The sequence below is a fragment of the Cystobacter fuscus genome, from assembly GCF_044360685.1.
In the GTDB taxonomy this organism is placed as follows: domain Bacteria; phylum Myxococcota; class Myxococcia; order Myxococcales; family Myxococcaceae; genus Cystobacter; species Cystobacter fuscus_C.
Genome location: NZ_CP043491.1, coordinates 2,125,652 through 3,048,397, shown reverse-complemented (window position 1 = coordinate 3,048,397; position 922,746 = coordinate 2,125,652). Strand labels below are relative to the sequence as shown.

The following is a 922,746-nucleotide window of genomic DNA, read 5'->3' as shown; positions in this document are numbered from 1 at the left end:
CGTCGTAGGGGGGATTCAAGAAGACGAACCACTCAGCCGAGCGGACGCCTCGGGGAGAGCCGCCTGGAGAGGCGTGCAATAGACAGCCCACTGCTCCCCCCCAGCGACGCCCAGCCGCGCGCCCCCTTCGAAGTCTATAACCATCTGGCTTTGCGCTCCCGGTCACAGTGACAAGCACTGGGTGGCTGCGTAGACGCGTTCCTGCTTCCCACTCCTGTAAGATGTAGAACAGAAGAGGGGGAGCCCATGAAACGCCCAGACGGGCCAGGGAAGCGATGGGGTGTCGGCGCGACAGGGCTCCGGCTTCAGACGCAACGTCCCCGCGCGTGAGCCTCCCCTCCGCCTTACGTCCCGCGAGCTGGGACTGATTTCATCCAGAGACTCGGAGTTCCCCGACCATGCTCTCCATCCCAGGCTACACGCTACGAGGGGCCCTCAAGGCCACCGGGACCAACCTGCTCTTCCACGCCCTGCGAGACGTGGATGGCCTGCCACTCATCGTCAAGACGCCCGTGGCCGCCGTGGGACCGCGTGAGAGCGAGCGCTATCGCCGCGAGTTCAACATCCTCCAGCGCATCCGTGACGTGCGGGGCGTGCTTCGGGCCCATGCCTGCGAGCAGCTCCAGGATCGGCCGAGTCTGTTGTTGGAAGAGGTGGAAGGAGAGGTGCTGTCCGCGCTCACGGGCAAACCCTTCTCCGTGCGCAGCGTGCTGGACATGGCCATCTCCCTGACGACCACCCTGGCGGAGATCCATCGCCGCGGCGTCATCCACAAGGACATCAAGCCCTCCAACATCATCCTCACGCCCTCGGGGGAGGCGCGGCTCATCGACTTCGGCACCGCCACCCTCCAGATGATCGAGCACGTGGACGCGGCGCCGACCACGCTCATCGAGGGAACCCTGGCCTACATGTCCCCGGAGCAGACCGGGCGGATGAACCGCTCGGTGGACTACCGCACCGACTTCTACTCGCTGGGCGTCACCCTCTATGAGCTGCTGGCGGGCATGCGCCCCTTCCATGGGCGCGACGCGCTCGAGTGGTTCCACGTCCACATGGCGGTGGAGCCCCAGCCGCTCACCGAGCGCGTCGCGGACATTCCTCCCGTGCTGTCCGCCATCGTGCTCAAGCTGATGGCCAAGGTGGCAGAGGAGCGCTACCAGAGCGCGGACGGGCTGAAGGCGGACCTGGAGCGCTGCCGGGACAACCTGCTGCGGGGCCAGCACGAGGACTTCCCCCCGGGGATGTACGACTTCCCCACCCGCTTCCAGCTCCCCCAACGCCTCTATGGGCGCGACGCCCACGCCATCGCGCTGCTGCAGGGCTTCGAGCGCGTCGCCCGGAGCGGACAGCCCGAGCTCATCCTGGTGCGCGGCTATTCCGGCAGCGGCAAGTCCGCGGTGGTGCACGAACTGCACAAGCCCGTGGTGCGCCACCGCAGCTTCTTCCTGCGCGGCAAGTTCGAGCAGTTCCAGCAGGCCAGCCCCTACTCCACCCTGGCGCAGGCCATCCGCGGGCTGACGCAGCAACTGCTCGCGGGCAGCGACGAGTCCCTGGCGCACTGGCGCGAGCGCCTCCAGGAGGCCTGGGAGGGACAGGGACAGGTGCTCGTGGACGTGGTGCCCCAGCTCGAGCTCATCGCGGGCAAGCAACCCCCCGCCACGCAGCTGCCTGCCTCCGAGGCCCAACACCGCTTCAACCGGGTGTTCCGCAAGTTCCTCGGCCTCTTCGCCACCTCGGAGCACCCGCTCGTCCTCTTCCTGGATGACCTGCAGTGGGCCGATCCCGCCAGCCTCCAGCTCCTCCATCACCTGCTCACCCACTCGGACACGCCGCCCATCCTGCTCATCGGCGCCTACCGCGACAACGAGGTGGGCCCCAGCCATCCCCTGGTGCGCGCGCTCGAGGAGATGCGCACGGCCGGCGCGCGCACGCGGGACGTCCAGCTCGAACCCCTGGGGCTCGAGGAGGTGCGGCAGCTCGTCACGGACGCGATGCCCGGCGCGAACGAGGGGCTCATCGCTCCGCTCTCGGCCCTGGCCCTCGAGAAGACCGGAGGCAACCCCTTCTTCCTGCTGCAGTTCCTGCTGACGCTCCACCAGGATGGACTCCTCGTGCACGCCCCCGACGGTACCTGGCGGTGGGACGAGGACGGAGTCCGGGCCCGGGGCTACTCGGACAACGTCGTCGACTTCATGGTGGGCAAGCTGCGCCAGTTCCCCTCCGGCACCCAGCACCTGCTGCGGCTGGCCGCCTGCGTGGGCAACTCCTTCCCGCTCCAGATGTTGAGCGCCCTGTGCGGCGACACGGAGGCCGCCGGGCTGGAGCGGGACCTGGAGCCCGCCTTCCAGGAGAACCTGCTGGTGCGCACCGGCGCGGATCAAGGCCGGTTCAGCCATGACCGCATCCAGCAGGCCGCCTATGCCCTCATCGACGAGCAGGAGCGCAAGCTCGTCCACCTGCGGATCGGCCGCATGCTGCTGGCGAACCTGCCCCCGGAGGTCCTGCAGGAGAAGCTCTTCGATGTCGTGAGCCAGCTCAACGCCGGAGCGGAGCTGCTCCACGACGACGCGGAGCGCCTGCGCGTGGCCCACCTGAACGCCGAGGCGGGCCGGCGGGCCAAGGCCTCGATCGCGCTGCGCTCGGCCATCACCTACTTCACCCAGGCCTTCCAGCTGCTGCCCGGCGATCCCTGGGAGACGGAGCCCGTGCTCGCCTTCAAGCTGAGCTTGGAGCACGCCAGCTGCAAGTTCCTGAGCGGCAACGCCGCCGGCGCCCTGCAACTGGTGGAGGGGTTCCTGGGCCGCGCCCGCACCCGCGCGGACATCTCGGCGGTGTACTGCCTGAAGACAGACATCCTCATCGGCATGGGCGACATCCAGACCGCCGTGACCTGCCTGCTGGAAGGACTGGCCCTGGTGGGCATGCCCATGTCCCCGCACCCCACCTGGGAGGAGGTGGAGGCCGCCAACGCGGAGGTGTGGGCCCTGCTGGCAGACCGTCCCATCGCGAGCCTCGTCGAGCTGCCCCTCATGACCGACCCGGACATGGAGGCGGTGATGAGCCTGCTGGGCGCCCTGTATGCGCCCGCGTTCGTCACGGACACGAACCTGCTCATCCTCCATCTCAGCCGGATGGTCGCGTTCAGCCTCCGTCATGGCAACACGGCCGCCTCCGTGCACGGCTACTCCTGGTATGGAGTGGTACTCGGCTCCGCCTTCAAGCGCTACCCGGAGAGCCATTCCTTCGGCCAGCTCGCGTGCGATCTCGCCGAGTACCGGGGCTTTACCGCCCTGCGGGCCAAGGCGCTCTATGGCCTGGAGATCATCAGCTACTGGACCCAGCCCCTGTCCATCGGGCTGGGGCTCGTGCGCGAGGCCTTCCAACAGGCGCTGCAGAGCAGTGACAGCCAGGTCGCCGGCTACTGCTGCAACCACATCGTCACGGATCGCTTCCTGCTGGGGCACGACCTGGAGGATGTCTACCGGGAGTCGGTGGCGAACCTGCACTTCACCCGGGGAGCCGACTTCCTGGACTCGGGCGACATCATCCTCTTCACCCAGCGCCATGTGCAGCAGTTGCGCGGTCTCACGGCCTCGTTCGGCACGATGAGTGGCGAGGACTTCGACGAGGAGACCTTCGAGGCCGGGTTGACGCCGCAGCGCATGAGCACCATGCGCTGCTGGTACTGGCTCATCAAGGCGCAGTCGCGCTACATGAGCGGCGCGTACACGGAAGCACTCGAGTGCGCGAACAAGAGCGAGGAGCTGAGCTGGTCCTCGCTCAGTCACATCCAGTTGATGGACCTGCACCTCTTCCGCGCCCTGGCCCTGGCCGCCTGCTGCGCGAGGATGACGCCCGAGAAGCGGCAACAGGCCCTCGGAGAAATACGGCGGCACCAGCAACAACTGGCGGAGTGGGCCAACCACAGCCCCTCGACATTCCTCGCCCCCGAGCGGCTCGTCGCCGCGGAACTCGCCCGGCTCACGGGTACGCGGGACGAGGCGCTCCAGGCCTACGAGCACGCCGTCCAGTCCGCGCGTGACAACGGCTTCCCCCAGCGGGCCGCCCTCGCCTACGAGCTGGCCGCGCGCTTCTGGCGCGAGCAGCGCATCCCCACCCTCACCGAGGCCTATGCCCGCAAGGCCCGCGAGGCCTACCTGCGCTGGGGGGCGCGGGGCAAGGTGCAGCAGCTGGACTCGGAATGGCCCTTCCTGGCCACTCCCGAGGCCGGCGCGCCGAACGTCACGGACACCAGCTCGACGCAGATCGACGCGCTCACCCTGGTGAAGGCCCAGCAGGCCATCTCCGAGGAAATCGTCCTCGAGCGGCTGGTGGCCTCGCTGTTGCGCATCGCCATGGAGAACGCCGGGGCCCAACGCGGAGCCTTGCTGCTGCCGCAGGGCGACAAGCTCGCGCTCGCGGCGCTCTCGGGCACCGTCTCCGGACAGCCCACCACCGGCGGCGCCGAATCCTGCCTGCCATGGACCGTCATCTCCTACGTCAAGCGCACGCGCGAGCACGTGCTCATCGGTGACGCCTCCCAGCCCCATCCCTTCTCGTCCGATGCCTGGCTCGAGCAGAGCCACGCCCGCTCGGTGCTCTGCTTGCCATTGATGCGCCGGGAGGAGTTCCGCGGGGTGCTGTACCTGGAGAACACGCTCGCCACCAATGCCTTCACCCCGGGCCGCCTCGCGCTGCTCGGCCACCTGGCCTCCCAGGCCGCCATCTCCATCGAGAACGCGCGGCTGTACGCCGACGTGCAGAACGCCGAGGCCGCCCTGCGCCGCTCCAACGACGAGCTGGAGAAGCACGTGGAGGAGCGCACGCGCGAGCTCAAACGCACCCAGGTGCGCCTGGTGGACGCCGCGCGCGCGGCGGGCATGGCCGAGATCGCCGCCAACGTGCTGCACAACGTGGGCAACGTCCTCACCAGCGCCGTCATCAATCTCCAGACGGTGCGTGAGACGATGAACGCCTCGCGCCTGGGACGGCTCAAGCAGGTCACCCACCTGCTCGAGGAGCATCACGACGACCTCCCGGGCTTCTTCGCCCGGGATGTCCGCGGCGCGCAGCTCCCCGGCTACCTGTCCGCGCTCTCCGAGGAGCTGCTGCGCGAGCGCTCCTCGCTCCAGGAGGGCATGGCCGCCATGGACAAGCACATCGAGCACATCCGGGCCATCGTCCAGGTCCAGCAGACCTATGCCCACAGCACCCTCGTCACCGAGGAGTGCGACCTCGGGCAGCTCGTGGAGGATGCCCTGAGCCTCCAGCGGGCCTCGCTCCAGCGCCACGGCATCACCGTCACCAAGGAGCTCTCCCCCGTCCCCAAGGTCTGTCTGGACAAACACAAGGTGTTGCAGATCCTCATCAACCTCATCAGCAACGCCAAGCACGCCATGAATTCCATGCCCGAGCCACAGCGCCACCTGCGCGTGCGGCTGGACACGGAGGGCAACACCGCGCGCATCCAGGTTGTCGACAACGGCATGGGCATCATGCCGGAGATTCGCAACCGGCTCTTCGGCCAGGGCTTCACCACACGCACCGGGGGGCATGGGCTGGGCCTGCACTCCAGCGCGCTGGAGGCGCGCATCCTCGGGGGAAGCATCAGTCTGGAGAGCGAGGGCCCCGGCAAGGGCGCCACGGCCACCCTCAAGATTCCCCTCTCCTGAACACGGGGGCCTCCGGTTCCTGCCACCGCGTCTGGAGTTCGGTCCGCGACGCGTCCAGAACGTGGAGTCCTTCCCTTGCTCATGATATGGCTTGAACACTCCCGCATACATCAAATGGAGAGGATTATGGGCTCATTGGAAGGAAAGACCGCCATCATCACGGGCGGCGGCTCGGGTATTGGTTTCGCCATCGCGGAGCGCTACGCGCGGGAGGGAGCACAGGTGGTGCTCGCCGGGCGGAGCCAGCAGCGGCTGGACAAGGCGGTGGAAAAGATTGGCCGGGCCGCACGCGGCGTGGTGACGGACGTCGCCGACGAAGCCCAGCTCAAGCGGCTCATCGACTCCGTGCCCCGGATCGATCTGCTGGTGACGTGCGCCGGAGGCGCGGTGTTCGGGCCGGTGGAGCAGGTGCCGGGCAAGTCGTGGCGTGACTTGTTCGACGCGCGCTTCTTCGGCCAGCTCTCCGCCTGCCATCACGCCGTCCCGAAGATGCCCCCGGGCAGCGCCATCGTGCTGTGCTCGGGCGTGGCGGGCCATGCGGCCCTGGTGAACTACTCCGGGGGCGCGGCCCTGTGCGGCGCGGTCAACGCCATGGGGCGTTCGCTCGCGGTCGAGCTGGCCCCCAAGGGCATCCGGGTGAACGTCCTCTCCCCCGGACTGACACGTGGCACCGACATCGACTGGCAGGTGCCCCCCGAGAAGATCGACGCGTTCATGTCCAGCCTCATGGAGCGCATCCCCCTGAAGCGCACGGCGACGGCGCGTGAAATGGCGGATGCCGCCTTCTTCCTGGCGACCAATGCCTACGCCACCGGCGTGGTGCTCGACCTCGATGGAGGCTGGACGGCGGTCTGAGATGAAGAACACGAATCGCGTTGAAACCCTCCGCGCCCGGAGAAGGTGGTGGGGCCTGCTCGGCCCGGTGCTCCTGGGACTCGGAATGCAGGGCTGCGCCCCGGAGGACGCCTCCGGGACGGTGATGGCGTACGTCTTCGCGCGCGACGAGGCCACGGGCCAGTACGCGCTCGGCCGGCACCCGGTGGAGAACCTGGAGTCGCTGCGGGAGCTGCGCGGCCGCGACGTCGACTTCCGCATGGGCTCCGAGTTGAAGGCCTCCAGCTACGAGCGCGGCTCGCCCTTCGCGCTGGAGTACACCCGCGAGGCGGACGGCACCCTCATCCCGGCGGACATGCACTCGCTGTATGCCCTCAGCCTGTACCGGAGCATGGATCGCACGGCCACGCTGCTGCGCGCCCACGGCCACGAGCCGCGGCGCCGCCTGGACGTCCTCTACTACCCCCGCCTGGACAACATCCTCATCGGAGATGGCCGCGCGGAGCTCACCGACAACGCGGCCTACTCCTCCGTGGGGCCGTGCTTCCTGATCGTCCCCTCCTTCCTGCTCGACGGCCTGCCCATGATGCTCAACGAGGGCGTGGTGGCGCACGAGTTCGGTCACGCCGTCATCCACCAGGAGATGTTCGGCGACGCGGAGAGCATCCCCGGTGAGGGCGATTCCTCCTGGGACAGCACCCGCCGCGACCTCTCCGCCATGCACGAGGGCGTGGCGGATCTGGTCGGATTGATCGTCACGGGAGACCCGGACTACGTGCTCGCCACCGTCGACGCCGACCGCGACATGGCCGAGCCGCGGGACTACACCCCGAAGCAGCGGCAGGAAGTCATCCTGGGCCAGGGCTTCGAGCCCCATGCCCACGGCTCGCTCCTGGCCCGGGCCGTCTACGAGCTGTGGCCCAAGGACGCCCAGGGCCGCATCTCCCCGGAGGGCCGCTCACGGCTGCTCACGGCCACGCTCGCCACGTTGCGTGAGCTGAAGTTCGAGAAGGGCACCTTCACCCTCGCCTCCTTCCCCAACACGCTGGTGACCCACCTGAGCGCCGAGGAGCGCGAAGCCGCGTGCGCCGTCCTCCGCGAGCGCATGGAACCCCTGACCTACACCCTCACCTCCTGCGAGGTGACGCCATGAGCCGCTGGCTCTTGCTCGGCGGGGTGCTGCTGGCCGGACAGGCCGGTGCCGTTCCCCTGCGCGCGGGCGTGGACGTGGCGCTGCTGCTGCGACAGGAGGCCCCGGGTCATCGCACGGGGCTGCTCAGCGGAGGCCCGCGCGTCGTGTTCGATCTGGGGCGCTACCTGGCGCTGTCCGGTGACTACCGCTTCGCCTGGTCCTCCGAGGGCAGCGTGGCCCGCGTCGTCACGCGCTACCACCGCTTCAGCGTGCGTCCGGAGCTGCACCTGCCCGTGCGCACCACGGACTTCGTGCTCGCCGCCGGCCCGGCCCTCACCGTGTCCCACTCCTCGCTCGGCGGCGGTGGCACGCACGTGTCCACCACCGCCGCGCGGCTCGGCATCTCCGGCGGCGCCGCGGTGGATATCCACCTCGAGCCCCTCACCCTGCGCACCGGCATGGATCTGGTGTGGGCCGCCCAGCGGATGGATGTCTCCGTGGGCATCGGCGCGCTCGTCACCTTCGGAGGGGAACCGTGAAGGCCCTCGCACTCGCCCTGCTGCTCCTGTGCGCGCCCGCGCTCGCCGCCACCCCACGCAACGCCCTGCTGGACGTGAGCGCGGACGTGCTCGAGCCCGGGGAGTCCCAGATCGATCTCTTCTTCGGCCAGCTCGGGTTCGGCGTCCTGCCACGCGTTCAGCTCTCCAGCCAGGTGGCGCCCTATCTCCTCACCCTGCTCAACCTGTCCGCCAAGGTGCAGGTGTTGGATCGGCCGGAGCTGCGCGTGTCCGTGGAAGGCGGGGCGTACTGGCTGGCCATCGGCCGGCTCGTCGACGCCAACGTGCTCTCCATTCCCGTGGCCGTGCGCGGCACGGTGCCCCTCACGGACAACCTGAACCTCCACCTGGGGGCGGGCTACCACCGCTTCGCCTTCGCCTTCGCCGGGACCGCGACCGACAGCAACGCGCTGCACGTGGAGACCACGCTGGCGCGCCACGACTCGCGCGGCGCCTTCCTGCTCACCGCGAAGGCTCCCCTGCTCAACATCCAGAACGCGCGCTCCCAGAGCGCCATCGACAACCGGCCGCTGGAGGGAACGCTCGCATTGGATGGCATCTCCTCCTGGAGCGTGATGCTCGCGCGTGATCACCTCTTCGGGAAGACGGGGCACGTGCGCTTCGGCATCGGCTATCGCCACCGGCCCGGCATCCTCCTGGTCGAGTCAATCGGGCCCGTGGTGCTGAACTTCAACCTCTACTGGCGCTGAGCCCCGGCAAGAGCGCGGCCAATGCCGCCCCAACGCCCTGTGCCAGGCAGCCCACTGCATGGTCACACGGCTTATTCCAGACTGACAATTATTACTGGGTTGCCAACGCAAGATGAGGGGGACCCCCTCTTTTCAACGCTCCAGTGTCCTGGTTAACATGAGCCCTCACTTGAATCCGGCTCGGTGAACAAAACCGTACCGGAGACGTGGGTTGGAGCGCGGCGTTTGCCTGTAATCGTTGACAAGCGATTCGAGTCTTCCATCCCGGGCGCCGGTGTCGCGCCCCGCCTGTCCGGCCCCGAGGAGTGCTTCGCGCCCTCCACGTGCGCGCCCTGCTTCGAGCCTCTTCGTCGTGCCCCGCGCTGTCGCATCCATGCGACCCCTGGCGTCGGGATGCGTTCCCTTCTGGGCTGTCAAAGCACCACGGTCCAAGAGCCGTAGGGAGCGCGCCCCCCCGGCGTGCTCCTCGCAATCGTCGTCTCCCGCAGTCCCCTCATCCAGTCGTTGTCGTTCATCACCCCCAAGAAGGAAGGCGCATGCGTCTCAGGGAAAAGCTGTTGACCAGTCTGCTGCTGGTACCCATGGCGGGCACCAGTGCGTGGGCCAAGGAGCGGTCGAACTACGACGCATTCCTGGAGCAGCGGGAGTCCCGCGCACTCGCCGTGGACTCCGCCACGGCGCGGGCTCGCGGACTTCGCGTCGAGCAGACCGAGCAGCGGCTCGGCGTGCCCACGTTCGCGTGGGCGGCTGAGGATGGCGCGCAGTCCAGGTCCGCCATCCGCGGCGGAATGACCGTGGAGGCCGCGGCGCGCGCGCACCTGCAGAACGTGGCGGACAGCTACCGCCTGTCGCGCACCGATGTCTCCGGGGCCACCCTGCGCTCGGTGCATGACACGGGCAAGGGCGCCGTCATCGCCACGTTCGAGCAGAACGTGAACGGCATTCCGGTCTTCCGCAACGAGCTCAAGGTCATCATGGGCCGCGATCAGCGCCTGGTCGCCCTCAGCGGCTACCTGGCCCCGTCCGACCTCGCGCAGACCGCGCGCGCGAAGGCCCGCACCGGCGCCTTCCGCCTTGGCGCCGCCGAGGCCATCTCCAGCGCGTTCACGGACCTGACGGGCTCCGGCACGCAGGCCAGCGCGTTCGTCAACACCGGCACGAAGGGCGACTACACCTTCTTCGCGCTGACCCCTTCCGCGAAGAGCGCGCTGCCGCAGGATCTGGCCACCCCAGCCCGGGCCCGGCAGGTGTTCTTCACGATGGCCGGCGTCCTGGAGCCCGCGTGGTACGTGGAGGTCAACGCCGGCCCGAAGGCGTCCGTCTCCAACGATTACTTCGGCTACGTCATCTCCGCGACCACCGGCGCGGTGCTCTTCCGCAACAACCTGACGGTGGACGCGACGAGCACGCCCTTCACGTACAAGGTCTGGGCGGAGACCGTGGCGCCGTACCTGCCGGATGACGGGCCGCAGGGCAACGGCATGACCCCGCACCCGACGGGCAAGCTCGACGGCTCGCAGGGGCCGCTGGATCGCCCCGCGCAGAACGTCACCCTCGCGAACAGCCCGTTCAGCCGCAATGATCCGTGGCTGCCCGCCAACGCCACGCAGACCACGGGCAACAACGTGGACGCGTACGCGGACCTGGGCGCGCCGGACGGCTACCAGCCCGGCGGCGCGGACCTCCGCCCGACGACGACGGCCGCGAACACCTTCGGCTACACGTTCGACACGTCCAAGGCGCCGAACGAGACCCCCGAGCAGATCAAGGCCGCGGTGGTGAACCTCTTCTACGTCAACAACTTCCTGCACGACTGGTTCTACGACGCGGGCTTCGACGAGGCCTCGGGCAACGCCCAGTCGGTGAACTACGGGCGGGGTGGCGTGGAAGGCGACCCCATCCAGGCGCAGGGCCAGGACTACCTGGGTCGCAACAACGCGAACATGAGCACGCCGGCGGACGGTGCGTCGCCGCGCATGCAGATGTACCTGTTCGACGGCACGCCCGAGCTGTCCGTGACGGCCCCGGCGTCGCTCAAGGGCGTCTACGAGGCGGCCTCCGCGAGCTACGGTTCCCAGGCGTACCTCGTGACGGGCGACGTGAAGGACGCTCCGGCGGACAACAAGACCGGCTGCGCTGCGTTCGCGGCGGACTACTTCAAGGACAAGGTCGCCCTCATCGACCGCGGCACGTGCAACTTCGTCGTCAAGTCGCGCTTCGCGCAGGAAGCGGGCGCGATCGCCACGATCATCGGCAACAACGCGGCCGGCAGCCCCGGCTCGATGGGCGGCAATGGCGTTGACGATGCCTTCGTCAAGACACCGTCGATGATGATCACCCAGGACGCCGCCGCGGCCTGGCGGACGGAGCTGGCGAATGGGACCGTCTCCGTGAGGCTGAGCCGGACGCCCAGGGAGGACCGCGACGGCACGCTGGACAACGCCGTCATCGCGCACGAGTGGGGGCACTACATCTCCAACCGCCTCGTCGGCAACGCGGCCGGCCTGACGAACAACCAGGGCCGCTCCATGGGCGAGGGTTGGGGTGACTTCACCGCCATGCTCATGCAGGTGCGTGCCGAGGACGCGACCAGGCCCGGCAACAACCAGTGGCAGGGCGTCTACGGCGCCGCGGGCTACGTCTCCAGCGGTGGCAAGAACCAGGGCTACTACTATGGCCTGCGTCGGCTCCCCTATTCGACGGACCTCACCAAGAACGGCCTGTCGTTCCGGCACATCTCCAACGGCGTCCGGCTGCCCGCCAACGCGAACACGACCGCCCTGACCGGCACCAGTAACAGCGAGGTCCACAACAGCGGCGAGGTGTGGGCGTCGATGCTGTGGGATTGCTACACCAGTCTGCTCAACGCCTATCCATTCGCGGAGGCCCAGGAGCGGATGAAGCGCTACCTCGTCGCCGCGTACAAGGCGACGCCGAACGCGCCCACCTTCCTGGAGGGGCGCGACGCGCTCCTGGCGGTGGCCCAGGCCAGCGATCCGGCGGACTACATCCGCTTCGTCGCGGCGTTCGCCAAGCGCGGCGCCGGCTTCGGCGCCAAGGCGCCGGACCGCAACTCGTGGGATCACTCCGGCGTGGTGGAGAGCACCCTCACGGGCAACACCATCGAGGTCACCGGCCTGAGTCTCGATGACAGCAAGACGGGCTGCGACAAGGATGGCGTGCTCGACGCGGGCGAGGAGGGTGTACTGCACCTGACCGTCCGCAACGTGGGCGGTGGCGCGCTGGGTGCCTTCACGGGCACCGTGAGCACCACCAGCACCACCGCGACGCTGGCCTTCCCGAACGGCAACACGGTGAACGTCCCGGCGCTGGCGCGCGGGGCGGAAGCGCACCTGACCCTGCCCGTGGCCCTGACGGCCGTGACGGGAGCGAACGCCCATGCCGGGCTGAAGATCACCTTCGACGAGCCCAGCCTGCCCGCGGCGGCGAAGACGGTGACGTTCGATCCGCGCATCAATTACGACGACGTGGCGAACTCCAGCGACACGGACTTCTTCGCCTCTGGCCTGTCCGCGTGGACGGTGTCCGACAACCTGAACGCAGAGGGCGACTGGCACATTGGCCAGGAGGGCCCCGACTATTTCGCGCACGCCGACGATGCCAACATCGCCGTGGACAGCACCCTGACGAGCCCCTGGCTGACGCTGAACGCCACGGGTGACTTCATCTTCAGCTACTACTACCGCCACTCCTTCGAGTCCGACTACACGGCGGCGCAAAGGCCGTTCGACGGCGCCGTCGTGGAGTACAGCGTGAACGGCGTGTCGTGGACGAACGTGTCGACGCTGAGCGCCCAGGTGCCCACCGTGGCGCCGAACTACGTCACCGTCATCCTCGCCGGCGGCGGAAACGTGCTCGAAGGCCAGCTCGCCTACGCCCGTGCGTCCCCGGGCTTCCCGGGCTTCAACCCCAAGCCGGCGGTGCTCAACTTCAAGGACTACTTCCAGAAGCAGGGCATCACGCGGGTGCGGCTGCGCTTCCACGTGGCCTCTGACTCGGGCCAGGGCGCCTACGGCATCGACGTGGCGGAGCCGTCGTTCTCCGGCGCATCGCTGGCGTTCCCCTCGCAGGTGGATCAGCCGGCGGCCACTGGCGCGTGCAACCAGCGGCCGGTCGCCAGCGCTGGCAACCCGCAGGCGGTGGCCGAGTTCGTGACCGTGAACGGCCAGCCGCAGCGCAGCACGGTGACCCTCAACGGCACGGGCAGCTTCGACCCGGATGCCGCGCCGGGTGACGTCCTCTCCTACCAGTGGACCCAGGTGGGCGGTCAGGCCGTCGTCACGCTGAACAACGCGAACACCGCCACGCCGACCTTCGTGACGGACGTCGCCGCCACCCAGTACCTCACCTTCCAGCTGGTGGTGAAGGACGCGCAGGGCAAGGAGAGCCAGCCGAAGACGGTGGACATCGGCGTCAGCAACGTCAACCGCGCTCCTGTCGCCGTGGCCACCGCGCCCGCGACGGTGAACGAGGGCGATGCGACGCCCGTGGTGCTGGATGCCTCGGGCTCCACGGATGCGGACGGTGAGACGCTCACCTTCGCGTGGGCGCAGACCGCTGGCACCCCGGCGGTGACGCTGACCAACGCCAACACGGCCCAGGCGTCGTTCGAGGCGCCCCAGGTGACGGAGGACACGCAGCTGACCTTCACCGTCACGGTGTCGGATGGCGTGGCCAAGAGCACCCAGACCGTCGCGGTGACGGTGAAGAACGTCACGAGCGAGCCGGAGAACCGTGCGCCCACGGGCTCGGGAGACACCCTCACCGTGGACGAAGACACCGCGGTGACCCTCAACTCCAACGTCACCGACCCGGACGGGGACACGCTCACCTACGTGTGGACCCAGACGGGTGGCCCCAGCGTGAGCCTCACGGGTGCGGACTCGCCCCAGCTGCGGTTCACCGCGCCGAAGGTGAAGTCCGACACGGACCTGACGTTCAGCCTCACCGTGACGGATCCCGACGGCGCCTCGACCGGGCCGCTCGACTACTCGGTGAAGGTGAAGAACAAGGGCGGTGGCTGCTCATCCACGGGCGGTTCCGTGGGCGACATGGCGCCGCTGATGGCCCTGCTCGCGGCCATGAGCCTGTCGCGCCGCCGCAAGAAGGCGTAGGCGCCCTGAAGTCCTTGAGGGGCGGTCCTCACGGTGAGGGCCGCCCCTGGGTGAGAGGCATGCATGTACCCCAGCATGCGGGCCCCTCCTCTTCACCCGTCCTGGCGGGCGCCTCGTCTAGGATGCGACGTCATGCTCCCTCTCCTCCGTGCGGCGCTCCTCCCGGTGCTGTGGCTGCTGCTCGCCAGCTCCGGCTGTGTCTCGGCTCGCAACGAGGGCGCTCGCGCTCCCGAGGATGGTGGCTCCGTGGCGCGGGGTGCGCCCCCGCCGAAGGACGATGCCGGCCAGCCCTGTGTACCTCGCTCCTGTGCCGACGCCCACGCCCGCTGTGGCGTCCTCTCCGATGGCTGTGGCAACTCCCTCGACTGTGGCACCTGCCCCGCCTGCCAGCCCGAGGAGATGGAGTGCTGCGGCGTCTGCATCCCCAGGTCCGAGGGCCGCTGCCCCGAAAACGTCCACTGTCCCGCCGCCGCGCCCTCCATGTGAGCCGGATCGGTCCCGTGGTGGTGAAACCGTGAGAGACCGTACGGCCGTACATGTGCCTGGACGCCCGGCTCCCTTTCCGCTCGCGCAGGCGTCAATACCCAGCCTGAACGGGAGGCGTGAGGAGCCTGGAGAGAGGGCGAGCGTCCTCGGCCAAGGACGTGTCGTCCTCTCCATGTACCCACTGGCTGGGTGATGCGCTCACCGCATATTCCCCTGAGGATCAACAGGGGGGGCAGCATGACCATGACGCGGGTAGCACATTTCGGCTGGCTTCTGGTGGGAGGGCTCTGTGCACTGACGGGCTCCGCCCACGCATTCGATGAGGAGAAGGCGGATCACGCGCTTCGGTTCGCCCAGGAGCAGGTGAGCCGGACGGCCTCTCGCCCGGACATTCCCACCAACCTCTACCCCAAGACGAGCACGGACGAGGGAAACTGGACCCTGGTCCGCGATAACGACCGGGTCGGCTGGACCCAGGGCTTCTTCCCCGGGCTGCTCTGGCTCATGTACGAGCAGACCGGCGACCCCTCCTTCAAGGAGAAGGCCGACGCCTGGACGCGCAGCCTCGAGGTCCAGAAGACCAATACCGAGTCGCACGATGTCGGCTTCAAGTTCTTTCCCAGCTATGGTCAGGCGTATCGGCTGACCGAAGACCCGTACTACCGGGACGTGCTGCTCACAGCCGCCGACGCGCTCGCGAAGCGCTTCGACCCCACCGTGGGCATCATCAACTGCTGTGACTGGAACGCCCCTGAGTGGCAGGTCCCCCTGGTCACCGACACGATGATGAACCTGGAACTGCTCTTCTGGGGTGCCCAGAACGGCGGCGACCCGGCCTGGCGCGACATGGCGCTCAGCCACGCCATGAAGACCCTGACGGACATGGTCCGCCCGGATGGAGGCACCTTCCACGTGGTGGACTACGACCACGCGGGCAACATCCGCTCGCGCAAGACGTTCCAGGGCTATTCCGACGACTCCACCTGGTCGCGAGGTCAGGCCTGGGCCATCTATGGCTACACCATGGCCTACCGGTATACGCGTGATCCGCGCATGCTGGAGGCCGCCCAGAAAGTCACCAACTACTATCTGGACCGGCTACCCCCGGACTTCGTCCCCTACTGGGACTTCGACGCGCCCGCGGATCAACAGGTGAAGGACTCATCGGCCGCCGCCGTCGTCGCCTCGGCGCTCCAGGAATTGAGCACCTTCGTCACGGACCCCAACGTGGCCCAGCGCTATCAGAACGCGGCGCTTTCCATGCTCGACAGCCTCAGCTCTCCGGACTACCTGGCAGAAGGGACCCGCAGCCCCGGCATCCTCCTGCATGGAGTGGCGTTCTTCCGGACGCCCATCAAGCCGACGGGGGACGCCATCGACAAGAGCCTCATCTATGGGGACTACTACTTCGTGGAGGCCCTGCTCCGCTTCAAGCAGGCGCAGAAGCCGCCCCCGGAGGAAGAGAAACATGGCTGCACCGCGGCTCCTGGTGGTGCGCTGGCGGTGGCGGGGCTCCTGCTCTGGCTGCTGCGGTCGCGCCGCCGCGCGCCCATCGGCGCCTGAGCCGCCGACGTCGTCTTGTGCCGCGGGAGGGGGGTAGCGCTTCGCAGCGTTGCCCCCAACCCGGGCAAGGGGAGAGGCGCTCTTTCTTCGAGAAACACCTACGGCAGCTTCTGCACAATCAACGTCCCGGCACCAAGGTTCGGCATCAAGAGCAGGCCATTGTCAGCGTCGACGAAGATATCGGCCACACCGCGGAAGCCGAGGCCATCGACGACCACGGTCGAATTTCCGCCGTTGGAGTCGGTCCTGTAGACGCGGCCCTCTTCGAACACGCCAAGATAGAGATTTCCGCTCTTGTCCTCACCGATGCCGTCGACGCCACGAGGCACAGCGAACGTCCGCTGCTGGTTGTTCGCGATCTCGGTCAGATCGCCACCAAAGTAATCGGCGATGAGGATTCTGCCGCTCCTGCTCGCGAAGACGCCGTTGAAAACGCGGTTGTCTGGAGAGGCATCGAGCACCGTGGTCACAGTGCCATCGGCGACATTGACGCGAAACACCCGCGCGGTCTGTGGCAACGCCTGCGCTTCGGCGCTGTTGACTGGGAGCAGAGTATTGTTGCTTCCCGCCGGGCGCATCTGGCTCGAAGGTCCCGTCTCGGTGACGAGCAATGTTTTGCCGCCGGGCTCGACCGAGAGGTCATTGAGGTTGCTCACCGTGACGGGGAACCTGGTGCTGTCAGCGACGACGCGCTTGTTTCCGTCTTTGTCCACAGCCCAGATACGGTCCAGGTCGGTAACGACGAGCTCGGTACCGGTGAAGTCGAGGCCGCGCGGCTCTCTCATGCCGCTGGCGAAGACGCTGACCTCGCCATTTTCATTGACGAGCTTGATGGTACCGTCTTCCGCCGAGGCCACGTTCGTTTCTTGAACCGAGACAAAGTAGCGTCCATCGAAGCCACGGCACACGCTTTCAACGCGTGGGCCGACGGTGTACGTGCCTTCTGGCGGGGCGCGCGAGGGCGCCTCTTCCATTGCCTTACCACACGCGGCGAATCTCAATGCTGTCACCGCGAACACCGTGATGAGCGGTCGGTTTTCTTTCATTCCGTAAACTATAAGCGCACAAGAAGGATAGGGGCACGATTGAAGGGAACGAGGGCGAGCAAAGAGGCAGAGAAGAGTTGCTGAGTTGACGAGTGCCGGAGACGGTGTCCGGAGACGGTGTCAAAGGAATCAAAGCCACCTCACGCGCAGCACCGTGAGCCCCTGTTCGGTGAGCGCGAGCACCATCGCGGGACGCAAGCCGTCGTCCACCACCAGTTGCAGCACGCGCTCACCCGCGACGCCCTCCACGCGCGCGAGCGTGCCGTCCGGCGCGCGACGCCACAGACCTCGGTCCTCGGTGCCCACCAGCAGCGCGCCGTCCGGGGTAGCGGCGAGTGCTCGGATGCGCTGGGTGGGCAGGCCCTCGAGCCGCTCGTACGCGCGCGGGGTGGGGGTGAGCCGCCAGACGCCGTACTTCGCGCTGCCCAGCCAGTAGGCGCCGTCCTTCGTCTGCACGAAGCCGCGCCACAGGTCCATGTCCTCCTGGCTCCCCAGCGCCTCCACGTAGGTGTCCAGCTTCCAGGGCACCTTCGCGAGGTCGTCCCAGTCGCCGAGCGCGGCGGGCGGGGTGACGATGCCCACCTTCCACTCGTTGCCCACCAACACGTCGCCGTCCTGTGCGAGCCCCACCGCGTACGTGTACCCGATGCGCAAGGAGCCGCTCGCGTTCTTGAAGACGGGGTGGCGGTGCGCGTTGTAGTCGAGCCCGCGCACGCGCGTGACGCCGTGGTTGGTGCCCAGGTAGAGCTCGCCGCGGAAGGCCCCGCGCGCCACGCGCACGCAGGTGAGCACCGAGCGGTCCTCGTCGTAGTGCGGGTCGTTCGTGTTGCGGATGACCAGGTGCTGCTCCAGCGCCACGCCGCCGTCCGGCCGCAGGCGCACCACGTCCAGGTCGCCCTCGAGGAAGACGGGATCGTCCAGGTCGTCGCGGCGCGGCTGCGCGAGCTCCTCGGCGAGGTAGCCCACGTAGGCGCTCCCCGCGCCGCCGCCGCACACCACGCTCGAGCGGAAGCCCTTGCCCGCCTGGCCCACGCCGGAGGTCCAGGTGGGCTTGCTGTCCCCGGGGCGCAGCACGCCCACGCGTGCGCCGTCCAGGAGCCAGAGGTTGCCGCCCTCGTCCAGGCCCACCGACTGAGGCGTGCCCAGGGCGAACTGCTTCGAGTAGTCGAGCACCGCCTCCTGGCTCCAGGGCCCCGCGCTGTCCACTGGTAGCGCGCCCTCGCCGCAGGCGCACAGCCACACCCCCAGCAGCAGTCTCCACACGCCCTCGCGCATCCCGCCCTCCCCTTCCGCGCGCAAAAGGGTCTGTACGCGGCGCCAGCGCGCCCAGGGGGGTGGAGGTGGGAGTTTCCAGCACAGGACAAGCGCGTGATTCTCGCGCGGCGCGGCCAATGCCGCTCCAACTCCCTGTCCCAGGCAGCCAACTGTAGGGTCACCGTGGATTTGTAGGCGCTGGAGACATCCTCGAAGTCCTCCGGGCATGGGGCTTCTCGCGCCGGTAGCTCCAGCGGTAGAGCGTCACTCCGGGTTCTGGCGTACGCCAGGACAACTGCCAGAGAGCTCCCCATGCTCGAATTCGAGGAAGAGGGAGCCGTCGAAACCGATGACTCCCTCGAGATTCTTGTCCGGTTCGACAGCCTCATTCAGAGCCGCCAGGTAGCACCCCGACTATGCTCTGCCTTCCTTACCTGGCTTAGCAGCCCGAGCCGGTGTCACACTGGTAGATGTAACAGCCTGGGGGAAGCGCCCTCGAGGTAGCTTGTTCCCGAGCCTTGTTGCAGGCCTTGTTGCACCCGCCCAGGAACGTCGTGGAGTACGTACCGGTGACCGTGGGCGGACAGGTGCCGGTGCCGTAGTTCTGAACCGTGCACGTCACCGTGCACGTCTTGCCTTGCTGCTGAACTGTTCCGTCCTCCTCCTCCGCCTGTCCCTGCTCTGGAGGCGTATTCATTCCCGGCTGGTTCTGGTCCGCGGGCTGCTCGCTTTGCTGCTGTTGGTTCGTGTCTTCCTCGCTAGCTCCACAGCCAGCCAGGCAGAGGCACGTGGCAGTAAAGAGCGATAACAGCAATGAACGCTGCTTCATGGCAACCTCCAAGCTCACACACGAAGTGGAACGACAGGTATCAAGCTACGAATGGAGGACAGCCAATCCAGTCATCGCCTCGAATGAGGATTCTTCCTTCCTGCTGAGTAGGCAGGCACCAGGGTGATGGCCGCATGATGCGTGCCTTGGGAATCCAAACAGATGGAGCCCCGCCCGCCCCGAAAGGGTCCGAAAGGTTGTCAAAGAACTCTCCGAGAGGGTGTCGCACGCCTCCCACCACCTCGTTCATCTCCGCACTGGGACGCAGCAATAGTCAGGAGACACCGTCTCACGCGCCCCTAGTTTCGAGTCATCTGACACCGTCTCAGTTTCAGGCTGGGGGGAACCTCATACCGGTAAGAATGGGGTCCCGCCCTGACGACCAGGGTCCAGCGCTCATCGGAAGAGTCATAGCGCAGGGATTCATCCATCGTGGGCAGACAGGCTCCCATCATCAATGACGACAGACGAATCCTCTTGAGCATGGTTCCCCTTCATCTGGCTGTGATGCCGCCCGACTCCGATCTCTCCGGAGGGGCGACCCCGTATAAAAGGGACTGAAGGAGGGCCGCTCTGCTTACCGCGCAGGCGTCACACCAGTCAGGCGGTCGAGGATGGCCTCCTGTCGCGGGAACATCCGCTTCAGCTCCGCGAGCTGCTCGGCCGTGGGGCGACGCGAGTCACGAGGGTCGAAGCCGGGAGCGAGGCTACAACTCACCAGCGCATACCCCGGCGACACCAGCTCCGCTCCGAACCACTGGTTGTGGGGCGCCACGGCCTGCAGTCGCTCGCCCTTGTCGAAGTCGCCGCCGACAGTCACCACGCTGTAGGTGCGCTCGATCGGATCAAAGACGTGAAGCCGGACGGCGCACCCCAGATGGAAGAACCACAGCTCGTCCTGATTGAGCGTGTGCAGCGCCAGGACCTCGTTCTGCCGCAGCATGAAGTAGTTCGCGGAGTAGAGGCCGCGGTCTCCATCGAAGCGCTCCGGGAGCGCGGCTTTCAGCGCGCGGTCATCACTGACGGAGGTCGGTGCCAACAAACCTCCCAGTTCCATGGGGGTCATCCCGAGCTTGTCGATCCAGTATTCCGCTGCCGGATCTTCCAGGGAAAAGAACACGGTGATCCCGATGATCTCGTTGCTCCCCTTCTCTCGCAGGAGCCCCTTCTGGGTCACGATCCGGACGTCCCGGCTCTGTCCATTCGCCGAGAGTGTGTCAAAGAACTCGAGCGACGCGACCTGGCACCATCCGCGGAGGGAAGGAGAAAGGCGGAAAGGGCGCTGCGACAGCCCCTCGCCCCCAGCGAGCCGCCGCCTCTCGGAACGCCGCGACGAAAGTCCGGTACTGCTCACGCAACTGCCGCAGTGCCTGGCGCGTGGAGGCATGCCCCAGAGGCCGCGGGCTGCGCTTGAGCTGCTCGGGCCGGGTATGCGGGTGCAGGGCCCTCACGGCTCTCGCCCCGAGAACGGGCTTGTTCCTTGCGCGCGCCTCGGCTTCCACTTCCTCCACCAGTGCCCGCACCGCACGCTGCCTCTCTTCCTCCCCCAGTCCTTTCCAACACGGCAGGGGCGCTACCTCCAACTCCACCGGCTCGGCCCATTCCTCCGCGAAGCGCCCCTCCCCCACTGCCAACTCCGGGCTTCCCCGTTTGCTCCAACGCTTCGTCCAGTTGAACCACTGGAACACTCGCCGCGCCGACCCCAGCAATTGCGGCAGACACGTCAGGCCCGGCCACTCAGCACTCCTCTCCACCAGCCCCTCCTTCACCCCGTGCGCCAGCACGTAGCGCAGCCGGCCCACCAGCGCCGTGTCGTCCAGCACCGGCTCCGCCGAGTACCGCCTCTCCCAAAAGCCGCCGCTCCAGTCCACCAGCCTGCCCACCTTCTTGGACAGGTTGGAGCGCAGGTACTGCATGAAGGAGGCGAGCGCGGCTCCCCGCGCCCACACCAACAGGTGGAAGTGGTTGGAAGCGAAGGTGAAGGCGTGCAGCCGGACGGTACCGGCGCTCTGTTGGACGGCTCGCGCCAGCACGCCTCCCACCACCTCGTTCATCTCCGCGCCGGGACGCAGCAACAGCCGTCCCTGGAAGCACCTGGACGTGACGAAATAGAGCCCCTCCTCCTGGAACATCCTCAACGGCCAGCCCATCCCCATCCCCCGCGAGCACTCCGCCGGACCGGATGCACCCCGTGGGCCAACTCCAAGTCCTCCGTTCTCGCTCGAGTCCCTCGTTTCGAATCCTCTGACACCGTCTCCGGCGCGCGGCTACGTGCGCGCGCCCGAGGGAGATCTCCGCTACCCCACGGTGTCGCTCGAGGCGTACGTGCTACCGCTGAGGAGCTGACGGGACCTCACCGCGCGCCCCTGCGTTGCGAGCCGTCTCCGGGGGCGGCGGGAGGGAGCCGCGAGCGGGAGCCCGCTACTGCACGGAGATCTTGTCGATATCGGGGGCCCATCCCGAGGCGTTGAAGAACTGGAGGGTGTTGGCGCCCGCCTGCAGGCTCACGGTGAACGACTGGTTGCCCGGGATGTCATAGCCTCCGGTGGCGCCCAGGTTGACGGTCGTGGTGGTGCCGCCGTTCACCCGGAAGGAGAGCGCGCGAGGCTCGGCCGTGCTGTAGGCGACGTTCAGGGTGTAGTTGCCGGCGGAGGGGACGGAGACGGCGTTGAAGGCCAGCGTGCCGCCATTGCCCAGGTAGCCCACCTTCTGGCCGCCGGAGCAGGAGGCGCACGAGGCCACCGCCGCTCCCCCCGCCACGGTGTTGCCGATGGCCTCGGCCTCGTACTCGTACGTCGAGCTGGTGCCACACGTGATGCGCGCGTTGGCCCAGTCCGCGTGATCGTAGGAGTCGCCATCTCCCGCGTCCGTCACGAGGAGCTTGAGCGTGGACCTGCCGGAGAGGTTGACGTTGAGGCTCCGGGTCGCGGTGGCGCCGCTCATCGTTCCGCTGTCGAAGAGCAGGGTGTTGTCGCCCCAGACCTGGAAGACGACGCTGCCGCTATTGCCCACCTCGTCATCCACGCCGATGTCCGCGGTGAAGGTCGAGCACCGGTTGTCGAGGTTGAAGTCCACCTCGGAGCCCGCATGGACACCCATGCCCTTGGCGTAGGTGATGCCATTGAGCGTGAGCGTGCGGCCGTCTCCGCTGGCCTGCTCGCCATTGCTGAGGTTGCGCTCGACGGGGCCCCAGCCGTTGGAGGCCAGCGACCAGGTGTCATCACCGAGGTAGGAGGTCCCATTGGGGACGGTGGCCTCGGTGCCGACGACCTTGAGCATCACCACCCCGTGGGAGGGGACGCTGGTGGTATAGCCGTTGGAGAACGAGCCCCGATCCGCCCGGGCCCACAGGTCGCGCACGCTGGCGCTCGCCGAGGTGAGCCCCAGGTCGCGCCAGTTGGCCGTGATGCTGGCCGACGTGTTGCTCCGGTTGAACAGCACCACGGCCCGCGCTCCGCGGCCCGACAGCTTCTTGGACCAGACCTGGAGGCCCGCGCCATTGTCGGCCACCTTGCTGCCCTGGACGCCGAGCGGATCCTGATCCACGGCGATGACCTCGGGGTTCATCAGGATGTTCCGGGTGGCCGTGTTCATGTTCGTCAGGTCATTGCCCATGATGAGCGGCGCGGCCATGAGCGACCACAGGCTGAAGTGCGCCTGGTACTCGGTGTCCGTCATGCCCGTGCCGCCCACGCCATTGGAGCCATAGAGGCCGACGATGAGCATGTCCGGATCGTTCCAGGCGCCCGGCCCCGCGGAGAACGCGTGCCGGGCATTGGCGTCGAGGATGCCGGTGAAGCTGCTCCAACTGTCCTGGATGTCGCCCGTGGTGCGCCAGAGGTTGCCGGTGCCCGGCCCCCAGATCCACGGCGACTGCTCGCCCCAGTTGCAGATGCTGAAGACGATGGGACGGCTCGCGTTGAGCAGCGCGTCACGCATCACGGCGTAGCTCGAGGGCGCGTCGTAGTTGGGCGTGTAGCACCAGTCGACCTTGACGTAGTCCACGCCCCAGGCGGCGTACTGGTTGGCGTCCTTGACCTCGTAGCCATGGCTGCCGGGCCGGCCCTGACACGTGGCGGTCCCGATGTCCGTGTAGAGGCCCAGCTTCAATCCCTTGGAATGGACGTAGTCCGCCAGCGCGGCGATTCCGCTGGGAAAGCGCGTGGCGTCCGCCACGATGTTGCCATTGGCGTCCCGGCCCACCTGCCAGCAATCATCGAGGTTGATGTATTGGTAGCCCGCGTCCTTGAGGCCACTGCTGACCATGGCGTCGGCCTGCCGCTTGATGAGTGTCTCGCTGATGTTGCAGGCGTACTTGTTCCAGCTGTTCCACCCCATGGGCGGGGTACGGACCAGACCATTGTCCAGGGCGTGGACCGGCAGCCCCAGCAGCGTGGACAGAGCAACGAGACCCAACTCGACACCGCGTGTGCGCATCCGCATGTATGACCTCTTCGCCTAAGGGGTCCTCCACGGACGGTGATGCCGCGCGTCAAACCATCCATGTCGGGAAAACCAGAATTAATTGATTTTCAATCATGGAACAAGCTCGAGAATGCGGCAGCTGCGTGGAGACATGGGGAATGGCGAATAGTGAACGCATGAGCTCCGAGAGGGTGTCAAAGAACTCGAGCTGAGAGGGTGTCTGAGAGGGTGTCAAAGAACTCGAGCGACGCGACCTGGCACCATCCGCGGAGGGAAGGAGAAAGGCGGAAAGGGCGCTGCGACATCCCCTCGCCCCCAGCAAGCTCCGAAAGGGTGTCCGAAAGGGTGTCAAAGAACTCGAGCGACGCCCCCGAGGGTGTCCCCGAGGGTGTCAAAGAACTCGATGGATGGGACCTGACAAGGAGACGTTCGTCGCCGAGGAGGACGGCGTCATCCTTGGCACCTACTACATGCGCCCGAACCAGGCAGGCGGAGGACGGCACGTTTGCAACTGCGGCTACATGACGAGCGCAACGGCCACTGGCCGAGGGGTCGCTCGTGGCATGTGCGAGCACTCGCTGGAGCACGCGCGGTCGCGAGGCTACCGGGCCATGCAATTCAACTTCGTCGTCAGCACGAACGAGCGCGCCGTGCGCCTCTGGCAGTCGCTAGGGTTTGAGGTCGTTGGCCGCCTGCCAGTCGCTTTCCGGCATCCGACAGCGGGCTATGTCGATGCGTTCGTAATGTATCAGCAACTCTGACTGAACGCCGGAGTCTCACTCCAAAGCGTCAGTGCACCACCACCGCCTCGGCGAGGCTTCGGCGAAGCCGTGGTTCCACGCGCGCGCTGGCGCTCTGATGGCCGACGGCGATGACCACCGGCACCACGCTACCGCACGGAAGCCCAAGCACCCGGCTCACCTTCATCGCGTCGAAGCCCTCCATGGGGCAGGTGTCGAGGCCGCGCGCGGCCGCGGCGAGCATCAACGTCTGCGCGGTGAAGAGGCTGTTGCGCGCGAGCCAGTGACGCACGCCCGAGGGCCCGAAAGGCAGCAACGAAAGCACCGGCACGAGGAAGGACACCACGATGCGCAGCGCACCCAAGAAGTGTGCCGGCGCGAAGCGGAAGAAGCGGCGCAACGTGAGGTGCGTGCGCGCATGGAACGCCACCGAACGCTCGGGATGTGACGAGCCGGGCCCCAGCGCGGCCTCGAGCTGTCCCAGGGTGCGCAGGGCGATGGCTCGCGAACTCACCACCACCAACGCCATCGCCGAGCGGGCGGGCGTGAACATCGCCTCGCTGTACCTGTACCAGTACTTCCCGAACAAGGCGGCCATCGTGGCCGAGTTGCGGCGCCGCCACCTCGAGCAGTTGCGCGGTTGCCATGAGGAGGGACCGCCGCCCAGGACGTTGCACGAGGCGCTCTGGGCGAGCGTGGAACCCCTCATCCGGCAGCGGAAGCCCAATGGGGAGACGATGGCAGAACCGAACTCGCCAGCACGACGGGACCACGCGGAAGGAGCGCAGCCGGGCGGGGTACAAGGACAGGGAGAGCCCGCCGTTGACCACCGTCCCCGCCACGCCCCGCTTCAGCTGTCCAGGGCCCGCAGGATGTTGCGACGAATCGTGACGTTGTCGAAACGCCCCCTCACCAGCGCCTGTCTGCCCTCCCCGATCGTCGCCGGATGATCAACGACCAGGCGCTCGATCGCGGCGCACACGAAGGGACCGCACTCGTGGCCGGACGGCTGCCGCGGGCCCACGAGCTGCGTCACCGAGGCCGCGCGCTGCAGGCCAAAGCAACGGCGCACCTGGGCCTTGACCTCTTCGGTGGGTGCGTCACCCAGGGAGTTGTAGACGAAGGCCGCGTTCACAGCCTGCCGTGGGAAGCGCACGGCGAGGATCCAGTGCGAGTTGTTCACGTTGAGCACCTGCACTTCGCAGTCGGCGTTCCCTCCATTGCGCACTTGATTCAGGTGGTTGGGGACGTTCCCGCCAGCACCAACGAACCGGCCAACGGGCACGTCGTAGCGGCAGTGCACGTTGCTGTTTCGCACCAGGGAGGCGACGTACGCGTCCATCACGCGGTCGTCGAGCCACTCCTCCTCGCTGTTCAGCATGTCCTTGTGGGACATCGTCAGCTTGACGCCTTCGACATCCTTCCAGGGCTTGACCGCGGAGAGCACGGGGGCCTTCGCCATGGGCTTCTTCACGGAAGCGGAGCTGGCAGACAGATACTCGCCGTAGACGTGGTCGCGCATCTCCTCCGGGGAGACCTTCGAGAGGTCGGCCTCCGGCCGCAGGAAGCGCAGCGCTCGATAGCAGCTCTCGAGGTCCTTGGCCTTCGTGATCTGCTCGATGACGCTCAGCGCCTGCACCAGCCTGGTGGCGTCCTCATCCTTCGCCGTCTTGAGCTTCAACCCGATGGCGTTCTTATCGGCGGCGGCGCTCTTCTGGAACGCCTTGAAGTCGGCGTGCGGATTCATGCTGTCGACCTTGTTGTTGTGGTCGACCTTGAGGCCCATGCGGCGGCTGTACTTCCACATCTTCGACCAGTAGACCTCCCGGAACTTTCCCACGGCCTCGGCGCCTTCGATGACGAAGCTGAACTCGGCGAGGGGGGAGGGGTACATGTTGTCGGACCCGATGAGGACCACCTCGTCGTCGATCATCAGGGCCTTCGCGTGGTTGCCCGGCCCGAATCCGATGGTGACGAGGTCCCCGTAGCTCTGCATCGCGTGGCCCTGGACGAACCCCGTCCAGCCTCGCCATGCGTCCGGCCAGATGTAATGGCCACGGTCCACCCCCTCCGCCCGGCAGAAGACCAACGGCGCGACCGTGCAGACATTGCCGATCGGAATCTTCGAGCCGGCGAACTTCGCGATCAGATCCCGCGCGAGCCTCGGGCTGTTGCCGTAGCTGTAGGGCGCGCCGCCCGAATCCTGCGCGTAACGGGCCGAGACGACGACGTTGATCTCGATGGGCCTCGGCGAAGCGAGCCGCTTCCCGAGGGCGTGACAGGCGTCGTGGTAGGCATCGGAGTATCCGATCATGCCCTTCCAGGCCGCGCTGACGAGATCCTGCTGCGAGACGCAGATGGACTCCTCCGCGCCAGCGATGAGCAGCCGCTTGGCAAGGTCGCTGCAGTACTGGAACCCGTGGGTCCCCGGAATCGCGGCGCCGGCCTGGACGCCATTGCCGGTCACGCCGTTCGCCTCGACGTCACCCCAGCGCCCGAGGCCCATGACGGCATCGGCGGGAACGTAGTCGTCACCCGGCTCGAGGTTGTTGTGTGGGTCCGCGTGGAACTCCCGCACGGCCTGCACCTGTTGCCGGGCAGTCAGCAGGTGATCCGGCTGGATGGCGACGAAACGGCGCGCATTCGCATCGTAGAAGTAGCCGTCCAGGAACTCGCTCGAGTGCGCCTTTTCCCAGAGCGACGACGCGAAGTCGTGCGCGAGTTGGGCGCCGTGCCCGAACACCTCGACGGAGAGGTCGTGGATGACCGGGGCCCTGGTGTACGAGACCTCGGCGTTCATGTTGTGGCCACCCGTGATGGCCCTCCAGCCGTCGGCGGCGACGATCTTCGAGTGATTCCACGTCTTGTTCTTGCTGGCGAACTTGTAGCTCCGGAACGCGACCCCCCGGTAGTCGGTCCCAAAGAGGATGATCACCTCACCGTTCTCCTTCGTCGCGTGCGCGCCAATGGCATTCTCGAGCGCGGTCTTGAAGGCGCTGGTCTCCGACTGAGGGGTCCCGCCGAAGAGCAGCCTGATGACGAGGGAGCCGGAGGAGCTGGAGGTACGCCACCCCTTCACCTTGTTGGCGATGGAATTGATGATCTTGGTGCCGACCTTCCCCCCTGGCGCGGGAACCTCGAGCGAGGTGATGTCAATCAGCTGGCTCGCGCCCTCGATGATGCCGCACCACTCGCCGACCAGTCCCCAGAAGGCGTCGCGCTCATCGAGGATCTTCTGGACGCGCGCCTTCTTGCCGCCCTCATTCCACGGCACGGCGCCGCTCTCCTTGATCTTCCAGTGCGCGGCGGTGTCGTCCTCCCAGATGTCGGGCGTGTGGAGGTAACGAACCCAGTTGCGGTGGGAGACGGAGCCGCCAGACGGCACGACCTGCTGCTTGCGGTGAATCCGGAAATCGGAGCCGGTGACCGACAACCCCCACACAGACCCGAAGCCGTCCATGAAGGTGCTGCCGCACTCCAAAAGGTCGCTCGCCAATTTCTTCAAGCGTTCGCCGGGCATATTGTCAAGGATAAGAAAAACAACCCGCCGTTTGCAAGCCGGTCGGGTGCAGAACGCATCGGGAGGACAGGAGCCGTGTTGGGGGAGCCGCGGGACACCCTCCTCCAGGGCGGACCGTCACTCACCCGGCGGACTGGTCTGTTGTTTCAAGGGCAGGAGGAGCGTGAACTGGGTGCCGCGGCCCGGCTCCGACTCGACCGAGATGGAGCCATTGTGGTTCTCCACCACCTTGCGGCAGATGGCGAGCCCCGCACCTATCCCAGGGGTGTCTGGGTTCAGCTTCCTGAGCACCTCGAACACATGGGAGCGGTAAAGGGGGTCGAAACCAATCCCGTTGTCCGTGAAGGTGATCCGCGCGAAGTCGGTGTAGTGATACCTGTCCTTGATGGACCGGAAGCTGTTGTGCTCGATGAGCTGGCACCCGATGTCGAGCCGCGACTCCCCACGGGGTTTGCGGAACTTGGCCGCGTTGTCGATCAGGTGGAAGAAGAGCAACATCAACTGACGCCGCCGGCCCTGGATGACGGGAAGGGGATCGCACCGCAGCGACAACGTGGAGGGCCCGCCCAGCTCCAACACCCGGTGCCGGGCACTTCCCAGCACCTCGAGCAGATCCACGTCCTCGATCGGCTCGTCGAGCACGTCCAGCGCCATGAATTGATGCAGCCCCATCACCAGCTGCTCCATCTTCACGCTGACGCTCTTGATGCGCTCGAGCGAATGCTGGCCCGTCACCGACAGGCCCTCCCGGTCCTCCCGGGTGAAGAGACAGGCGAACATGGCGAGCTGCCGGGCGGGCTGCCGCAGATCCTGCGCCAGGGCGGTGCTCACCCGGGTGAGATCCTGGTTGCGCTGCTCGAGCTGGCTGAGCTTCTGGTCGAGATCCCGGGCATGCACCTCCACGGCCTGACGGGCTCGGTTGAGCGCCTCGTCGCTCCGCAGGGCCTCTTCCGCCACCCGCTTCGACTTCAGCAGCTCGTCCTCATACTTGCCGCGCTCGCGCACCGACATGAAAGCGCAGTGATGGAGGACGCCGTCCTCGTGTTCCTTGCGGATGGCGTTGAGGAGCACGGGGATGGACCCGCCGCCCTTGGAGCGCAGCGGGAGCTGGATCTCGTCCGCCCGGCCCTGCATGCGCAGCAGCGGGAAGACGTGGGTCTCGCAGAACATGCGGCCCGCGAGCGTCAGGAGCGTCGTCATGGGACGGCCCAGCAGCTCGTCGCGGGTATAACCCAGCAGGTCCAGCAACGTGTCGTTGACGGCCACGAGCGCGCCATCGCCGTCATACGAGAAGAGGCCGCACGGCGCGCAGCGCAGCAACTCCTCCATGGGGAAGGTGGGCATGGGCTTCACGCCGAGCACAGGTACTCCTTGATGAGTCCGGTGGTCTCCTCCGGATCACTCATGTGGGGACAGTGCCCTGTCGCCCGCATGATGCGCAAGGTACTCTGGGGCAGGTGGCGGTGGACGTATTCGCCCACCGAGACGGGCGCGAGCAGATCCTCCGAGCACTGGAGGATGAGCGAGGGAACCTTGAGCTTGGGCAGATCCCGCCGGTTGTCCGCGAAGAACGTCACCTCCGCGAACCGCCGGGCGATGATGGGATCCGTGGAGCAGAAGCTCTCGTTGAGCTCCGAGGTGAGCTCTGGCCGGTCCGGGTTCCTCATGACGAGGGGTGACAGGAGGCTCGCCCAGCCGATGTAATTCCTATCCATCGTGTCCAGGAGCTCCTCGAGATCCTTGCGCTCGAAACCGCCCACATAGTCGGGCGCCTCGTTGACGTAGCGGGGCGAAGGGCTCACGAGGACGAGGCGGTGGAAGCGCTGGGGCTCCTTGACGGCGGCCAGCAGGGAGATCATGGCGCTGACCGAGTGCCCGACGAGGGTGACGTCCTTCAGGTCGAGCGCCGCGCAGATGTCGAGGATGTCCTGCGCGTAACCGTTCAGGTTGGAGTAGCGCTCGGGGTTGTAGGCCCGGAGATCCGAGCGGCCCGAGCCGACGTAGTCGAACAGGACGAGCCGGTAGTCCTCCGCGAAGGAGGGGGCCACGAAGCGCCACATGTTCTGGTCGCAACCGAAACCATGGGCGAACAACATCGGGCGCGACCCCTGGCCCATGAGCTTGACGTTGTTCCTGACGAGAATGTTCGAGTTCATGTCGTTCGAGGCCCGGGGGAGCGCTCCCCTTCACGGGGAGAGAAGATTCTTGTGCGGCAATCCGGCCTCGCTGTGAACCGTAGGCGAGGGCAACTGTGAGATAGGGAGCATTCTCGCGAATGTCCGATCAACTTCTTCGACACATTCATGTTTCTCAATCCCTGACAGATTCTCCACACGACAGTCCGAGACCTCTTCAACCCCGTCCGCGAGCATACCTCGAAGGCCCCGGAGGAGTCCCATCGGCCGGACCCAGGACGGCCCACGGGTCGCCGGCAGCGCGGTGCTCCCCCACGTCTACCTGGGCCTCGTCCATGGGTCCCAGCGCTCAATCACCTGCCCAGCCCCGAACGGATCCCGCGAACTCTCGCAGGGTGCCTTCAATGCAGTCTGGAGGGCTTGCTCCAGCCATTTCACACATTGCCTGTCAACATACGCCGCCTCCCCATTCTTGATGATTCGCCATGCACTTTTGTCTTCACCCTTCTCGTCAAAGACTCACCAGGGTCTGACCTTCGAATAGCGAGAGGAACGCCGTCATTATCCCCGCGAGGGAACGCGGAGGCTGGCCTGGACCATGGAGGTCGGCGTATCCTGCGCTCCCCAGCAGGAGGAGTTTCGCGGATGCGGCCCCGGGCCGTCTTTTTCGATCTCGATGACACCCTCATCGACCGTGCCGGTGCCTTCGCGCGCTACCTCGAGGATCTCCTCTCCCGTCACCCGGCCGCCTTCCCCCCGGAGCGCCGGAACGAGGACGTGGCCACCCTGCACGCGCTCGATGGGCGGGGCTACACCGACCGGACCCTCTTCTTCCGCCAGGTCCCCCTCGCCTTCCCGCGCCTGTCCCTCTCCGCCGAGGCCCTCTGGGAGGACTTCGCCCACCGGCTGCCCTCCTTCATCCAACCCCAGCCCGGCATCCGTGCACTCGTGGAGTGGGTGAAAGCCCGCTTCACGGTGGCCGTGGTGTCCAACGGCTCCTCGCGCATGCAGCGCGCCAAGCTCGCGCGCGCGGGACTCGAGGACGTGCTGCCCGATGTCTTCCTCTCCGGCGAAGTGGGCGCGAGCAAGCCGGACCCGCGCATCTTCGCCGCGGCGCTCGCCCGCGTCGGCCATGCACCCGGCGAGGTGCTCCACGTCGGAGATGACCCGGTGCGAGACATCGCCGGGGCGGCCCTCATGGGAATGTCCTCCTGCTGGATCTCCGGCGGGCGCGACTGGCCCGGCGAGCTGCCTCCCCCCACCTTCACCGTGAGCCGTGTCGAAGCGCTCACCCAGGTGCTCTCGTGACGGACATGAACGCCCTGGTCGGCACACACGATCTGCTCTTCCTCACCCTCGACACCCTGCGCCTCGACGTGGCCGAGGAGACGCTCGCCCAGGGCAGGACGCCCCACCTCGCGGCCCTCCTCCCCGGCGGACGATGGGAGCGGCGGCACTCGCCCGCCAGCTTCACCTACGCCGCCCATCACGCCTTCTTCGCCGGCTTCCTGCCCACCCCCGCCGAGCCTGGCCGCCACTCCCGCCTCTTCGCCGCCCGCTTCCAGGGCAGCGAGACCACCGACCCGGGCACCTGCGTCTTCGATGCGCCCGACATCGTCTCCGGCCTCGCCGGGCGCGGCTACCACACCGTCTGTATTGGCGGCGTGGGCTTCTTCAACAAGCTCAACCCCCTGGGCAGCGTCCTCCCCGGCCTCTTCGCCGAGAGCCACTGGAGCCCCGAGACGGGCGTGCGCGATCCCCGCTCCACCGAGAATCAGGTCCGCCTCGCCGTGCGGCGGCTCGACGCCCTGCCACGCGAGCGCCGGGTGTTCCTCTTCCTCAACGTCTCCGCCCTCCACCAGCCCAACTATTTCTACCTGCCGGGCGCCACCGGGGACTCGCGCGACTCGCACGCGGCGGCGCTCGCCTACGTGGACAGCCAACTGCCTCCCCTCTTCGCCGCCCTGCGCCGCCGGGGGCCTTCCTTCTGCATCGTCTGCTCGGACCACGGCACGGCGTACGGGGAGGACGGCTACTCCGGTCACCGGATCGGCCACCCGGTGGTATGGACGGTGCCCTACGCGGAGTTTCCGCTGCCCGGAGAGCCCGAGTCATGACGCGCCTGGAGACGATGCTCGGAGGATCGCCCTACGTGGCGTACCTCTATGGCTATCCGCACAAGACGGCCTACCGGCCCCTCACGCCCGCGCCCTCGCTGGAGTCCGTCTGGGCCCGGGAGCGGCGCGAGGCCCTCTTCCTCTACCTGCACATCCCCTTCTGCGAGATGCGCTGCGGCTTCTGCAACCTCTTCACCGCCGCCGGTCCCAAGGAGGACGTCGTCCAGGGCTACCTCCAGGCACTGGCCCGGGAGGCGCGCCGGGTGAAGGAGGCGCTCGGCCCCACCACCTTCGCGCGCATCGCCGTGGGCGGCGGCACCCCCACCCTGCTCGACGTGGCCGGGCTGCACTCCGTCTTCGACCTCGCCGAGCAGCTCATGGGCGCCGACCCGCACCGCCTCCCCGTCTCCGTGGAGGTCTCTCCCGAGACGGTGGACGCCGCCAAGGTGGCCGCCCTGCACTCGCGCGGCGTGGACCGGGTGAGCATCGGCGTGCAGAGCTTCCTCGAGTCCGAGGTCGCCTCGGTCAAGCGGCCCCAGAAGACGGCCCAGGTGGAGTCCACGTTGGATCTGCTGCGCTCGGCGGGCTTCCCCACGCTCAACATCGATCTCATCTACGGCATGGAGGCCCAGACCGAGGAGACGTGGCTCGCCTCGCTGCGCGCCGCCCTCCGCTTCTCCCCCGAGGAGCTCTACCTCTACCCCCTCTATGTCCGGCCCCTCACCTTCCTCGGCAAGAAGGCGCGGGCGTGGGATGACCAGCGGCTCGCCCTCTACCGCGCCGGCCGCGACTTCCTGCGCTCCGAGGGCTACACCCAGGTGTCCATGCGCATGTTCCGCGCCCGCCACGCCCCCTCCGCGGAGGGGCCCGTGTACCGCTGCCAGGAGGATGGAATGGTGGGGCTCGGATGCGGGGCGCGCTCGTACACCGAGCGTGTGCACTACTCGTCCGAGTACGCCGTGGGCTCGCGCGAGGTGCGCTCCATCATCGCCGCCTACAGCGAGCGGACCGAGGCCTCCTTCGGCGAGGTGGGCTACGGCTTCCTCCTGGACGAGGCGGAACAGCGCCGGCGCCACATGCTGCTGTCCCTGCTCGCCGAGGGCGTGGAGTTCGCCGCCTACCGCCAGCGCTTCGGCACCGAGGCGCTCGCGGACTTCCCGGAGCTGGCCGAGCTGGAGACGCATGGCCTCGCGCGGCGCACCCCGGAGGCGCTGCGCCTCACGGACGCGGGCGTGGAGCGCTCGGATCTCCTCGGCCCCTGGCTGCACTCGGAGCCGGTGCGCGCGTTGATGGAGGGGTACTCGTGGCGATGAAGCTCACCGTGCTCTACCGGGGTCCGCTGTCGAGCTGCAACTTCGGCTGCGAGTACTGCCCCTTCGGCAAGTGGAAGCAGGACGACGCGGAGCTCACCGAGGATCGCGCGGGCGTCGAGCGCTTCGTGGACTGGGTCGAGTCCCGCCCCTACCCCGTGTCCGTGTTCTTCACCCCGTGGGGCGAGGGCCTCATCCGCCCCTGGTATCAGGAGGCCCTGGTGCGGCTCACCCGGATGCCCCACGTGGAGCGGGCCGCCATCCAGACGAACCTCTCCTGCACGCTGGAGTGGGTGGAGCGCTGCCAGCCGGAGAAGCTCGGCATCTGGGCCACCTTCCACCCCGAGTGGATGAAGCGGCGGCGCTTCGTGGCGCAGTGCGAGCGGTTGAGCGCCCTGGGCGTGCGCTACAGCGCGGGCATGGTGGGCTTCCGCCGCTTCGCCGGGGAGGCCGAGGCCCTGCGCCGCGAGCTGCCCGACGACGTGTACCTGTGGATCAACGCCGTCAAGGACGGCAAGGAGGAGCGCTACACCCCCGAGGACGTGGAGCGCTTCTCCCGCGTCGATCCCCTCTTCCCCCTCAACAACACCCACCACCCGAGCCTCGGCAAGGCGTGCCGCACCGGAGAGAACGTCATCTCCGTGGACGGAGCGGGCTCGGCGCGCCGGTGCCACTTCGTGCGCGAGTTCCTCGGCAACATCTACGAGCCCGGCTTCGAGCAGGTGCTGCGCCCGCGCCCGTGCGCCAAGGAGACGTGCGGGTGTCACATCGGCTACGTGCACCTGGACTACCTGGAGCTGGACCGGGTGTTCGGCTCGGGCATCCTCGAGCGCGTGCCGGTGGAGCCCCTCTGGCGGGCTCAGCGCAGCGCCTCGCGGATCTCCCACTCGTAGACGGAGAGCCCGTCGCGCCGCAGGTTGGGCAGCAGGTCTCCGAAGGCGTTGGCCTCCAGGATGGCATGGCCCTGGAAGTACGCCTCGTACATGAGATCGATGCCCACGTGCAGGCAGTCATGGGCCCGGGCCACCTGGCGGCACGTCTCCATCGCCGCCTCCAGCTCGCGCGGAGGCACCGCCGCGAGGAAGGCGTCCAGGTCGCCGCGCTTGCCCCCCAGGTGCAGGTTGGTGATGGGGTGGCGGCTCTGACGGATGACGGTGAAGGCCGGCTCGCCCCCCACCGCCAGCACCCGGCAGTCGAAGAACTCCCCGCGCAGCCGCGCCTTGGGCAGGGCCCGCTCCACCTGCGAGCCCTCGCGCAGGAGGAACTCCAGGGCGTCCTCCACCCGCCGGGGCTCCCTCAGGCGGCGCACCTTGAGCGAGTTGTACCAGCCGGTGTCCGTCTGCTCGAGGGTGGTGAACAGCGACTCGTCCGAGCGGTCCAGCCGGAAGATGCCCAGGCACGACGCCGAGGAGCCACACGAGAGCTTCACGAATGCCTCGCGCCAGCCCTCCTCCCGCATCCGCGTCCGCAGCGACTCCACGTCCGTGATGCCCTCCAGCGACGGCGGCACCGGAATGCCCCGCGCCGCGTACTTCCGCGAGGTGACTCGCTTGTCGAAGAGCTCCGCGATGCTCGCGGGCGAGGAGAGCACCCGCCAGCGGGGGTGCTCGGCGAAGATGGCCTCCAACTGGCGCAGCGTCCGCAGGAAGCCCAGGTGGTACTGCCTCGGGCAGAGGATGCGCCCGTGGTCCTCGGGAAGGGCGTCAATCTGCTCGGGCGTGAGCACGGCGCACCCGAACTCCCGCGCGTCCTCGTGGCCCCGCTTCAGCAGCGCCTTCTCCACCTCGAAGCTCTCGCCCGCGGCGTCGATGCGCACGAGCCGCTCGGTGTCCGGCAGGTCCGCGAGCACGGCTGGCTCGCGCAGCAGCTCCCGCCAGGGCACCACCTGCGCGGGAGGAAGGCCCCGGGCGGCCAGGGCCGCCTGGAAGAGCGTGACGCGCCGGTTCTCCGGATTGCCGATGAGAAGGAACGGCGGCGCGCCCATCCGTTCCTCCCGCTACTCGCCCACCGCCACGTAGCGGTCCTCGTCGTCGCCGTAGTCGTCGCGCTGGTTGCCGTGCGCCACGTACTCGCCCAGCGCCGCCATGCGCTTCTGGCCCTCGTCCGACAAGAGGTTCTCCGTCACGTCCAGGCGCTTGAGGTGCTTGAAGGCCGCCGCGTTCTCCGCCAGCGTCTGCGCGCCCTCGTCCGTCAGCGTGCCCATGGACAAGTCCAACGTCTCGAGCTGGGAGAGGATCTTCGCGCGCGGCAGCGCCTTGCACAGCTCGTTGGTGAACTCCGCGTTGCGCAGCCCCAGGTGCTTGAGCGCCGGCACGCCCTTGCCGTCGAGCAGCGGCTGGATGTCGTCCACGCCGCCTCCCGCGCCGTAGTTCTCCGAGCCGAACCACACCTCCAGCCGCTCCAGCTTCGGCCAGTTCGCCTTCACGATGGACTGGACCGCCTCCAGCGGAACCCCGCCCGACTCCACGGTGAACTCACGCAGCTCCGGCAGGTTCACCTCGCCCATCTTGAGCGAGCCTCCGCGCAGCTTCAGCGAGCGCAGCTTTGGAAAGGACGCGTACAGCGGCGAGATGTCTTCCACGTACGACCAGGAGATCTCCGTCTCGTCCGGATACTCGAAGTCGCCGATGAAGAGCGTCTCCAGCGTGGGGCACTTCGTCTCCGCCAGAGCCGAGATGACGCCGCCGTAGTAGTTCTCTCCCTCGAAATCCACCATGCCCACGGTGAGCTCGCGCAGGAAGCGGGCCGAGGGCAGCGCCATGAGCTGCTTCACCGCCTCGGGGACGTCCAACTCCGAGTCGTAGTCCCCCCGGGCCATGCGGGCGCTCTGGATGAAGCCGAAGCGCCACCCCACGTCCACCTCGTTCTCCGCCTTGTCCGCCAGCTTCCCCAGCAGGTACTTCTTGTACTTGCGCACCAGCGCCGACGCCTGACGCTTGAGATTCGTGGCCTCCTCGCCCGAGGCCTGATGCGCCGCGCACTGCAGGGCAATCAGCTCGCCGCGAGGGTCTCCCTGGCTCTGCAGCCAGTCGCCATAGACGAGGTAGCCCTCCACGTTGTCCGGGTCCTTCTCGATCGCCGCCTCGAGCTCCGGGTTGCGTTTGGCCAGGCTCGACGAGTCGCCGCCCTCCTCGTCCTCCCCGGGCGCCTCCTGGCCCTCGGCCAGCTCGTAGCCCTTCTTCGTCTTCTCGGCGATGAGCTTGTCGTGCTCGCGCTTCGCCTCGATGGCGTTGGAGAAGTTCTGCGTCTTCTCCTGGCCCTTCGTCCCGATCTTCCCCCAGCGCGTGGTGAAGCTGCTGCCCGAGAGGGTGATCTCCCAGAACTTGCTGGAGCTCCCCTCCTTGAACTCGTAAAGCGGCATGTGGTTCCCCTTGGCCCGGCGACGCTAGAGGAGCCCTCGCGCAAGCTCAAGCGCCACTCCGCGCCAGGTGGCCCAGATTTCCTCGCCGGGGGACTCGGGCGACGAGGCGGGCAAGAGCCGTGGCACCGGCTGGGAGACGTCGAGCAGCGACAGGCCCACCTGGGACGAAGCGGGAGGCACCTCCCGGCCCCCCAGCAACAGCACGTCCGTGCGGGCCCGCTTCGCGTCCTCCGCCGCCTGCGAGAGGACCGACTCCAGGCGCTCCGCCACCGTCACCTCGGCGGTGCCTCGCGCGAGCCACTCGCGCAGCAGCAGCTCGCACAAGCCCCGCTCCGCCTCCAGTCCCTCACCCACCACCACCACCCGGAAGCGCAGCTCCTCCTCCCCCAGCCACACGGAGAGCCGCCGCACCAGGCTCAACACCAGCCCCAGCACCAGCACGCCCCGCTGCCAGCGCAGCCCCGCGTCCTTGACGCGTGCCTCCGTCAACCCCGGCAACAGCACGAACGTCACCCGCCGCCGCCGCCGCACGACGAGGCTCTCGTCCCGCGTGTAGTAGAGCAGCTCGCCCTCCACGTAGCGCATGTCGAACAAGTCCAACCCCGCGTCGTCCTCCATGTAGACGAGCTCCGAGGTGACCAGGTTCTCCAGGCTCCCCACGTTGGACACCGAGGAGAAGCCCCCCTGGGGAAACGCCGCGTCGTCCTCCAGGTGCGAGGGCGTCTGGCCCGAGACGGGCTTCCGGGGCCGCGCCCGCGTGGGCAGGGCCTCGGCGAGCGCCTCCGCCGCCTCCACCGCCTGCTCCAGCGCCAGCCGCCGCGCCCGCCCGTGGAGCCGCTCCAGGTTCTCCAGGGTGAACACCTCCGCGTCGCCCAACAGCGCCCGCGCCCGCCGGGCCGCGCCCCCCAGGGCCTCGTAGGCCCCGGCCAGCCGCTCCACCTCCACGCCCCGCTCGCGCAGCGCCGCGTGGCCGGTCTGGAGCAGCTCGGCGGGAGGATGTTCGAGCACCCGCCGCGCGAGCCCGGGATTCACCGCCGTGCCCCCCGTGAACCCGAGCCGCGTGAGAACCCGGGCCACCAGGAAGGCCACGCCCCGCGGACGGAGCTCCACCGGCATGCGGGCCAGCGCGTTCACCACCGCCTCCAGGTGCGGCTCGGCGGCCAGCCGCGCGAGCAGGTGGTCCTCATACGCGCGCACCGCGGCCCGCAGGGAGGGCTCGGTGTCCGGCACCGGCCGCGAGGACTCGAGCGGCGCGCCCAGGGCCAGCCTCCCGAGGTCCACCACCACCCCCAGGGGAGGCAGCGCCGGGAGCTCGGCGTGGGCAGCCAGCAGCCAGGGCACGGCTTGCGCCACGGCCTCGGGGGACGTGCCCTCCAGCCGCGCGAGGCACAGCCCCGCGCACAGCCACCGCTCCGCCTCCTCGGGTCCCCGTGGCGGCGTCGTCATGTCAGCCCGAGCAGCCGCGGCACCTTCTCCTCCAGCAGGTCGATCTCCTCGCGCGTCTCTCCCAGGAAGGAGAGCAGCACCAGGTCCTCCCGCTCGACGGCGCCCCCATGGAAGATCCACGCCCGCGTGCGCAAGAGCCGGTAGAGCTTCACCAGCTTGCGATCGCTGATGAAGACCCCGTCCTCGCGGGTGAGCGTCTGCACCACGCGGCGGAACTCGCGCAGCAGCTCGTCGCGGAAGAAGAGTTCCCGGTCGCGCAGCTCGCGCCCCTCCGGCCCCGGCTCGCGCCGGCTCATCACCAGCGTCAGGTAGCGGTGCGCCTTGAGGAAGTCCTCCAGCGTGGCGTGGCCCTCCGCCCAGGGCTTCTGGTTCAGCTCGCGCTGCGTCTGCGACTCCAGGCCCGAGTCGATGAGCTCGAGGAAGTAGCGGTCCTGCACCGGGCGGCACGCCGCCTTCAGACAGAAGCGATCCTTGAGCGCCCCCAGCTCCGCGTGCTCGGGCAGCTCGTTGGTGGCAGCGAAGAGCACCTTGAGGCGCACCGGCTGGGGCGCGCCGTCCTGGTAGAACTTGCGCTCGTTGATGACCGTGAGCAGCGCGTTGAGGATGGCCGAGCTGGCCTTGAACACCTCGTCCAGGAAGACGAGCCGCGCCGTGGGCAGCTTGCCCCGCTCACGCCGCATGTAGCGGCCCTGCCGCAACAGGTTGATGTCGATGGGGCCCAGCACCTCCGAGGGCTCGGTGAAGCGCGTGAGCAGGTACTCGAAGTAGTCCTCGTCCCCGATGCGCAGGGCGTCCTTGAACTTGAGCACCAGCTCGGACTTGGCCGTGCCCGGCGGACCCACCAGCAGCAGCGGCTCCTGTGCCACCGCCGCCACCGTCATCAGGTCCACCAACGTCTGCTTGCCCACGAAGTGCCGCCCCAGCGAGAGCCGGAAGCGGTTGATGCGCTCGCGCAGCGCCTGGGACTCGCGCGAGAGCACCTCGTGGGACAGCTCGGTGATGGGATCGACGGCGCTCCGGCCGTCCGCGGGCTCCCGGGTGGGAACGCTCATGGATGCTCCTCCAGCTCCCGGTGGATGCGGCGCCGCACCAGGAATTCGTCCTCGTCCAGCCAACGCCGGGTGCGCTCACCCGACCCCTGCCCCACCCCCACGTGCCCCAGCACCAGCGCGTCCGCGAACTCCACCACGGACAGGCAGAAGTGGCTGTTGGTGTTGTAGCTGTCCGTCACCCCGGGGAGCTGCTCGGACAGCCGCGCCAGCGCCGGCAGGGCCACGTCCACCGGGGCCTGGGACAGCGCCCCCGCGAGCCCCCGCGCCAGGGTGAGCCGCTCGGGCATGGGCCCCTGGAAGTTCCCCAGGAGGGTGAAGGCGCGATCGAACACGGCGCTGGCCTCCGGCATGTGTCCGAGCAGCGCGAGCCCGGCGGCGATGCCGAGCTGGGTGGACAGGGGCACCTTCTCGGGACGGGCGAGCAGTTGCTGGCCCGGCTCGAGCAGCCCGGTGGCCTCGCGAATCAGCCCCAGGCGGCGCAGGTCGCGCAGGGACGCACCGAGGATGCCATGGCCCCAGGCCGCCGCCTCGGGAGGGAGCCCCACCAGCAGGGCGCGCAGCCGTGCCACCAGCGCCTTGACGTGATCCTCTCGGCCGAAGTGTCCCGCCACCGTGAGGGCATCCCCCAGGAGCAGGGCGTGGGCCTCGTCGGGCAGGCCCTCCAGGGCGGGCACGAGCCGGGTCAACAGCGGCAGGGCGCGGGCCGGAGGCAGCCGCGGCAGGGTGTCGAGCAGACCTTCCAACAGCCGCTGGCGCTCGGGGGCCGGCGTGAGGAGGGAGAGCGCCCGGGCGGCGAGCTGTTCCACCGCCGTGGCGAGCCGCTCCACGTCCTTCTCCTCGCGCAGGACAGCGAACTCCTCGCCTCGTGGATCCCGCTCGCCCCGTCCGAAGGAGCGCGCCGGATCCAACCGCTCGCTCGGCTCGAGAATCGTGGAGGCCTGCCGGAGCCGGTCCACCTTGTACCGGTGGAAGCTACCCAGGGCATGGAGCTCGGTGGCCAGCTCGTGGGGAAGCGGTGTCTCGGAGGGCAGGCCCTCGAGCGCTTGCGCCACCCGCGCCGCATAGGCCCGGCCAAGGAAGCCATGCACGAGGTCCTTCCCCTCCAGGCCGGAGGTGGCGCTCGCCGTCAACTCCCGCGCCCGGTCCGCGTGCCCGAGCCGCGCGAGCCCCCAGGCGAAGACGAAGCGCACATAGGCCTGGGTGAGGGCGACGGGGGCCTCGAGGGCGGAGCAGTGGCGGGGTGTGCGCTCGAAGCGCTCGAGCAGCCCGTCGAGCTGGGCGCGCAGCTGGGAGGCATGGGCCGCGTCCACACTCGCGCGCAGGAAGGTGGGCACGTCCCGCGCCCGGGAAAGGCCCCGGTGCAGCAGGGCGAGCACCCGGTCTCCGGCCTGAGCCAGTCCGAGCGCATCGCCCCCGGCGAGCCGGGCCAGCGCGGCGCGGGTGAGCCAGAGCGAGCGCACGTCGAGCGCGCTGTCATGCCGATCCAGCCAGCGCTGCACCGCGGGAACGTCGAGCGGCTCGCCGGAGCCATGGAACACCCGCAGCACGTGACTCGCGAGGGCGCGGACGTCCGCGGCGGAGGGCGCGGCGAGGGCCAGCCGCTCGGCGGTCGAGGGCCCCTCCGGCATGGACTCCGCCCAGCGGACCGCGAGAGACGCCGCCTCGGCGCCCGAGGTCTCCCAGAGGGCACGGGTCCAACACAGGCTCGCGTCGCGCTCGCGCCCGAGCAGGCCGTTGAGCTCCGCCATGCGCACCCACGAGGGCAGGCGCTCGGGCGCGTCCGCCGGGGACTCCAGCGAGAGGAAGTCCTTCTCCCGCGTGGTGAGTTCCCGCTCGACCTCGCTCGTCCGCGCGGGCGTGAGGGGTTCCAGGCGCATGGGCGGGGGCCGTGGCGCCTCCACCCGGGGAAGCCGTGACGCGGCGAGGGGCTCGGAGGCAGGCGAGGCGGGACGACGGCGGGAGGAGCGACGCTCGGGCTCCTCCTCCTTCACCGGCGGCGGGGACTTTTCACGCGGCCCGGTGTCCGTGGCCTCGAAGGCCGCGAAGTCGAACGTGGCGCCACGAACCCAGGGCTCCAGCGCCACGGCCCCGGTATCGAGGACGTACTCCACCCACTCGTCGAGCGGCTGGAAGGCGCGCTCCGGGAGGCGCTCGGCGCGGAAGGTCCCCTGCCCCGTGGGGTGCAGCCAGGTGACGGTGTCCGCGTCGGGCGTGAGCAGGGCGCGCAGCCGGTCCCCGCGCAGGGGCGGCTCCAGCAGCGCGTCGCAGGGAAGGTAGAGGGTGGGCAGCTGGGGCAAGGGAGCGTAGGCCGTCCCGGCCAGTCCGAGTTCCGGAGGCTTCTCCCGCCCCGGCCGGGCGCGGAGGACGACGTGGGGTGCCTCGGGAGGGCCCGAGACGGCGAAGCGCAGCTGCGCGAGCAGCGCCTCCGGCAGCGAGTGGACGAGTGACTCGACCTGGGCCACGGCGTTCTCGCGCAGCACCCAGAGGCTGGCGGGCTCCACGCGCGCGGCCTGGCGGAGCCGCAGGGGCACCGAGAGGCGTCCGGGCACGGGGCGAGGCACCCAGTCCTCCGCGGGCTGGGGCAGCGCGAGGTCCACGAGCTGGTACAGGTCCAGCCAGGGCCCGTCCGGCGCGGTCATCCAGTTCCCCTCGCCCGGGAGCAGCAGCAGCGTCCCCGGGGGCGCCTGGAGCCCACGGGCCAGCGGGTGGGTATGGCCCAGCTCCATCCACACCCCATGCAGCCCGGCGGTGACGGGCGCGAAGGCACGCAATCCCGCGATGCGATCAATGGCGCGCGTGAGGGTGAAGTACGGCGGAGCCACCGCCCGCAGGAGCGCCCGGCGCTCGGAGCCTCTTCCGGCGAGGCACAGCTCCTGCCGATCACACCCGAGCCGCAGCAGCTCTCCGGCCAGGGGCAGCAGCTCGCGCTCGTGCGCGGCCAGGAAGAGCACCGGACCGGTGGGCACGTCCAGCCCGGGCATCCGCCGGACCGGGAGCAGCTCCGCCCAGCAGCTCACGGCCGCGCCGTCTCCGGAGGCTTGCTCGTCGAGGCGGATGCCGAGCTCCCCGAGCGCCTTCACCTGCGAGCGGGCCAGGGGCACCTCGGGCGTGACGAGCAGTCCTCCCTCCCCGGTGCGCTGGACGCGTGCCCGAGCCACCTGGACCTCGGTGGGAACGAGGCCCGAGGTCAGCGCGAGCCGGAGGACTTCCTCGGTGGGGAAGACGAACGTGGGCATCAGGCCTTCCGCGCGACGCGTCCGGAGACGTCCTCGGAGGCCGGGGTCTGCTCTCCGCTCGGGCTGCTCGCGGGCGTCTCGCGCTCGACGACGATGCGCCCCACCTCGGAGGCCTTCAACGCGCCCCCCGCGATGAGCTTGTCCACCAGGCGGCGATGCTCCTCCTCGTGCTCCATGGGCAGGGCGTCGGCATCGCTCTCGTACTTGACGAGGATGTCCTTCTTGCCCGTGGTGGGATCGATCTGCAGGCGGAGGGTGAGGCTAGCCACGGCTGGACTCCTTGGGCGCCACGGAGGGCATCAGGTGGGCGAAGGCCTCGCGGTCGAGCACCTTGCGCTCGAGCAGCAGGTCACGCAGCGAGAGGAGGAGGCTCCGCTCACGCTGGAGGATGTCACGGGCCCGCTGCCGCTGGGACTCGAGGAGGTGGCGCACCTGGGCATCCAACTGCTCGAGCGTGGCATTGGAGAGTGGGAGCGAGGGCGCTCGTGCATCAGGCGGGGCGAAGCGCTGCACCGCGAGCGTGGCGTCCCCGCCCATGCCGAACTCCTGCACGAGAGTGCGGGCGATCTCCGTGGCCTGCTCCAGATCCTGCGCGCTGCCGATGGAGACATCCTCCAACAGGAGCGCCTCTGCCTCGCGGCCACCGAAGAGCATGCAGAGGTTGTCGAGCAACTGGCCCCGGGTGACTACATAGCGGTGGGCCCGGTCCGCGTACTGCACGAAGCCGAGCGAGCCCGCGAGGTCCCCCCGGATGGAGATGCGATCGATGGGCGGAGCGTGGGGACAGTGGAGCGCGCACAGGGCGTGGCCGGCCTCGTGGGTGGCCACCACCTTCTCCTCGGCGGCGGTGAGCTCCGGCCGATCGAGGTACTCGGTGAGGGCCTGCTCCACGTCGAGGGGCTCGGTGGGGCCCGGGTTGCCCTCGCGCAACCGCCGCCGAGCCAGCGCCCGGCACAGCGCCTGGAGGTGATCGCCGGAGTAGCGCGAGCCGGTGCCCTCCACCAGGTCTCCCGTGCGCTTCACCGCGTACTCCAGGGCGCGCTCGGACAGGCCCAGGCCGAGCTTCCGGTCATAGATGGAGAGGATGGCCCGCCGGTCCGTGCTGTTGGGATAGGGAATGCAGAGCTGGAACTCGAAGCGGCCAGGGCGCAGGAGCGCGGGATCCAACGACTCGACGAAGTTGGTGGTGCCCACCACGAAGACGAGCTCCTCCTTGCGGAAGCCATCCATCTCCGTGAGGAGCTGGTTCACCATCGAGTGCTCCACCCCCGAACCCGTGTACGTGCCGCGCGCCGCGGCAAACGAGTCCAGCTCGTCGAAGATGATGATGCTGGGGGCGGCCTGGCGGGCGCGCACGAAGATCTGCCGGAGGTTCTCCTCGCTCTCGCCCACCCAGCGGCTCTTGAGCTCGGGGCCGCTCACCACGGTGACGGCCGCGCCGAGCGCCGAGGCCATCGCCTTGGCGAAGAGCGTCTTGCCCGTACCGGGAGGGCCCCAGAAGATCATCCCGCGCGGCAGCAGCGACTCCACCTGTTTGACCTGCTCGGCGTCCCCGAGCGTGTCCTTGTGGGCCAGCACGTCCAGCAGCTCGCGCTGGAGCCGCTCCTTCACCTTGGTGTAGCCGCCGATGTCCCGGTGCAGCTCCAGGTCCGGCACGCTGAGCGAGCCGGACAGGGTGGCGTTGCGCAGCTGCGCGTACGCGGGGCGGGCGTCCGCGGGGTAATCCTCGCCGGTGATGGCCCCGAGCAGGCGCCGCAGGCGGACGGCGTTCACGCCGGACACGTGCTTGTAGAGCGCGTAGGGCTGGAGTCCCCGGCCGAACTTCCGGCTCTCGCGCTGGGTGACGAGGTAGCGCAGCCGCTCGCGGCTCACGCCCAGGAGGCTCTCGCGGTGGGGAAAGAGGTTCTCGATGACGCGCGGCAGTGGGAAGGAGGGATCCTTGAAGCCCACCCACACCATCTCCGGGTTCTCGTAGAGCAGGGGGATGACCTCGCGCGCCTCGGTGGTGAGCCCTCCGCTGCTGGTGGTGAGCAGATCCAGGTGGGGCAGCACCACGATGCGCTCGCGCACCGCGCCGCGCACGGCATCGCGCAACTGGGCGATGAGCGTGGACATGAGGCTCGGCGCCGGCATGCCCGGAGGAGGCTCCTGGGCGGCGCGGCCATCCAGGTAGAGGAACTGCTTGCCCTCGCGCTTGAGCCGGTCGCGCAGGCACTTGTAGAAGAAGGGCGTCAGCTCCTTGTCGGCCTCGACCATGACGGCGAGACCCCGCTGCAACGCCTCGCACACGCGTCCCAGCTCGGTGGGATAGGCCGCCTCCACCGCCGCGAAGGGGGACAGCTCGACGGGCAGCTCCTGCTCGGGGATGCGGGCACTCACAGGCGGACCTTGATGGTGAGCGAGCCGGTGGCGGGATCCTCGCTGATCTCCTCCACCGTGCCGAGCTGTCGCGCCCGGACCTTGAGGGCCTCGGCCGTCACCTTGTTGGTGACGGAGTCCAGCTCCTGCTTCAGGTCACGCAGCCGGGACTCCAGGCGGCGGGTGAGGTCCTCGCGCAGCAACTCCCGGGCGACGCTGGCCCGGTCCTCCAGCCGCGCACGGGCCTGTTCCCGGGCCTGTTCCTCGGCCTGCTCCTTCTCCTCCTCCCGGGCGTAGCGGCGCTGCGCCGTGGCCTCGAGCTCCACGGCCCGCTCGTCGGCGAGCGTGACGCTCACGTCGCCCGTCTGCACGTCGATGGCCAGCCGGACACCATCGGCCTCGGTGCGCAGGGCGACGGGGCCCTCACGCGTGAAGCCACGGCGCGCCAGCTCCTCGGCGAGCAGGCCCCCCAGTTCCTCCTGGGAGAGGATGGGCAGCAGCTCGAGCTTGGAGCAGACACCATCCTCGGCCTGCACCACGCGGTTGAGGGACTCGGAAACGGAGATGCGGTAGGCGCGGCTCATGGAGAGTGGAGGCTAGCTGGAAACCGCTTCGATGGGGCCAAGGGATGCGAGGGAACGCTCCCGCTCCGCCGCGAGCCGGAAGCCAGCCTCGCCGAACGCGCTCCACTGGGAGAGCAGGAACTGGGCCGCGTCATAGTCATCGTCGAAGAAGCGCACGGCACGGTGCTCTGCGTCCCAGCGGGCGAGGCGGGCGAGGCTCCGGAGCCAGGCGCCCGCGGCCCGGGAGGCCTCGGCACGGGCGCGCAGCGAGGCGAGCGGGGAGAGTCCTTCCACCCAAAGCGTGGCGGGACGTTCCACCAGGCCCCTGCCCGCCTCCAGCAGGAAGCCGGCGAGCTCCCTCCGCCGGGCGGCCTCGAGCGCATCCAGGAAGGCGGAGAGCACCGCCTCCTGAGCCGAGCCGAGTGCCACCATGTCCGCGGGATCGGAGACACGGCGCTTGGACTCCTCGAGGCGGAGCCAGCGGCGGGCGAGGTCCGCCTGCAAGGCCTCGAGCACGAGGCCCTCGTGCGCGAGCAGCGGCGTGAAGGCCGAGGCGTCGAAGCCCGGCGGAGGCGGGCCGAGCAGCTCGGGAAAGCCGAGCCGGCAGAGCGCCGAGTGCCGGAAGAGGGGCTGGGCGCCCACGGAAGGCCCACAGGGCGTGCCCGCCACGAGGTGACAGCACAGGTAGAGGAAGAGCTCGTCGGCGAGCGTGAGGGGCTCCACCACCTCGAGCAGCTCGCAGTCGAGCCGTCCGAGGGGCTGGGAGGTGAGCCACTGGAGGGTCCGCACGCAGGCGGACGAGAAGTGCAGCACGGGGGCGGCGTGCCGTTGCCAGAGCCGGCCCTCCTCGGCCTGTCCCTCGTGGAGGTGACGCTGCCGCCGCCAACCTCCGCGCCGGACGAGGGCCAGGACGATGCCCTTGGCGAGAAGGTCGCGCAGCACGTGGAGCGCGCGGGGGCCAAGCTTCGGGGGAACGTCGCGGCGGGTGAGGAGGAGGTCCTCGACGGAGGCGTACTGCCCCGAGCCCACGATGGCGCGGGCGAGGGACAGGAGGGTGTGTTCACTCGGGGAGACGGACATCATGGCCGCAGCCGGTTGGCGAGCTCGGGCCAACCGTTGATGACGAGCTTGCCGTCCACGAAGTGGATTTCGGCGGTGTTGGGAGCGGAGAACCGGGGATCGTCCGGCGAGTAGCGCGAGGTGAGGAAGTGCAGGACCTGGTTGCGTGAACCAATCCAGCGGCGGCGCGTGTCCGGCTGGTCCTTCTCGTAGCGGCCGTCGACGAGCAGGTCGGCGGTGGCGAGGAGCCGGTCCACCTCTGGGTTCGCCTGGGCGCGCAGCTCGGCGAGGGTGTAGCCGCTGAAGATCATGATGGAGAGACCGGCCTCGCGCAGGCGCTCGCACAGGGCGGCGGCGGGGCCGGGCTGGGCGAAGGGCTCGCCCCCGAGGAGGCTGAAGCCCTCGATGTCCGGGGTGGCGAGGATGCGCCGGGCGAGCTCCTCGACGGTGACGAGGGGGCCGCGCTCGGGGGCGAACATCTCCGGGTTGCAGCACCCCGGGCAGCGCAGCGGGCAGCCCTGGAGCCAGAGGGCGAAGCGGTGACCGGGGCCCTCCGCCTCGGTGCGGGGGACGAACTGGGCCACCCGGAGGGCGGGACCTGGAGGCAGCGGGACTTCGCTCATGGGCACCCCCAGCATGCCAGCCCGGAGGCCGCCAGACGAGGGCACCTCACTCGGACCAGAGCAGCGGCAGCTCGAACTCGATGACCTCGAACGGCTCGGTCCGCACCCGCTCCTCTCCCGCCAGGGACTGAGCGAGCACCCACTGCCCCTCGACGAGCCGGTAGATGTCCAGCGTGCGGGCCAGCGGCTCCACCAGCCACAGGTGCTTCACTCCTTCCCGGGCGTAGATGCGCATCTTCGGACCCTTGTCCCGGCTGCGCGTGCGGTCAGAAAGAATCTCGCACGCCCAATCCGGGGCCAGACCGTAGTGCGCCGGAGCATCGGCTCCACCAACGGCACGCGGCAGTCGCTCGCGAGTCCACCCTGCCAGGTCCGGCACGAGCTTGTCCGGGCGTGGGCCGAGGTGCAATTCCGGCTCATTGAGGATGACCCATCCCCCCGGCCCTCCTCTTCCAAACTTGAAGGGCCCTCCGATGAGGATGCCCAGGTTCGACGCCACGTTGGCATGGGGACGAGCCGGACGCGGGCTGAGGTACAGCACCCCCTCCAGGATCTCCGCCACCATCTCCTCGGGAGCCGCCTGGAAGGCCGCCTCCACGGACGGGTCGTTGGGTTCGGTGGACTCGGACTCGGGAGGGCGGCGAGTGACCATGAGAGAAGAGTTTCGCATGGCCCTCTCACGGTGCAACGCCGGGACCATTGAAGGCCGGAGCTGAAAGCCCACCATCCCAGACGTAGACTCCCACCTCATGACGACGCCCGCCGGCCCCCTCGCCATCAGACCGCCCTACCGCTTACGAACGCCCCGCCTCCTCTTGCGCTGCATGGAGCCCTCCGACGCCGCGCTCCGCAAGGACGCGGCGGACTCCAGCGGAGCGTTCCTCGAGCACTTCTTCCCGCCCACTCCCGAGGGACCCATGTCCCTGGACGCCCACGCCGCGCAGATCCGCAAGCTCCGGGCCAACTTCGATCTGGATCAGGATCGCGCCCATGGAGCCTTCGAACCGGAAACCGGCCGGATGCTGGGCGAGGGCGGACTGATCAAGCGCGCTGGCATTGACGCGCTCGAGATCGGCTACTGGTTCCGCCACGACGCGACGGGCCAGGGTCTCGCCACGGAGATGGTCTCGGCGCTAGTCAAGACCGCCTTCGAGTTCGACAAGGTGAAGCGCATGGATCTGTTCTGCGCGCCAGACAACGAGCGAAGCGCGGCGATGGCCCGTCGGCTGGGCTTCACCTTCGAGGGACGACTGCGCGACCGGCAGTTCGCGCCGCACCACCCGCGCGGAGATCTGCTGTGCTTCACCCTCCTGGCCTCCGAGTACCCCCAGACCCGGGCCCACCAGCTCCCACTCGAGGCCTTCGACTTCCTCGGACGGCGAATCGCCTGAGGCCGCGGCGAAGGCCAAGAGGCTGTTTCGCTAGGACCTTTCGTCATTTCCTCGCCCGATCAAGGACGATGGGCTCCATCGCGGCGAGGAACTCGAAGCGGCGGACCTCATATTCGACGCGGATGCCAGGATGCGACCGGACCGCGCGCCAGAGTGCTGAGTCACCGATACTGCCGTGCGGGGCTCGTTCGTCAGCTCTGTGCCGCAACGCCGCACGGTGCGCATCGGCGCTCGTCCATTCGGCCAGGTTGACGACGTGGGCGCCGTCGGCCGACAGGAAGAACGTCGCCGCGAGCAGGCCAGAAGGCGGGGCGGGATCCGACTCCACGGCGGTCATGACCGTGTCGACCCAGTCGCGTTGAACCCGGGGGTCCGGCTGGAGCAACGGCTGGCGCACCACGACCAGACAGCGGGCCTCGCCAGGCTCCTTGCTCACGAAGCCGCGATAGAGAAGGCCGGGCTCCCGCCAGTCGCGGTGGATGTTCGGCACCATCTGGTCGACCACCGCACGTGGCCTCGCGCTGACCTCCAGGTAGGCATCACGCGCGGCTGCATCCGTCCACTGGGAGAGCAGAAGGAGCGTGAAATCCTCGAGCCCACGGAAGACGTTGAAGCGGAGCAGGCCGGGAGCTGCTGGCATGGCCGACAATGCGGCCTCCGCGGCGGCGCGCTGGTCTTCGGGCGACTGGAGCGTCCAGAGACTCGTGATGACGGCGGTAGAGCGTGGATCCCGGATGGGTGCCAGGTGGGTGCGTTTCATCGACATGTCTTCATCTCCTTGTCAGCCGTCCGCGTCGGCGAGGCGCGGATGCATGCGGACGATTCAGTTGCTCACTCATGCCCCGAAAATATGGCGGGACGGACCCGGATCAACGGAATGAGCCGCACGCCCTTTCACTTGACCTCAACCTTACTCGAGGTTTCATCTTCAACCCACACAGACCCGTGGCGAGCACACGCGCCTGCCGCGGACCCGGAGAGAGGAGGAGTTCCATGCCACGGGATGAGCTCACGGTCGGACAGGTGGCGCGGCGCTGCATCGGCTGTGGCTGCCTGTCCTTGAAGAGCTGCAAGCTGGCCAATCCGGACGACGTTCTCGGCTTGCAGGGACCGGGGGCACGCAAGTGGGCGTCCGTCAGGCATCCCCGGTGATGCCCATCCATTGTTGCTCGTTCCTGGGCGATGAGCGGACCTGGGTTGCCTGTCCATCCAGGAATCATGTTCACGATGGCCGATGCGACGCGCCCCCTTCTGCTCCTTCGATGAAGGTGACGGCCGGGCCGACGAACCAGCCGCAATGGATCGCACGCAGCGTGACCGCGACGGCCCATCCCGCCTCAAACGCCCAGGACTTTGTGCGGGCGGTAGGGTTCCTCGAGGCGGGCGATTTCCTCACTGCTCAGCTTGACCGACAGCGCGGCAACGGCGTCCTCCAGATGGTGCGGCTTGGTGGCGCCGATGATCGGCGCGGTAACGGCCGGGTTGACCAGCACCCAGGCCAGCGCCACCTGCATGCGCGGCGTGTCCCGGGCTTCCGCCACCTCGCCGAGCCGGTCAACGACAGCGAAGTCCTCGGGCTGGTAATAAAGGCTTGCCCCGAACTTGTCGCCCTTGGCGCGTGCCGTCTCGCCGTCGTTCTTGGTGCGGTTGCCGGCAAGGAAGCCGCGGGCCAGCGGCGACCAGGGAATCACGCCGATGCCTTGGTCGCGGCACAGGGGCAGCATCTCGCGCTCTTCCTCGCGATAAACGAGGTTGTACTGGGGCTGCATCGAAACGAAGCGGGTCCAGCCGTGCAGGTCGGCCGTGTAGAGCATCTTGGTGAATTGCCAGGCCGCCATCGACGACGCGCCGATGTAGCGGGCCTTGCCGGCGCGTACCACGTCGTTCAGCGCCTCCAGCGTCTCCTCGATCGGCGTGGCCGGGTCGAAGCGGTGAATCTGGTAGAGGTCGATGTAGTCGGTACCGAGCCTTTTCAGGCTGTTGTCGATTTCGGTGAAGATCGCCTTGCGCGACAGCCCGAAGCCGTTGGGATCGTTCGGACGCATCCGGCCGTACACCTTGGTGGCGATCACCACTTCCTCGCGACGCGCGAAGTCGCGGATCGCGCGGCCGAGGATCTCCTCGCTGGCGCCCAACGAGTAGGCATTCGCGGTATCGAAGAAGTTGATGCCCAGCTCGAGCGCGCGCTGGTAGAAAGGGCGGCTTTGCTCTTCATCCAGCACCCAGTCGTGCTGGCCCGGCACCTTCGCGCCATAGGACATGCAGCCCAGGCACAGGCGCGACACTTTCAGTCCGGACTTGCCAAGATTGACGTACTCCATTGTCGTTCTCTCCTCGAGGTGGAATCCATCTTGCTGAAGGCCTCAGGCCTTCCTCGCCCCTGACGCCGGGGCCGCACGGGCCAGCGCGCCCGTGACGAGTGTGACCAGCATCACTTGGAGGGTCGGCGCGAACTGGATGCGGAACGCCTCCAGAGACTGGTCCGCCTCGTAGGCGGCGAGAACGCTCTTGGACGCGCGGGAGTGGGTCCAGATGGCGGTGGTGGCCAGGAAGGCGTAGTTGCACACCTCCTGCACCCGCTCGCCGAGTTCCGGCAGGCAGCGCCCGAGCAGCGCGCCCGCCGCGGCCGCGTTGGCGATGGAGGTCCGCTTGTAGCGAAGGGCAACCTCGGTCGAAACGTTGTGCTCGAGCACGGCGGCCCTGGCGGCGAACAGGTCGCAGAACACCTGGCGTGCGGCAAGCGACCGGGCGAAGGTGGCCGCGAACTGCTCCACCCGTTCGCGCAGCGGCGCCCCCTGACGCACTCCGGACTCAAGCTCCGTGGGCAGCGCCGCGAGCCAGTTCTTCCAGGCCTGGTCGAGCAGCTCGAGGAGCACGGCCTCGCGCGACTCGAAGTAGCGCAGCACGTTGGACTTCGCGAGCCCCACGCGCCGGGCAAGCTCGTTGAGGCCCACCTCGGCCACCGGCATCTGCTCGAGCATCGCAGCCGCGGTAGCGAGGATGGCACAGCGCCGGACCTCCCGCTGCTCCTCGCTGCGCGCGCGCAGGAACTCGGCCTCCGCCGGCGCGCCGCGCCGCCCTCCAGCCTTCCCCAGGGGCGCCTTGCGGGACGTTCCATGCCCCCTGCGCTGTCGCTTCGCCTTCACGCTGGCAACCATGGGAGCGAGTATAAGGAACCGACGGTCTCTTGACAATACGACCACCGGTCTCTTATCCATCTGACTCAACAGACCGGTGGTCTTTCATCTCTCTGGCCACCGCGCTCCCTCCTCTTCGGACCGAGGAACGAACGTGCAAGAGACCAGGTGGACGAAGTCGAGTGGTGCGCCTTCACGGACCGTCGTCCTGGCTGGCGCCACGGGACTGGTGGGACACTTCCTGCTGGAGGGCCTGCTGGCCGACAGCACGGTGGCGGCCGTGCACGCACTCGGGCGACGCAAGCTGGGCGACCTCCACCCGAAGCTCACCTCCCACGTGGTGGACTTCGCGGCGCTTCCCTCCCTGCCGTCCGTCGACGAGGTGTACCTGGCGCTCGGCACCACGCTCAAGGTGGCGGGGAGCCCGGCCGCCCAGCGTGCCGTGGACTTCGACGCCAACCTCGCCGTCGCGCGCGCGGTGCTCGCGGCCGGCGCCCGGCGCCTTGGACTGGTCAGCTCGGGGTTCGCGGACGCGAAGTCCCGGAACTACTACAGGCGGATGAAGGGAGAGCTCGAGGAGGCGCTCTCGCAACTCCCCTTCGAGGGGCTTCTCTTCGCGCGCCCGCCGCCGCTGGCGGGTGACCGGGCAGCGCTCGGTCAGCGGCCACGCCCGGCCGAGAGGGCATATGGGGCCCTCGCCCGAGTCATCGCGCCCCTCCTGCCCGAGCGCCTCCGGCCCATCGCCGCCGCCCAGGTCGCCCGGGTGCTGCTCGCGCGCGTCCCGACGGTTCAGGGGCGCGTGGTGCTGACGGCGGGCGAGTTGCACGGCTGAGCGGCGTCCGCGACGCAGGGGGCCTGCGGCCCGGTGAGCTGCCCACATGTTGCATGGAGTCGCCAACGCACTACGAAATCAGCCCCATCAGATGGAAGAACACCAACCCGGAGCCGGCATGTGGTCCTCCCGAGAAGCCTGGAAAAAGGCGGTGGACTTCCTCCGCGACGTCCCCCTCATACATTTGCGTTGCCAGGGTCACCCAGTCCAAGCCTTTGACGTCTGGCTTCAGCTCAAGCGCTTTACGCCGCGCCCATGCGAACAATTCATCTTCCTCTGGGTCACCGCCCGACGACCATTTGACTCGCCAGAATTCATGGCCAGAGTCAGGGGATGGAGATCCAAGGCGGATGAACTCAGCGGAAAGGTCGTTGTAATCCCGGCGCTCCGCCCAGGCCTTCGCACAATAGAGATTGACGATACACCCCACATAGGTGTCCCGTCTGTCGAAGGCCTCTTCCTCCTCTAGAGTCATCGGTGATCGAGGATCAGGCGGAGTCCTCACGAACCTTCCTCCACCATACGGTTCTGCCTGGCCCATTCATTCGCTGCTTGATTGTATAGGTCCGCTGCATCACGTGGATACGTCTGCTCGTTGCAGGCGCTTTGGGCGAACAGGACGGCAACGCCCATGGCCGCCTCGCGTTGTTCCAATGCACGTGAGGGCTCCGCATTTGCCTTCATGAGCTTTTTATGTAGCCGAAATGCTCGCTGGATGGCGCAATACTCGAACAATCGCGCAACGACACATGCTCGGATGTCCGGATGGAGCCTGGCCATTGCTTCATGAAGTCGCGCCCCCCAGAGCGCGTGATTCATGGAGTCAGCGCACCAACGCGTGGCCTCGGTGCTCTCGCCTTTAGGTGAGGGAAGTCGGACACCCGCCATCATGGCGGGCATCTCATTGTAGTTCGGCCGTTTGACCGCGCCTACCTCATCCGCGGCCCAAAGGCCGGGCTCTGGCGTCGGTGGGAGGAGCCGCCGGTTCGGTGAACGCTCCACTTGGACGCTTGGTGGCTGCCACGGCTGGCCGAGCGGTGACGCACCGGCCCCCGCGGGGGTGTAGCTGGGACGGGGGAACTGGGGAACAGGCGCTGGGACAGGAGTGGGGAGTGCGGCGGCTTGATGAAAGCGAGCGGACCCCACGCCACTGTTGGCGCATCCAGACAGGAATAGGGCAACGGCCAAGTGTTTCATGTCTGATGGCCTAGGCCACCTCGTCCTTAATAGCCAATGAAAGGTCACGCAAGAGACTCCTACGCACGAGGTCAGGGCCCCTGTACCGACCACCAGGAGGCACATGCGAAGCACCACGCCCATTTGACATGACTTATAAGGTCATTTCAACCGGAGTGATTGAAGGAGAAGGCGCGAGTGTCGGACGAGAAGGACTGGAATCTACCGTGGAGAGAACGAAGCACAGACGCGCACGCCGATCCTGACGTCGCGCGCCATGGGATCCCCGGGCGAGAGGTCCGCGATGGCCGCGGCGAAGGCGTCGTAGTACCACGAGCCTCCCCGGAGAACGACGCGCCCGAACTCCGGTGTCACGGAGCGCGTGAGTTCGTAGGCGTTGCCAGCCATGTCGTGCAGACCGAAGGGGCTCACCGACGCGGGGTGGGAACCGACCATGTCGGGCCCAAAGGCCGTGGGCGCCCGGTCGTAGGTCTCGTCGATGTTGGCGTCGTCGGGCTGCAGTTGGTCGCCATGAGGGTAGCGGCGGCCATCCGCTCCCCGGGCCGCGTACTCCCACTCGTGCTGGCCACACAGGCGCGCTCCTGGCAGACGCTTCGTCCGGTCGAGCCAGTAGAAGTAGCCTTCCAGGTCCTGCGCGGAGACGCCGAACAGGGGAAACCGTCTCCAGTCCGCGGTGTTCCGCCGGGTCCGCCCCGCGTAGACAAAGGTCTCGCCCACCTTCGCCGTGCTGAACTCCTCCGGCGAACGATAGAAGGTGAAGCTCCAGCCCACGCCGGGGTGCCGCCGCAGCGTCACCGCCCCACCATCGCCGAAGCGCGGCTGCTCGAGGATCCGCCTCGCGGGCGCATCCGGAGGCAGATCGTCGAGGTACGTCATCCAGTCGCCGAACGTCACCTCCCGCTGGCCGATCAGGTACCCCGCGTTGAGACAGAACCGATGAATCGGCGCGCTGAACGAGAACCTGCGCACCGCCTCGGGCTCGGCGCTGCCCAGGAGGAAACAACCCGGCGGGATGTAGACATAGCCATCAGGCACCACGGTGGGGAGCGTGAGGTGGACCGTTTCGCGGACACCGTGCGAGAGGAGCAGCGGCAGGTCCACCGGCACACGCCCCGGCCGCGTGACGTGGAGCACATAGGAGCCCTCGGGCAGGCGAAGGCGGGCGATGGGACTCGGCCCCAGGGAGCTGGCCTCCGCGACGGGCTCACGGCGGAAGGTCCCCTCCTCCTGGGTGTAACGCTCGAGCTCGACGTGTGCCCCAGGTGGGGTGGTGATGAGCTCCAGTTCGGCCGGGGCCTTGAGCCGTTGCAGCCATTCCGTGCCCACCCGCGCCGTGTCCACCTCCTGCTCCAGACGCCGCACCCACTCGTCATGCTCACGGCTCTGGTGAAAGCGCTCGGCGAGCAGGGCCCGTTCATAGGTGAGCTCCGAGATGAGCCGGCGCGTGCCCAGGTGGTGGCGGTCGCGATCCAGGGCCCTCTCGAGGTTCCGGCTGGCGCGCGTGTAGGCCGCATCCGCCTGATCGCGCAGGGCAAGCGCCTGGGTCCATTGCCGCTCGGCGGCTCGCCTCGGAGCATCGGGTCCCGACAGGGTCTGGAGGCCCACGGACGGCGGCGCCCGGCCATCGAACAGCGCCAACGCCTCCTCGCGGCGTCCGAGGGCCCGCTGGGCGAGGTCTCGGCCCGCGGCGAGCGCCTCGCGTGCCAGGCCGTGCTCGGTGGCGACGAAGCGCGCGTCCTCGAGGTACGCATGCAGACGAAGCCCGCCATAGGAAGCGCAGACGGCGAGCGCCAGGCCCAGCACCGCGAGCCAGCGCCCCCAGCGCTGGCGTGTCACGGCGCGCTGGGAAGCGAGGAGGAAGGCACGCTCGCGCGAGCCCAGGGTGGAGGGCTCGAGCAGCCGCGCCTCGTCGAGCTGCCGTTGCCCCCAGAGGGCGTCGCGAGCCCGCATGAGGCGCGCCCATTCGGCGCTGGCCGCCTCGACCCGCTTGCGCACCACGCGATGGCCGATGTCGTCATCGAGCCAGTCGCGGAGCGTGCCCCAGCTCTCGATGAGCGACTCGTGGGCGATCTCCCAGCGGGGCTGGCCGCCCACGGTGCGCGTGTGCAGGAGGCGGCCCTCGACGAGCGCGCGAAGGGCGGCACGGGAAGCCCCATCCGAGGCCTCGGCGAGCTCGTCTTCACCCCGCTCGATGCGCGTGCCCTCCTCCGTCACGAGTTGGAGCAGGAGGCGCCGCGCAGCCGCGTGCTCCGTGGGACTCAGGCGCGCGAGCACTCCGTCGGCATGCCGGGACAGCGCTCCCGCCACCCCGCCCATCTCCTCGAGCGCCTCCCGCGTGATACGGCCGCCCTGCTCGGGATTGCGCCGCTCCCACAGTTCGGCGAGCGCGAACTGGAGCAGGGGCAAGCTGCCCACGCCATGGGCCGTGGAGGCGACGAGCGTCTGGAGGAGCTCACCGGATTCGAAGGCCACGCCCCGGCTGCGCGCGGGCCCGACGATGGCCTCGCGCACCCCTTCGGGTGACAGGGGGCGGAGGATGTAGAGCGCCCGCTCCGCCGCGTCGCCCAGGCCGGGAAGCGCGCACAGGCGCGTCAGGAAGTCGCCGCGCACCGCCAACAGCACGTACACCCCCACCGGCGGCAGGGCGAACTCCCCGAGGAGCCGGGCGAAGTGCGCCGCCTGGACCGGTTCGGAGAGGGTGAGGAGCTCCTCGAGCTGATCGATGAAGAGCAGCAGGCCCCGTCCACTCGAGTGCGCCTCGCGCAGCGCCTGGCCGAGCCAGGCCGGCCTGTCCGCGAGCGCGGTGACGAGCTCCGCCTCCTTCCGGCCGAGCAGGGGCGCGAGCGCGGCGGCGAGGGCCTCGAGCGGACGATGGCCGGGCCACAGCGTGAGCGTGGTCCACTCACGGCCTTCATCCAGGGCGCCAGCGGCCACCCGGGGCAGGACGCCGGCGCGGCACAGCGAGGACTTGCCGGTCCCGGAGTCCCCGGCGACGAGCACCAGGGCGCGCGAGCGCAGGCGCTCGAGCACGGCGCGGATGTCGGCGTCGCGCCCGAAGAAGAGCGACCGGTGCTCGGCCTCGAAGGGAGCGAGGCCGCGGTAGGGATTGCCGGCGGCCAGCGGCTCGGGCGCGCTGAGGCGCTCCAGCCGCTCCAGGGCCTCGAGGAGGGCCTCGGCCGAGGCGAAGCGCTCGAGCGGATTGGCCGCGAGACACCGCGTGATGATCGCGGCGAAGTCCGGATCGATGCCCGGCACGAGCGCGGCACGGGCCAGCGCCTCCGGGGGCCGGAGCGACGCGCGGCGCGGCACCTCGCCCGTGCACAGCTCGTGGAGGATGAGCCCCAGGGCGTAGAAATCACTTCGAGGGCTCGCGGGAGCACCGGCGAGAAGCTCGGGCGCCATGTAGGGCAGCGTGCCGCCGATGGGGCGCGAGGTGGAGGCCTCGGCCGCCCCCACCTCGAAGCGCTCGGCCAGACCGAAGTCGAGCAGCTTCACCACGCCGTCCCGGGTGACCAGGGCGTTGGAGGGCTTGAGGTCGCGGTGGAGCACGCCCTGGCGATGCGCCGCCGCGAGCCCCCGGGCAAGTCCGATGCCCAGGGCGAGGACCCGGCGCCAGGGCACCGGCAGGGGCAGCGCCGCGAGGCTCTCCCCGACGACGTACTCGGAGACGATATACGGGTGGCCGCTCACCTCGCCGACGCTGAACACATTGACGATGTGGGGGTGCTGCAGGCGCGCGAGCGCCCGGGCCTCGGTCGCGAAGCGCTCACGCACCCAGGCAGCCGGCTGACTCGAGGCCATGAACTTCACCGCCACGCGCCGATCCAGCGAGGTGTCGTGCGCCAGGTAGACGACGCCCATGCCGCCACGGCCGAGCTCGCCTTCGAGGCGGAACGCGTCGAACGCGTCGGGTGGCGTCCAGACGGTCCCCGGCTCTTGCGGGGTGCCGGCCGGCTCGCGGTCCTCCGTGGCCTCTTCCCCCGCGCGCTGGATGCCAGGCGTGAACGTGGCGAGCAGGGCCCGGCAGTCGTCGCACCCGGCGGAGTGCCGATGGATCCGGGCCAGCTCTTCGTCCGGCAACCGATCCTCGAGCAGCTCGACCAGGAGCTCGTCCGTCAGACAATGGGAGATGGGCTGACGCATTGGTTGGAAGGGGCCAGGCCGGCCACCGGGCAGTCCTCCTACAGCCGCTCCCGTTGGGGCCGGGTGGAGCGCATGGTATAGGCCCCGTCATGGATGAGGTGCGAGAACTGGTCCCGACATTTCTCGCGCACACGAAGGTGCGCTTCGTCCCCCCCACGGAGGCGGAGGCCGCCGCGCTCGACCAGGTGCTCATCCGCGCCTGGGAGGAGGCTCGAGCGCAGTGGCCGGGCGTGGTGCTCCCCGCGGGGCCGTTCGTGCTCCACCTCGCCGAGCGGCTGCCCGAGGCGAATTCCCACGACCCCATCGCGCCGCTCTTCGCCAGGATGTCCCTGGCGGAGCTCTACCTCACGTGTGCGTGTCTCCAGGGCCTTGCCTCCGCCCAGGAGGCCTTCGAGCGCAACTACCTGGCCAGGCTGCCGGAGAAGCTCCGAGGGCTCAAGCAACCCGAGGGGATCATCGACGACGTCTGCCAGATAACGCGCGTGAAGCTCCTGGTCGCCACTCCCGAGAGCGCACCCAGGATTGGAGAGTACACGGGGCGGGGCGCGCTGCTGAGCTGGGTGCTCGTCACCGCGGGGCGCATCGCCACCCGGCTGCGGGCCGCCGAGAAGCCCGCGCCCGAACAGGACGCGGAAGAACTCCTCAAGGCGCTGCCGGGACAAGGGACCGACCCGGAGCTGGACGTCATGAAGCGGCGCCACCACGCCGAGTTCCGCCAGGCCCTGCGCGAAGCCTCCTCCACGCTCTCGGCCGACGAGCGCCACCTGCTCCGCCTCCACTTCGCCGATCGTCTCTCGACGTACGAGCTGGCCTCGCTCTTTCGCGTCAATCAATCGACCATCTCCCGCTGGTTGAAGAGCGCACGGCAGAGGGTCTACGAGGAGACCCGTTCCCGCCTGAAGGCACGTCTGGGCCTGTCCACCCTGGGCTTCAAGAGCTTCCTGGCCTTCGTCGATAGCCAGATGGACCTGAGCATCAGCCAGCTCCTGGAGGACAAGGGCACCGAGGCGCCTCCAGCCGGGACTCCTCCAGAGGACGGCTGATGCGGGGTCGCGCGGGCTCACCGGCCCTGGACGGGGGCGGTGGTGCCTTTCGAGCCCCCATAGGACAGGTTGCGCAGCAGCGCGGACCCGGGGGGAACGTCCACCCGACGCACCGTGCAGCGATCGCCCCCGCCCAGCTCGGCCACCGCGCCCTTCTGGAACCGGTTGGGACACTCCTGGAGGATCGCCTCCATCGCACGGCCGTCACGGGTGCGCGCCAGGCAGGTGGCCCCGTCGGGTGCCCACGCCGCCTCGAAGGAGGCCCGCGAGGGATCCCATTCCTCCGAGGCCTCGGTCGTCCGCTGGATCAGCCCGAGCCGATCGTACATGTCGATGAGGGTATCCTGGTGCGTGTGGTTCCGGCCATTGCCGCAATAGTCCGCACGCGCCATGCGGGTGCAGGCCTGATGGAGGCCGGTCAGCGGCTGCCCGTCGCGGCGGACCCAGGGCTTGTAGCCCCAGAGGATGCACTTGGCGATGGCGCCATTCTGACAGGCGAAGGTGAGCTTGCCGGGGGACTCATGGTGAGCCCCGCTGGCGTCCCAGAAGCCGCCCACCGCGAGAGCACGGGAGTCGGTCACGCGGTCCAAGGCGACACAGGGGTTCTCCCACTCCTGGGCCACCGCGTTCCAGGCCTCGATGCGGTAGAAGACCATGCCGGGATCCTCGGGGGAGGGCTCGGCGCCGCAGATGGCCACCTCCACGCGCCTGCCGTGACTGTCGGTGGCCTGGAGTACGGTGCCGACGACGCCGCTGGTGACCCCCCCTGCCTCCGGGGCGGGAGAGGCCACCAGGTGCCCCCCCTCGAGCCGCAGCGCCTTCACCCCGGCATCCGCCTGACGCAGGGGCGAGAGATCGGCCGAGACGAGCACGCTGCTGCGCTCCTCGGTCGCCTTCTCGGTGTCCCAGTCCCGCTTGGTGCCCCACAACATCGTCCCCTGGGGCCTGGCGATGCGGTAGGCGGCCTGGGACTGACACCGGCGCGCGTAGCGCTCGGCTTCGTGCACGGGCGTCGCGGAGGCCGGAGCGCCGGCCCACGCCCAGGCGGGGAGCTGAAGCAACAGGCAGATCAGCGGAAACTTCCTCATCGCGTTCATTGCTTTCTCTCCGGTGTGCTCACGGGGTTGGGCTGAACAGGTGGCTCGCAATCGTGGAGAGTCAGTGAGCTCGACATTGATGCAGAGGATCCGCATTCAAAGGGGATGGACATGGGACGCGTGCTCGGGTGGATGACCGTCGTCATGCTCTGCTGTACAGCGGGAGCGGCGGTGGCGGAAGAGGTGGGGGATGCGCGGCTGGTGGAGGCGCAGGCCGCCTTCGACGAGGCGGCGAAGCTGAAAGACGCGGGCAGTTATTCCGAGGCCCTCGCACGTGCCGAGCATGCGCTCGCGCTGAGGGAGGCCGCGCTCGGGAGCGCGCACCCGGACTTCGCCAGTTGCCTGCATCAGGTGGGGGACCTGTACCGGCGGCAGGGGGACCTGACCCGCGCCGAGCCACTGCTTCGACGTGCGCTCGCCATCAGGGAAGCGGCTCTCGGCGGGAACCACCCCGCCGTCGCCTCCTCGCTCAACAACCTCGCCATCCTCGCCACCGCCCAGGGGTTGTATGACCGGGCCGAGCCACTCTTCCAGCGCGCTCTCGCCATCCACGAAGCGATCCCCGACAACAACCTCCTCCTCGCCTCCGCGCTCAACAACCTGGCCAACCTCTACACGGACAAGGGGTGGTACGGCCAGGCCGAGCCACTCCTGCAACGTGCGCTCGCCCTCTATGAAGCAACCCCCGGCGACAACTCCCACCTCGTCGCCTCCACGCTCAACAACCTGGCCAACCTCTACTTCCAACAGGGGTTGTACGACCGGGCCGAGCCGCTCTACCAGCGCGAGCTCACCCTCCAGGAAGCGTCCCTCGGCAAGGACCACCCCGACGTCGCCTACGCGCTCAACAACCTGGCCAGCCTCTACCTCCAACAGGGGTTGTATGGCCGGGCCGAGCGCCTCTTCCAACGCGCACTCGCCATCAGGGAAGCGGCCCTCGGCAAGAACCACCCCGACCTCGCCGACTCGCTCAACACCCTCGCCGACCTGTATATCAACCAGGGCGCGTACGACCGGGCCGGGCCACTCACCCAACGCGCACTCGCCATCAATGAAGCGCTCTTCGGCGAGAAACACCCCGGCGTCGCCGACGCGCTCAGAACCCAGGCCAGGCTTTACATGATGCAGGGGTTGTACGGCCGGGCCGAGCCCCTCTTCCAACGCTCCCTCACCATCTCCGAAGCGGTCTTCGGCAAGAACCACCCCAACCTCGAGTTCCCGCTCCACGACTTCGCCCTCCTCCGGTTGGCGCAGCATCGCCTTCCCGAGGCCCTGCCGCTGTTCACGCGCGCACTCACCATCTCCGAGCAGCGCCTGCGCCAGGAGACGCTCGGCTTCTCCGAAGCGCGCCTGGCCCTCTTCCTCCAACAGCTGCGCACGACCGAGCAGTTTCTCTACTCCCTGGTGCGCGAGCATCCACGGGACGCCCGCGTCCGGCGTCTGGCCCTCGGCGCCGTGCTGCTGCGCAAGGGCCGCTCCATCGAGGAGACCGCCCGCATCTCCCGCAGTCTCTACCAGAGCATGGGAGCCGAGGAGCGCGACCGCCTCGAGCGGCTGCGCGGCCTGCGCACCCAACTGGCCACCCTCTGGCTCGCGGGCCCCGGCTCACTCACCTCGGCGAACTACCAACAGCGCCTCGATGCACTCGCCAGCGAGGGTGATGCCCTCGAGGCCGACCTCGCCAAACGCTCCGCTCCCCTGCGTGCGCGCACCCGCCTTCCACCTCTCGCGGAGATCGTCGGCCAGGTGGCCGCCTCCCTCCCCAGGGACGGCGCCCTCGTCGAGCTCATCGCCTACGTGGACAGCCCCCTCGGCCCCCAGCGCGGCACCCCTCACTCGAGGCGTCAGGGACAGCTGCGCTACCTGGCGCTGGTGCTCTTCCCCGATACCTCCACCCGTGCCTTGGATCTCGGTCCCGCGGCGCCCATCGACCTCGCCGCCACCCGCCTGCGCGATGAGCTCGCACGCCGTGACGCTCGCTTCCAGGCCTCCGCCCAGGCCCTCTACCAGCTCGCCTTCCGGCCCCTGCTGCCCCTGTTGGGCAACACCCGCCGCCTCTTCATCTCTCCCGACGGACAGCTGGGCCTCGTCCCCTTCGCCGCACTCCACGACGGCCACCACTTCCTCCTCGACTCCTTCGACTTCACCTACCTCACCTCCGGCAGGGACCTCCTGCCCCGCCTCCAGGACACGCCCCCCTCGTCCTCCGTCTTCGTCCTCGCCGACCCGGACTTCCACGCGTCACGCCGAGCGCGCTCCGTGGCTTCGTCCGGCAACGCCCCCACGCTGGCCGGGCACTCCGGCCCTCCCGGGAGCTTCTCGTCCACCCCGCACGCGGACCTCGCCGCCACCCCGTGGGCGTCCCTGCCGGGCACTCGCCAGGAGGCCGAGGGCATTCAACGCCTGCTCCCCCAGACCCAGCTCTTCCTCGGCACCGAGGCCACCAAGGAGCGGCTGTTCCACCTGCCCACGCCCGGCGTGCTGCACCTGGCCACCCACGGCTTCTTCCTCGAGGACGCGCCCGTGCCCGAGGGCTCCAGGGCCGTGGTCAAATTCGGTGCGCTGGGCGACAAGGCCCCCGCGCCGCGTCCCTCCGACCCCTTGCTGCGCTCGGGCCTGATTCTCGCGGGCGAGCCCCCCAAGGGGCCTGACGCCTCGGACGCGGCCAGCCCTCCACCTGAGAGCGCGCCGGTGACGGCCCTGGAGTTGGCCGGCCTCAACCTGTGGGGCACCCAACTCGTGGTGCTGTCCGCGTGCGACACCGGGCGAGGCGACGTGAAGCTGGGCCAGGGCGTCTTCGGCCTGCGCCGCGCTTTCGTCGTGGCGGGAGCGGAGACGGTGGTGATGAGCCTGTGGAAGGTGAACGACGAGACAACCCGGGCCCTCATGGAGGCCTACTACCGCAACCTGCTCGCGGGGCTGGGCAGCTCCACGGCCCTGCGCGAGGCCATGCGCTCCTCGCGCCTGACCCAGGCCCATCCCCACTACTGGGCTCCCTTCATCTCCGTGGGCAGCGATGCGCCCCTGCACGCCCTGGCCGCTCCCTCCCAGCAGCCACCTGACGGGACGCCCGCGCGGGGACGGTGACCCGGACGGGTAGCGCCCGGGCTCCGGCAAGCTCAATTACAGGCAGACGACTGTATTCAGGGTCGAATAGCCCGAGACCTTGCAGGTTCGGACGACATCGCCGCAACACCCACTCCAAGCCTGGGTACCGGACTGATACTCGACCCGTGGAAAAGTGCCGCCCTGACAGTTCTGGTACGGGCCCCCGGGCAGCGCCGCGAGCTGTGGCGAGACCTTGCCCACGGTGCAGGAGATTCCATCATAGCAGGTGACTGTATTCAGGGTCGAATAGCCCGGGACCTCGCAGGTTCGGAGGAGATCGCCGCAGCACCCACTCCAAGCCTGGGTACCGGATTGACGATCGATCCGTGGAAAAGTGCCGCCCTGACAGTTCTGGTACGGGCCCCCGGGCAGCGCCGCGAGCTGTGGCGAGACCCCGTTCTGGGTGCAGGCCGTGGCACCATCCACCCGAGTTGCGACAGTGGACTGCTCATCCACGGGGTCTTCAACCCCTCCGCACCCAGCCGCCAGCATTGACATGACCAGCAGCGCGGAGCTTGTTGCCTTGATTGCCAGGTTCACTTCCTTGCTCTCCTCATCGAATACGGGGGGCCGGAAAAGCCCCCTCGATTCAGATGAGCCACCGACGAGGAAAATGATGCGGAGGATTTCCAGGTTTTACGGCAGAGCTGGGAAAGCTCAATGATCCTGGCCGCTTGCGACGCGCCCCCAGACGTCCGCGCACACGTCTCGATGGGCTCGGGCGAGGACGGACATCGAGCACGTCATGCATCATTTTCCTGTTCCCCGGCTCTTCCCATTCGCAGGGGCCAGCCTGGCCGCTCGATTCGAGTGAATACCCCCCATGAAACCACCCGTCATTCCCCTCTTGCTTCTCGCGAGCCTTTGCCTCGCCGCGCTCCCAGCCTTCGCGGGCGACAGCGCGGTCTTCGTGTCCCAGACCGTACCGGCGTCGCTCACGACAGGTGAAGTCCGCACGGTCTCGGTGACCATGCGAAACAATGGCACCACGACCTGGACCCGAAACGGCGAGCTCGGATACAAGCTGGGAAGCCAGAACCCGCAGGACAACTACCGGTGGACCTACAACCGGATCTACCTCGAGGATGGCGAGTCGGTAGGCCCCGGTCATTCGAAGACCTTCACCTTCGACATCACCGCGCCCTCGACCCCTGGCACCTACAACTTCCAGTGGCGGATGGTCCAGGAGAAGGTCGCCTGGTTCGGAGACTTCTCTCCGAACGTGACCATCCAGGTCGCGGCGCCGGTACCTTATAACGCCCAGTTCATTTCTCAATCGGTGCCGGCGACGCTCGCCGCCGGGCAGACTGCTTCCGTGTCCGTGACGATGAAGAACATCGGCACGAACGTCTGGACGGCCGCCGCGGGCTACAAACTCGGGTCTCAGAACCCTCAGGACAACCTGACCTGGGGCATCGGCCGGGTGGACCTGGCGCCGCAAGAGACGATCCGCCCGAACGAGCAGAAGACGTTCACCTTCAACATCACCGCGCCCTCGACCCCTGGCACCTACAACTTCCAGTGGCGGATGCTCCAGGAGGACTACATCTGGTTTGGGGACTTTTCTCGGAACGTCGCCTACCCGCTGCCGGTGACGCTCTGTCCCGGGGTCTCCGTGGTCCCGGATGGCCTGAGCGATCTGGGCCCGTCACTCCAGACTTGCATCGACAACACTCCATCCGGCGGCACCCTCGAACTGCCACCCGGGACGTACGGTATGGGCACCCAGGTGCGGATCAACAAGCCGTTCACGCTGCGAACCCGAGGGCTCGAGAACTCGGCCGCCAACTGCGAGGAGCCTGGCATCAACTGCGCCGTGCTCAAGGCGCTTCCCACCTTCAACGCCAAGGTCGGCGGCTTCCTCGCCGCCGAGGCGACCCAGTACGTGACTTTCGACCACCTGATCCTGGACGGCAATCGCGCCGCCCGCCTCGGTACGACGGCCGCGTCGCAGTGCCCCCTGGGCTCGGACAACAACAGATGGGGCTTCAACGCGAAGATGGGCGATTGCACCTTCTGCCGCTTCACCCACAGCGTCAGCAAGAACGCGCTCTGCGGCACCGCGCTCGAGTTTCGCGGCAATGACGGCACGATCACCAACAGCGTCTTCCGCTCCAACGGGCAGAACTCGGTCCCGGGGATGTGGGCGGACGGGCTGACGATCCACTTCTCGGATCGCGCCACGGTCACCCACAACACCTTCGTCGACAACAGTGACGTGGCCCTGATCCTGGGGGGCGGCCAGAACGCCGTGGTCACCCACAACAGGATCAGCCAGCCCGGCCAGGTGGCCTTCGCCGGCCTGATGCTCGACAACTTCAACACCCCTGAGTGGGGCAACTTCACCGGTGCCGTGGTCAGTGACAATACGATTGACTGTTCGGCGGCCCGCAACTGCCACTTCGGAATCGAGCTCGGACCGCACCCCTGGTACCTGCCGCCCATCAATATCCAGGGCGGCGACGTGCACGGCAACACGGTGAGCTCCGCGCGGCAGGGGATCAACGTCGATGGGGCCGGCACGACGCAGGCGCCGCTCCTCCTCTACGGCAACACGATCACCAACGAGGCGCCCGGGTCGGCCAGCTTCAACTGTGGGGTCCACAGCACCTCGCGCCTCAACATCAATACCGCTGACTCAGTGGTGAACCGGAACGGAGACACCACGCCCATGACGACCTTCGAGTGGCACCTCTGCCCGTAGCAAAAGGAAAAGACTCACATGCTCCCTGGACATTCCTTCCACGGGCTTTCCTCGCTGGCACTGTTCGCCACCGCGATGGCCCTTCCCACTCTGGCGAATGCCGCTCCGACCGAAAACGACTCGACGGCCATCGTCATGGGCAGCACCGCGATCACCGGCATTCATGACAACGAAATCTTCCAGCGCGCCGGAACGAAACCTGATTCCGTTGCGAGGATTTCCGTCAATCTGACCTCGACACCGTCGACGGCCACCTACACGTACTATTCCATCTCCCTGCTGAACGGCGGCAACACGCGTGAACGCGTGCTGTCCGAAGGCGTCTACACGGGCGCCAGCCTGCTCGACTTCTCACTCGCCACGGGCAATTCGCGCAGGAAGGTACGCGTCTCGTTCTACGACGCCAGCAATACCGAACGCCTGCGCTGGGACAGCCCCGGTTTCTCCGTGGGGGAAGTGTTCATGATCGCCGGGCAGAGCAATGTCGGCAGCCATGGCGACACGGAAGGCACCGTGTTCACCGCGAACGCCCTGCATCGCGCGGTGGATCCGACGGGCGCGATTTCCTGGTTGCCGGTGACTGAACCGCTGGCCTACACGACCGCCAGCGGTGGCCGGTATTACGGTTCGCCCTGGGCGAGCTTCGCCGACAACCTGAGCAGCAGGCTCGGCGTGCCGGTTGCCGTGCTCAATGCCTCCTGGGGCGGTTCCGCGCTCGAGTACTGGGCCTCCACGGTGACTCCGGCGACGACGCGGGTGAAGGATCAGAACGGAAACCCGGTGGTCTTGTTCGAGCGGCTGAAGTTGGGTGCGAGCGCGCTCAAGCGCCTGACGGCCACGCGAGGGCAACTCCAGTGTGGCTTCCGTGCCGTGCTGTGGCATCAGGGCGAAAGCAATTCGGAACGAGAGTTCACGACGGATCCCAACGAGCCACAACAACCCTCCAGGACCTGGTATGCAGCCAAATTGAAGGAGCTCGCACAGGACTTTCGCGACATCACGGGGTGCACGCAACCCTGGATGGTGGCGAGTGCCACCTGGCTCGCTCCTCATTACCGAGTAGGTGATGGACTGAGTCTCGCGACGAAGTGGGCAGCGGAGACTGAAATCCGCAAGGGCCAACGCTACCTGGCCAATCGCGAACCGGTGACGAGCAATGAGCCCGTCTTCCTGCAAGGACCTGACACCGACATGCTCATCGGGGAGGATCCGCTGTGGACTCCTCCCGGTCCAAGAGCCTATCGTTGGGATGGAATTCATATGACGCGCCAGGGCCTGAACCTTCACGGGCGGCTGTGGTCCGAGCGCGTGGCGGGCATGCTGGGCGCGGGAAGCGTATTGGTGGAGAAAGACCTCGTGCCGGAGGTGGCCAAGGTCTGGAACATGTTCTCCACCACGTTGGGCCGCACGCCTGAAGAAATGAATCTCGACAATGAAGGCCTGCGCTACTGGGTACAGGTATTGACCACCAATCCTGGCAGCGCCACCGAAGCCATCATCCAGTCGACCCTCCAGGGCTCGGACGAATTCTTCATCCGTGACACCTTCCGGCGGACAGTCAACCGCCGCCCATCGAGTTGGGAAACGTACTATTGGGCCACCGAGATGAGCGCCGGACGCATCACACGGGACAACCTGGCATCCGCGACTCGGGTCGGTTACGAAAACACCCTGACGCCGAACGCCAAGAGGGTGTTCCTCCTGTACGTCAACGTCATGGGCCGCACGCTGCCGGAGATCACGGCCGACACCAACGGGATGGACTACTGGACCCGTGTGCTGGACAGCAACCCGGCGTCCGAAGCGGCCATCGCGGAGTCCTTCCGCACGAGCCCGGAGTATCGGGTGCGCACCGCCTTCGTGAAGTCCAAGGGCCGTCAGCCGACCCTGGCGGAACTGAGAACCTTCATCCCGAAGGTGACGTCCTCCACCACGCCAACCGATGCCTGGCTGGCGAACGACGTGTGGGTCAACGCGGCGGACTGATCATCGGGCCCTCGTCGCAACGTCCGAAGGGGGCCGCGCGGCCTCTCCACCGGCCTGGCGCACGGTTGCCGTGGGGCAGCCCGCGGATTCTTTGCATCATTTTCCAGTTCGCTGGCTCATTTCCGGGGCAGGTCATTTGACCTGCCCTCGCGAGGGGGTTCAGCTTGCCGGGAGGCCGCCGCAAGGGATGGAGCGAAGCCCCGGGTCGCCCTCGGGCCGCTCCCGCGCGCCTAGGCCCGGTCCGCGCGGGAGTGTGCCCGGCGCCCGAGGAGCGCCAGCACCGCCAGCGCCAGTGCACACACGAAGGGAAAGGCTGGCGCCAGGTAGGGCCCGAGCGCGAAGAGCTCCACCAGGGCCACCTCGCCCACCAACACCTCGGGTGCTCCGGGCTGCCGCGTGAGGGACGTGCGCGCCCGCACCCGCCCGAGCGCGTCCCCCACGGAGCTGACGCCGGTGCTCGTCGCGCGCACCAGATCCCTCCGGGCCTCCACACCGCGCAGCGTGGCCAGGGCGAGCGCCTGGTACGGCGCGTCTCCATCCCCGAACCAGGCATGATTGGCCAGGGTGACGAGGAGGTTGGGCCCCTGGCGGACCAGCGGATGGACGGCGCCGGGGAGGATGTCCTCATAACAAAGGAGGGGGGCGATCCGCAGGGAGCCACTCACCAGCAGACGTGCCTGGGTCCCCGGCTCGATGTCGGGCGAGTCCGGCAGCCGCGCCCGCACCCGCCGCGCCCACTCGGGGAAGCGAGCCGCGAAGGGGACGTACTCCCCGAACGGGAAGAGCCGGCGCTTGTCGGACAGTCCGGTGATGCGGCCGTCCGGCGAGACCAGGACGGCGCTGTTGTGGACGCGCGCGCCACCAAAGGTGTGGCTGAGCGCGCCGAAGAGGAGCGTCCCCGAGAAGCCGGGCCGCAGCTCCCAGGGGTGGCCGGGCGCGTACTCGCGGGTGAGCTGCCGATCGAAGAGGAAGGGGAAGGCGGACTCGGGCCACACCACCAGCTCGGCGCCGCCGCGCGCCAGCTCGAGGGTGGCCTGGCGCAGGGGGGCCAGGTACTGCTCGCCCCGGTGCTTGCGCTCGTCGGCGGTGATGGTGCCGGAGTTGGGCTGGACGATGCCCACCCGCACCTGGGGGGCCGCCTGGCGCGCCAGCGCCACGTGCGTGGCCCGCAGCAGCCCGGCGGCCACCACCGCGAGTACCACCCCGCACGCCACCCGTACCTCACGAGGCAGGGGACGCCCGTGCCGGAGGGCCAAGCCCGCCTCCAGGAGGGTGAGGTTGATGAGCACCACCAGCGCGGACACCGCGGGCGCGCCGCCGAGCTCGGCCACCTGCAGCAGCGGCCACGCCCGCCACACGGTGACGGCCAGGTTCCAGGGAAAGAGGAAGGGCAGCACGCCCTCCGCCACCGCCACCGCCAGCGGCAGCGCGACGAGCCAGGGCACGCGGGCCGAGCGCGTGAGGAGGTTGCCCAGCCCCGCCCAGAGGGAGAAGACACTGGCCTGGTAGGCGGCGAGCACCAGCAGCGCCAGCACGCGGGCCCACACCGGCAGGTGGCCGAAACGGTCGAGCAGCGCGTAACCCCAGCGGAAGCCGACGAGGTTGATGACGAAGCCGCACAGCCAGGCCGGCGCCAGGGCCTGCACCGCGGTGGCGTCACGCAGCCCCCGCAGCAGGGGCACCAGCGCCACCAGCGCCAGAGGCCACAGGTCCAAGGGCGGCGCCGCCAGCGCGAGGAGCACGGCGGAGAGCAGGGCCTGGGGTACGAGCGTGCGCCAGCGCGCGGGGGCCTGCCCGTCCTCGGGCTGGACCGTGACGTGCGAGGTCTGCTCCGCGAGGTCCGCCTCGAGTGGCTCGCGGCGCCGCCGAGCCGCTGTCTTCTTCCTGCTCATGGTGTCTGGCCTTCTTTCACCTGGGGACGGCGCCCACGCTCCGGGTCCACCTGGATGGGGGGCGGAAGGGAGGGATCGGGCGGCGAGGGCGTGGAGGGCAGGGCCAGCGGCTGCGTCCCCTGTGGCGGGTGGGCCGGATCGCGCATGAGCGAGGGCGGCACCACCCGGGCTGGAGGAGCCTCGGGCACAGGGGGGGGCGTGGGCGTCTCCGGGGACGGGCCGGGCCGCGCGGGTTGCTCCGCCAGCCTCCGGAGGGGCTCTTCCCGGGGGGACACGGACACCGCGGGCGCGGGGCCGGCCACGTCGGTGAGCGGGGAGGTGGGCTCGGAGGAGGGCCTCGGTGGCTCCAGGAGCTCCATCACCACCCATGCGGTGGCCAGCACGAGCAGGGTGGCGGCCACCAGAAGAACGCGCTTCTTCATCACGTCATCATCTCCTGGAACTCGGAGGACCCATCCTCTCACGAGGCCTGAAGTCCCCCACGGGGAATTCTTTATCAAAGTCTTCTCAGGGGAATTCTTTATCTTGGAAATCCCTGCAAGTGAACCCAGTTCTATTGCGATTTTCGCCGCAACTCAAATGCAACCCAAACACCAGGAGGTGTCGTGAAGAACCGTCTTCTTGCTGTGACGGTCCCCTACTCGCTCGCGCTATTGGCCGGGCTCGTGGGCGGGCCGGTGCTCGCGGATGCGCCGCCGAATCCATCGGCGTCAGTGGACACGTATTACGGGGCGTTCTCCTCCGCGGAGCCGATCTCCGTCCCCGCCTTCCACGGACTGGAGCCCTCGCTCCGGCTCGTCTATAGCTCGGCGGGTGGGAGCGGCGCCGCGGGGGTCGGCTGGGGCCTGGAGGGCTTCTCCACCATCGGACGGGCCAGCTCCACCAAGGGGACGCCGAATTATGACGGAGGCGACCTCTTCCTGCTGGACGGGCAGGACCTGCTGCCGTGTCCCGCGGGCAGCTCCAGCCCGAGCTGCACCACGGGCGGCACCCACGCCACCCGCATCGAGAGCTATCAGCGCATCAAATATGACGCCGCGGCCAACACCTGGACGGTGTGGCGCAAGGACGGCGCCCGCCTGGTCTACGTGCCGCTCTTCGCGGCGTACCAGGGAGGCGCCTTGCTGGGCACCTACCGCTGGGGCGTGAGCAGCGTGACGGACACGTCCGGCAACACCGTCAACTATGGCTGGTGGTGTGACGGCGGCCCGGAACAGGAGTGCTACCCGGACAACGTCAGCTACAACGGCACGCTCGTGAAGCTGTACCGCGAGGCGCGGCCGGATCCGGTCACCTATGCCATGGGCGTCAGCGCGCTGGGCGTCACCCGCTACCGGCTCAAGACGGTGGACGTGACGACGAGTGGCCGCCGCGTCCGAGCCTACCAGTTGACGTACACCCCGAGCGCCAGTTCCGGGCGCTCGCTGCTGCAGCGCGTGCAGCAGTTCGGCAATGACGCCACGCTGGATGGCGCTGGCACCGTGACGGGCGGCTCGGCCCTGCCCGCCATGACGCTCGAGTACCAGACCAGCCCGAGCACCCTCACTTCCGGCACCTGGGGCACGGATGCGGACGGGCTGGCGTTCGATGCCAACAACCACGTCGTCACCGGGGACTTCAACGGGGATGGCAGGACGGACCTCGCCCATACCCGCCCGGGTTGGAATGCCTGGAAGGTGCGCCTGTCCACGGGCAATGGCTTCACCAGCGCCAGCTGGGGCACGGATGCCGACATGCTGGGGATGGATGCCTACAACCATCTCGTCACCGGGGACTTCAACGGGGATGGCAGAACGGACCTCGCCTACACCCGCCCGGCTTGGAATGGCTGGAAGGTGCGCCTGTCCACGGGCAATGGCTTCACCAGCACCCTCTGGGGCACGGCCACGGACTACCTGTCGACCGATGCCTACAGCCATGTGGTCACCGGGGACTTCAACGGGGATGGCAAGACGGACATCGCCTACACCCGCCCGGGTTGGAATGCCTGGAAGGTGTGCCTGTCCACGGGCAATGGCTTCACCAGCGCCAACTGGGGCACGGATGCGGACCAGCTGGCGTTCGATGCCTACAACCACGTCGTCACCGGGGACTTCAACGGGGATGGCAGGACGGACATCGCCTACACCCGCCCGGGCTGGAATGCCTGGAAGGTGCGCCTGTCCACCGGCAATGGCTTCACCAGCACCCGCTGGGGCACGGCCACGGACTACCTGTCGACCGATGCCTACAGCCGTGTGGTCACCGGGGACTTCAACGGGGATGGCAAGGTGGACATCGCCTACACCCGCCCGGGTTGGAATGCCTGGAAGGTATGCCTGTCCACCGGCAATGGCTTCGCCAGCGCCAACTGGGGCACGGATGCGGACGGGCTGGAGCTCGATAGCGACAACCGCGTGGTCACCGGGGACTTCAACGGGGATGGCAGGACGGACATCGCCTACACCCGCCCCCGCTGGAATGCCTGGAGGGCGCGCCTGTCCACGGGCAATGGCTTCACCAGCACCCTCTGGGGCACGGATGCGGACTCCCTGGTGCAGGATGCCTACAACTACGTCACCGCCGGGGACTTCGACGCAGATGGCAAGACGGACATCGCCTTCACCCGGCCACAGTGGAATGCCTGGAGGACGCGCCGTTCCAGTGGCCCGACACCGGACCTGCTGAGCGCGCTGCGCAACGGCCTGGGCGGGACGACCCGCGTGCAGTACAGCCCCTCGAGCGCCTGGTCCAACACCTTGCTCCCCGTGGGCCTCATCCTCCAGACGACCTCGGCCATCACTCAGGAGGATGGCCGCGGCAACGCCTCCACCACCCGATACCAGTACCAGGGCGGCCTGTGGTCCAGCAGCGAGCGGAGATTCCTGGGCTTCCGCAAGGTGACGTCGGTGCTGGACTCGGCGGGCAACTACACGGAGACGTACTACCACCAGCACGTGGGGTGCATCAGCAAGCCCGAGGTCACCTACTACCGCAACGCCTCGGGCGACATCTACAAGTACTCCACCTTCGGGTACTCGGAGAGCGCCTCGGCGCCCTTCACCTCGCTGATGACGGATCGCTGGGAGTACGAGTGCAACCTCTCCGCCTCGTGCCGCAGGACGCTGCTGCAGATTGGCTATGACCAGTTCGGCAATGGCATCCGCACCTACGAGCACGGGGACTACGACGTCTCCGGGGACGAGCGCACCTCGCTCAGGGGGTTCTTCGTCAGCACGGCGGCGTACATCGTGGGCCTGTCGGCGTACGAGAACATCTACGCGGGAATCGGAACGGGCGGCACGCTGCTGAAGCAGACGCTGAACGAGTACGACGGCACCGGCACGTACACGACGTCGCCCATCCGCGGGCTGGTGACGCGCCAGCGCGCCTGGAACAACCAGACAGGCGGCTATGTCAACCGGAGCTTCGACTACGACGCGTGGGGCAACCTCGTCCGCGAGACGGACGAGCGGGGCTACACCCGCACCGTGGAGTACGACCCCACCTACCACGTGCACGAGACGAGGCGTTGCAACGCGCTGGGACAGTGCTCGACGAAGGCGTGGGAGAGCGGGTTGGACCTGGTGGCGTCCGAGACGGACATGAACGGAAACACCACCCTGTCCACTCACGATGCGCTGGGGAGGCCGGTGCGGACGGTGCTGCCGGACGGGAGCACGGAGACGTTCGCGTACCTGGATTGGGGCAACCCCTCGGCCCAGCGCATCCGCCGGACGGTGTCGGACGGGACGGCGGACGGGCTGTGGATGGAGGTGTACGAGGACGGGCTCGGCCGGCAATACAAGACGGTGAAGGAGGGAGGCTTCGTCCAGGAGACGCTCTACAACGACGGCTCCTCGAGGGTGTGGAAGAAGTCCTCGGTGTACGGGCCGGGAGAGACGCCGCAGTACCAGGTGTTCTCCTTCGACGGGCTGGGGAGGCTGCGCACCATCACCAACCCGGACGGGACGAGTGGCCAGCGGGTGTATGGCAACAGGCACGTCATCAGCTACGACGAGCTGGGCCGGGAGAAGGTGACGTGGACGGACGCCTACGGCCGGACGACGCAGGTGCGGGAGAAGAACGGCAGTGCGTATCAATACACGACGTATGAGTATGACCTGCTGGGCAACCTGGTGCGGGTGACGGACGCGGCGGGCAACGCCACCACGGTGACGTGGGACTCCCTGGGGCGCAAGCTGGCGGGGTGCGACCCGGACACGGGGTGCAGCATCTTCACGTATGACGAGGCGGGTCACATCCTCACGTACCAGGACGCGAAGGGCCAGGTGACCCGCTTCACCTACGACGCACTGGGCAGACGGCTCACCAAGACGCTGGCGGACGGAAAGCAGGTGCGCTGGTGGTATGACGAGGCAGGGCGTGGCGCGAGCAAGGGGATGCTGACGAGAGTGGTGGACACCTCGGGCAGTGAGTCGCGTGCCTACGACAGCGCCGGACGGGTGGCTGCCGTGACGAAGTGCGTGGTCAGCACCTGCTACACCACCTACCAGGGTTACGACACGGCGGGGCGCCTGGCCTCGTTGCGCTACCCGGACGGCGAGACGGTGACCTATGGCTATGATGCCGCCGGACGGCTCGGCAGCGTGAGCGGCTACGTCAACGCCTTCACCTACAACGGCCGGGGACAGTTGCTGTCCGCGGCCTACGCCAACGGGACCACGGCGCGCTTCAGCTACGCGGACGCGCGGCAGTGGATGACGGACGCCTCCGTCACGGGCCCCTCGGGCACGCTGTACCAGGCCAGCTACGGCTACGACGCGGGCGGGCGGGTGACGTCCATGTCCTCGTCCACCAACCCCTTGTCCAACCTGGGCTATGCCTATGACGCCCTCGATCGGCTCACCAACGTCATGGGCAAGCAGTCGCAGACCTTCACCTACGACGCGCTGGGCAACCTCACCCGGAGCTCCCAGCTCGGCGGCTATGTCTACGGCGATACCAACCACCGCCACGCCGTCACCACCGCGGGCGCCACGGCCTTCTCCTACGATGCCAACGGCAACATGGTGTCCGGAGGCGGGCGCACACTGGAATGGGACGCGGACAACCGGCTGGCCCGAGTCACCACGTTCAGCGGCACCACCACCTTCCTTTATGACGCCAACGGCCAGCGCGTGCTCAAGGACTCCCCTTCGGACACCACGCTCTACTTCGGTCCCCTGCTGGAGCTGAGGCCCTCCGGCCTCACCAAGTACTACTACGCGGGCCCGTTGCTGGTGGCCAAACGAGACACCTCCGGAGCCTTCTGGTTCCACCAGGACCACCTGGGCTCGGTGCGTGCGCTCACCAACCAGTCCGGACAGAAGGTGGCCAGCTACGACTACTCGGCCTTCGGAGCCACGCTGGCCTCCAGCTCCTCCATCGACAACAGCCGGGGCTACGGCGGTCACGAAATCGACGAGACGGGCCTCGTCTACATGAACGCCCGCTACTACGATCCCCTGCTGAGCCGCTTCATCTCGCCGGACGCGCTGGTGCCGTCCTCGGGCAACCCGCAGGCGCTCAACCGCTACGCCTACGTCTACAACAACCCCATCTCCAATACGGACCCCACCGGCCACGTGCCCGTGGTGGCCGCCATCGCCACCGCCGCCAGCGTCGGCATGGCCACTGGCTTCGCCGGCACCGCCTTCGTCATGTCCGTGGTGGGGGCCGCCACCATGACGGTCGGCTACGTCCTCAAGGATCCCATGCTGATGAGCATCGGCGGCGTCCTCCTGGGCGCCGCGTCCGCCTACACCTTCGGCGCGGGCTTCCTCGGCGACAAGCTCACGTCACAGGCCGCCTGGGTGGGAGGCTCCATGTCGGCGCTCACCTCCCCCATCAGCCCGTTGGACCCGCAACTCAAGCAGGCCCTGGGCATGGCATACACGGCGCAGAGTCTGTTCCACGAGTTCAAACACATGGACGAGAACATCCGCACGGGAGCGGACCGGCTGAGAGACAAGCTGACGGACCAGGACAGGGCCACCATCCTGGCGCAGAAGGAAGGGAAGCTGGGCAATCTCTCGAAGGAGAGCCAGTCGCTCATCAACAACCCGGACGGCTGGAAGTCCTGGCAGCGCCAGTACGGGGAGGCGATGGAGCGGATGACGAAGGGGGCGCTGTCCGCGGGAGAGGCCATCGCGCTCAACCCGAGCGGAGGCCTGGTGGGACCGGGAGACGGGTGGATGACGCAGGTGCTGGAGGTGACCACCGGGTGGATTCCGGGGGTGAAGGCCCACGGCGTGCTGCATGACGCGGCGGGCTTCCTGGCGGGCAAGGACGGCTTCGGCGTGGGCCCCGGCTACCTGTACATGGGCTACAACTTCTTCGGCATGTCGAAGACGTTGCCCATCGCCGGCCAGGTGGAGGGCATCGCGGGCACCGGCGGCGGTTCCGTCTCCGCGCTCTTCCCCCGCTTGTTCTGAGTGAACTGGAGCGCCCCCGCGGTCGTCGGGCGGGGGCCGCCTCCGGTGGTCTCCAAAAGCAGACTGCCCGCCGCCTCCTGGATTGGAACCAGGAGCACGGCGGGCAGGGGTCCACGTGACAGGGATTCTGGCTTCAGTGACCCCAGGTCCCCGAGTTCCAGAGCGGGGTGACGCCTTCATAGATGACGAGGTTGCCGTCGTTCTGGAGGATCAGATAGGCGCCCGGGTGCCCGTAGGTCTGGGTCGACCAGACATCCGTGCCGATCGTCCCATTGGTCGTGCGGTAGACCACGAAGTTGCCGTCGGCCTGCATGTGGGCCGCCAGCGCCCCCTTGCCCCAGGTATTCGCGTTCCACAGGGGGCCCGTCGAGTCATAGAGGACCAGGTTCCCGTCACCCGCCTGCAGGACGAGCCAGAACCGGCGGTCGTTCGACCACACAGTCTGTCCCAGGGAGAGGCTCTGGCCGGCGACGAGGATGTTCGTCCCCACGCCCACGGCCTGCCAGGCGGCGGTCACGGAGGCGATGTCGGCCGAGCTGTACCCGAGCTGCGCGGCGGCCTGCTCCGTGGCGAACTTCGCGTCGGCGAACGTGGCCATGGTCTTCCCGAGCAGCAGCACCGTGTTGGCCCGGTGGAAGATCTGGGCCGCCTTGGCGATGCCGATCCCGCGCACGACGATGGAGGAGCGACCCCGTGGGTGCTGGCCACCCTGGGACAGCAGATAGAACGCCAGGTTGGGGATGCCCGAGCTCAGGTGGACGTCGGTGAACGGGCTGAAGGTCTGGTCGTAGTAGTCCAACGACTGGCCGTCGAGCTTGGGGTCGTTCATGTAGCGGAGGGCATCGCCGGGCGTGTAGGGGGTATAGATTTCCTCCGCGCACTTCCAGGTGTTGGCGTTCACCACCCGGCCGTTCCGGTACCACTCGCACACACTGCCCATGATGTCGGACATCGACTCGTTCAGGGCACCCGGCTCGGCATAGTAGAGCAGGTTGGACGTGGAGATCGTGAGCCCATGGGTCACCTCATGTGCCGTCACGTCCAGCGCGTTGACGAAGTTGCCGAACGTCACGCCGTCGCCGTCCCCGTACACCATCTGATTCTTCGAGCTGAGCCACCCCGCGTTGCCGTAGCTGTTTCCGTAGTGGACCGAGCTGACGAGCTTGGACCCCGCGCCGTCGTAGGAGTCGCGGTTGAAGAGGGTCTTGTAGCAGTCGTAGGTCGCCCCGAGCAGGTCATAGTTGGTGTTGACCGTGGCGTCCGCGACCGCCGCGCCTCCCTCCACCCGGACGAGGGTTCCCGGGAGGCCCGCGGAGGAGGTGGCGTGGTTGGCGTCGTACACCAACCGGTTCTTGATCGTGTGGATGTTCGGCAGCCGCAGCACGACCGACCCGCTCACGGCGTTGATGATGACGTCATCATCCACCACCATCCCGTCCTTGCTCAGCCCCGTCACATTCACCCGGTACACGAGGTCCAGCTTTTCACCCGCCGGCCAGTAGGCCATCCGCGGCTGCGCCTCGACCTCGACCCGGTCCAACCGCGCGGAGTCCTGCCTGGCCACGGCGATGGCGTCCTCGGCGCTGAGCCGCGCGTCTCGCGGCGCGTCGAGATCGGCGCGAGCGTTGCCGTGAACCGCGTAGACGGCGTCATTCCGCGTGTGGAGGACGAGCGAGCCGCCCACGACCTCGCGGCCATTCTTGCGCTGCACATAGACGAAGTGCCGGTCGCCGATGCCGTCCGTGACGATCCGCTGGAAGGAGAGTTCCGCGGGGTCCGCGCGGAACACCTTGCTCACCGCCAGGAGAGAGGGGCGCAGCGCGCTGAGTTCGGCCTCCTCGGTCCTCTTCTCCCCGCCCAGCCGGATCTGGCCGAAGTTCCCATTCGCGAACGTGGGCACATTGCCCTGGTCGACGCCCACGACCCGGAGATCGGAAATTTCGACGCCAAGGGATGCGTCCGGCTCGGTGCCATTGCTCTTCGCGTGTTCTTCCGTCCCCTGGCAGGCCGAAAGGCCGACCAGGAGGCCCAGGGTCGCGAGACCACGAAATCGATGCACGGTGATCATGATGAGCTGTTGTCTCCTCGGGTGATGGTGAAATGGACACCGCGCCCGCCGATGGACGGGCGATGGAGCTTCTAGGGATGGCCAGGAAAGTCGGTTCCACCCGAATTGAAGGAGCCAACGAGGCGGAAAATGATGCAGGAAATCTGCGGTCACCCCGAATTGACGGTGGGCAGCCGCCCGTGGGCGAGCCCACCACATGGGGCCTGTCCCGCCGCGTACTGCAACGACAGAGCCATCGTCTGGTAGAGGGACGCCCCCTCGTACGACGGGGAGGGTCGGATTGACGGAGGAGGTACTCGGGCATCTGCTGGACGAATGTCCAAGCCCACTCCTCTCACGCCGCTCTCCGGAGCCCACGCCCGTCCGGTGGACGACTCCGAGCGAGTGCACCTCCTGGACGTGTTGCGCGGCTTCGCGCTGTGCGGCGTCTTCGTCTCCAACAGCTTCTCCTGGTTCAGCGGCCGCGCCCTCCTGACACGCGAGCAGACCCAGGCGCTGTCGGCACCTCCGCTCGAGGCCGCCGTCACCGCGCTCTACTACTTCTTCGTCAACCAGAAGTTCGTCGTCCTCTTCTCCTTCCTCTTCGGGCTGGGCTTCTCCATCCAGCTCACGCGCGCCGAGGCCCGGGGCGTCCCCATCGTCCCCCTGTACTCGCGGCGGCTGCTGGTGCTGCTGGGCATCGGTGTGACGCACCTGTTCGCGCTCTGGGTGGGCGACGTGCTCTCCACCTATGCCCTGGTGGGCTTCGCGCTGCTGCTCTTCCGCCGGAGCTCGGATCGGGCGGTGCTCACCTGGGCGCTGATGCTGATCGGAGGAGTGCCGCTGCTCGTCTCCGCCCTCCAGCACTTCGGCCCCCTCCTGATGGAGGGCGCCCAGACGGCGGCCGAGGCGGCGAAGGCCAGCGAAGCACAAGAAGTCCAGGCGCGGACTCGCTTCCTGGAGGGACTCTCCAGCGACTCCTTCCGGATGGCCCGGGCGGCGAACGCTCAATACGCCGTCTTCATCCTCCCCCAGCTCAAGCGGCTGATCTGGATGAGCGTCACCCTGGGCCGCTTCCTGCTGGGCCTGCTCGCGGGGCGACACCTGTTGCTCCAGGACGTGGAGCGCCACCAGGCCACGCACCGCCGGCTGCTCGTCTGGGGAGGAGCGGTGGGCGTGCTGGGCAACGGCACCTGGCTGGTGGTGCAGCGCCTGCGCATCGCGGGGCTCGTGGATCCAGCGAAGGACCACTGGATGTTCGCCCTGCCCACCCTCCAGGAGCTGGGCTTCCTGGGTCTGGCCGCGGTGTACGTGGCCGCCTTCGCCCTGCTCTTCCAACGCGGATATGGGTGGAAGGTGCAGGAGGTACTCGCACCGGTGGGCCGCATGGCGCTCACCCACTACCTGCTGCAGACCGTGGTGAGCCTCTGCATCTATGACGGCTGGGGACTGGGCCTCGTCGGCCGGCTCCCGCCCTCGCGCTGCGTGGCGCTCACGCTCACCCTCTTCGCGCTCCAGGTGCCCCTCAGCCAGTGGTGGCTGTCACGCTTCCGCTTCGGCCCGGCCGAGTGGCTGTGGCGCTCGCTCACCTACGGACGGGCACAGCCCATGCGTCTGGCCCCCCGGAGCGCCGTGGAGCCCTCCGTGAGCTGAGCGCCAGACACGGCGCGAACTCAGCTCTGGACCATCATGATGAGGTTGCCGCACGTGTCCTCGAAGGACACGACGGTGACCGGCCCCATCTTCTTCGGCTCGCCACGGAACACCACGCCCAGCTTCGCCATCCGCTCGTACTCCGCCTGACAGTCATCGACGGCGAACGACGTCAGGGGAATTCCCGCGTCGAACAGGGCCTGCTGGTAGACCCTGGCGGGGGGAAAGCCCATCGGCTCGAGCAGCAGTTGGGTGCCCTCCGGGGCCTGGGGCGAAACGACGGTCAGCCACCGGTACTCACCGCCCATCGGCTGGTCCACCTTCGTCACGAAGCCCAGGACCTCCGTGTAGAACTTCAGGGCCTTGGCCTGATCATCCACCATCACGCTCGTCAGGTTGATCCGCATCGGCGTCTCCAGTCAGTCCACGCCGCGCGCGATGGACCGCGCGCGGGGTGTTGGACTCTCACACGATCACAGGGTGACGTTCACCTGGAACTCGCCGCCGCTGGAGGACTTCGCGGTTCCCGTGACGGTGGTGCTGCCGGCCTTGCGGCGCACCTTGCCGGTTCCATCGTCCTCGATCTGCCCGGACATGCTCAGGTTCAGCGAGACCTCTCCCTCGAGGTCTCCCGCCATCTGGAAGGTGCCCACGAGCGTGCCCGTGAAGGTGCCGTTGGGGATGTTGCGCAGCGAGAGCTCCAGAGCCGGCTGGGCAGCCACGTCGGTGGTGGTCTGGTAGGTGATGTTCACCGGATCCTCCTCCTCGGAGACGGTGACCTCCCCATCGGTGTAACCCGTCATTCCGACACGCAGCCGCATCCCCTTGTTCGCCGACGAGCCCTGATCCACCTGCCCGGTGATGCCCAGGGTGCCCCCGGCGTCTCCGGTGGTCGACTGGGGCGGGATGTTGGCGCTCGAGGCGGCGTTGAAGCCGGCGAAGCCGAGTTGGAGGGACTTCTCGATGGACTTGTCCAACCCGAGGTACGCGCGGCGGGCCTGCTCATTGGAGCTGATCTCGTCGCCACAGGCGGACAGGAGGGCAGTGACGGAGAGGACGGCGAGGACACGAAGGGCGGGAAGGTGCATGGCCCCTGTGTACTCCGGCCCCCTGGAGGCGCGCGACCCCCCCACTCGGGAGTAGAAGGAACTTCACGGCTGGAAGCCTTGCTGCCACGTTCCAGTCACCACTCGCACCCGGCACGCGTCCTGCTCCGGCACCCGCCGAGGAGAAGCCCCCATGAAGATGAGCACTTGGAGTTCCGTCGCCATATGGCTCGCGTGCGCCACGCCCGTGTGGGCGGAGGCCCCGCGAGAGAAGGACGTGTGGCTCACCCTCGGCACGGACGCGCTGGAGCCGGTACGTGGTGCCTTCCAGGCCAGGGGCCTGACGCTGGCGGCGCCCACGTTCCAGAAGGGCGGCGTGGCGGTGCTGCGCGTGCGTGAGTCCCAGGTGGAGCAACTGGCGCTGGCGATGCACGAGCTCCATCGGTGCGCGGGCTTCATCGTCCATGACACCCAGGGCGAGGCCTTCGCGGCGGTGGAGGCCGACAACGCGCCCCAGCCCGTGGCCTCGCTCCTCCACTACACCATCAACAACGCCCCCTCGGTGAACGCGCTGATGGACGAGGTGCGGGAGTCGGAGCTGCGCGGCACCATCCAAGCGCTGTCCAGCAACTGGACCAACCGCTACTACAACGTGCAGAACGGCGCGGACGCGTCCACCTGGCTCGAGAACAAGTGGAAGACGATCACCGCCGGGCGCCCGGACATCACGGTGGAACTCTTCGCGCACCCCTTCAAGCAGTCCTCCGTCATCGCCACCCTCCGGGGCACCACGCTGCCCGACGAGGTGGTGGTGCTCGGTGGGCACCTGGACTCCATCAACCAGAGCAACGCCACGACGGGCACGGCGCCGGGCGCGGATGACGACGCGTCGGGCGTGGCCTCCATCACCGAGGTGCTGCGCGTGGCGGTGCTCGAGGGCTACAAGCCGGCGCGCACCGTGAAGTTCATGGCGTACGCGGGCGAGGAGGTGGGACTGCTCGGCTCCAAGGCCATCGCCAATTCCTTCAAGGCCAACGGGGTGAACGTGGTGGGCGTGTTGCAGTTGGACATGACCAACTACCAGGGCAACACCTTCGACTTCGGCCTCGTGCTGGACAGGACGAACACGACCCTCAACACGCAGCTGCGCAACCTCATCGCCACGTACCAGCCGGAGCGGACCGTCGCCAACATCATGTGCGGCTATGGCTGCTCGGACCATGCCTCGTGGACCAACGCGGGCTACCCGGCCGCCATGCCCTTCGAGGCCTCGCTGAGCACGATGAACCCGGTCATCCACAGCGAGCGGGACACCCTGGTGTTCATGGGCGACACGGCGGAGAACTCGGTGAAGTTCGCGAAGCTGGGCGCCTCGTTCATGGCCGAGCTGGCCAAGGGCGCCACCGAGAAAAACACCCCGCCTCCGGTCGGTGTCGAACCCGGGACGCTCCAGAGCGCCGCCTTCGATGCGACGTACTGGGCGCCGGCTTGCGCCCAGGTGGGCTCGGGCTGCGACTCGGGCACGCTGCTCGACGGCCGCGGGGGCGTGGGCCCCGAGCTGAACCAGCCCAACACGCTGCGCAAGGGCTGCGCGGATGGCACCTCGGGCACCTACCACGCGGATGAGTCACTCGATCGGCTCCAGGTGAGCACCCTGGATGGGACGATCCTCTTCCCGGGCAAGACGGTGAAGATCGAGGCGACCGTGTACGCCTACTCCACCACGGAGGACAAGTTGGACCTGTACTACTCGGCGAGCGCCACGAACCCCTCGTGGCAGCTCATCGGCACGTACAGCCCGAGCCGCACCGGCGTCACCACCCTCTCCGCCACGTACACCCTGCCCGTGGGCGGCGTGCAGGCCATTCGCGCCAACTTCCGCCACGCCGGTCCCGACGGCGCCAACAGCGCCGCGCGGGTTTGCAGCAGCGGCGAGTACGACGACCGCGACGACCTGGTCTTCACGGTGCCGTGAGCCCACGGCCGGTCACCGCTCCTCGGGAATCGTCAGGGCACGCAGCAGCCGGCTCTCGCCCAGCTGGATGCGCAAGAGCAGCACCGAGCCCGGGGACTGTCCGCGCACCGCCTGGGCGAACTCCCGGGGGTTGTTCACCGGCCGGCCACCGGCCTCGACGATGACCATGCCCGGCTGGAGTCCGGCCCGCTCCGCGGGCGAGCCGGGATCCACCTCGATGATCAGCGCGCCCCGGATCGCGCCCGGCACGAGCCGCGGATCCACGTCCTGCAGGCGCATGCCCAGCCGGCGGCCGGACTCCTCGCGCTCGTCACCGGGGGACTCGGTGGAGAAGCCCTCGAGGTCCGGCCGCTCGGCGAGCTTCACCCGCACCTCGCGCGGCTGGCCCGCCCGGTAGACGGTGAGCGTCACGGTCTCGTCCGGCGGGCGGAAGCCGATGTCGCGCGTGAGGGCATGTGCGGAGTCCACGGGCTTGCCATTCACGGCGGTGAGGATGTCGTCCTGCTGGAGGCCGGCCCTGGCCGAGGGCGTGTTCTCCTGCACGCCGGTGACGATGGCGCCCTTGTCCTGCGGCACCTTCAGGGCCCGGGCCAGCTCGGGCGTCAGATCCTGCACCGACACACCCAGCCAGCCGCGGCGGATCTTCCCCTTCTGGAGTTGGGGCAGCAGCGCCCGGGCCATGTTGGAGGGCACGGCGAAGCCGATTCCAGCGCCGCCCCCAACGATGGCGGTGTTGATGCCGATGACCTCGCCCCGGGCGTTGAAGAGCGGCCCTCCCGAGTTGCCCGGATTGATGGCGGCGTCCGTCTGCAGGAAGTTGTCGTAGGGGCCCGCCTGGATGTCACGCGCCCGGGCCGAGAGGATGCCGGAGCTGACGCTGGAGGTGAGCCCGAACGGGTTGCCGATGGCCACCACGGGATCGCCCACGCGCACCGCGTCCGAGTCGCCGAGCCGGACGAAAGGCAGATCCTTCACGTTGCCCTGGAGCTTGATCAACGCCAGGTCGGTGAGGGGATCCCTCCCGAGCACCTTCGCCTCGTACTCACGGCCATCGTCGAGCCGCACGCGGATGGAGAAGGCGTTGTCCACCACGTGGTTGTTGGTGAGGATGAGTCCATTCGGGTCGATGAGGAAGCCCGAGCCCTCCCCCTGCTGGACGCGCTCGCGCGGCATGGGTCCACCGCCCTCGGGGACTCCCGGCATGCCGAAGAAACGCTCGAGCAGATCACCCCGATCCTGGGGGCTGGAGGCCCGGACCCGGACGTCCACGTTGACCACGGAGCCCTTCACGGCCTCCACGAGGTCCGCGACGGAGACCAACTGCCCGGAGCCGCCCGTGGCCTGCTCTTCTTGCGGGAGGGGCATGGCTGGCTGGGCCCCCTGCTGCACGGGCCGAGGGGCGGCCGGCGCCGGGGCAGGCGCCCCGCTCACGGCGGGAGGTGGAAGGAGAACCGGCTCGCGCTGCCGGCGCTCACAGCCGGTGGAGACACTCAGCAGGAGCGCGTTGAACAGGAAGAGGCGGAACCAGAAGGCCGGGCGGGCGTGGGTCATCAAGGGGACTTCCTCCATGGAGGGAAGATGCGGACCCTGTCCGCGCATGCCCACCCTGGACATGGACCTGGAAGAGGAGCACGAACGGAGATGCCGGACATCGAGACGCCAGGAGGCCAGGCGAGTCTGGAACCACGGCCCTTCACACTGCCGACGAAGCGGGGGCCGGTGGACGTGTTGTTGTACGACGCCCCTGGAGCGAAGGCGGGGGTCTTGCTGGCGGGAGGCGTGGGCGGTGGCTTCGACACGCCAGCCCTCCGCCTGTACCCACGGCTGGGCGAGGCGTTGCTGAAGCACGGTCTGTCCACGCTGCGGTTGAGGTATCGCCACTCGACCGACCTGACGGAGTCGGTGCAGGACGTGCTCGCGGGAGTGGACTTCCTGGTGGAGCGCGGGCTCGAGCGGATCGGCCTGGTGGGGCACTCGTTCGGTGGAGCGGTGATGATCCGGGCCGGGGTGCGCTCCGCCTGGGTGAAGACGGTGGTGGGGCTGGCGCCGCAGAGCTACGGGACGGAGCCGGTGCCGGAGCTGCATCCGCGCTCGCTGCTGCTCGTGCACGGCACGTCGGACACGGTGCTCCCACCGCGCTGCTCGCAGTCCATCCACGAGCGGGCCCGGGGACACAAGGAGCTGGAGCTCATCCCGGGAGCCGGGCACGTGCTCGACGAGGCCGCCGAGCCCGTCTTCACGCGCGTACGGGAGTGGCTGGTGAACGAGCTCCGGGGGTGAGTACGCCTCGCCGGGGAACGGCCGGGAGGGAATGCTCCGGGCACCCGCCTCCCCGGACACGGACCATCAGCTGTGCCTGTCGCTTCCCGCGCTGTCCTTACTCCCAGCCTCGGAGGGACCACTGTACTCACGCTGACGATCCTCGGCGTTGCTGGGAGCGGACTCCTTCTCCGACTTGCCGAAGACCTCCTTGCGCGTCTCTTCGCTCATCTTGGCGTCCCCACGCATCGTGGGGTTTTCCTCTCGGGGTTTGCGAGGCATGTCGTACGTCCTCCGTCGCGATGGGGTTGTGGGCTTCGTGACTCAAGATCAGGTGGTCCCCGAGAGACGGCAAGCCGGGTCGGCGCATGGAGAGCGGACTGGGAGACAGACGCCCATCACCTCCGCATCCATGCGTGCCTGGGTGAAGTCGAGCACGGCCCGGGCGAAGGAGCGGGCCTTGGGACAGGCCCTCTGTCTGGCGGGCGGGCATCGCGTCCCCTATCGTGAGTCCATTCCGGGCAATCTGGATGAACCCGGCGAGTGAACCCAATCGGATATGCGCCTGCTCGGATTCCTGCTCGTGTGGCTGATGGCGACACCTCTCGCTGCGGCCGAGCGGGAGAAACGGGTGCTGCTCTTCGTCCCCGAGGACGCCACGGTGCCGGCCATCGCGGACTTCACCCGGACCTTCCGGCAGACGGTGCTGGCCGAATGGAAGGGGCCCGTCACCGTCGACATCGAGTACCTGGACATGGCCTGGTCCGGCGGCGCCGAGTACGAGCGCGCGCTGCGCGACCTCTATCTCGGCGAGCCAACTGGGCCGATTTCGACGTGACGGGCACCGTCCAGCTGGCCCTGCGACTGCTCCCGGACACGCGGCATGTCGCCCTCATCCTCGGCTCCAGCCCGCAAGTGGAGAGCTTCGCCCACCCGCGGCTGATGTTGGAGCGCGAGCCGTCACGGGGACCCGGGTGCGTGGTGATGGACCTGCGCATGCCAGAGCTCAACGGGTTGGAGTTGCAGCAGGAGTTGCACCGGGTGGGGTGGACACAGCCCATTGTCTTCATCAGCGCGCATGGGGACGTGCCCACGGCGGTGCGGGCGATGAAGGCGGGGGCGGTGGACTTCCTGCCCAAGCCCGTCACGACGGAGGAAATCCTGGCGGCGGTGGAGCAAGCGCTCGAGCGGAACAAGGTGGCGAGGGCCACGGAGCAGGAGCACGAGGAGTTACGGGCCCGCTTCTCCACGCTCTCCCCCCGGGAGGCACAGGTGTGCCGGCTGGTGGCGGAGGGATTGCTCAACAAGCAGATCGCGGCCGAGCTGGGCACCGCCGAACAGACGGTGGGCCAGCAGCGCCGCAGTGTCATGGCGAAGCTGTCGGTGACTTCCGTGGCGGAGCTGGCACGGCTGTTGGAGCGGCTGGACCAGGAGCCCTGAGGCGTCAGGACCGCCGCGCCCCTCGGCCTGGCAAGACGCACAATCCCTTTCAGTTGTCAATTCAGCGAAATGCTCACATGTCATCGCGGGAGCGAGCCGCTATAGACATGGAACCACGAACACCGGTCCCATGAGCCGGGCGAGAGGGACCATGTCCGACACCAAAACACTCGGTGACTACGCGGCACAGAACAATGACGGCAAGGAGCGCATCCCCGTCGCCCATACGGTCTGACCATGAGCCTGGCGCGCCCCAAGGTATTCGTCGTGGACGATGACCCTTCGGTGTTGCGCAGCCTCGGGCGCATGTTCCAGGTGGAAGGATACACGGTGGAGTGTTTCGCCCACCCGCGGCGACTGCTCGAGCGCGAGCCCTGGCCGGGGCCGGGGTGCGTGGTGCTCGACCTGCGCATGCCAGAACTCAACGGGCTGGAGTTGCAGCGGGAGTTGCGGCGGGCGGGGTGGACGCAGCCCATCGTCTTCATCAGCGCGCATGGAGACCTGCCCACGGTGGAGAGGGCCATGAAGACGGGGGCGGTGGCCTTCCTGCCCAAGCCCTTCAGCACGGAGGAGCTGCTGGCGGCGGTGGAGCGAGCGTTCGCGGGCGACAGCCTGGCGGGGCCGTGAAGTACAGTGGCCGCATGGTCGACGAACTGGTGAGGACATTGGGACTGGCGCCCCACCCGGAAGGGGGCTTCTTCCGGGAGACGTGGCGCTCGCAGGTCGCGGTGGAGACGCCGCGAGGCACGCGCTCGGTGGGCACGGCCATCTACTACCTGTTGCCGCGCGGCACGTTCGCCGCCTGGCACCGGGTGAGCTCGGCCGAGCTGTGGCACTTCTACGACGGCCACGCGCTGACGATGTACCTGCTCGATGAAGCCCAGGGCCGGCTGGAGACGGTGACGCTGGGCCGGGATGTCGCGCGCGGGGAGAGGCCGCAGGTGCTCGTCCCGGCCGGGGTGCTCCAGGCGGCCCTGCCCCGAGGGGACTACACGCTGTGCGGCTGCACGGTGGCGCCGGGCTTCGACTTCGCGGACTGGGAGATGCCCCGCGGCGAGGAGCTGGCGGCACGCCATCCCGAGCACGTGGAGCTGTTCCGCCAGCTCAGCCATCCGGGCGCCTCGAAATCGGGAGGTTGAATAAAGCCCCGGCGTTTTCGTCGGCGGCGCACCATGCTCTCCCTGCTTGCCCTCGTCTGGTTGGCATCCGCCCCCGTCCCCGGGGAGTCCCAGCCCACGCCGCCCGCGCCTCGGCCCCCTCCGCCCCAATGCGTGTCCTCGCAGGGGCGGACCGTGTGCGGATATCAGTGCAAGACCAGTAGCTCGCACGCCGCCTGTGCCAAGACGCCCTATGGGGTGTGTCAACTGTTGGCGGGCAACATCCATTGCTGGGATCCGCCGCGGGTCGCCATCGCCCACCCGGACAAGTCGGGCACGAAGCCCGAGTGCAAGGAGATCCGGGGCAAGGTGGCCTGCGGCTACAACTGCCGGGTGGCCCATGGCGAGGTGGCCTGCAACAACACGCCCCATGGCGTGTGCACCACCCACTTCGAGCGCCTCGTCTGCTGGGATCCACCGGAGAGCGTCATCCATGAGAATGGCGCCGACACCCCCGACCCCCGCTGCCTCACCGCCTCCGAGGCGGTGGGCTGTGGCTATGACTGCAAGTCCACGCGCACCGAGGTGCGGTGCGCCAGTACGCCCACGGGCGTGTGCCGGCTCGACCAGGATCAACTCACCTGTTTCGATCCGCCGTCGCTGTTGCACTGCGACCACAGCACGCCGCCGCCTCCCTCCAACTGACGCCTCGTCACACGTCCGACAACTGCTGCTGACGGAGAGTTGACCCGAGCCTCCCGTGAACGCGTGTGAAGGTGCGCCCGCTCGTCGCACCGGAGGCTCACATGACACTCAATCGTCGCAACTTCCTGCAGCTCTCCGCCGTTGGCGGAACGGCGCTCGCCCTGGGTCCGTCCTTCTGGCGCCAGGCCTATGCCGCTCCCGCCAAACCCGGCACCAGCCCCTATGGCGCCATGTCCGGCTCCGCCGATGCCAATGGCGTGCGGCTGCCCGCGGGCTTCTCCTCGCGCATCATCGCGCGCTCCGGCGCCAAGGTGGCCAGCACCGGCTACACCTGGCACGGGGCGCCGGACGGTGGCGCCTGCTTCCCCGTGTCGGGCGGCGGGTGGATCTACACCTCCAACTCCGAGAAGACCCTGGGCACCGGCGGCGTCTCGGCCATCCGGTTCGATGGCGGTGGCTCCATCACCGGCGCCTACCGCATCCTCGCCAACACCACCTCCAACTGCGCCGGTGGCCGCACCCCCTGGGGCACCTGGCTGTCCTGCGAGGAGTACTCCGGCGGCCGTGTCTGGGAGTGCGATCCCACGAAGGCCTCGCAGGGCGTGGTGCGCCCCGCGCTCGGTACCTTCTCCCACGAGGCCGTCGCGGTGGACTCGGACGACTACCGGCTCTACCTCACCGAGGACAGCACCAGTGGCCGCTTCTACCGCTTCACCCCGTCCGCCTATCCCTCGCTCGAGGCGGGCACGCTCGAGGCCGCTCGGGTCTCCGGGGATCCGCTGACCGGCGCCACCGTGACGTGGGAGCCCGTGTCCGCCAGCAAGCCCGCCTCGCAGCAGTCCAATGCCTCGCGCACCACCGTCTTCAACGGCGGCGAGGGCTGCTGGTACGACCGCGGCACCGTCTACTTCACCACCAAGGGCGACAACCGCGTCTGGGCCTACACCCCGGCCTCCTCGCGCCTGGAGATCATCTACGACGACAACCTCTATCCGAACTCGCCCCTCACCGGCGTGGACAACGTCACCGTGTCCTCCTCGGGCGACATCTTCGTGGCCGAGGACGGGGGCGACTTGCAGATCTGCATCATCACCCCGGAGCGGATCGTCGCGCCGCTGCTCCAGCTCGTGGGCCACAACAGCTCGGAGATCACCGGCCCCGCGTTCAGCCCGGATGGCAAGCGGCTGTATTTCAGCTCGCAGCGCGGCACCTCCGGCACCAACGGCGGCGGCATCACCTTCGAGGTGACCGGGCCGTTCCGCACGTAGGCGCGCGGCGTCTCGCGGGGAGCGCTATCCGAGCCAGGAGAGGAGGGCGCGGACGGCCTCCTCGCGCCGCTGGGACGTCTCCTGGACTCGCTGGAGTCCCGCCAGCATGCCCATCCCCTTGGCGGCGCGCTCGGGAGCCGTGCGGTAGTTCTCCGCGAGCTGCTCCAGGTGCTCGCGCAGCCGCGGGTGGCGCTCACGCACGAGCGCGGGCGCGGTGTCCGGCTTCACCAGGGAGACGAGCGCCGAGGCGAGCTGCCGCCACGCCTCCAGGCTCTGTCCGGTGCGGCGCTCGAAGCCACCGCGCACCATGGGCCTGACGAAGAAGGGCATCGACGAGAAGTCGCGCACCGTGTCCTCGAGGACGTTGCGGAGCGCGGCGACGAGCGTGACGGGATCCGAAGTCATGGGGGCGCAGCCTACCGCAACCGCCCCGGGACGACGCTCCTACTTGGGCATCACGCCGAAGGCCTTGAGCATCGCCACGGCGATGCCCATGAGGCTCTCACCGGCGATGAAGCCCGAGCTGACCGGGAGCACCAGGGCCTCGGACAGCTTCGCCTTCTTGCGGCGCAGCACCTCGGCGATGACCGCGCCGATGAAGAAGCTGATGGAGCTGGCCCCGGGGATGACGATGGCAATCCCCAACCCCGATGCCGAGGGAACAAGGGGCCTGAGCTTCTTGGGCGCCCAGCGCTCCAGCAGCACCAGCGTCACGCCCAGGCACAGCCCACACACGGCCCCGATGCGCGCGGACTCCGGCAGCGCTCGCACCCCGCTCATGAGCATCTTCGACACGCCCGCCCATACCAGGGACGAGGGCGCGGGGAACTCCTCGGTGCCCAGCACGGACGCGTCCGGCACGAGCAGGTTGAACGCGGGCACCACCACCAGCGCCCCCGCCACCACCCCGAAGAGCTGTGCGACGAACTGCTGACGCGGATTGGCGCCGAGCAGCCAACCCGACTTCAGATCGACGAGCAGGTCCGCCGAATGCAGTCCCACGCCGCCCGTGGCGTTGGCGCTCATCACGTTGGCGGTGAGGTTGCCGGGCAACAGGGCGCCATAGAGCAGCTGCGTCACCGGCCCGAGCGCCTTGGTGGGCGTGGAGTCCGTCTCACCCGTGACGCGCGAGGCGATGACGCCCATCACCACCGACAGCGGCAGGGCCACCACGCCCGCCCACCAGGGAATCTGGAAGAGGTAGGCCATCAGCGCCACCACCACCGGGCCGAGCACCAGGAAGCCCAGGGGGAACCACGCGGGAGGACACTCGATGTCGGCGAGCGGATCCGCCTCGGTGTCCTGCTTGCGGCCGAACAGGCCCGCGAGCGCCTTGAAGGATTTGGCCACGCTGCGCCACTGGAAGGCGAAGGACAACAGGCCCGAGGACACCAACACCGCGGCCCCCGTCCACAACGCCCAGCCGTTGATGGCCTTGTAGGACACCTCGGGGATGACGCCGCGGCCGACCAACTCCGGCGCGACGACGCCGTAGGTGAGCAGCGCCCCGAGCAGCATGGACCAGCCCGTCTTGAAGCTCACCAGCGCGCCCGCGCCGATGAGCAGCAGGCTCAGATCGAGCGACAGCGTCCAGGCCCCCGCGGGCTTGCCACCAATGGTGAAGGGCAGGCTGAGCTTGGCGGGCAGGTTCCACACGAGCCACGAGGCCCTGGCATCGCGCCAGAAGGCAATGAAGGCGCCGAAGAGGCCCGCGAGGCCCAGCGAGCGCGCCTTGCCCCGCGAGCGCTCGTCATGCCCGTGCAGCGCCTGGAGCGTCTCGGCGGTGGCGGTGCCGGTGGGAAAGGGAAGCTGCTCGATGTTGATGAGCTGGCGCTTGATGGGGATGGCGGCGAAGACGCCCATCGCGGAGACGACGGCGAACCACACCACCAACCACCCCGAGGGCGGCAGCGCGCCGGTGAGCATCAACAGCGCGGGCACGGCCGCCATGTTGCCGCCCCCCGTCATGTACCCCGCCGCCGACGCCACCGAGCCCATGGCGTTGTTCTCCAGCGTGGTGAAGTCCCGCCGGAGCAGCCCCACGCTTCGCAGCGCGCCAAACGTCGCGAAGGCGAGGATGCACGCGGTGATGGTGACGCCCAGGCTCCAGCCCGTCTTGAGGACGACGTAGAGGTTGGACAGGCACATCACCGCGCCAATCAGCATCCCCGCGATGACGGCTCGCACGGTGAGCTGGCGCACGCCTCCCTTGTAGACGTTCTCGAGCCAGTGGCGCTCGGGATCCACGGCGGTGGAGCCCTGCTCCGGTGGAGGCGGGGGCTCGGGGTGGATGCGGAGCTGCTGGGGCGAGGGCGAGACGGGAGAAGTCATGTGGAGGTGAAAGGATAGCGGAACACCTCCGACCCGACGAATGGGATCGCCCGCCCCCCGGGGCGGCCTGGCTCAGTGAGCGCCGCCGGGCCCGTGGGCGTGGCCGTGCTCGAGCTCCTCGGAGGTGGCCGGACGCACTTCACGCACCGTCACATCGAAGTGCAGCGTCTTGCCCGCCAGCGGGTGATTGAGGTCCACCACCACCGAGTCGCCCTTCACCTCGCGCACGGTGATGGGGATGACATCGCCCTCGGCCGTCTGGGCGGAGATGCTCAGGCCCGGCTGGAGCGGCGCATCCGGGGGGAACATGCTGCGTGGCACTTCCTGGAGTCCGCGCGGATCATGCTCGCCATAGCCCTGGGCGGGCACCACCACGACCTTCTTCGCGTCGCCGGCCGACAGGCCTTCCAGCTGCCCTTCCAGACCCGGGACGATCTGCCCCCGTCCGTGCATATAGGCCAGGGGTTGGCCGGGCTCGCTCTCATCGACGACCTTGCCATCGCCGAGGTGCAACCGGTACTCCAACGAGACCACGCAGTCCTTGGACACCTTCATGTGCGGCTGCTCCTTGAGCTGTCCTGCCGAGACGAATGAGGGGGTATGGGACAGAGCCCGGCCCAAGGCAACCCCACAAGCCTCCGGATGCTCAAGAAGCGGACGATTCCGGCCCGGTCGGCGCCGGGGTCGTCTGGTTTTCCGGCGCCGGCTCGCCCCGGGCCACGTAGACGGCGGCGGCCAGGTCCCCCGTCACGTTGAGCGTGGTGCGGCACATGTCGAGGAAGCGGTCCACGCCGAGGATGAGGCCGAGGCCCTCGGGGGGAATCTTGAACATGCCGAGGATCATCGCGATGACGGGGATGGAGCCGGCCGGCACGCCCGCGGTGCCGATGCCCGCCAGCACACAGATGAACATCACCACGGCCTGGTTGGCCAGGCTCAGCTCCACACCGAACACCTGCGCGAGGAAGAGCACCGTGACGCCCTCGAAGAGCGCGGTGCCGTTCTGGTTCATCGCCGAGCCGGCGGTGAGCACGAAGCGCGACACGTTGCGCGGCAGCTTGAGGTTCTCCTCGGCCACCTTGAGGGCGGTGGGCAGCGTGGCGCTGGAGGACGCGGTGGAGAAGGCGGTGACGATGGCCAGGCGGCAGTCGCGGAAGAAGGCGATGGGGTTGCGTCCGCCCAGGAAGCGCACGGACAGCGAGTACACGACGAACATGTGCAGCCCGAGCGCCAGCAGCACCACGCCCACGAAGGACGCCACCTGCACCAGGATGCCGAAGCCCAGGCGCGCCGTCACGCTGAAGAGCAGCGCCCCCACGCCGATGGGCGCCAGCCGCAGCACCCCATCGATGAGCGTCATCAGCACGTCGTAGAGCCCCAGGATGGTGTCCTTGAGGTGCCGGGCGCCCGGGGTGTCCGTCACCATGAGCCCCACGCCGGAGATGAGCGAGAAGACGATGAGGGCGATCATGTCCCCTTCCGCCGCGGCCTTGATGGGGTTGGTGGGCACCATGGAGAGGATGAGCGAGGGCACCGAGTCCCCGCTCGGCGCGGGGGCCGCCTTCACCACGGTGCCCTTCTGCACGAGCGCGGCGATGGCCTCCTCGCTCAGCCGGGTGCCGGGCTTGAGCGTGTTGACGAGGAACAGCCCGATGAACACGGCGATGCCGGAGACGACCACGGTATAGCCCAGCGTGCGCAGGCCCAGCCGGCCGATGGAGCGCAGGTCCAGCTCGCACACGCCCGTCACCAGCGCGGCGAAGAGCAGCGGCACCACCAGCATCAGCAGCAGGCGCAGGAAGAGCTGGCCCACCAGCGAGGTGATGTTCGTCACCACCCAGTCCAACCAGGGTGCTCCGCCCACGAGGAGGTTGGCGGCGATTCCCGCCACCGTGCCAATCACGATGCCCAGGAGCATCTTCTGGTGCTGCTTCATCCGGAGTCCTCGCGTGTGTCGCTGGGAAGAAGGGGCTCCCTCCCCATGGGGCGGGGAACCGGCGCGGCACACTACTGGGTGGAGGGGGCCGCCGTCTCGCGCAGACGCCCGGCCACGCGCTCGGCCCACTCGGGCACCACCTCCAGGCACGCCGCCTTGCGGCCCAGCCGCAGCGCCGCCGCCGGCATCGAGCCGCTGCCCGCGAACGGGTCCAACACCCAGTCTCCGGGCCGGCTCCACGTGCGCACCAGGGGCTCCACCACGGAAAAGGGCTTGTGGTGGGGATGGCCGCCCCAGCGCTGGGCCTCGCCGTCATCGTCGTAGCCGCCCACCACCGCCCAGACGGTGGGCGCGTCCCCGGGGGCCAGCACGGGCGCCGGCGTGCGCGAGAGCACGAGCGCCACCTCGTAGACGCGCAGCAGCTGCTCGTTGGCGTTCTTGTCCGTGGTGCGCTTGCCCCAGACGAACTCGCCGCGCAGGTGGCCATACCCCAGGGCGCGCGCCACCGCGAGGATGGGCTCCTTGCCCAGCAGGTTCGTCCAGATGGCGAGCGGAGCGTCCGGAGTGAGGTGCGCCACCGCGCGCGTCATCCACGCCTCGGTGAAGGCGCGGTAGTCGCGCACCGTCTCGAAGCGCACGATGGGGTCGCGGTCGATCTTCTTGTTCGCCCGCGGATCTCTCAGATCCCCCCCCTTGCGCCGCCGCGTGAGCAGGCAATACGGCGGATCCGTGTGCAGGAAGGACGCCCTGGCCTCGCCCAGCACGCGCCGGTAGCCCTCGGGCTCGCGCGCATCGGCCCGCACGCAGCGGAAGGACTCGCTCTCGTCATGAGGATTCATCCGGCGCGCACCCTACCCCAGCCGCCCCGTCCCGGGGCTCACCGCTTGCGCGGACGCCGCCTGGGCGCCGTGAGCCGCGCCGCCACCTCCGCCCACCGCCCCTGCAGCCGGGACTCGGACGCGAGCGCCTCGTCCCACGAGGGCCCATCCGGCAGCAGCCGCGCGGCATGCTCCAGCACGAGCCCCTCCAGGGCCCGCTCCTCGCACAGCCGCCGGAACTCGTGCGCGTCCAGGCCACACGCCGCCAGCCAGGCCGCGCGCTCCGGGGACGCCACGCCCAGGTGGGCCCATTGCTCCGACTCGGCCCGGGCCACTTCCTCGGGTGTGGGAGACAGTCCCAGGCTCCGGGCCCACCCCGCGAGCAACGCCCGGCGCAGGCCCGCGCGCGCCAGCACCTGTGCCCCGGGCCCGGCGCGCAGCTCCTCCAGCACGTCCTCCGAGGACACCAGCCCCGCCTCCGTCTCGCACAGGCCCTCCACGAGCCGGCGGCGCCGCACGTACGACGAGGGCGGTGGCCGGGACACGCCCTCGCGCGACGGGAGACGGGCCCCGGAGGCGACGAACGCCGCGGCGGCCTGGAGGCAGGCCCGGGCATCCTCGCGCTTGAGATCCGCGAGGCCCCCGGCCGCCCACGTCCGCCACCTGTCCCGGGTGGGGGCGGGCCACGCCTCGCCCACGGCCTGGAGGACGCGGGGCCAGGTGCGATCCTGGTAGAAGAGCGCCGCGGCGGCATCCACCAGGGCCCGGGACTCGGCGGCGGAGAGCACTCCCGCGTCCTGGGCGAGCCGGGCCACGTGCCGCACGTTGACGAGCGGCACCGACAACGCCCGGTACTCATGCTCCGCGTCGGCGTGGAGCAGCGCCACCTCGGCGTCATCCACCAGCTCGCCCCGCTGGTAGGCCTCGAAGATGGCGCCCACGCCCACCATGCCGTGAGGCGCGAGCTCCGCGGCGCGCAGGGCCCCCATGCTGGCGCCTCCGAACACCGCCACCCCCGCGTCCAGCGCGGCCAGCACCTCGTGGTGCCACACGGAGGGCTGGGCCTCGAAGACCCCATCCACGAGCGCGAGGGCCCGCGGCCTCAAGGAGAGGGCCCGCCAGAGGTCTCCCTGGCGCGCGGGCGGCAATACCCGGCAGGGCACCAGCGCCAGCGCCTCCGCCTCCGGCAGCGAGGGGCCCAGGAAGACGATGAGATCATCGGGACGGGAAGAGGCGGGACGCCGTTTCACAACAACTCCGACACGCGCAGGCCCGGCACCACCACGCGCACCACGTGGAGTCCGGGGAGAGGGGCCTCCAGGTCGATGACGGCCGCCCGGGAGAAGCCCGCCCCCGCGAGCCGCGCCAGCACCTCGCCCACGGCCTCCTCGGGCGAGTCCCCCTTCGCCGCGGGCTCGGGCATGGACTCCACGTTGCGCCGGGGGCGCGCCGCGGCACAGGCGGAGGCGAGCGCCAGGGAAGCCTCGCGATCCCCCGCGTCCACGTCCTCGCGCGCGCCGTGGATGTCCGTCAGGCGCGACTGCGCCGCCTCCAGCAACGCGCCGAGCAGGGCCTGGTCCCGCGTGAGCGCACAGGCATAACCCGCCGCCAGCGGCACCGGGCCCTGGTCGCGATCCACGAGCAGCGCTCCGCCCACGGGCAGTCCCACCGCGCCCGGAGTGCGCGCGCCCGGCGAGAGATCGAAGAGGTGCACGTCGAAGCCCCGCTCGCCCAGGCGCTCCGCGAGCGCGGCCGTCCGGGGGGCACTCGAGGCGAGGCCAGCGGGGCGCAGGAGCCGCGAGCCGAGCACCTCCTCCGTCCATCCCTCCGGCAACAGGCGCGCGAGTTGATCCCGCTCCGTCGCCTCCAACAGCGCGTGCAGGAGGGCCCTTGGCCGCTCGGGATGGGCGCCCGAGCCATTGCTCGTCCACTGCACGCTCACCGGGCCGAGCGCCGGCGCGCCCGTGGGAGGGCAGTACACGCCCTGGGCGGGGACGAGCACGGGCTGTGCGGAGCGCGCATCCGTCGCCTCGAGCCAGGCACAGCGCACCTCCGGGCCCCACAACCGGGAAACCACCACGCCCCCCCGGGTGCCGAGCGCGTCGGCGCCCCAGGCGGTGCGTCCGCGTGCTTCCCAGCCTCGGGACGTGCCCCAGAGGAGCCGTTCCGGCCGCACCGTCTCCGCGGCCCACAGCTCGGCGGTCTCCAGGAGGGCGCCCGCCGAGGCGGCCGGGAAGTCCAGGCCCTTGCCGTTGCACACCTGGAGCACATAGCCCCCGGGCCGCACCGCGGTGGCGACTTCCACGCCCGCCCGGTCCAGCCCCGTCACCCGCGCCACCCGGGTGACGCCGAGCGCCTGGGCGAGCCGCGCGAGGAAGTCAGGGGTCAGGGGAAGCGCGGGAGCAAGGGGCACGAGGGGCTCGGAAGGGGGAGGGCCGCGTCAGAGCGCCCAGGAGCAGACATACTCGCAGCAGTCGTTACCACGGGCGCGGCACTTCGTGTGCTCGACACGCACGTCGCGGCCCCCGCTCAACTCGATGGCGCGCTGGTACCAGCCGATGATGGTGAGGCAATCCGCCTCGGTGACGCTCTCGGCGCCCAGGGTGCGCAGCACGCCGGCTTGCGGGCCGGTCTTCTCGTACGAGCGCAAGCCCACCGCGTAGTAGAGGCGGTAGATTTCCTGCGCGTGGCTGAGCAGGAAGTGCGGATCCCCCTGGCGGAGGAACACGTGGTGGGGTCCCTTCAGGTTCTCCTCCGCCGAGGCCCGGCCCATGTCGACGAAGGCGCGGGTGCGATCCCTCGGCGAGAGCACCACGGCGATGGCCGCGTCCAACCGGAGGTTCAACTCCATGGGATACCAGCCGATGGGCAGGATGACGCCGTCGAGGACCTTGCGGTCCGCTGGAGACAACCTCTGGAGGACCTCGAGGCGTTTCGTTCCAGGTTGTCTCGCCAGCAGGTTGAGGCGCGAAATCAAAACGCTGCCCTTGATGCGCGCGACCCCGCTATCCGTTGCCATGACGTCCTTCCCGATGAAAGGGACGCATTGTGACGTAGGGTGAAGTCCACGGCAACCAACCCGAGGGCCTCTGTTCCCACCGGGCAGAAGCACCCCGGGGCTGCGTTCAGCTCGCGTGGAGTTCGCTCAAGTTCGCTTCCAACTCCACGCTGAACTCCGTTGGACCTCGTAGCACCGATGCCATCAGGACCACCGTCGTGGCGGTGGCATCGAGGCGCTTCTTCAGGCGGCGATGGTCCTCTTGCAGTTCCACGCGCCACTGACGGATGTCACCCCGCACCTCCTCCCGGAAATGGAGGAACTCGGCCGCCAGCCGCTCCATCCACTTCTCCTGCTTGTCCATCCGAGCGGACAGGCCATCCACCCGCGTGTTCAGGTGGTTGACCTGCGCCTCCACCCGCTCCACCCGCGTGCTCAGGTGGTTGACCTGTGCCTCCAGCCGGTCCATCCGCTCCTCCAGCCGGTCCATCCGCACCTCCAACCGGTCCACCCGCTCGGTCAACGCATCCACCCGCGTGCTCAGGTGGTTGACCTGCACCTCCACCCGCTCCATCCGCGTTCCCAGTTCCTGCACGGCCCGCAGAATCTGGAGTCCCAGCGCATCACCCATCGTCTCCGCCATCGGTCTTCTCCTCGCAACGGGATGACCTGCATGGTACGGCCTCTCTGGTTACCTTTCAAGTAGGGTGACACAACTTGCTCCCATGGACTTCGGCCTCCGGGAAAACGACCGCTTTAACCTTTCGCCGGCTCCGGTGTTGATCGAGGCGTGAAGGCCCTGGAGACACCCTTGCGGCTGGCGCAAGCCGCCACCGAGCCCAGTGACGAGGCGCTCTGCCGCGCCTTCCTGGCCGGTGACGAGGCGGCCTTCGGCATCCTGGTGGATCGGCACCGGGCCCTGGTGTTCTCGCTCATGCGCCGCTACGCCTCGAGCCCCGAGGACGCGGCGGACCTGGCCCAGCAAGCCTTCCTGCGCGCCCTGGAGGCCTCGAACCGGGTCTTCTCCCGCTGGCTGTCGGGGCCCATGCCCTTCCGGGCGTGGCTCATCCGCATCGCGCTCAACCTGGCCAAGAACCACGCCCGCCAGGGGCGGCGCTGGCTCCGGGCCGTGGAGATCCCCGAAACCGAGGCACCCGGGGAGTCCGCCCAGGAGTCCCTGGAGCGGGCCGAGCGGGAGCGGGCCGTGCGCGCGGCGGTGCTCACCCTGCCCCGCCGCCAACGCGAGGTGCTGACGCTCCGGGTGGACGCGGGACTGGGCTTCCGCGACATCGCCGAGTCGCTCGGCATCACCGAAACGAACGCGAAGGTGAATTTCCATCACGCCGTGAAGCGCCTCCGGGAGCACATGGCCGAAACGTCCGAGGAGGAGCGCCCATGAGCGCGTGCCAGGACATGGCGGAGTCGTTGACCCTGTGGGCCGCGGGTGCCCTGGAGCCCCACGAAGAGCCCCGCGTGCGCGCGCACCTGGAGACCTGCGCGGCCTGCCGCCGCGAGGTGACCGCGCTCCAGGACACCCTGGGCCTCGCCGCGCTGCCCACCCCCTCGCCCCGGGAGCAGGCCGTCCTGGAGTTCCTCCCCCAGACCACGGTGAGCCGCTGGCGCCAGGACCAGGTCCGGCGGGCGGCCCACCTGCGAACCACGGGCGTCTTGATGGCGGCGGCCGCCGTGCTCCTGCTCCTGCTCAGGCCCGGGGTGCTGCCCCGGACGCCCTCCCCCTCCACGCCCTCCGCCTCCCTCGAGGCCGCTTCCTCCACCGAGGAGGATGTCCTCGCGTTGGAGCAATGGGCGCTGGCGGATCCGCTGTCCGACGCGCTCGATCTGACGGACGTGGACCTGGAGGACGCCCCGGAGGCCACCCCCTCATGGGACGTCGAGGCCGATGAGTTCCTGTCTTCCCCCTCCCTTGGAGAGTCGCTGTGATGAAGCCCTTTCGCCTGCTGGTCCTTCCCCTGCTGTTGCTGCCCCTGATGACGTGGGCCGCTCCGCCCGACGCCCCGGATGCCTCGGAGCGCGTGGAGAAGCGCACGCGGATGATGCGGATGTTGAGCCTCGCCGAGGAGCTGGAGTTGAACGAGGCCCAGACGTTGAAGATGGCGGACACGATGCGCCAGTTCGACGAGCGCCGGCGCCCCCTGCTCGAGCAGGTCCGCGCCTCCGCGCAGCTCCTGAGGAAGGCCGCCAAGGGGGATGCCGCCGCGCAGTCCCAGGTGGATCAGGCGGTGCAACGGGTGTTCGAGGCGAAGGCCCAGCTCACCACGCTGGAGCGCGACCTGTACCAGGCGCTCGCCAAGGATCTGCCCCCACAGAAGCGGGCCCAGCTCGCCATCTCGCTCGCCCGGCACGGAGGACGCAAGGAGGCGAACCTGATGAAGCCGGACCGCGACGGGCGGCACTCCCGGATGCGCTGGAGGCAGTGAGCAAACGCACGCCCCTGGAGCAAGGAGGCGTCGACGCGGCACCCGGGCGACCCTGCGAAGGGAGAGAGAGCGCGCTATGGAAGAAGGCACATGAGCGCACTCTCCCTGAGATATGTGGCCCTGGGTGATTCTTCCGGCGTGGGTGTAGGCGCGCGCCAGGGCGGTTATGTGGAGCACCTCTTCCAACGGCTGCGCCGCACCCGCGTCGGTGTGGGCCTGCTCAACCTGTCCGTGAGCGGCGCCACCAGCGCCACCGTGCTGTCCGGCCAACTGCCCCGGGCCCTGCGATCTTCCCCCCATCTCGTGACGCTCGGGGTGGGCATCAATGACTTGTGGCGCGGCGTGACACCCGAGCAGTTCGAGTCCCACTTCGACTCGCTCGCCAAGGGACTCGTGTCCACGGGCGCGGCGGTGATCGTCTCCAACCTGCCGGACATGTCCCTGGCCCCCGTGGCCCGGCTGGCGGCGAACTTCCTTCCCCTGCCCCTCATCGCGCGGCGCATCGGCGACTTCAACGCGGCGGTGGAGCGCGTGGTGGCCCGTCATGGGCTCCTCGGTGTGGACCTCCACACCCCGAGCCGCGTGGAGCTGCCCGGCAGCTCCGACTACTTCTCGGCCGACGGCTTCCACCCGTCCGACACGGGCTATCTGCGCATGGCCGAGCACTTCTGGCCCACCGTGCAGCGGGCCGCCGAGCGCATCGGCGAGACCACGCGCGCCACGGGGTGAGCGCCCCGCCTAATCGGCACAGCGCTCGCCCAACCCCAGCACGTCCAGATCGTAGTGGAGGAACAGGCCCGCCGAGGCCGCCACGCGCTGGGCGAACACCGAGCCGGAGAGTTCCGCGCGCCGGCTCAGGTCCAGGTGCGCCCGGGGTAGATAGAAATTGCCCGCCAGCTCGCTGGACTCGGGCAGGGTGTTCCACGGATCCCCGGCGTCGAGATCGAAGGCGCCCGCCACGTAGACCCGCAGGCGCGAGGGGAACCCGGGCGAGCCCATCCGCACGGGTCCGCGCGCGGACACTCCGCCCGCGACGAGCAGGTCCAACTCCGCCCCCTCCCCCAACTGGACGTCGAGCCCGCCCACGTCCACGTCTCCGTCCACGAGCAGCGCCGCCCGCCCCGTCACGCGAAGAAGAAGCGAGCCCGGACCGTGGATCCGCGTCAGGTAGAAACGCCCGCACGGCAGCTCCAGGGCCGCGTCCCCGGAGAAGTCCGCCAACGCGTCCACCGCCAGCCCGATGTCGGCGTTGTGATGGGCCGTCACGTGGTTCTTCACATAGGCGCCCACGTCCTCGGGGGCGTCGCAGGAGCAGGGCGGCGCGAACGGGCCCACCGGCTCACGCCGCACGCGCGGTGGCGGCTGAGGCACGGTGAGGCGCCGCTCCGCGGGCTGCGACAGCACGCCCCCCACCGTCAGCTCCTGGAGTTCGACATCCCCCGCGACCCACGCATCCCCGCCCACCCGCACCGTGGAGCTGGCCCCTTGAAGCCGCCCCGCATCGCGCAGTTCTCCCTGGACGGACAGGAGCCCGGCGCCCAGGGCGATGCCCGTCTCTCCCACCTGGAGCGAGCCACTCACCCGCAGCTCCGACGTCAACTGCACTCCACCATTGGCGCCCACGGACGCCCCCGCGCCCCCCGCGCTTCCTGGACCCTGGGAGCCCTGGAAGGCATCCAGGGCCGAGGGCGCACTGACCACCAGCTCCCCACAGGCGCACAACGCCCGCGTGAACACCCGGGACGCCAGCAGCCCGCCGCAGATCTCCCGCCCCGTCGCGCCATCCTCCACCAACCGGGTCGGCGCCCCCGAGGCGCAATACCCGGCCCGATCGGGCCCAGGCAGGATCGCCACGGCGTCCTCCACGGAGCAGGCCCCCGTGACGGCCAGCAGAACGAGTCCATGGGTCCAGCGCATGCGTCGCTCCCGGGAAGGTCTCCAGGGCGACGGAGTCACCCCACCCGTATTTCGGGTCACCTATCCCCTTCCCGTACCAGGAAGAACGCACCCCGGGTGTGGCATCTATCCGGAGTTCCTCGTTTCCATGTACGTTCACGGACCGAGCGTGAGAGCCTCTGTCCCGTGTATGACCCGACTCCTCGTTGTGTGCGTCCTCGTGGGGTGGGGCACGGCCAGCGCCGCCCAGGAGGAACCCTGGGCCGCGGTGCTCCGCGCCTCCTCTCCGGAAGACGCGGAGCTGGCGGAGCGACTCCAAGGACAACTGAGCGATCTGCCCGTCGTGCTGCGGGTGAACCCCGGGCCCGCGCCGAGCACCGAGGCCGCCGAGCAATGGCGCACCGCCGTGGCGCTGGCCGAGCAGGGGCCCTTCCGCGTCGTCCTCTGGTTCCGCCATGAGCCCGAGGCGATCATCGTCCACGTCGCGGAACCCGCCACCCGGCGGCTGCTCGTACGGCGAGTCCAGGTGGAAACCCACCAGCGAAAGGGCCGCTCCGCGGCGGCCGAAGCCGCGGCCTTGATCGTCCGCTCCGCGTTGAAGGCCCTGGTGGCCGGCAGCCCCGTGGGAGAGGTGGTGGAGGAAGTCCCCGAGGCCCCCGCCCTCGCACCGCCCCCTCCACCTCCCGCGCCTGCTCCCGCCCCCAGCACCGCCCCCGCCCGGGAAGGTTGGGGCGTGAGTGTGGGATGGCAGGGCACGCTCATGGGCGATGGTCCGCTCGGGCAGCACGGCGCGCAGCTCGGCGTGGGATGGGAAGGGGCACGGCTGCGCGCGCGCGTGCTGCTGCTGGCGAGCCTCCCCACTGCGCTGAGCGATGAGTACACCCGGGTCTCCTTGTCGAGGCATGCCCTGGGCGTGGGGGTGGATGCCGCCGTGGTGTCCACGGAGCACTTCCGGCTCGGGGCCGGACTCGAGGTGGGGCTCGCGGGCCACCTGCGCGGCACGGAAGCCCTGGCACCCGGCGTCCAGGCCTCGCCTGCCCGGCTCACTCCCTCCTTCTATGGGGCGCCCACCCTCGCGGCCCGCTGGCGAGGAGGGTCCGTGGCGCTGGAGGCCAACCTGGCCCTGGACGTGCTGACGGCGGTGCCCACCCTTGGCTACCTGCAACAGGGGACGTTCATCGTCCGCAATTCACTCTGGCGAGCACAGCCCCGGTTCGGCCTCGCCATCCTCCTGGGGGCGCATTGACCGCTCGTGACCCGAAATCTTCCCTTCCCTCCTCCATCCCGACGATGAGGGCAATGAGGGCGACAACGCGGGGGCGCCAGGAGGCGCTCCCCTCCGAGGACAGCCGCATCCAAGCGGTCATCGAGGGGCGGCGCGACGCGGCCGAGTCCTTGTTGACGGAGCTGTTGCCCCGGGTGCGCAACCTCGTGCGCTATCTCGTGCGCGGAGATCATGACGTGGATGACATCGCCCAGGAGGCCTTGATCGCCATCCTGCGCGGCCTGCCGACCTGGCGCCGCGAGGGCTCCTTCAAATCCTGGTCGGACCGGGTGGTCGCCCGGACCACCTTCGCCGCGATGCGGAAGGTGCGCGACTCGGGAACCGAGCCGGAAGCCGAGCCCATGGAGCTCACGGTGCTCTCGGAGGAGGCACTTCCGGACGATTACGTGTTCCGCCGGGACATGGTACGGCTGATGGATGAACTCTCCGACGAGCAGCGCCACGCCCTGGTGCTGCATTACGTCCTGGAGATGAGCGTGCCGGAGATGACCGAGGAGTTGGGCATTCCCTTCGAGACGGTGCGCAGCCGCCTGCGTCTGGGACGGGCCAATCTCCGGGCACTCTACGCACGGGAATCGGGTACGAACGGGGAAGAGGAATGAGTCAAGGGATCCACGACATGGAAGAGCGCCTCGAGCTGCTCGGCCCCCTGGACGAAAGCGTCGGACCGGCCCGGCGGATTTCCCGCCAGCGCTCCGCCGACCTCATCCAGGGAGCCCTGGCGGCCGCGCTCTCCACCGCGCCCGCCCCGGCGCCCGCGCCCCCGAGGAAACTCCCCTGGAAGGGCGTGCTGATCACGAGCACCTGCCTGGGCATGATGAGCGCGGCGGCGGCCACGGGCTACGGGTGGTGGGCGCATCGCGCCTCCAAGGAGGAGGCTTCCCAGGCGGTGGCCCCGGTGCGGGTGGTGCCCCCTCCCGCCGCGCCGGTCGCCGCCGAGCCGGTCCCCGAAGCGGCTCCTTCCGAGGAGGTGGCGGCGGAGCCCCCGGCGCCCGCGGTGGCTCGCACCGGACCCGCGCCCGTCGCCGCGCAACCAGAGGATCTGCTGCGCCGGGCCAATGAACGCCGGGCCGCGGGCCAGTGGAGGGAGGCGGAGGCGCTCTACCTGCGCGTCATCCAGTCCTCGCCCGGGACGACGTCGGCGTACGTGGCCCAGGTGGCCTCCGGAGGACTGCGGCTGGAGCACCTCGGAGACGCGAAAGGCGCCCTGCGCCAGTACCAGCAGGCGCTGCGCGCGAAGCCCCGCGGCATGCTGAGCGAGGAGGCCCTGCAGGGCGTGGCTGAGTCCTGGCGCGCCCTCGGGGACACCGAGCACGAAGCCCGGGCCCTGGAGGAGTTGCTCACCGCGCATCCGGACTCGCTGCTCGCCGGAAGCGCGCGGCGCCGGCTGGACGAGCTGCGCAAGGTCCCCCAGTAGCCGCGAGCGGCGCCTCTCTGGCGTCCCCTACCGGCCTCGCGCGGCCTTGCGCGAGGGCTCGTCCGCGGAGAACACCGAGCGCAGCACCCGGCCCGTGGCCGTCTTCAGCCGGGACACCTCGCGCGGCGTCCCTTCCGCCACCCGCGTTCCTCCCGCCTCGCCCCCCTCCGGCCCCAGCTCCACCACGAAGTCCGCCGACGCGATGACGCTCGGGTGGTGCTCGATGACCACCAGCGTGTCGCCCCGGTCCACCAACCGGTGCAGGAAGGCGATGAGCTTCGACACGTCCCCGAGGTGCAGCCCCGTGGTGGGCTCGTCCAGCACGTACAGCGTGGGCTCGTGCCGCGTGCTCGCCGTGAGCTCCGCCGCCAGCTTCAACCGCTGCGCCTCGCCGCCCGACAGCGTGTTGGAGCCCTGACCCAGTTGCAGGTAGCCCACCCCCAGGTCCGACAGGCACGTGAGCGGCGCCGCCACCTTGGGCAGGGCATGGAAGACGTCCTTCGCCTCGTCCGCGGACAGGCGCAGCGCGTCTCCAATGGTCAACCCGTGGTAGCGCACCTCGAGCGTCGCCGCGTCGAAACGCGCGCCTCCACACACCTCGCATGGGGTGACGACGTCCGGAAGGAAGGACATCTCGTGGGAGATGGCCCCCTGGCCCTCGCACGCCGTGCACCGCCCACCGGACGTCGAATTGAACGAGAAGCGCGTGGGCCCGAAGCCGCGCACCTTCGCCTCCGGAGTGGCGGCGAAGGCCCGGCGCAGCTCGTCCCACAGGCCCAGGAAGGTGGCCGGCACCGAGCGCGGCGTGCGCCCGATGGGCGACTGGTCCACCGCCATCACCCGGCGGATGGCCTCCACGCCCGTCAGGGACTTGAAGGCCCCCGGACGCGCCGTCACCAGCCCGAGCTTCTCGCGCAGCGCCGGGTACAACACCTGACGCACCAGCGTGCTCTTGCCCGAGCCCGATACGCCCGACACCACGGTGAGCCGGCCCACCGGAATGCGCAGATCCACGCCCTTGAGGTTGTGGGCCGTCGCCCCCTTGAGCTCGATCCACCGCTCCGGCTCGCCCCGAGGCACCGCCGCCAGCACCGCGGGCTCGCGCAGCGCCCGGGCCGTGGGTGCCTCCTCGTTCTGCAACACCTGATCCGGCGGGCCCTCCGCGAGGATGCGCCCACCGCCCCGGCCGCCCGTGGGGCCCAGCTCGATGAGGTGGTCCGCCGCGCGGATGGTGTCCGTGTCATGCTCCACCACCAGCACCGTGGAGCCGGTCTGCACGAGCGAGCGCAGGTTGTTCAACAACCGGTGCGTGTCGCGCGGGTGCAGGCCGATGGTCGGCTCGTCCAGCACGTACATCGCCCCGGTGAGGCCCGCGCCCAGCTGCGCCGACAACCGCAGCCGCTGCATCTCCCCGCCCGAGAGCGAGGCCGCGTTGCGATCCAACGACAGGTAGCCCAGGCCCACGCGGTCCAGGAACTCCAGGCGCCGCAACAACTCCTGGCGCGAGGGCTCGCCCAACAGCGCCTGATCCCCGCGGAACTTCCACTCCCGCACCTGCCCCAGCGCGGCGGTGACGGACTGCTGCACCACCTCGTGGTAGCGCGACCCCTCCAGCCGCACGGCGCGCGGCACCGGCTCCAGCCGCGAGCCCTCGCACGTGCGGCACGGCTCCGTCCTGCCCTCGGCCTGCGCCTCCGCGCCGCCCTGCACACCCGTGCCCTCGCACGCCTCGCACCGGCCCTGCTTCGTGTTGAAGGAGAACCAGCGCGGATCCATCTCCGGCACGGAGAAGCCACACACCGGGCAGGTGCGCTCGCTGGACAACAGCGTCTCGCGCGCTCCCGCGGTGCGCACCTTCAACGCCCCCTTGCCCCAGGTGAGTGCCTTGTCGAACACCTCGCGCGGCAGCTTCGCCAGACGGCCCTGGTACATCACCAGATCGATGTCGTGCTCGCGCGTCTTGACGAGCTGGGGCGGCTGGTCGGTGGAGACTTCCTTGCCGTCCGCGAAGGCCTTCTCGATGCCCGCGCGCGCCGCGGCGGTGAAGACGTCCAGGTAGGTGCCCTTGCGCGCGCGCACGGCGGGGGCCAGCACCGTGCCCTCCCCCTTCATGGCGAGCACCTGCGCGTAGAGCGCCTCGGCGGTGGTGGCGGCGATGGGCTCGCCGTCGTTCGGGCAGTGCGGCAGGCCCAGCTTGGCGAACAGCAGGCGCAGGTAGTGCGCCACCTCGGTGACGGTGGCCACGGTGCTCGTGGAGCCCGCGCGCGAGGTGCGCTGCTCGAGCGCCACGGAGGGCGGAATGCCGCCGATGCGCTCCACGTCCGGGCGCGGCATGCTGGGCAGGAACTGGCGCGCGTAGGGCGTGAGCGTCTCCATGAAGCGCCGCTGTCCCTCGGCGAACACCACGTCGAACACGAGCGAGCTCTTGCCCGAGCCGCTCGGCCCCGTCACCACCGTCATCTTCCCCAGCGGAATGCGGCAGGACACGTCCTGGAGGTTGTGCTCGCGTGCGTGCTCCACCTCGATGGCCGCGGGTGCCTTCGCCGCCTCCTTGCCCCGCTTGACCGGAGTCGCCGCCGTGCCCAGCTCCCCGCGCAGCGCCGCCGCGGTGAGGCCCTGGCCCCGGGCGACCTGCTCCGGCGTGCCCTCGGCCACCAGCAGTCCGCCGTGACGGCCTCCGCCCGGCCCCAGGTCGATGATCCAATCCGCGCCCCGCATGACGACGAGATCATGGTCCACCACCAGGACGCTCGCGCCCTCGTCCACCAGCTCGTGCAGCGCGGCGAGCACCTGGCGCACGTCGGCGTCGTGCAGGCCCGCGCTCGGCTCGTCGATGAGGAAGAGCGAGCCCTTGGCCTCACTGGAGAGGGCGCGCGCGAGCTTCAAGCGCTGCGCCTCGCCACCGGACAGGGTGGACAGGGGCTGACCGAGCTTCAGGTAGCCGAGCCCCAGCCGGGACACGGGCCCGAGCGTGCGCGCGAGCACCTTGTCGCCCTCGAAGCGCTGGAGCACCTCGTCCACGGTGGCCTCCAGCACGTCCGCCACGGACAGGCCGTGGTGGCGGATGGCCAGCACCTCCTCCTTGAAGCGGCGGCCCCGGCACACCGGGCACAGGAGCGACACGTCCGCGAGGAACTGCATCTCCACCGTCTCGTAGCCCTCGCCCGCGCACGCCTCGCAGCGGCCCTTGTCCACGTTGAAGGAGAAGTGCGCCGAGGTGAGGCCCCGGGCCTCGGCCTCGGGCTCCGAGGAGAAGCGATCGCGCAGCCGATCCCACGCCTTGGTGTACGTGGCGGCGTTGCCGCGCGAGGTGCGTCCGAGCGGCGACTGGTCCACGAAGGTGATGCGCTCGATGGCCTCCAGCCCGTCCACGGCGTCCGCCTCGCCGGGCACCTCGGCGTCCTTCTCGCCCAGGGCGCGCGCCAGGTGCCGGTAGAGCACCTCGTCCATCAGCGTGCTCTTGCCCGAGCCGCTGGGGCCGGTGATGGCGCACAGCACGCCGAGCGGCACGCTCACCGAGACGCCCTGGAGGTTGTGGGCCCGGGCGTTGCGCACCCGCAGCTCGCCGGTACGCGCGCGGGGCACGCGCTTCACGTCCTCGGTGCCCGCCAGCAGCCGGCCCGTGGGCAGATCCTCGCGCCGGGCCAGCGCCTGGGGCGTGCCATCGAAGCACAGCCGCCCCCCGTGCTTGCCCGCTCCCGGCCCCAGCTCCAGCACCCGGTGCGCGGAGCGGATGACGAGCGGATCATGCTCGATGACCAGGGCGATGTTGCCCCGGGTGGCCAGCTCGGCCATGGCGCCCGTGAGCGGCCCCACATCCGCGGGGTGCAAGCCCACCGTGGGCTCGTCCAGCACGAAGAGCGCGCCGGTGAGCGAGGTGCCCAGCGCCGCCGTGAGCGACACGCGCTGCGCCTCGCCTCCGGACAGCGTGCGCGCGGGCCGGTCCAGGGTCAGGTAGCCCAACCCCACCCGCGCGAGGTAGCCCAGGCGGCCCGCCAGCTCTCGGCGCACCAGCTCGCCCTGGCCCGTCTGGGTGCGCAGCGACTCCAGGCGCGTGCGCGCGTCCGCCAGCTCCAGCCCATGCCACGCCGCCAGATCCAACCCCCCCACGCGCCACGCCAGGGCGGCCTCGTTGAGGCGCGCGCCCTTGCAGCTCTCGCACAACGTATAGGCGCGGTAGCGCGAGAGCAGCACCCGCACGTGCATCTTGTACGTGCGGCTCTCCATCCACCGGAACCACGCGCGCACGCCCGGGTACACGCGCCCGCCGTCGTAGTCGCCCTCGCCCTGCAACACCCGCTCGCGCTGCTCGGCGGAGAGCTGTCCCCAGGGCACGTCCATGGGGATGCGGTGCTGGCGCGCGTAGGCGCCCAGCATCTTGCGCTCCCACTCGGACGTCTTGCCCGACCAGGGGCGGATGGCGCCCTTGGCGAGGCTCAAGGTCGGGTTGGGGATGACCTTGTCCCAGTCGATGCCGATGGTGCGGCCGAACCCCCGGCACGTGGGGCACGCGCCCGTGGGCGACTGGTAGCTGAAGAGGCCGGGCCGGGCCGGCTCGAACTCGCGCGCGCACTTGGGGCACACGAGGCCCCGGCGGATGCGCCGCGGCCCCGCCGGAGTGAAGGCCACCGCCTCGCCCTGGGACTGGGCCCACGCGGACTCCAGCGCCGCCGTCACCCGCCCGAGCTGCCCCGGCGCGAGCTTCACCCGGTCCACCACCACGTACGCCACGCCCGCCGGGTCCGTGGCCTCGCCCGGCTTGAGCGACTCCAGCTCCTTCACCTCGCCGCGCACCATCAGCCGGTGGAAGCCGTCCTTGAGCAGCCGGGCCCGCGCGCCGATGAAGTCCGCGGTGTCCGCGATGCGCACCGGGAAGGTCAGCACCGCCGGGGCATCGGGCTCGGCGGCGAGGGCGGCCTGGGCGGCCACGCGCGCGTCGGTGCGCACCGCCTCCACCCCACACGCGGAGCACACCGGCATCGCCTCGCGAGTGAAGAGCGCCGACAGGTAGGCCTCCACGTCGGCGAGCGTGGCCACGGTGGAGCGCGAGCTCTTCACCGGCGCGCGCCGGTCCACCGCCACTCCGGCGGCCACCGGCTCCAGGGTGTCCATCGGGGGCCGCTCCAGCCGCTCGAGGAACTGACGGGCATAGGGGCTGAAGCTCTCGACGAAGCGGCGCTGTCCCTCGGCGTACAGGGTGTCGAGCGCCAGGCTGGATTTCCCGGAACCCGACACTCCCGTGAGACACACCAGCTCGCCTTCCGCGAGATCCACCGAGAGCGATTGAAGGTTGTGCGTGCGGGCGCCGACGAGGTGAGTCTTGTGCATGAGAGAAGCGGTGTTTAACGGCGGAAGTCGGGTCCGCCAAAAGAATCTCTGACATGGGGCTGGGCCTGGCCGCTCGCCCACCGCCCACCCGCGAAAGCCGATAGCATGCCGCCTTCATCCACCTCTCCCGTGAGGCTCCCATGAGTGGACGCATCAACCTGCTTGCCCCCGAGATCCGCGCCAATCCGTACCCCGCCTACGCGGAGCTGCGCCGCCACGCCCCCGTGAGCCAGGTGGATCCCGGTGGAATCTGGGCCGTCTCACGTCAGGAAGACGTGATGCACATCTTCAAGAACCCGCAGCTCTTCTCCTCCCAGGGCTTCCGCCAGGCCTACCGCCCGCCCTGGATCTCCAACTACCCGCTGGCCGACTCGGCGCTCGTGATGGATCCCCCACGCCACACGCAGCTGCGCGCGCTCATCAACCGGGCATTCGGCACCCAGGTCGTCACCCGCATCGAGCCGCGCGTGCGGGAGTTCGCCCAGCGCATCGTCCAGGGGCTGCACGACGGGCAGGAGGTGAACTTCGTGGAGCACTTCTCGGTGCTCATGCCCATGTACGTGATTGGTGAGCTGCTCGGGCTGTCGCCCGACGTACAGCCGCGCCTGCTGCACTGGGTGGAATGGCTCGGCCAGTTCACCGGAGTCGGCCCGGCGGACACCGAGCGCCAGGAGGCCGTGCGCGCCACGGTGAACGAGGCCCGGGGCCACTTCGAGCAGGTGCTGGCTGAGCGTCGGCGCAACCCCGGGGATGATCTCATCAGCGATCTGCTGCGCGCACGCGTCGAGGGCGAGAGCCTGTCGGACACGGACCTGCTCGGCTTCATGTTCCTGCTACTCGTGGGCGGCATGGAGACGACGATCCACCTGCTGAGCCACTCGGCCCTCCGGCTGCAACTCCAGCCGGAGCTGATGCAGCAGCTGCGCGCGCAGCCCTCGCTCCTGCCGCGCTTCATCGACGAGGTGCTGCGCCACGAGACGCCCGCGCATGGCGTGATGCGGCTGACGAGCGAGGAGACGGAGCTGGGCGGAGTGCGGCTGCCCAAGGGCACGCGGCTGCTGATGCTGATGGGCTCGGCCAACCGCGACGAGGCCCAGCACCCGGATCCGGACCGCTTCGACATGAACCGCCCCTCGAGCAACCTGCCCTTCGGGCATGGCATCCACTTCTGCATCGGCTCCCAGCTCGCACGGCTGGAGGCACGGCTGTCCCTGGAGGCGCTGCTCTCCCGCTTCACCCACCTGACCGCGGGCACCCAGCCCGTCCAGTGGAACAGCTCGCTCGTCGTGCGCGGCCCCTCGCGGCTGCCCCTCATTCCCCACGAGGGCTGACGCGCACGAGACGCTTTGCGGACGCTCGGCAGGCCGGCCCTCGTCAAGCCACCCGACAGCCGCGCTCTGCCCCATCCCGCGGGCGTGGCCATGGTGTAACCAGGAGGATGCCCCATGCCCGCCTTCGACACCGGCCTGTCCGCCGTCCGGGACGCCGCCACTTCCGCGCTCATCACCCTGGACATGCCGAACCGGCGGGGAGTCGGTTTCGTGGCCACCCCGGGAGGTCAACTCGTCACCAACCTCCACATGGTGGCCGGCTGCGAGGACATCTCCGCGCTGCTCGCCGACGGGCGCCTGCTCCAGGTGGAGCAGGTCATCGCCTTCGACGAGAAGCATGACCTGGCCGTGCTCCAGCTCCCCGTGAGCAACGTGCCCGCCCTGCGGCTCGAGTCGGAAGGGATGCTCCCCGTGGAGGGAGATCCCATCTTCATCCTCCACCCCGCCCCGGGCACTCCGCCCTTCCTCCTGGAGACCCGGGTGCGCTCGGAGCAGGTCCTCGACGAAAGTTTCACCTTCCTCGAACTGGAGGCCACCCTGCCCGAGGACGTCTCGGGCAGCCCGGTCCTGGATGCCACGGGCGCGTGGATTGGCGTGGCCACGTGTGCCTTCGCGGATGGGCGGCCCGTCACCATCGTCATCCCCTCGCGCTACGTGCTGCCGCTGCTGGAGCGCACGGACGCCCTGCCGCTGTCCACCCTCGGCCTCGCCCGGCCCGCGGCCTCCCGCCAGCGGCAGATTCCCACGCACTCCCTGTCCCTCCTGGAGGGGTGCGCCCCGGACGTGCTGGAGGAGGTGGCCTACACCCTCCTGAGGGCCATCCAGCTCGGCGCGCCCCTCTACAACCGCGGGGACGCGGCCGGCTGCTACCGCCTGTATGCCCACACCGCCGAGCGTCTCATCCGCGAGCGCCCCGACTGTCCCGGCGTCCAGGAAGCCCTGCGCCACGGGCTGGAGCGCTGCGCGCGGCTGCAGGGCGCGGACGCGTGCGCCTGGGCCCTGCGGGACACGCTCGACGGACTGCTGAGCGTCATCGGCCGCTGGCTCCAGGCCCAGTCCGCCCTGGCCTACCGGGCGGCACCCAAGGCCTACCTGCAATAATCCCGCACCCGAGGTGAACCAATGACCGGGGTCGTTCAGGCGAGGTGTCCCGGTGGGTCGATTCAACGGAACGAGTCCACCACGAAGACCGAGGCGCCCGAATAGTCGAGGATGGCCGTCCCGGGCTTTGATTCTGGGTGCTTCTTGAGTTGGTTCGCCCCAAGTCGGGCCACCGCACAAATCGGTACCGTATCTGCGCGCGGTGGTCTTGCTTCATAGTACCGAACGACGACTTGTGGCCCATTCGTCCACACCCGCCCGTACAAGCGGGTTCCGGGGTCGAGAGTGCCAAGCGAACCGTCAAGGAAGCTCTCCACGGGCCCGTCATAGAGCGTGATGGGCCTCGCGTCGATCTGGTTGGCATCAAGTTCCACGTCCGCAGAGTCTCCAACGTACATCCGAAGAATCCGCATCGTCTTGATGGCTTCTTCCGAGCACTTCTCGGGTCCGGGGCTGCCGTCCGAGCGCAAGAGCACGCCGCCCGGTGGGCATCCCGCTGTTGCCAGAAGCAGAACCACGGAAGGGAGTAGCGGCGCTCTATTCGGCGGCATGAGCAGCGGTATTACTCACGAACAAGCCGACGATCCAGGAGTACGTAGGTGTCCAAGAACCCGTCCTGGCGGTAGATCTCCAGCGCGAGGGTTTTTACGAACCCGTCATCCGCCTTGAAGGCACTCCTGTCCACAACGACGGCCACATTCCCGGATTCGCCAGGAGCAATCTCATCCCGGTCCGCGCGCAATGAAAACGGCCTCGCCTCACCGAAGAGGAAGGGGGCGCGTTGGTCCTCTCCTGGACGGGTGGTTCGGAGGCGAGCCTCTGCCAAACTCCAAGGCTTCGACGAGTGACGGTTCGTCACAGTAAACAGGACCGCCGCTTTCTCCTTGCCCGCGAAGATTCTAACGACCATTTCGGCGCCGTCATCGGTCTTGACGATTCGCTTTCGTCGCTCGATGAACGAGGTTTGGCTGATGGCACCCGTCGTCAGAAGTCTGGCGAGCGCGTCGTCTGCCGTGTCCTCTTTGGAGTGACGGTAAGTTGCCTCCTCGAGCAACCGCTCCCTCTGGCGGGTTTCTTTGAGCTGCGTTTGGAGTGCTTCGCGGGTTTCCGGTTCGATAAAGACGTTCACCTGCTGGTCGGGCCACTCGCCTTCTTTCCTTGTGGCACGCACCAGGGTGAAGGGCACTTCTGTCCCATCCACGAGCCTCACCACCAAAAGAAATCGGTCCTCCGCTTCAAGGGCCTGGAGCGGCACGATGACCACCGATTTCCCGGCGCACGCCACCGGCTCGAAGCGACCTTCCCAGCCCAGGAGCTTCGTTCCCGCCGCATCGCACGGTTGCTGAAACCGGAGGAGGGTTGCCGCGTCCGGGGTCACGTTCAGCCGACGAACCGATTCAATCGGTGGGCCCTGAACATAGGCGCTCCAAACGTTGGGATCGCGTTCCCCGGCCATGGCTACGGACGCCACAAGGACGAGCAACAAGGCAGACCGGGGAGGTAAGAAGTTCCGCATACAGTGGGCCAACTTATCCGATAACCCGAACGAACATCCAGGCCCTTGAGCCTTGGCTCGTCATGGAGACCTGAAAGCCCACCGCTCTAGACTGGATAGCATGAAAAACTTGGTTTCCTGCCTCTTCGTCATTGGGGCCCTGCTGTGGGGGATGCTCGTATCCGGTTGCTCGGCGAGTAGGGCGCACTCCACCAGTTCAGGTGGGACACACTGCACGTCGAAGCGCCCCACACTCCTGGCGCAAGCGGCTACGATGGATTGTCGGCCTGGCGACTCCACCATGACGTGCTGCATCAAGAAGCATCCACAGGACCCGGTAGGCGCTTGTGGGGCCACGCCATCCGAGGTTGATCAGATGCTCCGGGCTGCGCGCGCCGATGCTGACGATGACGACTACTCCAACAACGCTTCGTTGCCCCAGTGGAAGCAAGATTGCATCCGGAAGTACAACAGGTGCCAAGATCGTAGATGGACGGGCAAATGCGACGACTGCCTACGCCGTTGCGAAGGGCAGCATGAATGGCCCCGTGATATGTGCAAACCCCGTGATTAAGGTGGATAGCCATGTCCGATGAAATCAACTGGGACCGCATTCGGAATTTGGCTCAGAGGGTACTGGAGCGTAACGAGCCACTGGAGCTTTCGGATGATGCCCGGGCCCTGTTGCTCAAGAGTGCCCGAGAAGTGGCCATCAGCGATCAGGACGCGGAAGATGCTCTGCGCGGTGTGCCTTCCGCAACGACCCTGCTAAGGGAGATTCGCCAACGCATCCGGGATGGATCGAATCGACTCAGCAAGGCTGAAAACCGGGTGGAGGAGCTTCAAGAGAAAGGGGACTTCAACGGAGCCCTCCACGTCATACGCGACGTGCTCGCCGTGGAGGTTGTCCCCCTCTACCGGGAGCATGCCGAAATCCTGCTCGACGAATTGACCGGGCTTGCGAACGTGTTCGCAACCGGGCGGCTCAATCCGAACCTACACGACCGGCAGCAGCTCGCCGTTCTCGCGCAACGCATCCAGCGGGGTCATGCCCTGGAACTCACCGACGACTTACGCGACCTTCTACGCCAGACCGCCCCCACGGCGGCTATCAGCGAGGCCGAGACGGAAGAGGCCCTAAAGAGCCCGGAAGGCGCCGAGGCCTTGATGGGGATGATCCTCTCTCGTTTCCGGGATGCCCAAAGCCGGTTTCTGCGCTCGATGTACCGGATGACGAGCCTCCGAGATGCGGGAGACCTCGAAGGTGCCCGCCAGCAGATGCGTGACGTGCTCGCCGTGGAGATCGTGCCGCAATACCGGCGGATGGCCGAGGAACAGATAAGGGGCATCGACAGTCCGTTCCCGGGGTCGTAGGCGCTCAAGACCGGGGCAAGTAGCGGGACACAAACCACAGGAGCCCGTATGCCGCTACGTGACTTTTCCCCAAGGAAGCAAAGGAGCCTCGACACACGGCCATTCAACACTCAACCAGCATATCAATGGCAGGGATTACCCAGGAATGATGAGGAGTGCTTTTCGGGGCACACCACACACACAGTGTTGTCGGGGCAAAACTGGCAAACTGACTCCTTGATCGAATGGGTCCAGCCACTCACGCACAAAACAGACCATCACCTCAAGCCCCCCGCCCACCAAGCGCTCAATGAGATCCCTCTCAACTCCTCCCAGAGTCTTCCTGTCTTCGACAATTTACGACTTCTCAGACCTTCGTTCCTCCATCAAATACTGGCTGGAGGAACTTGGGTATGAAGTGGATGCCTCCGAGTTCAATGACTTCCGCAGAGAGCCCGATAAAAATTCTTACGAAGCGTGTTTGAGGGCGATCGACAATGCTCAATACTTCATCCTACTTATCGGCTCTCGGGCAGGCGGGTGGTATGAGGAGTCAACAAAGACAACCATCACCATGATGGAGTATCGACGTGCCTACGAGCGAGCAAAGAGTGGGCCCCTGAAGCTTCTCGTGTTTGTTCGAAAGAGCGTCTGGGATGCAAGGGAGGACAGAAAGGCGCTCTCGCTCCTGCTCAAGAATGAGTATGCCCAAGAGCACAATCTATCTAAAAAAGACATAAGCAGCATCACCTACCACCAGAGTCGAATCCTGACCGATGGCGAAGCGATTTTCTCATTTCTCACGGAGATTGCTCGCACGGATGAGATGAAGGCGGCGGCGAAATCTGGCGGTGCCCTGCCGCCCGCCAACTGGATCCATCAATTCACAAGCTTCCGCGACATCATTGATGCGCTCCATACACATCTCGGAGGCTCCTTGGGGCTCCGACGCGTGGCGCTTGCCGCCAATCTCCAACGCGAATTGGAATCAAACACAGGCAATCTCCTTGAAAAACATAGTAATGGAACAATCAGACCGGCCTATGCGTGGGCGGAGGCTGCTCGCAAACGCTTTATTGGCGGTATCTCGGATGTCAGTTCGTACAAGGCCAAGCATCTAGCTTGGCTTGGCATGTTTGCGCTCGTGGGCTCGAATACAGCAGGACACCTGAGCACGAGGTTTCTCGATGAAGCCCTCGTGTCTGGCGAGTTCCTCGAATTCAACAAATCGATCGGCACATACGCTGTTGGAGTACTCCAGCAGGCGATGATTGACTTGAGAGACAACATTCATCGACTCCAGATGGCAGAAAACGGTCTGGACATCAATGCTCGACTATCTATTCTTGAAAAATCTCGCAACCACAAGGACAACGATCAGATCGTTGAGGTCAACAACCAGCAGTTGGTCTTGATCATGAGTATTTGTGACCGTCAGAAGAATGTTATAGCTCTTTCGGTGGCAATTTCGCGTGCCTTGTCGGGCGATCTGACCCAGCTCCATGGTCTGCCCCTGGCACCTGCGACACCGCTATCTACTGAGGTCGCTGCCATCAATAGTCAGACGCCTTCGTCCTCGGACATCAAAGAATGGATGAACACTGCGTTTCCGCCTACGGATTCTGGGCCTGCCAAGAAATAACGAGGACAAACCGAAGCAGCCGCACGACAAATTATCGCTTAATCGTTTACGGTTCTGGGCCCTCTATTGGGGCCCCCGACACCCTGGTGGCGTTTTCCCTGGGGTCGATATCCAGGGGCCCCCGCTCCCACTGCCCGGTAGCCTTGCGCGCCACGATCCCCACCAGTCGACCGGACCCGGGAAGGTGCCCGCGAGCTGTCCCGCTCCCATCCCCTGCAATGGCGATAGTGGGAGACGGGGGCTTTCCCCGCGTGCTTTCGGGGTCCCAGCAGCGACCGGCGGCGGGTATAGCTGGTTCTGTCGCTACACGCCGTCAATCCACTGTGGACGCAGGGCTCGTTGCATCGCCAGACGAGCCATGGCAGTCCCGGGGCGCTATTGCTCAAAACGCTCCAGGACGGCATCCAAGGCCACACTTGATCTCCCGCTTACTGGCGGAAGGTGGCACCTTGCGCCCAAGACCTCTCCTCTTCTGCGTAACCGTCAAGGCAGCATCCGTCACCCCACCTTGAAAATTGGCGGGGCTAAGTGCCCGAATCTCCGAGCTTTTCAGCAGCGCTCACTGTACCCCCCTCCCGAAAGCAACTCCCGGCGGGAGCCCTACGGAGCCAACGCACCGCGGCAACGTCCGAAGGCAGGTCTGCTCGACCCCTCTCCAGGCGGATTCCCGCTCGTGATAGGACGGAAGACGCGCGCAGCCAACGCGCCGTCCCCGAGGACGTCACCCCCCTCGAGAAGGATCGCATGAGGGCCCTGCTGGTTCCATCCGCGAGCATCGATCTGTCGTCCGTGGAGTTGCTGGTGCGCCAGCTCGGGATGACGCCCACCCGGCGAAGTGACGACGAAGCCGCCATCACCGCCTTCCGCCAGTCCCCCTTTCCCCTGGTGCTCCTGGGGATGGACGACGAGGGAGACCGCATCGTGCTGGTGCGCGCGCTCCGGGCCTCTCCCAACGGGGCCCAGGCCGCCATCGTGCTGGTGGCCCGCCCCGAGCAGCTCGAGGGACTCGCGTCGATGATCGACGCCGGGGTGGACGACTTCCTGGTGCTGCCCCTGGACGAGACGGCGGCGATGCTCCGGCTGCAACTGGCCGAGCGGCGCTCGGCCGAGCGGCCCGCGCCCCTGCCGGACAACTTCGAGCTGGATGGGCTGTGCGCGGTGCTGCTGCGCGAGAGTCCCCTGGCCACCTGCATCACCACGCGCGAGGGCAATGCCTTCGTCGAGGTGAACGAGGCCTTCACGCGGCTGTTCGGCTACTCGCGCGAGGAGATGCTCTGGCGCACGGCGCGCGACCTGGACTTGTGGGAGTCACCCATCGAGCAGGAGCGGCTGGCGGCGCGCATGCGCGAGCAGGGCATGGTGCGCGGAGTGGAGTCGCGCGTGCGCACCAAGAGCGGGGAGCTGCGCGACGTGCTCGTCTACGTGGGCATCGCCGAGTACGCGGGCACGCCGCACATCGTGACGCTGTTCCCGGACGTCACCGAGCGCAAGCTGATGCAGGCGCGGCTGCAACTGGCCGACCGCATGGCGTCGGTGGGCACGCTGGCGGCCGGCGTGGCGCATGAAATCAACAACCCGCTGGCGTACGTGCTGGCCAACCTCGGCTATGCCCATGGCGAGCTGTCGCGGCAGCTCGCGCGGGGAGCGCCCGGGGTGCTCCAGCCCGTGAGCACGGCGCTCGGCGAGGCGCTACATGGGGCCGAGCGGGTGCAGACCATCGTGGGCGATCTCAAGACGTTCTCGCGCGAGTCGACCGCCGAGCAGTTCCACGCGGTGAACGTGCGCAAGGTGCTGGACTCCACGCTCAACCTGGCGGCCGCGGAGATCCGCCACCGGGCGAAGCTGGTGAAGAACTACGGGGAGGACGTGCCTCCGATCCACGGCAACGAGTCGCGCCTGGGCCAGGTGTTCCTCAACCTGCTGGTCAACGCCGTGCAGTCGCTGCCCTCGGATGGGGACGCGGAGCAGCAGGAAATCCGCGTCACCACGCGCCTGGACGCGAGCGGCCAGGTGGCGGTGGAGATCGCCGACACCGGAGCGGGCATCGCCCCGGAGCTGATGGGCCGCATCTTCGATCCCTTCTTCACCACCAAGCCGCCCGGGGTGGGCACGGGCCTGGGCCTGTCCATCTGCCACAACCTCATCACCGCGATGGGCGGGGAGCTGCACGTGTTCAGCGACCTGGGCCGGGGCACCACCTTCCAGGTGCTCATGCCCTCCTCGCGCGAGCCCATCGTGCCCGCGCTGCTCGAGCCCGTGCCGGAGTACAGCGGAGGGCCACGGGGCCGCGTGCTGGTCATCGACGACGAGCCCCTGTTGTGCTCGGCGCTCGAGCGGATTCTGCGGCCGCACCACGACGTGGTGTTCACCACGCTGGCGGCCGAGGTGCTGCCCCGGCTGGAGGCCGGCGAGCGCTTCGATCTCATCCTGTGTGACTTGATGATGCCGCGGATGAACGGGATGGACTTCCACGCGGCGCTGCACCGGCTGCGGCCGGAGCTCACCGGCCGGGTCATCTTCCTCACCGGCGGCGCCTTCACCCCGCAGGCCAAGGCCTTCCTGGAGCGGGTGCCCAACCGCCGGGTGGAGAAGCCCTTCAACGCGCGCACGCTGCTGGAGATCACCCGCGAGGTGCTCACCTCCGCGGGGTGAAGTCCCTCAGGACCACTCGGGCGGCGGGACGTTCCACTCCACCCGGTAGAGCGTGAGGGGCTCCTGCTTGCCCTTCACGAGGGTGGGAGGCAGGGGGGTGACGTTCCAGTCGCGCTCGAGCCAGCGCTCGAAGGTCGCCTGGCTCATGACGACCTGCCCCTCGACCGCCACGGAGCACACCCGGCTGGCGACGTTGGTGGCATCACCGATGGTGGCGTACTGCAGGTACTGCTCGGAGCCGATGTTGCCCGCCGCCACCCGGCCCGTGTTCAGCCCCACGTGGATGCTCAACTCGGGCCAGCCCCGCTCGCGCCAGCGCGCGTTCAGTCCCGCCAGGGCCCGCTGCATCTCCACGGCCGCGCGCACCGCCCGCGTCGCGTCATCCGGATGCGCGAAGGGCGCGCCCCACACCGCCATCAGCGCGTCACCGATGTACTTCTCCAGCGTCCCCTCGTGCCGGAAGACGATGTCCGCCATCACCGGGAAGTAGTCGTTGAGCAGATCCACCACCTGCCGGGGCTCGAGCTTGGAGGAGAGCGCGGTGAAGCCGCTGATGTCCGAGAAGAGCACCGTGACCTCGGTCTCGATCGTCTCCAGGGGCCCGCCCCGGGCCATGCTCAGCTTCTTGAGCGTGGGCGGGGGGAAGAAGCGCGCGTAGGCGTTGCGCATCACGGCCTCTTCGGCCAGCTTCTGCGCCAGCAGCGAGTTGTCCAGCGCGATGGCGGCCTGGTTGGCGAAGGCGGTGAGGAACTCGAGATCCTCCTGGCTGAAGCCGTCGGCGCGCGACAGGTTGTCCACGTACAACACGCCCAGCACCTCGTCGCGGGGCTTGAGCGGGGCGCACATGGACGCCCGGATGGACTGCAACACCACCGAGGCGGCGTCGTTGAGCCGGGGATCCATCCACGCGTCCGAGAAGAGCGCCGCCACGCTGTGGGTGCGCACGTAGTCGACGATGCGCTGGCTGTAGAACACCCCCGCGGGCGCCTCGCCCGTGGACACCCGCGCCACCCGCGGACGCAGCAGGCCCGTGGAGGGATCCACCAGCAGGATGGCCACCCGGTCCACGTCCATGATCTGGAAGACCAGGTCCAGGATGCGCTCGAGCAGCGTCTCGATCTGCCCGGGCGAGGACAGCAACTGGCTCACCTTGAGCAACACCTGGAGCTTCTCGTTGGCCCGGCTCTCGTGCGACGCGCGCTTCACCCGGAGCGCCGAGCCCGAGGAGGACTCGGGGGAGCGCTCGAGCAGCTCGTCCATGGCCGCGGGAGAGAACTGGGTGTGCAGTGGCTGCACCTGCGTGGGCGCCAGCGGCACGCTGCCCACCGGGGCCACCAGCGTGAAGCGCACCTCGCCACACCGGAAGGACTCGCCCTCCTTCAGCTCGCGAGGCGTGAACTTCTCCAGGCGCACCTCGTCCACCAACGTCCCGTTCTTGCTGTCCAGGTCCGTCAGCAGGACCCGCGTCCCCTGGCGCTCGATCCGCGCGTGCTTGCGCGACAGACTCATGTGCAGCACACACAGGGAGCTCTCCTGCGTGCGGCCAATGGTCGTGGCACCCTCCGGCAGGTCGACGACCCGCTCGTCCAGCAGTCCTGGATTCACGATGAGCTGCATGATGAGTGCGGAAGCTTAACACCGGGCTGCTCCCCACCCGACAAGCACCTCCCATCCCCCTGGTCTGCTCCACCCGCTCCAGGCAAGATGAGCCTCACCGGGTGGACGAATCCGGCTCACGCCCACATTCCGGACCGCGTACCTCTATGTCCTACACGGAACTCCTCTCGCAGGTTCCCCTCTTTTCCTCCCTGGAGCCGGGAGACCTGGAGCAGCTGTCCGCCCGGCTCCGGCCCCGACGGCTGGGCGCCGGGGAGGTCCTCTTCCACCGGGGTGACATGGGCACGGACCTGTACGTCATCCACGAGGGCGAGGTGACCATCCGCCTGAGCGCGGCGGACGGCAAGGAGGTCTCCCTGGCGCTGTTGGGCCGGGGGGACGCCTTCGGCGAGCTGGCACTGCTCGACGACGCCCCCCGCTCCACGGACGCCGTGGCGCGCAAGGACACGGAGCTGTTGAGTCTCCAACGAGAGGCCTTCCGGCAGTTCCTCCAGGAGCGGCCCCAGGTGATGCCCAAGCTGCTGGCCGAACTGAGCCAGTTGGTGCGGCGGGTCACCCGGGCGGTGCACGACGCGAACTTCCTGGATGCGCGGGCCCGGCTGGCGCGCGTGCTGTTGGATCTGGCCCAGAGCCGGGGCAAGCCCGGCGCCCAGGGGGTGGCCATCTCCCGGCTGACCCAGAGCGAGCTGGCCAACCTGTGCGGCCTCACGCGCGAGAGCACCAACCGGTGGCTGCGCTTCTACGCGCGCGAGGGGCTGCTCACCTATGAGGACGGCGTCATCACCCTGTTGGACCCCGAGGACCTGAGCATCAACGCGGAATGAGTCCGGGGCCCCGGGCTCAGCGCGAGTAGTGCTGGCGCAGCACGGAGATCATCGCCGCCACGTCCGCCGCGGCGGCCATCTCACGGATGGAGTGCATGGAGAGCATGGGGCTGCCCACGTCCACGGTGCGGATGCCCAGCTCGCCCGCGGAGATGGGACCGATGGTGCTGCCACAGCCCAGGTCCGTGCGCGTGACGAAGTTCTGCGGCACCACGCCCGCCTCCCGGCAGCACAGCGCGAACCACGCCCACGTCTCGCCGTCGGTGGCGTAGGACTGGTTGACGTTGGACTTGATGACGGGTCCCCCGCCCAGGAGCGGCTGGTGCTTGGGCTCGTGCATGGACGCGTAGTTGGGGTGCACCGCGTGCGCCATGTCCGCCGACACCAGGAAGGAGTGGCGCATGGCGCGGTGGAACGCATCCCGCCGTCCATCCGAGAGCGCATGGGTGATGCGCTCGAGCAAGTCCTTCAAGAAGGGGGACGCGGCGCCCTGGGCGCTCACGCTGCCGCACTCCTCGTGATCATAGAGGACGACGCCCCGGGTGGCCGCCCCCGGTGACTCCAGGGCGAGCAGCGCGGACAGGCCCGCGTGGCTGCTGGCCAGGTTGTCCAGGCGCGGCGCATGGAGGAACTCGCCGAACGCGCCCGAGCGGGTGGAGGGCTGCGTGTCGTAGAGGCACAAGTCATAGCCGAGGATGTCCCCCGCGCTGGCCTGGATGGAGTGGCGCGCCAGCTCCTCGACGAGCAGCGCCTTCAAGTCCACCGCCCCCGAGCGCTCCAGGGCGAGCACCGGCACCAGGTGCTCCTGGGCGTTGAGCTTGAGGCCGTCGGTGTTGACGGAGCGGTTGAGGTGGATGGCGAGGTTGGGGATGCGCAAGAGCGGACGGCGGAAGTCCACCAGGTGGTGCGCGAGCTTGCCGTCCCGGGCCGTCACCACGCGGCCGGCGAGCGACAGGTCCCGGTCCATCCACGTGCTGAAGAGCACGCCGCCATACACCTCCACGCCGAGCTGGTGGTAGCCGGCACGTCCCGCCTGGGGCTGGGGCTTGACGCGCAGGTTGGGCGAGTCGGTGTGGGCGCCCACGAGACGGAAGCCCGCGCGGTCCACGGGCGTCTGACCCAGGTGGAAGGCGGCGATGCTGGTATCGCCCCGGGTGACGAAGAACTTGTCACCGGGCTTCAAGTCCCAGGGCTCGCGCTCGTCCAGGGCACGGTAGCCCTGGGCGGTGAGACGGCGGCTCGCCTCGGCCACGGCGTGGTAGGGCGTGGGCGAGGCATCGATGAAGGCCAGCAGATCCTGGGCGGCGGCGTCGGTAGCGGAGGCGGAAGCGGTCATCCCCTCCAGGCTAGCGCCTCGGCTGGGCCCCGCCAGGAGAAACGCGGGGCCCGGGCCCGGGCCCGGGAGTGGTTACCTGCCAGACGAGGTGGCGCGCCCGTCCCCCGCCGGCTCCACCCCCTGGAGCACGGCCGGCGGCGAGGCGGAGACCTCGCCCACGTAGAAGATGCCGTGGTAGCCCTGGGCATTGAGGCCACCGAAGAGCTGGACGAAGTAGCGGTCTCCATTGTCCTGGCCGCGGGCGGGCTTCACGCCACAGTCCAGCTTCTGCTCCGGCCCCACGGCGCAGATCCACGCCGTGCCGCTCTTGTAGGCCACGTCCAGCGAGTACACGCCACGCCGCTCCCGCGCGACGCGCAGCCCCATGGGCTGGTAGTCCCGGTTCCAGGGCAGGCCCTGGACCTGGCGCGGGTGCAGGTTGCCACTCACCACCAGCAGCGCCCGCCCGGGCGACGCGGCGGCCACCTCCAGCACCCTCCGGGCCATGGCCTCCTCGCGCGCCTCGCCCTCCAGGGGTGGACGGTCATAGGCGAAGAGACGTACGTCCAGTCCCTGGGCGCGCAGCTTGCGCAGGGCCTCGAGGAGGTAGACCACGGCCTCGCTGTTGCGGCCGTCCGGGTAGGGGCTGCGCCAGAAGGGGCTCTCCATCAGCTTCCGCCAGTCCGCCTCCCCTCCTTCGCTGGCGAGGAACGCCTCCAGCCGCTCCTGGTTGCCAACGGGCACCTCCACCCCCACCGTCACGGGAATGCCCTGGGTGGTCACCTGGCACGCGCTCTGGGCGACGAAGTGGGGCACCTGCTGCGTGCCATGCACCTCGCCCAGCAGCACCACGTTGCCGGCCCGCGCCAGCCGGCCCAGTCCGAGGATGGGGATGCCACACTCCACCATCGCGTCCTTCATCACCTCCACGTCGGGGCTGTCACTGGACGTCTTCTTCTCGCGAGCGATCGCCGGGGAGATCTTCCGGAAGATCTTCCACTCCAGGACGAGGTCGCGCGCGCTCTGCTGGGATTCACCCACGAGCACGACGGCCTCATCCGACTGCTGCTGCGCCAGCATGGCGGCCATGGGGCTGCCAATGCCCGAGGGGTTGTCACGGGTCCGCCCGTCCACGACCCAGAGCAGTTCGCTGCCCGGCGCCTTCAGGGCCTTGTTGACGCTGCGCGATTCGCGGGTGATGACGAGCTTGCAACGGTGGGGCCCCTCGGGCTGCGCGGTGACCAGATAGCGGTGCCAGTAGGCCGACACCCGCGAGCCCGCGAACTCCTCGCGCCACTCCGTCACCAGCGAGGCCCCCCCTGGCACCTCCCGGAAGGCGAACCCGTTGGCCCGGAACCAGGTACGCACCTGGGGCCACACCTCGTCGATGGGCTGCGTGTAGATGGCCTCCTCGTCGGGGGCGAAGTCCACGAAGCGCGACGTGCATCCCGACACCACCACGAGCAGCAACAACCAGCCCCATGCGCTTCGTCTCATGTCAGGACGTCCTCCCGGCGTGCCAGGAGAGCCGGCACACGTCCCCGCCAGTATGCCCTGGTGGAGACGTGGCCGGTATGGCCCCCCGGGAGGAGGGCTGGCGCGGGAGGACTAGCGCTGGTGCTTCAGGCGCGAGCGCTCCCGGTTCTGCAGCCAGAAGCCCGACTGGACGGGCCAGTCCGTGAAGTCGAGCGGATCCGCCCCCAGCGCGCGCCGGGCCCGCTGGGCCCACTGGGAGTCGGCGAGCGCCTCGCGGGCCAGCGCCACGAGGTCCGCCCTGCCCTCCGCCACGATCGCCTCCGCCTGCGCCGGCTCGGTGATGGCGCCCACCGCCAGGGTGGTCAGACCCGTCTCCTTGCGCACGCGCTCGGCGTGGCCCACCTGGTAGCCCGGGCCCACCGGGCCGTTGTAGCGGTTGGCGATCCCCGCCGACGAACAGTCGAGCACGTCGACCCCCCGGGCCTTGAGTTCCCGGGCGAAGACCACCGTGTCCTCGATGCTCCAGCCTCCCTCCACGCCATCGATCGCGGACACCCGGACGAAGACGGGCTTGTCCTGGGGCCACACCGCGCGGACGATCTCCACGAGCTCGAGCGGGAAGCGCATCCGGTTCTCCCGGCTGCCGCCGTAGCGGTCCGTGCGCTGGTTGGAGAGGGGCGAGAGGAACTCGTTGAGCAGGTAGCCATGCGCGAAGTGCAACTCGACGATGTCGAAGCCGGCCCGCAGGGCGCGCTGCGCGGCGGAGCGCCAGGCCCCGCGCAGCCGCTCGAGCCCCTGCTCCGTGAGCGCCTCGGGCACGTGCCAGCCCTCCGCGTGGGGCAGCGCACTGGGCGCCACCGTCTGCCAGGGGCCTTCCTTCTCCCCGCGCGCCGCCACGTCGGCCTGGGTCAGGGGACCATCGCCCTGCCAGGGGCGCTGCGCCGAGGCCTTGCGCCCCGCGTGGGCGAGCTGGATCGCGGGCACCGCGCCCTGGGCCTTGAGCAGGGCCGCGATGCGGGCGAGCGCCGCCTCCTGCTCGTCATTCCACAGGCCCACGTCGCCGTGGGTGATGCGGCCCTCGGGGGAGACGCCCGTGGCCTCCACGAACACGATGCCAAAGCCGCCCAACGCGAAGCGGCCCAGGTGGGTGAGGTGGTAGTCGCTCGCGACTCCGTCCACCGCCGAGTACTGGCACATGGGCGAGACCACGGTGCGGTTGCGGGCCTGGACTCCGCGCAAGGTGATGGGCTCGAAGAGTTTCGACATGGAAGAAGCGCTCCTGCACGGCGCGCCAGCGGCGGCCGGGTATCGAGAAGGTAGGACCCGCGACGGATGCGTGAGGCGAGCAGGGGTTTCGCACCACGCGCGCCCGCATCCATCCCGGAGACGAGCCACTCACACGAAGACGAGACGGCGGCCCGCCTCCCCTCCACTGGAGCAGCCTCCGGCACGCGCGTTGCTCAATGCCCGGCACGCGGAGGGAGGGCGGGATGGAACGGCGGGCGGTGTTGGCGGCGGTGGGGCGGGAGGTCTCCGCGGGGGAGGGGTCGGTGAGGGACAGGCCCGGGGAAGCGGATGATTCCCGGGAGCGTCTCTTCCGGTTGGGGGCGACGGCCCTCACCGACCCGGAACTCCTGGGCGTGTTGTTGGGAGGGGGAGCGCGCATGCGAGCGCTGGCCGAGAGGCTGCTCGCCACGAAGGGGGGACTCAAGGCGCTGGTGCAGCAGGAGCCTCGGGAGCTGAGCGCGCGGCCCGGAATGGGCGCGGCGCGCACGGCCCAGGTGCTGGCGGCGCTGGAGTGGGGACGCCGGGCGCAGCGCGCCTCCGAGCGCCGGCCGCGCCTGCGCACGCCGAGGGAAATCTCCACGTACCTGGCGCCGCACCTGAGCGCGCTGCGGCGCGAGGTCTTCCACGTGCTGTGCTTCAACGCGCGCAACGTGCTGCTGCTGGACGCCCGGGTGGCCGAGGGCACCATCAACGCATGCATGGTGGACCCGCGCGAGGTGTTCGCCGCGGCCATCACCTCGCGCGCCACGGCCATCGTGCTGGCGCACAACCATCCCTCGGGAGATCCGGAGCCCTCCGGACAGGACCTGAGCCTCACCGCCCAGCTCATCGAGGCGGGCCGGGTGCTGGGCATCAAGGTGCTGGACCACGTGGTGATTGGGGATGGGAGCTACACCTCGCTGGTGGAGCGGGGGGAGCTGCCACGGGTGGGCGGGGAGAGGACGTCATGGGGCATCGCGGGAGAGCGTGGATGAGGCTCATGGGAGTGATGAGTGGGGTGGCGTGTGGCTCGCCGGAAGGGGTGGTCCAGGTGGAGGTGTTGGAGGACGAGGTAGCGCAGGTCGTCCCGGTGGGGGGCGGCGAGGCGCGGGTGGTGCCACGGGCCACGCTGCCCCGGGATATCCGGGAAGGAGACGTGGTGCGCGAGGGCCTCAAGGACGTGGAGTTGGGAGCGCGGCTCGCGCGGGAGGTGGCCGAGTGGCGGGCCCGTCTGGCCGTCAGCGTACCTGACGGGCTGGACCTGGACTCAGGAGCCCCTGAGTCGTTGACGGGGCGGAAGGAATATTGAAGATGCGACGGATGCCGGTGGACCTGCCCCATTTCGAGCAAGCCCAGGAGGGATTGGTCCGCCATTTCGGGCTGGCCGAGTTCCGCCCGGGGCAGGCGCAGGTCATCAGCTCCGTGCTCAGCGGGCGCAACACGGTGGTGGTGATGCCCACGGGGGCGGGCAAGAGCCTGTGCTACCAGCTCCCGGCGATGCTGCTGCCCGGGGTGACGCTCGTCATCTCCCCGCTCATCGCGCTGATGAAGGATCAGGTGGAGCAGCTCACCGCGCGAGGCATCCCCGCCACCTTCATCAACTCGTCGCTGTCGGACATGGACCGGGCCGACCGCATCCGGCGCCTGCGCGCGGGCGAGTACAAGCTCGTCTACGTGGCGCCCGAGCGCTTTCGCAGCCCGAGCTTCCTGGACGCGCTGGCCCAGGTGGGGGTGGACCTGCTCGCGGTGGACGAGGCGCACTGCATCTCGCAGTGGGGCCATGACTTCCGGCCGGACTACGCGCAGCTGGGCCAGGTGCGCAAGCGCCTGCGGCCGCCGCGCACGGTGGCGCTCACGGCCACGGCCACGCCGGAGGTGCGCGACGACATCGTGCGCTCGTTGTTGATGAAGGACCCGCAGGTGTTCGCCGAGGGCTTCGACCGGCCCAACCTCTTCCTGGAGGTGTTCGACGTCGGCGGAGACGAGGACAAGCGCCGGGCGTGCGCGGGGCTGGCGAATCTGGGGGGCAGCGGCATCATCTACTGCTCCACGCGCAAGTCGGCGGAGAACACGCACTCGGCGCTGTGCGAGCGGAAGGTGAACGCCATCCTCTACCACGCGGGCATGGACGACGACGCGCGGCGCCGGGCGCAGGACGAGTTCATGTCCGGCAAGGACGTGGTGGCGGTGGCCACCAACGCCTTCGGCATGGGCATCGACAAGCCGGACATCCGCTTCGTGGCGCACGCGAACATCCCCAAAGCGGTGGAAGCGTACTACCAGGAGATCGGCCGAGCGGGTCGGGACCGGGGCCCCGCCTTCGCCGCGCTGCTCTTCAACCACGCGGACGTGTACACGCAGGAGCGGCTCATCGAGGGCAACCACCCCTCGGAGGCCGTCATCTCGGATTTGTGGAACGTGCTGCGCGAGGTGCCCGAGTACGACAAGGGCCAGCACGTGCTGGCGGCCCAGACGGGGGCGAGTGAGTTCGAGATCTCCGCCGCGCTGCGCATCCTGGAGCGCGAGGGGAAAGTGGAGCGCGGCAGCCGGGGCGAGGGCGAGTATGGCATTACGCTCACGGACAAGGCGCCCACGACCCAGCCGCATGCGCCGGACGCGCGGCGGCTGCTCGCCTCGTTCCTGGAGACGTTTCCCGTGGGGCGATCGGCCACCACGCAACTGCCCATCCTCGCGCGGCGCACGGGCCTGTCCTCGGAGGACATCCAGCACGCGCTCAAGCTGTTGGAGCGCGCGGGGGCGGTGAAGGTGCGCCGGCCCTTCTCCGGGCGGACCATCCGCGCGCTGGAGCAGGTGCCCTTTCGCGAGCTGGGGGTGGACCTGAGCAAGGTGCGCGAGCAGGAGCGGCGCTCGCTGATGCACCTCAAGAAGATGACGGACTACGCGTACACGAAGCGTTGCCGCCGCGCCTTCATCCTCGAGTACTTCGGGCAGCAGGACGTGGACGCCACGTGCGGCAACTGTGACCGGTGCGCGGGCAGCCGGCTGCAGCGGCTGGAGGGAATGGCGCGCTCGTCCACCGCGCCCCGGGCCACGCCGACGCTCGCGCCGGGCCGGCCCGAGGGCTACAGCGAGCTGGCCGCCACGGAGCTACGGCGCTGGCGCAAGGAGCTCGCGAAAGACTTGCAGGTGCCTCCCTTCATCATCTTCAACGACGAGACGCTGCGGGGACTCGCCGCGGCGCTGCCCATCGAGCGCGAGGCGTTCCTCGCGGTGAAGGGCACGGGAGAGAGCCGCTGGGAGCGCTTCGGCGTGAAGGTGGTGGAGATCTGCCTCATGGCGCGCGCCGCGGGCCACGAGCCCATCGCCGTGGCCCCCACCCCGCCTCGCGTCCGCAAGGGCTCCCGGAGTTCACGCTCCTGACAAAGGTGGGGTTCTGAGCCCCAACGTGGAGGCGGCGGGAAGCGAAGCCGCCAATCCGAACTCCGGCGAGCGCGATCCAACCGGTAAAACCACCATGGGGCCTTTACCCCAGTGCCTCATGTTGACAGGAACGCACGCCCTGCCTGTAGGCCCGAACGCACCCGGGCAGGAACCAGTACCCGGAGGCGCTACATGTCGCGAGGGTGGGTGATGCTGCTGTGCATAGTGGTGTTGGGATGTAGCGGCACGGGTCCGAGCCTCCGTAGTACCCCGGAGCCGCCCCAACGCTGTGTCTATATCCCTCGCCCTGACGGTGCTGTCGGCGCACGGAAGGAGGCGGTGACTGCCCCGCATGCGGGGATGCGGGTGGTGCTGGTGGCGGCGACGGCGGGTGCTGCTCCCGTGGAGCCGTTCACCCGTCTCTCGGCACCTCCCCTGGAGGGGCTGTCCGGCGAGGGCCTGGGAGATGGCGTCCCCCGCGGTCTGCTCCGGCTCGTGCACGAGGGCCGCCCGGGTGCGGAGGTCGGGGCAGGCGGCGCAGCGGGAGAGGTGCTGGTGCTGGGAGGCGCGGTGGTGGCGGCGGTCGGCAGTGGCCTGCTGGTGTGCCTGACGGCCAGGGCGGCCGCGGATGGGGAGAAGACTCCCATCGACATCGCGGACGAGTACTACGGTACGCATTTCGGCGATGTGAAGGGCTGGGTCCAAGGTCAATACCCGACCCAGGCTCCTCCTGGCGCTGCGCCCAAGCCAGAGCCCGACAAGAGTGACAAGAAACGGCTGGGGCGCATCTACGTCACCTACACGAAATTCAACAAGACAACCCACCGATTCTACGCGGGGCGGACCAGCATGGTCGTTGTTCGCACCCAATCTCTCGCACTTCAAGCGATAGCGGCCGTTCTCCTTCGCGATAAAAATCATCACACGGATGAGAACGCCGAGCCGGAGAACGCCGCGTTCGCCGATGCGGAAGTGGATAGGTTCGATGTTGGGAGCGCCATTGACTATGGCCAGAGATATGATGACGTCGCGTATTGGAGGATTCGCGGGAGAGAGCAGCAGTTGATTGACTCCTTGGGAGGTGCCCGCTCCGACACCGGAGAGCCCTACCGCACTGAGAATGCCGTACGCGGCGTGGCAAAGGACAATCCGCGAGGTCGACGGTTTGACGAAGCCGCCACGGAGTTGTGGGGCTCACTTCACCCTTACACGGGATATTAGCAGATGCCGCGCCTCTACAAGTCCGGGTCGTTCTTGAGAATTCCCCTCGCAGACGGATCCTTTGGCTACGGCCGAGTGCTGAACAGGCCGCATGATGCCTATTACGATTATAGGACCGACACTCCGGATTCAGACCTGGACCGGATTGCCTCCATGCCCATCCTCTTCAAGATTGCTGTCCGCCATATGGATCAGAGAGGGTGGGAAGTCATCGGGTGGAGGAAACTGGAAGAACAGTTCTCTCAACCCATCGTTCAGTTCATGCAGGACCGGGGGAACTTCCGCGACTGCTTGATCTTCGACACCGCCGGCAATGAGAGAAGTGCGGAACCGCAAGAGTGCATCGGGCTTGAGCGCGCCTCTGTTTGGGAAGAGGTGGGGGTGGAGGAACGCCTTCTCGACACCTTCATGGGACGGCCCAACGCCACTGTGGAGCGGCACAAGGTCCGCCTGAAGTAGGGAAACCTCCTGTGAGCCTGCCCCGGTTCAGTGACCCTCCCGCACATTGTGTGCTCGCCGGTCATGCGGCGATCAACGCTCGTTGGAGCGGCAGGCGTCCCAATGCGCGGAGCACATAAAGTGCGGGAGAGCCACACAACCGGGATAAGCACAGTCGCCAAGGGGCTGGTGGAACATGGGTTGCCCCCGACTCCGGCCACCGTCCGTCCGGTGACGGCTGGGCCATCGAACGACCGCGGGGCGCCGAAATGAGCCATCTGGCCACCGTCCTCGACCGGCCGGCGATGGGACCGGAATGGAAGTCGTGGCTGACGTATGAGCTGGCCCTGCGCGGGGTGCAGCTCGGTACGGATGGCACCTTGGAAGAGAATGGTACCCTCATCGGCTTCTTCCGGTTCCTGGAAGCAGAGGAGTGCGAGACCCTGCTCCGAGCGGCGAACGTCGAAGTGCGCGCACGCGACTGTCCCTGGGGTGGCCCTGTCCGAGGCGCACTCGGGTGGGACAGCGCCGGCTCCGTGGAGGACCTGCTGCGCTCCTTCCTCCCCGCGCTCATCCGGCTGAGCCGAGGGCCTCTCGTCCGGACTGAGGATGGCGCCCACTACGAGCCCTTGCGACGGATGCCGTTCTCCCTGGACAACCTCACCGGCAAGTTTGGCTTCGAGGATGGAGACGCATTCCTCGGCGACGTGTCCGACCACCTGGAGTACGCGCGTCGGGAAGCCGAGGCGGCACTGGCGCGTGCGGGGCTCGAAGCCCAGGTCTCGGTGCTCGAGACGGCGCACAACCCCCTGCGCATCTGGGGGCCCGTGACCCGGAACGGGAAGGAAGTCTCCGAGAAGGTGCTCCGCGAGCATTCCATGACTCTATGGGCTTTTGACTGGAACTGCCTCAGGGACGTCACGTTCTGGTAGGTCCTGAGAAGGTGTCAAAGGACTCGTTCCGACATCTCGTCTCCTACGAATCGTCTGACACCTTCTCCGGTTCCCCGGAGAAGGTGTCAAAGGACTCGTTCCGACATCTCGCCTCCTACGAATCGTCTGACACCTTCTCCGGCCCAACGCCACTGCGGAGCGACACAAGGTCCGCCTGAAGTAGAGGAACCTCCTAACGTGCGGGAGAACCACACAACCGGGGTTCTTGGGGCTGGTAGTGGGCGCAGCGACCGCGCCGAACACCGAGAGCGCCCACGCCTACTCGGGGGCACCCTGCTCGATCCAGGTATGGATCAGATCGATCTCCTCGTTGGGAATGGGCGGGAAGCCCAGGGGCATGCCCATCACCGCCGAGTCGTAGTGCCCGTCCAGTTCGGAGTGACGGGCGAGGAGGCTGGCGATCAGCCGGGGCGTCCCGTCCTCCAGCCGATCCGGGAACCCGCGGAACTGGCCATCGCGCTTGATGCCACGGAGGATGCCCTCCCGCGTGGCGAGATCGAGCAAGACGCCGTTGTAGCCAAACCCGCCTGTGTTGCCTGGACCCTGGTCTCCCGGCCGGTTCCTGTCGGAGTGGCAGTGAAAGCAGAGGTGGCGCGAGAGCTTTTGCGCGACCTCCGGGTAATGCACCTCGCGCTCGAGCAGCCGTGGTTTGTACGCGGGACGCGGCACGGCAACAGGCTCGGGCAGCGGCTCACTCAGGAAGGCCACCAGATCCTCGATCTCCTTCGGAGTGAATGCAAAGGAGGGCATCTCGGTATCGGGGAGGAGCCGTTGCGGCTCGGCCAGCCAGCTCCGCAGCTGAGAGAGCGACATGCGGCTGCGCACATACCGCAGATCAGGGGCTTGCCTCCGGGCCGAGAGGCTGCGGAACTCCGGAGCACCGTAGCGCAGGTCCGCGAGCGGAGAGTCTCCGCGGTAGTGACACCTCGCGCACTGGCTCTTCTCGTAGAGCGCTCGCCCGGCCACCGCATCACCTCGCGGGGGCTCCCCGGACTCCTCCTCGGTCACCGCGAAGAAGTCGGCGATGAGCGCGGCCTCCCGCGGACCGATCTTCAGCTTGGGCATGGTGGCCCCATAGAGGGGCCTCACCACATGCGGCGCCTGGAGCCAATCCATGAGCCAGCTTCGCTTGACCCGCTGGCCGAGCGAGCCAAGGTCCGGGGTCCGCACCAGGTGCGTGAGGTGCTGCTTCCACTGCTCGACGTGCTCCTCCTGATACCAGAGATCGAGCCGCCCGTCGGTGATGGCCTGGTGGCAGGTGACACAGTTCTCGCTCAGGGGCGCCGACATCGGCTCGATGCCGGGCACCACGTGGCACCGATTGCACTGGAAGTGCTCCACGGCGTCCCGCGGCCCCTCGATCGAGCGCTTCGTGGGCGCGAGGATGCTCGTGGGCAGGCGCAGGGCCAGCACATCGGCATCGCGGGCCAGCACGAAGCCGCCACCGGCCGTCACCAGCAGAAGCACGGTGCCGGCCAGGTAAGCGAGCGAGAGGGAGCGAGCGGCCATGAGGGAGTTTCCGGACGCGGCTCAGTCGTACGCGTCGTCGTCGAAGACGATGCCCGAGCGCGCACAGAGGGCGGGGAGAACCACCGACTCACGGGCCAGATCCACCCCTCCCGCCAGAAGCATCGACGTGCTCACCAGCGTCGCGAGGGCGATCGTCCTATTGCCGTCAAACAACTTCTGGTCCCACGTCTGGAAGAGCACGGCCTGCAGGACGAAGACCACCGCGGGACTGGCCATCAACACCCAGAGCATCGAGCGGTTCGTCAAACACGCGGACAGCTTGTTCGCGCTGAGATTGAGGAGGGGACCACCGGCTGTGACCGTGGCCAACAGCAGGACCAGACACGCGCCGACGAGCAGGAAGAAGAACCGGCGGACCCATGGCGCTCCGGCCGGTGACTCGGTGGCGGGGCCCCACACGTTCGCGATGACCACGCGGTTCAAGAACACCGCGCCCATGGTCCAGAGAACCATGTCGAGCCAGACGGTTTTCGAGGTGAAGACAGCGCTGGAGTCCATCGAGTTGCCGCAGGCCAGTGCATGCAACGGCCAGAGGGCCGAGGCGAACAGCACGACAAGGACGAGGGCGCGGGAAGACATCGCCCAAGGATAGCACGTGCCCCTTGCTGCTGGAATCGCCCCTGCCGCCCGAGGCAGGCAGGAGCCGGCCAAGGAGCGCACGCCCGCGGCAACTCGGGCGAGGAGGCGAACGAGAACGCGCTGAAGATTGCGCTGCAACTGGCGCACGCGTGGTAGTTTGCCTAGATGGGGGTCATGGCCCCCGTCACCTTTCGCATCGCCACCGCCGCCGACCTTCCCTCCATCCTCGCGCTACTCGCGGATGACGCGATCGCGCGCTCACGCACGGGCTACGTCGCGGAGCCGACCCCGAGCGTGCACGCCGCCTTCGACGAGATTGCCGCCAACCCGAACAACGAGCTCGTCGTCGGAGAGCGCTCGGGCGAGGTCATCGCCACGCTCCAGCTCACGTACATCCCCGGCCTGAGCCAGGGCGGGATGCGCCGCGCGCTGGTGGAGGCGGTGCGCGTGCGCTCGGACCTACGGGGCCAGCGCATCGGTGAGCAACTGATGGAGGATGCGATGACCCGCGCCCGGGCCCGTGGCTGCGGGATGATTCAACTCACCACCGACAAGCGCCGCACCGACGCCCACCGTTTCTACGCACGGCTGGGCTTCGAGGCGAGCCACGAAGGCATGAAGCGCGCGCTTTGAGCCCGCGCTTCCATGCGTGCTCGTGCCCACCAGTCGGGCCTCGCACCGCTGCGGGTCTCGCGCGAGTCCCTCGTTTCGAGTCCTTTGACACCATCTCTGGCGAAGGAGCCCAAGCGGCTCGCCACGCCCTCTGCGGACGGCAAGCCCGAGCCGGTACGCATATGGGGGCCCACCACGAAATGAGCGTGGGCGGCGTTTCCTTCCGCTTCTTTCAGGGCCGGGCGCTCGATTCGCGCGCGTACCCCTCCGGAGGCGCTGGCATGGTGGGCAGCGCGGGTGAGCTGCTGAAGTTCCTGGAGGCGGTGCGCACGGGAGGCGCGCCCTTGTCGGTGTAGCGCAGGGGGTGAAGCCGCTCCGGTCCGCCTGGGCGGCCACCGCCTCGCTCAGGTTATCGGATGGCTGGTGTGCTCATCACGGGTCCTGGAGCTGTGCAATCACGCGAGGGCTTCCTGCGCCTTCACAAAGTACTGGCCACGCTCGACAATGCCGTTGAGGCCGCCGTTCACCTTGAGAGTGATCGCCTTGACCATCGAGAGGTCTCCCTCGTCCGCGAGCTGATTGCAGCGGTTCTCACTCCAGAAGGCAGCGGCGATGAGTGCGCTCACCTCATGTCGCAGGGCGAGTTCGGGATTGTTGAGGATGTCATGCCCGATCAGCGCGCTGTACTTCGTGTAGTTGTCGCGGCCCGTGATCTGGATGAAGCCGCGCCCACGGTACTTGAAGCCGTCCCCGGGCTCGGTGTTGCCGAGGCGCCCCTGGTACACCACCTCGGCGATCCGCTCGGGCTTCCTCGCGCACTCGATGGCGAACTGCGGGGTGAAGCGCTTGGGCCAGACCTTGCACAGGCCATCGGCGCTGTAGCTCAGGTTCTCCTCCACGGGGCGGAAGCCTGACTCGTGCGCGAGTTGCGCGAGGAAGTGAGCGGCGCGGCGTTGGGTGTTGATCTCGAACTTCGTGGCCGCCGCCTGAAGGTGTTGCGCGACGAGGTCGGCCTCCTTGAGCTTCTCGCTTTCGGAATCCACCAGGAAACGGAGCACTTGCGCGGTAATCATTGAGGTGTCCTTCACGAGGAATGAAAACCCGCCGGAGCGGATGTGTGTTGGAGACCTGGAACAGGGCCCGTTGTGAATCAGGACGGTTCCGCCTGGCGGCGCCGGTTCCCCAAACGAACGGCCGCCGGACCCAGAAGCAGGATCCGGCGGCCGTGTGTGCCCACGCAATGCTCCTGCAGGGCGATCAGGGAGTCTTGGTCTTCGGCGCTGGAGCCTGCTTGAGCCTGGTCAGCGTGAACTCCTCGACCTTCTTGGCGTTGGTGGCATCCGGGTACTCGTACCGAGCCTTGAGCTCCGCCGGTCCCACGCAGTCGATGACGAGCTGGGCATTCAGGAGCCTGACGCACAAGCCCCCGTTGGGCTCAGTCATCGTCAGATAGTATCGATTCTCGTCCTCTCCCGAGTACGAGAGCGGCAGTCGGCAGCTGCGCGGAGGCGTGAAACGGATGACGCCCGAGCGAGCTTTGTCCGTGTCCTTCTCCAGGGAGGTGATGTCCAGGAACACGGGGTAGAGGCGTTGCTGGCCGGTGGTGCTGTCCTTCTCCTTGATGACGCCCTCCCAGTTGCCGACGATGCAGCTGGCATCACCGGCCCAGACGGGTACGGCGAACAGGCAGAGCGCGACGCCCGCGGCCAGCGCCAGCCTGGCGTTGGCGCGCAGAACCCTCTCCAGGTGCTGATTGAACAGATTGAACAGATTGAACAGGTGCATTCTTTTCTTTCTCCTTTTGATGATGCGGGTTGACGGCAGCTTGGGTGAAGCAGGTTGAAAAGGATTCAGCTCAACTCGAGCCTTCGGGGAAGGTGTCCCGCAGACGCCTGGCGTCCTCTTCCGAGAGCCTGAGGCGGATGACTGCGCGGCGGAACAGGAAGGACGGATAGAGGAACCCGAGAAGGCGCTGGAAGAAGGAGCGTGGAGTCCTCCCGGAACCATCCCCCGGCCATCCGTCGAGCCGCTTCAGCGGCGCGCCATCCAGCAACGCCTCGCCGCCCCCGGGTTGGGGTCCCGCCAGGGTGATGCGCAGCCGCCGCAACTCCCGCCCGGGTTTCCTCGAGTACCTGTGGATGAGCAGGCTCACCCTCTTGAGCCCTCCAGGGTAGCGCTTGCGCTCCGTTTCGATCTCCACGCCGACCTCGAGGGTAAAACCCGTCACCCGCGGCTGGACCAGACGCCGCAGGCTGAGCAGCGGCAGCGTCAGGGTCTCGGATTCAGTGGCGCCCGGCAGCATGGCCGGGACATGGATCCTCCAACTCCGCGCGCTCCGCGCACCACCCTCTTCCGCCTCGGCCATGCGCTCCAACAGGAGCCGATACCGTTCGGCCGCCGAGCGCTGCGCGTGGCCCACCGAGGTCTGGAGGGTCCTCAAGAAGGAATCAAATGAATGGGTAGGCATGTGCCTCTCCGCTGGCCGCCCTCCGCCCGCCCGGAGCGCAGGGCAGCCGCTGGGTCAAGACTGCCCCTCCTTCGATGGCTCGAGCCAGAACGGCCTTCGCGAGAAGCCCACGTGGTAGATCATCGCCTGCAGCACCACCTGGTGCTCGCCGATATTGAGAAGACTGAACGTCTTCTCGATTCCGACGATGCGGCCCTTGGGTGAGTCGGACAAGCACCGGTTCAGCAGCGCGGTGGATGCCCGGATCTCATCTTCCCGCTGGAGCTGCTCGGGATTGATGCTGCCAACAACGATTCGGTGCACGTAGCCAACATCAGTCAGGTCGAACATGGGCGGCTCGAGTCATCGGATTGCGAGTTCAGGCGTGGACTAGGCGGCGGCCGCCGCGGGGGTCGCGGTGACAGTCTTCGGCGCGATGGCGGAGTTCATGATGTCCAGCACGCGTGCCAGGCCCTCCGGCATACCGTCATCGGAGGCATGGATCGCCACGTGGTACTTGGCGGACTGGTCGCTCGAGCGGGTGTTCTCCTTGTGCGACGCGACGGAGCCCGCGATGCTCACCTTGGCGCTGACGGGCCCCCAGCCACCCGAGACCTCGGCGCTCAGCGAGGCCTCCGCGCTGAGCGAATCCTTGCTGGTCTCCGAGCTCTTCACCTCCATGTCGAAGGTGACGTCCACCGTCTTGATGGAGAGCGAGGGGACCTTGACGATCGCCAGCAACGGCACATCCAGCGTCACGTCCTCGGTGGGAGCGGAGCCGTCCTGCCGGGGAGCACCACCCGTGGGCCGGGTGAACTTGAACGTCGCGGTGCGGACGGCGCCGTAGTCCTTTCCCTTCTCGGTGGGCGGAAGGAAACCCACCACCTTGATGAAATCCGCCGTGGCGTTCGCCATGCGCACCTGGGCGTCGCATGCCGCCATCAGCGGCCCGCCGATGAGATCTCCCATCGGAAGGCCCTTGAAACTGTCAGCCACCCTCTCAGCCATGTGTTACTCCTCAGCCCGGATTCGTTTAACGAGCTCATGGACCATCCGGGCCAGTCCATCACTCGGTTCATGCCCTTCGACACGAAGGACAATCTTCGCGCTATTGCGCTTGTCATTCCGCGGCAGGGAGGCCACGTCGACCTGCAGCGTGCCGCTCCCCTTCAGGGACGGAAGTTCGACGGAGTCCTGGGGGTCTCCAGGCGGCCGGTCCGCGTTCGGATCGAACTCCAGCAGCCCCACTTCCATGTCGATCTGGATGTCCTTGATGGCGAGCTGATTGGGCCTGATGAGCGCCAGCCAGGGGACCCGGATGTTGATGTCCTTGTCATCCCCATGCGACAGGGACGGCACCAGCATGGAGACCTGCTTGGGACGGCTGTCTTCATCGAAGTACCTCCGCAAGGAGGCGAGCTGGTACTGCTCGAGCTCGTCCTGCGCTTCGATGACCGAACTGGCAATTGCCTCGACGAGATGGTGAAGACCAATTGAACCGGCCATTGCTTCGTGTTCCTACCCTTCTCCATGCTGAGTTCTTTGAAGCCTTGTTGCTTCAGTCCAAGACGGTGGGAGGGCGCTGGCTGACCAATCCCATGCGGCGGGCAGCCGGCACCTTGGCTCTTCTGTCCCGTTGTGTGATGGAAAGACTGTGTTGGGGGAATGGTGTGAATTCATTCCGGCCGGCCTGGGCGGCCTCGGGTCACAACGTCAGACCCCCCTGACGAGCATACCGCGCATGCGCTCGCAAGCGAGCTGGATCCGCTTCCGCGTGTTGCAGTGGGTCAATTCGAGGCGCTCGGCGATTTCCGGGTAGGACAAGCCCTCGCCAAAACGCATGACGAGGGGGGCCCTCAGTGATTCCGGGAGCTGCTGCACCTGTTGCCACATCCAGCGGACACTCTCGTGCCGCATCAGCAAGTCCTCGGGCGAGGATTGCTCCTCGGAAGAGGGAAACTCCTCCTCTCCGTCGTCGCCGGATTGCACGGGCCCGGCCGTGATGTGCCGCCGCTCCTTCATGGCGTCCATACAGACGTTATGAAGCAATTGGTGGAGCCAGGCCTTGATGTTCTTGATGTTCTTGGAATGCTGGGGAAATTTCTGCGCGGCCCGCAGCATGGCGGTGCTCAGGAGTTCCCGGGCCGCATCGTGGTCGCCTCGGGTGAGGCGCAGGCTCTGCTGATGGAGCGAGCGTTGATATGACTGCCAAATTTCCCAGAATTGGTCGTGGGGGGGCTCGGTAGGCAAAAAAATGGCTCCAGAAATGGCGAGTTCCCGGGCCAGGACCGAACTGGGTGTGATGTTGTGAAGTAGACGGAAGCGGGCTCGCCTGAACGCCGCTGGGTTGACGGCACCAAGAAGGGCAGGGCCCCTCGCTCGCGGTGGGGCGTTGCCCCTCTCTTACGGGCCAGACCAACGCCCGGCGGAGGAGGCCAGGCCGATGCAACGCGTCATGTGCCGCGACTGGCCAGACAACCAACCGTGCTCCAGCCCAGATGGCTCTTGAGCGAGCCCTGGCCCTAGCGGGCCTCTCCCGGCCTGCGGGAGCGGAGGCGGCTGCTTGACGTCTGGAGTTACCTCGAGGGAACCGACGTTTCGGCTTATGCAGGGGGGAGCAGCCACCGCGAGCAACGGAAGCCAATCCGCGGGTGCCCCCTCAGAGGTCCCCCATAGTACTGCTCGCCGTGGACGAGCCGCGAGTTGGCGAAAAGGGCTCCGGACACCACCCGAGGGAGGAAGTCCCAGCCGTAGTAGATGTACCAGCCGTCCACCCACTCGTCCCGGTCGAGGAGCAGCGCCTCGGGGTGGAGTTCCCGCACCCGCTCCAACTCACGCGACGTGGGCAGCCGCTTGCCCATCCAGGCACAGTACCGGTCCGCCTGTTCCCACGAGACGCCTGTCATTGGCTGCTTCGGCCCCTCCTGGCTGCCTTCCGTGGCCACTGCCTCGCACCCTCCCAGGCGCATGCAGGTTGCGTAGGCGTCCCGCGTCACCAGGGAGCGATCCAACTCGAACCCGGGGAGCAACAAGCTGCCGGGCTCGGCCGCATCGGCTCTCCTGGCCGGCCCTGGCTCGATGCGGAGTGGTGTGGACCGGATGGTGCCGCAGCCCATGAACACCCATGCGGCCAACACCCATGGTGTCACTTTGTACATGTGCTTTCTCCTTTGGAGCGCATGCTCAGCACCACCCCCCAGAGGACGGGAAGCAGGCTGACATCCGCGGACTGGATGCGCTGGCGGCGCAAACCCAGGATGAGCGTGTCATTCGCCTGGACCGTCTTCGGATGAGCGCGGGCGGTGTCAATGGCCTTGCCCACCAGCTTGACCCGTTCCTGGATGTCCTGGGCCGCAGTGGAGAGACCGAGGTAGGTTTCCGTGGTGCTGGTGACCTCCTTGGGTCCGGTGAAGATGCTATGGGCAATGAATTGCACGTTGCTGTATGGCATACAGCCCCTCCTTCACGTCTGGGGCAGAAGACCTGAGCCGCGAGGGCCCGGTCATCCAGGAGACCTCCACGGGGATTTCTCGTGAATGAAGATGTCGCGTAACTGCTCGCCGGACCCCGTCATGACGAGAGGGGGTGCCGTTGATGCCCGTGGTGGTGCACCCGCCGAAGGCGCACACGCCCCTGCCAGTCGAGCAGGGCACGCGATATGCGCGCGGGACTGGGGGATTTCAAGGGAGACACCTCGCAGTTCCCCCAGGTGCTGGCTCTGGAGGGAGGCGAGCACCAGAAGAGGTAGGGACGATGCGTGACTGGCGGCCTCATCAGGCCTGGATGCTGACTGCTTTGGCGTTGTGGGGAGGATGCAAGGAGCCTACGGACTCGGACACCGCAGTGGACGAGACTCCCGCTCCTCTCGCGCACCACGAGCAACACCTGGAGACGTTGGGTGTCGAGAGGGTGAAAGACATCGTTTCCGAGAGGTGGTCCGCCCCTTTCCACCTGACCGCGTTCCAGGGTGGGGTGTATTTCTTCAGCTCGAGCGATGACTTCCACCGTAGCGGCTTGTGGAGGAGCGACGGCACCGAAGCCGGCACGCTTCCCGTCTCCTGCCAATACACCTGGAGTCTTTCGCCCTACTCCCTGACGGAGTTCAAGGGGCAGCTTTTCTTCCCCGCCAGCTTTCAAAATGAGGGACTGGAGTTGTGGAGCACCGGGGGCGAAGGCGAGGAGTGCGGCATGCTCAGGGTGCTCGCGGACATCAACCCTGGGCAGACGGGCTCCTCGCCCACGGAGTTGACGAACGTCGGCGAGACGCTCTTCTTCAGGGCCAATAATGGCATCTCCGGCGACGAGCTGTGGAAGACCGACGGCACTTCGTGGGGAACCGTGCTCGTCCGGGACATCCGCCCTGGCCCCGGCTACTCCGTGCCCAGCGAGCTGACGAACGTCAACGGAACGCTCTTCTTCAGAGCCAACGATGGCACCTCCGGTGTCGAGCTATGGAAGAGTGATGGCACGCAAGCCGGTACCGTACGCGTCAAGGACATCCTGTCCGGTCCTTCCTCCGCCATCACGAGGTCGGCTGCCGCTGTCGTGGGCGGTACGTATTATTTCGTGGCCAACGACGGCACCTCTGGCAACGAGCTGTGGAAGAGCGATGGCACCGAAGCGGGGACCGTCCTCGTCAAGGACATCTGGCCGGGCGCCTCGGGCTCCGAACCCGAGCAGCTGACGAACGTCAACGGAACCCTGTTCTTCACGTCGAGCAGCGGAACCTACGCAGGAGAACTGTGGAAGAGCGACGGCACGGAAGCCGGCACCGTGCGCGTCAAGGATCTCATGGCCGACGCCGGGCGCTCCTGGATCAACAACCTGACGAACGTCAACGGGACACTCTTCTTCGTGGCCGGCGGCCTCGAGCTCTGGAAGAGCGATGGCACCGAGTCCGGTACCGTCCTCATCAAGAACATCCCGAGGGGTCAGGGAGTCCACAGCGCCAACATGTCCCACCTCACCCCCATGAACGACAGGCTCTTCTTCACCGGGGGCGAGGAGTTCTCCGGCAGAGAGCTGTGGGTGAGCGATGGCACCGAGGCGGGCACCCGGCTCGTGGACGACATCATGCCGGGGCCGTTCACCTCGAACCCTCACGGGCTCACCGTCCTAGGTGACACCCTGTTCTTCGTGGCCGACGACGGGCAGTCCGGCCCGGAACTGTGGCGCACGGTCACGACGCCCGACACCACCGCGCCCACTGTCTCCCTCATCAACCCCGTGCCGGGGCAGGTGTTGCGAGGCTCCCTCATGCTCGAGGCTAGCGCGACCGATAAACGGGTGATGACGAAGGTGGAGTTCTACCTCGGGTCCACCTTGCTGGGCACGGTGACGGCTCCCCCCTGGGTACTGAAGTGGGACTCGAGCCTGACCGCCGATGGCGGCTTCGTCCTGAGCGCCAGGGCATACGACAGCGCGGGGAACGTGGGCATCTCCGAGGTCGAGGTGTCGGTGAACAACGAAGTGACGCCACCCACCGTCGCCCTCACCTCGCCCACGGAAGCAACGAGCGTGAGCGGTACCGTGACCCTCACGGCGATTGCCACGGACAACGTGGCCCTGGCGAGCGTGGAGTTCCATGACGGCAGCACGTTGTTGGGGACGGTGACGGGAACGGGACCCTCGTTCCACTTCGACTGGAACACCCGGATGATCCCCAATGGTCTCCACGAGTTGAGGGCCGTGGCCTTCGACTCGTCCGGGAACACGGCCACCAGCAGCACCGTGTCCGTCACCGTGAACAACCCGGATCTCGCGATGTACGACGCCACGCTCAAGGCACCGGTGTGTGGTGCGCCCTACAACCTGTGCGACTCGGGCTGGTGGCTCCAAGGACACCTCCTCGGAGAAGATCTGGCACCGGAACTCAACGCCCCCAACACCCTCCACGGTGCATGCGCCGACTCCACGGGCGGTATTGTGGGCGAGGCGTTGAATCGCCTGCGCGTGGCAACCGTGGACGGGACCCCGTTGGCCCCTGGCAAGACCGTGCGCATTGAAGCCACCGTTTCGTCCCCGTTCTCCCCCGGGTGGTCCAGGCTGGACCTGTACTACACGGCCAATGCGGCGGACACTCCCGCCTCCTGGGTGTTCCTCACCACGCTCAAGACCACGCTGACGGGCGATCAGGTGCTGTCGGCGACGTACACCCTTCCGTCCGGAGCGCTCCAGGCCGTGCGCGGCATCTTCGGCGATGGCAATTGGGTCCGCAGGCCATGCGTGAACAATTGGGGTGTGAACGTTGACCACGATGACCTGGTGTTCGTGACGCAGTAGCACGACGTCCCGAGAGGGTGTCCCCGAGAGGGTGTCTCCGAGAGGGTGTCAAAGAACTTGAGTAGGCACGACACGCGGCGGGAAGGCGAAGGGAGGAAAGCAGGCCAGGAAATCCCCCCGTCTCCACCGCACCGCCGCCTCTCGAAATGCCGCGACGAAGGCCCGATATTGCTCGCGTAGCTCCTTCAATGCCTGCCGCGTGGAGGCATGGCCCAATGGCCTCGGGCTCCTCTTGAGATGCTCGGGCCGGGTATGCGGGTGCTGCGCATTCACGGCTCGCGCCCCCAGCACAGGCGTGCCCCGGGTTCGAGCCTCGGCTTCCACTTGCTCCACCATCCCCCGTACCGCACGCTGCCGCTGCTCCTCCTTCAGTCCTTCCCAGCACGGCAGTCGCGCGAGTTCCAGTTCCACTGGCTCGGCCCATTCCCGTGCGAAGCGCCCCTCACCCGCCAGGTCCTCGCTTCCCCGTTTGCTCCAGCGCTTCGTCCAGTTGAACCACTGGAACACTCTGCGCGCTGGCCCCAGCAATTGCGGCAGGCACGTGAGACCCGGCCACTCCGCGCTCCTCTCCACCAGTCCCTCCTTCACCCCATGGGCCAGCACGTAGCGCAGCCGTCCCACCAGTGCCGTGTCGTCCAGCACCGGTTCCGCTGAGTAGCGCCGCTCCCAGAAACCTCCACTCCAGTCCACCAGCTTGCCCACCTTCTTGGACAGGTTGGTGCGCAGATACTGCATGAAGCCGGCGAGTGCGGCACCTCGTGCCCACACCAACAAGTGGAAGTGATTGGAGGCGAAGGTAAAGGCGTACAGCCGGATGGTGCCCGCGCTCTGCTGGACGGCTCGTGCCAGCACCCCTCCTACCACCTCGTTCACCTCCGCGCTGGGGCGTAGCAACAGTCGCCCCTGGAAGCACCTGGACGTGACGAAGTAGTAGCCCTCCTTCTGGAACATCCTCAGTGGCCAACCCATCCCCTTCCCCCTCGTGAGCCATCGAGGATGGGGATGCACCGCGCACGCCAACCCATAAGTCCGCGGAAACAGTTGAAGAGCGTGGGCGCCACCGTCCACGCCCCGTCTCGTTCTGGCTTGGGTCCCGCGCTTCGAGTCCTTTGACACCATCCCCGAGCGAGTCCTTTGACACCATCCCCGAGACACCATCCCCGAGACACCATCCCCGAGCGAGTCCTTTGACACCATCCCCAGAGTCCTTTGACACCATCCCCGGAGCGAGTCCTTTGACACCATCCCCGAGACACCATCCCCGCGAGTCCTTTGACACCATCCCCGAGACACCATCCCCGAGACACCATCCCCGAGCGAGTCCTTTGACACCATCCCCAGAGTCCTTTGACACCATCCCCGGCGAGTCCTTTGACACCATCCCCGAGCCAGAGCGAGTCCTTTGACACCATCCCCACAGACACCATCCCCGGCCATCCCCGACGCCGAGGCGACGCCGAGGCGATCTACCTGAACAGGGGCGCCGGATCCGCTAGCATATCCCGGTAACGGTCCATTTCTCCCGGAAACCACCATGACCGAATCCAGCGACCCGAGCTGCGAAAGCCTTGTCCTCGCCCATGGCTTGCGCGTGCGCCTGCGTCATGAGCCCCGCCTGCGTCGTGCCGCCGCCTGGCTGCGGGTCGAGGCTGGCAGCCACGACGTCGACGCGCAGTGGCCGGGGCTGGCGCACTTCCTCGAGCACCTGGTGTTCCTCGGCACGGAGCGCTTCCCGCGCGAACAAGGGTTGATGGCCTTCGTCCAGCGCCATGGTGGACAGGTCAACGCGCGCACCAGCGAACGCACCACCGACTATTTCTTCGAGTTGCCCCAGGCGGTGTTCGGCGAGGGCCTGGAGCGGCTGTGCGACATGCTCGCCCGGCCGCGCCTGGCCATCGAAGACCAGCAACGCGAGCGTGAAGTGCTGCATGCCGAGTTCATCGCCTGGTCGCGCGATACCCAGGCCCAGCACCTGTTCGGCCTGGCCGGCGGGGTCTCCGCCCGCCATCCGCTGCGCGCCGTCCATGCCGGCAACCGCGACAGCCTGCCGGTGGCCCGCCCCGAGTTCCAGCGGGCGCTGCACGACTTCCATCAGCGCTACTACCGCACCGGGCAGATGACCTTGCAATTGGTCGGGCCGCAGCCGCCGCGGATTCTCTCGGGGCTGGCCAGGGACGCCGATGCCGCACTGGCCGCGGGCCCGCGCAGCGCCAATGCGCCCGTGGAGCCGCTGCTGGGTGACCCGGGCGAGGCGCCGCCGGCCAGTGACCCGCGACGGCTCAACCTGCTGTTCGCCTGCGACGGCCTGCCACCCGGCACGGACGAGGCGCTTCGTTTCCTGGAACTGTGGGCCGGCTCCGCCCATCCCGGCGGCCTGCTGGCCGAACTGCGGCGCCTGGGCTGGGCCCAGAGCCTGTCGCTGAGTCCGCTGTACCAGTACGCCGACCAGGCCCTGGTCAACTTCGAAGTGCAGCTGACCGAAGCCGGACAGCAATCCCGGGCGGCGGCCCAGGCACTGTGCTTCGACTGGCTGGAGTACTTCCAGTCCCATGCCGGTTGGGAGCCCCTGCGCGAGGAGTATCGCCTGCTGCGCGGCCGCCAGTCGCAGACCGAGGGTGCGCTGGAGCTGGCCCGGCGCCTGGCCCATGGACAACCTTCGCAACTGCCGGACGAAGCCGTCCCGGCCCTGCGGGCATTGCTCGAACGTTTCACGCCCCAGGCACTGCTCGCGCCCGGCGCCGAGGCGCTGGACGAACCGCCCCGGCTGCCGCCATTCGGTCCCTGGTGCCTGCCGCCGCGCAACCGGTTCCTGCGTGGCCAGCGCGGGCCGACCCAGGCCAGCCCGCGAATCGCGGCCTTGGAGCAGGGCGAGCACGAACCGGCTCGAGGACTGGATGGCGCCGTGCACCTGCGCTGGCGCCTGGCCAGCCGGCATCACGCCGCGCTGTGGCACATGCTCGACGCCAGCCTGCGTCGGCTCGGCGAAGAAGCCCGCCAGGCGGGCGTGCAACTGGAATTCTCACGCCTGGGTCCGGACTGGCAATTGCGCCTGTACGGCGTACGCGAGCCGATCCCGGCGATCCTCGAACAGGCGGTGGAATTCCTGCAACGCCCGACACCGGAGAGCTGGCGCCAGGCCAGCCCACCACCGCGTCAGCAGGTACCGATCCGCGAGCTACTCGCCCAGTGGCCCGAGCATGGCCTGGGCCATCACCACCCGGCTCGCAACGACAGCAGCGAGCTGCACCCCGAAGCGCTGCAACGGCTGTGGCAGCAGGCGCGCTGGGATGGGCTGGTGCTGGGCTTCGACGATGCCGACCGGCTCGCCCTCGACGCCGTGGCCGCGCGCTTGCCGGGCAGCCCCTCGAACGAGCTCCGCCAGCCGTCCACCCTGCCCGAGCGAGCCAGCTGGAGTCAGGTGACCTGCGGTTCGGACGAGCATGCACTGCTGGTATGGTGTCCGGCGCCGAGCCTGTCGATGCAGGACGAGGCGGCCTGGCGCGCACTCGCCCAGTTGATCCAGGCGCCGTTCTACCAGCGCCTGAGAACCGAGCTCCAGTTGGGCTATGCGGTGTTCAGCGCATTCCGCCAACTGGCCGGCCGCCCCGGACTGTTGTTTGGTGTGCAATCGCCTGGCAGCGACTGTGCGGCCTTGTGGGGGCACATCGCCGAATTCCTCGATGCCCTGCCCGAGCGCCTCGCGCAATGGCCGGGGCTAGGACTGCGCGAGCAATGCGCTGCACTGGCCGACAGCCTCGATGGCGGCAACCTCGGGTTGGCGCAGCGACTCGAGCTGCAGTGGCAAGGAAGATTGGCCGGCCATTCGTCGGATTATTCCAACACATTGAGAGAATCTTATTCCAAGACATTGAGAGAGTCGGTCAGTGAACTGGATGGGCCGGCGCTGCTCAAGGCGGCGCATCGGCTTCTGGCCAGCCAGGTGCGCTGGACCGCGCTCGCGACCGGGCCTTGCCCGGGTGCTCCCTGGCATGCGGCCGTCTGACTCCTGCCAGGAACGTATCAGGAGCATTAACGAAGATTTAAACCCGCCAGGTGGGAAATTCAGTAACATACGGCCCAAGCATCGAGACAGCTCCACCTGGAGCTGGCCTGGATGCGAGGCCGAAGTTCAACCACCCTGAGAAGGAGCATCTCCTATGTGGACCAAGCCTGCTTACACCGACCTGCGCATCGGCTTCGAAGTCACCATGTACGTCTCGAACCGCTGAGCTGCCCCGCAGTACAACGCCTCGGTCCGCCGGGGCGTTCTTGTTTAAGCCGCCGCACGATTGAGTGGTCATGTACATTCAGATTCTAGGTTCCGCCGCCGGCGGTGGTTTCCCACAGTGGAACTGCAACTGCGCCAACTGCAAGGGCTACCGCGACGGTACCCTGCGCGCCCAGGCCCGCACCCAGTCCTCCATTGCCCTGTCCGATGACGGCGTGCACTGGATCCTGTGCAACGCCTCGCCCGACATTCGCGCTCAATTGCAGTCCTTCGCACCGATGCAACCGGCCAGGGCCCTGCGCGACACCGGGATCAATGCGATCATCCTGCTCGACAGCCAGATCGATCACACCACCGGCCTCTTGAGCCTGCGCGAAGGCTGCCCGCATCAGGTCTGGTGCACCGACATGGTCCACCAGGACCTGACCACGGGCTTCCCGCTGTTCAATATGCTCCGCCACTGGAATGGTGGCCTTCGGTGGAACCGCATCGAGCTCGAAGGCAGCTTCACCATCGAAGCCTGCCCGAACCTGAAGTTCACCCCCTTCCCGCTGCGCAGCGCCGCGCCGCCCTATTCGCCGCACCGTTTCGACCCGCACCCGGGTGACAACCTGGGCCTGGTGGTCGAGGACCTGCGCACGGGCGGCAAGCTGTTCTATGCGCCTGGCCTGTACCAGGTCGACGACGCGCTCAAGCAGCACATGGCCGGCGCTGACTGTCTTCTGGTCGACGGCACGCTGTGGTCGGACGACGAGATGCGGCGCCGCGGTGTCGGTACCCGTACCGGCCGAGAGATGGGCCACCTGTGCCAGGAGGGTCCCGGCGGCATGCTGGAACTGCTCGACGGCTTCGAGAAGCCACGCAAGGTGCTGATCCACATCAACAACACCAACCCCATCCTCGACGAAGACTCGCCCGAGCGTGCCGAGCTCAAGCGCCGGGGCGTGGAAGTCGCCTTCGACGGCATGAGCATCGAGCTGTAGGAGTGACCATGAGCGACAAGACACCGCTGACCCGCGCCGAATTCGAACAGGCCCTGCGCGCCAAGGGCGCCTACTACCACATCCACCATCCCTATCACGTGGCGATGTATGAAGGCCGCGCGACCCGCGAGCAGATCCAGGGCTGGGTCGCCAACCGCTTCTACTACCAGGTCAACATCCCGATGAAGGATGCCGCGATCCTGGCCAACTGCCCGGACCGGGAGATCCGCCGCGAGTGGATCCAGCGCCTGCTCGACCACGACGGCGCCCCTGGCCAGGACGGCGGCATCGAGGCCTGGCTTCGCCTCGGCCAGGCCGTGGGCCTGGATCCCGACCAGCTGCGCTCCCAGGAGCTGGTGCTGCCCGGCGTGCGTTTCGCGGTCGACGCCTACGTCAACTTCGCCCGCCGCGCCAGCTGGCAGGAAGCGGCCAGCAGCTCGCTGACCGAGCTGTTCGCCCCGCAGATCCACCAGTCGCGCCTGGACACCTGGCCGCGGCACTACCCCTGGATCGATCCGGCCGGCTACGAGTACTTCCGCACCCGCCTGGGCCAGGCCCGGCGCGACGTCGAGCACGGCCTGGCGATCACCCTCGCTCACTACACCACCTACGAGGGCCAGCAGCGCATGCTGGAGATCCTGCAGTTCAAGCTGGATATCCTCTGGACCATGCTCGACGCCATGAGCATGGCCTACGAGCTGAACCGCCCGCCCTACCACACCGTCACCCACCAGCGCGTCTGGCACAAGGGGATCGCCCTATGAGTTTCGATCGCAACCAGACGCCCCGCTGGCGTCACGGCTATCGGTTCCAGTACGAGCCAGCCCAGAAAGCTCACGTCCTGCTCTATCCTGAAGGAATGATCAAACTCAACGAGAGCGCCGCCGCCATCGGCGGTCTGATCGATGGCGCCCGCTCAGTGCAGGCGATCATCAACGAGCTGGACCAGCGCTACCCCGGCGTCCCCGAACTCGGTGAAGACGTCGAGCAATTCATGGAGGTCGCCCGTGCACAGCACTGGATCGAACTTGGCTGAAGTCCCGCCGAAGCCCGCCGTCGGCCTGCCGCTGTGGCTGCTCGCCGAGCTCACCTACCGCTGCCCGCTGCAGTGCCCCTACTGCTCCAACCCCCTGGACTTCGCCGCCCAGGGCAAGGAGCTGACCACCGAGGAGTGGTTTTCCGTGCTGCGCCAGGGCCGCGAGATGGGCGCGGCGCAGTTGGGCTTCTCCGGTGGCGAACCCCTGGTACGCCAGGACCTGGCCGAACTGATCGGCGAGGCCCGGCGCCTGGGTTACTACACCAACCTGATCACCTCCGGCATCGGCCTGACCGAACAGAAGATCCGCGCCTTCAAGGACGCGGGGCTGGACCACATCCAGATTTCCTTCCAGGCCAGCGACGCGCAGGTCAACAACATGCTCGCCGGGTCGAAGAAAGCCTTCGACCAGAAGCTCGAGATGGCGCGCATGGTCAAGGCCCATGGCTACCCCATGGTGCTGAACTTCGTCACCCACCGGCACAACATCGACAACATCGATCGCATCATCGAGTTGTGCGTGGCCCTGGAGGCGGATTTCGTCGAGCTGGCCACCTGTCAGTTCTACGGCTGGGCCCAGCTCAACCGCGTCGGCCTGCTGCCGACCCGCGAACAGCTCGAGCGCGCCGAACGCATCACCAACGAATATCGCGCCAGGCTCGCCGCCGAGGGCAACCCGGTCAAGCTGATCTTCGTCACCCCCGACTATTACGAAGAGCGGCCCAAGGCCTGCATGAAAGGCTGGGGCAGCCTGTTCCTGACCATCACCCCGGACGGAACCGCGCTGCCGTGCCATGGCGCACGCCAGCTGCCGGTGGCGTTCCCCAACGTGCGCGAGCACAGCCTGCACCACATCTGGTACGACTCCTTCGGCTTCAACCGCTTCCGCGGCTACGAGTGGATGCCCGAGCCGTGCCGTTCCTGCGACGAAAAGGAAAAGGACTTCGGTGGCTGCCGTTGTCAGGCCTTCATGCTGACGGGCGATGCCAGCAACACCGATCCGGTGTGTGGCAAGTCTCCACGCCACGACCTCATCCTCAAGGCCCGCGAAGAAGCCAAGACCGCCACCGCGGGCATCGGACAACTGACATTTCGTAATGAGCGAAACTCGCGCCTCATCACCAAGAAGGGCTGAATCCTTCAGCGCCGCCCAGGCCGTTGCCGCCGCCACCGACTTCGCCGAGCTGCGGGTCGGCCCCGGAGGGCTGTACTACAACGAATTCCGTCCCCAGGACGCCCGCTGCCGGATCTGGCGCTGGCGCGATGGTGACGAGCCGTGCTGCCTGACGCCGGAGGGCTTCAGCGTGCGCAGCCGGGTCTACGAGTACGGCGGCGGCGCCTTCTGCCTGGGGCCGGACTGGCTGGTGTTCGTCAACGAGGCGGACCAGCAGCTCTACCGCCAGCCGCTCGACGGCGGCGATCCGGTGGCGCTGACCCGAGGCGAGCGGCGCCACGGCGACCTGCGCCAGGGGCACGGCGTGGTGCTGGCCGTCGAGGAGACCCATGCCGAAGGCGTGGTGGAGCACCGCCTGGTGGCCATCGGCCTGGAAAGCGGCGAACGCCTCGTCCTGGCCGAAGGCGCCGACTTCTATGCCGCGCCCGTGCAGAGCGCGGACGGCGAGCGCCTGGCCTGGATCGAATGGCAGCGCCCCCAGCAGCCCTGGACGCGCACGCGGCTGTGCACGCTTCGACGCCAGGCCGATGGCGGCTACGGCGACCCGCGGTGCGTGGCCGGCGATGGCGAGCAGGCCGAATCCCTGCAGCAACCGCGTTTCACCGCGGATGGCCGGCTCGGCTGCCTGTCCGACCGCAACGGCTACTGGCAACCCTGGATGGAAACCGCTGAGGGCTGGACCGCGCTGCCAGCGATGCCGGCCGATCACGCCCCGGCGCCCTGGCAGGGCAGCGCCAGCACCTGGGCACCGCTGGACGGCGAGCGCTACCTGGCCACCTGGTTCGAGGACGGCTTCGGCCGCCTGGGCCTGTGTGAGGAAGATCGCCCGCGGGATTACAGCTGCGGCTACACCCGTTTCCGCGGCCTGGACCTGGACACCCGCTATTTCTACGCCATCGCCGCCTCGGCGATCAGCACCCCGGCGGTGCTGGCGATCGACCGCCAGACCCGCAGCGCTCAGGTCATCGCGGGCGGCGAATCGCCCCTGCCCGCCGAGTGCATCAGCCGTCCGCGGCCGATCCACTATCCCAGCGGCGGCGAAACCGCCCATGGCTTCTTCTATCCCGCCTGCGGCGAGGACAGCCATCCTCCGCTCGTGGTGTTCATTCATGGAGGGCCGACCTCGGCCTGCTATCCGGTACTCGATACGCGCATCCAGTACTGGACCCAGCGCGGCTTCGCCGTCGCCGACCTGAACTACCGCGGCAGCAGCAACCATGGCCGCGCCTACCGTGAAAAGCTTCATGAGCAATGGGGCGTGGTGGACGTCGAAGATGCCTGCGCCGTGGTCGGCTACCTGGCCGAGCAAGGCCTGGTCGACGGCGGCAAGGCCTTCATCCGCGGCGGCAGCGCTGGCGGCTACACCACGCTCTGCGCGCTGGCGTTCCACAAGGTATTTCGCGGTGGCGCCAGTCTGTACGGCGTCAGCGATCCCCTGGCCCTGGGCCGGGTGACGCACAAGTTCGAAGGCGATTACCTCGACTGGCTGATCGGCGACCCCGAGCGCGACGCCGAGCGCTACCGCGCACGAACGCCGCTATTACATGCCGATCGCATCGAAGTGCCGGTGATCTTCTTCCAGGGCGAGCTGGATGCCGTGGTGGTACCGCAACAGACCCGCGACATGTTGCAGGCACTGCAACGCCGGAGCGTGCGGGCCGAGGGGCATTTCTACCCGCAGGAGCGCCATGGCTTCCGCCAGGCGGCGAACCTGGCCCACGCCCTGGATGCCGAATGGCGCTTCTACCGGCACATCCTCGACGCTTCGCGATGATGTAGACGGCGTGGACGAGCAATAAACGCCACTGCCCCCGCGGGGAGTCTAGAATAGACTTGCGAGGGACGGCAGGGTCTGCACCGTCGACTCGATCGCCTCGGGCTGCTGCCCGGACCCGCGCCGGTGAGTGCTCTTGTCGGAACGGGAGCCTTCGTGCGTGCTATAGATCAGCTCCGCGAAAGCCTCGCGCGGCATCCGCTCCTGCCTGCCCCAGGGGTTGGTGAAGTAGACATAGTCCTTCCCGTCCTCCCTCGAGGTTCTCGTGACGAGCACCTCGTGGCCCTCGCCCCCGTAGTTCATGCCCACCAGCGCGTTCTTGCCCTGCTTCAGCTGGATATCGATCATCCGCATCGCGACCCATCTGTCTTTTTCGGTGTCTCCAACCTCAATGTACCCCATGTCCTTGCCGTGGATGGCGTCATTGAGTTTATCGGTACCCGTGTCGTATGCGCCGCCCCCATCGCCCGTCCTGTCATCGTAGTCCAGGTCCTCATTGGCGACTTCCATGAGGGCGGGGGCGATGATGCGCTGGTTGAGGGAGCGGCCGGATTTGTCATACGTGAAAGACGTCTCCTGCGCGCGCTCGAGTGTCGTCTTGCCGTCGGCCAACTCCACCTTGCCCTCCTTGCTGGCCAGGCCATTGGAGATGCGTGCGTACTCGGCCGGATTCTTGTCCGCCAGGTCGATCATCAAGGCAGTGGGCACGCACGTTCGACGAGCCCCCTGATTGATGGAGCTGGGAGTCGCCAATTCCCGGACCAGGCAGTGCGTGAACTCGCGCCGGTTGATGCCCTCGGCGAGTTCCTTCCCGCTGGCCGCACGCGCCAGATGGTCGAGCGTGGTGCCTTCGCCCTTGAAGTCCTTGGCGCCAGGCAGCCTGCCCTGGAAGAGCATCTTCTGGAGCGCCAGCAATCCCATGCTACTGGCGGCCCCCCCGCCGAGGGTGCTCCTCACTTCCATGTACTTCTCGCGGTCGCTCTTCGAGAGCTTCTTTATCTCCTGCAATTCCAGCTTCAGGTTGTCCTTCACTTGCTTGGACGCGGCGCGACTTTCATGGACGTCGAGGAGCTCCTCCCCGTCGCGAAGGATCGTCCACCCCTCGCCTGGCACATCCTCCGACTTGGGGTTGAGCACCTCATCCGATCTGAGCAGGGCCTCTTCCTTCGTCTTGGGCTCCCGCACGTGAATTCTGGGAACCCTATCGGCATCCGGGCGCGATGGGGTGGGGGGTTGGAACGAAGAGGAACTCTCGTGTCCCACCTTCTGCTTGGGCTCGGGCTTCTTCGCGGAGGCCTCGGACGTGGGCACCCTCTGCCCGGCGACCAGAGTGTTGGGTTCGGTGTCCTTGGACTTGGGCGGGGTGTACACCGGGGCGCTGCGGACGTTTCTGACGGAGCTCATGTCGAAGCCTGCCACACTCGCGTTGCTGGATGTCCGGGAGGAAGCTACGGGTGTGACAAACCATTACCAGATATTTCGTTGAAATGCATCCCCTCGCCGAATACTCCACGCGCGCCTGCTCCTTGAGAATTCAAGATAGTGATTGTTTGTGAATTCTCACACCATGATGGGCGCGTGACACCGAGTTCTGAGTTCTGAGAAGCTGTTGGAGTACCTGGGACTGCCCTTCACTCGGGCTTGGGCGAGCCCCCCTGGACACTCCCCTCCCCGGACCGGCTCCTCCGCGGCTGAGGGTGCGCGCCCGCGTGAGCCGGTGGCCCATGGGCGCCACTCCCGCCACCGCCCCGCCGCCGGCGACGCCGCTTCACCGGAGCGCCCCCGGACCGGCCTCCGAGCTCTCGCAGAACCCGCGCGCGAACACCGTTCTCCAGACGCAGCTCCTGCAGGAGCGTGTGCGCCTGCCGGGCCCCCTGCGGGTGGCTCAGCACCTCGCTGAGCCGCTCGACGACGTCGATCCGCAACGCCACGCTCCCGAGCACCTCATAGCCGAAGGCGCGCGCGCTCTGGCCCCCCAGCTCCGCGATCCCAAGAGCGGGTTCTCGCGGAACACCCTTGGGGGAAGGCGCCTGCTGGAACAGCGCCGTCAGCATGCAGCGCCGCGCGAGCGCGTGCGGTGTGAGCGCCTCCGCGACATAGAGGAAACGCTGGCCCTCGCGGACCCCCAATGCTCTCAAGCGCTCACGGGACTCCGTGTCCAGCAACCGCCACTGCTCGCGTCCCTCCCCCAGGGAAATCACTCCCAGCCCCTCGGCCAGGCGGTAGGCCAGGCCTCGCGTCTCCGCGGAGCGATCCCCTCCGGCAAGGGACTCGGCGGGAAAGCCTCCCATGGCCTCGGTGACGAGATCCCTCGCCAGCGCCACCAGGCGGCGCTCGAGCCGCCGCCGCGCGCCTCCGGTCCACACCTCCGGCTCCGCGAGCGCGATCTGCGGGGAGCGCCGGTCCTTCCCACGCACCAGACGGGCCAGCGGCTCCCCATCGAACGAGATGCTTCCGGATGCGTCCACCTGGAAGTCCTCGTGCGTCGCGTCGACCACCCGCTGGACGAACTGCTCCTCGGTCATCGCGCCGTCCGAGCCCGGCACCTCCCCCAGCAGCAGCCCCAGCCTGGCGAAGGGGCTGTCCGACCCGGCGGCGGGGGACGCGGCGGCCCTCACGAAGCGGCGGGCGCTCCTGCGCGCGGCCCGCTGCACGAAGCGCTCCACGAGCCGCTCGTGCAGGGCATCGCCCAACGCGTCCTCGATGCGGCGGGTGCGCTCCTGCCAGTGCTCCGCGTCGTGCAGCCAGCTCGAGCGATGGCTGATGTACGTCCAGATGCGGATGGCGGCCAGCCGGTCCATCAGGGTGTGGATGTCTCCGGACACGTCATCGAGCGGCGACACCTGCCGGGACAGCCAGGCCTGTTCCAGCTTCCCGTCCCCCTCGGAGAGCTGAAGGAAGGTCTCCCGCAGCAGCGCGACGTGCTGGCCGAAGAGCCCCTTGCGGAAGTCCGGAATCTGGCAGACCTGCCACAGCAGATCGACCGAGGCCCGGTCGGTGGCCACCTCGCGGATGGCGGGAACGTGTGAGAGTTCCTTGAGCGCATCGAAGTCGTCCGCGCGCTCCACGCGGATGAAGGCGCTATTGCGCGGAGCACGTGACAACGAATCGAGCAGGGACTCCGGGCTCGAGAAATCGAGCGAGGAGTTGCGCCAGATGAGACTGCGAACCGCGGGGAACCGGTGGGACTCGATGGACGAGACCACCCGCGGCGGCAGCTCGGGCAACGTGTTCAGCATCCCGAAGCTCCCGTCATTCAGGTGGCGCCCCGCGCGGCCCGCGATCTGGGCCAGCTCGTCCGAGTAGAGGTCCCGCTGCTCGGCGCCGTCGTACTTGGAGAGCGCCGCGAAAGACACGTGGTTGAGGTCCAGGTTGAGGCCCATGCCAATGGCATCGGTGGCCACGAGGTACTGCACCTCGCCCGCCTGGTACATGGCCACCTGGGCATTGCGCGTCCTCGGGGAGAGCGCGCCCAGTACCACGGCGACCCCGCCTCGCAGGCGACGCAGCGACTCGGCGAGTTCGTACACCCGGTCCGCGGAGAACGCGACCACGGCCGAGCGCGGGGGCAGGCTCTTGAGGGAATGACGCCCGGAGTAGCGCAGCTGGGACAGGCGGGTGGCGCGCTTCACCGAGGCCTGGGGGATGAGGGCCTGGACCATGGGCCGCATCGTGTCCGCGCCGAGAAACCAGGTCTCCCGGAGCCCCCGCGCGTGGAGCAGCCGGTCCGTGAAGACATGCCCGCGCTCGCGGTGGGCGGCGAGCTGGATTTCATCCACGGCGAGGAAATCGACCGGCCGATCGAGCGGCATCGCCTCGACCGTGCAGATCCAGTAGTCGGGGCGAGGGGGCAGGCGCTTCTCCTCGCCCGTCATCAGCGCGACCCGCCCCTCGCCCACTCGAGCGGTCACCCGGTCGTAGACCTCACGAGCGAGCAGGCGCAGCGGGAGGCCCATGATGCCCGAGTCGTGCTCGAGCATGCGCTCGATGGCGCGGTGGGTCTTCCCCGTATTCGTGGGCCCGAGCTCCGCCACGACGACAGACGGACGGCTGGATGGGCTGGAGTTCATTGGCGAAGTCTAACCGCTGCCAGTGACCTCCGCCCTGGGGCTGAACCACCGAGGGTTCGGGAACGGCTCCCCCAAGCAGCCCAGCAACCCCTGAGGATGGCCCCCCGGAAGGCCCTGGGAGGTGTCCCCGGGAGGTGTCAAAGGACTCGTAGACGCCTCATGCGAATCGTCTGACACCCATCAGGGGCCTCATGCGAATCGTCTGACACCCATCAGGGGGCGCCTGGAGTAGCGCCCAGGCAGTCACCCCACGGTGCTGGAGCGCCGGGACAGGCGGCGCCAGTGGAGGACGAGCGACTCTCCCAGCTCGAGGCTGTCCGAGTCCTCCAATGCCGTCGTCTGGACCTCGACGGGGCCGCGCCAGGTCCCGTTGGTGCTGGCGGTATCGATGGCCAGCACCTCTCCGCCCATGCGGACCAGGAGCAGGTGCACGCGAGAGAGGCCCAGCCCCTCCTGCGCCAGCACGATGCCGCAGCGCTCGTAGCGGCCCAGCAGCACGCCCTGCTCCAGGCGCGCCAGGGAGATGTGGTGCTCCTCCTCCCGCTCCGCGCCCACCAGCCGCAGCGAGCCCCAGGCGGCCTCGGGCCGCTCGTGCCCGCTCAGGAGCATCAGCGGACCCAGCCTGGTGACGTTCGTGTGGTACTCCTGGCCGTCCAGCCGCAGGTGGCGCGAATGCCGGCGGCGGTCGGCGGAGGGCGCCCGCTGGTCGATGAAGTGGCGTGGCGGGAGCGCCTCCCAGGCCTCCTCGGCCCGCTCCGGCCAGGACCAGGCGGAGGGCCCCCGGGTGGGGATGAACAGGAGCGCGTACTCTTCCACCGCGGCGTAGAGCAGGCCCTGGGCGATGACCGCCGCGTTGGGCTCGCCGTCCTCGGTGAGGAAGAGCTGCTCGGTGTTGAGGTCCCACAGCCGGATGTCCGGCGCGGCGCCCGGAGCGCCGGACTGCGCGTACAACGCGAGCTGGCGCAGCGACACGGTGTCGGACGGGAGCCGGAGCCCGCAGCCGGTGTGCCGGCCGATGATCAACGAGTGGCCAGGCTCCACAATCACCGCCTCGACCACGTGCCCGCGGCCATCCACCGCCACCCCGAGCACCGCGGGCCCCTGGGTGATGCCGGCCAGGTGCCGCAACCGGCCATAGGCGGCCCGGAAGGCCAGGTAAGCCCCGAGCGGAGCCGGTCGCCGCCGGGGTGTCCACGCCGCTCGGACCCGGGTCCCCTCGTTCTCGCTCCACATGCCGTGAATTCCTGAATACTCAGACATGCCGAACTCCTCTCCAGGTTCCCGCCGCCACGGGCTGTAGCCATCCCAAGCCAGAAGCTTGGTCGGCAAGCGTGACAGGCTTCTCGCCCGGTGGGAAGTCCGGGTCATTCATGTTGGCTGGGGCACAGCCGACCCGGGAGGCGCATGGGAGGACAGGAATTCCGTCTGGCTTTCCTGGTTTGTAATTGAATCCGGCTCAAGCAACAGCGCGGGGGACTCCTTCGTGCCCGGCGACGGTCCAGTATGGGACACGCCACCAGTACGAGGGGGCACACTGGAAGTCAGGCTCGAGCCGAGGCGGGCCCGGGTGGCCTCGCCGAGGTGGCCGCGAGTACCCGGGCCTCCCGGGCATCCACGAAGGCGCCTCCTGCGTACCCGACAACACTCCGCCGCCCGCCATCGCCCTGGAGGGAGGGAGACGAGGTGACCCTCGGCTACCGCGCGGGGGCCGGTGTCGCGTTCACGTACGGCTGGTCCACGCGCTGATGGATCTGCTCGCTGGCGGCCTTGATGGCTTGCCCCACGTGGGTGGTGACACCCTCGAAATACTTTGGACCCGCCTCGATGACCCAGGACGAGAGGCTGAACTTGGGCGCCAGGCCCTGCCGCTGCAATCGCTTTTCCGTGTCGTAGGCCAGCAGCATCTGCTCCACCACGGCCGCGTCCCCCTCGCCCACGTCGATGACGGTGCTCCCCTGGTCGCGCAGCGTGGGCGCGAACGAGACATGCTTCGCCCCCAGGCGCACGGCCTCGCGAAGCGCGATCCGTCCCACCAGACGCAGCCTGTCCAGCGACACGCCCTTGGCATCACCCACGCCAATCAACAGCACCCGCTTCGGCGTGATGGAACGCGGCGGCGGCGTGTAGAGGAAGGTCTCGCCCAGCTCGCCCACGAATTCACCGCGCTCACGCAGCGACGAGAGCAGCCCACCCTGTTTGTCATTGAAGTCCTGCATCGCCTCGATGTACTGGTCCCCCGCGGGCTCATGCTTCAACACACAGATGATTTGCAGATCGGTCACCTGGGTGACCGGACCAATCTGCTTGACGGACAACGTGAGACCCATGGGCGCCTCGAAGGTCTTCTCGGGCGTCTTCACCTCGCCGGCGAGCCCCACCCAGGGCGTGCCGAGCGAGAGGACCACTCCGAGGGCGAGCCACTCCTTCTTCATCCTGAGACGCATGACTTTCTCCTGACTGTCCTCGGGAATCACCTGCTCCCCGTTGAACTCCCTCAAGGTGTTGGAAAAGGAGTTCACCGTCCAGCGGGAAATACCTTGGCGTCGCATCCATCTCGCCGGGCTGTGCGAGAGAGCTCGGACACCGGTGAGCGCCAGGGAGGATGAAGATCCCTCGTTCAGGTTAGGGTACGCCCCGTTTCACCCCCGACCCTGGAGTCCACCCCGATGAAGCTGTACGCCCCACCGCTTTCCACCGCCGCCTACAAGGTGCTCGCCGTCGTGCACGAGCTCGGCCTGCCCGTCACCCTGGCGCCCCTGGATCTGATGAAAGGCGAGCACAAGTCGCCGGCGTTCCTCGCCAAGAACCCCAACGGCAAGGTGCCCGTCCTGGAGGACGACGACGGCTTCTGTGTCTGGGAGTCCAACGCCATCCTCTGTTACCTGGCGGCCCTGAAGCCCGGCAGTGGACTGATGCCCATGGACGCCCGGGGCATCGCCCAGGTGCAGCAGTGGCTGCAGTGGCAGGCCACCACCCTGTCGCCGTCCACCTCCGAGGTGCTGATGGAGACCGTCTACGCGAAGATGTTCGGCCGCGAGAAGGACGAGGCGAAGTACACGGCCGGCCTGGAGAAGGTCCGCCGGGATCTCGGCATCCTGGAGGGGGTGCTCGCCCAGCACGAGTTCCTCTGCGGCTCCCTCACGATCGCGGACTTCTCGCTCGTCTCCAACCTGATGCTGCGCGGCCCCATGGGACTGGAGCTGGAGCCCTTCCCCCACGTGAAGGCCTGGGTGGCCCGCATGGAGGCGCGCGAGAGCGTGCGCAAGGCACGGCCCCCGCTGTAACTCCCTGAAGAGGAGGAGCGGAACCCGAACCCCTGGGTTCCGCCCCTCGAGCCGGATGGCTCAGCAGCCGGTGTTGCTGCCGGGGCTCACGCCGAGCTTGCCCGTGAAGTTCAGGTAGTTGTTCACGCGGCTCTGCACCTGGGCGGGGTTGCGGCCATAGCACTCGAGGGCGCCGTTGATGCTCATGATGGTCTGGCCGAAGCCGTAGCCGTTGACGATGGAGTCATGCGCCGGCCGGGAGCCCGCGCCCGCCTGGGTCATCCAGAACCAGAGGCCGGTGCGCCAGGCGATGGTGGCGTCGCGCGCGACCCGGTCGGGGTCGTTCTTGAGGTCCACGCCGAGCGCGTTGCCCGCGGCGCAGTAGTTGCCGTTCCACGACAGCTGGATGGGACCACGGCCGTAGTACATCTTGCCCGCCGCGCAGCCGCAGCCCGGAGGGCCCCAGCTCGTGTCGCACATGACGCTCTTGTTGATCTCCTCGATGTACACGAGGCCGCCGGTCTCGTGGGCGATGTTGGCGAGGAAGGCGGCCACCTCGCGCTTGCGCGCGGTGGTGTCACCCGTGGTGGCGAACCCGGGGAAGGTGTTGGCCGCGGCCACCAGGGCCGAGTAGGTGTAGAAGCCGTTGCGGCCGGGGAACATCGCGTTGAACGTGGACTCGCTCAGGATGGCGGCGATGCCCGAGCCCGTGGGGGGCGGGGGATCCGTGGGCGGCGGGGTGGTAGTGCCGCAATCGCCGCCCGTCTTCCACAGCGACGGTGCCGCGACGGGGTTCCAGCCGCAACCCACGCAGGCGGTATGCGAAACGAGCGCCGAGTACTTGCCGCCGTTGTAGCTCACCCCGTCACCGACGTTGTAGGCCGTTCCCTCGGCCCAGTTGCCTCGACACGCCGCGGCCGCGTCTTGCGCGGCAAGTCCCAGCCCCAACGACGAGACCACCGCCGCCGTGGACAAGAAAGTCTTCGCAAAGCCACGCAATCCCTGTCGCCACATAGTCAGCTTCTCCTTGAGAGATGGGTTTTCGGGAACCCCGAGACGACACACGAGTGCCTGCCTCGCCGTGCCACGCATGCTCACGACATCCGTATTGAGCGGTTCGCTCTTTTTTTCGGGTTTAATCCCGTTTTATCCCCGCTCCCCTCGCGACGACCCCTCCCCTCCTCCCGCGCTGCTTTTGTCGTCTTCCGCGCAGACCCCGGGACGTCTGCTGTCTTGGATTGACCCAGGAGCCGCAACCTCCGCCGCGAGGGGGGCACTCGTGACTCGCGTTCTCGGAACGTGAGAATCCCAGCGGCTCGTGGACGCCAGAAAATTGCCGCACCAACGGCATGCCGTCTCGTGGCCCGCTGAGCGGGCGTCCGGCCGACGCTCGACAGCCCTCCCGAGGCATGCGACATGCGAGGCCATGGACGCACCGCCTCGAACGGAAGCCCCGGCGCCGCCCGCGCTGGGACTGTTCCGCCTGACCTGGCCCATCTTCCTGGAACTGATGCTGTTCATGCTGATGGGCACGTCGGACACGCTCATGCTCAGCGGCGTCTCGGACGATGCCGTCTCCGCGGTGGGCGTGGTCAATCAGTACATCGCCCTGTGCATCCTCATCATGAACGTCGTCAGCCACGGCGCCTCCATCGTCGTGGCGCAGTACCTCGGGGCGCGCAGGAACGCCGAGGCCGCCCGCATCGCCGCCCTGGCCATCACCATGAACCTGATGCTCGGGCTCGTGGTGAGCGCGGTGCTGTTGTCGCTCGGCGACTTCATCCTGACGCACATGAACCTGCAGGGCCCGGTGCTGGCCCACGCGCGGGATTACATCCGCATCGCGGGCGGATTCATCTTCCTGCAGGCCCTCATCAACGTCGTCTCCGCCCTCATCCGCACCTACGGCTTCACGCGGCAGTCCATGTACGTGTCGCTGGGCATGAACGTGCTGCACGTGGTGTGCAACTACGCGCTCATCTTCGGCCACTTCGGCCTGCCGGCCTGGGGGGTGACGGGAGCGGCGGTGTCCACGGGGGTGAGCCGCGCCACCGCGCTCGTCGTCTTCCTGTGGATGCTCTACCGGGTGATGGACGTGCGGATGGTGGCGCGCGACTACGTGACGTTCTCGCGCGAGTACAGCCGCAAGATCCTCAAGGTGGGCGTGCCCGCTGGCGTCGAGCAGCTCACCTACCATTCCTGCCAGACGGTGTTCCTCTACTACGTCACGTTCCTCGGACCCACGGCCATCGCGTCCCGGCAGTACGCCATGGCCATCTCCCAGTACATCTTCCTGTTCAGCCTCGCGATTGGAATGGGGACGTCCATCCTGGTGGGGCGCATGGTGGGGGCCCACCAGCCCGACGAGGCCTACCGGCGCGCCCTGGAGAGCTTGAAGTGGGCCGTGACGATCACCGTCCTGGTGGATCTGCTCGTCATCCTGCTGCGCCTGCCGCTCGTGGGCTTGTTCACGACCAACACGGACATCCTCCAGCTCACCTCGCGGGTCCTCCTGCTGAGCCTGCTGCTGGAGTCCGGACGCTCCTTCAACCTCGTCCTCGTCAACGCCCTGCGCGCCGCCGGGGACGCGCAGTTCTGCGTCTACATCGCCTTCGTCTCCATGGTCTGCATGAGCCTGCCCCTGGGCTATCTGCTCGTCTTCAAGCTCCAGTTGGGACTGCCCGGCATCTGGTTGACCGTCGCGACGGACGAGTGGACGCGCGGCATCATCTTCTGGTTCCGCTGGCGAGGCCGCGCCTGGGAGAAGAAATCGCTCGTCGAGCCCCAGGAGGAAGCCGTCCCGGTGGCGGTCGGCGGGTGAGCCCGGAAGCCGCGCTCGGCCACGAGGCGGCAGAGGCGGCCCTGGACGAAGAACTAGTGCCGGGCGGTCTGGCGCAGCAGGAAGCCGCGCAGCGTGCCCATGAGCAGCCCCACGCCCACGGCGAGCAGGAAGATGATGCCGATGGTGGTGGTGCTGAAGACGAGGCGCAGCACGGCCTCGGTGATGCGGCCGGCGAAGTAGGCCTCGCGCAGCGGCTCCATCAGCCCCACCAGCTCCAGCACCCGGGCCGGCAGTGAGTCGAGCGACAGGGACAGCCGCATGACGAAAGACGAGGGCCTCAGCCGCCGCGCCGCTTCCACCCCGATCCCCACCAGCAGGTAGAGGATGGACAGCAGGAAGGCGTTGCCACTCATGATGCGCATGAGCGGCAGCGGCGGAGGAGTCGACGAGGTCACCACCTAACGGCCTCCCGTCTTGTTGCGGCGAATGAGGACCGGAAGGGCCTTGCGCACCCGGCCCGCCTCGGGCGAGGCCGACGCGAGCTTCAAGAACGTCTGATAGGCCTGGATGGCGCGCGGCGTCTCCGCGGATTGACGCGCGAGCGCATCACCCAGGGACAGCCACGCCGGACCATCCGCGGGCTCCAGTTCCACCGCGCGCGACAGCTCCTGGAGCGCCACGGCCTCCTCGCGCTGCTTGAGCGCCACCTGGCCCAGGATGAGGTGGGCACGTCCGGAGAAGGGCTCCAGCCGCACCGCTTCGTTCGCCGCCTCGCGCGCCTCCTTGGTGGCACCGGCGGACAGCAGCACCCGCGCCATGGCCGACTGGGCGAAGGCCTTGTCCCAGGGCGTGAGCGCCTTCTTCGTGATCTCCTGCAGCGCCTTGGCCGCCGCGCGCCCTCCCGAGTCCTTCACCCAGTGCTCGCCAATCTGGCCGCACACGGTGTCGGGCCCCTCGCGCCGCGCCGCCTCGAAGGCCTTGTCGGCGTTGTCCTCCAGCCCCTGGCGAAGGAAGGCGGAGGCGATGGCGCAGAAGGTCTCCGGCGCCTTGCTGTCCAGCTTGTTGGCGCTCTCCAGGGCGCCGAAGCCGCCCTTGGTGTCGCCCAGGGCGAAGAGGATGTCCGCGCGCACACGGTAGGCCTCCGGATCGCCCGACGCCAGCTTCACCGCGCGCGCCGAGGAGGCCTCGGCGTCCTTCGTCTTCCCCGTGTGGTAGAGCGCCATCGCGGCGCCCTTGTGGGCCCCCGCGGCCTCCGGGTTGTCGAGCCGCCACGTGTCGAACTGCTGCAGCGCCTCGGAGGGCTTGCCCAGGAACAGCAGGGAACGGCCGAGCGCCTCGCGCGCCTCGCCGTGGGAGGCATTGCGCTCCAGCGCCTGATTCAACGGCTTGAGCGCCACGTCCGGCAGACCCTGGGACAGGCGCAGCCGGCCCAGCGCGCACGCGGCCTCGTAGTTGCGCGCGTCCTCCGCCATGGCCGCCTCCAGAAGGCCCCCCGCCTTGTCCGGGGCCTTGTCCTGCCACTGCATCAACGCCAGCGCCGTGCGCACCCCGGCGCGCTCGCGTTTGGCCGCCGCGAGCGTCTTCTCCAGCGCCACCTGCGCCCGGTCACGCTCCCCCTCGGCGGCATCCGCGCGGGCCATGTAGACGATGGCCTCGGCGGGATAGCGCGACTCCACGCGCGTGTGCGCCAGCTCCAGGCGGGCGCGCTTCCAGTCGCCCAGCTTCGTGTACGCCGCGGCCCGCACCAGCGCCACGTGACGGCCCTCGCCCTCCACCCGGGTGAGCACCTCGCGCTCGCGGTCCCGGTCCAGCAGCGTCCGGCCCAGGCCCACCTTCGCGGCCTCGTTGTCGGGCGAGAGCGTCAAGGCCTTCTCGAAGGAGTTCTGCGCCGCGACCATGTCCCCGGACGCCCGGTTCGCCTCGCCCAGCGCCACCAGGATGTCGCGCGCGAGCGGACCCTGGGTGCCCTCGGAGAGCAGGGCCCGCGCGTCACGGCCCTTGCCCCGCGCCGTCATCAACCGGCCACGCACCAGCCGCAAGCGCTCCTTCTCGGAGGTCGGCACGGTCCCGTCGTCGGCCAGCGCCTGCACATCCGCCAGCGCCTGCTCCAGATCCTGCCCGAGCACCCACTGGCTCTCCGCGACGCCCAGCCGCGCCACGGGGTGATCCGGGGCGAGCTTCGTGGCGGCGGAGAACAGGCGCAGGGCATTCACCGGATCCTCCGCGTCCCGGTAGTACTCCCCGAGCGTCACCAGGGCGCGCACGTTGCGGGGCGACAGCTTCAGCGAGCGCGAGAGGCGCTCCAGCGCTTCCTTCGTCTGGCCACGCGCCAGCAGCGCCTCGGCGGCCAGGGCCTCGATCTCCGAGCTCTGCACGTTGGCGCTCAGCAGGGCCCGGTTGGCGGAGTCCCGGTCCTTCGCGTCCGCCACCAGCGCGTCCACGACGAGGGCGAGCGCCGGCTGCTCGGCGCGCACGCCGATGCGGTTGATCGCGGTGAGCGCCTCGACGAGCTCCTGGGCATCGCCGTTCTCCGCGTAGCGCAGCGCATGGGCCTCGGCCGACAGGGCCCAGGCGCGGGTGTTGTCCGACTCCAGCGAGGTCACCTGGGACAGCAGCTTGAGCGCGTCCCGGCGCGAGCTCTCCGTGTCCTTCTGCAGCAGGAGCGCGGTGCGATCCAACGCGGCGATGAGCGCCTGGCCTCCCTGCTTGGCCCGGACGACGAGCAACACGCCGAGCGCCAACACCACCACGCCCACCGCCGCGATCCCCTTGAGCGCGCGCGCGGAGATCCACGGGCCCGAGACCTGGGGCAGCAGCTTCGCGCGCAGCTCCTTCTCGTAGGCGGCGACCTGGGCCGCCATGTCCGGGACGGCGGCCTTGGGCGCCGGAGCCGCGGTGGGCGCGGGCACGCGGGGCTTGACCGCGGCCACCTCGGGCAGCCCCTCGAGCAGGCCCCGACGCGAGCCCGTGTCACCCGAGCGCGCGCCGACGGGAGCCGGCTCCTCGGTGGGGGCCTCGGGCTCGGACTCCGGGGGCGCGAGCGGGGGCGGCGCCAGCGGAGGCAGGTCCGCGAGCAATCCGCCTTCTTCCTCGATGGCGGCGGCCTCCACGGCGGGCGCCTCGTCCGCGTCGCCGCTCGGAGCCGCTTCCGCCGCGACGGCCGGTGGCTCCTCGTCCGCGACGAGCGGCGCCTCCTCGTCGAAGGGCAGTTGCAGCTCGATGGTCCCGGGGACGAGGGCCTCCTCCGGGGGCGGGGGCGGAGACGCGGGCCGGGGGGCACTCGCCTCGTCATCGGCCGCCAGCTCCAACAGCGGCATCTCCGGCGCGGGGGCGGCCGGCGCCTCGGCGGCGGGCGCGGACGCGTCGGCGACCGCGACAAGCTCGGTCTTCTCCTCGGACGCCGTGTCCGTGGCGGCGGCGGGTTCCTCGGCGGCGGGCTCCTCCGCCGGAACGTCCAGGGCACCCAGGTCACCAAAGGCCGGAGCGGGACCGCCGGCGAGCGCGGCCTGGGCCTGCTCCATCCACCCGCGCACGCGGGCGTCGTTGGGCTGCAGCGCGAGCGCCTTGCGCAGGATGGGCAGTGCCGAGCGGTACAGGCCCCGCTGCAACAACACCTCGGAGATGAGGTTGTAGGCGTGCGGGTTTTCCTTGTCGATCGTCACGGCTTGATCGAACTGCGCCATCGCCTCCGCGGGGCGCCCCATCAAGATGAGGGCCTTGCCCCACAACACGCGCCCCGTCACCGACTGCGGATGATGGGAGATTCCCTGCTCGCAAACGGTAATGGCCCGCGCATGCTCGCCCTTGGCGATCAATGCCTTGGCCAGCTCCACGAAGACCGACGACGTGGGATCCTGGGCGAGGAGTTGCTCGTACCGCTCCACCAACGATTTGGCCATGCGGTGGCGGACCATATCACCGCGCCCCCGTGCGTTTCGCCCCCTCGACATTGGGTGCTAGCGTCCTTCGGGTGAATCGCCTGCTTGCCGTGCTCCTCGCACTCTGCCTGGGTGGGGGATGCGCCCACACGAAGAAGAAGATCGAACTCGAGACCCTGAGCCCCACGGTGGAGTCCTTCCACCAACGGGTGCGCTGGAAGGACTACCGGTTCGCCAGCCGGTACGTCGTGCCCGAGCGCCAGAAGGACTTCGAGAAGGCCCTCCGGGAAAACAACGACGAGAAGGACCTGGACGTCACCGACTACGAAATCGAGGGCGTCGAGCTGCTGGAGGAAGGACAGCGGGCGCGCGTCACCAGCCGCCTGCGCTGGACGCGCCTGCCCTCGGTGTCGGTGAAGGAGGAGCAGGTGACCTCGGAGTTCGTCTACCGGGATGGCAAGTGGCTGCTGGAGAAGCAGGCCGGGGGTCCCTTCGACGGCGCGCTGCCCTGAGCGCGGGCAAAAAAAACGCCCACCGTCCCGGGGCCGGCCGAGGCGGTGGGCGTCGGAAGTTCCCCCATGGAACTTCCTCACCAGGTTCGCGACGTGAGGGGCATTCGAGGCCCGCCCTCACCGCGTTTCTTGTCCTGGTGCTAGAGCAATCGGGGTGCCATGCCCCTGTGCGCCGCCCACTGTTGGAAATTCAAGGGGTTGGGCGGGACAGCGGGGACCGGCTGAGTCACGAAAAACACAGGTGCCTGACATCCGTGTCCGTATTCCCAAGGGGGCGGGGGGTGACGCTCCCCTGACAGACATGTCAGGGGGCGGCGCCTACTCCCCGAGCACGGAGCGGATGGTCTCGCGCATGGAGTGCTGGGGCTGCCAGCTCACGTCCTGGCGCCAGCGGGCGCCGTCCACGTTGCACAGGAACTGGATGTGGTCCAACTCGGGCGGGGGGAAGTTGGCCAGCCGGTACTTGAAGAGCAACCCGAGCAGCGGACGGGCCACCAGGTGCGGCACGGGGATGGGCTCGCGCTGGAGCTCGCGGTGGATGGAGGACAGGGGCACCTCGCCCGGGCCCACCACGTTGTAGACGCCCTTGGGCTCGGGGCGCAGGGCGGCCTCGACCATGGCGCGCGCCACGTCCTCCACGTGGATGAGCTGCACCATCGGATCGAACCCCGCCATCACCCAGGGGTGGCGCAGCCGCAGGTAGTTGCTCGGCGCGTTCTTGATGGTGGGGCCGACGATGTGCACGGGCCGCAGGATGACGGTCTGGATGTGGGGGTGCTTCCAGAAGAAGCTGTGCGCGAGCATGTCCACCTCGATGAGGTCGCGCACCCCCGAGAAGCGGCTGGCCGCCATGAGCGGCGCGTCCTCGGTGAGGAAGTTGGAGTTGTCCGGGCTCGGGCCGTAGACGTTGGCCGAGGAGAGCACCACCACCTTGGGCACGCCGTACTTGGCGCAGTACTCGAGCAGCCGCGTGGTGCCCACCACGTTGAAGGAGTGGTGTTCCTCCTCGCTCATGCGCGGGTCATGCATGATGCCCATGTGGATGACCGCGCGGATCTCGTTCTTGCGGAAGACGTCCTCCGCCTTCTTCTTGCGCAGGTCCAGCTGGTGCATCTCGACGTCCTTCGGCCGGCCCGCGAAGGGGCGCCGATCGATGCCGATGATGCGCTCGTGCTTGTGCAGCAACTTGGCGAGCGTCCGGCCCAGGTTGCCGCTGATGCCGGTGACGACGACGGCCGGTCTCTTGGAAGGATCCTGATTCATGGCGAGGGGCCGGGCGGCCTACCAGAAGACGCCCTGGCGCTCCTTGAGTCCCTGGTTGAGCATGGTCTGGATGGCGGTCTTCACGGTGCGGACCTTCTTGTCCAGCTCGCTGTCCTCGTCGTCCGCGCGGCCGGTGAAGCGCAGGGGCTCACCGAAGTAGATGCGGTACTTGGTGGGCAGCGGCAAGGGCAGCCCGGTGACGGTGACGGGGAAGGAGGGGAAGCCGAGCAGCCGGGCCACGGGCTTCAAGTCCATCAGGGCGGGGGCCTGCTCCTCCGCGCCCACCACGGCGACGGGGACGATGGGCGTGTTCGTCTCCAGGGCCAGGCGCATGAAGCCCAGACCGAACTCCTGGAGCTGGTAGCGCTGGGGCCACAGCTTGCCCAGGCCGCGCGTGCCCTCGGGGAAGACGAGGATGGCCTCCTCGGACTCCAGCAGGCGGCGGCAGTTCTCGGGCGTGCCGACGATCTGCCCCACCCGGGCCATGAACGTGGAGACATAGGGCAGCGTGGGCACCCACTTCTCCACCATGCTGCGCACGTGGCGCGGGGGATCGGCCTCCAGCAGCAGGGACACGCCGATCATCGCCCCATCCATGGGCAGCTGGCCCGAGTGGTTGGACACGAGCAGCACGCGCCCCTTGGGCAGCCGCTCGATGCCGGACACCTCCACCCGGTGGTAGTGGCGATAGAGCCACACGAGCGGCGCGAGCGCCGACAGGCTGTAGTCGAGGTTGAATCCGAAGGGATCCACCCCGTACTCGTGATCGCCGCGCGCCAGTTCCTTCAAGCGCCCCTTGCGCTCCGGGCCCACCATGCGCTCCGTCCACTCCCGGAGCCCCTGCTTCACCTTGTCGCCGAGCTGCTCGAGCATGAAGGGCTGTCTACACCATCGCCTTCCGCACCGGGAGGGGAAGACGTCGCACGCGTCGTCCGTGTGAACGGGTGACGAAGGGTCCAGGCCGGGGCCGCCCCCATGCCCCCCCTGTCCCCCGGAACGAAACAGGGGCCCGCTCCCCCGCCCGCTCCAGCGCTTGTGGGTCCCGCCCCCCCTCCCCAGCTTTCCGAGGTCCTCCAACCAAGGAGAAGCGAATGCGAACGAGTCGGATGCTGTGCGGCGTGGGTCTGGTGATGGCGTTGGGAATGGGCGCGGGATGTGCCCACGACGAGGCGAAGTACGCCCGGACCCAAGGGGAGAAGGTGGGCCAGGCCTTCGCCGAGAAGGTCCGCTTCGCCGACCAGCTCGCCCTCCTGGACCAGGAGCAGATCGCCCTGGGCCGGCTGGCCGTGGAGCGCTCGTCCCATCCCGAGGTGCGGCGCTTCGCCCAACTGCTCATCCGGGACCACGAGAACCACTTGAACGATCTGCGCGCGCTGGCCGAAGGCCAGGCCTTCTCGCTGGCCCTGGTGGATCTGAACACGCAGGACACGGCCACGGGCGGCGCCGGCTGGGAGGGCGCGGAGAAGGGCGCGCACAAGGGCGTGAAGGCCTACGACAAGAAGGTCGACAAGCAGGTGCGCAAGTTCGTCGAGCGGCGCGATGAGCTGGCGAGCCGCAGCGGCGCCGACTTCGACCAGGCCTTCCTGGATCAGGTGAACGCGGATCAGGAGCGCGGCAAGGAGCTCGTCGCGGAGGGCCTGGATGACTACCGCGGCGACACGTCCCTGGCGCTGCTGCTCGGCAGGACCGCGCCCGTGTTGCAGAGCCACCAGCGGCAGATCGACACCCTGAAGGGCTTCATCGGCGACTGAGCCCGGAGCCTCCACGGGCGGCCCCCTGGCCCATCCGCCTCGCCCAGGGGCGGGTGCCGTCATCCCGCCGCCCCGCCCGCCCGCTTCCTGGGCATCCAGGAACGTCCCCTGTCGACGCGCCGCCCATCCAGGATATGAGTGCCTGCCCATCACGGCGCGGACCCAAAGGGAGGCAGGCACATGAGGGACGAGGCTCCACCGCGGGGGGGCGGTGATTCGGGCACCGGTGTGTTCGAGGAGGACGCCACCCTCGTGCGGACCGTCATCCGGGACGTCATCGACCTGAATCCCCGGACGGCCCCGCCTCCCGCCTCGCCCCCCATGGAGCCCCTGCCCGTGGTGGCCGGACAGATTCTCGCCAACCGCTACACCGTGCTCCAGGTGCTCGGCCGCGGGAGCATGGGCGTGGTGGTGTCCGCGTACGACGCGCGCTTGGACCGGTGCGTGGCCCTCAAGCTGCTGCGCCGCGGGACGGACGCCATCCACCCCCAGGAGGACCTTGAGGCCCGCATGGTGCGCGAGGCCCAGGCCATGGCCCGCCTCTCCCACCCCAACGTGGTGGCCGTCTACGACGTCGGAACCATCGAGGACGGCGCCATCTTCATCGCCATGGAGCGCGTGGAGGGGCAGACGCTGCGGCACTGGTGCGAGCAGGCCCCACGCTCCTGGCGCGACATCCTCACGGTGTACCTGGGCGCCGGACACGGGCTGGCGGCCGCGCACGAGGCGGGGCTCGTCCACCGAGACTTCAAGCCCGAGAACGTCCTGGTGGGCCGGGACGAGCGGGCCCGGGTGACGGACTTCGGCCTGGCGCGCGCCGAGACCTCCTCCACCTCCTCGGCCGAGACGCCCCGGGATCTCTCCCTGCCTCCGGGCGCCCTGGACAGCCCCCTCACGATGCAGGGCACGCTGCTGGGCACGCCCCGCTACATGGCGCCCGAGCTGCTGCGCGGCGAGGCGGCCGATGCCCGCAGTGACGTGTTCGCCTTCTGCGTGGCCCTCTACGAGGCGCTCTACGGACAGCACCCCTTCGCGGGCGCCACCCAGGCCGAGTCCATCCAGAACCAGCGCGAGGGCCGCGCACGGCCACCGCCCATGAACTCGCCGGTGCCCGCGTGGGTGGAGCGCCCCTTGATGCAGGGCCTGCGGGCCGACCCCGCGCAACGCCCCGAGTCCATGCGGGCCCTCGTCGCGGAGCTGGAGGACGATCCCGAGGTGCGGCGTCGGCTGCGCAGGCGCGTGGTGCTCGTGGCCGCCCTCATGTCGACCCTGTCGGCGCTGATCGTCGGTGGAGTGTTCATGCGCACGGAGCCGCAGCCCCCCTGCGCGCGCCTGGAGCGCCAACTCCATGGCGTCTGGGACTTCGGTATGCGCTGGCGGGTGCGGCAGGCCATCCTGAACACCCACCTGCCGTATGCCCAGGAGAGCGTCACGCGCGTGTCGGAGCTGCTCGATCGCTACTCCGCCCAGTGGGTGAAGCTACGCGGCGAGGTATGCAGCAAGGGAGCCGAGCAACCCCCACCCACCTGGGTGGCGCGGGGAACGGAATGCCTGGAGCGCAGGCGCGAACAGTTGCGCGTCCTCACGACGGAGGTGCTCACGCGTGACATGGACGCGGAGCATCTGGCCCAGGCCGAGACCGCCGCGCGCTCCCTGTCTCCCCTGGAGCTCTGCACGGATAGCAAGGCGATGTCGGCGGCCGTACCGCCTCCCGAGGAACCCGCGCTGCGGGTCCGGGTGGAGGCGTTGCAGACGCGAATGGATCGCTTGGAGACACTGCGGCTGGCGGGCCAGTACAGTGAGGCGTTGGAATCCGGAACCGAGTGGCTGCGGGAGGTGGAGCAGGTGGACTACCCGCACCTCCAGGCGCAGGCCTACCACCAGATGGCCAAGCTGAAGGAGTCCGCCGGGAAGTACGCGGACGCCGAGGCCCTGGCGCGACAGGCCATTCCCCTCGCCGCGAAGAGCAAGGACCTCGTGCTGGTGGCCCAGGCGTGGACCGTGCTCGTGAAGCAGGTGGGCTGGAGGCAGGGACGCTACCCGGAGGCCATGGGCCTGATGCTGGCGCTGGAGTCCGCCGTGGAGTGCGCGGATGACGACGAGACGCGGGCGGATGCGCTCAACACCCAGGCCGTCACCTACCAGCGCATGGGCCAATTCGAGGAGGCCCTGCAGAAGCACGAGCACGCACTCGCCCTGCGCCAGAAGGCGCTGGGACCCGAGCACTACCTGGTGGCCGCCTCGTACAACAACCTCGGCATCGTGCTCGCGGAGATGGGCCAGTTCGAGCAGGCGCGCGCCTCGTACGACCATGCGTTGCAACTGCGCCGCAAGACCCTGGGCAAGGACCACCCGTTCGTCGCGCAGTCCTACAGCAACCTCGGCACGGTGCTCGCGGAACTCGGCCGCCATGAGGAGGCCCGGGACATGTACGAGCACGCCCTGGCCATCCGCAAGAAGACCCTGGGGCTCGAGCACCCCGACGTCGCCTCCTCCCTCAACAACCTCGGTGTGGCGCTCACCGAACTCGGGCGGTACTCCGAGGCGCTCGCGATGCAGGAGAGCGCGCTCGCCCTCCGGCAGAAGCTGCTGGGCCCCGAGCATCCCGACCTGGCCACGCCCCTGACCAACCTGGGAGGCGTCCTCCGGAAACTTCACCGCTACGCCGAGGCACGCACCCACCTCGAGCACGCGCTCGCCCTGCGCGAGAAGGCCCTGGGCGCCGACCATCCGGACATGGCCGAGATCCTCTCCGAGCTGGGCCAGGTGCTCGCGGACATGGGCCACCATGCCGAGGCCCGGGCACATTACGAGCGCGCGCTGGCCATCCAGCAGAAAGCGCTACGGCCCGGACACCCCTCGATCGCGGCCTCGCTCACCCATCTGGGCGAACTGCTGGTGCGCATGAAGCGCGGCGCCGAGGCCCTCCCGTTGCTCGAACGCGCCCTGACGCTGTCCCCCGAGCCGCGCCGCGCCGAGCTGCGCGCGCTGCTAGAGCGGGCACGCGAGGGCGCCCCCGGGAACAAGGCCCCGGGGAACCCGGTGGCCACGCCCGTGCCCTGAGGACGTCCGGCGCGGCTACACGGTGGGGGCGAGCTGGACGGCCGCGTCGCGCAGCGTCACCACGTCGCGGTCGGCCCGGAGCCACTGGAAGATGGTGCGCAGCCGCTCCAGCTTGCGCGCGGCGGGCACGCGCAGATCCCGCTGCTGGCGCACGAGCTCGGGCGGAATGCCATCGTCCGCGTCCAGTACGTCCACCGCGTGCAGCTCCAGGTTGAAGAAGACATCTCCCTGACAGGCCCGGTACGCGGCCTCGACAGTCGGCAGGGGCAGCGTGGTGACGAAGGTGCCGATGAAGGGAAAGCGCACGCCGGGCACCACCGTCATCGGCAACTCCAGCACCGAGCCCCCGCCCCGCGTGTAGGGCCGCGAGGGATCCGGCCAGTAGGGCGTGCGCGGCGCGAGCAACACCCGGGGCGAGTCCAGCACCGCCCGAGAGGGACGCCGTAACACCGCCAGCGCCCCCATCACCGCCGCCTTCGCCGCGTAGTACGGGGTGGCGGGAAACGCCGAGGAGCCATAGCGGTAGCCCCGCTCCACCATCGCCGCGTACAGGGCCGCGTTGAGCGTGTAGCCCGGGGCGCGAAAGCCCTCCGGACGCGCGCCCGTGGCCGCCTCGAGCACCTCGTCCGCGCGCCGCAGGTCCTCGCGGATGGAGTCGGGGGTGCGGCGCGTGAGCGCGTAGTCATGCGAGAAGCTGTGACTGGCCACCTCCACGCCCGCGGCGTGCGCCTCGCGCAACACCCCACCGGCCCGTGCGTCCCCCGCCACGTCCTCGCCAATGGCGAAGAGCGTTCCGGGCACGCCCACCTGGGCGAGCAGTTCCAGCAACCGGGGCACCGCCGTGGTGTAGACGAGCCCCCGGGCGCGCGCGTCCAGCAGCGACTCGGGCAGTCCGTGGATGCGGCAGTAGTGCGGCAGGGAGTCCAGATCGACGGAGATGGATGCGAGCCGCGGCGCCATGCGCATGCCTCCTGGGGACGCTCGGGACGTCAGGTGCCGCGGATGCGGATGACGTAGACGAGCTTGCCCACGTTCTTGAGCACGTTGGGCACGCGCTTGAAGAGGTGGATGGAGGGCTGGCGCTTCTCGTGCAGCTTGATGGGGATCTCCACCACGCGCAGCCCCTGGCGCCAGGCGCGGATGACGAACTCGCTGGCGAACACGTCCATGTCCACCACGCACTGGTCCACCACGGGCAGGAGCGCCTCGCGCCGGAAGGCCTTCAGGCCATGCGTGTCCGTGCCCTGGAAGTCCAGCACCACGCGCAACAGTCCGTTGTGCACCCGCGTGGCGAGCCGGCGCACCAGGGGCCGCTCGTCGCTCGCGCCCTTGGCGGCCTTGGAGCCCACCACCATGTCCACGCCCCCCTTCTCCAGCAGGGGCAGGGCGGCGTCATAGAAGCTCAGGTCGCACAGATCGATCTCGTCGCAGAAGACGTAGGTGCCGCGCGCCTGCTGGATGCCCGCCTTGAGCGCCACGCCGTAGTTGGGCCGCTCCGAGTGGAACCAGCGCAGCCGCGGGTTCTTCTCGCACATCTCCTGGAGGATGCGCGGCGTGGCGTCGCGCGAGCCATTCTCCGCGAAGATGATTTCGTAGTCCCAACCGCGCGCATCCAGGCCCTGCGTGAGCTCCGCCGCGGCGGAGGTGACGATGGATGCCTCGTTGTAGACGGGAATGACGATGGAGAGGTACGGGGCCATGACCGGCCGAGCGACGTAGCACGCCCCCGGGGGTCCGTCGACCGTCAACCGTTGGCCGTCAACCGTTGAGCCGTCGGGCGCAGGACCTTCCGGCGAGGATGGCGTCCTCCATGGAGGAGTACTCCCACTGGCCGTAGCGCCCGGCGGGGAGGATGCCCGCGTGCTCCAGGAAGCGGAGGATCTCCGCCTTGGCCGGCCCATAGGCCTCGTCGTAGATGACGTAGGCGTGGGGGATTTCCCGGGCACGGGTGAAGAGCAGGTCGTCCGCCGAGTGCACCATCCGCGAGCGCACCAGGTCCTCCACCGCGAGCGCCTCGGCGCGCTCCAGGGACAGCTCGCCGTGGTGGCTGTACTCCACGGAGAAGGTGGCGGTGTCGGCGGGGGCCAGGGGCGCGTACACCGCCGAGGGCGAGCCGATGCGGTACGCGTGGAACTCGGGCTCGGGCAGGTAGATCCAATGCCAGGGCTGGCGGTTCTTCCCCCGAGCGGCCACGCACACGTAGGTGACCGTGGTGGCGCGCAGCCGGCCCGCGGCGGCCAGCACCTCGTCGGGCACGCGCGCCCCACCCTTGTCGAGCAGCCGCACCAGCCCGGGCAGGGAGATGGAGGAGATGAGCTGCGAGTAGCCGAGCGTGCGCCCGTCCGACAGGGTGACGACCCGGGCCTTCCAGTCGATGGCGGTGGGCTCGGTGCCGACACGCAGCTCGCCGCCGCGCAGGTGGGCGAGCATGGCGCGGGCGAGGCTCTCGATGCCGCCCTCGCGCGGGTAGAGGAAGGAGGCGTTGTAGCCGAGCGCGTCACTGCCCACGCCCAGCGCTCCGTCCACGACTTCCTTGAGGGTGGGCCGGGGCACGAAGCGCCCCACCCAGGCGGCGGACATCTCCGAGGGGTCCACCGTCCACAGCTTCTTGTTGTAGGGGAACATGAAGTTCCGGGCGAACCCCTCCCCCATGTAGCGCAGGATGAACTCGGCGAAGTCGCGCGGCTCGCGCTCGCGCAGCTCCCGGCCCTTCTCCCCGTAGATGGCCTCCACGTAACCCACGAGGTTCTCCGCCACCACCTCGGGCGGCAGGCCGTGGGTGTTCACCTGGTAGGGAAAGCGGGTGAACACGCCGCGCGAGAAGACGCCCGCCTTGCGCTGGATGGACACGAGCTGATCCGGCATCCAGCGGGTGTTCACCAGTTCCTTGATCTCCGGATCCCTCAGGTGCAGCCAGTGGCCGGTGGCATCGAAGAGGCACCCCTCGAGCACCTCGGTCTTGATGAGCCCACCTACGCGCTCGGACTTCTCGACGAGGATCCAGGGATGTTGCAGGAAGTGCGCGGCCGAGAGCCCCGCGAGGCCCGCGCCCAGGATGACGATGGGTTGCATGGAAGACAGGGGTCTAGCACCCTCTCGCGCCACATCAAGGGGTCCTCTGCCCGCCTGCCCCTCCGCCGCCCGCCCGACGTCGCGTTCTTTGCCGCCTGGAAAACGCCTCTGGTAACCTGCTGGCGCTGCGTGAGTCCGGCTGCTCAGGTCCCCGAGGGCCCCCGCTGAAGGAAACCCATGAAAGTCTCGTGCCCGTCTTGCCAGACGAATTACAACATCGATGACAAGCGGATCCCACCGGGTGGCGCGAAGCTCAAGTGCGCGCGGTGCCAGAACACCTTCCCCATCAAGGCCGAGGAGCCGCGCCCCCCCACTCCCGCCGCCATCCCGCTGCCCGTCCCCAGCGCGCCCGCGGCCGTCCCGCTGCCCGCCCCCACGCCGGCCCAGTCGCGCGCGTTCCCGGCCCCCAACGACTACGCCCGGCAGGACTACCCGGAGACCACGCGCGTAGTGGCCATGCCGCTGCCCTCCGCCGCCTACCGGGACAACCAGCCGCCCGCCGCCGTCCCGCTGCCGGCGCCGACGCCCAGCACGGGCGACTTCGACGTCGGCACGTCCGAGCCCTCCTCGGCGTACGCCTCGGAAGGCGCCGTCCCGCTGCCCGGCGGCGAGTCCTCGGCCTATGGCTACGCCGCTGGAGACGCCGTGCCCCTGCCCGGGGCCTCCGACCCTGGCTACGCCCAGGACCCGTACGCCCAGGACGCCGTCGCCCTGCCGCCTCCGGCTTCCTCCGGGGACCCGTACGCGTACGCCCAGGACCCGTACGCCCAGGACGCCGTCGCCCTGCCGCCTCCGGCCTCCTCCGGGGACCCGTACGCGTACGCCCAGGACCCGTACGCCCAGGACGCCGTCGCCCTGCCGCCTCCGGCCTCCTCCGGGGACCCGTACGCCGCCGCCGATGACGGGTTCGGCGCGTACTCCGGGAGCGCGCCCGGAGCGGATGCGTTCGCCCTGCCGCCGCCTCCCGCGGCCGACGACGGGTTCGCCTCCGCGGGCGCCGACGACGCGTTCGCCCTCCCGCCCCCGCCGGCCGCGGATCCCTACGCCGCCGCCCCGGTCGAGGAGGATCCCTTCGCCCTCCCGCCTCCGCCGGCCGCGGATCCCTATGCCGCCGCCCCGGTCGAGGAGGATCCCTTCGCCCTCCCGCCCCCGCCGGCCGAGGAGCCCTACGCCGCCGCCGCCATCGTCGAGGAGGAGGACCCCTTCGCCCTGCCGCCTCCCGCGGCCATGGACTACTCCGCGCCGATGGCGTCCGGGCCCGCCTCGATGGACGTGGGCCTCGACTTCTCGGAGCCTCCGATGGCGCCCGCCTCCATCCCGGACGCGCTCGAGTTCGATCCCTCCGCGCCGCCCCCGGCGGGCGGGGATGATCTCGAGGTGGACCTCTCCGCGCCGCTGCCGCCGCCGCCCACCACGGGCGCGGCCGATGGCCTGGAGATGCTCAGCTTCATCGACGACGCGGCCAAGGGCAGCGCCAACAAGGCCCGGCCCCAGGTCAAGCGCTTCCAGGTGCGCCGCCGCTCGGGCAAGGTCTTCGGCCCGTTCGAGGAGGGCGTGATCGTCAAGATGCTCGAGGATGGCCAGCTGCTCGGCAACGAGGAGGTCTCCGCGGATGGAGAGGGCTGGTCCCCCATCGGGACGGTGCCGCTGTTCGCCACGGCCATCGCGAAGCTGATGGAGGGCCCGGCGGCGCCTCCAGCCGCGGCCGCCGCCGCCGCCGCGCCCGCCACCGAGTCCGGCGCCAAGGCCCCTGCCGCCGCGGGCGCCTCCAGCGCCGCCAACATGGAGCGCATCAATCAGCTCTATGGCGGCCGCATGGCCCAGGTCTCCGTGGTGGACAGCACCTCGCGCGCGGAGATCATCCTCGGCAAGCTGAAGAAGAAGCTGCCGCTGGTCATCTCCGTCGCGGCCGGAGCGGTGGTCGTCCTCACGGGGCTGAGCTTCGGCGCCACGCGCTATGGCGTCTTCGGCATGAAGAAGTTCTTCCCCGCGCAGATCAAGCCCGGGGCCGACGGCTACGCGGACGTGGAGGCCGCGCGCAAGGCGCTGCTGCAGGACTCGCTCCAGGGCTACACGCAGGCGCGCGAGGCCACCGCCCGGGTGCTCGCGGACAAGGAGTACCCCGAGGTCCGCGCGCTCTGGTGCCAGTCCATCTTCTACCTGCAGCGCCGCTACTCGGCCGCCAACAGCGGTGAGCTGTCGCGCTGCCAGTCCCAGGAGGAGCAGGAGAACCTGGAGCTGATGGGCGAGATGCACCCCGAGTACCTCAAGTACCGGGCGGGCGTGGCGCTGAGCCAGCGCGATCCGGACGCGGCGCTCGCGCACCTGGGCAACGCCAACAAGGGCGACGTGGAGGTGGCGCTCCTGCTCGCCGAGGCCCAGGCGGCCAAGAAGCGCAACGAGGACGCCATCGCGACGCTCCAGCAGGTCGTGGAGCGGCAGCCCGAGCTGGCCAAGGCCCAGCATGCCCTGGGCAACCTCTACCAGGAGGCAGCCAAGGCGGACGAGGCGGTCAAGGCCTACGAGGCCGCGCTCAAGGCGGACCCCTCGCACATCATCTCCGCGGTGGAGCTGGCCTCGGTGGAGCTGCTGCTGCGCAAGCAGGCGCCCCAGAAGGGCTTGGAGGCCGCCGAGCGCGCGCTCGACGAGAAGCTCGGGGAGAGCATGGGCGCCACGGAGCTGTCGCGCGCCCGCACCCTCAAGGGCATCGCCCTCTTCCAGCTCGCCAAGATTCCGGAGGCCGAGCAGGAGCTGCGCATCGCCGTGGAGAAGGATCCCGAGTCCCACCTGGGCAAGCGCTACCTGGGCTACGTGCTCCAGGCCCAGCGCAAGTTCGAGGAGGCCCTGCCCTTCTTCGAGACGGCGGCCAAGACCGAGCCGGAGAGCCTCGAGGCGGCGGATGGCTACGCCTCGCTCCTGGTGACGCTCGGCAAGATGGAGGAGGCGAAGACGCAGGTGACCGGGGCGCTCCAGCGCTTCCCGGACAACGCCCACCTCGAGTACCTCCAGGGCCGCATCACCGAGGCCGAAGGCGGCAACAGCTCCGCCGAGGAGCACTACACGCGCGCCCTCAAGGCCAACGCCCAGCTCGTCGAGGCCCAGGTGGCGCGCGGCCGGCTCCACCTGCGCCTGCGCCGCGCGGAGCAGGCCAAGGCGGACTTCACGGAGGCCGCCGGCAAGGCGCCGGAGACCGCCGTGGTGCACGTGGGCCTGGGCGAGCTGGCGCTCTCCGAGGGAGACACCGCGCGGGCCCAGGAGGAGTTCGAGCGCGCCGTGGGCTTCGACGCCCAGTCGGCCGAGGCCCACCTGGGGATGTCGCGCGTGGCGCTGCTCGCCGGCGATCTGGACAAGGCCCAGAAGGAGATCGACAAGGCGATGGAGCTGCAGCCGCACGCGCTCCCCGGCGGACGGCTGCAGCGCGGCATGGTGCTGTGGCGCCAGGGCAAGCTGGACGAGGCCATCGCCGAGCTGGATCAGGCCAAGAAGCAGGATCCGCGCGACGTGGGCCTCGCCATCAACCTGGGCGCCGTCAACTTCGAGAAGGGCGTCACCGCCCGGCGGGCCCAGAAGGAGAACGAGGCCAACGCGGGCTTCAAGGAGGCCGAGGCCAACCTGACGCAGGCGCTCAAGCTCGAGCCCTCCAACGCCGAGGCGAACTTCTACCTCGCGCAGGTGAAGGCCCAGCGCGGCGAGTTCGGCCCGGCCATCGAGAACATGAAGACCGCCGTGGAGCGCGCGTCCAAGCGGGCCGACTACCACTTCGCCCTCGGCGTGCTCTACCGCGACGCCAAGCAGCCCGGAGAGGCCATCGAGGCGTGGAGGAAGACCGTCGAGCTGGATCCCAAGCGGATCGACGCCTACGAGGCCCTGGGCCATGCCCATCTGGACCGCAGCGAGGTCGACGACGCCCTCAAGGCCTTCCAGGCGGCGCTCAAGGTGGACCCCAAGAGCAGCCAGGCCCTGGCCTCCATGGGAGACGCGCACTTCACCGCCATGCACTGGCGTGACGCGGTGCGCTCCTACGAGCAGGCCCTCAAGACGGACCCGAGCCTCACCGGCCTCTACTACAAGCTGGGCCGGGCCTGGGGCGAGCAGAACCAGTACGGCAAGGCCATCGACTGGTACACCAAGGCCATCACCGTCGCGCCGGACAACGCCGACGGCTGGTACCACCTGGGCTACGCCTACAAGGAGAAGGGCAAGAAGAAGGACGCCGTCAAATCCTTCCGCGAGTACCTCTCGCGCAAGCCCGACGCGCAGGATCGCAAGGAGATCGAGGACGAGATCACCTTCCTCGAGTAGTCCCGGGGCCCCCCGGGCGTCCTATTCCGGGCGCCCGGGCGCTTCCAGTCTTGCCGGGTGGGCGTGGGGTGACTACAAACCGCCGCCATGCTGGATCTCAAGAACGTCGCGCAGAACTTCGATGCGGTGGTCGCCCGGCTGCAATCCCGGGGCGGCAGCCTGGACCTCGGCCCCTTCAAGAGTCTCGTGTCGGAGCGGCGCGAGCTCTACGTGGCCATGGAGTCGCTCTCCGCGCGCCGCAACGCCGCCAACGAGGAGATGAAGCGCAAGGCCAAGGAGGATCCGGCGGCGCTGGAGTCCCTGCGCGGCGAGATGCGCGCCGTGTCGCAGAACATCAAGGAGAAGGAGGCGCGGCTCAAGGAGGTGGAGGAGGAGCTCAGCCGCATCCTGCTGCTCATCCCCAACATCCCGCACGAGTCCGTGCCCGAGGGAGCGAGCGCCGAGCAGAACGTGCAGGTGCGCATCTGGGGGGACAAGCCCCAACTGCCCTTCACGCCCAAGCAGCACTTCGAGCTGGGCGAGAAGCTCGGGATGCTGGACTTCGAGCGCGCCGCGAAGGTGTCCGGCTCGCGCTTCACCTTCTACAAGGGAGCGCTCGCGCGGCTGGAGCGCGCGCTCGTCTCCTTCATGATCGACGTGCACACCCAGAAGGGCTACGTCGAGCTCCTGCCGCCCTACCTCGTGCTGCGCGAGACGATGATGGGCACCGGCCAGCTGCCCAAGTTCGAGGACGACGCCTTCAAGACGGCGGGCGAGCCCGAGCGCTTCCTGATTCCCACCGCGGAAGTGCCCGTCACCAACTACCACGCGGATGAAATCCTCGAGGGCGAGTCGCTGCCCCTGCGCTACTGCGCCTTCAGCCCGTGCTTCCGCGCCGAGGCGGGCGCGGCGGGCCGGGACACCCGGGGCCTCATCCGCCAGCACCAGTTCCACAAGGTGGAGATGGTGAAGTTCGCCTCGCCGCAGACGAGCCTCGACGAGCTCGAGAAGATGACGGACGACGCGTGCGACATCCTGCGGCGCCTGGGGCTGCACCACCGGGTGATGCTGCTGTGCACCGGCGACATGGGCTTCTCCGCCCAGAAGACGTACGACATCGAGGTCTGGCTGCCCGGCCAGGGAGCGTACCGGGAGATCTCCTCCTGCTCGGACTGCGGCGACTTCCAGGCGCGCCGGGCGAAGATCCGCTTCCGCGCCCAGAAGGGGGACAAGCCCCAGCTCGTCCACACGCTCAATGGAAGTGGCCTGGCCGTGGGGCGCACGAGCATCGCCATCCTGGAGAACTACCAGCGCGAGGACGGCAGCGTCGTCATCCCCGAGGTGCTGGTGCCGTACATGGGCGGCCTCAAGGAACTGCGGCCCTTGTGAAAAGACGTTGTTGCAATGGGCGTCGGATGTTGTAGAAGGGCGACCCACGCAGTTCGGTGGGTCGCGCGGCTCCACGAAGTGGAGGAGTGGCCGAGCGGCTGAAGGCAGCGGTCTTGAAAACCGCAGGTGGCGAAAGCTTCCCGTAGGTTCGAATCCTACCTCCTCCGTTTTGTTGTCCGTGGTTCTTTGACAGGTCTGGCACACTGGAGAGATGGCCGAGAGGCTGAAGGCACAGGTTTGCTAAACCTGCATACTCGAAAGGGTATCGAGGGTTCGAATCCCTCTCTCTCCGCCACTCATCAAAAGGTTGTAGAAGCAGGCGGAAAAAAGTTGTTGTGGTAGGTCGGCAGTGGTTGTAGGAAGCGGTACGAAGGAAACGGCAAGCTCCCTTAGCTCAGCTGGATAGAGCGTCGGACTACGAATCCGAAGGCCGGAGGTTCGAATCCTCCAGGGAGCGCCATCTTTCCTCGGTCCTCTTCCCCCCCCATGAGTCTGGACGAAGCTTTCATGCAGCAGGCGCTCGCGCTCGCGCGGGAAGCCGCTGGACTTGGGGAGGTACCTGTCGGCGCGGTCGCGGTCCACGATGGCAAGGTCATCGGTACGGGCTTCAACCGGCGCGAGATCGACCGCAACCCCCTGGCGCACGCGGAAATCTTCGCGATGGACGCGGCGGCCAAGGCCTTGAACGCCTGGCGGCTCTCTGGTGTCACCCTGTACGTGACGTTGGAGCCCTGCGCGATGTGCGCGGGAGCGCTGGTTCAATCCCGGGTCACCCGGTTGGTTTTCGGAACCTCGGATCCCAAGGCGGGCGCTGTCGGCTCGCTCTACAACCTGGCCGAGGAGCCCCGGCACAATCACCGGCTCCAGGTCACGAGTGGCATCATGGCGGACGAGAGCCGCCAGGTTTTGAAGGACTTCTTCGAGCGGTTGCGCGCGAAGAAACGCGACAAGTGAATATTGGAGAGCTGGCCGAGTGGTCGAAGGCACCTGACTCGAAATCAGGCATACCGGGAACGGTATCGTAGGTTCGAATCCTACGCTCTCCGCAGCAGTCTCATGGAGAGGTGGCCGAGCGGTTGAAGGCGCACGCCTGGAACGCGTGTATATCTGAAAGGGTATCGTGGGTTCGAATCCCACCCTCTCCGTTGTTGTTGTAGCTGAAGAGCTTGTGGTCGGGACAACGTGGGGACGTGAATCCCGCCAGGTCCGGAAGGAAGCAACGGTAGCGCACCTCCGCGTGTGTCCCGGCCGTTCTTGTGAAGGAGCCGAGCCCCCTGCCCAGGGAGTTCGGCTCCTTCTTTTTTGGCCGTCCGCTCCGCCGCTCGCTCAGGGCCGCGTGAGCATCGTCTCGCGTCCCACCCGCCCCACCACCTGGAAGCCCGCGGCCTGGAGCTCGGCGAGCGCCCGGCCCTCGAAGGTGACGGCGCGGTTGAAACGCGCGTCCCGCATGGCCCGCTGGAAGTTGGCGTCCTGGGGCCAGTCGCACGTCATCCAGGGGATGTTCTTGCCGATGTAGAAGAAGCCCCCGGCGCCCCAGAGCCCCTCGTTGACGATGAGCAGGCCCCGGGTGTCCTCGTCCCGGGTGGCCGAGACGATGGCGCGAAACTGGTCCCCGCGCAGGTCCTCCGAGAGGAAGAAGACGCCCGGCACCACCGTCATGCCCAGGAGCAGCACGCCCCCCATCGCCCGCCAGGCCATCCCCGCGCGGGACACCACGAAGCCCGCGGCCACCGGGGCGGCGGCCAGCACGAGCAGCAGCAGTCCCGGGTAGAGGAAGCGCTCCTCCTTGTGAGCGGTGGAGAGGAGCGCGGCGAAGTAGCCCACCGCGCACAGCCCCGGCAGGGACAAGGAGGGCCGCTGGCGCCAGGCCGCCCAGGCCAGGGGGGCCACCAGCCAGAGCCACCCGGGCAGACCGCGAAGGAGAGGTGCCAGGTAATAGGAGGGAGGCGAGGCACCGAACTGGCGTGCCGCCTGGCCCGAGAGGACGTTGAAGTCGACGTAGGCCAGGAACGAGTGGAAGGGCCGGCCCCACGTCACCTGGTCGAGCACCCCCAGCGCCACGGCGACGACACCGCCCGCGAGGCAGGTCCAGGCGAGGGTCCGCCATCGCCGGGCTCCCACCAGCCAGACGAGCGCCATCAGCACCATCACCGCCGAGCCGTAGCGCACCACCACCGCCAGTCCCAGCGCCGCTCCGCCCACGAGGCCCGCGCGCGCGGAGCGCTCCGGACAGTCCAGTGCCTCCAGGGCCACCACCAGGAAGGCGGCGGAGAGCGACTCACCCAGCGTGCGGCCCGCGAAGACGAGCACCGGGCCGTAGAGGCCCACGGCGAGCATCGCGAGCAGTCCGCCTCGAGCTCCGACGCGCCGCTCGGCGAAGCGGTACGCGGCCCACAACATCCACCCGTGCAGGGCCACCTGGGGGACGGCGAGCAGCGCCCGGTAGGCCACCGGGTGCGAGAGGCCCAGCACCGAGGCGAGCCGCAGGAGCCCCGAGGCCACCAGGGGCGCGGCCCAGTTGCGCAGGCCCACCCGCCACTCCCACGCCAGGACGCCATACCCATGGGCCCGGAACCAGGCCGGCTCCAACAACTGGTACACCTCGTCCGGATGGATGCGCCCGAGCTGCGCCACCGCGAGCAGCGCGGGCAACAGCGCCACGCCCACTCCCAACCATACGCCCCATGCTGGAGCTCCCCCCTGGCGGGCAGTCACGTCGGACACGGGTTCAGGGGAGGCGGGAAGTGGGGGCAGCGGCGCGGGAACGGTCATCGGGAGGCTCGGCGTGACTCTCCCTGGCCTCCCGGACGAGCGCAAGGCGGGCGACGCCTCCGACCCCGCGTGAAGCGCCCGACTCCCGGAGTGGTCTCCTCCTTTTCCAGGAAGTGACCTGAAAAGTCGAGTGGGACGCGCGGAAGACGTGCGTTGGCGAGGAGGCCATGGTTAGATTCACCTACCCCCATGAGCTACCTCGTTCTCGCCCGTAAATGGCGCCCGCAGACTTTCGACGACATGACCGGCCAGGAGCACGTGGTCCGCACCGTCGCCAACGCCATCAAGATGGATCGGGTGGCGCACGCCTACCTGTTCTGCGGACCGCGAGGCGTGGGCAAGACGACCGCCGCCCGTCTGCTCGCCAAGGCCCTCAACTGTGAGAAGGGGCCCACCGCGAACCCCTGTGACACCTGCCAGGCGTGCCGGGAGATCGCCGCGGGCACCTCGGTGGACGTGGCGGAGATCGACGGCGCCTCGAACAACGGCGTGGAGAACGTCCGGGAGATCCGCGAGAACGCCAAGTACCTGCCGCAGCGCGACCGGCACAAGATCTACATCATCGACGAGGTCCACATGCTCTCGGGGGCGGCGTTCAACGCGCTCCTCAAGACGCTGGAGGAGCCGCCCGGCCACGTGAAGTTCATCTTCGCGACCACCGAGGCGCACAAGCTCCCGGACACCATCCTCTCGCGCTGCCAGCGCCACAACTTCCGGCGCATCCCCGCCAAGGTGATGCTCGAGCGGCTCAAGTACATCTGCGAGCAGGAGAAGGTCGCCATCTCCGAGCGGGCGCTCTCCATGGTGGTGCGCCAGTCCGAGGGCGGCATGCGCGACTCGCTCAGCCTCCTGGATCAGATCTTCTCCGCCTGTGGCGCCAACCCCAGCGACGAGGCCGTGGCCGATGCCCTGGGCGCCATCGATCGCACGGTGGTGCAGGACTTCGCCGAGGCCCTGGTGCGCAAGGACGCCAAACGCGTGCTCGAGCGCGTGGAGGAGGTCTTCAACCGCGGCACGGATCTCAAGCGGCTCACCGAGGAGCTCGCCCTGCAGCTGCGCCACCTCTTCGTGGCCAAGACGCTGGGCGAGGCCCCCACGGAGCTCGCCGAGACCGAGCGCACCGCGCTCAGCGCGCTCGCCAAGGACGCGGACGCGGCGCAGATCTCCCGCCTCTTCGACATCGTCCACGGGTGCGTGTGGGACGTGTCGCGCGCGGCCCAGCCCCGGCTCGCGCTGGAGATGGCCCTGCTCAAGGCCATCCAGCTCTCGCCCGCCGGCTCCATCCCGGACCTGCTCGCGCGCGTGGATCGTCTCGCCGCCGGCCTGGGCGCCGAGGACGCCCCCAAGGTAGCCCCCGGAGCGCCAGGAGGTCGCTCCAGTCCGGCCAACTTTCGCGCCCACTGAGCGCGCGCCCACGCCCGCCCCCCGTCCTCCTCCCGTGGCCGAGCCCCCGCGCCCGGCCGCGATCGCCCGCGACATGCCTCCGGCGAGCCCCGTGCCCGCTCAGCCCGTGGTGCGCGTGACGAACGTGCGTCCTCCCCCGAGGGCACCCGTCGCCGCGCCGGAGCCGCCTCCCGTCGATGACGAGCGCTACTTTCCCGAGGAGGGCCCGGCCGACGGCTGTGCGTCCGGCGAGTGCCTCCCGGAGGAGCCCCCTCCGCCCGAGCCCGAGTCCGTCCGGCCCTTCGACGTCCATCACGCGCGCCCCGCGGGGGCCGCCGCCGCGCCCATGATGACCGCCTCGGGCCGCGACAATCCCCGGCGTCCGCTCCAGGACCGGTGGCGCGCGGCCGTGGACACCATGCGTCAAGCGTCGGGCCGGCACGCCAAGTCGCTCGCCTGTGGCCGCCTCTTGTGGATCCGCGAGGGAGAGGTGGCCATCGCCTACCCGCCCAAGGATGGCTTCCACAAGGCCACGGTCTCGGGCAGCGGGCGCGCCATCGTCGAGAAAGCCCTCGCCGAGCACTTCGGCCGTCCCACCAAGCTCGTGGTGCAGGACTGCGCGGAAGGCGACAAGGCGGCGGAGGGGGCCGTTGGCCCGGAGACGGGCACCGGACTCATCAGCCTCGCCGAGCAGGATGCCTCCGAGCGGGCCGCGTACGAGAAGAGCACCGAGGGCCGGGTGCGCGCCCATCCCGCGGTGCGCGCCACCCTCAAGCTGCTCGGCGGGGAGATCGAACACATCCAGGTCTACGACCTGCCCGTGCGTCCGGTGGCTGCCCCGACGAGCGAGTCTCCTGACGAGAGCCCCTGACAACGCGCTCGACGGACGCTAGGGTGCGCGCTCCGACTCACCCCGAGCGGGCGCGTGTCCTGCCCGCTCGCACGCCCCAAGAGGAAGCACATGCCCGGCATCGACCTGAACTACTTCATCCGTCAGGCCAACAAGCTCACGGAGAAGATCGAGCAGCGCAAGAAGGAGTTGGCCGAGGAGACCGTCGAGGCGCAGGCCGGCGACGGCCGGGTCAAGGTGGTGGCCAACTGCGTGCAGGAAGTGCGCAGCATCAAGATCGACAAGTCCCTGGTGGACCCGAACGACCTGGGCCTGCTCGAGGACCTGGTGACCGCCGCCGTCAACGCTGCCCTGGCGAGCAGCCGCGAGAAGATGCAGCGGGAGCTGGGCAAGATCTCGGGCGGCGTGAAGATCCCCGGTGTTACCTGAGATCGAATGACGCCTGATCCTCTCAACCGCCTGGTCGCCCAGCTCGCGAAGCTCCCCGGCATCGGGGAGAAGACCGCCCAGCGCCTCGCCTTCCACATCCTGCGTGCCCCGGGCGAATACGCCATGGATCTGTCGCAGGCCATCCGCGAGGTGAAGGAGAAGGTGCACCTGTGTGGCCGGTGCTTCTCCCTCACCGACGCGCACCTGTGCGGCTTCTGCCAGGACCAGCGGCGCGATGACCGCGTCGTGTGCGTGGTGGAGTCCTTCGCGGACCTGATGGCCCTGGAGCGCACGCGCGAGTTCAAGGGGCGCTACCACGTGCTGCACGGCGTGCTCTCGCCGCTGGATGGCGTGGGGCCCGAGCAGTTGCGCATCAAGGAGCTGCTCGAGCGGCTCGGGGACGGGCGGGTGGAGGAGATCATCCTCGCCACCAACCCCGACGTGGAGGGCGAGGCCACGGCGCTCTACCTCACGCGCCTGCTCAAGCCCGCGGGCATCCGCGTGAGCCGCATCGCCCAGGGGCTGCCCATGGGGGGAGACCTCGAGTACGCCGACCAGGCCACGCTCGCCAAGGCCCTCAGCGCCCGGCGCGATCTCTAGCGCCCCCCAACGGGCTAGCGCGTGACGCGATAGCCCAGCGGCAGCACCACCGTCACCGCGTCGCCGCGGTACGCGGGAAAGCGCAACCGGTTCAACTTCTGCTCCAGGCACTTGCCCAGCGGGCGCTCCGCCAGCGCCCCTTGAGTGCTCGTCTCCGCCCGGCCCGAGGGCTGGATGGTGAAGCGCATCCGCACCTCGCCCTCGTCCGCGCGCAGGTCCTCCTTGTGCCGCTCGAAGCACGGCAGGTAGCTCGCCCGGTTGCGCGTCACCACGCGCTGGATGTCCGCGACCTCCAACGAGGCGGGCACCTTGCCCTTGCCTGGCACGGACGCCTGCCGGGAGGAGCCCCGCCCCGCCTGGCGTGTCCCGGGCGTCTCCTTCCCGGTGGGCTCCGCAAGAGGCGAAGGGGATGCTGTCCCCGCGTCCGGGAGGGCCTCGGGTGCCGGGGAGGGCGTCACCTGCGCCAGGGAGGGAGGCCCCTCGAGGGGGGGAAGCACCGGGGAGGAGGCCCGGCGCGAGAGGAGCACGGCCCCCCCACCCACCAGGCCCAGCGCCAGCGCTCCGGCGGCCCACGGCAGCCACCCGCCCGGCGGCCCGGGCCTGCGTCGCGGAGCGCCCGTGACCATCGGAGAGCGCACCACCTTGGAGCCGCCCCCCTTCCCGGACGGATCGAACGGCGGGACGAACGTCTTCTCCCGGTAGCGCTCCTCGCCCACGCTCGCGCGCAGGTACGCGGAGAGGTGGGCGGGGGTCGCCGGGGGGTACTCACGCGACAGCAGCCGCTCGAGCGCGTCGGCGAACTCGGCGGCGGAGCCATGGCGGCGCGCGGGGGCGGGGGCCATGGCCTTGAGCACCACCGCCTCCAGCTCCGGGGACAGCTCGGGCCGCAGGGTGCGCGGCCGAGGGAAGTCCCCCTCGCGCAGCGCATCCAGCACCGCCGCGTCGCGCTCCCGGGCGAAGGGCCGCACATGGGTGAGGGCCTCATAGAGGCACACCCCCAGCGAGAAGACGTCCGCGCGCCGGTCCACCGCGCCGCCCAGGGCCTGCTCGGGCGCCATGTAGATGACCTTGCCCTTCATCTCTCCCGGGCGCGTGGCGGCCCCTCCCGCCTGGGCGACCCCGAAGTCCAGCACCTTCACCTGCCCCTCGAACGTCACGTACAGGTTGGAGGGCGACACGTCGCGGTGGACGATGTTCAGCGGCTGGCCCGAGGCGTCGACGAAGTCGTGCGCGTAGTGCAGCCCGCGCGCCGCGTCGGCGAGCACCCGCAGCACCAGGGGCACCGGCATGAACTCCCGCCGCAGGCTCGCCAGGCGCACCAGGGTGGAGAAGTCCTCCCCGGCGAGCCACTCCATGCAGAGGTAGGCGCGGCCCTCCACGCTCCCCTGCTCGTACACGCGCACCAGGTGGGGGTGGACCAGTTGCGTCGCCAGGCGGCCCTCCTGGCGCAGCATCTCCAGGAAGTCCGGCTGGCCCACCAGCGCCTGGCGGATCCGCTTGATGACGACCTCGCGCGCCCCGTCCTGTCCGTCCGAGCGCCGGGCGAGGAAGATCTCCGCCATTCCGCCCTCGGCCAGCTTGCGCCGGAGCACGTACGGCCCGAAGGATTGGCGTATCCAGGGGCCCGGAGCGGTGGGGTCCGCCAGGGGAGGAGGGGTTTGCGTCATGGGCAAGCGGGGCGTGTTCGCCTTCGCACACGGGGGGCCGCCTGGCCTGGAACCCGCCCCCCCGCCGAGCGCAAGAAGGAGGGCGTGAGACGCGTTCGAAGTTCGAGCGGACCCCGATGGGCGCAGTATAGTGGATACCGGATGATTTCCCCGGTAATGGGTGGACTCGTCCGGAATTTTGAAATCCCCTTCGCATGGATGATGCTCCCCACCCGATGACGGCCTTCCCCTCCCCCCTGCACGCGCACGGGCGCCCGATGCGCGGACCCCTCCGCACAGAAGGTGGCGGCTTCTTGCGGGGTGGCAGGGGCTTTGCTAAAGCTCCCCCGGTCGGGAGCACCGCACCTAACCTCCGAAATTCACTTCGGAAACCGGCAGGGGCCGCCGCAGCACAGGTCGAGCGAGACGCGTAGGAGCGTAAACGCCCATGGGCACGCAATTGGTGATGTACGAAGAGGAGTTCACCAAGATCAACGCGGTTTGCGACCGGCTGACCAAGGACGCGAACGCGAAGGTGGTGTTCCTCGTCGACAAGAACGGTCAGCTCATCTCTTCCGCGGGGCAGACCCAGAACATCGACACCACGTCACTGGCCTCGCTGACGGCCGGCAACGTGGCGGCGATGGGCGGCCTGGCCAAGCTGATTGGCGAGAACGAGTTCCCCCATCAGTTCCACGAGGGGGCCAAGGACTCGCTCTACATGACCATCGTGGGCAGCCGCGTGGTCCTGGTCGTCATCTTCGACAACCGCACGAGTCTCGGCCTGGTGCGCCTGCGCATCAAGAAGGCCAGCGACGAACTGACCAAGATCTTCGAGAGCCTCGTGAAGAAGACCGATGGTCCCGGTGTCGGCTCTCCGTTCGCCGAGATTTCCGACGACGATATCGACAACCTCTTCAGCGAGTAATCCGAGAAGCCATGTCCTTCATCAACTACTCGTCTCGCGAAATCAACTGCAAGATCGTCTACTACGGTCCCGGGTTGTGCGGGAAGACGACGAACCTGCAGTACATCTACAACAAGACCGCCGCGGAGACGAAGGGCAAGCTCATCTCGCTCTCCACGGAGACGGACCGCACGCTCTTCTTCGACTTCCTGCCACTGTCGCTCGGGGAGATCCGCGGCTTCAAGACGCGCTTCCACCTGTACACGGTGCCCGGTCAGGTCTTCTACGACGCCAGCCGCAAGCTCATCCTCAAGGGCGTGGACGGCGTGGTGTTCGTGGCCGACAGCCAGGTCGAGCGCATGGAAGCCAACATGGAGTCGTTGGAGAACCTGCGCATCAACCTGGCCGAGCAGGGCTACGACCTGAACAAGATCCCCTCCGTCATGCAGTACAACAAGCGAGACCTGCCCAACGCGGTCTCGATGGAGGAGATGCACAAGACGCTCAACGCGCGCAACATCCCCGAGTACCAGGCGGTGGCCCCCACCGGCGTGGGCGTGTTCGACACGCTCAAGGCCGTGGCCAAGCTGGTGCTCACGGAGCTCAAGAAGGGCGGCTAGGTGTTTCCCGCCCAACCCGGGGGCGAGGCCCAGGTGGTCCTCGCCATCGGAGGGGTGCGCACGGAGTAGACTCCGGACCAGCCACCTGAGTCTCGGGGGACGGGAGACATGGAGAAGCTGGCCGTCGTGTCGTCATCGCCGTTGTTCGAGATGCTCTCCAGCGCGGAACTCGCCCACCTGGCCGAGCTGTCCGAGCGGCGGCGCTACTCCGCTGGCGACGTGGTGTTCGAGGAGGGCGAGCGCGGAGACAGCCTCTACCTCATCGCGCGGGGAGAAGTGGAGCTGACGCGCAGGGATGGCGGCGGCGTGTCCCGTCCCCTCACGGTGCTCGGCGCGCCGGGCTTCTTCGGGGAGATGAGCCTCATCGATCTCGAGGACCGCTCCGCCACCGTACGGGCACGCACGGACACGGAGCTGTTGCGGCTCACCACCGAGCACCTGGCCACCTTCCGGCAGCAGCATCGCGAGGGCTTCACCTTCCTCGTCCTCAACATCGCACGCATCCTGTCGGCCCGGGTGCGCGAGGCCAATGCCCGGCTGTCCGCCCGTCAGGGGTAAAGCGCGCGGGGGCTCCAGCCGATGTCCCCGAGCAGGCCCTTGCTCTCGGCGATGAACTGCGGCGCCAGGCCCGGCGCGCACGCGAGCACGTCCCCGTAGCCCACCCGGTACGGCGCCCCGTCGATGCGCACCATCACCCCACCCGCCTCCTGCACGAGCAGCGCTCCCGCCGCCTCGTCCCACGGCTTGAGGCCGAACTCGAAGTAGCCGTCGAAGCGCCCCGCCGCCACGTACGCCAGGTCCAACGCGGCGCTGCCCGTGCGCCGCATGCCCTGCGCCCGGACGATGAAGCGCCGCAACATCCCCAGCGGCCCCTCGGGCCTGTGGTGCACGTCATACGGAAAGCCCGTGCACAACAGGGCGCGCGAGAACTCCGTGCACCCCGACACCTTCAACGCGCGTCCGTTGAGCGTCGCTCCCTGCCCTCGCGCCGCGGAGAAGAGCTCCTCGAGCATCGGATCATAGATGGCGCCCGCGAGCAGTCCGTCCGGCCCCTCCACCCCCACGCTCACGCAGAAGTGCGGCACCTGGTGCGCGTAGTTGGTGGTGCCATCCAGCGGATCCACGATCCACCGGATGCCCGAGCCCTGTGAGGCGCCGCTCTCCTCGGCCAGCACCGCGTGGTGGGGGTAGTGCTGGCGGATGAAGCCGAGCACCGCCGCCTCCGCCGCGCGGTCCGCGTCGGTGACCAGATCGATGCCCCCCTTGTACTCGATGGTGCGCTCACCGTGGAAACGCTCGGCGAGCAGGCGGCCCGCCAGACGGGCACCTTCCTCGGCGATACGGCGCAACGTGGCCGGAGACTCATCGGACATGGGAACTGCTCCTCACGGGGGACTCCGGGTTCACCGCTCCGACAGCAACTCCTCGATCTCGCTCTGGTACTTCATGAGGTACTCCTCGGCGAAGCCCTCGTGCATGTAGCGCACGTGCCCCTTGCGATCGACCAGCACCATGGTCGGCAGGCCGCGCACCCGCAGCACCTTGTCCGCCACCGCCGCCTGCGCGTCGAGCAGCACGGGCAGCGCCACCTTCGTCTCCTCCAGGAAGGGGGGCACGGCGCGCACGTCCTCGTCCACGTTGAGCGCGTAGACCTTCAGGCCCCGCGCGCCATAGTGCTTCGCCAGCTCCTGGTACAGGGGAAGCGCGTCGCGGCAGGGCTCACACCAGGTCGCCCACACGTCGATGAGCACCACGCTCCCCCGGTCCTCGGAGAGCGAATAGGGCTCCCCGCCGGGATGGCGCTTGACGGTGAACTCCAGCGGCTCACCCTTCCCCAGGCCCGCCTGGGAGGTGCGCAGCGCGGACTCGGTGAGCGGTGGCATCGCGGAGACACAACCGGACAGGGCGAGCGAGGCCAGCAGGAGTCGAATGGAACGCATGGCCTAGCCCTCCCCCATCCGGGCGCGCAACGCCGCGAGCAGCTTGTCGATGAAGCCCCCGAAGGAACCATTGCTCATGACGAGCAACACGTCGCCGGGCTGGGACTCGCGCGCCACGCGCTCCACGAGCGAGGGCACGTCCACCGTGGAGTCGGCGGCGATGCCCTGCGCCTTGAGCGCCTCGATGACGCGGGGCACGTCCAGTTCCTGGTCCGTGGGCACCTTGTCATGGCGCTCGGGCACCTTGAGGCTCGCGCGCGCGGCGCCGGTGAAGGCGTGGGCGTAGTCCTCCTGGTGGATGTTGCGGCGGCTCGTGTTCGAGCGGGGCTCGAAGATGGCCCACAACCGGCGCTCCGGGTAGCGGTGGCGGATGGCGGCGATCGTCTCGCGCACCGCCGTGGGATGGTGCGCGAAGTCGTCCACCACGAGGATGCCGCCCACCTCCGCGCGCACCTCCTGGCGCCGCTTCACGCCCTGGAAGCTGGCGAGCCCCCGGCAGATCTCCTCGAACGACAAGCCCAGCCCCCGCGCCGCGGCGATGACGCTCAGCGTGTTCTCCACGTTGTGCATGCCGGAGAGCGTCACCAGCGCGGTGCCGAGCACGCTTCCGCGCTCCACCACCTCGAAGCGCGCGCCCTCGGGGCCGAAGCGCACGTTGCGCGGGGTGTAGTCCGCCTCGGCGCCCTCGCGCGCCACATAGGTGATGACCTCCCCCGGGCACGCCCGTGCGAGCTTCACCGCGTTGGGGTACGCGGCGCACACCACCAGCCGGCCGTCCTTGGGAATGAGCCGGACGAACTTGTCGAAGGTGGACTCGTAGTGCGGCAGGTCGCGGAAGATGTCCGCGTGGTCGAACTCCACGCTCGTGAGGATGGCCGTCTTGGGCCGGTAGTGCAGGAACTTGGAGCCCTTGTCCCAGTAGACGGTGTCGTACTCGTCGCCCTCGACGACGAAGTGCGCGCCCTGGCCCACCCGGTAGTTGCCCGCGTAGTTCTGGGTGACGCCGCCCACGAGGAAGGACGGATCCCTCCCCGCCTCCACCAGGACGTGGGCCATCAGCGAGGACGTGGTCGTCTTGCCGTGGGTGCCCGCCACCACCACCGAGTGCTTGTGCTCGAGGAAGAGCGAGCCCAGCGCGGCCGGGAAGCTCATCTGCGGCAGGCGGCGCTCGCGCACGGCGGTGGCCTCGGGGTTCACCCGGCGGATGACGTTGCCGACGATGACCAGGTCCGGCCGGGCCACGTCGAGGTTCTCCGGCTTGTAGGGCGTGAGCGCCTGGATGCCCCAGGCGCGCAGCATGTCGCTCATGGGCGGGTAGACGTTCTCGTCGCTGCCGGTGACGTCGTAGCCCGCGGCCTTGAGCATGCCCGCGAACGAGCCCATGCCGGTGCCGGCCACGCCGATGAGGTGGATGCGGCGCACCGCGCCGGGAGAGAGGGTGTCGAGGACGTTGCCGTTGTCGTCAGCCATGTGCTTTCGGGGTGAGGTCGTCGAGCCCGAGGGAATCCACGACGAGGTCATGAAAAACGGGGCGGAAGTCGCGGATGCGCACTTCCTTGCGGCCGTGCGCCACGCGGTTGGTGACGAGCGCCACCACGAGCGAGCGGCGCAGGTCCACCCAGAGACTGGTGCCAGTAAAGCCCAGGTGGCCCACCGCGCCCGGGGGCGTGTCCCCGATGAAGTGGCCCGCGCTGGACAGGGCCTCGGAGGGAGAGTCGAAGCCCATGGAGCGCGTGCTGCCCGGCAGGAGCGGATCCGTGGCCAGCGCGCGGAACCAGAGCGGCCCGGGGGCGATCGCCGCGTCCCCCGCGCACCCGGCGAGGATGGCCTGGCCGAAGCGCGCCACGTCCACCGCGGTGCCGAAGAGGCCCGCGTGTCCACTCACCCCGTCCATCACCCAGGCGTTGTCGTCATCCACCTCGCCGAGGACGGCGGGCCGGGACGGAAGCTGCCCCCACATCGTCTCCTGGCCGGGAGCGGGCTCGCGCGGACGGGTGGCCCCCGTGGGCGCGACGAGACCATCGGTGGGGAAGTCCGTGAGCCGGTGGTAGCGCGCGCCGAGCCCGAGCGGCCCGGCGACATGGCGCGAGAAGAGGATGTCCAGCGGCGCCCCACCCACCCGGGCGAGGATCTCCCCGAGGAGGATGAAGCCCACGTCGCTGTAGGCGGTGCGGGTGCGCCACGGGGCCGCGAGCGGCGTGCGCGCGGCGGCCTGGAGGACCTCGTCCCGGACCCGGGCGCGCGTGGCGGAGGGACAGGCGGGGTCCAACAGCTCGGGGGTGGAGGTGAGCGCCTCGGCGAAGAAGGGCACGAAGGGGGGCAACCCCGAGCGGTGGTAGAGCAGGTCCGCCACCGTGGCGCCGGCGTCCCCCACGGGCGAGCCGGGAAAGAAGCGCGCCACGGGCGTCTCGGGCCCCACCTTGCCCTCGGTCCACAGGCGCAGGAAGAGCGCCGTGGTGCTGAGCACCTTGGTGAGGGACGCGAGATCGAAGCGCGTGTCGCCGGTGACGGGCCCGGCCACCCCGCCGAAGACCTGGACGCCCCGGTGCAACACCACGGCCTGAGCGGACGGGAAGATGCCGAGCGTGACGGCCTCGTCGAGCACCTGCTGGAGCTGGGCGATGGGGTGCGAGCTCATGCCTGGACCGCGCCCTCGAGGAAGGTGAGGAGGGCGGCGCCGGCATCCAAGCGCACGTGGGTGCCCAGGGCGACGGGATAGTTGGGCGTGTCGTGGCCGATGGGAAAGCCCGCCGCGCACGGCAGTCCCGTCTCCTCGGCGAGCGAGCGCAGGACATCCGCGGAGCTGTAGGGCGCGTCCTTGTTCTCGCAGTCGGTGAACTGGCCGAGCACGATGCCGCGCACGCGCTCGAAGACGCCCGCGAGCCTCAAGTGCGTCCACATCCGGTCGAGCCGGTAGGGCTTCTCGCCCACGTCCTCGAGCAGGAGGATGGCCCCATCGAGCGGCGGCAGGCAGGGCGTGCCCAGCAGCCGCGAGAAGACGGAGAGGTTGCCTCCGAGCAGCGGTCCCTCGACGACCCCCGGAACGAAGAGGGTCGTGCCTTGCAGGGGTGGCGGAGGCTCGGGGGACTCGAGGAGCCGGAAGAGGTACTCCTGGACGGAGGGAGGCTGGACCCCCAGGTGGGTGACGACGGGCCCGTGGATGGAGACGCGCCCCGCGGCCTGGAGCACCGCGTGGAGGGCGGTGACATCGGAGAAGCCCACCAGGGCGGACGGAGCGAGGTCCTTGAGGGACAGCGACGACAACAGGCGCATGGAGCCGTAGCCGCCCCGGGCACAGAAGATGGCGCGGGACGAGGTATCGGAGAGGGCTCCAGCGAGTTCCTCGGCCCGGCGGGCATCGCTCCCGGCGAGGTAGCGCCAGGCGTCATAGAGATCCGGCCGGTAGGTGGGCGCATAGCGCTGTGCGACCACCTCGAGGCCCTTCTCGAAGGCCGGGACGTCGAAGGGGCCGGCGGAGGCGACGATCTGGACTTTGTCGCGAGGACGCAGCGGGAGGGGTTTGAGCCAACGCACAGGCGCTTCATACCACCCGGGACGGAACGCGCCCGTGCTTCGAACAGGGGGTGTCCAGACGGCAACCTCCCTCCCTGCTCCCCTGCCTACCCCTCCGTCCGCTCCAGTACGGCCGCGAAGAAGGCATCGCAGCCGTGCAGGTGGGGCGCGCAGACCCAGAAGCCGTCGCGGGCGCACGAGCCCAGAGCACCGGACCCCTCCGCCGGCACGAGCCGGAACTCGGGAGCGTCCCGCAGGAACCCGAGCACCAGGTCCTCGTTCTCCGCGCGGTTGACGGTACAGGTGGCGTAGACGAGGCGGCCCCCCGGACGCACGAGCGGGCGGGCCCGGTCGAGGATCTCCCGCTGGACCCGGGGCAGCTCGGACAGGGAGGAGGGCTCGAGGCGGAAGCGCAGATCCGGTCCGCGCCGCAGGGGACCCAGCTCCGAGCACGGGGCATCCACCAGCACCCGGTCCACGAGCAGTCCCTCGGGGGGAGCGCGCAGCACGTGGACGTTGGAGAGACCCGCCCGGGCACAGCGCTGCAGGAGGCGGTCGAGCCGTCCGGCATCCGGGTCATACGCCAGCAATCGGCCCTGGTTCTCCATGGCGGCGCCGAGTTGGAGCGTCTTGCCCCCCGCCCCGGCGCACAGGTCGAGCACGGTCTCCCCGGGGCGAGGCTCGACGAGCAGCCCCAGGAGCTGACTGCCCTCGTCCTGCACCTCGAAGAGACCCTCGCGCAGGGAGGCGAGCCCATAGAGGTTGGGCCGGGGGCCGACGACGTGGAGCGCCAGGGGGCTGAGCAGCCCGGGCCGGGTCTCGACGCCCTCGGCGCGCAGCCGGGACTGGAGGGAGTCGCGGTCGGTGCGCAGGCGGTTGACCCGGAGGGTGATGGGGCCGGGGACATTGAGGTGGGAGCAGAAGTCCTCGGCGGTGGGGCCCCACTCCCGGGCGAAGTGGTCGGCGAGCCAGTCGGGGAGGGAGCAGCGCAGGGCGAGGGAGGGAGGCGCGTCCGGGACGAGGGGTGGGGGGGGCGAGCCCACCTCGGCGAGTCGGGCGGCCACGTCGGACGGAAGGCCCGCGAGCAGGTGCAGGAAGGCATAGAGGAGAAAGGACCCGGAGGCGTCCGGGGTACCGAGGTGGAAGCCGAGCCGGCGCCGCCACAGGGAGACGTTGAAGAGAGCCTCGGCGAGGACCTGGCGCTGGTCCCGGGAGAGGAGGCGATGGGCGCGGAGGGTGCGGTCGAGGACGCGTTCCACGGGCTGTCCCGAGAGGACCTGGGAGAGGGAGGCGGTGACGAGGGAGGCGAGTCCTTCGAGGGCCAACCAGGGAATCGAGCGAAGTCGTGCGAGTGGGTCGAAACAGGTTGTTGACAGGAGAGACTCCGTTCTCTAGAAAGCACCTCGTTGTCGCGGCGGCCCACCCGGGCCACCACGCAGCGGACATATTCCCCGATAGCTCAGCCGGTAGAGCGGGTGACTGTTAATCACTAGGTCCGTGGTTCGAGTCCACGTCGGGGAGCTGAAACAGGGCGTCAGGCGCAAGTCTGACGCCCTTTTCTTTTGCCCTCACCTGCCCGTGAAGCTCAAGCGGTAGGTGCAGCACCCGAGCAGGTGGAGACCGCGCCGGAACAGCTCGCCGAACTCGAGAGGCGGCTGGCCGAGCTGGATGCGGACCCTGAGGGGGGAGTCCTGGAACGTGGTGGACTCTCACGCCGGCCCAAGCGGCCCAGCCAGGCGGCAGGCTGCGGGGGCGTGGACTTACAGGTCACTGTGGGTGCGTGGGGCTCAAACACAGCGCCCATTCCGCCGAGAGTCCTATGTCCAGTCCTTGGCCAGTTTCCCAGGACTCACATGGCGGGTAGCCTAGACACTGAGGTGCATCAGCCGATTGGCGACCGAAGGGGGAAATGATGGGCCGCTATTCCTACGCGTCGACGCGAAAGAGGGAGGCAAAGGAACAAGAGCGACAGAATCAGCTGCGCCTTGCGCGCGAGTCTGCGGAGGAGAGCAAGGCGCGGATCGAGGAGCTGAAGTCGGCGCACAAGGCATGTAGCGCTCCCATCGATTGGCGAGCGCTCGCGGCCAGTCTGCCTCCTGCGCCGGTGACCCTCACCCACTGGGCGGAACGCTCAGCCGACCGCCGAACCCGTCTACTCACCCTTTTTGAGGTACCCTCAGCACAATTGCCGAACATGGTGTCTGCCGTGGCGGAGGATTCAGACCGATTCCATTCCGCACAACAAGCATTCCAGGAGGAAGCACTGGAGCAGACCGATTCCGTTGCATTGGCGCAAGGTATCCTTCAGGGGGACTCTAAAAGTTACCGGCGCGTCCTACGGGAGACTTCCTATAAGGCCATGGCGCCTCCTGGCGAAAGTGCAGTGGATTTCGAAATCCACTCGCCCCATCTGGTGGAGGCAAAGATTACGGCCCAGGGTTCGGCCATTCTACCTCCTGAGGTTCAAACATTGACCTCGACCGGCAAGCTGTCGACGAAGGCCATGCCCCGCATCCAATTCGTCGAACTCTACCAGGACTACGTGTGCTCATTGGTCTTGCGAGTGGCGCGTGAGGTTCATGCGCTCCTGCCGGTGAAGGCAGTCCTCATTACGGCTTATTCGGCTGACGGGCTCCCGGCGCTTGCCCCCGTACTCTCCACGATCATTCATCGAAAGCAGATGGAGAGTCTCCCGTTCGACACCCTCGATCCATCGGACGCGTTGGACGGACTGCAAACTCGAACGAAGTTCAAGGCCTCTCGTCGCACCGGCGCATTCCAACCCATCGTCCCCTTCTCTCAATCAGACGTTCTCTTCACCGAACCCGCCAGTTCGCTTCAGTCGACAATCAAAACCGCGAATCGGCTCCTTGAGGAACTCGAGTAGACACCTTCGGGGAGGCTCATCATGGAAGTCCTATTTGGATTGATATTCATCGCATGCGGCTTCGGGTTCATCCCAGTCGCGATTTGGGCGTTCGTGCTGCGCACGCGGTGGCAAAAGACCCAGCGGTCACTATCGGCAGCCGAACAGGAACTCACGAATGTCCGGGCCGACTCCCTTGCCGAACGGGAGCGTCTCAAGCGGGAGGTCAGCAAAAGACTCGATGACGTGGACGCGGAGTTGTCGCGCGAGCGGGAAAACGCGCAAGCCGAAGCAGAGAGGGTACGCGCCCACTTTGAAGAGGAATTCAGAAAGGCGATGGCGACCTTCGAACCACTGTTGAGGTTCCAAGGGCTCGCGAACGCGGAACAGGAAACCAAACGAGCTCTCGATGAGGCGATCAAGCTAGCAAGTGCGCTCAAACAGCAAGCGGAGACCTTTTCCGCAACATCCAGAGCCCGAAGCGAAATCGAACTTCGTGAGGCAAGCAACAAACTCAAGGAACTGCGGTCAGAAGCGGACTCCATCCTCGGCAAGGCAACCCAAGATGCTCGAAGAATCTTGGACGAAGCTCACAAGAGCGCTGAGCGGATTGCGGGAAATGCATACATCGCCCTGCGAGAGAAGGATGCGTTGGAGCAGGCCATTCGCGCGATCCGCAACGTGATCGACGGCTATGGAGACAAGTACGTCGTTCCGACGCGAAGCCTTCTCGATGAGCTGGCTTCGGACTTTGGCCATCTGGAGGCAGGAGTCAAGTTGAAGTCGGCCCGGGAGCAGTCCCGACGAATGGTAGAGGAAGGCCACGCCGCAGAGTGTGACTATGCGGAAGCCAAACGGAAGGAGGCCGCAATCCGATTCGTTATAGACGCGTTCAATGGTCGCGTGGATGGAATTCTCTCAAGAACCAGGAGCGACAATTACGGGACGCTCGAGCAGGAGATTCGGGACGCCTTCGCCTTGGTCAACCTGAACGGAGAGGCCTTCCGAAATGCACGAATCCTGGATGCGTATCTGGCGGCAAGGCTGGAAGAGCTGAGATGGGCAGTAACGGCTCAGGAACTACGCCTTCGTGAGCGGGAGGAGCAGCGCCGGATCCAGGAACAGATTCGTGAAGAAGAGAAGGCGCGACGCGAAGCGGAGCGCGTCATGAAGGAGGCGCAAAAGGAGGAAGAGGTCTTGGCCAAAGCACTGGAGAAGGCGCGTGCCGAGGCCGAGTCTGCGTCAGCTGAAGAGCGTGCCCGCTTTCAGCAGAAGGTCGACGAGTTGAACCAACGCCTGGCAGAGGCAGAAGCCAAGAATCTCAGAGCGAAGTCGATGGCCGAGCAGACACGTTCCGGTAACGTGTATGTCATCTCAAACGTAGGGTCCTTTGGGGATGGGATCTTGAAGATCGGTATGACCCGCCGCCTCGACCCGATGGATCGCATTTACGAATTGGGTGATGCGTCCGTTCCATTCGAGTTCGACGTGCATGCGATGATTACGACCGACGACGCACCCGGCCTGGAGCGCGAACTTCACAAACACTTCGAAGCGCGAAGGCTCAATCGTGTCAACCTCAGGAAGGAGTTCTTCCGGGTTTCTGTCCTCGAACTGCGGGATCTCGTGGCGGCCAAAGGACTCAAGGCAGCATTCACGATGGCGGCAGAGGCGCGTGAGTACAGGGAATCATTGGCGATAGCTCAACGCAGCGCGGAGAGAGCTGTTGGCGAACCTACCGCTGAGATCAGTTGAGCTGAGGGAAGGATCCTCCGCGTGGAAGGGTTTCGTCAGGAAGTCCTGAGCGCCTTCCCGGAGGAGCCGCACCTTCAGGGCCTCGTCTGCCCTGGCCGTCAAACAGGGCCCCCATTCCGCCCATCGTCCAGCCCTCCTCGGCCCCTCCGCTCCAGCCCTCCCCCTCAACACGGCCGCTATTCCACCTATGCGCCGACAGCGGATGTCGAGTGTTCCCGCGCGGTTGGGAACGCGCGCAGCTCAGCGCTGCTTGTTCTTCTCGTCCCAGAGCATGGGCTCCCAGAGCTCCACCTTGTTGCCGTCCGGGTCCATGATCCACGCGAACTTGCCGTTCTCGTGGCTCTCGGGGCCTTTGACGATTTGCACCCCCGCCGCTCGAAGCTGAGCGAGCAGCTCGCCGAGGTTGTCGACGCGGTAGTTGATCATGAACGGCGCGTCGAACCAGGCGCTGTCCTTCGCCGCGACATTCCACACCGTGAGGCCCTTGTCCTCGGACTTATCCTCGGGCCACTTCAGAATGGCGCCGCCCCAGGGCTCGAGCTGAATGCCGAGGTGACGCTGGTACCAGTCGGACAGCGCCTTGTCGTCCCTGGTCGATTTGAAGAAGACGCCGCCGATGCCGGTGACTTTTGCCATGGCGGCGGAGTGAAGCCGGACGGCGCGGCCACGTCAACGCTGAACAGGCAGGCGACCAACCGGCCAGAGCCGCGAAGGGCCAGCGGTCTATGCCACCACAGAGCCAACAGGCCCAGTCCCCTACCGCCAACTCGGGGACGGGACGACGACGGACCAGATGCGCCCCGTGCAGGTGCTCCCTGCTCGCGACCAATCCAATAAAGGATGGAAGACCTGTCGGAGGAGGGCCGCTGACGGGGGCCGCCCGAGCTGGCCGCGGTGCGCACACAGCCCGCGCCACGTACCGGGGCAGGCCGCGCCCCAATCCGCTTGCCTGCGCCAGAAGCAAGCCACGCTTGCGCAAGAGGAGCCCGAGACCATTGGGGCATGATTTCTCGGCGCGCTTCCCGCCCTTCTCATTCCCGCCGCGTGTCGCGTCAGCTCGTACTGCTCAAGCTTTTTGACACCCTCTCCTCGGACCGTGTCCAACTCCTCACTCACGTGACCAGAGTCGCAGTTTACGATTCTCCCGTTGACACAATCACAGACGCACCGAGAACGAGAGTCGAGAACACACCAGATGGCGACACCACGCTTTCTTCCCGAGACTTGATCAATGCATCCTGAGAATGGCTTTCCACCGCGGCCCGACCGCCATATCGGCGGAGGAGCGGGTGTGAGCCTTTACCACAAGGAAACATCATGAAGACAATCAAGGTCACGCAGTGCTTGCTGCTCGCCCTCCTGGGGCTGCTGTCCGTTGGAGCCCGCCAGGCGTTCGCCCAGGCGACCACGACCACGGTGAATCAGAACATTCCCTACGAAAGGTTCTTCTTCGTGCCATGCGCCAACGGCGGCTTGGGGGAGGATGTCCTCCTGACGGGAGAGCTCCACGAATTGTCGCACGTCACCACCAGCGCTTCGGGGAACATCCACGTGGCAATGCACCTCAACCCGGTGGGCGTGAGTGGTACGGGATTGACGACCGGGCTTGGCTATCAGAATACCGGTAGCCAGCAGTTCATGCTCACGGACCATGGCGATGGGGGTAACTCGACGTTCATCCTCCGGTTCAATGTCATCGGCCAGGGGCCGGGCAACAACTTCACCGTCCAGCAGACCGGCCACACTACAATCAATGCCAACGGCGAGGTGACGGTAACCTTCGACAACTTCAGCATCGAGTGCCGGTAGGCCAGGTGGAGGTATGAGCACGTGCCTCATCGAGGCCGCAGCGTCCTGGGGCTGCTTGGCCCAGGGCGGGGCCGTCAAAGGCCCTTCTTCGCGCGCAGGGACCGCTCGACCTCGGGGAGGAACGGGCTGCCGCCCCGCTCCGCGTGCTTCCTGGCCAGGTGAAGGTCGAGCCCGCCGTTCTTGAGCACCTCGGGCACGAAGGTCTGCTCGTCGTCCTCGGGCATGTCGGCGTCGATGTCGGGCTCGAACTCCTGCCAGCCCCTGCCTCCGACGATGAGGGTACGGAAGGCCTCGGGCACGGAGCGCGGCCCGCCCGCGTTCGCCCAGATAGGGGTGTGTGGGTCGAGCAACACCGCCCGCGCGGTCAGCACTCCACTGGTTCCAAGCACCGCGCCATCGCTTCCCCAGCTTCCAATGATGACCCCGGACGCCGTGATATCGCCGTCCACCGCGACGCGCGCGCTGCCCCCATAGGAGATGTTCCGTGCGCGGACGTTGCCCGTCACGATGAGCGCGCAAGTGCCGGCGCCCTCGGTCCTGAAGACGAGATCCCCCGTCGTCACGAGATCTCCGTCGATGATGAAGGCCCAGGGGCCGTCGCTGGTCCGCAGCTCGTGGGTGACGTCGAGGCCACCTTCGATGATGCGGGGGCGTGGCGCCTCGTCGTTGAGGTCGCGCGTTTCGAGGAACCAGTTCAGCGAGTCATGGCCACGGTAGCGGGCCGAGATGTCCTCGAAGGACACCTCGCGGCCCATTTCATCGAGCATCATAACGTCGTCCTATACGAGAGCAGGTTGCCGAAGAAGTAGGAGAAAGAGGGGTCGGCGGGCCCAACGGGCGAAGTCACCGCGCGGAAGCAACTCGGAAGGTGGTGCGAATGCGCGGAAAGGCAATGCATTTGTCGAACCTGATACAGTCGCTCAGAAGTTCGTGGTGGTCCCTGCAAGGTCGGTGGGGTTGGTGGGTCATTGTCGGCGGCAATGAACGGTGGACGGAGGGCGGCCCTGGATGAACATGCTGCGACCACCTGCTTCGGAGCTACCGGATAAACGGGCGGCTCCGTCTTCGGGGCTCATGCGCAAGACGGACGTGTGGCTGGTCCCCGAGCGCCGCGTCCACCGCATGGCGAATCTGGAGGAGGCGCGCGCCGTCTTCAGTGGCATCTACTCGGAGTCGAAGCTGGAGCCTTCACGGAAACCTGCCTTCTCGTGCGAGCTGAAGGTCACCACCTGCGAGTCGATTCATTTCGTCCACGGGACCTGGCCCACCGGCGGCCGGTGCACGATTCCCCAGGTCCTCGGGCGCTACCTCATCACGGGCGCGTTGCACGGCAAGGCCCACGGGCTCCACGCGAACGAGCCCTACGAGCTGGAGCCCGGGCGGCGCAGCGCGGTCCTCTCGCCGGGGCACCCCGTCACGCTGGAGTGCCCGCCGGCCTACCAGGGCCGCTCCGTGGCAATCGAGCGCGCCACACTCGAGTCCCATTTCACGGCGCTCACGGGCTGGGAGCTCCGCGGGCCGCTCGTGTTCGACGTCGCGCTGGATCTCACGTCGGTCGCCGGGGTCGGTCCGATCCTGAAGCTGTTCGAGGAGCGCCTGGAGCTGCCTTCCATCTCGCCGTTCCTCGTGGCCTCACTGCGGGACACGCTCCTGACAGCGCTCATCACGGGCACGCGACACAGCGCATCGAGCCTCCTCGAAGTTCCCCCGCGCCGCGCGGCGCCTGCTTCCGTGCGTCGCGCGGAGGAGTTCATCGAGGCACACGCGGGCGAGCCCATCTCCCTGGCCGATATCGTCGCCGCCGCCGGGGTGCCGGAGCGCTCGCTTCGCGCTGCGTTCATCACGGCTCGGGGGATGCCGCCAGGTGCGTTCCTCCGCCGCCGCCGCTTCGAACTCGCGCGACAAAGGCTGCTCGCAGGCGTGCCAGGGACGACCGTCGCCAACGTCGTGGCCTCGCTCGGCTTCGTGTCCGGCGGGCGATTCAGCGTCGAATACAAGAAGCTCTTCGACGAGAGCCCGTCGGATACCCTCGCGGCCTCGCGCGGGCCCGCGGGGCCGACGACGAAGCGCTCCCCCAGAGCGCGCTGAGCCCCGCCGCTCCATTCATTCACAAATCCTTCGTCGCCGCCGACGCGCGTCTGGCCTACGTCGAACGTGATGGGTTCGCGCCGGAGCATGCACGAGCTTCGTTGTGCGAAAACCGCGGTCATTGTGCCGAATCGGCAGGAATCCGACCGCGGTCACAAGGTAGTGTCTGTCGAAATTGCCATGAATGCTGTAACTTCTCGTTCCGCGGGTGAAGCAAGAGCGACCCGCGGTCAATAGCATTTGATTGGATGCCCGCGGTCTTCGCGCAAGCCGTGCGAGGCCGTGGTGTGTCCTCGGGGGAATCCAATGAAACGTCTATCTTCTTCTCTCCTCGTCATTGTCACGGGGGCCGGTCTGCTCGGCCTCATCGGCGGTTGCAGCGCGACCGCTGTCGAAGAGAATGATGCGCACGTCAGTTCGGCCGACTCCGCTCTCACCGCCGCGCAGTGCGAATACTTCGGCGTCGAAGGCAAGGTCCGCATCTGCCACAAGACCGGCTCCACCAAGAAGCCCTACACCTCCATCGAGATCAGCGAACAGGCGTGTATCGACGACCACTCGCAGCACGCCGGCGACTATGTGGCCGTTGACGATCCCACCTGCCAGGGCGGCGTCTGCCTGCCCGCGGGTTCCCCGTGGGATCCGACGCTTCCGTGCTGCGAGAATCTGGTCGTCCAGAACGGCGTCTGCACCGACCTTTGCGCCGGCGTGGTCTGCACCGCCAGCGACCAGTGCCACGTGGCCGGCACCTGCGATCCCGCCACCGGCCAGTGTTCCAACCCCACCGCCGACGACGGAACGTCCTGCAGCGGCGGGTTCTGCGACGCCGGGGTATGCCGCGCGCCGGTCCTCGACTTCCAGAGCCACCAGGACTTCCCCACCGGCACCCGGCCCTTTGGCGTGGCGGTGGGCGACGTCAACAACGACGGCAAGCCAGACGTCGCCTTCACCCTCATCACTTCCGCCCTCGTGAGCGTGCAGCTCGGCAACGGCGACGGCACGTTCGGGGCCGCCAGCACGTTCGCGGTGGGCAGCAACTCCAAGTTCGTGGAGATCGCCGACTTCAACGGCGATGGCAACGCCGACCTCGCCGTGGGGGGCGGCACCGGCCCGACGCACTACGTCAGCATCCTGCTCGGTAACGGTGACGGCACGTTCCAGGGCCGCGCCGACTACAACGTGAACAGCTTCGACCCGAGCGGCGTGGCGGTGGCGGACTTCAACGGCGACGGCAAGCTCGACATCGCCACCGCCAACTTCGTCGGCAACACGGTCAGCATCCTGCTTGGCAACGGCGATGGTACGTTCCAGACCGCCGTCCCCCATGCCATGCCCGGCACTCCCAGCTCCGTGGCCGCGGCCGACCTCAACGGCGACGGCAAGCTCGACCTCGTCACGGGCAACTACAACGGCAGGAGCGTGGGCGTGCTCCTCGGCAACGGTGACGGCACGTTCCAGCCGGCAGTGACGACCTCACTGGGGGGAAGGTTCGTGCAGGTCGCGGCGGTGGGCGACCTCAACGGCGACGGCAAGCCCGACGTCGCCGCCAGCCTCTTCAACGACAAGCTCGTGGGCGTGCTCCTTGGCAACGGCGACGGCACGCTCCAGTCCGCCATCAACTACCCCGTGGCCAACGGTGCTGGCGATCTGGAGATCGCCGACTTCAACGGCGACGGCCGAGCCGACGTCGCCGGGACCCTCTACAGCTCCAACGCCGTGGGCGTGCTCCTTGGCAACGGCGATGGCACGCTCCAGGCCGCCATCAACTTCGCCGTGGGCACCGGCCCCTTCTACATGGCGGTGGGCGACCTCAACGGCGACGGCAAGCGCGACATCGTCACCGCGAACTACACCGGCGGTAGCAGCAGCGTCCTCCTCAACGCGTCGCATTAGCACATCCCGGGCAGGGCGGCCTCCATCGCCGCCCTGCCTCCTGCTCGTCGAACGCGGGGTCCACCACCTGCGTCAGCGCTTCGGCGGCCCTGCCTTCGTCAGCAGCGCCACGAAGGAGCTCAGGGCGGGAGCGGGCCGCACCGTACGGGCCCAGGCCACGTGCCAGTGCCGACGCAGCCCCCGCTTCGTCACGCGCACGGCCACCAGACCGTTGGTCGGCCAGGACGCGCCATTCATCGGCGTGGCTGGCCAGGGAAGTGACCTTGCCCCTACGCTGCGCCGCGCATGCGCGCATCGTCCGACCCCACGCTGGGCCGCATCGAGAACCAGGAGGAGCCGAGTCCCCTGCTGCCCGTGGAGATGATCTGGCTGTACTTCGTCGCGCCGCTCGCCACCGCGCCCCTGCTCGACAAGGACTTCTTCACCCTGCCCCTCGCGACGTCGCTCCACCACGTCGCCGCGGGCTACCCGATCTTCTTCACGCTCGCACTCACCCTCCACTCCCTCTACATCTGGGTGATGCCCGGCCTCGTGAGGCGTCTGCGGACGCCCCTGGCCCAGGGCGTGTTGCACGTCGCGGTGGGCTCCGGCGTCCCACTGGTGATGGTCATCCTCGTGATCCATCCACTCAAGGTGCGCCTGGGGACAGGGCTGCGGTACTCGCTGGGGCAAGACCTCCTGGTGGCCACGCTCATCTCGTGGATGTTCCTGTTTCCCGGACTGATCGTGCAGCGGTTGCGCAACACGGCGGCGCGCATCGAGCGGCGGGCCCTCCTGGCGCAGCGCGCCGCACTCGAGGCCCAACTCTCGGCCCTCCAGGCCCGCATCCAGCCCCACTTCTTCTTCAACAGCCTCAACACCGTCGCCAGTCTCATCTCCGAGAATCCCGAGCTGGCGGAGCGAACCCTCGAGCGACTCGCGGATCTCTTCCGCTATGCCCTGGACAGCGGGAAGAGCCACTTCGTGAGCCTGGAGCGCGAGCTGGACATGACGCGCGATTACCTGGCCATCCAGACCGCCCGATACGGCGCGCGCCTGCGCACGCACCTGGCCGTGGAGGAGCAGGTCACCGGCATCCCCCTGCCTCCCCTGGTGCTCCAGCCCCTGGTGGAGAATGCCATCCTCCACGGCATGGACCGGCGCGAGGGCGTGAGTGTGCGGGTGCTCGTGCGGAGGGAGGAGACGTGGCTCCACCTCGAGGTCATCGATGATGGGCCGGGGCCAGGGGCATCAGAGCACCAGGGCGCCCAGACGGGCGTGAAGGATCTGCGCGAGCGACTGCGCCTGCTCTACGGCGAGCAAGGCACGCTCACGCTGGAACCCGTGCCTGGAGGGGGGTGTCGTGCACGGCTCACCCTTCCGAGCGGGGGACCTCCCCGATGAGGGTCTTGATCGTCGATGATGAGGAGCCCGCGCGCCGCAGGCTCTCGCGGCTGTTGAGTGGTTTGCCCGGCGTCGAGGTCGTCGGCGACGCCGGGGATGGCGAAGAGGCACTGCGACGGGTGGAGGAACTGCGGCCCGACCTGCTGCTGCTGGACGTGCGCATGCCTGGGATGGACGGGCTGGCACTCGCCCAGCGCTACCGGGAGCTACCGCCCCTCATCTTCGTCACCGCCCACGATGACTACGCGGTCCGGGCCTTCGAGGCCCACGCCGTCGACTATCTGCTCAAGCCCGTGCGTCCCGAGCGGCTCGCCGATGCGCTCGAGCGCGCCCGCGGGCGGCTGCTCGCGAAGCAGGCCGCGGTGTCGCGCGTGCTGGAGGCAGTGGCGCCAGTGGATTCCTCGTGCCGCATCATCACGGTGAGCCAGGGCGTCTTCCACTTCTTCGATGCCCGGTCCATCTCGCGTTTCTGGAGCAGTGACAAATACACGCTCTTCCTCGCGCAACAGCGGGAGCAGTGCACCGAGGAGTCGCTGACCCAGCTGGAGGAGCGGCTGCGGAGCCATGGCTTCCTGCGCGTCCACCGGGGCGAGCTGATTCAGCTCACCCACGTGAAGGCCGTGCACGCCCGGAACGGGGAGCATGAGGTCGAGCTCCAGGATGGGCAGCTCGCCCGCGTGAGTCGGCGCTCCGCGTCCACGCTCAAGGCCGCGCTGGGGATGAAGGCGCGGTAGGCGGGGCCTCGCGCCGCTCATCCGCTGGAGGCCGCCGTCCATCGGCTCGCGGCGGAGGAACGGCGCGGATGCGCCATCTTCCGCGCATGCGACGCACACTCCTCATCTTGTCGATGCTGTCCCTCCTGGCGCTGGGTGGGGCGGGCTGGGTCCAGACCCGGTCCCCTGGAGACAATCCCCTGAGCCGTCATGCCCTGGCGCCTTCCGAGCAGATGCGGTTGACGGGGTTCGTGGAGGAGCGCCTGCCCGCGGGCTCCTACCTCTATCTGCGCGTGCGCGCGCCCGATGGCTCGCGCCACTGGGTGGCCACGCTCTCGACGGCGGCCTCGCGAGAGTCGGCCGTCCAGGTCCAGGTCTTCGCCCGCGCCGACGACTTCCACTCCCGGCGTCTGGGCCGGGATTTCTCGCCGCTGCTCTTCGGCTCCGTCCAAGCCGCTCCCTCCGCCTCACGTTGATCCACCCCACCACTCCCAAGGAGTTCTCCATGAAGCGCCTGCTCGCCGCCGTTCTGTCGTCCCTCGTCTTCACCGCATGCGGATCCGAGATGGCCGCGCCGCCTCCCACCCAGGAGCCCGAAACCGATCCCTGCCAGCGGGGGGTGCTGGAGCCAGACTTCCAGACGGTCTCCGCGCTCCAGGGCCCGGGCGTGGACGCCAATGGCCAACTCAGCCCCGGTTCCTACATCATCAGCAGCACCTATCTGCGTATGGCGTCCACGGTAGAGGCTCAGACGGAGTTCGACGCGGCGTTGGTCGGCCTGAATGAAACCCTGCCGACCCAGCCCGGCCTGATGGCCATCCAATTCGGCGGGTCCGAGTCCTGCAACACCAAACGGACACTGACGGTCTGGAAGGATGAGGCGTCCATGTACCAGTTCGTCGCCTCTCCGGCTCACCGCCGGGCCATGCTGAAGGTGGGGGTGATGAGCAGGGGAGGCGGCATCGTGACCTCCTGGGCGGGCGACGAGCGGGGCGCCACCTTTAACGAGGCGATTGAGCATCTCGCGCGGGAGACGCGCCCCACCTACTGACGGGGGCGGAGCCGGGGCCCAGGAAGGGTGTCGGACGACTCGTAGGCGGAGGTGTCAAAGCCGAGGGGATACCTCAGAGGGAGGAGTACCTTGATGTTCGCGGCTCGTGAACCATCTCGCCGCGGCTCGTGTGACTGCCTCGGGACTGGGAGTCGTATCGCTCGCCCATGCAACGAACCCATCAGGACGCACGAGCAGCGCGCTCAGTCCAAGGCGCTCCTTGGCGTCGCTCGCCACGTACCTGACACGCTCGCCCCAAAGGCCATCCAGCGCTTGGAGCGACGCCTGCCGGCCGAAGTCCAACAGCAAACCATTTCCATCTCGGAGCAGTGTACCGAGCCTCGTTCCGTCCTCGAGCTCGAAGTCCGGGCAGCTGCGGCCCACCAATGGGTGTTCCTCGCCAAGATCGTAGCGGAGGGACACACCCCAGACACGTTCAGCGAAGTAGGTCGCGCCGTCGCGCGTATCGACCAGGTCGCGGAGGATGGCGTTGAGCGCGCGGGAATGTGGGTTGGGCCGCATCAGCGAGACCTGGGCCCGCGTCCAATCGAGGATGCGCGCCCCGACCGGATGCCGCTCCGCGGTGTAGCTGTCGAGTAGGCCATCGGGGGCATCGCCTCGGAGGGTGGCGGCAAGCTTCCACCCGAGGTTCATGGCGTCTCCAAGTCCGAGGTTCAAGCCTTGTCCGCCGAGCGGCGAATGAATGTGCGCGGCGTCGCCCGCCAGCAACACCCGTCCCTTGCGGTAGGTCGTGGCTTGCTTCGAGCGGTCGGTCCATGTCGAGGCGACGTTCAACGCCTTGAGGGTCACGTCCGTGCAGGACACGCGCCGTAAGACGGCTTGCACGTGCTCGCACGTGAGCGGTTGGGTGCGATGGAATGCGCCGCCGTCGAAGTCGGCAATCGCGATCGCCCCTGGCTGCCACTGAGTGTACATACCGGTCGGCGTGTAATGACGGCCCAGGCGGAGTTTCTCCGGGTCGGCGATGTCGACCTGGACCGAATATCCCGTGAACTCAGGCTCGGTCCCGACGAACTCGAAGCCACCTTGCTTGCGGACCGTGCTGCGGCCGCCGTCGCAACCCACGAGCCAACGCGCGCGAAAGCGCTGCTCGCCAGCATGCACGGTGACTTCATCGTCCGAAGCCTCGAAGCCTTCGACCCCCTGGCCGCGCTGGAGCTCAACTCCGAGGGAGAGTGCGTGAGCGGCGAGGACGCGCTCGATCTGCTCCATTTCGCACCCCAATTGGGTGTCGGCCGGGCCCGGTAGTCGGTACGTCCACCGCGACGAATCGATGTTGCTGTAGTCGAACGTGATGCCCGCGAAGTGGCCCGCTGGCCCGCGGAGCTGAGAGCCGGACGCCATGGAGCCAGGTCTCGGCGGGCCAGGGGCACGGTCGTCTGCACGACGTGGCGACGCGATTTGTTCCAGCAGCCCGCGCCGGTAGAAGGCTTCGATGCTTGGGCCCCAGAGTCCTCGCAGTCCAAACGGGAGCCGCTTCAGGGGTGAGTGCGGATCCTCCGATTGTTCGAGCACCAGCACGGAGAGCTTCGCGAGCCGCAGCTCGCAGGCCAGGAACAGGCCGACCGGGCCGGCCCCTGCGATGATCACGTCGTGGACCACGGTGTCCTCCTTGGTAAACCGTCGTCCTTCACGTTATGCTCCGGCTTCCGTCGAGGACCATCGCGAAGCAAGCAACGGTCGGAACCTCGTCACCTGCCCGCGTGCACGGAGGCGGTGATCTCGAGAAACGACCGTACGAGCGGATCCTTCTCGTCCGAGGCCCGCCACACCACTCGCCCGAGGAACTCCACGTCGAGATCGCGAACCCGCTTCAGCACCGCGCCAATTCGCACGATCGCCGCTGTGCTCTCCGCGAAGAAGGTCAGGCCCTCGCCGCTCGCGACGAGCGTGAGCTGCGCTCACCAGGCCGCGGGACTGGTTCGCCGCCATCGATTTCACCGATGCCGCCGCGGCCGCCGCGCGGATCGCTCAGGAGTTCGACGGCTGGGCGCCGGAGCTCACCGCGCTGATTCCCCCGCGGCACCAAAGCCGCCACCGAAGGCACCCAACTCCACGAGCTTCTCTTCGGCGAGAACGCACGTCACAGCCTGTTCACCGCGTTCATCGAAGACGCGCAGACCCCCTAAGCCGCCAGGTCGTGTGGGCGGAGCACTTCGAGCGCCTGCACACGGCGCTCGGGTTAGTGCTTCTCGCTGTCGAGGTAGGCCATCTGCGCGGCTCGGTACCGCGTGCCCGCGACGGCGCCGCGCGGTGCCACCTTCTCGACCTGGGCAATCTGGTCCGCGGTCAACGGCTTCGCGGCGAGCGCCTCATCGAGCTGCTCCAGGGTCCGCATGCCCAGCGTCGGTGTGAACTTCGGCTCCTTGCCGAGCACGTACCCGATGGCCAGTTGCCCGGGCGACATGTCCCACTTCTTCGCGAGCTCCCGCAGCCCCGCGACCAGCCTGGCGTTCGCCGCGGCGTTGTCCCCACTGAAGCGTGGCATGTGGGCGCGCGCGTCTCCCGGTTTGATCGGGCTCGCCGAGAGCAGGCCGCGTGACAGCACGCCGTAGAGCGTCGCGCCGATGCCCAGCTCATGCAGGACCGGGAAGATGGCGTCCTCGGGGTCGCGGCTGGCGATGGAGTACTCAATCTGCAGGTCGGCAATCGGATGCACCTTCGCCGCGCGGCGGATGGTCTCCGGGCCTACCTCGGACAGGCCGATCTTCCGGACGTAGCCGGCCTTCACCAGGTCCGCGATGGCGCCGACGGTGTCCTCGATGGGCACCGCGGGGTCCAGGCGCCCTGGGCGATAGACGTCGACGTGGTCGGTGCCGAGCCGCGTCAACGAGTAGGTCAGGAAGTTCTTCACCGCGACAGGCCGTGTGTCGACCCCCAGGAAGGCACCGTCGGGCCCACGCATCGCTCCGAACTTCACGGAGAGCTGGACCTTGTCCCGGCGGCCCGCGATGGCCTTGCCAATGAGCAGCTCATTGTGTCCGGCGGCGTAGAAGTCACCGGTGTCGAGGAAGGTGATGCCGTGCTCGATGGCGGCGTGGATGACAGCGATGCTCGTCGCGTCGTCCGTCTTGCCGTACGCACCAGACATCCCCATACAACCCAAGGCGATTTTCTGTTTTTCGGTCATGGCTCGTATCTACGCAGGCGCGGCGCCCGGTTCTTGGCGTTTCTTGGCACGGACGCCGCGCCAAGAAACGCCAAGTGCTCGAGCGGTCGTCGCGCTACACTGAGCCGATGGAGAGCTTCACCGAGCTTCCCGTTGCGCTTCCAGGACTGCGCGTGGCGCGCGGCACGACCACATCGCTGCACACCGGCATGAAGGAACACTGGGGCATCGGGCGCATCGACGAGGGCGACACCGAGTGGTGGGGCAGCGGGCGCGTCCGACGCTCGGTGCCCGGGTGCATCCTCCTGAAGCAGCCGGGCGACGTGGTGCGCCACCTGTTGCATCGCGGGCCCACGGTCTTCACCGTCGTCACCTTGCCGACAGACGAAGTGGCCCGGATCGTTCGCGAGAGAGAGGCCGTGGTGACGCCACAGTTCGAGCCCGGCGACCCACGGGCCGCGCCCTTCCATCGGCTGCTCGACGCGGCCTGTTCCGGCGAGGACCGCTTCACGCTGGAGGTGGCGCTCGCGGAGGCCGTCCAGGCGCTGGTGGCGACCCGCGACGCGCGGTCGGACCACTCGCGCCCCGTGCGACGCGCGCTGGCGTTCATCCACGAGCGGCTCGAGGAGTCGGTCACCCTGGAGGAGCTCGCGACGCACGTGAACCTCGACAAGTTCCATCTGTGCCGAGCCTTCCGCGCGCAGGTAGGGATGCCTCCGCACGCGTACCTCACGCATCTCCGCGTCGCCCGTGCGAAGGAGTTGCTCACCCGCGGCGTGAGGCCCTCCGCGCTCGCGCCATTGGTCGGTTTCTACGACCAGGCGCAGCTGACGCGGCACTTCCGGCGGCTCGTGGGGACGACGCCCGCTCGGTACGTGAAGTCTCCGAGTGACCCGCGGTTCCGCGGCGTGCTTCGGCCTTCTCCGCAGCCGTAGTTCCCCAAGCGAGGGCAGGACCGAAGCCACAAGAGGCTTTGTGCCGCTGGCGGCCTCGGCCCCAAACGAAAGCCCCGCGATGTCCGAGGAGGACATCTGGGATTCGAGGAGCTCAGGCAGCCGGCCCACGTCGTCGGCGAGGCGACTCACCCGCGAATCGACGAAAGACGCGGCGGAAGGCCGCGGCGTCGGCGTAGCCCACCTGCGCGGCGATTTCGTCGACCGAGGCGTGCGTCGTCTCGAGAAGATGTGCCGCGCGACTCACGCGGATGCGTTGCACGAGCTCGTGCGGCGTCACTCCGAGGTTCGCGTGGACCCGGCGAGCGAGCGTCCGCGGAGACACCGCGGCCACGCGGGCAAGCTCGTCGAGAGACAGCTGACGGCCGATATTCTGCGAGATGAAACGTTCGACCGCTCGCAGCCCAGGGTCGGACACGCGCAGATGCTCCATCACCATATAGCGGGCCTGAGAGGGCCGCTCGTCGAGGACGAGGTAGCGCGTCACGAGATGCGCCACGGAAGGCCCCGCCAGCCGCGCGACGAGCGCGAGCATGAGATCCGCGTGGGCCAGCGCGGAGCCGGCGGTGAGGATTTCCCCGGCGTCGACCACCATGAGATCGGCCGAGAGCGACACCCTGGGAAACATCCGAGCGAACTGCGGGGCGAGCCACCACGTTGTCGTCGCGGTCCGCCCCTCGAGGAGGCCCGACACGGCGAGCACGAACGTGGCCGAGCACGACGCGGCGAGCATCACGCCCTTGGCAGCCGCCTTGGCGAGGAGGTCCGCGGCGTGCCGTATGTCCTCTCGGGCCAACAACTTCGCGACGGTTCGCCCATTGGCCGCGAACATCCCCGGCAAGACGACGACATCCCCCTTGCCGAGCCCGCGAAGGCTGAACGCGCCGTCCACCGCGACCGTCCGCCCGGCGGCGGAACGCACCGGCCGGCCGTCGAGCGACACCACACGCTGGCGCAGCCCCTTCGTCCCAGGAGGCAACGGCGTGAGCCCGGCGCCGATGAGCTCCGCCGCCGTGCCGACGACGTCGAGCCCCACGCCGAGCGCGCTGTCGGCCACACCCTCGAGAACCATGTGCACGAACATGTGGCGAGTATAGACCGAACATTGTCGTTATCGCCACTGGCCGGAGCGCCTCGGTCCTTGCAAAAAGGAACTCATGAACATCCAAGGGGATGACAAGCGCTTCAACCATGTACGGACTGAAAGGACACGAAACATGACGACGAAAGACGGGCAGCTGACGACTCCGAACCTGACCATCGAAGCGGCAAACGGCGTGAGGTATGCCTATCGGCGCTTCGGCAAGACCAACGGCGCGGCGACGCCTCTCGTGTGCTTCGTTCACTATCGCGCCAATCTCGACAACTGGGACCCGGCGCTCGTCGATGCGCTCGCTGCTGAGCGCGAGGTCATCCTGATGGACAACGTCGGCGTCGCCGGCTCGAGCGGCAAGACGCCTGACACGGTCGCTGAGATGGCCCATGGCGCAATCGCCTTCACCGATGCGCTCAAGCTCGCGCGCTTTGACATCCTGGGCTTTTCGCTCGGTGGCTTCGTGGCACAGGAGTTCGCCTTGATGAGACCTCATCAAGTACGCCGCCTGGTTCTCGCCGGAACGGGCCCACAAGGCGGCGAGGGCATGCACATGTACGTGCCAGAAGTGCTCGAGATCGCGCTCCGCGAGACGATCGACGCGGAGGCGATGCTCACCATCTTCTTCGAGAAGTCGGAGTCGAGTCGCGCGAAGGGCCGCGAGTTCATCCAACGCCTCCGTCTGCGTCAGAGCAATCGAGACGTCCCGGTCACCATGGAGACCGCCAACGCGCACATCACCGCGATCTCGACTTGGGGTATTCCGGACGCGTCGAAGCTCTCGCGCCTCGCGGCGATCAAGCAGCCGACGCTGGTCGCCAACGGAGACAACGACATCATGGTCCCAACGGCGAACTCCTACCTGATGGCCAGACATCTTCCGAATGCGCAGCTGCGAATCTACCCGGACGCTGGGCACGCATTCCTGTTCCAGTATCCGCAAGAGTTCGCCGCTGACGTGAACCGTTTCCTCGGCCGCTAGCCAGACCGCTATCTCAAGAGCACAACATGAGCGAGAAAAGCACCATCATTGTCGAAAAATCAACGCCGAGGATCGCCACCATCACCTTCGCGAATCCGCCCGCGAATGTGATCGTGCCGGAGACCGTGACACGACTGCACGAGATCCTCCATGACCTCGAGAAGGACGTTCGAGTTCAGGTCGTCATCTTCACGAGCGACATCACCGGATTCTTCTTCAATCACTTCGATCTCCGGCAAGCCGACAAGTTTCCGTTCACACCAGGCCCAGACTCCGTCCCCATGTGGGTCGACCTGGTCCTTCGTCTTTCGAAGGCTCCCTTCTTGAGCATCGCGAAGATCCGTGGACGAACGCGCGGAGGGGGCAACGAACTCGCGCTGGCGTGCGACTTGCGCTACGCGAGCCGCGAGCACGCCATCTTCGGGCAGCCAGAAGTCGGCACCGGCATCCTGCCAGGGGGTGGTGGCAGCGAACGTCTGCCACGCCTCATCGGGCGTGACCGCGGCCTCGAGGCGATTGTCACCAGCCAGGACTACGATGCCGAGCTTGCCGAGCGATACGGCTGGGTCACGCGCACCTTGCCCGACGCCGAGCTCGATGGATTCGTGGAAAAGCTCGCGACCCGCGTCGCTTCCTTCGACAAGGCCGTCGTGGCCGCCGCCAAGGCGCAAGTCAACCGGGCGTCACTGCCTCCGGATGCCGACTTCGCCACGGCATATGCGGAGTACACGAGTTCGCTGGCTGGACCGGGCTTCCAGGCGGGCTTCGCGCGGCTTGGTCAGCAGTTCGCCAAGAAAGGCCTCGAGGTCGAGCTTCGGCTCGGCGAGTACCTCGGCATCGCCAACGCGCAACCCTGACACCGGGCGGCGAGCGCCCGGGGGAGTTCCGGCAGTGGGCGCGCGAGGCCAGTCGAGCCGGACCCGGGCGAGCCCGTTGACCGCGAGTGAAAAAGCCCGGCTTTCAAGAACTCAAGATTTTCGGCTCAAAACGGAATATTCTGCGTGGGCGCACCCCCGGGCGCTTCGCGGCTCGGCCCCTGCCCGAAGCCGCACTACCCCATGCTGTCGAAAGAGCGAACACCAATGGATGAACGCAGGATGAAAGCGAGCCTGGGAGCCCTCTCCTTGATGGCCCTTCTGGGATGCCAGACGCCGGAGCCGTCCGCGGCGGGAGCGAGTGAGGCCGCGAGCCCACTGGTCACCGGACCCGACTTCGTGGTGACGGAGTTGAGCACACCCGCCAGCGTGTTGCCGGGAAACGCCTTCGAGGTCTCGGCCACGGTGTGCAACCAGGGAGGACAGGGAGGCGCCACGCAGGCGGCGTTGTACCTCTCCGCGGACACCGTCCTCTCCGTGCAGGCGGACTACCCGGGGGGACAAATCTACCTGCCGTATCTGCAGCCCGGGCAGTGCTCGCGGCAGACGACGATGGTGTCCGCCCACGTGCCCTCGGACGGTGTCTGGTACGTGGGAGCACGCCTCGACCCGCTCGGGGATGAGAACCCGGGCAACAACACGCGCTTCAGCGCGCCGGTGGGCATCGGCTACCAGGCGGACTTCGTCATCACCTCGGTGAAGGGTCCCGCCAGCGTGCGGCCCGACGAGCTCTTCACGGCCCAGGCCACCGTCTGCAACCAGGGCACCCGGACCGAGAGCACCCAGGTGCTCCTCTATCTGACCGAGGGCGCCTACATGGGTGACGCGCTGGTGTATCCGCTCGCCCCCAACCAGTGCACCACGGTGTCCATCTCCGGCCGCGTCCATGCTCCCTCGACGACTCCACCCGGGGTACGCGCCTTCCACCTGGGGGCCAGGGTGGACCCGGGCAACACCACCCCGGAGTTGAGCGAGAACAACAACACGCACCCGGGCTACGTGCTGGGAGTAGGCGACGCGCCGGACTTCGTCATCACCTCGGTGAAGGGTCCCGCCAGCGTGGACTCCGGCCAGCAGCTCACCGCCCAGGTCACCGTCTGCAACCAGGGCACCCGCCCCTACGACACCCGCGTGTTGCTCGTGCTCTCCCAGGACGAGCACATCCGCCTCCCCTCGCCCTCCACTCCTCCCGAGGATCAAATCGTGGGTGACAGGCCGGTGCCGCCGCTGGCTCCTGGCCAGTGCACCACGGTGTCCATCCCCTCCAGCAGCATCTATCCGCCGCCCATGAGCACGCCCGAGGCGCGCTCCTTCCACCTGGGCGCCGTGCTGGACCCGTACGCCTCCCCTGGTGAACTCCGCACGGACAACAACACGAACCCGGGCTACCTGCTGGGCGTGGGGAATGCGCCGGACTTCGTCATCACCTCGGTGAAGGGCCCCGCCAGCGTGGACTACGGCCAGCAGCTCACCGCCCAGGTCACCGTCTGCAACCAGGGCACCCGCCCCTCCGACACCCGTGTGTTGCTCGTGCTGTCCCAGGACGAGCAGCTCCGCCTCCCCTCGCCCTCCGCACCCTCCGAGGATCAGCTCGTGGGTGACAGACAGGTGCCGCCGCTGGCTCCTGGCCAGTGCACCACGGTGTCCATCCCCTCCAGCAGCATCTACCCCCCACCCACGAGCCCGCCCGACGCGCGCTCCTTCCACCTGGGTGCCGTGGTGGACCCGTACTCCCCCAATGAGCTCATCGAGGACAACAACACCCACCCGGGCTACGTGCTGGGCGTGGGGAATGCGCCGGACTTCGTCGTCACCTCGGTGAAAGGTCCCGCCAGCGTGGACTTTGGCCAGCAGCTCACCGCCCAGGTCACCGTCTGCAACCAGGGCACCCGCGCCCGCGACACCTCCGTGGCCCTCGTGCTGTCCGAGGACGAGCACTTCCGCGTCCCCTCGCCGTACGGTGCTCCCGAGGACGTCATCGTGAATGGCACGTCGGTGCCTCCGCTCGCTCCCGGCCAATGCACCACGGTGTCCATCTCCGGCAACATCTACCCCCCGCCCTCGAGCACGCCCGACACGCGATCCTTCCACCTGGGCGCCATGCTGAACCCGAACGACCCCAATGAACTCCGCACGGACAACAACACCCACCCGGGCTACGTGCTGGGCGTGGGGGATGCGCCGGACTTCGTCGTCACCTCGGTGAAGGGTCCCGCCAGCGTGGACTTCGGCCAGCAACTCACCGCCCAGGTCACCGTCTGCAACCAGGGCACCCGCGCCCGCGACACCTCCGTGGCCCTCGTGCTGTCCGAGGACGAGCACTTCCGCGTCCCCTCGCCGTACGGTGGTCCTCCCGAGGACGTCATCGTGAATGGCACGTCGGTGCCTCCGCTCGCTCCCGGCCAATGCACCACGGTGTCCATCTCCGGCAACATCTACCCCCCGCCCTCGAGCACGCCCGACACGCGCTCCTTCCACCTGGGCGCCGTGGTGGACCCGAACGCTCCCCCCAATGAGCTCATCGAGGACAACAACACCCACCCGGGCTACCTGCTGGGCGTGGGCTACGCGCCGGACTTCGTCATCACCTCGGTGAAGGGCCCCGCCAGCGTGGACTTCGGCCAGCAGCTCACCGCCCAGGTCACCGTCTGCAACCAGGGCACCCGGGGCGACAGCACCCAGGTGGCCCTCATCCTGTCCGAGGACGAGCAGCTCCGACTCCCCTCGCCCTCTTCGCCCTCCTCACCTCCCGAGGATCAGCTCGTGGGTAACGCGCACATGCCTCCACTGGCCCCCGGCCAGTGCGCCACGGTGTCCATCCCCTCCAGCAGCATCTACCCCCCACCCATGAGCACGCCTGACGCGCGCGCCTTCCACCTGGGCGCCAGGGTGGATCCGTACGCCGCCCCCGGTGAGCTGCGCACGGACAACAACACCCACCCGGGCTACGTGCTGGGCGTGGGGAATGCGCCGGACTTCGTCATCACCTCGGTGAAGGGCCCCGCCAGCGTGGACTCCGGCCAGCAGCTCACCGCCCAGGTCACCGTCTGCAACCAGGGCACCCGGAGCGACAGCACCCACGTGTTCCTCGCGCTGTCCGAGGACGAGCGCATCCGCATCCCCTCGCCCTCCTCGCCCTCCTCACCTCCCGAGGATCAGCTCGTGGGTGACACGCAGGTGCCGCCGCTGGCCCCCGGCCAGTGCACCACGGTGTCCATCCCCTCCAGCAGCATCTACCCCCCGCCCACGAGCCCGCCCGACGCGCGCTCCTTCCACCTGGGTGCAGTGGTGGACCCGTACTCCCCCAATGAGCTCATCGAGGACAACAACACCCACCCGGGCTACGTGCTGGGCGTGGGCGACGCGCCGGACTTCGTCATCACCTCGGTGAAGGGCCCCACCAGCGTGGACTCCGGCCAGCAACTCACCGCCCAGGTCACCGTCTGCAACCAGGGCACCCGGAGAGACAGCACCCAGGTGGCCCTCATCCTGTCCGAGGACGAGCAGCTCCGACTCCCCTCGCCCTCCAGTCCTTACGGGGATCAGCTCTTGGGCAACACGCAGGTGCCTCCGCTGGCCCCCGGCCAGTGCACCACGGTGTCCATCTCCTCCAGCAGCATCTACCCCCCGCCCACGAGCCCGCCCGACGCGCGCTCCTTCCACCTGGGCGCCGTGGTGGACCCGAACGCTCCCCCCAATGAGCTCATCGAGGACAACAACACCCACCCGGGCTACCTGCTGGGCGTGGGGAATGCGCCGGACTTCGTCATCACCTCGGTGAAGGGCCCCGCCAGCGTGGACTTCGGCCAGCAGCTCACCGCCCAGGTCACCGTCTGCAACCAGGGCACCCGGAGAGACAGCACCCAGGTGGCCCTCATCCTGTCCGAGGACGAGCAGCTCCGACTCCCCTCACCCTCCAGTCCTTACGGGGATCAGCTCGTGGGCAACACGCAGGTGCCTCCGCTGGCCCCCAACCAGTGCGCCACGGTGTCCATCTCCTCCAGCAGCATCTACCCCCCGCCCACGAGCACGCCCGACACGCGCTCCTTCCACCTGGGCGCCGTGGTGGACCCGAACGCTCCCCCCAATGAGCTCATCGAGGACAACAACACCCACCCGGGCTACCTGCTGGGCGTGGGGAATGCGCCGGACTTCGTCATCACCTCGGTGAAGGGTCCCGCCAGCGTGGACTACGGCCAGCAACTCACCGCCCAGGTCACCGTCTGCAACCAGGGCACCCGGAGCGACAGCGCCCACGTGTTCCTCGCGCTGTCCGAGGACGAGCGCATCCGCATCCCCTCGCCCTCTTCGCCCTCCTCACCTCCCGAGGATCAGCTCGTGGGTGACGCGTACGTGCCGCCCACGGCTCCTGGCCAGTGCGCCACGGTGTCCATCTCCTCCAGCAGCATCTACCCCCCACCCATGAGCACGCCTGACGCGCGCGTCTTCCACCTGGGCGCCGTGCTGGAGCCGAGCGCCCCCGATGAGCTGCGCACGGACAACAACACCCACCCGGGCTACCTGCTGGGCGTGGGCTTCGAAGCGGACTTCATCATCACCTCGGTGGAGAGCTCCGTGTTCGTCCGGAGCGGGCAGAGCCTCGCCACCCGGGTGAACGTCTGCAACCAGGGCACCATGGCCGCGAGCACCCGGGTGAGCGTGCTCCTGTCCACGGACACCACCCTCCGTCCCTCCTCGCCGTCCGCGCCTTCCGAGGATGTCATCGTGGGAGAGGCCCAGACGGGTCTTCTCCAGCCTGGCTGGTGCGAGAGCGTGACCATCACCGGCAATGCCTTGCCCCCACCGTCGACCACCCCGGACACGCAGGGGCTGGCCTACGTGGGCGCCGTGGTGAATCTGGACCAGATGAACCCCGAGCTGCGCGTGGACAACAACACCCTGCTCGGCGGGTGGATCTACATCGCCCCCTGAAGTCCTACGTTGCCTCCCGGCCCGTGCCCTCGAGCGCGGGCCGGGAGGTGTCGTCCGGAAGCACGGCGCGACGCCCAGAAACAAACACTCCTCTTCAACCGTGAGCCGGGAGCGTGAGCGTTCCGTGATGGGCTGGGCCCCCGGGGCTTGCTCGGACCCGGAAGCCACTACACTGTCGAGCACACGCGCAGTCCTTCACTCCACTCGTGCCGGACGAGTGGCCCGCGCGGAAGAGGCAGGGCTTTTCGTGAACGGCACGGACATCCTCAGCTCCAGCGGACTCAGACCCGAGGCGTTCCGGGGCCGCGTCTCCGCCGTCGTGCTGGGCGTGTCCGCGGGAGGCGTGGAAGCACTGTCCTTCCTCCTGCCCCTGCTGCCACGGACCTTCCGTCCCGCCCTGTTGATCGTCCTGCACATTCCGCCCGAGCGGCCCAGCCTGCTCGTGGACATCTTCGCGCCCCGGTGTCCCCTGCCGGTGAGGGAGGCCCAGGACAAGGAGCCGGTGAAGCCCGGGACGGTCTACTTCGCACCCCCGGACTACCACCTGATGGTGGACACGGGCCCCACCCTGTCGCTCTCGGTGGATGAGCCCGTCCACTACTCGCGCCCCTCCATCGACGTGCTGTTCGAATCGGCGGCGTACATCTACGGCGCCCGGCTCGCGGCCATCATCCTCACGGGCGCCAACGAGGATGGGGCACGGGGCCTCGCGGCGGTGCGCGCGGCGGGGGGCATCACGCTGGTGCAGTCACCCGAGACCGCGCACATGCCGGTCATGCCCGCCGCGGCCCTCGCCCGGGGACCCGCGGACTTCGTGCTGCCCCTCGCGCAGCTCGCCCAGGTGCTCGGCGAACTGGGCGCGCCTGCAAAAGACTGACACGCTCCCAGGACCCCAGCTCCTGCCCCGCGTCAATACCTTCTCATCCGTCATTGCTCTGTGATGAGAGTGAATGACTTTGTTCCATTCCAATGAGGCGCGAAGAGCCATCTCGACGCGGCGCGTCGTTCGCCGCGATGCGTCGAGACTCCCAGCGAGGACGAATGAGTCTGTAGGTGGAGGAGGTGAAGAACCATGCTAAGCCACGGCCCGGGTAGGTGTGCGCACTACCTTTCTCGTTTCGAGCAAGCCGAAGCGGGCCCTACTCCTCAACTGGAATCCAGGAGCGCCTCTAGATGAACAACCAGTGGATGCAACGCCGGCTAGTCGTGATGTGCATGGGTCTTGTCTCCTTGGGGGGACTGGCGGGCTGTTCGAAGAGCAAGCAGCAGCAGGAGGGGAGCGCGCCGGCGGCCACCGCGACGGCTCCCGCGGCGGAGAAGGCCACGGCCGTCACCATTGCCCAGGAGGCGCAGACCTCCTGGATCCGCAACTTCAATCCCCTGCTGGCCAGCAGCAGCTCGCGCTGGCCGACCCGCGCGGGCATCTACGAGCCCATGCTCATCTTCAACGTGCTCAAAGCGGACTACGTGCCGTGGCTCGCCGAGAAGTACACGTGGGGAGAGGGCAACAAGACGCTCACCTTCTCCGTGCGTCCGGGCGTGAAGTGGTCGGACGGCCAGCCGTTCACCGCCAAGGACGTGGCCTTCACCTTCGAGCTGCTCAAGAAGCACAAGGCGCTGGATCTGTCGGCCGTCTGGGCGTTCCTCGAGAGCGTGCAGGCCAAGGATGACGCCACGGTGGAGTTCACCTTCAGCCGCGTCTTCGTGCCCGGCCTGCTCTACATCGCGCAGCAGCCGATCGTCCCCGAGCACAAGTGGAAGGACGTCGCCGACCCGGTCTCCTACAAGAACGAGAACCCCGTGGCCACGGGGCCCTTCACGGAGATCAAGGTCTTCCAGAACCAGATCTGGGAGATCGGCCGCAACCCGAACTACTGGCAGCAGGGCAAGCCCTACGTCCAGGCCCTGCGCTTCCCGGCCTATCCCGGCAACGACCAGGCCAACCTCGCGCTGCTCAATGGCGAGGTGGACTACGCGGGCAACTTCGTGCCGGACATCGAGCGGCTCTACGTGAGCAAGGACAAGGAGAACAATCACTACTGGTTCCCGCTCGTGGGCAACACGGTGATTCTCTACACCAACACCACGAAGAAGCCCTTCAACGACGTGCGCGTGCGCAAGGCGATCAGCATGGCGATCGACCGCGAGCAGATCGTCAAGGTCGCCATGTACAACTACACGCGGCCCTCGGACGCCACCGCCCTCAGCGAGACCCACGACAGCTGGCGCAACCCCAAGGCCGTGGAGAGCGGTGACTGGGTGAAGTTCGACGCCGCCAAGGCGGGCGCCCTGCTCGACGAGGCGGGCTACAAGCGCGGCGACGATGGCATTCGCGTGGGACCGGACAAGAAGCCCCTGCGCTACGACGTCAACGTGGTGACGGGCTGGTCCGACTGGGTGCGCGCCGCGCAGATCATCGCGCAGAACCTCAAGCAGGTGGGCATCGACGCGACCCTGAAGACCTACGACTTCAGCCCCTGGTTCGAGCGCATCCAGAAGGGTGAGTTCGATCTGTCCATGGGCTGGTCCTCCGACGAGCCCAATCCGTACTACGTCTACCGGGACTTCCTCGGCACCGAGACGGTGCAGCCCGTGGGCACGGTCGCGGCGCGCAACTGGCACCGCTTCGGCAACAAGGACGCGGATGCCCTGCTCAAGGCCTTCGAGGCCACGAGCGATCCCGCGGAGCAGAAGAAGATCTCCGAGCAGCTCCAGGTGCTCTTCGTGGAGAACGCGCCCGTCATCCCGCTCTTCCCCGGCCCGTCCTGGGGTGAGTACAGCACGCGCCGCTTCACGGGTTTCCCGAACAAGGAGAACCCCTACGCGAAGCTCACGCCCAACTCCATCCCGGAGAACCTCCTCGTCCTGACGGAGATCAAGCCCAAGCAGTAGCCAGCTCGGGCGGTGAAGCGGGCGCATCCACTTCCGGGTGGATGCGCCCCGCCGCCCTCACGGCCCCGGGGCGCTCGCGGCTACTGCACCCGCGCCAGGATGTCGTTGAGCTTCTGTTCGGAGAACTTGCCCTCGGAGAAGAGCACCAGCTTGTAGACGGGCATGTCGTGGGCGAACACCAGCGTCGACATCTCGGCCTTCTTCCGGGCGCGCTCCTCCTCGGGCGTGCGCTTGACGCCGCCGGGCTCCTCGGTCGTCCCGCCCATGATGACACCCACCAGCTGCGGGTAGAACTCCTTGCCCTTGGGGTGGTCCTTGAACTCCTTCACCAGGGAGTGGCGTGACAGCGAAGGCACCTCCTGCTGGGCCACCTCCACCAGGACGTGCTTGCGCAGGGGCAGGTTGCGGGACGAGCCACCCACCAGGATGTCGAAGCGGCCCGGGTTGACGGACCAGCGGTGGAGGTTGGTGTTGTAGTAGGCGAAGTCCCGGCGGCTCAGCGTGAAGCGCACCGTCTTCTCCTCGCCGGGCTCGAGCGCCACCTTGGTGAAGGCCTTGAGCTCCTTGTCCGGACGGCTGACCACCGGCAGGTCCTCGCGGACGTAGAGCTGGACGATCTCCTTGCCCGCCACCTTCCCCGTGTTCTTGACCTTCAGCTCCACCGTCAGGCTCTCGGTGTCCTGGATGGACGGCGCGCCGAGGCTCAGCTCCGAGTAGGCGAAGGTCGTGTAGCTCAGACCAAAACCAAACGGGAACAGCGGAGCGATGTTCTTCTTGTCGTAGTAGCGGTAGCCGATGAAGACCCCCTCGCCGTAGCGGGCCTGCTGGTTGAGGCCGGGGAACTCGGTGAAGGTCGGCGTGTCCTCCACCCGCAGTGGGAAGGTCTCCGCCAGCTTCGCCGAGGGGTTGACCTTGCCGGTCAGGATGTCGGCGATGGCGCCACCTCCCGCCTGTCCCGTCAGCCAGCCCTCCAGGATGGCCTTCACCCGGCCCACCCAGGGCATGGTGATGGCCGAGCCGTTCATCAACACCACCACCGTGTTGGGCTGCACCTGGCTGACCGCGTCGATGAGCCGGTTGTGGCCCTCGGGGATGTCCAGGGTGGAGCGGTCGAAGCCCTCGGACTCGTGGCTGTCCGGCAGACCGGCGAAGACGATGGCCAGGTCCGCGCCCTTCGCCTGCTGCCGCGCCTCCTCGAGCAGTTGCGCGGTGGTGACCCCCTCGAGGTCATAGCCGCTCGCGTAGGACAGGCGCTCGTCGCCGCCGAGCAGCGCCGCCAGTTCGGCATAGGCGTTGGAGATGCGGGTGGGATTCACCTGCGAGCTTCCAGCGCCCTGGTAGCGGGGGTCCTTGGCGAACGCGCCAATCACGGCGATCTTCTTCTTGCCTCCGGTCTCCAGCGGCAGCAGCTCATCCTCGTTCTTCAGGAGGATGATGCTCTCGCCCGCCGCCCGCCGCGCCAGGGCATGGTGCTCGTCCACGTCGAAGCGCACCCCGCTCCGGCGGCTCTCCGAGGCCTTGAGGACCACGGCGAGCAGTCCGGCCACCACCTCGTCCAGGCGGGACTCCGGGAGCTGGCCCGCCTTGACGGCCTCGATGATCTTCTTGCGGTTCACGTCGCCGCTGCCGGGCATCTCCAGGTTCAACCCGGCCATGATGCCCTTCACGCGCTCATGGACGGCGCCCCAGTCGGACACCACGTACCCCTGGAAGCCCCACGCATCCCGGAGGATGTCCTCGAGCAGCAGGTGGTTCTCGGAGGCATAGACGCCGTTGATCTTGTTGTAGGCGCACATGATCGCCCACGGCTGGGCCTGGGTGACGGCGATCTCGAAGGCGGGCAGGTAGATTTCGTGCAGGGTGCGCTCATCCACGATGGAGCTGCTCACCATCCGCTCGTGTTCCTGATTGTTCACCGCGAAGTGCTTCAGGGTGCTGCCCACCCCCTGGTCCTGCAACCCCTTGATGTACGAGGCGGCCAGATGGCCAGCGAGGAAGGGATCCTCGGAGAAGTACTCGAAGTTGCGCCCGCCCAGGGGAGAGCGCTTCATGTTGTTGCCCGGACCCAGCAACAACTGGACGTCGTTGGCCTGCGCCTCGCGCGCCAGGGCGGCGCCAATCTCCGCGAGGAGCTCCGTGTTCCAGCTCGAGGCCAGGGCGGACGCGGTGGGGAAGCAGGTGGCGGGGACGCTGTCCGCCGTATTGGGCCCCAATGCCTTCCTGAGCCCATGCGGGCCATCCGCCATGAAGATGGAAGGAATTCCCAGGCGTTGGACCTCGTGGGTCGTCCACGCGCCATTGCCAGACATGAGCAGGGCTTTCTCCTCCAGCGTCATCTGGGACACCAGGTGCTGCGCTCTGGCCTTGTAGTCTTTGATTTGTTTGGACATGTCAGGGGGGGTCCTTGTCGGAAGGCACCGCGACGGGCAGGGAGCCCGGCTTCCAGGTGGCGGAGAGCCGGGCCGGTCGCCGCCGCCTTCTAGCAGGACAGGCCCCGCGCCGTCCTCACAGCAGTCGCCCGCCGCCGCGCTCGGGACACAGCCCACCTGGATACTTCCAGGGGACATGGACGCGCGGCGCCGTGAATCACCCGGAAGTGCCCCGTCCACCCCCTGGAGGGCCGGAGAAGCGCCCTTCACCACCCACGCACGGGCTGTCACCCCACGTGTGGGACCCGGGTCGCGGAAACACTGTCAAATCAAGCAAGTCACTTTTCACACATTCGTCACCAGACTCCAGGATGATGATGTTTTCACTGGCTGTCTGGAGTTCTTCCGCGCACGCTGAGGTTGAACAAATCCGCTCAAACGTGGTCTCAATGGGTTGCCCATGACTTTCGACGCGTGGTAGCCATGGACTCGCTGCGGGCGTCTCAGGGCCGCCGCTCACTCGGGGGGGGTTTGCGACCGCACGGCCTGGGTTCTTGCTCGAGCGGAGAGGTCCTCGATGAGCGCAGGGCGGTGGACGTGGTTGCTTGGGCGTTTGGACGCCTTGTTGCCCGAGGACCGGCACCACCTGACGCCTGGTGAGCTTGGCCGCTACCGGGTCCTGCTGGGAAGCACGATCCTGCTGGCGGCCACGTCCCTGGTGCTCGCGATCACCTCCGCCCTGGGGGTGAACGGGGGAGCACCTCTGGTGAAGATCGGCACGGGCGCCGCGATCGGCTTCGCGTTGATTCTGGTGTACCTGAGAGCGGGAGGCCCGCTGCGGCTCGGGTCGCTCCTGGTCTGCGGAACCATGCTGGCCGGGTACATGCTGACGACGTTCTGGATGCCCCGTCAGATCGTCGCCTCGCATGCGGCCAGCCTGCTCATCCCCTTGTTGGCGGTCTATCTGCTGGGGGTGAAGACGGGGCTCGTCTTCACGGGTTTCTTCTGCCTCAACTCGGGGATCCTCCTCCCCCTCTACCTGTCGGGGTTCGGGGGCCGGGAGCCGCTCCTCGCCAACACCCAGGCGTGGATCGCCGGAGCGCTCGACGCCCTCATCCTGCTGCTCGGCTGGGGGCTGAGCTCGCTGTTCGGCATCGCGCGGGACGAGGCCTCCGCCACGGTGCGCGACAGCGAGCGCAAGCTGCACAGCCTGTTGGAGAGCACGACGGATCCGGTGTGCTCGCTCGACGAACAGGGGCGCATCATCACGTCCAACAGCGTGGCGCGGAAGATGTTCCAGGAGATGTACGGCAAGGAGCTGCGCCCGGGGGCCGAGCTGGATCAGCGCAGCGACCCCGTGGTGCAGGAGCAATGGCGCAACAGCCTGCAGCGCGCCTTGCGCGGAGAGAGCGTCCGCTTCGAGTGGAGCAGGCGGAGCCCCCACCGCACCTGGGTGCTTGACGTGGCGCTCCACCCCCTGTGGGGAGAGGGGGAGCGGCCCGTGGGGGTGACGCTCTTCGGACGGGACATCACGGAGCGCAAGGAGGCCGAGGCGAAGCTGGGGGAGCTGCACCGGGGGTTGATGGAGGTGTCACGCCAGGCGGGCATGGCGGAGATGGCCACGGGCGTGCTGCACAACGTGGGCAACATGTTCAACAGCGTCAACGTCTCCGCCTCGCTCGTGCTCGAGCGGCTGCAAGGCTCGCGCACCGCGTCCCTGCTGCGTGCCTCGGAGCTCCTGGCCGAGCACGAAGAGAACCTGCCCACCTTCCTGACGGAGGACACCCGGGGGCGCCAGCTTCCGCGGTACCTGTCCACGGTGTCGCGGCACCTGGTGCGGGAGCAGGAGGAGCTGCTGACGGAGATGAAGGAGCTGCTGCGCAACGTGGAGCACATCCGCGAGGTGGTGAGCCTGCAGCAGGAGAACGCCCGCGTCGTGGGCCGGGTGGAGCTGGTCACGGTGTCCGAGCTGATCGACAACGCGCTGCGCCTGCACCTGGACTCCTTCGAGCGGCTGGGCATCCGCATCCACCGCGAGTACGCCGAGCTGGCACCGCTGCCGCTGGACCGGCACCGGCTGCTGCAAATCCTCGTGAATCTCCTGGGCAACGCGCGGCATGCCCTGGTGGAGAGCGGACACGATGACAAGCGGTTGTCGCTGCGCGTGCGGCGCGAGGGCGAGGAGTGGCTGCGCATCGAGGTGGAGGACAATGGGGTGGGCATCGCCCCGGAGCACCTGACGAGGCTGTTCTCCCACGGCTTCACCACCAAGAAGGAAGGCCATGGCTTTGGCCTTCACTCCAGCGCGCTGGCCGCCGAGGCGATGAAGGGCCGGCTGCGCTGTGACAGCCAGGGCAAGGGCCATGGCGCGTGCTTCACCCTGGAGCTGCCCCTGAACGGGAGGGAAACCCCGGCCTGAGCCCGCGGCACGGCGCTCGTGCCTTGGAGTTGCTCCACGGGCCGGGTAGTGTCGCGCCCATGCGAGAGGAGCGGAGTGATCCCCCCCCCGGCGCCGCCGCGTCCGGCAGGGCGCTCACCCCCCGCGCATTGGCGCTCGGCGGCCTCCTGGGCGCGGGGCTGAGCCTCACCAACCTCTATGTCGGACTGAAGACGGGGCTGGCCTTTCCGGTGACGATCATCGCCTGCGTGCTGGGGCTTGGCGTGTACCGGGCGCTGGCGTGGCCGTGGCGCACCCGCTCGAGCCCCGGGCTGTCCCTGCTGGAGACGAGCGCCATGCAGTCCACGGCCTCCTCGGCGGGCTATTCCACGGGAGGCACCCTCATCTCCGCCAACGTGGCGTGGCTGATGCTCTCCGGCCACCACCCCCCGGGCTGGGCGCTCTTCTGCTGGACGCTGCTCATCTCCGCGCTCGGAGTCCTCTTCGCCGTCCCGCTCCAACACGCCTTCCTCCACCGCGAGCGCCTCCCCTTCCCCTCCGGACTGGCCGCGGCCTCGGCGGCGCGGATGCTCCAACAGGGAGACGTCTCCGCGCGCCAGGGAACCCGGGTGCTCGGTGGGGCGGCCCTGGTGGCCGGCCTGCTCACGTTCGCCCGCGATGGACTGAAGCGTCTGCCCCCCTCACTGCCCCTTCCCGGCACCCTCCAGGGCGTCCCGCTGGCCTCGCTCTCCTTCTCCCTCGACCTCGGCCTGCTCGCCCCCGGAGTCGGCGCCCTGGTGGGCCCGCGCATCGCCGCCTCGCTCCTGCTCGGCGCCGTCGCCTGCTTCGGCGTGCTCGTCCCCTGGCTCCACGTTCGAGGAACGCTGCCCCAACCCGACTTCAACCACGCGCTCGACTGGAGCATGTGGCCCGGCACCGCGCTGGTGACGAGCGCCGCCTTCACCCACCTGCTGTCGCGGCGGGACGTCCTGCGCCGCGCGTTCTCCTCGCTCGTCCGGGCCGGAGCGGACCCGGAGACCGGAGCGGGCCCGGGACAGGTGCCACGGAGCTGGTTGCTCACCGGCCTCGCGCTGCTCTCGCTGGGGACGGTGGTGCTGGGGGATGGGGTCTTCGGCATCCCCCCTCACCTGGGGCTGTTCGGCGTGCTGATCTCCTTCCCGCTCGCCGTGGCGGCGTGCCGGGTGACCGGGGAGACGGACGTCACCCCCTCGGGAGCCCTGGGACAGCTGGCCCAGCTCGCCTTCTGCGTCGTCATGCCCGGCAACGCCCTGGCCAACGCCATCGCCGCCAGCCTCTCCGGCTCCACCGCCGCCACCAGCGCGGACCTGCTCACCGACGTCAAGGCCGGCTCGCTGCTCGGCGCGACCCCCCGGCAGACCGTCCTCGCCCAGCTCTGGGGCTGTCTCGTCGGCTCGGCCGTCATCGTCCCCGCCTTCCTGCTCCTCGTGCCGGACACCTCCGTCCTCTCCGAGGAGCACTTCCCCGCTCCCGGCGGAACCTTCGTGGAGGGGTTGGCCCGGGTGCTCGCCGCGGGCCTCGATGCCCTGGCCCCCGCCTCCCGCTGGGGTGCGCTCGCCGGAGGGGTGAGCGGCATCCTCCTGGCGCTGCTCGAGCAACACGCCCCCGAGCGCCTGCGCCCCTTCGTCCCCTCGGCCATCGGCGTCGGCGTCGCCTTCGTGCTCCCCCCCTCCACCGCCCTGTCCATGTTCCTGGGCTCGCTCGCCGCGGCCCTCCTCACCCGCGCACGGCCCGCCTTCGCGCTCGTCGCCACCGTGCCCCTGGCCGCGGGCCTCATCGCCGGAGAGAGCCTGGTGAGCCTCACCCTCACCCTGCTCGCCGGACTCGGGCTGCTGCCGCCTTCCTGACGCCCCGCGCCGTGTCCGCATGGGTCCACCTCCTCACGCACCGTGAACTCGGCGCTTGAGGTGCCAGCATGGGGATCCACTACCATTCCAGTCCCATCACCTTCGAAGGGCGAGGAGACACGCGAATGGAGAAGATCTGGCTCAAGCACTACCCGCCTGGGGTTCCAGCCGAGATCGATGACAGGCAGTACCCCTCGCTGACCCACCTGTTGGAGGAGTCGTTCCGCAAGTTCGCCGATCGCCCGGCCTTCAAGTGCATGGGCAAGTCCATCACCTACCGGGAACTCGATGTCCTGTCGCAGCGGGCGGGCGCGTGGCTGCAATCCCGGGGGCTCACGCGTGGCGCGGCCGTCGCCATCATGATGCCCAACGTGTTGCAGTACCCCATCTGCATCGCCGCCATCCTGCGCGCGGGCTACACGGTGGTGAACATCAACCCGCTCTACACGCCGCGCGAGCTGGAGTACCAGCTCAAGGACAGTGGGGCCCAGGCCATCTTCATCCTGGAGAACTTCGCGATCACGCTCCAGCAGGTATTGGAGCGCACGGCCCTCCAGCACGTGGTGGTCGCCTCGATGGGCGACCTGCTGGGCGGCGTGAAGGGCGCCCTCGTCAACCTCGTGGTGCGCAACGTGAAGAAGCTGGTGCCCGCCTACCACCTGCCCCGCGCCATCAAGTTCAACCAGATGCTGGCCGAGGGCAAGCGCCTGTCGCTCGTGCCGGTGACGACGTCGCGCGACGACGTCGCCTTCCTGCAATACACGGGTGGCACCACGGGCGTGAGCAAGGGCGCCACGCTGCTGCACCGCAATGTCATCGCCAATCTGTTGCAGGTGGAAGCCTGGCTCCAGCCCGCCATGAGAGGCAATCCGTCCGAGGCGCTCAACGTCGTCTGCGCGCTGCCGCTCTACCACATCTTCGCGCTCACCGTCTGCGGGCTGATGGGCATCCGCATGGGCTCGATGAACATCCTCATCCCCAACCCACGCGACATTCCAGACTTCATCAAGACGCTGTCCCAGCAGCCCTTCCACATCCTGCCGGCCGTCAACACCCTCTACAACGCGCTGGTGCACCACCCCGACTTCGCCAAACTCGACTTCTCCCACCTGCGGGTCGCCAACGGAGGCGGCATGGCCGTGCAGCGGGCCACGGCGGAGAAGTGGTTCGCCACCACCCGCGTTCCCATCATCGAGGGTTATGGCTTGTCCGAGACCTCGCCGGTGGCCACCAGCAACCCGCCCACCGCCACGGAGTACTCCGGCACCATCGGCCTGCCCCTGCCCTCCACGGAGATCGCCATCCGCGATGACGAGGGGAAGGACGTGCCGCTCGGCCAGCCGGGGGAGATCTGCATCCGCGGCCCCCAGGTGATGGCGGGCTACTGGAACCGCCCGGACGAGACGGCCAAGGTCATGCTGCCCGACGGCTTCTTCAAGTCCGGCGACATCGGCATCATGGACGAGCGCGGACACACCCGCATCGTGGATCGCAAGAAGGACATGATCCTCGTGTCGGGCTTCAACGTCTATCCCAACGAGGTGGAGGGCGTGGTCGCCATGCACCCGGGCGTGTTGGAGGTGGCCGCCGTGGGCGTGCCCGACGAGCACTCCGGCGAGGCCGTCAAACTCTTCGTGGTGAAGAAGGACCCGTCCCTCACCGAGGTGCAGCTGCTCGACTACTGCCGCCAGCAGCTCACCGGCTACAAGCGGCCCAAGGTCATCGAGTTCCGCGCTGATCTGCCCAAGACCAACGTGGGGAAGATCCTCCGCCGGGAGCTGCGCGAGAAGACGGGGAGCTGAGTCTCCCCCTGAAAGCAGGAGGGGCGGCCCCTCGCGAGGCCGCCCCCTGTCTTCAACCCGCTCGGGACGTCGGCGGGACTACTTCGTGAACGAGATGGGGCCGTTGGACTGCGTGCTGTTGTTGGCCCCATCCACGGCGCGCACGCGCCAGGTGTGGCTTCCAGCCGCCAGCCCGGTCAGCGTGGTCTCGTGCGTGGCCAGGCCATACACCTCGAACTCCCACAGCGAGTAGCCATACGCCGTCGCGCGCTGCACACCCCGCATCCGCACGTACTGGCCCACCCCACTCAGGTTGGTGAGGTCATCGATGCCACCATTGCCGGCGTTCTCCGTGTACAGCGTCGTCCAGGTGGTGCCATCGAGCGAGGCCTCCACCACGTACTTCGTGCCGTACGCGGCCTCCCAGTTGAGCACCACGCGCTTGATGGAATGGACGGCGCCGAGATCGACGGTGATCGACTCGGTGTTCGGGTTGGCGGTGTCCGCCCGGCTGGACCAGCGCGTGGTGGTATTGCCATCCACCGCGTCGTTGGCGCTGCCGAACTCGTTGGAGGTGGCGGTGACATTCTTTCCGCGCGCCAGGTTCACGGTCGTGGCCGTGTAGGCCCCCGCCGTGATGACCGGGGTGCGGTCCGTGCCGTCCACGTTGAGGACGTACTGGGCAACGCCCGCGCCCACGTCGCTCGTGCGCTCCCAGATGAAGCGCGTCGAGGTGCCGGGAACCGCCGAGCCCGCCGCCGGAAGGAGCGCGGAGAAGGCCGCGGGCGGCGTGGTGTCATTGAGGGTGAACGTGGACGTGGCCGACGTGGTCACCCCATTGGCCCAGTTGACGGCCCTCACGTACCAGGAGTGCTGGCCGTTGGCGAGCTTGAGCCCCTCGAGCGCGGCGGAGGTGGCCTTCGTGCGGCCCCCCAGCACGGCCTGACCGTCGATGACGACCTCATAGTACTGGATGCCCGTCTGCGGATCGCTGCTCGCCGTCCACGAGAACGCGGGCCGCGTGCCGGTGATGGTGGTGCCATTCGCCGGCGTCTGGAGGGTGAACGTCGTGGGCGGCGTGGCGTCGGTCAGACCGAAGCCCTGGATGCCATCGCCATAGCGGTAGAACGGATTGCCGTAGATGGGCTGCACGGGCAGGCCCTTGGCGATCCGGTCGCGGATGATGGTGCGCTCGGCCTCGGTGGCCCCGAGGTCGAACGGCAGATCCCAGCGCTCCTTCTGGTCGGTCTCCACGTCGGTGCCGATCTGATCCAACGAGCGCGGCAGATCCCACGGCAGCTTGCCGCGGGGCAGCACGTCGCCGAAGAGCACGTCCGCCAGCGCCGGGCCGCCCAGATCTCCAGGACGGTAGGTGGCCACCAGCGCGTTGCTCTGCGGCGCCACGTTGGTGAGGATGTAGGGCCGCGGCAGGACCATCACCGTGATCGTCGGGATGTTCTTCGACTTGAAGCTGGTGATGATGCCGTAGTGATCGCGAGGCTCTTCCGGCTTGGCGAAGGCGGTGTGCGCGGGACCGGCCGGGTCACCCGGGATGTAGGGCTTCTCCTTGTCCCACGCGGTGCCGTGCGTGTAGTAGCTCTCGCCCACCGCCACGATGGCGGCGCTGGGCGTGACGCCCGCGGGCGCCGCGTCCTTGTACACCGTGATGCCCGCCGCCTCGGCGCGCTGCTTGATGGCCTGGTAGAAGGTCTGGGCGCCGAAGTCCGTGTTGTGGAAGTCCGAGCGCCAGGTGACCATGCAGGACGGATCATCGGCGCGCGGACCGGCGATGACGATCGAGGAGCCCGCGCCCATGCGCAGCGGCAGGACGCCATCGTTCTTGAGCAGCGTCATCGACTCCTGAGCGGCCAGACGGGCCGCCTTCTTGTTGTCGGCCGTGTGCCAATCCGCCGTTCCCGCGAGACCCTTGCGATAGGGGTCCTCGAACAGGCCGAGCCGGAACTTCAGCTCGATGACGCGGCGGGCGGACTCCTCGACGCGGGCATCGGTGACGCGGCTCTCGAAGTCACCCATCTGCCCGGGATCGGCGCCGCCCATCACGTCGGAGCCGGCCATGAGCGAGCGGACCCAGGGATCGCCCGCGGGCAGCCAGTCCGTGCAGATGACGCCGGTGTAGCCCATGTTCTGGCGCAGGTAGTTGATGATGCCGGGGCTGTCGCCCGCGCCCCACTGGCCCGGGGCCAGGAGCTTGCTGCCGGCATAGCCAGGCATGATGCCGCTGGTGCCGGCCTCGAGGGCCGCGTGCCACGGACGCATGTGGTAGTGGATGGTGGTGCCGTCGTAGGTGATGCCGCCCTCGCCACCGGCGCCCTGGCTCGGCCAGTGCTTGGTGGTGACCCAGATGGAGTGGGGATTCACCTCGGGGCCGCCCTGCAGACCGGCGATGAGCGCGCGCGAGAAGCCAGCCGCCACGTCTGCGTCCTCGCCACTGCCCTCCTGGATGCGCGGGTAGAGGATCTTCGTGCCCACCTCGACCAGGGGCGACAGGGTGCCGCGGCTGCCCACGGCGAGCTGCTCGCGCCGCTGGATGTCACCCATCTCATACGCGAGCTGAGGGTCGCGCGTGGCCACCAGGCCGGGCTGGGTGGGCCAGCTCGTCTTGAAGCCGTGGATGGAATCACCCGCGTCGATGTAGGGGATGCCCAGGGGCGTGGCCGCCGAGGCCTTCTGGAAGGCGACGATGTCCTCCGGCGCCAGCGGACCCATGGTGAAGCCCGCGTCGGGGTACTGCTTGGCGTTGAAGAACAGCTGCATCACCTTCTGGTGCCGCGTCATCCGGCTCATCAGATCGTTGACGCGCGTGGCGATGGGGTTGTGCCAGTCCTCGTACGGATCGATGACGCCATTCTTGTTCATGTCGCGCATCCCGTTGATGAGCGACACGCCATCCGCCACGGTCTCGACCACGGGGAGGTAGACGCTGAAGGTGCGCAGGTCCGAACGGCTGGTGGCCCCACTCGAGAGCGTGGCGACGACGTACCACTTGTAGGTCCAGCGATCGACCAGGTCCTGGTTGAGGGTGAGCGAGGTGCCCGTGGTGGAGCCCACCTCGGTGAAGCGGTTGATGAGGTCTCCGGACGCCATCCAGTCGTAGTCATTCCGGGTGATGTTGACGAAGAGCTTGTAGTTGGTGGCACCGGTGACGGCGGCCCACTGGAACGTGGGGCGGCGGGTGTTGGTGATCATCGCGCCGTTGGCGGGCGCGGTCACCGCGAACGAACCGGCCGTCGCCGGAGGAGCCACCTTCACGTACGGGTCGGGGATGATGGGGCCGGTGGGCGTGCCCGGGTCGGTGCCCGTGCTGTAGATCTCCACCTGCCACACCGCGTCCTGCACCGCGAGCGCGGAGACGGTCTGCGCGCGCTGGGTGGTGCCCGTGGAGTCCGTGACCACCAGGCGGATGTCGGTGTTGGGCTGGGTGGGCGAGAACTGGTTCTTGGACATCGTCACCTTGGTGTTGGGCGGGAACGTGCACAGGTAGGTGACCACCTTCGCCGGGTTGCGCACGGAGGGAGTCGCGAGGCCCTCTTCCGGAATGGGTGACACGGACAGCGGCGTGGGCGAGATGCTCACCTTCGCGTAGGCCAGGTCGGGGAAGACCAGCTTGACGGTCTGGTTGGTCGTCTGCGTCGGAGGCGGCGTGGTGCCACCGGACTGGTAGACCTCGAAGGAATAGAGCGAGTAGCCATAGCCCGTGCCGCGCGCGGTGCCGCGCATGCGCACGTAGCGGTACGTGCCGGACACGGAGATCTCCCGGATGCCCGGAGCACCATCGGTGATGGTGGCCAGGGTCTGCCAATTGGCGTCATCGTTGGAACCGTCGATGGTGTACGTCTTGGCGTAGGCGCCTTCCCAGTTGAGCACCACCTTGCCCACCTGCTGGGACGAGCCCAGGTCGACACGGATCGACTGGGGATCCTGCGCGGCGGAGGCCCAGCGCGTGTTGGCGTTGCCGTCGAAGGCGAAGCTCGGCCCCAGGTTGGGGTCGTTGTTCTCGATGCTCGTGGCCGTGGCGGAACGGCCCCGGGCAAGGTCCGTGCTCGTCGACGTACCGCCCGAGCCATACACCTCGAACTCCCACAGCGAGTACCCGTAGGCGATGGCCCGGAGCTGCCCGCGCATGCGGACATAGCGGCCCGAGCCGGACACCGTCCAATCGTCGATGCCTCCATCACCGTTGGTGACGGTCTTCAGCGCCGACCAGTTCGTCCCGTCGGTGGAAGACTCGAGCGTGTAGTTCTTGCCGTAGGCGGTCTCCCAGTTGAGGACCACGCGGCCAATGGACACCGTCGACCCGAGGTCGATGGAGATCCATTCATTGTCGGTGAAACCACTGCTCCAGCGGGTGCCTGGATCACCGTCGACCGCGGAGGGGCCCGAGAACACACCATCCGTCGACGACACCGTGACGGGCTTGCCGCGGGCGAGATTGGTATTGGTTTGAGCGTGCGCGGCGATGGGACTGGCGACCGTCATGCCCGCGAGCGCCAGGCTCGCACAGGCAGACGCCCACCGTGTCCAGGCGCTGCGCGCGCCGTGGAGGAGAGGATTGAGAAGATTCATGGGGGGAAGGAAACCGCGAGGGATGAATGTCAGACAGCTACAGCTCGACTGCGACAGCTCGACTGCGACGGCCAGACAACAACAGACGGAACAAACGAAGGACCCCTCCCGGCGGACATCACCGGAAGGGGTCCTGAACACTTCAGGGACCTACTTCAGGTCGAGGTAGTCGACCGAGAAGATCCACCCGTTCGGGTGGGTCAGACCCGCCAGGCACAGCGTGCCCGTGCCACTGGTGGCCACCGACGTGGTGAGGTTGGTCAGGCTCGGGCTGCTCCAGCCACCGGACGCCGTGGTCATCGTGAACGTGCCGATGACCGTGCCGTTGAACTTCAGCTGCGCCTGGCCACCGGAGTACGGCGCGCCCACGTGGGCCGTCGCGGAGGTGATGCCCGACATGCTCACGTTGCTCCAGCAGATGGTGTCGTTGCCCTCGAAGGCGACGACCTTGCCACCGCTGTCACCGCCGGCCTCGGCGAAGCAGCCCGTCAGCGTGGCGCTCTCCGCCTCCAGGCGGCGAGGCGTGGTACCACCGGAGCACTGGCCCGTGCTGCTGCACGTCTGACCCGAGCCGCAGGTGCCACAGGTGCCGCCGCAACCATCGCTGCCGCACACCTTGCCCGAGCACGAGGGCGTGCAGGTGCTGGTGCACTGGCCCGTGCTGCTGCACGTCTGGCCCGTGGCGCAGGTGCCACAGGTGCCGCCGCAACCATCGCTGCCACACACCTTGCCCGAGCACGAGGGCGTGCAGGTGCTGGTGCCGGCCACGCACTGGCCCCAGCTGCCGCAGGTGCTACCGGTGCGGCACGCGCCGCAGGTGCCGCCGCAACCATCACCGCCACACAGCTTGCCCGTGCAGTCCGGCTGGCAGGCGTTGGCCGTGGTGCCGATGTACATGTCGTCCAGGTAGAGCTGCGCGCCGGTGTAGGCGGAGCCACCCATGGAGATCTCGAACTTGTAGGTGTCCGTAGCGGGCGGGGTGAAGTTCGGCCCGGTGCAGGTCGTCCAACCGGTGCCCACGTTGCAGTTGAAGGAGGAGACGACCGTCCACGGATCATGCGCCTGGACGATCTTCACGGGCAGCGTGCGCGCCGCGTTCGACTTCAGGTCCACCTTCCACTTGTAGGAGGTACCCGCCTGGAGCTGGAAGCCCTCCTGCCGCACCTGCACGCTGTGGGTCGCCCAGCCGCCGTTGTCCACGCGCACCCACTGCACGAAGCCGTGCGTGCCGCCCTCGTTGATGACCTCGGTGAGACCCGCGCCACCGTCGAAGAACAGATCGCTGCGGTGATAGGTGAAGTCCTCGTTGAAGCCGCAGTTGCGGATGAGGTTGTCCGGCACGCCGTTGTTGTCGCTGTCCTGGCACGCGGCCCGGGCGGCCTGCGGATAGCCAGAGCCGCGGTGGTACCAGCGGATGTAGTCCACCTCGAGCTTGGCCTTGTCACCATGGGCCGCCCAGTCGATGTTGATGCACGAGCTCGCCGTCTCCTGGCACTTGCCGCTCACGCACGCCGCGCCATTGGCGCACTGCGCGCTGGAGGAGCAGGCGCGATCCTTGAACCCGAGGCAGCCCAGCTCGCCACCCACCGCGTTGTTGAGGATGAGGTACATCGGCTGACGGAACTCGGTCGCCCCGTCACCAATGGTGAAGGTGCCCACCGGCTGACCGCCGTTCTGCGGCAGGTTGTCGATGTAGATCTTGAACCCGTTCTCGTCCCACAGGAAGCCCCAGGTGTGCCACTGGTGGTAGTCGATCGTCTTGCCATTCCAGGTGGCCCGGGCGCCGCCCACGTCCCCGTCGCACTTCGCGTCGCCGTTGTTCGGCCAGGAGCTGCACGCGTTGGGCTCCCATCCACCGGGGTTGGCCGCCAGCTCGCCCGCCTCGGGAAGCTCGCGCCACAGCACGTTGTAGCCCATGGCCTCGTTGTTCGGGTAGAGGGCCTTGTTCTCCTTGATCTGCGTGTACTCCATGATGTCGATCTCGCCATTCATGGGCCAGCCGGCGCTGTCATCACGGCCACCATTGGTGATGGTTCCGTTGGCGCCGAGCATCCAGATGGCGGGCCACATGCCGTTGGGCGGCGTGGCGCCGGCGGGCAGGTCCGCGAAGGGCATGCGCGCGCGGAACTCGATGTAGCCGTAGCGGTACTCGACCTTCTCGTCGCTCTTGATGCGGCCCGAGGAGTACTGCGTCCCATTGACCGGCGCGTTGGCCGTGCCGTTGAACGGCGCGCACTCCTCATGATCGTACACGCCGTTGCGGTTCTGGTCATACACGCAGTAACCGGTGGCCGCGCACGTACCGTTGGTGCCGCACTCGCTGGTGGTGGTGCACTGCTTCCACACCACACAGTCCAACGGCTCCTTGCGCGCCAGCAGCGTCAGCTTGCCGTTCTCGACACAGTAGTTCCAATTGTTGGGATTGCTGGGACACTCCCGGTTCGTATAGGCCTGCTGCTCGAAGTTGACGCCCAGGTTCTCCTTCGTCCAGTACTGCGTGTTGAGATAGGACTTGGGCTGGCCCTTGTACAGGTCACCGCCGAAGTCGTCCTCCCACGTCAGGCCGAACGTTTGCCCACCAATGTTGAGCGTCTTGGAACCCGTGGACTCCAACGACGCCTCAACTCCTGCCTCGGCAGAGTCCGTGGTGTCATCACTGGTCGCCACGGCGCAGCCCACGCCCGCGATCACTCCCACCGCCCAGAAGCCAGTTCCCACCACGAACTGCTTCCAGGACGAACCCCTACTCCTCTGAGTCATGTCCTCGAACCCTTCCCCGTCCCGAAAGACGAGAAGAAAAAGTAAAACGAGCAAGTAAAGTTTTATAACACTTGCCAGCCCCGCGAAACGTGAAAAACATGACGCAACGCGACACACACGAGCGTTGGCGTGAAGACACACAAGGTGTAAAAAAGGCTCGGTGTGCCGCGGCGTGACGGCGCAGGTTGGGAGAGGGCGTGGAGCCCTCGAATCCCAACCGCTTCAAACGTCATCAGGTGACACGATTCCGCGGATGTCCCAGGTCATGAACCCGGCGGGCGGGAGACCCGCCCTCGGGAAGCATGCGCGAGGAGACAGTCCATACCCGGAGTGTGTCGTCGCCCACCGCACAGAATAAACGTGAAAAACCCACGGGCGGGGAGCCGCCGCCCGTTCAATCCGTGGCGTCTGGCAATCGTAACGTTTCGATCTCCACGGCCCGCTGATTGAGCAGCCGCATGATGAAGACGTAGAAGATGGGCACGAAGAGGACCGCGAGCACCGTGGCGGACAGCATCCCTCCGAGCACCCCCGTGCCAATGGCTCGCTGGCTGGCGGCGCCGGGCCCGTTCGCGATGGCGAGCGGGACCACGCCCAGCGTGAAGGCGAGCGAGGTCATGAGGATGGGACGGAAGCGCAGCTGCGCGGCCTCGAGCGCCGCGTCCGTGATGGACCTGCCCTGTGCCCGGAGTTCCTTGGCGAACTCGATGATGAGGATGGCGTTCTTGGCCGACAAGCCAATGATGGTGATGAGGCCGACCTTGAAATAGACGTCGTTGCTCAGTCCCCGGAACATGACCGCCAGCACCGAGCCGAGCACGCCCAGGGGCACGACGAGCATCACGGCCACGGGAATGGACCAGCTCTCGTAGAGGGCGGCCAGGCACAGGAACACGAAGAGCATGGACAGGCCGATCAGGAACGGAGCCTGCGAGCCCGACTGGAGCTCCTGAAGGGATTGCCCGCTCCAGTCGAAGCCGAACCCCCGCGGGAGCTGGCTCGCCAGGCGCTCCATTTCCAGGAGGGCCTCGCCACTCGAATGGCCGGGAGCCGCGTTGCCGCTGATGCGGGCCGAGGGGTAGCCGTTGTAGCCGATGACCTGGGTGGCGCCCACCCGCCAGTCCACCGTGGCGAAGGCGGACAGGGGCACCGAGGTGCCCTGGCGATTGCGCACGTTGAGCGCGAGGAGATCCTCCGGCTGCATGCGCCGGCTTCCCTCCGCCTGGACGATCACCCGCTGCATCCGGCCGCTGTTGGGAAAGTCATTGGAGTAGGCCGAGCCCAGGTTGGTGGAGAGGGTTTCATTGATCTCCGCGAACGTGAGTCCAAGCGCGCTGGCCTTCTCGCGATCGATGCGCAATTCCACCTGCGGCGCGTTCGCCAGACCCTCGAACATCACCCCGGAGAGGACGGGACTCTGGGCGGCGGCGGCCAGGAGTTGATCCCTCGCGGCGGCGAGCGCCTCCTGACCCATGCCGCCCCGGTCCTCCAGGCGGAAGGAGAAGCCACCCGTCGTGCCCAGGCCCTCGATGGGCGGAGGAGAGAGCGCGAAGACGAACGCATCCCGCACCGCCGACAGCGCCCCGTTCATCCGCCCGGCGATGGCCTCCGCGCCATCCTGGGCGCCCCGCTGCTCCCAAGGCTTCAGCGTCGCGAAGCTCAAGGCCGCGTTCTGCCCCTGGCCGAAGAAGCTGAAGCCCAGGATGGCCACGACCCGGTCCACTCCCGGCTCGGCCAGCAGCGACTTCTCCATCTGCTCCACCACGTCCAACGTGCGGTTGACCGTGGCCTCCGGCGGCGCCTGCACCCCGAGGATGATGAAGCCCTGGTCCTCGCTCGGGATGAAGGACGAGGGGAGCTGGACGAACAGCCAGCCGAGCGCCGCGAACACCGCGACGTAGACGAGCATGAACCGGCCCGCGCGATGCAGGGTGCGGCCCACCAGTCCACGATAGGCGTGGGACGTGCGCTCGAAGCCCCGGTTGAACCAGCCGAAGAACCCCGTGCGCGCGTGCGCGTGTCCCCTGGCGATGGGCTTCAGGAAGGTCGCACAGAGCGCCGGCGTCAGCGACAGTGCGAGCAGCGCCGAGAACAGGATGGACACCACCATCGTCAGCGAGAACTGCTTGTAGATGACGCCGACGGAGCCGGGAAAGAAGGCCATGGGCACGAACACGGCGCTGAGCACGAGCGTGATGCCGATGACGGCCCCGGTGATCTGCTGCATGGCCTTCTGCGTGGCCTCGCGCGGGGACAGGCCCTCCTCGCTCATGATGCGCTCCACGTTCTCGATCACCACGATGGCGTCGTCCACCAGGATGCCGATCGCGAGCACCATGGCGAACATGGTGAGCACGTTGATGGAGAAGCCCATCGCGAACATCACCGCGCAGGTGCCGAGCAGGGCGATGGGGACGATGATGGTGGGAATGATCGTGTAGCGGATGTTCTGGAGGAACAGGAACATCACCAGGAAGACCAGGAGCACCGCCTCGACGAGTGTCTGGAGGACCTTCTTGATCGACACGCCCACGAACGGGGCCGTGTCATAGGGGATGTCGTACTCGACGCCCTTGGGGAAGAACCGGGACAGCTCCTCCATCTTCGCGCGGATCGCCGTCGAGGTGGCGAGCGCATTGCCCGTGGGGGACAACTGGACACCGATGGCCGCGCTCGGCTGGCCATTGAGCCGGGAGGAGATGGCATAGCTCTGCCCCCCCAGCTCCACGCGGGCCACGTCGCGCAGGCGCACGGAGGAGCCATCCGCGTTCGCGCGCAACACGATCGCTCCGAACTCCTCCGGCGAGGTCAACTGGCCCTTCACCAGCACGGTCGCCGTGACCTGCTGGGTGACCGGTCCGGGTTGCGAGCCGAGCGAGCCCGCCGCCACCTGGGCATTCTGCGAGCGGATGGCGTTCGTCACGTCCTGGGAGGACAGGCCCAGACCCAGCAGCTTGTTGGGATCCACCCAGATGCGCATGGCGCGCTCGAAGGAGAAGAGCTGCGCCCGGCCCACGCCCGGAATGCGCCGCAACTCATTGAGCACGTTGCGCGAGAGGTAATCCCCGAGGCCGATCTCGTCGAAGGAGCCGTCGGTGGAGCGCAACGTCACCATCAAGAGGAAGCCACTGCCCGCTTCCTCGATCTGCAAACCCTGCTGCGACACGGCGAGCGGCAGTCTCGGCTCGACCCGCTTGACCCGGTTCTGGAGATCGACGGCGGCCAGGGCGGGATCCGTCCCCGGTGCGAACGTCGCGGTGATGGAGACCGCCCCCGTCGCGTCACTGCTCGACTCGAAGTAGAGCAACGACTTCGTGCCGTTGAGCTCCTCCTCGATGATGCGCGTGACGCTCTGATAGAGATCCTCGGGAGAGGCGCCCGGATAGAAGGTCGAGATGGTGATCTGCGGCGGCGCCACGCTGGGGTACTGCGCCACCGGCAGGTTGGGGATGGCGAGCACGCCCGCCATGATGATGAACAGCGCGATGACCCAGGCGAAGATGGGCCTGTCGATGAAGAAACGAGGCATGGCGGTGGGCCCTATCGAGGCTGGGAGGGAGTGACGTCGGTGCCCGACGCGGTCCAGGCCACCGGCTTGACCGGTGCGCCCGCGGCGATCTTCTGGAAGCCCTCGACGATGACCTGATCGCCCGCCTTGAGGCCCTCCTGGATCACCGCCTGGTTCTGGTAGACGCGGGAGGTGCGCACCGGGCGCAGCTCGGCGGTGCCATTGGACGCGACCACGAAGACCTGGGACTTGCCCGCGTTGTCCCGCTGGATGGCCTGCTGGGGCACGGCGAGCGCCTCGCTCAGCGAGCCCTGCTCGACCTGTCCCCGCACGTACATGCCCGGAAGAAGCTCGGCGTCCGGATTGGGGAACTCGCCACGCAGCGTCAACTGGCCGCTGCCGGGATCCACCGTCACGTCCGAGAAGAGCAGCTTGCCCGGCTTCGAATAGAAGGAGCCGTCGTCGAGCACCAACCGGACGTTGGCCTGCTCGGAGGTGACGCCCTGGATGCGCCCGTCCTTGAACGCCTGGCGCAGACGGTGGAGCTCCATGGCGGGCTGGGTGAAGTCCGCGTAGATGGGATCGAGCTGCTGGATGACCGCGAGCGCCGTGGGATCTCCCTGGCTCACCAGGGCGCCTTCCGTCACCAGGGCCCGGCCGATCCTCCCGCTGATGGGCGCGCGGATCGTCGTGTAGTCCAGATTGATTTCCGCGCGGCGCACCGCCGCCCGGGCCACGGCGACATCGGCCTCGGCCCGCTGGAGCGCCGCCCGGAGCGCCTCGTGCTGCTCCTGGGTGATGACCCCGTTGGCCATGAGCTTCTCGCCCCGCTCTCCCTGCTGGCGCGCCTCGGCGGCCGTGGCCTCGGCCTTGACCAGCACGGCCCTGGCGCTCGCGCGCTCGACCTCGAACAGCGAGGAGTCGATCTTGAAGAGCACGTCCCCCGCCTTCACGCTGCCGCCCTGCCGGAAGACGCGCTCGACGATGATGCCGGAGACGCGCGGACGTACCTCGGCGACCCGTGTCGGAGCGATGCGCCCCGGCAGCTCATCGAGCACCGGAATGGTCGAGGGCCGCACCGTGACCGTGCCCACCTCCACGGCCGGCGGAGCGGCCGGAGGAGGCGCTTCAGGGGACTTGCAGGCCCCGGCTCCCAGGACGGTGACGAGAGCGAGGGTGGAGAAAAAGGGAGTCCGGTTTCGAGCGAAGTGCATGGAGCGTACCTGGACGGGCCAGGACCTGGGCAACGGACAAGGGTGGTGAACCAAGCCAAGGTGTACCGGCCACGCGGATGCTCGCGGTCAGGCGGGAAGGCCACGAACCCAAGGCCCACGGCGGCGAAATGGCCACGCCCCATCCAGACCGACTCATCCCGCCGCGCCTCCTCGGTTCGTCGGGCGGGGCCTTACCTATCGGTCGCAAGATAGGGGGTCAAGCGAATCCACGGACGTCCCACCCCCTGGACTCCTCCAGGAGACCACCTTCACCGCCACCCGCGCCCAGGGCAGGAACAGCACGCGACGCAGTTCAGCGCCAGACGTCGAGGAGGGTTCCACTATAGCAGCCACGGTGGCCAGCAACGCCACGGTGGGCATGCTGCCGATATGAGAACTGACTTGCCAGGCGTCCTTGGGGTGGGCCTGCTGATTGTCACGGCCCTGTCATCCACCGGCTGTGCGTCGCTGACGCCACCATCCGGCCGGGGGGTGAACCTGCGCTACACGCCCCGCGAGACCACTGGGTCCGCGTTGTCCGAAGCACCGAGCGGCGAGTCCCCACCCGCCCTCACCTCTGCCGCGTTCCCTACGTCCGAACCCGATACATCGGAGCGGTTACACGCTCGTCGAGGCTCCCGAGAGGCCCTGCCAACGATGAGCCCAGGCAGCGATGAGGGGGCTGTGTGGCAGAGCGCCCTCGCGACACACCTGGCGTTTCTGGGTGCCCTTCGCGATGTGTCCGGCACCACCCGCCGTGCATCCGACGAGCTCTCCAGGCTCAGGGCCAGCAGGCAGGGCATCGTCGGCAAGGCCTCCGGAGCATTCGTCCCCTACGTTGATTATGGGGAACGTCAACTGCGGTGGATTGACGCCGAACTCACGGCCACCACCCGGTTGACTCACGCCGCTTCGGAAGTGGATGACCCAGACATGCAGCTCGCCCTCCTGCGTCTCGCCGGCCCACGGCTCGAGGCATCCATGATGGGCGCATTCCTGCTCGCCGTCTGGTTCGACTTCCTCAACCTCGCTGACGTCGTGCTCGAGCAGTACCCCTCCTACAACGTGGAGAGTCTGTTCGCGAACATGGACCACTCTCAGAAGATGCTCGAGCCCGCGATGCAAGCACTTTCCTCTCTGGAGCCGGGACCTTTGGAGGCAGCGGCAACCGACTTGCCCGCGTTGGTAGGCCACCTCACCAACGAATTCGTTGCGACCCGTGAGTCCGTACGCATGACCGCGGAGAACATCGAGAAGCTGCGGGTGCTGAAGGAGTCCATCGAGGCGCTCACGCTGCTATCGGCCATGCGGTTCTCGCTGCCCTCTCTGCCACGGGCCGCACCCGCGACGCTCGGCATGGGCCTCGTGGTGGGCTCCAACGGCGTGATGATGGGCACACGGGTGGTCGTCTCCGCCGAGTGGGTGGAGATGATGCACCGACTGGTGCAAGCGGGAGTGCTCTCCCTCCCTGTCGTCAGCGCCGCCGTCCGGATTCAGGCTGGCCAGGTGATGATGGCGAAGGCACACGACAAGTTGCCGCCGGGCGTTCGCGAAGCGCTGGGCGATGGGCCCGAGGTGCGTGGCATGCACGTGACGGGCAGAACGGGAGCCGGCATGGCCGAACCACCAGAACACCACGTCCTACCGCGAGAGTTTCGCGAGTGGTTCGAGAAGCGCGGCTTCACCGGCGAGATGAGCATCGACCGGTTCTGCGTCAATCTGGAGCAGGCAAAACATGAGGCGATCCATGGGGGTGGCAACTGGCGTCTGGGCCGCACATGGCCCAACGAATGGAACCGGATGATCATGGACGTACTGAGCAAAGCAGAAACCGAAGCAGGCCGGATGTTGACGCCGAACGAAATCTTGAGGCTCGTCGCCAAAGCCATGAAGCGCTATAACCTTCCGATGAACTTCATTCCCAGGAGAGGGCGATGAACAGGGGCTCTTCCTGGGAAGACAACTGGAAGGTGCGCTTGTACGAGCGAGTCCGCGAGCGTGGGTTTGATTCGCTCACCGCCTTCGCCGAGGCGCGCCCTACCATCTCGCTGGTTGCGCTTGCCGAGGAACTGGGCGAGGCCGACATCAGCGCAGTGCAGGTTTTCAGCGTTTTGGTGGCCGAAGCGGAGCAAAGTCACCAGGTCACACGCCTGGTGCGTAGCCAATTCGTACGCGAGCTTTCCGAAAGCCTCCCCGGTGGTTGGCCAACCGTGATGGACGAGGCAAACCGCTTCGAGGTCGCCCAGGCACTCGCCTTCTGGTTCGGCTTCACTCCAGAGACGCATAGGAAACGAGCCGAGCGGGTCATGACAGTGCTCCGCACCACCCCGCCGCCGCCCGGCTGGCGGCCGCTGGGTCCCGACGACGAGTTGCTGCGTACGCTCTTGCCGGACGAGGAAGTCTGATCGCCATCCAGCGAGGAAGTAGACACCCCGCGGGGGACCGGGCCGCCTCCGGGCAGGCGCGGCCACAGCTCTCCATCCCTCCAAAACAGGGGAGCTTCACAGTCACTCAATACAGCAGGGAACGAACGGGGGTGGGTGATCTTCCGGGAAGCCCATGGCCCAGCTGTCCGTGGTGGTTGCTCCCCCAGGACCACATGGAGCCGTCGGAGCCCACCGCCAGCGAGTGGAGAGAACCAGCGGCCACCGTCTCCATCCCACTCAGCCCCCGCACCCGTACCGGCGCGAAGCTGGTGTTCGTGGTCCCTTCCCCCAACTGGCCAAAGGAGTTGATGCCCCAGGCCCACACGGAACCGTCGGCGCGCACCGCCAGCGAGTGGTTGAGGCCAGCGAACACGGCCGCCACCCCGCTCAGCCCCTGCATCCGTACCGGCACCAGGGCGTTGCTCGTGGTCCCATCTCCCAGTTGACCGGTGTAGTTGCCGCCCCAGGCCCACACGCCGCCATCGGTGCCCCTCGCCAGCGAGTGGTTGAAGCCAGCGGACACGGCCGCCACCCCGCTCAGCCCCGGCACCCGCATCGGCACCAGGGCGTTGCTCGTGGTGCCATCTCCCAGCTGGCCGAAGGAGTTGCCGCCCCAGGCCCACACGCTGCCATCGGTGCCCCTCGCCAGCGAGTGGTTGAGGCCAGCGGACACGGAAGCCACCCCGCTCAGCCCCTGTACCCGCACCGGCTCGACACTGGTGCTCAGGGTGCCATCCCCCAGCTGGCCCTGTCTGTTGTAGCCCCAGGCCCACACGGAGCCATCGGAGAGCACCGCCAGCGAGTGCAGCGAGCCCGCGGCCACGGCCACCACCCCGCTCAGCTCTCGCACATGCAGCGGCACGGGGCTGTCGTTCGTGGAGCCATGCGCCAGCTGACCGTCATGGTTGTAGCCCCAGGTCCACACGGTGCCGTCGGCGCACAGCGCGATCGAATGACCATCCCCCGCGGCCACGGCCACCACCCCGCTCAACCCCTGCACCCGCTTCGGGGTGTCGTGATCCTTCCGGGTCCCATCCCCGAGCTGGCCGTAGTAGTTGGCCCCCCAGGCCCACAGGGTGCCATCGGAACGCACCGCCAGGGAGTGCGCGGAGCCCGCGGCCATGGCCACCACCCCGCTCAGCCCTCGCACCCGCACCGACGAGGAGAGATAGACCGTGGAACCATCCCCCCGCTGACCATGGTCATTGGAGCCCCAGGCCCACAGGGTGCCGTCGTAGCGCAGCGCCAACGAGTAGAGACCGCCCGCCGCCACGGCCATCACCCCGCGCAGGCCTTGCACCTGCTCCGGCAGGGCGCCGTATCCCACCGAGATGCCGTTGCCGAGCTGGCCGGAGGTGTTGTTGCCCCAGGCCCACACGCTGCCGTCGGAGAGCGCCACCATCGAGTGGGCCCAGCCCGCGGACACGGCCACCACCCCGCTCAACCCCTGGACCTGCTTCGGCAGCCAGCGGGTGGTCAGGATGTTTCCGTCTCCCAACTGGCCGGCGAAGTTGTCGCCCCAGGCCCACACGGTGCCGTCGGAACGCACCGCCAGGGAGTGATTACCACCCGCGGCCACGGACACCACCCCACTCAGGTCTTCCACCCGCCAGGGCACGGAATAGCTTTGCTCCGCAGGGGCCCCGCCCAGTTGGTCGGAGTTGTTGTCGCCCCAGGCCCACACGGTGCCGTCATGGCGCAGCGCCAGCGAGTGGTTGTCACCCGCCGACACGGCCACCACTCCGCTCAACCCTTGCACCCGCACCGGCTCGGAGTGGCTGTCCGAGGTGCCCTCTCCCAACTGGCCAAAGGCATTGTCGCCCCAGGCCCACACGGTGCCGTCATGGCGCAGTGCCAGGGAATGGCCCTCGCCCGCGGAGACGGCCACCACTCCACTCAGCCCGTGCACCCGCACCGGCTCGGAGTGACTGTCCGAGGTCCCCTCTCCCAACTGGCCAAAGGCATTGCCACCCCAGGCCCACACGGTGCCGTCATGGCGCAGCGCCAGCGAATGGCCGGTGCCGGCGGCCACGGCCACAACCCCTCTCAACCCGTGTACTCGCACCGGCACGTGGCGCGAGGTCGTGGTCCCATCCCCCAATTGACCGTCCGAATTGTCACCCGCCGCCCAGACCGTTCCATCCAGACGCACGACCAGGGAATGATCCATTCCCGCGGCGACGCGGGCTCGAGCCCACGAACCCCGCAGGGAAGAGTCCAGCACCTCCGGCTCTTCGGAAGCGACGCCCGGCTGGCCACAGCCAACCCCCAACAAGACTCCGAGCCAGACCACCAACAGCCTGCTCATCCACCACGGCACGCCGATTCGCATTCCGAGACTCCTGGTTCAACGGGGTTGACTTGAATTCCCCAATAAATAAACCAAGAAGCGAAGCAACACGATCATTCGGCTCCATTATCGGATTTTGAAAAATTGAATTCCAACCTCGTCACATTCCGCGACCAGGAGGCTTCGCAGCCATGTCGAATTTCACGACCTCACGGGAAGGTGCGAGGTCGCCGCCGCGGGAGCGGCTGCCGTGGGAGTTGGGGTCTGCGTCCTGGCGGCACCGGAGCTCGTCGTGGGAGCGGCGATCGTCACGGGCGATGAGCGGGCCCTCGAGGCGGCCTGAGGAAGTTGCCCTGGAGTTCCTTGTCACCCGGGCAGGACACCCGCCGACGCGCTCAACGCCCCGGAAAATCAGATGGGTCAGACGATGGGGCCCATCCGCTGCCATTCGAGTACAATCACGGATTCGCTTCCCCCCATCAAGAGGGGTTCGGTGCTCAAGACCAGCCGGTTCCCATTCACGGCTGCCTTCCTTCTCTGCACGGTTCCGATCCAGTTCGGGAAGAGGCTGCCCGTGATGTGGTGGCGGACCGTGTCCGTCTGCTCTTCGGTGTCGTAGGTCCCGAAGTAGATGGCGGCCCCGTCCAGCGCGTCCTTTGTCTCTTGTGCCGAGCCCCCCTTCAAGTCCGCGGATTTGAAGGGGGGACGGTCCCGTCCCATGATTTGCACCGCCATGTTCCCAAGGTGGTCATACATCAGAACACCCAGAGGATTCTGTCCGTAGGGGTAATCCCGGCTGCCATCCGTCAGCCGGCCCTCCACGGAGATGAGTTGCCATGTGCCAACGATTCTATCCTTGAGCATCGCTTTGTCTCCCGCGGGAAACCCTGGCATGAGCATGCAGGGTCGCATTGTCTTGGCCGTAGACAACACCATTGTCGACTGCAACGTCATACACCGCGACATAGGGTGCGGACTCTCCAATGAGATTGAACAGGCTCTCCATCGAACGCCTGTTCCCCACAGTGCGGATGACATGCCAAAAAGGCGGGCTGACGCGTCAAAGCCGATGTCCGCGGGTCCGGCACCTCATGACTCCGCCCGAGCCGCGATAGCGGCTCGTGATTGAAACGTCAACCCCCCGTTTCGAAAATATTTCGTCACAAGCGCGTAAAGAAGGGGTCACTGCCACGTTCCAGGGTGGCCACTCGCAACGCCATGGCTGGCCCACCGCCCGCCCTGGCGAAGGAACCCCCGTTTCCTTCCGAGAGGACCCTCATGCACCGAAGTCCGCGCCTTGGAGCACTCGCCTCCGTCGTCTTCGCCTTCACCTCCGCGTGTGGAGGAAGTACCGAGACCATCGAGGGCTGGAGCGAGGAGTCTCATGGCAAGAACGCCGCTCCCGCCTATGCCGTCGTCTTTCCCCAGGAGCAGGTGAAGAGGTTCGACCTCACCATCGCCCCCGCGGACTGGCAGAAGATGCAGGACGACATGACCGCCATGGCGGGCGAGTTCGGCGCGGGCGGTGGCATGGGCCCGGGAGGCGGCGGAGGCGGCCCCGGAGGAGGCGGTGGAGGCCCGGGAGGCGGGCAGCTTCCCGTGGAGCTCACCGCGCCGTGCGTGGACAAGGCCGCGGGAGATGCCTGCACCGCCACCTTCCAGGGCAACACCTTCACCAGTACCTGTGCGCAGGGTCCGGGCGGCGCGCAGCTCCTCTGCAGGCCGCAGTTCGGTGGGGGGGGTGGCGGGGGTGCTCCGGGTGGGGGCGGCGGCGGGGACATCCTCCCCAACACGCCCGTCTACGTGCCCGCGACCTTCAAGTTCGAGGGCAAGACCTGGCCGTACATCGGCGTGCGCATGAAGGGCAACTCCTCGCTGTCGCAGACCTGGCGCAGCGGTGTGTCCAAGCTGCCGCTGCGTCTGAGCTTCGACAAGTTCGAGGATGAGCATCCCGAGACGCAGGATCAGCGCTTCTACGGCTTCAAGACGCTGTCGCTGGGCAACGGCGCGGCCGACACGTCGCTCATGCGCGACAAGATCGCCTCGGACCTCTTCCGCGAGTCCGGTGTGCCCGCGCCCCGCACCGCCTTCGTCGCCCTGTACGTGGACCATGGCGAGGGCTCCCAGTACTGGGGCCTCTATACGCTCGACGAGGACATCGACAACAACTCGCTGCTCGACGGCTACTTCGGGGAACACAAGGGCGCGCTCTACGAGGCCGATGGCACCGGCGCGCGCTGGGGCACCTTCGACGAGGCGTCCTTCGACATCCAGGCCAACGAGGAGATCGGCTGGACTCCCGTGCAGGAAGCCATCAACGCCCTGCATTCCGACCGGAGCGACGCGGCCGCCTGGCGCGCCCGCCTCGAGCAGAAGCTGGACGTGCAGGGCTTCCTCAAGTGGCTCGCGGTCAACACCGTGGTCCAGAACTGGGACGCCTACGGCGCCATGTCCCACAACTACTATCTCTACGCCCACTCCCAGGAGAACGGACGGCTGCATTGGATTACCTGGGACCATGATCGCTCCATGGGCGATGGCATGGGCCGATCCACGTCCCTGACGTACGACACCACCGACGCCACCTGGCCGCTCATCCGCTACCTGCTCGACGACCCCACCTACAAGGCCGACTACACGCGGTACGCGCTGGAGGCCGCGAACGGGGTGATGGCGCCGGAGCCGTTCCAGGCCCGCCTGCGCGCGGCGCATGAGCTCATTACCCCCTGGGTGGTGGGCGAGAACGCCGAGCAGCCGGGCTACACCTTCCTGAGCTCGCCCCAGGCGTTCATCGACGCGTTCAGTGGCACCAATGGGCTGCTGAACTTCGCCGCCCGGCGTCAGGGAGAGGTGCGGACGGCCCTGGGGGCCCAGCCATGAGCGCGGTGGCCCGCATGAGTCCCCCCCTCTCCTCCCCTCCCCTCGCGTCGCAGCAGGACCATGAGCGGCGCTTCCTGCCCTCCCGCACGGCGCTGGAGGACTTCATGCGGGCCACCCGCCCCTGGACCCAACCCTGTGTGTACGACGCCCGCCTGCCGTTCGCCTTCACGCGGACGACCTACTTCGACACCGAGGACTTGCGCTTCCTGGACTCGTGCCGCCATGGACATACGCAGCGGCTGCGGCTCCGGGAGTACGCGGCAAGCGCCTCCCTGTCCGAGCCCCCCGTGCTCACCGGCACGCGCTACCTGGAGATGAAGACCAACACGGGTCAGCGGCGCACCAAGGTCCGCATCCCCGTGTCCCCGGGCGAAGCGGTGGCCCTGCTGGCGGGCGGGTCCCTCGACGAGGACAGCGCGGCGGCCCGGTTGCTGCGCGACAGCCCCCATGGCCCCGTCCGGCCCTGGGTGACGGCCTGGTACCGGCGCGGCACCCACGCGAACGCCGACGCCAGCGTGCGCTTCACCGTGGACGAGGAGCTCGTGTTCGCCTTTCCTCCCCGGCCCACTGGCACGGGAACGCCCGCCAGGCCCGAGCGGCTCATCCGTCACGCCCCCGCCATCCTCCTGGAGGTGAAGTGGCGGGCGAACAGCCCTCCGTGGCTGCGCGACTGTCTGCGGAACCTGGAGGTTTTCGAGACCCAGGACTCGAAGTTCGAACAAGGCATGCGCTGGCGCCTGGACGCGGAGATGGACCTGCCATGAAGCCGGCCTTCCCTCCCGCGCGGTGGCTCGTCCTCGCCTCGCTGCTCCTGATGTCCTCCGCCCGGGCCCAGGATTCGGATCAACAGCAGGGCCCGTCCGACGCCAGCCCGCCCCCCAACGGCAACACCGAGGCGGGTCTCGTGCTGCCCTCCGCCTTCGGCTCGGTGGAGATCGGTGGCCGGCTGCGCGCGCGCGAAGCCATCAGCGCCAAGGAAGACAAGGTGCTCAAGGGCATCCTGTCCATTCCCTCCGCGCGTCTGGAATTCACCTATCAATGGAAGAAGCGCCTGAAGGCCGTGGTGGAGTTCGACGTCACGGACGGACTCAAGGACGCCTACGCCTCGCTGAAGCTCGTCGACGGGCTCGCCGTCCGGGTGGGCCAGTTCAAGGTGCCCCTGTCACTCGTGGAGCTGGAGTCCACCGCGCGGCTGCCCGTGGTGCGCCGGGGCCTGCTGCGCGAGGTGTTGTCCGAGGACACGCTCAACCTCACCGGCCGCCGCGTCGGCGCGCAGCTGGAATGGCAGTGCACGAGCTGTGAGCGGGTGGTGCGGGTGCGCGCGGGCGTGTTCCAGAGCGACCCGGAGCGGGCCAGCCTCCAGCAGGGACTGGGCCTCGTGCCCATGGCCCGGGCGACGTGGCAGGTGCTGGAGTCGCTTGAGCTGGGCGGCTCCGCGCGGGCGGAGCTCCTGGGCACGAGCCCGAGCGGCGTGGCGGCCAACTGGACGGCCGGACTCGACCTGAAGCACGCGCTGCCCTTCGGCTGGGGCGAGTGGCGCTCCTGGGCCGAGGTGCTGGTGGGACGCTCGTCCGTGCTGTCCGGCACCCAGGGACAGCTGCTCACCGGGCGAGCCCTGACGGCGGTGCGCTTCGGAGGCGTGTCCAAGGGCGCGTGGTACGTGGAGCCCTTCGCCATGCTCTCGGTGCTCGAGCCGGATCTGAAGACGCGGAACGACTTGCTGGGAGAAGGAGTGGGAGGCGTCAACGTCGGACAGTGGCGGCGCTGGCGGCTGCAAGCGCAGGTCGAGCGCCGCGTGGCCCAGGCCGCCGTCCCGGCCCTGCTGAGTGTGCTGGACGATGACCTCGTCACCCGCAAGGCCCTGCTGCTGCAGTTGGAGGTGGTGTTCTGATGCTGATCGTATTCGAGGGAATCGATGGCTCCGGCAAGACGACGCTGTCCAACCGCGTGGCGCGAGAGCTGCGCCAGGCGGGGCTGCGCGTGCGGCACGTGCGCGAGGACGGCAAGCTGGCCTCGCCCGTGTCCGAGGGACTGAGGCTCTTCACCAAGAATCCCCTCCACCTCGCGCTCACCCCCATGGCGGAGCTGCTCCTCTACTCCGCCCGCGAGACCCAGTTGCTCGAGGAGGTGACTCGCCCGGCGCTCGCCGAGTACGAGGTCGTCATCGCCGACCGCTTCCTCTACACCGCCGAGGTGCTCGCCCGGTGGGGACGGGGTCTGCCCGAGCACACGGTGCGCCCCGTCGTGGACGCCTGCACCCGGGGACTGCGGCCCGAGCGCGTCTTCCTCATCGACGTGGACCCGGCCATCGCGCGCGCCCGCCGCCGCATCTCGAAGCTGCTCGCGCCCGACACGGGGGCCCCCTCCTCACGCAAGGGGCTCGCCGGAGCGGGCATGCAGACCCGGCTGCGCGTCGGCTACCGGGCGCTCGCCGCGGAGTCGCCCGAGCAATGGACCCTCATCGAGAACACGGACGTGACGCTCGAGGCGCTCGTCACCCAGCTCACCCAGGAGGTGCTGCGGATGGTGCGCGGGGGCGAGCCGGGCACCCCATCTTCCACCCCTCGTGCCCCGACCCCGCCCCGCTCCGCCGACGAGGCCCGGGCGAGCTTCCTCGAGCGGGTGGACCGGTGGATGGAGGAAGAACCGGGACTGGCCGCCTGGTTCCTCTCGGGCCTGGAAGGCGTAGACATCGACGAGCGCCGTGAGCGGCTGGCCACGCGCTGCCCCGAGCTCATCGCCCATGGCCTCGCCGGCCTCACCGACGCGAGCGCGTGGGATCTACGGGCCCGTCTGGAGCAAGCCGCGCCCGTGCAGGTGCTCGGCTCGCTCAAGGCGCCGGCCGCGGAGTCCCCCCAGGCGTGGGCGCTCCGGGAGCGGTGGGAACAGCGGGCGCCCGAGGCCGTCGCGGCCTCCCTGGATGGGCTCGGCTCGGAACAGGCGTGGGCGATGCGCGAGCGCCTCCACGGGAGGTTTCCGGAGCCCGTGGTCACCTCGCTCACGGGGCTCGGCGACGCGCGGGCCTGGGTGCTGCGAGAGCGCTGGCTGTCCCAGCGCGGAGGTCAGGCGGTGCTCGGCCAGGAGAAGGTGGCGCGCATCGCCTGCCGCTCCATTCGAGGCGTGGATGACGCACCCGCCTGGGACTGGCGGGAGCGGGCGTGGGAGGTGGCACCGGATGCCGTCCTGCGCACCCTGGAGGGACTCGACAGTGAGCGGGCGTGGGCCTTGCGCGAGCAGCACGCGGGGCGGGCCTCGCGGCTCGTCCTCGAGTCCCTGCGGGGGTTGAACAACCCTCGGGCCTGGGCCCTGCGCGAGTCCTTCGGTGTCTCCTGCGAGGAGGCCCTGGAGTCCTTCGAGGGCATGGATGGAGCCACGGCCTGGCGGCTGCGCCAGGCGCTGGCGGACACGTGGCCCGCGGCCACGGTGAAGAGCATGGGGCCCCTGGCCTCGAGCGCTCGGGGACAGGAGCTCATCTCCCGGCTGCTCACGGAGCATCCCCGGGACTTCGCCCTGTTGCGGCAGGCGGCACGGGTGGCGGCACACCCTGGACAGGAGCGGCGTCATGCCACCGCTTGAAGTGCTGACGCGCACGGATGTGTCGGATCCCCACGAGCTGTTCATCCCCGAGGCCCTGCTGCGCTTCAGCCTCGCCCTGGTGCTCGGCGCGCTCCTGGCCTACCGGCCCTGGCGCCGGTGGATGCCGTCCGCCCCCGTGATGCCCCAGGAAACAGCGCATACCCAATTGCTCATCGCCGTGGCCGGCGCGGTGATGACGACGGTGATTGGTGACAGCATGTCGCGCGCCTTCGGGCTGGTGGGGCTCGGCGGCTTCATCCGCTTCCGCTCGGGCATCAAGGACACGCGCGACGCGGCCGTCATGTTCGTGCTCATCGGCGTGGGCATGTCCTGTGGCCTCGGCGCCTTCCGGGTGGCCCTCTGCGCCACGGGGTTTCTCGGCGCCGTCCTCATCGCGCTGGACCTGACGGCCCAGCGCCGCCCCCAGTGGGTCAAGCTGTCGTTGAGCGTGGAGGACCTGGGAGCCGCCCTGCCCCCGCTGCGGGCGATGCACCCCGACGCACGCATGCTCTCGCTCGAACAGGTGCCAGCGTCGCGGGAAGGCACCGCCGTCTTCGAGCTCGCCCTGCCGGAGCGGATGGATGGTTTCCAGTTGCTCGAGGGACTGCGAGGCGCGCTTCCCGGCGTGAGGAGTGCCTCCATCGACGAGCCGTGAGAGTGCCAGCGGCCCACCGGACGGTGTTATGTCCGGGGCCGCATGCACCGCCCCCTGTCCGCCCGCCCGCTCGTGATGACCCGCATGGGACTGGCGCTCCTGCTCACGGCGGGACTCCTGCTGCTGACCGGGTGTGCCACCAGCACCCCGCTCGCCAGGGGGTGCGCGCACGCGTGTGGTGGAGCGGCCCCGTCCTCCAGTGAGGCGGAGCCACGGCTCGCCCCCTTCTTCTCCTGCACCTCGCCCGCCGAGTACGTCGCCCTGCAGCAGCGCGTGGACATGCCCCAGCTGCTGGAGGCTCTGGATGACTGGAGCGCGGTGCGCCTGGGGGCCCTGGGGCCCGTGCGCGAGGACGCCGTCGGCATCCTCCAGCGCAAGCGCGCCTCCTTCCTCCTCGCCGTCACCGAGCGCTATGGCCTCGCCTATGCCGAGGTGTTCGCCCTCTACGTGCTGCACTCGACGCACGACGACGAGCTGGACACACTGTTGCGCCTGTTGGCCCGCGACAAGCTGTTGGGCCAGACCTTGGGGCTCATGCCCACCGTGCGCGAGGAGTTGAAACGCCGCGGCCTTCCGCTGTCCGCCTTCCCCGAGCGGAGCGAGCGAGCCGGTGACGTGCTGCGGGGCCTGGGCCGCGCCGCTCGGGACGCCCTCGCCACCAGCCTGGCCATTGACGGCCAGCGCTACCTGGAGCTGAGCGCCCGGCGCGAGCAGTTGCCTCCCCCCTACCAGCAGGCCCTGCACGAGGTGGAGCTCGCCCTGGCCTGGCAGCACTTCGCTCCGGGCCGCGTGGTGCTGGGCAGCTTCGACTCGCTCACCTTCGGCGTGCCCCTGGGTTTCTATTACCTGGGTGTCAGCACCGGCCACGGCCTCGCCTCGCTGTCCCAGGGCCAGTACGAGCAGGCCACGCGCGAGCTGGCCCCCGCCCTGCTGGTGGGAGCGCTGTACGCCGGGGGCAAGGGCCTACGTACCCCGTCCGAACCGCGACTGCCGGCCCTCCAGGAGGTGGTGCGGCAGTGGAATGCACGGCTGGGGGTGGACGGGCTGCGTGCGCTGGCCCGGGACATTCAAGCCAGCCGCGAGGCGGGCCGCTTCGTGGCCGTGGGAGGCATGGATGCCGCGCTGGCGCTGCGCGAGGCCCGGGGGGATGTGGCCAGGGCCCAGGCGGTAATGTCCAAGGCCAGGGCCGAAGCCACGGGCTCTCCGGCGAAGAGAGTCGGCGGTACGGGGCATCTCGAGAGCCTGGCCTCGCTGGTGGACGAGGGGGTGGGCCTCACCCGAGAGGTGGTGGAAGCCCGGCTGGCGCTGGTGGAGTTGGAGACCACGGGCCCACGCCTGCCCAAGGACGTCGCGGTGCTGGAGAAGCAACGTCCCGCGATGGACGCTCCTCCGCCCGGAGCCGAGAGCAACCCGCGCTGGCCCGAGTACGTCGCCTATTACGAGAAGCGCCTGGGGGAAATCCGGCGGGGTACGGCGACTGACGGGCCTCTGCGCTGGGCACCCTACGAGTCCATGCGGGGGTGGTTCGCCCGGGGGCTGGCCTTCGAGCGCCTCATGGTGGAGGTACTGCAAGCCGACGCACAACTGCCCCGTGCCCAGCGCCGTTTCCTCGCGGACTTTGACCAGCCCCGTATCGAGAGGTACGTCGGCGTGATGAAGCCAGGCACCGGCCTGCGCTTCGCGGATGTACTCGTCATTGAAACAGCCGAACTCGCCGGTCGGCCACCCCGCGTCGAGACGTTGAGCTTCAAAAGTCGAAATCTCTCGGGGATGAATGAGCAGGCATTGACAGCACAAATGACGGCTGATGCAGAGGAAGCCCTGCGAAAATACGGTGGGACGCTGGACATCCGCCGCGACTCCCTCCAGCCCATCCTTCGTGGAGGTAGCGAAGTGACAGTCCCGAGAGTACGCCTCATCTATGAAGGGGGCGAACTCAAACCCAAGGATGTAAAAGAGTTGAAGCGAGCAGTGGACGTAACTGAGGACGCAGTTCCGGAGGTGGAGGTGTTCTTCCAATGAAGGTGCTGGAGTTCCACGATCTGAAGGCTGACGATCGCCTCCGACTCACGTTCAAAGGTGCCCTCAACCCGCGAGTGGCACTGAACAGAGAGCTGGAGCCTTTTATCAGGGCTCTTGAGGAGTACGCCGGCGAGTGGATGCCCGACGTCATCAGTGGCAAGAAACAGGTCCAATATTCCGCCCCTGCCTTGTGGAAAGCACTGGAAGAACAGCGCAGCGAAAGGACCACGGTTGGTTATCTTTACCGCACGAAGTGGCCCGCGTTGGAGATGTCACTGAGGCTCTGGTTCCCACCTCGTCCGCCCGTGCTGGACCTCATGCTCACAGTGCAGCCGCTCTCATTCTTCGCGGAAACGGAGCGCTGCCAGAGGTTCGTGGAGATGGTACGCGCCTGGGCCTCTTGCTACCCGGTCACCCATGCAGCTGCCCACAGCCAGGCGGACGATCAGTTGTCTGGCGCTCCAGACTTCGGCCGCGACGAGAAGACCGCGAGGAGGGATGGGTTCGACAAAATCTACGAGGTGTCCTGGCTCAATGTGTTCGGTCCGAAGCTGGTGGAAACCGTCGGCCGCGAGCGCATGCTCTCCACACCAGCCCACCGGGTGGAGGAGTTGCCCAATGGCTCAGTCCTCCTGGTGACTTGGCCCACCGCCGCGGACTTCGCCAGCGACGAGGCTCGTGAGGCCCAGGCCCGCGCGCACACGCACCTCCGTCCGGACCTGGACTTCGATACCGTGCTGCGCACCCTGCGTGAGCGCAGCGCCACACTGGCCCCCGTGGAGCCCCGCTTCCACCCGGATGTGGCCCCGCTCCTCTCTCGCGTGGTGGACAGCGCCGCCCTTCACGAGCGCCAGCGGAAAATCGCCGAACTCAACGCGTACCAACCACCCGAGCCCGACGAGTGGCTCCCCGCTGACTCCGCACTACCGCCGGACGTGGACGACCCGGTGCGTGCTCGCGCGCATTACGGCGACCTCGCCAAACTCCTCGTGGCACTGCTGCATTCGAAGGTGCCCTCCGTCTTCAACAGTTCGCCCGAGTCCCTCACGGACGTGGACTTCCACTTCTGGCAGGAGGAGTTTCCGCGAGTCTTCGAGCGGGAACACATCGACGCGCACGCGGTGCCCGCCATCGGCGCCTACCTGGGCGAGGTGCTCGTACGCCACCTGGGCGGCCAGTGGATTCCGCGCCAGAAGCTCGAGGAGACCCAGGTGCTCGTGGGTGGGCGCGCCTGGCTGCCCTTCGTCCGGGCCTCGCGCTACATGCGCTCGTGCCAGTCGCTGCTGGACTTCTCCCTCACCCAGCTCTACCGCTCGGCCGAGAGGCACTAATCATGAAGGGACGGATACCCCATTCCAGCATCGACGAGCCGTGAGGATGCCAGCAGCTCACCGGACGGTGCTATGTCCGGGGCCGCATGCACCGCCCCCTGTCCGCCCGCCCGCTCGTGATGAACCGCGTGGGCCTGGCGCTCCTGCTCACGGCGGGACTCCTGCTGCTGACCGGGTGTGCCACCAGCGCTCCGCTCGCCAGGGGGTGCGCGCACGCGTGTGGTGGAGCGACCCTTTCCTTCAGCGAGGCGGAGCCACGGCTCGCCCCCTTCCTCTCGTGCAGCTCACCCGCCGAGTACGTCGCCCTGCAGCAGCGCGTGGACATGCCCCAGCTGCTGGAGGCTCTGGATGACTGGAGCGCGGTGCGCCTGGGGGCCCTGGGGCCCGTGCGCGAGGACGCCGTCGGCATCCTCCAGCGCAAGCGCGCCTCCTTCCTCCTCGCCGTCACCGAGCGCTATGGCCTCGCCTATGCCGAGGTGTTCGCCCTCTACGTGCTGCACTCGACGCACGACGACGAGCTGGACACACTGTTGCGCCTGTTGGCCCGCGACAAGCTGTTGGGCCAGACCTTGGGGCTCATGCCCACCGTGCGCGAGGAGTTGAAACGCCGCGGCCTTCCGCTGTCCGCCTTCCCCGAGCGGAGCGAGCGAGCCGGTGACGTGCTGCGGGGCCTGGGCCGCGCCGCTCGGGACGCCCTCGCCACCAGCCTGGCCATTGACGGCCAGCGCTACCTGGAGCTGAGCGCCCGGCGCGAGCAGTTGCCTCCCCCCTACCGCCAGGCCCTGCACGAGGTGGAGCTCGCCCTGGCCTGGCAGCACTTCGCCCCGGGCCGCGTGGCGCTGGGCAGCTTCGACTCGCTCACCTTCGGCGTGCCCCTGGGTTTCTATTACCTGGGTGTCAGCACCGGCCACGGCCTCGCCTCGCTGTCCCAGGGCCAGTACGAGCAGGCCACGCGCGAGCTGGCACCCGCCCTGCTGGTGGGGGCGCTGTACGCCGGCGGCAAGGGCCTGCGTGCCGTGTCCGAGCCGCGCCTGTCAGCCCTGCAGGAGGTGGTGCGGCAGTGGAATGCACGGCTGGGGGTGGACGGGCTGCGGGAGCTGGCCCGGGACATCCAAGCCAGCCGCGAGGCGGGCCGCTTCGTGGCCGTGGGAGGCATGGACGCCGCGCTGGCGCTGCGCGAGGCCCGAGGGGATGTGGCCAGGGCCCAGGCGGTAATGTCCAAGGCCAGACCCGAGGCCACTGGCTCCTCGACGAGGAGAGCCGTTGGCACGGGGCGCCCCGAGAGCCTGGCCTCGCTGGTGGACGAGGGGGTGGGCCTCACCCGCGAGGTGCTGGAGGCCCGGCTGGCGTTGGTGGAGTTGGAGGCCACGGGCCCGCGCCTGCCCAGGGACGTTGCGGTGCTGGAGCAGCAACGTCCCTCCGTGGAAGCTCCGCCTCCCGGCGCCGAGGGCAACCCACGCTGGCCCGAGTACGTCGCCTACTACGAGAGGCGCCTCGGAGAATTACGGCAGGGCACGGCAACCAAAGGGCCGCTGCGCTGGGAGCCCTACGAGTCCATGCGGGGGTGGTTCAACCGGGGGCTGGCTTTCGAACGCCTCATGGTGGAGGTACTGCAAGCCGACGCACAACTGCCCCGGGCCCAGCGCCGTTTCCTCGGGGACTTCGATCAGCCGCGTATCGAGAGGTACGTCGGCGTGATGAAACCGGACACCGGCCTGCGCTTCGCGGACGTGCTCGTCATTGAAACGGGCGAACTCGCCGGTCGGCCACCTCGTGTCGAGACGTTGAGCTTCAAGAGCCGCAATCTCTCGGGGCTGAAAGGTATGGCTCTCGAAGCACAGATCATGGAAGACGCGAGGGAAGCTCTAAAGAAATACGGAGAGACTCTGGACATCCGCCGCGACTCCCTTCAGCTTCTTCTCCGCGAGGGAAGCAAGGTACCTGTCTCAAAGGTTCGCCTCGTCTACGAGGGCGGACAACTCCTGCCCAAGGACACCAACGAGGTGAACAGGGCCGTGAGCGCAACCAAGAACGCACTTCCAGGAGTAGAGGTACTGTTCCAATGAAGGTGTTGGAATTTGAAGACTTGAAGGCGGAGGACAGCCTCTTGCTCACCTTCGACGGTGCCTTCGACACACAGGCGGCACTAGCGAGCGAATTGGAACCCCTATTCCAAATGCTCGAGAAGTACGCGGACGGTTGGATGCCGGACGTCATCGAGGGCAAAAGACGACGCAAGTATGCCCGCGCCGCCATCTGGAAGGCCCTGGAGGAGCAACGCCACGAAAGAGGGACAACCATCGGGTTCTATCGCACGAAATGGCCCGCGTTGAGCATGACGCTCAGTCTCTACTTTCCAACAACCCCTCCCAAACTGGACATCTTGCTCAAGGTAGAACCGCTCTCCTTCTTCGCGGAAGAGGAGCGGTGTCGCCAACTCGTGGAATTGGTACGAACCTGGGCCTCGCGCTATCTGATTTCCCATGCCTTGGCTCATGGTCTGGCTGACAACCAATTGTCTGGCGCTCCCAACTTTGGACGCGAGATGCAGACCTCCATTCGAGACGGGTTCGATAAAATCTACGAGGTGTCCTGGCTCAATGTGTTCGGTCCGAAGCTGGTGGAAGCTGTCGGCCGCGAGCGCATGCTCTCCACTCCCGCCTGGCGGGTAGAGGAGTTACCCAATGGCTCCGTCCTCCTGGTGCTCTCCCCCACCGCCGCGGATTTCGCCAGTGATGAGGCTCGTGAGGCCCAGGCCCGCGCGCACACGCACCTCCGGCCGGACCTGGACTTCGACACCGTGCTGCACGCCCTGCGCGAGCGCAGCGCCACGCTGGCTCCCGTGGAGCCCCGCTTCCACCCGGATGTGGCCCCGCTCCTCTCTCGCGTGGTGGACAGCGTCGCCTTTCACGAGCGCCAGCGGAAAATCGCTGAACTCAACGCGTGGCGCCCGCCCGAGCCAGACGAGTGGCTCCCCTCGGACTCCGCACTACCGCCGGACATGGACGACCCGGAGCGGGCTCGCGCGCATTACAGCTATCTCGCCGAACTCCTCGTGGCGCTGCTCCACTCGAAGGTGCCCTCCGTCTTCGACACCTCCCCCGAGTCCCTGACGGACGTGGACTTCCACTTCTGGCACGAGGAGTTTCCGAGAGTCTTCGAGCGGAAACACATCGACGCGCACGCGGTGCCCGCCCTTGGCGCGTACCTGGGCGAAGTGCTCGTACGCCACCTGGGCGGCCAGTGGATTCCGCGCCAGAAACTCGAGGAGACCCAGGTGCTCGTGGGTGGGCGCGCCTGGCTGCCCTTCCTCCGGGCCTCACGCTACATGCGCTCGTGCCAGTCGCTGCTGGACTTCTCCCTCACCCAGCTCTACCGCGTCGCCGAACGGCACCGCTCCTGAGAAGGATGGGACCCGCGAGCCTGGCCAGGCGCCGCATGACGCGCCGGCCAGGCCCGCGATCACCCGTGAGGGCTACTGGAGCTGCTTCTTGATGCGAACGTTGCGCACCTGGAAGTGGATGTCGCCGCCCTGATCACCCCAGGCGGGCAGCATCTCGAAGACCGCGCTGACCTTGGTCTTGTTCCAGGTGGCCGGGTAGGCCGAACTGGAGAACGGCATCTTCACCGTCGTCCACGTCCCCACCTCCGGGTGTCCCAGCAGGTTCTTCAAGTCACCCGTCGTGCAGGAGTCCGGCTTGCGGTCGCAGACACTCTTCACCCAGAAGTCCTGGGTGGTCAGGCCGTAGTCGAGCACCCGCACCTCGAACTCCACGCCGCCCGTCTCGGCGATGGCCGACACGTCCAGCAGGTTCGGCTCCTTGACCCCGAAGGCGATACCGCCGTTGCCGCCGCCCTCCTTGAGGCCCTTCATCACCACGTCGATGACCTTCTTGCCCCCGCCAATGTCGAACGCGGGATTCACCGTCAACGTCCCCGTCGTCCCACTGGTCCACCCGTTGGGCGTGGCGAAGAGCGCGGTGTCGGACACGCCGTCGACGTAGGCGTCCTTGTCCTCGGTGATGGCGATGGGCGTCACGGGAGGCGTGCTCGTGCAGCCCACGTTGCCCGCCCGGTTCGGCTCCCAGCGGATGCTGGCGAGCGTCACGTCCAGCGTGTCCGAGGTGTAGAGCAGGAAGGGCGAGTTCACGATGCCGAAGTCCAGCCCCTTGTCCGCGAAGCACTGGAGCGGAACGGCCAGCTCGGTCCACCCCTTGCCCGCCAGGCCCTTGAGGGTCTCGGTGATCTGGATCTCACCCTGGCACGGGTAGATGCAGTGCGTGGACAGGTTCACCTGGGCGCTCGGCGCCGTGTTCACCTTCACCGAGAAGACGAGCGCGCCCTTGGAGTTCAGGTAGGGCTGGAGGTTGCGGCCCTCGTTGCCGTTCTTGTTCTGCATGTACACCTGCCCCGTGCCGCTGAACTTGACGTGGACCGCGGCCCACTGGAGCCCGCCCTGGTCGTCCACCGGAGTGACGCTGATTTCATTGGGGGCCAGGCTCGTGGTGTTGCTGGTGCCCTGCAGCACGTCGATGCCACCCCAGTTGGAGGGCGCGCCGATGCGCATCACCCAGCCATCCTCGTTGCCGCGCTCGAAGAGGGTCAGCGGGAGGTTGGTGGTGCTCCCGTCTCCCGGCGCCACGCCGCAGCCGTTGATCTGGGTCGTCTCCTCGAACGCGCCCAGCTCCTGGGCCTGGGCATACGTCAGGCCGTAGCCATAGGCGAAGAGCGGATCGTAGTTCGCATCCCCCTTGTTGATCGCCACCTGGCAGGGCGCCTTGGGCCACGAGAAGGAGAGCTTGCCGTGGAAGTCGTGGTCGATGGTGCCATCGGCCTTGCGGAACAGCACGTCCGTCAGACCCTCTCCCTCGGTGCCCGGCAGCCACGCGGCGACGAAGGCGTCGGACGCGTTGAGCTCCTTGTTGGTGTAGAGCGGACGGCCGGAGAAGAGCACCGTGACGATCTTCTTCACGCCCTTGGCCTTGAGGCTCTGCAGCAGCGTGTAGTCCTCCGGGCGCAGCCGGGAGAGTTCCAGCGTCTTGGTCTTGCCGATGTCGCCATTGCCCTCGGCGTAGGGCGTCTCGCCAATCACGACCACGGCGACGTCGTAGCTCGCGTCCGCCTGGGTGCCAGTCTCGCTGGTGTCCAGCTTCGCGTTGGGGGCGATCTTCTGGATGGCCTGCCACAGGGTGGTGCCGCCGCCGAAGTCGGCGTTGGTGTTGTTCGTGCCCTGCCAGGTGAGGGACCAGCCACCGGACTGGTTCGACAGGCTGTCGGCGCTCTTGCCCGCCACGAGCACCTTGGCCGAGCGGGCCAGGGGCAGGAGGCCGCCGTTGTTCTTGAGGAGCACCAGCGACTTGCGCACCGCCTCCCGGGCCACGGCCCGGTTCTCCGCGGTGCCAATCTCGCGCGAGGCGTTGCGCTCCGAGGGCTTGGGCTTCTCGAAGAGGCCCAGGCGCAGCTTCACGCGCAGGATGCGGCGGACCGCGTCATCCAGGCGCTCCTGGGGAATCTCCCCATTCTTCACGGAGGCGATCGTGTTGGTGATGAAGGGCTTCCAATCGGTGCGGTAGGGCACCATCACCATGTCGATGCCGGCGTTGATGGCCTGCGGGCAGTCCCCGTTGGTGCAATCCCGGGGCGAGTCGCTGTTGGTCCGGTTGATCTGCCCGATGCCGTTCCAGTCGGAGACGACGAAGCCGTCGAAGCCCATCTTGGTCTTCAGCACGTCCGTGAGCAGGTACTTGTTGCCGTGCATCTTGTAGGCCTTGGCGGTCTCGCCCTGGGCCGCGTCCTGCCAGCTGCTGAACGAGGACATGACCGTCTGCGCACCGGCCGCGAGCGCCGTGAAGTAGCCGCGGCCATGGATGTCGCGCAGCTGCTTCTCCGTCACCCGGGTGACGCCCTGGTCCTTGCCCTCGTTCGTGGCGCCGTCGCCCAGGAAGTGCTTGACCGAGGCGATCACCTTCTCGTTCGCCTTCGCGTCCTTGCCGAGCTGGCCCTGGAGCCCCTCGACGATCTTCCCGGCGAAGGCCTCGACAATGGCGGGGTCCTCGGAGTAGCCCTCGTAGGTGCGGCCCCAGCGGTCATCGCGCACGACGGCGACCGTCGGCCCGAAGGCCCAGTCCAGACCCGTCTGGGCCACTTCTCGCGCCGTCACCTCGCCGATGCGCTTCACCAGCTCGGGGTCGTTCGCGGCGCCCAGGCCGATGTTGTGCGGGAAGATGGTGGCGCCCTTCACGTTGTTGTGCCCGTGCACCGCGTCCACGCCCCAGATGATGGGAATCTGGTGGGCGTTGGACGGATCCATCGAGGCCGCCCAGAGCTGATCGGCCAGCGCGTTCCACTCCGCCACCGTGGAGTCCTTCTTGGCGTTGGGCCACGCACCACCGCCATTGAGCACGGAGCCAAGGTGGTACTGCTTCACCTCGTCCGGGGTGACGTTGGAGATTTCCACCTGGGTGATCTGCCCGACCTTCTCCTCGAGCGACATGCTGGAGAGCAGGGTGTCGATCCGCTTCTCGAGCTCGGCGTCCTTGGGGATCGCGCTCTGGATGGCCGGCCAGTCATCGGGGGTACCGGCGTCGGAGCCCGCGTCGGTGGGAGGGGGGTTGGTGCCCGCGTCGTCGGGCCCCGGAGTGGGATCGGGGTTACAGGCCGCGAGTGGCAATAGAAGCAGGGCGGCGAGAGAAAGACGCTTCTGCCGCGAGAACAACCGTTGCATGTCCAGCTCCAGTGTGTCGGGGGCGCGCGGATTCCGCGGATGCGAGGGAATGGAGGCTCCCTGCCAGCCGTGGCAAGCCAACGCGGGGGGGCGAACGTAGAAGTAAAAACAATCCCACGCAAGGATGGCGCAGGGAGTCAAAACCCCACCCGCCGCGCCATCTGGTTTTCCATGCATTGACTCATGGCCAACTGAAGGTGTGGCTGACCTGCCTCGAAACGGCCCCGAAGCCCCACCACCGGTGCGGCCATGCGGAGACATGGGCACGGCGCTTCCTCGGAGCGTGTCGCGGCGCGGCTCCTGCAATGGGAGCGGACCCATGACGCGGAAACGATGGATGCGCTGGGTGAGAGCGATACCACTGGGCGTGCTGGTCCTCCTGGCGGGCGCGTGGCAGCTCTCACGCTCATGGACATTCCAGGTATTCGGCGAACTCCATGCCCGCGTGGACACCACGGAACGCGTCGTGGCGCTGACCTTCGATGATGGGCCGAAGCCCGGTCAGACGGAGGCCCTCCTCGACATCCTCGAACGGCACGGCGCGAAGGCCACCTTCTTCCTGGTGGGACAGAACCTCGCACGCCACCCGGAGCTCGCGGCCCGGGCCCTCGACGAGGGACATGAGCTGGGCAACCACTCGTATTCGCACCACCGGCTCATCTTCAAGTCGCCGTCCTACGTGCGGCAGGAGATCGACAAGACGGACGCCCTGCTGCGCGCGGTGGGCGTCCAGGGCGACATCCTCTTCCGCGCCCCCTACGGCAAGAAGCTGCTCGTCCTGCCGTGGCTGCTCGCCCGCGGCCACCGCAAGGACATCCTCTTCGACGTGGTGCCCCGGGACGACGAGACCCAGGACGTGGCGCTGCTCACGTCCCGCGTCATGGCCTCCGTCCGGCCCGGCTCCATCCTCCTGTTCCACGATGGGGGCCGAGACAAGCCGGGCACCCTCCAGGCCGTGGACCTCGTCCTGGAGAAGCTCCGCGCCCAGGGCTACCGCTTCGTGACCGTGTCCGAGCTGCTCGCGCTCCCCGGCGCGAAGCCGAGCCCCTCCACCACCTCGGCCTCGGAAAGCTCACGCCAGCCGCCCAGCGGCACGTCCAGGGACACCTGACCCACCGCCTCGCGGTGCAGCTCGCGCACCGGGTGCCCCACCGCCGCGAGCATCCGCTTCACCTGATGGTGCCGGCCCTCCGTGAGCACCAGCTCCACGCACCCGGGAGCACGCAACCGCGCCTCCGCCGGCCGCGTCGGACCATCGTCGAGCACGAGCCCCTCGCGCAGCCGCTGGAGCGCGGCCTCCAAGGGAAGGCCCTCCACCCGCGCCACGTAGCGCTTGGGCAGGTGCGTCTCCGGGGACGTCACGTGCGCCACCAGACGCTCCTCGTTGGTGAAGAGCAGCAGGCCCGTGGTGTCGCGGTCCAACCGCCCCACCGCGTACCACTCGTAGCCCCGCAGCTCCGGCGGAAGCACGTCCCGCAGCCGCTCGAAGACGGTCCCCACGCCCTCCGGATCATTGCCGTGCACCACCACGCCCGCGGGCTTGTGGAACATCAACACCCGCGTGCGCGTCCCCAACTCGCACGGCCGCCCGTCCAGCCGCACCTCGCCGCGCGCATGCACCGGCGCGAAGGGATCCCGCTCCACCCGCCCGTCCACCTCCACCCGCCCCTCGCGAATGGCCCGCTCCGCCTCTACCCGGGGCAACACCCCCGCCCGGCCCAATGCCCGGGCCAGCCACTCCGCGCGCTCCCCCTCCGGCACCGGCGCCTGACGCCGGCGCGCGGCCTCCAACCACCGGGGCACCTTCGGCTTCCTCGCCATACGCGCTCCCCTCGCCCCTCCGCTACCCGCCCACGCGGGCCGCCGCCCGGGCCCGCCACTCATGGTCCAGCACCGCGTAGATGAGCGAGTCACACCACTCGCCCTTGATGAAGGCATTCTCCCGGAAGTGAGCCTCGCGGCGCATGCCCAGCTTCTCCATCACCCGGAAGGAGCCGGGATTGCGCGGGTCGCAGTCCCCGAACATCCGGTGCAGACCCAGCGGGCCGAAGGCGAAGTCCAGCAGCGCCTCGGCCGCCTCGGTGATGTAGCCCCGGCCCCACTCGGAGCGATGGAGGATGTACCAGAGCGTACCCTCGCGCTGCTCGACATCGGTGATGCGCATGCCGCAGCGCCCGAGCAGCCGCCCCCCCTCGCGCGTCACCACCGCCAGGTCATACACGCGCCGGGGCGTCTCCCGTGCCAGGGCCCTCACCCAGCGGATGTACTCCTGGCTCTGCTCCGGCGTGCGCACGTCATGGGACTGGTAGCGCATCACCTCGGGGTCGGACTCGTAGGGATGGGTGGAGCGCCAGTCCTCTTCCTCGAACTCGCGCAGCAACAGCCGGGACGTGGTCAGCGGAGCGGTCAGCAACATGGGCACAAGCTGACACGCCCGCCCCTCCGGGGAGAAGCCCCGTTCACACTCCGGCGCGCGGGCCATTGACTCCACCCCCGTTCCGGTGCATCTTGATTTTGAAATTAATAATCAGAATCAACAACGGCGAACGCCGAGGAGAACCGCATGCCCCCGCCCACCTGCTGCCGCACCCTCCTGGCCCGTGGACCCAGCGCGGAAGTGGCGCGCTGCTCGTGCGGGCACATCCACTTGAGCCTCGGGCCGATGACGATCCGCCTGGACGCGGACACGCTGCATGCGACGTGGCACACCATGGGCGACGCGCTGCGGGCCCTGTCGGGTGTGGCGGAGAAGGAGGCCGCGCCGGTGACTTCCTCCAGCGAGTGGAAGCAATGAGCCCGCTGACGGAGTTGCTGCGGCGAGCCACCGCCGAGGAGCTGCGCGCGGTGGCGGGGACGGCGTTCGCCCGGAGGCTCGCGCGCGGAACGTTGGAGCGCGGCGCCTATGTGCGCTGGCTGTCCTGCCTCCAGGCCATCTACGCGGAGCTGGAGTGGGCCCTCATGTGGCACCGCCAGCACCCGGTGGTGGGCCCGCTGTGCCTGCCCGAGCTGTGGTGCAACGAGCTGCTGCAGGACGACCTGAGCGCCCTGCTGGGCCCGAGCTGGTACGCGAGCGCGCACCGCCAGGACGCGGCCCCCACCGTGGAGCGGCTGGGGCTGCTGTGCGACGAGGCGCCGGAGTTGCTGGCCGCGCATGCCTGGGCGCTCTACGCGACGGCCCTGCCCGGCCAGGGACAGACGGGCGGCGGCGTTGCCCGGACGCTCGGACTGCGGGGCTCGGCGGGGACGGTCTTCCTGCGCCACGCCACCCACCTGGACGGCGAGGCCTACCGCGCGCACCTGCTCGACACGTTGGATCAGCTCACCCTGAGCGCGAGCGCGCGCGAGGCGCTCCTCCACGAGGCCTCGCGCGCCGTGCGCGGCGTGTATGCGCTCTTCGACATGCTGGGCCGCGGCCTGCCCCAGGAGAGGCAAGCGCGCGAGGAGGGCCGAAGCGGGTGGCTCCAGGCCCTCACGCCCCTGCGCGGCGCGTTCGGGGCCTAGCCTCGTCCCTCAGGCGCGCGACAACGCGCGCCGCAGCGCCTCGGTGGCGTCGTGCTGCGACTGCTTCCCCAGCCGGCTCTGGCCGACCATCTCGAAGCCATGGAACCCGCCCGGGTACACGTGCAACTCGACGGGCACCCCCGCGCACGCCAGCCGGCGCGCGTACTCGATGTTCTCCTCGAGGAAGAGATCCAACGAGCCCACGTTGAGGAAGGTGGGCGAAAGGCCCGCGAGGCTCTCGGCCCGGGCAGGCGCGGCGTAGGGCGAGATGCCCTCGCCTCCCGGCTCGCGGCCGAGCAGGCTCGTCCACCCGAAGCGATTCGAGGCCCGCGTCCACACGAACTCGCCCACCATGGGTGATGTTTCCCGGACGACCGTCCGGTCATCCAACATGGGGCAGAGGAGCCACTGGAAGAAGATGGGGATCTCACCCCGGTCACGCGCGAGCAGCCCCAGCGCCGCGGCGAGCCCACCCCCCGCGCTCTCGCCACCAATGGCGATCCTCCGCGCGTCCACGCCCAGTTCGTCGGCATTCGCATGCAACCACTTGAGGGCGGCGTAACAGTCCTCGACCGGACCCGGGAAGGGCGTCTCGGGCGCCAGGCGGTAGTCGACCGAGACGATGACGCAATCGAGCTGCCTGGCGAGCGGCGCGTTGCGCGCATCCGACATGTCGGGCGAGCCCAGGATGTAGCCACCTCCGTGGATGTGCAGCAGCGCGGGCCGCCGCGCCCCCGCCGCCCGGGGCTTGTACACGAGCACGCGGACCTCGGGCGCTCCCGCCGGACCCGGAACGCGGCGCTCGACGGTCTCCACCTCGGGAACCACCACCTTGGGCGCCGCGAACAACGACTGGGCCCCCATCGCTCGCTGCTGGGGCAGCGCCTCGCGCGTCAGCGTCAGCACCGGAAACATGTCCAACACGGGCAACAACTCGGGATCGACAAGGTGTCTGGACGACATGGGCTCCTCGGGGGTGGAGAGAGCCCTTGTCTAACTGGCGGCCCGAGCGGTTGCCACCGCGCGGAGGATGGCCTCGGGCGTGGCGGGCGAGGCGAGCGACACCGGGGTGCGTGGAGGACCGAAGGCGGCGATGGCCTGGCGCAGCGCCGTCACCGCGCCCAGGGCCAGCATGAAGGGGGGCTCCCCCACCGCCTTGCTGCCGTGAATCGTGTTGTCCTGGGGCGCGCGCTCCAGCAGGTGGACGCGGAAGTCCTCGGGCGCGTCCCCCACCGCCGGAATCTTGTACGTGTCCGGCGAGTGCGTGACGAGCCGCCCCTTCGCGTCGAAGAGCACCTCCTCGCTCGTGAGCCAGCCCAGGCCCTGGATGAAGCCGCCTTCCACCTGGCCCCGATCGATGCTCGGCACGAGCGAGGTGCCCACGTCCTGCAGCACGTCCACGCGGAGCACCCGGTGCTCGCCGGTGAGGCCACTCACCTCCACCTCCACCACCGCGGCGCCAAAGGCATAGTAGTGGAACGGCTTGCCACGCCCCGTCGAGCGGTCATACGTGATGTCCGGCGTGGCGTAGTACCCCGTGGCCGACAGGGAGACGCGATCCAGGTAGGCGGCATGGACCACCTCGGCGAAGCGCACCGTGCGCAGGGGACGCGCGGCGTGGAACACCTGGCCTCCGGAGAACGCGATCGCCGCCTGGTCCCCGAGCGACTCCAGCTTCAACAACCGCGCGGCCACCGGGCGCAGCCGCTCGCGAATCACCTCGCACGCCTGCTTCACCGCCTGGCCATTGAGGTCCGCGCCACTAGAGGCCGCCGTCGCGGAGGTGTTGGGCACCTTGTCCGTGGCGGTGTGCATCACCCGGACGCGCTCGGGGAGCACGCCCAGCTCGTGCGCGCACACGGCCCGCATCTTCGTGTGCAACCCCTGCCCCATCTCCGTGCCGCCATGGTTGAGCTGCACGCTGCCATCCGTGAACACCGACACCAGCGCCCCGGCCTGATTGAGGAAGCCCGTGGTGAAGGAGATGCCGAACTTCACCGGCTGGAAGCCGATGCCCCGCTTCGACCAGCGCGACGAGGCATTGAAGGCCTCGATCTCCGCGCGCCGCTGGGCGTAGTCGCTGGAGGCCAGGAGCTCCGCGTGCAGCCGCGGCAGGCGGTTGCCCACCACCGGCTGGCCATACGGAGTGAGGTCGTGTGGGGCGTCGCGGTAGTAGTTGCGCTCGCGCACGCTGGCGGGATCCAACCCGAGCCGCTCGGCGGCGTGGTTGAGCACCTCCTCCATCACGAACATGCCCTGGGGCCCACCGAAGCCGCGGAAGGCCGTGTTGGAGGGCAGGTTCGTGCGCGCCACCCGCCCGGTGAACTCGAGCGCCGGCACGAAGTACGCGTTGTCCAGGTGGAAGAGCGCCCGATCGAGGATCGCCCGCGACAGGTCCGTGCTCCACCCGCCATCGGAGACGAGCTCCACCTTGAGCGCGAGCAGCCGCCCCGTCTCATCGAAGCCCGCGTCATAGCGTCCCCAGAAGGGGTGGCGCTTGCCGGTGCGCGCCATGTCCTCGTCCCGGTTGAGCCACACCTTCACCGGCCGTCCCGTGGCCCGCGCGCCCAGGGCCGCCAGGCACGCGAAGGGCGCCGCCTGCGTCTCCTTGCCGCCAAAGCCCCCGCCCATGCGCGGCACCTCCACCACCACCTGGTGCCGCCCCACGCCGAGCACCTCCGCCACCAGCGTCTGCACCTCGGTGGGGTGCTGGGTGGAGCACCACAGGTGGACCGCGCCGTCCTCGCCCGGCACCGCCAGCGTCACCTGCGTCTCCAGGTAGAAGTGATCCTGCGCCCCCGTCACGCACTCGCCGGACAGACGCACCGGCGCGGTGGCGAGCGCGTCCTCGGGCCCACCCCGGCGGATGACGTGTGGCTCGGACAAAAAGGCCCCCGCCTCCACCGCCGCCTTGATCGAGAGCAGCGCGGGCAGCGGCTCGTACTCCACCTCCACCAGCGCGGCGGCCCGGCGGGCGACGCTCGCCCCCTCCGCCAGCACCAGCGCCACCGTCTGTCCGACGAAGTGCACCTCGCCGTCGGCCATCAAGGGCTCGTCCTGGATGACGGGGCCCACCTGGTTGTGACCGGGAATGTCCCCGGCCACGAGCACCGCGACCACGCCCGGCAGGGCCCGGGCCTTCGTCGCGTCCACCCGGAGCAGGCGCGCATGCGCATGGGGCGAGGTGACGAGGTGCCCCGTCAACAGACCGCGCGGCTCCGGCATGTCGTCCACGTAGAGCGCCTCACCGCTCGTGTGCCGCAGACCGCTCTCATGCGGGGCCGGGGCATGCAGGGGCGAGCGGGCCGGCACGCCCTCGGGGGTGGAGGCGAAATCGGGGGAAGACGAAGGAAGCGAGCTCATCCGGGTCACCTCACCTGAACCGTGGCCGAGTGACGCTCCGCGAGCCGTGGCATCGGCGTGGAGAGCGTTTCATGGAAGAAACCGCGCAGGAGGTTCTCGGCCAGCTGCGCGCGATACCAGGCCGAGCCGCGATGATCCGACAGCGGCTGGAAGTCCTCCCGCAGCCGGGGCAGTGCCTGCTCCACGCTGGCCTCCGTCCAGGGCTGGCCCACCAACGCGGCCTCGGTGCGCCGGGCGCGCGCGGGCGTGGCCGCCATGCCGCCATAGGCCAGCCGCGCCTCGGCCACCTTGCCCTCCCCGTCCACCACCACCCGGAAGCTCGCGGACACGCTGCTGATGTCCGCCTCGCGCCGCTTGGACACCTTGTACGCCAGGGAGCGCGCTCCCTCGGGCTGCGCCGGCACGTCCACGTACGCGAGCACCTCGCCCGCCGCGAGCGCCGTGCGCCGATAGCCCACGAAGAAGTCCTCCAACGGCAGCCGCCGCTCCCCCGCGCGCGAGCGCAGCACCACCTCGGCCCCGAGCGCGAGCAGCACCGGCGCCATATCTCCAATGGGCGAGGCGGTGCACAGGTTGCCGCCCACCGTCGCGCGGTTCTTGATCTGCCGCGAGCCGAAGTAGCGCAGCATCCGCTCCAGGGGCGGGCTCACCGCGCGCGCGTAGTCCTCCACGTCCGTCAGCCGCACCGTGGCGCCCAGCCGGTGCCCCCCGCCGCGCGGCTCCAGCACGCGCAGCTCGGGCACGGCCTCCAGCGAGACCAGGAGCGGCGGCTCGGCGTAGCGCTTGGTCACCTCCAGCGACAGGTCCGTCCCCCCCACCACGAAGCGCGCCGTGGGGTGCTTCTCCAGCACGTCCCAGAGCGCCTCCAGCGAGTCCGGGGTGAAGAAGCGCTGGGCACCCGACTCGTACGCCAGCGCCATGGGCTCGGGCTGCGTCTCGGCGAGCGCCCGGGCGAAGCGATCCCCGGGGCGCAGGCCGGCCACCTCGCGCACGGCCTCCCGGATGGGCCGGTAGCCGGTACACCGGCAGAGGTTGCCGCACATCTGCGCGTCCAGCTTCCAGGGCTCGTCCAGGTCGCGGCGGTGACAGGCCTCCAGCATCGACATGGCGATGCCCGGCGTGCAGTAGCCGCACTGCGAGCCCAGCGTGCGCGCCAGCGTCTCCTGGACGACGTGGTACTCGCCGCCCTCGCGCAGGGCCTCCACCGTGTAGACGCGCTTGCCCTGCACCATGGGCAGCAGCAGCAGGCACGCGTTCACCGCGCGCAGCGTGGGCGCCCCCTGGCCATCCTGCTCCAGGACGGCCACCGAGCAGGCACCACAATCTCCCTCGGCACAGCCCTCCTTGGTGCCCGTGAGGTGCACCCGGTCGCGCAGGTAGCGCAACAGCGTGGTGGTGGGCGCGATCCCCGTCTCCTCGATGGGGCGGTCGTTCAAGAAGAAGCGCAGGCGTTCCATGGGCCTCCTGGAGGTCCCCGCCGGGCAAGGCCGGGAGGGGCGAGCCTACTACGGCGCGCGCGGGCGCATCCCCCTTCGCGCCTCCCGTCATGAATGACGGAAGGTAAACACTCCAGCCACCGGTTCGAGGAAGGACGCGGAGTGGAAGCCCGCCGGGCAACCAGACACAACGAGCCATGGCATGACACCCGCCCCTACCGCGCGGCGAGGACCGTTCGCATTGTGCCCTCATGGCCACCGAACAAGGAGCCCGCCGCGTCTTCATCGGGCTCATCCTGCTGTCCATCGCCCTGGTGGGGCTCGTCGTACGCCCCTTCTTCGAAGCGTTCTTCCTGGCCGCGGTGCTGGCGGGTGCCTTCAACGGCCTGCAGAACTGGCTGACGCGGCGCTTCCGGGGCCGGCAGGGGCTCGCCGCGGGCGTCATCGTGGTGGGCATCATCCTGGCGCTGCTCTCGCCCATCGCCGCCCTCACCGCCTTCATCGTCTCCGAGGTCATCAAGGGGGTGAACTTCATCACCGGGGTGATCAACCAGCGGGGCCTGGAGGGACTGCTGGCGTATGTGCCCGAGTCCCTGCGGGAACCCGCCACGCGCATGCTCGACCGCTTCCAGACGGAGAGCGCCAGCGTGTGGCAGACCGTGCAGGATCACGTGTCGGCCCAGGGCGCCGCGGCGGCCCAGACGGTGGGTGGGGTGGTGATGGCCACCGGGAGCGTGGCGCTCCAGGTGACGATGATGCTCATCGCGCTCTACTTCCTGCTCGTGGATGGCGAGAAGCTCGTCGCGTGGGTGGAGAGCGTGTCGCCGCTGCGGCGCGGGCAGACGACGGAACTGCTCACCGAGTTCCGCCGCGTCACCCACTCGGTGCTCACGTCCACCCTGGCCACCGCGGGAGTGCAGGCGCTGGCGGCGCTGGTGGGCTACCTCATCGCCGGCGTGCCGGTCCCCGTCTTCTTCGCGGCGGTGACGTTCCTCTTCGCCCTCATCCCCGCCATCGGCGGCGCCGCGGTGTGCATCGTCGCCGCCCTGCTGCTGCTCGCCACGGGCCATCCCGCCATGGCCATCTTCCTGACCGCCTGGGGCGTCGTCGTGGTGGGCCTGTCCGACAACATCGTCAAGCCGCTGCTGGCCAAGCGCGGCATGAACATGCACGGCGCCCTGGTCTTCTTCTCGCTGCTCGGAGGCCTCGCCGCCTTCGGCGCCATCGGCCTGTTGCTCGGGCCGCTCATCCTGGCCTTCTTCCTCACCGTGGTGCGCATCTACGAGCGCGACTACGGCCGGCCCAACGAGCGGCCCGGCGCGCCGCCCACGCCCCCCACGAGCAACGCGCCCACCCTGGCCGAGGGCGAGGAGTGGGAGGCCTCCGAGGCCCACTCCCACCACGCGACCGAGGACGCGCGCTCCCACTGAGGCCGCTCGCGCGCTTCATCCCGGGCTCCCGGCCGCGACGCCTGTCGCCCGGGAGCCCTCGTGCGTGCGGGGGGAAAGGGACTACGGCTGCACGCCCGCGCCGCTCACGGTGAGCGTGTAGGCCCCCGTCGCGCCCGCGTAGCCCACCACCTTCACGTAGTAGATGCCCGGGGCGTTGGCGGAGAAGGTGTCCACCTCGGGATTGCTCATGGTGGCGCTGGAGGCCGCGGAGAAGAGCAGATCGGACGCGGAGTACACGTACCAGTCCAGGTCCTGCGCGCCGGACATGCTCAGCTTCACCTTGACGCTGCCCGCCGTGGTCACGTTGAAGGCGAACCAGTCCACGTCCGAGTTGGTGGACAAGGCGCCGCTCACGTTCTTGTCCGCACCCACCCGGCCGCTGGCGGTCGCCGCGGAGTTGTTGCCCTCGGCCTCCTGGGTGATGGTGGCGCGCGAGTCCTGGGGCGCGGCGCTGGTGATGGAGAAGTCGGCGTCGCTCGTGTCGACGACGGCCGCCTCGGCGGCATCACTCACGCGCACGCGCGCCTTCGTGGTCGCCGACGCCGGCACCTGCCAGGAGTATCCCCCCTCGGCGGCGGGGATGCTCTCGGAGATGACGTTCCAGGTGCTCCCATCCGTCGTGTACTCGAGCTTCACGTGGGTGCTCTCGCTCGCCGTCCAGGCGATGGAGTGGGTGCTGCCCGCGCTCCAGCTCTCGCCGCCGTTGGGCAGCACCACCCTCACGCGGCCCGTGGGCGCCGGAGGAGGCGTGGTGTCGTCCGCCGGCACGAGGAAGTCCTTGATGATGGCCATGTGCTGCATGTTGCTGGCGCCGCTGTCGCCGCTCTGCGCGGGAGCGATCTCCTCGATGGGCGAGTACACGCGCGTGTCCACGACGAGGCCCGCGCTGAAGGAGCTGGCGCCGATGACGGTGGCCGTCTGATAGGCGCGCAGGTTGTCGCTCACCAACACGTGGTCATACGGCTTGCCACGGCTGGCATTGGTGTTGACGTTGCCATTCTTGTCCGCGGGGTAGGGGCTCTCGGCGGACACCACCGCGGAGAAGGTGCCAAAGAGCGGCTCGGACCGGTTGTCGGAGTTGAAGTCACCGCCGATGGCGAGGAAGTCGCCGGCGGGCACGTTCGCCTGGATGTACTTGACGAGGTTGGTCGCCTCGGTGTTGCGCGTGGTACTGTCGCGGGTGAGCAGGTGCACGCTCACCACCCAGAGATCCTTGGGGCCGGGGATGTCGATGCGCGCCCAGGCGAAGTCGCGGTTGCCCACCTGGGTGTCCGTCCACTCGCCCGAGGCGATGATGGGGTAGCGGCTGATGACACCGTTGGGGATCTGTGCGCCGGTCTCGCGGTAGACCTGGAAGTTCGAGCCGAAGGCGTCGTCGACGAAGGAGCGGATGGCGGCGGCGGAGTTGTCGCCGTAGTTGAACTCCTGGATCATCACCACGTCGGGCTTCGTGCCCTGGAAGATGCGCTTGCCGTGGCCCGGGTCATAGCTCTGGTCGTTGCCGCTCGTGATGTTGGCGGCCATCAAGCGGATCCGCGCCTCGCCCAACACGTCGCGCTGGGAGGACAGCTCTCGAGCCTCCTTCGCCTGAGGGGCGCTTCCCTGCCCACACGCGGCGAGTGACACAGACAGCAGGGAACAGAGCAACCAGCTACCCGCGCGGGCGGGCGTCGGGAGGGAGGAGCGCAGTGGCATCGCGTGCTTCCTGCCCGCGAGGGACGCGGGCGGTGAGGGACGGGAGCACTTTTAGTCCATCGTCCCCGCCGCCGTCTCGCAGCCTCATTGTGAAATTCCAGTGTGACGCGCCGCGAGAACAGAGAGTGCGACTCCGAGGTAGCGCAGACCCTTTCCGAGTGAAACGAAGGCAACGAAAGGCCCGGGACGCACGCCCACGAGGCCCGCGGCGAGCACGAAGACGTCTCCCACGACCGGCAGCCAGGCGAGCAGGAGCAAGGGCGCCCCCCAGGTGGCCAGGCGCGCCCGGGCCTGGAGCAGGCGGGGACCCTCCCGGGCACTGCGGCGCTGGAGCCATCGCCCCACGGCGCCCCCGCCCTCGCCGCGCGCTCCCCAGCGGCCCAGCGCATAGACAGTGAGCGCGCCGAGCACGTTGCCGACGGTGGCCACCGTCACGGCCAGGCCCGGGCGCACTCCTCCATAGATGAGGGCGGCCAGCACCGCCTCGGACGGAGCGGGAAGCACCGAGCCGGCCACCACCGCCACGAGGAACAGCCCCGGCAATCCCCATTCGGCGAGCGTGGACGCATCCGGCATCGTGCTGTCCACTCTACGCCCCCTCGGGCTCCGAGGGCTGTCTTCCCGGTTGGGGGACATGGAAGACTCTTCAGCAAGAGAGGTGTGCGCATGCGATGGGCATGGACGATGGGTCTCGTCTCACTGGCGGTTGGACTCGCCGGCTGTCCCAAACCGCAAATCCTGCGCTTCACCGCCACGCCCTCCATCGTCTGCCCGGGAGACGCGGTGACGCTGAGCTGGGACACGAATGGCTCGGCCTGGCTCGAGGCCATCCCCGCGATCTCCGGCCTGGGTGACCAGGCGCGCTCGGGCACCCAGACCCTCCAGGTGCGGGAGTCCACACGCTTCCGGTTGGAAGTCACCCGGGGCGCCAAGACGGCGCTCACCGAGAGCGAAGTGCTCACCCCTCCACGCCCCGTGGAGTACGGCGTCGTCGACAGCGGCCAGCCGAGTCCCTTCACGTGCCGGACGGAGGAGCGGGTGCTGGAAACCACGTTGAGCCTCGAGGAGGGCAACCTGTCCCCCCAGGTGACCCTCGGCGAGGTGCGCAACCTCAACGCGCGCACCCTCGTGATGGAGAAGGCGGGAACCTCCGCGACGCTGGGCGAGGCCGCCCGCTCCTCCGCCTTCGAGGGACAACCGGCCCTGGGCCGCTGGCGGCTGAAACTGCCGCTCGACGAGGGCGAGCGCTGCGAGGACGCGCTCGAAGCCGTGGACGGACGGCTGCTGCTCCAGTTCCAACTCTCCTGCCCGAGGTGACGCCATGGCCGCGCTCGACGGAATCCAGAGAATCGTCCTGCTGATGCTGGAGAACCGGTCGTTCGACCATCTGCTCGGGCATCTGTCGCTGGAGAACCTCCACCCGGACGTGGACGGCTTGCGCGAGCCGGACGTCAATCCGCGCTACGCCAACGTCTCCGAGAACCGCGTCCACCGCCCCTTCCTCATCGAGGACGAGGCCGCGGTCATCCGGGATCCGCCCCATGAGCGGGAGCTCGTGGCCCGGCAGCTGGCCCGGAGCGAGAGCGGCAGGTTCCGCATGTCGGGCTTCGTCGACGCCTACGTCACCCATACGCAGCACCGGGCCCAGCACTCGCCGCCCATGGGCTACTTCGACTCGCGGGGGGCCTGGATGTCCTCCTTCCTCGCCCGCGAGTACTGCGTCTGCGACCGCTGGTTCACCCCACTGCCGGCGGATACCCAGCCCAACCGCTGCATGGCCTTCACCGGGGACACCCTCATCGATCGCACCGAGTCCCGCCTGCTGCCCCACCGGGACCATGTCTTCGACTGGTTGGACCGCCACCACGTGCGCTGGCGCGTCTACTACGACGGCCCGCCCTTCTTCCTGCTGTTCGGCCGCTTCACGGAGCTGGTGGGCTCGAAGTACCGCCCCTTCGGCTCGCTCGCGCGCGACCTGCGCGAGGAGCCTCCGGAGTCCGCTCCCGAGGTCCTCTTCATCGAGCCGCGCTACTACGACATCGCCTGGACGGACGAGCCCGCCAACTGCAACCACCCGCTCGCGCTCGTCAGCCAGGGCGAGCTGCTCCTGCACCGGCTGTACACGGCGCTCACGCGCGACCCCGAGCAGTGGGCCCGCACGCTGCTCATCATCACCTATGACGAGCACGGCGGCTTCTTCGATCACGTGCCGCCCCTCCCCATCGAGCAGCCCATCGCCGCGGGAGCGCACTACGCCGAGCCCTTCACCACGACGGGCCCCCGCGTCCCCGGGCTCATCGTCTCGCCCTGGGTCCGGCCGGGCCGGGCCTTCCACGGCTCGCTGGATCACACCTCGCTCTTGCAGTTGTTCGCCGAGAAGTTCGGCGCGGGACCCGAGGACTACTCGGCCTCGGTCAACCACCGCCGCGCCCAGGGCATCCGCAGCGTGGCCGAGGCCCTGTCGGACGTGCCCACCCTCCGGGCCTTCCCCACCGTGGTGCCGCACGCGGGCGCGCCCCAGCCCTCGATGAGACGGCCCCCCCGCTCCGCCAACGAGCGCGCCTTCCAGAAGGCCGCCCTCGAGCTCAAGCGGCGCGAGGGCCCGCTCGCCGCCGAGTCGAAGTACCCCGAGCTGGCCACGGTGCCCCCGGAGACGTGACTCACGCCGCGACGGCGTGATCCAACGAGCGCCAGGTGCCCAGCGCCCACTCCTGCTCCTCGGGGTCATCGAAGCTGACGACACACAGGGCCCGGTGCGCCCCGGCCTCGCACAGCGCCGTGAGCCGGTACTCCCCCGACTCGCTCTGCAGCGTGGCCCGGCCCTTCACCCGCTCGCCCTGGTGCTGGAACTCATAGGGCAGCGCCTGCTCGGGCCCCGGGGCGATGCCCCCCACGTCCTGCAACGGCAGGAAGCGCACGCTGCGGCGGTGATCCCTCGCCACCCAACTGCCGTCCGCCAGGCGCTGCTCGGCCAGCGAGCCGGGGATGCGAATCTCCCACCCCTGGGGCAGCGTCACCTGCACCGAGCCACGCCGGTAGCCGATGAGCGGACCCGAGGGAGCGGCCGACGCGCGCCGGGAGACCTCCTCGGCCAGCGTCCCGCCCTTGCCCAGGTAGCCCAGCACCTGCTGCCACTCGCGCCAGGGATAGGACAGGGACGGGTCCTCCCGCCACGCCTGCTCCAGCCACCGGGCCACGTCGCGGAAGAGCTGGCGCTCCTCTTCGAGCAGGGGCGGACGCCACACCATCTCCGTCCAGATGCGGCTGAGCGCGCGGCCCAGCTTCTCCGCCGCGCCCCGGCCGGGCGCCCACCAGGGGAAGATGTCCTGGCCCCGCGAGGGATCCTCCCGGACGGCCCGCAGCCAGGCCTCGTCGCGAGGTCCCAGGGGGGTGAGCACGGCCCCGGGGTGCTCGAAGCCATGCCCGGCGCGCAGCGACAACATGGCCCCCGAGTGGCCCTGCCTGCGGAAGTCCAACACCCGGCCCGCCATCTCCCCGAGCCACGCGAGCATGCGGGGGGCGATACCGCTCGCATCCCCCGTATGGAAGTAACCCGTGGGGTCTCCCACGCCCGCGGTGGTGATGGCCGAGTCCGCCCAGTCCACCTGGAGCGCATCGCCCAGGGCATGCAGCAGATCGCACAGGTAGCGGTGATAGCCGGGCCCCGCCATGGAGGTGTTGGCCGAGACCACCACCCGCCCCTGTCCGGCGGCCACGATGGCCACGTCGTCCGCGGCCGGATGCAGCCTCATCAGGAGGATGGGGCCCTGCACGCTGTCCATCACCCGCGTGCCTTCCAGCTCGTCTCCCGCGGCCTCGCGAAACCAGGCCTCCACGCGCCGCAACCAGGGACGGGGCGCCTCGGGACCCGAGAGCGCGTCTTCCTGTCCGTACCAACCCGCCAACAGCAACTTCACACCCATCGCGTCCTCGTTTCTCCGTCTGCTTCGAGCCTCATCCCCTCGCAACGGGTGGAAGGCGCGGATTATGTCGCGAACCGGAGGTATTCCGGGGTTCCCCGGGCGCTCCGGGCGCCAGCCCGACACGTCCCGACACGGAGAGCGGCCAGACGGGCGCTCCCCATAACGGGCCCCTCACGACCAGCGCACCTCATAATCGATGTCGAGCACGCCCCGGCGCTCGCCCCACACCTGGACGTCGCGAGCCGAGGAGAGTTCGACCGCGGCGGCGATCATCCCTTCGTTGTAGGGCCGGGGCAGCAAGTCCCCGCGCGCCAGGAACCGGGCGTGCCCTTCTCCCAGCACTTCCACCGAGCGCTCGCCATAGCTCAGCGAGGCCCGGCACCCATTGGGGACGGCGGCGAGCACCCGCCCGGGGTCATTGCCGGCGAGCGCGAGCAACGTCTTGCCCACGGTGGACTGGGCGAAGTCCGTCGTCGCGCGCCGTCCGAGCAGGCGCAGGACGGCCTCGGTGCCCCCATGAGTCGGGCCGAGCTCTTCCGCGACGAGGAAGATGGAGCGCAGGAAGTCCGTGATGGGGTAGCTGAAGAAGTCCACGAACTTGCGCTCACCCACGGCCACGAAGCATCGGGCCCGCAGCGGCTCGCCGCCCAGGGAGCGCGCGGCGTCCAGCAGGCCATTGAAGAACATGCCCCGGCAGGTGTCCGTGGGATGGGCCAACGCCATGAGTTGCTCCATTCCGGGATCAGATGGGGACGAAGGGTGCACCGGCGAGGCTCCTGGGCACGTGGGGGGGCGGCCCGCACGCATTAGAGTGCAGATTCCGACCCGCGCGTCACGCCGTGCGGATGGATGCGGCCGTCTCCAGGCCCAACTCCACCACCGAAACTTCTCGCATCCGGAATTTCTGTACCTTTCCCGTCACCGTCATCGGGAATTCCTCCACGATCTTCCAGTAGCGGGGAATCTTGAAGGTGGAGATGCGGCCCGTGCAGTAGCGGGTGAGCTCCTCGTGGGTGACGGTGGTGCCCGGCTTGAGCTTCACCCAGGCCATGACCTCCTCGCCGTACTTCTCGCTGGGCACGCCGATGACCTGGGCCTCGCTGATGACCGGATGGGTATGGAGGAACTCCTCCACCTCGCGAGGGTAGACGTTCTCGCCACCGCGGATGATGAGATCCTTGATGCGGCCGACGATCTTCACGTAGCCCTCCTCGTCCAGGGTGGCCAGGTCCCCGGTGTGCATCCAACCGGCCTCGTCGATGGCCTGACGGGTGGCCTCGGGGTTGTTCCAGTAGCCGAGCATCACGCTGTAGCCGCGCGTGCACAGCTCCCCGGGCGAGCCGCGCGGCACCACCGCACCCGTCGACGGATCGACGACCTTCACCTCCACATGCGGGTGCACCCGGCCCACCGTGGTGACGCGCTTGTCGAGCGGATCATCCACCGCGCTCTGCGCTGACACGGGCGAGGTCTCCGTCATGCCATAGCAGATGGTGACCTCGCGCATGTTCAAGCGCGACTGCACCTGCTTCATCACCTCGATGGGGCACGGCGAGCCGGCCATGATGCCGGTGCGCAGCGTGGAGAAGTCGAACTCGCCGAAGCGAGGATGATCCAGCTCGGCGATGAACATGGTGGGCACGCCGTAGAGCGCCGTGCAGCGCTCGGCCCCCACCGCCTTCATCACCGCGAGCGGCTCGAACGCCTCGCCCGGAATCACCAGCGTCGAGCCGTGGGACGAGCAGGCCAGGTTGCCCATCACCATGCCAAAGCAGTGATAGAAGGGCACGGGCACACACACCCGGTCCTCGGGCCCGAGCCGCAGCGTCTCGCCCACGAAGAAGCCATTGTTGAGCACGCTGTGGTGGCTGAGCGTGGCCCCCTTGGGGAACCCCGTGGTGCCAGACGTGTATTGGATGTTGATGGGATCGTCGAACTGGAGCGACGCCTCGCGCTCGGCGAGCGTGGCCTCGCTCACGTCCTCGCCGCCCGCGCACAGCGCTTCCCAGTCACTCTCCAGCATCAGCGAGATGCGCAGGGCCGGGCACCGGGGCCGCACCTCGTCCAGGATCTGCCGGTAGTTCGCCTGGCGGAACCCGCGGGCGAACAACAGCACCTCGGTCCCGGACTGGTTGAGCGCGTACTCCAGCTCCGCCGTCTTGTACGCCGGGTTGAGGTTCACGAGGATGGCGCCCACGCGCGCCACCGCGTACTGGGTCACCACCCACTCGAAGCGGTTGGGGGACCAGAGCCCCACCCGGTCCCCCTTGCGCACCCCGAGCGCGAGCAGGCCCCGCGCCACCCGGGTGGTCTGCTCCCAGAACTCACGCCACGTGGCCCGGTAGCCCTGGGAAAGGACGACGAGCGCCTCGCGGTCACCCCAGCGCTCGACGGTGCGGCGCAGGTTCTGGCCGATGGTCTCACCGAGCAACGCGGTCGTGCCGATACCGTGAACATAGGAAGGAGCGGGCATGGGCCGGGATGATGTTCGCGACACGGCGAGGCTCGCAAGAGCGACGGCTCATGCAATGGCTCCACTGTTTGACGCGTCATGACATGGCGGACCGGGGCTCACCCCCGGCGGGAGATGGCATGGATTCACGGAGAGTCGCGGCACTGGTGCTGTTCCTCATGGCCTCCACGGCCCCGGCACGGCCCCAGGCGGGCAAGCCCGAGTGGGTGGCGCGCAGTGACGCCCATGCCCGGGTGCTGTTGGAGCTCCTGGCGCGCTTCGACCCCGAGGAGGCCTCGGCGCTCGGCATGGCCGGGCGGGACGAGCAGGTGATGGATCTGGGCCCTCGAGTGACCGAGCGCAAGCGCGCCGCCATGGCCCAGGCGAAGGACACCCTGGAGCAGCGGCTCGCGGAGGAGAAGGATCCGAACGTCCGCCAGGATCTGCGCATCCTCGTGGACGCCGTGGAGGAGGGAATCCAGGACTCCACGCTCCACGAGCGCTACCTGCTGCACTGGGTGGACGCCCCCCAGGTGATGTTCCTCGGCCTGCGCGAGCTGCTCCAGGAGGACGTTCCCCCCGAGCGCCGCGCCCATGCCCTGCCCCGCTTGCGGCGCTACGTGGGGATGGAGCCGGGCAGCACCCCGTTGACCCACCTGGCCCGGGCGCGCTTCGAGGAGGGGCTCTCCCAACCCGGCCGGCTCGGACCGGTGAAGCCCGCGCTGGAGCAGGCGATGCGCGAGGCGCCCACCTACGTGCAGGGCATCCGGGCGCTGTTCACGGAGTACAAGCTCGAGGGCGCCGAGCCCGCCCTGGCGGCGCTCGAGAAGCAGGTGGAGGAGGACGCGCGCTGGCGGCGCGAGGTGGTGCTGCCCCGGGCACGCGAGGACGTCCGCCTGCCGCCCGAGCTGTATGCCTTCAAGCTGAGGCAGATGGGCATCGACCTGCCGCCCGAGCAACTGGTGCGCCGCGCGCAGGTGGCGTTCGTGGAGCTGCGCGCGCAGATGGCGGCCCTGGCGCCGCTCGTGGCGAAGGCGCGGCGGTTGCCGGCCACGGACACGATGGGTGTGCTGCGCGCGTTGAAGAAGGAGCAGTTGGGCCGCGAGCGGCTCGAGGGACACTACCGCGAGGTGCTGGGCGAGTTGGAGAAGTCGATCACGAAGCACCGGGTGGTGGAGCTGCCCTCGCGGCCGGTGGTGATGCGCATGGCCTCGGAGGCCGAGAGCGCCGCGCATCCCGCCCCCTACATGCAGCTGCCCGACTTCGTGGGCGGGAGCGGGAAGCCGGGCCAGTTCGTGCTGTCGCTGGGCAGTTCGAAGGCAGGCGGCCAGAACGGGCCCTCGGACGACTTCTCCTTCGGGGCGGCGGCCTGGGGCCTGTCCGCCCACGAGGGTCGCCCGGGGCATGAGCTCCAGTTCGCCGCCATGATGGAGCGAGGCGTGTCACTCGCGCGGAGCCTGTTCGCCTTCAACTCCGTCAACGTCGAGGGCTGGGCGCTCTACGCCGAGGCGGAGATGCTCCCGTACGAGCCCCTCGACGGCCAGTTCATCACCCTGCAGTTCCGTCTGGTGCGCGCGGCCCGCGCCATGCTCGATCCCATGCTCAACCTGGGACAGATTTCACCCGAGGAGGCCCTGCGCATCCTCACCGAGCAGGTGGGACTGTCCGTGCCCCTGGCCCGGCAGGAGATTGACCGCTACACGTCCCGCTCTCCGGGACAGGCGGGCAGCTACTTCTACGGGTACACGCGCCTGCTGGAGCTGCGCGCCGAGACGGAGCTCGCGCTCGGGACGAAGTTCGACCGCTTGGCCTTCAATACCTTCCTCGTCCACCAGGGGCTGCTGCCGCCGGAGCTGCTGGCCCGGGCCGTGCGCGAGGAGTTCATCCCCTCGGTCCTGGCGCCGCGCGTCCCTGGGAAATGAGCCGGAAGGCCAGGCCATGACAGGCCTCGGCCCCGTACATCCTGCTTCACTTCGCGGACAGGGGTTGAAAGGTCACACCATCGAGCCCCAGGCGCAGACAGGCATCGACAAACCGTTCGGTGCAGAGGATGACGGTGGAAAAGTCTTCCAGCCGGAAGACGTCCAGAGCGCGTGGAAGAGTCACGGCGTCCAGCAAGAGGGTTTCGGGCAGGCGAACACCACGGCGGCCACAGCGAGTGCAGGGAGGTTTGCGCTCCGGGGGCAGACAATCCGGGTGGAGCCGACCCACGGGGAGGAGCTCCAGTTCCAGCAACTCCGGCGAGGCACGCTGGCGGAAGCGCAACTGGGTTGGGCATCCCTTGAGACCGCGCAGACCTTCGGCCTGGAGTTTCTCCAATGCCTCACGCCGAACCAGCAACCACCAGGGAACCGGCGTGACGAACGACCCGAAGGAACCCCGTGCTTTTCCCACGAGCGGACCAAAGGAAGAACCCGGCTCCACAATGGCACCAGAAGGAAGGAGCGGGCGTACCATCTCACTCAGTCTTTCGTACTCCTCGATGGGCTCGGCTCGAGCTTCTTCGAAGTCAGCCATCTGGGAGACTGAAGTCAAATCCACCGAGGGGTATGTCTTGGAGCCGCCGCTCCAGGTGGCCTGACAAACAGGGCAACAAAAGATGCCTGGAAGTCCCCACTTGTGCGCGCCATCAACATCGCCCGTGTAGCGAGAGGACTGGTCCTCCTCGACTCTGAAATACTTCATACGCGATTCCCTCAGCTCAATCATGGCAGGAGTAGGGCATGAACGGACCATTCACTCGAAACAGGTTCATGAGCTCGAATGCGAATCGCCAAACCTCGTCCGTGGTGGCGTCTTCGTTACTCTGCTGAAACTGTCGCCAGGCCTCATTCCATTGTCCCCCTGCAGGCCCGCCACTGTGTAGTCGTTGGTGGAAACTCTTGGGAAGCAGAATGGTGAAGGCGTGAATGTCGATCCGCTTGAGCTTGAACCATCTGGCCAGTTTTTGCTGCTGAGGGAAGATGTGGTGTTTCTCAAGCGGCTCGGGCGGAAGCATGCATTGGAGAGGGTGCTTCTGCCGTGCGAGTTGATCACGGAGCTTCCAGTTGTGCCAGGGGATCTCAAGGATGGGCTCCGCTGAAGAGGGTACAGCAAGCGGATGACCCCACCAGCGCTGAGGGTTGCTCACATGGGGAGGCCGAAGTCCCACTATGGTACCACGTGCCAGTTCCACGGAAGGGGACGCATCGACTTCCACCAGGTCCCAACAGCGCCAGAGAGAGCATGAGTTCTCTTCACAGAGCGGCACGACACAGGTTGGCTCTGCTCTGGCTTCCGCCCAAGAGTTGACACCACGAGGCGACTCGTTGTCCTCGCGCACATCTGGCGCTGAAGAGACACAAGCGATTATCAGAAAAAGCAGGAGCGCGAGCCATCGTGTGGGAATGAGAGTAAGCATCTCGGGGAAATCTCCTGCGAAGGACTGACGGACACTCACAGGCAGAAGCGGCGGAGCCAACGGGCCATGTTGCGGTTTTCCAACAACGAGGTGAGGCCAATCTTCTCCTCGGGGAAATAGGGCTCGAGGAGCTGGGCGAGGGCCCTGAAGTGGGGCCGGACGATGTGCTCGCGGACATCCATGGGACTGGGCCACTCTCCCAAGGTAAGGAGCAGACGCTCGCCTTCCAGGGGCTCGAAAGAGACCTCGGGGAAAGACAGTTCGCGACGCAGCACTTCCAGGCCGCCGAGTTGGCTCAGCAGGGGCTGGCCCAGGAAGGTGAGCCAATAGGCACCACGGGCACCGGTGCCTATAACTCGGCTGGTCATGCCGAGGTGGTAGAGGTCAAAACCCCGGTAACGCTCAAGGAGGGGCAGCAACTCCCTGCGGACCGAGTACCACTGCCCGCTGGGGGAAACGAAGGCCAGGCTCGCGTAGCCGAAGCTGAAGGGCAGATCGCGAGACAGTTCGAGGGCCAGGGCACGGACCTTGTCCGGGCCGTGCTCCAGGAGATACTCCGTGGGTAGAGAGAAAGCGATGGCGCAGGCCGCCTTCTCGTCATAGTCACACAGAGGATCAATTTCGTAGCCATCATACTCGAAGTTGTAGCCCCCCGCTCCTGACTCCAGCTGCAACAGTTGAACGTGACAAGCCTGGGCCCAGGGACGATTCAAGAATACTTCGCGGGTATGCGTCCAGCCCTGCTCATCCAGTAATTGCAACTCTCCCTCTTGATCCACATACCACCCCAGGGCCCCAGAAGGGATGGCACGCAGATAGGTTTGTAGAGAAAGCCAAACCGATTGAGCGATCTCCTTGTACTTGCGCCGCATGAAGAAGCACAGGATGAGTCCATCTCGGACAGTGGGTTGCCCATCTACTCCACGCACTTGCACCACAGGATAGCGCTCACTCATTCAAAGATACCCTTCGGAGACATCATCAAGGCTGCTCCACCGAACGCCTCCCTATAGATTTCATGCTGACTGGAACCTCCGTAGGCGCTCTTTTCTCCGTACTTCGTCCACTGAGGACTTCTAATTCCGGGACACGGGAACTTGAGGTCCAGGACCAGGATGGCCCGAAGAAGATGGCGGTCCGCGTGGAGGACGACATCGGGCTTGATGGTGCCCCGTAGCTCTTCGGCACAGTCCGCATCGAGAAGGCGCTTCTCCTGCTCACGGCTGACCGTCTCGAGGACCTTGGCGTTGCGATAGAAACGATACCGCTGCTCGATGCTGACAGGACCGGGCCAGAGTTCTTTCAGGATGTCCTGCATACAGGCGAGGGCTCGGGCGTGCTTCAGGTGACCCAGTTCCATGGACTGGTAGATGGGCCTGCCGCACCGGTCCACCCCCACCACCGCCTTGCAGTCCTCGGCGGTCGGGGAGCCGAAACCGAAACGCTCGGCGTTGATGTCCCGCTCCGCGCGCTGGACACACTCCAGGAGGGCTGTCTCCAACCGACTGAGTTCCTCCTCATCGTTCTGGAAAAAGCCGAGGACTTCAGGAGCCAGGAGGGCAATCGTCGAGGCCACGGCAACGGTGGAGACCGCGACCCCAGCCGCTCTCTTCAAGGCCGCGGCATATCGCATGCGACCCACTGTCTCCGTGTCGAAGCGCAAGGTCCCACCGGAGAAGCCGGAGTGCCGCGGGCCGACCGAGCACGAGCCGAGCAACGCGCAGGTCAGCAGCAGGAAGATGAACCGGGCACAGCCGGAGCGGACCGAGGGCGGCATAGCTGCCAACAAACCATGCGCGGTGAGCGTGCGCGAAGAAGAAGTCACATGGTGGTGCACACCATCCATGAGTACACGTGACTCACAGGCAGAAGCGGCGGAGCCAACGGCCCATGTTGCGGTTGTCTAGCAGGGAGGTCAGGCCGTTCGTCTCCGCGGGAAAGTAGGGCTCCAGGAGGCGGGCGAGGGCCCTGAAGTGGGGTCGGACGATGTGCTCGCGGATATCCATGGGGCTGGGCCACTCGCCCAGGGTAAGCAGCAGACGCTCGCCTTCCAGGGGCTCGAAGGAGACCTCGGGGAAAGGCAGTTCGCGGCGCAGCACTTCCAAGCCACCGAGTTGGCTCAGCAGGGGCTGGCCCAGGAAGGTGAGCCAATAGGCGCCACGGGCACCGGTGCCAATGACTCGGCTGGTCTTGCCGAGGCTGTAGAGGTCGAACCCCCGGTAACGCTCGAGGAGGGGCAACAAGTCCCTGCGAACCGAATACCACTGCCCGCTGGGGGCAACGAAGGCTAGGCTGGCGTAGCCGGAGCTGAAGGGCAGATCGCGAGACAGCTCCAGAGCCAGGGCTCGGACCTTGTCCGCGCCGTGCTCCAAGAGATACTCCGTGGGCAGAGAGAAAGCGATGGCACAAGCCGCTTTCTCATCATTGAGGAGCTGAGAGTCAAGCTGGTAGCCGTCGTACTCGAAGTTGTAGCCCCCCACTCCAGACTCGTGCTGCAACAACTCGACGTGACAGGCATGGGCCCTGGGACGATTCAGGATTTTTTCATTGATATGCATCCAGCCCTGTTCGTCCAGCAACTGCATGTCTCCCTGTTGATCCACATACCACCCCAGAGAACCAGAAGGGATGGCACGCAGATAGGCTTGCAAAGCAAGCCAAACTGTTTGAGCGATCTCCGGGTACCTGCGCCGCATGAAGAAGCACAGGATGAGACCGTCCCGGACGGTGAGTTGCCCATCTATTCCACGCACTTGCACCACAGGGTAGCGCTCGCTCATTCGAAGATTCCTTTCGGAGACATCATCAATGCCTTTCCACCGAAGGCTTCTCCATAGAGTTCACCCTGATCGGAACCCACATAGACGCTTGTGTCTCCATATTCCGTCCATCTGGGAGGTCTGTCTCCAGGGCACGGGAACTTGAGATCCAAAATGAGTATGGCTCGAAGAAGATGGCGGTCCGCGTGGAGAACGACGTCGGGCTTGATGGTGCCCCGCAGCTCTTCGGCACAGTCCACCTCGAGAAGGCGCTTCTCCTGCTCACGGCTGACCGTCTCGAGGACCTTGGCATGGCGGTAGAAACGATACCGCTGCTCGATGCTGATGGGGCCGGGCCAGAGTTCTTTCAGGATGTCTTGCATACAAGCGAGGGCTCGGGCGTGCTTCAGATTGCCCAGTTCCATGGACTGGTAGATGGGCCTGCCACACCGGTCCACCCCCACCACCGCATTGCAGTCAGCAGCGGTTGGGGCGCCGTAGCCAAAGCGCTCGACGTTGATGTCCCGCTCCGCGCGCTGGACACATTCCAGGAGGGCAACCTCCAACCGACTGAGTTCCTCCTCATCGTTCTGGAAAAAGCCGAGGACCTCGGGGGCCAGGAGGCCAATCGTCGAGGCCGCGACGACGGTGGAGACCGCGACCCCCGCCGCTCTCCTCAAGGCCGCGACATGGCGCATGCGGCCTGCCGTCTCCGAGTCGAAGCGCAAGGCCCCACCGGAGAAGCCCGTGTGCCGGGGATGGGCCACACACGAGCCGAGCAGCGCGCAACTCAGAAGCAGGAAGATGAATCGGGAGCAGCCGGAGCGGACCGAGGGCAGCATGAGCGCCACGAACGAACCACGGACGAGGAGGATGGCAAGAACGTTCCCGTCCACGGTGACGGACTGGCCCAGGCTCGCGCCCTCAACTCCCCGACACACCGGGCCCGGACAGGTCCGCTGGCGGAGGACTTTCCTCGGGATAGAGCACCTGTCTGCCGTGCAGCCGCGCGAAGGGGGTGAGCTTGTGCGGCTCGGCGCGGGTGCGGCTGGTGATGTGCCGCACCTCCACGCCCCGGGCGAACAGCGCGTCCGCCACGAGCGAGCGGTGACACCGCCAGCGCACCGCCTCGGCGCACATGAGCGCCAGCGGCCCGTCCGGAGTCAGTTCCCGCAGCTCCTCGAGCCCCCGCGTGAACTCGTCCGTCAGCATGTAGTCGGCGTAGCCTCGGAAGCTCGCGTTGCGCCACGCGCCGTTGGGGGAGTCCGCCCGCGCGCGCCGCAGCCCTCCGAGTCTCGCCAGGTGCACGTACCGGATGTCCGCCCGCGCGAGCGTCCGGGGCAGCGTGTCCCGGTTGAACTGGGGATTGGTCCGCGAGCGGGGCACCGTGCGGATGTCCACGAGCGTCTGGATGCCGTGCGCCTGGAGCAGTTCCACCAGTTCCTCCGCCGTGCGCGTGGAGTGGCCCACCGTGTAGATGCGCGCCTTGGCCCAGCCCGGCGCCCTGCGTCTCGGTCGCTCCGTACCCATCACCTGGTCATCCCCTGAGACCAAAATGGGCATGGAGGGGACCGATGGAAAGCGAGGGAGCAGGAGGCGGCCCGTCAGGACGTCCTGGGAGGCGCTCGGAAGACCCGGAACAGCAACAGCAACGAGGGGAAGATGAGCGCGGCGCCCACTGCGAGCGCCATCAGCAGGACGCGCTGGGCCACGGGCGAGGCCGCCGCCGACTGGAGGGTGAGGTCCGGCACCACGAGGTACGGGTACTGCGAGGCCGCCCACCCGGCGACGATGAGACCCACCTGCGCCGCGGCCGCCACGCGCGCCCACGCGAAGCGCCGGGTGAGCAGCAGCCCGAAAGCGAGCACCGCCACCACGGCCGTCGCCGCGTGCAGCACCAGCGCGTAGGAGGAAGTCGTCAGCCCCACCCACACCCGGGGCGCTCCTCCCCGCGCGAGCACCAGCACCCCGAGCGCCGCCACGAACACCGCCACGCCCGCCCCCAACGCCCGGCGCCGGAAGTCCTCCTGGAGCGCGGGCTCGTTCGTCTCCGCCGTGAGGTACACCGCCGCCAGGAAGGCGAACAGGCACAGGGCGAACACCCCCACCGCCAGCGCGAAGGGCGACAGCCACCCGGAGAACAGGCCGCGCTCCCCGCCCCCCAGCTCGCCCCCGCCATGCCCCCCACGCACAGCCCGAGCACCGCCGGCGACAGCACACTCGCCCCGCTGAAGACGAGCCCCCAGCGGCGCTGCACCCGGTCCGCCCGCGCGTCATAGGTGCGGAAGGTGAAGGCCGTGCCACGGAACACGATGCCCAGCAGCAACAGCGTCAGCGGCACGTGCAGCGCCACCGACAGCACCGCGAAGGCCCGGGGAAACGCCGAGAAGAGGATGACGACGGCGAGGATGAGCCAGACGTGGTTCACCTCCCACACCGGCCCGAGCGCCCGGGCAATCAGCTCCCGCTGCCTCGCCTGGCGCGGCCCCGTGGCCAACAGGTCCCACACCCCGCCCCCGAAGTCCGCGCCCCCGAAGAGCGCATAGAGGACGAGGGCGGCCACCAACACGCCTCCCAGCAGCAGTTCAGTGGGCATGGGCCACCTCGTGCGGCTCCCGCCCGTGCGGCACCGTGCCCGCCACCTGCCGCACCAGCAGGAACACCACCATGACGCCCAGGAAGAGGTAGACGAGCGAGAACGTCCAGAAGGGCACCGCCAGCGCGCCCACCGGCGTCACCGCGTCCGCCGTGCGCATCACCCCCCGGAGGATCCACGGCTGGCGGCCCCACTCGGTGACGAGCCACCCCGCCTCCATCGCCACCGCCCCGAGCGGCCCGCACACCAGCCACGCCCCCAGCATCCGCCGCCCCTCCGGCCAGGCCCCCTGGCGCCAGCGCAGCACGAGCGTCACCAGCGCCAGCAGCGCCATGGCGCCCCCCGCCCCCACCATCACCTGGAAGGCCAGGTGCACCTTGGTCACCGGAGGCCACTCGTCCCGGGGAAACTCCTCCAGCCCCTTCACCTCGGCGTTGGGATCGCTGAACGCCAGGAGCGACAGGCCCCGGGGCAACTCGAGCGCGTAGCGCAGGGTGCCCGTCTCCATGTCCGGCAAGCCACCCACGCTCAGGGGCGCGCCCCGTTGCGTCTCGAAGAGCGCCTCCGCCGCCGCGAGCTTCACCGGCTGCGCCCGCGCCACGTTCTCGGCGGACTGGTGGCCCACGAGCGGCTGCACCAGGGCGGACAGGCACGCCAGCGGCAGCGCCACCGACAACGCCTTGCGATGGAAGGCCAGGCCCGGATGGCGCAGCAACACGAGCGCGTGGATGCCCACCATGGCGAAGGCACTCGCCTGGTAGCACGCGACGAGCGTGTGGGTCGTCTGGTGCACCCAGCCCGGGCTGAACATCGCCGCCACCGGGTCCACGTCCACCGGCCCCGTGGCCGTGAGCGTGAAGCCCACCGGATCGTTCATGAAGGTGTTCACGAGCGTGACGAAGAAGGCGCTCGCCGCGCCGCTCAGCGCCACCATCACCCCCGAGAAGAGGTGCAGCCCCGGCGAAATGCGGTCGCGTCCATACAGGTAGATGCCCAGGAACACCGCCTCGGTGAAGAAGGCCGTCCCCTCCAGCGCGAACGGCAGGCCGATGACCTCGCCCCAGGTGCCCATGAAGCCGGGCCACAACAGCCCCAGCTCGAACGACAGCACCGTGCCGCTCACCGCCCCCACCGCGAACAGGATGGCCGTCCCCTTCGCCAGCTTCACGCTCAGCGCCGTGTAGTCTGGATCCCTCGTCCGCCGCGCCTTCAAGTCGCTGAGCACCATCAACAACGGCAGGGCGATGCCCGCGGCCGCGAAGAGGATGTGGAAGGCGAGGGACAGCCCCATCTGTGCGCGCGCGTAGAGCAGATCCATGACATGGATGAATCTGATTTATGCCTGATTAATAAGCAATAATTAAAAATAATGAAACCCCACGGTTGAACAGGAGGATCGCCCTCGAGTCCCGGCCAGGATCGCGCCGCACACGCTCGCCTGGCACCTGGGCGGGAAGGGAGCCGCTGGAGTGCCTCGTGCCGTGCTCCCCGAAAGGCCGCGCCCTCCTCATCTTCCCGAGCATGGCTCAGACCTCTCGTTCATTGCGTGGAAGACTGCTGCTCGGCCTGGGACTGCTGTGCGGGCTCGCCTCTCCGGCCTGGGCGCTGGAACAGCGCTATCCGGAGAAGAACGACACCCGGGAGCTATCGGTGAGTACCCCCGCGGGCCAGGCCCTGGGCAAGGGGATGCTCACCCAGTGGACCGAGGGGGATCGGCTCCACGTCCTGCTCACGTACGACTACAACGACGGACGGCGCATCGAGGAGCTCGCCATCTTCGCCCAGAAGCCGCAGCTCGCCCAGGAGCGCTGGCGGTGGCGGGAGCTCAAGGGCGGCACGGCGACGCGGCAGTTCGACATCGACTTCGGCAGCGGGCGCGCCACGGGCACCACCGTCAAGGACGGCAAGACGCGCCGCTACAACGAGAAGTTGAAGGTGGAGCCGGGCCGCACCTTCGCCGGCGTGGGTTTCGTCCTGGCCGCGAAGAACCTGATGCCGCGCCTGCGCCAGGGCGAGGACGTGAAGCTCCAGGCCCTCGCCGCCACGCCCAAGCCGCGCCAGGTCACGGTGACGCTCTCGCGCGAAGGCACCCGGAACATCACCCTCGGCGGACGCGCCATCTCCGCCGAGCACGTCATCATCCACCCGGAGATCGGCCTCGCCTCCCTCGTGGTGAAGGCGCCCAACACCGACCTCTACTTCACCGGCTCCGAACCGCCAGCGATGGTGGGCGGAGAGGGAACCCTGCTCGAGCCGGGAGATCCCGTGGTGCGCACCAGCATCCTCCCGCGACAGAGCACTCCCGCGGCGGCGCGGCGCCCGCCTCCGCGCGGCCGCTGAGACGGCACGCCCCGTCGATCCGCACACAGGTGCCGCGGGTCAGCCGCAAGGGGACGAAGCGGTACACGGCGAGCGGCAACCCCCTGAAATGATTGAGCCTCAGGGGGTTCTTGCCATTTTTTCCGTTTTTCTTGGGACAGCAGGAGATTCCGGGACTCCTTCATCATGAGGACGCCTCCGGAGGGGAGGCGCCCGGCCCGCAGCGTCTGACCCCTGCTCCTCAGCCCAAGGAAGACCACCGCCATGTTCTCGTCCCCCACGCGGCTCCTCTCGTTGTCCCTGCTCACCCTCGCGATCGCCACCACCGGCTGTGGCGGCACCGAGCTGGAGGACGTGGCGCCCCAGGTTTCGGAGGAAACTGCCACCGTGGAGTCCGCGGCCTGTACGGACTACTGCGACAACTGTGTGTTGTTCGCCCGGTGCCGGGCACCCAACCTCCCGTATGGGTTGACCTATTGGAGCGACAAGGTGGCGGTGATCAACAGCAACCACGCTCACGTGGGGTGTGTGGCAATGATCCCCACGTCTCACGTGTACGGGCACGCCGCCTTCGTCGCGGATGTGGACACCGCCCCCAACCCCAACCGCATCACCCTGCGTGAGGCCAACTGGACCCCCAACGCCTGCACCTCGCGCACCGGCACCAAGGATGGCTTGAACATCCGCAACTACTGGTGCCCCGCGGGCGTTCACACCGCCAAGTGCGCGGGTCCGATGTAAGAGGCCCCACGCCTCGGCGCCCCCCGCCGTCCGCGAAGCCTCGCGGGCGGCGGTTGTGTTTGGGCCGCTTCTTGGCGAATCCGCTTCGCGCGGGCAAAAACCGGGTGAAACCCAGAAAAAAAGTTTACCCCACCAGCCCGGCGAGCATTTAGTGCGGCGCGAGAAAGGAAGAACCCCTTATGGTTTCCATTCGCCGCCCTCGCCGTGGATTCGTCGCACGCGCCGTCCTCCCCGCCGCCGTGATGTTGCTGTCCGCCTGTGGCGCGAGCCCGCTGGAAGAAGAAGCGCGCGGGCAAACCCGGGCCGCGCTCGCGGGCAGCGCCAGTTCCGCCGCGTTCCGGGCCGCGCTCGCCAAGCGCTGGGCTCCCATCCACTACCAGGACGTGGACGTGACGGGCTCGCACGGAATCAACGGCAAGGCCGACTACATCACCCGGGTCGACTTCGACGGGGACTGGAGCGGCACGAACAACTGGGACAACGCCGCGTCCAGGGCCCTGCCCGCCTATGCCTATCAGTCCGTCGTGGAGACGAGCTCGCACTGGTACATCGTCTATACGTTCTTCCACCCGCGCGACTGGTTCGACTCCATCTTCGACTCGGAGCACGAGAACGACGGCGAGGGCGTGCTGCTCATCGTGGAGCGCAATGGCACGGAGTACGGCTCGCTCGTGGGCGCCGTGACCGTGGCGCACAAGGACTTCTTCTCGTACACGCCGGACGGCAGTCCGCTCACCTCGGGCGCGGAGTCGATCGACGGCAAGCTGTCCACCGCGGACTTCGAGGGCGTGCAGCACCCCATCACCGCCCAGGAGGCCAAGGGCCACGGGCTCAAGGCCTGGCCGCAATACGACATCAACGGCGATGGCGTGAAGTACTACCCCTCGCTGACCACCGCCGAGGAGCCCTCGTCGGCCAGCGACCCGGACGTGCGCTACAAGCTCCTCGACATCTACGGCTCCGAGGGGTTGTGGACGCGCCGCTCCCTGTCCGAGCTGTTCGCCTCCGATGGCACGTTCCGCGGCGACACCAGCGGCGGCTGCGGCTACGTGGCGGGTCAGTGCGGAACGAACTCGGCGAACGCGCCCTGGGGCTGGGACGACGGCAACGACGGCGCCGTCGCGCGGGGTGAGATCGCCACGGATCCGGCGAAGCTCGCGGCGATCTACTTCAGCCCGGCCTCGCGCTTCTCCACGACGTACACGTTCAACCCCTTCAAGGGCGTGGGAGATCCGAACGCCCCCTGAGCACTCGCTCCCCGCTCAGTTCGTCACGGGCTGCTCGGCCCCCTCGTCGTCCGCCTCGTCCTCGAAGTCCGGCTCGCGCGGCACGTCCACCAGGGCGCCGAGCGGGTAGACGACGAGGTGGCGCTGGGGCTCACTGCCGTGGCTGACCGCCTCCAGGTGGTAGCGCGACACGAGCCGGTGCTGGAGCTTGCGCAGCCGCGGCGGTCTCGGGGTCAGCGGCACCTCCACCGAGTCCCTCAAGACACGCTGGATGGCCTCCTCGGCCTCCAGCACCGCCTCGCGCACCCGCTCCTCGTTCTCCCCCTCGGCCAGGAGGAACGCGTCGCGCAACACCCGCCGCATCTCCGACGCGCTGTTGCGCTTGATGGCCAGCACCGGCACCCCCGCCTTGCCCGCGAGCTTGCGCAGCTTCGGATCATTGGCCCGCGAGCGCAGCGTGAGGATGAGATCCGCGCTCTCCAGGCGCCCGATGACCTTCGCGTCCACCGCGATGTCGCGCAGCACCCGCTCGAGCAGATCCCGGCTGACCGCGTGCGCGTACAAGCGCGTGGTGCCCTGACGCAATCCCGGCACTCCGCGCATCGCCTCGTCCCGGGAAGAGGACTCGAGAGCCGGGGCCTCTGGCGCGGCGGGCCGGGCCTTGCCCGAGGCGAGCCGGGACGGAGCGGCGAGCGGACGCAGGGGCGGGGCGGGCGGCCGGGCCGGCGACGGGGCGCCCCGGGCTGGCCGGGGGCTGTCCACCGGAGAGGCCGGCTTCACCTCCACCTGTCCCCCGACGAGCTGGCGCTGCTCGCCCCCGGGGACCTCTCCGGCCAGCAGCCGGTCCACGGCCTCGCCGGTATCGCGGTGCACCCGCACCTCGTCGCGGCTCACCATCTCCACCACCACGTCGAAGGTGGGCGGCCCCTTACGCTCGGTGACCGTCTTCTGCGTGTGGCGGCGCCGGGCCTCCTCGTCGCTGAGCGTCACGGTGTGCACGCCGCCGACGAGGTCGGACAGCGTGGGGTTGAGCACCAGGTTCTCCAGGGTGTTGCCGTGGGCCGTCGCCACCAGTTGCACGCCGCGCTCGGCGATGGTGCGCGCCGCGGCGGCCTCGGCCGAGGTGCCAATCTCGTCGACGATGATGGCCTCGGGCATGTGGTTCTCCACCGCCTCGATCATCACGTCGTGCTGACGATCCGGCCGCGACACCTGCATGCGGCGCGCACCGCCGATGCCCGGGTGGGGAATGTCGCCATCGCCGCCAATCTCGTTGGAGGTGTCCACCACCATGACGCGCTTGCCCAGGTCATCGGCGAGCACGCGCGCCACCTCGCGCAGCTTCGTCGTCTTGCCCACCCCGGGCCGGCCGAGCAGCAGGATGTTCTGCCCCGAGGCGATGAGATCCTTGAGCATGTCGATGGTGCCGAAGATGGCGCGGCCCACGCGCAGCGTGAGGCCCACCACCTTGCCCCGCCGGTTGCGGATGGCGGAGACGCGGTGGAGCGTGCGCTCGATGCCGGCGCGGTTGTCCTCGCCCACGCTGCCCACCTGGGCGATCACCTGCTCCAGCTCCTTGCGGGTGACGGGGGCCTCGGACAACCTGGCCACTCCCCCGACGAGCCGCGCCTCGGGCGGGCGGCCCAGGTCCATCACCACCTCGAGCACCTCGCCGGGCGGCATTTCCCGGACCGCGTCCTGCAGCACCTCGGGAAGCACGCCCACGAGGAGAAGGAAGTCATCAGGGGGAACGGTGGCACGTGGACTCATGACGCCCTTCAAGGTGCACCCTTTCCCCCGGGGTTGCACGCCCTGTGTCAGTCCTCGGACATCTCCGGGTCCACCACCCGGGTGGCCCCCCCCTCCTTCGTCAACCGGAGGGGCTCCACCCGCGCCCGCCGCGCCAGGGCCCGGGCCAGCGGCTCCGCATGGGTCGTCACCCACACCTGGCTGTCGCGCGAGGCGTTCACGATGAGCGCCGCCAGGGGCTCGAGCAGGTCCGGATGCAGGCTCGTCTCCGGTTCGTTCAGCGCGAGGAACGCCGGGGGCCGGGGGCTCATCAGCGCCGCCAGCAGGCACAGGTAGCGCAGCGTGCCATCCGACAGTTCGCGCGCGGACAGGGGACGCTTCAACCCCGGCTGGTGCAAGAGCAGACTGAAGCGCCCCCGGGGGGCAGTTATCTCCAGGCGCGCGCCCGGAAAGGCATCGGACACGGCGCGCTCCAGACCCCCGGCGTCTCCCACCTCGAGGATGGTCTGCAGCGCGGCGGCGAGATCCCTCCCGTCATGGGCGAGCACGGGCGTGCGCACACCCATCTGGGGCGAGCGCTGGGGCGCCTCCAGGTCCGTGCGGAAGTGGTGGTAGAAGCGCCACGCCCTCAGCGCGCCCTGCACCTCGGCCAGGCGCGGGAAGCGGTGGGGCTCGGCGAGCTGCGACAGCACCGACTCGCCCGCCCAGAGCCGCAACGGGTAGGTGACGCGCTCGCCCTGCGCGTCCCGGAGGAAGGCCGTGCGCTCCTTGCGCTCCAGCAGCACCCCGCGCCGCCGGCCCTCCAGCGCCCACAGGTGCTCCTCCTTCACCTCGGGATCCAGGTTGAAGAGGCTCAGGGGCTGGCCGGCGTCGTCCAACTGGGGCGGCACCGCGCCGAGGGTCAGCTGGTACTCCAGTTCCCCCCAGCTGACACCCACCGTCAGCAGCGAGGGCCCCCGCTCGCGCGCCCCCGCCCACAGCACGCTGGGCACCCCGCCCTCCTCCGCGAGCGCCTGCGCCAGCCGGCCCTCGGCGGCCTCGGACAGCAGGTGGAGCGCGCGGTAGAGGTTCGTCTTGCCGCTGCCATTGGGCCCCACGATGACGGTGAGGGGCCCCACGGGGAGCACGAGCTTGCGCACCGAGCGGTAGCCAGCGACCTCCAGTTGGGTGATGGGCATGGCGCCCTACCCTATGCCATCCGCGCCCCGCTGCTCCCCGGGGACCTGGAGGGCGCGTGTCAGGTTCACGAGGCAACATCGCACCCCGTGTGAATCCGCCCGCCCCGCGAATGGAGCAGATGTGTGCCGTGCACCGGACAACGCCCGCGTGAGAAGACGCACGCTCCCTCACTCCCCAGGCTTCCCCGCCGTCCCTATTTCCAGGCCCTCACGGACGGCTCGGGCCTCGACCAGGGGAATGGTGTGGGACTGCGACTGCAAGACACGATGCTCGGATGGAAGCAATGGCCGCTGGTTGCCGCGCTCTGGGTGACCCCCGTGTGGGCACAAGCACCCGCCGCGCTCACCCCGCCCGCGGCGCTCACCCCGCCCTCGGCGCCCGGTGGCGCGGACATCTCCAACCTCGCCGAGAGCGCCTCGGCCAAACCCCAGCTCAACTCCTCGCTCGACAGCGAGGACGAGGAAGCGCCCCCCGAGTTCACCCTCGGCCCGGCGGAACCGGTGGCTCCGGGTGAGCGCAAGTGGGTGCACAAGCTCGACGGCACGAGCCTCACCTCCTATTTCGCCGAGGGCGTGCTCGCCCAGGCCAAGAGCGCGTACGACCAGCGCCGCTACCGTGTCGCCCGGCAGCTGCTGGACAAGGAGGCGCCGACGGCGCCCGTGCGCTACCTCCGGGCGATGAGCGCGTTCGGCCAGGGACAGTGGGCCGTGGCGGCCGAGGAGCTCGCGGGGCTCGCCCAGGACTGGCCCGTGATGAGCGACTACTGCCACTTCGAGGCGGCGCGGGCCTACGAGAAGCAGCGCAAGTGGACGGAGGCCATCGCCCACTACGAGGCCGTGAAGCCCGGCGCGCGGCGCTACACCGACGCGCGCTTCGGCATGGCGTCGCTGCTGGAGAAGCGCAAGCGCGACTACGCCGCGGCCGTGGCGGCCCTCACCCCCATCGTGCAGACGGACACGCCCCGGCCGGGAGACCCCGCCCAGTCCGCCGCGTGGCTCACCATCGCCCGGCTGGCGCGCTACCAGGCCGACTACAATGGCGAGCACCGGGCACACCTCGCGGTGTGGGCGCTGCACCCCTTCTCCCAGGAGGCCAGCGCGGCGGTGAAGGGCCTGCGCGACCTGCCCTACGTGCCCAAGTGGAAGGTGGCGCGCGCCGAGACGCTCTTGTCGCTGCACCAGAACCGCGAGGCCATGGACACGCTCGGCAAGATGCTGCCGAAGCTGGAGCTGCCCGACGAGCTGGCCTGCCGCGCGCACTTCGCCTACGGCACCGCCCTGCGCAAGGAGCGCAAGCACTCCCAGGCCATCCGCGTGCTGCGGCCCGTCACCGAGCAGTGCCAGGACGCGGCGCTGCGGCCCCGCGCCCTCTACGTGCTCGGCTACTCGGAGTCGGTGGTGGAGCCGGAGAGCTCCATCAACACCTACCTCCAGCTCACGCGCGACTACCCCCAACACCCCTACGCCGATGACGCCCTCTTCTACGCGGCGGGCAAGGCGCGGGAGCTCGGGGAGAAGGCCGCCGCCGTGAGCTACCTGGATCAGCTCATCGCCAACTACCCGGAGGGCAACTTCGCCGCCGAGGCCCTCTTCCAGCGCTTCTGGATGTACCGCGCCGAGGGCAAGAACGAGGCGGCGCTTGAGGCCCTCACGCGCATCGAGGCCCTGCGGGGCACGGGCTCCACGCACGAGTCGGTGCAGCGGGCCCGCTACTGGCGCGCGCGCCTGCTGCCCGGCCAGGGCCGCGCGGTGGAAGCGCACGCGCTGCTGGAGCGCGTGGCGGCCGAGGGCGCGGCCACGTGGTACGGCCTCCTGGCGCGCTCGCGCCTGGTGCACGAGGCCCCGGAGCGCGCGAACGCCATCGTCGCGCGGCTGCGTCAGCCCACGAGCCCCGCCGAGGTGTGGCCCCTGGAGGCCGGCCCCCTCATGAAGGACGCGCACTTCGTCACCGGCCTGGAGATGCTGCGGCTCGGACACCGCGAGGCCGCCGCGGAGCTGCTGGCCGTGGACCGCAAGGGCCGCGACGAGGAGTCCATCCGCCTGCTCTTCCACCTGCTGCGCACCTCGGGCAACGAGCGCCACGCGCGCCCCATCGCCTGGGCCTTCCGGCGCGAGGGACTCTCCGCGCCCACCGAGGCCGAGACGCGCCTCATCTACTCGGCGGCCTACCCCCAGCCCTTCCGCGAGCTGGTGGTGCGTCACTGCCGCTCGGCGAAGGTGAACCCGGACCTGATGCAGGCGCTCATGCGCGAGGAGAGCGCCTTCAATCCCAGGGCACGCTCGTCCACGGGCGCGCTCGGGCTCGCCCAGCTCATGCCCGCCACCGCCTCCGTGGTGGCGCGCGAGCTGCGCCTGACGCTGGCCACGCCCGATGCCCTGCTCGAGCCGCACCACAACATCCGCCTCGGCTCGGCGTACCTCGGCGGCCTCCAGCGGCGCTTCTCCGGCAACCTGGCGTACGCGGTGGCCAGCTACAACGCCGGCCCGGGCGCGGTGGACCGGTGGATCTCCCGCTTCCCCGACGCCGAGCTGGACGAGTGGGTGGAGCAGATTCCCGTGGAGGAGACGCGCCTGTACGTCAAGCGGGTGCTGGGCAGCGCGGCGGCCTACCAGTTCCTCTACGACTCGGGCTCGCTCACGACGCTGGCCTTTGGAGAGAGGGGTTCCAATAATGCGGGCTCGCGCTGAGCCCCCATGTCCCCAGAAGAAATCCACGAGTCCAACACCCGCTTCCAGGACGCCTGGCGCTTCTTCGCCCGGGGCAGTCCCAACGGCGAGGTGCTCGACCAACCCGAGGTGAGCATCGCGTCGAGCAATGTCCCCTGGGCCATGCTCAACGCGGCCTTCCTGCCCGCGCCGGTGGACACGGAGGCGGCCCTGAAGAACGCCGCCACCGCCGCCGCCCACTACTTCACCCCCCGGGGACAGGGCTGGATGCTCACGCTGTGCGAGGACTGGGTTCCGCCCGCCCTGCGCGCGCGCGCGGCCTCCCTGTTCGCGCCCCTGGGTCTGAAGCCCAGCGTGGTGGCCACTGGCATGGTCGCCGAACGGCTGCTGCCCCCCGCCCGTCCCCTGCCCCGCCTGGAGCTGCTCGAGGCCAGTGACGCGCACGTGCGGGGCGACCTCGCCGACCTCAACTCCCTCAGCTACGACGTGGCGCTGCCCACCGGACGCCAGGTGTTCGATGTCCCGGCGATCTTCTCCGGCGACAACCTGGGCTTCGTCGGCTACCGCCTCGAGCAGGCCGCGAGCTGCGCGGCCGTGATGCGCGCGGACGACGTCGCCTACATCTCGATGGTCGCCACCCTCCCCCCCCACCGGCAGCTCGGCTGTGCCGAGGCCGTCATCCGCCACGCGCTCACCGAGGCCCACCGCGCCTGGGGCCTGGAGCGCACGGTGCTGCACGCCACCCCCGCGGGACTGCCCGTCTACCGCCGCATGGGCTACCGGTCCGTGACCCGCTTCCTGTTCTACATGGCCGCGCCCACTCCGGGCCGCTGAACGTCTTTCAAGGAAAACTGGTTTCAAGAAGAACACTGGTATCAGACCCGGGGCCGATTCAAGCCAGCGGAAGGAGCGGGCTAGGGTCTTTGCATGCGAGCCATTGCAGTGGGGGGAGTGGAGAGCATCGAGGCCGTGACGAGCTCCTTCTGGTCGCTCGCGCCTTACGGCCTGGTGCTGCTGCGGCTGGCGCCGAACTCCCAGACGCCGCTTCAGGATGCCCTGTGGGTCCAGGCCAATCCCGCCACCCGGCGCCTGGTGCCGGGCGCGCACCTGTTTCCGGGCCTGCGCCTGCGGGACATCCTCGACCAGGACGAGCGGGAGCCCTTCGTGCGCGAGCTGTTGCGCTGGGAAGGCTCGCTCGAGGGCCAGGGAAGCCTGTCCACCGAGCTGACCCTGGGCGAGGGCGAGGAGCGGGTCGTCTTCCACATCGACGCGGCCCAGCGCGCCGGACACCTGCTGCTGTGGCTGCGCGACCTCACCGCCGAGCGGCGGGAGCTGGAGTCGCTGCGGCGCGATCGGGAGCTGTTCCAGCGGGTCATCCACTGCGCCCCGGACGCCATCTTCGCCAAGGATCTCGACGGCCGCTACACGCTCATCAACCCCGTGGGAGCGAGCGCGATGGGCGCCTCGCCAGCGGACATCATCGGCCATGACGACCAGGACATCTTCCTGCCCGAGGACGCGAGTGCCACGCGGGCGCATGATCAAGCGGTGCTCGCCGCGCGGCAGCCCCTGACGTACGAGGACGAGGATGTCGCGGGCCAGCGGGTGTGGCTGTCCACCAAGGGGGTGCTCCGGGACGAGAAGACGGGAGCCGTCACCGGGCTGTTCGGCATCTCCCGGGACATCACCGAGCGCAAGCACCTGGAGCGCGAGCTCCAGGAGAGCGAGGCCCGCTACCGGCTGGTGGCGCGCGCCACCCGGGAGGTGATGTGGGACTGGCACCTGGGCAGCGGCGAGATGAGCTGGAGCACGGTGCACGGAGAGGTGTTCGGCGAGGCACCCGAGGCGTGCGGTGCGTCACCGGGCTGGTGGCGCGAGCGCATCCACCCGGACGATCAGCCCCGGGTCCTGCGCACCCTGCACGCCGCGATGGAGGGCCGGGAGGACCACTGGTCAAGCGAGTACCGCTTCCGGCGGACGGACGGCACCTACGCGAGTGTGCTGGAGCGTGGCTACATCGACCGGAGCGCCGAGGGGCGGCCCGAGCGGCTCATCGGCGCGATGATGGACGTGAGCGAGCACAAGCGGCGCGAGGAGGAGTCGGCCCGGGAGGAACCGCTCGTCGAGCGTGTGCTCGCCATCGTCAACCATGATCTCGGCAGCCCGCTGGCCGCCATCCGGCTGTTCTCGCAGATGCTGGCGCAGGCCCCCAACCTCACCCCGGCGCAGCACACCACCCTCGCGCGCATCGAGGAGATCACCCGGCGCATGACCCGGCTGACGCGCCAGATGCTCGACAGCGTCCGGGCGCGCGACGGGGCCCTGCCGGTGAGGCGCCGCGCCGTGGATCTGGAGCTGGTGTGCCGCCGGGTGCTCGACGAGTTCACCGCCATCTACCCGCGGCGCGACATCCAGCTCACCGTGGAGGGCAACACCCAGGGCGACTGGGACGAGGATCGCCTGGCGCAGGTCTTCTCCAACCTGGTGGGCAACGCGCTCGAGCACGGCGACGAGGCCCACCCCATCACCCTCCAGCTCTGGGATGTCGCCGGAGTGCAGCGGCTGGAGGTGAACAGCCGGGGCAAGCCCATCGACGCGGCCCTGCTGCCCCACCTCTTCGAGCCCTTCCGGACCGGGAGCCCCGGCGGACGCCGGACCTCGGGGGGCGGCGTGGGGCTGGGCCTCTTCATCGTCCGGGAGTTCGTCCGGGCGCACCAGGGAGAGGTGCAGGTCCGCTCCTCACTGGAGGAAGGCACGACCTTCTCGCTCTCCCTGCCGCGCCACGCGCCCGGCGCCACCGACGCGCCGGACGCCTGACACCGCGAGCACCTCGCTCAGCGCGTCTTGAGGTTCTGGGTGACGAAGTCCCAGTTGACCAGGCTGTCGAGGAACGTGGAGATGTACTTCGGGCGCGCGTTGCGGAAGTCGATGTAGTAGGCGTGCTCCCACACGTCGATGGTCAGCAGCGCCTTCTGGCCGTGCTTCATCGGCAGGTCCGCGTTGCCCGTCTTGGTGATGGCCAGCTTGTCCTTGTCGAGCACCAGCCAGGCCCAGCCCGAGCCGAACTGCGTGGCGGCGGCGTTGGAGAACTGCTCGCGGAAGTTCTCATACGAGCCGAAGTCGCGGGTGATGGCGTCCGCGAGGTCGCCCGTCGGCTTGCCGCCGCCGTTGGGCTTCATGCAGTTCCAGTAGAAGGTGTGGTTCCACACCTGGGCGGCGTTGTTGAAGACGCCCCCGTCGCTGCTGAGGATGACCTGCTCGAGCGACTGGTTGGCCTCGGGCTTGCCCTCCAGCAGCTTGTTCAGGTTCGTCACGTACGCGGCATGGTGCTTGCCGTGGTGGTACTCGAGCGTCTCCGCGCTGATGTGGGGGGCGAGTGCATCCTTGTTGTAGGGCAGTTCGGGCAGGGTGAACGGCATGGGGACGTCCTTTCGTCGTGGGTACGCTGAAGCTGCCCTTGCTCTACCGGCATGCGGTCCGTATGTCAGCGGCCTGGTCAATAAATTGTCCGGTCGCCAATGAGATGGCGCGAATGCACGGGGAAGGGGCCACGGGGATGTCACGGGAGAGCCGGACGGGAGAGGCAGCCATGGCCATGGAGCGCACCTCCGAGAACCTGGCGCGCAACCTGCGCGCGCTGCGCGACGCGCGGGGCCTGAGCCAGCAGCAGATCGCCCGGCTGGCGGGCGTGCCACGCGCGACATGGACCCACCTGGAGTCGGGCAGTGGAAATCCGACCCTGTCGGTCCTGTTGCGCGTCGCGTCGTCGTTGCAGACCTCGGTGGAGGAGCTGCTCGGCGCCCCCCGGCAGGAGGCCCGGCTCGTCAAGCGGGCGAGCCTCTCCTCGCGCTCCAAGGGCAACGTGCGGATAGAGCGGGTGCTGCCGGACAGCCTGCCGGGCCTCATCATCGAGCGGATGGACTTTCCCGGCGACGGCGTGCTCGTGGGCGTGCCGCACACGCCCGGCACGCGGGAATACCTCACCTGCGAGAGCGGCACCCTGGAGCTGGTGACGGTCGGCTCCGTGTGGACGCTCGAGGCGCGCGACGTGCTCGTCTTCCGGGGGGACCAGAAGCACACCTACCGCAACAAGGGGGACAAGCCGCTGGTGGCCTTCAGCATCGTCGTGCTGGCACCCGGCGGACTCTGAGCGGGCCGCCCCCGGCCCTCCCCTCACGGAGAGGGAGGGGCCTCGGGCGGCGGCAGGGCGAGCGCGTCGCGCAGCTCGCGCAGCTTGGCCTGGATGGCCCGGGCGTTGGTGGGCCCCATGCGCACCAGGTGCTTCTGCGCGGCGCTGAGCCCCTCGAGCTGCTCGGAGGCGTAGTTGAAGTTCACCCCGCCCGGCGCGTCCACCACCTCCACGTCGCCCTCGGGCACGGGGGTGTCCAGCATCCGCTGGATGGCGTTGGCGAGCGTCTGATCGAAGCGCTGTCCGGGGCGGCTGATCTCCAGGTAGGAGCCCTGGATGAGCGGCCGGAGCGCCTTGTACGTGATGGCGCTGGTGGACGTGTCGAGCGAGGTGAACACGCGCGTCACGCCGTCGTAGCGGGCGAAGCTCTCGGGAGCGATGAAGAGGCGGCGCTCGCGCCGGGTCACCTGGAAGTCCCCCACGGGGGCCATGAAGGACAGCGCGGAGCGGGGGCTCTGGCCCTCGGCGATGTTGGACACGGCCGAGGAGAAGCGGCGCACCAGGTCCTCGGTGGAGGACAGCCACTTCTGCAGCTCGGGCAGGGGGGAGAGCAGGCCCACCAGCTCGCGCACGCGGGCATCGCTCTCCGCCAGGGGCGGCAGCGGCGGGGGCACGTCGTCGATGGACGCATCCGGCGCCGTGGCCACGGGGGGAGCGGGCTCGGGCTCGGGCGCGGCGGCCGGCACCTGGCGGCCCTTCCACCAGGAGTACCCCACGATGGCCAGCGCCACCACGACCCCCAGGAGCACCACGATCAGCGGCGCGCGCGAGGGCGGGGGCTTCTTCGAGGCACCCGGGGGAGGGCCGAAAGACGAGGGCGGCGGCAGCGGATCGCTCATGATTCCTCATTCCTCCAGAGACAGCGGCGTACGGGCCAACGGCCCGCCTCCCGCGCTATTTCCCGGGAGGGGACGGCGGGGTGGCCACGTATTGCTCCAGACGCGTGATGCCCAGCTTCTTCATGCGACTTTGCAGCGTGGAGGGTTTGAGACCCAACAGCGCCGCGGCGCCCCCGGGGCCATAGAGCCGGCCCTGCGTGCGGGCGAGCACGCGCAGGATGTGCTGGCGCTGCACCTCCTCCAGCGTCGCCACGGCGCCCTCCTCCACGGGCTCCGGGACGGGCACGGGGGCGGACTCGGAGGGGCGCTTCGGCTCGGGCGTCCGCGCGGGCAGGTCGAAGACCTCGGCGCCCAGCTCCCGCTTGCGCGAGAGGATGGTGGCGCGCTCCAGGGCATTGGCCAGCTCGCGGATGTTGCCCGGCCAGTCGTAGGCCGCCAGGCGCGCGAGCCCCTCCGGCGTCACCTTCATGCCCCGCCGCGCCGTCCTCCGGGCCTGCTCCTCCAGGAGGAAGGCGCACAAGAGCGGCAGATCCTCCAGCCGCTCGCGCAACGGCGGCAGTCGCAGGGGAAAGACGCTCAGCCGGTAATAGAGATCCTCGCGAAAGCGCCGCTGGGAGATGGCCTGGCGCAGGTCCACGTGCGTGGCGGCGAGGATGCGCGCGTCCGCGCGCACCGTCCTGTCACTGCCCACCGGCTCGAAGCTCTTCTCCTGCAGGGCGCGCAAGAGCTTGGCCTGCAGCTCCACGGGCATCTCCCCCACCTCGTCGAGGAAGAGCGTGCCCCCGTGCGCCATCTGGAAGCGCCCGGCCCGGTCCTTCGTGGCCCCGGTGAACGCGCCCTTCACGTGGCCGAACAGCTCGCTCTCCAGGAGCCCCTCGGGAATGGCCGCGCAGTTGAGCGTCACGAAGGGCCCCTCCGCCCGGGCGCTCCAGCGGTGCACCGCCCGCGCCAGCCGCTCCTTGCCCGTGCCCGTCTCGCCCAGCAGCAGCACCGGCGTGTCCGTCTCCGCCACCTGCCGCGCCCGCATCGCCAGCTCGCGCACCACCGGGCTGCGCGACGTCTCCAGCACCCCCACCTCGTCCCCGCCGAGCTGTGACTCCAACAGCCGCGCGTGCTCGTGCTCGCGCTGGTGCAACCGCTCGAGCGTGCTCTTCTGCTCGACCTCCTGCAGCGACGTGGCCAGCATCTGCCCGTACACCTCCACCAGGTCCACCACCGACTGCGGATAGGCCTCGCACTCGGTACGGTCCAACGTCAGCAGCCCGTAGCAGCGCTCCGCCGCGCACAGGGGCACCACCATGCACGCATGGCCGGGCGGCAGATCCAACACCCCGTCGAAGGGGTCTCCGTCCCCGTGCGAGTGGTCCTCGTCCGTGAAGGCCCGCGCCCGCCGCGTCTCCAGCGCCTGGCGCAGCGAGGGGAAGTCCGCCAGCCGCAGCTCGTGCCGGCGCACCCGCTCGCTCGCCAACGGACCCCGGGCCACCACCGCCACCAGCTTTCCTTCTCGCAGCAAGAAGAGCGTGGCGAGATCGAAGCGCACCACCCGGGTGAGCCACTCCAGCCCCCGGCGCAGCAACTCCGTCACTGGCCGCTCCGAGGTCGCCAGCTCGATCAGGTCCCGGGCTTCCCCGCGCCAATCCGCACGAGGCACCGCAACGATGTCATCCGCCATACGTCTACCTAGATAACCGGGGCGGCACCGAAATGTCAGTGGCGCCGGACACCGTTATTTCGGTATGCACCGGCCCGGCGGCACCGACTGGAACACAGGGGTGTAGTAACCCCCTGGAATCACGAAGGACGTGTTCTGGCACGGTGGCTGCTTTAAGGGTACACGAACTTCATCACCCGGGCCTGGGAGCAAGCAGGCCCCCATCCAAGGAGTCGAAACACATGCTGACTGTTGGCGACAAGATTCCCGCGTTCAACCTGAAGGCCGTGGTGAGCCTGGAGAAGGGCAAGGAGTTCAAGGACATCAACCAGGACACCTACAAGGGTAAGTGGACGGTGCTGTTCTTCTGGCCCAAGGACTTCACCTTCATCTGCCCCACGGAGATCGCGGAGTTCGGCAAGCGCGACAAGGACTTCCAGGATCGCAACGCGCAGATCCTCGGCGTGAGCACGGACAGCGAGTACGTGCACCACGCGTGGCGCACGCACCACCCGGACCTCAAGGGTCTGCCCTTCCCGATGCTGGCGGACATCAAGCGCGAGCTGAGCGCGAGCCTGGGCGTGCTGCACAAGGACGAGGGCGTGGCCCTGCGCGCCACCTTCATCGCGGACCCCGAGGGCATCATCCGGCACGTGTCGGTGAACGACCTGTCGGTGGGCCGTAACGTGAGCGAGGTGCTCCGCACGCTGGACGCGTTCCAGACGGACGAGCTCTGCCCCTGCAACTGGCAGAAGGGCGAGGAGACGCTCACCACCAAGCTGGCGAAGGCGGGGTAAGGCGTCATGGCGTCGCTCGAAGTCGTTCGCGGTGAGCTGGCGGATGCCCACAAGGACACCCGCCTCAACCTCCAGTCCGTGCTGGAGAACAACAGCCTCACCCCCGCGCAGCGCTGGGGCGTGGCCGTGGCGTGTGCCTTCGCGGCCCGCAACGAGCTCATCAAGAAGGCCATGCTCCACGAGGCCCGCCAGGCCCTCGGCGATCAGGCCGAGCCCGTCATCGAGGACGCCCGCGCGGCGGCCTCGCTGATGGGGATGAACAACATCTACTACCGGTTCCGTCACATGGTGGGCAAGGAGTCCTACGCCACCAAGCGGCCCGGTCTGCGGATGAACCGTCTGGGGCAGGTGCTCACCAACAAGGTGGACTTCGAGCTCGTCTGCCTCGCGGTGAGCGCCATCAACGGCTGTGAGATGTGCGTGCAGTCCCACGAGAAGGTCGTCGTCGACGGTGGCCTCTCCGAGGACCAGGTGAACGACGCCGTCCGCATCGCCTCGGTCATCCACGCGGCCGCGGTCGGTCTCGAGTCGTAAAGCCGTCAGTTCCCCATCGCGCGGGTTTTCAAGAAGCGCCCTCCGGTGTCACCACCGGGGGGCGATTCCTTTTTCTCCATCGCGCATCCAATCCACAAATCTTCAGAAAGGATCTCTCCATGTATCGCAGCCCGAGCCCCCTTCCCGAGCAGTCCCGTGCCGCCCTCGTCGAGCAGCTCAACGCGCGTCTGGCCGATGGTCTGGATCTGCACAGCCAGATCAAGGTCGCGCACTGGAACATCAAGGGCCCGCAGTTCGCGGCGCTCCACCCGCTCTTCGAGACGTTCGCGGTGAGCCTGGCCAACCACAACGACTCGGTGGCCGAGCGCGCCGTGACGCTGGGCGGCAAGGCCTACGGCACCAGCCGCTACGTGGCCAAGACGAGCCGGCTGGCGGACTACCCGCAGGAGACGACCAAGGACCTGGAGCACGTGAAGCTCCTGGCCGAGCGCATCGAAGGCTATCTCGTCGGCTTGCGCGACAGCCGCAAGGCGGCCGAGCAGCACCAGGACACGGACACCGTGGACCTGTTCACCGGCATCATCACCGAGTTCGAGAAGCACGCGTGGTTCCTGCGCGCCTCGCTCGAGAGCTGACGCCCTTCACCGTCACACCGCGGGGTCCTCCCCCCGCGGGAGGACCCTTCGCGCGGCTCACCCCTACTGCCGGGGAGCCTCCTCGGTAGGACCCTCATCGATGACCTCGGACGAGCCATTGTCCGACGGCTGCGCGCCCTGGGTCTGCCGCTCGATGCTCTGCTGGGTGTCCGAGGGCGTGCGCACGACGGTGTTGCCCGGAGCCTCCTCGGGTGCCCACAGCTCCCCGTCCCCGTTGCGCACCGCATTGCCCGCGCCGCCCGTGGCCTCCCCTTCGTAGACCGTGGGCGCGCCCATGCGGTCCTTCTGCGCCCGGGCCTTCTCGTCCGTCAGTTCCTGCATCGACGCCTCGGGCTCCTCGGAGCGGGCCTTCGAGGTGTTGGCGCACCCCCACAGGGTGAGGGCACAGGTGGCGGTGGCCAGAACGAACTTCTTCATGGGAACTCTCCTGGTTCGAGTCATCTGCTCGAAAGGTGGACGTCCCCGTGAGCGAGGCAACAGGGAAGCGGGCACGCGGGAATGCACCCGCCTGCCCGCCCCCTCACCCCGCCTGCGTCAGGGTGACTGCGCGCCCGCGACGGACTGGGTGCGGCCCACGCCCATCTGGTCCAACGCGAAGGCCCAGAGGTCGCTGTACTCCTCGATGATCTTCCCCGTGGGCTTGCCCGCGCCGTGGCCCGCCTTGGTCTCGATGCGGATGAGCACCGGGGCCTCACCGGCCTGCGCCGCCTGGGCGGCCGCCGTGAACTTGAAGCTGTGGCCGGGCACCACGCGATCGTCATGGTCCGCGGTGTGCACGAGCATGGCGGGGTAGCGCGTGCCGGGCTTCACCTGGTGCAGCGGCGAGTAGGCATGGAGCGCCTTGAACTCCTCCGGGTTCTCCGCGGAGCCGTAGTCGCTCGTCCACGCCCAGCCGATGGTGAACTTGTGGAAGCGCAGCATGTCGAGCACGCCCACACCGGGCAGCGCCACGCCGAAGAGGTCCGGCCGCTGCGTCACCGCCGCGCCAATGAGCAACCCCCCGTTGGAGCGGCCGGAGATCGCCAGCCGGGGCGTGGAGGTGTACTTCTGGGCGATGAGGTACTCGGCCGCGCCGATGAAGTCGTCGAAGACGTTCTGCTTGCGCAGCTTCGTGCCTGCCTCGTGCCACTCCCGGCCGTACTCGCCGCCGCCGCGCAGGTTGACCACGGCGTAGAGGCCGCCCTGCTCCATCCACACCAGATTGGCCACGCTGAAGCCCGGCGTCAGGGGGACGTTGAAGCCGCCATAGCCATACAGCAGCGTGGGCGTGGTCCCATCCCACTTCAGCCCCTTCTTGTGGCTGAGGAAGATGGGCACGCGGGTGCCGTCCTTGCTCTGGAAGAAGACCTGCTCCGTCTCGTACTGCGACGGATCGAACTTCACCTTTGGCGCCTTGAACACCGTGCTCTGGCCCGACTTCACGTCGTAGCGGTACACGGTGGGCGGCGTGGTGTAGCTGGAGTACGAGTAGAAGGTCTCCGTGTCCTGACGCTTGCCGTTGAGACCCGACACGCTGCCCAGGCCCGGCAGCGCGAGCTCGCCCTGGGGCTTGCCGTCACGCGACACCCGCCGCACCACCGAGTGCGCGTCCTTCATCACGTTGAGCAGGAAGAGCTCGTTGACCATGTCCACCGAGGCGATCGTCTCCTCGCCCTGGGGGATGATCTCCTTCCACTCCTTGCGCTCCGGCTTGCGCAGATCAATGGCGACCACACGGCCGCGAGGCGCGTCCAGATCCGTCTTGAACCAGAACAGCGTGCCGTCGTTGGCGATGAAGTCGTATTCCGCGTCCCAGTCGCGCAGCAGCTCGACGACCTTGGCCTTGGGATCCTTCAGGTCCTTGTAGAACACCAGGTTCTTCTGCTCGGTGCCCCGCGAGACGTTGATGACGAGGTAGCGCCCGTCGTCGGTGACCCGGCCGCCAAAGCCCCACTCCTTCTGATCCTTGCGCTCGTAGACGAGCGTGTCCTGGCTCTGCGGCGTGCCGAGCTGGTGGAAGTAGAGCTTCTGGTAGTAGTTGGCGCCGCTGAGCGCCTCGCTCGTCTTGGGCTCGTCATAGCGGCTGTAGAAGAAGCCCTTGCCGTCCCGGGTCCACGATGCGTCCGAGAACTTCACCCACTTGATGATGTCCGGCAGATCCTTGCCCGTGCGCACGTCGCGCACGCGCAGCTCCTTCCAATCGCTGCCGGCGGTGGCCACGCCATAGGCCAGCAGGTGGCCGTCGTCGGTGATGTTCTGCCCCGCGAGCGCTACCGTGCCATCCGAGGACAGCGTGTTGGGATCCAACAGCACCCGGGGCTCGGCCGAGAGCGAGTCGGCCGTGTAGAGCACGGACTGGCTCTGCAGGCCGTCATTGCGGAAGAAGAAGTAGCGGCTGCCCTGCTTCCAGGGGACGGAGAAGCGCTCGTAGTCCCACAGCTCCGTCATGCGCTGCTTGAGCCGCGAGCGCAGGGGAATCTTCTCCAGATAGCCGAAGGTGAGCTGGTTCTGCGCTTCGATCCACTGGCGGGACTCGGGCGAGTCCGGGTTCTCCAGCCAGCGGTAGGGGTCCGCCACCTTCGTGCCGTGGTAGTCGTCGACCACGTCGTCCTTGCGCGCGGCCGGATAGCTCAGGCCCTTGGGTGCGCTGACGGGCGTGGCGACGGAGGCAGACGGAGCGCTGGGGGCGGGCGCCTCCCGCGACTCCGGAGCATGACTGCAGTGCGTGAGCCAGAAGGCACACGCGACGGCGGAAACAAGAGGGGTTCGCATGGCGCGCGAACCTACCAGCCCGGGAGCGTATTTCCGACGCTCCCGGGCCCGGGCGGTTCAGGCGCGGATCACCAGATCTTCACGCGCTTGTCGGCCGGCAGGAAGGCGCCATCGCCCTCCTTCACGCCGAAGGCGGAGTAGAACTCGGGCATGTTGCGCACCACGCCATTGACCCGGTACTCGCCCGGCGAGTGCGGATCCGTGAGGAGCTGCTGACGCAGCGCATCCTCGCGGTTGGCCGTGCGCCACACCTGGGCCCAGCCGAGGAAGAAGCGCTGGTCGCCGGTGAAGCCCTCGATGACCGGAGCCTCCTTGCCGCCGAGGGACAGCTTGTAGGCCTTGTAGGCCACGGTCAGGCCACTCAGGTCGCCGATGTTCTCACCCAGGGTGAGCTTGCCATTGACATTCATTCCCTGGAGGGGGCTGAAGCTGGAGTACTGGTCGGAGAGCTGGCCGGTGCGCTGCTGGAAGGCGGCCTTGTCCTCGGCGGTCCACCAGTCGCGCAGGTTGCCATCGCCATCCGAGCGGCTGCCCTGATCGTCGAAGCCGTGGCTGATCTCATGCCCGATGACGCCGCCGATGGCGCCGTAGTTGGTGGCGTCATCCGCCTTGGGATCGAAGAACGGAGGCTGGAGGATGGCCGCCGGGAAGACGATCTCGTTCATCGAGGAGTTGTAGTAGGCATTCACCGTCTGCGGCGTCATGCCCCACTCCAACCGGTCGATGGGCTTGCCGAGCTTCTCCACGTTGCGGTTGTACTCGACCTCGCTCGAGCGCTTCACGTTGCCCACGAGGTCATCCGCGCGCACGGTGAGCGCGGAGTAGTCCCGCCACTTCTCCGGGTAGCCGATCTTCACGTTGAACTTCGCCAGCTTCTGCTGGGCCTGGGCCTTGGTCTCCGGGCTCATCCAGTCGAGCTGATCAATCCCCTGCTTGAAGGAGACGCGGAGGTTGTCCACCAGCTTCTGCATGCGCGCCTTGCTCTCGGGCGTGAAGTAGCGCTCCACGTAGATCCGGCCGAGCACCTCGCCCAGCGCGCGGTCCACCGACTCCACGCCGCGCTTCCACCGGGGCCGGTCCTCCTCCAGGCCCTGGAGCGTCTTGCCGTAGAAGGTGAAGTGGGCCTGCTCGAAGGGCGTGCTGAGCAGGGGCGCGTACGAGCTCACCAGCTTGAAGGTGAGGTACTGCTTGAGCGTGGGCAGGGGCGTGGCCTGGAGCATCTTCGCCATGGCCTGGAAGTAGTCCGGCTGGCGCACGATGACGGCGGGCGACTTCTCGGTCCCCGCGGCCTTGAGGTAGCCCGCCCACGAGAACCCCGGCGTGAGCGCGTCCAGCTCCGCCACGCTCTTGAGGTTGTACGTGGCCTCGCGGTCGCGGTTGCGCACGCGATCCCAGTGCTTCTCCGCCAGCGAGGTCTCCAGCGCGAGGATCGTCTTCGCCGCGCCCGCGGGATCCTTCTCCCCCGCCAGCCTCATCATCGTCTCGATGAAGGTGAGGTACGCGGCGCGCGTCTCGACGAAGCGCGGCTCGGGCTTGCTGTAGTAGTCGCGATCCGGCAGGCCCAGCCCGCTCTGGTTGACGTAGAGGATGTAGCGCTCGGCGTTCTTGGCGTCCTGGCCCACGAAGCCGCCAAACGGCGTCTGCACGCCCATGCGCCCGAGCGCGGCGAACAGCTCCGGCAGCTCCTTCTTGTCCTTGAGCGCGGCGATGCGCTGGAGGTCCGCCCGCAGCGGCTCGACGCCGAGCGACTGGATGCGCTCGGTGTCCATGAAGCTCTTGTAGAAGTCCGCCACCTTCTGGGTGTCGGAGCCGGACGCCGGAGACTGCACGGCGGCGGACTCCTCGATGAGGGTGCGCAGCGCCTCCTCGCTCTTGTCGCGCAGCTCGATGAACGAGCCGTAGCGGCCCTTGTCCGCCGGAATCTTGGCCGTCTTCAGCCACGTGCCGTTGACGTAGCGGAAGAAGTCATCCTGGGGACGCACGCTGGTGTCGAAGTGCTTCGTCTCGACGCCGAGCGACAGGGCCGGGCTCCTGGCCTCGGCCTGGGCGGCGGAGGAAGACTCCGCCGGAGCGGTGGAGCGGGTGCTCGCCGCGCATCCCAGCAGGAGGCATGCGCCGAGCGTACCCGGGGCCCAGGCGTGACGGAGGAACTTCATGCGGTTCATGGAATCTCGTGGGGTTGGGGGTGGTGAAAAAACCCGGGCCGCCAACTCCGAAGGCGGCGGGAAATTCCCATCCGCCCCGAGCAACCGTCACGTCCGGGGAGCGTCGGCGCCCGGGGGAAAACCCCGGGCCAGGCGCTGGCGATCCTCCCGGTAGCGCCGCACGAACCACTGCCCCGCGGGACGCGTCAGGAGTTCCTCGCGCATCCGCTCGAGTTGACGCGGTGCGCGCTTCCCCCGCCGGGGCGCATAGGGAGAGCCCTCGGGGCCCATCAAGGGGGCGTAGAGCGCCGCCGCGGTGATGTCCGCGATCGACAGGCGGTCCCCCACCAGATAGCGCGCGGGGTCTCCTTGAATCTCCCGCTCCAGCCGCTCGATACCCTCCAGCAGCTTCACCCGCGACGCCTCCACCATCTCGGGCGACTGGACATAGTGGCGCTGGATGTTCTTCTTCACGAGGGGAAACATCGCGCGCCCGAGCAGACGCACCGGCAGCGGAAAGGCGCCGAACAACAAGGACGAGACATCCGCCTCCTCGTCGAGGAGCTTCGCGTACACCCAGCGCCGCACGTGCACGCCGGCCGTCTCGTCGTAGTAGGCCTCCAGTTCCAGGACGCGCTCGCGCTCGGGCCCCTCGGAGGGGATCAGCCGGGGCGCGGACGGATAGGCGCTCTCCAGGTGCAAGGCGATGTCGGTGGAGTCGCTCAGGGGCGTGCCCCGGTCCACCAGGACGGGAACGGAGCGGCTGTGTCCCCCCGTCAGCCGCTTCGTCACCCGCGCGTGCACACCGGGCAGCAGGTTGCGGACGCCATAGGGGATGGCCTTGGCGTCGAGGTTCCAGCGGGTCTTCTCGCAGAAATGGGAGATGGGGAATTGATAGAGCGTGCGGTCGGGGTGAGGCATGGCGCGGGAGCATGCCGTTCCGGCACCTCCGGGTACAGCCATGATAGGTTGCCCGGGCCCCCATGCCTCGCACGGAAGAACAGAACCAGCGGTTGAAGGAGGAGCGACGGCGTGCCCTGTTGGCAGCGGCCCGGCGGGTCTTCGCGCGCAAGGGGCTCGCGGCGAGCAAGATGACGGATCTGGCCGCCGCGGCGGGCATCAGCTACGGGCTCGTCTACCACTACTTCCCGGACAAGGAGTCCGTGTTCGCCGCGCTCGTCGAGGAGGCCGTGCAACAGGGAATCCAGCTCGTCGTCGAGGCGCGCCAGCGCTCCGGCTCCCCGTGGGAGCAATTGCAATGGCTGTGCGCCCGGGTGCTGGACGGCGTCCAGCGCGAGCCGTCCTTCCCGCTCATCCTCGTGCAGGCGCACGCGAGCGAGAGCGTGCCCGGCCCCGTCGGGCAGGCCCTGGAGCGCTACAGCTCGCAGTTCTTCCAGCAGCTCGTGGCGCTCATCGAGGCGGGCCAGGACGCGGGCCAGGTGGTGCGCACCCCCGCGGCCGAGCTCGCGTGGATGTGGCTGGCCACCATCCAGGGGCTCGCGCTCATGCGCATCCTCCCCCACATGAATCACGTGCCGTACCCCAAGACGAACACCCTGCTGCGGCTCTTCGCGCCCTGAATCATTCAGATGAAAGCGCGTGCCCTCCTCCGCTAGCGTGCGGCGGGTGAGCGAAGACTTCTTTCCCGCGTTCCGTACCGTGCCGCGCACGGGCGTCATCTACGTCACCACCGAGGCCATGCGCCGGGGCTACAGGGGGGGCGACCCCGAGTGGTGCAACCTCGGCCAGGGCCAGCCCGAAACGGATGAGTTGCCCGGAGCCCCGCCGCGCGTGGGCCAGGTCACGGTGGACGTGAACGATCTGGAGTACGCCCCGGTGGCCGGACTCTGGGAGGTGCGCGAGACGATCGCCTCGCTCTACAACCGCCTCTACCGGCGCGGCCTGCCGAGCCAGTACAGCGCGGAGAACGTCGCGCTCTCCGGAGGAGGACGCACCGCGCTCACCCGCGCCGCCGCGAGCCTCGGTTCCGTCAACCTCGGCCACTTCCTGCCCGACTACACCGCCTATGAAGAGCTGCTGGACGTCTTCAAGGCCTTCACCTCCATCCCCATCCTCCTGGAGGGCGAGCGCGGCTATGCCTTCACCCACGAGGACCTGCGCCGCGAGGTGCAGGGCCGGGGCCTCTCCGCCCTGCTCTTCTCCAACCCCTGCAACCCCACGGGCAAGCTCGTGCAGGGTGAGGAGCTGGCGCGCTGGGTGGGCGTCGCCCGGGAGTTGGAGTGCACGCTGCTCATCGACGAGTTCTACTCGCACTACATCTGGACGGGCCGCCCGGGCCAGCTCCCCATCGAGAGCGCCGCGCGCTACGTGGAGGACGTGAACCGGGATCCCGTCGTGCTCTTCGACGGCCTCACCAAGAACTGGCGCTACCCGGGCTGGCGCATGACGTGGACGGTGGGGCCCCGCCAGGTCATCGAGGCGGTATCCAGCGCGGGCAGCTTCCTCGACGGCGGAGGCAGCCGGCCCCTGCAGCGCGCCGCCATCCCCCTGCTCGACGAGGAGCTCGTGGTGAAGGAGACGCTCGCCATCCACCGCCACTTCCGTGACAAGCGAGACCGCTTCTACTCGCGCCTGGAGCGCCTGGGCATCCGCACGGACCGCGCGCCCGATGGCACCTTCTACATCTGGGGCAACGTGTCCGGCCTGCCCGCGCCCCTCAATGACGGCATGGGCTTCTTCCGCGCCGCGCTCGAGCAGAAGATCATCGCCGTGCCGGGGGAGTTCTTCGACGTGAACCCCGGCAAGCGCCGCGCCCGCCCCTCGCGCTTCCGCAACTACGTGCGCCTGTCCTTCGGCCCCTCCCAGGACGTGCTGGAGAAGGCCGTGGACCGGCTGGAGACCCTGATCCTCCCGCGCACCACGGGCTGAGTGCCCCCCTCCCCACGGAGCCGCCACATGTCCGCCTCCCCGTCGCCCACGACCCCCTCCTCCCGCCACGTGCTCATCGCGGGAGGTGGCATCGGTGGGCTCACCCTGGCCCGAGCCCTGCGCCAGGTGGGCATCGCCTCCACCGTCTTCGAGCGCGCCGAGGTCCTGCGTCCGGTGGGCGCGGGCATCATCATGCAGATGAACGCCATGAAGGCGCTGCGCTCCATCGGACTGGCGGAGGCGGTGAGCCAGGAGGGCCAGCCCCTCACCTCCCTGGCCACGTGCACCGGCTCCGGCGGGGTGCTCACCCGCGTCGACCTCGACCTGCTGTCACGGGAGCTGGGAGAGTCGGCCATCGCCATCCGCCGCTCCCGCCTGCAAGCGGTCCTGCTGTCCGGGCTCGAGGAGGACCAGGTGCGCACGGGACGCGCGGTGGTGGGCTTCCACGACGATGGCGAGCGCGTGACGGTGCGCTTGTCGGATGGCACCACCGCCACGGGAGACCTGTTGGTGGGCGCGGACGGACTCCACTCCGTGGTGCGCCAGGCACTGTGGGGCGATGCCCCGCGCTACTCGGGCTACACGAGCTGGCGGGGCATGACGACGCTGCCGCCCCAGGCCCACCCCACCAGCGCCAGCGAGAGCTGGGGGCCCGGCGCCCGCTTCGGCATCGTCCCCGTGGGGCACGGCGAGGTGTACTGGTACGCTACCCGGAACGCCCCCGCGGGAGTCCGGGATGAACCCGGCCGCGCCCACGAGACCCTGCGCCAGTGCTTCGGCGGCTGGCATGCGCCCATCGCCGCCATCCTCGACGCCACGTCCGAGGAGAACATCTTCCGCACCGACATCCAGGACCGGGTGCCGCTCGCGCGCTGGAGCCAGGGCCGGGTGACCCTGCTGGGAGACGCCGCCCACCCCATGACACCCAACATGGGACAGGGCGGCTGTCAGGCCGTCGAGGACGCCGTGGTGCTCGCCCGCTGCCTGGCCCGGGAGCCCGAGCCCTCCCTCGCGCTCGCCGAGTACGAGCGCCGCCGGCTCCCGCGCGCCAACCAGTTCGTGTCCCGCTCCTTCCATCTCGGACGCCTCGCCCAGCTCGAGAACACCGCGGTGCGCTTCCTGCGCGACACCCTCATGCGCCTCGTGCCCTCGGGAGCCGCCCTCCGGCAGGTGCGCGACGTCATGCGCTTCGAGCCCTGAGCAGGTAACCCGGACCCCAGGCCAGGCGACCCGAGGTAAGTCCTGTCAGGGGTAGGAAGGAGCGGCGGAGTGCGGCACCAACATCGGTGTGTCTCGCTGACGCGCTCCGAACGCAAACACCTCCAGCGGGCCCTCCACCGCCCCCAGGCACATGGGCTTCGTCTTTGGCCGCTCGGCGCCTACGCTCTCCACAGAAGGCCGCGGTGAATCCGGGGGCCGTAACTGCTCGCCGGACTCCGTCGTAACGAGAAAAGCAGAGGAGTGAGACGTCCAGGCCATGAACCTGGAGGTACACGTGGAGAAGGAGTTGGAGCAGTTCCGGCAGGAGGCGCAAAAACCGAGGGCAGGACGAGCGAAGGACTCGGGCCCCTTCCCCGAGCCACTGAGAGCGTTCGCGGTGCGCTACCTGGCGCAAGCACTGGAGAAGGGAAAGACACTCAAGTCCGTGGTGGAGAGGCTGGGAGTGTCGGAGCCGACGTTGCAGGCGTGGGCAGACGCCCGGCAGCAAGAAGACGCGGAGCCGTGAGCCCAAGACGGATCCGCTGCTGCCCGTGATGGTGCACTCGCCGAAGCCGCACGCGGCCTCGCCCGTGGCGACTACCTTCGCGTGTGCGGCGCCGGTGGACATGAGCAAGGGATTCGGGCTGAGCGCGCTGGTGGAGCAAAAGGTGGGCGGGCAGCTTCTCAAGAGCGCTGACGGTGGCCGAGCTGTCGCTGTTTCTGGAGGGCCGCGAGCTGGCCGCGCGCTGGAGGCTGTCGTCCCCCGCCTTCGAGGAGAAACAGCTTGCGGTGGCGCTCGTCGTGTAGAACGACCTGCGCGCCCGTCACCGCGCCGGCCCCGCCGCGCCTGATTGAGGGCGGCCGCTACTCGGCGGATTTCGCCGTCCACGTCGCCGTGCAGAAGTATGACTTTCACCTGCCGCTGGTGCACCAGGAGCGCATGTACCAGCATCCATGCGCTTGGCACCGCCATCAGCGCGTCCACCCCCTTGTCCGCGCACACCTTTATAGCCTGCTGGAGATATAGCTTGCTGGAGACGGCGAAGCTGGGCGGAGTGGACCCCAAGTGCTACCTGCGAGGCCTCGCTGGCGGCCCTGCGCGCAGAGCCCATTTCCCTGCCCAACCAGCTCGCGCAGTCCGGTGCGAGCTGACTCGCCACACTCGCTTCTGTCTGCCTCGGGCTGATCTGGCTCCGTGAGGACTGTCGCACCGCGGAGATCGCATCCTCTCGCCCAGTGCTCGTCGTCAAGCTCTTCGGCCATGGGGCTCGGTGAATATTTACTGCTTGACATGATACGCTCAAATCGCGAGGATTTGCGGACCAGAGAAAGAACCTGTGGGGGGACATGCACAATCAACTCGTTTTGGCATCACCGTGTCGCGGGAGGCTCTCGTCGCTTCCCAGTAGCCACGTCCTGTACTGAGCCCCGCGTGCCAGCACCTTGGTGCCGCTGTGGCTTGGCCATCGACCGGTAAATCCCACAAAGGGCAGTGCGCCTGCGTTTGCCTTGCCCGTGGCCAATGATTGACCAACAACAGGAACAACAGTGAACGAAACCCGCTCGGCAGCCGCGCAGCCGCATGGTGGCAGCCTCTACGGCCAAGACCTGCTCGCCTTCATCGGCGGCTATGCGCAGCATTGCCATAGCGCGCATTCGGCCGCCCTCCACGTGCTGACCCATGCAGGCCGCTTTCCCACCGAAGAAGCCTTGAAGGCGTTGGGCATGGCCGACCGCGCCGCGTTCGAAGTCCTGAGCAGGCACCCGCACTTGCCCCTGCTGGCGGACACTGCTGGCGCCCAATCCGATGGGACGCTGTTTGCGCTGTATGCCAACTCGCTTGGCCGACTACATATCCGCCCGCATTCGGCCGCCAATCCCGTCTACGACGAAAATGACAGTTATCTTGAGATCGGCCACGCCTGGTTGCCGGCCGCCGCGGTGGCGGAAGTCGAAGCGCTCCAGCGGCAGTATCTCGAGCGCGAAGCCGTTGCCTTCGCAACGGTGATGGATGCGATGCGCGAGGTAGAGGAGCGCGGGGAGCTGGCCGCGGTGCTCGAAAGCGTCATCGACCATGTGGAACACGTCGAGTCGGTCTGCTTCTACATTGGCGATCGTTTCTTCGCGCGAATCGATCGCTTCGTCAATCTCATCGATACCAAGGCCGGCCCCGGCCACCTGCCGCGGCTGCACGGCAAACCCCTGGCGCGTTGGGAGGCGGATGACGTACTTCTAGTGGCGGCGCTGCATGCGCTGTTCCTTTCCGGGCGGGCCGTGCGCTTCGAAGAGTTCAACGGCATCGCTTTCACCGCTGACGGGCTGGTGCGCAAGATCCGCGATTTGTACACCAGCTACGCCGCCGTGGGCTGCATGTCTTGTGAGCAGGAGCCAGGGCTGTTCGAATTGGCCCGCTTCGTGGGCCGGCAAACGAGGCAGGCGGTTGGCCAGTCCTGGTTGCGTTACCGGCGCATCTATGGATTGAATTTCCAGAAGAACGAGTTCGTTGCGGCCGACACGCGCTCCAGCGAGGATCCGCTGGTCTATCTGCAGGATTTCGGCGAGGACTACGCGCGTCTGGTGTCCCCGCGCGGCGGCCATCGGGTGCCGGAATGCCTGTTCTTCAACCAGCTTGCCGGCGCCTGCTTGGCGCAAGACATCGCCGGAGTGCCGATGCCGGCCATCACCGGCAGCGCGGCGGCCGGCTGGGTGGAGGCCTTGATGGAGAAAATCGTCGCCTCCGCCGTGAAGGCTACCGGCTCGGACTACGGCATGTCCAGTTCGATCCGCGACATCGGTCATCTCATGAAGAGCGAAGATGCCACCTTGGTTGATTCGATCCACGAGCTGACGCCGGCGCACTTCTTCACCTGCTTCGTCTCGCGCGGGTTTGCTTCAGGAATGGGTCCGGCCGAGGCGCGGGTGATCGCCTCCTCGGTACAGAGGCGCATGATGTTCAACCGCTGGCACTTCATCCCAGGCAACCTGGAGCGCAGCTTGGTGCTCCCCAACCGCCACTGGTACTACCCGCCGCTGCTCCCCGACATCGCTACTCATTCGGACGTGCACCGCGCTGCGCACGCGCGCGCCCGCGTCAAGTACTCCATCCGCGCACCGGGCCCCGACATGTCGCGCCCTCCGCTGACCATCCTCAACCAAACCTATCGCGGCTTCTACGACATACGCGTGATACGGATGAATGGGCCGGAATATGAGTTCGAGCAATTGCTGCGCGCCCGCCGCCGCACCTTGTGGCTGGAAGCGGTCTACACGGTGCTCACTTCCTATCTGCAGGATTCCGCGCAGAACAGATTCAAGGTGAGTGGGTTCGAGCCCGGCGCCTACCTGGACCTGTCGGCTTGCGGCGATCTGCCGCGCTGGCCGGTGCCCGATGAGTACCTGCAAAGCAGCGCCCAGCCGACTTTCGCTCCGGCCTGAACCGCACCACCCATCGAGTTGAACCGGGGCTGGCCGCCTGGTGGCCGGTCATCACCCAGGTGAAGCCCCCGCCGCCGGATGCGGACAACAAGCTAGAACAGCCGCAGTTCTGAGGGTACCCGCCGATGAACGACACCATCAATACGATTGCGCTGAATGCCTGCCTCGACGCTGGGCACTTCATCCATTTCCAGTGCGGCAAGGAGGTCCACTCCTATTCGCTGGCCGAGCTCGACCGCCGCGCCGGCGTGTTGGCTGCATGCCTGCTCGAGCTGGGCGTGCGCGTCGGCGACCGCGTGGGCATCCTCGGCCAGAACCGCGTCGAGTGGGTGATCCTGGAGTTGGCAATCCTGAAGCTGGGTGGGGTCACGGCGGGCTTCGAGCCGGGGCGCTTCGCGCCGCAGGAACTGGTGCAGCGCTACGGCCTGAAGCTGCTGTTCGGGGAGGGGCTGACCACCGGCGGCCCGATCCTGGACATCGAGCTTGCGTGGAAGTGGAGCGAGCGGCCCGATGCTCAGCCGGCCCGCGTGCCTCTGCACCGCGGCTACGATCTGGCCGACATCTTCGCGCTCCGGTTCACCTCTGGCAGCACCGGCAAACCCAAGGGGCTGGAAGTGACGGTGGGCAGTGTGAACTCCTCGCTGGCAGCCGTCACGCAGATGTTCGGGCATGGCGAGGGTGACAACATCCTCGTGTTTGTGCCACTCGGCTGCAGCCTGCAGCAGCGCTACTGGATCTATTCGGCATTCGTCAACGGACACGATGCGAGCATCTCTAATTACGACGACTGGCTCACAACTGCGGCCCTCACGTCGCCGACAGTGGTCATGGGCGTGCCGCGCTTCTATGAGGACGTGAAGGCCCAGATCGAACGCAGCGGGGTGCGGGTCCAGGACCTGCAGGAGCGGCGCCGCGTCATCCAGCAACTGTTGGGCGGGCGCATCCGCTACCTGTGGACCGGCTCCGCTCCAGCGAGCCGCGCCGTGCTGGACTTCTTCAACGACTGCGGCGTGCCGCTCTACGAAGGCTATGGCCTCACCGAAACCTGCATTGTCGCCAAGAACTGCCCGGGCTCGTTCCGCGTGGGCAGCGTGGGGCGTGTGTTGCCGGACAAGACGATACGCTTCGACAAGGACGGGGTGCTGATCGTCGGCAGCAAGATCCCCCTGAACAGCCGCTACACCTGGTGCAACCCCGGCGACAACGAAAAGATGTTCCTGCCGACGGCCGAAATCAGGACGCAGGACCTGGGGCATGTGGACGAGGACGGCTTCCTCTACATCCACGGCCGGGTCGACGACATCGTTGTCATGAACAGCGGCCTGAATGTGTTGGTGCGGGAGATCGAGGAGGAGATCCGCCGACACCGGCAAGTCCATGAGTGCGTGCTGTTCGGGCAAGGCAAGCCCTTCCTGACGGCCATCATTTCCGCAGCGGAGGGTGGCATCGACGGCGCATCGCTGGCCGCGCACCTCGCGACATGGAACCGGCGCTGCCACCCGGAGCAGCGAGTGAACGCAGCAGTGATCGTGCCGGGCAGATTCTCGATCGATAACGGCTTGCTCACCACGCAGCACAAGCCGGTGCGCAAGAAGATCCATGCTTGCGTCGAGCAGGAACTGGGTGCGGTCTATGCACAAGCGCAACAAGGCATCCTGCAGCCCGAGCAAGTGCTCATCCTAGAGGGAGCAGTCCAATGAGCTGGAGTGGTTTGAAGAACATCGTCCTGGAGAACAGCCGGGTACAGTTGCGCCGGGTCGCCGCGACGGACCTGGAGGCGTTCGGCCGCATCGCCTACGAACCCGCCATCTGGCGGTATTTTGTCACCCAGATCCTGGAGCCGTCGGACCTGCAGCGCTTCGTGGAAAGCGCCATCCAGGACACGCTGAACGGTACGCGCATCGTCTTCGCCATCATCGAGCGCGCCACCGGCAGGATCGTCGGGAGCACCGCCTTCGGCAACCTCGCCGAATCCGAGCGTCGGCTGGAGATCGGCTGGTCCTGGCTGGCGCAAGAGGCGCGTAACACGGGCATCAACCGCGCCGCCAAGCTCGCCCTGCTGGACCATGCATTCCAGCGGCTCGAGTGCGAGCGCGTGGAGTTCAAGACCGACGTGCTCAACACCAACGCACGAGCCGCACTGTCGGCCATCGGCGCGCGCGAAGAGGGGGTGCTGCGCAGCTTCAACTACATGCCCGGTGGCCGCCGCAGGGATGTCATCTACTACAGCATCCTGCGGGCCGAGTGGCCGGCGGTGCGGGAAAAGCACTTCGCGGGGATCGGCGCATGACCAGCGGCAACCTCACTTTCGCGTGTGGCCAGCACACCCTGGCCGCGACCCGATTCGAGCCGCCGGCCGGCGGGGAGCCGCGCCTCCTCACGCTCGCGGGACTGGGGGTCAACGCGACCCGGCAGACCCTCCACTACCTACTGGAGGACCTGCAGGCGCTGGGCCATGGCGCGCTCAGCTTCGACTTCTCAGGCAACGGCGATAGCACGGGCATCTTCCAGGAATCATGCCTGCGCCGTCGGCGTGAGGAGGTGCTGGCCGCCGCGCGACTATTGGATCCGCAGCGGTCACCCATCCTGCTGGGCACCAGCATGGGCGGGCACCTGGGAGCCTCGGTGGCGTCGGTCCTGTATCCCGAGACGCTCATCCTGTTCTGCCCGGCGGCCTATCCCGCCTATGCGCTGGACGTAAACTTCGACGGCAACCTTGCACGGCCCTGGTGCTATCCCAACTCGCCTGCGTTCGCGGGCATCCGGGAGTTCGCAGGCGACCTGCTGATTATCGGCGCGAAGTTCGACCAGGTCGTGCCGCGCGAGGTGCTTGATTACTACATGGAATGCGCGTCGAGCGCGCGGTCTAAATCCATCCTCTGGCTGGACTGCGATCATTTCATCCACCGGTGGCTCCCCTATAACCCGATCCAGCGCGAAGAAGTTGTGCGCCGGATCCACCAGACGATCCAATCGGCCCCCCTCCCGGCCTAGGAAACAACAGCATGTTGCGAGAGGCAAACGCGCTCAAGAGGTTCGACAAGGCAGGCATCGCGGCGCTGGATGCCGCCTTTTCCAGCGGCCCGCTGGCTGATGCAATCGACTGCGCACCGGAGATTCCGCGGCGGCGCGGGTTGAGCCCGCAGCAATTCGAGCAGGAACACCGCCGTCTGCAGAGACCGGTGCTGCTGGAAGGAATGGTGGGCGATTGGCCTGCCATCCGGCACTGGAGCTTTCGGCACCTGGCCGAGCGTTGCGGATCCACCGTGGTGACCGTGGACGGCTACAACAGCGAGAAGGCGCGTGAGATGACCTTCGCCGAGTTCGCCGCGCTGCTGGAGGCAGCCGAAGGCAAGCAGCCTGCGTCACCGGTGTACTTGCAGGAGTGGTACTACAAGACCGCCGCGCCGGCCCTGGCCGACGACATCCCTGAACTCGACATCGCCCAATACGACTTTCGCCGCAACCTGTACGGAGAAAACATCTCGACCAACCACCAACTGTGGATCGGTCAGCGCGGCGGCGTGACCATCATGCACCAGGACTCGTACATGGTCGACGTGATGCACGTGCAGATCGTGGGCGAGAAGCGCTGGTATGTGATGTCGCCGGCGGCGCAACTGCACTATCGGGATGACGGCGAGCTGGATTTCGAGGGCCTCGTGCGCGACCCCAAGACCCAGCTGATGCAGTGTACGCTAAAGCCTGGCGAGGTGCTGTACCTTCCCGCCTTGTGGTGGCACCGCGTCGAGCTGCTGAGCGATTCGATCGGCCTGGGCCGCAAGTGCCTGGACGAGAGCAACCTGCAGGCCCACATCCGGCTGCGTATGGCCGAACTGCTGTCGCTGGCACTCAACCCGGACGAGGTGCGCGAAACCCACCCCGAATTGTTCAACGTGGTGATGAAGCGCGCGCGCACCTGGGCCAAGCGCATGGACATCGACCTGTCGAAGCTGAGGCCCTGAACCTGATGATGCCGGTCAACGAGATCTTGCTGCTGTGCGCGGTGGGCCTGTTCATGGGCATGATCGCCGTGACGTCCGGCGGCGGGGCCACGGCGGGCGTTCCCCTGGTGCTGTTGTTGGGCTATCCGGCGGCCTCATCCGTGATCGCGGTGAGCTTTGGCTTGTTAGCCTCCTTTATCACCGGGACCTTCACCTATCGCCGGCTGGAGCCGCCCAAGGCGCAGCTGCCGCTGTTTATCTGGCCAGTCGCGGCGTTCGGCTCGATACTGGGGGCCAACCTGTTCCTCACCATCCCTCCCGGCGTGCTGCGGGTGGTGATCCTGGTCCTGCTCGTGGGCGTGTTAATCCTGAGTTTCACGCTCAAGCCCTCGAAGATGCAGGAGCACCAAGTCACCACGCCGGCCAAGCGGCGTGTCGGCACCGCCGTCATCTTCGCGCTGTGTGTCTATTGCGGTTTCTTCGGCGCGGGTTTCGGCACCTTCGTGATCCTTGCGCTGATGTACTTCTACGGCTATTCGTTCCTGGAGGGAGCCTCTGCGGGTACGCGGTTCGCCCTGGTGGTCGGGGGGGCTTCCGTGCTGACCTACCTGTTCAAGGGCGCCGTCGTGCTCAAGCTCGGCATTCCCCTCGCAATGGGGTGTTCGGTCGGCGGATACCTCGGGGCCATGCAGGCGCAACGGGGCGGCGACCGGTTCATTCGCGTCGTGTTCATCGGCTCCACGGTGCTGCTGACCCTCAAGATGGGGTACGATATCCTTTGTTGAGGCAGATCTTCCGCGCGTCCTCATCATCCCGCCAAGACTGCCGAAATGAAGGGCTGCTGGGAGGAAGCCGAGGAGGTGGACGTGGTGCAGCGGCGCTTCGTCCTCAAGCGCCACAGGACTTACCTTGGATGGCTCAGGCCTCGGACAGCTCGTAGCCGGACACGAGCTGGGCGGTGCGCTGGAGGCGCTCGGAGCTCAGGCGGAAGAGCGCCTCGCGCAGCCCGGTGTTCATCACGATGAGCCGCTCCACGTCCGCGCGCGCCAGCCGCAACAGCGTGCAGGGGGTGTCGGCGATCACCGAGGCGGTGGCGGGCAGGCCGAGCAGCACGGAGAGCTCGCCGAACATGTCGCCCTCGTGCAGCGAGGGATGCGGGTTCTCGTGACCGTCCGGGAGGCGGTGCACCACGCGGCACTGGCCCCGGAGCAGCAGGTAGAGGGCGTCACCGGGCTGTCCCTGGACGAGCAGGCTCTGGCCGGCCGGCACCGCGTGGAACTGGACGGCCTTCGTCAGGGCCTCGCGCTGCAGCGGCGTGAGGGAGAACAGGATCGGGTTGCCCCGCAGGATGTTGGCCAGCAGCCGCACCTGGTAGAAGGACCGCAGCATCTGCGCCACCGAGGGGTGCAGCTCGGCGAGCCGCTCCACCTGCTCGCGCGTCAGCTCGAACACCACGGTGCGCGTGGCGGCCACCACGCTCGCCAGCCGCGGAGCGTCCGACAGCAACGCCATCTCCCCGAAGAAGTCGCCCTCGCCCAGGCGGGCCACCTTGCGGATCTGCCCGCCCTCCCCCTGCCGCACCACGTCCACGCGCCCTTCCACGATGGCGAACAGGGACTGGCCCGCCTCGCCTTCCGTGATGATGGCGGACCCTGGCTCGAGGGGCTTGAGCTTCAACTGCTCCACCACCGCCAGGAACGCCTCCGGGCTCAGCTTCGAGAAGAGCGGGATGCGCGGGAGCACCTCGTCGCCCTCCTCGTGCGACTCCTGGAAGGAGGCCGCGGGCGCGGGCGTCAGCCGGGGCTGGGGCCGGGCATGGCCCGCGTGGAAGTCCGCCAGCAACCGCTGGGTGGGGCCATGGCCCGGCTCGAGCTGGAGGACGAGCTTGCACAAGGCGATGGCGCGCAGCAGCCACCCCTGACGGGCCCAGGCCTTGGCCACATCCGTGTACGCCTCGATGGCCTCCTGCTTGCGCCCAAGCCGCTGGAGCAACTCGGCCACCTTCTGGCGGCTGGCCAGGTCCTCCGGCGCGGCCCGGGTGATGTGCCGGTACTCGGCGAGCGCCGCCTGCCACTGCCCGCTGGCGAAGAGTTGAGCGGCGTTGTCCTTGTGCTCGCGAAGCGTCTCGACCATGGCGTGCCTCCGTGTGATGCCGGGCCGCGTCAGCGGCGGCCCCCGTTCATGAAGAGACAGTGCATGAAGAAGGGGGGTACCCGATGTGATGGCGCCCACAGCCCCGGAGTGAAGCCCGTCACACCCGGCCCGCGCGAGCGGCTCACGCCCCCCTGAAGCCCTGGCGGCCAGGGGAACGGGCGTGCACGAGCCGGCCTTCCATCCGCACCCTTGCGGCGGAGGAACGGCTTGCGACATCTCCAGCACCGCCTGAATCCCACGCACCTGTGGGACCTGATCGTGATTTCCGACCCCGACCTGGGCCGGCTGCGCAAGGGGTTGCGCGCCGCCCTGGGCGCGGGACTGGCCGCCCTCATCCTCTCGAGGCTCGCGCGCTTGCTCGGCGAGCCACCCACCGTCACCATGGTGGGCACCATGGTGGCGATGATGGGCTCGCAGCTCGCCACGGACCCGAATCCGCGCGACCAGCGTCTCACCACCGCGCTCCTCATCGTGCCCGCGCTGACCTCGGCCGTCCTGGGGACGCTCGCCGCCCAGATTCCCCTGCTCGGCGCCGCGGCCTTCGCGGTCACCATCTTCGTCTCCACCTTCGTGCGCCGGTTCGGCCCCCGGGGATTGGCGCTGGGGATGATTGGCTTCTTCTCCTTCTTCAACGCCCTCTTCTTCCACGCCCAGCTCTCGCAGGTGCCCGCGCTCGCGGGGGCCATGGTGGTCGCCGTCGGCATCGCGTACACGGTGCGCTTCGTGCTCGTCCCGGACCGCCCCGACTCCGCCCTGCGGCGCACCGTGCGGGCCTTTCGCAAGACGATCGATGTCATGCTGTGGGAGCTCGCGGACATCCCCGAGCAGCCCCGGATGACCTGTGCCCTGTTGCGCCGGCTGCTCCGGCAGGCGGATCGCCTGAGTGACGCGGCGCTCGCGGTGGAGGACCTGGTCACCCGGGAGCACTCCGACCTCCGGCAGCGGCTCTTCGAGCTGGAGCTCGCCGCCAACCGCGTGCTCCGCTCCGTGCAGCAGGTGGTCGACTCGGGCGCGCTGTCACAGGAGGCACGAGCGGACATCCACCGGGCCCTGGTGGCGGCGCGGGTCGCCATCCGCGACCGGGCTCCCGCGGCGGCCCGGACGATGGGAGCGCACCTCGACCGGGTGCGGGAAGCGCCCGCAGACGAGCGGGGCCAGGCGGATGCCCAGCGCATCCACCGCGCCCTGACGGATCTGCTCGAGGCCGCCGAGCAGCTTCCCCGCGAGCATCCTCCGCTCGTCCCGGAGCCGGCCGCCGCCCCCGCGGGCAACGCCGCGCCGGGCCCGCTCGCGCACACGGGCCTCCATCCCTCCACGCGCCAGGCCATTCAAATCACCGTGGCGAGCGTCATCGCGATGGCGGTGGGCTACGCGGTGTCCGCCGAGCGCTGGTACTGGGCCGTCATCACCGCCTTCGTCATCTTCACGCGCACGCGCTCGCGGGGAGACACGCTGCAGCGCGCCTGGGCGCGGGTGCTGGGAACGGTGCTCGGCGTGCTGGCCGGACTGTTCCTCGCCAGGGCCGTCAGTGGCCACACCGGCATCGAGCTGGTGAGCATCTTCGTGTGTGTCTTCTTCGGCTTCTACCTGATTCAAATCTCCTACGCGTGGATGGTGTTCTGGTTCACCACGCTCTTGTCCGTGCTCTATGGATTGCTCGGCCGCTTCACCCCCGCGCTCCTCCTGCTGCGCATCGAGGAGACGGCGGTCGGCGCGGCCGCTGGCGCCATCATCGCCCTCATCCTCTTCCCCGAGCGCACCACGGCGCAGATCCAGACCTCCGCCCGGCAGGTGTTGGACGCGGTGTGCGAGTACCTCGAGGAGGCCGTGGTGAAGCGCACCCCGGAGACCGACCCGGACCGGCTGCTCGACTCCGCGCGGGTGCTGGACGCGCGCCTGCGCGACCTGCGCACCGCGGCGCAACCGCTCACCGGAGGGCTCCGGCACTTCACCCCACGCGCGACGCACATCCTGCGGACCGTGTCCGAACTCGTCCTGTCCGTGCGGCACCTGGAGATGGGACGCGGGCTGATGGAGATGAACGACGCGTCGCGGGGGCTGTTGCGCGAGGCGGCGGAGCGGCTCGCGAACAACGCCCGGGTGCTGGCGGGCGCGCTGGGCCAGGAAGCGCCGCCCCGCGTCGAGCCCGCGTCCACGCTCATCCAGGAGGCCCGGCACCGCCTCGCGCCCGAGGAAGCCGCCCGCCGGGGCACCGCCAGCCCCTTCCGCCTGCTGCACTGGCTCACGCGCGTGGACGACATGCTCACGCAACTGGCCCGGGCGGAGCGGGAACCGCCCCGGGTGCTCGTGCCCTGGCGGGCCTAGCTCAAAGCGGCTCGCCCAGGTCCAGGGTGGAGGCGCGCGTCGCCTTGGACAGCTTGCGCTCCAGGCGCTCGACGCGGCGGCGCAGGGCCTCGCCGCTCTCGGCGGGAGGACAGAGCCGGGCGTGATGGAGCGCGAGCGGCAGATCCTTGAGTCCGTGCTCGTACAGCTTGGCCAGGGACAGGTGGAGCGGGGCCGACTGGTCCTTCCGGGCCGACGCGAGCGCCCGCTGCAGGTTGGCCACCGCCGTGCGGACATCCCCGCCCCGGCGCGACAACCGCGAGGCGAGCGCGAGCGCCTCGGCCCGCACCGCGCCCGAGTCTCCCGCCGCCGCGGCCTGGGCGAAGGCGAGCGCCCGCTCGGGGTCTCTCGCCCGGAGCGCCACGCCCGCGAAGCCCAGCAAGTCCCTCGGGTCCTCCCCTTCCGCGCCGCTCGCCCGGAAGCGCCGTGCCAGCAGGCCGAGCAGGGCCGCCAGCAAGAGGAGGTCATTCACGTTGTGCTCCAGCACGGGCGTCAGGGCCGAGCCCTCGGCGCCGCGCAGGAAGCGGAAGTACAGCTCCGGGATGAGCGCCCCGTCCACGTCGCCCACGCGGTGGAAGCCGAGCACCTGCTCCTCCAGGTGCACCAGCCGCGTCCCGCTGCCCCGGTGCTTGAAGACGCGGCGAGCGCAGTGCAGCAAATCCAGGTGCGGCAGCTCGGCGGGGACGGGCACGCGGTTGAGCACGAAGCGGGTGCGCAAGAGAGGCCAGTCGAAGCTCTTACCGTTGAACGTCACGAGGCACGAGGCCTGGGCCATGCGCGCGGCCAGCTCCCGCAGGAGCGGGGCCTCCTCGCCCAGTCGGCGCAGGAAGAGCTGGTGCACACGCAACGAGCGGCCCTCGAACCAGGCGAGGCCCACCAGAAAGGGCACCGTGCCCGTGCCGCCCGCGAGTCCCGTCGTCTCCGTGTCCAGGAAGAGCATGCGCTGGAAGTCCACGCCCGCGAGGCCCGGCTGCAGCGCGAGGCTCGCCACCAGCGCGGCCTCCGCGTCCAGCGCCTCCGCGAGCGGCGCGCTTCCATGGTGATGATCCGGAGACAGCAGGCGCTCGGCGACGTGGATGATCCCATGCGGCGTCGTCCGGGGCTCGGCGGGGAGAGGACCCGGAGGAGGCTGCGGAGGACCCCGGCGGAGCGCCGTCCCATGACGTTCGGTCAGCTCTCCGAGCATCCGGCGCAGCATGGCCACGCGCGCGGCCTGCTCCGCCGAGGGAGCCTCGGGCTCCACGGCGGGAGCGGGGGCGGGAACCACGGGAGGGGCCGGAGCCGGAGTCGCGGACGCACCCGGCTTGCCCCCGGGACCCACGCCGCCGAGCCGCGCCAGCTTGCGCTTCAAGTCCACGGTGCACCTCGTCTCGAACGGGACACTGTACAGGTGTATACCCGGAGCGGCAACGCGCACGTGCGCGGAAGACAGCCCGGCCTACCGCGCTTTCGACCTGGAACGTTTACTGCTGGGACCAGGTCGCCCCCGAGCCTTGGACCTGGGCACGATCTCCCGGCAGAGCAGCTCGACGAGGGCACGAAACGACGGCATTTTTTCCTGGATGCAGTCACGGATGGGCCGCTTCAGCTCGACGGTCAATCCATTCAGGAGGGCATCACGTTCGAGCAGGCTCTTCTTCAACGCGGAGTCGAGGCGCTTTGGATCGATGCTTCCGTCACATTGCCGCACGGCCTGGATGACGGACTCCATGTTCTGCTTCAGCAGGACAACGAAGAGCCGGTCACTGTGCTTTCCTCCTTCCCGGATGCGCTGGATGACGAGTTCATCGGGCGCATTCCGAGGAAGCTTGAGGTCTCCACGGATCTCGTCATTGTCGAACACGGCGATGACGCTGCGGCCGTCGTCGGCGATGAGATCGATGTCCTGGCGGCAGGCCTTGAGGAGCTTGGGCATCCCCTTCATGGGCCGGCAATCGTCGAGCGCTCCATCCACCTCCCGCCGCGGGGAGTCCTTCAGCGCGTCTCGGACACAGGCCTTCACCAACTCATGCAGACCAAACCCCCTGGTGGGCCCTCGTTGATCCTCGTAAAGGACGCACACCCGTCGCATCAGGCCGGATCCTCGCGCGTGAACACCGAGGCCTCGTGCCCCTCACCCCGGATGTCCCCCAGACCCCGGTAACGCTCCAACCATTTCGCCAGAAGACGTGGATTGGGCCTGAGGAGGTGGGTCGCCTGCCGATCATCGAGTTCGCAGAGCACGACGGAGCGGGCCGGCTCGGAGAGTCCATCGAGCAACCGGTCCGAGTGAGTGGAGACCAGGACAGGAAACCGCCTGGCCATCGACTCGAACATGTCCAGGACACGCATGAGCAACCTGGGGTGCAGATGCAGATCCGGCTCATCCAGGGCCATGAGGCCAGGAACGCCGTCATGCAGCCTGAACAGCGCGACGAAGGCCAGATACGACAGCATCCCGTCCGATAGCTGCGAGGAGGGGATTTGTTGGTCGAGGTTCTTGAGCTTGAGGGACAGCCCCACATTGCCACCACCCGGGTCCGCCCAGGTCGTGACATCTTCAATGTGGCTGCCCAGTCCGAGTCGCACGTACTCCAGGGTCTGGTTCCACTCGTCCTGACCGAAATTATTCTTCAGCGCATGGAAGGAGTTCGCCAGATTGACGCCTAGCTTCTCCAGGTGCTTGGCGGGAGCGAAGGGTATCGAGGCCCGCAACGCTGACTTCCTGTCGAGTGCGCGTGCCGCCCAGGAAGGAAGAACCTCGAACGGGAGGTGAACCCGGATGTGCCTGAGATGGCTGGCAATGATTTTGAGTGCTGTATAGCAGTCAGCACTGTCTCTATAGAGATTGACTTGATTAGGAGAGAGGACATTGAAGGCGATCTCTCCCTCGAGAAACACGCCGAGCCCGGCTGTCGTGTATTGAGAGCCGGTCCTATGAAGGAGAAGGATGGAGTCGACTGTTTTCGGTGGTCTCTTTTTTCGAGACCAGGCCTTCGCCCAGTCTGAACCCTTGCGTGGGTATACCCGCACTGTCTCTTCCACCGAAGCGAAAGCCCCTCCTTCTGGCGTCAGAAGGATGTCGTACTCGACGAGGTCGAACTTCGACCAATCTTCAGCCCCCTGATTTGAAAACGAATCAGGATCGGGCTTTATCGTCACCCCCAGCTTCAGACGAGGAGCCCCCTGCCTCAACAACGAGGTCAGGCCCCCATGAACGCTGTAGAACTCGTCCAGGAACCGTTCGCTCGCCGCCCGATGCAGCAGCTCGCACGCTTCGATGATGCTGCTCTTGCCAGACCCATTGTCCCCGATGAGTACGGTAAGCCCACCCAGCTTGAGCCGGATCTTCTCAAGGGTACGAAGCCCTTCAATGCGCAGTTCGGTGATGGACATGGGGCTTGGGCTCGGCCACGGGCATTAGGGAGCGTGGTATACCACGCTCCCTAACTCATCGACCGCCCATTCCCTACTGCAGGGCCACGACGCCGAGCGCCGAGAGGATCTCCAGCACGAGCCGCTTGCGCGGATGCTCCTCCACCGGAGCACTGCCTGGAAAGGAGCCCGCCGCCGGGCCGATGCACGCGGGGCAACCCTCCTCGCACGCACACCCCTCCAGGAGTCGGCGCGCGCGCCGCAGCAGTTCCTCGCGCTGATCGAACAGCCGCGCCGCCAGGCCCACGCCGCCGGGGATGTTGTCGTAGAGGAAGATGGTCGGATCGAAGCCCACGCCGCCGTCCTTGCGCGGCGGCCCGTCCGCGTCGTCCTTGCTGCCGAGCGTCTTGCCCAGGTCTCTCGGATCGATCATCAACCCCACGCACGCCACGGTGCGCAGCGCGGTGGCGATGCCCCGGAGCGCGTCGATGACGGCGGGGCGCGGCGCGCCGAACGAGCGCACCACGGTCTCGGGCACGGTGAGCCAGAGCGAGGTGGTGTGCATCTGCATCTCCGGCAGGGCCACCTCGCCGTAGCCGACGTTCTCGTGGGTGTGGAACTTGATCTTCTTGTAGCCCACCACCTTCTCGATGACGCTCACCTCGCCCATGCCCGCCTGGAGCGTGGGGCCCATGGGGGCGCCCTGGTCCTCCTGGATGACATTGACGCGCACGTACGTCATCGCGTCGGTGAAGTAGTCCGGCGCCACCTTGCGCACGTAGGCCTTGTGGTTGTCGTAGTCGAAGCGCTCGACCTGATACTGCTCGGCCTCGTGCTGGTAGATGGCCTGCTCGTGCAACATGGTGTGCGCCGAGCGGAAGTCCATCTCCGCGAGCGTGCGGTCCGTGCCCAGCTCGATGATGACCACGTTGTCCCAGCCCACGCTGCGCAGTGACACGTGGTTGGCCGGGTACGCGTCCGAGGACCAGTGGAACATCTTGCGGCCCTCGGGGCCGGGCGAGGGGTGCACCACCTCGTGCTGGGACAGATAGCCGAGCGCGTCCGTCACGGACTCGGCCGGCACGTCCCCGAAGGTGTCGCCCTCGGCGAAGGGCAGCTCGAAGGCGGCGCACTTGAGGTGCTGCACGAGGATCTCCACGTTGTCCGGATCGATGCGCGCGTGCTCCACCGGCGCGCCCGTGAGGAAGCGGGGATCCGAGGCGAGGTATTGATCCAACGGGGCGCTGGAGGTGACCAGGAGCGCGAGGCTGCCCGCGCCCCGGCGGCCGGCGCGGCCGAAGCGCTGCATGAGCGCGGCCACCGAGCCCGGGTAGCCCGCGCACACCACGGCGTCCAGCGAGCCGATGTCGATGCCGAGCTCCAGCGCGTTGGTGGCCACCACGCAGCGCACCTCACCGGCGCGCAGGGCGGCCTCGGTGGCGCGGCGCGTGCCGGGCAGGTAGCCGCCGCGGTAGCCCTGGATGAGGTTCGGGTCCATCTTCTCGGCCACGAACTTGTCGCGCAGGTACTTGAGCATCACCTCGACGGAGTTGCGCGACTGGGCGAAGAGGAGCGTGGACACCTCGGCGCGCACGAGGTCCGCGGTGAGGCGCACGGCGCTCTTGAGGTAGCTGGCGCGGATGCCCAGCTCGGCGTTGACCACGGGGGGGTTGTAGACCATGACGCGGCGCTCGCCGGCGGGGGCGCCGCTCTCGGAGATGAGCGCCACCTCGCGGCCCAGCATCCGCTCGGCGTGGGCCTTGGGGTTGCCGATGGTGGCCGAGGCCAGGATGAAGGTGGGCGAGGAGCCATGGAAGGCCGCCACGCGCTGCAGGCGGCGCAGCACGTTGGCCAGGTGCGAGCCGAAGACGCCCCGGTAGGTGTGCAGCTCGTCGATGACGACATAGCGCAGGTTGGAGAAGAGGCGAGCCCAGCTCGCGTGGTGCGGGAGGATGCCGGTGTGCAGCATGTCCGGGTTGGTGAGCAGCACGCCGCTGCGCTCGCGGGCGGCGCGCCGGGCATCCGCCGGGGTGTCTCCGTCGAAGGTGATGGCGCCGTGCTCCAGGCCCGCCTCGCGCATGAAGACGCGCAGGGACTCTTCCTGGTCGCGCGAGAGCGCCTTGGTGGGGAAGAGGTAGAGGGCCCGGGCCTGGGGCTCACGCGCGAAGCGGTCCAGCAGGGGCAGGTTGTAGCAGAGGCTCTTGCCCGAGGCGGTGGGCGTGGCGATGACGAGGTTCTTGCCCGAATGGGCCAGCTCGTACGCCTCGGCCTGGTGGGAGAAGAGCCGCTCGATGCCGCGGCGGCGCAGGGCCTCGCGCACCTGGGGGGCGACGCCCTCGGGGATGGGCGCATGGGCGCCGAGCCGGGCCGGAGTCACCTCGTCCAGGACGATGTCGGGCCAGATCTGGTTGTTCTCGCGCCACCCCTGGAGGACGGCATCGAGTCCGCGAGGTCCCGTCCAGGGCTTGCGCCGGGACCCGGTGAAAGCCCCTTCTTCCTTCTCTGGCTTCATGAAGCCGGGCACTGTACAGACGTGCACCCGGAGGGGCAACGTGCAACGCCCCAGCGAGAGGAGCTGTCGTCAGTCCCCGTGAAGGCGGACGTGGGTGGTCCATCTCCCGCGTTCACCCCCTCACCAGGAAGCACCCCCGATGCGTACCGAGCGCACCATCCGCAAATGCCCTGTCCGGATGAAGTTCGTCTGTCCGAGGACGTGGCAGGACCTGCGACCCACCGCCAGCGCCGATGTCCGGCACTGTGCGCACTGCAAGCAGGACGTGTACTACTGCCGGACGGATGAGGAGACGCTGCGGCATGCGCGTGCGGGACACTGCATCGCTCGCGAGGAACCGCATCCGGGAGAACTGCCCAGGCTGGTGATTGGGACTCCCGACGAGTCGTCGGCCCCCACCCCGGAGCAAGAGCAGGCCAGGGCCTGGAGCCGACGTGAAGACGGAATCGCGGACGCCCTCAACAACGGTCTCCTCGAAGGGGATCGCGACTGCCCCCAATGTGGCTACCCCGTGCCGGGCTATCGAAAGACCTGTTACGTCTGCGCGTTCGAACTCGGCCGGGGATGAACGGCCGTCGGGCATCACCTCCGTAAGGGATGGACCCGCACCAGGCGCCCGACGACAGCCCGGCGGCTCGCCCAACCGTTCACCTTGCCCACGTTGTTGCAGATGAGCAGCCGGCCCACGGTGGCCTCCTTCACCAGATGCAGGAGGAATCCTCCTCTCCACCGGACCAGCACCACGTCTCCAGCCTCCACCACGGCCGGGTCCACGGGACCCAACGTGACCGGCTGCCCATCCTCGATCCGTCCTCGCATGGAGCCGCCTCGCGGCCGGACCGTGACCTCTTCGCCCCTCGTCAATGCACTGACCGCATCGGTCGCCCATCCCATCGTGTTGCTCCTCGTCAGGAATTCGTGCCCAGAGACGTCTCCAATCCCTCGTCTCTGACGCTGACTGGACCGCGTGTGCCGAGCCACGTCCGTGTGTCCCCACGACCACGAACCTGTCCTCGCCCGGCCACGTCCGCCGCCACGGTGCCCCTGGCCTCGTCCCTGCACCCCGGCGGGGCATGCACGCCCCCTTGCTCGCGGTGCTCGCCCTCCTCTCGGCCAGTGGAGACCCTCCCCGATTCACGGCCATGACCTACAACGTCCTCTACGAGGCACCCGCGTCGGACGTGGAGAAGTCGCTAGATGTCATCGAGAAGGAGAAGCCCGACCTGCTCTGCCTGCGCGAACTCACACCGGGCTTCGCCCGCGCCTTCCGCGAGCGCCTCGCCAAGGAGTACCCCCACACCGTGTTCGCGCCGCGCACGGGCACCTGGGGCGTGGGCCTCGCCAGCCGCCATCCCCTGTCGCGCACCGAGCGCTTCCCCGAGAAGCCCCACCGTCTGCCCGCCCTGGAGGCCGAGATGAAGCTCGGCGGGCGCACGCTCAAGGCCGTGTGCGTGCACCTCATGGCGCCCGGGGCCCGGCACACCCGCTCCGAGGGGCTGCTCGAGTCCATGGAGAAGAACGAGAAGCTGCGCGCGCGGCAGGCACAGGAGCTGATGAAGCGCTACGCCAAGGAGAAGCGGCCCCTGCTGTTGCTCGGAGACATGAACGAGGGCCGGCGGGCCTCCGCGCTGAAGACGTTCACCGCCGCGGGCTTCGCCCACTCCTGTGACGGACCGGCCGCCTCCTGCGGCAGCACCTGGCCCGGGGCGAACACCGCCCTGCCCTCGGTGGTGGAGATCGATCACATCCTCGGACGAGGGCTCACCTTCTCCGAGGCCCGGGTGCTGCGCGAGGGAGGCTCGGACCACTACCCGGTCCGGGCGCTCGTCTCTTTTCCGAAGGAAGAACCCAAGGGATCCGGCAATCCGTGAGCCGCGAAAGCCGCAGTGCCCGGGCGCCGGAGCCCCCTGGGAAAGCGCTCACCGAACCCAACAAGACCTCTCGCTCGACTTGACTTGAGCGGTCAAGTACGCTGCCGTGCGTGGCAGCAGTCCAGCAAGGGGCGTCGCATGGCGGATGAAGAGCGCGGGAAGGACAGTGGGGAGGGGCCGTTCCTGCTCGGCAGGAGCTACGAGGAGGTGGGGCCGGATTTGGGCCGCCTCTACGAAGCGCGGCACGGGTGGACAGGCAGGGCGGCTCTGACGCTGCTGCCAGGAACAGGCGTGGAGTGGCGGCCCGAAGGAGCATGGGAGGTGCGGGTCTATTGTCGGCCAGCCACGTCCTCCATGTCATTGACGGTGGTGCGGTCGCCCGACTCGGCGCAGGTGTCGGAGCTGACGAACGTCTTCGTGCAGATGACCGCCGCCCTCACGCGTGTGGAGGGCAGCCCTCAGGTACAGGCCCACATCGCCCGAGGGGCCGTGCGCCCTTGGGGACGGTGGGCCGCGTGCGCCGCAGCGAGTGCCGCGGTGCTCGCGCTGGGTGTCTGGCTCCATGGGGTAGGTGGTTCGGGGCGATCAGAACTCGCCTCTTGGAACGAGGCAGGGAAGAGACCCTCTCAACTCGATGCGCCGGGATTGGCCAACACAGGTGCGCTCAAGGCAGCATCCATTGCCTATCCCCTCCCCTACGAACCTTTCCGCAATCAGGCGAAGGCTCCCTGTAGACCCGATCTGGATGAGATTGAAATCAACGGAGGATGCTGGGTGACGCTTGAGCGGCGCCCTCCCTGCACCGCCATCCAGGCCGAGTACCAGGGCAAATGCTACTTTCCTGTCTCGAAGGACCGAGGCCGTCCGCCGCAGTCCGCGAAACCGTGAACGACCCCTGGTAGCAAAGAGGCCCCAGCAAGGGTCACTCGTCGAGAAAGCGGCGCCACCAGCGGCGGGCCGTATCGGGAGGACAGTCCCGCCAGGACATGTGAGCAGGGAAGGAAAAGAGCCAGGGCTCGAGCACGCGCGCCAGCTCACGATAGCCAGGCAGCGTGTCGCCTTGGTGCAGGTCGCCCGCCTCGGGCCCGGGGCCCAGCGACACCAGGACTCGCCCGTCCTCGAGCGATTGCACGGTGGTGGAAGGGGAATGCAGCCGGGAACGGAGCGCCTCGGCACCGCCCACCTGGGACAACACCCCCGGGCCCAGGAAATTGAGCCAGTGCACGCCGTCAACGTGCATGCCCAGTTCCCGTTGGCCGTGTGTCACATCCAGGCCAGGGTAGCGCAGCGCCTCCTCATGGATGTCCTTCATCGAGGGCCCCCAGAGGTTGGGAGAGGAGAAAGCGAGCCCAGCGTGGCCCGAGGCATAGGGCAGCAGTTTGGCCAATGCCATCATCTCTTCCCGCATCCGCCCGGAACCACACGCCTCCAGGTATTCCGTGGGCCAGGAAAAGCTCACCAGACTCACCTGGTTCTTCGGAGGCACGCGCCACGACAGACGCGCCCAGTAGAAGAAGCCGTAGCCGGTGACGCCGTGCTCCTCGCTCGACAATTCCACCATCCGGTCGAACTGGTTCTTCATCTGCATCAAGCGGAGTTGCTCATCCGCCTCGTCATCGAGGAAATACTCCTCGTCCGAGGTGGAGAGCATCTGGCGGATGTTCGACCAGCTGTCCTCGTGTAAAGCAGCGGATTCGTACCCCAGAGAGTACTCCGAGAAGATCTTGGGCCCCGTCCCAACCGCGTCCAGGTACATATCTAGCGCACGCTGAATGGGAAGAGCGAGCGCATGATGATTGAACGGCAGGTATAGCACCAGCCGGACGACTTCTCTCCGCACGAGCACATCACCATCTGGACCCTGCTCATGGTGACGAATTCGAGGATAAGAGCTGTTCATCGGCTGATTCCAAGTTGAGGGGTCACGAGTGCACGAGGCGGCTCTCCAGGGAGCGAGTCATATTTGTCCAGCTTCTCCTGGAGGGTTCGCCTGTTTCTCCCCAGAGGATTGCTCTTCTTGAGGGAGGTACAAGGAAAGTAGAAATCGTATAGCAACTGAATCCGGTTGGCGTTCCGGATGAGGTGAATGACAAGATCCGGAACGAGAGACTCAAACCGCTCTTCCGTCAATGTATATGTTCCAGTGGAAGGATTCCGCCCGTAGCGTGGCTCGCGAGTAATGTGGTCCGAGAAGTCCCGGCCGAGTTCCCTCTCGACGCAGGCGAATGCCATGTCATGCTTCAAGGCCCCCAGTTGCATGGCCCGGGTGATGCTCTTCTTGCCCTCTTGGCTCACCACCCGGTCACACTCCCGATCATCCGGAAACTTGCCCTGGCCGTACTCGCGTTCATTGACCTGGAAGTCCGCATCCCTCGCGCACTGCACGAGCACGGCCTCCACTCGTGCAACCTCCGCCTCGTCCAGGAAGTCCTTGAGCGTGAGCAGTCCTCGCACTGCCTGAGTCGCCCTCACGACCACTGGCACTGAGGGAGCGAGGATTTCACCGCTGGCCGCCGGAGCCATGCACCCGGGGCTGAATGCACAGGACTGAGACTGGAGTGAAGGAACAAGCTCCGGCAGACCGAAAGCCCCCGTGGCACAACCCGAGGCCAGCAACAGTCCCGCCAGCGGCAGCATGGCCCCAGCAGACCTCCAACGAGCGCCACCCCGTAGTAGAGACACGAACCGTGCCACCGGCATACGACCTCCTGCTCCATGAGCGGACAACAATCCCGCTGGAAACGCCGCCCAGAAATGACTTCGGCCGAAGCGGCCAAGCACTTTACTAGTGTGAATCCCAAGGGGCAATGTGCAACACTCCAGCAAAAACCCTGTTCCAGGGAGGCGCTCTACTCGTCATGCTCCCGGACGACACAAATGAACGAGCACTACCCACGAGTACGCTACCCCGCGTGGCATGGCGGGCTGATGATTCGCGAGGGCATCCGCATCTGCCTCTACATGAATCATCCGCATGAAGAGATTGCCTCCAAGGTGGCAAGCTCGATGGAAACCTACCTGCGAGTCGTCGGGCCGAGCGCACCCTCATGGTCGCCCGATTACAATGGCGATTGGTGGGAATTGGATGACTCGGCGCGGAACAAGACCTAACGCGAGCTGAGAGATGAGCGCGCTCCAGGCGACCTCGTTTTCGCATGGTATGACAGCCCGAGTTCAGCCCGCGGCTACGAAGTCGAGTATTGCGGAAAGCTACTGGACAGCGTGGCTCGAAACGCCGTCAGTGCATTGTCCTTTTGGCTGCCCACCGAGTACCTGGAAGAAAAGGGACCAGAGCACGTGCGAGAACTCATGTGGGAACTCGCGGCGCCCCTTCCCTTCTGCTCTGGCCATGCGGGCCTCGCCTTCAACCACGTCGGCATTCCGAGAGAACTTTCATCCTTGCGCTTTCGCCACCCGGGACTGGACGACACCGACCTGAGCCATGTGTCCTGGAACATCGGCACACGGCTCCGCGGACCCGCATGGATGAACTTCCTGGGTGCCCCCGTCCTCGACGAACTGGGAGGACTCACTGGCCTGCGCTCCCGCTTCTCTTCTCAGGAGGTCCTCATCCAGGAGATGCCCGGCAACCGGGCTGTCGTCACCCTGGGCTCCTGGCCAGAAGCAGGTGACACCGAGCAGGGCCGGGACCTGCCCCTCTACCGCGAGTGGGCACGCGCACTGGAGCCCTGGCTCTACCAGGAGCCCGGCATTCACTACCCTATCGACGGAGAGGAGACCTTGCGCTGGGAGCGCCGCTTCCTCGACAAGTGACGTCGCGAGGCGGAGGGCCAGCCCCTACCCGGCCGGAGGCGCCTGTCCCGAACGCGCGCGGTGGGCCGACAGGAGCCGTGCGTACACCAGGTACACGACAATCGCCGCGTTGAGGAGCAGCACGATCGCCTTGCCCGCCCCCGGCTTGTGGATCAGCTCATAGACCTCGAAGGGCAGGAACAAGGACAAGCTGATCACGACGAGCCACTCCCCCCAGGGCTTCCCCAGCAGGAGCAAGAAGCCCTCGAGGCCCGTGGTGAGCCCGTCCAGCCAGGCCACCAGGGCGCTGCGTTCGATCACCCGCTCCGTCAGGTGGGTGTGGATCCACTCGCCGAGCCGCACCAGGAAGGGCCGCGCCTCGACGAACTCGTACGCGACGTGTTGCCCGAACGAATAGGCGGCCTCCGGATCGGCCGTGAACCAGAGCGCCAACCCGATCATCAAGAAGGCCTTCACGAACTTGTAGGCGATGATCAGCCGCATTCCGAACGTTCGCGGTACCCTTGGGTTCGAGTCCGTCCCATTGCGCTCTGTCGTCACCCGCTCACCCCCCGAAATGTGTCGGACACTTCATAGCCGAGAGCGTCCCCCCGGGGACCCCTCTGCCCATCCCCATGCGTCGCCGCGGGAAAAACCGTACACTCGCTCGAAGCGGAGGTCATCTCCGGGGGGACGGGGCGCCGCCCGCGCACCGAGATTCGAATTCAGGAGACACCCATGTCGCGCTTCAAGGTAGGGACGTTCAACGTGCTCAATCTCGCCCTGCCGGGGCAGGTGACCTATCCGAACGACAGACCGTTCAGCAAGGAGGAGTACGCGGAGAAGATCGCCTGGATTGGCGGTCAGCTGCGGAGGATGGATGCCGAGATCGTCGGCTTCCAGGAGGTGTGGCATCTGGATGCGCTGAAGGACGCCGTCCAGGCGGGAGCACCCGGGGCAGCCCCCTTCCACGTGATGGTCGCGGCCCAGGAGCAGAAAACCCCCCAGGTGGGACTGGCCACCTCACTGGAAGTCGTCCGGACGATCACGCACCACGATTTTCCAGACGGCTTCACACTCACCGTCTCCGGGATTCCCGACCCCATCAAGTCGTTCTCCCGACCGGTGTTGCAGGCCGACCTGAAACTGCCGGAGGGCCACGAGCTGAGCGTGCTCGTCGCGCATCTCAAGTCCAAGCGCCCATTGCTGGACGAGGGGGCGGAGTCGGACGCCAAGAACATCGCCCTGGGCAGCGCGCGCTCCCTCATGGTCCGCTCCGCCGAGGCCTACGCCCTGCGCTGCATCCTGCTCAAGCTGATGGAGGGGACCCAGCGGCCCGTGGTCCTGCTCGGAGACCTGAACGACTCCGCCTTGTCCGTGACGACGGTGATCGTCTCGGGCACGCCTCCCGTCCATTACCTGCCCCATGACGAGAAGCAGGCCATCTGGGATGTGCTGCTCTACAACGCCTTCGACATCCAGGCGCGGCAGAACACCCGGCGGGATGTCAGCTACAGCCACATCTACAACGGCTATTACGACACCCTGGATCAAATCTACGTCTCCCAGGAGTTCAGCCGGCTCAATCCCAGACGGTTGGGCGAGGTGGAGTACGTCCACTACTTCAATGACCACCTCGTCGACCGGACCTTGAGCCGGGAACGGCCCGACCGCATCCAGTCCGACCACGGCCAGGTGGTGGCCACCCTCCGCGTGACGGAGCCACCCCCCCGCCGCGGCTCATAGAAGGTCACCTCCCGGTGCCGGATGGCCTCAGCGAGCCGGGCGCTCGATGCGGCCGTCCGCGTGCCGCGCGAACCGGCCCTCCTCGCGCGGGTGCACCGGATCGTCCTTCCCGAACGGCCAGCCGCCAAAGCGCGTGCGCTGGTAGTCGTTGAACGCCTGCTGGATCTCCGCGCGGGTGTTCATCACGAAGGGGCCGTACTGCACGACGGGCTGCCCGATGGGACGCCCCTGCAACATCAGCACCTCCACCGCGCCGCCCACGGCCTCGAGCCGCAGCGCGACCTCGCTCTGCACGGCCAATATCTGGTGCTCACGGAAGACCTGGTCCGCGACCTTCACCGCGTCGCCCTCGAAGAAGTACAGCGTACGATGGGCGCGCGGATTCTTCGCGGGCGGAAGGGTCCACGTCGCGCCGGGCTCGAGCCGCACGGTCCAGATGGCCACGTCGGTGTCCGGACGCGAGGCCCACGAGCGGGGCGGTGGCGGCGGCGCGCGCCGGCCCTCGAGCTCCCCCGCGGCGACCGTCACCTCGGTGCGCCGGCCCGCCGCGTCGGTGAACGAGAGGCGGGGAATGTCCTGGCTCCAGAGCATCGAGAAGTGGGGCGGCGCGTGCTTGTCCTCGGCCGGCAGGTTCAGCCAGATCTGGAACAGCTCGGTGGGGTTGGGCTCGCCCTTCTTCACGAGCGGGAACATCTCCGAGTGCACGATGCCCGCGCCCGCGGTCAACCACTGCACGTCGCCGTGGCCGAAGCGCGCGGTGGCGCCGAGCGAGTCCGAGTGGTCGATGAGCCCGTTGCGCACCAGCGTCACCGTCTCGAAGCCGCGGTGCGGGTGCCCGGGGAAGCCCGGCACCTGCTCACCGTGGTACATGCGCCAGCCGTCCTTCCCCTCGAAGTCCTGGCCCAGGTTGCGGCCGTCGAGCGAGGCCTCCGGTCCCAGGTGCTCGTTGCCAGCGGGGTAGTGGTCGTCATGGTGCACGCAGAACAGGAACGGATCCGCGGTCACCCAGGGGGGCGAACCAAGGGGCAGGGTCTGGAGGATGGAGCTCTTCATGGCGGGGCCTCGTATCACGGGCTTTGTCTCATCTGATGCGGCCCGCCCCTGGTTGATTCGGGGCGGGCATCCACCAGACCCTGGGCCCTCCTGGCTGGCTCCCCTTCAGGAGGGGGTCTCGGGTGAGGCCCCGCGCTCAATCCAGCAGGGAGCGAACGACGAAGGTCGCATACAGGGGCGGTGCATTGCCGAGCTGGCCGAAGGCGTTGTCGCCCCAGGTCCACACGGAGCCATCGTCGCGCACCGCCAGCGAGAAGGCACCGCCCGCGGCCACGGCCACCACCCCGCTCAAGCCCTGTACCCGCGTGGGCGCGAGGCGTCTGTCCAAGGTGCCCTCCCCCAACTGCCCCCGGGCGTTCTGGCCCCAGGCCCACACGTCCCCCTCGAGGCTCAGCGCCAGCGAGTGGCCATTGCCCGCGGCCACGGCCACCACCTCGCCCGCTCCCTGCACCCGCATCGGCACCAGGCGGGAGGTCGTGGAACCATCCCCCAGTTGTCCGGAGGAGTTGTCGCCCCAGGCCCACGGCGAGCCGTCGGAGCCCACCGCCAGCGAGAGGCCAGGGGCCGCGGCCACGGCCTTGCCCGCGGCCGCCACTTCCACGGGCGCCGAGCGACTGGCCCGGGTGCCATCCCCGAGCTGGCCCTTGACGTTCTCCCCCCAGGCCCAGGTGGTGCCATCGGAGCGCACCGCCAACGAGTGGTTGCCGCCCGCGGCCACGGCCACCACCCCTTCCAGCCCCTTCACCGCCACCGGCTCGTAGCGGTAGGTCGTGGTGCCATCCCCCACCTGGCCGTTCAGGTTGTAACCCCAGGCCCACACGGTGCCATCGGCGAGCAGCGCCAGCGAGTGACTGCTGCCCGCGGCCACGGCTATCACCCCTCGCAGCCCTCGCACCTGTGCTGGCAGGGAGTGGCCGGCCCGGGTGCCATCCCCGAGTTGGCCAAAGGTGTTGTTACCCCAGGCGAACACGGTGCCATCGGCGAGCAGCGCCAGCGAGTGACCACTGCCCGCGGCCACGCCCACCACCTCTCTCGGCCCATCCACCCGCACGGGAACCGAGCTGTTGCGCGTGGAGCCATCCCCCAGCTGGCCATGGCTGTTGTTGCCCCAGGCCCACGCGGAGCCATCCGCGCTCACCGCCAGCGAGTGGAAGATGTTCGCGGCCACGCCCACCACTCCGCTCACCCCAGGCACCCGCGTCGGCACGGAGAGCTGGCCCGTGGTCCCATCTCCCCGCTGGCCTTCCACGTTGGAGCCCCAGGCCCACACGGTGCCGTCGTCGCGTACCGCCAGCGAGTGGTTGCTGCCCGCGGCCACGGCCAACACACCTTCCAGCCCTTGCACCCGCGCCGGCTCGGAGTTGTCGACCATGAAGCCATTGCCGAGCTGGCCATGGCCGTTGTAGCCCCAGGTCCACACGGTGCCGTCGGCGTACACCGCCAGCGAGTGGTTGTCGCCCGCGACCACGGCCACGCTCCCGCGCACCTCCGGGACCCGCCCCGGAATCGACAGCAACGGTGTGGTGCTGGCAATGCCGAGCTGGCCATAGCTGTTGTCCCCCCAGGCCCACACGGTGCCATCCGCGCTCACCGCCAGCGAGTGGTTGGAGCCCGCGGACACGGCCACCCCTCCCGTCACCCGGAGCACCTGCACCGGCTCGGAAGAGTTGAAGTCGCTCTTGTTGCCCAGCTGGCCATAGCTGTTGTCCCCCCAGGCCCACAGGGTGCCGTCGGAGCGTACCGCCAGCGAGTGGCCGCCCCCCGCGGACACGGCCTCCACCCCGCTCAAGCCAGGCACCTGCACCGGCCCGGCGCGGTTGTCGAGGGAGCCGTCTCCCAACTGGCCGGAGGAATTGTTGCCCCAGGCCCACACGGTGCCGTCGGAGCGCACCGCCAGCGAGTGGTACCCACCCGCGGCCACGGCCACCACCCCACCCAACCCTTGCACCCGCACCGGCTCGGCATGGTTGGCGAGGGAGCCGTCCCCCAACTGGCCGGAGGAGTTGTCCCCCCAGGCCCACACGGTGCCGTCGGAGCGCAGCGCCAACGAGTGCCCGCCCCCCGCGGACACGGCCACCACCCCGCTCAAGCCGAGCACCCGCACCGGTACCCGGCGAAGGGTCGTGGTTCCATCTCCCAATTGGCCGGCGGAGTTGCCGCCCACGGCCCAGACCGTGCCATCCTGGCGCACGGACAGGGAATGAGTGCTTCCCGCCGCGACACGGGCCGGCGCCCGCGCGGCCCGCAGGGCAGAGGCGCGCATCCCCTGCTCACCTGGAACACTTCCAGACTGCCCACAGCCAGCCAGGAGCAAGATTCCAAACCAGACACCCCACAGCAGTCTATTCAGGCTCCACCCCGTGCTGCTCCGCATTCAAGACCTCCAGGTCGAAGTGCTCTCCAGGGACGGAAGAGACGGCCCACGTCCTAGGTGAAATCGATTATCAAAGTCAATTTCATGAAAGGACGAAACGTCGGCCCGGCGCGGATTCCAGGCGGGTGGTGAAGAGCGGTGGTGAAAATCTTCCGCGAGCGGACGAGGCATCGAAGCCCAGCCGACCTGTCTGTGCATCTCCCTCTCGATTCTCGCTTCTCGAGAGCGACCAGGCCGCGCGAGGGGACCGCCCGCTTACCAGGCGATGCGCCTGGGGTTGGAAGCCAGACGTGCATCACCACCCTGGTTGAAAGGGCTCACTCTATTCACGAAGGGAAACCCAACAAGACATGAACCTCGAGCTGCTCCTGACACACGCGGACGACCATCACCCGACCCTGGAGGAAGGGCTCCCACTCGAATCGGCGTTGAACCCGCCCAGGCCCGGCGCCAACGAGATGCCGACACACCTATGGGACTCGGGCGGAGATCCCAACGCGCTGCCCGCGCAGCGCTGGGGCGTGGTGGCGCCGGAGGGACCGGCCGGGGACCGGCTGTTGGTTCTCATCAAGCGCCTGCGCGAGCAGCGCCAGGAAGACCAGGGAGGAGAGCCCGTTCGCGTCTACCGGGCACCACCGGACCTGGACACCCGCATGACGCATGAATGGAAGAAGCGCGTGCTCCAGGACGAAAAGGTCGCGGAGGCGAAGAGGCCCCGCTACCTGCTCATGCTCGGAGACCTGGATCAGCTCTCACTCGAGATGCAGCAACTCCTCGGCGGTGATGGCTTCATCGGGCGGCTCGCGTTCTCCCGGGACGAAGACTACGAGGCGTATGTGGAGAAGGTGCTGCGCTGGGAGAAGAAACCCTCCACCACGCAGGCGCGCGCTCTCTTCTATACCGTGCATGACGGAACCCGGGCGACGAGCGTGGGCTACCAGGGGCTCATCCTGCCCAGCCTCGAGAGCTGCCGAGAGAGCCAGGAACTGGGGGACTTCCCGGTGAGGGAGCTCCTGGAGCTCGGGAAGGGGGAGGACGGGTCCGGCAACAGGCTGCTGGAGCAAGCGGCCTCGCCGGAGCCGAGCGTGCTGTTCTCCCTGAGTCACGGGCTGGGCGCGCCAAGCCAGGGATGGAAGTCCGTGGACGAGCAGCACAGGCGCCAGGGAGCCATGAGCCTGGGAGCCCGACAGACGCTGGACGCCTCGGCCCTGGCGAACCGGCCCTTCCTCCCCGGTGGCCTCTGGTTCTATCTGGCCTGCTTCAGCGCGGGGACGCCCTCGCGGAGCGCCTTCCATCCATGGCTGTCCCAGCTGCGTGACGCCGGCCAGTTCGCGGGGGAGTTGGATCGGCTGCTCGCATCGCTGCCTCGCTTGGGAGAGCGGCCCTTCGTCGCCGCGATGCCCAAGGCGGTGCTCGCCAATCCCCAGGGACCCCTGGCCGTCATGGGCCACATGGATCTGGCCTGGTCGTACAGCTTCCAGGACCTGGGCACGACAGCGAGGAACCGCCCCTCCCGCTTCCAGGGTCTGTTGCGCTCCCTGGTGTCCGGGCGCCGTGCCGGGGTCGGACTGAGCGCGCTGTCGCGCTTCTTCACGGACGCGAACACCGAGCTCACCTCTCTCTACGAGTTGCAGGAGGAAGCCCAGCTCTCGGGCCGCACGAATCCGGTGAACCGCATCCAGCGGGCGCACCTGTGGATGCTGCGCCAGGATCTCGCCGGCTATGTCCTGCTGGGGGATCCCGCTGTCCAGCTTCCCGTCTCCACCGCGAAGGCACTCGAGCAGGCACGGCCCGCCTCGGCCCAGCAACTCGCCGCTTCGTTGTTCGGCAGGCCGGTGGAGGTCGCGGAGCCCCATCCCAGCGCCGAGAAGATGGCGGAGGCGGTGCTCGCACTGCTCTCGGGCTCGGAGCCGCGAGCCATCGCGGAACGACTGCGCGTCCCCCTCGAGCAACTGCGCCACTGGGAGCAGGTCTACAAGGAGGCCGGGCAGGCCGCGTTGGACCGGCTGCGCTCGCGAGGCTGAACTGCAAGTGGATCACACCAGAGCCATCTTCTTCACGGGGCCTTGATATGCGGACAGTCATTCTGAGCGACCTGCACCTGGGCAATGGACAGGGCTACGACATCTTCGCGGGAGAGACGGCGCTGCCCGCGTTCCTCGACTCGCTCGCCGGCTCCCCCACCCGGGTGGTGCTGAACGGAGACACGGTCGACTTCCTGATGAACGAGGATCCGCTCGAACTCCAGGTGGAGCGGGCGGTGCGGCAGGCACGGGCGCTCGTCTCCGAGCCCTCCACCGCGGTGGTATTCGCCTCGCTGGGGCGTCTGCTGGCCGCGGACGGGGAGGTCATCGTGCGTCTGGGCAACCACGACATCGAACTGGCCCTGGACGAGGTCCAGGCCGTGTTGCGCGAGGCGCTGCGCCAGCCACCGGAGATCGCCGCCAGGCTCCTGTTCAACCGTGGGGACGCGCCAGAGCTGCTCGACGTGGGCGGGGCGCGGTTGCTGCTCACCCATGGTGACCACGGGGACAACTGGAACAAGGTGGAGTACGCCCACCTGCCCGGGCCCGGCGCTCCGGCCGGCGCGCGAGCCGCGGATTACAAATACTCCGCCGGCTCCGTGCTGGTGAAGAAGCTGCTCAACCCGCTCAAGCGGCTGTATGGGATGCGCTTCGCGGATCTGCTGGTGCCGGACTTCCAGGGCGCGCTGCTGGCGGCGCTGGCGGTCAATCCCTCGGCGGTGAGGCTGCTGTTCCAGAACACCACCTTCGACATCCTCTGGCAGTTGTTCCGCAAGTCGCGGATGCCGCTCACCTTCGAGCCCAACACGCCGGGCGAGGAGGACCTGGGGCTGGCCCGCAGGCTGGACGAGGCGGGTCTCACCGACGAGGAGCGGCGAGAGCTGGAGGAAGTGATGGGCCCCTCCCCCGTGAGCTTCGGTGGGGACGACGCGGAGCTGAGCCAACGGACTCGCATCAAGCTGGCCCGCACCGCCCTGGGCGCCTACGCACGCCTGCAGCGGCTCATCGTGGGCCAGAGCGGCGAGCGCTACCTCAGCCTGAAGCCCACCGAGGCGGAGACGAAGGACGCCCAGCGTCTGGCGAAGAAGTTCAAGGCGGGGGCGGTCATCATCGGTCACACCCACGCGGCGCGCTGGAAGCAGGACGCCGGGGTGCTCCACGCGAACTCTGGCAGTTGGATCTGGCTGATGCGGCTGCCCTCGCCGGAGGCGCCCGACTCGGACTGGGCCGACTTCCTCGAGGAATTGCGGACCAACCCCGGGTTGGAGCCCCAGCGGCAGCGGCTGGCGAAGCTGGAGACACGGTTCACCGCGGTGATCGCCGAGCCCCATCCGGACGGTGGGGCAGTGGTGTCGCTGGTGGAATGGCTGCCCTCGCGAGGAGCGGTCCGGCAGTTGGCCACCACGCATGTGGCGGCCGTGGCCTGAGGAGCACGCGCGGCCGCATCACGGCGAGGTGCGCGCCCACCTCGTCACATTCCGAGGCCGTGGACTCATTTACCGGCATGAGGTGCTACGAGCTGGTGCTGGAGTTCGCGCGCGCGCGCGATGCGGGAGAGCCCTTCGAATTCCGATTCGAGGCACAGGACTACCAGCTCCGGCTGGAGGGGGGAGTCTTCGAGAGCGCGCCCTTCCCGTGGAATTCCCAGGTGATGGCGGATCTGGCCGAGTTGGAGAAGGAGGTGCCGGACAGCAACGCCGTGCAGCGCCTGGGCAATCTCCTGCGCGGCTTCCTGGGGCGGCTGGACTGGGGACGGCACGAAGCGGCCATCGAGCAGGCCCTGGCGCACGGGCGCGAGGTGCTCCTGACGGTGCGCTCGGCGGCGGCGGAGTTGTATGCGCTGCCCTGGGAGTTGCTGACCCTCAAGGGCACCGGTCAACACCTCGGGGAGTTGCCCGGGTGCGCCATCCGCTACGAGTGGCCCCGGCAGCAGGCGCCCTCCAAGCGCCCACCCGCCACGGAGGGAGGACGCCTCCTCTTCGCCTGGTCCAACGCGGGCGGCCTGGTACCGGCCGACGCGCACCAGCGTGCCCTCGCGCGAGCGTGTGCTTCGGGGTATCTGGACTTCGACACGCGCCGGGACGTGCTGGGCGGTGTCTCACTCCGCGGCCTGTCCGAGGCGCTGGCGGCCGGCGGCGGATCCATCACCGTGCTCCACCTGCTGTGCCATGGGAGCCGCTCTCCGGCGGGGACCGTGGGGCTGTGGTGGAATGGCTCCCGCGAGGGGGATGAGCCCCAATTGGTGGAGGGGGCCCTGCTGCGTCAGGTGTTGGCCCCTCATACCGCCAGCCTGCGCCTGGTGGTGCTCAGCGCCTGCATGAGTGGAAACGCGGGCGCGCCGGGCAACCACCTGGGCAGCGTCGCGCAGGAGTTGCACCGGGTGGGCGTGCCCGTGGTGGTGGCCTCGAGGCTGCCACTGTCGGTGCCGGGCTCCCTGGTGCTCACGGAGGCGCTGTACAGCGGGTTGCTGGAGTCCTCGTTCTCGATGGAGCGGGCACTGGGGGAGGCGCGGCGGCGGCTGGTGCTGGAGAGGCGCCACCTGGATTGGGCCTCGCTCCAGCTCTACGCGCACGCCGGAGATGGTCCGGACATACGGCCGGTGGCCATCCGCCCCTACCGGGGCCTGTTGCCCTTCGAGGCCAGACACCAGCGCTTCTTCTTCGGACGGGAGGCGCTCTCCCAACGCCTCCTGCAACAGGTGCAACGGGCCGCTCAGGGGCAGGTGCCGCGATTCCAGGTGGTGGCGGGTGCCTCGGGCGCGGGCAAGTCCTCTGTCGTCATGGCCGGACTGGTTCCACGGCTGCCCGCGAAGGAATGGGATGTGCTGGTGGTGCGGCCCGGTGAGTTGGTAAGGGGAAGCACGTCCAGGGAAGACCCCAGCGCCGCCCTGGCGGGCCTGCTCCGGCAGCTGCGGGCACTTCGCGGCGCCGAGGAGCTGCCCTCCAGCGCCGGAGCCACCTCGGAGCAGGTACTGGAGGAGGCCGGGCGGCTGCGCGAGGCGAGGCCCGGGCGCAAGCTGCTGCTGGTGATGGACCAGATGGAGGAGGTGTTCACCCAACTGGGCGGAGTGGAGGCATGCACCACGCTGATGCGAACGCTCTGGCGCCTGTCGAACTCCCCCGAGTTTGGGGGCGTGCTGTTGGGTACCATGCGCGTGGACCACTTCGAGCGCTGCGGTGAGGTAGTGCTGGAGAAAGACAAGCGCCTGGACGCCGTCGTGTATGACGAGGCGCACCACGTCTTCGTCGCGCATCTGGCGGCCGAGGAGGTGGCAGCCACCATCGAGGAGCCGGCGCGGCTGGTGGGCCTGGAGCCCGAGGAAGGGCTGGTGGACAAGCTGTGCGAGGACGTGGGGCATGAGCCCGGGGCGCTGCCGCTGCTGGAGTACACGCTGGACCTGCTATGGCAGCGGCGCGAGGGCGGCTGGCTGACGCACGCGGCCTACGCGGAGATGGGCGGGGTGGCGGGAGCGCTGACGCACACGGCCGACCAACTGTACGAAGCGTTGTCTGAAGCCCAGCAGCGACAGGCAAGGCGGCTGCTGGTGCGGCTGGTGGACTTCCGCGACGCGGCCAGTCCCCAGACGCGGCGCCGGGCCTGGGTGGAGGAAGTGCGCCCAGAGCAGGCCGAGGCGCGTGACGCCTTCGACGCCGTGTTGGAGCGACTGGTGGGCAGCCGACTGCTGGTGAAGGACGGTGAGAACAGACCCTGTGCACGGGATGGCACCTGGGTGCAGTTCGCCCACGAGGAGCTCATCCGCCGCTGGGAGCGGCTCCAGAAATGGATGAAGGAGGACTGGGAGCGGGAGCAGCAATTGCGCGAGGTGGAGGAGTGGGCCCTGAAGTGGGAGTCGAATCACGCGGGCGAGGACAAGGGCGCCTCCTATCTACTGACGGGGGACCGGCTGGGCTACGCTCACCGCGTGCAGCAGAAGTACCGCGGGGAGTTGTCCGCCAGGAGCAGGTGCCTCATCGCCCGGTCGAACGATGCGGCGAATCGCGCGCGGCGGCGCATGAAGCAGGGAGTCAGTGTGCTGGCCACCCTCCTGGTGCTGGCCCTGGTGAGCACGGCCCTGGCCTTCTGGTTGCGGCAGGAGGAGCTCGAGCAGAAAACCGCGGCCTTGCATTCTGCGCGAACGGCTCAGGTGGAGAGGCTGCGCCTGCGGGACCCGACCCTCGCGGCCCTCGTGCTGCGTGAGGTGGCGCGACCAGAAGCCTCGCCAGAATGGCGCCAGGATGTCGTGGATCTTCTCCAACTACCCATGACCACGGCAGTGCTGGAAGGGCATTCGGGCTACGTCAAGGAGGCTTCCTTCAGCCCGGATGGGACGTGGGTGGTGACGGCCTCTGGGGACGGGACGGCGCGGGTGTGGCGCGCCGATGGCTCGGACAAGGACCACCCGCTGGTGCTCTCCGGCCATGCGGGCCCGGTGTCTTCCGCGGCGTTCAGCCCGAATGGGGCGTGGGTGGTGACGGCCTCAGGGGACGGGACGGCGCGGGTGTGGCGCGCCGATGGCTCGGACAAGGACCACCCGCTGGTGCTCTCCGGCCATGCGGGCCCGGTGTCTTCCGCGGCGTTCAGCCCGAATGGGGCGTGGGTGGTAACGGCCTCAGGGGACGGGACGGCGCGGGTGTGGCGCGCCGATGGCTCGGACAAGGACCACCCGCTGGTGCTCTCCGGCCATGCGGGCCCGGTGTCTTCCGCGGCGTTCAGCCCGGATGGGACGCGGGTGGTGACGGCCTCAAGTGACGGAACGACGCGGGTGTGGCGCGCCGATGGCTCGGACAAGGACCACCCGTTGGTGATCTCGGGCCATGAGAGCCTGGTGTCTTCCGCGGCGTTCAGCCCGGATGGGGCGTGGGTGGTGACGGCCTCTGAGGACGGGACGGCGCGGGTGTGGCGCGTCGATGGCTCGGACAAGGACCACCCGCTGGAGCTCTCCGGCGATGTGGATGAGGTGTCTTCCGCGGCGTTCAGCCCGGATGGGACGCGGGTGGTGACGGCCTCAAGTGACGGAACGACGCGGGTGTGGCATGCCGATGGCTCGGACAAGGATCGCCCGCTGGTGCTCTCCGGCCATGCGGGCCCGGTGTCTTCCGCGGCGTTCAGCCCGGATGGGACGCGGGTGGTGACGGCCTCAGGGGACGGGACGGCGCGGGTGTGGCGCGCCGATGGCTCGGACAAGGACCACCCGCTGGTGCTCTCCGGCCATGCGGGCCGAGTGTCTTCTGCGGCGTTCAGCCCGGATGGGACACGGGTGGTAACGGCCTCAGGGGACGGGACGGCGCGGGTGTGGCGCGCCGATGGCTCGTACAAGAACCACCCGCTGGTGCTCTCCGGCCATGAGGGCCCGGTGTCTTCCGCGGCGTTCAGCCCGGATGGGACGCGGGTGGTGACGGCCTCTGGGGACAAGACGGTGCGAGTGTGGCGCGCCGATGGCTCGGACAAGGACCACCCATTGGTGCTCTCCGATTATGAGGGCCCGGTGTCTTCCGCGGCGTTCAGCCCGGATGGGGCGTGGGTGGTGACGGCCTCTGGGGAGGAAACGGCGGTGTGGCGCGCCGATGGCTCGGACAGGGAACATCCGCTGGTGCTCTCCGGCCATGAGAGCCTGGTGTCTTCCGCGGCGTTCAGCCCGGATGGGACGCGGGTGGTGACGGCCTCTGGGGACGGGACGGCGCGGATATGGCGCGCCGATGGCTCGGACAAGGATCACCCGTTGGTGCTCTCCGGCCATGCGGGCCCGGTGTCTTCCGCGGCGTTCAGCCCGGATGGGACGCGGGTGGTGACGGCCTCTGGGGACGGGACGGCGCGGGTGTGGCGTGCTGATGGCTCGGACAGGGACCACCCGCTGGTGCTCTCCGGCGATGCGGATGAGGTGTTTTCCGCGGCGTTCAGCCCGGATGGGACGCGGGTGGTGACGGCCTCAAGTGACGGAACGACGCGGGTGTGGCGCGCCGATGGCTCGGACAGGGAACACCCGCTGGTACTCTCCGGCCATGAGAGCCTGGTGTCGTCCGCGGCGTTCAGCCCGGATGGGACGCGGGTGGTGACGGCCTCAGGGGACGGGACGGCGCGGGTGTGGCGCGCCGATGGCTCGGACAAGGACCACCCGTTGGTGCTCTCCGGCCATGCGGGCCGAGTGTCTTCCGCGGCGTTCAGCCCAGATGGGACGCGGCTAGTGCTCTCTGGCCATGAGGGCCGAGTGTTCGGCCATGAGAGCCGAGTGTTCTCCGCGGCATTCAGCCCGGATGGGACGCGGGTGGTGACAGCCTCTGGGGACGGAACGGCACGCATCTGGATGATTGAAACCAAAGGACTCCAGGAATTGCTGAACGCGGCCACTCGCGTTTGCCTCAGCGTAAAGCAAAGACAGGACCTCCTCACGGAAACGCCCACCGAGGCACAAGCAGGGCTCAAGCGATGCGAGCGGTCTCACGGCAATCCCTCTGTGACTGCCATATCCTCCGCTCGAAGGGGAGCTTCGCCGTCCCATCCCTGACGCGCATTGGGCCCTGGACGCCTCATCCCTGAAGCCGGGCCTCCGCTCCTTCAGCGCCCGAGCGCCGGATCCCACCCATAGAAGCGCTTGAGTTCCTCGTAGAGATCCGGCGTCTTCTCCTTCATCTGTCGCGGTTTCTCGAAGAAGGACTCGGTGGCCACGGCGAAGAACTCGGCCTCGTTCACCCCGCCGTAGTCATCCAGCACCTGCCGCTCCAGGCGCCGGCCCTCGCGCAGCTTGTGGAAGTGCTCGCCCATCACCGAGGCCCAGGCCGCGTAGTGTGAGTAGCGGCGCAGCTCCGGCGTGCCGTCGAACGCCCCGTCCTCCCGGTCCAGCACATGGGCGAACTCGTGCGTGGCCGTGGAGTGGCCATCATGCGGGTCGCGCAACCCCGCCAGCACCGAGCGCCACGACAGGATGACGCTCCCCCAGTTCTTCGCCTCGCCCAACACCACGCCCGTGCGATCCGGAATCTTGAAGGCATCCGGATAGACGATGACCTCGCGCAGCCGGTCGTAATAGGAGAAGTCCAGATAGAGCACCAGGCGCACGGCCGTGGCGGACACCACCACCCGCACCTCGTCGGTGATGGTGAAGCCCCCCGCCCCGATGAACTCCTTCTCCCAGGCGAAGAGCTTGAGCATCTCCAGGAAGCGCTGGCGCGGCTCCGGCGCGAGTTCCTGGAAGAAGGAGACATGACGCTCCAGGTGGCCGAGCCATTCGGGAGGAAATGGCCGGCGCCGCAGATGGTTCCGACGGAGGGTGCGCAAGAGGCCGCTCATGAGCTTCCAACCCTATCACCCGCCGACACCTCTCAGTCCTCCACTGGCAGGGTGAAACGGAAGGTGGAGCCATGGCCCGGCTCGCTCTCCACCCAGATACGGCCCCCGTGACGCTCGACCACGTGCCGGCAGATGTAGAGCCCGAGCCCCAACCCGCCAAAGCCGGAGATGGGGGCGTTGCGGGCCCGGAAGAAGCGCTCGAAGAGGTGGGCCTGTTGATCCACCGGAATGCCGATTCCCGAATCCGCGACGGAGACGAGCGCCTCCGCTCCGCGCTGGGCGAGCGTGACGCGGATGGGCCCCTTCAGGGGGCTGTACTTGCGGGCGTTTTCCAGCAGGTTCGCCAGCACCTGCGCGAGCCGGCCCTTGTCTCCTCGGACAACCAGCCGCCGCGCGCACTCCTCGTACTCCAGCGGATGCTCGGGGCAGTGCGGGCGGAAGTCCGCCACGACGCCACGGACGAGTTCCTGGAGCGACACGGACTCGCGCTCCAGCTCCAGCGGACCCGCCTGGATGCGCGAGGAGTCCAGCATGTCGGAAATCACCCCCGAGAGCCGGTCCACCTGGGCGAGTGCCTTCTGTGCGAGGTCGGGCGGCAGGGGCTGGCTGCAAGCGCACCGCCGCGCGAGCAGCTGAAGGTGGAGCTTGAGGGGGGTGAGGGGCGTCTTCAGCTCGTGCGAGGCGATGCTGAGGAAGTCATCGCGGATCTGGATGGCCTCGTGAGCCTCGCGCAGCAACCGCTCCCGCTCCGCCTGGGCGTGGCGCTCCGCCGTCAACTCGACGACCACGGCGCCGACGCCCACCACCTTGCCGCTCGTCGTCCGCACGGGATAGTAGCTGACGCGCCAGTGCCGCAACTGGCCCGGGGTGGGCGGCACCTCGAGCGCCGTGTCCAAGCCGATGATGGGCTCGCCCGTGTCCAGCACCTGGCGCAGCAGGGGCTCGACGGTGGCGGCTACCCGGGGAGACAGCTCGTGGAGAGCCCGGCCCACCTCCTCGTGCCGGCTCTTGCCGTGGAGCGCGGCCAGCGCGTCGTTGAGCCGGATGAAGCGCAGATCCCGGCCGAAGAAGCCCAGCCCGATGGGCGCGTTGTTCAGGAAGGTGTCGAGCAGGGCGAACGACTCCTCCATCTGCTCACGGGCATGCTGCTCGGCCGCGAACGCCCGCTCCTGCTCCGCCCGGGCCTGGCGCTCCGCCGTGATGTCGCGGTAGCTCCAGACGCGTCCAATGATGGTGCTGCCCAGCCACTGGGGCCGCGTGGTGCGCTCGAGGATGCGCCCGTCGCGCAGCTCGACGATGTCGACGCCCTCCTGCTCGGGAGACTCATACATCTCGAGGATCCGCGCGGTGAAGCGCTCCGGATCCTTGACCTGGGCCATCGCGAACGCGAGGGACTTCTCGTGGTCCGGATCCCCTTGCAGCAGCTCATCGGAGAGCCCCCATAACCGCTGGAACCGCTTGTTGAAGGCGATGAGCCTCCGGTTGCTGCTCGCCACGAGCACGGCATCCGTGATGGAGTCGAACGTGGCGCTCAGCAACGAGACCATCTGCTCGAGCTTGTCCCGGGCCTGGCGCTGCTCGGTGACATCCACCAGGATACCGCGCAGCGTCAGGGGCTGGTCCTCCTCGCCGAGCACCGTGACGACGGCCCGCAGCCACACGATGCGTCCATCCGCGGCCACCATGCGGTACTCGAACTCATAGGGCCTGCGCTCCCGGGTCGCCTTCATGCAGTAGGCCCGGGCCCACTCACGATCCTCGGGGTGCACGTGGGCTTCCCAGAAGCCCGGCTCGTGGAGCCATTGGAGGAAAGGAAAGCCGAGCAGGCGCTCCGCCTGTCGATTCACGAAGGTGAAACGAAAGTCCACATCGGCTTCCCAGACGACGGCGCCCAGGGTGTTGAGGAGTTCTTCGTATTGCCGCTGGGTCCGGGAGAGTTCCTGCCTCAGGGCCTCGTGGCGGGCCGACTCGGCGCGCTCGGGCTCGCATGCGCTCAAGCGGACGCAGGCCCCCAGGCACAGACCGCTGTCCTCGAAAACGGGAAGCACCAGGGCCCTCAACCGCCGCTCCGGCGCACCGCCCTCGCAGACCGTCTCTCTTCCGTCGAGCGCCGTGTGGAGTGCCTGGGTGAGCCAGGGAAGGCGGTGGAGCACCTCCTCGAAGGTCCGTCCCTCGAACGCGACCCCGTCTCCCCATCCAGCCAGGGAAGCCAGCAGGTGGTCCATCCGCAGGATCCGTCCCAGGCTGTCGACGATGAGCGTGGCACGCAGGCTCAAGCCCACCTGGACAAGCAGTTTGGGAAAGGAGGGAACGCAAGCTTCCCACCCCGCGTCACGGCCATGCCCGTCGGCCATCGTCATGGGCTCTCCTTCTTCCGTGGTGACGAAGCGCCCCGCGCCACATCACCAGTGCAACAGGTCGGGGGCTCCACAAAATCAGCTCTTCCCCTCCCTGACCTGCCCAGCACCGCCGAGGGCCTGGAGGCGCAAACCCAGTCCCTGGGAGCGGCCTTCCTCGCGAGCACACGCCTCCTTTTTCTCGCTTCCATGGCATTCAGAAGTTCCCAAGCCGGGCGGAAGGCGGAATCGAAAGCAGGCAAGGCTGGCGCGCCCGCTCAACCGGTTGGCGGGCACACGGAAGTCAGTCCTCGCCGCCTCCGCTACAAGGCCTCCACTCGCGCGGGCCCAGGCCCGCCTCGGGTAACAGGAGAAGAACATGCGGACATTCATGGGAGTGGTGGTCTCGGGGGCACTCCTCGCCTGCTCTGGCGAAGGTCAGACGGTGAGCACCCAGCAGCAGTGCGCCAATCTGACCCCGACGGCCAGCCCCTCCGCGGGGCTGACGTCCTTCGAGCAGAGTCTGGTGGGCCCTCTCCTCTCGGACGTGCGCGCGGGCGTGCAGCCCTGGGACGAGCAGAGCATCGGGATCTGCAGGGGCCAGGGCCGTGAGTGCCAGGAGTATCTCGGCGCCAGCACGGAGGAGCTGCCCCCGGGTGAGTACATGATGCGCGCCGAGCTCAAGGTGCCGCAGGTGGGAAGCAAGGGCGCCTGGCGCGTGAAGCTCGAGACCGAGTGCACCACGACGCGCAGGACCGAGCGCGGCGAGAGCGTCACCACCAGCACCAGCAGCAAGGAGTACGAAGTGCAGTACGCCGGAACGGAGCGCGGCTCGCGCCTGTCCCCGCTGGTCACCATCCGGAGCCCGGAGCCGAGCGGCGCCAAGCACTGCACCTATACGCTCACCTCCCTCCACCCGGACACGCCCCTGGAGTGGAAGGGAAGCTGGTCGGTGCCCCAGAGCTGATCCGAAAAAAGAGGGCCCGGGCACCGGTTGAATCCGGTCCCGGGCCCTCGTGCGTTTCAGCGCGTCAACGGCTCACTTGCACAGGGGGCTGTGCTCCGCGGTCCCCGGCGGGCAGCCCTCGCCGACACAGAACTTCACCCCGCTGTCCACCGCGCCCCGGCCGGACTGATCGTGCGGCACGTAGACGTGGCAGGTGCCCTGCGTGGACATCCCGCCGGGAGCGGCGACCACGTACGTCACGGTGTAGACGCGGCCGTCCCCCGTGCCCTCACGCTCGGAGCGCAGCCGCATGGACGTGGGGCCGTCGATGACCATGTCGTCGCACGTGCGGCCATCCCCGTTGCCGTTGGCGTCCTCCACCTCGTCCGAGGTGATGCGCAGGATGCGCCCGTACTGCTCCAGGGGCAGCGAGCCGCCGCACGCATCCGTCGCCGGGGCGGCGCACTCCGACAGCGAGACGGGCAGGGACTCGTACTTGTGGTTGGGCGACCACAGCTCGAGGCCCCGATCCGCGCCCGGGGTGGGCGGCGTGGACGAGCCCGCGCCGCTCACCTGGACGGAGAAGAGACACGAGGCCGAGTTGCCCCAGGCATCCGTCGCCGAGCAGGACACGGCGGTATTGCCCGCCGGGAACGAGGAGCCGGAGGCCCGCGAGCACGTGACGGGCACGGGGCCGCAGTTGTCCGTGGCGGAGACCTCGAAGGAAGCCTGGGCACTTCCCGCGCAGCTCTCCACCACCACCGGCGCCGTGGGGCAGTGCAGCACGGGCGGCGTCGTGTCTCCACGCACCTGCACCTTGAAGCCACAGGACGCACTGTTGCCCGAGGCATCCTTCGCGGAGCAGGTGACGGACGTCTCGCCCACCGGGAAGGTGGCACCCGAGTCATACGAGCACGTGACGGCGGGCGAGCCGCAGTTGTCGGCGGCGGACAGCTCGAAGGAGGCGGAGGCCCCCGCCAGCGAGCACGTGTCGAGCACCTGTGAGTCGGGGCAGCCCACCGCGGGCTTCGTGGTGTCCACCACGGTGACATGGCCCACGCACTGGTCGCTCGCCTCTCCATCCGACGCCGTCAGGGTCACCGGGTGGGTACCCAGGCCGAAGGACGCGGAGGGCACCTCGGTCACGGCGAGCGGCGACGGCCCGTTGTCCGGGTCATAGCTGCCACCGTTCACACTGGCGCCACCGAGGCAGGACGCGTCGGCGTTGACGGTGACGTCGCGGCACAGGGCCACCGGCGGCTTGTTGGCCGGGGTCACCTCGCACGACAGCTCCGCCGACGCGGAGGCGCCGTTGTTGTCCTCGAGGCACTCGGAGGTGCTTCCCTGGCCCGTGCCGTCATCGTCCACCACGGCCCACACCTCGGCGGTGCCCGAGAAGGAGGAGGCCACCTGGAGCGTGGCGGTGGCGCTGCCCCCCACGGGCAGGGGCTCCGCGACGGCCGTCACGCCGAGCAGCGTGCCACCCGCGGCGGGACTGCCCTTGTAGAAGGCCACCTTCACGCCCGCCCCCACGGGGGCCTCGCCCTGGTTGCTCACGCTCGCGCCGAGCACGAGCAGGCCCTCTCCATCACACGTGGCGGACACGCGGGAGGCCGCGAGGTCCGGGGCGGCGTAGGGGCTGGGGCCCTCGCCCAGGTAGTTGGCGACGTTGGCGCGGAAGACGTTGAGCTTCGGGTGGAGCCAGTGGGGAGCCGCGTGTACCGGGATGGAGCCGCCGTTGTTGACGTTCGTGATCGAGTACGCGTGCTGGTTCCAGACGCGCCGGGTGTTGGCCCAGCCCTCCTTGCGATCGTGGAACACGCGGATGCCGTTCTGGCCCGGATAGGCGTGGTTGTTGGACACCACGAGGATCTCCGCGGCGTTGTCCCCATCCACGTCCACGACGAGCGGGTACTCGTGCGTGGTGCCGGAGCTGTTGCGCGTCTCCCAGCGCAACTCGCCCGTGGGGCCATCGTAGATGCGCAGGTACGCCTCGTCCGCGAAGACGACCTCGAGCCTGCCATCGTCCTCGAAGTCGAACGTGGTGGAGGCGGTGCGGCCCGAGCTGTAGTCCTGGATGGAGTTGGACCACTTCACGGCGCCGTCGGAGCCATAGACGGTGTAGTTCCACTCGCCGGGCAGGCCGATCTCGAGCTGGCCGTCGCCATCGAAGTCCGCGATCGTGGGCGGGCCACCGTGGCCGGCCGCGGAGTGGCCCGTCACATACACGTCCCGGGTCCACAGCAGCGAGCAGTCGTCGTCGAGCAGGCTCACCTTGCCGCGGCCCGCCACGACGATCTCCCCCGCCGCGTCGGAGTCGAAGTTGGCCACGCCCGCGAAGCCGTGCGGCACGTTCGGATTGGCGCACCGCAGGGAGCCATCGAAGTTGTAGACCGAGCGGCCGTTGATCACCTCCAGCTTGCCATCCTGGTCGAGGTCCACCGCGAAGGACACGGGGCCGGTGGAATGGGCACCGCCCATGGAATCGCCGCCCACCCACAACAACTGCCCGGTGTGGCTGTAGACGCGGTTGCCATCGAGGATCTCCACCGAGCCGTCACCGTCCAGGTCCGCCAGCGAGGGGCCGCCCCACTCGTTGTAGTCGTACGCGGCCTCGGCCGAGCGGAACTTGAAGGTGCCGTCGTGCTCGAAGCAGATGATGCCGCGCCCGCTCTCGGGGATACCGCAGATCTCCACCCGCCCATCGCCATCGAGGTCACCCGCCGTGATGCTGGCGCCCGGCTTCACCCGGGCCGAGGCATCCGTCACCGTCCACAGGGCATGGCCGTCATCACCACTGATGGCGCGCAACACGCCGTCCGCGCTGTAGTTGCCGCCAGCGAAGGAGCTGAAGACGATGTCCGGAGTGCCATCCCCGTTCACGTCCACCACCGCGGGGGTCATCATCACCTGCTTGTGGTCGGGCAGCACCGCGCCGCCCGTCCACGCCCACTGAAGCTCGGGCTCGAAGTTGCCCGTGAAGGGGGGCGGCACCTCGCAGTGCTCGGCCAGGTTCCTCACGCCCTTGACGGGCTGCGGCTCCTGGGACTCCGTGGTGCCACAAGCGCTCCCCGTGGCCACCACCCACAGCGCCAGCAGGAGCCGTCCACGTCCCCGGTCCCCAGGAACCGCTCGACTCCATGTGTTGCGTCTGGATTTCATGCCGTTGTCTCCTCCAGCCTCTCGCGGGACCCGGCCATCACCGGCCGTCCATCGCATGGAGAGTCTAGCGCGCGAGGCGAGTACGCCTCGCCCTCCCCCGGACCCACCCCGAGGCGTGGGGTGCCTTGTGGGATTCAGCATAAGAGAGCAGACAGCGGGGCAGGTCGCTTGCAGGATGCGCGACACTCAAGGAGCGATACCCATGACTGATGCAGTGCGGCGTTTCGTATGTGTTCTCGGACTCGTGTGGGGAGCGGCTGGGTGCGGCCCCACCACCGGTGAAAATCCCTCCTCTGGAGGATGTGGCGACGGGGTCGTCCAGCAGCAGGAAAGCTGTGACGATGGCCTGCACGTCGGGGGCGATGGCTGTGACGGGGCCTGCCAGGTGGAGCAGGGGTGGCAGTGCACGGGTGCGCCGAGCCGCTGTACCCGGCAGACGGGTTCGTGTGCCGACGGCTCGGCGCAGTGCGACGCCAATGCCCTCTGTACCGAGACGTCCGGAAGCTTCGTCTGTACCTGCAAGCCCGGCTACACGGGCGACGGCACCACGTGCACGGACATCGACGAGTGCGCCAACAACACGGCCACCTGCGATGCCAATGCCACCTGCACCAACACGGTGGGTGGATTCACCTGTGCATGCAAGTCCGGCTACACGGGCGATGGCACCACGTGCACGGACGTCGACGAGTGCGCCAGCAACACGGACAACTGTGATGCCAATGCCACCTGCACCAACACGGCGGGCAGCTTCACCTGTGCGTGCAAGGTGGGGTACTCGGGCAATGGCGTCACGTGCACCGACATCAACGAGTGCGCCAATCCGACGGCCTGCGCGCCCAACGAGACGTGCACCAACACGCCGGGCCACTACACCTGCACGCCCGCGACCTGCGATGCCCCCAAGAAGACCTGTGGAACCGCATGCGTGGATACGACGTCGGATGCGGACCACTGCGGAGAGTGTGACCATGCCTGCGGCGAAGGCCAGTCCTGTGTGGAGTCGCTCTGCCTGGGCAGTGGCAATCTCCAATTCAGCGCGACGTGGAATCGTCCAGGAGATGCGGACCTCATCGTCAGCACCCCTTCTGGCAAGCTGATCTGGTGGGAAAACCTGGGCCCGAGCGCGGGCACGGATCATGGCCAGATGGATCGGGATGACACCTCGGGCCAGGGGCCGGAGAACGTCTTCTGGGCGTTGGACAAGACTCCTCCCTCAGGGCCCTACCACGTCTGCGTCGAGACCGCGCTCTTCAATCCCTCGCCCAGCCCCTCCACGCCCGTCGCCTACTCCATCACGGTGCGGCGGCCGGGCAAGGCTCCCCAGACATTCACGGGGTCGTACACGAGCAGTGCCTACTCGGGAACGTGTAACTCGAGCGCGGCCGGCTACGTGACGACCATCACGTATCCCTGAGCCCCGGTGAGTTCGCGCCTGCTCCCGTGAGGGGGCAGGCACCTCCCCCCTCAGTCCAGCAGCGGCAGCCCGGCCAGCAGGCCCCGCCGCGGAACGGACCAGATGTCCTCGCCCTGGACGTCCCAACCCGCGAGCAGGTGATTGGCCGCCAGGAAGCCCGAAGTGGCCGCCCGCTCCATCAAGGCCGTGGGGATGGGCAGGCGCGTGAAGTCCCCCGCCAGCGCCACCCGGGACGAGGGCGTCTCCGGCCCCGGCCGCGAGGCGAACGAGCCCGGCGCGAACGCCGGACAGTCCTGACGCCACAGGAAGCGCTCCTCCAGCACCCGCGCGTCACGGAACTCCGGGTAGAACTCGTGCAGGCCGGCCAGCAAGTCCCTCCGGACCTCCACTTCGTCCACCCCTCGGGGCAAACCGTAGGCATGCAGCTCGACCACCGCTCCTCCTGTGCGCGCCGCCCAGTCCCGGCTCTCGCTCTCGAACAGGTGGTAGAGCGAGATGTTGTCGATCATCCCCACCCCCGTCGTCCCCGCGAACGGAGCACGCCCGGGCCGCGATGGGCGATCCAACCACAGCCGCCACACCGCGAACGGCGACGTCAACGCCAGCCCCTCCACCCGCGCGCGCCACGCGCGATCCAGCAGCTCCGGTGACCGGGCCACGATCCGCTGGAGCGCGGGCACCGGCGTAGCGAGCACCACCGCGTCCGCGTCGAGCGGCTGCTTCCCCTCCACCTGCAACCGGAACTTCCCATCCACCCGGGGCTCCACCGCAGTGACCGACTGGGACAGCCGGAAGCCCACCCGCAGTGACTCCAGGTAGCGGCGCAGCGGATGCCACAGCGCCAGCGAGAAGGGCTGCGTGAGCACGTCGAAGACGAGGCCCTCCGGATTCCCCATGAAGTAGAAGTGGAACATCATCAGCAGCTCGGCCGCCGACATCTCCTCTTCCGGGTTGAAGAAGGAGTGCGCGAAGACATTGAACAGCATGCGCCGGGCATGCGGCGGGAAGCGGAGCGAGTCCAGGAACTCACGCGCGGTGCGGTGATCGAACCGGGCGTACGTGCGCTCCATGTCGAACGTGAGCATCGCCAGGCCCGAGCGCGTCTCGAGGTGGAGCAGGTCCTTGAGCCGCAGCGATGGCGTGCGGGCCACGAGCCCCACCAGGTTGAAGGGAGGCCGCGCGGGAAGGCCGGAGAAGGACTCCCGGCGCCCCTCCGGTCCCAGCAGGGGATAGTCGTCCAGCTTGAGCAGGCGCTCTCCGCGGGGATCCACCCGGCGCAACAACGCACGCAGGTTGTAGTACTGCCGGAAGAAGGCATGGAAGCCGCGCTCCATGTCGAATGGCTCGCCCTCCGCCAACCGCTCCCGCCAACCACCCACCCGGCCTCCCAGGTATGGCTCCCGCTCGATGACCGTGACGGAGACACCGCGCTCGGCGAGCACCGTGGCGGCCGCCAGACCCGCCAGACCTCCGCCCACCACCGCCGCGGTGGCGCCCCCGGGGGCGCGTGGCTGGAGCGCCAGACGCGCGGGCGGGAGCTTCTCGGGAGACAAGCGGGGAACGGAGAGCTTCGACCACTCGAACGGCAGGCGCATGGGGCCCACCTCCCATCAGGGTGCGAGGAACGGGTTGAGCAGCAGGCGGGAGAACCCCTCCAGCCAGCGGGCGAGCGCCAACGGACCGGCATGCGCGAGCGTGCGCAGCTCCCGGAACACCTGGGGCCGCCTCCGCGCGCTCTCCCCGAGGAACCGCGCGAAGTCGCGCCCCTCCATTTGATCCTTGAGCATGGCCGCGTAGGAGTCGTTGCCCTGCGCGTGGAGGACGGCGAAGGCCGTATCCAGCAATTGATTCACCTCGTCGCGGCGCTCCGGAGCACGCGAGGGAATGGCCATGGAGAGCGCCAGCAACCCCGTCACGGAATGCAGGGGCGTGTCATGGACGATGGGGCCGGGAGGAAAGCGGTCCCGCGCGAGTGCCTCCGCGAGCGCCCGGGAGCCGGGGAGGAACGAGCGCATCATCCCTCCGAAGCCACAATAGGTGAGGGGCGAGTGGCGCGCGGCCGCGTCCCCCACCAGCACCACCCGGCGCTCCGGCGCTCTCGGGGCGGGAGTCAGCCGCGACCAGCCCGGGATGTAGCCGAACGTCGGCCGGAGCAGGCGCGGCTCGCCCCGCTTGTAGCGGCCGAGCCGCTCGAAGAACCGCCCGTAGAGCGGCAAGAGCCCATGTTCCCGGCTCCGGCGCGCCCGCGCGTAATAGAAGAGATAGACCGTGGTCTCCCCCGCGCGCCCGGGAAACCCTTCCCAGATGTACTGGCGTCCCCCCTCCACGCCCTCGGTCGTCACCAGGATGTCGCCCACCCGGGGATCCACCTCGTGCGGAGCACTGCCCTGCTTCAACCCGGACAGCACCCCGCCCACCGTGGGGCAGATCAGATCCGCGGTCGCATGGGGACTCGAAGAGCCCCGCGCATCGAGCACCACGCGGGCCGTCACGTCGCTCCATCCGCCCCCGGCGCGCTCGAACAGCAGGCGCACGCAGTGGGGGCCCTCGCGCAGGCCCACCAGGGTATGGCCGTCGTGGAAGGACACGCCACGCAGCCCGGCGCGGCGGCGCACCTCGGAGAGGAACCGGCCCGCGTCGAGGGCGTGATCGAGCACGCCCCTCACCGGGTACTCACCGCCCCCGTGCCAGCGGCACACGCCGCGCGCGTAGCGGGCGACGATGAGGGACTCCACCTCCGGCGGCGTGAAGAGGCCACTGGCCGTCAGGGGCACCAGCTCCGAGCCGCTGATGTTCCACTCGCGATGCACCGCCGCCGCCCGGGCCCGGTCGAACACGCCGACCTTCAGGCCGAAGCCGGCCAGCACGGGCGCGTACAGGAGCGACAGCCCCCCACCCGCGAGCACGACGTCGAAGTCCGGGCGCCGCCTCGCGTCCGGCCTGCCGACCAGACGGGGCTCGGTGGGTGGCCGGGTCCCCTGCGCATCGAGCCACTCCAACCGCTCGAGCAGCTCGGGTCCTCCCGCCTCGCGCACCCGGGCCTTGAGTGTCTCCAGTCTCATCCGTGCCCCCCCTCGCCGGGACACTGAACCAGATGCCGCGCCCTCCATCCGGCTCAGGTCACACGCGGGAACACTACCGGACGCTTGGTATGAGCCCGCCGGGAGCACTCGTTCTTCGAGTGACACTCCACCGGGATGGAACGGCGCCCCACGCGCCCGTCAACCTCCAGCCGCGCTCCACCCTCCGGGGAGATTCGACCTATCGCTGAATCGTGACATTTCCCAGCGGCGCGAACCGGGCTACGAAGAGAATCTCCATCAGCACAGCTCCCCCCTCTTGGAGGTCGAATGCGCGCTTCTCTCGGTACCGTGAGTGTCATCTCCGCTTGCCTGTTCTCGACGTCGGCCCTCGCCAACAGCTCGGGCATTACCGGCCAATCGGGCAAGAACGGATCGACGTGCAACACCTGCCACATGGGCGGCACCGCGCCCACGGTGGAAATCTCCGGACCCACGACGCTCGAGCCCAACGCCACGGGCCAGTACACGCTCATCATCAAGGGCGGCGCCGCGAACGTGGGAGGCATGAACATCGCCGTGGACAACGCGGCGGCGGTCCTCCAGGCGGGCGAGGGGAGCCAGAAGATGGGCAGTGAGCTCACCCACAACGGGATGAAGTCGTTCACCAATGGCGAGCTGCGCTTCGACTTCTCCCTGGTCGCCCCCGCCAGCGGCAGCGTCAAGCTCTTCGCCGCGGGCAACTCGGCCAACAAGAACTACGCCGAAACGGGCGACCGCGGCTCGACCACGACGCTGAACGTGACGGTCTCCGGGGGAACGGCGCCCACCGAGCCGGACGAGGACAAGGGCGGATGCTCGGCCACGGGTGGCTCGCCCATGCTCGTCTTCGCGCTCGCGGCGGCCACGCTGACGCGCCTGCGCCGCCGTCAGGGCTAGGGCGCCACGCGCTTCAGGGGGCCGGGGTCTTCGGCAGTTCGAGCGCCCGCCACATGTACCAGCTCGCCACCGAGCGCCACGGCCTCCAGCGCTCCCCGTGGGCCAGCAGTTCCCGGGCCCGGGGCATCTCCGCCAGCCCATAGGTGCGCATGAAGCCCTTGCGCACCCCGTAGTCATCCACGGGCAGCACGTCCGGCCGGCCCAGCCGGAAGATGAGCATCATCTCCACCGTCCACTGCCCGATGCCCCGCACCTTCGTCAGGTGCTCCACCAGCGCCGCATCGCTCATGCGCCGGGCCCTCGCCAGCGTGGGCACCTCCCCTTCCCGGGCCTTGAGCGCCAGATCCCTCATCGCCGCCGCCTTCGCCCCGGACAGTCCCGCCGCGCGCAACTCCTCCACCGGCACGGCCAGCACCGCCTCCGGCGTGAAGCGCGCGCCCTGGCCCACGCGCTCGCACACGCGGGCGAAGATGGTGGCCGCCGCCTTGCCCGTGAGCTGCTGGTAGGCGATGGAGCGCGCCAGCGCCACGAAGGGATTGCGCAGGGCCTCCACCTCCAGCCGCAACGGCCCCACCTGCTTCATCAACGCGCCGAGGAGGGGATCCGCCTTGGCCAGGGCACGGCGGGCGGCGGGCGTGAAACCCTCGGGCAGGAGGCTGTCGGGCGAGGGCACGGAGTCGCTCGCGGGAGCGGCGCGGGAAGAGGCGGGCATGCGCGCATCGTCTCAGCGGATCTTCTTCGACGCGAGCCCCTTCACCGGAGGGCCGTTGAGCACCTCGCCCGTCGGGCTGTAGCGGCCGCCATGGCACGGGCAGTCCCACGAGCGCTCGGCGTTGTTCCAGTGCACATGGCACCCCAGGTGGGTGCACACCGGGCTGAGCGCGTGGACGCCGCCGGACGTCTCCCGGTAGACGGCCACCTTGCGGCCCTCCACCTCCACGATGCGGCCCTCGCCGGGCGGCACGTCGGACAGGTCGTGCGTGTCCGGCCTCGCCAGCCGGTCCGCCACGAAGTGGAACGCCACCTCCGCGTTCTCGTGGACGAAGTCCTTCGCCCCCGCCACCGGCTTGACCCGCGTGGCGTCATAGAGCGAGGCGTAGCGGTTGTCCCGGCCGAGGATCAGATCCGAGAGGATCATCCCCGCCAGCGTCCCGAACGTCATGCCCGTGCCCGAGAAGCCCGTGGCCACCCACACGTGGCGCGAGCCGCCGTTGCGGCCGATGTACGCGAGTCCATCCACCGGCTCGATGACCTGGCCCGACCAGCGGTACTCCACCCGCGACGCCGGGAAGTGCTGCCGCAGGTACTCCTCCAGGGCCAGGTAGCGGCGGGCCGTGTCCTCCTCGGCCCCCACCTTGTGGTCCTCGCCCCCGACGATGACGTAGTCCGCGCCGTCCAGGCGCTGGGTGCGGATGTAATGGTAGGGGTCCTTGCTGTCGTAATAGAGCCCCGGTGCCAGGGGGGCCTCGAGCCGCGCCGCCAGTGCATAGGAGCGGTAGGGCATGAGCTTGGTGTGCAGCAGGACGCGGTTGAGGGGCGTGGTCGTCGCCTCCACCACCTCCTGGCAGAGGAGCTCCCCGCGCGTGGTCCGCACCCGGCAGGGCGCCCCTTCGTGGATGTCGGTGACCTGCGTCTCCTCGAAGACGTGGCTGCCCTCCCCGACGATCCGCTCCGCGAGCGCCTGGAGGTACGCGCGGGGGTGGAACTGCGCTTGATCCTCCACCCGCAGCGCCAGCGTCACCGGATAGGGCAGCGGCACGTCCCGGGTCAGCGAGCACAGCAGACCCGCCCGCCGGGCCGCGGAGGCCTCGTGCTCGAGCTGCCGCGCCTCGTCCTCCGTTTCCGCGTAGCGGTAGCCGGGCACCCGCTGGAAATCACACGCGATGCCCAGCTGCTCCACCAGGCTGGAGATCTTCTCGATGGAGGCGCGCACGGACTCGGCCGCCAGCCGCGCCCCCTTCTCCCCGAAGTCCGACGCCAGCGTGTCGTAGGAGACGTCCAGCAGCTCCGTGAGGTGCGCCGTCGTCTGCCCCGTCTGCCCCGTCAGGACGCGGTGCATCTCCACCACGGCGACCCGCTTGCCCTCCTGCTTGAGCAGCCAGGCGGTGGTGAGCCCCGCGATTCCGCCCCCCACCACCACCACGTCGACCTCGAGATCCCCCGGCAGCGGGGGGTAACGCCGCGCCGGGGCCGACACCGTCCACAGGGATTGATGCTCGCGCTCATCGACCATCTTCCAAGGCTAGGAACTCGGCCGAGGGCTGGCAGGGGGGACGAGCGGACAGGTCCGCCTGCCTGCCTGTCCTCCATCGAGGCTTTTTTTTGTATAAGACCCAACAACCGGGCCTGGCGGGCGTTGGCCGGGGCAAGGAGGGGACACACTACCATGGAGTCACTCGACTCCATGATCCGCACCCGAGACCTCTGAACCCCACGGACACCGGAGCGTTACGTCTTGCCATCCATTGCCGCACTGCCAACACATCCCGCGCCCAGCTCCGAGGCCCGACTCGCCTTCTCGGAGTTGCTGCTCGGGTGCGATGACGCCCGGGCGTGTGCCGAAGCCGCCGTGTCCTGGCTCGTGCACCACGCGCAAGTGGAGCAGGTGTTGTGTCTGGCACCCGACGAATCCGATTCCCTCGTGCCCCTGGCCTCCTATGGGATGCCCGGCGTGGAGAGCGTCGTGCTCGCGCTGCACGAGACGAAGCACCCGCTGGTGGACGCCCTCCAGTGGTCCGAGCCCCGGTGGATCGCTCCGGGCCAGCTCTCCTCGGAGTTGTTGCCGCTGCGCCGGGGGCTCTTCTCACTGTCGCTCGGCAAGGCGGCCCCCGGCATCCCTCCGCCGGGCTTGCTGCTGGTCACGCCCGCCTCGTCGGAGCTGTCCCCGGACGTGCGTTGGCTCGCGGGCCACCTGGGCTCGCACCTCACGCGCCTGTACAAGGGCCGGCAGCTCACCCGGCTCGAGGCCGCCTCCAGTGAGCTGGCCGCCCGCGTCAACGCCGCCACCGAGGAGCTGGCCACGCAGAACGAGCTCTTGCGCCGCCAGGCCATCCAGTTGGAGCAGGCGAGCGCCGCCAAGTCCCAGTTCCTCGCCAACATGAGCCACGAGCTGCGCACGCCGCTCAACGCCATCCTCGGCTACACCAACATGCTGCTGCAGGGCGTCAACGGCGAGCTGCCCCCTCCGCAGCGCCGCAGCCTCAGCCGCATCGACTCCAACGGGCGCCACCTCCTGGAGATCATCAACGAGATCCTCGACATCACCCGCATCGAGGCGGGAAGGATGCCGCTGCACCTGTCCGAGTTCCGCCTGCCCGAGCTGCTCCAGGAAGTCACCGCGGAGTTGGATCCCATCATCGTCCGCTCGAAGCTGGCGGTGAGCACCCAGGTGGAACCGAACCTGCCCGTGGTGAACAGCGACCGGCAGAAGGTGAAGCAGATCGTCGTCAACCTGCTGTCCAACGCCCTGAAGTTCACCCACGAGGGGAGCATCCAGGTGAAGGCGAGGTACGAGGTCGCCACCGCCGCGTTCCACATCTCCGTGGCGGACACCGGTATCGGCATCGATCCGGCCCATCAGGAGCGCATCTGGGAGGACTTCCAGCAGGTGGACAACTCCCCCACGCGGGCCTACGGGGGAACGGGGCTCGGCCTGTCCATCTGCCGTCGGCTGGCCGCGATGCTCGACGGGCGCGTGAGCCTGGAGAGCGCCGTGGGCCAGGGCTCGACGTTCACCCTGCACCTGCCCCGCCTCGCGAGGCGGTCATGACCCAAGCCATGGGCAACGAGTCCGCACCGCTCATCCTCATCGTGGATGACTATCAGGATGCCCGGGAGATGTACGCCGAGTACCTGGAGTTCTCCGGCTACCGGGTCATCCAGGCGCGCAACGGGCTGGAGGCGGTGGAGAAGGCCATGGAGTTCCGGCCCGCCGTCGTCCTCATGGACCTGTCCCTGCCGGTGATGGATGGCTGGGAGGCCACGCGCCGGCTCAAGGGCGACGCGCGCACCAAGGCCATCCCCGTGGTGGCGCTCACCGGGCACGCGCTGGATGGGCACTCGCGCGAGGCCCAGGACGCGGGCTGCGATTCGTACGTCACCAAGCCGTGCCTGCCCGATGCCCTGCTGCGCGAGGTGAAGCGCATGCTCGCCATCGCGAAACCGGCGCTCTGAGGCCCTGCCCGCACGCCCGCCGCGTCTTCGACAGAGACGCTCCGTGACGCTCCACCGGGCATTATGAAGGAGCCCTTCAAGGCCCATTCACAACATCTGGTTTGGGGAGAAACAGCTCCAGGCGCACAATGGTCGACTCTGGCTCGGGGCCATTCCCCCACCCCGCCTGGAGGTCTCCATGACGCATCGCCCGGGCATCCTCACCGCTTCTCTGGGAGCGGGGGCCCTGTGCGCCGTGCTCGCGCTGGCGTGTAGTTCAGGCCGCGGCGGCGCGAACGCGAGCCCCGCCTCGCAGCTGCCCCCCGTGACGGCCCAGCAGTTGCGCACGCCGGACATGTTCGCGCGCATCACCTCCCGTCCGGAGCGCTCGCGGGCCCTCTTCCTGGAGGCCAGCCGCGTGATGCTCCATCCGCGCTGCACCAACTGCCACCCCGCCGGGGACACGCCCGCCCAGGGCGAGCACGGGCTCGCGCATGATCCGCCCGTCTTCCGCGGCGCCAAGGATCAGGGCGTGCCGGGCCTCGAGTGCACCTCCTGCCATCAGGACAAGAACCTCGCGCACGCGCGGGTGCCGGGCGCGCCCAAGTGGCACCTCGCGCCGCGCTCGATGGCCTGGGTGGGCGTGACGCCCCGCGCGCTGTGCGAGCAGCTCAAGGATCGCCAGCGCAACGGCGACAAGAGCCTCGAGGAAATCATCGAGCACTCCGCGCACGATGAGCTCGTCGCGTGGGGATGGAAACCGGGGTGGGATCGGGTTCCCGCGCCCGGGACGCAAGAACAGTTCGGGGCCTTGATCGCCGCGTGGGCGAAGGACGGCGCCGAGTGTCCGGACGAGGAGGCACGGCCATGAGCATCCACCTGAAGTTGAACGGAACCGAGCGCGAACTCGAGGTCGACCCGGAGATGCCGCTGCTCTGGGCCCTGCGGGACGTGCTCGGCCTGACGGGCACCAAGTACGGTTGTGGCCAGGCGCTGTGCGGCTCGTGTGTCGTGCACCTGGATGGCGAGGCCGTGCGCGCGTGCGTCACCCCGGTGAGCCGCGCCGCGGGACGCCACGTCACCACCATCGAGGGCCTGTCCGCCGATGGCTCGCACCCCCTGCAGAAGGCGTGGGTGGAGCTCGCCGTGCCCCAGTGCGGCTTCTGCCAGTCCGGGCAGATCATGACCGCGGCGGCCCTGCTCGCGAAGAAGCCCCAGCCCAGCGACAGCGAGATCGATCAGTCGATGAGCGGCAACCTGTGCCGGTGTGGCACGTACACGCGCATTCGCTGCGCCATCAAGAAGGCGGCGGGTCTTCCCCATGAGTGAGCACCCCCTGGACGACAACCCCATCCGCCTGTCGCGCCGGTCCTTCCTCGAGGGAGTGGGACTGGTCGCCGCCGGGCTGGCGCTCGAGCTGCTGCCCACGAACGCGCGGGCCGCCACGATGCCCACGACCTACCCGCCCCTGCCCGAGCAGGGCTTCCGCCCCAACGTCTACGTGCACGTGGCACCCGATGGCGTGGTGACGGTGGTGTGCCACCGCTCGGAGATGGGCCAGGGCGTGCGCAGCTCCCTGCCCGTGCTCATCGCGGACGAGCTCGGCGCGGACATGGCCCGGGTGAAGGTCATCCAGGGCGATGGGGACAAGGCCTACGGAGACCAGAACACCGACGGCTCGAGCAGCGTGCGCAAGATCTTCACGAACCTGCGCTACGTGGGCGCCACGGCACGCACCATGCTCATCACCGTCGCTGCCCGGCGCTGGGGCGTGCCCGCGAACACCTGCGTGGCCCAGGACCATGCCGTGTTCCACCCGGCCAGCAAGCGCTCCATCGGCTTTGGAGAGCTGGCGAACGACGCCGCGAAGCTCCCGGTGCCCGCGCGCAAGGACGTCACGCTGCGGCCCCGCTCCGAGCTGCGCCACCTGGGCAAGGAGCTGCCGCTGCTCGACGGGCCGGACATCGTCACCGGCAAGGCCCAGTTCGGCGCGGACGTGGTGCTGCCCGGCATGCTCACCGCGATGGTGGTCCGGCCTCCCGTCGCTGGCGGCCGGGTCGCCCGCTACGACGCGACGCGCGCCCTCGCGGTGCCGGGCGTCAAGCAGGTGGTGGAGCTGCCCGCGCCCAAGCTGCCTTTCGCCTTCCAGCCACTCGGAGGCATCGCCGTCGTGGCGGAGAACACCTGGGCGGCGATGCGCGGGCGCGCGGCGCTCGAGGTGACGTGGGAGCACGGGGACAACGCGGGCTACGACTCGGAGGCGTACCGGCAGGAGCTGACGAAGGCCATCGGCTCCGCGGGCAAGGTCGTGCGCAACGTGGGCAATGCCGACGCGACGCTCGCGAGCGCGAAGCGCAAGCTCGAGGCCGACTACCACACGCCGCACCTGGCCCATGCGCCCATGGAGCCGCCCGCGGCGGTCGCGCGGGTGGAGGGTGGCCGGTGCGAGGTCTGGGCGGCGACCCAGAATCCCCAGTCCGCCCGCACCGAGGTCGCGCGCGCGCTCGGCGTCGACGAGAGCCAGGTCACCATCCACGTGACGCTGCTGGGTGGCGGCTTCGGCCGCAAGTCCAAGCCGGACTACGTGGCGGAGGCCGCCCTGGTGTCGCGCGCCGTGGGTGCCCCCGTGCGCATGCAGTGGACGCGCGAGGATGACGTGCGCCACGACTACTACCACTCCACGTGCGCGCAGCGGCTGACGGCCGCGCTCGACGACTCGGGCAAGGTCCAGGCCTGGCACCAGCGCATCGCGTTCCCGCCCATCGGCTCCATCTTCTCGGGCGCCACGTTCGCGGGCGACAGCGAGCTCAACCAGGGCATCCTGGATCTGCCGCTCGCCATCCCGAACGTGCGCACGGAGAACTGCGAGGCCCGCGCGCATACACGCATCGGCTGGCTGCGCTCGGTGGCCAACATCTACCACGCGTTCGCCGTGCAGAGCTTCATCGACGAGATCGCCCACGCGCGCGGCACGGATCCCCGCGACACGCGGCTCGAGCTCATCGGCCCGCCGCGCATCGTGACGCCCCAGGAGCTGGGCGTGGAGAAGGTGCCCAACTACGGCCAGTCCCTGGAGGAGCACCCCATCGACACCGGGCGCATGCGCCGCGTCATCGAGCGCGTGACGGAGCTGTCGCGCTGGGACTCGCGCAAGAAGGAAGGACGCGCGCTGGGGCTCGCGGCGCACCGCAGCTTCCTGTCCTACGTGGCGGTGGTGATGTCCGTGGTGAAGGACGCGGACGAGCGCATCCGCGTGGACGAGGCGTGGATCGTCGCGGACGCGGGCACCATCATCAACGCGGAGCGCGTGCGGGCGCAGTTCGAGGGCGCCATCGTCTTCGGCATGAGCCTGGGGCTCTATGGCGCCATCACCATGAAGGACGGAGCCACCGAGCAGAGCAACTTCCGCGACTACCGCCTGGTGCGCATCGCGGAGACGCCCCGGCGCATCCACGTCGACGTGATTCCCAGCGAGGGCGCGCCGGGCGGCGTCGGAGAGCCGGGAGTGCCCCCCGTGGCCCCCGCGCTCGCCAACGCCATCTTCGCGCTCACCGGCACCCGCGTGCGCGAGCTGCCGTTCGTGCGTTCGGTCCGCGTCTGAGTCGGATAACAGGGACGGCCGGGGCTCCCCCATGAAGGGAGTGGGGCCCCGGCCACCTGGCCGCCATTCGCTTCGTCACACTCAATCCCTCCCCGCTCGCCATCCTGGCGGTGCCTTCGTTTCGGCGGAGTGCTTGAGTTGGCTTCTCGTGACAACTCCGTTGCCATTCACCGGTTTCCCGCTGTCACGGCGGGGAACGGGAACTGGCGTGCCCCGCGTTGACGGCCACCCTGGGGCAATCGGAACTTTTCGACACAGGGTGTGAACCGGTTCACAGCATCTACGTGGAAGCAGCGGTAGAGGAGAGTGGCCGGAATCTCCAGCTCGCGCCGTGCGTGCGATGAACCAGGGATTCTCGAGTGGAGAGAAATTCCCATGAGGTGGATTGTTTTTGCGTTGAAATTCGATTGTTGAAGAAAAGGAGAGGTGGGTGACTGGGAGGGCATGTAACGGACCGGTGTAGCGGCCGTGCGCCCCTCCCAGAAGACACATGCCTGCCCAAGCCGTTCCCCTCGAGGGGCGCGGCAGGGGACTGGGTCTGCCAAGTCATTGGCTCATTCCATCGGAGAAACCTCCGAGGTGCTTGCGCTCACGGGCATGGGAGACGCTCGTGACGACAGGCCACCTTGAGAGTGATTGCTGTTCCTGGAGGACAGACGTGGGCCTCCGTGAACTCAATCAATTTGCAACGAAGCAGGTCTCCCGAATTGCGCGCATCAATTGAAAGGGGTTTGCACGATGTCGAATCTTCGTTCGAGTCTGGTCGGTTCCCTCTGTCTGATGGTGTCTCTGTTCGCGAGTGCCGCGAAGGCGGATTGCCAGTCATTCCTGGCTCCCTATTTCCAGTGGCTCGACATAGGCGGAACTTCGGTAGGTTTCACGTACGTGGCCATGCAACCCGATAAAGCCGCCCCGGTCACCTACGCGGCGACTCTCCCGAATGGGGAGTCGTATGGCCTCATGGTGAGGCTCAACAGCACGTCCATGGGGTCGTCGTTTAGCAACAATCAGGGAGCTCGCCAGCTCTTCTCGGACCGTAAGAACGGCCCCCAGCCGCTCGACCAGCCGTTCTCCATCAACAACCCGAGCTACATGCACCACCAGGTGGACCAGGACGGTAAGGTGTGGTTCATCTCGCGCACCACGGGAGCCGTGGTGGGGCAGATCAGCAACCCCGTGTGTGAGAACGGCTTGCTGTACGGCTGGGGCCCGTCGCTCAGCACCTTCAACAGCCCGACGATGTACGTCTTCCGCTTCTTCCAAGGGATCATCCTCAACTAGGCGCTGTCTGAGGGAAGCGCGAGCGCGGGCCTTTACCTCGTGGAGGAGGTGAGCTCGCGTGACGGGCTACGAGCTGAATGAGCGGCAGTGGGAGGCGTTTCAGCCTCTGCTGCCGCTCCAGGGGCACCGGGTCTCCCTCCCGCCGCCCCTGGAGCGTGATAGAGGGCCATTCCCGGAAAGGCACCGCCATGCCGGGAGATGTCCGCCCATGAAGCTCCTCTACCCTCTGCTCAACGTACTCCAGTCCCTCGTCCTGGCCGCGTGGGGTGCCTTCTGGATCATCGTCTCCGGAGTGGGGGCGATCCTGACCCTCGACGGCAACGTGCCCCTGATGATCGCGCGGCGCTTCTGGGCCCCGCTGCACTGGCGCATCACCGGCTCGCGGATGTTCGTGGAGCCGCTGCCCGACATCGACTGGAGCAAGCCCCACATCTTCATCATGAACCACCAGTCGGCGATGGACATCCCCTGCGCGTTCGCGGCGCTGCCGGTGAACCTGCGCTTCATCGCCAAGCACGTCCTCAAGTACGTGCCCTTCCTCGGTTGGTACATGGCGATGACGGGGATGATCTTCATCAACCGCTCCAACCATCGCGAGGCGGTGAGGAGCCTGGCGCTCGCCGGCGAGCGCATCCGCGCGGGCAAGTCCATCCTGGCCTTCCCCGAGGGCACCCGCTCGAGTGACGGGCTCATCCACCCCTTCAAGAAGGGCCCCTTCGTGCTCGCCATCGAGGCCCAGGTGCCCATCGTCCCCATCGCCATCGAGGGCGCCCTGCAGGTGCTGCCCCGCGGCGGCATCTGGCTGCGCAGGCACGACATCCGCGTGAAGGTGGGGCAGCCCATCGACACGAAGGGGCTCGGGAAGGCGGACCGCGACGCCCTGCTGCGTCAGGTCCGCGACACCGTCATCCAGCTCCACCGGGAGATCGGCGGACGGGGCGGCGTGACCCAGGCCATCGCCGAGCGCGGACAGGAAGGCAGTTCCCCTGCCCCCCTCTCCTCCTTGGAGTGAGCCGCGCTCCTCGGCTCAGTGCGTATAGGTGTAGTGGGGCGAGTCGTACTGCGGGCCAGACTTCTCATAGGTGAACCAGTACTCGAGCCGGCTCCCCGCGCTCAGTCCCGCCACGTCCTGCGTCCAGGTTCCGTTGGCGAGCGCCATCCGGAAGTTCTGCTGGCCGCCGCCATTGAGCGTGTAGTGCACGTCCACGTAGAGGGCGGAGGTGGTGGGCTTGAAGGAGATCCTGGCCTGGGTGCTGGAGGTCCGGGTGACGTTGGCGGTGTAGTCGGCCGTCGTGTGGCCGTCGCCGGTGCCCGAGGCACTGGTGGTGGCACTGACGGTGTTGCTCGCCGTGGAGGTGTTGCCGGCGGCGTCGCGCGCCTTGATGGAGAAGGAATACGTGGTGCTCGCCGACAGGCCGCTCGCGGTGAAGGTGGTGGCCGAGCTGGAGCCGACCAGTGTCGAGCCCCGATAGATGTCGTAGCTCGCGACGCCGACGTTGTCCGTGGACGCCGTCCAGGACAGGGTCACGCTGCTGCTCGTCGTGGACGAGACCTTCAGGGAGGACGGCGCGGAGGGCGCCTGGGTGTCGGTCGTGTTCCCGCCGCCGCCATTCACCACGGAGCCGGTGAAGGGATTGAAGCGGTGGATGGCGAGGAGGAGCCAGCCGGTGCTCGACACGCAGTTCTCCTGGGCCATGCGCCAGTAGTTGTTGCTGGTGCCCTTGAGGGAGTAGGGGACGCCGCCGAGCAGCGAGCCGCTCGTGCCCTGCTTCTTGATGATTTCGTCGATGATGGAGTCGGCCTTGGCCGTGTTGCCATTCATGTAGTGGGCGACCGACATGAAGGCCGAGCCCTCGAACCAGATGTCCGCGCACCGGTCGCCGTTGTAGTTGCCGTTCTGATCAGTGGCCCGGGCGCAGTCGTACTGCCAGTCGAAGTCATAGGCGGTGATGGTGGTGTTCTCGTATGGCAGGCTGTGCACGTACCGGGGATCCGCGACGGTGCCAACGCCCCGGGCATTGTCGACGGAGGCGAGCGAGGCCTTGTAGTCCCGGGTGCCCGACAAGCCGAGCGCGAGGACACCCCAGGGATTGACGTCCAGGGGCACGTTCGCGTCCAGCAGGCCGGTGTTGTTCTTCCACCCGCCGTAGAAGCGCTTCGTGGTGTCGTTCCACATCACGTTGTCGAGGAACTGCTTCACGCCCTGGGCGGCGTCGTTGTACGCCGTGGTGCGGTCGGAGAACTTGCCCGCGTAGTAGCGATAGAGGTTGTAGACGTCCTCGTTGTGCTCGGTGGAGCTCCAGACCTCGTCCGTCCAGACGCCCTGGATGTCCCAGGTGGTGCGTCCGCCGGAGATGGCACCGTTGGGCTTCTTGAACGTGAGCATCCATTCCAACGCCTTCCGGGCGGGGGTCCGGTAGGTGGTGGAGCCGTAGAGCTTCTCGTGGGTCATGAAGGCCATGGTGACCCAGGCCACCGGGCCCACGTGCTTGCGGATCTCCTCGCCGTAGCCGTTCCACCAGTAGGAGTTGATCCACGAGCCATCCGGATCCTGGATGGCGACGAGCTTGTCGAGCACCTTCTCGGCGCGCACGCGGTCGCCCTTGGCCATGAAGGCGATGGCGGCCACGGCCTGATCATAGGTGTAGACGATCTGCTTGCGCTCGGTGGCGTTCCACCAGTCATCGAAGCTGTCGACGAGACCGCTCAGGGCGCTCCCGTTCGTCAGATCCTGCTGCACCTTGAGCCACTGATACGCCCGGTCGGAGGCCAGTGCACGCTCCGTTGCACCCAACCCCTGGGTGGACTCGGTGGCTGACCCGGTTTCTTCCTCCATGCCGGGGCTGGGGCCCACTCCGCAGCCGAGGGAAAACGCCAGCGTGCCCGCGATCAACTTCCGGACGGAGACGAGATTTCGAAACATGGACACCCACACCTTGGAGGGGGCTGGCTGGGACCAACCCGTTCACGATGAAGAGGTCCGGTTCATAAAAAACGGGTTAAATATTGAAGGATGATTTTTCTCGTTTCTCTCGGAGAAGAAATCCCCCCAGGCAATCATGAAGGGTAACCCTTCATGGATGGAGTGCCGCGCTGGTGGCGGCGCCCCAGGCGGCGCGGGGTGGTGCGTCACCGGGTGCCGCGCCTGCTGGAGAAAAAAGGGTCCCTGCCCGAGCTTTGGCCCGGCGCTCAGACCGAAGGGCCAGGATCGACTCCCGCGAAGGGAATCACGGGGGCTGCGAACTGCCGCAAGATGGCCAGATGGACAAAGAGATCGAGCTTGCCAAGATTCTCCAATCGTCTTGGACCACCCATCACCAGGGCAGGTTCAAATCCATAGACCTCATTCGGCCCCAGAGGGCCAAGATTCTTCAATGCCCGCTTGAACAGCCACTTGTCCGTCTCATCCTCCAGATCGAAATCCTCTCTATCGAAAGAAGAGAAGAATACGCGAATGGCCAGGTCTGGTTTTTTCTGGACCTTTCGAAACTCCTTGTCCATCGCAATCAACGCATTCTCAGGACACCCGATCACGACGTACCTGTTGGTCCGCTCTCCCCAGGCGTACAGATCGCCAAAAGCCGAGCGTGCTATCACATGGAATGCATCAAGCTTCTCATACGGGGTGTCCGCCAGCCAGAGCTTGACCAGTCCGCTGTACTTCTCGGGGTTCACCGTCCAGACCAACCCCTTGGCATATCCGCACCAACCTTCCTCCTTCCAATAATTCAATAACTGCTGGGGAAGGACTCCGCGGAACTTCTCGAAGCTCAGCTCAGGCACGGCTTCGCGATGGGTGGCCTCGCCAAAATTCTCTATAAATATCTCAAAATCCTCATCTCTCACGGGCAGGACCCTTTCGATCGACACACGTCCAGCTTGACTTTCATTTTCTCTTTCCCCAGACCATTTCGGGTGGACTGCGCGGCATGTTCATCCATCTTGGACAAGCGGTCCTTCTGGTTCCAGCTCCCGCCAATGGCGCGGTTCACGCTTCTATTGCCCATGTTCTTTATCTCGGGATTGTTCCACCCACCCGCCTCGCCATCCGACTCATGTAATGCATCCAGGTTCGCCATGGCTTCGTCGGCACGCCTGCCTGCCTCCGCTTTCGCCGCTCGGGCACCCATCTCGGGATTCTTTTCCCGTATATCCATGGTGATGCTGTCTCGGATCTTCTTTTTGAACTTCCTTCTGAAACTACGTTGTTTCTGGGCCGCGCCAGGAGGGCGTGTTACTCCTTTTTTCTTGGCGTCCTCGAAGTCGTCCCTTGCTTTACGGTACTCCTCCACCGTCATATTATTGATGGCATCTTCTTGGCGCTGGACTTGCTGACTGTACTCCTTGAGATAGGCCTTTTTCTCTTCGGGAGAGAGATTGTCGAAAACTTCGCTATACGGGCAGAAGCAAGGCACCACCTGGAGCTGAACCCGGGTGATGAGCCTCCTGTCGGGTTTGTCCTGTTGCTTCTTCTTGCGGCGCTTCATGCGCTTGAGGGCGTCAACCAGCTCGTCGACGACTCCCTTCAGCTTCTTGATTTTGCCCAGATGGCGTGTGTTGGACGCAGCTCCAGCTCCGCCGGTGATGATGGCCAGGGCGATATCGAGGACCAACTCACCTCCGCCTTCGGTCATTTCCAAGTAGTGCTGGGCGGATATGAGCTCTGCCCCGAACTTCTTGAACATGCCATAGGTTTCGGGCTCGGTCATGAGGATGACATAGGCCTCGAGGTCCTCATCGAGGAAGAGCCCGAGTTGCGTATAGGCGGCTTTCAGCGCCTGGAGATCCTCCTTGAACTTTTCGGGAGCGGTGATGGGATTGATCCTCAGGCCCACCTCGTAGAGAACCTGACCGGTGCCCTTGATGACATCCCAGGCGAACTCCAGAATACCCGTGGCTCCGTTCCAAAGTCCTTTGAGGAACGCCGCCGTGTACATGCTCCCCTTGGCGATGCTGTTGCTCCCGGGAAAATTCAGGCCAAAGGTCAGGGCCTTCTCGAGTTGTTCATCGATGCGTCGGTACTCCTCACGTTCGACCGTGAGGATCTCATTCAACCCCTGTTGAAGTTGTTGCTTCAGTTGCGCGACCTTCTCATCGATGTCTGGCTCATACTCCACATGGACGGTGCCTTCGGAAATCCCAACGAAGCGCGCGAAACCATTTTGATCCAGCGTGCCGTCCACGCAACTGCCGTCGCCAAACGTCACTCGATAGGGCGTCCCCGCCGCGGGCTCCACCTGGCCGTGGTCATCTTTGTATTCCGTCCTGTGATCGAGTTCCACCCAGTGCTTGCTAGAGCATTTCTGGACGGGAGAGCCCGCCAATTGATCGCGGCCCGCATCCGCCTTGCTGGGCCTCGTGGGATCAGCCATGGTCTGTCCTCCTTCAACCGAGCACGACGGCAAAGTATTCGTCGAAAGCGTCCAACAGTCGGCCGAGCTTCCTCTCCCGCTCCCAGGCCCGCCCATCGGTCAAGATCTCATCCACCCATGGATAGAGGGGATCCTCATAGAAGCGGTGTCCGAAGAGAAAGGACAGGATGCAAAACTCCACCTGCTCCGTATCATGGAGGATTCCGTAGCGGATGGCTGCCTCCTGAGCTTGGACCGCCATGCCGCGGAGTGCCTTGGCCCCCACATAGCAAGCCTTCTCCGGCCAGATATCATGGAACTGAGCCAAGAGACGGTCCTGTCCGACCACCGAGAGGCAGGGAGCGCGCGCCAATCGCTGCCTCTGCGCAGCTCGCCAGGCCATGGTGGGGAAAGCCGCCCTGGGACCGAGTACCCGCTCCATGTAGCACAGCGCTTGATCCCAGAGATCGTCCATGCGACTGCGGGGGTCTACCAGGTTCGGATCCTCCAGAATCTCCTGAGCCCACTCCAACTGGGGGTCGGAATCAAACCCAATACCCAGCATGAAGGCCAGGTCGATGTAAAGACACTGGTCGCGCTCGGTGTCAAAGCCATGCCGTCTGGCCAGCCCAAGACCGTGGCGAATGAACCGCGAGAGCCCGGATTCGCCCAGGGACGAGGCATGGCCCGGGAAATGCTTGCTCAAGTGGGACAAGAGCGCCTGATGGTGGCGCTCCGTAGCCTGTCCTTCGAAAACCTTCAGCTGGCTTCGAGAGAGGGTCAGCACGCGTCGGCTCCAGGAAGAGAGGTCTCAGCAACAGGCGTGCGAAGTCCGCGCCGCGCAGCAGTCTACTGGCACCAGCGTACCGGGTGCACTCTTCCCCGTAGTCGGACGCCCCTGCGGGCAGCACGCGGAGTGCTCGATGCGCGCATGGGGGACACTCGAACTACAATATTTCGAATTTACTGCATGCTTCGCCGCCCTCGTACTGCGGACTGCGGCTGCACCCCGCATGTAAAGCCCCGCGACTTCGCGGTCCTACCGAAACAGGTTCTAAGGGCAGCCGCTCCTTTCGTGTCGATTCCTGGGACGCGGTCCGGCCCGGCCTCTCTCCTGGGTGGGCCCTGCTCGATGGGCCCCTGCCCTGAGAAGACGCATGCGCCTGGCCCACCGTTTCATGCTGCTGTGCACCCTGGCCGCCTTCGGTTGCGGTGGTCCCGATGACGAACCGCGTCCCGTGGATGAGCTGACCGGCGAGGTCCTGCTCGACCTGGCCGGGACCCACGACATGCATCGGCTGATGGAGGACGCCGACATGACGGGGGGAAACACGATCTCCGTCGCGCAGGTGCAGCAGTTCCTCCAGCAGAAGGGCTCCTACCTGGCCGGGTACAGGGATCCCGCGTGGGAAAACCAGACGGCCGCCACCCTCATCGTCGAGCGTTCCCGGGCGTATGGCATCAGCCCGCTCTACATGCTGGCGCGGATCCAGATCGAGTCCGGCCTCATCCAGAGTGGCACCTCGAACAAACTGAGCCAGGCCACCGGCTGTGGCTGTCCGGACTCGGGGGCTGCGACACGAGCTACGCGGGCTTTGGCAAACAGGTGGAGTGCGGCGCCGCGAAGATCCGCAACTACCTGAAGGACCTGGACGCGGGCAGGCCCACGATCAGCGGGTGGAAGGTCGGCGTCACCAAGCAGACGTTGGACCCCTGCACGGTGACGCCCGCCACCAAGGCCACCGCCGCGCTCTACACGTACACGCCCTGGGTGGGCGCGTATGCCTCGCAGTGCGGAAGGACCTCGGTGGGCGGCTCCTCGCTCGTGACGGCGGTCTTCACCCGCTACCGGAGCGAGTACAACTGGGGCTCCGGCTGCGTGCTCCAGGGGGAGATCAAGGCGAAGTACGACGCGGTGAACGGGCACGCGTTGCTGGGCGCGTGCCAGGCCGGGGAACTCGCGACACCGGACACCGTGGGCCGCTACAACCACTTCGAGCGGGGCAGCATCTACTGGACCCCGGCCACGGGAGCTCGCGTGGTGATGGGCTCCATCCGCGTCAAGTGGGAGCAGTTGGGCTGGGAGCGCAGCGTCCTGGGCTACCCCATCACCGACGAGATGACGACGCCGGACACGGTGGGCCGCTACAACCACTTCGAGCAGGGCAGCATCTACTGGACCCCGGAGACCGGCGCCCACGAGGTGCACCATCTCATCCGGGAGAAGTGGGCGGCGCTCGGCTGGGAGAAGAGTCCCCTGGGCTACCCGACCACGGACGAGATGACCACGCCAGACACGGTGGGCCGCTACAACCACTTCCAGAACGGCAGCATCTACTGGACGCCGACGACGGGGGCCTGGGCGGTGCACGGCCTCATCCGCGACAAGTGGGCGGCACTCGGCTGGGAGAGGAGCCCCCTGGGCTACCCGGTGTCCGACGAGTACGCCGTCACAGGTGGCCGTGAGAGCGAGTTCCAGAAGGGCTACCTCACCTGGTCCTCCGCCACCAACTCCGTCTCCGTTCGCATGAAGTAGCCCGACTGGAGGGGCCGTCAGTCTCCGCTGACGGCCAGCTGCCAGTCTCCATCACCGGAGATGCCGACGCGCAGGCCGAGGTAGCTGCGATCCCGCTGCATCGCCTTGAGCTGCGCGTCCGGGTAGATCCCCTTGAGGGCCTCGAAGTCCTGGGCGGTGGCGTTCTCACGGAACGCCGTGGGCCAGATGTAGAGCGCGTCCTGCTTCGTGTAGGGCAGGCTCAAGAGCTTCACCATCCGGGCGAGCACCGGTTCACCGCGCTCCTGCTCCGCCTGGCGCCAGAAACGGGCCACGTCCTCGTCGGCACCGAAGGAGAAGCGCAGGCTCTTGCCCTGCTCGTCCCCGAGCGCGGCGAGCGCCGCGTAGTCACATGCCACCGCCGCGGCGACGATGCGGCGGCGCATGGAGTCCACCGCGGGGGGAAGGGGCGGGTTCGCGGGGGAAGGCGTGGGGCTCAGTCCCTGGGCCGAGCAGGCGGAGCCTCCGTCCCCGGTGGGCGCGGGAGTCCCCGCGTCCGCGAGCCCCGCGTCCGGCTCCCCCGCATCGTTGGCGCCGGCATCCGGGGGCGCCGCATCGGTCTTCCCGGAATCGATGGGGGGTGGCGCGGGCGGCGTGGGGGCACGGCGCGAGTCAGTGCAGGCGAGGCTCATGGAGAAGGCACAGACAGAGAGGAAGAGGGCACGGTTCATGGTGCGCGCGTTGTAGACCAACGCGGGAGCGCACGGGGACGCGCCGTGCGTCCTCGATGTGTGGGCAACTCGCGCCAGGACCCCGCTCTCGAGTCCTTTGACACCTGGCTCGCGCTCGGAGAAGGAGTCCTTCGACACCGGCCCTGATTCCCGGAGCACCGTTGAGCCCCGTCATGTTGGTCCTGTCGTCCGCCTTCTTCCATGCGCTGTGGAACGCGCTCCTCAAGCGGCACGAGGATCCGGAGTCCGCCGTGGTGGGCGTCATCACCGTCACCGTGGCGTGCGGAGGACTCTGGGCGCTCGGCCTCCAGGGCGCGGCCTTTCCCACCTCCGCGGCCTTGCTGTGGGGCGTCATGGCGGGCGTGCTGGAGAGCGGCTACCTGGTGATGCTCGCCAAGGCCCTGAGCCGAGCTCCGTTGGGGCTCGCGTACACGGTGTCCCGTGGCGGAGCGGTGTTGCTCGTGTGGCCCGTGTCCGTGCTGTGGTTGGACGAGCGACTCACGCTCGGGTCCGTGGCTGGCGCGGCCCTGGTGGCCGTGGGCATGGCGGGAATGAACCTCGTACGGCCTCGAGGCAGGGAGAAGGAAGGCGTGCTCTGGGCCCTCGCGAGCGCCGTGTGCATCGCCGGGTACAACCTCAGCTACAAGCGCGCCCTGGGAGAGGGCGCACAACCTCCGGCCCTGTTCACCCTATCGCTCGGCGTGGCCCTTCCCCTGCTCATCCTCATGTGCCGCCAGAAAGAGCCAGGTTGGGGCGCTCTGCGCCGGAAGGCCATGGCCCGACCCTTGCTGCTCGTGACAGCGGGAGTCCTGTGCACGCTGTCGTTCTCGCTGCTGCTCCTCGCGCTCACGAACAGTGGGACGGGGGCCGTGCTCACCCTGCGCAATACGTCCATCGTGTTCGCGCTGGCGCTCGGCGCGCTCCAAAACGAACGGATGGAACGGCGGCAACTCGCTGGTGCTGGACTGGTGACGATGGGGGCCGTGCTGCTGGGGTGGCCCCGGGTATAGCGAGCGCGGCGGGGCGAAGCACTCAGCGGGCCGCGGTGGCGATCACGCGCGCGTAGAACCGCACGGCGAACTCCAGGTTCTCGAGCGTCATGTGCTCGTTCGTCCCATGAATCATCTGGATGCTGGCGAGTGAGAAGGTCATGGGTTGGAAGCGGTAGACGTCCGTGGCCACCGGCTGCAGGTGACGGCTGTCGGTCGCCGCGGTGACCAGCCCGGGTGAGACGGGTGCCCGGCTCATCTCCCCGGCGATCGTGGCCAGCACGTTCCACCCCCGCGAGCGCGTGGAGGAGATGGGGGTGGGCTCATCCGGGGTCTTCGTCCAGGAGATCTCGACGGGCAGGTCACCGACGGCGGCGCGGGTGTGGGCCAGGACCGTCTCCGAGGTGTCACCGGGCGCGATGCGGTAGTTGATCCACGCCGTGGCGTCCTGCGGCAGCACGTTCTCCTTGGGGCTGCCCCTCAACATCGTGGGCGCGATGGTGGTGTGCAGCAGGGCCGCGCCCGCGGGGGTGGCCGCGACCTGCTGGATGATGAGCGGCTCGAACAGCCAGCGGTTGGCCACGGCCATGCGCAGCGGCCAGGGCCCCACGGGCGCGAGCGTCTCCAGCATGGCCGCCCCGGGCCCCTTGAGCTCCAGGGGGAAGGGGTGCTCGGCGATCGCGACGACGGCCCTGGACAACAGCACGGCGCCACCGGCGTCCTTGGGCGGAGAGGACGAGTGGCCTCCCGGTGCCCGGGCCACGACGTTCAACGTCCCATAACCCTTCTCGGCGACGCCAATCAGGGCGACCGCGCCCCCGGTGACCGGATTGTCCGAGATCACCGCCATGCCCTCGTCGAGCACGAACTCGGCCTGGAGCCCGCGCGCCTTCATCCAGTCCGCCACCGCGGGAGCCCCCTCGCCGCGAGCCTCCTCGTCGTGGGTGGAGGCAATGAGCACCGTGCGGCGAGGCGTGAAGCCCTGGGAGGCGAGCAGCTCGGAGCCCTCGAACAGGGTGATCAACGAGCCCTTGTCGTCGATGGCCCCGCGGCCCCAGACCGCGCCGTCGGCGATCACGCCGTCGAAGGGCGGATGGCGCCAGTCCTTCTCGGTGCCGGGGGTCACCGGCACCACGTCCTGGTGGGCCATGAGGAGGATGGGGGCCAGCGAGGGGTCCGAGCCCTTCCAGGTGTAGATGAGCGTATGGCCGGAGATCACCTCGCGCGTCATGGCGGCGTGCGCGGCGGGATAGGCGCTCTCGAGCCAGGCATGGAGCCGCTCCCACTCGGCGGGCTGATCCTCGGCCTTGTCCTGGTGGCTGACGGTGCGGAAGCGGATGGCCTGGGACAGGCGCTGGGCGGCCGCGTTCACATCCACCACGACAGCCCCGGCCGGCGAGCCCCCCTCCAGGGCCGCCGCGGCGGGGGCCTCGAGCCTCGCCGTGCGGACCCCCATCACCGCCGCCAACAACACCAGTGCGCCACTGGCGCCAAGGCCGATCCTCGCCAGGGTCCTCATCACCACCCTCCCCTTCAGAAAACGTGATTGAAGTCCAGGTAGAAGCCGGTGGTGCCCTCCTGGGGGCTCACGCCGTAGTCGAGCCGGACGATGAAGTTGTCCTCCCACGCGATGCGCAGGCCACCACCGCCCGTGTAGCGCGGGGCCCGAGCCTCCAGGGAGTCCAGGTTCGCCCACGCCTGGCCCACGTCCATGAAGGCCAGCAGGGTGAAATCCAGGTGCTGATTCCCCGGTGCCACCGAGAGGAACTTCCAGCGCAGCTCCCCGTTGGCCAGCGCCTTGACCTGTCCGCGCAGCCGGTTCTTGAGCATGCCGCGCGCGGTGTTCACGCCACCGATGCCGCTCATCGTCTCGCGCCACTCCACGCCGCCAAAGGACGTGAGCTGCGGAAAGGGAACATCGCCCCCCATCACGTCCGCGAAGAGCCGCAAGGCGGCCACCAACCGGTCCGTGCCCAGCGGGTGGTAGAAGCGCAGGTTGGCCGTGACCCCGACGTAGTTGAAGGCGCTCCCCGTCACGCCCGCGGCCCCACGCACCGCGAGCTCGTGGAACATGCCCCGCACGGGCGCCGGCTCGTTGTCGCGCAGATCCAACAGCAGGCTCGCCGTCACCTCGGCCGTGCGGAAGATGCTCACCCCCTCCAGGTGGCCGGCCGTCAGTCCGGAGATGCGTCCCGCCCGCACGTCCTCTTCCAGGAGCGAGTCCCGGGCCTGTCCCAGGTCGTCCACGGCGTAGCGGGTGCGCAGCTCGGTGAGCCGGAAGCGGTAGCCGGCCGCCACCTGCCAGGGGCCGCTGAGCGAGCGGCGCACGTTGAGCATGACGCTCGGGAAGGTGCGTTGATCGAAGGCGTAGTAGCGCGCGCCTCGGAACTCCGGGTTGCCCGGGCAGACGTTGGGGTTGGACTTCAGCGCGTCGCGGTCGCCGCAGGTGTTGAAGGAGGGCACGTAGCGCGTGTCCCCGGGCGGGCCGTAGTACGGCGAGAAGCGATCGTTGAGCAGCGCCACGTCCAGCACCACCCGCCAGGGTGAGTCCAGGAAGTGGGGGGCATCCAGGGCGAGGCGGTGGATGGCCACCCCCACCGTCGTCTGGAAGAACTGCGCCATGAAGGCGTAGCGGTAGGGCCGGATCGTGCCGTCACCCGAGTCCACCACCAGCAGCCGAGCGCCATACCCCAGGCCCTCGTCGCTGTTGTAGTTGATGAGTGGCAGGCCCTGGACCCCCCAGCCCCTGCGAGGCGGAGCGGGCGTGGGCGTCAACTCCTCGGCGGGCTCCTGGGTGGACTCGGGCGGGGGCGCCGGGGGCGGGTCCTCCGCCCGGGCCGTGGCCGTGACCAGCGAGGCCACCAGTACCCCTGTCCACATCGTCCGAATCAGCAACATGCGAGACTCCTCCGCCCAGGTGTCAAAGAACTCCGCACTCCGCCCTCCGCCCCCGCCCAGGTGTCGAAGAACTCGAGGCTCGTGAGACCGTGGGCGGAAGGGAGAGCGCGCCTCAGCCTACCTTGGAGCTGGTGATGCCCAGCGTGTCCAGATAGCTGTGGACTCCGCGGATGTGATTGCCCCCGTCGACGGCGATGGTCTCACCGGTGACCCACGACGCGAGATCACTGCACAGGAACGACACCACCTTGGCCACGTCCTCCGGCTCGCCCATCGGCTTGCCGAGCGGCGTCCGCTCGAGGAACGCATTCATCATGGCCTCCGTCTGCAGACCGGCCCCCTCGGACAGGGGCGTGCGGATGAGCCCCGGCGCGACGATGTTGGCGCGGATGCCGTAGCGGCCCAGTTCCGAGGCCGTGACCTTGGTGAGGTTCGCGAGTCCCGCCTTGGAGGCGCAGTAGTGGGCGAGCCCATCCGTCACGTTCGTCTGGTTCAACGACGAGATGTTGACGATGGAGCCGGGCTGCCTGGCGTCCACGAGCGCCCGCCCCAGGGCCTTGGTGAAGAGGAAGGGCCCCTTGAGGTTGATGCCCAGGATCTGGTCGAACTGCTCCTCCGGCATGTCGATGATGGGCGAGAGGGCACCCGTCCCGGCGTTGTTCACGAGGATGCCCGGCAGACCGAACTCACGCGTGGCCGTCTCGATCGCCCGGGACACGTCCGCGGCCTGGACCACGTCTCCCGCGAAGGGCACCGCCCGCACGCGCCCCTCCATCGTCCGATTCAGTCCCTCGGCGGCGGACTCCACCTTCTCCCGGGTACGGCCGAAGAGGAGGACATTGGCTCCGTTGCGCATGAGATGCGCGGCGATCGCCAACCCGATTCCCTGCCCGGCTCCCGTCACAATGGCACTGCTCGATACGAGCTTCATCCCGACCCCCTTTTGTTCACTGGGAGACGGGACCCTACACAGCCGCGATGTGGGCCGGCAAGGAGCGGGCCTCCCACCACGAGGCCCTCCTTTCCTCGATGGGGATGAGGCTCATCCTCGTTCGTGCCGCGCGCGCTGCTGGCGGCGGACCTGCCGTCGAGCCGGAGCAGGACGAGGTCCGTGAGGTCATCGGGTCAGCAGGGCGAGGATCTCCCTCACGGAGGGGGCGTCGCACTCCACGCCCGGTGTGTCCGGCCCGGAGACCGTCTCGCACCGCTGGAGGACGTGCAGGAGCGGATGATCACAGGACAGGGCGGTCAGCCCCACGGAAGCCAGCTCCGCGCGCGCCTTCTTCTCGGCGGCGTCGAGCCGCTCGGCCCGGGCTGGCTCCTGCTGGCGAAAGGCCGCTTCGGTCATGGGTTTGCCGTCCGACAATTGGCGGCCCCCGCGTCGCAAGCCGTCGACGACCAGGGGCACCCTGCACATCTCCAGGGAGCGGGCCGCGCGCAGGGCGTCCCGGCCGTCCGTGGGTGTCGCCCCGGGCGGAGGCCCGGCCCAGACTACCCGGCACGGCTCGAGCACGGGATTGCCGCCCGACTGGCCCCGCGCGAGGCCGTGCATGGCCACGAGCTGCCCCGCGACCAGACCGCCAGCGGCGGCCGCCTGCCCCGCCTCCACCCGGCAGAGGACGGAGCGCGAGGGCTGCTTCGACGCGAAGGTGACCACGAGGCGTCCGCCGTCCTCGTGGATCGCCTTGATCAGACCGGCCACCTCCACCTCGCCCCCATTCACGACGCCCCGTCCGTTCGAGGAGAGCATCCCGTCCGGCGAGGTGCGCACCATGTCCGCGGGCGAGGCGGGGACCGAGGACTTCTTGCACCCGCCACCCGCCACCAACCCCAGCACCGCCACCAGCAACACACGCTTCAACACGGCCTCCTCGACGGACGAACAACCCACACCCTACCGGAAGCCGCCCCCCTCGCGCTGGCCGTTGAAGACGCGCCTGTTTCCACCGGGCGGCGCCACTGTCCATTGACACGGACATGAACGGAAACTATGTTGGTTACAGTTCGAGCCCACCGATGAACACCAGCAGCCGATTCACCGTCGCCATCCACATCCTGACCCTGCTCGCCCACGGCGGGGGGGAGCAGATGACGTCGGAGTACATCGCCGGGAGCGTGAACACCAACCCGGTCGTCATCCGGCGGTTGCTGGCGCTCCTGCGTGACGCCCGGCTGGTCACCTCCCAGGTCGGCGTGGGCGGCGGCTGGCAGCTCGCACGGCCTCCCAAGGGAATCACCCTGAGGGATATCTATCGCGCGGTGGAAGGTGGCGCCCTCTTCCCCCTCCACAGCAACACCCCGAATCCCCGCTGTCCCGTGGGGAGCACCATCCAGTCCGCGCTGTCCGGACACTTCGAGGAGGCACAACTCGCGCTGGAAAAGGACCTCGAGCGCACGACCGTCGCGGACCTCGTCGAGGAAATAGGAACACTCGCCCGCTAGAGCGGTCCGCGAGCCTCGTTTTTTTTGCCCTGATTTGTAACCACTTCAGTTTCAGTTCAACCCCGCAGACCCCTGGAATGCCCATGACCCCCCCGAACAAGAAGTCGAGCAGGACCTCCCCCATCGCCCTGGCGGCGCTCACCGCGGCGGTCTCGCTCAGCGCCTGCGCCTCATCCACCCCCACCCAACGCACCGAAGGCACGACCATGACCAGCAGCACGCAGCAGAACCAGAAGCAGCAGGTGGTCGACCTCCTCAAGGCGATTGAAACCGGGGAGGGGGCGCCCGTCGCCGTCATCAACCCGGACAAATACATCCAGCACAACCTGGGGGCCGCGGACGGCCTTGTCGGCTTCGGCGCGCTCCTGCAGGCACTCCCCAAGGACTCGGCCCGGGTGAACACCGTGCGGGTGTTCCAGGACGGCGATCTCGTCTTCGCCCACACCGACTACGACTTCTTCGGACCCAAGATTGGTTTCGACATCTTCCGCTTCGAGAACGGGAAGATCGTGGAGCACTGGGACAACCTCCAGGAGAAGCCGGCCAGCCCCAACCCGAGCGGCCACACGATGCTCGACGGCCCCACCCGGGCCAACGACCTCGACAAGACCGAGGCCAACAAGAAGCTCGTGGCGGGCTTCGTGGACGACATCCTCGTCAACGGCCGGATGGAGAAGCTCGCGGGCTACTTCAACGGAGACAGCTACCTCCAGCACAACCCACGGATCGCGGACGGGCTCTCCGGTTTGGGACAGGCGCTCCAGGCCATGGCCAAGGCAGGCGTCAGCATGAAGTACGACCGGGTCCACAAGGTGCTCGGCGAGGGCAACTTCGTGCTGGTGGCGAGCGAGGGCAGCTTCGGAGGCAAGCCCACGTCGTTCTATGACTTGTTCCGCGTCGAGAACGGCAAGATCGCCGAGCACTGGGACACCATCGAGACCGTCCCGGCGCGCGACCAGTGGAAGAACCAGAACGGCAAGTTCTAACCGCCAGGCAGTCCCCAAGGGGAGGGGCCACGTGTGTCCCGGGCGCCCTCCCCTCTCCTGTTCGTGGTGACCCATGTCCTCTCCCGCCCCAGTGCTGCCGCTCGACGCGTACCGAGGGCTCGTCTCCCTCGACACCCCATTCACTCCTTCCGCCCCCGCCTCGGAAGAGGAACGCCCGGCCTTGTCACGGCGTCTGCTCGAGCACCTCCAGCAGGACGGCACCGAGCAACGGCTGCGGGAGGAGTTGGGCACGAGCACCCGGCTGGAGGCGGATGAGCGGACCTGGCTGCGCGCGCTCCTCACGGTTCGCGGCCCCCAGGAACTTCCGGAGGACTTCCACCTGGCCATGGACCGGCTCCTCCAGGCGGAACGGCGGATGCGCCCCGAGGTGGACCCCATCCGTCTGCCACGTCTCGGCGACGTCCCGGGCACGGCGGCCGCCCGCTGCGCCGTGTGGCAGGGGGACATCACCACGCTCGCGGCGGATGCCATCGTCAACGCCGCGAACGCCCAGCTGCTCGGATGCTTCCGTCCCTTCCACGCGTGCATCGACAACGCCATCCACGCGGCGGCCGGCCCCAGGCTGCGCGAGGACTGCGCCCGCATCATGAGAGCCCAGGGCACGCCCGAGCCCACGGGCCACGCGAAGGCGACCCGGGCGTACGGCCTGCCCGCCCGCTACGTGCTGCACACGGTGGGGCCCATCGTGCGCGGCGCCTTGCGCCCGGAGCACGAGGAGGCGCTCGCCGCCTGCTATCGCGCCTGTCTGGACGTGGCCACGCGGCTCCAGGGCGTGCGCTCGGTCGCGCTGTGCGCCATCTCCACGGGTGTCTTTGGCTTTCCCAAGCAGCCCGCCGCCCGGGTGGCGCTGCGTACGGTGGGAACATGGCTGCGCGAGCACCCCGGCGCGCTCGATCTGGTGCTGTTCAACGTCTTCGGTGACGAGGACCGCGAGGCGTATTCCGCGGCACTCCGGAGGGGAGCCCTCGATGAACACGCGTGAAGGAACACGGAGCATGAAGCACGAGAAGGCGGTGGAGCTGGCGCGGCGATGGCTCGCGGAGAGCGAGCGGGTCCTCATCGGCGCGGGGGCGGGCATGTCGGCCGCGGCGGGCATCGACTACGGAGACACGGCGACGTTCGCCCGGCTGTTCCCCGCCTTCGTCCGCCTGGGCTTTCGCGCCCAATACCAGTTCATTGGCCACGAGGGCCTCACCCCCGCGCAGCACTGGGGCTTCTGGTCGACACACGTGAAGCACGTGCGCTTCGGGGAGGACGAGCGCCCCGCCTACCAGACACTCCGGCACCTCGTGAAGGACAAGGACACGTTCGTCCTCACGTCCAATGTCGACATGCTGTTCCCTCGCAATGGCTTCGACGAGGCCCGGCTCTTCACGCCGCAAGGGGACTACGCGCGCATGCAGTGCCGGAGGGCCTGCACGCGCGAGACCTGGCCCACGCGGCCCTTCATCGAGCGGTGCCTCGCGGCGACGGATCCGATGACCCAGCAGGTGACGGCGCCTGACGCCCTCCCGCGCTGCCCCCGCTGCGGAGGAGACGTCTTCATGAACGTGCGCCTGGACGCCTCCTTCCTGGAGGAGCCCTACGTCGAGCAGGCGCGGCGCTTCCGGCAATGGATGCGCGAGGGCGCGGCGCAACGGCTGCTCGTCATCGAGGTGGGGGCGGGCTTCAACACGCCCTCGGTGGTGCGCTGGCGGATGGAGCACCTCGTCCACCATCACCCCGATGCCCGGCTGGTCCGCATCAACCTCACGGACCCCGAGCTTCCCGAGGAACTCGGCGAGCGCGCCGTCTCCCTGGCGATGGGAGCGAGTCAGGCGTTCGAGTTGCTGGGGCCGCCCTCCCGCTCATGAGGCTCCCAGCTGGAGCAGGTGTAGACCGTGAAGCAGACCGGGCGCCGGAGGTTCTGTCCCGGCGCGGACCCTGTCCTCAGGCTCCGGGGTGATGTCAGACCCAGCAAGATGCCGTTATGCCCCCTTCATCCGAAGTCCATGGGGGGCAGTCGCCATGTCTGAACGTGTTGCCACGCTCGTGCTGTCCGGCGGAGGAGCCAAGGGTGCATTCCAGATCGGCGCCGAGCGCGTCCTTCGCGAGGAACTCGGCTTCCGCTGGGAGCGCATCATCGGAGTGTCCGTCGGAGCCCTCAACGCCACGCTCCTCGCCCAGCAGGAATACGCACGGTTGATGGACCTCTGGATGAACATCCGGGAGGAGGACATCTACCGGAAGTTCTCCTGGCCCGTCGTGGCCTTCCGGCTCGCCGTCCAGCACAAGCTCGGGTTCTTCGATGACTCGCCGCTGCGAGCGCTCATCCAGAAGCACGCGGCGGGGCGGCCCTTCCGCGTCCCCACCCATGTGGGCCGCGTCTCGCTCGTGTCGGGGGAGTACGAGCTGATCCACCATGAGACCCCCGACTTCCTCGACGCGGTGTGGCATAGCGCGACGATGCCCGTCATCTGGGAGGCGATTGGCCCCCAGGCGTTCGTGGACGGAGGACTGCGCAACGTCACCCCGCTCGGCGACGCCCTGAACTTCAACCCGACGCAAATCGTGGTCATCGCCTGCAGCTCGGGAAAGGCAGAGCAGGTGAACCCCCCGGCCAACATCATCGACGTGGCCAAGCGCAGCCTCACCGACATCACCATCAATGAAATCCTGCTCAACGACGTCGATGAGTTCATCCGCATCAACGACCTGGTGCGGCAGGCCCAGGCGGCGGGTCTGGAACTGAAGAAGCCGGACGGCAGCGCCTACCGCCACTGCCCCATCACCGTGATCCAACCGAGCAAGCGGCTGGGGGACACGCTCGACTTCTCGTCCGTGACCATCCGGTTGCGCATGCGTCACGGCGAGGAGGTCGCACGACTGGAGATGGCACGACAGACCATGATGAACCTGCCGCCCCCCGTGCCTCCCACATCAGCGCTGTAGGCTGACGGGAGCCACCGAGCCTGGCACACCCCAGACGCCACTCTGGGATTACACGATTTTTCCGTTTATAACGTTTTACTTTCTATTCAGATCGAGGGGTGCTCAAATGATGTCTTCCCATTGACCGCTGCCTCACCCGGAGGTTGTCTGCCATGAAGAAAGTTCTCGCCACCGCGCTCCTCGTGACCGTATCCGCATGTGGCGGTGAAGAAGGAGGCCCGTGGAGCGGCGCGGAGGACAGCGCCTCCGACACGCTCGCGGGCACGAGCGCCAGCCTGGCCCAGCCTTCTCCCACCTTCCTTCCCAAGCCCACCGGCCCCTGTCCCGAGTTCAAGGATGGAACGTTGACCTTCCAACCGGCGGGAATCCCGGCCCGCTCGGTCCGCATCTGGATGTCGGACGCGGCCAAGACATTGGATGGCCCGCTCGTCTTCTACTGGCACGGCACGGGCAGCCAGCCGACAGAGGCCACCACGGGCATCGGCACGACGCAGATCGAAGCCATCAAGGCCCAGGGTGGAATCGTCGCGGCGCCGGTACACGATCCCGCCGCGGGCACCTTCCCCTGGTTCTATGTCTCGTCCACGTCACGTGACGATGACTTCCGCGTGGCGGACGAGGTCCTGGCGTGTGCCATCCAGAAGGTTGGCATCAATGTGAGCCGCATCCACAGCATGGGCATGAGCGCGGGTGGCCTGAACACCACACACATGAGCTACCGCCGCTCGGGCTACATCGCGAGCGTGGCGACCTACTCGGGGGGAAGGACCTCCACCATCCCGACGCAGGATCCGACGAACAAGTTCGCCGCCATGATCTTCCACGGGGGCTCGTCCGACCAGGTCGTCATCAACTTCCAGACGGTGAGCCAGAACTACTACAACGACCTGAAGTCCAAGTCCCAGTTCGCCATGATTTGCAACCACGGCAGGGGGCACTCCATCCCCACGGACGCGCGCGCGGCGGTCTGGCAGTTCCTCCAGGCCCACCCGTTCGGCACCGTCCCGTCTCCCTACGCGGGCGGACTGCCGAGCACCATGCCGAGCTACTGCCAGCGCTGAGCCGCCAGGGGTGCAAGGCCGCCGGGTCGATGCGACCCGGCGGCCTTCTAGCGTTCCTTCCCCTGAGCCAACGCCGTCCGGGTCGACAGGGTCAGTGGCTCGGGCAGGGCGTCCAGCGAGAACCAGCCCACCTCGGCCAGGGCCGCCGGTTCGCGGTTGATCGGCTCGCCCTGGACGATGTGGGCCCGGTACACCGGCGACACCCAATGGGTGCCCGCCGCCACGTCGATCTGATCCACGAGGCAGAGCAGCCCGTCGAGGGAGATCTCCACGCCCAGCTCCTCGGCGATCTCCCGCACCACGGCGGCTCGCAGCGTCTCGCCGAAGTCGACCTTGCCGCCCGGCAGCCCCCAATGGTCCGCCTCGGGCATGCGCCGGCGCCGCACCAGCAGCAGTCTCTGATGCGGGTCCTGGATGAAAGCACCGACACCCACACGCGGTTGAGGGTCCATGTCGTTCCCCACGGGGTTGAAACCGGGGGGACCCTAGCACCGCGAGGCCCCCTGTGAGGCACCTGTCGAGAGCTGCCCACCGCGGGTGATGTCGGAGTGGGAGGCCGACGGAGGCGGGGCCGGCGTCACGGACGCGGGCGCGGGGCCCGCGTCCGGAGTCCACCCGCGTGAGAACTACGGCGCGAAGATCTTCACCGACGACATCTTGTCGTTGGCCTCCGCCGGAATCAGTGACGTATCCGCCGTGAACTTCCACATCGTCCCGGTGAAGTTGTCGTCCGCATAGACCTCCACCGTCCAGCCGGCGGGGACCCGGAGCGAGCTCATCCAGTCGTTGGGGATGCCCGCCGCGATGAGCTGCGTGAGCGTGTAGTTCCCGGGGCTCAGCGAGATCCCAAGACCACCGAACCCGCCGTCCGCGTAGAAGGTAGCCCCGGGCGGCTTCGCCGTATTCACGTTGTCGAAGGCAGCCGCGCTGTCATGAGCCCGGAGTCCGAGCGCACCCGAGGCATAAGTGGAGTCAATGGCCGTGACGATGGGGGTCGTCGAACGGTTCAGATAGACCGAGATGCGGCTGCCGATGGCCTGGACAGAGAGGTGGTAGGTGACGTTCGGATCGATCGTCGCGGCGGCACTCGCGAGTTCGGTCCAGGTCCCTCCACCCGCCTTGCCCAGCACCACCCTGTCGCTGCCCGCCGCGATGCCAGCGTAGTACCCCTTGTAGGCATCGAGCCCGGCGCCCGGGCTGCTCACCCGGAACATCAAGCCAGCGTCCCCGGAGGCGCCCGGCGTGATGTCGGCCTCATAGACCAGCGCGGAGAAATTGGTGTTCAACAAGGCCTTCGCGTCGGGCACCTGGGGCGTGGCATACCGTCCGTTCGACACGGTCCACGTCGCACCGTAGGTGCTCCAGCCCTGCGAGTCGCCATCGCAGAAGTTGTCCTGGGTGGTCATATCCACCGGCTTGATCGTCCCGTCGCTGTTGAAATACATGCGCTCAAAGGACAGCACGCGGTGATTTCCGTCGGTCTCTCCGAGCGGACGGCGATGATAGAAGATGTACCAGTCGTCCGTCCCCGGGACGTTGATCACCGAGTTGTGGCCCGAGCCGGTGGCGACGGCCGCGTTCTGGCTGAGGATCGTCCCCACCTTGGGGAAGGGCCCCAGCGGCGAGTTGGCAATGGCATACGACACGCGGTAGTCCGGCCCCGTCCACCCGCCCTCGGACCACATCAGGTAATACTTCCCGTTGCGCTTGAACATCAGCGCGCCCTCGACGTAGCCCGACGGAGTGATCTCCTTGAAGGACGAGCTGTCCAGGCTGATCATGTCGGCGTTGACCTTGACGACGTTGCAGTGACCCCAACCGCCGTAATAGAGATACGCCTGTCCGTCGTCGTCGATGAAGATGTTCTGATCGATCGGCTGCGCCCCATTGATGAACTTGCCGATCAAGGGTTTGCCAAGCGCGTCGACGAAGGGCCCGTCGGGGTTGTTCGACTTCGCGACCCCGATCCCGCCCAGCTGGCTGTCGTTCTGGATGTCGTTGGCCCCGAAATAGAGATAGTAGGTGTTGTTGCGGAAGATGGGCGACGGCGCCCAGATGGCCCGGGTTGCCCAGGACACGTTCACCTTGTCCAACACCTTGGAGTGCTTCGTCCAGTGGATGAGATCCGGGGACGAAAAGGCATCCAGATGGGTCTGCTCGTTATAAGGAGCGGAGTACGTCGGATAGACCCAGTACCGGCCGTTGTAGAACTTCATGTCCGGATCGGCGTACCAGCCACTCACGAAGGGATTACCGGAAGTGCCGGGCAAACACTCCGACGCGATGGGATCACCCCCTGGCGAGTCTTGACCAGGGCCTGCGCCCCCAGAGCCGGGACCGGGTACGGGCGACACGTCCGTGCCATCGCCGCCTCCGCCTGGGACGTCGTCCCCCCCCGTGTTCTGGGAGGGCGTCTTCCCGTCGCCACAGTGGAGCGTGGCGGCCAGCAACAGCGGTGCCAGGCGGCCCAGCCCGGGACGCCGCCACGCGCCCCCGAGAGGCAATGAATCACGCGCTTCGCGAGTCACTACGTCCGCGTCCACACGACGGCCTGCACATCCAGCATTGAGCGTCGATTTCATGGCCCGCATCCTGCGTCGATCGGGCCCATGCCTCAAGCTAAATCCAAGCTTTTCCAGGATTCCTGAAATAATCAGTCAATCCAAACCCTTGGGCCACTTGGCATCAGACTCAGGGGTGCGCGAGCATGGCGTGCATCCCGGGTGGGAGCGTCACCGTGAAGGTCGAGCCCCGGCCTGGCTCGCTCTCCACCAGGATGGAGCCCCCGAACGCCTCGACGATCTGCTGCGTGATGTGGAGCCCCAGGCCCAACCCACCATAGTGACGCTCGGACACGGCGCGCTCGAACTTGCCGAAGATGCGCGAGCGGTGCTCCGGCGCGATGCCGATGCCCTCGTCCCGCACCGACAGCCGCGCCATGCCCTCATCTTCCCAGACGCGCACATGCACGGGCCGGCGCGCTCCGTATTTGAGCGCGTTGGTCAGCAGGTTGATCACCACCTGCTCCAGCCGCAACCGATCCCACTCGCCCACCACGGGCAGTCCGGCCCATAACTCCACCGCGCAACCCGCGCGCGCGGCCTCGTCCGAGAACTGCGAGAGCACGTCCCGCACGATGGCCGCCAGGTCCACCTGCTCCAGATGCAGCGGGAGCCGGCCCTGTGCCATCCGGGAGACGTCCAGCAAGTCATTCACCAGCCCCGACAACTTGCGCACCTGGGCCTCGCAGATCCGCGCGGCCCGGAGCACGCGCTCGGAGTCCACGGGCCCGCCCCCCGACGAGCCGACCACCCGCCGCAGCCCCTGGAGCTGCAGCCGCAGCGGAGTGAGCGGCGTCTTCAGTTCGTGCGAGGCCACCGCGAGGAAATCGTCGCGCAGACGCACCGCGCGCTGCGACTCCGTGAAGAGCCGCGCGCTCTCCAGCGCCGCCGCCACGCGGTGCGCCAGTTCCTGACCCAGGGAGATGTCCTCGGGGCCGTAGCGCCGCCGCCGCGAGCAGGAGCCCAGGGTGATGAGGCCCAGGGTGCGCTCGTGCGAGCGCAGCGGCACCACCAGCACCGAGCAGGCCTCCTCCGCCAGGTCCTCGACCTCGGGCTCGACGCCCATGGACAGGTAGTGCCACGTCTCCACGCCGAAGTCCTGGAAGAGCAGCGGCTCGCCCGAGTGCATCGCGTCCAGCAGGGGCCCCCCCGAGTCACTCAGCGGGGGCAACGGCCATCCCCGCCGCAGCCGTTCCTCGCGCCCCTCCTCCCGGTGCGCCACGGCCGCCCTGCGCAGCAGCCCCTCGGGGGTGGCCAGGTCGATGACACACCACGAGGCCACCGAGATACTCGCCAGACCCGCCACATCCTGGAGCGTGGCGTCGGACACCTCCAGCGACTGGCCCAAGACACGGCTGGCCGTGGCGAGGAAGCGCAGCGCACCTTCCGCCCGCTTGAGGTCCGACAGATCCAATACGAAGGTGAGGACGCGGTCCTGCTCCTCCACCCACGCCGAGCCCGTCAACACCGGCACCCGGCCACCATCCCCGCGCAGCAGCTCCAGCTCGAAGGTGGGGGGGGACGCGCCGCGCGTCCACAGCTCGCCAGCGATCGATTCCTCCTCTTGAGGCAACAGCATGCGCCAGTGCAGGCGGCCCCGCCGCACCTCCTCCCGCTCGTGGCCGACGAGCGAGAGGAAGGTGTCATTGGCCTCGAGCAGGAGGCCGTCCCGGTCACAGAAGGACAGCCCCATCATGTCGGACTCCATGATGCGGCGGAACACACACTCCCCCTCGCGCAGGGCCTGCTCCATCCGCAACCGCTCGGAGATGTCCTCGAGGACGGCCACCGCGGCCGTCACCCGGCCCTCCGCGTCGCGCACCGGTCCAGCGTTCACCTCGAGCGTGAGCGTGGAGCCGTCCGTGTCGCGAAACTCCATGAGATCGCCGCGCACCACCTCTCCAGAGAGGGCACGACGCAGGGGCCACTCGCTCGGAAGATAGGGTCGCCCGTCCGGGTGGAAACCACGGATGGCCGAGTACTCCTTCAAGCTCCAGTCGCGCTTCACGGGGAGGGGGCGTTTACCGAGCCGCAGCGCCCGGTCATTGACCATCACCATCCGGCCACTCGGGGCCTCCGCGAGAAGAACGCCCTGGGGAAGCTGCTGGAGCACGGCCTGGAGGCGGCGATGCTCCAATTCCAACAGACGGCGATGCTCCTCGGCCTCGGCCCGCGCCCGCTCCGCCTCCTCGCGCAGCTCCCGCTCGCGCGCATAGAGGAGGCCCCGCTCCAACGCCTGCGCGCATTGCTTGGAGAGGAGATAGGCGAAGTCCTTGTCCTCCGCCGTGAAGCCCCCCCCCAGGGGGAAGCCAACCGCCAGCACGCCCAGCAACCGTCGGTCCACGTGCAGCGGCAGGAACGCCCACGCGCCATGCGGGTTCAGCGGCATGTCGTTGAGGACCGGGTAGAGCTGGCGGAAGGACGCCAGCGATTCGACCCAGACGGGCTTCTCCGTGCGCGCGACCTGCGCGATGGGGACGGGCTCGGTCACGGGCAGCCAACGCCAGCGCTCGAGTGCATCCTCCGGCATCCCCATCGCTTGGACCAGGTGCAGCATCCCGGGCGCCGCGAGCAGATAGATGCAAGCCTCGCACGCCCCCATGGCCGGCCCCGCCTGCCGGACGATGACACTGGCCACCTGCTCGGGCGTGAGCGCCTGCGACAGCTCGCTCGTCACCTTCTGCAAGCGCATCAGCCGCTCCATCGATTGCCGCGCCGCCCGCTGCCGCATCTCACTCAATCGGATCCCGTGGTCAGGAGCACACCCACAGAATCAACAACACCCGTGGCAGTTGTTCCTCCCGCCCCAGGGAACGAGGCCGCCGCTGGAGAGTACGCTTCATCCCACGCCCCTTGACTCATCACGGGGAGTCATCGATCGCGGATGGACTTGTTGCACGCCGGGAACGACGAGTCCCGATAGGGTGAGCGCTCTCCCTGGGGGAACGATGAAGAACCAGTTGAGGCACGCCACCCTGGCAGCACGCGACGAGCGGCTGCCGGTGCTGCTGGTGCACGGCATCGATGACGATGCGCGCTCCCTGGCGCCGCTCGCGGACGGGTTGACCCGAGCCGGTTTCCAGGACGTGCAGCGTGTCGAGCTGAAACCCAACAACGGGGCGGCACCCATCTCCGTGCTGGCCGAGCAGGTGGCCGAGGCGGCCAGCAGCCTGCGGGCGCGGACGGGCCGTGCGCGAATCGACGTGGTGGCCTTCAGCATGGGGGCGCTCGTCAGCCGCTACTACCTGCAGCGGCTGGAGGGCCGGAACCACGTGCGCCGCTTCGTGTCCATCTCCGGCCCCCATGCGGGAACACTGATGGGGTGGCTGCGAGCCAACCCCGGGGCACGCGACATGCGGCCCGGGAGCGAGCTGCTGCGGGGGCTCGCCGCCGATGAGGCCCCCTTCGGGGACGTCCAGGTCTTCACCCTCTGGACGCCGCTCGACCTGATGATCCTCCCCGCTCGCTCCTCCCAACTCGCCGGAGCGAGGGAGCGCACCATCCCCGTCATCCTCCACCCACTGATGCTGCGTGATGGGCGGGTCCTCCGCTCGGTGCAAGAGGCCCTCACGGTGGAGCGTCCGGAGGACTTCCCGCCCCTGCCGGTCACGTCCTCCCCAGGCACGCCCTGAACCTCCGCCACGCGCGCGCCACGAGTCGTCTGCTGCGAGTCGTCTGACACTCAGTCTGGGACCTCGGGGCGGGGCGCACTGCTGCTGGGCCATGCCGGGGTGCCGGAACGGGACATTTCCGAGGGAGTCCGGGGGCTGGCCCAGGCCCTCCGCTGACGCCCCGCTCCCCGAAGAGGCCCATGACTTCGCGTGCAAGTGGCTCTCGTCCGGGGAGGGACCCATCATTAAGAACCTCCCAGGAGGAAGCACATGAAAGCACGCATCAACGTCGCGGCGGTCTCCCCTGGGGCATACCGGGCCATGCTGGGCCTCGAGAAATACCTGAGCGAGTGCGGTCTGGAGGAGGGATTGCTCCACCTCATCAAGCTGCGAGCCTCTCAGCTCAACGGCTGCGCCTACTGCATCGACATGCACTGGAAGGACGCACGCGCGCTCGGAGAGACGGAGCAGCGTCTGTACGGGCTGAATGCCTGGGAGGAGAGCCCCTACTACACGGAGCGCGAGCGAGCGGCCTTCGCGTGGACCGAGTCCCTCACCAACCTTGGGGAGGGACACGTGCCGGATTCTGTCTATGAGGCCGTGAAGCCGCATTTCTCCGAACGGGAACTGGCCGACCTGACGCTCGCCGTGGTCACCATCAACGCATGGAACCGGCTCGCCATCGCCTCCCGCACGGTCCCAGGCGGATACACTCCCGCAGCGCACACCCGGAAGGGGTAGGGAATTCATCTCCAGCCCGTACGGGCACGGAGCGCCCGCGCGGCGGCCGAGGACTCGGAGACGATGCGCTCGGACTCGAGGGCCGTCAGCCGGCCCTCGCGCTTGGTATGAGGACGTCCACCGCCCTACGTTCCCACGCATCCAAACCCAATCAGGGCAGAGCTACGGAGATGTGTGTTCTCTTTTTCTCAACTTGGTACATAAGCTTTTAAACCAGCTTTTACCGGTTATGATGAGCTATAACTCCGTCCCAAGGCATCACTGCCCTTCTTTGGCCGGATGCGCCAGGGATTCAAGTCGCCAAACAGACGAGGAGTCAAAGCATGATCATCCACAGGAGCTTGCGTTCCCCTGCCCTGCTGCTCGTGATGGGCATCTTCGGAACCGGATGTCTTCCGGACGAAGGCACGACGCGGGAGGAGGGCGTCTCCGGTGAATGCACCAGCGGAGAATGTCACAGCGGTGACACGGTGGGCAGCAGCGAGTCCAGTGGCAGCGGCGAAAGCAAGCTGGTGACGGCGTGTGATCCCGGAACCACGACGACGGCCTGGGCGACGAGCTGTCCGACCTCACCGCCGACTTGCACCGCGGGAACCTGGAAGGCGGGCGGACCGGATCCGGATCACACCAACTTCAAGCTGATCAAGGAGTCCGCGCACTTCGCCATCTATTCGGACGAGGCCATCTCCGACTCCACGGCCCAGGCCGCGCTCGACACGCTCGAGAACACGATCTGGAAGTTCTATTTCGGCTCGCCAATCTACTTCAAGGAGCCGCTCTGCAACCTGACGAACAAGACCAAGGCCAGCATCCACGTGCATTCTGGATGGGGTCTCTCCGGCGGCGCCTGGTCCTCGACGCGGATGGGTATGTGGATCGGCCCCGGCGCGCTCAACGATCACTGGGGGCTCGGGCACGAGTTCATGCACGCCGTGCAGAGCGTGAGCGGCGGCATGACGTGCAACCAGTCGAACACCTGCGGCTGGATCTACGAGAGCCACGCCAACTTCATGCCGCACCAGCTCCCCGAGTACCGCGGCGAGGTGCACTGCTCGGAGATGTCGGTGAACGCACCGCACGTCTATCTGGGCTCGACGCGTGACCGCTATTGCAACTGGCAGTTCATGGAGTTCTTGAAGGACAAGTACTGCTACAGCGCGGTCAACGAAATCTGGACGAGCAGCCCGAGCAACGATCCCTTCTCGCAAATCATGAAGACGCGCGGCTGGAACATCAGCCAGCTGAACGACTTCTTCGGCGAGTGGGCGATGCACAACGTGACCTGGGATTACAAGGATCCGCCCCCCACCAGCGGAGGCAACCAGGGCCCGACCTACCGCGCGCGGTATGGCTCGATCACGACGAAGTCGAGGCCGGAGCAGCGCCTGCGGCTGACCCAGCTCGAACCGCTGGATGGGAACTACGCGACGAACCGGCGCTTCGTGACGCCGACCGGCTGGGCGCCGCAGCGCTGGGGCTACAACGTCGTGCGGCTCTACCCGGAGACGGGCGCCACGAGCGTGACCGTGACCTTCCGCGGCGTGACACAGAGCGGAGCGGACTCCGATTGGCGCTGGGGGCTCGTCGCCACGGACAGCGCCATCACCACGCCCCGCTATAGCGCCATGCAGCGCGGCTCGGACAGCACGCTCGAGTTCTGCATCAATCCCGGTGAATCGCTCTTCCTCGTCGTGGTCGGAACGCCCTCGGTGCAGAAGCAGATCGTCTGGGATCAGATGTACAACACCATCCATCGCTACCCGTGGATGGTGCAGCTCGCGAATGCCTGGCCCGAGGGGTTCAAGAATGGCAGCCAGGACGCCTGCCCCACGGGAACGAAGCGTCACTCGAACGGCGGCGGCTGCGTCACCAGCAGCGTTCCGGCGAGCGTGTACGTCGGCCCCTACGCGCAGGTGCTCGGCGGAACCGTGAGCGGCTCGGCGCGCATCGAGGACCACGCGGTGGTCCTGTCGGGCAACGTCTCCGGCGGCACCGTCACCGGGCTGTCGGTGCTGACGAACGGCTTCGGCGTGAGCGGCTCGGCCAGGGTCGCCTCCACGTTCTATCCGCTCGGCTTCTACGAGGGCCAGCAGGCGGCCTCGGGCACGGCGCAGATCTTCGGTGATGTCGAGTACCGGGGCGTGGGCCTGAACAAGTCGAGCGGCTCGTACTCCGGGTTCGTCGACTCGAGCACCCCGTCCCTCTCGAACCCGACGGACGTCACCATCGCGCCGCCCTACGCCTGGCGGCCGTAGCGGCGATACCGCTCCGCTCGCCGTAGAGGAGCGGAGCGTCATCCTCTTCCCACAGACGACGCGCCCCAAACCGGCAAGACCCGCCAAGACACAGCGGACGAGGCGACACAGCGCTCGTTCAGCTTCCGACGCCTGTCAGCTCGGCGCTCTTCTGCCACAGCTTCTCGGCGGCGGCATCGTCCTGGGCGGCCCGGGACTCCTTGGCCACCTTGCTCTTGATGAAGTACCTGCCACTCACGCCCTCCACCTCGGGCGAGGAGGCCAGGTACACCGACGTGCGGGCCCCGCCCTCGGCCGAAAGCAGGAAGGGCGCGACCAGCTTCATCAGGTGCTTCAGGATGCCCTCGGAGTTGAGGCCGAAACCAGTGCGAACCACGCCCGGGTGCAGGCTATTGGTGGTCACCTTCGTGCCCTCCAGCCGCCGCTTCAGGCCACGCGTGAAGAGGATGTTGGCCAGCTTCGAGTTGCCGTAGACCCTCATGGGGCTATAGCCGCCCCGCTCGGCCTGCAGGTCGTCGAGGAAGCCGAGCGAGCCCAGGCGGTGGCCCTCGGAGGAGACGTTCACCACGCGCGAGGCACCGCTGGCCTTGAGCAGCTCCAGCAACTGGTGGGTGAGCAGGAAGTGCGCGAGGTGGTTGGTGGCGAAGGTGGCCTCGAAGCCATCCGAGGTCGCCTTGCGCCGGTCGATGATGAGGCCCGCGTTGTTGAGCAGCACATCCAGCCGCGAGTACTTGCGCTGGAAGTCCTCCGCGAGCTTGCGGACGGAGGCCAGCGAGGTGAGGTCCGCGAGCATCAGATCCAGCTTCGCGTCGGGGACGGTGCGGCGGACCTCCGCGAGTGCGGCCTCACCGCGGCCCGGGTCCCGTCCCGCCAGGACCACCGTGGCCCCCTGGCGCGCGAGTCCCCGTGCGGACTCCAGCCCGATGCCCGAGGTGGCACCCGTGATGAAGCAGACCTTTTCTCGCATGTTTCCCAGTGTCATCCGCTATGGCCTTCCGAAGCTCCAGCCGTGGAGCGCCCTCTATACACCGCGAGGTCGCCCGTGCGCATGCGGCCCCCCGCGTGGTCGCGGGGAGCCCGCCATGCCTGCCGCGCTACGAGCGGGCGACCTTGGTCACCGAGGTGCCGGAGAGCCCGGTGTTGAATTGCTCGGGACTGCCCACCTTGAGCTGGTTGTGCACGTCCTTCACGCCGAGGACATCCTCGATGATGTCCTCGATGATGCGCTTGTCGCGGCGCTCCTCGACGAGGCCGGTCAGCGTGACTTCTCCGCTCTTCACCTGCACCTCCACGTGCTCGGCATTCACCCACCCGTGCATGAGCCGGTCGTAGATGTCCTCGCGGATGCGGTCATCCGAGCGCGTGTAGGCCTTGGGCCCCTTGCCCAGCTTGCGCAGGCCCTCGCGGAACCGGTCTCCGAGCCGCTCGATCGGGCCGCGCTCGTTGACGTCGCGGCGGCCGTAGAGGCCCTCGTTCCTGTCGCGCGCCCCGTAGTTCCCGTAGTCCCGCTCGTATCCGAGGTCTCGCTCGGAATACCCGCCTCCGAAGTTGCTCCGCGAGGTGGAGTAGCCCGGAGGGTTGTAGTGGCCTTGGTTATAATCGCCCTGGTTGTAATTGCCCTGGTTGTAATTGCCCTGACCGAAGTCACGGGAATAGCGGCTGGAGTCCTCGCGGAGACCCCGGCCGTAATCCTCGGACCCGCGGTTGCCGCCCGAGTACCCCTGGCTGCCCTGCCACGGGCCGCGCTCCTGCCGTGGCCCCATGTCACTGCCCCGGAAGCCTTCGTCGAAGTCCCGCTCCCGGCCCGCCCAGCGCTCCCGGTCTTCTCCCAGATACCGACGCGTCTCGTAGTCCCTGTTCGCCATGACGTGTGTCTCCTCGTGGTTGCGCGTACGTGTCACGTGACGGTGACGTTTCCGTTGCAGCTACCTCTCGGTGTCACGTGGGGCTCGCGATGCCCGAAGGCATCGCGAGTCCAGGGCAAACTGGGCTCTCCTCGCCGGACGGCAACCGGTGGCCACGCATGCCTCGGCAGGCCGGCCGCTGCACGGTCACTGGCCCATGGGGAGAAGGGGTCCGGAGAATAAAATCGGGCGCACACCTGGAAGAAGCGGCGCGGGGAGCCGCCTGAGACGCTCGCGGAGGAATGCCCGCCACCGGCCTCCATGGCAGAGTGCGGACGCGGTGCAGGCGGCGCGCGTGCCCATGTAACGCCCTCGGCCACCCCAGCAACCCGATCCCCATGCCCAAGCCCCCCAGAAGACAGATGCGAGCCGGCCCAGGCGCGCGCAAGCCAGCGGAGCCCGCCCCCGAGGATCCGCGTGTCCACCGCAGCCGCGCCCTGCTTCGTGATGCGCTCCTCGGGTTGCTGCGTGAGCGGGGCTTCGACACCCTCAGCGTGCAGGACATCGCCGAGCGTGCCCGGGTCAACCGCAGCACCTTCTACCAGCACTACCGGGACAAGGACGAGCTGCTCTCGCACGTCATGCGGGACATGATCCTCGAGCTCTCGCGGAGGAGTCATCGGCTGGGTGACTCGCCCGATCGCCTCCATCGAACCCTGCTGGAGTGGTTCCAGCACGCGGGCGAGCACGCCGAGCTGTATCACCTCATGCTCGGCCGGAGCGGCATGCGCGCCTTCTCGGTCCAGTTGCGCAATCTCCTCGAGCAGCTCATGAACCTCGACCTGGGGAGGGCCGAAGTCGTCCCCCGGCTCATGGGGGTGCCCGTTCCCGTCTGGAACCGCTTCATGGCCGCGGCCTACATGGGAGTGCTCGAGTGGTGGTTGGATCGACGCACGCTCCACTCACCCGAGGACATGGCGCGGTGGCTGGGGACCATCACCTCCCTCCTGGGGAAAAGCTCACCGGCCGCCTCGCCCCAAGCGCTCCGGCGCAGGTAGTCCGCCCTCCAGCCGGGAGGCCACGGACGCCCAGGTCACGTGGGCGGACTTCTCCAACACTTCGGGCGCACGTGTCGGGTAACCGCCATCCGGCCGGGGAGTGTTGGTTGTTCTGCCCTTCCAGCAATGACAAATCATCGGGGCCTCCAACGAAGCGGCCAGGGCCGGGGCCGCGTGGAATGGAACCGATGAAGAGTGACGGGACAGATAGTCCAATCAACAAGACGATGCGGACCGAAGCACCAGGCGGCGGCCTGGCGTGGCGCTTCCGCCCGATGCCTCCGAGTGCTCTCGTGCTTCGACGGCTCATTCTAGGCGCCGCCGTGTTCCTGTCGGGGGGAGCATTGGCCAAGCCTCCCGCGGGAGGTGTGTTCTGCACCACCTATCCCTCGGCACCCGCGTGCACCGGACAGCAGCCCTCCTGCAATTACTGTCACATCGCGCCGCCCCAGCGAAACGTCTTCGGGGCCAGCCTGGAACCCCACCTGGTGCCCAACGCGGCGCGTCCCCTGTCCGACGGGGACTTCGCGGCAGCGCTTCCCTCGGCGCTCAAGGCCGCCGAGACGGAGGACGCCGACGGTGATGGGGTGCTCAACCTCGTGGAGATCCAGCGCGGCACCTTCCCGGCGGATGCCAACAGCGTGCCCGTGGACACCGGCCACTGCCAGGCGGGCGAGAATCCCCAGTACGACGTCTGCCATTACGACGCGCGCTTCGCCTACAAGCGCCTGCTGCTCGACTTCTGCGGCGCGCCGCCCACCTACGCGCAACTCCAGGAGTTCAGCGCGTTGAGCGCCGACGACCAGCGCGCCCGGATGGATGCCGAGCTGGACCGGTGCACCCAGAGCGAGTTCTGGCGCGGCAAGAACGGGCAGCTCTGGAAGCTGGCGCACCCGAAGATCCGCCCGGTGGGCTCGCTCAAGGAGGGTGAGGACCCCGGGACCATTGCCCTCGCCGACTACTACGACGACTACGCGCTCTACGCCTACACACAGCTCGACGACCACGACGCGCGCGAGGTGCTCACGGCGAAGTACTACGTGCGCCGGGAGACCAACCCCACCCGCTACACGGCGGTGCCGACGCTGCCGACGCAAGCCATGGACGAGTTGCACCGCGCGGGCAACATGACCTCCCGGTGGAGCCTCCTCTATTTCGTGATGTTCAGCGCGCTGCCGCGCAACGCCGCGTCGCAAGCCTACCGGGCGTACCTGGGTCTCGACATCGCCAGGCAGGAGGGCCTCTTCAGCGTGCCCGGCGAGCCTCGCGACTATGACCACGCGGGTGTGACCTCGCCTGGCTGCGCGGCCTGCCACGCGACGCTCGATCCGCTCAGCTATCCCTTCCGCAACTACGAGGGCCTGTCCTTCCCCATCAACCCCGATGCGCCCTGGGGGACCTACGTGCCCAACCGCATCGAGAAGCGCTTCCCCAACGCCACGCCCATCATCACCCAGATGCCGGAGACCGGTTACCTCTTTGGCCAGAAGGTGAACACCCTCGCCGAGTGGGCGGAGGTCGGCGCCAACAGCGATGCCTTCGCCATCGCCGCCGTCACCGACTACTGGAAGCTGCTCGTCGGCCACCCTCCCACCGCCGAGGAGCACACCGAGTTCGTCTCCACCTGGAAGCGATTCAAGGGCACGCACCAGTACCGCGTGCAGCGCATGCTTCATGACCTGATCCGCACGGAGGCCTACGGTGCGCCCTGATTTCCTTCGCGTGTTGCTGTTGTCCTCCGCCTGTGTCCTCTCCGCGTGCCCCGCCCCCGCGCCCTCGGGGCCGGATGCCGGGACGCCGCCCGCCGATGCCGGCACGGGTAGCTCCGGTGACGTGGCGCCCTCCTCGCGCAACAACCTGCGCTTCAACAATCCGGAGCAGCTCACCGCCCACTTCGCCTCGGCGCTGTCCCTGCCGCCGGAGCAGGTGTGCAACGAGTTGGGCCAGTACCCCTGCGCCACGTACGCGCACACCGTGGCCCTGGGCGGTGTCGATCCCTACGGCATGGGCCTCTACGAGCCCCTGAAGACCACGGGCGCGACGACGCCCAACGTCATCGACCGCCTGGCGCTGGCCGCTTGTACCCGGCGCGTCTCACTCGACCTCGCCACCCCGGGAGAGACTGTCCTCTTCAAGGGCCTCGAGCTCGACGCGCGGGGACACCTGACCCACCGGGAAGGCGCGCCGGTGCGCGAAGCCATCACCTCGCTCTACCAGCGCGCCCTGTTGCGAGACCCCACGGAGGCCGAAGTGGGCACCCTGTCGCAACTGGCCACGCAGCTCGAGTCCATGGGCGGCCAGACGCCGGGGCGTGACTGGATGATCGCGTCCTGCTTCGCCGTCCTCTCCTCCGCCGAATCCATCTTCTTCTAAGGGAACGTCACATGTCACTGCGTAACAATGGACGGCTCTCGCGCCGGGAAATGCTGAAGGCGTTGTCGATGTGCGCGGCGGGCTCCGCGATGGGACCCCTGCTGACGGGCTGCCGGGACGGGCTCAATACCCCGGCGGCACTCGAGCAGCTCGGGGGCGTGCGTCAAGCACGCCTGGATGGCAAGCCCCGCTTCCTCATCGTGGTGGGCGCCGTGGGTGGCGCCTCCATCGTCGACAGCATGCTGGCGGTACGCGCCTCGGAGACGACGGCGATGGGCGCCAACCCCACCAGGCTCAACACCTTCGCGGACGCGCAGGTGCAAGGGGTGGACGGCTCTCCGTTCCGTGCCGTGAAGGTGGACAGCCCCCAGCTCGGCAACATCCCCGTGCCGGTGAAGACGGACCAGCTGCCCTTCGTGAAGAAGTACAAGGACTCCATGCTGGTGGCCACCTCGGTGGGCACGTCGGTGAACCATGCCATCGCGCAGAAGCGCAGCCTCACGGGCAACGGCGCCTGGCGTGGCCGCACGTTGCAGGAGTGCGTGGCCCTCCAGTACGGCTCGGGCTTCCCCATTCCCAACGTGAACATGGGCAACGGGGGATTCTCCGAGCGCGGGACTGATGGCTCCCTGCCGGCGTACTGCTATGGGGAGGTGGTGGCCAACCCCTCGCTCTGGCCCCTGGGCCTGGATGGCCTCAAGGGCATCAAGGACGCGCCTTCCCGCGACGTGATGGCCCTGGCCCGGAGCGTGCGCAACTCGCTCGATGCCCAGTCGGTCTTCGGCAAGACCTTCGACGACGCGGCGGCGCTCAAGCTCTGGAACGAGCAGCGCACCTCGGGGCAGGCCGCGCTGGAGGTCCGGGATTTGATCAACCGCCTCAATGTGTTGCCCGACCAGCCGCCGAAGACGCCGCTTTCGGAGTATGGCTTGACGAGCTCCCCCGATGGAGAGCGGCTGCGCGCGGTGTTCCCGAACTACATGACGGATCCCGTGGAGGGGCAGGCGGCGCTGGCGTTCCTGCTGCTCAAACACCGGGTGTCGGTGTCCGTGACACTGGGCCCGTCGTTCAACATGTATGTGACTCCGTCGTATGAGGTCACCAACCCGCCGCTGGCCTTCGACTTCAGCCACAATGATCACCGCTCCATCCAGGCCTTCATGTGGTCGCGCCTGATGGGCACGATCGACAAGCTCATCGAGCTGCTCAAGTCGGAGCCCTTCGACTCGAGCGGCGAGAGTCTGTGGGATCGCTCGATGATCTACATGGCGACCGAGTTCGGGCGCACGCGCAACCGGCCAGAGGGTGCCACGGAGATGTTCGGCACGGGGCATGACCTCAACAACGGGTTCATGATTCTGTCACCGCGGGTCCGGGGCAACACGGTGCTGGGAGGCGTGGATCCGAAGACCACGCTGACCCATGGCTTCGACCCGCGCACCGGCGCGCCCGAACCCGGCAAGATGACGTCGAACGAGGCGGACATCTTCTCGGGCATCCTCACCGCGATGGGCGTCGACACCTCCGGCAGCGGACTGCCCGACGCGAGTGCCTTCCTGCGCACCTGAGCGCCCGCGAAGGATTCAAACGACTCGTGAGGAGGGGTCGGCTCGAGGCTAGAGTGCGCCCCCCTCATGTCCGTTTCCTTCCTTCGCGGTTGTGGGTTGTTGTTGTGCGTAGGGCTCCTGGCCGGGTGTGCGACGTTGCGGCCACGGAAAGATTGCACGCCTCACGAGGCGGACACCTGGTGGCGCATCGAGACGCCCCACTTCGTGCTGCGAACCAATCAATCCCTCGAGCAGGCCCGGCAGACGGCGCGCCTGCTCGAAGTGTACCGGATGGCCATGTGGGCGCCCTGGAAGCAAGACGGCGAGCCCCCCATCCGCGCGGACACGGTGGTGCTGCGCAGCCGCGAGCACTGGGCGGAACTCTACGATCCGCGGACTCCGGGCTTCGTGCAATGGGCCCACACGGAGGTCGTCATCCGCATGGCGGCCGACTTCGGGCGCTTGTCGGACTCGAGCCTCCTCGCGCACGAGCTCACCCACTTCCTCAGTCTGTTCGTGCTGCGCAACCAGCCTCGCTGGCTCGCCGAGGGGCTCGCCCGCTTCATGGAGACGGCCACCCTCCACGATGGAGACAGACGCGTGGAACTGGGAGAGCTGCCCCATGACGAGCGGGTACGCATGCTCACCCAGGGAGTGCTGCCCCTGGAGGAGCTGTGGGCATGGGACACGCACCCACCCTCCCGGGAGGATCTGGGGCGCTACTACATGTCGGCCTGGGCCTGGGTGCATTACCTGCACAACGCCCACCGTGCCTCCTTCGCCGCCTTCCAACAGCGGCTGGCCTCCGGCATCGCGCCCGCGCAGGCCTGGCGGGAGGTGTTTGGTCAGACGCCGATGACGGTGGCCGCGCTCAAGGACTACCTCGAGTACGCACGTTACTCGGTGTACGTGCTGAACCTGCCACAACCTCCCGCCCCCCTCTCCGAGGGCACCTTGTCCGCCGCCGAGGTGCACCTGCTGCGTGCCCGGCTTCGGATGAGCTCGCCCGGTGTTCCACCCGCGCAGCAGGCGCGGCTCGAGGCCGCCACCCGCGACGTGCGGGAGGCCCTTCGCCACACGCCTGATTCAGCCGAGGCCCTGGCGCTCGCGCTGCGCCTGCTTCCCGCCGAGGCTCCCGAACGACTCACCCGGGCCCGTGAGCTCGCCGCGCGCGCACCGGAGCACCCCGAGGCGGTGCTCGCCGTCGCCGACACACTGGGGCTCGCGCCCGAACATCTGCGCGAGCGCGAGGCCCTCCTGCGCCGCGCCGCGCGCCAATCCCCAGGTGACGCCAGTCTTCAACTCGCGCTCGCGCGAACCTATCTGGCCATGGAGCGCCCGGCGAATGCCCAGGCACCCGCCCTGCGTGCGCTCAAGCTCGCCCCCTGGAGCGTGGAGGTCCTCACCACCAACGCGGCGGTGCATTCCACACTCGGTCACTGCGAGGCGGCCCTCGCGGCCCAGCACGCGGCGATTGGCACCCTGTCCGAGCGGGTCGCTCAGGAGGTGCGGAACCAGTTGCTCGACACGCTCGCGGAGTATGAGCGGAAATGCGCGGCGGGAGCGGTGAAGGCTGGAGGCACTCCTCGAGGACATGGAGCATGAACCTTCGCGCTGACGAGCGCGCACGGTCCTGACAAATTTGGTCACTCCGCTGGCCAGATTCGTCACTTTGCTGGGAGCAGGCAGGCAGGCCTCCAGGAATTCCAGCGGCTTGGCTCTGTCCAACCGTTGGCATTCCAGGTGCTTAGGGTGTTACGGCCGGTAGGAGCTCGCCGGCCCTCATCTCACCCTCAAGGAAAACCATGCTGAGCAACATGTCCCCGCGTGTTTTCAACGCACTGGCGGCCGTCACGGTGGCGATTCCGTTCCTGGCCTGGACCAACGTCCTGCCGGTCCACAACGTCCGCGCGTCGGTCCTCGACTCCTTCTATGTGGCCGACTACACCCAGGGCCCGAGCACCCAATACACGGCGGTACCGGCCTACGCGACGTTCGTCTGGCAGGAGAAGTCGTTGCAGGGATTCGGCAACGTGAGAGCGCAAATCGGTAATACAAAGGACGGCACAGACCAGCTGTTCGAACTCAAGTTGGTGCGCATCACCTCCAGCGACGCCAATTCCATCAATGGAGAGTGGGACGTGTTCAAGAATGGCGATCCCACGTGCGCTGGATGCAAGGGTTATGTCCACGTGAGCTCTCCGGCAGACAGCACCCAGTATCTCAAGGGCTACGTCAACAACGACAAGGTGGGCTACTCCTTCATCGGGAATCTCGACCCCAACACCCGCCGCGACTACTGAGAACCTCCTGATGGAGTGCTGACGGGGTCGCCCGCGGCGACGAGAGCGATGTCTCCAGGCCAAAGCATGGCGAGTCGTTCCGCCGCCCTCCAGGCGCGAAGGCCGGAGCGGCACACGAGCACGGCCCGCTGACCGGGTCCGGGCAGGTCCATGCCGGGGCCGACCTGGGCCACGGTCAGGCGCCGCGCGGCGGGGTGGATCAGCGGAGCCTCCTCCACCCCACGCAGGTCGATGGTCAGGTCGCCTGGCTTGATCTCCGAGGGGGAGACGAAGCGTGGCGCATGCGTGGGCTCCTCCGCCCCGTCGAAGCGGAAGCCGCCCGCGCGGAAGGTCGTGGCGTCAAAGGTGACGAGCCGCCCGAGGACACCCGTCTCCCCCGCCAGCAACGCCAGCGCCATCTGCGCCTGCAGCGAACCCAGCACACCCACGACGGGGCCGAGCACGCCGGTTTCGGCACAGCTGCCCATCCGCTGCGGCAGGTCGGGGAAGACCGCGCGCAGACTCGGCGCGCCGCCGCAGAAGCCGCCCGCATAGCCCTCGCGCCCCGTGACGGAGGCGGAGAGGAACGGCAGGCCCCGCGCGAGGCACAGGTCCGAGAGGATGTAGCTGACCGCGAAGCTGTCGGCGCAGTCGAGGATCAGCTCGCAGCCCTCGATGAGCGTGGGGGCGTTGGCGGGCTCCAGCGCGGTCACCACGGGCTCCACCACGCTCTCCGGGTTGAGCCCGGCGAGGTGGCGGGCGCAGACTTCGGCCTTGGGCTGGCCAAGGTCGCCCATGCGGAAGAGCGTCTGGCGGTGCAGGTTGCTCTCCTCCACCCGGTCGGGATCGACGAGGCGGATGTGCCCCACCCCCGCCCCGACGAGGTATTGCAGCACCGGCGCGCCGAGGCCCCCCGCCCCCACGACGAGGAGCCGCGCCGCCCGGAGCCGCTCCTGAGCGCCCTCCCCCAGCACGGCGGTCTGGCGGGCATAGCGGCTCATCGCGTTACCTCGAGCCATTCGGTGATCCGCGCCTCGGGATGAGGGTTCAGCGTGATGTCGGTCACGACCGAGACGATGTCGGCCCCCGCCGCGAAGACACCCGGGGCGCGGGCGGTGCTCATGCCGCCGATGGCGACGAGGGGAATGTCGCCGATCCGGCGTTTCCATTCCGTCACCCGCTCCAGCCCCTGCTGGTGCCACTTCATCTGCTTGAGAAGGGTGGGATAGACCGGCCCCAGCGCGACGTAGCCGGGCGCGAGCGAGAGGGCGCGGTCGAGTTCGGCGGGGTCATGGGTGCTGATGCCGAGGCGCAGCCCCGCGCGGCGGATGGCGGGCAGGTCGGCACCGTCCAGATCCTCCTGCCCCAGATGCAGCCAGTCGCAGCCCTCCTCGATGGCGAGCCGCCAGTGGTCGTTGACCACCAGCACGGCGCCGGCCTCGCGGCAGAGCTCGCGGGCGGCGGCGATCTGGCGGCGCAGGTCGTCCGGCGCGCGGTCCTTGAGGCGGAGCTGGACGAACTTCACGCCCAGGGGGAGAGCCCGGGGCAGCCAGGCCACGTCGTCGAAGATCGGGTAGAAGCGGTCGAGCGTCACAGGAAGGCCTTTCCCATCACGGGGGTGGAGGGGGCGGCCATGTCGCGCGGCGGCATCGGGTCGGCGCCACGGGCGAGGCGCCCGGCCTCCAGTGCCTTCGCGAAGCCCTCGGCCATCGCCGCGGGATCGCCCGCCTTGGCGACGGCGGTGTTCAGGAGCACCGCGTCGAAGCCCATCTCCATCGCCGCGGCCGCCTGGCTCGGCAGACCCAGCCCCGCGTCGATCACCATCGGCACGTCCGGGAAGTGCGCGCGCAGGCTGCGCAGGCCGTAGGGATTGAGCAGCCCCAACCCCGTTCCGATCGGCGCGCCCCAGGGCATCAGCACCTCGCAGCCCGCCGCCAAGAGGCGGTCGGCGAGCACCAGATCCTCGGTCATGTAGGGGAAGACCTTGAAGCCCTCGGCCACGAGGCTCCGCGCCGCCTCGACCAGGCCGAAGGGATCGGGCTGGAGCGTGTCGGCGTTGCCGATCACCTCGAGCTTGATCCAGTCGGTCTCGAAGAGCTCGCGCGCCATCTGGGCGGTGGTGATCGCCTCGCGGGCGCTGTGGCAGCCCGCGGTGTTGGGCAGTACCCGCACGCCGAGCCCCGCGATCAGGCGCCAGAAATCCTGTCCCGCCCGCTCGCCTCCCGCCTCGCGGCGGACCGAGACGGTGGCGACACCCGCGCCCGAACGGCGGAAGGCCTCGGCCAGAACGGCGGGCGAGGGATATTGCGCGGTGCCGAGCATCAGGGGCGAGGCGACTTCAATTCCGTAGAAGACAGGCATCGGCTCAGCCCCCCTGCCGGGGCGTCACGATCTCCACCCGGTCGCCCGCGGCGAGCCGCAGCCCGTTGCGCGCGGCGGCGGGCACGAAGGCCTCGTTCACCGCGGTCGCGACCCTGGCATCGCCATGGCCCAGTTCAAGAAGGAGCGCGCCGAGCGTCTCGCTCGCCGTCTCGCGTGTCTCGCCGTTCACGGTGATCTTCATTGCAGGAGCTCCACGGGTTCGCCGGACAGGAGGTGGTCGGCCGCCATTCGCGCCAGAACCGGCGCCATCAAGTAGCCGTGGCGGTAGAGGCCGTTGAGGAAGAGCGTGCCGTCGCGCCGGATGAGGCGCGGGACGTTGTCGGGGAAGGCGGGCCGAGCATCGGTGCCGATCTCGAGGATCTCCGCCTCGCCGAAGGCCGGGTGCAGCGCATAGGCGGAGCTGAGGAGTTCCAGGACCGAGCGGACGCTCGCGCGCCCGCGCTCGGCGCTTTCGATCATCGTGGCGCCGAGCATGTAGACCCCGTCGCCACGGGGGACGAGGTAGACCGGGATGCGCGGGTGGAGGAGCCGGATCGGGCGCGAGAGGGCAAGGTCGGGGAGGCGCAGCACGAGCATCTCGCCCTTCACGCCGCGCAGTTCGGGGAGCGCGTCGCGCGCGGCGAGGCCCCGGCAGTCGATGCGCTGGCCCTCGGGCGCGGTCTCCGCGTAGGCAACGCCGAGCGCCGTGGCACGGGCGCGCAGGGTGGAGAGGGCCACGCGCGGCGTCAGATGCGCCTCGGCCGGGAAGAAGAGCCCGCGGTGGAAGCGGCCATCGAGCTCGGGTTCGAGCGCGGAGAGCTCCTCGCCGCCCATCCACTGGTGCTCCCGCGTCCGGGCGGCGAAGCGGTCGAGCTCGGCGCGGTCGCGGCCCAGGGCGAGCACCAACGTGCCGCGGCGGATGACCTCCACTCCCTGTGCCGCCCACCAGTCGGCGGCGGTCTGGCCGAGCCGGATCACCGGCTCTTCGGCCGTCTCGCCCTCACAGAAGGGGGCGAGCATCCCGCCCGCCCACCAGGAACAGGCATGGGGGCCCGGTTCGGGATGGGGATCGACCAGCGTCACCCGCGCGCCGCGGCTCGCGAGTTCGACAGCGGTGCACAGGCCCATGACCCCGGCGCCGAGGATCGTGTAGCCGCTGGTTGTAGGCGTCCGCATCGTGCTTCCTCTCTTCGAGAACCGGCGGGGGGTTCAGAGGAAGCTCCGGGGCCACGACCGAGAGATCGCGCTCCCTTGCTGCTCTCCGTTCCCTACGCCGGTCCTAGCCGGATCAGGTTCGATGGGTTGGCGCCTGGCCTCTCAGCCCCCGGGAAGGGGCACCCCAACGGAATGGCTCATGGCTAGCAGCCGGACGGCGCGACGGCAAGGGGCTCCCGCGCCCTCTGCGCCATGACAAGCCAGGTCCATGCATCCAGCGAAAAACAGCTTAAGCTGTTTAATCCATAAAAACGGTGTAATCTGGTCGTTCCCCCAAGGAGAAACGTCCGATGCAATTCATCCGTGCAGGATTGTTGAGTATTGGCCTGCTGGCGCTGTTTCCCACCGACGCGAGGGCCCAATGGACCGTGTCCTCGCCCAACGGCTCGATCAGCATTTCCGTCAACCGCAGTTCCGCCGGCGCCCTGAGCTACTCCGTCACGCAGGGCGGCGCCGTGGTGCTCGAGAACTCCGCGCTGGGCATCAGTACCAGCATCGGCGATTTCTCGAGTGGTTTGAGCTTCGTCAGCCGAGGCAACACCGTCATCAACGAGAGCTACTCCCTGCCCGGCCGGAAGAAAGCGAGCTACGTCAACAGCGCCAACGAGGCGGTGCTGCGCTTCTCGAAGGGCGGTCAGGAGTTGCAGCTGGTCGTGCGCGCGTATAACGACGGCATCGCCTATCGCTATCGCGTTCCCGGAAGCGGCTCACTCACCATCTACGGTGAAAGCAGCGCTTTCAACCTGCCGGACGCGGCGACGGGTTACGCACAGTCCTACGTGTCGAATTACGAAGGCTACTATACGGCGCGCAGCAGCTTCATCACCGGCAATTTCGGCATGCCGGTCCTGGCAACGGAGGGCAATCGGTGGCTCCTGCTGGCCGAAAGCGACATCGGGGGGAACTACCACGCGGCACAACTGTCCGGCGGCAGTGGAAACAATCTGCGGGTGGTCTGGCCGACCGCGACGAGTGTGAGCGCGTCGCGGCAGTTCAATAGCCCATGGAGGCTCGCGGTCATCGGGTCGCTCGCCAACATCGTGGAGTCGACCCTGGTCGAGAATCTGAGCACACCGTCCCAGCTCGCCGACACCTCCTGGATCCAGCCGGGCCGTGCCGCCTGGTCATGGAGAGCCGGCGGGAATCAATCGGATTACAACACGCACGTCGCGTTCATCGACTCCGCCGCGTCGATGGGCTGGGAATACTACCTGGTTGACGACGGCTGGCAGGAAAGTTGGGTGCCGTCGCTCGTCAGTCATGCGAACGCGAAGAACGTCGGCATCTGGCTCTGGGTGAACGACGAGGACGTCAAGACCGAGGCGCAGATGCGCACGCTGTTCAGCCGCTGGGCGGGCTGGGGCGTGCGTGGCATCAAGGTCGACTTCTTCGACGGCGATTCCCAGGTCACGATGCAACTCTACGAGAAGCTCGCCCAGGTCGCGGCCGAGTACCGGTTGCTCGTCAATTTCCATGGGTGCACCAAGCCGAACGGTCTCGGCCGCAAGTGGCCCCACGTCCTCACCCAGGAGGGCGTCTTCGGCGCGGAACAAGGAGAACTCTCCGCGGCGCACAACCTCTCGTTGATCTTCACCCGCAACGCCATCGGTCCCATGGACTACACGCCCGGCGCCTACTCGAACTCCGGCGGACAGACCACCTGGGCGCATCAGACGGCGCTGCTCGTCCTGTTCACGTCCTATGCGCAGCATTACTCCGACCATGGGGCGATGTACCGCAACAGCATTGCCCGGGAGTTCTTGCGCGCGCTTCCGTCGACCTGGGACGACACACGCCTGCTGGAGGGAAATCCGAGCCAGTACGCCACGCTCGCGCGCCGACGGGGAGAGGACTGGTATGTCGGCACGATCGTCAGCGGGACGGGCAGGACGGCGACGATTCCCTTGCCGTTCCTGACCGCCGGCACGAACTACACGGCGCACATCTATCTGGATGGGACCTCGGACAACGACATCGCGTACCAGGTCCAGTCGGTGACGAGTACCAGCGTTCTCAACATTCCCCTGAGAGCGAACGGCGGAGCGGCGATCCGCATCACGACCCAGAACGTGCCAGTGGTTCCGATCGCCATCTACAAAATCATCAACCGGCAGAGCGGCAAGGCGCTCGCCATCCAGAACGCCTCGAGGTCCGACACCGCGGAGGCCCTTCAGTGGGACTACGTCGACAGCACCACCAATGATGAATGGCGCCTGGTCGACATCGGCGGCGGATACTACAACCTGGTCAATCGCAACAGTGGCAGGACACTGGACGTCAGCGGCGCCTCCACCACGGCGGGAGCGCACCTCATCCAGTTCACGAGCCGAGGTAGCGCCAATCAGGAGTGGCAGCTCGCCGACGTGGGCGGCGGTTACGTCCGGATCGTGAGCCGGAGCAGCGGCATGGTCGCCGACGTGGCAGACAACGCGACGACCAATGGCGCACCTGTCATTCAATGGCCGTGGAACGGTGGCACCAACCAGCAATGGCAATTGGTGCAGGTCGGCAGCAGTCCCTAGCGGACTGCCAGCCGTCATGCAGGGCGCCTGCCTCCAGCCTCCATACCGGGGGCAGGCAAACCAGGTCCTTCGCCACCTGGGCAGGTGTATCCCTCCGAGCACCAAGGGCCAGGGGCCGCCGGAAGAAGTTGTCAGGAATGAATTCGGGCTGCGTCTTTCCTCGATGAAAGGAGCGGTGACCATGACCCCGGTGACGAAGCAGAGCCCGATGAACCTCGAGTCCCACGACAATACTGACACTGGCATCGACGCGCTCCCGCGTACCAGTCTGGATTCCGCTCTGGACCTCCTGCTCGGCGGCCTGGAGCCGCTGGGCGGCCACCCCCCCGGACCCTGAACCCTCCGCGTCCTCATCTCGCGACGAGGTACGGGATTCATGGGGCCGGTTTCCGAAAGGGACCGGCCTCTTGCTTTTCCGGATCCCCCCTCGCAACACAATCTCAACAGTGCTCCATGCCGGAGTAGCCCAACCTGGTAGAGGCCCCAGATCGAGAGTCTGGTGGTTGCGGGTTCGAATCCCGCCTCCGGCACTCGCAGTCGAAACACACGCCGCGGTAGCCCAACCTGGTAGAGGCACTGCGTTCAGAACGCAGGGGTTGCGGGTTCGAATCCCGCCCGCGGCACTCCCCAACACGCCCAGCCGCTGTCGGTTGCAATTAGAAGGGGCTGGCGGCTTTGACAGGTTCCGCTCGGCCTCCTTATCCTCCCAGGATGCGGAACAGGCTCCGGCGCATCATCGCCGCCACTCTCTCAGCGTGCGCCCTGCTGGGGGTGCTGCTGGTGATGAACTTCGCTTCCATCTTCCTGTGGTCGATCACCCCCCGGACACCCTTCAACGAGGCGCATCCCCCCGCTCCGCCCGATTACACCCTGCCCTCCGCCTGGAGCGCACTTCCCGAACTCGAGGACCTCGCGGACACGGTGCTCCCGTCGAGCCCGGGCCTCGAGCAAGCCCAGGCGCCCGTGGATGTCTTCTACATCCATCCCACCACGTATGTCGGCGCCGAGTGGAATGGCCCTGTCGATGATGTCCCCCTCAACACGGCGACCGACCGGGTGGCGACACTCATTCAAGCAAGCGCCTTCAACGCCTGTTGCGCCATCTACGCGCCCCGCTACCGGCAGGCGAACCTGACCGCCTTCACCAGACGGAGTGAGGAGGGTCTGGCGGCGGTGGACCTCGCCTACCAGGACGTCGCCGCGGCGTTCCGCTACTGGCGGGAGAAATACAATCACGGACGGCCCTTCATCCTCGCGGCACACAGCCAGGGGACCGTGCACGCCAGACGCCTCCTGCGTGAGGCCGTGAGCGGGACGCCGCTCCGGCACCAGCTCGTCGCCGCGTATCTCATCGGGATTCCGATGCCGGAGGGTTCGCTCCGGCAGAGCCTTCCCGACATTCCCTTCTGCGCGGCACCCGAGCAGACCGGATGTCTCATCAGCTGGAACGCACGCAGTGCCGGCTACACGGAGCGAATCCAGGTGCGGGATTCCGTCACGGACACGGCCTCCACGGGGGACCGCTCCCTCTGCGTGAATCCCCTGACCTGGCGTCACGACACGGAACCGGCCCCCCGGGAGCGAAACGAAGGAGCCGTGTTCCTCGAAACAACCCCACCCCAGGTGATGCCAGGGCTCACCGGTGCGCACTGCAAGGAGGGGAAGCTGGAGGTCCTCATCGGCGAAGACCTGCCACGGGACTTCATGAGCCGGCTGCTCGACCATGCGCTGGGCCAGGGCAACCACCATCCCGTGGAGTTCCAACTCTTCTACATGAGCATCCGCCGCAATGCATCCGAGCGGGTGGCGGCGTTCCCGCGCACGGGCGCCACCACGAACCCACGGAGTGCCCCATAGTCAGCGAGGTCAGCGCACCTCGAACTCGTAGATGCGCGTCGCCGGGTCGCCGTTCTGGGTCGGGGTGGTCACGTTGAGCTTGATGTAGCGCGCCGAGGTGGCGCTGATCGCGTGGGTCGAGGTGTTGGCGGTGTTGTTGGTCACCGTCACCGGGGTGCTCCAGTTCGTGCCGTTGCTGGAGGTCTGGATGGTGAAGGCCTTGGTGTTCCAGGTGCTCGATTCGCCGCCCGCGCCGGCATGCTTGACCACGAAGCTGCTGACCGTCTGCGCCGAGCCGAGATCGACCTGCAGCCAGGACGAAGAGGTCAACGAGCAGAACTTGTCGGTGCCACCGCCGGAGACGCTGCCGTTGACCGCCTTGGCTGGCGTTTCGCTGCTATTGCAGGGGCTGGAGCCGGTCGCCGGTTTATTGAGCGCCAGGTTGATGTAGCCGGCGCCGACCGAGACGGTCTGGGTCTTGGTGTGGCTGGCGCCGCCGTTGTCGGTCACGGTCAGGCTGACATCGTAGTTGCCGGCACTCGCGTAGACATGGCTGGGGTTAGTCGCGGTCGAGCCGCTGCCGTCGCCGAAAGTCCAGCTGCGCGAGGCGATGCTGCCGTCGCTGTCGCTGGAGGAGTCGCTGAAGATCGCGGTCAGCCCGCTCACGCTGAGGCCGAAATTGGCCACCGGAGGGGTGTTGCCGCTGACCGCGGTGTTGATCGCCGCCGCGTACTGCGCGGTCGTGCCCTGCGACCAGCACTTCTGGATATCGTCATACAGCCACATGAAGCCGCCGCCGATGCCAGCGCTCGCCTTCCAGTTGCTCATCTTGCTCTGCACCGTGGCCGGACTGTCGCCGCTGCCGCAGCCGGAGCCGTGGCGCGACCACAGGCCCGGATCGACGGTCATGCCCATCGCGGTGTTCCAGCTCGCCGGGTTGTTGCCGGCGCCTCCGTCGTACACCTGCAGGTAGATGTTGTCGACCGCGCTGCCGAGGTTGTTCTTGAGGCTCCTCCAGAAGCTCTGATTGGTGTAGGGCGCGAAGGTGATCTTGTAGCCCAGGCCGATCAGCATCTGTCCGAACTGGGTGGTCGGGGTGAGATCGTAGGCGCTCTCGTCGTCGAAGTTGACCGCGTCGGCACCAGTGACGGACTTCAGCACCTGGAAGTTGCGGTACAGGATGCTGTTGCTGCCGGTGCCACAGACGATGGTGCTGCCGCAGCCGGCGGCGGTGCCGTTGACCAGCCTCGCCATGCGCTCGAAATCGGGAACGCTCCAGGCGCCGGTCGACACTTCGATGCGCTTGACCGAGGTCGGCGCGGTCTTGAGCGTGGCCAGCCGCGTCGGCCAGGCCGGGTCGCCGATGTAGGCGCCGTTCTTGACCACCGGGATGTCGTTGTAGACCAGGTCGCCGTTGTCCTCGATGTGGAAGCTCCACAGCATCACGGTGGTGAAGCCCGAGCCGCGCAGGTCGTCCATCACCGCGGTGCCGCCGGAATAGAACGGACCGCCGCCGTAGACCATCGAATCGGCATGGGCCGCTGGCGCGCTCGCGGCCAGGGCGAGGGCGGCGAACGCCGGCCAGGCCTGGCGGGTGGGATGGGGGCGGGACGAGAGTTGCTTCGACTTCGGCATGGTGTGAACCCCTGGAAAAATTGGAAAAAATGTTTTACCAGGTTTCCTCGCAGAAGGGGACAGAGGAGATGCCGCGGGAGCTAGTTCTCCAGCATGAACTCGCGAAGGAACTGCGTGACGAGCTCCGGCTTCTCCAGGGTGACCGAATGGTCCGCATCGGGGATGCGCCGGAAGGTGAGGTCGTGCACGTACTGCTCCAAACCCACCTGGCCAGACGGCAGGAGATAGGGGTCCATCTCGCCGTGGATGAAGAGCACGGGCAGGTACACCTGAAGCTGCCACGGCGCCAGCCCGTCCACCAGGTTGCTGCCCCCCTTGCTGCACTGGCCATCCGGAGGACCGATCTCCGCCGCCCGGTAGTAGTTGAGCCCGCCGGTGGTGGCGCCCGGCTGCTTCCAGGCGGCGATGAGCTCGGCCTCGTCCCTGGCGGAAATCTGCGCGCCCAGCTGCCGGGCGGCCTCGATCATCCCCTGCCGCCCGAAGGCATAGTCATCGGCCATGATGAAGGACTCGGCCTCGGGCGAGCGGAAGAGCAGCATGTACTGGCTGGCCTGCTGCTGCTCGGCGTTCTCACGCAGATCCCGGTTGAGGAGGGCGGGATGCGTGATGTTGATGGTGACGAACCGGCGCACGTACTCGGGATGGCGCAGCACGAAGCTCCAGCCCACCAGCGCGCCCCAGTCCTGCGCGACCAGGGTGAACTGCTTGAGCTTCAGGTGGTCCGCCAGCGCGCGGATGTCCTCCACCAGGTACTCGATGTGGTACGACTCGACGCCGGCCGGCTTCGAGCTCAGGTTGTAGCCACGCATGTCCGGGGCGATGACCTGGTGGTCCTTGCCCAGATCCTTGAGCAGCTTCTTCCAGATGCCCCAATACTCGGGAAAGCCATGGAGGAAGAGGATGGGTTCACCGGCACCGTGCTTCACGTAGTGCATGCGGATGCCGTTGATGTCCGCGTACTGGTGTTCCACGAGGAGACCCTCTTGGTCCTCTTCTGGAACGAGGGAGGGCCCTGCTTCGGACCCTTGCTCCGCGAGGTGCGCCGCACCGGCTCCAGCGTCCGTGTCAGGAGTGCTCCACACCACCTCACTCGGGGCCTCCGCGAACGCAGGCGTGGCACACACGAGCCAAACGGCAAACAGATCAGACATTCTCAAATTCATGCCCCCCTCCTCGGTTTGAAACACCGCGGGGAACTCCAGCCCGACGATGACTGGAGTGGCCACCGCGCTCGAGACAGACATCGAGCAGCCTACAGGTAGAAAACCTGAACAATTGAAGACTTCATGAGGCCTCTGTTTCGCCAAAGACTCACTGGCGCATGGAGGCGATATCCTCCGCACACGAAAATGCAATCTTGGACAAAAATGCCATCCGAGCCAGCCAGACGCTGTGACCCATTTCACACGCGCGGGGTGCGTACGCTCACAGCACTATCGGAAGCGGCGGGAAGCGAACCCGCCGCTGGAACTCACCCGTGACGGAAGCGGGGGCCCTCGGTCGTCTGGCCAAGCGTGAAGCGCAGCGTCTCCTCCAACAAGGGGTGAAGGAAGGAGAACCCCTGGCGCATGGCCACCCGTGGCAGGACGCGCGCGCCGCCCAGCAGCGTCGCCTCCCCCATCTCCCCGAAGAGCGTGCGCACGGCGGCGCCGGGCAGCGGAACCACCGCCGGCCGCGACAGCACCCGCCCCAACGTCCGGGCGAACTCCTCCTGGCGCACCGGCGTGGGCGCCACCGCGTTCACCGTCCCCCGCAGCTCCGGCGTGAACAGGGCGAAGTTCACCAGCCCCAGCACGTCCTCCAGCGACACCCAGCTCATCCACTGCTGGCCCGTGCCGATGCGCCCTCCGGCTCCCGCCTGGAAGGCCGGCAACATCTTCGCCAGCGCGCCCCCTCCCGCCCCCAACACCACCCCCAGCCGCAGGTGCACCACCCGGATGCCCGCCGCCTCCGCCGGCGCCGTCGCCGCCTCCCACTCGCGCGTGACGTCGGCGAGAAAGCCCGTGCCCGGCGCGCTCGACTCCGACAGCTCCTCGTCTCCGCGATCGCCGTAGAAACCCACCGCCGACGCGCTCACCAGCACCCGCGGGGGACGCGCCAGCCGCGCGAGCGACTCGCACAACACCCGCGTGCCCTCCACCCGGCTGCGGCGGATGAGCTCCTTGCGCTCGGGCGTCCACCGCCCCTCGGCGATGGGCGCTCCGGCCAGGTGCACCACCGCGTCCACTCCCTCCAGCGCCGCCACGTCCATCTCCCCGAGCCCGGGCGCGAAGGCGATGTCCCCCGCCTCGGGCTGGCCCCGCACCAGCCGCCGCACCCGGTGGCCCCCCGTCGTGAGAAAGGGCCGGAGCGCGCTGCCCACCAGTCCCGACGCGCCACTGAGCGCCACCGTCAGCCGGGGCTCGCCCGCGAAGGCCGCGTGCCTCCGGACATCCGCGCGCGTCACCGCGTGGCGGTAGGCGAACATCCGCTCCAGCCGGTACCGCGCGTAGCCGCCCCCCGCCACCCTCCCGAGCACCCCTACCGGCAGCGCGTACTCCACCTCGTCCTCCAGCACCGCGCCGCCCGCCGCCTCGTTCCACATCCGGTGGGTGTGCACCCAGCGTGAGAAGGGCCCCGACTCCTGCACGTCCTGGAAGAGCGAGCCCGGCACATACCGCGTGTGCCGCGCCGTCCAGGGCAGCGACACCGGCCCCACCTTCATGCGCAGTTGGATGCGCGTCCCCTCGTGGATGCCCTCGCCCTGCTGGGTCACCACCTCCACGGGCTCCCAGGGAGGCGTCAGGCGCTGGAAGGCTCCCTCGCGCGCATGCCAGGCGAAGAGTTCCTCCGCGCTCACCGGCACCTGACTGCGCGCCTCGAACACCTGCGACTTGCCCATCGTCCCCTCCGGAGGCCAGATTGCGCCCGACTGGAATGCTTACCTCGGACCTCCTCATACGGGCAGTGGAATTGCTGCGGCGCGGCGGTGTCATCGCCTTGCCAACGGAAACCGTCTACGGCCTGGCCGCCAACGCCGAGGACGAGCTGGCCGTGCGCCGCGTCTTCGCCATCAAGGGCCGCCCCGCCACCCACCCGCTCATCGTCCATGTGGCCGACGCCCAGGCACTCTCCTCCTGGGCCCGCCACGTCCCCGAGGAGGCCTGGCGCCTCGCCGAGGCCTTCTGGCCCGGCCCCCTCACCCTCGTGCTGCCCCGCTCCTCCCGCGCCACGGACGCGGTGACGGGTGGACAGGACACGGTGGCCGTGCGCGTCCCCCACCACCCCCTCGCGCGCGCGGTGCTGGAAGCGCTCGGCGGAGGCGTGGCCGCGCCGAGCGCCAACCGCTTCGGCCGGGTGAGCCCCACCACGGCGGAGCACGTGCGGGCGGACCTCGGCGCGGACGTGGACCTGGTGCTCGACGGCGGCCCGTGCACGGTGGGCGTGGAGTCCACCATCGTCGACCTCAGCCAGGGGGAGCCCGCGGTGCTGCGCCCCGGGGGCCTCGCGGTGGAGGAGGTTTCGCGCGTCCTCGGGCGGCCGGTGCCGGTGCGCGTCTCGTCCACGGTGCGCGTCTCGGGCAGCCTCGCCTCGCACTACGCGCCCCGGGCGGGTGTCGTCCTCGCCGAGCCCTCGGAGGCCGCCGCGCGCGTGGAGGCCCTGCGCGCCCGGGGCCAGCGCGTGGGCGTGCTCGGCCCACCGGGACTGGCGCTTCCCCCCGGCATCCCCCGCTATGACGTCCCGGAGGAGCCCTCCGCGGCGGCACGCGTCCTGTACACGCGGCTGCGCGAGGCGGACGAGCAGGGCCATGACGTGCTGGTGGCCTGCCTGCCCCGGGCCGAGGGTCTGGGCCTCGCCGTGAGGGACCGGTTGAGCCGCGCCGCCGCGCCTCGGACTCCAGGCGAGTAGCATTCCTGCCCCGGCCGCCGATTTCTGGCTCCGGACTCACTGCCGTAGAGTGCGCGGGGCTCCACTCCCGGAGCCCCCTCGCCGCCCTCCCCAGGAGCCAGCCCCGTGAACCGGCGCCTCGTTGGCCTGCTCGCCGCCTTCTGCCTGATCTCCGCCTGCAAGAAGGACGAGTCCGTGGGCGGGCTCGAGCCCATCTCCCGTCCCCGCTCCATCACCCAGCGCCCGCCCTCCCAGGCCCCCGCGCCACCAGCGCCGGTGGATCCCTCCAAGGTGCTGCTGCGCTGGAAGCTCGACGCGCCCACCGCCTACCAGCTCACCCTGTCCGCCGCCCCTGGCGCCGCCCCCGCGCCCACGCCCTCGGCCGCGAGCAAGAAGAAGACCCGCGCCAGCAAGAAGGGCCGCAAGCGCGCCGCGCCCACCACCTCCGAGGAGAACTCCGTCACCCCCGCCGCCCAGAACGCCACCTTCTTCCTGCTGCGCGGGAGCGAGCCCACCGCGGGAGCCCTGCCCTTCGCCCTCATCCCGGAGGCTCCAGGCGGAGAGACGCAACAGGGACGAATGAGCGAGCGCGGCTTCGTGCTGGAGGGCCTGTCCGGGGCGATGCGCAACCTGGCGGTGATGGTGCTGGAGCTGCCCGTGGACCCCGTGGGCCCGGGCTCCGCCTGGGTCCTGGCAACGGACCTGGTGGACATGAACGATCTGCCCGCGGGCTTCCGGCAGAAGAACACCCAGCACAAGAGCGAGGTGAGGCTCACCGCGCTCACGCCCCTGGCGGATGGCGAGCAGGTGGCGACGCTCGAATACGAGCTGCTCGAGAGCGTCACCGGCCAGCAGGGCCGGATCAAGGGCAAGCGGCGCGCGCACTCCCACGCGCACGAGAACGAGCCCCTGTCCGTGAAGAAGAAGGCGCGCGGCAAGGCCGCCAAGGCCCCCGAGTCCCCGCCGGAGCTGTCCGCCGAGGTGCGGGTGAATGGCCGGGGGCAGTTCCTCGTGAAGGCGGGCCGGTGGCGCTCCTGGGAGGCCCGGATGACCACGCGCACCGACGGGCTCACCCTGCCGGGCCTGCCGGCGGGCGAGCGCGTGCTGAGCCTCAAGCCGGTGGAGCCGGTACCGCCGGAGCTGCTGCAACGCCAGGCGACGAAGTAGCCGCCGACTCGCGCACGAGCCGCACCACCGCGTCCACCCAGGCCGGGTGGGCGTTGAGCGAGGGCACGAGCGTGAGCGACTCCCCGCCGCTGGCGAGGAAGCGCTCCTTCTCGCGCACCCCCACCTCCTCCACCGTCTCCAGACAGTCGGCGACGAAGGCGGGGCACATCACCGCCAGCCGCTTGATGCCCCGCGCCGCCAGCTCCGGCAGCACCAGGTCCGTGTACGGACTCACCCAGGGCGTGCGGCCCAGGCGGGACTGGAAGGACACGCTCCAGCCGTCGGCGGGCAGCCCCAGCCGCGCGGCGAGCCCTCGCGCCGTGGAGTAGCACTGGGCGCGGTAGCAGTGGCGGTTGGCGTCCGTGAGGGCGTCGCAGCACCCGGCCGAGGCGAGGCAGTGCTTGCCGGAGGGATCGCTCTTGCGCACGTGCCGCTCGGGCACGCCGTGGAAGCTGAAGAGGACGTACTCGGCCCGGGCGTTGGAGATGACGGGGCGGGCCACCTCGGCGAAGGCGTCCAGGAAGGCCGGGTGGCTGTGGAAGGCGGGCACCGCGCGCACGTTGGGCACGTCCCAGGACTGGCTGAGCACCTCATAGGTGCGCGCCAGCGTGGAGCCCGAGGAGGACGGGGCCTCCTGGGGGTAGAGCGGCATCACGGTGAAGTCCGTGACGCCCCGCGCGCGCAGACGCGCCACCGCGTCCGGCAGGGAGGGGTTGCCATAGCGCATGGCCAGCTCCACGGCGTACTCGTCGGCGAGCCGTCCGGCCACCGCGGCCGCGAGGGCGCGCGAGTGCACCAGCAGGGGCGAGCCCTGCTCCATCCACACGGTGCGGTAGGCGTGCGCGCTCCTGGGCGAGCGGAAGGGCAGGATGATGAAGTTGAGCAGCAGCGAGCGGCCCACGGGGTGGATGTCCAGCACGCGTGGGTCGCTGAGGAACTCGCGCAGGTAGCGGCGCACGGCGCCCGTCTCGGGGGCGTCCGGCGTGCCCAGGTTGACCAGGAGGAGACCCTTGAGTGGCATGGCGGAAGCTCAGTGCAGCGAGTGGGGCTGGGTGAGGGCGAACTCACCGATGCGGGCCTCGAACTGGCGGCCATCGGGACGCACCAGGGTGTAGGAGCCCCGCATGGAACCGAAGGGCGTGCGCAGCTGCGCCCAGCTCGTGTACTCGAAGCGCTCGCCGGGCTCGAGCCGGGGCTGCTTGCCCACGACGCCCTCGCCCCGCACCTCCTCCACCTTGCCGCTGGCGTCGGTGATGACCCAGTGACGGCTGCGCAGCTGGGCCGGCTCCTGGCCGGTGTTGGTGATTTCCACCGTGTACATGAAGGCGTACTGGTGGGAGTCCGGGGAGCTGCGCTCCGGCCAATAGGAGGGCTTGACGGAGACGCGAATGCCTTCGGTGGTCACGGAGGACATGCCCCCACCATTGGCTCGCCGGCCCCCCGGACGCAAGACAAACACGCGGGGGGGTGCCCTGGGAGGTAGCGCCCAGGGCCCCGGCGCCCCAACGGCTCACCCCTTGAGCTCGGCGTCCTCGCGCTCCGGCTCGGCGGACGGGTGGGGAACACCGTGGGTCTCCGCGGCCTTGGGCCAGATGAGCGAGGCCAGGATGGAGCCCAGCAACACCCCGCCAATCACGCCCAGCGACAGCCCGATGGAGATGTGGATGTCGAAGAAGGTGATGACCATCTTCGTGCCCACGAAGCCAAGGATGACGGCCAGGCCCACCTTGAGCAGGTGGAACTTGTCCATGAGGCTGGCCACCACGAAGAAGAGCGAGCGCAGGCCGAGGATGGCGCACACGTTGGACGTGTAGACGATGAGGGCGTCCTGGCTGATGCCGAGCACCGCGGGGATGGAGTCCAGGGCGAAGAGCAGATCCGTCGTCTCCACCACCATCAGCACGAGGAACAGGGGCGTCACCTTGCGCCGGCCGTCCTCGATGGTGAAGAAGCGGTTGCCATGATCGTTTTCGCCTTCCGGCTGGCGCGCCACGGGCAGGAAGCGCCGGCCGAGGCGCATCACCAGCGACTGCTCCGGCTCCGCGGCGTCCTCGTCCTTGGAGAAGGCCATCTTCACCGCCGTGAAGATGAGGAAGGCGCCGAAGATGTAGAGCAGCCAGTGGAAGCGCATCACGAGCGCGGTGCCCGTCAGGATGAGGGCCGCGCGCATGACGAACGCCCCGAGGATGCCCCAGAAGAGCACCCGGTGCTGCACCACGAGCGGCACCTGGAAGAAGGCGAACACCATGAGGAAGACGAAGAGGTTGTCGACCGACAACGCGTACTCGACCACGTACGCCGTCACCCACTGCAGCGACTGCTCGTGGTTCCAGTAGCCGGTGAGCCCCATGAGCCCGCAGAAGCCCAGGCTCAGGACGATCCACACCACCGTCCACAGGCCCGCCTCCTTGGGCGAGACCACGTGCTCCTTGCGGTGAAAGACACCCAGGTCCAGGGCGAGCATGGCCAGCACGAAGAGGTTGAAGCCCACCCAGAGCGCGACGTTCGTATTCAAGAGGTTCCTTCCTGGATCCGACCACCAGGGATGGACCCCTCCCTATAATCAGGGGGAGGGGCGCCGTCGACCCCCTTGCCACGCGTCGCGCGAGAAGTAGCCCGCCTAATCGACGGCGGCACGGCGCAGGACCCGCAGCGAGCGGCCCGCCACCACCAGGGTTCCCCCCGCGGGGGTGTGGGGGTGGAGCGAGACGCGCGACTGGCTCGTGTCCACCACCTCCTCCCAGTCCGCGCCCCACTCGATGGCGGGCAGGTGGAAGGTGATGGGCTCGTGGTGGGCGTTCATCAGCACCAGGATGGTGTCCCCGACGATGCGCTGGCCCGAGTCATCCGGGGTGGCGATGGCATCCCCGCCGAGCAGGAAGCACACCGAGCGCGCGAAGGGCTTCTCCCAGTCCTCCTTCTTCATCTCCTGGCCATCGGGGCGGAACCACGCCAGATCCTTGAGCTCGCTGTCGAAGAGCGTGGCGCCCCGGAAGAAGCGGCGCTTGGAGAGCACGGGCTGCTCGCGGCGCAGCCGGCTCATGCGCCGGGTGAAGTCCAGCAGCTTGCGCTGGGGCTCGGTGAGCCGCCACTCCACCCACGACAGGGGGTTGTCCTGACAGTAGGCGTTGTTGTTGCCCCGCTGGGTGCGGCCCATCTCGTCGCCAGCCACCAGCATGGGCACGCCCTGGGACAGGAAGAGCGTGGCGAGGAAGTTGCGCTTCTGCTGCTCGCGCAGCGCGTTGACGGCCGGGTCGCGCGTCTCGCCCTCCACGCCGCAGTTCCACGAGTGGTTGTCGTTGCCCCCGTCCCGGTTGTCCTCGAGGTTGGCCTCGTTGTGCTTCTGCTCGTAGGTGACCAGGTCGTGCAGGGTGAAGCCGTCGTGGGCGGTGATGAAGTTGATGCTGGCGGTGGGCTTGCGTCCGCCCAGCGCGAACAGATCCGAGGAGCCCGTGAGCCGGCAGCCGATCTCCGCCGCCTGCCGCTCGTCCCCGCGCCAGTAACGGCGGATGGTGTCGCGGTACTTGCCGTTCCACTCGCTCCAGATGACGGGGAAGTTGCCCACCTGGTAGCCGAAGTCGCCCACGTCCCAGGGCTCGGCGATGAGCTTCACCCGGCTGAGCACCGGATCCTGGTGCACCATCTGGAAGAAGGCGGCGCGGGTGTCGTAGCCCGTCCGGTCCCGGCCGAGCGTGGTGGCCAGGTCGAAGCGGAAGCCGTCCACGTGCATCTCCCGCACCCAGTAGCGCAGGCTGTCCATGACGAGCTTGAGCGCGTACGGGTGCGTGGCGTTCCACGAGTTCCCCGTGCCGGTGAAGTCCTGGTAGTAGCGCGGCTCCTTGTCGCTCAGCCGGTAGTAGGCGGAGTTGTCCAGGCCCTTGAAGGACAGGGTGGGCCCCAGGTGGTTGCCCTCGCCGGTGTGGTTGTAGACGACGTCGAGGATGACCTCGATGCCGGCGCGGTGCAGCGCCTTCACCATGGACTTGAACTCGGCCACCTGGCCGCCGCGCGAACCCGAGGCGCTGAAGCGCGCGTCCGGGGCGAAGTAGTTCAGGGTGCTGTAGCCCCAGTAGTTGGTGAAGCCCTTGTTGACGAGGAAGGGCTCGTCCACGTGGGCATGCACGGGCAACAGCTCCACCGCGGTGACGCCCAGCTGCTGCAGGTGATCGATGATGGCCGGGTGGGCGAGCCCCGCGTAGGTGCCGCGCAGGTGCTCGGGCACGGAGGGGTGCAGCCGGGTGAGCCCCTTGACGTGGGCCTCGTAGAGGAGGGTGCGGTGCCAGGGCACCGCGGGGGGACGGTCCCCCTCCCAGTCGAAGTCGTCGGTGAGCACCACCGCCTTGGGCATGCCCGTGGCGCTGTCGCGGATGTCGAAGCCGAGGTCCTGCTCCGGATCCCCCGGCAGGTAGGCGTAGACCGGGGCGGAGAAGTCCACCTGCCCGTGCAGGGCACGGGCGTAGGGGTCCACCAGCAGCTTATGCGGGTTGAAGCGCAGGCCGCGCCGGGGCTCGTAGGGCCCGTGGGCACGCAGTCCATAGAGCGTGCCCGTCTGCAGCTCGGGGATGAAGCCGTGCCAGACGTGCTGGTTGTGCTCCGGGAGGGAGTAGCGGCCCAACTCGCGCGACGGATCGCGCGAGTCGAAGAGGCAGACCTCCATCTTCCGGGCATGTTCGCTGAACACCGCGAAGTTGACACCGTTGCCCTGATACGTCGCGCCCAGGGGGTAGGGCTTGCCCGGCAGCACTTCCGACCACTTCATCCATCACTCCTTCTCGAGCAGAACGAGCGGGAAGCCCACCAGCAGAGGTGACAGCGGAAGCACGGCCCCCTCTCCGTGCCGTCCCGGTCGGACCTGCTGCCCGGTGAAGACATCCCGGAACGTCATGCTCGCATAGGAGGCGGGGAGTTCCAGGGACGTTTCTTCATAGGCCGCCGCCAACCCCCCGGATTCCAGGGCGGACAGGGTGTAACGCGGTGCGACGGCGATGACGACCGACGACCCCTGCTCGCGGGCGAAGGCCACCGCCGCGTCCGCGCGCGGGCCCGTCAGCGAGAGTGCCCGGTAGCCCCCCTTGCGGAAGAGCTCCGCCTGGCGCTGGCGCAGGCGCAAGCCCTCGGTGAGGACGAAGAGCTTGATGCGGCCGTCCTCCATGTCCGCCACCAGGCGGGTGCACAGCTCGGCGCGGCCCTTCCCGGCCTCCTGCTCGAGCGAGCGCAGCATCCGCTCGCGCAGGGCGTAGTCCACCGGGCGGCGGTTGTCCGGGTCCACGAGAGACAAATCCCACAGCTCGCAGCCCTGGTAGGTGTCCACCACGCCGGGCGACAGGAGCTTCATGAGGAGCTGTCCGAGCGCGTTGTGCTGGCCGGCCCGCTCGATGCGGCGCTTGAAGGCGAGCAGGTCCGCGAGGAAGGCACGTCCCTTCTCCTCGTCCAGGCAGGCGTCCACGTAGCGCGACACGCCCTCCTCGTAGTCCTTGTCCGGGTTGGTCCACGAGGTGCGGACCTTGGCCTCCTTGACGGCCTTGAGCATGTAGTCGCGGACGCGGCCGCGGAACTCCTCCAGGGCCTTGCCGGAGAGCGCGCCGCCCATGGGCCAGGCGCCCACCACCGTCTGGTAGAAGAGGTACTCGTCGTTGAGGGACGGGGCGGGCCCGTCGGGCATCTCCGAGCGGTGGATGCGCGTGAGGGAGGACCAATGCTCCACGCGCTGGCGCCACTCCTCGGGCAGCTCGGAGAGCACGTTGAGGCGCGCGCGCACGTCCTCGCTGCGCTTGGTATCGTGCGTGCTGCTGGTGAGCATGCTCGCCGGCCAGTGCACCGCGCGCTCGTGGTTGCGCTCGTGGAAGATGGTGGCGCTGGTGCCGAAGTTCTCCGGCTCGCCACCCACCTCGTTGAGCGAGACCATGCGCTGGTAGACGTAGAAGACGGTGTCCTCCAGGCCCTTGGCCATCACCGGACCCGTCACCTGCTGCACCTTCATGGCGAAGGCGAGCATCTCCGCGCGCTCGTGCTCTCCCAGGTGCTCGGGGTAGCGGCGCAGCAGCACGTCGCCGAGGAAGTCGAAGATGGTGACGTTGAGCGTGGCGTTGCGCGCCTTGGCGTGGCGCAGGGTGTCCTTGATGTAGCGCACGTCGCGCTCGTCCAGCTCCGGCCGCTCGTTGTCCACGTAGGTGCGGTAGACGGGGAAGAGCGCGATGAACTCCGTGAGCGCGCGCCGCAGGCTGTTGAGGGTGAAGTCGCGCGTGCGCCGGTTCATCTCCGAGATGCGGTTGAGCCGGTGGGCCAGCATGTTCAGCTCGCTGGACATGAAGTTGTGCATGATGAGGCGCTTCTTCTCGTAGACGAGCCCCTCGAAGTCGGGCGCCTCGCCGATGAAGCGGTGGTAGGTGTCCGTCATCACCCCCTCGGCGTTGGGCTGCACGAAGATGCCGCCCACCGCGTTGGCGAAGCGGTAGCCCGTGGTGCCGTGCACCGCCCAGGACTCGGGGATGCGCTCGCGCCCGCCCTGGATCTTCTCCACCGCCACGAAGAGCGCCTTGCGCAGCGGCGAGTCCACGTTCGCTCCCGCCTCCGCCCGCCAGCGCTCGCGCAGCCGCCGCTCCACCTCGGGCCACTGCTCCGCCCGCGCGGCATGCTCGACATCGAAGAGCGCCCGCGCCCGCTCCAGGAAGTAGCGCTCCTGGAGGGACAGGAAGTAGGCGGTGGGATCGTAGAGCCCGTCGGGGTGATCGATGCGCAGCCCCGTCACCTGGCCCTTGCGCAGCCACTCGAAGATGAGCTGGTGCGCTTCGGCGAACACCTCTGGATCCTCCACCCGGATGGCCGCCAGACCGTTGATGTCGAAGAAGCGGCGGTAGTTGATCTCCTCCCCCGCCACGCGCCACTGGGCCAGCCGGTAGCTGCCCCCCTCGAGGATGGCGTCCAGGTCATCGAAGGAGTGCAGGTCTCCCGGCTTGCCGTTGATGGCCTCCACGTTGGTGGAGATGTGCGCGGCCACCTGGGGGCTGGCGGCGGCCAGGGCGGCGAGGCGCCGCTTGATGACCTCTTTCTCGCGGTTGCGCTCGATAATCTGCTCCTGCCGCGTCTCGGTGCGCTCGGGCAGGTGGCGGATGGCGGTGAGGATGGAGTGCAGCTCGATGAGGTGCTTGTCCGCCGGGCCCAACCGGGCCTCCAACGCCTCCAGACCGCGCGCCAGGATGCGCGCGTACTGCCGGGGGGCCACGGGGAAGAGCCGGTCGTAGTAGTGGATGACGAAGGCCCCGTCGCGGAAGCCCAGCTTCAGCTCGCCCTTCTCGAGCACCACCCCGTATTGGTCGCCCAGCACCGGCAGGAGCACCTTGCCCGCCAGCTCGTCCTTCACCGGGTGCCAGTCGACGTCGAAGAAGCGCGCGTACACGGACGCGGGGCCGTTCTCCAGCACGTCGAACCACAGGGGGTTGAAGGTCTCGATGCCCATGTGGTTGGGCACCACGTCCAGCACCTGCCCGAGCCCGTGCTCGCGCACCGTGTTGCAGAAGGCCTCGTGCTGCACGGGCGAGCCCACCTCGGGGTTGAGCTGTTTGTGGTCCACGCAGTCATAGCCGTGCGTGCTGCCCGGGCTCGCCTTGAGGTAGGGCGAACAATAGATGTCCGAGACGCCCAGGCGGGCCAGGTAGGGCACGATCCGCCGGGCGTCCTCGAAGGAGAAGCCCTTGTGCAGCTGCACGCGGTAGGTGGACAGCGGCGTGTCCCGCGCGAGCAGGTCCGTCCTCACCCGCGTGTACACCGCGACCGCCAACGCATCGATTCCCGTCTGGGAGGCGTCGCCCCCAGACACCGTCGTTCCATCCAATCGCATGGCCCCAGTCGTAGGGCCGACTGACGCATCTGGCCACCACGACGAGCGACTTCCGCCCGCTACCCAACGCTCGCCCGGTGGGCTCCTCAACGCGAAGGGCCCGCCACCTCGAGGTGGCGGGCCCTCCGGGGGACTACCGGCCCGTGGAGCCGGTCGTCGCTGCTCAGGACAGGTTCTTGTTCACCAGCGCCGTCAGCTCGAACATCGTGACGGACTTCTTGCCGCCGAAGATGGGCTTGAGCTTGTCGTCGGCGTTGATCTGCCGCTTGTTCTTCGGATCCTGGAGGTTGTTCTTCTTGATGTACTCCCAGATCTTGCTGACGACGGCGGTGCGCGGCAGGGCCTTGCTCCCGACGATCTCCGCCAGGGCGGCGGAGGGCGTCATCTCCTTCATGAACGCCGCGTTGGGCTTGCGCTTGCCCCCAGCGGCGGCCGTCTTCTTGGCGGCAGGAGCCTTCTTGGCGGCGGGAGCCTTCTTCGCAGCGGCGGTGGTGGTCTTCTTGGCGGCCATTCTGTTCGGATCTCCTTCCCCTGGTCGCAGTGTCCAGGGGCGTTGCACAGCGTGTTCACACCCTGAGCCAACGGGCTCGTAGCACGCCCGAGGCCGAAAATCAGCCCTCCGCTGCATTCTTCCCTCTGAGGGCCGAGGAGAAAATAATGTTTCTCCCTCGGAAGGGAAGAGTGTTTTCTGCAATGACATCGACATGAGCCGGATCCTCATCACTGGAGCGAATGGTTTTCTGGGCTCGGCACTGGTGCGGGCGCTCGTCGAGCGGGGGCACCGTGCAACATGCCTGTTGCGCCCGGGCAGCGACGTCTCGGGGCTCGCCGGGGTGGAGTACACCCGAGCGGAAGGAGACGTGATCCACGCTCCGGGACTGGCGCGCGCGGTGGAGGGCCAGGAGGTGGTCTTCCATCTGGCGGGCATCCGCCGGGCGGCCACCCGGGAGGACTTCCTGCGGGTCAACGCCGAGGGGACCCGGCTGTTGTGCGAGGCCCTGGTGGCCACGGGACAGCGGCCCCGGCTGGTGCTGGTGGGCTCGCTGGGGGCCTCGGGGCCGAGCAGCACCGGGCGCCCCCGGGTGGAGGAGGAGCCCCCCCACCCCACGGATGCCTATGGGGAGAGCAAGGCCGAGGCGGAGCGCATCGCCTTCGCCTACGGGGACCGGCTGCCGGTGACGGTGGTCCGGCCACCGCGGATCGTCGGGCCCCGGGACCGGGAGAACCTGCTGCTCTTCCGGCTGGTGGCGCGGGGACTGAGGCTGCGCCTGGGCGGGGGCGAGCGGCCCCTGACCCTGGTGGACGTGGAGGACGTGGTGGACCTGCTCCAGGTGGTGGCCGAGCGGGACGAGGCCCTCGGGCAGGCCTTCTTCGTGGGCCACCCCCACCCCTTCACCCTGGAGCGAATCCAGGACCTCGCCGCCGAGGCCCTGGGCGTCCGGCCCCGGACAGTGAACCTGCCGCCCCTCGTCCTGAGCACCCTGGCCACCGCGGCGGACGGGGTGGCGCGGCTGACTGGCCGTCCCCTGCCCCTCAACCGCAAGTTCGCGCGCCAGCTCCTCGCGCCCGCCTGGACGTGTTCGAGCGCCAAGGCGGAGCGGCTCCTGGGCTTTCGCGCCACGAGGGATCCAGCCGACACCATCCGCCGCAGTGCCCTCTGGTACAGGCAGCACGGCTGGCTGTGACGCACCGCCCCGGGGAATGCGCCGCCTTCTCGCCTTCCAAGCTGCCTCGAGAGCCGCGTCCCAGGATGTGGGATAACCGAGGCTGTTCGACGGTCAGCACGGGGAGCCTCGCGGGGCTTCTGGGGTCCATTCGGCGAATTCCGGGACGTGGAGCGCGGTTGACACACGCCTGACTCCGGTGTCAGGAAGCCCGCCTTGCCCATGCCCGCGAAAGCCGCCTTCTACGATGTCGACGGGACGTTGGTGAAAACCAACGTCGTCCACGTCTACGCCTACTATGCGATGAACCGGGGTTCCCTGCTGGGCATCGCCGGGAGGACACTGGCCACGGCCGCCAGTGCCCCCCTGTTCGCCGCCATGGACGCGGTGAACCGCAAGAAGTTCAACGAATTCTTCTACCGCTACTACGCCGGACTGTCCGAGGATCGACTCATCTCCGTCGCCGAGGACATGTTCGAGGACGTGCTCAAGCCCGCCCTCTACGAGCAGACGCGCGACCTCATCGACCAGGCGCGCCGGGCCGGCTGCCGCATCGTGCTCGTCACGGGCGCCCTGGACTTCAGCATGCGGCCCCTGGTGCGCCACCTGGGCGCCGACGACCTCATCGCCAACAAGATGCAGTTCGTGGGGGGCAAGGCGACCGGAAAGGTCATCCCCCCCATCATCGAGGGGGCGAACAAGGCCAACGCCATCCGCTCCTATTGTGTCCGCGAGGGCCTGGCGCTCGACCAGTGCCACGGCTACTCCGACAGCGCCTCCGACTACGCCATGCTCGCCGTGGTGGGGCGGCCCACCGCCGTCAACCCGGACATGCGTCTGCGCTCCATCGCCCGGGCCTACAACTGGCCCATCCTGGACCTCAAGTAACGAAAGCCTCCGCTCCCATGCGCCCGCTCAAGACGCTCCAGAAGCTCTACGACGAGGAAAGTCAGGTCGTCATCACCGAGAAGGGCAGCCCTCCCCGGGCGCTCTTCAGCGGCGAGAACTTCCTGCTCGAGGACCTGCCCGTGGGCACCCGGGTCATCTTCCCCCGTCCGCCCCTGGCGGGCGTGCCCAACGTGAAGGCCGCCATCCGCTGGGCCATCAACCACCCCGAGGGCATGGAGCCCCTGCACGCGCTCCTGCGCCCGGGCATGCGGCTGACCTGCGTCATCGACGACATCTCGGTGCCGCTGCCGCCCATGGCCACGCCCGACGTGCGCCAGTCCATCCTCGAGGTGGTGCTGGAGCTGTGCGCGGACTCGGGCGTGGACGACATCCACCTCATCATCGCCAACGCCCTGCACCGCCGCATGACGGAGGGCGAGATGCGGCGCATGGTGGGCCAGAAAATTTTCGACGCCTACTACCCGGACCGCTACTACAACCACGACGCCGAGGACCCGGACGGCATCACGGAGCTGGAGCGCAGCCCGTGCGGCTCGCACGTGGTGGCCGTCAACCGGCGCGTGGCCGAGAGCGACCTGACCGTCTACGTCAACGTGAACTTCGTGCCCATGAACGGTGGGCACAAGTCCATGGGCACGGGCCTGGCCAACTACGCGAGCCTGCGCGCGCACCACAACCCGCAGACCATCCGCGGCTCCGACAGCTACATGGAGCCCAAGAAGAGCGAGCTGTACCGGCGCAACGAGCGCATCGGCAAGGCGATCGACAAGCACCTCAAGGTCTTCCACATCGAGTCGGTGCTCAACAACCGCATGTTCGGCCCGGCCACCGACTTCCTCCACAAGCGCGAGGAGGACTACACCGAGGGCGACCGGCTGAAGTTCCACGCCATGCGCTACGCACTGTCGAAGGTGCCGCGCGCCGCGGCCCGCACCATCCTCAACTCCGTGCCCGCCCCCTATGACGTGACGGGCGTGTTCGCCGGCGCCACCGAGCCCACGCACCAGAAGATCCTGGAGAAGAGCTGGCAGCAGTACGTGGTGCCGGTGCAGGGGCAGAGCGACATCGTCATCTTCCCCATCCCCTTCATCTCGCCCTACAGCGTCAACTCCATCCTCAACCCGCTGCTCGTGCAGGTGATGGGGCTGGGCTACTTCTTCAACCTCAACCGCGGCGTGCCGCTGGTGAAGAAGGGCGGCGTCATCATCCTCACCCACCCGGCCTTCGACGAGTTCGATCCGGTGCAGCACCCCAGCTACATCGAGTTCTTCAACCGCGTGCTGCCCGAGACGCGCGACGCGGTGGAGATCGAGAAGAAGTACGAGCGCGAGTTCGCCGAGAACCCCAGCTACGTGCACCTGTACCGCAAGGGCAACGCCTACCACGGCGTGCACCCGCTCTACATGTGGTACTGGGGCGAGAACGGCCGCCAGCACGCGGGCAAGGTCATCGTCGCGGGCGCGGAGAACAACCACGTCCCGGCGCTGCTCGGCTGGGACCGTACCGACACCCTCACCGAGGCCATCGAGGAGGCGCGCGGCTTCATGGGCCGCTCGGCCAGCATCAGCCTGCTGCGCATCGCCCCCACCGTCATGGTCGACGTGAAGTAAGCCTCCCCCGGGATGGGCCACACGATGAGTACCCCCGAGCTGAACGTCACCGAGGTCTTCACCGGCAAGCGCCTGCTGTTCTCGGGCTCCACCGGCTTCGTGGGCAAGGTCACCCTGTCCATGCTCCTGTCGCGCTATGGCGAGCAGCTGGACAAGCTCTACGTGCTCGTGCGCAAGGGCAGCGCCCCGTCCGCCGAGCGGCGCTTCTTCGACAAGGTGGCCACCAGCGAGCCCTTCCAGCCGCTGCGCGACGCGCACGGCGACGAGGGCGCGCTCGAGTTCCTGCGCCGCAAGGTGCAGGTGCTCGACGGCGACATCACCGATCCGCTCATGGGCCTGACGCCCGAGCAGGCCGACGCGCTCGTGGGCCAGGTGCACGCCATCATCAACTGCGCGGGCCTGGTGTCCTTCAACCCCTCGCTGGAGGTGGGCCTCAACGTCAACACCCACGGCGTGAAGAACACCGTGGAGCTGGCGCTCAAGTGGAAGGTGCCGCTGGTGCACATGTCCACGGCCTTCGTGGCGGGCAACCGCAACGGGCTCGTCTTCGAGGACGAGGACGTGGTGGGCTACTTCCCCCGCCAGGACGAGCTGGACGGGCGCGACTTCAGCCTGGAGCAGGAGCTCGCGGACGCGGACAAGGTCGTGGCCCGGCTGCGCGAGCAGGCCGACGACAAGACCCTCACGTCCCTCTTCCGCAAGAAGGCCCTGGAGCGGCTGGAGCAGGAGGGCCGCGACGCCAACGACGAGAAGACGCTGCGGCTGGCCGTGGGCCGCGAGCGCAAGCTGTGGCTGTCCGGCGAGCTGGTGCGCGCGGGCATGGACCGGGCGCGCCACTGGGGCTGGCCCAACACGTACACGTACACCAAGAGCCTGGGCGAGCAGGTCATGGCCAGCACCCCCGGCCTGCGCTACGCCATCGTCCGGCCCTCCATCGTCGAGAGCGCCCAGCACTTCCCCTTCCCCGGGTGGAACGAGGGCTTCACCACCTCGGCGCCGCTCGCCTTCGCCGGCATCAAGGGCCAGCGCAACATCCCCGCCGGGGACAAGGCCATCCTGGACATCATCCCGGTGGACCACGTGGCCGGCGCCACCATCGGCATCACCGCCCACTCCATGAAGGTGGAGGAGCGGCGCGTCTACCACCTGGCCAGTGGCGACGTGAATCCGTTCTACGCGAGCCGCTCCATCGAGCTCGTCGGCCTCTACCGCCGCCGCTACTACCGCAACAAGGAGACGGGCAGTGCGCTGATGAACGAGCTGCGCTCGCGCATCGAGCCCATGCCGGCCAGCCGCTTCGTCTTCGAGAACTTCAGCGCCCCCATGTTCGTCAAGGGCGCGCGCCTGCTGCGCCAGGCCATCGACGAGGTGAAGCCCGCCTGGGGAGCCCCCAAGGTGCAGGCCGTCATGGAGCGCGCGCGCGAGGCGCTCACCGAGGTGGAGGAACAGGGCGAGGGCCTCATGGGGCTCATCGACCTGTTCATGCCCTTCCTCTACGACAACCGCTACGTCTTCCGCTGCGACAACACGCGCTCGGTCTACGCGCACATGGAGCCGCATGACCGGGCCCGCATTCCCTGGGCCCCCGAGGCGATCGACTGGCGCGTCTACTTCCTCGACACCCACCTGCCCGGCCTGGAGAAGTGGGTGTTCCCGGGACTCGAGGAGGAGACGAAGCGGCGCACCGTCATCCCCGCCCACCGCGACCTCCTGGAGATGCTGGAGGCGAGCGTCAACGCGTGGCGCCACCGCGTCGCCTTCCGCTTCGCGGCCAACGAGAAGGAAGAGCGCTTCACCTACGGCGAGGTCAACCGCTACGCCAACCGCGTGGGCAGCTTCCTCATGAAGGAAGGCGTCAAGCGCAACGAGCGCGTGATGCTCCTGTCGGAGAACCGGCCCGAGTGGCCCATCTCCTACTTCGGCATCCTGCGCGCGGGCGGCACCGCGGTGCCCGTGGACTCGAGCCTCAACGAGTCCGAGGTGGTGAACATCGCCCGCCGCTCCGAGGCCCGGGTGCTGCTCTTGTCCGAGGAGACGGCCGCGGAGATGCCGAACCTCGCCGAGCTGCTCGCCCAGGCGGGCCTGTCCACGCGCGTGGTCAGCCTCGCCGAGGCGATGAGTGGAGATCCCCAGTACCCGGACAGCATCGGCCCGGTGCGCCGCACGGCCGCCGCGGACGACGTGGCCAGCCTCATCTTCACCTCGGGCACCACCGGCACGCCCAAGGGCGTGATGCTCACCCACCGCAACTTCGCCTCGCTCATCGCGAAGCTGGCGGGTGCGTTCGCCATCGGCGTCGGCGACGGGGTGCTCTCCGTGCTGCCCCTGCACCACACCTTCGAGTTCTCCGCCGGCTTCCTCACGCCCTTCTCGCGCGGCGCCGAGGTGACGTACATCGACGAGCTGACGTCGGACAAACTCGGCGAGGTGTTCGAGACGGGCCGCGTGTCGGCCATGATTGGCGTGCCCGCGCTCTGGCAGCTCCTGCACCGCAAGGTGACGCAGGAGATGGCCAGCCGCCCGCCCCTGGTGGAGCAGGCGATCAAGACGCTGATGGCCACCCACGGCGAGCTGCGCAACCGCAGCAACCTCAATCTGGGCAAGCTGCTCTTCTGGCCCGTGCACCGCAAGTTCGGCGGGAAGATCAAGTTCCTCGTGTCCGGCGGCTCGGCGCTGCCGGATGACGTGCACAAGGCCTTCCACCAGCTCGGCTTCAACATCATCGAGGGCTATGGCCTCACCGAGGCCGCCCCCGTGCTCACGGTGTCCGAGACGAACGTCAACAAGCGCCAGCCGGGCACGGTGGGCAAGGCGCTGCCGGGCATCGAGCTGCGCATCCTCGAGCCGGACAACGAGGGCATCGGCGAGGTGATCGCCCGCGGTCCGAGCGTCATGGCCGGCTACTTCGGCGACAAGGAGTCCACCGACGCCGTGCTCAAGGAGGGCTGGCTGTACACCGGAGACCTGGGCCGCATCGACGCCGAGGGCCGGCTGTACCTGGTGGGCCGCAAGAAGGACGTCATCATCGACGCCAACGGGAAGAACGTGTACCCGGACGAGCTCGAGGAGGTGTACGGCGACCACCCGCACATCAAGGAGCTGTCCATCGTGGGGCTCCCGGACGAGGCCGGTGGCGAGAAGGTCGCCTGCCTGTGCGTGCCGGACTACCTCGAGCGGCCCCGCGAGGAGGTGCGGCGCGAGCTGGAGGAGCACTTCCGCAAGAAGGGCCACGAGATGCCCTTCTACCGCCGGGTGAAGGTGCTGCGCTTCACGGACGTGGAGCTGCCGCGCACGTCCTCGCGCAAGGTCAAGCGCAAGCAGGTGGTGGAGGAGCTCAAGAAGCTGGATCGCCTCGTCGCATCCGGAGACAAGGCGCGCGAGCGCGTACAGCACGCGGGCACCGGCGGCGTGGCCGACTGGCTCTACCCGCTGCTCGCCGAGGTGGTGAACCGGCCCCTCGCCGACATCCGTCCCGAGGCCCACCTGAGTGGAGACCTGGGCGTGGACTCGCTCATGCTCACCGAGCTGTCCGTGGCCCTGGAGCAGGCGGGGGTGCCCCTGCCCTCCGCGAATGATCTCACGCACGTGCAGACGGTGGAGGACCTGCGCAAGCTCGTGCTCGCCAGCGGCCGCAAGCCGGGCGTGGAGACGCGCGCCAAGGACATCTCCCGCGAGGTCCAGAAGAGCGAGGAGGTGGAGATTCCCGTGCCCGAGCCCCTCGTCACCCTGGGACGGCACGCGGTGCGGCTCGGCCAGCAGGCCATCTTCGGCGGCCTGTTCGACGTGAAGGTGACGGGCAAGCCCTTCATCCCCCAGAACCGCAACTTCCTCGTCATCGCCAACCACACGAGCCACCTGGACATGGGGCTCGTCAAGCTGGTGCTCGGCGAGCAGGGCCAGCGCCTCACCACCATCGCCGCGCGCGACTACTTCTTCGACACGCCGCTCAAGCGCGCGTACTTCGAGAACTTCACGGACCTCATCCCCATGGACCGGCACGGCTCGCTGCGCGAGTCGCTGCGCATGGCCGGCAGCGCCCTGCAGCAGGGCTACAACCTGCTCATCTTCCCCGAGGGCACGCGCTCGGTGACGGGCGAGCTGCTCGAGTTCAAGCCCACGCTCGGCTACCTGTCGCTCACCTACAACGTGGACGTGCTGCCCATCTACCTCAAGGGAGCCTACGAGGCCCTGCCCAAGGGGCGGATGCTGCCCAAGTCGCGCGAGCTGGAGGGCCACATCGGCCCCGTGCTCACGCACGAGATGCTGCGCGCCAAGACCCAGGGCATGTCGCGCTCGGAGAGCTACCGCTACGCCACCCGCCTCGCCGAGGACGCCATCCGGGCGCTCGCCGCGGGCCGGGTGCTCAGCTTCGACGACTCGGCGACGGTGGAGGACCAGCGCCGCGCCCTGTCCACCGGAAGGAGTGAATCGTGAAGCTGCTCGTCACCGGAGGCACGGGCTTCCTGGGCTCGCACCTGGTGCCCCGGCTGGTGGCCGCCGGCCACGAGGTGCGCGTCATCGGCCGCTCCCGTCCCAAGGGCCCAGGCTTCGAGTCCGTGGAGTACATCCCCGGGGACCTGAAGGACCGCGAGGCCGTGCGCCGGGCGCTCGAGGGCGTGCAGGCGCTCTACCACCTGGCGGGGCTCGTCTCCTTCCAGGACAAGGACGCGCGGCGCATGTACGAGCTGCACGTGGACAGCACGCGCGCGCTCCTCCACGACGTGCGTGAGGCGGGCCTCCAGCGCGTCATCCTCGCCTCCACCTCGGGCACCATCGCCGTCTCCAAGGACGAGCGCGTGGGCACCGAGGAGGACGGCTACCCCATCGAGGTGGTGGGCCGCTGGCCCTACTACCTGTCGAAAATCTACGAGGAGAAGCTCACGCTGGAGTTCTGCCGCCAGCACGCCATACCCCTCGTGGTGCTCAACCCCAGCCTCCTCATGGGGCCGGGGGATGACCGGCTGTCCTCCACGTGGACGGTGATGAAGTTCCTCCAGGGGGAGATTCCCGCCATGCCCGGCGGAGGCATCTCCTTCGTGGACGTGCGCGACCTGGCGGACGCCTTCGTGAGCGCGCTCACCCGCGGCGAGGTGTACGGGCGCCACCTCATGGGCGTGAACCTGTCCATGTGGGACTTCTTCCAGCGCCTCGAGCGCCTCACCGGCGTGCCCGCCCCCCGGCTCAAGCTGCCCCCGCGGGTGAACGTGCTGGGCGCCCAACTGCTCGAGCAGGTGGCGAAGTGGCGCGGGACGAAGCCCACCCTGGATCCCCAGGAGGTGGACATCGGCGAGCACTGGTTCTGGCTGGACAGCGCCAAGGCCGAGCGCGAGCTGGGCTTCCACGCCCGCGACGTCCACGAGACGCTCCACGACACCGTGAAGTACCTCTACACGCGCATGGCCCCGGGCCACCTGCCCGGCACCAAGGGCCGGCTGGCCGAGCGGCGCGAGGGGACCTGAGTCACTTCCACCCCACCCTCCCCCGACACAGGGGGAGGGAGCCCGGGGTGGCTAGCCGACCACGCGGTTGCGGCCCGACTTCTTGGCCTTGTAGAGGTTGGCGTCGGCGATCTTGATGAACTGGAGCGGCTCCACCATGTCGGGCGTCATGTCGGCCACGCCCAGGGACACGGTGACGGGAATCTCCTGGTTCTCGAAGACGAACTGCTTCTCCTCGATGGTGCGGCGGATCTTCTCCGCGAAGATGCGCGCCTTGTCGCCGCCGTCCTCGGGGATGACGACCGCGAACTCCTCGCCGCCGTAGCGCGCGAAGCACTGCTCCTTGCGCACCAGCCGCTTGAGCGTCTGCGACAGCTCGCGCAGCACGTAGTCCCCCGCCAGGTGCCCGTGGACATCGTTGATTTTCTTGAAGAAATCGATGTCGAAGAGCATCAGCGTCAGGGGGCGCCCGTAGCGGTGGCACCGGCCCATCTCGCGCTCCAGGTACTCCAGGAAGTAGCGCTTGTTGTTGATGCCGGTGAGGCCGTCCTGGATGGTGAGCGTGTAGATGGTCTCGTGGTACTGCAACTCCACGTTGTCACCGGTGAGGAACTTGAAGATGGAGCCCCCCACCTTGATGAGGTCGCCGCTGCGCAGCGGCGTCTCCTGCGTCACCTCCTGGTCGTTGAGGTAGGTGCCGTTGGTGGAGCCCAGGTCCTGCACGAACATCCGCCCCTGCATGCGGATGATGCGCGCATGCCGGCGCGAGACGTTGTCGAGGTCCACCACGATGTGGTTGCCCTCCTCACGTCCAATGGTGAATTCCTGCTCCAGGAGCGTGTACTTCTTGCCCAGCTCCGGCCCGTGAATCTGCACGATGCAGCATTCCGCATCGACCGTGCTCGCCAGATCCTTGATCGCGGAGATCTTGGTTACTCGGGTTTCGTCGCCAGCCATCGCTTCGAAGACATAGCACGGCTGCCCCGTGGGAAGCCACGAGCGCCCGCCAGGAGGGCACAGTTTCGCTATTCAACGATGCCCCCAGAGCGGACTTGCTGGGTCTCCCCCTCCGGGTAACTTGGCGCACCCTATGGCGAAATTGCTCGCAATGATCCTCGCGGGGGGCGCCGGAACCCGGCTCGAACCCCTGACTCGTGAACGCGCCAAGCCGGCCGTTCCCTTTGGCGGCCGCTACCGCATCATCGACTTCGTCCTCTCCAACTTCGCCAACTCCGGCATCTACCGGATGAAGGTGCTCACCCAGTACAAGAGCGACTCGCTCAACAAGCACCTGTCGCGCGCCTGGCGGATGTCGGCGTTCCTGGACCACTACGTGGAGACGGTGCCCGCGCAGATGCGCACCGGCATGGACTGGTACAAGGGCAGCGCGGACGCCATCTACCAGAACCTCAACATCATCACCGACGAGGAGCCGGACCACATCTTCGTCTTCGGCGCGGACCACATCTACCGGATGGACTGCCGGCAGATGCTCGACTTCCACGTCGAGCGCAAGGCCGCCTGCACGGTGGCGGCCATCCCCGTGCCCCTGCACGAGGGGCGGGAGTTCGGCATCATCGACGTGGGGCCGGACGGGCGCATGCGCGGCTTCGTGGAGAAGCCCAAGAACCCGCCGCCCATGCCGGGCAACGACAAGTACTGCCTGGCGTCCATGGGCAACTACCTCTTCACCACCCAGTCGCTGGTGCAGGAGGTGGTGCGCGACGCGGCCATCGAGTCGAGCGCCCACGACTTCGGCAAGTCCATCATCAGCGAGCTGTACAAGCGCGAGCCGGTGTACGTGTACGACTTCGCCACCAATGTCATCGCCGGACAGGAGCAGAAGGAGCGCGGCTACTGGCGGGACGTGGGCAACATCGACACGTACTACCAGTCCAACATGGACCTGGTGGAGGTGGACCCGGTGTTCAACCTCTACAATGACCGGTGGCCCATCTACACCCAGCCCAACAACTTCCCGCCGGCCAAGTTCGTCTTCGCCGACCACGAGCACAAGCGCGTGGGCCACGCCATGGACTCGCTGGTGAGCGAGGGGTGCATCATCTCCGGCGGCCACGTGAAGCGCTCGGTGCTCTCCCCCAAGGTGCGCGTCAACTCGTTCTCCGAGATCGAGGACTCGCTGCTCTTCGAGAACGTCACCATCGGGCGGCGCTGCCGCATCCGGCGCGCCATCATCGACAAGAACGTGGAGATCCCCCAGGAGACCACCATCGGCTACGACCTCGAGGAGGACCGGCGCCGCTTCCACGTCACCTCGGGCGGCGTGGTCGTCATCCCCAAGGGCATGAAGGTCGCCTGAGTCGCGCTCGCATCCACCCGGCCCGCCTCCCACGCTCCGTGGGGGCGGGCCGTCGTGCGTCCGGCGTCTAGCCGCGGAAGGCGGACTTCACTTCCGGCTTGTTGATCACCACCAGCGCCCAGATGCCCACCGGGAGGCCGAGGCAGCAGCACGGCCCGACGCACGGGAGGAGGGCGATGATGGCGGCGGCCATGGACAGGCCGAAGTTCTCCAGGTTCTTCATCTTCAGGGCGCCGAAGAACGTCAGGCCACTGAGCAGCAGGGTGATGACGTTGGAGAAGCTCCCCGCCTTCTGCACGCTCTCGAAGAGGGAGCGGTACTGGCTGAGATTCGGATCATCGAGAAGCTGGGGTGGAATCTGATTCAGCCCCAAGACGGCCTGGGCCAGGCCCACCAGCGACATCACCACGCCCAGCCCCGCCGTCACCATCAACAGGATGGCCGGCGCGCTCACCTGCTCGCGGGCCGTGGCGCTCGCTCCCGGGCCCGGCGAGCCCGGAAGGTTCTCAGGAAATGGATCCATGTGCGTTCCCCTCGTGTGAATGCGTGAAGCGGTCGCGAGCCCCAGGGGTCCCGCGCCGCCCGATTCCACCCGGAGGCCGGGAGGAGCGCCAGGGAATCTTCACACTTCACACGGCGGGGGACTGTCCACCGTCCACGTTGAGCGCCACCCCGCTCACGAAGCCCGCGCGCGGCGAGAGCAGGAAGGCCACCACGTCGGCGAACTCCTCGGCCTTGCCCACGCGCCCGAGCGGAATGCCGGAGCCCTTGGACAGCTGCGAGTAGACCGTCTCCACCGGCTGGTTCGTGGCGACCGCGCGGCGCTCCCACTGGCCGCTCTCGATGAGGCCCGGCAACACCGCGTTCACCCGGATGCCCTCGGGGCCCAGCTCCTTCGACAGGGACTTGGTGAGCGCCATGCCCGCCGCGCGCGACACCGAGGACGGCATCGACTGGGCCCCCGGCGCCTTGGCCGAGATGGCCAGCACGTTGACGATGGCGCCGCCCCCCGCCGCGCGCAGGTGGGGCAGCGCGCGCCGCGACGCCCGCGCCGCGGCGAAGAGCTTGAGCTGCAGGTCCGCCTCCCACGCCGCGTCGTCCAGTTCGGCGAAGGGCCGCGCCGCCGCGGCTCCCGCGTTGTTCACCAGCCCGTCCACCCGGCCCCAGCGCGCCGCCGCCGCGTCCACGAAGGCATCCACGTGCTCGGCGCGGGTGACGTCCGCCACCACCGCCAGCACGTCGCCCCCCGCTCCGCGCAGCACCGAGGCCGCAGCCTCCAGGCGCTCGGGGTTGCGCGCGCAGATGGCCACGCGGGCCCCTTCCCGCACCAGCCGCAGGGCCACCGCCGCCCCCAGCCCGTCCGAGCCCCCCGTCACCAGGAACACCTTGCCACCCAGCTCCAAATCCATAGACGACCGCGTCCTTTCCCCGGCTCAGGCCGGCTGCTTCACCATCTGGGGCCGCTTCTCGAAGGCCGCCAGCGTGCGGGTGATCTCATCATTCACCTGCCGCAGGAAGTCCTGCTTCTCGCGCGACGGCAGGAAGGCGCTCTTGAAGCCGGAGACGATGATGGTGGTCAGATCCTCCAGCGACAGGCCGATCTCCTTGTGCGACAGCCACAGCTCCTTGGTCACCGTGGTGTCGGTGATGAGCCGGTTGTCCGTGTTGATCGTCACGCGCAGGCCATAGTCGAAGTAGAACTTCAGCGGGTGCGCGTCCAGGCTCGACACCGCGCCCGTCTGCACGTTGGAGGAGGGGCACACCTCCAGCGGGATGCGGTGATCGTTCACGTAGTTGAGCAGATCCCCATCCTCGCGCAGCCGCGTGCCGTGGCCGATGCGGTGCGCGCCCAGGTAGTGGATGGCCTGGGAGATGGACTCGGGCCCGAAGGCCTCACCCGCGTGCGCCGTGCAGTTGACGTTGTTGCGCAGGATGAGCTGGAAGGCGTCCTTGTGATCCTTCGCCGGGAAGGACGCCTCGGCGCCCGCCAGGTCGAAGCCAATGACGCCCCGGTTCTTGTACGCCACCGACAGCTCGGCGAGCCGCATGGACGTCTGCGGGTTGATGTGGCGGATGCCGCAGACGATGACACCGTACTTGATGCCCGTCTCGCGCTTGGCCACGCGCAGGCCCTCGAGCACCGAGTCGATGACCGTCGTCATCTTCAGGCCCTTCTTCAGGTGCAGGGCGGGCGAGTAGCGCACCTCCAGGTAGCGCACGTTCTCCGCCGCGGCGTCCACCGCCAGCTCGTAGGCGGCACGGTAGAGCGCCTCGGCCGTCTGCAGCACCGAGAGCGTCACGTCGAAAGCCACCAGGTAGTCCTCGAGGCTCTTGCACACCTCGCCCATGTGGATCGCCTTGGCGAGGCCGTCCTCGGTGTCCGCGGGCAGGTGAACCTTCTGCTGCTCGGCCAGCTCGAGGATGGTGCGCAGCCGCATGGAGCCATCCAGGTGGCAGTGCAGGTCCGTCTTGGGCAGGGCGCGCAGCAGCTCCTCGGTGACGGGGAGCGCCGGGGGCGCCACCCAATCCACCCGGCGCGCGGATGAAGGTATGCCAGTCGAGCTGGGCAGCTCGTCGTCTCGAATCGAAGCCATGTCGGGTTCCTTCCTTGCCGGGCATCCTAGGGGTCCGGAAAACCTCACTCAACCTTCAACCTTGTCGTCTCCCGGCCGTCCGCGCTCCGTCTTCGCCCTCGCCGTGACGCCACGGCTGCCCGTAGGCCCCCCGTGAGCCCGCATGCGCACCGTGGAGGGAGCCCACCCGGAGGGGGAGTGGTTGGTCCCCACACGAGGGGGAAGCTCCTGTCTGCTCGCTCCCACGGCACACGGCCCGACTTACACGCCCGGTGGGGGTGGAGAAGCTCTCGTGAAGGTGTCAGCCGCACCCCTCGTGAGGGGGGACGAGGAAGGGAGGGCGAGCAGATAGAGGAGCGCTGTCTCACCCCGCCCGTTAACTGTCAGGGCCTTGTCGCTCGACAGCCCGACGAGGGCGTGAGAGAGCCGGGGCGGCAAAGGAAATACGCGTCCATGCATACCGACCCCACGTCAGCGCACTCCGCTCCCGGATTGATGCGGCTGACCTGGCCCATCTTCCTCGAGTTCTTGTTGTTCATGCTGATGGGCACGGCGGACACGCTGATGCTCAGCGGCGTCTCCGACGATGCGGTGTCCGCCGTCGGAGTGGTCAACCAGTACATCTTCGTCTGCATCCTCATCATGGAGGTCATCAGCAACGGCGCCTCCATCGTCGTGGCCCAGTACCTGGGGGCGCGCCGGAGCCAGGAAGCGGCGCGCATCTCCGCGCTCGCCGTCACGCTCAACTTCCTGCTCGGCATCACGGTCAGCGCGGCGCTGCTGCTGGGCGGCGGGGCGATCCTGGGGAGGATGAACCTGCAGGGCGTGGTGCTCACCGACGCGCGGACCTACATGGGCATCGCCGGAGGCTTCATCTTCATCCAGGCCCTCATCAACGTGTTCTCCAGCCTGCTGCGCACGTACGGCTTCACCAAGGAGTCCATGTACGTGGCCATGGGGATGAACGCGCTGCACGTGCTCGGCAACTGGGCGCTCATCTTCGGCCACCTGGGCCTGCCGCGCATGGGCGTGGCCGGAGCGGCGATCTCCACCGTGTTCAGCCGGGCCATCGCTCTCGCCGTGTTCGTGTGGATGCTCTACCGGGTGATGGACGTGCGGATGGTGGCGCGCGACTACGTGACGTTCTCGCGCGAGTACATCCGGAAGATCCTCAAGGTGGGCCTGCCCGCCGCCGTCGAGCAGGTGACGTACCACGTCTGCCAGACCGTCTTCCTGTACTACGTCACCTTCCTCGGTTCCGTGGCGCTGGCGTCGCGGCAGTACGCGATGGCCATCTCGCAGTACATCTTCCTGTTCAGCCTCGCCATCGGCATCGGTACGTCCATCCTCATCGGACGGCTGGTGGGAGCGAGCCGCGCGCAGGAGGCCTACCAGCGCGCCCTGAGCAGCTTGAAGTGGTCCGTGGCGCTCACCGTGCTGGTGGACGCCGTCGCCATCCTCCTGCGCAAGCCCCTGCTCGGGCTGTTCACGGCCAATGCCGACATCATCCAGCTCGCCTCCCAGGTCATCGTCCTGAGCCTCGTGCTGGAGTCCGGGCGATCCTTCAACCTCGTGCTCGTCAACGCCCTGCGCGCCGCCGGAGACGCCACGTTCACCGTGTACGCGGCCTTCGGCTCCATGGTGTGCATGAGCCTGCCGCTCGGGTACGTGCTGACCTTCCAGCTGAAACTGGGACTGGCGGGCGTGTGGCTCGCGATCGCCGCGGACGAGTGGACGCGCGGCATCATCATGTGGCTGCGCTGGCGCAGCCGGGCGTGGGAGACGAAGTCGCTCGTGTCGCCCGCCACCGAGCCGGCGCCGGTGGCCGTGCTCGGGACGTGAGCGACAGGGGGCCGGGGGCCTACCCCGGCAGGAGGAAGCGGGCGATGACGCGCTTGAGGCCCACCTGCCCGCCGAAGTCCACCGTCACCTTGGCGTTGGGCCCCTGGCCATCCGCCGAGATGATGCGCCCCATGCCGAACTGCTCGTGGCGCACGCGCATCCCGCGCACATCCCCGCCAATCCCCTCCCCGTCCGCCGCCTGCGAGTAGGTCCGGTCCACGCGCGGCCCGTCGTCCTCGTCCGCCCAGTTGCGCTTCTTCTTCGTGAAGGGCGCTTCCTTCGGCGCCGGGGGCAGCTCCTGCTCGGCGATGCCGAAGAGCTCCTGCGGCACCTCGGCCAGGAAGCGCGAGGGCGGGTTGTAGCGCAGCTCGCCGAAGAGCGAGCGGCACTGCGCCAGGCTCACGAACAGCCGCCTGCGCGCGCGGGTGAAGCCCACGTAGCAGAGCCGGCGCTCCTCGGCCATCTCCTCCCCGCCATCCTCCGACTCGCCCCCATGCAGCGCGCGCGAGTGCGGGAACACCCCGTCCTCCATGCCGGTGATGAACACCGCGTCGAACTCGAGCCCCTTGGCCGCGTGCAGCGTCATCAGCGCCACCCGGCCCTCGCCCACCTCGGCGTCCGCGTCACCCACCAGGCTGATCTGCTCCAGGAAGGCGTTGAGCGGGGGGATGTCCGCGGTGAGCGGGGACGTGTCCAGGTCCGCCTCCTCCGGTGGCACGGGCGCCGTGTCCCCGTCGCCCGCCGTGGACGCCGCCACGGCCGCCGCCGCCCGGTTGAGATCGAACTCCTGCGCCGCGCCCAGGAACTCGCGCAGGTTCTCCGCACGCGTCATCGACTCGTCGCTGCCCTCCGTCTGCAGCGACTCCACCAGGTGCGTCTCCTTGAGCATCTGGTCCACCGCGCTCGCCGCGTCCTGCGACTCCTGGGCGAAGGCGTGCAGCGACGACACCAGGGCATGGAAGCCCGACAGCCGACGCACCGCCGCCGAGTTGAGGCCGGTGATGCGCTCGGGCGCCGCCGAGGCCTCGTACAGACTCACCCCGGACTGGTTGGCGAAGTCCACCAGCCGCTCCACCGTGGTGTCGCCGATGCCGCGCGCCGGCGTGTTGATGATGCGCAGCAGGTCCGCGTCCGAGCGCGGATTCACCATCAGGCGCAGGTAGGCCGCCGCGTCACGCACCTCGGCGCGGTCGTAGAAGCTGCGTCCGCTCACCAGCGTGTAGGGCACGCGCGCCAGGCGCATGGCCTCCTCGAGCACGCGGCTCTGCGCGTTGGTGCGGTAGAAGACCGCCATACCCGAGTACTTGATGAAGCCCTCGCGCTGCAGCCCGTGGATGCGCCGGGCGACTTCCTGGGCCTCGGCGCGCTCGTCGCGGTTGAGCAGCAGGGTGAGGTTCTCGCCCTTGGGCCGGTCGCTCCACAGCTTCTTGGGCATGCGCCGGGAGTTGCGCCGGATGACGGCGTGCGCCGCGTCGAGGATGTTCTGGTCCGAGCGGTAGTTCTGCTCGAGCTTCACCACGCGCGCGCCCGGGAAGTGCTCCGGGAAGTCGAGGATGTTGTCCACGCTCGCGCCGCGCCAGCGATAGATGGACTGGTCGTCGTCGCCCACCACCACCAGGTTGGGCCGCCGTTCCGGTGGAGCGAGCAGGCGCAACAGCTCGTACTGCACCGGGTTGGTGTCCTGGAACTCGTCCACGAGGATGTGCCGGAAGCGTTTCTGGTACTGGTCCAACACGTCCGGGCGCTGGCGCAGGAGCGCCACGAGCAGGAGCAGCAGGTCGCCGAAGTCCACCGCGTTCGCCGCGCGCAAGAGCTTCTGGTAGGCGTGGTAGGTCTTCTGCACCACCACACCGCGCGCGTCGTCCACGTCCACCACCATCTGGTCGGGCAGGCGCGCCGCGTTCTTCTCCCCGTCGATGCGGTGGAGGATTTCCCGGGGCTGCATGATGGGGTCCACCCGGGCCTCGCGCATGGCGCGCTTGATGAGCTGCAGCTGGTCCCCGTCGTCGTAGATGACGAACGAGGGCGTCAGCCCCATCAGCTCCGCCACCTTGTGGTCCACCATCCTGGGATCCTTCAGGGCCCGGCGGAGGATCATCGACGAGGAGGAGTGGAAGGTGCTCACCACCAGTTCGTGGGCCTGGGGGCCGAGCAACTGGACGAGCCGCTCGCGCATCTCGCGCGCGGCCTTGTTGGTGAAGGTGACGGCGAGGATGCGCCAGGGGAAGACGCCGCGGAAGCGCACCAGGTGGGCCACGCGGCGGGTGATGACGCGCGTCTTGCCGCTGCCCGCGCCCGACAGCACGAGCAGGGGTCCATCCCCATGGAGGACCGCTTCCTTCTGGGGCTCGTTCAGATCTTTGAGGAGTTCGTTTTCGGCGTTCAAGGCAAGCGCCATATCTAGGGGGAAACGCTGTTTCTAACGAGTTTCCGTCCGCTCGGAAGGACGTTCCACGAAGGGGAGCGCCCGCCTGCCCTGTCGGGGAGCCTCGACGCTCCGTGCGGGCTCAACACCCGCTGTCGCAGTTCTCCACCACGGCGCCAGCCACCTCGGTGCCATCCTCGCGCACCAGGCGCACCCACGGCGCGGGCCAGGAGTCGCGCAGGAGCAACTCCATGCGCCCGTCCCCCTCCAGGTCCATCACGCCCACCACCGTGTCGCCGGACAGGTCGTCCAAGGGCAGCACGCGCGCGGCCGCCCCGGGCTGCATCACCACGGCGCGGGTGACCTGCTGGTCATAGTCCATGCCGCAGAGCGAATGACCCTCGCCCACGCGCAGGCGCGCCACCGAGAAGAGCGCCCGCCACTCTCCCGAGTTGTAGCTGAACGAGCTCACCTCCACCTCCAGCTTCTCCCCCACCCGCTCCGCCTGGAGCAGCGCCTCCGAGCGCGACTCGGCGAAGCGCGGCGAGCCCCGGAGCGCGGACTCGTGGGTGGTGACGAGTCCGGCGGGCGCCTCGCTGGCCGTGAAGAACACGGGGGCGGGCGTCCCCGCGGGCAGCGCGAAGCCCCACTCCTCCGGCGGCACCTCACAGTCCAGCTCCGCGAAGGCCCAGGCCCGGCCACAGCCCGGTGACTCGGGCGGCGGCTCGCGCAGGAAGTAGTCGAAGGCGGGCACCCCCCGGTTGATCCACGCGAAGCCCTTCACCGCGCAGCCCCCCTGGAGCAGCCCCCGCGCGCCGTACACGTCCACCCGATCCCCCGCGGAGAACAGCCCGGTGGGATCTCCCGGCGCCGGAGCCATCCAGACGCCACGGCGCACGTCCACCGGCTCGAGCACATGGCTCTCCTGACTCCCGGCCAGCAGCATGAAGGTGCGTCCGACATGGGACTCGACGAAACGCGGCGCCTCGCGCCGGCGCGGGCCCTCGAGGAGCGCTCGCTGGGCCTCCTCTCCGGCACGGCAGGCCACGCCGCGTCCGGCCTGCAGCGGACCCGCGTACTTCACGTCCGCCACCACCCCCGCCTCGCGCAGCCGCGCCTGGAAATCCAACGCCTCCGCCCGGCTCGTGAACGTCCGGGCCACCACCGCCTCCAGGCACGGACGCAGATCCCGGAACGGCGTCGTGGACAGGCGCAGCGGCTCCGCGGGCAGTCCCGTCCGCTTCAGCGCCTCCAGCGCCTCGCCCCCCTCGCCCGGAGTGGCCGAGGAATGCAGGAGGACCCACCAGCTCTTCGCGTAGGGGGCCGCGGCTGCCAGGGCCGCCTGGTCCGGGGCGGCGGACGGAGCGGCCACCGGAGCGGTCGCGGGCCGGGAGGGCGGAGCGGGCGGGCGAGCCCCACAATCCTGGAGTCCCGAGCATCCCGAAACGGCCAGCAGCACGGCGAGGAGTCGCGGCGGACGCGGCATGACCCACCTTCTACCAGTAGAGTCGCGTCATGTCCGACGCAGAGACCTACCCCTCGCAAGAGCAACTCGACCGCTACGCCGAACAGTTCAACCAGAGCCTGACGCTGAAGCACTTTGGCGCCCGGATGAGCTTCCCCTCCGGCCAGAAGGTCGTCGTCATCGCCGAGGTCCGCCCCGAGCACCGCGGCGGCCTGGGCTCCGACGCCGTCAATGGCGGCATCATCTCGGCCCTCTTCGACCTGGTCATCGGCAGCACGCCCGCCCTGAGGGATCCCACCCGACGCGCCGCCACCGTGCAGCTCTCCATCAGCTTCGAGCGCCCCCTGCGCGGCGATCTCCTGCGCGCCGAGGCGACCATCGACAGCATGGGCTCCACCACCGTCTTCGCCTCCGCTCGCATGTACGACGCCCAGGGCGTGGTGTGCGCCCGCTGCCAGGGCGTGGTCCAGGTGTCCCGGATGAAGTGGGCCTCGGGAGAGAGTCCGGCCGTCAACTGAGGACCTCGCGGGACGCTCTCCCCTGGCGCCCCCGGGGGGAATGTGATGAGCATGCCCGCCATGGACACCCCTACACGCACCGCGCTCGTGGCCGGAGCCAGTGGCCTGGTCGGAGGCTGGCTGCTCGACACCCTGCTCGCGGATTCACGCTACCGCGAGGTGCACTCCCTCGGCCGCCGGGCACTGCCCCGGCAACACCCGAAGCTCGTCCAGCACACGGTGGACTTCGCCCGGCTCGGCGGCGAGCCACTGCCCGCGGCGCAGGACGCCTTCTGCTGCCTGGGCACCACCATCAAGAAGGCGGGCAGCCAGGAGGCCTTCCGCGCCGTGGACCATGACGCCGTGCTGGCCTTCGCCCAGGCGGCGCGCGCGGCGGGCGTCCAGCGCTTCCTCGTGGTGACGGCCCTGGGCGCCAATGCCCGCTCACGCATCTTCTACAACCGCGTGAAGGGCCAGGTGGAAGAGGCGCTCGCGTCGGTGGGCTTCGAGTCGCTCGTCATCCTCCAGCCCTCGCTCCTGCTCGGAGAGCGCCCCGAGCGCCGCACCGGCGAGCGCGCGGCGGCCGCCGTCTCCCGGGCCCTGGCACCGCTGCTGCGTCCGCTGGCCAGCCGCCCCATCGAGGCGCGCACCGTCGCGCGGGCGATGGTCACCCTGGCGCGCGAGGCCCAGTTGGGCGTGCGGGTGGTGCCCTCGGGCGAGTTGCAGACCCTGGGCCAGTAGTCAGAAGGAGAAGTCGCGCTCGAAGATCTCGTTGTTGCCCACGCGCACCATCAGGTGCGCGGAGCGGCCTCCGGCGGTGCCCAGATCGAACTGGAGACCTTCCGGGCCGGGTTGGGGCTTGAGCGAGGGCTTGCCGGGGGCGAGGAAGACCGCCGCCGTCACGGCACGCCCCGCGAGGGGTTGCACCAGGAGCCGGGCCCGCTGGCGCTCGCGGATGAGCACCACGCGGAACTCCCGCCGCTCCTCCAGGATGTCGCGCTGCTCGGCATGGCGCGCGGAACCGGTTCCGCGCGCGGCGGACGCCGGGGCTCGCGAGGTCCGCGCCGCGGGAGCGGCGGGCTCACGATCCATCGACGACGCCTGGGAGATGGCCTCGTCTCCCTCCTCCAGGGCCCAGATGGCCTGGGCACAGTCCAGGCACTTCTCCGTGTGACCGTCCACCCAGCGCAGCTCCGCGGCGGACAGGGTACCCATGTCGAAGCGCCACAGATCATCCGCGCTCAGGTGCCGCTTGGGAGGCGCATCCACCGGAGCGCTCTTCGCCAGGTCCTCCTGGCACTCGCGGCACCCCTGCACATGGGCACCGGGCCGGTCACCCCGTGGGCTCAGGGCGCCGAGAAAGTCGTCACATTCGGCGCGGGCACTGAACCACCAGGCCCGGGACCGCTCCGCCGCGTCCAGCAGGTCGCGCTCCGCCCGGCGCTGGGAATTCAGGGGGATGAACCAGCGGGCCCTTGGGCGCATCGCGTCGTCCAACCGCTCGAGCGCCTCGCACAGCGCCTTCAAGCGCGCCGCCGCCTCGCCCTGTAACGCACCGTGGACGGCTTCCCATCGGGCGATGGCGCGCAGGGTGGACTCGGCCCGGTCGCGCGCCGTCAGTCCCTCGAACGCGGAGGCACGCCACACGTCCGACTCGTCGACGTCCTCGCCCAGGGCGGCCTCGGCGGCCTCCTGAGCGGCGCGCAACAACACGGGCTGGAGCGCCTCGGGCTCACGTGCGCGCAACCACCCCTCGAGCTCCCCGCGACTCAATCCCCGAAGTGCCTGCTCGACTCCCTCTCCTCCCAACCGCTCGCCCCGCCGAAGCAGGTCTCCAATCACCTCGAGCGCGTCACCTTGGGAAAGTCCGCCCCGCGAGAGCTGCTCACGCCGGGCCTGATATCTGGAGAGGGGGTCAACGACCATGGGAGTACCCTCCTGGGGTACGGTGGGGCTCACTCGCGCCCGCCCTCCTGTTGGAGGTCGAGCAGATAGAGCCGCAGGTAGGCCTGTGCACGGCTGACGCGCTTGTACGAATTGACCACGGTGATGTTGAGGCGGCGCGCGCACTCCTCGTGGTCCTCGACGTCCTGGTGGTGGTACAGGTCCCACGCACCGGCTTCCTTGGGATGCTCGCGCTGCAGCCGCTCATACGCGCGCCAGTAGAGCTCCTGGGCCTCGGAGCGCTCCTCGCGCCGCCGCGAGGACTCCACCGCGCGCGCCACCTGGGCGGGCGGCTCCTCGAGGGCGTCCTCGGAGTCGGCCGCGGCCGGTGCCAGGTCCTCGCGCTGCCGCCGGTAGAAGTCGATGGCGACGTGCTTGACGATGCGCAGGAAGAACGTCTTGGGTGACGCGCTGCGTCCGGGCATCTGCTCGGACACGCCGCGGAATTGATCCAGTCCCTTGTCGAGGAACTTGCCGACCGCGTCCTGGTAGAGCTCGTCCGCGTCCGCCGGAGAGCCCCGGCCGTAGCTGGCCTGAATCTTGGAGACGACATAGCGGGCCGGCCGGGCCCAGCGCTCGCAGAGCGCGCCGAGTGCATCTCCCACCCCCCCGCCCATGGCGCGGCGTTGGAGCACCTCGGCGAAGAGTTCGTCATCCGTGAGATCGTCGAACACCGGAAGTTCCTTGAAGCGCCGCCGGGAGGCACGAGCCCCCCGCTCGGGCGGGGTGGGGTTCGGTGAAACGGCGAGTCAAGGTAGCACGACGGCATCCGAACACGGCCTCCCGATGACACGACCCCCGGATATGCGACAGCGGCGGGGGCCATCCAGCACAAGGACGGCCTCCCCCAGGAGTTCCTGACGGGAATTTCACGGTGATTTTCCAGGCGGACTTTCTCCCCGGAAAACCGGAGCGGCTCGTCAGGAAAATCCGCCCCGGGGAGTCTGGGACGGACAACGGGCACCCGGCCGGTGAGGTCCTACATGCTCGGTGGTTCGACTCCACCCACCCGCGCGAGCGGGTGTCGCCGACGGTTCAGGCACTGAATTCGGGATTCAGCCACACCCTGGCTTCACCACTCGGGTGCCCACCTTTTCGCGGTAAGGAAGTCCATATGTCGTCCCGCACCATCGTCATTGGAGACCTCCACGGCTGTTACGACGAGGCCCTGGAGTTGCTCGCCCGGGTGGGCGCCACCTCGAGCGATCGAATCATCTTCACGGGGGATCTGATCGACCGGGGACCCAAGCCCCGCGAGTGTGTCGAGCTGGCCATGCGCCACGAGTGCATCCTCGGCAACCACGAGGAGAAGCACCTGCAACAGCGCCGCCGGCGGGAAGAGGATCTGCTGCCGGACCACCTCAGGACCCGGCAGGCCCTGGGCCCCGAGCACCTCGACTACTTCGCCACCCTGCCCCACTTCATCCGGCTGCCCGAGTACCAGGCCGCCGTCGTCCACGCCGGAGTGCTGCCCGGCAAGTCCATGGAGGACCAGGATCCGTACCACCTGCTCCATGCCCAGTGTGTCCGGCCCCCGGAGCGCAAGAGCTACTGGCCCTCCAAGGCGCCCGCGGACTACCGCTTCTGGACGAACCACTGGCGAGGCCCCGAGCGCGTCATCTTCGGACACACCGTGTTCGACCGGCCGCTCGTCACCAAATACGCGGTGGGCATCGACACCGGGTGCGTCCACGGCCGCTCGCTCACGGCAGTGGTGCTGCCCTCGTGGGAGATCGTCTCGGTGCCCGCGCGCGAGCCCCTCCGGGGCGGCAAGCAGGTGGCGCTGCTGCCCGTGCACGGTGAGGTCTGCGCGTTCTCCTGAGCCGGAGCGGGAAGGCGCCCCTACGCGCGCCGCACGGAGACGACGAGGGCCTTGCGCGGCAGCCGCACCCCGAAAGTGGTGCCCTCGGACGCGACGGAGCGCACGTTGACGGTGCCCCCGTGGGCGCGGATGAGGTGGTCCACGATGAACAGGCCCAGCCCGATGCTGCGGCTCGTCCGGTCCGTCTGGTCCTCCCCGCGCCGCATGGGCTCGAACAGGTGCTCCTGGACCCGGGGAGGAATGGGGTCCCCCTCGTTGTGGACCTCCAGGCACACCGCGTCGGAATCCCCGCGGGCGCGCACCGTGACGGGCGTGCCCGCCGGGCTGTACTTCAACGCGTTGGTGACCAGGTTGGTGATGACCTGCGCCATCCGGTCCGTGTCCCACGCCCCCTGTCCATCCCCGTCGATCTCCACCCGCACCTCGCGGTCGGGAAAGGACATCTGCACCTCGTCCACCACGAGCCGCAGCAGCGGGTGCAGGTCGGTCAACTCCCGGTTGACGACGATGCCCCCGCCCAACCGGGCCTGCGTGAAGTCGAGCAGATCCCTCACCATCCGGATGGTGCGCTCGGCCGAGGAGTGCACGCGCACGAGCGTCTTGAGGATGCGCTCGTCCAGGTCATCCCGGCGCAAGAGGAGCGACACGCCCAGGGAGATGGCGGTGATGGGATTGCGCAGGTCGTGGCTGACGATGCCGATGAGCTGCTGCTCGAACTCCGAGCGCCGCCGCTCCTCCGCCCGGACGCGCTCCTCGGCGCGCTTCTTGTCGCTGATGTCCCGGAAGAAGATGGCGATGCCCCCCTCGCGCGTGGGGTAGACGCTCACGTCCGTCCACATGTCCAGGGGCTCGAAGTACTCCTCGAAGTGCGTGGTCACCCGCTCGCGCATGGCGCGGTGGTACTCGAACCAGTACCGGCTCTCGGGCCGGGCGGACTCTGGCCAGACGTCCCAGTGGGAGCGCGTCAGCGTGTCCTCGCGCCGCAGCCCGGTGAGGCGCTCCTGGTTGCTGTTGACCAGGATGATGCGGAAGTCCTTGTCGAGCACGAGCAGGGCATCCCCGCGCTCGAGCACCTCCAGGGCGGCCTGGAGCCGGGCCTCGGCGATCCCCGTCAGGGCGCGCTGCTCGGTGAGGCGCTTGCGGATGTCCTCCTTCTCCACGGCGTTGCGCACCGCGCGGTAGAGGCTCTCCGGTGTCACCTCGGACTTCACGAGGTAGTCCGAGGCGCCGCCCTTGAGCGCCTCGACGGCGATGCGCTCGTTTCCTCGCCCGGTCACCATCACCACGGGGGGCCGCAACAGGCCCTCCTCGTCCACGAGCCGCCGGAGGAATTCCAGACCACTGAGCTCGGGCAGATCGTAGTCCAGGAGAATGCAATCGATCTGCTCACGCTTGCAGATCGCGAGCGCCGCATCCGCCGAGTCCTCTTCGAGGAACTGGTAGGAGTACTCTCCCATCTCCGTCAGGTAGGTCCGGAACACGTCCCGATCTTCCGGGCTGTCCTCCACTAGGAGCAGCGTCAGCAAACGGGAATTCATCCGTGCGCGACCTCTCGGCCATCGTCTTGGGGCATCACGATGTGGTCCAACCAGAACTCCTTGAACAGCCGGATCATTCTCTCGAATCGCGCCAAATCCACGGGTTTGAGCAGATAGCCGCTGGCGCCATGGGCGTAGGCGCTCTGCACGTCCTTGGGATTGTCGGAGGTGGAGAACACGAGCACCGGGATGCTCTTGAGACGGCCATCGTTCTTCATGTGCTCGAGTACCTGCCTGCCATCCAGGCCAGCGAGGTTGAGGTCCAGGAGGATGAGTCCCGGGCGCGGCGCGTTCTGGGAGGCGTAGCGGCCCTTCTGGTGCAGGAACTCCAGGGCCTCCTCGCCCTCGGTGCAGCGGTAGAGGGGATTGGGGATGGACGCCCCCTGGAAGGTCATCTGGAGCATGTCGAAGTCCTCGTCGTTGTCCTCCACGACGAGGATGGGCAGGTCGCGGTTCATCGTCCGCCCTCCCCGCCAAAGGGCCGCAGGTCGGACACGGGCGCCTTCTCGCTGTCCAGGGTGAAGAAGAAGGTGGTGCCCTCGCCGAACCCGGACTCCACCCAGATCCGGCCGTTGTGCCGCTCGATGAGGCGCTTGACGATGGTCAGCCCCGTGCCCGTGCCGCCGCCGTACTTGTCGCGCCCGTGCAGCCGCTTGAAGATGCGGAAGATGGCGTCGTGGTACTCGGGCTTGATGCCGATACCATTGTCACGCACGTAGTAGACGGAGCCGAGTTCCGGGTCGTGCCGGGAGCCGATCTCCACCCACTTCTTCTCCTTGTCGTTGTACTTGAGGCCGTTGGTGATGAGGTTGGTGAAGACCTCCATCATCCGCACCCGGTCGCAGCGCGCGGGAGGCAGCGGCTCGGGGACGCGCACCTCGGCGCGAGCCTCCTCGATGCGCGGCTTGAGCACCTCGAGCACCGCGGACAGGACGTCGTTGAGGTCCGTCTCCCGGAGCGACAGCTCCATGCGGCCCACCTGCGAGTAGTGCAGGAGCGAGTTGATGAGGCTCTCCATGCGCTGGGTGAGCCGCACCACCGTGTCCATGCGCGTGCGGTTGGAGGGCCGCAGCGACTCGGCGTCCTCGCGCAGCACCAGGCTCGCGTAGTTGTGGATGCCGCGCAGGGGCTCCTTGAGATCGTGGCTCGCGGCGTAGGCGAAGGAGTCCAGCTCCACGTTGCTGCGCTTGAGCTCCGTGTTGAGCTTGAGCAGCTCCTCGCTGCGCTCCAGCACGATGTCGATGATGCTGCGGCGCAGCTCCCGCGCCGCCTCCAGCTCGTAGTCCTTCCAGGGCAGCGACTTGCCGCGCACCGTCTCCTTCCAGAGCGCGAAGGACTTGCGCGGGTGCAGCCGCAGCTGATCGTCCTCCACGTCCACCGGCTTGTGGGGGTTGCCACCCCACTCCACCGTCTGCACCACCTCCGGGCGGAACCACAGCACGTAGTTGTGACGGCCACGCGACATGGAGGCCGCGATGAGGCCGGCCGCCACGTCCTTGAAGTCCTCCGACTCGGGGTAGTGCCGCAGCAGGCAATTGGTGGCGAACACGTCCTGGGACGCGGGCCGGCTCGACAGCCAGCGGATGAGCCCCTGGAGCTGCTCGTCCTCGGGGGCCTTGCCGATGATGGTCATGCGGCCGTTGAAATAGACGGCCGCGCCCAGCGCCCCGGTGAGCTCGAGCAGCTCGGGCGGCGACTGGCACAGCTCGGCGGCGAAGTCGCCCACGCGCGTCATGCGCTCGAGCAGCCGGCCCTGCACGGACTTGGTGCGGATGCGCTGATCATAGTGCTCGTGCCCCTCCTTGCTGGAGATGAACGAGGACATGAACTGGCCCACGAAATCACACGCCGTGCGCACCTCGTAGGGCACGTACTTCGAGCCGGACATGTGCGTGCAGGAGATGAGGCCCCACAGCCGCCCTTCCTGCAGCAGCGAGATGCTCATGGAGCTGCCCGCGCCCATATTGCGCAGGTACTCCAGGTGGATGGGCGACACGCTGCGCAGCACGCAGAAGGACATGTCGAGCGGACCCTGCGCGGCTTCCTCCGGCAACGAGACGATGCGCGCGGGCGCGTAGTCCACCGCCGGGATGATGCGCAGCAGGTTGAGCACGTACAGCTCCCGCGCCTGGCGCGGAATGTCCGAGGCGGGAAAGTGCAGCCCCATGTACGGATCGGCCGTCTCCCGCCGATCCTCGGCGAGCACCTGTCCGTTCCAGTCCGGGTCGAAGCGGTAGATGATGACCCGATCGAAGCCCGTGAGCCGGCGCACCTCGCGCACGCCCTCCTCGCACAGGGCGCGCAGATCCTTCGCGTCGCGCAGGCGCGACATGGCGCCGCGCGCCTGCTGATAGAAGCTGGAGAAGGGCAGCGACTCCGGATCCGCCACGGGCTCGAGCTCGAGGAAGAGCCGGCCCTGATGCCGGTGCGCGATGCCGTTGAAGAGCCGCTCGTGGCCCCCGGTATTCAAGGTGAGCTTGAGGGGGTTGTTGTCCTGGAGCCGGTCCGACAGGAGGCTCGCCCGGGTGCTGGCGCTCTGGGAGGCCGGCAGGAGCGAGTCCAGGGAGCGGCCCAGCAGATCCTGGACGCCGCACCCGAGCAGTGCCTCGGTGTTCTCACTGCTCTGGCAGATGATCAGCGAGGGCTCACGCAGGACCAGCAACACGCCATGGGGCTGGATGGCCCCCGGAATGTGGATGGGCTCCTTGTCACAGTTGGTGAGGTCCGCCACCTGGGCTGTTCCGGCCGATTCCGTGCTCATCGCGCTCTCTCTACCCACACACCATCTGAACGACGAATGGCACTCGTCCGGCGGAGCCGCCGTCCCAAACAGGAAGGCTGGCACTTCACCTGTATGGCCGTCTGGCCTTCAGGCGGCGGCAAACCCTCGGGTGTTTACCGTCAATCCCCTCCGTCGAGGACTGTAAAAAAGAGGGTAGAGGAGTCGTGACTGGAGAGTCGTCTGGCCTGCGGGACAGGTACCCCATGCCTGCCTGCTTTCCACTCCCGTCAGGAAGGCAAAGGCCCGGCGTCCCTTCCGCCTGGCCGGCCCACCGAGGAAGTGGGACCACGGCCTTCGTGCTGGAGGGGCACATGACGACGATCCACCACCCGACCCCCGACACCCTGCCCGAGGCCCAGCGTGGCCCGGCGGAGAAGCTGCTGGACCTCGTGCTCGGCGGCTCCGCGCACCTGTGGCACAACCGCCCGGGCCTGGAGCTGCAGGGAGTCTGGTACCCGGCACGGGGCGCCTCCGCGGAGATCGCCCGCCGGGGCACGCCGGTCAAGCCCGGCCTCTTCGTGCCCGCCGCGGTGAAGCTCTACCGGCAGTTGCTGGACATCTACCAGCTCAACACGGACCTCCTGGCGCACTTCGCGTCCTACGCGCTCACACAGACGGACTGGAGGGATCTCCAGGTGGCCACCAGCGCGTTGATGCTGGTGCAGCGCCACTCGGGCCAGCCGGTGCGCGAGGAGGATGGCTCGGTCGCGTTCCATGACGACGACCTGCGCGCCCTGGGCGAGGCCATGGTGCTGCACTACGAGCGCAAGTCCACGCGCATGCTCACGCCCAAGGCCGTGCTGCGGGTGGCCGAGCTGCTCGAGACGCCGGAGATCGCCCGCCTCAACCGCGAGGCCGGCTTCGGAGACCCCGCGTCGCGCAAGCCACCGCTCGGCCGGTGGAAGACGGCGGCGACGCGGTGGCTGCGCACGCGCGAGCAGAACCCGGGTCAGCTCCAGGGTCTGGTGAAGGCGGGCTACAAGACCACGCTCCAACGGCTCGCGCGCAAGGCGGGCTACAAGCCGCAGACGCAGGCCTTCTTCGAGGCGCTCGGCTGGAAGCAGAAGCAGGCCCCCGAGGGCCACCGCACGGTGGGCCTCTCCAGCCTCACGCTCGTCAAGCGCGAGCGCTTCGACGGACTCGAGGAGGCGGAGATCTGCGAGCGGATCGTCCGCGAGCGCCTCTCCTACAAGGAGGTGGTGGGCCGGCTGCCGGCGGGTGTGGGACTGACGCCGGCCATCCTGGCGGCGCTGTTGCCGTCGCTGTCGAACAAGGATCTGTTGCTGATGACGCCCACGCTCGAGGAGCTGGGACTGATGCAGGACGTGTCCGTGCGCGCGCGCTGGGACGAGGCGGTGCGGGCGGCGAGCGATCAACGGGCGCTGAACATCGCGCGCAACGTGCGGGGCCAGGAGCTGAAGACGAAGCTGGAGGAGGCGAGCGACAACGCGGCGAGGGCGGCGGTGGCCGAGGCGGTGGCGGAAACGGACGTGCGGGTGATGTTCCTCATCGACAAGTCAGGCTCCATGCAGGGCGCCATCGAGCAGTCCAAGGAAGCGCTCACGCGTATCCTCGCGGGCTTCCCGCTGGAAAAGCTGCACGTGGCCTCGTTCGACACCGTGGGCACGGTGCTCAAGCCCAAGGCGGCCAGCCGCACGGGCGTGCAGCACATGCTCCAGGGACTCCAGGCGAGTGGTGGCACCACGCACGCCGCCGGCGTGCAGGCGCTGCACCGCGCGGGCATGCGGGTGCCGCCGGAGGCGAAGCTCATCGTCATCGTCGTGGGTGACGAGGACGGCGAGCCGGGCCCCCAGCTCGCGCGGGCCTTCCTCGAGTGCGGCTACACCGTGGCCGCCCTCGCGTTGATGGTGAGCGTGGCGCACTCGCGGGGCAGCACGGTGCGCTCGTGCGCGAGCACGCTCCGGGTGCCCTTCAGCGAGGTGTCGGTGGATCAGTTCGCCGACCCCTACCAGGTGCCCCGCGTGCTCAAGGCGCTGTTGGAGGCGCCCACGGCGGCTGGAGCCGGCCCGTCCGGCTGGGTGGAGCGGGTGATGCGCACGCCCCTGTTGAAGAAGGTGGCGTGACACACGGAAGGGAGGCGTCGTCGTGGATTACCGGAAGTTCCTCGGACAGATGGAGTCGGTGGTGCTGCCCTACTTCGGCGGCGCCCACGTCGATCTGCCCTCGCGGCGCCTCCGGGTGTCCACGTCTCCCGCACCGGGCTGGTATCGCTTCGAGGTGCGCGGCCGTACCGCCACCGCGCGGGAGCCCGCCGGGCCAGAAGGGCTCGACGGGCTCCCGCGGGTACGAGGCCACCTCTGGGGGACGCGGCTCGTGCACGAGGGCGCGGTGGCCGAAACCGTGCGCCTGCTGCCCGAGGACACGCCGCCGCGCTTCGCGCCCCTGCTCGCCCGGCGTTGGCATGACGGCGGGCTCGTGTTCGAGTCCTCCGAGTTCGAGAGCGAGGCCGAGTCCACCGCGCGCCTGCGCCTGGAGCGGTGGGAAACCCTCACAGAGGTGAAGGGCGTGCCCGCCTCGCTGCGGGCGGCCTTCGGCTACGCACTGCTGGAGACGAGGGCACGCGCGCTCGACATCCACTTCGCTCCGGCCGAGGTGCGCGGCGTGGTGCGGGGCGTGGCGGAGCAGGGCGCTCCCGTGGCCGAGGCCCGGCTGCGCACGCTGGCGTTCGAGCGCGCCGTCCACGTGACGCGGGCGCGGCCCCCGGACTCCCGGGAGGAGCGGACGCGTCCGGCACGAGGGAGGGAGGAGGAAGTGTCGCGGGCGGAGCGGGCGCTCTCACGGGCGGGCGCGTGGTTGCTCGACTCGAGGCGGCTGAGCGGCGGTCAACTCGAGGTGACGTTCGACTTCATGGGCGAGCGCTTCCAGAGCATCGTGGAGGCGGACACCCTGCGGGTGGTGGACGCGGGGCTGTGCCTCGCGGGAGCGGACGCGCTCGTGACGTTGGAGAGCCTGCCCGCGGTCATCCGCGAGGCCATCGAGGAGGACGTGCTGGTCATCACCCGGCACGTGTGAACCATGCGGCACCGGGAAGTCTGTCTGCTCATTGGCCACGACGGCGAGGTGCTGTGGAGCGATGCCTCCGACAGCGCCGTGTCCCTGCCGGATTCGCGCGCGCGCTGGGAGGCCGTGTGGCGGCTGCGCGAGGAGCTGGAGGAGATCGCCCACAGCCATCCCCTCGGCCCCCTGGGCTTCAGCGCCGAGGACGAGACGACGATGGAAGCGCTCCTCCTGGCGCTCGGGCGGCCCGTGCGCTTCTCCGTGGTGGCTCCCGAGGGCACGCTCGTGCGCGAGCACGGCCAGGACAGGCTCCGCGCCGAGGAGCCCGCCTGGACCGCGGAGCTGCGCGCCCGCTCGGGGATGGCTACAGCTTGACCTCCAGGCGCGTCCAGCCCGCCTCCACCTCGATCAGGAGCACCCCGTCCACGAAGCGGTGCTCGCGCGCGCCGAGCACTTCCCTCGGCTCGGACAGGGCGTACACGCACAGCGTCTCCGTCTCGCGCGCCGGGGGCAGCTCGCCCTCGGTGGCGCGCTCCAGCACGAAGCGGCCGTCGGCCCAGGTGCCGCTCAGCCGCGTCAGGCGCGACGCGCCGTAGCCCTCGCCCGCGTCCTCGTACAACCGGGCCTCCACGCGCGGCGCCGCGTGGATGTGCCAGGTGAGGTGGGCCCAGTTGGCCGTGGTCGTGTGCAGCGCGGGCTCGGTGAGCGCGAGCGCCCCGCCCGCCCGCAGCCACATGGGCACCGTGCCCAGCGGCGCCTCGGCGAGCACGTGCTGGCGGCCCTCGATGGCCTCCCCCGCCGACTGGCCGAGGTTGAAGAAGGGCAACCACCTGCCCTCGGGCAGGTACACGTGCCGGTGCGAGCGGCCCGGGCGGACCACGGGGGCCACGAGCAAGTCCCTCCCGAAGAAGAAGGCGTCATCCATGCGCAGCGCCGAGATGTCCCCGGGCGCGTACATGACGAGCGGCCGCAGCGCGGGCAGACCCTCTTGCGAGGACTCGTGCATGAGCGAGTAGAGCGTGGGCATCAGCCGGTAGCGCCGCTCGAACCACTCGCGGGCGATGGACAGGTAGGGCTCGCCGAAGCGCCACGGCTCCTTGTACGGGGAGCCCTTGGACGAGTGGTTGCGGAAGAGCGGGTAGAAGACGCCGGCCTGCGTCCAACGCACGAGCAGCTCGCCGGTGGGGCGGCCCACGAAGCCCGGCACGTCCGAGCCCACGAAGGACACGCCCGACAGCCCCAGGCCCAGCAGGACGGAGATGGACAGCTCCAGGTGAGACCAGTAGCTGGAGTTGTCGCCCGACCACACCGCGGAGTAGCGCTGGATGCCGGGCGAGCCCGCGCGGGTGAGGATGAAGGGCCGCCGCTCGGGGACGAGCGCGCGCAGCCCCTCGTACGCCCCGCGTGCCATGCCGATCGCGTAGACGTTGTGCACCTCCAGATGGCGCTTGTCTCCGTGGCGGGCGTCGTGAGGCAGCGTGGGCCCCTCGACCTTGGCCTTGTCCGCCGAGCGCGTGCCGATGACGCCGAAGGTCTCGTCGCCATTGATGACCTTGAAGCACGCCGGCTCGTTCATGTCGTTCCAGAAGCCGGAGATGCCCACGTCCAGGAAGGCCCGGTGCTGCTGGCCCCACCAGGCGCGCACCGCCTCGCGGGTGAAGTCCGGGAACACGGCGGGCTTGGGCCACACCTCGCCCACGAGCACGCTGCCCCGGTCATTGCGCACCAGGTAGTCGTTGGCGAGCGCCTCGTCATAGACGCGGTAGCCCGGCTCCTGCTTCACGGCCGGATCGATGATGGTGACCAGGCGCACCCCCTGCTCGGCCGCCTCGCGCGCGAGCCCCGCGGGGTCCGGGTAGCGCGTGCGATCCCACGTCCAGACCTTGTAGCCCTCCATGTAGTCGATATCGAGGTAGACGACGTCGAGCGGAAGCTTGTGGGCGCGGTAGCCCTGGAGGACGGAGCGGATCTCCCGGGCGTTCTCGTAGCCCCAGCGCGACTGCTGCGCGCCGAGACTCCAGAGCGGCGGCAGCGGCATGCGTCCGGTGAGCGCGGTGTAGCGCCGCACCACGTCCGCGGGCATCGGGCCGGCGATGACGTAGGTGTCCAGCTCGGGACCCGAGGACTCCCAAGAGAGGAGGGAGGGATCATCGGCCGCCACGTCCGCCTCCATCCGCCACGACTCGTCGAGGAAGACGCCCCAGGCCACGCCCTCGCGCAGGCCGATGCTGAAGGGGATGGACTGGTAGAGCGGATCCGTGTCCGGGTGGTGCGGCACCACGTCCGTGTTCCAGAAGGTGAAGTGCATGCCGCGCTTGTCCAGCGAGCCCATCTTCTCGCCGAAGCCCAGCCAGGCCTCGTCCGGGGGCGTGTACAGGGACAGCCGCGAGCGGAAGCGGGTCACCGGATAGTCCGGCATCACCTCGCTCGAGAAGCTCTCGCACCGGCCCAGCTCCCGGCCCGAGCCATCCCGCAGCCGCCAGGCGCCCGTGGCGAGCGTCACCTCCAGGGACAAGCCCTCCGCCACCACCACCGCCACCGCGCCCTCCTGCTCCCGGCGCAAGGACAGCGGCAGCTCCGCGTGCTCCACGACGGACCAGGACTGCTTGGGCAGCAGCTCCCGGTGCGAGGGCGCGGAGTGGCTGAGCGCGGGGGCGTGGCGCAGCCGGAGCACGCCCGGCACGGGGCTGCGGACCTCAAGCGCGGTACGCGGACCCCAGAAGGTGATGCGGGTGGATTCGATGGAGATGTCGTCGAAGCGCATAGGGCGGCGCAGCGTATGCGCTGAAACGTCGGGATGTGGATGAATTGGCGAGACGTCTCACACCGAACGAAACCCGGGCCTCCCTCTCCGGGGGTGGACGGGACCGGCCGGGCTTGCCATCGTCGGAGCCATGCGCATCGCCCGCCTGCTCACCCTCTCGGGACTCGCGTTCGCGGCTCCCGCCCTCGCCGCGCCTCCCGCCAAGCCCGCCATGACGAAACCCGCCGACCCGAAGCCCGCCGCACAGACGCCCTCCTCGCTGGAGTCGGAGACGCGCGCCTGGCACCAGAAGCGCATCGCCAACCTCACGTCCGAGGAGGGCTGGTTGTCGCTCGTGGGCCTGCACTGGCTCAACGAAGGGGACAACCGCTTCGGCTCCGCCGCGGACAACGACTTCGTCTTCCCCGAGGGCACGCCCGCGCGCATCGGAACCTTCACGCGCAAGGGCAACCAGGTGACGCTCACGCTCCAGCCCGGCGTCACCCTCACCCGCGGAGGCAAGCCCTTCACGGGAGGCGCCCTGGGCACCTCCGAGGGACCCGAGGACGTGCTCTCGCTGGGCACGCTGCGCTTCTACCTCATCCCCCGGGGGGAGAAGATGGGGCTGCGCGTGAAGGATCCCGAGGCCCCGGCGCGCAAGCAGTTCCACGGCATCCCCACCTGGCCGGTGAGCGCCGCCTGGCGCATCGAGGGCCGCTTCGAGCCAGCCACGACACCGCGCAAGATCTCGATCCCCACGGTGCTCGGCACGGTGGAGGAGATGAACGCCCCGGGCACGCTCGTCTTCCAGGTGAATGGGCAGGAGTACCGGTTGGATCCCGTCCTCGAATCGGACTCGGGGCCGTTCTTCGTCATCTTCGGCGACCAGACCAACCGCAATGACTCGTACGGCGCGGGCCGCTTCCTGTACGTGGATCAGCCGACGAAGGACGGCCGGGTGGTGCTGGACTTCAACCGCGCCTACAACCCGCCCTGCGCCTTCTCTCCCTACGCCACCTGCCCGCTGCCCCCCGCGCAGAACAAGCTGAAGCTGCGCGTGGAGGCCGGCGAGAAGCGCTACGGCGATCACTGAGCGTCAGGAATCCGCCCCACTCGCGCGTCCCTGCCCGGATGGCTCCGGCCCCGCCCTCCCTCGCGGCGGTCCGGGGCCCCGGGAGGCGGGGACATGACGACGCTGAACATCACCTACAACGGCCTGTCCACGGACGTGCCCCTGGAGCGGGAAACCCTCCTGACGGACGCGGATGTGCGGCGCATCGCGGTGGAGCTGCTGGCCCCCGCCCAGACGGACTCCTTCCAGCACTACGTGGTGGACCGGTTCCGCGCCCCGGGCGGCGAGGAGCGCATCTACCTGCGGCCCAAGGTGCCCTTCGGCGCGTGAGGAGGCCCACCCATGCGCATCGTCTTCTGTGGCGTGGGAGCCATCGGCTCCACGGCGGCGGTGCTGTGCCGCAACCTCGAGGCCACGCTCGTCTTCATCGACTTCGACCGCGTGGAGTCCAAGAACCTGCGGGCGCAGGCGTTCGTGAAGCCCTCCGTGGGCAAGAACAAGGCGGAGGCGCTCAAGCTGCAACTGCTCAACCTGTACGGCGTGAAGGCCGAGGCGTTCGGCGTGCGGATGACGCGCGACAACGTGGCGGCGCTGGGCGCGAGCGCGGATCTGCTCGTCGACTGCTTCGACAACCAGGAGAGCCGGCTGCTCTTGAGCGCGTTCGCGCGCGCGGCGGGCAAGCCCCTGGTGCACGGCGCGCTGGCGGCGGACGGCACCTTCGGACTGGTGCGCTGGGACGAGCGCTTCGTCCCGGACGCCGAGGACACGCCCGGACAGGCCACGTGCGAGGGCGGCGAGCACCTGCCCCTCATCGGCCAGCTCGGCGCCACGCTCGCGCGCACGGTGCAGGACTTCGTGAAGCACGGCGTGCGCCGCGACACCCTGGTGGGACTCGTGGCGGTGACGCCTACGGTGAGCTGAGCCCCGCGCGGCTCAGCGCGCCGCTTCCTTCGAGCCGACGACGGTCATGTTCATGCCGATCTGCACCGACACCGGCTTGCCGTCGACGGTGACGGTCGTCTTGCCGTTGATGTACCAGCCGAAGGAGCCGGTCGAGAACGACTTCACCTCGGCGAGCATCTCCTGACCGTTGATGGTCACCTTGAGCGGCTCGGCCTTCTCGAGGAACTGCGACAGGGACACGGGGCAGGGGGACTTGGCCATGGGGCGGGCACCCTAGCACCGAGCGCTCGCCTCCGGCCATAGGCTCACGCCCCGGTGAGCGGCTTCGGCGCGAGCCGCCGCGCCGCGCGTCCACTGAGCACGTCCGCGAGCGCCTCGTCGACGGGCAGTCCCGGGTGCTTCATCAACCACATGAACTCCCCCGAGGGATTCACCTCCAGGAAGACGTGCCGGCCCTCGGGCGTGACGATGAAGTCGAACGCGCCGTAGTTGAGCCCCAGCGCGTCCATCAACCGCAGCACCTGGGCCTGGAGCGGCTCGGGCAACGTGTAGGGCTTCCAGGCGCCGATGAGCGCCTGGCCCTCGCGCCGCCAGTCCTCTCGCGCCCTCGGCAGCGCCTGCGAATCGATGGCCGCCGCCATCACCCGCTCGCCCACCACCGTGACGCGCAGCTCCACCGCCTTGACCAGCCGCTCCTGGAAGGTCATCGGACACAGGTCCAGCCCCTCCAGGTCCTCGAGCTGCCGCGAGTCGAGCGGCGTGGTGAAGACCACCTGCTCCCGGCCCTGCTCGTCATAGACGGCGAACGACGCCATCATCTTCGTCACCACGCCGCCAGGGCACTCGGCGGCGAAGGCCCGCACCGCCACCGGATCATTGGTCATCAGCGTCTGGGGCACCTCCATCCCGAGCGCCCGCGCCAGCTTGAGTTGCAGCGGCTTGTGCTCCGCGCGCCGGATGACTTCGAGCGCGTCGAGCTGGAACACCCCCAGCGCGCTCATCATGCCGAACACCAGGCGCCGGCTCTCCTCCACCGAGGGACGACGCAGCTGCTCCTCCAGTTCCTGGGGAATGGCGCTCCCCGTCGAGTTGCGGCGGTACCAGATCGCCGTCACGTCCTCCAGGGACAGCGCTCCCGCGGGACCCGACAGCCGCCCCGCCCCACGCTCATCCAGCGAGAGCTGGAGCCCGGTGGGAAACAGGTCGGTGTCGAAGCGGTAGACCCGCTCGCCCCGGGACTCGAGGGCACGCGCCACGGACACGGGCGCATCGTTGTCCTTGGAATGCGTCACGATGAGGATGGTCATCCCTGCTCCTTACAATGACTGCGCGGCCGCACTCCCCTCGGAGGCGAGCGCGTCGGCGAGGGCCGCGGCGATGGGAAGGCCGAGATCCCGCTCGAGCATTCCCCACTCCCCGCCGGGGTTCACCTCGAGGAAGACGTAGCGGCCATCGGGTGTGACGATGACATCCGCGGCCCCGTACACCAGTCCCAGCTCCGCCACCAGGCGCACCAGGCGCCGGGCGACTTCCTCGGGCAGCTGGCCCGGGGCCCAGGAGCACTCGTCCGGGCGGGAGCGCCTCCAGTCCACCTGGCCCTCCGCCGAGCGCGAGGCGTCGATGGCTCCCGCGAAGCACCGCTCGCCTACCACGGCGACACGCAGCTCGTGGGACTTGTCGATGCGCTCCTGGAACACCATGGGGCTGTGGCGCAAGCCGTCGAGTTCCTCCAGGTGCTCGGGGCCGATGGCGCTCGTGTACACGAAGGGCTGCCCGCCTCCCATGGACTGGGACAGGGGCGTCAGCATCTTGGCCACCACCCGGCCTCCGACCTCGTCGAACCAGGAGCGCACCCGCTCCGCGTCGTTGGTCACCAGGGTGCGCGGAATCTCGAGCCCATGGGCCCGGGCGAGCCGGAGTTGGAGCAGCTTGTTGCCCGCCTTCTCGTCCGCGCCGAGGGGATTGATGAAGCGACAGCCCGCCCCCGTCAGTCCGTCGAGGGCCCCCGCGAGGGCCGCGCTCGACTCCCGGGCACAGCTCTCGCGCCACGCGGGCTCCAGCGTCTCGGCGAGCCGGGGAGGGACACGCCGGCGCAGCCACACCGAGCGCACCTCGGCGCTTCGCACCTCGCCTGCCTCCGTGTGCAGCACCACGTCCTGGTGCGCTGGCCCCAGCAGCGAGGACAGCTCCCACTCGGAGGGGAAGCCATCCGTATCGATGCGAAGGGGACGCAGCCCCCGCCGCGAGACCTCCTGCGCGACGCGATCCACGGTGAAGTAGTCGCCGCTATGGGTGAAGAGCAGGACGGTGTCGCGAGCGGTGGACATGAGGAAGACCGGGGCTCGACCGCCCCGGCAGCAGGTTCAGATACCGTCCTCGTCCTTGTCCGAGGGGAACTTCTGGGTCACCTTGGGGGGCGTCTCGCCCACCAGCGGCTCGGTATCGTCCCCGTCCGAGGGGTACTTCAGGGTCTTTCCACCCGAGACCTGCTCCAGCTCCTGCTCCTCGAGCAGCCGCGCGAAGAACGGCTTCTTGGTCGTGTCCTTCTTCATTTTCAGCCTCCGTGGGGGGTGCTCCGTCCGAGGGGGCCGGAGCTTGTCTGAACGGCGGCTCCACTATGGGAGTCCCCGCTGACGGCTTCAAGCACCACTAGAAGGAAAGCCCTGAGAAAACCGCGTGGGAGAAATAAGCAAATCGCCACTCGGGCCATACCGGTTTCAATCTCATGCGCTGGTACGCGGCGTGCGTGTTGCTCCGGCTGAGCCCCGAGCCCCTGGAGCCGCAGCCCCCTTCCCTCGCGAAACGGGGCTCGCACACGGCCTCTGACGAAGAGAACGCCGTCAGTGGCACCAAGGCAATCAGCGCTCCCGGTGGGAAGGCCACGATGAAGGCAACTCCCGCTATCGTCACGACGCTTCCCGCGAGAACCACGTCGTGATGGCATTTCAGCCAATCCACCGCCCCATCCACAGCTGAATGCTCCTGAGGACGGCGTCCCTGCAACTCCTCGCAATCGAGGTAGGCCGGCTGGCACTGCTCGTTACAGTAGACTTCCTTCGCCCCCATTCCCCGGCCCGGAGCCCGGATGTGACCAAACCCCGGAGGAAGAGGCGTGCGCATGCAATTTGCAATTCTTGACGCAAGCAAGAAGCTCGGCATGGCAGTCGCGATAACGAGCAGCGGATGCCGACACGATGCGTCCGTCCGTCCTCTCCGCGCATGTCTGGAGGGTCATCCAACACCTGTTTTCGACTCCCGCGTCGCGTTGGGGGCCGTCGAGTTTCAGCCCGAGGGAGGGCTCGCGGATTGGGGCCAGGGCAAGGAGGGCAAGAGCCTGCTGGTCATTCCTCATGCAGGTTATCTACCGGGGGAGCGCGTGCGGGTGACGGTTCGTTTCGCCGAGGGCTCCGTCCCAGCGCGTGCGAGCTTCTGGCTCGTGGGACATGCGGCACGCGGGACGCGGCGCGTGGAAGTGTACCGCCAGCCGCGCCCGGCGGACGCCTTCAAGCGGGAGGCGGCGGACGCACAGGCCGAAGCCCGCCAGTGCCAGGAGGAAAAGGCACAGCTCCTGTCGGAACGGAATGAACCACGCGGGCTCATGGGGGCCGCGTGGCTGGAGCAGGGAGGAACCATCACGTCAAAGGGCTTCTTCGACAGCAACGGAAAGCGCCTTCGGGCGAACGCGGTTTTCGTGGCGCGCGGTAAGCTCTACAGCTTCACTCCCTTGGGGGGCACACAGGCAACCAGCTTTTCGGTGCGCTTGCATCTGTCCAACCCGGGCGCGGAGGCATGGACGGTGGCAGGGGCGGTGCTGGTGGACTCGACGGGCGCGCAGGTGGACATGGCCGCGCGGCAGGCGGCCCCCATCCTCCCCGCTGGCGCGGGCACCGTCGTGGTGGGCACGGAGAGCGCGCCGGGACTGCTCTCTTGCCCCTGTACGCTCAAGCTCTGGGAGGCTCCGGGAACGCGCGTCGTCACCCTCGGAAACATCCGCTTCCCGGACGGGCCGACACCGGAACACTGAGGAGGCCGCACGCGTTCCGCCGTGTTCTCCGGAGCGGGTGGAGTGGGTGGGGACGGAGGGGCCTCGAAAGGGGCTGTTGGGTGCCCCGCCCATTATTATTCTTCCAGTCAACCTATGCCTCCCCTCCCCCTTGAATCCTCGGCTTCGGTCGCATCGTTCCCCCTGCGAGGCGCGCACCCATGACCGAGCTGGAGCGAGTGTTCGCGGGCGGAGGGGAGATGGGCGCGCGCATGCGGGCAAAGGACTGGAGCCAGACGCCCCTGGGGCCCACGGAGGGGTGGCCGACCACGCTGCGCACCACGGTCGCCCTGATGCTCGTGGCGCCTTTACCCATGGTGATTCTCTGGGGACCCGAGCTGAGACTGCTCTACAACGACGCTCACATCCCCCTCTTTGGGGACAAACATCCCAGGACCCTGGGAGCAACCTTCTTCGACTTATTTCCCGAACTCCGGGACGGGCTCAGCCCGCTGTTCGCCCAGGTGTGGGCGGGGACGGCGGTGTCCCAGAAGGAGGGGCTTCTCTGCCTCGAGCGCCAGGGCTTCATGGAGGAGGTCTATTTTTCCCTTTCCTTCCTTCCCATCCGTGATGAGCACGACCGCGTCGTCGGCATCCTGAACATCGCGAGCGAGGTGACCGCCCAGGTGCTGGGTGAGCGGCACCTCAAGACCCTCCGCGAGCTGTCCATCCAGAGCGCGCTCTCCCCGGGCGTCCAAGACGTCTTGCACCAAGCACAAGGGGTGTTGGCGCAGAGCGGCGCGGATGTGCCCTTCGCGCTGCTCTACCGCATGGAGGGCGAGAGTGCCCGGCGCGCCCTGTGCTCGGGCCTGGAGGCGGACGGGAGCAGATCTCCGCAGACGCTCGCGCTCAGCGACCCCCACTCGCCGTGGCCCCTGGCCGAGGTGCTGGACTCGGGAGAGACGCGGCTCGTCGAGGGCCTGGGAGCACGGGGGGGCGCGCTCCATGCGGGCCCCTGGCCCGAGCCGGTGAGCCGTGCGCTGCTCCTCCCCCTCGCCCTGGGCACGAGCGGCGCGCGGGACGCCGTGCTCATCGTGGGGCTCAGTCCCCGCCTACCCCTGGACGAGGGCTACCGCGCCTTCCTCCAAGTGCTCGCGCGTCAGCTCGCCGCGGACGTGGTGCGCGCCCAGGCCCTGGAGCAGGAGACGCAGCGGGCGGCCCGGCTCGCCGAGATGGACCGCGTCAAGACGGCCTTCTTCTCCAACGTGAGCCACGAGTTTCGCACCCCCCTGACCCTCATGCTGGGGCCCACCGAGAACGCGCTCGCCTCCCCCGAGCAGGCCCTGCGCGGCGAGGACCTCAAGCGCGTGCACCGCAACGAACTGCGTCTGCTCAAGCTCGTTAACACCCTCTTGGACTTGAGCCGCCTGGAGGCGGGCCGCACCCAGGGCCGCTTCGTCCCCACGGACCTGGCCGCCCTCACTGCCGGGTTGGCCAGCGCCTTCGACTCGACGGTCACCCGGGCCGGACTGCGCTTGACGGTGGACTGTCCGGCCCTGCCCGAGCCCGTCTGGGTGGACCCGGACATGTGGGAGAAGATTGTCCTCAACCTCGTTTCCAACGCCTTCAAGTTCACCCTCCAGGGCGATATCACCGTGCTCCTGCGGTGGCGGGACACACACGCGGAGCTGTCCGTGCAGGACACGGGAACGGGCATCCCGGTGGAGCAGCAGGGGCTCATCTTCGAGCGCTTCCACCGGGTGGAGGGAGCCTGGGGCCGCAGCGAAGAGGGCACGGGCATTGGCCTGTCGCTGGTGCGCGAGCTGGTGGAACTGCACGGCGGGCGCGTGCGCGTGGAGAGCGCCCCAGGCCAGGGGAGCACATTCACCGTGGAGCTGCCCGCCGGACGTGCCCACCTGCCAGCCGAGCGGGTGCTCCAGGAGCCGCCACGCGTGTCCACGGCCACGGGCTCGCGCGCCTTCGTCCAGGAGGCCGAGCAGTGGATACAGGCCACTCCGGAGGCCGTGGAGGAACAGGAGCTTCCCGCGCCTTCGGGTGAAGGGCCGCGAGGCCACGTGCTGCTGGTGGACGACAACGCGGACATGCGCGACTACATCGCCCGGCTGCTCCGGGGCCACTTCCGAGTGGAAGCCGTGGCGGATGGGCAGGCGGCGCTTGAGGCGGCGCGAGCGCACCCGCCGGACATGGTGCTCTCCGACGTGATGATGCCCCGGCTGGATGGCTTCGGGCTGGTGCGCGAACTCAAGGCGGACGCGCGCACGGCGCATGTGCCAGTCATGCTCTTGTCCGCACGGGCCAGCGAAAAGGCGACGCTGGAGGGCTTCGCGGCGGGAGGCATGGACTACATGGTCAAGCCCTTTCGGGCGCGCGAGCTGCTGGCGCGTGTGGGGGCACTGGTGAAGACCACCCAGGCGCGGGCGGAGGTGAAGGCGGCCCAGGCGCGCATCGAGGGCCTCATCCAGAACTCGCCCGCCTTCGTCTGCGCCCTGAATGGGCCCCAACATGTCTTCCAGGTGGCCAACGCGCGCTACCAGCAACTGGTCGGTGAGGGACGCCCCCTGCTGGGCCTCACGGTGCAAGAGGCTCTACCGGAGGTTGTGGAGCAGGGATTCATCGGCCTGCTCGACAAGGTCTTCGCCACGGGCGAGCCCTTCCACGGGCGACAGCTTCCCATCCAACTGCGCAGGCGGGAGGAGGGACCCCTGGAGGATACCGTCCTCAACTTCGTCTACCAGCCCCGGTGGGATGCGCAGGGTCAGGTGGAGGGTATCGACGTCTTTGGCTTCGAGGTGACCGAATTGGTGCGCGCGCGCCAACAGGCCGAGCTGCTCGCTCAGCAGCTGGGGGAGAGCGAGGCGCGCCAGCGGCGGTTGCTGGAGTACGCGGGCGCAGGTCTCTGGGAACTGGACGCTGCCACGGGCCACATCGCGGCGGATGCGCGCATGGTGGAACTCATGGGCCTGCCTCCCGGCACGGCCTTTAGTCTGGAGTCGGGCCTGCTACAGGTGCCCATTGAAGATCGCGAACTCGTGGCACAAGCCATCGCCGCAGCCCTCGCCGGGAAGAATGGGGGCGCTTATCTGATGACGTTCCGCACTGGCGGCGAGGGAGGGGTGCCCCTGAGATGGGTGGAGAGCCGTGCCCAGGCCACCTTCGATAAACACGGCAGGCCCCTCTTCCTGTCGGGGGTCATGCTGGACATCACCGTGCGCAAGAAGGCGGAGATGCTCCTGGCCCGGCAAGCGCGCCACCACGCCCTCAATGCCCAGGTGGGCCTGGCGCTTTCGCGCAGTGTCTCCCTGCATGAGATGCTCCAGCGGTGCGTGCAAGCCCTGGTGGACCAGTTGACGATGGCCTCCGCCCGCGTCTGGCTGCATGACCCCGGGCAGGACGTGCTTGAGCTGTCTGCCAGCGCGGGCATGTCCACGCACCTGGAGGGTCCCCAGGGACGCGTGCCGGTGGGCCGGGGTATGATCGGCCTCATCGCCCAGGAGCGACGGCCGCACCTGACAAACTCGGTGGTGGATGATCCGCGCCTGGGCGACCCAGGGTGGGCCCGTCGCGAGGGCATGAAGGCTTTCGCGGGCTACCCGCTGCTGGTGGGCGACAAGCTGGTGGGGGTGGTGGCCCTCTTCGCCCGTCCGCCCATGGAGCCGGATACGCTCGACGTGTTGAGGTTGGTGGCCGACAGCATTGCCCTGGGGGTCGAGCGACTCAGGGCCGAGAGCGCGATTCAAACACGGTTGGACTTCGAGCAGAAACTCATTGGCATTGTCAGCCACGACCTGCGCAACCCCCTGTCCGCCATCCTCATGGGCACCTCCCTCCTGATGCGCCGCGAGACGTTGGACGCACGTACCACCCAATCCCTGGTGCGCATCCAATCTGCCGCCGAACGGGCCACACGCATGATCAAGGACCTGCTTGATTTCACCCAGGCGCGGCTCGGTGGCGGTCTGCGAATTGAGCGTCGCCCGATGGACATGCACCAGCTCATCCAAGGGGTGATGGACGAGGTGGAGGTGGCCTGGCCCGAGCGCGAAATCCGGTTGCAGCGCCAGGGCGACGGCCAGGGGGAATGGGACGCGGACCGGATGGCCCAAGTGGTGCAGAATCTGGTGACCAACGCCATCAAGTACAGCCCTGCGGAGAGCCCGGTGTACGTCACCCTCCACGGCGAGGAGGCGGAAGTCATCCTGAGCGTGGCCAATCAAGGTCCGCCCATCCCCGCCGACAAGCTCACGAGCATCTTCGAGCCCATGCAACGCGCCACGGCGGAGGTGGACAAGGCGGGCCGGAGCGTGGGCCTGGGCTTATACATCGTCAAGCGCATCCTGGATGCGCACGAGGGACGCATCGAGGTGGTGTCCACGCCGCAGGAGGGCACCCGATTCACGGTCTGGCTGCCACGCCAAGCAGCGCCACGCGGGTTGGACTCTCCTAGGCGCGCGGTCACATCTCCACGGGTGGAGTCCAACTAGCGTCCTCACCGAGAGCGCTTGACTGGGCTTGCCCCGGTTACGTGGACAGTAGGGTTAAGATGCCAACTTCTGCGGTAAGGCCACAAGCTCAAAATCCACTGGACTGACGTAACCCAGAGACGAGTGCCGCCGCTGACGGTTGTAGAAGACCTCGATGTACTCGAAGAGTGCCGTGCGGGCCTGCTCATGCGTGGCGAAGTCGGCCTCGTGGACGAGTTCCATCTTCAAGCTGCTGAAGAAGCTCTCGGCCACGGCGTTGTCCCAGCAGTTGCCCTTGCGCGACATGCTGCATTGAATCCCGCGAGCGGCCAGTGCCTTCTGGTAATCCTCGCTGGCGTACTGGCTGCCCCACTCCTCCTCTCGCCAGCACCTGTTGCCTGAACTGCTCTGCCCACTCAACGCGGAAGCCTCGAGGCACTGGCGCACGGCCGGGGCCAGAAGGCATACGCCGCGCGCGCCGGGCAGGCTAGAGTGCGAACCCTGCCCGGGGGCGTTCACGACCATGGTCACCCGAAAGAGCGAGGACAACGAGCGGCTCATCGACCGCGATCTGACGGCCCTGGCGCGCGAGGGACGGCTCACGGCCGCGCATGGCATGGACAGCGCGGTGACGGAGGTGCTCGGCCTTCTGGCGCGCGGCGGCAAACACCCGCTGCTGTCCGGCGAGACCGGCGTGGGCAAGTCCGCCCTGGTGCAGGAAGTCGCGCGCCGCATCGTCGAGGGCCGCGTGGACGCGGAGCTCGCCTCGGCGCGCATGGTGGAGGTGTCCGTCGCCAACATCCTGGCGCGCAGCACCCAGCGCCAGGCGGCCGAGACCTTCGAGGAGCTACTCGAGTGGCTCCAGCGCCACCCCTGCCCCATCGTCTACATCCGGGATCTGCCCGCGGTCATCGGCGGCCCGCTCGCGCCCGTGGCCTTCCGCGCCCTGCGCACCGGCACCCCGCGCTTCATCTTCGAGACCGAGCCCAAGCGCGTGCAGGAGCTGCTGCGCGCCGACGAGTCCTTCGCCGAGCGGCTGCACCTGGTGCCCCTCCAGGAGCCGCCCACCGAGCGCGCCCGGTGGATCCTCCACCGCGTCGCCGAGGAGCAGGAGCGCGAGCTGCGCCTGCCCATCGATCCGGCGGCGTGCGACCTGGCGCTGCGGCTGGCCTCCAAGTTCCTCCTCGCCCAGCGGCTGCCGCGCAAGGCCATCGAGCTGCTCAAGGAGACGGCCGCCGAGGCCGCGGGCAGCGCCAAGGATCGCGTGGGCCCCGAGGACATCCTCACCCGCTTCTGCGCCACCACGCGCCTGCCCCGCTTCGTCGTGGACGACGCCATGGCGTTGGATCTCGACGAGACGGAGCGCTTCTTCGGCGAGCGGCTGCTCGGGCAGACCGACGCGGTGCAGGCCGTGCTGCGCTCGGTGGCCCTGCTCAAAGCGGGCCTGAACGATCCGCGCCGGCCCCTGGGCGTGTTCCTCTTCGCCGGCCCCACGGGCGTGGGCAAGACACAGCTGGCCAAGCTGCTCGCCGAGTACCTCTTCGGCTCGCCGGATCGGCTCGTGCGGCTGAACATGGCGGACTTCCCCAACGACGGCGACGAGAGCGTCCCCTTCGGCGCCGCCTGGGCCCCCGCCATCGACACCAAGCGCGGCGAGCTGACGGCCCTGCTCGAGGGTAAGGTGTTCACCGTGCTGCTGCTCGACGAGTTCGAGAAGGCCGCGCGCAGCGTGCACGACCGCTTCCTCCAGCTCTTCGACGAGGGCACCTTCGTCAATGGCGCGGGGGAGACCATCTCCTGCAACAACACCGTCATCGTCGCCACGTCCAACGTGGGCTCCGAGGTGTACCGCGAGCCGTCCATCGGCTTCGTGGGCTCGCGCCGCGCCGAGGAGCTCATCGTCGAGGTGGACCGGAGGATCGCCGACGCCTTCCGCCCCGAGTTCCTCAACCGCTTCGACGCCATCTGCCACTTCCAGCCGCTCAGCAAGGTAGAGATCCGGAAGATCGCCCAGCGCGAGGTGGGCCGGGTGCTGGAGCGCGAGGGCATCCGGGCGCGCGGCCTGGACGTGGAGGTGACGCCCGGGGTGGTGGACCTGCTCGTGGAGCGGGGCTACTCGCCGCAGTTCGGCGCGCGCTACCTGCAGCGGGAAATCGAGAAGACGCTCACCGCGGCGCTCGCGGTGGAGATCGCCCGCAAGCCGCTGCGGCCGGGCACGCCCGTGCGGGTGGAGACGCGGCCGGGCAACAAGGTGGTAGCGGTGGCGGAAGTCGCGCCGCAACCCCGCGAGGAGACGGCCCAGCTCGCGCTGCCCACGGAGAAGTCGGTGTCGGCGGTGAAGCGGCGCCTGGACAAGAAGTCCCTGCTCGCCGAGATGGACCGGCTGGTGGGACGGGCACGCGCGCTCGCTGTCTCGGCCAACCGGCCCCGGCTGGAGGAGCGGCGCGCGGAGCTGCTCGCGGCCACCCAGGCGCCCAACCTCTGGGACGATCCCCAGCGCGCGGCATCCACGCTCCGGACCTTCCGCTCGGTGGAGGCGCAACTCAACGAGTTGGATCGGCTGGAGGAGCGCTCCACGTTCGCGCGGCGGCTCGTGCGCGAGGCCAGGGGCGAGGCCCAGCTCGCCTCGGCGGCCAAGCAGGTGGAGGAGGTCGCGCGCGAGGTGCAGATGGCCGAGGTGCTGGGCACCTCCGGGGAGATGGACCGGGGGGACGAGGCCCTGGTGGACATCTGCGCGAGCGAGACGAGCGAGGGGCAGGCGGCGTGGGTGCAGGAGCTGGCGTCCATGTACCTGGGCTGGGCGGAGCGGCGCGGCTACGAGGCGCTCGCGGTAGCGGAGGCGGAGGAGCCCTTCCGGGTGGTGGTGCGCGTCACCGGCCCCGGCGCCTACGGCTACCTGTCGGGCGAGGCGGGTCTGCACCGGCGCATCGAGGAGGAGAAGCGGCAGCGCGCCTACGTGCGGGTGCACCGGGGTGGACCCACGGAGGAGCTCGAGCAGCTCGACGTGGACGGCCGCGAGGTGCGGCGGCACGAGGGCACCTTCGTCAACCGGGTGAAGACGGAGGTGACGGTGCGCGACGAGACGAGCGGCCGGGTGATGACGCTCGCGGGCGCGGGCGAGCTGGAGGAGATGAAGGACATCGCCTCGCGGGTGGTGCGGGGCCAGGGCGGCAGCGGCACCGCGGACGAGGCCCGGCGCTACCACCTGGGCCGCAGCGCCCGCGTCGAGGATCCCCGCACGGGCGCCGGCACTCCCCGGGTGAAGGACGTGTTGCGCGGCGAGTTGGATCTCTTCATCGCCGCGTGGATTTCCCGTCCGCCCCTCGGGGGCCCCACCCCCACGAGTTGACGCGCCCGGGGGGCGAGGGCGTCTAGGATGGGGGCATGAATTCCGTTATCGGCGCGTGGAAGAAGACCCTGGCCTGGGTCCGCTCCCGCGCGTGGATCGCCCTCGCCCTGCTCGCCGGCTGCCGCGGCCCCGTCCAGGTGTCTCCCCAATCCCCCGCGCTGCGCTTCAGTGGCCGCGTGGATTGGAGAGATGCCTCCGGCCCCCGCATCGCCTGGGGCGGCTCGTCCCTGACCGTGCGCTTCACCGGCACCTCGCTCGGCATCCGCCTGTTGGATCTCCCCAAGTACGAGGAGGCCGCCCCCAACCGCTTCCGCTTCAGCGTGGACGGCGCCCCCTTCCGCGACCTCTATATCGGTGAAGGCCCCCTGCTCTACCGGCTCGCCGAGGGACTGCCCCGGGGCGAGCACGTGCTGCGGCTGGAGAAGGAGACCGAGCCCGCCGTCGGGGAGACGCAACTGCTCGGACTCGAGCTGGACCCGGGCGCCCGGCTCTTGCCCGCGCCCCCCGCGCCCCCGCGCCGCATCGAGTTCATCGGGGACTCGGGCCTCACCGGCTTCGGCATCGAGGGCAAGAACGCCCAGTGCAGCTTCAACGCGGAGACCCAGCGCGCCTCCCTCACCTGGGGCGCCCTCACCGCCCAGGCGCTCGGCGCCGAGGCCTCCTTCGTCGCCTTCTCCGGCAAGGGCGTGGCCGTCAACTACGGCAACGATCCCACGCCCCCGCTGCCCCAGCTCTACACGCGCACCCTGCCCCACCGCGAGGACGCCCCCTGGGACTTCTCCTCGTGGATCCCCGACGCGGTCGTCATCCAGCTCGGCGCCAATGACTTCTGGAAGGAGCACCCGGGCGAGGAGCGCTTCCGCGACGCCTACCGCGCCCTCGTGGCGGACGTCCGCGCCCACTACCCCCAGGCCCACATCGTCTGCGTCCTCGGCTCCGGCGTCAGCGACACCCACCCCAAGGACATCCAGGCGCGCACCCGCGTGCGCGAGCTGCTCTCCGGACTCGTGGACACCCTGCACCAGCAGGGAGACCGCCGCGTGCACTTCGCCGAGGTCCCCGCCAACCGCGAGGACGAGGGGCTCGGCTGTCTGTGGCACCCCAGCCGCAAGACGCACCAGCGCACGGCCGAGCAGATGACGCCCCTCTTGCGCGAGTGGCTCGGCTGGTAGTCAGGGCGTTGCCGCCCCTCCAGGCGCCGGTGCCGCGGGAGGCGCCGCCGGGGCTCGTCCCCACTCGCACATGGCGCCACGCATCCACTGGCGCGAGCAGGCCTCCCGGGCGATCGGCTCGCGGAACTGCCAGAGCAGCGCGGCCAGCACCGCCAGGAGGACGAAGAACAGCAGACCCCACGAGCGCGGCTCGCCCTCGTCGTCCTCGTGCACCGTCACGAGCGCCGAGCGCAGCATGTCCGCCCTGTCCACCGTGGCGCTCTTGGGCAGCCGGGGCCGGCGGGTGATGAGCATCGCCAGGTCGCGCGTGAGCATCAGCCTGTCATTGAGCGCCCAGCCCGAGCCCTCCAGCAGCAGCGCCAGGTTGCGCTTGCGCAGCTTGAGCCAGCCCAAGAGGCCCGAGGGCAGCATCACCACGGCGGCGGCGATGATGAGCGCGGTGAGGACATCGAACACCGTGAGCGAGCGCACCTGCGACACGATGAACGCCAGCGAGGAGCCCACCGCCGCGAACGCGATGCCCGTCGCCGCGAGGAAGCCTCCCGGCCCTCCCACGGGAGCCGCCGCCGGGGCGGGAGCCGGAGCCGTGGGCGCCGCGGCCGGAGTGGCCACCGCGGAGGCCGCCACCCCGCTGCCGTGCGTGTAGCTCTTCTCCAGGGACTCATCGAGCGACTTCTCGCCCGCGGCCGCCATCCCCTCGATCTTCGAGGAGATGAACTTGCCGATGCGCTCGAAGGGCATCGTCATCGCCTCCCACAACGACACGGGCTGCCGGACGATCTGCGTCACCACGGCGTCGTACTCGCGCTGCTCCACGTCGTAGAACACGCCGCGCTTGCCCACCGACAGCTCGGTGCTGCGCCCACGCGTGACGGGCACCGCCACCTCGTAGCTCTCCCCGCCCTCCCGGGCGATCACCTGCACGTAGAGCGTGCACGTCGTGCCCTGGTTCGTCAGCGCCGAGTGCGCGGCCCGGTCCTTCACCAGCACCGACAGCCGGTAGCGCCGCCCTCCGAGGATGAGCGTGCCGCGCTCCACCAGCGCGCGCCGCTTCGTCTGGTAGAGGTCCGGCATGCTGATGAAGTTGTTGGCGAACGTCAGCAGCCAGCGCTGGTAGAGGATCAACCGCTCCAGGTCCTCCACCGCGCCCAGGGTGTCCTTGCGCGCCAGGTCCTCCCGGCACTTCGCCTCGATGGTGTCCAGGTCGGACTCGGAGATGCTCGCCAGCACGTCCGCCCAGTCGCGCAAGGGGCTCGCCTCCAGCCGCGCCTGCCAGGCCAGGATGGCGTCGGCCCGCGCGGACATCTCGCGCCAGGACGCGTCCGACAGCGTCGCCTGATCATTGGACACCGGCACCGCCACGTCCCGCCGGAACGCATCCAGCTTCTCGAACGCGGGCCCCCGGTACATGCGCGACCAGCGCAACAGCCCCCCGGGCTCGGGAGGCGCCACGGGCAGCTCCGACACCACGCGCGAGAGCGCCTGGAGATCCCCCAGCGCCCCCTGCACCCGTCCCCCGTCCAGCTTGAGGCTCGTGACGGCCTCGGGCTGGGCCGCGATCAGCCGGCACTGCAGGAAGTACGTGTCCAGCAGCGGACGCACCTCCTGGATGCGCCGGGCCCGCTCCACGCTCGGCGCACCCCAGACGAGCACCGCGGCCCGCTCGGCCAGGTGGGCCAGCAGCGCCCGCCGCTCCTCGCGGAAGCGCTGGAGCGTGGGCAGATCCACCCCGGGCTGTCCCGCGCGGTTCTTCACCTCGGCGAAGGCCCCCATGAGCCGCGAGGCCAGGGGTTGCACGGCCGCGGGCAGGAAGGCCGGTGCCACGATGCCATCCCCGTTGTGCCCCGTCTCGCGCAGCGCCCGATCACTCGCGCGCACCTGCTCGAGCGAAATGCGCGTGCGATCCTCGGCCTTCAAGGTGTCCAGCAACAGGCCGGCCGCGTCCCGGGCCCTCACCGCCCCGTCGGCGAGCATGTCCAGCACCAGCACGTCGCTGCCCGCGTCCGCCCCCTGGAAGGAGCGCAGGTGCTCCGCCGTGAACCGCACGGCCTGCCGCACCTCCATCACCCGGATGCGTCCATTCTTGTCGGTGTCCAGGTACTCCAGGAAGCGGCGATCACAGGTGAGCCCCTCGAGCGGACACGCCGTCGCGAGCCACTGCGTCTCGGGAATGTGGACGGCCTCCACCAACACCTCGAAGGAAGGAATGGAGACCTGGAGGGACCCCCCATAACGGCGGTAGACGAGTTGACGCGGCATGGCGCACAAGAGAGCACAGCGGCCCGCACGCTGTCCCGAGGACAATCAGGGCGCTCGGTGGCCCGCCTGGCGTGTGGTGCGCCTTGCATCCCGCCCCCTGCTCGGGGCATGTGGAGAAGCGTGAGCCAGCCAGAGCAGCAAGTAGGAGTGAGCGGAGTCCGCCTCACGTCGGGGGACGATCTCTTCAGTGCCTATACGGACACGCGCGTCCGGCGCCTCACCCGCCGCCAGTTCCTCACCTATGGCCTCGGCCTGGTGCTCTTCGCCGTGCTCGCCTACGTCGCCTTGACCTTCCAGCCGGAGGCCACTCCCTTCCGCGTGGATACCTACCAGGGGATGCGCACGGTCAAGCGGGGGATGTCGCCCCAGGAAGTGTCCGGCATCCTCGGGCCGCCCGTCGGGCGGGAGCAGCGCGGCGATCAGGAATGCTTCCAGTACGGCCGCCCCAGCCTCAAGGCGGCCAGCTTCATCCTGACCACGCTCTGCTACGTGGATGGCAAGCTGCAGAACGTGAGCGCGCGGCGCTACAACTCCTGGGTCGTCACGAGCGACGGCGCCATCACCCCCGCCCCCATCGAGGGCGAGGAGCTCATCCCCCCGCCCGAGCCCGGCGCTCCGAACCTCGCGGGTGACGCCCAGCCCTGAGGCCGCGCCCCCCGGCCGCTCAGAGCTGAGAGGTGGAGGGTCCGACCTCGCGCAGCAACACCCGGCGCCGCAGGTGGTCCACGTCGTAGTGCGCGACCGTGTCATCGACCACCAACGGAAACCGCGCCTGGGAGGACATCTCGGCGGGCGTCACGGAGGAGGCCACATTCGTGAGCGCCTCACGCACCCGGCGGTAGGTATCCCCCCGCAGCAGGGCCAACTGGCTCCAGGCTGACGGGTCGATCTCGACGGTGTAGGCGGTGGGGTTCATGCGAAATGCTCAGTGTTCACCAACCCTTTGAGCACGAATCGGGCCAGCCCTCGGCCCTCGTGATTCCAAGGGTTTGGTGGGGCGTCCACGGCGACTGGTGGAAATTGTTACAGAGCCAGGGTTCAGGGCCTGGAATGTTGGATTGATTCAGGGCGGGGATTGCGGCACCAAGCGGCAGTCCTTTCGCCGTGAGGTACCGTCATTCCCAGCACCAACCTGACCTTCTCGTCCGTCGAGGCCCACCGCAGCTGGCTGGAGGAGCAGTCCGCCCTGCCGCGAGGATTCCGTGTCGGTCGGACGCGCTTCGACTTCGTGCCCGCCGAGGTGGACAAGCCCGCGAAGATGAACCTCACGCTCATCGTGCTCGACGAGCCGACGCCGGCGTTCGGGGCGGTGTTCACGACGAACGCGTTCCCCGGGGCGCCGGTGCTCGTGGGCCGTGAGCGGCTGCGCGAGCCCACGCTGGGCGCGGTGGTGGTGAACAACAAGGTGAGCAACGTGTGCGCGCCGGGCGGCGTCGAGGCCTCCGAGCGGCTGTGCGCGGAGGTGGCGCGGGGCCTGGGGTTGAGCGCCACGCAGGTGCTGCCCTGCTCCACGGGCGTCATCGGGTGGAGGCTGCCGGTGGACGCCATGGTGGGGGCGGTGCCCGCGGCGGTGGCCTCGCTCGACGCCCGCTCGGTGATGCCCGCCGCCGAGGGCATCATGACGACCGACCTCTACCCCAAGGTGCGCCGGGCCTCCGTGGGCCAGGGCAGCATCGTGGGCATCGCCAAGGGGGCGGGGATGCTCGAGCCCAACCTGGCCACCATGCTCGTCTACCTGCTCACCGACGTGGACGTGCCCCGCGACGCCCTGCGCGCCACCCTGCGCTCGGTGGCCGCGAAGACGTTCGGCTGCATCAGCGTGGACAGCGACACCAGCACCTCGGACACCGTGGCCATCCTCTCCTCGCGCCAGGTGCCCTGCCCCTCCCTCGCGCAGTTCGAGTCCGCGCTCGAGCGCGTGTGCGCCGACCTCGCCGAGGACCTGGTGCGCAACGGCGAGGGCGTCCACCACGTCATGCGCGTGCGCGTGCACGGCGCGCCGGACGAGGCGGTGGCGCGCGGCATCGGCAAGTCGGTGGTCAACTCGCCCCTGTTCCAGTGCGCCGTCAACGGCAACGATCCCAACGTGGGCCGGCTGGTGATGGCCATCGGCAAGTACGTGGGCGCGAACCACCCGGGGATGGACCTGTCGCGCTGCACGCTGCGCATGGGCGGCCGCATCATCCTCCAGCAGGGCACCTTCCGGCTCGACCACGAGGCCGAGCGCGCCCTGGTGGCGCACATGAAGGAGGCCGAGCTCTACGCGAGCGTGGCGCCCGCGGACGGGCTCACCTTCCAGCCGCCGGTGACGTGGCCCCCGCACGAGCGCGCGGTGGAGATCGACGTGGACCTGGGGCTCGGCGCGGCGGCGTGCACGGTGCTCGGCTCGGACCGCAGCCACGAGTACATCAGCGAGAACGCGGACTACCGCAGCTGACGGCGCGCGGGGGGGGGCGGCACCTCCCGCGAGGAGTGCCGCCTCACATCTTGCGCATGCGCACGCGGCGCACCTTGTGGTCCGAGCCCTTGAGCAGGATGAGCCGCGCGCGCGAGCGCGTGGGCGCGATGTTCTGCGCCAGGTTGGGCCCGTTGATCTCCGCCCAGATGGACAGGGCGCGCGCCGTGGCCTGCTCCTCGGAGAGCTCGGCGAAGCGCCGGAAGAAGGAGCGCTCGTCGCGGAACGCCGTCTCGCGCAAGCTCAGGAAGCGGTCCACGTACCAGCGGCGGATGTCCTGCTCGTGCGCGTCCACGTAGATGGAGAAGTCGAAGAAGTCCGACAGGAAGGTGTGCGGCAGCTTCCCCCCCTCCACGGGCCCCGTCTGCAGGACGTTGAGCCCCTCGAGGATGAGGATGTCCGGCCGGCGGATGGACAGGAACTCACCGGGGACGATGTCGTAGACGAGGTGCGAGTAGACGGGAGCGCTCACCTCGGCGCGGCCGGATTTGATCTCCGCGAGGAAGCGCACCAGGGCGCGCCGGTCGTAGCTCTCCGGGAAGCCCTTGCGCAGCATGAGGTTGCGCTCGGTGAGCACCCGGTTGGGGAAGAGGAAGCCGTCCGTGGTGACGAGCTCCACGTGGGGGTGATCCGGCCAGCGTGACAGCAGCGCCTGGAGGATGCGCGCCGTGGTGCTCTTGCCCACCGCCACACTGCCCGCGATGCCGATGACGAACGGCACCCGCTGGGTGAAGCCGCCCAGGAACGCCTGCTGCGCCGTCCACAGGCTCTGCGCCGCCGCCACGTGCAGGTTGAGCAGCCGGGACAGGGGCAGATAGACCTCCTCCACCTCCTTCAAGTCCAGTTGCTCGCCCAGTCCTCGCAGCCCCTCGACCTCCGCCGCGTCGAGCAGCAGCGGAGTCGACGCGCGCAGCGCCCTCCACGCATCGCGCTCGAAATCCACGAACATGGACGCGGCCTGTTGCTTGAGTACGGACATGCGGCCGCCCTCCCTGACGGCCACCCCATCCTACCCAAGTGTCTCGCGCAGGACGGAGTCCTCTTCCCTCCAGAGGCGCCCGGACCCCGAACCGTCCGTGAACGACACTGGCCCCGGACTTCGGCTCCATCGACCTCACCAAAAGCGGGCAGGCGACCGTATTTCCGAATTGCGCGGTTTTTCCCGATATTTTCCAGGAGGTCGGAGATGAAGGCGATTGAAAGCCAGGGGAGCCGTTCGAGGTGGGGGCTGGGGACGGCGGGGGTGCTGTGGGTCTGCGGCGCGGTGGCCTGTGGCCCGATGCAGCCGGAGCCCCTCGAGACCTCCGGAGGCCCGGCGCCCGTCACCTCCGTGGGCCAGACGCTGCCGTCCGACAATGGAGAGTCCCTCAATGGGCTCGCCTTCAATGGCCTGGCCTTCAACGGGCTCGCCTTCAATGGCCTGGCCTTCAATGGCTTGAACAGCGAGGCCTTCTCCTCCTGGTACGACCAGGATCCGGCCCTGGCCGACAACGTCATGAAGTACGTCACGGCGTGCGCGGTGCCCGCCGGGCAGACGCGCACGTACACGGACAGCCAGGGCCAGGTCCGGGTCTGGAGCGGCTCGCTGGGGCTGGCGCCGGACTGGGTCAGCGGCCGTCCCGCCACCGTGACGGAGCAGCAGCTCGTCTCCGCGTGCCTGGCCGCCCACGTGAACAAGTTCGGGCGCACCGTGCCCATCTCCGTCCTGGGCCGCACCGCGCACGAGGAGCCCATCGCCACCACGCCCGAGGAACTCCAGACCTTCTCCCAGCGCGAGGGGTGCTTCTTCGGCAACCTCTTCACCGAGGAGGGTGTCTTCGTGGGGCATGACGACCTTCTCTTGTCGCCCCAGCAAAGCAGCGTGCGCGCCTGCGCGCTCGAGCCGGGCCAGGAGGGGTGCGCGCCCATCTCCCAGGTGGGCCCTTGCGCCTCGCGGTGCACGCCCGATCCCACGAATACCTCCTACACCCACTGCACCCTCGACGGCACCACCTACGCGGCCATCACCACCCGCATCCGCCCACAGGAGATCTACACGTGTGGCGATGGCGTCTGCCAATTCACCGAGTCGTGTGGCCTGGGCACGGACTCCGCGCATTGCACCGCGGATTGCGGCCCCTGCGCACCATGAGAGGTCCTCTTCCAGACGAATCACAAACACCCCGCCCCGCTCGAACGACAAGACAGAGGACACGCGGAGAACCCCCGGAGGGCGGCCCACGCCCCGGGGGTTTTTCCTTTCATGCAGCGGCTCCAGCGGCCTGTCGCCATGGGGACACTGAGCTGCCCCCCGAGCGCATTTCCCTCCAGGCAGAGAACCGTTAATCCTGAGAAAGACGAGAGAGCGGCTGAGAGCGCCGTAGGCCAGAGCACGAACACCCAACACATCGGGACGGGGGGGCAATCCATGAAGAACTGGACGACACTGCTGGACGGCGAGCTGCGGGAACAAGCACTGAGGACCGTGGATGAGATCGCCGAAGTGCTCCAGTCCAGTCAGGGATTGGAAGGGCCCACGCTGTCGGGGGGACTCGCCGGACGCGCCCTGCTCTTCGCCGAGCTGCAGCGGGGCCGGCCCCAGCTCGGCCACGGCGGCCACGCGGAGCGGCTCATCCACCAGGCGGCGCTGGCCATCGAGGAAGAACCCCTGCTGCCCTGGCTCCACGGGGGCTTCGCCGGAATCGCCTGGTCCATCGAGCGGCTCGGCGCCCTCGGCCTCCATGGACTCGAGGACATGGACGAGATCGACAAGGTGCTGCTTGATCTCCTCTCGGGGCAGCCGTGGAACGCGGACTACGATCTCATCCGTGGCCTCGTGGGCCTGGGCGTCTACGCGCTGGAGCGCCTGCCGCGCCCCCTCGCCGTCCAGTGCCTGGAGGCCATCGTCGCGCGGCTGGAGGAGCGCTCCACCCGCGCGGGAGCGGGCCTGTCCTGGTGGACGCCGCCCCAGCATCTGCCGCCCCACCAGCGCGCCCGCTACACCGAGGGCCATTTCAACCTGGGCGCCGCGCACGGCGTGCCCGCCGTCGTCGCCCTGCTCGCGTTGATCTCCCGCGCGGGCGTGGCGGAGAGGAAGGCCCGTGAGCTCGCCCAGGGGGGCGCGCGCTGGCTGCTCGCCAATGCGCTCCCGGACAGTCCCGGCGCACGCTTTCCCTCGGCCGTGGCGCCGGGCGTGGACGTGACGCCCTGCCGCTCGGCCTGGTGCGACGGCGACCCCGGCGTCGTCCTGTGCCTCGTCGTCACCGCCCAGGCGCTCGGGGACGTGCAGCTCGAGCGCGATGCGCTGGCCCTCGCACGCGAGGCCGCCCTGCGCCCCGAGGAGCAGTCCGGCGTGTGCGACGCGGGCCTGTGCCATGGCGCGGCCGGCCTCGGCCACATCTACAACCGGCTCTACCAGGTGTCGGGAGACGACACGTTCAAGCAGACCGCCACCGCGTGGTTCACCCGCACGCTGCGCATGCGCCGCCCCGGCGAGGGCGTGGCCGGCTTCGTCTTCTGGTCCTCGCCCACCGGCAAGAACGAGGACATGGGCTGGATCGCCGACAAGAGCCTGCTCAACGGCGTCACCGGCACCGCGCTCGCCCTGCTCGCCGCCGCGCAGCCCCACACCCCGATGTGGGACGGCATGTTGATGGCCTCCATCCCCGCTTGATCCGGTCCGCTCCCCATGAAAACCCCACAGACCGAGAACACGTCGCGGGACTTCCCCTTCGCCCCGTCCGGGTTCTTCGTGCTTCGCACGCCCCTGCTCCCCTTCGATGAACTGGACACCTGGGGACAGGGCTTGCAAGCCCCCCGCCTTCCGCCGGGCCTGCCCCTGGAGCCGGCGCTCCAACGCGACCGCGCCACGCTGCGCGCGCGCCTGGCGGAGATGGTGCGCCGGCCCGAGGTGCGCGAGGCACTCTTCGTGGCCTCGCCCGGCTTGCACGAACACCTGGAGCGGTGGGAGCGCGCCCCCGAGAGCGAGCGGGGAGTGAAGCTGGAGCGCGCCCTCGTGCGCTACGTGTCACGCATGGCCGGCCGGCCCACGCCCTTCGGCCTCTTCGCGGGCTACTCCGTGGGAGAGCTGGGCGAGCACACCCGGCTGCGCACCGGGCCGCGCGCGCGCTACCAGCGCCACACCCGCCTGGACATGGACTACGCGAGCCTGCTGGCGGAGGCGTTCTCCCGCTCGCCCGAGCTGCGCCCCCACATCCCCCACCGGCCCAACACCAGCCTCTCCCGCGCCAGCAACCCGCTTCGCCACGCCGAGGGGCGCCTCGCGGCCCGCCACCGCGCCTACCACCTCATGGCGGTCGAGCCGACCGAGTACCTCGAGGCCGCGCTCGCCCGGGCCCGTCACGGCGCTCGGCCCGAGGAGCTGGCGCGCTTCCTCGTGGAGCTGGACCCCGACATCAGCCTCGACGAGGCGAGGGGCTATGTCGACGCGCTCATCGACAGTCAGCTCCTCGTGTCCGAGCTGCAACCCCCGGCCACCGGGCCCGAGGCACTCCCCGTGCTCATCTCCCAGTTGCGCCAGCTTCCCGGCACCACGTCCCTCACCGAGACGCTGGGCGCCGTCCAATCCTGCCTGGAGCACCTGGACCGGGAGGGGCTCGGCGCGTCGAGCGAGCGCTACCTGGACGTGGCGCGCACGCTGGCGAAGCTGCCCGCCCCCGTCGAGCTGCCACGGCTCTTCCAGGTGAACCTCATCAAGCCCGCCCCCGAGGCCGTGCTGGGCAAGGAGGTGCTGCGCGAGCTGGAGAAGGGAGTGCGGCTGCTGCACCGCCTCCACCCCTCGCCCCCGGAGGATGGCCTGGAGGCCTTCCGCGACGCGTTCCTCCAGCGCTACGAGCGCCGGGAGCTGCCCCTGCTGGAGGTGCTGGACGAGGAGTCCGGCCTCGGCCTCATCACGTCCCACGCCCCGGGCGCGCGAGCCGTTCCCCTGCTCGAGGGGCTCACCCTGGGCGCGCCCCAGCCAGCACGCGCCAGCTTCGGCGAGCGCGAGGCCCGGCTGCTGCACAAGCTCGAGCACGTGCAGCGCACGGGCGGCCTGGTGATGGAGTTGAGCGACGAGGACCTGTCCCACCTGGAGAATCCGTCCCGCGCGCCCCTGCCGGATGCCTTCATGGCCCTGGCCACCGTGGCGGCCGAGTCCGAGGAGTCGCTCGCCCGGGGCCGCTTCCAGGTCCGCCTGCACAGGGTGGCGGGTCCCTCGGGCGCCAACGTCCTGGGCCGCCTCTGTCCGGGGGACGAGTTGCTGCACCAGAAGGTGCGCGAGCACCTGCGCGCCGAGGAGTCCTCGCACCCCGACGCGGTCTACGCGGAGATCATCCACCTGCCCCGGGGCCGGGCCGGCAACATCCTCGCCCGCCCGGTGCCGCGCGGCCAGGAGCTCACCTACCCGGGCCGCTCCGGTGCCCCGGATGCCCCGCAGCTCGACGCGTCCGATCTGCTCATCTCCCTGCAGGGCCGCCGCATCGTGCTGCGCTCGCGGCGGCTGGGGTGCGAGGTCATCCCCCGGATGACCAACGCCCACGACCACGAGGCCCGGAGCCTGGGCCTGTACAGGTTCCTGTGCGCCCTGGCCACCCAGCACCAGTGCGGCACCTTGCAATGGAGCTGGGGCCCGCTCGCCCACGCCCACTTCCTGCCGCGCGTCACCCACGGGCGGCTCGTGCTCTCCGTGGCCCGGTGGAACTTCTGGCGCGACACCCTGGAGGGACTCGGCGCCATCACCGGCGCCCAGCGCTTCGCCGCCCTCCAGGCACTCCGGGCCGAACACCGCCTGCCCCGCTTCATCGCGCTGGAGGAGGGCGACCAGCTCCTGCCGGTCGACCTGGACAACGTGCTGAGCGTCGACACGCTGGTGCAGCGCATCAAGGACCGGTCCCGGGTGACGCTGGTGGAGCTGTTCCCCCGGCCCGAGGAGCTGTGCGCCCACGGCCCCGAGGGCCGCTTCCACCACGAGGTGGTGGTCCCCTTCGGCCGCACGCCTCCCGCGCCCGCCGAGCTCCGGCGGCTCCACGAAGCGCCAGTGCCGGCGCCGCGTTCCGAGCTCCCCGCCCGCGCCTTCCTGCCCGGCTCGGAGTGGCTGGACGCCAGGATCTCCACCGGAGCGGCCACCGCGGACCGGCTGCTGACCGGGCTGGTGGCACCGCTCGTGCGCGCCGCGCTGGGCTCCACCGCGGCCGATGGATGGTTCTTCATGCGCGACGCAGCGCCGGACTGGCACCTGCGGCTGCGCTTCCACGGCGCGCCCGAGCGGCTCCAGGAGGTGCAGCACGAGCTGATGAGCATGCTGTCACGGGCCCGCCGGGATGGGCTCGTGTGGAAGGTGCGGCTCGACACCTACGAGCGCGAGGTGGAGCACTACGGGGGCGCGGAGAGCATGCGGCTGTGCGAACGCCTCTTCCAGGTGGACAGCGAGGCGGCACTCCAGTTGTTGGAGCTGCTCCCGGGCAACGAGGCCGTGGAGGCGCGCTGGCGCTTGATGCTGGCCAGCATGGACCACCTCTTGTCGGACCTGGGCATGGACCTGGAGGAGAAGCTGCGGCTGGTCACCGCGCTGCGCGAGGACCTGGGCCGCGAGTTCCACGTCCAACGCGCCACCGAGCACCAGTTGAGCGAGCGCTACCGCCACGAGCGGCGCGGCCTCGAGCAACTGCTCGTCACGCGCCAGGTCCAACAGCCGGTGCTCGCCCGGGGACTGGCGGTGCTCGCTCGGAGATCAGAGCGGCAGGCACCCGTCACCACCGCGCTCCGGGCCCTGTCGGAGGCGGGAAGACTGGCGGTGCCGCTCGCCGAGCTGGCGGGCAGCCTGTTGCACCTGAGTGCCAACCGCATGGCCCGTTCCTCGGTCCGTGAGCAGGAGCTCGTCCTCTATGACTATCTCCGCCGCCACTATGGCTCCCTGCGGGCCCGCCAAGGCCAGACATCGCCCAAGCGCCCCGCCGTGCTCCTCAGCACCGCGGGTTGAACTCCGCGCCCCCGCGCCCATCTGTTCAAGAGGCCACGTTGCATCCCAGCAGGGTCTCTTCCTCAGAGGACGAGCAGTGAAGAGGCCCTCCACATGGGGAATGCGGCAGCGGGTTTCTCCCTGACCACCACTGGACGGATCGCCCTGCCCTCCCCACCCTCTTGTCTCAACCCAGACAAGTGAGGTGGGGATGGATGCGTGGCGAAGCGCGGTACTGCTCTGCTCGCTGATGGTGGGATGTGGTGGTGGGCTGGGCTCGGAGACCCCCACGCCGGAGAGCGAGCTTCCGCCCGCGGGCATGCCCGCCGGAGGAGGAGGCGACCGCGCGAGTGCTCCACCGGCGGCCCGTCCGACACTGGGCACCGCGCATCTCGTCAAGGATGTCTTCCCGCCCTCCGGCCGCCCCTCCCGGACCGACCCGGGCCCCTCGAGCCTGGTGGACTTCCAGGGACGGCTCTTCTTCGCGACCCACTACGAGGACGGCACCCACGCCCTGTGGGCGAGCGATGGGAGCGAAGCGGGCACCGTGCGGGTGAAGGACTTTCCCGCGCTCGCGGACACGACCACGGATCTCGTGACGGAGCTGACGCCCCTGGGCTCCCAGCTCTTCTTCGTCGCGGGAGACGCGGCGCACGGCCCGGAGCTCTGGGTCACCGACGGCACCACCGGCGGCACGCGGCAGGTGAAGGAACTCACGCCGGGCCTGGGCGGCGACTCGGCGCCCTACAAGCTCACCGTGGTGGGCGGCCAACTGCTCTTCTTCCGTTACATCCCCGGCACGGACAGCGGCCACACCGAGCTGTGGCGGAGCGATGGCACGGACGCGGGCACGGTGCTCGTGCGCGACATGGGGCCGGACTCCTCACTGAGCTTCTCGCAGGTGCTCGTGGGCAACACCCTCTACTTCGTCTTCACGGACGCGGAGCATGGCACCGAGCTGTGGAAGACCGACGGCACGAGCGAGGGCACGGTGCTGGTGAAGGACATCCAGGCCGGCCCCGCCAGCGCCTATCCGGCCCACCTGCGGAAGCTGGGCACGTCCGTGTTCTTCCTCACCTCGACGCCTGCCTATGGCAGCGAGCTGTGGCGCACGGACGGCACGAGCGAGGGCACGGTGCGCGTGCGGGAGCTGTCCGCGGACTCGGACGGCCCCATCCCCAACCTGATGGAGGGCCCGGGCAGCCAGTTGTTCCTCACGCTGTCCACGCCGTCGGATCACCTCCTGCGTCTGTCTTCGCTGAAGGTGGACGACACGGGCGCGGTGCGGGAGCGGCCCGTGGCGACGCTGCCCAATGCCTTCTCGGATCAGCCGGATTCGGACGTCCTCCTCGGCACCTCCACCGTGGCGGGCGGCCGGCTCTTCTTCAGCGTGAACATCTCCTCGTCGGGACCCGCGCCCCGGGACGTGCAGCTGTGGATGACCGATGGAACGGCGAACGGAACGCAGCAGGTGTCCCGGCCCCTGAGCTTGTCGGATGAGTTCCAGAGCGAGCTGTTCACCCTGGATGATCGCATCCTCTACAGCAACATCGGCGAGGGACAGGGCCTGGAGCCCTGGGTGAGCGACGGCACGGCGGCGGGAACGCGGCAGCTCCAGGACCTCGCCCCCGGGCAGGACTTCTCCTATCCGCACGACTTCACCCGTGTCGGTGCCTCCGTCTACTTCACGGCCTACACGCCGGGCCACGGCGCCGAGCTGTGGGTGCTGCCCCTGGAGGGGTAGTCCCGGGCCCGCGGGGCTACGGCCCCACGCGGGTCAACGTGGCGTTCTGGAAGAACTCGCCCGGGTAGAGCTGCCCCCGGGCCGTGGCCGTCACGCGACCCGCCATCTCGAAGCGGCCCTGACCATCCGCGAGCGTGACCGAACCGTGCACCGCGGAGAGGGTGAAGAGGACGCCGTTCTCACTCCAGGAGCACGAGGTTCCGGGTTCGAGCAGGGCCCGCTCCTCCTCGAGGTGGGCACCCAGGGAACACCCGCCGGCCACGTCGGAGAGAAGGAATTCCACGGCCGTCCCCTCCGACACGCGCCAGGTCGCCGACACGGGTGAGGACAGGTGGCCCAGCCCCGGAATGCTGTAGTGGGCGGTGCCGGTCATCTCGTAGAGGCCGAGCCACTCCTGACGGGGGGCCTCACACCCGAGCGGGACGAACAACAGACACAACAAAGCGGGCAGACGCGGCATGAGGGCACCTCGGGAAGGACAGGTTCCCGGGGCCCTGTGCAGAAGCCCTGCCAGACCGCCACCGAGGAGCGAGGCTCACGCGCCACGTCCACGCACGGAGCCTCACGTCCACATCAGACGTCGGGCCGTTGCCCCGCGTCCTGCTCCCACATCCGCGTGCGCGACGCCTTCAGCACCCACAGGAGGTGGCGCTGCTCGTCGATGAAGTTGCGATCGATGAGCGAGCGGATCTCCGGCGTCCACTCCTCCTTGAGGATGCGCTCATAGGTCTGGTTGGTGATCTGCTCGCCATCCACCATGGCCATGAAGACGGCCTCCAGGGGCATTCCCTCCTCGATGGGGGTGAAGCCGTGGAGATCACACTGCTCGGCATTGACCTCGATGCACGCCCGCTCCCCACCGAGCTGCTCGATGCAGTCGTTGAGCTCCCGGATGTGACGCAGATGATCGGAGCGGAACTCCATCAGGGCCTGCTCCGCCATCGGGTGGGTGATGATCCGCAGCGCCGCGTCGTAGAGCATCACCGCGTCGATATCGATGTGCAGCAGTTCTTGAAGCGACGACAACATCCTCGAGTCCATGCTCCGTGCCATGTGCTCGTGCCTCCACGATGGGCCGGACCCACGTCCGGGCACGAGTGAAGGTCACCACGTACCGCCCGTGTCACCAGCCTCGGCACACGCGGCCCCAAGGGGTCTCCTGAAGCCTCGCCCCCGGCGGCGGTCCCGGGCAGGCTCAGGGCGCCGGAGTGGACTCGTCCCGGACATGCATGAGGATGTCGATGCGCGGCTGGAGCCAATTTCCTGAAGACCGCCGGGCCATCATCCGCTATAACGGACGACACGGACCGCCCTTTCCTCTGGGGGCATCCGCTATATTGGATGCGCCCATGACGAGCGTCTGCCGTTTCCGGTGTTGACCCTCCTCGTTCCAGCCACGCCTACCGCTCGGGCCGACATCGCGCGTCCGAGCGGATGGAAGACCCCGCCGCGACAGCGGTGACCTTCAGGAAAGCCCCCTCCATGCACTCGCACGTCTCCCCGCGCGCTCCGGGCGCGCTCCGTCTGCTTTTGGCGTTGTTCCTCGCGGTGGCGGCCCCAGCCCGGGGCCAGAGCGGTTCCACCCCCGCCCAGCCCTCCCCGGAAGGCCCTGGCCCCTCCACCCCCGCGCCCGCGGCCGAGCCCCCCACCACGCCCCCCACCACCATCACCGCCGAGCCCGGCCGCGGCATCGTGGTCAAAGCGGGGGACCGCTTCTCCTTCGGGCTCCGGGCCCGCATCCAGTTGCGTGACACCTTCCTCCACTTCGACCGGGACGACACCAACGAGATCCAGGTCCGCACGCTGCGCCTCATCGTGGGTGGCAACGTGCTGGCGCCCGAGCTGCGCTACAACATCCAGCTCGCCTTCGGCGGCAATGACTTCGAGACGGGCAGCTCCTCGCCCATCTTCGACGCCTTCGTGGAGTACACGCGCTGGCGCGACGTGAACATCCGCGTGGGCCAGTTCTTCGTGCCGCTCGACCGGGCCCGCACCATCCGCGAGTTCGCGCTCCAGTTCGTGGACCGGCAGCAGGTGGTGCGCGAGCTGAACCTCGACCGCGACGTGGGCGTGATGCTCTCGTCCAACAACCTCTTCGGTCTGAACGAGTGGCTCGGCTACCAGTTCTTCATCGGTGGAGGCGACGGGCGCAACCGCTTCGCGGCCTACGCGCCGGGCCCGCTCACCGTCCTGCGGCTCACGCTGCGGCCCTTCGGCGCCTTCGATGACGACCAGGAAGCGGACCTGACGCGCTCGGCGAAGCCCCGCCTGAGCCTGGGGGTCGCGGCGGGCTACAACCACCGGACCTCGCGCCGCAACAGCACCATCGGAACGGCCTTCACCGCCGGCACGGCCAACTACAGCCACCTGGCCGCGGACGTGGTGTTCAAGTACCGGGGCTTCTCGCTGCTCGCCGAGGGCCTGTGGCGCAAGGCCCATCGGGACGTGCTCGAGCAGACCACCGGCACCACCCCCACCCGGGACGTGACACGCTCGGGCTACGGCTACTTCGTGCAGGGGGGCCAGCTGGTGAGCCCCCAGGTGGAGCTGACGGCGCGCTGGGAGCAGCTCTTCGCCCGGAAGGGCACCGACCCGCAGCTCATCCAACTCGTCGAGACCCAGGGCAAGCAGATCGGCGCGGGCTTCAACGTCTATCTCAACGGGCACGCCTTCAAGTTGCAGGGCGACTACTTCTACATCTTCGGCTCCACGGGCGAGCCACGCCACCTCGCCCGGCTCCAGCTCGACGCGAGCTTCTGACGGGAGCCGTCCCCTCGCCCGGCATAGCAGGCGGCGGAGCGAGGGCCCTCCCCGGTGACTGATCGAAGGAGTTCCCCCCGGTTGTCGTGGAGGGGGGGTCTTCCCACCTTCAGTGCGGGCGCTCCCTCACGGAGGCAGGACTTCTCATGGCCATGGAGGCGCTTGCCTCCGGCCGTGCCGGAAGGAGCCGCCACGGGAAAGGAGCGCAGCGGCACATGAAGGCACTCGTCCAGGACGAAGCGACCCGGCTGACCGCGCGGGTCGACAAGGAACAACTCGAGAAGATGGCATCCGTGGTGCTCGGGGGGGCGCTGCTGACGCTCGGCCTCCAGCGCCGTTCATTGGGAGGAACAGTCATGGCGCTCGCCAGCAGTGGATTGCTCTACCGGGGCCTTCGCGGGCTCCGTCAGCTCGCCTCGAACCCGCGCGCTCAGCGCGAGGAGGGAGTGCGGACGGAAACGCCGAGTGTGCAGCACGCCATCACCATCGGGAAGCCCGCGGACGAGCTCTACCGCCTCTGGCGCGAGCCGGGCACCCTGGCCCAGGTCATGAGCCACTTCGCCGAGCTGTCCACGACGAGCGCGGAGTACACGCACTGGCGCGTGAGTGGTCCGCTCGGACAGGACCTGGAGTGGGACACGCGCCTCGTGGAGGAGCGCCCGGGCGAGCTGCTGCGCTGGGAATCGGTGGAAGGCGCCCTGCTGCCCAATCAGGGCCTGGTGCGCTTCCGTCCCGCGCCGGGGGATTGGGGCACGGAGGTCACGCTCCACCTGGACTTCCAACCTCCGGGCGGCGCCATTGGCGAGGCGGTGATGACGCGGCTGCTCGCCGTGCCGGACCTGCTCGTGAACCGGGCGCTGCGGCGTTTCAAGAGCCTGGCCGAGACGGGAGAGATCCCGACGACCGAACGCAACCCTTCCGCCCGCCAGGGCGCCCACCTCCACTGAGGAGAGACACCCATGCGAGCACTCTGCTGGAACGGCATCAACGATCTGCGTGTGGAGAACGTCCCGGATCCGGAGATCGTCAATCCGCACGACGCCCTCCTCAAGGTGACGATGTCCACGACGTGTGGCTCCGACCTGCACTTCATCGACGGGTACATCCCGACGATGCGCGAGGGCGACGTCATCGGCCACGAGTTCATGGGCGAGGTCGTGGAGGTGGGCCGCGAGGTGAAGAAGGTGAAGAAGGGAGACCGGGTGGTGGTGCCCTCCTTCATCGTCTGTGGCAACTGCTGGTACTGCCAGCACGATCTCTACTCGCTGTGCGACAACACGAATCCCAAGCCCGAGGTGCAGCAGGCCACGTTCGGCCAGCCGACGGCCGGCATCTACGGTTACACGCATGCGTTCGGCGGCTACGCGGGAGGCCATGCGCAGTACGTGCGGGTGCCGCACGCGGACAATGACTGCTTCCTCGTTCCCGACGGACTGAAGGACGAGCAGGTGCTCTTCCTGTCCGACGCGGCGCCCACGGGCTACATGGGCGCCGAGTTCTGCAACATCCATCCCGGGGACACCATCGCGGTATGGGGCGCGGGCGGCGTGGGGCTGATGGCGATGCAGAGCGCCTACCTGCTCGGCGCCGAGCGCGTCATCGCGATCGATCGCTTCCCCGAGCGGCTGCGACTGGCGCGGGAGAAGGCGGGCGCGGAGACGATCAACTACACCCAGGTCGACAGCGTCGTCGAGGTGCTCCGGGAGATGACCGGCGGGCGCGGGCCGGACGCGTGCATCGACGCGGTGGGCATGGAAGCGCACGGCATGGGGCTCGAGTACGCGTATGACCGCGCGAAGCAGGCGCTGCACCTGCACACGGACCGGGGCGAGGCCCTGCGCCAGGCGATCCTCGCGTGCCGCAAGGGCGGAACGCTGTCGATCCTCGGCGTCTACGGGGTGATGGACAAGTTCCCGCTCGGCTCCATCATGAACAAGGGGCTCACGGTGCGCACCGCGCAGCAGCACGGACAGAAGTACGTGCCGCGGCTGCTGGAGCACGTGCGCGACGGGGAGTTGGATCCCTCGTACCTCGTGACGCACCGGTTCCCGCTGGAGGACGCCCCGCGCGGCTACGAGATGTTCAAGAAGAAGGAAGACGGCTGCGTCCGGGCGGTCTTCATTCCCTGAAGGCCCGAGGCAGGCGCCGTCGTCACCGACGCCTGCCCTCGGGGGCTCACTGCACCGTCACCGTCCGGTTCAGGTTGTTGAAGCCGGTGGAGGCTTCCCAGACGTTCTGGTTGGCCAGCTGGATGGAGTACTCCGGACGGGTGTTCAGGGAGGACGCCGGATCCGGCAGGTTCAGCAGGACGGCATAGCTGCCGGCGGGCACGCTCGTCGGAATCGTGACGGACGGGCCGATCGACGTGGTCGTCCCCGCCAGCCAGCGGCGCGGATCCACCGAGAAGGGCACGCGGTAGACGGCGCCGCTCGAGGTGTTGCGCAGCACCAGCTCGACCGACCGGGGATTGTAGGGAGCCGCCCAGCCCTCGTTCTTGATCTGGATGTCCAGGGACATGGCCGCGCCACGGGTGGCGGTCGCCGGGAGGGTGGCGGACACGAGGGCGAACCTGTAGCCGAGCCGACGGTCGATCTCGGGCCGGCACCCGCCGCTGGTCCAGCTGTTGATGACCGGGAGCGAGTAGTCGACGTTCAGATAGGAGTAGTGGAACGAGGCCATCTCGCTCAACGCGGTGGCGCAATCCGAGCGTGGCGGGTTGAGCGCGCACGTCTCTCCGCCCATGGCGAGGTAGTTCGTCTCCGCCGACAGGTAGGGGTACTCGACAGACGTGTTCGTGTAGGTCCCGAAGTCGTCGGCGCTGGCCAGGAAACAGTCGTTGTGATGGCCGATGCGAGCGTTCGCGGAGCCGTTGTAGGCCTGCGCGGCGGAGAGCGCCGTGGTGCCATACATGGTGCGCTTGAACTTGGGCGTACGGAGTTGAACCATGCGCGAGGCCGGGAGGACACTGAGCAGCTTGTCGACCACGGCCTTGCGGTTGTTCCAATCCGTCTGCGACACGTTCCCCGTGTTGCCGAAGTTCTGGGTGTAGTACCACTCGCCCCAAGCGCCCACGAGCCCCGTCTGCACCACGGAGATGACGTCACTGTTGGCGCTCAGGTACGGCGCGAGCTGATCCAGGTGCGCGGTGACGCGGCTCAGGGGCGCATCGTCCCCGGACTCCGAGGAGGTGTAGGCGAAGCGGACGATCATCTTGAGTCCCGCGCTCCGGACGATGTTCGCCTGCCGCTGGAAGCGATCCAACTGCGCCTGGCTGATGGGGCTGTTCTTGAACTCCGACAGATAGAAGATGCAGATCACCTGGGTGATCTTCTCGTTGGTGCGGAAGGCACTCAACGTGGAGGCGACGAAGTCGGTTTCGTTGCAGTTATTGATGTGGTGATAGAAGCCCCGCTCCGGGTTGGCGATGGTGGCGCTGCTCGCCGTGTACTGGGTCGTCCCCGCTCCCGGGTTCGGGTTCGTGCCGCCGCTGTAGACGTGGGTGTATTTAGCGGACGTCTCGAGCGGTGCCTCGAGCTGGAAGACGACATCCGCGTCGTTCGGGGTCGCCGTCTCGCCAATGTCCGCGCGCGCGACCGTCCACTTCACGGTGCCCGCCGAGTCCGTGTACGTCACCGTCTTGATGAACTGCCAGTTCCACCCACCGCCGACGTTCGCGTACAGGGAGTTGTTCTCGAGCAGGTAGTCCGCCCCGAGCCCTTGTTGGGCGAAACCGGTCGCGGGATTGCGGTCGACGTCGATGTACGCGCGCCGGTAGGCCGGAGTCCCGCTGTACTGGAACTGGTATTGGACGGAGGTGGCGTCGTTGCCCACCACCACTGCGGAAAGGGCCGCATGGGCGGACGAAGACGCGAGCAACAAGCCCGCCAGCGGCAACATCAATCTACGCATGAACACTCCTCGACGACTGGGTTGGACAAGGGAACCAGGCGTGGACTCAGCCCTGAGCGCCGATGGAAGCGAGGGCGCGCACGGCCAGCACGGCGAGGGTCACCGCCAGGGCCAATAGCGCCACCAGCAGAACCCCGATGCCGAGCACCCACGCCCGGCTGGCGCGACGGGTGGCGATGGGGGCCGCCAGATGATTCTCGAGCAGGCGCACGTTGCGCATGTTGGCCTTCCAGGCCGCATCGAAGACATCGCCCAGGAAGGGGACCGCGCCCACGAGCGACTCCACCGCCACGTTGCCCACCATGCGCAGCAACACCTCGCGCGAGACGCCCAGACGCACGGCCTGCCAGATGATGTAACAGGAGAGCAAGGCGCCCGCCCAGTCGCCCACGACGGGCACCAGACCCAGCACGGCGTCCCAGCCGATCTGGAATCCTCCGGGGAGCCGGATGGAGGTGTCCAGTTGACGTGCCAGACGGCGAACCTGCTCGATCGAGGCGGAATCGGCGGGAGAACTCATGGGAGCGGGCAGTGGGCTCATAAGCGCGCGGCAGAGGAGCCCTCCCAACGAGGGCCGTCAACGCTGGTTCGCGGCCAGCATCGGGTACGTCACAGTCGGGTTCACGGCCACCACTCAGCGGTCATGAGGCGTATCGCACGAAAACCGACAGAACGTCAAAACAAGAAAACTATGTCAGAACTTGAGATTCCTCCTGGGAACCCGGCCTCGGGGAGCGCGGCTCGAGCACCAACACCTGACGCGCTCGCGCGGGGAGCGAGCCATACAGCCGGAGCACATCCGGCGCCTCCAGGGGCTCCGCCAGGGATTGGCACCAGCGCAGCAGCTCGCCGAGAGAGGCCTCACCGCGCTGACGCCAGCGCCCATCCGTCGCGACGCGGTGGCGGATGCGCGCCAGCGCCACGGTGGAGACACCGCTCAGGGTGCCTCCCCGGGTGATGAAGTACAGGCGGCGCAGGAACGCGCCGCTGCCTGGCTCGCGCCGGAAGTGCCGGAAGGAGTCACGCGAGAAGACGAACCGCTCACCGTCCTCCTCGTGCACGGCCTCCCGGTCGAAGTGCCCCGAGCGGAAGTAACGGGTCCGATACAGGCTGGGGTCGTAATGTCCGGCCTCGCCCTTGAACCAGGCCAGGTTCTCCTGGCGATGACGGAAGCCGTGGGCCAGATCATTGAGGTTGCGCTTCACCTCGACCATGCCCAGCACCTCGACCGGCTGCCCGGGGTGACGCGGCTGACGGATGATCAATTGATCGATCTCGGTCCGTGCCGCGCCGAGCCCCACGCCCCGGAGCACCCGGAGGCGGGCCGCGTCCCCACGCCCCAACAGGTCGGGCACGATGAAGCGCCACGTCAGCGGGAGTACCTGTTGCTCGAAGGATTGGCCCGCGCGCCCGGAACGCAGCCCCTGGTCGCGCGACAACCCGGCCAGCTCGGCCTCCGCGCGCTCCAGTCCGAGGCGTGAGCGAAGCTGCTCCAGCTCCGCGCGGACCCGGAGCAGTTCCCGCCGCGCGGGGCTCGCGTGGATCAACAGTGACTGCTCACTGAGAAGCTCCCGACGCCTGGCCTGGAAGGCGGCGAGCTTCTGCCGCGAGCCCGACAGCTTCCGCGCATCGGTCGTCCGCTCCAGCGCGGCACCCAGGCCGGCGATCGCCTTGTCCGCCCTGGAGAGTTCCTGCTCGAGCTGGAAGAGGCGCTCCGCCTGGGGAGAGGCTTCATCCGCGGCGGTGACGTGACGGAGCGTCCGCTCCAGGGCCAGGAGCTCGGGGTGGGCCTGTCGCAGGTCCCGGATCCTGACGCGCTGAGCGAAGGCCGGATCCAACTCCCAGCGGGACAGTTGCTGGCCGAGCCAGTGGCGAAAGCCCTCCAGGTCGAGGCCGCGCAGATCGACGGCCTGCTCGAGCCAGCGGCGCAGCGCGCGCGTTCCCCGGACGACGTGGAGGGTGGAAGAGGAGGAGGTCGCCATGCGCGCGGGACCTCCCGGGGCCGCCTAGAGGTCTCCCTCGAGCGCATCACGCACCCCTGGTAGCCGGGCGAGCAACTCCAGCTCGGCGGCCTTGAGGTGGGACACCCGGCGTCCGGCGATGCGCTCGAAGTGCAGCTCGATGCGGTGTTCGCCCTCGTCGTTGACGTGGCGGAAGAGCCGGGCCCTCCGCCCTTCCTTCACGCAGGCGAGGATGTCCCGGTGGATGCTGTTGAGCCGGCGGAACACCTTCAGCGCCATTCGACCCTCGGGGGTGTCGAACGTGTGGAAGTGCCGGTTGCGCGACAGGGGCTTGGCTGGGTCATGGAGCCTCTCCACGAGGCGCCGCACGAATGGGTCCATCGACGGCGCAGGATAACATCCGCGCTCCCCCATCTCAGCGTTGGATTCGCTTCTTCCTCGTCCGCCCTGGCCCCTGCCGTCGTGGCTCTCGCTCGCCTGCAAGGACTCGGGGAAGAAGAAAAGATCCCCGAGGCAAGTGGCCTCGAGGACCTTCTCCTGGTCACGCCAGGCTCCACGTGAAAGGCACTTCTGGGGGGAGGGGGGAACGAAGCCGCCTTCCCTCGTGGAGCCGGGGACCTCCCCACGACTGTTCCGCGCGAGATGTCCGCGCGTCAGTCCCTGGCCTTAGCGGCGCGTGTCGTCCGAGCCCGAGGTGGAGCCGCTGCCCGTGCTGCCCGCGCCGGAGCCGCCGCTGCCCGTGCCGTTCAGCTCATCACCCGCGCCTTGGGAGCCAGTGCCCATGCTGCCCGTACCGGAGCCGCCGCTGCCCGTGCCTCCCAGGTTGCTTCCGGAGCCACCGGAGCCGCTGCCCATGTTGTCCGAGCCAGAGCCGCCGCTGCCCGTCCCCAGGTTGCTTCCGGAGCCACCGGAGCCGCTGCCCGTCCCCAGGTCGCTTCCGGAGCCGCTGCCCGTGCTGCCCGTGCCGCCCAGGTCGCTTCCGGAGCCGCTGCCCACGCTGCCCGCGCCGCCCGAGCCGGTCGTTCCAGTATCATCTCCCAGCTGCGAGCCTCCACCATGTTGCGTGGAGCCGCCCTGGTTCATTCCCGCGCCACCCGTGCCCTGCTGCCCCTGCTCACTCTTGCACCCCGCGCCCAAGAGCAACACAGCCGCCGCCGTCCCCACGATCAAAGCCTTCACATGCCGCATGACTCATCCTCCTCCGGTGTATGGGTTACCGCTGAGAGGAGGTTAAGTACTGGTCACTCGGCGCAGCATTGGACTCGAAGACAGGTCTCGCGACAGGCGGCCCGATCCCCGGCCACGCGGGCCACCCGCCCGCTCCTACGAGGGCTCGCTCGCCGCGCGGCCCGAGGCAGGCTTCACCGTCCTGAAGCTCAGCGAGTAGCGCAGGCTCTTCACGGGCGAGAGCGTGTGTTGCCACTCCGTGCGCGAGGCTCCGGCCATGAGGTAGAGGGAGCGGGGCTCGAGCTTGAGCGCGACCGTCTGGAAGGCGTCGCCCACCTTGCGCCGGAAGCGCATCCGCGCCGGCCCGAGCAGGGACACCCCGATGACGCAAGGGCCGAACATGGGCGCATCCCGGTGCCAGCCGATGCTCGCCCCGGGGGGATAGCGCGAGATGAGGAGCTCCTCGAGCGCGGCGGGTTCGAGCCCCGCCGCGGCGGCACAGCGGGCCCTCACCGGTTCGAGAAAACCAGGCACCGGGGGAGCGGGCGTGAGGCGCCAGGACTCATAGCCGTAGTCCCAGCCGTAGTGCAGCACGGTGCGCCGCGCCACCACCCCATGCATGTGGATCTCCCGGTAGTCGAGCCGTGACAGCTCGTCCACCAGGACCCGCTCTTCCTCCTCGGAGAGGAAGCCGGGCAGATAGCTCAGTCCTTCTGGAAGTCCGGCCTCCTGGGGCTGCCTGGCCATCCCGGCTCACATCCGGGGCGCGTCGGAGCGTGGCTCGGTGGAGTCCGGGACCAGGGCCTCGTCCGGCACTGTGGGGCCCTCATAGCCCCGGCCGAACCCCTTCGCGCCGGAGTGCAGCGGACGGGACCCCTCCCAGATGCTCCTCGCGCGGCCGAACAGCCAGCGCACGCCCTGGAGCGCGTCGCGCACGAGCGCTCCGGGCGCCTCACGCGACAGCAGCGGCGGTCCCTTCAACGTGCCCGACGCGGCATCCGCCGGCATCGGGTTGATGCCCACGCCCAGCTCGTAGACCATCTTGCCGCCGAGCGAGGCGGTGTACAGCGCCACCGAGTTGGCCAGCAGCGCGATGACGCTCTGGGTGAGCGAGGGAGGACGGTTCAACCGCCACAGCGTCACGCCCACCGCACCCAGCGTGACGACGGCATTGCCCATGCCATGGAGGAACACCATGTCCCGCGCGCGGGGATCCTCGAGCCGCACCTCCTGCGAGGAGGCCAGTCCGGCCACTCCAGAGAAGAGAGCGCTCAACGTGCCGGCCACCCACAGCCGCCGGCCCACCTTCGCCCAGGCCCGATCCCCGCTCGCCACCGCGATGAAGTCGGCCACCGTCGCCGTGGGCAACAGGGCCAGAGGAGCGTGGACGACGGACGGGTGCAACTCGTGAAGCAGCATCTTCATGGCCATTCCCCCGTGTTGAGCAGGGCCCGTGACTCGGCCGCACCGGCCCCCGTGATGAGTGGAGGTTAGGCACCGCCCCCGCTCCCCGCCTCCTCCCGGGTCTCGGGCCCACCACCCGGGGCTCGTCCCCACGCTCGGAGGGCATCCACGATGCCGCGCGTCGGGCGTCCCCGCGCACAGGGAACGGGCAGGCCCGGGCTCCTGCTCGAACCAGTCGCCCCATGGGCAAATTCAAGGAGTTGCACCAGCAGGAGGTCCACACATGAAAGAGTCGGAAAAGGAACGTGGCGCCACGGCTCCCCCTGGTTCCGATCCGCCCCGCGAGGGCGCCCGGCCAGAGGAGCAGCGTTCAGCCGAGCCAGATGCAATCCCATCCACCCCCGCGGGCAAGGCCAACGCCGGGCCCAACGAGCCGCCCGAGGGATACGCGATGGACACCATCACCGATAGCGACGGGAACTACCTGGAGCCGCCAGATTGAGCCCGCGGAGCACGCACGCACGAGCAGCCATGGGGCCCATTCCACTCGCGGCGCTCGTCCACCCATTCATCAGACGCGAGGAAACATGCGCGGGGGCTTGAAACCCCCGCCCACCTCTCCTTGACTACCTGCTTGATGCCGTGAGCGCCCCGCGGACCGTCGTTCCACCCCTTCCCGCCGCGGCCCCCCCCATGCCCCCTCCCTTCCGCCGGTTCCTCCTGTCCACGCTGCTGCTGAGCGCGTGCGGTGTCCCCGTCGAGTCCACGTCCGTGTCCCCTGGAGAGTCCCTGGGCAACGTGGATGCCGCGCTCACGGTCTCCAGCCTCCGCTGCGCGCGCATCTCCCTCCAGCAGATCAGCTGCTCGGCCTACGCCGAGGGCGGCAGTGGCCCCCTCACGCCGCTCTGGCAGCAGGCGTACCAGTTGCCCGATCAATGGGAGTGGAGGGTCAACCTGCCCTGGTCCGAGCTCGCCTGGACCCATGTCCTCTACTGCGAGGCGCCCTCCGCGTCCTCCTCGGACAGTGCCCTGGTCCAGGTGGAGTTCAAGGTGCGCGACAGCACGGGGGCCGAATCCGCGGTGAAGAGCACCTCGTTCTATTGCACGCCCGAATCGATCGACCTCTTCCCCGAGCTGCGGAGGTAGGAGGGCGAACCGGCGTCGAGCGCCAGGATGCGGGAGCGGGATGACCCGCCCGCCTGCCCGGTGGGGAGTGGGCGTGAACGAAGGCTGAAACCAGCCAGGGGCTCCCGCGTACAAAGGAGAGAGCGCCCGCGCCGGGCGCGTCCGGAGGCTCGAATCCATGTCACCCGACCCCGTTGTCCCTCCCCTCGCCCGCCGCGCCTCGCCGGGGGTGCCGCGCCGGTTGTTGCCCGCGATGCTGGCCCTGCTCGGGGTGTTGAGCGCGTGCACCGAGGCGCACGGCGCCCCGCCGGGCACGAATGCCCCCAGCACCGAAACCGCCTCCACCGCGCGGAGCCAGGACGCCCGGAAGTCCACGGGCGAAGGCATGGCACCGGGCACGCCGCGAGAGGCGGTGGCACCGGTGGCGCCGACGAAGGGCACGAACGAGGAGGCAACGAGGGAGACAGCGTATCTGGCGGGAGGGTGCTTCTGGGGGATGGAGGATCTGCTGCGCAAGATTCCGGGCGTCATCGAGACGGAGGTGGGTTACACGGGCGGGGCGAAGCTGTTCTCCCGCCCGACGTATGACGACGTGCACACGGGGCGCACGGGGCACGCGGAGGCCGTGCGCGTGGTGTTCAACCCGAAGCTGCTGACGTACGAGGCGCTGCTGGAGAAGTGGTTCTTCCGCATGCATGACCCGACGACGCTCAACCGGCAGGGCAACGACGTGGGCACGCAGTACCGCTCGGCGATCTTCTACCTGTCGGACGAGCAGCGCCGGGTGGCCGAGAAGGTGAGGGCCCGGGTCGATGCCTCGGGCAAGTGGAAGCGGCCCGTCGTCACGGAGATCACCGCCGCGGGCGACTTCACCCCGGCCGAGCAGTACCACCAGGACTATCTGGTGAAGAACCCGGGCGGCTACACCTGCCACTACATGCGCGAGTGAGCGAGGGCCCCGCGGCGCGGACCTCGTTCCAACCAACCACTGCGGCTGCGGGCGCACCCGTCTGTCGGCACCTGTTCAGGGACCGCGCACCCCCGGCGTCCCTGGAGCAATGATGGAAGCCCCGCCCTCCTGATGGCCTTTGAGGCGAGGCGGGCGACACTCCACCTCCTCACGCCCCTCCTTGTTGCACCGCGACCAGCATCCACGACTGACATCAGAAAGCCGACTTCCTTCGCAGCGGTAGATGTCCCGTCCTCTGTTGGCTTCGCAGGTGAAGGTCCACCGGCCGAGGAGACACTCCCCGAGAACACAACCCGGAGCCAGGAGGGGAACCTCTCCACAACTTCCGTCCCCGGGGTAGCAAGGCTCGAGGTCACTGGGGGCGGCCAGTCCCTGTTGAAGCCGACGCATCACCTCGGCCGTCTGAGTCTCGGTGTAGAGACACTGCATCAAAGGCTGCCCACGGGGCCCAAGGTTCGCGAGAGCCTGTTGGACGAGTTCTTCGGAGGGCTGGAGGTTGTCACTCTGCTCGGAGCCATCAGTTGGTGCGGCTTGTACGTCAAGTGCGAGCCGAGTCCGGCGAAGATGGCAGCGCCCCTGGACTCGGCCGATCAACTCATGACGGGTAGTAATGCGAATCGTCAATCCCGGCGGGGTATGCCGCTCATGATGGACGACCGCAGTCGGCAGACAAGCCGACGCGCGAGCGATGAAACAGTCGAGGTCCTCCCGACAGTCCACGGGAGAGGACGAACCGGACTCGGAATTGGAGCGGCTGCAACTGGACAGCGCCACCAGCGACATCAGCAAGGCGGCAAGCCTAAGCGGTAGGGGTGACTCCAGCATCCGAGCAACTCTCAACGCTTGTTCCGGGGAACAGTAGGAGGACGAGGAGGCTCGTACCTCGGCCTGTGGGGAATCTGCTCGCGAGGAAGTTCCTGGAACTCGACGGTGCCGCGCCCATTCAGAACCTCCTGCACGGGACGAACCTCTAACTCGGAACCATAGAGTTCGAGCGTGTCCCCGGCAGGCGGGAACTTCCGCATCTGGCCAGGCAGGAGTCCGAGATTGGTTTCCTGCTCCAGCCTGTCCCAACGTTCGGCCAGTTCCTTCCAGATGAACTCGGCATCACCCGGCGAGGACAGTCGGATGAGCAGCTTGCCCTGAAGGGGAATCTTGAACCCAGCGGGCCGGGTGAACTGGTCTGCGATGTCACGTCCACAGTGGCTGCATCGCTCCTGATTGTCGGAGGAGTAGCCGCAGTATTCACACAAGAACCGCTGGTCGCTCATCGTACCTCCAGAAGATACGGCATCGCCTTGCCATGCTTCTTCAACATCTGCTGGTAGGTCATGTGCTCCATGGTCTGCGGATCGAAGATGTTGACCTGGCCTGTGAGTGTAACTCTGCCGTAGACGACGTGGTGGTAGTTGCCATCCTCCCAGCGGGTGAAAACGGCATAGTGGCCCACAGGGGCGCCCTTGTCGAGCATGGAGACAGGCTGTGGGCTGGCCTTCATCCCCGTGGCCTGCGCGAGGTAATCGAGACTGTCCTGAGGAGTGAAACGACGCTCACGACCGGTGTAACCAAAGAGCCGCTCGATTTCATCGGCTGAATACTTGAAGTACCCCTCCAGGCTGTTGCGGATGACGGAGGCAACACAGGCCGTACAATTGTCATTTCGGGCAGAGGGGTTCCAGCGATTCTCCTTCCCAACATTCCGACCCCCTCGCGCGCCGACATGCGAAGGGAGGTTATCCAGGGCCGTTGCCGCTGCGTCACCTTCGAGTTGACGCAGTTCCTCCCGGGTGGACACGTAGCGTGGGCGCAAACCGAGTTTTTTCGCCCCCTCCACCACCTCGTCGGCTGTCCTGAACCTGCGCAGGAGGAAGGGAACATGCTTGAGGGCAACCCCCGCCATCTTCATCACGACATGCCCACCAACAGGGACGGCCACCATCAGGAGGACATCTCCCTTGCTGGTGGGCACGCCCAGCATGCCGGCGACGAACAGAGAGCCTTCCGCGTACTGCTGAGCTTCGCGCACGCCCGTTTGATGCAGCCTCTGGGCGTAGGCCTTGCCCTCACGCGCCTCCACCAATGCCCGGTCTTCCCCGCGCCGCAGCTCGTCGTAGGTGCGGCGGAGCGTGGTGGCGATGACCTGGCGCAGTTGCTCGCGATGCTCCTCGGAACCTTCGTACCGGGCATCCACCTCGTCCAGACTCGCCTGGAGAGCCCTCATGCGGCCGCTGTCGACCAGCCCCGCCGAGTGCAGGCGCGCCACTTCGAAGTACAGGTCCTCGGGGGATGCATCCTGGTCGATGAAGAACGATTTCGCGTCAGCACTGCTCGTACGTGTGTTGGCCTCGGGGGCCTCACAAGCCGCGAGCGATACGGCGAGCAAGCAAAGGAGCACGGGTTTCCACTGAAGCACTGCTCTCCCTTTCGTGTGGTTGGGTGAGCTGCATGGAACCCAATGGGTCTGACGCAAGCAGGTGTGAATCGTCCCCACATCACGCGAGGGCACAGATCCAGCCGGGAGTGCCGCGCAGCCGACCTCCCTCTCCCAGCCTCGGCATCCACTCCTTCTAGTGATTCCAGGGACGACCCTTGGGGCGAGCCGGGTCGCAGTTCCACCCGGAAGGCCGCGCGCTAAATCATCAACGAATCGTCAAAATCATCATCCCAGCTCTTGTATCCTCCTGGAAACAGGCGTACTTCCTTGTTTCCATGACGACTCACTCAAAGCTGTGGGGCGAAGCCCTCCGCGCCGCCGTCAGCCCCTGGCGGGAAGAACTCGGCAAGTCCGATCGGGAGCGCCTCGATGCCTTGGTGGGTCTGTCTGTCCGGGAGGACATCCGGCTGTCGGACTGCCTCACGGCGCTCTTCCCGAACGTGGACACGCAGAAGGCCCAGACGGCCCTGACCTCCTTCCGCAAACGGCTCAACGACGCCGCCACGGAAGAGGGCCGTCCCAACCTCGGACTGCGCTTCGAGGTCGACACCAAGAAGAAGAATCCCCCCACGGAGCGTCACTGCTGGTTCACCGGGACTGATCCCGCCATGGCGCAGGCGGAGCGCTACTCCCAGCAGCTCACGGCCGACATCCAGGACAAGCCCCTGATCCACTCCAAGGGGATCGCCACGACCGGGACCGCCCTCGCCTCGGGAAAGAAGGTCGTCCGGCTCTTTGTCTCCTACGCGCACGAGGACAAGACGCACTTCGAGGCGATCATCAAACAGCTCCGCATCCGCTTCGCCTCATCCAAGAAATACGAGCTCCAGTCCTGGACGGATCAGGACATCCTCGTGGGTGAGGGCTGGAGGGATCGCATCCAGAAGGCCATCGACGAGTGTCATTTCGGCCTCCTGCTGCTCAGTCCCGCCTTTCTCGCGAGTAAGTTCATTGGCGAGCACGAGTTGCCCCACTTCGTTGGGTCGTCGAACGACCCGAGGCTCAAGCCCGTCCTCCCCGTGGGAGTCGTACCCGTGTCCTTCGAGAGGCAGGATCTCAAGGGCCTGCAAGAACAGCAGATCTTCCGCTCTCGAAGCGTGCAAATCGAGGCGCGCTTTTTCAGTGAGCTGACAGGCTCCTCCAAGAAGCAAGAGTTCATCCAACAGCTCTACGTCGCCATCGAGAAGCGGCTCGATGCATTCTTCGCCCCCTCTCCTGGACCCGGAGCGCCCTCTCCACCTGGAGGGAAGGAGCTCAGCACCGCAGACGCCCTCGCCGACCAGCTCCCGCTACCGGAAGACACCCGCCACTTCCAGCGCCTCCGGGCCAAGCTTGTGAACCTTGGCGCTCTAGAACGACTCGACCGTTCGAGCCACGAATCCACATCCCTTGAGCAGGCGAGCGACGCCCTCGCCGAACTACAGGCCTGGGCAACCAACCCCAAGGCTCCGCCATTCTTCGCCCTCCTGGGCGAGTATGGCATTGGCAAAACCACCACCCTCAAACAGCTCACCCGTCTTCTCCTCAAGGAGCGTCAGTCCACACCAGGATTGCCCCTCCCCATCTACGTAGACCTGCGCGACTACATCGGTGAATCCCGGGACAGCATCCCCACCATCGAGCAGTTGCTCGCCAGCGTCATCCAGCGGAGTTGGAAGCTGCGCGACCGCAGCCTCACCCCCCAGGATCTGCTGCGCCTCATCCGCGAGGAGGGCGCCCTCGTCATCTTCGACGGCCTGGACGAGAAGATTGTCCACCTGCCACCTGGCCGTGCCCGTGAATTCATCCGCACTCTTTGGGCTGCGCTGCCTGATGCCACGAGCCCAGCATCCCCCGGAATTCGGCGCGGGAAGCTCCTCATCTCCTGCCGTGCTCACTATTTCCGTGATATCTGGGATCAGAACTCGATGCTCATTGGCGAGGATCGCGAGGGTCTGGAGCGCCAGCGGTTTCCCGCCCTCTGCTTGCTGCCCTTTACCGAGCCACAGATTCGGGCCTACTTGAAGTCGTTGCTAGGCAATGAGCTGGGCGCGAACCGAGCCTTCGAGGTCATTGCATCCATCCACAACCTCCGGGAACTCGCGCAGCGGCCCTACCTGCTGTACCTCATCAGTGGACAACTCGGCGCGCTGGAGGATCTCAGGGCCCGGGGAGAGCAGGTGAACGCTGCCCGGCTATACGAGCTCGTCGTCCGCTCCTGGCTCAGCCGCGATGATGGAAAACACCAGATCGACCCCGCCCACAAACGCCGGCTCATGGAGGACCTCGCCGCCGCACTCTGGCGTGAGGATCGTAAGCAATGGGATGCGGATCGACTTGAGGATTGGCTCGATGACGTCCTCACCGCATCGCCCACCCTCACCAGCATCTACGGACATAAGGATCGTACCGTACTCAAGGAAGACCTGCGCACCGCCACCTTCGTGCTGCGCGGCACCACGGACGAGAAGCACTTTCGCTTCGCTCATACATCTTTGCAGGAGTACTTCCTGGCGGCCTATTTGGTGCATGCGCTATCGGAGGGCCGATTGGACCGTTGGGACCTACCGATGGTCTCAAGGGAGACGCTGGACTTCCTGGGCGAAATGCTGGCCCTTGAACCCCACCCCACGGCTCTGCGTGCATTGGAATCGCTGCTGGAAGGCAAGAGTCCGCGCGCCGCCGTGCTCGCGTTCGCCTACTGGTTACGAGCCCTGGCGCGTGGATACCCAGCCCCCTCACCTACGCGGGTGAAACTCGCTGGGGCGAATCTAGAGGGATGGCACATAAGGGGCCACGGACCCACCCAACTATTGGATCTGCGTGGAGTCGATCTCTCAGGTGCTCGGCTCAATCGGACCCGGGTCAATTTCGTGGACATCTCGGATGCTGACCTCACCGGCTCTCAGGCTCGGCAGGCTTTGTTCATGAACGTGAGCGCACTACGACTGAAGGCCCCAGGAAGTGATTGGTGCGGGCTGAAATGGCGGGAGGGCTCACTGGTGAGCGCAGATCTACGTGGCACCCAAATCGATGGCTGCCAGTGGATCCGTGTGGGCCTCGCCGAAGCCCAACTGCCAGATGGATGGGAACACCTCGCGACATCCATAGATGGACGTCAGCTCAAGCCATCATTCCAGGAGGGAGTCTCGACCCTGTCGGTCATTCTTGGCCATTCAGCGCCAGTCACCGCATGCGCATGGAGTCCGGACGGCCAGCGCATCCTCTCGGGCTCCGAAGACGCCTCCCTCAAGGTGTGGGACGCCGCTTCCGGCTCCTGCCTCCTCACCCTCTCCGGCCATTCAGATTCAGTCACCGCATGCGCATGGAGTCCGGACAGCCAGCGCATCCTCTCGGGTTCCAGCGACGCCTCCCTCAAGGTGTGGGACGCCGCTTCCGGCTCCTGCCTCCTCACCCTCTCCGGCCATTCAGCTCCAGTCAATGCATGCGCATGGAGTCCGGACGGCCAGCGCATCCTCTCGGGCTCCGAAGACGACTCCCTCAAGGTGTGGGACGCTGCTTCCGGCTCCTGCCTCCTCACCCTCTCCGGCCATTCAGCGCCAGTCTACGCATGCGCATGGAGTCCGGACGGCCAGCGCATCCTCTCGGGCTCCGAAGACGACTCCCTCAAGGTGTGGGACGCCGCTTCCGGTTCCTGCCTCCTCACCCTCTCCGGCCATTCAGCTCCAGTCACCGCATGCGCATGGAGTCCGGACAGCCAGCGCATCCTCTCGGGCTCCTTCGACGACTCCCTCAAGGTGTGGGATGCCGCCTCCGGCTCCTGCCTCCTCACCCTCTCCGGCCATTCAGATTCAGTCACCGCATGCGCATGGAGTCCGGACAGCCAGCGCATCCTCTCGGGTTCCAGCGACGCCTCCCTCAAGGTGTGGGACGCCGCTTCCGGCTCCTGCCTCCTCACCCTCTCCGGCCATTCAGTTCCAGTCTACGCATGCGCATGGAGTCCGGACGGCCAGCGCATCCTCTCGGGTTCCGGCGACGCCTCCCTCAAGGTGTGGGACGCCGCTTCCGGTTCCTGCCTCCTCACCCTCTCCGGCCATTCAGCTCCAGTCAATGCATGCGCATGGAGTCCGGACGGCCAGCGCATCCTCTCGGGTTCCAGCAACGCCTCCCTCAAGGTGAGGGACGCCGCTTCCGGCTTCTACCTCCTCACCCTCTCCGGCCATTCAGCGCCAGTCACCGCATGCGCATGGAGTCCGGACGGCCAGCGCATCCTCTCGGGCTCCGAAGACGACTCCCTCAAGGTGTGGGACGCCGCTTCCGGTTCCTGCCTCCTCACCCTCTCCGGCCATTCAGCTCCAGTCACCGCATGCGCATGGAGTCCGGACAGCCAGCGCATCCTCTCGGGCTCCTTCGACGACTCCCTCAAGGTGTGGGATGCCGCCTCCGGCTCCTGCCTCCTCACCCTCTCCGGCCATTCAGATTCAGTCACCGCATGCGCATGGAGTCCGGACAGCCAGCGCATCCTCTCGGGTTCCAGCGACGCCTCCCTCAAGGTGTGGGACGCCGCTTCCGGCTCCTGCCTCCTCACCCTCTCCGGCCATTCAGCTCCAGTCAATGCATGCGCATGGAGTCCGGACAGCCAGCGCATCCTCTCGGGCTCCGAAGACGACTCCCTCAAGGTGTGGGACGCCGCTTCCGGCTCCTGCCTCCTCACCCTCTCCGGCCATTCAGTTCCAGTCTACGCATGCGCATGGAGTCCGGACGGCCAGCGCATCCTCTCGGGTTCCAGCGACGCCTCCCTCAAGGTGTGGGACGCCGCTTCCGGCTCCTGCCTCCTCACCCTCTCCGGCCATTCAGCTCCAGTCAATGCATGCGCATGGAGTCCGGACAGCCAGCACATCCTCTCGGGTTCCAGCGACGCCTCCCTCAAGGTGTGGAACGCCGCTTCGGGTCTGTGCTTATGGTCGGGCCAGATTCTTCCAGAGTGGCAGTTCGCATCGATCGATATCCGCAGCGGGCGCATTCTCCATGCCTCCGCTGAAGCATGGCGCTGGCTGGGCTGGAGCTGGACGGATCCCGCCACCGGGCGGCTTCGGCTCCTGCCCGCTGAAGCTATGGGCCCACTGCCCGTTTGATGCAAGACCGTCCCGTTTTGCACCTCGTCCTCACACCGATCCTGACTCTCCGGGTCTGTACAGGCGTCCTACATCCGAAGTAGGAGGAGTAGGAGAGGAGACGCGGACATGAGCGACGCATCGGAGTGGAAGGGACGTCGGCTGGGCCCGTATCAAGTCGGTGAGCGATTCCCGGATGTCCCCGAGGACGAAGGCCGACTCTATGAGGCCCACCACGTCGAGACGGGAGAGCCCGCGCTGGTCGTGATGCCAGGCACGGGTGACGACTGGAGCACGTCCACCCCCTGGAGCACGCAGACGACGAGCTTCACCGGGCCGGATGCCTTCGTCGTGCACCCCAAACGCTCGGCCGGGGCGAAGCTCCCGACGTTCCACGAGATGACCCTGGGATTCATCCGGCTCGCGGGCGCCCTGGCCCAGCTCGACGGGCGGGCGGACGTACGGGCCCACTTCGCGCGCGAGCCCCGGCCGACATCCCCGCGACACAAGGCGAGGCGATGGGGACTCGCGGGCGCGGGATTGGCGCTGGCCGCGGGACTCGCGCTCCTGCTCTGGCTTCGGGACACCACGCACATGGGTACAGGCGATACGTCTGTCGAAGCCATCGTCTTCTCCGATGACCAGGACACCACCGCCTTTTCCGCCATCGCCTACCCGATGCCAGAGACTGCCTTCAAGGAGCAGCGCAAGCCGCCGTGCATTCCCGAAGCGCAGGTCGAGATACGAGGCGGTTGCTGGAACGAACTGGCGAAGACCGCTCCCTGCCCACGCAGTACCGCCGAGTACCAGGGCAAGTGCTACGTGCCCGTCAAGAAGCCGGACCCGCAGCCGCGCTCCGTCCAGCCCTGAGCCGGGCATACGTTCGGGAGCGGATGACTGCCCGCGAAGGGGATTGCGGGCGGCAACCTCGCGGGGCCACCCTCATGGGCAAGGGAGGCCTCGTGAAAAAGCAGGAGTACATCCACGGTTATGACCCCGTCGAGCAGGAGCGCTTGATCGAACAGGCCCGTTACCTCGACAAGTGGGTCCGTCCGGGTGTCGAGTTCAAGCCCAAGGGCCGGATCCTCGAAGTGGGCTGCGGCGTGGGCGCGCAGACCAAGATCCTCTTGAAGCGCTTCCCCGGGATCACCATCGACGGGGTGGACCTCGTCCCCGAGCAACTCGAGGCCGCCCGTCATTACCTCAAGCGAGAGCTCGCGGAGGGGCGCGTCCGGCTGTTCCAGGCCGACGCCTCCGACCTCTCCTCGCTCGAAGCCAATGCCTATGATGGCGCCTACATCTGCTGGTTCCTGGAGCACGTGAAGGATCCGCTGAAGGTCCTGAAGGAAACCCGGAGCCGGCTGAAGAAGAACGCGCCTGTCTTCGTGAGCGAGGTCTTCAACCAGACCTTCTTCGTCAATCCCTACTCACCCGCGCTGCTGAAATACTGGTTCGAGTTCAACGACCACCAGTGGGAAACCGGCGGGCATCCCTTCGTCGGGGCATCGCTCGGCAACCTCCTGACCGAGGCGGGCTTCCGCAAGGTCGGAACGGAGGTCAGATCCTTCCACTTCGATTCGCGCGAGGCCAAGGAGCGGGAGCGGTTCACGAAGGTCTTCGAGAAGGTCCTGTTGAGCGCCGCGCCCGCGCTGCTCAAGGCGGGACGGGTGGATCGCAAGACCATCAACAAGCTCAAGCGGGAGCTGGTGCGCGTCGAGAAGGCGAAGGACGCCGTGTTCTACTCCGCCTGGGTTCGCGCGGTCGGCCGGGCCTGAGCACCGGCTCACACGGCGAGCACCCGCGACACGACCAGGAGCACTCCGGGGACCACCCCGGGCCAGAGCGAGGCGAGGATGTAGCCCGAGAGCGAGCCGAGGTAGCCCAGGATCTGCCCAGTCCGGGCGCGCGTGTCGCCCTTGGGGTAGGCGGCGAGGCTCACGGGGAGGAAGGACCCCACGCCCACGACGTACCACAGCGGACGCCAGGCGTCGGGGTGCGACTGGAGGGACAGCCCGAGGGCAGCCGCCACGATGAGCCCCTGGAGGAAGCACAGGGCGGCCAGCACGACGAACGCGCTCCCATCCTGGGTCGCGAGCTTCTGGGGGGCTCCCGCGCCCTCCCCCACGGAGGGTTGTTCGGAGAGAGCCCGCTTCACCAGGGGCGTCAGGGCGAGCCCGAGCAGCTTGCTGACCAGCAGGTTGAAGACGAAGACCTTGAAGAAGAACAAGACGAACGACATGCGCCCTCCCGGAACGACCCACGGCGAAGGCGCACCCTAGCAGGTGGGGCCCGCGAGGCTCAGTCGATGAAGAAGTCCGGCAGGGGCTGGGTGCCCGGCTTGACGAGGTACTTGTCGAAGTCCTTCACGCCCTGCTCGCGCAGCAGGTCCTCGTCGAGGAAGAAGTTGCCGGAGCACGAGCGGCTGTCGCGCGTGAGGATGGCGTAGGCCGCGTCGGCCATGATTTCCGGCGTGCGGCTGGCCTCCATCATCCCCTGCCCGCCGAGCATGTTCACGGCGGCGGTGGCGATGGTGGTGCGCGGCCAGAGCGCGTTGAAGGCCACGCCCTGGTCGCGGAACTCCTCGGCCATGCCCAGCACGCACATGCTCATGCCGTACTTGGCCATGGTGTAGGCCACGTGGTTCTGGAACCACTTGGCCTTCATGTTGAGCGGCGGCGAGAGCGTGAGCACATGCGGGTTCTTCGCCTTGAGCAGCGCGGGCAGACAGGCCTGGGTGGTGGCGTAGGTGCCGCGGACGTTCACGCCGAACATCAGGTCGAACTTCTTCATCGGCGTTTCCAGCGTGCCCGTGAGGCTGATGGCGCTGGCGTTGTTCACCAGGATGTCGATGCCGCCAAAGCGCTCCACGGTCTGCTTCACCGCCGCCTGGAGCTGGTCCTCGAAGCGGATGTCCACCATCAGGGGGAGTGCCTGTCCGCCGGCCTTTTGAATCTCCTCGGCGGCCGAGTGGATGGTGCCGGGCAGCTTGGGATGGGGCTCGGACGTCTTGGCGGCGACGACGACGTTGGCGCCATCGCGCGCCGCGCGCAGGGCGATGGCCAGGCCGATGCCCCGGCTCGCGCCGGTAATGAAGAGGGTCTTGCCCTTGAGCGTGCTCACAGCGGGTCCTTTCGCGGGGGCTCCCGTTCGGAGCCTCGGTCCACGGCCTGCCTACTTCGTCCCGCCAGGGAGCGCCAGGGGCGCGTCACGGCATCCGTTCCTCGGAGTCCTCCCCGCTCCAGAGGGCTCCTCCCCCGAGCAAGGGAGAGAGCAGATTCCTGCGGCCAGCCTGGTCCTCGGCCCTTATGATGTAGGAACATGCTCCACGTCATCCCCCTGGGTGGGCTCGGAGAGATCGGCCTCAACGCGATGGTCATCGCCTGCCGCGGGGAGATGCTTCTCATCGACTGTGGCTTGATGTTCCCGCCGGTGAGCAACCAGGGCGTGGACGTCATCGTCCCGGACTTCACCCACCTGCGAAAGAACGCCTCGCTCCTCCAGGGCATCGTGCTCACCCACGGCCATGAGGACCACATCGGCGCCCTGCCCTTCCTGCTGAACGAGCTGAAGGTCCCCGTCTACGCCACGCGCTTCACGCTCGGCATGCTGCGCCACCGGCTCCACGAGCTGGGCGTGGAGGCGGACCTGCGGGAAATCGAGCCGCGCCACCCCTTCCGCGTGGGCAACCACTTCACCGTGGAGGCCTGCCGCGTCACCCACACCGTGCCCGACGCCGTGGGCTACATCGTCCGCACCCCCGAGGGCCCCGTCATCCACACCGGGGACTTCAAGTTGGATCCGGACCCCATCGACGGCCTGCGCACGGACCTGGAGCGCTGGGGCGAGCTGGGGGACGAGGGCGTGCTCTGCCTCCTGTCCGACTCCACCAACTCCGAGCGCACCCACGAGACGGGCAGCGAGCGCGACGTGGAGCGCACCTTCGAGCGGCTCTTCCGCGACGTGAAGGGCCGCATCGTGGTGGGCATGTTCGCCTCCAACCTGCACCGCGTGCGGCATGTGCTGGAGCTCGCCCAGAAGCTCGAGCGCAGCGTGGTGCCGCTCGGCCGCAGCATGGTGCGCAACATCGAGATGGCGCGCGAGCTGGGCTACCTGCCCGGCGTCACCGACTCGCTCTTCGTCCCGCCCGAGCACGCCGCCGTGTTGCCCCCCGAGCGCACCCTGGTGCTCGCCACCGGCTCCCAGGCCGAGCCCCGCGCGGGCCTGTCCCAGCTCGCCGCGGGCGATGGCCCCCTGCGCCTGGGCCCGGATGACCTCGTCGTCCTGAGCGCCCGCGCCATCCCCGGCAACGAGCGCGCCGTGTCCGGGCTCATCGATCAGCTCCTGTGGCGCGGCGCCCGCGTCGTCTACCCGGACCTGGAGCCCGGCGTGCACGTGTCCGGCCACGCGAGTCAGCCCCAGCAGCGGCGCGTGCTGGAGCTGGTGCGCCCGAAGAACTTCGTCCCCATCCATGGGGAGTACCACCACCTGCACCGACATCTGACCACGGCGAGGGAGTGTGGGCTCGCGCCCGAGCAGCTCCTGCTGGCGCAGGATGGGGACTTGCTCGCGTTCGAGGAGGGCCGGGGGCATTTCGCCGGCAGTGTGCCCACCGGGCGCATCTACCGGGATCGCTTCGGCCAGGGGCAGGTGACGCAGGAGATCCTCCAGGAGCGCACCCGGCTGGCCGAGACGGGCATCATCGTGGCGGCGCTCGTCATCGAGCGGGCGAGCCTCAACGTGCTGACGGGCCCCCAGCTCACGTCGCAGGGGCTCAACCTGGACGAGCAGGTGCTGCTCACGCGGGTGGCGGAGGACGCCCGGGGCTTCTTCCTGGAGATGTCGCGGGAGCTGAGAGGGGACGACGCCCGGGTGCGGGAGGAACTGGTGAAGGCGGTGCGGCGGGCCTTCCGGCTCCAGAGCACCAAGCGGCCGGTGGTGGTGCCGATGGTCCTCAAGGTGTGATAAGCGGCCCCAGCCATGCCATCCTTCGACGTCGTCTCCAAAATCGACCTTGCCGAGCTCGACAACGCGGTCAACCAGGCCAAGAAGGAAATCACCACCCGCTACGACTTCCAGGGCGCCCAGGCGGACATCGTGCTGGCCCCCGACAAGACGTCGCTCACGGTGAAGGCCAACACCGAGGACCGGGTGCAGACGGCCAAGGAAGTGCTCCTGGCCAAGCTCGCCAAGCGCGGCATCTCCCTGCTGGCGTTGGAGTACGAGCCCATCGAGAAGACGGGCCTGTCCAACTGCAAGCAGCTCATCAAGCTGCAGCAGGGCATCCCCGTGGAGAAGTCCAAGGAGCTGGTGAAGCTGCTCAAGGACTCCAAGATGAAGGTGCAGGGCTCCATCCAGGCCGACCAGCTCCGGGTGACGGGCAAGAACAAGGATGACCTCCAGGAGGCCATCGCCCTGTTCCGCCGGGAAGCGGATCGGCTGAAGCTGGACATGCAGTTCACCAATTTCCGGGACTGACGCCATGCGCCCCCTCCTCGTCTCCGCCATGCTCGCGGCGCTGTGCCCCCTGTCGGCCGCCGCCCAGGAGTCCTCCGAACCCAAGCCGCGCCAGGTGAAGGCGGTGCCCGCGCTCGGCCGCGAGCCCAAGCTGGACGGCAATCTCAAGGACTTCCCCGCCACGCTCACCCTCAAGTCCCCGGCGGCTCTGGAGGCGAGCGCGTCGTTCACCGCGCGCGTGGGCTGGCGCAAGGAGACGCTCTACGTGGGCGTGGAGGCCACGGATGATCAGCCCCAGTCCGGGGATGTGCTCACCCTCACCCTCTTCTTCCCGGACGCGGGCGCCACCGCGAGCGGCCATGTCTTCCGCTTCGCCTTCGACGGCAAGCGCGCCTCGCCGCCCGACAGCGGCACCTCCGCGTTCGCCCAGAAGCTGGTGGACACGAGCGTGCAGCGCCAGGACGACCGGCTCGTCTTCGAGGTGGCCATTCCCGCCCGGGCCCTGCCGCGCATTCCCGCCGTGGACGCGCTCAACCTCGACCTGTGCCTCACCTACGACGACGTGGACACCGGTGCCCAGCCGCCCGCCGTCTCCAACTGCAAGAGCGGCGGCATGGTGGGCGAGGTGCTCCGGTTGCCGGACGAGTTCCGCCGGGGCCTCAAGCTCAAGCCGCCCGAGGGCGTGACGGGGTTGGAAGGCCGCGCGGGAGGGTGGCTCGGATACGGCGTGCTCCACTACCCGGCCTGGGTGGAGGCAGACGCCCCCCTGACGCCCGCTTCGCTGGAATCCCTCGTCGCCCCCCGGCCGTTCAAGGCGAGCGAGGCCGGGGTGAATGTCCCGGAGACGCTCACCCTGCCTGGGGGCAAGCCCCTCGTGCTGGTGCTCTCGGGGGAGAACCCCTACGCCGGAGGCACCTGTGACTCGGAGAAGGAGTTGCGCCTGGGGGTCTACCTGGTGAAGGGAAAGACGGCGCAGCGGGTGCTCGAGTGGCCGGCCGCCACCTGCGCCCTGGGACGCGCCACGTCCCTGGAATTGGATGAAACGGGCTCGTTGAGCATCAGTTACTCGAACGGCCCGACCGTCAACTTCGCCTGGAGTGAGGATCACTTCGAGCGGACCGAACTTGGAATGCGGTAGGAGTCCCGTGCACGCCTCTTCTGGAAACAAGAATCTCTACATGATGACCCTCGGCTGCCCGAAGAACCGGGTGGACTCCGAGGTGATGCTCGGCACCCTCAAGCAGCGGGGGTATTCGCTGGTGCAGGATCCCAGCGTCGCCGAGGTCATCGTCGTCAACACCTGTGCCTTCATCGGCCCCGCCAAGCAGGAGTCCGTGGACTCCATCCTGGAGATGGCCGAGCTGAAGAAGACGGGGGCGTGCAGCACGCTCGTGGTCACCGGCTGTCTGTCGCAGCGCTACGGCGCCGAGCTCTCCAAGGAGATGCCCGAGGTGGACCACTTCCTCGGCACCAGCGCCTACGCGCAGATCGGCGACCTGCTCGCCGCCGAGGCGAGTCCCCGTCAGGTGATTCCGGACCCGGACTACATCCACAACGCGCAGACGCCGCGTGAGAACTCGATGCCGTCGTACACGGCCTATCTGAAGATCTCCGAGGGCTGCGACAACGCGTGTGCCTTCTGCATCATCCCCACGCTGCGCGGCGGCCAGCGCTCGCGCACCATCGAGGACGTGGTCGCCGAGGCGCGCAAGCTCGCGGACTCGGGCGTGCAGGAGCTCAACCTGGTGGCGCAGGACCTGACGGCCTACGGGCACGATCTGCCGGGCCGCCCCAAGCTGCACGACTTGTTGCGCGAGTTGGTGAAGGTGGACGTGAAGTGGATCCGCCTGCACTACGCCTACCCGCGCGTCTTCACCGACGAGCTCATCGAGCTGATGGCCACGGAGAAGAAGATCGCCCGCTACCTGGACATGCCGCTGCAGCACGCGAGCGACAAGCTGCTCTTGTCGATGAAGCGTGGCCGGGACTCGAAGTTCCTCAAGGAGCTGCTCACCAAGCTGCGCGCCCGGGTGCCGGGGCTGGTGATGCGCACCTCGATGATCGTCGGCCTGCCGGGCGAGACGGAAGAGGACTTCGAGCTGCTCAAGGAGTTCGTGAAGGAGCAGCGCTTCGAGCGGCTGGGCGTGTTCCAGTATTCGGACGAGGAAGGCACCGCGGCGTACGACTACGCGGACAAGGTGCCCAAGCAGACCATCGAGCGGCGCTGGCGCGAGGTGATGGCCATCCAGAAGCGCATCAACCGCGAGCAGAACAAGAAGCTCGTGGGCCAGCGCATCGAAGTGCTGGTGGAGGGCCCCAGCGAGGAGTCCGAGCACCTGCTGGTGGGCCGCCACGAGGGCCAGGCGCCGGAGATCGACGGGCAGGTGTACATCAACGATGGCCTCGCCTACCCGGGCGAGTTCGTCACCCTGGAGATCACCGAGGCGCACGACTACGACCTGGTGGGCAAGGTGGTCGAGCGGCCCAACCCCAAGGACCGGGTGCTCAAGCCCCGCGAGTCCTTCCCGCTGCCGGTGGCGGCGGCTCCGCGCTAACCGCCCCGAGTGAGACCCGGCGCCGCCCCTCGAGGCGGCGTCAGTGGGGATCCTCGGGCTCCAGCTCGCGCTCCCTCTTCGTCGGCGGCCTGGGGGTGTTGCTCCGCTGGGGCAGCACGGCCCCGTCGCCCAGGGGCGTGGGCTGGCACTCGCACACGGTGCGCCGGGTGCTCGGCTGGTGCACGAAGACGCACGCGTTGGGGCACTCGGCGACAGGCCCTTCCTCGAAGAGCGCCAGGGCGTAGCCGCGCACGGACCGCAGGGCCTCCGCGCACTCGGGCATGGACTGCGCCAGCTTCGGCCACGGCACCAGGTGCTGCGTCGTCACGCCCCGGCTCGTGGGCGAGAACGAGAACCCCACCTGGCACTCCAGGGACAGGGGTTTGCCATCCTCGCCCAGCGGCTCCAGGTGCACCCGCCCGCCGCCGGGGAGATCCCGGAACACCGCCCCCGTGACGGCCGTGCGCTCTCCCGCGCCGCGCCGCACGTGCAGCGCGAAGCACGCCTCCTCGCGAGGCTCCTCCGGCGCGGCCGAGGCCCCCGGGCGCGCGCAGCGCTGACGGCCCTCGACAGTCACCACGCGGGGCCGCCGCAGCACCAGCGTGCTGCCCTGCACGTCCACCGTGGCGCGGAAGCGGCCCCACACGTCCGCGCCCAGGCGGCCCAGCGTGGTCGGGTTCTTCCACCCCACCCCGGCCTCCACCACCAGCGGCGCCACGCCCACGCCCGAGGACACCTCCACCGCGTCCACCAGGAAGGCCCTCGGGGGCAGTCCGGCCGTGGTCTCCAGGCCGTGCAGCCCCTGCGCCTCCGCGGGCCCCAGGGCGAGCCTCGAGAAGGGCTCGCGCGTGCCCAGCACGAAGGGCCCCGTGAGCACGGACTCGCCTTGCGTCACCCGCGCTGCCAGCAGCGGCCAGTCCCCCACGGGCTCGCGGGTCAGCTCGAGCACTTGAATCTCCTCGGCCGACGCCGTGCCCGCCGCGGCGGCCTCGGCCAGCCAGGCGTCGCGGGGACGGGACTTCTCGAAGGACACCTCCCGGCGCAGGGGGTCCACCGTGAAGGCATAGGGCGCCAGCACGTCCGCCCCGAGCGTCACCGCGCAGGCCTGCTCCCCGGTGAGGCCCATGCCGCGAGGACCCAGGAGGACGCCGCCCACGCGCAGCCCCGAGACGCGCACCAGGGGCCAGTCGCGGATGCCCCCGAGGCCGGCGTAGACATCCGGCACGCGCGCCATGCCCGTGACAGGAGGCACGGGCCGCTTCTCATCCCAGCACCCCGAGGACACCGCGGAGAGCGCGCGGGCCACGTCCAGCACCACCGGCATCGCGCGGCCATTCAAGTGCCCCTCCACCACCAGCCGCAGGTGGGGCGAGGGCAACAGGGGCAGCGTCTGGCCCACGAGGGTGCCCGGCGTCTCGGTGGCGACGGGCCGAGCGGCCTGGTGACAGCCGGCGAGCAGCAGCAACAGGGCCGCGAGACGTGCGCGTGCCATGGTGGGCTACTTGGGCATCATCTTGGAGAGATCGTCGATGCGCGTGCCCTCGGGAGGGTTGATCTTGAAGCGCGCCTCGTCGATGCCCACGTTCGTCTTCAGGTTGAGGAAGGCGATGGCGTTCTCGCTGCCGTCCGGATCCACCACGGTGCTCTTGAGCACCTGGGCCGTCTTCGGATCCACCTCCAGGCGCACCTGGCGGAAGCGCGGCTCCGTCTTGGCCGGGTCCAACACCAGCAGCGTGCCCTTGCAGTCCTTGCACTCGCCCTTGGTGATGGTGAACTCGTCCGCGAGCCGACCCTTGCCGAAGAGGAACGTCACCGAGGCGGACAGCTGGCTCGTGTCGATCCGGCCCACGCTCAACGTCTGGGCCTCGGGGTCGTGCGCGTACACCTTCTCGCCCGCGAGCACGAAGGTGCGCTTGGAGGGCTTCTCGTACTCCCAACGCATCAGGCCGGGCTTCTTGTAGATGACCGTGCCCGACGAGGACTGGGTGCGCCGCAGGGCCTTGTACTTGTAGTCCTGCTTGAAGTCGGACGAGAAGTCCTGCGTCTTCTCGTAGAAGGCCTGCATCCGCTCCACCAGGTCCTTCACCTCGGGAGTCATCGCCTTCTTCTCGGGCGCCTTGGGCGCCGCGGCGGGAGCGGCCGCCTGCTGGGCGGGCGCCTGGACGGCCGCCTTGGGCGCGGGGGTCGTGGCCGGTGGAGTGGCCACCGGGGCGGCGAGCAGGGTCATGAGCAGCGTCTGCAGGTGCATGGTCGAAGCTCTCTCCTTGGGTGGGCGGGAACGCCCACGGGATGCATCTGTTCCTGTCGACGGGTCGCCCCGGACGGGCATTCAAGGCGAGGACGGAGGCGCCTTCTTGAAGATCTTCTTCCGTTGTTTCACGGCGAGCACATAGAAGCGCTCGCGCAGCTCCTGCGCCTCGCCTTCCGTCAGATCGCCCACACGTCCGAGGTGCTCCTCGCGCCAGGAGATCGCCCGGGTGACACACGCCGACGCCGCCGCGGAGATGTTGAGGCTCTGGCTGAAGCCGCGCATGGGAATCCAGAACGTCCCATCCGAGCCCGCCAGTACCTCCGGGCTCACGCCATCGCGCTCGTTGCCGAAGATGAGCGCGATCTTCGAGTCGAAGCGCATGGTGTACAGGCTGGTGGCGTCCTCGCGGATGGCGGACGCGTACAGGGAGAAGCCCCGCGCCTTGAGGGCCGCGCGGCACGAGGCGAAGTCCCGGTAGATCTTCACGTCGAGCCACTTGTCGCAGCCCTGGGCCACCCGCGAGTTGGGCATGAAGGGCGCCGCCGGGTTGACGATGACATGCACCTCCTGGAGGCCATTGGCCTCGCAGGTGCGCATCACCGCCGCCATGTTGAAGCTGTCCTCCAGCCGATCCAACACGATGGTGAAGGTGCGCGTGCGCTGGGAGATGACCTTGTCGATCTTCTCCTTGCGCACGTCGAGCAGGAGCGACTCCGGCTCGATCGGCGCCCTGTCGAGCTTCTCGTAACGAGGACCTCCGCCGCCCATCGTCTCAGGCCCTCCGGCGGCGAGCCGCTCCAGACGCCTTGCCCGCCGCGCTCCGCACCGGCCGCGCCGCCGTCTTCCGGGCCGGAGCCTTCTTCGCCGCCGCCTTCTTCGCGGGCGCCTTCTTGGCCGGAACCTTCTTCGCCGCCTTCTTCGCGGGCGCCTTCCGGGCCGGAGCCTTCTTCGCCGCCACCTTCTTCACGGCGCCCTTCTTGGCCGGAGCCTTCTTCGCCGCCGCCTTCTTCACGGGCGCCTTCTTGGCGGAGGCCGTCTTCGTGGCCTTCTTCGCCGCCGCCTTCTTCACGGGCGCCTCGCGGGCCGGGGCCTTCTTCGCGACCTTCGCGGCCGCCTTCTTCTCCGCCCGAGGCGCCGGCGGCCGCTCCACTTGCAGCTTGTCCGTGCGGCCGGTGAAGAGCACCTCGGCCACCGTGTCCAGCAGCGGCTGCATGCCCAGGCCCGTGGCGCACGAGATGGGGAACACGGCGATGCCGCGCCGCTGCAGCTCGCGCGTCACGGACTCCTGACGCTCCAGCGCGTGTGGAAGATCCAGCTTGTTGAGCGCCACCACCTGGGGCTTGTGCGAGAGCTCCTCGCTGTACTTGCGCAGCTCCGTGTTGAGCGTGTCGAAGTCGCGCAGCGGATCCCGATCCTCGGTCTCCGTGCCCATGTCCAGCAGGTGGATGAGCACCTTGCAGCGCTCCACGTGCCGCAGGAACTGGTGCCCCAGACCCACGCCCTCGCTGGCGCCCTCGATGATGCCGGGGATGTCCGCCATCACGAAGGACAGGCCGTCCTTGTACTGGACCAGGCCCAGGTTGGGCACGAGCGTGGTGAACGGATAGTTGGCGATCTTCGGACGGGCCCGGCTCACGATGGAGATGAGCGTGCTCTTGCCCGCGTTGGGAAAGCCCAACAGCCCCACGTCCGCCAGCAGCTTGAGCTCCAGGCGCAGGGTGCGCTCCTCGCCCGGCGTGCCGTCCTGGGCGAAGCGCGGCGTCTGCCGCGTGGAGGTGGCGAAGTTCATGTTGCCCAGGCCACCCCGGCCGCCCTTGCACACCACGACCTTCTGGCCCGGGTCGTTGAGGTCCGCCAGCACCTCGTCGGTGTTGTCGTCGCGGATGAGCGTGCCCACGGGCACCCGGAGCACCAGGTCCTCCGCCGAGCGGCCGTTGCAGTCGTTGCCCATGCCGCCTTCGCCGCTCTTGGCCCGGTGGTGCTGCTGATACCGGTAGTCCAGCAGCGTGGTGAGCTGGGGATCGGCCTCGAAGATGACCGAGCCGCCATTGCCCCCGTCGCCGCCATTGGGGCCACCACGGTCGATGTACTTCTCCCGGCGGAAGGCCACGGCTCCGTGACCTCCGTCCCCGGCCTTCACCTGGATGCGGACTTCATCTACGAATTTCATCCCAGACCCTCGAAACGCGGAACGGGCCGCCTCCACGTCCAGCACCCAGAGGCGCATGGACCGGGAGCGACCCGCTCGCGAGGCAGCCAGGAGACCCGTCAACCGCGGGCCTCCACTTCAGACGACGCCTGAACTCAGGCGCTCGCCTGGGCCGGATAGACGGAGACCTTCTTGCGGTCCCGCCCCTGACGCTCGTACTTCACGACCCCGTCCACCGTGGCGAAGAGCGTGTAGTCACGCCCCAGCTTCACGTTGGCGCCCGGGTGGATGACCGTACCGAGCTGACGCACGAGGATGCTGCCCGCGCTCACCGTCTCGCCCGCGTACACCTTCACGCCGCGGTACTGCGGATTGGAGTCGCGACCGTTGCGGGAAGAACCCTGTCCCTTTTTATGTGCCATGACACTGATTCCTGTGGCTGCCGGCGCGCCCCAAGGCGCTCCGGGATGTGGGTTCCGGACTAGCCGGAGATGGAGGTGACCTTGACCTCGGTGTAGGGCTGACGGTGGCCGCGGCGGCGCGTCCAGCCCTCCTTCTCCTTGCGGAAGTGCAGCACCTTGCGGTGCTTGTCCTGGGCGAGGATCTTGCCCAGCACCTTCGCGCCCGACACGGTCGGCTGCCCCACCTTCGGGCTGTCGGACCCACCGAGCAACAGGACGTCGTTGAAGGTCACCTCGGCGCCAACGTCCCCCGAGACCTTCTCGATCCGGAGCACATCGCCCTCGGCCACGCGGTACTGCTTGCCGCCCGTGCGAATGACTGCGTACATCGTCGAACCCCTGGTTGTCCGGGTTGATTCAACCCGTATAAGACCGGCGAGCATTTCGGACGACTGAAAAACCCGTCCTATATGCAAAGGGCGCTCGATCTACGGGAGAAGCCCAGGGGAGTCAAGGCGGATGGCGGGATCAGCGCACATACCCGACGTGAAGACCGCTCCCCCCTCCGTCCCCAGGGCGAGCCCACCGCTCAAGCCTACACGCCCTTACGCCTCGGCGTCCCCCCTCGTGGGATCACGCCCGGCCCCTCCCTCCCCTGCCTGGCCGCTCCTGCTGACGGTGGTGCTGCTCGGCGGGTGCCGGGGTTCCACCTGCCAGGAGCTCGCCAGGGCCTACGCCGCCGTGGAGCGCAAGGCCCAGCCCTGTCTGGATCACTCCCCCCTGCCCCCCTTCGATCCGGAGCACTGCGAGCAACACCGGGCCGCGTGCGACGCCGAGGACCTGGGACAGCTCGACGCGCAGGTGGAGTGCTACCAGCGGCTGGACACCTGCCAGGTGGACAAGAAGGAGGCCTTCCTCGAGGGCATCACGCGCTGCGACGACCGGGCCCCGAGCAACACCTGCGAGGCCGCCATCTTCTAGGGCCGCCCGGGGATCACGCCCTCCCCGCCGAGTCACATAGACTGCGCGCGCCATGTCTCGTTCCGCCCGCCGCATCCCCCTCGTCAATCTGTCCCACTACCGCTCCGGCACTCCGGAGGAGCGCGCCCGCTTCGTCCGGGTGTTCGGAGAGGCCCTCCAGGAGTTCGGGTTCGTCTCCGTGGAGGGCCACGGCATCGACGACGGGCTCATCCGGCGCACCTACGCGGACGTGGAGGCGTTCTTCCGCCAGCCCGAGGCCCTCAAGCAGCGCTACCACGTGCCCGAGTTCGGCGGACAGCGCGGCTACACGCCCTTCGGCCGCGAGCACGCGAAGAACCGCACCGTGGGCGACCTCAAGGAGTTCTGGCACGTGGGGCGCGACCTGCCCCCCGGCCACCCGCGCAGCCCCGCGCTCGCCGCCCACAACATCTGGCCCGAGGAGGTGCCCTCCTTCCGCGACAACACGCTCGCCCTCTACCGCGCGCTCGACGAGGCGGCGGCGGTGATGCTGCAGGCCATCGCCGAGTCCTTCGGCATCGCGCGCACCACCTTCAGCGACATGGCCCAGGACGGCACCTCCGTGCTGCGCGTCATCCACTACCCGCCCCTCAAGGACCGGTTCGTCCCGGGCGCGGTGCGCGCCGCCGAGCACGAGGACATCAACCTCATCACCCTCCTGTGCGAGGGCACCGCGTCGGGCCTGGAGATCCTCACCCGCGATGGCGAGTGGATCCCCGTGGACACGCTGCGCGGGCAGATCGTCGTGGACTCGGGCGACATGCTCAGCCGCATCACCAACGGCGTCATCCCCGCCACCACCCACCGCGTGGTCAACCCGCCCTCGCCCGCCGAGGACAACACGCGCTACTCCATGCCCTTCTTCGTCCACCCCTATCCGGAGTGCGTGCTCGCGCCGCTGCCGAGCACCGTCACCCCGGACAGGCCGGGCGAGCCCCCCATCACCGCCGACGCCTTCCTCCAGCAGCGGCTGCGGGAGAACGGCATGCTGAAGTAGCCCGGGCTCACCCGCCCACGGGGCCGAGGTCCGTCACGTGTCCCTGGCCCCACTGCACCCCCCGCTGCGCCCGGTAGTCCGTGAAGAGCGAGCCGAGGATGGTGCTCGCCCCCACCACGACGTTCACCATCGTGGTCCACCGGCTCCGGCGCGAGTAGCCCAGGAGGAAGGGCGCGGCGATGACCTTCAGACTCCACACGTGGTCGATGCACTCGTGGACCTCGATGGGGATGAGCTTGCGCAGGCTCAGCCGGTAGTCGGTAAGCAGCGACACGCTCAGGCCCACGCACCCCAGCACCACGCCGGCAGCGCGGGCCACGGCGCAACGGGACAACAACCCCGCGCCCAGCACGCTCAGCGCGCCCTGGTAGTCCAGCAGCGAGTGGATGTCCTGCGGGATGAGCCGGCGCAGGGGCAGCACGCCGAACAGGGGCATGGCGGGGATGCCCGCCGCCGCGCTCTTGTCCCAGAGGCCCTTGCGGCTCTCGCTCACCGCGAGGGGAACGGGAACGGCTTCCCGGGGAGTCTTCTTGTGCCAGTCGGGGGTGAGATCCATGAGCGTCTCCTTGAGAAACGAACCACCCCTCAAGGATAGGTACGCGGACAGCCCCTTCAGCGTGCCCCGTCCGGCTCCCCGCTCGGCGAGCGGTCCACCGCGGCGTGGTGAGGCGCTGGACTCAGGCCGCCCTCGACAAGTCGAGCGACTGGACGGCCGACAGGTGATCCGCGGGGATGAGCGTCTTCTGGATGATGCCCCGCAGGCCGCTCGCCACCAGGAACCGGTAGAGCTGGAGCGCCTGGTTCAGCCCCGGCAGCGGATTCAGACCGAGCAGGTCGCGCACGGGCTCGGGGGTGATCAGCCCCTGGGCCTGCAGCAGCAGCTGGAAGCGCCACGGACCCAGATCCCTCCGGAACGACTTCATCAACTCCCGGGTGTAGTCGCTGTACACCAGATTCTCGGAGATGATCGCGTTGCGGTGCCGCCGCCACTCCGGGTAGCTCGTGGGCAGGCCGCTCATCCCCAGCCCCTCGCCGATCCTCCGGGTGTATTGGTAGATGCCCTCCTGCTCCTCGGCGGTGAGTGGCCGGTGAACCAGGGTGAAGGCCCGCTCCGAATAGTCCAGCACGAGGTACAGGACATCCCGGTGGGCCCAGTCCGGCATGGACATGCCCCGCTTGCGCTCGACCGCCTTGTGGATGGCGTTGATCTGCGCCAGCTTCGCGTTGGACTTCTGGACGCTGCTGAAGGCGATGTCCTGGGCGAACGCCACCGTCGCGAAGATGCGCCCGATCGGATCCTTCAGGATGGAGCCCGTGAAGGCCAGCCAATCCACGGAGCGATGCAACGAGTACTCCGCCGCGGCTCCCGCGAAGAGGAGCAGGATGACGTCGGCGTCACCCCAGATCTTCCGAACGATCGAATTCTCGAGGGTAAAAGTGCTCATCCCCGATATTCACGTTTATCCAGCTTGTGAAGAAAAGACCGTCCGGCTCGGAATGGGCTCCCCCCGTCCGCTTCTCAACACCCCCCGCTGGATTACTCGCCCAGCTTCTTCTTGAGCAGGTCATTCACCAGGGCGGGGTTGCCCTTGCCCTTCATGGCCTTCATCACCTGCCCCACGAAGAAGCCGTAGATCTGCTTCTTGCCCGCCCGGTACTTCTCCACCTCACCCGCGTTCTTCGCGAGGATGTCGTCCACCACGGCCTCGATGGCGCCCGTGTCGCTCACCTGCGCGAGCCCCTTGTCCGCGATGATGGCCTCCGGGTCCTTGCCCGTACGGAACATCTCCCCGAACACGTCCTTGCCCGCGTTCGCCGAGATGGTCCCCTTCTCCACCGCCGTGAGCAGGTTCGAGAACTGCACCGTCGAGAAGCGCAGCGTGGTGACGGTACCGCCCTCGTCCTTGAGCAGCCGCAACAGCTCGCCGAGGAACCAGTTCGACAGCCGCTTGTAGTCCTTGAAGTGCTGCGCCACCGCCTCGAAGTAGTCCGCGAGCGGGCGCTCGGCGCAGAGGATCTTCGCGTCGTACGCGGGCAGGCCGTACTGGCTCATGAAGCGCGTCACCTTCGCCCGCGGCAGCTCCGGCAGCGCCTGGGCCGCCGCCTCGAGCTGCGCGTCCGTCACGTGCAGGGGCGGCAGATCCGGCTCGGGGAAGTAGCGGTAGTCGTGCGCCTCCTCCTTCGAGCGCATCGAGCGCGTCTCGCCCCGGTTCGGGTCGTACAGCCGCGTCTCCTGATCGATCTTCCCGCCCGTCTCCAGCAGATCCACCTGCCGGGAGATCTCGTACTCGATGGCCTGCTTCACGAAGCGGAACGAGTTGATGTTCTTGAGCTCCACGCGCTGGCCATACACGGTGGCGCCCTTGCGCATCACCGACACGTTGGCGTCGCAGCGGAACGAGCCCTCCTCCATGTTGCCGTCGTTCACGCCCAGGTACACCAGCACGTCGCGCAGCGCCTTGAGGTAGTCCACCGCCTCGTCCGCGCTGCGCAGGTCCGGCTCGCTGACGATCTCCAGGAGCGGCACACCCGCGCGGTTGAGGTCCACCAGGCTCTCGCTCGCCGAGGCGTCGTGCACGCTCTTGCCCGCGTCCTCCTCCATGTGGATGCGGCGCACGCGGATGAGCTTCTCGCCCTCGGGCGTGTCGATGGAGAGCTGGCCCCACTCGCAGATGGGCTGATCGAACTGGGTGATCTGATAGCCCTTGGGCAGGTCCGGATAGAAGTAGTTCTTCCGGCTCCACACGCTCGTCTTCTTCACCGTGCACCCGAGCGCCAGGCCCGTGCGGATGGCGAACTCCACCACGCGCGTGTTGAGCACCGGCAACACCCCGGGCAGCCCCAGGCACACCGGACACGTGTGGTGGTTGGGCGCCGCCCCGAACGAGGTGGAGCAGCCGCAGAAGATCTTCGTGTGCGTCAGAAGCTGGGCATGGACCTCGAGCCCGATGACCGGCTGGAAATCGCTCAGGGACATGACGTCTCCGACAAGAGTTCTCAAACAGGCGCCAGGCGGCGCGTGAAGTCATGCTCGCGCTCGAAGGCCCGGCCGATGCGCAGCAGCTTCGCCTCGTCGAACGGCCGGCCCATGAGCTGCAGGCCGATGGGCAGGCCCGCCTTCGTGAAGCCGCACGGCAAGGACAGCCCGGGCAGCCCCGCCAGGTTGCACGGCAGCGTGCACACGTCCATGAGGTACATGGACAGCGGGTCATCCACCTTCTCGCCCAGCTTGAAGGCCGGCACGGGCGAGGTGGGCGTCACCAGCGCGTCCACCTGCGTGAAGGCCCGCGAGAAGTCCTCGCGGATGAGCGTGCGCACCTTCTGGGCCCGCACGTAGTAGGCGTCGTAGTAGCCCGCCGACAGCGCGTAGGTGCCCAGCATGATGCGGCGCTTCACCTCGGCGCCGAAGCCCTGCTCGCGCGTCTGGCCGTACATCTCCTTGAGCCCCCGGCCCTCGCGCGCCCGGAAGCCGTAGCGCACGCCGTCGTAGCGCGCCAGGTTGCTCGACGCCTCCGCCGGGGCCAGCAGGTAGTAGGTGGCCAGTGCGTACTTCGTGTGGGGTAGCGACACGTCCACCAGCGTGGCGCCCAGCTTCTCGTAGGTCGCGAGCGCCGCGCGCACCGACGCCTCCACCTCTGGATCCATGCCCTCGACGAAGTACTCGCGCGGCACGCCCAGGCGCAGCCCCGACACCCCGTGCTCCAGGTCCGCGGAGTAGTCCGGCACGTCCACCGGCGCCGACGTCGAGTCGAGCGGATCATGCCGCGCGAGCACCTGCAGCAGCGCGGCCACGTCCCCCACCGTGCGGGCCATGGGGCCGGGCGCGTCCAGCGACGAGGCGTAGGCGATGACGCCGTAGCGCGACACCCGCCCGTAGGTGGGCTTGAGGCCCACGGTGTTGGTGAGCGCCGCCGGCTGGCGGATGGAGCCGCCCGTGTCCGTGCCCAGCGTGCCGAACACCTCGCGCGCCGCCAGCGCCGCCGCCGAGCCTCCCGAGGAGCCTCCCGGCGTGCGCGTCAAATCCCACGGGTTGTGGCACGGGCCGTAGGCGCTCGACTCGTTGGACGAGCCCATGGCGAACTCGTCCTGGTTGAGCTTGCCCACCACCGGCAGGCCCGCCTGCTTGAGCAGCCGCACCGCCGTGGCGTCATAGGGGGGCACGAAGCCCTGGAGCACGCGCGAGGCGCACGTGGTCTCCACCCCCTCGGTGAGGAAGATGTCCTTCACGGCCACCGGCACGCCATCCAGCGGCCCCAGCCGCGTGCCCGTGGCACGGCGCGCGTCACTGGCCTCGGCCGCCGCCAGGGCCCCGCGCTCGTCCAGGCGCAGGAAGGCCTTCACCTTCCCGTCCACCTGCGCGATGCGCGCCAGGCACGCCCGCGTCGCTTCCACGGAACTGGTTTCGCCCGAGGCCAGCTTCGCCGCCAGCTCCAGGAGGGTGAGGTCGGTCAACGACATGGCGTCACTCCAGGATCTTCGGGACGGCGAAGCTGGTGCCTCCCCGGGCAGGCGCGTTGGCCAGCGCCCGGTCCGGAGGCAGCGAGGGCCGCGGCTCGTCCTCGCGCAACAGCGAGGCGGCGAGCGTGGCATGGGAGGTGGGCTCCACTCCGCTCACGTCCAGCTCCTGCAACTGGGCCACCGCGTCGAGCACGGCGGAGAGCTGCTCGGCATAGCGCTCCTCCTCCCCCGGAGACAGGGAGAGGCGGGCGAGGGTGGCCACATGGCGGACCTGCTCGACAGAGAGCTTCATGGACCGGACGCTCCCGCGCGGAACTACTTGTTCTTGAAGAGGTTGAGGACGGCGCCCATCCACCGGCCGTTCTTCTCGTGCGCCAGGTTCGCCTGCAACCGCTCCAGCTCGCCCGCGTCCAGGAAGACGCCGTGGCAGTTGAAGCACGTGTCGATCTCCACGTCGCCCTTGGTCAGCGCGTGCAGATCCATGCCGCACTTGGGGCACTTCATGTAGTGCAGCTTCTTGAGCTCCTCGCGCTGCTGGGCGGCCAGGGCCTGGGACTGCTCGTGGGCCAGCTTGCGCTTCTGCTCGATTTCCTCGCGCGCGAAGTAATCGTCTTCGTTGGTGGAGGGCTTGTCCGTGTGGGCCATGATCCAGGACTCCTGGGTGAGGATACTCAGCGGGGGCGCAAGATACATGCTCCGCCCCATCCTGGTGCTCCAAAGTAGTCACGCCGGAGCACCCGGGGATGGACCGCCGGAAAATTGACCGCCCCCCTGCCCTCCCTACACTCCGGCCGTCGGCTGCTACAGGCAGCTACGGAGAGTGTGAGCAAAGTCATGGCGGAACGGAAGGCCAGAGGGGAAAAGACCGTCCTTTCGCGGCAGGAGATCGCCACGCGCCGCAAGGCGCTCGCGGAAAAGAAGGCCAAGCGGGGGGGTGGCGGCGTCGAGGCGGGTCCCGGCCGCAAGGCCCTCATCGGCCTGTTCCTGATGGCGGTCTCGGTGCTGTCACTGGTGTCGGTGGCCACCTTCAACGCGAAGGACCGCCGGGGAACGAACTACCAGAACGCGGTGGGCCCCATCGGCCACCTCATCGCCGACCAGCTGCGCGGCCTGCTCGGCTTCTGGGCGTATCTGCTGCCCCTGTGTGGGCTCTACGCCGCCATGATCGTCTTCGTGGGCAACCGCGAGCGGCGCCGCTGGCCCCAGATGGTGGCGCTCGTGCTGCTCACCCTGAGCGGCGCGGTGCTCGCCCAGCTCTTCATCGGCAACCAGCCCGGCCAGGCCCATCCGCCCGGCGGCTTCATCGGCGCCACGCTCGGGGGGCTCCTGGTGGGCCTCTTCTCCACCGTGGGCACCATCATCCTGGTGACCACCGTGTGCGCCGCCGCCCTCATCGTGGGCACCCAGTACACCTTCCTCAAGCTGTGCTCGCTCGCGTGGAGCGGGGCCTGCGCGCTCGGCCAGCGGGTGGAGGCCGCCGCCCTCACCTTCTGGGAGCAGCAGAAGGAGGCCTACAAGGAGCGCAAGGAGCGCGCTGCCCAGGAGGATGAGGAGGAGGCCGCCTTCCTCGCGCAGATCGAGCAGGAGGAGGCGGAGCTCGAGGAGGCCGAGCAGCTCGTCGCCGAGGCCGAGGCCGCCGAGGCGGAGCTCATGGCCGAGGAGGCCCTGCGCCTGGCGCGTCAGGAGGAGAAGGAGCGCCTGGCGCTCGCGAAGAAGACCGCCAAGGAGGCCAAGGACGCCGCCCGCGACGCACGCGCCAAGGCCGCCGACGCCCCCGCCCACGTCCCCAACATCGTCACCGCCCCGACGGCTCCCACCGCCGCCGCCAGGCCCGCGCCCGGCGCGGATCCGGTGTGGGCCTCCTTCCTGTCCCCCTCGGGGGCCGCCAACGCCGTGCCCGTCACGCCCGCCGCGCCCCAGCCGCCTCCCGCGGACGCCGCCAAGGGCAAGCGGGGCAAGGCGCCCAACATCGTCACCGGCCCGAGCGCGGAGGCACTCGAGGCCCCCGAGTCCGAGGCTCCGGCCCCGGCGCCCGCCGCATCCGCCCTGGCGCTCGCCTCGCCCGCGGCGATCGTGCCCGCCTCGCCCGCCGCCCAGGCGGCGCGCACCCCGCTCATCGTGGAGCCCAAGGCCCCGCCCAAGCCCACCGCCGTGGTCAAGAAGAAGGAGCACGAGTTCCAGTTCGTGGGCGGACGCACCAGCTTCTCGCTGCCGCCCCTGGACGTGCTCGCCATCGAGAAGAAGGAGCGCTCGGCGCTCGACAAGGACGCCTTCCTCACCACCGCGGAGAAGCTGCGCGCCAAGCTCGCCGACTTCGGCATCACCGGCGAGGTGGTGGAGATCCGCCCCGGCCCCGTGGTCACCATGTACGAGTTCCTCCCGGGACCCGGCATCAAGGTGAGCAAGATCGCCGCGCTCCAGGACGACCTGGCCATGGCCATGGAGGCCATGCGCGTGCGCATCGTCGCCCCCATCCCCGGCAAGGGCGTGGTCGGCATCGAGGTGCCCAACCGCGACCGCGAGACCGTCTACCTCAAGGAGATCGCCGAGCAGGACGTGTTCCAGAAGGCCAGCAGCAAGCTCACCATGTGCGTGGGCAAGGACATCGAGGGCATGCCGTACGTCTTCGACCTGGCCAAGGCGCCCCACCTGCTCATCGCGGGTACCACCGGCTCGGGTAAGTCCGTGGCCGTCAACTCGATGATCATGAGCATCCTCCTCAAGTCCACGCCCGAGGAGGTGCGCTTCATCATGGTGGACCCGAAGATGCTCGAGTTGTCCGTCTACGAGGGCATCCCCCACCTGCTGCTGCCCGTGGTGACGGATCCCAAGAAGGCGGCGCTCGCGCTGCGCTGGGCCGTGGAGGAGATGGAGCGGCGCTACCAGATGCTGTCCGAGGCGGGCGTGCGCAACATCGCCGGCTTCAACAAGTTCGTGGAGACCAACGAGGCCGAGCGCGCCTCGCGTGCCACCGAGGCCGCCCCGCGCAAGGCCGCCGCCGCGCCCAAGAAGCCCAAGAAGGTGCTGGTGGTGGACGTGGCCACGCCCGAGGACGCCATCATCGAGGAGCCCGCCTCCACCGCGAGCACGGGGCCGGGCGTCGCCGCGCCCCGCTTCGACGACGACGAGGAGGTGCGCGAGGCCCTGTCCGAGTCCGAGGACGCGCCCGAGCAGCAGGGCGCCGAGGAGGCCGACGCGGACGGTGATGACGGCATGGACGACGCGGTGGACGCCGCGCTCGAGGCCGCGGGCGAGTCCTCCACTCCCGAGGAGGAGAAGAAGGAGTGGAAGAAGCTGCCCTACATCGTGGTCATCATCGACGAGCTGGCGGACCTGATGATGGTGGCCAGCCGCGAGGTGGAGACGTACGTGGCGCGCCTGGCGCAGATGGCGCGCGCCGCCGGCATCCACCTGATGGTGGCCACGCAGCGTCCGTCCACGGACGTCGTCACGGGCATCATCAAGGCCAACTTCCCCACGCGCATCAGCTTCATGCTGCGCTCCAAGCCGGACTCGATGACCATCCTGGGCACGGTGGGCGCCGAGGCCCTGCTGGGCATGGGCGACATGCTCATCATGCCGCCCACGAGCGCGCACCTGCAGCGCGTGCACGGAGCCTTCGTCTCCGAGAATGAAATCAAGGGGGCGGTGGACCACCTCAAGGCCCAGGGCAAGCCCGTCTACGACGAGTCCATCCTCAAGCCGCGCGACGAGGACGGCGAGGGCGGTGGCGGCGAAGAGGACGACCTGTCCGACGAGCTGTACGATCAGGCGCTGGCCACGGTGAGCGAGATGAAGGCCGTGTCCATCTCCATGCTCCAGCGCAAGATGCGCATCGGCTACAACCGCTCGGCGCGAATGATCGAGCGCATGGAGCGCGATGGCGTGGTGGGTCCGGCGGATGGGGCCAAGCCGCGCGAGGTGCTCATTCGCAACCTGGGCGAGATGGCGGGCGCCTGAGGCCCCCACCTACCCCGGCTTGCCGACGAACGCCGAGGCGGGACGCAGGGCCACTCCCGCCGCGGCCTCGATGTCCTCCCGGCAGCGCAGCAGCTCCTCACGCAGCGTGGGGAGCTGCGCCTCGAAGCGCTGGGAGGGCACCGGTATCGACAGGGCATAGCGGGGCCCGGTCGCCAGCCGCAGCGTGACCCCGAGGGCACAGATGTCCTCCGAGCGCTCACCGAGATCGAAGGCCATTCCCCGCTCACGCACCTCGCGCAGCTGTGCCAGCAACTGGGGCAGGGAGCGGACCGTCTTCGCCGTCAGCGGCTCGAGGCGGGAGCCAACGAGCCGGGTGACGTCCTCGTCCGACATCTCCGCGAGCAGCGCCTTGCCATGGGCGGTGCTGTACAGAGGAAAGGAGCTGCCCAGGGAGGAGCGCACGCTCAGCTCCCGTTCCGACTGACTGATCGCCACACAGACGGCCTGGTTGCCCTGGAACACCGACAGGTTGACCGTCTCGTGCACGCGCCGCGTGAGCGCCTCGAGGTGCGGCTGGGCCACGGAGAGCAGATCTGTCTGGGCGGCGGCGGCCAGCAGCGTCAGGGTCGGCCCCAGCCGCACGCCCTCGCCCGTCCGGCCCACCGTCACCAGTTGCTCCGCCGCCAGCGCGCCGACGATGCGCTGCACCGTCGACCGGGGCAGCTCCACCCGCTTCGCGATCTGCCCCAGGCTCAGCCCCTCCGCCTGGCCGGCGAGCGCCCGGAGGATGGCCGCGGCCCGGGCGATCACCTGGATGCTCTCACCCCGCCGTCCTCCCTCCTCTCGCTCCGCCTCGTCCTTCTCCGTCATGGGCTCCTCGGGCCTTGGGATTGACACCCGCTCCTCGGGCTTCTAGTTATGTACCGCCTGACAATACACTGTACCGCATCGCGATACACCCCATTGAGGACGCCCTTGCGAATCCGGCCTGGTTCCTTCGCCTTCACCCTGCTGCTGGGCGCGCTCAGCATGCTGCCGCCGTTCTCCATCGACATGGGACTGCCGGCGCTCCCGGCCATGGCCCAGTCCCTCGGGACGACGTCGGCCGGGGCCTCGCTGTCGCTGAGCCTCTTCATGCTGGGGTTCGCCCTGGCGCCGCTCGTCTATGGGCCCCTGTCGGACCGCTACGGACGGCGGCCGTTGCTGCTGATCGGCTGCACGGTGTTCGTGGTGGCCGGCGTGGGCTGCGCCGTCGCCCAGTCCCTGCCGGTCCTCTTGTGCTGGCGCTTCGTCCAGGGAGCGGGCGCGGGAGCCGGCACGGTGCTGGTGCTCGCCATCATCCGTGACTTGTTCGAGGGCGCCACCGCGCGGGCCCGGCTGTCCTACGTCACCCTGGTGATGGGCATCGCGCCCATGGTGGCCCCCACGATCGGCGCCTGGGTGCTGACGGTGGCTCACTGGCGCTTCATCTACGCCACGCTGGCCGCGGGCGGGGTGGTGCTCCTGCTGGCGTCGGGGCTCGGCCTGGAGGAATCCGCGCGGCGGGAGGCGGGGGCCACCCTGTCGGTGAAGGGGCTCGTGCGCGATTACGGGCAGGCGATCCGCCACAAGCGAAGCATCGGGTACTCCATCATCAACGCCCTGTCGTTCGGCTGCGCCTTCGCCTACATCTCCGGCTCGTCCCTGGTGTTGATGGACGTGCTGGGCGTCTCCCCCAGCGTCTACGGCCTCTGCTTCGCGATCACCGCCGTGGCGTCGATGACGGGCGCGTTCACCAATGGGCGGTTGAGCGCCCGGGGCGTGTCCGCCGCCACGCTGCTGAAGGCGGGCATGGCCCTGTGCGTCACCGGCGCCACGGTGCTCGTGCTCATGACCCTGGCCGGACTGGCGCGCCTGGGCACCCTCATGCCCGTGTTCTTCGTGTGCCACTTCAGCATCGGGCTCATCTCGCCCAACGCCACGCACGGGGCGCTCCAGCCCATGGCGAGGATCGCCGGCGTGGCCTCCGCGGTGCTCAGCGGGCTGCGGATGCTCGGGGGCGCGCTCGCCAGCGCGCTCGTGGCCTGGTTCTTCGATGGGCGCAGCGCCCTCGCCGTCACGGGAGTCATGGCGGGCTTCGCGCTCGCCGCCCTGCTCGTCTATGTCCTCCTCGTGCGTCCCGAGGAGCGCCGGGCCGACTCCCCTGGCCTGCCCGTCCAGGCCTGAGCGGCGGAGTGCTCCCCTGCCCTCCCGTGTGGTTGAAGTGGTAGCGGGCGGGTGGGCTTGGTAAGGCGGGGACATGGCTGAACGTCTCGCTCTCTTCGCCACCACGGCGCGCGGCACTGAGGAACTCCTCGCCGACGAACTCAAGGAACTCGGCGCGCGCCGCATCCGGCAGGACCGGGGAGGCGTGCGCTTCCTGGCCTCGCTCGACGAGGCGCTCAAGGTCTGCCTCTGGTCGCGCATCGCCATGCGCGTGCTCTACCCGCTGGGGGAGTTCGAGGCCCGGGGCGCGGACGGCCTGTACGACGCCGTCGCCAGCGTGCCCTGGGAGGAGCACCTCACGCCCGAGACGACCTTCGCGGTGGAGGCCACGCTCAAGGACAGTGAGCACAGCCACACGGGCTTCGTGGCGCTCAAGGTGAAGGACGCGGTGGTGGACCGGATGCGCGACAAGCGCGGCTCGCGGCCGGACGTGGACCCGAAGAACCCGGACGTGCGCGTGGTGGCCCACCTGGTGCGCGAGAAGCTGTCGCTCTCGTTGGACCTGTGCGGCGAGCCCCTGCACCGCCGGGGCTACCGCGTGCGCCCCACCGCGGCCCCCATGAAGGAGACGCTCGCGGCGGCCCTCCTGCGCGCCGCGGGCTACACCGGCGAGGAGGCCTTGGTGGACCCCATGTGCGGCTCGGGGACGATCCTCATCGAGGGGGGCCTCATCGCCCGCCGGCGCGCGCCCGGCATCGCCCGGGACTTCGCCGTGGAGAAGTGGCCGCACCTGGGCGCCCGCGCGCGCGAGCTGCTCGAGGACATGCGCGCGGATGCCCGCCGCCATGAGCGCAAGGTGACCGTGCCGCTGCTCGGCTTCGACAAGGATCCCGAGGCGCTGGAGGCGGCGCGGCGCAACGTGAAGGCGGCGCGGCTCTCGGAGGAGATCCGCCTCGAGGAGGGCGACGCGACGAAGCTGCCCGCCCTGCCCGAGCCTCCGGGCCTGCTGCTCACCAACCCGCCCTATGGAGATCGCCTGGGCTCGGGGGGGCAGAAGGGGATGAAGAGCTTCTACTTCAAGCTGGGCGACAGTCTCCGGGCGCAGAAGGGCTGGCGGCTGTTCGTGCTCTCGGGAAACCCGGCCTTCGAGAGCGCCTTCCACGTCCGCCCGAGCTCCCGCCGGGAGCTGTGGAACGGCCCCATCGCCTGCACGTTGCTCGGCTACCCGGCCTTCTACACGCGGCCCCCCATGCGGGACGCGGAGAGGCGCTCAGAAGCGCCGCTCGGAGCGCCGCAGCAGCCGGTGGATGTTGCCCCGGTGCGTCCAGAGGATGAGGACGAAGAGCAGGGCTGAGAGCCCGGCGTACTCGAGCGAGGGGGCGGTGAGGGCGGCGACGACGACGGCCGTGACGCCGCCAGCCAGGGAGCCCACGGAGCTCACGCGCCAGGCGGCCACGAGGCCCGCGTACACGAACGCCGCGGACAGCGCCGCCAGGGGCACGAGCACCGCGAGCACGCCGAGCGCGGTGGCCACGCCCTTGCCGCCCTGGAGCTTGAGCCACACCGGGTAGACGTGGCCGAGGAAGGCCGCGAGTCCCACCGCGGCATGCACGCGGGGCTCCCCGGGCACGAGCCACAGGGCGAGGCCCACGGCGAGCGCGCCCTTGAGCGCATCCAGCACGAGCACCACCGCGCCCAGCTTCTTGCCGGCCACGCGGGTGACGTTGGTGGCGCCGATGTTGCCGCTGCCGCTCTGGCGCACGTCCACGCCCCGCACCCAGCGGGTGAGCAGCACACCGAAGGGGATGGAGCCAGCCAGGTAGCCCAACAGGAGGAGCGCGGAGGAGAGCAAGGTGGGGCCCTAGGCGAGCAGGTGGGGGAACCTCGTCACCACCACGACCCAGGCGTAGTTGAGGAGGACGACGAGGACGCCGACGATGCGCACCCAGTGCCACTCCCGGGGGGAGAGCTGGAGCTCGGGCACGGGCATGGCGAAGACGAGGTGGAGCAGCGTCACCACCACCATGAGGGCGAAGAAGAAGGCGGCCACCGTGCCCAGGGGGTTGGCCTGCCAGGCGAGGGCGAACTGGAAGTGGGCGACGCGATCCGCCACGCGCGTGAGCCCGCAGCCCAGGCAGGGCCAGCCGGTCGTCTCGCGGAAGGCACACCCCCAGAAGGGGATGAGCTTCGCCACGGGGATGTAGCGGGCGACGAGCAGACCGACGAGCCCCAACAGGCCGAGCACGTCGCTCGCCCCGAAGGTGCGGTTGGGCTTGGGCAGCAGGAGCTTCACGTCCAGCAGTGTACTCGGGAAGGTGGGCATCTTGCCCGCCCAAAGGCTTCGGGCTATCGGTGAGGGATGAAGACCTTCCGCGCGACCCTGGTGACGCTGTTCGCTCTTCCCCTCGTGGCGCTGGCCGGCAACCCGACCGCCGGGCAGAAGCCCGCCGCGAAGCTCGCCGTCCAGGAGGACTGTCCCCACCCGAAGGAGGCCGCCGCCGACGCGAAGCCCAACGACGGCTGGACGCTGACGCGGGGAGAGGCCCTCAAGGGCGCCCCGGCGGTGAAGCTCGCCGACCTGGTGGCCAAACCCCAGCCGCACGACGGCAAGACGGTGCGGGTGGAGGGCCAGGTGCGCAAGGCCTGCCAGAAGAAGGGCTGCTGGATGGAGCTGGCCACCGGGGACAAGGGCGCCGGGGTGCGGGTGACGTTCAAGGACTATGGCTTCTTCGTGCCGGTGGACTCGGCGGGCTCGCAGGCGCGCGTGGAGGGCGTGGTGAAGGTGTCCGAGCTGAGCGAGGCGATGGCCAGCCACTACGAGGCCGAGGGCGCCATCGTCCCCCGGGGCGCCGACGGCAAGCCGCGCGAGGTGCAGCTGGTGGCCACCGGTGTCGAGCTGCGCCGCTGATGGCACGCGGCTTCAGCATGAGGGGCGTGATGGGCGCGGCCGACCGGGCCGTGCAGCACGCCCGGACGTGGTTGCAATCGGCCGAGCCCGGCTCGCGCGTCCATGACGTGCAGGAGGACCCCCGCTTCCAGCACCGGGGCGTGGATCTGCTCTGGGAGCTGCCCTCGGGCGAGGTGCGCGGCATCGAGGTGAAGGGCGACCGGCAGCCCCGCCGCAAGCGCTACTTCTTCGAGCTGGTGTCCAACCTGGAGCGGGACACGCCGGGCTGCTTCCTCTACAGCGGCGCGGACCTCATGGTGTACGTGTTCCTCGTGCAGAACGAACTGCACGTGCTGCCGCTCAAGGCGGTGCGCGAGTGGTTCCTGCCGAGGGCGAAGGGGTACGAGCTGCGGCACACCTTCACGCAGACGGGCGCCATCCGCTACACGACGGTGGGCGCGGTGGTGCCGGTGAAGGACGTGCAGGAAGCGGTGCCCGGGGTGAAGCACATCCCCCTGCCCCGCCGGGGCGGCGCGCGCGAAGAGCCCGCCTCCGACACGGCGCTCGCCGAGGCTCCGCTCCCCGTGCCCGAGCGGCCCGAGGAAGACGTGCCCTACTGAGGGACACCCCTCCCGCGCGCGAGGGCGGGAGGGGGCACGGCCAGACACCCGCTCAGTGCTGGTGCTGGTGCTGACGCTTGTGGTTCGGGTGGGCCTCGTCGTGCGCCTTCTCGATGCGGGCGCGATCCTGGGCGAGCGCGGCGAGCGCGGTCTTCTCACCGAGCTGCTTGTAGGCGTGCTCCAGGCGGGCGGTGACGTCCAGGGCCATGTGCCAGTCCTGGATGCGCTCGGCCTCCTCGAGGAGGGGGCGGCCCACGGCGGCCACCTTGTCGTTGGCGCCCAGGTGCAGCAGGGCATCCACGGCGAGCACGCGCGAGAGCGGCGTGCGCGCGCCATCCCCGGCCACCTTCTGCAAGTCCTCGAGCGCCGCGTCGCGCTCACCCCGGGCGGCGCGGATGATGGGCTTGGACACGCCCCGGCGATCCGGCAGGAGGAACTCCTCCAGGTCCGCGAAGGAGTCGGCGGCCTCGGTGTGGCCCGCCTTGGAGAGCATCTCGGCCAGGTCGTCGAACGCGCGGGCGGCGCGCTCGTCGAACACCCGGAGGGCCTCCTGCATGAAGCCCGGCTCGGGCTCGCCCTTGTCGTTGAGGGGCACGCGCTGGCGCACCGCGTTCATGCGCTCGAAGGCGGAAGCCGCGGCGGCCTGGGCCCCTCCCTGGAGCAGCGCCCCGAGCGCGCCCATGAGCTGGGCGAGGCTCTCGGAGAGCTCGTAGGGGGCGAGCCGGTCGGACAACCAGCGCCGCCACAACTCACCCGCGGCGGCGAACGGGAAGGGGGCGAACTGGCCCGTGCCCTTCCACGACGCCAACCACCCCTGGGCGATGCCCGAGGGGTATTGCTTCTCGGCCAGCTGGCGGAAGTCCGCCTCCTGCACCTGGACACCGTAGTGCCCGAGCGTGCCGATGATGGCCTCCGTCGAGTAATCCTTCAGTCCCTTGCGCTGCCACGCCTTGTCCACCCGATCCGTGCTCACTGCGGCTGCAAGCCTCCTGGCGCCTGGGAGCGGCGCGTCCGGCCTTCTAACAGACAGCGGGCGGCGGGGGGCAAGGGCGGCACGCGCCAACCGTCAAGCGGCGGTCGGAGCCACCCCGTCCACGACGGGCCAGGTGGTGGACTTGCGCCGGCCATCCTCCACGCGGCGGGCCAGATAGGGCCGGCAGCCACGCTCCTGGAAGGCGCGCTTGAAGGCCGCGAAGCTGCCTCCGGCCTTCCACGCGTCCATGGCGGCCAGGCCCGCCTCGGGGCCACACTGGGCGAGCATGTACTCCACCCAGGCCCACCGGGCCGAGGTGGGCCGCACTTCCGCCCGGCCCTTGAGGCCGCGCCGCAGCCGCTCCAGTCGGGACTCCACCTCGCGGATGCCGGCGAAGGGCGCGCCATCCAGGGGCGTGTTGCGCTTGGCCACGAAGGGGGCCACGCCCAGGGCCACCGGCATGATGCGCGAGAGCTCCGTGGTGAAGCGGGCCAGCTCGTCCACGTCCGCGTCCTCCTCCAGGGGCAGGCCCACGACGTTGTACACCTTGAGCTGGCGCATGCCGGCCGTCCTGGCGAAGTTCGCCGCGCGGATGATCTGCTCCTCGGAGTGCTTGCGGTCCACCAGGTCGCGCATGCGCTGCGAGGCGCCATCCGCGGCCACGGTGAGGTTGGTGGCGCCACCGCGCCGCAGCTGATCCACCAGCTCCTGGGTGAGCCGGTCCGCGCGCAGCGAGGAGACGCCCACCTCGCGTCCGGCGTCCACCAGGGTGCGCAAGAGCTCGACGATGCGGGGGTGATCCGTCACCGCCGCGCCCACCAGGCCCACGCGCCGGGCGTGCTCGGGGATGAGCGACAGCACGCGCTCGGGCGGCACGGTGCGCATGCCACCGTTGGTGGTGCGCCGCATGACGCAGTAGTGGCACCCGCGCGAGCACCCCCGCTCCGGCTCGATGAGGAACATCGAGCGCAGCTCGGTGTGGGGGGTGATGATGGCCGAGCGCGCCGGCAGCCGCGCATCGGTGCTCTTGGCGACGTGGTAGCGCGCCCCGCCGCGTCCCGGCACCCGGAAGCCGGGGATGCCGGCCAGGTGGGTGAGCAGCGCGTCCTTGTCCATGGACACCGCAGCGTCCAGGAGCACGTGGATGAGATCCTCCGCCTCGCCCTGCACGAGCACGTCCACGAAGGGCTCGAGCGGATCCGGATTGGAGAAGGTGAGCGGGCCGCCCGCGACGATGAGCGGATGGCGCTCGGTGCGCTCCTCCTTGAGCAGGGGGATGCGGGCCAGTTCCAGCATGGAGAAGAGCCCCGTGAGCTCCAGCTCGTACGCCACCGAGAAGGCCAGCAGGGGGAACTCGGAGACGGGGGACTGGGTCTCCAGCGTGAAGAGCGGCGTGCGGGTGCGCCGGTACTCCTCCACGTCGTCGGGCAGGAAGGCGCGCTCGGCCGTCACCCCGGCGTGGGCATGCACCTCGCCGTAGATGGCCTGGTAGCCGAGCGAGCTCATGCCCACGTGGTAGGGGCTCGGGTAGCAGAGCGCGACCCGGTAGGGGGCGTCCTTGTAGAGCGTCCCCTGCTCGTCGGCGAGCAGGGCCTGGGCGCGTTCAACGAGTGAGTACCGACGCTCCATGCACCTTCCTGGGCAACCGTGGGACCACGGATCTCCATAACACCGCGGCCCTGGCACGCCACTCCCATGGGGAGGGACGACCAGGGCCGCGATTCACTTCCACCCGGCGAGCAACGAGCCAGGCGCCAGCAAGGAGCCGGTTACTTCTTCACCTTGAAGGCGGGAACGCCCTTTTCCGGGTTGGGCACGCAGCCGCCACGGGGCGTGACGGAGATGACGTTGCCGTCCTTGTCCCGCTTCACGAGCGGCGGGCCGATGTCGGCGATGCACACCGCGTCGAAGTCCGGGTTGAGGCCCGAGCCCTCGGCGCAACGAGAAGCCGCGTTCTCGGGCGTCTGGTTCTTGAAGGCATCCACGCTGCACGGCACCTGGGGCCACAGGGCGAGCATCTGGTACTCGCACGACTCGCCACTGGTGCCCGTCGAGTAGCGGACCGTCGCGCTCAACTGCGTGCCCGGAGCCGAGGGCGCCGAGTAGACCTTCACGTCCTCATACGCGTAGGACACCGACTCCGCGTCGAGAGCTTCCTCCACGTTGTCCTCGGCGACGGTGACCGCCCGCGCATCGACCCTGATCGGGCTGAAGCCCTCCGCGCCACACAGGCCCTGCTCGTTCGGCTCGTCAGCCAGGGTGGCCGACAGGCTGGTGGCCGCCTTGGGGTCCGCGACCCGGAGCTTTTCCTCGTCGTCCTTGTCGGTGAAGGACACGAGGGACGCCGCACCCTCCGGGCGGATCGCCAGGCGCGTGGGCTGAACCGCCTGACCCTGCGTCGGGCACTCGGCGTTCTTGTCCGGGCAGGGATCGATGTACTTGAAGACGCCGATCGGCTCACCCTTGAGGCCGCCGCACGACTTGGTGGCATCCGCGGAGTTCTTCAGGAAGTACCCCGCCTGCCAGTACGCATCCGTGGCGTCCTGCACCTGGCAGCCGGCGGACGGCTGCTCGAGGTTGCATCCGGAGAACATACCGGCCAGGCCCAGGATGGCTACCGCGGTAGAAATACGCTTGCTCATGTCTCGTGATCCCATCGGGTAGCGTTCTCAGAAGGTGTACTTGAGACCCAGGCGGATCTGCCGCGGAGCCTGGTAGACGGTCGCCTGCTTGAAGTTCTTGTTCACCTTGTCCGCCGGCAGCGGGGTGCCCGCGACCGTCGTCACCTTGTCCGGGGTCAGCTCGCCCTCGATGCCGTCCTTGATGGGCAGCACGTCCTCGTTGGCGTAGATCTGATCCACCTGCGTGTACTGCTGGAAGTTGAAGATGTTGAACACGTCCAGGCTGAGCGACAGCACGTTGGTCCGGGTCACGCGGTAGTTCACGCCGATGTTGCCATCGATGTTGTGAACCCAGGGCGTGCGGCCCGCGGTGCCACGGGGGAGGATGAACGCCTCGCTCGTACCGTAGGTGGGGTGACCGCCGAGGTAGCTGATGGGCGTGCCCGAGTTGCCGCGGTACGACAGACCGAGGCTGCCCGTCAGGTTGTTGGTGAAGTTGAACTCCTTGGCGCCGAAGAGCTTGACGGAGTGGGTGCGGTCGTAGGGCAGCAGGCCCGTGCGGTTGTCCAACAGCTCGACCAGGTCGAAGTCCGAGTTGGTGTTCGGATCGAGCTGATCATTCTCCGGACGGAACAGACCGGCGTAGTTGCCGTACAGACGCGACCACGTGTAGCTCGCCTGCGCCAGCCAGCCATCCGTGAAGTTGCGGGTGAGGAACACCGACACCGCGTCGTAGTCACGCGTGGCCTTCGGGAACTCCCCCTTGGTGAAGCCGGAGCCCGGGTTGCCGAGGAAGTACGTGTTGCCACCATCGCGGCTCATGTCCTCGATGACCGAGTTCATGCTGCGGTGGGTATAGGTGGCGCCCAGGCGGGTGTTGGCCAGCAGTTCGTACTCGGCGCCGAAGAGCAGCTCGTCCGAGGACTGGGGCTGGATGTTGGGGTCCACCGGCGTCGCGTCGGCCTTGCCGCCCAGGTAGCTGAAGCTGGGGTTCAGATCGCTGTACGAGTTGATCTGCGCCAGGTTGCTACCGGCGAGGCACGCGCGCTGGCCCTCGGGCGTGTCGATGTTGGTCGCATCGCACCCACTGCCCGTCCCGGGGTTGCGGTAGGCGACGTAGCGCTGCTCGGTGGGGAAGCCACGGTCGAGCAGGTTGATGGGCACCTGCTCGTAGTAGCGCGCGAAGTTGGCGTACACCTTCATGCGGCCGTTGGCCATCGGGTCGACGATCACACCCAGGCGCGGGGAGATCTGGTTGCCGAGCACGAAGGCCAGATCCTGGCCGCCGTTGCCATACAGCCACTGGGAGTCGTAGCGCACGCCCACGTTGAGCGTCACGCGGTTGGCGATCGTCCAGCTGTCCTGGATGAAACCACCCGCGGTGGTGCTGGCGGAGTTGGCCGTCTGGGTGAGCTGGTTCGTCGAGGCATCCGGACCCGACAGGAAGCCGTAGCGGCGGTAGTCCTGCCACAGGGTGCTGCTCGTTCCCTCGCGCAGGTACACGCCACCCGTGTAGGCACGGACGTTGTTGTAGTTGAGGCGCTCGATGTCGACGCCCGCCTTGAACACGTGGCTGCCCAGGGCCTTGAGCAGGTAGGTGACCTTGGCGTTGCCCTGCACGCGGTCCAGCAGGGCGTCCTTGATGAGGCCAGGACCGCCCGAGTAGTAGTTGCTGGACGAGTTGCTGGCCGGGCAGGCGACCGTTCCACCCTTCCCGTCATCGCACAGCGCCGCGATGTTCGGGATCTCCGGCTCGTAGAAGGCGATGGAGCGGGGCTGGCGGTACCACACCAGCGCGAGGCCCGCGGCCCCCGTCGTGTCACCCGGCCGCGAACCATCCACCGGCAGGGTGGCGGACGTCTGGTGGAACCAACCGAGGTTGGCATCCACCAGGATGTTCTTGTCGTTGAAGGCACCCGCGTACTTGAGGGCCGCCGAGGTGGCGCTCGTCAGCTCCTGGACGTTGGCGAACGCCGCGCTGCCCGGCTTGCCGTTGTAGCGCTCCGGCAGCCCGCCCGACTGCGGATCGATCGCGAACACGCCGCGGCCACCGGACGAACTCGGCGTGCCGGCGATCGACACGGAGATGTTGTGGTCCTGGTTGAGCAGGTAGGTCAGCTTGCCGAGGTACTGCACCGACTGGGCCCGGACGCCGTACTGGCTCGACGAGTTCGGAATGAACTCGGTCTTCTCGAAGCCGAACTGATCCTTCTGCGTGACCGTGTTGCCCTCGGCGTCCACCACCGGATTGCCGTTGGCGTCCCGCTCGATCAGGATGCGGTTGAGGGTGCGGGTGTGGGTGTAGCTGGTGTAGGACGGGGCCACGCCAGCGAAGAACCAGAGCTTGTCCTTGAGGATGGGACCGCCCAGGGTGGCGCCCACGTCACCCAGGAAGTTCAGCGCGTTCTGGCCGGCGACGACCGAGGCGGCCTGGCGCACCGGGGTGCGCGGACCCTCGGCGAAGCCCGGGGTGACGGTGCCGTAGATGGAGCCGTGGAACTCGTTGGAGCCCGACTTCGTCACCGCGTTGATCACACCGCCCGTGGAGCGGCCGTACTCCGGCATGTAACCGCCGGTGATGATGTTGACGTCCTGCACGAACTCCACGCTCAGGGGGCTCGCGTTGACGCCGAAGGCGGGATCGTTCGTCGACAGGCCGTCCACCACGTAGCCGTTCTCGGGCGAGGTGGTGCCGTTGATGGACACGCCGTACGAGTCGCTCTGCGCGCCCGGGGCCAGCTCGGCCAGGCTCTCGAAGGAGCGCGCGCCGCCGCCCTTGCCACCCGGACGGTTCACCGCGATGCGCTTGATGAAGTCCTGATCGACGTTGACGCCCGTGCTCGTCGAGCCGACGTCGATGGTGGGCGGCGTGCCCGTGAGGACGATCTCCTCGGTGAAGCCCTCGGGCAGCAGCTCCACGTTCACCCGGATGGTGCGATCCAGACGCAGCTGCACTTCCGCGCGCGAGAAGGGCCGGAACGACTCCTTGTCGAAGCGCAGCGTGTAGACACCGGGAGGAAGCTGGGGAATACGGTACTGGCCCTGCGCGTCCGTTACGACAACCTGCTCACCTTGAAGATTGGGAGAGGTGGCCGTGACCACGACGTCCGCTACGGGCTTCTTGTTGTCAGCGTTGACAACACTTCCGATGATGACGCTGTCGGCGTAGGCCGCGGTGCCGTACGACAAGCCCGCAACTACGACCGCTCCAGTCGCCCGGAGCATCCGTCTGACTTGCATGCTGGGAACCCCTCCAAGGTGGGCTACGGTGCAGCAAAAAGCGTCGGGCAAAATATCTGAGGTGACCTTGTTGTCAACACGACGTTGATTTTTGCTGATGCCTGGGGCATTGCCCGATCACACAGGTGGTCTTTCCCCAGGTGGGGTCACTTGCACCCGTCCGCGATTTTTGTATGGTAGCGCGCCTTTTGCGATCCGGGCGGGATGTGGTGGGTGTCCACCCGAGTTCAGGAGCGTTACCGCATGTTCGACTCTGTCCTTGACCGAGGGCAAGGGCCCAAGTCCCGATTCGGAGTGGGTGCCGTCGTCTCGGTGGTGCTGCACGTCGCTCTGGTGGGTGGCATCGCATGGTTGTCGATGCGGCCGCCGAAAGAGGAAGAGAAGGAAGTCGAGGTGACGTTCAAGCAGGCCATGGCCCCTCCGGTGGCCGCGGCGCCACCGCCGCCTCCTCCCCCTCCTCCGGCTTCGAAGAAGACCCCCACCAAGAAGCCCACGGTGAAGAAGCCGGACACCATCGTCCAGCCCAAGGAAATCCCCCAGGAGAAGCCACCCGAGGTGGAGCCGGAGCCGGCCGCCGAGGAGGAAGAGGCGACCGAGGAAGAGGTCGAGGGTGGAGTTGAAGGCGGTGTGGCGGGAGGCGTCGTCGGCGGAGTGATTGGCGGTGTGGTCGGTGGCGTGCTCGGGGGCCAGGTGGGAGGCACCGGCACGGACGTATTGCCCTTCGGCGCGGGAATGACCCGCCCCGAGAAGCTGTCAGGTCCTCAGCCGCAGTACACCCGCGAGGCCCTCGAGGCCCATGTCCAGGGCCTCATGATCGTCAAGTGCGTCATCACCACCGAGGGCAAGGTCGAGCGCTGCCGCATCATCAAGCCGCTGCCGCACATGGAGCAGGCCGTTTTGGACTCGCTGTATGCCCAGCGCTACAAGCCGGTGACGTTCCAGGGCCGGCCCGTCCAGGTCGACTACACCTTCAACATCCGCCTGAGCATGCCGCGCTGAGCCAGCGCCGCCACTCCCCAGTCATCACGCCGTATCCAACTGCGCTCGAGGAGGAGCGCTTCCCCCCACCATGGATTTCTCCCTTACCCACATCTGGCAGTCCACGGGCCTCTTCGCCCGCTTCATCATCTTCACCCTCGCCTTCATGTCCGTCTCGTCCCTGGTCGTGATGGCCGAGCGCATCATCGTCTACCGCAAGACGCGCAAGGACTCGCGCGATTTCGCGGCGAAGATGGGCGCCATCCTCGCCAAGGGCGATCTGGCCCAGGCCGCGGGCGCCAACCTCGGCAAGGACGTGGGTCACCTGGGTCGCGTGATCAACTCCGGTCTGACCGCCTACCGCATCAGCCCCTCCAACAAGGACGTGGCGGTGGAGTCGGTGGCGCGCGCGCTCGAGCGCCAGGCGCAGCGTGAGGTGCAGAGCCTCAAGCGCGGCCTGGGCGTGCTGGCCACCGTGGGCTCCACGGCCCCGTTCGTCGGTCTGCTCGGCACCACGATGGGTATCGTGAACGCCTTCCAGCAGATGGCCACCGCGGGCGCGGGCGGTCTGGGCACCATCTCCGCCGGTATCTCCGAGGCGCTCATCACCACCGCCTTCGGTCTGCTCGTGGCCATCCCCGCGGTGATCGCCTACAACTTCCTGTCCGGTTGGGTGGACTCGCGCTCGGTGGACATCTCCGAGTCCTCCAACGAGTTCCTCGACGTGGTGGCGCGCCACTTCGGTGGCTCGCACACCGCTCAGGGCTAAGACCCCCCACGAAAGTCCCCGGCCCGCCTCCTCGGCGGGGCTGTCCGGGTCCGGAGCTCCCCCGGGCCGGGGCTTTCCCTCTTCCAAGCAGCAGGTGCACGCATGGGTATGTCAGCAGGAGGCCCTCAAGGGGGGCCCAAGAGCGAGATCAACGTCACGCCCCTGGTGGACGTGGTGCTGGTGCTGCTCATCATCTTCATGGTCGTCACGCCCATGCTCCAGCGTGGCAAGTCCGTCACCCTCCCCAAGGCCAGCAAGGTCGAGGAGGAGAAGAAGAGTGGCGAGGATCCCGACCCCATCATCCTCTCCGTCACCGCGGACAAGAAGACGTTCGTGGAACAGGACGAGTACGACGCGGCGGCGCTGGAGTCCAAGCTCCGGGACACCCTCGCCTACCTGCCCAACAAGAAGATCCTCCTCAAGGGCGACAACACCCTGACCGTGGGTGACATCCGCCAGGTGATGGAGATCACGCGCAAGGCCAAGGCCAAGAAGATCTTTCTCGGCGTCGAGGAGCAGAAGAACTAGCCATGTCCGCCCGCCGCCAGTTCGTCAAGCCCAGCACCCCCCCCAACTCGGAAATCAACGTCACGCCCCTGGTGGACGTGGTGCTGGTGCTGCTCATCATCTTCATGGTGCTCACGCCGCTGCTCGAGAAGGACATCGAGGTGCGCATCCCGGAGACCGAGGAAGTCCCCCCGCCTCCGGACGACACGCCCGACACCCAGCTCATCGTCAAGCTGGACCCCTCGGGTGCCTACACCATCAACACCGAGCCCGTGACCGAGGCCGACTACGTCACCAAGCTCAAGCGCATGCTCGGCGCCAAGAAGAAGGAGGACCGCATCGTCTTCTTCGTGGCGGATGACAAGGCCAACTACGGCAAGCTCGTGGCCGCCTTCGACGGCGCCAAGCAGGCCGGCGCCTTCGTGCTCGGCATGGCCACCGAGGACATCCCCGCCGCCGCCGCCGGCGCGACCGGAACCCCCGGCGAGGTGCCCCCCGCTCCTCCCGCGCCCCCTACTCCCTGAGTCACCTTGACGCGGTTCCCACGCCCGGGCTCGTCGGCTAGAGTCTGAGATTTTCATGGCCGACGAGCTCCTGGTTTTCGAGCAGACCATCGAGGCGGTTTTCGTGCGCGCCCTCCACGGGCGCCTGTCCCCCGCCTGCCGGGAGCGCCTGCGTCAGGCGGGGCTGGACGTCGAGCAGAAGCTCCGCCCGGCGTACGCCTTCGCCTCCTGGATGACGTTCCTGCGCATCGTGGCGGAGGAGCTCTATCCCCAGCTTCCGCTGGAGGAGAGCGCCTTCAAGCTCGGCGAGGCCTATATGGACGGCTATCGCGAGACGATGCTCGGCCGCGCGGTGCTGTCGCTCCTGCGCGTGCTGGGGCCGCGGCGCGCCCTCATGCGCGCCACCCAGCACTTCCGCTCGGGCAACAACTACACCGAGTCACGTCTCAAGGAGCTGGGGCCACGCAAGTTCGAGCTGTGGATGAACGAGGTCGGCTCCCTGCCCTCGTTCACCGCGGGCATCATCCACGCGGGCCTGCGCACCGCCGGCGTGGAGAACCTGCGCATCGAGCTGACCGGCTACGACGGCCACGCCTGCACCTACTGCATCAACTGGAGCGACGCCTCGGTCTCCTCGGGCGTGGCCGGCAATGGTGACTCCAAGGCCGCCACCAAGTCCGGATCCATCAACTCCCTGTAGATCCACTCGGCGATGAGCCCCGTCACCATCCAGATGGGCAGGATGTAGAGCGACGTCATCTGCCAGAGGATGGCCCCCGCGTCCGCGTAGTACCAGATGCGATAGCCCGTCAGGTTCTCCAGGGCCACGCCACTGAAGCCCTCGAAGAAGAGGATGGTGAAGCCGTAGAGCACCGCGCGCAGGAGCGTGGGGTGGCGGAAGGTGCGCTGGTAGATGGCCTCGATGAAGAAGAAGCAGGCCACGCCGTAGATGAGGAACATCCACAGCGAGCACTGGCCGTAGGCCGTCGACACGGGCGTCTGCCAGATGGCGTTGAGCCCCAGGCGATCATCCACCCGCCACTGGAAGCGGAAGAGCATCTCCAGCACCGGGATGTGCTGCGCGACGCGCACCAGGTTGTAGAAGAAGATCTCCGAGGACAGGCCCACCATTCCGTAGAGACAGAAGCGGAAGAGGCCGAACGTGAACTTCATCCGCGCGTTGCGCTTGAGATCGGCGCGGCGGATGTGAAGAGATTGAGACGCGGAGTCCGAGTGTGGGGCCGGGGCGGTGTGTTCCATGGGGCCCGAGGTTAGCTGAACTCCCACCCGTTCGTAAGATTCCCCAGGAGCGAAACTCCTGGACTTCCGCGATCCGCCCTGCCTGGACACGCCGTCCCATCGCGAGGACACGTGGGAAGGTGGGCCCGGCCCGGGGTCCGCGCCGGTACGCACCTTGCTCCCCGCCCCCCGGGACTCTTGACGAGGACGGGACATGCTGGCGCGGGTGCGGTCGGGCGCGTTGATGGGAATCGACGCGGTGGTGGTGGAGTGTGAGGTGGATATGGCCCTGGGGCTGCCGTACTTCAGTGTCGTGGGGCTGCCGGAGGGCGCGGTGCGCGAGTCCAAGGTGCGGGTCGTCTCCGCGCTGAAGAACTGCGGCTTCGAGCTGCCCTCCAAGCGCATCACGGTGAACCTGGCGCCCGCGGACATCCGCAAGGAAGGCGCCGCGTTCGAACTGCCCATCGCGTTGGGGGTGCTCGCGGCGGCGAAGCTCATGCCCGAGGAGCCCCTGTCGCACTACCTCTTCGGCGGAGAGCTGTCGCTGGATGGAGGGGTGAAGCCCATCAAGGGGGTGTTGCCGCTGGCGGTGGCGGCCCGGGATGGGGGCTATCAGGGCGTGATGGTGCCCGAGGCGAACGCGGCCGAGGCCTCGCTCGTGCAGGGGCTGCGCGTGGTGGCCATCCGCCACCTGCGCGAGGCCGTGGACCACCTGATCGGCGACAAGCCCCTCGCGCCCTTCACCCGCGAGCACCTCCCGCCCCCGCGCGGACGTCCGCGCCCGGCTCCCCTGGACATGTCGGAGGTGCGCGGGCAGGCCGATCTGAAGACGGCGCTGGAGCTCGCCGCCGCCGGAGGCCACAACGTGCTGTTCTGCGGGCCACCCGGCTCGGGCAAGACGATGCTCGCGCGGCGGCTGCCCGGCATCCTCCCCACCATGGGGTTCGACGAGGCGCTGGAGGTGACGAAGATCTACTCCGTGCTCGGGCTGCTGGGGGACACGCCCTCGCTCATGCGCGAGCGGCCCTTTCGCGCCCCCCACCACACCATCTCCGACGCGGGCCTCGTGGGCGGAGGCCCCGCCACCCGGCCCGGCGAGCTGTCCCTCGCGCACCACGGCGTGCTCTTCCTCGACGAGCTGCCCGAGTTCCGCAAGAACGTGCTGGAGGTGCTGCGCCAGCCCCTGGAGGAAGGCTCCATCCACCTGGCGCGCGCCACCCAGCATGTCACCTACCCCTGCCGGGTGATGCTGGTGGCGGCGATGAACCCCTGCCCGTGCGGCTACTTCAACGTCCCCGGCCGCACCTGCACGTGCCCGGAGTACCGGGTGCATGACTACCACTCGCGGGTGAGCGGGCCGCTGCTCGATCGGATCGACATCACCCTGCAGACACGCCCCGTGGAGTACCGCCACATCGCCCGGCCCGAGGATGAAGAGCCCCCGAGCACCTACTACCGCGAGCGCGTGGAGGCCGCGCGCGAGCGCCAGCGGGCCCGCTTCCGCGAGGAGCCCGGCGTGCATTGCAACGCCCAGATGCCAGCGCGGCTGCTGCACCGCTACTGCAAACCCGCCCCCCGGGCCGAGCGGATGCTCGAGCGGGCCGTGCGCCAGTTCGGCCTGTCCGCGCGCGCCCATGATCGCATCCTCAAGCTGGCGCGCTCCCGGGCGGACCTCGAGGGACACGAGCGCATCGAGGACATGGACATGCACCTGGCCATCGACTGCCGGCAGATGGATCGCCGCGGCTGGTTGCACACCAACCTCCAGGGAGGACCCCCGTCCCACCAGGAGTTCCCCGGCCCCTGGCCCCGGCCCGAGGACTCCTGACCCTCCCCTCCACCGCATGGGACGCCTCGGACGGGACGAGACGCCCGAGGTCAGATGCTCCCGGGTGACCGCGCACGGCACACCGCTTGCTCAAGAGCCTCTCGTCCCCCGAGCTCCCTTCCGGAGCGCGGCGGGGCCCCCGGTGACGGGCGGCGAGGAGCGACGGATGAACAAGCTGACGGAGAAGTTGAAGGCGGTGGCGGCGGCGGTGGCGGCGATCGAGAAGCAGTTCGGCAAGGGGGCGGTGATGCCGCTGGGGGGCGAGGCGCGCGAGCAGAAGGTGGCGGTGATTCCCTCGGGCTCGGTGGGGTTGGATCGGGCACTCGGGGTGGGAGGCTACCCGCGCGGACGCGTGGTGGAGCTGTTCGGTAACGAGTCCTCGGGCAAGACGACGCTCACGCTGCACGCCATCGCCCAGGTGCAGGCGCAGGGCGGCGTGGCGGCCTTCATCGACGCGGAGCACGCGCTGGACGTCAACTACGCGCGCAAGCTGGGCGTGCGCGTGGAGGAGCTGCTCATCTCCCAGCCGGACACCGGCGAGCAGGCGCTGGAGATCACCGAGCAGCTCGTGCGCTCGGGCGCGGTGGATCTCATCGTCGTGGACTCGGTGGCGGCGCTGGTGCCGCGCGCGGAGATCGAGGGGGAGATGGGGGATGCGCACATGGGCGTGCAGGCGCGGCTGATGAGCCAGGCACTGCGCAAGCTCACCGGCGCGGTGAGCCGCTCGGGCTGCTGCATCATCTTCATCAATCAGATCCGCATGAAGATCGGCGTGGTGTTCGGCAACCCGGAGACGACCACGGGAGGCAACGCGCTGAAGTTCTACTCGTCGGTGCGCCTGGAGATCCGCCGCACGGGCAACCTCAAGGACGGAGAGAGCGTGGTGGGGACGCGGGCGAAGGTGAAGGTGGTGAAGAACAAGGTCGCCCCGCCCTTCCAGGAAGCGGAGTTCGACGTGCTCTACGGCCTGGGCATCCACCGCGCGGGAGAGGTGCTGGACCTGGGGGTGCAGACGGGGCTGGTGGACAAGGCGGGCAGTCACTTCAGCCTGCGGGGCGAGCGCATCGGCCAGGGCCGCGACCGGGCCACCGAGTGGCTGCGCGAGCACCCGGACGCGTTGGAGTCGCTCGCCCGGGAGCTGGCGGGGATGCTCCCCACGGCGGCGCCCTCCACCGCGAGCGCCGAGGCGGAGGCCCCCACGGCGCAGGCCTAGACGTCGGGCAACACGAGCGACGCGGGCAGCGCGAGCAGACGCTGGCCCGCGCGCAGGAAGAGCCGGCCCTGGGCGTCGTGCTCCATCAGCTCGCCCAACTGGTACTGGGCATCCCGGGAGAAGCGCGCCCGGGCCCGGCCGCCCTTCACCTGGCACTCCAACACGCCCTCGGCGCCCACCCCGAGGCTCGAGGGCTCCAGGGCCTCGGCGGTGCGATCGCTCAGGCGCACGGAGACGCGCTCGTCCGGGGTGACGTCCACGGTGCGCACCTCGTAGGCCGCGTCCTCCACCTGGACGTAGCACCAGTCGTTGCCAATCTGGAGCTGGTAGCGGCCCGTGTCGTCCAGGTGCAGGGAGCTGTTGAAGAGTTCGATGATGCGCGGGTGCTGGATGGGCTCGTCGTCGTGCCACCAGCGCAGCCGGGCATCCAGGCGGATGCCGCTGTCCTCGCGGGTGTGCCAGCGCTTGCCCGAGGGAGGCCCGGAGGCGGGAGGTGGGGTCGGAGGAGTGTCGCTCACCCCATGAGATGTGCTCGCGCGGTGGCGGCCGGTCAAGCCCGGAGGAGGGCCGGCCCTACCAGTTCCGGACAAGCTCGGTGTAGCCCCGGAAGGCCACCGCGCCCCAGAAGTTCACCAGTCCTCCGAGCACCAGCGCGGCCACCACGGCCCGGTGGCGCAGGGGCCAGCCTCCCAGTGCGAAGAGCAGCAGGAGGTAGGGCGTGTAGTCGATGCTGAAGCGGAAGCCGAACTGCATGTAGCCGGTGTTCTGGTAGAACAGCCCGGGCAGCGCGGTGACGGCCACGGTGAGCCACACCGGCCAGTGCAGGCGCGGCGTCCTCTTGGGCATCAGCAGGAAGACGAGCAGCGGCAGCGTGAGCAGCAGCGTCAGCCCGTGGGGATCGTACGTGAGACGCGGCGGGGAGCCCGAGAAGCCCGGCAGCTTGAGGAAGGCCGCCTCCAGGTTGCGCGGCAGGTAGGCCGGGTTGAACAGGCCCAGGCGATCGATGTCCACGTTCACCCGGTTGTTGTAGAGGAAGCGGTGGCCGAACTCGGTCAGGCTGCCGAAGCGGTGGAAGTTGTAGGCCGCCGCCAGCATTCCGAGCGGCGCGGCCCCCAGCACGAAGCGGCCCAGCTTGTCCGCCACGGGCTTCCACCTCGTCCCCAGGTCCTTGAGCTGGGAGAGCCGGTCCGGGCCCGGGCACACCGCCTCCAGCACGAAGAACAGCCCGGTGAAGAGCAGTGGCGTGCGCGTGAGCGTCGCCATGGAGAAGAAGAGCCCGGCGAGCAGCGGCCGGTGCGCCCGGATGGCGTTGCGCGCGTAGAGGCACGTGAAGGCCACGCCCATCACCTCCGCGCTGAACCACACCTCGCCGCGAATGGCCGCGTAGAAGAAGAGCGTGCCGAAGCCCAGCGTCAGCGCCAGCACCGCGTTGGGCACCCACGTGCGCGGTGTCTCGCCCTCCTTCGTGAGGAAGCGCAAGAGCGCGTAGAAGAGCGCCACCGCCAACGCCCCCGTGAAGACGCCGAACGAGGTGTCGTTGAACTGATAGCCGTTGATCGCCACGAAGGGCAGCATCACCACCGCGGGAAACGACGGGAAGCTCACGTACCAGCGATCCCCCGGCCGCGGCGCGCCCTCGCACCGCACCTTCGCGCCCGCCACCTCGCGCACGCACGCCCAGTCCTCCAGGTTGGGCAGAACCTCGGGATCCAGATCCAACCGGCCCTCCAGCCACGCCTTCGCCTGGTACACGAAGTGGGGCGCCTCGCTCTGGCGCAGGAAGCGCTGCGAGCTGAAGCTGGCCAGCACCGCGAAGCTCACCAGGAAGAGCACCACCTCCACCCGGTACGCCGCGAGCCACGTGCGCACCGCCGCCCCCACCACCCCGCTCCCCTGCTCCCCCACGGGCACCGGCACCACGGGCCGGGAAGGCCGCTCCGGCGGAGCCCCACTCCGGAGCGAAGGCTCGGGCGAAGAGGCACTCCGGGCGGGAGCCTCGCCCGGGGAGGCACCGCGCGCGGGAGGCTCGGCGGGAGGCGGCGCGGAGGGAGCCGGCGCTCGGGACGGGTCCTTGGGAGGCGTGGTGGAAGGCTTGGAGCGTTTGGACTTGGAGCGGCTCATGGCGAGGAGGGCGCAGTCAGCAGGTGCTCGCGCAGCAGCTCGAGCGCGTGGGAGGCGGCGAAGAGGCGGATGAGTTCGCGATCCCCGGAGAGCGAGAAGCGCTCGCAGCGCGTGGGCCCGCCGTCCACCGCGAGCGCGCAGTAGACGGTGCCCACCGGATCCTCGGGCGTGCCCCCGGTGGGCCCCGCGAACCCCGTCACCGACAGGCCGTAAGTCGTCTGACACGAGGCACGGATGCCCTCGGCCAGGGCCACCGCCACCGGACGCGACACGGCCCCGTGACGCTCCAGCATGTCGGGGGGCACTCCCGCCCAGGCCGTCTTCATCCGCTCGGTGTAGACGACCGCGCTGCCCATGAGGAAGCCGCTCGCGCCGGGCACCGCGGTGAGCTGCGAGGCGATGAGGCCCCCGGTGCAGCTCTCGGCGACCGCCAGCGTGGCGCGCGCCTGCGTCAGGAGCCTCGCCACCACGCCGGGGTAGGTGTCCGCATCCGCCCCGTACACCGAGCGGCCCAGCTCCGCGCGAGACGCCGCCTCGGCCTCGGCCAGGGCGGCCTGTGCCTCGGCCTCGGAGGGCGCTTCCGCCATCAGCTTGAGCTGGTTCTCCGGTGCATGGGTGCGAAAGCCGAACACCACGCGCGGGTGCGCCCGGGCCAGCGGCGCCACGCGCGCGTCGAGCACCGACTCGGGCAGGCCCACCGTGCGCAACAGGCGGAAGGCGCGCCAGGTGCGCCCGGGCCGCCGCTCCAGCTCCTCGCGCACGCGCGGCACCACCACGCCGTCCACCAGCGCCCGGTACTCGCGCGGCACCCCGGGCAGGAAGAAGAGGCGGCAGCCGCCCAGCCGCACGATGAACAGCGGCGCGGCGCCCACGGGGTTCGGCACCACCTCCGCGCCCTGGGGCACGAGCGCCATGCGCGCCACGTTGGGGGTCAGCTCCCGGCCCCGCTTCTCGGCGCGCTCGCGCAGGAAGCGCAGGGTGCCCGCGTCCTCGACGAGGGGCACGCCCGCGGCCGCCGCGGCGCACTCGGCGGTGAAGTCATCCGCCGTGGGTCCCAACCCTCCGGAGACGATGACCACGTCCGCCCGGGACGCGGCCTCCTGGAGTCCCCGGGTGATGTCCTCCCGAACATCGCCCACCAGCACCACCCGGCCCACCTTGACGCCCAGCTCGAAGAGCCGCGCCTCCAGGTAGGGACTGTTGGTGTCGGTCGTCAGTCCGGTGACGAGTTCGTCCCCGGTGCACAGCAGCTCGACGCGCATGGGCCGGGCATCCTAGCCGCCCCGCGCGCGGAGCGACTACGCCATCCGCTGCCCGTCGTCCTCGTCGTCCTCGTCTTCCTCCGCCTCGTCCAGGAGCACCATGGCCGGGGCCGCGCCGCGTCCCGCCTTGCGGGCGACGAGCCGGTGGCGCACGAGGAAGGCCGACTCGAGCAGGCCAAAGCCGAGGTAGGCGAAGGAGTAGGCCACCAGCACGTAGGCCGGGTGGAAGCGCGTGCCGATGACGACGCCGCTGGCGAGCACCAGGGCGAGCACCAGGGCGGAGCGGGGCGACAGGCGCAGGTCCTTGAAGGTCCGGTAGCGGACAGTGGACACCATCAGCAGCGACAGCATGAGCGTGCCCGCCACCACGGGCCCCCGGGCCGAGTCATCGAGGGGCTCGCCGCCGGTTGCGGCGTAGTGGGCGATGATCATCGAGACGAGCACGCTGGCGGCGAGCGGGATGGGCAGGCCGACGAAGAAGTTGCCGCCACCGCCCTGGGGGCTGCGCATGGCGAGGACGTTGAAGCGCGCGAGCCGCAGGGCGCCGCAGGCGGTGAAGCTGAAGGCGAGCAGCAGGCCCACGAAGCCCAGGGGCTCCAGGGCCCACTTGTAGACGAGCAGGCCCGGGGCGGCGCCGAAGGAGACGACATCCGCGAGGCTGTCGAGCTGCATGCCGAAGTCGCTCTGGGTCCGCGTGAGGCGGGCCACCCGGCCATCGCACCCATCGAAGAACATGGCGAAGAGGATGGCCAGGGCCGCCTGGTTCAGCTGGGCCGGAGCCGCATCGCCCGCGCACAGGGTCAGGGCGTAGAAGCCACAGAGGATGGAGGTGACCGTGAACAGATTCGGCAGGACGAACATCAACTTGCGAGGACTCATCTGTTCTTTCCCGCCTCCGGGTGTCGGCCACTGGCCGTTGTGGTGAAAGCCGAGCGAGAACGGACCATAGCAAGGTTTTATTTGCCCGGACTCGAATGGAGGAACAATGGACGTGGCGCGGTGGGTCCCATGGGTGGTGGCAGGCGTACTCGTCCTGGGGGCGCTCAATGTCCTCTGGATACTGCTCGTGCGCTGGTGGTACCGCCCGCGTGTCCCCCCGCCCGAGTTGCTCAAAATCCGGTGCCAGGACGGCTGGGAGCTGAGCGTGTACCTGCGGCGCGCTCCCACCCGGCGCTTCGAGGAGCCCGTCCTGCTGTGCCATGGGCTGGCCGCCAACCGCTACACCTTCGATTTCGAGCCCCCCTACTCGCTCTCCCACGTCCTCGCGGAGGAGGGTTTCGACTGCTTCATCGTGGAGTGGCGGGGCATCGGGGGCTCGCGGCGCCCGCCTCCGGGAAAGCGCTGGCCGGATGCCACCGTGGATGACCTCGTCGCCCAGGATGGACCGGCGCTCATCGACCTGGCGCTCGCCCGCACGGGCGCCCGGCGGGCCTTCTGGGTGGGCCACTCGCTGGGGGGCCTGGTGGGCTACGCGGTGGCACAGGGCTCCCACGCCGGCAAGCTGGCGGGCCTGCTCGCGCTCGGCTCCCCGGTGTTCTTCCCCCCCGACAAGCTCATCCGCCGGCTCATCCACCTGGGCAACCGGGCCGCGTGGCCGCGGGGCCTGCGCAACGAGTGGCTGAGCCGCACGATGGCGCCCTTCCTCGGCTACCTCACCCTCCCCCTGTCGGACCTCATCATCAACCCCAAGCACATCCCCCCGGCCATCCAGCGCAAGGTGTACGCCAACATGATGGCGTCGATGAGCCGCAACGTGCTGCGCCAGTTCCAGGATTGGATCGACCATGACGCGTTCCGCTCGTTCGACGGGAGCGTGGACTGGCGCGCGGGGCTGGCGAAGCTGACGCTGCCGGTACTGGTGATGGGCGGAAGCCAGGATCGGCTGGCCCCTCCGAAGAACCTGCGCGCCCAGTACGAGTTGCTCGGCTGCGCCGACAAGCAGCTCTACATCTTCGGCGCCGAGCGCGGCGACAAGATGGACTACGGGCACGGCGACCTGCTCTTCGGCACGGGCGTGGCCCACGAGGTCCACTACGAGACGCGCGCCTGGCTCATCTCCCACGCCACGCACCTGAGCGTGCCGGAGGAGGCCAAGGACGGCTCCGTCCGCTCAGCGTGACGGTCCCGTCACGCACGGAGCCCCCGGCCCCACGGTGTCCTGGCCCTTCACGCGGCCCAGGGTGACCCGGGTCTCGCCCGCGCAGTCGGCCGCCACGAGTCCCCCGGCGTTGTCCCCGGCCGAGAGTTCCTCCACGCGCAGCACCCCGTTCTCCAGGGCCACGAGCGCGGGTCCACCGGAGCCCCGCACCTCGAGGCCCCCGGCCGTCACCCGGGCCAGCGTCTCGCCCCACACCCCCGCGGTCCGGCACGACGTCAACGAGGTCTCGCGCAGCACCACCCGGGCCCCCTGGGCCGCCAGCACCCCCGCGCCCGCCACGTCGCGCACGACGAGCCCACGCGCCTCCACCTCCACGTCACGCAGGTGCAGTCCGTCGCCGGCATCCCCCTCGCGCGATGTCAGCCCGGTGATGAGGGCCCGCTCCAGCCGCAGCCGCCCGCGCGTGGCAGAGATGCCGTAGGCCTCCGCGGCCTCCACGTGGAGGCCGCGCAGCAGCGTGTCCGAGCCCAGCAACGACACCGCTCCGAAGTCGCCACTGCCCACCACCCGCGTGTCCTCCATCACCCCCGTGGTGCCGAGCAACGCCACGCCCGCGCGCACCGCGCGCACCGAGGTGAAGCCGCGCGTCTCCAGCGTGGCCTCCCGGGTCTGCAGGCCATACTCGTGGCCGGTGACGGTGACGTCCTCGAGCCGCAGCGTGCCGTGCTGCACGAAGAGCCCCACGTCGGGGCCGTGCTCCACCGTCACGCGTACGAGCCGCGCCTCGCCCCGCGCCTGGTGCAGCGCCGTGCGAGCCCCGCCCACGCGCACCGACTCCAGTTCCACCCGCGCGTCCCGGATCTCCACCGCCCGGCGGAAGGCGCCGCCGAACGAAGCCTCGTGGAGCCGCGCGCCCGCGCCCTCCACCCGCAGGCCCACCGCCTCCGGGCCCCCCGCCTCGAACCGCCCCCCATCCACCGTCAGCTCACCTGCCCTCATCCACAGAGCCCCCGACCCCTGACCCGTGAAGCGCACGGCGTCCACCCGCACCGCGCCCCCCGCCTCCAGGCCCCACCCGCCCCCCTCGATCACCACCCCGCGCAGCCCCGCCCCATCGGGAGCCCGCACCACCGTCTCCGCCCCCTCCCCGTACACCATGGTCCCCTCCCCCTCGCCCACCAGCTCCCACCCGGCCGGCAGCACGAGGGGGCCCGGGTAGCGTCCCGGTGCCAGGTGCACGCGGAGCGGGGCGCCCGCCTCCCGTGCGAGCACCGGTCCCAGCGCCTGGAATGGCCGGCTCCGGGAACCATCGCCGCCCACCGGCCAGGTGCCATCCACCCACACCTCCACCCGGGCAGCCGGGGGGGCCGGGGGAGTCCGGCCGACGTGGGAGTGACAGGCCGAGAACACCAGGCAGGCGATCATCCAGGGAAGGCGGGACATGGGTTGCCCAGACTACGGCCTGCCAGCCTTCTTCGCCCGTTGGATCAGACAAGCCGCGCAAGTGATCGAAATGACAAAGGAAAACCCTCTCAATCGATCACATCCACCCGGCTCCGCCTGGAATTCCCACGCCGGGAGGCCGCACCCACCGCGTCAACCCCTCGCTCTTCTAGAGGAGGAGCGAGGCCCGTCAAATTCCTCACATCTTCCTCACCGCCTCGGTGTGGGGCCGATCTTCCGGCGCGCAACGCCTGTCAGCGTTGACAGACAAAAGAGCGATTTGTTACCAACCTCGGGCTTTCGCAGAACAACGTGGGTGGAGGAGCGGATGACCAAGGCAGAGCTCGTGGAGGTGGTGGCGGCGCAGTCGCGGCTGACGAAGAAGTCGGCGGCGGAGATTCTCGACATCGTCTTCGCCAACATCGGCAAGGCGGTGAAGAAGGACCAGCGCTTCAGCTACCCGGGCTTCGGCACCTGGTCGGTTCGTTCTCGCAAGGCGCGGAAGATCCGCAACCCGCAGACCAACGAGATGATGAAGCTCAAGGCCTCGAAGACGGTGGGCTTCCGGCCCGCCAAGGAACTGAAGAACTCGTTGTAGCCTCGTTGTCGTTTGAGGGGCCCGCGAGCGCGCTCCGGCCTCAGAGAGGGCGTCGTCCGAGAGGACGGCGCCCCTGTCGTTTCCGGGAGTCCGGCAGCGACTCGTGGATGACGAAGGAGGGCAGCTCCCCCGACTCGGTGGGGCCCATCACGTCGAGCGGATCGCTCGGCTCGCCGTCACGCCACAGCTCGAAGTGCACGTGCACCCCGGTGGCCATGCCCGTCCTGCCCGCCGCGCCCAGCACGTCGCCCTCGTCCACCACGTCCCCGGGCACCACCAGCAGCCGCGACAGGTGGCTGTAGCGGGTGGTGACGTTGCCGTCGTGCTGGACGATGACCTGGTTGCCGTGCCCGCCATTCCACCCGGCGCGCAGCACCACGCCCTGGGCCGCGGCGGTCACGAGCTGGCCCGCCTTGGCCGCGAGATCCACCCCCTGGTGGTCGCGCTCCGTGCCGAGGATGGGGTGCAGCCGGCTGCCGAAGACGCTGGTGACGACGACGGGCTCCACCGGCCAGCTCAGCGAGAGCCGCTTCGGCGCGGCGCGGGTGGACGGGCGGCGCAGCTCGGCCATGCGCAGCGCGAGCGCGTCCATCCGGGCGAGCACCGCGTCGGCCAGCTCCGCGGGGATGTCCCCGTAGGCGCGCGCGTCCAGTTCCAGCTCGGCCTCCAGCGATGTCCGGGTGCGCACCACGTCCAACGAGGACGTCTTGCGCGCGGGGCGGCGCAGGAACTCGTCCAGGAAGCCGTTCATCCTCCGCCAGTTGATGACCTGGGCGTCCGGCATGGCGCTGCCCTGCGACACCTGGGTGCGCGCGGCGCGCGCCTGCTCGACGAAGGTGGCCAGCGCGGCCCGCAGCTCGGGGGACTCGGGCGCCTGCCTCGAGGCGGTGGCCCCACCGCGGGTGCCCATGTCCTGGCGAGGAGACACAGCTCCCGGGTCCGGGCCCGAGGGATAGGGCGCGGGATCCGAGTACAGCTCATCGAAGCTCATCTTCGCGCGCGCGCCCGGATGGGCGCACGCCGATGCGACGAGCAGCAGCAAAGGGGCCAGACGACGCAAGGGGCGTCAGTCTACCAACGCCGTGGAAATCAGCCAGCCAGCGCCCGGCGGATGCGCGCGAGGCCCTCGTCGACGTCCGCCGACGACACATCCAGGTGGGTCACCAGGCGCACCGCGTGAGGCCCCGTGCCCGTGGAGCCGGCGAGCACGCCATGGGCCGCCAGCTTGCCGAGCATCTCGCGCACGGGGAGGGGGAACTCGGCGACCACCATGTTCGTCTCCACCTGGGCCGGCGTCACCTTCACCCCCGGCAGCTCCGCCAGCCCCGCCGCGAGCCGGCGCGCGTGGACATGGTCCTCGGCGAGCCGCTCCACGTGGTGCTCCAGCCCGTACAGCGCTCCGGCGGCGAGGATGCCCACCTGGCGCATGGCCCCGCCCAGGCGCTTGCGCAGCCGCCGCGCCTCGTCGATGAACTCCCGCGAGCCCAGGATGGCCGAGCCCACCGGCGCGCCCAGGCCCTTGGAGAAGCACACCGCCGTGGTGTCGGTGAGCGAGGCCCAGGCCGAGGCCGGCATGCCCGTGGCCACCGCGGCGTTGAAGAGGCGCGCGCCATCCAGGTGCACCGCCAGCCCCGCCTTGCGCCCCGCCTCCACCACGCTGCGGAAGAGCGCGAGCGGCCACACCCGGCCCCCACTGCGGTTGTGCGTGTTCTCCAGCGACAACAACCGCGAGCGCGGACCGACGAAGTCCGTGCGCACCGCCGCCGTCACCTGCTCGGCGGTCACGAGCCCATCGGAACCGGCCAGCGGCGCCGGCTGGACGCCCCACAGCCCCGACAGCGCGCCGCTCTCGTAGTGGAAGATGTGGCTGTTGGCCTCGGCGAGCACCTCGTCGCCCTGGCGGCAGTGCAGCCCCATGGCGATCTGATTGGCCTGGGTCCCCGAGGGCACGTAGAGCGCGGCGGGCAGTCCCAGCACCTCGGCGATGCGCTCCTCCAGCCGGCGCACCGTGGGGTCCTCGCCGTAGATGTCATCCCCCACGTCGGCCTCGGCCATGGCACGGCGCATGGCGGCGGTGGGCTTCGTCACGGTATCGGAGCGGAAGTCGATGGGCTTCATGGATGTCCTGAGAGGGTGTCCTGAAAGGTAGTGGAAACTTCTTTACGGCACAGGTCGCTCTGACGTACAGCCGTGCGCGTGGCACGCGAATCATCGCAGTCCAAGCGCCTGCGGGCGATCGAGGTGTTGGAGCGGCTGGAGCGCGCCATGCCGGACGTGCGCATCGAGCTGGATTATCGCACTCCGTTGGAGTTGTTGGTGGCCGTCATCCTGTCCGCCCAGTGCACGGACAAGCGGGTGAACCTCGTCACCCCCGCCCTCTTCCAGCGCTTCCCGGACGCGGCCGCCTACGCGAGCGCGAGCGTGGAAGAGGTGGAGCCCTTCATCCAGTCGTGTGGCCTGTACCGCGCCAAGGCGAAGAACCTCGTCGCGGCGGCCCGGGCGCTGGTGGCGGAGCACGGCGGTGAGGTGCCTCGCTCGCGCGCCATCCTGGAGACGCTGCCCGGCGTGGGCCGCAAGACGGCCGGCGTGGTGTGCATCCACCTGGGCGGCGATGACGCCTTTCCCGTGGACACCCACGTGAAGCGGCTGGCGTTCCGGCTCGGGTTCACCCGTCACGTGGATCCCGACAAGGTGGAGATGGACCTGCAGGCGCTGCTGCCCTCGGAGCGGTGGATGAAGGGCCACCAGCTCCTCGTGTGGCATGGGCGCAGGACGTGCTTCGCGCGCTCGCCCGCGTGCGAGCGCTGTCCCGTGGCCGAGTTCTGCCCGAAGAAGGGCGTGGCGCCTTAAGCCGACGGCCGGGTCTCGCGCGACGCCTTCACGCGCTTCATCCGCTTGCGGATGAACTCGCGCTTGAGCGAGGAGACGTGGTCCACGTAGACGGTGCCATTGAGGTGGTCCGTCTCGTGCTGCACGGCGATCGCCAGCAGCCCGTCACACACGCGCGTCTGCTCGTGGCCCTCCTCGTCGAGGTAGCGCACCGTCACCACCGCCGCGCGCTCCACGTCCTCGGACTCGCCGGGGATGGACAGACAGCTCTCGTGGTAGGTGGCCTTGCCCTCCAGCGCGATGAGCTCCGGGTTGATCATCGCCAGCGGCTGGGACTCGGGCTGGCTCGGACGCGTGTCCAGGACGATGACCCGCTGCAACACGCCCACCTGCGGCGCGGCGAGCCCCACGCCCTGGGCGGAGTACATCGTCTCGAACATGTCCCGGACCAGCGTGCGCACGGTGTCGTCCACGCGGGCCACCGGCCGGGCCTTCTGCTTGAGGACGGGATCGGGCCAGATGAGGATTTCTCGGACCATCCGCTTCTCATAATCCCAACCCGGTCGGACGGGCAACCCGCGCTCTCGGGCCCCCGCCGCCGGGCCGTTGGCCCTGGACGGACGCCTCCCCTCCCCCCAGCCGGGCCTCAGTCCAGCAGGCTCCGGGCGTATTCCTCGCGCAGCCGATCATCCGCGAGCGCCCGCGCCGCCTCGCTCAGGGTGTTGGAGATCTGCTGCGCCCGGTGCTGGAGCACCGGATCCGGATGCCCCGCGAAGCGCAGGGGGTGGAACTCGGCGGACAGCAGCGCATGGGCGCGCTTGACGTCCTCGCTCCCCGCGGTGCGCGCCAGCCCCAGCACCGAGAAGTAGTCCGCGTCCTGGATCTCCTCGAACTTGGACTCCAGCCGGCGCACCTCCAGCTCACCCGGAGCGTCCTGGCCGGACACCGGGACCGCGGGCCTCAGGACGATGAGCCCCAGCGTGTGCAGCAGCGAGAGCAGCTTGAACGCGGTGTCCTGGGGCAGGCCCGCGCCCAGGAGGAGCTGCTCGAGCGTCTGCTCCCCGTCCACTTCCGACAGCAGCCGCAGCTCGCGCGCGGACAGGCCGAACGCCTCCGGCATGGACTCGCCCCGGAAGACCCCGGCGCGCAGCCCTCCGGCGGCCGACAGGAAGGACTCCGCGGAGACGTGGTCGCGCAGCGCCTCGGCCAGGAGGTGGAGCAGGGGCCGGGTGGAGGCGGCGAGCGCCACCTCGTGGGGCGGTGGCTCCTCGACGAGCCGGTAGAGCGAGGAGTCCTCGCCGAACGCGTCCAGGGCCACCTGCTCGGTGTAGCGCTGCACGAGCGGGACGACCTCGTTCTCCAGCAGGTGGCCGCGCGCGCGCATGGTGTCGATGAGCGCGCCGGTGGAGGAGCCGCGCACCAGCCGCAGCTCGTTCTCCTGGCGCGCGTCGATGAGCGCGTCGGCCCGGGCCCGGTCGATGAGCGACTCGTCGGGCGCGGAGGACAGGGCGCCCACGAGCCGCCCGTCCTTCAACCACAACACGCGCAGGGCCCCGGTCCCCTTGAGCTCGAAGCGGGCCTGGAGCCGCGCCGACTGGAGCCGCGTGAGGAGCGAGGCGAGGCCCTCCCGGTTGACGCTGCCCGCCCGGGGGATGTCCACCAGGGAGCCCCCGGGCTCCTCGAAGGTGATGAGCGCCGCGCGGCTCCGGGCCTCCGCGGCCTCGGCCTCCGCCTGGAGGCGGGCGAGCCGCTCCCCGGATTGGGCCCGCGCCTGCTCCAGCCGCTCCACCTCGCGGCGCGCTTCCGACAACGCACTGCCCAACCGCTCCGCCTCCGCCCGCGCCTCGTCGAGCTGGGTGGCGCGCTCGGCCAGGGACTCCTCCAGCCGGGCGAGCCGCTCGGACAGCTCGGCGGACTCGCGCGACCAGGCCTCGCGCGCGTGGAGTCCCGCCTCCACCCGGGCCAGGGCTTCGTCCCGGGCACGCTCGGCGGACTCGGCCCGGGCCTCCGCTTCACCCCGGGCCTGCTTCTCCTCGGCGGCGCGGGCCTGCGACGCGGCACGCGCCTTCTCCGCGCGCTCCACCCGCAGCTCCATCTCGACGCGCAGCCGCTCCGCCGTCACCGCGCGCGTCTCCGCGTCCACGCGCGCCCGCTCCAGCTCCTCGGCCTGGGATTCGGCCTCGGAGCGCGCCTGCGTCGCGCCCTCCAGCCGGGCCTCCCATTCCTGATGCCGCCGGGACAGGGCCACCTCGCGCATCTCCGCTTCCTCGCGGGCGCGCAGCTGGCTCTCCGCCTGGGCGAGCGCATCGTCGCGCTCCTGCTCCGCCGTGCTGGCACGCGCCTCCGCGCGCAGCCGGGCCTTGTCGGCCGCCTCGGCGCCCTGCTGAGCCCGGGCCCGCTCCCGGGCCTCCCGCTCCGCCTGGGCCTCCGCCTCCGCCCGCGCCGCATCCGCCGCCTCGGCTCGGGCCTCCGCCTCCGCCCGGGCCTGCATCTCCGACTGCACGCGCGCATCCGCGGTGGTGCGGGCCCGCGCCTCCACGTCCATCCGCGCCTTCTTCTCGGCGTGGCTCCGTGCCTCGGCCTCCGCCCGGGCCCGCGCCTCGGCCTCCGCCCGGCTCTCGGCCTGGGCGCGCGCCTGGGCCTCCGCCGCGGCGCGTGCCTCCGCCTCCGCCCGGGCCCTGGCTTCCTTCTCCACACGCGCCGACAAGTCCTTGCGCGCCTTCGCCTCCGCGTGGGCTCGCGCCTCCCACTCCCCACGGGACTTCGCCTCCGCCTCGGCGCGCGCCTCCGCCGCTTCCCGCGCCGTGCGCTCCGCCTCCGCCCGAGCCTCCGCCTCCGCTCGCGCCGCCCGCTCCTCCTTGGCGCGCGCCTCCGCTTTCACCCGCGCCGCCCGCTCCTGCTCGGCCCGCGCTTCCGCCGCCTCCCGCGCCGTGCGCTCCTGCTCGGCCTGGGCCTCCGCTTCCACCCGCGCCGCCCGCTCCTCCTCGGCTCGCGCCTCCGCCTCTCCCCGGGCAACCCGCTCCGTCTCGGCCCGCTCCTCCGCCTCCCGCAGCGCGGCCTGCTCCTCCTCGGCCCGGGCCCGCGCGTCCACTCGCGCCGACTGCTCCTCCCGCGCCCGCGCCTCCGCCCGCGTTCGCGCGGCCCGCTCCGACTCCGCCCGGGCTTCCGCGTCCCTCAGCGCCGCCCGCTCCTCCTCGGCTCGCGCCTCCGCCCGGGCGCGCGCCTCCGCCTCGGACGCCACGCGCCGCTCCGCCTCGAGGCGCTGTCGCCGCTCCTCCTCGAGCTGGCCTCGCAGCTCCTCGAGCCGCTGGTGGAGTCCGGCGGCATCCGCCTGCCCCGTGCGCGCCTCCTCCAACCGCCGCTCCAGCTCGCGCCGCAGCGTGGCCTCGCGCTCCCGCTCCCCGGACAGCTCCGCGAGCCGCGCGCGCTGCGCCTCGGCTTCCCGCCGCAGCGACTCCTCCCGGCCCGCCGCCTCCCGCGTCAGGCGCTCCCGCTCCAAATTGAACGCGGCCTGCCGGTCCGCCAGCGCATCCGAGTGCTGCTGCAGCGAGAAGTGGAGCTCCTCCGCGAACGCATCAGCCTCCGCGCGATCGCGCTCCGCTTCCTGCAGCGCCTTCTGGGCCGCATCCCGCTCGGCCTGGAGCTGCGCGAGCCGCCGCTCCGTCCGCATCAGGCGCACTTCCAGGACGGCGAGGGCCTCCTCCGCCGGGAGCGCATCCACCTTCGCGGGCGCGCCCACCTCCGGCACGGGCTCCGCCACGGCCCTCGGCGCGCCCTCGCGAGCGGGCCCGGACGCGGCCTTCTCCGGCCCGGAGTCGAACCAGTCCGCCGCGCTCTCCTGGTGCGGCTCCTCCCAGGACTCGGGCGCGTCACCTTCCGTCGGCAGCGGCGCGTCCTCCGGGACGGGCTCCAGGTCCGAGCCCTCCAGGAGCCGGGGGGACTCGGGCGCCAGGGTCCGGACCTCCGCCTCGCGCAGGGCCGGCGTGGGCGCCACGGGCGTGGGCTCCACGTCGAAGAACCCCTCGTCCCCGAGCTGGGGTCCGGCCCGGGCGGCGAGCTCGCCCGGCGAGAAGTCATCGGAGGCTTCCAGCCCATCGCGCGCACGGGCCTGCGCCGATTCGATCTCCCGCTGCGCGCGCCGCTCGGCCTCGGCGCGGGCCTCCGCGTCGACGTCCACTGTCTCCGGGCTGATGGCCTTCACCGGAGGCAGCGACGGCAGGGGCTTGACCGGCTCTGGAGCCAGCACGGGAGCCGACACCGGCCCCATCTCCACCGGGCTCACCGCGGTGATGGTGGGAATGGTGCGCCCCGAGCTGACGGCCTGCTCCGTCTGCCCGAAGAGGGACTCCGCCTCGCCCTCCTGCTCCAGCTCGGCCGGCACCGGCGCGGGCTGGGCGGGGGCGAAGACCTCGGGCGGAAGGAGCGGCAGGGGCACTTCCCCCGTCAATCCCACGTGGGAGAACAGCTCATCCGCGTCGAGCGCGAACGGGGACGTGGGGAGCGCGGGCTCGCTCCCGGAGGCGCGGCCCGGCCCGGCCTGCCGGGGAACGAGCCCCGGAGGACCCGAGCGCGGCGGGAGCGGCTCGAGTGGCTCGAGCGGCGGCTCCGGCTCCTCTTCCTTCACCACGTACCAGCCCTCGGGGCCGGAGGGCGAGTGGATGAGGGTGGACACCTGCGCCACGAAGTTGGCCCCGTCCAGGGGCAGCGGCGCCACCGGGGCGGCACTGCCGGTGATGGGCTCGCCCAGCAGCAGCACGCGCGCCAGCCGCATGTCCGGGTGGAGCCCCAGCTCCTCGAGTACCAACGGACCGCGTCCTCCCTCCACCCCGGGGGCGAGGATGATGAGCGCGGGCAGGTGGTGGCCAAAGGCGATGAGCGCATCCGCCACGGACGTGGCGAGGATGACCTCATGGCCCTCGCGCGTGAGCAACCGCCGCACGGTGGCGATGATGGCGATGTCGTCGTGGACGAGGAGAACCGATTCGGCCATTGGGGGCGCAGGAGTCTACAACATGGCCGCGGGATCCACGTCGATCGTCACGCGCACCGCGGAGGGAATATCGACCAGTTTCGCCTCCAGCCTGGCCAGCAGGGGCGCGAGCGCGGCGTGGGTGGGCGCCTTGAGCAGCAATTGCCAGCGCGTCTTGCCGCGGATTCGCGAGATGGGCGCCACGGCGGGCCCGAGCAGGCGCACCCCCCAGGAGGCCGGAGGCATGTGCCGGCCGATGAAGTCGCCGAGGAAGCGGGCGACACTCGCGGTCTGCTCGGGGCTCTCGCCCTCCAGCCGCACCGCCGCCATGCGCGTGTAGGGAGGCCAGGACAGCGCGCGGCGCCGCTCCAATTCGCCCTCGGAGAAGCCCTCGAAGTCGTGGGCGAGCATGCGCCGCACGGGCTCGGCGTCCGGGTTGTACGTCTGCACGAGCACCCGCCCTGGATCCTTGCCGCGTCCGGCCCGGCCGGCCACCTGGGTGAGCAGATGGAAGGTGCGCTCGGCGGCCCGGAAGTCGGGGATGGCCAGCGACGTGTCCGCCATCACCACGCACACGAGCGTCACCCCGGGGAAGTCGTGCCCCTTGGCCACCATCTGCGTGCCCACCAGCACGTCGATCTCCCGGCGGGCGAAGGAGGCGAGCAGCTCGGTGAGGCGCTCGGCGCTCGTGGCCGAGTCCCGATCCAACCGCGCCACGCGCGCCTGGGGGATGCGCTCGGCGACCTCGGCCTCCACGCGCTCGGTGCCGATGCCCAGCTTGAGCAGGGGCCCGGTGCACTCGCGGCAGTGCTCGGGCACGCCGTGGGCCTCGCCGCAGTAGTGGCACACCAGGCGGTTCTGTGAGCGGTGGTAGGTGAGGCACACGTCGCAGTCGCCACACTTCACCGAGGCGCCGCACACCTCGCACAGGAGGAAGGTGCTGTGGCCGCGGCGGTTGAGGAAGAGGATGACCTGCTGGCCACGCCCGATGGTCTCCGCCATGGCGTCGAGCAGGGGCTGGGAGAGGATGGGCGCCTCCTGCGTCTGGAGCGGATCCTTCGGGCGCTCCTGGCGCAGGTCCACGCACTGGAGCGTGGGCATGGGCCGGTCATCCACGCGGTGCTTGAGCTCGAGCTTGCGGTAGCGCCCGCGGCGGGTGTTCTCCAGCGTCTCCAGGGACGGGGTGGCCGAGCCGAGCACCACCACGGCACCGGCCTGCTTGCCGCGCACCACGGCGAGGTCGCGCGCCTGGTAGCGCAGCTTGTCCTCCTGCTTGAAGGACGGGTCATGCTCCTCGTCCACGACGATGAGGCCGAGGTTCTCCACGGGGGCGAACACCGCCGAGCGCACGCCCACGGCGATGCGCACCGTGCCCTTGCGCAGGGCCTGCCAGTGGAAGAGCCGCTCGCGGTCCTTGAGGGCCGAGTGCAGCACGGCCACGTCGGCGCCGAAGCGGCTACGGAAGCGCCCGACGAGCTGCGGCGTGAGGGCGATCTCCGGCACCAGCACGAGGCTGCCCTTGCCCTGCTCGAGCGCGCGCTCCACGGCGCGCAGGTAGACCTCGGTCTTGCCGCTGCCGGTGACGCCGTGGAGGAGGAAGGGCTGGAAGCCGCCCGTGTCCACGGCGGTATGCAGCTCCTTCACCGCGGCGTCCTGCTCGGGGGTGAGGTGCTCGGGGCGGTTCTGGCCGAGCCCCTCGCGCACGCCGGGGGCGAGCACCACTTGCTCCAGCCGCACGAGGCCGCGGGAGGCCAGCTTGCGCAGCGTCTCGCGGGCGCCGGGGATGGCGTGGGCCACCTCTTCCACGGGGACTCGGCCGCCCACGGTGAGCAGGTAGGCCAGGGCGGCGGACTGGGCGGGGGCGCGGCGCAGGGCGGCGGGGGCCTCGGTGACGAGCGCCTCGGCGAACTCCTGCACGTCGGGCTTGGCCTCCTTCTCCTCCTCGGCCTTGGTGAGCCCCGGGGGAAGAGCGCCCCGGATGACCTCGCCAAGAGGGTAGCGGTAGTGCTCGGCGGCGAAGCGCAGGAGCGCGATGAGATCGGGCGGGAGGGAGGGCGAGTCCTCGAGCACCTTGAGGATGGGCTTGAGCTTGACGTTGGCGCCCTCGGCGGGGGGAGCGGCGGGGCCGAGGAAGAAGCCGAGCGTCATGCTCCGGCCGAAGGGGACGAGGATGCGCTGGCCCGGCGAGAGCCTGCCGGACAGGGACTCGGGGACGGAGTAGGTGTACTCGCCGCGGACGGGGCGGCCGACGGCGACGGAGGCGAGGGAGGGGGCAGGCACGGTGACTCAGGGGCCACTGTAGCGGCGGCTCCTGACACGGGTAGTTTCCGGCCAGGGGAGCCCCTCCCCCCTCGGTCGGAAATCTTGACATCAGGGAGAAGCGGATTGAGGCGACCTCTTGGGTTTGGCGCCCGGCATGTAGCACTTGCCCTGGTACTCGGCCGTATCCGGGTCGCAGGGGGGCTTCTGTGAGAGTTCCACCCAGCACCCGCCGTTGATCTCCACGACGCTCCGGTTGCGCTTGCAGGGCGGAACCGCCTGATCACGGAGGGGCTTGTCGGGCATGGGATAGGTGAGGGCCACCGGGTCCGACTCCGCCAGATCGACGAAGGACGAGTCCTCCTCCTGGGAGAGGGAATTCGCGGGTTCTCCCTGAGCGAAGGGGGACGGAGCTTCGGAGAGACTCACCAGCAGCCAGACGCCCAGAGCGAGTGAGAGACCGGTCCAGTTCGCGGCCGTGCGGCCCATGCTCCGGTGTGAAGAGGGAGGAGTCGGAGACAAACCCGAAGCGAGGTGTGCCTGGAGCCGGGGACTGTGCTCCACGCGCGAGACGGCGGCGGAGGTGAGCACGAGGATGTCAGCCAGTTCCGACACGGGCACGGACGCGGGAGCCTCCTCCACCCTCACGGTCACCAAAGTGGGTTGTGGCTGGCACAAGAGGGAGACCCGCCAGGGCCCCTCGGGCCGCCATTCCACACCGTCCGTGGGCAGCAGTTGCAGGACTGGCTTTCCCGTCTCCACGTCCCACGCGTCGTGGAGACTGCCCAGATCGGTCCCCACCTCGTCGTAGGCACCGCCCCGTTCGAACGGCCCCCACCCACTCCCCATCCCGCTCTTGTCGTCCGCCACGTGCACTCCCGATCAGTTCGGCGCCCAGCGGAGCGGATTCGACCTGTCACGTCAACACGAAGCACAGATCCGATAAGCGTGCCCTTGCTTTCCTCGAGACATTGCGGAGAGAGACGAACACTCCGGGTAGGTTCGTGGTCAAGCCCTGAAGGAAATTGCACATGGACTGGTACCTGATGACCCGTGATGGGTGGAGCATTTCAGTTCAGCAGTTCGTCGCCCTACTCAAATCACGATGGCCATTGCTCAAGCTCAAAGACGCGTCCAGCCCAGAGGGGTTCCGGTCCATCGATTTTCAACTCGAGATGTCAAACTCGACAATTGATGGCTCCCTCGGCGGCGAGGGCTCGACCATCATCAATAACGGCGCACTGCGAGACTGCGCAGAGTTCGCGCTCTGGTATGGCTTGATGATTTCCCCCGAAGCCAAGCCCTTGACGCTGTTCGACGAGAGCTACAATCACCGTATCGAGCTTGGGGAGAAAACAACTCTTGAGGACATCCTGCTCACCTTCAAGAACAAGCCGAACCAGTAGAACATCTGGCTCCACGAGATGGAACTGGAAGGCATGGGATCCAATCCGTGTAGGGTTGGTCGAGACCACCCCTGCTCCCGTGCTGGTCACTCATCGTCGGCCCCGGGCTCCGGACGTTGGATGAGACCGGCCCGGTCGAGCAGCTCGCGCACACGGGCGGTAAACGCTACGTGCTCGGGATTGGTCGCCGTCATACGCTCGGGAGAAAGGACGAGCAGCCAGCCCAACATCCCCACCGGCTCGATGCGTACCGGAGCGGGCAGCGGCGGCACCGTGCCCAGCCGTCGCGACAGGTACGTCAGCCACCCCACCCTCACCTCCCCCTCACGCTTCTCCACGAGGTCCACCATCTCCGAGGAACTAACCATGGCAAAGTCGGGGTCCCAAGCCGTGGCCAGGCTGGTGAGCACCTCGGCCAGCAGTGGGGCACGCAGTATCCGCTCCCGCGGTGGGCCCTCCTCGGGCGGATTGAACAAGCACACGTTCACGGCCCCCGGAGAATAAGCACCGCAATACAACTCAATGCGGGTCCATTGACTCCCCTTCGCGTTCCAGACGTGCGCGCCGAAGCCTAAATCCTCGATGACTTCCTTGTCGACGTCCGTACGAAGTCTCCCACGCAGGAACAACTGCTCCCACTCTGCTGCATCTGCGCGGACAGGATGACCAGGAAGCGAGCGGGGGGCACCACGCCCTCTCCGATACCACTGAGTGAACGTCGGATCACACCGCGCCAGCATGTGAAAGAAAAGTTCCGCACGCCGGGCACACTCCAGCGGCGTCTCCTTGCGAGGTCCCCAGTACCCACCCATGTAGTACCGCTCGTCCATGCGCACCCCTCACGTCGTCGGCCGTGTATAGCGGACGTCAATGTCGCCTAACCGATTCTTTTTGAAGATCTCACGGAGAAAGCTCGCGAACTCCGCTTCGGCCACGTGCCAAACCAGCGGAAGCTTCAGGTCCCTTGCCAGCCGCGCCTGAGTCCTGGCCTGCTCCATCAGATCCTCGAATCCCTCTCCAGCAAGAAACCAGGGCTGGGCTGAACCATCCTTCTTGAGGAAGTGCTTATAATTAGCACCCTTGGCCTCCAGCAGTTCCTTGCCGTTGAATCCGTCGAACTCTACTTTCCCAATCGTGTACACGTACCAGGAGGGCCGTCCCGTTATCTGCTCCTGGTAATCCAGCGCCTGCCTGGACTCGGTGGTGGGCTTCTTGTACGTCCACTTGCCCGGCCCCGTCCCAGAAGCCGTTCCGGTGGACGCCCCCTTCTTCCCGCTCGCGCCGCCGGGGTTCGCCGGACCTCTCGCCATGTGGAGGATGGAGAGGGCTCCCAGGTCCATCCCCACGGTGCTGGCCGTCGCGACTCCCGCCACGGCGACACCGCCCAGCACCAGCTCGCCCCTCGCCGTGAGTGACAGCGCCGGCAGCTGTGCCCCCAGCCCACTCATGCGCCCCACGGAGCCCGCTGCTCCCCCGAACATCAGGAGCACGTGCGTGGACAGGCGCGCCGCCTCGCGGATCTGGTCCTCCCGCGACATGGCTCCATAGCGCGCGAAGTACTCGGGCGAGGAAGCTACGAGGAGCGCCACCGTGCCAGGCAGTTGCGCCAGGTCCTCCACCGTGCGGATGGGATGAAGGATGGACTGGGCAAGCGCCACCGCCATCTCCCCCAAGGCATCCTGGGCTCCGTCGAGCGCGGCGTTGAGCGGGTCTCTCCCCAGGCCCAGCTCGGCCAGAGGCGGGACGTCCACGCGCCGCAGGGCCTCATTCACCGGGTAGAAGACGCCCCCACGAGAGAAGTAGAAGTCGCCCACCGCGAGCGGGCCCGCCTTCCACACGCCCTCCACGAGTCGAAGGGCGCCCAGTCGTTGAAGGGGCGTCCCAGTAGGCGCGGCCACCAGGTAGCCATCCGGTCGCACCAGCACCAGGAACAAGAAGCGCTCGGCACGCCACTTCAAATCCGCGTACTCCACGCGCTCGCCGCCCACGAGCACCTCGCGCAACAGCCAGGAGAGCACGCGGCGCGGGGCGAAATTCCGCTGGGTGACGGGCGTCTTCGCCAACTGGCCCCCGTGTAGGGTCGGCCGGTACGGCCTTGCGCCACACCCTGATCTTGCCCTGGTCACTCCTCGCCGGTCACGGGCTCCGGACGAGGGAGGAGACCGGCCCGGTCGAGTAGCTCGCACACGGAGCGGTGAACGCCACGTGCTCGGGATTGTTCGCCGTCATGCGCCCTGGAGGAGCCCTCCACATCCGGCGCCATGGTACCGTCACGCGCGCGCGGGCTCGTCCGCGCATGTTGGCAAGGGAGCGGCACATGAAGGGAAAGCACATCATCGGCGGCTTGTTCCTGGCGACGGGCCTGATGGTTGGCGGATGTGGTGGAATGGAAGTCGATACGGACACCCATGACGAGTCGGCATCCCGGCAGGATGCCGTCTGGCTTTGCGAAGTGGGCGTGAACTGGCACATCGAATACTTCAGTGATGCGAGCCGGACGCAGTGGGTGGGTGCCTATGACTGTACCTGCGACGGTCAGCTCACGCTGATTGGCAAGAGGACCGCCTACTCCACGTCGACCCCTCCGCAGTCCTGTTACTGACGCACACCGAAGGGCTCCACCGCGCCGAGGAGCCACCTCCCACCAGGGCTCGGGCCCTCGAGGCGGCCAGGCTCACCAGTGGGGCCCCCGCTTCGCGGGCCTCGCTTTGTCCATCGCCCGCAGCTCGGCGAAGCTCTGCTCGAGCGTACGGCGGCCCAGCGTGTCGAGCATCGCCTGCTCCGCCTCGTCCGCCAGCCCATCGAAGAAGCGTTCGATGTTGGAGCTGACGAGGCAGCGGTGCGGCACATCCGACCGCGCCGACCAGAGCTTCTTGCCGTCCGTCACGCAGCAATAGATGTCGCGCAGGGTGATCTCCCCCGCCGGCCGCCCGAGCCGCACGCCACCGCTCTTGCCCATGAAGGATTCCACGAGCCCCGCGCGCACCAGCGGCACGAGCAGCTTGCGCACGAGGCTCGGGTTGGCGCCCAGCCCCTCGGCCAGCTCCGACGAGGACATCTTCGCCACGCCCTCCCGCTCGGCCAGCACCAGGCCCAGCATCATCTGCAGCGCCGTGGAGAAGCGCAGATCCGTCATGCCCTGAATATAGCGCGCCTGTTTTTTGCAACAATGAGAAGAACACTTCCCGGTCCGAAAGTGCAACTGTCACTATTGCACATAAATAGGGGCATCTGTATCTCTCACGGGAACACTTCAGCCACCGGGAGCCCGCATGTCCCCCCACCCCACCTCGGATCTCCTCCAGACGCCCGTCACGCTCGGCGCGTTGCGACTGCCCAACCGGCTCATCATGTCCCCCCTGACGCGACTGCGAACGGATGAGGAGCTCGCGCCGACGAAGCTCGTCGCGGAGTACTACGCGCAGCGCGCCAGCGCCGGGCTGATCGTCTCGGAGGCGATCGCGGTCGCGCCCTATGGAGAGGGCTACCCGGCGATTCCCGGCCTCTTCACCGCCCGGCAGGCCGAGGCCTGGCGCACCGTCGTGGACGCGGTCCACGCGGAGGGTGGGCGGATCGCCGCCCAGCTCTGGAATGTCGGCCGGGCGCGGTATGCCACGGACGATGTCCAACGGGCCGCGGGCTGGTGGGCGGTGGCCAACCAGCTCAAACCCCACGAGCTCACCCCCACGGAACTGTCCGCCATGGTCGAGGCGTTCGCGCAGGGGGCTCGCACGGCGCGGGCCCTCGGCTTCGACGCCGTCGAGATCCACAACGGCAATGGCTATCTGCTCGACCAGTTCCTCCGCGCGGGCGCCAACCAGCGCACGGATGCCCATGGCGGCTCACTCGAGAACCGGACCCGGCTGGCCCTGGAGCTCGTCGCGGCCGTGAGCGAGGCCATGGGGGCCGATCGCGTGGGCATCCGGCTGTCACCGAGCGCGACGGTGGACGGGGCGCCGGACCCGAGCGGTGAGGAGACCTTCGCCTATCTCCTCGAGAGGCTGGCCCCGCTCGGCCTCGCGTACGTGCATGCCACGCGCACCACCGAGCAGGACCGCAGGCACGGCTCCGGCCCGGGCATCCCGCTCGAGCGCATCCGCGCCCTCTATCCGGGCAAGCTGATCGGCGCCGGCGACTTCACGCGCGAGGACGGCGAGCAGGCCCTGAGCGAGGGGACCGTGGATGCCGTGGCGTATGGGCGGCTCTTCATCGCCAATCCCGACCTGCCCGAGCGCTTCGCCCGGCGCACGTCGCTCAACGTGCCCGACCACGCCACCTTCTACACCCCCGGCCCCGCGGGCTTCACGGACTACCCGCGCCTGGCCTGAGGACGCATGGGCGCGCGAGGCCGCCTGGCCGGTCCACGGACGGGTTTCCATTCCAACCGAAGCCACGACGCTTGTACGCCCGCTGGAAGTGGATGCATGTAGCGTCCATGTCCAACAGCCTCGACTTTCTCGCGGGTGGCGGGGAGATGGGCGCGCTCATGCGCGCCAAGGACTGGTCCCAGACGCCCCTCGGGCCGGTCGAGACCTGGTCTCCCGCGCTGCGCTCGGCGGTGGGCATCTGCCTGGGGTCGCGTTTTCCCATCGTCCTGTACTGGGGCCCCACGCGGGCACTCCTCTACAACGACGCCTGGAGTCCAGTGCCCGGCCAGAAACATCCGTGGGCGCTCGGGCGTCCGGGCGCGGAGGTGTGGGCGGAGATCTGGGACATCATCGGCCCCATGTTCGACCACGTCATGAACACCGGCGAGGCGACATGGTCCGATGACCAGCTCCTGCCGCTGCACCGCTTCGGCTACACGGAGGAGTGCTACTTCTACTACTCCTACAGCCCGGTGCGCGGCGAGGACGGCCGGGTCGAGGGCATCTTCACCGCCGTCACCGAGACCACCTACCGAGTGCTCGCCGAGCGGCGCGAGCGGCTGCTGCGCGAGGTGTCCGAGCGCACCGCCCAGGCCCGCACCGCGGAGGAGGCCTGCGCGTCCGCCATCGACACGCTCGCACGCACTCCTGTCGAGGCCCCCTTCTGTCTCATCTATCTTCATGACGAGCGCTCGCGCCGGGCGCGCCTGGTGGGCCAGGCGAACCTCGAGGCCCGCGCGGACCTGCGCCCGGCCGAGCTCGATCTCTCGGCGCTCCCGGATGGCGCCACGCCCTGGCCGCTGGCCGAGGTGCTGGCCAGCGGCGCGGCGGCGAGCGTCGGGGGCCTGTCCTCGCGCCTCGCCCGGCGGCTGCCGGGCACGCCCTGGCCCGAGCCCGTCGAGGAGGTGCTCGTCACCCCCATCCAGAGCGCCCGGCCGGAGGTGCCCCATGGCTTCCTCGTGACGGGCATCAGTCCGCGGCGGCGGCTGGACGCCGCGTACCGGACGCTGTTCGAGCGCGTGGCGGGCCACATCACCACGGCCATCGCCAACGCCCAGGCCTACGCGCTGGAGCGCCAGCGGGCCGAGCAGCTCGCGGAGATCGACCGCGCCAAGACGGCCTTCTTCTCCAACGCCAGCCACGAGTTCCGCACCCCGCTCACCCTCATGCTCGGGCCCCTGGAGGACATGCTCGCCACGGCGCCGCCCGGGGCCAGCACCCTCCAGGTCGAGCGCGAGGGGCTGGAGCGGGTGCATCGCAATGGCCTGCGCCTGCTCAAGCTGGTCAACACGCTGTTGGACTTCTCGCGGCTGGAGGCGGGCCGGGTGCGCGCGGTGTTCGAGCCGGTGGACCTGGCGGCCTACACCGCCGAGCTGGCGAGCACCTTCCGCTCGGCCATGGAGCGCGCGGGGCTCACCCTCGTGGTGGACTGTCCGCCGCTGCCCGCGCCCGTCTGGGTGGACCGGGACATGTGGGAAAAGGTTGTCCTCAACCTGCTCTCCAACGCCTTCAAGTACACGCTCCGGGGAGAGGTGGCGGTGCGCCTGCGCGCCGTGGACGCCGGGGCGGAGCTGTCCGTGAGCGACACCGGGGTGGGCATCCCCGCCCGGGAGCTGCCGCGCGTCTTCGAGCGCTTCCACCGCATAGAGGGACAGCGGGGACGGAGCCATGAGGGCACGGGCATCGGTCTGGCGCTGGTGCAGGAGCTGGTGCGGCTGCATCACGGCGCGGTGCGCGTGGAGAGCGAGGAGGGCCAGGGATCCACCTTCACCGTCCAGGTGCCTTTCGAGAGTCCCCAGGCCTCGCCCTCCCCCCACCCGGCCTCCGGGGTCCGCCCGCCTCCGTCCAAGCACGCCGCGGCCTACGTCCAGGAGGCGCTCAGCCTGTTGCCCGGCGCCTCCGAGCCCTCCCTGCCGGAAGGAGCACTGGCCGGGGCCGCGCCGGCGGGAAGGGACACGCCCCGGGAGCGGTTGGTGCTGGCGGACGACAACGCGGACATGCGCGCCTACGTGCGGCGCCTGCTCACCGACGCGGGCTACTCGGTGCAGGCCACCGCGGACGGCGTGGAGGCCCTGGCCGCCGTGCGCGCCCACCGCCCGGCGCTCCTCCTGTCGGACGTGATGATGCCCCGGCTGGATGGCTTCGGGCTCATCCAGGCGCTGCGCGGAGATCCATCCACCGCGCAGCTGCCCATCATCCTGCTGAGCGCCCGGGCCGGGGAGGAGTCCTCGGTGGAGGGCCTCGAGGCCGGAGCGGATGACTACCTGGTCAAGCCCTTCAGCGCCCGGGAGCTGCTCGCGCGCGTGGAGGGCGCGCTGCGCCTGGCGCGCCTGCGCCGCGAGACGAACGAGGCCCTGCGCCGCGCCAACGAGAACCTCGAGGCCCGGGTCGAGCAGCGCACGCGCGAGCGCGACCGCATCTGGAACGTGAGCCAGGATCACCTGCTCATCTCCGATACCCAGGGCGTCTGGCTCAGCGTGAATCCCTCGTGGCGGCGCACCCTGGGCTGGCGGGAGGAGGAGCTGGTGGGCCGTACCTCCGAGTGGATGGCGCACCCGGAGGAGTTGGGCAAGGCACGGGAGGAGCTCGCCCGGCTGGCCGCGGGCGTGACCACCGCGCGCTACGAGAGCCGCTTCCGGGATGTGCACGGCGCCTGGCACTGGTTCTCGTGGAAGGCGGTGCCCGACCAGGGGCGCATCTACTGCGTGGCGCGCGACGTGACCGAGGACAAGGCGCGTCAGGCGGAGCTCGAGCAGGCCCAGGAGGCGCTGCGCCAGGGCCAGAAGCTGGAGGCGGTGGGCAAGCTCACCGGCGGCATCGCGCACGACTTCAACAACCTGCTCACCGGGATCAGCGGCGCGCTGGATCTGCTCAAGCTGCGCGTGTCCCGCGGGGAGTACGAGCGGGTGGATCGCTACGTCTCCGCCGCCATCGCCTCGACGCAGCGGGCCTCGGCGCTCACCCAACGGCTGCTGGCCTTCTCGCGTCGCCAGGCGTTGGATCTCAAGTCCGTGGACATGAACGCGCTGGTGAGTGGAATGGAGGAGCTGCTGCGGCGCACGCTCGGCGAGAGCATCACCCTCCGGGTACGCCCCGGCACCGGACTGTGGCGCGTGTACACCGATCCCCACCAGTTGGAGAACGCGCTGCTCAACCTGTGCATCAACGCGCGCGACGCCATGCCCGAGGGCGGCACGCTGACGATCGAGACGTCCAACACGCACCTGGACGAACAGTTCACGCGGCGGGAGGAGGGGCTCGCGCCGGGTGACTACGCCGTCCTGGTGGTGACGGACACGGGGACGGGGATAGCGCCCGAGCTGCGAGAGCGCATCTTCGAGCCCTTCTTCACCACCAAGCCCAGCGGCCAGGGCACGGGGCTGGGCCTGTCGATGATCTACGGCTTCATCAAGCAGTCCGCGGGGCACCTGGGCCTGGAGAGCGAGGTGGGCCGGGGCAGCACCTTCAAGATCCATCTGCCGCGCCACCAGGGAGACACCGGGAGTGACGAGGAAACCCGGGACGAGGCCGCGCGGGGAGCGGGGGAGACGGTGCTCGTCGTCGAGGACGACCCGGCGGTGCGGATGCTCGTCGTCGAGCTGCTCGGGGACCTGGGCTACCGGGCGCTGGAAGCCAGCCGCGCCGAGGAGGGACTGCCCATCCTCCAGTCCTCCCAGCGCATCGATCTGCTGGTGTCGGACATCGGGCTGCCGGGGATGGACGGCCGGCGGATGGCGGAACTGGCGCGCGCACATCGGCCGAAGCTCAAGGTGCTGTTCATCACCGGCTATGCCGCGAAGGCGGCGGTGCGCGGCGAGTTCCTCGCGCCCGGCATGGACATGCTCACCAAGCCCTTCGCCCTGGACGTGCTGGCCAACAAGGTCCGCGAGATGATCCTCGGCCCGGAGTGAGGCGAGGACACCGCCGGGCGCAGGGCCGTCACTCGTGGACGACGCGGGGCGTCACCTTGGCGAGCAGCGCATGCCGGCCGCGGCGCAGCAGGGTCAGCTCCGAGCAGCGCTCGAAGACACGGGCCTGCTCGCCGGTGTTCCGGATGTTGACGTACAGCAGGTAGATGTCCCGGGGGATGCGGTACCAGGACTCGGAGATCCGGGCGAGCACCCGCTCCATCACCTCGTCGCTGAAGGGGTTGAAGAAGAAGCACAGCAGCGGCTCGGCGGGAGGCTCCCACTCGAGCGCGTCCGCCCCCTCCACCCCCAGGGAGAAGCAGCGCTGGGTGGGGCTGCGAAACACGGCGAGGTTGCGCCGGGCCACCTCGTACAAGCCCGGTGCGTACTCCACGCCGACGATGCGGCGGAAGGGATAGGCCGAGGCGAGCAGCAGCGCCTTGCCCTTGCCGGCGCCGTAATCGACGAACGTCAGCTCCCCCACGGGCAGCCCGGTGTCGCGCAGCGCCTCGTGGAAGACATCCGCCCAGATGCCCCGGTAGATGCCATTGCCGTCTCGCGCCTTGTCGGTCGGAACCCCCGCCTCGGTGAGCGAGGACTCGCTCCAGGTGTCCACGCCGAACCGCTCGTCGAACTCCCGCGCCAGGGCCCGCTCATGTTTCAGACGCCGCGCGAAGGAACGCCGCGCCGGAGACAGGCGCCAGGCCAGGGTCTCCACCAGGCGCTCCGCCGCGCTGCGCGAGCCCTCCGTGCGCGCGAGCTCCGCCACCCCAGCCAGCTCCTGATGGAACTGGCGCGCGGCATGAGAAAGCCATTCGGCAATCCGCTGCATCGACACGTGGTGCCTCCCCTCCCCCCCACGCGAGTCCAGAGCCACGGGCCCGCCGGGGACAGCCACCGCGGCCGGAATGGAATCCCAGGACCGGAACATCGCCAAACCCGAGCCGCCCGAACTGTTTGTCCACGAACGAGATGCAGGCATCCTGTCTTCCCCTGCACAGGCTGACCCTCGTCTTCAGGACAGAAGCCAGACGTCCTCCGGCAACGACAGAGCGGCGAGCCGGGCCGCGCGCGCACCCCGGCTCACCGCTCTGCAAAGGCAGCCCGCGCTCACGCCGTCAGGAGCGCAGCGGGTTCACGCTCCGCGGGCATTCCCAATAGGTGTACTCGCACGTGGCGGTCGCGGCATCACACGGCACCCGCATCACCGTGATGAGTTCGCAGGGGTGTTTCGGCGCCAGGGGCGCGGGACGCGCCGGAACCGGAACCAGGAGCGGCAGGACCGACGCCATCGCCAACAGCGCCCCCAGCACGCACAGCTTCATTCGCATGCAGCCTCCTCACCGCCGAGACCCTCCCTCACGCCCATGGCGCTGGGGTTCCGGTTCAGCGGCAAGAAGAGAAACTACCCGAGGGGTCTGACATCCCGCGTCCCTCCCGCCCCGGTGGCTCCTTCCCGTCATCCCCCCCGGCACCGCCACTTGCCCTCCGGATTCCAGGCACTTGCGCGGCGCCATCCCCGCGCGGGCGCGCACACCGTCCCACTCGTCCGGTAGGTGACATCTCCCGCCCGCCAGCGCCCCGGGCCTACGCTCCGCGCAGCAGCGCCAGGGCCCGTTGGAAGTCCTCGGGCAGGGGGGCCTCGACGCTCACCCCTGGCAGGGACAAGCGCAGCGCATGCAGGGCGTGCCGGCCCACCGCGCCCGCTGCCGGGTGGGTGCGCGTCTCGTCGGGGCCATACAGGGCGTCGGCGAGCACCGGGTGGCCCGCCTCGGCCAGCTGCACGCGAATCTGGTGCGTGCGCCCCGTCTCCAGCCGCACCTCCACCAGCGTCGCGCCCCGCAGCCGCTCGCGCACCTCGTACGAGAGCGCCGCCCGCCGCGCTGAGCGCACCTTCGTGGTGAAGCGCCGCGGATCCTTCGGATCCCTCCCGTAGGGCCCCTCGAGCCGCTCGCGCTCGGGCGTCTCCCCGAGCACCAGCGCCCAGTAGCGCTTGTCCACCTGCTTCTCCTGGAAGGCCCGCTCGAGCGCCGCCGCCGACGCGTCCGTGCGCGCCAGCGCGAGGCAGCCGCTGGTGTCCCGATCCAGGCGGTGCACCACGCCGGGCAACGCCTGGCCCTCCACGTCGAAGGGCGGCAGCCGCGCCGCCACCAGCTCCACCACCGAGGGCACATTCCCCCCGGCGGGCTCCACGCTCAACCCCGCCGGCTTGTTCACGACGACCCACGAGGCGTCATCGTGGAGCACCGGCAGCTCGGGTCCCTCGACGAAGCGCCTCGCTGGAGCACGGGGCTCGGGGCGGCTGAGCTCGATCTCCTCCCCGCCCCACAGCTTGCGCGTGGGCTGGCACTTCTTGCCCCGGATGCGCACGTGGCCCTGCTCGATGAGGCCCCGTGCCCGCTCCAACGACAGCCCGGGCACGTGCGCCGAGAGGAACTTGTCGAGCCGCGCACCGGCGGCCTCGCGGGGAACGGTGAGTTTCTGGAGGGACATGGGCCTCAGCGCCTCGCCACCAGCCGCGCCTCGTGGCGCCCCTCCTCCGTCCACGCCTCGGTGTACGAGAGGATCTCCAGGCCCTGGAGCAGTCCGGGCAGCTCCCCGTCCTCCAGGAGGAAGCGGGCCGAGGGATGGGCGTGCCGCGTCAGGTTGCTCCGGGTGGGCTGGGCGAAGACGAGCAGGCCGCCCGGCGCGAGCACCTGGGCGAACGCGGAGAACAGGGGCCGCCAGAGGTAGTTCAAGCAGAGCACGAGCGCGAAGGGGCCCGGCGGCAGGGGCTCCTGTTCGACGTCCAGACGCTGGAGCCCGAGCGAAAGCCCCGCCTCGCGCGCGGAGGCGGCGGCGCGCTCCAGGGCGGTGTCCGAGACATCCACGCACGTGACGTCCAGGCCCCGGCGGGCGAGCCAGAGCGACTCCTGCCCCACGCCTCCCGCCACGTCGAGGGCCCGGCCGGTGCGCGGCAGCCGCTGCTCGAGCGAGCGCAGGAAGGCCGAGGGCTCACGGGCCCCGGCGCCCTCCTGATAGCGCGCGTTCCACCGCTGACGATCGGCCTCGGACATGCTCAGAACAGCGTGTCGGCGAGCTTCGCCCGGGTGTCGCCCGCGAGCGCGGTGAAGCGCAGCAGCCGCTCGCCCCCGCGCCACACCTCGATGGTGCGCGGCAGCATCTCGCCCGTGGCCGCCGAGGAGTAGTCCTGGAAGCGCAGATCCCACTGCGTGCCCTTGGCGTCCTTGTGCAGCAGCCGGGCGGGCCGGAAGTTGTCCTTGAACACCCAGAACTGGGGCTTGCCCTCGCCCTGCGTGCCCAGCACGTACACCACCTCGCCACCGAAGCGGGCCAGCGACGTGGTGCGCGGCTCGATGTCCAGTCCGCGCAGGTACTCCTCGAGCGCCTCGCGGCCCTCCTGCACCGAGCCCCGGCGCTCCGCCAGCAGCGCGCACACCTGCTGCACCGCCTCGGTGAGCGCGGGGATCTCCGTGCCCTCCACGCGCTTGCGGCCCCCGGAAGACACCGAGGCCACCGTGTTGCCCTCGGCCGCCTTCGCCTCGAAGCGGCAGCGATCGGGCACGCGCAGGTACAAAGTGCCGTCCGCCTCCAGCTCCGGGCGATCCGTGGGCAGGCCCAGCGCCCCACCCGCCTCCTTCACCCCGGCGCCATAGAAGTGCACCGAGCCATCCGCCTTGATCGAGGAGAAGGACAGCTCGTGGCGCGCGCCCACCATGCGGCGCATGATGGAGCCGCCGGGCAGCACATAGGCTCCGGCGCTCAGCGCCGTCAGGAGGCCGAGAAGAAGGACGGGCCGCTTCATGGCGAGGGCACGCGTGCGGCGGAGGGGCTGTGTCGTCGCGGATGGGGTGGGCATGGGGGCGGCGAATGTAGTGGTGGCCCTCCCCTCCATCAAGGCAGTAAGGAGGACGGCATGTGGCACCGTCCAACGCTCCTGCTGGCCCTCCTGCTGTCCCTGTCCGCCGCGGCCCAGGAAGACGCCGAGCCGCCCCCCGCCGTCTCCCCTCGGGCCGAGGACCTGAGAAACCTGACGAGCGCGCGCTCGCTGGGCATGGGAGGGGCCTGGCGGGCCCTGGGCCTGGGGGGAGACGCGGGCACGGGCAACCCGGCCGCCGTCGCCGCCTTCCGCACCTACCGCGCCGAGCTGACGGGTGGCTGGGACTGGGTGGGCAAGGATGCCTTCGGCTCGGTCTCCGTCGCCGACGCCACCAATCCGCTCGCCGGCGGAGTGACCCAGCAGCTCATCACGCTCGGCAAGGGCAGCGAGCGCGCCACCGCCCACCTCAACACCGTCGCCCTGGCGCTGCCCCTGGGCGAGGCCCTCATGCTGGGCGTCGCCTCGCGCTACCTCGTCATGCGCGGCGCCCGCCAGGCCAATGCCTTCACGGGTGACGCCGGCCTGCTGCTGCGCCTGGGGCTCTTCTCCCTGGGCGTGTCGGCGCACAACCTCATCGACACGAAGAACCCCGAGCTCACCCGCTACTACTCGGCCCACGCCGCGGTGCTCGCCGGCATGCTCACGCTCGCGGCCGATGCGCGCGCGGACTTCACGACGAACGCGCGCACCACGTTCACCTACAGCGGCGGCCTGGAGTACGTCCTCGGGGAGAACTTCCCCATCCGCGCGGGCTACACGTGGAACGGCTTCACCCGCTCCTCGGAGTTGGGCGTGGGCCTCGGCCTGATGACCCCCGGAGGCGGCTTCGACGTGGCCTATCACCAGGACTTCGGCGGCGAGCGCGGACGGAGCGTGGCCCTCACCTTCAAGGTCCAGGTGCACTAGCCCCGGCCCACCGCGAGGGAGCGAGCGACATCGCGACAAGAATCAACGACTTCTGGCCAAACAGCCGGCGGCCACCCGGGTTGTCTTGGCGAGAAGTGAAGGCTCATGCATCTTCGCGCCATGCACGTCGTGGCCATCGTCGCGCTGGACGGAGTCGTCCCGTTTGATCTGTCGATCCCCACGGGGGTGTTCCAACATGTGCGGCTTCCTGGAGGCCGGGCGGGTTACGAGGTCCGGGTCTGTGGGGTGACCCCCGAGGTGAACGCCGGAGTCTTCACCCTGCGAACCCACTCGGGCCTGGAGGAGCTGGCGCGAGCGGACACCGTCATCCTTCCCGGCATCGCGGACGTGAGCGCCCCGATGCCGGAGGAGCTCCTCCGGGCGGTTCGCGCGGCGGCGGCCTCGGGGACACGCGTGGCCTCCATCTGCTCCGGGGCCTTCCTGCTCGCGGCGACCGGGCTGCTCGATGGACGGCGAGCCACGACCCATTGGCGGGTGACGGACGAGCTGGCGCGCCGCCATCCGGAGATCCAGGTCGACCCGGATGTCTTGTATGTCGATGAGGGGCAATTCTTGACGTCGGCGGGCGCCGCGGCGGGGCTCGATCTCTGTCTGCACATGGTGCGGCTCGACCACGGCGCCGCGGTGGCGGCGGATGCGGCCCGGCTCTCGGTGATGCCGCTCGAGCGCGACGGAGGACAGTCGCAGTTCATCCTGCACGCCCCGCCCGCCCCGGATGGCTCGTCGCTCGAGCCGCTGCTGCGCTGGCTCGACGAGAACCTCCACGAGCCGCTCACGCTCGAGGACATCGCGCGTCACGCGGCCCTGAGCGTGCGCACGCTCAACCGCCGCTTCCGCGAACAGATGGGCACCACCCCCCTGCAGTGGATCCTCCGCGCCCGCGTGCGCCGCGCGCAGCAACTGCTCGAGACGACGGGACACTCCGTGGAGGCCATCGCGGAGCGGGTCGGCTTCGGCTCGGCGACCGCCTTCCGTGAGCACTTCCAGCGCTTCGTCACCACGAGCCCCCAGGCCTACCGCCGCGCGTTCCGCTCCGCCCCTCCCGCCAGCCACTGAGCCAGGAAGGAGGAGGGACGGGCCTCGGGCGACGTGTGGCGTCCCTGGTGCCTCCGCCTCGGGCAAACCTCACGAGGTTCCACGGCGTCTTCGCTCCAGGCGCCAAACTGCGGCCATTTCTGGTCCCTCAAGCAGGTGAGGAGGGTGCGAGCGTGGCACCCCAGGCAGCGGTCAGCAAGCAACCGCTGAAGGAGAGGAGGCCGCGAGTGGACTGGGCGGGGTTGCTCAGGAGGACGTTCGACTTCGACATGTTCGTCTGCGTGGGTTGATGTTCTTGATCGTCAGGGCGCCGCGTTTGCCGTCAGCCCCCGCCTTGAGGCAGATGCGGCTGCCCGGGGGGACGTTCGTGGCATCGAAGGCCTGGACCGTGGGTTCAATGTCGAACGTGTTGAGGACGGCTTGCCCGCCGAGGGCCTCCTCCCCTTTCCTGGCGAAGTCCTCGTGCTCGCCGCCGCACCCGGCCCAGAGCCACCCCAGGCACGCAACCGCGGCGGCCGCGCGCACCCCTCCCCACAAAGACGAAGTCTTCATGCCATCCCCCTCCGCTCACTGACTGTCAGTGAAGCCCGCCGCCAATCTGATGCCCTGCCCCACCGGTGCCAATCCCCTGATCAGAGCAAGCAGGCTTCTATTCCCGGGGCCGCGCGACGAGCGGCCCGTGCCAGCACCGCCGGCAGCCCCATGCTTCGCTTCCAGAAACCGCCACAACAGACGAGACTGCCTTCATGGATGACGACGCCGGCCGTGGCCGGACGGTCCTTCAGCTCGAGCAGCTCAACGCGTTGCTCGAAGCGAAGGTCCAAAGCCAGGGGCAGCTGCTCGCCGAGACGCAGGAGCGCCTGCGCACCCTCTTCGAGAACGCGCCGCTGAGCATCCAGCTGATCGATGTCTCGGGCCGGACGCTGCAGGTCAACGCGGCCTGGCGCGAGCTCTGGCGCATCCCGCCGGACGTGGTCGAGAACTTCGTCCTCCGCGACTACAACGTCCTGACGGACCCCCAGCTCGAGAAGCACGGCCTCCTCCCCTGCTTCCACTGGGCCCTGCGAGGCGAGAACAGCCGCATCCCGGCCATCCGCTACGACGCGGCCGAGCCCCAGCTCGCAGGCCGTGCGCGGTGGGTCGAGGGGAACCTCTATCCCGTGAAGGACGCGGCCGGCGAAGTCCGCCAACTGGTCCTCATCCACGAGGACGTCACCGAGCGGCGAGAGGCGCAGGAGCTCATCCTCCGCAAGAGCGCGGAGTTCGAGGCCGTCTACCAGCACCTCCCGGAGCCGGTCATCATGACGTCGCCCGAGCGCATCATCGTGCTCGTGAACCCGGCGGCGAACGCGCTCTTCGGCTATGCGCCGGCTGAGCTCATCGGACGGCCCGCGTCCATCCTCGAGGCCGAGGGGGCGGAGCCGGAGCACGCGCCTGGAGCGGAGGCTCGCGAGGTGAGCTACCGCCACCGCAGCGGTGAGCTCATCCTCACGAGCACCCTGTCCTCGGTGGTGCGCTCGGCCGACGGAGATATTTTCGGGTACGTCGCCATCGTGCGCGACATCCGGGAGCAGCGGCGGGAGGAGGAGATGCGCCGGTTCATCTCCGACGCAGGAGACGTCCTGGCCTCGTCGCTGGACCCTCGCGAGACGCTCTCCGCGCTGGCACGGCTCGCGGTGCCCACGCTTGGAGACTGGTGCCTCGTCGACCTGCTGGAGGACGACGGCTCGGTCCGCCGTGCGGAGGTCGTCATCGCGGACCCGCGGCACGAGCCCGTCAAGGCGAAGGTCGCCCGCTTCGCCATCCGCAGGGACCGTCCGGAGAACCCTCCGGCCCGGGCGCTCTTCGAGGCGAGGCCCCTGCTCATCCCGGTCCTCGAGCGCGAGAAGCTCGGGCAGATCGCCCTCAGTGACGAGCACGCCCAGGTCATCCTCGAGGCGGAGGTGCACTCGATGATCTGCGTGCCGATCGTGGCGCGCGGCAGGGTGCTCGGGGTCCTGTCCCTGCTCCTCGCCACCTCCCGGCGCAGCTACACGGAGCGGGACTTCTCCTACGCGAAGCAGCTGGCCGGGAAGGCCGCGCAGGCCGTGGAGAACTCGCGGCTCTATGAGCGGGCCACCGAGGCGATCTCCGCTCGCGACGAGTTCCTCAGCATCTGCTCCCACGAGCTCAAGACGCCGCTCACCTCGCTGAAGCTTCAGCTCGAGCTGGCAGGCCGCTCGTTGCAGAAGCCGGCCTCGGCGGGGCTCCCCACCGAGGCGTTGAACACCCGCCTCGGGGTGGCCGCTCGCCAGCTGCGGCGCGTGGAGCGGCTCATCGACGACATGCTCGACGTGTCACGGCTTGCCACCGGGATGCTGACCATGGACATGGCGCCCCTGTCAGTCCGCGAGCTGGTGACCGAGACGGCGCATCAGGCGGGCGAAGTCTTCCGGGCCGCAGGCGTCGCCCTCACGGTGGAGGTCTCCGAGGAGGCCTGGGTCCACGGGGACAGGGCCCGGCTGGCGCAGGTGCTCGACAACCTGCTCGCCAACGCCCTGAAGTACGGCGAGGGCAAGCCCGTGCGCATCGACGTGGGCCGGCGCGGAGACCGGGTGGAGCTCTCGGTCAGCGACCAGGGCCCTGGGATTGCGCCAGGAGATCTGCAGCGCATCTTCCAGCGCTTCGAACGGGCCGTGGCCAGCCGGAGCATCACCGGGCTCGGCCTCGGCTTGCATATCAGCCGGCAGATTGCCGAGCGCCACGGCGGGACGCTCGATGTGGAGAGCGAGCTCGGCGCCGGGGCGCGGTTCACGCTGCGCCTACCGGTGGCAGCCGGGGGCCGCTGACGCCACGCTCGCGGCCGGTGGCGTCCCCCCCTGCTCCAGCTCATCAACGCGCGAACCCTGGGCACGTGTTGCTTCGCGCGATGGACGACCATTGCCGGGGGCCGAGTTTCCGTCCGCCAGGGGGCCTGCTAGGCCTGTCGCTGGATGGCCCCTGCGAAGATCGAGCTCATGTAGCGCGCCAGCTTCTCGCGGCTGAAGTGGATGCCGCTCTGGCTCAGGAACAGCCGCAGCTCATTGCCCAGCGCTCCAGCGGATGGATAGCGCTGACTGCGCTCGGCAGCCAGCGCCCTGAGCACGATGGCATCCAGTTCCGGAGGCACCTGCGGGTTGTATTGGGAGGGAGGCCTCATCGGAGACGTCTCCATCTGCTGCCGCACGTCGAAGTGGTCGTTGCTGTCGAAGAGCCGCCGGCCGGTGAGCAGCTCGTAGAGACACACTCCCGTGGAGTACACATCCGAGCGTCGGTCCAAGGGCAGCCCGCGGAGCAGCTCCGGGCTGGTGTAGCCAAACTTCCCCTTGAGGATCCCCGGCGAGGTCTTCGTGGCGCTCCAGGCGGACTTGACGAGCCCGAAGTCGATGACCTTGACGTGGCCCTCATACGAGATGAGCACCTCCTCGAGAGAGAGCCCACGGTGGACGATGTTCAGCTCTCGCCCTTGGGCATCCTGCTTGTGGTGGGCGAACTCCAACCCATCGCACAGCTGAGCGATGCAGTGGCAGACCACGGGCAGGGGCGTGCTCTCGCCCAGCTTCGCGAATCGCTCGAAGAGAGCGCGCAGGGGCTGGCCAGCGATGTATTCCAGGGCCATGAAGTACCGGTCGCCAATTAACCCAAGTTCGTAGAGCTGGACGATGTTGGTGTGCGAGAGCTGGATCTGGACCTTCGCCTCGTCGATGAACATGCCGACGGCATCTTCATCGCCCACCAGGTTCGGCAGCAGGAGCTTGAGGGCCACGGGCCGCTCCTGCCCGTCCTTCATCCGGATGCCCCCTCGCCACACCTCGCTCGTGCTTCCGATGGCGATGCGCTCAAACAGGAGAAATTTGCCGCAGGGGATGGGCTCGCGTCGTGGAGGAATCGCCATGCGTCGAGCGTATTCCAACTCCTCCCAGCCCTGCAGCACGGCCGGCACCCGGAGGCGGTAGGCGTCAGTTCCGTTGCTTGAACGTGGGAAGAGGACCGCCATTCTCCGGGCGCTGCCTGGACGGCGCAGATGGTGGCTGTGCCGGATCCGCTTCATGACTCCGCTGGCTTACCAGGATGCACGGGACAGCTCCGAGGGCCGCCAGGATGAGCATCCAGATCCAGAAGGTCGACCCCATCGAGCCATCCTCCTTCGCAGGCTTCGGAGCGGGAGCCGCCACAGGCGTGCGAGCCGCGGCCCTGGAAGCCACCGCGTCGTAACGGGGGACCGCCGGGGTTTGTGCCCCAACGGGGTACATTCCGGGGAGGGGCGCTACGGCGACGTAAGGACCGACTGGCACTGGCGCGGGGGCGATGCGCACGGGCTCGGGCCGCGGAGGTGGCGCCGGCGGCGGAGGCTCAGCGGCGGCCTGCTCGAGGGCCGCCAGGTCCTGGCTCACATCGGAGACCAACGAGAGGAGGCTGGCGAAGCCCTTGGAAGGCGGGGCGTTGGGTGCACTCGGATCATTCTGCATGGCGTCAATCGTTCAGCAGGTCCGACATGAGGACCGGGAACTTCGTCTCGAGCAGATTGCGGATGGCGATATCAAGAACCTGGGTGTTGTCCACCGACAGGTAGGGCAGCACGGCATAGGCCGAGTAGTCCTGCTTGTGTCGAAGCAACAGGTTGCCATTGGAGGACTCGACGTGGATCTGGCCCCAGGCTCCCCGAACGCGCGTGCGATCCCCCTCGTACTGATGACGGGTGAACTCGATGCCGTGGTCCTCCACGATGGCGTCTCCGAATGAGAGCCGCTTTCCCTGCCCCAGCGCGGTGATCAGCTCGAGGAGCAGCCGGTTGCCGACCGCGCGCCACAGCTTCTTCGTGATGGCCGAAGAGAGCACATGGTTGTCGGTGACAATCGTGGCGAAGGAGGCCTCGTTTCCGAAGGCGATGGTGAACGTGCTCTCGCCCGTCGCCCCATTGGTCACGCCCCCCCACCGGACGCGGGTGATGGACTCCAGCGGCCAGCGGATCCCATTCCATTCGATGCCCGCGCTCGACATCTTGAAGGGCTGAGGGAAGGGCATGCCCACCTGGGTCTCGTAGGAGATGTCGCGCTCCCACTCCTGCTTGGCGGCGTCCCGCTTCTGGGTGATTTCCTCCAGGGCCTCAGCGTCGGTCTTCGTTACCTCGGCCACCCGGGGCACCTCCCGGAAGGCGACCTGAAGGAGGTTCGTAAGGTACGTGGACTCCTCGATCAGCCCGTGCTGGTTAAAGAGATCCACCGCGAGGCTGCGCACCGGGCTCGCCACCCGGTGGCTCAGGTCGTGGTCTACCCCCCGGCTCAGCGCGCTGAGCTGGATGGGCTGCGCCACCCCGTCCCAGTTGGTCACCACCTCCTCGAGGCGGGAGAGCAGGCTCTTGATGCGCGGGAGTGGGCGCTTCTGCTCCAGGCCTCGGCGCACCGCCTCCACGAGCAGCTCCACGTTGCGAGCCTCCGCGTCCAGGAAGCGCTGTGCCTCCACTTCGTAGGTGTTGACCAGGTCATCGATCAGGGCGGGGGCGTTGAGGGTGCCGAACGAGGTGCCCTGCACCACCACCAGGGTGACGATCCCCACCAACGCTCGAGGGGGCAGCTCGTCCAGCGCGTTCTTGATGGCCGTGCGGTAGTGCTTGCGCCGCTCGGCCAGCGCCTCCTCCACCGCGCTCGTCTCGAGCACCTCCGGAAAGCCAGAGAGGGCACGCTCTGTGTTGATGAGCGCGCGGATCTTCTCGGCATGGAACATGTCCATCAGCGCCGCCAGCTCCAGGATGCCCAGGTGGAGCGAGTCACTCGTGCGCGCACCTCCAAGCCCGTTCAGGGCGGAGGCCAGCATGTTGGCCTTGGCCAGGGCATGCTCCCCCGGCACCCAGGTGAGCTCTGAAGGCGTGCGCTGAATGCGCTCCATGAGCTCGGCCACACGGACCGGCTCCAGCCCCGGCAGCCACGCCACCTCGGCGACGAGCCGGTTGCGCGGGTGCGTCAGGTCCGCTCGCGCCTGGGCGCACACGGCCGGATCCACCGACAAGCTGCGCTCCTCCGCCAGCTCCACGATGCGCCGCCGATCATCTCGCGGGGAGGCCCCGAGGATGTGGAAGGGATTCTCGAGGAGGTTCATGCATCACCTGCCAAAGCCAATCCTCCGGCTCTCCTTGCCTGCGCCCTCGCGAGGAGGCAGGGAGTTCAGCGCCGTGATGAGGCTTGCCCGGTCCACGATCTGCCGCCCGGCTCGGGCCGTGAGCCTCGCGCCCTCGCGCACCACGAAGGCCGCATCCGACAGCGGCCGGCCCGTCAGGGCCTCCACCAGCGGCGTCATGTCCATGTCCTTCTCGCAAGGAAGCGGGGAGAGCAGCTTGATCAGCAGGCCCCGTACCTCCTGTGCGGTGGGCATGTCCACGGCGATGACGTGGTCGAACCGTCCGCGGCGCAGCAGCGCCGGATCAATCGTCTCGATCCGGTTCGTCATCCCGATGACGAGAATGTTGTTGGCGATGGCCTCGGGGATGCGCCGGAGGAACTCGGCCACCTCCTCCACGTGGTGCAGTCCCTGGCTGCCCGAGAGCTGCCGGTCCGAGAGGAAGGCATCCATCTCGTCGATGACGATGACCGCGGGGCTGGAGCGCAGGGCCTCATCGAAGACGCGGGCGATCTTCCGGCCCGTCTCGTGGATGTAGGGGCTGCCAATGGACGAGGAGTCAATGGAGAAGCTGGGCCAGCCCAGGTGATCAATCAGCTTGCTCACCGCGAACGTCTTCCCGCAGCCGGGCGGCCCGTGCAGGGCGATGGCCGCCGGGAAGTCGATGCCCAGCGCCTTGTAGCGGCTGGCGTTCTCGATGATGTCGATGACGTGCTCGCTGAAGAAGGCCTCCAGCTTCTCGCGGCCCGGCAGCTCGAAGCGCCGGGACTTGGAGGAGCCCGAGTCCGCCGGTTCCGTGTTGGAGACGCTCAGGCCCGCTGCCTCGACGATGGCTTTGAGCTCGTCCATCCCCAGGCCTCGGGTGAGGGAGGACAGCCGCCGCAGCGATTGAGCGGACACCCGCACGCCGCCCGACAGCCACATGCCGAGCACCAGGTCATCCGGCATCCCGATACCCGCCGACAGCACGGGCAGCAGCCGGGAGAACCGCTCCACATAGACGGCGCCCTGCAGGTTGGAGGTGGCGTCCCGCCGGCGCGTCTCGCGCAAGGCGACGGCGAAGGCCAGCGCCTCGCTGGCATCCCGCAGCCGGGGGCTCGCATCCACGGGAGCCAGCAGGTGCCGCGTCTCGCTGGTCAACGCCATGAAGGAGTCCTCGCCGAAGCGAATGGAGGACAGGGCCACGGGCTCCAGCAGCCCACGCTCCACCCAGGAGCGAGCCAGCTCCTCTCGAGCCACCAGCACCCGGCCCGCGGGGGCCGTCTCGTAGAGCTGCCAGTCCTGCCCCTCGGCCAGCGACGCGCGGAGGTTCAGCCCGTCCGGGAGCGCGAAGCCGAGCGGCAACCAGGGATCCAGCACCATTGTTCAGCTCCTGAGGATGTTGGTCACGTCGAACATCTGCTCCTCGCCAGCCGAGGCGAACCGGATGCCGGCCAGCTCCTGCACCACCGCGCGCAGCTTCTCCAGGTCGCCGGCCTGCATGGCCTGGTTCCCGGCCACCATGAGCGCCTTGTAGCGCGCCTTGTCCGCGTAGGCGTACGGCGTGCTGGCGGCGTACTTGAAGCGCTCCACCACGAACCAGTCCTGCCTCCAGAGCACCTCGAAGAAGCGCCCGCGCAGGTCCGACAGCAGGCTCTCGAAGTCCTTCTCGTCCTTGTCGATGGAGCGCTGGGCCGTGCGGAAGAGGGCCTCGATGGTGATCACCTCGGAGGGCCGGGCGTGCTTGCGGAGGGCCCGCTCGAGGAAGGCCCTGGCCTCGTCCAGGTCCAGCTGGCGGATGGTCTTCAGGTGGTTCCTGCGGATCTGCGCCAGCAGGCGGCGCGCCTCCAGCACCTCATCCAGCGCCTGCTTGGTGGACTCGGGATCCCGCTCCTCGGGCCGGATGGAGACGGCGCTCTCCACCTTCTGCCGCGCCTCCTCGAGCCGGGGATCCCGCACCTTGGTGGAGATCTCCTCGATGCGCCCCCGGGTGCGCTGGCCCTCCTCGGCCACCTGGGTGGCGGCGGCGCTGAAGTCAATCTGCCCGGCCTGGCGCGAGTAGAAGTTGTGGCCGGACTGGAAGGCCCCGCCAATCGAGCTGACGGAGACCTCGAAGCTGACGGCGCCCGAGTCGGAGACTTCGTACTCGAAGACGAGGTCCGCGCCGGCGGCGATCACCCCTTCCTCGAAGTCCGTGCCGGCGAGCTTCAGCATGCCGATGAAGCGGTTGTCGGAGAGGGGGTCCTCGATCTCGCCCTCCCACAGCTTGAAGTTGAGCGAGCCCGTGGAGCCGGCCCGCAGGGACTCGGCGGCCTTGTAGATGCGCTTGCCGCGCTTGGGCAGCGAGTCCCCGGCGCGCACCAGCCAGTCGAGCGTGGCCCGGCCGCCGATGCGCTCCAACGTCTCGATGCCCACGGAGTGGGAGGCGGGGATGGCATCCACGGTGGCGGCGGCCCGGGTGATGACGATGCGATTCTGCTCCAGCTTGATGGGCCCACCGCTGGGATCGAAGACGAAGACCTTGAAGGCATTGTCTCCGCTCTTGGCCAGCGGCACGTCCACGGAGGCGCCATCCTTGAGGGGCAGGCGCCCGGAGCTCCAGCCGGACTCGAGGCAGTCCACCTGAAAGGCGGTGCCGGGCAGGACTGCCGAGGCGAGCTTGAGGGCCACCTTGGCCTTCACGTCGGGCGTCCGGGCCACGTAGTGGATGGTGACCTGCATGGGCCCGCTGGCGGAGACGGAGCCGCGCGAGCTCTTGCGGCCCCGGCTGGCGGAGTTCCAGTCGATGGACTCGGCAAAGAGCGCGGCGCCCTCGGTCACCGCCGTCATGGGATTGACCTCCGTGCTGCCGGTGATGCCGAGCTCGCCCATCACCTTGTCCCTCAGCGGCTTGTAGTGGGTGGGGCCTCCCACGAAGACGATGCGCTCCACGTCCTTCGGGGTCAGCCCCGCCTTCTGCAGCGCCTCGCGCGCGGCCTGGATGGAGCTCAGCACCCGCGCCTCGATGAGCTTGTCGAACACCTCGCGCTGCAGCGGGATGTCCAGGTAGAGCTCGTTGTCGGACTGGTCCCTGGCGCGCGCGGTGACTTCATCCAGGGCGATCTTCGCCTCGGTGCGCGCGGAGAGCTCGATCTTGGCCTTCTCGGCGGCCCAGGCCGCGGCGCGCATGAAGGCCAGGTACTTCGAGTCACTGGCGAAGCCGGGCGCCAGATTGAAGTGCTGCAGCAGCCAGGGCTTCACCACCTCGTCCACCAGCAGCCGGTCGAAGTCCCGTCCGCCACACATGGCGATGCCACCGTGGGCCAGCAAGTTGACGCGGCCCGCGATGCTCTCGGCCACGGCGATGTCCAGCGTGCCGCCGCCCAGGTCATAGACGACGAAGACGCCATCGCTCTTGCGAGCGCGCATCACGGCCATGATGGCCGCGACGGGCTCCTGCATGAGGGCCACCTTGCCGATGCCCGCCATCTCCGCGGCCTGCAGGGTGGCATCCTTCTGCATCTGGTTGAACGCCGCGGGCACGGTGATGACGGTGCCGGTGTCCGCGTGGTTGCGCACCTCCTCGGGCAGGTAGCCGAAGAGCACCTTGAGCACCTCGGCCGAGCACTCCTCGGGAGTGAGCGTGAGGTTGACGGCCTTGAGGTGCACGGGAGTGCTGGTGCCCATCAGCCGCTTGAAGAGCATGGCCGCGTTGTCGGGACTCTGCGGCGCGGAGTTGTACGCCTTCTGGCCGACGTGCTTGTTGCCTCGCTTGTCGATGTAGATGACGGACGGCGTGACATCCGTCTGCTCGGGGCTCTTCCACAGGCGAAGCGAGTCCCCGTCGAATGAGCAGATGGCGCTGTTGGTGGTTCCCAGATCGATACCGACGAAGCTTTTCATGACTGCACCTTGCGAAGCAGAACGGTTCCGGAGCGGAGCAGGCCCGCGGGGCTCATGATGATGGGCTCCAGCATCTGGTCGATGTAGAGGGTGTCCTCGGGACCAAAGTCGGCCGCATTGATCGCGGTGGCGGCGATGCCTGGATCGAACGGCTGGCCTTCGATGTTGACGACGCGCAGGCCCGCGGACTGGAGGTTCTCCTCCAACTTCTTGAGGTACCAGCGTAACTGGCTCTCGTAGCGGCCCTGCTCCCCCGCATCGAGCTTCGAGACGACTCGGGCGAAGAGGCGCGCGAAGCGCCAGGACTCCACCGCGATGTCAATGAGCGACTGTCGCTCGGGACCTTCCCCCCCCGTACTGTGCATGTGCCTCCCCTGGTGTTGCCCGCAGCCTCTCTCTGCGAGCGCTCTTACAGCATGAGCCCTCCGCATCATGAGTCATTCGGGAGAAAGAGAACACTCACTGGCCGGCGCCGAGGCGGTGAGGGGGTGTCCTCACGGGAAGGGATGAAGAATCCTAGGAAAATCAGGGAGTTCGTGCATCGGGCGAGCCCTCCGTTGAAGTCCTTGATGTCACCTCACGAGAAAACCCGGGCCAGCTGCACCTTTACCCCCGTTGGGGAAGGCTGGGGCGCCTCCACCACCGGCTGAGGCGCTTCCACCGCCGGCTTGGGAGCCTTCAACGTGGGCACCAGGGCCTCGGTCAGCTTCGCCAGCTCCCACACGCGCAGGTGACGGATGCGCACGTGAAGCCGCCGGCCGTGAACCTCCGCGGAGCATGGGAAGGACAGGAGCCGTGTCTCCATAGATCTGCGGTACGAACACGCATGCGCATCGCAGTGACGGGCACGCACTGGGTGGGAAAGTCGACGCTCCTTGAAGAGCTGGGGGAACGGCTCACGGAGTATCGGGTCGTCGACGAGCCGTACCACCTGCTCGAAGAGGAGTGGCTTGCCCGGGTGCGTGCCACCCTTCAGACCCTGGACCTCGTGGTCTTCGTGCCCATCGAGGAGCGCGATCGCATCCAGCTCCCCGCCCACGAAGAGCCCAGGCTGAGGGCGGAGGTGGACGAGAAGCTGGCGTGGATGCTGCTCGACGACCCCTTTGAGCTGGGAGTGGAAGTTCTCCCCGTCCACGGCTCGAGGACCGCGCGGGTCACGCAGGTCCTCGAGCGCCTGGGGCGGAGCGTCGCGCCCTGAGGGCGAGAGGGGCTCAGTTCCAGCGGAAGAGCTGGTGCGACCCGCCGGAGCACCACGACTGGCTCAGGCCCTGGCCCGGCGCTAGCGTGTGCCCTGGCGAGGTGTGGCTGGGGAGGGGCAGGTGGGGTCAGGAAGGAGCCGAAGAAGAAGCGGATGCCGGGAGTGGACTCTCGCGAAGCTGCTGCGCAGAACGTTCGCCTTGGATGTCTTCACCTGTGACGGGTGTGGAGGCAGGCGCCGGGTGTTGGCGTACCTGACGGCACCCAACGCAGTACGCCCCATTCTGGAGCACCTGTCACTGCCCACGCGGCCTGCTTGCGCTGGCCGCAGCGCAGGGGCCACCCCAGCACGCGTGGTGTTGAGCCTCGAGCCGTCACGGTGCCAAAGACGCCCACGCCCCTGCTGCCTTCCCCTGGGAAGGCCTCTGGGCCGGCGTGTGCCCCATGGGGCTGCACCGCGTCTCCACCGGCCCGGCGCACAGCCCTCGTGGCACCCGTCCGCAGCCCTCCTCGACCCCTCGGCTCCAGCCCTCTCCCTCAACACCGCCCCCATCCCTCCTATACGCCCTGGGTGTAGCGTTCAAGCCGAGGCACCGGCTGGTGCTCTCAGACGCCCCCGCCAGTCAGAAGGCAGGCAGCAGCCGCGGAACGCGGAGCGCGCGTCAGACTCCAGGTGCTGAGTGTCGACTGCATGTGCTGCCTCCGGGGAGGCCCTGACGGCCCCGGGGCCGTCAGGGCCTGGGGGCAGGGAACACCTCCAGCGTGCCCGGCCGGGAGCGCAGCGGGAAGGGGACTTGTGGGGTGGGTGAAGCTGTCGGGCCGTGGGCTTGAGGAGAGGCCCTCACTGAGCGCGCGCGGCGCCCAGGAAGGCCAGCACGTTGAGCGGCGGAGAGGGAGCGGCGGGCGGGGCGTAGCCAGCCACGACACTGGCCACGTGGGCGGCCACCTGGCGCGAGCGCCAGTGCGGCGGCCAAGGGCGCCGGGCGTGCACCTGGGCGAGCAGCTGCCCCTGGTGCACGGCGCGCAGCCAACGCATCGGCGTGCGCCAGCGCCCGGCTTCACTCGCGCCGGTGTGCCCCCAGGGGTTGACCAGGCGGCGCACTGCTTCCATCCCCAACCCCACCAGCCCCCAGAGCGCCAGGGCCCACGCCATGGCCGCCACCGAGTACAGCCGCCGCCACGTCACCTCCCAGGGCACCACCGTGCATGTGCCCCCGCACACCCGGCAGCGGTAGCGCCGCACCTGTACCTCTCGCACTTGCGCCTGCTGTCCGGGGCTCGCGGGGCCTCGCACCTGCCGACTGCGCGTGCCATGCCCGGCGCAAGCCCAGGCGAGCCTCGGGGGAGAGCTGTGCCTCCTGGGCCTGGCGCTCCACGGCGTACAGCTTCCGCACGAGCGCGAGCACCGTGCCGCCGCGAGCGTCTCCGGCCACATGAGCGCGCTCGAAGCCCCGGCGCGCGTGCATCCAACAGCCCACTTCAACGCGTGGAGAGGTGGTGTTACCGCGCAGGCTGGATAGGGGAAAACAGCCCGAAATCGGACTGGCTAGATGATGGGAAGGGGGTGTGTGTCGTGGGGCGCTCCATCACCCAGCAGGTCCGGGTCAGTGCCTGACGAGCGAGGTAGGAGGAGGAGAGGAGGGCGGAGCAGAAACGGCATGGAGCCGGCCCCGAAGGCCCGGTGAGGGAGGGGAAGACAGACAGGGTCAGGCATGAGCCGGGGCCCCGGGCTCCGTCTCGACGCGATGGAGAAGCAGACAGCAGCACGGCGGCAACTGGTGCGCAGCCAGATGGGAGTGGACAGGTGGCACAAGGCCCCGCCGAGCGTGGAGGCGGTGCGGCCTGGGCGCTGTCCAGGGTGTGGAGCGGCCAGCCAGCCGGTGGGCAAGGGCATAGTGTTGCAGGGGTGCACAGCCGTCCCGTCTACGAGGAACTCTTCGGCTTGCTCACGCAGTGGACCCCCCACGTGCCCGCCAAGACGCCCCTGGGCAAGGCCATTGCCTACGCGCTCCAACCGCTACGTCCCCCTGGGCCGCTTCCTCGAGGAGGGACGCCTGCCCTTGGACAATGGGGAGGTGGAGCGCCTCATCCGTCTCATTGTCCTGGGCCGCAACGCCTACTTCCGCGACGTCCTGCCCAAGCTCGGGGGCACTCTCTTCCCCGCCTCCCGCCTCGCGGAGCTCCTCCCCGAGTCGTGGGCCCAGCAGCAGGCTCAGCAGCGATAGGCTTGTCGACGCGTCGTCCATCTCTCGCCCACCTTGCCTCCCTCCTCTGGGGCCGTCTCCCTGGGCTCGAGCGGATGCTTACGTTGCAGGGGCGGCGTTGCCGGAGCCCCATGCACGAGACCGATGAGGGGCGAGCCCTGCGCAGGGCTCGCGAGAGTGCATTCCGGTCGATGACAAACCTGTTGGGTCAGGTGATTTGCCACCAAGGACGGTCTCCGGCTTGCGCTGCTCAGTACCCTTGGTTCCTCAGCAGCGCCTGCTGAAGGCTCATTCCCTCACGCGTCAAGGTGCAGCGATCCTCCTGGAAATCCATCACGGCCACGGCCGACCGCGTCCTCTTGCCCCCCCCCGTCTTGAACCGCCCGGGGCACTCCTTCTGAATCTCCTCCAACCCCCGCCCATCCCTCGTCCGCGCCAGGCACACCGCACCCTCCGGTCCCCACGCCGCCTCGAAGGTTGCCCTCTTAGGATCCCACTTATCCGAGGCATCCACGGTCTTCTGCTTCAAATTCATCACGTCATACAGGTCAATGATGGTTCCCTCTGTCGTATGGGGGGTTCCATTGCCGCAGTAGTCCGCTCGCGCCATCCTCGTGCACGCTTGGTGAAGAGACGCCAGCGACTGGCCTTGTTCAACTGCCCACGGCTTGTAACCCCAGTCTATGCACTTGGCGATGACTCCTTTCTCGCATGCCAGCGTCAGCTGGCCCTCCTTTTCAAGGCGCGCTCCGCTGCCGTCCCACACCCCGTTGACGGCCAGCGCTCGCGGCTTCTTCTTGTCTTCGATGGCCAGGCACGGGTTCTCCCACACCTGCGCCACAGGGTTCCACGCCTCTATCCAGTACCACGTCATCCCCTGCTCTTGCCCATCCTCCGCTCCGCAGATGGCCACCTCCACCCCCTGCCCCTCAGTGGATCTGCCCTGAAGCACTCGGCCCACATCCGCCTTGCTCAACGAGGCGGCGTCCACCGAGACCAACACGCTTTTGTGCTCGTCTGGAGGCACATCTTTGTGCTCGTCTGGAGGCACATCTGCCCACGAACTCCGCATGCCCCACAGCAGTGGACCCTGGGGCCTCAGTTCCTTAGGCATATTCACCTTCGTCCCCTGGCACCGCCGCGCGTAGCGCTCGGCCTTGCTCGACCCGGCCGCAGAGCTAGAAGAGGAGACGGCGCCTCCCATAGCGAGAGCGGATGAAGCCAGCAGTAAGCTCAGTACGCTGAGCAGTGGCTTGTTCGACACATTCATGATCCCACCTCGTCGTTCTTGGGTCGCGACCGGAGCCGCCCTTCGTCATGGAGGACCAGACGCGCAACCAGGTTATGCAGATCAATTACCGCATCCGCTGCGCCACTCTACGCCCCGGCATTTCCAGCGATGCAGAAAGCTCAGCGGTTATCGGGGAAGGGGGCACACACGCGCACACCAATCCTGACGTCACGTTCCGTGGGCTCACCGGACGCACGGTTGGCGGCTAGCGCGCCGAAGTCATCGTAATACCAGCCCCCACCGCGGAGGACCACGCTCCCAAGCTCTGGAGTGACGGGCTGCGCCAGTTCAAGCACGTTGCCAGCCATGTCGGCCAAGCCAAATGGGCTCGTCGAGGCTGGGAAGGAGCCGACCTCGTCCGGACCATATGCGCTGGCTTGCCTGCCATAGGTGGCGTCGATGTTGGCCTCGTCGGGCATCAGCTGGTCGCCATGGGGGTAGGCGCGCCCGTCTGCGCCGCGGGCGGCGCGCTCCCACTCGTGCTCAGTGCACAACCGCGCCCCAGGCAGGCGGCCCGAGCTGTTGAGCCAGGAGAAGTAGTCCGCCAGGTCATTGGCAGAGGCACCTGCTAGAGGAAAACGGCGCCAGTCCGAGGATTTGCGCTGCGTCCGGGCCAAGTGGTGGAACGTCTCCCGCTCTCGTGCCGTGAGGACATCGCCGTTTGAGCGGTGGAAGGAGTAAGTCCAGCCGGTGTCGGCTTGGTGGCGAAGCGAGACCCCGAACGCTCTCGTGAAGTTCGTCTTCTCAAGGAAATGCCGCGCCGGCGCGCCGAGGGGCAGCGAGTCGAGGTATACCAGCCAATCTCCGAACGTCACCTCCGTCCGTCCGATCACGTACCCCTCATTGAAACAGACGCGGTGAAGCGGCGAGCTGAATAAGAAGCGCCGCACCAACTCCGGTGCATCAGTGCCCAGCAGAGAGCAGCCGGGCGGGATGTAGACGTAGCCTTCTGGCACGGTGGCGGGGAGGACGAGACGGAGCTGCTCGCGGCTGCCGCGCGTGAGGAGCAGGGGCAGGGTGACGGGCGCGCGATCAGGCTGGGTGATGTGCAGGAGGTAGGAGCCCTCGGGGAGCCGCGCACCAGCCACGGGCGTCAGGCCAAGCTCTGGAAGGGGCTCTCGCCGCCACGCCCCATGGGGATTGGGCAGGTAGCGCTCGAGTTCGACACGCGCACCGGGGGGCTCGGTCACCAGCTCGAGTTCGGCTGGCGCGGAGAGCCGCTCTCGCCATGGCGCACCGTCCTCCATCTTCTCGATCAACCGCTCCAGCCGCTCCTGCAACTCGCGGCGCTCGGATCTCCGGTGGAACTCCTCGGCCAGGAGCAGGCGCGCATAGGTGAGCTCGGTGAGCTGCCGGAGTGCCTCCGCACGGTCATGCGTGCGTTCGAGCGCACGCTCCAGGGATTGGCTGGCGCTGGCTGCGGCCTCATTCGCCTCATCGAACAGGGCGAGCGCGTCAGCCCAGTGCTGGTTGGCGGCGCTCCAGGGATTCTCGACACCTGGCGCCCGGCCATCGAACAGCACGAGCGCCTCCTCGCGGCGCAACCGGGCCCTCTCACCCAGGGAGCGGCTCGAGGCGGACAGCTCCCGCGCCGTGGCGAGTTGACCGGCGACGAAGCGCTCATCTTCCAGGTACGCGCGCAGGCGAAGGCCGCCATAGAGGGCCGCGAGGCAGAGCACCACGAAGAGCGCGGCGAGGGGCAGGCCCCAGCGCTGGCGCCTTGAGGCGCGCCGGGAGGCGGCAAGGAAGGCCTGCTCGCGGTGGCCCAGGCTGGCGGGCTCGAGCAGGCGCACCTCATCCAGTTGCCGCTGCCCCCACAGGGCTTCCCTGGCGCGCTCCAGGCGTTCCCACTCAGCGCTCGCCGCCTCCACACGCTGGAGCGCCGCGCGGTGGCCAATGCTGTCATCCAGCAGGTTGCGCAGCGTGCCCCAGCTGACGATGAGCGAGTCGTGGACGAGCTCGTACCGGGTCTGGCTGCCTTCGGTATGGGCGTGGAGGAGCCGGCCGTCCAGGAGCGCCTGGAGGGCGGTGCGGGAGGAGGTATCCGCTCCCGAGGTGAGCTCCTCCTCGGTTCGCTGGTGGCGCGTGCCCTCGGCCGTCACCAGCCGGAGGAGGAGCCTGCGTGCCGCCGGCTGCTCGGCGGAGCCCAACCTCTGGAGCACCTCATCGCCGTGCCGCGACAGCGCTCCGGCCACCCCCCCCATCTCGCCCAGCGCCGCCAGGGTGATGCGGCCGCGTGCCGGGTCGCGCCGCTCCCACAGCTCCGCGAGCGCGAACTGGAGCAGGGGCAGGGTGCCCGCGCCGTCCTCCATGGAGGCGGTGAGGGCGCCGACCATCGCCTCGGACTCGAAGCTCACGCCCTGGCTGCGTGCCGGGCCCACGATGGCCTCGCGGAGCCCCTCGGGTAACAGGGGGCGGAGGATATAGAGCGCTCGCTCCGCCTCCTGCCCCAGGCCGGGCAGCGCGCTTACGCGCGTCAGGAAGTCGCCCCGGACCGCCATCAGCACGCGTACGCCCTCCGATGGCAGCGCGAGCTCGCCCAGCAGCGCGGCGAAGCGGGCGGCCTGCGCGGGCTCGGCCAGAGTGATCAGCTCCTCGAGCTGATCGACGAAGAGGAGCAGGCCGCGCCGCCCCGCGTAGGCCGCGCGCAGCGCCTGCCCGAGCCAAGGCGGCGAGTCCGTCAAGGCGGTGACGAGCTCCGGCTCCTGGCAGCCCAGCAGCGGCGCGAGGGCGGCGGCGAGCGCCTCGAGCGGCTGCCGGCCGGGCCAGAGCGTGACGGTGACAACCTCGCCGCGCTCGTCCAGGGCGCCAGCGGCCACCCGGGGCAGCACGCCCGCGCGGCACAGGGAGGACTTGCCCACGCCCGAGTCCCCGGCCACCAGCACCAGGGGCTGGCGGCGCAGGCGCTCCAGCACGGCGCGGATGTCCGCGTCCCGCCCGAAGAAGAGCGCCCGGTGCTCTGCCTCGAAGGGCGCTAGGCCTCGGTAGGGGTTGCCGGCCGCCAGCGGCGCGGGGGTGTGCAGCTGCTCGAGCCGCTCCAGGGCCTCGCAGAGCAGGCCGGCCGCGGCAAAGCGATGGGCGGGATCCGGGGCCAGGCAGCGCATGATGAGCGCGGCGAAATCCGGATCGATGCCGGACTCGGGCCCGATGGGAGGGGGCCACGGCTCCGGGGCCGCGGCGCCTGGCGGCTCCTCTGGGCGCGGGCGAGGCGGCGGGCCGCCCATGCACAGCGCATAGAGCGTCACCCCGAGCGCATAGACGTCGCTCTGAGGCGTACCGGGCAGACCCCGCCAGAGCTCGGGCGCCATGTAGGGCGGCGTCCCCAAGAGTGGAGGCGCGTCAGCCGGGCGCGGTGCCTCGCTCGCGCCAAAGCGCTCGGCCAGGCCGAAGTCGAGCAGCTTCACCACGCCCTCGTCGGTGAGCATGGCGTTGGCCGGCTTGACGTCCCGGTGGAGCACGCCGCGGTGATGGGCGCTCGCGAGCCCTCGGGCGAGCCCGAGGCCGAGGGAGAGCACGCGCCGCCAGGGCAGGGGCAGGGGCAGACGCGCGAGGCTGGTGCCGGAGACGTACTCCGAGACGATGTAGGGGTGCCCGTCCACCTCGCCCACGCGGAACACGCTAACGACGTTGGGGTGTTGCAGGCGGGCGATGGCGCGCGCCTCCGTCTCGAAGTAGGCGAGCACCGTGGGCCCCGGCTCCCTCGAGGCGATGAACTTCACCGCCACGGGCCGGCCCAGGGAGGTGTCCTGCGCGAGGTAGACGACGCCCATGCCCCCACGGCCGAGCAGACGCTCGAGGCGGAACTCGCCAAACTCTGCGGGGGGTGTCCAGGAGGGGCCATGCGCTGACGCCTCGGCGGTAGCCTTCGGGGCCAAGCCGGGCATCGTCTGGGAGACACCGCCGGGGGGCGCCTTCCCTTGGAGGCCGCCGCGAACGAGCTCGGCCATGAGGTGACGGCAGGCCTCACACGTGGCGGCGTGCTCGTGGGCGCGAGCCAGCTCATTGGCGGGGAGCCGCCCCTCGACTATTTCGACCAGGAGCTCGTCGGAGAGACAACCGAGCGCGTCCACGTGAGCCTCGCACGGCTTGGGCAGATGTATGGAACCAAGGGGGCGAAATCTTTCAACAGAGCCTCCTGAATTTCAGTGGGCTATAAGACGGGACATGGCACGCGCCTCAGAGCTCGTCGCGACGTTTCTAACACATGCGGGAGTGCGCGCTATTCCGCCCGCGGATGAGGCCGCGCTCGGCCCGCTCCTGGAGCACATATGGGAGACTGCGCGCGCGCAGTGGCCCGAGGTGGCGCTCGCTCCTGGGGCGTTCATCCGGTACTTGGCGGAACGGCTGCCCGAGGTGCCCCCAGGCAGCGCGCTCAAGCCTGTCCTCGATCAGCTCTCCCTGGCGGAGCTCTACCTGGCATGTGCCTGCGTGCAGGGTCTCCCAGAGGCCCTCGCGGCTTTCGAGCGCCATTACCTGGCAAGGCTGCCTGAGATGCTGAGGCCCCTGCGAAGGGATGCGGTGACCATCGACGAGATCTGCCAACAGGCGCGCGTGAAGCTCCTCCTCGGCACCCCTGAGGCCCCCCCCCGGCTCCAGAGCTACTCGGGACGAGGCGCGCTGGTGAGCTGGGTGCGGGTGTTGGCCCTACGCGTGGCCCTCAACCTGGCGGCCTCCGAGAAGCCCGCATCGGATGAGGGCGTGGCGGAGGTGCTCGAGTCCCTGCCTGCGCCGGCGGCCGACGTGGAGTTGAACCTCATCCATCAGCGCCATCGCGAGGAGTTTCGCCAGGCCCTTCGCGAGGCCTTCGCCGCGCTGCCTGAACGTGAGCGGCACCTGCTCCGGCTCCACATTGCGGATCAGCTGTCAACGACCGAGCTTGGAGAGCTGTTCCGAGTGAACCAATCCACGGCCTCCCGTTGGTTGAAGAGCGCGCGGCAGACTGTCTACGAGGAGACGAAACTCCGCCTGCAGGCGCGGCTAGGTCTCTCCACTGGCGAGTTCCAGAGCTTCCTGTCCGTCCTGGACAGTCAGCTGGACGTGAGCATGAGCCAGATTTTCGGAGAAGAGGATGGCTGAGCCGCAACGGCTAGCACCAAACGCCCTATGAGGCTCCTGTCCACGAGGCGCTCACCTATATCGAGAAGCACGGCGAGCGGATGCACTACGCTGAGGCCCGAGCGGCAGGACGGCCGCTATGGACCTCACCCTCGCTCCCCTGCGCGCTCAGGTACGACGGGCTGTGTGCATTGCATCAGACGAGCCAGTGAGCGCTTGCACGCCTGCCTTCAAGAATGAGGGGATGCTTCAGGATGGCTTGAGCAGAGCCTGATAGGCGCCTACGAACGGCTCGTACGCTCCCGGCAGGTTTCTCTCCGCGAAAAGCCTCTGCATAGTCTGTCCGCCGCTCTTGTCCTTACTTGTGGAGGGACACCTGAGCACCACGGTGGTGCCAGGTGGCACTCCCTCCATCACCAAGTCGGTCACGGAGTGGTGGGCAGAATGACAACCGCTACCAGTGAACGAATGTGCGCATCAGAACGGTAACGGTTCGGCGTTCTGGTGAAGTGCCATCCACCGGACCCATCCACGTACCCTGAGCACAGGTGCTCTGCGGTACTGAGGAGCAGTCATGTACAAGAAGATCGCCAGTGTTCCGCTGCTCGGTTTGATTCTCTCGCTCTCCGCTGGCATCGCCGCGGCGGGCGATGAAGAGCCCCTCGCGCAGACGGCATCGAAGCTGAACTGGGGGCCGTGGACCTGGACTAACGGTGCCACGCAGAAGTGTCTCGACAGTAACGACGGAGGGGCCGTCTACGCGCTGGTCTGCAACGGCGGCCCGTTTCAGAACTGGACGAACTCGAGTTTCTATTCTGGGGACCAGATCCGCAATCAGGCGACGGGCCGCTGCCTGGACAGCGCTCGCAATGGCAACGTCTACACGCTGCCCTGCAACGGTGGCCTCTACCAGCAGTGGATCGTGAGCCCCAATGGGCCTTTCGGGAGTACGTTCAGAAACGTGGCCACCGGGCGCTGTCTGGACAGCAATGGCAACGGTGACGTCTATACGCTGCCGTGCAACGGCGGAAACTTCCAGAACTGGTTTTGAGCATCCGCGCTGACGAGAAGGCGGAGCCTCGCTGCAGCGCTCCGCCCTCCCTCGTTGTGCCAGTCTACGCAGGCCCTCACTCCATGCGGCCCGGCCCGCAGCCCCAGGTACTTCAGCGTGCCCCGGAAGCGGCGGCTCGAACAGCGCGGGCGCGTACCGAGCCGTGTTCCGGATCGCCAGCACATGGAAGGCCACGTCGTAGTGCGAGCGCTCCAGCGGCGCCGGCGGCGGCAGGATGAAGTGCGCATGCCGGGTCGTCTCGTAAGGCCAAGGCGACCAAGAAGTAGCCAGCACGGACCGTCGACCGCGGCTCAGGCCGGCGCGGTCGACGGTCCAGATTTCTGCGGATCTGTGCGACCGCCTACACCGATGACATCGAACGCGGGCCGCGTGAACATGGCGCCGCCCTCGCGATCCAAATTGCCGCTCACCACGTTGAGCCTATAGGAAGTTCAGAGGCCCTTTGGCGGGGTGCAGCCCGGGGCCCAGGTGCGTGGGAGGGCAGTGGACCTGCCGGTACCGACCCGTCGGCAGTGGACCTGCCGGTACGAGCGCTGGGGGGTGTCCCCCCGCTGTGTCTCCCGACGGGCGGTTCCCCAGCAGAGTGTCCTCGGGCGAAGGACGAGCCCCACCCAGCGGCTCCTCCTCTTGCCCAGAGCCACCCTCTAGCCTTCTGTGCTCCTCACCTGAAGGAGGAGCACATGCGGGGCATCGCCGCAGTCTGTCTCTTGCTGATGGCCGTGCTCGTCGCGCCCGGTGCACACGCAGCTGGGGAGGCGGGCCAGGTGCGGGCCGTGATGGAGGCGGGCCTCTCCCAGGACACGGCGCTGGGCCAGCGGTGGGCGCCCCGCACCTCGTACAACGTGAGCCTGTGGGGCCTGAGCGAAGCAGGCCAGGGGGTGGGAGCGCGCTTGAGCGTGCTGCCCCCGGCCACCTCCTCGGGTGGGCCGTGGGAGCTGTCCACGGACACGGTGGTGCCAGTGAGCGCTTGCACGCCTGCCTTCAAGAATGAGGGGATGCTTCAGGATGGCTTGAGCAGAGCCTGATAGGCGCCTACGAACGGCTCGTACGCACCCGGCAGGTTTCTCTCCGCGAAAAGCCTCTGCATAGTCTGTCCGCCGCTCTTGTCCTTACTTGTGGAGGGACACCTGAGCACCACGGTGGTGCCAGGTGGCACTCCCTCCAGCACCAAGTCGGTCACGGAGTGGTGGGCAGAATGACAACCGCTACCAGTGAACGAATGTGCGCATCAGAACGGTAACGGTTCGGCGTTCTGGTGAAGTGCCATCCACCGGACCCATCCACGTACCCTGAGCACAGGTGCTCTGCGGTACTGAGGAGCAGTCATGTACAAGAAGATCGCCAGTGTTCCGCTGCTCGGTTTGATTCTCTCGCTCTCCGCTGGCATCGCCGCGGCGGGCGATGAGACGGGCGATGAAGAGCCCCTCGCGCAGACGGCATCGGAGCTGAACTGGGGGCCGTGGACCTGGACTAACGGTGCCACGCAGAAGTGTCTCGACAGTAACGACGGAGGGGCCGTCTACGCGCTGGTCTGCAACGGCGGCCTGTTTCAGAACTGGACGAACTCGAGTTTCTATTCCGGGGACCAGATCCGCAATCAGGCGACGGGCCGCTGCCTGGGCATCGGTTTCAATGGCAACGTCTACACGATGTCCTGCACCGGTGAAAACTACCAGCGGTGGATCGTGGGCCCCGGGCCTTTCGGGAGTACGTTGAGAAACGTGGCCACCGGACGCTGTCTGGACAGCAATGGCAACGGTGACGTCTATGCGCTGCCGTGCAACGGCGGAAACTTCCAGAACTGGCTTTGAGCATCCGCGCTGACGAGAAGGCGGAGCCTCGCCGCAGCGCTCCGCCCTCTCCCGTTGTGCCAGTCTACGCAGGCCCTCACTCCATGCGACCCGGTAGCGAAGCTGAGCTGGCCGCTGCCTGCGGAGTTGGACGAGGCCGCCTGCCACGAAGTAGGCCCGCCTGTCACCCCGCATTGGGGGCGGTGACAGACGGTGCTCGCCGGACGCATACGGCTTGACAGCGACCTGGCACCCCCTGGGCGCCAGACGCTCAGCCCCTGCCGCCGTGCGCTCGCCGAGTCACAGGAGCGCCCTGGAGGCGCCGAGCGCAGCGAGCCTGCCCTTGACGCGGGCGGGCGGTGGCTCGCCAATCCCGGAAATCCGGTCGACACATGACCCAGCTCCTGCGGATTCTCACGACCAGCCTGATAGGCGCCTACGAACGGCTCGTACGCTCCCGGCAGGTTTCTCTGCGAAAAGCCTCTGCATAGTCTGTCCGCCGCTCTTGTCCTTACTTGTGGAGGGACACCTGAGCACCACGGTGGTGCCAGGTGGCACTCCCTCCATCACCAAGTCGGTCACGGAGTGGTGGGCAGAATGACAACCGCTACCAGTGAACGAATACAAGAAGGGCAAGGAAACAGATATGAGTGGCACGATTCAGACGATTCGTACCCAGGCGCAGGAACTGCTCGCTCTGGCCCATGTGGATCCGGCCTTCAACCAGATGCTCCAGAAGCAGCCGGATCTGGCGCTCGCCGGGCTTCCCGAGGGCGTCACGTGCAGCACCGACGATGGGTGGAACTGCTCGTGGACCTGCAGGATCATCACGTTCTGGTGAACAAGCCCAGCCTCCCAGTTCGGCCCTTGAAGTATTTGCCATGACCCGGAGCGCGGACGGCAGCCTCACGAGCCGTCCGCGTCTCCATGAGTTGAGCGATCTCCGGAAGGAGTTGGACGCGTATGAACTCACCCTATTATTCGCTGCTCTCGGAAGCCTGTGCGCGGCAGACCCCTCTGGCTCGGTGGAAGCTGCAGCCCGCCTCGGGGCATCCGGCGACGTGGCTGCACGTCGAGCCCGAAGGTGCCTCGTGTCCGCAGCAGGGCTGGAAGCTCCATCTGTCCGCCAGCAGCACGTCCGCGGAACTGCTGCTGCGGAAGGCTCTGCCGGTGCTCATATGCGAAAGCGCATCCTTCAAGGTGGCGGCTTCCCCACAGGTGCTTCGGGAACTGAACGATGGGCTCGGAGGACTCAGCCAAGTCGGCAAATTCGTGACGATCTACCCGGAGAACGATGGACACGCTGTCCGGCTCGCCACACAGCTACATGAGGCTACTCGCGGACTGCCCGGGCCCGAGATCCCCTCGGACCGGGCACTCAAGCCAGACAGCCGTGTCTTCTACCGCTACGCCAGTTTCGGCAAGCGGCATCTGCAAACGCCCTTGGGCGAGCTGATGACGCTGCTGGAGGCGCCTGATGGCAGCCTCGTGCCAGATCGCAGACAGGCAGTCTATCACGTACCGGAATGGACTGTGGATCCCTTCCAGGCGGCAGGGGTGGCCTCCCAGATGCCTCCCACGACCCGGGTCGTGGCTGGCAGGTATGCACTCCTGGGCACCCTTTACCGTAGCTCTCGCAGCATGCTCTCACTGGCGATCGATCTGCAGGCCATGCGCCGGTGCGTGCTCAAGCAGGTAAGCCGCGCTGAGGAAGTGGGGCCCGCCCGGTTATGGCACGAGTATGAGGTGCTCCAATACCTCGCGCCCTCCCCTTGGGCTCCCATCCCTTACCAGTGCACTGAAGACGACCGGTGTGTCTATCTGGCAATGGAGGACATCGAGGGTGAGACGCTCTCGGAGCACGTCCAGGGGCTCGCAAGCCGGGGAGTCCTCCTCTCCGAGGCCCAGATCGCCGGCTTGGGGCTTCAACTTGCCGCCGCCCTGGACACCCTCCATGAGCGAGCGTTGGCCCATGGAGATCTGAAATCCAGCAACGTCCTCATAACCCCGGACGAGCGGGTCCGCCTGATTGACTTCGAGCTCGCCCACGGCCCCGAACTGGCGTGTCCCGTCGGAGCCGGACGGGGAACCCTGGGCTACATGTCGCCACGCCGGGTGGCTGGCGCGCCCGCGCTGCCCGCTGATGACATCTATGCTCTCGGCGCCCTGCTCTACTTCATGGCCACCGCCGCGGAGCCCTCGCTCAGTCCGGCGGGTTCCCTACTCGCAAGGCCCCTCTCGCTACTCACGAGAAAGAGCACGCGGGCCCTCGTTGCGCTGATCGCCCGTTGTCTGGAGCCCGCGCCCGAGCGCAGGTTCAGCTCTGTGCGAGAGGTTGCCCAAGCGCTGCAGGAAGTGGCAGCACCAACCTGCTCAGTCCTGGAGTTTTCACCGCGTCAGCAGCCGGCCGACGATGTTTCCCCTGCCGAAGGCACGCTTGCCCGACGCCTGGGGGATACCCTTGTTCACGAGGTCCAGCGAGATGCATCATCGGGTGCCCTGTTCTGGCACGACCCGCACGCCCCTGGCAGTATTGCTTCCCGAGACATCAACCTGGGCAGCGCGGGCATCCTGCTCACTCTGGCCGCCATGGTGGAGGCATGGGACGATGCTTCTCACCGTGCCGTTTTGGCCGAGGGCGCGCTCTGGCTGCAGCGTGCGCCAAGGCCAGAGGGCGCCGTCCACCCCGGGCTCTATGTGGGGGAGGCGGGGGTCGGGCTGGCCCTGCTTCGCGCGGGGCTGGCGCTGAAGGATTGGAGCCTCGTGCGGGCCGCCATCGAGCGGGGGGCCCTGGTGGCGGCGCAGCCCTGGACCTCACCGGATCTCTTCAATGGAACGGCGGGGCGCGCGCGCTTTCACCTCGAGCTATGGCAGGCAACGGGTGAAGCCACGCAGCGGCAGGCCGCGATCACTGCTGGCGACGTGCTGCTCCGCTGCGCGCAGCCCGTGGGCATGGGCGGACTCCAGTGGCCTATCCCCGAGGGGTATGAGGGGCTCAGTGGCAGCGTGTGCCTGGGCTACGCCCATGGCGCAGCGGGGATTGGAGATACCCTGCTGCACCTGTATGAGGCCACGGGCGATGAACGGTTCCTCGAGGGGGCGCGAGGCGCGGGGCGCTGGCTAAGAGAACAGGCGCAGCCCGCCCTCGATGATGGCTGCGGCAGAACCTGGCCGTCGGCGCCGGGACGTGCTCCGCATGCGGCGTTCTGGTGCCACGGGGCCGCGGGGATCGGAAAATTCTTCCTCAATGCCTCCCTGCTGCACCTGCTGCCCGAAGCGGGCACGCTCGCGGAGCAGTCCGCACTCACCGTGAGCCACGGGACGCGCTGGGCCAGCCCCGTTCAATGCCACGGCCTGGCTGGGAATATCGAGTTCCTACTGGACCTGTACCAGGTCACACGGCAACCGGCCCATCTTCATCAGGCCCGGCAACTCGCCCAGGCGCTTCGGGCCTTCTGCGTGGAGAAGGACGGCCACCTCTACTGCAGCGCCGAGATGCCCTTGTCCTTCAGCCCTGCTTATATGGTGGGCTACGCCGGGGTCGCGGCGTGTCTGCTGCGGCTTACCGAGCCGGAGCACCGACGCTCACTGCTGGACCTGCCCAGCCCCCTCGTGAGCCGATCCCTGCCACCCGTCCCGGGTGGTTCCTTAGTTCGAGTTTCGGTGCGCCAGGCAAAGCTTGGGTGAGGAGAAAGGGATGTAGAACGGAAACCTCACGAGTAACCCAGCAGGAGCGAGTCCTGCCCGGCAAAGGAGGCCACCAGCCGGAAGCGAGTCTTGCGTCCCTCAAGCAGGTGAGGAGGGTGCGAGCGTGGCACCCCAGGCAGCGGTCAGGAAGGAGCCGAAGAAGAAGCGGACGCCGGGAGTGGACTCTCGCGAAGCTGCTGCGCAGAACGTTCGCCTTGGATGTCTTCACCTGTGACGGGTGTGGAGGCAGGCGCCGAGTGTTGGCGTACCTGACGGCACCCAACGCAGTACGCCCCATTCTGGAGCACCTGTCACTGCCCACGCGGCCTGCTGCCGCTGGCCGCAGCGCAGGGGCCACCCCAGGCCGCGTGGTGTTGAGGCTCAAGCCGCCCGGGCCAAGAGAGCCAGCCCCCAGCCGCGCACCCCAGGGGAGCGCGGCCTGGGCAGTCGTGTACCTCATGGGGCTGCGCGGCCTCTCAACCGACCGGGTGCGCTGCTCGGGCGGCCCCTTTCAGCGGCCCTCCTCGGCCCCGGCGTTCCAGCTCGCCACCCCTCAACAGGCCTTCCATCCTTCCTATACTCCTTGACGTCGGCGGGCGCCGCGGCGGGACTGGATCTCTGTCTGCACATGGTGCGGCTCGATCACGGCGCCGCGGTGGCGGCGGATGCGGCCCGGCTCTCGGTGATGCCGCTCGAGCGCGACGGAGGACAGTCACAGTTCATCCTGCACGCACCGCCCGCCCCGGATGGCTCGTCGCTCGAGCCGCTGCTGCGCTGGCTCGACGAGAACCTCCACGAGCCGCTCACGCTCGAGGACATCGCGCGCCACGCCGCCCTGAGTGTGCGCACGCTCAACCGCCGCTTCCGCGAGCAGCTGGGCACCACGCCGCTGCAGTGGATCCTCCGCGCCCGCGTGCGCCGCGCGCAGCAACTGCTCGAGACGACGGGGCACTCCGTGGAAGCCATCGCGGAGCGGGTCGGCTTCGGCTCGGCGACCGCCTTGCGTGAGCACTTCCAGCGGTTCGTGACGACGAGCCCCCAGGCCTACCGCCGCGCGTTCCGCTCCGCGCCTCCAGCCAGCCACTGAGGCGCCCGGGGGAGCGCGGCTCCACCCGGGACGGGCCCCGGGTCAGGCCACCGCGAGCAGCCGGTCCAGCTCGCGCCGGTAGCGCGCCAGAAGGGTGTCCTCCGCGGGGTGGCGCCCCTCGCGCACCACGAAGCGCCCGGCCACCATGACGTCGCGCACGCAATCGCTCCCACTGGCGAAGAGGAAGGAGTCGAGGAGCGCATCCCGCGTGCGCCCGTAGAGCTTGGGGTGGTCCGCATCGAGGACGACGAGGTCGGCCGGGGCCCCCACGCCCAAACCGGGAGCGGACAGCCCCAGCGCCCGGGCACCTCCGGCCACGGCGGCGCGGTAGAGGCCCGCCCCCACCGAGTCCTCCGAGCCCACCCGCAGCACGTTGCGGCGCCGGGCCACCAACCGCTGGCCGTACTCCAGCAGGCGCAGCTCCTCCGGTGCGCTGACGCTGATGTGGCTGTCCGAGCCGATGCCGAACACGCCCCCCTGGCGCAGGTAGTCCACCGCGGGGAAGAGCCCGTCGCCCAGGTTGGCCTCCGTCGTCGGGCACAGGCCGGCCACGGCGCCACTGGCGGCCAGCCGGGTCACCTCCTCGGACGTGAGGTGGGTGGCGTGCACCAGGCACCACCGGGAATCCACCGGCGCGTGGTTCAACAACCACTGCACGGGGCGCTCCCCGCTCCAGGCCAGGCAGTCCTCCACCTCCTTGGTCTGCTCGGCGATGTGGATGTGGAGCGGCGCCCGCGCGTCCAGCGAGTGAAGGCCGGCGAGCGCCTCGTGCAGCTGCTCGGGCGTCACGGCGCGCAGCGAGTGCAACGCCAGGCCCACGCGCACCGACGGCTCCTCCGCCGTCGCCCGCCGCACGGACTCCACGATGCCCAGCAACCCCTCCACCGTATTCAGGAAGCGCCGCTGCCCCTCGGTGGGAGCACGTCCACCGAAGCCACCGTGGGCATAGAGCGTGGGCAGGTGCGTCAACCGGATGCCCGTCTCGCGCGCGGCGGCCACGATGCGGTGCGAGTTCTCCGCGCGGTCGGCATACGGCGTCCCCTCCCGGTCATGGTGGAGGTAGTGGAACTCGGCGACGGAGGTGTAGCCGGCCTTCAACATCTCCAGGTACAGGAGCGCGGCCACCGCCTGTAGGCCCTCCGGGGTGAACCGGGCGAGGAAGCGGTACATGGTGTCCCGCCACGTCCAGAAGTCGTCCTCGGTGCGGCCGGCCCGCTCGGCGAGCCCGGCCATGGCGCGCTGGAAGGCATGGGAGTGCAGGTTGGGCAGCCCCGGTATCACCGGTCCCCCGGCCCGCGCCTCCCCGGCCCGCGCCCCGCGCTCCACCGCGGAGATGACGCCCCGGTCATCGAACCGCAGCAACACATCCTCCGCCCAACCGTCCGCCAACAGCACCGAGTGGCAGAACAGGCTCGTCTCACGGCTCATGGGAGTTCCTCGCGCTCAGGAGCGGCCGCCGGAGCGGGCGAAGTCGGCCAGGACCTCGACGAAGCGCCGGAGCGCGGGCCGCAGGGCCGCCGCATGCTCCTCGCGGAAGGTGAAGGGCGCGTCCTCGTCCATGTAGTTGCACTGGGCCATCTCGAGTTGCACGGCGTGGTAGCCGGTGGTGGGCCGCCCGTAGTGGCGGGTGATGTAGCCGCCCTTGAAGCGGCCGTTGAGCACGTGCGAGTAGCCACTCGCGGCGCACGCGGCCACCAGCCGCTCGGAGATGTCCGGCGCGAGGCTCCGCCCGTCCGCGGTTCCGATGTTGAGGTCCGGCAGGCGTCCCTCGAACAGCCGCGGGACGACCGAGCAGATGGAGTGCGCATCGAGCAGCACCGCGATTCCATGCCGCGCGTGGAACCCGGCCAGCGTCTGCTCGAGGCGCTCGTGGTAGGGGCGCCAGTACGTCTCGAGGCGCGCCTTGCGCTCGTCGGGCTCGGGAGCGGCGCCGGCGCGGTAGAGCGGACGCCCGTCGAAGAGCGTCTCGGGGAAGAGGCCGGTCGTCGCGGTGGCGTAGAGCGGCGTGTCATCCGGCGGGCGATTGAGATCGATGGTGTAGCGCGAGTAGCGAGCCACCAGCACGCTGGCGCCCACCTCCTCGAGGAAGTCATAGAGGAGCGGCAGGTGCCAGTCGGTGTCCGGGAGGCCCTGGGCGTCGTCGGTGAGCCGCTCGCGCAGCCCCTCCGGGAGCTGGGTCCCCACGTGAGGCATGCTGACGAGCAACGGAATGCGTCCCGGTTTGAAGAGGTAGGGCTCCATGGGCCTCAAGTCTAGGGGACGGCCGGAGGGATGCCCAGGGCGCGCACCGGGGGCTGTCGCGGGGCTGACCTCGGAGGGCTCAGGCGCCGAGCGCGCGCAGGGGCAGGTAGCGCTCGGAGGCGGAGAAGCGCACCAGCTCGATGCACTCCGTCTCGCTGGACTTGAGCTGGCGCAACGCCGCCAGGGCGGGCCCCGGACCGCCGCCCGCCACGAGCCCCGCGCGGTTGGCCGAGTGCCGTGCCGCCTCCGCGAGCGCCGCCGCGTCGAACTCGCGCTGGGCCGACTCCAACAGGCCCAACGCCCGCTCGCGCGCCCGGGGGTGCAACGCGTCGCGGACCACCCGCGACTCGGGGCCGAAGTCGGAGCCCTCGCGCAGCACCGAGCCGAGAATGGCCACCGCGCGCAGGAGTTGATCCTTGCGCAGGCAGCGCAGCGCGAGCAGATCCGAGCTGACACAGAACAGGGCGCGTCCGGCGAAGAAGCGCAGCTCCGGCTCCGGGAGCACCTGGCGCACCGCGAGCCGGCCCACCAGCACGCGCGGGCCTCCCGGGTGCACGAGCGAGAAGGGCGGTCCGTCATCCTCGGACAGGTAGACGTCGGGCAGAGGCACGTCCAACAGGCGCGCGACGGACTGCAGCGCATCGAGCGCGGCGCGGGCCCCCGGCCCCGAGTCCGGATGGAGCGGCTCGGACGAGCCCGCGGCCCGGCCGAAGGTGGGGAAGAGACGGCAGAGGGCGGAGCCCACGGCGACGAGCAGCTCGCCCGATGGGTTGCGCAGGCCCGGGTGACGCAGTCCCGCGCGCTCCTCGGGGGTGAGGGGACGGCGGGGATAGCGGACCGTGGCCTCCCGGTTGCCCGCGAGCGCCGAGGACACTTCCGCCATCAACGCGCTCCGCGCCTGGTCCCCCCGGCTCTGGAAGAAGGCCGAGAGCTCACGGTAGGCCGCCGGATCGAGCGGACGCTCGCGCACGCGCTCGATGGCCGCCGGCCGGGGCTCGGCGGAAACGGGCGCGGAGCGGGCGAGCGGCGTGGCGAGGGCGCGGGTCACGGTAACATCGGGTGAGGCGGGCGCGAGCGGGAGCGGCTCGGGAGCCCCCTTCACCCGGCGGCGCACGGGGTCCATCTTCCCCGGCGGCGCGTCCCAGGCGGACGCCGGGGGAGCGTCCGCGGACGAGGGCGGAGCGGAAGGCTCGGACGCGGCCGGAGGAGGCGTCACGGCGGAGCGCCCCCGGGAAGTGGACGCCGCCGGCTTCGCGGGCGGGAGCGGGAGCTCGACCGCGGGCATCTCGAGGATGGTGGGCGCGGACGCGGAGACATCGGCCTGCGCGATGGGAGGCGGAACGAGGACGGGGGAGCGGGCGCCCGTCGTCTCCAGCCGCGCGGAGGAGGTGCGGGTCGGCTCGGGAGGCAGCGGCAGGGGCGCGGCCAGGGAGGCGCGCAGATTGTCCGCGCGGTTGGCGTACACCTGGGCCCGGGCCGCGTCCCCGAGCACGTCGCGGCAGAAGCGCGCGAGCCGCTCCCAGGCGCCCATGCGCTCGCGATCGTCCTCGGTGGCGGTGGCGGCGTGCTCCAGGGCCCAGGCAGCCTCGCCGTTCTGTCCGAGCGCGATGAGGCGCTCGACGAGCAACAACCAGGCATCCTTGTGGCCGGGCTCGAAGCGCACGGCCTGACGCAGCTCGGCGAGCGCGGCGTCCCGATCGCCCGCGGCCTCTTGCAGGGCCACCAGCTCCAGCCGGGCCTTGCGCGCCACCGGGCCCCGGGGCTCGCGCGCGAGGCTCGCGCGCAAGAGGCGGCTCAACCCCTCCGAGTCTCCCAGGCGCCGCGTCAGCTCGAGCAACTGCTCCTGGGCCGGGGCGTCTCCGGGGTTCTCCGCGAGCACCTCCGTCCACGCCCAGTGGGCGAGCCGCGCGTCGCCGAGCGGATGGGAGACGAGCTCGGCGAGGCGGCGCAGTCCCTCCGAGCGCAGGGGAGCACGGCGGGGCATGGTGGTGAGCACGGCGCGCAGCCGCTCGGCGGCGCCGGGCCGCTCCGGCTCGGAGACACACCGGGCCAGGCCGATCAGCGCCGGCAGGGACTGGGGCGAAAGCGCCAGGCAGGCCTCGAAATCGGCGCGGGCGAGCGCCCCCTCCCCGGTGGACAGCAGCCGCTCCCCACGCGCCAGGAAGGCGCTGGCCCGGGCCTCGGGGGTGCTCGCGCGCTGCACCGCCTCGTCGAGCACGCGCCGCACCGCCCAGTCATCACCGTCGGAGCGCTGGGACAGCAGCCGCACCTGCTCGGCGAGCGCGGACTTGTCCCCGGTGAGGGCGACGATCTGCCCGTAGACGCGCGCCGCCTCCGCCCCGTCGTGCAGCTCGTTCTCGAGCAACTCGGCGAGCCGCGTGAGGGCCTCGGCGCGCACGGACAGCTCCTGGGACGAGTCCGCGCGGGCCAGGTAGAACTGCGCCAGCTCGCGCCAGGCCTGACGCGCGATGAGCTGCGCCTCCAGGCGTGGATCCTCGGGCTGCTCGCGCCGTTGCAGGCGGGGAATCGAGGGGCCCGTCTCGTCGTCCTGGCCCCAGGGCACGGGAGGTCCGGAGCGGAGCGCCGCGGGCGGCGGGGCGGCGGGCACCGAGGGGGCGTCGTCCTCGTCCAGCGGAAGGTCGTCGGTGACGTCGAGGGTCATCCGCCGGTGGCTGAAGGCCGCGCCGTCGGAGTCCTCCCTCGGGGACGAAGGAGGAGCGGCGTCGGTCGAGAAGGGAAGTCCCGAGGCCTCGGAGGTGATCTCCTCCTCCTGCCGCGCCCACGGCGAGGCCGTCTCGAGCGGAGTGCCATGCCGGTCATCGACGGAGGAGGCGCGCGGGGAGAAGCGGGCATCCGGCGGGGCCGGGTTCTCCTGCGTGTGCTCGTCCTCCCCCCAGGAGGTGGCGCCGAACATCAGGGTCTCGCTGAAAATGGGCGGCGTGCCGGCCGCGGGCGGCGGGGGCGGGACCACGAAGCCGCCCGGGGGAGTGCCCTCGCGCCGGGGCGGCCGGGGAGCGGAGGGGGCGCGTCCAGAGAGCAGCTCGAGGAGCCGGCGGGCGCGGCGGTCCCCGGGGAACTCCTTGACGAGGGACTGGAGCGTCTCGATGGCGCGGGACTTCTGACCCACCCGGCGCAGCAGGCGGGCGAGCTGGAGCCTCACGGCACGGCGGGTGTCGCCCCGGGTGGAGGAGAGCGAGGAGGACAGGAGCGCGATGGCGGCGGCCTCGGTCCCCGCGACTTGCGAGAAGGCGACGAGCACGGCGGCCAGACGCGGCGACATGGGCAGGACGCGGCTGGCGCGAACCATCTCGCCAAAGGCCCGCGCCGCGAGACCCTCGCGCAGCAGCCGGGCGGCGCTCTGGCGGTGCCGCTCGACGGGATCGAGCCCCTCGGCGCCCTCGCGGGAGCCCTTACCGTTTCTCACACCAGCCATGGGGGGCGCAGTCTACACACGATGGCGCCTCCGGTCGTCACTGTCCGCCAGGGGGCTCGGCGGTGGGGATGGCACCCGAGGGAGCGGGGAGGCGCGCGGCCGAGAAGAACCGGGCGAGGTCCTCTGGCACGGGGGCCTCGAACCGGACCGGAGCCCCCGTGCGGGGGTGGGCCAGCTCCAGGGTGCGCGCATGCAAGAGGCACCGGGGAGCGGCGAGTGCACCCGCCTGGGGCGCGCCGCCATAGCGTGAGTCCCCGAGGATGGGGGCGCCCAGGGCGGTCAGGTGCGCGCGCAACTGGTGGGTGCGTCCCGTCTGGGGCAACAGCTCCACCAGGAGGAAGTCCGAGCCGGTGAACAGCACCCGGTAGCCGGTGAGCGCGGGAATGCCGTTGGCGGCGCGGGTCGCCCGCCAGCGGCCCGGACGGGAGGGATCCTTCGACAGGGGCAGGTCGATGAACCCCTGGGCGGGCAGCGGCACGGGGCCCACGGCGGCCAGGTAGCGCTTGCGGGCGTGGCCCTCGCGGAACTCCGCGGCGAGCGCGGCCGTCGCCTCGGGAGTCTTGCCGAACACCGTCACCCCGGAGGTTTCGCGATCCAACCGGTGCACCAGGCCCGCGGGGCGTTTCAGGTGCGCGCCCACCCAGTCCACGAGGCTGTCGCCCACGCGGCCCTCGGTGGGCTGCGCCGTCATGCCCGCGGGCTTGTCCACCGCGAGGACCTGGTCATCCTCGTGGAGGATGCGCGGCGCGAGCCCGGGAGTGCTCGCCGCCGCGAGGGGACTCTGTCCGCCCTCCTCGAGGACGACCGTCACCACCTGCTCCGGCGTCAGCCGCACCGCCGCGTCGCGGCTCCGGCGTCCGCCCACGTACACCGCCCCCACGGCCACGAGCCGCTCCACCTCCTCGCGAGGCAGGCCCAGCACTCCGGCCAGCACCTCGCCCAGGGGGCGGCCCGCGTGAAGGGTCTCGACTCGGAAGGTGCGGCGCTTCATGGAAGGGGACCTCGGGGCTCGGCGGGAACGGCTCCCGGGCGCGTATCTCCTGGGCGCTCGCCGTTCAAGTCCTCCGGAGCCCGGCGGCAGTGCGACCGCGGGACGAGTGCCCCCCACTTCTTCCGCCCAGGAACCAACATCCTGGAGTGAAGGCGTATGGGAATGAACAGGTCCTCCCGGCATTCGGATTGTCAGACACTTCCGGCGGCGCGGCGAGGGTTCATCCTGTCCGCCCATGAACGCACTCAAGCTGCTCAAGACGGATCACCGCACGGTGGAAGCCCTTTTCAAACAGTTCGAGAGGGCAGGCGACAAGGCCTTCAAGGAGAAGCAGGAGATCGCCCGGAAGATCGTGAAGGAGTTGGCCATCCACGCCTCCATCGAGGAGCAGTTGCTCTACCCCGCCGCGCGCGCGCGTGACGAGCGGTTGGAGGATGATGTGCTCGAAGCGCTCGAGGAGCACCACGTGGCGAAGTGGACGCTCGATGAGATCGATCGCATGTCGCCCGAGGACGAGCGCTTCGACGCGAAGGTCACCGTGCTCATGGAGAGCATCCGCCACCATGTGAAGGAAGAGGAGACCGAGCTGTTTCCCAAGCTCGAGCGGGTGATGGGCAAGGCGGAACTCAATGCGCTCGGCGCTGCCCTGGAGCAGGCGAAGACCCTCGCGCCGACGCGCCCGCACCCGATGTCGCCCGACACGCCGCCCGGCAACGTCATCTCCGATGCGCTCGCGAAGATCCTCGACATGGGGCGCGACGCGGCACGTGAGGTGGGTCGCCGAGCGGGCAAGGTGGCCACCCAGATGGTGAACCGGGCCAAGAACCCGAGAGGGACGGCGAAGGCCAGCGGCGGCACGGCGAAGCGCGCGACCACGGCCAAGCGCTCGGCCGCGGCCAAGCGAGGAGCTCGGCGGACCGCGACGGCCCGCTAGGACAACACTCCCGGACGGGTGGGGAAGACAGACATCCGGAGCGGGCGGGGAATCCCGCCCGAGACCTCCCGGACAGAAAGCACTTGCGGGCCTGCCTGTCTTTCGTTCATTGTTCCCCGTACAGGTGCCGAGGGGCGCCTGTACCCTCCAAGACGACGTCACCCTCGCTTCACCGGTAGTCAGGTCCGTTCAGCTCAAGTTCCTGTCACGGTCCTCTCCAGGGTAAGGGGCCGCCTCCGAGGAACTTGTCATGCGCACTGCTGCTTCCGCCGCTCCCCTGCCCCTGCGCGAGTGCAAGATTCGAGCATCGCTCCTGCTCAAGAGCCTGCTCGGTGCCGACGCGTCGAGCGCGATGCGGGCCGCGCGGCGGTTGTGCACCCTGCCCGACTACGCGGGGCTGTCCCCGGACGAGCTGCTCGCGCGCCGGGAGCAGGTGAGCCACAAGCACGCGCTCGCCGTCATCGCGCGTGAGCAGGGCCATGCCTCGTGGCGCGAGTTGAAGCACGCGCGGGAGACGGCTCCGCGGCGCTTCGACCCGGAAGCCTTCTTCACCCGGAAGGGGAGCGGCGACCTCAAGCGCTGGTTCTCCACCTACGCCCAGGCGCGCGAGTCCCTGCTCGCGCACGGCGGCTGGCTCTTCCCCTTCCGCCAGCAGTTCTTCGTCTGCGAGCACACCTTCCTGCGCGCGCTCGGCGTGGACGCCACGGATCCGGACTGGCGGCGCATCGGCTTCAACTGGGTGGAGCCGGCGGACGACGCCGCGCGGGCCCGGCTGGAGTCCAAGCTCATCGCCCTCGGCTACACGCGCTGAAGCACGCGCGCATCCTTCAACCCCCACCCGAAAGCCTCCTCATGTCCTCGAACGATTCCTCCGCCCCGGGCGGTGCGTCGTCGCGCCGTTCGGAATTGAAGCGTGCCTACAAGGAAAACCCTCCCGCCATGGGCGTGTTCGCCGTGCGCAACCTCCGTCAGGGCAAGGTGATGGTGGGCTCGGCCCTCAACGTGCCCGGAGCGCTCAACCGCCTGCGCTTCGAGCTGACGCAAGGCATGCACCGCAAATACCCCGCCCTGCAGGAGGACTGGAACCGGCTCGGCGCCGACGCCTTCTCCTTCGAGGTGCTGGACGTCCTGGAGCCACCGGAGGAACCGGGCACGGACCTTGGCGAGGAGTTGCGCGTCCTGGAAGCGCTCTGGATGGAGCGGCTGCGCCCCTACGGCGACGCCGGCTACCACCCTCCGCCCAAACCGTCGGCTTCGTGAAAGGTTCCCCGGCGGAGTCTCATGCCGGACCCCCGCCGCTGGAGTATGAGAAGGGGCATGGACCGTCCCCTTCCCCTGCTGCGCGAGAACCTGGACGACTTCCTCGCCGCGCTGGCCACCTCCGCCTGGCGCTCGGCCGCTGGCCTCCCCCAGGACTCCTCCCTCCGCGAGCTCTATGAGGACTCGCCGGAGATCGCCTCCGCCGAGGCCTTCGCCGCCGCCACCGAGGCCGTCCCCAAGGCCCAGGCCAAGGGAGATCTGCTCGCGGTGCGCCGCCTGCGGCTGCTGCGCGACTTCATCGCCACCCAGGTCGAGGAAGCCCTCGCCGCCCCCGAGGCCGAGGCCATCGCCCGGCTCGAGTCCCGCTCGAGCCTCCCCGTGGACGACGGAGTGCTCTCCTTCGGAGAGGTGCTCGGACAGATCCCCCACGAGGGCAATCGCACCCGGCGCACCGTGCTCGAGAACGCCGCGGGCGGCTTCCTCTGGGACAACCGGGGCCGCTACGGCGCCCGCCACGAGGCCACCTTCCGCGTCGCCGAGAAGCTCGGCGCCCCGAGCTACCTCGCCCTGCGCGAGGACGTCTCCGGCATCGCGCTCCAGCCGCTCGCCGAGGCCGCCGCCCGGACGCTGCGCGCCACCGAGGACGCCTACCGGGACGTGCTCTCCTACGTGCTCAAGAAGGTGGAGCCCACGCTGCGGCCGCTGCCCACGGGCAACGCGCGACGGCATGACCTGCGCGCCGCCACCCAGGTGCCCTGGATGCACGCCTTCTTCCGGCGCGAGGACGGGCTGCCCGCCGTCATCCGCTGGCTCGGTGAGTGGGGCTTCCACCCGTCCGCCGGGGGCCGCATCCGCCTGGACGACGAGGCGCGGCCCGGCAAGGCGGCACGCCCCATCACCGCCGCGGTGCGCGTGCCGGGCGAGGTGCGCCTGGTGCTCCAGCGGCACGCGGGGCTCGACGCCCTGGGCAGCCTGCTGCACGAGTACGGGCACGCGCTGCACCACGCCCACGTGTCGGAGCAACTCCCGCTGGAGCTGCGCCGCCTGGGCGACGCCTCGGTGACGGAGGGCTTCGCGACCCTCTTCGAGCGGCTGCTGATGGACGAGGAGTGGCTCAAGCGCTACGCGGGCCTCCCCACGGCACCGGCGCGCGACGCGGCCCGCATGGCGGCCTTCCAGGCGCTCACCGTGTTGCGCCGGCACTGCGCCCGGCTCGGCTACGAGCTGTCGCTGCGCACCAGCGGACCCTCCACCGAGCGCGCCGAGGAGTACGTCGACACCCAGCGCCAGGCGCTCTTCGTCGAGCCCCACCGCGGCTTCTTCCTCTTCGACGTGGACCCGCAGCTGTACGTCACGCGCTACCTGCGCGGCTGGGCGCTGGAGGCGCGGCTCACCCCGTCCCTCACCGGACGCTTCAACGAGGACTGGTGGCGCAACCCCTCCGCGCGCCAGTGGCTCCAGGGCCTCTTCGCCCGGGGTGGCACCGACGACGCCGAGACGCTCTCCAAGGAGATTTCAGGCAAGGAGATGGCGCTCCCCGAGGCGGGTGACCGCCTCGTGGCCCTGCTCAATCGCTGAGCGCCTTCTCGGGAATCCCCCCTCGGGTACCGGCTACGGCTTCTTCTTCAGGGCGCGGACGATCTTCTCCTTCGTCGCCTTCGCGCTCGCGGCCGTCTGGGGCTTGTTGCTCGCCGTCTTCGTCTGGCCCGTGCGCTCGCGCATGGCCTTCATGAGCTGCATCTCGATGAGCAGCAGCTCATCGCCCAGCTCCTCGTTCTGGCCCGCGGCTCGCGGGAGCGGCGCGCTCTTGCTGGCGGCTCCGGCGCCGTGCCGCATGCGCAGCACCTTCTCCTCCTCGGGGGCCAGGGTCCGCGCCTTCTCCAGCGCTACCTTGACCTCCTTGGCCGTCACCGTCGTGCTACCGCTGACCTTGCGCTCCATTTCCACTCCCTTGCGAGCGACCCTGAACATCCGATCATGTCGGACGCGTCCGAGCCGCAACCGACGAGGATTGTAGAGATCGCAAGAGGAGGGTCAAATTTTCTTCCAACATCCCGATGCCTGCCTGTAGCGAGGCACACGCCTGCCTACCCCGGGGCATGAGACCCGGGTCCGATTCCCATGTCCAATTTCGAGCAGGCACGACGGGGACGGCGAGCGAGGGGGACAGCGAGCCCCCCCTGGGACTACGGCTCGTCCGGGGGCTCCTCCGCCGGGGCGGGGGCCGCGCCCGTCGTGGTGCCCTCGGGCTTGTTGCGCGGAATCCCGAAGCGATCCAACGCGTCCGCGATGCCCTGCGGCTTGTCCGCGTCCGGCAGGAAGTTCTCCGGCGCCTGCAGCTTGGGATCCTTCCCGATTTCAGTCACGGCGGATTCCAACACCATGCGCAGCTCGGCCAGACCGGCGGCGTCATTGGCGGGCACGGAGATGCGGCCGTCGAGGCGGACCTTGAGGACGACGGAGGTGTCGGCGTCCACGAGCACCTCGCCGCTGAGCGACTGGGGGACGCGGTGCTCGAAGAAGGCCAGGCGGCGGCGGGTGGTGTCGTCGCGGCCCCCCTTGGGCGTGGCGAGCGCGGGCAGCACGACGGGCTGGGTGCCCGTGTTGCCCTCGGGGCCCAGGCTCACCTGGTAGCGCCAGGCGGTGCGGCCCTCATAGGTGACGGTGCCCTGGGCCGCCAGATGCAGCCGGTCCCGGAAGAGCGCGTCCAGGTCGCGGATGGCACCGGTGAGCTCGGAGCGCGTGCGCTCGGCCATGCCCCGGTCGCGCAGCCGCTGCCGGAAGACGCCGTAGCGGTTGCGGGCGTACACCTTGCCCCCCACGCGCATCACCTCCAGGCCCTGGTCCCGGCTGTTCTCCAGCACACCATGGAAGTCCCCGCCCACGCCGCCGGGGCCCGCGCGGAAGGTGCGCGTCTCGGTGAGCTTGTTCGAGCCACTGTTCTGCGCCCCCGTCCACTCGGTGGTGATGGTGGCCGTGTAGGCATGGGGCCCGAGCCGCTCGGTCACCTCGGCGGCATCCATGGACAGGATGCGACGCGCCACCCGGGGGTTGTCCGCCACGTCCTGGGGGTTGAGCTTCTCGGCCGCCGAGGCCACCACCTTGGGGGGATCCTCGGGGGAGAAGATGCGCGCCTTGGCCGCGCGGTCGACTTCGTCCGGTCGGCACGCCGAGGCGGAGAGCGCCAGGACGGCGGCGAAGACGGACGGAGAAAAACGGGTCACGGGTCCTCCAACTTCCAGACGAGGGGGTTGCCCAAATTACGAAGGAGGTACAAGAGGGGCAAGGGACGGCTTTGCGCGCGGCAATGTACGAGATAGAAGACGCCGTATGCAGAACCTGCGTGACAAGCTCTTGAAGGCCGGCCTGGTCTCCGAGGAACAGGCGAAGAAGGTTGAAACCACGGCCCCGAAGGCCGCCCGTCCCCCGTCCGAGCCGTCGGCCCAGCGTTCGGGCCCGCCTCGAGGCGAGCGTGAGGACCGCCCGCCGCGTGAGCACCGGGGCCGGGACGAGCGTCCGCCCCGCCGCGAGGGTCCGGGAGGGGGAGGCCGTCCCCAGGGCGCCGGAGGTCGTCCGCAGGGAGGCTTCCGTCCGCAAGGTGCCGGAGGTCGTCCGCAGGGAGGGCGTCCTCCCCAGGCGGCGGAGGCGGCGAGCCGCCCCGTGCCCAAGCTGCCGCCCCTGCCGGGCTCCAAGGCCGCCCAGCGCATGGAGTCCAAGAAGCAGGTGGAGCAGGACAAGAAGCTGCGCGAGCTGGTGTACGGCGGGCAGGTGCCCGTGGACGTCGGCGCCACCGTCTTCTACTTCATGACGCGCAAGGGGAAGCTGCGCCGCCTGGAGCTGACCGAGGCGCAGGCCAAGCAGCTCGAGGACGGCATCCTCGGCGTGGTGGAGCGCCCCGAGCCGGCGCAGATCGAGCACTCGCTGGTGCCCGCGGCCGTGGCCGAGCAGATGTTCGCCCTGTCGAAGAAGTCGGTGCGCTTCCTCAACCGCAAGGACTCGCCCATCGGCTTCATGAGCGACGACCAGGTCAAGGAGCAGCAGGCGGCCGAGGCCCGGGGCGATGCGCCCGTGCCCGACGAGGACGACGAGCCGTCCGAGGCGTCCGCGTCCGACGACGCCGCGAGCGCCTCCACCGAGGGCTCCGCCCCCGAGGGCTCCAGCGAGCCCACGCCGTCCTGAGCCACTGAAGCGGTACGCCCCGCGGCCCGAGCAAGGGGACGCGGGGCGCCCCCTCAGTTCTTCAGCCCTCCCGTGGGTCCGGGCCGAGGAGGCTCCGCCGACGGGGAAGGGGTTCGTGCCTCATCGCCCATCTGCACGAAGCCGCGGATCGTCCCGTCCTGGATGACCAGGGGCGTCGGGGAGATGGGCGCGGAGTCCTCACTCGCGTACTGCTCCTCGCACAGGCCGAGGAATTCCGCCGTGAGCGAGGGCTCCACGAGCGCGCTGGCGAGCAGGAGCAACCCCTTGCGGGGCACCGCCGCCAGGAGCACCTGGCTGTCGAGGCGCTCGTGCATCGCGCGCAGGAAGGGAACGTCCAGCACCTTCTCGGCGGCGAAGTAGTGGCCCGACACGGCGAGCACCCGCCGAGGGCCCTCGCCCAGTTCCTGGAGCTCCACGGAGATGGCCTTCAGGTTCTCGAGCGCCTGGGCATGCAGCGTGTCCAGTTCCCCATCCCGGGAGCCCCCGCGCCTGAAGAGGGAGAACGAGTTCGGCAGATCCTCCCCGTAGACCACGAGTGGCACGTCGGCGCGGGCCGGCGCGTCGAACAGGGGCCGGTAGAGCACCCGATCGCGCACGCTCCAGTCCGGGGGCTTGAGCGTGAACAGCACGGGCCTGGGCTCGGTGGCCGCGAGGGACTGATCCTCCGCCATGCGCAGCAGGAGCACGAGGCTGTCACGCTCCCCGTTCGTCAGGAACCGCTCGGCCTTGCCCACCACGTTGACGGTCGCGGGCGTGCCGCCCTCCCCCCCGAGGCGGAAGGCGAAGGGCATCGTCGCCAGATCCTGGGCCTCGGCCCACCGCCCACCGTGACGGGCCCGCAGGAGCTCTCCGGCCACCGCCGCCAGCTCGACGACGCGCGTCCAATACCCGGGCTCGTCCTGCTCCACGCCGGGCTGCTGGGCGTATTCCTCCTGGAGCGCCGACAGGAGCTGCTCGTCCAGGGACGCCTCCCGGTCATGCGCCACCCGGAACGCGAGCCCGCGGAAGGCGCCCTCCGCGAGATCCTCCGGGGTGCTGATGGGTCCCTCGTACACGGAGACCGGCTCGTCGTTGATCTGCACCCGCCCTCCCGCCGAGGCCACCACGCCGCGCAGGAAGTCGGGAGGCGCTTCCGCGCACACGTAGAGCACGTCCACCGGCCCCTCCTCGGACTCGATGGCCTGGCGCGCGTTGAGCACGCGGGTGAGGGCGAACAGGATGGACACCTCCCGCTCCTGTTGGATCTCCGCGGCCGAGCGGTGATCCGTCTGCAGGAAGCCCTTGCGCCCCGTCTCTTCGTTCTGCGTGACGATGTCGATGCTGTCGAGGCTGCTGTACATGGTCTTCCTCGAGGGGCCGGGACCCTCCCCGGGGAAACACTCCCGAGGAGACCCTACCGGGTCAGGTGCGCGGAGATGACGCTGGCCACGCAGCAGGTGAGCTTCTTGCCGGTGGGGATGTGCAGGAACTCGTTGGGGCCGTGGGCGTTGCTGTTGGGCCCGAGCACGCCGGTGATGAGGAACTGGGCCTGGGGGAAGCGCCGGCCGAGCATCTCCATGAAGGGAATGGTGCCGCCCTCGCCCATGGACATGGACGGCTGGCCGAAGTACGTGCGCGAGGCGTCCTGCACCGCCGCCTCCAGCCACTTCTCCAGCGGCGGCGCGTCCCAACCGGCGCTCACCTTCTCGCCCTCGAACGACACCTTCGCGCCATAGGGTGGAGACGCCTCGAGCGCCTGCTTGAGCGCCTTGCTGGCCACCTTCGGCTCCAACCGCGGAGGAATGCGCATGGACAGCTTCACCGAGGTGAAGGGACGCAGCACGTTGCCCGCGCTGTCCAGCGCCGGCATGCCGTCCACGCCCGTGACGGACAGGGCCGGACGCCACGTGCGGTTGAGGATCTGCTCCACGCGATCCGCCGTCACCGGGTGGGCGCCGGGCACCCAGGGGAACTTCGAATACACCTCCTCGCCCAGCACCTCCGCCACCGCCGTGGCCTGATCCCGGCGCAGCTGGGGGATGTGCACGTGCAGCGCCTCGACGAGGATGCGGCCCGTCTGCTCGTCCTCCACGCGCGAGAGGATCTGGCGCAGGATGCGGAACGACGAGGGCACGAGGCCGCTCGCGTCGCCCGAGTGCACGCCCTCGGTGAGGATGTCCACGCGCAGGTTGCCGGACAGGAGCCCGCGCAGGGACGTCGTCATCCACAACTGATCGTAGTTGGCGCAACCCGAGTCCAGGCACACCACGAGCGACGGCTTGCCGATGCGCGGCACGAGGTGCTCGATGTAGGCCGGCAAGTCGTAGCTGCCGCTCTCCTCGCACGCCTCGATGAGCACCACGCAGCGCGCGTGCGGCACGCCCTGCTCGCGCAAGAGGCGGATGGCCGCCAGCGACGCGAAGGCCGAGTACCCATCATCCGCGCCACCCCGGCCGTAGAGCTTGTCGCCCTCGAGCACCGGCTCCCAGGGGGACAGCCCCGCGCGCCAGCCCGTCATCTCCGGCTGCTTGTCCAGGTGGCCATAGAGCACCACCGTGTCGTCGCCCGTGCCGGGAATCTCCATGTAGATGACGGGGGTGCGCGCCTGTCCCTGCTCGTTCTTGAGCGTCACCACCTCCACCTTGAGACCGGGGATGTGCTTCGCCTGGGACTCGCACCAGCCGGCGACGAGCTTCACCGCCTTGTCCATGTGCCCGTTCTTCAGCCACTCCTGATCGAAGACGGGCGACTTGTTGGGGATGCGGATGTAGTCGTGCAGCCGGGGGATGATCTCCTCCTCCCAGATGCGCTCGGACGCGGCGGTGGCGGTGGTGACGTTCAACCGGGGGGTGCTCATGAGGACAGGCTCCGGGTTCGATTCGTGAAACACGAGGCGCCCCCCCCCTCTACACCACCCCGGGCCCCAATGGGCGGCCCCCGTGCTCCCGCCAGGTCGCTTCCCTCCCGGGCGTCCAGTCCCAGCCCCACTCCTCGTGGGGATTAGCCGAATGCGTCATGCCCGGTGATGGCCTTGCCGAGCACCAGCGTGTGCACCTCGTGGGTGCCCTCGTAGGTGAAGACGCTCTCCAGGTTGAGCATGTGGCGGATGGGCGGATAGGCATCCGTGACGCCGTTGGCGCCGTAGATGCTCCGGGCCGAGCGGGCGATGTCCAACGCCACCTTCACGTTGTTGCGCTTGGCCAGGCTCACCATGACGGGCGTCAGCTTGCCCTCGTCCTTGAGCCGCGCCAGGCGCAGCGAGAGCAGCTGCGCCTTGACGATCTCCTGCAGCATGTCCGCCAGCTTCTCCTGCGTGAGCTGATAGGCGGCGATGGGCTTGTCGAACTGGCCCCGGTTGAGCGCGTACTCCCGCGCTCCCTCGAAGCAGGCGATGGCCGCGCCGGTGACGGAGAAGGCGATGCTCATCCGCGCGCTGTTCAGACACGACAGCGGCCCGCGCAACCCCTTCACCCCGGGCAGCACGTTGCGCTCGGGCACGCGCACGTCCTGGAAGAACAGCTCCCCCGTGGTGGACGCGCGCAGCGAGAACTTGCCGGGAATCTCCCGGGCGCTGAAGCCCGGCATCCCCTTCTCCACGAGGAAGCCCCGCACGGACTCCGCTCCCCCCTCGTCCGTCTTGGCCCACACGACGGCCACATCCGCGATGGTCGCGTTGGTGATCCACGTCTTGGAGCCGTTGAGCACCCACGCGTCCCCATCGCGGCGGGCCCGGGTGCGCATGCCAGCGGGGTTGGAGCCGAAGTCCGCCTCGGTGAGGCCGAAGCAGCCGATGAGCTCCCCCCGGGCCATGGCGGGCAGGAAGCGCTGCTTCTGCTCCTCGCTGCCATAGGAGTGGATGGGGAACATGCACAGCGAGCCCTGCACCGAGGCGAAGGAGCGCAACCCCGAGTCCCCCCGCTCCAGCTCCTGGAGGACGAGGCCCTGGCTGACGGCGTTCATCCCGGCGCAGCCATACCCCTGGAGGTTGGCGCCGAGCACGCCCAGCTCCGCCAGGCGCGGCACGAGGTGCGCGGGGAAGGTGCCCTCGCGGAAGTGCTGGCCGATGATGGGCAACACCTCCGTGTCGACGAAGCGGGCCATGGTGTCCCGGGCCGCCTTCTCCTCGTCGGAGAGCAGGTCATCCAGGCGCATCAGGTCGGTGATGTCCGCGCGGGGCATGGGCGTGTCCTCCCAGACAGGAGCCGAGGGGCTTGTATCACCGGACAGGGCCAGGGGGACCTGGGTCCGGGTATGGTTCGGCGCCATGACGACATCCAAGAAGATAGCGGTGGTGACGGGCGCCAGCCGGGGCATCGGCAAGGCGCTGGTGCAGTCCTTCGTGAAGGAGGGCTACGAGGTGTGGGCGCTCGCGCGGGCGGCGGACGCGCTGGAGCAGCTCGCGCGCGAGTCCAATGGCGCGGTGCGCCCGTTGGCGCTCGACGTGGCGGACGAGGCGGCCGTCATCGCCGCGAGCCGGCGCATCCTCGAGGCGGGAGCGCCCCGGGTGCTGGTGAACAACGCGGGCATCACCGTGTCGGCGCCCATCCAGAAGACGAGCACGGAGGACTTCCACCGGGTGATGGCGGTGAACGTGACGGCGCCCTTCCTCTTCTGCCGCGAGCTGTTGCCGGCCATGGCGGCGGCGGGCGGGGGCCGGATCATCAACATCGGCAGCATGGCGGCGACGCGGGGCGTGAAGTACACGTCGGCCTACTGCGCGTCGAAGCACGCGCTGCTCGGGCTCACGCGCTCGCTGGCGGCGGAGTGGGCGCGCAAGAACGTGACGGTGAACATCGTCAACCCGGGCTGGACGGAGACGGACATGCTCTCCAACGCCAAGGCCGCCATCAGCAAGACCACGGGCCGCTCGGAGCAGGAGGCCCACGCGGCGCTGGCGAACATGCACGCCATGGGACGCGTCATCCAACCCGAGGAAGTCGCGGCGCTGTGCCTCTTCCTGGCCTCGGACGCGGCGGCCTCCATCACCGGCTCCGCCTACAACATCGATGCCGGCGAGGCGGGCTGAGCGGCCCCTCTGTCAGGCACGTTCCAGCAACTCCATCAGTGCCCCGGCCTCCGGGTCCGGGGGCCATCCCCGCCCCACGCCGTCGCGTCGCGGGCGGCAACCTGGAGAGGAAGTCCGCATGCGGATCCCGTCGCGAGAGGCGTTGCTGTCGGAGCTGGACAAGTTGAACCACGGGGCGCGGCTCAGGCGGGTCGCCCTCCTGGGCCGCGATGGCCGCGACCTCCCCGGGCTGAAGCCGCTCATGAGCCGGCTGCTCTCCGGCGGCGCCTATGAGGGTCTGCTGGGGCTCGAGATGGCCCGGGCGGCGCGCGACGGAGACCTCCTGCTGCGCGGACTCACCCACCCCTCCTGTCAGGTCCAGGGCCGGGCGGCCGCCTTCGCCGGGCACTTCGTCCTGGACGACACCGCCCTCGAACGGCGCCTGCCCGAGCTGGCCCCCTTCGTCCGCCGCCGCGTCCTCAAGGGCCTGGCCCACAACAGGCGCGGCGCGCTCGCCGCCCGGCTCTTCCCCCTCATCCGCTCGCGCCATGGGGCCGCGGAAGCCTCGCTCCTCCTGCCCGCGCTCGACCCGGCCGCCCTCCACCGCCTGCTCCCCGAGCTCGCCCACCAGGTCAACGTCTGGCGCTCGCTCGTGCACCAGATGCCGGACGCGGTGCTCGCCTTCCTCCGCGACACCTTCGCCCAGGCCTCCGGACTCGAGCGCGTCTCCCTCTTCCAGCGCTACCACGTGCCGCTCCAGGAGCTGACACTCTCGCGGAGCGAGGCCGTGCTGGCGCTCGTCCAGGACTTCTCTCCTCCCGACCACCTGCCCGCCTTCGTGACGAGCACCCTGCCGCGCCTCGTGCGCCGCCACCCCGAGCCGCTCCTCGCGCTCCTGCTGCGTCCCGCCTTCCGGGCCACCCTCCTCCACTCGCCCCTGCCCCGAGGCGCGCTGCGCGAGCTGAAGACCGCCTCCGCGGACCAGCGGCTCGCCCTCGCCCGGGCCCTCGCGGAGGAGCCCTCCCTGCTCGCCCGCTTCCTCGCGGCGTGTCCCCCCTCCGAGCGCCCCGCCCTCTTCGCCCACGCCTTCGAGGGAACGGCGCCGCGCGCGCACCCCGACACCCTGCTCACCGTCCTGCCCCTGGCCTCGCGCGACGCCGAGGCCACCCGGCAGCTCGGCCTGCGCGAGGTGCGCGAGGATCGCGACCGGCGGCTCGCCATGCTGGCCCTGCGCGCCATCGAGCACGCGCGTGAGCCCCTGCGCCAGGCCGCCTCCGCGAGCAAGGCCGAGGACCGGGCCCGGGCGCTCACCCTGCTCGTGGCCTGCACCGGCCTGTCGCGCCGGGGCCTGACGGAGACGCTCGCCGCCCTGGCCCGCCTGAGGAACGAGCAGGATCCGGTCCGCCATGGCGTCCTGCTCGAGCTCTCCCGCATCCCACTGTCCCTCTTCACGCCCGAGCACGTCCCCGCCCTCGAGGCCCTGGTGACGTACGCCGTCGAGGCGCGCGACACGTCCCTCGGCACGCACCATGCGCTCCAGGCGCTGGCCCTGCGCCTGCTGCGCCAGTACGCCACCGCGCCGGACCATCCCCTCTTCCGCTTCGCCCTGGAGACCGTGAAGCGGCTGGCGGTCCGGGCCGGCGCGCTCCATCTGCCCTCGCTCGAGCGGAACCTGCCCCGTGGCGCCGAGCACCACCTCTTCGCGGCCCTGCTCCCGCTCATCCGCGCCGCCAACCAGCGCGAGAGCCACGGGATGACCCTCACCCTCGCGCGCGCCCTGGGCCGGCGGGCGTGGAACCTGGACATGCTCCAGACCCAGCTCGCGACCGTCACCGAATCCACCCCCGACACGGGCGCGCAGGAGGCCATCGGACTCTGGCTCGCCTCGCCGCGCACGCGAGACGCGCGGGTGCGCGAGCTGCTCGACCGCGACGAGAGCCACGTCGTCCTCTACCCCGTCCTCGAGCACCTGCACCGCAGGCGCCAGGAGTGGTTGGATCCCTTCCTCAAGGGCCGGAGCCTCAAGGGGCGCTTCAGCACGGGCAAGACGATCTGGGTGCCCTCGGTGTTCGACGGCTTCCACCGCTGGGTGCCCCGCCAGCAGGAGCTGCTGCGCGACCTGCTGCTGCGCATCGCCGCGGACACCGAACGCAGCACCTTCGAGCGCATGCGTGTGCTGCACGTCCTGCCGCGCCTGTTCGTGGTCGACGTGGACACCCTCGCCCCGTTCCTCGCTTCCCCAGACGTACCCACGGTGGAGGCCGCGCTGGGCGCGCTCGCGGCGTTGGATCAACCCGAGCCCGCCCTGCCCCTGCTGCTGGAGGCCCTGGACGGAGACCGGGCGCGGGTGGCCATGTACGCGGTGCCCCGGGTGGCCCGCCGCGTCGCCCCCGAGCTGCTCTCCACCACGCTCGGCACGCTGCTCGCGCGCGAGCGCCTCAAGGTGACGGTGCACAAGGAGGCCCTGCGGCTGCTCGGCGCCTTCCGCTCGCCGCGCAGCCTCCCCCTGCTGCGCGAGCAGTGGGACAATCCCCGGCTGCACAAGGACGTGCGCATCGCCGTGGGCCACGCCGCGCGGCAACTGCTCGACGAGCCCGCCGCGTGGGAGCTGCTGGAGGCCATCGCGCGAAGTCCGGAGGCGGATGTCGCCGCGAGCCTCCTCGAGGAAGCCCCGGCGCGGCTGCCTCCCGAGGCGCGGCCCCGCTACGCGGCGCTCCTGCTCCAGGTGTCACGCCACCCCGAGCCCACCGTGCGCCGCCGGGCCTTCACGGGGCTCGCGCACTGGGCCCACGGAATGGAGGACGAGGTGGCGCGCGAGGCGGCCGGGCGCGTGCTGGATATCGCCCAGGGCATCGAGTGGCGCGAGGCCCTCGGCGCCCTGGTGGGCACCACCTGCGAGGGCAAGGCCTTCGAGCACGTGAAGGACTGCGCCACGCGGCTCGTCTCCGCGCCCCTCGCCTTCAATGCCACCACCGAGCGAGACATCCCCGAGCGGCAACGGCTCGAGGGGTTGATCCGGGCACTGCTCGGCCAACCGCTGCCGGTGCGCGTGCGCCTGCGGGCGCACCTCGAGGACCTGGCACGGGTACTGGCGCGCGAGCCATCCCTCTGGCCCGAGAGCGCGGCCCTGCGGCTGGCGGGACTCCAGTGGAAGGACGTCCCGGACGCCACCCGGGTGCTGCTCGCCCTGGCGGAGGAGACGCGGGAGGAGCCCCTCTTCGCCTCGGGGCTCACCACCACGGTGGCCAGCGCGGTGGACCATCGCGGCGCCGAGTGGACACCCGAGGGACTGTTGCAGCTCGCCCAGGCCGTCACCGGTCCCCTGCCCCTGGTCGCGGTGGTGCTCGTCTCCACCGCCGGTCACCGGCTGAACTGGCGCGAGGACGCGGCCCAGGCCTTGCGCGCCCTGCGTCAGCACCCGCGCCCCGCCGTGCGCGCCGCCGCCTTCGCCCTGCGCACCGCCGACGAGTAGCCCTGGCTCAGGGCGGGCCCTTGCCCGCGAGCGCGTCCAGGTGCGCCTGGGCGTCAGCCACGTCCCGGGAGAACTCGTCCAGGTAGCGCTGGCGCTCCTCGCTCGTCCACTCGTCCGAGGAGAAGCGCTCCAGGGGGTACTCGCCCGTGGTGTGCACGACGCCCGCGAGCGTCTTCACCAGCTCTCGATCCGGATCCCCCCGCTCGCGCAGGTGGAAGCCCTCCACGTCGCGCAGCCGCAGGGGGAAGTCCGGCTTCTTGTCGTGCAACAACAACCCGAAGAGCGAGAAGCGCACCTCGCGCGCACCCGCCTCCAGCTCCTCGTTGAAGTCCAGGTAGGCGAGCGGCACGCCCGCCTCGTCATCCACGCGCGCCGCGAACACGTAGCGGCCGGGCTTGCGCACCTGGAGCCCGACGTACAACCGCAACGAGCCCTGCTCCACCACCTCGCGCACCTTGCCAGTGAAAGTGGCGGGAGCCGCGGGGGTGAACTGGATGTCGAAGAAGGAGCTGCCCTCGGTACTGCCCGAGGCCCTCACGCCGAAGCCCACGCGCAGGGTGCCCTCGAACAGGGCGAAGCCCTGACGGGACGGCTGGAAGGTCGTCGTCCAGGTGCCATCCCCGGCGACCTCGTCCCCCAGGCGCCCCGAGTCATTGAACTCCAGCGGCACCGCGCCGATCTTCCCCGCCTGCTCCAGGTAGGGCGCCTCGCTCGCGGTGGCGGAGTGCACCTCGCAGGACAGGGGCTGTCCGGTGTGCGCGTTCTCGCAGCCCACGAAGAAGCGCACCGACTCCTCGCCCACGACGAAGATCTTCTCCTGCTTGAGCCGCAGGGAGATGTCCCCCCCTTTCTTGCCGAGCGGCTGCTTGCGCGAGGGCGAGGCCGGGTACACCCGGTCCGGGTGCTCCTCGATGGGCCGGGACTCGTGCGGGTAGCGCGTGGACTGCCGGTAGGACTCGAGCGAGAAGCGCGCCCGCTCCAACCGCGCCGTCCAGAGCTGCCGTTGGGCCTCGCGCTCGGCCTCCTCGGGCGACAGGGCGGAAGCCGCTGGCGCCACGCGGACCGATGGAGACGGAGCACCCGGCACGCGGGCGCGGGGGCTCGCATGAGCCGGGGAGGCCGAGGCCGAGGACACACCCGGCCCGGACGGCTCCGGCGTGTCCGGGTCCGGAGCTGGCATCCCCAGGGACAACAGCAGCCCCCCTCCACCCACCACGAGGGGAATGAGCAGGAGGAACCATCGGCCGCGGCGCGCGGGGCGAGCCGGCGGAGAGGACGGACCAGGAAGGCTGCTGTCGTGCTTCATGTCGAGGACGCCCGGAGCGAGCTACTTGGCGTAGGTGACCACGTCGGAGCGCACGGGCCCGACGATGCCGGCCCAGTTGCCAGCGGCGTGGTGATCATAGGCCTCGCCATCATCGCGCAGCTGCACCGAGTGGTAGGACCACTTGGCGATGCCGTTGCTGCACGCGCTGGTGCCCGTGTTCAGCGTGCCGTCGCAGAACCAGTCCCCCGGGTTGCACTGGGAGCTGCCCGAGGAGCCCGAGACGCCACCCGTCGAGTGATAGGACACGGCCTCGTCGTCCTGGCCCGGGAGCACGCCCGAGTAGGCCGTGCCCTTGGCGCCCGCGAAGTTGTAGAACCACAACGAGCGCGTGGTGTTGTGGTTGTACATGCCGCGCGCCGTGGTGGTGACCAGGTCGCTCACGAGCGGATCCGACACCGCCCAGTCGCCGTGGTCCGCCAGCTCGCTGCCGCCGCTCGCGCCCGAGGCCACGTCCACCCACTTGATGTTCCAGCCCACCTGGGTGCCGCCCGCGTTGCCGCACACGCCCGTGCTGCTCGGCACCGCGTTCTTGATGGAGCGCGTGGAGCCGCCGTAGAGCGACAGCGCATAACCAATCTGCAGGTCCCCCGCGCTGTGCGCGGCGATGTAGCACCAGTTGCTCCCCGTGCAGAAGCAGTCGAGCGCGTCGCGGACGCGGTAGTTCTCCACGGAGATGCGCTGGGTGCCGTTCCAGTTGACGGCCTTCTTGTTCACACCCGCCGCGGTGGTGCTCGGGCCCCAGTAGCTGAAGTCGGTGTAGTTGCCCGGCTTGGTGGTGCTGCCGTTCTTGCCGTGAATCCACAGGGTGTAGTTGGTCGCCGAGGCCTCGGCGGCCATCAGCGTGGTGACGGCCACGGCGGCCGCGCTCAGGAACTGCTTCATGGGGGGTACCTCCTGCTCGAACTTCCGGGGGGGACCTGCATGCAGGGCTGCCAGACAGGTGAGCCCAATCTACCTCGCTTTCTTGGAATTTGATACGGGGCCACTTTTTTCCAATTGACATTCACGACTCACCGCGTCAGGGCGCGGGAGACGCGGCGCGCCATCCCCCGTGTGGATGGAGAGCGGCCTGGGGGCCGGGGCCACCGGAGGGCATGGAGCCGATGCATAGCTTCAGGCCATGTCCTCTCTCGACGTTCCCCTGACGCTGTTGGATCCGCGGGGCGGTTGGATCAACGCTCCGGTACACGTTCACGACCTGCATGGACGGCCCGTGCTGCTGTACTTCTGGACGGAGCGCTTCGCCTCCAGCCAGAGCCAGCTCCCGCGGCTCCAGGCCCTGGTGAGGGAGTTCCTCCCCCGAGGGCTCCAGGTGATTGGCGTCCACGTGCCCATGAAGGGGCAGGACGCCAGGCAGGCCATGAACACGAACGACATCGAGGCCACGGTCAAGCGCCTGGGCTTCCACCACCCGGTGGCGGTGGACGATGGCTCCATGGCGCAGGCCTATGGTGTCCAGGGCACGCCCGCCTACCTCGTGTTCGACGAGTCCCTGAAGCTGCGCCTGCGCGTGCTGGGCGATGAATCCATGGAGGAGGCACTGCGGCCCCTGTTGGAGCGGCTCACCTCCGCCGAGTCCACCTCCGGCGCGTCCGCGCCCTGAACCCCAGACCCCGAGGAGCGATATGGCCGACCACAACAAGAAGAAGGAGTCTTCCCGGCTGACGCTGGGTGCCGTGGCCGCGGCGGGCGTGGGCGCGGTGATGGGACTGCGCGCGCTGCGGCGCGAGAAGCCGTCCTTCCAGGGACGCACGGTGTTGGTGACGGGCGGCTCGCGGGGACTGGGCCTGGAGATGGCCCGGCTCTTCGTCGCCGAGGGAGCGCGCGTCGTGCTGTGCGCGCGCGAGCAGGTGGAGCTGACGCGGGCGAAGGACGAGCTGGAGTCGAGCGGCGGCGAGGTGCTCGCGATCCCCTGCGACGTGACGGACCGGGTGCAGGTGGAGGCGCTGGTGGCCCGGGTGCACGAGACCTTTGGCCCGGTGGACGTGCTGGTGAACAACGCCGGCACCATCCAGGTGGGTCCGCTCGAGTCCATGGACGAGCGCGACTTCTCCGAGGCGATGGACCTGCACTTCTGGGCGCCGCTCTACACGACGCTGGCGGTGCTGCCGGAGATGAAGCAGCGGGGCTGGGGCCGCATCGTCAACGTCTCCTCCATTGGAGGCAAGGTCAGCGTGCCGCACATGCTGCCCTACAGCGCGAGCAAGTTCGCCCTGGTGGGATTGTCGGACGGGCTGCGCGCGGAGCTGGCGCAGGACGGGATTCTCGTGACGACGGTGTGCCCGGGGCTGATGCGCACCGGCAGCCCACCCAACGTGGTCGTCAAGGGAGACCACGAGGCGGAGTACGCCTGGTTCATCACGAGCGACTCGTTGCCGGGCCTGTCGATGAACGCCGAGCGGGCGGCGCGAAAAATCATCGAGTCCTGCCGCCGGGGTGACGCGGAGGCCCTGGTGGGGCTGCCCGCCAAGGTCGCCACGCTCGCCAGGACGCTGGCGCCCAACCTCACGGCGGCGGTGCTCGCGCAGATCACCCGCCTGATGCCCCAGGACGGCAACACCGAGCGGCACTGGGGCTTCGAGAGCGAGACGCCCCTCACCCGCTCCTGGGTCACCCAGCTCACGCGGTGGGCGGCCCAGCGCAACAACGAGTTGCTGCACTGAGCGTTGCCGCACTGAACCACGTGGGGCCCCGTTCGTCTCGAACGGGGCCCTTGCCTACCGCCGCCCCATCGCGCGCGTGCGCAGGTTGTCGAGCAGCACGGCGAGCAGGAGGATCACGCCTCGGGCCACGTACTGGTAGAAGGCCTGGATGTTCATCAGGTTCATCACGTTCTCCGCGATGCCCATGATGAGCACGCCCACCAGCACGCCGGAGACGGCCGCCCGGCCGCCGGACATCGACACACCGCCCAGCACGCACGCGGAGATGACCGACAGCTCGAGCCCCTGGGCCGCGTTGGGCTGACCGCTGGTGATGCGCGAGGACAGCAGGATGCCGGCCACCGCGCACGCGATGCCTTGCAGCACGAAGATGATGATGCGCGTGGCGCCGACGTTGAGGCCGGCCAGCCGCGAGGCGTCCGGGTTGCCACCAATGGCCAGGGTGTTGCGCCCGAACACGGTGCGGTTGAGCACGAAGCCGAAGAGCAGGAAGACGACCACCATCACGAGGATGGGCATCGGCACGCCCACCACGGTCTTCTGCGCGATCTCGAAATAGTCCGAATCATCCACGCCGACGGCGCGGCCATCCGAGGAGATCAGCGCCAGGCCGCGCACCACCTGCATGGTCGCCAACGTGGTGATGAAGGCGTTGACGCCGAGCTTCGCGATGATGACGCCGTTGACGGCGCCCACCACCACGCCGGCCGCGACCGCGGCCAGCAACCCGAGCAGGATGTTCTCGGTGTGGTTGGCCATCATCACGGCGATCATTCCGGTGAAGGCCACCGTCGAGCCGACGGACAGGTCCACGTCGCGCGAGGCCAGGCACAACATCATCGTGCAGGACACGATGCCGATGGTCACCACCGCCTGCAGCAGACCCAGCACGTTGCGCTGGGTCATGAAGTTGGGAACGGTGAGGGAGACGATCGCCAGGGCGAGCAGGAACAGGATGACCAATCCCTGCTCACCGAGCACGATGCGCTTCAAACGATTCATTTCGAATCCTCTTGGGCCACTTGGGCCACGGAGCGGTCGGGCAGTGCCGCCGCCAGGAGTTTCTCCTCGGAGAAGTGGGGCCGGTCGAACTCCGCCGTGATGCGGCCACCGCACATGACGAGAATCCGGTCGCTGATGCCCATGACCTCGGGCAGCTCGCTCGAGATGACGATGATGGCGATGTCCTGCTCCGCCAGTCCGTACAGCACCTCGTAGATGTCGCTCTTGGCCCCCACGTCGATGCCACGGGTGGGCTCGTCGACGATGAAGACCTTGATGCCCTGCTCGGCCAGCCAGCGCGACAGGATGACCTTCTGCTGATTGCCGCCCGACAGGTTGACGATGTCCTGGAAGCGCGACGGCGTGCGCACCCCGAGCCGCTTGATGTACTCCTCGGCCATGCGCGCCTCGCGGCCCGTGTTGATGAGCCCCAGCGGCGAGAAGTGGCGGCGGCAGGAGACATTGACGTTCTCCTCCACCGAGCGGCCCTGGAGGATGCCATCGGCCTTGCGGTCCTCCGGACAGAGCACGAGCCCCGCGCGCACCGCCTGCCGCGGGTTGCGCACGTGGACGGGCTGGCCATCCATCCGCAGCTCGCCCCCGTGACGCCGGTCGGCGCCGTAGAGCAGGCGCGACAGCTCGCTGCGCCCCGCCCCCACCAGGCCGAAGAAGCCGAGGATCTCCCCGGCGCGCACCTCGAAGGACGCGGGAATGGGCAGGCGCGAGCCCCTCACTCCCGAGGCCGACAGGCGCACGTCGCCCAGCTTCCGGGGCCGCCAGCCCCAGATGTCCTGGATCTCCCGGCCCACCATCTCGCGCACCAGCACCTCGCGCGTGAGACCCTCCATGGTCTCGTGATGCGCCACGAGCCGCCCATCGCGCAGCACCACGCAGCCGTCGCACAGCCGGAACAGCTCATCCAACCGGTGCGAGACGTAGAGGATGACCTTGCCCGCCGCGCGCAGCCGGGCGACGAGGCGGAAGAGCACCTCGCTCTCGTGCGCGGAGAGCGAGGAGGTGGGCTCGTCCAGGGCGATGACGGAGGCGTCGAAGATGGCCGCCTTGGCGATCTCCACCATCTGCCGGGTGCCGATCGACAGCTCGGAGACCTTGACCCGGGGATCCACCTCCACGCCGATGTCCTTCAGGACGGCGCCCACCTGCTCGAACAGCTTGCGGAAGTCCACCACCCCCGCCTTCGCGGGAAAGCGGCCGAGCATGAGGTTCTCGGCCACCGTCAGCTCGGGCACCAGTTGCAGCTCCTGGTGCACCACGGTGACCCCGGCGGCGAGCGAGGCGCGCGTCGAGGTGAAGCGCCGCGCCTGGCCCGCGATGCGGATCTCCCCCGTGTCCGGCTGGTAGTCCCCACCCAGGATCTTGATGAGCGTGGACTTGCCCGCGCCGTTCTCGCCCAGCAGGCCGATGACCCGGCCGGCGGGGACGGAGAAGCTCAACTCCTTGAGGGCGCGGACCCCGGGAAAGCTCTTGGAGATGTTCGTGAATTCGAGGAACGGGGTCATGCGCCTTCGACCACTAGAGTCCGAGCTGCTTGCGGACGTCCTTGTACGTGTCGCGGGTGGCCAGCTCGCCCGAGGTGAGGATGAGCTTCTCCGGCTCCTTGCCGGTGCTCACCCAGTTGAACATGTTGAGCGCGGTCTCGTAGCCGTGGCGCTTGGGCGAGATGATGATGCTGCCGTAGAAGCCCGTCGGGGCGGACTTCTTGAACTCGTTGATGGACGCATCCGAGCCGCCGATGCCGATGCCCACCACGTCCGCCGCCTTCAGCCCGGCCGTCTCGGTGGCCCGGACGGCGCCGAGCACCGCCTCGTCGTTGAGGCCGAACGCCACCCACTTCTTGAGGCCCGCGTTCTTGTTGAGCACCACGTTGGCCGCGTTGAGCGCCGCCTCGGTGTCCGTCTTGCTCTGGGGCGCGTCGAAGATGTTCTGCGCCAGGAAGCCATTCTTCTTGAGCACGGAGATGGCACCCTCGACGCGCTCCTTCGCCGTGGGGAGCTGATCATAGGAGACGCGGATGGCGCCGACTTCCTTCATGTTCCAGCCCCGCGCCTTGATCTGATCCACGATGGCCTGCCCCACCGCCTCGCCAATCTTGGTGGCGGAGATGCCCATGTGCGGCACCTTCTCCAGCGGCCGGCCCTTGCTGTCCACCAGCCGGTCATCCACCGTCATGAGCTTGAGCTGGTTGGCATTGGCCCGGGCCACCAGACCCGGCCCGAGCTTCACGTCGGGCGTGCAGATGATGACGCCCTGGGCACCCTGCGCCCCGAGGTTGTCGATGGCGGCCAGGGCCTTCTCACCGTCCTCGGCGCCAATCTTCACCAGGGTGAAGCCCTTCTCCTTGGCGGCGATGTCCGCGAACTTCCACTCGTCCTGGAACCAGGGCTCCTCGGGCTGCTTGACGACAAAGCCAATCTTCACGTCCTTGGCGTCGGCGGCGGAGGCGGAGAACGCCGAGAGCAAGGACACGGCACAAGCCACGATCAGGTTCTTCCAAAGGCGCATTTCGTCCTCCTGAACTGTCTGATGTTGATGATGCTTGCGTGCTGTATGACTTTTGCAGGGGCAGGCGTAGTCCCATGTCGCGCCCAGCGCAAGCGCTATGTTTCGTCCTCCTCGGTCATTGAGCCCGTCCCCGAACCCGGAGTGCGTCAACTCCAATCAGGCCGGCGCGAGGCCCTTCGACATCCACTGCATTATTGTACACACAACAGCTTTATCTGTTATTTCCCGATATACAAACCTTGCCATCGCCCAACGGCCCGTGAGAGGGCGGGGGCGAAAGCTCCTGGAGGGGGGCCCATGAAGAACCAGCTGATCCTGCTGCTCGCCGTGGCGGCGCTGAGCGCCTGCGGTCCGGAAGACGAGTCCCTGGAAGCCCACCTGGGCACGGGGGCCGAGGCCCTCGGCGCCGAGGCGGGCCCGCGCGAGGGCTTCGTGTGGCTGTCCACCGGCGTGCGAATGCACTACGTCGAGCAGGGCCGCCGCGACGGCCCGGTGCTGGTGCTGCTGCACGGCTACACCGACTCGTACCGCTCCTTCGATCTGGACTACCCGCTGCTGTCGCGCCGCTATCACGTCTACGCGCTCGACCAGCGCGGCCACGGTGACTCCTCGCGGCCCGGCGGCGGCTATTCCCAGTCCGACTTCGCCGCCGACGTGGTGGCCTTCCTCGACGCCCGGGGCCACCGGCGCGCCACCCTCCTGGGCCACTCCATGGGCAGCTTCATCGCCCAGCAGGTCGCCCTCGAGTCCCCCCAGCGCGTCCAGGCGCTCGTGCTCGTCGGCTCGGCCCCCACCTCGCGGGGCAATGCCGTCATCGCCGATCTGAAGTCCGTCGTGGACACGCTGAGCGATCCCATCGATCCGGCCTTCGTCCGCGACTTCCAGGCGAGCACCTTCTACCGTCCCATCCCCTCCACCTTCCTCGACACCGCCGTCGCCGAGAGCCTCAAGGTGCCCGCCCGCGTCTGGAGGGACGCCCTCGCGGGACTCGCCGCCGAGGACCATTCCTCCCAGCTCGGGCGCATCCGCGTCCCCGCGCTCGTCGTGGGCGGGGACCAGGACGGCATCTTCTCCGTCGCCGAGCAACAGGCGCTCGCCCAGGGGCTGGGCCGGGGCCGGCTGCTGCTCTACCCGGACACCGGCCACGCCCCCCACGTCGAGCAGCCCGAGCGCTTCGTCGCCGACGTCACCGCGTTCCTCGACTCGCTGTGCCCGTAGACGGCGGGCTCAGGGGCAGCCGCTGCTCACCGAGAGCGCGTCGTACGCCATCCACCCGTTGCGTTTGGTGCCCGTGGCGGCGATGACATAGCCGTAGATGAACTTCATCGTGCCCGACTGGGTCCGGTAGCGGCCCTCGCTGTCCTGGACCCAGAGCGGGATGTCGATCGACGGCGCGCCGGCATCCGTCGGCACGTCCAGGCGCTGGAACTTCGTGCCCGCGGGGAAGTGGTCCACCGCGACGCCGCCCAGGCCGAAGCCCGGCACGTTGAAGGCGAGGTTGACCGAGCGCCTGCCATTGGCGCGCACGAGCGGGAGGTAGTCGCCCGCGCGCTCGTGCACCGCGTCGCTGTCGTAGACCACCTTCTTGAACTCCAGGGTGGTGTCATGCGAGTCGCGCACGGCATAGCAGCCCAGCTTCGCCAGGCCCGCCCCCAACGCCGACACGTGCCCGACCTTCTGCGCGAAGGACTCCTGGCCCAGGATGCTCGACAGGGGCATCCACCCGGCGCTCGAGTTGGACGTCGACACCGCGAAAGCGTAGGTCTCGCCCTCGAAGGTGCGCGTCTGGCCGTAGTTGAAGGTGACGCGCGTCCGGGTCGAGGTGCCCATCACGGCCCCATGGCCGTCGCGAATGGGCACCCCCGTCACCACGCCCCAGGAGTCGTCGTCATCCGGATCGTTGGTGGCGACGCGATTGCCCCCGGTGGGGCGCAGCTTGCAGTTGTACGGGCTCGCCGTGCAGGCCTCGCCATTCACCCCCGCGTAGAGCGCCTGTCCCGTGCTCGCTCCCGCCTCCGCGCCTTCGTCGACGAGCGCCTCGCCACCGCACGCGGAGGACACCCACGCGAGCGCGGACACAATCAGCAGTTGGTTTCTCATGGACTTCATGGAAAACCCGTGAGACCCGGGCTGTCAAACCCACCCGGGTGTCCTGAGTCGGCTGGCCGCCAACGCACCGCGGCGCACGCGGTGCGTCGCGTGGAGCGGGGCGAGCCTCAGCCCTTCACGGGTTCGCCCGGCTCGACGTCCTCCCACCAGCGGCCCTTGTACTCGGCGGCCCGGGCGAGCTGCTCGCGCAGGGCGCTCATCATCTTCACGTTCCCGTCCTGGGTGTAGCCCTCGAGCGCCTTCTGGCACTGGGGGACGCGATCGAGGAAGTCGCGCAGCCGCTCCACGGTGAGCGTGGGCGCGTACATGCCGTAGCCGAGCTTCTCCAGGTAGAGGGCGTTGAGCACCTGCTCGAACTGGCCCTGCACGGGGAGCGCGAGCATGGGCTTGTGCAGGTAGACGGCCTCGCTCATGAGCGTGTAGCCGCCGCCGGCCACCACGGCCCGCGCGGTGCGCAGGTCGTCGATGAAGCCCGCCTCGCTGAAGGGGCGGTAGAGCAGGTTGCCGTCGCGCACGTCCCCGGTGAGGTCCCGCCGCAGCCCGTAGATGTGGCAGGGCAGCCCGCTCTGCTTGAGGATGTCGGGCAGCGCGGTGTTGGAGGTGGAGGTCTGGTAGACGAGCAGGTGCTCGCCGGGCTCGGAGCGGGCGGAGAGGATCTCCGGCCGGAGGATGGAGGGCAGCAGCGTGGTGCGCTCCTTGCGCACCGGCGGATAGAAGAAGGTGGTGGTGAGGTAGTGGAAGCAGCCGGGCAGCTTGGACTTCACGATGGCGCGCGTGCCCTCGAAGTCCTCCTCCCAACCGGCGAGCAGCGCGCTGTCGTGCTGACACCGGTTGATGATCTGCATGTTGTCCACGCTGATGACGGGCAGGCGGTGGTTGCGGCCGAAGAGATAGCTGAAGCTCTCGAAGTCGCTCACCACCACGTCCGGCTGGAACTTCTCCACGAGCTCGAAGTACTGGCGGATGTTGTGCGGCCAGCCCTTGATGGCCCCGGAGACGTTCTGCAGCAGCGTCTGGAGCTTCTTCACCGAGTTGCCCTCGTAGGCCAGGGTGAGGCCCCAGATGCCGTGCACCTTGTCGAAGCGTTTGGCCAGGTAGTCCTTGGCCCGCCCCGAGACGACGATCTGCACCTCGTGCTCGCGGGTGAGCTCCTCGAGAATGACGCGGGAGCGGGTCGCGTGCCCCATGCCTTCACCAACGACACCGTAGAGGATTCGCATGGGGGCCGAGCATACGCGGGATATGGCGCGCGACCCCAGGGCGGGGATAGCGTCCGGCCATGCAACGCGAAGCCAGAAACATCCAGGGCCCCTCGGGCGCCCAGAGGCTCATCCGGGCGGCCCTGCTGGGACTGAGTGGAGGCCTGCTGCTCGGCGGCCTCTTCCTCGCCGGTACGGGCCTCGTGACACGCTTGAAACCCGCCGACTGCACGGAGCTCTCCGAGGAGGAGTGCACCTTCATGCAGGACACCGCGCGGGAGATGGGCCACGTGCAGCTCCTGTCGGGAGCGAGCCTGCTGGCGCTCGGCCTGGCCACGGCGGTGCTCGTGCTCCGGCCGAAATCTCCCTCCTCCGCCGAGCGGCAGGGTTGACTGACGAGTGAGTCAATCAACGGGCCGGGCCGACAAGCCAGTCACTCCAGCGAGCCGCCATCCGGCGAAGGCCGACTAATTAGGGCTGGCCTCATTATTAGGGTTCGGTTAGGAGGGGCGCCTCCCTATGCAGCTTGAATCCCTGAAAATGTTTTGTGACGTGGTCGAGACCGGCTCCTTCTCAAGAGCCGCGCAGCTCAACCATGTGACCCAGTCGGCGGTGAGCCAGCAGATTCGCGCCCTGGAGAACCGCTACGAGCAGAAGTTGCTGTCGCGCAGCGCGCGGCAGGTGACGCCGACGCCCGCGGGCGAGCGCCTCTTCCGAGGGTGCAAGGAAATCCTGGCACGCTTCGCCGAGGTGGAGCAGGAGATCCGCGAGCAGTCCGCCGAGGTGCATGGCACCACGACGGTCTCCACCATCTATTCGGTGGGTCTGCATGAGCTGCGCAACGTGCAGAAGCAGCTGCTCAAGACGCACCCCAAGGTGAACATGCGCTTGAACTACCGGCGCAATGATCAAGTGTATGACGATGTCATCCTGGGTGCGGCGGAGATTGGCATTGTCGCCTATCCGCAGCCACGCGCCGGCGTGGACATCCACCCGTTCCGCGATGACAAGCTGGCGGTTGTTTGCGCCCCCAACCACCCGTTCGCCAGCAAGGCGAAGGTGAGCCTCACGGCGCTCTCGGGCGTGCCCTTCATCGCCTTTGATCGCGAGGCGCCCACGCGCAAGGCGTTGGACCGGCTGGTGCGCGAGAAGAACCTGGACCTCAACCCGGTGATGGAGATCGACAACATCGAGACCATCAAGCGCGCGGTGGAAATGGGCATTGGCGTGGCCATCCTGCCCATGGCGACGGTGGCGGCCGAGGTGGCCCAGGGGACGATCGTCTCCAAGCCCTTCGCCGAGGGGCCGGTGTCCCGGCCGATCGGCCTGCTCATCCGCAAGGGCAAGTACCTGGACCGGGCGTCGGCCGCGGTGCTCGAGGCCTTCAAGCTCGCTGAAGCATCGGCCGAGGAGAGCTGAGCGTCACCGGAGGAGCCAGCGCCGCGAGCCAGGGCTCGAGCAGGCGCGCGCACTCCTCCGGGTGGGTGAAGTAGGGCACGTGACCGGCGCCGCGCAGCAGGTGCTGGGGCGTGCCCGGGGGCAGCGACGCCGCCAGGCGCTTCACCGTCGCGGGGGGCACCAGCACGTCCCGGTTGCCCTGGATGCAGACACACGACACGGGCAGGCCCCGCAGGGACGGAGGCGGCGGCTCGCCCCGAATGGCGAAAGCGCGGTGGAGCGTGGTCATCCGCTCGAGCCGGGTGGTGGGAACCACCTCGGGCACGCGGGTGGGCGCGATGGGCCGCCAGGAGGCCAGGGCGGCGGTGAGCGGACCCGGCCGCCCCAACACGGCGATGGGCCCCATCATCGCGATGAGCCGGCCACGCGCGCCCAGGTGCTCGGTGCGGGTGAAGGAGCCCAGGAAGGCCACGCCCCGCGCGGCGCCCGCCGCGGCCAGGTGCGCGGCCACCATGCCGCCAAAGGAGCTGGCCACCACGGCGTCCACCGAGCCACAGGCCTCGAAGACCTCCTGGGCGAGCGCCCCCGCGCCCCGGGCCGCGTGAGGGCCCTCGGGGTACTCGACGAGCAGGGGCCGCGCCACGTGCTGGAGCCGTCTGGCGAGCGCCTGGAAGCCCGCGCCCCGGGCCCCCAGCCCCGGCAACATCAGGACCCGGGGTCCCTCGCCCGGCAGCTGCGTCCACTCAACCACCCGCCGCATGTCGCTCCTTGTCCCAGGACACTTCCACCTCCGTGTCGAGCAGGCTGAGCTGCCGCGCGCTGACCAGGGTCTGCGCGATGCGCGTGCTCTCGAAGACGCCCCGCACCGCGCCCTCGTAGTACTCGGCCGGCAGGGAACATCCCTGGAAGAGCAACCGGCCATGGTTCGGCCCCAACCAGGAGACCGAGCACTCGCCATGCCGGACGGCCGTCCGGAAGGCGGAGGGGAGTCCTTCGAGCAACCACCGCGGCTCCCCTCGGGCCAACAGCAACAGCACCTGCCCGGCGCTGGATTCCAGGTAGTACGGCACCATCTCCCGCCCCAGGTGCCACAAGGCCGTGCGGAAGTCCCCGCGCCCCTCGCTCAGCACGCCCGCCGCGGCGTAGAGCAGCCGGATGAAGGAATCCATGGGGTAGCTGAAGAAGGCCATGAACCGGTCGCCGCCCGCCGCCTCGATGCAGCGGCGCCAGGAGACCGGGTCGCCGAGCGGGCGCACCTGCTCCAGCGCGCCGTTGAAGAAGAAACCCCGCAGGGTGTCCTCGGGACGAATCACCTCCAGCCGCCGCTGCAGTTCCTGCTGTGCGCCGTGCTCCATGTCGCTCGTTGGGTGACCAGGGAACCGCGAGACCTTCTTGTTCGGGGATGGACTCCACCTGAAGAGGACCCCTCACGTCCAGGGTCCTCATCCAGTTTACACTTCCCCCCCATGAGCCCACTGATTCCAGGTGACATCCTTGGGGGGACGTGGCGGGTAGTCCGGCCCGCTCTCGGCGACGAACCCGGTATGGAGTGCCAGGTGGAGCCGACCCAGGGAGGAGAAGCCGGCCGGCTCACCCTGTGGCGGACGCTCCGGGCCCCCTCCCCCGCCGAGGTGGAGCACTTCACGCACGCGCTGCGCGAGCCCCAACGCACCGGACACTCCGCCTTCGCGCCCGTGGTGGACGCCGGGTACGACGAGGCCCGCGAGGGCCTGTGGCTCGTGCGCCCCTGGTGGAGCGGGGAGTCCCTGCCCTCCATGTTGAGGGGACTGCACGAAATAGGAGTCGATCTGCCCGACTTGCGCGCGCTCGCGCGGCAGTTGGCCGGAGCCCTCACCGCCGCCCGGAGCGCGGGCCTGGTACATGGGCGGCTGCGCTCCGCGCGGGTGCTCGTCGCCTCGGGGCCGGCGGGCGCGCGGCTGAGCGTGCTCGACATGGGGTTGGAGCAGTTCCGGCGCACGCACGCCACGGGCTGGCTCAAGCCCCCCGAGGGAGGCGCGGACTACCTCGCGCCCGAGTGGAAGGAGGAAGGGCCCCTGCCCGCGTCCACGGATGTCTTCGCCTTCGGGCTCATCCTGCGCGACATGCTGACCTCGCGCCGGGATGGGGCGTGGCGCGGACGCTGGGAGTCCTGGGTGGAGCGGGCCACGGCCGTGGCGCCCCACGAGCGCTTCGGCAGCGCCGCCGAGGCCCTCGACGCCCTGCTGCCCATCCTCAACACCCTGCCCACTCCGGTGTCCCCGCCGCCGGACAACTACCAGCCCGAGCCCCCGGATCCGCTGGTGCTCCCGCCCCGCTGACGGGGGCGTCTCAGTACAGCTTGCGCAGGCGCGCCGCGAAGAAGCCGTCCCAGTTCTCCGGCCCCGGCAGCGTGCGCAGATACGCCTGGGTGAGCGGCAGCTTCACGCCCTCGCGCGGCACCGGGGGCTCCGCCGTCCACTCCGGGTGGCTGCGCAGGAACATCTCCACCTGATCCTGCCCCTCCTGGGGCTCGGGGGTGCACACCGCGTAGACGAGCAGACCCCCGGGGGGCACCGCCTCCTGACAGTTCTCCAGGATGCGCCGCTGCAACACCGCCAGCCGCGCCATGTCCTCCGGCTTGCGCCGGTAGCGCAGCTCCGGGTGGCGCCTGAGCGTCCCCAGGCCCGAGCACGGCGCGTCCACCACGAACGCGTGGAACTCGCCCCACGCCTCCGGCCAGGGCTCGGTCGCGTCGTGCACCTCGGCGCGCAGGCGCTCGGTGAGGCCCAGGCGCCGCGCCTCGGAGAGGATCTTCCGCATCTTGTTGGCATGAAGATCCGTGGCCACCACCTCGTGCGTCTCGGCCTGGTGGCAGGCCTTGCCGCCCGGCGCCGCGCACGCATCCAGCACGCGCGCCGTGTCGGGGATGTCGCCGTAGACGCCCACGAGCTGCGCCGCCTCGTCCTGCACCTGCCACAGGCCCTCGGCGTAGCCGTACACGTCCTCCACCCGGCCCACCGGAGGCAGGATGATGCCCACCGGGGACACCGGCGTGGGGCGTGCCTCCAGGCCCGTCTCGCGCAACTGCTCGAGCAGCGCGTCGCGCGTCACCTTCGCGCGGTTGGCGCGGATGACCACGGCGGGCGTCTGGTTGTTGGCCACGAGCATCGCCTCGGCGCGCTCCCGGCCGAACTGGCGCAGCCAGCGCTCCACCAGCCAGCGCGGGTGGCTCTCGCGCACCGACAGGAACTCGGCCAGGTCGTCCTCGGGGGGCAGGGGCTGCCCGGGAAGCGCCGCGAGCTTGCGCAGGATGGCGTTGGCGAAGCCCGCCGCGCGCGAGAGCCCCAGTTCCTTGAGGGCCTGCACCGTCTCGGCCACCGCGGCGCGCGCCGGCACCCGCGTGTAGAAGAGCTGGTAGGCCCCCACGCGCAGCGCCGCGAGCACCCTGTCCTCCAGGGCCTCCAGCTTGCGGTCGGCGAAGCGGGTGATGGCGTAGTCCAGCGCGAGCTCGCGGCGCGTGGCGCCATAGACGAGCTCGGTGATGAGCCCCGCGTCCCGAGGGTCCGCCGGAGGCGACTCCGAGAGCATCGTGTCGAGCACCACGTTGAGGTAGGCATCCGTGGCGCGGACGCGGCTGAGGACCTGGATGCTGATGGCGCGTGCGTTCATGACATGTCCCTCACCCCTCCAGCCGGGTCATCCACTCCACCAGCTCCGTCTCGGACATCCGGGTCGCCGGGATGTTGGCGAGGGTGAGCCGCTGCAGGATGTCCTCGAGCAGCTCCCGGTAGCCCGTCTCCGCCGGGGCGCCTCCCTGGATGCGCGTCCACCACGAGCGCGCCCAGGTGGCCAGGTCCGCGGGAGACAGGCGTCCGGCGAGCCGGTCGGCGATCTTGCCGCGCACCAGCGCCCGGGAGAGGACGTCCTCCGATGGCGCGGCCCGCGGGCTCTTGCGGCCCAGCGTCTTCACGGACGACGGAGGCGGGGCCGCCTCCACCACCTTGCGGCCCAGCGTCTTGCGGGGGCCCGCGGCATCCCGGCCCGGGGCCACGGCCGGAGCCTTCACGCCCGTGCCCCGGCGGCCCAGCGTCTTCACGAGCCCCACGGGCGCCTCGGCCACCTCGTCCTCCCCCGCCTCGTCGTCCGTGTCCTCGCCGTCGGTGTCCTCGTCGTCCTCGTCCTCGACGTCTTCGTCCTCGACGTCCTCGTCGCCTTCGTCCTCCTCGGAGGACTCGCCGGTGAGGTCTCCGCTCGCGAAGCGCTCCAGGGCCTGGAGGTACGAGTCGAACCCCTCTCCCTCGAGCGTGGCGACGCAGGCCTCGGCCACCACGGACTCGCGCCCGCCGAGTTCCTCCAGGTACACCTCGAGCGCGGGCAGCCCGATGGCCTCCAGCGCATCGCGCAGCGGGTACGAGCCGAAGAGGCTCGAGGGGCTCACCACCACGCCCTCCACGCGCGAGCGCTCGGCGTGCAGGGTGTCGAGCAGGACGCCCTCGTGGTTGGACTGCACCACCGTCAGCTCCAGCCCCAGGGAGGCCGCCCGGGCCTTCAAGGCGGCGTCGAGGTCGGCGAACCGTCCGCCCTCACGGCCCTCGCGCTCACCCAACAGGTTCAGGTTGGGCCCATGCAGCACCAACAGCCTCTTGCCCATGTCGTGTCTCTCCTACGTCTCGAAAGGCCGGCTGCCCGGCGCGAGCTTGCGGCCCGACAGGAAGTCCCCCACGGGCATCACCCGCTTGCCCTCGGGTTGCACCTCGAGCAGCACCAGCGAGCCCTGCGCGCACGCCACCTCCAGCCCCCGCGCGTCCGCGAACAGCACGGTGCCCGGCGCGCCCTGTCCCGTGCCCACCTTCGCCTTGTGCACCTTGAACAGCTTGCCCTCCAGGGTGGTGAAGGCGCCCGGCCAGGGGGTGAAGGCCCGCAGCCGCCGCTCCAGCTCCACCGCGGGCCTCGAGAAGTCGAGCTTGCCCTCCTCCTTGTGGATGATGGGCGCGAGCACCATGCCCTCGGAGGACTGCGGCACGGGCGTCAGCTCGCCGCGCAGGTAGGCCGGGAGGTACTCGCGCAGGAGCGCTCCGCCCAGCGAGGACAGCTTGTCGTGCAGGGTGGCGCTCGTCTCGTCCGGGGCGATGGGCAGCCGCTTCTCGGCCAGCACGGGCCCGGTGTCCAGGCCCTCATCCATCACCATCAACGCCACGCCCGTCTCCGTGTCCCCATGGGCGATGGCCCACTGGATGGGGGCGGCCCCCCGGAAGCGCGGCAGCAGCGAGGCGTGCACGTTGAGGCACCCGCGCGCGGGCGTCTCCAGCAGGTCCTTGGGGAGGATCTTCCCGTAGGCCGTCACCACGGCGACGTCGGGCTCGAGCTCGCGCAGCACCTCGGAGAAGGGGGGGGTGCGCAGCTTCTGGGGCTGCAACACCGGCACGTTCCGCTCGAGCGCGTAGGCCTTCACCGGGGAGATGGCGAGCGCCTGGCCCCGGCCCTTGGGCTTGTCCGGCTGGGTGACGACGGCCACCACGTCCCCGATGTCGAAGAGGGCGGCCAGGGAGGGCACGGCGAAGTCGGGCGTGCCCATGAAGACGATGCGGGGACGGGTCATGGAAGGGGTGTTGTGCTGCACCCGGGCGCGTCAGGCAACGGACTTCAGCGTTCCCGAGGTGGGACCTTCGATGGCCTGACGTTTGCGGGTGCGCATCGAGCCGAGGATGCGCAGCGCCGCCTGGGCGTCCTGGGTGGTGGCCAGGGGCTCCAGGGCGTCGATGACCTCGGTGAGCAGACGGGCCTCCTCCGCCTCGCGCTCGCGCAGCCGGTCCACCGTGTAGCTCAGGGACTCGAAGAACTCGCGCAGCTCGTCGCTGCTGCGCAGGGGACGCAGGCGCGGATAGCGGCCGGCGGCGATGGACGCGAGGTAGAGGTTCATCACGTGCACGGGCCCCGCCACCCGGTGGGTGAGCACCAGCCCCACCAGGGACGTGAGGATGGCCATCACGATCGCGCCCACCCCGCCGAGCCACAGCAGGGTGTCGCTGCTCGCCAGCATCACCTCCGGCGAGCCGCCCTCCTCCACCACCGCTTTGCGAATCACCTGGGAGGCGAGCACTCCGATGAGCAGCACCCCGAACGCGCCAATGGCGGCGAACCGAAACATGTAGCGGAACTGAAAGCCGGCATCGAGCAGGAGCGTCCGACGCAGGATGTGGGGGCGACCCGAGGGCGTGGAGTCAAGAGACATGGCGGGGCAGCCTACCCCAATCTCCCCGGTCGGGCGGCGCCTTCCGCATGGCCGGGTCTCCCCCCGGGCCCGGCGGGGGGGTGGCTCACCCCCGGGGCCCGGTGGACGTCCGGCTCAGGCCGCGCTGGGGGCCGGGGCCTGCTGGAGGCACTCGCGCATCACTTCCTCGGCCATCTCGACGGTGTAGTCGATCTGCTCGACCGTGTGCGCCGCGCAGATGAAGTTGAGATCGCGGCGCAAGAGGATGCCACGGCGCGCCATGCCCGCCTGGAAGGGCTGGGTGAGCTTCGCGTTCTCCATGGGGTTCTTGGAGAAGCGGAACAGGGGGATGGCGTCATAGCCCAGGATGCGCAGCGGCGAGCCCACGCGCTCGGCCCGGGCGTTGATGCCCGTGGCGAGCCGCCGGCCGAGGGTGGCCAGGTGCTCGGTGAAGCCCGGCTCGCGGCTCACCTTGAGCACGGCCTCGCACACCGCCAGGGACAGCAGCTCGCCACCGAAGGTGGTGGACACCTGCAGATCCGCCAGCTTGCTCAGGAACTTCTCCGGCCCCGCCACCGCCGACAGGGGCATGCCCGCGGCGATCGCCTTGGACAGACAGACGAAGTCGGCCTTCACGTCGAAGAACTGCTGGGCGCCGCCCGGCGCCAGCCGGAAGCCGGTGATGACCTCGTCCTGGATGAGCAGCACGCCGTGCGCCGTGCACGTGGCACGCAGCTTGTGCATGAACTCGCGGGTGAGGCAGCGGTTGAAGGGCACCGACAGGAGCACCGCCGCGAGCTGGCTGCCCGTCTGCTCGATGCGGGCGAGCAGCGCCGCCTCGTCCGGCTCCTCGAACAGCGGCATGCGCGTGGTGTACTGGGCGAGCACCGCGGGCACTCCCGGCGTGTCATACATGAAGTGGTCGTGCCAGCCGTTGTAGCCCACCGTGATGAGGTGCTCCTTGCCCGTGACGTAGCGCGCCAGGCGCACCGCCGCCGACGTGGCATCCGCCCCCGTCTTGAAGAAGCGCGCCATCTCCGCGCCGGGGATCATCTCCACCAGCGTGCGCGCGGCGCTCACCTCCCAGGACGTGGGCAGCGAGTGCAGGAGCCCCTCGTCCAGGTGCTGGCGGATGGTGTCCACGACGGCCGGGTGGTTGTGGCCGAGCGAGTTCGCCCCGAGCCCGCAGATGAAGTCGATGTACTGCTGGCCGTCCACGTCCTCCACCAGCGCGCCCTGCCCGCGGGACAGGTAGACGGGGAAGGAGCCGGGGGCGAACATCTCCGGCTTCTTCATCATCGTCTGGGTGAGGCCGGGCACCAGCCGCTTCGCCTCGGCCAGGAGGCGGTTGGAGTTGGTCAGGTCCATCTTGCCCACGATGGGCCGGGGCAGAGACGGATGCCGATTCGCGTGTACGTCCATGGGATTCCTCGTGTGAAGGGGAAGTTGAAGGGAAACAGCGTTGGAAGAACTCAGGCCGGCACCGCGCTCGGGGCGGAGACGCGGCGGCCGAACAACCAGAGCGTGAAGAGCGCGCAGCCCGTCACCCCGGCGGCGATCCACCCCACCCGGCCAAACCCCGCGAGCGCGCCATCCGGCATCACCGTCAAGAGCAGGCCCCCCACCCACGCGCCGGCTCCCGAGGCGCCATCGCTCGCCGCCATGTTGACCGCCATGTAGCGGCCGCGCAGCGCGGGGGGCACCCGCGAGGCGACCAGCGCCAGGGTGGGAATGGCCCGCCCGGAGGTGAGCACCATGAACAGCACGAACACCGCCGCCACCCCGGGCAGCGGCGCCGCGCTCAGGTGCGTGAACAACAGGTGCGGCCCCACCGTGCCCACCAGCAGTCCGCCCAGCACCCGGGCCGGGCCGAACCGGTCCGCCAGCCGGCCAATCCACCGCGAGCTGAACAACGTGGCGGCCCCACCCGCCAGGTACACCCAGGACAGATCGGACAGCTGGAGCCCGAGGTTGCCCACCATGTAGGGGCTCAGATAGGGAATCAGCAGGAAGCCGGAGAACACCACGCAGAAGGTCAACACCCACCCGAGCGCCAGGGCGGGCGACCACCCCGGCCCGGCCGAGGCCCCACCCCGCGCCTCACGCCGCCCGGACAGGTGCTGGTTGACCGCGGGCAGGACGAACAGCAGCGCGAGCCACAACCCGCCGCCGAGCGCGCAGATGACCCAGAACGGCGAGCGCCAGCCCCACTGGCTCGCCAGCCACAGCCCCAGCGGCACGCCCGCCACCGCGCACAGGCCATACGACGCCATCACCGTGCCGATGGCCCGCCCCCGGCGCTCCGCCGGAATGACATCCCCGATGATGGCCTGCACCACCGCGCTCATCAGCCCCGCGCACGCCCCCGCCACCGTGCGCGCCCCGAGCAGTCCCAGGTGCGTGTCCGACAAGCCGCACAGCAGCGTGGCCACGATGAACCCCGCGTACAGCCCGAGCAGCGTGCGCTTTCGATCGAACCGGTCCAACCACAGCCCCCCGAGCAGCCCCATCCCCGCCGACGCCAGCGTGTACGCCGACACCAGCACCCCGAACTGCGCGGCCGTGATGCCCAGGCGCCGCATGAACTCCGGCCCCAGCGGCATGACGATCATGAAGTCCAGCAGGTGGGTGAACTGCACGGCGGCCAGCAGCCAGAGCATCCGCTGCTCCGACCTCGGCGGGGTGGATACGGTCACGACAGGCTCCCGGGACTCGACGCCCTTCCAGCACTGATAATGATAATGAAAATCAAAATCATGAAGCGGGCGCACTTATAGACGACACGGGGGGCGGTGGGCAAGTCCCCCGTGTTCGGATGCGTGTCCGTGCCTGCTCAGGAGCCGCGCATGGAGGCGAAGCGCGCGCGCCCGGCGGTCAGCAGGTAGAGCGCCACGGCGAGCCCCACGGCCCCGACCGCCGCCACGTAGTGCGCGGGAGCCAGGGGCGAGGCCTGGATCATCAGCGTCACCACCAACGGCGTCACCCCACCGAAAATCGCGTAGGCCATGTTGTAGGAGAACGACAGGCCCGAGAAGCGCACCTGCGCGGGAAAGGCGCGCACCATCACCGAGGGCACCACCCCCACCACGCCCGCGCCCAGCCCCGCGAGCACGTACAGCGGGGCGAGGAGCTCGGGCCGCGCGCCCACGCCGACATAGAGCAAGTACGCCGTCACGGACAGCAGCACGCTGCCCGCGGCCAGCGCCCACCCCGCGCCGAAGCGATCCACCGCCAGGCCGAAGAGCACCGCCCCCAGGGTGAGGCTCAGCGTGGCCAGGCTGTTGGCGCGCAGCGCATCTGCCGGCACGATGCCATGCAGCTTCTGCATCAACGTCGGCGTCATCAGGATGACCACCACGATGGCGGCGGTGAGCAACCAGGTGATCAACATGGACACCACCACGCCGGTGCCGTGTCCCCGCAGCACCTCCTTGAGCGGCAGCCCCTGCACGAGCGCCTTGCGCTGGCGCATCTGCTCGAACACGGGCGTCTCGGCCAGCCAGCGACGCAGGTAGACGGCGAAGAAGCCGAACACGCCGCCCACCAGGAAGGGGATGCGCCAGGCGAAGTCCTTCACCTGCTCGGGGGTGTAGAACACGTTGATGGCCGTGGCCATCAGCGAGCCGAGCAGGATGCCGAACGTGAGGCCCGCGGTGAGGATGCCGCAGGCGAGCCCCACGCGCCGCTCCGGCACGTGCTCGGAGACGAACACCCACGCGCCGGGCACCTCCCCGCCCACCGCCGCGCCCTGCAGCATGCGCATGAGCAACAGCAACAACGGCGCCGCGTACCCGGCCGTGGCGTAGGTGGGCAGCGAGCCGATGAGCAGCGTGGGCACCGCCATCATGAACACGCTCAGCGCGAACATGCGCTTGCGCCCGCCGCGATCACCGAAGTGCGCCATCACGATGCCGCCCAGGGGCCGCACGAGGTAGCCCGCCGCGAACAGGCCGAACGCCTGCAACTGGCGCAGCCACTCCGGCGTGTCGGCGGGGAAGAAGAGCTCCCCGATCACCGCGGTGAAGAACACGAAGATGATGAAGTCGTAGAACTCCAGCGCGCCGCCCAACGCCGCCAGGCCGAGCGTCCTCACGTCCTGGGCGGAGAGCGGGCGCTGCGCGAGCGAGGGCTGGGTTTCGAGGCTCGAATGTGTCTCCATGGGGACAACAGAGCGTGATTCCCCGGGGCCGGGCAAGCACTCGTCGCGGGAGATGTCAGCCCACCTCGCGCCGCGCGGGCTCGTCCGCTTCCGGGGCCGGGACGGGCACCGGCGGGGGAGGCGCGGGCGGATCCTCCCGGAAGGCGCTGGGCAACAGGCTGAAGGGCAGCACCTTGCCCAGGGCGATCAACAGCAACATGCCCCCGGGCGCCGCGAAGATGGCGAGCGCGGGGAGCACCTTGGCCACGTCGATCAACTGCGCCCGCATGCGCCGGCGCTCCTCGGGCGTGAGCGGCTGCCGGCGGGCGGCCCGCGCGAGCAGATGATACAGCTCACCCGTCTCGCGCACCTCGCGCCGCAACCGGCCGTAGTAGCGCCCCAGCAGCGAGGAGAACCTGGCCGCCCTTCCCTGCTTCATGTGTGGAACCCACCTCGGAGACCGCGCCGGCCCGCCAGGAAGGAAATACTCCACCGCCGCCCCGGACGCCACTGGCCCCCCGTCACCGGAGCGGACGCCCGCCCGACCGTCATGCGCTGGACGCCCCGGAACGAGCACATACGGGCCCAGGCATCTGCGCTAGAGTGGGCCGCCCGTGGCACATCGCTTCCAGGTCAACCTCCGGGGGGTTATCGACCTCCTCTCCCACCATCTCTACAGCACTCCCGGGGTGTTCGTGCGCGAGCTGCTGCAGAACGCCACCGACGCCAACCGCGCCCGCCAGCACCTGGAGCCCACCCACCCCGGCGCGGTGCACGTGGAGCTCATCGAGAAGCAGGACGGCGGGCCGCCCACCCTGCGCTTCCACGACGAGGGCGTGGGGCTGACCGAGGAGGAGCTGCACCGCTTCCTGGCCACCATCGGCGAGAGCTCCAAGCGCGAGGCGCTCGAGGCCCACCGGGCGGACTTCATCGGTCAGTTCGGTATCGGACTGCTCTCGTGCTTCATGGTGTGTGACGAGCTGCTGGTGGTGACGCGCTCGGTGCGGGGGGACGGCAGCACCTGGGAGTGGCGCGGCCGGCATGATGGAACCTACTCCGTGGGTCTCTCCGCGCACCCGATGGAGCGCTGCGGCACCCAGGTCTTCCTCCTGCCCCGCCCGGACGCCGCCGAGTACTTCACCCCCGAGCGCGTGCGCCAGCTGATCCTCCACTACGGCGGCCTGCTGCCCTACCCCATCCACCTCACCGCCGACGGCCACACCGAGCACCTCAACCGCGCCCCGCCCCCCTGGCGCCGCACGTACCCGAGCGCGGCGGCCCGGCGCCAGGCGCTGCTGGCCCATGGGCGCGAGGTGTTCGGCATGGACTTCGTGGACTGCGTCTCGCTGCGCGCGGAGGCCGGCGGCGTGGAGGGCGTGGCCTACGTGCTGCCCTTCTCTCCCCACTTCAACGCCCGCCAGAAGCACCGCGTGTACCTCAAGGGCATGCTGCTGTCGGAGAGCGCGGAGAACCTGCTGCCGGACTGGGCCTTCTTCGTCAAATGCGTGGTGGACGCCCAGGGCCTGCGCCCCACCGCCAGCCGCGAGTCCTTCTACGAGGACGCCACGCTCTCGCGCACCCGCGAGGCGCTCGGCCAGCAGCTGCGCCAGTACCTCGTGGACCTGGCCAACGAGCAGCCCCGCGCCCTCCAGCGGCTCATCGCCCTGCATGGCCTGTCGGTGAAGTCGCTCGCGCTGGACGACGACGACTTCTACCGGCTCGTCATCCACTGGCTGCCCTTCGAGACGACGCTCGGCACGATGACGCTGGAGCACTACCGCCAGGAGTCCTCCACGGTGCGCTACGTCAACACCCTGGAGACCTTCCGGCAGGTGGCGCGCGTGGCGGCCGCCCAGGGCCTGTGCATCATCAACGCCGCCTACACGCACGACGCGGCGCTCCTGGAGAAGCTGCCCCGGGTGCACCCGGACGTCCAGGTGGAGCTGTTCTCCGCGGCGCGGCTCCCCCAGGGCTTCGAGGAGCTGACGCACGAGGAGAACGAGGCGGTGGCCCGGCTGCGGCGCGTGGCGGAGGAGGCCCTGGAGCCCTTCCGGTGCGAGGTGAGCCTCAAGAAATTCCTCCCGCCCGAGGTGCCCACGCTCTACGGCGACGCGAGCGACGGCGCCTTCCAGCGCGACCTGGAGCGAGCACGCGAGGAGACGGACGCGCTGTACGCCTCGGTGCTCGAGGGGGCACTGGGCAAGCGCTCCGACGAGGCGAGGCCCCAGTTGTGCTTCAACCTGCGCAACCCCGTGGTACGCCAGCTCGCGCGCGTGCGCGACACCGCCCAGCTCCGGCTGTCCGTGGAGATGCTGTATGTCCAGGCGCTCCTGCTCGGACACCGGCCGCTCAACGCGCGGGAGATGGCGCTGCTCAACCGGGGCCTGCTCGGCCTCATCGCGGCGCGCCTGGATGACGACGAAGGCACGGGAGGCATGCATTGACGGAGCAAGACTGGCGCGAGCGGTTCAACACCCTGCGCGCGCGTGCCGAGCGGTTGGAGCCGGGCGAGTCCAAGGTGATGGCGCTGGAGGAGGCGGCCCGGCTGGCGGACACGCACGGCGAGGTGGCGCTCGCCTATGAGACGCGCGACGAGCTCATCGAGGCGGCCACCTTCGCGGGCTTCCCCGAGCGCGCCCTGGTCGCCTACGCCTGGTGCCGCGGCCAGCAGCAGCGAGACCCCCGGCGCTTCGATCCCGAGGGCCTGCTGTGGAAGCAGAAGTGGATGGTGGGCGTGCTGCCCGAGTTCCCCCATATCGGCCGCAAGCAGATAGAGGCCGCGCTGGAGGACGTGGAGCAGGGCTACGCGAAGGCGGGGGCGGGCCAGCGCGCGGTGTTCAAGCTGCGCTACCTGGCGGCCCGGGACATGGGCGAGCAGGCCCTGGCCGAGGCGATGCGCACCCGGTGGCTGGAGACGCCTCGCGACCACCTCACCGACTGCCTCGCGTGCGAGCTGAACGTCGAGCTGCACCACTTCGTCGACCAGGGAGACTACGCGCGGCTGCTCCAGCGGGCCCGGCCCCTGCTCGAGGGCCGCCACACGTGCGCGAAGGTGCCGCACCTCACGTTCGGACGGGTGCTCTATCCGCTCTTCAAGCTGGGCCAGTGGGAGCAGGCGCGCGAGCACCACCTGCGTGGCTACGCGATGGTGCGTGGAGATCGGTACTTCGTCAGCACCGTGGGCGAGCACCTGGAGTTCCTCGCGCTGACGGGGAACGTGGAGCGGGGATTGAAGCTCTTCGAGCGGCATCTGGGCTGGGCGCTGGAGCACGCGACGCCCCTCAACCGCTTCACCTTCCACGCGGCCGCGCTCGCGCTGATGGAGCGCGCCATGGTGGAAACACGGGAGCGGGTGGAGCTCGCCCTGCCGCGCACCTTCGCGCTGTACTCCCCCGGGGGCACCTACGAGACCCGGGCCCTGCGTGGCTGGCTCGCCGCGCAAGCGGAGGATCTCGCCACGAAGTTCGACGCGCGCAACGGCACGGACCGCTTCCACCAACTGCTCGCGCGCACCCAGCGCCTCGCCGCCGAGGCACGGCCCCTGCCCATCGACGATTAGCGTCCGTCAGCTCACGGCCGCTTCGGGGGGCTGCCGGTGCGCGAGGGATCCCGTTCGGCGACGGAGCCGAGGATCTCGTCGATCCGCCGCAGCACCTCCGCGCTCAACTTCACCCCCGAGGCCTTCACGTTCTCCTTGACCTGCTCGGGCCGCGAGGCGCCGATGATGGCCGAGGAGACGTTCGGGTTCTGCAGCACCCACGCCACGGCGAGCTGCGCCAACGACAGCCCCACCCCGTCCGCCACCGGCTTGAGCTGCTGGACGCGCTCGAGGATGTCATCGCGCAGGAAGCGCTGGACGAAACCGGCTCCGCCCTTCTCGTCCGTGGCGCGGCTGCCCGGCGGCGGCGCCTGTCCCGGGCGGTACTTGCCCGTGAGCACCCCTTGGGCAATCGGGGAATAGACGACCTGCCCCACCCCCAGCTCCTGGCACGTGGGCACCACCTCGGCCTCGATGACCCGCCACAGCATCGAATACTGCGGCTGGCTGGACACGAGCTGGAAACCGAGCTGCCGGGCCAGCTTCACGCCCGCGCGGATCTCCTCCGCCTTCCACTCGGACACGCCGATGTAGAGCGCCTTGCCCTGACGGACGATGTCGGCGAACGCCTGCATCGTCTCCTCCAGCGGCGTCTCGTAGTCGTAGCGGTGCGCCTGGTACAGGTCCACGTAGTCCGTCTTCAGCCGCTTGAGCGAACCATGGATGGATTCCATGATGTGCTTGCGCGACAGGCCCCGGTCGTTGGGCCCCTTGCCCGTCGGCCAGTAGACCTTGGTGAAGATCTCCAGGCCCTCGCGGCGTTGTCCCGCGAGAGCGCGGCCGAGCACCTCCTCCGCGCGCGTGCCGGCGTAGACGTCGGCGGTATCGAAGGAGGTGATGCCCTCGTCGAGGGCCGCGCGGACGCACGCGAGCGCCGCGTCCTCCTCGACCTGGGAACCATGGGTCAGCCAGTTGCCGTAGGAAATCTCGCTGACCATCAGACCGCTGCCGCCAAGATGTCGGAAGTGCATGGGGGAGACTTAAGTCGTCCGCCTCCCCCTGTCCGCACCAAACTCCCTTGGATGCTGGCCGGATCAGCGCTTGAGCTTGCTGAAGGGATTGTTGAAGGGCTCGGCCGAGGGCTTCGGCGCCGGAGCAGCCTTGCCACCCCCCTGCTTGCTCATGGGCGCATGGGACGGGCCCGACGGACGGCTGGACGGGGCCGAAGGGCGGCTGGAGGGCGCCGCCGCCGGAGTGCCCTCGGTGAGCGCGCGCACGGACAGCCCGAGCCGCTTGCGCGCCAGGTCCACGTTCACCACCTTCACCGTCAGCCGATCCCCCACCTTCACGGCCTCGGACGGATCCTTGATGAAGCGGTTGGACAACTGCGACACGTGCACGAGCCCATCCTGGTGCACGCCCACGTCCACGAAGGCGCCAAAGGCGGTCACGTTGGTGACCACGCCCTGCAACACCATGCCCTCCTTCACGTCCTCCAGCTTCTGCAAATCCTCGCGGTAGGAGGGCGCGGTGAAGTCGCCGCGCGGGTCCCGGCTGGGCTTCTCCAGCTCGGCGAGGATGTCCTTGAGCGTCATCTCCCCCAGGTCCGGCCCGAGGTAGCGCTTGGGATCGATCTTCCGCACCAGCGCGGCGTTGCCCACGAGCTGCTTCACGTCCACGCCCAGGTCCTTCGCCATGCGCTCCACGACGCCATAGCGCTCGGGGTGCACGGCGCTCGCGTCCAGGGGCTCCGGGCCGTGGACGCGCAGGAAGCCCGCGGCCTGCTCGAACGTCTTGGGCCCGAGCCCACTCACCTTGAGGATCTCCCGGCGCGTGGTGAAGCGGCCCTTGGCGGCGCGGTGGGTGACGATCTTCTTGGCCAGCGTGGGGCCAATGCCCGACACGTGCTCGAGCAGCTGCGGCGACGCCGTGTTGACGTCCACCCCCACCGCGTTGACGCACGAGTCCACCACCTCGCCCAGCTTCTTCTTGAGCTGCCCCTGGTCCACGTCGTGCTGGTACTGGCCCACGCCGATGCTCTTGGGGTCGATCTTCACCAGCTCCGCGAGCGGATCCTGCAGGCGCCGGCCGATGGACACCGCGCCGCGCAGCGACACGTCCAGGTCGGGGAACTCCTCGCGGGCCACCTCGGACGCCGAGTAGATGGAGGCGCCCTGCTCGCTCACGGACACCACGGGCACATTCACCCCGAGCACCTTGAGCACCTCGCGCACGAAGCCCTCCGCCTCGCGGCTGCCCGTGCCGTTGCCCACGGCGATGAGCTCCGGCTTGTGCTTCTGGATGATGGCGCCGCACTGCCGCGCCGCCGTGGCGCGCTCGTTGGCGCCGCGCTCGGTGTAGAGCGTGGCCGTGTCCACCAGCTTCCCCGTGGCGTCCAGCATGGTGGCCTTGACGCCCGTGCGCAGGCCGGGGTCCAACGCGAGCACCGCCCGGCCACCCGCGGGTGGGGACAGGAGCAGGTGGCGCAGGTTCTGGCCGAACACGGTGATGGCCTCGCGGTCCGCGCGCTCCTTGAGCTCGTTGCGCAGCTCGCTCTCCAGCGAGGGCCCCATGAGCCGCTCCCACGAGTCCTCCACCGCGGCACGCAGGTGCGGGGCGAACGGCGACTGGGGCTTCGTCACCACGCGCGAGGAGAGCGTGCCCTTCACCTCGTCATCCGGCAGGGCGAGCTGGAGGCGCAGCACCTCCTCGGCCTCGCCGCGCAGCAGCGCGAGGATGCGGTGCGAGGGCGCCTTGGACAGGTCCTCCTCGTGGTCGGCGTAGTTGTCGAACTTGGTGGCCTCGCCCTTCTTGGCGGACACGACGGCCGAGCGCAGGCGGCCCTTGTTCACGCACAGCTCGCGCGCGGTGCGGCGCAGGCCCGCGTCCTCGGCCACGCGCTCGGCGCAGATGTCGCGCGCGCCCGCCAGCGCCGTCTCCTGGTCCGGCACCTCCTTGTCCGCGTGGATGAACGGGCGCACCCGGGTGGCCACGTCCTCGCCTCGCGCGCCCTCCTGCTTCCAGAGCAGGTCCGCCAGCGGCTCCAGACCCCGCTCCCGGGCGATGGCCGCGCGGGTGCGGCGCTTGGGCTTGTAGGGCAGGTACAGGTCCTCCAGCTCCGTGCGCGTCTTGGCCCGCTGCAGCGCCTGGGTCAGCTCGGGGGTGAGCTTTCCCTGTCCCTCGATGGAGCGCAGGATCGTCTCCCGGCGCGCGTCCAGCTCCTCGCGCTCGGCGGCGCGGTCGAGGATGGTCTGGATCTGCACCTCGTCCAGGCCCCCCGTGGCCTCCTTGCGGTAGCGGGCGATGAACGGAACCGTGGCCCCCTCGGCGCTCAGCGCCAGGGTACGGTCCACCTGCTCGGCCTTGAGGCCCAATTCCTTCGACAGCTCGATGGCGTAGACGTGCATGGCGACTCGCACCCTACACCATCCCACACCCGATGGCGAGGCCCCGTCCGGGAGCCCACCCCACCCCGCTCATATAAGGAGGGGCCGGGCGGGCCCGTGGCACACGGACCCTGACCGGAGGGGATTCGGCCTCGGCGTTGCACGAGCCGGGGGCCATGCTGAATTCTTCCCTCATGCCCCCCCGCGACCCTCCAGACCCCGACGCCACCGAGCGCAATGATCCGTCCGTGGAGGCGGCCTTCCAGGCGTCTCCACCCGAGATGGTGGCGGAGATCCTCGACGGGGAGCTGCACGTCAGCCCTCGCCCTGCCCGTCCACATGCCAGCGTGGCGACGCGACTGGGCGTCCTCATCGGGGCGCCCTTCTGGCTCGGCACGGGGGGACCTGGAGGATGGGTCTTCATCGATGAGCCGGAGCTTCACTTCGGCCCACGCCCGGACAAGCTCGTCCCGGACCTCGCCGGCTGGCGGCGTGAACGGATGCCAGATGTCCTTGGCGGGAAGGACGCGCCAGCACACTACGATCTCGCCCCGGACTGGGTATGCGAGGTCCTCTCCAAGAGCACGCGGCAGCGGGACAAGGGCCCCAAACAGCGCATCTACGCCCGGGAAGGAGTCCGGCACATGTGGCACGTGGATCCGCTGGCCCGCACGCTCGAGATCTTCCGGCTCCAGGGGAGCCAGTGGCTCCTGGTCGACTCCTTCGCCGAGGATCAGCGGGTGCGTGCCGAGCCCTTCGAGGCCGTCGAACTCGACCTGGCGCGGCTCTGGTCCAGGTGAGGCATCGTCACTACTCACCGACTCAGGCCACGAAAGAGAACCCGGTCATGGATGAGACATTCGCGCGGCAGCGAGAGGAGATGGCCCGGCACACCATTCCCCAGCTCATCGAGCTGCTGGAGAGCGAGGATCTGCGCACGCGCTTCCTGGCGGAGATGGTGCTGAGGGACGCGACGTCCACGTGACTCCGCTTCCAGCCCGCGGGTCCGCGGGCCGAGCGGCAGCGGGCGGTCCAGGAGTGGCGCGACTGGTGGGCCGCGCACCGCGACACCTTCAAACGGCGATGGGGGCGATCAGCGGGAGGAGAGTCCAGGTGAGGCATCCCTCCTCACCCGTCGAGCACGAGCGTTGAGAACCACGGCTGACTGACCGAGCCGCTCATCATCCGGCGCACATCCGCTGGCCGCTTCACCCACTCGTAGCGCAGCCGGTACCCGGAGGGGAGCTCCTTCCAGTAGGTGGCCTGCCAGGGCGCCAACACCTCACCCTGTTTCGACTCCGGAATGGGCTGCGCAATGTCGCCGTCGTCCGTGTAACGCTGGAACTCCGCCTCCGCGGCTTCACGGCTGGAGGCATGGATGGTGCCCTCCTGTGGGTCATAGCCAATGTACGAGGCGACGTAGCGGCTCCAGTCTGGCCGGGCGTAGTGCTCCCAGGTGAGCCCCCCTCGAGCGGTCAGCACATAGACGAAGCCCTCCGGGTCACGAGGCTTGCTCCCAGCCAACACTCGCGCGATGTCCTCGCGGGTGCGCGCCACCTGCCCCCCATCTGCTGACTGACGAATCTGGATGAGGTCACGCTCACACAGCGAGACCAACTTCTCGCACAGGGCCTCGGGAGAGAGGCCATGTGGACGAGGCATGTTCAACGCCACGCCCGCATCGGGGAGCAGCAGCATGTAGAGCGGCGCATCGAGTTCCGCCACGGCTTCCAGGAACCACAAATCATCCTTGTCGATGATCGCGGGAGGAGGAGAGGACATGGAACGCGAAAGCTTCCCATGTGCTCGCGCGCGGAACCACCCCGCTCAGGCCTCGCCCAGCTTCTGGAGCAGGGCCCGGGCATGGCCGTGGAAGGGATGTTCGGCGGGCAGGGTGCTCACGAGCCGCCGCGCCAGCTCGGCGCTCTCGGTGGTCCTGCCTCCCTTGGAGTACGCCACCGCCAGGTTGAAGACCGGCTCGGGCCGGGTGGGCGCCCGCCGCCGGGCCTCGCGCAGCACCTCGATGGCGAGCGCCGCGTGGCGCTGACCCCGCCGCAGCAGGAACAGCCCCAGGTCGTTGCACGCCTCCCACGCATTGGGATCCATCCCCATCGCCTCCTCATAGGCGCGGATGACCCCGTCATCATCCGGCCGGAGCTGGGACTCGCGGGCCTTGGCCTCCAGGAGCTTGAGGGTCAACGAGCGCACGCCCTTGCCTTCCGCCTCCCGCACGAGCGCCAATGCCTCGCGGTTGCGGCTGCGGCCCAAGAACTCCACCACCTGCTCGATCAGGGCGGCGTTCGGCTCCGCGGCCGGGGCGGGCGTGGGCAGCGGCTCGCGAAGCACCGCCGCCTCGGGCACCAGCTCCTGGCCCCGCTTCAAGAGCCGCTCGGCGGAGCGCACCTTGCCTCGCTGCGCCAACAGCTCGGCCAGGAAGCGCCACGCCCGCGCATCCCGCGCGTCCAACCGCAAGCAGCAGACGAACTGGCGCACCGCGGGCCGAACCCGCTCCCCCATCGCCCACGCACGGCCCAGCTCGAAGCGGTAGGAGGAGGCCTGGGGATCGATGGTCACGGCGCGCTCCAGCGCCTCGCGCGCGGCCTCGACGTTGCCCAGCCGGAGCAGCACCACCCCCAGGCCATACCAGACCTCGGGCCGGTCATCGCCCTGGGCGGCGAGCGGCAGGTAGAGCGTCCTGGCCGCCTCCCAGTCCTCGCGATGGAGCGCCAGGGCACCCCGCACGAGCGCCACGTCCCGCCGCGCGCCATGAGCGTCCGCCTGCTGGAGCAGGGACTCGGCCCGGGCCCCATCGCCCTCCACCAGCGACACCCGGGCCAGCGCGACGAGCGCCTCCCCATCGTGGGGATTGCGGCTCAACCGCTGATTCGCCAGCACCGCGGCCTGCTTCACCTGGCCCATCGCCAACATCTCACCGAGGGATGGCATCACGACTCCTGGACTCGAGTACTCACGAACGGGCCACCAGCGGGGAACGGCTTCGACGCATCACGTGGAGTGGGACACCTGGGGGAGCCCAGGCGCGGTGGCCAGCATGCTCGACTTGAACAGGGCCCCGAGCGCCGAATGGGAATGACCGGTCATCGGGCCCTGGCTCGCCGTGGGGAGCCCCGGCGTCAGGCCCACCAGACCGGAGTTCACCAGCCCCTGCTTGATCGAGGGCTTGGGGTGGTGGCTCGTGTCGATCGCCACCTCGGTCCTGACGCGGGTGCCCACGCCCATCGCGGCCTTCACGTCCGTGGCGAGCGTGAACTTGCCCTTGTCGAACCCGGCCCTGCCGCCGGCGGTCGCCACCGCGCCCGCGACCACGCCCAGGGTGACGGAACCGTGCATGCGGCCCACATGGCCCCCGAAGGTGGCATTGGTCTCGGCGGACGCCCCCGTTCCGACCCGGCCCGACACCAGGAGCGTGCGGTTCTTCGGATCGAAGGCCGCGCTGCCCTCCGCGACCGCCAGGGCGGAGGCCCTCGCCGACCCTGTCGCGTACACACCGACGTGCTCGTTGAAGTCATGGGTCGCCTGGGCCGCGACCCCCACCGAGGTCTCGGCCTTGAGGAACGCATTCGCGTTGTACACGTGGCTGCGTGTGTCGAGGCTGTAGCCCGCCTGGCCCTGCACCTTGAGGGCATTGGCGTCGGCGACGAGCTGCGCGGTGCTCGTCCCCAGGCGGCCATCGTGCTGCACGTTGGACACGAAGGAGACGTTGGGCCCGTTGACCTCGCCCTGGACGTACAGTTGGTGGGAGCCCTTGGCGTTGTGCTTGACGGTGTTCAGGCTCGCCGAGCCCGTCTGCGCCGTCAGCGTGCCACCCAGGAAGTCCTTCTCCACCTTGGGACCCTGGGCATCGACGAGCTTGTTCGGCTTCGCGCCCAGGGATTCCTTGAAGGGCGCGGGGCCCGGCAGGTTGACCGCATTGCCCGAGCTCGCGAGCATCCCATTGTTGTTGTTGACGGGGACGAGCAGCGCCCCGGGCGGGGTGGCGGGGGCCGGCTGCTTCTTCACCGCCGGCGCGGACGCCTCGGGGGGCAGACTCGGCAGCGGCTTGTTGAGGTTGGGCGCGGGAGCGGTCTTCTGCTGGGCCTCGGGGGGCAGACTTGGCAGCGGCTTGGACGGCGAGAGCTGCTTGGGCTGCGAGGAGGGCTGAGCGTGGTTCCGGTGGAACAGAGACCTGGGCGAGTGGAAGCGAACGCTCATCACGAAGTCCTGGAGTGAAGACCGTACGTACTCAGCGCACGTACTGGTTATATGTAGGATTATCGCGCCTGGGGCTCGCGGAGTTTCCGAGCGCGGAGCGAAAGCCTGTCACTCAAAGCTTGAGAGAAAAAGCGCCTGGGAGTGACGCTTTTTCTCACCTCCGAAGAAAGAGCCGCCCGAGTTCCCAGGGCTACGGAACGGAAGGCACCTCGCCGGTGAGCACGCAGATGAGGGCGATGGGGTCGCACTTCACGGGGAAGCTGGGGTTGATGCCCGAGCCGCGCAGGCGCGTGGGGGGGTCCGCGTAGGGGTCGCACCTGGCCTCGACCGGCGGCTGCTCGTTGTTTTTCGAGCCACTTCCGCAAGCCACCACGGGCCAGATGCCGCGCACGGTGTACTGGGCGGTGCACCCGTTCTCCGTGTAGCGCAGGTCCGCGATGAACTGCGTGCCGGGGATGGACGGGGTGTTGTAGATGCGCAGCCCCGACCACTCGTACGTCAGCGCCTTGGCCCCCTCCGACGAGGACGCGAGCGTGACCAGGCGCGTGGGGTTGAGGACGGGCACCTCGCAGAAGTTGTCCGGCCCCGGGGCCTCGGTCGTCAACGCGCCCACGGAGTTGGGCTGGTTCTCGGCCGCGGGGTCCAGCATCGCCTCCTTCACCAGCTTGCCCACCCGCGCGGTGCGCAGGCCCACCGAGTCCAGTGCTCCCTCCTCGCCGAGGTACTTCTGCAAGCCCACCGGCTCGGACTTGAGCTGGGCACAGGCGCTTGCCGGATCCTCGCCCGGCTTGAGCGAATAGGTGGCCGCGAACGAGCCGGTGGAGCCGGAGGCCACGGCCCGCGCCACCACGCACTGCGGATCCTGCCGTTGGGCCCCACAGGCGCTCAGGAGCAACCCCAAACCAATCAATCCACGCTTCATGATGTTCCTCCGGGATGCACGCGCCTAGAAGCTCAGCCGCATTCCCAGACGGACGGAGCGCGGCGACTGGTAGGCGATGGGGCGCTTGAAGTTGGGGTTGATGTCCGAGTTGGTGATGAGGGGGTTGTTGGCCGCCGAGGAGCGCACGCGGCACGCGGGGTTGCCCGGCTCGACGCAGCTGTCCAGATCGGAGGGCTTGCCCCCGTCCTCGATGGGGAGCACCTGGGTGAACGTGAACACCTGATCCACGTCCGTCACCTGCTGGAAGTTGAAGAGGTTGAAGACATCCAGGGTGACGCCGAGCGAGGTGTTGCCACCCAGCCGGTAGTTCAGACCCAGGTGCCCGTCGATGTTGTGGACCCAGGGGAGCCGGCCCGCGCTGCCACGCGGCAGGATGAACGTCTCCGCGCCGCTGCGCCGCGGGTGGTAGCCCAGGTAGTTGAGCGGCGAGCCCGAGCGCACCCGGTAGCCCCCACCGAGGTCGATGTTCAGGTCGCGCGACACGCGGAACTCCTTGGCGCCAAAGGCCTTGAACGCATGCGTGCGATCTCCCGGCAGCGGCCCCTCGCGGTTGGTGGTGAGCGACAGCAGATCGAAGTCGCGCGTGAGATTGGGAGACAACTGATTGGTGTCCGCGCGGAAGAGGCCCGAGTAGTTGCCGCGCAGCGAGGACGCCGTGTAGCTCACCTGCGCCAGCCACGAGTTGGAGAAGGTCTTGGTGTAATAGACATTCACCGCGTCGTAGTCGCGGCGGGCCAGGGGGAAGTCCGTCGAGTTGCCCTTTCCGGGGTTGCCCAGGAAGAAGGTGCTGCCGTCGTCGCGGCTCATATCCTCGATGACGTCATTGAGGTAGCGCCTCGTGTAGGAGACGCCCAGGCGGCCGAACACGAGCTCGTACTCCGCGCCCACGACGAACTCGTCACTGGACTGCGCGCGGATGTTGGGATCCACCGGCACGCGGTCTCCACCCTCGGCGATCCAATACTGGTTGGGATTCTCCGGGTTGCCGGTGGGCAGCCGGTTTCTGTCCGAGTTGCAGGCGCCTCCCGGCGCGAGGTCTCCCGGGCGGGAGGGGTTGCAGGCGAGAGCGTCGTAGTAGGCCGACAGCAGCCGCTGCTGGGGGAAGGACAGGTCGGCCATGTCGAGCGGGACGTTCTCGTAGAAGCGCGCGAAGTTGGCGTAGAGCTTCGAGCGGCCCTGCTGGGTGAAGTCATAGATGACGCCCAGGCGGGGCGACCACTGGTGGGGCAGGCTCAACCCCACCTTGCCATCCAATCCCCAGAGGGTCTGCGTGTCGTAGCGCACCCCCACGTTGACCGTGACCTTGTCGAGCACGGACCAGCTGTCCTGCACGAAGCCACCCAGGGTCATCGAGGTGGACGTGCCCTCCTTGTTCGGGTCGAACACGGGCACGTCCGGCGCCTCGAGGTAGCCGTACTGGTTCTGGGTGAAGAAGCGCGAGCCATCGGGGTGCTCGACCCAGGGGGCCAGTCCCGTGCGCGCCCGGTTGTTGTAGAAGCTGGCGGTCTCGCCATCGAAGCCGGCCTTGAGCACGTGGTGGCCCAGGGCCTGGAACAGGTACGTCCCCAGCACCTTGCCCTGATAGCGATTGAGCTCCGAGACGCCGATGGTGCCGGGCCCTCCCGTCGAGTACGAGGAGACCGGGCAGCGCCCGCCCTCGCAGATGGAAGGATCCGGGAGGGTCTCGAACTCGGTGATGGAGTGGTAGCCCGGGCCCCCCGAGCGCCGCCAGGAGATGTTGGGCGTAGCGGACAGACCCCAGCCGCTGGACAGCCCCGAGCCGTCCGTCGGCAGCGTGGAGGCCTGCTGGTGGTGCCAGCCCACCGTCGCGTCGAGCAGCAGGGACTTGTCGAAGAAGGACGAGGACTGCTTGGCCACCACGTCCATGGCGCCCCCGGTGCGAAGGGTGGCGATGGCGTCATATTGCCCCTGCACGTACGCGGTGCACGACAGCCCGCTGGTGCACACCTCCGGGGCCCCATCACGGCTGAAGGAGTAGCGGCTCGGGCCACCGGACTGGTTGGGCGTGCCATACACCGACACGCTCAAGGTGTGGTCCGGGTTGAAGAGATAGGTGAGCTTGCCGATGTACTGCAGGGTCCGCTCGTCCGCGAAGCGCTCCTCCCGCGTGCCCTCGATGGGCGTGGCGACCTGGAAGCCGGTGACCGGATCCTTCTGCACCGCCCCCACCTTCGCGCAGCCGATGGCGGGATTGACCTCCGTGCACAGGCTCAAGGCGCTGATCTGCCGGGCGACCTGGATGCGATTGAACGAGGGCGCCGCGCCCGCGTAGAACCACAGCCTGTCGCGCAGGATGGGGCCGCCCAGCTCGAAGCCCACGTCCCCCTGGTTCCACGGCGTGCCCTGCGCGGAGATGACGCTGCCGGCCCGTCGGATCTCCAGCCCCGGCGTCTGCAGGAAGCCCGGGGCGATGGTGCCGAAGACGGAGCCCTGGAACTCGTTGGAGCCGGACTTGGTGACCACGTTGAGCACCCCGCCCGTGGAGCGGCCGTACTCGGGCATGTAGCCCCCGGTGATGACGTTGACCTCCTTGATGAACTCCACCGACAGCGGCGTGCCGATGGTGCCCACCGAGGGATCATTCACCGACAGGCCATCCACCACGTACTGGCTCTCGGGCGAGGTGCTGCCATTGATGCTCACCCCGAAGGCATCTTCCTGCGCGCCCGGCGCCAGCTCGGCCAGGGACTCGAAGGAGCGCGACGCCGAGCCCTTGCTGCCCGGGCGGATCAACGCGAGGTTGCGCAGCTGGGCGGTATCCACGCTCACCCCCTGCGTGCTCGAGCCCACGTCCACCGTGGGCGGCGTGGCCACGACGACCACGTCCTCGCTCAGGCCCGCCTCCGGCAGCAGTTCCACATTGAAGCGGATGGTGCGATCAAGCCGTAGCTGGATGTCCGGGCGGGAGAAGGGTTTGAAGCCCTCGCGGTCCACCAGGAGGGTGTAGACGCCCGGCGGCAGTTGCGGAATGCGGTACAGGCCGCTGGCGTCCGACACCACCACCTGCTCGCCCTGGAGGCTCGGCGAGGTGACCGACACCACCGCGTCCTGCACGGCCTGCTTGTCCGCGCCGTTGATGATTTTACCGACGATGACCGCCGTGCCCTGCGCCATCGCGCTGGTGCCCCACAGCAACAACAGCACACACCACGCGCGCACGCGTCCAACCTGTGAGTTCACGGTCGTTCCCCTCCTGGGATGCGAAGGGGAATCCTCTGCCATATTTCTTGGAAACTGGGAATCAGCGCTCGTAACGGATGACCCGTTCCACGCGGTGGTTGCCGGCGGAATCCACCGGCCGCAACAGCATCAACTCCGCGGGTTGCTCCGTGCGAACCCCGCGGGCGCTCCGGGGAGGCAGCGGCAGCACCTGTCCGACCTTCACGTCTCCGGGCGGGAGCGGAACGACCGTGAGGCCCGAGCCGTCCACCACCTCCATCGCCCCCAGGACGCTCAGGTCTCCCAATTCCTCGATGCTTCCGGTGAGCACGATGGACGGGGAGCCCTGGCGCTGGCGCAGCGCCCGCTGCGCGACCACGCCGATGTCCGCCACGAAGGCGTCTCCCGCCTCGCCAAACACCTGGGCGCCGCGGATGAGCAGGTGCAAGAGCCCGTTGCTGCGATTGAAGGGAATGGACTCGTAGCGCTCGAGGTCGGCGTGCTCCGCGCTCCCCTGGGCGAGCGACTCCAGGGCTGACATCAGGGCCACGAAGGTGAGCCGGAGCATGGGCTCATCGGGCTCGGGCGAGGGCCAGGGGCCCGTCTCGATGAGCACGGTGGGCGTGCCCCAGCGCCCCAGGTTGTCGCCGAAGGCGCGCGCCTCGAAGGAGTCGTCGAAGCGGCCAATCTGCCCGGGGATGAGTGGCTCCAGGGCATCGCGGATGACGGCGCAGACCTTCTTGGCGAACACCCGCCCGGGGTTGTCGTTACGCGCGGCGTCGAAGGGAGGGGCCAGGACGGAGATGGAGGCGGGCCGCCCCGAGTCGCCCACCGCCGTGCGCCAGCTCTGGTCGTGGAGGTTGAAGCCGAGCGCCGGCTGGAGCCGGTCACGCACCGCCTTGAGCGTGCGTCCCTCGGGCGTCTGGAGCGCCAGCGCGTCGCGGTTGATGTCGATGCCCTGGGCGTTGCGGCGCTGGAAGCGCTCGGCGCCATCCGGGTTGAGCAGGGGGAGCGCATGCACGGTGAGCGAGGAGAGCCAGCGTGTCACGCGGGGGGAGTGGCGGTGGCGGTGGACGAACTCGAGGACATCGAGGAGCGCGGTGGTGGCGGAGGGCTCGTCGCCGTGCATCTGGGACCAGAGCAGGAGGTGGAGCGGCCCCTGGCCGAAGCGCACGAGTTCGAGAGGTCTGCCCTCCACCGAGCGGCCGACTTCCTCGAGGTGGAACAGTTCCGGAGCGGCGTCGCGCAGCCGCCGGAGCGTGGAGCCCACGTGGGGCTGGCGCACGAGGGCGGGGGGCGGCAGATCCCCGGGGTGGACATCCGCCCAGAGGTCGAGGAGTTCACGGGAGGGGGTGGGAACGATCATGAGCGCTGTGTCCTCGCGATGGCGTACCGCGGAGGTTGCCACGGGAGTATGACGGAAGGTCATGCTGGCTGAGTCCATCCGCCGTGCCATCGGTGTAGCAAGCAACGCCGTGTGGGGGCCGTGGATGTTGGCGCTCCTGCTGGGAACCGGTGTGTTCCTGACGATTGGGCTCCGGTTCGTTCAGGTGGTGCGCTTTCGGGAGGCCCAGCGGACCATGGTACCCATGCGGTCCATGAGCGAGGGCAGCCTGAGCCCTTTCGAGGCGATCATGACGGCGTTGAGGGGCGTCCATCGGCATGGGCAACTGGGTGTACTGCGGGCTGGTGGTCTTCGGCGCCACGGGCAAGGTGGAGACCATCTGGGAGAGATGGGCACTTCGAATTCCATGCGATGGATTTTGATTCTAAGCGTGCTGCTGCTGACCCACTGCGCGGCATCAAAACCGGTGTCGCACAGTCAAGAAGAGGCCATGGCGTCCAGCACTTCCTGGGAAGCACTCCAGGATGATCCAACCTGCGTCGTGCCCCTATGCGAACAAGAGAAATGCACTCTCTGGCGATGCCTGGACATAGAGGCAGAGGACTCGCCGAATGTTGTTCTCGCGAGGGCCACCCCGACGGTAAGACCCCCGGGTGTGGCACGACCCCATCGCTGGTGGGGATACCCACTGGCCGCCCCAATGAACGCGGACCCCGTCTTCGAGATTCCCTGGCACAATTGGAAGACTCGTGGCCAGCTCAATCGTCGGGAACTGCATCCTCTCTGTATCGTCCCTTCAAATGAACCTTTCGAAAAGCATCACATCTTTCCACAGCAGGAGCGTTTGGCGAGGTGGTTCAAGACAAGGAATATCGACATCCATGCATTCACCGTACGCCTCCCAAAGACTTTTCATGCCTGGCTACACAGTGGTGGACCAGAAGGAGGCCAGTGGAATGAAGCGTGGCGGCAGTTCATCGCCAAGAACAGAAGTGCCACCCAGGAAGAAATCTGGCGCTTCGCATTCGACCTCATGAACCGGTTCGGCGTGAACGGCTCACTCATTCCTTACTACTGTGACTGAGCCCAAACGAGTGGACTCACGCATGCATTATTTCAGAATCGAGACCGACGTCTCTGGAAGATACACTGGTTACATTGACGGCTCCTATAAATGGGGACTGCCGGGCGTCATCTGTCCCGTGTGCCAGGCCACATGGAGCGACGGCTCCAAGTCCTACCCATCCATCGACTTGACCTCGATAGCAGCCCTGGCAGATTTCGAGACGCCACGTGCTGAACCCATCGAGGAGTACGAACGGCTCTGTACGTTGGTTCGCCCCCTGCTTCCTCCCGAGGCCCTCCTGGAACCCGGTACGACTTTTGGTCCCTTCGTGGGCAAGTATCAGGGGAGATTCGGACAACTCGTGGCACCTGATCCCTGGTGGCTGCTGGCACAACATGAAGCACTGGACGCACTCCACGCGGCGGGTCTCCGCCACCTCACGGGCTGCCAAGCGCTCCTGAAAACCCGCCAGAGAGACATGCCTGAACTGTTTGAGTTGGAACTCATTCCTCAGGGCAGACTCCACCCAGACAGCCTTCCAGCGAAGCGCGCTCCTCCCTGCCCACGCTGCGGTCGAACCGGACTCTCCTTGCCAGATGAGCTTCTGCTCGATGCCAAGACGCTACCAGCCCACCTGGATCTGTTCCGGCTGGAGGACTTTTCCTCCGTCATCGTCTGCACCGAGCGCTTCTTTGCAACCTGCCAGCGGTTGGGCCTGGATGGAGTCGTGTTCCAGCCACTGCCCACACGGACCTCAGCCCCATAGCGGCCTCTGAAGTCCCCTGGACCCCGTCGGCTGGCGACTGGCTCCTCCCCAGATGTGGAACGGCGCCGCCCCACAGGAGGAGTGCGCAGTCCATGATCGACTTGAACCAGTCACCCGTTACCGACCCGACTCCGATCTTCGACATCTACCGCGCAAGCGCCGGCAGTGAGTTGCTCACGGCTGCGGTCACCCATTTCCGCGTCTTCGAACGACTGGCGAACAAGCCGCTGCGTATCTGAGGAGCTGCGCGCTGAACTCGACCTCGCCGAGCGGCCCGCGGTGGTGCTGATCACGGCCCTGCGAGCCTTCGGCCTGCTCGCGCTCGATGCGGATGGCCAGTTGACGCTCACGCAGTCGGCGCCTGCTCGTGCACGACGTGTTCCTGAATGATGCGCTCGACGGGCCGGTCGCGGTGGCCCACTACTCGGCCATCCTCCTCACCCTCACCGAGGGGCGGGCCTACAGCGCGGCGGAGTACCGCGCCTGGATGCGCGAGGCGGGCCTCGAGCCCGGCGAGGTGGTGCCCACCCTCGTGCACTGTGGCGTGCTGCCGGCGCGCAAGCCGGGCCAGCCCTCGCGCTAACGGCGCCCCGTTAGCCGGGCTTGCGCACCAGGGCGCCGAACTCCGGGAGGAGCTGGCGGTAGGCCTTGAGGATGTCCTCGGGCACGTCCACGTGGGCAATGAAGCCCTTCCCGCGAGGGCCATAGCCCGCTTCATCATCGTGGAGCCGCGGAATTTCCCCCAGGAGGAGCGAGATGAAGCGCTCCACGCTCCAGATGGGCCCGGCATCGGTCCCCGGCTCGATGGCGAACGCGCCGTCGCGCACGACGAGCTGGGGAACGAAGGGCGCCTGGCTGATGAGCTGGATTCCTTCCGCCTCGGCGTTCCAGTACAGGTCGAAGGACGCGTGGGTCCTGAGCTGCATGGTCGGGTCCTGCACCAGGATGACGGTGCGTGGCGACAGCCCGAGCTGCTTCAAGACACGTCTGGACTGGATCGCGTTGTCCCCGCAGTTGGTCGACACGGTTTCCAGGAGGATGTCGCGCGGCGCCAGTCCCGCGGAGCGGGCGGCGATGTGGGCCATGATTTCCGCTTCGCTCCTGCCCTCCAGCTCGATGTCCGAGTACCGCGGCTCCTCGCGGACCGCCTCCCTCAACATCGCGGTCGAGTGACCGATACCGCCAGCGATCATGAAGCGTTCGGCGATCCCCGAGGCGAAGGCGGCGGCGGCCCACTCGGCGGTTCGAGGCAGGCTGCTTCCCAACAAGAGGAGCAGGTCCGCCCGCTCGATTCCCGCGCTCGAGCGCAGAGCGGCTGCCGTCAGCGCTCCGAGGTCACGGCGGGCCAGGAACGTGGCGATCCGATTCAGCATGTGCACCGCGCCAATGTTTCCCTGAGTCGTCATGCGAGGCTCCTGCTCCGGGGTCCTTCCGGTGAAGCGCCTTTTTAGTAGGGGAAACATCGGCAGGCCAGGGCCGGAGTGGCATCGGCGGGCGTTCCAATCGAGCAACAGTGAAGAGCGCTGGAGCCAGCTAGTCGCGCGAGTGCAACGTCGACATATTGCTTGTTCTGGGACAACCAGGCGTACATGCAGCAACTGGGGCTGACGCCATAGCACTGACGTGCTGGTGCGGCGCGGCGACGAGGTGCTCTTCGTGCCAGCTTTCCGGGGTTCCTTTGACGCTGGCCCCTATGCGGTGAGAGTACAGACAAAATCTAGCAGCTCGGCCCCCTCACAACATCTAAGGGCACACTCCTGATCATCGCTCTCCACTGCTGTTTCACCCAAGCGAACCATCCGGTCAACCAAGCGGCCTGCCTCATCCACCGCGAGTCCACCATCCTCCGAGAGCAAGTGAACCAGAGATTCCCGACTCGCGTTGGGTCTCAGGCCAGTGAAATAGATCTTCGGTCCCTTCACAGCGGCATATAGTCCGACACCTGCACCGAGTTCGCGCACCCGTTTCGCGACCATTTCATTGGAGACCTCGACCACCTCCACTGGCCGAGCAACAATAGAATCCACGATCCGCTTGGAAACACCAAGCGATAGCTTGAGTTCACGACGAAGAAGATGAACGAGATCCACCGAGCGCGGATCGTCCTTCCAGCCCGAGAATACGAGTTGAATGGCGCTCATTTCACCCTGACTCGAATTGAACGAGGAATGTGGCCGAGGCGCGCTCTGGTCGTTCGCGTCGCACCTTGAATGATGACGTCGCTTGCACCACACGTGATGTTCATAGCATTCGACGTCGACCCGATGAATTCAGTGTAGCCAATTATACACCTGCTCCAGCATCACCGCGCACACGAGCCCACCGTAGGTGCCCAGCACGTAGCCCGCCACCGCCAGCATGACGCCCACGGGCGCCAGCGCGGGGTGGAAGGCCGCCGCCACCACGGATGCCGAGGCCGCGCCCCCCACGTTCGCCTGCGAGCCCACCGCCGCGAAGAAGATGGGCGCGCGCAGCCACCGCCGCGCCGCCAGGATGAAACCCGCGTGGATCGCCATCCACACCAGCCCCACCGCCACCATCGCCGGCGCGTCCAACAACCGCCGGAAGTCCGCCTTGGCCCCGATGGTCATCACCAGCACGTAGAGGAACAACCCCCCTACCCGGCTCGCCCCCGCCCCCTCCAACTCTCGCAAGCGGGTGAAAGACATCGCCGCCCCCACCGTCGTCACCAACAACACCACCCACGTGAAGCCCGTGATGAAGGTGCCCACGTCCGGCAGGTGCCGCGCCACCTCCGTGCACACCACCGTCGTCCCGAGCCCCAGGGTGAGCATCCACACCAGGTCCGACAGCGTCGCGGGCCGCGCCACCGAGGCCTGGAAGCGCGCCACCTGCTCGCGCACCTCATCGAGCGCCTTGCGGTCCGCGCCCATCCGCGCGTCCATCTTCAATTCCTGGCCCGCGAACCACAGCAGCACCGCCGTCCACAGGTTCGACACCCCCACGTCCACCACCACCATCATGCTCAACGTGTCCTCGTGCGCCCCGATGCTCCGCCCGATGGCCACGAAGTTCGCGCTCCCCCCAATCCACGAGCCACTCAGCGCCGCCAATCCCTTCCACGCCTGCTCTCCCAGCTCCGCCGGCATCCACCGCCCCAGCAGCAGATAGGCGCTCGGCCCCCCGAGCATGATGCCCGCCGTCCCCGCCAGGAAGGGCACCACCGCGTTGCGCCCCAGCCGGGCAATGGCTCCCAGGTCCATCGACAACACCTGGAGCACCAGGCTCGCGGGCAGCAGGTACGCCGACACGAAGCCATACAGCGCCGACTGCGTGGGAATGACTCCCGTGTTCGAGAGCAGCGTGGGAATGAAATAGACGAGCACCAGCAGGGGCACGGCCTTGAAGAAGCGCCCGAGCACCGGGTGCCGCTCGACGAAGAGCAGCAGCGCCAACACGGCCAGCAGCACCGTGAGCACCGCCATGGGCTCCTGGATGAGCGGTCCGCTCATGGCTGGGATTGAGGTTCCACGCCGAGCCCGGGCCCGTCCCCCAGCCGGATGCGCCCGTCCACCACCGGGTGCCCCTGGAAGGGGTCCGCCGCCAGCAGCAGGTTGCCGTCCAAATCCAACCAGTCCGCCAGCGGCCCCAGGTGCGCCGCCGCCGCGATGCCCACCGACGTCTCCACCATGCACCCCACCATCACCTTCAGTCCGCAGGCGCGCGCCGTCTCGATGATGCGCAACGCCTCGCGGATCCCCCCGCACTTCTGAAGCTTCACATTGATGCCGTGGTAGCCCTCGGCCAGCCGCGGCACGTCCGAGGCCTTCATCAACGCCTCGTCCGCCACCAGCGGCAGCGGCGAGCGCTCGCGCAGCCACTTCGCGCCCTCGACATCCGCCGCCAGCAGGGGCTGCTCCACCAACTCCACTCCCCGCTCCGCCAGCCACTCGATGTGACGCAGCGCTTCCTCGGCGCCCCACGCCTCGTTGGCGTCCACCCGCACCACCTTGGACGTGGCGTCCCGCACCGCGCCGAAGGTCTCGCGCACCGACTGAGCGCCCAGCTTCACCTTGAGCACCGGATAGGGCTCCGCCTCGCGCACCTTGCGCGCCAGCGTCTGGGCATCGTCGATGCCAATGGAGAAGGAGGTGATCGGCATGCGCGCCGGATCCAGCCCCAACATCCGATAGAGCGGAGCCCCCAGCCGCTTGCCCGCCAGGTCATGCAGCGCCATGTCCAACGCCGCCTTGGCGGCATGGTTTCCCGGGAGGGCCTCGTCGAGGCGCTCGGAGAGGACCCGGAAGTGCCACGGGTCCCCCTCGAGCACTGGAGCGAGCCGTCCGAGCGCCTCCGTCACCGTGTCGGCGGACTCCCCGTAGCGCACGTTCGGTGCCGCTTCGCCCCGGCCCACCACCCCGTCCGCGCGCAGCTCGACGATGACGTTGCGTTTGAAGGTGCTCGTCCCCCGCGCGATCGTCCAGGCGTGGCGCAGGGGAAGCTCGAGGACTCGGACATCCAGGGAGAGTGGCATGCGGAGAACCCAGGGGAAGGAGCCGCATTAGCACAGCCCTGAGCGACTCCCCTAGACTCCCCACGCATGCGCCCCCTCCTGTTGGCCCTCGCCTTCCTGCTCGCGCCCGGCCGAGGACTCGCCGCCAGCGCCCCGCCCCCGGCGAAGGGAGAGATGCGCACCTTGCTTGCCGAGCTCATCGCCGTGGACACCTCCAACCCTCCCGGCAACGAGGCCGCCGCCGCCCAGGTGGCCGCGCGGTGGCTGCGCGAAGCCGGCATCTCCTCCGAGCTCGTCGAGGCCACTCCCGGACGTGCCCACCTCATCGTCCGGCTCGAGGGCTCCGGCGCCGCGAGGCCCCTGCTCGTGCTCGCCCACCTCGACACGGTGCCCGCGCGGCGCGACGAGTGGACGTCCGATCCCTGGACGCTCACCGAGCGCGACGGCTTCCTGTATGGGCGCGGCGTGCAGGACAACAAGGGCATGGCCGCGGCCAGCATCCTCGCGTTGCGGCGGCTCGCACGGGAGGGAGCGAAGCGCTCACGCGACGTGGTGCTCGTGCTCAGCGCGGACGAGGAGGTGGGTTCCCAGGCCGGCATCGACTGGCTGCTGGAGCACCGCCCCGAGCTGCGCGAGGCGGAGTTCGCCCTCAATGAAGGCGGGCTCACGGAGTTGAGCGAGGACCGCCGCCGGGTGCGCTTCGTCAACCTCCAGGCCGCCGAGCGCGTCTCGCGCCACATGGTGCTCCGGGCCACCGGCCCCGGCGGACATTCCTCGGTGCCTCCGGCCACCCCCTCGCCCCTGGTGCGGCTGGCGGCGGCGGTGGCCCGTGTCGGCGCGGTCACCTTCCCCACCCGGCTCACCCCCGTGACCCGGCTGAACATCGAGGGCCGGTTGAAGGTGACGGACGGCGAGACGGGCGAGGCCCTGAAGCGGCTCGCCGCCGCTCCGGAGGCTCCGCCCCAGGACGCGGTGGACACGCTCGCGCGGCTCGAGCCCGCCCTGGCCGCCGTGCTGCGCACCACCTGCGTGCCCACCGTCTTCACCGCGGGCACCCGCCCCAACGTCATCCCCGCCACCGCCGAGGCCACCCTCAACTGCCGGCTGCTCCCGGATGACAACCCCGAGCAGGTCCGCGCGCGGCTCGTCGCGGCGATGGGAGACCCGGACATCCAGGTGGAATGGAACGCGCGGCCCCTGGACTCTCCCGCCTCGCCCGTGGGCGACAACGCGATGTTCCGGGCCGCCCGCGCCGCCGCCGCGAAGGTCTGGCCCGGCGCGCCCGTCTTCCCCCGCATGTCCACCGGCACCACCGAGTCCACCGCCCTGCGCCGCGCGGGCATTCACGCCTACGGCATCGATCCCTTCGCCCTCACGCCGGAGGATGCGCGCACGGCCCACGCCCCCAACGAGCGCATCCCCGTGGCCTCGCTCCAGCCCGGCGCCGACTTCGTCCACCGGCTCCTGTCCGAGCTGGTGAAGTGAGCCCCAGCGCCCTCCCCTTCCGCTTCACCCCCGAGAGGACCTCATGACGACTCCCCCCAACGCCCCTGTCCGCGCGCCCCTGGTCCTCCTGACGGCGGCGCTGACGGCGTGTAGCTGGCAGACCCGGCCATCCCCCGAGGAGACCCCCCCCGTGGCGAGAATCTGGAGGAAGAGCGCCCAGGCGGGCGACTTCGAGCGCTTCACCCGCGAGGGCACCCGGCTCACCTCCGAGGGCCAGCTCGAGCTGGACGCCTCCGGCCCCGCGCCCGCGGATCCCTTCCCGGGCCACGCCCTGCCCGGCACGGACAGTCCCCTGCCCGAGGGCGCGCTCCTCGTGGGCCGGGCCCGCTCCGAGGTGCAACCCGTCCCGGGTGGCTTCGACAACGTGGTGCCCTCGTTCGACGTGCACACCCCGCCGGGCACCTGGGTGCGGCTGACGCTCGCGGCGCGCGTGGAGGGCGAGTGGACGAAGGACTACGACTTCGGCGTCTGGGCGCTCGAGCCGGGCACCGTGACGCGCCACAGCGTGGAGCGCCAGGAGGACGCGCGAGGCAAGGTGCTCATCGACACCCTCGTGCTCAAGCAGAAGGCGGACGGGCTGCGGATGACGGTGTGGCTCTTCTCCACCCAACCCGGCACGAGCCCCCGCGTGCGCGCGCTCGCGGCGGCGGTGACCGACACGGGCCGCACCGCGCCCGAGGAGCGCTCGGACCAGCAGGCCTGGGGCACGGTGCTCGAGGTGCCCGGCCGCTCGCAGATGCTCTACCCACCCCATGGCGGCGCCTGGTGCTCCCCCACCTCGCTCTCCATGCTGCTCGCGTACTGGAGCCACCGGCTCGGCCAGGACGCGCTCCAGGTGAGCGTGCCCGTGGCGGCCTCCTCCGTCTATGATCCGGTCTTCGCGGGCGCGGGCAACTGGCCCTTCAACACCGCCTATGCCTCGGCGCTGGCGGGCGGAGCGCTCCACGGCATGGTGGCGCGCTTCGACTCCTTCACCCAGGTGGAGCGGCTCATCGCCCAGGGCATCCCCGTGAGCATCAGCGTCGCCTACGAGCCTGGCGAGCTGACCGGCTCGCCCGTTCCCCGCTCGGATGGGCACCTGCTCGTGGTGAAGGGCTTCTCGCCCCAGGGCGACGTCGTCTGCAACGACCCGGCCTTCCCCAGCGACGACACGGTGAGCGTGACGTACCGCCGCGAGGAATTGCTGCGGGTGTGGGATCACTCACGCCGCTCGGCCTACCTGCTGTGGCCCGCGGGAACACAGCTCCCCGCGGGCGCGCTCACCTTCGTGCCCTGAGCCGCACAGCGCGGCTCCAGGCCTTGTGCTCACGGCGCGCGCAGCTCGTCGATCTGGGCGAAGCGGGCGAACGTCATGTCTGCGCCCGCCGTGCACTTGATCTCCCCGGGGCCAGGGTTCGAGCCACCACCGCTGATGTCCTGCGCGCGGTACGCCACCCGGGGCAGGCCCTCCTTGCCCAGCGCGATCGACGGACTGTGCAGGAACCAGCCCCCGGCGATGTTGCAGTCGGGATAGGGGATGATCTTGTCCTTCTCCATGTCCGCGGCGAACTCCACCTTGGCCAGGTTCCACTTCGACTTCGTCTCGTCGGTGCAGTTGGCGTCACAGTGGGCGATCACGATGTTGTAGGCCGCCGCGTAGGCGATGCGCGGTTGATCCTTGCTGTCGAGCGCGAGTTCGAGCCCTGCCTTGAGCTGCGCGCCCCCTTCGTTGGACGGCAGGAGGATCTGCGCGAACCAGCCCTCCTCGGAGGTGCAGTTCGTGTCGCACTCCAGGTAGAGCAGGTTGCGGCCGCTGCCGTCATCGCCCATCAGCGCCAGGCGCGGCTTGCCCTGGCTCGTGAGCCGCAGCGACATGGCCGGGTACATGCGGACCGCCTCGGAGAAGCCGTAGAACGCCTTGTAGAGGGCCGTGCCCTTCCAGTTGCCGGCCGACGCGCAATCCGTGTCGCACTCGTAGTAATAGCTCAGGTGATTGCCGCCATCGACGAGCTCCGCCTTGACCAGACGCGGCTGGCCCGAGGGGGTGAAGCGCAGCGAGTTCATCTGCCAGTTGCGCGAGGAGATCTGCCCCTGAGTCCAGCTCCCCGGATTCTGGCAGTTGTTGTCACACTGCACATAGAAGGTCGCGGGAGTGGGCGCCCCGATGCCAATGCTGCGGTAGCTGTGCATGATGAAGCGCGGCTTGCCCTGGGGCGTGACGGCGAAGGCGTCTCCGGAGACCTCGCGCTCACCGCCGTGCTCGAGGATGGGCGTCACCGTCCACGAGGCGCGCTGGGTGCAGTCGCCCGAGCACGTGGCGTAGTAGACGCGCTCGTGGGTGCTGAGCAGCACTTGCGGCTTGCCGTCCGGACCGACCGCCACCCGGGCGTTGTCCACCGTGCCCTGCGTCTCCAGGAGCACCGCCTTGGCCTGCTCGACCGAGCTGCAATTGGACGGGCAGAAGGCGTAGTAGGCATCGCCCCGGGAGTAGGCCGGGTAGACGATGTGGAAGTTGCCCTGCGCATCCGCCTGGATGTGCGGATCCCCCGTGTTGCGGGGCTCGCCCGTGGGCAGGAAGAACTGGCTCGTCTTGCTGACGGGGCCGTTGGGATTGTCCTTCCCTCCACACGCGGAACAGGCCACGAAAACCACGGCACAGACGGCGGCGAACAGGGCGGTCTCGATGCGACGCATCATGCGGCTCCTTGTCTCCAGTACCTCACCGCGGCGCGGCCCGCGGTCGGGGACAGCGACCTTCCGGCGGAAGGCCCACCGTTGTCCACAGAGAACCACCACGCCCTCCCCCGGAGTGTCGGACCGAGGCGCCCCTCGCCACCCAGGCCAGGGGCCCGCCAGACGGCTCCAGGGCCAAAAAGCGAAGGGGCCGCCTCCCGGTGAAGGGAGACGGCCCCTGGGACTTCAGGCACTTCAGGCCACGAAGGCGTGGACTACTTCACGGCCTTCACGCGCTGGCGCTTCTCGGTGTGGCCCTCGGCCGCGGGCTCGCCATCCGTTGAAGGCGGCACCGCCGCCACGGCCGGCTTGCCGATGCCGTACTTCTCGTACACCTGCCGCTCCACTTCCTTCATGACCTCGGGGTGGTCACGCAGGTAGTCCTTGGCGTTCTCGCGGCCCTGGCCGATGCGCTCTCCCTTGAAGGAGAACCAGCTGCCGCTCTTCTCGATGATGTTGTCCGTCGACGCCAGGTCGATGAGGTCGCCCTCCCTCGAGATGCCCGTGCCGTACATGATGTCGAACTCGACCTCCTTGAAGGGAGGCGCCACCTTGTTCTTCACCACCTTCACGCGGGTGCGGCTGCCCACCACGTTCTCGCCATTCTTGATGGCGCCCACGCGGCGGATGTCCAGGCGCTGCGACGCGTAGAACTTCAGCGCGTTGCCGCCCGTCGTCGTCTCGGGGTTGCCGAACATCACGCCAATCTTCATGCGGATCTGATTGATGAAGATGACGCACGTCTGGCTCTTGCTGATGGTGCCCGTGAGCTTGCGCAGCGCCTGGCTCATGAGGCGCGCCTGCACGCCCATGTGCGCATCGCCCATCTCACCCTCGAGTTCCGCCTTCGGCACGAGCGCGGCCACCGAGTCCACCACCAGCACGTCGATGGCGCCCGAGCGCACCAGCATCTCGGCGATCTCCAGCGCCTGCTCGCCGGTGTCCGGCTGGCTCAGCAGCAGGTCATCCGTGCGCACGCCCAGCTTGCGCGCGTAGCCGATGTCCATGGCGTGCTCGGCGTCGATGTAGCCCGCCACGCCGCCGCGCTTCTGCGCCTCGGCCACCACATGGAGGCACAACGTCGTCTTACCCGAGGACTCCGGCCCGTAGATCTCCACGATACGGCCCTTGGGCACGCCTCCGACGCCCAAGGCGATGTCGAGCGAGACGCTTCCCGTCGAAATGGCCTGAACATCCCTCACCAGCGGCTCCTCGTTGCCGAGCCGCATGATGGACCCCTTACCGAACTGGCGCTCCACCGCGGACATCGCCAACTCGATCGCCTTCTCCTTCTCCGGATTCACGGCCATTTCGTCTTGCTCCTTGCGTATGCGGCGAGCCACCCCGGCTCACCTGAACTCACGTTTAGTACGCGATGGGAAAACCCTAGTCCATCCGTCTGACATGACCCAGAACGTTCAGCGTCGTGTCCGCACGAGCAGCAGGCAGGCCACCAGCCCGCCCAGGCCACTCGCCGCTCCGTGATAACCAGCGGGCCCCCCCAAAAACACCTCGACGAGGGAGAGCAGGAGCAGCACGAACAGGCCCGCCCGCCTGGAGGGAGAACGTTCAGGGGCCAACAGGGCCATCATCAGCCCCATCAGCGCCAGGCCCATGAGCACCACCAGGAACGGCCCCAGCCCCCCCACCTCGGAAGCCACCTCCGGGGGCAGGGCCCACCACTGCCCGACGAAGCCCACCCCCAACGCCCCCACCGGCACCACGCCGGAGGGCAGCGCCGGGCCGCGCCGCCGCCGGGTCCACGCCCGGAGATGATCCAGATCCTCGGGACGGACCTCCAGGGCGTAGGGAAAGCCCAGCCGCGTCAGGGACTCGACGGCCGCGCTCCGGCACGTCCGGCCCCCGCGCTCCACCAGCCCCTCCAACTGGCCGCTCTCCAACAGGTGCAGGAGCAGATCCGCCACCTCCCGCGAGCCGCCCCCCTCCCCCAGCGCCTCCAGTTGGGCGCCCAACTGACCGGCCAGCACCTCCCGCTCGTCCCCCGTGGCGTTCCGGGCCGCATCCACGAGGCGCGACACCTCCCGCCGCGTCGCCTCCGGCAGGGGCGCCCGGAGGGAATCGGGGAGCGGCTCCCAGGGGGCCAGCGACGGCACCTCCGGCTCCCGCCGCACGGCGTCCCGGACCCGCGGGCCGGTGAAGGAAGAAGGAGGAAGAGGCCCGCTCATCACTCATCCATTTAATGATCGCACCTCATGGGAGCGGACCCGTTGCCCCCGGGAGCGAGGGCCGCCGTCGGGCAGACGACACCGCCCTGTCACCGCGCGCCGCTTCTTTGACTCCTACAAGTCCCCCCTTAAGGTGTGGCTCGTCGCTGGTGCCCGGACGCGCGTCACCCGGGCTTCATAAGGGAATCCGGTGGAAGTCCGGAGCTGCCCCGCAGCGGTCAGCGAGAACGAACCCGTCCACACCACTGGCTCTCGGGCTGGGAAGGGGACGGCAGTAGGCAGTGGTACCCCGGAGAAGACGCCGGGACGCTCGCGAGCCCGAATACCTGCCAGCACCCGTTCCCTGGAGAGACATCCAGGGGCGGTTTCGACCTGGAGCACCTCGGGGGAGGCGCGCGGTCCAACACGCCACGAGCGCCACTCGTCGCGTGCGGGCTCCCGTTGCGTCCCCGCCCCACCGTGCTCCAGCCGCCACGGTCGTGTAGGAGGAGCCGCAACATGTTGGACACCATCCCCGTCTCGCCCCCCAACCCGCAACCGACCGCCACCACCATGCGGGTGCGCAAGCGCAACGGGACACTCGAGGCCGCGGATCTGAACAAAATCGTCCGCGCCATCAGCCGCAGCTGTGATGGCCTGCGCCAGGTGGACGCCATCCGCGTGGCCACCAAGACGATCGCCGGTCTCTATGATGGTGCCTCGACGCAGGAGCTGGATCAGCTCTCCATCCAGACGGCGGCCTCGCTCACGCTCGAGGAGCCCGAGTACGCGAAGCTCGCCGCGCGGCTGCTCGCGACCTACATCGACAAGGAGCTGTCGGGCCAGGAGGTCCATTCCTTCTCGCAGTCCATCGCCGCGGCCCACCGGCTGGGGCTCGTCAACGAGCGCGTCGCCCAGCTCGTCGCCGCCAACGCGCGCAAGCTCAACGACTCCATCGATCCCACGCGCAACCGCCTCTTCGAGTACTTCGGCCTGCGCACCGTGTACGACCGCTACCTGCTCAAGCACCCCACCACGCGCGCGGTGCTGGAGACGCCCCAGCACTTCTTCATGCGCATCGCGGTGGCGCTCGGGGAGACGGTGCCCGAGGCCCTGGAGCTCTACCGGCGCTTCTCGCTGCTGGAGTACGTGCCCAGCTCCCCCACCCTCTTCAACTCCGGCACCCGGCACGAGCAGCTCTCCTCGTGCTTCCTGCTCGACTCGCCCGAGGACGAGCTGGGCAGCATCTACCAGCGCTACACCGACGTGGCCATGCTCTCGAAGTTCTCGGGCGGCATCGGGCTGGCCTACCACCGCATCCGCTCGCGCGGCTCGCTCATCACCAGCACCAACGGGCACAGCAACGGCATCGTCCCGTGGCTCAAGACGCTGGATGCGTCCGTGGCGGCGGTGAACCAGGGCGGCAAGCGCAAGGGCGCGGCGTGCGTGTACCTGGAGACGTGGCACGCGGACCTGGAGGAGTTCCTCGAGCTGCGCGACAACACGGGCGACGAGGCCCGGCGCACGCACAACCTGAACCTGGCCAACTGGGTGCCCGACCTGTTCATGAAGCGCGTCGAGGCGGACGGCTCCTGGTCGCTCTTCGATCCCAAGGTGGTGCCCCACCTCACCGACCTGTACGGCGAGGACTTCGAGCGCGCCTACCTCGAGGCGGAGGTCAAGGGGCTCGCCGTCAAGAGCATCAAGGCGCGCGAGGTGTACGCGCGCATGATGCGCACGCTCGCCCAGACGGGTAACGGCTGGATGACGTTCAAGGACAAGAGCAACCGCGCGTGCAACCAGACGGCGCGCCCGGGCCGCGTCGTGCACCTGTCCAACCTGTGCACGGAAATCCTCGAGGTGACGAGCAAGGACGAGACGGCCGTCTGCAACCTCGGCTCCATCAACCTCGCGCGGCACACGTCCACGGACGCTGCGGGCAAGGTGACGTTCGACTGGGAGAAGCTCGCCCAGACGGTGCGCACGGCGGTGCGGCAGCTCGACCGGGTCATCGACCTGAACTACTACCCCATCGCCACCGCGGAGAGCTCCAACCGGCGCTGGCGCCCGGTGGGCCTGGGCATCATGGGCCTGCAGGACGTCTTCTTCCAGATGCGCCTGCCCTTCGACGCCCCCGAGGCGCGCACGCTCTCGCGCAAGGTGTCCGAGGAGATCTACTTCCACGCCCTCTCGGCGTCCGCGGAGCTCGCGGCCGAGCACGGCGCCCACCCCTCCTTCCCCGAGACGCGCGCCGCCCAGGGCGAGCTCCAGTTCGACGCCTGGGGCGTGACGCCCGAGGACACCGCGCGCTGGGACGCGCTGCGCACGCGGGTGAAGCAGACGGGCCTGCGCAACTCGCTGCTCATCGCCATTGCCCCCACGGCGACCATCGCCTCCATCGCGGGCTGCTACGAGTGCATCGAGCCCCAGGTGTCCAACCTCTTCAAGCGCGAGACGCTCTCGGGGGACTTCCTCCAGGTCAACCGCTACCTCGTCGAGGAGCTCAAGCAGCTCGGCAAGTGGAACGAGGAGATGCGCACGCGCATCAAGCTCGCGGAGGGCTCCATCCAGGGGATTTCGGACATCCCCGCCGAGGTGCGCGCCATCTACCGCACCGCGTGGGAGCTGCCCATGCGCTCGCTCATCGACATGGCGGCCGACCGCGGCGCCTTCATCGACCAGAGCCAGTCGCTCAACCTCTTCATGGAGTCGCCCAACATCGGGCAGCTCAGCTCCATGTACATGTACGCCTGGAAGAAGGGGCTGAAGACGACGTACTACCTGCGCTCGCGCCCCGCCACGCGCATCGCCAAGGCCACCGTCGAGGCGCCCCGCGAGGAGAAGCCCACCGAAGCGCAGGCCATCGCCTGCTCCCTGGAAAACCCCGAAGCCTGCGAGGCCTGCCAGTGACCGCCGCCGCCAAGCCGCTCGAGACCCCCATGCCCTCCAACGCGACTCCCAAGACGGGCGGGCGCCTGCTCGACCCGGGGCTCAACCTCACCCTGCGCCCCATGCAGTACCCGGCGTTCTTCGAGATGTACCGCAACGCCATCAAGAACACCTGGACGGTGGAGGAGGTGGACTTCTCCACGGACGTGGGTGACTTGCGCTCGAAGATGTCGGCCGCGGACCGCCACCTCATCCAGCGCCTGGTGGCCTTCTTCGCCACGGGCGACTCCATCGTGTCCAACAACCTCGTGCTCAACCTGTACAAGCACGTGAACGCGCCCGAGGCGCGCATGTACCTGTCCCGCCAGCTCTACGAGGAGGCACTGCACGTGCAGTTCTACCTCACGCTGCTCGACACGTACGTGCCGGACCCCGCCGAGCGCGCCAAGGCCTTCGCCGCCATCGACAACATCCCGAGCATCCAAGAGAAGGCCGCCTTCTGCTTCAAGTGGATGGACTCGGTGCACCAGTTGGACCGGCTGGAGACGCGCGAGCAGCGCCGCGCCTTCCTGCTCAACCTCATCTGCTTCGCGGCCTGCATCGAGGGGCTCTTCTTCTTCGCGGCCTTCGCCTACGTGTACTTCCTGCGCTCGCGCGGGCTCTTGCACGGCCTGGCCGGGGGCACCAACTGGGTGTTCCGCGACGAGAGCGCCCACATGGCGTTCGCCTTCGAGGTGGTCAAGTGCGTGCGCCGCGAGGAGCCCGGCCTCTTCGACGCGCAGATGGAGCGCGACGTGGTGACCATGATGGAGGAGGCGGTGGCGTGCGAGCTGCGCTTCGCCGAGGACCTCCTGGGCGGCGGCGTGGCGGGGCTGTCGGTGAACGAGATGCGCCAGTACCTCGAGTACGTGGCGGATCAGCGCCTGGGGATGCTGGAGCTGCCCAAGCGCTACGGGGCGAAGAACCCGTTCGGCTTCATGGACCTGCAGGACGTGCAGGAGCTGGCCAACTTCTTCGAGCGCCGCGTGTCCGCCTACCAGGTGGGCGTCGTCGGAGAAGTGACCTTCGACGCCGCGTTCTGAGCTGGGCGGCGAGCGCCGGACATGACGACGCCCGGGACCCTGAACGAGGGACCCGGGCGTCGTGCGTTCACGGCCCCTCGCGAGGGAGGGGCCGGCGGCGGACTACTCCACCGTCACGCTCTTGGCGAGGTTGCGCGGCTGGTCCACGTCGTTCCCGCGCATCTCCGCCACGTGGTAGGCGAGCAGCTGCAAGGGAATGGTGGCCACCACGGGCGCGAGCAGCGCGGTGGCGGCGGGGATGCGGATGACGTGGTCGGCGAGCGTGGAGGCGTGCGTGTCGTCCTCGTCGATGACGGCGATGACCTTGCCGCCGCGCGCGCGCACCTCCTCGATGTTGCCGATGATCTTCTCGTAGGCCACGTGCGGCTGCTTGGGAGCGATCACCACCACGGGCATCTTCTCGTCGATGAGCGCGATGGGGCCGTGCTTCATCTCTCCGCCGGCGTAGCCCTCGGCGTGGATGTACGAAATCTCCTTGAGCTTGAGCGCGCCCTCGAGCGCCACCGGGTGCATGGGGCCGCGGCCGAGGAAGAGGAAGTCCTGGGCGTTCATGAAGTCACGCGCCACGCGCTTCACGGCGGGCTCGCACTTGAGCACGTCCTCGATCATCTTCGGAATCTCGGTGAGCGAGGTGAGGTGCTCCTGGGCCGCCTTGACGGAGAGCGTGCCGCGCATGCGGCCGAGCTTCACCGCCAGCAGGTACAGGCCCACGAGCTGCGTGGTGAAGGCCTTGGTGGAGGCCACGCCGATCTCCGGGCCCGCGTTGGTGAGCACGGTGACCTCGGCCTCGCGCGTCATGGCGCTGCCGATGACGTTGCACAGCGCGAGCGTGGAAGCGCCGCGCGCCTTGGCCTCCTTGAAGGCCGCCAGCGTGTCCGCCGTCTCACCCGACTGGCTGATGGCAATGGCCAGGTGCGAGGACTCGACGATGGGGTCGCGGTAGCGGAACTCGCTCGCCAGCTCCACCTCCACGGGGATGCGCGCCAGGGTCTCGATCATCGCCTTGCCCGCGATGCCCGAGTGCCACGAGGTGCCGCACGCGAGGATGGTGATCTTCGTGAGCGCCTTGACCTTCTCCGGGCTCATCGTCCAGCCCTCGAAGTGCACGTCGCCCTCGGACAGCATCATGCGGCCGCGCAGGGTGTCCGCCACGGCGCGAGGCTGCTCGTGGATTTCCTTGTGCATGAAGTGCTTGTGGCCGCCCTTCTCCGCCATCATCGGCGTCCAGTCGATGCGCCGCGTGACGCGGTTCACCTTCTGGTTGGAGCGGTTGAAGATCTCCACGCCGCCCGCGGTGAGGATGGCGAGGTCCCCCTCCTCCATGTAGATGAAGTCCCGCGTGTGCTCGAGCAGCGCGGGCACGTCGCTCGCCACGAAGTTCTGGCCCTGGCCCAGGCCCAGCACCATGGGCGAGGACTCCTTGGTGCACACGATGCGGTTGGGGTCGCTCTCCGTCACCACCGCCAGGGCGTAGGTGCCCTTGACGTGGGAGATGGCCGCGCGCACCGCCGCGGGCAGGTCCAGCCCGCTCTTGAGCTCGTCGGAGATGAGGTGGGCGAACACCTCGGAGTCCGTCTCCGAGGCGAACACGTGGCCCTTGGCGCGCAGCTCCTCCTTGAGCGCCAGGTGGTTCTCGATGATGCCGTTGTGCACCACCGCCACGCCGCCATAGGTGTGCGGGTGCGCGTTCTCGTCGGACGGCCGGCCGTGCGTGGCCCAGCGCGTATGGCCGATGCCCACCGTGCCTTGCGGCAGGTCCGTCTGGACACGGCTCTCCAGGTTCTTCAGCTTGCCCGTGGCGCGCACCACGTTGAGGACGTTGCGGTTGATCACCGCCACGCCCGCCGAGTCATAGCCCCGGTACTCGAGCTTCTTCAGCCCGGAGACCAGGATGGGAGCCGACTGCTTGTCACCAACGTACCCGACGATTCCGCACATATTGTTCTGTCCTCTCTCACGCCCATGGTCCCCGAGCTTCACCCCGGGGAGCAAACCCACCTACATCGGGCGACCTCTGTCGCCCTGACGACAAGCAAGACCCACGCCACTACCCCGCCGACACCTTGTCCGACTTGGCCGGGCCTGATTCCGCGGACTTCTTGAGCCGAGCCTTGTTGCGCTCGACCCACCCTTCCTTGTTCACCTGCGGCGACCGGGACACAGCGAGGCTCCCGGAGGGCACATCTTTCGTCACCGTGGTGCCCGCACCGACATAGGCACCGTCGCCGACCTTGACCGGGGCGACGAGCTGGGAGTCGGAGCCAATGAACACTCCGTCCCCGAGTTCGGTGACGTGTTTGTTCACTCCGTCATAGTTGCAGGTGATGGTGCCGGCGCCGATGTTCACCCCGGAGCCGATCTTCGCGTCGCCCAGGTAGGCCAGATGGTTGGCCTTGGTGCCCCGGCCGAGGCGGGCCTTCTTCGTCTCCACGAAATTCCCCAGATGCACTTCCTCGGCGAGCTCCGTCCCGGGCCGCAGCCGCGAGAAGGGCCCCAGGATACACCGCTCGCCGACGCGGGCCTCCTCCAGCACCGTGTAGGGCTTCAGGGTCGTTCCGTCAGCGACCGAGGAGGCGTGCAGCACGCAGCCCTGGCCGATGGTGACCTGGCGGCCCACCACGGTGGCGCCCGACAGGCTGACTCCCGGAGCGATCTCGGTGTCCGGGCCGATCGTCACGCCCTCCTCGATGTAGGTGGTGGCGGGGTCGGCCAGGGAGACGCCGTTGCGCATGTGCCAGGTGTTGATGCGCAGCTGCAGATCCTTGGCGCGCGCGGCCAGCTCCACGCGGTCGTTCACCCCGGCCGTCTCGTTGAAGTCCGCCTCGATGGCGGGCACCGGCCCCTGCGAGGCGGCCATCTCCACCAGGTCCGTGAGGTAGAACTCGCCCTGGGCGTTGGTGCTCTTGATGTTGGCGAGCGCCGCCCAGAGGAAGGACGAGTCGACGAGGTAGATGCCGACGTTGCACTCGCGCACCAGGCGCTCCTCGGGGGAGCAGTCCTTGTGCTCGACGATGCGCTTGACCAGGCCGCCCTCGCGGATGACGCGCCCGTAGCCGGTGGGATCCTCCAGATGGGCGAACATGAGCGAGAGCACGCCCCCGCCCTGCTCATGCGCGGTGACGAGCGCGGCGAGCGTCTCGCGGCGCACGAGCGGCACGTCCCCGTAGAGGATGAGCACGCGGCCCTTGAAGTCCTTGAGCGCCTCCTCGGCCGAGCGCACCGCGTCGGCCGTGCCCCGCTGCTCCTTCTGGAGCGCGAAGCGCAGGGGCGCGGCGGCGAAGAGGTCGCGCACGGAGCGCTCCACCTCGCTCGCCTGGTGGCCCACCACGGGCACCACGGGCGAGGCGCCCAGTTCCAGCGCACGCATCAGGGGATAGAAACACAGGGGCTTGCCGAGAATGGGGTGAAGGACCTTGGCCTTCTCCGAGCGCATCCGCGTGCCCTTGCCCGCGCACAGCACCACCGCCGCCAGAGGAGTTGTCATGTCGGCGATAACTAGGGATGGCTGGGGGGCACGTCAACCACGAGCCGCGGAACGGGGCCCGCGAGCGTCCTCCAGATGCGCCCTGACGGACACGGACAGGGTGTTGCGACTCACGGTGATGCCATAGACGGGCTTCAAGAAGAGCGTCGTCACGGACACATCCGGTGGCGGTGGCATCGTTGGATTGACTGGGTTCGGATCGGCGTTCATGGTTCCCCGGCGCCATGGCGACGTCCCGCGCAAGATGCCGGGCCCGCCAGGTCCCGTCCATCCGTGGTCCATCGTGGGTGGCGTCCGCCGGACACTTCGAAATGAAATGCGTTGTGGTCGGTCCGGCCAGCGGCCGGGATACTCCAGAACCCCCGGAGCGGGGAAGAACGAGTTGCAGGCCTTTTATGGAGACGTGGCACGTGCGGATGGGAAAGATCAGGACTCACCGGAAGAGCTGGGCGCTGGCACTGGGAGTGTTCCTCGCGGCGGGCCCGGTGGGGGCGACGCGGCAGTACCGGGGGGGCGCGGTGGCGACGGCCCACCCGATGGCGAGCGAGGCCGCGCTGAAGATGCTCAACAAGGGCGGCAACGCGGTGGACGCGGCGGTGGCGGCGGCCTTCACCCTGGCGGTGGTGGTGCCCTATTACTCGGGGCTGGGCGGGGGCGGCTTCGCGCTGGTGCATGACGCGAAGACGGGCGAGACGCGCGCCTTGGACTTCCGCGAGGTGGCACCCCAGGCCGCCACCCGGGACATGTACGTCAAGGACGGCAAGGTGGTGCCGGGGCTGTCCACGGACGGCGTGCTGAGCGTGGCCGTGCCCGGGGCGGTGGCGGGCTATCTCGAGCTGCTCGAGAAGCACGGCAAGCTGTCGCGCTCGGTGGTGTTGCAGCCGGCCATCGAGGCGGCGCGCGAGGGCTTCTGGGTGTCGCCCAAGTACAACGCCATCGCGAAGATGCGGCGCGACTGCCTGGGGCAGGATCCGGAGGCCTCGCGCATCTTCCTCGTGAAGAACGCCGAGGGCGCGCTGGAGGCGCCGCCCATCGGGCACCCGCTGCGCCAGCCGGACCTGGCCCGCACGCTCACCACGCTCGCCAAGAGCGGCCCGGCGCCCTTCTACACGGGCGCGCTCGGCCAGGCGGTGGTGGACACGGTGAAGGCCGGAGGCGGCCTCATCACCCGCGAGGACCTGAAGGCCTACAAGACGCGCACCCACGCGCCCATGGAGGGCAGCTACCGCGGCCACCGGCTGCTCACCATGCCGCCGCCGAGCGCGGGCGGAGTCGCGGTGGTGCAGACGCTCGGCGTGCTGGAGAAGCTGCGGCCCCAGGGGCTCGCCTTCCGCGACCCGGAGGAGATCCACCTGTACGCCGAGACACTGCGGCGCGCGTACGTGGACCGCACGAAGTACCTGGGAGATCCCGCCATGGTGCAGATCCCCCTGGAGCGCCTCACCTCGTCCGGCTACCTCGCGGACCTGGCCGGCAGCATCGATCCGAAGAAGGCCACGCCCAGCGCCTCGCTCCTGGCTCCCGGAGAGGCCGCGGGCGACTCCACGCTCAAGAAGCCGGATGCCGGCTGGTATGATCCGGCCACGTCCTCGGAGAAGAAGAACACCACGCACCTGTCCGTCATCGACAAGGACGGCAACGCCGTGGCGCTCACCACCACGGTGAACTACGGCTTCGGCTCGTGCGTGGTGGCCAAGGGCACGGGCATCCTGCTCAATGATCAGATGGACGACTTCTCCGCGCGGCCCGGGGTGCCCAACGCCTATGGGCTCGTGGGCTACGAGGCCAACTCCATCGCCCCGGGCAAGGTGCCCCTGTCCTCCATGTCCCCCACGCTCGTCTTCTCCAAGGAGGATCCGAAGAAGGTGATGCTCGCGGTGGGCAGCCCCGGCGGCTCCACCATCCCCACCACCGTCATCCAGGTCATCTCCAACGTCGTGGACCAGGGCATGGACGTGACGCGCGCGGTGGGCGAGGGACGCGTGCACCACCAGTACCTGCCGGACGAGCTGTGGGTGGACCAGTGGGGCCTGGAGGCGGCCACGCTCAAGGCCCTGGAGGCCAAGGGCCACAAGCTGCGCCGGCTGCCGGCCTGGGGCGACGCGGAGGCCGTCTACAGCGATCCCCGGACGAACCTGCGCAGCGCGGCGAGCGACCCGCGCAACGAAGGCGTCGCCCTGGGCCAGGACTGACCGAGAGGACGCGCGCCACCGTGCCCGAACTGCCCGAACTCTTCGACGCACACCTCCACCCCGAGTCCCTGAGCGATCAGGACCTCGAGTCCATGCGCTATTTCGGGGTGGAGCGGGCGATCGTCGTGGCCCACCACCTGCCCGAGCCCACGTCCAAGGCGCTGCGCAAGCACTTCGACGATCTGGTGCTGAAGCAACTGCCGCGCCTGGAGCGGCTGGGCATCCGCGCCTGGGCGGTGCTGGGCGTCCACCCGCGCTGCATCCCCCGCCGGGGCCTGTCCGAGGTGCTCTCCCACCTGCCCGACTACTTCCGGGGCGGCCGCGTCGTGGCCCTGGGCGAGACGGGCCTGCACTCGGGTGGCATCGAGGAGGAGGAGGCCTTCATCGAGCAGCTCGCGCTCGCGCGCCAGCTCAAGCTCAAGGTGGTGGTGCACACGCCCGTGCTCGACAAGGAGCGCCACACCCGGCGCATCCTCACCCTCGTGCGCGACTCCGGCGTGCTGCCCTCGCGCGTGCTCGTGGATCACGCCAACGGCCGCACCGTGCGCAACATCCTCGGGTGTGGGCATTGGGCGGGATTGACGCTCCATCCGGAGGCGCTCCGGGCCGAGCGTGCCGTGGCGCTGGTGCGCCGGTTGGGCAGCGAACGGCTGGTGCTCAACTCCGATGCCGGCGATGGCGCCGGGGACATCCTCGGACTGGCGCGCGTGGCCAACCTGCTGACCAAGGCGAAGCTGTCCGAGAGGGTGGTGAAGCGCGTGGCCCATGAAAACGCCGCGCGCTTCTACCAGCCCCGCTGACTAATTCACCGCACTCGACTGCAACTCCGTCTGCAGGGTCAGGCGCTGGGCTCCATCATCCAGCGTCGCCTGCACCACGATGCCTCTCTGCCGGTAATCCGCCAGTGAGTCCGCTGCCTCATCCAACAAGCGCTGGTAGCGCTCATCCAACTCCACTGCGATCAACATCATCGTCTCGCCCGCGTCATCGACGCCCGGGCGGTACACCTGGCAGCGCTGGAACCGCGCCCAGCGGCCGTTCGCCATCTTCACCAATTCGCCGTCATAAGCCATTGCGCAGTCCCCCTTTCGACCGTCCGACACGATGCCGGCACGTGAGTGGAATCACTGTAGTCACAAATTTTCCGCGCGCCATCCCCCCCTTTGAAAATTCGTGAAAGGCCCTCTCCAGGGTCCTATAGAAAACTCTTTCCCTCGGAGCCGCCCCGGTAACCGCCGGGCGTCGCACACTTTGTAAATTTGCCGGGCTGTCAATCTGTTGATCGACCCGCCCGGCCGCCCTCCAATCTGGTGGAAGAGAGCGACGGCGGGAAGTGAGCGACAGTGGCCCCCGAACGGGTCATCCCTTAGATTACCTGGGATGAAGTTGCCCTCGTTGTTCCGCCGAGAGCGGACCGTCATCAAGCGGGCGGACGCACAGGACCAGGTGGAGAAGGTCCTGGCCGAGTCGCTGCGTGTGCTCGGACAGGTATGCACCAAGGTCGCGGATGTCATCGAGACCCAGCGCCTGGAGCGTGCCGGCTACGCGCAGAACACCCTCTTGCGGCGCCTGGACACACCCGAGGACGAGCAGGCGCCCAAGAAGCAGTAGCCGCGCTCCACCCATGGACCCCTCCGAGGACCCCTCCGAACAGCTTCCCGCCTGCCTGGGCGCCGCGGGATGGCTGGCGCCCGGAGAGACCCGGGTGCCGCCACTGCCCGCCCTGGAGGATGAGGAGGGGCCTCGGCTGCCCGAGGGACTGCCGCCCGTGGTGGATGCCCACGTCCACCTCTTCCCGGATCGGGTGTTCGAGGCCATCTGGCGCTGGTTCGACCAGTACGGCTGGCCCATCCGCTACAAGCTGCACACCCCCCAGGTGCTCTCCTTCCTGCTGTCGCGGGGCGTGCACCGGGTGGTGGCGCTGCACTACGCCCACAAGCCGGGCATGGCGCGCTTCCTCAACACCTACATGGCCGAGGTGGTCCGCGCCGAGCCACGCGTGCTGGGGCTGGCCACCGTGCTCCCCGGGGAGGCGGGCGCGGCGGACATCCTCGCCGAGGCCTTCGCCGCCGGGCTCAAGGGGGTGAAGTTGCACTGCCACGTGCAGTGCTTCGCCCCGGACGCGCCCGCCCTGCACGAGGTGTACGCGGCCTGCGCCCGGGCCAAAAAGCCCCTGGTGATGCACGCGGGCCGCGAGCCCTCCAGTCCCCACTACGCGTGCGATGTCCACGCCCTGTGCTCGGCCGAGCGCGTGGAGCGGGTGCTGAAGGACCATCCGGACCTGCGCCTGTGCATCCCCCACCTGGGCGCGGACGAGTTCGACGCCTACACGCGGCTGCTCGAGCGCCACGACAATCTCTGGCTGGACACCACCATGGCGCTCGCGGGCTACTTCCCCACCTCCCCGCCGCGCCGCCTGCTGGAGGTCCGTCCCGAGCGCATCCTCTACGGGACGGACTTCCCGAATCTGCCCTATGCGTGGGATCGCGAACTCCGGCGGTTGCTGGAGCTCGGACTCGACGACGCGGTAGAAGCGGGCATCCTCGGTCAGAACGCCTTGCACCTCTTCGAAGGGTGTTGAAAAGCGGGCAGACCCCTTCCGCAACTGACGGGCCGTTCGCATCTTGCCCCCCATAGAATCCGGTTTTGTCACCGGATACGCTTCGAGGCCTCCATGTCCTACATCTTGGTCGTCGATGACGACGCGAGCCACCGCACGCTCATCTGCGATGCCCTTGAGGAAATGGGCTACCGCACGGGGCAGGCCGCCAATGGGCGGGAAGCCCTGGATGTCTTCGAGGGAGAGCTGCCCCAGGCGGTGCTCCTGGACCTGCGCATGCCCGTCATGAGCGGCTGGGGGCTCCTGGACGCCCTCAAGAAGATGCCCCGGGCGCGCGGCCTGCCCATCATCATCATCTCCGGCTATGGCTTCGAGTGGGAGGCCGAGCTCGTGGGCGCCGCGGGCTACATCTCCAAGCCGGTGGACCTCGACAAGGTGAGGATGACCGTGCAGCGCATCATCGGACCGCCCGAAGTGGCGATGATGCACTGAAGCCGCCCTGAAGATGCAGGGAAGGGCCCCGCCTTGCGGCGGGCTCAGGAGAAGACGACGGTCTTGTTGCCGTGCGGCAACACCCGGTCCTCCAGGTGCCACGAGACAGCGCGCGCGAGCACGGTGCGTTCCACCCGGCGGCCGATGCGCACCAGGTCCGCCACCGCGTCCCGATGCCCCACCCGATGCACGTCCTGCTCGATGATGGGCCCGGCGTCCAGTTCCGCCGTCACGTAGTGGGCCGTGGCGCCGATGAGCTTCACCCCCCGCGAGTGCGCCTGGGCATAGGGGTTGGCGCCCACGAAGGCCGGCAGGAAGCTGTGGTGGATGTTGATGATGGGGCCCCCGAAGCTCGCGATGAAGTCCCCGCTGAGGATCTGCATGTAGCGGGCGAGCACGATCAGGTCCACCTGGTGCGCGCGCAACAGCTCCAGCGTGGCCGCCTCCGCCCGCGCCTTCGTCTCCGCCGTCACGGGCACGTGGTGCAGGGGGATGCCGAAGGGGGCCACCACCTCGCGCGCGTCCGGGTGATTGCTCACCACCAGCGGGATGTCGGCGCTCAGCTCCCCCTTCTTCCACAGCCACAACAGCTCCTGCAGACAGTGGTCCTGCTTGGAGACGAAGAGCGCCATGCGCTTGACGCGCGCGGCGGGGATGAGCCGCCACTGCATGCCGAAGCGCTCGGCCACGGGCGCGAAGGCCTCCTCCAGCGCCCCCAGCCGCTCCGCCAGCCCGGGCAGATCGAACTCCAGCCGCATGAAGAAGCGCAGATCATCCGGCTCGGTGTGCTGATCCGAGTCGACCACGTTGGCGCCGTGCTCGAACAGCAACCGCGTCACCGTCGCGACCACGCCGGGACGATCCGCGCAGGAAATCAGGAGCCGGGCGCGCTCCGCGCTCGGACGCACGAGGGAAGGCATGGGGGCACTCATCGCAAGGGGTTCACGGACCGGACGCGGTCCGCCCCCCACACTCCCCTCCCCCCCGGGAAGAGCGGGAGGCGGCGCGCTCAGCTTTCCTTCTTGATCTGCTGGGCCAGGTAGTTCGTCTCACCCACCTGCTTGATGAGCTCGAGCTGGGCCTCGATCCAGTCGATGTGCTCCTCGGTGTCCTCGAGGATGCGCTCGAGCACTTCCCGGCTGCCGTTGTCCGCCAGCGAGCGGCACAGCTCGATGCCCTCGTTGAGGCGCTTCTGCGAGCCCTGCTCCAGGGCCAGGTCCAGACGGAGCATCTCCGGGATGCTCTCGCCCACGTTCACCTTGGCCAGGCGCTGCAGGTTCGGCAGTCCCTCCAGGAAGAGGATGCGCTTGACGAGCCTGTCCGCGTGCTTCATCTCGCCGATCGACTCTTCGTAGATCTTCTTGCCAATGCGCTCATAGCCCCAGTTCTGGGCGATACGCGCGTGCAGGAAGTACTCGTTGATCGCCGTCAGCTCGGTCGTCAGGACGTCGTTGAGCAGGTCGATGACCTGGGGATGGCCTTTCATAGGGCCACGGACGCTACCCTCAGGGTCGACGCGGCACAACTCTCGCGGCACGCGGGCCGCACGGTGTTGGACTGACGGGCCTCGCCGATGAGCTGGGTGAGCTGATCATGACAACCACCGCACCCTGTCCCCGCCCCACAGGCCGACCCCAGCTCCTCGACTGTGTGGGCTCCCTCGGAGATGCGGGCACGAATGGTCCGGTCCGAAACAGCACGGCACAGGCAAACGATCATAGGAGAGGCTCGAAACGGTGAAGGCCGCGGCTCGCGGCGGTCGAAGTGATAATGAGAATAGGTTTCAAAAACGTTCTGGTCAAGTCACCCCCGAAAGCTCGGCCGGACGCCCGGGGCGGGGCACCCCTCGGCGGGTGGGCCCAGGTGGGTGGAGCGGGCCAGAGGGGGGATTGTCAACGGGAGCAGGCGTCGGATGAGATCATGGGCTCGCGCATGGCACCCCCTCCCCCTGATCTGGCCGTCGACGCCCGTGGGCTCGTGAAGCGCTTTGGCGGCTTCACCGCGCTGCAAGGCATGGACCTGAACATCCCGCGAGGCGCCTTCTATGCGTTCCTCGGGCCCAACGGGGCGGGCAAGTCCACCACCATCGCGCTGCTCACCGGCGTGTACGCGCCCGACGCCGGACACATCCAGCTGCTGGGCGTGGACGCGGTGGCGAGGCCCCTGGAGATCAAACGCCACATCGGCGTGGTGCCCGAGGAGCTGAGCCTCTTCGAGCGGCTGAGCGGGCGGCAATACCTCACCTTCTGCGGGCGAATGTACGGGCTGGCGGGCGACGAGGCGGCGGCACGGGCGGCGGAGCTGCTCGAGCTCACCGAGCTCACGTACAAGGCGGGCGCGCTGGTGGCCGAGTACTCCAAGGGCATGCGGCGGCGGCTGGCGATCGCCGCGGCGCTCATCCATGCACCGGAGCTGGTGCTGCTGGACGAGCCCTTCGAGGGCATCGACGTGCTGGCCGCGGGCGTCATCCGCGAGCTGTTGCGCGAGCTGAGCCGTCGCGGGGTGACGCTGCTGCTCACCACGCACGTGCTGGAGATCGCCGAGCGGCTGGCCACGCACGCGGGCGTCATCCGCGGCGGGAAGATGGTGGACGAGGGCACGGTGGAGCAATTGAAGGAGCGCCACGGCGCGCCCTCGCTGGAGGCCGTGTTCGAGAAGCTCATCTCCGTGCCGGCCGCGCGCAACGCGAGGCTGTCCTTCTATGGAGAGGCGCCCGAGGTGCCCGAAGTGGCGCTGCGCCGGGGTTCCGCGTGAGCCGCCCCACCGCGCCGGGGCTCTTGCGCCACCTGTGGTTGCTGTGGGGCCTGCGCCTCAACCTCGGACTCAACCAGGGCCGGGGCGGCAGCCGTCTGCTCGCGGTGGGCGCCTTCCTCCTGTCGAGCGCCCCCGCCTGGGGCCTGGGCATGACGTTCTACGGGCTCATGCGCCTGCCGGGCGTGGCCCAGGACGGCGTCTGGCCCTTCTTCATCCTCAACCTGCTGTGCTTCGTCACCTCGGCGGTCTGGGTGGCGTGGCCACTGATGAGCGCGGGCGTGGATGACCACTCGGAGCTGGGCCGCTACGCCCCCTTCCCCATCTCCCCCCTGCGCCTGCTCCTCGCCTCCACGGGCGCGAGCCTCCTGGAGCCGCGCGCGCTCGTCTTCTACGCGCCCCTGACGGGAGCGGCGCTCGGCTACGCCTCGGTGCACCCGGTGCGCCACGGGCCGCTCGCCCTGGTGCTCTACGTGCTCTTCGCCCTGCTCAACGCCGCCTGGAGCCGGGTGGGGCTGCACCTGGTGCTCAACGTGCTGCGCGCGAAGAACAGTGCCCAGCTGCTCGGCGGCGGCTTCGTGCTCTTCCTCACCGCCGCCTCGTTCATTCCCCCCATCGACACCTCGTGGCTCACCGCCGTGGGCGAGGGCGGCGTGGACAAGCTGGACATGGCCCTCATCGTCGACGCCACGCTCGCGCTCGGCCGCGTCCCCTCGGGCCTCTTCGGCGACGCGCTCCTTCAGCTCACCTACGGCTCCACGCGCCACGCCCTGGCCGATGGGCTGGGCATGCTCGTCTTCACCTTCCTGGGCATGGCGCTCGCCTACGCGCTGCTCCTGCGCTTCCACCGGGGCGTGGGCCGCGCGGGCCCGGCGGTCAAGGAGGCCGGCGACAGCGATCCCTTCGCCCACACGCGCACCCGCTTCACCACGCTGCTCGCGCGCGAGGCCCTGGATCTGTGGCGCAACCCCCGCGCCCGGCTGCTCGCCGCCGTGCCCTTCGTGCTGGCCATCCTCATGAAGCTCACCTCCGCGCGCGCCCTGGCCGAGTTCGCGCTCGGCGCGAGCGCGGATGCCTGGCTGATGGGCGGCCTGTGCATCTACGGCGCGGTGGTCATGGCCTCCACGTTCTCGCAGAACACGTTCGCCTATGACGGACATGGGCTCGCCCTGCTGCTCGCGGCGCCGGTGGAGCTGGGCGACGTGCTCCGGGCGAAGAACCGGGTGCAGGGCCTGGCGGCGGGCGGCATGGCGCTGGGGGTGGGCATCTTCTACCGGGTGTATTTCGGCCGCGGCTCGGCGCTGGACTTCCTGTGCGCCATGGCGGCCGTCCTGGCGGTGATTCCGGTGATCCTCACCGCGGGCAACTTCCTGTCCCTGTTCTTCCCGGTGAAGTTCCACGCGAGCCTCAAGCGCCGGGACAAGCTGCCGCTCACCGCCTCCCTGCTGGGCATCGGCGCGGCGAGCGTGGGCTGCGCCCCCTTCGTCTGGGCCCTGCGCTCCACCGGGACGACGGGCCCCGAGGGACGGACCCTGGCCCTGCTCGCCCTGTGCGCCGCGCTCAATGGGGCGCTCTACCGCGCGCTGCTCCCGCTCGGCCTGCGGCTGCTCGAGCAACGCAAGGAAGGGGTGCTGCGCGCCGTCACCCGGGAGTAACCCCCCAATTCCTGCCCGGACCAGACTCCACGTTAGACTTCACGGCCATGAGTCAAGGGCCACACGCGTGGATACTCGGACAACTGGACATGTTCCTCACCCGGGAGCAGCGCCGCCTGCCTCCCGAGGAACTCGGACGCTTCCGGGTGTTGGTCGGCACCAAGCTCATCCTGTTGCTCGTCTCCCTGATGAACGTGGTGGCGGGGCCACTGCTCTCCTCCGCGAAGTGGCCCGTGGTGTTCGGACTGGTGATGTCGGTGGGTTGGGTGTCACTGCTGATGTTCATGCGCGGACGGACCTCGCCCCGTCTTCCCGCGCTGCTGGCGTGCGGCCTGTTCACCGCCTCGTTCTCGGTGCTCACCTACATCGTGACCACGCCGGGCTTGACCTCGCCCCATGAGAGCGCACCCTCCGCGATCGCGCTCGTCCCCGTGCTCGCGGTCTATCTGGTGGGAATCCGCACGGGCCTGCTGTTCACCGTCATCTTCTGCGTCAACGTGGGGGTGCTCCACCCGCTCTACATGTCGGGCTTCGGCACCCACCATCCGATCTTCTACGAGCTTCACAGCTGGATGAACGGGGTGATCGACATCATCGTCCTGGTGCTCACCTGGGCGCTGAGCGCGTTGTTCAGCTCCGCGCGCGATGCGGCGAACGCCGCGGTCCGCGACAGCGAGCGCAAGCTGGCCAGCCTCCTGGAGAGCACGGACGACATCGTGTGCTCACTGGACGCGCAGGACCGCATCGTCACCATCAACTCCGCCGCGAGACGGCGCTTCCGCGATGCCTATGGACGGGAACCGCGCCCGGGCGACACGCTGGCCGAGCGCGCCTCGCCCGAGATCCGGGAGAACTGGCGGAAGACCCTGGCCCTGGTGCGCCAGGGCAAACCCTTCCGCCGCGAGATCGCCTACCCCCTGGCCAACAACGAAATCCTGGACATGGACATGTCGCTCAACCCCATCCTGGACGAGCACGGACAGGGCGTGGGCGTGACGCTCTTCGGACGCGACATCCGGGAGCGCAAGCGGGCCGAGGCCCGGCTGGACGAGCTGCACCGCGGCCTGGTGGAGGCCTCGCGCCGGGCCGGCATGGCGGAGATGGCCACGGGCGTGCTGCACAACGTGGGCAACGCGCTCAACAGCGTCAACGTCTCCGCCTCGCTCGTCAGCGAGCAGTTGCGCGGCTCCCGCCTGCGCATGCTGTCGCGCGCCGTGGACCTGATGAAGGAGCACGTGAACGACCTGCCCGCCTTCCTCTCGGGCGACGCCCGGGGCCGCCAGCTCCCCGAGTACCTCGCCTCCATCACCCAGCACCTGAGCCAGGAACACGCGACGATGCATGAGGAGATGCAGCGGCTCATCCGCAACATGGAGCACATCAAGGCCGTGGTGACCCTGCAACAGGAGCACGCCCGCTCCCGCGGCCAGGTGGAGCCCATCTCCGTGGTGGAGCTCATCGACGACGCGCTGCGCCTGCACGCCACGTCCTTCGAGCGGCTGGGCATCCGCATCCAGCGCGAGTACGACGAGCTGCCCCAGGTGCCGCTCGACAGGCACAAGCTGCTGCAGATCCTGGTGAACCTGCTCACCAACGCCCGGCACGCCCTGCTGGAGAGCGGACGGGACGCGAAGCTGCTCGCACTGCGCGTGCGCAAGGGCGGGGACGAGCGGCTGCGCATCGAGGTGAGCGATAACGGGGTGGGCATCGCCCCGGAGCACATGCAGCGCATGTTCGAGCATGGCTTCACCACGAAGAAGGACGGCCACGGCTTCGGGCTGCACGCCAGCGCCCTGGCGGCGCAGGAGATGGATGGACGGCTGAGCTGCGACAGCGCCGGGCGAGGCCAGGGCGCCACCTTCACCATCGAGCTGCCCCTGCGTCCTCGGGAAATGGCGGGATAATCAGTTTGTAATAATTTTTTAATTTTTCCTGGGATGGTGTGCCGGGCGGTCGCTCGTAGTCAGTGCAACCCCGCACCTGGCACGCCATGACCCCTGATGCTCCCCCTCGCTCCGGGCCCGCCCCGGTGAGTCCGCCCTCCCGGCGCGGTCCGACGATCGCGGTCGCGCTCGGCGCCGCGGCCCTGCTCTCGGCCGTGGCGCTGCTCACCCGAGGCGCCGAGCAACAGGGCGACGCGTCCGGAGCGGCCGGGGCCCCCACCCCCCGCGTGCCCTCGGCGAACACGGCCCGTGCGGCCTCCGGCTCCAGCTCGGGCCCGGGCGGAGCCGAGCCGCCCCAGGAGAAGGCCCCCCGCTTCTCCAAGACCACCTGCTGGCAGGACCTGGAGCGCTTCAACGAGTCGGTGACGCTCGGCACGTTCCGGGACTGGGCCGGGCCCCTGCTCGCCTCGAAAGATCCGCACGTGCTCGCCTACCTCAAGGAGCGCCTCGCCGAGCTCATCGGCGAGGACGAGGGCCGGGCACTCGAGGTGCTCGACTGGGCGCGCGAGGCCTCCCCTGGGGAGTTCAAGCTGTTCCTGGCGGGCGTCCGGGGCGCTCCGGCGCTGCTCAAGCCCCGGGTCGTCGAGCAATTGATGACCCTGGGGCTCGACGAGAAGCTCGACCTGGGACGGCGCGCGGGGTTCCTCGACGGACTGCAGAAGCTGCCCCGGCTCGAGCCCGCGCAGCTCGAGCGGCTCAGCCACTTCGCCAAGGACGCCGCCTCGGGCGAGGCGGGCTGGGTCACCACGCGCGCCATCGGCCGGGTGATGAAGCAGGACTTCGAGCGCACGGGCAACGTCAAGCCCTACCTCGACAAGCTGCTCACCATCGGCACCGAGTCGCTGGACGAGCCGGTGCGCTACCTCGCGCTCGAGATGGAGATGCACGCCGACGCCCCGCTCGACACGCAGGCCGTCTCGCGTCTGGCCCAGGTGCTCACCACCGAAGGCAGCGGTGAGGTGCGGCAGGTGGCCGCGCACGATCTATCGCTCGCTCAGGACAAGGCCCAGGTGCTGGACATCTACGCCCGGGCCTTCGCCACCGAGCGCGATCTGTGCGTGCGCTGGGCCCTCTTCCGCTTCTCCGCCCGCGCCGCCGGCAAGGACGCGCTGCCCGTCATGGCGAACATGGCCCTCGCGGATCCCCGCTTCCAGGGCGACTACCAGGACTTCGAGCGGCTCTACGCCAGCGGCATCATCGACTACGAGCGCATCTGGTTCAGCCTGCCCTCGCAGGATCCCCATGGCTGCATGGATCACCATGACGGCTGAGGCCCGGAGACTTCCCATGACACTCGCGCCTCGCAAGAACCCGCTGTCCGCCCTGGTGCTCGGCCTGAGCCTGCTCGCCCCGGCCCTCGCGCCCGCGCAGACGTCCACCCCTCCAGCCGAGGCCCCCGCGCTCCGGGGCGAGACGTGCTCGGTGGAGGGCCTGATGGATCAGATCCGCCGCGGGCTCGGCTCGAAGTCCGAGGCCTACAAGCGCTACCTGCGCACGCTCTTGCGCGAGTCCGCCACCACGCTGCCCCTGGAGGAGCTGCGCGCGGCCTTCGAGCGCGAGTACGACCCGGTCATGGTCGAGCACCTCGCGGCCGCCCTCGTCGCGCGCACCGAGCGGGGCCTGGAGGACACGTCGCTGGAGCAGGTGGCCCAGCGCGCCCTGAACGACCGCGACCCGGCCCTGCGCGCCGCCACCGTCCGGGCCATGCGGCAGACGGGCGCGCTGGAGCGCACGGGCGACATGTACGAGCGCCTGGTGCGCGACCCCTCCCCCGAGGTGCGCCAGGAGGCCGCCACCAACCTCGTCACGGACAACCTCGAGGTGTACGGCGGGCGCCATGCCCAGGCGGCGGACACCGCGGTGGCGGCGGCGGCGGCCTCGTCGGATCCCAAGGTGACGGCCCGGATTCTCGGCAACCTCATGACGGGCGAGGTGAGCGCCGACTCGGCGCGCAAGCTCGAGCAACTGCTCGGCAGCGACTCCGCGGAGGTGCGCGCGGCGGCGAGCACCGCGCTCGGCGGAGTGCCCGCGGCGGAGATGGCCAGCGCGCGCCAAGCGATCAGCGCCCAGTACCGCGCCGAGACGGACCCCCAGGCGCGCAAGGCCATGCTCGCGGGCATCGCCCGGCTCGGCTTCTCCAGCGCGGTGCCCGAGTTGCAGCGCCTGCGCGACGTGGATCCGCGCCTGGCGCCGGAAGTCGACGCGTGGACGCGCGTGCTGAACATGAACCTTCAGGAGTGGAGCCTGATCCTGAGCGCGAAGCAGCGGTTGTCTCAGGCTCGATGAGCAGCACCCCAGCACAGCAGCACCCTCCCCCCGGGGGCCGGACAACCGGCCCGAGAGGAACCCCGATGCGCAACCTGAAGACGACCCTGGCCTCCCTGATGACCCTGGCCCTGCTGCCCACGGCCGCGACCGCCTACTCCGTGGGCGCGCCCTTCCCGGGCACCGTGACGGCCACCACCTACTACTCGAGCGGCTCCTTCCACGGCGCGGTGGACCTCTCCAGCCCCAACGCCTGCGGCTACTGGGGCGTCGAGACGGCCGTGAAGGCCTCGCTCTACTGGAACGTCACCATCCGCACCACCGAGAAGGTCTGCTACGGCAACGGCAGCGGCAACCAGAACGAGGTGAAGCACACCTTCGCCAACGGCTACACCTTCCGCCAGTGGCACTTCCTCTACGTGTCCACCACGTCCAAGGACAAGACGTGTGACCGGTGCCAGATCGGCGACGAGGGCGGCACGGGCAACGTCACCGGCCCCCACACCCACATGCAGTACGACAAGAGCGGCACCAACAGCACGTCCTGGTACTCCGGCACGGTCAAGGGCGAGTACCTGGACCGGGACGAGGTCGTCGGCACCGTTGGGTAGCGAGCGCGGGGAGCTGGCATCCCGAGGGAGATTTCCCAGGAACCAGGAAAAGTTGTACTCCTAGGAGGACGTGACTACCCCTCCGACGTGTCCGGACGAGACGACGCTGAGTGACTTCCTCGCGGGGATGCTCGCGGAGGCAGACCGGACACGGGTGCTCGCGCACGTGGATGGGTGCGAGGGGTGCCAGCGGCAGGTGGCCCTGGGAGCCAGTTCTTCTCCGGGCGCGCCGAAGGAGGAAGCGGACACGCCCCTGGCCCCGGGAGCCCGGCTCGCGCGCTACGTGGTGCTCGGGCGCATCGGCCGGGGCTCCATGGGCGAGGTGTACGCGGCGCATGATCCCGAGCTGGAGCGGCAGGTGGCCCTCAAGCTGCTGCGCTCGGAGGGCCGGCACGTGGAGGAACTGCGGCAGCGGCTGCTGCGCGAGGCCCAGGCGCTGGCCCGGCTGTCCCACCCGCACGTCGTCGCGGTGCACGACGTGGGCGTGTGCGACCAGGTCGTCTTCCTGGCCATGGAGCTGGTGGAGGGCTGCACGCTGGCGGAGTGGCTGAAGCAGCCGCGCCCCTGGTCCGAGGTGCTGCGCGTCTTCGTCGACGCGGGACGGGGGCTGGCGGCGGCGCACGCGGCGGGCCTCGTCCATCGCGACTTCAAGCCCGCCAACGTCCTCGTGGGCCGGGACGGCCGCGTGCGCGTCACGGACTTCGGGCTGGCGCGCAGCGCCGAGCGGGAGCCCACGCCCGAGGAGGACTCCGGCCCCCTGTCTTCCGCCCGGGGGCCCGACGACGTCCGCTCTCCACTCACCCGGACGGGCGCGCTGCTGGGCACGCCGGCCTACATGGCTCCCGAGCAGTTCGCCGGACAGAGCGCGGACGCGCTGTCGGACCAGTTCAGCTTCTGCGTGGCGCTGCACGAGGCGCTCCACGGCGTGCGGCCCTTCGAGGGCAAGACGCTCGAGGAGCTGCACCAGGCCATGCTCGAGGAGCGGCTGCGTCCACCCGGCGGCGAGTCGAAGGTGCCCGCCCGGGTGCGGCGCGCGGTGCGGCGGGGCCTGAAGGCCTCGCCCGGCGAGCGGCACCCCTCCATGGAGGCGCTGCTGGCCCAGCTCGCTCCCGCCACCCAGCGCGTGCGGACGTGGGTGGCCGCCTCCGCCGTCGCCGCCAGCCTGCTGGGCGTGTCCCTGGGCTACGTGGCGGCCCACCGGCGCGAGGTGCGCTGCGAGCAGGAGACGGAGAAGCTCGCCGCCGCCTGGAGCCCCGAGCGGCGCGAGCACGTGCGCGAGGCCTTCCTCGCCACCGGCAAGCCCTACGCCGCCGCCGCCTGGGAGGCCGTCTCCCGCGCGCTGGATGCCCACGCCGCCACCTGGCGCACGCTGCGCACCGAGTCCTGCCTGGCGGCGACCCGGGACGACTACCACACCGCGTGGCTGAAGACGGCCTGCCTCGACACCCGGCTGTGGCACTTCGCCGCCGTCACCAACGTGTTGGAGAAGGCGGACGCCCAGACGGTGCAGAACGCGCCCCAGATGGTGGCCTCGCTCGAGGGACTCGCCGGGTGCATGGAAGTCCCCCAGGTCGCCACCCGGCCCCAACCTCCCGACGCCTTGCGCCCCCGGGTGGACGCCGCGCGCCGCCGCCTCGCCGAGGCCCGTGCCCGCCTGGAGATCGGCAACCACGCCTCCGGCCTCGAGGTCACCACCGCGCTCTTGAAGGACATCGAGGGGCTCGACTTCCGCCCCCTGGAGGCCGAGGTGCTCGCCCAGCACGGGCAGCTGCTCGGCCTGCTCGGCAAGACCAAGGAGGCGGAGGAGCTCCTCTACCGCGCCGTGTGGGCCGCCGAGGCCGGGCGCGATGACGAGATGGTGGCGCGCGCGTGGAACCTCCTGCTGTGGGTGGTGGGGGACCAGATGGCGCGCATGGACGAGGCCAACCGCATCGTCCATCACGCCCGGGCCGCCCTGGAGCGGCTGGGGCGCGAGCGCGTCCCGGCGCTCGCCACGGACCTGAACCTGCGCATGGGCGGGCTCCTGCTGGTGCAGGGCAAGCTGGACGAGGCGGAGGCGGAGTTCACCCAGGGACTGGAGCTGTCGCGCCGGACCCTGGGCCCGGAGAGCCTGCGCACCTCGTACCTGCTGGCCGGACTGGGGCGGGTGCGCTCGCGGCAGATGCGCGGCGCGGAAGCCCTGGCGCTCTTCCGCCAGGCCCAGGAGCTGCGCGAGCGGATGTGGGGACCGGATCACCCCACCCTCGCGCTCAACCTCAACAACATCGCCACCCAGTTGCAGCAACAGGGCCGGCCCGAGGAGGCGCTCGCCACCTTCCGCCGCGCCCTGTCCCTGCTGGAGGCGGCGCGCTCTCCGGACCACCCGAGCCTCGCCGCGCCGATCAACAACCTGGCCGTCCTGCTGCGGCAGGCGGGCCGGCTGGAGGAGTCCCGGCGGTACTTCGAGCGCGCGCTCGCCATCTTCGAGCGCGCCAAGGGCCTGGACCATCCCCACACCATCACCGCGCTCGGCGGGCTGGGCATGGTGGCCTACGACGAGCAGAACCTCGACAAGGCGCTCGGCTACGCCCAGCAAGCCCTCGAGCGCATCCAACGCGGCATGGGTCCGGACACCCCGCGCGCCGAGCTGCCGCTGCGCACCCTCGCCGCCGTCCACCTGCGCGCGGGCCGCCCCGCCCTGGCGCGCGAGCACCTCACGCGCGCCCTGCGCCTGCTGGAGAAGGCGAACGGCCCGGACAGCGCGGTGCTCACGGGCGTGATGCGCGAGCTGGGCATCGTGAACCTGCGCTCGGGAGCCCCCCGGGAGGGGCTCGTGCGCTGCCAGCGCGCCCTCGAGCTCGACGAGCCGGCCCAGGGCGAGCAGAGCCCGGACGTGGCGTTGGACCTCGCCTGTCTCGGCGAGGCCCACCTGGAGTTCGGGGCCCCCGAGCGGGCGGTGCCGCTACTCGAGCGCGCCCGGCACATCCACGAGCGGGCCCCCGGGGACAAGCTGGACGCGGCCTGGGCGTCCTTCCTCCTGGCCCGGGCGCTCCAGCACGGCACCGCCGAGGAGAGGACACGCGTGGCCGCCCTGCTGGAGGAGGCCCGGAGCCAGCTGGAAGCGCTGGGGACGCGTGCCCGCGTGGAGCACCGCGCGCTGATGGAATGGCGGGCCCGGCACGCCCTGCTGGCCGAGCGAGGGGGCACCCGATGACGAGCGCAGAGGACGCTCCCCTCACCCGGGTACTGCTGGCGCACGCCCCCGAGGATCGCCGTGACTGGCTCCGGGAGTGGCCCGGACTGGAGGCGCTGCTCGCGGGACACCTCGCCGCGGGAGAAGGGGCCTGGCCCACGGTGAAGCTCGCCCCGGGGTCCTTCCTGCGCCACCTGGCCCGGCACCTGCCTCCCCCCGGGGCGCCCGAGGACGCGCTGCGACAGCTCCACGCGGCCGACCTCTATCTGGCGTGCGCCTGTGCCGAGGGCGAGCCCCAGGCCCTGCTCGCCTTCGAGCAGCACGTGCTGCGCAAGGTGCCCGCGCGCCTTGGCTCGCTGCCGGCCGCCACCCGGGACGAGGTGCTCCAGATGTTGCGCCAGCGGCTGCTGCTGGGCGTGGGGGGAGCGCCGCCGCGCATCGCCGACTACGCGGGCCGGGGCCCCCTGAGCGCCTGGGTGCGCATCGTCGCCGCGCGCCTGGTCGGCGCGATGTCCAACCAGAGTGGACGCCAGGAGCTCTTCTCCGAGCCCCCCGAGGCGCTCGAGCAGTTGCTGGCCCCGGACAACCCGGAGCGCGAGGTGCTGCGCGCCGACTCCTCCGAAGCGTTCTCCCTGGCGCTGCGTGCCGCGCTGGCGGCCCTGCCCGAGCGCGAGCGTGCCCTGCTGCGCATGCACCACCTGCATGGCCTCACCATGGACCGGCTCGCGACGATGTATGGAGAGTCACGCTCCAGCATCGCGCGCCACGTGGCCCAGGCGCGCGAGCGGCTGCTGCGGCTCACCCGCCACGAGCTGGCGGCCCGGTTGAAGCTCGAGGGCCGCGAGCTGGAGAGCCTGCTCGGCCTCGTGCGCAGCCGGTTGGATCTCAACCTCGGTGGGTTGATGGACTGAAGGGCCTCCGGGCCTGGCGGCCGCATCCGGGCCGCCAGAGCCGGAGGGGGTGGCTCAAGGCAGGGCCACCGCCTGCTCCAGCGCCGCCTGGATCTGCGGCAGCCCGTAGGGCTTGGGCAGCACCACCACACCCTCCAGCGGCGCCTCTCCCCGGGGCAGCGCCACGTGGCCATGGCCCGAGGCGAGGATGATCTTGATGCCCGTCTTGCGGCCCGCCACCTCGCGCGCCAGGTCCACACCCGACGCTCCGGGCAGCGTCACGTCCGTGAACAACACGTCGAAGCCGCTGGCGGCCATCGCGCCCTTGGCCTCCTCGGCGCTGGTGACCGCCAGCACCTCGTGGCCCAGCAAGTCCATCAGCTCGCACGCCGAGGAGCGCACGTCCTCGTCGTCCTCCACCAGCAGCACGCGCAGCCGGCGCGACGCGGCGGGCGCGGGAGCACGCTCGGGCGAAGGGGCCTTGGGAGAGGAAGCCGCGGGGGAGAGGGACGCGGGGGACGGAGACGCGGGGAACGTGGGCACCGGGCGGGCGGCGCCGCGGACCGCCAGGCGCTGCTGGCGGCCGTTGAGCAACTGCCTCAGCTTGCGGGCCAGGTCATCCCGGCTGTAGGGCTTGCTCAGCAACTGCACGCCCGGATCCAACCGTCCGCCATGGACGATGGCGTTCTCCGTGTAGCCCGAGGTGAAGAGCACCTCGATGTCCGGGTGGAGCGCCTTGGCCTGCTTGGCCAGCTCGGGGCTGCGCACCGGACCGGGCATCACCACGTCGGTGAACAACAGCTCGATGGGCACACCGCTCTGGAGAATCACCAGCGCGCTCTGCGCGTCCACGGCCTTGAGCACGCGGTAGCCCAGCTCGCTCACCATCTCCACCACCGTGGTGCGCACCTCGGGATCGTCCTCCACCACCAGGATGGTCTCCGAGCCGCCCTCGATGGGGCCGGTGATGACCTGGGCGTCCATCGACTCGGCCTCCACCGCGCGGGGCATGTAGAGCTTGATGGTCGTGCCATGCCCCAGCTCGCTGTAGAGCTTGATGTGGCCCCCACTCTGCTTGACGAAGCCGTACACCATGCTCAGGCCCAGGCCGGTGCCACGGCCCTCGGGCTTGGTGGTGAAGAACGGCTCGAAGGCGCGCTCCATCACCTCCGGCGTCATGCCGCTGCCGGTGTCCGACACGGCCAGCAACACGTACTGGCCGGCGAGCACCTCGGGGTGCATCCGGCAGTAGCGATCATCGAGCACGGCATTGCTGACCTCGATCGTCAGCTTGCCGTTGTTGCTCATCGCGTCCCGGGCATTGATGGCCAGGTTGAGGATGACGTTCTCGAGCTGGTTGGGATCGATGGCCGTGTTCCACAGCCCGCCGGCGGTGACGGTCTCCAGCTCCACGTCCTCGCCCAGCGTGCGGCGCAGCAGATCGTCCATGCCGCGCACCAGCCGGCTCAGGTTGACGACGATCGGCTGGAGCGGCTGGCGGCGCGCGAAGGAGAGCAACTGGGAGGCGAGCTTGGCGCCGCGCTCCACGGCGCGGGTGGCCGTCTGCACGCGATGCAGGGCGCGCTCGTTGCCCCCCACGTCGCGCTGCAAGAGCTGGAGGTTGCCGGCGATGACCTGCAGCAGGTTGTTGAAGCCGTGCGCCACGCCGCCGGTGAGCTTGCCCACCGCCTCCATCTTCTGGGACTGGCGCAGCTGCTCCTCGGTCTTGCGCCGCTCGGCCTCGCTCTCCTCGAGCGCGCGGGTGCGCTCGCGCACCAACTGCTCCAGGTGCTCCTGGTAGTGGCGCACCTGGGCCTCGGCCTTCGCCTTCTCGGTGACGTCCTGGCCATAGATGAGGACGGCCATGACGGGACCGCCCGACACGCGCACGGGCCGGTACTCGAAGTCCACGACGAGGTTCTCGATCGGCCCATCCTTCTTCAGGCGGATGGAGAGATCGAAGCCCTTCACGGAGATCGTCTCGCCCTGGTGGAACACCCGCCGGAGCATGTCGAAGATGGACTCGTTGCCCGTGAGCTCCGGCCGCGCCTTGAGCAGCGGCAGGCCGATGACGTCCCGGAAGCCAACGTAGGGCAGGTAGTTGGCGTTCATCATGTCGAAGACGTAGTCAGGCCCGCGCAGGACCCCCACGACCCCGGGAAGCAGATCGATCAGCTGGCGGAGATAGCGGCGCTCGTAGTCCAGCTCCTTGTTGTTCTCCTGGACGGTCCACGCCTGACCGAGGAGGGAAGCGAGCTGCTCCCCGGACACCCCTTCCAGCCGCTGCCCCTTGGCGCCGGTCGCGCCATCCGCGGTGCGCAGATCCGTGACGTCCACGGCGTGCTGGAGGATGAAGGCCACGTTGCCCGTGGAATCCAGCAGGGGCTTGTGGGAGTAGGTCCACACGCGCTTCTCGAGCACGGGGCCCCCCTCGCCAGGACGGGCGATGGGCTGGACCGCCATCGCGAGCAGGTCCGGCATGCGACTGGCGAGCACGCGCTCGAGGGACTCCCGGAGCTTCCCCGCGCCGTCGGGGTCCGCGGCGTCCGAGTCCTGGGGGAGCACCTCGAAGAGGTTGCGCCCGATGATCTCGTCACGCCGTAGCGACGTAGCCCGCAGGTAGGCCTGGTTGGCCGCGACATACTTCAGTTCCCGATCCAGGACCATGAGCGGAGCGGGGGCGGAGTCGAACAGTTTCTGGGAATCGATCATGTCGGACATGCGGAACCAGGTGATGGCGCCCCAGTGCTCCCTGGCCTGGGGGCGCGACCGTGTGCTTAGTGCATCCAGGATATTCGTCTCACGACAAACGGCGCACCGGGTAAGAATCCCACTGGTGGAAATCTCCCGTGAAATGGGATGATCCCCAAGTGTCGACAGTCTGAAAGTTGACCCGCCTGCCCGGTGGACAGCAGTCCCTTCATACGCTCCCAGCGCGGGGAATACGCCCGCTCCCCACGGGCGGAGAGCGGGGCCGCTCGGCTTCCCAGGCAAAGACAAACACGCTCCAGGCCCTTCGCGAACCTTGACCGCCCACCCGCGAAGGGAACAAGCCTGATAGGCTCCCCTCCAAGCACCATGGAATCAACCGCTGTCGTCGACCCCCGTATTGGCACTGTCTTGCAGGATCGCTACCGGATCCTCCAGCGGCTCTCCGCGGGAGGCATGGGGGTGGTGTACCGCGGCGAGCGCATCGAGCTCGGCCGGGCCGTGGCCATCAAGTTCCTCCACTCCTGGATGGCGGCGGAGCAGAGCTTCCAGCGGCGCTTCCAGATCGAAGCGCAGGCCATGAGTCGGCTGTCCCACCCATGCTGCGTCTCGGTCATCGACTTCGGCGTGCAGGACGGCGCCCCCTTCATGGTGATGGACTTCGTCACGGGACAGCCCCTGCGCACGCTGCTGCGCGAGAGCGGACCCCTGCCGGTGAAGCGAGCGCTGGGCATCGTGCGGCAGGTGCTCGCGGGGCTGGCCCACGCCCATGCCCAGAACATCGTCCACCGGGACATCAAGCCGGACAACCTCATCCTGGCCGAGGCCACGGGGCTGGGCGATCAGATCCGCATCCTCGACTTCGGGCTGGCGAAGCTGCGCGACACGGTCTCGGGCCTGACCACGGGCCTGGCCGTGGGCACGCCCAGCTACATGGCCCCCGAGCAGATCCGCGCCGGGGAGATCGATGCCCGGACGGACCTGTACGCCGTCGGCGTGCTCCTCTTCGAACTGCTCACCGGCGCCAAGCCCTTCGACAGCGAGCGCATGACGGAGGTGATGCGCCAGCACCAGGAGGACGCGCCCCCCACCCTGGGCAGCATCCAGCCCGGAGCGGGGTTCTCCCAGGAGCTGGAGGCGGTGGTCCGCAAGGCGATGGCGAAACGGCCTGGAGACCGCTTCCCGTCGGCCGAGGACTTCGCCGCCGCGCTGGACGCGCTCCCGGACCTGGGCTCCTCGCCCGAAGCACCCCGGGTGAAGGCGCACACGCCCGCCCCGTCCTCGGGCCACGAGGCCACCGTGTCCAGCCGGCCCGCCCCGTCCTCGGGCCACGAGGCCACCGTGTCCAGCCGGCCCCCACCGAAGACGGCGCCCGAGCCGCGAACACCCCTGCCCGCCCGGGGCAAACGGCCGATGCTGGCCGTGGGGGCCGCGGGCGTGCTCCTGGTCGGCCTCGGCACGGCGCTCCTCTGGCGGACGAACGCGCCTTCCGCCGCGAAGGGCCCTCCGACCACTTCCGGCGACAGGGCCGACTTCTCCGTCCAGGAGGAGAGCGTCCCGGCCGAGGACCTGCCCAACATCGAGCAGATCGAACGCTGGGTGAAGGAGGGGGAGAGGCGAAGGGATCAGTCGCTCCGTGCGCTCGCCAGCCTGCGCGCGCAGTACCCCCGGAGCGCCTACGCCCCCTATCTGGAGGGGCACGTCAACTTCGACAACCTCCGCTGGGCGGATGGACTGGCCTCCTATGGAGCGGCCATCCGCAACAACGAGGCCTACCGCACGGACGCGAAGCTCATCCGCAATGTCATCCGCTGCCTGGTGAGCGATGGCTTCCACACGAGATGCGCGGACTTCCTCGCCCGCGAAGTGGGGGCCCCCGCGGCGCCCTTCCTCGAGGAGGCGGCGAACTCGGACCCCTACGCCAACGTCCGTGACCGGGCGGCCAGACTGCTGCGGAAGATGAACGCCCAGCGCTGAGGGCTCGCCACGCCCCACGGGTCCTGACCCGTCGTGCACGCGTGGAGCAGCGGAGGGAGCGAGTCCTGGCAAGCCCGGCCGCCTGTCCGCCGGGTTCAGCGAGCCTGGGCGGGCCGCCCCTCCGGACGAATCCTAGAGGGGTGCAAGAAGGACTCTCGACCTACCGTCTCGGCTATGTGGCCAACTGCCTCTCGCTCGGCCTGGGAGCGAGCCACACGTGCCGGCTCGCCAGTGCCACCCCCCATCGACTGGAGGAGCTCATCGAGCTGAACCTCTCCGAGCTCGAGCAGATACTCCTCTTCAACGAGGCCCATGGCATCGAGCTGTTCCGGATCGGCTCGTCGCTCATCCCGTTCGGCTCGCATCCCGTCAACACGCTGCCGTGGTGGCGGACCCGGGCGAGCAACTTCGAGCGCCTGGGGCGCATCGCGCGGCGCTCGCGCCAGCGCCTGTCCCTGCACCCCTCGCCCGCGGCGGCCTCGCTGACGTCCGTGCACCAGCGGGTGCGTGACGCCGCGCTCGCCGAGCTGCGCTACAGCGCCCGCGTGTTGGATCTGCTCGGCCAGGGGCCCGAGGCGCGCGTGGTCCTCCATCTCGGAGGGGCCGCGCCGAGCCGGCCCGAGGCGTTGGACAACGCGCGCCGCATGCTGGACGCCATGCCCGAGGCGCTGCGCAATCGGATCGTCCTCGAGCATGACGACAAGATCTGGAGCGCGCGCGAGGTCGCCCCACTGGCCCGGGAGCAGGGACTGCCCTGGCTCGCGGACAACCTGCACCACGCCATCAAGCCCTCGGAGCCGGAGTGGCCGCTGGAGCAACTGCTGCGCGAGTCAGCGGCCTCGTGGCGGGTATTGGACTTGCGGCCCAAGTTCCACCTGGCGAGCCAGAAGCCGGAGGGCAGGCCGGGAGCACACGCGGACCGTGTGGACCCGGAGGACTTCCGGGCGGTGGTGGCGGCGCTGGATGGACCGGCGGACCTGATGCTGGAGGCCAAGGAGAAGGATCTGGCGCTCTTCGCCCTGCGCCGGGAAGCCACATCGGTGGGCCGGGCCACCACCGGCGAAGCGGTTCCAACCTGACTCTCCCGGTACGCACCGATGCGCCGGGGACAACCGTGGAGACGGCATGAGCGACACGATCATCGAGCTACAGAAGCGTGACCACATGCTTCTCGACGAGCTGCTGCAACGCTACGAGCGCGCCACGCCGATCGGGCGCCGGGACACGTACAGAGAGATCCTGAACCTGGTCACGACCCACGCCTTCGCGGAAGAGACGGTGCTCTTCCCGTTCTCGCGCCGGGTGCTCGCTTCGGCGGAGGCCATCACGTCGGAGCTCGAATCACAGCACCAGCGCATCAACGAACTCATGAAGGAGCTGGAGGCGTTCGAGCCGGGTGAGGCCGGCTTCGAGGTGCGCGCCCGGGAACTCTTCCCGTTGCTGCACGCGGACGTCCGCAACGAGGAGGATCGTCTGTTGGTCGCGCTGGAGCAGCGCCTCGGCCAGGAGGAGTTGACGCGGCTGGGCACCACCTGGGCCATCGCGAAGAGGGGTGCGCCCAAGCGGGCCCATCCTGGGATTCCGCGCCGGCCGCCGGGCAACCTGCTCGCGGGCATCCCGCTCTTCTTCGTGGACAGGATGCGGGAACTGCTCGCCCGGTGGCGCCGCGCGCCTCAATAGGCCGCCACCGGGCGGATGCTCAGTAACTCAGCCCGAAGAAGAGGGGGTACAGCGGATGGGCCGTGTCGTGCGGCATGTCCGAGCGCCCCGCCTCCACTTCCGCCATCGACGAGGGCAGCTCGAAGGGCAGCTTGCCCTGGGGTGAGGCCTTCCCCGTCAGGACATCGAACAGCGCGGAATCGCTCACGCCGAAGTTGCCGAGCAGGGCGCTGACCTTGTCCTTCACGTTCGTCAGGATCGCCGGGCGGTCCAGATAGACCGTGACGATGGTGGGCACCCGGGCGCTCACGCGCTGGATGGCTTCATAATCGGCGTTGCCCGCCTCGAAGGAAAGGTTGCCTTCGTGTTGCCGGAGCCCGAACACGTACTGGGGATGGAGCGTCTCGAACGGGGTCACCGTCCGCATGATCGCGACATCCGCCTCCTCGGGGGTGTTGACGACCGTCAGACCATAGCTGGCGGCGACGGCACCCTCGATGCCATGGAGGTAGACCTTGCGGATGTGGGCACCCAGCGGGAGCAGCTTGTCCTTGTTCTCCAACAGGACGAGTGAGCGCCGCTGGGCCTCCGTCGCCTCGTCCTGGAAGGCGGAGTCGCCCACCACCTCGCCCGCCCGCTCCACCTCGACGAAGGGGTTCTCGAACAGACCCTGCTGGAACTTCTGCAGCAGGATCCGGTACACCGACTCATCCAGGCGCGCCTCGGACACGAGGCCGGCGTTGACCGCTTCCACGAGCGCGTCGGAGTCATCGACGCCCCCGAACTGATCCAGCCCCGCGTCCACGCCCTTGGCGAAGCGCTCCACCCTGGACAGGTGCTCCACGCCCCAGGGAGTTCCAAATCCCACGAAGGAGGGCGTCTGCCCGGGAGGCGCGCCATGACGGCACGCCTCATCACAATCGTTGGTGATGGCCCAGTCCGAGAGGATGACGCCGTCGAAACCATACTGGCCTCGCAGCAACTCCGTCAGGAGCTGCTTGTTGAAGCCCCCGCCCACCTGCTCCAGGGGCCGGCCATTCAAGGTGACACCTTGGAGGATGGAGTAGGTCGGCATCACCCCGCCGGTCTTCGCGGCGAACGCGCCCTCGAAGGGCTTGAGGTGGTACTCGAAGTTGTTGCCCGGGAACACCGCGTATTGGCCGTAGGCATTGTGGCTGTCGAAGCCATCCTTCGCGGCGCCGTAGCCGGCCCAATGCTTCACGACGGCCACCACGCTGCCCTGGCCGATGCCGTTGCCGCCGTCCTGGAAGCCCTCGATGTAGGCCCGCACGAGCTTCCTGGCGAGGCCCGCATCCTCGCCGAAGGTTCCATGGACGCGGGCCCAGCGCGGCTCGGTGGCGAGATCGGCCTGCGGAGAGAGTGCTTCCTGGATACCGACCGCGCGGTACTCCCGCCGGGCGATGTCTCCGAAGCGCCGCACCAGGGCCTCGTCCCCAATGGCCGCGAACCCGAGCGCCTCCGGCCACTGGGAGAAGCTCCCCGCGGCGACACTGGCGCCCAACGTGAATTGAAAGTGGTTGCGGGGGTCCGTGCTGATGGTGGCCGGAATGCCCAGGCGCGTCGCCTCCGCGATCTCCTGCAACGCGTTGTTCTCCTCGGCGAGGAACCGGGCCGTGCCCTCCAGCCTCGTGATGAAGCTGTTGACCCCTTGCTCCGAGATCATCCGGGTGGCGAGTGCCCTGTCATAACGGTCGACGCCCTCCGTCTTCTGGGTGGGAGCCGTTCCATGCATCATGACGCCCGCTTTTTCCCGCAGCGTCATCCGGCCGATGAGATCTCTCGCCCGCTCTTCAGGAGTCCGCCGCCAGTCCTCGTAGACCTCGACCTGGCCATTCTTGTTCAAATCCTTGAACCGAAGGCCCTCCTTGACGAGGAAGCCAACTCCCCTCCCCCCGAGTTCCACCTGAGACGTCAACAATCCCATACCCGATATCACCCACGTCTAGAATTTGGTGTACCGACATTTTTGTAACATATTCGAAACGAGAACACGCCGTCCGTCATGATGACGCATGGCGTTATGTCTGATAGTGCCATGACGCGAGATGTTGGGGGACGTCCCTCCGCGTCGAGGGTAAGAGGCGGACCGGCCTCGGGCAGTGCCTGTTCCGCTCGAGCCAGACCCCCCACCCAGGAGTTCCTCGTGACACGAACCGTGACCCAGCGGCTGTCGTTGATGCTCTGGATTCTGTGTGCCATTCCCGCTTCCGCGTCCGCGCAGCTCACCTGCCCGGACTATGCCTCGGTCAGCAATCCCCCGGCGCTCCAGGGCCCGGCGCGCAAGAGCTTCCGGCACTCGGGCAGTCAGATCCTGTCCTGGACGAATCCACCCTATCACATGGTGCATGACCAGCTCGTCCCCGTGGGAACCCCGGCCACGGTCGTGGGCAAGTTCGACTACGGCGGCGTCTTCCACAAGGACCTCGAGGACGAGGACGTCCATGTCTACCTCATGGGAACCCTCACGCCGGGCTGGGAGTACGTCGGCAAGTACCGCACGGACTCGGATGGCAAGGTCTACGTGCCCCTCACCCGCCCGGTGGGCGAGTACCGGGTGAAGATGATCGTCGAGGGCGATCTCAGCTCGGCCACCGGCTTCGTCTCCGTGGTGGAGCCGGGCCGCAAGACCGTCCTGTTCGACATCGATGGCACCTTGACGCTCAATGACTTCGAAGCGGTCGGCGACTACCTGGGCGTCAGCACGGCCCAGGCCTACGCGCATGCCGTCGACGTGGTGAACAGCTACGCGGCCCTGGGCTACCAGATCGTCTACCTGACGGCCCGGCCCTACTGGGTGGCCAAGGACACGCGCGAGTGGATTGATTACCAGGGCCTGCTCGAGGGGCACGTGCACACCAATCCCTACGGGGACGGTCCCATCCCGCCGGACACCGAGCAATACAAGACCGACTATCTCACCTACCTGCTCGAGGATGTCGGGCTCGACATCGTCCGCGTGTACGGCAACGCGACCACGGACATCGGCGCCTACGCGGCCGTGGGCCTGCCCAAGTCCGAGACCTATATCATCGGCGAGCACGCGGGGAGCGCGGGCACCATGCCCATCCGCAATGACTATCTCCAGCACCTCAACACGGTCGTGGCCTCCACGCCCGGCGCCGGGTGCACTCCCCGTTAGCCGGGAAGCCCCCACGCCGTGAGCCCGTCATCCGGGGGGAACGCCGCCCCCCGGATGTTCCAGTGGCACCGGCACATACCGCCTCCTGGAAAACGTTTTCCGTTCCTTCGAGGCCAAGGTGCGCATGAATGCGACACCGTCAAGCCGCCAGACCTGGCGCTCCTGTTGGAAGCCCACTCCATTGACTTGAGCCAAGGCCTCACCGGCCCCATGGCGCGTCGAACACGAGAGGCCCTCCCACCCAAGGTCTCCGAGCGGGCGGGATGGCCCCCACTTGTACGTCCCCCGGGTTGCAGGTCCGGAGATGCGAACAGATTCCTGACAACGGCAGGCAATCACTGCCGCCGATGACGCATGTCCACCCCATCGGCGGTCCACCTGAAAAGGAAAGCGCCCCTCATTCCCCTTTACTGACGCAGTGCACGAAAACGTTTTCCCATTGAATTCCACCTTTGCCCGGTATACAGATGATTTCGCTGATTCCGCGAATCGAAGCCCTCCTCGACCAGGGCCACCGCGCACCTCACCGCGCGTGAAATTTGGCCGAGTGCGTCATCAGTTCAAACCGCCGGACCACAAGGAGATGCAAAGCATGCTCACCCCCAAGACACTGCGTACCCCTGCCCTGCTGCTCGCGATGGGAGTTTTCGGAACCGGGTGCCTGGACGGAGGAATGACGGCGGAAGAGGAACTTCTGAGCGAGCAGACCGGCGCGCTGGAGACCATCGCGACCACCATCCCGACGCCCAGCAACGGCTCGGCTGGCGAGATCCGGAGCAGCACGACCCGGTTGAAGAACGCCGCCAACGGTGGCTCGAACGTCTACGACTTCGCCAACAAGAAGATCGGCGTGAAGAGCAGCAAGTCCTGTGACGGCGAAGGCCAGCCGACGGTGTTCGAGGTCGAGGACGGAGTCACGGTCAAGAACCTCATCATCGCGGGCGGGACCGCCGGCGGTAATGGAATCGTCTGTCTGGGCAACTGCACGCTCGACTACGTCTACTGGGAGGATGTCTGCGAGGACGCGGCGACGAACAGCAAGGACGGGGCGACGATGACGCTCAACCATGTCATCGCCCTGCACGCCACCGACAAGGTCTTCCAGCACAACGCCAAGGGCAACTCCAAGACCATCATCAAGAACTCCTACATCAGCGATTTCGGCAAGCTCTGGCGCTCCTGCGGTGACTGCACGGCCAACGGCGGCCCGCGCAACCTCATCCTCGACAACGTCAAGGTCGAGAACATCAAGTCGGCCCTCGCGGGTGCGAACCAGAACTACGGCGATACGGTCGCGATCACCAACCTCTTCGTGAAGGGCGGCTACAACGCCTCGAAGGACAAGCCGAAGATCTGCACGGAGTTCATCGGCGTCACGGATCACAAGGGCGAGTCGACAAAGGTCAACGATGGCAAGAGCCAGTGGAACACCCCGACCTGCCGCCTGAGCCAGAGCAACGTGCAGAGCTGGTAACGACACCCGGTTGATGCCTGTGGGGCCCTGATGGATTTCGTCAGGGCCCCACTGCCGTTGAGACGATCAGTTCGTGCTCGTGCTCGAGCTGATGTGCTGCTCACACACACTGCTGGCTGACACCAGGACGTAGTCGCCCTCATCCGGCGTGGACGTGGAGTTCAGCGTAACGTTGTACTTCATTTCGAAGCGGCCGTTGGTCACCGAGCCTTCCATCCCGATGCGCACGTTCCCCTTGGGGAAGACGGTGACGGTCTTCGTCCACGGCAAGGTCGGATTCTCCACCACCACCGGGGTGGAAGAGCCGTCGAGGTAGGTAATCTTCGTGATCGTACCCGCTCCGCTTCCGATGACCTCGTACTTCACGGCGTAGCCCATGGGCGCCGACACGGACGTGGGAATCAGATAGGTAGTGGTCTCCTTGGCACAGTCCTTGGGAGGAGTCTCCTCCGGGGCCGGCGCCCCACATGAGGCCAGTGCAACACCTGCCACCGCGAGGACTGTACGAGCGAAAGAACGTGAGTGCATGAGTCTCCCCGAGCAAGGCACGCGCGAGTGCGTGCACGAAGCCAGGGGACCCCTCTATCACTGATTCCCGACCCGGATGTTCGCGACTTGACACATGTGGGCCCCGCCGCCCAGCATCCCTCCCCCAGGCACGGGGAAGCCCCTTTCCGTGGCTCCGCGCCATGGGAGAGGGAAGCCATGCTGCTCGAGAACAAGGTCATCATCGTCACCGGCGCCACGTCTGGCATTGGTTCCGCCACCGCCGTGGAGGCGGCCCGACAGGGAGCCCGGGTAGTGGTCGCGGGACGCCGCGTCGACAAGGGTGAGGAGGTGGTGGGCCGCATCCGCGCCCAGGGAGGTCAGGCGCTCTTCGTCCGCACGGACGTGACGCGGGAGTCCGAGGTCGAAGCGCTCGTCATGCGCACCGTCGCCGAGTACGGCAGACTGGATGGCGCCTTCAACAACGCCGGCATCCCCGGCCCTCTCGGCAAGATCGCCGACATCCCGCCGGCCGAGTACCGCCAGCTCATGTCGGTCAACCTGGACTCCGCCCTGCTCTGCATGCGCCATGAAATCCCCGTCATGAAGAAGAGCGGCGGCGGCGCCATCGTCAACTGCGCCTCCATCCTCTCGCACGTGGCGGGGCCCACCTTCGGCGCCTATGTGTCGGCCAAGCATGCGCTGCTGGGCATGACCAAGGCCGCGGCGCTCGACTACGCGACGGAGGGCATCCGCGTGAACGCGGTGCTGCCCGGCCCGATCGAGACGGAGCTCTGGAGCCACCTGGAGCATGGAGATCCGGTCTTCAATGCCTTCATCTCGGGCGTGCCCATGCAGCGCTCGGCCCGCTCGGAGGAGGTGGCCCGGCCCGTGCTATTCCTGCTGTCCGACTGGGCGACGTACATCACCGGCACGGCGCTCACCATCGACGGCGGGTATACGGCCCGGTAGGGCACGCGGCCCAGCCAGTGAAGCCCTGGCCGCACTCCAGGAGCGACTCGGCACCGGGGTGAACCCGACAACGGCATGGCCGTATGAATCGAGGCCCGCGGTGAAGTCCAAGGTCCGACGCTTGGGTGTCACCGATGGGTGGAGTCAATCGTCCGGCGAGCCGTGGTGTATGGTGGCTTGGAATCAAAGCCACGGCATCATGACGCCGTATGTCAATTCATTGAAGACATCGGCGGGAGAAGGATCGCACATGAAGCAGCAGGCAGGCGGACGGACCTCTCGAAGGACACGCTGGCTGGGCGGAAAGATGATGGCCTCGTGGGTGGCGGCGCTGTCAGTGGCCTCGCTGTCTTGTGACAAGCCCCCGAAGCCATCGCCCGATCCCCAGCCGCCCACCTGCGGAGGCGAGGCCCCTGCGAGCCCTGCTGGTGCGGGCGTGCCCGTGTATGGGGCGGCGGTCGAGGCCTTCGGTGATGGCAAGCCCCATCAAATCACCTACGACAAGTACTCGCTGATGATCGATGGCAAGCGCGAGTACATCTGGTCCGGCGAGTTCCACCCGTTCCGGCTGCCCAACCCCGACCTCTGGCGGGACATGCTCCAGAAGTACAAGGCGATCGGCATGAACGCGGTCTCCTTCTACTTCAGCTGGGCGTACCACTCGCCAGCACCCGGAGTGTATGACTTCAGCTCGGTGCGGGACGTCGAGCGGTTGCTCGACATCGCCGAGGAGGTCGGCCTCTATGTCATTGCCCGGCCCGGTCCGTATATCAACGCCGAGGTCGACTCCGGTGGCTTCCCCGGCTGGCTCCAGACCCAGGCCGGGCGCGCCCGCAGCGATGCCGACGACTACCAGGCCGCGTGGGAGCAGTACTTCGACGCGATCAACCCGATCCTCGCCCGCCACCAGCTCACCGATGGCGGCGGCTCGGTGATTCTCTACCAGATCGAGAACGAGTACGACCGGACGGACGGCACCGCGCAGAACTACATGGAGGAGCTCAAGGCCGCCGTCCGCGCGGATGGCATCACGGTGCCCCTCTTCCACAATGACAAGGGCAGCGAGCTGCGCTGGGCGTGCGGCAAGGGGGCGCCCGACCTCTACGCCACCGACACCTACCCGGGCACCTCCGTCACGGACTACGAGTTCCTCCGCCATGGGGAGAAGTTCACGCCCCCCCGGTGTGGCGTCGAGGACCGGCCGTTCTTCTGGGCGGAGTTCCAGGGCGGGTGGTTCCAGCCCTGGGGCGGCAAGCTGTACGAGGACAACCGCGACACGTACGGGCCGACGTTCGAGCGCATCACCTACGGCAACAACATCAACAACCACTTCACGATCCAGAACCTCTACATGCTCTACGGCGGGACGAACTGGGGTTGGCAGGCCGACCCCAACGTCGTCTACACGTCGTATGACTACCACGCGGCCTTCGACGAGTACCGCCAGCAGACGAACAAGATTCCCCCGCTGAAGCAGCAGGGCTACCTCGTCGATGCCGTCGCGGACCTGCGCCAGCTCGACAACCTTCCGGAGCAGGTGGAACACAGCAATCCCGAGCTCCACGTCGACGGAGACGTCAATCCCGTCACCGGCGCGAAGTTCTTCTTCGTGCGGCAGGAGAACATCAAGTCGGTCTCGCGCCAGGACACCACGCTGCGGGTGCAGGTCTCAGACGGCGACTACACGGTGCCGCAGCAGGCCGGCACGGCACTGACGATCAACGGCCAGGACTACAAGATCCTCGTCGCCGGATACAACCTGGGCGCCCAGCGGCTCGTCTATTCCACCGCGGAAATCTATACGCACCAGCGCATCGGGGAACGGGACGTCGCCGTGCTTCACACGCGCAGGGGAGAGGCCGCGGAACTGGTGCTGCGCTACGCGGCGGAGCCCTCCGTCCAGGTGCTCTCCGGCGGCGTCACCTCCACGTGGGACGGCGCTAGGAACGACCTGCGCCTCAACTGGTCCGCGGACGGGCTCGCCCGGGTCCGCATCACCGGGGAAGGCCGCGCCCCCCTGGAGCTGCTGCTCGCCGACAGCGACACCGCTTCGACCTTCTGGATGGCCCACACCGCACGCGGCCCGGTACTCGTCCGCGGCGCTCAGTTGATCCGCGAGGTCCAGCAGGATGACACCGCCCTCCGGCTCGTGGGTGACGTCAGCGCGGCGACGGACATCGAAATCTGGGCGGGCGCTCCGTTCTGCCAGCTCACCTGGAACCGCGGCGAGCAGACCTGGTCGGAGACGGAGCACGGCACGAAGGTCATCTCCGTGCCCGGTCCCCAACCGGTGGCACTGCCCTCTCTGACGTCATGGAAGCACACCGTGGATCAGCCCGAGGCGGAGCCCTCCTTCGATGACTCGGCATGGCTCGTCGCCGCGAATACGACGACGAACAACCCGACGAAGCCCTCCACCCTGCCCGTCCTCTATGCCGACGAGTACGGGTTCCACTACGGAGACGTCTGGTATCGCGGGCGCTTCCAGGCCGTCGGCGACGAGACGGGCATCTCCCTGACCGCGGGCACCGGCAAGGCGGGCGCCTGGGCCGTCTGGCTCAACGGCACCTACCTCGGCACGGTGCGCACGAGCCCCCAGGCGCAGAACTCGAGCAAGGACATCCCCTTCCCCAGTGGGCTGCTCCACCCGGGCCAGGAGAACCAGCTCTCCGTGCTGGTGCGCAACATGGGGCACAACGAGGACGGTGGCAGCAACGACGGACACAAGAACCCCCGGGGTCTGCTCGCGGCGAAGATGATGGGTTCCGGCTCGGTCATCTCCTGGCGCATCCAGGGCGCACGCGGCGGCGAGAGCCTCGTCGAGCCACTGACCGGACCCCAGAACAATGGGGGACTGCACGGCGAGCGCTCCGGCTACACCCTGCCGGGCTTCCCCGACGGGACGTGGGAGTCCGTCACCCTGCCGCAGGCGGCGGTGACCCCGGGCCTGCACTGGTACCGCACGGAGGTCCAGCTCGAGCTCCCCGAGGGACAGGACATCCCCCTCGCGCTGCGCTTCGGCGGGGAGACGGCCCCGAAGTACCGCGCGTTGATCTTCGTCAACGGCTACAACCTGGGTCAGTACGTCAATGACGTCGGTCCCCAGCGCGACTTCTCGCTGCCCCAGGGCTTCCTGCGCCATCGCGGAAAGAACACGCTCGCGCTCGCGGTGTGGAGCGACGATGGCGCGGGACCGGGCCCGGTGGAGTTCGTGGCGAAGGCGAACGCCGTGACGGGGCTCGTGGTTCGTGACGTGGAGCGCCCCTCGTACGCGCCGGAGCGCTACACCGAGCAGCGGGCGGCCACCGTGCGGCTCGCGCTGCCCGCGGAGGCCGAGGATGGCGCGTCCTTCACGGCCACCGCGCGGTTGGTGGTTCCCGCGGGAGAGCCAGCGGCCACGGAGGTGCGGTTCACCCTGGAGGTCCCGAGCGGCTGGATGTCCGAGCCGACGGGGACCACCCCCGACGGCACCGTGTCCTGGAAGGTCACGGTCCCCGCCACCGGCCGTACGCCGTCGTCCCCGCCCGCGTTGCTGCGAGCGACGGCCACCTACACGCAGGGAGGCACGGCCCGCTCGTCCAGCGACGTTCGCTTCGTCGGCCGTCCGGTTCCGCCACCGGTGGCTGGAGAGCAGTGGATCAGCGACATGACCTTCGACGCCAGCACCAACGGCTGGGGCCCCGTGGAGCGGGACATGTCCAACGGGGAGCAGGCGGCCGGGGACGGGCGTCCGCTCACGGTGGGCGGCACCGAGCACGCCAAGGGCCTCGGCACGCACGCGGATTCGTCCGTCACGGTGACCCTGAGGGGCTGCGAGTCCTTCACCGCGATCGTCGGCGTGGACGACGAGGTGGGGGACCGGGGAGATGTCACGTTCGAGGTCCTCGGGGACGGCAAGTCCTTGTGGAAGTCCCCGACCGTGACGGGGAGCAGCGCGCCACTGCCCGTGAGCGTCGACGTGACGGGCGTGACCCAGCTGCGACTGGTCGTCGACGACCTCGGGAGCAACGGCAAGGACCATGCGGATTGGGCCTCGGCGAAGGTGACCGGCTGCACCAGCCCGTGAGGGAGTACGCGCGCTGAGGAGTGGGAAGTCCCACGCACGGGTTGCATCTTGGCCCCCCTCGAGAACCCTCGAGGGGGGTTGAAGGTGCGCACGTCTGGCACACCGCCTGCCCCGAGTCACTTCCGCGTGAGGTCGAGCATGCGCATCAGGTCCAAGGGGATGGGGATGATGGTCTGATTGCCCCCTCCGGTGATCTCCACCAGCGTCTGCAGGTAGCGCAGTTGGAGGGTGATGGGATTGCGGCTGAGCACCTCGGCGGCCAGACCGAGCTTCTCGGCGGCCTGGTGCTCGCCCTCGGCGGCGATGATCTTCGCGCGCCGCTCGCGCTCGGCCTCCGCCTGCCGGGCAATGGCGCGCTGCATCTCCACCGGCAGATCGATGTGCTTCACCTCCACGTTGGAGACCTTGATGCCCCAGGGGTCGGTATGGGCATCCAGCACCTTCTGAATCTCCCGGTTGATGCGCTCGCGTTCGGAGAGCAGCTGGTCCAGCTCGACCTGGCCAGGCAGTGTGTCAGACGACTCATAGGGGCGAGGTGTCGATACGAGTCCTTTGAGACACCTTCGCCAACGAGGGCGTCAGCGTCTGAGCTGCCGACGTCGCAGGCCCACGGCGAGCGCTCCCAAGCCGAGCCACAGCATCGACGTGTCCCGGCCTGGGGCTGAGCAGCCGAATCCTTCCCCGAGCAACGCGCGATCAGCAACCGCGACGCGGAAGTGCCAGGAGGCGGGACTATCGTCCTCGTTGCCCGCGCGGTCCCGGGAACGTACCCTCACTGTATGCGAACCATCGGGCACGTCCGTGAAGATGCCCGAGGCCGGACAGGGGTTGAATGCCCCCCCATCCAAGCTGCACGTGTAGGTCACCGTCTCCTCGTTCGAACCGAACTCAAAACGAGGGTTGTGATCATGGATGATCCCCTGAGGCCCGGAGACGACGAAAGTGTCCGGGGGCGTGATGTCCACGAGGAAGGTATTGGGCGTGCTGTCGAGGCTCTGCACGGCATCCACCGCTGCGGCGGCCCGCACCGTGTGCGAGCCCTCGGCAAGGTCCTGAGGAAGCTCGAAGGAGAAACTCCCCGAGGCATCGGACAACACCCGGCCGACCTCCGCTCCATCGATGAGGAGGAGGATCTCGGTGTTGGGTGGCGCCCGCTGCGGGTAGATCGCGGAGGTGCCCGTGATGCGGGGACGCACGTTGTTGGTGCTGGTCCCGTTGGGAGGTGTGACCACGACGGGCGGCGCGGGGATGATGAATCCGTAGGCCAGTCTGGTAGGCCTGCTGTTAACGCCCGCCCGGGCGCCGTAGAAACCATCACTGGGGTCTTTCTGTACTCCGGGGCTGGCCCCCGTGGAGAGGAGCTCGCAACTGGCTCCCGGCTCGGACTGGAACAGCGCCTGTCCCGCGCCCCCTCCTCCACCCGGACCGACCCGCAGGCTGACCGAGGTGCCACCAATACCACCCGTCACGGCGGCCATGCCACACGCGGCCGACCTGACGATGCGCACGTAGAGCGCACCACCCGCGCCACCGCCACCGCCGCTCTCATGGGTTGCCCCCCCCAAACCGCCCGAGGCGTCGAGCACACCCCCACCCAAGAGCTGGCGGGCTCGCAGGAAGACGGCCCCGCCTCCGGCCCCGCCGCTTCCCGCGAATGAGGAAATGCCATGGCCCGCGCCGCCGCCCCCACCGAACAGGAGTCGGGTCAACAAGGGGGCGGAGACGGCCGCCCCGCCCTTGCCTCCTACGTCCCGCCCACCATCGGCCGCGTCCGAGCGTCCACCCTGCCCGCCGCTACCGCCGTTGCCTCCCCCTCCGCCTCCAGATCGGAAGCAGATGCCGCCGCCCGCGCCATTGGCCACGTTGCCCCACCCGGTCTGGGCGGGGCCATAACGTCCCCTCCCCGCTAGACCCTCGCCTTTTTGAGCACCATTGGGCACGCCCTCGTCCAGCTCGATACAGCCCTGGGTCCCCGGTGGACTGACAACGTACTGACCGCCCCGGAAGCCCGAGTTCCTCGCGGAAATGGAGCCCTGGTTGTTCACCTCGTCGGTGGCCAGGAACGCGACGACGCCGCCCACGCTCCCATTCCAGCGAGCGGCCGTGAGGCTCCCACTCGCGGAAACAGTGACAGTGGTGTACTCCGGCACGCGGATGACCTGGCTCAGGTTGGCCGGATAGTCCTGGACGAGGGGAGCGGTCAGCCGCAGCGTCGAGGGCGTCACCTCGGCCAGCCGCGCGAACTCCCAACGCCCCGCCCAGCTGGTGTTCACGTCCACGGGACCCGGGTCTCCCGACGCGGGAGCGGGCGAGAGGCCCGTGACCTGATACACGAGCACCAGGTCGCCTTGCGCGAAGCAGGTGTCCGCGAGACAAGCGCCTACCTCCAAGGAGGTGGCCTTGCGCGCCGCGGGGGCTGTCAGGGGCGCGTAGGCGTTGATAACGGTGTTCGACCCGGTCACGGTGAGCGCCCCGTCGCGTCCCGAGCCCAGTCCGAAGGTGTCGGGTTCCGCCCGAGCCAGTAATGGGCCCAGGGCCAGCAGGCCCACGGCGGGAAGCCACTTCCGCATGAATGGAGTCATGATCTTGGGTTCCCTTCGCCAGTGAAGCGCGCGATGTTGGAGGCCAGCTCAGTGCGCCCGAAGGCCACGCCGAGCAGTATCCGGAAGAAGGGCGTGCCCGGCGTCGAGCCGAAGCCAGGGCCACCCAGGGCGTAGACCTCGGTGGACTCGTTCACGGGTAGCCGCAAGCCGGCGAGCAGTTCCAAGGAGCTGCCCTGACGGGAAAGAGGCAGCGCGCCACGCACGTTGAACTCGCCGCGCAGCTTGCCTCCCGTCATGGCGATCCCCACGCCCAGACGCAACTCCGAGCCTGGCTCGTCCTGGATATTGCCATCCTCGTTGAGGAGGACGGCGGAGCGCAGGAGGGCCCCCGCCTCCACGCCCGCCCACCACCGGTCGAAGCGGCGGCCCACCATCACCTTGGGCGAGAGGCGCACGGAGGTGTCGCGCGAGAGCGTGTCCACGCTTCCCACGGGAAGACCCACACCCAGCTCCACTGCCAAGTCCACCGACGCTTCCCTTTCCTGGGAGAGCAACCCCACGCGCGCGGCCACCGCTGGTGTGCCCAAACCCGTCGTGGCTGGAGTGCCCAACTGTTCGGCCCGCAGGTCGTCCCCGCGCTGCCATGCAACCAGGGGCAGCTGAGCGTTCATTTCCAGCCAGCGCAGCGGAGCCCAGGCTAGCAACACGTGCGCCATGGCACGATCCGACACCAACGCGCCCTTGCGGACTCCATCCAGGTAGAACACCAGGGGGTTGCGCTCGTAATGGCCCGCGACCGAGAGGCGGAATCCTCCTCGGGGCAACAGCTCTCCCGACGCCAACACCAGTGAGCCCTTGCCGCTGGGATTCAGCTCCAGGCGCTCCAGTTCGAAGACCGGAAGACCGGCGGGTTGGGCGAACGAGACCGAGGCTGACAACAGCGCCGCCACGAGAACCAGACGCACGTCTCTCACCAAGCGCCTCGTGGGGCAAGGCTTCGCGTGACTCACGAACTCTCCATATCGGCGAGGAGGTGCGCCTCATCGCGCTCCTACCCGGCCCTGTCATCAATGCATCTCAAAAATGACAGGAGAAGCGTGGCATGAAGCCGCGAGGCGCACAGCAGAAATCCTTGCCGCCCACGCTCGTTCGATGCGTATCGAGCAATTGGAGCAGGGCTCTGGGGTCCCCCCAACACTGGAACCCACTGCCCCGTCCGTAAGCAACCCCAGGCCCCCTACTCCCCTGAGGAGCCGTGTTGGCGGGGCGGCCATGACCGGCGTGTGCCCCATGGGGCGGCCTCGAGTCACTTCCGCGTGAGATCGAGCATGCGCATCAGGTCCAGGGGGATGGGAATGATGGTCTGATTGCCTCCTCCGGTGATCTCCACCAGCGTCTGCAGGTAGCGCAGTTGGAGGGTGATGGGATTGCGGCTGAGCACCTCGGCGGCCAGACCAAGCTTCTCGGCGGCCTGGTGCTCGCCCTCGGCGGCGATGATCTTGGCGCGGCGCTCGCGCTCGGCCTCCGCCTGCCGGGCGATGGCGCGCTGCATCTCCACCGGCAGATCGATGTGCTTCACCTCCACGTTGGAGACCTTGATGCCCCAGGGATCGGTATGGGCATCCAGCACCTTCTGGATCTCCCGGTTGATGCGCTCGCGTTCGGAAAGCAGCTGGTCCAGCTCGACCTGGCCGAGGATGGCGCGAAGGGTGGTCTGCGAGAGCTGGCTGGTGGCGGAGAGGTAGTCCTCCACCTGGAGCACCGCCTTGTCGGCGTGGATGACACGGAAGTAGACGACGGCGTTCACCTTCACGCTGACGTTGTCCTTGGTGATGACGTCCTGGGGGGGCACGTCACGCGCGACGGTGCGCAGGTCGATGATGACGATGCGCTCGACGAAGGGGATGAGCCACCGGAAGCCGGCGCGCTTGATGCCCACGAAGCGGCCGAGCCGGAAGACGACGCCGTTCTCGTACTCATTCACGATGCGCACGCCGGAGAGGAAGGCGAGCACGAGGAAGCCCAGGGGAATGAGATACCCGAGGGCGCCATAGACGTCGTTCATGTCTTGACCTCATCGACGAACAGCGTGAGCCCCTCCACCCGGCGCACCACCACGCGGGCACCAGGAGGAAGGGGCGTGGAGGAGACAGCGGACCAGCGCTCGCCATGGACGAACACCGCGCCTCCGGAGGGCGAGACGGTGTCGAGTGTCTGCCCCACCTCGCCGATGAGGCCCAGGTCTCCACCCAACTGGGGCTGGCGGCGGGTCTCGGCGGCGCGAAAGGCGAGATAGACGGCCGCCCCGGCGACGAAGACGGCGGTGGGGAGCAGCGTGGACAGGGGAACCCGCGGCGGGCTGTCGAGGAACCACCCCGGGTCGAAGCGATCCATGAGGAACACGCCGCCGAGCACGAGCAGCCCCAGGCCGGCGGCGCCGAGCAGGCCGCTGGTGACGAAGAGCTCGGCCACGAGCAGGGCGACCCCCAGCAGCAGCAGCACGATGGCGCCAGCGCGAACGGGCAAGGCGGAGGAGGCGAGCAGGGCCAGCACGAGGCACACCACGCCGACGAGGCCGGGGACGAAGAGGCCGGGGTGGGTGAACTCCACGGCGAAGCCGAGGCCCGCGAGGAGGAAGAGGATGTAGACGACGGCGGGCTGGGCGAGGGCGTGCAGGGCGCGCTGGGAGAAGGAGGGTTCCAGTTCCACGAGCCAGGCGTTGGCGGTGCGCAGCGAGACGGGAGCGTCGGCGACGGTGACGGAACGGCCATCGGCCCACGCGAGAAAGGCCTCCTCGGTGGGGGCCACGTGCTCGATGACGCGGAGCTCGAGGGCCTTCTCGGCGGGGACGCTCTCGCTCTCACGGACGGCGCTGATGGCCCACTCGGCATTGCGGCCGCGCTGTCTGGCGATGGACTCGACGAAGGCGACGGCGTCGTTCTCGATCTTCCGGGCCATCTCCTTGCCTCCGGTCTGCTCGGGGTCCTGCCCGGAGAGGCCGGAGACGGGATGGGCGGCGCCGATGTTGGTACCGGGCGCCATGCCCGCGAGGTGGGAGGCCAGGGTGATGAAGACTCCGGCACTGCCAGCCCGGGCGCCGGAGGGGCCCACCCACACGAGGACGGGGACGCGGGCCCCCAGGAAGGCGCGGACGATGGCGCGGGTGGACTCGAGCTCTCCGCCGGGAGTGTCGAGCCGGACGAGCAGCGCCTGGTGACCGGCCTCCTGGGCGCGGCGGACACAATCCACCAGGAAGGCACTGGAACCGGCATCCACGGTGCCATCCAGCACGCAGCGGGAGACCACGGCTGGCGGAGGAGAAGCGGCATGGCTGGTTGGCTGGCAGAGCATCACCATCCCCAGCACGAGCACTCCCCACACCGAATGCCCAGACTCGCTCATGGCGCCGGTCCCCGTGTCCCATCATCCGCCTGGAACATCTGGCCACCGCCCCCCACGGTGTCGCCCCTCCCTGAAGGCCATCCATCCGGCCGCGCACTCCCCCCAGGGGCCAGCGTTTCTTGTTCTACACCGCGGCCGGCCCGTGTCTGGCTTTCAACGAATCTCCAGCTATGCCCAGACCAGCGGCAGGCTCGTGAGGGCCAGAGCGAAGCCACCCGAGAACCGCGGCGGGGCCTGGGGATCCAACCGGAACGGCGGCACGCGCTTCAACCACTCCTGGTAGAACACCTTCATCTCCAGGCGGGCCAGATTCAGGCCGACACACCGGTGCGGACCCGTATTGAACGTCATGTGCTGCTCCGTCCGGCCCAGGATGAACTGCTCGGGGTTGGGGAACGCCGCGTCGTCGTAGTTGGCCGCGGGCAGGAGCAACAACAACGCGTCGCCCTGCTTGAGCTGGACGCCATGGCAGACCACGTCGCGCGTCACGTGCCGGGGAATGGACGCGATGCCGTAGAGCCGCAGCAGCTCCTCGATGGCTCCGGGAATGAGGCTGGGGTCGGCCCGGAGCTTCGCCTGCAGCTCCTGATCGCGCGCCAGGTGCCGGACACCAAAGCACAGGGCATTCACCACGGTGTCCAGCCCTCCGAGGAACAGGAGGATGCTGTAGCCCATCATCTCGTGGAACGTGGGGTTGCGGCCGTCGAGGTTCGCGTCGAGCAGCCGGCTGATCAGATCATCCTCGCGCTTCTCCTGCCGGGCCTGGATGGTCTCCGCCAGGATTCCCGCGATGCGTTTGAAGGTCTCCGCGCGGGTCGCGGGATCCACCGTGGCGGACGCCGCCTGCAAGGCCAGCTCACGGAACTCGGCCAGGCGGTTGGTCGGCATGCCGGCCAGCTTCAGGAACAACGTGACGGGCAGCGGCTCGGCGATGTCCGGCAGGAAGTCGCAGCGCCCCGCGGCGAGCACCTTGTCGATGAGCTCGTTCGTCATGGCCCGGATCGCCGTCTCAAGTCCGGCGACGGATTTGGCCGACAGTGGCTGGTTGAGCGGGGTCCGGTACATCGTGTGCTGCGGCGGATCCACCGAGATGGGCAACAGCGACAACCCCCCCGTCGCTTCCTTGCTGTGTTCCCCCGGGTTCTTGCTGCTGTAGACCTCCGGGTTCATCGTGATGTCCACGATGGCCTTCTTCCGGGTCACGAACCAATGGCCCCCGTTGTACGGAGAGAAGAAGATGGGCGGGGCCTCGAGGATGAGTGAGCGCATCCGGGCGTGCGGATCCTCGAGCACCCGCGGATCCGTGGCGATGTCGTACTCGTAGACCAGCTCCGGCGGGACGTGCGCGGGAATCTTGTCCAACTTCTGTCCATTGAAGGCTTGCATGTTCGAATCTCTCGGGTTGTTTGGAGAAGACGTGCTCACCGCGCCTCGATCAGCATCGGCAAGCCGTTGCGCGAGCCAAGGGTGCCGGACATGTCGATCCGCGGCACGTGGCCGGGCTTCAGGCGCAGCTTGAAGCGGCGTGCGAGCATCGCCGTCATCACGTGTGTCTCGAGCAGGGAGAAATTATTGCCCAGGCAGATGCGCGGTCCGATGGCGAACGGGTGGTAGGCGTAGGCATGGCGTGCCGCCTCGCGCTCGGGCAACCAGCGGTCGGGATCGAAGCGCTCCGGCTCGTCCCAGAACTCCGGGTGCCGGTGGGTGCCGTAGGAGAAGATGAGCATCCTCGTGCCGGCCGGGATGTGGACCCCATCGAGTTCGTCATCGGCCACGGCGTCACGGGCGTACATGGGCGCGGCCGGATAGAGTCGGAGGACCTCCTTCACGACCTGGAGGGTGTACGGGAGCTTCTTCAAGTCGCTGATCGTCGGAGGTGCGTCGCCCAGCACCGAGTCCAGCTCGGCGTGCAGCCGCCGCTCCACCTCCGGGTTCTGGGACAGCGCGTACCACAAGAACGAGAGCGTCCGCGCCGTGGTCTCATGCCCGGCGGCGAACATGGTGAAGCCGTTGTCGACGAGGAGCTGCTCCGCCATGAGCGTCCCCGTCTCCTCGTCCTTCGTTGTCATCAGCTTCGTGAGCAGATCGTCCGGCCACTGCTCGGTGGGGAGGGCCCGGCGCCGCGCGATGAGCTCGCGAATGTAGCCCGTCGAGAGCTTCTGGGCCTGGCGGAACTTCAGGTTCCCGGGGGTGGGCACCCACAGGGGTATCTTGACGGGGTTCTGCATCTCCGAGACGCGGGAGAGCAGCGTCTCGAGCGCGTCCTTGATGCGCAGCACGGCCTCGCTCGACTCGGTGCTGAAGACCGAGTGGAGGATGACGGAGGCGGTGACGAGCATCATCTCGTCGAGCATCTCGACAGGGCGGCCGGAGCCCTGGTGGTGGGAGCGCCAGCGCTCGATGAGCTGCTGCGTGTCGGAGAGGAAGATGGGGTAGAACTTCTCCACGCCACGCGGGGTGAAGAACGGCGCCATGAGCCGGCGCTGGCGGCGCCAGTCCTCCCCGATGGCGGTGACGATGCCATTGCCGAGCAGCAATTCGCGCAGGGTGTCGTAGCTCTCGCCCTTGTCGTACTTCTCGCGGCGCGTGACGTTGATGTCGCGCACGTGGTCCGGGTGCGCCACCAGCACGAGCGACTGCTTGCCCATCCGGAGGCGGAACAGATCCCCCTGCTGGCGCCAGGTATTCGTCATCCAGCCGAGGAACCCCTCTCGCCGGACCGCCATGAGCAGCTCGAGGGGGGAGGGGGCGTACTCCTTGAGGCGACGGGGCGGGTCGATGGCGAGTGCTGGATTCATGATCGTGGAGTCCTTGGGGAGTTGTTCAGCGCGGCTCACGCCCGGGCCGGGATCGAAGAGGGAATCCTGAGCTTCGTGGCAGTTTATGCCACGGAACTGGCAGAAACCGCCACATGCGTCGGGGTGGGGAGGGGTACGCGAGCGCCCTGGAGACAGTTCCCGCCACGACTTGTTAGGCTCCGCGCCATGCCCCAGCGAGTGCGTCCGCCCTCACAGGAACGACTGGCCGCAGGTGCGGACCGGGAGCCGCCGCGCCTCACCCTCGCCCCTCGCGAGGGACGCGACCAGGCGATGCTCGAGGCCTCGTACGCCGTCATCGGCCTGTTCCTGCGGGAGCGCACGAGTGACTTCTCCGTCAAGGAACTCGCGGCCCACGCGGGCCTCTCCGAGCGGACCTTCTACCGGTACTTCCCCCGGAAGGAGGACGCCATCCGTCCGGCCGTCGACGCGTCGCTCGCGCGCATCGTCTCCGACATGCGCGCCGCCCCCCGCGACAAGCCCCTGCGCGAGACGATGGAGGAGGCGCTCAGCCAGAGCCTCGCGGGGGAGAACACCATGAACTGGGAGAACTTCCTCTCCGTGGTGAACGAAACGGAGAGCTTCCGCGCGGTGTGGCTGCAGATCCTCACCGACGCGGAGGTCGCGCTCGCGCGCGTCGTCGCCGAGCGGCTGGGTCTCTCCCCGGACTCGCAGCGGGCGCGCCTGGCCGGCGCCGTCCTGGCCACCGCGGGACGCCTCGCGATGGAGCAGCCGTTCACCACGGGGCGCAAGCGCGACGCGAGCGAGGTTCTCGCCGAGTGCCTCGAGTTGCTCGGCCCGGCCCTGTTCGAGGAGCCCGCGGGCGAGCGCCAGCCCGCGAGACGCCCGCCGCCCCGGCACTCCCGCCGGGAACGCAGGTAGGCGCGCATGACGTCGAGCGGCATCTGAACGCCGGAGCAGCCGCCCTACTACTCCTCAAGGAGTACAGACGCACGGAGACCCACGGCGGTACATGTCCTGATTCAACTCAGCAGGCGACGTTCGTCCTCATCGCGAGGGGAGTGCCTGAGTCATCAGGAGAAAAGAATGTCTCTCAAGGACGAAGCGTGGAGAGAGTACGAGGAGCTGAAGAGCCACTTTCGCTCCATGAACTTCGAGGAGTTCAAGGGCGGTGGATGGTTTCCAAAGTATGTCCGGTGGATGCTCGAGGAGTACTCGAAGGGCGTTGATGCCGAGTACATCCGCCGCAAATATCCCGGCGCGGGCCCTGTCAATCAGGCCAACAAGGCGATCTCCATCGCGAGCAAGTACTCCTCCCTGGTAGGCGGAGCCAGCGCGGCCGCCGTGACAGGGCTGGAGCTCGCGGTTCCAACACCCGGTGGACCCCTGGCGGTGGCGGGGGTCGCCTCGTCCATCATGGCCGACATCGGCCTCAACACCCGGCTTCAGCTCAGGACGACCTACGACCTCTCCGTCATCCACAACGCCCCACTCTCCCTCCATGATGCCGAGGATTGCTACCTCATCTTCTGCAACGCCTTGGGATTGAAGATATCGGAGGTCCTGGGTGAGGTCGCCCTCTCCGTCGGCCCCAAGGTCATCCAGTACAACGTCCGGAAACTCCTGCGCAGCGGGTTCCGGAAAGCCCTTGTCGAGATCATCAAGCGCGTGGCTGGGACGGCCATCGCCCGAAAGCTGACCGAGCGGGCCATGTTGCGGCTCCTCGTTCCTGGAATCAGCATCCCGATCTCCGCCGGTTCCAGCTATCTCTTCACGAAGAGCATGATGAAGGCCGCGAACATCCAGATGCAGAGGCGCGGAAGTGTGATCGAGCCATTGATTCGGATCTATCGCACAGACAAGTCCATTCCGCGCGAGCTCCTCATCCAAGGGCTCATCGTCGTGATGGAGGCGCCCCGCCGGGAGGGGTGGAGTGAGGAGCAGATGAATGCGCTGCGCCATACGCAGAGCTTTCTCGCCCTCAATGATGAGCAGATCGCCGCGCTCGAAGGCTGGTGGGACCGGGGAGTGGACGAGTTCGCCTCGAGCCTTCCGCCCCTCTCCCGCCCAGCCAAGACCGCATTCCTCCAGTTTCTCGCGCGCGCGGCCGCGCTTGGCGATGAAGCGCACGAAGGACAGTACGTCACGGCGCTCCGGGCGATCGGTGCGCGGTGGGAACAACCCTTCGGTTCCGAGGACATGGATGAAGCCAGGAAGGCGGTCAGTTGAAACCGTCAGGAGCGGAAGGACGCTCATTCGCCAGGCCAAGGCCACGATAGGCCTGGATGCCGCTGGCTCAAGGACGGCCTCTGGTAGGATGAGCCCATGCGCATCGAACACGTGGCCATCTGGACGCGGGACCTCGAGCGGCTCCGCTCGTTCTACGAGACGTATTTCCAGGCCAGCGCGGGGCCCCGGTACGTCAACGAGCGCAAGCGCTTCTCCTCGTACTTCCTGAGCTTCGCCTCGGGCGCGCGCCTGGAGCTCATGGCGAAGCCCCTCCTGGTGGACGCGAGCGGCAACGCCGACACGCCCCCCACCGGCTACGCGCACCTGGCGCTCTCGGTGGGCTCGCGCGAGGAGGTGGACGCCATGGCCGAGCGCTTCCGCCATGACGGGCTTCCCGTGGTGGATGGCCCCCGGCAGACAGGGGACGGCTACTACGAGTGCGTCGTGCTCGACCCCGACGGCAACCGCATCGAAATCACCGTTTGAGCCTGAGAAGGTGTCTGAGGCGGATTTCTACCGTGAACCAACTCCTGGCCATGCGCGCCTTCGTGCGCGTCGTCGAGACTGGCTCGTTCAGCCGCGCGGCCGACCAGCTGGCCCAGCCGCGCTCGACGATCAGCAAGCTGATCACCGATCTCGAAAAGCATCTCGGCATCAAGCTGATGCATCGCACCACCCGCGCGCTCGCCGTCACCTCGGACGGAATGGAGTACTACCGCCACGCCGAGCGCCTGATCGCCGAGCTCGACGCCATGGACCACGCGGTGCGCGGCGGAAAGCTCAAGCCCAGTGGCCACCTGCGCGTCGATGCGCCAGCCACCTTCGCCACCACGCTGCTGATCCCGGCCCTGGCTGACTTTCACCGCGAGTATCCCGACATCACGATCGCGCTGGGCATCAGCGACCGCACGGTCAACATCGTGGGCGAAGGGGTGGACTGCGTGCTGCGTGCCGGCAAGCTGGGCGACATGGCCATGGTCGGGCACACACTCACCGAACTCCGGTACGTCACCTGCGCGTCGCCCGCCTATCTGCGACGCATGGGCACGCCGGCCACGCCGCGCGAGCTCGAACGCCACCACCTGCGGGCCGGCTACTTTTTCGCCGCCACCGGCAAGGCCGATCCGTTGATCTTCGAAAAAGGCGCCGAACGCCACGACATCGTCGCCGCCGAGTTCTCGACCAACGAAGGCAACGGCCTGCTCGCTCTGCTGCTGGCGGGGCTGGGCGTCGGCCAGCACCTGCGGCGCTGTGTCCAGCCCTATCTGGATTCGGGTGAACTGGTGCCGCTGCTGGAAGACTGGTCGCGCCCGCCGCTGCCGCTCCATGTCCTCTATCCGCCCAACCGGCATCAGAATGCCCGGTTGAAGGTCTTCGTCGATTGGGTCAGGCAGACCTTCGGCGACGCGGCGCCCGCGGTCGACCCGTAACTCGATGGCAGGCGCGACGGCACGGACAAGCTCGCGTCAGGGCACGATGGCCGTCACGCGGATCTCGACCCGCATCGTAGGATCGCCCAGCGCCGCGACGCCGAGCGAGGTCCAGATGGGCGCGTGATCGGGCATGTAGTGGCGAAACAGCCTGACCATGGTCTCGTTGACCTCGGGCGGAAAGCCGATGTGATACGAATTCACGTGCACCACGTGCTCCCAGCCCGCCCCCGCGGTCGCCAGCGTGCGACCCACGTTGCGAAACGCCTGGGCGATCTCCTCGGTGAGCGACTCGGGGAATTCCCAGTCGTCGTTCCAGCCGCCCTGGCCCGAGGTCTCGACGCGATTGCCGATCTTCAGCGCCTGGGAGTAATGCATGCCCTTGAGCTGGCGGTCCCCATAGCCGGGGGTGACGAAAAATTCGGGCTTGTTCATGGTGCTCCTCGGTTCTGAATGAGAGGGTTCGATACTAAAGAAACGCACCCCCTGGAAACAGCCCGCCTTCCTGCCATGACCATCCATGCCCATGGACAATCGGCATCGATGGCCGCTCCGTCGGCTCCCGAGTCCCCCGAGCAGAGCACCTCGCTCAGCGAGGGATCCACCTCACGCAGCCGCCGCAGCGTCTCGGCGCCCTTCCAGCCGGGCGGCATCCGGTAGTCGAGGAAGACCGGAGGGCAGAGTGCTCCCCTCCGGTCCCGGCGGGGCCGCTCGCTAGAGGTACGTGCCCTTCATGGCCACGCCATCGAGAGAGTAGCTGCCGTACGAGCACGCGAACCAGGTGCCAGCGGCCGGGTTGTTGATGGTGCAGGTCGCGAGCCCGTTGCTCGTATAGGTCGAGCAGTCGTAGGCCGTCGTGGAGGGCTGCTCGCCGTAGCGCACATAGATGGACGGGGTCTCGTTCCAGCCGCCGCCCTTCGTGAGCCGCTCGGTGAAGACGACCGAGCTCTTCCCGCTCGGTACATCCAGCGTGAAGCACTTCCACTGGCTTCCCTTGTAGAGGTAGGGGGCCGTCTCCACGCCGTTGGTCAGTACGCTATCGCTGGGGATGCCCAGGGTGTACGTGCCCGTCAACTCCAGGCCCGAGGCGGAGCCGAAAACGCCGCTGAGCTTCACGTACCAGGTGCCGGCCCGCGGGCGGAGGAAGGTGCAATTCACCCCGACGAGATTGCCCGGCCTACAGTCATACGTGTCGAAGGTCGGCTCGGAGCCGAACCTCACGTACATGTAGGCGGCGCCCTTGCCCTCGGGCAATTGGTTCATGTCGAACGACAGTCTGCCCGTGCCCTCGGGCACCACCAGCGTGTAGGTGCAACTCCAGGCATTGGGCTCGGCGGAAATGCCCGTCACCTTCACGCCATTGGAGAGTGAAGTCGAGCAGGCCGTCCTCACGGCATCCGCCTGGACGTGGGTGCTCTCCGTCAGCTCCGTGTTGCTGCCTTCTACTCCGCACGCCACGAGAGTCAACGCGAGGAGCGCGGGCAAAATCCGATGATGCATCAAGGGGGAGTCCTCCTGCTGACCCGTGGCGGAGATGCCACCGCGGCCGCGCCTTGATATAAACAGAAAGCGGGTGTTCCCCTCAAAGCCATTCAGTCCAGCAGAAATCTTGAAGCGTGATACTTCTCGTGACCCCAGTGGGTCCGCTGGGATGAGTCTGCTTTTCCAATAAAATGAAAATAATTGTCTTTCTTTTTTAAAGACGCGCACTTTCCTGCCTGGGCAGGAGTGTGTCCCGTGCTCGCTGGGCATCGGGAGGACCTGACGTTGGCCAGGTCCACCGCCCTGGCGGGGAGCGCGATCGTGGTGGTGGCCTTCGTGGTGTTCTTCCCCTTCATGCCCAGAGGCTCGAGCGGCGCGGTCGCTTCCCTGCGCAACACCGCGATGGCCTGCCTCCGGGCCTCCCGCAGTGCGCTCCCGTCCCACATGGACACCCGCCTCGCGGTCCTGGTTCGTGGAGCGACGACGCTTCCCAGATACACGAGGCGGGTGGGCTCCCCACCGCACCCGGTGCGCAAAGGACCGTCCACTGCCGGTAGGGCACGTGCGGCAGCACCCGCTCCACCAGGTACGCCGCCGTCATCTGCGCCCACTTCGCGTTACAGCAGGGGCACACCCCTCGCCCCTTGCAAGAAAAGGCGACGAGAAGCTCGTCTTTTCCGGTTATCCTAGCGAAATCGCTCTTGCCCTCAGGGTGTTCCCATGCCCGGTCGCGTTCCCTCTTCTCGGCCCCCTTCCCTCCCGCCCAGGCCCACGTCGACGACGGCGGGGAAGCCGACCACCCCCGCGTCCACGAAGCCCACGACGGGCAAGCCGACCACCTCCGAGACCACGAAGCCGACGGGAGGAGCCTCGACGAAGCCCACGGGCCCGGAGGCACAGGCGGCTTCCAGCGGGAAACCGACCGCAGCAAGCACGAAGCCGCCCCCCGGGGGGGCCGCTACCCAGACCGCTCAGAGCAAGCCGAGCCGCCTGGATAGTGCGATGGAAGCGCCCAACACCAACTCGGCGCAAGTGGCCCAGGCCCTGAACGGTTCCGGAGGCACGAGCGGAAAGGTGCATCCCTCGACCGTGCATGGGAGCTTCCAGCATGCCCTCACGCAGGCCCAGGAGGCGGATAAGCCTCCTGCCACGGCCTCCACGGGGAAGCCCCCTGCCACGGCCTCCACGGGGAAGCCTCCTGCCACGGCCCAGACCGCCTCCACGGAGAAGCCCCCTGCCACGGCCTCCACGGGGAAGCCTCCTGCCACGGCCCAGACCGCCTCCACGGAGAAGCCTCCTGCCACGGCCCAGGCCGCCTCCACGGAGAAGCCTCCTGCCACGGCCCAGGCCGCCTCCACGGAGAAGCCTCCTGCCACGGCCCAGGCCGCCTCCACGGAGAAGCCTCCTGCCACGGCCCAGGCCACCTCCACGGAGAAGCCTCCTGCCACGGCCCAGGCCACCTCCACGGAGAAGCCCCCTGCCACGGCCTCCACGGAGAAGCCTCCTGCCACGGCCCAGGCCACCTCCACGGAGAAGCCTCCTGCCACGGCCCAGGCCACCTCCACGGAGAAGCCCCTGCCACGGCCTCCACGGAGAAGCCTCCTGCCACGGCCAGGCCGCCTCCACGGAGAAGCCCCTGCCACGGCCTCCACGGGGAAGCCCCCTGCCACGGCTCAGGCCGCCTCCACGGAGAAGCCTCCTGCCACGGCCTCCACGGAGAAGCCTCCTGCCACGGCCCAGGCCACCTCCACGGGGAAGCCTCCTGCCACGGCTCAGGCCGCCTCCACGGAGAAGCCTCCTGCCACGGCTCAGGCCGCCTCCACGGAGAAGCCTCCTGCCACGGCCCAGGCCGCCTCCACGGAGAAGCCTCCTGCCACGGCCTCCACGGAGAAGCCCCCTGCCACGGCCTCCACGGGGAAGCCCAGCACGCTGGCGAACCTGAACCAGCTCGCCTCGAGCGCGCTGAACGGCCTGAACCACGCGGCCCACCTCGCCGACTCGGTGGTCCAAGGGGCCCATCTCGCCTCCAGTCTGATGGGGAGCGTGAACCATCTCGCCTCGATCCTGACGGGCGGCGGTTCGACGCATGCGACGCACGGTTTCGAGGGCACGCACCAAGCCCCGGGCTACGGACACGGCGGCGCGGTGGAGCACGGGGCGACCCATGCCGCGTCCCATTCACATCCGGCGAACCTGGCTCACTCGGCGTCCTCCACCTTCGAGGCGGCTCATGCGATGCTCGGCAACGCGAGCATGCTGGCGGGTCTCCTCCAGGGCGGCAGTGGCGCCCTGGCGAGGGCGGCCGGGCGTCTCGCTCCGGGCCTCAACCTCGCCATGGCGGGCATGGACGCCGCCCATGCCGCGAAGACCTTCTTGAATTCCAACGCGACCCTGGGCCAGAAGCTCAACTCGGGCATCACCGCCATGGGCTCCATCGCCGCCGCCACCAACATGCCCGTCCTGGCGCAGGCCGGCGCCACCGCCGCCGCCCTCAGCAGCTTGGCGACTTCCCTCGGGGGGTTGTCCCATGGCCACAGGCCGCACGTCGGCGGTTGAGCGGTAGCCTCCCGCCTCGAAAGGAGCCTTCATGGACCCGAACCAGAAATCCGCTCCGCCCGCCAAGAAGCCCTTCGCGTTTCCAATGTCCATGTCGCTGGCGCGCAGGGCCGAGAAGGGCGCTCCGGTGGAGCTGCCTCCGGTGACCGCGCCTTCCCTGGAGGGCCTCTCCATCACCGTGCCCGCCCCGGAGCCCATCTCCGCCCAGCAGATCCAGGAGCGCTTCCAGGAGCTGGCACGTGCGTACGCCACCGAGCGCATGCGTTCGCGCACCGAGCCCATCGCCTGGGGCGATGAGGTGCTGGTCAACATCGCGGGGTATTCGAACGGCCGCCTCATCCCCTTCAGCGTGCGCGCCGATGCATGGATTCCACTGGCACCCGCCCCCCTGCTGCCCGGCCTGTACGAGGAGCTGGTGGGCCACTTGCCAGGAGAGAACGTGCTGGTGAACATCACCCTGGGCGAGGACTACCCCGTCGAGGCGCTGCGCGGTCAGCTCGCGCGCTTCGCCGTCCAGCTCCAGGCCGCGCGTGAGGTGAAGTACCCGGATCCGTCGAGCCCGGAGTTCCTCAAGGCCTTGGGCCGGGGAAACACGGTGGAGGCGGCGACGCGTGCCGTGTTGAAGGAGCTGGAGGAGATGACCGTGCGGTTGCTGCAACTCCGGGCCCAGGAGATGGTGCTCGATGAGGTGGCCGCCCGCACGCAGGTGGACATTCCCGAGGCGCTCGTCGACGAGGAGGTCCGCCGCCGCTGGGGCTCGAGCGAGGGCCGCGCCGTGACCGACCTCAAGTTCACCGTGAAGCAGCAGGAGGAGTCGCTGCAGACGTGGCTGAGTGACGAGCCCACCCGGGCCGCGGCCCGGCAGCGGCTGCGCATCGGCCTGGCGCTGGGCGCCATCTGCGCGCGCGACGGCGTCACCCTCACTCCGGACAAGGTACAGGAGGTCATCCAGGCCGAGGCCACCACGCTCGGGGTTCCGCTGGATCAAGCCACCGCCGCCCTGCGCGAGGATCCGCAGCAGTACGCCCGCATCGAGCAGGTGGCCTGGCACCTGATGGCGGTCGGGTACGTCATGAGCAAGGCCCAGGTGCGCTTCGCGGACGCCTGAGTCCCCGGCTCGCGCGGGTAAGCACCAGCAACCGTGCGGGTCCAGGAGTAGCGCTCAGTCGGCCCGGCTTCGCAGCAGGCTCTCCAGGCTCATGTCGAGCGACAGGGCCAGGCCGAGCATGCTCTCGACCTGCGAGGAGGTCATCTTCAGGTGGGCGCTGAGCGCACCGCGGGTGCGCTCGAGCACCTCCTCGCGGGCTCGCGCGATCCAGCGGGAGATCGTCGAGGCGTTCACCCGGTGCATGACGCCCAGCTTCTCGAGCTTGATTCCCTCCGCGTAGTACATGCGCAGGAGGTTGCGCTCGCGGCTCGACAGCGCCGCCATGGCCTCGCGCAGCGCCGAGCGGAGCAGTTCCGCGTGGCGCTCGCGCAGCAGCCGCGACTCCGGATCCAGCGCCGGATCCATGGCCTGCAACAGGAGCCGGTCCTCCGTCAGCACCTCGCGCTGGGTGCCCCGGCGCAGGCTGATTCCCGTCCTCAGCGCGGCCACCCGGAGCCAGGCGGCGAGCGGCCCGAGCCCGGTATAGGCCGCGAGCTTCGGCGCCTCCCCCTCGCCCACGAGCAGTCTGTGGCCGAGCACCGACTTCACCTCATCGACGAGCTCGAGCTCGGCGCCCATCCCCCGCAGCGCGGCGCGCACCTCGACGTCCAATCGATGGCTCAGCTCCCGCTGTGCGGCGGCGTCGCCCGAGAGGCACGCGAAGGCGAGCAGCAGGTCGTGCACCTGGACACAGGAGAGCACCTCCTCGAGCTCCCCTCCCTCGGTGAGCCGCTCCGCCATGTAGCTGACGAACGCCACCTCATCCCCTCCGATGCCCGGGAGCCGGAGACGGGCGTCATCGATCAGTGAGCGCAGGCGACGCTCGAGTGCGCCGGCATCACCAAGCTTCGCCGCCGCCGCGGGTGCGAGGCGTCCGCGAAAGGCACGGGAAAGGGGGAGCAGGGAGTCCACGCGGGCATGATACACACCGCCTCACGGGGACGACGAATCGTGGCCCAGGCGCCGGCCGCCTCCGGCACGCGCGCGGGCGAGATAGCTCCGGGCCCTGACGAGCGCTTCTTTGTTGCCGCCAGTTTCCCGCAGCTTCACGGCGCGCTCCAGTGAAGGGAGCGCCCGCTCGAAGCGCCCGAGGTGGAAGGCCGCCACGCCGATGACGTCGAGGGACGAAGCGAGGCTGGAGTGCTCGGGCCCCCACTCCTTTTCCTGGGCGGCGAGGGCGCGCTCGGCCATCGGGAGCGCCTCGGCATACCGGCGCAGCCCGATCAATGCCTCCGCGATGTTCAACAGGATGCCGGCCTTGTAGGCGCTGTCCGGCTTGAAGCTCTGCTCGTACACCGCGAGCGCCTGCTGGTACGCCGCGAGCGCTTCGGCATGGCGGCCGTCCATGAAGAGGATCCACCCGAGGATGTTGAGATCGTCGGAGACCGCGACATGCTCGGGGCCCAGCGCCCGGGTGTGGATGGCGATGGCCCGCTCCACCAGCTCCTTCGCGGCGGCATACCGCTTCTGGAGGGCCAGGAGATTGCCGAGCTCGACGAGGACGATGCCGTGATCCGGATGCTCCGGGCCGAGCGCCTTCTCGGTGATGGCCCGCGCACGATGGAGCGCGGCGAGCGCCTCGTCGCGCCTGCCCATCCTGGAGAGCACCTGGCCGAGTTGCACCAGTGCCTTCGCGACGTCCGGATGCTCGGGGCCATGAAGCTTCTCGGCGAGGGCTCGCGCGCGGTCGAGCACCTGGAGCGCGCGGGCATCGTCACCACGGCGGTTCTCCTCCGTGCCAAGCGCCATCAGGATCCTGGCGACCACGGGATGCTCACCGAGCCCGGCCTGCTCCATGATCTCGAGGGCGCGCCGATAGCGCGCCGCCGCCTCCTCGTACTTTTCCTCGAGCTGGAGCACCACCCCCAGGTTGAACAGCGAGATGGCGACTTTCGGATGCCGGGGGCCGAAGATCGTCTCGAGGATCGCGAGCGCTCGCTCGTGGTGCGCGCGGGCCTCCTCGTAGAGGGAGAGACTCAAGGACGCGATGGCGACCTCGCCGAGGGACTGGGCAAGGTCCGGGTGGTCCTCGGGCAGCAGCCGGCGGTGGATCGCCAGCGCCTCCCGCGCGTCCTTCAAGGCCTCCTGATAGTCACCCTTCGCCCACAGCACGCCGCCGCGTGTCGAGAGCAACCGGGCCATTTCCAGCTCGGCGTTACCGAGGCGGACGATGGCGGCGTGCGCGTGCTTCCCGAGCGCCAGCGCCTCGTCGAAACGCGACAGCCTCCGGCCGACGATGTGGACGAGCTTCGTCCAGGCGTGCGCCGCGGTGACGTCATCGCGGCCGGCCTCCGCCGCGAGCACGGCCTCACGCAGGGTCTTCTCGGCGGCCTTCTCCTCTCCCAGAAACGCCTCGGCCTCCCCCTGGAGCACACCGAGCCGAGCCTCGAGTGGCTGGTAACCCGTGGCCCTGGCCTCCTCACGCACCCCGCGCACCACCTCGAGGGCCTCCCTGGGCTTGCCCGCCTGGACGAGCGCATGGACCTCGGCCGCCTTCACGCCGAGCGCCTCCACCTTCGCGCGTACCGCCGGATCCGTCGGCGGCGGCACCTTCGCGCTCAGCGCCCGGAGGTCCGAGCACAGGGAGAGCGGAGGGAGGGCGCGCACCGCTTCCACCGCGTGCTCCACCACACCCGGGTCCGCCCGGGTGAAGAACGTCCCGAGCGCCCTCACCTCCTCGAGCCGCTCGTCGAGGCACATCATCCGGAGCGCCTGATGCGCCTCGAGCTGCTCCCTGCGCACCTGGGTCGCCTCGCAGGCGTCCCGGCGGGCCTCGACCCAGGCACGTGTGTAGCCGTCGAGGAGCGCCGCGCTCATCCGCGCGGCGTCCTGGGCGAAGGGGGCGCCGGTGGCGAGGAACGCGTCGAGCATCGCGCGCTCGCGCTCGTCATCCCAGACGCCGGCGAGCCTGCGCTCCCCACCGGCACACACCTGGCTCGGCGACGTTCCGAGCGCGAGGGCCCCGAGCGCGCCCAGGGAGAGCAGCGCGAGGACGCCCACACCGAGGCGTACCCGGCGCCAGGGCACGGCCTGAGTCGGCGAAAGCTCCGCGAGCAACGCCTCCATCGAGGCGAAGCGCTCTTCCCGCCGTGGACGCAACGCGCGGAGCAGGGCGCGCCGGACGCGCTCCGGAACTCCTCCGCCGACGGGCGGCTGCGCGAGGCCCCGCGCCTTGCTCGCCGCGAGCTCCTCGAGGCTATTGCCCTCGAAGGCCCCGCGCCGGTAGAGGGCCTCGTGCAGCGCGACCCCGAAGCTGAACTGGTCCGCGAGCGGACCGGCCCGCTCTCCGCGGTGCTGCTCCGGTGCCATGTAGAGCGGTGTACCCAGCAGCCCTCCCGTCCGGGACACCCGCGAGGACGACGAGCACCCGCCGGCCGGGCCCTCTCCAGAAGCGTCCTCGCTCGTCCACCCGGCGAGGCCGAAGTCGGTGACGCGGACGCGGCCATCCAGGCCGACCAGCACGTTGGCGGGCTTGAAGTCCCGGTGCACGAGGCCCACCGCGTGGGCCGCCGCGAGCCCCCGCCCCGCCTGCACGAAGTGCTCGAGGATCACGTCCGCGGGATGGGGGCCTTCGTCCAGCCAGGCGGAGAGCGGCCGCCCGTCGACATACTCCATGGCGATGAAGATCTGCCCGTCGTGGCTGTTGACGTCGTAGATCGTCACCACGTTCGGATGGGAGAGCCGCGCGGCGATGCGCGCCTCGCGCACGAGCCGGGCCGAGGCGAGGTCCACCCCGATGCGCGCGGCCAGTTCGCCTCGCAGGACCTTGAGCGCCACCTTGCGCTCGAGCACGGAGTCGTGCGCGGCATACACGACCCCCATCCCCCCCCGGCCGAGCACGTCGAGCAGGGTGTAGCGGCCGAACCGCACGCCGCGATCGAGCGGCTCGAGGCTGGAGGCGGGCGCCACGATGGCCTCGTCTTCCGCTCCTCCCGTGGTGAGCGATGCCCTGACGGCCGCGACCACCAGGGAGCGGCACGACTCGCAGATGTCGACGTGCGCGTCGAACGCGGTTGCCTCGGCGGCCGACAATCGCCCCTCGACGAAGGCAACAATCGTGTTCTCTCCAGGGTGCTTCATCGCCGTCCCAGGGCCATCCCGACTTATCCAGAATACCTTGATTAATCAAAGTATGTCGAGCGTCCGCGCCAGTCCCAGTATGGACGGTCTTGAGACCTCCCTGCGAGTCAAGGCGGCGATGTTTTGTAGCCTCCGGGTGGCATGTTGGTGGCGGAGCGGGCCGGCCGCTGCCAGCGGGCACCCCGTCCAGTACGAGCTGGATGCCTCCTACCAGCCGAAGGTTCGGGTGACCGCGGGCGCGGGGATGGACCTGGGCGCCCTGACTAGGGCAGCACCAGTTCGAAGCGCACGGCGTCGGCAACGACGTGACCGGTGGTTCCGGCGTTTGAAATCACCACGCCGCCGCTCGTCCCGGCGTTGAAGGGATAGGTGCCGAGCAACTGCCAGGAGCCGCCGTTCACCTGTTGATTCCTATACACGAGAACGGTACCTGAGTTGCAGGTGATGCGATAGGGGACGTTGTTCGAGCGGGTATTATCAGCCGTCCATCGGGCATAGACATTGTAAGTGCCTGCCACGGGAAGGTTGGGGGTGAACCTGGCGGTCGTCGAACCCTTGCCGGCGTTGTTGTCGTGGGCGTAGTCATATCCGTGAAACCCGGGGGCGCTCCTGCTGTGGATCCAGGTGCCGGTCTTGTCGCTGTTGCTGAGTCTGGCGTTGTCCACGATGACCTCGCTCGCGATGGGAGTGAAGCGAACGGCATCGGCGATGACGGTCCCGGTGGTGCCGGTCGTGCGAATCGTCACCGACGCGTTCCTCTTGGAGAGCGCGTAGGTGCCGAGCAGGTTCCAGGTGCCACCACCCACCGTCTGATTGACAGTCACCGTGGTCGTCGTTCCGTTGGCCTTGACGATGTCGACCGGAACGTTGGTGGCGCGACCGCTGCCGGAGGTCCACTGCATGTAGACGTTGTAGGTGCCGTCCTGGCTCAGGGTCGGCGTATACTGGACCGACCTGATGCCCTTACCGGTGTCATTGTCGTGCAGATAATTGGTGCCGATATAACCAGGGGTTACGGAGCTGGCCACCCATGCGCCGGTGCCGGCTGTGATGGTGATGCCGGTCGAGTCCGTATTGTCCTTCACGGGCTCGGTCCGCAGGTAGACGCGGCTGTAATCCCATTCGTAATATTTTCCCGCCAGCTCGGAAGCAGGGATGGAGAAGTCATTTCTCGTCTCCGGCTTCCGGCTGCCCCACGTGCCGTCGAAATGGAAACTCATGTTGACGGCCGGAGCGGTCGAGCCGCCGCCAACGGTCCAGTGGATGGTGCCGCTTTGAACCTGAACGCCGTCCACGAAGGCCGCGTAGGTATTGTCCTGGCGATAGAGCCAGGTCCAGACATGCCATTCGGCTGGGTTGTAAACCGGGGAGGAATAAGCGGGGATGCCGTTGGCGGTCATGCCGTTGGCCCAGTTGGCGTGATAATTGGTCGCGGAGCTTCCTCCGACCACGCTTGAATGCCAATACCGGCCGTCGTAGTTGTTGCCACCGCCAATCGAGGCGTTGTCATAGCCAAAACTCTCTATCAAGTCGTATTCGGCCCCCTTGTTCCAAGTGTTGCCGTCGGCCCAGAGGGCGAACCAGAAGTGGCGCGGCGTGACATAACGCACCCGGGTCTCCCAGAGAACGTCCTGCCCGAGTCTGGAGCCGCCACCCGGCAGGATCCACTTGGGCTGGAATGCCCCGCTCCCCGTGTTGAGCAAATAGGGATCAAGAGTGGTGGCACCGTTCAGCGGCACGAGATAGGTGCGCAGTGTATCCGTGAAGAACGCGCGAACCGGTGACGTGGTATCCACGCCCTCGATGGGCTGGCCCGAAATCGCGGTTGCCGCGTTCGGGGCCACCATGCTCGCTCCATAACCTGGGTTCGAGTCCAGCCCGTGCTGATCGTGGTACTGGAAATGGCTGTTCATGACCGACATGTCCGTGACGGTGCTGCTGGGGCTCGTGCCGAAGTTCCAGTTCTTCACGAGAACGAAGCCGGAGCCGTCCACCGCGTATGCCGGAGCTGGACCGACCGCCGGAGTGGCGATGGTGCCGCCACCGATGGTTTCGGCCGCCGCCCATGCGGGAGTGAGGAGGGGAGCAAGGCTGACGGAGAGCGCGACTCCTCGGATCATGACGCGGCGCGGGGCGAATGACATTGTCGACATGAACTCCCCTTGGAACAAGCACGGTGTGCCACACCAGCGGCGTGGTGGATGAAAAGGGGCCCGCGGCAAGGCGGCGCCCCTCCTCCGCGGGAAACGAGGACCCCGAGGGGCCCTCATGCATTGGCGACGTGCCGCGGCATCACTTCAACGCGCCCGCCGGGATCTCGACCACGTACGTATCGACGTCCGTGGCGCTGCCACTGCCCCAGTTGGAACCGAAGACCACCCGCGTGAAGTCACGGTTGACGCTGGCGTGCGGCTCGCTCCAGTAACCGTTCGAAACGGTGCGGTGGTGCGCCAGCGTGTAGATGGTCGGGTTGGCTTTCAGCTGCACGGCCATCACCTTGCGGTGCAGCCACTGCAGCGAGCCGCCGTAATCGGCATAGGTGCTGACCACCACCCAGCCGGGTCTGGCGAACGCCTTGCCCGAGACATGCAGCGCCGTCGCGGTGCCGCTCAGGTAGGTCGAAAACAGCGCCGTGCGCACGCCCGTGCGCAGGTTCACCATGAACACGTCACCCGCGTTGGACTGGTAGTCGACAGCCACGTAGACGTCGTCGCCATTGGCGTCCAGCGCCAGGTCCGAGTGCTCGGACTTCGCGAACAGCTGGGTCTTCTGGCTGAAGTCCCGAGAGAACGCCACCGTGCCGAGCGCACCGTCGCTGGACACCACGCAGGAGTTGCCGCTGGGGGACATGCTCACATGGTCGGGACGCTCGCCCTTGGTGTCATACATGCCCAGGATGGTGTTGGTGTCGCGGTCCCAGGTGAACACGCCGACGCTGCTCCAGTCGCTCGCGTCGACCATGAAGCACCAGTAGCGTCCGTCCGCCGAGGGAGAGCCCTCCGATTTCGTCCATGCCGCCGCCGAGGTCGGCCACCTGGCTTTCAGCCGTGCGCCAAAGTCGCCCACGACGCGGGAGGCCCCGGTCGAGACATTCAACTCGTGGAGCCGCATGCCGACGCCATTGGTGGGCAGGTAGTACAACAGGTCCGGATTCGTCGGGTGCCATTGCGGCTCCGCGTCCGCGGCCGGGCCCGACAGCTGCTTCAGGCGCGCATGGGTGTTGGCGTCATACACATGCCAATACCCATCGAGGGCGTACACCAGCTGCTTCGTGTTGTTCGAGTTGAAGGCCTGGCGGCGCGAGTAGTCGTTTCGGGCAAAGCCCGACACGCCGTCAGCGGCGTGGTCGGTGGCGCGCACGACACACGTCTTGTAGGTGGGCTCCGAAAACGCCACCCCCTTGGAGGGCTTCGCCACCGTGGGGATCGGCGAGGCCTGACGGGTGCTGGTGAGAGCGAAGTCGGGTGCATAGAACGAGGCACACGCGGGGCTGAGCGCCGACTCGCTCACCGGAGCCGGCTGCGTGCTGCGCTGGCACGTCTTGAACTGGCCGGGCGCGGGGTCCGGATTGAAAAAGCAGTACACGCTGCCCGCGGCCAACTCTCGAGTGACCCAGGTATCACCCAGCCCGAATCTCACGGTCGACGGCTTGTCCAACGTGAAGGTCTGATACTGGTTCGCGACCGTCTCCCACCCCTCCGCGGCGAGTCCAGAAGCACCCGGCGTCAAGGGGGGACCGCCGTCGACCGTGTCCACGCCACAGCCCACCAAGGAGAGACACACCAGCGCCACCCTCCACACACCTACGTCGCACATCAAGCCACGATTCATGCCAAACGCTCCTCGTTGATCGCCGACAGCAGGACACCGTCGCGTTATTCATGACGCACGGGGGTTGAGGGGTTTGCATTTTTTCATTTCTTGAGACTGGGCGAGGTTGCACGGGCCCGGGTGACGCCAGGCGACGAAGTGGACCTGGAGGGATGGGGGGCGGGGGCGGCGCGCCACAACCTCGGCCACCTTCCCCCTTCTTCGCCGCTGGGCTCGCCAATACTAGAATCCTGCGTGGCATGAGTCCTTCCCCCCTCGCAACCGGCCAGCTCGTCAAACGGGTGCTGGTGCTGTACCGCACCGTGACAACCGCCTGCTCCTCCCATACCGAAGCGATGAGGGACGATGTCGCACCCTCCATGGCGGAGCGCTCATGCGGCGTGCCCTTGGAGGGGGCTTCCCTCGAACCTGCGCTACCGCTCGCTCGTGTGGAGCTACCACCTGAGGGCGGTGTCCGGCTGTACCTCCCACAGGTGAGGGTGGAGCCCTCGTTCCAGCACTTCACTCGGGAAGATGCCCGGCGCGTCCTCCAGCAGTTCCATGAGAACCTGGCCGAGTTGAAGCGGCGCAAGCGGTGGGTGGCTTCCACGGGCACCCTGCTCGCCTTGGTACAGGAGCCAGACTCGGTGGAGGAGATTCTCTTGAAGGAGTACACCGAGCGTTACGGTGAACCCAGCCTCCCTTTGCCAGACTCTCTGCGCAAGAGTCCTTTGGTCATGGCGCTGCGGCTTTCCCCCAAGTACATGCCGGAGGGCATTCGCGAGGGCGCCGAGGAGCTCTTCCGCGACCCGGCATTCCTTGCAGGAGTCGCTGTCTCCCTGGTGGTCTACGTCACGTCATGGGCAGCACCCGAGCCGCTGTTCACGAAAACCTTCGCGGTAGGAATCCACCGATTGGCGACCACGCCATGATTACCTGGCGAGGGGAGCTACTTGAGATATTATAAAATTTCAAACGACATGCGCATCCTGGACCGATGGACGTTTGGCGATCCCATGGATGGGGATGGTCAAGAACTCTGGCATGGGCATCTGACCGAAGGGCTGCCCATCTCGGTGCGGGAGCCCCTCCGCATCGGGCTGTATGCCCCTGGGCGCCCGCTGGACTTCTCGACCACCGCGTTCTGCGTCCCTATCGTCCACGGCAAGGTCAAAGAGCTCCTCGAACAGCTTGGGTTGGACGGCCAGATGCAGTTGTTTCCCATCACCGTCGAAGGGCAATCAGCGCCCCATTACCTGTTGAACCTGCTCCGAGTCGTTCGCTGTATAGACGACGCGCGATGTGAAGAGGTTGCGTATCGAACCGCTGAGGACGGCTATGAGGACGGAATCGGTGAATACCGTAACGTGGTCGGCATGCGCATCGACCCGAGCAAGGTGGGGAATGCCGAGATATTCCGCCCGTGGGGCTGGCAGACGAACATCATCGTTTCCGAGCGAGTCAAGCGGGCTATGGAGGAGTCCGGCATGACAGGTGCGCGTTTCACGGAGGTCTGACGGACATTCCCACCAGCACCGCGTCGTCCACCGGCTCCGCCGAGTAGCGTCACGCCCAGAAGGCTCTACTCCAGTCCACCAGCCGCCCCACCTTCCTGGACTCCCACGCTCACACCAACAGGTGGAAGTGATTGGAGCAGTGAGTCACTTCGCGCGAACAAGAATCAGCCGCGCTCCGGCCAAGGTGCAGGAGGTCATCCAGGCCGAGGCCACCACGCTCGGGGTTCCGCTGGAGCAGGCCACCGCCGCCCTGCGCGAGGATCCGCAGCAGTACGCCCGCATCGAGCAGGTGGCCTGGCACCTGATGGCGGTCGGGTACGTCATGAACAAGGCCCAGGTGCACTTCGCGGGCGCCTGAGTCCCCGGCTCGCGCGGTCAGCACCAGCACTCAGCTCCCACCACGCACGCGCGAGCCCAGGTGTTCTGAGTGAAGGGCCAGCCAGTGGCCAGCGTTGGATGGGCCAGGTGGTCCGCGACTCGCCGCAATTGAACAGCCGTGAGCTCGAGCTTTTGACACGTCAAAGGACACAGCTGACGTGTCAAACGACGCGGCTGACGCGTCGAGAACCGCTGCGTCGGACCCCGGACCGGACCGGTCTGCGCGGGGGAGCTCACCTCGCCGAGCGGGTCCGGTGGCATCGCTATTGCTGACGCTCCGGAGTGAGCCTCCGCCGCAATCGGGGGGATTGTTCAGGAAGGGCTCAAGAGTCGTCACTCAATTCTGCTCAACCGGCTGCCTCTCCGTGCAGCCAGACGCCAGCCGTGAACCGCGAGGTACGCCCATGATTTCCCGTCGATCAATCCTGAAGCTCATCGCACTCTCCGGCCTCGGCTCGACAGCAGGCTCGCTTGGTTGCAAGAACGACGACGCGCCCGAGGGCGAAGAGACGGCGTCGACCTTCGACTACATCGTCATCGGCTCGGGCGCGGGCGGCGGTCCGGTCGCCGCGCGGCTCGCCGAGGCAGGCTTCCAGGTCTGCGTGATCGAAGCCGGTGGCGATCGCGGCGACAACTTGAACTATCAGGTTCCGTCCTTCCACGCGCGGTCGGCCGAGGAGCCCTCGATGCAGTGGGACTACTTCGTCGATCACTACTCGGATCCCGAGCAGGCCAGGCGCGATCCCAAGCTCTACTCAGACCCGAACGGCGTCGAGCATCGCAAGGGCATCTTCTACCCGCGCGCCGGCACCCTCGGAGGGTGCACCGCCCACAACGCGATGATCACCATTCGTCCGCATGACGCCGACTGGGACGACATCGCACGGCTCACCGGTGACGACTCGTGGGCGGCGAACCAGATGCAGCCTTACTTCGCCCGCCTGGAGCGCTGCGACTACGCCGACGCCGATCGCGTGCATGGCACCGAGGGGTGGCTCGGAACGAGCCTGGGAAACACCGCGAGCCTGGTCCTCGAGAAATTCGACGACTCCACCCTCGGTCAGCAGACGATCGGCAACCTGCTCTATCAGGCGGCGATCGCCACGCAAGAGCTCTCCGAGTCGGAAAACCCCGCGGCGGCTCTCAAGGAGTTGTTGCAGCGCGATGTCAATGGAGACATCGCCGAACGTGACACCCTCGAGGGGCTCTATGCGATCCCAGTGGCGATTCAGGGCGGCCTCCGCAACGGTACGCGTGAGCTCCTCCTCGACGCTCGTCAGCGCAGCCAGCGCCTCACCCTCAAGCTGAACACGTTCGTTACCCGCATTCTGTTCGGAGAGGAGCTGGTCGACGGCAAGCTGGTGGCGAAGGGAATCGAGGCCACGACGTATCCCGATGGCAAGCAGGTCTATCGGGCGTCGCCGCTCGCCGACGGAAGCACGGAGGGCACGGCCATCAAGCTCTATGCGCGCAAAGAGGTCATCCTCTCGGCCGGTGCCTTCAACACGCCGCAGCTCCTGATGCTGTCGGGGATCGGCCCGAAGGACCACCTCGAGGAAATGGGCATCGCCGGCCCGCGGACCGTCTCGGGCAAGACGCTCTCCATCGTCGATCTTCCGGGCGTCGGCGGAAACCTCCAGGATCGTTACGAGGTCACCGTGCTCGGCGATCAACCGGAAGGAAAGCCGCTCGAGCTCCTCGCCGACTGCACGTTCACCACCACCGGCAACACGGCGGAGGATCCTTGCTTCGCGCAATGGGCCGCCGACAAAAGCGGGCCCTACGCCAACAACAAGTGCGTGGGGGGCATCGTCCTGAGATCGGAGTCGGCGCGCACGGCGGGGCTCCCCTCGGACCTGGTGATCTTCGGACTGCAGTCGGGCTTCCTCGGCTACTACCCGGGCTACTCGAAGGGCCTGCCTCAGCCCGGTGGTGCGCCGCCGCCGCCGCCCAACAACGTCTCGAAGGCGCGCTTCACCTGGACTGTTCTCAAGGCCCACACCTCCAACACAGCGGGCACCGTGCGTCTTCGATCCGACCACCCGTTCGACGTTCCGGCGGTGAACTTCCGCTACTTCGAGGCAGGCACCCCGCACGCCGCGCTGCCGGATCTGGACGCCGTGGCCGAAGGCGCGGAGCTCGCGCGCGACATTCTCGAGAGCGCGGGGATGACCCCCGCCGGAATGATGCGCGACGTTCCCAAGACGCGCGAGGCGGTGCGGGACTTCGTGCGGGACAACGCGTGGGGCCACCACGCCTCGTGCACCTGTCCGATGGGTCCGAGCGATCCGACGGGAGTCGACGCGAATCGCTTTGTCCTCGATAGCAAGTTCCGGGTGCGCGGCACGCAGGGCCTCCGGGTCGTGGATGCATCGATTTTCCCGAAGATCCCCGGCCTCTTCATCGTGACCGCGATCTACATGGCGAGCGAAAAGGCCGCCGACGTCATCCTCGCCTCGGCCTGAGTCGTCGCCGAGCATCACCACCGGCGCTCGCAGCGCCGCATGATGATGGAGGCAGCGGGAAGCGAACCCGCCGTCCCGTCCCGCTCAGCGCACCGGAGGCGGATTGCGCTCGGTGAAGCCGCGCTGGTGGAAGTAGGGGTAGGCCAGCGTCGTGGCGCTCGCGGCATCCAGACGCGCCACCTGCTCGGGCGTCAGGTTCCAGCCCACCGCCGCCAGGTTCTGCCGCAGCTGCTCCTCGTTGCGCGCGCCGATGATGACGTTGGACACCGTGGGCCGCTGCAACAGCCAGTTGAGGGCGATCTGCGGCACCGTCTTGCCCGTCTCCTTCGCCACCTCGTCCAGCGCATCCACGACCCGGTAGAGGTACTCGTCCTCCACCGGCGGGCCTCCCTGTGCCGTCGTCTCCGAGCGCATGCGGCTGGTCTCCGGCGGCGGCTGGCCCCGGCGGATCTTCCCCGTCAGCCGGCCCCACCCCAGCGGACTCCAGACGATGGCGCCCACGCCCTGGTCCAGCCCCAGCGGCATCAGCTCCCACTCGTAGCTGCGCCCGATGAGCGAGTAGTACGCTTGGTGCGCCACGTAGCGCGCCCAGCCGTACTTCTCGGACACGGCCAGCGACTTCATCAGGTGCCAGCCCGAGAAGTTCGAGCAGCCGATGTAGCGGATCTTCCCCGCGCGCACGAGCTCATCCAGGCAGCTCAGCGTCTCCTCCACGGGCGTGGAGGCGTCGAAGCCGTGCAGCTGGTAGATGTCGATGTAGTCGGTGCCCAGCCGCTCGAGACTGCCCTCCACGCTGCGGATGAGGTGGTAGCGCGAGGAGCCCACGTCGTTGGCGCCCTCTCCCATGCGGAACGTGCCCTTGGTCGAGATGATGACCCGGTCGCGGCGGCCCTTGATGGCCTGCCCCAGGATCTTCTCCGCGAGGCCGTCGGAGTAGACGTCGGCCGAGTCGAACATGGTGAGCCCTGCCTCGAGCGAGATGTCCACCAGCCGCGTGGCCTCCGCGACCCCGGAGGTGCCCATGCCCTTGAAGAACTCGTTGCCCCCGCCAAACGTCCCCGTCCCCAGGCTCAACACGGGGACCTTGAACCCTGAACCACCCAGCCGTCTGTATTCCATGTGGCCTGCTGCTCCTGAGAAAGGGGCGCGGAGGGCGCCGCCAGCCCCGGTGCTTTCCCTCATCCCGCCCCGGGCGCCAAGCAGCGCCCCCCGGCCGCTTCCTATTGGAGAACAGTCCGCGCGTTGCGCCTCACGGCGAGTGGACAGTGCCCCAGCTCAGGAACGAGTCGTCCGAGCGCAGCACCACGGTGTGTTGGCCTCCCGCGGAGAGCGCCACGAAGCTCGAGAGCGTGGGACCCGCGCCCGGCAGGGAGCGGGAGTTCAGGGTGCCATCGCCGAGCTGCCCGGCGGAGTTGTTGCCCCAGGACCACACCTTGCCGGGCGTGAGCGCCAGGGAGAACGAGGCGCCCGCCACGAGGCTCTGGACGCCCGAGAGGCCCGACACCTGGACGGGCCGCGTGCGCGAGGTGGTGGTGCCATCGCCGAGCTGCCCCGAGCCATTGTCGCCCCAGGCCCACACCGCGCCCCCCTCCGTCAACGAGAGCGCGTGCTGGGCTCCGGAGGCGATGGCCTGGACCCCCGAGAGCGTCGACACGAAGACCGGGAGGGTGCGCGAGGTGGTGGTGCCATCGCCGAGCTGCCCGGAGCCGTTGGCCCCCCAGGCCCACACCGTCCCATCGGCTCGCACCGCCAGGGAGTGTCCGGAGCCGCCCGCGACGGCCACGACATCGACAAGCTCCTTCACCTGCATGGGGACGGCGCGCGAGGTGGTGGTGCCATCGCCGAGCTGCCCGGAGCCATTGGCCCCCCAGGCCCACACCGTCCCATCGGCTCGCACCGCCAGGGCATGGTTGCTGCCCGCGGCGATCGCCACGACATTGGTGAGTCCAGACACCCGCGCCGGCGCGGTCCGTGCCGTGACGGCGCCATCGCCGAGCTGCCCGGAGGCGTTGTCCCCCCACGCCCACACGCCGCCATCACAGCTCAGCGCCAGGGAGAAGAGCGCCCCGGCGGCCACGGCCTCGATGCACTCGGGCCCGGTGAGCCAGCGCGGGGACGTCTGGGTCGCCGAGCCCTCGTAGCCGAGCTGTCCCCGGGTGTTGCTCCCGAAGCTGAACACGGAGCCGTCGGAGGACACGGCCAGCACATGCTGGGCGCCCGAGGCGAGCGGCACGGTGCGCGGATAGCCCACGGCCCGCACCGGCACGGGCGAGGCGCTGGTGGCGCCGTTGCCAAGCTGTCCGAGGGAGTTGTCGCCCCAGGCCCAGACGGTGCCATCCGCGCGCAGCGCGAAGGTCGTGCGCAGGCCGGACGCAAAGCCCTGGACGCGCGCGAAGCTCGGCACCCGCCGGGGCGTGCTCTCCGACACCAGGGTGCCATTGCCGAGCTGGCCGGAGACATTGCGGCCCCAGGCCCAGAGCATGCCCGTGGTGTCGAGCGCCACCGTGTGGCTGCCCCGGGTGGAGAGCGCGACAACGGTGGCCGGCAGGGAGACGCGCGCGGGCACCGGGCGCGCGGTGGTGGTGCCATCGCCGAGCTGGCCGTTGCTGTTCTCTCCCCAGGTCCACACCGAGCCGTCCGCGCCCAGCGCCACCGAGTAGGAGGGACCCGCCACGATGGCCTGGATGCCCGCCGGCAGGCCAGTCACCCGCCCCGGCACGTTGCGCGACGTGGAGGTGCCATCCCCCAGTTGTCCGTAGACGTTGTCCCCCCAGGCCCACACCTGGCCCGCGCTGTCCAGCGCCAGTGAATGGAAGAGGCCGGCCGCCACGTGGGTGATGACCCCGAGGCCGGGCACCACGGCGGGGGCCCGCGGGCCGCGCGGAGTCGCTCCCGCGCCGAGCTGGCCATAGCTGTTGTCTCCCCAGGTCCACACCGTGCCATCGGAGAGCCGTGCCAGCGAGTGGTAGGTGCCCGCGGCGATCTCCGTGGCCCCCGCCACCCCGGGCACCTGGGCGGGGCTGGGGCGCCGGCCGCCGGAGGTGTCCCCGAGCTGGCCATAGCTGTTGTCACCCCAGGCCCACACCGTGCCATCGGTGCGCAGCGCCAGCGAGTGGTAGCTGGAGGCGGAGAGGGCCCGCACGGACGTCAGGGTGGAAGACAGCCGCACCGGCGCCGGCCGGGAAACGAGCGTCCCGTCGCCGAGCTGGCCATAGGTGTTGTCGCCCCACGCCCAGACCGAGCCATCCGTCTGCCGCAGGAAGACATGGTGGTCACCGGCCGTCAGGGACGCGCCCGCCGTGAGCGACGGGACACGGCCCGGGAGCGCTCGCACACTCGAGCTGCCATTGCCCAGTTGACCGAAGCCATTGGCGCCCCAGCCCAGGGTGACATTGTCTCCGCGCCCTACCAGCGAGAAGGCATTGCCGCAGGCGAGGGCCTGGGCATCCGAGACTCCCGACACCTGCACCGGAACGCGCTGGACGCTGGTCCCCGTCTGGGCCGTCTGGGCCTGGGCGTTGTCCCCCCAGGCCCACACCGAGTCATCTCCGCGCAGGGCGAGCGAGTGGGAGGTGCCGCTGGCGAGGGCGACGACCTGGGTGAGGCCGGGCACCTCCAGGGGCAGCAGGGAGGAGACATCTCCGCCATTGCCCAGCTGGCCATAGGTGTTGTCCCCCCAGGCCCAGACCTTGCCACCCAGGGTAGTGGAGGACGCCGCCACGCTGTGCGAGCCCCCTCCCGCCAGGGCCACGATGCCCGTGAGACCCGTCACCCGAACCGGCGTGGAGCGCGAGTCGAGGGTGCCATCGCCCAACTGGCCAGAGTAATTCCCACCCCAAGCCCACACCGTGCCATCCCTCTTGAGCGCCAGGGAGTGGAAGTCACCGGCGGCGATGGCCACCACCTCCGTCAGCCCGGACACCTTCACCGGAGCGGAGCGGCTGGTGGACGAGCCATCTCCGAGTTGTCCGGCGGTGTTGTTGCCCCAGGCCCACACCGCCCCGTTGCTCAACGCCAGGGAGTGCAGGTTGCCAGCGGCGATGGCCGTCACGCCCGAAAGCCCCGCCACCTGGGCCGGCACCAGGCGCTGCGAGACGCTGTCACCCAACTGTCCATCCGTGTTGGTGCCCCAGGTCCAGACCGTGCCCTCCTCGCGCAACGCCATCGAGTGGTTGTTGCCGGCGGCGACGGCCGTCACCCCCGTGAGCCCCACCACCTGCGTGGGCGTCACGTGCTGGAGCGTGGAGCCATCGCCCAACTGCCCCTGGGCGTTGGCGCCCCAGGCCCAGACCGTGCCCGCCGGCGTCACGTACAACGAGTGGTTCAACCCCGCCGCGAGGCGGTAGGGCCGGCCCTGCACGGAGATGGCGGGAGAGCGCCGTTGGCCAGTCGCCCAGGCCCGCTCGCCCTCCTCGCCCACGCCACAGCCGACGCCAGGCATGAGCACGACCAGAAGGAGCGCGACCAGGGAGCTCCTCGACAAACGATGTTTCATCTTGAAATCCTTTTCTGCGTGCCTCGAATGGGGGCCGGCACGCGGAAGGGGGTCCTCCAGCGGCCTCTCGGGGGTTGGGAAAGCCGCCGGCTTTCGGGGCGGGAACGCCGCCCCTGAACCGGGGAATATCCGTATATGTGGATAAATACGATAGAGTTTCAACTGGGTGGGAGGAGACTCGCCCGCGGGGTGGGGGTCCACCCGGCCCCCGGGGCCAAGCGCCAGGGGGTCCGGTGGACGAAGGACAGCGCGTGCACGCGAGGGGAGCGCCCGAGAGGCGGCTGCACAACCCGCGCGGAGATGACTAGGGTGAGCCCCCCATGACGGTCTCCCCTTCCCGCCGACAGGCCGCGCTGGCGGCGCTCGCCCTGGATGACGACGCCCTGCTGCGCGCCTGCGAGGTGGAGTACTTCATCGCCTCCGGCCCGGGCGGCCAGCACCGCAACACCACCGCCAGCGGCGTGCGGATGACCCATCCCCCCACCGAGCTGTCCGTCACCGCCACCGAGCGCCGCAGTCAGGTGCAGAACAAGGGCGCCGCGCTCGAGCGGCTGCGCGCGGGACTCCAGGCGCTCACGTATGTGCCCAAGAAGCGCCATAAGACCCAGCCCACCAAGGGCTCCCAGCGGCGCCGCCTGGACGCCAAGAAGCGCGTGGGAGAGAAGAAGGCGCAGCGCAACAACAAGGATGGCTGGTAGGGGAGCACGCATGCCCACCCTGGAAGATGCCCTGGAGCTCGCGATGCGGGCCCACCGTGGCCAGCGAGACAAGGCCGGACAGCCCTACATCCTCCACCCGCTCCGGGTGATGGCGCGGTTGGACACCGAGACGGAGCGCATGGTCGCGCTGCTGCACGACGTGGTGGAGGACACGCCCTATACGTTGGAGCGGCTGCGCGAGCTGGGCTACGGCGAGGAGGTGCTGGGCGCGCTGGAGCGGCTCACCAAGGCCGAGGGCGAGGACTACGCGGCCTTCATCGAGCGTGTGCGGCCCCACCCCCTGGCGCGCCGGGTGAAGCTGGCGGATCTCGAGGACAACATGGACGTGCGGCGGCTGCCCGCCATCACGGCGAAGGACGCGGAGCGGCTGGCGCGCTACCGGGCCGCCTGGGCTCGGTTGAAGGACACCTGACGCGCCGCTCATGCCAGGCGCCATGGCCAGCGCAACGGCAGACAGCGCCACCCCCACCTCATGGCGAATCCTCGCCAGATCCAGGAAGCCGCATGGAATGCCCCCCTCCCGGGAAGAATCCCTCCCAGGACGTGAAGCCAGAATAGCCTGGATTCGCCGGACTGAGAACACCCTCCGTGGAAATAAGGGAATGCGCCGGAGGGCGGACCGCGTCAGTTGAGGGAGTTCTTGAACACGCCGCGCCGGGCGCCGAACACGTCGGGGAACGGGCGAGGCTCCTCCTGACACCGGGGGGGACGGTCCGCGAAGAAATCCGCGAGGGCGCGCGTCACCGCCGTGGGCGCGCTCAGGTGGGGCAGGTGGCCGCGCGCCTCGATCCGCGCCAGCTGCGCGAGCGGGATGTGTTCGGCCAGGTAGAGGCCGACCTCGTCGGGCACGGCGAAGTCCTCGCCGGACTGGAGGATGAGCGTGGGAACCTTCAGCCGCGGCAGCTCCGCGCGAAGGTCGGACTCGAAGATGACGCGCGCGCTCGCCAGGGCGATGTCCGGGCGCATGGCGGAGAGCGTCCGGGCGAACTCCCGCGCCAGCTCCGGCATCTCCGGCATGTTCACCACCTGCTCGGCGAACCCTCCCGCCCAGGCGAGGAAGTTGGCCGACATGGTGGCGTAGAGCGAGTCGAGCTGGGCGCGCTCGAAGCCCCCCACGTAGCCCACGTCATTGAGGTAGCGCGGTGAGGCCTTGACGAAGACGAGCCGCTGGAAGCGCCGCGGCTCGGCGAGCGCCGCCAGCATGCCCACCATCGCGCTCACCGAATGCCCCACCAGGGTGGCGTCCCGCAGGTCCAACTCCTCACACAGCTCCAGCACGTCCTCCGCGTAGCCGTGAATCCTGCCGTGACGCTCCGCGCTGTAGGCGTTGAAGTCCGACCGGCCGCACCCCACATGATCGAAGAGGATGATCTGGTATTGGCTCTTGAAGGCCGCCACCTGATGCCGCCAGGCGCGCTGATCCGAACCAAAGCCATGGGCGAAGATGAGCGGCGGGCCCATGGCTCCCATGACCCGGACATTGAGCCGATCGTAGATGGACTGACGCATCGCGTTCCCCCCTGTAAAAACTTGACGGGTCAGCGTACTACGCGCTCCGAACCCCCCGGAAGGGCCCCCCTACCGGAAGACGAACGGCCCGGTGCACCCCCCCGAGGGAGCACACCGGGCCGTCATCAGACGCACATGTGCGCGCGAGCCTCAGCTCTTGGCGAGCTGGCGCATGACGTAGAGCAGGATGCCGCCGTGGCGGTAGTAGTCCAGCTCGTTGGGCGTGTCGATGCGGCAGAGCGCCGTGAACTCCTTGGTGCCGCCCTCGCCCGTGGCCTTCACGGTGAGCTTCTTCTGCGGCGCGAGCCCGTCGGCCACGCCGGTGATCTCGAACGTCTCCTGGCCGGTGAGGCCCAGGCTCTGCGCGTCCTGGCCCGCCTCGAACTGCAGGGGCAGCACGCCCATGCCGATGAGGTTGGAGCGGTGGATGCGCTCGAAGCTCTTGGCGATGACGGCCTTGATGCCGAGCATCGCCGTGCCCTTGGCGGCCCAGTCACGGCTGGAGCCCGTGCCGTACTCGGCGCCCGCGAGCACCACCAGCGGCGTGCCCTCCTGCTGGTACTTCACCGAGGCGTCGTAGATGCTCATGCGCTCGCACGTGGGGATGTGCACGGTGACGCCCCCCTCCACGCCCGGCACGAGCAGGTTCTTCAGGCGGATGTTGGCGAAGGTGCCACGCACCATCACCTCGTGGTTGCCGCGGCGCGCCCCGTAGGAGTTGAAGTCCTTGGGCTCCACGCCCTGCTCCATGAGGTAGCGGGCCGCGGGGCTCGTCTTGGCGATGTTGCCCGCGGGCGAGATGTGGTCCGTGGTCACCGAGTCACCCAGCAGCGCCAGCACGCGCGCGCTCTTGATGTCGGCGAGCGGCTTGGGCTCGGCGGGGATGTTCTCCAGGAAGGACGGCTTGCGCACGTAGGTGGACTTGGGGTCCCACTTGAACGTGCTGCCGCCGTCCACCTTGAGCTGCTGCCAGAGCGCGTCGCCTTCCATGGCGCGCGAGTACTGGTGGCGGAACTGCTCGGGCTTGACCGCGGTGGCGATGGCCTGGCGGATCTCCTCGTTGGTGGGCCAGATGTCCTTGAGGAACACCGGCTTGCCGTTGCGGTCCGTGCCCAGCGGCTCCTTGTCCAGGTCCTTGCCCACCACGCCCGCCAGCGCGTACGCCACCACCAGCGGCGGCGAGGCCAGGTAGTTCATGCGCACGTGCGGGTTGATGCGGCCCTCGAAGTTGCGGTTGCCGCTGAGCACCGCGGCCACCACCAGGTCACCCACCGTGACGGCCTCGGCCACGGGATCCGGCAGGGGGCCGGAGTTGCCGATGCAGGTGGCGCAGCCGTAGCCCACCACGTGGAAGCCGAGCGCCTCCAGGTAGGGCATGAGGCCGGCTTCCTTGAGGTAGTCCGTCACCACGCGGCTGCCGGGGGCGAGGCTCGTCTTCACCCAGGGCTGCACGTTGATGCCGCGCTCCACCGCCTTCTTGGCGAGCAGGCCCGCGCCCAGAAGCACCGCCGGGTTGGAGGTGTTGGTGCACGAGGTGATGGAGGCGATGACGACCGCGCCGTGGCCGATCTCGTAGGACTGGGCGCCGTTCTTCACGGTGACCGTCTGCGCCAGACGCTCGGGGGGCACCGGGGCCGCGGGAGCCTTGGCCTTGCCGCCGCCCTCGTCGTCCTCGCCCTTGCTCTTGCCCGCGGCGAGCATCTCCACGAGCGACTTCTCGTAGGAGGCCTTCATGTCCGTGAGCGGCACCCGGTCCTGCGGGCGCTTGGGGCCGGCGAGGCTGGGGACGACCGTGGACAGGTCCAGGGTGAGCGTGTCGGTGAAGAGGGGCTCGGGGCTGTTGGCCGTGTGGAACAGGCCCTGCTCCTTGAAATAGGCCTCGGCGAGCGCCACCGTCTCGGCCGGACGGCCGGTGAAGCGCAGGTAGTTGAGGCTCTCCTCATCCACCGGGAAGAAGCCGATGGTGGCGCCGTACTCGGGCGCCATGTTGGCGATGGTGGCGCGGTCCGGCAGGGACAGGCCGGTGATGCCCTCGCCGAAGAACTCGACGAACTTGCCCACCACGCCGCGCTTGCGCAGCATCTGCGTGACGGTGAGCACCAGGTCGGTCGCCGTGGCGCCCGCGGGCAGCTTGCCCGTGAGCTTGAAGCCCACCACCTGGGGAATGAGCATGGTGATGGGCTGGCCGAGCAGCACCGCCTCGGCCTCGATGCCGCCCACGCCCCAGCCCACCACGCCCAGGCCGTTGATCATCGTGGTGTGGCTGTCGGTGCCCACCAGCGTGTCCGGGTACACCGTGCTGCCCTGACGGAAGGCCACCTGGGCCAGGTACTCCAGGTTCACCTGGTGGCAGATGCCCACGTCCGGCGGCACCGCGCGGAAGTTCTTGAAGGCGTTCTGGCCCCAGCGCAGGAAGGCGTAGCGCTCCTGGTTGCGCTCGAACTCCAGCTCCGCGTTGGCCCGGAATGCGTCCGTGGTGCCGAACACGTCCACCTGGAAGGAGTGGTCGATGACCAGGTCGGCCGGGTTGCGCGGGTTGATCTTCGTGGGATCTCCACCCAGGGCCGCGAGCGCCTCGCGCATGGCGGCCATGTCCACCACCGCGGGCACGCCGGTGAAGTCCTGCAGGAGCACGCGCGCCGGGTGGAAGGAGATCTCCGTGTCGGGCTCGGCCTTGGGATCCCAGGCGAGCAGCTTGTCCACGTGCTCGCGCTTGACCACGCGGCCATCTTCGTTACGCAGCAGGTTCTCGAGCAGGATCTTCAGGGAGAAGGGCAGCCGAGCCACGGACGCGTGGTCCTTGCCCACCTTGGCGAGACTGTAGAAGTCATAGGAAGCCGAGCCCACCTTGAGCTGGCTCTTGCTCTTGAAGCTGTCCGTCATTGTCGGTGCCGTCCTTCTTTCCCACAGGAGGAATCGGGAATCTGAACCTGGGAATCCGAATCTGATTCCGAATCTGAAGCTGCGAATCTGCCGTCTTCTAGGCCCGCCGCCAGCGGCATGCAAAGGGATCCTTCGCCCGGCGGACTCAACCTTCCGCGAGCAGACGGGCCGTGCGCTCCAGGCGGTCCTTGGCCATCTGCATCAACATGTCCCGCATGGAGGGCTGGCTGGAGCTGAGGCGCTCGAAAGCCGGGCGGCCCAGCTTGAGCACCACGCTGGGCACGTCCGCGCGCACCGTGGCCGTCACCGGCTGGTCCAGCAGCAGGGAGATCTCCCCGAAGACATCCCCCTCGCGCAACAGGGCCAGGGGCATCTCGCTGCCGTCCGGGTGGACGTGGAAGGGCGTGCACCGGCCCCGCATCAACAGGTAGAGCCCGTCCCCCTTCTCCCCGGCGATCAGCAACGTGGCCCCCGCCGCCACGCGCTGAAGCTGGAACTCGCGGGAGAAGAGCCGCCGCTGCTCGTGGCGCAGGGACGAGAAGAGCGGGTGGGTGCGCAGCAGGTGGTCCGCCGCGCGCTTGCGGCAGAAGGCCCGGACGACCCGGTCCACCAGGGGGAAGCGCTGGGCGAGCTCCGTGAAGCGCGCCCGCGTCAGCTCCAAGAGGAGCGACGGCACCGACGGCATCACCGAGGACAGCCGGGGCCCCTCGGTGATGAGGGCCATCTCCCCGAACACCCCCCCCTCCACGATCGGCCCCTCCTGCGGTCCCCTCCCCTCCAGCAGCCGCATCACGTCCCCGCGGCCCTCCACCATGAAGAACATGGACGCGCCCAGGTCCCCCTCGCGAATCACCGGCAGGCCCGGCATGTACGTGCGCACCTCCACCGCCTCGAGCAGCGCCACGAACGCCTCCTGGCCCAGCATCGAGAAGAGCGGCACCGCCACGGGATCCTCCCGGTCCGGCAGCAGCTCGAGCTCCTGGGAGAGCAGCTCGCCCGAGGCCTCCACGGGCACGGGGGAGTAGCGCGCGTAGAGCTGGGCGATGAAGAGCTGGGTGCGGCTATGCCCCGGATCGAGCCGCATCAACTCCTTGCACGCCACGATGGCGCGCAACAGCTGGCTGCCCTGGGCCCAGTGTCTCGCGAGCGCCTCGCACACGCCGGCGGCTTCTCGGGCGGAGGTCTGCTGTTCGAGCCGCCGGATCTCGGCGAGCGCCGCTCCCACCCGGCCCCGTTCAGCGAGTCTCGTGGCAAACTCCCGCTCCTGGACCACTGGAGCTCCCACACAGGCATCGATGCGAATACTCACAGGCGTCGGACGCTAGCACTGAACCGCCCGGCGCTCGATGGGCATCAGCGATTGGGCAGAGATTGACGCCCCGTCAAGGCCGGGGAGAACAGATCTCCCACCTTATCCAGGCGCTTGCGCAGGGTGCCCAGCGTGAAGCGCGAGGGCTCCAACCGGCGCGTCACCTCCGACCACGCGAGCGGTGTGGACACGGGTGCGTGCGGTAGCGCACGCGGAGAGTAGGGCGCCACCACCGTCTTGCCCCAGGCGTTCTGGTCCGCGTCCAGGTACAGCCGCCCCTGGCGCCGCGACTTGGAGCGCTCGGTGGTCGCCAGCTCCGGGTACTCCTCCGAGAGCGCCGCGAAGGTCTCGTGGGCGAACGCGCGCACCTGCTCGTAGGTGTGGCCCGGGGACAGGGGCACCAGCACGTGCAGGCCCCGCTTGCCGGACGTCTTCGGCACGCTGACCAGCTCCAGCCGCTCCAGGTAGCGCCGCAGCCCGGTGGCCAGCTCGATCAAATCCCCGAAGGTCCCCCCGGGGCCCGGATCCAGGTCGAACACCACCCAGTCGGGCTGCTCCAGGTGCGGCACCCGGCTCGACCACATGTGCAGGGTGAGCGCGGACTGGTTGGCGAGCCACAACAGGGACTCGGGCCGGTCCACCACCACGTGGGACAGCTCGCGCGTCTCGTGGGAGATGCGCACCGTGGTGAGCCCCTCCGGCACGTGCTCCACGCCCTGGCGGAAGAAGCCCGGCGCCTTCACGCCCTGGGGCCACTGCTGCAGTGTGAGCGGCCGGCCCGCCAGCGCCGGCACCATGAGGGGCGCGACGTCCTGGAAGTAGCGGTACACGTCCGCCTTGGTGTAGCCCGGCTCGGGGAAGAGCACCCGATCCCCGTGGGTGAGCCCCACCAGGGCCGCGCTGGCCCCCTTCTTCGCCGGAGCCGGCTCCTTCTTCTTCGCCGCGGCGGCCTGCTTCACCGGGGGCGCCTCCTTCCGGGAGACGGCGGATCTGCCCGCGGAGCGCGCTCCCGGGCGGGACTTGCGCCCCGTTTCCCGGTGGGGACCCCGGCGAGCGGGCCGCTCGATGGGCCGCTCCCGGACACACTCCTCGGGGCGCTTGTCGCTCCGCAGCCCCTGGAAGGAGGGATGACGCAACCGCCCATCCTCGGTCCATTCGGTGAACGCCACCTGGGCCACATGGCGAGGCTTCACCCAGATGGCCTCCTCGTGATGCAGGGCGTCACGCACACGCGGAGCCTCCTGAACGGGGGGCTTCTTCACCTCGTCGCGCGACAGCAGCTCGCGCAGCTCCCGCCGCACCTTCGTCGTGTACCCCGTACCCACCTTGCCCGCGTAGCGCCAGGCCGTCCCCTCGCGCACCGCCACCAGGAGCGACCCCAGCTCGGGCCGCTCGTTGGCCATGGGCGTGAAGCCCACGATGGCCACCTCCTGGTTGGCCTGGACCTTGAGCTTGAGCCAGGTCTCGCCGCGGCCCGGTGAATAGGGAGTCCCCAGGCGCTTGGCCATGACGCCTTCCCAGCCGCGCCGCCGCGCCAGGGCCAGCGCCTGCCGCGCGCTGCCCTCCACCCGCTCGGCGATCTGCAGAGGCGCCTTCACGCGCGCCAGCAACCGCTCGAGCCGCTCACGGCGCTCCTCCAGGGGCAACGGCCGCAGGTCCTCCCCATCGAGCCACAGCACATCGAAGATGACGTAGCGTTCCTCGACCCCCTTGCCGAGGAGCTGGAAGCGGGAGCGGCCCTCGTCGTCCAGGGCGACGAGTTCCCCGTCCACCACCGCCTCGTGCCCCCCGAGCGCCCCGAGCGCCCGGACGACCTCGGGGAAGCGCGCCGACAGATCCTTGCCGCCGCGCGAGTGCAGCGCGACCTCGCCCTCGCGAAACGCGGCGAGCGCGCGGAACCCATCGTACTTCACCTCGTAGAGCCACTCGCCCTGCTCGGTGGACTCCACCTGGGCGAGCGTGGCGAGCATGGGCGCGCCCACCTTCTCCAGCAGCGCCTCGGGAGAGAGGGCCCGTGCCTTCTTCGCGCGGGTGGGACGGGAGACGCGCACGGGTTTGGCCTCGGAGGTGCGCCGGGTGCGCCGTGCGGGGCCGTGGGTGACGCGCTCGCCGGACTTCACGGACTCGGGGTGCTCCTCGGTGACGTCGTAGCCGGGGCGCTCGGTGCCATCCTTGGCCTTGAAGCACAGCCATTGGGCCTTCTTGCCCATGGGACGCGTGCGGATGAGGTGCCACTCGCCCTGGAGCTTCGTGCCCCGCAGCAGCACGTGCAGCCGCCCCTTCGCGAGCTGCTCGGAGGCCTGCCCGGGAGGCACCGTGTCGAAGGTGCCCGACTCCCACAGCAGCGAGTCTCCCGCTCCATAAGCCCCATCGGGGATGCGGCCCTCGAAGGTGGCATAGGCCAGGGGGTGGTCCTCGGTCTGCACCGCGAGCCGCTTCTCGGACGGATCGTAGCTGGGGCCCTTGGGAATGGCCCAGCTCACCAGCACCCCGTCGATCTCCAGCCGCAGGTCATAGTGCAGCCGCGTGGCGTCGTGCTTGTGCACCACGAAGATGGGAGCGTCCCGCGAGGGCGAGGCCTCGACATCGGGGCCGGGCTCCGAGGTGAGGGAGAAGTCACGCTTCTCGCCGTAGGTTCCCAAACGCTTCCGAGCCGAGGGTGTCGAACGTCGCGGGGTCGCCATACCAGGTAAGGGTTGGCACTCCCTACCCGACTGGCAAAGCGGCGCCGCCGCCCGCTTCCCCTACCTCGACCGTCACCCGGCGCGGAGCACCCTGGGGGTGGGGTTCGCGCCCGCCTACCCCAGCCCCTTGTCCAGGAGCAGCTCCCCGAGCTGCTGGAAGCCCGCGCGATGGGACGCGAGGAAGTCCGCGGCGAGCTCGGGCGGGGGCTTCTCCCAGCGCATCTGCCCGGCGTCCTCCCACCGGCAGAGCACGAGCTGGGAGCGCACCTGCTCCGGCGACTCGAAGGAGAGCGCGTCCAGGAGGATGGGGTTGGGGCTGGTGAGGAAGACCTGACGGGGGCTCAGCGCCTCGATGCAGTAGGGCAGCCACGGGTGGGGCAGGCCGTTGACGAGCTCGTCGGCGATGGCGACGTGCTCGACACAGTCCAGGTAGTACAGGAAGGACAGGGTGCGCTTCTGCCCGTAGCTCAGGTGCCTGTCGGGAAGCGTCCACCCCGCGCGATGGGTGAAGTGGAACGCCTGACGTCCGGACTTGCGCGCCCCCACACCCTCCTCCCCGGGCAGCCGGGTGAACTCGAGGACCGCGGCGGCCGTCTCGAAGTCCAGCAGGCTGGCCAACTGGCCCAGGAAGGGAAGCTGACGCTCGTCCAGGACATAGCGGTCCTCATCCCAGCGCTCCCCCGCGAGCTCCGACACCCGCTCGGCGAGGACCTGACCCAGGGGCGAGCCCTCGATGCGCACCCGGCCATCCGCGCCACGCACCAGGCCGATGTCGAGCTGCCGCAGCAGGGAATAGAACTCCAGGGACTCGTCGAAGCGGCGGGCCTCGGCATCGGGACAGAGCACCAGCACCACCTGCGCGAGCAGCTCCCGCCGGGGATGCGCCACGTCGATCCACCCAGAGAGTCCGCTGAACAGGTGACTCCACAGGCACGTGCCCACCGGGGGCCCCTCGGACAGGGGCACGTCCACGCCCACCTCCGCCTCCACGCGGATGACGCGCGCGGCCTCGTCGACCACGAAGGTGAGCGGCGGTGCCACGGAGCCGAAGGAGATCTCCACCCGGGCGAACAACACGGACCGCGCCTCCCGCTCGGCCTCGGAGGAGGGACGGTGCTCATGCCGGATGGCGAAGTGCGCCCTCACCTCCCCCTCGGAGAAGCCGTACTCCAGATCGAACTCGTCCTCCAGCAGGTCGGAGAAGTCCGCGCTGAACATGGCCGCGACGAGATCGAGCAACGAACTCTTCCCCGTTCCACTCTGCCCCAACAGGACATTACAGACGGGATCGAACGCCAACCGCGTCCCGGGTTTCACCTTTCGGAATTTGTTGAGCTGGAGCCACTGGAGTTTGATCATGGACTGAGAGCCGTTTGGTCCCAAGGGGACTGCAATGGTTGTTTATTCATTGACATGAATGTCGGGTTTTGCTTCGGGGTCGACCTGCTCGATGTCGAAGCGTCGCTGCTCACCTTTGGGCGGCTCGACGGCGGCCATGAACTGCGGATCATTGAGGACAACACTGCCCGGGCCGTGGTCCACCAGCGCCGGGTCCACCAGGACATTTGGAAACGAAAAAGCCTCTCGCGTCAGAAGGCCATACACCATCTCCGCGGTGCTCACGGCGGCGCCACAAAAGGGCAGCCATGAGCCATCCGGAAGTTGGACTCGGTCGAACTCGATATAGACCCGCATCCGAGTGGTCACCGCCTGTCCCGCGATGACCAGGTATCGAGAGTGCTCACCCTCAAAGGGATACATGTGGGCCGTGATGGGACCCGGCTTGACGTTGAGCCCCCCTCCTTCGGTCAGGGGCTTTCTGCGCGAGACGGAGGAGACCGAGGGGCCCGGCTGGATGTAGCTGTCGTACATGTAGTCAGGCAGGAATCCCAGCTTCTGGGGAGTCTCAATCGCCTCGGGGGGACACCGCTTGAGGTAGCCACTGGGATCCGGACGCACGGTGGGGGCCGTGGCACAACCCACGAACTGGACCAGGGTCGTGCCCAGCAGGACGCGCAACAGGGCACAGGCACGCGAGGGAACCTCCGCCGAGGTGTCGGCGGCGAAATGAGTCGGAAGGGACGAAGGGACTGGCACGGGTTGCACTCCTTGTTCGGCGGGCCTCGGCGAGACCGGCACGGTGGACTCCACACGAGGGAGGATCCCGCCTCCCGCGTGGAGAAGGAGCCACCCTCCCCACCCAAGCAACCCCATCCCGAGCATCAACACCAGGAACACCTTCATCCAGCGGCGCGGTCCCCGCTCTCGTGCCGAGGACCCAGCCCTTCCAGCAGACCCCCGGACCGCGCGCTCTCGCACCAATGCCGACTCCTGCCCGGAGAACGCCCTTCCCGGGATCCGCCACGAGGGCGACTGCCCCTCTTCCGCCCGGAGCCGTTGCAGTTCCTCGCGCACGGCGCTGGCGCTCGGCGGACGTCGTGACGGCTCCTTCGCCAGCAACCGCATGGCGAGCGAGCACAAGGACGCGGGAGCCTCGGGGTTGAGCAGCCGGGGCTCCACGGGCGGCTGGGTGAGGATGGCCACCAGCAGTTGGTCCACCGGCAGCTTCGGGTCGAAGGGATGATGGCCCGTGAGCGCTTCGTACAGGAGGACGCCCACGGCGTAGAGGTCCGCGGAGGGATGGGCCTCGAAACGAGCGCCCTTCTGCCGGGCCTCCTGACTCATCACGAAGCGGATGGCCTCTGGCGGCTGGCAGTACATCGTGCCGGGAGCAATCCCCTCGGTCAGCGGAGGCGCGCAGGGAAGGTGGACGGCCCCGAAGTCGATGAGGAAGGGCCGCGAGTCCTCGTCACGCACCAACACGTTGTCGGCCTTGATGTCCCGGTGGCACATGCCGCGCGCGTGCATGGCCTCGAGCGGACGCAGCACCTCGCACAGCACGTCCACCCATTCGAAGGGAGTGACGCGCCCGCGACGGCACCACTCGATGAAGGTCACTCCCGGGACGTAGTCCGTCACATAGAAGGAGTAGCCCGTGCGCGGCTCCGGCCATCTTCCCCACTCGTGCACGGGCAGCAGGTTGGGATGAACCAGGTGTTCCAGGGACACCGCCTCACGCCGCAACCAACCATCCACCCGGTCCTCGTCCGCGTCCGAGGCGGGTTGCAGCGCCACCTTCAAGGCGTAGTAGTGGCTCCCGCGCTCCGCCAGGAAGACCATGGAGAAGCCGCCCACGCCCAGACGGCGCAGGAGACGGTACTCCCGCACGTGGTCCCCGGGCCGGAGCTGGTTGGGGTGAAGGGGCTTGCTCATGGTGCCGACCTCGACCGGCTCAGGGGTAGCGAGAGCGAGCCCTCCGCGGCCCCCTCGCCTCTCAGCACCACCTCCAGATGGGTGGCCCCCTCCGGGAGGACCGACACGAAGGTGTACTGTCGAGGGTAAGAGGCTGACGACCGCGAGGAGACGCGCAGGACGGGCAAGGGCACGACAGACCCATCCTCCATGACGGAGCGCAGCAGGAGGCGCTTGCTCACGTCGGCGGAGGGCAGTCGCTCCCAGAGGAGAAACGAGACGAAGACATGGTGGCCGAGCCGCAAAACGGAACGGAGCCGCACCAGGGTGTCTCCACTGTTGAGGAGACGTTGACCCGGCGGGGCCATCTCGACGGGCTCCGCACGTGCTGCATTGAGGAGCCGGACCATGTCGCCAGGTCCCTCTTCGACTTCGACAGGAGCGGGCGGGTGGAGCAGGAGCCCGACCTGGGTATCCACCTCGTCGCGGACGGAACTCAACGCGAGGAAGACCAACCCTCCCCGCGCCAGGGGAACGGAGACCAGGAGCCGCTCACCCTCGGGAAGATCCTCGGAGGGAAGGATGAGGAAGGACGAGCCCTCCACGGCGATGAGCCGGACGTGGCCGTGCTCGTTCTCAAGCCGTGGCCCCTCGGGACTCAGGCGCTCGTCGAGGGAGACGAGCGTGGGAGTGCCACCCGCGACATGCACTTCGCGGGGAGCGCCGCTCGCGTCGGCGGAGACCCGCACGGTGCGCTGCCGGGACATGCGTCCGGCGCTCCGGTCCCCAGCGAAGACCGGTACGGAGGCGAGTAGAAGAAGCACGAGGAGAGCCGAGAAAACGGAGCGCACGCGAAGCCTTCGTCGTGAAAGCGGGCGGGCAAGGTATTCGGGATGGCGCTCGACCGGCAAGAACTCGTTGACTTTCGAGGTCAGGTGCTAGAAGGTGACTTCTGGAATCAACTCCGGTAAAGAGAGGGCGTCGTCCGGAAGGGACGCACGCTGTCACACGCCGTGCGGGCGGAACCATGGCCTGCCCATCACCTGGTGGAAGAGTCCACGTCTGGGATTGACGGGGTGAAGCCAGAATCCATCACAGACGAGTGGATTCAGATGAGCCGGCGGAAGGCGTACAGCACGCGCTCGAGCGCCTTGCGCCACAGGGGCCGCTGGCGGAACACGGTCAGGTCCACCTCGCGGCAATCCTGGCAGTCGCCGCGAATGGCGCTCTCCAGCTGGAAGCCCAGCCGAGGATCGGTGAAGACGGCGTTCGCCTCGTGGTTGAAGGCGAGTGACAAGCGCTCGAGGTTGAACGAGCCGATGGTGCCCCACACGCCGTCCACCACCGCCGTCTTGGTGTGCAGCACGCACCGCTCCCACTCGAAGATGCGCACGCCCGCGGTGAGCAGCTTCTCGTAGAAGGAGCGCGTGGCGTTCATGATCCACGGGTGGTCGCCCCGGGCGTTGAGCAGCAGGCGCACCTCCACGCCCCGCTGGGCGGCGTCGCGCAGCGCGGCCACGAGCTTGCGGTCCGGCACGAAGTAGGCGGCCGCCACCAGCACGCTGCGGCGGGCGCGGGAGATGGCATGCAGGTAGGCGCGGTGGATGCTCCGGCGGTTGGAGAGCACCGCCAGGCCCACGCCGCCCCGGCCCTGGGACTGGAGCTGCGCGCGCACCTGCTTGCGCCGGCGGCGGCCCTCGCGCCAGGAGCGGAACTTGTCCTGGAAGGCCATGCGCCAGGTGGCCACGAAGCGGCGCTCCAGCTCGTACACCGCGGGCCCTTCCACCCGGAGCACGTCATCGCGCCAGCAGTCGCCCCCCTGCCCCTTCGGGGCCCAGTGCACGGCGATGTTCACCCCGCCGATGAAGGCCACCTCGCCATCCACCGAGAGGATCTTCCGATGATCCCTCCTCAGCAGGTGGCGCAGGCCCCGGCCCAGGCTGCTGAAGGGCTTGAAGGGACGGATGTCCACGCCCCGCGCACGCAGGGACTCGAAGAAGTCGCCGCGGCTCGACCAGGAGCCCAGGGCGTCGTACAGCACCCGCACGTGCACGCCGCGCTCGGCCGCTTCCGCCAGGGCCTTGCCGAACAGCTCGCCCACCGCGTCGGACAAGAACATGTATGTCTCGAGGTGGACATAGCGGCGCGCGTTGCGGATGGCCTCCAGCATGGAGGGGTAGACCTCCACGCCGTCGCGCAGCAACTGGCAGGCGTTCCCCTTCAACGGAGAGTGCGAGGGGGGCAGGTAGTAGCGGGCGAGCAAGGCCGTGGAAACCTCTGCGTTCCAGCGTGGGGTGTTGGCGGGCGGACGAGCGGGGATCCGCCCGGGCCCCTCCAGCGCCCCACTGCTGACCTCCACCCCACTGCCCCCTTCCCGCTCACGCATGGTGGGACAAGGGTGGGAACGCCAGGGCGATCTGGCAACCTTACCGGGTCATTGACTGATTTCCGCGCGCTTCATCTCCGCCTTCTGGGCACAGAGCTGATCCGTCTCGTCCGGGAAGTACTCGCGCGTGTGGTCCAGGGTGGCGTTGGCTTCCTGCCACTTGTTCTGGTTGACGTAGCGTTCCACCTCCAGCATGAGCTTGGCGCACACCTTGTCCAGCTCCTTCTGGGCGTCCTTCATGCGCTCACGCGCCTCGTAATAGAGGTCCGGACGGGGCTCGGGGTGGGCTTCCAGCAGCAGCCACGCCTCGCGGAACGACTTCCAGCCCTCGTAGCCGTTGCGCGCGCCCACCATGACGTTGTCCATGTTCTTGCGCCCGCGCGTGTACGCCTTGCGCGCCTCCTCCAGGAGCTGCTCGGGGGAGATCTCCGGCAGCGGCACCCGCTCCAGCCAGATGTTCCAGATGCGCCAGGGGTCCTCCCCAGGCGGATTCTTGGTGTTGTCGAAGGTGATGCGGTTGAGCTCCCCCTTCTTGAGCAACTGCCAGGGGATCATGATCTCCAGCACCCGGTCCTGACTGGCCAGGGTGTCCGGAGGCACCTTGCCCAGGTCCACGCCGTTGACCGTGACCACGAGCTCGCCCTCGGAGATGCCCTGCGCCTGGTAGTGGAGGATGGCGAGCGTGCGAGTGGCGGCGGTGTACTCCCACTCGAAGACCTTCTGGTCCGTATGCTCCCAGTCCACGCCCTCGCCCAGGCCGAAGGAGTCGGTGATGATCTGCTTGTTGGCCAGACCCACCGGCTCCTCGCCGCGCTGCACGGAAGGCCCGGTGTCGAGCACCAGCCAGAAGACGAGCGCCACGAGGCCCAGCGCCAGCACGCCGCCCAGGGCCATGATGCCGCGGCGCACGTTGGTGCTCGCATCGAGCCAGAAGAGCTTGATGTTGGCCACCAGGCCCGGGGACTCGCGCCGGATGCGGGCGCGCTCCGCGGCGGACAGGGAGGAGCCGGCGGGCGCACCGGCGGCACCGGTGGAGCGCGCCACCGCGCTGGAGGAGGAGGCCGGACGCCGGGAGGGGGGCGCCGCGGGAGCCGACTCCGGAGCGCGCGCCAGGGCCGCGGCGGAGGCGGCGCCGCCCCGGGCGGGGCGGGGAGGAGGAGCACCCGGAGGCAGCGCGGGCTGCACCCCGGTGCGCGCGCGCGGCATGGCGCGGGTGGAGCTGCGCCGCGCGGCGTCGAGGGTCTCCGCGTCCGCGCCCTCGGGTGCCAGGGCCTCGCCCCGGTTGCGCTGGCGCGACACGGCCTCCACGGACACGATGCGCGTGCTGCCCTCATCCACCGTGACCTCGGCCCCAGGCGAGGTGGCATCCTCGACCACCGGCTTGAAGACGAACACCACCGGCCCGAGCGACAGCTGGGCCCCTTCGTCCAGGGCCAGCTTCTCCTTCACGGGGACCAGCGTGCCATTGACGCGGGTGCCGTTGGAGCTGCCCATGTCCTCGACGTAGTACTGGTCCGCCTCGGAGAAGATGCGGCAGTGGCGGCGGGAGATGCCCGCGTCGTACAGGACGACATCACACTCGGCGACACGACCGATGAGGACGGAGTCCTGTTCGAAGACGAACTCCTTACCCGCCTCCTTGCCCTCGGCGATCGTCAGCTGGAAGCTCATGAAACCCTCAGACTCCTAGCGCGGCCTTCGCCGCTCGCGCCACGGCCGCACGGGCCGAGGCAGGCTCAAGCACCTCGGCCTCGCCGCCGAACGATAGCACCCACTGCGTCAACCAGCGCTCGTTGTCTCCGGCGACCCGCACCTCGACGCTCCCGTCCGCGAGCAGGCGGGCGTCCTCGCCGAAGCGCTCCCGGACGTAGGGAGCGACCAAGGGGGTGAAGAGGACCCGGACATCCGCGTCGCGGCGGGCGGGGTTGGGCACCTCGGCCCGGGCGCCCTCGCGTGGCTGGAACAGGGTGGTGGTGAGCGAGAGCGCCCCCATGCGATCCACCCGGAAGAGCCGCTCGTCCTCGCGGGTGAGGCAGAAGGCCTGCAGGTACCACTGGCCGCGGTGGCTGAGCAGCTCGAGCGGCCGGACGCGCCGCGCCTCGGAAGCGCCCCGTCCGGGAGCCGCGTAGTCGAACGTCACCTCGTAGCGGCCGTGGATGGCCTGGGTGAGCGGCCCCAGGGCCTCGGGGGCCTCCAGCGCGGCGTCGATCTTCCGGTACATCTCGCGGAAGCGCGCCCCCGCCCCCGGAGGCAGCACGCGCTCGAGCTTCTCCACCGCGCCGCGCAGCGTGTCGCCGGCCGCCGGACGCAGCAGCTCCGCCGCGGCGGCCAGGGCCGAGGCCTCGCCCACCGTCAGGCGCGGAGGCGCGGACAGGCGCTGATCCAGGTCCACGTAGACGCGGTCGTTCTCGACGTAGATGTCGATGTAGTCGTCCGGGTTGAAGGGGGGCCGGCCCACGCAGGTGAGCAGATCCAGGTCCTCAAGCAGGTGCTCCCGGCTGACGTTGAGGGCGCGCGCCAGCTCCTCCACGGAGATGCCCTGGCGCGAGGACACGTAGGGCACGAGGAACAGCAGGCGGCGCAGACGCTCGTGGACGCTCATGCCCGCACCTCGGGGGTGGCGGGCTTCTCGCCGTGTTTTTCCAGGATGCGCCGGGCCATGGCCGCCACGTCCTCGCGCGCCTTGTCCGGGGCCTCCACGTGGCAGTCCGGGCCGAGCTGGAGGCAGAAGCGCAGCAGGCCATCCAGGAACGTCACCGGCAGCGTCACGAGCATGCCCGTTGCCTCCGGGGCCGGGGTGACGTGCGCGCCGGGAAAGAGCGAGGCGGCGCGCGGGGCCAGCTCGCCGGTGAGGCGCAGGCGCACCTCCATGCGCTCATGGAAGCGGTGCTGCCAGGGGTAGCTGGCCACGTAGTCATCCGCGGTGAAGTTCGCGGGCACCTCGAAGTCCGGGGTGCGCGGCCGGGAGGTGTTCACCTTGAGGGTGCGGATGCGGTGCACGTGGAAGGTGCGGATGCCCTGGCGCAGGTGGCAGTAGCCCACCAGCGTCCAGATGCCCCGGCGCAGCGCCAGCCCGTACGGCTCCACCCGGCGCTCGGACAGGTCGAGCCGCTTGGGCGAGCCGTAGGTCATCTGGACCCACTTGCGCGCGGCGCACGCGCTCCAGAGCTGCTCCAGGTACGCGGCCAGCCGGGGCCCGTCCTGCTCCACGCCCAGCTCCATGCGCACCCGGGGCGTGGGCAGCGCGTCGCCGGCGAAGAAGCCAATCTTGCGCAGGGCATGCGACAGGTCGTCCCGGCCGGGAAAGGCCCCGGAGGTGAGCGCGGCGCTGCCCGCGGCATAGAGCACCGCCAGCTCCTCCTTGGTGAGGTCCACCTCGGGCAGGTAGTAGGCGTCGCGGTCGACGATGTAGCCATCCTTCCGCTCGTCGTCGCCCTGGATGTAGGTGAGCGGGAAGCCGAGCTCCAACAACTCCGCCTTGTCGCGCTCGAACTTGCGCTCGGCGGCGTCGTCGGAGGTGCCCCGGTAGTCCTGGGGGAAATGCTCGCGCAGCTCCGCCCAGGAGATGGGTTCCCGAGCGTCCAGGAACAGGGCCACGAGATCAAGGAGACGTTCGGTCCGGTCCATTCGGAAGGTCTTCGACAATGCGCAAAAGGCTCACGCCGGGTCAAGGCAAGGACGCCCGGAGACGGACGGATGCCCGCCGCCGTTGCCCGCCTCCCGTGGATCTACTCGGCGCCAGGGGCCCTGGACAGCTTTTTACTGAACGAAAAATCAGGTGTGCCCTTGCAAGAGGGACACCGACCCGGGCAGCAGGGGAGCGAGCCAGGGGGAAGAGGTCGCGAATGGCGAGCCGCCAGGATATTCCTTAGAATCGACCGCGCACGCAGCCGGCCGGGGCGTGCTCGTCTGGCGGAGGTCCAAGCGCCCAGACGAGGCGTGCCGCTCGAAAAGGATTCAACATGACGCGCTCCACCCTCATCAAGAAGGCCTGGCTCGCACTGGTGCTGGTGGGGTGGGCGAGTGTCGCGCTCACGGCCCTGCCCCGCGAGGCAGAGGCCGAGCCGCTCTACTTCGCGCTGGAGGTACGGCGAGAGGGACGGCTCGTGGCCCAGCCCAAGCTGCTGGGAGAGACGGGCCGCACGGTGCGCGCCGAGCGGCGCAAGCCCGGCGCCCAGCAGCCCGACTACCGCCTGGTGCTCACCCCCACCGCCGAGGGCAAGGCGTTCCACCTGGAGCTGGACCTGGCCCTGCCGGAGCTCAAGGGCCACTCGGAGCTGTCGCTGCTGCACGGCCAGGAGCGCCGGGTGCAGCTCGGCCGCTGGCCGGGCGACCTGGAAGTGTCGCTGCTCCTCATGAAGGTGGACTCGCCCGAGTTCCGGGCGCTGATGGACCTGACGCGCGACTCCGAGGCGTCCGACTCCGGCCTCACCATCTGATCGCCCGCCGGGCGCGCCCCAGCGGCGGGCGGCGCCTCAGAGGACGGCGAGGTCGTCGCGGTGCACGGCCTCGTCGAGGTAGCGGTAGCCGAGCACGGACTCGATGTTGGAGCTCTTGAGCCCCGCGATGCGCCGCAGCTCCCCGTCGTCGTAGGCGCTCAGGCCCCGGGCGAACACCTCCCCCTGGGCGTCCACGAGATCCACCGGATCTCCCCGGCCGAAGTCCCCCTCCACCGAGCGGATGCCCGAGGGCAGCAGGCTGCGCTTGCCGGCGGTGACGGCCTCGCGCGCCCCGGCGTCCACGAGCAGCCGGCCCTTGGGCTTGAGGGCATGGGCGATCCACGCGGTGCGCGCGCTGCGCCGGCTGCCGGAGCTCTCGAAGAGGGTGCCCACGGGCTCGCCCGACAGCACCGCGCGCAGGCGGCCCGGCACGGCGCCCGAGGTGATGACGCAGCGCACGCCCGACTCGGCGGCGCGGGCGGCGGCGCGAACCTTGGTGGTCATGCCGCCGGTGCCCACCTGGCTGCCCGAGCCCCCCGCGAGCGCGAGCAGCTCGGGCGTGACGGCATCCACCTGGGGAAGCATCCGGGCGTCCGGGTTCTTGCGCGGGTCCGCGGTGAAGAGCCCCTCCACGTCGGACAGGATGATGAGGGCGTCGGCCTCCACGCCGCCCGCGACGAGGCCCGCCAGCGTGTCGTTGTCGCCGAACTTGAGCTCGTCCACGGACACGGTGTCGTTCTCGTTGATGATGGGCACCACCTGGGCCTCCAGGAGGCGCTCCAGCGCGTGCTTCACGTTGAGGTAGCGCCGCCGGTCCTGCACGTCCCCATGGGTGAGGAGGAGCTGCGCCACGCGGCGGTTGGCCCGGTCGAACGCCTCCTCGTAGGCCCGCATGAGGCGGCTCTGCCCCACCGCCGCGCAGGCCTGCTTGCCGGGAATGTCCTTGGGGCGCGCGGGCAGCCCCAGCCGCTCCACGCCCAGGGCGATGGCGCCGCTGGACACCACCACCAGCTCCCGGCCCTGGGCTGCCCAGAGCAGATCCTCGCTCAGCGCGTCGAAGTGGGCCCGGTTGAAGCGCCCCGTCGCATGGGTGAGGGCATTGGTGCCGATCTTCACCACCACGCGCCGAGCGGCGCGCACCGCGTCTCGTCCGGAAAGGTTCACACGCGCAGGGTACGACGGAAGTTCGCGTCAGGGATGCGTGTTGTCACAGGTCGGTGATTTGGGCACCTCGGGGGGATGAAACCCGTCAGGCAGGCCCTTATGCTTGGTTCACCTCAGTTCCGACGGCGAGGCGCGGGCGCCCTTCCCTCCGCGCGGGAGAAGAACACTTTTGAAGGAAATCTACGGCAACACCCTGGGCCTCAAGGCGAGCGAGCAGAGCCGGCTGCGCAACACCTATCGGCGCCGCGTGTCGCCCCATGAGATCGTCTCCCCCGAGCTGGCCCGTCACCTCACCGAGCTGTCGAGGGAGACCAACCGCCAGGTGGGCGTCCTGCTCAACCGGAAGGGGGAAATCGAACACGTGGTGGTGGGCAATGCCCACAAGCTGGAACTGCCGGACATCGGCCGTGCCCGTGCCGGACAGGTGCGTCTGCGTGGCCTGCGCCTCGTGCACACCCACCTCAAGAGCGAGCCGCTCACCAAGGACGACCTGACGGACCTCGCGCTCTTGCGCCTGGACATGGTGGCCGCCATCGGCGTGGGCCACGACGGTCTGCCCGGCGTGCTGCACTACGCCCACCTGGTGCCCGAGAACGGCACGGGTGAGTTCTGGAACGTCTCCAAGCTGCCGGATGTCCACGACGGCCAGCCCGACGTGCTCGACACCCTGGAGGCCCTGGAGGAGGAGCTCAGCCGCAAGGCCGCCGCGCGCGCCGTGTCCGGCCGCGACAAGGCCCTGCTCGTGGCCGTGTGCCTGGATGGCAACCGCGCCGCCGCCGAGGCCAGCCTCTCCGAGCTCAAGGAGCTGGCGCGCACCGCCGGCGTCGAGGTGCTCGACAGCGTGCTGCAGATGCGCCGCGAGGCCGACCCGCGCTACCTCATCGGCCGGGGCAAGCTCGAGGAGCTCAACCTGCGCTCCATGCAGGCCATGGCCGACGTGCTCATCTTCGACAAGGACCTCACCCCCTCGCAGGGGCGCCACATCAGCGAGGCCACCAGCCTCAAGGTCATCGACCGCAGCCAGCTCATCCTCGACATCTTCGCCCAGCGGGCGCAGAGCGCCGAGGGTAAGCTCCAGGTGGAGCTCGCCCAGCTCAAGTACCGCCTGCCCCGGCTCGTGCAGAGCGACACCTCGCTCAGCCGGCTCGCCGGTGGCATCGGGGGACGCGGCCCGGGTGAAACGAAGCTCGAGATCGATCGCCGCCGCGCGCGCGATCGCATCAACCACCTGGAGAAGCGCATCGACACGCTGTCGCGCGAGCGCGAGGTGCGGCGGGCCCAGCGCAACCGGCGCGACCTGCCCATCATCTCCATCGTGGGCTACACCAACGCGGGCAAGTCCACGCTGCTCAACGCCATCACCGGCTCGGAAGTCCTCGCGGAGAACAAGCTGTTCGCCACGTTGGATCCCACCAGCCGCCGGCTGCGCTTCCCCCAGGAGCGCGAGGTCATCATCACCGACACGGTGGGTTTCATCCGCGACCTGCCCAAGGATCTCGTCGCCGCCTTCCGCGCCACGCTGGAGGAGTTGTACGACGCGGACCTCTTGCTGCACGTGGTGGACGCCAACGATCCCTCACGCGACGAGCAGGTGGAGGCGGTGGAGAACATCCTCGAGTCGCTCGACCTGATGCAGAAGCCCCGCCTCATGGTGTGGAACAAGGCGGAGCTGCTGGCGCCCGACGACGTGGAGGCCCTGCTGCGCTCGCGCGGAGGCGTGGCCATCAGCGCCGCGCGCCGCGAGGGCCTGGCCTCGCTGCTGGCCAAGGCGGACACCACCCTCTTCGCCGAGGGCGCCTCGCAGAGCCTGGGTGTGATGTAGGGCGGTGACGGGCGGTGAGGTTGCGGGCGGCCCCGGGTGCCTCTACAGTCCCGGGGCCGTGTCCCTACCCCCCGCCCTCATCCTCCTGGCAGAAATCCAGATTCCGGGCCTCGAGCCGCGCCCGGACGGGCCCGCCTCGTCGGTGGACCCGAACTACTTCGAGCTGCTCGAGCGCAACAGCCACATCATCTACCCCGCCCTGGCCATCCTCGTGCTGGGACTGGTGTCGCTGGCCATCCTCCAGGCCTCCCGGGCCCAGGAGATGGATGGCGCCGTGAAGGCCGAGTTCAAGAAGCTCATCATCGAGGAGCTGCGCCGCTTCCCCGCCGGCCTGGAGACCCCCTTGCTGGTGGAATCCACGGGGCTGGAGCGCGGCAAGCTCGTGCGGCTGCTCAGCCAGATGGAGCAGGAAGGACTGCTGCTGTCTCATCACACCACCAAGCACCAGACGGTGTGGTGCGTGAAGGGCGTCGGCGGCAAGAAGCGCTACTGAGTCCTCGCCCGCGAGGAGCCCTTCCGGCCTCGTCGGCCCTCCTGCTGCTCCAGAACCTGGGCCGCGATGCAGTCGCGGAACCAGCGCTGCGCGGGATGGCCCTCATTGCGCCGGTGCCAGGACAGGACAAAGGCCGCGGGGGCCAACTCTATCGGCGGAGATAGGACGCGAAGCGCATCCGCCATGCCCGAGGCCTCGACCACCCCCTCCATCAGCGTGGCGATCATGTCCGAAGAGGCCACGAGCTTCGGCGCCGCGTACATCTGCGGCAAGGTCAGCCCGAGCCGGCGCTTCAGGCCACGCTTCGCCAGTGCCGCGTCCACGTGGCCAAAGCGCTCGTTCTCGGGCGACACCAGCAGGTGCGACAGCGCGAGGAAGCCCTCGAGGTCGAGCGGTCGGCGGCCCGCCGGATGATCCTTGCGCAGCACGCAGACGAAGCGCTCCTCGAACAAGGGACGCGTGAGAATCCGGTCGGTCGATGCCGGCGGCACCCCGATGGCCACGTCGGCCTCGCCGGCATCCAACATGCCGATCGCGTCGTCCCGTGCCGTGAAGCCCCGCACGTGCAACGTGATGAGGGGCGCCACCTCGCGCAAGGCCGACACCAGGCGAGGGAGCAGGACGAACGCGGGGTGCTCCTGCAGACCGATCGTGAACGTCCCCGTCGACGAGGCCGGCTCGAAGACCTGGGTGAACTCCAACGTGCGCTGGATCTGCGCCAGGGCGCGCGAGAGCGGCTCGGCCAGCTCGAGTGCCCGGGGCGTCGGCTGGAGTCCGCTGGGGCCGCGCACGAAGAGTTCGTCGCGCAAGAGCGCGCGCAGCCGTGACAAGGCGGCGCTCATCGCCGGCTGGGTCCTTCCAATCCGCGTCCCGGCCCGGGTGACGCTGCGCTCGGCCATGAGCGCGTCGAACGCGACGAGCAGGTTGAGATCGATGCCGTGCAAATCCATGCCGTGGATGCTCACACATATCATCAATCGATTTCAATAATGGTCTGGCCACACCTATCTTGTCTTCGTCGGGCACGTCCCGAACCCAGCCACGAGGCAAGGACAAGCATCATGAAGAGAGAAAAAGACGCGGCGCCGCCCCAGGTGACAGGGCTGACGGCCACCGAGCAGCGCGCCATCGAGACACTCTACCGCGCCTTCAGCGAGAAGAATCCGGATCTTCTCGACGAGGCCGTGACCAGGGATTGGAAGGACATCCCGCTGGCGCCGGGTCAAGGCCCGGGACCCGAGGGGCTCAAACCCATCATCCGGGGCTTCATCGCGGCGTTTCCCGATATCCAGATCACCCTCGAGGAAATCATTGGAGCGCCGGGCCGGGCCGCCGTGCGCGCCCTCATCACCGGCACGCACCAGGGGGAATGGTTCGGCATCGCGCCCACCGGCAAGGCCATCCACGTCTCCCTCCACGAGTTCCACCACCTCGAGAACGGCCGGATCACCCACACCTGGCATCTCGAGGATTGGTTCGGAATGCTGAACCAGGTCGGTGCCTGGCCCGCCCGCGCCACCTCCTCGTCGGAGGCCGCGTCATGAAGGCCGCCCAGATTCATGGATATGGAGACCTCGGGAACGTGGTCCTCGAGGACATCCCCACGCCGGAGTTCGGACCCGACGAGGTGCTGATCCGCGTCGAGGCGGCCAGCCTCAACCCGCTCGATGTCCTGCTCCTGAGCGGCAAGCGGCGCGAGGTCTTTCCCCTGTCCTTCCCGTACACGCTCGGCATCGATCTGGCCGGTACGGTCGAAGGCGCGGGCCCGCTCGCGGCGCGCTGGCGCAAGGGCGACCGGGTCATCGCGCGCCCGGCTCCGGTGCGCGGGGGCGCATTCGCGCGATATGCCGTCGTTCCGGCGACGCAGGTGGCCGCCGCTCCAACCCGCCTGACACTGGATGAAGCAGCCGGCCTGCCCACCGCGGCCGGTACCGCCTGGCAGGCCCTGTTCGAAGTCGCCCACCTCAAGCGCGGGCAGACGGTGCTGATCCACGCCGGCGCGGGTGGAGTCGGCAGCTTCGCGGTGCAGCTCGCCAGGCTCGCGGGCGCCCGGACCATCGCCACGGCGTCGGGCCCCAATGTGGAACTCGTGCGGCGGCTCGGCGCGGACCAGGTGCTCGATTACCGGACGGAGGACTTCGCCGCGAAGCTGTCCGGCGTCGACGTCGTGCTCGACACGGTCGGCGGGGAGACCCAGCAGCGCTCCTTCCCCGTCCTGCGCGCGGGCGGCGTTCTCGTCAGCATCACCACTCCGGTGGATGAGGCGCTGGCGAAGAAGCACGCGGTGTCGGCCTCCCGCATGAGCCACTCCACCGATGCCACGCGACTCGGCCTGATCTCCGGACTCTGCGACGCCGGCTCGCTCGAGGTCCTCGTGGACCGGAAACTCCCGCTCGCGGAGGTGGCTACCGCGCTTCGCCATCAGGCCTCGGGCCGGGCACGCGGGAAGATCATCCTCAAGCCAGACTGAGGGCGCGAACCGAGACGCCTCGCTAGTCCTCGTCCGGTTCGGGAAGCGCCAGTTCCCGCAGCCCCGCCGCGTCCAGCCCCCAGTCCCGCTTCTCCGGGGGAATGGGGCCAATGGATTCCACGGAGAGCCGCGTCCACCACTCCGCGCCCCGCTGCTCGTCGATCCGCAATGGGACGGCGAACTCCCGCGACCAGCAGACCCGCGTGCCGGGCTGCCCCTCCGGCGTGAACAGGTACCACTCGCACCGGGCACCGCCCCACCGCGCGCCCGGACCGGGCACACGCTGGAGCGTGTAGCGTGGACCCGGCAGGCTCAACAGGTGCGCCTGCGTCCACCAGGTGAACGCCGGACCCAGACGCCCGGCCCGCTCCGCCGGCAACCGGCGCAGCGTCCCGGCCCGGCGATCCACCACCGTGAAGACATACGCGGGGGTGCCCGGACGGCCCTCGTCCTCGACCCGGAGCTCCAGGCCATCCCCGTCCACGCGCTTGAGGCGCCGCTCCCCCTCGCGCCACAACTCGAACGACCGCGCGGGCCCGTTGCCATCATGGACCTTCGCCCGCAGGTACACGTCTGGCTTCGTGGCGGGTGCGCCAAACACGCGCTCCCAGGTCAAGGCCGCGGCCCTCGCGGGGGGAGCCGCGAGTGCCCCGGTCCCGTCCGGGCCAGACAGCAGGACGACCGCGAGCCCGAGCGCGGCTCCCCTCACCGCCGCGTCACCCGGGCGAAGTCGAAGTAGGTGTACGTCTTGCCGTCGGCATCCGAGAGGCGCTTGAGGTGCAACGTGGCCGAGTAGTCGCCCGTGAGCGCGGTGTCGCGCGCCGCGCCCGAGGGATCCGTCGGCAGTTGGAACGACAGCCCGCTCACGGGGGACGTGTTCACCTCCACCGGGGTGCTCGTGTAGCGCGTCTCCGGCACCCCGCCCGTGGCGAGCGCCTCGTACAGCACGCGGCCCTGGGCCGTGGGCAGCGGCAGCCCGAGCAGATGGGCCACGGTGGGCGCCACGTCCACGTTGCCGCTCGGCAGGGTGTCCGTATAGCCCTGCTTGAAGTCCGGCCCCGCCGCGACGAGCGTGTTGTGCACGTCCACCGGGCTGAAGCTGCCGTGCATGCCCCGGTACGGCGCATACGAGTTGAACTCGATGCCCGGCTTGCCACCCACCACCGCCGTGTCATCCCAGCTGAAGCTCACCGTCACGTCCGGACTGCGCCCGGAGGCGTTCTGGATGTTCACGTCCGTGGCGGGGAACGTGCCGGGGATGCTCCCGTAGCGCGTGTCCACGAAGATGGCGCCGTATTCCTCGCGGCTCTGCAGGAAGGTCACCAGCCGGCGCACCAGCGCCGGGTCTCGGCTCGGGATGTAGAACTGATCCGAGCCCCCCGGCGCGGCGATGATGATGGCGTCCTGCGGCAGCGTCGCGGGCACCGCGTAGGCGGGCGTCGTGTACTTCGCGCCCGGCGTGCCGCACTTCGAGCCCGACGCGTCCGTCTGGACCGGATACACGGGCGTGCCATCCGCGCGAATGCCGCTGAGCACCGGCGACAGGTCGCACCCGCCTCCGTCATACGCGTGGAAGCCCGCCTGGGTCAGCAGATCCGCGCTGCGCACGTAGCCGGACACCGAGTAGCCGGTGTCACTCACCCCACCCACCTTGTTCTTGCCCGTCCCCGGATCCGGCTCGACGCCCCGCAGGGGAAAGAGCGACAGCGGCCCCGACACCGTCGAGTGCGCATGGTCCGAGGCGATGAGGATGTTCGTCGAGTCGAGCTGCTGCTGCGCCTCGAGCTGGGCGAGGATCCGGCCGAGGAACTCGTCCTGCGCGCGCAGGGCCAGCAGGGCGTTGGCCGAGCCCGGTCCATAGTCATGTTCCGTGGCATCCACCGTGCGCAGCCAGATGAGCGCCAGGTCCGGCGAGTGCACGGGCAGCACGTACTCGGTGAAGTACTTCGTCAGGTTCCTGTTCTGCGTGATGTTGCGGCCGCCTCCCTGATTGGACGGATCCGGCGTCTTGCCGTCGGAGAAGTACACGAACGCGCTCGCGCCCGTCGGCGTGCCGTTGTCCGCCGTCAAGGTGAGGCTTCCCGCCGGATACATGTTCGGCGTGCTCGCCGGCAGGGGAAAGCCGCGCTGCTGCAAGTCCTTCGCGGACTCGAGCGGCCAGACCGTGTTCTCGTCGATGATGAGCCCCTCGCGCGACGAGTCCTGGAGGTAGGCCGGTCCGCTCTTGCCCACGCTCGCCGTCACCAGGCCCGCGGCCCGCGCCGCCGAGAAGAGCGTCTTCGCGTTGAGCAGGGGCTCGTGGAAGGTCTGGTCATAATAGGCCGCCAGGTTGTCCAGCAGCCTCCAGTCATCCACCGCGACGGGCCGGCGGAAGTTCGTCTCCACTCCGCTCGCGTTCTGCCCCGAGGCGCTCGGCGCATAGGCGAAGTTGCCATTGAAGCCCGTGGCCCCCGGAAAGGCGCCCGTCGCGAACGTCGCGCCGTTGATCAACGTGAAGGTCGGATAGGTCGAGTGGTTGTCGCTGAACCACACGCCCCGCGTCCTCAACGCATGCACGTTCGGCGTGTCCTGGGGATTGATGAAGTCCGGCCGCAGCCCGTCCCAGACGAAGACGATCATCCGGTGGCGCGCGGCGGGCGCCGGCGGCGCGGGCGGCTCATGCCCCTTGCATCCTCCCGTGACGGTTCCCGCCACCGCCGTGAGCACGAGAAATCCCTTCCACCCCTTCTTCCCATCGCGTTGGTGCATGTCCGCCCCCTAGACCAGCTCGTTCTTCGGCTGGCGCGTCATCAGTTCCACCACCGCCGCCCGGGCACTCTTGCCCTCGTAGGCGATGGCATATACCTGCTCGCAGATGGGCAGCTCCACCCCCACCTTGCGCGCCAGATCCCTCGCGCTCCGGGCCGTCTTCACGCCCTCGGCCACCTGCTTCATGTCCCCCAGAATCTCCTGGAGCGAGCGGCCCCGCCCCAGCTCCATGCCCACGTGCCGGTTGCGGCTCAGCTCGCCCGTGCACGTGAGCACCAGGTCTCCCATGCCCGACAGGCCCGAGAGCGTCAGGGGATTGCCCCCCTTGCGCACCGCCAGCCGGGTGATCTCCGCGAGGCCCCGGGTGATGATGCCCGCGCGCGCGTTGTGCCCCATGCCCAGCCCATCCGCGATCCCCGCGGCGATGGCGATGACGTTCTTGAGCGCCCCGCCATACTGCACGCCCACCACGTCGCTGGAGGTGTAGGAGCGGAACGTCTCCGTCTGCAGCGCCTTCTGGCAGCGCAGGGCCACCTTGTCCCAGGGCGCCGCGATGGTGACCACCGTGGGCATGCGCTGGGCCAGCTCCTTGGCGAAGCTCGGGCCCGAGAGCACCGCGATGTACGGGTGGTACTCCTCCGGCAGGCAGTCCTCCAACAGCTCCGTCATCGTCAGGAGCGTCTCGTTCTCGATTCCCTTCGCCACCGTCACCAGGGGCACGTGCCGGGGCAGCGACGGCAGCGCCTGGGCCATCACCTGGCGCGTGGCATGGCTCGGGGTGGCGAGCACCACCAGCTCCGCGCCCTCCAGCGCCTCGGCGAGCTGCGTCGTGGCCCGCACCCGCGGGGAGATGGGGATGCCGGGCAGGTAGGTCGCGTTCTCGTGCCGGGTGTTGATGGACTCGGCCAGCGCGGCGTCCCGCCCCCACAGGCCCACGTGCTCACAATTCACCGCGAGCACGTTGGCGAGAGCCGTACCAAAAGAGCCGGAACCAATGACACTGGCGCGCATGGAGTCGCTTCTCCCAGGGAATGAGAATGAAGGGGAGGCGCAGCTTAGAGGACCCACCCCCCTTCCGGGAAACGGGCTTTCCCGGAAGGGGGGCGGCCAGCGTCCTGCATCGGGCAGGTCCTCACTTCCCCATGGCCAGCAGGGGGTCGGGTCGATCTATACCCTCGCCGCGTCCCCGGGTATGCACCCGGTCAGGAGGAACTTCGGGATGAGGGCAGGCCGGGGCGTGGGAGTGATGGTGCTGGCACTGGCGCTGGGCGCCTGCCGCTCGCGCAACGCGGGCCCGGCGGACGCGCCGCCGCCCGCCAATGATCTCTCGTGCGAGCGGCTCGTCGCCCCCGAGGTGCGCGACACCCTGCCCGGCTTCACCCTCCAGCAGTCACGCCCCTGCCCCACCTGCGGGCCGCTGTGCACCTTCCGCTCGGCCGAACAGAAGGACGTCACCCTCTCCATCGCCTACGACTGCCGCAAGCACTTCGAGGGCGAGGACGTCCAGGCCCTCTTGACGCCCACCCTGCGCGCGGGCGGCACCGAGATCCCCGCCATGGGCCGGGCCGCGGCCCGCCGGGAACCCGTGCCGGGCATGCTCCAGGTGTCCACCTGGGACGACGATACGCCCTGCGGCATCATCGTCACCTGGCTGGGGGCCGACAAGGAGCGCGCGATCGACATCGCCCGCGCCACCCTCTTCGCCACCACCCCCGAGCTCCTCGCGACCGCCCACCCCGATGCCTCCACTCCGGACGCGCTCCCCCTCGAGGCCTCCCCACCGGACGCGGGCACGCCCTGAGCCGCGTCGCGGACGGACGAGGCTCGCCCGGTTGCTCGATCGGCAGGAGTCCACCTGACCTCCAGAAGGGCAGGTCCGGACGCTATGATGCGCCCATGCCTCGCCCCCTCGTCGCCTGCCTGGTGCTGCTCGCCGTGCTGCTGGGCGGAGCCGCGGCCTTGCGCCACGCGATGACCAGCCCGGGCCAGGCGGCGGTGGCCCCCGCGTCCGCGTCCGGGTCCGCTCGGGCCGCCCCGCGAGCGGCCGAGCTGGGTCCCCGAGGAGACTTCCTGGGCGTCATCATCCCGAGTGCCTCCGTGGAGATCGTCTCCAGGAGCGAAGGGCAGGTGGAGGCCATCGAGGTGCAGGTGGGCGCGCGCGTCCAGGCCGGAGCGCCCCTCGTCCGGCTGGAGCTCCACCCCCTGCGCAAGGAGCTCGCCATCGCCCAGGCGGCCCTCCAGACGGCCCGGGCCCAGGAGCAACTGGCCCAGGTGGCCTTGAGCGAGGCGCGCGACCGCACCCAGCGCTATGCCCACCCGAAGCTGGTCAGCCTCCAGGCCATGCCCGAAGAGGAGCTCGCCGCCGCGGGCTTCCAGGAGAAGAGCGCCGCCGCCCGGCTCCAGTCCGCCCAGGCCCAGGTGCAGGAGCAGCTCGCCCGCGTGGAGCAGATCCAACAGCGCATCTCGGACGCCGTCATCAAGGCCCCCTTCGATGGCGTCATCGCCGAGCGCTATCTCGACCCCGGTGCCCAGACGTCGCCCTCGCGCCCCATCCTGCGCCTGCTCGGCGCGGGCGGCCTGCGGGTGCGCTTCGCCATCCCCGAGGACGAGTTCCACGGCGTCGCTCCGGGCACGCCCATCCAGGTCCGCCTCCCCCGGGAAGGCCCCTCCCTCACGGGCCAGGTGGAGAACGTCTCCCCCGAGGTGGACTCCGCATCGCGGATGATCATCGCCCTGGCCCGCCTGGACGTCCCCCCGGGAGCCGAGGTGCCCGCCGGCATCGTGGTGCGCGTGCGGCTCGGCCCCTGGGGTGAACGCGCGGCGCTCGCCACGCCGGAGACGCCATGAGCTCCGGCACGAGGCCAGGGCGCGACCGCGCGAAGGGAGGACACGCTCGTGGATGAGAGCAGTTCCGGACGAGACGCCCCGGCGACGTCCGCGCCGTCTCCGACGCCCACTCCGCCCGGCAGCATCTACCGGCAACAAGCCCTCCAGGAGCACGCCAACCCCCGTGTGGACAGCGAGCTGTTGCGCCTGTCGCCGGAGTGGTCCCGGTGGACCTATTGGATCCTGCTGCTGGTGGTGACGGTGGGGCTGCTCTTCTGCGCCCTGGGCACCGTCGACGAATACGCCACCGGGCCCGCCGTGGTGCGCGTGGAGGGCAAATCGGAAGTCACCGTGGACGTGGCCGGGCTGGTCACCTCCGTGGAGGTCGAGCCCGGACAGCGCGTCGCCGCCGGCCAGGTGCTGGTGCGACTCCAGGCCCGGGAGGAGCGCACGGCCCTGGAGCGCATCGAGCGCGAATTCGAGTTGCAGCTCGCCCGCGTCCTGCGCGACCCGGGTGATCAGGCCGCGCGCCAGGTCCTCACCACCCTGCGCGCCGAGCGCGAGCAGGCCCAGGCCCGCCAGGAGGCGCGCACCATCCGCGCCGCGCGCGCGGGCGTGGTCAACGACTTGAGGGTGCGGCCCGCCCAGTACGTCCAGCCCGGCGAGAGTGTCGCCTCGCTCCTGGACGAGGACGCCCACGCCTCGCTCGTCGCGCTGTTGCCGGGCAGCAGCCGCCCCTTCCTGCGGCCCGGCAAGCCGCTCCGGGTGGAACTGGAGGGCTTCCCGTACGAGTACCGCGAGCTGGTCATCGACTACGTGAGCGACCAGATTGTCGGCCCCGCCGAGACGCGCCGCTATCTGGGCCGGGAGATCGCCGACGCGCTGCCCCTCGACGGTCCCCAGGTGCTGGTGCGCGCGCGACTGCCCGCGTCGACCTTCCGCCGGGACGGACAGACCTTCAACTACGTGGATGGAATGACGGCCCGGGCCGAGGCCCGGCTGCGCGCGGAGAGCATCCTGGTGATGCTCGTCCCCGGGCTCAAGGTGCTGTGGAGCGATGACACCGACTGAACCCAAGCCCAATGGCCTGCTCGACCGCTTCCCGGCGCTGCGCGAGTTGCAGGCACGGCTGCGCGAGCGCCGCGTGCCCGAGGTGCGGCAGCTCGCGGCCACCGAGTGCGGCGCGGCGTGCCTCGCCATGGTGCTCAACTACCATGGCCGCGCCATGCGCCTGGAGGAGGTGCGCGACCTGCTGGGCCCACAGCGCGATGGCCTCTCCGCCCAGCAACTGCTCCAGGCCGCGCGCCGCTTCGGCCTGCGCGGCCACGGCGTCTCGCTGGACGAGGACTCGCTGGAATATCTGCCCACCGGCGCCATCCTGCACTGGCGCTTCTCGCACTTCGTCGTCTTCGAGCGGCTGGGCAGGCACGGCGTGGACATCGTGGATCCGGCGCTCGGCCGGCAACGGCTCCCGATGGAGGAGTTCCTCCGGGCCTTCACCGGCGTCGCGCTGCTGCTTGAGCCCGGGGACGACTTCGAGACGAGCAAGGCGGGCCCCCGGCGCACGTCGCGCTACGTGAAGGAGATTCTCCGGCAGTCGGACTCGCTCTCCCGCGTCCTCGTCGTCTCGTTCATGTTGCAGCTCTTCGCGCTGGCCATTCCCGCCCTCACCGGGCTGGTGGTGGACCGGGTGGTGCCACGGGGAGACCAGCACCTGCTGCTCGTGTTGAGCCTGGGACTGGCCACCCTCACCGTCTTCAACCTGATGGCCTCGCTCATCCGCGGCCACCTCCTGGTGGAGCTGCGCACGCGCATCGACTCCAGCCTGTCGCTGGGTTTCCTCGAGCACCTGGTCAGCCTCTCCTACGCCTTCTTCCAGGTGCGCTCCTCGGGCGACCTGCTCGCGCGCATGAACACCAACACCGCCGTGCGCGAAATCCTCTCCTCCTCCGCCATCTCCGGCATCCTCGACGGCTCACTGGTGCTCATCTATCTGGTGATCCTCTTCATCGCGAGTCCCCCCCTCGGGCTGCTGGTGCTGGGACTGGCGAGCGCGCAGGTGCTCATCTTCGTGCTCTCGCGCAAGCCGCAGGGCGAGCTGATGGCGCGCGGCCTGGAGATGGAAGCGCGGAGCCAGGGCTACCAGGTGGAGCTGCTCACCGGCATCCAGTCGCTCAAGGCCTATGGCGCCGAGCACCGGGCGGTGCAGCACTACGCGAGCCTGCTGGTGCGCGTGCTCAACGTGAGCCTGCAGCGCGGCCACCTGTCGGCCTGGGTGGACTCGCTCAATGGCACGCTGCGGCTGGCCTCGCCCCTGGTGTTGTTGTGCGTGGGCACCTGGCGGGTGCTCGAGGGCGACACCACCCTGGGCACCATGCTGAGTCTCAACGCGCTCGCCCTCGGATTGCTCTCCCCCCTGGCCAACCTGGTGGCGACGGCCAACCAGTTGCAACTGCTGGGCAGCTACATCACCCGGCTGGACGACGTGCTCGACGCGCCTCCAGAGCAGAGCGCCTCCCAGCCGCGCGCCTCGCACGTGCCGCGCGGCGGCATCGCGCTGGAGGGGGTGTCTTTCCGCTACGGCCCCATGGCTCCCCTGGTGGTCAAGGAGCTGTCGGTGCGCATCGCCCCCGGGCAGTTCGTCGCCATCGTGGGCCGCTCCGGCGCGGGCAAGTCCACCCTGGCCAACCTGCTCATTGGCCTCTACCCCCCCACCACCGGACGGCTGCTCTACGACGGCGTGGACCTGGCCACCCTGGACTTGCAGGCGGTGCGCTCGCGGATGGGCGTGGTGCTGCAGGACGCGGCCTTCTTCAGCGCCAGCGTGCGCGCCAACATCGCCATGCTCGACCCCGAGGTGCCGCTGGCGGCGGTGGAGGAAGCCGCCCGCGCCGCGCAGGTGCACGAGGACATCATGGCCATGCCCATGCGCTACGAGACGCCCATGATGGACCGGGGCGCGGCGCTCTCCGGTGGCCAGCGCCAGCGCCTCTCGCTCGCGCGAGCCCTGGTGCGCAAGCCCGCCGTGCTGCTGCTCGACGAGGCCACCAGCGCGCTGGACGCCCTCACCGAGCGCAAGGTGCAGGACGCACTCGCGGGGCTGCGCTGCACGCGCATCGTCATCGCCCACCGGCTGAGCACCGTGATGAACGCGGACCTCATCCTGGTGATGGACGGCGGCCAGCTCGTGGAGTCGGGCACCCACGCGGAGCTGCTCGCGCGCGGCGGCCTCTACACCGCCCTCGTCCGGGCCCAGCTCGACTCCTCGGACCGCGCCGCGTGAACCCCCGCGGCGGGTGAGACACCGCCACACACCTCGGCGCCCACGAGCGTCCCGCCCCGGGGGGAGGTAGAGAGGAGAGCCGTGGCCACCCACCCGCCTCCCATCATCCTCAGCTTCCGGCGCACCTTCGCGCTGCTCATCGTCCTGGTGGTGCTGCCCTCGGCCGGGCTGTCCGGCTTCGGGGTGGTGGCCATCATCAACGAGCGCGCCGCCGTGGAGAAACGGCTCCAGGCCGCGTGGCAGGGCACGCTGAGCGCGCTGGCGGAGGAGCTGCCCGCGGTGCTGCGCGCCGCGAGCTTCAAGCAGGTCAACGGCCAGATGTGGCTGGTGGACACCCAGGGGCGCCGCCTGTCCACCCGGGACTCGTTCCAACTGGAGGGCAAGCAGGTGCGCACGAGCGATCAGGAGCTCGCCGCGGCCCTGACGGCGGTGGAGTCGTCGTCCGAGGACTTCCCCCCGGGCACCTCGCTCTTCTCGCTCATGGTGGGAGGCCACGCCACGCTCATCGCCGCCGAGCGCGACGGCCCGGTGGTGCACGGCGCGCGCGTCTCGCAGGAGGCGGTGGAGTCACTGCTCGCCGAGCAGGCCGAGGCCCAGTTGACGTCCGGAGAGCCCGTGCGCTTCGTGCTGCTCGCGCGCCAGGAGCCCGGGGGCGAGGGCCTCATGGGCAGGCTCGCCTCGGAGGTGGCCCAGGCGCGCGCCAACGCGCTCGGGCCCCAGGTGCTCGCCGAGCGCACCCTGCCCCTGCCCCTGCAGGACTTCCGTCTGGGCGTGGTGCCCACGGGGGAGGATCCCGTGGCGCGGGCCTCCACGCGCAACCGGCTGGTGTACGGGATATTGCTGGCGCTCTTCTACCTCACGCTCACCTTCGGCGTCGTCTACACGGGCCGGGTGCTCTACCGCGAGGCGCGGCTGTCGCGCATGAAGACGGACTTCGTGTCGCTGGTGAGCCACGAGCTGCGCACCCCCGTCACCTCCATCCGCATGTTCATCGAGACGCTCGCGCTCGGCCGCGTGCGGGACGAGGCACAGACGCAGGAGGTGCTGCGGCTGCTCACCCAGGAGACGGAGCGCTTGAGCACGCTCATCGAGCGCGTGCTCGACTGGTCGCGCATCGAGAGTGGCCGCAAGGAGTACCACCCGGAGACGGTTCCCGTGTCCGTGGTGGTGGACACCGCCGTGTCCGCCTTCCGCGCCCAGCACCTGGAGGGAGACGTGCAGCTGTCCGTGGAGATGCCCGACACGGCGACGCCGGTGCACGTGGACCGGAGCGCCATCTCCGGCGCCCTGCTCAACCTCTTGCAGAACGCCTACAAGTACAGCCGGGAGGACAAGCGCATCCATCTCTCCGTGAAGGCGAGCCGGAAGTGGGTGGACCTGACGGTGGAGGACCATGGCGTGGGCATCGCCCGGAGGGACCACCGGCGCATCTTCGAGCGCTTCTACCGGGTGGACAACCTGCTCACCCGCCGCACCGAGGGCAGTGGGCTGGGGCTCGCCATCGCCCGGCGCATCGTGGAGGCGCACGGCGGCTACATCACCCTCAAGAGCGAGCTGGGCAAGGGCAGCCGCTTCACCATCCAGCTCCCCGTGGAGAAGGTCTGAGTGACGCGGACAGGGGCACGGTTGGTGCATGGAAGCAACCATGCTTGACGAATACATTCTAAAAATCAAAAGACTCAAGAACTCCAAACACGTCACCAGGATGTACCACCAACTCAGGGAAGAGCACTCCTTGAGCGGATGGCCCGATGGAAGAGCCTTCGAGCACCTCATCCTTCGCGCCTTCGAACTCGAAGGGGCCAAAGTGACCTGGCCTTTCACCGTGCGAAGAAAGGGCATGAACCTCGAACAGATTGATGGAGCCGTGAGGGAGAACGGCTCGTTCTTCCTTCTCGAGATGAAGGACTACAACAAAACCGTGAACTTCCAGCCCATTGCCAGATTGAGAGCCAGTCTTGCTCGCCGGCCATCGCAGGCGATGGGCGCGGTCTTCAGCATTCGAGGCTTCACGGAAGAGGCGAAAGTCCTCGCCCAATACAGCACTCCCGTCAACATCCTTCTCTGGGATGAGGATGATATCGAGCACGGCCTCACTCGAGGCGCCATGCGGTCTGGACTACAAAAGAAATTCCGCCATGCCCTCGAGCACGGATTTTCGGACTATAACCTCACGATGGAGGGCATTCCATGACGCTTTGCGTGGTCACGAGCAGGGAGTCCGACACCCAATTCCTCCAGTCGCTACTTCACTCCAGGAAGCTCGCGCCGGTCCGGTTCTTCACCTCGAAGAACAGCTCCTCCGCGCACTCCCTCGCGAGATCCATCGTGGGTATCAAACAATACCCTGTTGCCCTCATCCTCGGCACCGATGTGTATGAGCCCACCAAGGTAGAGGAGCGCAGGAGGTTCCTCGAGGCCATGTTGGACGAGACGGCGCCCCGCGACCAGTGGGAGCTGATCCTCCTGGCGCCAGAGATGGAAACCATCTTCTTTCAAATCCCAGGCTTGATTGAGGCCCTGGGTCTTCCCTCTCCCAGCGAGGTACAAAGGGAACGAGCGAAGCATCAGCCTCGTGCGGTCCTGATTGAATTGTTGTCGAAGGCAGGTGGCCGTGGCTCGCCGGATTGGCCATCGTGGTTCCGCAAGACGCTTCCACGGCTGCCCCATGACAAGATCTGGCGGCTGAAACCCTTCAACCAACTTCAGCACTTTCTAGAACAGCATCAACATCGCTCCGAAACCGGACACCCCAGTCCCCGTTGAGAGACCGCCCATCCACTTCCCGCCCGAGGCGCTGCGTCAATGGGTCGGTAGGGTTGCTCACCCAACGCTGGAGACGATCGCGGGGACTGACCCGGGCGGGTCTCGCCCTGCTGCTGCTCGTCATCGGGACTCGGCTCGTGCTGGCAGCGAAGGGCGCTGCACACCCTCCGGCTGCCGGACGAGGACTCCCGGTGGGTCAACCGGCTCATGGAGCCTGGCGGGAATGACACGCCGCGACAAAGCACGGGGCCACACTCGGCGTGACGAAGCACTGACACAGGCCCGCTAACTGTCGAGCGCTTCTAATCGGGAGGACAATTCGCCGTGCCTTCACATCCAGGAGTCGTGGGTTGGGACTGGCCATCGGCTGGCGCATCATGGAGGCTCCAGGGCCGCCGCTTCACCCCTCAACTCCCCCTGGACAAGGCATGAGCGACAAGCCACGACGCATCCTGGTGGTGGAGGACGACCTGGCCATCCTCACCGGCCTCTCCATGAACCTGCGCTTCGAGGGCTACGACATCCTCCAGGCCCAGGATGGCCGGCAGGGGCTCGCGCGCGCGCTCGACGACGCGCCGGACCTCGTGGTGCTGGACGTGATGCTGCCCGAGCTCAACGGCTTCGAGCTCCTCAAGGAGCTGCGCCAGCGCGGCCGGGACACCCCCGTCGTCGTGCTCAGCGCCAAGGGCGCCGAGATGGACAAGATCGTCGGGCTCAACCTCGGCGCGGACGACTACGTGGTCAAACCCTTCGGGCTCCAGGAGCTGCTCGCGCGCATCAAGGCCGTGCTGCGCCGGCGCTACCCGTCCGCCGGCCAGGCCCCCCCGGTGGGCTTCGGCGACGTGCAGGTGGACCTGACGGCCAAGACCGTGACCCGCGCCGGCCAGCCCGTGGAGTTCACCGCGCAGGAATTCAAGCTGCTCGCCCACTTCCTCGCGCACCCGGGACGCACCTTCAGCCGCGAGGAGCTGCTCAGCGCCGCCTGGGGCTACGCCTACGAGGGCAGCGCCCGCACCGTGGACAACTTCATGCGCCAGCTGCGGCTCAAGCTGGAGCCGGACCCCGAGGCCCCCGTGCACTTCCTCACCGTGCGCGGCCTCGGCTACCGCTTCGATCGCTGAGGCCCTCGTCCCCTCACCCGTCCACCACGCCGATGTGGTGCGCATCCGCCGGATCGAACGGCTTGCCGTCGAACCCTCCGTAGCGCTCGCGGGGCGTGAGCCCACAGGCCTTCATCGCCTCCTCCAGCTCCTCCCACGAGAAGGGCTTGAACTTGAGGCGGTGGATGCCCGAGGGGGTGCCGGGCCGCTTGCGCTCGCGCAGGTGGAAGGAGAAGACGGGCCGGCGTGGCTCGAGCGCGGCGCCCGGCTCCTCGTCCGCGGGGCGGCCAGGCTCGACGGGCGGGTTGAGCACGTCGTAGATGAAGAGCCCCTCGGGCCGCAGGTGGTGGCGCACCGTGGCCAGGAAGGCCTCCAGGTCCTCGTGCGACGCCATGAGCCCCAGGGCGTGTTGCGGCGCGAGCACCACCGGGAAGCGCTCCTCCAGCCGCAGCGAGCGCAGGTCCGCGTGCAGCAGCCGCACCCGGCCCGACACCTCGGGCGACTCCGAGGCGCGCACCTCCTCGGCCGCGTGGATCATCCGCTCGGAGGGGTCCACCCCGAGCACCGCCAGGCCCGCCTGGGCCAGCGTCCACGGCACCCGCCCGTTGGCCGCGCCCAGCACGAGCACGGGCCCACCCTGCGCCTGGGCCTGACGCGTATAGAAGAGGAGATCGGGCTCCTGCCCGACGAGGGACAGCGGCGTGCGGCCGCGCGTGTCGTTTCCGGCCATTGCACCCGGCGTAGCACGGTTGGAGGCACGAAAGGGCAGTCAGACTGCCCCTCGTGGGCAATCTCCTACCCACCCGGTGTCACCGAGTCGACGCATGGACCGGCCCCCACGGACGGTGGGAGTGGCACCGCACTTGCGAGGCAAGGAGCTCGGAATCGCCACGGAGGCGTTCCACATCTTCAAGGGTGGGCAGGACATGAAGGCTGGATGGCGGTGGGCGGCGGCGGTGGTGGCGACGGGCGCGCTCTGGACGGGCTGCACGCAAGAGCCCAACAAGAGGGACGTGTCGGAACAGAACAACCCGGGCCTGGACTCACCCAAGCCTGGAACTCCCCAGGACGGCCCTCCCACGGCTCCGCCCGTGCCCGACACGCCCACGCCCGTGCCCGACACGCCCACGCCCGTGCCCGACACGCCCCCGACTCCCACCCCGCCGCCGCCTCCCCCGGAGGCGGCCATCGACTTCCCCTCGGTCCCGGGCTGGACGTTCTACGGCACCCAGCACGGAGGCCCCCGCCGCATCTATGGGGTGTCCGCGGACGAGGGCGGCAACGTGTGGGTGGCGGGCGGTGAGGATGGCCTCTTCGTGCTGCGTCCGGGGGCGACCACCTTCCAGCGCTTCACCATGGAACAGGGCCTGCGCCCCTACGGCTACATGCCGGATGGCAGCGCGCCCATGGGGGAGAAGTACCTCAAGGTCATCTCGGTGGCGGGCGGCCCCGCGGACACCGTCTTCGTGGGCTACGAGGGACGGCCCGGCAAGGGCGACGACCACTGCGAGAACAACTGGGATGGCTCCCGTCCGGATCCCTCGCGCTACAAGAGCGGTGACGCGGACAAGGTGACGCTGCGCGCGGATGGCTCCCTGCACGTCGTCCACTACGACATCTTCTCCGGCCCCGGCATCGTGGCCGCCGAGATGCGGGGGCGCGAGAAGCTCTGCAGCATCCTGCGCATCGCCTATGACAAGAACACCCAGAGCGTCTGGTTCGGCGGCAACCACGGCTTCGCCCGCGGAGACGCGAACTACCAGGGCAACCCCACCTGCAACGGTCAGCTCGACTGCTCGGGCGTGATGGAGCACGTGCACCCGGCCATCAATGCCTACCCCGACATCCTGCTCACCGACGCCTACTACGGGGTGTCCGTCCACTCGAGCGGAGACGTGCTCTTCGGCGGCGCCAACCGCTCCACCCGCTTCCTCTACGGCACCACGGGCAACGACTACTGGGAGGCGCAATCCAGGACCGAGGACTCGCCCTACGTGAGCAACCGCATCGACATCTGGCCGGACCTGGTGGGCGAGGGCAGCACGCCCAAGCCGGCCGAGCGCGATGACGACAACGTGTCCGCCATGTCCGTGGTGGGCGACACCGTGTGGGTGAGCTCCTTCACCAAGGGACTCGCGCGGATGAACGTGAACGGAGGGGACGTGCAGCACGTGTCGCTCGGCGACAAGGCCGAGAGGGCCCTGACCGCGGTGGAGGCCAGGACCGCCGATGGCAGCGTGTGGGTGGGCGCCCGGTGGCTGGGAATCGTCTACCGGCTCCAGGGGGGGGCGGTGAAGACCTATAGCTGCTCGGAGTTCGGCCGGCGCCTGTGCAGCAGCCGCATCTCCGACATCAAGGCGGACGGCAACCGTATCCTCGTGGCCTTCCTGGGCAGTGACGAGAACCACGTGCCGGGTGCCCTCGGCATCTACACCGGCCACTGAGTCCCGCCCCTCGCGGGGGGAAAACACGGAGGGCGCGAGCGCCCGGGATGCGTCCCGGACTCCTCGCGACCTCCGCGCATGCGCGGACTACGGACGGTAGTACTCGGCCGAGGCCTGATCGTGGTTGCTGGCTCCGCCCACCACCAGCACCGTGCCGTCGGGCAGCGGCGAGGCCGTGTGCTGGTAGCGATCCACATGCATCGAGGCCGTCACCGACCACGTGCCCGTCGCCGGGTTGTAGCGCTCGGCGGCGTACTGGATGCCCGTATGCTGATCGTAGCCACCGGCCACCAGCACCTCGCCGTTGGACAGCAGCGTGGCCGTGTGCCAGCGGCGCGGCGACTTCATGCTCCCCGTGGCCTTCCACGTGCCCGTGGCCGGATCATACAGCTCCGCCCCGGCGCTCAGGACGGCATCGAAGCCCGCCCCGCCCGCCACCAGAACCTTGCCACCCGACAGCAGCGTGGCCGTGTGCCAGGCACGTCCCGTGCTCATGCGCCCCGCGCTCGTCCACGTTCCCGCGGCCGGATCATACAGCTCCGCCTCGGGCACGAGCGTATTGCCCTCCGCGTCGGGATTCGGCAGGAGGCTGCCGCCCGTCACCAACACCTTGCCGCCCGGGAGCAGGGTCATGGTGTGGAAGCCGCGCGCCTGCGTGAGTTCCTGCGTGGGGGACCACGTGCCCGTGGCCGGATCATACAGCTCGGCCGACTTCAACGCGGGCCCACTCGACTCCGAGCCGAAGCCACCGGCCACGAGCACCTTGCCGTTGGGCAGCAACACGGCCGCGTGGTTGAAGCGCGGCGCGGAGAGCCGGCCGGTGGCCTGCCACGTGCCCGACGCCGGGAGGTAGAGCTCGGCGGAGGGTCGGGTGGTGGAGCTGGTGCCGCCCGCGACGAGCACGCGGCCGTCGCTCAGCCGGGTGGCGGTGTGGCCCCGGTGGGAGCCCAGGTTGCTGCCCGTGGCGGAGAAGGTCCGGGTGGACGGGCTGTACAGCTCGGAGGAGATGTTGAAGCCGCCGGTCACCAACACCCGGCCGTCCTCCAGCACGGTCGCGGTGTGGGACAGGCGGGGCTGCGCCATGCTGCCCGTGAGCGTCCATCCAGTCTGGGGCGCCTCGCACGCGCTGCTCGGCGTGACGGTCACCTTGCGGGTGGCACGGCCCACGTTGCCGGACGCGTCCTGGGCCGAGTAGGTGAGGACATAGGTGCCCGGCACCTGGGTGTTGACGGCGCCCGAGGCCGTCACCACCGGAGACGAGGCCTCTCCGTTGTCACAAAGATCCGTGGCCTGAACCCCCGCCTCCACGTAGGGCGTGCCGCACGCGAGCGTCTGCGTCGCCTCGCCCACCAGCGTCACCGTGGGCGCCGCCGTGTCGAGCACCCGCACCTGGGTGGCGCACGCGGACGTGTTGCCGGAGCTGTCGAAGGCCTCGTAGCCCACCGCGTACGGGCCGCCCACCGGGAAGGAGGTCGTCTCCGTGGTGCGCTGGTAGCCGTACTCGCACACATCGGACACGACGGGCGCCGGGACCTCGACGGGGGTGAGGCGCCCGGTGCACTCCACCGCGAGCTCGGGCGAGCAGTGGATGCTCGGAGGCGTGGTGTCGGTGACGGTCACCCGCGCCGTGCAGCTCGCGCTCAGGCCCGTGGCGTCCGTGCACGTCAGCGTCACCGCGGTGGTGCCCAGCGCGAACGTCGCGGACGGCGTCTGGGTGCAGCCCACCAGGTCTCCATCCGGATCCGACGAGCCCTCGTCCACGCTGCCGGTGGCGCCACACGTGGTGGTGGCGGGCAGGAGGAGATCCTTGCACCGGGCCACCGGAGGACGGGCCAGGGCGCGGCAGGAAGCGCTGCAGGAGCCCGAGCCGTTGGCGGCCCCCGTGTCGCACTCCTCGCCCGGATCCACCACGCCATCTCCACACCACTGCGTGCGGCACACCGCCGAGCACGGCGTGCCCGGCACGCCATTCTGCGGGCCCGTGTCGCACTGCTCGGGGTACTGCACCAGGCCGTCACCGCAGCGCACCGGCGCCGCTCCGCGCGCCAGCACGTACGGCACGCCGTGCGAACCATCCGAGAAGTCCCGGGAGCCCGGCCAGCGCCCGCCGCTCGGCGGATCCAACGCGATGACGAGCGGGGTGAAGTCTCCCTCCGGATAGGAGAGGAACACCTCATGCACCGAGCAGGCCCAGTTGGACAGCACCTCGTCCGTCAGGCCCGCGAGCGCCTCGTGCGAGGCGACGATGTGCGCGTCGTTGTAGGACGACTCCTTCTTGCAGTTGGCGCTCGTCCCCATCACCTGGAAGGAGCCGAAGGGGCTGAGCACCGGCACCAGCGTCGGGGAATCCGTCTCGTAGTAGTAGCAGCTCAGGCCCGCGTACATGCCCGTCTTGCCCGACTCGGCGGCGGCGAACTGCACGGCGTTGAAGGTGACCTGGGTCTCCTTGTGGTAGACGGGATCGGTGCCCACGACGATGACGTTGCCGTCGACCACCGGGCCCCAGACGTGGCGCGTCTCCTCCGCGGCGAGCAGCAGGCCCGGCGCGACGCTACAGGATTTGTCCCCCAGGATGAGGGCGCGGTAGGAGGCGAAGTCCGCGGCGGACAGGGACCGCCACTCCTCGTCGGAGGCGAGCTTCACCTCGTACCCCAGCTGCCTCGCCACCTGGGCCTCGATGCTGTCCGTGCCCCTGGAAACGGTGCTCGCCAGGATCAGCACCTTGTTCAGGCTGTGCAGCCCCCGAATGGGTGTCCCCAGGGCCCGGGTGGCCGTCTCCGGCTCGGAGGCCACGAGCGACGCGTCCTCCCCTTCCGGCTGCGTCACCCCACTACAGGCCGCCAGGAGCAGGACACTCAGGGCCATCCACATCCGGCCACGGAGGCCATGACGACACTTCATCCGGGTCTCAGAGCGCATCCATACCCTCCCTCGATGGGCTGCACAGGTGGAGCGGTGAACACAGGGTCGCCGCCTCGTTCTCAGGACACCCGACTCTTGAAAACCTGGAAAGTCCGGCACAAGACGGGTAAGCCATTTTCTACACCGAGACCGGTCGGGAAATGAATTCCGTTCTTCATGTTTTTTTTCACCGGGGCCGGATTATTGCGTTTTCAACGCTGTAACCCAAGGAAGTCTCGGCCCTGGTGAAGAGGTGGGTGTGAAGACCACCCGCTGTTCCGGGAAGCGCGGGCGGAGAGGGGCCCGCGCTCCCGGCGCGCTCAGTTCTCGAGCGCGTTGAAGCTGATCCACTCCTGGATGCTGTTGAGCTGGTCCGCGGGAAGCGAGGCGTTGCCATTGAGCGGGTTGATGGGCATGCGCGCGCCGATGATGGGACCGTCGCCGGAGATCTTGCGCCACAGGTAGCTTTGAAGCGGAACGCCCGGTTGGATCAGCGCCAGGGAGGGCTGCTGGGCCGAGGGCTTCAGCAGGCGCTGGTAGACGTCATGGGCCGAGCCGAGCAGGTTCAACCCGCCCTGGGGGTTGTCGCCGCCATGGCAGCCGCCGCAGTTGGACTGGAGGATGGGCAGCACGCCCTTGCTCCAGGTGGCGCCGGAGCCCGCGAGGTTGAGCGCCTGCGGGTTGGCCGAGTACGAGCACTTCGTGTAGTCGATGGAGGACTCCAGGCTCCACTGGCGGGCCGTGGGATTCAACCCCTCGATGAAGCACATGAGCGCCAGCATGTCCTGCACGGACGGGGGCTGGTTGGCCAGGGGCATGCGCGTGCCGGGGATGGGCGCCTGATTCATGCTCCCGCGCAGGCGCGCCACGAGGTAGCTCTCCTCGGGCTTGCCCGGGTTGATGAGCGGCACGGTGGTGCCGGTGCGCGCGCCATAGACCCCGTTGCGGTTCTGATCGCCCTGGACGATGCCGCTGGCCACCAGGCCCTCCACGGTGTCGCGCTGGTAGTCGCCCACCTCGGCGAAGAGGTGGCGTCCGCCCTCCAGCACCCACCAGTTCGTGCGGTAGCTGGCGAAGGCGAGATCCTGCACCTCGCCCGCGTCGTTGATGAAGGTGCGCACGAACGTGCCCGTGGAGAAGATGCGCGGCTGGGACACCTGCACCGCGTCGTGCACGTACAGGTGCAGGCCCGGAGTGCCCGCGTCCGGCAGGGTGCCCTTGGGGTCCAGCTTGGGCGCCTCTCCGGGGATCAGCTCGAACCAACCGATCTCGTTATCCTTGGTGGCCTGCTCGGAGAAGCGGAAGCGGTCGCCCAGGCGCTCGCACCGGTCGAACACGCCGTTCCAGTTGCCGGACTGCACGTTGCACGGCGCGCCGATGGAGGCCAGGAAGGTGCCCGCCGTGTGCAGGTCCGGGTATTCCTTCTGGTTGTGGCACACGCCGTTGGAGCCGCTGCACGTGCGCATCACCAGCTTGCGGTGCAGGTCGAGCCCGGTGGCGTAGGTGAGCTGGGCGGCCTTCACGTCCGGGTCCGAGCCCGTATACGTGGGCGTGCTGCCCGCGCCCACCGGCGAGGGGCGTTCCGGCTCGAAGGGGATGGTGCCCGGGTCGGCCGGGTTCGAGCCCGAGCCGCCACCACAGGCGAGCGCCAGGGCGGCGAGGGAGGCGACAAGAGGAGAGCGCGTCATGAGAAGAAGTCCTGGATGGGAGCATCCGCGGGGAAGATGCCCTCGTGGTCGGCGCCGAGCAGATCCATCATCGTCTTGAGGACCGAGCGGTACGAGTACACCTTGCCGGTGGCCTTGAGATCCGCGCCGCGCACCGCGCCGAGGCTCTTGCCCCCCTTGCCCGCCGCGCTGATGACGCCGCCCATGAAGGGCATGGACATCCACCGGGTGGCCAGATCGCTGCCGTGGTCGCTGCCGTTGGCGGAGTTGAAGCGGCTGCCGCCCGTGGTGCGGCCGAACTCGCTGCCAATCACCACCAGCGTCTTGTCCCAGTACGTGCCGCCCTCGGGGTGCTGCATCATCTTGAGCGCCGTGCGCAGGCCGCTCACCAGCCGGTTGGCGCCATCCAGCTCGTCCGGCAGCTCCGCGTCCTCGCGCGAGTGGTAGTCGTAGCCGCCCTGGTTGAGGAACACCGCCGGGCAGCCGAAGTGGAACAGGCGCAGCGCGAGCGCCGCGCGCTGGCCCGTGGTGTCGGTGCCGAAGAGGGTGCGCAGCTGGCGGTTGCTGATGCCATCCACCACCTCGTCGGAGTCGGTGGTCACCCGGAGCATGGGGTCGCGGAAGATCTTCCCGTAGTCGCTCGTGGCCTTGCGCGTCTGCTGGTAGGTGTCCACGCCGCCGCGCAGCGGCAGGTGCAGCCGCGAGCGGTAGCGGTTGTCCACCTCGGTGGCCACCTTGGCCGCCCACGGCGGCAGGCTCGCGCTCGGATCCGCGCCGAAGCCCTGGAAGCCACTGCCCTCGAGCACCGGAGGCCGAAAGGTGGCGTAGGTGCCCGCCCCCGTCGCCATGCCCGCCTCGCCGAGGCTGAAGGCCGGAAGAATGGTGTTGCCCTTGGCCGCCTCCTCCGCCACCCGCCCGCGCACCCCATAGTTCACGTACGAGAGGAAGCCCGTGGCCCCGCCCACGTACCCCGTGAGGAAGCGCTCCAGGCCCGTGCCATGGCCTCCGTCCGCGCGCGCCGAGAAGGGCTCGTGGTCCACGCACGGCAGCACGCAGATTTCATTGGAGAACTCCGCCACCGGCTTCATGCCCAGATCGCGCCGGGGCTTGGACGGCTCGCCCTCGAGCCAGCTCGCGCGCTCGAGCAGCTTGCCCACGCCCCACTCGGTGCCCGCGGCGCGCTTGTCCGAGCGGCCGAACGGGTTGAACTCGTCGGCCACGTCCGAGTTGAAGGCGGTGGTGAAGCGGAAACCGCCGGACAGGCGGATGTAGATGAGGTGGCGCACGCTGCCGCGCCCGTTCGTCTGGGCGAGCGCCGTGCGCGGCAACCACAGGTGGGGGAAGGCCAGCGCGGCGGCCCCCGCGCCCAGGCCCCGGAGGAGCTGGCGGCGGCCCGGGGACTTGGGCTTCGAGTCTTTGGGATCGGACATGGAAGGGCTCCGGGGGTCAGTAGAAGATGCGCTCGGCGCTCGACAGCAGCGCGAAGCAGTAGGGACGGGCGAACTCCTCGGCCGAGCAGCGCGTGAGAGCGCACTCGCGGCCCGCCTCGCGCGCCTCGGCCTTCTCCGTGGCGTCCGGAGAGCGGCCCAGCAACAGCCGGTACTGGTGGGTGGCGATCTGCTCGCCCACCTGCTCGTTCACGGCGAGCGAGGAGCTCATGCCCTCGGGCAGCAGCCGCGCCACGTCCGCGCCTTTGATCTTCGGATCCAACGCGGGATTGCACAGCGACTGCACGAAGGAGAGCTGGGTGGCGGTGGTGAGGATGCTCACCACGCGGAAGCGGCCGCCCACCACGTTCTCCGGACAGCCGCCCAGGGTGCGCGCCAGCTCCGAGTAGCGCTTGTCCACATTACCCTTGTCGTTCGTCTTCCAGCGCGACTCGGCCAGCACGCGGTAGCCGGCGATGCTGCCCGCGTTGAGCAGGGACTCGGGCTGGCTGATGCGGTGGTCGCAGCCGGGCAGCTCGTAGCCCGTCTGGCGCGCGAGCGAGTCGATCCACACCTCGGCATCCACCTGCTTGAGCGGCCCGTAGGCCCAGCGGTAGGTGGAGGTCGCCGCGCCCTCGGCGGACTGGAGGTACGCCACCGAGGTGGCCACCGCGTAGTGCACCGAGCGGATGTCGCCGTGGTTCTCGAGCAGGAAGCGCACCAGCTCCCCACGCACCTCGGGCACGAGCGCCGGCAGGTCATAGCCCAGGTACTGCGCGAGCACGTCATCCACCGCGCGCTCCCAGAAGGACAAGTCCCGCGCGAGGATGCGGCCGGGGATCTGCAACCGCGCCCACTCCTCGGCCGTGAGCAGACCGCTCCAGAGCGTCAGCTCGTTGTTGAGGCTCGGGTCGCGCGCGGCGCGCAGGTCCGGGGTGAAGGTGAGCTCGTTGTAGCCCCACAACACGCTGGCGCACTCGCCCCGGGCCGCGTCGTTCACCTTGCCGTCCTTGTCCAGGCAACGGAAGCGCACGAAGGCGTCCGGCAGGCGCATGCCGAGCTGCGGATGATCGTAGTAGCCCGAGTACCAGAGCCGGTAGAGCCGGGCCATGTCCGCGCGCTCGTGCTCGAAGGGCGGGCGCCCCAGGAACTGGCGGAAGAGCGCCTCGGCCTTGTCGCCCGGGTCCGCGTAGCGGCGGGTGAACACCGGGTGGGCGCTCACCACCGACGCGAAGAGATCGTACGGCACGAGCCCCCGGTGCAGCTTCGCCACCAGCCGATCCATGTCGTAGATGGACTGGAGGCTCGCCACCTGGTTGGCGTAGAGGAAGCGGTCGGCGGCGTGGCGCTGCTGGACGAGGATGAACTCGTCGCTGGCCATCAACCGCTTCACCGTGGCGCCCCACCCGCCCGCGCACGTGGCCTCGGCCTCGGCCGCGTCCGGCACGCGCCCCAGCATGTCCACGAAGAGCCGGCGGCACGCCTCGGAGAAGGAGATGGGCCGGGACGCCAGGCCCACGCCCCACAGGCTCCGGCACAACCCGCGATTGACGGGGTTGGTCAGGCCCGCGCCCGCGCAATACGCCACGCAGCCCGCGTCACAGTCCGGCGGGCGCGTCTCGTTGGGCGCGGGCACTGACCGGGCCGCCGGCAGGACGTCATCCCCGCCCGGGAAGTCTCCGGGGGTGAGCGGCGCGCCATTGCCCACCATGGCCCCTGGCCCGGAGGCGAGCTGATCGGGCTCGAAGACGTAGGTGGGCTGACACGCGGCCAGCGCCACGAGCAGCGGAAGGATGAGCGGACGAGACACGGTCATTCGCGGCTCCCGGAGGAAGGAAAGGGTGGATTCAGAAGTCAAACTCGACCCCGAGCGACAACCCCAGACGCAGCGCCAGGGTGCTCCAGTTCTTGGTGTAGCGCAGCCCGTCGATGTCCTCGCTCGTGGCGAAGAGGAACTGCTGCTGGACCTGGCCGAGGATATCCGCGCGCAGCAGGATGCGCTCCGTCATGCGCCGGCGCGCGCCCACGGACGGGCCCGCGAGCCAGCCCACACGCGGCACGCTCCACACGCCCACGCCCTGCTCCTGCAGCCGGCGGATCTCCGCCGCGAACTCCTGGCCGGGCACCAGCAAGGAGAGGCCCCCGCGCGCGGCGAAGACCACCTCCGTCTTGTTCGCCACCGGCAGCCCATACTCCGCGAAGGCGAAGGCCTCGTTGAGCAGACCGAAGCCGAACGTCCGGCCACCGCCCGCGCCGTAGTTGCCGAAGATGCGCGCCCCGGCACCCACCCGCAGCCGCTCGCTCACCGAGGGCACGGACGTGTTCAACCAGAGGGTGGCGGAGACGAAGCCCGCGCTTGAGTACTCGAAGGACTCGTCCCGGCGCGAGATGTTGATGCCCTGCTCGCCGTTGAGCCGCGCGCTCTCCAGGAAGAAATCCGGACCCACGCCGACGCGCATCCGGCCCGCGGTGGCCTTCGAGGAAGACTCGGAGGGGCGGGCCGCCGCCGGAGCGGAACGCGGGGCGGGAGCGGGCCGTGCCGCGGCGGCGGGCTTGGCCGCCACCACGGCACGGGGCTGCTCCACGGGGACCACGGGAGCCTCCGCCTCCGCCTCTTCCTTCTTCGGCGCCTCGGACGCGGGCTCCGCGACGGGCTCGGGCGAAGGCGCCGGCTGCGGTGCGGGAGTCACGGGAGCGGCCTTGGACGTGCCGCTCCGAGCCTTGGAACTCTTGGCCTTGGACCTGGACTTGGACGCGGCCAGGGCCTCTGGCGCGGTGAGCACCAGGAGGGCGGACAACAAGGCACTGCCCAGGCGAAGCATCGAGGAGCGGGGAGCGTTCGAGCGGGGAAGGAGCGGCACGGGAGACCCGGAGACGAAGAGGCGGAGGGGAAGGAAGGCTCAGGCGCGACGGCGGCGCAGCAGCGTCAGACCCGCGGAGCCCAGCACGAACATCAGCAAGGGGGCGCCACCCGTCGAGGAGCAGCCACCGCCCTTGTCCTCGTCGTGGTCATGGTCGTGGTCAGGGTCCGAGCCAGTCCCCGTGCCCGCGTCGGCCACAGTGCCCGCGTCGACTTCGGTGCCCGCGTCGACAGGCGGCGTCCCGGAGTCCGGCTCCTCGACACCCGCGTCCGTGCCGTCCGTGACCTGCACGGTCACCTCCAGCTTCGTGGCCGCCACGCCGTCACCGGGCCTGATCTTGTCGCCGTTGGCGGAGTTGCCAGCACCGTAGATCGTGACGATGCCACCATTGCCCGGCGCGATCATCGAGAAGTCGAAGCGGACCTCTCCATTGGTGAACGCCTTGGCCGCGGAGTGCGTCAACTCGCCCTCGAGCTTCTTCAGGCCCGCGTTCTCGACCAGCTCGAGCGAGGCCTCCGCCCTGTCCACCGACAGGTTGAGGCCGCCAATCGCGGCGGGTCCGCCCTTGATGATGAAGGTGTACTGGTTCGTCGTCCCCGCCATCACCGACGTAGGACCGGAGATCTCCACGGTCGGCACAGCGGCACCTACCGCATGGCACTTCGTGCAGGTAGTCACGCTCCCATCCGCGAGTGGCTTGCCCGAGACGCCAGAGATGCCCGTGGAGCGCGCCAGGGCAGGGGTGGACAGAAGACTCGCAGTGAAGACGCCAGCGACAATAAATGATGGGAACCGCATACTTCCTCCGGGAGAAGAAGTTACCTTTTTAACCTGTTTTCCTCCATTGGCCCACGACCGTTTGCTGCATCGCGGCAATTCCTCTCTCATCCAGGACCGTGTCGCGAGAGAAGGACGCTGTCACCGGAAAGGCATCTACGCGGGATAGAGTGCCAGCTCTGCGCCCCTCACGACCGGCCCCGAGGACAGACATGCGAAGGCGGCTCATCGTGGCGGCCCTCCTCCTGGGAGCGCTGCTCGCGCTCCTCTGGGCCGGGCTCTCGGCGAGGCCAGAGGCCCAGGAGGCACCGGCGTCCGTCTCCTCGCCCGATGAGCGGAGAGCCGTGCCACGGCCAGGCGCATCACGAGAACGGGCCGAAGGGGTCACCAACACGACGCCTCCGTTGGACGCGAGCGCCGCCGAAGCGGAGGGAGTGCTCGAAGTGGAGGTGCTCGCCGCCGAGCGGCCCCTGCCCGGGGCCAGCGTGCGGCTGTACTGGCGTGAGCGAAGGGACCCCAACCTCGGGGAGCTCGTCTGGAGGCCGGCGGGCACGGGCCTGACGGATGCGCGGGGCCAGGCACGGCTCGCCTCCGGGCCCGGTACCTATCTGGTGGCGGTCCACGCGAATGGCCACGCGCCCCGGATGCTCTCCGTGGTGCGACCCCATGGCGTGGCGCGCACGTCCGTGCGGCTCGTCCTGGAACCGGGCCAGTCCCTCGTGGGCCAGACGGTGGTGAAGGGGACGAAGGAGCCGCTGCCCCTCGTGCAGCTCATCCTCTCGGCGGTGCCGCGCGACCAGGCGCCCGGAATCCCTCCCGAGCTGCCCTCCGAGGAGCGCGTGTACGCGACGAGCGACGAGCGGGGCCGCTTCCGCGTGGACGGGCTCGCCACTGGGGACTACCTGCTGGAGGCCCAGGCGCCGGGTCACGCCCACCTGTGGCTCGTGCCGGTGAAGGTCCCCGCGAAGGAGCCTCTGGAAGTGGCGCTGAGCGTGGCGGGGGTCATCGAGGGCTTCGTCGTGGACGCACGAGGCGCTCCCGCCGAGGGCGCCGAGGTGCGGGTGAGCGGCGTGTCGCCCCAGAGCGTCATCACGGGCCCCGGAGGCGGCTTCTCCGTCGAGGTGGAAGCCGGCACCTACGGCGTGTCCGCGCGGCACGGCGAGGAAGCGGGGGCCCTGGAGCAACCGCTCACCCTGAGCGCGGGCAAGACGATCCGCGGCGTGCGGCTCCAGCTCGGCCCGGGGTCGGTGCTGGAGGGGCGCGTGCTGGAGCACGGCTCGGGAGTGCCGGTGGGGGGGGCCCGGGTCGACGTCAGCCCCCATGGACAGAACGGGGACACCGGCCGCGAGTCCACGGATGAAGCGGGTCACTTCCAGGTGGGCGGGCTCGCGCCCGGCAGCTACGACGTGGTGGTGACGGCGCCCGGCTTCACCCCGGCGTTGCGGCGCGGCCTGACGGTGACGCCGCGCGAGCGCTTCTCCGTGGACCTCGTGCTCACCCGCCTGGGCGTGGTGGAGGGCTGGGTGCGCGACGTGGCCGGACAGCCGGTGGCGGGCGCACGGGTGATCGCCCCCAACATCGGGCCGGAGGAGCTGGAGTCCACGCCCCTCGAGTCCCGCAGCGATGCCACGGGGCACTACCGGCTCGAGGGCCTGAATGTGGGCCGCCAGCCGCTCATCGCCCGCCGGGAAGAGGCGACGCAAGGGGTCAACCGCTGGGTGGACATCACCGAGGAGGGCATGGCCCAGGTGGACTTCACCCTGGAGGGCACGGGCATCGTGGAGGGCGTGGTGCGGGCGGCTCGCGGCGCACTGCCCTCCCAGCCCCTGGAGGTCCTCGCCGCACTGGACGAGAAGAGCCCCTTCGGCGCACAGGACTTCCAACAGGCCGAGGTGGACGCGAAGGGGAACTTCCGGATGGTGCTGCCCGCGGGCGGCTACGAGCTGTTGCTCTCGGCGCGCGACCACAGCCCCTCCTTCCAGAGGACGCACGTCCAGGTGGAGGAAGGCCAGACGGTCCGGGTCGAGCTGCTCTGGGAGGAGAACGCCCCGGCGTCCTCCGTGGAGGGGGTCGTCCTCGAGCCCGATGGCGCGCCCTCACCGAGAGCCACCGTCATCCTGGGCCTCGAGCCCCAGGAAGGCGGGACGCTCCAGGCGAAGTACACGGACGAGGAGGGACGCTTCTCCTTCGGCCTCGGCTCCGACATCGAGCCCGGCATGGACAGGCTGAGGGTCAGTGCGCTCAACGGGGGGCGGAGCGGCCAGGTGTCGGGCGTGAAGGGCGGGGAACGCTCCCTGGTGGTCAGACTGCGCTCCGCGGCCTCGCTGCGGGGCCGGGTGACGCGCGCGGGAGAGCCCGTGCGCGGCTTCACCCTCGGCATCGAGCCCGAGGGCGAGGAATGGTTCACCCAGGGCAAGGGCCCCTGGGAATTCCCTGGCGAGCGCTTCGAGCTCCACGACGTGCTGACCGAGCCCCTGCGCCTGGTGGTGAAGACACCGGAGGGTTTGCGCGGACAGGCCATGGTGACCCCCCGTCCTGGCGGGACGGCCGAGGTGGAGATCCGCCTGCACGGCACCACGTCCGTCCAGGGACGCGTGGTGGACGCGGCCACCGGAAGCCCGCTGAGCGACGTGGTCGTGTTCATCGACAACGATCCCTCCTCGGTCCACATGCGCGAGAGCCTCGACCAGGGGCGCTTCTCCATCAACGGCTTGAGCCCGGGCGAGTACGTGTTGAACATCCTCGGCAAGCACCCCCCCGGGCGCCTGCGCCTCCCCGTGCGGCTGGCCGAGGGGGAAGTACTCGACCTGGGGGACGTGGCCTTGGGTGGGACACCGGGTGGGACAGGGAGTGAGACACCGCCTCCAGCTCCGTGAGCCCTCCCAGCGGACGCCATCCAAATCTCTCTGTATTCCCCACAAGTCGGTCAACTGAGGATATGGTGGGTAGGCATGTACCTGCGCAGCCTCACGCTCCAGAATCTGAAACTCCTGCGAGATGTGGCCCTCTCCTTCACCCGTCCCGATGGGGAAGTGAGGCCGTGGACCGTCTTCGTGGGGGAGAATGGCGTGTGCAAGACGGCCATCCTCCAAGCCATCGGACTCGCGGCGAGTGGATGCTCGCTGGGCAGTGAGCTCGCGGACGTCACGAGCCTGCCGGACCGGCGGCAGCCCACCACCGAGCTGATGCTGATCGGCGCCGAGTTCACCTTCGGGCAGGAAGGGCACAAGGCGCGCCAGTACCCGGGACTGGAGAAGAAGCATTCGCTGCCGCCGTACGTGCGCAGCTCCATCGCGGCCAAGAGCACCTGGCGCGAGCTGGTGGGCAGCTCGCGCTACGTGGGCGTCGAGCACACGCAGGTGTTCGATCCCATCCGCGAGGCGCGCCGCACGCAGCTGCCCGGCTGGTTCGTCGCGGGCTACGGCACGGCGCGCACCCTGCCCCGCCCCCACTCCTTCCACGCCGACGGCCTGTCGGATCCCCTGCGCCAGCGCATGGCGAACCTCTTCGATCAGGGAGGACTCATCGCCACGGGCTTCGCCGACGTGTTCGAGCCGGCGCAGGCCAAGGCCTATGTCAAGCTGCTCAAGCAGGTGCTGTTGCAGGGCAACCTGCTGCCGGGCGTGGTGGACCTGGAGCTGCAGAGCCACGGCATCGTGCGCACCCGGCAGGATCTGCTCGAGGCGCACCGCTTCGAGTTCGACCTGGGGGGCCAGCGCGTGAAGCTGCCCGCCACGTGGCTGTCGCGCGGCTACCAGGGAGCGATCGCGTGGCTGGCGGACCTCATCGGCCACATCCTCTTGGAGGCGGGCAAGCCGGTACCGCCCGAGCGCATGGAGGGGCTGGTGCTCGTGGACGAGCTGGATCTCCACCTGCATCCGCACTGGCAGACGACGCTCATCACCACGCTCAAGCAGGTCTTCCCCAAGCTCCAGTTCGTGGCCACCACACACTCGGCGATGCTCTTGCCGGGACTGGAGCAGGATGAGGTGTTCGTGCTGCGCCAGGACGACGAGGGCAACGTCTACGCGTCCCCGGCGCCCTCGACGCCCTCGTTCCTCACCGGCAGCGAGCTGCTCGACGCGTTCTTCGATCGCAAGGGCAAGCCCGTGAAGGCGCCCAGCCGCAAGCCGCCCCCGTCCCAGAAGAAGCCCCGCGCCGCCTCGCGCCCGGCGGGCCGCTCCAAGCGCAAGTAACGCTCACGCGCCGCGGGCCGTGCCACACTCGGAACAGAAGCGCGCCTGGGGCGCCAGCTCCGTCCCACACTGCGTGCAGAAGGCCCGGGCCGCCGCGAGCGGCTTGCCACATTCGGAGCAGAACTTGCCCCCCGCGATGCGCGCGGAGCAGTGCGGACAGGCCGACAGCGCCACCGAGCGCGGGGCCTTCATGTCCAACGACTCCACCTGATCCACCGCGCGTGCCTTCGTCCACGCCTGCTCCACGGACACCTGGGCCTGGATGTGCGCGGCCTCTTCCTGGAGGTTCGGGGCGCAGGCCTCGCACAGGCCACGGGCCTCGTTCCAGCACGCCTGGGGGCAGACCCACTGGCCGCAGCGGGTGCAGTGCTTGAAGTGCTTCCGGGCCGCCTCCACCGCCTCGGCGTAGGCCTCGTCCCAGGCACTGCCGCGCAAGGCATCCTTCACGTGCTCCCCCGCGTAGGCCGCCCGCGACAGCGTGCCCCCGAAGAACGAGCCCGCCGCCTGGAGCAGTCCGGTCGCCATGCCCACCTTGCTGGCGATGAAGGGCGACAAGTGCCCGTTGTGGCACTTGTCGCACTTGAACTCGAACTGGAAGCCGTAGTTGTTGGAGCGATCGGTGTAGTTGCGGGTGAACGGAATCATCGCCCCCGCGACGCTAGCACGCTACTTCGTCCACACCGCGTAGTTGGTGCCCGAGGTGCCCAGCGTCCAGCCCGCGCCCGGCGACCAGTCGCCCGGGCCGATCTTCATCGCCACGCTGCCCTTCGTCCCGGTGATGATGGCGGCATACCGGCTCGAGTCCGCCACCTGGATGCTCACCGCCGAGCTGGAGTGGATGCCCTTGGCCCTGCGGATGGACATCAGCGTCTTGATGGCCTCCTTGTGGCCCCAGTCGTAGAAGTGCACCCAGTAGACGCACGGGACGCCCGGGTGCGTGAGGATATAGGCGTAGCCCTGCATGACCTTGTCGCTGGGGAAGGGCCAGTGGTTCTGGCTCGTGCCCGAGGTGCTCGGCCCCGTGTCGTGGTTGTCGATGAAGGTCACCGACTTGGCCGCCCACCACCCGATGGCGCCCGAGGGCTTGCCCGCGCTGTCACGCAGCCGCCAGAACTCGTTGTACTGCACGGCCTGCTGGAGGATGCCCTTGGTGGTGAAGTCGAACACGGTCGACTTGCCACCCGTGGCGTCGATCCAGTTCATGAGCTGCTGCCGATGGGCATCGGGGTTGGCGAGGTTCAGGTCCGTCCAAAGCTCGCCCACGGAGAAGTAGGGCACCGTGGCGGTGTTGTAGTTGCCCACGTACGAGCCGTTGAAGCCCTTCACGTAGTCGTAGCGCCACCCGTCGTAGCCGATGCTGGACTTGAGCCAGTTCATCCAGCTCTTGAGGTCGCCCTGCACCGTGGCGTTGGTGTGGTCCAGGTCGCGCGCCGCCCCATAGCCATCCCCGGTGTCCGTGTTGCCCGTGGCCCCCGTCCACTCGTCCCCGCGCGTCACCGCCCACGAGCCCCAGGTGGGGTTGGTGAAGTCCGCCCAGTTGGTGGTGCCCACGCGGTGGTTGACGACGATGTCCGCGATGGCCTTCACGTTGTAGGTGTGCAGCGCGCCGATGGCCGACTTGAGCTGCGCCTCGGTGCCGTAGCGGCTGTTGAGCACGCTGAGCTGGCGCGGCAGGTAGCCCTCGTTGGAGGCCGCGTCGCTGGAGGGCGGCAGCCACACCATGGTGAAGCCGCTGGCGCCAATGTCCGAGGCCTTGCCCTGGACGATGCCCCACCAGGGAGACGTCTGGTACGAGGTCCAGTGGAAGCCCTGCAGCATCACGTCGCCGCTGTTGCCATCCATGGGCCCCGCGAACACGGCCGGCGCGCCCAGCAACGCCAGGGCCCACGACAGGGACACGGCTCCGCCAAACACTTTCTTCTTGAGCATCGGGTTCTCCAGGAGAGAGGGGTGAGGCGGCATGGCGCTCTACTGCCTTTCCCCCCGGCGGAGGAGAGACGGGGGGTCACGACGCGCCGGGACAAGACAGACCCGCGGCCCGGTGGAAAGAGGTGGGGGACGTGCCCGGGAGGCGTTAGGATCGGACAATGGCCGAACAGTCCCCCCCCTATTGGGTCCTCATCTCGGTCTTGTTCAGCTCGCAGCCGTTGACGCCCGCGCTGGCCATGACCCTGCATCAGGCGGCGTATGACCTCTACCGGCGCGGAGACTCGGAGCAGCCGGTGGCGGGAGACCTGCTCACCGGACGGGTGCGCAACCTGCGCAAGGACGTGCAGATGGGCACCCTCGTGGGCCCCGCCTTCGAGGCGGAGATCGAAACGGAGCGCGGCTCCGGCACGGTGCGCTTCCTGCTCACCCGCCAGGGCCTGGAGCTGATGAAGGACCAGCCCGCCGAGCCCTCCATCCCCCCGCGTCCGCGCTACCTCAACTGACGCGCGCGAGCGGGTGGCTCAATGCACCCGCTCCTTCTCCACGCGCTCCTTGCGCCGCGGCTTGGCGAGCTTCACCTCGGGACGCTTGTGCGTCACCATGCGGACGATGCCGTAGTAGAGCTGCTCCTCGGTGTACACCGTGCGCCCGCGGAACGTGCCGGGGATGTAGGCGGGCCCGGGGCGCTCCAACCACTGCAACACCCGCACCTCCTCCGAGCGCGCGAGCGCCTCGAGCAGCTCCGGGGGACACTGCTTGAGGTAGCGGCGCACCAGCGGCTTGAGCTGACGGTAGAAGTCCTCGCCCAGCACCGAGTGCCGCCGCCCCGCGTGCAACGTGCCGTCGAACCGGCGCGACATGTGGAAGAGCTCGTGCATCACCGTCTGGACGCGGCCCTGGGGCGTGGACGCGCGGAAGAAGCGCGGACGAAGGGTAATGCAGTAGAGCATCCGCCGGCCGTGGATGCGGATGACCGGCTTGCGGCGGCCACTGGGGTCCGTGCAGCGTCCGCCCCGGAAGCACAGCGGCTTGACCGTGCCGCGGGAAGCGCGCCGGGCCTCGCCCGCCACCACGAGGATGCGGCTGGCCTTCACGTGGGAAAACTCCGGCATCTTCGCGGCGATGTCGCGGATGAGCGCGCGGACGGCCTTGTTGAGGTTTTGGCGGAGGTAGGCCACGGTGTAGTCAACAGTGTACCGCAAAATGCCTTGAGACCAGACGCCCCCCGCTCCACCTTGCTCTCCATGCGTTTCGCCCCGCGTGCCACCGTCCACCTCCTGACGTTCGCCGCCTGGCTCTCCGGGTGTGCTTCCACCCCGCCCGCCGTCCCCCTGGGTCCCGTCTCACTCGCCCAGGAGGAGACGCGCGTCATCGCCCAGGACCTGGCGAGCATGGAATTGCGCTACTCCGGCGAGCTCACCAGTCCCCAGACTGCCACCCTGGAGAAGGCCGACTACGAGCTCGTCTCCAACGGGCAGGTGCTGGAGAAGGGCACGGCGGCGCTGGGGGTCACCCTCGTGCCCGGCTCCCCCACGGCCTTCTCCTTCATGGCGAGCACCCCCTCCGTGAAGAGCCCGGAGGACCTCCAGGCCCTGAGCGACAAGGGCGGCTCGCTGCTCGTGGCGGTGCGCGGCACCCTGACGGTGCGCTCGGGCGAGTCGGAGCGCACCCTGCCCTTCGCCGCGTCCCGGCAGGTGCGCGTGCCGAGGCTGCCGCGCGTGAAGGTGCTGGCCATGGAGGGCGCGCGCTATTCGGACGAGCAGGTGGACCTGGTGATGCGCCTGGGCGTGGAGAACCCCAACCCCTTCCCGGTACGGCTGGACGGGCTCACCTGGACGCTCGGCATCCAGGGCCGGCGGCTCGGGGAGGGCACGCTGGGCAAGCAGGACATCGTGGACGCGGCGGCCACTGGGGTGTATCCCGTGGAGGTGGCGGTGACACGGGAGACGTGGGGTCCGGAGGTCCGGGGGCTCATCGCCAAGGGCACGCTGCCGTACCAGGTCGCGGGTGAGCTCACCGGCCCGCTGGTGCGCGTGCCCTACTCGCTGTCCGGAGACGTGAAGCTCAACGTGTCGCGGTAGTGCCCATCTATCTGCTCGGAGACGACCCGCTTCTCTTCCCCCCGCCCGAGCGCGCGGACCGCACCGGTCTGCTCGCCGTCGGGGGAGACCTGCGCCCCGAGCGTCTGCTCGCCGCCTACTCCCGGGGCATCTTCCCCTGGTACAACGAGGGCCAGCCCCTCTTGTGGCACTCGCCCAACCCCCGCTTCGTGCTGGAGCCCGCGAAGCTGCACGTGGGCCGTTCGCTGCGCAAGACGCTCAAGGCGGGCGTCTACGACATCCGCTGGGACACCGCCTTCGCCGACGTCATCGCCGCGTGCGCCCGCGTGCCGCGTCCCGGCCAGGACGGCACGTGGATCACCGACGAGATGCAGCGCGCCTACGTCACCCTGCACGAGCTGGGCTACGCGCACTCGGTGGAGGCGTGGGCCGGGGGCGAGCTCCAGGGCGGCTTCTACGGCGTGTCCCTGGGGGCGGCCTTCTTCGGCGAGAGCATGTTCGCGCACGCGCCGGACGCCTCGAAGGTGGCCTTCGTCACCGCCGTGGAGCGCTTCCAGGCCTGGGGCTTCCACTTCATCGACTGCCAGGTGGAGACGGAGCACCTGGCGCGCTTTGGCGCCGGGCCCTGGCCGCGCAAGCACTTCCTCGAGGCGCTCGCCCGCGCCCAGCGCGAGCCCACGCGCCGGGGCCGGTGGAGCACGACGGACACCCCCGCCGGCTCAAGCCCTTGATTCGGGAGGCGTCAGCTTGCCCAGGGGCAGCTCGAGGGTGAAGGTGGCGCCCCGGTAGCGGCCCTCGCTCGCGCACGACAGTTGGCCACCCATCTCCCGCGCCGCCAGGGCGCTCGCGTGCAGGCCGAAGCCGTGCCCGTCCTTCTTCGTGGTGAAGCCCTGGCTGAAGAGCCGGGGCACCACCTCCGGGGCGATGCCCACCCCGTTGTCGCTCACGGAGATGCGCAGCCGCTCGTCCCTCGGCTCCACCCGCAGGGTGAGCCGGCGATCCTCCACCCCCTCCTCCAGCAGCGCATGGCGTGCGTTGCTCAGCAGGTTCACGAGGATCTGCAGCAGCTTGTGCCGGTCCACCAGCACCGTCGGCACCTCGGCGGCGTACTCGCGCCGCAGCTCGATGCCCAGCCGATCGAACGACACGGCGAGCAGACGCAGGGCATCGTCCAGGAGCGCGGGCACGGCCACCTGCTCCATCGCCCCACTGAAGCGCGCATGGCGCTGCTGCATGCTCACCACGGACTTGATGTGGTCCACGCTCTGCACGAGCCGCCGCATCTCCTCCTGCATCGTCTCGCGCTCCTGGGTGAGCTGGAGCGAGAGCGCCTCCAGGTAGGCGGGAAGCTGCCGTCCCCGCGCGTCCTCGCCCAGGAAGGCGCCGAGCCGGGATTCGTTCTCGCGCAGCAGCGCCACCGCCCGCCCCAACCCGGACACGCGCGAGTCGCGCAGCCGCTCCATCACCAGGCTGGCCGACACGTTCACGCTGTTGAGCGTGTTGCCCACGTTGTGCAGCACCCCGGTGGCGATCTCCGCCATGCCCGCCTGGCGCGACACGTCCAGCAGACTGCGGTGCATCTCCCCGAGCTGGAGCTCGGCGCGCTTGCGCTCGGTGAGATCCCTGCCGAAGAGCGTGAGGCCCACCACCCGCTCCCCCTCGCGCACCGGGTTGAAGAGGACATCCACCGTGCGCGGCCGCCCCTCCACGAGCACGTCCACCTCCGCCCGCACGCGCTGGCCCCCCAGGGCCATGCGGCCGCGCGCCGCCACCCACTCGCGCAGCGCCGGGGGACAGCCCCGCAGAAGCGGATTGCCCGGCACGAGCGCCACCCCATCCGTCATCCGCGCGAAGAGCTGCTGCGCCCCCGGGTTGGCCATCACCAGGCGCCCGCGCGCGTCGAGAGACAGCACCACGTCATCCGTGCTCTCGATGAGGCTGCTCAGCTTGCCCTCGCTCTCGCGCAGCGTCTGGAGCGTGCGCCGCAGCTCGGTGTGGACCTCGTCGCGCGCGGCGCCATGCAGCCAGCTGAGCGCCCAGCCCAGCAGCAGCGACAGGCCCGCCATGAAGTTGCCCCAGGAGGTGATCGGCTCGGCGAACAGGGGGCGCGTCTGACCAAAGCCCGAGCGGACGAACTCGTGCAGGAACGCCGCGTTGAAGGCCAGCAGCGCGGTGAAGACGAAGCCCCTGCGCGCCCCCAGCAGATAGACGGCCAGCAGGGGCACCAACATGTACACCCCGTGCATCACCCCGCCGGGAAACTCCACCAGGAGCGAGGCCAGCAGGAGCGACACGGCGAGCGAGCCGCACAACAGCAGCGACGGCAGCAAGGGCGAGCGCAGACGGCGCACCAGCACCAGCACCCCCAACGAAACGAGCATGCTGCCCCCCAGCACCAGCACCTGGGGCGCGCGCTGCGCCGGCGGGTAGAGGGGAATCATCACCAGGTAGGCCAGGTCGAGCAGCAACATCAGGCCCACCGAGCCCACCACCACCCGGAGCCGGCCCAGTTCCTCCGGAGGCAGCCGGCGCTGCTCCGCCGTCAGGGATTCATCCAGACACCGCAGCAACCGGGAGCGGAGACCCAGGCTCATGAGCCACCTCGCCTTCCCGAGGAGCGCGCTCCGGGCTGGAACGATTCATCCCTCCTGGGGAGCGGCGGGCAGCATCACACGAAAGGTCGTCCCCTGTCCCGGGGTGCTCTCCACCGAGATGTCACCTCCCAAACGGGTCACGATGCCATGGCAGATGGACAGGCCCAGGCCGGTGCCCATGCCCGCGGGCTTCGTCGTGAAGAAGGGCTCGAAGAGCCGCCCCAGGTTCTCCGGGGCGATGCCACACCCGTTGTCCTCGACCTCCACGACGACACGGCCATCCGCCCGCCGCAGGACGCCCAGGCGCAGGAAGGGCTGGGCGCGGCCGCGCAGGGCGTGGGCCGCGTTGACGAGCAGGTTGATGAACACCTGGCTCAGGCCATGCTCGCTGGCCAGCACGCAGGGAACCTCCTGGAAGGCGCGCACCACCCGCAGCTGCGGCCCCAGCACCTCCGCCGCCATGTGCACGGCGCCCTCCAGCACCTCGCGCACGTCCACGCGCTCGCGCGGCGGCTCGTCCACCCGGGCGAAGACGCGCACGTCCTGCACGATGCGCGCGATGCGCTCGGCGCCCCGGAGCGCGTCGCGGCTGGCCTCGCGCAGGTCCTCGCGCAGCTCCGTCGACTCGGGCGTCCACGGAACCGACTCGAGCCCCCGCACGACATGGCGCAGGTTGGACAGGATGAAGCTCAAGGGGTTGTTGACCTCGTGGGCCAATCCCGCCGACATGCGCCCCAGCGCCTCGAGCTTCTGCGCGTGCAACAGCCGGGTATTGGCCTCCGCCAGCGCCCGCGTGCGCTCCTCCACCGCCAGCGACAGCCCCTGCATCCGCTGCTGGCTCGCGCGCAACAGCTCCCACTTCTCACACAGCGCGTGCGCCATCTGCCGCACCTCGATGGTGTCGAAGGGCTTGCGCAGGATGAGCAGCCGCTCGCTCGTCTCCAGCTTGCGCACCAGCTCGTCCCACGAGTAGTCCGAGTAGGCCGAGCAGAGCACCACCTGGAGATCCGACGACTCGCGCCACATGCGCAGCGTCGTCTCCACACCATCCAGCCCCGGGGGCATGCGCACGTCCACGAAGGCCAGCGCATAGGGGCGCCCCGCGCTCACCGCGTCGCGCACGTACCGCACGCCCTCCTCCCCCTCCGACGCGAAGTCCAGCTCGAAGGACGGGGCGGCCGTGGTGCGTGGCGCCGGCGCCTGCTCCCCGAAGAGCCGCGACTCCATCGCGTCCAGCGCGTCGAGGCCCGAGGTGGAGTGCGCGAGGATGCGGTGGAAGTCCCGGTGGATGGAGGGATTGTCATCGACCACCAGGATGCGGTGGCTCGCCTCCGAAGGAGAGCTCATGCCCAGCCCTCCTGTCCGAGGCCTGGAACATCCGTTGGAGAAGCATGGACCCGGAGCTGTCCTCCCGGGTCGCGGCGGCTGGAATGCGGTGGGTTCACCACGATGTCCACTAGTCTACGCTGGCCCCGCGTTCCTGGGCAGCCCACGCGAGAATCCTCCGCCCCCCCTGGAAACGAACCCGAGGGGGGAGGGGGCGAGACACCGGCGCGCTCCTCAGTCGTCAGTCGTCGGCCGAGACCTGGCGGAACACCGCCATGGAGCGGCCCACCAGCTCGAAGCGTCCCGGGGGAACCGGCGCGTCCGGACCCAGCTCGTCCGAGGCCGTGTAGAGCTGGATGACCCACCGCTTGCCCTCGGTGGGAGGAGGCACGGTGAAGGACACGGCCTCGTGGTGGGCATTGAGCAGAACCAGGAGTGCATCCCCGATGATGCGCTGGCCCCGCTCGTCGGGCGAGGGGATGGCGTCGCCCCCGAGCAGGAACGCGAGCGAGCGGACGAAGGGCTTCTGCCAATCCTCCGAGCCCATCTCCGTGCCGTCCGGCCGGAACCAGGTGAGATCCTTGTGCTCCGAGTCCCAGATGTGCTCGCCCTGGAAGAAGCGGCGGCGCTGGAGCACGGGCTGGGTGTCGCGGAAGTGGATGAGCCGCGAGGTGAACTCCAGCAGGGCTTGCCGGCGCTCGTCGAGGTCCCAGTCCACCCACGACAGCTCGTTGTCCTGGCAGTAGGCGTTGTTGTTGCCGCCCTGGGTGCGGCCCATCTCGTCACCGGCCACGATCATCGGCACGCCCAGGGACAGGAAGAGCGAGGAGAGCAGGTTGCGCTTCTGGCGCTCGCGCAGGGAGACGATGTTGGCGTCCTGCGTCTCTCCTTCCGCGCCGCAGTTCCACGCCTGGTTGTCGTCGGCGCCGTCGCGGTTGAACTCGCCGTTGGCCTCGTTGTGCTTGTGGCTGTAGGTGACCAGGTCGTGCAGGGTGAAGCCGTCGTGGGCGGTGATGAAGTTGATGCTCGCCTGGGGGCGGCGCCGGGCGCTCTGGAACATGTCCGAGGAGCCCGTGAGACGGTGGCCCACCTCGCCCGCGAGGTTCTCGTCGCCCTTCCAGTAGCGGCGCATGGCGTCGCGGTACTTGCCGTTCCACTCGCGCCAGGGCGAGGGGAAGTTGCCCACCTGATAGCCCCCCATGCCCACGTCCCAGGGCTCGGCGATGAGCTTCACGCGGCTGAGCACCGGATCCTGGCTGATGATCTGGAAGAAGGCGGCGTTGGGGGAGAACTCGCCCTTGCCGTGGCGGCCGAGCACCGTGGCCAGGTCGAAGCGGAACCCGTCCACGTGCATCTCCTGCACCCAGTAGCGCAGCGAGTCGATGATGAGCCGCGAGGCGTTCTGGTTGGAGGCGTTCACGCTGTTGCCACACCCGGTGAAGTCCAGGTAGTAGCGCGCGTCCGGCATCAGCCAGTAGTAGGAGGCGTTGTCCACGCCCTTGAGCGACAGCGTGGGCCCCATGTGGTTGCCCTCGCAGGTGTGGTTGTACACCACGTCGAGGATGACCTCGATGCCCGCGGCGTGCAGCGCCTTGACCATCGCCTTGAACTCGTTGACGACGGTGCCCGGCGCCTTGCGGCTCGCGTACTTCTGCTCGGGGGCGAAGAAGGCCAGCGTGTTGTAGCCCCAGTAGTTGGACAGGCCCTTCTCGCTCAGGAACGAGTCGTCCACGTACTCGTGCACCGGCAGGAGCTCCACGGACGTCACGCCCAGCTTCGTGAGGTGCTCGATCATGGCCGGGTGGGCGAGCCCCGCGTAGGTGCCCCGCAGGTGCTCGGGCACCTTGGGGTGGCGCATGGTGAGGCCCTTGACGTGGGCCTCGTAGATGACCGTCTTGCGCCAGGGCACGTCCGGCGCGCGATCATTGCCCCAGTCGAAGAAGTCGCTCACCACCACGCACTTGGGCATGCCCGGCGCGCTGTCGCGCTCGTCGCGCATCAGGTCCTGCTTCTCGTGGCCCAGCGTGTAGCCAAACACGGGCTGGGACCAGTCCACCTCACCGTGCAGCGCCTTGGCGTAGGGGTCCACGAGCAGCTTGTAGGGATTGCAGCGGTGCCCCTTCTGGGGCTCGTAGGGACCATGCACCCGCAAGCCGTAGAGCGTGCCCGGCTCCAGGGCGGGCACGTAGCCGTGCCACGTGTACTCGGTCGACACCGGCAGGTCGAAGCGCTCGATCTCCTTCGAGGGGTCCCGGGGATCGAACAGACAGACCTCCACCCGGGTGGCCACTTGCGAGAACACCGCGAAGTTGACCCCCGACCCATCGAACGTCGCGCCCCTCGGATACGGCTTGCCCGGCCACACTTCCCTCGTCATACGCTTCAACGTCCTTTCGACACAGACTCAGCGGTGAAGATGTGTGAAACGATTGGAACCCGCCACATTCGCCTTGGGCTGAACCAGGCAAGCGTCCGCCAGCCATCATCTGCACACCCCGCCGTGCGATACCGCACGCTTGCGGCTCCAAACCCATGCCACCAGCTTCCTGCAACCCCAATGTGCGCGGCCTCGCAGGTCGCACGACGAAAGGAAGCATGCACATGAAGCGGATGATCCAGGGAGTGATGCTCACCGGAGCGCTGTTCGCGGGAGGCACGTCGTTCGCCCAGCCGGCCACCAAGGCAGCGGCGCCCAAGGCCGGCACGGCCGAGTACAAGGGTTTCGTCGTCCCCACGGACACCAAGTCGCTGCTCGAGCGGCTGCACTACGTCAACCAGACGGAGATCAAGCAGGCCAAACTCGCCCAGCAGAACGCGTCGAGCCCCGAGGTGAAGTCGTTCGCCGAGCAGATGATCACCGACCACACGGCGGCCGATGAGAAGATCCTGGCGCTCGCCAAGACGCAGAACCTGAAGCTGGCGGACACGCCCAAGCCCATCAACGACGTGGAGAAGAAGGGCCTGGCGGCCGACAAGGCCTCGCTGGAGAAGCTCCAGTCGCTCAAGGGCGAGGCCTTCGACGGCTGTTACATGACCGAGCAGCTCGGCGCCCATGACGCCACGCTCGGCAAGCTCGCGGCGGGCCGCCAGGCGGCGGGCGCCACCCCGGAGCTCACCACGCTCCTGGACGAGCTGACCCAGAGCGTCGCCAAGCACCGCCAGCATGCCTACGCGCTGCTCGGCAAGCTGAGCCCGCAACCCGCGGCCACCGGCGGCGCGGGCACCACCGGCACCCCGAGCCCCACGGGCGGCAACATGGGCCCCACGGGCGGCAGCACCGGCACCACCGGCCCCGACACGCGCAACTAGGCCGGGCCCGACGCGGTGAGCGGGGCCGGAAGGGAGAGAACCGGCCCCGCGTGAAGAGCACCTTTGCCCGCCGCGTTCCGGATGGTGTAGGGATGAACGGGTCAGCTCTCCGCTCATGAAGATCTCTCCCCGCTCACCTCGGCGCGAACAAGGACTCGCCCGGTGGATGGTCCTGGGGGGCGCGGCCTGCGCCCTCCTCCTGGCCGTCCTCATCGGGGGGCCTTCGTCCAGCGTCCCGCGGCGGAGCGAGGTCCACGAAGTCGCCAGGACCGCGCGACCGGCGCGAAGCGCCTCGGTCTCCGCGACCCGGCGCCCCCAGCCCGAGCGGCTGGTGGGAGACCGTGAAGCACCGCTCCACGGCGCCCTGGAACTGCCGCGCCCCGCGGCCAAACCCCTCCCCGGCTACAAGCGCTTCGACTCCCGGCACGGCCTCGCGCCACGCCTGGAGGCGGGAGTCCCGCCGCTCACGCGGATGCACCGCCCCCGCGAGCCGGCGCGGCGCCATGGGCGCATCGCGGATCGCCCGCTCATCGAGAACTGTCCCGCGCAAGGACCGCCCCGGCTCGCGTGAGGTCGCGATCCCCGAGGTAGAAACGGCGTATGTCCACGGCCCCCTCGTCCCCAGTCGGGAAGGGTCCTCCCTGGCGCGCGCCTGGCTTCATTTTCCCTTTCCGGCGTGCCGGCCCCTGCTGGCGCACCCGAGGCAGTCCCTTGCGCGAAGAACAGAACCCCCCTGCGTCCACCCCCTCTCCCCAACCCCCTTCCCCGGCGCCCGTCGAGTACGAGCACTGGCAGACGGGCCGGCTCATCGTGGCCGTCCTGACCTGTTTGTTCATCATCGGCGCGGCCATCGCCTACGAGGCGCTCGGCTGAGCTGTTGAAGACAGGGGGCCGGTGCCTGGACGGGCATCGGCCTCCCCTTCGAGTTATTCCCGTTGTCTGGCTTCTTTTTCCTGGCGGTGATCCGGCGATGCACGACGCACACGACTTCCTCAAGGCCCTGGCGACGGTGTTGTGCGTCGCGGCGGTGACGTCCGTCATCTTCCAGCGGCTCCGGCAACCCGTGGTGCTCGGCTACATCATCGCGGGGCTCATCATGGGCCCCCATGTGCCCATTCCCCTCGTCGCGGATCCCACCATCGTCCAGACGCTGTCGGAGCTGGGCGTCATCCTGCTCATGTTCTCGCTCGGGCTGGAGTTCAGCATCGGCAAGCTGCTGAAGGTGGGGCTCACCGCGGGGCTCACCGCCATCATCCAGTGCAGCCTGATGATCTGGCTGGGCTTCGTGGTGGGCCGCTCCTTCGGGTGGACCGGCAAGGAGAGCATCTTCACGGGCGCCATCATCGCCATCTCCAGCACCACCATCATCGCCAAGGCCTTCGACGAGCAGGGAATCAAAGGCAAGCTGCGGGAGATCGTCGTCGGCATCCTCATCGTCGAGGATCTCATCGCCATCCTGCTCATGGCGACCCTGACGGCCATCTCCACGGGCTCGGGGCTGAGCGCGGGCCAGCTCACCCTCACCGTCGGCCGGCTGGCGCTCTTCCTGGTGGGGCTCATGGTGGTGGGGCTGATGGTCATTCCGCGCACGGTGCGCGCGGTGCAACGGCTCAAGCGCCCGGAGACGTCGCTGGTGGCGAGCGTCGGCATCTGCTTCGCCGTCGCCCTGCTCGCGCAGGCGTTCGGCTACTCGGTGGCGCTCGGGGCGTTCCTCGCGGGCTCGCTGGTGGCCGAGTCCGGTGAGGAGAAGGAGATCGAGCACCTGGTGCAGCCGGTGCGCGACATGTTCGCCGCCATCTTCTTCGTGTCGGTGGGGATGCTCATCGATCCGGGACTCATCGCCGAGCACTGGGTGGCGGTGGCGGTGCTCACGGGCGTGGTCATCCTGGGCAAGCTGGTGGGAGTGTCGCTGGGCGTGTTCCTCACGGGCAACGGCACGCGCACGGCCATCCAGTCGGGCCTGAGCCTGGCGCAGATTGGCGAGTTCTCCTTCATCATCGCGGGCCTGGGCCTGTCGCTCAATGCCACCGGGAGCTTCCTCTACCCCGTGGCGGTGGCCGTGTCCGCGATCACCACCCTCACCACGCCCTTCCTCATCCGGGCCTCGGGGCCGGTGGCCAACTACGTGGACCGCAAGCTGCCCAAGCCCCTGCAGACCTTCGCGGCGCTCTATGGCAGCTGGGTGGAGGAGCTGCAGAACGCGCCGCCGCGCCAGACCGCTGGCACGAAGATCCGCGCCAAGGTGCGCCTGCTGCTCGTGGACGCGGCCCTGCTCGCCGCCATCATCATCGGCACCTCGATCTTCCTCGGACGCATGAGCGCGGCGCTGCAACTGCGCAGCGGCCTGGGCAACACGGTGACCCGCTGGGTCGTCATCGCCCTGGCCATCCTGCTCGCCACCCCCTTCTGCGTGGGCGTGGTGCGGCTCGCGCGCTCGCTGGGCACGCTGCTCGCGGAGACGGCCTTCCCCGCCACCACGGGCCGACTGGACCGCGCCGCCGCCCCCCGGCGCGCGCTCGTGGTGACGCTGCAACTGGCGAGCCTGCTGGGCGTGGGCGCGCCGCTCGTCGCCATCACCCAGCCCTTCGTGCGCGGATTCCTCGGCGCGGCGGTCCTGCTGGTGCTGCTCGCGGTGCTGGGCTTGGGCTTCTGGCGCAGCGCCACCAACCTCCAGGGACATGTGCGCGCGGGCTCCCAGGTCATCGTCGAGGCGCTCGCGTCGCAGTCCCGGGGCAAGACCCAGGCGCACCACGCCGGGAGCCTGGACACCCTGCACGCCATCCTGCCCGGGCTCGGCGAGCCGACGCCGGTACGGCTCGAGTCCGGCAGTGCCGCCGTGGGGCGCACGCTCGCCGAGCTCAACCTGCGCGGAATGACGGGCGCCACGGTGCTCGCCATCCGGCGCGGCGAGGACAAGGTCGTCGTGCCCACCGCGGACGAGCAACTGCGGGAGGGAGACGTGCTCGCGCTGGCCGGCACGCACGAGGCCATCGACTCGGCCCGCGCGGTGCTCTCCGGGAGCGCACCGGCCGAGCAGCACTCCGCGTCTGTCTGACAAGAGGCGGCGTCGGTGGGGGGGCCGACGGCTGTGCTGGCGACGCGTGCCTCTGGCTTGTTTCCGCTTGTGGGCAAACCCTGGTGTACCCAACCACCGCGGCTCGCTCCTCGCCGTACCGAGTGCACGCCTCGACCAATGTGTTACTTTCAAGTGAATTCTGGCGAGGCTCGCCACGAGCACTTGAGTCCTTTTGGACGTGCCTCACCGAGTCAGAGGTGTGAATGGGATTGGCAAATCCTTTAATTCCTCTAAGCTGTCATGCCAGTCCTGTCCAGGAGGCATTTCCATGGAAATGAAGAGCGGGGGTTCTTGGCGTGGTTCATTCTTGTCCTGCCTGATGTTGCTCGTCGGATGTGGGCAAGCCCTTCAAGATGACGTCGGCTCCGGGAGCACTGAGGTGGGGTCCCCGCCGATGCCGTCCTCGGGCGAAGAGGCCGTGGTCTCACCCACCGCCAACGCGTCCTGGTGTCCCGCGTCCTCGACGGCCTCTCCCCTCACGCCCCTGCCGTTCCGGAGCACCCTCGAGGGAGGAAATGCCACTGGCGTCCATGCGTGTGGCTCGAGCCGATACGTTCAGTACGAACAATCCATGGGGAGTGGAGCGCAACTCCATGTCATCGGCATCTATCAAGCCGCGCTGGGAGCGGATGGCACTCGGAGCGTCCAGGTACGGGTCACGCGTGCTGGCTCCTCGGTGCTTGTCCTGTCCGCGTACACGGCCACCACCTGGAACGTGAAGGTCGAGTCTGGCGCCAGCGTGGAGCGCATCATCGTGAATGGCTACCACGCGCAGAAGGTCTCGGCGCCAGCGGGAGTGCCCGTTGAGATCCGCAGCTACGAGCAGACCCAGGGCTATGTGGGCCCCTTTGCCTATGAGTGGCCAGCCTACGAGTCCACCCAACTCGTCGATGCCGCCGAGGACCTCACCGAGCGGAACCTTTCCTCCTTCCGCGGATGCTATGAGGCGACCAGCTTCGAGATCGGTGAGCCGGGAACGCTGCGGCCCGAGAACACGGTGTCCACCGCCTCCGAGCCAGTCGTGCCCAGAGGGTGTGAGCAGCTCACTACGGAGTCTGCCTATTGCATGACCCTCAACTACAACACCCCCACTGTGGTGGGGCTGGACAGTGGACGGACGTGCGCTGGCGTGCCCTCCAAACTCTCCGGTAGTGTCTCCTCCCTGGCTTGGAATGGCAATTACCTCTACGGCTGTATTCACGGACGGGGACTGGCGCGCATCTCCCTCGTGGATGGAAGCGCGGACATCGCCCCCATCGCTTGCCAGGCGGTCACTTCGTACCGCAATGGTTTGCTCACCCTGCTCGACTACGATGGCACCAACACGTCCGTGTTGAACACGCCCGTCCAGTTCGACACCTTCCGGAACGCGGCGCGGCATGTGACCTCGTGCACGCTCAGCAACCGCCCCCATGCCAGCAGGATGGCGGCCGGGGGAGACCGCGGGTACTTCGCGTGGCACGCCACGGACTCCATCGAGACCTTCGCGCTGAATCGCACGGAGAGCCCCCAAACGATCAAGCTCGAGGGTTACAACGGCTGGATCATGGGGATGGACGCCACGGAGGATGGCCGTCTGCTCATCCTGGGCAACAATCCCGAGCTGCTCTCCTTCAACAGCACGACGGGGGCGGCTCTCGGGAAGAAGACCCTTCCCTTCCGCGCCAACGGTCTGATCTGCAAGACACGCAACGCAACGGCCATCCCCTGAGCCGCAGAGGGAGTTGAGGGTCCCCTCCTTTGGTTTTTTGGTTTTGGGGCCCTCGCTCACCGCGGCGCGGAGCGTGCCGCCTGCTCCAGCTCGGCACGCAGCAAGGGAAGAACGGACTGCTGAAGCGACGAGTCCCTCCCCACCCGCTGCTCGATGGACGAGGGCTTCGCCGGCGTCGCCGTCAGTGTGAACACGAAGGTCAGCAACAAGGACGACCCATCCGAACACCTGGAGTTGACACTCCCATTGAAGCGGAGTTCGAGCGCCGGGTCACCTTCCGTCGCTGTTCCCTTTCCATCCGAGAATCTCCAGACGTACTCGCAGCCCTCGTTCTCGTACGAGGGGCACTCCCTCTCGTCGAGGGTGAAAGCGTTGGCATTCTGGACCGTCGCCGTCAGGCCACATTGGAAGTCCAGGTAGAGCTTGTCGGAGCCGAAAGCATCGGCCACGACCCTCAGGGTCGTCTTGACATCCTGGGTCTGCTTGCGACTGCCGTTGGACAAAATCAAGTTGCCCGACGCATCGAAGGAGCCGACGAAGCTCCTCCGAGGATCTTCTCCACAGGAGCAGAGGCCCAGGAGCAAAAGGAGGGTGAACGGAAGGACGAAGGGGCGCAAGAGGTGACCTCGGTCAGGAGTTCACCCATTGTATGAATGAGGATTCGCTAAAGGTGAAGCTTCTATCAAGATGCATCCAGTGATAGACACCTCATCCACCCAAGGTCGCTTCAGAACTCCAGTTCACCGGCCTCGGACGCCCGCCGTCATGCCACCGTCCGCCACGAACACCCCGCCCGTGCTGTAGCTGCTGTCGTCACTGGCGAGGAAGAGGTTCAGGCGGGCGATCTCCTCGTTCGTCCCGTAGCGCTGCATGGGAATGCGCTGAGACATCCGGCTCTTCACCATCTCCTCGTTGCCGGGCGCGAGCCGCGTGTGGATGCCCGCCGTCATGTCGTTGTCGATGACGCCCGGGCACACCGCGTTCACCCGGATGTTGAACGGCGCGCCATCGTGCGCCAGCGAGCGCGCCAGGCCCACCACGGCGTGCTTGGCGGCGGTGTACGCCGAGTTGGCCGGAAACGCGACCATCCCCATGATCGAGGAGGTGAGGACGATGCTCCCGCCCCCACGCTTGCGCATCTCGGGGAACGCGTATTTGACGGCCAACCAGCAGCCGCGCACGTTGACGGCCATCACTTCGTCGAAGTCCTCCACGGAGTGCTCGTCCAGGGGCTTGTAGGGGCCCTCGGCGCCCGCGTTGCCCACCAGCACGTCGACGCCGCCGAAGCGCTCCACCGCCTGCTGGAAGTAGCGCTGCGTGTCCTCGACCTTCGACACATCCGCGACCGCGTAGCCGAGGTTCTCGTGGTGAAGCTCCTCAAGCGTCTTGCGGAGCTTCTCCTCGGTGCGGCCCACGATCAGCACCCGCGCCCCCTCCTGCAGGAAGAGCTTCGCCGTCGCCGCGCCAATCCCGCCGCCACCACCGGTGATGATGGCGACCTTGTTCTCCAACTTCTTCATGAGCCAGCTCCGTGCGTGTGAATGCCCGAGGCCCACCCGGGCCGACGGTATCTTCGGAAGAAGTGAAGGAGCATCGCAAGACGACGCCCGGCGAGCAGCGGCTCCTCGGACGCCGGGATGAACGCTCGGTACTGCTCACGCCACTCCCGCGGTGGGAGGTCCCCCACGCAGGGTGTCAGGCTCTTCGACACCCTGCGTGGACCTCTCATGAATCATCAGCGGCTCGCTGGCACCTCGAGCTCGGAGATCTGCAGGAAGCCCGTGGCGGACCCCGGAGCGGGGCTCGTCATCTCGAGCCGCAGCTCGGTGGTCCGGACAGGGTCGAAGGAGATGACCGTGGGCTGGTTCGAGGCCGACGCCCAGGTGATGGAGGGGTTGGAGACCGGCACATAACCCTTGCCATCCCAGAAGGAGACCACGAGCGAGGCGGGCAACACGTGCTTGGGGCCGGTCGTGAACCAGGCCGTCACGGAATCGAGGGACTGCTCCTGGGGCCACTTGAGCGAGACCCAGTCCGACGCGTTGGCCGAACTCACCGCGGGCAGGAGCGCGGTGGCCGCCTTCTCATAGAAGTTCGACCAGCCCTCCGAGGCCTTGTTCCCGTCGAGCATCGCCGCGGGCACCGTCGCGGGAGAGCCCGAGAAGCTCGCGTCGGCGGTAGGGGTTCGCGGATCCACTGGCGGCACGGTCCCCACGCGACTGGCCGGACCCGCCGGCGCCACGGCCACCGCGGAGCCAGCCCCGGAACTACTCCCGCCCTCGGCGACAATCGTCGTGGAGCCCGGAGTCAGCCCGTCCGATGACGCGGTGACGGTGATGGGCCCGGAGGTGACGCCGGACTGGATGATGGCCAGTGCCTTGCCGTTGAAGGCCGTCCGGGAAGAGGCCTTGTAGTTCTCCGCGCTCTCCTGACGCCCGTTGTCGGCGCCCACCAGGGCTCCGCCCGTCACCTGGAAGTGGATCAGGTTCGCGGCGCTGGGAACCATCACCCCCTTCGAGTCCACGACCTCGACCGTCACGAATGACAGCGACTTGCCGTCCGCGGTGATGACCTTCTTGTCCGGGGTCAGCCTCAAGGTGTTCGGCGCTCCGGCGGTCCGCAGCACGTCCCGGGCCACCTCCACGCCGTCGCGTTTGGCGATCGCCACCAGTTCTCCCGGCGCGAACGGCACGCTCCAGGACAGGTGCAGCTTGCCAGCACTGCCATTGGGACTGGTGTAGCTGCCCGGAAAGGGGCCCGTGGTGAACGTCTTGTCATCACCGGTGGCCTCCTCCGTCTCCAGATAGGCCCGGCCATCCAGGGTCTTCTTGTGGCTGAACTTCCGCTCGCCCAAGGACTGACCGTTCAGCAACAGCTCCACGGTATCGACATTGGCATAGGCCCAGACAGCCACGGACTGGCCAGGCTCGTGGTCCGTCCAGTTCATGGGGAGCAGATGGACCATGGGCTCCTGGGTCCACTGGCTCTTGAAGAGGTAATACATGTCCTTGGGGAAGCCGGCCGTGTCCACGGCGCCAAAGAACGAGGCCTTCACGGGATAGACGTCGTACGGGGTCGGCTCGCCGATGTAGTCGATGCCCGACCAGAGGAACTCGCCGGCGAAGAACTTCCGATCCCGATCCTTCTTCAGGCCGTACTCCCCACTCATGGTCCAGGAGGCCAGGTTGTTGTCGTAGGAGGACGTGCCCCGCTTGCCCGGGGTGTAGTTCTCACCGGTGTTCAGCAGGTGGGGGTCCTGGTACACGCCCCGGGTGGACGTCTCCGACGAGGACTCCGACTCGAAGAGGAACTTGTCCGGAAACGCGGCCCGGAGCCCATCCACCGACTTCGCCGTGTTGTAGTTCAGGCCCAGGCCATCCAGCAGCCCGAGGATCCGCGCGGCCGGCGACGTCGGTGAGGGCACGCGCCGGTACTTGTCCGAGCCGATGACAATGGGCCGGGAGGTGTCGATGGACTTGATGTCCTCGACCAGCCGCTGGGCCATCGCCAGACCCGCCTCCGAGGTCGAATCCGGAATCTCGTTGCCAATGGACCACATGATGACCGCGGGAGAGTTCCTGGCGGCGTTCACCATTTCCTTGATATCGGCATCACTGTGCTCATCGAAGAAGCGCCCGTAGTCATATGGGTTCTTCCCGGTCCTCCAGGAGTCGAAGGCCTCCACCAGCATGACGATGCCCATCTCCTCGCAGATGTCGATCAGCTCGGGAGAAGGCGGATTGTGCGCGGTCCTGAGGGCGTTGACCCCCATGCTCTTCATGATCGTCATCTGCCGCACCTGGGCATCGCGATGGACGGCCGCCCCCAGCGCGCCGAGATCATGGTGCAGATCGACGCCCTGAATCTTCGTGTACTCGCCATTGAGCGAGAAGCCCTCGTTGGGATCGATGCGGAAGTACCGCATGCCGAAGCGGGTGGAGGTGATGTCCACCTCCTTTCCCTCGGAGACGAGGGTGGTTTCCAGGGTGTACCGGTAGGGATTCGCCAGCGACCAGAGCGTAGGGTGCTCGACCCGGATGCTGGCCGTGAGCCGTTGGGGCACCGGACCCAGCGCGGTGGCGTGTGACGTGGCCTGCGCCACGACCTTCCCGTTGGCGTCCTTCACCAGGGAGCGGACCTCCACGTCCTTGGGTGTGCCGCCCTCGTTGACCACGTCGGTCTGCACGCGGACGTCCGCGTAGCCCGCCCCCACCGTCTTCTCGAGGTCCGGGACGGTGACGAAGGTGCCCCAGCGCGCCACGTGGATGGGGTCCGTCACCGTCAGGTGGACGTGCCGGTAGATGCCACTGCCGGAGTACCACCGGCTGCTCGGAAGCTGGTTCTGGACCTTGACGGCGATGACGTTGGGCGTCACCCCATCCGTGTACACCCGGGGGGACAGGTCCACGTTGAAGGCGGTGTAGCCATAGGGGTGGTTGCCCGCCAGTTCACCATTCACATAGACGGAGGAGTCCATGTACACGCCATCGAATTCGATGGAGAGCTTCTTGCCCGCCATGGACGGCGGCAGGGTGAAGGTCTTCCGGTACCAGCCCAGGCCCCCCTGGAAGAAGCCCGTCCCACTGGTGGTCCCCGGCCCCGGGCTGGGGTCCCGCTCGATGCTCCAGTCGTGAGGAACATTCAGCTTCCTCCACGACGAGTCATCGAAGGACGGCTCGTGCGCGGTCACATAGGAACCGCTCGGGTCGGTGATTCCCTCGGGGTTGACCAGGACGAACTTCCAATCCCTGTCGAAGTCCACGCGCCTGCCAGGGTTCTGCTCCGTGGCGGGGGGAGTGGGCTCTTCGCCCTTCGGGGGCACCGGCTGGTTCGCCACACATCCCAATCCCAGACACACCAGCCAGGCAGCCCACATTCCTGGCGCGTTCCTACCCATCCACTTCCTGTCGTTCATGAGTCCCAGATCCCAGTCGTTCAGCGCACGTGATGGACAGGCGCAGCATGGAAGGATTCGCGGAGAACCGCATCGCTCAAATTTTCCTCCCCCACGCCCTGCGTCTTCCTGGAGGGCCGAGATGTTCACTGCTCCACCGACACACCGCGCAATCCGCACTCCGGGTAGGGCACGATGTGTCGGCACGAGTTCTTCAAGTGACCCGATTCGTCATCGATCGACGAAAAATGTCACTCCCCGCCCCCAAGCCAGCGGGGTTGCTCCTGATTCCGAGGGCCTGGCCGTCCGCCTGCTTTGGTATGGTTCGTGCTGAGCGACCCGGAGCACGACGTGCAACCCCCTTGAAGTGACTCGCTCGATAGGAACCCCATGAACCGTCTCATCCTTCGCAAGCACCGAGGCTTCTCGATCATCGAATTCCTGATCGTGGTGGCCATCCTCAGCATCCTCGCCGCCGTCGCCATCCCGAACTTCAACAGGTTCAAGACCAACGCCCAGCAAGGTGAGGCCAAGGCCAACCTGAAGTCCTGGTTCTCCGCGCAGCGCGCCTACCACCAGGAGAACAGCAGGTACTCGGAGAACGTGCATACGGTGGGCTTCCTGCCCGAGCTTGGCAACCGTTACGCCTACTATTTCGCGAGCAGCCTCAACTGCATCACCCGCGAGGCGTCGGGCGTCACCGATTCCCCGAACGCCAACTGCATCACCGTCGACAGGGCGCAGTTCCCGAACGGCGCCCTGACGCCCAAGGCCATGCTGCCGATCGGCATCAGTTACGAGGGCGAGGGCGCGGACCCGGGCATGCCCGGCCTCAACGCCTGCACCACGGGCACCGGCTGCAACATCTCCGGCCTGGCCGCCGGCAACATCGACAACGAGTACCTCGGCATCGACACCTGGTGGATCTCGACCAAGGACGCCTCCAGGATCGCCGCTTACTGCGGCAACAGTGAGTTCGAGAGCGTCGCCGGCGAGCCGTACCTCTCCTTCAACGATATCGACTGCGACACCTGATGCTCGTCCCCCGCGTGCGCGGCAAGAAACCGTGTCAATTCCCCCAGGGAGGTATGGGCTCGTCCAGACACACGGGTAGAGTCAGGGCGACCGTGTACTGAAACTGGAAGCGGGGACTGCTTGCACGTCATTCATTTCTCCGACACCCACCTGGGATTCGCGGAGTCGTCCCGCGTCTCCTCAGGCTCGGGTGTCAACCTGCGGGAACAGGACGCCTACGACGCCTTCAATACCGTGATTGAAGAGGCCGTCAGGCGCCATCCCGACCTCGTCATCCACGCGGGAGACCTGTTCCATACGCCCAGGCCCTCCAACCGTGCCCTCGTCACGGCCATGGCTGGCTTCAAGCGGTTGAGTGAGGCGGGCATTCCCGTGGTCCTCATCGCGGGCAACCACTCCGTGCCGCGAATGAGCACCACCGCCTCCATCTTCGAGGCCCTCTGCCTCCTGCCCGGCATCAGGGCCGCCTACCAGCAGCGGTACGAGGTCTTCGAGGTAGGCAACGCGGCCATCCATTGCGTTCCCCACGCCCCGACCGACGAGGCGCTCCGCGACGCCCTGTCCCAGGTCCGCGCTCGCGAGGACAAGCGCTTCAACCTGCTCGTCACCCATGGCGCCGTGCGTGGCACCGTGGAGGACCTGTCGCTGGGGGAGTTCAACGAGGTCGCCATCTCCCGCGACACCATGGCCCGGTTCTCCGGGTTCGACTACGTGGCGCTCGGCCACTACCACAAGCACACCCAGGCCGCGCCCAACGCCTGGTACTCGGGTTCCACCGAGCGCTTCTCCGTGAAGGAGGCCGGCTACCCGAAGGGGTTCGTGGAGGTCACCCTCTCCTCCTCCCGGCCGGTGGTGCGCTTTCAGTCCATCCCCGTCCGGGACATCTCCGTGGCGCCGGAGATTGACTGCGGCAAGCTGCGGCCGGACGAGGTCGTCTCGCGAGTGGAGCGGGTGCTCGGCAAGCTGGCGCCCGCCCGGGGGCACATCGTCATCCTCAAGCTCCGGGACATCGAACCGGCCACCTGGAGCGAGGTCCAGCGCGAGCGGCGGCGCATCGAGCGCGAGGTGCTTCCGGAGTGCTTCGAGCTGCGCTGGGAGCGCACCTTCGCGGCGGCCGTCCGGGGCCCGGGCGCGGCGGGAGAGGGCATCGGCTCGCTTCAGGCGGAATTCGCGGCCTTCATGCGCACCGCCCCCGTCGAGGAATCGGCCCGGGAGCCGCTGCGGCGGCTGGGCGAGCAATTCCTCTCCGAGGCCCAGAACCGGGAGGCGGCGAAGTGATTCTCAAGCACCTGGTGCTTCACAACTACCGGAAGTTCCGCGCGCTCGACATCGATTTCCCCGAGGGGCTCATCGCCATCGTCGGCCGCAATGGCATGGGCAAGAGCACGCTCATCGAGGCGGTGGCCTTCGCCCTGTATGGCACCGAGGCCTCCCGCACCGGAGCCACGAGCATCCGAAGGGAGGGCGCCGCCTCCAGCGAGCCCTGCTCCGTGACGTTGGAGTTCACGGTCCGCAACGAACCCTACCGGGTCGTCCGGAAGCTGACCGGTGCTCATGAGACGCAGGAGGTGGCGCTGTACCGCGGTGGGAATTCCCAGCCGTTGGCGAGCCGCACCAAGGCCGTCCAGCAGGCGATCCGACAACTGCTGGGGATGGACTACCTCACCTTCACCCGCTCGGTCCTCTCCCGTCAGAAGGAGGTCAACATCCTCTCGGAGTCCACCCCGGGGGAGCGCAAGAAGGCCATCCGCCGGATGCTCGGCATCGAGTCCATCCAGTCGGCGATCGAGGCGGCACGCGAGCAGCGTCGTGGCAAGGAGCAGTGGCTTCACGGCGTCCAGGAGTCGATCAAGGACTTGCCTGACCTGCGCGACCAGGAAGAGGCGCTGAAGCCCAGGCTGCGGGAGGTGCGCCAGCACGCGGAGAAGATGGGGCAGCACGTGAAATCCACGGTGACCGAGTCGCTGGCCGCGCAGAGGGAACTCGACGCCCAGGAGCAGCTGCGCGCGAAGGACGAGACGCTGAGCAAGGAATTGGCGGGCGCCAAGGTGGAGCTGCGTGCATGTGAACAGACGATCCAGGACGTGCGGCGGCAGGTGGCCGCCAGCGAGAAGGCCGGCCAGGAGCAACGGGCCGTGGAGCCGGCCGAGCGGGAGTTCCTGAAACTGTCCCGGCGAAAGGAACAGCTGGACAAGGCCTCGGGCCAGCACAGCGAGCGTGAGGAACTCGAACGGGAGTGCCACGAACGCACCCTCGAGCTGGAAGAACTCGACAAGACGATCCAACAAGCACGTGCGCGCGTGGAGAAGGGCCAGGCCCTTTCCAAGAAGCACCGGAGCGTGAGCGCGAAGAAGGAGAAGCTCGCGCGCCAGTCACGTGAATGCCAGAAGGTGTTGCAGACCTCGCGGAAGGTCCTGGCCCAGGCCGAAATCCGGGCACAAGACACCCGCAAGCACGTCCAGACGCTGAGAGCCATCGGTGCCCGCGACGGAACGTGCCCCACTTGCAGCCAGAAGCTCGGAGCCGGCTACCGGGAGCTGGTGAAGAAACTGGAGGCGGAGGCGCGCGCCGCCGAGGCCGCGTACAAGAAGCAGTCCGCCCACGAGAAGAGCGCGCGGCAGGCCACCTCCGCCGCCGAGGCCGCTGTCACCCGGGAACAGCGAAGCCTCGACGACCTGGACGCCAGACTCCGGCAGCACCGCGAACAGATCCAGAAGCTCCAGTCCCTGGAGCAACAGCAAGTCACCCTGGCGGACCAACTGAAGAAGAAGGGGGAGCGCCTGGCGCGGCTCGCCACCGTCGATTACGACGTCCGCGAGCACCGGCTCGTGGAAAAGCGGCTCACCGGACTGAAGAAGCAGCATGAACTCTTCGCGCGGCTGGGACAGGAGGCGAGCCACCTCGCCAACCATCAGAAGCGATTGAAGGCCGAGCTGGCCCGGCAGGAGAAGTCGCGGCGGCACGAGGAGCGGCTGCAACAAGAGCGTCGTACGCTGGGCTTCGAGCCCAATCGGTACACGGCGGCGAAGACCCGGCGTCACCAGGCGAACCAACGGGAACGCGCGGCAAGCGAGGCCCATGCCGCGGCCCGGGGACCGCTCGCGGCGTGCGAGGAACAGGCCCGGTCACTGCGCCAGCGCATCATCGCGCTGGAGCGGGATGCCGAGCGCATCCGTGGCGAGAAGGCGGAGTCCCTCCAACTGGCCCAATTGGTGGAGCTATTGCAGGCGTTCCAGGACGAGCTCATGGCCCGGGTGGGTCCGCAAATAGAGGAGTACGCGTCACGGCTCCTCGATCAGATGACACGGGGCCGCTACTCCCGGATGATCCTGGACGACGAGTACAAGATTTCGATTGATGATGGGGGGCAGGCTCACGCCCTCGATCGGTTCTCCGGCGGTGAGGAGGACCTGGCCAACCTCTGCCTGCGCATCGCCATCTCCCAGATGGTCGCCCAGCGCGCGGGCGGAGACACGTCCTCCCTGCTGGTGCTCGATGAGGTCTTCGGCTCGCAGGACATCGAGCGCCGCGAACGCATCCTCGAAGCGCTCAATCGCGTCCAGGGCATGTTCCAGCAGATCCTCCTCATCACCCACATGGAGGACATTCACGAGCGCGTGCCGAACATGCTGCGCGTCACCGAGAATGGTGCGCGCGATGCGAGCATCGCCACCTTCTAGGGTTCCGCCCGCCAGCAAGCGCGGGTAGCAACCCGGCGAGGACTCCCAGGAACGGCGACGCCAGGGGGTCCCCCGTCTATACTCACCGGCCTTCGGAAGGTCGGGTCTCCCCTCATGAATGGTCGTCGCGTCCTCTCTCCAGTCCTCCTTCTTGGCGCCGGAACCGGCGAGGCCACCTGCGGCATCCTCTATCTCGCGGGCTATCTGCGACGCGGCGGGATCGAGGCCTTCGTCCGGCTCTACGACGGGGACCACACCGAGGAGGAGGTCGCTCGCTCGCTCGAGGCCCTGGTGGCCCGCGTGCGCCCCCGGCTCGTCGGCATCAGCCTCAAGTGGTTCCACCACGTCCACCGCGCGCTGCTCCTGGCCCGGACGCTGCGCGAGATCGATCCCACCATCCGGATCGTCGTGGGCGGCAACACCGCCTCCTACTGGTGGCGGGAACTGCACGCGTTCGACTGCATCGATCACATCGTCCTGGGCGACGGCGAGCGGCCACTGCTGGCGCTCTGCGAGGGCGACCCCTCCCCGCCCAACTGCGTCACCCTGGGTCCGAACGGCACCCCACGCCGATTGCCCCTGGAGTACGTGCAAGGCGCCACGAACAGCGAGGACGTCTATTACTCGCACTTCGACGACATCTTCCTGAGCCACCAGGATCGCCATGCCTTCTCCGGGTGGGTCGCGCCCGGCAAGGGCTGCGGCGAGAACTGCCTCTATTGCGGTGGAGCCCGCGGCAACCAGAAGGCGGCCTTCGGACGCGCCAGGCCGTTCCTGCGCTCCGAGGAGAGTGTGCGCCGCGACCACCAGGAGATCGCCCAGCGGGCGTGGCAGCTTCGCTACGACTTCTCGGGAAGCTCGGCGGCGTTCCTGCAAAGCACCTGGGCGGGGGTCGATCTCTCACGCCACTCCTGCATGTACTTCCTGTGGGGGGTGGCCCGCCTGGAGCTCATCGACGCCCTGGCCCAGACCTTCGAGCACGTCCACATGGTGCTCGACATCGGCTGCTTCTCGGAACAACAGCGGCACGAGCAGATGCGCCGCGGTCTGCTCAAGCCGTGTGCCTCGGATCAGCAACTGCTGGAGATCATCGACGGCTGCCGCCGCCACAAGAACCTGGACATCGAGGTCTCTGGAATCGCGGGCCTGCCCTTCGCCAGCGAGGCCACGCTCAAGGAGGAAGTACGCCTGGTGGAGCGGATGATCAGCCTCGACTGCCTGGTGGGCTATCAGCGGCTCGAAGCGCAGCCCGGGGCGCTCGCCACCGAGCACCCCGCGCGGTTCGGTATGGTGAGCGAAGCGCGGACGTTCACGGAGTTCCTCGAGTACTTCGAGCAGCGCGAGCCCGGTGACGTGTCGTCGGTGCCGATGCTGCGCTTCCGCGACGCGGCGCTCGAGCGGGCGGTGCAGCGCACGTCGGAGCACGTGGATGCCCTCGCGAGGAAGCACGAAGAGAAGAAGCAGCGGATCCCACTCAACGCACGCACCCGGCTGAAGAACACCGCGCCCTCGACGCTTCGGTTCGAGCTCGGTGATTGGTTGGGTGCGCATCGAGTCCCCGCGAAGGTAGCGCGGGAACAGGTGACCGTCGTCCGGTCGGTGAACGGAACGGGCATGGCCTGTGCGCCTTCGGTCAGCCCGCGAAGATTCACCGACCCGACGCTGGACCAGGGCGAGGACGGCCGGATCCTCCTGGCCACCCTGGCCGCCTTCGAGCGCCCGACGACGGTCGCCCACGCGGTGACGCAGTTGGGGTCGAAGGTGAAGCTCGACCCGCACTCGGCGCACGAGGTCATCGAGCATCTCGTGAACGGACGCTTCCTCCAGCCGGAGTGAGGCCCCCCCCGAGGTTCGTGCTTTTTATCGCGGACCCCTCCGCGTTTTTGCTACTGAAGCGGCACGGAGTCCTGGGAGGCCCGCGATGCTGAAGGAAGAGCGCCATCGCCGCATCCTCGAGATCCTCGGCACCGAGGGCCGCATCGTCGCCGGAGAGCTGAGCGAGCTGCTCGGGGTATCGGGTTTCACCATCCGGCGGGATCTGGACGAGCTCGCCGAGGCCCATCTGCTGCGCCGGGTCCATGGCGGGGCGGTGGCGCGCTCTCCGGTGGCGCCCACGTACGAGGAGCGCCAGCAGCAGGGCGTGCCGGGGAAGATCGCCACGGCGCGCGCCGCCGCGACGCTGCTCGAGCCAGGGCAGGTCGTCATCCTCGACGGCGGGACGACGGCCTTGCATCTGGTGGATGCCATCCCGCCGGATCACACCGGGACGTTCATCACCCACTGTCCGGCCGTGGCCACGGCGCTGGCCCGCCATCCGGGCATCGAGGTCGTCCTGGTGGGGGGCACGTTGGACAGACGAGCCATGGTGGCGGTCGGGGCCAACGTCATCGAGACATACAGGCGCATCACCGCCGACGTGTGCTTCCTGGGTGTCTGGAGTCTCAACGCCACCAGTGGCATCAGCGGGCCCTATTACGAGGAAGTGGAGGTGCGCCGCGTGCTGCTCGGCTGCGCGGACCGCATCGTCGGGCTCGCCTCGCGCGAGAAGCTCGGCACCGCGGCGCCCTTCTCCATCGGGCCGGCCACCGGGCTGACGCACCTGGCGACCGAGCCGGACGTGCCCGAGGAGATGCTCCGGCCCTTCGTCGAGCTGGGCATCCATATCGTCCAGGGTGGGCGCCCGCCTCCCACGCCCTCCCGGCCGCGATAGCCAGTCACCGCGAAGACGCGCGGAAGCTCAGCGCTGGAGGAGCAGCGCTCTCACCGGGGAGGCACGGCCGGCGATGATGTCCAACCGAGTGGCCTCCGCGTTCGACCCGATGCAAGAGGCCAAGGCAGCGCGGCTCCCCTCGCCGCGCCTCACCGGCGCCGTGGGCCTCGCCGACAGCGGCTTCCTTGCTCCGGCGGAGATGAAGCCTGGTGCACGATGAAGTGAGTCCGTCCTTGCCGGGCCCCTGCCACGCCGCCCGCCCATGCACTTGTGAGCCTCCACCCCACGCCCCAGTTTTGCGGCATCCACGGGATGTGAGGAGGTTCTGGAGATATGGGAATGCGTCGATGGTTGTGGAGCGCGGGGCTGCTGGCGGTCATGGGAATGAGTGTTGGCTGTGCTCACAACGAGGAAAAACAGGCACGCCACCAGACCGAGAAGGTGGGTGAGGCCGTCGCGGAAAAGGTCCGCTTCGCCGACCAAGTCGCTCTGTTGAATCAGGGGCAGATCGCGATGGGCCAGCTCGCCCTGAGCAAGTCCAACAACCCCGAGGTGAGACGCTTCGCACGGGAGCTGATCCGGGACCATCAGCGAAACCAAGCCGACCTGGAGGCCCTGGCCCGGACCAAGGCTTTCTCGCTGGCCGTGCTGGACCTGGGCTGGGAACAGCGGGGAGTCGGTGGCGCGGGCTACGAGGGCGCGCAGAAGGGCGTCGAGAAGGGTGGCCGACGCTACGACAAGAAGCTCGACAAGCAGGTGGACCAGTTCATCGACAAGCGCGACCAGATGGCGGTGCTGAGCAGCAGAGAGTTCGACAGGGCTTTCCTGGACGAGGTGCGCGAGAAGCAGAAGCAAGGCGGGAAACTCGTCGACGAGGGCCTGGACAAATACCGCGATGACGCGGCGATGGCCGTGTTCCTCTCGAGGACCGCGCCGGTGCTCGACAGCCACAAGCAGCGGGCCGAGTCGCTCGAGGACACCCTGCGGGAGTGAGCGCCCGTGGGGATGAACGTGGGAGCGGCGCCCGCCCCTCGCGGCTGGCGGGCGCCTTCCGTGAGACCGCGACCCACCGGGTCGCGGAGCAGGCTCCCGCGGGGCCGGGTCTGGGCACGCAACAGCGTGTGGCTGCTGCCCACCCTGGGAGCGGTGCTGGGAGCCGGGCTGGCCGGGTTCTTCGTGGCCAACCCCCTCGACACCAACCACTGGCTGCTGCGGGGCCTGGCCTGGCGCACCTCCGTCCAGCAAGCACGGGCGGGCCTTGGTTCGGTGTTGGGGGTGGTGCTCACCATCCTGAGCATCGCCCTGTCGCTGTCGCTGTTGGTGCTGCAGAACATCGCCAGCCAGTACTCCCCGCGCCTGCTACGCCTCTTCATGCACGGCCTGGGCTTCCGCATCCTCATCCCCACGTTCGTGGCCACGGTTGTCTACTGCCTGGCCGGCATGTACGCGTTCGGCTTCGTGGAAGACCATGGCGTGGCGCCCCGTCCGGCGCTCTCCATCGCCATGCTGCTGCTCGTCTGCTGCGGCATGGCCCTGCTCTTCCAGACGACGTCCACGCTCGCCCTGGTGCGCGCCGAGCAGATCGTCCACCAGACGACGGCGTACTCCCTGAAGGTGGCGCACAAGTTGGACCAGCGACGCCGCCTGGGCGTGGAGCAGTCCCTCTCCGCCCCAGCCCACTCCGGCACGTGGCGGCCCGTGACCTCTCCTTCCTCCGGCTTCGTGGTGGACATCGACGAGCGGGCGCTGCTGCGGCTGGCCGAGGCCCACGAGCTCGTCATCCACGTGGACGTGGTCATCGGCGAGCCCGTGGTGCGGGGCGGGCGGCTCGGCCGGGTGCTCTCGGAGAGGGGGCCCCTCACGGAGGACCCACCCATGGAGTGGGCCGTGGAGCGCGCCGTGCTCATCGGCCCCTGGCGCGAGCCGGACAGGGACCTGGCGCTCGGGGTGCGGCAGCTCGTGGACGTGGCCATCAAGGCGCTCTCGCCGGCCATCAACGACCCGTCCACCGCGGTGGAGTCCCTGGACCAGCTCACCGTCCTGCTGTGCGAGCTGTGCGCGCTGCCGCAGGGGCCCCGCGTCCTGGCGGATCCGGAGGGCCACCCGCGCGTCTTCCTCCCCGCGCTGGAGCTGGGGGACTACCTCCTGCTGGCCACCGAGCAGATCAGCCGCTACGGCGCCGGAGAGTCGGCCGTGGTGCTGCGGTTGCTACGGTTGGCCGGAGAGGTGGGGCTGAGAGCCAGGCGGGAGCAGGACCAGCGGGCCACCCGCGAGGTGCTCCATCAGGTGCGCACGGACGCCGAGTCGGCCCTGGGCGGCTCCTCGCGCCTGCCGCTGCTGCGGCGCTACGCCGAGGAGGTGGAACGGGCCCTGGAGCACGCCGAGCCCTTGCCGCCCCTGCCCGCGCTCGGCTTCTGAGCGGCCCAGGCCGCCGCCCGCCATCGGCTCAGCGCGCCTTCGCGAGGAACACGCCGAACAGGAGCATGCCGCCCATTCCCGCCGCGAGGACCCAGGGCTCGCGCAGGCGCTCCGCCAACGGGGCCAGGAGGCCACGCGACACCTCCCGGCTCGCCCGATGGAGCACGCTCTCTCCCGCGAGCGATGCTTCCAGGGCGCGCACCTGGCGGACCAGTTCCTCGGAGGCACCCCGCACGCATGCCGCGGCGGCCTGCTCCGTCACCCCCACCGTGGCGCGGCGCACGGCGCCCTCCGCCGCGTCCCGCCGGGCCTTCAGCTCCGTGTCGAGCTGCTCGACGAGCGCGTGAACGAAGCTCCGCCCCGCGCGCTCGAGAAAGGAGGAGAAGACCCCCGTCTGCTCCTCCATCGTCGAGCCGACTCCCTCGACGAAGCCGCGTCCCACCTGGGATGCGAGCCCGGCCACCTCCGGCGCCAGTTGGGGCATGGAGACATGGAGCTGCGCCAGCGCTCCTTCGACCGCTCCAGTGGCCATCATCCGGGCCCGGTCTCCAGGCCTACGGATTTCCACCTGGCGGCTCGCGGCCACCTCCGCCGAGCGCTCCAGCCAGTGGTTCACGCGCTCGAGCAACTCCTGGGAGAGCGCGGTCCAGCCAGGCGTCGAGCGCCGGAGCTCCCCGAGCGCGCCCTGGACCGCCTCCTCGGCGATGACGCGCGCCCAGGCTCCCGGTTGCCAGGCCGGGCGCTCGGCCGCATCGTGCGCCATGCGTCCGAGAATCGCCAACACATCCCGCAGGAGGTCCTGGAACTGTCCGTCGAGTTCCGGAAGTTCCGCCCGCAGCTCCTCGGTGGCACCGCGCACGGCGCCGCTGGCGATTCCCTCGGTCGCGAGACGCCCGGCGGAGAGGGTGAGTTGCCGCAACAGCTCCGCCGGAGACAGGCGCGACTCCTTGCTCATCACTCGCTCCCATCCAGCCCTCGAGATACCCGGGCCCACGTCCCTCCCCGAGGAGACGGTGGGCATCTCACGCTCCGGTGGACAGTGCGCGGCCCCGGGCGTGCCCAGGGGTCCCCCTCTCGCCGCCTCGCTGTCTTCAATGATGGGGCTCGGCCGGGTGATCGCCCACGGACGGCGCCGGACCCGGCACTGCCGGCTCGTCCGGGGCACTCCGCTCCCTCGACGACCTAATACCCCTCCGTGAACGATCCCAGGGCAGGCCCTCGCCCTGGCGCCAGGCCCGTGCCAGCAGCGCCGTGAGCAGAAGCAGGCCCAACAGGAACAACACCAGCAGTCCCAACAGCCAGAGGAAGACGTGATTCACCAAGCCCGAGGCTCGGTCGAAAGCGTGCTCCACCCAGCCCCGGCCAGGGGCTCCGGCTGCACCAACGTCTCCACGCGCTCGACATGGAGCGAATCCAGCACGGCCACGCGCTCGCCCCGGACGCCGTCCAGCACCGCCCGCCGCTCGGAGGAGAGGAAGTCCTGCAGCGACTGGCGCTCACCCGCCACCCACTGGGGGGTCCTGTCGGCCAGCGCCCCCACGCGCACGAGCACATCCACCGAGCGCTCCAGCTCGTGCACGACCGAGACCAGGGCCGGTGCCTCCAAGGCTTCCTGGGTGGTGAGCTCCGCCTGCCAGCGGACCTGCCGCGGCAGGGTGCCGATGTAGAGGTCCACCCGTTGAACCAGATCCCTCGTGTCCTGGAGGGCGGCGGCCGTCGCCCCAGCAGGCCCACCCCGGAGCGGTCCGTGAATTCGGCCAGCAGGGGCACGGTGGACTCGCGCGAGACGAGCGTTCCGGTCAACGGGTGCTCGGAGGCCCACGCATGGACGAGCGCCCGCAGGTTGGACACGTCCTGGCGGCCCGACAGCTCCCGCCAGAGCAGCTCCACCTCCGACTCCAGCTCCTCGAACGAACGCTGGAAGGTGTCCACGACCTCTGGTGGAGCCCGGTCGGGAGCGACTGCTTGAGCTGCGCCAGCAAGGTCCAGCCGTCGATCAGCGCCGCCACCGGATCCGGCTGGAGGAGCGTCGACTGCATGACGGGCACCGCGTTGCTCTTGAAGCGAAGCAGCGCCTCGCGAGTCCCATCCGATTGGGAGCGCTCGGCGGCCACGTCCGCGGTGGCCTCGAGGACGCCCGGGAAGCGGCGCGCCATGTCGCCCATGCGGATGCGCAGCTCGCCCACCAACAGGTTCGATCTGCCCACGCGCTCGAACAGGGGCGAGCACGACTTCAACGCGGCACAGGCCGGCATCAGCACCAAGAACAGGACAGGGAACAGGAGCCGCGGGAGTGTGCGCATGGGGAGGACCGACTCCGCAACCTGCACACGCCCTCCCGCTCCGCCGAGTCGACCCACGATGGGAGGCCGCGTTCCGCGCTGGACGTCTGGCGGCCCTCACGTCTCACCAGATAGCGGAGGATGAGCTGGCCGTAGGTGAGCCTGGGCCGGCCGGACGTCGCGAAACGGCCTCGTACGCCGCGGCCGATATGGGGCGCGGAATCGAGCACGACCCCCCGAGGCCAAGCTGCAAGGTCGGGCCGCCCCGTGTAGTAGAGGCCAAGTGCCACCGAGTGGGTGTGCGGGTTCGTGCGCCCCAGCGCCACCTCCGTCTGACGGCCCACGGTGAAGAGGTACTCGCCCATGAGCGCCAGGGGGACGCCGAGCGGCTTGAAGTCCGCGGCAAGCGCGGCCGCCAGGTCGAACCGGGTGGCGGTGGTATCCTCGTCGACGCGGTCTTCCACGGACGGGTCGAAGGGCCTGGAGGTTCGCCAAGCACGCCTCGCGGACGCGGAGGCCCGCAGCGCTACACCATCCGCCGAGCTCTGCCCCTCCGCACTGGCCCGCGCCCCTCAAAAACCCTCATTTTTCCCATGCTATTCATACCGGGGCCACTTTGCGGAACGATTCCATATCATCAAAGCGATTCAAATATTCGATTTGGGCGGACTCGTAGCGATCCGGGTACAGATTTGACCCCTCTGGTGCGTAGGCGGGATTAACGCTCAATGTTCTCAACATGCGCGCGGGCTTGAAAAAACGCGCGACATGAGCGTAATGGGTGAGTGGTAATCCAATCAGGTTGTCACCCATCTGTGGGTTTGGCCCGGCTTGTACGACAATACCACCGTCAAAAGTATAGACTGGAAAATCCGGCATACCAAAAGCGGACCGCGCCGCAGTATCACCCCCACACAAATCCAACGTTGGCCCATCCACCGCGTTCAACCAGTTGATCGTCGTCATTCCTCCAACGGTCTTTGGATAGAAATGTGAAATTTCGTCGGCGACATAAGAAGCCTCGCCACTGTCTACTCCTGGAAACCGCTTGAGGAATGGGTAGGCGGAGTAGGCCGCATGCATTTGTTTCCCACCCGCGTGAATGGGCGCGCTCAGAGCCAGCCCTGCCGATCCGAAACAGGGCTTGAGAAGCCTGGCGAGTTCCAGGAACAGGTCAATCATGGTGCCCCCCCCCCGCGCCTCAACCCAGGGGAGCGGAACCCGCAGGTGGAAAGATCCGACGCTGTTGGGGGTTGTCCTCAGGTCATCGCGGAGGCGCACCTTGAGGTAGTGGCGGTAGGCATCACGATAAGGGTCACCGCAATCGGTGGCCAGATAATTGAAGGCATCCTTTGCCGCGATGGCGTCCGCCAGAATTTGCGAGGCCGGAGGCAGGTCGCGTGGCATTTTACTTGGCTTTGCTCCCTCGCGCGTCCAAAACCACTTGTACGTCTGGTCGGGAATCAGCTCGCGCAACCGGTCAATCCCGGCCACGGCGCCGGCCCGAACCTCCGGCGAATGCGGACTGCGCATCAAGAACCGCAGCTCGAAGACCAGGACGCCAGCCAGGTACTGCCCTCCCGTTTTCGGCTGCCAATGAATTTCCGCTTCATCCAACTGCTTCCAAAACGACATGAGCTCCTCCTCAATAAGCTGGCACAGCGCGCACACCAGTTTGAAATATTTGCCGAGCCATCTGGGCTGCCGCACTGCGTGCCGCCACGGCCATTTCAGCACTCATCGCCGCGGCACGAACAACACCGGCCGCGGCACGAGCAGTCAACCCGCCTGCCACGACCTCTCCAGCCGGTCCATCAACTGGAACAAGAAACAACGCCGCCGTTGCAACAGCGCCGACGACCGTCAAGGCTCCCAAGCCCACACGTTCCAGAGTAGTAGGTTGAGATTGCTTATAGGTATCTGCCGCCGCGATCAACTCCAATGCAGATTGCCGCTGTTCCTGATTCCCACAATCACACTCTTCATCATCAAGCGTCAATGGAATCCGCCCTCCGCCCATTTCTCGGTAAGCGTTTTCTTGTCCCTCGCTGTACCCCTCATTTCCAAATTTGAAATCCACCACGCGCGCGATGTTATCGATGGTAGGCGCGCGGCTTGGATCTCGTACTATCACGACATCAGGCCTGCGAGTATCCTTGCCATGACGCGGGGTCAATCCCGGGGTCTCCTTCTCAATGCGATTGCCCATGTGCTTCCAGCCACCACCCGTCGGAGGTATAGGGGTGGTACCAAGAGAGCCATCAGGCATCCGCTCTACCAATGGGCTCACCGGGGAATCACGCATATTATAGCTTGTCTGCGACTTGTACCGGCTCTTCCCGTCCATCATCTCGTCGACCTTGCCGATGGTCTCCGAGGCGCACTGATCATACAAGGACTGCCCGCTACTTCCCGCATTGGGATTGGTCTTGCAACAACAGTACACAGCGCACAGGATTTTCTTATCAACCTCAACCAATGCCTCGGCCGTGATCGCACCCGCTCCGGCCTTACACAGGTGCAGCAGAATTGAATCAAATCCTGCGAGTTCACAAAGCTTACCAGCATCAACCATCTCGTTGAACGCCTGGATTCCAGGGGCGAGGACAGATGAACAAACGCTCATACCCGGCCCTCCCGTGATAACTTGTTGCGCAGACCGACCCAGTAGGTCACAGGCAGTCTGCGCATCAGGCATGTCATTGGACCCTCGGGAGCATCGAGGGATTTCGCAATCCAACCACGCAGGGAGGGAACCCGTGCAACATCCCCCCCAGCTCGGAAGCAAGCGACAACAAACATCATCAAATCCCTAGGGTGGCGCAGCCCCAGCTCCCACCCCGACAACAAATACATTTCCAGTTCCGCGTCGCGGTCATTACCTGGCACAAGGGTTCGGTTCAATATCAAGAGGTCACGGAAGCGAGGGAGACTATCCAGGAGGTGGCGCCGCCCCAAAACGTCCATCTGATTCCTATGTATTTTAATCATTCGACCCCCAGTTCTTCCTGCTCAAGAATCCTCGATTCTCTTAAAAGCGCGACGAAATTGGGGCATCTGCCCCCTTTCTCCCCTGATGAGGAACGCGGTGCTCTTCCGCCGGTTTACCAGGTGAATCCTGGATCAGGAGAGATTGAACGATACTCATCTATTTGGAGCGCACGGCTGCCGGACGATTCCTCTCGCGCGCTTGCAGACGACATCAATCGACTTTCGTGACAAATGGAGTGCCACCCGTTGCGGCACTCTTCATGCAATCACATTGGGTATCGGAGCCAATGATGACTGTCGGGCAACCTGCGACGATGACTCCACCATGTGAGGTCGAATCTCCCAATCGAGCAGCAGGCTTGCCTCCAATGATGACGGTGGCTTCCCCCTTCGAGATCGAGTCCTGCGGACCGATACAGGTCAGTAGATCTCCTACCCTGGCCGCGGGCTGTCCGCCGATGATCACGGTGGGCTCACCTGTGACGTCCGGACCGCCCACGTGCGGTACGGGTCCAGGCTCCACCATGGGACAAGTATGCATGTCGGTGATTCGAGCCGCCGGGGGCATAACTCCTCCTGAGTCGAGCAGAACGGACAGATACACCCTAAACAAGGAGGCATACTACCAGTATGAGCCGTCCAGTGAGGGTTGGAATCCGGATGATTTTCTCAAGCACAGGGCGGAGGAGAGACCGGTTGAGAGCGGCCTGGAGATCCCAGAGTGCCCGCACGCAGATGGAGTGGCGTTCCCGCAGGAACTGTTGACGATGAGCTTCCTCCTCGCCAACGATGGGCTTTCCCGGGCCGTCCAGGTGCTGTTCTACGCGCCAGCCATGCTGGTGCATCACTTCCCGCCCGTGGAGCAGAACTGGCTGCGCGAGGTGCCCGCCGGGGACGGGGGGCGCCAGGGATTGCACGACCATCTGCTACTCACCAACTGGTCGTTCTACGGGGTGCTGAGCTTCGCCATCGGCTGGTGGGTAGCCCGGCGGCGCTCGGCGGTTCGCGGGACGCCGTGACTCAGGGAGCGGGCGACGGCGGCGTGCCCGCGTCGGGGAGAGCCGGCCGCTTCACCTCGACCCGGTCCTCCAGGGGCACGCGGCCCACGGACTGGCGGAACAGCTCCCAGAGCGCCTGGCGGTGGCCCTCGGGCGTGGTGGACCCCTTCAGCAACAGCCCCGCTCCGCGGTAGCTCGCCTCGAGGCCCAGGGCCTTGAGCGCGGGAGTCAGGCTCGCGAGCTGCTCCTGCAACAGCGCCAGCTCGAAGGTCAGATCCAACTCGCGCGCCAGGTACGCGTCCGTCTTCAGCACCGCGCGCAGCGCCTCGCGGCAGCGCGCGTCCTTCACCTCCGCCGTCAGCGAGCGCTCGGCGCCCTCGGTGGCCTTCAAGCCCGGGCACGCTTTGCGCGCCGCCTCCAGGAGCGCCGCGACGGGCTCGGCCTCCACCGGCTTGCCCGGCGCGCCCACCACCAGCCGCCACACGGCGAACTTCCCCTCCGCGTACAACAGCAGCAGCGTGCGCCCGGGCTTCACCCCGGTGAGCATCAGCTCCTTGCTCTCCTGGAAGATCTCCGCCGTGGCGATGGACGGGTCCTCCACCTCCACCCAGTCCACCACCGTCAGCTTGTGGAAGCGCTCCTTGCCCGCCTCCAGGTTCACCGCCAGATCCACCGGCCAGGCCCAGACAGGGGGTGCGGCCAGCAGCACGAGCAGGGTGGCCAGGGGCACGAGGAGGGCGGAGCGGCTCACTGGTGGACGCATGAACGGGGCGCCTTGGCGGAAAGGGTGCATGGTCTCTTACCACGGGCTAATAAGGGGTCACCTATGCCTACCTGGGTCCTCTGGACCGCCTGCCTGGCCCTCGTCTTCCTCCGGGGCTTCATCGCCGCCGCCGAGTCCGCCCTCTATGGGACGTCCGATCTCAAGGCGCAGGAGCTGGCGACCTCCCACCCGAGCGCCGGCAAACGGATCCTGCGCCACAAGACCGAGCGCGAGCCCACCGCCACGGCGCTGCGCGTCGGCATGGTGCTCAGCGGCTTCCTGGCCGCGGCCATCGGCTCCTTCGTGCCGCCGCAGATGCTCAACTTCACCCGGCTGGGGGAAGCGCCCTGGCTGAACGTGGCCACGGTGCTCGCCGGGGCCCTGCTCGTGGGCCTGCTGGCCACGCTCGTCGAGGTGACGATGCGCGGCCTGGCCAACGCCGGTCCCGAGCGCTGGGCGCTGCGCCTGTCGTGGCTCGTGTCGCTGCTCGTGATGCTCTTCTATCCGCCCATGCGCCTGCTCATGGCGCCCATCAACCTGGTGGCCCGCGGCTTCGGCCGCACCCTGCGCTTCGAGCCCCCGCCCCCGCCGCTCGAGGAGCTGGAGAAGCTGCTCGCCGCCCAGGCCGCCAAGGAAGAGGTGGACCAGAGCGCCCCCCAGCTCATCCGCTCCATCTTCGAGCTGTCCGACAAGCGCTGCCGGGACGTCATGGTGCCGCGCACCGAGGTGGTGTGCGTGGACCTGTCCACCCCGTCGCTCGAGGTGCTCCAGCTGCTGGCCGAGGAGAACCACTCGCGCATTCCCGTCTACCGGGACGACGTGGACCACATTGTTGGCGTGCTGCACGCGCGCGACCTGATTCCACTGTTGCAGCACCCCGAGCTCATCGTGTTGCAGGACACCATCCGTCCCGCCCACTTCGTGCCCTGGCTCAAGCCCATTGGAGATCTGCTGCGCGAGATGCAGCGGCAGAAGATCCACATGGCCATCGTCGTGGACGAGTACGGCGGCTTCATGGGCATCGTCACGCTGGAGGACATCCTCCGGGAGATCGTCGGCGACATTGGCGACGAGTTCGAGGTGGAGGAGAAGCAGGTGGAGAAGCTGGCCGACGGCGCCTTCCTGGTGGACGCGGCGATGGAGGTGGACGGCTTCACCCAGTCCTTCGGCTTCCCGCTGCCCGAGGGCGACTTCGACACCCTGGGCGGCTTCCTGTCCTCGCTGGCCGGGCACCTGCCGGACGTGGGCGAGCGCTTCACCTACGACGGCTGGGCCTTCACGGTGCATGCGAAGGAGGGCGCGCGAATCGATCGGATACGGATGGTGAAGCTCAAGCAGCCCGTCAAGGAGACGACGCCCCGGGAATCGCCGGGAGAGCCGCCCCCTGGCGAGCCGCCGGGCCCGAGGGAATCCGCGTCCGCCGAGCCCAAGGGCTGAGCACGGGCGCGTCTCAGTCCGGCTCGAGGTGCAGGGGCCGGAAGTGCGCGAGCCGCAGGTAGCGCTCGGCGCGGAAGGGCAGCAGGCGGCGGCGCTCGCCAAAGGCCAGGGCCACCGTGCCGCTCACCTCCACCCGCCACGCGCGCGTGCGCCCCTCGGCCGGCGTGGGCTCGCACCGCAGCGGAAAGGACACCGCAAGCGTGCGCCGCGCGTCCGAGGCCAGGGGCCCCTGGACACCGCGCGTGCCCACCGCGTAGCGCTGCCCGTCCAGCTTCAGCTCGTAGTCCACCCCGGTGAGCTCCGCGTTCCAGAAGGTGGGGTTGCCCACGTCCAGGGTCACCGAGAGCTCCCCCGCGCCCGAGGACATGAAGGACAGGCCCAGGTCCTCCACCCGCACGGCCTCGTCCAGGGCGTCCGGGCGCAGCGTCATCCCGGCGCACCCGGCCACACCCGGCAAGAGGAGCAGGAAGGCGCGCCGGTGCATCAACCCCCCAGCAGTGGCTTGAGGGCCTCCACCGTGAGCGGCCACCCGGTGCGGCGTGACAGCGCCTCCAGCGCGCGGATGAACTCCGCGGCCGACTGGAAACGGCGGGCCTTGTCCGCGAAGAGCGCCTTGCGCACCACCTGCTCCGCGTAGTCCGGCAGCCCCGGCACGAGCGTGGACAAGAGCGGCGCGCGCGCATCGCGCACCCGGTGCATCAGCTCCGCCTCTCCCTCCCCGGTGTACAGGCGCCGGCACGTGAGCAGCTCCCAGAGGATGATGCCCACCGAGAACAGATCGCCGCGCGTGTCCACCGGCTGGCCCAGCACCTGCTCCGGGCTCATGTACGGCAGCGTGCCGCGCAGCGCGCCCGCGTCTCCCCGCGTGCCGCCCTCCACGTCCGCCACCCCGAAGTCGGTGAGCTTCACCTCGCCCGTCACGCTCAGGAGGATGTTGGCCGGGTTGACGTCACGGTGGACGATGGTGGCCCCGCCCTCGCCCGCCTTGGCGCGGTGGATGTAGTCCAGCGCCTTGAGCACGCACCAGGCGATGTAGCAGGCCGCCTCCGGCGGCATCGCGGCGCCGGCCTTCATCAACAGCTCCTGCATGAAGCCCAGCGTGCGCCCCGCCACCAGCTCCTGCACCATCAGGTAGTCCGGCCCCGCCTTGAAGAGCCGGAAGGTGCGCACGATGTTGAGGTGGCGCAGGCGCACGGTGAGCTTCGCCTCGTCGACGAAAGCCTTCACGTAGGCGCCATCGTTGCGGTACGCGGGCAACAGCCGCTTGAGCACCACCTCGTCGGGCTCACCCGGCGAGCGCTGCGTCGTGGGCTTGGCCCGTGCTTGATACACTTCCGCCATCCCGCCTACCGCGAGACGGCCGATGACCTCGTAACCACCCAGGTCCAGTTGTGACGCCACAGGGTTCACCCTATCGCGCTTCGCTTGAAACCCCCACTATTCCGCCAGCAGGGAAGCGAAGAGGCGCTCGTACATCCGGGCCGACGCGCCCCAGGAGAAGTCCTGCACCATGCCGCGGCGTTGGAAGGCACGCAGGCGCTCGGGGTCGGCGTACAGGGCTCGCGCCCGCCCCAGGGCCCAGAGCAGCGCCTCCGGCACGAAGTCGTTGAAGACGATGCCGGTGCCGTCGTCGCTCCCATCCACCGTGTCCGCCAGCCCGCCCGTGGCCCGGACGATGGGCACGGTGCCATAGCGCAGTGAATACATCTGGTTGAGGCCGCACGGCTCGTAGCGGCTGGGCATGATGAAGAAGTCCGAGCCCGCCTCCAGCAGGTGCGACAGGGCCGGGTCGAAGCCGATGAACGCCCCCACCTTGCCGGGGAAGCGCCGCTGCAGCGCGCGCAGCCCTTCCTCGTAGTTCCACTCGCCGTTGCCCACCGCGACGAAGCGGATGTCCTCCTCGAGCGCCGTGGGCAACACCTCCAGCAACAGGTCCACCCCCTTCTGCCAGGCCAGCCGCGTCACGATGCCGAACACCGGCGCGCCCGTGTCCTCCAGGCCGAAGCGGCGCAGCAGCTCGCGCCGGCACGCGGCCTTGCCCGTCAGGTCCTCCACGCCATAGCGCGCTGGCAGGTGGGGATCCGTCTCCGGGTTCCACTCGTCCACGTCCACGCCGTTGAGGATGCCGGTGAGCACCCCCTGGCGATGACGCAACAGCCCATCCAGGTTGGCTCCCGCCTCGGGCCGCTGAATCTCCCGCGCGTACGTGGGAGACACCGTGGTGAGCGCATCGGCGAACTGCAGGCCGCCCTTGAGGAAGTTCACCCCGTCGTAGAACTCGAGCCCCTGCTCGGCGGTGAAGAGATCCCAGGGCAGCCCCAGCTCGTCCATGACGTGTTTGCCGAACTGCCCCTGGTAGGCGAGGTTGTGGATGGTGAGCACGCTCCGGGCCCGCCCGAGCTCCGTGTCCTGGAAGCCGCGCCGCAGCGCCACCGGCAACAGGCCCGTCTGCCAATCATTGACGTGGATGATGTCCGGAATGAAGCCCAGGCGCTGGGCGGCCTGGAGCGCGCCCAGACAGAGATAGGCGAAGCGGCGGGGGTTGTCCCCGTACTCGCCTCCGGAGTCGCCATAGAGCCCCGGGCGCTGGAAGTAGTGCGCATGCTCCAGGAAGAGCAGCTCCAGGCGGGGCGCCAGTTGCAGCGAGAGCAGCGGGCCGCGCTCGGTGCCGAAGGGAAAGCGCAGCTCCACCGTGTGCCCGGTGGGCGTGAGGCGGGCGTCCTGGACGGAGGAATAGCGAGGGGAGACGACCTTCACTTCATGGCCGAGTGCGGCGAGCGCGGCGGGCAGCGCGCCCGACACATCCCCGAGGCCGCCCGTCTTGGAGAAGGGCGTGACCTCGGACGCCACGTAGAGAATCTTCATGGAACGAGACGATGACGTGAGAAACGGGTGAGTCAACACCCACGAGAGGACTCGCACCCGGAGAGTGGATTGGTATGGTGGGCGGCGTGCAGCCACCCGAAAATCCCTTTGAGCGATTCGCCGCCATCTTCGCCGAGGCGCGGCGCGTCATTCCCGTGGACCCCAACGCCATGAACGTGGCGTCGGTGGGGCCCGATGGCCGGCCGTCCTCGCGCGTGGTGCTGATGAAGGACTTCGACGAGCGCGGCTTCACCTTCTTCACCAACTTCAACAGCCGCAAGGGCCGCGAGCTGCTCCAGCACCCGTGGGCGGCGCTCTGCTTTCACTGGCCGCCGCTGGAGCAGCAGATCCGCATCGAGGGCCGCGTGGAGCGCGTGTCCGAAGCGGAGGCGGACGCGTACTTCCAGAGCCGGCCCCGCGGCAGCCAGTTGGGCGCGTGGGCGAGCCTGCAGAGCCAGCCCCTGCCCTCGCGCGAGCTGTTGGAGCAGCGCGTGGAGGACGTCACGCGCCAGTACGAAGGGCAGCCCGTGCCGCGGCCCCCGCACTGGTCGGGCCTGCGGGTGGTGCCGGATCGCATCGAGTTCTGGCACGCCCGCCCGAGCCGGCTGCATGACCGGTGCGTCTACCTGCGCGAGGGCGAGGGCTGGCGGACGGAGATGCTCTACCCCTGAGCGGGGAGTGAGAAGCGGAACCACGGAGAGTGCGAGCGGACATGCGCGTCGTCATCGTTGGAGGCGGAATCAGTGGTCTGGTCCTCGCGCAGGGGCTGCGCGCGCGGGGCACGGAGGTGACGCTGCTGGAGGCGGGAGCGGCGCCCGGCGGCAACATCCAGACGCACCGCCGGGACGGCTTCGTCACCGAGGCGGGCCCCAACAGCTTCCTGGACCGGGAGCCCAGCTTGCGCGCGCTGGCGGCCCGGCTGGGCATCGAGGATCGCATCCGGACGGCGGACCCCTCGGCGAAGCGCCGCTACCTCTACAGCGGGGGCAAGCTGCGCGCCCTGCCCCAGTCGCCGCCCGCCCTGATCAAATCGGACCTCCTGCCCTGGACGGCGAAGCTGCGGATGCTGGGTGAGCCCCTCACCCGCCGGGGCCCCACGAGCGACGAGTCCCTGGCGGACTTCGGGCGCCGGCACGTGGGCAACGCGGCCACCGAGGTGCTGGTGGACGCGATGCAGACGGGCATCTACGCGGGTGACATGGAAGCGCTGAGCGTGGCCGCCGTCTTCCCCAAGGTGGCGCAACTGGAGAAGAAGCACCGCAGCCTGCTGCTGGGCATGGTGCGCGAGCGCAAGGCGGAGCGCGCGGCGCCCACCCTCGCGGGCACTCCGTCCACCACGGGCGCGGTCGCCTCGTTCGACGGGGGCCTCGGGGTGCTGGTGAAGGCACTGGCCGGGGCGCTCGGACCGGCCCTGCGGCTGGAGGCACGCGCGGTGGGACTGCGGCGCGAGGCGGCGGGCTGGCGGGTGGCGGTGGAGGAGCGGGGACAGCGCACGGAGCTGGAGGCGGACCGGGTGGTGCTGGCGGTACCCGCGTTCACGGCGGCGGAGCTGGTGCGGCCGCTGGACGCCGCGCTGGCGACCCAGTTGGACGGCATCGCCTACGCGCCCATCGCCGTGGTGCACCTGGGCTTCGCGCCGGGAGCCGTGCCGCCACCGGACGGCTTCGGCTTCCTGGTGCCCGCGGTGGAGAAGCGGCGGGTGCTCGGCGTCATCCACGTCTCGTCGACCTTCCCCTGGCGCACCGAGGGTGGCCGCGTCCTCTACACGTGCCTCATCGGCGGGGCACGGCGGCCGGACCTGGTGGAGCTGGACGAGGCGGCGCTGGTGACGCTCGCGCGCGAGGAGCTGCGGCTCATGGCGGGCGTGACGGCCGAGCCCGTCCTCACCGAGGCCGTGCGCTGGAAGCGCGGCATCCCCCAATACAACCTGGGCCACCTGGGGCGCCTGGCGGCCATCGACGAGGGGGTGGCGCGCCTGCCCGGGTTGTTCCTCACCGGCAACGCCTACCGGGGCGTGGGACTCACCGACTGCGTCCGCGAGGCCACCGGACTGGTGGACACCCTGGCGCGCTGAGCCGCGGCGTCCACCCATGCAACAAGCCTCCATCGTCCGCGCCACGCTCCGGGCGCTGCTCGTGCCCCGGCGGCTGCTGCCCATCCTCCTGGTGAGCGTGCCGCTGGTGGCCGCCCAGGTGCGCTTCAGCAACGAGGAGCCCATGGCCGGCCCCCTGGGGCTGCTCTTGTGCGTGCTCTGCGTGAGCGTGGCCCCGGTGTCCTACCGCGTCCTCTTCCCCGAGGGGTTTGACCTGAGCCATGGCGGCATCCGCCTGCTGCTCTACGCCACCGTGGGCCTGGGCGTCGTGCTGTCCGCGGGCGTCGTGCTGCCCAAGCTGCTGCGGCTCGGGCCCACCTTCCTCACCGACCGCTACAGCCTCGCCGTCAGCATGGGCCTGTTCCTCGTGGGCGGCTGGGGCCTGGGGCGCGACATCGGCTTCGAGGAGAGCCTCGCCCACGAGCGCGCCCGCGCCGAGCGGCTCGCCCTGGAGGCCGAGCAGGCGCAACTGCTCGCCCTGCGCAGCCACCTGGATCCGCACTTCCTCTTCAACACCCTCAACGCCATCGCCGAGTGGTGCCGGACGGATGGCGCCGTGGCCGAGACCGCCGTGCTGCGGCTGTCCGCCATGCTGCGCAGCGTGCTCGCCGGGGTGCGCGCCGCCACCTGGCCCCTGGCGCAGGAACTGGAACTGGTGCGCACCCTCTTCGAGCTGCACCTCTTGCGCGACCCGGACCTCTTCCAGTTCACCCAGGAGGTGGAGCCTGGCCTGGAGTCCTTTCCCGTGCCGCCGCTCGTGTTGCTGCCGCTCGCGGAGAACGCGGTGAAGCACGGGCCCGCCGCCGGCCACCGCGGCCCCATCCACCTCACCGTGCGCGCGCACGGGGACACGCTCGTCTTCACCCTGGAGAACCCCGGCGCCTCGCGCGGCCCCCGCGAGGGCAGCAGCGGCCTGCCAACGGTGGAGCGCCGACTCGCCCTCGCCTACGCGGGTAACGCCCACCTCACCCTGAGTAGCGAGAACGCGCGCACTCGCGTTACCGTCACCCTTCCGCGTTCCCCTCCCGGAACCGGGCGCATCACCTGAGGAACGGCATGACTCCGCACGACAAGTTGGTCCAACAGGTCTCCGAGTTCCTGGAGCGCAAGCGCAACCGGGAGGCCTTGAAGCTGGTGCGCGAGGCCTGGGCCCAGGGAACGCGCTCGGTGCACCTCAAGCTCCTGGAGGCGGAGGCCTGCAAGGCCCTGCTGCCCCCGGACACGACGGGCGCCCTGCGCGCCTACGAGGAAGCCATCGCCCTGGAACCGGACAACTGGCGGGCCTACAACGACATGGGCCTGTACCTGATGAGCGAGGGCAAGCGCTACCTGCAGCGTGCCGTCGAGGTCCTCGAAGAGGCACGGCGGCGAGCGCCCACCCAGCCCGAGCCCTCGCTCAACCTCGTGCTCGCGTACGCGCGGACCGGCCGGGACAACGAGAGCGTCGAGCTGGCCCAGCAGATCCTGCGGGACCTGCCCGCGGACCACCCCCTCCACCCCCAGGCCACGGCGCTCGTGGAAGCACTGCTCGCCCCCTGAAGCGGCCCCAGGCGAGCGCCGGACCCCTCACCTCGTCTGGAGGTTGTTGAGGTAATTGTCCATGTGGCCCTTCGGATCGACCACCTTCGGCGGGCCGCTGCTGGGGAAGCCCATGAACCCGGACACCTTGGTCTCGGCGGGTGACGAGTAGAAGGGCCGCTCGGGGAGACCACACTCCTTGCGGTAGGTGTTCTCCGAGTAGATCTGGGGCTGGGAGGTCTTTCCTTCCATGTAATCGTTGTCACGGAACTTGCTGACGCCGGTCGCACGAGCCTCGTTGACCTTCATCGCCTTGTTCTTGCCGAGCTGGATGTCATTGGCGTTGTTGATGCCGCGCACGATGTCATCCGCATGGACGAGTTCATGCATCAGCGTCACGTGCGAGGGCTTGTTCGCGTCCGCGTTGAACGCGCCGTACTTCGGCTTGAGCGAGGGCTCCTTCTTCGCCTCCTCGGGGGAGAGACCGAGGCCCGGCTTGCCGTTGATGTCGACCCGCGCCCCCTTGTGCATTTGCAATCCGGGCGACTCCGAGGCCTTGTCGGTCGAATTGCCCAGACCCTCCCGGTGGTAGATGGCGACGTTCTGGGCGGTCTTGCCGTTGGTGCCATCGTACGAGTTGATGCTGTTGAGCATGGCCTTGCCGGAGGGCTTGCTCGAGATCATCGACAGGTCATTGAGCACGCCGTTGGTGAACTTGAGATCGGCGTTCTGGTCCACGATCTTGATCTGGCCCACCTGGGTCGCGTGGTACTGCTCCTTGCCACCCTGAACCGAGTACGTGGTGGTCGGCCCCACGTGGAGATTCGGCTGACCCAGGTTCTGCTTGATGGTGTTCAGGTGCGCCGTGGCCTCCTGCTTCTGCGCGTTGTTCGGAAACTCCTGCTGGGTGACGCTCGCCGGGAGCGCAGGCGGAGGCGTGCGCCCCGTCGGGGCGGCGGCCGTCGTGGAAGGAGCGGGCGATGCCGTGCGCGCCGGGGGAGACGCCGCGGGACCTGTCGGGGTGGGAGTGGGCGATGCCGTAGGGGACGGAGAACGCGGCGTGGTGGGACCGGGCAATGCGGTGCGCACCGGCGCAGGGGACGGAGGACGGGACGAGATAGGGGCCAAGGCAGGAACCTCCTGGATCAACTGGAATATCTCGTTTTAACACCTTCCCCCCATCCGAGCACAACGTACGACATGCCCTCCGAAAGGGTGGCTCCCAGCACGGCGGCATTCATCCCTTCGTCGCAGAAAACGAGAGGCCCCCAAAAGGTGTCAGACGACTTGTGGGGCACGGCGGCGCGGCACAGCAGCCGAAGTGCCCGGTATCGAGCCGATGAGCCTCGCGCGTCAGTGACCTATCCTCCACTCGCGTGGAATGCTTCGACGATTTGTGCTGCGGACATCGTCGGAGTCACCTTCACCTCGCCATTCATCCCTTCGTCGCAGAAAACGAGAGGCACATGAGGGGACACGAGGGATCGGCACCACTGGACGAACTCTGAAATCTCCCGAAGAGGGACACCTTCAAATGTCATGGAGCCCCTCGTCTTGTGGAGCAACCCCTCCAGTCGCGAATCAGCCATGGGGACATGGAACTCCAAGGCATAGCTTCTCTCGGGATTGGAGATTGGCTTCACCGTGGCGCCGGGCCAGTGCGCGTGCAGGCAGGAAGTGAAGTCAGAAGCAGAAGGCAAGCCGCCGTCTTCCGCGATGATGAAGAATTTCATTCGCTTCTCCTCGCCTCAGGGACGAACAACAACGGAACAGCCACGCCCTCGTTGACCATCACCTCGAGACCCATGACAGGAGTATCGGCACCGTCCGTCCAGACATCACTTCCACCTCCGGAAACTTGAACTTCCCCCGGCCCCGCCTCCTTGCGCCGGTACATGGCTTACCCCAACGATAAGTCAGAGGCGGGCGTTCGCACGCGCCACATAAAACCCGATGGACCCGAGTGCTCGTGGAGACACTGGAAAGGGTGGCGAGCGACGAAGGAAATCCCCATCTTCGGGTCCCCTCATCTCATGGAGACCCCATGCGTTCGTTCCTCCTGGCCGTCACCGCGCTCGTGATGGCTTCCTGCGCCCACCAGACCCCTGGTTCCTCGCAGGGCTCGTCCTCCCCCGCCCTGGAACTCGTGGCCAGCTCGCCCCGCCAGTGGACGGGGATCGCCGTGTCCAAGAAGGGCCGCATCTTCGTCAACTTCCCCCGCTGGTCCGAGGATGTCCCCGTCTCCGTCGCCGAGGTGAAGAACGGCGAGGTCGTCCCCTATCCCAACGCCACCTGGAACACCTGGACGCCCGAGACGCAGGATCCCCAGCGCTTCGTCGCGGTGCAGAGCGTGGTCATCGACGACCAGGATCGGCTGTGGGTGCTCGACACCGGCAACCCCGGCTTCAAGGGCGTCATCACCCCGCCCCGGCTCCACCAGTTCGACCTCACCCGCGACGAGCTGGTGCGCAGCTACACCTTCGCGCCCGAGGTCTCCTCCGGCGACAGCTACCTCAATGACGTGACGTTCGACACGAAGCGCAACGTCGCCTACCTCACCGACTCGCAGGCCGGGGGCCTCGTGGTGCTCAACCTCGAGAGCGGCAACGCGCGCAAGGTGCTCGCGAAGCACCCCTCCACGCACGCCGAGGAGCAGCCCCTCACGGTGATGGGCCGGACGATGAAGAAGCGCGTCCAGTCCGATGGCATCGCTCTCTCCCCGGACCGCGAGACGCTCTACTGGACGGCCCTCACCGGCCACGTGCTGTGGCGCATCCCCACCGCGGCCCTGCTCGACTTCCAGCAGAACGACGAGGCCATCGCCCCGCGCATCGAGCGCGTGAGCACCATCGTCGCCACGGACGGCATCATGTTTGACCGCAACGGGACACTCTGGCTCGGCGGCCTGGAGGACAGCTCCATCCACCGCTACGTTCCCGGCGGGGCCTACACGCAGGTCGTCCAGGACAACCGCCTGCGCTGGCCCGACAGCTTCGCCCAGGGGCCCGATGGGAAGATCTACGTCACCACCTCGCAGATCCACCTGCCCCCGGCGGAGCGCGGCCCGTACGAAATCTACCGCTTCACGCCCTGAGCCTTCCGCTCTCCGCCCGGAGGAGTCCCCGTGCCCGACCAGCGTTCCGACACCGCGTTGTTGATCATCGATGTCATCAACGATCTGGAATTCCCGGGCGGGGAGCGGGTGCTCCCCTGGGCGGAGCGGATGGTCGAGCGGCTCGCCCCCTTCGCGCAGCGCATGCGCAAGGCGGGCATGCCCGTCATCTACGTCAATGACAACTTCGACCACTGGCGCAGCAGCTTCAACGACGTCTACAAGTACTGCACCCGGCCAGAGGCTCGGGGCCGCAAGGTGGCGCGGGCCCTCAAGCCCGACCCGGACGACTACTTCATCCTCAAGCCCAAGCACTCGGCCTTCTTCGCCACGTCGCTCGTGCCGCTCCTGCAGCACCTGGGCACCAAGAAGCTCATCCTCTCGGGCATCGCCACCAACCTGTGCGTCTTCTTCAGCGCCCACGACGCGCACATGTATGAGTACAAGCTCACCGTGCTCAGCGACTGCTGCTGCGCCGAGAGCGACACCGACCATGACATGGCACTGCGGCAGCTCCAGCAGTTCCTGCGCGTACGCGTCTGCCGCGGCGACGAAATCAAGCAGGTGAAGACCGGGAACCGGCGCCCGGCCAGGAAGAGCCCCCCGTCGAGCAAGTGATTACTTCGCCCCGGGCTCCACGGGCTCGCAGCGCACGGAGACCTCGAGCTTCTCGCCGCCTCCGCCCAGGAAGATGGTGCCCGCGGTGGGCGTGCAGTCCGAGTACTGCCGGCCCACGGCGACACGCACGTGGTCCGTCTGGGTGAGAATGCCGTTGGTGGGATCGAAGCCCTTCCAGCCCACCTCGGGCAGATACACCTGCACCCAGGCGTGCGTGGCCTCGGACTGGGCGTGGTTGGCGTGCTTGGGCCCGGTATAGATGTAGCCGCACGTGTAGCGCGCGGGTACGCCCAACAGCCGCGCCAGGCAGATGAAGACGTTGGCGAAGTCCTGACACACGCCCTGGCGCGCCGAGTACACGTCGAAGGGCGTGGTGCCCAGGTGGGTGGAGCCCTGGACGTAGCGGTACTCCTTGAAGATGCTGAAGTTGATGTCCAGCAGCGTGTCCAGCAGATCGAAGTCGTTGCGGCGCGCGAAGCTCATCGCGTACTCGACGAGCTCCTCCAGTTGCGTCTCCGGCAGCTCGGGCGGCAGCAGGTAGGGCTGGAGCATGTTGCGCTGCCAGGGCATCCACACGAGCGGCAGCGTGGAGCGCTCGCGCAGCGGGCGGTAGCCCAGCGGATCCGTGTCGCGCAGCTCCACGCGCGAGCGGCCCTCGATGACGAGCTCCGTGTAGGGCGTCTCCACGAGCACCTTGCGCACCCGGTTGCCGAAGACGTCCTCGTACTCGGAGCGCGTCACCCCCGAGGACAGCGTCACCTCGTGCGAGAGCAGGGACTGGAGCCGGTCGTGGTAGGGGGTGAGCCGCAGCTTGTGCGCGCTGCGCTCCACGGGCTGCGCGTAGCGGTAGACGGTGCGGTGGTGCACGTCCATCACCCGCACCGAGGCCTCGGGCGGGCGGCGCAGACGGCGGCGGGCCTCGAACTCGGCGGCGGCGGCGGAGGGGACGGCGCCCGCCTCCTGCGCCCAGGGCGGCAGCACCTCGGCGCGCACCGCGCCCTGGCGGAACACCATCAACGCGCCCGGGGGCAGTTGCGTCCAGTTCGTGGGCGTGTCGGTGCGCGAGTCCAGGGGATCCGTGCTGACGATGAAGCCCTTGCGGCTCTTGGCCCCGCGCCGCGTGAGATCCAGCTCCAGGTCCTCGTCGCCGAGGATGAGCCGCTCGTAGGGCGGAGACACCTGCCACACCCAGCACCGGGTGGCCGAGGTGCGGTCCGCGTAGACGCACAGGTCCAGCCCATCCGAGAGCACGAGCGTCAGCGGACCCAGGCCATTCATCTCCTCCAACCAGCCGCGAAGCTGGGCCGGGTCCACGTCGCCCAGCGAGCGCCAGCCCCGCGTCTGCATCCACTCCAGCAGGCGGCAGAAGAGCGCCTCCGAGTCCGTGGAGCCCACCGGCTGGAAGCGCGCGTCCGGGGGAATGGGCAGCCGCTGCTCGAGGCTGCCGCTGTGGGCCAGGATCCAGTCGCGGCCCCAGGCACTGCGGCAGAAGGGCTGGGTGTTGGCCTCGGTGATGGGGCCCCACGTCGCCGTGCGCAGGTGCAGCAGGAAGATGGAGGACTCCAGCGGATCCCACGTCCGCACCATCTCACTGCGGATGCTGCCCGCGTGCGGAGCGGCCTCCTTGAGGAGGGTGGCCGCGAGCTCGCCCCCCGGGTAGTAGCCCACACCCCAGCCATCCGGCGGCTTGCGGCCTGGAGCCAGGCAGCGCAGGTCGAGGCTGGGGGCGAGCTCTCCTTCGAAGGACAGCGCGAGCAGGTTGAGCATGACGCGCGAATCTAACCAGTCATCACCTGCACGCCCAGCGTTTGGTCGGGGATGACCGGCTTGCGGCCGAAGTACTCCTGGGAGATGAGCGAGCAGAGCTCCGCGGTCCCCTCCACCATGCGGGTGAGCAGGGCGTGCACGGTGGCGTCCGGCCTCGCCAGGAACTGGGGCCGCAGCTCGGCGAGCAAGGGGAGGATGAAGGCGAGGGATTCCCTGCCCGGCTGCCCCTCGACGTCGGGGGGACACAGCCGCACGAGGTAGCGGTACACGGAGTCCAGGCAGTAGTGGACCGAGCGTGGAAAGCGCGAGTCGAACAGGAGGAAGGCCGCCACGGCGTCCCCCGTCACCCGGCCGGAGTGCGTCTTCATGAAGGGCTCGAAGCCGGAGCAGGCCCGGAGCAGGGACAGCCACAGCGTCGTCTCCACCACGGGGTGGCCGGGCTTCATCCCCGAGAAGACGTGGTGGTGCACGTCCAGCAGCCGCGCCGTCTGGCCCACGCGCTCGAGCATCACCCCCAGCCAGATGAAGTCCAGGGGCGTGTCGTGCAGCATGGTGCTGCGGAACAGCCCCAGGCACAGCTGCACCATGCGGCGGATGTGCTGGTAGAAGCCGAAGCGCGACAGGGCGTACTCCTCCTGTCCCGCCCCGCCCACCAGCCACAGGTACAGCTCGTTCGTCACCTCCCAGCACTCGCGGCTCACCACCTCGCGGATGGTGCGCGCGCCCTCGCGCGCCTGGGACAGGGTGCTCACGAGGCTCGAGAGGTTGCTCTCCTCCCACGTCATGAAGCCCTGCACGGCCTCGCCGTCCGACTCCGCCTCCACGCCATGGCGGGCGGCGAAGGCCTGACGCTCGCCGAAGATGGCCAGCACCGGCGTCCAGCAGTGCTCCGAGGCCAGCTCCGCGTCCAGCGAGAGCTGCTCGGTCATCTGCAACACCCGGGCGGTGCTCTCCGCGCGCTCCAGGTAGCGGCCCAACCAGAAACAGTGCTCGGCGATCCGGGCGATCATACGGCCTCCTTCTGCACCCAGGTGTCCTTGGAACCACCCCCCTGACTGGAGTTGACGACGTAGGAGCCGGCACGCAAGGCCACGCGGCTCAAGCCTCCCGGCAGCACCCACGGCCCCTGGGGCCCGGTGAGGATGTAGGGCCGCAAGTCCACCCGGCGCGGCACCACCTGGCTCGAGGCCATGTCCCAGGTGGGGCACGTGGACAGCTCCACCCGGGGCTGGGCGATGTAGCGCCGGGGCTGGGCGAGGATGCGCTGGCGGAACTCGTCGCGCTCGGCCTGGGTCGACTGCGGCCCCATCAACATGCCGTAGCCGCCCGCCTCGTCCACCGTCTTCACCACCAGCTCGCCCAGGTGCTCCACCACGTACTGGCAATCCTTCTCGCGGGCGCACACGTAGGTGGGTACCTGCTCGAGAATGGGCTCCTCGCCCAGGTAATAGCGGATGAAGTCCGGCACGAAGGCATACGTCGCCTTGTCGTCCGCCACGCCGTTGCCCGGCGCGTTGGCCAGGGCGACGTTGCCCGCGGCCCAGGCGCGCAGGAGCCCAGGCACCCCCAGCATGCTGTCCGGCCGGAACGCCTCCGGATCCAGGAAGGCATCGTCGATGCGCCGGTAGATGACGTGCACCCGGCGCGGGCCCCGCGTGGTGCGCAGGAAGACCCGGTCATCCTCCACGTACAGGTCCTCACCGTGCACCAGCGGCACGCCCATGGTGCGCGCGAGGAAGCTGTGCTCGAAGTAGGCGGAGTTGTAGGGGCCGGGGGTGAGCACCACGACGGTGGAGCTGTCGGGGGACTCGGGGGAGACGGCACGCAGCGTCTCCGCCAGCCGCGCCGGGTAATGGTCCACGCGGCGCACCCGCGCCAGCTCCAGCACCTCGGGCACCACGCGCTTGGAGAGGATGCGGCCCTCCATGACGTAGGACACGCCCGAGGGCGTGCGCAGGTTGTCCTCCAGCACCCGGAACGTGCCCTGCCCGTCGCGAATCAAATCGATTCCCGCGATGTGGATGCGCACGCCCCCCGCGGGCCGCACCCCCCGGAGCTTGGGCAGGTAGAGGGGCGTGTTGAGGATGATCTCCCGCAGCTCGGGCCGCTCGGAGAACAGGCGCTGCCCGTCATAGACATCGTCGAGGAACAGGCCCAGCGCGCGGATGCGCTGCTCCAGCCCGCGCTCCAGGTGCGCCCAGTCGGAAGCCGAGATGATCCGGGGAATGAGGCAGAAGGGGAAGATGCGCTCGGTGCCGCGCCGATCCGCGTACACCGAGAACGTCACGCCCTGGTTGAGCAGGGCCCGCTCGGCCAGCGCCTGCATGTGGGAGAAGTCCTCCGGCGAGCGCGCTCCCAATACATTCAAGAGCTTCTGGAAGTCCGGACGGGCGATTCCATCGGCGCCCATCAGTTCATCGATACTTCCCGGCGTGCAGGTGTACCCGGCGAAGAGTCCCGGTTCGGGCGGTGGTTGTTTCATCGAGATGGGGGCTCCGGCTCCGCTGCCCGGACAACGGCGTCCGGGAACGCACGACGCCATGCGTCAAGGCGAAGTGTACAGACGTCCCCAGCAGGCGTACAGGGAGGGGCCCCCCCGCTTCCCTGAATATTGAAGGGCACGCACCGCCCAGGGCGGCCCAAGTCCTCTCATGACGGCCGCAACCCGGGCGAGCCGGGCCGGAGCCGAGGGGGAAGGCTTGCTCGACGCATGCGACGGAATGAGGGTACAAGGCCGCCCGAATGGAGTCCGCGACATTGAGCAAGCCCCCCCTCATCACCGAAATCTCGAAGGAATTCACCTTCGAGGCCGCACACCGCCTCCCCAACGTCCCCCCCGGCCACAAGTGCGCGCGAGTGCACGGCCACAGCTACAGCATCGAGATCACCCTGCGCGGCCCCGTGCACCCCACGTTCGGCTGGGTGGTGGACTTCGCCGAGCTGACCGCGGCCTGGCAGCCGCTGCACGCCCAGCTCGACCACCGCCTGCTCAACGAGGTGCCCGGGCTGGAGAACCCCACGAGCGAGCTGCTCGCCGCCTGGGTCTTCGAGCGCGTGAACATCCCCGGCACGCGCGTGACGAAGGTGCGCGTCGCCGAGACCTGCACGTCCTCGTGCACCGTCTTCGCCGCCGAGGGCTGACGCCCCTCAGGTCTCGATCTGCCCGAGGTTGGCGTGGAGCACCGCGCCGTTGAACACCGGCATCTCGGCGCACCGCAAGAGCACGTCGGCGATCTCCTCCGGAGCGATGAGCCGGCCGTAGGTCATCCTCGCCGCCGTGCTCGCGCGCGCCGCCTCGCTATCCCCCACGTTCTCGCGCATCATCTCGGTGTCCGTGAAGCCCGGGCAGACGCAGACGGTGTGCACGCGGGTGCCCACGAGATCCTGGCAGGTGGAGCGCATGAGGCCCGCGAGCGCGTGCTTGGACGTCACGTACGAGGCCGCGCCCCGCACCGCCTTCTCCGACAGCGTGGAGCCCACATAGAGGATGGAGGAGCCGTCGGTGAGGTAGCCGCGCACGAGGCGGTTGAGCGTCGCGGGCGCCACGACGTTGACCTCCAGCACCCGCCGCAGGTGCTCCGCGTCGAGCGACAGGGCATCGTCATGGCCATAGAGGGCCGCGTTGTGCACCAGGCAGACCCGGCCCGGGGAGGAGCCCAGCGCCTTGGACAGGGCCGGCGTGAAGGTGGCCTCCCATCCCGGAACGGAGAGATCCGCGAGCACGTCCACCACGCCCGGCTCCGGACAGGGCCGGCGCGAGACATTCATCACCCGCCAACCCGCCTGGAGGAAGCGCGCGGCGGCCGCGCGGCCAATGCCCCGGCTGGCGCCGGTGATGATCGCCCAATCAGCCATGGCTGTTCCACTCCCAGGAGCAGTTCTGGCCGGGCTCGGAGGAGCACTTCACCACCACGCGCGAGATGCGGCTGTCCCTCATCAACGAACCATCGCCCACCAGGTTCTCGCCGAAGAGCCGCGCCAGCTCCTCGAGCGACACGTTCTCCACGGGCAGGATCGTCACGTCCCGCGCGAGGAAGCGCAGCTCCTCGCCATTGAAGCGCGCGAGCACGTCCCCGTTCGCGAGTCGCTCCACCTGGAGGTGGCGCGAGTGGGCCGGCAGCATGAAGGTCTCGTTCCAGGCGCGGCACTGCTCGAGCGCCATCCGCTTGAAGATGTCGTAGTCGGCGAGCATCCCATTGCCGAGCACCTCGCCCGTCAGCGAGATGAAGACGGCGAAGTTGTGGCCGTGCATGTTCTCGCGGTGCGTCGCGGAGAAGATGGTGAAGTGCCCCGCGGCGAACTTCATGTCTTCTTTGTGCAGCTCAATCGTCGTCGTGCGTGCCATGGCGCAAACTGTCGGCCTTACCATGAAGGTCCAACCAGCTCAACGCACCGGGCGGGGCCGGCCGGGATGGTAGGTTGCGCGCCATGGCGGTCACTGTCGTGGCAGGCACGGAGGGCATCCGTCACATCGAGCCGGCCCGGTTGCGCTCCTGGTACGCCGTCTGTCCGTCCGAGGCCCTGCGCCCCGGTCAGGTGATCGGCTGGAACCTCGCCGGGCGGGAGTTCGCCATCTTCCGGACGCGAGGCGGTCAGGTCCAGGCGCTCGCGGCCCACTGTCCACACCTGGGGGCCCACCTCGCGCGGGGTACCGTCATCGGCGAGCACCTGCGCTGCCCGCTGCACCACCTGCGCTTCGACGGCAGAGGCGTCTGCCGCGCCGCACCAGAAGGCTCCGGGATCGCGGCCCGCCCCACCCAACGGGCCTTCCCCGTGGTGGAGCGGCATGGCCTCGTGCTCGTCTTCAACGGGCCCGTGGTCCTCTTTCCACCGCCCCAGGTGGGCGCCCCCGAGTTGCGCTGGCGCGCGGGCACTCCCGTGTCCGTGGGCTGCTCCTGGCTGCCGCTCGTGGCGAACGCCTTCGATCTGGAGCACCAGGCCACCGTGCACCACCGCGCCCTGCGTGGCCCCCCTGTCCTCGAGCGGCCCGATCCCTTCACCCTCCGGCTGCGCTTCACGTCGCGCGTCACGGGCCGGGCGCTCCATGATCGGATGATGAAGGCGCTGTCGCGCGACCACATCCAGGTGACGCTGACGCTCCATGGAGGAACGCTCCTCTCGGTGGAGAGCGACCTGGGACGCACCCGGAGTGCCCTGCTCGCCGGATTGCGCCCGGACCCCGGCGGCATGTCGGTGTTGCCGTCGTTCGCCGCGCCGCCGAGCACCGTTCCGGGACTCACCCGGCCACGGCTCGCCCTGTCGCGCTGGCTCTTCACGTCGTTCCTGCGCGGAGACCTCTCCGTGCTCCAGGGGATGCGCTTCCGCCCGGCCGCCGCCCGGGAAGATCCCGTGCTGGCGTCCCTGCTCGACTTCGCCGCCCAACTGCCCGAGGACCCGGATGACGCGCCCGGCTGAGGACTCGTCCGTCCAGGCTCCCCCCCTCCCGGCCCTCCGCGTGGAGGCGCTCTGCGCCCGGGAGGTGTACCGCTTCTCCCGCCGCCACCCGCGCTACCTCCTGGCCGCCCTGGGGCTCTACGCGGCCTGCGTGCCCCGCTGGCGCGCCCTGCGCGGAGCCCGCGTGGGCTTCTGTTTCCTCCAGCTCGTGGACGACGTGCTGGACGGAGACCGGGCCGTGACCGGCGAGCCGCTCGATTGGGTGGACGCCCTGCTCGTACGGCTGGAGGCGGAACGCGGCGGTGGCGAGGACGTGGCCACCGTGCTGGGCCGGGTGTTCCTCGCGGAGCTCCGGGACGAGGGGGCGCGGGCGGACGCGCTCCAGCTCGTGCGCACCATGCGGAGGGACCGGGTGCGCGTGCGCGAGCGCCAGGAGCTCGACGCCGCGGCGCTGCGCGCCCACCACCGGGACACCTTCCGGTTGTCGGTGGACCTGATGCTGCACACGGCCCGTGCCGAGGTGCGCGCCCTGGACGCCCCCTCCCTGCTCGACGCGTTCGGCTGGTGCTCGGCGATGCGCGACCTGCGGGAGGACCTGGACAAGGGCCTCTTCAATGTCCCGTCCGAGGTGGCCCGGGCCGTGCGGGCCGAGGGCGCGGACCCCTGGGACGCCGAGGCCCTGGTGGGCTCGGTGGCCGGACGGGAGTGGCTCGTGGCCGAGCACGGCCGCGCGCGCGTCCTTCTCTCCCAGACGGGCGCGGAGTTGGCCGCGCTCGGAGACCAGCCCGGGGTGGCCCTGTTGCGGCTGTTCCACCGCTCCATCGAGGGCTTCTGGACGAAGCGGCTGCCCCGGCGGCTGCCATTCCTGCGAGCCCCCGCGAGGGTCAGAGAGCCCCTCTCGGGCGCCCCGCCGTGACGCGGCCGAGCACGAAGCCCACCCCCAGCATCACCACCGAGACGGCGGCGCCGATGCTCAATGACACGCGCTCCACCTTGTCGAGCACGGGGTTGTCGAACACATTGGTGGAGTAGTGGAAGGAGGCGATGAGCCACTGCTCGCCCTGCTTCACCAGGGCGCAGCTCCAGCGGCCGTGGACGACGAAGTCCGAGCCATCCGCGAGCACGTAGTGATCCGTCGAGGAGCCCTGGGCAAGGCCCGTGGTGCCATACAGGCGCGTCAGGCCATCCACCTCGAACTTCGTGGTGAGCTTGTCCACCACGCGGCCCGGTCCGCTGAGCATCTTCTCGTAATAGGCGCGGATGGCGCTCTTGCCCACGCGCACGTCGTTGTTCATCGTGGTGAAGACCACGTCCTCGGTGACGTGCGAGAGCAGGCGGTCCACGTCCCGCGCGTTGAGCGCCTGCTCCATGTCGTTCTCGAGCGCGCGCAGGGCCTCGTGCGCGGCCGCGTCACCCGCCGCCTCCGGAGGCACCTCTCGCGCGTGGGGCGCCGCGGGCATGCCCAGCACCCAACACAGCATCAACCCCACGACCATCCGCTTCATGGCGTCTCCTGAAAGGGCGGAACTCTAGCCCACGCGGCACCAGCATCCGCTTGTACACTGACGCTCCACCCCCCGGAGGATGGATGTCCCAGAAAGCCCCCCAACCCAGCCCCCGCAAGAAGACCGTCCGCGAGACCCATGCCACCGGGCCGCGCACCCTGGCCATCGACATCGGCGGCTCGGGACTCAAGGCGCTCGTGCTCGGACCCGAGGGAACGGCGCTCGACGAGCGGCTGCGGGTCAAGACGCCCAAGCCCGCCACCCCCAAGGCGGTGATGCGCGCGCTCGAGAAACTCATCAAACCCCTGGGAGACTTCGAGCGCGTGTCCGTGGGCTTTCCCGGCGTGGTGGAGGAAGGCGTGACGAAGACCGCGTTCAACCTCCATCCCGACTGGGAGGGCTTCAACCTCGCCGAGGCCCTGCACCAGCTCACGAAGCGCCCCGTGCGCGTGCTCAACGACGCCGGCGTCCAGGGCTTCGGCGTCATCGAGGGCAAGGGCTTGGAAATGGTCCTCACCCTGGGCACTGGCATGGGCTGCGCCCTGTACATCGACGGCAAGTACGTGCCCAACCTGGAGCTGGCCCACCACCCCTTCCACGGAGGCAAGACGTACGAGGACTACGTGGGTCAGGCCGCGCTGGAGCGCGTGGGCAAGAAGAAGTGGAACAAGCACGTGGAGCGGGTGCTCCAGCAGATCCAACCCATCTGGAACCCGCGGCGGATCTACGTCGGCGGAGGCAATGCGCGCCTGCTCGACATCCCCCTGCCCCCCAACGTGAAGCTCACCGAGAACATCGCCGGGCTGCTCGGGGGCTTCGCGCTCTGGAAGGACGAGCCCCGGCAGCGCTGAGCATCCGCTCGGCACCTCGCCCGCCCTCCCAGCGGCCCACGTGGGGAGGCGCGGCGCGGCACCCTCGCCATCCGATGCACACCTTGGGGGAACACGCGCCTCCCCTCCCGGGAGCGCGAGCGGGTTCTCACCAAGGGAGCGACGTCATGGACGAGAAGGAATACCTCAACCGCAGGATGGGCATCCCCTTGGACCCGGCCAAACAGAAGGATCCCGAGGAGCACGGCGACCGTGTTCCCGCCGAGGGCCGGGCCGAGCATCTCAACGACATCACGGAACAGAATGGCGGCCAGCGCTCCGAGGTGGGCCCGCCATGGCACGACACCAGTCTGGAGCGCGGCTTGTCGAATGAGTTCGACAAGCACGGCGGACGCGGCAAGCCGAAGAAGAAGTAGCGGGCGCCCTCCAAGCAGGCGGGGGGCCAGGCCATCGCGAAGACGTCCCTTCCGGCGCCGCGTCCATGCGCGGCCGTTATCTCCAGGAGCTGGATGACCATGGCCCGTTCCGCGACCCGACAGCCGCTCGTCACGGTGACCCCCGAGGGGCTCTACTGCCCCCAGGGGGATTTCCATATCGATGCCTGGCGGCCCGTGAACCGCACCCTCATCACCCACGCGCACGGCGACCACGCCCGCTGGGGCAGTCAGCAATACCTGGGCACGAGCCCCTCGCGAGGCCTGCTCCGCAAACGCCTGGGCGCGGAGGCGGACATCACCACGCTCGACTACGGGGAGTGCCTCACCATCGGTGGCGTGACGGTGAGCTTCCACCCGGCGGGACACGTGCTGGGCAGCGCGCAGATTCGCCTCGAATACAAGGACGAGGTCTGGGTCGTCTCCGGCGACTACAAGCGCGACGCGGACCCCACGTGCCTGCCCTTCGAGGTGGTGCCCTGCGACACCTTCATCACCGAGGCCACCTTCGGGCTGCCCATCTACCGCTGGGACGACACGCGGCGCGTGGCCGAGGAGGTGTTGCACTGGTGGGACGCCAACCGCGAGGCGGGCCGGGCCTCGGTCCTCTTCTGCTACGCGCTGGGCAAGGCGCAGCGGCTGCTCGCGGAACTGGCCCGCGTCACGGACCGCGAGGTGTTCGTGCACGGGGCCACGCACGCGCTCGTGGAGCTCTACCGCGAGGCCGGTGTCCCCATGCTGCCCACCCGCCCCGTGTCCGAGGCGGAGAAGGGCACGTCCTACGCGGGAGCGCTCGTGCTGGCGCCGCCCAGCGCCGCGGGCTCCACGTGGATGCGCCGCTTCGGCGAGCACGAGACGGGCTTCGCCTCGGGGTGGATGCGGGTGCGCGGCAACCGGCGCCGCCGCGGCTATGACCGGGGCTTCGTCCTCTCCGACCACGCGGACTGGCCGGGGCTGCTGCGCACGGCGAAGGAGACGGGCGCCTCGCGCGTACTCGCCACCCATGGCTCCAGCGACACCCTCTCGCGCTACCTGCGCGAGAACGTCGGCATCGACGCCGCCCCCCTGGCCACGCCCTTCGAGGGCGAAGCGGAGGATTGAATCCATGCGCCGGCTCGTGGACCTCTACGAGACACTCGACTCCACCACCTCCACCAACGCCAAGGTGGACGCGCTCGTGGCCTACTTCCGGCAGACGCCCCCCGAGGACGCCGCCTGGGGGTTGTTCTTCCTCACCGGCCGCCGCATCAAGCGGCTCGTGCCCTCCAAGGCCCTCAAGCAGTGGGCGCGCGAGCTGAGTGACACCCCCGAGTGGCTCTTCGACGAGGCCTATGCCTCGGTGGGAGATCTCGCGGAGATCATCGCGCTCTTGCTCGACTCGGCCGAGCAGCCCCAGGTGACCGAGGAGCTGCCCCTGTCACGGTGGATGGAGGAGCGCATCCTGCCGCTCGGCGGACTGGCCCTGCCGGAGCAGCGCGAGCGCATCACCGGCTGGTGGCACACGCTGCCGCGCCGCGAGCTGTTCATCTTCAACAAGATGCTCACCGGAGAGCTGCGCGTGGGTGTCTCGGACACGCTCGTGGTGCGCGCGCTGGCCCAGTACGCCGGGCTGCCTCCGGCCGCCGTGTCCCACCGGCTCATGGGCACCTGGGCCCCGAGCCGCGCCTTCTTCGAGCAGCTCGTCGCCCCGGACGTGTCCGATGGGGACCGCTCGCGCCCCTACCCCTTCTATCTGGCCAGCCCGTTGGAACAGCCCGTGGAGGGACTCGGGGACCGCTCGGAGTGGATGGTCGAGTGGAAGTGGGATGGCATCCGGGGCCAGCTCATCCACCGCCAGGGCGGCATCTACCTGTGGAGCCGCGGCGAGGAGCTGGTCACCGAGCGCTATCCGGAGATCGTCAAGGCGGCCACGAGCCTGCCTCCCGGAACCGTGCTCGATGGGGAGATCCTCGCCTACGAGGATGGGCGGCCCCTGCCCTTCGCCCGCCTGCAGCGGCGCATCGGCCGCCAGAAGCTCACCGCCAAGGTGCTCGCCGAGGCCCCCGCGGTCTTCATGGCGTACGACCTGCTCGAGGACAAGGGAGAGGACGTGCGCGCGCTTCCCCTGCGCGAGCGCCGGGCACGGCTCGAGGCGCTGCTGAGCGACAAGCCCCAGTTCCCCATCTCCCCGCGCATCCCCGCGGACACGTGGGAGGAGCTGGCCCAGGCCCGCCGCGAGTCGCGCGAGCGCAACGTGGAGGGCTTCATGATCAAACGGCTGGAGTCGCCCTACCAGCACGGCCGCAAGCGCGGGGACTGGTGGAAGTGGAAGATCGATCCGTTCACCGTGGACGCGGTGCTGCTCTACGCGCACCCCGGCCATGGCAAGCGCGCCGCCCTGTACACGGACTACACGTTCGCGGTGTGGAAGGGCGAGGAGCTGCTGCCCGTGGCCAAGGCGTACTCGGGCCTGACGGACGAGGAGATCTCCCGGCTCGACCGGTGGATCCGCGCCCACACGAAGGAGAAGTTCGGCCCGGTGCGCTCGGTGGAACCCGCCCAGGTGTTCGAGCTGCACTTCGAGGGCATCGCCGCCTCGCCCCGGCACAAGTCCGGCGTGGCCCTGCGCTTTCCCCGCATCGCCCGGTGGCGCTCGGACAAGGCCCCCAAGGACGCGGACTCGCTCGACCAGCTCAAGGAGCTGATCCATGCCCCTACCTAGGCGAGCGCGCACGAGTTCTCCGCGTACGGCCACGCCCCGGAAGCGCGCGGTGCGCAAGGTGCCTCCCGCTCCGCCACCGGAGGAGCGCGTGCTGGGGGTGGACGCATGGTTCGAGTCGCGCGGGTGGGCGCCCTTCCCCTTCCAGCGTGAGGCGTGGGCGGCGTATGCGCGGGGCGAGAGCGGCCTCATCCACGTGCCCACGGGCGCGGGGAAGACCTATGCGGCCTACCTCGGTCCGCTCGCGGAGGTGGCCGAGCGCCGGGAGAAGGGCTTGCGGATCCTCTACATCACGCCGCTGCGCGCGGTGTCGCGGGACATCGAGCTCGCGCTTCTGGCGCCCCTGTCCGCCTTCGACGCCGACATCACGGTGGAGAGCCGCACGGGCGATACCTCCAGCAGCATCCGCCGCAAGCAGAAGGACCGGCTGCCCGAGGTGCTCATCACCACGCCCGAGTCCCTCTCGCTGCTGCTGTGCCATGAGCGCGCGCACGAACTCTTCGCGCCCCTGCGCTGCGTCATCGTGGACGAGTGGCACGAGCTGCTGGGTAGCAAGCGGGGCACCCAGGTGGAGCTCGCGCTCGCGCGGCTGCGCCGCTTCGCGCCGGGGATGCGCACGTGGGCGCTGTCGGCCACGCTGGCCAACCTCGACGAGGCCGCGCGCGCCGCCGTGGGCCCCAACGCCACGCCGAGCTTCGTGAGCGCGGGGCTCGAGCGGCCCGTGCACATGGAGACGCTCCTGCCGGACAGCGTGGATGCCTTCCCATGGGCAGGCCACCTCGGCATGACCATGCTGCGCAAGGTGTCGGACTGGTTGGATCCGGCGCACCCCACGCTGCTCTTCACCAACACGCGCTCCCAGGCGGAGCGCTGGTACGAGGGGCTGCGCTTCCTCCGCCCCGAGTGGGAGGGAATCCTCGCCCTGCACCACGGCTCCATCGACCGGGACACGCGCGAGGCCGTGGAGCGGGGGCTCAAGGACGGGAGCGTGCGGCTCGTGGTCTGCACGTCGTCGCTCGATCTGGGGGTGGACTTCGGCCCGGTGGAACGCGTGGTGCAGATTGGCAGCCCCAAGGGCATCTCCCGCACGCTCCAGCGCGCGGGCCGCAGCGCCCACCGTCCCGGGGCCACCGCGCACCTGCTCTTCGTCCCCACGCACGCGCTGGAGCTGGTGGAGATGGCGGCCGCCCGCGACGCGCTCGCCCACCGCGAGGTGGAGCCCCGCGCGCCCCTGCGCCAGCCACTCGACGTGCTCGCCCAGCACCTCGTCACCTGCGCGCTCGGCGGCGGCTTCGTCCGCGAGGACCTGCTCTCCGAGGTGCGTGACACGCTGGCCTACCGGGACTTGAGCGAGGAGGACTTCGACCGCGCCCTGCTGCTCGTGACGGAAGGCGGCCCTACACTGCGCGCCTATCCGCAGTTCCACCGGGTGCGGCGCGTGGAGGATCGCTACGTGGTGGCGGACGCGCGCGTAGCGCGGCTGCACCGGCTCAACGTGGGCACCATCGCCTCGGACGCCACGGTGGAGCTGCGTTATTGGACGGGCGGGCGGATCGGCACGGTGGAGGAGTCCTTCGTGAGCCGGCTGCGTCCGGGAGACACCTTCCTCTTCGCGGGCAAGCGGCTGGAGTTCAGCCGGATGAAGGATCTCACCGCCTACGTGAAGGTCGCGAAGCAGCGCGCCTCGGCCACGCCCCGGTGGCACGGGGGACGCCTACCGTGGTCGGGCTCGCTCGCCGCCGCCGTGCGCCGCGCCTTCCACGCCGCGCGAGAGGGGCACTTGGACGCCGTGGAGCTGCGGGCGGCCCGGCCCGTGTTGGATGCCCAGGCCCGGCTGTCTCGGGTGCCCGCGCAGGACGCCTGCCTCGTGGAGCTGTGCCGCACGCGTGAGGGCCACCACCTGTTCCTCTACCCCTTCGAGGGGCGGCTGGTACACGAGGGGCTCGCGGCGCTGCTCGCCCTGCGCCTCACGCGGCTGCAAAAGGCCACCTTCAGCCTCGCGGTGAATGACTATGGATTGGAGCTGCTGAGCCCCTCGCCCTTCCCCTTCGAGGAGGCGCTGCGTCCCGGGCTCTTCACGCGCGAGCGGCTGGTGGAGGACATCCTGGAGAGCGTCAACCTGAGCGAGCTGGCGCGGCGGCAGTTCCGCGACGTGGCGCGGGTGGCGGGGCTGGTGATGCCGGGGCTGCCCGGGGCGCGCAAGTCCACCCGGCAGATTCAAGCGAGCACGGGCCTGCTCTATGACGTCTTCGCGCGCTACGAGCCGGACCACATGTTGCTCGCCCAGGCGAGGCGGGAGGTGCTGGAACAGCACTTCGAGCAGGTGCGGCTGGTGAGCACCCTGGAGCGGCTGGAGCGCACGCCGCTGGAATGTGTCCACGTGCCACGGCCCACGCCGTTGGCCTTTCCGCTCGTCGTCGAGCGCATGGGCGCCACCGTGTCCAACGAGACGCTGTTGGACCGGGTGCAGCGCATGAAGGAAAAATGGCTGCGAGAGGACTCCCTGTCCGCCTAGGCGGCACCGAGGTGGAGCTGCGCCCCGAGCGCGCCCTGTACTGGCCCGAGGCGGGCGTGCTCGCGGTGGCGGATCTGCACTGGGGCAAGCCCGAGAGCTTCCACCAGCACGGCATTCCCCTGCCCACGGGCGTGCTGGAGGACGACCTGGCGAGGCTGTCCGCCGCGCTGCACGCCACGGGGGCGCGGCGGGTGCTGCTCGTGGGGGATCTCATCCACTCGCGCCGGGGACTCACGGCGGACGTGGTGGAGCGCGTGGCGGCCTGGCGCGAGGGGCATGATGTGGAGCTGGTGCTGGTGCGCGGCAACCATGACCGGCACCTGGAGGCACTGCCACCCTCGTGGCGCATGCGGCTGGTGGAGTCACACCTGGACGAGGGGCCGTTCCGCTTCGCCCACCATCCCGAGCCCGTGCCGGGGCGCTATGTCTGCGCGGGCCACCTGCACCCCACGGTACGGCTGAGCACGGGGGCGGACCGGCTGCGCCTGCCGTGCTTCCACCTGGGTCCACAAGTCGGGGTGCTGCCCGCCTTCAGCGCCTTCACGGGAGGCATGGACATGCGGGCTGGGGCGGGAGAGCGGCTCTTCGTCATCGCGGAGGACACCGTGGTGGAGTTGCCTCCCACGCGCGCAGCACGCCGGTCGCAGAGCTGAAAGGCGGGCGACGCACAGGCACTCTACATGACGATGCCCACGAGCCCCTCCAGAACAGCCCGGAGTTCCTCAGCCGTCGTGTCGAGCTGATCCGCTATTGAGGGCGCATGGTACGCCAGCGCCACCATACCCTCCTCCTGATCCACGAGGTCATCGATCACGACCCGTCCGAACCTGCCGGGCCACTCCACGCGCCTCAGTTCCTCGGTACGCCGACACGGATCCAAGAGGGTAAAGCAAGGCCAGCGCGGCAGTTGCACCGTCCGCATGTCGCAGCCGTAAAACCGGCAGGCGTCGAGTCGAGCCCCGGAGAAGTCGCAGTCCTCCACGCCCCCGAGTCGCCACTTGTCGAAGTGTTCCTCACGGAAACCAAAGTCATTGCCTGTAAACCGGCCCTCGAAGCGGCACCCCTTCAACCCCATCGTCGTCCAACGCAAGTTCTTCAACTCGCTCTTCGCCTGGATGGTGCAGTCGATCAGCTGCCCCGACACCAGGTTGAGCCACCGCGAGGCGACGCCGAGGACCAGGGTGCAGCGGCGCAGCGTGACGTTCGGGCCGAGCCAGTAGATGGAGCCCTTGGATAGTTCCAGCCGCTCGCCTTCAATCTCTCGGTTCTCGTAGTGGATGTTGGGAGTCACTCGAACCTCAGAAGAAGATCATGCGGAAGAAGGTGCTCGCCATCCGGCGCCCGTGCAGCGTGAAGTTGGACTCCGTACCAGACAGGATTTCGTAGTGGTAGCTCTGCCCCGCCGGGCCCGTGATGTCCACGCCCTTATTGTTCCAGGACAGATGCGGGAACAGGCCGTTCAACTGTCGCTCGACCCACCGCCCGCGCGCCTGACGCTCCAGAAGGGTCGCCCGATGTTCCAAGCCCCTGCTGCGCATGTTGTTGATGGCAGTGCGCTCCGCCTGCGTGAGTTCTCTCGGAGACCACTTCGCCGCCACCTCCCTCGCGGCCTCCTGGAGCTCATCGCCCAGCTTGTCGTCCGCTGGTATGTCCTGGTAGCCCTTGCCCCGCGGGAGGTGCCACCGCTCCCCGTTGCCGAGGACCACCTGCTTGTTGCCGCCGCGGTGCTGAATCACCACGGTGCCTGAGTGCCCTCCAGCAGCACCAGCACCTCCGCTCCGAGCGAGGATGTTGACCGCCGCAGGTGCCTGTGGAGACGTGAGGACCAAGAGCGCGCGGCCCTCCTCTACCACCACCTCCACCGCGGCGGCCTCCTCCAGGGCCACCGCCACCGAGCCCTCGAGGCCCTGAGCCGCCCACTGCGCCTGCATCTGGTTGAACCTCGGCAATGAGCGCAGGTGCGTGGCCATCTCGCCAAGCGTCCGCCCGCTGAGCGTGGCCACAGCGAGAATCATGGCGCGGGCCGCGTCCGTTCCAATGGCCCGGCCGAACTCCTCCCCCGCCTCGCGGAGTTCCTCGAATGTAGTGGCTTCGTGGGCCCGGTGCGCCATACGGGCCCACCCGTCCATGAGGCCCACCCTGTCGCGGTACACTTCCGCGAGCAACTCCTCCTCCGGCATGGTCTGGAGAAGAGCCTGGGCGGATTCCTGCGGCGTCCCCTTCACCTGGTAGCGGTGAGCAAGCCGCGCAACCGCGCTCTGGTACTGCTCCTTCGTGAGCACCACCACTCAGGTGTTGCCGCGCGCCTCAACGGAGTCCTCATAGACGACAACCACCGGTTGCAATTCCCTCGGCACCGATTGGGCCTCGCTCGCCCATGACGACGGCGGACGTGAATGGTCTCCCGCTGCCCACTGTCCGCCCTTCGGTGCGTACGTGGCGCACGCCGCATGAAAGAAGAGAACGAGGAGCGCGAGAGCACCTGTTGGCACCCACCTTGGCGGACCCCACGAATTCCGCTGAACCTCCCATTGCGTACCGCCCCCCTCCCCCACCCCAGGACTCCGGTACTTCTTCGCCATGACGCAGGCCTTTCTCCCAGGAGCAACACCCCTGAAGGATAGCCCTATCGAGCACGTGGCCCGTCAGTTCACGCCAGGTGGCGGAAGACCACGAACCTCCAGGCGGACCGTCTCTTCCCGGAAAGCGCCCTGCCCGGTACCACCACGAGCATGCGCCCGAGAAGCACCCACGAGTGAGAGCACTTCCACTCGCCGCGCCCCTCCTGGAACGGCATACGCTCAGGAGTGTGGCGCCCTGCTTCCCCGAGCAGCGAAGCTCGCCCACGAGGACACGTCTTCATGTTGGACATCCCGGGTTACAGAGTCCTAGGTACCCTCCGGGCCACGGGCTCGAACGTGCTGTTCCACGCCGTGCGCGAGGCCGATGGCGTCCCCGTCATCCTCAAGACGCCCATGACCCCCTCCCCTGGCGCCAGCGAGTACGAGCGCTACCGCCGGGAGTTCGCCATCCTGCAGCGGCTGAGGGACGTACGCGGGGTGGCCAGGCCCTACTCCCACGAGCGCGTTCACGAGCGGCCGGTGCTCCTGCTGGAGCGGGTGCAGGGCGAGCCCCTGTCCGAATCCACGGGTCAGCCGATGGAGGTCTCCCGGTTCTTGAATCTGGCCCTCTCGCTGGTGTCCACCCTGGCCGAGGTCCACGCCCGCGACATCATCCACAAGGACATCAAGCCCTCCAACATCCTCCTGGAGCCGTCCGGCGAGGCGCGGCTCATCGACTTCGGCGTGGCCACGCTCCAGCGGGTGGAGCACCAGGAGGCGGCGCCCGCGCATCTCATCGAGGGCACGCTGGCGTACATGTCTCCCGAGCAGACCGGGCGGATGAACCGCGTGGTGGACTACCGCACCGACTTCTACTCGCTCGGCATCACCTTCTATGAGCTGCTCACGGGGCGCAGGCCCTTTCAGGCCAAGGACGCGCTCGAGTGGTTTCACGCCCACCTGGCCCAGCGCCCGAAGCCGCCCCACGAGCTGAATCCCCAGGTACCGCCCGCCTTGTCCGCGCTCGTCATGAAGCTGCTGGCCAAGGTGGCCGAGGAGCGCTACCAGAGCGCCGAGGGCTTGAAAGCCGATCTGGAGCGCTGCCGCGACGCGCTCGGCCAGGGCGTGCGGGAGGAGTTCCCCCTGGGGACCCAGGACACGCCCCAGCGCTTCCAACTGCCGCAACGGCTCTATGGGCGTGACACCCAGGTGGCCTCCCTGCTCGAGGGCTTCGAGCGCGTGACACGCACGGGCCGGCCGGAGCTGCTGCTGCTCAGTGGCTACTCGGGCATCGGCAAGTCCTCGGTGGTGCACGAGTTGTACAAGCCGCTGGTGCGCCGGCGCGGGTTGTTCCTGCACGGCAAGTTCGACCAGTTCCAGCGGGACATTCCCTACGCCACCCTCGCCCAGATCCTGCGCGGGCTGGTGCAGCAACTGCTCGCCAGGAGTGAAGAGGAGCTCGCCCGGTGGCGCGAGCAGGTGAACCAGGCGTGGGACGGCCAGGGCCAGGTGCTCGTGGACCTGGTGCCCCAGTTGGAAGTGCTCGTGGGCCGGCAACCCGCGCTCCAGGAGTTGCCCGCCAGCGAAGCGCAGCAGCGCTTCTTCCGGGTGGTCCGCCAGTTCACGGCGGTGTTCTCCACGAAGGAGCACCCGGTGGTGGTGTTCCTGGATGACTTGCAGTGGGCGGATCCCTCCAGTCTGCGGCTGCTCGAGCAGATGCTGTCCCATCCGGAGAGTCCCCCGGTGTTGTGGCTCGGCGCCTACCGGGACAACGAGGTGAGCCCCACCCACCCGTTGATGGCGGTGTTGGAGAAGGCGCGCGAGGCGGGCACGCGTCTCACGGACCTCCGGCTGGAGCCCCTGCGCGTGGAGCAGGTGGAGGAGTTGGTGGGCGAGACGCTCCCGGGAGCGGGCGGGGAGGTGGTCTCCCCCCTGGCGGAGCTCGTGTACGAGAAGACGGGGGGCAACCCCTTCTTCCTGCTGCGACTGCTGGTGACGCTCCACCAGGAGGGCCTGCTCATGCGCCTGCCCCAGGGCGGGTGGCGGTGGGATGCCGAGGCGGTGCGGGCCCGGGACTACTCGGAGAACATCGTCGACTTCCTGGTGGGCAAGCTGCGCCAGTTTCCTCCGGACACCCAGCACCTGCTGCGGCTGGCGGCGTGCGCGGGCACCGTCTTCTCGCTCCGGCTGTTGGGCACCCTCTCGGGGCTCTCCGGAGAGGAGGAGGTGGAGCGAGGCCTGGAGCCCGCGCTGCGCGAAGGCATGCTGGGGCGCGTGGGCACGGAGACGTACCGCTTCCTGCATGACCGCATCCAGCAGGCGGCCCATTCGCTCAATTCCGAGGCACAGCGCCAGGAGGCGCACCTGCGCATCGGCCGCCTGCTGCTCCAGCGCCTGTCCCCGGAGCAGGTGCGCGAGTCGCTCTTCGAGGTGGTGAGCCAGCTCAACGCCGGGGTGGCGCTGATGGAGGACCCCGCGGAGCGCCACCAGCTCGCGCGACTCAACGCCGAGGCGGGAACGAAGGCCCAGGCGGCGCTCGCGCTGCACCCCGCCCTCACCTACTTCTCGACGGCCTTCGCGCTCATTCCCGGGGACCCCTGGGAGACGGACCACGCCCTGAGCTTCCAGGTGCGACTGGCCCATGCGCGCACACGACTCCTGAGCGGCTCCCCCTCCGAGGCCCAGCACCAACTCGACGAGCTGCGCCCTCGGGCACGCACCCGCGCGGACACCGTGGCCCTCCACATGCTGACCCAGGACATCCACTTCGCCACGGGTGCGTTCCTGGAGGGCATGAACTCCATCCGGGAGTGCCTGGAGCTGCTGGGCATGCCCGTCCCGTGGCAACCCACCTGGGAGGAGGCCGTGGCCGCCCATGAGGAGGCGTGGGCCCTGTTGGGGCAGCGGCCCATCGAGAGCCTCCTCGAGTTGCCCCTCATGACCGACCCGGACATGAAGCTGGCCGTCGTCGCCCTCTTCAAGCTCTTCCCCGGCGCCTACTCCTCCAACCCCCACCTGCTCATCATCATCCTGAGCCGGATGGTCTCCCTCACCCTGCGCCACGGCGTCGTGGACGCCGCCGTGCCCGGGTACACCTGGTTCGGCGTCATCACCGGCTCGTTCTTCAAGCGCTACCGGGAAGGCTTCGCCTTCGCACGGCTCGCCCTCGGACTCGTCGAGCGCTACCACCTGTCCCCCCGCCGGGGGGATGTGCTGCTCGGCATGCAGTTCAGCAGCTACTGGGTCCAGCCCCTCGCCCGAGCGCAGGAACTGCTCATCAACGGCCTGCGGTATACGCTTCAAGTGGGTGACATCGCGCCCGCCACCTATTGCAGCGTCTATCTCGTCACCAACCGCATGGCCATGGGGCACTCCCTGGACGAGGTCTACCAGGAGTCGCTCGTGCGCGACGAGTTCCTGCGCAAGACGGGCTTCGTGGATCCCCACGAGGCGCTCGTCGTGGCGCAGCGCTACGTGCAACAGCTGCGTGGCCACTCCCTGTCATTCAACACCCTGAGCGGGGAGGGCTTCGACGAGCGGGCCTACGAGGCGCGGATGACGCCCGAGCGACTGGGCGGCTCGCGGTGCCATTACTGGATCCTCAAGATGCAGTCGCGCTTCATGTGCGGCGCCTATGCGGAAGCCAATGAAGCGGCGGACAAGGTGGCCGGGTTGTTGTGGTCCGTCTTCGGAACCCTCAATGCCCGCGAAGGCCACTTCTTTCGCGCCCTGACCCTGGCCGCGTGCTTCGAGGAGGCCTCGCCCGAGCAGCAGCGGGAGTGGCTCGAGGCCATCGCGCGGCACCACCAGCAGCTCGCGGAGTGGGCGGAGAACTGCCCCGAGAACTTCCGCGCGCTCGAGCGGCTCGTCTTCGCGGAGCAGTCCCGCCTGCTGGGGCGCTCGGAGGAGGCGACACGGGCCTACGAGCAGGCCATCCGCTCGGCCCGGGAGAACGGAGCCACCCAGTACCTGGGTCTGGCCAGCGAGCTCGCGGCGAACTTCTGGCGCACGCGCGAGGCCCCCATCGTCGCCCACGCCTTCGCGCGCGAAGCCCGGGCGGCCTACCAGCGCTGGGGAGCATGGGCCAAGGTCCAGCACCTGGAGTCCCTGTGGCCAGAGCTCGCGTCCACACCTTCCACCCAGGACGCGATGACCACCAGCAGCACGGACTCCACCCGCATCGACGCGCTCACGGTGGTCAAGGCGCAGCAGGCCGTCTCGGGTGAGATCGAGCTGGAGCGCCTGGTGACGGCACTGATGCGCGCGGCGATGGAGAACGCCGGCGCGCAACGAGGCGCCCTGCTGCTGCCCGACGGGGACGCGCTCGCGGTGGCGGCCCTCTTCCAGCTCTCGCCGGAGGGCGCCCTGGTGGCCTCGGACGAGGCAGGCCACCACGAGCTGCCGTGGACGCTCCTCGCCTATGTCCGGCGCACGCGGGAACACGTGCTCATCGGCGATGCCTCCCAGCCTCATGCGTTCTCCGCCGATGCGTACCTGGCGCGCGGCGGAGCCCGCTCGGTGTTGTGTCTGCCCCTGATGAGGCAGGAGCAATTCTCCGGGGCCCTGTACCTGGAGAACGACCTGGCCACCAATGCCTTCAGCCCAGCGCGGCTGACGTTGCTGGGACACCTCGCCTCCCAGGCGGCCATCTCCATCGAGAACGCGCGGCTGTACGCCGACGTGCAGCGCGCCCGGACGGAGCTGCACCGGGCCAACGACGAGCTGGAGCGGCGGGTGGAGGAACGCACGCGCGAACTCAAGCAAGCCCAGGCGCGCCTGGTGGACACCGCGCGCGAGGTGGGCATGGCGGAGGTGGCCTCCAACGTGCTGCACAACGTGGGCAACGTGCTCACCAGCGCCGTCGTCAACATGGAGATGATGAGCAAGGCCGTGGGCGCCCTGCGCGTGGGCCGGGTGAGGCAGACCGGAGCCCTGCTGATGGAGCACCGGGGGACCCTGGCGGACTTCCTGACGAAGGATCCGCGGGGCGGCAAGCTGCCGGAATACCTGGTGGCGCTCGGCGACGAGATGATGCGCGAGCAGACGCGCCTGATCGAGGACATGGCGGTGATGAACCGGCACATCGAGCACATCCGCGCCATCGTCCAGGTGCAGCAGACGTATGCGCGCAACTCACTGATGCGCGAGGAGTGCGAGCTGGGACAGCTCGTCGACGACGCGCTGCGCATCCAACTGGAGTCGCTGCGGCGTCACGGCATCACCGTCCACCGGGAGCTGTCGGAGGTGCCCCCGGTGAAGGTGGACAAACACAAGGTGCTGCAAATCCTCATCAACCTGCTGAGCAACGCCAAACACGCGCTGGACGGAGTGCCCGAGCGCCAACGCGACCTCTGGGTGAGGCTGGCGGCGGTGGGGAACGTGGCGCGCATCCAGGTGGTGGACAGCGGCGTGGGCATCGCGCCGGAGCTGACGGGGAATCTGTTCGCCCACGGCTTCACCACGCGCAAGGATGGCCACGGCTTCGGGCTGCACTCGAGCGCACTGGCGGCACAGATGCTCGAGGGCCGCCTCACCCTGGAGAGCGCGGGCCTCGGCCAGGGCGCCGTGGCCACGCTGGAGCTTCCGCTCACCTCCGAAGGGAGTTCCCGCGCGTCGTCGTGAGCAGCGTGGCCTTCCACTGAGAGAGCACTTCTCCTCGCCGCGTCCCGCACGGAACGGCATACGCTCAGGGGTGCTGGCGCCATGCTTCCCCGAGGAGCTGGCCCACGAGGACACGTCTTCATGTTGGACATCCCAGGTTACAAGGTCCTTGGCACCCTCCGGGCCACGGGTTCGAACGTGCTGTTCCACGCCGTGCGCGAGGCCGATGGCGTCCCCGTCATCCTCAAGACGCCGATGACTCCCTCCCCCGGCGCCAGCGAGCACGAGCGCTACCGCCGGGAGTTCGCCATCCTGCAGCGGCTGCGGGACGTACGCGGAGTGCCCAGGCCCTACGCCCATGAAAGGATTCACGAGCGGCCGGTGCTCCTGCTGGAGCAGGTACAGGGCGAGCCCCTGTCCGAGGCCACGGGCCAGCCGATGGAGGTCTCCCGGTTCTTGAGTCTGGCCCTCTCGCTGGTGTCCACCCTGGCCGAGGTCCACGGCCACGACATCATCCACAAGGACATCAAGCCCTCCAACATCCTCCTGGAGCCGTCCGGCGAGGCGCGGCTCATCGACTTCGGCGCGGCCACGCTCCAGCGGGTGGAGCACCAGGAGGCGGCGCCCGCGCACCTCATCGAGGGCACGCTGGCGTACATGTCTCCCGAGCAGACCGGGCGGATGAACCGCGTGGTGGACTACCGCACCGACTTCTACTCGCTCGGCGTCACCTTCTACGAGCTGCTCACGGGGCGCAGGCCCTTTCAGGCCAAGGACGCGCTCGAGTGGTTTCACGCCCACCTGGCGCAACGCCCGAAGCCGCCCCACGAGCTGAATCCCCAGGTACCGCCCGCCTTGTCCGCGCTCGTCATGAAGCTGCTGGCCAAGGTGGCCGAGGAGCGCTACCAGAGCGCCGAGGGCTTGAAAGCCGATCTGGAGCGCTGCCGTGACGCGCTCGGCCAGGGCGGGCGGGAGGTGTTCCCGCTGGGGACCCAGGACTCGCCCCAACGCTTCCAACTGCCGCAACGGCTCTATGGACGGGAGGCGCAAGCGGCGGCCCTGTTCGAGGGCTTCGAGCGCGTGACACGCACGGGCCGGCCGGAGCTGCTGCTGCTCAGTGGCTACTCGGGCATCGGCAAGTCCTCGCTGGTGCACGAGTTGTACAAGCCGGTGGTGCGTCGGCGCGGGCTCTTCCTGAGCGGCAAGTTCGACCAGTTCCAGCGGGACATTCCCTACACCACCCTGGCCCAGACCCTGCGCGAGCTGGTGGGGCAACTGCTCGCCGGGAGCGAGGAGGAGCTCGCCCGGTGGCACGAGCAGGTGAATCGAGCGTGGGACGGCCAGGGCCAGGTGCTCGTGGACCTGGTGCCCCAACTGGAAGTGCTCGTGGGCCCCCAGCCCGCGCTCCAGGAGTTGCCCGCCAGCGAGGCGCAGCAGCGCTTCTTCCGGGTGGTGCGCCAGTTCGCATCGGTGTTCTCCACGAAGGAGCAGCCGGTGGTGGTGTTCCTGGATGACTTGCAGTGGGCGGACTCCGCCAGCCTGTGGTTGCTCGAGCAGATGCTGTCGCAGCCGGAGTCTCCCCCCATCTTGTGGCTCGGCGCCTACCGGGACAACGAGGTGAGCCCCGCGCACCCGCTGATGGCGATGTTGGAGAAGGTGCGCGAGGCGGGGGCTCGCCGCACGGACCTCCGGCTGGAGCCGCTGCGCGTGGAGCAGGTGCGGGAGTTGGTGGGCGACATGCTCCCGGGAGCAAGCCAGGAGGTGGTTTCCCCCCTGGCGGTGCTGGTGCACGAGAAGACAGGAGGCAACCCCTTCTTCCTGCGGCAACTGCTGGTGACGCTCCATCAGGATGGCCTGCTCGTGCGCCTGCCCAAAGGAGGCTGGCGGTGGGATGCCGAGGGAGTACGAGCCCGGGGCTACTCGGAGAACATCGTCGACTTCATGGTGGGCAGGCTGCGCCAGTTCCTCCCGGGTACGCAGCACCTGCTGCAACTGGCGGCGTGTGCGGGTGCCGTCTTCTCGCTCCAGATGCTGGGCACCCTCTCGGGACTGTCCGAGGTGGAGAAAGTGGAGCAGGGCCTAGAGCCCGCGCTGCGCGAAGGTCTGCTGGGGCGCGTGGGTCCGGAGACGTACCGCTTCCTGCACGACCGCATCCAACAGGCGGCCCATTCGCTCAGCTCCGAGGAGAAGCGACAGCAGGTGCACCTGCGCATCGGCCGCCTGCTGCTCCAGCGCCTGTCCCCGGAGCAGGTGCGCGAGTCGCTCTTCGAGGTGGTGAGCCAGCTCAACGCCGGGGTGGCGCTCATGGAGGATCCCACCGAGCGCCACCAGCTCGCGCGGCTCAACGCCGAGGCGGGGAAAAAGGCCCAGGCCGCGCTCGCGCTGCGCCCCGCCCTCACCTACTTCTGGACGGCCTTCGCGCTCATTCCCGGGGACCCCTGGGAGACGGACCCTACCCTGGCCTTCCAGGTGCGGCTGGCCCAGGCGCGCACGGAGTTCATGAGCGGCGACCCCTTCGTGGCACAACGTCTCGCCGAGTCACTCCTCCCCCGGTCACGTTCCCGCGCGGACACCGTGGCCGTCCACGTCCTGCTCATGGATGTCCACCTGGGCACGGGAAAGTTCCGGGAGGGCATGAACTCCATGCTGGAGTGTCTGGCGCGGCTGGGCATGCCCGTCTCGCCGAACCCCACCTGGGAGGAGGCCGTGGCCGCCCACGAGGAGGTGTGGACCCTGCTGGGGCAACGCTCCATCGAGAGCCTCCTCGAATTGCCCCTCATGACCGACCCGGACATGAAGATGGACGTCATCGCCCTCTTCAAGCTCTTCCCCGGCGCCTACTCCAGCAACCCCCCCCTGCTCGTCATCATCCTGAGCCAGCTTCTCTCCCTGACCCTGCGCCACGGCGTCGTGGACGCCGCCGTGCCCGGGTATACCTGGTTCGGCGTCATCACCGGCTCGTTCTTCAAGCGCTACCGGGAAGGCTTTGCCTTCGCACGGCTCGCCCTCGGCTTCGTCGAGAAGTACAACCTGTTCGCTCACCGGGGGGACGTGCTGCTCGGCATGCAGTTCAGCAGCTACTGGGTCCAACCCCTCCCCCGCGCGCAGGAACTGCTCCTCAACGGCCTGCGGCATGCGCTTCAAGTGGGCGACATCGCGCCCGCCTGCTATTGCAGCGTCTATCTCTTCGCCAACCGCCTGGCCATGGGGCACTCCCTGGACGAGGTCTACCAGGAGTCGCTCGTGCGCGACGAGTACCTGGGCAAGACGGGCTTCGTGGATCCCCAGGACTGGCTCCTGGTGATTCAGCGCTACGTGCAACAGCTGCGCGGCCACTCCCTGTCATTCTCCACCCTGAATGGAGAGGGCTTCGATGAACGGGCCCACGAAGCGCGAATGAAGCCCGAGCGCACGGGCGGCGCGCAGTGCAACTATTGGGTCATCAAGATGCAGTCGCGCTTCATGTGCGGCGCCTATGCGGAAGCCCGAGAAGCAGCGGACAAGATGACCGGGTTGTTGTGGGCCAGCCCTGGCCACCTCAATGCCCGCGAAGGCCACTTCTTTCGCGCCCTGACCCTGGCCGCGTGCTTCGAGGAGGCCTCGCCCGAGCAACAGCGGGAGTGGCTCGAGGCCGTCGCGCGGCACCACCAGCAGCTCGCGGAGTGGGCGGAGAATTGCCCCGAGAACTTCCGCGCGCTCGAGCGGCTCGTCTTCGCGGAGCAGTCCCGCCTGCTGGGGCGCTCGGAGGAGGCGACGCGGGCCTACGAGCAGGCCATCCGCTCGGCCCGGGAGAACGGAGCCACCCAGTACCTGGGTCTGGCCAGTGAGCTCGCGGCGAACTTCTGGCGCACGCGCGAGGCCCCCATCGTCGCCCACGCCTTCGCGCGCGAAGCCCGGGCGGCCTACCAGCGCTGGGGAGCATGGGCGAAGGTCCAGCACCTGGAGTCCCAATGGCCGCACCTCACCTCCACCCCGTCCTCCCAGGACACGCCCACCACCAGCAGCACGGACTCCACCCGCATCGACGCGCTCACGGTGGTCAAGGCGCAGCAGGCCGTCTCGGGTGAGATCGAGCTGGAGCGCCTGGTGACGGCGCTGATGCGGGCGGCGATGGAGAACGCCGGCGCCCAGAAGGGTGCCCTGCTACGGCCTGGGGAAAACACGCTCGCGGTGGCGGCTCTCTTCCATCTCTCGCCGGAGGGCGCCCTGGTGGCCTTGGACGAAGGACACCACCACGAACTGCCGTGGACGCTCCTCGCCTATGTCCAGCGCACGCGGGAACACGTGCTCATCGGCGATGCCTCCCAGCCTCATGCGTTCTCCGCCGATGCGTACCTGGCGCGCGGCGGAGCCCGCTCGGTGTTGAGCCTGCCCCTGATGAGGCAGGAGCAGTTCTCCGGGGCCCTGTATCTGGAGAACGACCTGGCCACCAATGCCTTCAGCCCGGCGCGGCTGACGCTGCTGGGACACCTCGCCTCCCAGGCGGCCATCTCCATCGAGAACGCGCGGCTGTACGCCGACGTGCAGCGCGCCCGGACGGAGCTGCGCCGGGCCAATGACGAGCTGGAGCGGCGGGTGGAGGAGCGCACGCGCGAACTCAAGCAAGCCCAGGCGCGCCTGGTGGACACCGCGCGCGAGGTGGGCATGGCGGAGGTGGCCTCCAACGTGCTGCACAACGTGGGCAACGTGCTCACCAGCGCCGTCGTCGACCTGGAGGTGATGAGCAAGACCGCGGGCGCCCTGCGCGTGGGCCGGGTGAGGCAGACCGGAGCCCTGCTGATGGAGCACCGGGGGACCCTGGCGGACTTCCTGACGAAGGATCCACGGGGCGGCAAGCTGCCGGAATACCTGGTGGCGCTCGGCGACGAGATGATGCGCGAGCAGACGCGCCTGATGGAGGACATGGCGGCGATGAACCGGCACATCGAGCACATCCGCGCCATCGTCCAGGTGCAGCAGACGTATGCGCGCAACTCACTGATGCGCGAGGAGTGCGAGCTGGGACAGCTCGTCGACGACGCGCTGCGCATCCAACTGGAGTCGCTGCGGCGTCACGGCATCACCGTCCACCAGGAGCTGTCGTGGGTGCCTCCAGTGAACGTGGACAAACACAAGGTGCTGCAAATCCTCATCAACCTGCTGAGCAACGCCAAACACGCGCTGGACGGAGTGCCCGAGCGCCAGCGCGACCTCTGGGTGAGGCTGACAGCGGAGGGGAACGTGGCGCGCATCCAGGTGGCGGACAGCGGCGTGGGCATCGCGCCGGAGCTGATGGGCAGCCTGTTCACCCACGGCTTCACCACGCGCAAGGACGGCCACGGCTTCGGGCTGCACTCGAGCGCACTGGCGGCGCGGATGCTCGAGGGCCGCCTCACCCTGGAGAGCGAGGGCCCCGGCCAGGGCGCCGTGGCCACGCTGGAGCTTCCGCTCACCCCCGAAGGGAGTTCCCGCGCGTCGTCGTGAGCAGCGCGGCCTTCCAGTAAGCGCCCCCCGCCCGGCGTTGCTCCCAGAGCCGCTCGAACTCCGCCCGGGTGATTTCCAGGGGCGCGGACTCCGTCTCGGCGGCGATCTCCTCCAGGCCGGGCATCGGGACCAGGGCCAGCTCCGCATCGCGCTCCTCGTGCGCGTCCGCGAAGCCCACCCGCCCATCCCGGTAGACATCGATCTTCCGCTGCTCCCAACCCCCACCGTCGTACTCGCCAAGACGCAGGACCGGATACTCCGGATCCGAATGAACCCACCGCACCGCGAAGTACTTCATCGGGGCCTCCCTGGTTGGAGAATGTCCGTGCACCTAGCAAAACACGAATTTCCGTGGAGGCAAGCCCGATAACGGCGTGAAGCGTCCCCCGCCCGACGGAGCACACTCCACCCCCCCCATGGGGCATGGCAGGCTCGCGCCCACTCATGCGTCCCCTCCGACTCCCGCTGCTCCTCGTCGCCCTGCTCGCCACCGCTTGCGCCACGCCCTCCGCGCGAGCCCCCGCCGCCGCCGCCGTGGCCCAGCCCCCCGCCTTCCTCTGGGAGGTGACGCGGCCGGGCGCTCCGGACAAGCCGCTCTACCTCACCGGCTCCATCCACCTGGGCCTGCCGGGCCAGTTCACCTTCCCGCCCTCCCTGGAGGCCGCGCTCGCGCGCTCCCAGGCGCTGGTGGTGGAGCTGGATCCGGACAAGGCCCAAGCCAACGCGCAGGAGACCCAGAAGCTGGTGCTGCGCCTGGGCACCTATGCCCCTCCGGACGGACTCGATGCGCACCTGAGCGAGGAGACCCGGACCCGCCTGCCCAAGCTGCTCGAGCGGGTGGGACTGCCCACCGCGGCCGTCCAGCGCATGCGGCCCTGGTTGCTCTACATCACCCTCTCCGTGCTGGAGCTGCAACGGGCGGGCTACTCGGAGGCGGGGGGAATCGACCGGCTGCTGCTGGCGAAGGCCCGCGACACCAAGCGCATCGTGGAGCTGGAGACGATGGAAGGGCAGCTGGGCATGCTCGCGAGCCTCCCGGAGCCGGTGCAGGAGCTCATGCTGCGCGAGATGATCGAGCAGTCGCCCCTGACAGCGGTCAACATGGCGCGGATGAGCACCGCTTGGGAGGGAGGCAATCCCAGCGTCCTCGCGGACCTGCTCTTCACCCAGGCGAAGGATCCCGCCTTCCAGCCCTTCTACGAGGCCCTCTTCTACACCCGCAACCGGCGCATGGCCGACAAGCTGGCCGGGATGGTCGACGCGCCGGAGACGCACTTCGTCGTGGTGGGCGCCGGGCACCTGGTGGGACCGGAGGGACTGCTCGCCCTGCTCGAGCGCGCGGGCTTCCAGGTGCGCCAGCTTCCCCGCGAGCCCTGAGCGTGGCCTACACTGCGCGTCCGTGAGCCCTCCCCTGCGTATCCTCATCGCGGATGACGAGCTGGTCGCGCGCAAGCGCCTCGCGCGCCTGCTGGCGGCCCTGCCCGGCACCACCGTGTGCGGCGAGGTCTCCGACGCGCAGGCCGTGCTCGACACGGTGCGCGCCGGGGGCGTGGACGTGGTGCTGCTCGACATCCACATGCCCGGGCTCAGTGGCCTGGACGCGCTCGCGCTGCTTCCCGAGGGCGGCCCCCAGGTCATCCTCATCACCGCCCACCCCGACCACGCCGTGGAGGCCTTCGAGCACGGCGCCGTGGACTACGTGCTCAAGCCCGTGGAGGCCTCGCGTCTGCAGAAGGCCCTGGACCGGGCGCGCGTCCGCTTCTCGCCGCCCCCCCAGGAGCCCGTCCGCCTGGACCGGCTGCCCATCCCCACCCGCCAGGGCATCGTCCTGGTGGCGCCGGAGACCATCTCCCACGCCACGCTCGAGGACGAGCTCGTCACCGTCTTCACCGCCCAGGGCGACTACCTCACCGACTTCAGCCTGCAGGAGCTGGTGGACCGGCTGCCCACCGAGGGCTTCTACCGGGTACACCGCCGGGCCCTGCTCAACCTCGCCCAGGTCACGCGCCTGGAGCCCCTGGAGACGGGGGGCTACCTGGCGCGCACGGCCCGCGGCCACACGGTGGAGGTGAGCCGCCAGTCCGCCCGCGAGCTGCGCCGGCGGCTCGGCTTGCGGCGCGGCGGCGAGGAGGAGCCCGGGGGGTGAGCCCTTGAGCGGGAAGCCGTCCCGCTGCGAACATGGCGGGGCTCATGTCCGAAATCTCCGCTCCCCAGCGCCCAGGCGCCTTCTGTGCCCTGCATGCCGAGCAGCGCGCCGTCACCCTGTGCAACCGGTGCGGCAACTACGCGTGCGAGCAGTGCTTCCAGGTCGCGCACGACCGGCAGGACTACTGCACGACGTGTCTGCCGCTCATCCGGCCCCCGCTCGCCGACCGCGGCACCCGCTTCGCCGCGGTCGCCATCGACCAGGTCGCCCTGATCGCCCCGATCTTCGTGTGCATGTTCCTCGGCATCCTGCTGTCGAACAGCGCTGACACCGGCTTGAGCATGCTCGGGTTGGGAGTGCTGGGCGCCCTGGGCGTCGCGGGCTACCAGTTCTACCTGCTCGCCACCGTGGGGCAGAGCCTGGGCAAGCGCATGATGAACATCAAGGTGGTGCGCACCGACGGCACCCCCGTGGACCTCGCCCGGCTCATCTTCCTGCGCAACGTGGTGCCGGTGTTCATCGGCATGTGCACCTGGAACGTCTTCAGCCTCGTCGACGCGCTCTGCATCTTCACCGAGCAGCGCCGCTGCCTTCACGACCACATCGCGGACACCCAGGTGATCGTCGTGAACCACACCGGCGCCTGAGCGCGGCCGGCTCCGCGGCTCACGGCGCCGGGGCGAGGGTGCGCTGGAAGAACTCCACCACGGCCCGCCGCGACTCCCGGGCCGCCGCGGGCGAGGGCGCGATGTCCACCGGCCCGCCCTGGCCCTGGTGCGCGTAGGGATCGCTCACCTGGACGGCCGGCTCCAGCCGATCCCACCCGTGCGTGGCCCCCTCGTACATCTTCAAGGACAGGTTCGCGCGGTCCGCGGGCGACAGGCTCGCGAGCAGCGTCCCGCACGAGTCGGGCGCGTCGTACACGTCGGCCGTGCCCGCCTGGAGGAAGACGGGCGCGCCGGTGAGGTCTCCGAACTCGTAGCCGGGCACGCGGTTGTAGACCCAGCACACCGGATAGAGCGGCGCATGGGCCACGAAGCGCTGTCCCGGCCCGGCCCCCGCGGCGTACCCGCGCGTCGCCGTCAGCATGGACATCACCCCGCCCCAGGAAAACCCCATGATGCCGACGCGCGCGCCATCGATGGCCGGATGCGCGGACAGGAAGCGCAGGGCGCCGTAGGCATCGGGCAGCGTCTCGGAGACGGCCCGGGGCCTGCCTTCCGCGCCTCCGAGCAGGCCCCGGGCGGACCACATGTCGATCTCCAGCGTGGCGATGCCCGCCTCGTTCAACGCCCGCGCGTAATAGCTCCCCCGGCTGTCCACCCCGCCCGAGCCGTGGGCGATGACCACCGCGGGAAGCTTCCCCGAGGTGCTCCGGGGCAAGCGCAACTGGCCCGCCACCTGGAGCGGCGCCGGTGTGCCGAGCGCGGGAAAGGACACGTAGGACGACGTGGCCACCGGCGTCTGGATGGCCTCCTCGTCCGTGGGAGAGGTCTCCAGCTCCGGCGCGGGCGGCGCGCAGCCGCACACGAGCAACGCGAGCGACCAGCGCACGGCCCAAGGCCTCACGACGGGCATCTTCATCATCTGGGCTCCCAGGGATGGGAGAGGGAAATTGAGTCCCCCCTCCCCGGGCGACAACCGTGCTCCCCCCGGCGGTGTCGACCACCGGGCGGAGCGGCCCTCAGCCCTGGTTGGCGATGACCACCCGGTTGGGGCCCACCAGCTTGGAGGCGCGCAGCGCCTTCTCCGCGAAGGAGATGAGATCCTGCTCGGAGCGCGCCGGATCCGGGAAGACGGAGATGGCGGCGCTCACCGTCACCTCGCCCTGCCCGCCGCCCGTGCCCTCCGGGAAGTCGAGCTCCTCCACGGCCTTGCGCAGCTTCTCCGCGTAGGTGCGCGCCCGCTCCACGTCCGCGTTGCACAGCACCACGCCGAACACGTCCCAGTCGTAGCGGGCGGCGATCTCCGAGGAATTGTCGCTGCGCGCGTGGGTGACGGGATCCTCCATCAGCTCCGTCACCAGCTGGGCCACGCGGCGCAAGAGCTTGTCGCCCTCGGCGTAGCCGCGCGAGAGGTTGAAGCGCCGGAAGCCGTCGATGTCGACGAGCACCAGCATCAACTTCTGCTCGCGGCGCCGCGCGCTCAACAGGCCCGCGCTCAGCGCCTCCTGGAAGTAGCGGTGGTTGTAGAGGCCCGTGAGGCCATCGCGGAAGGCAAGCCGCTCGCTCTCCGGAATGAGCGGCTGGTTGCCGCCCTTGGCATCCGGCGCGCGCGGCTCCACCGTCTTGATGCGGGTGCTCGAGGGGGGCGAGCGCCCCGCCGCCGGCTTGGCCGGACGCAGCCCGAGCTGCTCCTTGAGCTCCTGCACCATCTTGTCGCGAATGGCCACCAGCGCGGCGTTGTGCACCGCCTGGCCCACGGTGTTCTTCAGTTCCTGCTCGGTGAAGGGCTTGGTGAGGAAGTGATTCACCCGCGCTTCATTGATGGCCTTCTGGGCGTCCTCCAGCTTCTGGGATGCCGTCACCAGGATGCGCGCGGCATGGGGTTGGAGCTCGGAGACCCGCTTGAGGAGGTCCACTCCCATCAAGCCGTCCCCAAGGTTTTGATCCGATACGACCGCGTGCAGTTGCTCCCGCTGAAGCACTTCGAGTGCTTCTTCAGCGGACCTGGCGAGGAAGACCGTGAAGTCCTTGCTCAGGTAGTACTGCATCAGGGCCAGCATGGTTCGATTGTCCTCGACGACGAGGACCTTCGCGGCAACAGGCTCACTCACCAGGGCAGACCAACGAAACGAGGGGCATGCAAGAGGGTTGGAGCGTCGCAAAGGTCAGGCCCTCGTCGCAAGCGCGGAAGCGCCCCCCACCGCTTTTCACGCTCCCGGCCACTCGTGGACCGGCCTGCCGGACGCCGCATGGGTCAAATAACGCTCCAGCAAGGCCCCCAGGGCATCGGGTCGGGGCATGTGTGCTTCCAGGTAGGCCAACATCTTCCGTTGCCAGCGTGCCCCGGTACACCCGGCGCCCACCCGGGCCTGGATGATGCCGAGGAGCGCGTCCGACTCGTCCGGGTCCACGCCCGCGCCCACCAGCCCCTCGCGGGCCACGGGCAGCAGCCGCCGCACCAGGTCCGGTGCGGGCAGGGCCCGGGGGGCGTGGCCGGGACGCTCGGGCCACAGGAGCACCGCGTCCAGGCCGTGGCGCGCGGCGCGCAGGAAGTTGTCCTGGGCGTAGGCGAAGGGCATGGAGGGCAAGAGCCGCTCCACCTCGCCGCCCAGCCCCAGCGTGAGGCCCAGGAGCAGCGCCCCGTTGGCCAGCATGTCCTCCACCGTGGGGCCCGCGGGCAGCGCGCGCATCTCGATGCGCAGGTGGCCCCCGTCGCCAGGGTCATAGATGGCGCGGTTCCAGTTCCACACCGTGCCCTGGTGCAGGCGCAGCTCCTCGAGCCGCGGCAGGCCGTCCTCGGTCAGGTGCTCCCGGGGAGGCTCCGGCGCCAGCACCGGCAAGAGCGGCGGGTGCAGCGACACCGCCTCGGCGAACAGCTCCCACGCGCCCTCGCGCACCCAGCCGTGGCCGAAGCTCACGCGTCCGGGCCGGGGCGCCTCGGGGGAGCGCTCGCCCCGGTCATCCACCGCCTGGCGGAAGAGCGCCACGCGCGTCTCGTCCCACAGCCGCCGGCCCAGGAGGAAGGGCGAGTTGCCGCTCACCGCCAGCACCGGCGCCGTGGCGAGCTGGCACGCGTTGTACAGGCGCGCGAAGTCCGCCGGCAGCACCCTCAAGTGGTACTGCAACGAGGTGTTGGCCCCCTCGAGCGTCACGTCGTCCCACTCGAGCGAGAGCGGATCCTCTCCCTGGATGACCACGCGGAAGGGCACCTCGCCCCGGCTGCGGCGGATGGAGGTGGACATGGCGCGGTAGCGCGGCATCGCCGTGAGCGAGCCCGGCCGCAGGTCCGCCTCGCGCAGCGTGGGGAGGATGCCCATCACCGCCACGCGCGCGCCCTGCGTGGCCGCCGCGCGCGACACCTCCGCCAGCGCGCTCTCGAACTCCGCGCGCATCGCCGAGAAGGGACGCCCCGCCAGGGGCCCCGGCCGCAGGTTGCACTCGATGTTGAAGCGGTTGAGCTCCACCGTCACCCGCGGGTCCGCCGTCTGGCCCAGCACCTGCCGGTTCACCGGAAGGGGCCGGCCGTGGACGTCCACGAGGAACATCTCCAGCTCGGCGCCGAGTGACGGCGCGCCCTCACCGAAGCCCGGCCGCGCCAGCAGGGCGCGCAGCACCTCGAGGCTCTCGGTGAGCCGTTCGCTGAAGGCCTCGTATTCCTGGGTCTCGAACTTCTCGCAGTCGATTTGAAGGCCCATGGGAAAGAAGAAGTCTCCTCACGACAAGGGGTGGACATCACGGGAAGCGAACGCATCCGGGCGCGCGGCGAGCTCGCGCCGCAGCCGCCATGCCAGCGCGGCGGCCTGGTCGCGAATCTCCGGCACCGCCGTGCTCTCCCACAGCTCGCCCCGGCGCAGAGGCCCGAGGGTGAAGAGCGTCGCGGAGGCCCGGCCCTGGCCGTCGAGCAGCGCGCCCCCCTCGTCCGTGGAGAGCCCGAGCCCCAGGGCATCGCGCCGGGCGAGTCCGGACTCCAGCAGCGAGCGCAGCAGCGGATGGGCCCGGGCGAAGGAGCAGTCGGGGCCGGTGCAGTTGATGACGTGCTGGACGCGGAAGGAGGCCTCGAACACCACCCCGCGAGGCCGCGCGCGGGCCTCCACCCAGCCCTCGTCCAACAGCTGGAAGCCACGCAAGCGCCCCGCGTGGACGTGCAGCACGCCAGCGCGCCGCAGCTGCGCGAGGGTGTCCGCCACCGAGGCGGCCATGCGGTGACGGTGCACGTCCCACAGGGTCCTCAGATGACGCAGGAAGCGGCGCTGGGCCGGCACGGGCAGGCCGCGCCAGAGCGAGGCCGTCACCGGCCGCAACCCATCCACCACGTCCCGCCAGTCGCTCCCCTCGGGCAGGCCCTCGATTTCGCGGCGCAGCTCGTGGAAGAGCGCGCGCGTGCTGCGCGGCTCGGAGAAGCGCGGCGGCGGACGCGGCTGGACGCCGGGACGGTGGACCTGAGGCAGCAGGCCATGCCGGGACAGGGCGTGGATGCGGCCCTCGTGGTTGCGCTCGGCCAGCGAGAGCACCGTGTCCACCATCGTCAGGCCCGTGCCCACCAGCAGCACCGAGTGGTGGGGCTCGATGTGCTCCAGGGCCCTCGGGGCCCAGGGCGAGCGCACGTAGTTCGCGCTCTCGTAGAGGCCACCCCCCTCCACGGGCAGGTCGGCGGGCGGGGCATTGCCCTGGGCCAGCACCACCGCGCGCGCCTCGAGCAACGGACCCTGGGCGAGCGCCACCCGCACCACGCCGTCCACCTCGGAGAGCGCCGAGACCTCGCCCCGGATCAGCTCCAGCACGACGCCCGGCGCCGCGGCGCGCCGGCTCTCCCGGAGCAGCGCCTCGAGGTACTGCCCATAGCGCTGGCGGGCCACGAAGTCGCCCGGGGCCGTGCCGGGTTCGATCCGGCGCATCCAGCGCAGGAAGTGCTCGGGGTCATCCGGAAAGGCGCTCATCCGCCCCGCCGGGACATTGAGAAGATGACTCGAATGGGAGGTGGAGTAGGCCAGCCCCGGTCCCGTCCGGGCCTCCCGCTCCACCAGCGCCACCCGCAACGGGCCAGGTGCGTTTCGCAGGAGCTGGGTCACCAGCAACGTCCCACTCGCACCGCCCCCCACCACCAGGACGTCCCACCGCCGCTCGATTTTCACCGTGGAAATTTAAGTCCCCACGGCAGCTCCCACATCCCCCCGGGGCACCCAGGCCAGGGCAGCCTTCCAATCGACAACAGAACGCGCCCCGGCGCCCGGTCCCGTCCTCTGGCGGACACAGGGCCCGGACCGGAGGAACGGCGCCCGCCCGCTCGTCTGTTCCCGCCCCCCCTTCGTCCGGGGCCGGGGTGTGTTATCCGTCCGACGATGGATGCCTCCCCCGCCCTTCCCCTGGTCAACCTGTACGACCTGCCCCGCGCCGCCCTGGGCGAGCTGCTGGGCCGCTGGGGCTACAGCGCCCACTACCGGGACCTGCTCTGGACGGCGCTCTACCGGCAGCAGGTGGAGTCCTTCGACGCCCTCACCGGGCTGAAGCCGGAGCTGGTGGCGGCGCTGCGCGAGCGCACGCTCCTGGAGCGGCCCACCACCCACCATGAGGTGTTCAGCTCGGACGGCTACACCCGGAAGCTGCTCTTGCGGCTGCGCGACGGGCAGACGGTGGAGACGGTGCTCATGCGGTTCAAGGGCCGGGCCACGGTGTGCCTGAGCACGCAGGCGGGGTGCGCCATGGGGTGCGTGTTCTGCGCCACCGGGCAGATGGGCTTCGTGCGCCACCTGTCGCCCGGGGAGATCATCGGCCAGGTGCTGCACGTCACGCGGCTGTTGCGCGAGACGAACGAGACCCTGCGCAACGTGGTGCTCATGGGCATGGGCGAGCCCCTGCACAACTACGAGGGCACGCTCGCGGCGGTGGACATCCTGGTGGACGCGCTGGGGCTGGCGCTCGGGCCGCGCTTCATCACCCTGAGCACCGTGGGCGTGGTGCCCGGCATCCGCCGGCTCGCGGACGAGGACCGGCCGGTGCAGCTCGCCGTGAGCCTGCATGGCGCCACGGACGCGGAGCGGGGCGCGCTGGTGCCCGCGGCGCGCAAGTGGCCGCTCGCCGAGCTGATGGACGCCTGCCGCTACTACACGGACAAGCGCAAGCGCCGCATCTTCTATGAGTGGGCCCTCATCTCCGGGCGCAACGACACGCCCGAGCAGGCCCACGCGCTGGGCGCGCTGCTCCAGGGCATGGACGCGCACGTCAACCTCATCCCCCTCAACCCCACGGTGGGCTACGCCGAGCAGCCCAGCGGGCCCGACTCCGTGCGCGCCTTCCAGGACATCCTCGCGGGCTACGGCCTGCCGAGCACCGTGCGCCAGCGCCGCGGCATCGACATCGACGCGGGCTGCGGCCAGCTCAAGGCCGCCGTGGAGCGCACGCGCCCCCCGCGCCAGCCCCTCGCCTCCTGATGCGGGCCCGGCGCGAGGGCCGCGATGCCCGGGCCACCCCGAGTGGCTACATCACAAGCAGCGGCGACCTGAAGGGCCTTCGCGATGGTCGAACGTCGGGGTGCCCCCCTAGCGTTCCCCCAGGGAAGGTGAGTGATGAGCCACCATGACGGGTAGGTGTCTGATCGCCGACGCGGACCCGGAACTCCGCTCGGCCCTCCGCCGGTTCATCGAGCCGCGGGGGTGGGAGGCACTGGAGGCGCGCGACGCCCACGAGGCGCGTGAGTTGCTGCGCCGCGCCCGGCCGGACGTGGTGTTGCTCGAGGAGCACCTGCCAGGAAGGCCCCTGTCCGAGCTGCTCCCCGCGTGGCGAGCCAGCCATCCCTCCGTCCCCCTGCTGGTGCTCTCCGCCACCCCCTCCATCGATGGCGCCGTCCAGGCCATCAAGCTCGGAGCGGAGCAGTTCGTGCCCAAGCCGGTGGAGCCCCCCGATCTGCTGCGCCTGCTGGAGCACGTGCTGGAGGCGCAACGCACCCGCGCCCCTCCTCCCCCGGACACCGCTGGTGGGCCCGAGCCGTTCCTGGGCGTCAGCCCACTCATCCGCCAGCTCGAAGCCACCGTCCGCCGGGTGCTCGACAGCGACCGCGCCCTGCTGCTGCTGGGAGAAACCGGCACGGGCAAGGGCATGCTCGCCTCGTGGATCCACCTGCGTGGGCCCCGGGCCCGCGCGCCCCTGGTGCAGCTCAACTGCGCGGGCCTGGCGCCGCAGCTCCTGGAGACGGAGCTCTTCGGCCACGAGCGCGGCGCCTTCACCAGCGCCGTCCAGCGCAAGCTCGGCCTGCTCGAGGTCGCCCACAAGGGCTCCCTGTTCCTCGACGAGGTGGGCGACATGGATCCGCTCGTCCAACCCAAGCTGCTCAAGGTGCTCGAGGAGCGGCGCTTCCGGCGGCTGGGCGAGGTGGAGGAGCGCACGGTGGACATCCGGCTCATCGCCGCCACCCACCAGGACCTCGTCGAGCGCGTGCGGGCCGGGCGCTTCCGCGGCGATCTCTACTTCCGCATCAGCACCCTGCCCCTGCGCCTGCCCGCGCTGCGCGAGCGCCCCGAGGACATCCCCGTCATCGCCCGCAACATGCTCGAGCGGCTCTCGGAGGAATTGGGACGTCCCGGGCTCGGGCTGACGGCCGAGGCCGAGGCGGCCCTGTGTGGCTACACCTGGCCCGGCAACCTGCGCGAGCTGCGCAACGTGCTCGAGCGCGCCGCCCTCCTCTCCACCCACCCCGTGCTGAGAACGGAGGACCTGGACTTCAACGCCGCCCTCGCGGCCATGCTCCCCGACGCGCCCACCGCGTCCCCGTCCGAGCCGGACCTCTCCCTCACCCTGCGGGAGGTCGAGCGCCGCCACATCTCCCGGGTGCTCTCCGCCGAGGGAGGACACGTCGGCCGCGCCGCCCAGCGGCTGGGCATCCCCCGCAGCTCGCTGTACCAGAAGCTCAAGAGCCTGGGCCTCTCGGCCAAAGTCTAGAATCCAGACTCAAAATCTTGGAAACAGGGCCGGGAGCCGCCGCCAGGGCCGAATAAATTCGACCGATTGTGAACAAAAGAATCCTGGCGCGCGGATTGCTGTTGCATTCGGGCCCCATGACTCCCGAGCTGGAGAAGATCCACGCCCTCTTCCTCGCCGAGGCCGAAGAGCAACTCGCCACGCTGGAACAGGGACTGTTAGCGCTCGAGCGCACGTCTGGTCCTCCACCGCTCGCCTCCCTGCTGTGCACGTTGCACACGTTCAAGGGCGGAGCGGGCGCGGTGGGCCTCACCGCGGCGGTGGAGCTGGCGCACCTGCTGGAGGATCTGCTCACGCTGTTGGAGGCGCGGGCCGTCGTCCTGCACGCCGGGCTGGGCTCGCTGATGTTGCAGGCGGTGGACGTGCTGCGCGAGCAGGTGGGCCTCGAGCCCGCGAGCGAGCCCGCCCAGCGGCTGCCGGCCCCGGAGGTGCGACGGCTGCTGGAGAGCACGCTCAAGGCCTCCCAGCCCGTCCAGGCGCGCGCGGCGGCGGAGCGGCCCGCGACCCCGGCCGAGCCCACCGCGCACCGGGAGCACACCCTGCGCGTGGGGCTGGGGCGGTTGGATCGGATGTTGGATCTCACCGGGGAGATCGCCATCGCGCGCGGGCGGCTCGCGGAGATGCTCGCGCAGGCGCACCGCTACACGCCCCAGCAACTGCTGGAGGCCCACCGCGACGGGGACCGGCTCTACCTGGACCTGCAGGAGGTGGTGATGAAGGTGCGGATGGTGCCCATCGGGCGCACCTTCCAGCCCTTCGTCCGCACGGTGCGCGACCTGGGCCTCGCCATGGGCAAGCAGGTGCGCTGCGAGCTGAGCGGCGAGGACGTGGAGGTGGACACGACGATCGCCGAGCTCATCCGCGATCCACTCACCCACCTGGTGCGCAACGCCATGGACCATGGGCTGGAGACGCCCGAGGTGCGCCAGGCGCGCGGCAAGGCCCCCACCGGCACCTTGAGCCTGCGCGCCTTCCACGACGCGGGCACGCTCGTCATACAGGTGGTGGACGACGGCATGGGCCTGGACCGCGAGCGCATCACCGCGCGTGCCCGGGCCCAGGGTCTGCTGGGGCCCGAGGAGACGCCGGACGACGGCGCGCTGCTGCGGCTCATCCTCGCGCCCGGCTTCTCCACCGCCGAGCGCATCACCGAGCTGTCCGGCCGCGGCGTGGGCATGGACGTGGTGAAGCGCAACGTGGAGTCGCTCCGGGGCACCGTGTCCGTGGACAGCGCCCCGGGAGAGGGCACCACCTTCAGCCTGCGCCTGCCGCTCACCCTCTCCATCATCGAGGGCTTCAACGTCGCGGTGGGGGGCGAGACGTACGTCATCCCCCTGCAGAACGTGCTGGAGTGCGTGGAGCTGCCCGCGGCGGAGAGCCGCCCCGGCCGCACCGGCGTCTTCAGCCTGCGTGGCTCGGCGCTGCCCTACCTCCGCCTGCGCGAGCACTTCGGCCTGGGCGGCAGCACGCCCGCCCGGGAGAACCTCGTCGTCATCGGCCACGAGCGCGGCCTCGCGGGCCTCGCCGTGGACACCCTGCTCGGCCAGGGCCAGACGGTCATCAAACCCCTGGGCAGGTTCTGCCAGGGACTGCCCGGACTCTCGGGCTCCACCCTGCTCGGGGACGGCAGGGTCGCCCTCATCCTCGACGTCCCCGCGCTCCTTCACCAGGCGCTCCA

734 protein-coding genes, 8 tRNA genes, 1 other RNA gene, 6 pseudogenes and 2 riboswitches (1 of these 751 running past the window's edge) are annotated in these 922,746 nt (G+C 68.8%); of the genes and pseudogenes, 369 read left to right on the top strand and 380 right to left on the bottom strand.

Features of this window, described 5'->3' with window-relative positions; all coding sequences use genetic code 11:
- Nucleotides 1-398: 398 nt before the first annotated feature.
- From F0U63_RS12590 to F0U63_RS12555, 8 genes are all read left to right on the top strand, one after another.
- Nucleotides 399-5,675, top strand: coding sequence for an AAA family ATPase (locus tag F0U63_RS12590; protein WP_395846131.1), 5,277 nt, complete (start codon nt 399-401; stop codon nt 5,673-5,675).
- 126 nt (nt 5,676-5,801) lie between these two features.
- Nucleotides 5,802-6,530, top strand: coding sequence for an SDR family NAD(P)-dependent oxidoreductase (locus F0U63_RS12585; protein WP_395846130.1), 729 nt, complete (start codon nt 5,802-5,804; stop codon nt 6,528-6,530).
- Nucleotide 6,531: 1 nt separating this feature from the next.
- Nucleotides 6,532-7,662, top strand: coding sequence for a hypothetical protein (locus F0U63_RS12580; protein ID WP_395846129.1), 1,131 nt, complete (start codon nt 6,532-6,534; stop codon nt 7,660-7,662).
- On the top strand, nt 7,659-8,180 hold the full coding sequence (locus F0U63_RS12575; RefSeq protein WP_395846128.1) for a hypothetical protein: 522 nt from the start codon (nt 7,659-7,661) through the stop codon (nt 8,178-8,180). The genes F0U63_RS12580 and F0U63_RS12575 overlap by 4 nt, the downstream gene beginning before the upstream one ends.
- A complete protein-coding gene (locus tag F0U63_RS12570; protein WP_395846127.1) occupies nt 8,177-8,908 on the top strand; it encodes a hypothetical protein in 732 nt (243 codons plus the stop codon). Before F0U63_RS12575 ends, F0U63_RS12570 begins: the two co-directional genes overlap by 4 nt.
- A 536-nt stretch (nt 8,909-9,444) precedes the next feature.
- Nucleotides 9,445-14,043: a myxosortase-dependent M36 family metallopeptidase gene (locus tag F0U63_RS12565; RefSeq protein WP_395846126.1), complete on the top strand. Its 4,599-nt coding sequence runs from the start codon at nt 9,445-9,447 to the stop codon at nt 14,041-14,043.
- Between the two features lie 132 nt (nt 14,044-14,175).
- A complete protein-coding gene (locus tag F0U63_RS12560) occupies nt 14,176-14,529 on the top strand; it encodes a hypothetical protein (protein ID WP_395846125.1) in 354 nt (117 codons plus the stop codon).
- Nucleotides 14,530-14,766: 237 nt separating this feature from the next.
- Complete coding sequence (locus F0U63_RS12555) at nt 14,767-16,092, top strand: glycoside hydrolase family 88 protein (protein ID WP_395846124.1); 1,326 nt, start codon at nt 14,767-14,769, stop codon at nt 16,090-16,092.
- Nucleotides 16,093-16,190: 98 nt separating this feature from the next.
- Here the strand turns inward: F0U63_RS12555 and F0U63_RS12550 are convergent, their stop codons facing one another.
- From F0U63_RS12550 to F0U63_RS12525, 6 genes are all read right to left on the bottom strand, one after another.
- Nucleotides 16,191-17,138, bottom strand: coding sequence for a hypothetical protein (locus F0U63_RS12550; RefSeq protein WP_395846123.1), 948 nt, complete (start codon nt 17,136-17,138; stop codon nt 16,191-16,193).
- 129 nt (nt 17,139-17,267) lie between these two features.
- Nucleotides 17,268-18,413: a hypothetical protein gene (locus tag F0U63_RS12545; protein WP_395846122.1), complete on the bottom strand. Its 1,146-nt coding sequence runs from the start codon at nt 18,411-18,413 to the stop codon at nt 17,268-17,270.
- A 418-nt stretch (nt 18,414-18,831) separates the two neighbouring features.
- Complete coding sequence (locus F0U63_RS12540) at nt 18,832-19,089, bottom strand: hypothetical protein (RefSeq protein WP_395846121.1); 258 nt, start codon at nt 19,087-19,089, stop codon at nt 18,832-18,834.
- A 709-nt stretch (nt 19,090-19,798) separates the two neighbouring features.
- Nucleotides 19,799-20,398: a cupin domain-containing protein gene (locus F0U63_RS12535; RefSeq protein WP_395846120.1), complete on the bottom strand. Its 600-nt coding sequence runs from the start codon at nt 20,396-20,398 to the stop codon at nt 19,799-19,801.
- Between the two features lie 40 nt (nt 20,399-20,438).
- A complete protein-coding gene (locus tag F0U63_RS12530) occupies nt 20,439-21,377 on the bottom strand; it encodes a transposase (RefSeq protein ID WP_395846119.1) in 939 nt (312 codons plus the stop codon).
- A gap of 265 nt (nt 21,378-21,642) precedes the next feature.
- Entirely contained in the window at nt 21,643-23,664 is a 2,022-nt protein-coding gene (locus F0U63_RS12525) for an NPCBM/NEW2 domain-containing protein (protein WP_395846118.1), read from the bottom strand.
- Nucleotides 23,665-24,053: 389 nt separating this feature from the next.
- Here F0U63_RS12525 and F0U63_RS12520 point away from each other — a divergent pair, with 389 nt between their 5' ends.
- Entirely contained in the window at nt 24,054-24,407 is a 354-nt protein-coding gene (locus F0U63_RS12520; RefSeq protein WP_395846117.1) for a GNAT family N-acetyltransferase, read from the top strand.
- Nucleotides 24,408-24,435: 28 nt separating this feature from the next.
- On the opposite strand, the gene F0U63_RS12515 is transcribed toward F0U63_RS12520, so the two are convergent.
- A complete protein-coding gene (locus tag F0U63_RS12515) occupies nt 24,436-24,915 on the bottom strand; it encodes a nitroreductase family protein (protein WP_395848365.1) in 480 nt (159 codons plus the stop codon).
- On the opposite strand from F0U63_RS12515, the gene F0U63_RS12510 reads away from it, so the two are divergent.
- Nucleotides 24,884-25,336 carry a TetR/AcrR family transcriptional regulator gene (locus F0U63_RS12510; protein ID WP_395846116.1) on the top strand — a complete coding sequence of 151 codons (453 nt, stop codon included), beginning with the start codon at nt 24,884-24,886 and terminating at the stop codon, nt 25,334-25,336. The two genes, F0U63_RS12515 and F0U63_RS12510, sit on opposite strands and share 32 nt — an antisense overlap.
- Here F0U63_RS12510 and F0U63_RS12505 read toward each other — a convergent pair.
- The 3 genes from F0U63_RS12505 to F0U63_RS12495 form a co-directional block, all read right to left on the bottom strand.
- Nucleotides 25,237-27,846, bottom strand: a complete 2,610-nt coding sequence (locus F0U63_RS12505) for a Ulp1 family isopeptidase (protein ID WP_395846115.1) — start codon at nt 27,844-27,846, stop codon at nt 25,237-25,239. The genes F0U63_RS12510 and F0U63_RS12505 overlap by 100 nt on opposite strands.
- A gap of 177 nt (nt 27,847-28,023) precedes the next feature.
- On the bottom strand, nt 28,024-29,250 hold the full coding sequence (locus F0U63_RS12500; RefSeq protein WP_395848364.1) for an ATP-binding protein: 1,227 nt from the start codon (nt 29,248-29,250) through the stop codon (nt 28,024-28,026).
- 5 nt (nt 29,251-29,255) lie between these two features.
- Nucleotides 29,256-30,062, bottom strand: a complete 807-nt coding sequence (locus F0U63_RS12495) for an alpha/beta fold hydrolase (RefSeq protein WP_395846114.1) — start codon at nt 30,060-30,062, stop codon at nt 29,256-29,258.
- A gap of 624 nt (nt 30,063-30,686) precedes the next feature.
- Here F0U63_RS12495 and F0U63_RS12490 point away from each other — a divergent pair.
- Genes F0U63_RS12490 through F0U63_RS12475 form a run of 4 tightly spaced genes read left to right on the top strand, consistent with a single transcriptional unit; the run spans nt 30,687 to nt 34,361 of the window.
- A complete protein-coding gene (locus F0U63_RS12490) occupies nt 30,687-31,349 on the top strand; it encodes an HAD family hydrolase (protein ID WP_395846113.1) in 663 nt (220 codons plus the stop codon).
- Between the two features lie 5 nt (nt 31,350-31,354).
- Nucleotides 31,355-32,158 carry an STM4013/SEN3800 family hydrolase gene (locus F0U63_RS12485; protein WP_395846112.1) on the top strand — a complete coding sequence of 268 codons (804 nt, stop codon included), beginning with the start codon at nt 31,355-31,357 and terminating at the stop codon, nt 32,156-32,158.
- Nucleotides 32,155-33,471 carry an STM4012 family radical SAM protein gene (locus F0U63_RS12480; RefSeq protein WP_395846111.1) on the top strand — a complete coding sequence of 439 codons (1,317 nt, stop codon included), beginning with the start codon at nt 32,155-32,157 and terminating at the stop codon, nt 33,469-33,471. The genes F0U63_RS12485 and F0U63_RS12480 overlap by 4 nt, the downstream gene beginning before the upstream one ends.
- Nucleotides 33,468-34,361, top strand: a complete 894-nt coding sequence (locus tag F0U63_RS12475) for an STM4011 family radical SAM protein (RefSeq protein ID WP_395848363.1) — start codon at nt 33,468-33,470, stop codon at nt 34,359-34,361. The genes F0U63_RS12480 and F0U63_RS12475 overlap by 4 nt, the downstream gene beginning before the upstream one ends.
- Here F0U63_RS12475 and F0U63_RS12470 read toward each other — a convergent pair.
- The 11 genes from F0U63_RS12470 to F0U63_RS12420 are packed head-to-tail and all read right to left on the bottom strand — an operon-like array spanning nt 34,328 to nt 47,818.
- Nucleotides 34,328-35,452: an STM4014 family protein gene (locus F0U63_RS12470; RefSeq protein WP_395846110.1), complete on the bottom strand. Its 1,125-nt coding sequence runs from the start codon at nt 35,450-35,452 to the stop codon at nt 34,328-34,330. The genes F0U63_RS12475 and F0U63_RS12470 overlap by 34 nt on opposite strands.
- Before the next feature lie 12 nt (nt 35,453-35,464).
- Nucleotides 35,465-36,829 carry a WGR domain-containing protein gene (locus F0U63_RS12465; protein ID WP_395846109.1) on the bottom strand — a complete coding sequence of 455 codons (1,365 nt, stop codon included), beginning with the start codon at nt 36,827-36,829 and terminating at the stop codon, nt 35,465-35,467.
- Between the two features lie 24 nt (nt 36,830-36,853).
- Nucleotides 36,854-38,275, bottom strand: a complete 1,422-nt coding sequence (locus tag F0U63_RS12460; protein WP_395846108.1) for a hypothetical protein — start codon at nt 38,273-38,275, stop codon at nt 36,854-36,856.
- A complete protein-coding gene (locus tag F0U63_RS12455) occupies nt 38,272-39,327 on the bottom strand; it encodes an AAA family ATPase (RefSeq protein ID WP_395846107.1) in 1,056 nt (351 codons plus the stop codon). The genes F0U63_RS12460 and F0U63_RS12455 overlap by 4 nt, the downstream gene beginning before the upstream one ends.
- Nucleotides 39,324-42,563 carry a hypothetical protein gene (locus tag F0U63_RS12450; RefSeq protein ID WP_395846106.1) on the bottom strand — a complete coding sequence of 1,080 codons (3,240 nt, stop codon included), beginning with the start codon at nt 42,561-42,563 and terminating at the stop codon, nt 39,324-39,326. Before F0U63_RS12450 ends, F0U63_RS12455 begins: the two co-directional genes overlap by 4 nt.
- Nucleotides 42,563-42,832, bottom strand: a complete 270-nt coding sequence (locus F0U63_RS12445) for a hypothetical protein (protein ID WP_395846105.1) — start codon at nt 42,830-42,832, stop codon at nt 42,563-42,565. Before F0U63_RS12445 ends, F0U63_RS12450 begins: the two co-directional genes overlap by 1 nt.
- Nucleotides 42,825-44,942, bottom strand: a complete 2,118-nt coding sequence (locus F0U63_RS12440) for an AAA family ATPase (protein WP_395846104.1) — start codon at nt 44,940-44,942, stop codon at nt 42,825-42,827. The genes F0U63_RS12445 and F0U63_RS12440 overlap by 8 nt, the downstream gene beginning before the upstream one ends.
- Entirely contained in the window at nt 44,939-45,505 is a 567-nt protein-coding gene (locus tag F0U63_RS12435) for a hypothetical protein (protein WP_395846103.1), read from the bottom strand. The genes F0U63_RS12440 and F0U63_RS12435 overlap by 4 nt, the downstream gene beginning before the upstream one ends.
- A gap of 12 nt (nt 45,506-45,517) precedes the next feature.
- Nucleotides 45,518-46,567, bottom strand: coding sequence for a hypothetical protein (locus tag F0U63_RS12430; protein WP_395846102.1), 1,050 nt, complete (start codon nt 46,565-46,567; stop codon nt 45,518-45,520).
- Nucleotides 46,564-47,166, bottom strand: coding sequence for a 4Fe-4S single cluster domain-containing protein (locus F0U63_RS12425; RefSeq protein ID WP_395846101.1), 603 nt, complete (start codon nt 47,164-47,166; stop codon nt 46,564-46,566). The genes F0U63_RS12430 and F0U63_RS12425 overlap by 4 nt, the downstream gene beginning before the upstream one ends.
- 46 nt (nt 47,167-47,212) lie before the next feature.
- Entirely contained in the window at nt 47,213-47,818 is a 606-nt protein-coding gene (locus F0U63_RS12420; RefSeq protein ID WP_395848362.1) for a Uma2 family endonuclease, read from the bottom strand.
- A gap of 97 nt (nt 47,819-47,915) precedes the next feature.
- On the opposite strand from F0U63_RS12420, the gene F0U63_RS12415 reads away from it, so the two are divergent.
- Entirely contained in the window at nt 47,916-48,557 is a 642-nt protein-coding gene (locus F0U63_RS12415; RefSeq protein WP_395846100.1) for a GNAT family N-acetyltransferase, read from the top strand.
- A 43-nt stretch (nt 48,558-48,600) separates the two neighbouring features.
- Here F0U63_RS12415 and F0U63_RS12410 read toward each other — a convergent pair whose 3' ends face one another.
- Nucleotides 48,601-49,323, bottom strand: coding sequence for an antibiotic biosynthesis monooxygenase (locus F0U63_RS12410; protein WP_395846099.1), 723 nt, complete (start codon nt 49,321-49,323; stop codon nt 48,601-48,603).
- A gap of 227 nt (nt 49,324-49,550) precedes the next feature.
- Between F0U63_RS12410 and F0U63_RS12405 the strand changes: the two genes are divergently transcribed.
- On the top strand, nt 49,551-49,709 hold the full coding sequence (locus tag F0U63_RS12405; RefSeq protein WP_395846098.1) for a hypothetical protein: 159 nt from the start codon (nt 49,551-49,553) through the stop codon (nt 49,707-49,709).
- Between the two features lie 185 nt (nt 49,710-49,894).
- On the opposite strand, the gene F0U63_RS12400 is transcribed toward F0U63_RS12405, so the two are convergent.
- A complete protein-coding gene (locus F0U63_RS12400; RefSeq protein WP_395846097.1) occupies nt 49,895-50,878 on the bottom strand; it encodes an aldo/keto reductase in 984 nt (327 codons plus the stop codon).
- A 42-nt stretch (nt 50,879-50,920) separates the two neighbouring features.
- Entirely contained in the window at nt 50,921-51,703 is a 783-nt protein-coding gene (locus tag F0U63_RS12395; RefSeq protein ID WP_395846096.1) for a TetR/AcrR family transcriptional regulator, read from the bottom strand.
- A gap of 145 nt (nt 51,704-51,848) precedes the next feature.
- Here F0U63_RS12395 and F0U63_RS12390 point away from each other — a divergent pair, with 145 nt between their 5' ends.
- A complete protein-coding gene (locus F0U63_RS12390) occupies nt 51,849-52,526 on the top strand; it encodes an oxidoreductase (protein ID WP_395846095.1) in 678 nt (225 codons plus the stop codon).
- A 70-nt stretch (nt 52,527-52,596) separates the two neighbouring features.
- Here the strand turns inward: F0U63_RS12390 and F0U63_RS12385 are convergent, their stop codons facing one another.
- From F0U63_RS12385 to F0U63_RS12375, 3 genes are all read right to left on the bottom strand, one after another.
- Complete coding sequence (locus F0U63_RS12385; protein ID WP_395846094.1) at nt 52,597-53,001, bottom strand: hypothetical protein; 405 nt, start codon at nt 52,999-53,001, stop codon at nt 52,597-52,599.
- 26 nt (nt 53,002-53,027) lie between these two features.
- Nucleotides 53,028-53,345, bottom strand: coding sequence for a hypothetical protein (locus F0U63_RS12380; RefSeq protein WP_395846093.1), 318 nt, complete (start codon nt 53,343-53,345; stop codon nt 53,028-53,030).
- 579 nt (nt 53,346-53,924) lie between these two features.
- The gene (locus F0U63_RS12375; protein WP_395846092.1) at nt 53,925-57,866 is read right to left on the bottom strand and encodes a protein kinase; all 3,942 of its coding nucleotides are present in this window, start codon (nt 57,864-57,866) and stop codon (nt 53,925-53,927) included.
- Between the two features lie 89 nt (nt 57,867-57,955).
- On the opposite strand from F0U63_RS12375, the gene F0U63_RS12370 reads away from it, so the two are divergent.
- A complete protein-coding gene (locus F0U63_RS12370; protein ID WP_395846091.1) occupies nt 57,956-58,909 on the top strand; it encodes a sigma-70 family RNA polymerase sigma factor in 954 nt (317 codons plus the stop codon).
- Nucleotides 58,910-58,926: 17 nt separating this feature from the next.
- On the opposite strand, the gene F0U63_RS12365 is transcribed toward F0U63_RS12370, so the two are convergent.
- Nucleotides 58,927-60,006 carry an ADYC domain-containing protein gene (locus tag F0U63_RS12365; protein ID WP_395846090.1) on the bottom strand — a complete coding sequence of 360 codons (1,080 nt, stop codon included), beginning with the start codon at nt 60,004-60,006 and terminating at the stop codon, nt 58,927-58,929.
- Between the two features lie 111 nt (nt 60,007-60,117).
- Here F0U63_RS12365 and F0U63_RS12360 point away from each other — a divergent pair, with 111 nt between their 5' ends.
- The 3 genes from F0U63_RS12360 to F0U63_RS12350 all read left to right on the top strand — a co-directional run bounded on the left by F0U63_RS12360 (nt 60,118) and on the right by F0U63_RS12350 (nt 67,804).
- Nucleotides 60,118-63,093, top strand: coding sequence for a tetratricopeptide repeat protein (locus F0U63_RS12360; protein ID WP_395848361.1), 2,976 nt, complete (start codon nt 60,118-60,120; stop codon nt 63,091-63,093).
- An 844-nt stretch (nt 63,094-63,937) separates the two neighbouring features.
- Nucleotides 63,938-65,818: an NBR1-Ig-like domain-containing protein gene (locus F0U63_RS12355; RefSeq protein ID WP_395846089.1), complete on the top strand. Its 1,881-nt coding sequence runs from the start codon at nt 63,938-63,940 to the stop codon at nt 65,816-65,818.
- 18 nt (nt 65,819-65,836) lie between these two features.
- Nucleotides 65,837-67,804 carry a sialate O-acetylesterase gene (locus tag F0U63_RS12350; RefSeq protein ID WP_395846088.1) on the top strand — a complete coding sequence of 656 codons (1,968 nt, stop codon included), beginning with the start codon at nt 65,837-65,839 and terminating at the stop codon, nt 67,802-67,804.
- 230 nt (nt 67,805-68,034) lie between these two features.
- Here F0U63_RS12350 and lnt read toward each other — a convergent pair whose 3' ends face one another.
- Complete coding sequence (lnt, locus tag F0U63_RS12345; RefSeq protein ID WP_395846087.1) at nt 68,035-69,696, bottom strand: apolipoprotein N-acyltransferase; 1,662 nt, start codon at nt 69,694-69,696, stop codon at nt 68,035-68,037.
- Nucleotides 69,693-70,121 (bottom strand): hypothetical protein, encoded by a 429-nt coding sequence (locus F0U63_RS12340; RefSeq protein WP_395846086.1) that lies wholly within the window; start codon nt 70,119-70,121, stop codon nt 69,693-69,695. Before F0U63_RS12340 ends, lnt begins: the two co-directional genes overlap by 4 nt.
- A gap of 180 nt (nt 70,122-70,301) precedes the next feature.
- On the opposite strand from F0U63_RS12340, the gene F0U63_RS12335 reads away from it, so the two are divergent.
- Entirely contained in the window at nt 70,302-76,112 is a 5,811-nt protein-coding gene (locus F0U63_RS12335) for an FG-GAP-like repeat-containing protein (RefSeq protein ID WP_395846085.1), read from the top strand.
- A gap of 133 nt (nt 76,113-76,245) precedes the next feature.
- On the opposite strand, the gene F0U63_RS12330 is transcribed toward F0U63_RS12335, so the two are convergent.
- The gene (locus F0U63_RS12330) at nt 76,246-78,180 is read right to left on the bottom strand and encodes a M4 family metallopeptidase (RefSeq protein ID WP_395846084.1); all 1,935 of its coding nucleotides are present in this window, start codon (nt 78,178-78,180) and stop codon (nt 76,246-76,248) included.
- Nucleotides 78,181-78,495: 315 nt separating this feature from the next.
- On the opposite strand from F0U63_RS12330, the gene F0U63_RS12325 reads away from it, so the two are divergent.
- Nucleotides 78,496-79,812 (top strand): DUF418 domain-containing protein, encoded by a 1,317-nt coding sequence (locus F0U63_RS12325; RefSeq protein WP_395846083.1) that lies wholly within the window; start codon nt 78,496-78,498, stop codon nt 79,810-79,812.
- A gap of 20 nt (nt 79,813-79,832) precedes the next feature.
- On the opposite strand, the gene F0U63_RS12320 is transcribed toward F0U63_RS12325, so the two are convergent.
- On the bottom strand, nt 79,833-80,219 hold the full coding sequence (locus F0U63_RS12320; RefSeq protein ID WP_395846082.1) for a VOC family protein: 387 nt from the start codon (nt 80,217-80,219) through the stop codon (nt 79,833-79,835).
- 66 nt (nt 80,220-80,285) lie between these two features.
- Nucleotides 80,286-80,900 carry a hypothetical protein gene (locus tag F0U63_RS12315; RefSeq protein ID WP_395846081.1) on the bottom strand — a complete coding sequence of 205 codons (615 nt, stop codon included), beginning with the start codon at nt 80,898-80,900 and terminating at the stop codon, nt 80,286-80,288.
- Between the two features lie 151 nt (nt 80,901-81,051).
- Here F0U63_RS12315 and F0U63_RS12310 point away from each other — a divergent pair, with 151 nt between their 5' ends.
- Nucleotides 81,052-82,833 carry a M20/M25/M40 family metallo-hydrolase gene (locus F0U63_RS12310; RefSeq protein ID WP_395846080.1) on the top strand — a complete coding sequence of 594 codons (1,782 nt, stop codon included), beginning with the start codon at nt 81,052-81,054 and terminating at the stop codon, nt 82,831-82,833.
- Between the two features lie 12 nt (nt 82,834-82,845).
- On the opposite strand, the gene F0U63_RS12305 is transcribed toward F0U63_RS12310, so the two are convergent.
- Nucleotides 82,846-84,384, bottom strand: coding sequence for a Do family serine endopeptidase (locus F0U63_RS12305; RefSeq protein WP_395846079.1), 1,539 nt, complete (start codon nt 84,382-84,384; stop codon nt 82,846-82,848).
- Nucleotides 84,385-84,474: 90 nt separating this feature from the next.
- Here F0U63_RS12305 and F0U63_RS12300 point away from each other — a divergent pair, with 90 nt between their 5' ends.
- Nucleotides 84,475-85,113, top strand: a complete 639-nt coding sequence (locus F0U63_RS12300) for an alpha/beta hydrolase (RefSeq protein ID WP_395846078.1) — start codon at nt 84,475-84,477, stop codon at nt 85,111-85,113.
- A 66-nt stretch (nt 85,114-85,179) separates the two neighbouring features.
- On the opposite strand, the gene F0U63_RS12295 is transcribed toward F0U63_RS12300, so the two are convergent.
- Entirely contained in the window at nt 85,180-85,341 is a 162-nt protein-coding gene (locus tag F0U63_RS12295; protein ID WP_395846077.1) for a hypothetical protein, read from the bottom strand.
- 310 nt (nt 85,342-85,651) lie between these two features.
- Between F0U63_RS12295 and F0U63_RS12290 the strand changes: the two genes are divergently transcribed.
- From F0U63_RS12290 to F0U63_RS12265, 6 genes are all read left to right on the top strand, one after another.
- Nucleotides 85,652-85,930, top strand: a complete 279-nt coding sequence (locus F0U63_RS12290) for a hypothetical protein (protein ID WP_395846076.1) — start codon at nt 85,652-85,654, stop codon at nt 85,928-85,930.
- On the top strand, nt 85,927-86,532 hold the full coding sequence (locus F0U63_RS12285; protein WP_395846075.1) for a response regulator transcription factor: 606 nt from the start codon (nt 85,927-85,929) through the stop codon (nt 86,530-86,532). The genes F0U63_RS12290 and F0U63_RS12285 overlap by 4 nt, the downstream gene beginning before the upstream one ends.
- A gap of 237 nt (nt 86,533-86,769) precedes the next feature.
- Nucleotides 86,770-87,159, top strand: a complete 390-nt coding sequence (locus F0U63_RS12280; protein WP_395846074.1) for a response regulator transcription factor — start codon at nt 86,770-86,772, stop codon at nt 87,157-87,159.
- Nucleotides 87,160-87,173: 14 nt separating this feature from the next.
- A complete protein-coding gene (locus F0U63_RS12275) occupies nt 87,174-87,671 on the top strand; it encodes a cupin domain-containing protein (RefSeq protein ID WP_395846073.1) in 498 nt (165 codons plus the stop codon).
- A gap of 33 nt (nt 87,672-87,704) precedes the next feature.
- A complete protein-coding gene (locus F0U63_RS12270; protein WP_395846072.1) occupies nt 87,705-88,334 on the top strand; it encodes a hypothetical protein in 630 nt (209 codons plus the stop codon).
- Nucleotides 88,335-88,435: 101 nt separating this feature from the next.
- Complete coding sequence (locus F0U63_RS12265; protein ID WP_395846071.1) at nt 88,436-89,602, top strand: alkaline phosphatase PhoX; 1,167 nt, start codon at nt 88,436-88,438, stop codon at nt 89,600-89,602.
- A 24-nt stretch (nt 89,603-89,626) separates the two neighbouring features.
- Here F0U63_RS12265 and F0U63_RS12260 read toward each other — a convergent pair whose 3' ends face one another.
- The 9 genes from F0U63_RS12260 to F0U63_RS12220 form a co-directional block, all read right to left on the bottom strand.
- Nucleotides 89,627-90,007 carry a hypothetical protein gene (locus F0U63_RS12260; protein WP_395846070.1) on the bottom strand — a complete coding sequence of 127 codons (381 nt, stop codon included), beginning with the start codon at nt 90,005-90,007 and terminating at the stop codon, nt 89,627-89,629.
- 39 nt (nt 90,008-90,046) lie between these two features.
- A complete protein-coding gene (locus F0U63_RS12255; RefSeq protein ID WP_395846069.1) occupies nt 90,047-91,933 on the bottom strand; it encodes an OPT family oligopeptide transporter in 1,887 nt (628 codons plus the stop codon).
- Between the two features lie 72 nt (nt 91,934-92,005).
- A complete protein-coding gene (locus F0U63_RS12250; RefSeq protein WP_395846068.1) occupies nt 92,006-92,488 on the bottom strand; it encodes a peptidylprolyl isomerase in 483 nt (160 codons plus the stop codon).
- A 91-nt stretch (nt 92,489-92,579) separates the two neighbouring features.
- Complete coding sequence (locus tag F0U63_RS12245; protein WP_395846067.1) at nt 92,580-93,869, bottom strand: dicarboxylate/amino acid:cation symporter; 1,290 nt, start codon at nt 93,867-93,869, stop codon at nt 92,580-92,582.
- Nucleotides 93,870-93,940: 71 nt separating this feature from the next.
- On the bottom strand, nt 93,941-94,708 hold the full coding sequence (locus F0U63_RS12240; RefSeq protein WP_395846066.1) for a DNA-methyltransferase: 768 nt from the start codon (nt 94,706-94,708) through the stop codon (nt 93,941-93,943).
- Nucleotides 94,709-94,746: 38 nt separating this feature from the next.
- On the bottom strand, nt 94,747-95,937 hold the full coding sequence (locus tag F0U63_RS12235) for a TfuA-like protein (RefSeq protein ID WP_395846065.1): 1,191 nt from the start codon (nt 95,935-95,937) through the stop codon (nt 94,747-94,749).
- The gene (locus F0U63_RS12230; protein ID WP_395846064.1) at nt 95,934-97,100 is read right to left on the bottom strand and encodes a YcaO-like family protein; all 1,167 of its coding nucleotides are present in this window, start codon (nt 97,098-97,100) and stop codon (nt 95,934-95,936) included. The genes F0U63_RS12235 and F0U63_RS12230 overlap by 4 nt, the downstream gene beginning before the upstream one ends.
- Nucleotides 97,101-97,127: 27 nt before the next feature.
- The gene (locus F0U63_RS12225; protein WP_395846063.1) at nt 97,128-97,706 is read right to left on the bottom strand and encodes a TIGR02265 family protein; all 579 of its coding nucleotides are present in this window, start codon (nt 97,704-97,706) and stop codon (nt 97,128-97,130) included.
- 106 nt (nt 97,707-97,812) lie between these two features.
- Complete coding sequence (locus F0U63_RS12220; RefSeq protein WP_395846062.1) at nt 97,813-98,328, bottom strand: hypothetical protein; 516 nt, start codon at nt 98,326-98,328, stop codon at nt 97,813-97,815.
- Between the two features lie 168 nt (nt 98,329-98,496).
- Between F0U63_RS12220 and F0U63_RS12215 the strand changes: the two genes are divergently transcribed.
- The 4 genes from F0U63_RS12215 to F0U63_RS12200 all read left to right on the top strand — a co-directional run bounded on the left by F0U63_RS12215 (nt 98,497) and on the right by F0U63_RS12200 (nt 100,852).
- Entirely contained in the window at nt 98,497-99,084 is a 588-nt protein-coding gene (locus F0U63_RS12215) for an RNA polymerase sigma factor (RefSeq protein WP_395846061.1), read from the top strand.
- The gene (locus tag F0U63_RS12210; RefSeq protein ID WP_395846060.1) at nt 99,081-99,626 is read left to right on the top strand and encodes an anti-sigma factor family protein; all 546 of its coding nucleotides are present in this window, start codon (nt 99,081-99,083) and stop codon (nt 99,624-99,626) included. The genes F0U63_RS12215 and F0U63_RS12210 overlap by 4 nt, the downstream gene beginning before the upstream one ends.
- Nucleotides 99,626-100,123, top strand: coding sequence for a hypothetical protein (locus tag F0U63_RS12205; protein ID WP_395846059.1), 498 nt, complete (start codon nt 99,626-99,628; stop codon nt 100,121-100,123). The genes F0U63_RS12210 and F0U63_RS12205 overlap by 1 nt, the downstream gene beginning before the upstream one ends.
- 90 nt (nt 100,124-100,213) lie before the next feature.
- A complete protein-coding gene (locus F0U63_RS12200) occupies nt 100,214-100,852 on the top strand; it encodes an SGNH/GDSL hydrolase family protein (RefSeq protein ID WP_395846058.1) in 639 nt (212 codons plus the stop codon).
- A 9-nt stretch (nt 100,853-100,861) separates the two neighbouring features.
- Here F0U63_RS12200 and F0U63_RS12195 read toward each other — a convergent pair whose 3' ends face one another.
- A complete protein-coding gene (locus tag F0U63_RS12195) occupies nt 100,862-102,040 on the bottom strand; it encodes a hypothetical protein (protein WP_395846057.1) in 1,179 nt (392 codons plus the stop codon).
- 169 nt (nt 102,041-102,209) lie between these two features.
- Here F0U63_RS12195 and F0U63_RS12190 point away from each other — a divergent pair, with 169 nt between their 5' ends.
- From F0U63_RS12190 to F0U63_RS12180, 3 genes are read left to right on the top strand one after another with little or no spacing between them, the layout of a single operon-like run.
- Complete coding sequence (locus F0U63_RS12190; protein WP_395846056.1) at nt 102,210-103,265, top strand: hypothetical protein; 1,056 nt, start codon at nt 102,210-102,212, stop codon at nt 103,263-103,265.
- Nucleotides 103,266-103,318: 53 nt separating this feature from the next.
- The gene (locus F0U63_RS12185) at nt 103,319-103,906 is read left to right on the top strand and encodes an RNA polymerase sigma factor (protein WP_395846055.1); all 588 of its coding nucleotides are present in this window, start codon (nt 103,319-103,321) and stop codon (nt 103,904-103,906) included.
- A complete protein-coding gene (locus F0U63_RS12180; protein ID WP_395846054.1) occupies nt 103,903-104,721 on the top strand; it encodes a tol-pal system YbgF family protein in 819 nt (272 codons plus the stop codon). The genes F0U63_RS12185 and F0U63_RS12180 overlap by 4 nt, the downstream gene beginning before the upstream one ends.
- 27 nt (nt 104,722-104,748) lie before the next feature.
- Here the strand turns inward: F0U63_RS12180 and uvrA are convergent, their stop codons facing one another.
- Nucleotides 104,749-110,049, bottom strand: a complete 5,301-nt coding sequence (gene uvrA, locus F0U63_RS12175) for an excinuclease ABC subunit UvrA (RefSeq protein ID WP_395846053.1) — start codon at nt 110,047-110,049, stop codon at nt 104,749-104,751.
- A 140-nt stretch (nt 110,050-110,189) separates the two neighbouring features.
- Between uvrA and F0U63_RS12170 the strand changes: the two genes are divergently transcribed.
- On the top strand, nt 110,190-111,380 hold the full coding sequence (locus tag F0U63_RS12170) for a cytochrome P450 (protein ID WP_395846052.1): 1,191 nt from the start codon (nt 110,190-110,192) through the stop codon (nt 111,378-111,380).
- 114 nt (nt 111,381-111,494) lie between these two features.
- On the top strand, nt 111,495-112,481 hold the full coding sequence (locus F0U63_RS12165; protein WP_395846051.1) for a serine protease: 987 nt from the start codon (nt 111,495-111,497) through the stop codon (nt 112,479-112,481).
- Nucleotides 112,482-113,043: 562 nt separating this feature from the next.
- Here the strand turns inward: F0U63_RS12165 and F0U63_RS12160 are convergent.
- Nucleotides 113,044-113,997, bottom strand: a complete 954-nt coding sequence (locus F0U63_RS12160; RefSeq protein ID WP_395846050.1) for a DUF2381 family protein — start codon at nt 113,995-113,997, stop codon at nt 113,044-113,046.
- A gap of 564 nt (nt 113,998-114,561) precedes the next feature.
- On the opposite strand from F0U63_RS12160, the gene F0U63_RS12155 reads away from it, so the two are divergent.
- The 3 genes from F0U63_RS12155 (at nt 114,562) to F0U63_RS12145 (ending at nt 119,623) form a co-directional block, all read left to right on the top strand.
- Entirely contained in the window at nt 114,562-115,350 is a 789-nt protein-coding gene (locus tag F0U63_RS12155; RefSeq protein ID WP_395846049.1) for a DUSAM domain-containing protein, read from the top strand.
- A 289-nt stretch (nt 115,351-115,639) separates the two neighbouring features.
- Entirely contained in the window at nt 115,640-116,971 is a 1,332-nt protein-coding gene (locus F0U63_RS12150; protein WP_395846048.1) for a DUF4062 domain-containing protein, read from the top strand.
- A 744-nt stretch (nt 116,972-117,715) separates the two neighbouring features.
- Nucleotides 117,716-119,623: an ATP-binding protein gene (locus F0U63_RS12145; protein WP_395846047.1), complete on the top strand. Its 1,908-nt coding sequence runs from the start codon at nt 117,716-117,718 to the stop codon at nt 119,621-119,623.
- Between the two features lie 6 nt (nt 119,624-119,629).
- Here the strand turns inward: F0U63_RS12145 and F0U63_RS12140 are convergent, their stop codons facing one another.
- Nucleotides 119,630-121,240, bottom strand: coding sequence for an adenylate/guanylate cyclase domain-containing protein (locus F0U63_RS12140; RefSeq protein WP_395846046.1), 1,611 nt, complete (start codon nt 121,238-121,240; stop codon nt 119,630-119,632).
- Nucleotides 121,241-121,386: 146 nt separating this feature from the next.
- Between F0U63_RS12140 and F0U63_RS12135 the strand changes: the two genes are divergently transcribed.
- Nucleotides 121,387-122,064, top strand: a complete 678-nt coding sequence (locus F0U63_RS12135) for a Crp/Fnr family transcriptional regulator (RefSeq protein ID WP_395846045.1) — start codon at nt 121,387-121,389, stop codon at nt 122,062-122,064.
- A gap of 16 nt (nt 122,065-122,080) precedes the next feature.
- Here the strand turns inward: F0U63_RS12135 and F0U63_RS12130 are convergent, their stop codons facing one another.
- The 3 genes from F0U63_RS12130 to F0U63_RS12120 form a co-directional block, all read right to left on the bottom strand.
- Complete coding sequence (locus F0U63_RS12130; RefSeq protein ID WP_395846044.1) at nt 122,081-123,400, bottom strand: M18 family aminopeptidase; 1,320 nt, start codon at nt 123,398-123,400, stop codon at nt 122,081-122,083.
- A gap of 72 nt (nt 123,401-123,472) precedes the next feature.
- Nucleotides 123,473-124,876, bottom strand: coding sequence for a hypothetical protein (locus F0U63_RS12125; protein ID WP_395846043.1), 1,404 nt, complete (start codon nt 124,874-124,876; stop codon nt 123,473-123,475).
- Nucleotides 124,877-124,987: 111 nt separating this feature from the next.
- The gene (locus F0U63_RS12120) at nt 124,988-126,121 is read right to left on the bottom strand and encodes an NADH:flavin oxidoreductase/NADH oxidase (protein WP_395846042.1); all 1,134 of its coding nucleotides are present in this window, start codon (nt 126,119-126,121) and stop codon (nt 124,988-124,990) included.
- Between the two features lie 224 nt (nt 126,122-126,345).
- Here F0U63_RS12120 and radC point away from each other — a divergent pair, with 224 nt between their 5' ends.
- The 6 genes from radC (at nt 126,346) to F0U63_RS12090 (ending at nt 132,093) form a co-directional block, all read left to right on the top strand.
- Nucleotides 126,346-127,116, top strand: coding sequence for a DNA repair protein RadC (gene radC / locus F0U63_RS12115; protein ID WP_395846041.1), 771 nt, complete (start codon nt 126,346-126,348; stop codon nt 127,114-127,116).
- Nucleotides 127,113-127,430, top strand: coding sequence for a DUF3006 domain-containing protein (locus F0U63_RS12110; RefSeq protein WP_395846040.1), 318 nt, complete (start codon nt 127,113-127,115; stop codon nt 127,428-127,430). The genes radC and F0U63_RS12110 overlap by 4 nt, the downstream gene beginning before the upstream one ends.
- Nucleotides 127,431-127,432: 2 nt before the next feature.
- Complete coding sequence (locus F0U63_RS12105) at nt 127,433-129,502, top strand: RecQ family ATP-dependent DNA helicase (RefSeq protein WP_395846039.1); 2,070 nt, start codon at nt 127,433-127,435, stop codon at nt 129,500-129,502.
- 360 nt (nt 129,503-129,862) lie between these two features.
- Nucleotides 129,863-130,723, top strand: a complete 861-nt coding sequence (locus F0U63_RS12100) for a hypothetical protein (RefSeq protein ID WP_395846038.1) — start codon at nt 129,863-129,865, stop codon at nt 130,721-130,723.
- Between the two features lie 3 nt (nt 130,724-130,726).
- Complete coding sequence (locus F0U63_RS12095) at nt 130,727-131,182, top strand: immunity 26/phosphotriesterase HocA family protein (RefSeq protein WP_395846037.1); 456 nt, start codon at nt 130,727-130,729, stop codon at nt 131,180-131,182.
- A 248-nt stretch (nt 131,183-131,430) separates the two neighbouring features.
- On the top strand, nt 131,431-132,093 hold the full coding sequence (locus F0U63_RS12090; RefSeq protein WP_395846036.1) for a hypothetical protein: 663 nt from the start codon (nt 131,431-131,433) through the stop codon (nt 132,091-132,093).
- Nucleotides 132,094-132,372: 279 nt separating this feature from the next.
- On the opposite strand, the gene F0U63_RS12085 is transcribed toward F0U63_RS12090, so the two are convergent.
- A complete protein-coding gene (locus F0U63_RS12085) occupies nt 132,373-133,623 on the bottom strand; it encodes a c-type cytochrome (protein WP_395846035.1) in 1,251 nt (416 codons plus the stop codon).
- 21 nt (nt 133,624-133,644) lie between these two features.
- A complete protein-coding gene (locus tag F0U63_RS12080) occupies nt 133,645-134,370 on the bottom strand; it encodes a hypothetical protein (protein ID WP_395846034.1) in 726 nt (241 codons plus the stop codon).
- A gap of 27 nt (nt 134,371-134,397) precedes the next feature.
- Here F0U63_RS12080 and F0U63_RS12075 point away from each other — a divergent pair, with 27 nt between their 5' ends.
- Both F0U63_RS12075 and F0U63_RS12070 read left to right on the top strand, forming a co-directional pair.
- Nucleotides 134,398-134,856, top strand: coding sequence for a GNAT family N-acetyltransferase (locus F0U63_RS12075; protein ID WP_395846033.1), 459 nt, complete (start codon nt 134,398-134,400; stop codon nt 134,854-134,856).
- A 185-nt stretch (nt 134,857-135,041) separates the two neighbouring features.
- Nucleotides 135,042-135,191 (top strand): hypothetical protein, encoded by a 150-nt coding sequence (locus F0U63_RS12070; RefSeq protein WP_395846032.1) that lies wholly within the window; start codon nt 135,042-135,044, stop codon nt 135,189-135,191.
- Between the two features lie 99 nt (nt 135,192-135,290).
- Here F0U63_RS12070 and F0U63_RS12065 read toward each other — a convergent pair whose 3' ends face one another.
- From F0U63_RS12065 to F0U63_RS12025, 9 genes are all read right to left on the bottom strand, one after another.
- Nucleotides 135,291-135,908 carry a glycoside hydrolase family 19 protein gene (locus F0U63_RS12065; RefSeq protein WP_395846031.1) on the bottom strand — a complete coding sequence of 206 codons (618 nt, stop codon included), beginning with the start codon at nt 135,906-135,908 and terminating at the stop codon, nt 135,291-135,293.
- A 184-nt stretch (nt 135,909-136,092) separates the two neighbouring features.
- The gene (locus tag F0U63_RS12060; protein WP_395846030.1) at nt 136,093-136,620 is read right to left on the bottom strand and encodes a hypothetical protein; all 528 of its coding nucleotides are present in this window, start codon (nt 136,618-136,620) and stop codon (nt 136,093-136,095) included.
- A gap of 70 nt (nt 136,621-136,690) precedes the next feature.
- Nucleotides 136,691-137,302, bottom strand: a complete 612-nt coding sequence (locus F0U63_RS12055) for a hypothetical protein (RefSeq protein ID WP_395846029.1) — start codon at nt 137,300-137,302, stop codon at nt 136,691-136,693.
- 54 nt (nt 137,303-137,356) lie between these two features.
- On the bottom strand, nt 137,357-137,632 hold the full coding sequence (locus F0U63_RS12050; RefSeq protein WP_395846028.1) for a hypothetical protein: 276 nt from the start codon (nt 137,630-137,632) through the stop codon (nt 137,357-137,359).
- Between the two features lie 39 nt (nt 137,633-137,671).
- Nucleotides 137,672-138,289 (bottom strand): DUF2589 domain-containing protein, encoded by a 618-nt coding sequence (locus F0U63_RS12045; protein ID WP_395846027.1) that lies wholly within the window; start codon nt 138,287-138,289, stop codon nt 137,672-137,674.
- 3 nt (nt 138,290-138,292) lie between these two features.
- Nucleotides 138,293-138,787 (bottom strand): DUF2589 domain-containing protein, encoded by a 495-nt coding sequence (locus F0U63_RS12040; RefSeq protein ID WP_395846026.1) that lies wholly within the window; start codon nt 138,785-138,787, stop codon nt 138,293-138,295.
- 207 nt (nt 138,788-138,994) lie between these two features.
- A complete protein-coding gene (locus tag F0U63_RS12035) occupies nt 138,995-139,531 on the bottom strand; it encodes an RNA polymerase sigma factor (RefSeq protein WP_395846025.1) in 537 nt (178 codons plus the stop codon).
- A 353-nt stretch (nt 139,532-139,884) separates the two neighbouring features.
- Complete coding sequence (locus F0U63_RS12030) at nt 139,885-140,439, bottom strand: SUMF1/EgtB/PvdO family nonheme iron enzyme (RefSeq protein WP_395846024.1); 555 nt, start codon at nt 140,437-140,439, stop codon at nt 139,885-139,887.
- On the bottom strand, nt 140,427-140,732 hold the full coding sequence (locus tag F0U63_RS12025; protein WP_395846023.1) for a hypothetical protein: 306 nt from the start codon (nt 140,730-140,732) through the stop codon (nt 140,427-140,429). The genes F0U63_RS12030 and F0U63_RS12025 overlap by 13 nt, the downstream gene beginning before the upstream one ends.
- 737 nt (nt 140,733-141,469) lie before the next feature.
- Here F0U63_RS12025 and F0U63_RS12020 point away from each other — a divergent pair.
- Nucleotides 141,470-143,563, top strand: a complete 2,094-nt coding sequence (locus tag F0U63_RS12020; RefSeq protein ID WP_395846022.1) for an ELWxxDGT repeat protein — start codon at nt 141,470-141,472, stop codon at nt 143,561-143,563.
- Nucleotides 143,564-143,611: 48 nt separating this feature from the next.
- On the opposite strand, the gene F0U63_RS12015 is transcribed toward F0U63_RS12020, so the two are convergent.
- Nucleotides 143,612-144,532: a transposase gene (locus F0U63_RS12015; RefSeq protein WP_395846021.1), complete on the bottom strand. Its 921-nt coding sequence runs from the start codon at nt 144,530-144,532 to the stop codon at nt 143,612-143,614.
- Nucleotides 144,533-145,097: 565 nt separating this feature from the next.
- Here F0U63_RS12015 and pqqF point away from each other — a divergent pair.
- The 7 genes from pqqF to F0U63_RS11980 all read left to right on the top strand — a co-directional run bounded on the left by pqqF (nt 145,098) and on the right by F0U63_RS11980 (nt 152,758).
- On the top strand, nt 145,098-147,566 hold the full coding sequence (gene pqqF, locus F0U63_RS12010) for a pyrroloquinoline quinone biosynthesis protein PqqF (RefSeq protein ID WP_395846020.1): 2,469 nt from the start codon (nt 145,098-145,100) through the stop codon (nt 147,564-147,566).
- A 154-nt stretch (nt 147,567-147,720) separates the two neighbouring features.
- The gene (gene pqqA, locus F0U63_RS12005; RefSeq protein ID WP_071901850.1) at nt 147,721-147,792 is read left to right on the top strand and encodes a pyrroloquinoline quinone precursor peptide PqqA; all 72 of its coding nucleotides are present in this window, start codon (nt 147,721-147,723) and stop codon (nt 147,790-147,792) included.
- Between the two features lie 70 nt (nt 147,793-147,862).
- Complete coding sequence (gene pqqB, locus F0U63_RS12000) at nt 147,863-148,774, top strand: pyrroloquinoline quinone biosynthesis protein PqqB (RefSeq protein WP_395846019.1); 912 nt, start codon at nt 147,863-147,865, stop codon at nt 148,772-148,774.
- An 8-nt stretch (nt 148,775-148,782) separates the two neighbouring features.
- A complete protein-coding gene (gene pqqC / locus F0U63_RS11995; RefSeq protein WP_395846018.1) occupies nt 148,783-149,538 on the top strand; it encodes a pyrroloquinoline-quinone synthase PqqC in 756 nt (251 codons plus the stop codon).
- A complete protein-coding gene (gene pqqD, locus F0U63_RS11990; protein ID WP_395846017.1) occupies nt 149,535-149,810 on the top strand; it encodes a pyrroloquinoline quinone biosynthesis peptide chaperone PqqD in 276 nt (91 codons plus the stop codon). The genes pqqC and pqqD overlap by 4 nt, the downstream gene beginning before the upstream one ends.
- Entirely contained in the window at nt 149,782-150,945 is a 1,164-nt protein-coding gene (gene pqqE, locus F0U63_RS11985; protein WP_395846016.1) for a pyrroloquinoline quinone biosynthesis protein PqqE, read from the top strand. The genes pqqD and pqqE overlap by 29 nt, the downstream gene beginning before the upstream one ends.
- Complete coding sequence (locus F0U63_RS11980) at nt 150,908-152,758, top strand: prolyl oligopeptidase family serine peptidase (RefSeq protein ID WP_395846015.1); 1,851 nt, start codon at nt 150,908-150,910, stop codon at nt 152,756-152,758. The genes pqqE and F0U63_RS11980 overlap by 38 nt, the downstream gene beginning before the upstream one ends.
- Before the next feature lie 48 nt (nt 152,759-152,806).
- Here F0U63_RS11980 and F0U63_RS11975 read toward each other — a convergent pair whose 3' ends face one another.
- From F0U63_RS11975 to F0U63_RS11960, 4 genes are all read right to left on the bottom strand, one after another.
- Complete coding sequence (locus tag F0U63_RS11975) at nt 152,807-154,162, bottom strand: hypothetical protein (protein ID WP_395846014.1); 1,356 nt, start codon at nt 154,160-154,162, stop codon at nt 152,807-152,809.
- Between the two features lie 227 nt (nt 154,163-154,389).
- Nucleotides 154,390-156,828: a helicase-related protein gene (locus F0U63_RS11970; protein WP_395846013.1), complete on the bottom strand. Its 2,439-nt coding sequence runs from the start codon at nt 156,826-156,828 to the stop codon at nt 154,390-154,392.
- A 243-nt stretch (nt 156,829-157,071) separates the two neighbouring features.
- Nucleotides 157,072-158,088: an FHA domain-containing protein gene (locus F0U63_RS11965; protein ID WP_395846012.1), complete on the bottom strand. Its 1,017-nt coding sequence runs from the start codon at nt 158,086-158,088 to the stop codon at nt 157,072-157,074.
- Between the two features lie 434 nt (nt 158,089-158,522).
- Nucleotides 158,523-159,272 carry a M17 family peptidase N-terminal domain-containing protein gene (locus F0U63_RS11960; RefSeq protein ID WP_395846011.1) on the bottom strand — a complete coding sequence of 250 codons (750 nt, stop codon included), beginning with the start codon at nt 159,270-159,272 and terminating at the stop codon, nt 158,523-158,525.
- A 222-nt stretch (nt 159,273-159,494) separates the two neighbouring features.
- On the opposite strand from F0U63_RS11960, the gene F0U63_RS11955 reads away from it, so the two are divergent.
- On the top strand, nt 159,495-160,112 hold the full coding sequence (locus F0U63_RS11955; RefSeq protein WP_395846010.1) for a glutathione S-transferase family protein: 618 nt from the start codon (nt 159,495-159,497) through the stop codon (nt 160,110-160,112).
- A gap of 60 nt (nt 160,113-160,172) precedes the next feature.
- On the opposite strand, the gene F0U63_RS11950 is transcribed toward F0U63_RS11955, so the two are convergent.
- Entirely contained in the window at nt 160,173-161,066 is an 894-nt protein-coding gene (locus F0U63_RS11950) for a glycoside hydrolase family 19 protein (RefSeq protein ID WP_395846009.1), read from the bottom strand.
- 451 nt (nt 161,067-161,517) lie between these two features.
- Here F0U63_RS11950 and F0U63_RS11945 point away from each other — a divergent pair, with 451 nt between their 5' ends.
- Complete coding sequence (locus F0U63_RS11945; protein WP_395846008.1) at nt 161,518-162,912, top strand: MATE family efflux transporter; 1,395 nt, start codon at nt 161,518-161,520, stop codon at nt 162,910-162,912.
- Nucleotides 162,913-162,965: 53 nt separating this feature from the next.
- Here F0U63_RS11945 and F0U63_RS11940 read toward each other — a convergent pair whose 3' ends face one another.
- The gene (locus F0U63_RS11940) at nt 162,966-163,331 is read right to left on the bottom strand and encodes a hypothetical protein (RefSeq protein WP_395846007.1); all 366 of its coding nucleotides are present in this window, start codon (nt 163,329-163,331) and stop codon (nt 162,966-162,968) included.
- Complete coding sequence (locus F0U63_RS11935) at nt 163,332-166,772, bottom strand: tetratricopeptide repeat protein (protein WP_395846006.1); 3,441 nt, start codon at nt 166,770-166,772, stop codon at nt 163,332-163,334.
- Nucleotides 166,773-166,843: 71 nt separating this feature from the next.
- Between F0U63_RS11935 and F0U63_RS11930 the strand changes: the two genes are divergently transcribed.
- Complete coding sequence (locus tag F0U63_RS11930; protein WP_395846005.1) at nt 166,844-167,263, top strand: hypothetical protein; 420 nt, start codon at nt 166,844-166,846, stop codon at nt 167,261-167,263.
- A gap of 318 nt (nt 167,264-167,581) precedes the next feature.
- On the opposite strand, the gene F0U63_RS11925 is transcribed toward F0U63_RS11930, so the two are convergent.
- Both F0U63_RS11925 and F0U63_RS11920 read right to left on the bottom strand, forming a co-directional pair.
- A complete protein-coding gene (locus tag F0U63_RS11925) occupies nt 167,582-168,526 on the bottom strand; it encodes an SDR family oxidoreductase (RefSeq protein ID WP_395846004.1) in 945 nt (314 codons plus the stop codon).
- Nucleotides 168,527-168,544: 18 nt separating this feature from the next.
- Nucleotides 168,545-169,399 (bottom strand): lysophospholipid acyltransferase family protein, encoded by an 855-nt coding sequence (locus tag F0U63_RS11920; RefSeq protein WP_395846003.1) that lies wholly within the window; start codon nt 169,397-169,399, stop codon nt 168,545-168,547.
- Nucleotides 169,400-169,617: 218 nt separating this feature from the next.
- Between F0U63_RS11920 and F0U63_RS11915 the strand changes: the two genes are divergently transcribed.
- The gene (locus F0U63_RS11915) at nt 169,618-170,277 is read left to right on the top strand and encodes a DUF4142 domain-containing protein (protein WP_395846002.1); all 660 of its coding nucleotides are present in this window, start codon (nt 169,618-169,620) and stop codon (nt 170,275-170,277) included.
- Between the two features lie 180 nt (nt 170,278-170,457).
- Nucleotides 170,458-173,340 carry a tetratricopeptide repeat protein gene (locus tag F0U63_RS11910; protein WP_395846001.1) on the top strand — a complete coding sequence of 961 codons (2,883 nt, stop codon included), beginning with the start codon at nt 170,458-170,460 and terminating at the stop codon, nt 173,338-173,340.
- A 15-nt stretch (nt 173,341-173,355) separates the two neighbouring features.
- Here the strand turns inward: F0U63_RS11910 and F0U63_RS11905 are convergent, their stop codons facing one another.
- Genes F0U63_RS11905 through F0U63_RS11895 form a run of 3 tightly spaced genes read right to left on the bottom strand, consistent with a single transcriptional unit; the run spans nt 173,356 to nt 176,412 of the window.
- The gene (locus F0U63_RS11905; protein ID WP_395846000.1) at nt 173,356-174,300 is read right to left on the bottom strand and encodes a polysaccharide deacetylase family protein; all 945 of its coding nucleotides are present in this window, start codon (nt 174,298-174,300) and stop codon (nt 173,356-173,358) included.
- A gap of 29 nt (nt 174,301-174,329) precedes the next feature.
- Nucleotides 174,330-175,040 carry a glycosyltransferase family 2 protein gene (locus tag F0U63_RS11900; protein ID WP_395845999.1) on the bottom strand — a complete coding sequence of 237 codons (711 nt, stop codon included), beginning with the start codon at nt 175,038-175,040 and terminating at the stop codon, nt 174,330-174,332.
- Between the two features lie 58 nt (nt 175,041-175,098).
- Nucleotides 175,099-176,412, bottom strand: coding sequence for a protoporphyrinogen/coproporphyrinogen oxidase (locus F0U63_RS11895; protein WP_395845998.1), 1,314 nt, complete (start codon nt 176,410-176,412; stop codon nt 175,099-175,101).
- Between the two features lie 177 nt (nt 176,413-176,589).
- On the opposite strand from F0U63_RS11895, the gene F0U63_RS11890 reads away from it, so the two are divergent.
- From F0U63_RS11890 to ffs, 9 genes are all read left to right on the top strand, one after another.
- On the top strand, nt 176,590-180,714 hold the full coding sequence (locus F0U63_RS11890; protein ID WP_395845997.1) for a tetratricopeptide repeat protein: 4,125 nt from the start codon (nt 176,590-176,592) through the stop codon (nt 180,712-180,714).
- An 87-nt stretch (nt 180,715-180,801) separates the two neighbouring features.
- Nucleotides 180,802-182,082, top strand: a complete 1,281-nt coding sequence (gene serS, locus F0U63_RS11885; RefSeq protein WP_395845996.1) for a serine--tRNA ligase — start codon at nt 180,802-180,804, stop codon at nt 182,080-182,082.
- A gap of 80 nt (nt 182,083-182,162) precedes the next feature.
- Nucleotides 182,163-182,249 (top strand) — tRNA-Ser (locus F0U63_RS11880).
- A gap of 38 nt (nt 182,250-182,287) precedes the next feature.
- Nucleotides 182,288-182,377, top strand: a tRNA-Ser gene (locus tag F0U63_RS11875).
- Nucleotides 182,378-182,465: 88 nt separating this feature from the next.
- A tRNA-Arg gene (locus F0U63_RS11870) sits at nt 182,466-182,542 on the top strand.
- Between the two features lie 26 nt (nt 182,543-182,568).
- Nucleotides 182,569-183,036 (top strand): tRNA adenosine(34) deaminase TadA, encoded by a 468-nt coding sequence (gene tadA / locus F0U63_RS11865; protein WP_395845995.1) that lies wholly within the window; start codon nt 182,569-182,571, stop codon nt 183,034-183,036.
- A gap of 5 nt (nt 183,037-183,041) precedes the next feature.
- Nucleotides 183,042-183,128: transfer RNA gene (locus F0U63_RS11860), tRNA-Ser, on the top strand.
- 12 nt (nt 183,129-183,140) lie between these two features.
- Nucleotides 183,141-183,227 (top strand) — tRNA-Ser (locus tag F0U63_RS11855).
- Nucleotides 183,228-183,249: 22 nt separating this feature from the next.
- Nucleotides 183,250-183,338: signal recognition particle sRNA small type (ffs, locus tag F0U63_RS11850), an RNA gene on the top strand.
- Between the two features lie 70 nt (nt 183,339-183,408).
- Here ffs and F0U63_RS11845 read toward each other — a convergent pair.
- Entirely contained in the window at nt 183,409-184,743 is a 1,335-nt protein-coding gene (locus F0U63_RS11845; RefSeq protein ID WP_395845994.1) for a glycosyltransferase family 39 protein, read from the bottom strand.
- Between the two features lie 300 nt (nt 184,744-185,043).
- Between F0U63_RS11845 and dnaX the strand changes: the two genes are divergently transcribed.
- The 4 genes from dnaX to recR all read left to right on the top strand — a co-directional run bounded on the left by dnaX (nt 185,044) and on the right by recR (nt 188,116).
- Nucleotides 185,044-186,258 (top strand): DNA polymerase III subunit gamma/tau, encoded by a 1,215-nt coding sequence (dnaX, locus tag F0U63_RS11840; RefSeq protein WP_395845993.1) that lies wholly within the window; start codon nt 185,044-185,046, stop codon nt 186,256-186,258.
- Between the two features lie 73 nt (nt 186,259-186,331).
- On the top strand, nt 186,332-187,108 hold the full coding sequence (locus F0U63_RS11835; RefSeq protein ID WP_395845992.1) for a DNA polymerase III subunit gamma/tau: 777 nt from the start codon (nt 186,332-186,334) through the stop codon (nt 187,106-187,108).
- A gap of 90 nt (nt 187,109-187,198) precedes the next feature.
- Nucleotides 187,199-187,516: a YbaB/EbfC family nucleoid-associated protein gene (locus tag F0U63_RS11830; RefSeq protein ID WP_002626759.1), complete on the top strand. Its 318-nt coding sequence runs from the start codon at nt 187,199-187,201 to the stop codon at nt 187,514-187,516.
- A 6-nt stretch (nt 187,517-187,522) separates the two neighbouring features.
- Entirely contained in the window at nt 187,523-188,116 is a 594-nt protein-coding gene (gene recR, locus F0U63_RS11825; RefSeq protein ID WP_095985392.1) for a recombination mediator RecR, read from the top strand.
- A gap of 14 nt (nt 188,117-188,130) precedes the next feature.
- Here the strand turns inward: recR and F0U63_RS11820 are convergent, their stop codons facing one another.
- Nucleotides 188,131-189,783 carry a serine/threonine protein kinase gene (locus F0U63_RS11820; RefSeq protein WP_395848360.1) on the bottom strand — a complete coding sequence of 551 codons (1,653 nt, stop codon included), beginning with the start codon at nt 189,781-189,783 and terminating at the stop codon, nt 188,131-188,133.
- A 427-nt stretch (nt 189,784-190,210) separates the two neighbouring features.
- Here F0U63_RS11820 and mglB point away from each other — a divergent pair, with 427 nt between their 5' ends.
- The 3 genes from mglB (at nt 190,211) to F0U63_RS11805 (ending at nt 191,847) form a co-directional block, all read left to right on the top strand.
- Nucleotides 190,211-190,690, top strand: coding sequence for a gliding-motility regulator GTPase-activating protein MglB (gene mglB, locus F0U63_RS11815; RefSeq protein WP_002626753.1), 480 nt, complete (start codon nt 190,211-190,213; stop codon nt 190,688-190,690).
- Between the two features lie 11 nt (nt 190,691-190,701).
- A complete protein-coding gene (mglA, locus tag F0U63_RS11810) occupies nt 190,702-191,289 on the top strand; it encodes a gliding-motility regulator Ras-like GTPase MglA (protein ID WP_002626752.1) in 588 nt (195 codons plus the stop codon).
- Nucleotides 191,290-191,397: 108 nt separating this feature from the next.
- Entirely contained in the window at nt 191,398-191,847 is a 450-nt protein-coding gene (locus F0U63_RS11805) for a cyclic nucleotide-binding domain-containing protein (RefSeq protein WP_395845991.1), read from the top strand.
- Here F0U63_RS11805 and F0U63_RS11800 read toward each other — a convergent pair.
- From F0U63_RS11800 to F0U63_RS11775, 6 genes are all read right to left on the bottom strand, one after another.
- Nucleotides 191,838-192,662 (bottom strand): inositol monophosphatase family protein, encoded by an 825-nt coding sequence (locus F0U63_RS11800; protein ID WP_395845990.1) that lies wholly within the window; start codon nt 192,660-192,662, stop codon nt 191,838-191,840. The genes F0U63_RS11805 and F0U63_RS11800 overlap by 10 nt on opposite strands.
- Before the next feature lie 30 nt (nt 192,663-192,692).
- Nucleotides 192,693-193,229, bottom strand: coding sequence for a TlpA family protein disulfide reductase (locus tag F0U63_RS11795; protein ID WP_395845989.1), 537 nt, complete (start codon nt 193,227-193,229; stop codon nt 192,693-192,695).
- Between the two features lie 3 nt (nt 193,230-193,232).
- The gene (mpl, locus tag F0U63_RS11790; RefSeq protein ID WP_395845988.1) at nt 193,233-194,699 is read right to left on the bottom strand and encodes a UDP-N-acetylmuramate:L-alanyl-gamma-D-glutamyl-meso-diaminopimelate ligase; all 1,467 of its coding nucleotides are present in this window, start codon (nt 194,697-194,699) and stop codon (nt 193,233-193,235) included.
- The gene (locus tag F0U63_RS11785) at nt 194,692-195,867 is read right to left on the bottom strand and encodes a serine hydrolase domain-containing protein (RefSeq protein ID WP_395845987.1); all 1,176 of its coding nucleotides are present in this window, start codon (nt 195,865-195,867) and stop codon (nt 194,692-194,694) included. Before F0U63_RS11785 ends, mpl begins: the two co-directional genes overlap by 8 nt.
- Nucleotides 195,864-196,763, bottom strand: a complete 900-nt coding sequence (locus tag F0U63_RS11780) for an LD-carboxypeptidase (protein ID WP_395845986.1) — start codon at nt 196,761-196,763, stop codon at nt 195,864-195,866. Before F0U63_RS11780 ends, F0U63_RS11785 begins: the two co-directional genes overlap by 4 nt.
- 86 nt (nt 196,764-196,849) lie before the next feature.
- Complete coding sequence (locus F0U63_RS11775) at nt 196,850-198,067, bottom strand: RsmB/NOP family class I SAM-dependent RNA methyltransferase (RefSeq protein ID WP_395845985.1); 1,218 nt, start codon at nt 198,065-198,067, stop codon at nt 196,850-196,852.
- A gap of 123 nt (nt 198,068-198,190) precedes the next feature.
- Between F0U63_RS11775 and F0U63_RS11770 the strand changes: the two genes are divergently transcribed.
- From F0U63_RS11770 to F0U63_RS11760, 3 genes are all read left to right on the top strand, one after another.
- A tRNA-Asn gene (locus F0U63_RS11770) sits at nt 198,191-198,263 on the top strand.
- 388 nt (nt 198,264-198,651) lie between these two features.
- On the top strand, nt 198,652-199,629 hold the full coding sequence (locus tag F0U63_RS11765; RefSeq protein WP_395845984.1) for a hypothetical protein: 978 nt from the start codon (nt 198,652-198,654) through the stop codon (nt 199,627-199,629).
- Nucleotides 199,630-199,650: 21 nt separating this feature from the next.
- Nucleotides 199,651-201,363, top strand: coding sequence for a DUF4041 domain-containing protein (locus F0U63_RS11760; protein ID WP_395845983.1), 1,713 nt, complete (start codon nt 199,651-199,653; stop codon nt 201,361-201,363).
- Between the two features lie 240 nt (nt 201,364-201,603).
- Here F0U63_RS11760 and F0U63_RS11755 read toward each other — a convergent pair whose 3' ends face one another.
- A complete protein-coding gene (locus F0U63_RS11755) occupies nt 201,604-201,999 on the bottom strand; it encodes a VOC family protein (protein WP_395845982.1) in 396 nt (131 codons plus the stop codon).
- A gap of 681 nt (nt 202,000-202,680) precedes the next feature.
- Here F0U63_RS11755 and F0U63_RS11750 point away from each other — a divergent pair.
- On the top strand, nt 202,681-203,172 hold the full coding sequence (locus tag F0U63_RS11750; protein WP_395845981.1) for a hypothetical protein: 492 nt from the start codon (nt 202,681-202,683) through the stop codon (nt 203,170-203,172).
- 74 nt (nt 203,173-203,246) lie between these two features.
- On the opposite strand, the gene F0U63_RS11745 is transcribed toward F0U63_RS11750, so the two are convergent.
- Nucleotides 203,247-203,942: a hypothetical protein gene (locus F0U63_RS11745; RefSeq protein ID WP_395845980.1), complete on the bottom strand. Its 696-nt coding sequence runs from the start codon at nt 203,940-203,942 to the stop codon at nt 203,247-203,249.
- Nucleotides 203,943-204,180: 238 nt separating this feature from the next.
- Between F0U63_RS11745 and F0U63_RS11740 the strand changes: the two genes are divergently transcribed.
- Nucleotides 204,181-205,260, top strand: coding sequence for an AraC family transcriptional regulator (locus tag F0U63_RS11740; RefSeq protein WP_395845979.1), 1,080 nt, complete (start codon nt 204,181-204,183; stop codon nt 205,258-205,260).
- Between the two features lie 306 nt (nt 205,261-205,566).
- Entirely contained in the window at nt 205,567-207,153 is a 1,587-nt protein-coding gene (locus F0U63_RS11735) for an FG-GAP repeat domain-containing protein (protein WP_395845978.1), read from the top strand.
- Nucleotides 207,154-207,225: 72 nt separating this feature from the next.
- Here the strand turns inward: F0U63_RS11735 and F0U63_RS11730 are convergent, their stop codons facing one another.
- Nucleotides 207,226-207,390: a hypothetical protein gene (locus tag F0U63_RS11730; protein ID WP_395845977.1), complete on the bottom strand. Its 165-nt coding sequence runs from the start codon at nt 207,388-207,390 to the stop codon at nt 207,226-207,228.
- A 48-nt stretch (nt 207,391-207,438) separates the two neighbouring features.
- On the opposite strand from F0U63_RS11730, the gene F0U63_RS11725 reads away from it, so the two are divergent.
- The 4 genes from F0U63_RS11725 (at nt 207,439) to F0U63_RS11710 (ending at nt 210,300) form a co-directional block, all read left to right on the top strand.
- Nucleotides 207,439-208,536 carry a sensor histidine kinase gene (locus tag F0U63_RS11725; protein ID WP_395845976.1) on the top strand — a complete coding sequence of 366 codons (1,098 nt, stop codon included), beginning with the start codon at nt 207,439-207,441 and terminating at the stop codon, nt 208,534-208,536.
- Between the two features lie 5 nt (nt 208,537-208,541).
- A complete protein-coding gene (locus F0U63_RS11720) occupies nt 208,542-209,270 on the top strand; it encodes a LytR/AlgR family response regulator transcription factor (RefSeq protein WP_395845975.1) in 729 nt (242 codons plus the stop codon).
- 86 nt (nt 209,271-209,356) lie between these two features.
- Nucleotides 209,357-209,725, top strand: coding sequence for a hypothetical protein (locus F0U63_RS11715; protein WP_395845974.1), 369 nt, complete (start codon nt 209,357-209,359; stop codon nt 209,723-209,725).
- A gap of 29 nt (nt 209,726-209,754) precedes the next feature.
- Nucleotides 209,755-210,300 carry an antibiotic biosynthesis monooxygenase family protein gene (locus tag F0U63_RS11710; protein ID WP_395845973.1) on the top strand — a complete coding sequence of 182 codons (546 nt, stop codon included), beginning with the start codon at nt 209,755-209,757 and terminating at the stop codon, nt 210,298-210,300.
- Between the two features lie 54 nt (nt 210,301-210,354).
- Here F0U63_RS11710 and F0U63_RS11705 read toward each other — a convergent pair whose 3' ends face one another.
- The 3 genes from F0U63_RS11705 to F0U63_RS11695 form a co-directional block, all read right to left on the bottom strand.
- On the bottom strand, nt 210,355-211,923 hold the full coding sequence (locus F0U63_RS11705; protein ID WP_395845972.1) for an FAD-dependent monooxygenase: 1,569 nt from the start codon (nt 211,921-211,923) through the stop codon (nt 210,355-210,357).
- Between the two features lie 89 nt (nt 211,924-212,012).
- On the bottom strand, nt 212,013-212,156 hold the full coding sequence (locus F0U63_RS11700) for a hypothetical protein (RefSeq protein ID WP_395845971.1): 144 nt from the start codon (nt 212,154-212,156) through the stop codon (nt 212,013-212,015).
- Nucleotides 212,157-212,503: 347 nt separating this feature from the next.
- The gene (locus tag F0U63_RS11695; RefSeq protein WP_395845970.1) at nt 212,504-213,451 is read right to left on the bottom strand and encodes an aldo/keto reductase; all 948 of its coding nucleotides are present in this window, start codon (nt 213,449-213,451) and stop codon (nt 212,504-212,506) included.
- 74 nt (nt 213,452-213,525) lie between these two features.
- Here F0U63_RS11695 and F0U63_RS11690 point away from each other — a divergent pair, with 74 nt between their 5' ends.
- A complete protein-coding gene (locus F0U63_RS11690; protein ID WP_395845969.1) occupies nt 213,526-214,365 on the top strand; it encodes a helix-turn-helix domain-containing protein in 840 nt (279 codons plus the stop codon).
- A 112-nt stretch (nt 214,366-214,477) separates the two neighbouring features.
- Here the strand turns inward: F0U63_RS11690 and F0U63_RS11685 are convergent, their stop codons facing one another.
- On the bottom strand, nt 214,478-215,467 hold the full coding sequence (locus F0U63_RS11685; protein WP_395845968.1) for a GlxA family transcriptional regulator: 990 nt from the start codon (nt 215,465-215,467) through the stop codon (nt 214,478-214,480).
- Between the two features lie 133 nt (nt 215,468-215,600).
- Between F0U63_RS11685 and F0U63_RS11680 the strand changes: the two genes are divergently transcribed.
- The 5 genes from F0U63_RS11680 (at nt 215,601) to F0U63_RS11660 (ending at nt 225,157) form a co-directional block, all read left to right on the top strand.
- On the top strand, nt 215,601-216,458 hold the full coding sequence (locus F0U63_RS11680; protein ID WP_395845967.1) for an alpha/beta fold hydrolase: 858 nt from the start codon (nt 215,601-215,603) through the stop codon (nt 216,456-216,458).
- Between the two features lie 26 nt (nt 216,459-216,484).
- Nucleotides 216,485-217,315 (top strand): enoyl-CoA hydratase/isomerase family protein, encoded by an 831-nt coding sequence (locus F0U63_RS11675; RefSeq protein ID WP_395845966.1) that lies wholly within the window; start codon nt 216,485-216,487, stop codon nt 217,313-217,315.
- A gap of 240 nt (nt 217,316-217,555) precedes the next feature.
- Nucleotides 217,556-222,265, top strand: coding sequence for a CARDB domain-containing protein (locus F0U63_RS11670; protein ID WP_395845965.1), 4,710 nt, complete (start codon nt 217,556-217,558; stop codon nt 222,263-222,265).
- Nucleotides 222,266-222,512: 247 nt separating this feature from the next.
- Entirely contained in the window at nt 222,513-223,142 is a 630-nt protein-coding gene (locus tag F0U63_RS11665; RefSeq protein ID WP_395845964.1) for a chemotaxis protein CheB, read from the top strand.
- A 296-nt stretch (nt 223,143-223,438) separates the two neighbouring features.
- Complete coding sequence (locus tag F0U63_RS11660; RefSeq protein WP_395845963.1) at nt 223,439-225,157, top strand: ABC transporter substrate-binding protein; 1,719 nt, start codon at nt 223,439-223,441, stop codon at nt 225,155-225,157.
- Between the two features lie 80 nt (nt 225,158-225,237).
- Here F0U63_RS11660 and F0U63_RS11655 read toward each other — a convergent pair whose 3' ends face one another.
- A complete protein-coding gene (locus F0U63_RS11655) occupies nt 225,238-227,547 on the bottom strand; it encodes a glycoside hydrolase family 3 C-terminal domain-containing protein (protein WP_395845962.1) in 2,310 nt (769 codons plus the stop codon).
- A 556-nt stretch (nt 227,548-228,103) separates the two neighbouring features.
- On the opposite strand from F0U63_RS11655, the gene F0U63_RS11650 reads away from it, so the two are divergent.
- The 3 genes from F0U63_RS11650 to F0U63_RS11640 all read left to right on the top strand — a co-directional run bounded on the left by F0U63_RS11650 (nt 228,104) and on the right by F0U63_RS11640 (nt 233,591).
- Nucleotides 228,104-229,945 carry an ATP-binding protein gene (locus F0U63_RS11650; protein WP_395845961.1) on the top strand — a complete coding sequence of 614 codons (1,842 nt, stop codon included), beginning with the start codon at nt 228,104-228,106 and terminating at the stop codon, nt 229,943-229,945.
- Nucleotides 229,946-230,004: 59 nt separating this feature from the next.
- The gene (locus F0U63_RS11645) at nt 230,005-231,789 is read left to right on the top strand and encodes an OPT family oligopeptide transporter (RefSeq protein ID WP_395845960.1); all 1,785 of its coding nucleotides are present in this window, start codon (nt 230,005-230,007) and stop codon (nt 231,787-231,789) included.
- Nucleotides 231,790-231,914: 125 nt separating this feature from the next.
- Complete coding sequence (locus F0U63_RS11640; RefSeq protein WP_395845959.1) at nt 231,915-233,591, top strand: long-chain fatty acid--CoA ligase; 1,677 nt, start codon at nt 231,915-231,917, stop codon at nt 233,589-233,591.
- Between the two features lie 78 nt (nt 233,592-233,669).
- Here the strand turns inward: F0U63_RS11640 and F0U63_RS11635 are convergent, their stop codons facing one another.
- The 4 genes from F0U63_RS11635 to F0U63_RS11620 form a co-directional block, all read right to left on the bottom strand.
- Nucleotides 233,670-238,154, bottom strand: a complete 4,485-nt coding sequence (locus F0U63_RS11635) for a discoidin domain-containing protein (RefSeq protein WP_395845958.1) — start codon at nt 238,152-238,154, stop codon at nt 233,670-233,672.
- A 150-nt stretch (nt 238,155-238,304) separates the two neighbouring features.
- A complete protein-coding gene (locus tag F0U63_RS11630) occupies nt 238,305-240,914 on the bottom strand; it encodes a carbohydrate binding domain-containing protein (protein WP_395845957.1) in 2,610 nt (869 codons plus the stop codon).
- A gap of 394 nt (nt 240,915-241,308) precedes the next feature.
- Nucleotides 241,309-244,443, bottom strand: coding sequence for a multidrug efflux RND transporter permease subunit (locus F0U63_RS11625; protein ID WP_395845956.1), 3,135 nt, complete (start codon nt 244,441-244,443; stop codon nt 241,309-241,311).
- An 11-nt stretch (nt 244,444-244,454) separates the two neighbouring features.
- Nucleotides 244,455-245,636 carry an efflux RND transporter periplasmic adaptor subunit gene (locus F0U63_RS11620; protein WP_395845955.1) on the bottom strand — a complete coding sequence of 394 codons (1,182 nt, stop codon included), beginning with the start codon at nt 245,634-245,636 and terminating at the stop codon, nt 244,455-244,457.
- Between the two features lie 657 nt (nt 245,637-246,293).
- Between F0U63_RS11620 and F0U63_RS11615 the strand changes: the two genes are divergently transcribed.
- Together F0U63_RS11615 and F0U63_RS11610 are read left to right on the top strand one after the other, a co-directional pair.
- On the top strand, nt 246,294-247,574 hold the full coding sequence (locus tag F0U63_RS11615) for a DUF2380 domain-containing protein (RefSeq protein ID WP_395845954.1): 1,281 nt from the start codon (nt 246,294-246,296) through the stop codon (nt 247,572-247,574).
- Complete coding sequence (locus F0U63_RS11610; RefSeq protein ID WP_395845953.1) at nt 247,571-248,041, top strand: NUDIX hydrolase; 471 nt, start codon at nt 247,571-247,573, stop codon at nt 248,039-248,041. Before F0U63_RS11615 ends, F0U63_RS11610 begins: the two co-directional genes overlap by 4 nt.
- A gap of 106 nt (nt 248,042-248,147) precedes the next feature.
- Here F0U63_RS11610 and F0U63_RS11605 read toward each other — a convergent pair whose 3' ends face one another.
- Both F0U63_RS11605 and F0U63_RS11600 read right to left on the bottom strand, forming a co-directional pair.
- On the bottom strand, nt 248,148-250,394 hold the full coding sequence (locus F0U63_RS11605) for an RCC1 repeat-containing protein (RefSeq protein WP_395845952.1): 2,247 nt from the start codon (nt 250,392-250,394) through the stop codon (nt 248,148-248,150).
- A 378-nt stretch (nt 250,395-250,772) separates the two neighbouring features.
- Nucleotides 250,773-251,216, bottom strand: coding sequence for a lipocalin-like domain-containing protein (locus F0U63_RS11600; protein ID WP_395845951.1), 444 nt, complete (start codon nt 251,214-251,216; stop codon nt 250,773-250,775).
- A gap of 414 nt (nt 251,217-251,630) precedes the next feature.
- Between F0U63_RS11600 and F0U63_RS11595 the strand changes: the two genes are divergently transcribed.
- From F0U63_RS11595 to F0U63_RS11555, 9 genes are all read left to right on the top strand, one after another.
- Nucleotides 251,631-253,232 carry a CotH kinase family protein gene (locus F0U63_RS11595; RefSeq protein ID WP_395845950.1) on the top strand — a complete coding sequence of 534 codons (1,602 nt, stop codon included), beginning with the start codon at nt 251,631-251,633 and terminating at the stop codon, nt 253,230-253,232.
- A gap of 14 nt (nt 253,233-253,246) precedes the next feature.
- Nucleotides 253,247-253,996: a VTC domain-containing protein gene (locus F0U63_RS11590; RefSeq protein WP_395845949.1), complete on the top strand. Its 750-nt coding sequence runs from the start codon at nt 253,247-253,249 to the stop codon at nt 253,994-253,996.
- Nucleotides 253,993-255,123, top strand: a complete 1,131-nt coding sequence (locus F0U63_RS11585; protein ID WP_395845948.1) for a porin — start codon at nt 253,993-253,995, stop codon at nt 255,121-255,123. The genes F0U63_RS11590 and F0U63_RS11585 overlap by 4 nt, the downstream gene beginning before the upstream one ends.
- Nucleotides 255,123-256,808, top strand: a complete 1,686-nt coding sequence (tmk, locus tag F0U63_RS11580; protein ID WP_395845947.1) for a dTMP kinase — start codon at nt 255,123-255,125, stop codon at nt 256,806-256,808. Before F0U63_RS11585 ends, tmk begins: the two co-directional genes overlap by 1 nt.
- A complete protein-coding gene (locus F0U63_RS11575) occupies nt 256,795-257,463 on the top strand; it encodes a DUF4956 domain-containing protein (RefSeq protein ID WP_395845946.1) in 669 nt (222 codons plus the stop codon). Before tmk ends, F0U63_RS11575 begins: the two co-directional genes overlap by 14 nt.
- 42 nt (nt 257,464-257,505) lie before the next feature.
- Nucleotides 257,506-259,485: a hypothetical protein gene (locus tag F0U63_RS11570; RefSeq protein WP_395845945.1), complete on the top strand. Its 1,980-nt coding sequence runs from the start codon at nt 257,506-257,508 to the stop codon at nt 259,483-259,485.
- On the top strand, nt 259,482-260,816 hold the full coding sequence (locus tag F0U63_RS11565) for a hypothetical protein (protein ID WP_395845944.1): 1,335 nt from the start codon (nt 259,482-259,484) through the stop codon (nt 260,814-260,816). Before F0U63_RS11570 ends, F0U63_RS11565 begins: the two co-directional genes overlap by 4 nt.
- Nucleotides 260,817-260,902: 86 nt before the next feature.
- Nucleotides 260,903-262,882, top strand: a complete 1,980-nt coding sequence (locus tag F0U63_RS11560; RefSeq protein WP_395845943.1) for a hypothetical protein — start codon at nt 260,903-260,905, stop codon at nt 262,880-262,882.
- Entirely contained in the window at nt 262,879-264,219 is a 1,341-nt protein-coding gene (locus tag F0U63_RS11555) for a hypothetical protein (RefSeq protein WP_395845942.1), read from the top strand. Before F0U63_RS11560 ends, F0U63_RS11555 begins: the two co-directional genes overlap by 4 nt.
- Before the next feature lie 72 nt (nt 264,220-264,291).
- Here the strand turns inward: F0U63_RS11555 and F0U63_RS11550 are convergent, their stop codons facing one another.
- Entirely contained in the window at nt 264,292-267,540 is a 3,249-nt protein-coding gene (locus F0U63_RS11550; protein ID WP_395845941.1) for a glycoside hydrolase family 3 protein, read from the bottom strand.
- Between the two features lie 124 nt (nt 267,541-267,664).
- Between F0U63_RS11550 and F0U63_RS11545 the strand changes: the two are divergent.
- A pseudogene (locus tag F0U63_RS11545) lies at nt 267,665-268,294 on the top strand (polysaccharide deacetylase family protein); the annotation flags it as partial.
- 236 nt (nt 268,295-268,530) lie between these two features.
- On the opposite strand, the gene F0U63_RS11540 reads toward F0U63_RS11545, so the two are convergent.
- Nucleotides 268,531-269,361 (bottom strand): pseudouridine synthase, encoded by an 831-nt coding sequence (locus F0U63_RS11540; protein WP_395845940.1) that lies wholly within the window; start codon nt 269,359-269,361, stop codon nt 268,531-268,533.
- A gap of 22 nt (nt 269,362-269,383) precedes the next feature.
- Complete coding sequence (locus tag F0U63_RS11535; protein WP_395845939.1) at nt 269,384-269,956, bottom strand: GNAT family N-acetyltransferase; 573 nt, start codon at nt 269,954-269,956, stop codon at nt 269,384-269,386.
- 147 nt (nt 269,957-270,103) lie between these two features.
- On the opposite strand from F0U63_RS11535, the gene F0U63_RS11530 reads away from it, so the two are divergent.
- The gene (locus F0U63_RS11530) at nt 270,104-270,334 is read left to right on the top strand and encodes a hypothetical protein (RefSeq protein ID WP_395845938.1); all 231 of its coding nucleotides are present in this window, start codon (nt 270,104-270,106) and stop codon (nt 270,332-270,334) included.
- Complete coding sequence (locus F0U63_RS11525) at nt 270,331-271,041, top strand: heme oxygenase (biliverdin-producing) (protein WP_395845937.1); 711 nt, start codon at nt 270,331-270,333, stop codon at nt 271,039-271,041. The genes F0U63_RS11530 and F0U63_RS11525 overlap by 4 nt, the downstream gene beginning before the upstream one ends.
- Before the next feature lie 9 nt (nt 271,042-271,050).
- Here F0U63_RS11525 and F0U63_RS11520 read toward each other — a convergent pair whose 3' ends face one another.
- Genes F0U63_RS11520 through xdhA form a run of 3 tightly spaced genes read right to left on the bottom strand, consistent with a single transcriptional unit; the run spans nt 271,051 to nt 275,861 of the window.
- A complete protein-coding gene (locus tag F0U63_RS11520; protein WP_395845936.1) occupies nt 271,051-272,004 on the bottom strand; it encodes an alpha/beta hydrolase in 954 nt (317 codons plus the stop codon).
- Between the two features lie 30 nt (nt 272,005-272,034).
- On the bottom strand, nt 272,035-274,404 hold the full coding sequence (gene xdhB / locus F0U63_RS11515) for a xanthine dehydrogenase molybdopterin binding subunit (protein ID WP_395845935.1): 2,370 nt from the start codon (nt 274,402-274,404) through the stop codon (nt 272,035-272,037).
- 5 nt (nt 274,405-274,409) lie between these two features.
- Complete coding sequence (gene xdhA / locus F0U63_RS11510) at nt 274,410-275,861, bottom strand: xanthine dehydrogenase small subunit (RefSeq protein WP_395845934.1); 1,452 nt, start codon at nt 275,859-275,861, stop codon at nt 274,410-274,412.
- A 230-nt stretch (nt 275,862-276,091) separates the two neighbouring features.
- Between xdhA and F0U63_RS11505 the strand changes: the two genes are divergently transcribed.
- A complete protein-coding gene (locus F0U63_RS11505) occupies nt 276,092-277,270 on the top strand; it encodes an AI-2E family transporter (protein ID WP_395845933.1) in 1,179 nt (392 codons plus the stop codon).
- An 81-nt stretch (nt 277,271-277,351) separates the two neighbouring features.
- Here the strand turns inward: F0U63_RS11505 and F0U63_RS11500 are convergent, their stop codons facing one another.
- Both F0U63_RS11500 and F0U63_RS11495 read right to left on the bottom strand, forming a co-directional pair.
- Nucleotides 277,352-278,986 carry an endonuclease/exonuclease/phosphatase family protein gene (locus tag F0U63_RS11500; protein ID WP_395845932.1) on the bottom strand — a complete coding sequence of 545 codons (1,635 nt, stop codon included), beginning with the start codon at nt 278,984-278,986 and terminating at the stop codon, nt 277,352-277,354.
- Between the two features lie 84 nt (nt 278,987-279,070).
- A complete protein-coding gene (locus F0U63_RS11495; protein ID WP_395848359.1) occupies nt 279,071-279,562 on the bottom strand; it encodes a YqaA family protein in 492 nt (163 codons plus the stop codon).
- 90 nt (nt 279,563-279,652) lie between these two features.
- Between F0U63_RS11495 and F0U63_RS11490 the strand changes: the two genes are divergently transcribed.
- Nucleotides 279,653-280,303 (top strand): hypothetical protein, encoded by a 651-nt coding sequence (locus F0U63_RS11490; RefSeq protein ID WP_395845931.1) that lies wholly within the window; start codon nt 279,653-279,655, stop codon nt 280,301-280,303.
- Nucleotides 280,304-280,307: 4 nt separating this feature from the next.
- The gene (locus F0U63_RS11485; protein WP_395845930.1) at nt 280,308-281,645 is read left to right on the top strand and encodes a phospholipase C; all 1,338 of its coding nucleotides are present in this window, start codon (nt 280,308-280,310) and stop codon (nt 281,643-281,645) included.
- 1 nt (nt 281,646) lies between these two features.
- Here F0U63_RS11485 and F0U63_RS11480 read toward each other — a convergent pair whose 3' ends face one another.
- The 3 genes from F0U63_RS11480 to F0U63_RS11470 all read right to left on the bottom strand — a co-directional run bounded on the left by F0U63_RS11480 (nt 281,647) and on the right by F0U63_RS11470 (nt 285,382).
- Complete coding sequence (locus F0U63_RS11480) at nt 281,647-282,909, bottom strand: hypothetical protein (RefSeq protein ID WP_395845929.1); 1,263 nt, start codon at nt 282,907-282,909, stop codon at nt 281,647-281,649.
- A gap of 171 nt (nt 282,910-283,080) precedes the next feature.
- Entirely contained in the window at nt 283,081-283,632 is a 552-nt protein-coding gene (locus tag F0U63_RS11475; RefSeq protein WP_395845928.1) for a DUF2378 family protein, read from the bottom strand.
- Nucleotides 283,633-283,741: 109 nt separating this feature from the next.
- Nucleotides 283,742-285,382 (bottom strand): AMP-binding protein, encoded by a 1,641-nt coding sequence (locus F0U63_RS11470; RefSeq protein ID WP_395845927.1) that lies wholly within the window; start codon nt 285,380-285,382, stop codon nt 283,742-283,744.
- Between the two features lie 119 nt (nt 285,383-285,501).
- On the opposite strand from F0U63_RS11470, the gene F0U63_RS11465 reads away from it, so the two are divergent.
- Nucleotides 285,502-287,283: a DUF885 domain-containing protein gene (locus F0U63_RS11465; RefSeq protein WP_395845926.1), complete on the top strand. Its 1,782-nt coding sequence runs from the start codon at nt 285,502-285,504 to the stop codon at nt 287,281-287,283.
- Between the two features lie 46 nt (nt 287,284-287,329).
- Here the strand turns inward: F0U63_RS11465 and F0U63_RS11460 are convergent, their stop codons facing one another.
- The 9 genes and pseudogenes from F0U63_RS11460 to F0U63_RS11420 all read right to left on the bottom strand — a co-directional run bounded on the left by F0U63_RS11460 (nt 287,330) and on the right by F0U63_RS11420 (nt 295,434).
- Complete coding sequence (locus F0U63_RS11460; protein ID WP_395845925.1) at nt 287,330-288,046, bottom strand: double-CXXCG motif protein; 717 nt, start codon at nt 288,044-288,046, stop codon at nt 287,330-287,332.
- Between the two features lie 16 nt (nt 288,047-288,062).
- Complete coding sequence (locus tag F0U63_RS11455; RefSeq protein WP_395845924.1) at nt 288,063-288,761, bottom strand: TIGR02269 family lipoprotein; 699 nt, start codon at nt 288,759-288,761, stop codon at nt 288,063-288,065.
- Between the two features lie 35 nt (nt 288,762-288,796).
- The gene (locus tag F0U63_RS11450) at nt 288,797-289,717 is read right to left on the bottom strand and encodes a type VI immunity family protein (RefSeq protein ID WP_395845923.1); all 921 of its coding nucleotides are present in this window, start codon (nt 289,715-289,717) and stop codon (nt 288,797-288,799) included.
- Nucleotides 289,714-290,607 carry a hypothetical protein gene (locus F0U63_RS11445; protein ID WP_395845922.1) on the bottom strand — a complete coding sequence of 298 codons (894 nt, stop codon included), beginning with the start codon at nt 290,605-290,607 and terminating at the stop codon, nt 289,714-289,716. Before F0U63_RS11445 ends, F0U63_RS11450 begins: the two co-directional genes overlap by 4 nt.
- Before the next feature lie 13 nt (nt 290,608-290,620).
- Nucleotides 290,621-291,541, bottom strand: a complete 921-nt coding sequence (locus F0U63_RS11440; protein ID WP_395845921.1) for a type VI immunity family protein — start codon at nt 291,539-291,541, stop codon at nt 290,621-290,623.
- Complete coding sequence (locus tag F0U63_RS11435) at nt 291,538-292,362, bottom strand: hypothetical protein (RefSeq protein ID WP_395848358.1); 825 nt, start codon at nt 292,360-292,362, stop codon at nt 291,538-291,540. Before F0U63_RS11435 ends, F0U63_RS11440 begins: the two co-directional genes overlap by 4 nt.
- An 82-nt stretch (nt 292,363-292,444) precedes the next feature.
- Nucleotides 292,445-293,050 (bottom strand): DUF488 family protein, encoded by a 606-nt coding sequence (locus tag F0U63_RS11430; protein WP_395845920.1) that lies wholly within the window; start codon nt 293,048-293,050, stop codon nt 292,445-292,447.
- Nucleotides 293,051-293,124: 74 nt separating this feature from the next.
- A pseudogene (locus F0U63_RS11425) lies at nt 293,125-294,116 on the bottom strand (cytochrome d ubiquinol oxidase subunit II).
- Nucleotides 294,106-295,434, bottom strand: coding sequence for a cytochrome ubiquinol oxidase subunit I (locus F0U63_RS11420; RefSeq protein WP_395845919.1), 1,329 nt, complete (start codon nt 295,432-295,434; stop codon nt 294,106-294,108). The pseudogene F0U63_RS11425 and the gene F0U63_RS11420 overlap by 11 nt, the downstream one beginning before the upstream one ends.
- Before the next feature lie 224 nt (nt 295,435-295,658).
- On the opposite strand from F0U63_RS11420, the gene F0U63_RS11415 reads away from it, so the two are divergent.
- From F0U63_RS11415 to F0U63_RS11405, 3 genes are all read left to right on the top strand, one after another.
- Nucleotides 295,659-296,456, top strand: coding sequence for a hypothetical protein (locus tag F0U63_RS11415; protein ID WP_395845918.1), 798 nt, complete (start codon nt 295,659-295,661; stop codon nt 296,454-296,456).
- Between the two features lie 243 nt (nt 296,457-296,699).
- Nucleotides 296,700-297,176 (top strand): hypothetical protein, encoded by a 477-nt coding sequence (locus F0U63_RS11410; protein WP_395845917.1) that lies wholly within the window; start codon nt 296,700-296,702, stop codon nt 297,174-297,176.
- A gap of 179 nt (nt 297,177-297,355) precedes the next feature.
- Nucleotides 297,356-298,423: a hypothetical protein gene (locus F0U63_RS11405; RefSeq protein WP_395845916.1), complete on the top strand. Its 1,068-nt coding sequence runs from the start codon at nt 297,356-297,358 to the stop codon at nt 298,421-298,423.
- A 15-nt stretch (nt 298,424-298,438) separates the two neighbouring features.
- On the opposite strand, the gene F0U63_RS11400 is transcribed toward F0U63_RS11405, so the two are convergent.
- Together F0U63_RS11400 and F0U63_RS11395 are read right to left on the bottom strand one after the other, a co-directional pair.
- Nucleotides 298,439-300,172 (bottom strand): R3H domain-containing nucleic acid-binding protein, encoded by a 1,734-nt coding sequence (locus F0U63_RS11400; RefSeq protein ID WP_395845915.1) that lies wholly within the window; start codon nt 300,170-300,172, stop codon nt 298,439-298,441.
- 47 nt (nt 300,173-300,219) lie between these two features.
- On the bottom strand, nt 300,220-301,329 hold the full coding sequence (locus F0U63_RS11395) for an AAA family ATPase (protein ID WP_395845914.1): 1,110 nt from the start codon (nt 301,327-301,329) through the stop codon (nt 300,220-300,222).
- A gap of 243 nt (nt 301,330-301,572) precedes the next feature.
- On the opposite strand from F0U63_RS11395, the gene F0U63_RS11390 reads away from it, so the two are divergent.
- The 3 genes from F0U63_RS11390 (at nt 301,573) to F0U63_RS11380 (ending at nt 306,813) form a co-directional block, all read left to right on the top strand.
- A complete protein-coding gene (locus F0U63_RS11390; protein WP_395845913.1) occupies nt 301,573-304,017 on the top strand; it encodes a transglycosylase SLT domain-containing protein in 2,445 nt (814 codons plus the stop codon).
- A 6-nt stretch (nt 304,018-304,023) separates the two neighbouring features.
- The gene (locus F0U63_RS11385) at nt 304,024-304,830 is read left to right on the top strand and encodes a GNAT family N-acetyltransferase (RefSeq protein ID WP_395845912.1); all 807 of its coding nucleotides are present in this window, start codon (nt 304,024-304,026) and stop codon (nt 304,828-304,830) included.
- A gap of 93 nt (nt 304,831-304,923) precedes the next feature.
- Entirely contained in the window at nt 304,924-306,813 is a 1,890-nt protein-coding gene (locus F0U63_RS11380; RefSeq protein WP_395845911.1) for an ATP-binding protein, read from the top strand.
- 17 nt (nt 306,814-306,830) lie between these two features.
- Here F0U63_RS11380 and F0U63_RS11375 read toward each other — a convergent pair whose 3' ends face one another.
- A complete protein-coding gene (locus F0U63_RS11375) occupies nt 306,831-307,415 on the bottom strand; it encodes a superoxide dismutase (protein WP_395845910.1) in 585 nt (194 codons plus the stop codon).
- Between the two features lie 170 nt (nt 307,416-307,585).
- On the opposite strand from F0U63_RS11375, the gene F0U63_RS11370 reads away from it, so the two are divergent.
- Nucleotides 307,586-308,146, top strand: a complete 561-nt coding sequence (locus F0U63_RS11370; protein WP_395845909.1) for a helix-turn-helix domain-containing protein — start codon at nt 307,586-307,588, stop codon at nt 308,144-308,146.
- A 23-nt stretch (nt 308,147-308,169) separates the two neighbouring features.
- Here the strand turns inward: F0U63_RS11370 and F0U63_RS11365 are convergent, their stop codons facing one another.
- Nucleotides 308,170-309,024, bottom strand: a complete 855-nt coding sequence (locus tag F0U63_RS11365; protein WP_395845908.1) for a DUF3014 domain-containing protein — start codon at nt 309,022-309,024, stop codon at nt 308,170-308,172.
- 55 nt (nt 309,025-309,079) lie between these two features.
- Nucleotides 309,080-310,696 (bottom strand): sigma 54-interacting transcriptional regulator, encoded by a 1,617-nt coding sequence (locus F0U63_RS11360; RefSeq protein ID WP_395845907.1) that lies wholly within the window; start codon nt 310,694-310,696, stop codon nt 309,080-309,082.
- 221 nt (nt 310,697-310,917) lie between these two features.
- On the opposite strand from F0U63_RS11360, the gene F0U63_RS11355 reads away from it, so the two are divergent.
- The 3 genes from F0U63_RS11355 (at nt 310,918) to dps (ending at nt 312,602) form a co-directional block, all read left to right on the top strand.
- The gene (locus F0U63_RS11355) at nt 310,918-311,472 is read left to right on the top strand and encodes a peroxiredoxin (RefSeq protein WP_395845906.1); all 555 of its coding nucleotides are present in this window, start codon (nt 310,918-310,920) and stop codon (nt 311,470-311,472) included.
- Nucleotides 311,473-311,478: 6 nt separating this feature from the next.
- Nucleotides 311,479-312,006 (top strand): carboxymuconolactone decarboxylase family protein, encoded by a 528-nt coding sequence (locus F0U63_RS11350; protein ID WP_002626621.1) that lies wholly within the window; start codon nt 311,479-311,481, stop codon nt 312,004-312,006.
- 119 nt (nt 312,007-312,125) lie between these two features.
- On the top strand, nt 312,126-312,602 hold the full coding sequence (gene dps / locus F0U63_RS11345) for a DNA starvation/stationary phase protection protein Dps (RefSeq protein ID WP_002626619.1): 477 nt from the start codon (nt 312,126-312,128) through the stop codon (nt 312,600-312,602).
- 63 nt (nt 312,603-312,665) lie between these two features.
- Here dps and F0U63_RS11340 read toward each other — a convergent pair whose 3' ends face one another.
- The 4 genes from F0U63_RS11340 to F0U63_RS11325 form a co-directional block, all read right to left on the bottom strand.
- Complete coding sequence (locus F0U63_RS11340) at nt 312,666-313,040, bottom strand: hypothetical protein (protein ID WP_395845905.1); 375 nt, start codon at nt 313,038-313,040, stop codon at nt 312,666-312,668.
- 117 nt (nt 313,041-313,157) lie between these two features.
- Nucleotides 313,158-315,374, bottom strand: coding sequence for a prolyl oligopeptidase family protein (locus F0U63_RS11335; RefSeq protein ID WP_395845904.1), 2,217 nt, complete (start codon nt 315,372-315,374; stop codon nt 313,158-313,160).
- A gap of 68 nt (nt 315,375-315,442) precedes the next feature.
- Nucleotides 315,443-317,539 (bottom strand): M13 family metallopeptidase, encoded by a 2,097-nt coding sequence (locus F0U63_RS11330; protein ID WP_395845903.1) that lies wholly within the window; start codon nt 317,537-317,539, stop codon nt 315,443-315,445.
- An 87-nt stretch (nt 317,540-317,626) separates the two neighbouring features.
- The gene (locus F0U63_RS11325) at nt 317,627-318,439 is read right to left on the bottom strand and encodes a glutathione S-transferase family protein (RefSeq protein ID WP_395845902.1); all 813 of its coding nucleotides are present in this window, start codon (nt 318,437-318,439) and stop codon (nt 317,627-317,629) included.
- A 62-nt stretch (nt 318,440-318,501) separates the two neighbouring features.
- Between F0U63_RS11325 and F0U63_RS11320 the strand changes: the two genes are divergently transcribed.
- From F0U63_RS11320 to F0U63_RS11270, 11 genes are all read left to right on the top strand, one after another.
- The gene (locus tag F0U63_RS11320; protein WP_395845901.1) at nt 318,502-319,098 is read left to right on the top strand and encodes a TetR/AcrR family transcriptional regulator; all 597 of its coding nucleotides are present in this window, start codon (nt 318,502-318,504) and stop codon (nt 319,096-319,098) included.
- Nucleotides 319,099-319,216: 118 nt separating this feature from the next.
- Nucleotides 319,217-320,407, top strand: a complete 1,191-nt coding sequence (locus tag F0U63_RS11315; protein WP_395848357.1) for a pyridoxal phosphate-dependent aminotransferase — start codon at nt 319,217-319,219, stop codon at nt 320,405-320,407.
- Between the two features lie 27 nt (nt 320,408-320,434).
- Nucleotides 320,435-321,607 carry an FAD-dependent monooxygenase gene (locus F0U63_RS11310; RefSeq protein WP_395845900.1) on the top strand — a complete coding sequence of 391 codons (1,173 nt, stop codon included), beginning with the start codon at nt 320,435-320,437 and terminating at the stop codon, nt 321,605-321,607.
- A gap of 277 nt (nt 321,608-321,884) precedes the next feature.
- Entirely contained in the window at nt 321,885-322,133 is a 249-nt protein-coding gene (locus F0U63_RS11305; protein ID WP_395845899.1) for a hypothetical protein, read from the top strand.
- A gap of 1,022 nt (nt 322,134-323,155) precedes the next feature.
- A complete protein-coding gene (locus tag F0U63_RS11300) occupies nt 323,156-325,042 on the top strand; it encodes a hypothetical protein (RefSeq protein WP_395845898.1) in 1,887 nt (628 codons plus the stop codon).
- On the top strand, nt 325,039-325,155 hold the full coding sequence (locus F0U63_RS11295; RefSeq protein WP_395848356.1) for a DUF3470 domain-containing protein: 117 nt from the start codon (nt 325,039-325,041) through the stop codon (nt 325,153-325,155). The genes F0U63_RS11300 and F0U63_RS11295 overlap by 4 nt, the downstream gene beginning before the upstream one ends.
- Before the next feature lie 12 nt (nt 325,156-325,167).
- Nucleotides 325,168-326,742, top strand: a complete 1,575-nt coding sequence (locus F0U63_RS11290) for an AMP-binding protein (RefSeq protein WP_395845897.1) — start codon at nt 325,168-325,170, stop codon at nt 326,740-326,742.
- On the top strand, nt 326,739-327,332 hold the full coding sequence (locus F0U63_RS11285; protein ID WP_395845896.1) for a GNAT family N-acetyltransferase: 594 nt from the start codon (nt 326,739-326,741) through the stop codon (nt 327,330-327,332). Before F0U63_RS11290 ends, F0U63_RS11285 begins: the two co-directional genes overlap by 4 nt.
- A complete protein-coding gene (locus F0U63_RS11280; RefSeq protein WP_395845895.1) occupies nt 327,329-328,036 on the top strand; it encodes an alpha/beta hydrolase in 708 nt (235 codons plus the stop codon). The genes F0U63_RS11285 and F0U63_RS11280 overlap by 4 nt, the downstream gene beginning before the upstream one ends.
- An 11-nt stretch (nt 328,037-328,047) precedes the next feature.
- Nucleotides 328,048-329,007, top strand: a complete 960-nt coding sequence (locus F0U63_RS11275) for a cupin-like domain-containing protein (RefSeq protein ID WP_395845894.1) — start codon at nt 328,048-328,050, stop codon at nt 329,005-329,007.
- Nucleotides 329,008-329,012: 5 nt separating this feature from the next.
- A complete protein-coding gene (locus F0U63_RS11270; RefSeq protein WP_395845893.1) occupies nt 329,013-329,771 on the top strand; it encodes a sulfite exporter TauE/SafE family protein in 759 nt (252 codons plus the stop codon).
- Between the two features lie 133 nt (nt 329,772-329,904).
- Here the strand turns inward: F0U63_RS11270 and F0U63_RS11265 are convergent, their stop codons facing one another.
- On the bottom strand, nt 329,905-331,119 hold the full coding sequence (locus F0U63_RS11265; RefSeq protein ID WP_395845892.1) for a cyclic nucleotide-binding domain-containing protein: 1,215 nt from the start codon (nt 331,117-331,119) through the stop codon (nt 329,905-329,907).
- A 228-nt stretch (nt 331,120-331,347) separates the two neighbouring features.
- Here F0U63_RS11265 and F0U63_RS11260 point away from each other — a divergent pair, with 228 nt between their 5' ends.
- Entirely contained in the window at nt 331,348-333,465 is a 2,118-nt protein-coding gene (locus tag F0U63_RS11260) for an FUSC family protein (RefSeq protein ID WP_395845891.1), read from the top strand.
- A 1-nt stretch (nt 333,466) separates the two neighbouring features.
- Here F0U63_RS11260 and F0U63_RS11255 read toward each other — a convergent pair whose 3' ends face one another.
- The 4 genes from F0U63_RS11255 to F0U63_RS11240 all read right to left on the bottom strand — a co-directional run bounded on the left by F0U63_RS11255 (nt 333,467) and on the right by F0U63_RS11240 (nt 339,349).
- Nucleotides 333,467-334,840, bottom strand: a complete 1,374-nt coding sequence (locus F0U63_RS11255; RefSeq protein ID WP_395845890.1) for a ribonuclease H-like domain-containing protein — start codon at nt 334,838-334,840, stop codon at nt 333,467-333,469.
- Between the two features lie 81 nt (nt 334,841-334,921).
- Nucleotides 334,922-335,398 carry a hypothetical protein gene (locus tag F0U63_RS11250; RefSeq protein ID WP_395845889.1) on the bottom strand — a complete coding sequence of 159 codons (477 nt, stop codon included), beginning with the start codon at nt 335,396-335,398 and terminating at the stop codon, nt 334,922-334,924.
- Between the two features lie 155 nt (nt 335,399-335,553).
- Entirely contained in the window at nt 335,554-336,858 is a 1,305-nt protein-coding gene (locus F0U63_RS11245; protein ID WP_395845888.1) for an AAA family ATPase, read from the bottom strand.
- Nucleotides 336,859-336,931: 73 nt separating this feature from the next.
- A complete protein-coding gene (locus F0U63_RS11240) occupies nt 336,932-339,349 on the bottom strand; it encodes a DEAD/DEAH box helicase (RefSeq protein ID WP_395845887.1) in 2,418 nt (805 codons plus the stop codon).
- A gap of 139 nt (nt 339,350-339,488) precedes the next feature.
- On the opposite strand from F0U63_RS11240, the gene F0U63_RS11235 reads away from it, so the two are divergent.
- Complete coding sequence (locus tag F0U63_RS11235) at nt 339,489-339,917, top strand: hypothetical protein (protein WP_395845886.1); 429 nt, start codon at nt 339,489-339,491, stop codon at nt 339,915-339,917.
- A gap of 14 nt (nt 339,918-339,931) precedes the next feature.
- Here F0U63_RS11235 and F0U63_RS11230 read toward each other — a convergent pair whose 3' ends face one another.
- Nucleotides 339,932-340,168: a hypothetical protein gene (locus tag F0U63_RS11230; protein WP_395845885.1), complete on the bottom strand. Its 237-nt coding sequence runs from the start codon at nt 340,166-340,168 to the stop codon at nt 339,932-339,934.
- A gap of 254 nt (nt 340,169-340,422) precedes the next feature.
- Between F0U63_RS11230 and F0U63_RS11225 the strand changes: the two genes are divergently transcribed.
- A complete protein-coding gene (locus tag F0U63_RS11225) occupies nt 340,423-341,220 on the top strand; it encodes an endonuclease/exonuclease/phosphatase family protein (RefSeq protein ID WP_395845884.1) in 798 nt (265 codons plus the stop codon).
- A gap of 138 nt (nt 341,221-341,358) precedes the next feature.
- On the top strand, nt 341,359-342,108 hold the full coding sequence (locus tag F0U63_RS11220; protein ID WP_395845883.1) for a hypothetical protein: 750 nt from the start codon (nt 341,359-341,361) through the stop codon (nt 342,106-342,108).
- Nucleotides 342,109-342,142: 34 nt separating this feature from the next.
- Here the strand turns inward: F0U63_RS11220 and F0U63_RS11215 are convergent, their stop codons facing one another.
- Entirely contained in the window at nt 342,143-343,120 is a 978-nt protein-coding gene (locus tag F0U63_RS11215) for a type VI immunity family protein (RefSeq protein WP_395845882.1), read from the bottom strand.
- Nucleotides 343,117-343,857 (bottom strand): hypothetical protein, encoded by a 741-nt coding sequence (locus tag F0U63_RS11210; RefSeq protein WP_395845881.1) that lies wholly within the window; start codon nt 343,855-343,857, stop codon nt 343,117-343,119. Before F0U63_RS11210 ends, F0U63_RS11215 begins: the two co-directional genes overlap by 4 nt.
- Nucleotides 343,858-344,097: 240 nt before the next feature.
- Between F0U63_RS11210 and F0U63_RS11205 the strand changes: the two genes are divergently transcribed.
- Complete coding sequence (locus F0U63_RS11205) at nt 344,098-344,331, top strand: hypothetical protein (RefSeq protein WP_395845880.1); 234 nt, start codon at nt 344,098-344,100, stop codon at nt 344,329-344,331.
- A 6-nt stretch (nt 344,332-344,337) separates the two neighbouring features.
- The gene (locus F0U63_RS11200; RefSeq protein WP_395848355.1) at nt 344,338-344,994 is read left to right on the top strand and encodes a type VI immunity family protein; all 657 of its coding nucleotides are present in this window, start codon (nt 344,338-344,340) and stop codon (nt 344,992-344,994) included.
- A 24-nt stretch (nt 344,995-345,018) separates the two neighbouring features.
- On the opposite strand, the gene F0U63_RS11195 is transcribed toward F0U63_RS11200, so the two are convergent.
- The gene (locus F0U63_RS11195) at nt 345,019-345,477 is read right to left on the bottom strand and encodes a DUF2127 domain-containing protein (RefSeq protein ID WP_395845879.1); all 459 of its coding nucleotides are present in this window, start codon (nt 345,475-345,477) and stop codon (nt 345,019-345,021) included.
- 234 nt (nt 345,478-345,711) lie between these two features.
- On the opposite strand from F0U63_RS11195, the gene F0U63_RS11190 reads away from it, so the two are divergent.
- A complete protein-coding gene (locus F0U63_RS11190; RefSeq protein WP_395845878.1) occupies nt 345,712-346,719 on the top strand; it encodes an endonuclease/exonuclease/phosphatase family protein in 1,008 nt (335 codons plus the stop codon).
- Between the two features lie 27 nt (nt 346,720-346,746).
- Here F0U63_RS11190 and F0U63_RS11185 read toward each other — a convergent pair whose 3' ends face one another.
- Both F0U63_RS11185 and F0U63_RS11180 read right to left on the bottom strand, forming a co-directional pair.
- Nucleotides 346,747-347,772, bottom strand: coding sequence for a pirin family protein (locus tag F0U63_RS11185; protein WP_395845877.1), 1,026 nt, complete (start codon nt 347,770-347,772; stop codon nt 346,747-346,749).
- A 136-nt stretch (nt 347,773-347,908) separates the two neighbouring features.
- Nucleotides 347,909-350,035: an RCC1 repeat-containing protein gene (locus tag F0U63_RS11180; protein ID WP_395845876.1), complete on the bottom strand. Its 2,127-nt coding sequence runs from the start codon at nt 350,033-350,035 to the stop codon at nt 347,909-347,911.
- 461 nt (nt 350,036-350,496) lie between these two features.
- On the opposite strand from F0U63_RS11180, the gene F0U63_RS11175 reads away from it, so the two are divergent.
- From F0U63_RS11175 to F0U63_RS11165, 3 genes are all read left to right on the top strand, one after another.
- The gene (locus F0U63_RS11175; RefSeq protein ID WP_395845875.1) at nt 350,497-352,170 is read left to right on the top strand and encodes a hypothetical protein; all 1,674 of its coding nucleotides are present in this window, start codon (nt 350,497-350,499) and stop codon (nt 352,168-352,170) included.
- Between the two features lie 47 nt (nt 352,171-352,217).
- Nucleotides 352,218-353,597 (top strand): hypothetical protein, encoded by a 1,380-nt coding sequence (locus F0U63_RS11170; RefSeq protein ID WP_395845874.1) that lies wholly within the window; start codon nt 352,218-352,220, stop codon nt 353,595-353,597.
- A gap of 77 nt (nt 353,598-353,674) precedes the next feature.
- Nucleotides 353,675-358,672 carry a CHAT domain-containing protein gene (locus F0U63_RS11165; protein WP_395845873.1) on the top strand — a complete coding sequence of 1,666 codons (4,998 nt, stop codon included), beginning with the start codon at nt 353,675-353,677 and terminating at the stop codon, nt 358,670-358,672.
- A gap of 50 nt (nt 358,673-358,722) precedes the next feature.
- Here F0U63_RS11165 and F0U63_RS11160 read toward each other — a convergent pair whose 3' ends face one another.
- From F0U63_RS11160 to F0U63_RS11150, 3 genes and pseudogenes are all read right to left on the bottom strand, one after another.
- Nucleotides 358,723-359,454, bottom strand: coding sequence for a M90 family metallopeptidase (locus F0U63_RS11160; RefSeq protein ID WP_395845872.1), 732 nt, complete (start codon nt 359,452-359,454; stop codon nt 358,723-358,725).
- Nucleotides 359,455-359,486: 32 nt separating this feature from the next.
- A complete protein-coding gene (locus F0U63_RS11155; protein ID WP_395848354.1) occupies nt 359,487-360,584 on the bottom strand; it encodes a sensor histidine kinase in 1,098 nt (365 codons plus the stop codon).
- Nucleotides 360,585-360,638: 54 nt separating this feature from the next.
- Nucleotides 360,639-361,679 (bottom strand): annotated as a pseudogene (locus F0U63_RS11150) (PAS domain-containing protein); the annotation flags it as partial.
- Between the two features lie 490 nt (nt 361,680-362,169).
- On the opposite strand from F0U63_RS11150, the gene F0U63_RS11145 reads away from it, so the two are divergent.
- Nucleotides 362,170-362,757, top strand: coding sequence for a hypothetical protein (locus F0U63_RS11145; RefSeq protein WP_395845871.1), 588 nt, complete (start codon nt 362,170-362,172; stop codon nt 362,755-362,757).
- Between the two features lie 72 nt (nt 362,758-362,829).
- On the opposite strand, the gene F0U63_RS11140 is transcribed toward F0U63_RS11145, so the two are convergent.
- Nucleotides 362,830-365,898 carry an FG-GAP-like repeat-containing protein gene (locus F0U63_RS11140; RefSeq protein ID WP_395845870.1) on the bottom strand — a complete coding sequence of 1,023 codons (3,069 nt, stop codon included), beginning with the start codon at nt 365,896-365,898 and terminating at the stop codon, nt 362,830-362,832.
- 202 nt (nt 365,899-366,100) lie between these two features.
- On the opposite strand from F0U63_RS11140, the gene F0U63_RS11135 reads away from it, so the two are divergent.
- The gene (locus F0U63_RS11135) at nt 366,101-367,315 is read left to right on the top strand and encodes an EGF domain-containing protein (RefSeq protein ID WP_395845869.1); all 1,215 of its coding nucleotides are present in this window, start codon (nt 366,101-366,103) and stop codon (nt 367,313-367,315) included.
- 50 nt (nt 367,316-367,365) lie between these two features.
- On the opposite strand, the gene F0U63_RS11130 is transcribed toward F0U63_RS11135, so the two are convergent.
- Both F0U63_RS11130 and F0U63_RS11125 read right to left on the bottom strand, forming a co-directional pair.
- Nucleotides 367,366-368,910 carry an FAD-dependent oxidoreductase gene (locus F0U63_RS11130; RefSeq protein WP_395845868.1) on the bottom strand — a complete coding sequence of 515 codons (1,545 nt, stop codon included), beginning with the start codon at nt 368,908-368,910 and terminating at the stop codon, nt 367,366-367,368.
- Between the two features lie 15 nt (nt 368,911-368,925).
- Nucleotides 368,926-370,377: a lycopene cyclase gene (locus tag F0U63_RS11125; RefSeq protein WP_395845867.1), complete on the bottom strand. Its 1,452-nt coding sequence runs from the start codon at nt 370,375-370,377 to the stop codon at nt 368,926-368,928.
- 288 nt (nt 370,378-370,665) lie between these two features.
- Here F0U63_RS11125 and F0U63_RS11120 point away from each other — a divergent pair, with 288 nt between their 5' ends.
- Nucleotides 370,666-371,274 carry an MXAN_6652 family MXYO-CTERM-anchored protein gene (locus F0U63_RS11120; protein ID WP_395845866.1) on the top strand — a complete coding sequence of 203 codons (609 nt, stop codon included), beginning with the start codon at nt 370,666-370,668 and terminating at the stop codon, nt 371,272-371,274.
- A gap of 13 nt (nt 371,275-371,287) precedes the next feature.
- Here the strand turns inward: F0U63_RS11120 and F0U63_RS11115 are convergent, their stop codons facing one another.
- A complete protein-coding gene (locus tag F0U63_RS11115; RefSeq protein WP_395845865.1) occupies nt 371,288-371,986 on the bottom strand; it encodes a DNA-3-methyladenine glycosylase family protein in 699 nt (232 codons plus the stop codon).
- Nucleotides 371,987-371,998: 12 nt separating this feature from the next.
- Nucleotides 371,999-373,507 carry an FAD-dependent oxidoreductase gene (locus F0U63_RS11110; RefSeq protein WP_395845864.1) on the bottom strand — a complete coding sequence of 503 codons (1,509 nt, stop codon included), beginning with the start codon at nt 373,505-373,507 and terminating at the stop codon, nt 371,999-372,001.
- Nucleotides 373,508-373,729: 222 nt separating this feature from the next.
- Here F0U63_RS11110 and F0U63_RS11105 point away from each other — a divergent pair, with 222 nt between their 5' ends.
- From F0U63_RS11105 to F0U63_RS11075, 7 genes are all read left to right on the top strand, one after another.
- Complete coding sequence (locus F0U63_RS11105) at nt 373,730-375,043, top strand: sensor histidine kinase (protein ID WP_395845863.1); 1,314 nt, start codon at nt 373,730-373,732, stop codon at nt 375,041-375,043.
- The gene (locus tag F0U63_RS11100; RefSeq protein ID WP_395845862.1) at nt 375,040-375,447 is read left to right on the top strand and encodes a response regulator; all 408 of its coding nucleotides are present in this window, start codon (nt 375,040-375,042) and stop codon (nt 375,445-375,447) included. The genes F0U63_RS11105 and F0U63_RS11100 overlap by 4 nt, the downstream gene beginning before the upstream one ends.
- Before the next feature lie 178 nt (nt 375,448-375,625).
- A complete protein-coding gene (locus F0U63_RS11095; RefSeq protein WP_395845861.1) occupies nt 375,626-376,297 on the top strand; it encodes an Isoquinoline 1-oxidoreductase subunit in 672 nt (223 codons plus the stop codon).
- Nucleotides 376,294-376,755 (top strand): (2Fe-2S)-binding protein, encoded by a 462-nt coding sequence (locus F0U63_RS11090; RefSeq protein WP_395845860.1) that lies wholly within the window; start codon nt 376,294-376,296, stop codon nt 376,753-376,755. Before F0U63_RS11095 ends, F0U63_RS11090 begins: the two co-directional genes overlap by 4 nt.
- On the top strand, nt 376,748-379,027 hold the full coding sequence (locus F0U63_RS11085) for a molybdopterin cofactor-binding domain-containing protein (protein ID WP_395845859.1): 2,280 nt from the start codon (nt 376,748-376,750) through the stop codon (nt 379,025-379,027). Before F0U63_RS11090 ends, F0U63_RS11085 begins: the two co-directional genes overlap by 8 nt.
- An 891-nt stretch (nt 379,028-379,918) precedes the next feature.
- A complete protein-coding gene (locus F0U63_RS11080) occupies nt 379,919-380,308 on the top strand; it encodes a hypothetical protein (RefSeq protein ID WP_395845858.1) in 390 nt (129 codons plus the stop codon).
- Nucleotides 380,309-380,516: 208 nt separating this feature from the next.
- Entirely contained in the window at nt 380,517-381,320 is an 804-nt protein-coding gene (locus F0U63_RS11075; protein WP_395845857.1) for a lysophospholipid acyltransferase family protein, read from the top strand.
- A gap of 15 nt (nt 381,321-381,335) precedes the next feature.
- Here the strand turns inward: F0U63_RS11075 and F0U63_RS11070 are convergent, their stop codons facing one another.
- The 4 genes from F0U63_RS11070 to F0U63_RS11055 all read right to left on the bottom strand — a co-directional run bounded on the left by F0U63_RS11070 (nt 381,336) and on the right by F0U63_RS11055 (nt 386,446).
- Nucleotides 381,336-383,231 carry a fibronectin type III domain-containing protein gene (locus F0U63_RS11070; RefSeq protein ID WP_395845856.1) on the bottom strand — a complete coding sequence of 632 codons (1,896 nt, stop codon included), beginning with the start codon at nt 383,229-383,231 and terminating at the stop codon, nt 381,336-381,338.
- Between the two features lie 266 nt (nt 383,232-383,497).
- A complete protein-coding gene (locus F0U63_RS11065) occupies nt 383,498-384,154 on the bottom strand; it encodes a GAD-like domain-containing protein (protein WP_395845855.1) in 657 nt (218 codons plus the stop codon).
- Nucleotides 384,151-385,680, bottom strand: coding sequence for a polymorphic toxin type 15 domain-containing protein (locus tag F0U63_RS11060; RefSeq protein ID WP_395845854.1), 1,530 nt, complete (start codon nt 385,678-385,680; stop codon nt 384,151-384,153). The genes F0U63_RS11065 and F0U63_RS11060 overlap by 4 nt, the downstream gene beginning before the upstream one ends.
- 13 nt (nt 385,681-385,693) lie before the next feature.
- A complete protein-coding gene (locus F0U63_RS11055) occupies nt 385,694-386,446 on the bottom strand; it encodes a hypothetical protein (RefSeq protein ID WP_395845853.1) in 753 nt (250 codons plus the stop codon).
- A 370-nt stretch (nt 386,447-386,816) separates the two neighbouring features.
- Between F0U63_RS11055 and F0U63_RS11050 the strand changes: the two genes are divergently transcribed.
- Together F0U63_RS11050 and F0U63_RS11045 are read left to right on the top strand one after the other, a co-directional pair.
- Nucleotides 386,817-387,302, top strand: a complete 486-nt coding sequence (locus F0U63_RS11050; protein WP_395845852.1) for a hypothetical protein — start codon at nt 386,817-386,819, stop codon at nt 387,300-387,302.
- Nucleotides 387,266-388,195, top strand: coding sequence for an LGFP repeat-containing protein (locus F0U63_RS11045; protein WP_395845851.1), 930 nt, complete (start codon nt 387,266-387,268; stop codon nt 388,193-388,195). Before F0U63_RS11050 ends, F0U63_RS11045 begins: the two co-directional genes overlap by 37 nt.
- 17 nt (nt 388,196-388,212) lie before the next feature.
- Here F0U63_RS11045 and F0U63_RS11040 read toward each other — a convergent pair whose 3' ends face one another.
- Nucleotides 388,213-388,884 carry a hypothetical protein gene (locus F0U63_RS11040; RefSeq protein ID WP_395845850.1) on the bottom strand — a complete coding sequence of 224 codons (672 nt, stop codon included), beginning with the start codon at nt 388,882-388,884 and terminating at the stop codon, nt 388,213-388,215.
- Nucleotides 388,885-389,057: 173 nt separating this feature from the next.
- Between F0U63_RS11040 and F0U63_RS11035 the strand changes: the two genes are divergently transcribed.
- On the top strand, nt 389,058-389,894 hold the full coding sequence (locus F0U63_RS11035) for an EamA family transporter (protein ID WP_395845849.1): 837 nt from the start codon (nt 389,058-389,060) through the stop codon (nt 389,892-389,894).
- Nucleotides 389,895-389,916: 22 nt separating this feature from the next.
- On the opposite strand, the gene F0U63_RS11030 is transcribed toward F0U63_RS11035, so the two are convergent.
- From F0U63_RS11030 to F0U63_RS11015, 4 genes are all read right to left on the bottom strand, one after another.
- Nucleotides 389,917-391,392, bottom strand: a complete 1,476-nt coding sequence (locus F0U63_RS11030; protein WP_395845848.1) for a M20 family peptidase — start codon at nt 391,390-391,392, stop codon at nt 389,917-389,919.
- Between the two features lie 14 nt (nt 391,393-391,406).
- Entirely contained in the window at nt 391,407-392,771 is a 1,365-nt protein-coding gene (locus F0U63_RS11025; protein ID WP_395845847.1) for a BamA/TamA family outer membrane protein, read from the bottom strand.
- A gap of 112 nt (nt 392,772-392,883) precedes the next feature.
- The gene (locus F0U63_RS11020; RefSeq protein ID WP_395845846.1) at nt 392,884-393,702 is read right to left on the bottom strand and encodes an SDR family NAD(P)-dependent oxidoreductase; all 819 of its coding nucleotides are present in this window, start codon (nt 393,700-393,702) and stop codon (nt 392,884-392,886) included.
- A gap of 186 nt (nt 393,703-393,888) precedes the next feature.
- The gene (locus F0U63_RS11015) at nt 393,889-394,632 is read right to left on the bottom strand and encodes a hypothetical protein (RefSeq protein WP_395845845.1); all 744 of its coding nucleotides are present in this window, start codon (nt 394,630-394,632) and stop codon (nt 393,889-393,891) included.
- A 155-nt stretch (nt 394,633-394,787) separates the two neighbouring features.
- Here F0U63_RS11015 and F0U63_RS11010 point away from each other — a divergent pair, with 155 nt between their 5' ends.
- The 6 genes from F0U63_RS11010 (at nt 394,788) to F0U63_RS10985 (ending at nt 400,212) form a co-directional block, all read left to right on the top strand.
- Entirely contained in the window at nt 394,788-395,213 is a 426-nt protein-coding gene (locus F0U63_RS11010) for an Rrf2 family transcriptional regulator (protein WP_395845844.1), read from the top strand.
- Between the two features lie 83 nt (nt 395,214-395,296).
- Nucleotides 395,297-396,199: a nuclear transport factor 2 family protein gene (locus F0U63_RS11005; protein ID WP_395845843.1), complete on the top strand. Its 903-nt coding sequence runs from the start codon at nt 395,297-395,299 to the stop codon at nt 396,197-396,199.
- A gap of 73 nt (nt 396,200-396,272) precedes the next feature.
- A complete protein-coding gene (locus F0U63_RS11000; protein WP_395845842.1) occupies nt 396,273-397,202 on the top strand; it encodes a protein-ADP-ribose hydrolase in 930 nt (309 codons plus the stop codon).
- Nucleotides 397,203-397,215: 13 nt separating this feature from the next.
- Nucleotides 397,216-398,073, top strand: coding sequence for an NAD-dependent protein deacetylase of SIR2 family (locus F0U63_RS10995; protein ID WP_395845841.1), 858 nt, complete (start codon nt 397,216-397,218; stop codon nt 398,071-398,073).
- A gap of 154 nt (nt 398,074-398,227) precedes the next feature.
- Nucleotides 398,228-399,151, top strand: a complete 924-nt coding sequence (locus F0U63_RS10990; RefSeq protein ID WP_395845840.1) for a patatin-like phospholipase family protein — start codon at nt 398,228-398,230, stop codon at nt 399,149-399,151.
- A 152-nt stretch (nt 399,152-399,303) separates the two neighbouring features.
- The gene (locus F0U63_RS10985) at nt 399,304-400,212 is read left to right on the top strand and encodes a hypothetical protein (RefSeq protein ID WP_395845839.1); all 909 of its coding nucleotides are present in this window, start codon (nt 399,304-399,306) and stop codon (nt 400,210-400,212) included.
- A 47-nt stretch (nt 400,213-400,259) separates the two neighbouring features.
- On the opposite strand, the gene F0U63_RS10980 is transcribed toward F0U63_RS10985, so the two are convergent.
- The 3 genes from F0U63_RS10980 to F0U63_RS10970 all read right to left on the bottom strand — a co-directional run bounded on the left by F0U63_RS10980 (nt 400,260) and on the right by F0U63_RS10970 (nt 405,465).
- Nucleotides 400,260-400,664 carry an NUDIX domain-containing protein gene (locus F0U63_RS10980; RefSeq protein ID WP_395845838.1) on the bottom strand — a complete coding sequence of 135 codons (405 nt, stop codon included), beginning with the start codon at nt 400,662-400,664 and terminating at the stop codon, nt 400,260-400,262.
- Nucleotides 400,665-400,838: 174 nt separating this feature from the next.
- Nucleotides 400,839-402,455, bottom strand: a complete 1,617-nt coding sequence (locus tag F0U63_RS10975; RefSeq protein ID WP_395845837.1) for a family 43 glycosylhydrolase — start codon at nt 402,453-402,455, stop codon at nt 400,839-400,841.
- A 448-nt stretch (nt 402,456-402,903) separates the two neighbouring features.
- Complete coding sequence (locus F0U63_RS10970; protein ID WP_395845836.1) at nt 402,904-405,465, bottom strand: ATP-binding protein; 2,562 nt, start codon at nt 405,463-405,465, stop codon at nt 402,904-402,906.
- A gap of 232 nt (nt 405,466-405,697) precedes the next feature.
- Between F0U63_RS10970 and F0U63_RS10965 the strand changes: the two genes are divergently transcribed.
- The 3 genes from F0U63_RS10965 (at nt 405,698) to F0U63_RS10955 (ending at nt 409,380) form a co-directional block, all read left to right on the top strand.
- Entirely contained in the window at nt 405,698-406,405 is a 708-nt protein-coding gene (locus F0U63_RS10965) for a lipase family alpha/beta hydrolase (protein WP_395845835.1), read from the top strand.
- 249 nt (nt 406,406-406,654) lie between these two features.
- On the top strand, nt 406,655-407,125 hold the full coding sequence (locus F0U63_RS10960) for a carboxymuconolactone decarboxylase family protein (RefSeq protein WP_395845834.1): 471 nt from the start codon (nt 406,655-406,657) through the stop codon (nt 407,123-407,125).
- A gap of 323 nt (nt 407,126-407,448) precedes the next feature.
- Complete coding sequence (locus F0U63_RS10955; RefSeq protein WP_395845833.1) at nt 407,449-409,380, top strand: DUF6055 domain-containing protein; 1,932 nt, start codon at nt 407,449-407,451, stop codon at nt 409,378-409,380.
- 118 nt (nt 409,381-409,498) lie between these two features.
- Here F0U63_RS10955 and F0U63_RS10950 read toward each other — a convergent pair whose 3' ends face one another.
- Nucleotides 409,499-410,347, bottom strand: coding sequence for an SDR family oxidoreductase (locus tag F0U63_RS10950; RefSeq protein WP_395845832.1), 849 nt, complete (start codon nt 410,345-410,347; stop codon nt 409,499-409,501).
- Between the two features lie 127 nt (nt 410,348-410,474).
- Nucleotides 410,475-411,245 carry a BON domain-containing protein gene (locus F0U63_RS10945; RefSeq protein WP_395845831.1) on the bottom strand — a complete coding sequence of 257 codons (771 nt, stop codon included), beginning with the start codon at nt 411,243-411,245 and terminating at the stop codon, nt 410,475-410,477.
- Nucleotides 411,246-411,646: 401 nt separating this feature from the next.
- Here F0U63_RS10945 and F0U63_RS10940 point away from each other — a divergent pair, with 401 nt between their 5' ends.
- The 6 genes from F0U63_RS10940 to F0U63_RS10915 all read left to right on the top strand — a co-directional run bounded on the left by F0U63_RS10940 (nt 411,647) and on the right by F0U63_RS10915 (nt 418,505).
- Entirely contained in the window at nt 411,647-412,282 is a 636-nt protein-coding gene (locus tag F0U63_RS10940; protein ID WP_395845830.1) for a TetR/AcrR family transcriptional regulator, read from the top strand.
- A gap of 293 nt (nt 412,283-412,575) precedes the next feature.
- A complete protein-coding gene (locus tag F0U63_RS10935; protein ID WP_395845829.1) occupies nt 412,576-413,994 on the top strand; it encodes a hypothetical protein in 1,419 nt (472 codons plus the stop codon).
- Nucleotides 413,984-414,655, top strand: a complete 672-nt coding sequence (locus tag F0U63_RS10930) for a hypothetical protein (RefSeq protein WP_395845828.1) — start codon at nt 413,984-413,986, stop codon at nt 414,653-414,655. The genes F0U63_RS10935 and F0U63_RS10930 overlap by 11 nt, the downstream gene beginning before the upstream one ends.
- A gap of 11 nt (nt 414,656-414,666) precedes the next feature.
- A complete protein-coding gene (locus F0U63_RS10925) occupies nt 414,667-416,223 on the top strand; it encodes a hypothetical protein (RefSeq protein WP_395845827.1) in 1,557 nt (518 codons plus the stop codon).
- Between the two features lie 135 nt (nt 416,224-416,358).
- Nucleotides 416,359-417,807: a hypothetical protein gene (locus F0U63_RS10920; protein ID WP_395845826.1), complete on the top strand. Its 1,449-nt coding sequence runs from the start codon at nt 416,359-416,361 to the stop codon at nt 417,805-417,807.
- Between the two features lie 212 nt (nt 417,808-418,019).
- The gene (locus tag F0U63_RS10915) at nt 418,020-418,505 is read left to right on the top strand and encodes a hypothetical protein (RefSeq protein WP_395845825.1); all 486 of its coding nucleotides are present in this window, start codon (nt 418,020-418,022) and stop codon (nt 418,503-418,505) included.
- On the opposite strand, the gene F0U63_RS10910 is transcribed toward F0U63_RS10915, so the two are convergent.
- From F0U63_RS10910 to F0U63_RS10890, 5 genes are read right to left on the bottom strand one after another with little or no spacing between them, the layout of a single operon-like run.
- Nucleotides 418,499-419,485: a ThiF family adenylyltransferase gene (locus tag F0U63_RS10910; protein ID WP_395845824.1), complete on the bottom strand. Its 987-nt coding sequence runs from the start codon at nt 419,483-419,485 to the stop codon at nt 418,499-418,501. The two genes, F0U63_RS10915 and F0U63_RS10910, sit on opposite strands and share 7 nt — an antisense overlap.
- The gene (locus F0U63_RS10905; RefSeq protein WP_395845823.1) at nt 419,482-420,078 is read right to left on the bottom strand and encodes a thiamine phosphate synthase; all 597 of its coding nucleotides are present in this window, start codon (nt 420,076-420,078) and stop codon (nt 419,482-419,484) included. Before F0U63_RS10905 ends, F0U63_RS10910 begins: the two co-directional genes overlap by 4 nt.
- Complete coding sequence (locus tag F0U63_RS10900) at nt 420,075-420,845, bottom strand: thiazole synthase (protein ID WP_395845822.1); 771 nt, start codon at nt 420,843-420,845, stop codon at nt 420,075-420,077. The genes F0U63_RS10905 and F0U63_RS10900 overlap by 4 nt, the downstream gene beginning before the upstream one ends.
- Before the next feature lie 4 nt (nt 420,846-420,849).
- Nucleotides 420,850-421,047 carry a sulfur carrier protein ThiS gene (thiS, locus tag F0U63_RS10895; protein WP_002628643.1) on the bottom strand — a complete coding sequence of 66 codons (198 nt, stop codon included), beginning with the start codon at nt 421,045-421,047 and terminating at the stop codon, nt 420,850-420,852.
- Nucleotides 421,044-422,021, bottom strand: a complete 978-nt coding sequence (locus F0U63_RS10890) for an FAD-dependent oxidoreductase (RefSeq protein ID WP_395845821.1) — start codon at nt 422,019-422,021, stop codon at nt 421,044-421,046. Before F0U63_RS10890 ends, thiS begins: the two co-directional genes overlap by 4 nt.
- 72 nt (nt 422,022-422,093) lie before the next feature.
- A riboswitch (TPP riboswitch) is annotated at nt 422,094-422,197 on the bottom strand.
- Nucleotides 422,198-422,350: 153 nt separating this feature from the next.
- On the opposite strand from F0U63_RS10890, the gene F0U63_RS10885 reads away from it, so the two are divergent.
- From F0U63_RS10885 to F0U63_RS10870, 4 genes are all read left to right on the top strand, one after another.
- Complete coding sequence (locus tag F0U63_RS10885; RefSeq protein WP_395845820.1) at nt 422,351-424,582, top strand: glycoside hydrolase family 97 catalytic domain-containing protein; 2,232 nt, start codon at nt 422,351-422,353, stop codon at nt 424,580-424,582.
- A 455-nt stretch (nt 424,583-425,037) separates the two neighbouring features.
- Nucleotides 425,038-425,112, top strand: a tRNA-Leu gene (locus tag F0U63_RS10880).
- Between the two features lie 18 nt (nt 425,113-425,130).
- Nucleotides 425,131-425,205: transfer RNA gene (locus F0U63_RS10875), tRNA-Leu, on the top strand.
- A gap of 88 nt (nt 425,206-425,293) precedes the next feature.
- Nucleotides 425,294-426,439: a DUF3089 domain-containing protein gene (locus F0U63_RS10870; protein WP_395845819.1), complete on the top strand. Its 1,146-nt coding sequence runs from the start codon at nt 425,294-425,296 to the stop codon at nt 426,437-426,439.
- A 9-nt stretch (nt 426,440-426,448) separates the two neighbouring features.
- On the opposite strand, the gene F0U63_RS10865 is transcribed toward F0U63_RS10870, so the two are convergent.
- From F0U63_RS10865 to F0U63_RS10855, 3 genes are all read right to left on the bottom strand, one after another.
- Nucleotides 426,449-428,053 carry a PKD domain-containing protein gene (locus F0U63_RS10865; RefSeq protein WP_395845818.1) on the bottom strand — a complete coding sequence of 535 codons (1,605 nt, stop codon included), beginning with the start codon at nt 428,051-428,053 and terminating at the stop codon, nt 426,449-426,451.
- Nucleotides 428,054-428,133: 80 nt separating this feature from the next.
- A complete protein-coding gene (locus F0U63_RS10860) occupies nt 428,134-429,024 on the bottom strand; it encodes an alpha/beta fold hydrolase (protein WP_395845817.1) in 891 nt (296 codons plus the stop codon).
- A gap of 500 nt (nt 429,025-429,524) precedes the next feature.
- Nucleotides 429,525-430,934 carry a TIGR01777 family oxidoreductase gene (locus F0U63_RS10855; protein ID WP_395845816.1) on the bottom strand — a complete coding sequence of 470 codons (1,410 nt, stop codon included), beginning with the start codon at nt 430,932-430,934 and terminating at the stop codon, nt 429,525-429,527.
- Nucleotides 430,935-430,969: 35 nt separating this feature from the next.
- On the opposite strand from F0U63_RS10855, the gene F0U63_RS10850 reads away from it, so the two are divergent.
- Nucleotides 430,970-431,941, top strand: a complete 972-nt coding sequence (locus F0U63_RS10850) for an L-threonylcarbamoyladenylate synthase (RefSeq protein ID WP_395848353.1) — start codon at nt 430,970-430,972, stop codon at nt 431,939-431,941.
- A gap of 105 nt (nt 431,942-432,046) precedes the next feature.
- Complete coding sequence (locus F0U63_RS10845; RefSeq protein WP_395845815.1) at nt 432,047-433,087, top strand: hypothetical protein; 1,041 nt, start codon at nt 432,047-432,049, stop codon at nt 433,085-433,087.
- On the opposite strand, the gene hemH is transcribed toward F0U63_RS10845, so the two are convergent.
- From hemH to F0U63_RS10815, 6 genes are all read right to left on the bottom strand, one after another.
- A complete protein-coding gene (gene hemH, locus F0U63_RS10840) occupies nt 433,032-434,108 on the bottom strand; it encodes a ferrochelatase (protein WP_395845814.1) in 1,077 nt (358 codons plus the stop codon). The genes F0U63_RS10845 and hemH overlap by 56 nt on opposite strands.
- 9 nt (nt 434,109-434,117) lie before the next feature.
- Complete coding sequence (gene apaG, locus F0U63_RS10835; RefSeq protein WP_395845813.1) at nt 434,118-434,501, bottom strand: Co2+/Mg2+ efflux protein ApaG; 384 nt, start codon at nt 434,499-434,501, stop codon at nt 434,118-434,120.
- Between the two features lie 96 nt (nt 434,502-434,597).
- Entirely contained in the window at nt 434,598-435,602 is a 1,005-nt protein-coding gene (locus tag F0U63_RS10830) for a TerC family protein (RefSeq protein WP_395845812.1), read from the bottom strand.
- A 105-nt stretch (nt 435,603-435,707) separates the two neighbouring features.
- Complete coding sequence (glgX, locus tag F0U63_RS10825) at nt 435,708-437,846, bottom strand: glycogen debranching protein GlgX (RefSeq protein WP_395845811.1); 2,139 nt, start codon at nt 437,844-437,846, stop codon at nt 435,708-435,710.
- Nucleotides 437,847-437,849: 3 nt separating this feature from the next.
- Nucleotides 437,850-440,924: a malto-oligosyltrehalose synthase gene (gene treY / locus F0U63_RS10820; protein WP_395845810.1), complete on the bottom strand. Its 3,075-nt coding sequence runs from the start codon at nt 440,922-440,924 to the stop codon at nt 437,850-437,852.
- Between the two features lie 163 nt (nt 440,925-441,087).
- Entirely contained in the window at nt 441,088-441,435 is a 348-nt protein-coding gene (locus tag F0U63_RS10815; RefSeq protein WP_395845809.1) for an SWIB/MDM2 domain-containing protein, read from the bottom strand.
- A 193-nt stretch (nt 441,436-441,628) separates the two neighbouring features.
- Between F0U63_RS10815 and F0U63_RS10810 the strand changes: the two genes are divergently transcribed.
- The 5 genes from F0U63_RS10810 to F0U63_RS10790 all read left to right on the top strand — a co-directional run bounded on the left by F0U63_RS10810 (nt 441,629) and on the right by F0U63_RS10790 (nt 450,566).
- Nucleotides 441,629-442,609 carry an NAD-dependent epimerase/dehydratase family protein gene (locus F0U63_RS10810; RefSeq protein ID WP_395845808.1) on the top strand — a complete coding sequence of 327 codons (981 nt, stop codon included), beginning with the start codon at nt 441,629-441,631 and terminating at the stop codon, nt 442,607-442,609.
- A gap of 201 nt (nt 442,610-442,810) precedes the next feature.
- Nucleotides 442,811-443,476 carry an HAD family phosphatase gene (locus F0U63_RS10805; protein WP_002629078.1) on the top strand — a complete coding sequence of 222 codons (666 nt, stop codon included), beginning with the start codon at nt 442,811-442,813 and terminating at the stop codon, nt 443,474-443,476.
- 17 nt (nt 443,477-443,493) lie between these two features.
- Complete coding sequence (locus F0U63_RS10800) at nt 443,494-445,107, top strand: lactate racemase domain-containing protein (RefSeq protein WP_071901255.1); 1,614 nt, start codon at nt 443,494-443,496, stop codon at nt 445,105-445,107.
- A 24-nt stretch (nt 445,108-445,131) separates the two neighbouring features.
- Nucleotides 445,132-449,541 carry an AMP-binding protein gene (locus F0U63_RS10795; RefSeq protein ID WP_395845807.1) on the top strand — a complete coding sequence of 1,470 codons (4,410 nt, stop codon included), beginning with the start codon at nt 445,132-445,134 and terminating at the stop codon, nt 449,539-449,541.
- Nucleotides 449,538-450,566: an NAD-dependent epimerase/dehydratase family protein gene (locus tag F0U63_RS10790; RefSeq protein WP_395845806.1), complete on the top strand. Its 1,029-nt coding sequence runs from the start codon at nt 449,538-449,540 to the stop codon at nt 450,564-450,566. Before F0U63_RS10795 ends, F0U63_RS10790 begins: the two co-directional genes overlap by 4 nt.
- 51 nt (nt 450,567-450,617) lie before the next feature.
- On the opposite strand, the gene F0U63_RS10785 is transcribed toward F0U63_RS10790, so the two are convergent.
- Complete coding sequence (locus F0U63_RS10785; protein WP_395845805.1) at nt 450,618-451,502, bottom strand: diguanylate cyclase; 885 nt, start codon at nt 451,500-451,502, stop codon at nt 450,618-450,620.
- 133 nt (nt 451,503-451,635) lie between these two features.
- Here F0U63_RS10785 and glgC point away from each other — a divergent pair, with 133 nt between their 5' ends.
- Nucleotides 451,636-452,865 (top strand): glucose-1-phosphate adenylyltransferase, encoded by a 1,230-nt coding sequence (gene glgC, locus F0U63_RS10780; RefSeq protein ID WP_395845804.1) that lies wholly within the window; start codon nt 451,636-451,638, stop codon nt 452,863-452,865.
- A 67-nt stretch (nt 452,866-452,932) separates the two neighbouring features.
- On the opposite strand, the gene F0U63_RS10775 is transcribed toward glgC, so the two are convergent.
- The 3 genes from F0U63_RS10775 to add all read right to left on the bottom strand — a co-directional run bounded on the left by F0U63_RS10775 (nt 452,933) and on the right by add (nt 455,459).
- Nucleotides 452,933-453,388, bottom strand: a complete 456-nt coding sequence (locus F0U63_RS10775; RefSeq protein ID WP_395845803.1) for a hypothetical protein — start codon at nt 453,386-453,388, stop codon at nt 452,933-452,935.
- Nucleotides 453,389-453,494: 106 nt separating this feature from the next.
- A complete protein-coding gene (locus F0U63_RS10770) occupies nt 453,495-454,274 on the bottom strand; it encodes an SDR family oxidoreductase (RefSeq protein WP_395845802.1) in 780 nt (259 codons plus the stop codon).
- 24 nt (nt 454,275-454,298) lie between these two features.
- A complete protein-coding gene (gene add, locus F0U63_RS10765) occupies nt 454,299-455,459 on the bottom strand; it encodes an adenosine deaminase (RefSeq protein ID WP_395845801.1) in 1,161 nt (386 codons plus the stop codon).
- Nucleotides 455,460-455,891: 432 nt separating this feature from the next.
- Between add and F0U63_RS10760 the strand changes: the two genes are divergently transcribed.
- On the top strand, nt 455,892-457,280 hold the full coding sequence (locus tag F0U63_RS10760; RefSeq protein ID WP_395845800.1) for an MATE family efflux transporter: 1,389 nt from the start codon (nt 455,892-455,894) through the stop codon (nt 457,278-457,280).
- A 19-nt stretch (nt 457,281-457,299) separates the two neighbouring features.
- On the opposite strand, the gene F0U63_RS10755 is transcribed toward F0U63_RS10760, so the two are convergent.
- Both F0U63_RS10755 and F0U63_RS10750 read right to left on the bottom strand, forming a co-directional pair.
- Entirely contained in the window at nt 457,300-459,678 is a 2,379-nt protein-coding gene (locus F0U63_RS10755; RefSeq protein WP_395845799.1) for an ATP-dependent helicase, read from the bottom strand.
- A gap of 109 nt (nt 459,679-459,787) precedes the next feature.
- Nucleotides 459,788-461,131: a hypothetical protein gene (locus F0U63_RS10750; RefSeq protein WP_395845798.1), complete on the bottom strand. Its 1,344-nt coding sequence runs from the start codon at nt 461,129-461,131 to the stop codon at nt 459,788-459,790.
- A 29-nt stretch (nt 461,132-461,160) separates the two neighbouring features.
- Here F0U63_RS10750 and F0U63_RS10745 point away from each other — a divergent pair, with 29 nt between their 5' ends.
- Together F0U63_RS10745 and F0U63_RS10740 are read left to right on the top strand one after the other, a co-directional pair.
- Nucleotides 461,161-461,628 carry a PaaI family thioesterase gene (locus tag F0U63_RS10745; protein WP_395845797.1) on the top strand — a complete coding sequence of 156 codons (468 nt, stop codon included), beginning with the start codon at nt 461,161-461,163 and terminating at the stop codon, nt 461,626-461,628.
- A 60-nt stretch (nt 461,629-461,688) separates the two neighbouring features.
- Complete coding sequence (locus F0U63_RS10740) at nt 461,689-462,348, top strand: oxidoreductase (protein ID WP_395845796.1); 660 nt, start codon at nt 461,689-461,691, stop codon at nt 462,346-462,348.
- Here F0U63_RS10740 and F0U63_RS10735 read toward each other — a convergent pair whose 3' ends face one another.
- Nucleotides 462,349-463,533 (bottom strand): hypothetical protein, encoded by a 1,185-nt coding sequence (locus F0U63_RS10735; protein WP_395845795.1) that lies wholly within the window; start codon nt 463,531-463,533, stop codon nt 462,349-462,351.
- 29 nt (nt 463,534-463,562) lie between these two features.
- Nucleotides 463,563-464,225, bottom strand: a complete 663-nt coding sequence (locus F0U63_RS10730) for an RNA polymerase sigma factor (RefSeq protein WP_395845794.1) — start codon at nt 464,223-464,225, stop codon at nt 463,563-463,565.
- A gap of 440 nt (nt 464,226-464,665) precedes the next feature.
- On the opposite strand from F0U63_RS10730, the gene F0U63_RS10725 reads away from it, so the two are divergent.
- Complete coding sequence (locus F0U63_RS10725; RefSeq protein ID WP_395845793.1) at nt 464,666-465,373, top strand: metallophosphoesterase; 708 nt, start codon at nt 464,666-464,668, stop codon at nt 465,371-465,373.
- A gap of 20 nt (nt 465,374-465,393) precedes the next feature.
- Here the strand turns inward: F0U63_RS10725 and F0U63_RS10720 are convergent, their stop codons facing one another.
- From F0U63_RS10720 to F0U63_RS10710, 3 genes are read right to left on the bottom strand one after another with little or no spacing between them, the layout of a single operon-like run.
- Nucleotides 465,394-466,911: an ATP-binding protein gene (locus F0U63_RS10720; RefSeq protein ID WP_395845792.1), complete on the bottom strand. Its 1,518-nt coding sequence runs from the start codon at nt 466,909-466,911 to the stop codon at nt 465,394-465,396.
- A complete protein-coding gene (locus F0U63_RS10715) occupies nt 466,908-467,369 on the bottom strand; it encodes a response regulator (RefSeq protein WP_395845791.1) in 462 nt (153 codons plus the stop codon). Before F0U63_RS10715 ends, F0U63_RS10720 begins: the two co-directional genes overlap by 4 nt.
- Nucleotides 467,366-469,672, bottom strand: coding sequence for an ATP-binding protein (locus F0U63_RS10710; RefSeq protein ID WP_395845790.1), 2,307 nt, complete (start codon nt 469,670-469,672; stop codon nt 467,366-467,368). The genes F0U63_RS10715 and F0U63_RS10710 overlap by 4 nt, the downstream gene beginning before the upstream one ends.
- 332 nt (nt 469,673-470,004) lie before the next feature.
- Here F0U63_RS10710 and F0U63_RS10705 point away from each other — a divergent pair, with 332 nt between their 5' ends.
- From F0U63_RS10705 to F0U63_RS10695, 3 genes are read left to right on the top strand one after another with little or no spacing between them, the layout of a single operon-like run.
- Nucleotides 470,005-471,777 carry a VWA domain-containing protein gene (locus F0U63_RS10705; protein ID WP_395845789.1) on the top strand — a complete coding sequence of 591 codons (1,773 nt, stop codon included), beginning with the start codon at nt 470,005-470,007 and terminating at the stop codon, nt 471,775-471,777.
- A gap of 22 nt (nt 471,778-471,799) precedes the next feature.
- Nucleotides 471,800-472,726, top strand: a complete 927-nt coding sequence (locus tag F0U63_RS10700; RefSeq protein WP_395845788.1) for a hypothetical protein — start codon at nt 471,800-471,802, stop codon at nt 472,724-472,726.
- Between the two features lie 3 nt (nt 472,727-472,729).
- Complete coding sequence (locus tag F0U63_RS10695; RefSeq protein ID WP_395845787.1) at nt 472,730-473,086, top strand: hypothetical protein; 357 nt, start codon at nt 472,730-472,732, stop codon at nt 473,084-473,086.
- Here F0U63_RS10695 and F0U63_RS10690 read toward each other — a convergent pair.
- On the bottom strand, nt 473,076-475,475 hold the full coding sequence (locus F0U63_RS10690; protein ID WP_395845786.1) for a TIM-barrel domain-containing protein: 2,400 nt from the start codon (nt 475,473-475,475) through the stop codon (nt 473,076-473,078). The two genes, F0U63_RS10695 and F0U63_RS10690, sit on opposite strands and share 11 nt — an antisense overlap.
- A gap of 130 nt (nt 475,476-475,605) precedes the next feature.
- On the opposite strand from F0U63_RS10690, the gene F0U63_RS10685 reads away from it, so the two are divergent.
- From F0U63_RS10685 to F0U63_RS10675, 3 genes are all read left to right on the top strand, one after another.
- A complete protein-coding gene (locus F0U63_RS10685; protein WP_395845785.1) occupies nt 475,606-476,547 on the top strand; it encodes a DUF1684 domain-containing protein in 942 nt (313 codons plus the stop codon).
- Nucleotides 476,548-476,640: 93 nt separating this feature from the next.
- Nucleotides 476,641-476,856, top strand: coding sequence for a hypothetical protein (locus F0U63_RS10680; protein WP_002629102.1), 216 nt, complete (start codon nt 476,641-476,643; stop codon nt 476,854-476,856).
- Between the two features lie 12 nt (nt 476,857-476,868).
- Nucleotides 476,869-477,447, top strand: a complete 579-nt coding sequence (locus tag F0U63_RS10675) for a ThiF family adenylyltransferase (protein ID WP_002629103.1) — start codon at nt 476,869-476,871, stop codon at nt 477,445-477,447.
- A 12-nt stretch (nt 477,448-477,459) separates the two neighbouring features.
- On the opposite strand, the gene F0U63_RS10670 is transcribed toward F0U63_RS10675, so the two are convergent.
- Genes F0U63_RS10670 through F0U63_RS10655 form a run of 4 tightly spaced genes read right to left on the bottom strand, consistent with a single transcriptional unit; the run spans nt 477,460 to nt 479,981 of the window.
- Nucleotides 477,460-477,690 carry a hypothetical protein gene (locus F0U63_RS10670; RefSeq protein WP_095979898.1) on the bottom strand — a complete coding sequence of 77 codons (231 nt, stop codon included), beginning with the start codon at nt 477,688-477,690 and terminating at the stop codon, nt 477,460-477,462.
- Nucleotides 477,691-477,734: 44 nt separating this feature from the next.
- Nucleotides 477,735-478,736, bottom strand: a complete 1,002-nt coding sequence (locus F0U63_RS10665; protein WP_395845784.1) for an MvdC/MvdD family ATP grasp protein — start codon at nt 478,734-478,736, stop codon at nt 477,735-477,737.
- Between the two features lie 9 nt (nt 478,737-478,745).
- Nucleotides 478,746-479,756: an MvdC/MvdD family ATP grasp protein gene (locus tag F0U63_RS10660; RefSeq protein ID WP_395845783.1), complete on the bottom strand. Its 1,011-nt coding sequence runs from the start codon at nt 479,754-479,756 to the stop codon at nt 478,746-478,748.
- Between the two features lie 36 nt (nt 479,757-479,792).
- The gene (locus tag F0U63_RS10655) at nt 479,793-479,981 is read right to left on the bottom strand and encodes a microviridin/marinostatin family tricyclic proteinase inhibitor (protein ID WP_395845782.1); all 189 of its coding nucleotides are present in this window, start codon (nt 479,979-479,981) and stop codon (nt 479,793-479,795) included.
- Between the two features lie 566 nt (nt 479,982-480,547).
- On the opposite strand from F0U63_RS10655, the gene F0U63_RS10650 reads away from it, so the two are divergent.
- Both F0U63_RS10650 and F0U63_RS10645 read left to right on the top strand, forming a co-directional pair.
- Nucleotides 480,548-481,453: a DUF2381 family protein gene (locus F0U63_RS10650; RefSeq protein WP_395848352.1), complete on the top strand. Its 906-nt coding sequence runs from the start codon at nt 480,548-480,550 to the stop codon at nt 481,451-481,453.
- Between the two features lie 179 nt (nt 481,454-481,632).
- Nucleotides 481,633-485,913, top strand: coding sequence for an ATP-binding protein (locus F0U63_RS10645; RefSeq protein ID WP_395845781.1), 4,281 nt, complete (start codon nt 481,633-481,635; stop codon nt 485,911-485,913).
- A gap of 54 nt (nt 485,914-485,967) precedes the next feature.
- Here the strand turns inward: F0U63_RS10645 and F0U63_RS10640 are convergent.
- A pseudogene (locus F0U63_RS10640) lies at nt 485,968-486,261 on the bottom strand (IS3 family transposase); the annotation flags it as partial.
- 154 nt (nt 486,262-486,415) lie between these two features.
- Here F0U63_RS10640 and F0U63_RS10635 point away from each other — a divergent pair.
- Nucleotides 486,416-489,241 (top strand): AAA family ATPase, encoded by a 2,826-nt coding sequence (locus tag F0U63_RS10635; protein ID WP_395845780.1) that lies wholly within the window; start codon nt 486,416-486,418, stop codon nt 489,239-489,241.
- Between the two features lie 35 nt (nt 489,242-489,276).
- Entirely contained in the window at nt 489,277-490,413 is a 1,137-nt protein-coding gene (locus tag F0U63_RS10630) for an SGNH/GDSL hydrolase family protein (RefSeq protein WP_395845779.1), read from the top strand.
- On the opposite strand, the gene F0U63_RS10625 is transcribed toward F0U63_RS10630, so the two are convergent.
- Nucleotides 490,414-492,672: a kinesin gene (locus F0U63_RS10625; protein ID WP_395845778.1), complete on the bottom strand. Its 2,259-nt coding sequence runs from the start codon at nt 492,670-492,672 to the stop codon at nt 490,414-490,416.
- 120 nt (nt 492,673-492,792) lie between these two features.
- On the opposite strand from F0U63_RS10625, the gene F0U63_RS10620 reads away from it, so the two are divergent.
- Nucleotides 492,793-493,317, top strand: coding sequence for a hypothetical protein (locus tag F0U63_RS10620; protein ID WP_395845777.1), 525 nt, complete (start codon nt 492,793-492,795; stop codon nt 493,315-493,317).
- Between the two features lie 19 nt (nt 493,318-493,336).
- Here F0U63_RS10620 and F0U63_RS10615 read toward each other — a convergent pair whose 3' ends face one another.
- On the bottom strand, nt 493,337-493,588 hold the full coding sequence (locus tag F0U63_RS10615) for a hypothetical protein (RefSeq protein WP_395845776.1): 252 nt from the start codon (nt 493,586-493,588) through the stop codon (nt 493,337-493,339).
- Nucleotides 493,589-493,900: 312 nt separating this feature from the next.
- Between F0U63_RS10615 and F0U63_RS10610 the strand changes: the two genes are divergently transcribed.
- Nucleotides 493,901-495,109, top strand: a complete 1,209-nt coding sequence (locus F0U63_RS10610; RefSeq protein WP_395845775.1) for a bifunctional ornithine acetyltransferase/N-acetylglutamate synthase — start codon at nt 493,901-493,903, stop codon at nt 495,107-495,109.
- 43 nt (nt 495,110-495,152) lie between these two features.
- Here F0U63_RS10610 and coaA read toward each other — a convergent pair whose 3' ends face one another.
- The gene (gene coaA, locus F0U63_RS10605; protein WP_395845774.1) at nt 495,153-496,106 is read right to left on the bottom strand and encodes a type I pantothenate kinase; all 954 of its coding nucleotides are present in this window, start codon (nt 496,104-496,106) and stop codon (nt 495,153-495,155) included.
- Between the two features lie 207 nt (nt 496,107-496,313).
- Here coaA and F0U63_RS10600 point away from each other — a divergent pair, with 207 nt between their 5' ends.
- The 4 genes from F0U63_RS10600 (at nt 496,314) to F0U63_RS10585 (ending at nt 503,808) form a co-directional block, all read left to right on the top strand.
- On the top strand, nt 496,314-497,258 hold the full coding sequence (locus F0U63_RS10600; protein WP_395845773.1) for a hypothetical protein: 945 nt from the start codon (nt 496,314-496,316) through the stop codon (nt 497,256-497,258).
- A gap of 276 nt (nt 497,259-497,534) precedes the next feature.
- Nucleotides 497,535-498,779, top strand: coding sequence for a lanthionine synthetase C family protein (locus tag F0U63_RS10595; protein WP_395845772.1), 1,245 nt, complete (start codon nt 497,535-497,537; stop codon nt 498,777-498,779).
- 15 nt (nt 498,780-498,794) lie between these two features.
- Nucleotides 498,795-502,085, top strand: a complete 3,291-nt coding sequence (locus F0U63_RS10590) for a lantibiotic dehydratase (protein ID WP_395845771.1) — start codon at nt 498,795-498,797, stop codon at nt 502,083-502,085.
- Between the two features lie 190 nt (nt 502,086-502,275).
- Nucleotides 502,276-503,808: an ELWxxDGT repeat protein gene (locus tag F0U63_RS10585; protein ID WP_395845770.1), complete on the top strand. Its 1,533-nt coding sequence runs from the start codon at nt 502,276-502,278 to the stop codon at nt 503,806-503,808.
- A gap of 16 nt (nt 503,809-503,824) precedes the next feature.
- Here F0U63_RS10585 and F0U63_RS10580 read toward each other — a convergent pair whose 3' ends face one another.
- Nucleotides 503,825-504,268: a hypothetical protein gene (locus tag F0U63_RS10580; protein WP_395845769.1), complete on the bottom strand. Its 444-nt coding sequence runs from the start codon at nt 504,266-504,268 to the stop codon at nt 503,825-503,827.
- A 113-nt stretch (nt 504,269-504,381) separates the two neighbouring features.
- Nucleotides 504,382-504,861 carry a ferritin-like domain-containing protein gene (locus F0U63_RS10575; RefSeq protein ID WP_395845768.1) on the bottom strand — a complete coding sequence of 160 codons (480 nt, stop codon included), beginning with the start codon at nt 504,859-504,861 and terminating at the stop codon, nt 504,382-504,384.
- Nucleotides 504,862-505,290: 429 nt separating this feature from the next.
- Between F0U63_RS10575 and F0U63_RS10570 the strand changes: the two genes are divergently transcribed.
- The 3 genes from F0U63_RS10570 to F0U63_RS10560 all read left to right on the top strand — a co-directional run bounded on the left by F0U63_RS10570 (nt 505,291) and on the right by F0U63_RS10560 (nt 508,697).
- The gene (locus tag F0U63_RS10570; RefSeq protein WP_395845767.1) at nt 505,291-506,568 is read left to right on the top strand and encodes a porin; all 1,278 of its coding nucleotides are present in this window, start codon (nt 505,291-505,293) and stop codon (nt 506,566-506,568) included.
- A gap of 215 nt (nt 506,569-506,783) precedes the next feature.
- A complete protein-coding gene (locus F0U63_RS10565; RefSeq protein ID WP_395845766.1) occupies nt 506,784-507,515 on the top strand; it encodes an SRPBCC family protein in 732 nt (243 codons plus the stop codon).
- 12 nt (nt 507,516-507,527) lie between these two features.
- Complete coding sequence (locus F0U63_RS10560; protein ID WP_395845765.1) at nt 507,528-508,697, top strand: zinc-dependent alcohol dehydrogenase; 1,170 nt, start codon at nt 507,528-507,530, stop codon at nt 508,695-508,697.
- Between the two features lie 46 nt (nt 508,698-508,743).
- Here F0U63_RS10560 and F0U63_RS10555 read toward each other — a convergent pair whose 3' ends face one another.
- The 7 genes from F0U63_RS10555 to F0U63_RS10525 form a co-directional block, all read right to left on the bottom strand.
- Nucleotides 508,744-510,477 carry a DUF4832 domain-containing protein gene (locus F0U63_RS10555; RefSeq protein ID WP_395845764.1) on the bottom strand — a complete coding sequence of 578 codons (1,734 nt, stop codon included), beginning with the start codon at nt 510,475-510,477 and terminating at the stop codon, nt 508,744-508,746.
- 46 nt (nt 510,478-510,523) lie between these two features.
- Complete coding sequence (locus tag F0U63_RS10550; protein WP_395845763.1) at nt 510,524-510,997, bottom strand: DUF4112 domain-containing protein; 474 nt, start codon at nt 510,995-510,997, stop codon at nt 510,524-510,526.
- 169 nt (nt 510,998-511,166) lie between these two features.
- Nucleotides 511,167-512,459: a hypothetical protein gene (locus F0U63_RS10545; protein WP_395845762.1), complete on the bottom strand. Its 1,293-nt coding sequence runs from the start codon at nt 512,457-512,459 to the stop codon at nt 511,167-511,169.
- A 24-nt stretch (nt 512,460-512,483) separates the two neighbouring features.
- A complete protein-coding gene (locus F0U63_RS10540; protein ID WP_043430209.1) occupies nt 512,484-512,819 on the bottom strand; it encodes a hypothetical protein in 336 nt (111 codons plus the stop codon).
- Nucleotides 512,820-513,104: 285 nt separating this feature from the next.
- Nucleotides 513,105-513,626 carry a hypothetical protein gene (locus tag F0U63_RS10535; protein ID WP_395845761.1) on the bottom strand — a complete coding sequence of 174 codons (522 nt, stop codon included), beginning with the start codon at nt 513,624-513,626 and terminating at the stop codon, nt 513,105-513,107.
- 135 nt (nt 513,627-513,761) lie between these two features.
- Entirely contained in the window at nt 513,762-514,352 is a 591-nt protein-coding gene (locus F0U63_RS10530; RefSeq protein WP_395845760.1) for an alpha-ketoglutarate-dependent dioxygenase AlkB, read from the bottom strand.
- A gap of 6 nt (nt 514,353-514,358) precedes the next feature.
- The gene (locus tag F0U63_RS10525) at nt 514,359-515,030 is read right to left on the bottom strand and encodes a DUF2231 domain-containing protein (protein WP_395845759.1); all 672 of its coding nucleotides are present in this window, start codon (nt 515,028-515,030) and stop codon (nt 514,359-514,361) included.
- Between the two features lie 262 nt (nt 515,031-515,292).
- Here F0U63_RS10525 and F0U63_RS10520 point away from each other — a divergent pair, with 262 nt between their 5' ends.
- The 3 genes from F0U63_RS10520 to msrA all read left to right on the top strand — a co-directional run bounded on the left by F0U63_RS10520 (nt 515,293) and on the right by msrA (nt 517,083).
- Nucleotides 515,293-515,511: a hypothetical protein gene (locus F0U63_RS10520; protein ID WP_395845758.1), complete on the top strand. Its 219-nt coding sequence runs from the start codon at nt 515,293-515,295 to the stop codon at nt 515,509-515,511.
- A 191-nt stretch (nt 515,512-515,702) separates the two neighbouring features.
- Complete coding sequence (locus F0U63_RS10515; protein WP_395845757.1) at nt 515,703-516,155, top strand: hypothetical protein; 453 nt, start codon at nt 515,703-515,705, stop codon at nt 516,153-516,155.
- Between the two features lie 157 nt (nt 516,156-516,312).
- Nucleotides 516,313-517,083 carry a peptide-methionine (S)-S-oxide reductase MsrA gene (gene msrA, locus F0U63_RS10510; protein ID WP_395845756.1) on the top strand — a complete coding sequence of 257 codons (771 nt, stop codon included), beginning with the start codon at nt 516,313-516,315 and terminating at the stop codon, nt 517,081-517,083.
- Nucleotides 517,084-517,940: 857 nt separating this feature from the next.
- Here the strand turns inward: msrA and F0U63_RS10505 are convergent.
- Both F0U63_RS10505 and F0U63_RS10500 read right to left on the bottom strand, forming a co-directional pair.
- Nucleotides 517,941-518,375, bottom strand: a complete 435-nt coding sequence (locus F0U63_RS10505) for a hypothetical protein (RefSeq protein ID WP_395845755.1) — start codon at nt 518,373-518,375, stop codon at nt 517,941-517,943.
- Nucleotides 518,372-519,517 (bottom strand): hypothetical protein, encoded by a 1,146-nt coding sequence (locus tag F0U63_RS10500; RefSeq protein ID WP_395845754.1) that lies wholly within the window; start codon nt 519,515-519,517, stop codon nt 518,372-518,374. The genes F0U63_RS10505 and F0U63_RS10500 overlap by 4 nt, the downstream gene beginning before the upstream one ends.
- A gap of 176 nt (nt 519,518-519,693) precedes the next feature.
- On the opposite strand from F0U63_RS10500, the gene F0U63_RS10495 reads away from it, so the two are divergent.
- The 3 genes from F0U63_RS10495 (at nt 519,694) to F0U63_RS10485 (ending at nt 526,367) form a co-directional block, all read left to right on the top strand.
- Nucleotides 519,694-524,613 (top strand): TIR domain-containing protein, encoded by a 4,920-nt coding sequence (locus F0U63_RS10495; protein ID WP_395845753.1) that lies wholly within the window; start codon nt 519,694-519,696, stop codon nt 524,611-524,613.
- A 108-nt stretch (nt 524,614-524,721) separates the two neighbouring features.
- Entirely contained in the window at nt 524,722-525,462 is a 741-nt protein-coding gene (locus F0U63_RS10490) for a hypothetical protein (protein ID WP_395845752.1), read from the top strand.
- A 92-nt stretch (nt 525,463-525,554) separates the two neighbouring features.
- Nucleotides 525,555-526,367, top strand: coding sequence for a class I SAM-dependent methyltransferase (locus F0U63_RS10485; RefSeq protein ID WP_395845751.1), 813 nt, complete (start codon nt 525,555-525,557; stop codon nt 526,365-526,367).
- Between the two features lie 8 nt (nt 526,368-526,375).
- Here F0U63_RS10485 and F0U63_RS10480 read toward each other — a convergent pair whose 3' ends face one another.
- On the bottom strand, nt 526,376-526,831 hold the full coding sequence (locus F0U63_RS10480; RefSeq protein ID WP_395845750.1) for a hypothetical protein: 456 nt from the start codon (nt 526,829-526,831) through the stop codon (nt 526,376-526,378).
- Nucleotides 526,832-526,890: 59 nt separating this feature from the next.
- The gene (locus F0U63_RS10475) at nt 526,891-527,712 is read right to left on the bottom strand and encodes an SDR family oxidoreductase (protein WP_395845749.1); all 822 of its coding nucleotides are present in this window, start codon (nt 527,710-527,712) and stop codon (nt 526,891-526,893) included.
- Nucleotides 527,713-527,910: 198 nt separating this feature from the next.
- Here F0U63_RS10475 and F0U63_RS10470 point away from each other — a divergent pair, with 198 nt between their 5' ends.
- The 4 genes from F0U63_RS10470 to rimO are packed head-to-tail and all read left to right on the top strand — an operon-like array spanning nt 527,911 to nt 532,601.
- Nucleotides 527,911-529,554, top strand: coding sequence for a ribonuclease J (locus F0U63_RS10470; protein WP_395845748.1), 1,644 nt, complete (start codon nt 527,911-527,913; stop codon nt 529,552-529,554).
- A gap of 15 nt (nt 529,555-529,569) precedes the next feature.
- Nucleotides 529,570-530,067, top strand: a complete 498-nt coding sequence (locus tag F0U63_RS10465; protein ID WP_395845747.1) for a YajQ family cyclic di-GMP-binding protein — start codon at nt 529,570-529,572, stop codon at nt 530,065-530,067.
- A gap of 4 nt (nt 530,068-530,071) precedes the next feature.
- Nucleotides 530,072-531,184 carry a hypothetical protein gene (locus tag F0U63_RS10460; RefSeq protein WP_395845746.1) on the top strand — a complete coding sequence of 371 codons (1,113 nt, stop codon included), beginning with the start codon at nt 530,072-530,074 and terminating at the stop codon, nt 531,182-531,184.
- A gap of 43 nt (nt 531,185-531,227) precedes the next feature.
- The gene (rimO, locus tag F0U63_RS10455; protein WP_395848351.1) at nt 531,228-532,601 is read left to right on the top strand and encodes a 30S ribosomal protein S12 methylthiotransferase RimO; all 1,374 of its coding nucleotides are present in this window, start codon (nt 531,228-531,230) and stop codon (nt 532,599-532,601) included.
- 40 nt (nt 532,602-532,641) lie between these two features.
- Here rimO and F0U63_RS10450 read toward each other — a convergent pair whose 3' ends face one another.
- The 6 genes from F0U63_RS10450 to rplU form a co-directional block, all read right to left on the bottom strand.
- Nucleotides 532,642-534,093 carry a hypothetical protein gene (locus tag F0U63_RS10450; RefSeq protein WP_395845745.1) on the bottom strand — a complete coding sequence of 484 codons (1,452 nt, stop codon included), beginning with the start codon at nt 534,091-534,093 and terminating at the stop codon, nt 532,642-532,644.
- Nucleotides 534,094-534,099: 6 nt separating this feature from the next.
- Complete coding sequence (locus tag F0U63_RS10445; RefSeq protein ID WP_395845744.1) at nt 534,100-534,849, bottom strand: outer membrane lipoprotein carrier protein LolA; 750 nt, start codon at nt 534,847-534,849, stop codon at nt 534,100-534,102.
- An 81-nt stretch (nt 534,850-534,930) separates the two neighbouring features.
- Nucleotides 534,931-535,620: a TrmH family RNA methyltransferase gene (locus tag F0U63_RS10440; protein WP_395845743.1), complete on the bottom strand. Its 690-nt coding sequence runs from the start codon at nt 535,618-535,620 to the stop codon at nt 534,931-534,933.
- A gap of 4 nt (nt 535,621-535,624) precedes the next feature.
- The gene (gene obgE / locus F0U63_RS10435) at nt 535,625-537,022 is read right to left on the bottom strand and encodes a GTPase ObgE (protein WP_395845742.1); all 1,398 of its coding nucleotides are present in this window, start codon (nt 537,020-537,022) and stop codon (nt 535,625-535,627) included.
- 134 nt (nt 537,023-537,156) lie between these two features.
- Entirely contained in the window at nt 537,157-537,423 is a 267-nt protein-coding gene (gene rpmA, locus F0U63_RS10430) for a 50S ribosomal protein L27 (RefSeq protein ID WP_002629150.1), read from the bottom strand.
- A 59-nt stretch (nt 537,424-537,482) separates the two neighbouring features.
- Entirely contained in the window at nt 537,483-537,791 is a 309-nt protein-coding gene (gene rplU / locus F0U63_RS10425) for a 50S ribosomal protein L21 (RefSeq protein WP_002629151.1), read from the bottom strand.
- Nucleotides 537,792-538,029: 238 nt separating this feature from the next.
- Here rplU and F0U63_RS10420 point away from each other — a divergent pair, with 238 nt between their 5' ends.
- On the top strand, nt 538,030-538,383 hold the full coding sequence (locus F0U63_RS10420; RefSeq protein WP_395845741.1) for a hypothetical protein: 354 nt from the start codon (nt 538,030-538,032) through the stop codon (nt 538,381-538,383).
- A gap of 52 nt (nt 538,384-538,435) precedes the next feature.
- Nucleotides 538,436-539,398, top strand: coding sequence for an isopenicillin N synthase family dioxygenase (locus F0U63_RS10415; RefSeq protein ID WP_395845740.1), 963 nt, complete (start codon nt 538,436-538,438; stop codon nt 539,396-539,398).
- 7 nt (nt 539,399-539,405) lie between these two features.
- On the opposite strand, the gene F0U63_RS10410 is transcribed toward F0U63_RS10415, so the two are convergent.
- The 6 genes from F0U63_RS10410 to F0U63_RS10385 all read right to left on the bottom strand — a co-directional run bounded on the left by F0U63_RS10410 (nt 539,406) and on the right by F0U63_RS10385 (nt 544,501).
- A complete protein-coding gene (locus tag F0U63_RS10410) occupies nt 539,406-539,954 on the bottom strand; it encodes a hypothetical protein (RefSeq protein ID WP_395845739.1) in 549 nt (182 codons plus the stop codon).
- A gap of 121 nt (nt 539,955-540,075) precedes the next feature.
- Nucleotides 540,076-540,843: an oxygenase MpaB family protein gene (locus F0U63_RS10405; RefSeq protein WP_395845738.1), complete on the bottom strand. Its 768-nt coding sequence runs from the start codon at nt 540,841-540,843 to the stop codon at nt 540,076-540,078.
- A 92-nt stretch (nt 540,844-540,935) separates the two neighbouring features.
- Nucleotides 540,936-542,375 (bottom strand): Asp-tRNA(Asn)/Glu-tRNA(Gln) amidotransferase subunit GatB, encoded by a 1,440-nt coding sequence (gatB, locus tag F0U63_RS10400; protein WP_395845737.1) that lies wholly within the window; start codon nt 542,373-542,375, stop codon nt 540,936-540,938.
- A 20-nt stretch (nt 542,376-542,395) separates the two neighbouring features.
- A complete protein-coding gene (gene gatA, locus F0U63_RS10395) occupies nt 542,396-543,856 on the bottom strand; it encodes an Asp-tRNA(Asn)/Glu-tRNA(Gln) amidotransferase subunit GatA (RefSeq protein ID WP_395845736.1) in 1,461 nt (486 codons plus the stop codon).
- 4 nt (nt 543,857-543,860) lie between these two features.
- Entirely contained in the window at nt 543,861-544,148 is a 288-nt protein-coding gene (gene gatC, locus F0U63_RS10390; protein ID WP_002629158.1) for an Asp-tRNA(Asn)/Glu-tRNA(Gln) amidotransferase subunit GatC, read from the bottom strand.
- A gap of 23 nt (nt 544,149-544,171) precedes the next feature.
- Nucleotides 544,172-544,501 (bottom strand): zf-TFIIB domain-containing protein, encoded by a 330-nt coding sequence (locus F0U63_RS10385; protein ID WP_395848350.1) that lies wholly within the window; start codon nt 544,499-544,501, stop codon nt 544,172-544,174.
- 189 nt (nt 544,502-544,690) lie between these two features.
- Here F0U63_RS10385 and F0U63_RS10380 point away from each other — a divergent pair, with 189 nt between their 5' ends.
- Entirely contained in the window at nt 544,691-547,816 is a 3,126-nt protein-coding gene (locus F0U63_RS10380; RefSeq protein ID WP_395845735.1) for a DNA translocase FtsK, read from the top strand.
- A gap of 9 nt (nt 547,817-547,825) precedes the next feature.
- On the opposite strand, the gene F0U63_RS10375 is transcribed toward F0U63_RS10380, so the two are convergent.
- Nucleotides 547,826-548,647 (bottom strand): IclR family transcriptional regulator, encoded by an 822-nt coding sequence (locus F0U63_RS10375; RefSeq protein WP_395845734.1) that lies wholly within the window; start codon nt 548,645-548,647, stop codon nt 547,826-547,828.
- A gap of 105 nt (nt 548,648-548,752) precedes the next feature.
- On the opposite strand from F0U63_RS10375, the gene F0U63_RS10370 reads away from it, so the two are divergent.
- Nucleotides 548,753-549,982: a multidrug effflux MFS transporter gene (locus tag F0U63_RS10370; RefSeq protein ID WP_395845733.1), complete on the top strand. Its 1,230-nt coding sequence runs from the start codon at nt 548,753-548,755 to the stop codon at nt 549,980-549,982.
- A gap of 73 nt (nt 549,983-550,055) precedes the next feature.
- Entirely contained in the window at nt 550,056-551,315 is a 1,260-nt protein-coding gene (locus F0U63_RS10365; protein ID WP_395845732.1) for a class I SAM-dependent RNA methyltransferase, read from the top strand.
- Here F0U63_RS10365 and plsY read toward each other — a convergent pair.
- The gene (gene plsY / locus F0U63_RS10360; protein ID WP_395845731.1) at nt 551,232-551,813 is read right to left on the bottom strand and encodes a glycerol-3-phosphate 1-O-acyltransferase PlsY; all 582 of its coding nucleotides are present in this window, start codon (nt 551,811-551,813) and stop codon (nt 551,232-551,234) included. The genes F0U63_RS10365 and plsY overlap by 84 nt on opposite strands.
- Nucleotides 551,814-551,822: 9 nt before the next feature.
- The gene (locus F0U63_RS10355) at nt 551,823-552,284 is read right to left on the bottom strand and encodes a DUF2752 domain-containing protein (protein ID WP_395845730.1); all 462 of its coding nucleotides are present in this window, start codon (nt 552,282-552,284) and stop codon (nt 551,823-551,825) included.
- A 36-nt stretch (nt 552,285-552,320) separates the two neighbouring features.
- On the opposite strand from F0U63_RS10355, the gene F0U63_RS10350 reads away from it, so the two are divergent.
- Together F0U63_RS10350 and F0U63_RS10345 are read left to right on the top strand one after the other, a co-directional pair.
- Nucleotides 552,321-552,869: a DUF4920 domain-containing protein gene (locus F0U63_RS10350; protein ID WP_395845729.1), complete on the top strand. Its 549-nt coding sequence runs from the start codon at nt 552,321-552,323 to the stop codon at nt 552,867-552,869.
- A complete protein-coding gene (locus F0U63_RS10345; protein ID WP_395845728.1) occupies nt 552,869-553,468 on the top strand; it encodes a hypothetical protein in 600 nt (199 codons plus the stop codon). The genes F0U63_RS10350 and F0U63_RS10345 overlap by 1 nt, the downstream gene beginning before the upstream one ends.
- Before the next feature lie 52 nt (nt 553,469-553,520).
- On the opposite strand, the gene F0U63_RS10340 is transcribed toward F0U63_RS10345, so the two are convergent.
- From F0U63_RS10340 to F0U63_RS10325, 4 genes are all read right to left on the bottom strand, one after another.
- Nucleotides 553,521-554,441 carry a hypothetical protein gene (locus F0U63_RS10340; RefSeq protein WP_395845727.1) on the bottom strand — a complete coding sequence of 307 codons (921 nt, stop codon included), beginning with the start codon at nt 554,439-554,441 and terminating at the stop codon, nt 553,521-553,523.
- A 93-nt stretch (nt 554,442-554,534) separates the two neighbouring features.
- Nucleotides 554,535-556,070 carry a radical SAM protein gene (locus F0U63_RS10335; protein ID WP_395845726.1) on the bottom strand — a complete coding sequence of 512 codons (1,536 nt, stop codon included), beginning with the start codon at nt 556,068-556,070 and terminating at the stop codon, nt 554,535-554,537.
- Between the two features lie 140 nt (nt 556,071-556,210).
- Nucleotides 556,211-557,083: a hypothetical protein gene (locus F0U63_RS10330; protein ID WP_395845725.1), complete on the bottom strand. Its 873-nt coding sequence runs from the start codon at nt 557,081-557,083 to the stop codon at nt 556,211-556,213.
- Nucleotides 557,084-557,110: 27 nt separating this feature from the next.
- A complete protein-coding gene (locus F0U63_RS10325; RefSeq protein WP_395845724.1) occupies nt 557,111-560,302 on the bottom strand; it encodes a TonB-dependent receptor domain-containing protein in 3,192 nt (1,063 codons plus the stop codon).
- Between the two features lie 243 nt (nt 560,303-560,545).
- Here F0U63_RS10325 and F0U63_RS10320 point away from each other — a divergent pair, with 243 nt between their 5' ends.
- The 5 genes from F0U63_RS10320 (at nt 560,546) to F0U63_RS10300 (ending at nt 563,759) form a co-directional block, all read left to right on the top strand.
- Nucleotides 560,546-561,301 carry an energy transducer TonB gene (locus F0U63_RS10320; protein WP_395845723.1) on the top strand — a complete coding sequence of 252 codons (756 nt, stop codon included), beginning with the start codon at nt 560,546-560,548 and terminating at the stop codon, nt 561,299-561,301.
- Nucleotides 561,302-561,371: 70 nt separating this feature from the next.
- Nucleotides 561,372-562,049: a MotA/TolQ/ExbB proton channel family protein gene (locus tag F0U63_RS10315; RefSeq protein WP_395845722.1), complete on the top strand. Its 678-nt coding sequence runs from the start codon at nt 561,372-561,374 to the stop codon at nt 562,047-562,049.
- Between the two features lie 102 nt (nt 562,050-562,151).
- Nucleotides 562,152-562,577 (top strand): ExbD/TolR family protein, encoded by a 426-nt coding sequence (locus F0U63_RS10310; protein WP_395845721.1) that lies wholly within the window; start codon nt 562,152-562,154, stop codon nt 562,575-562,577.
- A gap of 2 nt (nt 562,578-562,579) precedes the next feature.
- The gene (locus F0U63_RS10305; RefSeq protein WP_395845720.1) at nt 562,580-563,080 is read left to right on the top strand and encodes an ExbD/TolR family protein; all 501 of its coding nucleotides are present in this window, start codon (nt 562,580-562,582) and stop codon (nt 563,078-563,080) included.
- A 55-nt stretch (nt 563,081-563,135) separates the two neighbouring features.
- Complete coding sequence (locus F0U63_RS10300; RefSeq protein ID WP_395845719.1) at nt 563,136-563,759, top strand: DUF2378 family protein; 624 nt, start codon at nt 563,136-563,138, stop codon at nt 563,757-563,759.
- Here the strand turns inward: F0U63_RS10300 and F0U63_RS10295 are convergent.
- Nucleotides 563,660-564,319, bottom strand: a complete 660-nt coding sequence (locus tag F0U63_RS10295) for a hypothetical protein (RefSeq protein WP_395845718.1) — start codon at nt 564,317-564,319, stop codon at nt 563,660-563,662. The genes F0U63_RS10300 and F0U63_RS10295 overlap by 100 nt on opposite strands.
- Nucleotides 564,320-564,512: 193 nt before the next feature.
- On the opposite strand from F0U63_RS10295, the gene F0U63_RS10290 reads away from it, so the two are divergent.
- On the top strand, nt 564,513-566,126 hold the full coding sequence (locus tag F0U63_RS10290) for a YifB family Mg chelatase-like AAA ATPase (protein WP_395845717.1): 1,614 nt from the start codon (nt 564,513-564,515) through the stop codon (nt 566,124-566,126).
- A gap of 166 nt (nt 566,127-566,292) precedes the next feature.
- The gene (gene recA / locus F0U63_RS10285) at nt 566,293-567,339 is read left to right on the top strand and encodes a recombinase RecA (protein ID WP_395845716.1); all 1,047 of its coding nucleotides are present in this window, start codon (nt 566,293-566,295) and stop codon (nt 567,337-567,339) included.
- Here recA (F0U63_RS10285) and F0U63_RS10280 read toward each other — a convergent pair.
- From F0U63_RS10280 to pssA, 4 genes are read right to left on the bottom strand one after another with little or no spacing between them, the layout of a single operon-like run.
- The gene (locus F0U63_RS10280; RefSeq protein ID WP_395845715.1) at nt 567,336-567,857 is read right to left on the bottom strand and encodes a DUF1285 domain-containing protein; all 522 of its coding nucleotides are present in this window, start codon (nt 567,855-567,857) and stop codon (nt 567,336-567,338) included. The two genes, recA (F0U63_RS10285) and F0U63_RS10280, sit on opposite strands and share 4 nt — an antisense overlap.
- A 55-nt stretch (nt 567,858-567,912) precedes the next feature.
- The gene (locus tag F0U63_RS10275; protein WP_395845714.1) at nt 567,913-569,460 is read right to left on the bottom strand and encodes a hypothetical protein; all 1,548 of its coding nucleotides are present in this window, start codon (nt 569,458-569,460) and stop codon (nt 567,913-567,915) included.
- A complete protein-coding gene (locus F0U63_RS10270; protein ID WP_395845713.1) occupies nt 569,457-570,722 on the bottom strand; it encodes a CinA family nicotinamide mononucleotide deamidase-related protein in 1,266 nt (421 codons plus the stop codon). The genes F0U63_RS10275 and F0U63_RS10270 overlap by 4 nt, the downstream gene beginning before the upstream one ends.
- 36 nt (nt 570,723-570,758) lie before the next feature.
- Nucleotides 570,759-571,601 carry a CDP-diacylglycerol--serine O-phosphatidyltransferase gene (gene pssA, locus F0U63_RS10265; RefSeq protein WP_395845712.1) on the bottom strand — a complete coding sequence of 281 codons (843 nt, stop codon included), beginning with the start codon at nt 571,599-571,601 and terminating at the stop codon, nt 570,759-570,761.
- Nucleotides 571,602-571,707: 106 nt separating this feature from the next.
- On the opposite strand from pssA, the gene F0U63_RS10260 reads away from it, so the two are divergent.
- The gene (locus F0U63_RS10260; RefSeq protein ID WP_395845711.1) at nt 571,708-572,841 is read left to right on the top strand and encodes an alpha/beta fold hydrolase; all 1,134 of its coding nucleotides are present in this window, start codon (nt 571,708-571,710) and stop codon (nt 572,839-572,841) included.
- Here F0U63_RS10260 and F0U63_RS10255 read toward each other — a convergent pair.
- The gene (locus F0U63_RS10255) at nt 572,833-574,263 is read right to left on the bottom strand and encodes a hypothetical protein (protein WP_395845710.1); all 1,431 of its coding nucleotides are present in this window, start codon (nt 574,261-574,263) and stop codon (nt 572,833-572,835) included. The genes F0U63_RS10260 and F0U63_RS10255 overlap by 9 nt on opposite strands.
- Before the next feature lie 328 nt (nt 574,264-574,591).
- Between F0U63_RS10255 and F0U63_RS10250 the strand changes: the two genes are divergently transcribed.
- Nucleotides 574,592-574,861 (top strand): HU family DNA-binding protein, encoded by a 270-nt coding sequence (locus F0U63_RS10250; protein ID WP_043430183.1) that lies wholly within the window; start codon nt 574,592-574,594, stop codon nt 574,859-574,861.
- Nucleotides 574,862-574,901: 40 nt separating this feature from the next.
- On the opposite strand, the gene F0U63_RS10245 is transcribed toward F0U63_RS10250, so the two are convergent.
- Together F0U63_RS10245 and F0U63_RS10240 are read right to left on the bottom strand one after the other, a co-directional pair.
- Nucleotides 574,902-575,921 (bottom strand): M23 family metallopeptidase, encoded by a 1,020-nt coding sequence (locus F0U63_RS10245; protein ID WP_395845709.1) that lies wholly within the window; start codon nt 575,919-575,921, stop codon nt 574,902-574,904.
- Between the two features lie 29 nt (nt 575,922-575,950).
- Nucleotides 575,951-576,979, bottom strand: coding sequence for a threonine aldolase family protein (locus tag F0U63_RS10240; RefSeq protein ID WP_395845708.1), 1,029 nt, complete (start codon nt 576,977-576,979; stop codon nt 575,951-575,953).
- A 72-nt stretch (nt 576,980-577,051) separates the two neighbouring features.
- On the opposite strand from F0U63_RS10240, the gene nth reads away from it, so the two are divergent.
- Nucleotides 577,052-577,711 carry an endonuclease III gene (gene nth / locus F0U63_RS10235; RefSeq protein ID WP_395845707.1) on the top strand — a complete coding sequence of 220 codons (660 nt, stop codon included), beginning with the start codon at nt 577,052-577,054 and terminating at the stop codon, nt 577,709-577,711.
- On the opposite strand, the gene def is transcribed toward nth, so the two are convergent.
- The 4 genes from def to F0U63_RS10215 all read right to left on the bottom strand — a co-directional run bounded on the left by def (nt 577,708) and on the right by F0U63_RS10215 (nt 585,788).
- Entirely contained in the window at nt 577,708-578,229 is a 522-nt protein-coding gene (gene def / locus F0U63_RS10230; RefSeq protein WP_395845706.1) for a peptide deformylase, read from the bottom strand. The two genes, nth and def, sit on opposite strands and share 4 nt — an antisense overlap.
- 107 nt (nt 578,230-578,336) lie before the next feature.
- Nucleotides 578,337-582,680 carry a hypothetical protein gene (locus tag F0U63_RS10225; RefSeq protein WP_395845705.1) on the bottom strand — a complete coding sequence of 1,448 codons (4,344 nt, stop codon included), beginning with the start codon at nt 582,678-582,680 and terminating at the stop codon, nt 578,337-578,339.
- Nucleotides 582,681-582,695: 15 nt separating this feature from the next.
- A complete protein-coding gene (priA, locus tag F0U63_RS10220; RefSeq protein ID WP_395845704.1) occupies nt 582,696-584,939 on the bottom strand; it encodes a primosomal protein N' in 2,244 nt (747 codons plus the stop codon).
- A gap of 90 nt (nt 584,940-585,029) precedes the next feature.
- On the bottom strand, nt 585,030-585,788 hold the full coding sequence (locus tag F0U63_RS10215) for a hypothetical protein (RefSeq protein WP_395845703.1): 759 nt from the start codon (nt 585,786-585,788) through the stop codon (nt 585,030-585,032).
- Nucleotides 585,789-585,949: 161 nt separating this feature from the next.
- Here F0U63_RS10215 and F0U63_RS10210 point away from each other — a divergent pair, with 161 nt between their 5' ends.
- Nucleotides 585,950-586,324: a hypothetical protein gene (locus tag F0U63_RS10210; protein WP_395845702.1), complete on the top strand. Its 375-nt coding sequence runs from the start codon at nt 585,950-585,952 to the stop codon at nt 586,322-586,324.
- A gap of 86 nt (nt 586,325-586,410) precedes the next feature.
- On the opposite strand, the gene F0U63_RS10205 is transcribed toward F0U63_RS10210, so the two are convergent.
- Entirely contained in the window at nt 586,411-587,154 is a 744-nt protein-coding gene (locus F0U63_RS10205) for an Imm52 family immunity protein (RefSeq protein WP_395845701.1), read from the bottom strand.
- 9 nt (nt 587,155-587,163) lie between these two features.
- On the bottom strand, nt 587,164-588,387 hold the full coding sequence (locus F0U63_RS10200; protein ID WP_395845700.1) for a Tox-REase-5 domain-containing protein: 1,224 nt from the start codon (nt 588,385-588,387) through the stop codon (nt 587,164-587,166).
- 254 nt (nt 588,388-588,641) lie between these two features.
- Here F0U63_RS10200 and F0U63_RS10195 point away from each other — a divergent pair, with 254 nt between their 5' ends.
- Complete coding sequence (locus tag F0U63_RS10195; RefSeq protein WP_395845699.1) at nt 588,642-588,926, top strand: hypothetical protein; 285 nt, start codon at nt 588,642-588,644, stop codon at nt 588,924-588,926.
- Nucleotides 588,927-588,998: 72 nt separating this feature from the next.
- On the opposite strand, the gene F0U63_RS10190 is transcribed toward F0U63_RS10195, so the two are convergent.
- Entirely contained in the window at nt 588,999-589,460 is a 462-nt protein-coding gene (locus F0U63_RS10190) for an Rrf2 family transcriptional regulator (protein WP_395845698.1), read from the bottom strand.
- Nucleotides 589,461-589,596: 136 nt separating this feature from the next.
- On the opposite strand from F0U63_RS10190, the gene F0U63_RS10185 reads away from it, so the two are divergent.
- Together F0U63_RS10185 and F0U63_RS10180 are read left to right on the top strand one after the other, a co-directional pair.
- Nucleotides 589,597-590,652 (top strand): alkene reductase, encoded by a 1,056-nt coding sequence (locus F0U63_RS10185; RefSeq protein ID WP_395845697.1) that lies wholly within the window; start codon nt 589,597-589,599, stop codon nt 590,650-590,652.
- 107 nt (nt 590,653-590,759) lie between these two features.
- Nucleotides 590,760-594,602 carry an ATP-binding protein gene (locus F0U63_RS10180; protein ID WP_395845696.1) on the top strand — a complete coding sequence of 1,281 codons (3,843 nt, stop codon included), beginning with the start codon at nt 590,760-590,762 and terminating at the stop codon, nt 594,600-594,602.
- Nucleotides 594,603-594,630: 28 nt separating this feature from the next.
- Here the strand turns inward: F0U63_RS10180 and F0U63_RS10175 are convergent, their stop codons facing one another.
- The 5 genes from F0U63_RS10175 to F0U63_RS10155 all read right to left on the bottom strand — a co-directional run bounded on the left by F0U63_RS10175 (nt 594,631) and on the right by F0U63_RS10155 (nt 598,404).
- A complete protein-coding gene (locus F0U63_RS10175; RefSeq protein WP_395845695.1) occupies nt 594,631-595,437 on the bottom strand; it encodes a hypothetical protein in 807 nt (268 codons plus the stop codon).
- Nucleotides 595,438-595,717: 280 nt separating this feature from the next.
- On the bottom strand, nt 595,718-595,930 hold the full coding sequence (locus F0U63_RS10170; protein WP_395845694.1) for a hypothetical protein: 213 nt from the start codon (nt 595,928-595,930) through the stop codon (nt 595,718-595,720).
- Nucleotides 595,931-596,186: 256 nt separating this feature from the next.
- Nucleotides 596,187-597,092 carry an RluA family pseudouridine synthase gene (locus tag F0U63_RS10165; RefSeq protein ID WP_395845693.1) on the bottom strand — a complete coding sequence of 302 codons (906 nt, stop codon included), beginning with the start codon at nt 597,090-597,092 and terminating at the stop codon, nt 596,187-596,189.
- Between the two features lie 5 nt (nt 597,093-597,097).
- A complete protein-coding gene (locus F0U63_RS10160) occupies nt 597,098-597,655 on the bottom strand; it encodes a class I SAM-dependent methyltransferase (RefSeq protein ID WP_395845692.1) in 558 nt (185 codons plus the stop codon).
- Between the two features lie 2 nt (nt 597,656-597,657).
- Nucleotides 597,658-598,404, bottom strand: a complete 747-nt coding sequence (locus F0U63_RS10155) for a hypothetical protein (RefSeq protein WP_395845691.1) — start codon at nt 598,402-598,404, stop codon at nt 597,658-597,660.
- Nucleotides 598,405-598,515: 111 nt separating this feature from the next.
- On the opposite strand from F0U63_RS10155, the gene F0U63_RS10150 reads away from it, so the two are divergent.
- Nucleotides 598,516-599,385 (top strand): hypothetical protein, encoded by an 870-nt coding sequence (locus F0U63_RS10150; protein WP_395845690.1) that lies wholly within the window; start codon nt 598,516-598,518, stop codon nt 599,383-599,385.
- 105 nt (nt 599,386-599,490) lie between these two features.
- Nucleotides 599,491-600,462, top strand: coding sequence for a GlxA family transcriptional regulator (locus F0U63_RS10145; protein WP_395845689.1), 972 nt, complete (start codon nt 599,491-599,493; stop codon nt 600,460-600,462).
- 225 nt (nt 600,463-600,687) lie between these two features.
- On the opposite strand, the gene F0U63_RS10140 is transcribed toward F0U63_RS10145, so the two are convergent.
- Nucleotides 600,688-600,993, bottom strand: a complete 306-nt coding sequence (locus F0U63_RS10140) for a hypothetical protein (protein ID WP_395845688.1) — start codon at nt 600,991-600,993, stop codon at nt 600,688-600,690.
- Between the two features lie 194 nt (nt 600,994-601,187).
- Here F0U63_RS10140 and F0U63_RS10135 point away from each other — a divergent pair, with 194 nt between their 5' ends.
- Nucleotides 601,188-603,269, top strand: a complete 2,082-nt coding sequence (locus F0U63_RS10135; protein ID WP_395845687.1) for an ATP-binding protein — start codon at nt 601,188-601,190, stop codon at nt 603,267-603,269.
- Between the two features lie 128 nt (nt 603,270-603,397).
- On the opposite strand, the gene F0U63_RS10130 is transcribed toward F0U63_RS10135, so the two are convergent.
- From F0U63_RS10130 to F0U63_RS10105, 6 genes are all read right to left on the bottom strand, one after another.
- Nucleotides 603,398-604,510 carry a serine/threonine protein kinase gene (locus F0U63_RS10130; protein ID WP_395845686.1) on the bottom strand — a complete coding sequence of 371 codons (1,113 nt, stop codon included), beginning with the start codon at nt 604,508-604,510 and terminating at the stop codon, nt 603,398-603,400.
- A gap of 422 nt (nt 604,511-604,932) precedes the next feature.
- Complete coding sequence (locus F0U63_RS10125) at nt 604,933-606,555, bottom strand: hypothetical protein (RefSeq protein ID WP_395845685.1); 1,623 nt, start codon at nt 606,553-606,555, stop codon at nt 604,933-604,935.
- A 3-nt stretch (nt 606,556-606,558) separates the two neighbouring features.
- Nucleotides 606,559-607,935, bottom strand: coding sequence for an ATP-binding protein (locus F0U63_RS10120; protein WP_395845684.1), 1,377 nt, complete (start codon nt 607,933-607,935; stop codon nt 606,559-606,561).
- A gap of 3 nt (nt 607,936-607,938) precedes the next feature.
- Complete coding sequence (locus tag F0U63_RS10115) at nt 607,939-610,434, bottom strand: Hsp70 family protein (RefSeq protein WP_395845683.1); 2,496 nt, start codon at nt 610,432-610,434, stop codon at nt 607,939-607,941.
- A complete protein-coding gene (locus F0U63_RS10110) occupies nt 610,431-610,799 on the bottom strand; it encodes a hypothetical protein (RefSeq protein ID WP_395845682.1) in 369 nt (122 codons plus the stop codon). The genes F0U63_RS10115 and F0U63_RS10110 overlap by 4 nt, the downstream gene beginning before the upstream one ends.
- Before the next feature lie 212 nt (nt 610,800-611,011).
- Nucleotides 611,012-611,179: a hypothetical protein gene (locus tag F0U63_RS10105; protein ID WP_395845681.1), complete on the bottom strand. Its 168-nt coding sequence runs from the start codon at nt 611,177-611,179 to the stop codon at nt 611,012-611,014.
- An 81-nt stretch (nt 611,180-611,260) separates the two neighbouring features.
- On the opposite strand from F0U63_RS10105, the gene F0U63_RS10100 reads away from it, so the two are divergent.
- Complete coding sequence (locus F0U63_RS10100; RefSeq protein WP_395845680.1) at nt 611,261-611,632, top strand: hypothetical protein; 372 nt, start codon at nt 611,261-611,263, stop codon at nt 611,630-611,632.
- An 840-nt stretch (nt 611,633-612,472) separates the two neighbouring features.
- Here F0U63_RS10100 and F0U63_RS10095 read toward each other — a convergent pair.
- On the bottom strand, nt 612,473-612,889 hold the full coding sequence (locus tag F0U63_RS10095) for a hypothetical protein (protein ID WP_395848559.1): 417 nt from the start codon (nt 612,887-612,889) through the stop codon (nt 612,473-612,475).
- 67 nt (nt 612,890-612,956) lie between these two features.
- A pseudogene (locus F0U63_RS10090) lies at nt 612,957-613,109 on the bottom strand (transposase); the annotation flags it as partial.
- A 519-nt stretch (nt 613,110-613,628) separates the two neighbouring features.
- Here F0U63_RS10090 and F0U63_RS10085 point away from each other — a divergent pair.
- On the top strand, nt 613,629-613,856 hold the full coding sequence (locus tag F0U63_RS10085; RefSeq protein WP_395845679.1) for a transposase: 228 nt from the start codon (nt 613,629-613,631) through the stop codon (nt 613,854-613,856).
- 229 nt (nt 613,857-614,085) lie between these two features.
- On the opposite strand, the gene F0U63_RS10080 is transcribed toward F0U63_RS10085, so the two are convergent.
- Together F0U63_RS10080 and F0U63_RS10075 are read right to left on the bottom strand one after the other, a co-directional pair.
- Nucleotides 614,086-615,105 (bottom strand): ADYC domain-containing protein, encoded by a 1,020-nt coding sequence (locus tag F0U63_RS10080; RefSeq protein WP_395845678.1) that lies wholly within the window; start codon nt 615,103-615,105, stop codon nt 614,086-614,088.
- A gap of 140 nt (nt 615,106-615,245) precedes the next feature.
- Nucleotides 615,246-619,010 (bottom strand): protein kinase, encoded by a 3,765-nt coding sequence (locus F0U63_RS10075; protein WP_395848349.1) that lies wholly within the window; start codon nt 619,008-619,010, stop codon nt 615,246-615,248.
- Between the two features lie 280 nt (nt 619,011-619,290).
- Between F0U63_RS10075 and F0U63_RS10070 the strand changes: the two genes are divergently transcribed.
- From F0U63_RS10070 to F0U63_RS10040, 7 genes are all read left to right on the top strand, one after another.
- Nucleotides 619,291-620,202 (top strand): sigma-70 family RNA polymerase sigma factor, encoded by a 912-nt coding sequence (locus F0U63_RS10070; RefSeq protein ID WP_395845677.1) that lies wholly within the window; start codon nt 619,291-619,293, stop codon nt 620,200-620,202.
- A gap of 553 nt (nt 620,203-620,755) precedes the next feature.
- Nucleotides 620,756-621,232: an RICIN domain-containing protein gene (locus tag F0U63_RS10065; protein WP_395845676.1), complete on the top strand. Its 477-nt coding sequence runs from the start codon at nt 620,756-620,758 to the stop codon at nt 621,230-621,232.
- A 701-nt stretch (nt 621,233-621,933) separates the two neighbouring features.
- Complete coding sequence (locus F0U63_RS10060; RefSeq protein WP_395845675.1) at nt 621,934-622,278, top strand: hypothetical protein; 345 nt, start codon at nt 621,934-621,936, stop codon at nt 622,276-622,278.
- A gap of 300 nt (nt 622,279-622,578) precedes the next feature.
- Nucleotides 622,579-623,064, top strand: a complete 486-nt coding sequence (locus F0U63_RS10055; protein ID WP_395845674.1) for an RICIN domain-containing protein — start codon at nt 622,579-622,581, stop codon at nt 623,062-623,064.
- A gap of 625 nt (nt 623,065-623,689) precedes the next feature.
- Complete coding sequence (locus F0U63_RS10050) at nt 623,690-623,884, top strand: hypothetical protein (RefSeq protein WP_395845673.1); 195 nt, start codon at nt 623,690-623,692, stop codon at nt 623,882-623,884.
- A gap of 122 nt (nt 623,885-624,006) precedes the next feature.
- Nucleotides 624,007-626,730, top strand: coding sequence for a class IV lanthionine synthetase LanL (gene lanL / locus F0U63_RS10045; protein WP_395845672.1), 2,724 nt, complete (start codon nt 624,007-624,009; stop codon nt 626,728-626,730).
- A 628-nt stretch (nt 626,731-627,358) separates the two neighbouring features.
- Nucleotides 627,359-627,817, top strand: coding sequence for a GlxA family transcriptional regulator (locus F0U63_RS10040; RefSeq protein ID WP_395845671.1), 459 nt, complete (start codon nt 627,359-627,361; stop codon nt 627,815-627,817).
- Nucleotides 627,818-627,859: 42 nt separating this feature from the next.
- On the opposite strand, the gene F0U63_RS10035 is transcribed toward F0U63_RS10040, so the two are convergent.
- The 4 genes from F0U63_RS10035 to F0U63_RS10020 form a co-directional block, all read right to left on the bottom strand.
- Nucleotides 627,860-629,245, bottom strand: coding sequence for a formimidoylglutamate deiminase (locus F0U63_RS10035; protein ID WP_395845670.1), 1,386 nt, complete (start codon nt 629,243-629,245; stop codon nt 627,860-627,862).
- Between the two features lie 15 nt (nt 629,246-629,260).
- Complete coding sequence (gene hutG, locus F0U63_RS10030) at nt 629,261-630,058, bottom strand: N-formylglutamate deformylase (RefSeq protein ID WP_395845669.1); 798 nt, start codon at nt 630,056-630,058, stop codon at nt 629,261-629,263.
- 79 nt (nt 630,059-630,137) lie between these two features.
- On the bottom strand, nt 630,138-633,491 hold the full coding sequence (locus F0U63_RS10025; protein ID WP_395845668.1) for a tetratricopeptide repeat protein: 3,354 nt from the start codon (nt 633,489-633,491) through the stop codon (nt 630,138-630,140).
- A gap of 37 nt (nt 633,492-633,528) precedes the next feature.
- The gene (locus F0U63_RS10020; protein WP_395845667.1) at nt 633,529-634,482 is read right to left on the bottom strand and encodes an RluA family pseudouridine synthase; all 954 of its coding nucleotides are present in this window, start codon (nt 634,480-634,482) and stop codon (nt 633,529-633,531) included.
- Between the two features lie 235 nt (nt 634,483-634,717).
- Here F0U63_RS10020 and F0U63_RS10015 point away from each other — a divergent pair, with 235 nt between their 5' ends.
- The 4 genes from F0U63_RS10015 (at nt 634,718) to F0U63_RS10000 (ending at nt 638,254) form a co-directional block, all read left to right on the top strand.
- Nucleotides 634,718-635,416, top strand: coding sequence for a hemerythrin domain-containing protein (locus tag F0U63_RS10015; protein WP_395845666.1), 699 nt, complete (start codon nt 634,718-634,720; stop codon nt 635,414-635,416).
- A gap of 250 nt (nt 635,417-635,666) precedes the next feature.
- Nucleotides 635,667-636,227, top strand: a complete 561-nt coding sequence (locus F0U63_RS10010) for a hypothetical protein (RefSeq protein ID WP_395845665.1) — start codon at nt 635,667-635,669, stop codon at nt 636,225-636,227.
- 41 nt (nt 636,228-636,268) lie between these two features.
- Nucleotides 636,269-636,676, top strand: coding sequence for a GIY-YIG nuclease family protein (locus tag F0U63_RS10005; protein WP_395845664.1), 408 nt, complete (start codon nt 636,269-636,271; stop codon nt 636,674-636,676).
- A gap of 57 nt (nt 636,677-636,733) precedes the next feature.
- Nucleotides 636,734-638,254 (top strand): peptidase M3, encoded by a 1,521-nt coding sequence (locus F0U63_RS10000; RefSeq protein WP_395845663.1) that lies wholly within the window; start codon nt 636,734-636,736, stop codon nt 638,252-638,254.
- Between the two features lie 33 nt (nt 638,255-638,287).
- Here F0U63_RS10000 and F0U63_RS09995 read toward each other — a convergent pair whose 3' ends face one another.
- Nucleotides 638,288-638,617: a hypothetical protein gene (locus F0U63_RS09995; protein WP_002630137.1), complete on the bottom strand. Its 330-nt coding sequence runs from the start codon at nt 638,615-638,617 to the stop codon at nt 638,288-638,290.
- A 245-nt stretch (nt 638,618-638,862) separates the two neighbouring features.
- Nucleotides 638,863-639,900 (bottom strand): hypothetical protein, encoded by a 1,038-nt coding sequence (locus F0U63_RS09990; RefSeq protein WP_395845662.1) that lies wholly within the window; start codon nt 639,898-639,900, stop codon nt 638,863-638,865.
- A gap of 106 nt (nt 639,901-640,006) precedes the next feature.
- Here F0U63_RS09990 and F0U63_RS09985 point away from each other — a divergent pair, with 106 nt between their 5' ends.
- On the top strand, nt 640,007-640,855 hold the full coding sequence (locus tag F0U63_RS09985; RefSeq protein WP_395845661.1) for a hypothetical protein: 849 nt from the start codon (nt 640,007-640,009) through the stop codon (nt 640,853-640,855).
- Nucleotides 640,856-640,908: 53 nt separating this feature from the next.
- Here F0U63_RS09985 and F0U63_RS09980 read toward each other — a convergent pair whose 3' ends face one another.
- The 3 genes from F0U63_RS09980 to F0U63_RS09970 all read right to left on the bottom strand — a co-directional run bounded on the left by F0U63_RS09980 (nt 640,909) and on the right by F0U63_RS09970 (nt 645,034).
- A complete protein-coding gene (locus F0U63_RS09980) occupies nt 640,909-642,216 on the bottom strand; it encodes a hypothetical protein (protein ID WP_395845660.1) in 1,308 nt (435 codons plus the stop codon).
- A 53-nt stretch (nt 642,217-642,269) separates the two neighbouring features.
- Nucleotides 642,270-643,712 carry a M20 family metallopeptidase gene (locus F0U63_RS09975; RefSeq protein WP_395845659.1) on the bottom strand — a complete coding sequence of 481 codons (1,443 nt, stop codon included), beginning with the start codon at nt 643,710-643,712 and terminating at the stop codon, nt 642,270-642,272.
- 143 nt (nt 643,713-643,855) lie between these two features.
- Nucleotides 643,856-645,034 carry an acyl-CoA dehydrogenase family protein gene (locus F0U63_RS09970; protein ID WP_395848348.1) on the bottom strand — a complete coding sequence of 393 codons (1,179 nt, stop codon included), beginning with the start codon at nt 645,032-645,034 and terminating at the stop codon, nt 643,856-643,858.
- 85 nt (nt 645,035-645,119) lie between these two features.
- Between F0U63_RS09970 and F0U63_RS09965 the strand changes: the two genes are divergently transcribed.
- Complete coding sequence (locus F0U63_RS09965) at nt 645,120-645,881, top strand: SDR family NAD(P)-dependent oxidoreductase (protein WP_395845658.1); 762 nt, start codon at nt 645,120-645,122, stop codon at nt 645,879-645,881.
- Nucleotides 645,882-645,999: 118 nt separating this feature from the next.
- A complete protein-coding gene (locus F0U63_RS09960) occupies nt 646,000-649,332 on the top strand; it encodes a hypothetical protein (RefSeq protein WP_395845657.1) in 3,333 nt (1,110 codons plus the stop codon).
- A 7-nt stretch (nt 649,333-649,339) separates the two neighbouring features.
- Here F0U63_RS09960 and F0U63_RS09955 read toward each other — a convergent pair whose 3' ends face one another.
- The gene (locus F0U63_RS09955; protein ID WP_395845656.1) at nt 649,340-650,638 is read right to left on the bottom strand and encodes a hypothetical protein; all 1,299 of its coding nucleotides are present in this window, start codon (nt 650,636-650,638) and stop codon (nt 649,340-649,342) included.
- Nucleotides 650,639-650,659: 21 nt separating this feature from the next.
- The gene (locus F0U63_RS09950; RefSeq protein WP_395845655.1) at nt 650,660-651,541 is read right to left on the bottom strand and encodes a hypothetical protein; all 882 of its coding nucleotides are present in this window, start codon (nt 651,539-651,541) and stop codon (nt 650,660-650,662) included.
- 238 nt (nt 651,542-651,779) lie between these two features.
- Between F0U63_RS09950 and F0U63_RS09945 the strand changes: the two genes are divergently transcribed.
- Nucleotides 651,780-652,262: a TlpA family protein disulfide reductase gene (locus tag F0U63_RS09945; protein WP_395845654.1), complete on the top strand. Its 483-nt coding sequence runs from the start codon at nt 651,780-651,782 to the stop codon at nt 652,260-652,262.
- 22 nt (nt 652,263-652,284) lie between these two features.
- Nucleotides 652,285-653,322, top strand: coding sequence for an SDR family NAD(P)-dependent oxidoreductase (locus F0U63_RS09940; RefSeq protein WP_395845653.1), 1,038 nt, complete (start codon nt 652,285-652,287; stop codon nt 653,320-653,322).
- Nucleotides 653,323-653,376: 54 nt separating this feature from the next.
- Here the strand turns inward: F0U63_RS09940 and araH are convergent, their stop codons facing one another.
- From araH to F0U63_RS09925, 3 genes are read right to left on the bottom strand one after another with little or no spacing between them, the layout of a single operon-like run.
- On the bottom strand, nt 653,377-654,324 hold the full coding sequence (gene araH, locus F0U63_RS09935; RefSeq protein WP_395845652.1) for an L-arabinose ABC transporter permease AraH: 948 nt from the start codon (nt 654,322-654,324) through the stop codon (nt 653,377-653,379).
- Nucleotides 654,321-655,844 (bottom strand): L-arabinose ABC transporter ATP-binding protein AraG, encoded by a 1,524-nt coding sequence (gene araG / locus F0U63_RS09930; RefSeq protein ID WP_395845651.1) that lies wholly within the window; start codon nt 655,842-655,844, stop codon nt 654,321-654,323. The genes araH and araG overlap by 4 nt, the downstream gene beginning before the upstream one ends.
- Nucleotides 655,845-655,857: 13 nt before the next feature.
- Entirely contained in the window at nt 655,858-656,847 is a 990-nt protein-coding gene (locus tag F0U63_RS09925; protein WP_395845650.1) for an arabinose ABC transporter substrate-binding protein, read from the bottom strand.
- A gap of 297 nt (nt 656,848-657,144) precedes the next feature.
- Here F0U63_RS09925 and F0U63_RS09920 point away from each other — a divergent pair, with 297 nt between their 5' ends.
- Nucleotides 657,145-658,065, top strand: coding sequence for an alpha/beta fold hydrolase (locus tag F0U63_RS09920; RefSeq protein ID WP_395845649.1), 921 nt, complete (start codon nt 657,145-657,147; stop codon nt 658,063-658,065).
- Between the two features lie 9 nt (nt 658,066-658,074).
- Here F0U63_RS09920 and F0U63_RS09915 read toward each other — a convergent pair whose 3' ends face one another.
- Both F0U63_RS09915 and F0U63_RS09910 read right to left on the bottom strand, forming a co-directional pair.
- Nucleotides 658,075-658,956, bottom strand: a complete 882-nt coding sequence (locus F0U63_RS09915) for a hypothetical protein (RefSeq protein WP_395845648.1) — start codon at nt 658,954-658,956, stop codon at nt 658,075-658,077.
- Nucleotides 658,957-659,063: 107 nt separating this feature from the next.
- Nucleotides 659,064-660,176, bottom strand: coding sequence for an MJ1255/VC2487 family glycosyltransferase (locus tag F0U63_RS09910; RefSeq protein WP_395845647.1), 1,113 nt, complete (start codon nt 660,174-660,176; stop codon nt 659,064-659,066).
- Nucleotides 660,177-660,235: 59 nt separating this feature from the next.
- On the opposite strand from F0U63_RS09910, the gene F0U63_RS09905 reads away from it, so the two are divergent.
- Nucleotides 660,236-660,547 carry a hypothetical protein gene (locus tag F0U63_RS09905; protein WP_395845646.1) on the top strand — a complete coding sequence of 104 codons (312 nt, stop codon included), beginning with the start codon at nt 660,236-660,238 and terminating at the stop codon, nt 660,545-660,547.
- 127 nt (nt 660,548-660,674) lie between these two features.
- Nucleotides 660,675-661,574: a LysR family transcriptional regulator gene (locus F0U63_RS09900; RefSeq protein ID WP_002630101.1), complete on the top strand. Its 900-nt coding sequence runs from the start codon at nt 660,675-660,677 to the stop codon at nt 661,572-661,574.
- Here F0U63_RS09900 and F0U63_RS09895 read toward each other — a convergent pair.
- Both F0U63_RS09895 and F0U63_RS09890 read right to left on the bottom strand, forming a co-directional pair.
- The gene (locus F0U63_RS09895; RefSeq protein ID WP_395845645.1) at nt 661,540-662,313 is read right to left on the bottom strand and encodes an alpha/beta fold hydrolase; all 774 of its coding nucleotides are present in this window, start codon (nt 662,311-662,313) and stop codon (nt 661,540-661,542) included. The genes F0U63_RS09900 and F0U63_RS09895 overlap by 35 nt on opposite strands.
- Nucleotides 662,297-662,908, bottom strand: coding sequence for a TIGR02265 family protein (locus F0U63_RS09890; protein WP_395845644.1), 612 nt, complete (start codon nt 662,906-662,908; stop codon nt 662,297-662,299). Before F0U63_RS09890 ends, F0U63_RS09895 begins: the two co-directional genes overlap by 17 nt.
- Before the next feature lie 201 nt (nt 662,909-663,109).
- Here F0U63_RS09890 and F0U63_RS09885 point away from each other — a divergent pair, with 201 nt between their 5' ends.
- Nucleotides 663,110-663,871: a protein kinase gene (locus F0U63_RS09885; RefSeq protein ID WP_395845643.1), complete on the top strand. Its 762-nt coding sequence runs from the start codon at nt 663,110-663,112 to the stop codon at nt 663,869-663,871.
- Nucleotides 663,872-663,881: 10 nt separating this feature from the next.
- Here the strand turns inward: F0U63_RS09885 and rsmB are convergent, their stop codons facing one another.
- From rsmB to F0U63_RS09845, 8 genes are all read right to left on the bottom strand, one after another.
- Nucleotides 663,882-665,201, bottom strand: a complete 1,320-nt coding sequence (gene rsmB / locus F0U63_RS09880) for a 16S rRNA (cytosine(967)-C(5))-methyltransferase RsmB (RefSeq protein WP_395845642.1) — start codon at nt 665,199-665,201, stop codon at nt 663,882-663,884.
- A gap of 10 nt (nt 665,202-665,211) precedes the next feature.
- Complete coding sequence (locus F0U63_RS09875) at nt 665,212-666,183, bottom strand: type II 3-dehydroquinate dehydratase (protein ID WP_395845641.1); 972 nt, start codon at nt 666,181-666,183, stop codon at nt 665,212-665,214.
- A gap of 12 nt (nt 666,184-666,195) precedes the next feature.
- Nucleotides 666,196-667,131 (bottom strand): methionyl-tRNA formyltransferase, encoded by a 936-nt coding sequence (gene fmt, locus F0U63_RS09870; protein WP_395845640.1) that lies wholly within the window; start codon nt 667,129-667,131, stop codon nt 666,196-666,198.
- Between the two features lie 30 nt (nt 667,132-667,161).
- Nucleotides 667,162-667,764: a signal protein gene (locus tag F0U63_RS09865; RefSeq protein WP_395845639.1), complete on the bottom strand. Its 603-nt coding sequence runs from the start codon at nt 667,762-667,764 to the stop codon at nt 667,162-667,164.
- A 114-nt stretch (nt 667,765-667,878) separates the two neighbouring features.
- Complete coding sequence (gene mxcL / locus F0U63_RS09860) at nt 667,879-669,165, bottom strand: myxochelin B biosynthesis transaminase MxcL (protein ID WP_395845638.1); 1,287 nt, start codon at nt 669,163-669,165, stop codon at nt 667,879-667,881.
- Between the two features lie 50 nt (nt 669,166-669,215).
- Nucleotides 669,216-670,439 carry a myxochelin export MFS transporter MxcK gene (mxcK, locus tag F0U63_RS09855; protein ID WP_395845637.1) on the bottom strand — a complete coding sequence of 408 codons (1,224 nt, stop codon included), beginning with the start codon at nt 670,437-670,439 and terminating at the stop codon, nt 669,216-669,218.
- 137 nt (nt 670,440-670,576) lie between these two features.
- On the bottom strand, nt 670,577-671,902 hold the full coding sequence (locus F0U63_RS09850; protein WP_395845636.1) for an MFS transporter: 1,326 nt from the start codon (nt 671,900-671,902) through the stop codon (nt 670,577-670,579).
- 55 nt (nt 671,903-671,957) lie between these two features.
- The gene (locus F0U63_RS09845) at nt 671,958-672,320 is read right to left on the bottom strand and encodes a hypothetical protein (RefSeq protein WP_395845635.1); all 363 of its coding nucleotides are present in this window, start codon (nt 672,318-672,320) and stop codon (nt 671,958-671,960) included.
- A 175-nt stretch (nt 672,321-672,495) separates the two neighbouring features.
- Between F0U63_RS09845 and F0U63_RS09840 the strand changes: the two genes are divergently transcribed.
- Together F0U63_RS09840 and F0U63_RS09835 are read left to right on the top strand one after the other, a co-directional pair.
- Nucleotides 672,496-674,325, top strand: a complete 1,830-nt coding sequence (locus F0U63_RS09840; protein WP_395845634.1) for an HSP90 family protein — start codon at nt 672,496-672,498, stop codon at nt 674,323-674,325.
- Nucleotides 674,322-675,440 carry a hypothetical protein gene (locus tag F0U63_RS09835; protein WP_395845633.1) on the top strand — a complete coding sequence of 373 codons (1,119 nt, stop codon included), beginning with the start codon at nt 674,322-674,324 and terminating at the stop codon, nt 675,438-675,440. The genes F0U63_RS09840 and F0U63_RS09835 overlap by 4 nt, the downstream gene beginning before the upstream one ends.
- A gap of 11 nt (nt 675,441-675,451) precedes the next feature.
- Here F0U63_RS09835 and F0U63_RS09830 read toward each other — a convergent pair whose 3' ends face one another.
- Nucleotides 675,452-676,450 carry an aldo/keto reductase family protein gene (locus F0U63_RS09830; RefSeq protein ID WP_395845632.1) on the bottom strand — a complete coding sequence of 333 codons (999 nt, stop codon included), beginning with the start codon at nt 676,448-676,450 and terminating at the stop codon, nt 675,452-675,454.
- Between the two features lie 63 nt (nt 676,451-676,513).
- Nucleotides 676,514-678,826, bottom strand: a complete 2,313-nt coding sequence (locus F0U63_RS09825; protein WP_395848347.1) for a Tex family protein — start codon at nt 678,824-678,826, stop codon at nt 676,514-676,516.
- A gap of 155 nt (nt 678,827-678,981) precedes the next feature.
- Between F0U63_RS09825 and F0U63_RS09820 the strand changes: the two genes are divergently transcribed.
- Both F0U63_RS09820 and F0U63_RS09815 read left to right on the top strand, forming a co-directional pair.
- The gene (locus F0U63_RS09820) at nt 678,982-679,605 is read left to right on the top strand and encodes a Uma2 family endonuclease (protein ID WP_395845631.1); all 624 of its coding nucleotides are present in this window, start codon (nt 678,982-678,984) and stop codon (nt 679,603-679,605) included.
- Between the two features lie 47 nt (nt 679,606-679,652).
- Complete coding sequence (locus F0U63_RS09815) at nt 679,653-679,790, top strand: hypothetical protein (RefSeq protein WP_187345159.1); 138 nt, start codon at nt 679,653-679,655, stop codon at nt 679,788-679,790.
- A 143-nt stretch (nt 679,791-679,933) separates the two neighbouring features.
- On the opposite strand, the gene F0U63_RS09810 is transcribed toward F0U63_RS09815, so the two are convergent.
- The 6 genes from F0U63_RS09810 to F0U63_RS09785 all read right to left on the bottom strand — a co-directional run bounded on the left by F0U63_RS09810 (nt 679,934) and on the right by F0U63_RS09785 (nt 688,506).
- Nucleotides 679,934-680,587 (bottom strand): hypothetical protein, encoded by a 654-nt coding sequence (locus F0U63_RS09810; protein ID WP_395845630.1) that lies wholly within the window; start codon nt 680,585-680,587, stop codon nt 679,934-679,936.
- A 45-nt stretch (nt 680,588-680,632) separates the two neighbouring features.
- Nucleotides 680,633-681,751 (bottom strand): tetratricopeptide repeat protein, encoded by a 1,119-nt coding sequence (locus tag F0U63_RS09805; protein WP_395845629.1) that lies wholly within the window; start codon nt 681,749-681,751, stop codon nt 680,633-680,635.
- Nucleotides 681,752-681,811: 60 nt separating this feature from the next.
- Complete coding sequence (locus F0U63_RS09800) at nt 681,812-683,017, bottom strand: hypothetical protein (RefSeq protein WP_395845628.1); 1,206 nt, start codon at nt 683,015-683,017, stop codon at nt 681,812-681,814.
- A gap of 190 nt (nt 683,018-683,207) precedes the next feature.
- Nucleotides 683,208-683,939, bottom strand: coding sequence for a hypothetical protein (locus F0U63_RS09795; RefSeq protein ID WP_395845627.1), 732 nt, complete (start codon nt 683,937-683,939; stop codon nt 683,208-683,210).
- Between the two features lie 24 nt (nt 683,940-683,963).
- Entirely contained in the window at nt 683,964-687,161 is a 3,198-nt protein-coding gene (locus F0U63_RS09790) for a TonB-dependent receptor domain-containing protein (protein ID WP_395845626.1), read from the bottom strand.
- A gap of 61 nt (nt 687,162-687,222) precedes the next feature.
- On the bottom strand, nt 687,223-688,506 hold the full coding sequence (locus F0U63_RS09785; protein WP_395845625.1) for a M14 family zinc carboxypeptidase: 1,284 nt from the start codon (nt 688,504-688,506) through the stop codon (nt 687,223-687,225).
- Between the two features lie 61 nt (nt 688,507-688,567).
- On the opposite strand from F0U63_RS09785, the gene F0U63_RS09780 reads away from it, so the two are divergent.
- The 4 genes from F0U63_RS09780 to F0U63_RS09765 all read left to right on the top strand — a co-directional run bounded on the left by F0U63_RS09780 (nt 688,568) and on the right by F0U63_RS09765 (nt 690,900).
- On the top strand, nt 688,568-689,569 hold the full coding sequence (locus F0U63_RS09780; RefSeq protein WP_395845624.1) for a TIGR02269 family lipoprotein: 1,002 nt from the start codon (nt 688,568-688,570) through the stop codon (nt 689,567-689,569).
- Between the two features lie 22 nt (nt 689,570-689,591).
- On the top strand, nt 689,592-690,317 hold the full coding sequence (locus F0U63_RS09775) for a double-CXXCG motif protein (protein WP_395845623.1): 726 nt from the start codon (nt 689,592-689,594) through the stop codon (nt 690,315-690,317).
- 92 nt (nt 690,318-690,409) lie between these two features.
- On the top strand, nt 690,410-690,556 hold the full coding sequence (locus F0U63_RS09770; protein ID WP_395845622.1) for a hypothetical protein: 147 nt from the start codon (nt 690,410-690,412) through the stop codon (nt 690,554-690,556).
- 128 nt (nt 690,557-690,684) lie between these two features.
- The gene (locus F0U63_RS09765; RefSeq protein ID WP_395845621.1) at nt 690,685-690,900 is read left to right on the top strand and encodes a hypothetical protein; all 216 of its coding nucleotides are present in this window, start codon (nt 690,685-690,687) and stop codon (nt 690,898-690,900) included.
- 10 nt (nt 690,901-690,910) lie between these two features.
- Here the strand turns inward: F0U63_RS09765 and F0U63_RS09760 are convergent, their stop codons facing one another.
- The 4 genes from F0U63_RS09760 to F0U63_RS09745 form a co-directional block, all read right to left on the bottom strand.
- Nucleotides 690,911-691,723, bottom strand: a complete 813-nt coding sequence (locus tag F0U63_RS09760) for a YdcF family protein (protein ID WP_395845620.1) — start codon at nt 691,721-691,723, stop codon at nt 690,911-690,913.
- A 285-nt stretch (nt 691,724-692,008) separates the two neighbouring features.
- Entirely contained in the window at nt 692,009-692,458 is a 450-nt protein-coding gene (locus tag F0U63_RS09755; protein ID WP_395845619.1) for a hypothetical protein, read from the bottom strand.
- A gap of 129 nt (nt 692,459-692,587) precedes the next feature.
- The gene (locus tag F0U63_RS09750; RefSeq protein ID WP_395845618.1) at nt 692,588-693,790 is read right to left on the bottom strand and encodes a DUF819 domain-containing protein; all 1,203 of its coding nucleotides are present in this window, start codon (nt 693,788-693,790) and stop codon (nt 692,588-692,590) included.
- A complete protein-coding gene (locus F0U63_RS09745; RefSeq protein WP_395845617.1) occupies nt 693,787-694,812 on the bottom strand; it encodes a dipeptide epimerase in 1,026 nt (341 codons plus the stop codon). The genes F0U63_RS09750 and F0U63_RS09745 overlap by 4 nt, the downstream gene beginning before the upstream one ends.
- A 66-nt stretch (nt 694,813-694,878) precedes the next feature.
- Here F0U63_RS09745 and F0U63_RS09740 point away from each other — a divergent pair, with 66 nt between their 5' ends.
- Both F0U63_RS09740 and F0U63_RS09735 read left to right on the top strand, forming a co-directional pair.
- Nucleotides 694,879-696,276, top strand: coding sequence for a M20/M25/M40 family metallo-hydrolase (locus tag F0U63_RS09740; RefSeq protein WP_395845616.1), 1,398 nt, complete (start codon nt 694,879-694,881; stop codon nt 696,274-696,276).
- Nucleotides 696,277-696,319: 43 nt separating this feature from the next.
- Nucleotides 696,320-697,573, top strand: a complete 1,254-nt coding sequence (locus F0U63_RS09735; RefSeq protein ID WP_395845615.1) for a C39 family peptidase — start codon at nt 696,320-696,322, stop codon at nt 697,571-697,573.
- Between the two features lie 29 nt (nt 697,574-697,602).
- On the opposite strand, the gene F0U63_RS09730 is transcribed toward F0U63_RS09735, so the two are convergent.
- From F0U63_RS09730 to F0U63_RS09720, 3 genes are all read right to left on the bottom strand, one after another.
- Complete coding sequence (locus tag F0U63_RS09730) at nt 697,603-698,973, bottom strand: hypothetical protein (protein WP_395845614.1); 1,371 nt, start codon at nt 698,971-698,973, stop codon at nt 697,603-697,605.
- Nucleotides 698,974-699,224: 251 nt separating this feature from the next.
- The gene (gene recA / locus F0U63_RS09725; protein ID WP_395845613.1) at nt 699,225-700,319 is read right to left on the bottom strand and encodes a recombinase RecA; all 1,095 of its coding nucleotides are present in this window, start codon (nt 700,317-700,319) and stop codon (nt 699,225-699,227) included.
- Between the two features lie 108 nt (nt 700,320-700,427).
- Complete coding sequence (locus tag F0U63_RS09720) at nt 700,428-701,195, bottom strand: hypothetical protein (RefSeq protein ID WP_395845612.1); 768 nt, start codon at nt 701,193-701,195, stop codon at nt 700,428-700,430.
- Nucleotides 701,196-701,325: 130 nt separating this feature from the next.
- Nucleotides 701,326-701,544, top strand: a riboswitch (cobalamin riboswitch).
- Nucleotides 701,545-701,693: 149 nt separating this feature from the next.
- On the opposite strand from F0U63_RS09720, the gene F0U63_RS09715 reads away from it, so the two are divergent.
- On the top strand, nt 701,694-704,084 hold the full coding sequence (locus F0U63_RS09715) for a ribonucleoside-diphosphate reductase subunit alpha (RefSeq protein WP_395845611.1): 2,391 nt from the start codon (nt 701,694-701,696) through the stop codon (nt 704,082-704,084).
- A 29-nt stretch (nt 704,085-704,113) separates the two neighbouring features.
- Nucleotides 704,114-705,145 (top strand): ribonucleotide-diphosphate reductase subunit beta, encoded by a 1,032-nt coding sequence (locus F0U63_RS09710; RefSeq protein ID WP_051256191.1) that lies wholly within the window; start codon nt 704,114-704,116, stop codon nt 705,143-705,145.
- A 102-nt stretch (nt 705,146-705,247) separates the two neighbouring features.
- Here the strand turns inward: F0U63_RS09710 and glmS are convergent, their stop codons facing one another.
- Both glmS and glmU read right to left on the bottom strand, forming a co-directional pair.
- Nucleotides 705,248-707,083 carry a glutamine--fructose-6-phosphate transaminase (isomerizing) gene (gene glmS / locus F0U63_RS09705; RefSeq protein ID WP_395845610.1) on the bottom strand — a complete coding sequence of 612 codons (1,836 nt, stop codon included), beginning with the start codon at nt 707,081-707,083 and terminating at the stop codon, nt 705,248-705,250.
- A 109-nt stretch (nt 707,084-707,192) separates the two neighbouring features.
- Nucleotides 707,193-708,629 (bottom strand): bifunctional UDP-N-acetylglucosamine diphosphorylase/glucosamine-1-phosphate N-acetyltransferase GlmU, encoded by a 1,437-nt coding sequence (glmU, locus tag F0U63_RS09700; protein WP_395845609.1) that lies wholly within the window; start codon nt 708,627-708,629, stop codon nt 707,193-707,195.
- Between the two features lie 416 nt (nt 708,630-709,045).
- On the opposite strand from glmU, the gene ggt reads away from it, so the two are divergent.
- On the top strand, nt 709,046-710,821 hold the full coding sequence (gene ggt / locus F0U63_RS09695) for a gamma-glutamyltransferase (RefSeq protein WP_395845608.1): 1,776 nt from the start codon (nt 709,046-709,048) through the stop codon (nt 710,819-710,821).
- A 20-nt stretch (nt 710,822-710,841) separates the two neighbouring features.
- Nucleotides 710,842-711,621 (top strand): TatD family hydrolase, encoded by a 780-nt coding sequence (locus F0U63_RS09690; protein ID WP_395845607.1) that lies wholly within the window; start codon nt 710,842-710,844, stop codon nt 711,619-711,621.
- On the opposite strand, the gene F0U63_RS09685 is transcribed toward F0U63_RS09690, so the two are convergent.
- A complete protein-coding gene (locus F0U63_RS09685) occupies nt 711,622-711,894 on the bottom strand; it encodes a hypothetical protein (protein WP_395845606.1) in 273 nt (90 codons plus the stop codon).
- A 307-nt stretch (nt 711,895-712,201) separates the two neighbouring features.
- On the opposite strand from F0U63_RS09685, the gene F0U63_RS09680 reads away from it, so the two are divergent.
- From F0U63_RS09680 to F0U63_RS09670, 3 genes are all read left to right on the top strand, one after another.
- Entirely contained in the window at nt 712,202-712,432 is a 231-nt protein-coding gene (locus tag F0U63_RS09680; RefSeq protein WP_002630038.1) for a hypothetical protein, read from the top strand.
- A 13-nt stretch (nt 712,433-712,445) separates the two neighbouring features.
- On the top strand, nt 712,446-713,402 hold the full coding sequence (locus F0U63_RS09675; protein ID WP_395845605.1) for an amidohydrolase family protein: 957 nt from the start codon (nt 712,446-712,448) through the stop codon (nt 713,400-713,402).
- 93 nt (nt 713,403-713,495) lie between these two features.
- The gene (locus F0U63_RS09670) at nt 713,496-713,873 is read left to right on the top strand and encodes a response regulator (protein ID WP_002630036.1); all 378 of its coding nucleotides are present in this window, start codon (nt 713,496-713,498) and stop codon (nt 713,871-713,873) included.
- A 44-nt stretch (nt 713,874-713,917) separates the two neighbouring features.
- On the opposite strand, the gene purU is transcribed toward F0U63_RS09670, so the two are convergent.
- From purU to F0U63_RS09655, 3 genes are all read right to left on the bottom strand, one after another.
- Nucleotides 713,918-714,793: a formyltetrahydrofolate deformylase gene (purU, locus tag F0U63_RS09665; protein WP_395845604.1), complete on the bottom strand. Its 876-nt coding sequence runs from the start codon at nt 714,791-714,793 to the stop codon at nt 713,918-713,920.
- Nucleotides 714,794-714,882: 89 nt separating this feature from the next.
- Complete coding sequence (gene bfr / locus F0U63_RS09660; RefSeq protein ID WP_395845603.1) at nt 714,883-715,359, bottom strand: bacterioferritin; 477 nt, start codon at nt 715,357-715,359, stop codon at nt 714,883-714,885.
- Entirely contained in the window at nt 715,356-715,592 is a 237-nt protein-coding gene (locus tag F0U63_RS09655) for a bacterioferritin-associated ferredoxin (protein ID WP_395845602.1), read from the bottom strand. Before F0U63_RS09655 ends, bfr begins: the two co-directional genes overlap by 4 nt.
- A 213-nt stretch (nt 715,593-715,805) precedes the next feature.
- Here F0U63_RS09655 and F0U63_RS09650 point away from each other — a divergent pair, with 213 nt between their 5' ends.
- The 8 genes from F0U63_RS09650 to F0U63_RS09615 all read left to right on the top strand — a co-directional run bounded on the left by F0U63_RS09650 (nt 715,806) and on the right by F0U63_RS09615 (nt 727,181).
- Nucleotides 715,806-716,627, top strand: coding sequence for an ABC transporter ATP-binding protein (locus F0U63_RS09650; protein WP_395845601.1), 822 nt, complete (start codon nt 715,806-715,808; stop codon nt 716,625-716,627).
- Nucleotides 716,624-718,279 (top strand): hypothetical protein, encoded by a 1,656-nt coding sequence (locus F0U63_RS09645; protein WP_395845600.1) that lies wholly within the window; start codon nt 716,624-716,626, stop codon nt 718,277-718,279. Before F0U63_RS09650 ends, F0U63_RS09645 begins: the two co-directional genes overlap by 4 nt.
- A 47-nt stretch (nt 718,280-718,326) precedes the next feature.
- Nucleotides 718,327-720,183, top strand: coding sequence for a nitrogen regulation protein NR(II) (locus F0U63_RS09640; RefSeq protein ID WP_395845599.1), 1,857 nt, complete (start codon nt 718,327-718,329; stop codon nt 720,181-720,183).
- Nucleotides 720,184-720,308: 125 nt separating this feature from the next.
- Nucleotides 720,309-721,493: a hypothetical protein gene (locus tag F0U63_RS09635; RefSeq protein ID WP_395845598.1), complete on the top strand. Its 1,185-nt coding sequence runs from the start codon at nt 720,309-720,311 to the stop codon at nt 721,491-721,493.
- A gap of 16 nt (nt 721,494-721,509) precedes the next feature.
- A complete protein-coding gene (locus F0U63_RS09630) occupies nt 721,510-722,508 on the top strand; it encodes a HEAT repeat domain-containing protein (RefSeq protein WP_395845597.1) in 999 nt (332 codons plus the stop codon).
- Between the two features lie 65 nt (nt 722,509-722,573).
- Nucleotides 722,574-723,098, top strand: a complete 525-nt coding sequence (locus F0U63_RS09625) for a hypothetical protein (protein ID WP_395845596.1) — start codon at nt 722,574-722,576, stop codon at nt 723,096-723,098.
- A gap of 70 nt (nt 723,099-723,168) precedes the next feature.
- Complete coding sequence (locus F0U63_RS09620) at nt 723,169-726,291, top strand: tetratricopeptide repeat protein (protein WP_395845595.1); 3,123 nt, start codon at nt 723,169-723,171, stop codon at nt 726,289-726,291.
- Nucleotides 726,288-727,181, top strand: coding sequence for a sigma-70 family RNA polymerase sigma factor (locus tag F0U63_RS09615; protein ID WP_395845594.1), 894 nt, complete (start codon nt 726,288-726,290; stop codon nt 727,179-727,181). The genes F0U63_RS09620 and F0U63_RS09615 overlap by 4 nt, the downstream gene beginning before the upstream one ends.
- Nucleotides 727,182-727,235: 54 nt before the next feature.
- Here F0U63_RS09615 and F0U63_RS09610 read toward each other — a convergent pair whose 3' ends face one another.
- Complete coding sequence (locus F0U63_RS09610; protein ID WP_395845593.1) at nt 727,236-729,881, bottom strand: response regulator; 2,646 nt, start codon at nt 729,879-729,881, stop codon at nt 727,236-727,238.
- A gap of 357 nt (nt 729,882-730,238) precedes the next feature.
- Here F0U63_RS09610 and F0U63_RS09605 point away from each other — a divergent pair, with 357 nt between their 5' ends.
- The 3 genes from F0U63_RS09605 to F0U63_RS09595 all read left to right on the top strand — a co-directional run bounded on the left by F0U63_RS09605 (nt 730,239) and on the right by F0U63_RS09595 (nt 733,526).
- Nucleotides 730,239-731,846 (top strand): protein kinase, encoded by a 1,608-nt coding sequence (locus tag F0U63_RS09605; RefSeq protein ID WP_395845592.1) that lies wholly within the window; start codon nt 730,239-730,241, stop codon nt 731,844-731,846.
- Nucleotides 731,847-731,986: 140 nt separating this feature from the next.
- Nucleotides 731,987-732,925, top strand: a complete 939-nt coding sequence (uvsE, locus tag F0U63_RS09600) for a UV DNA damage repair endonuclease UvsE (RefSeq protein WP_395845591.1) — start codon at nt 731,987-731,989, stop codon at nt 732,923-732,925.
- A 46-nt stretch (nt 732,926-732,971) separates the two neighbouring features.
- Complete coding sequence (locus F0U63_RS09595; protein ID WP_395845590.1) at nt 732,972-733,526, top strand: hemerythrin domain-containing protein; 555 nt, start codon at nt 732,972-732,974, stop codon at nt 733,524-733,526.
- Nucleotides 733,527-733,545: 19 nt separating this feature from the next.
- Here the strand turns inward: F0U63_RS09595 and F0U63_RS09590 are convergent, their stop codons facing one another.
- A complete protein-coding gene (locus F0U63_RS09590; protein WP_395845589.1) occupies nt 733,546-735,450 on the bottom strand; it encodes a glycoside hydrolase family 3 N-terminal domain-containing protein in 1,905 nt (634 codons plus the stop codon).
- 219 nt (nt 735,451-735,669) lie between these two features.
- Between F0U63_RS09590 and F0U63_RS09585 the strand changes: the two genes are divergently transcribed.
- Together F0U63_RS09585 and F0U63_RS09580 are read left to right on the top strand one after the other, a co-directional pair.
- Nucleotides 735,670-736,665, top strand: a complete 996-nt coding sequence (locus tag F0U63_RS09585; protein ID WP_395845588.1) for a lipin/Ned1/Smp2 family protein — start codon at nt 735,670-735,672, stop codon at nt 736,663-736,665.
- A gap of 592 nt (nt 736,666-737,257) precedes the next feature.
- Nucleotides 737,258-738,139 carry a pectate lyase gene (locus F0U63_RS09580; protein WP_395845587.1) on the top strand — a complete coding sequence of 294 codons (882 nt, stop codon included), beginning with the start codon at nt 737,258-737,260 and terminating at the stop codon, nt 738,137-738,139.
- Between the two features lie 66 nt (nt 738,140-738,205).
- On the opposite strand, the gene F0U63_RS09575 is transcribed toward F0U63_RS09580, so the two are convergent.
- Nucleotides 738,206-738,667 carry an MmpS family transport accessory protein gene (locus F0U63_RS09575; RefSeq protein ID WP_395845586.1) on the bottom strand — a complete coding sequence of 154 codons (462 nt, stop codon included), beginning with the start codon at nt 738,665-738,667 and terminating at the stop codon, nt 738,206-738,208.
- Between the two features lie 177 nt (nt 738,668-738,844).
- Between F0U63_RS09575 and F0U63_RS09570 the strand changes: the two genes are divergently transcribed.
- Together F0U63_RS09570 and F0U63_RS09565 are read left to right on the top strand one after the other, a co-directional pair.
- Nucleotides 738,845-739,597 carry a glucose 1-dehydrogenase gene (locus F0U63_RS09570; protein ID WP_395845585.1) on the top strand — a complete coding sequence of 251 codons (753 nt, stop codon included), beginning with the start codon at nt 738,845-738,847 and terminating at the stop codon, nt 739,595-739,597.
- A 250-nt stretch (nt 739,598-739,847) separates the two neighbouring features.
- Complete coding sequence (locus tag F0U63_RS09565) at nt 739,848-743,663, top strand: beta-galactosidase (protein ID WP_395845584.1); 3,816 nt, start codon at nt 739,848-739,850, stop codon at nt 743,661-743,663.
- A gap of 116 nt (nt 743,664-743,779) precedes the next feature.
- On the opposite strand, the pseudogene F0U63_RS09560 reads toward F0U63_RS09565, so the two are convergent.
- The 7 genes and pseudogenes from F0U63_RS09560 to F0U63_RS09530 form a co-directional block, all read right to left on the bottom strand.
- Nucleotides 743,780-744,166, bottom strand: a pseudogene (locus tag F0U63_RS09560) (SPFH domain-containing protein); the annotation flags it as partial.
- A gap of 75 nt (nt 744,167-744,241) precedes the next feature.
- The gene (gene agmC / locus F0U63_RS09555) at nt 744,242-746,245 is read right to left on the bottom strand and encodes an adventurous gliding motility protein AgmC (RefSeq protein ID WP_395845583.1); all 2,004 of its coding nucleotides are present in this window, start codon (nt 746,243-746,245) and stop codon (nt 744,242-744,244) included.
- Complete coding sequence (locus F0U63_RS09550) at nt 746,242-747,171, bottom strand: hypothetical protein (RefSeq protein WP_395845582.1); 930 nt, start codon at nt 747,169-747,171, stop codon at nt 746,242-746,244. Before F0U63_RS09550 ends, agmC begins: the two co-directional genes overlap by 4 nt.
- 341 nt (nt 747,172-747,512) lie before the next feature.
- On the bottom strand, nt 747,513-748,271 hold the full coding sequence (locus F0U63_RS09545; RefSeq protein WP_395845581.1) for a slipin family protein: 759 nt from the start codon (nt 748,269-748,271) through the stop codon (nt 747,513-747,515).
- The gene (locus F0U63_RS09540) at nt 748,268-749,608 is read right to left on the bottom strand and encodes a nodulation protein NfeD (RefSeq protein WP_395845580.1); all 1,341 of its coding nucleotides are present in this window, start codon (nt 749,606-749,608) and stop codon (nt 748,268-748,270) included. The genes F0U63_RS09545 and F0U63_RS09540 overlap by 4 nt, the downstream gene beginning before the upstream one ends.
- Before the next feature lie 168 nt (nt 749,609-749,776).
- The gene (locus tag F0U63_RS09535; RefSeq protein WP_395845579.1) at nt 749,777-750,994 is read right to left on the bottom strand and encodes a cytochrome P450; all 1,218 of its coding nucleotides are present in this window, start codon (nt 750,992-750,994) and stop codon (nt 749,777-749,779) included.
- 35 nt (nt 750,995-751,029) lie between these two features.
- Nucleotides 751,030-752,406: a cytochrome P450 gene (locus tag F0U63_RS09530; RefSeq protein ID WP_395845578.1), complete on the bottom strand. Its 1,377-nt coding sequence runs from the start codon at nt 752,404-752,406 to the stop codon at nt 751,030-751,032.
- Between the two features lie 186 nt (nt 752,407-752,592).
- Here F0U63_RS09530 and F0U63_RS09525 point away from each other — a divergent pair, with 186 nt between their 5' ends.
- The 4 genes from F0U63_RS09525 to F0U63_RS09510 all read left to right on the top strand — a co-directional run bounded on the left by F0U63_RS09525 (nt 752,593) and on the right by F0U63_RS09510 (nt 756,044).
- Nucleotides 752,593-753,306 carry a TetR family transcriptional regulator gene (locus F0U63_RS09525; RefSeq protein WP_395845577.1) on the top strand — a complete coding sequence of 238 codons (714 nt, stop codon included), beginning with the start codon at nt 752,593-752,595 and terminating at the stop codon, nt 753,304-753,306.
- 225 nt (nt 753,307-753,531) lie between these two features.
- The gene (locus F0U63_RS09520; protein WP_395845576.1) at nt 753,532-754,614 is read left to right on the top strand and encodes a hypothetical protein; all 1,083 of its coding nucleotides are present in this window, start codon (nt 753,532-753,534) and stop codon (nt 754,612-754,614) included.
- 96 nt (nt 754,615-754,710) lie between these two features.
- Nucleotides 754,711-755,100, top strand: coding sequence for a VOC family protein (locus F0U63_RS09515; RefSeq protein ID WP_395845575.1), 390 nt, complete (start codon nt 754,711-754,713; stop codon nt 755,098-755,100).
- Between the two features lie 32 nt (nt 755,101-755,132).
- On the top strand, nt 755,133-756,044 hold the full coding sequence (locus tag F0U63_RS09510) for a LysR substrate-binding domain-containing protein (protein WP_395845574.1): 912 nt from the start codon (nt 755,133-755,135) through the stop codon (nt 756,042-756,044).
- 36 nt (nt 756,045-756,080) lie between these two features.
- On the opposite strand, the gene F0U63_RS09505 is transcribed toward F0U63_RS09510, so the two are convergent.
- From F0U63_RS09505 to F0U63_RS09490, 4 genes are all read right to left on the bottom strand, one after another.
- On the bottom strand, nt 756,081-756,479 hold the full coding sequence (locus F0U63_RS09505) for a RidA family protein (RefSeq protein ID WP_395845573.1): 399 nt from the start codon (nt 756,477-756,479) through the stop codon (nt 756,081-756,083).
- A 279-nt stretch (nt 756,480-756,758) separates the two neighbouring features.
- Nucleotides 756,759-757,544, bottom strand: a complete 786-nt coding sequence (locus F0U63_RS09500; protein WP_395845572.1) for a PPC domain-containing protein — start codon at nt 757,542-757,544, stop codon at nt 756,759-756,761.
- A gap of 334 nt (nt 757,545-757,878) precedes the next feature.
- On the bottom strand, nt 757,879-758,211 hold the full coding sequence (locus tag F0U63_RS09495; protein WP_395848346.1) for a transposase zinc-binding domain-containing protein: 333 nt from the start codon (nt 758,209-758,211) through the stop codon (nt 757,879-757,881).
- A 22-nt stretch (nt 758,212-758,233) separates the two neighbouring features.
- A complete protein-coding gene (locus F0U63_RS09490; RefSeq protein WP_395848558.1) occupies nt 758,234-758,461 on the bottom strand; it encodes a hypothetical protein in 228 nt (75 codons plus the stop codon).
- Between the two features lie 67 nt (nt 758,462-758,528).
- Here F0U63_RS09490 and F0U63_RS09485 point away from each other — a divergent pair, with 67 nt between their 5' ends.
- Nucleotides 758,529-760,082: a hypothetical protein gene (locus tag F0U63_RS09485; RefSeq protein WP_395845571.1), complete on the top strand. Its 1,554-nt coding sequence runs from the start codon at nt 758,529-758,531 to the stop codon at nt 760,080-760,082.
- Nucleotides 760,083-760,113: 31 nt separating this feature from the next.
- Entirely contained in the window at nt 760,114-761,190 is a 1,077-nt protein-coding gene (locus F0U63_RS09480) for a peptidylprolyl isomerase (RefSeq protein ID WP_395845570.1), read from the top strand.
- A gap of 54 nt (nt 761,191-761,244) precedes the next feature.
- Here F0U63_RS09480 and F0U63_RS09475 read toward each other — a convergent pair whose 3' ends face one another.
- The 4 genes from F0U63_RS09475 to F0U63_RS09460 all read right to left on the bottom strand — a co-directional run bounded on the left by F0U63_RS09475 (nt 761,245) and on the right by F0U63_RS09460 (nt 769,140).
- The gene (locus F0U63_RS09475) at nt 761,245-761,988 is read right to left on the bottom strand and encodes a sigma factor-like helix-turn-helix DNA-binding protein (RefSeq protein ID WP_395845569.1); all 744 of its coding nucleotides are present in this window, start codon (nt 761,986-761,988) and stop codon (nt 761,245-761,247) included.
- A 174-nt stretch (nt 761,989-762,162) separates the two neighbouring features.
- The gene (locus F0U63_RS09470; RefSeq protein WP_395845568.1) at nt 762,163-765,309 is read right to left on the bottom strand and encodes a tetratricopeptide repeat protein; all 3,147 of its coding nucleotides are present in this window, start codon (nt 765,307-765,309) and stop codon (nt 762,163-762,165) included.
- Between the two features lie 263 nt (nt 765,310-765,572).
- Entirely contained in the window at nt 765,573-767,462 is a 1,890-nt protein-coding gene (locus tag F0U63_RS09465; protein WP_395845567.1) for a hypothetical protein, read from the bottom strand.
- 139 nt (nt 767,463-767,601) lie between these two features.
- The gene (locus F0U63_RS09460; RefSeq protein ID WP_395845566.1) at nt 767,602-769,140 is read right to left on the bottom strand and encodes a hypothetical protein; all 1,539 of its coding nucleotides are present in this window, start codon (nt 769,138-769,140) and stop codon (nt 767,602-767,604) included.
- 239 nt (nt 769,141-769,379) lie between these two features.
- Between F0U63_RS09460 and F0U63_RS09455 the strand changes: the two genes are divergently transcribed.
- The 4 genes from F0U63_RS09455 to F0U63_RS09440 all read left to right on the top strand — a co-directional run bounded on the left by F0U63_RS09455 (nt 769,380) and on the right by F0U63_RS09440 (nt 773,479).
- Nucleotides 769,380-770,051, top strand: coding sequence for a hypothetical protein (locus F0U63_RS09455; protein ID WP_395845565.1), 672 nt, complete (start codon nt 769,380-769,382; stop codon nt 770,049-770,051).
- 48 nt (nt 770,052-770,099) lie between these two features.
- Complete coding sequence (locus F0U63_RS09450) at nt 770,100-770,636, top strand: imm11 family protein (protein WP_395845564.1); 537 nt, start codon at nt 770,100-770,102, stop codon at nt 770,634-770,636.
- 139 nt (nt 770,637-770,775) lie between these two features.
- Nucleotides 770,776-770,994: a hypothetical protein gene (locus F0U63_RS09445; RefSeq protein WP_395845563.1), complete on the top strand. Its 219-nt coding sequence runs from the start codon at nt 770,776-770,778 to the stop codon at nt 770,992-770,994.
- Between the two features lie 424 nt (nt 770,995-771,418).
- Nucleotides 771,419-773,479, top strand: coding sequence for a GMC family oxidoreductase (locus F0U63_RS09440; RefSeq protein ID WP_395845562.1), 2,061 nt, complete (start codon nt 771,419-771,421; stop codon nt 773,477-773,479).
- An 84-nt stretch (nt 773,480-773,563) separates the two neighbouring features.
- On the opposite strand, the gene F0U63_RS09435 is transcribed toward F0U63_RS09440, so the two are convergent.
- Nucleotides 773,564-774,598: an aldo/keto reductase gene (locus tag F0U63_RS09435; RefSeq protein WP_395845561.1), complete on the bottom strand. Its 1,035-nt coding sequence runs from the start codon at nt 774,596-774,598 to the stop codon at nt 773,564-773,566.
- Nucleotides 774,599-774,728: 130 nt separating this feature from the next.
- Nucleotides 774,729-777,974 (bottom strand): RCC1 domain-containing protein, encoded by a 3,246-nt coding sequence (locus F0U63_RS09430; protein WP_395845560.1) that lies wholly within the window; start codon nt 777,972-777,974, stop codon nt 774,729-774,731.
- A 320-nt stretch (nt 777,975-778,294) separates the two neighbouring features.
- Between F0U63_RS09430 and F0U63_RS09425 the strand changes: the two genes are divergently transcribed.
- Nucleotides 778,295-778,672: a peptide chain release factor-like protein gene (locus tag F0U63_RS09425; RefSeq protein WP_395845559.1), complete on the top strand. Its 378-nt coding sequence runs from the start codon at nt 778,295-778,297 to the stop codon at nt 778,670-778,672.
- Nucleotides 778,673-778,682: 10 nt separating this feature from the next.
- Entirely contained in the window at nt 778,683-779,105 is a 423-nt protein-coding gene (locus tag F0U63_RS09420; protein WP_395845558.1) for an HD domain-containing protein, read from the top strand.
- Between the two features lie 212 nt (nt 779,106-779,317).
- Here the strand turns inward: F0U63_RS09420 and F0U63_RS09415 are convergent, their stop codons facing one another.
- From F0U63_RS09415 to F0U63_RS09365, 11 genes are all read right to left on the bottom strand, one after another.
- Entirely contained in the window at nt 779,318-780,202 is an 885-nt protein-coding gene (locus tag F0U63_RS09415; RefSeq protein WP_395845557.1) for an alpha/beta fold hydrolase, read from the bottom strand.
- 150 nt (nt 780,203-780,352) lie between these two features.
- Nucleotides 780,353-783,085, bottom strand: a complete 2,733-nt coding sequence (gene acnA, locus F0U63_RS09410; protein WP_395845556.1) for an aconitate hydratase AcnA — start codon at nt 783,083-783,085, stop codon at nt 780,353-780,355.
- Between the two features lie 145 nt (nt 783,086-783,230).
- Entirely contained in the window at nt 783,231-784,310 is a 1,080-nt protein-coding gene (locus F0U63_RS09405; protein WP_395845555.1) for a cyclic nucleotide-binding domain-containing protein, read from the bottom strand.
- A gap of 128 nt (nt 784,311-784,438) precedes the next feature.
- A complete protein-coding gene (ligD, locus tag F0U63_RS09400) occupies nt 784,439-787,036 on the bottom strand; it encodes a DNA ligase D (protein WP_395845554.1) in 2,598 nt (865 codons plus the stop codon).
- Between the two features lie 156 nt (nt 787,037-787,192).
- Nucleotides 787,193-788,317, bottom strand: a complete 1,125-nt coding sequence (locus F0U63_RS09395; protein ID WP_395845553.1) for a hypothetical protein — start codon at nt 788,315-788,317, stop codon at nt 787,193-787,195.
- A gap of 162 nt (nt 788,318-788,479) precedes the next feature.
- Entirely contained in the window at nt 788,480-790,351 is a 1,872-nt protein-coding gene (locus F0U63_RS09390) for a serine/threonine protein kinase (RefSeq protein WP_395845552.1), read from the bottom strand.
- Nucleotides 790,348-791,154, bottom strand: coding sequence for a DUF2381 family protein (locus F0U63_RS09385; protein ID WP_395848345.1), 807 nt, complete (start codon nt 791,152-791,154; stop codon nt 790,348-790,350). Before F0U63_RS09385 ends, F0U63_RS09390 begins: the two co-directional genes overlap by 4 nt.
- A 284-nt stretch (nt 791,155-791,438) precedes the next feature.
- On the bottom strand, nt 791,439-792,593 hold the full coding sequence (locus F0U63_RS09380; protein ID WP_395845551.1) for a phosphatidylserine/phosphatidylglycerophosphate/cardiolipin synthase family protein: 1,155 nt from the start codon (nt 792,591-792,593) through the stop codon (nt 791,439-791,441).
- Between the two features lie 171 nt (nt 792,594-792,764).
- The gene (locus tag F0U63_RS09375; protein WP_395845550.1) at nt 792,765-794,387 is read right to left on the bottom strand and encodes an FHA domain-containing protein; all 1,623 of its coding nucleotides are present in this window, start codon (nt 794,385-794,387) and stop codon (nt 792,765-792,767) included.
- A 7-nt stretch (nt 794,388-794,394) separates the two neighbouring features.
- Nucleotides 794,395-795,318 carry a helix-turn-helix transcriptional regulator gene (locus tag F0U63_RS09370; protein ID WP_395845549.1) on the bottom strand — a complete coding sequence of 308 codons (924 nt, stop codon included), beginning with the start codon at nt 795,316-795,318 and terminating at the stop codon, nt 794,395-794,397.
- Nucleotides 795,315-796,343, bottom strand: coding sequence for a helix-turn-helix transcriptional regulator (locus tag F0U63_RS09365; protein ID WP_395845548.1), 1,029 nt, complete (start codon nt 796,341-796,343; stop codon nt 795,315-795,317). The genes F0U63_RS09370 and F0U63_RS09365 overlap by 4 nt, the downstream gene beginning before the upstream one ends.
- Nucleotides 796,344-796,678: 335 nt before the next feature.
- On the opposite strand from F0U63_RS09365, the gene F0U63_RS09360 reads away from it, so the two are divergent.
- Entirely contained in the window at nt 796,679-797,155 is a 477-nt protein-coding gene (locus F0U63_RS09360; protein ID WP_395845547.1) for a hypothetical protein, read from the top strand.
- A 36-nt stretch (nt 797,156-797,191) separates the two neighbouring features.
- On the opposite strand, the gene proB is transcribed toward F0U63_RS09360, so the two are convergent.
- Nucleotides 797,192-798,319: a glutamate 5-kinase gene (gene proB / locus F0U63_RS09355; protein ID WP_395845546.1), complete on the bottom strand. Its 1,128-nt coding sequence runs from the start codon at nt 798,317-798,319 to the stop codon at nt 797,192-797,194.
- A gap of 169 nt (nt 798,320-798,488) precedes the next feature.
- Here proB and hflX point away from each other — a divergent pair, with 169 nt between their 5' ends.
- A complete protein-coding gene (gene hflX / locus F0U63_RS09350) occupies nt 798,489-800,141 on the top strand; it encodes a GTPase HflX (protein ID WP_395845545.1) in 1,653 nt (550 codons plus the stop codon).
- 58 nt (nt 800,142-800,199) lie between these two features.
- Nucleotides 800,200-800,634 carry a hypothetical protein gene (locus F0U63_RS09345; protein WP_395845544.1) on the top strand — a complete coding sequence of 145 codons (435 nt, stop codon included), beginning with the start codon at nt 800,200-800,202 and terminating at the stop codon, nt 800,632-800,634.
- Here the strand turns inward: F0U63_RS09345 and F0U63_RS09340 are convergent.
- Nucleotides 800,628-801,599, bottom strand: coding sequence for a LysR family transcriptional regulator (locus F0U63_RS09340; RefSeq protein ID WP_395845543.1), 972 nt, complete (start codon nt 801,597-801,599; stop codon nt 800,628-800,630). The genes F0U63_RS09345 and F0U63_RS09340 overlap by 7 nt on opposite strands.
- A gap of 96 nt (nt 801,600-801,695) precedes the next feature.
- On the opposite strand from F0U63_RS09340, the gene F0U63_RS09335 reads away from it, so the two are divergent.
- The gene (locus tag F0U63_RS09335) at nt 801,696-802,178 is read left to right on the top strand and encodes an ester cyclase (RefSeq protein WP_395845542.1); all 483 of its coding nucleotides are present in this window, start codon (nt 801,696-801,698) and stop codon (nt 802,176-802,178) included.
- A complete protein-coding gene (locus F0U63_RS09330; RefSeq protein ID WP_395845541.1) occupies nt 802,175-803,104 on the top strand; it encodes an NADP-dependent oxidoreductase in 930 nt (309 codons plus the stop codon). Before F0U63_RS09335 ends, F0U63_RS09330 begins: the two co-directional genes overlap by 4 nt.
- A gap of 22 nt (nt 803,105-803,126) precedes the next feature.
- Here the strand turns inward: F0U63_RS09330 and F0U63_RS09325 are convergent, their stop codons facing one another.
- From F0U63_RS09325 to F0U63_RS09315, 3 genes are read right to left on the bottom strand one after another with little or no spacing between them, the layout of a single operon-like run.
- Nucleotides 803,127-803,813, bottom strand: coding sequence for a hypothetical protein (locus F0U63_RS09325; protein ID WP_395845540.1), 687 nt, complete (start codon nt 803,811-803,813; stop codon nt 803,127-803,129).
- The gene (locus F0U63_RS09320) at nt 803,810-805,852 is read right to left on the bottom strand and encodes an alkaline phosphatase family protein (protein ID WP_395845539.1); all 2,043 of its coding nucleotides are present in this window, start codon (nt 805,850-805,852) and stop codon (nt 803,810-803,812) included. Before F0U63_RS09320 ends, F0U63_RS09325 begins: the two co-directional genes overlap by 4 nt.
- Nucleotides 805,853-805,861: 9 nt before the next feature.
- The gene (locus tag F0U63_RS09315; RefSeq protein ID WP_395845538.1) at nt 805,862-806,863 is read right to left on the bottom strand and encodes an NAD(P)H-dependent glycerol-3-phosphate dehydrogenase; all 1,002 of its coding nucleotides are present in this window, start codon (nt 806,861-806,863) and stop codon (nt 805,862-805,864) included.
- Nucleotides 806,864-807,071: 208 nt separating this feature from the next.
- On the opposite strand from F0U63_RS09315, the gene F0U63_RS09310 reads away from it, so the two are divergent.
- The 8 genes from F0U63_RS09310 (at nt 807,072) to F0U63_RS09275 (ending at nt 815,848) form a co-directional block, all read left to right on the top strand.
- Nucleotides 807,072-807,653 (top strand): hypothetical protein, encoded by a 582-nt coding sequence (locus F0U63_RS09310; protein ID WP_395845537.1) that lies wholly within the window; start codon nt 807,072-807,074, stop codon nt 807,651-807,653.
- 95 nt (nt 807,654-807,748) lie between these two features.
- Nucleotides 807,749-808,699, top strand: coding sequence for an efflux RND transporter periplasmic adaptor subunit (locus F0U63_RS09305; protein ID WP_395845536.1), 951 nt, complete (start codon nt 807,749-807,751; stop codon nt 808,697-808,699).
- A gap of 48 nt (nt 808,700-808,747) precedes the next feature.
- Nucleotides 808,748-809,749: an efflux RND transporter periplasmic adaptor subunit gene (locus F0U63_RS09300; protein ID WP_395845535.1), complete on the top strand. Its 1,002-nt coding sequence runs from the start codon at nt 808,748-808,750 to the stop codon at nt 809,747-809,749.
- Nucleotides 809,736-811,961, top strand: a complete 2,226-nt coding sequence (locus tag F0U63_RS09295) for a peptidase domain-containing ABC transporter (protein WP_395845534.1) — start codon at nt 809,736-809,738, stop codon at nt 811,959-811,961. Before F0U63_RS09300 ends, F0U63_RS09295 begins: the two co-directional genes overlap by 14 nt.
- An 81-nt stretch (nt 811,962-812,042) precedes the next feature.
- Nucleotides 812,043-813,566 (top strand): sensor histidine kinase, encoded by a 1,524-nt coding sequence (locus F0U63_RS09290; RefSeq protein ID WP_395845533.1) that lies wholly within the window; start codon nt 812,043-812,045, stop codon nt 813,564-813,566.
- 40 nt (nt 813,567-813,606) lie between these two features.
- Nucleotides 813,607-814,155: a restriction endonuclease gene (locus tag F0U63_RS09285; RefSeq protein ID WP_395845532.1), complete on the top strand. Its 549-nt coding sequence runs from the start codon at nt 813,607-813,609 to the stop codon at nt 814,153-814,155.
- A 134-nt stretch (nt 814,156-814,289) separates the two neighbouring features.
- The gene (locus tag F0U63_RS09280) at nt 814,290-814,727 is read left to right on the top strand and encodes a hypothetical protein (protein ID WP_395845531.1); all 438 of its coding nucleotides are present in this window, start codon (nt 814,290-814,292) and stop codon (nt 814,725-814,727) included.
- A gap of 428 nt (nt 814,728-815,155) precedes the next feature.
- Nucleotides 815,156-815,848, top strand: a complete 693-nt coding sequence (locus tag F0U63_RS09275; RefSeq protein ID WP_395845530.1) for a response regulator transcription factor — start codon at nt 815,156-815,158, stop codon at nt 815,846-815,848.
- A 13-nt stretch (nt 815,849-815,861) separates the two neighbouring features.
- Here the strand turns inward: F0U63_RS09275 and F0U63_RS09270 are convergent, their stop codons facing one another.
- On the bottom strand, nt 815,862-816,557 hold the full coding sequence (locus F0U63_RS09270) for a class I SAM-dependent methyltransferase (protein ID WP_395845529.1): 696 nt from the start codon (nt 816,555-816,557) through the stop codon (nt 815,862-815,864).
- Between the two features lie 196 nt (nt 816,558-816,753).
- Here F0U63_RS09270 and F0U63_RS09265 point away from each other — a divergent pair, with 196 nt between their 5' ends.
- A complete protein-coding gene (locus F0U63_RS09265; protein WP_395848344.1) occupies nt 816,754-818,271 on the top strand; it encodes a hypothetical protein in 1,518 nt (505 codons plus the stop codon).
- A gap of 87 nt (nt 818,272-818,358) precedes the next feature.
- Here the strand turns inward: F0U63_RS09265 and F0U63_RS09260 are convergent, their stop codons facing one another.
- From F0U63_RS09260 to F0U63_RS09235, 6 genes are all read right to left on the bottom strand, one after another.
- Nucleotides 818,359-821,136, bottom strand: a complete 2,778-nt coding sequence (locus F0U63_RS09260; protein WP_395845528.1) for a kelch repeat-containing protein — start codon at nt 821,134-821,136, stop codon at nt 818,359-818,361.
- Between the two features lie 356 nt (nt 821,137-821,492).
- A complete protein-coding gene (locus F0U63_RS09255) occupies nt 821,493-822,860 on the bottom strand; it encodes a hypothetical protein (RefSeq protein WP_395845527.1) in 1,368 nt (455 codons plus the stop codon).
- Entirely contained in the window at nt 822,857-824,269 is a 1,413-nt protein-coding gene (locus tag F0U63_RS09250) for a DUF1501 domain-containing protein (RefSeq protein ID WP_395845526.1), read from the bottom strand. Before F0U63_RS09250 ends, F0U63_RS09255 begins: the two co-directional genes overlap by 4 nt.
- 16 nt (nt 824,270-824,285) lie before the next feature.
- A complete protein-coding gene (locus F0U63_RS09245; protein ID WP_395845525.1) occupies nt 824,286-826,082 on the bottom strand; it encodes a hypothetical protein in 1,797 nt (598 codons plus the stop codon).
- Between the two features lie 31 nt (nt 826,083-826,113).
- Nucleotides 826,114-827,067, bottom strand: coding sequence for a hypothetical protein (locus F0U63_RS09240; RefSeq protein WP_395845524.1), 954 nt, complete (start codon nt 827,065-827,067; stop codon nt 826,114-826,116).
- 99 nt (nt 827,068-827,166) lie between these two features.
- Nucleotides 827,167-827,925, bottom strand: a complete 759-nt coding sequence (locus tag F0U63_RS09235; protein ID WP_395845523.1) for an MXAN_6652 family MXYO-CTERM-anchored protein — start codon at nt 827,923-827,925, stop codon at nt 827,167-827,169.
- Between the two features lie 191 nt (nt 827,926-828,116).
- Between F0U63_RS09235 and F0U63_RS09230 the strand changes: the two genes are divergently transcribed.
- Together F0U63_RS09230 and F0U63_RS09225 are read left to right on the top strand one after the other, a co-directional pair.
- A complete protein-coding gene (locus F0U63_RS09230) occupies nt 828,117-830,780 on the top strand; it encodes a carboxypeptidase regulatory-like domain-containing protein (protein ID WP_395845522.1) in 2,664 nt (887 codons plus the stop codon).
- 75 nt (nt 830,781-830,855) lie between these two features.
- Nucleotides 830,856-832,100, top strand: a complete 1,245-nt coding sequence (locus F0U63_RS09225; protein ID WP_395845521.1) for an AAA family ATPase — start codon at nt 830,856-830,858, stop codon at nt 832,098-832,100.
- Nucleotides 832,101-832,103: 3 nt separating this feature from the next.
- Here F0U63_RS09225 and F0U63_RS09220 read toward each other — a convergent pair whose 3' ends face one another.
- Together F0U63_RS09220 and F0U63_RS09215 are read right to left on the bottom strand one after the other, a co-directional pair.
- Nucleotides 832,104-832,745 (bottom strand): zinc ribbon domain-containing protein, encoded by a 642-nt coding sequence (locus tag F0U63_RS09220; RefSeq protein WP_395845520.1) that lies wholly within the window; start codon nt 832,743-832,745, stop codon nt 832,104-832,106.
- A gap of 21 nt (nt 832,746-832,766) precedes the next feature.
- Nucleotides 832,767-834,029: a glucan 1,4-alpha-maltotetraohydrolase domain-containing protein gene (locus F0U63_RS09215; RefSeq protein ID WP_395845519.1), complete on the bottom strand. Its 1,263-nt coding sequence runs from the start codon at nt 834,027-834,029 to the stop codon at nt 832,767-832,769.
- A 158-nt stretch (nt 834,030-834,187) separates the two neighbouring features.
- Here F0U63_RS09215 and F0U63_RS09210 point away from each other — a divergent pair, with 158 nt between their 5' ends.
- The gene (locus F0U63_RS09210) at nt 834,188-834,532 is read left to right on the top strand and encodes a hypothetical protein (RefSeq protein WP_395845518.1); all 345 of its coding nucleotides are present in this window, start codon (nt 834,188-834,190) and stop codon (nt 834,530-834,532) included.
- Between the two features lie 18 nt (nt 834,533-834,550).
- Here F0U63_RS09210 and F0U63_RS09205 read toward each other — a convergent pair whose 3' ends face one another.
- Nucleotides 834,551-835,207 carry a putative metallopeptidase gene (locus tag F0U63_RS09205; RefSeq protein ID WP_395845517.1) on the bottom strand — a complete coding sequence of 219 codons (657 nt, stop codon included), beginning with the start codon at nt 835,205-835,207 and terminating at the stop codon, nt 834,551-834,553.
- Nucleotides 835,208-835,273: 66 nt separating this feature from the next.
- Here F0U63_RS09205 and F0U63_RS09200 point away from each other — a divergent pair, with 66 nt between their 5' ends.
- Together F0U63_RS09200 and aat are read left to right on the top strand one after the other, a co-directional pair.
- Nucleotides 835,274-836,110, top strand: a complete 837-nt coding sequence (locus F0U63_RS09200) for an LEA type 2 family protein (RefSeq protein WP_395848343.1) — start codon at nt 835,274-835,276, stop codon at nt 836,108-836,110.
- A complete protein-coding gene (gene aat, locus F0U63_RS09195; RefSeq protein ID WP_395845516.1) occupies nt 836,110-836,820 on the top strand; it encodes a leucyl/phenylalanyl-tRNA--protein transferase in 711 nt (236 codons plus the stop codon). The genes F0U63_RS09200 and aat overlap by 1 nt, the downstream gene beginning before the upstream one ends.
- On the opposite strand, the gene F0U63_RS09190 is transcribed toward aat, so the two are convergent.
- The 3 genes from F0U63_RS09190 to glgX (F0U63_RS09180) all read right to left on the bottom strand — a co-directional run bounded on the left by F0U63_RS09190 (nt 836,809) and on the right by glgX (F0U63_RS09180) (nt 842,386).
- Entirely contained in the window at nt 836,809-838,683 is a 1,875-nt protein-coding gene (locus tag F0U63_RS09190; protein ID WP_395845515.1) for an ATP-binding protein, read from the bottom strand. The genes aat and F0U63_RS09190 overlap by 12 nt on opposite strands.
- Nucleotides 838,684-838,728: 45 nt before the next feature.
- Nucleotides 838,729-840,030 carry an ATP-binding protein gene (locus F0U63_RS09185; protein ID WP_395845514.1) on the bottom strand — a complete coding sequence of 434 codons (1,302 nt, stop codon included), beginning with the start codon at nt 840,028-840,030 and terminating at the stop codon, nt 838,729-838,731.
- A 220-nt stretch (nt 840,031-840,250) separates the two neighbouring features.
- Nucleotides 840,251-842,386: a glycogen debranching protein GlgX gene (glgX, locus tag F0U63_RS09180; protein ID WP_395845513.1), complete on the bottom strand. Its 2,136-nt coding sequence runs from the start codon at nt 842,384-842,386 to the stop codon at nt 840,251-840,253.
- A gap of 224 nt (nt 842,387-842,610) precedes the next feature.
- Between glgX (F0U63_RS09180) and F0U63_RS09175 the strand changes: the two genes are divergently transcribed.
- From F0U63_RS09175 to F0U63_RS09155, 5 genes are all read left to right on the top strand, one after another.
- On the top strand, nt 842,611-843,318 hold the full coding sequence (locus F0U63_RS09175) for a DUF4142 domain-containing protein (protein WP_395845512.1): 708 nt from the start codon (nt 842,611-842,613) through the stop codon (nt 843,316-843,318).
- Nucleotides 843,319-843,433: 115 nt separating this feature from the next.
- Entirely contained in the window at nt 843,434-843,889 is a 456-nt protein-coding gene (locus F0U63_RS09170; RefSeq protein WP_395845511.1) for a hypothetical protein, read from the top strand.
- A 140-nt stretch (nt 843,890-844,029) separates the two neighbouring features.
- Nucleotides 844,030-844,191 (top strand): hypothetical protein, encoded by a 162-nt coding sequence (locus F0U63_RS09165; protein ID WP_395845510.1) that lies wholly within the window; start codon nt 844,030-844,032, stop codon nt 844,189-844,191.
- Between the two features lie 97 nt (nt 844,192-844,288).
- Complete coding sequence (locus tag F0U63_RS09160) at nt 844,289-846,373, top strand: cation:proton antiporter (RefSeq protein ID WP_395845509.1); 2,085 nt, start codon at nt 844,289-844,291, stop codon at nt 846,371-846,373.
- A gap of 592 nt (nt 846,374-846,965) precedes the next feature.
- On the top strand, nt 846,966-848,105 hold the full coding sequence (locus F0U63_RS09155) for a hypothetical protein (RefSeq protein ID WP_395845508.1): 1,140 nt from the start codon (nt 846,966-846,968) through the stop codon (nt 848,103-848,105).
- 56 nt (nt 848,106-848,161) lie between these two features.
- On the opposite strand, the gene F0U63_RS09150 is transcribed toward F0U63_RS09155, so the two are convergent.
- The 3 genes from F0U63_RS09150 to F0U63_RS09140 form a co-directional block, all read right to left on the bottom strand.
- A complete protein-coding gene (locus F0U63_RS09150; RefSeq protein ID WP_395845507.1) occupies nt 848,162-848,614 on the bottom strand; it encodes a hypothetical protein in 453 nt (150 codons plus the stop codon).
- 231 nt (nt 848,615-848,845) lie between these two features.
- Nucleotides 848,846-849,625, bottom strand: a complete 780-nt coding sequence (locus tag F0U63_RS09145; RefSeq protein ID WP_395845506.1) for an SDR family NAD(P)-dependent oxidoreductase — start codon at nt 849,623-849,625, stop codon at nt 848,846-848,848.
- Between the two features lie 215 nt (nt 849,626-849,840).
- Nucleotides 849,841-852,942 (bottom strand): glycoside hydrolase family 2 TIM barrel-domain containing protein, encoded by a 3,102-nt coding sequence (locus tag F0U63_RS09140; RefSeq protein WP_395845505.1) that lies wholly within the window; start codon nt 852,940-852,942, stop codon nt 849,841-849,843.
- 447 nt (nt 852,943-853,389) lie between these two features.
- On the opposite strand from F0U63_RS09140, the gene F0U63_RS09135 reads away from it, so the two are divergent.
- The 8 genes from F0U63_RS09135 to F0U63_RS09100 all read left to right on the top strand — a co-directional run bounded on the left by F0U63_RS09135 (nt 853,390) and on the right by F0U63_RS09100 (nt 862,842).
- Entirely contained in the window at nt 853,390-854,034 is a 645-nt protein-coding gene (locus F0U63_RS09135) for a type IV pilin protein (RefSeq protein ID WP_395845504.1), read from the top strand.
- 120 nt (nt 854,035-854,154) lie between these two features.
- Nucleotides 854,155-855,312 (top strand): exonuclease SbcCD subunit D, encoded by a 1,158-nt coding sequence (locus F0U63_RS09130; RefSeq protein WP_395845503.1) that lies wholly within the window; start codon nt 854,155-854,157, stop codon nt 855,310-855,312.
- Nucleotides 855,309-857,714, top strand: coding sequence for an AAA family ATPase (locus tag F0U63_RS09125; protein WP_395845502.1), 2,406 nt, complete (start codon nt 855,309-855,311; stop codon nt 857,712-857,714). Before F0U63_RS09130 ends, F0U63_RS09125 begins: the two co-directional genes overlap by 4 nt.
- 114 nt (nt 857,715-857,828) lie before the next feature.
- Complete coding sequence (locus F0U63_RS09120; RefSeq protein ID WP_395845501.1) at nt 857,829-859,550, top strand: B12-binding domain-containing radical SAM protein; 1,722 nt, start codon at nt 857,829-857,831, stop codon at nt 859,548-859,550.
- A gap of 85 nt (nt 859,551-859,635) precedes the next feature.
- The gene (locus tag F0U63_RS09115) at nt 859,636-860,424 is read left to right on the top strand and encodes a DeoR/GlpR family DNA-binding transcription regulator (RefSeq protein WP_395845500.1); all 789 of its coding nucleotides are present in this window, start codon (nt 859,636-859,638) and stop codon (nt 860,422-860,424) included.
- 73 nt (nt 860,425-860,497) lie between these two features.
- Nucleotides 860,498-860,644, top strand: coding sequence for a hypothetical protein (locus F0U63_RS09110; protein ID WP_395845499.1), 147 nt, complete (start codon nt 860,498-860,500; stop codon nt 860,642-860,644).
- Between the two features lie 119 nt (nt 860,645-860,763).
- Complete coding sequence (locus F0U63_RS09105; RefSeq protein ID WP_395845498.1) at nt 860,764-861,417, top strand: DUF4142 domain-containing protein; 654 nt, start codon at nt 860,764-860,766, stop codon at nt 861,415-861,417.
- Between the two features lie 60 nt (nt 861,418-861,477).
- Entirely contained in the window at nt 861,478-862,842 is a 1,365-nt protein-coding gene (locus tag F0U63_RS09100) for a DUF2254 domain-containing protein (protein ID WP_395845497.1), read from the top strand.
- Between the two features lie 28 nt (nt 862,843-862,870).
- Here F0U63_RS09100 and F0U63_RS09095 read toward each other — a convergent pair whose 3' ends face one another.
- From F0U63_RS09095 to F0U63_RS09070, 6 genes are all read right to left on the bottom strand, one after another.
- A complete protein-coding gene (locus F0U63_RS09095; protein WP_395845496.1) occupies nt 862,871-863,797 on the bottom strand; it encodes a hypothetical protein in 927 nt (308 codons plus the stop codon).
- A 360-nt stretch (nt 863,798-864,157) separates the two neighbouring features.
- A complete protein-coding gene (locus F0U63_RS09090) occupies nt 864,158-864,517 on the bottom strand; it encodes a hypothetical protein (RefSeq protein ID WP_395845495.1) in 360 nt (119 codons plus the stop codon).
- Nucleotides 864,518-864,641: 124 nt separating this feature from the next.
- The gene (locus F0U63_RS09085) at nt 864,642-865,145 is read right to left on the bottom strand and encodes a hypothetical protein (protein WP_395845494.1); all 504 of its coding nucleotides are present in this window, start codon (nt 865,143-865,145) and stop codon (nt 864,642-864,644) included.
- Nucleotides 865,146-865,724: 579 nt separating this feature from the next.
- The gene (locus F0U63_RS09080; protein WP_395845493.1) at nt 865,725-866,759 is read right to left on the bottom strand and encodes a type VI immunity family protein; all 1,035 of its coding nucleotides are present in this window, start codon (nt 866,757-866,759) and stop codon (nt 865,725-865,727) included.
- 10 nt (nt 866,760-866,769) lie between these two features.
- Entirely contained in the window at nt 866,770-867,750 is a 981-nt protein-coding gene (locus tag F0U63_RS09075) for a hypothetical protein (RefSeq protein WP_395845492.1), read from the bottom strand.
- Between the two features lie 576 nt (nt 867,751-868,326).
- Nucleotides 868,327-868,641 (bottom strand): PAAR domain-containing protein, encoded by a 315-nt coding sequence (locus tag F0U63_RS09070; protein ID WP_395845491.1) that lies wholly within the window; start codon nt 868,639-868,641, stop codon nt 868,327-868,329.
- A gap of 241 nt (nt 868,642-868,882) precedes the next feature.
- Between F0U63_RS09070 and F0U63_RS09065 the strand changes: the two genes are divergently transcribed.
- Nucleotides 868,883-869,134 carry a hypothetical protein gene (locus tag F0U63_RS09065; RefSeq protein ID WP_395845490.1) on the top strand — a complete coding sequence of 84 codons (252 nt, stop codon included), beginning with the start codon at nt 868,883-868,885 and terminating at the stop codon, nt 869,132-869,134.
- A gap of 1 nt (nt 869,135) precedes the next feature.
- Here F0U63_RS09065 and F0U63_RS09060 read toward each other — a convergent pair whose 3' ends face one another.
- The gene (locus F0U63_RS09060; protein ID WP_395845489.1) at nt 869,136-869,876 is read right to left on the bottom strand and encodes a pilus assembly protein N-terminal domain-containing protein; all 741 of its coding nucleotides are present in this window, start codon (nt 869,874-869,876) and stop codon (nt 869,136-869,138) included.
- Between the two features lie 63 nt (nt 869,877-869,939).
- Here F0U63_RS09060 and F0U63_RS09055 point away from each other — a divergent pair, with 63 nt between their 5' ends.
- Entirely contained in the window at nt 869,940-871,313 is a 1,374-nt protein-coding gene (locus F0U63_RS09055; RefSeq protein WP_395845488.1) for a hemolysin family protein, read from the top strand.
- 13 nt (nt 871,314-871,326) lie between these two features.
- On the opposite strand, the gene F0U63_RS09050 is transcribed toward F0U63_RS09055, so the two are convergent.
- From F0U63_RS09050 to glgA, 3 genes are read right to left on the bottom strand one after another with little or no spacing between them, the layout of a single operon-like run.
- A complete protein-coding gene (locus F0U63_RS09050) occupies nt 871,327-871,797 on the bottom strand; it encodes a hypothetical protein (RefSeq protein WP_395845487.1) in 471 nt (156 codons plus the stop codon).
- Entirely contained in the window at nt 871,797-872,714 is a 918-nt protein-coding gene (locus F0U63_RS09045; protein ID WP_395845486.1) for a serine/threonine protein kinase, read from the bottom strand. The genes F0U63_RS09050 and F0U63_RS09045 overlap by 1 nt, the downstream gene beginning before the upstream one ends.
- A gap of 36 nt (nt 872,715-872,750) precedes the next feature.
- Entirely contained in the window at nt 872,751-874,178 is a 1,428-nt protein-coding gene (gene glgA / locus F0U63_RS09040; protein WP_395845485.1) for a glycogen synthase GlgA, read from the bottom strand.
- A gap of 86 nt (nt 874,179-874,264) precedes the next feature.
- On the opposite strand from glgA, the gene pdxH reads away from it, so the two are divergent.
- The 4 genes from pdxH to F0U63_RS09020 are packed head-to-tail and all read left to right on the top strand — an operon-like array spanning nt 874,265 to nt 877,809.
- A complete protein-coding gene (pdxH, locus tag F0U63_RS09035; protein ID WP_395845484.1) occupies nt 874,265-874,849 on the top strand; it encodes a pyridoxamine 5'-phosphate oxidase in 585 nt (194 codons plus the stop codon).
- A 41-nt stretch (nt 874,850-874,890) separates the two neighbouring features.
- Nucleotides 874,891-876,252 carry a protoporphyrinogen oxidase gene (gene hemG, locus F0U63_RS09030; RefSeq protein ID WP_395845483.1) on the top strand — a complete coding sequence of 454 codons (1,362 nt, stop codon included), beginning with the start codon at nt 874,891-874,893 and terminating at the stop codon, nt 876,250-876,252.
- A 16-nt stretch (nt 876,253-876,268) separates the two neighbouring features.
- Nucleotides 876,269-877,318, top strand: coding sequence for a sensor histidine kinase (locus tag F0U63_RS09025; RefSeq protein WP_395845482.1), 1,050 nt, complete (start codon nt 876,269-876,271; stop codon nt 877,316-877,318).
- An 8-nt stretch (nt 877,319-877,326) separates the two neighbouring features.
- Nucleotides 877,327-877,809 (top strand): tetratricopeptide repeat protein, encoded by a 483-nt coding sequence (locus F0U63_RS09020; RefSeq protein WP_395845481.1) that lies wholly within the window; start codon nt 877,327-877,329, stop codon nt 877,807-877,809.
- Nucleotides 877,810-877,836: 27 nt separating this feature from the next.
- Here F0U63_RS09020 and F0U63_RS09015 read toward each other — a convergent pair whose 3' ends face one another.
- The gene (locus tag F0U63_RS09015) at nt 877,837-878,916 is read right to left on the bottom strand and encodes a M91 family zinc metallopeptidase (RefSeq protein WP_395845480.1); all 1,080 of its coding nucleotides are present in this window, start codon (nt 878,914-878,916) and stop codon (nt 877,837-877,839) included.
- Nucleotides 878,917-879,149: 233 nt separating this feature from the next.
- Entirely contained in the window at nt 879,150-879,521 is a 372-nt protein-coding gene (locus tag F0U63_RS09010) for a hypothetical protein (protein ID WP_395845479.1), read from the bottom strand.
- A 311-nt stretch (nt 879,522-879,832) separates the two neighbouring features.
- Between F0U63_RS09010 and F0U63_RS09005 the strand changes: the two genes are divergently transcribed.
- Both F0U63_RS09005 and F0U63_RS09000 read left to right on the top strand, forming a co-directional pair.
- Nucleotides 879,833-880,882, top strand: a complete 1,050-nt coding sequence (locus F0U63_RS09005) for an SMP-30/gluconolactonase/LRE family protein (protein WP_395845478.1) — start codon at nt 879,833-879,835, stop codon at nt 880,880-880,882.
- Nucleotides 880,883-880,912: 30 nt separating this feature from the next.
- Nucleotides 880,913-881,518, top strand: a complete 606-nt coding sequence (locus F0U63_RS09000; protein ID WP_395845477.1) for a cysteine hydrolase family protein — start codon at nt 880,913-880,915, stop codon at nt 881,516-881,518.
- Here the strand turns inward: F0U63_RS09000 and F0U63_RS08995 are convergent, their stop codons facing one another.
- The 3 genes from F0U63_RS08995 to F0U63_RS08985 are packed head-to-tail and all read right to left on the bottom strand — an operon-like array spanning nt 881,519 to nt 885,695.
- Nucleotides 881,519-883,285: a class II glutamine amidotransferase gene (locus F0U63_RS08995; RefSeq protein ID WP_395845476.1), complete on the bottom strand. Its 1,767-nt coding sequence runs from the start codon at nt 883,283-883,285 to the stop codon at nt 881,519-881,521.
- Between the two features lie 11 nt (nt 883,286-883,296).
- Entirely contained in the window at nt 883,297-884,295 is a 999-nt protein-coding gene (locus F0U63_RS08990) for an alpha-E domain-containing protein (protein ID WP_395845475.1), read from the bottom strand.
- Complete coding sequence (locus F0U63_RS08985) at nt 884,292-885,695, bottom strand: circularly permuted type 2 ATP-grasp protein (RefSeq protein ID WP_395848342.1); 1,404 nt, start codon at nt 885,693-885,695, stop codon at nt 884,292-884,294. The genes F0U63_RS08990 and F0U63_RS08985 overlap by 4 nt, the downstream gene beginning before the upstream one ends.
- Before the next feature lie 332 nt (nt 885,696-886,027).
- Here F0U63_RS08985 and queD point away from each other — a divergent pair, with 332 nt between their 5' ends.
- A complete protein-coding gene (queD, locus tag F0U63_RS08980) occupies nt 886,028-886,426 on the top strand; it encodes a 6-carboxytetrahydropterin synthase QueD (protein WP_395845474.1) in 399 nt (132 codons plus the stop codon).
- Nucleotides 886,427-886,432: 6 nt separating this feature from the next.
- On the opposite strand, the gene F0U63_RS08975 is transcribed toward queD, so the two are convergent.
- Both F0U63_RS08975 and F0U63_RS08970 read right to left on the bottom strand, forming a co-directional pair.
- Complete coding sequence (locus F0U63_RS08975; protein ID WP_395845473.1) at nt 886,433-887,140, bottom strand: SDR family oxidoreductase; 708 nt, start codon at nt 887,138-887,140, stop codon at nt 886,433-886,435.
- Complete coding sequence (locus F0U63_RS08970) at nt 887,133-887,630, bottom strand: 6-pyruvoyl trahydropterin synthase family protein (protein WP_395845472.1); 498 nt, start codon at nt 887,628-887,630, stop codon at nt 887,133-887,135. Before F0U63_RS08970 ends, F0U63_RS08975 begins: the two co-directional genes overlap by 8 nt.
- An 83-nt stretch (nt 887,631-887,713) precedes the next feature.
- Here F0U63_RS08970 and F0U63_RS08965 point away from each other — a divergent pair, with 83 nt between their 5' ends.
- Together F0U63_RS08965 and F0U63_RS08960 are read left to right on the top strand one after the other, a co-directional pair.
- A complete protein-coding gene (locus F0U63_RS08965; protein ID WP_395845471.1) occupies nt 887,714-888,700 on the top strand; it encodes a Rieske 2Fe-2S domain-containing protein in 987 nt (328 codons plus the stop codon).
- Nucleotides 888,684-889,595 (top strand): hypothetical protein, encoded by a 912-nt coding sequence (locus F0U63_RS08960; RefSeq protein ID WP_395845470.1) that lies wholly within the window; start codon nt 888,684-888,686, stop codon nt 889,593-889,595. The genes F0U63_RS08965 and F0U63_RS08960 overlap by 17 nt, the downstream gene beginning before the upstream one ends.
- Here F0U63_RS08960 and F0U63_RS08955 read toward each other — a convergent pair.
- Nucleotides 889,564-890,184, bottom strand: coding sequence for an SgcJ/EcaC family oxidoreductase (locus F0U63_RS08955; RefSeq protein WP_395845469.1), 621 nt, complete (start codon nt 890,182-890,184; stop codon nt 889,564-889,566). The two genes, F0U63_RS08960 and F0U63_RS08955, sit on opposite strands and share 32 nt — an antisense overlap.
- 83 nt (nt 890,185-890,267) lie before the next feature.
- Between F0U63_RS08955 and F0U63_RS08950 the strand changes: the two genes are divergently transcribed.
- The 6 genes from F0U63_RS08950 (at nt 890,268) to pdeM (ending at nt 897,314) form a co-directional block, all read left to right on the top strand.
- Nucleotides 890,268-891,035: an ROK family protein gene (locus F0U63_RS08950; RefSeq protein ID WP_395845468.1), complete on the top strand. Its 768-nt coding sequence runs from the start codon at nt 890,268-890,270 to the stop codon at nt 891,033-891,035.
- 146 nt (nt 891,036-891,181) lie between these two features.
- Nucleotides 891,182-891,430, top strand: coding sequence for a hypothetical protein (locus tag F0U63_RS08945; protein ID WP_395845467.1), 249 nt, complete (start codon nt 891,182-891,184; stop codon nt 891,428-891,430).
- A gap of 99 nt (nt 891,431-891,529) precedes the next feature.
- The gene (locus F0U63_RS08940; protein ID WP_395845466.1) at nt 891,530-892,549 is read left to right on the top strand and encodes a ligase-associated DNA damage response exonuclease; all 1,020 of its coding nucleotides are present in this window, start codon (nt 891,530-891,532) and stop codon (nt 892,547-892,549) included.
- 4 nt (nt 892,550-892,553) lie between these two features.
- Nucleotides 892,554-894,149 carry an ATP-dependent DNA ligase gene (locus tag F0U63_RS08935; protein WP_395845465.1) on the top strand — a complete coding sequence of 532 codons (1,596 nt, stop codon included), beginning with the start codon at nt 892,554-892,556 and terminating at the stop codon, nt 894,147-894,149.
- Nucleotides 894,136-896,661 carry a ligase-associated DNA damage response DEXH box helicase gene (locus F0U63_RS08930; protein ID WP_395845464.1) on the top strand — a complete coding sequence of 842 codons (2,526 nt, stop codon included), beginning with the start codon at nt 894,136-894,138 and terminating at the stop codon, nt 896,659-896,661. Before F0U63_RS08935 ends, F0U63_RS08930 begins: the two co-directional genes overlap by 14 nt.
- Complete coding sequence (pdeM, locus tag F0U63_RS08925) at nt 896,631-897,314, top strand: ligase-associated DNA damage response endonuclease PdeM (protein ID WP_395845463.1); 684 nt, start codon at nt 896,631-896,633, stop codon at nt 897,312-897,314. Before F0U63_RS08930 ends, pdeM begins: the two co-directional genes overlap by 31 nt.
- 23 nt (nt 897,315-897,337) lie before the next feature.
- Here pdeM and F0U63_RS08920 read toward each other — a convergent pair whose 3' ends face one another.
- Entirely contained in the window at nt 897,338-897,952 is a 615-nt protein-coding gene (locus F0U63_RS08920; protein ID WP_395845462.1) for a hypothetical protein, read from the bottom strand.
- Nucleotides 897,953-897,959: 7 nt separating this feature from the next.
- A complete protein-coding gene (locus tag F0U63_RS08915) occupies nt 897,960-898,949 on the bottom strand; it encodes a hypothetical protein (RefSeq protein ID WP_395845461.1) in 990 nt (329 codons plus the stop codon).
- A 573-nt stretch (nt 898,950-899,522) separates the two neighbouring features.
- Between F0U63_RS08915 and F0U63_RS08910 the strand changes: the two genes are divergently transcribed.
- Nucleotides 899,523-904,844: an AAA family ATPase gene (locus F0U63_RS08910; protein ID WP_395845460.1), complete on the top strand. Its 5,322-nt coding sequence runs from the start codon at nt 899,523-899,525 to the stop codon at nt 904,842-904,844.
- A 120-nt stretch (nt 904,845-904,964) separates the two neighbouring features.
- On the top strand, nt 904,965-910,286 hold the full coding sequence (locus F0U63_RS08905) for an AAA family ATPase (RefSeq protein WP_395845459.1): 5,322 nt from the start codon (nt 904,965-904,967) through the stop codon (nt 910,284-910,286).
- Here F0U63_RS08905 and F0U63_RS08900 read toward each other — a convergent pair.
- Nucleotides 910,252-910,584, bottom strand: a complete 333-nt coding sequence (locus F0U63_RS08900; RefSeq protein ID WP_395845458.1) for a DUF6881 domain-containing protein — start codon at nt 910,582-910,584, stop codon at nt 910,252-910,254. The genes F0U63_RS08905 and F0U63_RS08900 overlap by 35 nt on opposite strands.
- A gap of 146 nt (nt 910,585-910,730) precedes the next feature.
- Between F0U63_RS08900 and F0U63_RS08895 the strand changes: the two genes are divergently transcribed.
- From F0U63_RS08895 to F0U63_RS08885, 3 genes are read left to right on the top strand one after another with little or no spacing between them, the layout of a single operon-like run.
- A complete protein-coding gene (locus F0U63_RS08895; protein WP_395845457.1) occupies nt 910,731-911,663 on the top strand; it encodes a TraB/GumN family protein in 933 nt (310 codons plus the stop codon).
- Nucleotides 911,664-911,685: 22 nt separating this feature from the next.
- A complete protein-coding gene (locus F0U63_RS08890) occupies nt 911,686-912,432 on the top strand; it encodes a LytR/AlgR family response regulator transcription factor (protein ID WP_395845456.1) in 747 nt (248 codons plus the stop codon).
- 44 nt (nt 912,433-912,476) lie between these two features.
- Nucleotides 912,477-913,079 (top strand): RDD family protein, encoded by a 603-nt coding sequence (locus F0U63_RS08885; protein ID WP_395845455.1) that lies wholly within the window; start codon nt 912,477-912,479, stop codon nt 913,077-913,079.
- Between the two features lie 19 nt (nt 913,080-913,098).
- On the opposite strand, the gene F0U63_RS08880 is transcribed toward F0U63_RS08885, so the two are convergent.
- The 4 genes from F0U63_RS08880 to F0U63_RS08865 all read right to left on the bottom strand — a co-directional run bounded on the left by F0U63_RS08880 (nt 913,099) and on the right by F0U63_RS08865 (nt 918,229).
- Nucleotides 913,099-914,019, bottom strand: coding sequence for a dienelactone hydrolase family protein (locus tag F0U63_RS08880; RefSeq protein ID WP_395845454.1), 921 nt, complete (start codon nt 914,017-914,019; stop codon nt 913,099-913,101).
- A 97-nt stretch (nt 914,020-914,116) separates the two neighbouring features.
- Nucleotides 914,117-915,208: a diguanylate cyclase domain-containing protein gene (locus tag F0U63_RS08875; RefSeq protein WP_395845453.1), complete on the bottom strand. Its 1,092-nt coding sequence runs from the start codon at nt 915,206-915,208 to the stop codon at nt 914,117-914,119.
- Between the two features lie 96 nt (nt 915,209-915,304).
- Nucleotides 915,305-916,792, bottom strand: coding sequence for a glutamate--cysteine ligase (locus F0U63_RS08870; protein ID WP_395845452.1), 1,488 nt, complete (start codon nt 916,790-916,792; stop codon nt 915,305-915,307).
- A gap of 18 nt (nt 916,793-916,810) precedes the next feature.
- Nucleotides 916,811-918,229 (bottom strand): FAD/NAD(P)-binding protein, encoded by a 1,419-nt coding sequence (locus F0U63_RS08865; RefSeq protein ID WP_395845451.1) that lies wholly within the window; start codon nt 918,227-918,229, stop codon nt 916,811-916,813.
- 207 nt (nt 918,230-918,436) lie between these two features.
- On the opposite strand from F0U63_RS08865, the gene rlmN reads away from it, so the two are divergent.
- The 3 genes from rlmN to F0U63_RS08850 form a co-directional block, all read left to right on the top strand.
- On the top strand, nt 918,437-919,525 hold the full coding sequence (gene rlmN, locus F0U63_RS08860) for a 23S rRNA (adenine(2503)-C(2))-methyltransferase RlmN (protein ID WP_395845450.1): 1,089 nt from the start codon (nt 918,437-918,439) through the stop codon (nt 919,523-919,525).
- Between the two features lie 145 nt (nt 919,526-919,670).
- Nucleotides 919,671-921,029, top strand: coding sequence for a sigma-54-dependent transcriptional regulator (locus F0U63_RS08855; RefSeq protein WP_395845449.1), 1,359 nt, complete (start codon nt 919,671-919,673; stop codon nt 921,027-921,029).
- A gap of 116 nt (nt 921,030-921,145) precedes the next feature.
- A protein-coding gene (locus F0U63_RS08850) for a chemotaxis protein CheA (protein ID WP_395845448.1) crosses the window boundary here: on the top strand, nt 921,146-922,746 show its 5' portion. It continues 28 nt past the right edge of the window; 1,601 of the gene's 1,629 nt are visible here — the first part of the coding sequence; the start codon lies at nt 921,146-921,148; its stop codon lies beyond the right edge, outside the window.

Coding starts and splice junctions, on each gene's coding strand:
- F0U63_RS12590 (WP_395846131.1), top strand. CDS start 399: ATGCTCTCCATCCCAGGCTACACGCTACGAGGGGCCCTCAAGGCCACC.
- F0U63_RS12585 (WP_395846130.1), top strand. CDS start 5,802: ATGGGCTCATTGGAAGGAAAGACCGCCATCATCACGGGCGGCGGCTCG.
- F0U63_RS12580 (WP_395846129.1), top strand. CDS start 6,532: ATGAAGAACACGAATCGCGTTGAAACCCTCCGCGCCCGGAGAAGGTGG.
- F0U63_RS12575 (WP_395846128.1), top strand. CDS start 7,659: ATGAGCCGCTGGCTCTTGCTCGGCGGGGTGCTGCTGGCCGGACAGGCC.
- F0U63_RS12565 (WP_395846126.1), top strand. CDS start 9,445: ATGCGTCTCAGGGAAAAGCTGTTGACCAGTCTGCTGCTGGTACCCATG.
- F0U63_RS12560 (WP_395846125.1), top strand. CDS start 14,176: ATGCTCCCTCTCCTCCGTGCGGCGCTCCTCCCGGTGCTGTGGCTGCTG.
- F0U63_RS12555 (WP_395846124.1), top strand. CDS start 14,767: ATGACCATGACGCGGGTAGCACATTTCGGCTGGCTTCTGGTGGGAGGG.
- F0U63_RS12550 (WP_395846123.1), bottom strand. CDS start 17,138: ATGAAAGAAAACCGACCGCTCATCACGGTGTTCGCGGTGACAGCATTG.
- F0U63_RS12545 (WP_395846122.1), bottom strand. CDS start 18,413: ATGCGCGAGGGCGTGTGGAGACTGCTGCTGGGGGTGTGGCTGTGCGCC.
- F0U63_RS12540 (WP_395846121.1), bottom strand. CDS start 19,089: ATGAATACGCCTCCAGAGCAGGGACAGGCGGAGGAGGAGGACGGAACA.
- F0U63_RS12530 (WP_395846119.1), bottom strand. CDS start 21,377: ATGGGGATGGGCTGGCCGTTGAGGATGTTCCAGGAGGAGGGGCTCTAT.
- F0U63_RS12525 (WP_395846118.1), bottom strand. CDS start 23,664: ATGCGGATGCGCACACGCGGTGTCGAGTTGGGTCTCGTTGCTCTGTCC.
- F0U63_RS12520 (WP_395846117.1), top strand. CDS start 24,054: ATGGGACCTGACAAGGAGACGTTCGTCGCCGAGGAGGACGGCGTCATC.
- F0U63_RS12510 (WP_395846116.1), top strand. CDS start 24,884: ATGGCTCGCGAACTCACCACCACCAACGCCATCGCCGAGCGGGCGGGC.
- F0U63_RS12515 (WP_395848365.1), bottom strand. CDS start 24,915: ATGGCGTTGGTGGTGGTGAGTTCGCGAGCCATCGCCCTGCGCACCCTG.
- F0U63_RS12505 (WP_395846115.1), bottom strand. CDS start 27,846: ATGGACGGCTTCGGGTCTGTGTGGGGGTTGTCGGTCACCGGCTCCGAT.
- F0U63_RS12500 (WP_395848364.1), bottom strand. CDS start 29,250: ATGCCCACCTTCCCCATGGAGGAGTTGCTGCGCTGCGCGCCGTGCGGC.
- F0U63_RS12495 (WP_395846114.1), bottom strand. CDS start 30,062: ATGAACTCGAACATTCTCGTCAGGAACAACGTCAAGCTCATGGGCCAG.
- F0U63_RS12490 (WP_395846113.1), top strand. CDS start 30,687: ATGCGGCCCCGGGCCGTCTTTTTCGATCTCGATGACACCCTCATCGAC.
- F0U63_RS12485 (WP_395846112.1), top strand. CDS start 31,355: ATGAACGCCCTGGTCGGCACACACGATCTGCTCTTCCTCACCCTCGAC.
- F0U63_RS12480 (WP_395846111.1), top strand. CDS start 32,155: ATGACGCGCCTGGAGACGATGCTCGGAGGATCGCCCTACGTGGCGTAC.
- F0U63_RS12475 (WP_395848363.1), top strand. CDS start 33,468: ATGAAGCTCACCGTGCTCTACCGGGGTCCGCTGTCGAGCTGCAACTTC.
- F0U63_RS12470 (WP_395846110.1), bottom strand. CDS start 35,452: ATGGGCGCGCCGCCGTTCCTTCTCATCGGCAATCCGGAGAACCGGCGC.
- F0U63_RS12465 (WP_395846109.1), bottom strand. CDS start 36,829: ATGCCGCTTTACGAGTTCAAGGAGGGGAGCTCCAGCAAGTTCTGGGAG.
- F0U63_RS12460 (WP_395846108.1), bottom strand. CDS start 38,275: ATGACGACGCCGCCACGGGGACCCGAGGAGGCGGAGCGGTGGCTGTGC.
- F0U63_RS12455 (WP_395846107.1), bottom strand. CDS start 39,327: ATGAGCGTTCCCACCCGGGAGCCCGCGGACGGCCGGAGCGCCGTCGAT.
- F0U63_RS12450 (WP_395846106.1), bottom strand. CDS start 42,563: ATGCCCACGTTCGTCTTCCCCACCGAGGAAGTCCTCCGGCTCGCGCTG.
- F0U63_RS12435 (WP_395846103.1), bottom strand. CDS start 45,505: ATGAGCCGCGCCTACCGCATCTCCGTTTCCGAGTCCCTCAACCGCGTG.
- F0U63_RS12430 (WP_395846102.1), bottom strand. CDS start 46,567: ATGATGTCCGTCTCCCCGAGTGAACACACCCTCCTGTCCCTCGCCCGC.
- F0U63_RS12425 (WP_395846101.1), bottom strand. CDS start 47,166: ATGAGCGAAGTCCCGCTGCCTCCAGGTCCCGCCCTCCGGGTGGCCCAG.
- F0U63_RS12420 (WP_395848362.1), bottom strand. CDS start 47,818: ATGGTCACTCGCCGCCCTCCCGAGTCCGAGTCCACCGAACCCAACGAC.
- F0U63_RS12415 (WP_395846100.1), top strand. CDS start 47,916: ATGACGACGCCCGCCGGCCCCCTCGCCATCAGACCGCCCTACCGCTTA.
- F0U63_RS12410 (WP_395846099.1), bottom strand. CDS start 49,323: ATGTCGATGAAACGCACCCACCTGGCACCCATCCGGGATCCACGCTCT.
- F0U63_RS12405 (WP_395846098.1), top strand. CDS start 49,551: ATGCCACGGGATGAGCTCACGGTCGGACAGGTGGCGCGGCGCTGCATC.
- F0U63_RS12400 (WP_395846097.1), bottom strand. CDS start 50,878: ATGGAGTACGTCAATCTTGGCAAGTCCGGACTGAAAGTGTCGCGCCTG.
- F0U63_RS12385 (WP_395846094.1), bottom strand. CDS start 53,001: ATGACTCTAGAGGAGGAAGAGGCCTTCGACAGACGGGACACCTATGTG.
- F0U63_RS12380 (WP_395846093.1), bottom strand. CDS start 53,345: ATGAATCACGCGCTCTGGGGGGCGCGACTTCATGAAGCAATGGCCAGG.
- F0U63_RS12375 (WP_395846092.1), bottom strand. CDS start 57,866: ATGCGTCAGCCCATCTCCCATTGTCTGACGGACGAGCTCCTGGTCGAG.
- F0U63_RS12370 (WP_395846091.1), top strand. CDS start 57,956: ATGGATGAGGTGCGAGAACTGGTCCCGACATTTCTCGCGCACACGAAG.
- F0U63_RS12365 (WP_395846090.1), bottom strand. CDS start 60,006: ATGAACGCGATGAGGAAGTTTCCGCTGATCTGCCTGTTGCTTCAGCTC.
- F0U63_RS12360 (WP_395848361.1), top strand. CDS start 60,118: ATGGGACGCGTGCTCGGGTGGATGACCGTCGTCATGCTCTGCTGTACA.
- F0U63_RS12355 (WP_395846089.1), top strand. CDS start 63,938: ATGAAACCACCCGTCATTCCCCTCTTGCTTCTCGCGAGCCTTTGCCTC.
- F0U63_RS12350 (WP_395846088.1), top strand. CDS start 65,837: ATGCTCCCTGGACATTCCTTCCACGGGCTTTCCTCGCTGGCACTGTTC.
- lnt (WP_395846087.1), bottom strand. CDS start 69,696: ATGAGCAGGAAGAAGACAGCGGCTCGGCGGCGCCGCGAGCCACTCGAG.
- F0U63_RS12330 (WP_395846084.1), bottom strand. CDS start 78,180: ATGATCACCGTGCATCGATTTCGTGGTCTCGCGACCCTGGGCCTCCTG.
- F0U63_RS12325 (WP_395846083.1), top strand. CDS start 78,496: ATGTCCAAGCCCACTCCTCTCACGCCGCTCTCCGGAGCCCACGCCCGT.
- F0U63_RS12320 (WP_395846082.1), bottom strand. CDS start 80,219: ATGCGGATCAACCTGACGAGCGTGATGGTGGATGATCAGGCCAAGGCC.
- F0U63_RS12315 (WP_395846081.1), bottom strand. CDS start 80,900: ATGCACCTTCCCGCCCTTCGTGTCCTCGCCGTCCTCTCCGTCACTGCC.
- F0U63_RS12310 (WP_395846080.1), top strand. CDS start 81,052: ATGAAGATGAGCACTTGGAGTTCCGTCGCCATATGGCTCGCGTGCGCC.
- F0U63_RS12305 (WP_395846079.1), bottom strand. CDS start 84,384: ATGACCCACGCCCGCCCGGCCTTCTGGTTCCGCCTCTTCCTGTTCAAC.
- F0U63_RS12300 (WP_395846078.1), top strand. CDS start 84,475: ATGCCGGACATCGAGACGCCAGGAGGCCAGGCGAGTCTGGAACCACGG.
- F0U63_RS12295 (WP_395846077.1), bottom strand. CDS start 85,341: ATGCGTGGGGACGCCAAGATGAGCGAAGAGACGCGCAAGGAGGTCTTC.
- F0U63_RS12290 (WP_395846076.1), top strand. CDS start 85,652: ATGCGCCTGCTCGGATTCCTGCTCGTGTGGCTGATGGCGACACCTCTC.
- F0U63_RS12280 (WP_395846074.1), top strand. CDS start 86,770: ATGAGCCTGGCGCGCCCCAAGGTATTCGTCGTGGACGATGACCCTTCG.
- F0U63_RS12275 (WP_395846073.1), top strand. CDS start 87,174: ATGGTCGACGAACTGGTGAGGACATTGGGACTGGCGCCCCACCCGGAA.
- F0U63_RS12270 (WP_395846072.1), top strand. CDS start 87,705: ATGCTCTCCCTGCTTGCCCTCGTCTGGTTGGCATCCGCCCCCGTCCCC.
- F0U63_RS12265 (WP_395846071.1), top strand. CDS start 88,436: ATGACACTCAATCGTCGCAACTTCCTGCAGCTCTCCGCCGTTGGCGGA.
- F0U63_RS12260 (WP_395846070.1), bottom strand. CDS start 90,007: ATGACTTCGGATCCCGTCACGCTCGTCGCCGCGCTCCGCAACGTCCTC.
- F0U63_RS12255 (WP_395846069.1), bottom strand. CDS start 91,933: ATGACTTCTCCCGTCTCGCCCTCGCCCCAGCAGCTCCGCATCCACCCC.
- F0U63_RS12250 (WP_395846068.1), bottom strand. CDS start 92,488: ATGAAGGTGTCCAAGGACTGCGTGGTCTCGTTGGAGTACCGGTTGCAC.
- F0U63_RS12245 (WP_395846067.1), bottom strand. CDS start 93,869: ATGAAGCAGCACCAGAAGATGCTCCTGGGCATCGTGATTGGCACGGTG.
- F0U63_RS12240 (WP_395846066.1), bottom strand. CDS start 94,708: ATGAATCCTCATGACGAGAGCGAGTCCTTCCGCTGCGTGCGGGCCGAT.
- F0U63_RS12225 (WP_395846063.1), bottom strand. CDS start 97,706: ATGGCAACGGATAGCGGGGTCGCGCGCATCAAGGGCAGCGTTTTGATT.
- F0U63_RS12220 (WP_395846062.1), bottom strand. CDS start 98,328: ATGGCGGAGACGATGGGTGATGCGCTGGGACTCCAGATTCTGCGGGCC.
- F0U63_RS12210 (WP_395846060.1), top strand. CDS start 99,081: ATGAGCGCGTGCCAGGACATGGCGGAGTCGTTGACCCTGTGGGCCGCG.
- F0U63_RS12205 (WP_395846059.1), top strand. CDS start 99,626: ATGAAGCCCTTTCGCCTGCTGGTCCTTCCCCTGCTGTTGCTGCCCCTG.
- F0U63_RS12200 (WP_395846058.1), top strand. CDS start 100,214: ATGAGCGCACTCTCCCTGAGATATGTGGCCCTGGGTGATTCTTCCGGC.
- F0U63_RS12195 (WP_395846057.1), bottom strand. CDS start 102,040: ATGCGCTGGACCCATGGACTCGTTCTGCTGGCCGTCACGGGGGCCTGC.
- F0U63_RS12190 (WP_395846056.1), top strand. CDS start 102,210: ATGACCCGACTCCTCGTTGTGTGCGTCCTCGTGGGGTGGGGCACGGCC.
- F0U63_RS12185 (WP_395846055.1), top strand. CDS start 103,319: ATGAGGGCGACAACGCGGGGGCGCCAGGAGGCGCTCCCCTCCGAGGAC.
- F0U63_RS12180 (WP_395846054.1), top strand. CDS start 103,903: ATGAGTCAAGGGATCCACGACATGGAAGAGCGCCTCGAGCTGCTCGGC.
- uvrA (WP_395846053.1), bottom strand. CDS start 110,049: ATGCACAAGACTCACCTCGTCGGCGCCCGCACGCACAACCTTCAATCG.
- F0U63_RS12170 (WP_395846052.1), top strand. CDS start 110,190: ATGAGTGGACGCATCAACCTGCTTGCCCCCGAGATCCGCGCCAATCCG.
- F0U63_RS12165 (WP_395846051.1), top strand. CDS start 111,495: ATGCCCGCCTTCGACACCGGCCTGTCCGCCGTCCGGGACGCCGCCACT.
- F0U63_RS12160 (WP_395846050.1), bottom strand. CDS start 113,997: ATGCGGAACTTCTTACCTCCCCGGTCTGCCTTGTTGCTCGTCCTTGTG.
- F0U63_RS12155 (WP_395846049.1), top strand. CDS start 114,562: ATGTCCGATGAAATCAACTGGGACCGCATTCGGAATTTGGCTCAGAGG.
- F0U63_RS12150 (WP_395846048.1), top strand. CDS start 115,640: ATGAGATCCCTCTCAACTCCTCCCAGAGTCTTCCTGTCTTCGACAATT.
- F0U63_RS12145 (WP_395846047.1), top strand. CDS start 117,716: ATGAGGGCCCTGCTGGTTCCATCCGCGAGCATCGATCTGTCGTCCGTG.
- F0U63_RS12140 (WP_395846046.1), bottom strand. CDS start 121,240: ATGCAGCTCATCGTGAATCCAGGACTGCTGGACGAGCGGGTCGTCGAC.
- F0U63_RS12135 (WP_395846045.1), top strand. CDS start 121,387: ATGTCCTACACGGAACTCCTCTCGCAGGTTCCCCTCTTTTCCTCCCTG.
- F0U63_RS12130 (WP_395846044.1), bottom strand. CDS start 123,400: ATGACCGCTTCCGCCTCCGCTACCGACGCCGCCGCCCAGGATCTGCTG.
- F0U63_RS12125 (WP_395846043.1), bottom strand. CDS start 124,876: ATGAGACGAAGCGCATGGGGCTGGTTGTTGCTGCTCGTGGTGGTGTCG.
- F0U63_RS12120 (WP_395846042.1), bottom strand. CDS start 126,121: ATGTCGAAACTCTTCGAGCCCATCACCTTGCGCGGAGTCCAGGCCCGC.
- radC (WP_395846041.1), top strand. CDS start 126,346: ATGGAACGGCGGGCGGTGTTGGCGGCGGTGGGGCGGGAGGTCTCCGCG.
- F0U63_RS12110 (WP_395846040.1), top strand. CDS start 127,113: ATGAGGCTCATGGGAGTGATGAGTGGGGTGGCGTGTGGCTCGCCGGAA.
- F0U63_RS12105 (WP_395846039.1), top strand. CDS start 127,433: ATGCGACGGATGCCGGTGGACCTGCCCCATTTCGAGCAAGCCCAGGAG.
- F0U63_RS12100 (WP_395846038.1), top strand. CDS start 129,863: ATGCGGGTGGTGCTGGTGGCGGCGACGGCGGGTGCTGCTCCCGTGGAG.
- F0U63_RS12095 (WP_395846037.1), top strand. CDS start 130,727: ATGCCGCGCCTCTACAAGTCCGGGTCGTTCTTGAGAATTCCCCTCGCA.
- F0U63_RS12090 (WP_395846036.1), top strand. CDS start 131,431: ATGAGCCATCTGGCCACCGTCCTCGACCGGCCGGCGATGGGACCGGAA.
- F0U63_RS12085 (WP_395846035.1), bottom strand. CDS start 133,623: ATGGCCGCTCGCTCCCTCTCGCTCGCTTACCTGGCCGGCACCGTGCTT.
- F0U63_RS12075 (WP_395846033.1), top strand. CDS start 134,398: ATGGCCCCCGTCACCTTTCGCATCGCCACCGCCGCCGACCTTCCCTCC.
- F0U63_RS12065 (WP_395846031.1), bottom strand. CDS start 135,908: ATGATTACCGCGCAAGTGCTCCGTTTCCTGGTGGATTCCGAAAGCGAG.
- F0U63_RS12060 (WP_395846030.1), bottom strand. CDS start 136,620: ATGCACCTGTTCAATCTGTTCAATCTGTTCAATCAGCACCTGGAGAGG.
- F0U63_RS12055 (WP_395846029.1), bottom strand. CDS start 137,302: ATGCCTACCCATTCATTTGATTCCTTCTTGAGGACCCTCCAGACCTCG.
- F0U63_RS12050 (WP_395846028.1), bottom strand. CDS start 137,632: ATGTTCGACCTGACTGATGTTGGCTACGTGCACCGAATCGTTGTTGGC.
- F0U63_RS12045 (WP_395846027.1), bottom strand. CDS start 138,289: ATGGCTGAGAGGGTGGCTGACAGTTTCAAGGGCCTTCCGATGGGAGAT.
- F0U63_RS12040 (WP_395846026.1), bottom strand. CDS start 138,787: ATGGCCGGTTCAATTGGTCTTCACCATCTCGTCGAGGCAATTGCCAGT.
- F0U63_RS12030 (WP_395846024.1), bottom strand. CDS start 140,439: ATGTACAAAGTGACACCATGGGTGTTGGCCGCATGGGTGTTCATGGGC.
- F0U63_RS12025 (WP_395846023.1), bottom strand. CDS start 140,732: ATGCCATACAGCAACGTGCAATTCATTGCCCATAGCATCTTCACCGGA.
- F0U63_RS12020 (WP_395846022.1), top strand. CDS start 141,470: ATGCTCAGGGTGCTCGCGGACATCAACCCTGGGCAGACGGGCTCCTCG.
- F0U63_RS12015 (WP_395846021.1), bottom strand. CDS start 144,532: ATGGGTTGGCCACTGAGGATGTTCCAGAAGGAGGGCTACTACTTCGTC.
- pqqF (WP_395846020.1), top strand. CDS start 145,098: ATGACCGAATCCAGCGACCCGAGCTGCGAAAGCCTTGTCCTCGCCCAT.
- pqqB (WP_395846019.1), top strand. CDS start 147,863: ATGTACATTCAGATTCTAGGTTCCGCCGCCGGCGGTGGTTTCCCACAG.
- pqqC (WP_395846018.1), top strand. CDS start 148,783: ATGAGCGACAAGACACCGCTGACCCGCGCCGAATTCGAACAGGCCCTG.
- pqqD (WP_395846017.1), top strand. CDS start 149,535: ATGAGTTTCGATCGCAACCAGACGCCCCGCTGGCGTCACGGCTATCGG.
- F0U63_RS11980 (WP_395846015.1), top strand. CDS start 150,908: ATGAGCGAAACTCGCGCCTCATCACCAAGAAGGGCTGAATCCTTCAGC.
- F0U63_RS11975 (WP_395846014.1), bottom strand. CDS start 154,162: ATGAGCTCCGTCAGAAACGTCCGCAGCGCCCCGGTGTACACCCCGCCC.
- F0U63_RS11970 (WP_395846013.1), bottom strand. CDS start 156,828: ATGAACTCCAGCCCATCCAGCCGTCCGTCTGTCGTCGTGGCGGAGCTC.
- F0U63_RS11965 (WP_395846012.1), bottom strand. CDS start 158,088: ATGTCTGAGTATTCAGGAATTCACGGCATGTGGAGCGAGAACGAGGGG.
- F0U63_RS11960 (WP_395846011.1), bottom strand. CDS start 159,272: ATGCGTCTCAGGATGAAGAAGGAGTGGCTCGCCCTCGGAGTGGTCCTC.
- F0U63_RS11955 (WP_395846010.1), top strand. CDS start 159,495: ATGAAGCTGTACGCCCCACCGCTTTCCACCGCCGCCTACAAGGTGCTC.
- F0U63_RS11945 (WP_395846008.1), top strand. CDS start 161,518: ATGGACGCACCGCCTCGAACGGAAGCCCCGGCGCCGCCCGCGCTGGGA.
- F0U63_RS11935 (WP_395846006.1), bottom strand. CDS start 166,772: ATGGCCAAATCGTTGGTGGAGCGGTACGAGCAACTCCTCGCCCAGGAT.
- F0U63_RS11925 (WP_395846004.1), bottom strand. CDS start 168,526: ATGAATCAGGATCCTTCCAAGAGACCGGCCGTCGTCGTCACCGGCATC.
- F0U63_RS11920 (WP_395846003.1), bottom strand. CDS start 169,399: ATGCTCGAGCAGCTCGGCGACAAGGTGAAGCAGGGGCTCCGGGAGTGG.
- F0U63_RS11915 (WP_395846002.1), top strand. CDS start 169,618: ATGCGAACGAGTCGGATGCTGTGCGGCGTGGGTCTGGTGATGGCGTTG.
- F0U63_RS11910 (WP_395846001.1), top strand. CDS start 170,458: ATGAGGGACGAGGCTCCACCGCGGGGGGGCGGTGATTCGGGCACCGGT.
- F0U63_RS11905 (WP_395846000.1), bottom strand. CDS start 174,300: ATGGCGCCGCGGCTCGCATCCATCTCCGTCGATCTGGACTCCCTGCCG.
- F0U63_RS11900 (WP_395845999.1), bottom strand. CDS start 175,040: ATGGCCCCGTACCTCTCCATCGTCATTCCCGTCTACAACGAGGCATCC.
- F0U63_RS11895 (WP_395845998.1), bottom strand. CDS start 176,412: ATGCAACCCATCGTCATCCTGGGCGCGGGCCTCGCGGGGCTCTCGGCC.
- F0U63_RS11890 (WP_395845997.1), top strand. CDS start 176,590: ATGAAAGTCTCGTGCCCGTCTTGCCAGACGAATTACAACATCGATGAC.
- serS (WP_395845996.1), top strand. CDS start 180,802: ATGCTGGATCTCAAGAACGTCGCGCAGAACTTCGATGCGGTGGTCGCC.
- tadA (WP_395845995.1), top strand. CDS start 182,569: ATGAGTCTGGACGAAGCTTTCATGCAGCAGGCGCTCGCGCTCGCGCGG.
- dnaX (WP_395845993.1), top strand. CDS start 185,044: ATGAGCTACCTCGTTCTCGCCCGTAAATGGCGCCCGCAGACTTTCGAC.
- F0U63_RS11835 (WP_395845992.1), top strand. CDS start 186,332: ATGCCTCCGGCGAGCCCCGTGCCCGCTCAGCCCGTGGTGCGCGTGACG.
- F0U63_RS11830 (WP_002626759.1), top strand. CDS start 187,199: ATGCCCGGCATCGACCTGAACTACTTCATCCGTCAGGCCAACAAGCTC.
- recR (WP_095985392.1), top strand. CDS start 187,523: ATGACGCCTGATCCTCTCAACCGCCTGGTCGCCCAGCTCGCGAAGCTC.
- F0U63_RS11820 (WP_395848360.1), bottom strand. CDS start 189,783: ATGACGCAAACCCCTCCTCCCCTGGCGGACCCCACCGCTCCGGGCCCC.
- mglB (WP_002626753.1), top strand. CDS start 190,211: ATGGGCACGCAATTGGTGATGTACGAAGAGGAGTTCACCAAGATCAAC.
- mglA (WP_002626752.1), top strand. CDS start 190,702: ATGTCCTTCATCAACTACTCGTCTCGCGAAATCAACTGCAAGATCGTC.
- F0U63_RS11805 (WP_395845991.1), top strand. CDS start 191,398: ATGGAGAAGCTGGCCGTCGTGTCGTCATCGCCGTTGTTCGAGATGCTC.
- F0U63_RS11800 (WP_395845990.1), bottom strand. CDS start 192,662: ATGTCCGATGAGTCTCCGGCCACGTTGCGCCGTATCGCCGAGGAAGGT.
- F0U63_RS11795 (WP_395845989.1), bottom strand. CDS start 193,229: ATGCGTTCCATTCGACTCCTGCTGGCCTCGCTCGCCCTGTCCGGTTGT.
- mpl (WP_395845988.1), bottom strand. CDS start 194,699: ATGGCTGACGACAACGGCAACGTCCTCGACACCCTCTCTCCCGGCGCG.
- F0U63_RS11785 (WP_395845987.1), bottom strand. CDS start 195,867: ATGAGCTCGCACCCCATCGCCCAGCTCCAGCAGGTGCTCGACGAGGCC.
- F0U63_RS11765 (WP_395845984.1), top strand. CDS start 198,652: ATGATGGGCCGCTATTCCTACGCGTCGACGCGAAAGAGGGAGGCAAAG.
- F0U63_RS11760 (WP_395845983.1), top strand. CDS start 199,651: ATGGAAGTCCTATTTGGATTGATATTCATCGCATGCGGCTTCGGGTTC.
- F0U63_RS11755 (WP_395845982.1), bottom strand. CDS start 201,999: ATGGCAAAAGTCACCGGCATCGGCGGCGTCTTCTTCAAATCGACCAGG.
- F0U63_RS11750 (WP_395845981.1), top strand. CDS start 202,681: ATGAAGACAATCAAGGTCACGCAGTGCTTGCTGCTCGCCCTCCTGGGG.
- F0U63_RS11745 (WP_395845980.1), bottom strand. CDS start 203,942: ATGATGCTCGATGAAATGGGCCGCGAGGTGTCCTTCGAGGACATCTCG.
- F0U63_RS11740 (WP_395845979.1), top strand. CDS start 204,181: ATGAACATGCTGCGACCACCTGCTTCGGAGCTACCGGATAAACGGGCG.
- F0U63_RS11735 (WP_395845978.1), top strand. CDS start 205,567: ATGAAACGTCTATCTTCTTCTCTCCTCGTCATTGTCACGGGGGCCGGT.
- F0U63_RS11730 (WP_395845977.1), bottom strand. CDS start 207,390: ATGAATGGCGCGTCCTGGCCGACCAACGGTCTGGTGGCCGTGCGCGTG.
- F0U63_RS11725 (WP_395845976.1), top strand. CDS start 207,439: ATGCGCGCATCGTCCGACCCCACGCTGGGCCGCATCGAGAACCAGGAG.
- F0U63_RS11715 (WP_395845974.1), top strand. CDS start 209,357: ATGCGACGCACACTCCTCATCTTGTCGATGCTGTCCCTCCTGGCGCTG.
- F0U63_RS11710 (WP_395845973.1), top strand. CDS start 209,755: ATGAAGCGCCTGCTCGCCGCCGTTCTGTCGTCCCTCGTCTTCACCGCA.
- F0U63_RS11695 (WP_395845970.1), bottom strand. CDS start 213,451: ATGACCGAAAAACAGAAAATCGCCTTGGGTTGTATGGGGATGTCTGGT.
- F0U63_RS11685 (WP_395845968.1), bottom strand. CDS start 215,467: ATGTTCGTGCACATGGTTCTCGAGGGTGTGGCCGACAGCGCGCTCGGC.
- F0U63_RS11680 (WP_395845967.1), top strand. CDS start 215,601: ATGACGACGAAAGACGGGCAGCTGACGACTCCGAACCTGACCATCGAA.
- F0U63_RS11675 (WP_395845966.1), top strand. CDS start 216,485: ATGAGCGAGAAAAGCACCATCATTGTCGAAAAATCAACGCCGAGGATC.
- F0U63_RS11670 (WP_395845965.1), top strand. CDS start 217,556: ATGAAAGCGAGCCTGGGAGCCCTCTCCTTGATGGCCCTTCTGGGATGC.
- F0U63_RS11660 (WP_395845963.1), top strand. CDS start 223,439: ATGAACAACCAGTGGATGCAACGCCGGCTAGTCGTGATGTGCATGGGT.
- F0U63_RS11655 (WP_395845962.1), bottom strand. CDS start 227,547: ATGTCCAAACAAATCAAAGACTACAAGGCCAGAGCGCAGCACCTGGTG.
- F0U63_RS11650 (WP_395845961.1), top strand. CDS start 228,104: ATGAGCGCAGGGCGGTGGACGTGGTTGCTTGGGCGTTTGGACGCCTTG.
- F0U63_RS11645 (WP_395845960.1), top strand. CDS start 230,005: ATGCGAGAGGAGCGGAGTGATCCCCCCCCCGGCGCCGCCGCGTCCGGC.
- F0U63_RS11640 (WP_395845959.1), top strand. CDS start 231,915: ATGGAGAAGATCTGGCTCAAGCACTACCCGCCTGGGGTTCCAGCCGAG.
- F0U63_RS11635 (WP_395845958.1), bottom strand. CDS start 238,154: ATGAATCTTCTCAATCCTCTCCTCCACGGCGCGCGCAGCGCCTGGACA.
- F0U63_RS11630 (WP_395845957.1), bottom strand. CDS start 240,914: ATGACTCAGAGGAGTAGGGGTTCGTCCTGGAAGCAGTTCGTGGTGGGA.
- F0U63_RS11625 (WP_395845956.1), bottom strand. CDS start 244,443: ATGCCTCGTTTCTTCATCGACAGGCCCATCTTCGCCTGGGTCATCGCG.
- F0U63_RS11620 (WP_395845955.1), bottom strand. CDS start 245,636: ATGCACTTCGCTCGAAACCGGACTCCCTTTTTCTCCACCCTCGCTCTC.
- F0U63_RS11615 (WP_395845954.1), top strand. CDS start 246,294: ATGAGCCCAGGCAGCGATGAGGGGGCTGTGTGGCAGAGCGCCCTCGCG.
- F0U63_RS11610 (WP_395845953.1), top strand. CDS start 247,571: ATGAACAGGGGCTCTTCCTGGGAAGACAACTGGAAGGTGCGCTTGTAC.
- F0U63_RS11605 (WP_395845952.1), bottom strand. CDS start 250,394: ATGCGAATCGGCGTGCCGTGGTGGATGAGCAGGCTGTTGGTGGTCTGG.
- F0U63_RS11600 (WP_395845951.1), bottom strand. CDS start 251,216: ATGCTCAAGGATAGAATCGTTGGCACATGGCAACTCATCTCCGTGGAG.
- F0U63_RS11595 (WP_395845950.1), top strand. CDS start 251,631: ATGCACCGAAGTCCGCGCCTTGGAGCACTCGCCTCCGTCGTCTTCGCC.
- F0U63_RS11590 (WP_395845949.1), top strand. CDS start 253,247: ATGAGTCCCCCCCTCTCCTCCCCTCCCCTCGCGTCGCAGCAGGACCAT.
- F0U63_RS11585 (WP_395845948.1), top strand. CDS start 253,993: ATGAAGCCGGCCTTCCCTCCCGCGCGGTGGCTCGTCCTCGCCTCGCTG.
- tmk (WP_395845947.1), top strand. CDS start 255,123: ATGCTGATCGTATTCGAGGGAATCGATGGCTCCGGCAAGACGACGCTG.
- F0U63_RS11575 (WP_395845946.1), top strand. CDS start 256,795: ATGCCACCGCTTGAAGTGCTGACGCGCACGGATGTGTCGGATCCCCAC.
- F0U63_RS11570 (WP_395845945.1), top strand. CDS start 257,506: ATGCACCGCCCCCTGTCCGCCCGCCCGCTCGTGATGACCCGCATGGGA.
- F0U63_RS11565 (WP_395845944.1), top strand. CDS start 259,482: ATGAAGGTGCTGGAGTTCCACGATCTGAAGGCTGACGATCGCCTCCGA.
- F0U63_RS11560 (WP_395845943.1), top strand. CDS start 260,903: ATGCACCGCCCCCTGTCCGCCCGCCCGCTCGTGATGAACCGCGTGGGC.
- F0U63_RS11555 (WP_395845942.1), top strand. CDS start 262,879: ATGAAGGTGTTGGAATTTGAAGACTTGAAGGCGGAGGACAGCCTCTTG.
- F0U63_RS11550 (WP_395845941.1), bottom strand. CDS start 267,540: ATGCAACGGTTGTTCTCGCGGCAGAAGCGTCTTTCTCTCGCCGCCCTG.
- F0U63_RS11540 (WP_395845940.1), bottom strand. CDS start 269,361: ATGGCGAGGAAGCCGAAGGTGCCCCGGTGGTTGGAGGCCGCGCGCCGG.
- F0U63_RS11535 (WP_395845939.1), bottom strand. CDS start 269,956: ATGTTGCTGACCGCTCCGCTGACCACGTCCCGGCTGTTGCTGCGCGAG.
- F0U63_RS11530 (WP_395845938.1), top strand. CDS start 270,104: ATGCCCCCGCCCACCTGCTGCCGCACCCTCCTGGCCCGTGGACCCAGC.
- F0U63_RS11525 (WP_395845937.1), top strand. CDS start 270,331: ATGAGCCCGCTGACGGAGTTGCTGCGGCGAGCCACCGCCGAGGAGCTG.
- F0U63_RS11520 (WP_395845936.1), bottom strand. CDS start 272,004: ATGTCGTCCAGACACCTTGTCGATCCCGAGTTGTTGCCCGTGTTGGAC.
- xdhB (WP_395845935.1), bottom strand. CDS start 274,404: ATGAGCTCGCTTCCTTCGTCTTCCCCCGATTTCGCCTCCACCCCCGAG.
- xdhA (WP_395845934.1), bottom strand. CDS start 275,861: ATGGAACGCCTGCGCTTCTTCTTGAACGACCGCCCCATCGAGGAGACG.
- F0U63_RS11505 (WP_395845933.1), top strand. CDS start 276,092: ATGGCCACCGAACAAGGAGCCCGCCGCGTCTTCATCGGGCTCATCCTG.
- F0U63_RS11500 (WP_395845932.1), bottom strand. CDS start 278,986: ATGCCACTGCGCTCCTCCCTCCCGACGCCCGCCCGCGCGGGTAGCTGG.
- F0U63_RS11495 (WP_395848359.1), bottom strand. CDS start 279,562: ATGCCGGATGCGTCCACGCTCGCCGAATGGGGATTGCCGGGGCTGTTC.
- F0U63_RS11490 (WP_395845931.1), top strand. CDS start 279,653: ATGCGATGGGCATGGACGATGGGTCTCGTCTCACTGGCGGTTGGACTC.
- F0U63_RS11485 (WP_395845930.1), top strand. CDS start 280,308: ATGGCCGCGCTCGACGGAATCCAGAGAATCGTCCTGCTGATGCTGGAG.
- F0U63_RS11480 (WP_395845929.1), bottom strand. CDS start 282,909: ATGGGTGTGAAGTTGCTGTTGGCGGGTTGGTACGGACAGGAAGACGCG.
- F0U63_RS11475 (WP_395845928.1), bottom strand. CDS start 283,632: ATGGCGTTGGCCCATCCCACGGACACCTGCCGGGGCATGTTCTTCAAT.
- F0U63_RS11470 (WP_395845927.1), bottom strand. CDS start 285,382: ATGCCCGCTCCTTCCTATGTTCACGGTATCGGCACGACCGCGTTGCTC.
- F0U63_RS11465 (WP_395845926.1), top strand. CDS start 285,502: ATGGATTCACGGAGAGTCGCGGCACTGGTGCTGTTCCTCATGGCCTCC.
- F0U63_RS11460 (WP_395845925.1), bottom strand. CDS start 288,046: ATGAAGTATTTCAGAGTCGAGGAGGACCAGTCCTCTCGCTACACGGGC.
- F0U63_RS11455 (WP_395845924.1), bottom strand. CDS start 288,761: ATGCTTACTCTCATTCCCACACGATGGCTCGCGCTCCTGCTTTTTCTG.
- F0U63_RS11450 (WP_395845923.1), bottom strand. CDS start 289,717: ATGAGTGAGCGCTATCCTGTGGTGCAAGTGCGTGGAGTAGATGGGCAA.
- F0U63_RS11445 (WP_395845922.1), bottom strand. CDS start 290,607: ATGGATGGTGTGCACCACCATGTGACTTCTTCTTCGCGCACGCTCACC.
- F0U63_RS11440 (WP_395845921.1), bottom strand. CDS start 291,541: ATGAGCGAGCGCTACCCTGTGGTGCAAGTGCGTGGAATAGATGGGCAA.
- F0U63_RS11435 (WP_395848358.1), bottom strand. CDS start 292,362: ATGCTGCCCTCGGTCCGCTCCGGCTGCTCCCGATTCATCTTCCTGCTT.
- F0U63_RS11430 (WP_395845920.1), bottom strand. CDS start 293,050: ATGGGTACGGAGCGACCGAGACGCAGGGCGCCGGGCTGGGCCAAGGCG.
- F0U63_RS11420 (WP_395845919.1), bottom strand. CDS start 295,434: ATGGATCTGCTCTACGCGCGCGCACAGATGGGGCTGTCCCTCGCCTTC.
- F0U63_RS11410 (WP_395845917.1), top strand. CDS start 296,700: ATGTTCTCGTCCCCCACGCGGCTCCTCTCGTTGTCCCTGCTCACCCTC.
- F0U63_RS11405 (WP_395845916.1), top strand. CDS start 297,356: ATGGTTTCCATTCGCCGCCCTCGCCGTGGATTCGTCGCACGCGCCGTC.
- F0U63_RS11400 (WP_395845915.1), bottom strand. CDS start 300,172: ATGAGTCCACGTGCCACCGTTCCCCCTGATGACTTCCTTCTCCTCGTG.
- F0U63_RS11395 (WP_395845914.1), bottom strand. CDS start 301,329: ATGCCCATCACCCAACTGGAGGTCGCTGGCTACCGCTCGGTGCGCAAG.
- F0U63_RS11385 (WP_395845912.1), top strand. CDS start 304,024: ATGTCCCCAGAAGAAATCCACGAGTCCAACACCCGCTTCCAGGACGCC.
- F0U63_RS11380 (WP_395845911.1), top strand. CDS start 304,924: ATGCGAGCCATTGCAGTGGGGGGAGTGGAGAGCATCGAGGCCGTGACG.
- F0U63_RS11375 (WP_395845910.1), bottom strand. CDS start 307,415: ATGCCGTTCACCCTGCCCGAACTGCCCTACAACAAGGATGCACTCGCC.
- F0U63_RS11370 (WP_395845909.1), top strand. CDS start 307,586: ATGGCCATGGAGCGCACCTCCGAGAACCTGGCGCGCAACCTGCGCGCG.
- F0U63_RS11365 (WP_395845908.1), bottom strand. CDS start 309,024: ATGAGCGATCCGCTGCCGCCGCCCTCGTCTTTCGGCCCTCCCCCGGGT.
- F0U63_RS11360 (WP_395845907.1), bottom strand. CDS start 310,696: ATGGCGGATGACATCGTTGCGGTGCCTCGTGCGGATTGGCGCGGGGAA.
- F0U63_RS11355 (WP_395845906.1), top strand. CDS start 310,918: ATGCTGACTGTTGGCGACAAGATTCCCGCGTTCAACCTGAAGGCCGTG.
- F0U63_RS11350 (WP_002626621.1), top strand. CDS start 311,479: ATGGCGTCGCTCGAAGTCGTTCGCGGTGAGCTGGCGGATGCCCACAAG.
- dps (WP_002626619.1), top strand. CDS start 312,126: ATGTATCGCAGCCCGAGCCCCCTTCCCGAGCAGTCCCGTGCCGCCCTC.
- F0U63_RS11340 (WP_395845905.1), bottom strand. CDS start 313,040: ATGAAGAAGTTCGTTCTGGCCACCGCCACCTGTGCCCTCACCCTGTGG.
- F0U63_RS11335 (WP_395845904.1), bottom strand. CDS start 315,374: ATGCGAACCCCTCTTGTTTCCGCCGTCGCGTGTGCCTTCTGGCTCACG.
- F0U63_RS11330 (WP_395845903.1), bottom strand. CDS start 317,539: ATGAACCGCATGAAGTTCCTCCGTCACGCCTGGGCCCCGGGTACGCTC.
- F0U63_RS11325 (WP_395845902.1), bottom strand. CDS start 318,439: ATGCCTCACCCCGACCGCACGCTCTATCAATTCCCCATCTCCCATTTC.
- F0U63_RS11320 (WP_395845901.1), top strand. CDS start 318,502: ATGCCTCGCACGGAAGAACAGAACCAGCGGTTGAAGGAGGAGCGACGG.
- F0U63_RS11315 (WP_395848357.1), top strand. CDS start 319,217: ATGCGCCGGGGCTACAGGGGGGGCGACCCCGAGTGGTGCAACCTCGGC.
- F0U63_RS11310 (WP_395845900.1), top strand. CDS start 320,435: ATGTCCGCCTCCCCGTCGCCCACGACCCCCTCCTCCCGCCACGTGCTC.
- F0U63_RS11305 (WP_395845899.1), top strand. CDS start 321,885: ATGAACCTGGAGGTACACGTGGAGAAGGAGTTGGAGCAGTTCCGGCAG.
- F0U63_RS11290 (WP_395845897.1), top strand. CDS start 325,168: ATGAACGACACCATCAATACGATTGCGCTGAATGCCTGCCTCGACGCT.
- F0U63_RS11285 (WP_395845896.1), top strand. CDS start 326,739: ATGAGCTGGAGTGGTTTGAAGAACATCGTCCTGGAGAACAGCCGGGTA.
- F0U63_RS11280 (WP_395845895.1), top strand. CDS start 327,329: ATGACCAGCGGCAACCTCACTTTCGCGTGTGGCCAGCACACCCTGGCC.
- F0U63_RS11275 (WP_395845894.1), top strand. CDS start 328,048: ATGTTGCGAGAGGCAAACGCGCTCAAGAGGTTCGACAAGGCAGGCATC.
- F0U63_RS11270 (WP_395845893.1), top strand. CDS start 329,013: ATGATGCCGGTCAACGAGATCTTGCTGCTGTGCGCGGTGGGCCTGTTC.
- F0U63_RS11265 (WP_395845892.1), bottom strand. CDS start 331,119: ATGGTCGAGACGCTTCGCGAGCACAAGGACAACGCCGCTCAACTCTTC.
- F0U63_RS11250 (WP_395845889.1), bottom strand. CDS start 335,398: ATGCCCAAGCTCCTCAAGGCCTGCCGCCAGGACATCGATCTCATCGCC.
- F0U63_RS11245 (WP_395845888.1), bottom strand. CDS start 336,858: ATGTCCATCACCGAACTGCGCATTGAAGGGCTTCGTACCCTTGAGAAG.
- F0U63_RS11240 (WP_395845887.1), bottom strand. CDS start 339,349: ATGAAGCCAGAGAAGGAAGAAGGGGCTTTCACCGGGTCCCGGCGCAAG.
- F0U63_RS11235 (WP_395845886.1), top strand. CDS start 339,489: ATGCGTACCGAGCGCACCATCCGCAAATGCCCTGTCCGGATGAAGTTC.
- F0U63_RS11230 (WP_395845885.1), bottom strand. CDS start 340,168: ATGCGAGGACGGATCGAGGATGGGCAGCCGGTCACGTTGGGTCCCGTG.
- F0U63_RS11225 (WP_395845884.1), top strand. CDS start 340,423: ATGCACGCCCCCTTGCTCGCGGTGCTCGCCCTCCTCTCGGCCAGTGGA.
- F0U63_RS11220 (WP_395845883.1), top strand. CDS start 341,359: ATGGCGGATGAAGAGCGCGGGAAGGACAGTGGGGAGGGGCCGTTCCTG.
- F0U63_RS11215 (WP_395845882.1), bottom strand. CDS start 343,120: ATGAACAGCTCTTATCCTCGAATTCGTCACCATGAGCAGGGTCCAGAT.
- F0U63_RS11210 (WP_395845881.1), bottom strand. CDS start 343,857: ATGCTGCCGCTGGCGGGACTGTTGCTGGCCTCGGGTTGTGCCACGGGG.
- F0U63_RS11205 (WP_395845880.1), top strand. CDS start 344,098: ATGAACGAGCACTACCCACGAGTACGCTACCCCGCGTGGCATGGCGGG.
- F0U63_RS11195 (WP_395845879.1), bottom strand. CDS start 345,477: ATGCGGCTGATCATCGCCTACAAGTTCGTGAAGGCCTTCTTGATGATC.
- F0U63_RS11190 (WP_395845878.1), top strand. CDS start 345,712: ATGTCGCGCTTCAAGGTAGGGACGTTCAACGTGCTCAATCTCGCCCTG.
- F0U63_RS11185 (WP_395845877.1), bottom strand. CDS start 347,772: ATGAAGAGCTCCATCCTCCAGACCCTGCCCCTTGGTTCGCCCCCCTGG.
- F0U63_RS11180 (WP_395845876.1), bottom strand. CDS start 350,035: ATGCGCGCCTCTGCCCTGCGGGCCGCGCGGGCGCCGGCCCGTGTCGCG.
- F0U63_RS11175 (WP_395845875.1), top strand. CDS start 350,497: ATGAACCTCGAGCTGCTCCTGACACACGCGGACGACCATCACCCGACC.
- F0U63_RS11170 (WP_395845874.1), top strand. CDS start 352,218: ATGCGGACAGTCATTCTGAGCGACCTGCACCTGGGCAATGGACAGGGC.
- F0U63_RS11165 (WP_395845873.1), top strand. CDS start 353,675: ATGAGGTGCTACGAGCTGGTGCTGGAGTTCGCGCGCGCGCGCGATGCG.
- F0U63_RS11160 (WP_395845872.1), bottom strand. CDS start 359,454: ATGAGCGGCCTCTTGCGCACCCTCCGTCGGAACCATCTGCGGCGCCGG.
- F0U63_RS11155 (WP_395848354.1), bottom strand. CDS start 360,584: ATGGAGGAGTCGTTCGCCCTGCTCGACACCTTCCTGAACAACGCGCCC.
- F0U63_RS11145 (WP_395845871.1), top strand. CDS start 362,170: ATGCGGACATTCATGGGAGTGGTGGTCTCGGGGGCACTCCTCGCCTGC.
- F0U63_RS11140 (WP_395845870.1), bottom strand. CDS start 365,898: ATGAAATCCAGACGCAACACATGGAGTCGAGCGGTTCCTGGGGACCGG.
- F0U63_RS11135 (WP_395845869.1), top strand. CDS start 366,101: ATGACTGATGCAGTGCGGCGTTTCGTATGTGTTCTCGGACTCGTGTGG.
- F0U63_RS11130 (WP_395845868.1), bottom strand. CDS start 368,910: ATGCGCCTGCCGTTCGAGTGGTCGAAGCTCTCCGTTCCCCGCTTGTCT.
- F0U63_RS11125 (WP_395845867.1), bottom strand. CDS start 370,377: ATGAGACTGGAGACACTCAAGGCCCGGGTGCGCGAGGCGGGAGGACCC.
- F0U63_RS11120 (WP_395845866.1), top strand. CDS start 370,666: ATGCGCGCTTCTCTCGGTACCGTGAGTGTCATCTCCGCTTGCCTGTTC.
- F0U63_RS11115 (WP_395845865.1), bottom strand. CDS start 371,986: ATGCCCGCCTCTTCCCGCGCCGCTCCCGCGAGCGACTCCGTGCCCTCG.
- F0U63_RS11110 (WP_395845864.1), bottom strand. CDS start 373,507: ATGGTCGATGAGCGCGAGCATCAATCCCTGTGGACGGTGTCGGCCCCG.
- F0U63_RS11100 (WP_395845862.1), top strand. CDS start 375,040: ATGACCCAAGCCATGGGCAACGAGTCCGCACCGCTCATCCTCATCGTG.
- F0U63_RS11095 (WP_395845861.1), top strand. CDS start 375,626: ATGACGCATCGCCCGGGCATCCTCACCGCTTCTCTGGGAGCGGGGGCC.
- F0U63_RS11090 (WP_395845860.1), top strand. CDS start 376,294: ATGAGCATCCACCTGAAGTTGAACGGAACCGAGCGCGAACTCGAGGTC.
- F0U63_RS11085 (WP_395845859.1), top strand. CDS start 376,748: ATGAGTGAGCACCCCCTGGACGACAACCCCATCCGCCTGTCGCGCCGG.
- F0U63_RS11080 (WP_395845858.1), top strand. CDS start 379,919: ATGCAACCCGATAAAGCCGCCCCGGTCACCTACGCGGCGACTCTCCCG.
- F0U63_RS11075 (WP_395845857.1), top strand. CDS start 380,517: ATGAAGCTCCTCTACCCTCTGCTCAACGTACTCCAGTCCCTCGTCCTG.
- F0U63_RS11070 (WP_395845856.1), bottom strand. CDS start 383,231: ATGTTTCGAAATCTCGTCTCCGTCCGGAAGTTGATCGCGGGCACGCTG.
- F0U63_RS11060 (WP_395845854.1), bottom strand. CDS start 385,680: ATGGCTGATCCCACGAGGCCCAGCAAGGCGGATGCGGGCCGCGATCAA.
- F0U63_RS11050 (WP_395845852.1), top strand. CDS start 386,817: ATGCGCCTGGCCCACCGTTTCATGCTGCTGTGCACCCTGGCCGCCTTC.
- F0U63_RS11040 (WP_395845850.1), bottom strand. CDS start 388,884: ATGAACCGTGCCCTCTTCCTCTCTGTCTGTGCCTTCTCCATGAGCCTC.
- F0U63_RS11035 (WP_395845849.1), top strand. CDS start 389,058: ATGTTGGTCCTGTCGTCCGCCTTCTTCCATGCGCTGTGGAACGCGCTC.
- F0U63_RS11030 (WP_395845848.1), bottom strand. CDS start 391,392: ATGAGGACCCTGGCGAGGATCGGCCTTGGCGCCAGTGGCGCACTGGTG.
- F0U63_RS11025 (WP_395845847.1), bottom strand. CDS start 392,771: ATGTTGCTGATTCGGACGATGTGGACAGGGGTACTGGTGGCCTCGCTG.
- F0U63_RS11020 (WP_395845846.1), bottom strand. CDS start 393,702: ATGAAGCTCGTATCGAGCAGTGCCATTGTGACGGGAGCCGGGCAGGGA.
- F0U63_RS11010 (WP_395845844.1), top strand. CDS start 394,788: ATGAACACCAGCAGCCGATTCACCGTCGCCATCCACATCCTGACCCTG.
- F0U63_RS11005 (WP_395845843.1), top strand. CDS start 395,297: ATGACCCCCCCGAACAAGAAGTCGAGCAGGACCTCCCCCATCGCCCTG.
- F0U63_RS11000 (WP_395845842.1), top strand. CDS start 396,273: ATGTCCTCTCCCGCCCCAGTGCTGCCGCTCGACGCGTACCGAGGGCTC.
- F0U63_RS10995 (WP_395845841.1), top strand. CDS start 397,216: ATGAAGCACGAGAAGGCGGTGGAGCTGGCGCGGCGATGGCTCGCGGAG.
- F0U63_RS10990 (WP_395845840.1), top strand. CDS start 398,228: ATGTCTGAACGTGTTGCCACGCTCGTGCTGTCCGGCGGAGGAGCCAAG.
- F0U63_RS10985 (WP_395845839.1), top strand. CDS start 399,304: ATGAAGAAAGTTCTCGCCACCGCGCTCCTCGTGACCGTATCCGCATGT.
- F0U63_RS10980 (WP_395845838.1), bottom strand. CDS start 400,664: ATGGACCCTCAACCGCGTGTGGGTGTCGGTGCTTTCATCCAGGACCCG.
- F0U63_RS10970 (WP_395845836.1), bottom strand. CDS start 405,465: ATGCGCTTGCAGAAGGTGACGAGCGAGCTGTCGCAGGCGCTCACGCCC.
- F0U63_RS10960 (WP_395845834.1), top strand. CDS start 406,655: ATGAAAGCACGCATCAACGTCGCGGCGGTCTCCCCTGGGGCATACCGG.
- F0U63_RS10955 (WP_395845833.1), top strand. CDS start 407,449: ATGATCATCCACAGGAGCTTGCGTTCCCCTGCCCTGCTGCTCGTGATG.
- F0U63_RS10950 (WP_395845832.1), bottom strand. CDS start 410,347: ATGCGAGAAAAGGTCTGCTTCATCACGGGTGCCACCTCGGGCATCGGG.
- F0U63_RS10945 (WP_395845831.1), bottom strand. CDS start 411,245: ATGGCGAACAGGGACTACGAGACGCGTCGGTATCTGGGAGAAGACCGG.
- F0U63_RS10940 (WP_395845830.1), top strand. CDS start 411,647: ATGCGAGCCGGCCCAGGCGCGCGCAAGCCAGCGGAGCCCGCCCCCGAG.
- F0U63_RS10925 (WP_395845827.1), top strand. CDS start 414,667: ATGTCACTGCGTAACAATGGACGGCTCTCGCGCCGGGAAATGCTGAAG.
- F0U63_RS10915 (WP_395845825.1), top strand. CDS start 418,020: ATGTCCCCGCGTGTTTTCAACGCACTGGCGGCCGTCACGGTGGCGATT.
- F0U63_RS10910 (WP_395845824.1), bottom strand. CDS start 419,485: ATGAGCCGCTATGCCCGCCAGACCGCCGTGCTGGGGGAGGGCGCTCAG.
- F0U63_RS10900 (WP_395845822.1), bottom strand. CDS start 420,845: ATGCCTGTCTTCTACGGAATTGAAGTCGCCTCGCCCCTGATGCTCGGC.
- thiS (WP_002628643.1), bottom strand. CDS start 421,047: ATGAAGATCACCGTGAACGGCGAGACACGCGAGACGGCGAGCGAGACG.
- F0U63_RS10890 (WP_395845821.1), bottom strand. CDS start 422,021: ATGCGGACGCCTACAACCAGCGGCTACACGATCCTCGGCGCCGGGGTC.
- F0U63_RS10885 (WP_395845820.1), top strand. CDS start 422,351: ATGCAATTCATCCGTGCAGGATTGTTGAGTATTGGCCTGCTGGCGCTG.
- F0U63_RS10870 (WP_395845819.1), top strand. CDS start 425,294: ATGCGGAACAGGCTCCGGCGCATCATCGCCGCCACTCTCTCAGCGTGC.
- F0U63_RS10865 (WP_395845818.1), bottom strand. CDS start 428,053: ATGCCGAAGTCGAAGCAACTCTCGTCCCGCCCCCATCCCACCCGCCAG.
- F0U63_RS10855 (WP_395845816.1), bottom strand. CDS start 430,934: ATGGGCAAGTCGCAGGTGTTCGAGGCGCGCAGTCAGGTGCCGGTGAGC.
- F0U63_RS10850 (WP_395848353.1), top strand. CDS start 430,970: ATGCTTACCTCGGACCTCCTCATACGGGCAGTGGAATTGCTGCGGCGC.
- hemH (WP_395845814.1), bottom strand. CDS start 434,108: ATGCCACTCAAGGGTCTCCTCCTGGTCAACCTGGGCACGCCGGACGCC.
- apaG (WP_395845813.1), bottom strand. CDS start 434,501: ATGTCCTCCGTGACCACCGAAGGCATTCGCGTCTCCGTCAAGCCCTCC.
- glgX (WP_395845811.1), bottom strand. CDS start 437,846: ATGAAGTGGTCGGAAGTGCTGCCGGGCAAGCCCTACCCCCTGGGCGCG.
- treY (WP_395845810.1), bottom strand. CDS start 440,924: ATGCGATTGGATGGAACGACGGTGTCTGGGGGCGACGCCTCCCAGACG.
- F0U63_RS10815 (WP_395845809.1), bottom strand. CDS start 441,435: ATGGCCGCCAAGAAGACCACCACCGCCGCTGCGAAGAAGGCTCCCGCC.
- F0U63_RS10810 (WP_395845808.1), top strand. CDS start 441,629: ATGAGCCGGATCCTCATCACTGGAGCGAATGGTTTTCTGGGCTCGGCA.
- F0U63_RS10805 (WP_002629078.1), top strand. CDS start 442,811: ATGCCCGCGAAAGCCGCCTTCTACGATGTCGACGGGACGTTGGTGAAA.
- F0U63_RS10800 (WP_071901255.1), top strand. CDS start 443,494: ATGCGCCCGCTCAAGACGCTCCAGAAGCTCTACGACGAGGAAAGTCAG.
- F0U63_RS10795 (WP_395845807.1), top strand. CDS start 445,132: ATGAGTACCCCCGAGCTGAACGTCACCGAGGTCTTCACCGGCAAGCGC.
- F0U63_RS10785 (WP_395845805.1), bottom strand. CDS start 451,502: ATGGCTGGCGACGAAACCCGAGTAACCAAGATCTCCGCGATCAAGGAT.
- glgC (WP_395845804.1), top strand. CDS start 451,636: ATGGCGAAATTGCTCGCAATGATCCTCGCGGGGGGCGCCGGAACCCGG.
- F0U63_RS10775 (WP_395845803.1), bottom strand. CDS start 453,388: ATGGATCCATTTCCTGAGAACCTTCCGGGCTCGCCGGGCCCGGGAGCG.
- F0U63_RS10770 (WP_395845802.1), bottom strand. CDS start 454,274: ATGGATTTGGAGCTGGGTGGCAAGGTGTTCCTGGTGACGGGGGGCTCG.
- add (WP_395845801.1), bottom strand. CDS start 455,459: ATGGCTTCGATTCGAGACGACGAGCTGCCCAGCTCGACTGGCATACCT.
- F0U63_RS10760 (WP_395845800.1), top strand. CDS start 455,892: ATGCATACCGACCCCACGTCAGCGCACTCCGCTCCCGGATTGATGCGG.
- F0U63_RS10755 (WP_395845799.1), bottom strand. CDS start 459,678: ATGGCGCTTGCCTTGAACGCCGAAAACGAACTCCTCAAAGATCTGAAC.
- F0U63_RS10750 (WP_395845798.1), bottom strand. CDS start 461,131: ATGCCGCGTCCGCCGCGACTCCTCGCCGTGCTGCTGGCCGTTTCGGGA.
- F0U63_RS10745 (WP_395845797.1), top strand. CDS start 461,161: ATGTCCGACGCAGAGACCTACCCCTCGCAAGAGCAACTCGACCGCTAC.
- F0U63_RS10740 (WP_395845796.1), top strand. CDS start 461,689: ATGGACACCCCTACACGCACCGCGCTCGTGGCCGGAGCCAGTGGCCTG.
- F0U63_RS10735 (WP_395845795.1), bottom strand. CDS start 463,533: ATGGTCGTTGACCCCCTCTCCAGATATCAGGCCCGGCGTGAGCAGCTC.
- F0U63_RS10725 (WP_395845793.1), top strand. CDS start 464,666: ATGTCGTCCCGCACCATCGTCATTGGAGACCTCCACGGCTGTTACGAC.
- F0U63_RS10720 (WP_395845792.1), bottom strand. CDS start 466,911: ATGAATTCCCGTTTGCTGACGCTGCTCCTAGTGGAGGACAGCCCGGAA.
- F0U63_RS10715 (WP_395845791.1), bottom strand. CDS start 467,369: ATGAACCGCGACCTGCCCATCCTCGTCGTGGAGGACAACGACGAGGAC.
- F0U63_RS10710 (WP_395845790.1), bottom strand. CDS start 469,672: ATGAGCACGGAATCGGCCGGAACAGCCCAGGTGGCGGACCTCACCAAC.
- F0U63_RS10705 (WP_395845789.1), top strand. CDS start 470,005: ATGACGACGATCCACCACCCGACCCCCGACACCCTGCCCGAGGCCCAG.
- F0U63_RS10695 (WP_395845787.1), top strand. CDS start 472,730: ATGCGGCACCGGGAAGTCTGTCTGCTCATTGGCCACGACGGCGAGGTG.
- F0U63_RS10690 (WP_395845786.1), bottom strand. CDS start 475,475: ATGCGCTTCGACGACATCTCCATCGAATCCACCCGCATCACCTTCTGG.
- F0U63_RS10685 (WP_395845785.1), top strand. CDS start 475,606: ATGCGCATCGCCCGCCTGCTCACCCTCTCGGGACTCGCGTTCGCGGCT.
- F0U63_RS10680 (WP_002629102.1), top strand. CDS start 476,641: ATGACGACGCTGAACATCACCTACAACGGCCTGTCCACGGACGTGCCC.
- F0U63_RS10675 (WP_002629103.1), top strand. CDS start 476,869: ATGCGCATCGTCTTCTGTGGCGTGGGAGCCATCGGCTCCACGGCGGCG.
- F0U63_RS10670 (WP_095979898.1), bottom strand. CDS start 477,690: ATGGCCAAGTCCCCCTGCCCCGTGTCCCTGTCGCAGTTCCTCGAGAAG.
- F0U63_RS10665 (WP_395845784.1), bottom strand. CDS start 478,736: ATGACCATCCTCATCGTGACGCATTCCAAGGACAACGATGCGCCCGTG.
- F0U63_RS10660 (WP_395845783.1), bottom strand. CDS start 479,756: ATGTCCACCGCTCGCGACACCGTCCTGCTCTTCACCCATAGCGGCGAC.
- F0U63_RS10655 (WP_395845782.1), bottom strand. CDS start 479,981: ATGAAGAAGGACACGACCAAGAAGCCGTTCTTCGCGCGGCTGCTCGAG.
- F0U63_RS10650 (WP_395848352.1), top strand. CDS start 480,548: ATGCAATTTGCAATTCTTGACGCAAGCAAGAAGCTCGGCATGGCAGTC.
- F0U63_RS10645 (WP_395845781.1), top strand. CDS start 481,633: ATGACCGAGCTGGAGCGAGTGTTCGCGGGCGGAGGGGAGATGGGCGCG.
- F0U63_RS10635 (WP_395845780.1), top strand. CDS start 486,416: ATGGTCACCCGAAAGAGCGAGGACAACGAGCGGCTCATCGACCGCGAT.
- F0U63_RS10630 (WP_395845779.1), top strand. CDS start 489,277: ATGAATTCCGTTATCGGCGCGTGGAAGAAGACCCTGGCCTGGGTCCGC.
- F0U63_RS10625 (WP_395845778.1), bottom strand. CDS start 492,672: ATGCCGCGTCAACTCGTCTACCGCCGTTATGGGGGGTCCCTCCAGGTC.
- F0U63_RS10615 (WP_395845776.1), bottom strand. CDS start 493,588: ATGAACCCCACCGCCTACACCGTCGAGATCGACCCGTCAGCCTGGAGC.
- coaA (WP_395845774.1), bottom strand. CDS start 496,106: ATGTCCGTACTCAAGCAACAGGCCGCGTCCATGTTCGTGGATTTCGAG.
- F0U63_RS10600 (WP_395845773.1), top strand. CDS start 496,314: ATGAAGGCGATTGAAAGCCAGGGGAGCCGTTCGAGGTGGGGGCTGGGG.
- F0U63_RS10595 (WP_395845772.1), top strand. CDS start 497,535: ATGAAGAACTGGACGACACTGCTGGACGGCGAGCTGCGGGAACAAGCA.
- F0U63_RS10590 (WP_395845771.1), top strand. CDS start 498,795: ATGAAAACCCCACAGACCGAGAACACGTCGCGGGACTTCCCCTTCGCC.
- F0U63_RS10585 (WP_395845770.1), top strand. CDS start 502,276: ATGGATGCGTGGCGAAGCGCGGTACTGCTCTGCTCGCTGATGGTGGGA.
- F0U63_RS10580 (WP_395845769.1), bottom strand. CDS start 504,268: ATGCCGCGTCTGCCCGCTTTGTTGTGTCTGTTGTTCGTCCCGCTCGGG.
- F0U63_RS10575 (WP_395845768.1), bottom strand. CDS start 504,861: ATGGCACGGAGCATGGACTCGAGGATGTTGTCGTCGCTTCAAGAACTG.
- F0U63_RS10570 (WP_395845767.1), top strand. CDS start 505,291: ATGCACTCGCACGTCTCCCCGCGCGCTCCGGGCGCGCTCCGTCTGCTT.
- F0U63_RS10565 (WP_395845766.1), top strand. CDS start 506,784: ATGAAGGCACTCGTCCAGGACGAAGCGACCCGGCTGACCGCGCGGGTC.
- F0U63_RS10560 (WP_395845765.1), top strand. CDS start 507,528: ATGCGAGCACTCTGCTGGAACGGCATCAACGATCTGCGTGTGGAGAAC.
- F0U63_RS10555 (WP_395845764.1), bottom strand. CDS start 510,477: ATGCGTAGATTGATGTTGCCGCTGGCGGGCTTGTTGCTCGCGTCTTCG.
- F0U63_RS10550 (WP_395845763.1), bottom strand. CDS start 510,997: ATGAGTTCTCCCGCCGATTCCGCCTCGATCGAGCAGGTTCGCCGTCTG.
- F0U63_RS10545 (WP_395845762.1), bottom strand. CDS start 512,459: ATGGCGACCTCCTCCTCTTCCACCCTCCACGTCGTCCGGGGAACGCGC.
- F0U63_RS10540 (WP_043430209.1), bottom strand. CDS start 512,819: ATGGACCCATTCGTGCGGCGCCTCGTGGAGAGGCTCCATGACCCAGCC.
- F0U63_RS10535 (WP_395845761.1), bottom strand. CDS start 513,626: ATGCGGCATGTGAAGGCTTTGATCGTGGGGACGGCGGCGGCTGTGTTG.
- F0U63_RS10530 (WP_395845760.1), bottom strand. CDS start 514,352: ATGGCCAGGCAGCCCCAGGAGGCCGGACTTCCAGAAGGACTGAGCTAT.
- F0U63_RS10525 (WP_395845759.1), bottom strand. CDS start 515,030: ATGAAGATGCTGCTTCACGAGTTGCACCCGTCCGTCGTCCACGCTCCT.
- F0U63_RS10520 (WP_395845758.1), top strand. CDS start 515,293: ATGAAAGAGTCGGAAAAGGAACGTGGCGCCACGGCTCCCCCTGGTTCC.
- F0U63_RS10515 (WP_395845757.1), top strand. CDS start 515,703: ATGCCCCCTCCCTTCCGCCGGTTCCTCCTGTCCACGCTGCTGCTGAGC.
- msrA (WP_395845756.1), top strand. CDS start 516,313: ATGTCACCCGACCCCGTTGTCCCTCCCCTCGCCCGCCGCGCCTCGCCG.
- F0U63_RS10505 (WP_395845755.1), bottom strand. CDS start 518,375: ATGAGCGACCAGCGGTTCTTGTGTGAATACTGCGGCTACTCCTCCGAC.
- F0U63_RS10490 (WP_395845752.1), top strand. CDS start 524,722: ATGAGCGACGCATCGGAGTGGAAGGGACGTCGGCTGGGCCCGTATCAA.
- F0U63_RS10480 (WP_395845750.1), bottom strand. CDS start 526,831: ATGTCGTTCGTCTTGTTCTTCTTCAAGGTCTTCGTCTTCAACCTGCTG.
- F0U63_RS10470 (WP_395845748.1), top strand. CDS start 527,911: ATGCTCCACGTCATCCCCCTGGGTGGGCTCGGAGAGATCGGCCTCAAC.
- F0U63_RS10465 (WP_395845747.1), top strand. CDS start 529,570: ATGCCATCCTTCGACGTCGTCTCCAAAATCGACCTTGCCGAGCTCGAC.
- F0U63_RS10460 (WP_395845746.1), top strand. CDS start 530,072: ATGCGCCCCCTCCTCGTCTCCGCCATGCTCGCGGCGCTGTGCCCCCTG.
- rimO (WP_395848351.1), top strand. CDS start 531,228: ATGACCCTCGGCTGCCCGAAGAACCGGGTGGACTCCGAGGTGATGCTC.
- F0U63_RS10450 (WP_395845745.1), bottom strand. CDS start 534,093: ATGGCACGCGCACGTCTCGCGGCCCTGTTGCTGCTGCTCGCCGGCTGT.
- F0U63_RS10445 (WP_395845744.1), bottom strand. CDS start 534,849: ATGCACCTGCAGACGCTGCTCATGACCCTGCTCGCCGCCCCGGTGGCC.
- F0U63_RS10440 (WP_395845743.1), bottom strand. CDS start 535,620: ATGGGCGGCGGAGGTCCTCGTTACGAGAAGCTCGACAGGGCGCCGATC.
- obgE (WP_395845742.1), bottom strand. CDS start 537,022: ATGAAATTCGTAGATGAAGTCCGCATCCAGGTGAAGGCCGGGGACGGA.
- rpmA (WP_002629150.1), bottom strand. CDS start 537,423: ATGGCACATAAAAAGGGACAGGGTTCTTCCCGCAACGGTCGCGACTCC.
- rplU (WP_002629151.1), bottom strand. CDS start 537,791: ATGTACGCAGTCATTCGCACGGGCGGCAAGCAGTACCGCGTGGCCGAG.
- F0U63_RS10415 (WP_395845740.1), top strand. CDS start 538,436: ATGTCTCGTTCCGCCCGCCGCATCCCCCTCGTCAATCTGTCCCACTAC.
- F0U63_RS10410 (WP_395845739.1), bottom strand. CDS start 539,954: ATGGATCTCACCCCCGACTGGCACAAGAAGACTCCCCGGGAAGCCGTT.
- F0U63_RS10405 (WP_395845738.1), bottom strand. CDS start 540,843: ATGAGCACTTTTACCCTCGAGAATTCGATCGTTCGGAAGATCTGGGGT.
- gatB (WP_395845737.1), bottom strand. CDS start 542,375: ATGTCCCTGAGCGATTTCCAGCCGGTCATCGGGCTCGAGGTCCATGCC.
- gatA (WP_395845736.1), bottom strand. CDS start 543,856: ATGTCGTTGACCGACCTCACCCTCCTGGAGCTGGCGGCGAAGCTGGCC.
- gatC (WP_002629158.1), bottom strand. CDS start 544,148: ATGAAGCTCTCTGTCGAGCAGGTCCGCCATGTGGCCACCCTCGCCCGC.
- F0U63_RS10385 (WP_395848350.1), bottom strand. CDS start 544,501: ATGGCCCACACGGACAAGCCCTCCACCAACGAAGACGATTACTTCGCG.
- F0U63_RS10380 (WP_395845735.1), top strand. CDS start 544,691: ATGGCGGAACGGAAGGCCAGAGGGGAAAAGACCGTCCTTTCGCGGCAG.
- F0U63_RS10375 (WP_395845734.1), bottom strand. CDS start 548,647: ATGACGGAGAAGGACGAGGCGGAGCGAGAGGAGGGAGGACGGCGGGGT.
- F0U63_RS10365 (WP_395845732.1), top strand. CDS start 550,056: ATGGCTGAACGTCTCGCTCTCTTCGCCACCACGGCGCGCGGCACTGAG.
- F0U63_RS10355 (WP_395845730.1), bottom strand. CDS start 552,284: ATGCCCACCTTCCCGAGTACACTGCTGGACGTGAAGCTCCTGCTGCCC.
- F0U63_RS10350 (WP_395845729.1), top strand. CDS start 552,321: ATGAAGACCTTCCGCGCGACCCTGGTGACGCTGTTCGCTCTTCCCCTC.
- F0U63_RS10345 (WP_395845728.1), top strand. CDS start 552,869: ATGGCACGCGGCTTCAGCATGAGGGGCGTGATGGGCGCGGCCGACCGG.
- F0U63_RS10335 (WP_395845726.1), bottom strand. CDS start 556,070: ATGGAGCGTCGGTACTCACTCGTTGAACGCGCCCAGGCCCTGCTCGCC.
- F0U63_RS10330 (WP_395845725.1), bottom strand. CDS start 557,083: ATGAGCAAGCGTATTTCTACCGCGGTAGCCATCCTGGGCCTGGCCGGT.
- F0U63_RS10325 (WP_395845724.1), bottom strand. CDS start 560,302: ATGCAAGTCAGACGGATGCTCCGGGCGACTGGAGCGGTCGTAGTTGCG.
- F0U63_RS10320 (WP_395845723.1), top strand. CDS start 560,546: ATGTTCGACTCTGTCCTTGACCGAGGGCAAGGGCCCAAGTCCCGATTC.
- F0U63_RS10315 (WP_395845722.1), top strand. CDS start 561,372: ATGGATTTCTCCCTTACCCACATCTGGCAGTCCACGGGCCTCTTCGCC.
- F0U63_RS10310 (WP_395845721.1), top strand. CDS start 562,152: ATGGGTATGTCAGCAGGAGGCCCTCAAGGGGGGCCCAAGAGCGAGATC.
- F0U63_RS10305 (WP_395845720.1), top strand. CDS start 562,580: ATGTCCGCCCGCCGCCAGTTCGTCAAGCCCAGCACCCCCCCCAACTCG.
- F0U63_RS10300 (WP_395845719.1), top strand. CDS start 563,136: ATGGCCGACGAGCTCCTGGTTTTCGAGCAGACCATCGAGGCGGTTTTC.
- F0U63_RS10295 (WP_395845718.1), bottom strand. CDS start 564,319: ATGGAACACACCGCCCCGGCCCCACACTCGGACTCCGCGTCTCAATCT.
- F0U63_RS10290 (WP_395845717.1), top strand. CDS start 564,513: ATGCTGGCGCGGGTGCGGTCGGGCGCGTTGATGGGAATCGACGCGGTG.
- recA (WP_395845716.1), top strand. CDS start 566,293: ATGAACAAGCTGACGGAGAAGTTGAAGGCGGTGGCGGCGGCGGTGGCG.
- F0U63_RS10275 (WP_395845714.1), bottom strand. CDS start 569,460: ATGAGCCGCTCCAAGTCCAAACGCTCCAAGCCTTCCACCACGCCTCCC.
- F0U63_RS10270 (WP_395845713.1), bottom strand. CDS start 570,722: ATGCGCGTCGAGCTGCTGTGCACCGGGGACGAACTCGTCACCGGACTG.
- pssA (WP_395845712.1), bottom strand. CDS start 571,601: ATGAGTCCTCGCAAGTTGATGTTCGTCCTGCCGAATCTGTTCACGGTC.
- F0U63_RS10260 (WP_395845711.1), top strand. CDS start 571,708: ATGGACGTGGCGCGGTGGGTCCCATGGGTGGTGGCAGGCGTACTCGTC.
- F0U63_RS10255 (WP_395845710.1), bottom strand. CDS start 574,263: ATGTCCCGCCTTCCCTGGATGATCGCCTGCCTGGTGTTCTCGGCCTGT.
- F0U63_RS10250 (WP_043430183.1), top strand. CDS start 574,592: ATGACCAAGGCAGAGCTCGTGGAGGTGGTGGCGGCGCAGTCGCGGCTG.
- F0U63_RS10240 (WP_395845708.1), bottom strand. CDS start 576,979: ATGAAGCCCATCGACTTCCGCTCCGATACCGTGACGAAGCCCACCGCC.
- def (WP_395845706.1), bottom strand. CDS start 578,229: ATGGTCCGAGAAATCCTCATCTGGCCCGATCCCGTCCTCAAGCAGAAG.
- F0U63_RS10225 (WP_395845705.1), bottom strand. CDS start 582,680: ATGGCCGAATCGGTTCTCCTCGTCCACGACGACATCGCCATCATCGCC.
- F0U63_RS10210 (WP_395845702.1), top strand. CDS start 585,950: ATGGACTGGTACCTGATGACCCGTGATGGGTGGAGCATTTCAGTTCAG.
- F0U63_RS10205 (WP_395845701.1), bottom strand. CDS start 587,154: ATGGACGAGCGGTACTACATGGGTGGGTACTGGGGACCTCGCAAGGAG.
- F0U63_RS10195 (WP_395845699.1), top strand. CDS start 588,642: ATGAAGGGAAAGCACATCATCGGCGGCTTGTTCCTGGCGACGGGCCTG.
- F0U63_RS10190 (WP_395845698.1), bottom strand. CDS start 589,460: ATGACGGATCTGCGCTTCTCCACGGCGCTGCAGATGATGCTGGGCCTG.
- F0U63_RS10185 (WP_395845697.1), top strand. CDS start 589,597: ATGTCCCCCCACCCCACCTCGGATCTCCTCCAGACGCCCGTCACGCTC.
- F0U63_RS10180 (WP_395845696.1), top strand. CDS start 590,760: ATGTCCAACAGCCTCGACTTTCTCGCGGGTGGCGGGGAGATGGGCGCG.
- F0U63_RS10170 (WP_395845694.1), bottom strand. CDS start 595,930: ATGCGAATGAAGCTGTGCGTGCTGGGGGCGCTGTTGGCGATGGCGTCG.
- F0U63_RS10165 (WP_395845693.1), bottom strand. CDS start 597,092: ATGTCCCTCCAGAAACTCACCGTTCCCCGCGAGGCCGCCGGTGCGCGG.
- F0U63_RS10160 (WP_395845692.1), bottom strand. CDS start 597,655: ATGTCCGAGGCCGATCGTCAGCGGTGGAACGCGCGCTATCAGGAGGGC.
- F0U63_RS10155 (WP_395845691.1), bottom strand. CDS start 598,404: ATGAAGCGGCCCGTCCTTCTTCTCGGCCTCCTGACGGCGCTGAGCGCC.
- F0U63_RS10150 (WP_395845690.1), top strand. CDS start 598,516: ATGTGGCACCGTCCAACGCTCCTGCTGGCCCTCCTGCTGTCCCTGTCC.
- F0U63_RS10145 (WP_395845689.1), top strand. CDS start 599,491: ATGCATCTTCGCGCCATGCACGTCGTGGCCATCGTCGCGCTGGACGGA.
- F0U63_RS10140 (WP_395845688.1), bottom strand. CDS start 600,993: ATGAAGACTTCGTCTTTGTGGGGAGGGGTGCGCGCGGCCGCCGCGGTT.
- F0U63_RS10135 (WP_395845687.1), top strand. CDS start 601,188: ATGGATGACGACGCCGGCCGTGGCCGGACGGTCCTTCAGCTCGAGCAG.
- F0U63_RS10130 (WP_395845686.1), bottom strand. CDS start 604,510: ATGAAGCGGATCCGGCACAGCCACCATCTGCGCCGTCCAGGCAGCGCC.
- F0U63_RS10125 (WP_395845685.1), bottom strand. CDS start 606,555: ATGAACCTCCTCGAGAATCCCTTCCACATCCTCGGGGCCTCCCCGCGA.
- F0U63_RS10120 (WP_395845684.1), bottom strand. CDS start 607,935: ATGGTGCTGGATCCCTGGTTGCCGCTCGGCTTCGCGCTCCCGGACGGG.
- F0U63_RS10115 (WP_395845683.1), bottom strand. CDS start 610,434: ATGAAAAGCTTCGTCGGTATCGATCTGGGAACCACCAACAGCGCCATC.
- F0U63_RS10110 (WP_395845682.1), bottom strand. CDS start 610,799: ATGCACAGTACGGGGGGGGAAGGTCCCGAGCGACAGTCGCTCATTGAC.
- F0U63_RS10100 (WP_395845680.1), top strand. CDS start 611,261: ATGCGCATCGCAGTGACGGGCACGCACTGGGTGGGAAAGTCGACGCTC.
- F0U63_RS10080 (WP_395845678.1), bottom strand. CDS start 615,105: ATGAATGTGTCGAACAAGCCACTGCTCAGCGTACTGAGCTTACTGCTG.
- F0U63_RS10075 (WP_395848349.1), bottom strand. CDS start 619,010: ATGCCCGGCTTGGCCCCGAAGGCTACCGCCGAGGCGTCAGCGCATGGC.
- F0U63_RS10070 (WP_395845677.1), top strand. CDS start 619,291: ATGGCACGCGCCTCAGAGCTCGTCGCGACGTTTCTAACACATGCGGGA.
- F0U63_RS10065 (WP_395845676.1), top strand. CDS start 620,756: ATGTACAAGAAGATCGCCAGTGTTCCGCTGCTCGGTTTGATTCTCTCG.
- F0U63_RS10060 (WP_395845675.1), top strand. CDS start 621,934: ATGCGGGGCATCGCCGCAGTCTGTCTCTTGCTGATGGCCGTGCTCGTC.
- F0U63_RS10055 (WP_395845674.1), top strand. CDS start 622,579: ATGTACAAGAAGATCGCCAGTGTTCCGCTGCTCGGTTTGATTCTCTCG.
- F0U63_RS10050 (WP_395845673.1), top strand. CDS start 623,690: ATGAGTGGCACGATTCAGACGATTCGTACCCAGGCGCAGGAACTGCTC.
- lanL (WP_395845672.1), top strand. CDS start 624,007: ATGAACTCACCCTATTATTCGCTGCTCTCGGAAGCCTGTGCGCGGCAG.
- F0U63_RS10040 (WP_395845671.1), top strand. CDS start 627,359: ATGGTGCGGCTCGATCACGGCGCCGCGGTGGCGGCGGATGCGGCCCGG.
- F0U63_RS10035 (WP_395845670.1), bottom strand. CDS start 629,245: ATGAGCCGTGAGACGAGCCTGTTCTGCCACTCGGTGCTGTTGGCGGAC.
- hutG (WP_395845669.1), bottom strand. CDS start 630,058: ATGGAGCCCTACCTCTTCAAACCGGGACGCATTCCGTTGCTCGTCAGC.
- F0U63_RS10025 (WP_395845668.1), bottom strand. CDS start 633,491: ATGGCTGGTGTGAGAAACGGTAAGGGCTCCCGCGAGGGCGCCGAGGGG.
- F0U63_RS10020 (WP_395845667.1), bottom strand. CDS start 634,482: ATGAAGCGCCGCACCTTCCGAGTCGAGACCCTTCACGCGGGCCGCCCC.
- F0U63_RS10015 (WP_395845666.1), top strand. CDS start 634,718: ATGAACGCACTCAAGCTGCTCAAGACGGATCACCGCACGGTGGAAGCC.
- F0U63_RS10010 (WP_395845665.1), top strand. CDS start 635,667: ATGCGCACTGCTGCTTCCGCCGCTCCCCTGCCCCTGCGCGAGTGCAAG.
- F0U63_RS10005 (WP_395845664.1), top strand. CDS start 636,269: ATGTCCTCGAACGATTCCTCCGCCCCGGGCGGTGCGTCGTCGCGCCGT.
- F0U63_RS10000 (WP_395845663.1), top strand. CDS start 636,734: ATGGACCGTCCCCTTCCCCTGCTGCGCGAGAACCTGGACGACTTCCTC.
- F0U63_RS09995 (WP_002630137.1), bottom strand. CDS start 638,617: ATGGAGCGCAAGGTCAGCGGTAGCACGACGGTGACGGCCAAGGAGGTC.
- F0U63_RS09985 (WP_395845661.1), top strand. CDS start 640,007: ATGCAGAACCTGCGTGACAAGCTCTTGAAGGCCGGCCTGGTCTCCGAG.
- F0U63_RS09980 (WP_395845660.1), bottom strand. CDS start 642,216: ATGTACAGCAGCCTCGACAGCATCGACATCGTCACGCAGAACGAAGAG.
- F0U63_RS09975 (WP_395845659.1), bottom strand. CDS start 643,712: ATGAGCACCCCCCGGTTGAACGTCACCACCGCCACCGCCGCGTCCGAG.
- F0U63_RS09970 (WP_395848348.1), bottom strand. CDS start 645,034: ATGCCCCGCGCGGACATCACCGACCTGATGCGCCTGGATGACCTGCTC.
- F0U63_RS09965 (WP_395845658.1), top strand. CDS start 645,120: ATGACGACATCCAAGAAGATAGCGGTGGTGACGGGCGCCAGCCGGGGC.
- F0U63_RS09960 (WP_395845657.1), top strand. CDS start 646,000: ATGCGGATCCCGTCGCGAGAGGCGTTGCTGTCGGAGCTGGACAAGTTG.
- F0U63_RS09955 (WP_395845656.1), bottom strand. CDS start 650,638: ATGAAGCACGACAGCAGCCTTCCTGGTCCGTCCTCTCCGCCGGCTCGC.
- F0U63_RS09950 (WP_395845655.1), bottom strand. CDS start 651,541: ATGAAGCAGTTCCTGAGCGCGGCCGCCGTGGCCGTCACCACGCTGATG.
- F0U63_RS09945 (WP_395845654.1), top strand. CDS start 651,780: ATGTCCTCTCTCGACGTTCCCCTGACGCTGTTGGATCCGCGGGGCGGT.
- F0U63_RS09940 (WP_395845653.1), top strand. CDS start 652,285: ATGGCCGACCACAACAAGAAGAAGGAGTCTTCCCGGCTGACGCTGGGT.
- araH (WP_395845652.1), bottom strand. CDS start 654,324: ATGAATCGTTTGAAGCGCATCGTGCTCGGTGAGCAGGGATTGGTCATC.
- araG (WP_395845651.1), bottom strand. CDS start 655,844: ATGACCCCGTTCCTCGAATTCACGAACATCTCCAAGAGCTTTCCCGGG.
- F0U63_RS09925 (WP_395845650.1), bottom strand. CDS start 656,847: ATGCGCCTTTGGAAGAACCTGATCGTGGCTTGTGCCGTGTCCTTGCTC.
- F0U63_RS09920 (WP_395845649.1), top strand. CDS start 657,145: ATGAAGAACCAGCTGATCCTGCTGCTCGCCGTGGCGGCGCTGAGCGCC.
- F0U63_RS09915 (WP_395845648.1), bottom strand. CDS start 658,956: ATGAAGTCCATGAGAAACCAACTGCTGATTGTGTCCGCGCTCGCGTGG.
- F0U63_RS09910 (WP_395845647.1), bottom strand. CDS start 660,176: ATGCGAATCCTCTACGGTGTCGTTGGTGAAGGCATGGGGCACGCGACC.
- F0U63_RS09905 (WP_395845646.1), top strand. CDS start 660,236: ATGCAACGCGAAGCCAGAAACATCCAGGGCCCCTCGGGCGCCCAGAGG.
- F0U63_RS09900 (WP_002630101.1), top strand. CDS start 660,675: ATGCAGCTTGAATCCCTGAAAATGTTTTGTGACGTGGTCGAGACCGGC.
- F0U63_RS09895 (WP_395845645.1), bottom strand. CDS start 662,313: ATGCGGCGGGTGGTTGAGTGGACGCAGCTGCCGGGCGAGGGACCCCGG.
- F0U63_RS09890 (WP_395845644.1), bottom strand. CDS start 662,908: ATGGAGCACGGCGCACAGCAGGAACTGCAGCGGCGGCTGGAGGTGATT.
- rsmB (WP_395845642.1), bottom strand. CDS start 665,201: ATGAACGCACGCGCCATCAGCATCCAGGTCCTCAGCCGCGTCCGCGCC.
- F0U63_RS09875 (WP_395845641.1), bottom strand. CDS start 666,183: ATGGGCAAGAGGCTGTTGGTGCTGCATGGGCCCAACCTGAACCTGTTG.
- fmt (WP_395845640.1), bottom strand. CDS start 667,131: ATGACCCGTCCCCGCATCGTCTTCATGGGCACGCCCGACTTCGCCGTG.
- F0U63_RS09865 (WP_395845639.1), bottom strand. CDS start 667,764: ATGTCTCTTGACTCCACGCCCTCGGGTCGCCCCCACATCCTGCGTCGG.
- mxcL (WP_395845638.1), bottom strand. CDS start 669,165: ATGGACGTACACGCGAATCGGCATCCGTCTCTGCCCCGGCCCATCGTG.
- F0U63_RS09850 (WP_395845636.1), bottom strand. CDS start 671,902: ATGGAGACACATTCGAGCCTCGAAACCCAGCCCTCGCTCGCGCAGCGC.
- F0U63_RS09845 (WP_395845635.1), bottom strand. CDS start 672,320: ATGAAGCAGGGAAGGGCGGCCAGGTTCTCCTCGCTGCTGGGGCGCTAC.
- F0U63_RS09830 (WP_395845632.1), bottom strand. CDS start 676,450: ATGCACTTCCGACATCTTGGCGGCAGCGGTCTGATGGTCAGCGAGATT.
- F0U63_RS09825 (WP_395848347.1), bottom strand. CDS start 678,826: ATGCACGTCTACGCCATCGAGCTGTCGAAGGAATTGGGCCTCAAGGCC.
- F0U63_RS09820 (WP_395845631.1), top strand. CDS start 678,982: ATGCTGAATTCTTCCCTCATGCCCCCCCGCGACCCTCCAGACCCCGAC.
- F0U63_RS09815 (WP_187345159.1), top strand. CDS start 679,653: ATGGATGAGACATTCGCGCGGCAGCGAGAGGAGATGGCCCGGCACACC.
- F0U63_RS09810 (WP_395845630.1), bottom strand. CDS start 680,587: ATGTCCTCTCCTCCTCCCGCGATCATCGACAAGGATGATTTGTGGTTC.
- F0U63_RS09805 (WP_395845629.1), bottom strand. CDS start 681,751: ATGCCATCCCTCGGTGAGATGTTGGCGATGGGCCAGGTGAAGCAGGCC.
- F0U63_RS09800 (WP_395845628.1), bottom strand. CDS start 683,017: ATGAGCGTTCGCTTCCACTCGCCCAGGTCTCTGTTCCACCGGAACCAC.
- F0U63_RS09795 (WP_395845627.1), bottom strand. CDS start 683,939: ATGAAGCGTGGATTGATTGGTTTGGGGTTGCTCCTGAGCGCCTGTGGG.
- F0U63_RS09785 (WP_395845625.1), bottom strand. CDS start 688,506: ATGATCGTTCCCACCCCCTCCCGTGAACTCCTCGACCTCTGGGCGGAT.
- F0U63_RS09780 (WP_395845624.1), top strand. CDS start 688,568: ATGCTGGCTGAGTCCATCCGCCGTGCCATCGGTGTAGCAAGCAACGCC.
- F0U63_RS09775 (WP_395845623.1), top strand. CDS start 689,592: ATGCATTATTTCAGAATCGAGACCGACGTCTCTGGAAGATACACTGGT.
- F0U63_RS09770 (WP_395845622.1), top strand. CDS start 690,410: ATGATCGACTTGAACCAGTCACCCGTTACCGACCCGACTCCGATCTTC.
- F0U63_RS09760 (WP_395845620.1), bottom strand. CDS start 691,723: ATGACGACTCAGGGAAACATTGGCGCGGTGCACATGCTGAATCGGATC.
- F0U63_RS09755 (WP_395845619.1), bottom strand. CDS start 692,458: ATGAGCGCCATTCAACTCGTATTCTCGGGCTGGAAGGACGATCCGCGC.
- F0U63_RS09750 (WP_395845618.1), bottom strand. CDS start 693,790: ATGAGCGGACCGCTCATCCAGGAGCCCATGGCGGTGCTCACGGTGCTG.
- F0U63_RS09745 (WP_395845617.1), bottom strand. CDS start 694,812: ATGCCACTCTCCCTGGATGTCCGAGTCCTCGAGCTTCCCCTGCGCCAC.
- F0U63_RS09740 (WP_395845616.1), top strand. CDS start 694,879: ATGCGCCCCCTCCTGTTGGCCCTCGCCTTCCTGCTCGCGCCCGGCCGA.
- F0U63_RS09735 (WP_395845615.1), top strand. CDS start 696,320: ATGACGACTCCCCCCAACGCCCCTGTCCGCGCGCCCCTGGTCCTCCTG.
- F0U63_RS09730 (WP_395845614.1), bottom strand. CDS start 698,973: ATGATGCGTCGCATCGAGACCGCCCTGTTCGCCGCCGTCTGTGCCGTG.
- recA (WP_395845613.1), bottom strand. CDS start 700,319: ATGGCCGTGAATCCGGAGAAGGAGAAGGCGATCGAGTTGGCGATGTCC.
- F0U63_RS09720 (WP_395845612.1), bottom strand. CDS start 701,195: ATGAGCGGGCCTCTTCCTCCTTCTTCCTTCACCGGCCCGCGGGTCCGG.
- F0U63_RS09715 (WP_395845611.1), top strand. CDS start 701,694: ATGTTGGACACCATCCCCGTCTCGCCCCCCAACCCGCAACCGACCGCC.
- F0U63_RS09710 (WP_051256191.1), top strand. CDS start 704,114: ATGCCCTCCAACGCGACTCCCAAGACGGGCGGGCGCCTGCTCGACCCG.
- glmS (WP_395845610.1), bottom strand. CDS start 707,083: ATGTGCGGAATCGTCGGGTACGTTGGTGACAAGCAGTCGGCTCCCATC.
- glmU (WP_395845609.1), bottom strand. CDS start 708,629: ATGACAACTCCTCTGGCGGCGGTGGTGCTGTGCGCGGGCAAGGGCACG.
- ggt (WP_395845608.1), top strand. CDS start 709,046: ATGGGAAAGATCAGGACTCACCGGAAGAGCTGGGCGCTGGCACTGGGA.
- F0U63_RS09685 (WP_395845606.1), bottom strand. CDS start 711,894: ATGGCTTATGACGGCGAATTGGTGAAGATGGCGAACGGCCGCTGGGCG.
- F0U63_RS09680 (WP_002630038.1), top strand. CDS start 712,202: ATGAAGTTGCCCTCGTTGTTCCGCCGAGAGCGGACCGTCATCAAGCGG.
- F0U63_RS09675 (WP_395845605.1), top strand. CDS start 712,446: ATGGACCCCTCCGAGGACCCCTCCGAACAGCTTCCCGCCTGCCTGGGC.
- F0U63_RS09670 (WP_002630036.1), top strand. CDS start 713,496: ATGTCCTACATCTTGGTCGTCGATGACGACGCGAGCCACCGCACGCTC.
- purU (WP_395845604.1), bottom strand. CDS start 714,793: ATGCCTTCCCTCGTGCGTCCGAGCGCGGAGCGCGCCCGGCTCCTGATT.
- bfr (WP_395845603.1), bottom strand. CDS start 715,359: ATGAAAGGCCATCCCCAGGTCATCGACCTGCTCAACGACGTCCTGACG.
- F0U63_RS09655 (WP_395845602.1), bottom strand. CDS start 715,592: ATGATCGTTTGCCTGTGCCGTGCTGTTTCGGACCGGACCATTCGTGCC.
- F0U63_RS09650 (WP_395845601.1), top strand. CDS start 715,806: ATGGCACCCCCTCCCCCTGATCTGGCCGTCGACGCCCGTGGGCTCGTG.
- F0U63_RS09640 (WP_395845599.1), top strand. CDS start 718,327: ATGAGTCAAGGGCCACACGCGTGGATACTCGGACAACTGGACATGTTC.
- F0U63_RS09630 (WP_395845597.1), top strand. CDS start 721,510: ATGACACTCGCGCCTCGCAAGAACCCGCTGTCCGCCCTGGTGCTCGGC.
- F0U63_RS09625 (WP_395845596.1), top strand. CDS start 722,574: ATGCGCAACCTGAAGACGACCCTGGCCTCCCTGATGACCCTGGCCCTG.
- F0U63_RS09615 (WP_395845594.1), top strand. CDS start 726,288: ATGACGAGCGCAGAGGACGCTCCCCTCACCCGGGTACTGCTGGCGCAC.
- F0U63_RS09610 (WP_395845593.1), bottom strand. CDS start 729,881: ATGTCCGACATGATCGATTCCCAGAAACTGTTCGACTCCGCCCCCGCT.
- F0U63_RS09605 (WP_395845592.1), top strand. CDS start 730,239: ATGGAATCAACCGCTGTCGTCGACCCCCGTATTGGCACTGTCTTGCAG.
- F0U63_RS09595 (WP_395845590.1), top strand. CDS start 732,972: ATGAGCGACACGATCATCGAGCTACAGAAGCGTGACCACATGCTTCTC.
- F0U63_RS09590 (WP_395845589.1), bottom strand. CDS start 735,450: ATGGGATTGTTGACGTCTCAGGTGGAACTCGGGGGGAGGGGAGTTGGC.
- F0U63_RS09580 (WP_395845587.1), top strand. CDS start 737,258: ATGCTCACCCCCAAGACACTGCGTACCCCTGCCCTGCTGCTCGCGATG.
- F0U63_RS09575 (WP_395845586.1), bottom strand. CDS start 738,667: ATGCACTCACGTTCTTTCGCTCGTACAGTCCTCGCGGTGGCAGGTGTT.
- F0U63_RS09570 (WP_395845585.1), top strand. CDS start 738,845: ATGCTGCTCGAGAACAAGGTCATCATCGTCACCGGCGCCACGTCTGGC.
- F0U63_RS09565 (WP_395845584.1), top strand. CDS start 739,848: ATGAAGCAGCAGGCAGGCGGACGGACCTCTCGAAGGACACGCTGGCTG.
- agmC (WP_395845583.1), bottom strand. CDS start 746,245: ATGACTCCATTCATGCGGAAGTGGCTTCCCGCCGTGGGCCTGCTGGCC.
- F0U63_RS09545 (WP_395845581.1), bottom strand. CDS start 748,271: ATGAACGACGTCTATGGCGCCCTCGGGTATCTCATTCCCCTGGGCTTC.
- F0U63_RS09540 (WP_395845580.1), bottom strand. CDS start 749,608: ATGAGCGAGTCTGGGCATTCGGTGTGGGGAGTGCTCGTGCTGGGGATG.
- F0U63_RS09535 (WP_395845579.1), bottom strand. CDS start 750,994: ATGCAAGCCTTCAATGGACAGAAGTTGGACAAGATTCCCGCGCACGTC.
- F0U63_RS09530 (WP_395845578.1), bottom strand. CDS start 752,406: ATGAATCCAGCACTCGCCATCGACCCGCCCCGTCGCCTCAAGGAGTAC.
- F0U63_RS09525 (WP_395845577.1), top strand. CDS start 752,593: ATGCCCCAGCGAGTGCGTCCGCCCTCACAGGAACGACTGGCCGCAGGT.
- F0U63_RS09520 (WP_395845576.1), top strand. CDS start 753,532: ATGAACTTCGAGGAGTTCAAGGGCGGTGGATGGTTTCCAAAGTATGTC.
- F0U63_RS09515 (WP_395845575.1), top strand. CDS start 754,711: ATGCGCATCGAACACGTGGCCATCTGGACGCGGGACCTCGAGCGGCTC.
- F0U63_RS09505 (WP_395845573.1), bottom strand. CDS start 756,479: ATGAACAAGCCCGAATTTTTCGTCACCCCCGGCTATGGGGACCGCCAG.
- F0U63_RS09500 (WP_395845572.1), bottom strand. CDS start 757,544: ATGCATCATCGGATTTTGCCCGCGCTCCTCGCGTTGACTCTCGTGGCG.
- F0U63_RS09485 (WP_395845571.1), top strand. CDS start 758,529: ATGGAAGCGCCCAACACCAACTCGGCGCAAGTGGCCCAGGCCCTGAAC.
- F0U63_RS09480 (WP_395845570.1), top strand. CDS start 760,114: ATGGACCCGAACCAGAAATCCGCTCCGCCCGCCAAGAAGCCCTTCGCG.
- F0U63_RS09470 (WP_395845568.1), bottom strand. CDS start 765,309: ATGAAGCACCCTGGAGAGAACACGATTGTTGCCTTCGTCGAGGGGCGA.
- F0U63_RS09465 (WP_395845567.1), bottom strand. CDS start 767,462: ATGTCGACAATGTCATTCGCCCCGCGCCGCGTCATGATCCGAGGAGTC.
- F0U63_RS09460 (WP_395845566.1), bottom strand. CDS start 769,140: ATGAATCGTGGCTTGATGTGCGACGTAGGTGTGTGGAGGGTGGCGCTG.
- F0U63_RS09455 (WP_395845565.1), top strand. CDS start 769,380: ATGAGTCCTTCCCCCCTCGCAACCGGCCAGCTCGTCAAACGGGTGCTG.
- F0U63_RS09450 (WP_395845564.1), top strand. CDS start 770,100: ATGCGCATCCTGGACCGATGGACGTTTGGCGATCCCATGGATGGGGAT.
- F0U63_RS09440 (WP_395845562.1), top strand. CDS start 771,419: ATGATTTCCCGTCGATCAATCCTGAAGCTCATCGCACTCTCCGGCCTC.
- F0U63_RS09435 (WP_395845561.1), bottom strand. CDS start 774,598: ATGGAATACAGACGGCTGGGTGGTTCAGGGTTCAAGGTCCCCGTGTTG.
- F0U63_RS09430 (WP_395845560.1), bottom strand. CDS start 777,974: ATGAAACATCGTTTGTCGAGGAGCTCCCTGGTCGCGCTCCTTCTGGTC.
- F0U63_RS09425 (WP_395845559.1), top strand. CDS start 778,295: ATGACGGTCTCCCCTTCCCGCCGACAGGCCGCGCTGGCGGCGCTCGCC.
- F0U63_RS09420 (WP_395845558.1), top strand. CDS start 778,683: ATGCCCACCCTGGAAGATGCCCTGGAGCTCGCGATGCGGGCCCACCGT.
- F0U63_RS09415 (WP_395845557.1), bottom strand. CDS start 780,202: ATGCGTCAGTCCATCTACGATCGGCTCAATGTCCGGGTCATGGGAGCC.
- acnA (WP_395845556.1), bottom strand. CDS start 783,085: ATGACGGACAGCTTCAAGAGCAAGAGCCAGCTCAAGGTGGGCTCGGCT.
- F0U63_RS09390 (WP_395845552.1), bottom strand. CDS start 790,351: ATGAGCAAGCCCCTTCACCCCAACCAGCTCCGGCCCGGGGACCACGTG.
- F0U63_RS09375 (WP_395845550.1), bottom strand. CDS start 794,387: ATGAGCTTCCAGCTGACGATCGCCGAGGGCAAGGAGGCGGGTAAGGAG.
- F0U63_RS09370 (WP_395845549.1), bottom strand. CDS start 795,318: ATGAGCGTCCACGAGCGTCTGCGCCGCCTGCTGTTCCTCGTGCCCTAC.
- F0U63_RS09365 (WP_395845548.1), bottom strand. CDS start 796,343: ATGGACCGGACCGAACGTCTCCTTGATCTCGTGGCCCTGTTCCTGGAC.
- F0U63_RS09360 (WP_395845547.1), top strand. CDS start 796,679: ATGACGCGCTCCACCCTCATCAAGAAGGCCTGGCTCGCACTGGTGCTG.
- F0U63_RS09335 (WP_395845542.1), top strand. CDS start 801,696: ATGAAGAGAGAAAAAGACGCGGCGCCGCCCCAGGTGACAGGGCTGACG.
- F0U63_RS09330 (WP_395845541.1), top strand. CDS start 802,175: ATGAAGGCCGCCCAGATTCATGGATATGGAGACCTCGGGAACGTGGTC.
- F0U63_RS09320 (WP_395845539.1), bottom strand. CDS start 805,852: ATGCACCAACGCGATGGGAAGAAGGGGTGGAAGGGATTTCTCGTGCTC.
- F0U63_RS09315 (WP_395845538.1), bottom strand. CDS start 806,863: ATGCGCGCCAGTGTCATTGGTTCCGGCTCTTTTGGTACGGCTCTCGCC.
- F0U63_RS09310 (WP_395845537.1), top strand. CDS start 807,072: ATGAGGGCAGGCCGGGGCGTGGGAGTGATGGTGCTGGCACTGGCGCTG.
- F0U63_RS09305 (WP_395845536.1), top strand. CDS start 807,749: ATGCCTCGCCCCCTCGTCGCCTGCCTGGTGCTGCTCGCCGTGCTGCTG.
- F0U63_RS09295 (WP_395845534.1), top strand. CDS start 809,736: ATGACACCGACTGAACCCAAGCCCAATGGCCTGCTCGACCGCTTCCCG.
- F0U63_RS09285 (WP_395845532.1), top strand. CDS start 813,607: ATGCTTGACGAATACATTCTAAAAATCAAAAGACTCAAGAACTCCAAA.
- F0U63_RS09275 (WP_395845530.1), top strand. CDS start 815,156: ATGAGCGACAAGCCACGACGCATCCTGGTGGTGGAGGACGACCTGGCC.
- F0U63_RS09270 (WP_395845529.1), bottom strand. CDS start 816,557: ATGGCCGGAAACGACACGCGCGGCCGCACGCCGCTGTCCCTCGTCGGG.
- F0U63_RS09265 (WP_395848344.1), top strand. CDS start 816,754: ATGAAGGCTGGATGGCGGTGGGCGGCGGCGGTGGTGGCGACGGGCGCG.
- F0U63_RS09260 (WP_395845528.1), bottom strand. CDS start 821,136: ATGGCCCTGAGTGTCCTGCTCCTGGCGGCCTGTAGTGGGGTGACGCAG.
- F0U63_RS09255 (WP_395845527.1), bottom strand. CDS start 822,860: ATGACGCGCTCTCCTCTTGTCGCCTCCCTCGCCGCCCTGGCGCTCGCC.
- F0U63_RS09250 (WP_395845526.1), bottom strand. CDS start 824,269: ATGTCCGATCCCAAAGACTCGAAGCCCAAGTCCCCGGGCCGCCGCCAG.
- F0U63_RS09245 (WP_395845525.1), bottom strand. CDS start 826,082: ATGACCGTGTCTCGTCCGCTCATCCTTCCGCTGCTCGTGGCGCTGGCC.
- F0U63_RS09235 (WP_395845523.1), bottom strand. CDS start 827,925: ATGCGGTTCCCATCATTTATTGTCGCTGGCGTCTTCACTGCGAGTCTT.
- F0U63_RS09230 (WP_395845522.1), top strand. CDS start 828,117: ATGCGAAGGCGGCTCATCGTGGCGGCCCTCCTCCTGGGAGCGCTGCTC.
- F0U63_RS09225 (WP_395845521.1), top strand. CDS start 830,856: ATGTACCTGCGCAGCCTCACGCTCCAGAATCTGAAACTCCTGCGAGAT.
- F0U63_RS09220 (WP_395845520.1), bottom strand. CDS start 832,745: ATGATTCCGTTCACCCGCAACTACACCGATCGCTCCAACAACTACGGC.
- F0U63_RS09215 (WP_395845519.1), bottom strand. CDS start 834,029: ATGCTCAAGAAGAAAGTGTTTGGCGGAGCCGTGTCCCTGTCGTGGGCC.
- F0U63_RS09210 (WP_395845518.1), top strand. CDS start 834,188: ATGGCCGAACAGTCCCCCCCCTATTGGGTCCTCATCTCGGTCTTGTTC.
- F0U63_RS09200 (WP_395848343.1), top strand. CDS start 835,274: ATGCGTTTCGCCCCGCGTGCCACCGTCCACCTCCTGACGTTCGCCGCC.
- F0U63_RS09190 (WP_395845515.1), bottom strand. CDS start 838,683: ATGAGCCTGGGTCTCCGCTCCCGGTTGCTGCGGTGTCTGGATGAATCC.
- F0U63_RS09185 (WP_395845514.1), bottom strand. CDS start 840,030: ATGAGCTCTCCTTCGGAGGCGAGCCACCGCATCCTGGTGGTCGATGAC.
- glgX (WP_395845513.1), bottom strand. CDS start 842,386: ATGACGAGGGAAGTGTGGCCGGGCAAGCCGTATCCGAGGGGCGCGACG.
- F0U63_RS09175 (WP_395845512.1), top strand. CDS start 842,611: ATGAAGCGGATGATCCAGGGAGTGATGCTCACCGGAGCGCTGTTCGCG.
- F0U63_RS09170 (WP_395845511.1), top strand. CDS start 843,434: ATGAAGATCTCTCCCCGCTCACCTCGGCGCGAACAAGGACTCGCCCGG.
- F0U63_RS09160 (WP_395845509.1), top strand. CDS start 844,289: ATGCACGACGCACACGACTTCCTCAAGGCCCTGGCGACGGTGTTGTGC.
- F0U63_RS09155 (WP_395845508.1), top strand. CDS start 846,966: ATGGGGAGTGGAGCGCAACTCCATGTCATCGGCATCTATCAAGCCGCG.
- F0U63_RS09145 (WP_395845506.1), bottom strand. CDS start 849,625: ATGAAGAAGTTGGAGAACAAGGTCGCCATCATCACCGGTGGTGGCGGC.
- F0U63_RS09135 (WP_395845504.1), top strand. CDS start 853,390: ATGAACCGTCTCATCCTTCGCAAGCACCGAGGCTTCTCGATCATCGAA.
- F0U63_RS09120 (WP_395845501.1), top strand. CDS start 857,829: ATGAATGGTCGTCGCGTCCTCTCTCCAGTCCTCCTTCTTGGCGCCGGA.
- F0U63_RS09115 (WP_395845500.1), top strand. CDS start 859,636: ATGCTGAAGGAAGAGCGCCATCGCCGCATCCTCGAGATCCTCGGCACC.
- F0U63_RS09110 (WP_395845499.1), top strand. CDS start 860,498: ATGATGTCCAACCGAGTGGCCTCCGCGTTCGACCCGATGCAAGAGGCC.
- F0U63_RS09105 (WP_395845498.1), top strand. CDS start 860,764: ATGCGTCGATGGTTGTGGAGCGCGGGGCTGCTGGCGGTCATGGGAATG.
- F0U63_RS09095 (WP_395845496.1), bottom strand. CDS start 863,797: ATGAGCAAGGAGTCGCGCCTGTCTCCGGCGGAGCTGTTGCGGCAACTC.
- F0U63_RS09085 (WP_395845494.1), bottom strand. CDS start 865,145: ATGCGCACACTCCCGCGGCTCCTGTTCCCTGTCCTGTTCTTGGTGCTG.
- F0U63_RS09080 (WP_395845493.1), bottom strand. CDS start 866,759: ATGTCGTTTTGGAAGCAGTTGGATGAAGCGGAAATTCATTGGCAGCCG.
- F0U63_RS09075 (WP_395845492.1), bottom strand. CDS start 867,750: ATGAGCGTTTGTTCATCTGTCCTCGCCCCTGGAATCCAGGCGTTCAAC.
- F0U63_RS09070 (WP_395845491.1), bottom strand. CDS start 868,641: ATGGTGGAGCCTGGACCCGTACCGCACGTGGGCGGTCCGGACGTCACA.
- F0U63_RS09065 (WP_395845490.1), top strand. CDS start 868,883: ATGAGCTTCCTCCTCGCCAACGATGGGCTTTCCCGGGCCGTCCAGGTG.
- F0U63_RS09060 (WP_395845489.1), bottom strand. CDS start 869,876: ATGCGTCCACCAGTGAGCCGCTCCGCCCTCCTCGTGCCCCTGGCCACC.
- F0U63_RS09055 (WP_395845488.1), top strand. CDS start 869,940: ATGCCTACCTGGGTCCTCTGGACCGCCTGCCTGGCCCTCGTCTTCCTC.
- F0U63_RS09050 (WP_395845487.1), bottom strand. CDS start 871,797: ATGCACCGGCGCGCCTTCCTGCTCCTCTTGCCGGGTGTGGCCGGGTGC.
- glgA (WP_395845485.1), bottom strand. CDS start 874,178: ATGAAGATTCTCTACGTGGCGTCCGAGGTCACGCCCTTCTCCAAGACG.
- hemG (WP_395845483.1), top strand. CDS start 874,891: ATGCGCGTCGTCATCGTTGGAGGCGGAATCAGTGGTCTGGTCCTCGCG.
- F0U63_RS09025 (WP_395845482.1), top strand. CDS start 876,269: ATGCAACAAGCCTCCATCGTCCGCGCCACGCTCCGGGCGCTGCTCGTG.
- F0U63_RS09020 (WP_395845481.1), top strand. CDS start 877,327: ATGACTCCGCACGACAAGTTGGTCCAACAGGTCTCCGAGTTCCTGGAG.
- F0U63_RS09010 (WP_395845479.1), bottom strand. CDS start 879,521: ATGAAATTCTTCATCATCGCGGAAGACGGCGGCTTGCCTTCTGCTTCT.
- F0U63_RS09005 (WP_395845478.1), top strand. CDS start 879,833: ATGCGTTCGTTCCTCCTGGCCGTCACCGCGCTCGTGATGGCTTCCTGC.
- F0U63_RS08995 (WP_395845476.1), bottom strand. CDS start 883,285: ATGCTCAACCTGCTCGCGCTGTCCTTCGAAGGAGAGCTCGCCCCCAGC.
- F0U63_RS08990 (WP_395845475.1), bottom strand. CDS start 884,295: ATGATCGCCCGGATCGCCGAGCACTGTTTCTGGTTGGGCCGCTACCTG.
- F0U63_RS08985 (WP_395848342.1), bottom strand. CDS start 885,695: ATGGGCGCCGATGGAATCGCCCGTCCGGACTTCCAGAAGCTCTTGAAT.
- queD (WP_395845474.1), top strand. CDS start 886,028: ATGGAGTCCGCGACATTGAGCAAGCCCCCCCTCATCACCGAAATCTCG.
- F0U63_RS08975 (WP_395845473.1), bottom strand. CDS start 887,140: ATGGCTGATTGGGCGATCATCACCGGCGCCAGCCGGGGCATTGGCCGC.
- F0U63_RS08970 (WP_395845472.1), bottom strand. CDS start 887,630: ATGGCACGCACGACGACGATTGAGCTGCACAAAGAAGACATGAAGTTC.
- F0U63_RS08965 (WP_395845471.1), top strand. CDS start 887,714: ATGGCGGTCACTGTCGTGGCAGGCACGGAGGGCATCCGTCACATCGAG.
- F0U63_RS08960 (WP_395845470.1), top strand. CDS start 888,684: ATGACGCGCCCGGCTGAGGACTCGTCCGTCCAGGCTCCCCCCCTCCCG.
- F0U63_RS08955 (WP_395845469.1), bottom strand. CDS start 890,184: ATGAAGCGGATGGTCGTGGGGTTGATGCTGTGTTGGGTGCTGGGCATG.
- F0U63_RS08950 (WP_395845468.1), top strand. CDS start 890,268: ATGTCCCAGAAAGCCCCCCAACCCAGCCCCCGCAAGAAGACCGTCCGC.
- F0U63_RS08945 (WP_395845467.1), top strand. CDS start 891,182: ATGGACGAGAAGGAATACCTCAACCGCAGGATGGGCATCCCCTTGGAC.
- F0U63_RS08940 (WP_395845466.1), top strand. CDS start 891,530: ATGGCCCGTTCCGCGACCCGACAGCCGCTCGTCACGGTGACCCCCGAG.
- F0U63_RS08935 (WP_395845465.1), top strand. CDS start 892,554: ATGCGCCGGCTCGTGGACCTCTACGAGACACTCGACTCCACCACCTCC.
- F0U63_RS08930 (WP_395845464.1), top strand. CDS start 894,136: ATGCCCCTACCTAGGCGAGCGCGCACGAGTTCTCCGCGTACGGCCACG.
- pdeM (WP_395845463.1), top strand. CDS start 896,631: ATGGCTGCGAGAGGACTCCCTGTCCGCCTAGGCGGCACCGAGGTGGAG.
- F0U63_RS08910 (WP_395845460.1), top strand. CDS start 899,523: ATGTTGGACATCCCGGGTTACAGAGTCCTAGGTACCCTCCGGGCCACG.
- F0U63_RS08905 (WP_395845459.1), top strand. CDS start 904,965: ATGTTGGACATCCCAGGTTACAAGGTCCTTGGCACCCTCCGGGCCACG.
- F0U63_RS08900 (WP_395845458.1), bottom strand. CDS start 910,584: ATGAAGTACTTCGCGGTGCGGTGGGTTCATTCGGATCCGGAGTATCCG.
- F0U63_RS08895 (WP_395845457.1), top strand. CDS start 910,731: ATGCGTCCCCTCCGACTCCCGCTGCTCCTCGTCGCCCTGCTCGCCACC.
- F0U63_RS08885 (WP_395845455.1), top strand. CDS start 912,477: ATGTCCGAAATCTCCGCTCCCCAGCGCCCAGGCGCCTTCTGTGCCCTG.
- F0U63_RS08880 (WP_395845454.1), bottom strand. CDS start 914,019: ATGATGAAGATGCCCGTCGTGAGGCCTTGGGCCGTGCGCTGGTCGCTC.
- F0U63_RS08870 (WP_395845452.1), bottom strand. CDS start 916,792: ATGGGCCTTCAAATCGACTGCGAGAAGTTCGAGACCCAGGAATACGAG.
- rlmN (WP_395845450.1), top strand. CDS start 918,437: ATGGATGCCTCCCCCGCCCTTCCCCTGGTCAACCTGTACGACCTGCCC.
- F0U63_RS08855 (WP_395845449.1), top strand. CDS start 919,671: ATGACGGGTAGGTGTCTGATCGCCGACGCGGACCCGGAACTCCGCTCG.